659 protein-coding genes, 7 tRNA genes, 1 rRNA gene, 1 other RNA gene, 265 pseudogenes and 1 riboswitch (2 of these 934 cut by a window edge) are annotated in these 922,746 nt (G+C 56.3%); of the genes and pseudogenes, 410 read left to right on the forward strand and 523 right to left on the reverse strand.

All coding sequences use genetic code 11. From position 1 onward, the window contains the following. The 4 genes and pseudogenes from sapD to sapA form a co-directional block, all read right to left on the reverse strand. Positions 1-828: pseudogene (sapD, locus tag SOPEG_RS30270) on the reverse strand (putrescine export ABC transporter ATP-binding protein SapD); it reaches 167 nt to the left of the window's first position. Further along, a complete protein-coding gene (sapC, locus tag SOPEG_RS13710; protein WP_025245772.1) occupies positions 828-1,718 on the reverse strand; it encodes a putrescine export ABC transporter permease SapC in 891 nt (296 codons plus the stop codon). The pseudogene sapD and the gene sapC overlap by 1 nt, the downstream one beginning before the upstream one ends. Further along, entirely contained in the window at positions 1,705-2,670 is a 966-nt protein-coding gene (gene sapB / locus SOPEG_RS13715) for a putrescine export ABC transporter permease SapB (RefSeq protein WP_025245773.1), read from the reverse strand. Before sapB ends, sapC begins: the two co-directional genes overlap by 14 nt. Next, complete coding sequence (gene sapA, locus SOPEG_RS13720; RefSeq protein ID WP_025245774.1) at positions 2,667-4,256, reverse strand: ABC transporter substrate-binding protein SapA; 1,590 nt, start codon at positions 4,254-4,256, stop codon at positions 2,667-2,669. Before sapA ends, sapB begins: the two co-directional genes overlap by 4 nt. Before the next feature lie 456 nt (positions 4,257-4,712). Here sapA and SOPEG_RS13725 point away from each other — a divergent pair. Beyond that, positions 4,713-7,076: pseudogene (locus tag SOPEG_RS13725) on the forward strand (TonB-dependent receptor domain-containing protein). A gap of 235 nt (positions 7,077-7,311) precedes the next feature. On the opposite strand, the pseudogene SOPEG_RS13730 reads toward SOPEG_RS13725, so the two are convergent. From SOPEG_RS13730 to SOPEG_RS13745, 4 genes and pseudogenes are all read right to left on the reverse strand, one after another. Beyond that, positions 7,312-8,341: pseudogene (locus tag SOPEG_RS13730) on the reverse strand (hemin-degrading factor). 1,103 nt (positions 8,342-9,444) lie between these two features. Beyond that, the gene (locus tag SOPEG_RS13735; RefSeq protein ID WP_025245775.1) at positions 9,445-9,789 is read right to left on the reverse strand and encodes a hypothetical protein; all 345 of its coding nucleotides are present in this window, start codon (positions 9,787-9,789) and stop codon (positions 9,445-9,447) included. Positions 9,790-10,036: 247 nt separating this feature from the next. After that, positions 10,037-10,792, reverse strand: a pseudogene (locus tag SOPEG_RS13740) (IS256-like element ISSoEn2 family transposase); the annotation flags it as partial. A 234-nt stretch (positions 10,793-11,026) separates the two neighbouring features. Beyond that, on the reverse strand, positions 11,027-11,317 hold the full coding sequence (locus SOPEG_RS13745) for a hypothetical protein (protein WP_025245777.1): 291 nt from the start codon (positions 11,315-11,317) through the stop codon (positions 11,027-11,029). A gap of 203 nt (positions 11,318-11,520) precedes the next feature. On the opposite strand from SOPEG_RS13745, the pseudogene SOPEG_RS13750 reads away from it, so the two are divergent. The 4 genes and pseudogenes from SOPEG_RS13750 (at position 11,521) to SOPEG_RS13765 (ending at position 14,111) form a co-directional block, all read left to right on the forward strand. Next, positions 11,521-12,444 (forward strand): annotated as a pseudogene (locus SOPEG_RS13750) (IS5-like element ISSoEn1 family transposase). Between the two features lie 74 nt (positions 12,445-12,518). Continuing rightward, the gene (locus tag SOPEG_RS13755) at positions 12,519-12,734 is read left to right on the forward strand and encodes a hypothetical protein (protein ID WP_081743013.1); all 216 of its coding nucleotides are present in this window, start codon (positions 12,519-12,521) and stop codon (positions 12,732-12,734) included. Then, a complete protein-coding gene (locus tag SOPEG_RS13760; protein WP_025245780.1) occupies positions 12,727-13,731 on the forward strand; it encodes an Rpn family recombination-promoting nuclease/putative transposase in 1,005 nt (334 codons plus the stop codon). Before SOPEG_RS13755 ends, SOPEG_RS13760 begins: the two co-directional genes overlap by 8 nt. Before the next feature lie 83 nt (positions 13,732-13,814). After that, a complete protein-coding gene (locus tag SOPEG_RS13765; protein ID WP_051419720.1) occupies positions 13,815-14,111 on the forward strand; it encodes a hypothetical protein in 297 nt (98 codons plus the stop codon). On the opposite strand, the pseudogene SOPEG_RS13770 reads toward SOPEG_RS13765, so the two are convergent. Continuing rightward, positions 14,108-15,282, reverse strand: a pseudogene (locus SOPEG_RS13770) (IS256 family transposase). The gene SOPEG_RS13765 and the pseudogene SOPEG_RS13770 overlap by 4 nt on opposite strands. 91 nt (positions 15,283-15,373) lie before the next feature. Between SOPEG_RS13770 and SOPEG_RS13775 the strand changes: the two are divergent. Together SOPEG_RS13775 and SOPEG_RS13780 are read left to right on the forward strand one after the other, a co-directional pair. Next, complete coding sequence (locus SOPEG_RS13775) at positions 15,374-16,330, forward strand: reverse transcriptase domain-containing protein (RefSeq protein WP_236851480.1); 957 nt, start codon at positions 15,374-15,376, stop codon at positions 16,328-16,330. A 432-nt stretch (positions 16,331-16,762) separates the two neighbouring features. Further along, complete coding sequence (locus SOPEG_RS13780) at positions 16,763-17,971, forward strand: IS256-like element ISSoEn2 family transposase (RefSeq protein ID WP_025244030.1); 1,209 nt, start codon at positions 16,763-16,765, stop codon at positions 17,969-17,971. 359 nt (positions 17,972-18,330) lie between these two features. Here the strand turns inward: SOPEG_RS13780 and SOPEG_RS13785 are convergent, their stop codons facing one another. The 6 genes from SOPEG_RS13785 to SOPEG_RS13795 form a co-directional block, all read right to left on the reverse strand. Next, complete coding sequence (locus SOPEG_RS13785; protein WP_025245782.1) at positions 18,331-19,260, reverse strand: AAA family ATPase; 930 nt, start codon at positions 19,258-19,260, stop codon at positions 18,331-18,333. 11 nt (positions 19,261-19,271) lie between these two features. After that, on the reverse strand, positions 19,272-20,417 hold the full coding sequence (locus tag SOPEG_RS30605) for a Mu transposase C-terminal domain-containing protein (protein ID WP_335333749.1): 1,146 nt from the start codon (positions 20,415-20,417) through the stop codon (positions 19,272-19,274). Between the two features lie 37 nt (positions 20,418-20,454). After that, positions 20,455-20,763 carry a hypothetical protein gene (locus SOPEG_RS30610; protein WP_335333750.1) on the reverse strand — a complete coding sequence of 103 codons (309 nt, stop codon included), beginning with the start codon at positions 20,761-20,763 and terminating at the stop codon, positions 20,455-20,457. Further along, on the reverse strand, positions 20,760-21,248 hold the full coding sequence (locus tag SOPEG_RS30615) for a hypothetical protein (RefSeq protein WP_470250572.1): 489 nt from the start codon (positions 21,246-21,248) through the stop codon (positions 20,760-20,762). Before SOPEG_RS30615 ends, SOPEG_RS30610 begins: the two co-directional genes overlap by 4 nt. A 74-nt stretch (positions 21,249-21,322) precedes the next feature. Next, complete coding sequence (locus SOPEG_RS30935) at positions 21,323-21,490, reverse strand: helix-turn-helix domain-containing protein (RefSeq protein WP_158382410.1); 168 nt, start codon at positions 21,488-21,490, stop codon at positions 21,323-21,325. 58 nt (positions 21,491-21,548) lie between these two features. After that, positions 21,549-22,472, reverse strand: a complete 924-nt coding sequence (locus SOPEG_RS13795; protein ID WP_025243834.1) for an IS5-like element ISSoEn1 family transposase — start codon at positions 22,470-22,472, stop codon at positions 21,549-21,551. A 651-nt stretch (positions 22,473-23,123) separates the two neighbouring features. On the opposite strand from SOPEG_RS13795, the gene SOPEG_RS13800 reads away from it, so the two are divergent. Further along, on the forward strand, positions 23,124-23,405 hold the full coding sequence (locus tag SOPEG_RS13800; protein WP_148297084.1) for a hypothetical protein: 282 nt from the start codon (positions 23,124-23,126) through the stop codon (positions 23,403-23,405). 367 nt (positions 23,406-23,772) lie between these two features. On the opposite strand, the gene SOPEG_RS13810 is transcribed toward SOPEG_RS13800, so the two are convergent. Further along, positions 23,773-24,414, reverse strand: a complete 642-nt coding sequence (locus tag SOPEG_RS13810) for a bifunctional 4-hydroxy-2-oxoglutarate aldolase/2-dehydro-3-deoxy-phosphogluconate aldolase (protein WP_025245784.1) — start codon at positions 24,412-24,414, stop codon at positions 23,773-23,775. A gap of 115 nt (positions 24,415-24,529) precedes the next feature. Continuing rightward, a complete protein-coding gene (zwf, locus tag SOPEG_RS13815) occupies positions 24,530-26,005 on the reverse strand; it encodes a glucose-6-phosphate dehydrogenase (RefSeq protein ID WP_025245785.1) in 1,476 nt (491 codons plus the stop codon). A 324-nt stretch (positions 26,006-26,329) separates the two neighbouring features. Between zwf and SOPEG_RS13820 the strand changes: the two genes are divergently transcribed. Further along, the gene (locus SOPEG_RS13820) at positions 26,330-27,187 is read left to right on the forward strand and encodes a MurR/RpiR family transcriptional regulator (protein WP_025245786.1); all 858 of its coding nucleotides are present in this window, start codon (positions 26,330-26,332) and stop codon (positions 27,185-27,187) included. Between the two features lie 168 nt (positions 27,188-27,355). Next, positions 27,356-28,798 carry a pyruvate kinase gene (gene pyk, locus SOPEG_RS13825; protein ID WP_025245787.1) on the forward strand — a complete coding sequence of 481 codons (1,443 nt, stop codon included), beginning with the start codon at positions 27,356-27,358 and terminating at the stop codon, positions 28,796-28,798. 55 nt (positions 28,799-28,853) lie between these two features. Here pyk and SOPEG_RS13830 read toward each other — a convergent pair whose 3' ends face one another. Next, positions 28,854-29,498 (reverse strand): BUD32 family EKC/KEOPS complex subunit, encoded by a 645-nt coding sequence (locus SOPEG_RS13830; RefSeq protein ID WP_148297085.1) that lies wholly within the window; start codon positions 29,496-29,498, stop codon positions 28,854-28,856. 141 nt (positions 29,499-29,639) lie between these two features. Here SOPEG_RS13830 and SOPEG_RS13835 point away from each other — a divergent pair, with 141 nt between their 5' ends. Continuing rightward, positions 29,640-30,563, forward strand: a complete 924-nt coding sequence (locus tag SOPEG_RS13835) for an IS5 family transposase (protein ID WP_025244160.1) — start codon at positions 29,640-29,642, stop codon at positions 30,561-30,563. Between the two features lie 164 nt (positions 30,564-30,727). On the opposite strand, the gene SOPEG_RS13840 is transcribed toward SOPEG_RS13835, so the two are convergent. Further along, positions 30,728-31,936: an IS256-like element ISSoEn2 family transposase gene (locus SOPEG_RS13840; protein ID WP_025245789.1), complete on the reverse strand. Its 1,209-nt coding sequence runs from the start codon at positions 31,934-31,936 to the stop codon at positions 30,728-30,730. A 70-nt stretch (positions 31,937-32,006) separates the two neighbouring features. On the opposite strand from SOPEG_RS13840, the pseudogene SOPEG_RS13845 reads away from it, so the two are divergent. Further along, positions 32,007-32,357: pseudogene (locus SOPEG_RS13845) on the forward strand (trehalose-6-phosphate synthase); the annotation flags it as partial. A gap of 261 nt (positions 32,358-32,618) precedes the next feature. Here the strand turns inward: SOPEG_RS13845 and SOPEG_RS13850 are convergent. The 3 genes from SOPEG_RS13850 to SOPEG_RS30625 all read right to left on the reverse strand — a co-directional run bounded on the left by SOPEG_RS13850 (position 32,619) and on the right by SOPEG_RS30625 (position 33,607). After that, positions 32,619-32,873 carry a CsbD family protein gene (locus SOPEG_RS13850; RefSeq protein ID WP_025245791.1) on the reverse strand — a complete coding sequence of 85 codons (255 nt, stop codon included), beginning with the start codon at positions 32,871-32,873 and terminating at the stop codon, positions 32,619-32,621. Between the two features lie 136 nt (positions 32,874-33,009). Next, on the reverse strand, positions 33,010-33,237 hold the full coding sequence (locus tag SOPEG_RS30620; protein ID WP_335333753.1) for a LexA family protein: 228 nt from the start codon (positions 33,235-33,237) through the stop codon (positions 33,010-33,012). Between the two features lie 169 nt (positions 33,238-33,406). Then, positions 33,407-33,607 carry a transcriptional regulator gene (locus SOPEG_RS30625; protein WP_025245792.1) on the reverse strand — a complete coding sequence of 67 codons (201 nt, stop codon included), beginning with the start codon at positions 33,605-33,607 and terminating at the stop codon, positions 33,407-33,409. Between the two features lie 138 nt (positions 33,608-33,745). Here SOPEG_RS30625 and SOPEG_RS13865 point away from each other — a divergent pair, with 138 nt between their 5' ends. After that, positions 33,746-34,429: an ATP-binding protein gene (locus SOPEG_RS13865; RefSeq protein WP_038468790.1), complete on the forward strand. Its 684-nt coding sequence runs from the start codon at positions 33,746-33,748 to the stop codon at positions 34,427-34,429. A 307-nt stretch (positions 34,430-34,736) separates the two neighbouring features. Here SOPEG_RS13865 and putA read toward each other — a convergent pair whose 3' ends face one another. Further along, positions 34,737-38,684, reverse strand: a complete 3,948-nt coding sequence (putA, locus tag SOPEG_RS13870; RefSeq protein ID WP_025245794.1) for a trifunctional transcriptional regulator/proline dehydrogenase/L-glutamate gamma-semialdehyde dehydrogenase — start codon at positions 38,682-38,684, stop codon at positions 34,737-34,739. 660 nt (positions 38,685-39,344) lie between these two features. Here putA and phoH point away from each other — a divergent pair. Then, positions 39,345-40,155, forward strand: a pseudogene (gene phoH, locus SOPEG_RS13875) (phosphate starvation-inducible protein PhoH). A 58-nt stretch (positions 40,156-40,213) separates the two neighbouring features. On the opposite strand, the gene SOPEG_RS13880 reads toward phoH, so the two are convergent. Further along, positions 40,214-40,303, reverse strand: a tRNA-Ser gene (locus tag SOPEG_RS13880). 514 nt (positions 40,304-40,817) lie between these two features. Here SOPEG_RS13880 and SOPEG_RS13885 point away from each other — a divergent pair. Continuing rightward, positions 40,818-42,025 (forward strand): annotated as a pseudogene (locus SOPEG_RS13885) (IS256-like element ISSoEn2 family transposase). 40 nt (positions 42,026-42,065) lie between these two features. Here SOPEG_RS13885 and SOPEG_RS24915 read toward each other — a convergent pair. The 6 genes and pseudogenes from SOPEG_RS24915 to SOPEG_RS13920 all read right to left on the reverse strand — a co-directional run bounded on the left by SOPEG_RS24915 (position 42,066) and on the right by SOPEG_RS13920 (position 45,774). After that, positions 42,066-42,347, reverse strand: coding sequence for an ATP-grasp fold amidoligase family protein (locus SOPEG_RS24915; RefSeq protein WP_081743015.1), 282 nt, complete (start codon positions 42,345-42,347; stop codon positions 42,066-42,068). Positions 42,348-42,386: 39 nt separating this feature from the next. Next, positions 42,387-43,311 (reverse strand): annotated as a pseudogene (locus SOPEG_RS13900) (IS5 family transposase). Positions 43,312-43,441: 130 nt separating this feature from the next. Then, positions 43,442-44,365 (reverse strand): IS5-like element ISSoEn1 family transposase, encoded by a 924-nt coding sequence (locus SOPEG_RS13905; RefSeq protein WP_025243834.1) that lies wholly within the window; start codon positions 44,363-44,365, stop codon positions 43,442-43,444. Between the two features lie 60 nt (positions 44,366-44,425). Then, complete coding sequence (locus tag SOPEG_RS13910) at positions 44,426-44,653, reverse strand: oligosaccharide flippase family protein (RefSeq protein WP_025245799.1); 228 nt, start codon at positions 44,651-44,653, stop codon at positions 44,426-44,428. A gap of 272 nt (positions 44,654-44,925) precedes the next feature. Beyond that, positions 44,926-45,333, reverse strand: coding sequence for a hypothetical protein (locus tag SOPEG_RS13915; protein WP_025245800.1), 408 nt, complete (start codon positions 45,331-45,333; stop codon positions 44,926-44,928). 27 nt (positions 45,334-45,360) lie between these two features. Next, a complete protein-coding gene (locus tag SOPEG_RS13920; protein WP_025245801.1) occupies positions 45,361-45,774 on the reverse strand; it encodes a winged helix-turn-helix domain-containing protein in 414 nt (137 codons plus the stop codon). Between the two features lie 478 nt (positions 45,775-46,252). Between SOPEG_RS13920 and SOPEG_RS27630 the strand changes: the two genes are divergently transcribed. From SOPEG_RS27630 to SOPEG_RS29715, 4 genes and pseudogenes are all read left to right on the forward strand, one after another. Beyond that, positions 46,253-46,612, forward strand: coding sequence for a hypothetical protein (locus SOPEG_RS27630; protein WP_148297087.1), 360 nt, complete (start codon positions 46,253-46,255; stop codon positions 46,610-46,612). Positions 46,613-46,889: 277 nt separating this feature from the next. Then, positions 46,890-47,108 (forward strand): annotated as a pseudogene (locus SOPEG_RS29710) (molecular chaperone); the annotation flags it as partial. A 73-nt stretch (positions 47,109-47,181) separates the two neighbouring features. Next, a complete protein-coding gene (locus tag SOPEG_RS13930) occupies positions 47,182-48,105 on the forward strand; it encodes an IS5-like element ISSoEn1 family transposase (RefSeq protein ID WP_025243926.1) in 924 nt (307 codons plus the stop codon). A 55-nt stretch (positions 48,106-48,160) separates the two neighbouring features. After that, positions 48,161-48,511 (forward strand): annotated as a pseudogene (locus SOPEG_RS29715) (TorD/DmsD family molecular chaperone); the annotation flags it as partial. A 420-nt stretch (positions 48,512-48,931) separates the two neighbouring features. On the opposite strand, the pseudogene SOPEG_RS13940 reads toward SOPEG_RS29715, so the two are convergent. From SOPEG_RS13940 to mdtH, 3 genes and pseudogenes are all read right to left on the reverse strand, one after another. Continuing rightward, positions 48,932-49,487 (reverse strand): annotated as a pseudogene (locus SOPEG_RS13940) (lipoprotein). Between the two features lie 109 nt (positions 49,488-49,596). Continuing rightward, positions 49,597-50,244, reverse strand: a complete 648-nt coding sequence (gene grxB / locus SOPEG_RS13945; RefSeq protein WP_025245802.1) for a glutaredoxin 2 — start codon at positions 50,242-50,244, stop codon at positions 49,597-49,599. Between the two features lie 141 nt (positions 50,245-50,385). Beyond that, positions 50,386-51,603, reverse strand: coding sequence for a multidrug efflux MFS transporter MdtH (mdtH, locus tag SOPEG_RS13950; RefSeq protein ID WP_025245803.1), 1,218 nt, complete (start codon positions 51,601-51,603; stop codon positions 50,386-50,388). A 279-nt stretch (positions 51,604-51,882) separates the two neighbouring features. Here mdtH and rimJ point away from each other — a divergent pair, with 279 nt between their 5' ends. Both rimJ and SOPEG_RS13960 read left to right on the forward strand, forming a co-directional pair. Next, positions 51,883-52,467, forward strand: a complete 585-nt coding sequence (rimJ, locus tag SOPEG_RS13955) for a ribosomal protein S5-alanine N-acetyltransferase (RefSeq protein WP_025245804.1) — start codon at positions 51,883-51,885, stop codon at positions 52,465-52,467. A gap of 17 nt (positions 52,468-52,484) precedes the next feature. Continuing rightward, positions 52,485-53,507: a Gfo/Idh/MocA family protein gene (locus SOPEG_RS13960; protein WP_025245805.1), complete on the forward strand. Its 1,023-nt coding sequence runs from the start codon at positions 52,485-52,487 to the stop codon at positions 53,505-53,507. Here SOPEG_RS13960 and istA (SOPEG_RS13965) read toward each other — a convergent pair. Continuing rightward, positions 53,404-54,388, reverse strand: a pseudogene (gene istA / locus SOPEG_RS13965) (IS21 family transposase); the annotation flags it as partial. The gene SOPEG_RS13960 and the pseudogene istA (SOPEG_RS13965) overlap by 104 nt on opposite strands. Positions 54,389-54,848: 460 nt before the next feature. On the opposite strand from istA (SOPEG_RS13965), the gene murJ reads away from it, so the two are divergent. Beyond that, positions 54,849-56,390: a murein biosynthesis integral membrane protein MurJ gene (gene murJ / locus SOPEG_RS13970; protein ID WP_025245806.1), complete on the forward strand. Its 1,542-nt coding sequence runs from the start codon at positions 54,849-54,851 to the stop codon at positions 56,388-56,390. 98 nt (positions 56,391-56,488) lie between these two features. Here the strand turns inward: murJ and argS are convergent, their stop codons facing one another. Beyond that, entirely contained in the window at positions 56,489-58,219 is a 1,731-nt protein-coding gene (gene argS, locus SOPEG_RS13975; protein ID WP_025245807.1) for an arginine--tRNA ligase, read from the reverse strand. A 703-nt stretch (positions 58,220-58,922) separates the two neighbouring features. Between argS and SOPEG_RS13980 the strand changes: the two genes are divergently transcribed. Next, positions 58,923-59,483, forward strand: a complete 561-nt coding sequence (locus SOPEG_RS13980) for a VOC family protein (protein ID WP_025245808.1) — start codon at positions 58,923-58,925, stop codon at positions 59,481-59,483. A 5-nt stretch (positions 59,484-59,488) separates the two neighbouring features. Here the strand turns inward: SOPEG_RS13980 and SOPEG_RS13985 are convergent. After that, positions 59,489-60,578: pseudogene (locus SOPEG_RS13985) on the reverse strand (MalY/PatB family protein). Positions 60,579-60,677: 99 nt separating this feature from the next. On the opposite strand from SOPEG_RS13985, the gene cutC reads away from it, so the two are divergent. Beyond that, the gene (gene cutC, locus SOPEG_RS13990) at positions 60,678-61,436 is read left to right on the forward strand and encodes a copper homeostasis protein CutC (RefSeq protein WP_025245809.1); all 759 of its coding nucleotides are present in this window, start codon (positions 60,678-60,680) and stop codon (positions 61,434-61,436) included. A 275-nt stretch (positions 61,437-61,711) separates the two neighbouring features. Here the strand turns inward: cutC and cmoB are convergent, their stop codons facing one another. From cmoB to SOPEG_RS14015, 5 genes and pseudogenes are all read right to left on the reverse strand, one after another. Further along, the gene (cmoB, locus tag SOPEG_RS13995; RefSeq protein WP_025245810.1) at positions 61,712-62,683 is read right to left on the reverse strand and encodes a tRNA 5-methoxyuridine(34)/uridine 5-oxyacetic acid(34) synthase CmoB; all 972 of its coding nucleotides are present in this window, start codon (positions 62,681-62,683) and stop codon (positions 61,712-61,714) included. Further along, positions 62,680-63,415: pseudogene (gene cmoA, locus SOPEG_RS14000) on the reverse strand (carboxy-S-adenosyl-L-methionine synthase CmoA). Before cmoA ends, cmoB begins: the two are co-directional and overlap by 4 nt. 88 nt (positions 63,416-63,503) lie before the next feature. Continuing rightward, complete coding sequence (locus tag SOPEG_RS14005; protein ID WP_025245811.1) at positions 63,504-63,899, reverse strand: MAPEG family protein; 396 nt, start codon at positions 63,897-63,899, stop codon at positions 63,504-63,506. Positions 63,900-64,006: 107 nt separating this feature from the next. After that, the gene (locus SOPEG_RS14010; RefSeq protein WP_025245812.1) at positions 64,007-64,825 is read right to left on the reverse strand and encodes a DUF72 domain-containing protein; all 819 of its coding nucleotides are present in this window, start codon (positions 64,823-64,825) and stop codon (positions 64,007-64,009) included. 75 nt (positions 64,826-64,900) lie between these two features. Continuing rightward, positions 64,901-65,470, reverse strand: a complete 570-nt coding sequence (locus SOPEG_RS14015) for a hydrolase (protein WP_025245813.1) — start codon at positions 65,468-65,470, stop codon at positions 64,901-64,903. A gap of 368 nt (positions 65,471-65,838) precedes the next feature. On the opposite strand from SOPEG_RS14015, the gene aspS reads away from it, so the two are divergent. The 6 genes and pseudogenes from aspS to ruvB all read left to right on the forward strand — a co-directional run bounded on the left by aspS (position 65,839) and on the right by ruvB (position 70,987). Next, positions 65,839-67,629, forward strand: coding sequence for an aspartate--tRNA ligase (gene aspS, locus SOPEG_RS14020; RefSeq protein ID WP_025245814.1), 1,791 nt, complete (start codon positions 65,839-65,841; stop codon positions 67,627-67,629). Further along, on the forward strand, positions 67,629-68,069 hold the full coding sequence (nudB, locus tag SOPEG_RS14025; protein WP_025245815.1) for a dihydroneopterin triphosphate diphosphatase: 441 nt from the start codon (positions 67,629-67,631) through the stop codon (positions 68,067-68,069). Before aspS ends, nudB begins: the two co-directional genes overlap by 1 nt. A 23-nt stretch (positions 68,070-68,092) precedes the next feature. Then, positions 68,093-68,836: a YebC/PmpR family DNA-binding transcriptional regulator gene (locus SOPEG_RS14030; RefSeq protein ID WP_025245816.1), complete on the forward strand. Its 744-nt coding sequence runs from the start codon at positions 68,093-68,095 to the stop codon at positions 68,834-68,836. A 43-nt stretch (positions 68,837-68,879) separates the two neighbouring features. Beyond that, positions 68,880-69,401: a crossover junction endodeoxyribonuclease RuvC gene (ruvC, locus tag SOPEG_RS14035; protein WP_025245817.1), complete on the forward strand. Its 522-nt coding sequence runs from the start codon at positions 68,880-68,882 to the stop codon at positions 69,399-69,401. 107 nt (positions 69,402-69,508) lie between these two features. Then, positions 69,509-70,126: pseudogene (ruvA, locus tag SOPEG_RS14040) on the forward strand (Holliday junction branch migration protein RuvA). A gap of 8 nt (positions 70,127-70,134) precedes the next feature. Further along, positions 70,135-70,987: pseudogene (gene ruvB, locus SOPEG_RS14045) on the forward strand (Holliday junction branch migration DNA helicase RuvB). A 93-nt stretch (positions 70,988-71,080) separates the two neighbouring features. Here the strand turns inward: ruvB and znuB are convergent. After that, positions 71,081-71,866, reverse strand: a complete 786-nt coding sequence (gene znuB, locus SOPEG_RS14050) for a zinc ABC transporter permease subunit ZnuB (protein WP_025245818.1) — start codon at positions 71,864-71,866, stop codon at positions 71,081-71,083. Next, positions 71,863-72,621, reverse strand: a complete 759-nt coding sequence (gene znuC, locus SOPEG_RS14055; RefSeq protein WP_025245819.1) for a zinc ABC transporter ATP-binding protein ZnuC — start codon at positions 72,619-72,621, stop codon at positions 71,863-71,865. Before znuC ends, znuB begins: the two co-directional genes overlap by 4 nt. Before the next feature lie 73 nt (positions 72,622-72,694). Here znuC and znuA point away from each other — a divergent pair, with 73 nt between their 5' ends. The 3 genes from znuA to lpxM all read left to right on the forward strand — a co-directional run bounded on the left by znuA (position 72,695) and on the right by lpxM (position 76,067). Further along, entirely contained in the window at positions 72,695-73,666 is a 972-nt protein-coding gene (znuA, locus tag SOPEG_RS14060; protein ID WP_071882306.1) for a zinc ABC transporter substrate-binding protein ZnuA, read from the forward strand. A 12-nt stretch (positions 73,667-73,678) separates the two neighbouring features. Beyond that, positions 73,679-75,004 carry a murein DD-endopeptidase MepM gene (gene mepM, locus SOPEG_RS14065; RefSeq protein ID WP_025245821.1) on the forward strand — a complete coding sequence of 442 codons (1,326 nt, stop codon included), beginning with the start codon at positions 73,679-73,681 and terminating at the stop codon, positions 75,002-75,004. A 100-nt stretch (positions 75,005-75,104) separates the two neighbouring features. Continuing rightward, entirely contained in the window at positions 75,105-76,067 is a 963-nt protein-coding gene (gene lpxM / locus SOPEG_RS14070) for a lauroyl-Kdo(2)-lipid IV(A) myristoyltransferase (RefSeq protein WP_025245822.1), read from the forward strand. A gap of 219 nt (positions 76,068-76,286) precedes the next feature. Here the strand turns inward: lpxM and SOPEG_RS14075 are convergent. From SOPEG_RS14075 to SOPEG_RS14080, 3 genes and pseudogenes are all read right to left on the reverse strand, one after another. Then, positions 76,287-77,531: pseudogene (locus SOPEG_RS14075) on the reverse strand (Nramp family divalent metal transporter). Then, entirely contained in the window at positions 77,444-77,653 is a 210-nt protein-coding gene (locus SOPEG_RS29720; protein ID WP_236851481.1) for a hypothetical protein, read from the reverse strand. The pseudogene SOPEG_RS14075 and the gene SOPEG_RS29720 overlap by 88 nt, the downstream one beginning before the upstream one ends. A 707-nt stretch (positions 77,654-78,360) precedes the next feature. Beyond that, positions 78,361-79,143 carry a DUF1460 domain-containing protein gene (locus SOPEG_RS14080; protein ID WP_081743016.1) on the reverse strand — a complete coding sequence of 261 codons (783 nt, stop codon included), beginning with the start codon at positions 79,141-79,143 and terminating at the stop codon, positions 78,361-78,363. Between the two features lie 535 nt (positions 79,144-79,678). On the opposite strand from SOPEG_RS14080, the gene SOPEG_RS14085 reads away from it, so the two are divergent. Further along, positions 79,679-80,089, forward strand: coding sequence for a hypothetical protein (locus tag SOPEG_RS14085; RefSeq protein ID WP_025245824.1), 411 nt, complete (start codon positions 79,679-79,681; stop codon positions 80,087-80,089). A 60-nt stretch (positions 80,090-80,149) separates the two neighbouring features. Continuing rightward, positions 80,150-81,358: an IS256-like element ISSoEn2 family transposase gene (locus SOPEG_RS14090; RefSeq protein WP_025244030.1), complete on the forward strand. Its 1,209-nt coding sequence runs from the start codon at positions 80,150-80,152 to the stop codon at positions 81,356-81,358. A gap of 38 nt (positions 81,359-81,396) precedes the next feature. On the opposite strand, the pseudogene SOPEG_RS24920 reads toward SOPEG_RS14090, so the two are convergent. Continuing rightward, a pseudogene (locus tag SOPEG_RS24920) lies at positions 81,397-81,540 on the reverse strand (alpha,alpha-trehalose-phosphate synthase); the annotation flags it as partial. After that, positions 81,537-82,337, reverse strand: a pseudogene (otsB, locus tag SOPEG_RS14095) (trehalose-phosphatase). The pseudogenes otsB and SOPEG_RS24920, both read right to left, overlap by 4 nt. Before the next feature lie 1,155 nt (positions 82,338-83,492). On the opposite strand from otsB, the pseudogene rcsA (SOPEG_RS14100) reads away from it, so the two are divergent. Further along, positions 83,493-83,795 (forward strand): annotated as a pseudogene (gene rcsA, locus SOPEG_RS14100) (transcriptional regulator RcsA); the annotation flags it as partial. 74 nt (positions 83,796-83,869) lie between these two features. On the opposite strand, the gene SOPEG_RS14105 reads toward rcsA (SOPEG_RS14100), so the two are convergent. Further along, on the reverse strand, positions 83,870-84,793 hold the full coding sequence (locus SOPEG_RS14105; protein WP_025243865.1) for an IS5-like element ISSoEn1 family transposase: 924 nt from the start codon (positions 84,791-84,793) through the stop codon (positions 83,870-83,872). Between the two features lie 76 nt (positions 84,794-84,869). Between SOPEG_RS14105 and rcsA (SOPEG_RS14110) the strand changes: the two are divergent. Beyond that, positions 84,870-85,190 (forward strand): annotated as a pseudogene (rcsA, locus tag SOPEG_RS14110) (transcriptional regulator RcsA); the annotation flags it as partial. Positions 85,191-85,369: 179 nt separating this feature from the next. Here rcsA (SOPEG_RS14110) and dsrB read toward each other — a convergent pair. Further along, positions 85,370-85,576, reverse strand: coding sequence for a protein DsrB (gene dsrB, locus SOPEG_RS14120; protein WP_025245827.1), 207 nt, complete (start codon positions 85,574-85,576; stop codon positions 85,370-85,372). Between the two features lie 376 nt (positions 85,577-85,952). On the opposite strand from dsrB, the gene SOPEG_RS14125 reads away from it, so the two are divergent. The 4 genes and pseudogenes from SOPEG_RS14125 to SOPEG_RS14140 all read left to right on the forward strand — a co-directional run bounded on the left by SOPEG_RS14125 (position 85,953) and on the right by SOPEG_RS14140 (position 89,305). Next, entirely contained in the window at positions 85,953-86,186 is a 234-nt protein-coding gene (locus SOPEG_RS14125; protein ID WP_025245828.1) for a YodD family protein, read from the forward strand. A gap of 490 nt (positions 86,187-86,676) precedes the next feature. Then, on the forward strand, positions 86,677-87,489 hold the full coding sequence (locus tag SOPEG_RS14130) for a mannosyl-3-phosphoglycerate phosphatase-related protein (RefSeq protein WP_025245829.1): 813 nt from the start codon (positions 86,677-86,679) through the stop codon (positions 87,487-87,489). 55 nt (positions 87,490-87,544) lie between these two features. Further along, positions 87,545-88,766 (forward strand): annotated as a pseudogene (locus tag SOPEG_RS14135) (glycosyltransferase family protein). A 143-nt stretch (positions 88,767-88,909) separates the two neighbouring features. Beyond that, a complete protein-coding gene (locus SOPEG_RS14140) occupies positions 88,910-89,305 on the forward strand; it encodes a helix-turn-helix domain-containing protein (RefSeq protein WP_025245830.1) in 396 nt (131 codons plus the stop codon). An 816-nt stretch (positions 89,306-90,121) separates the two neighbouring features. Here SOPEG_RS14140 and SOPEG_RS26470 read toward each other — a convergent pair. The 12 genes and pseudogenes from SOPEG_RS26470 to SOPEG_RS27640 all read right to left on the reverse strand — a co-directional run. Next, positions 90,122-91,335: pseudogene (locus tag SOPEG_RS26470) on the reverse strand (IS256 family transposase). Between the two features lie 183 nt (positions 91,336-91,518). Further along, on the reverse strand, positions 91,519-91,689 hold the full coding sequence (locus SOPEG_RS28540) for a hypothetical protein (protein WP_162149703.1): 171 nt from the start codon (positions 91,687-91,689) through the stop codon (positions 91,519-91,521). Between the two features lie 427 nt (positions 91,690-92,116). Next, positions 92,117-92,497: pseudogene (gene copM / locus SOPEG_RS30630) on the reverse strand (CopM family metallochaperone). Positions 92,498-92,599: 102 nt separating this feature from the next. Then, entirely contained in the window at positions 92,600-93,649 is a 1,050-nt protein-coding gene (apbE, locus tag SOPEG_RS14165) for an FAD:protein FMN transferase ApbE (RefSeq protein WP_025245832.1), read from the reverse strand. Between the two features lie 315 nt (positions 93,650-93,964). Continuing rightward, positions 93,965-94,372 carry a hypothetical protein gene (locus tag SOPEG_RS14170; RefSeq protein ID WP_335333776.1) on the reverse strand — a complete coding sequence of 136 codons (408 nt, stop codon included), beginning with the start codon at positions 94,370-94,372 and terminating at the stop codon, positions 93,965-93,967. A 237-nt stretch (positions 94,373-94,609) separates the two neighbouring features. Further along, entirely contained in the window at positions 94,610-94,771 is a 162-nt protein-coding gene (locus SOPEG_RS24925) for a YqaE/Pmp3 family membrane protein (protein ID WP_038468801.1), read from the reverse strand. A 154-nt stretch (positions 94,772-94,925) separates the two neighbouring features. Then, the gene (locus SOPEG_RS24930) at positions 94,926-95,090 is read right to left on the reverse strand and encodes a con-10 family general stress protein (protein WP_071882308.1); all 165 of its coding nucleotides are present in this window, start codon (positions 95,088-95,090) and stop codon (positions 94,926-94,928) included. Between the two features lie 298 nt (positions 95,091-95,388). Continuing rightward, positions 95,389-95,709, reverse strand: a complete 321-nt coding sequence (locus SOPEG_RS14180) for a drug/metabolite transporter permease (protein WP_025245834.1) — start codon at positions 95,707-95,709, stop codon at positions 95,389-95,391. A gap of 97 nt (positions 95,710-95,806) precedes the next feature. Continuing rightward, complete coding sequence (locus SOPEG_RS14185; protein ID WP_025243834.1) at positions 95,807-96,730, reverse strand: IS5-like element ISSoEn1 family transposase; 924 nt, start codon at positions 96,728-96,730, stop codon at positions 95,807-95,809. A gap of 64 nt (positions 96,731-96,794) precedes the next feature. Beyond that, positions 96,795-97,415, reverse strand: coding sequence for an aromatic amino acid DMT transporter YddG (yddG, locus tag SOPEG_RS14190; RefSeq protein WP_236851482.1), 621 nt, complete (start codon positions 97,413-97,415; stop codon positions 96,795-96,797). Positions 97,416-97,422: 7 nt separating this feature from the next. Then, positions 97,423-98,092 (reverse strand): annotated as a pseudogene (locus tag SOPEG_RS28830) (peptidase T); the annotation flags it as partial. A gap of 30 nt (positions 98,093-98,122) precedes the next feature. Continuing rightward, a pseudogene (locus tag SOPEG_RS27640) lies at positions 98,123-98,224 on the reverse strand (IS5/IS1182 family transposase); the annotation flags it as partial. 76 nt (positions 98,225-98,300) lie between these two features. On the opposite strand from SOPEG_RS27640, the pseudogene SOPEG_RS26480 reads away from it, so the two are divergent. Then, positions 98,301-99,224: pseudogene (locus tag SOPEG_RS26480) on the forward strand (IS5 family transposase). A gap of 45 nt (positions 99,225-99,269) precedes the next feature. Here SOPEG_RS26480 and SOPEG_RS14210 read toward each other — a convergent pair. Beyond that, positions 99,270-99,453: pseudogene (locus SOPEG_RS14210) on the reverse strand (YgdI/YgdR family lipoprotein). Positions 99,454-99,586: 133 nt separating this feature from the next. Between SOPEG_RS14210 and istA (SOPEG_RS14215) the strand changes: the two are divergent. Continuing rightward, positions 99,587-101,140, forward strand: coding sequence for an IS21 family transposase (gene istA / locus SOPEG_RS14215; RefSeq protein WP_081743018.1), 1,554 nt, complete (start codon positions 99,587-99,589; stop codon positions 101,138-101,140). Positions 101,141-101,151: 11 nt separating this feature from the next. After that, positions 101,152-101,905, forward strand: a pseudogene (gene istB / locus SOPEG_RS14220) (IS21-like element ISSoEn3 family helper ATPase IstB). Positions 101,906-102,426: 521 nt separating this feature from the next. Here the strand turns inward: istB (SOPEG_RS14220) and SOPEG_RS14225 are convergent. Beyond that, positions 102,427-103,335: a cation diffusion facilitator family transporter gene (locus tag SOPEG_RS14225; RefSeq protein WP_025245838.1), complete on the reverse strand. Its 909-nt coding sequence runs from the start codon at positions 103,333-103,335 to the stop codon at positions 102,427-102,429. 796 nt (positions 103,336-104,131) lie between these two features. Between SOPEG_RS14225 and SOPEG_RS14230 the strand changes: the two genes are divergently transcribed. Next, positions 104,132-104,413 (forward strand): DUF1090 domain-containing protein, encoded by a 282-nt coding sequence (locus SOPEG_RS14230; protein WP_148297089.1) that lies wholly within the window; start codon positions 104,132-104,134, stop codon positions 104,411-104,413. A 99-nt stretch (positions 104,414-104,512) separates the two neighbouring features. After that, complete coding sequence (locus SOPEG_RS14235; RefSeq protein ID WP_025245839.1) at positions 104,513-104,704, forward strand: hypothetical protein; 192 nt, start codon at positions 104,513-104,515, stop codon at positions 104,702-104,704. Between the two features lie 248 nt (positions 104,705-104,952). Here the strand turns inward: SOPEG_RS14235 and SOPEG_RS14240 are convergent, their stop codons facing one another. Then, positions 104,953-105,876, reverse strand: a complete 924-nt coding sequence (locus SOPEG_RS14240; protein WP_025245840.1) for an IS5-like element ISSoEn1 family transposase — start codon at positions 105,874-105,876, stop codon at positions 104,953-104,955. Between the two features lie 1,565 nt (positions 105,877-107,441). On the opposite strand from SOPEG_RS14240, the gene SOPEG_RS14250 reads away from it, so the two are divergent. Beyond that, positions 107,442-108,188, forward strand: a complete 747-nt coding sequence (locus SOPEG_RS14250) for a glycosyltransferase family 25 protein (protein WP_025245841.1) — start codon at positions 107,442-107,444, stop codon at positions 108,186-108,188. A gap of 289 nt (positions 108,189-108,477) precedes the next feature. On the opposite strand, the pseudogene SOPEG_RS14260 reads toward SOPEG_RS14250, so the two are convergent. From SOPEG_RS14260 to SOPEG_RS14275, 4 genes and pseudogenes are all read right to left on the reverse strand, one after another. Next, a pseudogene (locus SOPEG_RS14260) lies at positions 108,478-109,686 on the reverse strand (IS256-like element ISSoEn2 family transposase). 188 nt (positions 109,687-109,874) lie between these two features. Further along, entirely contained in the window at positions 109,875-110,624 is a 750-nt protein-coding gene (gene istB, locus SOPEG_RS14265; RefSeq protein ID WP_025245842.1) for an IS21-like element ISSoEn3 family helper ATPase IstB, read from the reverse strand. Between the two features lie 11 nt (positions 110,625-110,635). Further along, positions 110,636-112,186 (reverse strand): IS21-like element ISSoEn3 family transposase, encoded by a 1,551-nt coding sequence (istA, locus tag SOPEG_RS14270; RefSeq protein ID WP_081743019.1) that lies wholly within the window; start codon positions 112,184-112,186, stop codon positions 110,636-110,638. A 209-nt stretch (positions 112,187-112,395) separates the two neighbouring features. Next, positions 112,396-112,472 (reverse strand) — tRNA-Val (locus SOPEG_RS14275). A gap of 168 nt (positions 112,473-112,640) precedes the next feature. Here SOPEG_RS14275 and SOPEG_RS14280 point away from each other — a divergent pair. Beyond that, positions 112,641-113,527, forward strand: a pseudogene (locus SOPEG_RS14280) (Rpn family recombination-promoting nuclease/putative transposase). A gap of 203 nt (positions 113,528-113,730) precedes the next feature. Continuing rightward, a pseudogene (locus tag SOPEG_RS14285) lies at positions 113,731-114,941 on the forward strand (IS256 family transposase). A gap of 77 nt (positions 114,942-115,018) precedes the next feature. On the opposite strand, the gene SOPEG_RS14295 reads toward SOPEG_RS14285, so the two are convergent. The 5 genes and pseudogenes from SOPEG_RS14295 to SOPEG_RS29730 form a co-directional block, all read right to left on the reverse strand. Next, positions 115,019-115,282, reverse strand: a complete 264-nt coding sequence (locus tag SOPEG_RS14295) for a hypothetical protein (protein ID WP_025245846.1) — start codon at positions 115,280-115,282, stop codon at positions 115,019-115,021. A gap of 856 nt (positions 115,283-116,138) precedes the next feature. Further along, a complete protein-coding gene (gene mukB / locus SOPEG_RS14300; RefSeq protein WP_025245848.1) occupies positions 116,139-120,602 on the reverse strand; it encodes a chromosome partition protein MukB in 4,464 nt (1,487 codons plus the stop codon). Continuing rightward, positions 120,599-121,336 carry a chromosome partition protein MukE gene (gene mukE, locus SOPEG_RS14305; protein ID WP_025245849.1) on the reverse strand — a complete coding sequence of 246 codons (738 nt, stop codon included), beginning with the start codon at positions 121,334-121,336 and terminating at the stop codon, positions 120,599-120,601. Before mukE ends, mukB begins: the two co-directional genes overlap by 4 nt. Beyond that, entirely contained in the window at positions 121,317-122,639 is a 1,323-nt protein-coding gene (mukF, locus tag SOPEG_RS14310; RefSeq protein WP_025245850.1) for a chromosome partition protein MukF, read from the reverse strand. The genes mukE and mukF overlap by 20 nt, the downstream gene beginning before the upstream one ends. Further along, positions 122,636-123,182, reverse strand: a pseudogene (locus tag SOPEG_RS29730) (class I SAM-dependent methyltransferase); the annotation flags it as partial. The gene mukF and the pseudogene SOPEG_RS29730, both read right to left, overlap by 4 nt. A gap of 191 nt (positions 123,183-123,373) precedes the next feature. Here SOPEG_RS29730 and elyC point away from each other — a divergent pair. After that, a pseudogene (gene elyC, locus SOPEG_RS14320) lies at positions 123,374-124,087 on the forward strand (envelope biogenesis factor ElyC); the annotation flags it as partial. A gap of 54 nt (positions 124,088-124,141) precedes the next feature. Here elyC and SOPEG_RS14325 read toward each other — a convergent pair. From SOPEG_RS14325 to pdhR, 15 genes and pseudogenes are all read right to left on the reverse strand, one after another. Then, positions 124,142-125,026: pseudogene (locus tag SOPEG_RS14325) on the reverse strand (YcbJ family phosphotransferase). 165 nt (positions 125,027-125,191) lie between these two features. Further along, positions 125,192-125,947 (reverse strand): 3-deoxy-manno-octulosonate cytidylyltransferase, encoded by a 756-nt coding sequence (gene kdsB / locus SOPEG_RS14330; protein WP_025245853.1) that lies wholly within the window; start codon positions 125,945-125,947, stop codon positions 125,192-125,194. Further along, complete coding sequence (ycaR, locus tag SOPEG_RS14335; RefSeq protein ID WP_025245854.1) at positions 125,944-126,126, reverse strand: protein YcaR; 183 nt, start codon at positions 126,124-126,126, stop codon at positions 125,944-125,946. Before ycaR ends, kdsB begins: the two co-directional genes overlap by 4 nt. Positions 126,127-126,485: 359 nt before the next feature. Further along, positions 126,486-127,499: a tetraacyldisaccharide 4'-kinase gene (gene lpxK / locus SOPEG_RS14340; RefSeq protein WP_025245855.1), complete on the reverse strand. Its 1,014-nt coding sequence runs from the start codon at positions 127,497-127,499 to the stop codon at positions 126,486-126,488. Next, positions 127,496-129,244 (reverse strand): lipid A ABC transporter ATP-binding protein/permease MsbA, encoded by a 1,749-nt coding sequence (gene msbA / locus SOPEG_RS14345; protein ID WP_025245856.1) that lies wholly within the window; start codon positions 129,242-129,244, stop codon positions 127,496-127,498. The genes lpxK and msbA overlap by 4 nt, the downstream gene beginning before the upstream one ends. Positions 129,245-129,280: 36 nt before the next feature. Continuing rightward, complete coding sequence (locus SOPEG_RS29735) at positions 129,281-129,682, reverse strand: hypothetical protein (RefSeq protein ID WP_236851483.1); 402 nt, start codon at positions 129,680-129,682, stop codon at positions 129,281-129,283. 62 nt (positions 129,683-129,744) lie between these two features. Continuing rightward, positions 129,745-129,939 carry an MBL fold metallo-hydrolase gene (locus tag SOPEG_RS30635; protein WP_335334099.1) on the reverse strand — a complete coding sequence of 65 codons (195 nt, stop codon included), beginning with the start codon at positions 129,937-129,939 and terminating at the stop codon, positions 129,745-129,747. Then, the gene (locus SOPEG_RS29745; RefSeq protein WP_417903418.1) at positions 129,867-130,565 is read right to left on the reverse strand and encodes a ComEC/Rec2 family competence protein; all 699 of its coding nucleotides are present in this window, start codon (positions 130,563-130,565) and stop codon (positions 129,867-129,869) included. The genes SOPEG_RS30635 and SOPEG_RS29745 overlap by 73 nt, the downstream gene beginning before the upstream one ends. After that, positions 130,552-130,986, reverse strand: coding sequence for a ComEC/Rec2 family competence protein (locus SOPEG_RS29750; protein ID WP_025245860.1), 435 nt, complete (start codon positions 130,984-130,986; stop codon positions 130,552-130,554). The genes SOPEG_RS29745 and SOPEG_RS29750 overlap by 14 nt, the downstream gene beginning before the upstream one ends. A gap of 75 nt (positions 130,987-131,061) precedes the next feature. Next, a complete protein-coding gene (locus SOPEG_RS29755) occupies positions 131,062-131,340 on the reverse strand; it encodes a hypothetical protein (RefSeq protein WP_236851486.1) in 279 nt (92 codons plus the stop codon). A gap of 253 nt (positions 131,341-131,593) precedes the next feature. After that, positions 131,594-132,862 carry a hypothetical protein gene (locus SOPEG_RS14355; RefSeq protein WP_025245862.1) on the reverse strand — a complete coding sequence of 423 codons (1,269 nt, stop codon included), beginning with the start codon at positions 132,860-132,862 and terminating at the stop codon, positions 131,594-131,596. Between the two features lie 292 nt (positions 132,863-133,154). Continuing rightward, positions 133,155-134,582, reverse strand: a complete 1,428-nt coding sequence (lpdA, locus tag SOPEG_RS14360) for a dihydrolipoyl dehydrogenase (RefSeq protein ID WP_025245863.1) — start codon at positions 134,580-134,582, stop codon at positions 133,155-133,157. Positions 134,583-134,803: 221 nt separating this feature from the next. Then, a complete protein-coding gene (aceF, locus tag SOPEG_RS14365; RefSeq protein ID WP_025245864.1) occupies positions 134,804-136,300 on the reverse strand; it encodes a dihydrolipoyllysine-residue acetyltransferase in 1,497 nt (498 codons plus the stop codon). A gap of 15 nt (positions 136,301-136,315) precedes the next feature. Next, entirely contained in the window at positions 136,316-138,982 is a 2,667-nt protein-coding gene (aceE, locus tag SOPEG_RS14370; protein WP_025245865.1) for a pyruvate dehydrogenase (acetyl-transferring), homodimeric type, read from the reverse strand. Between the two features lie 127 nt (positions 138,983-139,109). After that, on the reverse strand, positions 139,110-139,874 hold the full coding sequence (gene pdhR, locus SOPEG_RS14375) for a pyruvate dehydrogenase complex transcriptional repressor PdhR (RefSeq protein ID WP_025245866.1): 765 nt from the start codon (positions 139,872-139,874) through the stop codon (positions 139,110-139,112). Between the two features lie 567 nt (positions 139,875-140,441). Between pdhR and SOPEG_RS14380 the strand changes: the two genes are divergently transcribed. Beyond that, entirely contained in the window at positions 140,442-141,809 is a 1,368-nt protein-coding gene (locus SOPEG_RS14380; RefSeq protein ID WP_025245867.1) for an amino acid permease, read from the forward strand. A 402-nt stretch (positions 141,810-142,211) separates the two neighbouring features. Here the strand turns inward: SOPEG_RS14380 and istB (SOPEG_RS14385) are convergent, their stop codons facing one another. Both istB (SOPEG_RS14385) and istA (SOPEG_RS14390) read right to left on the reverse strand, forming a co-directional pair. After that, positions 142,212-142,961 carry an IS21-like element ISSoEn3 family helper ATPase IstB gene (gene istB / locus SOPEG_RS14385; protein ID WP_025245868.1) on the reverse strand — a complete coding sequence of 250 codons (750 nt, stop codon included), beginning with the start codon at positions 142,959-142,961 and terminating at the stop codon, positions 142,212-142,214. An 11-nt stretch (positions 142,962-142,972) separates the two neighbouring features. Further along, positions 142,973-144,523, reverse strand: a pseudogene (gene istA, locus SOPEG_RS14390) (IS21 family transposase). Positions 144,524-145,569: 1,046 nt separating this feature from the next. On the opposite strand from istA (SOPEG_RS14390), the gene SOPEG_RS27650 reads away from it, so the two are divergent. The 5 genes and pseudogenes from SOPEG_RS27650 to SOPEG_RS24955 form a co-directional block, all read left to right on the forward strand. Next, entirely contained in the window at positions 145,570-146,643 is a 1,074-nt protein-coding gene (locus SOPEG_RS27650) for a hypothetical protein (protein WP_148297091.1), read from the forward strand. A gap of 47 nt (positions 146,644-146,690) precedes the next feature. After that, a pseudogene (locus SOPEG_RS14400) lies at positions 146,691-147,241 on the forward strand (IS5 family transposase); the annotation flags it as partial. A gap of 84 nt (positions 147,242-147,325) precedes the next feature. Beyond that, positions 147,326-148,876 (forward strand): IS21 family transposase, encoded by a 1,551-nt coding sequence (gene istA, locus SOPEG_RS14405; RefSeq protein ID WP_025245870.1) that lies wholly within the window; start codon positions 147,326-147,328, stop codon positions 148,874-148,876. 11 nt (positions 148,877-148,887) lie between these two features. Continuing rightward, the gene (gene istB / locus SOPEG_RS14410; protein WP_025245871.1) at positions 148,888-149,637 is read left to right on the forward strand and encodes an IS21-like element ISSoEn3 family helper ATPase IstB; all 750 of its coding nucleotides are present in this window, start codon (positions 148,888-148,890) and stop codon (positions 149,635-149,637) included. A gap of 121 nt (positions 149,638-149,758) precedes the next feature. After that, positions 149,759-150,154 (forward strand): annotated as a pseudogene (locus SOPEG_RS24955) (IS5-like element ISSoEn1 family transposase); the annotation flags it as partial. A 243-nt stretch (positions 150,155-150,397) separates the two neighbouring features. Here the strand turns inward: SOPEG_RS24955 and SOPEG_RS14420 are convergent. Further along, on the reverse strand, positions 150,398-151,606 hold the full coding sequence (locus SOPEG_RS14420; protein ID WP_025244030.1) for an IS256-like element ISSoEn2 family transposase: 1,209 nt from the start codon (positions 151,604-151,606) through the stop codon (positions 150,398-150,400). 67 nt (positions 151,607-151,673) lie between these two features. After that, a pseudogene (locus tag SOPEG_RS14430) lies at positions 151,674-152,791 on the reverse strand (IS256 family transposase); the annotation flags it as partial. Positions 152,792-153,208: 417 nt separating this feature from the next. Between SOPEG_RS14430 and SOPEG_RS14435 the strand changes: the two are divergent. Next, entirely contained in the window at positions 153,209-154,132 is a 924-nt protein-coding gene (locus SOPEG_RS14435; protein WP_025245874.1) for an IS5 family transposase, read from the forward strand. 728 nt (positions 154,133-154,860) lie between these two features. Here SOPEG_RS14435 and ampE read toward each other — a convergent pair. After that, positions 154,861-155,629, reverse strand: a pseudogene (gene ampE / locus SOPEG_RS14445) (regulatory signaling modulator protein AmpE). 31 nt (positions 155,630-155,660) lie between these two features. Then, positions 155,661-156,203, reverse strand: a complete 543-nt coding sequence (gene ampD / locus SOPEG_RS14450; RefSeq protein WP_038468823.1) for a 1,6-anhydro-N-acetylmuramyl-L-alanine amidase AmpD — start codon at positions 156,201-156,203, stop codon at positions 155,661-155,663. A 91-nt stretch (positions 156,204-156,294) separates the two neighbouring features. Between ampD and nadC the strand changes: the two genes are divergently transcribed. The 8 genes and pseudogenes from nadC (at position 156,295) to SOPEG_RS24965 (ending at position 163,753) form a co-directional block, all read left to right on the forward strand. After that, a complete protein-coding gene (gene nadC, locus SOPEG_RS14455) occupies positions 156,295-157,191 on the forward strand; it encodes a carboxylating nicotinate-nucleotide diphosphorylase (protein WP_025245878.1) in 897 nt (298 codons plus the stop codon). Between the two features lie 97 nt (positions 157,192-157,288). Further along, positions 157,289-157,729 carry a prepilin peptidase-dependent pilin gene (gene ppdD, locus SOPEG_RS14460; RefSeq protein WP_025245879.1) on the forward strand — a complete coding sequence of 147 codons (441 nt, stop codon included), beginning with the start codon at positions 157,289-157,291 and terminating at the stop codon, positions 157,727-157,729. After that, the gene (locus tag SOPEG_RS28345; protein ID WP_158382416.1) at positions 157,729-157,896 is read left to right on the forward strand and encodes a hypothetical protein; all 168 of its coding nucleotides are present in this window, start codon (positions 157,729-157,731) and stop codon (positions 157,894-157,896) included. Before ppdD ends, SOPEG_RS28345 begins: the two co-directional genes overlap by 1 nt. A gap of 9 nt (positions 157,897-157,905) precedes the next feature. Then, positions 157,906-158,487, forward strand: coding sequence for a GspE/PulE family protein (locus SOPEG_RS14465; RefSeq protein ID WP_051419748.1), 582 nt, complete (start codon positions 157,906-157,908; stop codon positions 158,485-158,487). Continuing rightward, entirely contained in the window at positions 158,487-158,690 is a 204-nt protein-coding gene (locus tag SOPEG_RS14470; protein WP_025245880.1) for a hypothetical protein, read from the forward strand. The genes SOPEG_RS14465 and SOPEG_RS14470 overlap by 1 nt, the downstream gene beginning before the upstream one ends. A gap of 649 nt (positions 158,691-159,339) precedes the next feature. Beyond that, positions 159,340-160,353: a pentapeptide repeat-containing protein gene (locus SOPEG_RS23125; protein WP_025245881.1), complete on the forward strand. Its 1,014-nt coding sequence runs from the start codon at positions 159,340-159,342 to the stop codon at positions 160,351-160,353. Between the two features lie 1,240 nt (positions 160,354-161,593). Continuing rightward, positions 161,594-162,766, forward strand: coding sequence for an ISL3 family transposase (locus SOPEG_RS14485; RefSeq protein ID WP_148297092.1), 1,173 nt, complete (start codon positions 161,594-161,596; stop codon positions 162,764-162,766). A gap of 60 nt (positions 162,767-162,826) precedes the next feature. Next, a pseudogene (locus tag SOPEG_RS24965) lies at positions 162,827-163,753 on the forward strand (IS5 family transposase). 132 nt (positions 163,754-163,885) lie between these two features. On the opposite strand, the gene SOPEG_RS27660 reads toward SOPEG_RS24965, so the two are convergent. Together SOPEG_RS27660 and metJ are read right to left on the reverse strand one after the other, a co-directional pair. Continuing rightward, positions 163,886-164,218, reverse strand: coding sequence for a hypothetical protein (locus tag SOPEG_RS27660; RefSeq protein ID WP_158382418.1), 333 nt, complete (start codon positions 164,216-164,218; stop codon positions 163,886-163,888). An 87-nt stretch (positions 164,219-164,305) separates the two neighbouring features. Further along, positions 164,306-164,623, reverse strand: a complete 318-nt coding sequence (gene metJ, locus SOPEG_RS14495; protein WP_025245883.1) for a met regulon transcriptional regulator MetJ — start codon at positions 164,621-164,623, stop codon at positions 164,306-164,308. 324 nt (positions 164,624-164,947) lie between these two features. Between metJ and metB the strand changes: the two genes are divergently transcribed. The 3 genes and pseudogenes from metB to metF all read left to right on the forward strand — a co-directional run bounded on the left by metB (position 164,948) and on the right by metF (position 170,093). Next, a complete protein-coding gene (metB, locus tag SOPEG_RS14500; RefSeq protein WP_025245884.1) occupies positions 164,948-166,096 on the forward strand; it encodes a cystathionine gamma-synthase in 1,149 nt (382 codons plus the stop codon). Positions 166,097-166,098: 2 nt separating this feature from the next. Beyond that, positions 166,099-168,519: pseudogene (locus SOPEG_RS14505) on the forward strand (bifunctional aspartate kinase/homoserine dehydrogenase II). Between the two features lie 651 nt (positions 168,520-169,170). Then, positions 169,171-170,093: pseudogene (metF, locus tag SOPEG_RS14510) on the forward strand (methylenetetrahydrofolate reductase). Between the two features lie 162 nt (positions 170,094-170,255). Here the strand turns inward: metF and ppc are convergent. Both ppc and argE read right to left on the reverse strand, forming a co-directional pair. Further along, positions 170,256-172,899, reverse strand: a pseudogene (gene ppc / locus SOPEG_RS14515) (phosphoenolpyruvate carboxylase). 252 nt (positions 172,900-173,151) lie between these two features. Then, entirely contained in the window at positions 173,152-174,300 is a 1,149-nt protein-coding gene (gene argE / locus SOPEG_RS14520; protein ID WP_025245885.1) for an acetylornithine deacetylase, read from the reverse strand. 191 nt (positions 174,301-174,491) lie between these two features. Between argE and argC the strand changes: the two genes are divergently transcribed. The 3 genes from argC (at position 174,492) to argH (ending at position 177,799) form a co-directional block, all read left to right on the forward strand. Continuing rightward, positions 174,492-175,496, forward strand: a complete 1,005-nt coding sequence (argC, locus tag SOPEG_RS14525) for an N-acetyl-gamma-glutamyl-phosphate reductase (protein WP_025245886.1) — start codon at positions 174,492-174,494, stop codon at positions 175,494-175,496. 20 nt (positions 175,497-175,516) lie between these two features. After that, positions 175,517-176,293 carry an acetylglutamate kinase gene (gene argB, locus SOPEG_RS14530; protein ID WP_025245887.1) on the forward strand — a complete coding sequence of 259 codons (777 nt, stop codon included), beginning with the start codon at positions 175,517-175,519 and terminating at the stop codon, positions 176,291-176,293. Between the two features lie 132 nt (positions 176,294-176,425). After that, positions 176,426-177,799, forward strand: coding sequence for an argininosuccinate lyase (argH, locus tag SOPEG_RS14535; RefSeq protein ID WP_025245888.1), 1,374 nt, complete (start codon positions 176,426-176,428; stop codon positions 177,797-177,799). Positions 177,800-177,870: 71 nt separating this feature from the next. Here argH and SOPEG_RS14540 read toward each other — a convergent pair whose 3' ends face one another. Then, entirely contained in the window at positions 177,871-178,605 is a 735-nt protein-coding gene (locus SOPEG_RS14540) for a glutathione peroxidase (protein WP_025245889.1), read from the reverse strand. Between the two features lie 143 nt (positions 178,606-178,748). Here SOPEG_RS14540 and oxyR point away from each other — a divergent pair, with 143 nt between their 5' ends. Then, the gene (oxyR, locus tag SOPEG_RS14545) at positions 178,749-179,666 is read left to right on the forward strand and encodes a DNA-binding transcriptional regulator OxyR (RefSeq protein ID WP_025245890.1); all 918 of its coding nucleotides are present in this window, start codon (positions 178,749-178,751) and stop codon (positions 179,664-179,666) included. Here the strand turns inward: oxyR and sthA are convergent. After that, positions 179,649-181,046 (reverse strand): Si-specific NAD(P)(+) transhydrogenase, encoded by a 1,398-nt coding sequence (sthA, locus tag SOPEG_RS14550; protein WP_025245891.1) that lies wholly within the window; start codon positions 181,044-181,046, stop codon positions 179,649-179,651. The two genes, oxyR and sthA, sit on opposite strands and share 18 nt — an antisense overlap. Positions 181,047-181,290: 244 nt before the next feature. Here sthA and fabR point away from each other — a divergent pair, with 244 nt between their 5' ends. Further along, positions 181,291-181,935, forward strand: a complete 645-nt coding sequence (fabR, locus tag SOPEG_RS14555; protein WP_025245892.1) for an HTH-type transcriptional repressor FabR — start codon at positions 181,291-181,293, stop codon at positions 181,933-181,935. Between the two features lie 3 nt (positions 181,936-181,938). Continuing rightward, positions 181,939-182,178: pseudogene (locus SOPEG_RS14560) on the forward strand (DUF1422 family protein); the annotation flags it as partial. 128 nt (positions 182,179-182,306) lie between these two features. Here the strand turns inward: SOPEG_RS14560 and trmA are convergent. Beyond that, on the reverse strand, positions 182,307-183,419 hold the full coding sequence (gene trmA / locus SOPEG_RS14565; RefSeq protein ID WP_025245894.1) for a tRNA (uridine(54)-C5)-methyltransferase TrmA: 1,113 nt from the start codon (positions 183,417-183,419) through the stop codon (positions 182,307-182,309). A 252-nt stretch (positions 183,420-183,671) separates the two neighbouring features. Here trmA and btuB point away from each other — a divergent pair. The 3 genes and pseudogenes from btuB (at position 183,672) to SOPEG_RS14580 (ending at position 188,634) form a co-directional block, all read left to right on the forward strand. Beyond that, a pseudogene (gene btuB, locus SOPEG_RS14570) lies at positions 183,672-185,558 on the forward strand (TonB-dependent vitamin B12 receptor BtuB). Continuing rightward, entirely contained in the window at positions 185,503-186,375 is an 873-nt protein-coding gene (gene murI / locus SOPEG_RS14575; protein ID WP_025245897.1) for a glutamate racemase, read from the forward strand. Before btuB ends, murI begins: the two are co-directional and overlap by 56 nt. Positions 186,376-187,090: 715 nt before the next feature. Continuing rightward, positions 187,091-188,634, forward strand: a 16S ribosomal RNA gene (locus SOPEG_RS14580). Positions 188,635-188,742: 108 nt separating this feature from the next. On the opposite strand, the pseudogene SOPEG_RS14585 reads toward SOPEG_RS14580, so the two are convergent. The 18 genes and pseudogenes from SOPEG_RS14585 to SOPEG_RS14650 all read right to left on the reverse strand — a co-directional run bounded on the left by SOPEG_RS14585 (position 188,743) and on the right by SOPEG_RS14650 (position 200,838). Beyond that, positions 188,743-189,941, reverse strand: a pseudogene (locus SOPEG_RS14585) (IS256-like element ISSoEn2 family transposase). A gap of 94 nt (positions 189,942-190,035) precedes the next feature. Beyond that, on the reverse strand, positions 190,036-190,386 hold the full coding sequence (locus SOPEG_RS14590; RefSeq protein WP_038468830.1) for a hypothetical protein: 351 nt from the start codon (positions 190,384-190,386) through the stop codon (positions 190,036-190,038). An 11-nt stretch (positions 190,387-190,397) separates the two neighbouring features. Next, complete coding sequence (locus tag SOPEG_RS29765) at positions 190,398-190,838, reverse strand: phage tail sheath C-terminal domain-containing protein (protein ID WP_025245899.1); 441 nt, start codon at positions 190,836-190,838, stop codon at positions 190,398-190,400. Continuing rightward, positions 190,787-191,311 carry a hypothetical protein gene (locus SOPEG_RS29770; RefSeq protein ID WP_236851491.1) on the reverse strand — a complete coding sequence of 175 codons (525 nt, stop codon included), beginning with the start codon at positions 191,309-191,311 and terminating at the stop codon, positions 190,787-190,789. The genes SOPEG_RS29765 and SOPEG_RS29770 overlap by 52 nt, the downstream gene beginning before the upstream one ends. Further along, the gene (locus tag SOPEG_RS29775; protein WP_025245901.1) at positions 191,305-191,718 is read right to left on the reverse strand and encodes a hypothetical protein; all 414 of its coding nucleotides are present in this window, start codon (positions 191,716-191,718) and stop codon (positions 191,305-191,307) included. The genes SOPEG_RS29770 and SOPEG_RS29775 overlap by 7 nt, the downstream gene beginning before the upstream one ends. Before the next feature lie 51 nt (positions 191,719-191,769). Continuing rightward, positions 191,770-192,381 (reverse strand): DUF1834 family protein, encoded by a 612-nt coding sequence (locus SOPEG_RS14600; RefSeq protein WP_038468832.1) that lies wholly within the window; start codon positions 192,379-192,381, stop codon positions 191,770-191,772. Then, positions 192,381-192,809 (reverse strand): gp436 family protein, encoded by a 429-nt coding sequence (locus SOPEG_RS14605; protein ID WP_025245903.1) that lies wholly within the window; start codon positions 192,807-192,809, stop codon positions 192,381-192,383. The genes SOPEG_RS14600 and SOPEG_RS14605 overlap by 1 nt, the downstream gene beginning before the upstream one ends. Positions 192,810-192,811: 2 nt before the next feature. Beyond that, positions 192,812-193,714: a Mu-like prophage major head subunit gpT family protein gene (locus SOPEG_RS14610; RefSeq protein WP_025245904.1), complete on the reverse strand. Its 903-nt coding sequence runs from the start codon at positions 193,712-193,714 to the stop codon at positions 192,812-192,814. A gap of 13 nt (positions 193,715-193,727) precedes the next feature. After that, on the reverse strand, positions 193,728-194,093 hold the full coding sequence (locus SOPEG_RS14615; RefSeq protein ID WP_236851493.1) for a hypothetical protein: 366 nt from the start codon (positions 194,091-194,093) through the stop codon (positions 193,728-193,730). A 58-nt stretch (positions 194,094-194,151) separates the two neighbouring features. Continuing rightward, positions 194,152-194,460 (reverse strand): hypothetical protein, encoded by a 309-nt coding sequence (locus SOPEG_RS23135; protein ID WP_051419750.1) that lies wholly within the window; start codon positions 194,458-194,460, stop codon positions 194,152-194,154. Continuing rightward, positions 194,432-195,097 carry a phage protease gene (locus tag SOPEG_RS14620; protein WP_051419752.1) on the reverse strand — a complete coding sequence of 222 codons (666 nt, stop codon included), beginning with the start codon at positions 195,095-195,097 and terminating at the stop codon, positions 194,432-194,434. Before SOPEG_RS14620 ends, SOPEG_RS23135 begins: the two co-directional genes overlap by 29 nt. 398 nt (positions 195,098-195,495) lie before the next feature. Next, entirely contained in the window at positions 195,496-195,852 is a 357-nt protein-coding gene (locus SOPEG_RS14625) for a phage virion morphogenesis protein (protein ID WP_200867815.1), read from the reverse strand. 228 nt (positions 195,853-196,080) lie between these two features. Next, the gene (locus SOPEG_RS14630) at positions 196,081-196,341 is read right to left on the reverse strand and encodes a hypothetical protein (protein WP_038468835.1); all 261 of its coding nucleotides are present in this window, start codon (positions 196,339-196,341) and stop codon (positions 196,081-196,083) included. 30 nt (positions 196,342-196,371) lie between these two features. Beyond that, positions 196,372-197,391: a phage head morphogenesis protein gene (locus tag SOPEG_RS14635; protein ID WP_158382420.1), complete on the reverse strand. Its 1,020-nt coding sequence runs from the start codon at positions 197,389-197,391 to the stop codon at positions 196,372-196,374. 13 nt (positions 197,392-197,404) lie between these two features. Then, positions 197,405-197,968: a phage portal protein family protein gene (locus SOPEG_RS14640; RefSeq protein WP_025245905.1), complete on the reverse strand. Its 564-nt coding sequence runs from the start codon at positions 197,966-197,968 to the stop codon at positions 197,405-197,407. Continuing rightward, entirely contained in the window at positions 197,919-199,676 is a 1,758-nt protein-coding gene (locus tag SOPEG_RS14645; RefSeq protein WP_025245906.1) for a DNA-binding protein, read from the reverse strand. Before SOPEG_RS14645 ends, SOPEG_RS14640 begins: the two co-directional genes overlap by 50 nt. Before the next feature lie 2 nt (positions 199,677-199,678). Beyond that, positions 199,679-199,906 carry a helix-turn-helix domain-containing protein gene (locus SOPEG_RS24970; RefSeq protein ID WP_071882211.1) on the reverse strand — a complete coding sequence of 76 codons (228 nt, stop codon included), beginning with the start codon at positions 199,904-199,906 and terminating at the stop codon, positions 199,679-199,681. Between the two features lie 8 nt (positions 199,907-199,914). Beyond that, positions 199,915-200,838, reverse strand: coding sequence for an IS5 family transposase (locus SOPEG_RS14650; RefSeq protein WP_025245907.1), 924 nt, complete (start codon positions 200,836-200,838; stop codon positions 199,915-199,917). 75 nt (positions 200,839-200,913) lie between these two features. On the opposite strand from SOPEG_RS14650, the pseudogene SOPEG_RS14655 reads away from it, so the two are divergent. The 3 genes and pseudogenes from SOPEG_RS14655 to SOPEG_RS14665 all read left to right on the forward strand — a co-directional run. Beyond that, positions 200,914-201,345 (forward strand): annotated as a pseudogene (locus tag SOPEG_RS14655) (oligosaccharide flippase family protein); the annotation flags it as partial. Positions 201,346-201,423: 78 nt separating this feature from the next. Beyond that, a complete protein-coding gene (locus tag SOPEG_RS14660) occupies positions 201,424-202,632 on the forward strand; it encodes an IS256-like element ISSoEn2 family transposase (RefSeq protein WP_025245908.1) in 1,209 nt (402 codons plus the stop codon). A 22-nt stretch (positions 202,633-202,654) separates the two neighbouring features. Then, positions 202,655-203,218, forward strand: a complete 564-nt coding sequence (locus SOPEG_RS14665; protein WP_025245909.1) for an MATE family efflux transporter — start codon at positions 202,655-202,657, stop codon at positions 203,216-203,218. Positions 203,219-203,437: 219 nt separating this feature from the next. On the opposite strand, the pseudogene asmA reads toward SOPEG_RS14665, so the two are convergent. From asmA to udk, 3 genes and pseudogenes are all read right to left on the reverse strand, one after another. Beyond that, positions 203,438-205,244, reverse strand: a pseudogene (asmA, locus tag SOPEG_RS30940) (outer membrane assembly protein AsmA). Between the two features lie 45 nt (positions 205,245-205,289). Further along, positions 205,290-205,871 (reverse strand): dCTP deaminase, encoded by a 582-nt coding sequence (gene dcd / locus SOPEG_RS14675; RefSeq protein WP_025245910.1) that lies wholly within the window; start codon positions 205,869-205,871, stop codon positions 205,290-205,292. Between the two features lie 80 nt (positions 205,872-205,951). Further along, positions 205,952-206,592 (reverse strand): annotated as a pseudogene (gene udk / locus SOPEG_RS14680) (uridine kinase). Between the two features lie 285 nt (positions 206,593-206,877). On the opposite strand from udk, the gene SOPEG_RS14685 reads away from it, so the two are divergent. Continuing rightward, on the forward strand, positions 206,878-207,507 hold the full coding sequence (locus SOPEG_RS14685) for a phosphatase PAP2 family protein (protein ID WP_417903419.1): 630 nt from the start codon (positions 206,878-206,880) through the stop codon (positions 207,505-207,507). A 112-nt stretch (positions 207,508-207,619) separates the two neighbouring features. On the opposite strand, the gene apbC is transcribed toward SOPEG_RS14685, so the two are convergent. Then, complete coding sequence (apbC, locus tag SOPEG_RS14690) at positions 207,620-208,729, reverse strand: iron-sulfur cluster carrier protein ApbC (protein ID WP_025245911.1); 1,110 nt, start codon at positions 208,727-208,729, stop codon at positions 207,620-207,622. 183 nt (positions 208,730-208,912) lie between these two features. Between apbC and metG the strand changes: the two genes are divergently transcribed. From metG to istB (SOPEG_RS14710), 4 genes are all read left to right on the forward strand, one after another. Then, complete coding sequence (metG, locus tag SOPEG_RS14695; protein ID WP_025245912.1) at positions 208,913-210,952, forward strand: methionine--tRNA ligase; 2,040 nt, start codon at positions 208,913-208,915, stop codon at positions 210,950-210,952. A 196-nt stretch (positions 210,953-211,148) separates the two neighbouring features. After that, positions 211,149-212,129 (forward strand): MFS transporter, encoded by a 981-nt coding sequence (locus SOPEG_RS14700; RefSeq protein WP_051419758.1) that lies wholly within the window; start codon positions 211,149-211,151, stop codon positions 212,127-212,129. 245 nt (positions 212,130-212,374) lie between these two features. Continuing rightward, positions 212,375-213,925, forward strand: coding sequence for an IS21-like element ISSoEn3 family transposase (gene istA, locus SOPEG_RS14705; protein ID WP_051419761.1), 1,551 nt, complete (start codon positions 212,375-212,377; stop codon positions 213,923-213,925). Positions 213,926-213,936: 11 nt separating this feature from the next. After that, a complete protein-coding gene (gene istB, locus SOPEG_RS14710; protein WP_025245914.1) occupies positions 213,937-214,686 on the forward strand; it encodes an IS21-like element ISSoEn3 family helper ATPase IstB in 750 nt (249 codons plus the stop codon). A 127-nt stretch (positions 214,687-214,813) separates the two neighbouring features. Here istB (SOPEG_RS14710) and SOPEG_RS14715 read toward each other — a convergent pair whose 3' ends face one another. Beyond that, positions 214,814-216,022 carry an IS256-like element ISSoEn2 family transposase gene (locus SOPEG_RS14715; RefSeq protein ID WP_025245915.1) on the reverse strand — a complete coding sequence of 403 codons (1,209 nt, stop codon included), beginning with the start codon at positions 216,020-216,022 and terminating at the stop codon, positions 214,814-214,816. Between the two features lie 658 nt (positions 216,023-216,680). Here SOPEG_RS14715 and SOPEG_RS14725 point away from each other — a divergent pair. Next, entirely contained in the window at positions 216,681-217,580 is a 900-nt protein-coding gene (locus tag SOPEG_RS14725) for a hypothetical protein (protein ID WP_025245917.1), read from the forward strand. Here the strand turns inward: SOPEG_RS14725 and SOPEG_RS14730 are convergent. Further along, positions 217,571-218,779: an IS256-like element ISSoEn2 family transposase gene (locus SOPEG_RS14730; protein WP_025245918.1), complete on the reverse strand. Its 1,209-nt coding sequence runs from the start codon at positions 218,777-218,779 to the stop codon at positions 217,571-217,573. The two genes, SOPEG_RS14725 and SOPEG_RS14730, sit on opposite strands and share 10 nt — an antisense overlap. Before the next feature lie 93 nt (positions 218,780-218,872). Between SOPEG_RS14730 and SOPEG_RS30385 the strand changes: the two are divergent. From SOPEG_RS30385 to sanA, 5 genes and pseudogenes are all read left to right on the forward strand, one after another. Further along, positions 218,873-219,022: pseudogene (locus SOPEG_RS30385) on the forward strand (CidA/LrgA family protein); the annotation flags it as partial. 69 nt (positions 219,023-219,091) lie between these two features. Then, positions 219,092-219,768, forward strand: a pseudogene (locus SOPEG_RS14735) (CidB/LrgB family autolysis modulator). An 84-nt stretch (positions 219,769-219,852) separates the two neighbouring features. After that, complete coding sequence (cdd, locus tag SOPEG_RS14740) at positions 219,853-220,782, forward strand: cytidine deaminase (RefSeq protein WP_025245920.1); 930 nt, start codon at positions 219,853-219,855, stop codon at positions 220,780-220,782. Positions 220,783-220,925: 143 nt separating this feature from the next. Next, positions 220,926-222,708 (forward strand): annotated as a pseudogene (locus SOPEG_RS14745) (NAD-dependent malic enzyme). Positions 222,709-222,860: 152 nt separating this feature from the next. Continuing rightward, the gene (sanA, locus tag SOPEG_RS14750; protein ID WP_025245921.1) at positions 222,861-223,661 is read left to right on the forward strand and encodes an outer membrane permeability protein SanA; all 801 of its coding nucleotides are present in this window, start codon (positions 222,861-222,863) and stop codon (positions 223,659-223,661) included. A gap of 228 nt (positions 223,662-223,889) precedes the next feature. On the opposite strand, the pseudogene SOPEG_RS14755 reads toward sanA, so the two are convergent. The 4 genes and pseudogenes from SOPEG_RS14755 to SOPEG_RS14770 form a co-directional block, all read right to left on the reverse strand. Beyond that, positions 223,890-224,282, reverse strand: a pseudogene (locus tag SOPEG_RS14755) (ABC transporter permease subunit); the annotation flags it as partial. 53 nt (positions 224,283-224,335) lie between these two features. Next, the gene (locus SOPEG_RS14760; RefSeq protein WP_025245923.1) at positions 224,336-225,259 is read right to left on the reverse strand and encodes an IS5 family transposase; all 924 of its coding nucleotides are present in this window, start codon (positions 225,257-225,259) and stop codon (positions 224,336-224,338) included. A 75-nt stretch (positions 225,260-225,334) separates the two neighbouring features. Continuing rightward, positions 225,335-225,964 (reverse strand): annotated as a pseudogene (locus SOPEG_RS14765) (ABC transporter permease subunit); the annotation flags it as partial. A 17-nt stretch (positions 225,965-225,981) separates the two neighbouring features. Next, positions 225,982-226,534 (reverse strand): annotated as a pseudogene (locus tag SOPEG_RS14770) (ATP-binding cassette domain-containing protein); the annotation flags it as partial. A 78-nt stretch (positions 226,535-226,612) separates the two neighbouring features. On the opposite strand from SOPEG_RS14770, the gene SOPEG_RS14775 reads away from it, so the two are divergent. Further along, positions 226,613-227,536, forward strand: coding sequence for an IS5-like element ISSoEn1 family transposase (locus tag SOPEG_RS14775; RefSeq protein WP_025245926.1), 924 nt, complete (start codon positions 226,613-226,615; stop codon positions 227,534-227,536). A gap of 56 nt (positions 227,537-227,592) precedes the next feature. Here SOPEG_RS14775 and SOPEG_RS14780 read toward each other — a convergent pair. Beyond that, positions 227,593-228,003: pseudogene (locus SOPEG_RS14780) on the reverse strand (sugar ABC transporter ATP-binding protein); the annotation flags it as partial. A gap of 76 nt (positions 228,004-228,079) precedes the next feature. Here SOPEG_RS14780 and SOPEG_RS14785 point away from each other — a divergent pair. After that, on the forward strand, positions 228,080-229,003 hold the full coding sequence (locus SOPEG_RS14785) for an IS5-like element ISSoEn1 family transposase (protein WP_025243834.1): 924 nt from the start codon (positions 228,080-228,082) through the stop codon (positions 229,001-229,003). Between the two features lie 40 nt (positions 229,004-229,043). Here the strand turns inward: SOPEG_RS14785 and SOPEG_RS14790 are convergent. The 3 genes and pseudogenes from SOPEG_RS14790 to galS all read right to left on the reverse strand — a co-directional run. Then, positions 229,044-229,625, reverse strand: a pseudogene (locus tag SOPEG_RS14790) (ATP-binding cassette domain-containing protein); the annotation flags it as partial. A gap of 65 nt (positions 229,626-229,690) precedes the next feature. Then, a pseudogene (mglB, locus tag SOPEG_RS14795) lies at positions 229,691-230,690 on the reverse strand (galactose/glucose ABC transporter substrate-binding protein MglB). Between the two features lie 237 nt (positions 230,691-230,927). Then, a complete protein-coding gene (gene galS, locus SOPEG_RS14800) occupies positions 230,928-231,968 on the reverse strand; it encodes an HTH-type transcriptional regulator GalS (RefSeq protein ID WP_025245928.1) in 1,041 nt (346 codons plus the stop codon). Between the two features lie 493 nt (positions 231,969-232,461). On the opposite strand from galS, the gene SOPEG_RS27665 reads away from it, so the two are divergent. Together SOPEG_RS27665 and SOPEG_RS14805 are read left to right on the forward strand one after the other, a co-directional pair. Continuing rightward, a complete protein-coding gene (locus tag SOPEG_RS27665) occupies positions 232,462-232,665 on the forward strand; it encodes a hypothetical protein (protein WP_148297095.1) in 204 nt (67 codons plus the stop codon). Between the two features lie 194 nt (positions 232,666-232,859). Beyond that, entirely contained in the window at positions 232,860-233,273 is a 414-nt protein-coding gene (locus SOPEG_RS14805; protein WP_025245929.1) for a glycosyltransferase family 2 protein, read from the forward strand. Positions 233,274-233,314: 41 nt separating this feature from the next. On the opposite strand, the gene SOPEG_RS14810 is transcribed toward SOPEG_RS14805, so the two are convergent. Next, a complete protein-coding gene (locus tag SOPEG_RS14810; protein WP_025243926.1) occupies positions 233,315-234,238 on the reverse strand; it encodes an IS5-like element ISSoEn1 family transposase in 924 nt (307 codons plus the stop codon). 300 nt (positions 234,239-234,538) lie between these two features. Between SOPEG_RS14810 and SOPEG_RS14815 the strand changes: the two genes are divergently transcribed. Both SOPEG_RS14815 and SOPEG_RS26495 read left to right on the forward strand, forming a co-directional pair. Next, positions 234,539-234,766, forward strand: coding sequence for a hypothetical protein (locus tag SOPEG_RS14815; protein WP_025245930.1), 228 nt, complete (start codon positions 234,539-234,541; stop codon positions 234,764-234,766). A gap of 40 nt (positions 234,767-234,806) precedes the next feature. Continuing rightward, positions 234,807-236,023 (forward strand): annotated as a pseudogene (locus SOPEG_RS26495) (IS256 family transposase). Here the strand turns inward: SOPEG_RS26495 and SOPEG_RS29795 are convergent. From SOPEG_RS29795 to SOPEG_RS14845, 4 genes and pseudogenes are all read right to left on the reverse strand, one after another. Continuing rightward, positions 235,931-236,362, reverse strand: a complete 432-nt coding sequence (locus tag SOPEG_RS29795; RefSeq protein ID WP_236851501.1) for a response regulator — start codon at positions 236,360-236,362, stop codon at positions 235,931-235,933. The pseudogene SOPEG_RS26495 and the gene SOPEG_RS29795 overlap by 93 nt on opposite strands. A 292-nt stretch (positions 236,363-236,654) precedes the next feature. Beyond that, positions 236,655-237,818 (reverse strand): DUF418 domain-containing protein YeiB, encoded by a 1,164-nt coding sequence (gene yeiB, locus SOPEG_RS14835; RefSeq protein ID WP_025245932.1) that lies wholly within the window; start codon positions 237,816-237,818, stop codon positions 236,655-236,657. 58 nt (positions 237,819-237,876) lie between these two features. Beyond that, a complete protein-coding gene (gene folE / locus SOPEG_RS14840; protein ID WP_025245933.1) occupies positions 237,877-238,542 on the reverse strand; it encodes a GTP cyclohydrolase I FolE in 666 nt (221 codons plus the stop codon). Positions 238,543-238,672: 130 nt separating this feature from the next. Further along, positions 238,673-239,753: pseudogene (locus tag SOPEG_RS14845) on the reverse strand (YbfB/YjiJ family MFS transporter). A gap of 103 nt (positions 239,754-239,856) precedes the next feature. Here SOPEG_RS14845 and ptrR point away from each other — a divergent pair. The 3 genes and pseudogenes from ptrR (at position 239,857) to fghA (ending at position 242,423) form a co-directional block, all read left to right on the forward strand. After that, the gene (gene ptrR, locus SOPEG_RS14850; protein ID WP_025245934.1) at positions 239,857-240,798 is read left to right on the forward strand and encodes a putrescine utilization regulator PtrR; all 942 of its coding nucleotides are present in this window, start codon (positions 239,857-239,859) and stop codon (positions 240,796-240,798) included. Next, positions 240,708-241,559, forward strand: coding sequence for a zinc-binding dehydrogenase (locus tag SOPEG_RS14855; protein ID WP_025245935.1), 852 nt, complete (start codon positions 240,708-240,710; stop codon positions 241,557-241,559). Before ptrR ends, SOPEG_RS14855 begins: the two co-directional genes overlap by 91 nt. A 15-nt stretch (positions 241,560-241,574) precedes the next feature. Continuing rightward, a pseudogene (gene fghA / locus SOPEG_RS14860) lies at positions 241,575-242,423 on the forward strand (S-formylglutathione hydrolase). A gap of 130 nt (positions 242,424-242,553) precedes the next feature. Here the strand turns inward: fghA and SOPEG_RS14865 are convergent. Together SOPEG_RS14865 and SOPEG_RS14870 are read right to left on the reverse strand one after the other, a co-directional pair. Next, positions 242,554-244,527 (reverse strand): ligand-gated channel protein, encoded by a 1,974-nt coding sequence (locus tag SOPEG_RS14865; protein WP_025245936.1) that lies wholly within the window; start codon positions 244,525-244,527, stop codon positions 242,554-242,556. 550 nt (positions 244,528-245,077) lie between these two features. Next, a pseudogene (locus SOPEG_RS14870) lies at positions 245,078-245,335 on the reverse strand (ABC transporter ATP-binding protein); the annotation flags it as partial. 164 nt (positions 245,336-245,499) lie between these two features. Between SOPEG_RS14870 and istA (SOPEG_RS14875) the strand changes: the two are divergent. Continuing rightward, positions 245,500-247,050, forward strand: a complete 1,551-nt coding sequence (gene istA / locus SOPEG_RS14875) for an IS21-like element ISSoEn3 family transposase (RefSeq protein ID WP_081743024.1) — start codon at positions 245,500-245,502, stop codon at positions 247,048-247,050. An 11-nt stretch (positions 247,051-247,061) separates the two neighbouring features. Then, complete coding sequence (gene istB / locus SOPEG_RS14880; protein WP_025245939.1) at positions 247,062-247,811, forward strand: IS21-like element ISSoEn3 family helper ATPase IstB; 750 nt, start codon at positions 247,062-247,064, stop codon at positions 247,809-247,811. 106 nt (positions 247,812-247,917) lie between these two features. Here istB (SOPEG_RS14880) and SOPEG_RS14885 read toward each other — a convergent pair. From SOPEG_RS14885 to yieE, 4 genes and pseudogenes are all read right to left on the reverse strand, one after another. After that, a pseudogene (locus SOPEG_RS14885) lies at positions 247,918-248,469 on the reverse strand (ABC transporter ATP-binding protein); the annotation flags it as partial. Further along, positions 248,466-249,488 (reverse strand): annotated as a pseudogene (locus SOPEG_RS14890) (FecCD family ABC transporter permease). The pseudogenes SOPEG_RS14890 and SOPEG_RS14885, both read right to left, overlap by 4 nt. A 323-nt stretch (positions 249,489-249,811) precedes the next feature. After that, positions 249,812-251,295 (reverse strand): annotated as a pseudogene (locus SOPEG_RS14895) (amino acid permease). Positions 251,296-251,522: 227 nt separating this feature from the next. Then, on the reverse strand, positions 251,523-252,410 hold the full coding sequence (yieE, locus tag SOPEG_RS14900) for a DNA-binding transcriptional regulator YeiE (protein ID WP_025245941.1): 888 nt from the start codon (positions 252,408-252,410) through the stop codon (positions 251,523-251,525). Between the two features lie 89 nt (positions 252,411-252,499). Here yieE and nfo point away from each other — a divergent pair, with 89 nt between their 5' ends. After that, the gene (gene nfo / locus SOPEG_RS14905; RefSeq protein ID WP_025245942.1) at positions 252,500-253,384 is read left to right on the forward strand and encodes a deoxyribonuclease IV; all 885 of its coding nucleotides are present in this window, start codon (positions 252,500-252,502) and stop codon (positions 253,382-253,384) included. 268 nt (positions 253,385-253,652) lie between these two features. On the opposite strand, the pseudogene fruA reads toward nfo, so the two are convergent. From fruA to fruB, 3 genes and pseudogenes are all read right to left on the reverse strand, one after another. Beyond that, positions 253,653-255,214, reverse strand: a pseudogene (gene fruA / locus SOPEG_RS14910) (PTS fructose transporter subunit IIBC). 12 nt (positions 255,215-255,226) lie between these two features. Beyond that, positions 255,227-256,165, reverse strand: coding sequence for a 1-phosphofructokinase (gene fruK, locus SOPEG_RS14915; protein ID WP_025245943.1), 939 nt, complete (start codon positions 256,163-256,165; stop codon positions 255,227-255,229). Continuing rightward, entirely contained in the window at positions 256,162-257,244 is a 1,083-nt protein-coding gene (gene fruB / locus SOPEG_RS14920) for a fused PTS fructose transporter subunit IIA/HPr protein (protein WP_025245944.1), read from the reverse strand. The genes fruK and fruB overlap by 4 nt, the downstream gene beginning before the upstream one ends. A gap of 379 nt (positions 257,245-257,623) precedes the next feature. Here fruB and SOPEG_RS14925 point away from each other — a divergent pair. From SOPEG_RS14925 to mepS, 6 genes and pseudogenes are all read left to right on the forward strand, one after another. Beyond that, a pseudogene (locus SOPEG_RS14925) lies at positions 257,624-258,826 on the forward strand (sugar efflux transporter); the annotation flags it as partial. A gap of 103 nt (positions 258,827-258,929) precedes the next feature. Then, positions 258,930-259,503, forward strand: a pseudogene (yeiP, locus tag SOPEG_RS14930) (elongation factor P-like protein YeiP). A gap of 429 nt (positions 259,504-259,932) precedes the next feature. Further along, on the forward strand, positions 259,933-261,402 hold the full coding sequence (locus tag SOPEG_RS14935) for a mannitol dehydrogenase family protein (protein ID WP_025245946.1): 1,470 nt from the start codon (positions 259,933-259,935) through the stop codon (positions 261,400-261,402). 12 nt (positions 261,403-261,414) lie between these two features. Continuing rightward, positions 261,415-262,393, forward strand: a pseudogene (locus SOPEG_RS29800) (CobW family GTP-binding protein). A 48-nt stretch (positions 262,394-262,441) separates the two neighbouring features. Then, a pseudogene (locus SOPEG_RS14945) lies at positions 262,442-263,160 on the forward strand (phosphatase PAP2 family protein). A 408-nt stretch (positions 263,161-263,568) separates the two neighbouring features. Continuing rightward, positions 263,569-264,144, forward strand: coding sequence for a bifunctional murein DD-endopeptidase/murein LD-carboxypeptidase (gene mepS / locus SOPEG_RS14950; RefSeq protein ID WP_025245947.1), 576 nt, complete (start codon positions 263,569-263,571; stop codon positions 264,142-264,144). A 534-nt stretch (positions 264,145-264,678) separates the two neighbouring features. Here the strand turns inward: mepS and SOPEG_RS29805 are convergent. Continuing rightward, a pseudogene (locus SOPEG_RS29805) lies at positions 264,679-265,512 on the reverse strand (sugar phosphate isomerase/epimerase family protein). Between the two features lie 141 nt (positions 265,513-265,653). Here SOPEG_RS29805 and SOPEG_RS14965 point away from each other — a divergent pair. The 4 genes and pseudogenes from SOPEG_RS14965 (at position 265,654) to yejF (ending at position 271,204) form a co-directional block, all read left to right on the forward strand. After that, positions 265,654-267,459 (forward strand): annotated as a pseudogene (locus tag SOPEG_RS14965) (extracellular solute-binding protein). A 14-nt stretch (positions 267,460-267,473) separates the two neighbouring features. Further along, the gene (locus SOPEG_RS14970; RefSeq protein ID WP_025245949.1) at positions 267,474-268,568 is read left to right on the forward strand and encodes a microcin C ABC transporter permease YejB; all 1,095 of its coding nucleotides are present in this window, start codon (positions 267,474-267,476) and stop codon (positions 268,566-268,568) included. Next, a pseudogene (locus SOPEG_RS14975) lies at positions 268,565-269,592 on the forward strand (ABC transporter permease). The gene SOPEG_RS14970 and the pseudogene SOPEG_RS14975 overlap by 4 nt, the downstream one beginning before the upstream one ends. Position 269,593: 1 nt before the next feature. Further along, positions 269,594-271,204 (forward strand): microcin C ABC transporter ATP-binding protein YejF, encoded by a 1,611-nt coding sequence (yejF, locus tag SOPEG_RS14980; RefSeq protein ID WP_025245950.1) that lies wholly within the window; start codon positions 269,594-269,596, stop codon positions 271,202-271,204. 153 nt (positions 271,205-271,357) lie between these two features. Here yejF and SOPEG_RS14985 read toward each other — a convergent pair whose 3' ends face one another. The 4 genes and pseudogenes from SOPEG_RS14985 to SOPEG_RS15005 all read right to left on the reverse strand — a co-directional run bounded on the left by SOPEG_RS14985 (position 271,358) and on the right by SOPEG_RS15005 (position 275,313). After that, on the reverse strand, positions 271,358-271,705 hold the full coding sequence (locus tag SOPEG_RS14985; protein ID WP_025245951.1) for a YejG family protein: 348 nt from the start codon (positions 271,703-271,705) through the stop codon (positions 271,358-271,360). Positions 271,706-272,138: 433 nt separating this feature from the next. Beyond that, positions 272,139-273,290, reverse strand: a pseudogene (gene efeB, locus SOPEG_RS14990) (iron uptake transporter deferrochelatase/peroxidase subunit); the annotation flags it as partial. A gap of 36 nt (positions 273,291-273,326) precedes the next feature. Next, positions 273,327-274,424 (reverse strand): annotated as a pseudogene (gene efeO, locus SOPEG_RS14995) (iron uptake system protein EfeO). A 295-nt stretch (positions 274,425-274,719) separates the two neighbouring features. Next, on the reverse strand, positions 274,720-275,313 hold the full coding sequence (locus SOPEG_RS15005) for a hypothetical protein (protein WP_051419776.1): 594 nt from the start codon (positions 275,311-275,313) through the stop codon (positions 274,720-274,722). Between the two features lie 136 nt (positions 275,314-275,449). On the opposite strand from SOPEG_RS15005, the pseudogene SOPEG_RS24990 reads away from it, so the two are divergent. The 6 genes and pseudogenes from SOPEG_RS24990 to SOPEG_RS15025 form a co-directional block, all read left to right on the forward strand. Continuing rightward, positions 275,450-275,696 (forward strand): annotated as a pseudogene (locus SOPEG_RS24990) (helix-turn-helix domain-containing protein). 2 nt (positions 275,697-275,698) lie between these two features. Then, on the forward strand, positions 275,699-277,741 hold the full coding sequence (locus SOPEG_RS15010) for a Mu transposase C-terminal domain-containing protein (protein ID WP_025245954.1): 2,043 nt from the start codon (positions 275,699-275,701) through the stop codon (positions 277,739-277,741). An 11-nt stretch (positions 277,742-277,752) separates the two neighbouring features. Continuing rightward, entirely contained in the window at positions 277,753-278,682 is a 930-nt protein-coding gene (locus tag SOPEG_RS15015) for an AAA family ATPase (protein ID WP_025245955.1), read from the forward strand. A gap of 11 nt (positions 278,683-278,693) precedes the next feature. Continuing rightward, the gene (locus tag SOPEG_RS15020; protein WP_148297098.1) at positions 278,694-278,954 is read left to right on the forward strand and encodes a hypothetical protein; all 261 of its coding nucleotides are present in this window, start codon (positions 278,694-278,696) and stop codon (positions 278,952-278,954) included. A 37-nt stretch (positions 278,955-278,991) separates the two neighbouring features. Next, positions 278,992-279,183 carry a hypothetical protein gene (locus SOPEG_RS28350; protein WP_158382422.1) on the forward strand — a complete coding sequence of 64 codons (192 nt, stop codon included), beginning with the start codon at positions 278,992-278,994 and terminating at the stop codon, positions 279,181-279,183. A gap of 64 nt (positions 279,184-279,247) precedes the next feature. After that, a pseudogene (locus SOPEG_RS15025) lies at positions 279,248-280,159 on the forward strand (IS5 family transposase); the annotation flags it as partial. A 27-nt stretch (positions 280,160-280,186) separates the two neighbouring features. On the opposite strand, the pseudogene SOPEG_RS24995 reads toward SOPEG_RS15025, so the two are convergent. The 3 genes and pseudogenes from SOPEG_RS24995 to istA (SOPEG_RS25000) form a co-directional block, all read right to left on the reverse strand. Further along, positions 280,187-281,404, reverse strand: a pseudogene (locus tag SOPEG_RS24995) (IS256-like element ISSoEn2 family transposase). 92 nt (positions 281,405-281,496) lie between these two features. Continuing rightward, entirely contained in the window at positions 281,497-282,306 is an 810-nt protein-coding gene (gene istB / locus SOPEG_RS15035) for an IS21-like element ISSoEn3 family helper ATPase IstB (protein WP_025245957.1), read from the reverse strand. A gap of 11 nt (positions 282,307-282,317) precedes the next feature. Beyond that, positions 282,318-283,870: pseudogene (istA, locus tag SOPEG_RS25000) on the reverse strand (IS21-like element ISSoEn3 family transposase). 104 nt (positions 283,871-283,974) lie between these two features. Here istA (SOPEG_RS25000) and SOPEG_RS15050 point away from each other — a divergent pair. Further along, the gene (locus tag SOPEG_RS15050) at positions 283,975-284,487 is read left to right on the forward strand and encodes a DNA adenine methylase (protein ID WP_051419783.1); all 513 of its coding nucleotides are present in this window, start codon (positions 283,975-283,977) and stop codon (positions 284,485-284,487) included. Between the two features lie 147 nt (positions 284,488-284,634). On the opposite strand, the gene efeU is transcribed toward SOPEG_RS15050, so the two are convergent. The 3 genes and pseudogenes from efeU to rsuA all read right to left on the reverse strand — a co-directional run bounded on the left by efeU (position 284,635) and on the right by rsuA (position 287,606). After that, the gene (efeU, locus tag SOPEG_RS15055) at positions 284,635-285,465 is read right to left on the reverse strand and encodes an iron uptake transporter permease EfeU (protein WP_025245959.1); all 831 of its coding nucleotides are present in this window, start codon (positions 285,463-285,465) and stop codon (positions 284,635-284,637) included. A gap of 329 nt (positions 285,466-285,794) precedes the next feature. Next, a pseudogene (locus SOPEG_RS15060) lies at positions 285,795-286,873 on the reverse strand (Bcr/CflA family multidrug efflux MFS transporter). Positions 286,874-286,898: 25 nt separating this feature from the next. Next, positions 286,899-287,606 carry a 16S rRNA pseudouridine(516) synthase RsuA gene (gene rsuA / locus SOPEG_RS15065; RefSeq protein WP_025245960.1) on the reverse strand — a complete coding sequence of 236 codons (708 nt, stop codon included), beginning with the start codon at positions 287,604-287,606 and terminating at the stop codon, positions 286,899-286,901. A 263-nt stretch (positions 287,607-287,869) separates the two neighbouring features. Here rsuA and radD point away from each other — a divergent pair. Both radD and rplY read left to right on the forward strand, forming a co-directional pair. Next, positions 287,870-289,437, forward strand: a pseudogene (radD, locus tag SOPEG_RS15070) (DNA repair helicase RadD); the annotation flags it as partial. A gap of 155 nt (positions 289,438-289,592) precedes the next feature. Continuing rightward, positions 289,593-289,877: a 50S ribosomal protein L25 gene (rplY, locus tag SOPEG_RS15075; RefSeq protein ID WP_025245961.1), complete on the forward strand. Its 285-nt coding sequence runs from the start codon at positions 289,593-289,595 to the stop codon at positions 289,875-289,877. 239 nt (positions 289,878-290,116) lie between these two features. Here rplY and SOPEG_RS15080 read toward each other — a convergent pair whose 3' ends face one another. The 5 genes and pseudogenes from SOPEG_RS15080 to yejK all read right to left on the reverse strand — a co-directional run bounded on the left by SOPEG_RS15080 (position 290,117) and on the right by yejK (position 294,770). Next, positions 290,117-290,662 (reverse strand): hypothetical protein, encoded by a 546-nt coding sequence (locus tag SOPEG_RS15080; RefSeq protein WP_025245962.1) that lies wholly within the window; start codon positions 290,660-290,662, stop codon positions 290,117-290,119. Between the two features lie 69 nt (positions 290,663-290,731). Beyond that, entirely contained in the window at positions 290,732-291,010 is a 279-nt protein-coding gene (locus tag SOPEG_RS15085) for a hypothetical protein (RefSeq protein WP_148297100.1), read from the reverse strand. 94 nt (positions 291,011-291,104) lie between these two features. Then, positions 291,105-292,310: pseudogene (locus SOPEG_RS30275) on the reverse strand (IS256 family transposase); the annotation flags it as partial. Next, a complete protein-coding gene (locus tag SOPEG_RS28835; RefSeq protein ID WP_200867816.1) occupies positions 292,220-293,389 on the reverse strand; it encodes a hypothetical protein in 1,170 nt (389 codons plus the stop codon). The gene SOPEG_RS28835 and the pseudogene SOPEG_RS30275, both read right to left, overlap by 91 nt. A gap of 385 nt (positions 293,390-293,774) precedes the next feature. Further along, positions 293,775-294,770, reverse strand: a pseudogene (gene yejK / locus SOPEG_RS15100) (nucleoid-associated protein YejK). Positions 294,771-294,952: 182 nt separating this feature from the next. Between yejK and SOPEG_RS15105 the strand changes: the two are divergent. The 4 genes and pseudogenes from SOPEG_RS15105 (at position 294,953) to SOPEG_RS25010 (ending at position 299,321) form a co-directional block, all read left to right on the forward strand. After that, positions 294,953-295,180 carry a YejL family protein gene (locus tag SOPEG_RS15105; RefSeq protein ID WP_025245968.1) on the forward strand — a complete coding sequence of 76 codons (228 nt, stop codon included), beginning with the start codon at positions 294,953-294,955 and terminating at the stop codon, positions 295,178-295,180. A 20-nt stretch (positions 295,181-295,200) separates the two neighbouring features. Then, positions 295,201-296,974 (forward strand): annotated as a pseudogene (gene yejM / locus SOPEG_RS15110) (LPS biosynthesis-modulating metalloenzyme YejM). Positions 296,975-297,483: 509 nt separating this feature from the next. After that, positions 297,484-298,263 carry a BRO-N domain-containing protein gene (locus tag SOPEG_RS15115; protein WP_025245969.1) on the forward strand — a complete coding sequence of 260 codons (780 nt, stop codon included), beginning with the start codon at positions 297,484-297,486 and terminating at the stop codon, positions 298,261-298,263. Positions 298,264-298,559: 296 nt separating this feature from the next. Beyond that, entirely contained in the window at positions 298,560-299,321 is a 762-nt protein-coding gene (locus SOPEG_RS25010) for a hypothetical protein (protein WP_236851504.1), read from the forward strand. Between the two features lie 127 nt (positions 299,322-299,448). On the opposite strand, the gene SOPEG_RS15120 is transcribed toward SOPEG_RS25010, so the two are convergent. The 9 genes and pseudogenes from SOPEG_RS15120 to ubiG all read right to left on the reverse strand — a co-directional run bounded on the left by SOPEG_RS15120 (position 299,449) and on the right by ubiG (position 307,781). Continuing rightward, positions 299,449-299,525: transfer RNA gene (locus SOPEG_RS15120), tRNA-Pro, on the reverse strand. Positions 299,526-299,650: 125 nt separating this feature from the next. Next, the gene (locus SOPEG_RS15125; RefSeq protein WP_051419787.1) at positions 299,651-300,004 is read right to left on the reverse strand and encodes a tyrosine-type recombinase/integrase; all 354 of its coding nucleotides are present in this window, start codon (positions 300,002-300,004) and stop codon (positions 299,651-299,653) included. Positions 300,005-300,083: 79 nt separating this feature from the next. Beyond that, positions 300,084-301,007, reverse strand: coding sequence for an IS5-like element ISSoEn1 family transposase (locus SOPEG_RS15130; protein ID WP_025245971.1), 924 nt, complete (start codon positions 301,005-301,007; stop codon positions 300,084-300,086). A gap of 89 nt (positions 301,008-301,096) precedes the next feature. Continuing rightward, entirely contained in the window at positions 301,097-301,366 is a 270-nt protein-coding gene (locus SOPEG_RS15135; RefSeq protein WP_051419788.1) for a hypothetical protein, read from the reverse strand. 156 nt (positions 301,367-301,522) lie between these two features. Beyond that, positions 301,523-302,729: pseudogene (locus tag SOPEG_RS26520) on the reverse strand (IS256-like element ISSoEn2 family transposase). Between the two features lie 88 nt (positions 302,730-302,817). After that, complete coding sequence (gene yfaE / locus SOPEG_RS15145; RefSeq protein WP_025245974.1) at positions 302,818-303,069, reverse strand: class I ribonucleotide reductase maintenance protein YfaE; 252 nt, start codon at positions 303,067-303,069, stop codon at positions 302,818-302,820. Position 303,070: 1 nt separating this feature from the next. Further along, positions 303,071-304,201: a class Ia ribonucleoside-diphosphate reductase subunit beta gene (nrdB, locus tag SOPEG_RS15150; protein WP_025245975.1), complete on the reverse strand. Its 1,131-nt coding sequence runs from the start codon at positions 304,199-304,201 to the stop codon at positions 303,071-303,073. Positions 304,202-304,250: 49 nt separating this feature from the next. Beyond that, positions 304,251-306,533, reverse strand: coding sequence for a class 1a ribonucleoside-diphosphate reductase subunit alpha (gene nrdA / locus SOPEG_RS15155; protein ID WP_025245976.1), 2,283 nt, complete (start codon positions 306,531-306,533; stop codon positions 304,251-304,253). Positions 306,534-307,031: 498 nt separating this feature from the next. After that, positions 307,032-307,781, reverse strand: a complete 750-nt coding sequence (ubiG, locus tag SOPEG_RS15160; RefSeq protein ID WP_025245977.1) for a bifunctional 2-polyprenyl-6-hydroxyphenol methylase/3-demethylubiquinol 3-O-methyltransferase UbiG — start codon at positions 307,779-307,781, stop codon at positions 307,032-307,034. A 243-nt stretch (positions 307,782-308,024) separates the two neighbouring features. Here ubiG and gyrA point away from each other — a divergent pair, with 243 nt between their 5' ends. Together gyrA and rcsC are read left to right on the forward strand one after the other, a co-directional pair. Then, the gene (gene gyrA, locus SOPEG_RS15165) at positions 308,025-310,676 is read left to right on the forward strand and encodes a DNA topoisomerase (ATP-hydrolyzing) subunit A (RefSeq protein ID WP_025245978.1); all 2,652 of its coding nucleotides are present in this window, start codon (positions 308,025-308,027) and stop codon (positions 310,674-310,676) included. Positions 310,677-310,785: 109 nt separating this feature from the next. Further along, positions 310,786-313,647 (forward strand): annotated as a pseudogene (gene rcsC, locus SOPEG_RS15170) (two-component system sensor histidine kinase RcsC). A 369-nt stretch (positions 313,648-314,016) separates the two neighbouring features. Here the strand turns inward: rcsC and rcsB are convergent. The 4 genes and pseudogenes from rcsB to SOPEG_RS15190 all read right to left on the reverse strand — a co-directional run bounded on the left by rcsB (position 314,017) and on the right by SOPEG_RS15190 (position 319,140). Next, entirely contained in the window at positions 314,017-314,667 is a 651-nt protein-coding gene (gene rcsB, locus SOPEG_RS15175) for a response regulator transcription factor RcsB (RefSeq protein ID WP_025245979.1), read from the reverse strand. An 8-nt stretch (positions 314,668-314,675) separates the two neighbouring features. After that, positions 314,676-317,369 (reverse strand): annotated as a pseudogene (gene rcsD, locus SOPEG_RS15180) (phosphotransferase RcsD). Beyond that, positions 317,359-318,512 (reverse strand): annotated as a pseudogene (locus SOPEG_RS15185) (MFS transporter). The pseudogenes rcsD and SOPEG_RS15185 overlap by 11 nt, the downstream one beginning before the upstream one ends. Positions 318,513-318,831: 319 nt before the next feature. Then, positions 318,832-319,140: a DUF4186 domain-containing protein gene (locus tag SOPEG_RS15190; RefSeq protein ID WP_071882310.1), complete on the reverse strand. Its 309-nt coding sequence runs from the start codon at positions 319,138-319,140 to the stop codon at positions 318,832-318,834. A gap of 720 nt (positions 319,141-319,860) precedes the next feature. On the opposite strand from SOPEG_RS15190, the gene ompC reads away from it, so the two are divergent. From ompC to SOPEG_RS15235, 12 genes and pseudogenes are all read left to right on the forward strand, one after another. After that, a complete protein-coding gene (ompC, locus tag SOPEG_RS15195) occupies positions 319,861-320,967 on the forward strand; it encodes a porin OmpC (RefSeq protein ID WP_025245980.1) in 1,107 nt (368 codons plus the stop codon). A gap of 153 nt (positions 320,968-321,120) precedes the next feature. Beyond that, a complete protein-coding gene (locus SOPEG_RS28355; RefSeq protein WP_158382424.1) occupies positions 321,121-321,291 on the forward strand; it encodes a hypothetical protein in 171 nt (56 codons plus the stop codon). A gap of 376 nt (positions 321,292-321,667) precedes the next feature. Beyond that, on the forward strand, positions 321,668-322,285 hold the full coding sequence (locus SOPEG_RS15200; protein WP_025245981.1) for a glutathione S-transferase family protein: 618 nt from the start codon (positions 321,668-321,670) through the stop codon (positions 322,283-322,285). A gap of 100 nt (positions 322,286-322,385) precedes the next feature. Next, the gene (locus tag SOPEG_RS15205) at positions 322,386-323,090 is read left to right on the forward strand and encodes an ABC transporter substrate-binding protein (protein ID WP_051419792.1); all 705 of its coding nucleotides are present in this window, start codon (positions 322,386-322,388) and stop codon (positions 323,088-323,090) included. 15 nt (positions 323,091-323,105) lie between these two features. Beyond that, positions 323,106-323,387 (forward strand): substrate-binding domain-containing protein, encoded by a 282-nt coding sequence (locus SOPEG_RS29825; RefSeq protein ID WP_051419794.1) that lies wholly within the window; start codon positions 323,106-323,108, stop codon positions 323,385-323,387. 227 nt (positions 323,388-323,614) lie between these two features. Further along, positions 323,615-324,481, forward strand: a pseudogene (cbl, locus tag SOPEG_RS15210) (HTH-type transcriptional regulator Cbl); the annotation flags it as partial. 176 nt (positions 324,482-324,657) lie between these two features. Then, positions 324,658-326,210: pseudogene (gene istA / locus SOPEG_RS15215) on the forward strand (IS21-like element ISSoEn3 family transposase). 11 nt (positions 326,211-326,221) lie between these two features. Then, positions 326,222-326,977, forward strand: a complete 756-nt coding sequence (istB, locus tag SOPEG_RS15220; RefSeq protein ID WP_038470270.1) for an IS21-like element ISSoEn3 family helper ATPase IstB — start codon at positions 326,222-326,224, stop codon at positions 326,975-326,977. 186 nt (positions 326,978-327,163) lie between these two features. Further along, on the forward strand, positions 327,164-328,372 hold the full coding sequence (locus SOPEG_RS15225) for an IS256-like element ISSoEn2 family transposase (protein WP_025244301.1): 1,209 nt from the start codon (positions 327,164-327,166) through the stop codon (positions 328,370-328,372). Between the two features lie 337 nt (positions 328,373-328,709). Continuing rightward, entirely contained in the window at positions 328,710-329,042 is a 333-nt protein-coding gene (locus SOPEG_RS27675) for a hypothetical protein (protein ID WP_148297101.1), read from the forward strand. A gap of 310 nt (positions 329,043-329,352) precedes the next feature. Then, the gene (locus tag SOPEG_RS15230; RefSeq protein ID WP_025245983.1) at positions 329,353-329,946 is read left to right on the forward strand and encodes a hypothetical protein; all 594 of its coding nucleotides are present in this window, start codon (positions 329,353-329,355) and stop codon (positions 329,944-329,946) included. Between the two features lie 120 nt (positions 329,947-330,066). Next, positions 330,067-331,563: an MFS transporter gene (locus SOPEG_RS15235; protein WP_025245984.1), complete on the forward strand. Its 1,497-nt coding sequence runs from the start codon at positions 330,067-330,069 to the stop codon at positions 331,561-331,563. Positions 331,564-331,757: 194 nt separating this feature from the next. Here SOPEG_RS15235 and SOPEG_RS15240 read toward each other — a convergent pair. The 7 genes and pseudogenes from SOPEG_RS15240 to SOPEG_RS27690 form a co-directional block, all read right to left on the reverse strand. After that, positions 331,758-332,690 (reverse strand): annotated as a pseudogene (locus tag SOPEG_RS15240) (molybdopterin-binding protein). A 183-nt stretch (positions 332,691-332,873) separates the two neighbouring features. Continuing rightward, positions 332,874-334,242 (reverse strand): annotated as a pseudogene (gene menE, locus SOPEG_RS15245) (o-succinylbenzoate--CoA ligase). Positions 334,243-334,266: 24 nt separating this feature from the next. Then, complete coding sequence (menC, locus tag SOPEG_RS15250) at positions 334,267-334,959, reverse strand: o-succinylbenzoate synthase (RefSeq protein ID WP_025245985.1); 693 nt, start codon at positions 334,957-334,959, stop codon at positions 334,267-334,269. Then, positions 334,959-335,817: pseudogene (menB, locus tag SOPEG_RS15255) on the reverse strand (1,4-dihydroxy-2-naphthoyl-CoA synthase). Before menB ends, menC begins: the two are co-directional and overlap by 1 nt. Positions 335,818-335,895: 78 nt before the next feature. Further along, on the reverse strand, positions 335,896-336,456 hold the full coding sequence (locus SOPEG_RS15260; protein WP_051419798.1) for an alpha/beta fold hydrolase: 561 nt from the start codon (positions 336,454-336,456) through the stop codon (positions 335,896-335,898). A gap of 49 nt (positions 336,457-336,505) precedes the next feature. Next, positions 336,506-338,013, reverse strand: a pseudogene (gene menD, locus SOPEG_RS30945) (2-succinyl-5-enolpyruvyl-6-hydroxy-3-cyclohexene-1-carboxylate synthase); the annotation flags it as partial. 207 nt (positions 338,014-338,220) lie between these two features. Further along, the gene (locus SOPEG_RS27690; RefSeq protein ID WP_158382428.1) at positions 338,221-338,808 is read right to left on the reverse strand and encodes a chorismate-binding protein; all 588 of its coding nucleotides are present in this window, start codon (positions 338,806-338,808) and stop codon (positions 338,221-338,223) included. On the opposite strand from SOPEG_RS27690, the gene SOPEG_RS27695 reads away from it, so the two are divergent. Continuing rightward, positions 338,791-339,171 carry a hypothetical protein gene (locus SOPEG_RS27695; RefSeq protein WP_051419802.1) on the forward strand — a complete coding sequence of 127 codons (381 nt, stop codon included), beginning with the start codon at positions 338,791-338,793 and terminating at the stop codon, positions 339,169-339,171. The two genes, SOPEG_RS27690 and SOPEG_RS27695, sit on opposite strands and share 18 nt — an antisense overlap. 108 nt (positions 339,172-339,279) lie before the next feature. On the opposite strand, the gene elaB is transcribed toward SOPEG_RS27695, so the two are convergent. From elaB to lrhA, 15 genes are all read right to left on the reverse strand, one after another. Then, positions 339,280-339,600: a stress response protein ElaB gene (gene elaB / locus SOPEG_RS15280; RefSeq protein ID WP_025245990.1), complete on the reverse strand. Its 321-nt coding sequence runs from the start codon at positions 339,598-339,600 to the stop codon at positions 339,280-339,282. 162 nt (positions 339,601-339,762) lie between these two features. Further along, positions 339,763-341,220: an NADH-quinone oxidoreductase subunit NuoN gene (gene nuoN, locus SOPEG_RS15285; protein WP_025245991.1), complete on the reverse strand. Its 1,458-nt coding sequence runs from the start codon at positions 341,218-341,220 to the stop codon at positions 339,763-339,765. A gap of 6 nt (positions 341,221-341,226) precedes the next feature. Next, on the reverse strand, positions 341,227-342,759 hold the full coding sequence (gene nuoM / locus SOPEG_RS15290) for an NADH-quinone oxidoreductase subunit M (RefSeq protein WP_025245992.1): 1,533 nt from the start codon (positions 342,757-342,759) through the stop codon (positions 341,227-341,229). Between the two features lie 102 nt (positions 342,760-342,861). Continuing rightward, the gene (gene nuoL, locus SOPEG_RS15295) at positions 342,862-344,706 is read right to left on the reverse strand and encodes an NADH-quinone oxidoreductase subunit L (protein ID WP_025245993.1); all 1,845 of its coding nucleotides are present in this window, start codon (positions 344,704-344,706) and stop codon (positions 342,862-342,864) included. Next, positions 344,703-345,005: an NADH-quinone oxidoreductase subunit NuoK gene (nuoK, locus tag SOPEG_RS15300; protein ID WP_025245994.1), complete on the reverse strand. Its 303-nt coding sequence runs from the start codon at positions 345,003-345,005 to the stop codon at positions 344,703-344,705. The genes nuoL and nuoK overlap by 4 nt, the downstream gene beginning before the upstream one ends. Then, positions 345,002-345,565, reverse strand: coding sequence for an NADH-quinone oxidoreductase subunit J (gene nuoJ / locus SOPEG_RS15305; protein WP_025245995.1), 564 nt, complete (start codon positions 345,563-345,565; stop codon positions 345,002-345,004). Before nuoJ ends, nuoK begins: the two co-directional genes overlap by 4 nt. Positions 345,566-345,575: 10 nt before the next feature. After that, complete coding sequence (gene nuoI / locus SOPEG_RS15310) at positions 345,576-346,118, reverse strand: NADH-quinone oxidoreductase subunit NuoI (protein WP_025245996.1); 543 nt, start codon at positions 346,116-346,118, stop codon at positions 345,576-345,578. A 14-nt stretch (positions 346,119-346,132) separates the two neighbouring features. Beyond that, complete coding sequence (nuoH, locus tag SOPEG_RS15315) at positions 346,133-347,110, reverse strand: NADH-quinone oxidoreductase subunit NuoH (protein ID WP_025245997.1); 978 nt, start codon at positions 347,108-347,110, stop codon at positions 346,133-346,135. Then, on the reverse strand, positions 347,107-349,836 hold the full coding sequence (gene nuoG / locus SOPEG_RS15320) for an NADH-quinone oxidoreductase subunit NuoG (RefSeq protein WP_025245998.1): 2,730 nt from the start codon (positions 349,834-349,836) through the stop codon (positions 347,107-347,109). The genes nuoH and nuoG overlap by 4 nt, the downstream gene beginning before the upstream one ends. Positions 349,837-349,942: 106 nt before the next feature. Beyond that, complete coding sequence (gene nuoF, locus SOPEG_RS15325) at positions 349,943-351,292, reverse strand: NADH-quinone oxidoreductase subunit NuoF (RefSeq protein ID WP_025245999.1); 1,350 nt, start codon at positions 351,290-351,292, stop codon at positions 349,943-349,945. Next, entirely contained in the window at positions 351,289-351,819 is a 531-nt protein-coding gene (nuoE, locus tag SOPEG_RS15330) for an NADH-quinone oxidoreductase subunit NuoE (protein WP_025246000.1), read from the reverse strand. The genes nuoF and nuoE overlap by 4 nt, the downstream gene beginning before the upstream one ends. A gap of 2 nt (positions 351,820-351,821) precedes the next feature. Further along, complete coding sequence (nuoC, locus tag SOPEG_RS15335; protein WP_025246001.1) at positions 351,822-353,621, reverse strand: NADH-quinone oxidoreductase subunit C/D; 1,800 nt, start codon at positions 353,619-353,621, stop codon at positions 351,822-351,824. A gap of 78 nt (positions 353,622-353,699) precedes the next feature. After that, on the reverse strand, positions 353,700-354,374 hold the full coding sequence (locus SOPEG_RS15340) for a NuoB/complex I 20 kDa subunit family protein (protein ID WP_025246002.1): 675 nt from the start codon (positions 354,372-354,374) through the stop codon (positions 353,700-353,702). 16 nt (positions 354,375-354,390) lie between these two features. Continuing rightward, entirely contained in the window at positions 354,391-354,828 is a 438-nt protein-coding gene (locus tag SOPEG_RS15345; RefSeq protein ID WP_025246003.1) for an NADH-quinone oxidoreductase subunit A, read from the reverse strand. A gap of 649 nt (positions 354,829-355,477) precedes the next feature. Next, positions 355,478-356,416 (reverse strand): transcriptional regulator LrhA, encoded by a 939-nt coding sequence (lrhA, locus tag SOPEG_RS15350; RefSeq protein ID WP_025246004.1) that lies wholly within the window; start codon positions 356,414-356,416, stop codon positions 355,478-355,480. Positions 356,417-356,667: 251 nt separating this feature from the next. On the opposite strand from lrhA, the gene SOPEG_RS15355 reads away from it, so the two are divergent. The 3 genes and pseudogenes from SOPEG_RS15355 to SOPEG_RS15365 all read left to right on the forward strand — a co-directional run. Next, complete coding sequence (locus SOPEG_RS15355; protein ID WP_025243834.1) at positions 356,668-357,591, forward strand: IS5-like element ISSoEn1 family transposase; 924 nt, start codon at positions 356,668-356,670, stop codon at positions 357,589-357,591. A 638-nt stretch (positions 357,592-358,229) separates the two neighbouring features. Continuing rightward, positions 358,230-359,153: pseudogene (locus tag SOPEG_RS15360) on the forward strand (IS5-like element ISSoEn1 family transposase). A gap of 56 nt (positions 359,154-359,209) precedes the next feature. Further along, positions 359,210-359,939 (forward strand): annotated as a pseudogene (locus tag SOPEG_RS15365) (aminotransferase class I/II-fold pyridoxal phosphate-dependent enzyme); the annotation flags it as partial. A gap of 211 nt (positions 359,940-360,150) precedes the next feature. Here SOPEG_RS15365 and SOPEG_RS27705 read toward each other — a convergent pair. After that, complete coding sequence (locus tag SOPEG_RS27705; RefSeq protein WP_162149704.1) at positions 360,151-360,297, reverse strand: hypothetical protein; 147 nt, start codon at positions 360,295-360,297, stop codon at positions 360,151-360,153. Between the two features lie 38 nt (positions 360,298-360,335). On the opposite strand from SOPEG_RS27705, the gene yfbR reads away from it, so the two are divergent. Then, positions 360,336-360,935: a 5'-deoxynucleotidase gene (gene yfbR / locus SOPEG_RS15370; RefSeq protein ID WP_025246008.1), complete on the forward strand. Its 600-nt coding sequence runs from the start codon at positions 360,336-360,338 to the stop codon at positions 360,933-360,935. Between the two features lie 328 nt (positions 360,936-361,263). Here yfbR and yfbV read toward each other — a convergent pair. Further along, positions 361,264-361,674: pseudogene (yfbV, locus tag SOPEG_RS15375) on the reverse strand (terminus macrodomain insulation protein YfbV); the annotation flags it as partial. 345 nt (positions 361,675-362,019) lie between these two features. Between yfbV and ackA the strand changes: the two are divergent. Beyond that, positions 362,020-363,222, forward strand: coding sequence for an acetate kinase (ackA, locus tag SOPEG_RS15380; protein WP_025246010.1), 1,203 nt, complete (start codon positions 362,020-362,022; stop codon positions 363,220-363,222). Between the two features lie 74 nt (positions 363,223-363,296). Then, the gene (pta, locus tag SOPEG_RS15385) at positions 363,297-365,432 is read left to right on the forward strand and encodes a phosphate acetyltransferase (protein ID WP_038468874.1); all 2,136 of its coding nucleotides are present in this window, start codon (positions 363,297-363,299) and stop codon (positions 365,430-365,432) included. A gap of 262 nt (positions 365,433-365,694) precedes the next feature. Here pta and yfcD read toward each other — a convergent pair. Together yfcD and yfcE are read right to left on the reverse strand one after the other, a co-directional pair. Then, positions 365,695-366,271: pseudogene (gene yfcD / locus SOPEG_RS15390) on the reverse strand (NUDIX hydrolase YfcD). Positions 366,272-366,354: 83 nt separating this feature from the next. Further along, positions 366,355-366,822 (reverse strand): annotated as a pseudogene (yfcE, locus tag SOPEG_RS15395) (phosphodiesterase); the annotation flags it as partial. A gap of 165 nt (positions 366,823-366,987) precedes the next feature. On the opposite strand from yfcE, the pseudogene SOPEG_RS25035 reads away from it, so the two are divergent. After that, positions 366,988-367,581, forward strand: a pseudogene (locus SOPEG_RS25035) (glutathione binding-like protein); the annotation flags it as partial. A gap of 199 nt (positions 367,582-367,780) precedes the next feature. Beyond that, positions 367,781-368,683, forward strand: coding sequence for a TIGR01777 family oxidoreductase (locus SOPEG_RS15405; protein ID WP_025246014.1), 903 nt, complete (start codon positions 367,781-367,783; stop codon positions 368,681-368,683). Between the two features lie 12 nt (positions 368,684-368,695). Here SOPEG_RS15405 and hisP read toward each other — a convergent pair whose 3' ends face one another. The 4 genes and pseudogenes from hisP to hisQ form a co-directional block, all read right to left on the reverse strand. After that, entirely contained in the window at positions 368,696-369,469 is a 774-nt protein-coding gene (gene hisP / locus SOPEG_RS15410; RefSeq protein ID WP_038468881.1) for a histidine ABC transporter ATP-binding protein HisP, read from the reverse strand. 136 nt (positions 369,470-369,605) lie between these two features. Beyond that, positions 369,606-370,528, reverse strand: a pseudogene (locus SOPEG_RS25040) (IS5 family transposase). 60 nt (positions 370,529-370,588) lie between these two features. Continuing rightward, positions 370,589-371,253: pseudogene (gene hisM / locus SOPEG_RS15425) on the reverse strand (histidine ABC transporter permease HisM). Further along, positions 371,250-371,864, reverse strand: a pseudogene (gene hisQ, locus SOPEG_RS15430) (histidine ABC transporter permease HisQ); the annotation flags it as partial. The pseudogenes hisM and hisQ, both read right to left, overlap by 4 nt. A gap of 75 nt (positions 371,865-371,939) precedes the next feature. On the opposite strand from hisQ, the gene SOPEG_RS15435 reads away from it, so the two are divergent. Then, entirely contained in the window at positions 371,940-372,863 is a 924-nt protein-coding gene (locus tag SOPEG_RS15435) for an IS5-like element ISSoEn1 family transposase (protein WP_038468887.1), read from the forward strand. Positions 372,864-372,922: 59 nt separating this feature from the next. Here the strand turns inward: SOPEG_RS15435 and SOPEG_RS27710 are convergent. Further along, a pseudogene (locus SOPEG_RS27710) lies at positions 372,923-373,006 on the reverse strand (amino acid ABC transporter permease); the annotation flags it as partial. Positions 373,007-373,133: 127 nt separating this feature from the next. Between SOPEG_RS27710 and SOPEG_RS15440 the strand changes: the two are divergent. Continuing rightward, positions 373,134-374,240 carry an IS256 family transposase gene (locus tag SOPEG_RS15440; RefSeq protein ID WP_148297105.1) on the forward strand — a complete coding sequence of 369 codons (1,107 nt, stop codon included), beginning with the start codon at positions 373,134-373,136 and terminating at the stop codon, positions 374,238-374,240. 393 nt (positions 374,241-374,633) lie between these two features. On the opposite strand, the gene SOPEG_RS15450 is transcribed toward SOPEG_RS15440, so the two are convergent. The 13 genes and pseudogenes from SOPEG_RS15450 to pdxB all read right to left on the reverse strand — a co-directional run bounded on the left by SOPEG_RS15450 (position 374,634) and on the right by pdxB (position 387,148). Then, positions 374,634-375,203: a UbiX family flavin prenyltransferase gene (locus SOPEG_RS15450; protein WP_025246020.1), complete on the reverse strand. Its 570-nt coding sequence runs from the start codon at positions 375,201-375,203 to the stop codon at positions 374,634-374,636. Between the two features lie 126 nt (positions 375,204-375,329). Continuing rightward, positions 375,330-376,847 (reverse strand): amidophosphoribosyltransferase, encoded by a 1,518-nt coding sequence (gene purF, locus SOPEG_RS15455; RefSeq protein WP_025246021.1) that lies wholly within the window; start codon positions 376,845-376,847, stop codon positions 375,330-375,332. A 33-nt stretch (positions 376,848-376,880) separates the two neighbouring features. Then, entirely contained in the window at positions 376,881-377,369 is a 489-nt protein-coding gene (gene cvpA, locus SOPEG_RS15460) for a colicin V production protein (RefSeq protein ID WP_025246022.1), read from the reverse strand. Positions 377,370-377,641: 272 nt separating this feature from the next. Beyond that, complete coding sequence (dedD, locus tag SOPEG_RS15465; RefSeq protein WP_025246023.1) at positions 377,642-378,286, reverse strand: cell division protein DedD; 645 nt, start codon at positions 378,284-378,286, stop codon at positions 377,642-377,644. Further along, positions 378,276-379,547, reverse strand: a complete 1,272-nt coding sequence (gene folC / locus SOPEG_RS15470) for a bifunctional tetrahydrofolate synthase/dihydrofolate synthase (RefSeq protein ID WP_025246024.1) — start codon at positions 379,545-379,547, stop codon at positions 378,276-378,278. The genes dedD and folC overlap by 11 nt, the downstream gene beginning before the upstream one ends. 84 nt (positions 379,548-379,631) lie before the next feature. Next, positions 379,632-380,552 (reverse strand): acetyl-CoA carboxylase, carboxyltransferase subunit beta, encoded by a 921-nt coding sequence (gene accD, locus SOPEG_RS15475; RefSeq protein WP_025246025.1) that lies wholly within the window; start codon positions 380,550-380,552, stop codon positions 379,632-379,634. Between the two features lie 200 nt (positions 380,553-380,752). Next, positions 380,753-381,064 carry a VTT domain-containing protein gene (locus SOPEG_RS15480; protein WP_257720390.1) on the reverse strand — a complete coding sequence of 104 codons (312 nt, stop codon included), beginning with the start codon at positions 381,062-381,064 and terminating at the stop codon, positions 380,753-380,755. Between the two features lie 103 nt (positions 381,065-381,167). Then, on the reverse strand, positions 381,168-381,917 hold the full coding sequence (gene istB, locus SOPEG_RS15485; RefSeq protein ID WP_025246027.1) for an IS21-like element ISSoEn3 family helper ATPase IstB: 750 nt from the start codon (positions 381,915-381,917) through the stop codon (positions 381,168-381,170). A gap of 11 nt (positions 381,918-381,928) precedes the next feature. Beyond that, positions 381,929-383,479: pseudogene (gene istA / locus SOPEG_RS15490) on the reverse strand (IS21-like element ISSoEn3 family transposase). A gap of 169 nt (positions 383,480-383,648) precedes the next feature. Further along, positions 383,649-383,942 (reverse strand): annotated as a pseudogene (locus SOPEG_RS15495) (SNARE-associated domain-containing protein); the annotation flags it as partial. Positions 383,943-383,981: 39 nt separating this feature from the next. Next, the gene (gene truA / locus SOPEG_RS15500; RefSeq protein WP_025246029.1) at positions 383,982-384,794 is read right to left on the reverse strand and encodes a tRNA pseudouridine(38-40) synthase TruA; all 813 of its coding nucleotides are present in this window, start codon (positions 384,792-384,794) and stop codon (positions 383,982-383,984) included. Positions 384,795-384,832: 38 nt separating this feature from the next. Next, a pseudogene (locus tag SOPEG_RS15505) lies at positions 384,833-385,832 on the reverse strand (aspartate-semialdehyde dehydrogenase). 188 nt (positions 385,833-386,020) lie between these two features. Continuing rightward, a complete protein-coding gene (gene pdxB, locus SOPEG_RS15510) occupies positions 386,021-387,148 on the reverse strand; it encodes a 4-phosphoerythronate dehydrogenase PdxB (protein ID WP_025246030.1) in 1,128 nt (375 codons plus the stop codon). Between the two features lie 290 nt (positions 387,149-387,438). Here pdxB and flk point away from each other — a divergent pair. Continuing rightward, positions 387,439-388,452, forward strand: a pseudogene (gene flk / locus SOPEG_RS30950) (flagella biosynthesis regulator Flk). Between the two features lie 207 nt (positions 388,453-388,659). On the opposite strand, the gene SOPEG_RS15520 reads toward flk, so the two are convergent. Beyond that, a complete protein-coding gene (locus tag SOPEG_RS15520) occupies positions 388,660-389,868 on the reverse strand; it encodes an MFS transporter (protein WP_025246031.1) in 1,209 nt (402 codons plus the stop codon). Between the two features lie 179 nt (positions 389,869-390,047). Beyond that, positions 390,048-391,259 carry a beta-ketoacyl-ACP synthase I gene (gene fabB, locus SOPEG_RS15525; RefSeq protein WP_025246032.1) on the reverse strand — a complete coding sequence of 404 codons (1,212 nt, stop codon included), beginning with the start codon at positions 391,257-391,259 and terminating at the stop codon, positions 390,048-390,050. A gap of 155 nt (positions 391,260-391,414) precedes the next feature. Here fabB and mnmC2 point away from each other — a divergent pair. Next, a pseudogene (gene mnmC2 / locus SOPEG_RS15530) lies at positions 391,415-392,938 on the forward strand (tRNA (5-methylaminomethyl-2-thiouridine)(34)-methyltransferase MnmC2); the annotation flags it as partial. Between the two features lie 370 nt (positions 392,939-393,308). Here the strand turns inward: mnmC2 and SOPEG_RS15535 are convergent. The 6 genes and pseudogenes from SOPEG_RS15535 to prmB all read right to left on the reverse strand — a co-directional run bounded on the left by SOPEG_RS15535 (position 393,309) and on the right by prmB (position 398,025). Beyond that, positions 393,309-393,584, reverse strand: a complete 276-nt coding sequence (locus SOPEG_RS15535; RefSeq protein ID WP_025246033.1) for a YfcL family protein — start codon at positions 393,582-393,584, stop codon at positions 393,309-393,311. Positions 393,585-393,611: 27 nt separating this feature from the next. Beyond that, positions 393,612-394,166 (reverse strand): annotated as a pseudogene (locus SOPEG_RS15540) (elongation factor P hydroxylase). Between the two features lie 9 nt (positions 394,167-394,175). Further along, the gene (locus SOPEG_RS15545; protein WP_025246034.1) at positions 394,176-395,033 is read right to left on the reverse strand and encodes a TSUP family transporter; all 858 of its coding nucleotides are present in this window, start codon (positions 395,031-395,033) and stop codon (positions 394,176-394,178) included. 71 nt (positions 395,034-395,104) lie between these two features. Continuing rightward, positions 395,105-395,853, reverse strand: a pseudogene (gene mepA, locus SOPEG_RS15550) (penicillin-insensitive murein endopeptidase). Between the two features lie 74 nt (positions 395,854-395,927). Beyond that, complete coding sequence (aroC, locus tag SOPEG_RS15555) at positions 395,928-397,013, reverse strand: chorismate synthase (protein ID WP_025246035.1); 1,086 nt, start codon at positions 397,011-397,013, stop codon at positions 395,928-395,930. Between the two features lie 79 nt (positions 397,014-397,092). Then, positions 397,093-398,025, reverse strand: coding sequence for a 50S ribosomal protein L3 N(5)-glutamine methyltransferase (gene prmB / locus SOPEG_RS15560; protein WP_025246036.1), 933 nt, complete (start codon positions 398,023-398,025; stop codon positions 397,093-397,095). 165 nt (positions 398,026-398,190) lie between these two features. Between prmB and smrB the strand changes: the two genes are divergently transcribed. Beyond that, positions 398,191-398,721, forward strand: a complete 531-nt coding sequence (gene smrB, locus SOPEG_RS15565; protein ID WP_025246037.1) for an endonuclease SmrB — start codon at positions 398,191-398,193, stop codon at positions 398,719-398,721. Between the two features lie 77 nt (positions 398,722-398,798). On the opposite strand, the gene SOPEG_RS15570 is transcribed toward smrB, so the two are convergent. After that, positions 398,799-399,434, reverse strand: coding sequence for a hypothetical protein (locus tag SOPEG_RS15570; protein ID WP_025246038.1), 636 nt, complete (start codon positions 399,432-399,434; stop codon positions 398,799-398,801). A gap of 196 nt (positions 399,435-399,630) precedes the next feature. Between SOPEG_RS15570 and SOPEG_RS15575 the strand changes: the two are divergent. Together SOPEG_RS15575 and SOPEG_RS15580 are read left to right on the forward strand one after the other, a co-directional pair. Then, positions 399,631-400,485: pseudogene (locus tag SOPEG_RS15575) on the forward strand (IS5 family transposase); the annotation flags it as partial. A gap of 56 nt (positions 400,486-400,541) precedes the next feature. Next, a pseudogene (locus SOPEG_RS15580) lies at positions 400,542-401,264 on the forward strand (IS5-like element ISSoEn1 family transposase); the annotation flags it as partial. Positions 401,265-401,296: 32 nt separating this feature from the next. Here SOPEG_RS15580 and SOPEG_RS25050 read toward each other — a convergent pair. Next, positions 401,297-402,450, reverse strand: a pseudogene (locus tag SOPEG_RS25050) (IS256 family transposase). A 72-nt stretch (positions 402,451-402,522) separates the two neighbouring features. On the opposite strand from SOPEG_RS25050, the pseudogene SOPEG_RS27715 reads away from it, so the two are divergent. Beyond that, positions 402,523-402,732, forward strand: a pseudogene (locus tag SOPEG_RS27715) (IS5/IS1182 family transposase); the annotation flags it as partial. 887 nt (positions 402,733-403,619) lie between these two features. Here SOPEG_RS27715 and sixA read toward each other — a convergent pair. The 12 genes and pseudogenes from sixA to ccmA all read right to left on the reverse strand — a co-directional run. Further along, positions 403,620-404,087: pseudogene (gene sixA / locus SOPEG_RS15605) on the reverse strand (phosphohistidine phosphatase SixA); the annotation flags it as partial. Positions 404,088-404,463: 376 nt separating this feature from the next. After that, positions 404,464-404,760 (reverse strand): YfcZ/YiiS family protein, encoded by a 297-nt coding sequence (locus SOPEG_RS15610; protein WP_081743028.1) that lies wholly within the window; start codon positions 404,758-404,760, stop codon positions 404,464-404,466. Positions 404,761-405,121: 361 nt separating this feature from the next. Then, positions 405,122-405,880, reverse strand: a complete 759-nt coding sequence (gene mlaA / locus SOPEG_RS15615) for a phospholipid-binding lipoprotein MlaA (RefSeq protein ID WP_025246045.1) — start codon at positions 405,878-405,880, stop codon at positions 405,122-405,124. A gap of 33 nt (positions 405,881-405,913) precedes the next feature. Further along, positions 405,914-407,088: pseudogene (gene ccmI, locus SOPEG_RS15620) on the reverse strand (c-type cytochrome biogenesis protein CcmI). After that, positions 407,085-407,552: a cytochrome c-type biogenesis protein gene (locus tag SOPEG_RS15625; protein WP_025246046.1), complete on the reverse strand. Its 468-nt coding sequence runs from the start codon at positions 407,550-407,552 to the stop codon at positions 407,085-407,087. Before SOPEG_RS15625 ends, ccmI begins: the two are co-directional and overlap by 4 nt. Beyond that, positions 407,552-408,106 (reverse strand): DsbE family thiol:disulfide interchange protein, encoded by a 555-nt coding sequence (locus SOPEG_RS15630; protein ID WP_025246047.1) that lies wholly within the window; start codon positions 408,104-408,106, stop codon positions 407,552-407,554. Before SOPEG_RS15630 ends, SOPEG_RS15625 begins: the two co-directional genes overlap by 1 nt. Next, a pseudogene (locus tag SOPEG_RS15635) lies at positions 408,103-410,073 on the reverse strand (heme lyase CcmF/NrfE family subunit). The gene SOPEG_RS15630 and the pseudogene SOPEG_RS15635 overlap by 4 nt, the downstream one beginning before the upstream one ends. After that, entirely contained in the window at positions 410,070-410,543 is a 474-nt protein-coding gene (gene ccmE / locus SOPEG_RS15640; RefSeq protein WP_025246048.1) for a cytochrome c maturation protein CcmE, read from the reverse strand. The pseudogene SOPEG_RS15635 and the gene ccmE overlap by 4 nt, the downstream one beginning before the upstream one ends. Further along, positions 410,540-410,767, reverse strand: coding sequence for a heme exporter protein CcmD (gene ccmD, locus SOPEG_RS15645; protein WP_025246049.1), 228 nt, complete (start codon positions 410,765-410,767; stop codon positions 410,540-410,542). The genes ccmE and ccmD overlap by 4 nt, the downstream gene beginning before the upstream one ends. Then, positions 410,764-411,480 carry a heme ABC transporter permease gene (locus SOPEG_RS15650; protein ID WP_025246050.1) on the reverse strand — a complete coding sequence of 239 codons (717 nt, stop codon included), beginning with the start codon at positions 411,478-411,480 and terminating at the stop codon, positions 410,764-410,766. Before SOPEG_RS15650 ends, ccmD begins: the two co-directional genes overlap by 4 nt. 84 nt (positions 411,481-411,564) lie before the next feature. Further along, positions 411,565-412,214: pseudogene (ccmB, locus tag SOPEG_RS15655) on the reverse strand (heme exporter protein CcmB). Next, entirely contained in the window at positions 412,202-412,840 is a 639-nt protein-coding gene (gene ccmA, locus SOPEG_RS15660) for a cytochrome c biogenesis heme-transporting ATPase CcmA (RefSeq protein WP_025246051.1), read from the reverse strand. Before ccmA ends, ccmB begins: the two are co-directional and overlap by 13 nt. Positions 412,841-413,122: 282 nt before the next feature. Between ccmA and SOPEG_RS15665 the strand changes: the two genes are divergently transcribed. From SOPEG_RS15665 to SOPEG_RS15685, 6 genes and pseudogenes are all read left to right on the forward strand, one after another. Beyond that, complete coding sequence (locus tag SOPEG_RS15665) at positions 413,123-414,097, forward strand: formate/nitrite transporter family protein (protein ID WP_025246052.1); 975 nt, start codon at positions 413,123-413,125, stop codon at positions 414,095-414,097. Between the two features lie 217 nt (positions 414,098-414,314). Then, positions 414,315-414,389: transfer RNA gene (locus tag SOPEG_RS15670), tRNA-Arg, on the forward strand. A gap of 315 nt (positions 414,390-414,704) precedes the next feature. Continuing rightward, positions 414,705-414,857 carry an integrase arm-type DNA-binding domain-containing protein gene (locus SOPEG_RS30955; protein ID WP_417903451.1) on the forward strand — a complete coding sequence of 51 codons (153 nt, stop codon included), beginning with the start codon at positions 414,705-414,707 and terminating at the stop codon, positions 414,855-414,857. 17 nt (positions 414,858-414,874) lie between these two features. Beyond that, positions 414,875-415,066: a phage integrase central domain-containing protein gene (locus tag SOPEG_RS23190; protein WP_051419806.1), complete on the forward strand. Its 192-nt coding sequence runs from the start codon at positions 414,875-414,877 to the stop codon at positions 415,064-415,066. A 485-nt stretch (positions 415,067-415,551) separates the two neighbouring features. After that, positions 415,552-416,763 carry an IS256-like element ISSoEn2 family transposase gene (locus SOPEG_RS15680; RefSeq protein WP_025246054.1) on the forward strand — a complete coding sequence of 404 codons (1,212 nt, stop codon included), beginning with the start codon at positions 415,552-415,554 and terminating at the stop codon, positions 416,761-416,763. Next, positions 416,760-417,662: pseudogene (locus SOPEG_RS15685) on the forward strand (IS256 family transposase); the annotation flags it as partial. The gene SOPEG_RS15680 and the pseudogene SOPEG_RS15685, both read left to right, overlap by 4 nt. Positions 417,663-417,697: 35 nt before the next feature. Here the strand turns inward: SOPEG_RS15685 and SOPEG_RS15690 are convergent. Continuing rightward, positions 417,698-418,906 (reverse strand): IS256 family transposase, encoded by a 1,209-nt coding sequence (locus SOPEG_RS15690; protein WP_025246056.1) that lies wholly within the window; start codon positions 418,904-418,906, stop codon positions 417,698-417,700. A gap of 73 nt (positions 418,907-418,979) precedes the next feature. Between SOPEG_RS15690 and SOPEG_RS25055 the strand changes: the two are divergent. Continuing rightward, positions 418,980-419,165 (forward strand): annotated as a pseudogene (locus SOPEG_RS25055) (transposase); the annotation flags it as partial. Positions 419,166-419,212: 47 nt separating this feature from the next. On the opposite strand, the pseudogene SOPEG_RS25060 reads toward SOPEG_RS25055, so the two are convergent. From SOPEG_RS25060 to SOPEG_RS15710, 3 genes and pseudogenes are all read right to left on the reverse strand, one after another. Further along, positions 419,213-420,142: pseudogene (locus SOPEG_RS25060) on the reverse strand (IS5 family transposase). A gap of 80 nt (positions 420,143-420,222) precedes the next feature. Further along, positions 420,223-421,146 (reverse strand): IS5-like element ISSoEn1 family transposase, encoded by a 924-nt coding sequence (locus SOPEG_RS15705; RefSeq protein WP_025243834.1) that lies wholly within the window; start codon positions 421,144-421,146, stop codon positions 420,223-420,225. A gap of 251 nt (positions 421,147-421,397) precedes the next feature. Next, on the reverse strand, positions 421,398-422,321 hold the full coding sequence (locus SOPEG_RS15710) for an IS5-like element ISSoEn1 family transposase (RefSeq protein WP_025243865.1): 924 nt from the start codon (positions 422,319-422,321) through the stop codon (positions 421,398-421,400). 309 nt (positions 422,322-422,630) lie between these two features. On the opposite strand from SOPEG_RS15710, the gene SOPEG_RS15715 reads away from it, so the two are divergent. The 5 genes and pseudogenes from SOPEG_RS15715 (at position 422,631) to SOPEG_RS15740 (ending at position 426,979) form a co-directional block, all read left to right on the forward strand. Continuing rightward, positions 422,631-422,903, forward strand: coding sequence for a hypothetical protein (locus tag SOPEG_RS15715; RefSeq protein WP_025246057.1), 273 nt, complete (start codon positions 422,631-422,633; stop codon positions 422,901-422,903). A gap of 521 nt (positions 422,904-423,424) precedes the next feature. Then, positions 423,425-423,601, forward strand: coding sequence for a hypothetical protein (locus SOPEG_RS28360; protein WP_158382430.1), 177 nt, complete (start codon positions 423,425-423,427; stop codon positions 423,599-423,601). A 615-nt stretch (positions 423,602-424,216) separates the two neighbouring features. Then, a complete protein-coding gene (istA, locus tag SOPEG_RS15725) occupies positions 424,217-425,767 on the forward strand; it encodes an IS21-like element ISSoEn3 family transposase (protein WP_025246058.1) in 1,551 nt (516 codons plus the stop codon). Positions 425,768-425,778: 11 nt separating this feature from the next. Beyond that, positions 425,779-426,528: pseudogene (gene istB / locus SOPEG_RS15735) on the forward strand (IS21-like element ISSoEn3 family helper ATPase IstB). Between the two features lie 262 nt (positions 426,529-426,790). After that, positions 426,791-426,979: a con-10 family general stress protein gene (locus tag SOPEG_RS15740; protein ID WP_025246059.1), complete on the forward strand. Its 189-nt coding sequence runs from the start codon at positions 426,791-426,793 to the stop codon at positions 426,977-426,979. A 169-nt stretch (positions 426,980-427,148) separates the two neighbouring features. On the opposite strand, the gene SOPEG_RS15745 is transcribed toward SOPEG_RS15740, so the two are convergent. Further along, positions 427,149-428,357 (reverse strand): IS256-like element ISSoEn2 family transposase, encoded by a 1,209-nt coding sequence (locus SOPEG_RS15745; protein ID WP_025246060.1) that lies wholly within the window; start codon positions 428,355-428,357, stop codon positions 427,149-427,151. A gap of 490 nt (positions 428,358-428,847) precedes the next feature. On the opposite strand from SOPEG_RS15745, the gene sugE reads away from it, so the two are divergent. Together sugE and ypdK are read left to right on the forward strand one after the other, a co-directional pair. Continuing rightward, complete coding sequence (gene sugE, locus SOPEG_RS15750; RefSeq protein WP_025246061.1) at positions 428,848-429,165, forward strand: quaternary ammonium compound efflux SMR transporter SugE; 318 nt, start codon at positions 428,848-428,850, stop codon at positions 429,163-429,165. A 309-nt stretch (positions 429,166-429,474) separates the two neighbouring features. Beyond that, positions 429,475-429,549: a membrane protein YpdK gene (gene ypdK, locus SOPEG_RS30960; RefSeq protein WP_148297194.1), complete on the forward strand. Its 75-nt coding sequence runs from the start codon at positions 429,475-429,477 to the stop codon at positions 429,547-429,549. A gap of 144 nt (positions 429,550-429,693) precedes the next feature. Here ypdK and alaC read toward each other — a convergent pair. Beyond that, positions 429,694-430,895: pseudogene (gene alaC, locus SOPEG_RS15755) on the reverse strand (alanine transaminase). A gap of 184 nt (positions 430,896-431,079) precedes the next feature. On the opposite strand from alaC, the gene SOPEG_RS27735 reads away from it, so the two are divergent. Both SOPEG_RS27735 and SOPEG_RS15765 read left to right on the forward strand, forming a co-directional pair. Beyond that, positions 431,080-431,298: a hypothetical protein gene (locus SOPEG_RS27735; protein WP_038468906.1), complete on the forward strand. Its 219-nt coding sequence runs from the start codon at positions 431,080-431,082 to the stop codon at positions 431,296-431,298. Positions 431,299-431,509: 211 nt separating this feature from the next. Continuing rightward, a pseudogene (locus tag SOPEG_RS15765) lies at positions 431,510-432,217 on the forward strand (LytS/YhcK type 5TM receptor domain-containing protein); the annotation flags it as partial. Positions 432,218-432,272: 55 nt separating this feature from the next. Here SOPEG_RS15765 and SOPEG_RS15775 read toward each other — a convergent pair. Beyond that, a pseudogene (locus SOPEG_RS15775) lies at positions 432,273-433,195 on the reverse strand (IS5 family transposase). Positions 433,196-433,270: 75 nt separating this feature from the next. On the opposite strand from SOPEG_RS15775, the pseudogene SOPEG_RS15780 reads away from it, so the two are divergent. After that, positions 433,271-434,171 (forward strand): annotated as a pseudogene (locus SOPEG_RS15780) (aldo/keto reductase); the annotation flags it as partial. A 1-nt stretch (position 434,172) separates the two neighbouring features. On the opposite strand, the gene SOPEG_RS15785 reads toward SOPEG_RS15780, so the two are convergent. Next, positions 434,173-435,411: an Nramp family divalent metal transporter gene (locus SOPEG_RS15785; RefSeq protein WP_025246064.1), complete on the reverse strand. Its 1,239-nt coding sequence runs from the start codon at positions 435,409-435,411 to the stop codon at positions 434,173-434,175. Between the two features lie 376 nt (positions 435,412-435,787). Here SOPEG_RS15785 and SOPEG_RS15790 point away from each other — a divergent pair, with 376 nt between their 5' ends. Further along, the gene (locus SOPEG_RS15790) at positions 435,788-436,972 is read left to right on the forward strand and encodes a NupC/NupG family nucleoside CNT transporter (protein WP_025246065.1); all 1,185 of its coding nucleotides are present in this window, start codon (positions 435,788-435,790) and stop codon (positions 436,970-436,972) included. Between the two features lie 128 nt (positions 436,973-437,100). Here the strand turns inward: SOPEG_RS15790 and SOPEG_RS15795 are convergent. Both SOPEG_RS15795 and gltX read right to left on the reverse strand, forming a co-directional pair. Then, positions 437,101-437,176 (reverse strand) — tRNA-Ala (locus SOPEG_RS15795). A 126-nt stretch (positions 437,177-437,302) separates the two neighbouring features. Then, positions 437,303-438,709, reverse strand: coding sequence for a glutamate--tRNA ligase (gltX, locus tag SOPEG_RS15800; protein ID WP_025246066.1), 1,407 nt, complete (start codon positions 438,707-438,709; stop codon positions 437,303-437,305). A 246-nt stretch (positions 438,710-438,955) separates the two neighbouring features. Here gltX and SOPEG_RS15805 point away from each other — a divergent pair. The 5 genes from SOPEG_RS15805 to SOPEG_RS26535 all read left to right on the forward strand — a co-directional run bounded on the left by SOPEG_RS15805 (position 438,956) and on the right by SOPEG_RS26535 (position 441,806). Further along, positions 438,956-439,031 (forward strand) — tRNA-Val (locus SOPEG_RS15805). Positions 439,032-439,049: 18 nt separating this feature from the next. Beyond that, a tRNA-Lys gene (locus tag SOPEG_RS15810) sits at positions 439,050-439,125 on the forward strand. A gap of 1,040 nt (positions 439,126-440,165) precedes the next feature. Continuing rightward, positions 440,166-440,450, forward strand: coding sequence for a hypothetical protein (locus SOPEG_RS15815; RefSeq protein WP_025246067.1), 285 nt, complete (start codon positions 440,166-440,168; stop codon positions 440,448-440,450). A gap of 65 nt (positions 440,451-440,515) precedes the next feature. Further along, positions 440,516-441,439, forward strand: coding sequence for an IS5-like element ISSoEn1 family transposase (locus SOPEG_RS15820; protein ID WP_025246068.1), 924 nt, complete (start codon positions 440,516-440,518; stop codon positions 441,437-441,439). Positions 441,440-441,482: 43 nt separating this feature from the next. Continuing rightward, complete coding sequence (locus tag SOPEG_RS26535) at positions 441,483-441,806, forward strand: putative mucin/carbohydrate-binding domain-containing protein (RefSeq protein ID WP_081743029.1); 324 nt, start codon at positions 441,483-441,485, stop codon at positions 441,804-441,806. A gap of 352 nt (positions 441,807-442,158) precedes the next feature. Here the strand turns inward: SOPEG_RS26535 and SOPEG_RS15830 are convergent. From SOPEG_RS15830 to SOPEG_RS27740, 7 genes and pseudogenes are all read right to left on the reverse strand, one after another. After that, positions 442,159-443,568 (reverse strand): annotated as a pseudogene (locus SOPEG_RS15830) (DHA2 family efflux MFS transporter permease subunit). Positions 443,569-443,580: 12 nt separating this feature from the next. Further along, complete coding sequence (locus tag SOPEG_RS15835; protein WP_200867894.1) at positions 443,581-444,720, reverse strand: HlyD/EmrA/EmrK family protein; 1,140 nt, start codon at positions 444,718-444,720, stop codon at positions 443,581-443,583. 117 nt (positions 444,721-444,837) lie between these two features. Continuing rightward, on the reverse strand, positions 444,838-445,305 hold the full coding sequence (locus tag SOPEG_RS29845) for a TolC family protein (RefSeq protein WP_236851509.1): 468 nt from the start codon (positions 445,303-445,305) through the stop codon (positions 444,838-444,840). Further along, positions 445,232-445,912, reverse strand: coding sequence for a TolC family protein (locus tag SOPEG_RS29850; RefSeq protein WP_236851824.1), 681 nt, complete (start codon positions 445,910-445,912; stop codon positions 445,232-445,234). Before SOPEG_RS29850 ends, SOPEG_RS29845 begins: the two co-directional genes overlap by 74 nt. 188 nt (positions 445,913-446,100) lie before the next feature. Then, complete coding sequence (locus tag SOPEG_RS15845) at positions 446,101-446,463, reverse strand: MarR family winged helix-turn-helix transcriptional regulator (protein ID WP_200867818.1); 363 nt, start codon at positions 446,461-446,463, stop codon at positions 446,101-446,103. A gap of 467 nt (positions 446,464-446,930) precedes the next feature. Continuing rightward, positions 446,931-447,338 carry a GNAT family N-acetyltransferase gene (locus SOPEG_RS15850; RefSeq protein WP_025246071.1) on the reverse strand — a complete coding sequence of 136 codons (408 nt, stop codon included), beginning with the start codon at positions 447,336-447,338 and terminating at the stop codon, positions 446,931-446,933. A 336-nt stretch (positions 447,339-447,674) separates the two neighbouring features. Then, positions 447,675-448,043: a hypothetical protein gene (locus tag SOPEG_RS27740; RefSeq protein ID WP_148297106.1), complete on the reverse strand. Its 369-nt coding sequence runs from the start codon at positions 448,041-448,043 to the stop codon at positions 447,675-447,677. Positions 448,044-448,345: 302 nt separating this feature from the next. Here SOPEG_RS27740 and SOPEG_RS15860 point away from each other — a divergent pair, with 302 nt between their 5' ends. The 5 genes from SOPEG_RS15860 to SOPEG_RS15875 all read left to right on the forward strand — a co-directional run bounded on the left by SOPEG_RS15860 (position 448,346) and on the right by SOPEG_RS15875 (position 453,047). Continuing rightward, on the forward strand, positions 448,346-449,371 hold the full coding sequence (locus tag SOPEG_RS15860) for a putative B6 ABC transporter substrate-binding protein (RefSeq protein ID WP_025246073.1): 1,026 nt from the start codon (positions 448,346-448,348) through the stop codon (positions 449,369-449,371). A 4-nt stretch (positions 449,372-449,375) separates the two neighbouring features. Beyond that, positions 449,376-450,461 (forward strand): ATP-binding cassette domain-containing protein, encoded by a 1,086-nt coding sequence (locus SOPEG_RS25070; protein WP_158382432.1) that lies wholly within the window; start codon positions 449,376-449,378, stop codon positions 450,459-450,461. An 81-nt stretch (positions 450,462-450,542) separates the two neighbouring features. Continuing rightward, positions 450,543-451,052, forward strand: coding sequence for an ATP-binding cassette domain-containing protein (locus SOPEG_RS25075; protein WP_071882218.1), 510 nt, complete (start codon positions 450,543-450,545; stop codon positions 451,050-451,052). Continuing rightward, complete coding sequence (locus SOPEG_RS15870) at positions 451,049-452,158, forward strand: putative B6 ABC transporter permease subunit 2 (RefSeq protein WP_025246074.1); 1,110 nt, start codon at positions 451,049-451,051, stop codon at positions 452,156-452,158. The genes SOPEG_RS25075 and SOPEG_RS15870 overlap by 4 nt, the downstream gene beginning before the upstream one ends. A 19-nt stretch (positions 452,159-452,177) precedes the next feature. After that, on the forward strand, positions 452,178-453,047 hold the full coding sequence (locus SOPEG_RS15875) for an ABC transporter permease (protein WP_025246075.1): 870 nt from the start codon (positions 452,178-452,180) through the stop codon (positions 453,045-453,047). Between the two features lie 296 nt (positions 453,048-453,343). Here SOPEG_RS15875 and SOPEG_RS15880 read toward each other — a convergent pair whose 3' ends face one another. The 3 genes from SOPEG_RS15880 to zipA all read right to left on the reverse strand — a co-directional run bounded on the left by SOPEG_RS15880 (position 453,344) and on the right by zipA (position 456,875). Further along, on the reverse strand, positions 453,344-453,559 hold the full coding sequence (locus SOPEG_RS15880) for a DUF3820 family protein (protein WP_025246076.1): 216 nt from the start codon (positions 453,557-453,559) through the stop codon (positions 453,344-453,346). A 22-nt stretch (positions 453,560-453,581) separates the two neighbouring features. Beyond that, positions 453,582-455,606, reverse strand: a complete 2,025-nt coding sequence (gene ligA / locus SOPEG_RS15885) for an NAD-dependent DNA ligase LigA (RefSeq protein WP_025246077.1) — start codon at positions 455,604-455,606, stop codon at positions 453,582-453,584. A gap of 255 nt (positions 455,607-455,861) precedes the next feature. Beyond that, positions 455,862-456,875, reverse strand: a complete 1,014-nt coding sequence (gene zipA / locus SOPEG_RS15890; RefSeq protein WP_025246078.1) for a cell division protein ZipA — start codon at positions 456,873-456,875, stop codon at positions 455,862-455,864. 235 nt (positions 456,876-457,110) lie between these two features. On the opposite strand from zipA, the gene SOPEG_RS15895 reads away from it, so the two are divergent. The 3 genes and pseudogenes from SOPEG_RS15895 to SOPEG_RS15905 all read left to right on the forward strand — a co-directional run. After that, on the forward strand, positions 457,111-458,034 hold the full coding sequence (locus SOPEG_RS15895; RefSeq protein ID WP_025246079.1) for an IS5 family transposase: 924 nt from the start codon (positions 457,111-457,113) through the stop codon (positions 458,032-458,034). A gap of 125 nt (positions 458,035-458,159) precedes the next feature. Next, positions 458,160-458,933 carry a sulfate transporter CysZ gene (cysZ, locus tag SOPEG_RS15900; RefSeq protein ID WP_051419812.1) on the forward strand — a complete coding sequence of 258 codons (774 nt, stop codon included), beginning with the start codon at positions 458,160-458,162 and terminating at the stop codon, positions 458,931-458,933. Positions 458,934-459,169: 236 nt separating this feature from the next. Then, positions 459,170-459,736: pseudogene (locus SOPEG_RS15905) on the forward strand (IS256-like element ISSoEn2 family transposase); the annotation flags it as partial. Positions 459,737-459,856: 120 nt separating this feature from the next. Here SOPEG_RS15905 and istB (SOPEG_RS15910) read toward each other — a convergent pair. Together istB (SOPEG_RS15910) and istA (SOPEG_RS23200) are read right to left on the reverse strand one after the other, a co-directional pair. Beyond that, positions 459,857-460,606, reverse strand: a pseudogene (gene istB / locus SOPEG_RS15910) (IS21-like element ISSoEn3 family helper ATPase IstB). A gap of 11 nt (positions 460,607-460,617) precedes the next feature. After that, positions 460,618-462,168, reverse strand: a pseudogene (gene istA, locus SOPEG_RS23200) (IS21-like element ISSoEn3 family transposase). Between the two features lie 170 nt (positions 462,169-462,338). Here istA (SOPEG_RS23200) and SOPEG_RS15920 point away from each other — a divergent pair. Then, positions 462,339-462,983: pseudogene (locus SOPEG_RS15920) on the forward strand (IS256 family transposase); the annotation flags it as partial. A 114-nt stretch (positions 462,984-463,097) separates the two neighbouring features. Further along, positions 463,098-463,694 (forward strand): hypothetical protein, encoded by a 597-nt coding sequence (locus SOPEG_RS15925; RefSeq protein ID WP_025246083.1) that lies wholly within the window; start codon positions 463,098-463,100, stop codon positions 463,692-463,694. Positions 463,695-463,773: 79 nt separating this feature from the next. On the opposite strand, the gene SOPEG_RS15930 is transcribed toward SOPEG_RS15925, so the two are convergent. Both SOPEG_RS15930 and SOPEG_RS15935 read right to left on the reverse strand, forming a co-directional pair. Then, positions 463,774-464,976 carry an IS256 family transposase gene (locus SOPEG_RS15930; RefSeq protein ID WP_148297107.1) on the reverse strand — a complete coding sequence of 401 codons (1,203 nt, stop codon included), beginning with the start codon at positions 464,974-464,976 and terminating at the stop codon, positions 463,774-463,776. Between the two features lie 87 nt (positions 464,977-465,063). Beyond that, positions 465,064-465,513: a CCDC90 family protein gene (locus SOPEG_RS15935; RefSeq protein WP_025246085.1), complete on the reverse strand. Its 450-nt coding sequence runs from the start codon at positions 465,511-465,513 to the stop codon at positions 465,064-465,066. A 277-nt stretch (positions 465,514-465,790) separates the two neighbouring features. On the opposite strand from SOPEG_RS15935, the gene SOPEG_RS15940 reads away from it, so the two are divergent. The 12 genes and pseudogenes from SOPEG_RS15940 (at position 465,791) to SOPEG_RS15990 (ending at position 474,668) form a co-directional block, all read left to right on the forward strand. Beyond that, a complete protein-coding gene (locus tag SOPEG_RS15940) occupies positions 465,791-466,057 on the forward strand; it encodes a hypothetical protein (protein WP_025246086.1) in 267 nt (88 codons plus the stop codon). Between the two features lie 90 nt (positions 466,058-466,147). Continuing rightward, complete coding sequence (locus SOPEG_RS15945; protein WP_025246087.1) at positions 466,148-466,573, forward strand: hypothetical protein; 426 nt, start codon at positions 466,148-466,150, stop codon at positions 466,571-466,573. Between the two features lie 10 nt (positions 466,574-466,583). Next, positions 466,584-466,811 (forward strand): hypothetical protein, encoded by a 228-nt coding sequence (locus SOPEG_RS30640; protein WP_025246088.1) that lies wholly within the window; start codon positions 466,584-466,586, stop codon positions 466,809-466,811. Positions 466,812-466,814: 3 nt separating this feature from the next. Then, a pseudogene (locus SOPEG_RS15955) lies at positions 466,815-468,441 on the forward strand (portal protein). After that, positions 468,438-468,668, forward strand: a complete 231-nt coding sequence (locus tag SOPEG_RS31215; protein WP_025246089.1) for a Bbp19 family protein — start codon at positions 468,438-468,440, stop codon at positions 468,666-468,668. The pseudogene SOPEG_RS15955 and the gene SOPEG_RS31215 overlap by 4 nt, the downstream one beginning before the upstream one ends. Continuing rightward, a complete protein-coding gene (locus SOPEG_RS29855) occupies positions 468,640-468,891 on the forward strand; it encodes a hypothetical protein (protein WP_236851511.1) in 252 nt (83 codons plus the stop codon). The genes SOPEG_RS31215 and SOPEG_RS29855 overlap by 29 nt, the downstream gene beginning before the upstream one ends. Before the next feature lie 106 nt (positions 468,892-468,997). After that, positions 468,998-469,471 carry a hypothetical protein gene (locus tag SOPEG_RS29860; protein ID WP_236851512.1) on the forward strand — a complete coding sequence of 158 codons (474 nt, stop codon included), beginning with the start codon at positions 468,998-469,000 and terminating at the stop codon, positions 469,469-469,471. A 206-nt stretch (positions 469,472-469,677) separates the two neighbouring features. Beyond that, on the forward strand, positions 469,678-470,589 hold the full coding sequence (locus SOPEG_RS15970; RefSeq protein WP_025246090.1) for a phage capsid protein: 912 nt from the start codon (positions 469,678-469,680) through the stop codon (positions 470,587-470,589). 54 nt (positions 470,590-470,643) lie between these two features. Next, positions 470,644-471,153, forward strand: coding sequence for a phage connector family protein (locus SOPEG_RS15975; protein WP_051419816.1), 510 nt, complete (start codon positions 470,644-470,646; stop codon positions 471,151-471,153). 194 nt (positions 471,154-471,347) lie between these two features. Next, the gene (locus SOPEG_RS15980) at positions 471,348-473,198 is read left to right on the forward strand and encodes a phage tail protein (RefSeq protein WP_236851514.1); all 1,851 of its coding nucleotides are present in this window, start codon (positions 471,348-471,350) and stop codon (positions 473,196-473,198) included. A 2-nt stretch (positions 473,199-473,200) separates the two neighbouring features. Next, the gene (locus tag SOPEG_RS15985; RefSeq protein ID WP_025246091.1) at positions 473,201-473,419 is read left to right on the forward strand and encodes a hypothetical protein; all 219 of its coding nucleotides are present in this window, start codon (positions 473,201-473,203) and stop codon (positions 473,417-473,419) included. Positions 473,420-473,459: 40 nt separating this feature from the next. Next, positions 473,460-474,668: an IS256-like element ISSoEn2 family transposase gene (locus tag SOPEG_RS15990; protein ID WP_025246092.1), complete on the forward strand. Its 1,209-nt coding sequence runs from the start codon at positions 473,460-473,462 to the stop codon at positions 474,666-474,668. A 34-nt stretch (positions 474,669-474,702) separates the two neighbouring features. Here the strand turns inward: SOPEG_RS15990 and SOPEG_RS15995 are convergent. The 11 genes and pseudogenes from SOPEG_RS15995 to SOPEG_RS16040 form a co-directional block, all read right to left on the reverse strand. After that, positions 474,703-475,170 (reverse strand): annotated as a pseudogene (locus SOPEG_RS15995) (phage terminase large subunit); the annotation flags it as partial. A gap of 52 nt (positions 475,171-475,222) precedes the next feature. Then, positions 475,223-476,146, reverse strand: a complete 924-nt coding sequence (locus tag SOPEG_RS16000; protein WP_038468918.1) for an IS5-like element ISSoEn1 family transposase — start codon at positions 476,144-476,146, stop codon at positions 475,223-475,225. A gap of 76 nt (positions 476,147-476,222) precedes the next feature. Further along, positions 476,223-477,104 (reverse strand): annotated as a pseudogene (gene terL, locus SOPEG_RS16005) (phage terminase large subunit); the annotation flags it as partial. Continuing rightward, positions 477,101-477,442 (reverse strand): hypothetical protein, encoded by a 342-nt coding sequence (locus SOPEG_RS16010; protein ID WP_025246094.1) that lies wholly within the window; start codon positions 477,440-477,442, stop codon positions 477,101-477,103. The gene SOPEG_RS16010 and the pseudogene terL, both read right to left, overlap by 4 nt. 78 nt (positions 477,443-477,520) lie before the next feature. After that, the gene (locus SOPEG_RS16015) at positions 477,521-479,995 is read right to left on the reverse strand and encodes a hypothetical protein (RefSeq protein WP_025246095.1); all 2,475 of its coding nucleotides are present in this window, start codon (positions 479,993-479,995) and stop codon (positions 477,521-477,523) included. Positions 479,996-480,020: 25 nt separating this feature from the next. Continuing rightward, a complete protein-coding gene (locus tag SOPEG_RS29865; RefSeq protein WP_051419820.1) occupies positions 480,021-480,944 on the reverse strand; it encodes a hypothetical protein in 924 nt (307 codons plus the stop codon). 358 nt (positions 480,945-481,302) lie between these two features. Next, entirely contained in the window at positions 481,303-481,473 is a 171-nt protein-coding gene (locus SOPEG_RS29870; RefSeq protein ID WP_236851519.1) for a hypothetical protein, read from the reverse strand. Further along, entirely contained in the window at positions 481,470-484,001 is a 2,532-nt protein-coding gene (locus SOPEG_RS16025) for a hypothetical protein (protein WP_025246097.1), read from the reverse strand. Before SOPEG_RS16025 ends, SOPEG_RS29870 begins: the two co-directional genes overlap by 4 nt. Beyond that, entirely contained in the window at positions 484,001-484,513 is a 513-nt protein-coding gene (locus SOPEG_RS16030) for a hypothetical protein (protein ID WP_025246098.1), read from the reverse strand. The genes SOPEG_RS16025 and SOPEG_RS16030 overlap by 1 nt, the downstream gene beginning before the upstream one ends. 1 nt (position 484,514) lies before the next feature. Continuing rightward, a pseudogene (locus SOPEG_RS16035) lies at positions 484,515-484,790 on the reverse strand (GNAT family N-acetyltransferase); the annotation flags it as partial. Positions 484,791-484,819: 29 nt separating this feature from the next. Next, positions 484,820-486,029 (reverse strand): annotated as a pseudogene (locus tag SOPEG_RS16040) (IS256-like element ISSoEn2 family transposase). A 72-nt stretch (positions 486,030-486,101) separates the two neighbouring features. Between SOPEG_RS16040 and SOPEG_RS25085 the strand changes: the two are divergent. The 5 genes and pseudogenes from SOPEG_RS25085 to crr form a co-directional block, all read left to right on the forward strand. Next, positions 486,102-486,500: pseudogene (locus SOPEG_RS25085) on the forward strand (tyrosine-type recombinase/integrase); the annotation flags it as partial. 252 nt (positions 486,501-486,752) lie between these two features. Continuing rightward, positions 486,753-487,703 (forward strand): cysteine synthase A, encoded by a 951-nt coding sequence (gene cysK / locus SOPEG_RS16050; protein WP_025246100.1) that lies wholly within the window; start codon positions 486,753-486,755, stop codon positions 487,701-487,703. A 408-nt stretch (positions 487,704-488,111) separates the two neighbouring features. Then, complete coding sequence (ptsH, locus tag SOPEG_RS16055; RefSeq protein ID WP_011411525.1) at positions 488,112-488,369, forward strand: phosphocarrier protein Hpr; 258 nt, start codon at positions 488,112-488,114, stop codon at positions 488,367-488,369. Positions 488,370-488,419: 50 nt separating this feature from the next. Continuing rightward, a complete protein-coding gene (gene ptsI, locus SOPEG_RS16060; protein WP_025246101.1) occupies positions 488,420-490,147 on the forward strand; it encodes a phosphoenolpyruvate-protein phosphotransferase PtsI in 1,728 nt (575 codons plus the stop codon). 41 nt (positions 490,148-490,188) lie between these two features. After that, positions 490,189-490,698, forward strand: a complete 510-nt coding sequence (gene crr / locus SOPEG_RS16065) for a PTS glucose transporter subunit IIA (protein ID WP_025246102.1) — start codon at positions 490,189-490,191, stop codon at positions 490,696-490,698. Positions 490,699-490,812: 114 nt separating this feature from the next. Here crr and SOPEG_RS16070 read toward each other — a convergent pair. Continuing rightward, positions 490,813-491,031: pseudogene (locus SOPEG_RS16070) on the reverse strand (sensor histidine kinase); the annotation flags it as partial. 124 nt (positions 491,032-491,155) lie between these two features. Here SOPEG_RS16070 and istA (SOPEG_RS23210) point away from each other — a divergent pair. After that, positions 491,156-492,705, forward strand: a pseudogene (gene istA, locus SOPEG_RS23210) (IS21-like element ISSoEn3 family transposase). A gap of 11 nt (positions 492,706-492,716) precedes the next feature. Further along, positions 492,717-493,466, forward strand: coding sequence for an IS21-like element ISSoEn3 family helper ATPase IstB (gene istB / locus SOPEG_RS16080; RefSeq protein ID WP_025246104.1), 750 nt, complete (start codon positions 492,717-492,719; stop codon positions 493,464-493,466). Between the two features lie 133 nt (positions 493,467-493,599). On the opposite strand, the pseudogene SOPEG_RS16085 reads toward istB (SOPEG_RS16080), so the two are convergent. The 11 genes and pseudogenes from SOPEG_RS16085 to SOPEG_RS16130 form a co-directional block, all read right to left on the reverse strand. Further along, positions 493,600-494,778 (reverse strand): annotated as a pseudogene (locus SOPEG_RS16085) (histidine kinase dimerization/phospho-acceptor domain-containing protein); the annotation flags it as partial. A 17-nt stretch (positions 494,779-494,795) separates the two neighbouring features. Beyond that, positions 494,796-495,476 (reverse strand): response regulator transcription factor, encoded by a 681-nt coding sequence (locus tag SOPEG_RS16090; protein WP_038470328.1) that lies wholly within the window; start codon positions 495,474-495,476, stop codon positions 494,796-494,798. Then, complete coding sequence (locus tag SOPEG_RS27755; RefSeq protein WP_158382436.1) at positions 495,457-495,633, reverse strand: hypothetical protein; 177 nt, start codon at positions 495,631-495,633, stop codon at positions 495,457-495,459. Before SOPEG_RS27755 ends, SOPEG_RS16090 begins: the two co-directional genes overlap by 20 nt. A 4-nt stretch (positions 495,634-495,637) precedes the next feature. After that, positions 495,638-496,422: pseudogene (cysM, locus tag SOPEG_RS16095) on the reverse strand (cysteine synthase CysM). A gap of 50 nt (positions 496,423-496,472) precedes the next feature. Continuing rightward, positions 496,473-497,535, reverse strand: a pseudogene (locus tag SOPEG_RS16100) (alkene reductase). A gap of 263 nt (positions 497,536-497,798) precedes the next feature. Next, the gene (gene cysA / locus SOPEG_RS16105; protein ID WP_025246107.1) at positions 497,799-498,890 is read right to left on the reverse strand and encodes a sulfate/thiosulfate ABC transporter ATP-binding protein CysA; all 1,092 of its coding nucleotides are present in this window, start codon (positions 498,888-498,890) and stop codon (positions 497,799-497,801) included. Between the two features lie 20 nt (positions 498,891-498,910). Then, the gene (gene cysW / locus SOPEG_RS16110; protein WP_038468931.1) at positions 498,911-499,756 is read right to left on the reverse strand and encodes a sulfate/thiosulfate ABC transporter permease CysW; all 846 of its coding nucleotides are present in this window, start codon (positions 499,754-499,756) and stop codon (positions 498,911-498,913) included. Then, entirely contained in the window at positions 499,756-500,589 is an 834-nt protein-coding gene (gene cysT, locus SOPEG_RS16115; protein WP_025246108.1) for a sulfate/thiosulfate ABC transporter permease CysT, read from the reverse strand. Before cysT ends, cysW begins: the two co-directional genes overlap by 1 nt. Further along, positions 500,589-501,560: pseudogene (cysP, locus tag SOPEG_RS16120) on the reverse strand (thiosulfate ABC transporter substrate-binding protein CysP). Before cysP ends, cysT begins: the two are co-directional and overlap by 1 nt. Positions 501,561-501,873: 313 nt before the next feature. Then, a pseudogene (locus SOPEG_RS25090) lies at positions 501,874-502,292 on the reverse strand (DUF1131 family protein). A gap of 219 nt (positions 502,293-502,511) precedes the next feature. After that, positions 502,512-502,937 (reverse strand): GNAT family acetyltransferase, encoded by a 426-nt coding sequence (locus tag SOPEG_RS16130; protein ID WP_025246110.1) that lies wholly within the window; start codon positions 502,935-502,937, stop codon positions 502,512-502,514. A gap of 265 nt (positions 502,938-503,202) precedes the next feature. Between SOPEG_RS16130 and hemF the strand changes: the two genes are divergently transcribed. The 5 genes and pseudogenes from hemF to SOPEG_RS25095 all read left to right on the forward strand — a co-directional run bounded on the left by hemF (position 503,203) and on the right by SOPEG_RS25095 (position 509,027). Further along, entirely contained in the window at positions 503,203-504,114 is a 912-nt protein-coding gene (gene hemF, locus SOPEG_RS16135) for an oxygen-dependent coproporphyrinogen oxidase (RefSeq protein ID WP_025246111.1), read from the forward strand. Positions 504,115-504,118: 4 nt separating this feature from the next. Further along, positions 504,119-504,562, forward strand: a complete 444-nt coding sequence (locus SOPEG_RS16140) for a YaiI/YqxD family protein (RefSeq protein WP_025246112.1) — start codon at positions 504,119-504,121, stop codon at positions 504,560-504,562. A 232-nt stretch (positions 504,563-504,794) separates the two neighbouring features. Further along, entirely contained in the window at positions 504,795-505,745 is a 951-nt protein-coding gene (gene tal, locus SOPEG_RS16145; RefSeq protein ID WP_025246113.1) for a transaldolase, read from the forward strand. A 15-nt stretch (positions 505,746-505,760) separates the two neighbouring features. Then, positions 505,761-507,758 carry a transketolase gene (gene tkt / locus SOPEG_RS16150; protein ID WP_025246114.1) on the forward strand — a complete coding sequence of 666 codons (1,998 nt, stop codon included), beginning with the start codon at positions 505,761-505,763 and terminating at the stop codon, positions 507,756-507,758. A 60-nt stretch (positions 507,759-507,818) separates the two neighbouring features. Further along, positions 507,819-509,027, forward strand: a pseudogene (locus SOPEG_RS25095) (IS256 family transposase). 349 nt (positions 509,028-509,376) lie between these two features. Here the strand turns inward: SOPEG_RS25095 and SOPEG_RS25100 are convergent. After that, complete coding sequence (locus SOPEG_RS25100; RefSeq protein ID WP_081743032.1) at positions 509,377-511,035, reverse strand: ankyrin repeat domain-containing protein; 1,659 nt, start codon at positions 511,033-511,035, stop codon at positions 509,377-509,379. A 297-nt stretch (positions 511,036-511,332) separates the two neighbouring features. Here SOPEG_RS25100 and SOPEG_RS16170 point away from each other — a divergent pair, with 297 nt between their 5' ends. Both SOPEG_RS16170 and SOPEG_RS16180 read left to right on the forward strand, forming a co-directional pair. Further along, entirely contained in the window at positions 511,333-512,256 is a 924-nt protein-coding gene (locus tag SOPEG_RS16170; protein ID WP_025246119.1) for an IS5 family transposase, read from the forward strand. Between the two features lie 1,791 nt (positions 512,257-514,047). After that, positions 514,048-514,461, forward strand: coding sequence for a hypothetical protein (locus tag SOPEG_RS16180; protein ID WP_025246121.1), 414 nt, complete (start codon positions 514,048-514,050; stop codon positions 514,459-514,461). Between the two features lie 107 nt (positions 514,462-514,568). Here the strand turns inward: SOPEG_RS16180 and SOPEG_RS16185 are convergent, their stop codons facing one another. Beyond that, complete coding sequence (locus SOPEG_RS16185; protein WP_038468935.1) at positions 514,569-514,832, reverse strand: hypothetical protein; 264 nt, start codon at positions 514,830-514,832, stop codon at positions 514,569-514,571. 19 nt (positions 514,833-514,851) lie between these two features. Here SOPEG_RS16185 and SOPEG_RS16190 point away from each other — a divergent pair, with 19 nt between their 5' ends. The 7 genes from SOPEG_RS16190 (at position 514,852) to SOPEG_RS16220 (ending at position 520,414) form a co-directional block, all read left to right on the forward strand. Then, positions 514,852-516,150: a hypothetical protein gene (locus tag SOPEG_RS16190; protein ID WP_148297110.1), complete on the forward strand. Its 1,299-nt coding sequence runs from the start codon at positions 514,852-514,854 to the stop codon at positions 516,148-516,150. Next, on the forward strand, positions 516,125-516,409 hold the full coding sequence (locus tag SOPEG_RS16195) for an F-box protein (protein ID WP_025246123.1): 285 nt from the start codon (positions 516,125-516,127) through the stop codon (positions 516,407-516,409). Before SOPEG_RS16190 ends, SOPEG_RS16195 begins: the two co-directional genes overlap by 26 nt. A gap of 90 nt (positions 516,410-516,499) precedes the next feature. Beyond that, complete coding sequence (locus SOPEG_RS16200; RefSeq protein ID WP_335334100.1) at positions 516,500-518,131, forward strand: ankyrin repeat domain-containing protein; 1,632 nt, start codon at positions 516,500-516,502, stop codon at positions 518,129-518,131. Continuing rightward, a complete protein-coding gene (locus tag SOPEG_RS16205) occupies positions 518,121-518,336 on the forward strand; it encodes a hypothetical protein (protein ID WP_025246125.1) in 216 nt (71 codons plus the stop codon). Before SOPEG_RS16200 ends, SOPEG_RS16205 begins: the two co-directional genes overlap by 11 nt. After that, complete coding sequence (locus SOPEG_RS16210; RefSeq protein ID WP_025246126.1) at positions 518,333-518,806, forward strand: ankyrin repeat domain-containing protein; 474 nt, start codon at positions 518,333-518,335, stop codon at positions 518,804-518,806. The genes SOPEG_RS16205 and SOPEG_RS16210 overlap by 4 nt, the downstream gene beginning before the upstream one ends. 385 nt (positions 518,807-519,191) lie before the next feature. Continuing rightward, positions 519,192-519,377, forward strand: a complete 186-nt coding sequence (locus SOPEG_RS28365; protein ID WP_038468947.1) for a hypothetical protein — start codon at positions 519,192-519,194, stop codon at positions 519,375-519,377. 110 nt (positions 519,378-519,487) lie between these two features. Continuing rightward, a complete protein-coding gene (locus SOPEG_RS16220) occupies positions 519,488-520,414 on the forward strand; it encodes an IS5-like element ISSoEn1 family transposase (protein WP_025246127.1) in 927 nt (308 codons plus the stop codon). Here SOPEG_RS16220 and SOPEG_RS16225 read toward each other — a convergent pair. Beyond that, the gene (locus SOPEG_RS16225) at positions 520,405-521,613 is read right to left on the reverse strand and encodes an IS256-like element ISSoEn2 family transposase (protein ID WP_025246128.1); all 1,209 of its coding nucleotides are present in this window, start codon (positions 521,611-521,613) and stop codon (positions 520,405-520,407) included. The genes SOPEG_RS16220 and SOPEG_RS16225 overlap by 10 nt on opposite strands. A gap of 175 nt (positions 521,614-521,788) precedes the next feature. Further along, positions 521,789-522,175, reverse strand: a pseudogene (locus tag SOPEG_RS16230) (NUDIX domain-containing protein); the annotation flags it as partial. Between the two features lie 214 nt (positions 522,176-522,389). Between SOPEG_RS16230 and SOPEG_RS16235 the strand changes: the two are divergent. After that, positions 522,390-523,567: pseudogene (locus SOPEG_RS16235) on the forward strand (efflux RND transporter permease subunit); the annotation flags it as partial. A 57-nt stretch (positions 523,568-523,624) separates the two neighbouring features. Here the strand turns inward: SOPEG_RS16235 and SOPEG_RS16240 are convergent. Then, positions 523,625-524,548 (reverse strand): IS5-like element ISSoEn1 family transposase, encoded by a 924-nt coding sequence (locus tag SOPEG_RS16240; protein WP_025244443.1) that lies wholly within the window; start codon positions 524,546-524,548, stop codon positions 523,625-523,627. Between the two features lie 76 nt (positions 524,549-524,624). Between SOPEG_RS16240 and SOPEG_RS16245 the strand changes: the two are divergent. Beyond that, positions 524,625-526,622: pseudogene (locus SOPEG_RS16245) on the forward strand (efflux RND transporter permease subunit); the annotation flags it as partial. A gap of 472 nt (positions 526,623-527,094) precedes the next feature. Here the strand turns inward: SOPEG_RS16245 and ypfM are convergent. After that, positions 527,095-527,181, reverse strand: a complete 87-nt coding sequence (gene ypfM, locus SOPEG_RS27765; protein ID WP_148296347.1) for a protein YpfM — start codon at positions 527,179-527,181, stop codon at positions 527,095-527,097. An 859-nt stretch (positions 527,182-528,040) separates the two neighbouring features. On the opposite strand from ypfM, the gene SOPEG_RS16250 reads away from it, so the two are divergent. The 3 genes and pseudogenes from SOPEG_RS16250 to SOPEG_RS16260 all read left to right on the forward strand — a co-directional run bounded on the left by SOPEG_RS16250 (position 528,041) and on the right by SOPEG_RS16260 (position 530,152). Then, on the forward strand, positions 528,041-528,424 hold the full coding sequence (locus SOPEG_RS16250) for an ArsC family reductase (protein WP_025246134.1): 384 nt from the start codon (positions 528,041-528,043) through the stop codon (positions 528,422-528,424). A gap of 1 nt (position 528,425) precedes the next feature. Further along, complete coding sequence (dapE, locus tag SOPEG_RS16255; RefSeq protein WP_025246135.1) at positions 528,426-529,553, forward strand: succinyl-diaminopimelate desuccinylase; 1,128 nt, start codon at positions 528,426-528,428, stop codon at positions 529,551-529,553. Beyond that, a pseudogene (locus SOPEG_RS16260) lies at positions 529,550-530,152 on the forward strand (M15 family metallopeptidase). The gene dapE and the pseudogene SOPEG_RS16260 overlap by 4 nt, the downstream one beginning before the upstream one ends. A gap of 129 nt (positions 530,153-530,281) precedes the next feature. Here the strand turns inward: SOPEG_RS16260 and SOPEG_RS16265 are convergent. The 3 genes and pseudogenes from SOPEG_RS16265 to istA (SOPEG_RS16275) form a co-directional block, all read right to left on the reverse strand. Next, positions 530,282-531,491, reverse strand: a pseudogene (locus tag SOPEG_RS16265) (IS256-like element ISSoEn2 family transposase). A gap of 141 nt (positions 531,492-531,632) precedes the next feature. After that, a complete protein-coding gene (gene istB, locus SOPEG_RS16270; RefSeq protein ID WP_025246136.1) occupies positions 531,633-532,382 on the reverse strand; it encodes an IS21-like element ISSoEn3 family helper ATPase IstB in 750 nt (249 codons plus the stop codon). A gap of 11 nt (positions 532,383-532,393) precedes the next feature. Next, positions 532,394-533,944, reverse strand: coding sequence for an IS21 family transposase (istA, locus tag SOPEG_RS16275; RefSeq protein ID WP_081743034.1), 1,551 nt, complete (start codon positions 533,942-533,944; stop codon positions 532,394-532,396). Positions 533,945-534,115: 171 nt separating this feature from the next. On the opposite strand from istA (SOPEG_RS16275), the gene SOPEG_RS25105 reads away from it, so the two are divergent. Beyond that, entirely contained in the window at positions 534,116-534,271 is a 156-nt protein-coding gene (locus SOPEG_RS25105; RefSeq protein ID WP_236851522.1) for a YpfN family protein, read from the forward strand. Positions 534,272-534,278: 7 nt separating this feature from the next. Here SOPEG_RS25105 and SOPEG_RS30465 read toward each other — a convergent pair whose 3' ends face one another. From SOPEG_RS30465 to dapA, 6 genes and pseudogenes are all read right to left on the reverse strand, one after another. Continuing rightward, complete coding sequence (locus SOPEG_RS30465) at positions 534,279-536,132, reverse strand: tRNA(Met) cytidine acetyltransferase TmcA domain-containing protein (protein WP_148297112.1); 1,854 nt, start codon at positions 536,130-536,132, stop codon at positions 534,279-534,281. Between the two features lie 7 nt (positions 536,133-536,139). Beyond that, the gene (locus SOPEG_RS16285; protein ID WP_025246139.1) at positions 536,140-536,592 is read right to left on the reverse strand and encodes a DUF441 domain-containing protein; all 453 of its coding nucleotides are present in this window, start codon (positions 536,590-536,592) and stop codon (positions 536,140-536,142) included. A gap of 21 nt (positions 536,593-536,613) precedes the next feature. Continuing rightward, a pseudogene (ypfJ, locus tag SOPEG_RS16290) lies at positions 536,614-537,452 on the reverse strand (KPN_02809 family neutral zinc metallopeptidase). A 99-nt stretch (positions 537,453-537,551) separates the two neighbouring features. Continuing rightward, positions 537,552-538,265 (reverse strand): phosphoribosylaminoimidazolesuccinocarboxamide synthase, encoded by a 714-nt coding sequence (purC, locus tag SOPEG_RS16295; RefSeq protein ID WP_025246140.1) that lies wholly within the window; start codon positions 538,263-538,265, stop codon positions 537,552-537,554. A 68-nt stretch (positions 538,266-538,333) separates the two neighbouring features. Next, positions 538,334-539,383 carry an outer membrane protein assembly factor BamC gene (gene bamC, locus SOPEG_RS16300; protein WP_025246141.1) on the reverse strand — a complete coding sequence of 350 codons (1,050 nt, stop codon included), beginning with the start codon at positions 539,381-539,383 and terminating at the stop codon, positions 538,334-538,336. A 16-nt stretch (positions 539,384-539,399) separates the two neighbouring features. Next, positions 539,400-540,278 (reverse strand): 4-hydroxy-tetrahydrodipicolinate synthase, encoded by an 879-nt coding sequence (gene dapA, locus SOPEG_RS16305; protein ID WP_025246142.1) that lies wholly within the window; start codon positions 540,276-540,278, stop codon positions 539,400-539,402. Between the two features lie 145 nt (positions 540,279-540,423). Between dapA and SOPEG_RS16310 the strand changes: the two genes are divergently transcribed. The 3 genes from SOPEG_RS16310 (at position 540,424) to bepA (ending at position 543,035) form a co-directional block, all read left to right on the forward strand. Then, the gene (locus tag SOPEG_RS16310) at positions 540,424-540,999 is read left to right on the forward strand and encodes a glycine cleavage system transcriptional repressor (RefSeq protein WP_025246143.1); all 576 of its coding nucleotides are present in this window, start codon (positions 540,424-540,426) and stop codon (positions 540,997-540,999) included. Continuing rightward, positions 540,996-541,463 (forward strand): thioredoxin-dependent thiol peroxidase, encoded by a 468-nt coding sequence (gene bcp / locus SOPEG_RS16315; protein WP_025246144.1) that lies wholly within the window; start codon positions 540,996-540,998, stop codon positions 541,461-541,463. Before SOPEG_RS16310 ends, bcp begins: the two co-directional genes overlap by 4 nt. Before the next feature lie 93 nt (positions 541,464-541,556). Continuing rightward, complete coding sequence (bepA, locus tag SOPEG_RS16320; RefSeq protein ID WP_025246145.1) at positions 541,557-543,035, forward strand: beta-barrel assembly-enhancing protease; 1,479 nt, start codon at positions 541,557-541,559, stop codon at positions 543,033-543,035. Between the two features lie 86 nt (positions 543,036-543,121). Here bepA and hda read toward each other — a convergent pair whose 3' ends face one another. From hda to upp, 3 genes are all read right to left on the reverse strand, one after another. Further along, a complete protein-coding gene (hda, locus tag SOPEG_RS16325; RefSeq protein WP_025246146.1) occupies positions 543,122-543,823 on the reverse strand; it encodes a DnaA inactivator Hda in 702 nt (233 codons plus the stop codon). Between the two features lie 76 nt (positions 543,824-543,899). Next, positions 543,900-545,183, reverse strand: a complete 1,284-nt coding sequence (gene uraA, locus SOPEG_RS16330; RefSeq protein WP_025246147.1) for a uracil permease — start codon at positions 545,181-545,183, stop codon at positions 543,900-543,902. A gap of 56 nt (positions 545,184-545,239) precedes the next feature. After that, positions 545,240-545,866 (reverse strand): uracil phosphoribosyltransferase, encoded by a 627-nt coding sequence (gene upp / locus SOPEG_RS16335; RefSeq protein ID WP_025246148.1) that lies wholly within the window; start codon positions 545,864-545,866, stop codon positions 545,240-545,242. A 231-nt stretch (positions 545,867-546,097) separates the two neighbouring features. On the opposite strand from upp, the gene purM reads away from it, so the two are divergent. Both purM and purN read left to right on the forward strand, forming a co-directional pair. Next, positions 546,098-547,135 (forward strand): phosphoribosylformylglycinamidine cyclo-ligase, encoded by a 1,038-nt coding sequence (gene purM / locus SOPEG_RS16345; RefSeq protein WP_025246149.1) that lies wholly within the window; start codon positions 546,098-546,100, stop codon positions 547,133-547,135. Next, the gene (purN, locus tag SOPEG_RS16350; protein ID WP_025246150.1) at positions 547,135-547,773 is read left to right on the forward strand and encodes a phosphoribosylglycinamide formyltransferase; all 639 of its coding nucleotides are present in this window, start codon (positions 547,135-547,137) and stop codon (positions 547,771-547,773) included. The genes purM and purN overlap by 1 nt, the downstream gene beginning before the upstream one ends. Before the next feature lie 268 nt (positions 547,774-548,041). Here the strand turns inward: purN and pstB are convergent, their stop codons facing one another. The 8 genes and pseudogenes from pstB to SOPEG_RS16380 all read right to left on the reverse strand — a co-directional run bounded on the left by pstB (position 548,042) and on the right by SOPEG_RS16380 (position 552,630). After that, positions 548,042-548,857: a phosphate ABC transporter ATP-binding protein PstB gene (gene pstB, locus SOPEG_RS16360; protein WP_051419826.1), complete on the reverse strand. Its 816-nt coding sequence runs from the start codon at positions 548,855-548,857 to the stop codon at positions 548,042-548,044. 16 nt (positions 548,858-548,873) lie between these two features. Next, positions 548,874-549,890: pseudogene (locus SOPEG_RS16365) on the reverse strand (PstA family ABC transporter permease); the annotation flags it as partial. Positions 549,891-549,953: 63 nt separating this feature from the next. Next, complete coding sequence (locus SOPEG_RS27770; protein ID WP_148297115.1) at positions 549,954-550,175, reverse strand: hypothetical protein; 222 nt, start codon at positions 550,173-550,175, stop codon at positions 549,954-549,956. Positions 550,176-550,189: 14 nt separating this feature from the next. Beyond that, positions 550,190-550,339, reverse strand: coding sequence for a hypothetical protein (locus SOPEG_RS28370; protein ID WP_158382438.1), 150 nt, complete (start codon positions 550,337-550,339; stop codon positions 550,190-550,192). Beyond that, positions 550,336-550,821: pseudogene (locus SOPEG_RS30965) on the reverse strand (ABC transporter permease subunit); the annotation flags it as partial. The gene SOPEG_RS28370 and the pseudogene SOPEG_RS30965, both read right to left, overlap by 4 nt. Before the next feature lie 113 nt (positions 550,822-550,934). Then, entirely contained in the window at positions 550,935-551,423 is a 489-nt protein-coding gene (locus SOPEG_RS30970; protein WP_417903420.1) for a hypothetical protein, read from the reverse strand. Between the two features lie 281 nt (positions 551,424-551,704). Beyond that, the gene (locus tag SOPEG_RS27775; RefSeq protein WP_148297116.1) at positions 551,705-551,950 is read right to left on the reverse strand and encodes a hypothetical protein; all 246 of its coding nucleotides are present in this window, start codon (positions 551,948-551,950) and stop codon (positions 551,705-551,707) included. 293 nt (positions 551,951-552,243) lie between these two features. After that, on the reverse strand, positions 552,244-552,630 hold the full coding sequence (locus tag SOPEG_RS16380; RefSeq protein WP_025246156.1) for a hypothetical protein: 387 nt from the start codon (positions 552,628-552,630) through the stop codon (positions 552,244-552,246). A gap of 184 nt (positions 552,631-552,814) precedes the next feature. On the opposite strand from SOPEG_RS16380, the gene ppk1 reads away from it, so the two are divergent. Continuing rightward, positions 552,815-554,884 (forward strand): polyphosphate kinase 1, encoded by a 2,070-nt coding sequence (gene ppk1 / locus SOPEG_RS16385; protein ID WP_025246157.1) that lies wholly within the window; start codon positions 552,815-552,817, stop codon positions 554,882-554,884. A gap of 81 nt (positions 554,885-554,965) precedes the next feature. On the opposite strand, the gene SOPEG_RS16390 is transcribed toward ppk1, so the two are convergent. Continuing rightward, positions 554,966-555,889: an IS5-like element ISSoEn1 family transposase gene (locus SOPEG_RS16390; RefSeq protein ID WP_025243834.1), complete on the reverse strand. Its 924-nt coding sequence runs from the start codon at positions 555,887-555,889 to the stop codon at positions 554,966-554,968. A gap of 26 nt (positions 555,890-555,915) precedes the next feature. On the opposite strand from SOPEG_RS16390, the gene ppx reads away from it, so the two are divergent. From ppx to yegD, 5 genes and pseudogenes are all read left to right on the forward strand, one after another. Beyond that, positions 555,916-557,502, forward strand: coding sequence for an exopolyphosphatase (ppx, locus tag SOPEG_RS16395; RefSeq protein WP_025246158.1), 1,587 nt, complete (start codon positions 555,916-555,918; stop codon positions 557,500-557,502). Between the two features lie 328 nt (positions 557,503-557,830). Then, complete coding sequence (locus SOPEG_RS16405) at positions 557,831-558,022, forward strand: YfgG family protein (protein ID WP_025246160.1); 192 nt, start codon at positions 557,831-557,833, stop codon at positions 558,020-558,022. A 126-nt stretch (positions 558,023-558,148) separates the two neighbouring features. Continuing rightward, positions 558,149-559,592: pseudogene (locus tag SOPEG_RS16410) on the forward strand (magnesium transporter). A gap of 72 nt (positions 559,593-559,664) precedes the next feature. Next, complete coding sequence (locus SOPEG_RS16415) at positions 559,665-560,411, forward strand: SDR family oxidoreductase (protein WP_025246161.1); 747 nt, start codon at positions 559,665-559,667, stop codon at positions 560,409-560,411. A 171-nt stretch (positions 560,412-560,582) separates the two neighbouring features. After that, positions 560,583-561,929: pseudogene (yegD, locus tag SOPEG_RS16420) on the forward strand (molecular chaperone). 116 nt (positions 561,930-562,045) lie between these two features. On the opposite strand, the gene ureG reads toward yegD, so the two are convergent. The 8 genes and pseudogenes from ureG to SOPEG_RS16455 all read right to left on the reverse strand — a co-directional run bounded on the left by ureG (position 562,046) and on the right by SOPEG_RS16455 (position 566,963). Further along, complete coding sequence (gene ureG / locus SOPEG_RS16425) at positions 562,046-562,663, reverse strand: urease accessory protein UreG (RefSeq protein ID WP_025246162.1); 618 nt, start codon at positions 562,661-562,663, stop codon at positions 562,046-562,048. A 71-nt stretch (positions 562,664-562,734) separates the two neighbouring features. Continuing rightward, on the reverse strand, positions 562,735-563,427 hold the full coding sequence (locus tag SOPEG_RS16430) for an urease accessory protein UreF (protein ID WP_236851829.1): 693 nt from the start codon (positions 563,425-563,427) through the stop codon (positions 562,735-562,737). Beyond that, complete coding sequence (gene ureE / locus SOPEG_RS16435; protein WP_025246164.1) at positions 563,393-563,869, reverse strand: urease accessory protein UreE; 477 nt, start codon at positions 563,867-563,869, stop codon at positions 563,393-563,395. Before ureE ends, SOPEG_RS16430 begins: the two co-directional genes overlap by 35 nt. Positions 563,870-563,886: 17 nt before the next feature. Next, a pseudogene (gene ureC / locus SOPEG_RS16440) lies at positions 563,887-565,591 on the reverse strand (urease subunit alpha). A 26-nt stretch (positions 565,592-565,617) separates the two neighbouring features. Then, positions 565,618-565,905 (reverse strand): urease subunit beta, encoded by a 288-nt coding sequence (locus SOPEG_RS16445; RefSeq protein ID WP_038468957.1) that lies wholly within the window; start codon positions 565,903-565,905, stop codon positions 565,618-565,620. A gap of 15 nt (positions 565,906-565,920) precedes the next feature. Next, positions 565,921-566,163, reverse strand: a complete 243-nt coding sequence (gene ureA, locus SOPEG_RS16450) for an urease subunit gamma (RefSeq protein ID WP_025246165.1) — start codon at positions 566,161-566,163, stop codon at positions 565,921-565,923. A gap of 10 nt (positions 566,164-566,173) precedes the next feature. Then, the gene (locus SOPEG_RS28845) at positions 566,174-566,374 is read right to left on the reverse strand and encodes a hypothetical protein (protein ID WP_200867819.1); all 201 of its coding nucleotides are present in this window, start codon (positions 566,372-566,374) and stop codon (positions 566,174-566,176) included. Between the two features lie 4 nt (positions 566,375-566,378). Beyond that, positions 566,379-566,963, reverse strand: a complete 585-nt coding sequence (locus SOPEG_RS16455) for an urease accessory protein UreD (RefSeq protein ID WP_200867820.1) — start codon at positions 566,961-566,963, stop codon at positions 566,379-566,381. 588 nt (positions 566,964-567,551) lie between these two features. Between SOPEG_RS16455 and SOPEG_RS16460 the strand changes: the two genes are divergently transcribed. Next, positions 567,552-567,731: a hypothetical protein gene (locus tag SOPEG_RS16460; protein WP_025246166.1), complete on the forward strand. Its 180-nt coding sequence runs from the start codon at positions 567,552-567,554 to the stop codon at positions 567,729-567,731. On the opposite strand, the pseudogene SOPEG_RS16465 reads toward SOPEG_RS16460, so the two are convergent. Beyond that, positions 567,728-568,683 (reverse strand): annotated as a pseudogene (locus SOPEG_RS16465) (aldo/keto reductase). The gene SOPEG_RS16460 and the pseudogene SOPEG_RS16465 sit on opposite strands and share 4 nt — an antisense overlap. A 628-nt stretch (positions 568,684-569,311) precedes the next feature. Here SOPEG_RS16465 and mdtD point away from each other — a divergent pair. The 5 genes and pseudogenes from mdtD to SOPEG_RS16485 all read left to right on the forward strand — a co-directional run. Continuing rightward, positions 569,312-570,744: pseudogene (gene mdtD / locus SOPEG_RS25115) on the forward strand (multidrug transporter subunit MdtD); the annotation flags it as partial. Continuing rightward, positions 570,739-571,992 (forward strand): annotated as a pseudogene (baeS, locus tag SOPEG_RS26545) (envelope stress sensor histidine kinase BaeS); the annotation flags it as partial. The pseudogenes mdtD and baeS, both read left to right, overlap by 6 nt. Next, the gene (baeR, locus tag SOPEG_RS16475; protein WP_025246170.1) at positions 571,985-572,692 is read left to right on the forward strand and encodes an envelope stress response regulator BaeR; all 708 of its coding nucleotides are present in this window, start codon (positions 571,985-571,987) and stop codon (positions 572,690-572,692) included. The pseudogene baeS and the gene baeR, both read left to right, overlap by 8 nt. A gap of 163 nt (positions 572,693-572,855) precedes the next feature. Next, entirely contained in the window at positions 572,856-573,113 is a 258-nt protein-coding gene (locus SOPEG_RS25120) for a YegP family protein (RefSeq protein WP_148297196.1), read from the forward strand. Between the two features lie 185 nt (positions 573,114-573,298). Further along, positions 573,299-573,769: pseudogene (locus tag SOPEG_RS16485) on the forward strand (U32 family peptidase); the annotation flags it as partial. A gap of 54 nt (positions 573,770-573,823) precedes the next feature. Here SOPEG_RS16485 and SOPEG_RS16490 read toward each other — a convergent pair. Further along, on the reverse strand, positions 573,824-574,747 hold the full coding sequence (locus tag SOPEG_RS16490; protein WP_025246173.1) for an IS5-like element ISSoEn1 family transposase: 924 nt from the start codon (positions 574,745-574,747) through the stop codon (positions 573,824-573,826). Positions 574,748-574,824: 77 nt separating this feature from the next. Between SOPEG_RS16490 and SOPEG_RS16495 the strand changes: the two are divergent. From SOPEG_RS16495 to SOPEG_RS16505, 3 genes and pseudogenes are all read left to right on the forward strand, one after another. Next, positions 574,825-575,739 (forward strand): annotated as a pseudogene (locus SOPEG_RS16495) (U32 family peptidase C-terminal domain-containing protein); the annotation flags it as partial. 330 nt (positions 575,740-576,069) lie between these two features. Continuing rightward, positions 576,070-576,921, forward strand: a pseudogene (gene yegS / locus SOPEG_RS16500) (lipid kinase YegS). Positions 576,922-577,058: 137 nt separating this feature from the next. Then, positions 577,059-577,877, forward strand: a complete 819-nt coding sequence (locus SOPEG_RS16505; RefSeq protein ID WP_025246176.1) for a ferrochelatase — start codon at positions 577,059-577,061, stop codon at positions 577,875-577,877. On the opposite strand, the pseudogene SOPEG_RS25125 reads toward SOPEG_RS16505, so the two are convergent. From SOPEG_RS25125 to SOPEG_RS16540, 6 genes and pseudogenes are all read right to left on the reverse strand, one after another. Continuing rightward, positions 577,785-578,980 (reverse strand): annotated as a pseudogene (locus tag SOPEG_RS25125) (IS256-like element ISSoEn2 family transposase). The gene SOPEG_RS16505 and the pseudogene SOPEG_RS25125 overlap by 93 nt on opposite strands. Positions 578,981-579,207: 227 nt before the next feature. Then, positions 579,208-579,957: an IS21-like element ISSoEn3 family helper ATPase IstB gene (gene istB, locus SOPEG_RS16515; RefSeq protein ID WP_025244354.1), complete on the reverse strand. Its 750-nt coding sequence runs from the start codon at positions 579,955-579,957 to the stop codon at positions 579,208-579,210. A gap of 11 nt (positions 579,958-579,968) precedes the next feature. Continuing rightward, positions 579,969-581,519: an IS21-like element ISSoEn3 family transposase gene (gene istA / locus SOPEG_RS16520; RefSeq protein ID WP_081743036.1), complete on the reverse strand. Its 1,551-nt coding sequence runs from the start codon at positions 581,517-581,519 to the stop codon at positions 579,969-579,971. A gap of 333 nt (positions 581,520-581,852) precedes the next feature. Further along, the gene (gene thiD / locus SOPEG_RS16530; RefSeq protein ID WP_025246179.1) at positions 581,853-582,656 is read right to left on the reverse strand and encodes a bifunctional hydroxymethylpyrimidine kinase/phosphomethylpyrimidine kinase; all 804 of its coding nucleotides are present in this window, start codon (positions 582,654-582,656) and stop codon (positions 581,853-581,855) included. Next, positions 582,653-583,441 (reverse strand): hydroxyethylthiazole kinase, encoded by a 789-nt coding sequence (thiM, locus tag SOPEG_RS16535; RefSeq protein WP_417903421.1) that lies wholly within the window; start codon positions 583,439-583,441, stop codon positions 582,653-582,655. The genes thiD and thiM overlap by 4 nt, the downstream gene beginning before the upstream one ends. 46 nt (positions 583,442-583,487) lie before the next feature. Next, a riboswitch (TPP riboswitch) is annotated at positions 583,488-583,588 on the reverse strand. Between the two features lie 440 nt (positions 583,589-584,028). After that, positions 584,029-584,751, reverse strand: coding sequence for a helix-turn-helix transcriptional regulator (locus SOPEG_RS16540; protein ID WP_051419831.1), 723 nt, complete (start codon positions 584,749-584,751; stop codon positions 584,029-584,031). 274 nt (positions 584,752-585,025) lie between these two features. Between SOPEG_RS16540 and SOPEG_RS16545 the strand changes: the two genes are divergently transcribed. Next, entirely contained in the window at positions 585,026-585,511 is a 486-nt protein-coding gene (locus SOPEG_RS16545) for a GNAT family N-acetyltransferase (RefSeq protein ID WP_236851525.1), read from the forward strand. A gap of 66 nt (positions 585,512-585,577) precedes the next feature. Here the strand turns inward: SOPEG_RS16545 and tsuB are convergent, their stop codons facing one another. From tsuB to SOPEG_RS16560, 3 genes are all read right to left on the reverse strand, one after another. Then, complete coding sequence (gene tsuB, locus SOPEG_RS16550; protein WP_025246183.1) at positions 585,578-585,802, reverse strand: thiosulfate utilization sulfurtransferase TsuB/YeeD; 225 nt, start codon at positions 585,800-585,802, stop codon at positions 585,578-585,580. Positions 585,803-585,823: 21 nt separating this feature from the next. Next, a complete protein-coding gene (tsuA, locus tag SOPEG_RS16555) occupies positions 585,824-586,879 on the reverse strand; it encodes a thiosulfate utilization transporter TsuA/YeeE (protein WP_025246184.1) in 1,056 nt (351 codons plus the stop codon). Between the two features lie 144 nt (positions 586,880-587,023). Then, positions 587,024-587,932: a LysR family transcriptional regulator gene (locus tag SOPEG_RS16560; protein WP_025246185.1), complete on the reverse strand. Its 909-nt coding sequence runs from the start codon at positions 587,930-587,932 to the stop codon at positions 587,024-587,026. 131 nt (positions 587,933-588,063) lie between these two features. Here SOPEG_RS16560 and SOPEG_RS16565 point away from each other — a divergent pair, with 131 nt between their 5' ends. The 9 genes and pseudogenes from SOPEG_RS16565 (at position 588,064) to SOPEG_RS29885 (ending at position 596,045) form a co-directional block, all read left to right on the forward strand. Further along, entirely contained in the window at positions 588,064-589,215 is a 1,152-nt protein-coding gene (locus tag SOPEG_RS16565) for an alanine racemase (protein WP_200867821.1), read from the forward strand. A gap of 245 nt (positions 589,216-589,460) precedes the next feature. Further along, positions 589,461-590,810 (forward strand): YfcC family protein, encoded by a 1,350-nt coding sequence (locus tag SOPEG_RS16570; RefSeq protein WP_025246186.1) that lies wholly within the window; start codon positions 589,461-589,463, stop codon positions 590,808-590,810. Positions 590,811-590,839: 29 nt separating this feature from the next. Continuing rightward, on the forward strand, positions 590,840-592,039 hold the full coding sequence (locus tag SOPEG_RS16575) for a M20 aminoacylase family protein (protein ID WP_025246187.1): 1,200 nt from the start codon (positions 590,840-590,842) through the stop codon (positions 592,037-592,039). 94 nt (positions 592,040-592,133) lie between these two features. Beyond that, a complete protein-coding gene (locus SOPEG_RS16580) occupies positions 592,134-592,565 on the forward strand; it encodes a RidA family protein (protein ID WP_025246188.1) in 432 nt (143 codons plus the stop codon). A 30-nt stretch (positions 592,566-592,595) separates the two neighbouring features. Continuing rightward, positions 592,596-593,348 (forward strand): sulfite exporter TauE/SafE family protein, encoded by a 753-nt coding sequence (locus tag SOPEG_RS16585; RefSeq protein WP_038468962.1) that lies wholly within the window; start codon positions 592,596-592,598, stop codon positions 593,346-593,348. A gap of 332 nt (positions 593,349-593,680) precedes the next feature. Next, entirely contained in the window at positions 593,681-593,956 is a 276-nt protein-coding gene (locus SOPEG_RS16590; protein WP_025246190.1) for a PTS sugar transporter subunit IIB, read from the forward strand. 10 nt (positions 593,957-593,966) lie between these two features. Then, positions 593,967-595,265, forward strand: a pseudogene (locus SOPEG_RS16595) (PTS galactitol transporter subunit IIC). A 77-nt stretch (positions 595,266-595,342) separates the two neighbouring features. Next, positions 595,343-595,798, forward strand: a complete 456-nt coding sequence (locus SOPEG_RS16600) for a PTS sugar transporter subunit IIA (RefSeq protein WP_025246191.1) — start codon at positions 595,343-595,345, stop codon at positions 595,796-595,798. A 37-nt stretch (positions 595,799-595,835) separates the two neighbouring features. Further along, positions 595,836-596,045: a helix-turn-helix domain-containing protein gene (locus tag SOPEG_RS29885; protein WP_236851528.1), complete on the forward strand. Its 210-nt coding sequence runs from the start codon at positions 595,836-595,838 to the stop codon at positions 596,043-596,045. A 146-nt stretch (positions 596,046-596,191) separates the two neighbouring features. Here the strand turns inward: SOPEG_RS29885 and SOPEG_RS29890 are convergent. Then, positions 596,192-596,950 (reverse strand): annotated as a pseudogene (locus SOPEG_RS29890) (SDR family NAD(P)-dependent oxidoreductase). A gap of 229 nt (positions 596,951-597,179) precedes the next feature. Here SOPEG_RS29890 and SOPEG_RS16615 point away from each other — a divergent pair. Further along, the gene (locus SOPEG_RS16615; RefSeq protein ID WP_025246192.1) at positions 597,180-597,788 is read left to right on the forward strand and encodes a TetR/AcrR family transcriptional regulator; all 609 of its coding nucleotides are present in this window, start codon (positions 597,180-597,182) and stop codon (positions 597,786-597,788) included. A gap of 126 nt (positions 597,789-597,914) precedes the next feature. Here SOPEG_RS16615 and SOPEG_RS16620 read toward each other — a convergent pair. The 3 pseudogenes from SOPEG_RS16620 to SOPEG_RS23225 all read right to left on the reverse strand — a co-directional run. Continuing rightward, positions 597,915-598,694 (reverse strand): annotated as a pseudogene (locus SOPEG_RS16620) (SDR family oxidoreductase). Positions 598,695-598,974: 280 nt separating this feature from the next. Continuing rightward, positions 598,975-600,159, reverse strand: a pseudogene (locus SOPEG_RS25130) (IS256-like element ISSoEn2 family transposase). A gap of 95 nt (positions 600,160-600,254) precedes the next feature. Continuing rightward, positions 600,255-600,593 (reverse strand): annotated as a pseudogene (locus SOPEG_RS23225) (IS21-like element ISSoEn3 family transposase); the annotation flags it as partial. Positions 600,594-600,872: 279 nt separating this feature from the next. On the opposite strand from SOPEG_RS23225, the gene SOPEG_RS16640 reads away from it, so the two are divergent. After that, on the forward strand, positions 600,873-601,223 hold the full coding sequence (locus SOPEG_RS16640) for a winged helix-turn-helix transcriptional regulator (protein ID WP_025246196.1): 351 nt from the start codon (positions 600,873-600,875) through the stop codon (positions 601,221-601,223). Between the two features lie 490 nt (positions 601,224-601,713). Here the strand turns inward: SOPEG_RS16640 and SOPEG_RS16645 are convergent, their stop codons facing one another. From SOPEG_RS16645 to guaB, 10 genes are all read right to left on the reverse strand, one after another. Next, positions 601,714-602,202, reverse strand: a complete 489-nt coding sequence (locus SOPEG_RS16645) for a cupin domain-containing protein (RefSeq protein WP_236851531.1) — start codon at positions 602,200-602,202, stop codon at positions 601,714-601,716. Positions 602,203-602,495: 293 nt separating this feature from the next. Then, a complete protein-coding gene (locus tag SOPEG_RS16650) occupies positions 602,496-603,440 on the reverse strand; it encodes a glutathione S-transferase family protein (RefSeq protein WP_025246198.1) in 945 nt (314 codons plus the stop codon). Beyond that, a complete protein-coding gene (locus SOPEG_RS27785) occupies positions 603,437-603,805 on the reverse strand; it encodes a glutathione S-transferase family protein (RefSeq protein WP_051419833.1) in 369 nt (122 codons plus the stop codon). Before SOPEG_RS27785 ends, SOPEG_RS16650 begins: the two co-directional genes overlap by 4 nt. Further along, positions 603,806-603,961 carry a hypothetical protein gene (locus SOPEG_RS28375; protein WP_158382442.1) on the reverse strand — a complete coding sequence of 52 codons (156 nt, stop codon included), beginning with the start codon at positions 603,959-603,961 and terminating at the stop codon, positions 603,806-603,808. Further along, on the reverse strand, positions 603,954-604,247 hold the full coding sequence (locus SOPEG_RS26550; RefSeq protein ID WP_051419835.1) for a glutathione S-transferase family protein: 294 nt from the start codon (positions 604,245-604,247) through the stop codon (positions 603,954-603,956). The genes SOPEG_RS28375 and SOPEG_RS26550 overlap by 8 nt, the downstream gene beginning before the upstream one ends. Before the next feature lie 398 nt (positions 604,248-604,645). Beyond that, positions 604,646-605,752, reverse strand: a complete 1,107-nt coding sequence (locus tag SOPEG_RS16660; RefSeq protein WP_051419837.1) for an MFS transporter — start codon at positions 605,750-605,752, stop codon at positions 604,646-604,648. Further along, on the reverse strand, positions 605,752-606,213 hold the full coding sequence (locus SOPEG_RS30650) for an MFS transporter (protein WP_051419839.1): 462 nt from the start codon (positions 606,211-606,213) through the stop codon (positions 605,752-605,754). The genes SOPEG_RS16660 and SOPEG_RS30650 overlap by 1 nt, the downstream gene beginning before the upstream one ends. Before the next feature lie 198 nt (positions 606,214-606,411). After that, positions 606,412-607,161 carry a helix-turn-helix domain-containing protein gene (locus SOPEG_RS16665; protein ID WP_158382446.1) on the reverse strand — a complete coding sequence of 250 codons (750 nt, stop codon included), beginning with the start codon at positions 607,159-607,161 and terminating at the stop codon, positions 606,412-606,414. Between the two features lie 334 nt (positions 607,162-607,495). Beyond that, the gene (guaA, locus tag SOPEG_RS16670) at positions 607,496-609,073 is read right to left on the reverse strand and encodes a glutamine-hydrolyzing GMP synthase (protein WP_025246200.1); all 1,578 of its coding nucleotides are present in this window, start codon (positions 609,071-609,073) and stop codon (positions 607,496-607,498) included. 114 nt (positions 609,074-609,187) lie between these two features. Continuing rightward, positions 609,188-610,651, reverse strand: coding sequence for an IMP dehydrogenase (gene guaB, locus SOPEG_RS16675; RefSeq protein ID WP_038468968.1), 1,464 nt, complete (start codon positions 610,649-610,651; stop codon positions 609,188-609,190). A gap of 168 nt (positions 610,652-610,819) precedes the next feature. Here guaB and xseA point away from each other — a divergent pair, with 168 nt between their 5' ends. Further along, the gene (xseA, locus tag SOPEG_RS16680; protein WP_025246201.1) at positions 610,820-612,196 is read left to right on the forward strand and encodes an exodeoxyribonuclease VII large subunit; all 1,377 of its coding nucleotides are present in this window, start codon (positions 610,820-610,822) and stop codon (positions 612,194-612,196) included. 264 nt (positions 612,197-612,460) lie between these two features. Here xseA and SOPEG_RS16685 read toward each other — a convergent pair whose 3' ends face one another. After that, entirely contained in the window at positions 612,461-613,624 is a 1,164-nt protein-coding gene (locus SOPEG_RS16685) for an MFS transporter (protein ID WP_025246202.1), read from the reverse strand. A gap of 87 nt (positions 613,625-613,711) precedes the next feature. Next, on the reverse strand, positions 613,712-614,203 hold the full coding sequence (locus SOPEG_RS16690; RefSeq protein ID WP_025246203.1) for a GNAT family N-acetyltransferase: 492 nt from the start codon (positions 614,201-614,203) through the stop codon (positions 613,712-613,714). Positions 614,204-614,735: 532 nt separating this feature from the next. Between SOPEG_RS16690 and mqo the strand changes: the two genes are divergently transcribed. Together mqo and SOPEG_RS16700 are read left to right on the forward strand one after the other, a co-directional pair. Then, positions 614,736-616,355 carry a malate dehydrogenase (quinone) gene (mqo, locus tag SOPEG_RS16695; protein ID WP_025246204.1) on the forward strand — a complete coding sequence of 540 codons (1,620 nt, stop codon included), beginning with the start codon at positions 614,736-614,738 and terminating at the stop codon, positions 616,353-616,355. Between the two features lie 4 nt (positions 616,356-616,359). Further along, positions 616,360-617,298: a zinc-dependent alcohol dehydrogenase family protein gene (locus SOPEG_RS16700; protein ID WP_051419841.1), complete on the forward strand. Its 939-nt coding sequence runs from the start codon at positions 616,360-616,362 to the stop codon at positions 617,296-617,298. A gap of 11 nt (positions 617,299-617,309) precedes the next feature. Here the strand turns inward: SOPEG_RS16700 and SOPEG_RS16705 are convergent, their stop codons facing one another. Further along, positions 617,310-618,389 (reverse strand): LacI family DNA-binding transcriptional regulator, encoded by a 1,080-nt coding sequence (locus SOPEG_RS16705; RefSeq protein ID WP_025246205.1) that lies wholly within the window; start codon positions 618,387-618,389, stop codon positions 617,310-617,312. Positions 618,390-618,687: 298 nt separating this feature from the next. Here SOPEG_RS16705 and SOPEG_RS16710 point away from each other — a divergent pair. The 5 genes and pseudogenes from SOPEG_RS16710 to SOPEG_RS16730 all read left to right on the forward strand — a co-directional run. Further along, positions 618,688-621,449: pseudogene (locus SOPEG_RS16710) on the forward strand (glycoside hydrolase family 2 TIM barrel-domain containing protein). Positions 621,450-621,503: 54 nt separating this feature from the next. Then, a pseudogene (locus tag SOPEG_RS16715) lies at positions 621,504-622,166 on the forward strand (oligosaccharide MFS transporter). A 64-nt stretch (positions 622,167-622,230) separates the two neighbouring features. After that, positions 622,231-623,154, forward strand: coding sequence for an IS5 family transposase (locus SOPEG_RS16720; RefSeq protein ID WP_038468971.1), 924 nt, complete (start codon positions 622,231-622,233; stop codon positions 623,152-623,154). A 293-nt stretch (positions 623,155-623,447) separates the two neighbouring features. Then, entirely contained in the window at positions 623,448-623,897 is a 450-nt protein-coding gene (locus tag SOPEG_RS16725) for a GNAT family N-acetyltransferase (protein ID WP_025246206.1), read from the forward strand. A 22-nt stretch (positions 623,898-623,919) separates the two neighbouring features. Beyond that, positions 623,920-624,527, forward strand: a pseudogene (locus tag SOPEG_RS16730) (NAD(P)-dependent oxidoreductase); the annotation flags it as partial. A gap of 285 nt (positions 624,528-624,812) precedes the next feature. On the opposite strand, the pseudogene SOPEG_RS16735 reads toward SOPEG_RS16730, so the two are convergent. After that, a pseudogene (locus SOPEG_RS16735) lies at positions 624,813-625,355 on the reverse strand (IS256 family transposase); the annotation flags it as partial. 69 nt (positions 625,356-625,424) lie between these two features. Between SOPEG_RS16735 and SOPEG_RS16740 the strand changes: the two are divergent. Then, positions 625,425-626,633, forward strand: a complete 1,209-nt coding sequence (locus SOPEG_RS16740; RefSeq protein WP_025246208.1) for an IS256-like element ISSoEn2 family transposase — start codon at positions 625,425-625,427, stop codon at positions 626,631-626,633. A gap of 27 nt (positions 626,634-626,660) precedes the next feature. On the opposite strand, the pseudogene SOPEG_RS27795 reads toward SOPEG_RS16740, so the two are convergent. The 4 genes and pseudogenes from SOPEG_RS27795 to SOPEG_RS16755 all read right to left on the reverse strand — a co-directional run. Further along, a pseudogene (locus SOPEG_RS27795) lies at positions 626,661-626,822 on the reverse strand (transposase); the annotation flags it as partial. 119 nt (positions 626,823-626,941) lie between these two features. Continuing rightward, positions 626,942-627,691: an IS21-like element ISSoEn3 family helper ATPase IstB gene (gene istB, locus SOPEG_RS16745; RefSeq protein ID WP_025246209.1), complete on the reverse strand. Its 750-nt coding sequence runs from the start codon at positions 627,689-627,691 to the stop codon at positions 626,942-626,944. A gap of 11 nt (positions 627,692-627,702) precedes the next feature. Beyond that, the gene (istA, locus tag SOPEG_RS16750; protein ID WP_081743040.1) at positions 627,703-629,253 is read right to left on the reverse strand and encodes an IS21-like element ISSoEn3 family transposase; all 1,551 of its coding nucleotides are present in this window, start codon (positions 629,251-629,253) and stop codon (positions 627,703-627,705) included. A 168-nt stretch (positions 629,254-629,421) separates the two neighbouring features. Then, a pseudogene (locus SOPEG_RS16755) lies at positions 629,422-629,949 on the reverse strand (IS256-like element ISSoEn2 family transposase); the annotation flags it as partial. Positions 629,950-630,025: 76 nt separating this feature from the next. On the opposite strand from SOPEG_RS16755, the gene SOPEG_RS16760 reads away from it, so the two are divergent. After that, positions 630,026-630,361: a protealysin inhibitor emfourin gene (locus SOPEG_RS16760; RefSeq protein WP_025246212.1), complete on the forward strand. Its 336-nt coding sequence runs from the start codon at positions 630,026-630,028 to the stop codon at positions 630,359-630,361. A 5-nt stretch (positions 630,362-630,366) separates the two neighbouring features. On the opposite strand, the gene SOPEG_RS16765 is transcribed toward SOPEG_RS16760, so the two are convergent. From SOPEG_RS16765 to ndk, 10 genes are all read right to left on the reverse strand, one after another. After that, complete coding sequence (locus SOPEG_RS16765) at positions 630,367-630,585, reverse strand: zinc ribbon domain-containing protein (RefSeq protein WP_025246213.1); 219 nt, start codon at positions 630,583-630,585, stop codon at positions 630,367-630,369. A gap of 11 nt (positions 630,586-630,596) precedes the next feature. After that, positions 630,597-632,075, reverse strand: coding sequence for a ribosome biogenesis GTPase Der (gene der / locus SOPEG_RS16770; RefSeq protein ID WP_025246214.1), 1,479 nt, complete (start codon positions 632,073-632,075; stop codon positions 630,597-630,599). 136 nt (positions 632,076-632,211) lie between these two features. Then, on the reverse strand, positions 632,212-633,393 hold the full coding sequence (gene bamB / locus SOPEG_RS16775) for an outer membrane protein assembly factor BamB (RefSeq protein WP_025246215.1): 1,182 nt from the start codon (positions 633,391-633,393) through the stop codon (positions 632,212-632,214). Positions 633,394-633,403: 10 nt separating this feature from the next. Further along, positions 633,404-634,018, reverse strand: coding sequence for a YfgM family protein (locus tag SOPEG_RS16780; RefSeq protein WP_025246216.1), 615 nt, complete (start codon positions 634,016-634,018; stop codon positions 633,404-633,406). Positions 634,019-634,031: 13 nt separating this feature from the next. Next, positions 634,032-635,306 (reverse strand): histidine--tRNA ligase, encoded by a 1,275-nt coding sequence (hisS, locus tag SOPEG_RS16785; RefSeq protein ID WP_025246217.1) that lies wholly within the window; start codon positions 635,304-635,306, stop codon positions 634,032-634,034. Positions 635,307-635,324: 18 nt separating this feature from the next. Beyond that, a complete protein-coding gene (gene ispG, locus SOPEG_RS16790) occupies positions 635,325-636,446 on the reverse strand; it encodes a flavodoxin-dependent (E)-4-hydroxy-3-methylbut-2-enyl-diphosphate synthase (RefSeq protein WP_025246218.1) in 1,122 nt (373 codons plus the stop codon). A gap of 40 nt (positions 636,447-636,486) precedes the next feature. After that, positions 636,487-637,413: a cytoskeleton protein RodZ gene (gene rodZ / locus SOPEG_RS16795; RefSeq protein WP_025246219.1), complete on the reverse strand. Its 927-nt coding sequence runs from the start codon at positions 637,411-637,413 to the stop codon at positions 636,487-636,489. Beyond that, positions 637,403-638,173, reverse strand: coding sequence for a type IV pilus biogenesis/stability protein PilW (pilW, locus tag SOPEG_RS16800; RefSeq protein ID WP_025246220.1), 771 nt, complete (start codon positions 638,171-638,173; stop codon positions 637,403-637,405). The genes rodZ and pilW overlap by 11 nt, the downstream gene beginning before the upstream one ends. A gap of 66 nt (positions 638,174-638,239) precedes the next feature. After that, positions 638,240-639,403 (reverse strand): dual-specificity RNA methyltransferase RlmN, encoded by a 1,164-nt coding sequence (gene rlmN, locus SOPEG_RS16805; RefSeq protein WP_025246221.1) that lies wholly within the window; start codon positions 639,401-639,403, stop codon positions 638,240-638,242. A 172-nt stretch (positions 639,404-639,575) separates the two neighbouring features. Next, positions 639,576-640,007, reverse strand: coding sequence for a nucleoside-diphosphate kinase (gene ndk, locus SOPEG_RS16810; protein WP_025246222.1), 432 nt, complete (start codon positions 640,005-640,007; stop codon positions 639,576-639,578). A 300-nt stretch (positions 640,008-640,307) separates the two neighbouring features. Here ndk and SOPEG_RS16815 point away from each other — a divergent pair. Next, positions 640,308-640,652 (forward strand): annotated as a pseudogene (locus SOPEG_RS16815) (rhodanese-like domain-containing protein); the annotation flags it as partial. A gap of 214 nt (positions 640,653-640,866) precedes the next feature. Here the strand turns inward: SOPEG_RS16815 and sseB are convergent. The 5 genes and pseudogenes from sseB to trmJ all read right to left on the reverse strand — a co-directional run bounded on the left by sseB (position 640,867) and on the right by trmJ (position 646,356). After that, positions 640,867-641,589: an enhanced serine sensitivity protein SseB gene (gene sseB / locus SOPEG_RS16820; protein WP_025246223.1), complete on the reverse strand. Its 723-nt coding sequence runs from the start codon at positions 641,587-641,589 to the stop codon at positions 640,867-640,869. Positions 641,590-641,667: 78 nt separating this feature from the next. Beyond that, positions 641,668-642,846 carry an aminopeptidase PepB gene (gene pepB / locus SOPEG_RS16825; RefSeq protein ID WP_025246224.1) on the reverse strand — a complete coding sequence of 393 codons (1,179 nt, stop codon included), beginning with the start codon at positions 642,844-642,846 and terminating at the stop codon, positions 641,668-641,670. A gap of 612 nt (positions 642,847-643,458) precedes the next feature. Beyond that, positions 643,459-644,646 (reverse strand): IscS subfamily cysteine desulfurase, encoded by a 1,188-nt coding sequence (locus SOPEG_RS16830; RefSeq protein ID WP_025246225.1) that lies wholly within the window; start codon positions 644,644-644,646, stop codon positions 643,459-643,461. Between the two features lie 47 nt (positions 644,647-644,693). After that, positions 644,694-645,192 (reverse strand): annotated as a pseudogene (gene iscR, locus SOPEG_RS16835) (Fe-S cluster assembly transcriptional regulator IscR). 407 nt (positions 645,193-645,599) lie between these two features. Next, positions 645,600-646,356: pseudogene (gene trmJ / locus SOPEG_RS16840) on the reverse strand (tRNA (cytosine(32)/uridine(32)-2'-O)-methyltransferase TrmJ). A gap of 121 nt (positions 646,357-646,477) precedes the next feature. Here trmJ and suhB point away from each other — a divergent pair. Continuing rightward, the gene (gene suhB / locus SOPEG_RS16845) at positions 646,478-647,281 is read left to right on the forward strand and encodes an inositol-1-monophosphatase (protein WP_025246226.1); all 804 of its coding nucleotides are present in this window, start codon (positions 646,478-646,480) and stop codon (positions 647,279-647,281) included. A gap of 317 nt (positions 647,282-647,598) precedes the next feature. Further along, positions 647,599-648,363, forward strand: a pseudogene (gene idnO / locus SOPEG_RS16850) (gluconate 5-dehydrogenase). Here the strand turns inward: idnO and SOPEG_RS29895 are convergent. Beyond that, positions 648,364-648,627: a hypothetical protein gene (locus tag SOPEG_RS29895; RefSeq protein WP_025246227.1), complete on the reverse strand. Its 264-nt coding sequence runs from the start codon at positions 648,625-648,627 to the stop codon at positions 648,364-648,366. On the opposite strand from SOPEG_RS29895, the gene SOPEG_RS29900 reads away from it, so the two are divergent. Next, on the forward strand, positions 648,563-648,976 hold the full coding sequence (locus SOPEG_RS29900; RefSeq protein ID WP_236851830.1) for a PRD domain-containing protein: 414 nt from the start codon (positions 648,563-648,565) through the stop codon (positions 648,974-648,976). The genes SOPEG_RS29895 and SOPEG_RS29900 overlap by 65 nt on opposite strands. A gap of 355 nt (positions 648,977-649,331) precedes the next feature. On the opposite strand, the gene glyA is transcribed toward SOPEG_RS29900, so the two are convergent. The 6 genes and pseudogenes from glyA to purL all read right to left on the reverse strand — a co-directional run bounded on the left by glyA (position 649,332) and on the right by purL (position 659,601). Beyond that, a complete protein-coding gene (glyA, locus tag SOPEG_RS16860; RefSeq protein ID WP_025246229.1) occupies positions 649,332-650,585 on the reverse strand; it encodes a serine hydroxymethyltransferase in 1,254 nt (417 codons plus the stop codon). A 372-nt stretch (positions 650,586-650,957) separates the two neighbouring features. Then, positions 650,958-651,296, reverse strand: coding sequence for a nitrogen regulatory protein P-II (gene glnB, locus SOPEG_RS16865; RefSeq protein WP_025246230.1), 339 nt, complete (start codon positions 651,294-651,296; stop codon positions 650,958-650,960). Positions 651,297-651,356: 60 nt separating this feature from the next. Then, on the reverse strand, positions 651,357-652,670 hold the full coding sequence (gene glrR / locus SOPEG_RS16870) for a two-component system response regulator GlrR (RefSeq protein ID WP_025246231.1): 1,314 nt from the start codon (positions 652,668-652,670) through the stop codon (positions 651,357-651,359). Then, complete coding sequence (locus tag SOPEG_RS16875; RefSeq protein WP_025246232.1) at positions 652,667-653,371, reverse strand: hypothetical protein; 705 nt, start codon at positions 653,369-653,371, stop codon at positions 652,667-652,669. Before SOPEG_RS16875 ends, glrR begins: the two co-directional genes overlap by 4 nt. Positions 653,372-653,523: 152 nt before the next feature. Beyond that, a pseudogene (locus tag SOPEG_RS16880) lies at positions 653,524-654,950 on the reverse strand (sensor histidine kinase). A gap of 763 nt (positions 654,951-655,713) precedes the next feature. Next, a complete protein-coding gene (gene purL / locus SOPEG_RS16885) occupies positions 655,714-659,601 on the reverse strand; it encodes a phosphoribosylformylglycinamidine synthase (RefSeq protein ID WP_025246236.1) in 3,888 nt (1,295 codons plus the stop codon). Positions 659,602-659,892: 291 nt separating this feature from the next. Between purL and mltF the strand changes: the two genes are divergently transcribed. Beyond that, positions 659,893-661,380: a membrane-bound lytic murein transglycosylase MltF gene (mltF, locus tag SOPEG_RS16890; protein WP_025246237.1), complete on the forward strand. Its 1,488-nt coding sequence runs from the start codon at positions 659,893-659,895 to the stop codon at positions 661,378-661,380. A gap of 48 nt (positions 661,381-661,428) precedes the next feature. On the opposite strand, the gene tadA is transcribed toward mltF, so the two are convergent. The 4 genes and pseudogenes from tadA to murQ all read right to left on the reverse strand — a co-directional run bounded on the left by tadA (position 661,429) and on the right by murQ (position 664,993). Beyond that, on the reverse strand, positions 661,429-661,944 hold the full coding sequence (tadA, locus tag SOPEG_RS16895; RefSeq protein ID WP_025246238.1) for a tRNA adenosine(34) deaminase TadA: 516 nt from the start codon (positions 661,942-661,944) through the stop codon (positions 661,429-661,431). 66 nt (positions 661,945-662,010) lie between these two features. Then, a pseudogene (gene yfhb, locus SOPEG_RS16900) lies at positions 662,011-662,647 on the reverse strand (phosphatidylglycerophosphatase C). 3 nt (positions 662,648-662,650) lie between these two features. Further along, a pseudogene (locus SOPEG_RS16905) lies at positions 662,651-663,962 on the reverse strand (PTS transporter subunit EIIC). A 153-nt stretch (positions 663,963-664,115) separates the two neighbouring features. After that, a pseudogene (gene murQ / locus SOPEG_RS16910) lies at positions 664,116-664,993 on the reverse strand (N-acetylmuramic acid 6-phosphate etherase). Between the two features lie 143 nt (positions 664,994-665,136). Between murQ and SOPEG_RS16915 the strand changes: the two are divergent. Then, positions 665,137-665,985: a MurR/RpiR family transcriptional regulator gene (locus tag SOPEG_RS16915; RefSeq protein WP_025246239.1), complete on the forward strand. Its 849-nt coding sequence runs from the start codon at positions 665,137-665,139 to the stop codon at positions 665,983-665,985. A 7-nt stretch (positions 665,986-665,992) separates the two neighbouring features. Here the strand turns inward: SOPEG_RS16915 and SOPEG_RS16920 are convergent. Beyond that, positions 665,993-666,448 (reverse strand): annotated as a pseudogene (locus SOPEG_RS16920) (acid phosphatase); the annotation flags it as partial. A gap of 138 nt (positions 666,449-666,586) precedes the next feature. Between SOPEG_RS16920 and istA (SOPEG_RS25145) the strand changes: the two are divergent. The 3 genes and pseudogenes from istA (SOPEG_RS25145) (at position 666,587) to SOPEG_RS16940 (ending at position 669,217) form a co-directional block, all read left to right on the forward strand. Next, a pseudogene (istA, locus tag SOPEG_RS25145) lies at positions 666,587-668,139 on the forward strand (IS21-like element ISSoEn3 family transposase). Positions 668,140-668,150: 11 nt separating this feature from the next. Further along, a pseudogene (gene istB, locus SOPEG_RS16935) lies at positions 668,151-668,900 on the forward strand (IS21-like element ISSoEn3 family helper ATPase IstB). Between the two features lie 80 nt (positions 668,901-668,980). Further along, on the forward strand, positions 668,981-669,217 hold the full coding sequence (locus SOPEG_RS16940) for a YfhL family 4Fe-4S dicluster ferredoxin (RefSeq protein ID WP_025246244.1): 237 nt from the start codon (positions 668,981-668,983) through the stop codon (positions 669,215-669,217). Positions 669,218-669,241: 24 nt separating this feature from the next. On the opposite strand, the gene acpS is transcribed toward SOPEG_RS16940, so the two are convergent. From acpS to SOPEG_RS16980, 8 genes are all read right to left on the reverse strand, one after another. After that, positions 669,242-669,622, reverse strand: a complete 381-nt coding sequence (gene acpS / locus SOPEG_RS16945; RefSeq protein WP_025246245.1) for a holo-ACP synthase — start codon at positions 669,620-669,622, stop codon at positions 669,242-669,244. Further along, positions 669,622-670,353, reverse strand: a complete 732-nt coding sequence (pdxJ, locus tag SOPEG_RS16950; protein WP_025246246.1) for a pyridoxine 5'-phosphate synthase — start codon at positions 670,351-670,353, stop codon at positions 669,622-669,624. The genes acpS and pdxJ overlap by 1 nt, the downstream gene beginning before the upstream one ends. Before the next feature lie 155 nt (positions 670,354-670,508). After that, positions 670,509-671,198: a DNA repair protein RecO gene (gene recO / locus SOPEG_RS16955; protein WP_038470377.1), complete on the reverse strand. Its 690-nt coding sequence runs from the start codon at positions 671,196-671,198 to the stop codon at positions 670,509-670,511. Positions 671,199-671,207: 9 nt separating this feature from the next. Continuing rightward, on the reverse strand, positions 671,208-672,113 hold the full coding sequence (era, locus tag SOPEG_RS16960; protein ID WP_025246247.1) for a GTPase Era: 906 nt from the start codon (positions 672,111-672,113) through the stop codon (positions 671,208-671,210). Further along, positions 672,110-672,790 (reverse strand): ribonuclease III, encoded by a 681-nt coding sequence (gene rnc, locus SOPEG_RS16965; RefSeq protein ID WP_025246248.1) that lies wholly within the window; start codon positions 672,788-672,790, stop codon positions 672,110-672,112. The genes era and rnc overlap by 4 nt, the downstream gene beginning before the upstream one ends. Before the next feature lie 177 nt (positions 672,791-672,967). Beyond that, entirely contained in the window at positions 672,968-673,954 is a 987-nt protein-coding gene (lepB, locus tag SOPEG_RS16970; protein ID WP_025246249.1) for a signal peptidase I, read from the reverse strand. A gap of 15 nt (positions 673,955-673,969) precedes the next feature. Further along, positions 673,970-675,769 (reverse strand): translation elongation factor 4, encoded by a 1,800-nt coding sequence (lepA, locus tag SOPEG_RS16975; protein ID WP_025246250.1) that lies wholly within the window; start codon positions 675,767-675,769, stop codon positions 673,970-673,972. 166 nt (positions 675,770-675,935) lie between these two features. Continuing rightward, positions 675,936-676,337, reverse strand: coding sequence for a S24 family peptidase (locus SOPEG_RS16980; protein WP_025246251.1), 402 nt, complete (start codon positions 676,335-676,337; stop codon positions 675,936-675,938). 2 nt (positions 676,338-676,339) lie between these two features. Between SOPEG_RS16980 and SOPEG_RS27800 the strand changes: the two genes are divergently transcribed. After that, positions 676,340-676,762, forward strand: a complete 423-nt coding sequence (locus SOPEG_RS27800; protein ID WP_148297117.1) for a hypothetical protein — start codon at positions 676,340-676,342, stop codon at positions 676,760-676,762. Here the strand turns inward: SOPEG_RS27800 and SOPEG_RS16985 are convergent. The 3 genes from SOPEG_RS16985 to SOPEG_RS30660 form a co-directional block, all read right to left on the reverse strand. Beyond that, positions 676,755-677,987, reverse strand: coding sequence for an ISL3-like element ISSoEn4 family transposase (locus SOPEG_RS16985; RefSeq protein WP_025246252.1), 1,233 nt, complete (start codon positions 677,985-677,987; stop codon positions 676,755-676,757). The genes SOPEG_RS27800 and SOPEG_RS16985 overlap by 8 nt on opposite strands. 402 nt (positions 677,988-678,389) lie before the next feature. Next, positions 678,390-678,731, reverse strand: a complete 342-nt coding sequence (locus SOPEG_RS30655) for a TetR/AcrR family transcriptional regulator (RefSeq protein WP_335334012.1) — start codon at positions 678,729-678,731, stop codon at positions 678,390-678,392. A 12-nt stretch (positions 678,732-678,743) separates the two neighbouring features. Then, the gene (locus SOPEG_RS30660) at positions 678,744-678,941 is read right to left on the reverse strand and encodes a TetR/AcrR family transcriptional regulator (RefSeq protein WP_335334014.1); all 198 of its coding nucleotides are present in this window, start codon (positions 678,939-678,941) and stop codon (positions 678,744-678,746) included. Positions 678,942-679,071: 130 nt separating this feature from the next. Here SOPEG_RS30660 and SOPEG_RS16995 point away from each other — a divergent pair, with 130 nt between their 5' ends. Then, complete coding sequence (locus tag SOPEG_RS16995; protein WP_025246253.1) at positions 679,072-680,304, forward strand: ISL3 family transposase; 1,233 nt, start codon at positions 679,072-679,074, stop codon at positions 680,302-680,304. Here the strand turns inward: SOPEG_RS16995 and SOPEG_RS27805 are convergent. Next, positions 680,297-680,719 (reverse strand): hypothetical protein, encoded by a 423-nt coding sequence (locus SOPEG_RS27805; RefSeq protein WP_148297118.1) that lies wholly within the window; start codon positions 680,717-680,719, stop codon positions 680,297-680,299. The two genes, SOPEG_RS16995 and SOPEG_RS27805, sit on opposite strands and share 8 nt — an antisense overlap. 115 nt (positions 680,720-680,834) lie before the next feature. On the opposite strand from SOPEG_RS27805, the pseudogene SOPEG_RS17000 reads away from it, so the two are divergent. Together SOPEG_RS17000 and SOPEG_RS29905 are read left to right on the forward strand one after the other, a co-directional pair. Further along, a pseudogene (locus tag SOPEG_RS17000) lies at positions 680,835-681,938 on the forward strand (MFS transporter); the annotation flags it as partial. Positions 681,939-681,950: 12 nt separating this feature from the next. After that, positions 681,951-682,349: pseudogene (locus SOPEG_RS29905) on the forward strand (sugar O-acetyltransferase); the annotation flags it as partial. 41 nt (positions 682,350-682,390) lie between these two features. On the opposite strand, the gene SOPEG_RS29910 reads toward SOPEG_RS29905, so the two are convergent. Then, positions 682,391-682,903 carry a bactofilin family protein gene (locus SOPEG_RS29910; protein WP_148297119.1) on the reverse strand — a complete coding sequence of 171 codons (513 nt, stop codon included), beginning with the start codon at positions 682,901-682,903 and terminating at the stop codon, positions 682,391-682,393. 288 nt (positions 682,904-683,191) lie between these two features. Beyond that, positions 683,192-683,635: pseudogene (locus SOPEG_RS26570) on the reverse strand (pyroglutamyl-peptidase I family protein); the annotation flags it as partial. A 94-nt stretch (positions 683,636-683,729) separates the two neighbouring features. Between SOPEG_RS26570 and SOPEG_RS17015 the strand changes: the two are divergent. The 6 genes from SOPEG_RS17015 (at position 683,730) to SOPEG_RS17035 (ending at position 687,753) form a co-directional block, all read left to right on the forward strand. Then, positions 683,730-684,437 carry a LysR family transcriptional regulator gene (locus tag SOPEG_RS17015; protein ID WP_200867823.1) on the forward strand — a complete coding sequence of 236 codons (708 nt, stop codon included), beginning with the start codon at positions 683,730-683,732 and terminating at the stop codon, positions 684,435-684,437. Between the two features lie 53 nt (positions 684,438-684,490). Beyond that, positions 684,491-684,670 carry a hypothetical protein gene (locus SOPEG_RS28860; protein WP_200867824.1) on the forward strand — a complete coding sequence of 60 codons (180 nt, stop codon included), beginning with the start codon at positions 684,491-684,493 and terminating at the stop codon, positions 684,668-684,670. A gap of 136 nt (positions 684,671-684,806) precedes the next feature. Continuing rightward, complete coding sequence (locus tag SOPEG_RS17020; RefSeq protein ID WP_025246254.1) at positions 684,807-685,169, forward strand: YibL family ribosome-associated protein; 363 nt, start codon at positions 684,807-684,809, stop codon at positions 685,167-685,169. A 35-nt stretch (positions 685,170-685,204) separates the two neighbouring features. After that, a complete protein-coding gene (locus tag SOPEG_RS17025) occupies positions 685,205-685,717 on the forward strand; it encodes a YgjP-like metallopeptidase domain-containing protein (RefSeq protein ID WP_025246255.1) in 513 nt (170 codons plus the stop codon). Between the two features lie 1,158 nt (positions 685,718-686,875). Next, entirely contained in the window at positions 686,876-687,433 is a 558-nt protein-coding gene (locus SOPEG_RS27810) for a hypothetical protein (protein WP_148297120.1), read from the forward strand. Continuing rightward, a complete protein-coding gene (locus SOPEG_RS17035; RefSeq protein WP_025246257.1) occupies positions 687,430-687,753 on the forward strand; it encodes a hypothetical protein in 324 nt (107 codons plus the stop codon). The genes SOPEG_RS27810 and SOPEG_RS17035 overlap by 4 nt, the downstream gene beginning before the upstream one ends. 72 nt (positions 687,754-687,825) lie before the next feature. Here SOPEG_RS17035 and SOPEG_RS17040 read toward each other — a convergent pair. The 4 genes and pseudogenes from SOPEG_RS17040 to cadR form a co-directional block, all read right to left on the reverse strand. Then, positions 687,826-689,039: pseudogene (locus tag SOPEG_RS17040) on the reverse strand (MFS transporter). 540 nt (positions 689,040-689,579) lie between these two features. Further along, positions 689,580-690,440 (reverse strand): glucose 1-dehydrogenase, encoded by an 861-nt coding sequence (locus SOPEG_RS17045; RefSeq protein ID WP_025246258.1) that lies wholly within the window; start codon positions 690,438-690,440, stop codon positions 689,580-689,582. A 215-nt stretch (positions 690,441-690,655) separates the two neighbouring features. Then, positions 690,656-690,835 carry a hypothetical protein gene (locus SOPEG_RS17050; protein ID WP_025246259.1) on the reverse strand — a complete coding sequence of 60 codons (180 nt, stop codon included), beginning with the start codon at positions 690,833-690,835 and terminating at the stop codon, positions 690,656-690,658. Between the two features lie 86 nt (positions 690,836-690,921). After that, positions 690,922-691,401, reverse strand: coding sequence for a Cd(II)/Pb(II)-responsive transcriptional regulator (cadR, locus tag SOPEG_RS17055; protein ID WP_025246260.1), 480 nt, complete (start codon positions 691,399-691,401; stop codon positions 690,922-690,924). Positions 691,402-691,489: 88 nt separating this feature from the next. On the opposite strand from cadR, the gene SOPEG_RS26575 reads away from it, so the two are divergent. Beyond that, complete coding sequence (locus tag SOPEG_RS26575) at positions 691,490-691,924, forward strand: heavy-metal-associated domain-containing protein (protein WP_025246261.1); 435 nt, start codon at positions 691,490-691,492, stop codon at positions 691,922-691,924. Here the strand turns inward: SOPEG_RS26575 and SOPEG_RS17065 are convergent. From SOPEG_RS17065 to istA (SOPEG_RS17075), 3 genes and pseudogenes are all read right to left on the reverse strand, one after another. After that, the gene (locus SOPEG_RS17065) at positions 691,915-693,123 is read right to left on the reverse strand and encodes an IS256-like element ISSoEn2 family transposase (protein WP_025244030.1); all 1,209 of its coding nucleotides are present in this window, start codon (positions 693,121-693,123) and stop codon (positions 691,915-691,917) included. The two genes, SOPEG_RS26575 and SOPEG_RS17065, sit on opposite strands and share 10 nt — an antisense overlap. 131 nt (positions 693,124-693,254) lie before the next feature. Next, positions 693,255-693,878: pseudogene (istB, locus tag SOPEG_RS17070) on the reverse strand (IS21-like element ISSoEn3 family helper ATPase IstB); the annotation flags it as partial. Between the two features lie 11 nt (positions 693,879-693,889). Then, positions 693,890-695,440 (reverse strand): IS21 family transposase, encoded by a 1,551-nt coding sequence (gene istA / locus SOPEG_RS17075; RefSeq protein WP_081743044.1) that lies wholly within the window; start codon positions 695,438-695,440, stop codon positions 693,890-693,892. Positions 695,441-695,609: 169 nt separating this feature from the next. Between istA (SOPEG_RS17075) and SOPEG_RS30280 the strand changes: the two are divergent. Then, a pseudogene (locus SOPEG_RS30280) lies at positions 695,610-699,487 on the forward strand (phosphoketolase); the annotation flags it as partial. Positions 699,488-699,531: 44 nt separating this feature from the next. On the opposite strand, the pseudogene SOPEG_RS17090 reads toward SOPEG_RS30280, so the two are convergent. Further along, a pseudogene (locus SOPEG_RS17090) lies at positions 699,532-700,955 on the reverse strand (phospholipase D family protein). A gap of 427 nt (positions 700,956-701,382) precedes the next feature. Then, complete coding sequence (locus tag SOPEG_RS17095) at positions 701,383-703,389, reverse strand: putative bifunctional diguanylate cyclase/phosphodiesterase (protein ID WP_335334101.1); 2,007 nt, start codon at positions 703,387-703,389, stop codon at positions 701,383-701,385. A gap of 406 nt (positions 703,390-703,795) precedes the next feature. On the opposite strand from SOPEG_RS17095, the gene SOPEG_RS17100 reads away from it, so the two are divergent. The 4 genes and pseudogenes from SOPEG_RS17100 to SOPEG_RS29925 form a co-directional block, all read left to right on the forward strand. Then, positions 703,796-704,239, forward strand: coding sequence for a MarR family winged helix-turn-helix transcriptional regulator (locus tag SOPEG_RS17100; RefSeq protein ID WP_025246265.1), 444 nt, complete (start codon positions 703,796-703,798; stop codon positions 704,237-704,239). Beyond that, complete coding sequence (locus tag SOPEG_RS17105) at positions 704,236-705,924, forward strand: MFS transporter (protein WP_025246266.1); 1,689 nt, start codon at positions 704,236-704,238, stop codon at positions 705,922-705,924. The genes SOPEG_RS17100 and SOPEG_RS17105 overlap by 4 nt, the downstream gene beginning before the upstream one ends. Then, positions 705,921-707,063 (forward strand): HlyD family secretion protein, encoded by a 1,143-nt coding sequence (locus SOPEG_RS17110; RefSeq protein WP_025246267.1) that lies wholly within the window; start codon positions 705,921-705,923, stop codon positions 707,061-707,063. Before SOPEG_RS17105 ends, SOPEG_RS17110 begins: the two co-directional genes overlap by 4 nt. Positions 707,064-707,190: 127 nt before the next feature. After that, positions 707,191-707,874 (forward strand): annotated as a pseudogene (locus tag SOPEG_RS29925) (TolC family protein); the annotation flags it as partial. On the opposite strand, the pseudogene SOPEG_RS17120 reads toward SOPEG_RS29925, so the two are convergent. After that, positions 707,875-710,521 (reverse strand): annotated as a pseudogene (locus SOPEG_RS17120) (HAD-IC family P-type ATPase). Positions 710,522-710,633: 112 nt separating this feature from the next. Between SOPEG_RS17120 and SOPEG_RS17125 the strand changes: the two are divergent. Both SOPEG_RS17125 and SOPEG_RS17130 read left to right on the forward strand, forming a co-directional pair. Then, entirely contained in the window at positions 710,634-711,560 is a 927-nt protein-coding gene (locus tag SOPEG_RS17125) for an IS5 family transposase (RefSeq protein WP_025246270.1), read from the forward strand. Positions 711,561-711,818: 258 nt separating this feature from the next. Further along, positions 711,819-713,027 (forward strand): IS256-like element ISSoEn2 family transposase, encoded by a 1,209-nt coding sequence (locus tag SOPEG_RS17130; protein ID WP_025246271.1) that lies wholly within the window; start codon positions 711,819-711,821, stop codon positions 713,025-713,027. Positions 713,028-713,118: 91 nt separating this feature from the next. Here SOPEG_RS17130 and treA read toward each other — a convergent pair. The 3 genes and pseudogenes from treA to SOPEG_RS17145 form a co-directional block, all read right to left on the reverse strand. Next, positions 713,119-714,819 (reverse strand): annotated as a pseudogene (treA, locus tag SOPEG_RS25165) (alpha,alpha-trehalase TreA). A gap of 940 nt (positions 714,820-715,759) precedes the next feature. After that, positions 715,760-716,683 (reverse strand): IS5 family transposase, encoded by a 924-nt coding sequence (locus tag SOPEG_RS17140; protein ID WP_025246272.1) that lies wholly within the window; start codon positions 716,681-716,683, stop codon positions 715,760-715,762. Positions 716,684-716,761: 78 nt separating this feature from the next. Beyond that, positions 716,762-717,109 (reverse strand): annotated as a pseudogene (locus tag SOPEG_RS17145) (SDR family NAD(P)-dependent oxidoreductase); the annotation flags it as partial. Between the two features lie 347 nt (positions 717,110-717,456). On the opposite strand from SOPEG_RS17145, the gene SOPEG_RS17150 reads away from it, so the two are divergent. Next, positions 717,457-717,912: a transcriptional regulator gene (locus tag SOPEG_RS17150; protein WP_025246274.1), complete on the forward strand. Its 456-nt coding sequence runs from the start codon at positions 717,457-717,459 to the stop codon at positions 717,910-717,912. A 488-nt stretch (positions 717,913-718,400) separates the two neighbouring features. Here SOPEG_RS17150 and SOPEG_RS17155 read toward each other — a convergent pair whose 3' ends face one another. From SOPEG_RS17155 to SOPEG_RS17165, 3 genes are read right to left on the reverse strand one after another with little or no spacing between them, the layout of a single operon-like run. Next, positions 718,401-718,739, reverse strand: coding sequence for a hypothetical protein (locus SOPEG_RS17155; RefSeq protein ID WP_025246275.1), 339 nt, complete (start codon positions 718,737-718,739; stop codon positions 718,401-718,403). 6 nt (positions 718,740-718,745) lie between these two features. After that, positions 718,746-719,006 (reverse strand): hypothetical protein, encoded by a 261-nt coding sequence (locus SOPEG_RS17160; protein ID WP_025246276.1) that lies wholly within the window; start codon positions 719,004-719,006, stop codon positions 718,746-718,748. Continuing rightward, positions 718,988-719,728 carry a hypothetical protein gene (locus tag SOPEG_RS17165; protein WP_025246277.1) on the reverse strand — a complete coding sequence of 247 codons (741 nt, stop codon included), beginning with the start codon at positions 719,726-719,728 and terminating at the stop codon, positions 718,988-718,990. Before SOPEG_RS17165 ends, SOPEG_RS17160 begins: the two co-directional genes overlap by 19 nt. Before the next feature lie 107 nt (positions 719,729-719,835). On the opposite strand from SOPEG_RS17165, the pseudogene SOPEG_RS17170 reads away from it, so the two are divergent. Then, positions 719,836-720,767 (forward strand): annotated as a pseudogene (locus SOPEG_RS17170) (Gfo/Idh/MocA family protein); the annotation flags it as partial. Between the two features lie 107 nt (positions 720,768-720,874). On the opposite strand, the gene SOPEG_RS17175 reads toward SOPEG_RS17170, so the two are convergent. Continuing rightward, positions 720,875-721,642, reverse strand: coding sequence for a DNA adenine methylase (locus SOPEG_RS17175; RefSeq protein ID WP_162149713.1), 768 nt, complete (start codon positions 721,640-721,642; stop codon positions 720,875-720,877). 375 nt (positions 721,643-722,017) lie between these two features. On the opposite strand from SOPEG_RS17175, the gene SOPEG_RS27835 reads away from it, so the two are divergent. Continuing rightward, the gene (locus SOPEG_RS27835) at positions 722,018-722,233 is read left to right on the forward strand and encodes a hypothetical protein (protein ID WP_148297124.1); all 216 of its coding nucleotides are present in this window, start codon (positions 722,018-722,020) and stop codon (positions 722,231-722,233) included. On the opposite strand, the gene SOPEG_RS17180 is transcribed toward SOPEG_RS27835, so the two are convergent. Beyond that, positions 722,226-723,149, reverse strand: coding sequence for an IS5-like element ISSoEn1 family transposase (locus tag SOPEG_RS17180; protein WP_025246279.1), 924 nt, complete (start codon positions 723,147-723,149; stop codon positions 722,226-722,228). The genes SOPEG_RS27835 and SOPEG_RS17180 overlap by 8 nt on opposite strands. A 75-nt stretch (positions 723,150-723,224) precedes the next feature. Here SOPEG_RS17180 and SOPEG_RS27840 point away from each other — a divergent pair. Further along, positions 723,225-723,329, forward strand: a pseudogene (locus SOPEG_RS27840) (IS5/IS1182 family transposase); the annotation flags it as partial. Between the two features lie 55 nt (positions 723,330-723,384). Continuing rightward, a pseudogene (locus SOPEG_RS17185) lies at positions 723,385-724,302 on the forward strand (OFA family MFS transporter); the annotation flags it as partial. A 30-nt stretch (positions 724,303-724,332) separates the two neighbouring features. Here SOPEG_RS17185 and SOPEG_RS28385 read toward each other — a convergent pair. Then, entirely contained in the window at positions 724,333-724,509 is a 177-nt protein-coding gene (locus SOPEG_RS28385; RefSeq protein WP_158382448.1) for a hypothetical protein, read from the reverse strand. Positions 724,510-724,650: 141 nt separating this feature from the next. Here SOPEG_RS28385 and SOPEG_RS30285 point away from each other — a divergent pair, with 141 nt between their 5' ends. From SOPEG_RS30285 to ppnP, 7 genes and pseudogenes are all read left to right on the forward strand, one after another. Then, entirely contained in the window at positions 724,651-724,875 is a 225-nt protein-coding gene (locus SOPEG_RS30285) for a Rieske 2Fe-2S domain-containing protein (RefSeq protein ID WP_250635985.1), read from the forward strand. Next, positions 724,788-725,621, forward strand: a complete 834-nt coding sequence (locus SOPEG_RS30290) for an FAD-dependent oxidoreductase (protein WP_250635986.1) — start codon at positions 724,788-724,790, stop codon at positions 725,619-725,621. Before SOPEG_RS30285 ends, SOPEG_RS30290 begins: the two co-directional genes overlap by 88 nt. After that, a complete protein-coding gene (locus SOPEG_RS30295; RefSeq protein WP_051419873.1) occupies positions 725,618-726,160 on the forward strand; it encodes an FAD-dependent oxidoreductase in 543 nt (180 codons plus the stop codon). Before SOPEG_RS30290 ends, SOPEG_RS30295 begins: the two co-directional genes overlap by 4 nt. Positions 726,161-726,353: 193 nt before the next feature. Continuing rightward, positions 726,354-726,881, forward strand: a complete 528-nt coding sequence (gene aroL, locus SOPEG_RS17195; protein WP_025246280.1) for a shikimate kinase AroL — start codon at positions 726,354-726,356, stop codon at positions 726,879-726,881. Between the two features lie 109 nt (positions 726,882-726,990). Continuing rightward, positions 726,991-727,183, forward strand: a pseudogene (locus tag SOPEG_RS17200) (hypothetical protein). A gap of 355 nt (positions 727,184-727,538) precedes the next feature. Then, entirely contained in the window at positions 727,539-728,300 is a 762-nt protein-coding gene (locus SOPEG_RS17205; RefSeq protein WP_025246281.1) for an IclR family transcriptional regulator, read from the forward strand. A gap of 112 nt (positions 728,301-728,412) precedes the next feature. Continuing rightward, complete coding sequence (gene ppnP, locus SOPEG_RS17210; protein WP_025246282.1) at positions 728,413-728,709, forward strand: pyrimidine/purine nucleoside phosphorylase; 297 nt, start codon at positions 728,413-728,415, stop codon at positions 728,707-728,709. A gap of 260 nt (positions 728,710-728,969) precedes the next feature. On the opposite strand, the pseudogene rdgC (SOPEG_RS17215) reads toward ppnP, so the two are convergent. Continuing rightward, a pseudogene (gene rdgC, locus SOPEG_RS17215) lies at positions 728,970-729,400 on the reverse strand (recombination-associated protein RdgC); the annotation flags it as partial. A gap of 146 nt (positions 729,401-729,546) precedes the next feature. On the opposite strand from rdgC (SOPEG_RS17215), the pseudogene istA (SOPEG_RS17220) reads away from it, so the two are divergent. Both istA (SOPEG_RS17220) and istB (SOPEG_RS17225) read left to right on the forward strand, forming a co-directional pair. Beyond that, positions 729,547-731,097 (forward strand): annotated as a pseudogene (gene istA / locus SOPEG_RS17220) (IS21 family transposase). Positions 731,098-731,108: 11 nt separating this feature from the next. Then, positions 731,109-731,857, forward strand: a pseudogene (gene istB, locus SOPEG_RS17225) (IS21-like element ISSoEn3 family helper ATPase IstB). Between the two features lie 191 nt (positions 731,858-732,048). Here the strand turns inward: istB (SOPEG_RS17225) and SOPEG_RS17230 are convergent. From SOPEG_RS17230 to rdgC (SOPEG_RS25185), 4 genes and pseudogenes are all read right to left on the reverse strand, one after another. Then, entirely contained in the window at positions 732,049-733,257 is a 1,209-nt protein-coding gene (locus SOPEG_RS17230; protein ID WP_025244030.1) for an IS256-like element ISSoEn2 family transposase, read from the reverse strand. Next, positions 733,218-733,592, reverse strand: a pseudogene (rdgC, locus tag SOPEG_RS30390) (recombination-associated protein RdgC); the annotation flags it as partial. The pseudogene rdgC (SOPEG_RS30390) and the gene SOPEG_RS17230, both read right to left, overlap by 40 nt. Before the next feature lie 2 nt (positions 733,593-733,594). Then, positions 733,595-734,518, reverse strand: a complete 924-nt coding sequence (locus SOPEG_RS17235) for an IS5-like element ISSoEn1 family transposase (RefSeq protein WP_025243834.1) — start codon at positions 734,516-734,518, stop codon at positions 733,595-733,597. Between the two features lie 63 nt (positions 734,519-734,581). Beyond that, positions 734,582-734,857: pseudogene (gene rdgC / locus SOPEG_RS25185) on the reverse strand (recombination-associated protein RdgC); the annotation flags it as partial. Between the two features lie 662 nt (positions 734,858-735,519). Here rdgC (SOPEG_RS25185) and SOPEG_RS17240 point away from each other — a divergent pair. The 3 genes and pseudogenes from SOPEG_RS17240 to mak form a co-directional block, all read left to right on the forward strand. Then, entirely contained in the window at positions 735,520-735,939 is a 420-nt protein-coding gene (locus SOPEG_RS17240) for a hypothetical protein (protein ID WP_025246286.1), read from the forward strand. Between the two features lie 39 nt (positions 735,940-735,978). Next, positions 735,979-736,299, forward strand: coding sequence for a hypothetical protein (locus tag SOPEG_RS17245; RefSeq protein WP_038468223.1), 321 nt, complete (start codon positions 735,979-735,981; stop codon positions 736,297-736,299). A 192-nt stretch (positions 736,300-736,491) separates the two neighbouring features. Beyond that, positions 736,492-737,360 (forward strand): annotated as a pseudogene (gene mak / locus SOPEG_RS17250) (fructokinase); the annotation flags it as partial. Between the two features lie 311 nt (positions 737,361-737,671). Here mak and SOPEG_RS26595 read toward each other — a convergent pair. The 5 genes and pseudogenes from SOPEG_RS26595 to sbcD all read right to left on the reverse strand — a co-directional run. Beyond that, positions 737,672-738,268, reverse strand: a pseudogene (locus SOPEG_RS26595) (SbcC/MukB-like Walker B domain-containing protein); the annotation flags it as partial. Positions 738,269-738,292: 24 nt separating this feature from the next. Further along, a complete protein-coding gene (locus tag SOPEG_RS26600) occupies positions 738,293-739,096 on the reverse strand; it encodes a coiled-coil domain-containing protein (RefSeq protein ID WP_025246288.1) in 804 nt (267 codons plus the stop codon). 153 nt (positions 739,097-739,249) lie between these two features. Next, positions 739,250-740,062 (reverse strand): hypothetical protein, encoded by an 813-nt coding sequence (locus SOPEG_RS26605; RefSeq protein WP_025246289.1) that lies wholly within the window; start codon positions 740,060-740,062, stop codon positions 739,250-739,252. A 585-nt stretch (positions 740,063-740,647) separates the two neighbouring features. Beyond that, positions 740,648-741,394 (reverse strand): annotated as a pseudogene (locus tag SOPEG_RS30980) (AAA family ATPase); the annotation flags it as partial. Continuing rightward, positions 741,391-742,611: an exonuclease subunit SbcD gene (sbcD, locus tag SOPEG_RS17260; protein WP_025246291.1), complete on the reverse strand. Its 1,221-nt coding sequence runs from the start codon at positions 742,609-742,611 to the stop codon at positions 741,391-741,393. The pseudogene SOPEG_RS30980 and the gene sbcD, both read right to left, overlap by 4 nt. Before the next feature lie 615 nt (positions 742,612-743,226). On the opposite strand from sbcD, the pseudogene SOPEG_RS17270 reads away from it, so the two are divergent. Then, positions 743,227-744,436 (forward strand): annotated as a pseudogene (locus SOPEG_RS17270) (IS256-like element ISSoEn2 family transposase). A 282-nt stretch (positions 744,437-744,718) separates the two neighbouring features. Here SOPEG_RS17270 and secF (SOPEG_RS17280) read toward each other — a convergent pair. From secF (SOPEG_RS17280) to queA (SOPEG_RS17300), 5 genes and pseudogenes are all read right to left on the reverse strand, one after another. Next, a complete protein-coding gene (gene secF / locus SOPEG_RS17280) occupies positions 744,719-745,690 on the reverse strand; it encodes a protein translocase subunit SecF (RefSeq protein WP_025246294.1) in 972 nt (323 codons plus the stop codon). Between the two features lie 9 nt (positions 745,691-745,699). Continuing rightward, positions 745,700-747,548: pseudogene (secD, locus tag SOPEG_RS17285) on the reverse strand (protein translocase subunit SecD). 27 nt (positions 747,549-747,575) lie between these two features. Then, positions 747,576-747,908, reverse strand: coding sequence for a preprotein translocase subunit YajC (yajC, locus tag SOPEG_RS17290; RefSeq protein ID WP_025246295.1), 333 nt, complete (start codon positions 747,906-747,908; stop codon positions 747,576-747,578). Further along, positions 747,909-749,057, reverse strand: a pseudogene (tgt, locus tag SOPEG_RS17295) (tRNA guanosine(34) transglycosylase Tgt). It abuts the gene before it with no gap. Positions 749,058-749,247: 190 nt separating this feature from the next. Then, a pseudogene (queA, locus tag SOPEG_RS17300) lies at positions 749,248-750,314 on the reverse strand (tRNA preQ1(34) S-adenosylmethionine ribosyltransferase-isomerase QueA). Between the two features lie 104 nt (positions 750,315-750,418). Between queA (SOPEG_RS17300) and SOPEG_RS17305 the strand changes: the two are divergent. The 4 genes and pseudogenes from SOPEG_RS17305 (at position 750,419) to SOPEG_RS17320 (ending at position 753,687) form a co-directional block, all read left to right on the forward strand. After that, entirely contained in the window at positions 750,419-751,006 is a 588-nt protein-coding gene (locus tag SOPEG_RS17305; protein WP_025246296.1) for an acyl carrier protein phosphodiesterase, read from the forward strand. Between the two features lie 344 nt (positions 751,007-751,350). Further along, a pseudogene (locus tag SOPEG_RS17310) lies at positions 751,351-752,122 on the forward strand (N-acetylmuramoyl-L-alanine amidase). 232 nt (positions 752,123-752,354) lie between these two features. Then, complete coding sequence (locus SOPEG_RS17315) at positions 752,355-753,278, forward strand: IS5-like element ISSoEn1 family transposase (RefSeq protein WP_025244443.1); 924 nt, start codon at positions 752,355-752,357, stop codon at positions 753,276-753,278. A 73-nt stretch (positions 753,279-753,351) separates the two neighbouring features. Next, on the forward strand, positions 753,352-753,687 hold the full coding sequence (locus tag SOPEG_RS17320) for an MFS transporter (protein WP_236851832.1): 336 nt from the start codon (positions 753,352-753,354) through the stop codon (positions 753,685-753,687). Between the two features lie 173 nt (positions 753,688-753,860). Here SOPEG_RS17320 and SOPEG_RS26625 read toward each other — a convergent pair. Next, a pseudogene (locus SOPEG_RS26625) lies at positions 753,861-755,002 on the reverse strand (chloride channel protein); the annotation flags it as partial. A gap of 393 nt (positions 755,003-755,395) precedes the next feature. On the opposite strand from SOPEG_RS26625, the pseudogene SOPEG_RS17330 reads away from it, so the two are divergent. The 10 genes and pseudogenes from SOPEG_RS17330 to SOPEG_RS27845 all read left to right on the forward strand — a co-directional run bounded on the left by SOPEG_RS17330 (position 755,396) and on the right by SOPEG_RS27845 (position 765,156). Continuing rightward, positions 755,396-756,488: pseudogene (locus tag SOPEG_RS17330) on the forward strand (ABC transporter substrate-binding protein). A gap of 217 nt (positions 756,489-756,705) precedes the next feature. Continuing rightward, positions 756,706-756,906, forward strand: a complete 201-nt coding sequence (locus tag SOPEG_RS17335; RefSeq protein WP_025246301.1) for a hypothetical protein — start codon at positions 756,706-756,708, stop codon at positions 756,904-756,906. 408 nt (positions 756,907-757,314) lie between these two features. Continuing rightward, positions 757,315-758,454 carry a UDP-4-amino-4-deoxy-L-arabinose aminotransferase gene (gene arnB, locus SOPEG_RS17340; protein ID WP_025246302.1) on the forward strand — a complete coding sequence of 380 codons (1,140 nt, stop codon included), beginning with the start codon at positions 757,315-757,317 and terminating at the stop codon, positions 758,452-758,454. 1 nt (position 758,455) lies between these two features. Then, on the forward strand, positions 758,456-759,436 hold the full coding sequence (gene arnC / locus SOPEG_RS17345; RefSeq protein ID WP_025246303.1) for an undecaprenyl-phosphate 4-deoxy-4-formamido-L-arabinose transferase: 981 nt from the start codon (positions 758,456-758,458) through the stop codon (positions 759,434-759,436). Continuing rightward, entirely contained in the window at positions 759,433-761,415 is a 1,983-nt protein-coding gene (arnA, locus tag SOPEG_RS17350; RefSeq protein ID WP_025246304.1) for a bifunctional UDP-4-amino-4-deoxy-L-arabinose formyltransferase/UDP-glucuronic acid oxidase ArnA, read from the forward strand. The genes arnC and arnA overlap by 4 nt, the downstream gene beginning before the upstream one ends. After that, entirely contained in the window at positions 761,412-762,305 is an 894-nt protein-coding gene (arnD, locus tag SOPEG_RS17355; RefSeq protein ID WP_025246305.1) for a 4-deoxy-4-formamido-L-arabinose-phosphoundecaprenol deformylase, read from the forward strand. Before arnA ends, arnD begins: the two co-directional genes overlap by 4 nt. Before the next feature lie 7 nt (positions 762,306-762,312). Next, positions 762,313-763,965 (forward strand): lipid IV(A) 4-amino-4-deoxy-L-arabinosyltransferase, encoded by a 1,653-nt coding sequence (gene arnT, locus SOPEG_RS17360; RefSeq protein WP_025246306.1) that lies wholly within the window; start codon positions 762,313-762,315, stop codon positions 763,963-763,965. Beyond that, entirely contained in the window at positions 763,962-764,297 is a 336-nt protein-coding gene (gene arnE, locus SOPEG_RS17365) for a 4-amino-4-deoxy-L-arabinose-phosphoundecaprenol flippase subunit ArnE (RefSeq protein ID WP_025246307.1), read from the forward strand. Before arnT ends, arnE begins: the two co-directional genes overlap by 4 nt. Beyond that, positions 764,294-764,725: a 4-amino-4-deoxy-L-arabinose-phosphoundecaprenol flippase subunit ArnF gene (gene arnF, locus SOPEG_RS17370; protein WP_025246308.1), complete on the forward strand. Its 432-nt coding sequence runs from the start codon at positions 764,294-764,296 to the stop codon at positions 764,723-764,725. The genes arnE and arnF overlap by 4 nt, the downstream gene beginning before the upstream one ends. After that, the gene (locus SOPEG_RS27845) at positions 764,701-765,156 is read left to right on the forward strand and encodes a phosphatase PAP2 family protein (protein WP_148297125.1); all 456 of its coding nucleotides are present in this window, start codon (positions 764,701-764,703) and stop codon (positions 765,154-765,156) included. Before arnF ends, SOPEG_RS27845 begins: the two co-directional genes overlap by 25 nt. Before the next feature lie 10 nt (positions 765,157-765,166). On the opposite strand, the gene SOPEG_RS17380 is transcribed toward SOPEG_RS27845, so the two are convergent. The 6 genes and pseudogenes from SOPEG_RS17380 to SOPEG_RS28390 form a co-directional block, all read right to left on the reverse strand. After that, positions 765,167-766,375, reverse strand: coding sequence for an IS256-like element ISSoEn2 family transposase (locus SOPEG_RS17380; RefSeq protein WP_025245002.1), 1,209 nt, complete (start codon positions 766,373-766,375; stop codon positions 765,167-765,169). Positions 766,376-766,476: 101 nt separating this feature from the next. Beyond that, complete coding sequence (gene rseC, locus SOPEG_RS17385) at positions 766,477-766,935, reverse strand: SoxR-reducing system protein RseC (protein ID WP_025246310.1); 459 nt, start codon at positions 766,933-766,935, stop codon at positions 766,477-766,479. Beyond that, complete coding sequence (rseB, locus tag SOPEG_RS17390; protein ID WP_025246311.1) at positions 766,932-767,888, reverse strand: sigma-E factor regulatory protein RseB; 957 nt, start codon at positions 767,886-767,888, stop codon at positions 766,932-766,934. The genes rseC and rseB overlap by 4 nt, the downstream gene beginning before the upstream one ends. Further along, positions 767,888-768,583, reverse strand: a complete 696-nt coding sequence (rseA, locus tag SOPEG_RS17395) for an anti-sigma-E factor RseA (protein ID WP_025246312.1) — start codon at positions 768,581-768,583, stop codon at positions 767,888-767,890. Before rseA ends, rseB begins: the two co-directional genes overlap by 1 nt. A gap of 28 nt (positions 768,584-768,611) precedes the next feature. Then, positions 768,612-769,192: pseudogene (gene rpoE / locus SOPEG_RS17400) on the reverse strand (RNA polymerase sigma factor RpoE). 98 nt (positions 769,193-769,290) lie between these two features. Further along, positions 769,291-769,443, reverse strand: coding sequence for a hypothetical protein (locus SOPEG_RS28390; RefSeq protein ID WP_158382450.1), 153 nt, complete (start codon positions 769,441-769,443; stop codon positions 769,291-769,293). 168 nt (positions 769,444-769,611) lie between these two features. Here SOPEG_RS28390 and nadB point away from each other — a divergent pair, with 168 nt between their 5' ends. Further along, positions 769,612-771,213, forward strand: a complete 1,602-nt coding sequence (gene nadB / locus SOPEG_RS17405; RefSeq protein WP_025246313.1) for an L-aspartate oxidase — start codon at positions 769,612-769,614, stop codon at positions 771,211-771,213. Positions 771,214-771,654: 441 nt separating this feature from the next. On the opposite strand, the gene SOPEG_RS30985 is transcribed toward nadB, so the two are convergent. The 4 genes from SOPEG_RS30985 to SOPEG_RS17430 all read right to left on the reverse strand — a co-directional run bounded on the left by SOPEG_RS30985 (position 771,655) and on the right by SOPEG_RS17430 (position 774,573). Beyond that, positions 771,655-771,792, reverse strand: coding sequence for a lytic polysaccharide monooxygenase (locus tag SOPEG_RS30985; RefSeq protein WP_417903422.1), 138 nt, complete (start codon positions 771,790-771,792; stop codon positions 771,655-771,657). A 175-nt stretch (positions 771,793-771,967) separates the two neighbouring features. Beyond that, positions 771,968-772,891, reverse strand: a complete 924-nt coding sequence (locus tag SOPEG_RS17420) for an IS5-like element ISSoEn1 family transposase (RefSeq protein ID WP_025246316.1) — start codon at positions 772,889-772,891, stop codon at positions 771,968-771,970. Positions 772,892-772,938: 47 nt separating this feature from the next. Then, on the reverse strand, positions 772,939-773,319 hold the full coding sequence (locus SOPEG_RS17425; protein WP_025246317.1) for a lytic polysaccharide monooxygenase: 381 nt from the start codon (positions 773,317-773,319) through the stop codon (positions 772,939-772,941). A 510-nt stretch (positions 773,320-773,829) separates the two neighbouring features. Continuing rightward, positions 773,830-774,573, reverse strand: coding sequence for a tRNA1(Val) (adenine(37)-N6)-methyltransferase (locus tag SOPEG_RS17430; protein ID WP_025246318.1), 744 nt, complete (start codon positions 774,571-774,573; stop codon positions 773,830-773,832). A 114-nt stretch (positions 774,574-774,687) separates the two neighbouring features. On the opposite strand from SOPEG_RS17430, the gene srmB reads away from it, so the two are divergent. Further along, a complete protein-coding gene (gene srmB, locus SOPEG_RS17435; RefSeq protein WP_025246319.1) occupies positions 774,688-776,031 on the forward strand; it encodes an ATP-dependent RNA helicase SrmB in 1,344 nt (447 codons plus the stop codon). A 569-nt stretch (positions 776,032-776,600) separates the two neighbouring features. Here the strand turns inward: srmB and grcA are convergent. Continuing rightward, entirely contained in the window at positions 776,601-776,984 is a 384-nt protein-coding gene (gene grcA / locus SOPEG_RS17440; protein WP_025246320.1) for an autonomous glycyl radical cofactor GrcA, read from the reverse strand. Positions 776,985-777,302: 318 nt separating this feature from the next. Between grcA and ung the strand changes: the two genes are divergently transcribed. Then, positions 777,303-777,986 (forward strand): uracil-DNA glycosylase, encoded by a 684-nt coding sequence (gene ung, locus SOPEG_RS17445; protein ID WP_025246321.1) that lies wholly within the window; start codon positions 777,303-777,305, stop codon positions 777,984-777,986. Positions 777,987-778,292: 306 nt separating this feature from the next. Here the strand turns inward: ung and grpE are convergent, their stop codons facing one another. After that, positions 778,293-778,880: a nucleotide exchange factor GrpE gene (gene grpE / locus SOPEG_RS17450; RefSeq protein WP_025246322.1), complete on the reverse strand. Its 588-nt coding sequence runs from the start codon at positions 778,878-778,880 to the stop codon at positions 778,293-778,295. Positions 778,881-779,004: 124 nt separating this feature from the next. Here grpE and nadK point away from each other — a divergent pair, with 124 nt between their 5' ends. Continuing rightward, complete coding sequence (gene nadK, locus SOPEG_RS17455; RefSeq protein ID WP_025246323.1) at positions 779,005-779,883, forward strand: NAD(+) kinase; 879 nt, start codon at positions 779,005-779,007, stop codon at positions 779,881-779,883. Positions 779,884-780,469: 586 nt separating this feature from the next. On the opposite strand, the pseudogene SOPEG_RS17460 reads toward nadK, so the two are convergent. Beyond that, positions 780,470-781,398, reverse strand: a pseudogene (locus SOPEG_RS17460) (IS5 family transposase). 60 nt (positions 781,399-781,458) lie between these two features. Then, on the reverse strand, positions 781,459-782,631 hold the full coding sequence (locus SOPEG_RS17465) for an ISL3 family transposase (protein WP_051420011.1): 1,173 nt from the start codon (positions 782,629-782,631) through the stop codon (positions 781,459-781,461). Positions 782,632-782,719: 88 nt separating this feature from the next. Here SOPEG_RS17465 and recN point away from each other — a divergent pair, with 88 nt between their 5' ends. Continuing rightward, the gene (gene recN, locus SOPEG_RS17470) at positions 782,720-784,381 is read left to right on the forward strand and encodes a DNA repair protein RecN (RefSeq protein ID WP_025246325.1); all 1,662 of its coding nucleotides are present in this window, start codon (positions 782,720-782,722) and stop codon (positions 784,379-784,381) included. A 218-nt stretch (positions 784,382-784,599) separates the two neighbouring features. Here recN and SOPEG_RS25210 read toward each other — a convergent pair whose 3' ends face one another. The 11 genes and pseudogenes from SOPEG_RS25210 to istA (SOPEG_RS25225) all read right to left on the reverse strand — a co-directional run bounded on the left by SOPEG_RS25210 (position 784,600) and on the right by istA (SOPEG_RS25225) (position 793,220). Then, the gene (locus tag SOPEG_RS25210; protein WP_200867825.1) at positions 784,600-784,752 is read right to left on the reverse strand and encodes a Hok/Gef family protein; all 153 of its coding nucleotides are present in this window, start codon (positions 784,750-784,752) and stop codon (positions 784,600-784,602) included. 818 nt (positions 784,753-785,570) lie between these two features. Next, complete coding sequence (locus SOPEG_RS17475) at positions 785,571-787,226, reverse strand: hypothetical protein (RefSeq protein ID WP_025246326.1); 1,656 nt, start codon at positions 787,224-787,226, stop codon at positions 785,571-785,573. Between the two features lie 4 nt (positions 787,227-787,230). Continuing rightward, positions 787,231-787,767 carry a baseplate complex protein gene (locus SOPEG_RS17480; protein ID WP_025246327.1) on the reverse strand — a complete coding sequence of 179 codons (537 nt, stop codon included), beginning with the start codon at positions 787,765-787,767 and terminating at the stop codon, positions 787,231-787,233. Further along, positions 787,742-788,455, reverse strand: coding sequence for a hypothetical protein (locus SOPEG_RS17485; protein WP_038468991.1), 714 nt, complete (start codon positions 788,453-788,455; stop codon positions 787,742-787,744). Before SOPEG_RS17485 ends, SOPEG_RS17480 begins: the two co-directional genes overlap by 26 nt. After that, positions 788,452-788,793 (reverse strand): tail fiber assembly protein, encoded by a 342-nt coding sequence (locus SOPEG_RS25220; RefSeq protein WP_081743048.1) that lies wholly within the window; start codon positions 788,791-788,793, stop codon positions 788,452-788,454. Before SOPEG_RS25220 ends, SOPEG_RS17485 begins: the two co-directional genes overlap by 4 nt. Before the next feature lie 43 nt (positions 788,794-788,836). Then, the gene (locus SOPEG_RS17490; protein ID WP_025246329.1) at positions 788,837-789,760 is read right to left on the reverse strand and encodes an IS5 family transposase; all 924 of its coding nucleotides are present in this window, start codon (positions 789,758-789,760) and stop codon (positions 788,837-788,839) included. A gap of 64 nt (positions 789,761-789,824) precedes the next feature. Continuing rightward, a complete protein-coding gene (locus SOPEG_RS30395) occupies positions 789,825-789,947 on the reverse strand; it encodes a hypothetical protein (RefSeq protein WP_257720362.1) in 123 nt (40 codons plus the stop codon). Beyond that, entirely contained in the window at positions 789,944-790,285 is a 342-nt protein-coding gene (locus SOPEG_RS28555; protein WP_148297127.1) for a hypothetical protein, read from the reverse strand. The genes SOPEG_RS30395 and SOPEG_RS28555 overlap by 4 nt, the downstream gene beginning before the upstream one ends. After that, positions 790,222-790,827 (reverse strand): tail fiber protein, encoded by a 606-nt coding sequence (locus SOPEG_RS23305; protein WP_025246331.1) that lies wholly within the window; start codon positions 790,825-790,827, stop codon positions 790,222-790,224. Before SOPEG_RS23305 ends, SOPEG_RS28555 begins: the two co-directional genes overlap by 64 nt. 80 nt (positions 790,828-790,907) lie before the next feature. Beyond that, positions 790,908-791,657: an IS21-like element ISSoEn3 family helper ATPase IstB gene (gene istB / locus SOPEG_RS17505; RefSeq protein WP_025246332.1), complete on the reverse strand. Its 750-nt coding sequence runs from the start codon at positions 791,655-791,657 to the stop codon at positions 790,908-790,910. A gap of 11 nt (positions 791,658-791,668) precedes the next feature. Next, positions 791,669-793,220, reverse strand: a pseudogene (gene istA, locus SOPEG_RS25225) (IS21 family transposase). 169 nt (positions 793,221-793,389) lie between these two features. Here istA (SOPEG_RS25225) and SOPEG_RS17515 point away from each other — a divergent pair. From SOPEG_RS17515 to bamE, 7 genes and pseudogenes are all read left to right on the forward strand, one after another. Next, positions 793,390-794,314: pseudogene (locus SOPEG_RS17515) on the forward strand (IS5-like element ISSoEn1 family transposase). 43 nt (positions 794,315-794,357) lie between these two features. Continuing rightward, complete coding sequence (locus SOPEG_RS31220) at positions 794,358-794,534, forward strand: phage integrase (RefSeq protein WP_470252321.1); 177 nt, start codon at positions 794,358-794,360, stop codon at positions 794,532-794,534. Between the two features lie 85 nt (positions 794,535-794,619). Beyond that, positions 794,620-794,868, forward strand: a pseudogene (locus tag SOPEG_RS25230) (transposase); the annotation flags it as partial. Positions 794,869-794,940: 72 nt separating this feature from the next. Further along, positions 794,941-796,149 carry an IS256-like element ISSoEn2 family transposase gene (locus SOPEG_RS17525; protein ID WP_025246334.1) on the forward strand — a complete coding sequence of 403 codons (1,209 nt, stop codon included), beginning with the start codon at positions 794,941-794,943 and terminating at the stop codon, positions 796,147-796,149. Positions 796,150-796,185: 36 nt separating this feature from the next. Then, positions 796,186-796,866: pseudogene (locus SOPEG_RS17530) on the forward strand (IS5 family transposase); the annotation flags it as partial. Positions 796,867-797,002: 136 nt separating this feature from the next. Further along, the gene (locus SOPEG_RS25235) at positions 797,003-797,494 is read left to right on the forward strand and encodes a tyrosine-type recombinase/integrase (protein ID WP_071882234.1); all 492 of its coding nucleotides are present in this window, start codon (positions 797,003-797,005) and stop codon (positions 797,492-797,494) included. 224 nt (positions 797,495-797,718) lie between these two features. Continuing rightward, positions 797,719-798,072, forward strand: a complete 354-nt coding sequence (gene bamE, locus SOPEG_RS17535) for an outer membrane protein assembly factor BamE (RefSeq protein ID WP_025246335.1) — start codon at positions 797,719-797,721, stop codon at positions 798,070-798,072. Positions 798,073-798,194: 122 nt separating this feature from the next. Here the strand turns inward: bamE and SOPEG_RS17540 are convergent, their stop codons facing one another. After that, positions 798,195-798,479, reverse strand: a complete 285-nt coding sequence (locus SOPEG_RS17540; RefSeq protein WP_025246336.1) for an RnfH family protein — start codon at positions 798,477-798,479, stop codon at positions 798,195-798,197. Next, positions 798,472-798,906 (reverse strand): SRPBCC family protein, encoded by a 435-nt coding sequence (locus tag SOPEG_RS17545; protein ID WP_025246337.1) that lies wholly within the window; start codon positions 798,904-798,906, stop codon positions 798,472-798,474. Before SOPEG_RS17545 ends, SOPEG_RS17540 begins: the two co-directional genes overlap by 8 nt. 159 nt (positions 798,907-799,065) lie before the next feature. Here SOPEG_RS17545 and smpB point away from each other — a divergent pair, with 159 nt between their 5' ends. The 3 genes from smpB to SOPEG_RS17555 all read left to right on the forward strand — a co-directional run bounded on the left by smpB (position 799,066) and on the right by SOPEG_RS17555 (position 801,362). Next, positions 799,066-799,548 (forward strand): SsrA-binding protein SmpB, encoded by a 483-nt coding sequence (gene smpB, locus SOPEG_RS17550; protein WP_025246338.1) that lies wholly within the window; start codon positions 799,066-799,068, stop codon positions 799,546-799,548. A 45-nt stretch (positions 799,549-799,593) separates the two neighbouring features. Further along, positions 799,594-799,976, forward strand: a transfer-messenger RNA (tmRNA) gene (gene ssrA / locus SOPEG_RS25240). 177 nt (positions 799,977-800,153) lie between these two features. Then, positions 800,154-801,362 (forward strand): IS256-like element ISSoEn2 family transposase, encoded by a 1,209-nt coding sequence (locus SOPEG_RS17555; protein WP_025246339.1) that lies wholly within the window; start codon positions 800,154-800,156, stop codon positions 801,360-801,362. A gap of 116 nt (positions 801,363-801,478) precedes the next feature. Here the strand turns inward: SOPEG_RS17555 and SOPEG_RS29935 are convergent, their stop codons facing one another. From SOPEG_RS29935 to SOPEG_RS26640, 6 genes and pseudogenes are all read right to left on the reverse strand, one after another. After that, the gene (locus SOPEG_RS29935; RefSeq protein ID WP_236851541.1) at positions 801,479-801,616 is read right to left on the reverse strand and encodes a hypothetical protein; all 138 of its coding nucleotides are present in this window, start codon (positions 801,614-801,616) and stop codon (positions 801,479-801,481) included. A 395-nt stretch (positions 801,617-802,011) separates the two neighbouring features. Further along, complete coding sequence (locus SOPEG_RS17565) at positions 802,012-802,653, reverse strand: SDR family oxidoreductase (RefSeq protein ID WP_025246341.1); 642 nt, start codon at positions 802,651-802,653, stop codon at positions 802,012-802,014. A gap of 300 nt (positions 802,654-802,953) precedes the next feature. Further along, a pseudogene (locus tag SOPEG_RS17570) lies at positions 802,954-803,250 on the reverse strand (helix-turn-helix transcriptional regulator); the annotation flags it as partial. A 113-nt stretch (positions 803,251-803,363) separates the two neighbouring features. Further along, the gene (locus tag SOPEG_RS17575) at positions 803,364-804,287 is read right to left on the reverse strand and encodes an IS5-like element ISSoEn1 family transposase (protein ID WP_025244973.1); all 924 of its coding nucleotides are present in this window, start codon (positions 804,285-804,287) and stop codon (positions 803,364-803,366) included. Between the two features lie 75 nt (positions 804,288-804,362). Then, positions 804,363-804,899: pseudogene (locus SOPEG_RS17580) on the reverse strand (AraC family transcriptional regulator); the annotation flags it as partial. A 70-nt stretch (positions 804,900-804,969) separates the two neighbouring features. After that, positions 804,970-805,340: pseudogene (locus tag SOPEG_RS26640) on the reverse strand (transposase); the annotation flags it as partial. Between the two features lie 75 nt (positions 805,341-805,415). Between SOPEG_RS26640 and SOPEG_RS17590 the strand changes: the two are divergent. Further along, complete coding sequence (locus tag SOPEG_RS17590; protein WP_025246343.1) at positions 805,416-806,339, forward strand: IS5-like element ISSoEn1 family transposase; 924 nt, start codon at positions 805,416-805,418, stop codon at positions 806,337-806,339. Positions 806,340-806,719: 380 nt separating this feature from the next. On the opposite strand, the gene SOPEG_RS17595 is transcribed toward SOPEG_RS17590, so the two are convergent. From SOPEG_RS17595 to uxuA, 5 genes and pseudogenes are all read right to left on the reverse strand, one after another. Next, positions 806,720-806,983, reverse strand: a complete 264-nt coding sequence (locus tag SOPEG_RS17595) for a hypothetical protein (RefSeq protein ID WP_025246344.1) — start codon at positions 806,981-806,983, stop codon at positions 806,720-806,722. Positions 806,984-807,355: 372 nt separating this feature from the next. After that, the gene (locus tag SOPEG_RS23315; RefSeq protein ID WP_025246345.1) at positions 807,356-808,804 is read right to left on the reverse strand and encodes a hypothetical protein; all 1,449 of its coding nucleotides are present in this window, start codon (positions 808,802-808,804) and stop codon (positions 807,356-807,358) included. Between the two features lie 307 nt (positions 808,805-809,111). Beyond that, positions 809,112-809,888 carry a Uxu operon transcriptional regulator gene (gene uxuR, locus SOPEG_RS17605; RefSeq protein WP_025246346.1) on the reverse strand — a complete coding sequence of 259 codons (777 nt, stop codon included), beginning with the start codon at positions 809,886-809,888 and terminating at the stop codon, positions 809,112-809,114. A gap of 240 nt (positions 809,889-810,128) precedes the next feature. Beyond that, positions 810,129-811,601: pseudogene (locus tag SOPEG_RS17610) on the reverse strand (fructuronate reductase). A 97-nt stretch (positions 811,602-811,698) separates the two neighbouring features. After that, positions 811,699-812,886 (reverse strand): annotated as a pseudogene (gene uxuA, locus SOPEG_RS17615) (mannonate dehydratase). A 273-nt stretch (positions 812,887-813,159) separates the two neighbouring features. On the opposite strand from uxuA, the pseudogene SOPEG_RS17620 reads away from it, so the two are divergent. Then, positions 813,160-813,912, forward strand: a pseudogene (locus tag SOPEG_RS17620) (transporter substrate-binding domain-containing protein); the annotation flags it as partial. Between the two features lie 84 nt (positions 813,913-813,996). Here the strand turns inward: SOPEG_RS17620 and SOPEG_RS17625 are convergent. Beyond that, positions 813,997-815,554 (reverse strand): annotated as a pseudogene (locus tag SOPEG_RS17625) (TonB-dependent siderophore receptor); the annotation flags it as partial. 64 nt (positions 815,555-815,618) lie between these two features. Here SOPEG_RS17625 and SOPEG_RS17630 point away from each other — a divergent pair. Further along, positions 815,619-816,828, forward strand: a pseudogene (locus SOPEG_RS17630) (IS256 family transposase). Between the two features lie 35 nt (positions 816,829-816,863). Here SOPEG_RS17630 and SOPEG_RS17635 read toward each other — a convergent pair. Further along, positions 816,864-817,460: pseudogene (locus tag SOPEG_RS17635) on the reverse strand (TonB-dependent siderophore receptor); the annotation flags it as partial. Between the two features lie 561 nt (positions 817,461-818,021). Here SOPEG_RS17635 and SOPEG_RS17640 point away from each other — a divergent pair. The 12 genes and pseudogenes from SOPEG_RS17640 to istB (SOPEG_RS17685) all read left to right on the forward strand — a co-directional run bounded on the left by SOPEG_RS17640 (position 818,022) and on the right by istB (SOPEG_RS17685) (position 830,941). Continuing rightward, positions 818,022-818,669: an HAD family hydrolase gene (locus SOPEG_RS17640; RefSeq protein ID WP_025246348.1), complete on the forward strand. Its 648-nt coding sequence runs from the start codon at positions 818,022-818,024 to the stop codon at positions 818,667-818,669. A 178-nt stretch (positions 818,670-818,847) separates the two neighbouring features. Continuing rightward, positions 818,848-819,878, forward strand: a pseudogene (locus tag SOPEG_RS17645) (SulP family inorganic anion transporter); the annotation flags it as partial. Positions 819,879-820,357: 479 nt separating this feature from the next. Further along, a complete protein-coding gene (locus SOPEG_RS17650) occupies positions 820,358-821,281 on the forward strand; it encodes an IS5 family transposase (RefSeq protein ID WP_025246349.1) in 924 nt (307 codons plus the stop codon). 109 nt (positions 821,282-821,390) lie between these two features. Continuing rightward, positions 821,391-822,599, forward strand: coding sequence for an IS256-like element ISSoEn2 family transposase (locus SOPEG_RS17655; RefSeq protein WP_025244030.1), 1,209 nt, complete (start codon positions 821,391-821,393; stop codon positions 822,597-822,599). 692 nt (positions 822,600-823,291) lie between these two features. Continuing rightward, positions 823,292-823,541, forward strand: a pseudogene (locus tag SOPEG_RS25250) (helix-turn-helix domain-containing protein). Between the two features lie 2 nt (positions 823,542-823,543). Continuing rightward, positions 823,544-824,011, forward strand: coding sequence for a DNA-binding protein (locus SOPEG_RS30665; RefSeq protein WP_335334059.1), 468 nt, complete (start codon positions 823,544-823,546; stop codon positions 824,009-824,011). A gap of 84 nt (positions 824,012-824,095) precedes the next feature. Next, the gene (locus SOPEG_RS17660; RefSeq protein ID WP_335334060.1) at positions 824,096-825,586 is read left to right on the forward strand and encodes a Mu transposase C-terminal domain-containing protein; all 1,491 of its coding nucleotides are present in this window, start codon (positions 824,096-824,098) and stop codon (positions 825,584-825,586) included. 11 nt (positions 825,587-825,597) lie between these two features. Further along, positions 825,598-826,527, forward strand: a complete 930-nt coding sequence (locus tag SOPEG_RS17665; RefSeq protein ID WP_025246350.1) for an AAA family ATPase — start codon at positions 825,598-825,600, stop codon at positions 826,525-826,527. A 181-nt stretch (positions 826,528-826,708) separates the two neighbouring features. After that, positions 826,709-827,632, forward strand: a complete 924-nt coding sequence (locus SOPEG_RS17670) for an IS5-like element ISSoEn1 family transposase (protein WP_025246351.1) — start codon at positions 826,709-826,711, stop codon at positions 827,630-827,632. Positions 827,633-827,717: 85 nt separating this feature from the next. Next, a pseudogene (locus tag SOPEG_RS17675) lies at positions 827,718-828,248 on the forward strand (DUF3164 family protein). Positions 828,249-828,629: 381 nt separating this feature from the next. After that, a complete protein-coding gene (istA, locus tag SOPEG_RS17680) occupies positions 828,630-830,180 on the forward strand; it encodes an IS21-like element ISSoEn3 family transposase (RefSeq protein WP_081743052.1) in 1,551 nt (516 codons plus the stop codon). A gap of 11 nt (positions 830,181-830,191) precedes the next feature. Further along, the gene (gene istB, locus SOPEG_RS17685) at positions 830,192-830,941 is read left to right on the forward strand and encodes an IS21-like element ISSoEn3 family helper ATPase IstB (protein WP_025246354.1); all 750 of its coding nucleotides are present in this window, start codon (positions 830,192-830,194) and stop codon (positions 830,939-830,941) included. A 127-nt stretch (positions 830,942-831,068) separates the two neighbouring features. On the opposite strand, the pseudogene SOPEG_RS17690 reads toward istB (SOPEG_RS17685), so the two are convergent. From SOPEG_RS17690 to SOPEG_RS17715, 7 genes and pseudogenes are all read right to left on the reverse strand, one after another. After that, a pseudogene (locus SOPEG_RS17690) lies at positions 831,069-832,279 on the reverse strand (IS256-like element ISSoEn2 family transposase). Between the two features lie 109 nt (positions 832,280-832,388). Further along, complete coding sequence (locus tag SOPEG_RS17695; RefSeq protein WP_025246356.1) at positions 832,389-832,796, reverse strand: type II toxin-antitoxin system HicB family antitoxin; 408 nt, start codon at positions 832,794-832,796, stop codon at positions 832,389-832,391. 154 nt (positions 832,797-832,950) lie between these two features. Then, entirely contained in the window at positions 832,951-833,874 is a 924-nt protein-coding gene (locus SOPEG_RS17700; RefSeq protein ID WP_025243834.1) for an IS5-like element ISSoEn1 family transposase, read from the reverse strand. A gap of 64 nt (positions 833,875-833,938) precedes the next feature. Further along, on the reverse strand, positions 833,939-834,085 hold the full coding sequence (locus SOPEG_RS25255) for a type II toxin-antitoxin system HicA family toxin (RefSeq protein ID WP_071882238.1): 147 nt from the start codon (positions 834,083-834,085) through the stop codon (positions 833,939-833,941). A 182-nt stretch (positions 834,086-834,267) separates the two neighbouring features. After that, positions 834,268-834,870 (reverse strand): annotated as a pseudogene (locus SOPEG_RS25260) (bacteriophage antitermination protein Q); the annotation flags it as partial. A gap of 57 nt (positions 834,871-834,927) precedes the next feature. After that, positions 834,928-835,851, reverse strand: coding sequence for an IS5-like element ISSoEn1 family transposase (locus tag SOPEG_RS17710; RefSeq protein WP_025246357.1), 924 nt, complete (start codon positions 835,849-835,851; stop codon positions 834,928-834,930). A gap of 349 nt (positions 835,852-836,200) precedes the next feature. Further along, positions 836,201-837,126 (reverse strand): annotated as a pseudogene (locus tag SOPEG_RS17715) (IS5 family transposase). Positions 837,127-837,152: 26 nt separating this feature from the next. Here SOPEG_RS17715 and SOPEG_RS28395 point away from each other — a divergent pair. Next, on the forward strand, positions 837,153-837,467 hold the full coding sequence (locus tag SOPEG_RS28395) for a hypothetical protein (protein WP_158382452.1): 315 nt from the start codon (positions 837,153-837,155) through the stop codon (positions 837,465-837,467). Positions 837,468-837,512: 45 nt separating this feature from the next. Here the strand turns inward: SOPEG_RS28395 and SOPEG_RS17720 are convergent, their stop codons facing one another. The 3 genes and pseudogenes from SOPEG_RS17720 to SOPEG_RS17730 all read right to left on the reverse strand — a co-directional run bounded on the left by SOPEG_RS17720 (position 837,513) and on the right by SOPEG_RS17730 (position 840,509). Continuing rightward, a complete protein-coding gene (locus tag SOPEG_RS17720; RefSeq protein WP_025246358.1) occupies positions 837,513-838,436 on the reverse strand; it encodes an IS5-like element ISSoEn1 family transposase in 924 nt (307 codons plus the stop codon). A gap of 366 nt (positions 838,437-838,802) precedes the next feature. Continuing rightward, positions 838,803-839,576 (reverse strand): annotated as a pseudogene (locus tag SOPEG_RS17725) (N-acetylmuramoyl-L-alanine amidase). Between the two features lie 344 nt (positions 839,577-839,920). Further along, a pseudogene (locus SOPEG_RS17730) lies at positions 839,921-840,509 on the reverse strand (acyl carrier protein phosphodiesterase). A gap of 104 nt (positions 840,510-840,613) precedes the next feature. Here SOPEG_RS17730 and queA (SOPEG_RS17735) point away from each other — a divergent pair. From queA (SOPEG_RS17735) to secF (SOPEG_RS17760), 5 genes and pseudogenes are all read left to right on the forward strand, one after another. Then, positions 840,614-841,679, forward strand: a pseudogene (gene queA / locus SOPEG_RS17735) (tRNA preQ1(34) S-adenosylmethionine ribosyltransferase-isomerase QueA). Positions 841,680-841,869: 190 nt separating this feature from the next. Continuing rightward, a pseudogene (gene tgt / locus SOPEG_RS17740) lies at positions 841,870-843,009 on the forward strand (tRNA guanosine(34) transglycosylase Tgt). Next, entirely contained in the window at positions 843,010-843,342 is a 333-nt protein-coding gene (gene yajC / locus SOPEG_RS17745) for a preprotein translocase subunit YajC (RefSeq protein WP_025246359.1), read from the forward strand. It begins immediately after the preceding pseudogene. Positions 843,343-843,369: 27 nt separating this feature from the next. After that, positions 843,370-845,214: pseudogene (secD, locus tag SOPEG_RS17755) on the forward strand (protein translocase subunit SecD). A gap of 69 nt (positions 845,215-845,283) precedes the next feature. Continuing rightward, positions 845,284-846,194: pseudogene (gene secF / locus SOPEG_RS17760) on the forward strand (protein translocase subunit SecF). A 418-nt stretch (positions 846,195-846,612) separates the two neighbouring features. On the opposite strand, the gene SOPEG_RS29940 reads toward secF (SOPEG_RS17760), so the two are convergent. Beyond that, entirely contained in the window at positions 846,613-847,578 is a 966-nt protein-coding gene (locus SOPEG_RS29940; RefSeq protein WP_051419891.1) for a phage integrase Arm DNA-binding domain-containing protein, read from the reverse strand. A gap of 104 nt (positions 847,579-847,682) precedes the next feature. Further along, positions 847,683-847,796, reverse strand: a complete 114-nt coding sequence (locus SOPEG_RS30990; RefSeq protein ID WP_071882239.1) for an excisionase — start codon at positions 847,794-847,796, stop codon at positions 847,683-847,685. 281 nt (positions 847,797-848,077) lie between these two features. Between SOPEG_RS30990 and SOPEG_RS17770 the strand changes: the two are divergent. Beyond that, positions 848,078-848,884, forward strand: a pseudogene (locus tag SOPEG_RS17770) (IS5-like element ISSoEn1 family transposase); the annotation flags it as partial. A gap of 68 nt (positions 848,885-848,952) precedes the next feature. Further along, complete coding sequence (locus SOPEG_RS17775; RefSeq protein ID WP_025246362.1) at positions 848,953-849,876, forward strand: IS5-like element ISSoEn1 family transposase; 924 nt, start codon at positions 848,953-848,955, stop codon at positions 849,874-849,876. A gap of 56 nt (positions 849,877-849,932) precedes the next feature. On the opposite strand, the pseudogene SOPEG_RS26655 reads toward SOPEG_RS17775, so the two are convergent. The 5 genes and pseudogenes from SOPEG_RS26655 to SOPEG_RS26660 form a co-directional block, all read right to left on the reverse strand. Further along, a pseudogene (locus tag SOPEG_RS26655) lies at positions 849,933-850,073 on the reverse strand (IS5/IS1182 family transposase); the annotation flags it as partial. Positions 850,074-850,245: 172 nt separating this feature from the next. Beyond that, complete coding sequence (locus tag SOPEG_RS17785; RefSeq protein ID WP_025246363.1) at positions 850,246-850,497, reverse strand: hypothetical protein; 252 nt, start codon at positions 850,495-850,497, stop codon at positions 850,246-850,248. A gap of 31 nt (positions 850,498-850,528) precedes the next feature. Next, a pseudogene (locus tag SOPEG_RS29945) lies at positions 850,529-850,927 on the reverse strand (phage antirepressor KilAC domain-containing protein). Between the two features lie 32 nt (positions 850,928-850,959). After that, a pseudogene (locus SOPEG_RS29950) lies at positions 850,960-851,239 on the reverse strand (Rha family transcriptional regulator); the annotation flags it as partial. Positions 851,240-851,296: 57 nt separating this feature from the next. Continuing rightward, a pseudogene (locus tag SOPEG_RS26660) lies at positions 851,297-851,546 on the reverse strand (IS5/IS1182 family transposase); the annotation flags it as partial. Between the two features lie 71 nt (positions 851,547-851,617). Here SOPEG_RS26660 and SOPEG_RS17800 point away from each other — a divergent pair. Continuing rightward, on the forward strand, positions 851,618-852,541 hold the full coding sequence (locus SOPEG_RS17800) for an IS5 family transposase (RefSeq protein ID WP_025244160.1): 924 nt from the start codon (positions 851,618-851,620) through the stop codon (positions 852,539-852,541). 57 nt (positions 852,542-852,598) lie between these two features. On the opposite strand, the pseudogene SOPEG_RS23325 reads toward SOPEG_RS17800, so the two are convergent. From SOPEG_RS23325 to SOPEG_RS29955, 3 genes and pseudogenes are all read right to left on the reverse strand, one after another. Further along, positions 852,599-853,306 (reverse strand): annotated as a pseudogene (locus SOPEG_RS23325) (IS5 family transposase); the annotation flags it as partial. Positions 853,307-853,456: 150 nt separating this feature from the next. Beyond that, complete coding sequence (locus tag SOPEG_RS17810) at positions 853,457-853,999, reverse strand: Rha family transcriptional regulator (protein ID WP_071882240.1); 543 nt, start codon at positions 853,997-853,999, stop codon at positions 853,457-853,459. Beyond that, positions 853,996-854,229, reverse strand: coding sequence for a Rha family transcriptional regulator (locus SOPEG_RS29955; RefSeq protein ID WP_236851543.1), 234 nt, complete (start codon positions 854,227-854,229; stop codon positions 853,996-853,998). Before SOPEG_RS29955 ends, SOPEG_RS17810 begins: the two co-directional genes overlap by 4 nt. Positions 854,230-854,546: 317 nt before the next feature. Here SOPEG_RS29955 and SOPEG_RS17815 point away from each other — a divergent pair, with 317 nt between their 5' ends. Continuing rightward, entirely contained in the window at positions 854,547-854,951 is a 405-nt protein-coding gene (locus SOPEG_RS17815; protein ID WP_025246364.1) for a CCDC90 family protein, read from the forward strand. A gap of 72 nt (positions 854,952-855,023) precedes the next feature. After that, positions 855,024-856,233: pseudogene (locus tag SOPEG_RS17820) on the forward strand (IS256 family transposase). A gap of 121 nt (positions 856,234-856,354) precedes the next feature. On the opposite strand, the pseudogene istB (SOPEG_RS17825) reads toward SOPEG_RS17820, so the two are convergent. The 3 genes and pseudogenes from istB (SOPEG_RS17825) to SOPEG_RS17835 form a co-directional block, all read right to left on the reverse strand. Then, positions 856,355-857,103: pseudogene (gene istB / locus SOPEG_RS17825) on the reverse strand (IS21-like element ISSoEn3 family helper ATPase IstB). A gap of 11 nt (positions 857,104-857,114) precedes the next feature. Beyond that, a pseudogene (istA, locus tag SOPEG_RS25285) lies at positions 857,115-858,664 on the reverse strand (IS21-like element ISSoEn3 family transposase). Positions 858,665-858,925: 261 nt separating this feature from the next. Beyond that, positions 858,926-859,849, reverse strand: a complete 924-nt coding sequence (locus SOPEG_RS17835; protein ID WP_025246366.1) for an IS5-like element ISSoEn1 family transposase — start codon at positions 859,847-859,849, stop codon at positions 858,926-858,928. 188 nt (positions 859,850-860,037) lie between these two features. Between SOPEG_RS17835 and SOPEG_RS17840 the strand changes: the two are divergent. The 10 genes and pseudogenes from SOPEG_RS17840 to SOPEG_RS17865 all read left to right on the forward strand — a co-directional run bounded on the left by SOPEG_RS17840 (position 860,038) and on the right by SOPEG_RS17865 (position 867,397). Next, positions 860,038-860,796, forward strand: a pseudogene (locus tag SOPEG_RS17840) (DNA adenine methylase). 98 nt (positions 860,797-860,894) lie between these two features. Further along, the gene (locus tag SOPEG_RS30995; protein WP_417903453.1) at positions 860,895-861,311 is read left to right on the forward strand and encodes a hydantoinase B/oxoprolinase family protein; all 417 of its coding nucleotides are present in this window, start codon (positions 860,895-860,897) and stop codon (positions 861,309-861,311) included. Continuing rightward, entirely contained in the window at positions 861,214-862,422 is a 1,209-nt protein-coding gene (locus tag SOPEG_RS17845) for a hydantoinase B/oxoprolinase family protein (protein ID WP_051419899.1), read from the forward strand. Before SOPEG_RS30995 ends, SOPEG_RS17845 begins: the two co-directional genes overlap by 98 nt. Before the next feature lie 17 nt (positions 862,423-862,439). Beyond that, the gene (locus SOPEG_RS26665) at positions 862,440-863,204 is read left to right on the forward strand and encodes a hydantoinase/oxoprolinase N-terminal domain-containing protein (RefSeq protein WP_025246368.1); all 765 of its coding nucleotides are present in this window, start codon (positions 862,440-862,442) and stop codon (positions 863,202-863,204) included. Positions 863,205-863,236: 32 nt separating this feature from the next. Continuing rightward, a complete protein-coding gene (locus tag SOPEG_RS26670; protein WP_236851833.1) occupies positions 863,237-863,788 on the forward strand; it encodes a hydantoinase/oxoprolinase family protein in 552 nt (183 codons plus the stop codon). Then, positions 863,752-864,369, forward strand: a complete 618-nt coding sequence (locus tag SOPEG_RS26675) for a hydantoinase/oxoprolinase family protein (RefSeq protein WP_025246370.1) — start codon at positions 863,752-863,754, stop codon at positions 864,367-864,369. The genes SOPEG_RS26670 and SOPEG_RS26675 overlap by 37 nt, the downstream gene beginning before the upstream one ends. A gap of 3 nt (positions 864,370-864,372) precedes the next feature. Next, a complete protein-coding gene (locus SOPEG_RS26680) occupies positions 864,373-865,173 on the forward strand; it encodes an ABC transporter ATP-binding protein (RefSeq protein WP_200867826.1) in 801 nt (266 codons plus the stop codon). After that, positions 865,163-865,441, forward strand: coding sequence for an oligopeptide/dipeptide ABC transporter ATP-binding protein (locus tag SOPEG_RS31225; protein ID WP_200867827.1), 279 nt, complete (start codon positions 865,163-865,165; stop codon positions 865,439-865,441). Before SOPEG_RS26680 ends, SOPEG_RS31225 begins: the two co-directional genes overlap by 11 nt. 31 nt (positions 865,442-865,472) lie before the next feature. Then, entirely contained in the window at positions 865,473-866,495 is a 1,023-nt protein-coding gene (locus tag SOPEG_RS17860; protein WP_025246371.1) for an ABC transporter ATP-binding protein, read from the forward strand. Between the two features lie 539 nt (positions 866,496-867,034). Then, positions 867,035-867,397, forward strand: coding sequence for a hypothetical protein (locus SOPEG_RS17865; RefSeq protein WP_038469017.1), 363 nt, complete (start codon positions 867,035-867,037; stop codon positions 867,395-867,397). A gap of 637 nt (positions 867,398-868,034) precedes the next feature. Here the strand turns inward: SOPEG_RS17865 and SOPEG_RS17870 are convergent. After that, positions 868,035-868,898: a YicC/YloC family endoribonuclease gene (locus SOPEG_RS17870; RefSeq protein WP_025246373.1), complete on the reverse strand. Its 864-nt coding sequence runs from the start codon at positions 868,896-868,898 to the stop codon at positions 868,035-868,037. 126 nt (positions 868,899-869,024) lie between these two features. Here SOPEG_RS17870 and rph point away from each other — a divergent pair, with 126 nt between their 5' ends. The 3 genes from rph (at position 869,025) to SOPEG_RS27875 (ending at position 871,275) form a co-directional block, all read left to right on the forward strand. Next, the gene (rph, locus tag SOPEG_RS17875) at positions 869,025-869,744 is read left to right on the forward strand and encodes a ribonuclease PH (RefSeq protein WP_025246374.1); all 720 of its coding nucleotides are present in this window, start codon (positions 869,025-869,027) and stop codon (positions 869,742-869,744) included. A gap of 853 nt (positions 869,745-870,597) precedes the next feature. Continuing rightward, the gene (locus tag SOPEG_RS27870) at positions 870,598-870,852 is read left to right on the forward strand and encodes a hypothetical protein (protein ID WP_148297128.1); all 255 of its coding nucleotides are present in this window, start codon (positions 870,598-870,600) and stop codon (positions 870,850-870,852) included. A gap of 60 nt (positions 870,853-870,912) precedes the next feature. Further along, positions 870,913-871,275, forward strand: coding sequence for a hypothetical protein (locus tag SOPEG_RS27875; RefSeq protein ID WP_148297129.1), 363 nt, complete (start codon positions 870,913-870,915; stop codon positions 871,273-871,275). Positions 871,276-871,634: 359 nt separating this feature from the next. Here the strand turns inward: SOPEG_RS27875 and SOPEG_RS17885 are convergent, their stop codons facing one another. The 3 genes and pseudogenes from SOPEG_RS17885 to istA (SOPEG_RS17895) all read right to left on the reverse strand — a co-directional run bounded on the left by SOPEG_RS17885 (position 871,635) and on the right by istA (SOPEG_RS17895) (position 875,261). After that, on the reverse strand, positions 871,635-872,843 hold the full coding sequence (locus tag SOPEG_RS17885) for an IS256-like element ISSoEn2 family transposase (RefSeq protein WP_025244301.1): 1,209 nt from the start codon (positions 872,841-872,843) through the stop codon (positions 871,635-871,637). A 105-nt stretch (positions 872,844-872,948) separates the two neighbouring features. Continuing rightward, positions 872,949-873,699 (reverse strand): annotated as a pseudogene (istB, locus tag SOPEG_RS17890) (IS21-like element ISSoEn3 family helper ATPase IstB). 11 nt (positions 873,700-873,710) lie between these two features. Next, a complete protein-coding gene (gene istA / locus SOPEG_RS17895; protein ID WP_025246376.1) occupies positions 873,711-875,261 on the reverse strand; it encodes an IS21-like element ISSoEn3 family transposase in 1,551 nt (516 codons plus the stop codon). A gap of 33 nt (positions 875,262-875,294) precedes the next feature. Here istA (SOPEG_RS17895) and SOPEG_RS28405 point away from each other — a divergent pair, with 33 nt between their 5' ends. From SOPEG_RS28405 to SOPEG_RS17905, 3 genes are all read left to right on the forward strand, one after another. After that, positions 875,295-875,471, forward strand: a complete 177-nt coding sequence (locus SOPEG_RS28405; RefSeq protein WP_158382457.1) for a hypothetical protein — start codon at positions 875,295-875,297, stop codon at positions 875,469-875,471. A 241-nt stretch (positions 875,472-875,712) separates the two neighbouring features. Further along, a complete protein-coding gene (locus tag SOPEG_RS17900) occupies positions 875,713-876,636 on the forward strand; it encodes an IS5-like element ISSoEn1 family transposase (protein WP_025243865.1) in 924 nt (307 codons plus the stop codon). Between the two features lie 94 nt (positions 876,637-876,730). Then, positions 876,731-877,240, forward strand: coding sequence for a DUF2975 domain-containing protein (locus SOPEG_RS17905; RefSeq protein WP_025246378.1), 510 nt, complete (start codon positions 876,731-876,733; stop codon positions 877,238-877,240). 66 nt (positions 877,241-877,306) lie between these two features. Here SOPEG_RS17905 and SOPEG_RS17910 read toward each other — a convergent pair whose 3' ends face one another. Continuing rightward, complete coding sequence (locus SOPEG_RS17910; protein ID WP_025246379.1) at positions 877,307-878,230, reverse strand: IS5-like element ISSoEn1 family transposase; 924 nt, start codon at positions 878,228-878,230, stop codon at positions 877,307-877,309. A gap of 578 nt (positions 878,231-878,808) precedes the next feature. On the opposite strand from SOPEG_RS17910, the pseudogene SOPEG_RS17915 reads away from it, so the two are divergent. Both SOPEG_RS17915 and SOPEG_RS17920 read left to right on the forward strand, forming a co-directional pair. After that, a pseudogene (locus tag SOPEG_RS17915) lies at positions 878,809-879,187 on the forward strand (RcnB family protein). A 187-nt stretch (positions 879,188-879,374) separates the two neighbouring features. Beyond that, complete coding sequence (locus SOPEG_RS17920; RefSeq protein ID WP_025246380.1) at positions 879,375-880,367, forward strand: NAD(P)/FAD-dependent oxidoreductase; 993 nt, start codon at positions 879,375-879,377, stop codon at positions 880,365-880,367. A gap of 45 nt (positions 880,368-880,412) precedes the next feature. Here the strand turns inward: SOPEG_RS17920 and SOPEG_RS17925 are convergent, their stop codons facing one another. Continuing rightward, positions 880,413-881,081, reverse strand: a complete 669-nt coding sequence (locus tag SOPEG_RS17925; protein WP_051419902.1) for a Tle-like phospholipase domain-containing protein — start codon at positions 881,079-881,081, stop codon at positions 880,413-880,415. Between the two features lie 732 nt (positions 881,082-881,813). Here SOPEG_RS17925 and SOPEG_RS17930 point away from each other — a divergent pair. The 9 genes and pseudogenes from SOPEG_RS17930 (at position 881,814) to SOPEG_RS31000 (ending at position 889,231) form a co-directional block, all read left to right on the forward strand. After that, entirely contained in the window at positions 881,814-882,137 is a 324-nt protein-coding gene (locus SOPEG_RS17930) for a beta-ketoacyl-[acyl-carrier-protein] synthase family protein (protein WP_025246381.1), read from the forward strand. Positions 882,138-882,267: 130 nt separating this feature from the next. Then, positions 882,268-883,191 carry an IS5 family transposase gene (locus tag SOPEG_RS17935; protein ID WP_025244160.1) on the forward strand — a complete coding sequence of 308 codons (924 nt, stop codon included), beginning with the start codon at positions 882,268-882,270 and terminating at the stop codon, positions 883,189-883,191. A 43-nt stretch (positions 883,192-883,234) separates the two neighbouring features. Then, positions 883,235-884,995: pseudogene (locus SOPEG_RS17940) on the forward strand (FdhF/YdeP family oxidoreductase); the annotation flags it as partial. Positions 884,996-885,074: 79 nt separating this feature from the next. Next, positions 885,075-885,644 (forward strand): helix-turn-helix domain-containing protein, encoded by a 570-nt coding sequence (locus SOPEG_RS17945; protein WP_025246382.1) that lies wholly within the window; start codon positions 885,075-885,077, stop codon positions 885,642-885,644. Beyond that, positions 885,641-886,156: a GNAT family N-acetyltransferase gene (locus SOPEG_RS17950; RefSeq protein WP_025246383.1), complete on the forward strand. Its 516-nt coding sequence runs from the start codon at positions 885,641-885,643 to the stop codon at positions 886,154-886,156. Before SOPEG_RS17945 ends, SOPEG_RS17950 begins: the two co-directional genes overlap by 4 nt. Before the next feature lie 341 nt (positions 886,157-886,497). Further along, positions 886,498-887,526 (forward strand): annotated as a pseudogene (locus tag SOPEG_RS29960) (CocE/NonD family hydrolase); the annotation flags it as partial. Between the two features lie 95 nt (positions 887,527-887,621). Further along, positions 887,622-887,993 carry a CocE/NonD family hydrolase C-terminal non-catalytic domain-containing protein gene (locus tag SOPEG_RS28885; protein WP_081743058.1) on the forward strand — a complete coding sequence of 124 codons (372 nt, stop codon included), beginning with the start codon at positions 887,622-887,624 and terminating at the stop codon, positions 887,991-887,993. Positions 887,994-888,402: 409 nt separating this feature from the next. Then, a complete protein-coding gene (locus tag SOPEG_RS30300; protein ID WP_051419906.1) occupies positions 888,403-888,888 on the forward strand; it encodes a nitrilase-related carbon-nitrogen hydrolase in 486 nt (161 codons plus the stop codon). Further along, positions 888,881-889,231, forward strand: coding sequence for a nitrilase-related carbon-nitrogen hydrolase (locus SOPEG_RS31000; protein WP_417903454.1), 351 nt, complete (start codon positions 888,881-888,883; stop codon positions 889,229-889,231). Before SOPEG_RS30300 ends, SOPEG_RS31000 begins: the two co-directional genes overlap by 8 nt. A gap of 55 nt (positions 889,232-889,286) precedes the next feature. Here SOPEG_RS31000 and SOPEG_RS30305 read toward each other — a convergent pair. The 14 genes and pseudogenes from SOPEG_RS30305 to SOPEG_RS28910 form a co-directional block, all read right to left on the reverse strand. After that, positions 889,287-890,219 (reverse strand): annotated as a pseudogene (locus tag SOPEG_RS30305) (GlxA family transcriptional regulator); the annotation flags it as partial. Between the two features lie 129 nt (positions 890,220-890,348). After that, complete coding sequence (locus SOPEG_RS17970) at positions 890,349-892,073, reverse strand: CocE/NonD family hydrolase (protein ID WP_158382460.1); 1,725 nt, start codon at positions 892,071-892,073, stop codon at positions 890,349-890,351. Positions 892,074-892,293: 220 nt separating this feature from the next. Next, on the reverse strand, positions 892,294-893,202 hold the full coding sequence (locus SOPEG_RS17975) for an MFS transporter (RefSeq protein WP_051419907.1): 909 nt from the start codon (positions 893,200-893,202) through the stop codon (positions 892,294-892,296). Between the two features lie 288 nt (positions 893,203-893,490). Then, positions 893,491-894,636: an ABC transporter substrate-binding protein gene (locus SOPEG_RS17980; RefSeq protein WP_158382463.1), complete on the reverse strand. Its 1,146-nt coding sequence runs from the start codon at positions 894,634-894,636 to the stop codon at positions 893,491-893,493. 110 nt (positions 894,637-894,746) lie between these two features. Then, the gene (locus SOPEG_RS28410; protein WP_158382465.1) at positions 894,747-894,887 is read right to left on the reverse strand and encodes a hypothetical protein; all 141 of its coding nucleotides are present in this window, start codon (positions 894,885-894,887) and stop codon (positions 894,747-894,749) included. A gap of 83 nt (positions 894,888-894,970) precedes the next feature. Then, on the reverse strand, positions 894,971-895,402 hold the full coding sequence (locus tag SOPEG_RS28890) for an oligopeptide/dipeptide ABC transporter ATP-binding protein (protein WP_071882245.1): 432 nt from the start codon (positions 895,400-895,402) through the stop codon (positions 894,971-894,973). A gap of 136 nt (positions 895,403-895,538) precedes the next feature. Continuing rightward, on the reverse strand, positions 895,539-895,889 hold the full coding sequence (locus tag SOPEG_RS28895; RefSeq protein ID WP_071882246.1) for an ATP-binding cassette domain-containing protein: 351 nt from the start codon (positions 895,887-895,889) through the stop codon (positions 895,539-895,541). Beyond that, positions 895,882-896,445: an oligopeptide/dipeptide ABC transporter ATP-binding protein gene (locus SOPEG_RS23370; protein WP_158382468.1), complete on the reverse strand. Its 564-nt coding sequence runs from the start codon at positions 896,443-896,445 to the stop codon at positions 895,882-895,884. The genes SOPEG_RS28895 and SOPEG_RS23370 overlap by 8 nt, the downstream gene beginning before the upstream one ends. Then, the gene (locus SOPEG_RS23375) at positions 896,394-896,849 is read right to left on the reverse strand and encodes an ATP-binding cassette domain-containing protein (protein ID WP_051419910.1); all 456 of its coding nucleotides are present in this window, start codon (positions 896,847-896,849) and stop codon (positions 896,394-896,396) included. Before SOPEG_RS23375 ends, SOPEG_RS23370 begins: the two co-directional genes overlap by 52 nt. Beyond that, positions 896,846-897,220 carry an ABC transporter permease gene (locus SOPEG_RS27895; protein ID WP_236851546.1) on the reverse strand — a complete coding sequence of 125 codons (375 nt, stop codon included), beginning with the start codon at positions 897,218-897,220 and terminating at the stop codon, positions 896,846-896,848. Before SOPEG_RS27895 ends, SOPEG_RS23375 begins: the two co-directional genes overlap by 4 nt. Next, positions 897,195-897,761 carry an ABC transporter permease gene (locus tag SOPEG_RS27900; protein WP_148297131.1) on the reverse strand — a complete coding sequence of 189 codons (567 nt, stop codon included), beginning with the start codon at positions 897,759-897,761 and terminating at the stop codon, positions 897,195-897,197. The genes SOPEG_RS27895 and SOPEG_RS27900 overlap by 26 nt, the downstream gene beginning before the upstream one ends. Then, on the reverse strand, positions 897,761-898,366 hold the full coding sequence (locus SOPEG_RS28900; RefSeq protein ID WP_200867829.1) for an ABC transporter permease: 606 nt from the start codon (positions 898,364-898,366) through the stop codon (positions 897,761-897,763). The genes SOPEG_RS27900 and SOPEG_RS28900 overlap by 1 nt, the downstream gene beginning before the upstream one ends. Before the next feature lie 163 nt (positions 898,367-898,529). Continuing rightward, positions 898,530-898,697 (reverse strand): annotated as a pseudogene (locus SOPEG_RS31005) (glutathione ABC transporter permease GsiC); the annotation flags it as partial. 121 nt (positions 898,698-898,818) lie between these two features. Beyond that, positions 898,819-899,379 carry a VOC family protein gene (locus SOPEG_RS28910; protein ID WP_025246386.1) on the reverse strand — a complete coding sequence of 187 codons (561 nt, stop codon included), beginning with the start codon at positions 899,377-899,379 and terminating at the stop codon, positions 898,819-898,821. A gap of 1,531 nt (positions 899,380-900,910) precedes the next feature. Here SOPEG_RS28910 and SOPEG_RS18010 point away from each other — a divergent pair. The 7 genes and pseudogenes from SOPEG_RS18010 (at position 900,911) to SOPEG_RS18040 (ending at position 910,630) form a co-directional block, all read left to right on the forward strand. Beyond that, entirely contained in the window at positions 900,911-901,336 is a 426-nt protein-coding gene (locus SOPEG_RS18010; protein WP_025246387.1) for a MarR family winged helix-turn-helix transcriptional regulator, read from the forward strand. A gap of 383 nt (positions 901,337-901,719) precedes the next feature. After that, complete coding sequence (gmk, locus tag SOPEG_RS18015) at positions 901,720-902,343, forward strand: guanylate kinase (protein WP_025246388.1); 624 nt, start codon at positions 901,720-901,722, stop codon at positions 902,341-902,343. Between the two features lie 54 nt (positions 902,344-902,397). After that, the gene (gene rpoZ / locus SOPEG_RS18020; RefSeq protein ID WP_025246389.1) at positions 902,398-902,673 is read left to right on the forward strand and encodes a DNA-directed RNA polymerase subunit omega; all 276 of its coding nucleotides are present in this window, start codon (positions 902,398-902,400) and stop codon (positions 902,671-902,673) included. A 20-nt stretch (positions 902,674-902,693) separates the two neighbouring features. Then, a pseudogene (spoT, locus tag SOPEG_RS18025) lies at positions 902,694-904,799 on the forward strand (bifunctional GTP diphosphokinase/guanosine-3',5'-bis pyrophosphate 3'-pyrophosphohydrolase). A gap of 222 nt (positions 904,800-905,021) precedes the next feature. Then, positions 905,022-907,098, forward strand: a pseudogene (gene recG, locus SOPEG_RS18030) (ATP-dependent DNA helicase RecG). A gap of 327 nt (positions 907,099-907,425) precedes the next feature. After that, positions 907,426-908,799, forward strand: coding sequence for a uracil-xanthine permease family protein (locus SOPEG_RS18035; RefSeq protein WP_417903423.1), 1,374 nt, complete (start codon positions 907,426-907,428; stop codon positions 908,797-908,799). A 139-nt stretch (positions 908,800-908,938) separates the two neighbouring features. Beyond that, positions 908,939-910,630, forward strand: coding sequence for an AsmA family protein (locus SOPEG_RS18040; RefSeq protein WP_025246391.1), 1,692 nt, complete (start codon positions 908,939-908,941; stop codon positions 910,628-910,630). Between the two features lie 52 nt (positions 910,631-910,682). Here SOPEG_RS18040 and fabY read toward each other — a convergent pair whose 3' ends face one another. The 5 genes from fabY to fucP all read right to left on the reverse strand — a co-directional run bounded on the left by fabY (position 910,683) and on the right by fucP (position 915,128). Beyond that, the gene (gene fabY / locus SOPEG_RS18045) at positions 910,683-911,624 is read right to left on the reverse strand and encodes a fatty acid biosynthesis protein FabY (RefSeq protein ID WP_025246392.1); all 942 of its coding nucleotides are present in this window, start codon (positions 911,622-911,624) and stop codon (positions 910,683-910,685) included. A 36-nt stretch (positions 911,625-911,660) separates the two neighbouring features. Next, positions 911,661-912,044 carry a D-aminoacyl-tRNA deacylase gene (gene dtd, locus SOPEG_RS18050; RefSeq protein ID WP_025246393.1) on the reverse strand — a complete coding sequence of 128 codons (384 nt, stop codon included), beginning with the start codon at positions 912,042-912,044 and terminating at the stop codon, positions 911,661-911,663. Beyond that, complete coding sequence (locus tag SOPEG_RS18055) at positions 911,998-912,900, reverse strand: virulence factor BrkB family protein (protein ID WP_025246394.1); 903 nt, start codon at positions 912,898-912,900, stop codon at positions 911,998-912,000. The genes dtd and SOPEG_RS18055 overlap by 47 nt, the downstream gene beginning before the upstream one ends. 55 nt (positions 912,901-912,955) lie before the next feature. Next, positions 912,956-913,543 (reverse strand): glucose-1-phosphatase, encoded by a 588-nt coding sequence (gene yihX / locus SOPEG_RS18060; RefSeq protein ID WP_025246395.1) that lies wholly within the window; start codon positions 913,541-913,543, stop codon positions 912,956-912,958. A 277-nt stretch (positions 913,544-913,820) separates the two neighbouring features. Further along, positions 913,821-915,128 carry an L-fucose:H+ symporter permease gene (gene fucP / locus SOPEG_RS18065; RefSeq protein WP_025246396.1) on the reverse strand — a complete coding sequence of 436 codons (1,308 nt, stop codon included), beginning with the start codon at positions 915,126-915,128 and terminating at the stop codon, positions 913,821-913,823. A gap of 634 nt (positions 915,129-915,762) precedes the next feature. Between fucP and deoR the strand changes: the two genes are divergently transcribed. Beyond that, positions 915,763-916,536, forward strand: coding sequence for a DNA-binding transcriptional repressor DeoR (gene deoR, locus SOPEG_RS18075; RefSeq protein WP_025246398.1), 774 nt, complete (start codon positions 915,763-915,765; stop codon positions 916,534-916,536). A 142-nt stretch (positions 916,537-916,678) separates the two neighbouring features. On the opposite strand, the gene typA is transcribed toward deoR, so the two are convergent. Then, positions 916,679-918,490, reverse strand: coding sequence for a ribosome-dependent GTPase TypA (gene typA / locus SOPEG_RS18080; RefSeq protein WP_025246399.1), 1,812 nt, complete (start codon positions 918,488-918,490; stop codon positions 916,679-916,681). 368 nt (positions 918,491-918,858) lie between these two features. Between typA and SOPEG_RS18085 the strand changes: the two genes are divergently transcribed. The 4 genes and pseudogenes from SOPEG_RS18085 to glnG all read left to right on the forward strand — a co-directional run. Further along, positions 918,859-919,782, forward strand: a complete 924-nt coding sequence (locus SOPEG_RS18085) for an IS5-like element ISSoEn1 family transposase (RefSeq protein WP_025243834.1) — start codon at positions 918,859-918,861, stop codon at positions 919,780-919,782. Positions 919,783-919,922: 140 nt separating this feature from the next. Continuing rightward, entirely contained in the window at positions 919,923-921,341 is a 1,419-nt protein-coding gene (gene glnA / locus SOPEG_RS18090) for a glutamate--ammonia ligase (protein WP_025246400.1), read from the forward strand. Between the two features lie 139 nt (positions 921,342-921,480). Next, positions 921,481-922,525 (forward strand): annotated as a pseudogene (gene glnL, locus SOPEG_RS18095) (nitrogen regulation protein NR(II)). Positions 922,526-922,533: 8 nt separating this feature from the next. Next, a protein-coding gene (glnG, locus tag SOPEG_RS18100; RefSeq protein ID WP_025246401.1) for a nitrogen regulation protein NR(I) crosses the window boundary here: on the forward strand, positions 922,534-922,746 show its beginning. Its footprint extends 1,197 nt past the window's final position; the window shows 213 of its 1,410 coding nt (coding positions 1-213); its start codon is at positions 922,534-922,536; the stop codon falls past the right edge of the window.

A 922,746-nucleotide genomic window follows, 5' to 3' on the forward strand; every position in this document is an offset into this window, starting at 1 on the left:
TCAACCGGCTTTTGGGCGGCATTGAGCGGCCGAAGTCGGGAATGGCGCGGATTAACGCCTGAGTGTAGGGGTGGTGCGGCGTGGCGATTAAATCCTCGCTTTGGGCGCTTTCCACCGTTTGCCCGCAATACAGCACGTTGATGCGGTTACACCACTTGCTCATCATTTGCAGGTCATGGCTTATCAGCAAAATGGTGGTGCTGTTATTTTGATTAAGGCGCGCCAGCAGGCGGAAAATTTGCGCTTGGGTGGTTGGCTCCATGGCGTTGGTAGGTTCGTCGGCAATCAACAGCCGCGGTTGATTAGCCAGGGCGATGGCAATCATCACCTTTTGACACTCGCCCTCGGTCAGTTCGTAGGGGTAGGTGTGCATGATCTCTTTATGGGCTTTGAAACCGACCCGGTGCAGCAGTTCGATGGCGCGCCGCTTGCGCCAGCCGAATCGCTGCCACCATTCGCCTTTATAGGTCCAGCCGGGGATGGACTGGATTATCTGCCGGCCGATGCGCTCCGACGGGTCGAGACAGGATTGCGGCTCCTGAAATATCATCGACACATTATGGCCCACCACCTTGCGCCGCGGGCGCGGGGTCAGCATGAGCAGGTCGATATCGTCGAAACGGAAGCGATCGGCGCTCACCCGCCACAGTTATCGCGGGTCACGCCGCAGATGGCTTTGGCGATAAGGCTCTTGCCCGAGCCGGATTCCCCCACCAGACCGCGGACTTCCCCTTCACTCAGGGTGATGCTCACGCGGTCCACCGCCTTCACCGGTCCCTCGGGCGTCATGAACTCGATGGTGAGATTGCGAATATCCAATAACGGCATTACTCCACCTCCGCCACCATGGCGCGGCGCACGCCTTCACCAAAAATATTGACGATCAGCACGCTTAGCATGATCGCACAACCCGGCAGCATCACCGCCCAAGGCGCGACATACACCAGGTCCAATTGATCGTCCATCATCACGCCCCATTCCGGCGACGGCATCTGCGCGCCCAGATTGAGGAACCCAAGCGCGGCAATATCCAGGACAGCCATGGACAGGGCGCGGGTGAACTCCGACACCAGCTGACTGGCAATATTGGGCAGCACCGCATAGTGCAGAATATGCGGCATCGACGCGCCATCCATCTGCACCGCCAGGATATAGTCCTTTTCCAGCTCGCTATGTACCGAAGTATAGACGGTGCGCACAATGCGCGGCAGCAGCGCCAGCCAGACCGCCAACATGGCATGTTCCAAACGGGGGCCGAGAAACGCCACCACCACAATGGCCAATAGCAGTGAAGGGATGGACAGCACGGTATCCAGCACGTGATTCAGCGCCGCCGAGCGCAACCCGCGGGTGACGCCGGCCAGCACGCCGAGCGCCAAACCGACCAGCGCCGCCGCCATGGTCACCACCAGCGCCGAGCCGAAGGTGGGTGCGGTACCGGCCAGTAGTCGGCTCAGCACATCGCGGCCCAAGTCATCGGTGCCGAGGAAAAAAGAGACGTCCCCGTAGCGCGACCATGAAGGGGGAAGCAGTTGATAGCCCAAAAACTGCTGATCCAGCGGATAGGGCGCAAACAGCGTGCCGAACAGGCACAGTAGGATCAACAGGGCAAAACCGTAGAGACCCAGCATCGACATGGCGTCATGGTAAAAGGTGCGCCATATCTGCGCCAACGCGCCGGGGATGCGTTTTTCGCGATAGACGTTATCTGAGGGCATACCACTCCTTATGATGCAGCGGGTTTGCCAGCGCGCCGACCACATCCGCCAGCACGTTCACGGAAATGACCAGCGTTCCCACCACCATCACGCCGGCGGAAATGGCGGCATAGTCCTGCTGGCGGATGGCGTTGATAAGCCAGCGGCCCAGGCCCGGCCAGCTGAAGACCACCTCGGTGATCATTGCCAGGGTTAGCATGGTGGAAAATTGCAGCCCCAGTTTGGGGATAATCGGCGGCAGCACATTATGCAATAGGTGGCGGCGTACGATGGTCCAGCGCGACAACCCGCGCGTGGCGGCGGCGCGAATGTAATTGCGGCCGATGACTTCAACGGTGCTGATGCGCATCAGCCGCACCACTTCGGTGGTCGGCGCCACCGCCAGCGCGGCGATGGGCAACACCATATGCTTGAGCGCGCTGATGATCATCTCACTGCGGTAAGGGGAGTCCGACAGCCAGGCATCCAGCAGCGCGAAGCCGGTAATGCGCTGCACGGGATACAACAGATCGAAGCGACCGGCGACCGGGAACCAGCCCAAATGCAAGGAAAAATAGAGCGTCAGCAGTAGCGCCAGCCAGAACACCGGCATTGACAGACCGAGCAGGGCGAAAATGCTGATACTGATATCCTGCCATTTACCGCGCGCCACGCCGGCGATAATGCCTAGGGGGATGCCCACCAGCAGCGCCAGCAAAAAGGCCAACAGGCACAGCTCCATCGTCGCGGGAAACACCTCGGCTAGTTGCACGCCAATCGACAGGCCGTTGATGCTGGAGACGCCAAAATTGCCGTGGAGCAGGCTCCAGAAATAATAGCGGTAGGCGTCAACGAGCGCCGCGCAGCCCAAGGGGGCGCTAGGGGTGTAGTAATTCAGGCAAAAGCCAATCAGGGTCAACAAAAACAGCGTGACCAGCAGCAACACCAGCCGGCGCAGGGTAAAGATTATCATGGCGTCTGTTCCTGTCGTTCATCGCGGTACACGCCGGCGAAAGACGCGTTGCCGAACGGACTGAGCACCAAACCGCGGATGCCGTAGCGATAGGCCTGCAGACGCAACGACGAGGCGAGCGGCAGCATCGGCAACTGTTGCGCCAGTATTAGCTGAGCTTCGTGGTAGGCGTCGATGTGGCTGGCGAGCTGCTGAGAAAACAACGCCCTGTGCAGCAGCGCGTCAAAGGCCGGATCGCACCAGCGCGCATAGTTGGTTTGCGAACCGATGGCAGCGCAGCTCAATAGCGGACGGAAAAAGCTGTCAGGATCGTTACTGTCGGTGGACCAGCCCGAAAGCGTCATATCGTGATTCACCGCGGTCAGCCGCGCCTCCTGAAACCGCCCCTCTACCGGGATAATGATCAAGCGTATTCCCACCTGCGCCAGATCGGCCTGGATCAATTCGGCCGTTTTTAACGGGCTGGGATTATAGGATTGCGACGCGGTGGGCACCAGCAGATTAAGCTGTAACGACGGTTTGCCCAGCTCGCGCAGTAGGGCGCGCGCCTTGGCGGGATTATATTCAGTCACCCGTGCATCATTATCATAGGCCCAGGAAGCGCGCGGCAGCAGCGACGCCGCGGTTTCAGCGGTACCGTAATAGATCGACTGCATCAGCCGCGGATTGTTGATCGCCAGCGCGATGGTGTGCCGCAGCTGAACATCGTTCAGCGGTGGCTTGCGCGTATTAAAGGCCAGGTAAGCGATGTTCATCCCGAGGCGCAGCGTCAGCCGCAGGCGAGGATCGTCGCGCAGAATGGATAACTGGCTGGCGGCGGGATAGGCCAACACATCGCATTCACCGGTCAAAAGCCGCGATAAACGCCCGATCCCGCCGGAGCTTAAGTCGATCACCACCTGCGCCATTCGCGGCTTTCCGCGCCAGTAATTTTCATGGCGCGTGAGACGGATAAATTGCCCGGAGTGGTATTCATTGAGCATAAACGGCCCGGTCCCGACCGGCAGGCGATCCAACTGCTCCTGATGGCCGCTGGCCGTCAGCCTGTCGGCATATTCCGCCGACAGCACTGGCGCATAATGGGTCGCCAGATGCCATAAAAATGAGGCGTAGGGGCTTTCTAAACGGAACTCCACCGTATCGTTGTCGATACGTTTTACGCTCTGCACCGTTTGCGGGAACTGCAAACTGTCGAAATAGGGGTAATCACCGCCGTTGACGGCGTGCCAGGGGTGGTGGACGTCGAACATCCGCGCGAAGCTAAACACCACATCGTCGGCGTTGAGCGTGCGGGTTGGGGTAAACCAGGCGGTGCGCTGGAAGGCGATATTTTTGCGCAAATGGAAACGATAGGTCGCGCCGTTATCCAGGACTTCCCAGCGCTGCGCCAGTTCGGGGATAAGCCGATAAGTATAGGGATCCACCGCCAGCGGCCGATCGTAAAGCTGCGCGGATAAAGTGTCCACGGTGACGCCGCTCTGCGTCCCGGCAGCGCCGGCATCGCGGGCCGTCCCAGCCGTTAGCAGCAGGGCGGCCAACAGCGTGACGGCGGCGCGCGTCAGGCTGTAATCAGATTGTGTCGACATAAACCTCTTTATTTCTGCCAGTAATGACTTGAGTTTACCTTACTCTGGCCGACCTCCCAATGCCGATACGCAGAAAGGCGCGCGTTTCTCCGCCGACAGGCTTTCTTATCCCCAATATTCGCTGTCTTGCTCCCTTTTTGCTGGTCAAAACAGCGGCGGTAGCCCTGAACCGAACGGTAAATTCCTGTTTACGGGTAAATTTTACGAAAGATCTTCCTTACATTAGATAATAATGTGTATTATTCAAGAATAATAATAATTATCATTTAAATGTGGTTATTGTGACTTCCCTGCGCAAGTCAATGTGGGCATCCCGATATCGCCAATCAAAAACAGGGAGCCGCAAATACGAGAGTCGATTTCATCTGTGTACTGTCACCGGCAGGGCTCGCCCGCGCCGTCTTATCACGCTTTAACAATAATAAATGTCAGACAATTGGAGATTGCTTAATGACTATGCACCACAGGGGAATTCAGATAGCGCGTCTGAATAAAATCTTGCTTACCGGTATTATGGGCGGTAGCGCGTTTGGCGCCGTCACGGCGCAGCCGACGGTGGCCAGCGAGTCGGAAAATAAAGACGATCTCATCCGGGTGGTCGTCAGCAAAATCAAAAAAGAGGTCGGAACGAAAACCACTCTGAGCGCCAGCGATCTGCAAAAAGAGGGCGGCAATGACTTCGGCACGATCATGCGCTATCAGCCGCTGGTGAGCGCCACCGGCAAAAGCGGTTTTGACCACGGTGGCTATACCGGCTATAACATTCGCGGTCTGGAGGCTAACCGCGTCTCAATCGATGTGGATGGCGTGGAACTGCCCAACGCCACCGGTCGAAGCTATGTCAGCCGTGCGGGATCGGGCACGTTCGGGATTGGCCGCGACTATATCGACCCCTATATGTACGGCGGGGTCGGCATCGATTCCGGCGTAACCGACGTCACGCGCGCCAATCAGGCCATCGGCGGCGCGGTTTCGTTCCGCCCCAAGAGCGCGGATGACTACCTGTCACCGACAAAATCCAGCTATTTCGGCTATCAAAGTGATTATGACTCAGCCAACCGCGGCTGGCATAACGGCATCACCGCCGCCGGCGACGACGAATATCTGCGTGGCCTGATTGCCATCAGCCGCCGGGACGGCCAGGAAACCCGCAATAACAGCGACAGTGTGAAGGTGGCGCCGGCCAACTGGCACTCAAACGCTTTTTTGGCCTCCGGCAGCTGGCAGCTGGCAGCTGGCAGCTGGCAGCTGGCAGCTGGCAGCTGGCAGATGAATGATAACCATCTGCTTACCGGCACCGTCGATTATTATCACAAAACCAATCACACCCATTACTCCGCCTGGAACTCAGCCGGCAGCGCCGTCATTGGCACCAATCAGCAAACCAGCCAGACTCGCCGCTGGACCGCCACCCTGGATGATCCATGGTACCCGGATGTCGCCTGGATTGACACCATCGACACCCAAGTCTTCTACCAAAACACCGAAGCCCACGATTGGACCTATGGACCTTCCACAACCGGCACCAGTCTGGTGACAACCTATTCCAATTACGATAGCAAAAGCTTTGGCATCACCAGCAATATGGAAAAGGAGTGGGGCATTCATGACGTCCGCTGGGGTATCGATGCCCGGCGGTCCGATACCGAGCGCCCGTTCAACCAGTCGCCCAACCAAAGCTCGTTTGACTACATCATGCAGCCGGAAGCCAACAGTACCAACGAGAATCTCGGCGCTTTCCTGTAAGACACCATGACCTGGGATCTGGCCGGGCATAATTTTTCTGTGGTGCCGGGGGGCCGCGTGGCGTATCAACGCACCAAGCCGAAAGACTTGTCCAACCTGGCCAACAGCACCTTGACCGTGGACGAATTGGATACGCTCTATGGTTCGTTTAGCGATACGCAGGTATTGCCGTCCTTAAGTTTCCTGTATGATATCACGCCGCGGCTGACTACCTACGTCCAGTACAAACGCGGCGCGCAGTTCCCCAATGCGAGTCAGATGTACGGTTCATGGAACCTCAGCTCCAGCTATGCGGGCAGCAGCCAGTATGCCCTGATGGGTAATTCCAGCCTAGATACGGAAACCAGCAATAATTTTGAATGGGGCTTGAAAGGCGAAGCGGTAGAAGGGATCACGTTCAGCACGGCGGCGTTTTACAATACCTACAAAAACTTCATCGACTATACGCGTTATAGCCGGTCCGCCAATCCTGAGAAGTTCACCAATATTCCCAGTAATATCTATATTGCTTACCAGGCGGAGAACCGTGACAAAGCGTATATCTACGGGGGAGAAGTTAGCGCGCGGTTCAACTTCGGTATCTGGTATCCGGATGTTAACGGTCTGCGCGCACGTCTGGCGTTTGGTATGGCGGAAGGGGCGGCCAAATCCGATTATATGGGCGACAAGTATGTTGATCTGGACAGCGTGGCGCCGATGCGGTTGGTGGCTGGGGTGTCTTATGACGATCCTGGCGAGCTGTACGGTGCCGCGTTAACGGCGACCTTCAATAAAGAGAAACGGGCCAGCGCCACCAATCGCCAGAGTTATAATAATTCCGGCAGCGCGATTACCGATTCCACGACGGAGTATATGCGCGTGCCGGGCTATGGCCTGGTGGATTTAACGGCCTATTATCGCATTACGAAAAACGTCAAGGTGAGCGGCGGGTTATACAATATTACCGATCGAAAATATTGGAATTACCTGAGCAGCCGCAATATCGAAACGAGCACTAATCAGGACCTCAGCGACCAGGCGCTGGCAACGCAGCCGGGCAGGACGTTCCAGTTAGGGCTGAACGTGGACTTCTGATGCCCCGGGCGCCAAACCTGTCGGTGTGGGTGTCGGTGGCTGGCGTTTTTCCCGGACGGCATAGAGGTCTACGCGCTTTTTGTGCCCGCTGTAAGACCTCTGTGCCTCCAGCACACCAGGCGCTGCCTGAACCTGACGGCCAGGCGTGAGGGATGTCACCGCAACGGCGCCTTTCGGAAGGGGACGTTTATTGTGACGGCGTCACGCATGATCTGGGTCCCCCTTACCGTTGGTGTTAAGCGGCGCCGGCGTGCGCGCCATCGCCACCGAGTTCGGCAACTTGTTCTCGCCAGTGGCGTTGCTGGCTTTCACCCTCGGTGCGCTGACCGTTAAACTGGGCAATCTGGGTCCCGTCGACGGCAAAAAGTTCCAGACTGGTCACCAGGCCGTCGCGGGTGGGTTTACGCGTGACCCAGCTCTCCACGATAGCGTCTTCCCGCAGATGGAGGGTAAAAGTTGGGTTAAAGATATTCAGCCACTCCTCCATCGGCGCCTGTTTTTGCACCGGGCCGGTAAAGACCTGTATGCAACTGCGATTGCCGACAAAAATCATGATTTCATTACCGGCGGCCTCAAGCCGCGCTAATAGATTACGCAAGGCATTATTGTCCACTCGATAGGCCAGGTCGCTCGGCACGGCGCGAAAGGCTTGCTGACGCGAGAGGCCATGGCGTTTCAGTAGCCCAAAGAATCGGTCATGCCTCGCCATTCTTGTTCAATGCGCGCGCTGTCATGAGAAATGGCGTCGGGGGTGTCCGGCAGAGGGCTGAGCTCAAGGGTTGGCGGAGGAGTGACGGTGTAACTTTCAATTAAAGCATCCCAAGCCGCCATCGCCGTGGCGGGGGCGGTGTAAATTTTCAGCGCCGAGTCACCCTGTCTATCGAACAGCTGAATACTCTGTCGTTCACCCCGTGGCGTTTGTTCTTTCAGCGCGAACGCGCTTTGCCACTGCGCGGGGAAGAGGCGAAAATCCAGCCCGCGCGGATTAAGCACCAGACCGACATGGGGTTGCAGCTTCACATTCTGATAATGACCGACCTGTTCATGCACCGCGTATTCATTTCGACTGATAGGTTTGGTTTCCCCCACGGCACCCAGGGCGGGCAGCAGCGTGGCAAAATCCGGCCGCAAAGCGCGGGCATCATGACCTACGTGCTCCAGGGTGAGCTCCGCTTCGCTTATTCCCGCCAGTGCGGCCAGATCGCGAGCATACTTGTGTGGATGTGGGCCTTTAGGGCCAGATAATGTTGATAGCGATGTTCCATGCTTGGTTCCCTAAACTGTGTTGGAGCAAATAAGATGAATGACGTCAGGCTCTCTCCCTGCGACTCGCCGGCGTGAGCCCGCCTCGGACAGTCGCGGTGGCGCGCCCGCGGCGCGGGAGTAAACCGTTTATTAAAATAGAATGATAACAGTTATCATTATCACTGAAATGTATCGTAACAGCAATGATTTTACCAAGGCATTACCTGGTGTTTACGTCGCCTCCGCCGGCGCGGGATGAGGGATTGCCCGGCAGTGGAAGCGCTGCAATGCACGACGCCCTGGCAACGGACGTGTGTACATCACGCCCTGAGGGATGGAATGAGTCTATTCGCTCAACAGATAAGCGCGCTATCAAGATCTGCGCGAAACCTCTGACGCTAAAAAGAGTGCGGAGGCGAGGGCGAGATTCAAGCCCTATATCGGCGGCACGCAGAAAGGCGGGAAGATAAGCGCGGCGCCGGTAAAGGAAAACAGCGTCCACGCAAGCGACGTTAAGCCAGCGCGTGACGGCGCCCCTGACGACAGCGGCGGGAGGGGGCGGGGCAAGCTGGGCTGTTTGCCAACAACGGAAGCGGAATGTCCCTAGCCTTATTGCGGAAATGAGAAACATTATCAACAAAATGCTTTACAAACGCTACTGATAACTATTATCATTCTTTTGCTCCTGATGATGAGGTTCACCTCAACAGATGGGTACGACATTGCTCACATTGCTTCCAGTATTATTTAGCCAGCAGGGTGCTGGCTTTTTTTTGGGGGCAGAGACCGGCCACTGGCGCGCCATGCGTTACCGGGCCGACGGCTTTTCTCCCGCTGCCCTCAGAGGTCATCGGTCCATTTTTCCTTTACCCCTGTCGAAGCGCGTCATAACTCCTTCCAACGCCGCACGTTTTCATTCGGCTTGGCCAAGACGGTCGCCGCGCGCTTTTTGGGGGCTCGGCGAGTGCCGCCGACCGCGGCGGCAGAGCCCTAGCGGCAGCGATCAATAACTCTTGTGCAGCCCAGCGTCAGGTTAACCCGCGGCGGCGGGCGGTCAGGTCTCTCGCTATTGTACTCATTGCTGCTCGGGTGTGGCGGGTATGGCCAGCAAAGCGGTCTGGATCTAATTAAGGACGGTGAACGGAATCGTCGGTTCGTCGAGGCGGACGTTATTTTGCCACCGCGCCAACGCCGGCAGGAGATGATAATAAGTGACCAGCGTTGTAAAGGTCTCGTTCAACGATTGCTGTTGATCAGCGCCGTAATAGCCAAAATAACTCGGCAACAGAAATAACTCGTTAAAAATCGGCTTCCCTTGCGCAAGGACGGTAGACCCTGGATCGCCGTGATAGAGCTCGTCCAACCATTGTTGGTAGAGCGAAGACGTATAGCGCGCAAAATAATCGCCGGCTCTTTCGTTCAGCAAAATGTAGTTCTGCACATCTTTATTGACTATCGCGTGTTCCACCAGGCCGCTTGCCGCCGCTCACAGCTCGTGGAACCGCGGCGGCAAAGAGGGTAAGGGCGCCTCCGCCGGCCAGAAACGGTGTAAAAAACGGTCCTTTAGCGCCTGTTTTAATGGCTGGATGGCGATCCTCCTTTGCAGCAATTCGGCTAAAGAATAGGGCCTATTGGCCGAGTGATGCGCAGAAGCAGCGATAACCTCCGCCGCCGTGGCGCCCGTGACGACAGACGCGGTGTGGGAAGACCCTATACAGCTGGAGCCGCGCCTCCGGATACACCGCGTTAATAGCGTCAGGGAAACCTTTCAGCCCGTCTACGCAGGCGATAAGGATATCGTTCAGGCCGCGGTTTTTCAGCTCTGTCAGCACGTTTAGCCAGAACTTTGCGCCTTCATTTTCGGCCAGCCACATACCTAGCAACTCTTTCTGGCCTTCGATGTTGATGCCCAGCGCCAGGAACACAGATTTGTTGATGATGCGGCTGTCCTGCCGGAATTTTAGAACGATACAGTCAAGATAAACAATGGGATAGACTGCATCCAGAGGCCGGTTTTGCCATTCGACAACCTGCTCCATGACCGCATCGGTGACCTTTGAGACCAGCGCCGGCGAGACATCGGCGTCATACAGCTCTTTGAACGCGGCGGCGATCTCGCGGGTGGTCATCCCTTTGGCGTACAACGATAAAATCTGGTTATCCATCCCGGTAATCCGGGTCTGGTTCTTCTTCACCAGTTGCGGTTCAAAGGAACCGTCACGATCGCGCGGAGTACGCAGCGCCAGCGGGCCATCGCCAGTGGTAACGGTTTTTGTGGAATAGCCGTTGCGGGCGTTGGTCCCCGGTTTAGGCTGATTTTTATCGTAGCCGAGGTGATGGGTCATTTCGGCATTGAGAGCTGCTTCGACGCTGATTTTTTTCAGCAGCCGATCGAAGTGACTGAGATCTTCAGGGGTTTTGAGATTTTTGGCCAGTTCGTTAGCCAGAGCCTGCAACTGTTTTTCGTCCATAAATTAACCTGTTTTTGATGTTGGATTGAACATATCAAAATCAGGCAAATACACAAATTTCTAAACAGGCTCAAAATAGTTAGATCCCGCCCTGACATCTCTATCAGTTTAAGTAATAGGCGTGCACATTTATCTTCATGTGGTGTAACCTTTTTTTGTTTAGCACGGACATTCGCATGAGTGCCTTTTTCATCATCTAGAAGAGTCACTGTTATTTTAATTGGCATGATAGCCTCAATGTAATGACGTTGACCAAATCACCTTGCACCCACCTTTCATGAATGCCCCTTGCTTAAAACCACCCTGTGCGTTTTTGCCCACGGTGATATAATCCGCCTGCCCCTGTTTTAATAACTGCTCACAGAGCGGATGGTGTTCAATACGGATAACGAGTTTGCAATTATGCAATATCACGCTTTTTACACTCACGCCTCTTATCGTCAAATAATGAATAACGGCTCCTGCCTGCGTCATCGCGGCGATAAGATGAGTGTTGATCGATGCCGCTTTATGATGGACTGACATACTTTCCTCCTTCAATGAATTAGCATTTCTGCATAACGGTCGATTAACGTCACAGAAATCCCCTGATTGCCAATAGCGCTTGTCCGGGCCACTCCGCGCGCCAGTTTAAACAAGCGACGATAATTGCCGGCTTTGTTGAATAAATCGAACTTTTAGGTGACTGGCGGCTCTGATCACTACATTCGTTTCAACATCAGGTCCCCATGGCAAAGCAAAAGTTTAAAATCACCAACTGGCCCGCATACAACAATGCGCTCAGGCAGCGGGGGGACATGACAGTATGGCTTGATGAGTCAGCCATTGCTGCATGGACTGAGAGTACACCACCTGAACATCGTGGCCGGCCGCTTCACTACACCGATATGGCCATTACCACGGTTCTGATGATAAAGCGCGTGTTTAACCTTTCGCTCCGGGCGTTACAGGGTTTCGTTGACGCGATTTTTAAACTGATGGGGCTGTCGCTGCGCTGCCCAGATTACTCTCTGGTCAGCCGGCGAGCAAAAACCGTCGACATCAGCATAAAAACGCCAACCCGCGGCGAAATCTCACACCTGGTCATCGATGGCACCGGCCTGAAAATCTTCGGCGAAGGCGAATGGAAAGTCAGGCAGCATGGGGCTGAGAGGCGCAGAGTATGGCGCAAGCTTCATCTGGCAGTAGATAGCGCGACACATGAAATTATCTGTGCCGATTTATCGCTAAGCGGTACGACAGATGCGCAGGCGCTGCCCGGGCTGATTAACCAAACCCACCGGAAAATCAGGGAAGCGTCGGCTGACAGTGCTTACGATACGCGTTACTGTCATGATGCTCTGCTGAGGAAAAAAATAAAGCCGCTTATCCCACCGCGAAGTGGTGCGCAATATTGGCCAGCTCGATACCATGAGCGTAACCATGCGGCGGCAAATCAGCATCTGAGCGGCAATAACGATACCTGGAAAAAGAAAGTAGGTTATCACCGGCGTTCACTGGCTGAAACGGCCATGTTCCGGTTTAAAACACTTCTGGGTGGTCATCTGAGTCTGCATGACTATGACGCGTAGGTAGGTGAGGCTATGGCAATGGTCAAAGCGCTTAACCGGATCACGCTGTTAGGAATGCCAAACAGCGTCCGCATCATGTAACAATCGCCCTGATAGGGAAGAAGTCGTCACAAATTTCGGATTTATTCAACAAAGTGATTTTGAGAAGCAAATCTATGTCAATACTGTTACAACGTGTGGAGTGCATGAAAGAATATTCACGATTGGCGGGGCTGGCTGAGGAACGTGAAGCGCGCGGAGAATGGCGGCAAGCTGCCGCGCTCTGGGAAAGGGCAGCTGAGGCCGGACGGCAAGTGAATCATGGCGACAAGGCTGTCGCTCGGTTAGCGGCCTGCCGCCGTCGTATCGACAATCAGGAAAACGATGACTAGCACCCTGTCGCACCATGACCACGTATTCAAAAAGTTCCTCGGCGACATCGCGGTCGCTCGGGACTTTCTGGAAATCCATCTGCCGCCGCATCTGCGCAAACGCTGCGATTTCGGTACGCTGGCGATGGCCTCCGGCTCGTTTATCGAAGACGACCTGAAGGGCCAATGCTCAGATATGCTCTACTCGATGAAGACCACGACGGGCTATGATGGCTACGTCTACTGTCTCATCGAACACCAGAGCCGCCCAGAAAAGATGATGGCGTTTCGGTTGCTACGGTACGCGGTCGCCGCGATGCAGCGGCATCTGGAACAAGGCAACGATCAGTTACCGGTGGTCATTCCGCTGTTATTCTATCACGGCACCACATCGCCGTATCCGTACAGCACCAAATGGCTGGATTGCTTTGCCGAGCCGGAATTGGCGGCCACGGTTTATCATCAGGCGTTTCCGCTGGTCGATATCACTACCATCGCGGATGATGAAATCCTGACTCATCGGCGCGTGGCGCTGCTGGAACTGGTGCAGAAGCACATTCGTACCCGTGATATGCTGGAACTGGTTAACGAACTGGCCTATCTGCTTGAGCAATGGGCCGTGCCAAAAGAGCAGTTCCGGGGCTTGATGTATTATATTCTCGAACGTGGCAATACCTCGAACGCCGAACAGTTCTTGCAGGGGATCGCCACCAGAACCACGGATTACCGGGAGGACGTGATGACTATTGCAGAACAGCTTGAAGCCAAGGGCGAACAGCGTGGAATTCAGCTAGGCGAACAACGCGGCATAGAAAAGGGAATAGTGCTAGGTCGCCAAGAAGGACGCCAAGAAGGACGCCAAGAAGGACGCCAAGAAGGACGCCAAGAAGGCGAGCATAGCGCCTCGCTGAAAATTGCAAGGCAACTTATCGCCAACGGCGTCGATCGCGCTATCGTCAAAATGTCGACGGGTCTTTCAGACGACGAACTGGCTTCCCTGTTCGATGACAGTCACTAGTGCAACGCATTGATTATTAGATCGCACTCAACCACATCACCGAGGTCAGCGAAACCCCGCATCAGGCCAAGCAGTGGCTCATCGTGCAGCAACAGCACGCCGGGGAAATTGCCCGCGTCAGACTGGCGCTGCACAGCCTGCCGTATGTGACGAGCTACGAATTGCCGTTTCGGCTGCTGCTTATCCGTGCGCCACAGGCTATCGAAAAACTGCGCGACGAGCTGACCATTCACAGTCGCCGGGTGGAAATCAACGGCAGCAAACGCGGGGTGTTGTATAGCTTTGACGCCGATGTTGCTGCGCCGGAGGCCTTTCACTACACGCGCAAATTCACCGTTTTCCGCTCCGGTGCCGAAGGAGGCACAGAAAACAGCTACTAAATAAAGCGGCTCATTGCCATGCGCCAGTCCCTCAAAGGCATTATCCATTTCTGTGAGGCCGCCTGTATCGCCAGCCACACCACCTTTTTCACTGCGTCGTCGGTCGGGAACACCTTGCGCTTTTTGATGGCATGCCGGATCACGCTGTTTAACGACTCGATGGCGTTGGTCGTGTAGATCACCTTGCGGATGTCCGTTGGGTAGGCAAAGAACGTGGCCAGATTGGCCCAGTTTGCCTGCCAGCTTCGACTTATTTGCGGGTAGCGGATGTCCCAGGCACTGGAGAACGCTTCCAGCGCCTGCAAGCCGGCTTCTTCCGTAGGGCCTGATAGATAGCTTTCAGGTCGCGGGTGACGGCCTTGTAGTCCTTCCAGGAGACGAACCGCAGGCTGTTGCGCACCATATGCACGATACACAGCTGGAGCCGCGCCTCCGGATACACCGCGTTAATAGCGTCAGGGAAACCTTTCAGCCCGTCTACGCAGGCGATAAGGATATCGTTCAGGCCGCGGTTTTTCAGCTCTGTCAGCACGTTCAGCCAGAACTTTGCGCCTTCATTTTCGGCCAGCCACATACCTAGCAACTCTTTCTGGCCTTCGATGTTGATGCCCAGCGCCAGGAACACAGATTTGTTGATGATGCGGCTGTCCTGCCGGACTTTTAAAACGATACAGTCAAGATAAACAATGGGATAGACTGCATCCAGAGGCCGGTTTTGCCATTCAACAACCTGCTCCATGACCGCATCGGTGACCTTTGAGACCAGCGCCGGCGAGACATCGGCGTCATACAGCTCTTTGAACGCGGCGGCGATCTCGCGGGTGGTCATCCCTTTGGCGTACAACGATAAAATCTGGTTATCCATCCCGGTAATCCGGGTCTGGTTCTTCTTCACCAGTTGCGGTTCAAAGGAACCGTCATGATCGCGCGGAGTAGGCAGCGCCAGCGGGCCATCGCCAGTGGTAACGGTTTTTGTGGAATAGCCGTTGCGGGCGTTGGTCCCCGGTTTAGGCTGATTTTTATCGTAGCCGAGGTGATGGGTCATTTCGGCATTGAGAGCTGCTTCGACGCTGATTTTTTTCAGCAGCCGATCGAAGTGACTGAGATCTTCAGGGGTTTTGAGATTTTTGGCCAGTTCGTTAGCCAGAGCCTGCAACTGTTTTTCGTCCATAAATTAACCTGTTTTTGATGTTGGATTGAACATATCAAAATCAGGCAAATACACAAATTTCTAAACAGGCTCTCAGTAGGCACTGCTCCAAGTGCTGCAACCGCTGATAGATCCCACTTTTAGTGAATACAGCTACGGGTTTCGCCCCGGTCGTCGTGCGCGGGACGCTGTTCTAGCATCACATCAGTACGTACAAGACGGCTACCGCGTGGTGGTTGATGTTGATTTATCGAAGTTCTTCGATCGGATTAACCATGATATTCTGATCGATCGTTTAAGGAAACACGTTAACGACGTTGGCGTGATCCGGCTGGTGCGTGCTTACCTGAACGCAGGAATCATGAATGGCGGTGTGGTGGTTGAGCGTGCGGAAGGGACACCGCATGGTGGCCCCCCTTCGCCTCTGCTGGCCAACGTGCTTCTCGACGAAGTGGATCGCGAACTTGAACGGCGGGGATACCGCTTTGCCCGTTATGCCGATGATTGCAACGTCTATGTGCGCAGTGAGAAGGCTGGCGAGCGAGTGATGAAACTGCTCAAGCGCTGCTACGACAAGCTGCACCTGAGGATCAATACATCGAAAAGTGCGGTTGCAAGCGCCTTTGGCCGCAAGTTTCTGGGTTATACCCTCTGGGAAGCCCCGAACGGCGAGATCAGACGCGCGGTGTCGAAAAAGGCGCTGGAGACGTTCAAGCAAAGGATCAGGCAATTGACTGGCCGATCCGGTGGACGCAGCATAAGCCAGGTGATCGAAGGACTACGCCGCTATGTGCTGGGCTGGAAAGCGTATTTCCAACTAGCGCAATCGGCACGACGCTGGCGACAGCTCGACGAATGGTTGCGTCGCAGGATGCGCGCTCTTCAGCTTAAAATGTGGCGACGTGGTAGTACGATTTACCGGGAGCTGTTGAAGCTTGGGGCTAAACCTCAAGTGGCAAAATCGGTGGCAGCGCTAAGCCGTCGGTGGTGGCACAACAGCCTGTCGGCGGTACATAACGTGTTGACGATTGCTTACTTTGATTCCCTTGGCATGCCTCGCCTCACTTAACCTCAACTGCTCGAACCGCCCGGTGCGGACCCGCATGCCGGGTGGTGTGGGAGGGGACCGGCTAGTTACTGGCCGCCCCTATCCCGATTGTGCCGTTGTGCCGTTGCGATATGGCGCACAGACGGAGCAGCGCCTGTTGGTGAGACACTTTATTCCACTGGCGTACATCGGGCATCTGGTGGTACTGGCGGCGCTGACGTGGGGTCTATAGGAGAAACAATGTTAAAGCGCATTAACTGTCGGCAATTTTATTACTCGGTGGCGAATGTCATCGTGCTTATCGCGTTTATGTGCACGTTTTATGCCACATTATCATCCGTTGCGGATGTGTTGTTTGTCTCCGGGGAGGAGGCTAAAACGGAGCCTGTTTAGAAATTTGTGTATTTGCCTGATTTTGATATGTTCAATCCAACATCAAAAACAGGTTAATTTATGGACGAAAAACAGTTGCAGGCTCTGGCTAACGAACTGGCCAAAAATCTCAAAACCCCTGAAGATCTCAGTCACTTCGATCGGCTGCTGAAAAAAATTAGCGTCGAAGCAGCTCTCAATGCCGAAATGACCCATCACCTCGGCTACGATAAAAATCAGCCTAAACCGGGGACCAACGCCCGCAACGGCTATTCCACAAAAACCGTTACCACTGGCGATGGCCCGCTGGCGCTGCGTACTCCGCGCGATCGTGACGGTTCCTTTGAACCGCAACTGGTGAAGAAGAACCAGACCCGGATTACCGGGATGGATAACCAGATTTTATCGTTGTACGCCAAAGGGATGACCACCCGCGAGATCGCCGCCGCGTTCAAAGAGCTGTATGACGCCGATGTCTCGCCGGCGCTGGTCTCAAAGGTCACCGATGCGGTCATGGAGCAGGTTGTCGAATGGCAAAACCGGCCTCTGGATGCAGTCTATCCCATTGTTTATCTTGACTGTATCGTTCTAAAAGTCCGGCAGGACAGCCGCATCATCAACAAATCTGTGTTCCTGGCGCTGGGCATCAACATCGAAGGCCAGAAAGAGTTGCTAGGTATGTGGCTGGCCGAAAATGAAGGCGCAAAGTTCTGGCTGAACGTGCTGACAGAGCTGAAAAACCGCGGCCTGAACGATATCCTTATCGCCTGCGTAGACGGGCTGAAAGGTTTCCCTGACGCTATTAACGCGGTGTATCCGGAGGCGCGGCTCCAGCTGTGTATCGTACATATGGTGCGCAACAGCCTGCGGTTCGTCTCCTGGAAGGACTACAAGGCCGTCACCCGCGACCTGAAAGCTATCTATCAGGCCCCTACGGAAGAAGCCGGCTTGCAGGCGCTGGAAGCGTTCTCCAGTGCCTGGGACATCCGCTACCCGCAAATAAGTCGAAGCTGGCAGGCAAACTGGGCCAATCTGGCCACGTTCTTTGCCTACCCAACGGACATCCGCAAGGTGATCTACACGACCAACGCCATCGAGTCGTTAAACAGCGTGATCCGGCATGCCATCAAAAAGCGCAAGGTGTTCCCGACCGACGACGCAGTGAAAAAGGTGGTGTGGCTGGCGATACAGGCGGCCTCACAGAAATGGACAATGCCTTTGAGGGACTGGCGCATGGCAATGAGCCGCTTTATTATCGAGTTCGGTGACCGCCTGGACGGTCACTTCTGAGAAAAGGCATTTACACAGAATCGTGTACAGGGTCTTATTTTAATTGGCATGATAGCCTCAATGTAATGACGTTGACCAAATCACCTTGCACCCACCTTTCATGAATGCCCCTTGCTTAAAACCACCCTGTGCGTTTTTGCCCACGGTGATATAATCCGCCTGCCCCTATTTTAATAACTGCTCACAGAGCGGATGGTGTTCAATACGGATAACGAGTTTGCAATTATGCAATATCACGTTTTTTACACTCACGCCTCTTATCGTCAAATAATGAATAACGGCTCCTGCCTGCGTCATCGCGGCGATAAGATGAGTGTTGGTCGATGCCGCTTTATGATGGACTGACATACTTTCCTCCTTCAATGAATTAGCATTTCTGCATAACGGTCGATTAACGTCACAGAAATCCCCTGATTGCCAATAGCGCTTGTCCGGGCCACTCCGCGCGCCAGTTTAAACAAGCGGCGATAATTGCCCCGTGAATGTTTGCGAAAGGCGGCGGCAATCTCCGGCGCAAGCGGCTCCCTCGAGTCCTCACCGTTCGATAACAGGCTGCCCAGAATGGCGCTGAAATCCTCGGCTTCACTTTCTTTCTTACGAGATTCCAGGTCTAACGCCATACCCACCCGGCTATAGAGCTGGGCGTATTCCCCGCGAGAGCCTTTCAGGTTAAGCAGCAAACGCGGCATCCCCGCCAATACAATGGCCACCCCGGAACGGTCGTGAATGCGCCGCAGGACCTCAAGCGCCCGGTAGGGCAGCAGCTCAGCCTCATCAACCAGTACCAGCCAGTGCTTGTCGCGCAGCCCCTGTACGCACTCCTCGACCAGCTCATGAATATTGCCAGTTTTTCGCAGACCCAGCCGGGCGCACAGCGCCTGCAATAACACCTTGGCGGTATAGCCGGGGTCGGCTTCAATCAAGATGACGCCTTTATTGGCGCTGTTGGCGCGCACATACTCCTTCAGCACCATGCTTTTTCCCATGCCTGCCGGGCCGTATATCACGCCGATATCGCCGAAGTCGTGCGTGGCACTAATCAGGTCCAGCGCCACCCTCGCCAGATGGGTCGGCACAAAATGTACCTTGATGTCCCGCCGGTGGGCGCGCTCTGTCTCGCGGTCAAGAAAATCCCGTAACGTGCCCTCGACGTTATCAATATTGCCGTTGTAAACCCCCTTTAAATATTGTGAAATGGTGGCGCCGCTTAATCCGGTTTTATCGGCTACCTTGCGATGGGTGTAGCCTGACCGTTCCATCAGCTGGAAAATACGTTCTCGCGTTGTCATACAATATATCCTTAGCGGTTATTACCGACCTGCTTGATATCGTGCTCATATTCGGATTCAAATAAATACACCTTCTCTTTTTCAGGTTCCGCTGCCTTGGGTACCAGCAGGCTGTAATCGTTCTCTCTGGGCGCGTCAATCACCGGGCGTAATTCGTCTTTCGCATCCTGAATTTTATTTTCAGCCAGTTTAATGCGACGTTTAGCGCGCGCTTCCAGGGCTTTTTCCACTCTGGAGACCGGCACCGACGAAGCGGTATTGCCATTCCAGAGCGCGGTGCAGAGATAAGCGCCGTCCATCTGGCGAATAATCACCTCGTTCGGATTATGGATATCGTAGGCCACCCGCACCGTCTGGCGGTCTACCTCAATCAGCTCCCGGGCAAAATACTGGTTATTCAGCAGTTCAACCCAGCCGCGCTGGGCCACGCGTTTCTCTTCCGGCATAAACATCTCGCGCAACTCGCCCGGTGTCAGGTATTCAATGTTGTCTCCTTCCTCGGTCAGCAGGGCCTTGCGGTAAGCAGCCGGCGTCATCGACTTGCCGTTGACCTTGGGCAGCGCGCTGTGCTCGTGGCTGTGGTTATAGCGCTGCACCTCCTCCTCGATGGCGTCTATCAATGGCCGCCAGCTGGGCAATATCGCCAGCGTTTTCTGCTGGACAGGTTTCAGCTCTTTCCCCTGACGCAGGGCATTCGACAGACTCAGCAACTTTTGCCCCTGCACCCGCGTCCCGTTGGGGTCAGCGCTTAACCCGTTATAGGTCTGAAAGCGCAGGGCCAGCCGGCGTGGGAGAACGCCGTTAAGTCGCTCGATAATGCCCCGCGCCTGCGGGTTACCGGGGATACCGGTAATATGCTCAATGCCCAGCCGGGGGAAAATCCCGGTGATATCCGCATCCAGCATCTTGTTGGTCTCACCACCGCCGTTATCGTAGTAGGAAAACAGCGGTTTGCCGTGGTACTGGATAGCATAACGCCACGCATCGGCCACCGCGATGGCGTTTTCCGCCAGAGACAGGCTCCAGCCCACCAGATAGCGGGTGCGCCCGTCGAGCACCAGGGTCAGCTCCGGGGTAAAGGGCCGCCCGTGTATCGGATGCGCCACTTTCATGTTCAGCGACTTGCCGTCAGCTATCCAGCAGCCGTTCACCGGCATCTGTGCCCAATCCCGCTGCTGGTAAACCTGATACGCCTTAAGCGCCGAACCGGTTGACCCGTCCCTTGACCCGTCGGTGAGGTGCCACCCGCTTGACCATGCGATTGACCTTGTCGTAGGTCGGCAGGGCCGCCAGCATGGCAGGCTGATCATGGTATTTGCCCTGCCAGTCGGCCTGAAACGCGCGGTAGGCTTCCAGCACCGTCGGGCCACAGGGCCGGGCATAATGCGGCCAGAAGAGCGTATAGAACCACGTCATGTCCTCGGGACGCTGCTTCTTCGGCTGACCCGGAGCCAGTATCGCCAGACGCTCCTGGGGTCGCTCTGCGCTGAGATAGAGACTCACCCATTCCTGCAGGCTGCTTTTGCCCACCCCTTGCCGGGTGCGGCCCTTTTTGTTTTGGCGTTGGCCAGCGTGGCGGCGCGCTGCAGGGCCTCGGGCAATGTACCGACCTTTGACTCCTCGACGATAAAGGTCACCGCCGCAATGCGGGTCATGCCGGCCTGCTGTAACCGGATCACTTCCTGTGCCAGCATCATGCGCGCATCGGCAATCTGCTTTTGGTGATCGTTGAGGGCCTGCACTTTGCGCTCGAGCAGGGCAGGACATTGGCGCATGATCGCCAGCTCATCGCGTGACTTGATGGCGCAGCCACGCTTGACCGACTCATCAACCGGCTGGGCCGGGGCTTGCGCAATCAAAGATTTATAGTGCCGATGTTTGATGATCTCGCGTGTTTGTTCCGGCAAACAATCGATGTGATACTCGAAAGCCTTGGTACCCGGACGTTTACGGACTAAATCTGGAGAGTCAAGCAATAATCTGCGCAATGCTTTTCTTAGTCCTGGGGCTGTTCCTGGTAATCCGGGAATCCCTATTAATTCCTTGATACTTATAAACATAATCAAGAAACCTTGTGAATGTAGCTGTTATTTCTAGCTTCGTACCTGCTTGGCCAGATAGTTTCTGGAGAGACACCAAGAGCGTTAGCAACCAATAGTTCATATTTACGGCAAAGTCTTGTTAAAACACTTTTAACAACGTCTTGCTTGACCCCGGCTTTAACGTCCAAGGCGCTTTGTTGAATAAATCCGAAATTTTTGACGACTTCCTCCCTATCAGGGCGATTGTTACATGATGCGGACGCTGTTTGGCATTCCTAACAACGTGATCCGGTTAAGCGCTTTGACCATTGCCATAGCCTCACCTACCTGCGCGTCATAGTCATGCAGACTCAGATGACCACCCAGAAGTATTTTAAACCGGAACATGGCCGTTTCAGCCAGTGAACGCCGGTGATAACCTACTTTCTTTTTCCAGGTATCGTTATTGCCGCTCAGATGCTGATTTGCCACCGCATGGTTACGCTCATGGTATCGAGCTGGCCAATATTGCGCACCACTTCGCGGTGGGATAAGCGGCTTTATTTTTTTCCTCAGCAGAGCATCATGACAGTAACGCGTATCGTAAGCACTGTCAGCCGACGCTTCCCTGATTTTCCGGTGGGTTTGGTTAATCAGCCCGGGCAGCGCCTGCGCATCTGTCGTACCGCTTAGCGATAAATCGGCACAGATAATTTCATGTGTCGCGCTATCTACTGCCAGATGAAGCTTGCGCCATACTCTGCGCCTCTCAGCCCCATGCTGCCTGACTTTCCATTCGCCTTCGCCGAAGATTTTCAGGCCGGTGCCATCGATGACCAGGTGTGAGATTTCGCCGCGGGTTGGCGTTTTTATGCTGATGTCGACGGTTTTTGCTCGCCGGCTGACCAGAGAGTAATCTGGGCAGCGCAGCGACAGCCCCATCAGTTTAAAAATCGAGTCAACGAAACCCTGTAACGCCCGGAGCGAAAGGTTAAACACGCGCTTTATCATCAGAACCGTGGTAATGGCCATATCGGTGTAGTGAAGCGGCCGGCCACGATGTTCAGGTGGTGTACTCTCAGTCCATGCAGCAATGGCTGACTCATCAAGCCATACTGTCAGGTCCCCCCGCTGCCTGAGCGCATTGTTATATGCGGGCCAGTTGGTAATTTTAAACTTTTGCTTTGCCATGGGGACCTGATGTTGAAACGAATGTAGTGATCATAGCCGCCAGTCACCTAAAAGTTCGATTTATTCAACAAAGCCCGTCCAAGGCTCGAAAAGTTATCCCACGTTTGTGAAGTTCAGCTTTTATGATCTCTCTGTGCCAATCAGTATTAACAACTTCATTTTGACTCGTCATTGGATTACCCTAAAAAGTCATCCGCCCGGAACATCCGAGCGGTGTATCTCTTCAAGCAAAGATTATAATCCAAAAGAATTATGTCAAGCTATTTTGGTTTTTATTGGATTACTTTTATGGTTTCCTTGTCAGGATTAAAAATGCTTTTTAATCAAAATATTACAGGAAAAGTAACCAATGATGGCAAAAAATACCGAAGTTTTTTTTAGTGACCCTGCAAAAGAAACCATAAAAGATCGTCTTCTAGCACTTGTCGCTGGAAGGCCGCGTCGAGGCGTTGCGGCTAAATGGGGGTTGAAGTATGCAACGCTAAGTAACTATCTGACGGGAAAGGCTCGATACCTAGACGGGATAAGTTAGAACTCATAGCCAAAGCGGAAGGGGTTGATATTGAATGGATTATTAATGGAGGGAAAGTAGTTAGTAAAGAATTCAATAGTGGTGATCGTGATTTGCACCTTTCACCGCAGACTCTCAAATTGGCTGAGTTCTTTGAAGCGCTAAATGATACGGAGCGCTCAGCTTTGATCAACCTGTTAACTAGGAAAGGTGTTGAGACGGTCCTTTACCTCCTTGATGATGACAACCTTAAGCTCTTACAACTTGATTATGTAATTAAAGAAAAAGTCTTAGGCAGGACGTCCTCCCAAACGCAATCGGAGGCTATCTTGAACGATGAGAAAGCTAGAGAGTGTGGTCTTGATAGCAAAAATGAGGCAGGAGAAGAAATCCTAACAAACTATAGCAAAAGAGCCGTTTAAGTTTAAATATATAAAATATAAATGCATTGAGTATGTTTATCAACAAAATCGTTAATTGAAACTGTTTAAACGGCTTTCAAACTTACTCAAACCACGGCCAATCCAGTCCAGAATATAGTGCAAAAAACTCATTTTTCGCTCATTTTTTGCGACGAGTCCAAAATCCTTAAAATGGCTGTAAGCCGCGCCAGTAAAGGGCTTCCGGCTAATCCACCGTTCCCCCTGAGAGTCCAAAAATGCTTGCCACCCCACACGACCAGGCCGTCGGCGCAAAAGCGCTGGCGGTCATGCTCGGGCAAAACCACGCCGGCGCCGGACGTCATTGAAGCCGACCACGTTTCAGCCGGCTCAATGCGCTAGTGCCAGGTTACGCTTTCGCGTCGGCAACCGCGTCTTTTGCCAATTGCGTGATGCGGGCATAGTCGCCCTGCTCCAGCGCATCATTGGGCACCAGCCAGGATCCGCCGATGCACAGCACGCTTTTCAGGGCCAGATAATCACGGTAGTTGGCCGGCGAAATGCCGCCGGTCGGGCAGAAACGCACCTGTGAGAACGGACCGGCAATCGCCTGTAGGGCTTTAACGCCGCCGTTGGCTTCCGCCGGGAAAAACTTGAACTCGCGCAGACCATAATCCATGCCGAGCATCAGCTCCGACACGGTGCTAATCCCGGGAATTAACGGAATCGATCCGGCGGTGGCGGCCTTCAGCAGCGGCTCGGTCAGACCGGGGCTAATGGCAAACTGCGCGCCGGCGGCCGTGACCTCAGCAAGCTGCTGGGCGTTGGTAACCGTACCGGCGCCGATAATCGCCTCCGACACCTCTTGAGCGATGGCGCGAATAGCGTCCATGGCGCAGGGCGTACGCAGCGTCACTTCCAGCACTTTTACGCCGCCGGCGACCAACGCTTTCGCCAGTGGGACCGCATGCTCTAGTTTTTGAATGACGATGACGGGCACGACCGGCCCCGAGGTCAGGATGGTTTCCGCGCTGGTTTTCCAGTTATTCATGTTTTGCTAACTCCTGTTTACCTTCAATAAATTCACCCCGCCGCGCACGTGAAGGCGCGCGGCTGAAAACACACCTGGCGCGGAACGTTGCCTGACGGCGGGCTAACGCCGGCCGTTACTCGAACTCATTCCACGACCGCCCATCGCGGGTAATCATCGCGACGGAGGCTATCGGCCCCCAGGTCCCGGCCTGATAGGGTTTCGGCGCGTCATTATCCGCCTCCCAGGCTTCCATAATCGAGTCGACCCATTTCCAGGCTTCTTCCACCTCATCACGGCGCACGAACAGCGCCTGGATACCGCGCATGGTTTCCAGCAGCAGCCGTTCATAAGCGTCGGCCAGATGTTCCTGGTTAAAAGTTTCCGTAAAGCTCAGATCTAATTTGGTGGTCTGCAGACGGTGTTTGTGATCCAAACCCGGTACTTTGTTCAGGATCTGGATATCCATTCCTTCGTCCGGCTGCAGACGGATGGTCAATTTGTTTTGCGGCAGCTGCTGATAGGAATCCCGGAACAGGTTGAGCGCCGGGTTTTTGAAATAAACCACCACTTCGGAACATTTGGTCGGCAAACGCTTGCCGGTGCGCAGATAAAACGGCACGCCAGCCCAGCGCCAGTTGTCGATGTCGACGCGGATGGAAACGAAGGTTTCGGTGCGGCTGTTTTTATTCGCGCCCTCTTCTTCCAAATAGCCGAGGACTTTTTTCCCCTGCACGAACCCGCCGGTATACTGCCCGCGCACCGTGGTGTCACGGACATTGCTGTGATCAATGGGACGCAGCGAGCGCAGCACTTTCACCTTTTCATCACGGATACGGTCGGTGGTCAGATCCGAGGGCGGCGACATGGCTATCATGGTCAGGATCTGCAGCAGATGGCTTTGGATCATATCGCGCATTTGGCCGGCTTTGTCAAAATAGCCCCAGCGGCCTTCGATACCGACTTCCTCGGCGACCGTAATCTGCACATGATCGATGGTGCGGTTATCCCAATTCGAGGCGAAAAGCAAATTGGCGAAACGCAGCGCCAGCAAATTCAGCACGGTCTCTTTGCCCAGATAATGGTCGATGCGGTAAACCTGGCTCTCGTTGAAATATTCCGCGACCTGATCGTTTATCACTCGGGAAGAGTCCAGATCGGTACCGAGCGGTTTTTCCATTACGACGCAGCTCGGTTCGCTGTTCAGACCGGCTTCACCCAGGCTCTTGCAGATTGTCCCGAAAATATTGGGAGGCATAGCGAAGTAATTCACCGTCACCCGCGCCTGCTGATCCAGTTTTTCACCCAGTCGGCTGAAATGCTTAGTCTCGTTGACATCCAGATTGCAGAAATCCAGCCGCGCGCTCAGGGTCTTCCATAATTTGTCGTCAATAGGCTCCTTCATGAAGGTTTCTAACGCTTCACGCACCACCTTGGTATAAGCTTTGACGTCCCAGTCCGCACGGCCCACGCCGATAATACGGGTTTCCGGATGAAGTGAACCTGCCTTTTCCAGCTGATACAACGAGGGCAACAACTTACGCCGCGCCAGATCGCCTTTCGCGCCAAAAATGACCAGATCACAGGCCTGGGCTATGGATGTTACCGCCATGTTCTTCTCCTCGTGCAGGGTTTGTAATTTTATTACATAGTTAGGGTATTTTTTTTGACATCGACCGGCAAAACGTCAAAAACAACGCGCCAGCCCCCTGTTTTTTGACAATTATACCCGGATTTGTTTTCAAAAGTGCAATTAATTAACAACATTGTGGTTGTCTTACCGCTTTGAAAGTTAGACACAGGTCATACTCTGGCAAAAAACACCTAGGGCCATTCGGTTTCGCTGCCTTTGACTACCGGCTCGTAGTATATTTCATTAAATCGGTAATGATTTCTCCTTTGTGTGAAATCGGCAAAATCCATGAGCTATACACTTATGAACATGTTGGAAAAGATCAATACTCATCTGGAGTTACTGAGTAAATCCGAACGTAAGGTCGCGGAAGTCATCCTGCTCTCCCCCCAAACCGCCATCCATTCCAGCATCGCCATCCTCGCGCGCACGGCGGATGTCAGCGAACCAACCGTCAACCGTTTTTGCCGCCGTTTAGGAAGCAAAGGCTATCCTGATTTTAAATTGCATCTCGCCCAGAGTCTGGCGAACGGGACGCCGTATGTAAACCGTAACGTGGATGAAGATGATAGCGTGGATTCCTATACCCACAAAATCTTCGAGTCAGCGATGGCAAGTTTGGAGCAGGTCAAAAACAGCCTGGATATCGCCACGGTGAACCGTGCGGTGGACTTACTTACCCAAGCCAAGAAGATTTCTTTTTTTGGTCTTGGCGCCTCGGCGGCGGTGGCGCATGATGCGATGAACAAGTTTTTCCGTTTCAATATCCCGGTCGTGTACTCGGAGGATATCGTCTTGCAGCGCATGAGCTGCATGAATTCCAGCGAAGGCGATGTCGTGGTGCTGATTTCTCATACCGGCCGCACCAAAATGCTGGTAGAACTCTCGGCGCTGGCGCGGGAGAATGATGCTACGGTTATCGCCATCACCTCGCCGCGCTCGCCGCTGGCGCTGGAAGCGTCATTGACCCTGGCGCTGGACGTGCCGGAAGATACCGACATGTTTATGCCGATGACATCGCGCCTGGCGCAGTTAACCTTGATCGATGTCCTGGCAACCGGCTTTACGCTGCGGCGCGGCGCAAAATTCCGGGATAACTTGAAGCGGGTCAAGGACGCCCTGAAAGAATCGTGCTTTGATAAAACGGAACTAGGACTTTAACGAAGGCATCCAGGGGAACCTTCGCGCCTTCTCCGGCGGCCTGACCGCCGCGAAAAGGCTTTTATCAACAGGGATTATCCGCCGCGGGGACCGGCCAACGGTCTGGCGCCCCGCCGGAGCACTCTTTTTGTTGCAACAACACCATTGCCCAAGTCAACGGAGTTATCCATGTCCAGACGGCTAAGAAGAACCAAAATTGTCACCACTCTCGGCCCCGCCACCGATCGCGATAATAATCTCGAAAAAGTGATCGCCGCCGGCGCCAACGTCGTTCGCCTCAATTTTTCACACGGCAGCGCGGAAGATCATCTCCTGCGCGCGCAGAAAGTGCGCGAAATCTCGGCCCGTCTCGGCCGGCACATCGCGATACTCGGCGATTTACAGGGGCCGAAGATCCGCGTTTCGACGTTTCGGGAAGGGAAAATTTTCCTGAACGTCGGCGACAAATTTCTGCTCGATGCGTCATTAGGCCGCGGCGAGGGCGACCGCGAACGGGTGGGCATTGACTATAAAGGCTTGCCTGACGATGTGGTGCCCGGCGATCTCCTGCTGCTGGATGATGGCCGCGTGCAGCTCAAAGTGCTGGAGGTGCAGGGTATCCGGGTTTACACCGAAGTGACGATGGGCGGTCCGCTGTCCAACAATAAAGGCATCAACAAGCTCGGCGGCGGTTTGTCCGCTGAAGCGCTGACCGAGAAGGACAAGGCCGATATCATTACCGCCGCCAAAATCGGCGTCGATTACCTGGCGGTTTCCTTTCCCCACACCGGCGAGGATCTGAACTATGCGCGCCGCCTGGCGCGTGACGCGGGCAGCTATGCCAAAATCGTATCGAAAGTCGAGCGCGCCGAAGCCGTGGCCAGCGAGGAAGCTATGGACGATATAATCCTCGCCTCGGATGTGGTGATGGTGGCCCGCGGCGACTTAGGGGTTGAAATCGGCGATCCTGAACTGGTGGGTATTCAAAAGAAACTGATCCGCCGCGCCCGCACCCTTAACCGCGCCGTGATTACCGCCACCCAGATGATGGAATCAATGATAACCAACCCGATGCCCACGCGCGCCGAAGTCATGGACGTCGCCAACGCGGTGCTTGACGGCACCGACGCGGTGATGCTGTCGGCCGAAACCGCCGCGGGGCAGTATCCCGCCGAAACGGTGTCGGCCATGGCCAGCGTTTGCCTGGGGGCGGAGAAGATCCCCAGCATTAATGTGTCCAAGCATCGGCTGGACGTGCAATTTGACAATATCGAAGAAGCCATCGCCATGTCGGCGATGTACGCCGCCAATCACCTCAAGGGCATCACCGCCATTATCTCAATGACGGAATCGGGCCGCACCGCGCTAATGATGTCCCGTATTAGCTCGGGCCTGTCGATTTTTGCCCTCTCGCGTCATGAGCATACCCTGAACCTGACCGCGCTTTATCGTGGCGTGACGCCGGTGTACTTTGACGGCGATTGCGACGGCGTGGCGGCGGCGACCCACGCCACCAATTTGCTGCGCGACAAGGGGTTTCTGGTCTCGGGGGATCTGGTGATCATCACCCAGGGCGACGTGATGGACATGGTTGGCACCACCAATACCAGCCGCATCCTACGCGTGGAATAACCCAAGGCAAACGCATCACGGCCCGCGTCGAGCGGCCGTGATGCCCATCGCGGCATTATTCGTGCACCACGGACCGCCCGCGGATTGCACGTAACGCAGACAGACGGGTCCGATATTCGTCATCGCGACGGCCGCGTTTTAACGCCAGTTTGGTCATTATTTGGTAGTATCTCTCCAGCGCATCTTCCAATACGTCGATGGCAAATGACGGCGTGCGCGCCAGACGCTGTCGTTGTGCGATTACCATCTGATCGGCATCAATAAAATAGATGCAACCGTCACTCTGGATCAGGATATTACCCACCACCTCGGCATCATGCATATAGAGTTCGCGTGAATCGAGCAGCAGTAGCGCCCTGGTACGCAGCACATTGCCTTTTTCCTCGTCGGATAAATCCTCTAAGGTGCTGCCGGCAATATATTTCGTGACCAGGACGTCCACCGGGTCGCCGTGTTTGTCACTCATCACGCCGGCGCGGGCAAAATCAGGCTGATTATTGGCTTTGTTCAGGTAATGTTGAACACGTATGGGATGTGCGTTCGGCATGCCCGCAAAATTAATCCAGACACTATCCTTATTGCGGGGAATTTTAACCACAAAGGCGCCGATTCTATATGCGGAGCCATAAGATCCCTGCCCGATCTCTTTGCCTTTGGCTATCACCTGTTGATCAATCGGTTTACCCGCAATACGTGCCAAAAAACGGTCGATAGCGGCGATATGATGGGTGTCGCCTGCTGACAAAGCACACGTCGTCCGCGTCGGGGCTTTGTTGAATAAATCGAACTTTTAGGTGACTGGCGGCTATGATCACTACATTCGTTTCAACATCAGGTCCCCATGGCAAAGCAAAAGTTTAAAATTACCAACTGGCCCGCATATAACAATGCGCTCAGGCAGCGGGGGGACCTGACAGTATGGCTTGATGAGTCAGCCATTGCTGCATGGACTGAGAGTACACCACCTGAACATCGTGGCCGGCCGCTTCACTACACCGATATGGCCATTACCACGGTTCTGATGATAAAGCGCGTGTTTAACCTTTCGCTCCGGGCGTTACAGGGTTTCGTTGACTCGATTTTTAAACTGATGGGGCTGTCGCTGCGCTGCCCAGATTACTCTCTGGTCAGCCGGCGAGCAAAAACCGTCGACATCAGCATAAAAACGCCAACCCGCGGCGAAATCTCACACCTGGTCATCGATGGCACCGGCCTGAAAGTCTTCGGCGAAGGCGAATGGAAAGTCAGGCAGCATAGGGCTGAGAGGCGCAGAGTATGGCGCAAGCTTCATCTGGCAGTAGATAGCGTGACACATGAAATTATCTGTGCCGATTTATCGCTAAGCGGTACGACAGATGCGCAGGCGCTGCCCGGGCTGATTAACCAAACCCACCGGAAAATCAGGGAAGCGTCGGCTGACAGTGCTTACGATACGCGTTACTGCCATGATGCTCTGCTGAGGAAAAAAATAAAGCCGCTTATCCCACCGCGAAGTGGTGCGCAATATTGGCCAGCTCGATACCATGAGCGTAACCATGCGGTGGCAAATCAGCATCTGAGCGGCAATAACGATACCTGGAAAAAGAAAGTAGGTTATCACCGGCGTTCACTGGCTGAAACGGCCATGTTCCGGTTTAAAACACTTCTGGGTGGTCATCTGAGTCTGCATGACTATGACGCGCAGGTAGGTGAGACAATGGCAATGGTTAAAGCACTTAACCGGATCACACTGTTAGGAATGCCAAACAGCGTCCGCATCATGTAACAATCGCCCTGATAGGAAGGAAGTCGTCACAAATTTCGGATTTATTCAACAAAGCGCCGCGTCGGGAAAGCATAGGAGGTCAGCGCGGCGCTGTTGGATACGAGAGTGGCTGAGGCGGGTGCGCTCTTCGGACCCTGTACACGATTCTGTGTAAATGCCTTTTCTCAGAAGTGACCGTCCAGGCGGTCACCGAACTCGATAATAAAGCGGCTCATTGCCATGCGCCAGTCCCTCAAAGGCATTGTCCATTTCTGTGAGGCCGCCTGTATCGCCAGCCACACCACCTTTTTCACTGCGTCGTCGGTCGGGAACACCTTGCGCTTTTTGATGGCATGCCGGATCACGCTGTTTAACGACTCGATGGCGTTGGTCGTGTAGATCACCTTGCGTATGTCCGTTGGGTAGGCAAAGAACGTGGCCAGATTGGCCCAGTTTGCCTGCCAGCTTCGACTTATTTGCGGGTAGCGGATGTCCCAGGCACTGGAGAACGCTTCCAGCGCCTGCAAGCCGGCTTCTTCCGTAGGGGCCTGATAGATAGCTTTCAGGTCGCGGGTGACGGCCTTGTAGTCCTTCCAGGAGACGAACCGCAGGCTGTTGCGCACCATATGCACGATACACAGCTGGAGCCGCGCCTCCGGATACACCGCGTTAATAGCGTCAGGGAAACCTTTCAGCCCGTCTACGCAGGCGATAAGGATATCGTTCAGGCCGCGGTTTTTCAGCTCTGTCAGCACGTTCAGCCAGAACTTTGCGCCTTCATTTTCGGCCAGCCACATACCTAGCAACTCTTTCTGGCCTTCGATGTTGATGCCCAGCGCCAGGAACACAGATTTGTTGATGATGCGGCTGTCCTGCCGGACTTTTAGAACGATACAGTCAAGATAAACAATGGGATAGACTGCATCCAGAGGCCGTTTTTGCCATTCAACAACCTGCTCCATGACCGCATCGGTGACCTTTGAGACCAGCGCCGGCGAGACATCGGCGTCATACAGCTCTTTGAACGCGGCGGCGATCTCGCGGGTGGTCATCCCTTTGGCGTACAACGATAAAATCTGGTTATCCATCCCGGTAATCCGGGTCTGGTTCTTCTTCACCAGTTGCGGTTCAAAGGAACCGTCACGATCGCGCGGAGTACGCAGCGCCAGCGGGCCATCGCCAGTGGTAACGGTTTTTGTGGAATAGCCGTTGCGGGCGTTGGTCCCCGGTTTAGGCTGATTTTTATCGTAGCCGAGGTGATGGGTCATTTCGGCATTGAGAGCTGCTTCGACGCTGATTTTTTTCAGCAGCCGATCGAAGTGACTGAGATCTTCAGGGGTTTTGAAATTTTTGGCCAGTTCGTTAGCCAGAGCCTGCAACTGTTTTTCGTCCATAAATTAACCTGTTTTTGATGTTGGATTGAACATATCAAAATCAGGCAAATACACAAATTTCTAAACAGGCTCTGAGGTAGGGCTGGTAACGCCGCTGCGCGACGGGATGAATTTGGTTGCCAAGGAGTATGTCGCTTCACAAAATCCTGAGGATCCCGGCGTGCTGATCCTCTCCCGTTTTGCCGGTGTGGCCAACGAGCTTACCTCGGCGCTGTTGGTTAATCCCTACGACCGCGACGGCGTCGTCGCCGCGTTGGATAAAGCCCTCAGCATGCCGCTCGGCGAGCGCAAGGCGCGCTTTCAGGAAATGATGGCGGTGATCAAAAAGAACGACATTGTGCATTGGCGGCAGTCTTTCTTGATCGATTTAAAAAAATCCCCGCCAAAACTGAACAGGTCGGGCAGACCGTCTCTGGCGTGACGCGATAACCCGTACCGCCATCCTGGCGTAGACCAGGATGGCGGGTCCATGACGCCCGACTCAGGGCCGCGAGACGCGGAGCCTGCCTTCGTAAATAATTGCGAAGGGCTTTCATCCTGTTCACCTCAGTGCCGCCCGCGGTAGTCAATACCTCTTCAAAAGTAGCAGTAGGGTTAAGTGACACTGTCATGTTAGCTGGGCGAAAAAAAACCGGCCACGTGGCAGGCAGGCGTGCCGGTTATCATTGCCGGGCGATGAGGCTTATCGACGGCTTGAGCCCAGAATTTTTGCCAACAGGAACCCGACGCCGCCGGCTATAAGCAGCGCAGGCACCGGATCTTTGCTGGTCTTTTCTTTAACGCTGTCGACATAATCATTAAAGGTATAAGACGCCTGAGCGGCTTTTTGACGTATTTTCCCTTCAAGAGTGAGAGAATCATCGTCCGTTGCTTTGCCAAACGCTTCCTGGCCTTTCCCCGCGAATTCTTCAACTTTATCTTTGGCTTTATCGTACATAGTTCTCGTCCTTTGCCAAGTGGAAACGCTTTAAATATAGACCAAAATGGCGGTTTTGCAGGAGCCGGGGCAAAGCGGCAAGCTAAAGGCGTCTCTCGTCTTGCGCCATCAGCGCTTGCGCCGGTAGATCCGATGCTCAACCATGGTGCCAATAACACGGATAGGCAGGGTATCGGAACGCATAATCGGTATTAAGCGGGACGAGTTCAAACACCTGCTCACCTTGGGCATCGAACGACACCGGCCGGTATTTCTTGAACGTGGCTTCATGATCGTCGTTTTCCGCCACCACGAACTCTCCCGGGTGCGGTTCGATGTCCGGGTCGATAATAACCACATCGCCGGTACGGAACGACGGCGCCATAGAATCGCCTTCGATATTTGAGGGCGAACGCCTCGTTGGACCAATTCATATCGATTAGCACATATTCAAAATCGCCATCAACGCCGGTGATGGGCGCTTTCTCGGCAAAGGCACCCGCCTGTACCACATTATATCAGCGGGATCTTCCGGCTGCCGACTTCGGCGCGGCTTAGCAGGGGGCCCCGTTCATTAACCAAACGGGGCTGCACTGCAGAGCACGAGCGATGCCGACGATGTTGCGCGGCTTGCTGGTTTTGCCCTCTTCAATACTGCCCCAGGATTGCTGGCGAATACTGGCAAGATCGGCCGCTTTCACTTGCACCAGGCCCAGTTGCCGCCATCGTTTTTTAACGCGTTCAGCTAAAGTCATCTTTGTCCTCCTGAAAGATATGATACCGCCAAAACTGTATTTGACAACCCCGATTAGCGGGTTTTTAATACAGATTAAACTGTATTCCGTGGCTATTATCAGGTATTCCTGTTTTATGGCCGTGAGGGAGAGGTGGGTATGCTCAATACGCTAACTGAAGAAGAGTTCTTTTTCGGGCTGTATCAGGTGGTGCATCCCTCCACGCCGGTGGCCCATTCGCAGGGCCTATGCGGCCGCCAGTGGGAATGGCGTTTGCTTGAACAGGCGCTGAGCGCACCGGGGCGCCATGCGCTGGTGTATGGCGCTGCCGGCATCGGAAAAACGTCGTTAGCCCATACGCTGGTGGCGCATCATAGGTTGCGCTGCCCGCCGGTCAAAATTAGCTGCGAACCGGGTTCAACGCTGTTAAGACTGATGAAACATGCGCTTACGCTTGGCGATAGCGGTATGAGTCGGCGCCATGAATCGGTTTTCGGCGCTCGGTTTTCGCTGGCGGGCAGCGGCGTAAAATTTGAAAAGAAAGCTGTCGAGCAGCAGTGCGCGGCGGCCATTGAGGACAATGCGACGGTGGTGACGGCGCTGGAGGCGTGGGGAGAACGTCTGCAATCGCCCGTATGGTTGATTATCGAGATGGCGCGTATCGAAGAGCGGCGCGGTTTTCTCACCCTGTTCAAGCAACTGGCGGATCGGGCATGCCCGGTGAAAATGATCCTGGTCGCCCGCGGGGAGCAGCCGGAGGGGGTGTTTGGCGCCGGTGAAGCGTTTACTCGTCATCTGTTGCCCGTCAAGCTGGCATCTCTTTACGCTGGAGAACGGCTATGAATTCATTTCTCTTTGTCTGACGTCCTTCGGACTTTTTATGGTGGAACGGCTGAAATGGCGGGTGGCGCAGGCCTGCGCTGGGCATCCGCGCAAGCTGCATCAGGTGTGTGAGCGCCTGGGAGCGGGGCGGGCGGCACATTACCCCCCCTCCCCAGCAGTGCCAATACGACCTGCAGTGTGTGCGGTGCGTAGGGCCTGCGCGTACGCGGGGGCACGACGCGCCACAATCGGGGGACGCGCCCGTGGCTCGTCCAGAGGACGTTTAGGCACAGGATGCGTCCCTATGAGGCGCAGGCAACCATCCCCTTTAGCCGATAGTCATCAGTGTGGCATTACCGCCCGCGGCGGCGGTATTGACGCTGATTGCGCGTTCGATTAACAACCGTTCCAGCGCGATCTGGCTGTCGCCGCGTGCGTAACCTTGTACCGCTATCAACGGGCCAGGACGCGCGGCAAGCGTTTGTGCCAAACTTCGCAATTGATCGGAGTCACCATGAAACAGCACGGCATCCAGCGTGACGTTCTCCTGGCGCCAGTCCGCCAGCAGCGTGATACGCTGCTGGACAGGCTCGGGCAACGCGGCGAACAGCCGGCGGCACGACGACGACGACGCCCACAGCGCCCGGGCGCCAATGCTGGTTACCGTCGCCAGTTGTATCAACAGGTCAGGCTCCTGGTCCGCGAGGCACAAAATGCGCTCGCGCGGCAGCAGCCGATAGATGTTTTGTTCACCGGTGGAGCCGGTAAGCAAACGCACGCTGCCGGCCTGGGATATCTCGCCCAGGCGCCGACAGGGCGCGGCAAGCGTCGGATGATGCGTTTCCAGCCAGGCGACCAGGGCAGGGTGCGCCTGCTGTAACGCTTCCCGTCGGCTGAAATCCGGTGCCTGCACCGCATCCAGCGCCTGCAGCGCGGGCAGTACCGCATCATCACGTCGCTGGGACAGTAAGCGGTAAAGATACAGCGGGCCACCGGCCTTAGGACCGGTTCCCGACAACCCTTCGCCGCCAAACGGCTGAACGCCCACCACGGCGCCGACGATATTGCGATTGATGTAGCAATTGCCGACGTGCGCCCGCTCGGTCACGCGGTGGATAGTCTCATCTATACGGGTATGCAGCCCTAACGTGAGGCCGTAACCGCTGCCGTTAATTTTGTCGATGATGCTATCGAGCTCGCTGCACCGATAGCGCACCACATGCAGCACCGGCCCAAAGATCTCCTCGGTAAGCTCGTCGACGCTGTTAAGTTCTATCAGGGTTAAGGGCACGAAGGTGCCCTGGGCGCCACAGGCGGCATCGGGTGCATCGGTTTGCCAGACGGCATGGCCCCGCTCGCGCAGAGCGGCGATGTGGTTATCGATGGTCGCTTTGGCGCTGGCGTCAATAACCGGGCCGACATCTGTGGCAAGGCGTTCCGGGTTGCCCTGCGTGCATTCAGCCATGGCGCCGCGCAGCATACGCAATGTCCGATCGGCGACATCGTCTTGAATACACAGCAACCGTAGCGCCGAACAGCGCTGGCCGGCGCTGTCGAAGGCCGAGGCCATGACGTCGGTGACAACCTGTTCCGTCAGCGCGGAAGAGTCCACCACCATGGCGTTAAGACCGCCGGTTTCGGCGATCAAGGGTATCGGTCGACCCTGCGGATCCAGCCGCTCGGCGAGGGTATTCTGCAGCAGTCTGGCCACCTGCGTCGAGCCGGTGAACATGACCCCCCGAACGCGCGGGTCCGCCACCAGCGCGGCACCGACGGTTTCCCCCTCGCCGGGCAGCAGTTGCAGCACGCCTTCAGGCACGCCGGCCTCCAGCATCAGCGCTACCGCCCTGGCGGCAATCAGCGGCGTTTGCTCCGCCGGTTTGGCCAATACCGTATTTCCCGCCGCCAGCGCGGCGGCGATTTGGCCGGTAAAAATCGCCAGCGGGAAATTCCAGGGGCTGATACACACCACCGGCCCGAGCGGACGGTAGCTGTCGTTATCAAAATCCCGCGCTATTTGACAGGCGTAGTAGCGTAGGAAATCCACCGCCTCGCGCACCTCAGCCACGGCATTGCTAAAACTCTTGCCCGCCTCACGCACCAGCAGGCCGATGAGCGGCTGCATCTCCGCTTCCAGACGGTTAGCGGCCTCTTGCAGCACCGCGGCGCGTTCGGCGGGCGGGGTGGCGGACCAGAGCGCACCGTGATGAGCGGCGGCGGCCAGCGCCTGCGTCACCTCTTCACGCATGGCGGATCGGCATTCACCCACGACATCCCGACTGTCCGCCGGATTACGCACCGGATGCAGCGGCCCGTCGCTCGTCTCTCCGACGATGACCGGAGCGGCCCGCCAGGTTTGGTGTTCACTATTAAGCAACGCGGCCGATAGGGACGCCAGACGGTGCTCATTGGCCAGATCCAGGCCGGCGGCATTGCGCCGCTGCGGGCCATATAGATCGCGCGGTAAAGGGATCTTCGGATGGGGCAGGCCCGCACGTCCTTCTCGCGCCGCGAGCGCGGTCACCTCCTGCACCGGATCGGCGATGAGCTGCTCCAGCGGCACGGTGGTATCGGCGATGCGATTGACAAACGAGGTATTGGCGCCATTTTCCAGCAAACGCCGCACCAGATAGGCCAGCAGCGTTTCATGCGTGCCGACGGGGGCGTATATCCGGCAGGGTCGGTTGAGTTTGCCATCGGCGATTTTGCCCACCACCTGCTCATAAAGCGGCTCGCCCATGCCGTGCAGACATTGAAACTCGTACTGGCCCGGGTAGTAATTTTGGCCGGCGAAATGGTAAATCGCCGCCAGGGTGTGGGCATTGTGGGTGGCGAACTGCGGATAAATATAGTGGGGCACGGAGAGCAATTTGCGCGCACAGGCAAGATAGGAAAGGTCGGTATAAACCTTGCGGGTAAATACCGGATAATCCTCTAACCCTTCTATTTGCGCGCGTTTAATTTCACTGTCCCAATAAGCGCCTTTTACCAACCTTATCATCAGGCGGCGCTGGCTGCGCTTGGCGAGATCAATCAGCTCATCGATCACTTGCGGGCAGCGTTTCTGGTAAGCCTGAATGACGAAGCCGATGCCGTTCCAGCCCGCCAGCTCTGGTTCAAAGCAAAGTTTGGTCAGTAAATCGAGGGAAATCTCCAGCCGGTCGGCTTCCTCGGCGTCGATATTCAGGCCGATATCGTATTGCCGCGCCAGCAGGGTAAGGCGCAACAGCCGCGGATAAAGCTCCGTCATCACACGTTCATATTGGGCTCGACAGTAGCGCGGATGCAGCGCGGAAAGCTTGATGGAAATCCCCGGTCCCTCGTAAATACCGCAGCCGCTGGAGGCCTTGCCGATGGCGTGGATCGCCTGCTGGTAGGAAAGCAGGTAGGCCTGGGCGTCTTCCTCCGTCAGTGCGGCTTCCCCCAACATGTCGTAGGAGTAGCGGAACCCCTGTTGTTCCAGGCGGTGCGCATTGGCCAGCGCCTCGCCGATGTGTTCGCCGGTCACGAACTGTTCGCCCATGAGCCGCATGGCCATATCGACGCCCTTGCGGATGAGGGGCTCGCCGCTTTTGCCGATGATGCGATTGAGGGAGCGCGACAGGCTGGCTTCATTGTGGGTCGCGACCAACTTGCCGGTAAACAACAGCCCCCAGGTCGCGGCATTGACGAACAGCGACTGGCTGCGGCCCAGATGGGTTTGCCAGTTGCCGTTGCTGATTTTGTCCCGAATCAAGGCATCGCGTGTGGCTTTATCCGGGATTCGCAACAGCGCCTCGGCCAGGCACATTAGCGCGACGCCCTCCTGGGAGGAGAGGGAAAACTCCTGCAACAGATCCTGGACCATTCCCGCGCGGCCGCCGCGGCGCTTTTGATGGCGCAACTGATGGGCCAGTTTGCCCGCCAGCGTCTGAATGGATTCCGCCATCGGCGCCGGGTGCCGCGCCTGCTCTAAGAGCCAGGGCACCGCCTCGGTTTCCGGTCGGCGGCAGGCGGCGGTGACGGCGGCCCGCGTTATCGACTGCGGCAGGATCTGCTCTGCCAGGTCGATAAACGGCTGGCGCGGCTCTTCGGTGTCTTTTGCCGCATCGTCCGCTTCCGCCTGCGCAGCCGGAAGCGGCAGGGCAAAGGTTGCACCTTGTTCCAACGCATCAAGGTAATGGAAAATGGCTTGCTTAATCAGCCAGTGTGGCGTGCGATCAAGTTGGCGCGCCGCCTGTTTGATGCGTTCACGCGCCACATCGTCCAATTTCACGCCCATTGTGGTTGTACCCATACTCTTCCCGTTCCGCCTGTCAAATGTGTCCATACTATCGCTAATGTTGCAACTTAGTGCAACCCTGTAAACGGAGGATTACTCGATGGTTAACGGCCGTTTTGCGCTTGTGATCACGCCTTGTGGCGGGAACGACAGCCGAGCTTTACTAGATGCATTAGTGGCCTTAATCGGTAGCGCGGTGGGTTCCAACGGGGGCGCCGCCAATAATGACGCGCGGTTAACGGCAACTTAAATGAAAAAAAAGTTGCATTGGGACGGCAATCTGTAGCAATGTCATTATACTGAAGGTAACAAGCGGCGTTTCTACTGTGTCGTTGTCACGGTTACAATGGGGATCGCTAATGACAGTGTCCTGCTACGGGCTGAATACTGAACATCATTCCTTATCAATTACCCCCCGATGCATCGGTGGATACCGCTTCGAGACCCCTTTTCCCCCTTATTTCCCTTTCGTCATCTCGTTAGGATACCGGATCTGTTCCCTTTTACCCCCGGTGAAAGACCCACAGCGCCGTGCGTTTACCAGCGGTCGCGCAGACCCATCACCTTCTCCATTGGCTCTCTATAGCTTGAAGGAAGCCGCAACCTCATCTGTATGTGAAGCGTAATCACATGGCCTGGTCCATGTGGAGAGTGAACAAACTGTAAGGTGCCACTATGGGAAGACAAAAAGCAGTGATCAAAGCTCGTCGTGAAGCAAAACGAGTCATTCGTCGTGAGTCACGCAACCACAAAATGCGTGAAGAGGACTCGGTCACTTCTCTTGTTCATATGAGCGGGATTGAATCAATCGGCATGGCGCGCGACAGCCGCGATACATCGGCGATAGAAGCGCGTAACGAGGTTCAGGAGCAGTACCTGACGGCCATTGAAACCAGACAGTTGATCTTTGCCACCGGTGAAGCCGGGTGCGGTAAAACTTTCCTAAGCGCCGCCAAGGCGGCGGTAGCGTTAATTCATAAAGAGGTTGAGCGGATAATCGTTACCCGGCCCGTGTTGCAGGCGGACGAGGATCTGGGGTTTCTTCCCGGCGATATCGCCGAGAAATTCGCTCCGTATTTCCGTCCGGTCTATGACATTTTGCTGCGGCGCCTAGGGTTGTCCTTTATGCAGTATTGTCTGCGTCATGCAGTATTGTCTGCGTCCGGAAATCGGCAAGGTGGAAATCGCGCCCTTTGCCTACATGCGCGGCCGAACGTTTGAAAATGCGGTAGTCATTTTGGACGAAGCGCAGAATGTGACGGTCAATCAGATGAAGATGTTCCTGACCCGGTTGGGCGAGAATGTCACGGTCACCGTTAACGGCGACGTGACGCAATGCGATTTGCCGCGCGGGGTAAAATCCGGGCTGGCGGACGCGCTGGAACGGTTCCAGGAGGATGATGACATGATCGCTATCATTCGTTTCAGCCAGCAGGACTGCGTGCGGTCAGCGCTGTGTCAGCGTACCCTGAGCGCTTACGGCTAACGGTGATTTAAAGCGAAAAAAAGCCCGGGTTTGCACCCGGGCTTTCTTATTGTCATTCTGGCGGTGAGGGAGGGATTCGAACCCTCGATACACTTTCGCGTATACACACTTTCCAGGCGTGCTCCTTCAGCCACTCGGACACCTCACCACGCGTTAACCGCTGGGTCAACGGGGCGCTACTATAGGGATTCGCCCGTTTACGGTCAAGTATAATTTTGGCCACAAATACTGATTGCTCACGGCGTGAGCGCTTATTCGATTTATCATTGATGGCTATTGCCGCGCCCGCGATGGCTGCGCGATCCCGTTGGCAAATTGCCGGCCATTACACCATAAGGACTGCATCGTAATCTAGCAAAACGGGCAAAAGGCATTACTGCTTGCCGAGGCAGGGCAGGGGAGTAAATCAACATTGAACCGCTTCAAGCTGCATGCTTGTTAAAAGAGGAAACCGCACTTACGCTTTGAATAAATAGGCGAGTGATGCGGTTCCCGGTTGAACACGCCCGGAATAAGCGGCGAAGGCATGATTGCGGCGTTTCACCGGCTGTTGGGCTGGCCTGTTAATCAATGAAGAAACTGCTCCACTTAAGCCTGTTTAGAAATTTGTGTATTTGCCTGATTTTGATATGTTCAATCCAACATCAAAAACAGGTTAATTTATGGACGAAAAACAGTTGCAGGCTCTGGCTAACGAACTGGCCAAAAATCTCAAAACCCCTGAAGATCTCAGTCACTTCGATCGGCTGCTGAAAAAAATCAGCGTCGAAGCAGCTCTCAATGCCGAAATGACCCATCACCTCGGCTACGATAAAAATCAGCCTAAACCGGGGACCAACGCCCGCAACGGCTATTCCACAAAAACCGTTACCACTGGCGATGGCCCGCTGGCGCTGCGTACTCCTCGCGATCGTGACGGTTCCTTTGAACCGCAACTGGTGAAGAAGAACCAGACCCGGATTACCGGGATGGATAACCAGATTTTATCGTTGTACGCCAAAGGGATGACCACCCGCGAGATCGCCGCCGCGTTCAAAGAGCTGTATGACGCCGATGTCTCGCCGGCGCTGGTCTCAAAGGTCACCGATGAGGTCATGGAGCAGGTTGTCGAATGGCAAAACCGGCCTCTGGATGCAGTCTATCCCATTGTTTATCTTGACTGTATCGTTCTAAAAGTCCGGCAGGACAGCCGCATCATCAACAAATCTGTGTTCCTGGCGCTGGGCATCAACATCGAAGGCCAGAAAGAGTTGCTAGGTATGTGCTGGCCGAAAATGAAGGCGCAAAGTTCTGGCTGAACGTGCTGACAGAGCTGAAAAACCGCGGCCTGAACGATATCCTTATCGCCTGCGTAGACGGGCTGAAAGGTTTCCCTGACGCTATTAACGCGGTGTATCCGGAGGCGCGGCTCCAGCTGTGTATCGTGCATATGGTGCGCAACAGCCTGCGGTTCGTCTCCTGGAAGGACTACAAGGCCGTCACCCGCGACCTGAAAGCTATTTATCAGGCCCCTACGGAAGAAGCCGGCTTGCAGGCGCTGGAAGCGTTCTCCAGTGCCTGGGACATCCGCTACCCGCAAATAAATCGAAGCTGGCAGGCAAACTGGGCCAATCTGGCCACGTTCTTTGCCTACCCAACGGACATCCGCAAGGTGATCTACACGACCAACGCCATCGAGTCGTTAAACAGCGTGATCCGGCATGCCATCAAAAAGCGCAAGGTGTTCCCGACCGACGACGCAGTGAAAAAGGTGGTGTGGCTGGCGATACAGGCGGCCTCACAGAAATGGACAATGCCTTTGAGGGACTGGCGCATGGCAATGAGCCGCTTTATTATCGAGTTCGGTGACCGCCTGGACGGTCACTTCTGAGAAAAGGCATTTACACAGAATCCGGTACGGGCTCCCCCACTTATGCTGTATTTCCTCTGGATAGATACGGCACAGCCCTCCGCCGGGGGTCAAAGGTCAATTCACCGAAGTAGATTTTGTCGTTGGCCTCATAAAAGTCGATGCGCAAATATGAGAAATCTTTGGCTATCCGCTTGGCAAGCGAGGTCATGAGGGAAAGATGTTTCGGCTTCGCCATCGGTACCGGGCTATTTTGTAATCCCATACGAATATCGGTGCGCTGCCAGTTTTCGTCGAAAACGTCCCGGCGATGAGCGCCGAAACGACGCTTTGTTGAATAAATCCGAAATTTGTGACGACTTCCTCCCTATCAGGGCGATTGTTACATGATGCGGACGCTGTTTGGCATTCCTAACAGCGTGATCCGGTTAAGCGCTTTGACCATTGCCATAGCCTCACCTACCTACGAGTCATAGTCATGCAGACTCAGATGACCACCCAGAAGTGTTTTAAACCGGAACATGGCCGTTTCAGCCAGTGAACGCCGGTGATAACCTACTTTCTTTTTCCAGGTATCGTTATTGCCGCTCAGATGCTGATTTGCCACCGCATGGTTACGCTCATGGTATCGAGCTGGCCAATATTGCGCACCACTTCGCGGTTGGGATAAGCGGCTTTATTTTTTTCCTCAGCAGAGCATCATGACAGTAACGCGTATCGTAAGCACTGTCAGCCGACGCTTCCTTGATTTTCCGGTGGGTTTGGTTAATCAGCCCGGGCAGCGCCTGCGCATCTATCGTACCGCTTAGCGATAAATCGGCACAGATAATTTCATGTGTCGCGCTATCTACTGCCAGATGAAGCTTGCGCCATACTCTGCGCCTCTCAGCCCCATGCTGCCTGACTTTCCATTCGCCTTCTCCGAAGATTTTCAGGCCGGTGCCATCGATGACCAGGTGTGAGATTTCGCCGCGGGTTGGCGTTTTTATGCTGATGTCGACGGTTTTTGCTCGCCGGCTGACCAGAGAGTAATCTGGGCAGCGCAGCGACAGCCCCATCAGTTTAAAAATCGCGTCAGCGAAACCCTGTAACGCCCGGAGCGAAAGGTTAAACACGCGCTTTATCATCAGAACCGTGGTAATGGCAATATCGGTGTAGTGAAGCGGCCGGTCACGATGTTCAGGTGGTGTACTCTCAGTCCATGCAGCAATGGCTGACTCATCAAGCCATACTGTCAGGTCCCCCCGCTGCCTGAGCGCATTGTTGTATGCGGGCCAGTTGGTGATTTTAAACTTTTGCTTTGCCATGGGGACCTGATGTTGAAACGAATGTAGTGATCAGAGCCGCCAGTCACCTAAAAGTTCGATTTATTCAACAAAGCCGCTTTGTTGAATAAATCCGAAATTTGTGACGACTTCCTCCCTATCAGGGCGATTGTTACATGATGCGGACGCTGTTTGGCATTCCTAACAACGTGATCCGGTTAAGCGCTTTGACCATTGCCATAGCCTCACCTACCTGCGCGTCATAGTCATGCAGACTCAGATGACCACCCAGAAGTATTTTAAACCGGAACATGGCCGTTTCAGCCAGTGAACGCCGGTGATAACCTACTTTCTTTTTCCAGGTATCGTTATTGCCGCTCAGATGCTGATTTGCCACCGCATGGTTACGCTCATGGTATCGAGCTGGCCAATATTGCGCACCACTTCGCGGTGGGATAAGCGGCTTTATTTTTTTCCTCAGCAGAGCATCATGACAGTAACGCGTATCGTAAGCACTGTCAGCCGACGCTTCCCTGATTTTCCGGTGGGTTTGGTTAATCAGCCCGGGCAGCGCCTGCGCATCTGTCGTACCGCTTAGCGATAAATCGGCACAGATAATTTCATGTGTCGCGCTATCTACTGCCAGATGAAGCTTGCGCCATACTCTGCGCCTCTCAGCCCCATGCTGCCTGACTTTCCATTCGCCTTCGCCGAAGATTTTCAGGCCGGTGCCATCGATGACCAGGTGTGAGATTTCGCCGCGGGTTGGCGTTTTTATGCTGATGTCGACGGTTTTTGCTCGCCGGCTGACCAGAGAGTAATCTGGGCAGCGCAGCGACAGCCCCATCAGTTTAAAAATCGAGTCAACGAAACCCTGTAACGCCCGGAGCGAAAGGTTAAACACGCGCTTTATCATCAGAACCGTGGTAATGGCCATATCGGTGTAGTGAAGCGGCCGGCCACGATGTTCAGGTGGTGTACTCTCAGTCCATGCAGCAATGGCTGACTCATCAAGCCATACTGTCAGGTCCCCCCGCTGCCTGAGCGCATTGTTATATGCGGGCCAGTTGGTGATTTTAAACTTTTGCTTTGCCATGGGGACCTGATGTTGAAACGAATGTAGTGATCAGAGCCGCCAGTCACCTAAAAGTTCGATTTATTCAACAAAGCCCAACAAAGCCGCAATACGATTGAAAAGAATGTTGTCGCTGCCCAATTGTACGAAAGACATAATCAGGATGACGATAGAAAACAAGTAGCTAAAAGAGCCAAAACTAGCCGGCCCCAAATAGCGGGCGACAAACATGGCAGAAATGATTCCTTCCCCGGCAAAACATAATTTTTCAAGGATGATCCAGAACGTATTAAAAATAATCGCCGCCATAGTTACCATTTCATAATGAGTACAAGTAAATCGCAGAGCTCGATTGTCAACTGCGACGCTTACGCCAGGCTGCGGTGACGAATATTTCGCGCTGATGTCATATAACTATATCTTGCTATTGGGCTCGACAACTGAAATCAAGGTGAAATCTATTTTAGATAAGGTCATTTCATCCGCTCATTTCATCTCATCCTGACATGAAATCCAAGACAGTCCAATTTCATATAAAAAAACCCGCCGTAGCGGGTTTTTGTAGCCTGTGGCTAGAGAGGTTATCGTGCCGCGCTGGGGTTACAGTAAAAATAGGCATCTTCCAAGCCGCCCGTGGCGCTTATGCATCGGTTGGCGTGAAGTAATACAGGGTTGTCATTTACCGAACAGGTGACAGATAATGTGCTATAGTCGTTCCATTTTGTATTGTCATCTTGTCTGGCAGCAAGCGGGGTGTCCCCGTCAAATAAAAAAGTCAGGGCCGCAGTCAATAAAACACAGAATGTCAGACATAAAATAAATATTTTACGTTTCTGATAATAGCGCCGTTGTGCCAGAGAAAACAGGTACCGCCAGACCCCCATTCCCTGCAAGCTTTTATCGGGATAAGCATCACGATAAAGGTCGGCGGGGGTTTTGGCATGCGCGGGTAACGCCCATACGGGCTCGGCATGATCGGAAGGGTCCATATAGAGTTCATCTACGACCTTGGAGGCCTACTGTGGGGCCGGCGGCGCCGTTGACGCCGTATCAACTGGCAGAGGTTGCGGCCGATCGTCGACGGCGGGACCCGCGCCCGTGCCGGGGAAAGCGAAAGGTGGGCTGGAGTGCATATCAAGCCGATGTTTTTCTTCGATAATATAGCCAACGCGCGGGACAGTTTTTATTATTTCGTGTTCTTTGTCGCCAATTTTTTTGCGAATCGATTTTATCGTTTGATTAATAGTAGAATCAGAGCAATAGGTGCCTTTCCAAATGCGGTTTACGAACTCCCCGCGCGTAACGGCTTTCGGGGAGTTTTCAACCAATAAACGCAATATTTGGTACTCTTTCCAACGAAGTCGGGTCTGCAAATCCGGGGCGACTTTCACATCAAGATTATCGATAGTGATAGTTTCAGTAAGTTTCATTTAAAAGTACCTCAGATATTTTTTTTCTTATCGTAATGCTTTCTCATAAGCTATACATGAAAATGAAAACTCAAATAATTTAATTAGATGGCAAGATTTTCATTTCTTTTAAGCGTAACGATACATAAATCCTCCTATGAAGATGAGCGGTTGTTAAGGCTAATCAAAGTTAGTTGAAGGTTTACTAAGCTGTTAGGGTAATTATTCTTAATTTTATAGTCAAATTATTCTTTTTTAGTTTTCGGCTAACGCTTACACGCGGCCGCAGATTAACCATAACGGCAAAAGGATCTTGTATGATATTTGTACCGTGATAATTGGCAGAAAAAAAATTATTTTGCAATGGGTTTTTGGCTGAATTTATGAAATTCAATCTAAAATATTCAACCTAATGATTTTCCATGTTTTCACACAAATAATGAAATTATCGCTAGAGAATGGTGTTCTCAGCTTAAGAATAGAAAAATAAGTGAAATCCATGGTTTTTCTTCGTGTTTTATCAGCAGCATTAGATAATGTGCAGTGTTTTATGCTGGATATGCTTGGTTCATTGGTGACATTTAGGGAGCGGCGGACGGTGATGCGTTTGGCAAGGCTTTTGAGTGCCTCTCGGCAATTTCATCTATTTTACATAACTTATCTGAGTATTATCCTAAGGGGGCGCGGTGTGAAATATTCGACGTCTGATGCAAACCCGGTTTTTCGCAACCGCCCTCAGGGGGAGAAAACGGGAAAAATTCGGGTATTTTTCCTGTCAAAAAAACGCTTTAATTTAGGATTTTTCCGCCTGATAGTCACCACGCTTTATTTGTTAAACTGGAATAGGAGTATTAATTAACCTTTTTTAGTTATTCGTTCAACCTCATTTGCTGCCTTCACTTCCCAAATGCCTTGTCTTGCGTCGCAAGAGGCGGATACACGGCGTTTGGGGCCACCGCAAGGCAGGTGAGGTAACAGGGGGGCAGCGTGGTGTCGGCCACCCCGGCGCGCGTCGTTAGCGCGATGTTTTTGCGCCGTCGCTGCCCTCTTTGTTAGCCCACCGATGACGCGGCGGGATTGCGCATTAGACCGATCTATGACACTGTCTGCGCCGATGAACCGCTAGGGGGTTAAAGATGAATGATTTTTCGCTGGTGTGCCGGGTGCTTGGCACGTTGTTTTACCGTTAGCCGCAGGATGAGGTACTCTCACCCTTGCTTACGCTTATCGCGCAGAATAAGCTCGCCGAGCATTGGCCGCTGAAACAAGACGCGCTGCTTACGCGTATGCAACAAGAATGCGTGCCCGAGACGTTGCAGCAAGACTTTCAAGCGCTGTTTTGTGGCGAGACGCGGCTTTGTTGAATAAATCGAACTTTTAGGTGACTGGCGGCTCTGATCACTACATTCGTTTCAAAATCAGGTCCCCATGGCAAAGCAAAAGTTTAAAATCACCAACTGGCCCGCATACAACAATGCGCTCAGGCAGCGGGGGGACATGACAGTATGGCTTGATGAGTCAGCCATTGCTGCATGGACTGAGAGTACACCACCTGAACATCGTGGCCGGCCGCTTCACTACACCGATATGGCCATTACCACGGTTCTGATGATAAAGCGCGTGTTTAACCTTTCGCTCCGGGCGTTACAGGGTTTCGTTGACGCGATTTTTAAACTGATGGGGCTGTCGCTGCGCTGCCCAGATTACTCTCTGGTCAGCCGGCGAGCAAAAACCGTCGACATCAGCATAAAAACGCCAACCCGCGGCGAAATCTCACACCTGGTCATCGATGGCACCGGCCTGAAAATCTTCGGCGAAGGCGAATGGAAAGTCAGGCAGCATGGGGCTGAGAGGCGCAGAGTATGGCGCAAGCTTCATCTGGCAGTAGATAGCGCGACACATGAAATTATCTGTGCCGATTTATCGCTAAGCGGTACGACAGATGCGCAGGCGCTGCCCGGGCTGATTAACCAAACCCACCGGAAAATCAGGGAAGCGTCGGCTGACAGTGCTTACGATACGCGTTACTGTCATGATGCTCTGCTGAGGAAAAAAATAAAGCCGCTTATCCCACCGCGAAGTGGTGCGCAATATTGGCCAGCTCGATACCATGAGCGTAACCATGCGGTGGCAAATCAGCATCTGAGCGGCAATAACGATACCTGGAAAAAGAAAGTAGGTTATCACCGGCGTTCACTGGCTGAAACGGCCATGTTCCGGTTTAAAACACTTCTGGGTGGTCATCTGAGTCTGCATGACTATGACGCGCAGGTAGGTGAGGCTATGGCAATGGTCAAAGCGCTTAACCGGATCACGTTGTTAGGAATGCCAAACAGCGTCCGCATCATGTAACAATCGCCCTGATAGGGAGGAAGTCGTCACAAATTTCGGATTTATTCAACAAAGCGGCGAGACGCCTAAAGTTTCCCCCTACCGATCCGCCTGGTTGGACGCCGACGAGCAGGACATTCGCGCTTTTTTGCTCGCCCGCGGTATGCCCTGAGGTGAAAAACCCACCGACCACTTTGGCGCGCTGTTGCTGCCCGGCTCCTGGCTTGAAGATCAGGCGCAGCAGGATGAAACCGAAGCACAATGGCAGCTGTTTGACCATTTTCTTTTGACCTGGAGCGAACGTTTTCTCGATAAAGTGGAGGCTCATGCCGGCACCGGCTTTTATCGTGCGCTGGCAATTCTCTGTCGTGAAGCGCTGCCTGAGTTACGTGACGAGCTGGGTTCCGACGCAGAGCAGGAAGGGTAACACGCCTGGGGAGGGGGGGGAGGCGTGCGTTAGGGCAATCGCTGGCGCCATATTCTGCCATGGCGTACGCCTTCATGAGTTAATTAGCGCGGCGGCACCTAAGAAGCTCCCGCTATTTCAACCGCCTCACCCGTGATCGATTACCGTTGGACCAGCAATAAGGAAATCACCCCCCGGGCGATATGCAGGCGCTCACGCCTTGACGGTGTGTCGCCGCCTGCACCGATAAGTGAGGATGGGGCAATGACCCGCGCCTTGCCGGTGCTGTCGTCCTCGCCCGATTCCCACGCCGCAGCGACTTTACCGGGGGAAGCGCCGAGTCATGCTGCCCAACTGGCCGCTCCGACTCAGCTGCTTACGCTCTCCACGAAGTTACGTCAAAACCAGAGCCGACGCGGGGCAGGTTTGCCGCGGCGGGGTTTAGCGGGTAAAAGGAATCACCAGTTTACCCGGCTTGACCTCAATCCCTTTCGCCAGTTTCTTCGCCAGCGCCTCGCTTTTGCTGCGATTGGCGTCCAGACGGTAAGCCGGCAGGGCATCGAACCAGCTCCTTAACGATTGCTGAAGATAAGGCTCCAGCGTGCGCAGCGTGCCGGTCAGTTTTTCCGGGTTGACCTGATAATTGACCAGTTGCATATCTTTAAGATAAATGGCGCCCTGCTCGGGGTCGTAGTAGGGCTGCGCTTTCAGCGTCAGCCTGTTGTGAACCCAGCAGGGAAACGACGTTAAAGCGGGCATTGCCGGCTAACGTGACCTTACCCGGCTCTTCCCAACCAATCTGGCTGTGCAAATCCTGTAGAACGATATCGGCCGAGATCAGGCCGGAGATACCGATGGATTTATGGAAATCATTGTGCTGCTGCAGATAGTCATTCACTTTTTGTTCGCTGAGGCTGTAATGCGTCAACCGATTACAGCCGCTCAGCAGCAGGCCGCCAAACACCACCGCCAGCGCGAAGCGATTACCTCGTTTCATTCCTTCCCCATAGGTTGTTCACCCCTCACGACGAGGGGCGAACAGCATAACATAAATGCCTCGGGAGCGGGCAGGGGATACGCCCCGCGCGGGGCATCTCCGGCACGGATTATTGCGCCATACTGGACAAGAGATTCACCTGCGTCTGTTTGGCCATATTATCGCGATAATCGGCAACGCGGGTGGGCCAGTTGATGCCGGCAACGAGGGTTAACGAGCGCAGCCAGGGAAACAGGTGAATATCGTCTTCGGACACTTCGCCGTTGCAGGCATTGGGCTGCTTAATCAACGGATCCAGATCGCGCAGCTGCTGGCTGATTTTTTTCACCAAGCCCGGCGTGTGATCCAGCAATTGCTCGAAATCCCCCAGGCTGGCCTGTTTTTTATTAATGAAATACCGGCGGGCCTGCTCGGTGGCGAACTCTTCCAGGCTCGCGCGCACAAAGCGCGGCAGCAGCAGGCGCTGCGCGGTGTCGCTAATGTCCTTTAGCCATTTGCCAATGGCGGGCTGTGTCGGGCCGGTCAACAGCGGGCGCCGGTCAAGGTTGTCAATATAATGTACGATGTCCATGCTTTCCGGCATGTAGCTGCCGTCATCTTTTTGCAAGATCGGCACCATTTTCTGCCCCACCATGGCGATGGGGGTGGTTTCATAGTCATTCGCCAGCACGTGCAACGCGATGGGAATATTTTTAAGGCCAAAAATCATGCGGGCTTTTACGCAAAAGGGGCAGTGCTCATAAATGTATAATTTCATGATGTCGGCATCCTCCCGTGGGGTATTGGCGCCTACTGCGCCAAATAAGGTACATAGGGAAAAAAGTATGGGTAACTTTACGCCCGGGATCAACCGCAGCGCCGGCAAAAGGGGAAAGCCGCCACCCTGGCGTGCACGCCGTCAGGAGCCTTCACTGCGACCGTTGAGCATCACGGGCTCAATGGGACGCTGCTGAAATTGACGGTACAAGCCCAGCAAGGTAATAAAACCTATCAGCCCCAACATGAACCAGGGAAGCTGCGGAATCTCCAGCCGGTTGCCGACATCATACAGCCAGCCGCCGCCGCTATAGCCGATGGCGCCGCCCAGCGCCAGGCCCAGGCGGCTAAATCCCATATAGCTGCCGCGGGCGCGGTTGTCCGCCAGCGACGCGCCCAACGTTTCCCGCGCGGGTTCGGCAATGATAGAACCGATGTAAAACAGCCCGATTAACATGAACAGCGCGCGCAAATCCTGGATCAGGCCGATTGGGAACAAACTCAGCAGCATGATGGTCAGCCCCGCCATTAATCGGGTTTCCAACCTGAAGCGCTTTTCGCTCCAGCGGGCAATGGGGTAGAGCAGCGACAGCGACAGGGCCGCTTCGATAGCATACATCCATTTCACCGCCGTGGGCTGGCCCGCCACCTCGTTGACGCGGATCGGCAGCATCAGCATCACCTGTACCGAAAGCATGTAATAGCCGGTCAAGGTTAACACGTAGGTCACGAAGCGCTGATCGCGCAGCACCCGGCGCATGCCTTCCAGCATCGGCGCGCGTACGGTGGAGATACGGTACCCCGGCAGCAGCCAGGCGTTAAAGATGGCGGCGAACACAAACAGTACTGCGCCGGCCAGGCACACCAATTTAAAATCATAGCGCAGCAGCCAACTGCCGAGCAGCGCGCCGATAACGGCGCAGGCGCTGTCTTGCATCATTAACAGCGAATAGAAGCGCCCTCGTTCCCAGGGGCGCGTCAATTTAATCACCAGCGCCGTCCGGGGCGGATCAAATAGGGTGCCCCCCAAGGCGGAGAGCGCACAGGAGAGCCAAAGCAGCCAGGGCTCGTCGGCGATGCCCATTAATACGAACCCCAGGGCGCGCATCAGCATACCGGCGATGATCATCGGCTTCGCCCCCAGTCTGTCGGCAAAGGCGCCGCCAAAAATACCCAGCCCCTGCTGGATAAACTGCCGCAGGCCGAGGGCGATACCCACCAGCAGCGCGGCCCAGCCGAGTTGATCGACAAACCGTATGGAAATGAGCGGGAAGACGACATAAAAGCCCATCACCACCAGCATATTATCCATTAACAGAAAATATTTACCCAAGCTCCTAGCTTGCGAGACCGACGACATGCTCCACCCTAAGTTGCAATAAAGACGAAGAGGACAGCCTATTCTGAACGGAATATTTGATTAGCGATAGTGTGCTTAGGGATGATATTTTTTAATAGTGCGGAATTAGCAAAGCATATACTTTATTAACACGATTATATTATTGTTTATAAGTGGCGCAGCGCCCCGGTCAGCATAAAACGCGGCATGAGGCTTAGGTGAAACAGACGAGCGGGTATTGTACCGCTGTGTTGACAACCGCGTCGGTTCAGGTAGGCAAAACGGGAGGGCGGAGGAAAGATGTTCGGCTATCCCTCAGCATCGCCAAAGGTGTGGCTGGTCACCGATCGGCTGGTGGTACGTCTGGCCAATGAACGGGACGATTACCGTCTGGCAGAGTACTATGCGGTTAATCGGGATTATCTCAAACCCTGGGAGCCGATACGCGACGAGAGTCATTGTTATCCCTCAGGCTGGCAGGCGCGTCTGGGAATGATTAACGAAATGCATCGACAGGGCAGCGCCTATTATTTTGTCCTGCTCGATCCGCTGGAAACGGAAATTCGCGGGGTCGCGAATTTCAGCAATGTGCTGCGTGGCTCGTTTCATGCCTGTTTTCTCGGCTATTCGCTCGGAGAAATGTGGCAAGGGCAGGGGCTGATGTTTGAAGCGCTGCAGGCGGCCGTACGCTATATGCAGCGGCAGCAGCATATGCATCGAATAATGGCAAATTATATGCCTCACAATCATCGCAGCGGCAGTTTACTGGCGCGGCTTGGATTTATTCGCGAAGGTTACGCGAAAGAGTATTTATTGATCGATGGCCAGTGGCGAGACCATGTTCTGATGGCATTGACCTACAGTGAATGGACGCCCGGTCGCTAATGTTTCGGGGGAGCGGTATGACATTACGGATTGGCATTATTGGCTTGGGCGGCATTGCGCAAAAAGTGTATTTGCCGCTGCTCGGCGCCGCCGCGCGCTGGCATTTAGTGGGCGCCTTCTCACCCAATCAGTCGCGGGCGCGGGCGCTTTGCGACAGTTATCGTATTCCCTGTTTTGCCCGGATAGATGAACTCGCGCAGCAGTGCGACGCCCTGTTTGTCCATAGCAGCACCGAAAGTCATTTCGCTGTGGTGAGCGATTTGCTCAAGCGCGGTCGGCATGTGTATGTGGATAAGCCGCTGGCAGCTGCCCTCGAGCAGGCGGAAGCACTGCTGACGCTGGCCGCCCGGCAGCAGCGGATACTGATGGTCGGTTTCAACCGCCGCTTCGCGCCGCTATACCAGCGTCTCAAACAGGACATGCAGCACGTTGCTTCGCTGCGCATGGATAAGCATCGTAGCGACAGCGTCGGGCCGCAGGACGTGCGTTTTACGCTTTTAGATGATTATCTGCACGTCGTGGACACCGCCTTATGGTTGGCGGGCGGGACGCTGGCGTTGACCGGCGGTGTGGTATGGAACAATGGGACGGGCCAGCTGTTGTACGCCGAGCACGCGTTTCGCTGCGGCGAGGGTTTGGTTACCACCGCTATGCACCGCCAGGCGGGCAGCCAGCGGGAAACCGTCACCGCCGTGACCCGCGGCGCGCTCTATCGGGTAGAGGAGATGAGCCGTTTTCAATGGGAACGCGCGGGAACGCTAGGGGAATTGCCTGTCCCCGTCTGGCAGACGATTTTAACCCAGCGCGGGTTCACCGGCGCGGTAGAGCACTTTATCGACTGCGCGGCGAACCAGATGCAGATTCCGACGTATCCGATCAGCTGTTCGACCTTGTACACGATTCTGTGTAAATGCCTTTTCTCAGAAGTGACCGTCCAGGCGGTAGAGGCCCAAGAGCCGGTTTGTCCAGCTGCTCGAAGCGTTCAAGGCGACTTTGTCCGCCGTAATGACGCATCGGGCGCAAATTCAACTCATGATTGAGTTCTCGTATCACCTGGTTGAGTTCGGCCAGCGAGTAGAACCTACGTTTACGCAACCGGGCCAAAACCCAGCGTTCTACCAGCTGCACAGTTGATTCTGCCTTCGCCTTGTCTTTCGGTTTTCTCGGGGCGCGCCGGTAGCACCACTGTCTCATAGTGATTTGCCAGCGCCTGGTAGCTCTGGTTTATGACCGGCTCATAGCGGTCAGGGGTGCTGACAGCGCTGCGCAGATTATCAGGTATCATCAGCTCCGGAACCCCACCCATGAAGTGCAGGCAGCGGCTATTGACGTTGAGCCACGATGCCATGTCCTGGCCTTCGCAGGCTTCGATATACGCATAGCCTGACACGCCCATGGCAGCGACGAAGATAGCGACCTGGCGTACGCTACCGGTCGCAGGGTTGACGATAGGTACGGTGGGGCCACAGAAGTCGATGAAGAGCTTTTCGCCAGCCTTGTTCTCCATGCGCATGGAACGCCGCTGCTTCTTTTTCCAGTCACGGAACAGTGCACAAAACTGTGAGTAACCGAGGGCATCACCGCCCACGGCGGACTGATATTCCATCCAGAGCAGCTGTTTGGTCATGCCCTTGCGGCTTAACTCGGTATCTATATCAAGCCAGCTGGGTAAGGTATTGATAACTTTTCCGGATTTACCGGGATAGAGCAGGCGGTCGAGGTCGACGGGGGACAGTTCCGCCGGCAATGGCCAGACCAGGTTAGCTACCGTGAATCGGCCGAGGATATCGTGCACGGTAGTACAGCCTATGCCGAGCGCTGCTGCGATAGTGCGATTCGAGCGACGCTGCTAGGATTTCATACGTAAGACATTAATATAGATGCATATTTCCGTTCTCGCTTTCTTCTTTTTACGTGCCATGCCATGCCCCCGGAAGCTAAAAGTCTCCAGAGTATGGCGGAACAGAAGATGAGCGATCGGACAGAATCGGAATTGCTGATCGGGCGACCGGAATCAGTGATCGGATGAAATCAGAATTAGTGATCGGGTGAAATCGGAATCAGTGATCGGATGTGATCGGAACCAGCACCAGACCCCCACGTGTCTCGATGGCGAGGAGAGCATCAGCGCGCAGCGCTGGATTGAGCGACTGCTCGCGGAGCGTGAGGTTTGATGTCCGCACGCCACAACGCTCGCAGCGTATGGCCGGGCTGTTCCCCGACGGGCGGCGCCACCGGCCGTTATCGCGACGCCGCTAACGGACAGTAGCGATTTTCTCCGGGCAGGGTAGACTAGGCGCACCTTAACGGCTCAGGATTTGCCGCGGGCGGCGCGCCAAGCTTAGGTTGACGGCGTCCGGGCGGAACAGAAAAACACCACCATGAATTTATTGAAATCGCTGGCAGCGGTCAGCTCCATGACACTTTTCTCCCGCGTATTGGGGTTTATTCGCGATGCTATCGTGGCGCGGGTGTTTGGCGCCGGTATGGCGAGCGACGCCTTTTTTGTCGTCTTCAAAATTCCCAATCTGCTGCGGCGTATCTTCGCCGAAGGCGCTTTCTCCCAGGCGTTTGTGCCCATTTTGGCGGAATATAAGAGCCAGCAGGGGGAGGCGGCAACGCGCGTGTTTGTCGCCTATATCGCCGGCCTGCTTACGCTGGTGCTGGCGCTGGTCACCGTCGCCGGTATGCTGGCCGCGCCTTGGGTCATTATGATCACTGCGCCGGGGTTTACCGATACGCCGGAAAAATTCGCCCTGACGACCGCGCTGTTACGTGTCACCTTTCCCTATATTTTGTTAATTTCCCTTACCTCGCTGGTGGGCGCGGTACTGAATACCTGGAACCGGTTTTCGGTGCCGGCGTTCGCGCCAACGTTGCTTAACGTCAGCATGATCGGTTTCGCGCTGCTGGCGGCGCCGCTGTTTCATCCGCCGGTGATGGCGCTGGCCTGGGCGGTGGTGGCCGGCGGTGTTCTCCAGTTAGGCTATCAACTGCCGCACCTGAAAAAAATCGGCATGCTGGTGCTGCCCAGAGTGCAGTTTCGCGACGCCGGCGTATGGCGCGTGCTGCGGCAAATGGGGCCGGGCATCCTCGGCGTGTCAGTCAGCCAAATCTCGCTGATTATCAATACCATATTTGCCTCCTTTCTGGTGTCCGGTTCCGTCTCCTGGATGTATTACGCTGACCGCCTGATGGAGTTCCCTTCCGGGGTGCTGGGCGTGGCGTTGGGGACTATTCTGCTGCCCTCGTTGTCGCGCAGCTTTACCCATGGCAATCACGATGAATACTCCCGTCTGCTGGATTGGGGATTACGCTTATGCTTCATGCTGGCGCTGCCCAGCGCGGTGGCGCTCGGCATTCTGGCGCACCCGCTGACGGTGGCGCTGTTCCAGTACGGCAAGTTTTCCGCCTTTGACGCCTTGATGACCCAGCGCGCGCTAATAGCCTACTCGGTGGGCCTGGTCGGCCTGATTTTAGTGAAAGTGTTGGCCCCGGGATTTTACTCCCGTCAGGACATCAAAACGCCGGTGCGCGTGGCGATGATTACGCTGGTCATGACCCAACTGATGAACTTGACCTTTATCGGCCCGCTGAAACACGCCGGTTTGTCGCTGTCCATTGGCCTGGCCGCCTGTCTCAACGCCGGGCTATTGTACTGGCAGCTGCGCCGGCAAAAACTGTTTCAGCCGCAGCCGGGCTGGCTCGGCTTTTTCTGCCGTCTGATGCTAGCGGTCATTATCATGGCGGCGGCGCTGGTCGGGCTGCTGTCGGTGATGCCGGACTGGGCGCAGGGCGCCATGTTCTGGCGGCTGTTGCGCCTGATGGGCGTGGCGGCGGCAAGCGCTATTGTTTATTTCGCCACGCTGTGGTTGGTGGGGTTCCGTCCGCGCCACTTCGCGCGCTCGGTGCAGGTTCACTAAACCCTTTCCCGCGAACAAAAGCCGGCCCGCGCTAGGCGGGCTGACTTACTCAACGATCGCGGCGGTCAAGGGTGGCGCAATCCAGGGTTAAGCCCCGGCTACATCCGCTCGACCGTTTCGATACCCAACAGATCCAGTCCTTGTTTCAAGGTGCGCGCAGTGAGCAGCGCCAGTTGCAGACGGCTTTGGCGTAACGCTTCGTTCTCGGCAGTCAGGATCGGACAGTGTTCGTAGAAGGCGGAAAACAGCACGGCCAAATCATAAAGATAGGCGCACAATACGTGGGGCGTGCCGTCGCGCGCTACCGTCACAATGGCCTCCTCCAACTGCAGCAAACGAACCGCCAGCTGAGTTTCCTGCTCCACCGCCAGCCGAATAGCGCCGCTGAGCTGCTGCTCATTCTGGTCGCTGCGTTTGAATATTGAGGCGACGCGCGTGTAAGCGTATTGCATGTAGGGCGCGGTATTGCCCTCGAAACTCAGCATATTGTCCCAGTCGAAAACGTAATCGGTGGTGCGGCTTTTCGACAAATCCGCATACTTCACCGCCCCGATACCCACCACCTGCGCCAACCTTTCCAGCTCGGCGTCGTCCATGGTGGGATTTTTATCGGCAATCAGGCGGCGCGCGCGTTCCAGCGCTTCGTCCAGCAGGTCAGTGAGTTTTATGGTCCCACCGGCCCGGGTTTTAACCGGCTTGCCGTCCTTGCCCAACATCATGCCGAACATGTGATGTTCAAGCGGTACCGATTCAGGTACGTAGCCGGCCTTGCGCACGATGGTCCAGGCCTGCATCAAATGCTGATGCTGACGTGAATCGATATAGTAAATGATGCGATTGGCTTTCAGCGTTTCATAGCGGTATTTGGCGCAGGCGATATCGGTGGTGGTATAGAGGTAAGCACCATCCTTTTTCTGGATGATCACCCCCATGGGCTCGCCTTCTTTGTTTTTGAATTCCTCAAGGAACACCACGATGGCGCCTTCGCTCTCCACCGCCAGCCCTTTGGCCTTCAAATCCGCCACGATCCCGGGGAGCATGGCGTTGTACAGGCTTTCGCCCATGACGTCTTCGCGCTTGAGCGTCACGTTGAGCCGGTCATAGGTTTTCTGATTCAGCGCCATGGTGACATCCACCAGCTTGCGCCACATCCGCCGACAATACACATCGCCGCCCTGGAGCTTCACCACATAGCCGCGCGCTCGCTCGGCGAAAGCCGGCTCCTCATCATAGTGCTGTTTGGCGGCGCGATAAAAGCTTTCCAAACTGGAGAGCTGCATTTCCGCTTCACCGCCGTCCTGCACTTTTTCCAGGTAGGCAATCAGCATGCCGAACTGTGTTCCCCAATCCCCGACGTGGTTGGCCCGGATAACGTTATGGCCCAAAAACGTCAGCGTGCGCACCGAGGCGTCGCCGATGATGGTCGAACGTACATGGCCGACATGCATTTCTTTAGCGACATTGGGGGCGGAATAATCCACCACGATGGTTTGCGGCGCGACGCTTGCAACCCCTAGACGCGGCGAAGAGAGCGCCTCGACAAGCTGATTCTCTAGCCAGCGCGGGTCGAGAAAGATATTGATAAAACCGGGACCGGCGATGTCGACTTTGCGCGCGATGCCGTTCAAATCAAGCAAACTGACGACTTTTTCCGCCAGCGCGCGGGGCGGCAGACCGAGCCGTTTGGCGATCGCCATAACGCCATTGGCCTGATAATCGCCGAATTGAGCCTTGGCCGACTGCCGCACCTGCGCTTCGCAGTCAGCGCTCACGCCTGCGGCCACCAGCGCCTGCTGGATTTTTTCAGAGAGAAGTGTGTGGATGTTCACCGTAATACCTTTATTGCATGGGCGGGAGGCAGGCAGAGCGCTGACATTCCCTGGCAACCTGACTACGCCACCATAACCGGGCGGCCACGGTGGTCAGATCCGAAAAATAAATCATGCTTATACCATAATCGGCGGCGGGAGTCAGTAGAGCGGGTAAGACGGATTTAACGGGCGCGGAAAGTAAAGCAGGGAGGCTGCCCGCCGCGAAGCGGGAAGCGGGGGCATTACCGATAGCGGCGGCGTTCTTTGCGGGAAATGCCGAGCTGATTACGATTCTTGCTGCGTAAATGCTGGATTATGGAATAGACAGCGACAATAACCAGCAACAGGCATAAAGCTAATAATAGCATTTTATATACCTTCGATTATTTAGGTGTCTAAAATAGCTGAAATAACCTGGACGCACAATCCGCTCGACGCGCTTTAAGAATATACCTACCTTTTACGCCTCTAATCACTTTGAAATATGAGATAAAGCTGATGTTTGTAAGTGTAATGTTAGGAAATAGGGCGAACATTACTATTTCCATTAAGTATGATAAATATTTGCCATTAAATGCCCTCTTGCAAATTAACAGATTAATCTTAATACTCTATTGCGCGTTCGCCTGCCGTCCAACCGGAGGGGCGAAGCGGCCTACGGCGCGGTGCGCCGGGCAGGGCGCGATGCGGGGGCAAAAAAGATAAATAAGGATAAAGAAAAATGAATTGGACCGACGTTCCACAATTATTGGATTTAAAAATCGATTTAGTACGTTTTGACGCCGAGCTATACGCTTTAACGAATAGATTAGGTATTTTGCCAGAAGCTTTTTTTATCGATCATATTGCCGTGCGCTGTCATCAAACCGTGACGGCGCAACGCTGGTATCAGGGTTTCTCTCAATGCGGCCGCGTTTTGAATAAAACGAAAATTAACGGTCGTAACATTGCGCTGTTTGAACTGACGACGCCGCTGGTGTTAAAAGGACAAGCAATCCATTGTATTGAGCTGCCCTGGCCCGGCGAGCGGCGATATCCCCATGAAGGATGGGAACATATTGAAATGGTGCTGCCGGGTGAAACGGATACGTTTTACCCGCGGGCGCTGGCGCTAATCTCGGAGGGGGCATTGGCCTCGCCCGATTTGCGCATCAAACAAAGCCAGCCGCGTGCTCAGGAGGACACGCTAGCCAATCCTACGCTTGCCATCAGCGATGGCCGCGTCACCGTGAAATTCCACCCTCATCGACTAAGCGATATCGTTACCGCCGGGCGCCGTTGACGTTATTAGGTCAGCGACCCGCTTAGGGGGTTAGCTCTGTTGATGGCCTGCGCCATCCTCTCCAGGGCGGCGTCCAGCACCCCCCGGGTGCAGCCGAAATTGAGCCGTACAAATCGGCGCCGGCGGAGAGACCGACGCCCGCCTGTTCAAAAAAGGCGTGTGGATTGGCGACGCCCAGGCCGCTGGCGTCAATCCAGGCCAAATAGGTCGCCTCGGGGCCTGCCAGCGTCAGACCGGGCATGTCCCGCAGGCGAGCCCTGAGCCGGTCGCGATTGCGGCGCACAAGGCCAGCACATCCACGGCCGGCACCAAGCCCGCGCGCTGCGCGGCGAATTTCATGCGCAGACGCGCATTGGGTATGACCGTCACCGACGCCCCGAGTCCGGCGATATTGAAGCTTTTCGACGGCGACATGAGAGTAATGCTGCGCTGTGCCGCGTCCTCGTCCAGGGACGCGAAGGGGATATGCCGCAGACCGGGGGTCAGCAATAAATCGCAATGAATTTCATCCGAGCACACTAGCAGATCGTGCTCACGGGCAAAGGCCAGGTGCTGCAAAAGCTCTTCGCGACGATAGGCCCTTCCGCCGGGGTTGTGGGGATTGCACAGCATCAACAGGCGTTCGTTGCCGGACAGTGCGGGATCGGTGCCGGCGAAATCCACGCACCAGCGATCGGCATCGAGTCGCATTGGCGCCAGCCGCTGTTCACGGCCCGCGCTGCGGGCGGCCGCGCGGAACGGCGGATAGATAGGATTGGGTATCACCACCGCCTCGTTTGCCGCGGTCAGCGCGCGGACCGCCAGATGCAGGCCGCTTACCAGCCCCGGCAGAAAAACGAGCCATTCCGCCCTGACCTCCCATTGATAGCGTTCGCGCATCCGCTGGATGAAAATCTCGGTCAGATCCGTCGGCGATGAGCCGTAGCCAAACACGCCATGTTCGACACGGGCGCGCAACGCCTCGATAATACAGGGAGGGGAGCGAAAATCGGTATCGGCCACCCAGAGTGGAATGACATCCCGTCCGGCGTACTTTTGCCATTTATAACTATCGCTGTGACGCCGGTCGATACATTCATCGAAGTTGAATGCCATAGTCTTTTCCCTGCACAATTAAAAACAATAACGCCGCCGTTTGATGGCATAGTGTGCTATGCCAGTAATTCAGGGCCGTCAAGAAAGGAGTAGTATACCATGCCAAAACTGGAAGTTTGCTGCTATAGCGCGGAGTGCGCCATAACGGCCGAGCAAGCGGGCGCGGACCGGATTGAGCTTTGTTGTGCCCCAAAAGAAGGGGGGGTGACGCCCGGTTTTGGAACGCTACAGGCGGTACGCGACCGCGTTGCGTTGCCGGTTCATCCCATCATTCGCCCGCGCGGCGGTGATTTTTGCTACAGTGCTGCCGAGTTTGAGGTGATGCTTAATGATATCGCACAGGTCCGTGATATGGGCTTTCCGGGGCTGGTGATTGGCCTGCTTGATGCGGACGGACACGTTGACCTGGCGCGTATGCGGCGCATTATGCACCTTGCCGGCACTATGGCGGTCACTTTTCACCGCGCCTTCGATATGTGCCTCAATCCTTATCAGGCGCTGCGGCAATTAACCGATTTAGGGGTGGCGCGCATCCTTAGTTCCGGTCAACAGCAAAGCGCGGAAACAGGTTTGGCGTTATTGAGGGAACTGACCGAGCTGAGTCGTGGTCCAATCATTATGGCGGGAGCGGGCGTAAGATTGACTAACCTGCATAAGTTCGTGCAAAGCGGGATCCAAGAGCTGCACAGCTCCGCCGGTCAATTTGTCCCCTCCGGCATGCGCTACCGGAAAGCGGGCGTCAGCATGAGCGCCGACAGTGAAGCGGACGAGTTCAGCCGTTATCGGGTAGACGGTGAAATGGTAGCCAATATGAAACATGCGCTGACCGTGTTGCCCGTTGCGACGCGTCCGGCGTGATAACCGATTTTGCCGTGCACACGCTTAAACCCACGTGATGCTTGCAAGTACCAAGCCCCAACCTCTTGTTGGGGCTTCTTTTTATCTCGCGTTAAACGCTCTTAGCGGCTTTCCTGGCCCGATGCTATGACGACTGGCCCTCACACCCTTAGCCCCCGCGTCGGCCACCGGACGCGTCAGCGCGCCTGCCGTAATCGATGATGGGGCGCAGAGTAGCGGTGAGAGAGCGCAGATCGGCGTCGAAGAGGCGCTTAGGCCCCACGCACCGTTTGCCGTCAGGGTTTCTCCGCCACGATAACCGCCCGCAGCGGAGCGGGGTGGCCCTCGATGGTCAATCGCGGGTCGTCGGGGTGCAGGAAATCCGCCAGGGATTCGCTGGTCATCCACGTCGTGCGCCGCTGTTCATCAGTGTTGGTCACCGACATATCCACCTGACGCACGTTCACAAACCCGCATTTTTCCAGCCAGCCGATCAGAGCGGCGGGGGAGGGAATGAAGTAGACATTGCGCATTTGGGCGTAACGCTCCCCGGGGACCAGCACCTGGTTCTGGTCGCCTTCGATCACCAGGGTTTCCAACACCAGTTCACCGCCGCTAACCAATTGATTTTTCAACTGTAACAAATGATCGAGCGGCGAGCGGCGATGATACAGCACCCCCATGGAAAACACGGTGTCAAAGGCGGCCAATTCCGGTAACTGCTCAATGCCCAACGGCAGCAGATGCGCCCGTAAATCACCGCCGAGCAGCTTGCGCACCGCGGTAAATTGGCAATAAAACACCTGCATCGGATCGATGCCGACCGCCAGCTGCGCGCCGGCGCCAACCATCCGCCACAGGTGGTAACCGTTGCCGCAGCCTACATCCAGGATAAGCCGGCCGGCCAGCGGCGCGATATGCAGCACCACGCGTTCCCATTTCCAGTCAGAGCGCCATTCGGTGTCGATAGTGACGCCATGAAGCGAAAAGGGGCCTTTACACCACGGCATCAGCTGGCGCAGCAGGGATTCGATCCCCGACTGCTGGCCGACGGGTAGCGGCGGATGGCTGTCCGCGCTTACGCCGTGCAGCAGATCCAGACGCGCGGAGGTCAGCGTCGGCAGTTTTTCCATCGCGTTAAACCACTGGGTAAACTTGCCGTGCAACGAAGTGTGCTCCCACTCGCTCAGTTGTGCGGGCAGGGTATTGAGCCAGTGGCTCAATGGACTCTTGGCGATAAGCTGATAAAAATCGGCAAACTGACTCACTGCCCGCTCTCCGGTTTAATGGCAATCAATGAGCCGAAATTGAAGCATTGGAACCAGACCTCGGCATGACCGAACCCCGCCTCGGCCAGACGCTGTTTATGCACTTCCACGGTGTCGGTGAGCATCACATTTTCCAGCATGCTGCGTTTCTGGCTGATCTCCAGTTCGCTATAGCCATTGGCCCGTTTGAAATCGTGGTGCATATCGAACAATAGCGCGCCGATCCTGAAAACTGAATTTTTCCGATAGCACCACGGCACCGCCGGGATTAAGCCCCTGATAAATGCGATTTAGCAATGTCTGGCGCTGCTCGGGTTCGAGAAACTGCAAGGTAAAATTGAGCACCACCAGCGAGGCGTTTTCGATAGGGACGGTGCGTATATCCCCTTCGACGATCTCCGTTGGTGTCTCGGCGCGGACCGCTTCGATATGGCGCCGACAGCGGGCTATCATCGCCGGCGAGTTGTCCACCGCGATAATGCGGCAATCGGTGTGGTTGATGGCGCGGCGCATTGCGAGCGTCGCGGCGCCGAGGGCGCAGCCGAGATCGTAAATCTGCGTTCCCGCGCGGGCAAAGCGGCCGGCCAACATTCCGATCATCGAGATAATATTGGAATAGCCGGGGACGGAACGCTGGATCATATCAGGAAAGACTTCGGCGACGCGATCGTCGAAAGTCCAGTCGCCCAGGCTGGCTATGGACGCCGAGAAAAGGTCATCACGATGGGTCATGGCAAAATAGGCGTCGTTGTGCAAAATCCCTATTCTATCAGAATAGCGGCGATAAAGCATGTGTCCCGCGCGCCGACGCGTGCCGTTCTTACTGCCAACTGAGCACCACATCCCAAGGCATGAACCAGAGATTAAGCAGCACCATCAGCAATAATGCGCAATAAGTGGCGCTCATGCCGGCGCGCCGCCAGCGGTATTCCCGCGTGCGCAGACCGTAATAGTGCATTAGCCGCCCGGCCATCAGCAGCAGCCCGCAGATGTGCAACGTCCAGTTGGGGGTCCCGTTCATTTCCAGCAACACGAGTAAAATCAGGCAGATGGGAATATATTCCACCGCGTTGCCGTGCACCCGGATAGCGGTCTGTAATTCATAAAAACCGCTGTCACCCGTGGCCACGCAGTATTGGGTCCTGAGCCTGACGACATCCAGCGATAACTTTATCAGCAACAATGTGCCCAGCACGACATAAAGCGCGCTTACCATCCTAACGTTACTCCCTCGTTCACCCCATATTTCGCGTGCAAAATAATAGCCTGTGTCACCGGCGGTGTCGCAAAAAAAAAGCGGGTGGTTCGCGCGGTTTTGACCGCTCAGAAAAGCGTTTCCTGCTGTGGCCAATGCGGCGTTGGGCCCATGGTGGGGATTTGTGCTGCCAATTTCGGCCACAAATGCTGGACCAGCGGCGGCGCGAAGGCAATATCCGGCGTGTGGATAAACAAAAACGGCGTTCCCCGCTGTTGCCATTGCGGCAGACGGACCAACCACGGCTGGAACAGCGCGACGTTATCGTCGGGATCGTCGGCACCGATAAAGCGCCCCAGCGGCCGCCCGGCGGTTACCACCGCATGCACCGGCAGCTTGGGTTTTTGCTGCTTGGCGGAGCGGAGCGCTGGGGACGTGGGAAGCGCCGCATGGACCGGCCGGCTATCGAGGATCACCCGGTTGACGCCCCGCTGCTGCAGGCCGCGGTTTAGCGCACGCTCTTCGTCTTGTTTAGTAAAGAACGCCGGATGGCGCACCTCCACGCCGTAATGGAAATCCGCCGGCAGCGCGTCAAGGAAGGCCCACAATCGGTCCAGGTCGGCCGGGCCAAACGCCGCCGGCAGTTGAAGCCAATATTGCCCGATACGATCCGCCAGCGGCGCGAGGGTAGCGAAAAACGCCGCCAGCGGCGACTGGAAGTGGCGCAGCCCGCCCTGGTGGCTGATGGTGGCGGGAAACTTGAAGCAAAAGCGAAACGTCTCCGGCGTCATAGCGCGCCACTCGCGCACTCGCCCGGCATCGGGCAGCGCATACAGCGTGGTATTGCCCTCCACGCAGTTGAAGTGGCGGGCGTAATCCGCCAGCGTACACAGCCCGTAGCGGCCCCAGCCGCTGTGCTGCCACTGGGGCAAGCCGATATAGAGCATAGCGTCTCCAGAAAGAAGGGCCGGCCGCGTGACGCCCAAGCCGGCCCGAGGCGGATTTCCCGCCCGCCGCGGGCGCTAACCGGCCAGGGCGTGAAGCACTTCCGCACTGCGGCGCACGCGGCCCAGGCGCGGGAAGATATGCTGGAAGCTGCCGTTATGCTGGGACTCATCGTGGGCGCTGCAAATATCTTCCATCAGCACCAGCTCGAAACCTAGCTCCCAGGCATTACGCGCGGTGGATTCCACGCCAATATTAGTGGAAATCCCGCCCAAGACAATGGTTTGAATACCGCGCCGGCGCAGCTGCATTTCCAAATCGGTACCGTAGAAGGCGCCCCACTGGCGTTTTATGACCCGAATGTCGCTGTCTTGCGCCTGTAGGGCAGCGGGAATGTCCCACCAGTTGGCCGGCAGCGGGCCGCCGCTGGCGCTATCCACCGGCTGTTTCAATGCGTCGGAGAAATCGGCCGACCAGCCCACGCGGACCAGAAATACCGGCGCGTGCGCGTCGCGAAAACCCTGCACCAGCACGGCCGCGCGTTTGACGACGTCCGCGGAGCTGTGCGGGCCGCCGGCGAAGGGTAAAATCCCTTCTTGTAAATCGATGAGCACCAAGGCGGTACGAGAAGGACTGAGCTTAAGCATAGGATCTCCGTGAGTCAATATTGCCCGACACCCGCGGGTGGGCCCCGGGCCGGTCAGCCAAGAGTATGTTACTCCATGCGGGATGTGACAGCGTCGGCGCGGTGAATTTTGTTAATATTTATGAGGAGAATCGCTAATTTCAGTGACGGGGGCGTTGGCAGCGCAGACGGGCTTATGCTGTGCCTGAAATTCCTTTATAATGACCGCCTTTCAAACGCCGGCCCGTGCAGCGCGCACCCGCCGGCCGGTGATGCCGGGCAAAGACTCGGCGCCGGTTCCGCCCACGCCGTGCGCAGCCATTAATGAATAACAGCTCGTTTTGTCCCATTCCGGCACCCGCTGACGGACTGAATTTTAAGGATATCCTAATGCGTACTGTATATTGCGGACAGCTGAACCTGTCACATGTTGGCCAGGAAGTGACGTTATGCGGTTGGGTCAACCGCCGTCGCGATCTTGGCGGTCTGATTTTCATCGACATGCGTGACTGGGAAGGCCTAGTGCAGGTGTTTTTTGATCCCGATCGTCAGGACGCCTTCGCCCGCGCCGCCGAGCTGCGCAATGAATTTTGTCTGCAACTGACCGGTATCGTGCGTGCCCGCCCGGACAGTCAGGTCAATAGCGATATGGCCACCGGCGCCGTAGAAGTCCTGGCCACCCAACTGACCATTATCAACCGCTCGGAGCCGCTGCCGCTCGACGCCAATCAGAATAATACCGAAGAGCAGCGCCTGAAATTCCGCTACCTCGATTTACGTCGTCCCGTCATGGCGCAGCGCCTCAAAACGCGGGCGCGTATCTCCAGCTTCGTGCGCCGTTTCATGGATGCCGAAGGGTTTCTCGATATCGAAACGCCGATGTTGACCAAAGCGACGCCAGAAGGCGCGCGCGATTACCTGGTGCCCAGCCGGGTGCATAAAGGCAAGTTTTACGCCTTGCCGCAGTCGCCGCAGCTGTTTAAACAGCTGCTGATGATGTCGGGTTTCGACCGCTACTACCAGATCGTGAAATGTTTTCGCGATGAAGACCTGCGCGCCGATCGTCAGCCGGAGTTCACCCAGATCGACGTGGAAACGTCATTCATGACTGCGGCTCAGGTGCGCGAGGTGATGGAGCGGCTGGTGCGCGATTTGTGGCGCGACATTACCGGCGTCGACCTGGGCGTTTTCCCGCAGATGACCTATGCCGACGCCATGCGCCGCTTCGGTTCCGACAAACCCGATTTGCGCAATCCGATGGAGCTGGTGGATGTGGCGGATCTGGTCAAGGACGTGGCGTTTAACGTGTTCTCCGCGCCCGCCAACGACGCCAAGGGCCGCGTGGCGGCGCTGCGCGTGCCCGGTGGCGCGCAGTTGAGCCGCAAGCAGATTGACGAATACGGCAAATATATTGAAATCTATGGCGCCAAAGGGCTGGCGTGGATGAAGGTCAACCAGCGCGCCGCCGGCGCGGAAGGGGTGCAAAGCCCGGTGGCGAAATTCCTGGGGCCGCAGGTGATTGAACAGATTCTGGCACGCACCGGCGCCGCCGATGGCGATATCCTTTTCTTTGGCGCGGATCGCAAAAACGTTGTAACCGATGCGCTGGGCGCGCTGCGCCTCAAGCTCGGCCTGGATCTGCAGCTCACGGAAACCGACCGCTGGGCGCCGCTGTGGGTGGTCGACTTCCCGATGTTTGAGGAAGACGAAGACGGCGGCCTGGCCGCAATGCATCATCCCTTCACCGCGCCGAAGGAGATCGATGCCCAGACCCTTGCCGCCTGCCCGACGGCGGCGGTGGCCAACGCCTACGATATGGTGATCAACGGTTACGAGGTCGGCGGCGGCTCGGTGCGTATCCACCGCGGCGACATGCAGCAGACCGTGTTCGGCATTCTGGGTATCAATGAACACGAACAGCAGGAGAAATTCTGTTTCCTGCTCGATGCGTTGAAATACGGCACGCCGCCCCATGCGGGCCTGGCCTTCGGCCTTGATCGTCTGGTGATGCTGCTGACCGGCACCGACAATATCCGCGATGTTATTGCGTTTCCGAAAACCACCGCGGCGGCGGATCTGATGACCGAAGCCCCCAGCTTCGGCAATGCCGAGGTGCTGGCCGATCTGTCGATTGCGGTCGTCGGTAAGGGTAAAGAAGCGATGGAAAACGGTTGGTCTTAATGGCTTATAAACGCCCAATTTCGGTGCTGGTGGTCATCTCTGCCGCCGACAGCGGGCGGGTTTTGATGTTACAGCGCCGGGATGACCCGGCATTTTGGCAGTCGGTTACCGGCAGTATAGACGCCGGTGAACGTCCGGCGGCGGCGCGGCGAGAAGTGCGCGAAGAAACCGGGTTTGATGCCGATGCCGCGGGACTGACGCTCACCGATTGCCAGCGCTGCATTCAATTTGAGATTTTTAGTCATTTTCGCCACCGTTACGCGCCCGGAGTGACGCACAATACAGAATATTGGTTCTGTTTGACGCTACCCTGTGAGCAGGCGCCCGTGTTAAGCGAGCATCTCAGCTGGCGCTGGATGGCCGCCGCCGACGCCGCCGCGCTGACCAAATCCTGGAGTAACCGGCAGGCGATTGAAGAATTTGTTATTTATCCGGCCTGAGAAGGCTTTTTTCGGAGAGAGATATGGCAGGTCATAGTAAGTGGGCCAATACCAAGCATCGTAAAGCCGCACAGGACGCCAAACGCGGGAAGATTTTCACCAAGATTATCCGCGAATTGGTCACCGCCGCCAGATTGGGCGGCGGGGATGTTGGCTCCAACCCTCGCTTGCGCGCGGCGGTGGATAAAGCCTTGGCGAATAACATGACGCGTGACACGCTCAATCGCGCCATCGCCCGCGGCGTGGGGGGAGATGACGACGCCCAGATGGAGACCATCATTTATGAGGGCTATGGCCCTGGCGGTACCGCGGTCATGGTTGAGTGCCTGAGCGATAACCGCAACCGTACCGTGTCCGAGGTGCGTCACGCCTTCACCAAGACCGGCGGTAATTTGGGCACCGATGGCTCCGTCTCGTATCTGTTTACCAAAAGAGGGGTGATTTCGTTTGCGCCGGGCCTGAGCGAAGATACCATCATGGACGCGGCGCTGGAAGCCGGCGCCGATGACGTTATCACTTATGATGACGGCGCGATCGATGTGTACACCACGCCGGACGCGTTCGGTGAAGTCAAAGACGCGCTGGAAGCGGCTGGCCTGACGCCGGAAGCCTCGGAAGTGGCGCTGGTCCCGTCTACCCGTGCCGATCTGGACGCTGAGACCGCGCCCAAACTACTGCGCCTTATCGATATGCTGGAAGACTCCGATGATGTGCAGGAAGTCTACCACAACGGTGAGATTTCCGACGAGGTGGCGGCGACCTTGTGATGACCGGTTTCCCGCGGTATCGCGCAAGCCAGGCGGCAGCGGTATGACCGTGATATTAGGTATCGATCCCGGCTCGCGTATTACCGGCTATGGTATCGTGCGCCAGGATGGGCGTAAACTGAGCTACCTGAGCAGCGGCTGTATCCGCACCAAAGTGGACGATCTGCCCGGTCGCCTGAAGCTTATCTATGCCGGCGTCAGCGAAATTATCACGCAGTTTCAGCCCGACTGCCCGGCGATTGAGCAGGTTTTCATGGCCAAAAACGCCGACTCGGCGCTAAAGCTGGGCCGGGCGCGCGGCGTCGCCATCGTGGCGGCGATTAACCTGGATTTACCGATGTTTGAATATGCCGCCCGTCAGGTGAAACAGACGGTGGTGGGCACGGGGTCGGCGGAGAAAAGCCAGGTACAGCATATGGTGCGTACCCTATTAACGCTATCGGCCAATCCGCAGGCGGACGCCGCTGATGCGTTAGCTATCGCCATCACCCATTGCCACGTCAGCCGGAATGCCCTGCGCATGGGCAGCGGCGGGCTTAATTTGGCGCGCGGCAGGCTAAGCTGACCGCCGGGTTGGCGCGTTTACCTTCAGGCTGGATATCCATCCAGCCTTTGTTATGTTATAAGCATAACCATCAAAAGCAATAACCTGACGCGTAAAGGAAAGTCGAGGTGATCGGACGTCTTAGAGGCATCATTCTGGAAAAGCAGCCGCCGCAGGTGCTGTTGGAAACGCATGGGGTGGGTTATGAGGTGCAATTGCCGATGACCTGTTTCTATGCCCTGCCGGAAACCGGTCAGGAGGCGGTTATCTTCACCCATTTCGTGGTGCGTGAGGACGCCCAGTTGGTGTTTGGTTTTATCCATAAGCAGGAACGGGTGCTGTTTCGCGAACTAATTAAAGTGAACGGCGTCGGGCCGAAGCTGGCGCTGGCAATTCTCTCCGGGATGTCGGCGCAGCAGTTTGTCAGCGCCGTGGAGCGCCAGGAAATTAACGCGCTGGTGAAATTGCCCGGCGTCGGCAAGAAGACCGCGGAACGGCTGGTGGTTGAAATGAAGGACAGATTTAAAGGACTGTCCAGCGATCTGTTCGCCCCTCAGAGCGTGGGCGATATCCCTCCCGCCATCGACGCGCAGGTCAATCCGGCCGATCCCGAGAGCGAAGCGGTTGCCGCGCTGGTGGCGCTGGGGTATAAACCGTAGGAGGCAAGGCGGATGGTGAGCAAAGTGGCGAGCGCCGGCGCCGATTGTGAAATGCTTATCCGTGATGCGCTGCGCGCCGCGCTGTGAGGTAGAGGATGATAGAAGACGATCGACTGATGAGTGCCGCGACGGTGACGGAAGAAGAGGTGATCGATCGCGCTATCCGGCCGAAAACTCTGGCGGACTATATCGGCCAGCCCCACGTGCGCGAGCAGATGGAGATTTTCATTCAGGCGGCGAAAATGCGCGGCGACGCGCTCGATCATTTGCTCATCTCGGGGCCGCCCGGGCTGGGTAAAACCACGCTGGCGAACATTGTCGCCAACGAGATGGGGGTCAATCTGCGCACCACCTCGGGCCCGGTGCTGGAAAAAGCCGGCGATGCTGACCAACCTTGAGCCCCATGACGTTTTATTTATCGATGAGATCCATCGGCTTTCGCCGGTAGTAGAGGAAGTGCTTTATCCGGCGATGGAGGATTATCAGCTGGATATCATGATAGGCGAAGGGCCGGCCGCGCGCTCAATCAAAATCGAGCTCCCGCCGTTTACCCTGGTGGGCGCCACCACCCGTGTAGGCTCGCTGACGCCGCGTATCGCCAACCGGCTGCTGCGCCGGGTCCGTGACTTTGCCGATGTGCGGGCCGCGGGCCACATCAGCGATGAAGTGGCGGTGAACGCGCTGAATATGCTGAATGTCGATACCGAAGGGTTCGACTTCATGGATCGCAAACTGCTGCTGGCCATCATCGATAAATTTGTCGGCGGACCGGTAGGGTTGGATAACCTGGCGGCGGCAATCGGCGAAGAGCGCGAGACAATCGAAGATGTGCTGGAACCGTTTTTGATCCAGCAAGGGTTTATACAGCGAACACCCCGCGGGCGTATCGTCACCGTCCACGCCTATCGCCATTTCGAGCTTGAGGGACACGGCGGCGAAGACGCATAACGCCGCCGGCACCGAGCATCAGCGGCCGCGTCCCACCGCGGCGCAGTGGCCGCAGGCGGCGCATAACAGGGTGTCCTGCGCCGCCCTCGGCGGTCAAGCGCGCGCTTTGACGCTCAGGCTGAGTAGGAACAGCACCGAGGCGCACAGCACAACGGACGGACCGGCCGGCGTATCGTAGAGCGCGGAAAAGGCCAATCCGCCGATGACCGCCAGCGCGCCCGCGAGGGTAGCGTATAACGCCATCTGCTCCGGGCTACGCGCACAACGGCGGGCAGCCGCGGCGGGAATGATGAGCAGCGAAGTAATAATCAACGCACCGACAAACTTCATCGCCAGCCCGATGGTCAGCGCGGTGACCAGCATCAACAACAGCTTGACGCGGGGCAGGGGGATACCGTCTACGTGGGCCAATTCGGGGCTGATGGTCACGGACAACAGCGCGCGCCATTGCCACAAGATAAGCGTTAGCACTACTGAGACCCCCGCGCCCACCAGCGCAATGTCCTGCGGCGTGACCGCCAGCAGATCGCCAAACAGATAGGCCATCAAATCGACCCGCACCCCCTGCATCAGGCTGACCACGACCAGGCCCAGGGAGAGCGAACCGTGCGCCATGATGCCCAACAACGTATCGATAGCCAACTGGGGGAAGCGTTCCAGCCATACCAGCCCGAGCGCCTGCGCCAGCGTAACCGCGATCACCGCGTAGAACGGATTGATATCCAGCAACAGGCCGAAAGCGACGCCTAACAGCGAGGCGTGGGCGAGGGTATCGCCGAAATACGACATTTTGCGCCACACCACGAAGGCGCCGAGGGGACCGGCCGCCAGCGATAACAGCACGCCGGCGAACCAGCTTGGGAGCAATAATTCAATCATGGCGACAGGCCCCCCTGCGCGGGCGGCACGACCTCGCCCTGCAAATCGTGGCGGTGGTTATGATGATGGTGGTAGATCGCGAGCGGCGCCGGTCCGCGCTGGCCGAACATGGCGATAAAATCAGGGTGGGCCGAGACGACATCCGGCGTGCCGGAACAGCAGATATGGTGATTAAGGCACAGTACTTCATCGGTTTTCGCCATCACCAGATGTAAATCATGCGATACCATCAACACTGCGCAACCGAGGGCCCGGCGAATGTTGTCGATTAAATCATACAGCGCCACCTGGCCGTTGACATCCACGCCCTGCGTCGGCTCGTCCAGCACCAATAGCTGTGGTGAATTGAGCAGGGCACGCGCCAGTAGCACCCGCTGCATCTCTCCCCCGGAAAGTTTCTGCATGGGCGCCGTCTGCAAATGTTGCGCCTGTACCCGCGCCAGCGACGGCGCTATATCGCTTTTTTTGACGCCCGGCCGCAGACGCATAAAGCGTTCCACCGTCAGCGGCAACGTCGGGTCCAGATGTATTTTTTGCGGGACATACCCCATACGCAGTTTGGGCTGGCGCTTTAGCGTCCCCTCAGTAGGGGCGATAAGCCCGAGCACCACCCGCACCAGCGTCGACTTGCCGGCGCCGTTCGGGCCCAGCAGCGTAAGAATGTTACCGGGGCGCAGGGTGAAAGAGATATCGTGCAGCACCGCTTTACGGCCAAAGGCGACGCCGATGTGTTCCAGAATTACCAAATCGGTCATGATGATTACGGTTGTTAAATTGCCGCGTTATTATAACATAACAATCCGCTTCGTTGCCGATGAGAATATTGCCATGCCTGCATCCTATCCCGCCGCTTTTCTGCGCGCCGTTGGTCGTACCTGCCGTTTCGTCTGCCTTGGCGCCGCGTTAGGGATGGCGACGGGCGTCAACGCGCAGGCGGCGGTTGTTGCCTCGCTCCGCCCGCTGGGGTTTATCGCCGCCGCCGTCGCCGATGGCGTTATGCCGGTGGAGATAGTGTTGCCCGATGGCGCCTCGCCCCATGATTATGCTTTGCGGCCGACGGATGCGCTGCGGTTAAAGAAAGCCGATGTGCTGGTGTGGGTAGGGCCGGAAATGGAGGCGTTTCTCTCCGGATCCGCCTCCTCGCTGCCTGCCGCGCGGCGCATTACCCTGGCCAGCCTGCCGTCCGTTAAGCCGCTATTGCAAAAAGGTGGCGAAGAAGTGCATGAAAATCATGGGCATGACCACGATGACGGTGGCGACGACGGCCATCACCACGGCGAATATAATATGCATCTGTGGCTGTCGCCGACCATTGCTCGGCGCACGGCAGAGGCAGTCCATGACCGTTTGGTGGAGTTAATGCCCGAAAAGAAACAACAATTGGACGATAATCTGCGAATTTTCAACGCCCTCTTGACAAAAAATGACAAAAATATCGCTATAATGCTAGCACTCGTTCGCGCTAAAGGGTATTACGTATTTCACGATGCGTATGGGTATTTTGAAACATACTATGGCCTGACGCCGTTAGGATATTTCACCATCAATCCCGAAATACAACCCGGCGCCCAGGTTTTACACAAAATCAGAACACAGTTGGTTGAGCAAAAAGCGACCTGTATTTTTGCTGAGCCACAATTCAGGCCAGCCGTTATCAACGCCGTCGCCCGCGGGACATCCGTGCATATTGGCACCTTGGACCCGCTGGGAATGGGTATCGCCTTGGACAAGGAAAGCTACGCGCGCTTTCTGTCGCAATTGGCGAACCAGTACGTAAGCTGCTTGGAGAAGAACACATGAGGATAGTTATTAGTGCAGCAGATAGCCCGCTCTTTCGCCCTGGCGTTTAATCATCTGCCGCGACCCCACCGTGTCATGCTGGGGTCGCTGACCATAGTCACTTTAGCCGTCGCCGTTTGGCGACCCTATATCTACTCCCCGGTAGTGGAACGGCCCGCCAGCCGCATCATTCCGCTGGAAGACCATCAATTGCGCGAGCTGACGCCCGAGGCCAGCGAACCCCTCGACCAGACCACCCCGGACAGCGACGAAGATATTCCGAAGGATGAACTGGACGAACGCGGGGAAGGGGAGGCCGGCGTGCATGAGTATGTTATCTCCACCGGCGATACCCTAAGCAGTGTCCTCACCCAGTACGGCATCGATATCGCCGACGTCACCGCGCTGGCTCAGCAAAATCCCGCGTTGCGCAGTTTGAAGATAGGCCAGTCCCTCTCCTGGACGCTGACCGCCGAGGGCGATTTGCAGCGCCTGACCTGGGATGTTTCCCGCCGCGAAACGCGCACCTATGATCGCGTGAACGGCGGTTTCAAGGAAAGCATCGCCAATATGACCGGCGAGTGGCGCAACACCACCTTGACCGGCCAGCTCAACGGCAGTTTCGTCACCAGCGTCCGCGCAGCCGGTTTGACGGGCAGCGATATCAACGCGGTGATCAAAGCGTTGCAGTGGCAGCTGGATTTCCGCAAGTTGCGTAAAGGGGATCAGTTCTCGGTTCTGACCTCGAGGGAGATGCTGGACGGCAAGAGCGCCCAAAGTCAATTGCTCGGCGTGCGCTTACGGACAGGCGGGAAAGATTATTACGCGTTCCGCGCGGATGACGGTAAATTCTATAACCGCGATGCCGCCGGTCTCGCCCGGGGTTTTATGCGTTTCCCCACCGTGAAACAATTCCGCGTCTCCTCCAATTTCAATCCACGCAGGCTTAACCCCGTTACCGGCCGTATCGCGCCCCATCGCGGCGTCGATTTCGCCGTTCCGGTCGGTACGCCGGTGCTGGCGGTGGGCGACGGCGAGGTGATGGTCAGCAAAAGGGACGGTGCCGCCGGTAACTATGTGGCCATCCGCCACGGCCGCCAATACATGACCCGCTATATGCATCTGAAGAAATTGTTGGTGAAGTCGGGACAGAAAGTGAAACGCGGCGATCGCATTGCCTTGTCCGGCAATACCGGGCGCTCAACCGGCCCCCATTTGCATTATGAAGTCTGGATCAACCAGCAGGCGGTCAACCCCCTGACCGCCAAACTGCCGCGCACCGAAGAGCTGACCGGCAGCGATCGCGCCGAATATCTCGCCCAAGTCAAACAGATGCTGCCTCAGCTGCAGTTAAACTGACATGACGCCATCAGCGGCCGATCCTGCATCGGCTGCTTTTTTCTTTATAATGCGGTTAGCCGCGGTAACTGCGCGATGACAAGCATTGAGAAAGGCAGGCATGGAAAATAAGCAAAACGGACAGATAGAGTTCATCCCGACATTCAAAAACGCATTCTACGCCCCACGTTATTGGGGTGTCTGGCTGGGGATAGGCGCCATCGCCGCCGCCGCCTGGATCCCGCCGCGGCTGCGCGATCCCGTGCTGGGCGCGTTGGGCCGCGCGGTTGGTCGCGTTGCGCACAAGGCGCGCTTTCGCGCGCAGGTCAATTTGGCCTACTGCCTGCCGGAAATCGCCGCAGAGCAGCGGGAAACCATTATTGACGACATGTTCGCCTGCGTGACGCAATCCACCATCCTCATGGCCGAGCTGGCCTGCCGCGATCCGCAGCGGGTGCTGGCGCGCGTGCGCTGGCATGGCGACGAATTGCTAAATCGGCTTCAGGAAGAGGGGCGCAATGTCATTTTTTTGGTGCCTCACGGCTGGGCGGTGGATGTGCCGGCGATGCTAATGGCGGCGCGCGGCCAAAAAATGGCGGCCATGTTCCACAATCAGCGCAATGAGCTGGTGGATTATATGTGGAATCGCGTGCGTCGGCGTTTTGGCGGCCGTATGCACGCACGCAACGACGGTATCAAACCCTTTATCAGCTCGGTGCGCCAGGGGTCTTGGGGGTATTATTTACCGGATCAGGATCATGGCGCCGAGCACAGTGAGTTTGTGGATTTCTTTGCCACCTACAAAGCGACGCTGCCGGCTATCGGCCGTCTGATGAAAGTCTGCCGCGCCACGGTTGTTCCCTTGTTCCCGGTCTACGATGGCAACACCAGCCTGCTGCATATTCATATTCTGACGCCGATGGAAGCGTTAACGGATGCCGATGCTGCTACCGTGGCGCGCCGCATGAATGAAGCGGTGGAAACGCTGGTGCGTCCAAACCCTGAACAATATACCTGGGTGCTAAAACTGCTTAAAACCCGCAAGCCTGGCGATCCCAACCCCTATAAACGCCCCTCTCGCTGAAAGCCCGGCCCACAAAGAGCGCGAAAACCCGCGTGCTGGGGCCGCGCTTGGCCGACGTGGGCGGCCAGCGGGAGGGCCGCGCGACGCGGCCTGGCGTTGTCGTGAGATTCACTTTCACCCGACCACGCTCCTCCGTTGAACTATGCGCATTAGCCGCGCGCAATGCTGTAGCCACGCTGTTGCGCAACTGAACCCGGCCTATCCACGACGCAATGTTTCTCAGCCGAACAGCATTCGCACTGTTTCGATGATGAGCTGGAGGTTTAAGACCACCAACACCGCGGTGGCCAGCCAGCCAAGTACCATAAAAGGTTTGCAATTGACAAACTTGCCCATTCGCTTTCTGGATGAGGTTAAATACAGCAGCGGGATCATTGAAATCGGTAAGGCGATGCTCAAAAAGACCTGGGTATAGACCAGGAGTTTCTCAACCACATCCCCTTTATCTCCCCATAGGTAGATGCAGGCCACAACCGGCAGAATAGCAATCAGGCGCGTAATCAGGCGCCGCTGCCACAGCGGGAGCCGGAAATTGATGAAGCCTTCCATCACGATTTGCCCGGTTAAGGTCCCCGTAATAGTGGCATTCTGACCGGAAGCCAGCAGCGCAACGGCGAATAACGTTGCCAGGGTGGCGCTGGCAATGGCGCCAACCATGCTGTGATCCTGCAGGGCATCGTACAGCTGGGCAATACGGCCGATATCATCCGGGTTTTTGCCACAAAATAGCGCGGCGCCGAGAATAAGAAGTAATCAATTAATGATAAAGGAGAATCCCAACTGGACATTGGAATCAATGGTCGCGTAGCGGATAGCCTCTTTCACCGCTCGCTCGTCACTGCGGTCGTATTGATGCGATTGTACGATGGAAGAGTGGAGGTAGAGGTTGTGCGGCATCACGGTGGCTCCCACGATCCCCAACGCGATGAAAAAAGCGGAATCGCCGCCCGCCACATGCGCGGTGAGGATCTCCCTTTGCTGGATGAACGCGTGGGCAATTTGCGCCAGGTCGGGGTTGGCGAGCGCCACCTCATAGGCAAAAATAATAAAGATCGTGGCGATGAGCGTAAAGACCAGCGCCTCGATTTTTCTGATACCAAACTTCATCAAGGCCAGCAGGAGAAACACGTCCAGCACGGTGATCATCACACCCAGTAACAGCGGGATCTTGAAAAGTAAATTTAACGCGATGGCGCTACCGATGACCTCGGCAATCTCCGTAGCGATAATGGCTAATTCGGTGGTGACCCAGAGCGCGGCGGCGGTGCGCTTGCCGACCAGGGCTTTCGTTGCCTGCGCTAAATCCATTCCCGTGACGATACCCAATTTGGCGCACATGACCTGGAGCAGCATCGCAATCAGACTGGAAATCAGTATTACCGACAGCAGAAGATAGCTGTAGAGTGCCCCCCCTGAATCGAGGTTATCCAGTTGCCGGGATCCATATAGCCGACCGCGACCAATGCGCCAGGCCCCGAAAAAGCAAACAGTTTTCTAAAAAATCCGCCTTTCCCCGCCGGAACGGGGATCGTACCGTTAATTTCTTCCAGACTGTTCTTTCTGACTATTTCCATATTTTCTTCCAAATTGACCGAAAGCGGTGACAAAAAGTGATTTTATTATAAATGGTAATGAGATTCGTTATCAATTAAAAGCTCGTTGAGCCTCGGTTTACACCAGGCAGGCGGCGACCTGCGCGCGTAGCGCCGGTCCTCTCCTCAGCGCAGGGGCTTTAGCGCAGGCTTCCCCAGCGGGCAGTGACGAACCTCGGACGTCTTGAAGATCCTTAGTGCCCTATCTGCACGAGGCGCGGGCAATCATCGCGTATACGGCAGCAAATAATAAGGGGTGCGTGGGGAAGGCGGCGGACTAATCCGAGGCTGTTTAGGGGAGGTTGAGCTTGCTGCTTGGCGATGGCACTTTACAGGACGGCGGCACACCCATGCGGTTGGCGCCCGCCGCCACGGCGCTGATGCGCTAGCGGAGGATGGCCCTCACCGGCTTGCGCGCAAGTCGCAGTATCGTATTGCGCCTAGGTGTTCGGCTTTGAGGCTCTCGCCCGCCGATCCGCTCGCGTCAGCCGCCACTCTGGCGGCAACGGCGCTGACGCCAGAAGAGAGGGGCATCCAGGTGATGGTGATCCTATACCGCCCTGTACAAGCTTGGCGAGACGGGAGATCGCGCAATCCGCTTGCGAGGGGGTGGAGCGATCGCAGCGGCCCGTCTCCGACGCAGACTGCTTGAGCAAACGTGAGACGGGCCCGCAAGGCAGGGTCGTCAAGGTCGCTTTGTTTTACAATGCGCGCAAAACCACAATACCGGGTTTGCTTTGCATATATTCCATGAAGGGCGTATCTACCACTCTGCGGTTACGCTGCAAAGAAGATGCATTGCGATAATAGAGTTCGTCTCCTTTCCTGATGGCGATGCCCACATGGGAAACATCCAGTCCGTCAAGTTTGGAATAAATACCAATATAGTCCCCTGAATGGATTGCGTTCAGCGCGGCCTGATCCAAGTCGCCCGCGGGGATGTAGGTAATGTCGCGCTCGAATACCCCGATAGCGGGAATAAATTTACCGCCATCCGCTTTCAGATTTAGGTGTTTATGAACCACCTTGGCCCTAGGACTAATGTGCGCGGTGATATCCATCGCATTGCGCGGCTGGCTCGCAAACCAATCCGTGAAGAAATGTTTGCGGTTAACAAAGGACACCTGGCTTTCTTTGTAGCGGGTTTTCACCAGTTGTTCGAGGAAATCCGTTCTGTTTGCCGACTGGCTCAGCGCATTGACGTAATCAAGAAAGGTGAAGCAGTCGACGCCGTTGAAATCTACCACCAGTTTTTCGGGCTCCGTCGCCGAGCTGATTAAGGTATTGGCCTGATACGGCGTACCAAGAAACGATTGCGAAACCTGTTCAATTAATTCCCCGCGGCTATCCTGTCTGTGTGCCTGTATATAATTGATGATATGCTGCGCTTTCTCCGCACTGATGGCATCCATGGCCAGCGAATAATTTTTGGGTGAACATGCCGATAATAAAAGGCACAAGGGAATGAGCAGGTATAAACGCATGGTAATTTCCTTATGGCGGTAAACGAAGATAAAGTTGAAGGGAATTCCTACTCAATATCAAAACCAACCTGCTTTCTGTTGTTATTTCATTTATATCTATCTATGGCGCTGTAAGATAATGGTGTCGATATAAATTATGATCTAATTAATTTATTAACTCTTTAACTGGTGTGGTAGCTGTATTAAGAGTGGCATATCGTAAACTGTACGGCTTGACGTTTATTCTTGGGGCGGCATACGCCGCGGGGCAATATAACGTTAAGCGATGACAAGGATACCGCCCGCCATGGGTTTGATGTCCGCTAAGGGAGAGGGAGAGGTGACGCCGCCGTACCGATGGGATGACGGCGCAGTCGCGCGACAAAGGAGGTGTTATGGGAGGATCGCATGTCACGCTGGCGACCTGCGGCAATAGGGCCAGGAAATCGCGTGCACGGATGAATTATTCAATGGCGCCCTTGAGGCCCACTTTGTCTTTAGCGCAAGGGAAAAATTCATCGAATTTTGCGGACGTGTGTTTTCCGGCAAAAGTCGAATGGATGATTACAAAGAAATACATCAGTTATTTTGTTATGATAAACCCTGCTCTTTGTGGAATGAAACCATAGAGAGTCATTGGCGGCCGCTTTTGGGTCTGATGAAAATGATGGATCACAGTAAGGTGGAATATCGACAACACTACCGTATTGCATGGCAGATTAACGGTAATGACAGTTATATGTTAACGTTACTGTATGCCGACAAACCGCTCGCCAGGACGATATTGAATCAGCAAGAAACCGATTTCTTAAAAAGCCGCGTTTTTAACGAAAATAACGGTGAAATAATCGTATGCGCCGCCCCGGAGAAGACAGACCCTCGCCAAGAGTATTACACGAGGGCATTATTAAAGCACTACGAGCAGTATAGACAGGCGAGGGCCAAAGCGAAGAGCGAGCCTGTTTAGAAATTTGTGTATTTGCCTGATTTTGATATGTTCAATCCAACATCAAAAACAGGTTAATTTATGGACGAAAAACAGTTGCAGGCTCTGGCTAACGAACTGGCCAAAAATCTCAAAACCCCTGAAGATCTCAGTCACTTCGATCGGCTGCTGAAAAAAATCAGCGTCGAAGCAGCTCTCAATGCCGAAATGACCCATCACCTCGGCTACGATAAAAATCAGCCTAAACCGGGGACCAACGCCCGCAACGGCTATTCCACAAAAACCGTTACCACTGGCGATGGCCCGCTGGCGCTGCGTACTCCGCGCGATCGTGACGGTTCCTTTGAACCGCAACTGGTGAAGAAGAACCAGACCCGGATTACCGGGATGGATAACCAGATTTTATCGTTGTACGCCAAAGGGATGACCACCCGCGAGATCGCCGCCGCGTTCAAAGAGCTGTATGACGCCGATGTCTCGCCGGCGCTGGTCTCAAAGGTCACCGATGCGGTCATGGAGCAGGTTGTCGAATGGCAAAACCGGCCTCTGGATGCAGTCTATCCCATTGTTTATCTTGACTGTATCGTTCTAAAAGTCCGGCAGGACAGCCGCATCATCAACAAATCTGTGTTCCTGGCGCTGGGCATCAACATCGAAGGCCAGAAAGAGTTGCTAGGTATGTGGCTGGCCGAAAATGAAGGCGCAAAGTTCTGGCTGAACGTGCTGACAGAGCTGAAAAACCGCGGCCTGAACGATATCCTTATCGCCTGCGTAGACGGGCTGAAAGGTTTCCCTGACGCTATTAACGCGGTGTATCCGGAGGCGCGGCTCCAGCTGTGTATCGTACATATGGTGCGCAACAGCCTGCGGTTCGTCTCCTGGAAGGACTACAAGGCCGTCACCCGCGACCTGAAAGCTATCTATCAGGCCCCTACGGAAGAAGCCGGCTTGCAGGCGCTGGAAGCGTTCTCCAGTGCCTGGGACATCCGCTACCCGCAAATAAGTCGAAGCTGGCAGGCAAACTGGGCCAATCTGGCCACGTTCTTTGCCTACCCAACGGACATCCGCAAGGTGATCTACACGACCAACGCCATCGAGTCGTTAAACAGCGTGATCCGGCATGCCATCAAAAAGCGCAAGGTGTTCCCGACCGACGACGCAGTGAAAAAGGTGGTGTGGCTGGCGATACAGGCGGCCTCACAGAAATGGACAATGCCTTTGAGGGACTGGCGCATGGCAATGAGCCGCTTTATTATCGAGTTCGGTGACCGCCTGGACGGTCACTTCTGAGAAAAGGCATTTACACAGAATCGTGTACAGGGTCCTTCTTCGCTTATTTTGCCATTCCAGCCAAACCACAATCCGCCCTGATCTTTAAGTGAATCCATTATGCCGACGGCCAGGCCACCTGCGCTTTCCTTTTTACCTTCAATAGCCGCTATTCGATTTGATACTACCACTAGGCGACTCATAAACCCTCCCCAACCGAGTTTTTGATTTTAATAAGATGATTTTCTTGTTGTTTTGCCAATGTCAGAATCCATCGGTGTACCTGACTCACATCGTCCAGATGGTATCGGGCAACCGTCGTGCCGGATCCGACTTTAATCGAAATGCCCTGCAAAGCGTTAACCTGTTTGAAACCGGCTTCATCTGTCAGGTCGTCGCCGATAAATAACGGCGTCCGTCCGACAAACGGCGGTTCTTGCATGAATGCCGCTATCGCCGCGCCTTTATCGACGCCCGCCGGCTTAAGCTCAACCACACATTTGCCGGGCTGTAATACCAGTTCGGGATACCGTGTGACCATATCCTGCGCCAGCGCCAGCGCCAGCGCCAGGATCCGATCGCGATAGTGTTCCCCTTGACTATAATGCAGAGCGAACGCCACCCCTTTATCTTCCACATGGCAGCCGTCAAACGCCGCGATGGCCTGTTTGAGTTCACGCGCCAGCGCGGTGGCGATAGTCCCTGACAATGCCACGCGGTGGAACTCCCCGCGGGCGTCGTGACGCTCCGCGCCATGAACACCGGCGGCCGGTCCGCGCAGCGGCGCGCTCAGGCTATCAAGTTCAGCCACGGGCCGGCCTGAAACCAATGCCAGCGCACCGCCGGCGGCGGCGGACAGATCGCATAGCGCCCGTTTGATATCGCCAGGGATGGTGACCTATTCAGGCCGCGTTTCAATACCGGCGAGCGTTCCATCCACATCAAAAAAACAGGCGGTTTCCGCCAACACTATCGGGGGTATTGAATCACTTGGTGTCATACCTTTTTTTCCTCATTATGTCCCGCTCACGCGCGCTCTTCACGGCGCATCGTCCAACATTTCATTGCGTACGCCCATGGTCTGGTCTGGCAGCCCTGACAGTCAAGATTGAAAGCGGAGTTCAAAGGAGTGCAAGAATATGAAGTGAATTCAGGTTTTCGTCATGCTCCTTGGTATGTGCTTTACCAGCACCCAGCTTTCTTTGTTCCGGTACCAGCGACCAGCGAAACGGTGGTCTTCTCGAGGCTGGTTCTGGAACCGCCTGAGTCAGGGCGGCGGTGGGCGGTGATAGCAAAATAAGTATAGTCATGAAAAACGACTCTGTCATAACCCGGCTAACGGCCTGCTCCCGCGTCCACCCGTTTATTTTTAACATAAAAACAACGCACGGCTTACAATTTTATCCGTTCTTCCATCAAAACCTCTCCAAGGTGACGGTCGAGGCATCGCCCTAGGCGTGGTCATTAACGCCCGCTAGCGGCGATGACGGCGCGGCCGGGAGACTACCGCCAACACCTCACGCCCTTTCCCACCCGGCCGCGCAGGCGTTGGCGCATCGGCTCAGGTCAATTAATCTTAAGCCACAAAGCTGCCGTGTCCGGATGAGTATTTACAAATCTCCTTGGGGGGGCAGCATCGCTAGCCTAAAATATCGGCAAATCCAACTCTCAATTGTCTATATTTTAGCCGTATTACGTTTAACACCATGAAAAATAGCGATAAAAAACTTTAGCACCAAAACATTACAAATCATTTCCATGCTTACAGTGTGGCCAAAAATTCTTCGCTCAAATTAATGAATTTTTCTTATGTATAGTTAGCAAAATATTCTTTATTATTGATAATAATAAACAGGATTATTACTAGTCACCTCATACGATGGAGAGGTGCGTCTCCCACGCCAGCGGGGGAATTTTTGGACGGCTCTGTGCGCGGTAGGCACCCCGGCGATTTGCCGATTTGTTAAGAAACGGTGATTGATGGTGCACCTTAAGAGTTGTCCGAAAAAAATATCGTTGATTAAGATCACACATTGTGATTAAAACATTTGCTATGGACCTAAAAAAATAATTCAGAAGTACAGAAGTGATGTGAGGCTTTTGGGCATTTTATCGTTGAGTAAAATGGATAAACAAATTCAAGTGAGGGTACGCTATGGCAACGATTATTATGGACTCATGCAGTTATACCCGACTAGGGCTGACGGGCTTTTTGACCGAAACAGGGGTAAAGCGTCGAAATATCAATATGGTAAATGACATTGCGCAACTTCAGGCCAAATGCGATAAGCTTAAGCCGGCGGTGGTGTTCATCAACGAAGAGTGCTTTATTCATGAACCTGATGCGACGGGAAGAATTAAACGCGTTATTACAGCTCATCCCGAAACGCTTTTTTTCATTTTTATGGCGATGACGAACATCCATTTTGAAGATTATCTGTTTGTTCGCAAAAATCTTAATTATTACATCGAAATCCGCTTTGTTGAATAAATCCGAAATTTGTGACGACTTCCTTCCTATCAGGGCGATTGTTACATGATGCGGACGCTGTTTGGCATTCCTAACAGTGTGATCCGGTTAAGTGCTTTAACCATTGCCATTGCCTCACCTACCTGCGCGTCATAGTCATGCAGACTCAGATGACCACCCAGAAGTGTTTTAAACCGGAACATGGCCGTTTCAGCCAGTGAACGCCGGTGATAACCTACTTTCTTTTTCCAGGTATCGTTATTGCCGCTCAGATGCTGATTTGCCACCGCATGGTTACGCTCATGGTATCGAGCTGGCCAATATTGCGCACCACTTCGCGGTGGGATAAGAGGCTTTATTTTTTTCCTCAGCAGAGCATCATGACAGTAACGCGTATCGTAAGCACTGTCAGCCGACGCTTCCCTGATTTTCCGGTGGGTTTGGTTAATCAGCCCGGGCAGCGCCTGCGCATCTGTCGTACCGCTTAGCGATAAATCGGCACAGATAATTTCATGTGTCACGCTATCTACTGCCAGATGAAGCTTGCGCCATACTCTGCGCCTCTCAGCCCCATGCTGCCTGACTTTCCATTCGCCTTCGCCGAAGACTTTCAGGCCGGTGCCATCGATGACCAGGTGTGAGATTTCGCCGCGGGTTGGCGTTTTTATGCTGATGTCGACGGTTTTTGCTCGCCGGCTGACCAGAGAGTAATCTGGGCAGCGCAGCGACAGCCCCATCAGTTTAAAAATCGAGTCAACGAAACCCTGTAACGCCCGGAGCGAAAGGTTAAACACGCGCTTTATCATCAGAACCGTGGTAATGGCCATATCGGTGTAGTGAAGCGGCCGGCCACGATGTTCAGGTGGTGTACTCTCAGTCCATGCAGCAATGGCTGACTCATCAAGCCATACTGTCAGGTCCCCCCGCTGCCTGAGCGCATTGTTATATGCGGGCCAGTTGGTAATTTTAAACTTTTGCTTTGCCATGGGGACCTGATGTTGAAACGAATGTAGTGATCAGAGCCGCCAGTCACCTAAAAGTTCGATTTATTCAACAAAGCCATCGAAATCGATCAAGCCCGCCACGCTCAATTCCCTCATTGCGGGATGCTGCAAAAATCGCGTGACCGAGCATACGCATCTAACGAGTCTGGATATCAATCCCGTGCGCCTGAGCCAAACCGAATCTCATATGCTGCGCATGTGGATGTCGGGACAGGACACGATACAGATTTCCGACAGTATGCAGATCAAAGCCAAAACGGTCTCGTCCCATAAAGGCAATATCAAACGCAAAATCAAGACCCATAATAAGCAGGTGATTTACCACGTCGTGCGTTTAACGGAAACCGTCACCTCGGGTATTTTTGTTAATGCGCGCTGACGGGGCGGCATAGTGCGTTCCGCCGGCGCGGCACCGTGTTGCTAGAAGCGGTGTTGTTACCGGCGCCGCAAAAACGGCTAGCGATAGCCGATAACCGATAGCCGATAGCCGATAGCCGATAGCCGATAGCCGATAGCCGATAGCCGATAGCCGATAGCCGATAGCCGATAGCCGATAGCTTATTTTGTTTGCGCTTCACCTACAAGCGGCTCGACAAAAATCCCGTCCGACGAACTGACCTCATTAAAAAACCAAATGCCGGTGGGATAATCGTCAAGGGAGACCAGATACATAACTCCCTCGCTAAACTCCTCCACCGCCAGAATGGTCCCTTCCCGGCGCGGCCCGCCATCGGTTTTAACTGTTACTCGATCATGCAATTTCATGACGTTCCTCGTTACGACTCACTTAGGGGTAGTATAAATGTACTTTTCCCTCAGCCGCCAGCGAGATTGTGTGAAAGACTGCCCAACTTGCGCGCGTCAACGGCCAGCGCCGCGTCCTTTCGCCAGGCGATCCATTGAAAGGCGCGCCCCACAAGGCGTGCTGAGCCCAAATGGCTTTTCCCGTCCGTTTGAGCATCTTGTCTCTGACATCGGCTCTCCTCGGGCATCTGGCTTCTGGCTTCTGGCTTCTGGCTTCTGGCTTCTGGCTTCTGGCTTCTGGCTTCTGGCTTCTGGCTTCTGGCGGAGAATAGCTCGGGCGCGACTATTCTCGACTATACTGAATTTGTCTTTTTCACTCTTTCCTGGGGAGACGATCATGGCTTTCGCCAAAGAATATAACCAACATACGAAGCGTGAAATCAGCATTGATGTCGACGCTTTGCTGAACGCGGTGGCCGACATCACCGGCGAAACGGTGCAAGAGCATGAGGATAACAAAGAGGCGCACATGGTGACCGTACAGGGACGGCAATACACTACCTTCGGCGAGCTGGCCGAGGCTTATGAACTGGATATCCGCGATTTTACCGTCAATGAGGTGAATAATTGAGCGGCCGGGGCGCGATCGCAAAAAAATCCCCGGTCGGGGGAAACCGGGGAAGCATAAATTCCGCCTTGGCGGGATGAATTTTAAAGTTCGTTACACTAGTAAATCAGATTACCTTTTCCATATTATATAGCTCCTAATAATTGGCAAGTCACGTTACGTCTGTTTCTGTTTCTACGCTGGTTTCCAGCGGTCTCCTCTACGGCCGCACGTCGTTCGCATAAATCATTATCAATATATATTGTTGTTTAACATAACTATTTTCATCGACTGACGGCTATTGCCATAGCAAGTACAGGGGAATCCACTCTGCGCTAAATTAGGAGCATTCCGATAACCCATAAACAGGCTTTTAGTTTCAGGTTAACATTTGTCCGCTTAACAACCGTTCAAATAACCATTTATTCCCATAGATCAATAAGCCATCGTATATACTGATTGGCTGGAGAGGCGGCCCGGTGGACGCCACGATGTGAACGAGGCGGAGAACAGCATGCCGAGCTTGACCGACCCCCTATTGGTGATAACCGATTTAGATGGTTCTTTGCTAGATCACCATACCTATAGCTGGCAGCCCGCCGCGCCCTGGCTGGCGAAATTGAAAGCCAACGACATACCGATTGTCATCTGCTCGAGTAAAACCACGGCTGAAATCGTCACATTGCAAACACAACTGGGTTTGGTAGGGGCACCGTTTATTGCTGAAAACGGCGCCGCTTTACAGCTTGACGCGCGGTGGCCAAACGCACAGGTATCGGCCGGCGGCTTTACCGGTAAGGATTACACCGCCCTGCGCGCCGTCATGACGCGTCTGCGCGAAGCGCAGGGCTACAAGTTTTTTGGCTTTGGCGATGTGACCGCCAATGAAGTCGCGGAATGGACCGGTCTTAGCGTGAAAGAGGCACAGCTGGCCAAAACTCGCCAAGCCTCGGAGGCGTTTATTTGGCGCGACACCGACGACAGACTTGCCGCTTTCGCCGCCGAACTGGCGGCGGAGGATTTGGCCATCACCGAGGGCGGCAGATTTTACCACGTCATGTCGCGAGGCAGCGGCAAAGGCGCCGCGGTACGCTGGCTTCTTGAACAATACCGCCAACACGACGGCCGGCGCTGGCAAACCCTAGGTCTGGGGGACGGCCCAAACGACCAATCCATGCTCGACGCGGTAAATTATGCCGTGATTATCCGCGGATACAGTAAAACGCCGGTGGTACTGTCCTCGGCGCACCCGTCCATTTATCGCACCCAGGCCTACGGACCCGAAGGTTGGGTGGAAGGTTTGAACCATTTCATTACCGAGGCGTGATTGAGGTCATACCCATAACAATTCAATAAAAAACATAGCCATTGGGGGTTGTTTTATGAGCGATTTTCACCAAAACGGAATTATTGCCAATTTCCATAATCTGTCCGATCGGAAAGTGGAAGAGTTGGAGACCGAACTCATCGGCTTCTCCCGCAAACGAAAAATGGGGCTTATCCTTCCTTCGCTATTTTCCGAACTCGAGGGGCCGGCACTCACCCATATCATAGACGAATTAGCGCGGGTCCCTTACCTGGAAGAAATAGTCATCGGTCTGGATCGCGCCGACCGCGAGCAGTTCCTTCACGCCCGAGAATTTTTTTCTCGCTTGCCGCAGCACCATCGTATTTTATGGAATGATGGGCCGCGGTTGAAAGCCATTGATGCCGAATTGGAAAAAGAGGGTTTATTCCTCCACCGAACCGGGTAAGGGACGCAATGTCTGGTTTTGTACCGGCTACACGCTGGCCTCGGATCGCACCTTGGCGGTTGCCCTGCACGACTGCGATATCGTCACCTATGACCGCGGCATGCTGGCGCGCTTACTCTATCCGGTCGTGCATCCCCGTTTCAGCTATGAATTCTGTAAAGGGTTTTACGCACGTGTCGCCAATGGCAAGATGAACGACCGCGTGATGCGCCTATTGGTGGGGCCGCTTTTGCGTTCGCTGGAGAACGTGTATGGACAATCAGAATATTTGGATTACCTGAACAGCTTTCGTTACCCGTTGTCCGGCGAATTCGCGATGCGTACCCGGGTCATGCACGATATGAAGATCCCTGGCAATTGGGGGCTGGAGATCGGCCTGTTGTCGGAAATCTACCGCAATTACTCACCCAATCACATTTGTCAGGTTGAAATTGCCGATAATTACGATCATAAACATCAGCCGCTGGCGGAAGAGGATGGTTCGGGCGGTCTGAAACGGATGAGTAACGATATTATCCAATCACTTTATCGTAAACTGGCGACGATGGGAGTGAACCTCACCAGCGATTCTTTTCGCGTGCTAAAAGCCACCTATTATCGTAACGCATTGGATATTTTGGATTTTTATCATCATGATGCTATCATGAACGGCTTGAGTTTCGACCAGCACAGCGAAGAAGCCGCGGTGGAATTATTTATGCAGTGCATACTCGACGCCGGCCAGGCGTTTATCGAACGGCCGAACGATAAACCTTTCATCCCAAGCTGGAGCCGCGCGCAGTCCGCCTTTCCGGATATCATGCAGCGTATTTATGATGCGGTCGAAGAAGACAATAGAGGGAATGTCTAACGTTCAGCGCCGCGACGCCGGCCGGGATCCCGGCCCTTTTTGTTAACTCTGCACCCCCGGTGGCGGCAGGGACCCATGCGGCCAGGATGCGCCGCAGCGTTTCCCTGACGACCTATCAGTCAGTCAATCGGATTAGACCCGCTATGCGCGAATTGAAACCTAATGAACCTCTGGTGGCCGCCCTTGCAGACTGGATTGAGGATCATCTGGATCGCGATATCGCTTTACCGGAAATCGCCGCCCGCTCCGGCTACTCCGTCTCGCATATGCAGGGCATTTTTCGGGCCACTACCGGCATGGCCATTGGCCACTACATCCGCGAACGTAAATTGACCGAAGCCGTACTCCGGCTACGAAATTCTGACGAGCGCATTCTTGATATCGCGGTATCCTACGGGTTTAATTCCCAATCGCAATTCACCACGCTATTTAAAAAATATTTTGGTGTCACGCCGCAGGCCTGCCGCAACGATCCCGCCCTGCCCTTGCGGCTCACGCCGCCGCTGCACATACCGCCTCCTCGCAATCCCACGCGTTAGCACAGCCTCACCGCCGAGCCAAATGTTTTCATTCTCTTAATCATTAAAACAAATTGATATAATTGAATAAAAAAAGAACTTTTATGAATAGCATTTGATGGCGAATAGCGTACTATAATCCAGTAGTAGAAAATTTCCCTGGTGTAACTTGAGATCTTTTAGCCCGTCAATGGCGGGCTTTTTTTGATACCGCGCTTCGGCACCGTGTCTGATTTAAATGAATAATAACAATAGATTAGTGTATTATTCCTCATCTAACAGCCATAACGTACCCCGTTACCTTCCCCACGACCCGTGGCCTGATCTTGCCCTCTAGCGCCTTTTGGCGTGGCGACAGCCCCCAGAGCCCCTTTTTGCGACCGCGAATGTCTTGCCAAAAAAATGAAGCAAAAGTTTGATAAAAATAAACATAACCCTGCGGCGCGCGATGGGGCAAAGGCGAAAACCGTGCGCGCTTTAGCCACCTCGGATAAAGCATCCCCATTTTAGCGGGCTGGTTAGCAGGCGGCGCACAAACATCCGGGTGTGGGTACGCTACGCAATGATGCAGGTACCGACGGCCGCAGGGGCAGTAGCAGGACGGGACGGATGCGGCGGGAAAGAATAGCTGCAGAGGTTCGAGGCATGCGGGCGCGGAAAAGGCGGCGGTAACCACCTTGATTATGTGTAGGGGGGACGGACAGAATAGCCGGCAAGGCGATAAGCGCATGATGACCGGCAGGCCTGGAAGACCCGTCGGCGCACTCAATCCTGGCACCGAGGCCTCATCGAACTGACGGCCGGAGCCCGTACCGGATTCTGTGTAAATGCCTTTTCTCAGAAGTGACCGTCCAGGCGGTCACCGAACTCGATAATAAAGCGGCTCATTGCCATGCGCCAGTCCCTCAAAGGCATTGTCCATTTCTGTGAGGCCGCCTGTATCACCAGCCACACCACCTTTTTCACTGCGTCGTCGGTCGGGAACACCTTGCGCTTTTTGATGGTATGCCGGATCACGCTGTTTAACGACTCGATGGCGTAGGTCGTGTAGATCACCTTGCGGATGTCCGTTGGGTAGGCAAAGAACGTGGCCAGATTGGCCCAGTTTGCCTGCCAGCTTCGACTTATTTGCGGGTAGCGGATGTCCGTCCCAGGCACTGGAGAACGCTTCCAGCGCCTGCAAGCCGGCTTTCTTCCGTAGGGGCCTGATAGATAGCTTTCAGGTCGCGGGTGACGGCCTTGTAGTCCTTCCAGGAGACGAACCGCAGGCTGTTGCGCACCATATGCACGATACACAGCTGGAGCCGCGCCTCCGGATACACCGCGTTAATAGCGTCAGGGAAACCTTTCAGCCCGTCTACGCAGGCGATAAGGATATCGTTCAGGCCGCGGTTTTTCAGCTCTGTCAGCACGTTCAGCCAGAACTTTGCGCCTTCATTTTCGGCCAGCCACATACCTAGCAACTCTTTCTGGCCTTCGATGTTGATGCTCAGCGCCAGGAACATAGATTTGTTGATGATGCGGCTGTCCTGCCGGACTTTTAGAACGATACAGTTAAGATAAACAATGGGATAGACTGCATCCAGAGGCCGGTTTTGCCATTCGACAACCTACTCCATGACCGCATCGGTGACCTTTGAGACCAGCGCCGGCAAAACATCGGCGTCATACTGCTCTTTGAACGCGGCGGCGATCTCGCGGGTGGTCATCCCTTTGGCGTACAACGATAAAATCTGGTTATCCACCCCGGTAATCCGGGTCTGGTTTTTCTTCACCAGTTGCGGTTCAAAGGAACCGTCACGATCACGCGGAGTACGCAGCGCCAGCGGACCATCGCCAGTGGTAACGGTTTTTGTGGAATAGCCGTTGCGGGCGTTGGTCCCCGGTTTAGGCTGATTTTTATCGTAGCCGAGGTGATGGGTCATTTCGGCATTGAGAGCTTCTTCGACGCTGATTTTTTTCAGTAGCTGATCGAATTGACTGAGATCTTCAGGGGTTTTGAGATTTTTGGCCAGTTCGTTAGCCAGAGCCTGCAACTGTTTTTCGTCCATAAATTAACCTGTTTTTGATGTTGGATTGAACATATCAAAATCAGGCAAATACACAAATTTCTAAACAGGCTCGACGGCCGTGATGGCAGAAGTTTTAGCCCGGTCTGTCAGCCCAGCAGGCATGAATTATCAGCCATTAGCCATCAGGCTATCAGAATACTAGACCATCAGATCATCAGACCATCAGCCATTTGGCGCTGCGGCCATCCCGCCGCCCCGCTGATTAAATTTTACACCCTTCGCAATCGTCTTCCGCCGACAGCGGCTCCGGCACTTCATCAGCTTTTTTTCGGCGTTTTTTTCAGCTTTGGCCAGTTCGGCGTCAATATCAAATTCAAATATATCGTCGTTCATCGCGCTATCTCCTGAAAGTCATGAGGGCAGTATAACGGTTTTCCAGACTGATTTTTATCACCCAGGGCTTTATGGCCACGCAAGCGTCTCGCGGAGACGATCTGCCGGCAATAAAAAACCCGGCTTCGTGCCGGGTTGACCGCAGTGAACAAACGGCTCAAATATCGAGCTCCTTCTTGCTCTTTTTGTCTGCACGTTTTTCCTTCAGTGTCTTCTCTGGTTTCTTCTTGGCGGCTTTATCTTTACCTCTGCTCATAAACGCCTCGCTTACTTGTGGGTGGAAGATGGGTTACCAAAAGATTCCCGATCATACACGGGCATGGTTAGACTTACCAAACCTCAGCCGGGATTGCAAGCCGGGTTCAGCCCGCCACGGCCGAAAGCAGGGCCGCCGAGCCAGCGTCAACGGCCTGCACGCCTCCAGGCGCTATTTTTTCTGACCGTGCGCCGCTAACCACTGCTGCATGGTCGCAATTTCCGCCTTCTGCGCGCTGATGACATTTTCAGCCAGCTTACGCATCGCCGGATCTTTGCCGTATTTGAGCTCCACTTCAGCCATATAGATAGCCCCCTCGTGGTGCGGGATCATCCCTTGGGCGAAAGCCACGTCCGTATCGTCGGCTCTTACGCCGGCATCCATCTGTTCATGCATGTTTTTCATTGAATCCAGTTAAGCTTTACTGGCGGCGGAAAGCGTTCCCGAGTTATTTTCTTCATTCATCCTGGCCATCTCATGGTGCGTATCGGCGGCACCAGCCAGTAAGGGGATCATCAACATTAGCAGTGGAAAGAAAGGCAATTTACGCATACTATTTTCCTTACGTGTCACTTCCTAAGGAGTAAGCCTGTTAAGGCTTACCGAGCGCAGGGCTATTGTCAAGGTCAGGCTCTCATCCCTACCGCGACGACGTTAGGCATCCTTATCATTACGCGAGATAATGAAAGAGGAAAACTGCGGCGACATCCATGTGGTGAATCCGTTGTCGCTTTTGGTAATCAAAAACACCGCCAACCCTTCGCGCAACGCCAGCTGTTTGGCTTTTTCCGTACCAAGCACCATTAAACCGGTATCCCAACCGTCCGCCTCCAGCGCCGTTGTGGCGATAACCGTCGCCGACACCAGTTTGTGATCTATCGGCCTGCCGGTCACGGGATCAATGATGTGGCTTATGCGCTTGCCGTTAAGCTCATAATAGTTACGATAACTGCCAGAGGTGCTGATGCCGTGTCCCTGCAAATCCACGATGGCTTCCGCCGCCACGGCTTCATCGGTGGGGTGCTGTATGGCCACCCGCCAGGGCTGTTGGCTGGGCGACAAACCGCGGGTCAACACAGCCCCCCCCACCGACACCAGATAACGGGTAATACCGCGCTGCTCCAGCAAGGCGGCAAGATGATCGATCGCATACCCCTCGCCCACGGTGGAAAGATCCACGTACAGGTCTGGCAGCGTTTTTTGCAGCCACTGTCCCTTGTCGGTTTCGATAAGCCGCAAATGTTCCAAACCAACGCGCGCGCGCGCGTTTGCGATTTGCCGGGCGTCAGGGGTCATTGACGGCTGTTTCTCCGGACCAAACCCCCAGAGGTTGACCAATGGCCCTATGGTGATATCCATCGCGCCGCCGGTTTTCGCGCCAATACGCAGCGCGGTGGAGACAATATCCGCCATGCCCGCGGTAATGGGCTGCGGCTCGGTTCCCCGATAGCGGTTAAAACGAGACAAAATCGTGTCATCTTGCCAGGTCGAGATTTGATGATTATCTTGTGCCAACTGCCGTTCTATCGCTTCGTTGAGACCTGGCAAGGCCGCGGCGGGCGGGGACGCCACCAGCACGCGATAATAGGTGCCCATGATTTTTCCTTCGGCACGCCAGGGCTGTGCCTGGTCCACCGCGGGGGCGCCGTCGCATCCCCAGAGCAACATTAACGTTGCCATTACTACCCCTGAAAATCTGGTCATAACATATCCTTAAATGGCCAATATTACCGCCCAACGCCTCTCATCGGCCTGAAAAATCACCCAGCGGCAAAAACAGTCAATATGCTGCCTGAGTCAACGCGCAAAAGCCATGACCTGAGTGCATAAGAAGTCGGTAATATTGATAGGCAGGGCTGCGGCGCGCGGCAGAGCTCCCGGCCCTATACACGCGCTTCGGGCAGGAGGGATGCCCGCGCGGGGGCGACTTGACGGGATAAAGGAGTCTTTAGCCCCGCGTGTTTTAGCCTGAAGCCGTGCGCCGGGTAGCCAGTGTCAAAGGGATCAACTCCATGAATCTCAGAGCCCTGAATGCGGATTGCCCTGAGCATAATTGAACATGCGTTGTACTACCTCATCCGCGCCTTTGATGACCTCCGAAAGGTGCCGGTCGCTGCGGTTTACCGCTTGGGAATAGGCGATTTCATGTGCTTCATCCACCATGGTAATGATCCGATCACGGGTTTGGACATCAAGATTAACCAAGATGGTAGTCAACACCACCTGATAGGCATGAGACGTCACCGTAAGTTGACGTTCCCGAGCCTCGAGCGCTTCAATACGGTCCAGCAGGACCTGATAGTGGGGATCGTTCGCCATAATGATTTCCCTTGCGTGACAAATAAACAGCCAAACTAAGATGGCTTGCTCCACGGTCGAGGGTGAAAACGACCGATCGCGGTCTTTCACCGGCAGCGTCGGCAGCAACGGTCCGATAGGGTCTTCACGTCGGGCTCCACAGCGCCTAAGGCTGAGTCCCATCATAGGCCGGTTTGCACCGACAAATAAAGTCCCCGCCGCTCTGGGCCGGCGTTGCGCGCACCTGCCTGGTTAGCGCCTGATTAGGATGAGTATAGACAATAGTGGCGCGCGAACGGCTGGAGGTTATCGAGTGCGACAGACGACGGGTATGCCAAGACGCTCTCAAGACGGGTTAAGGCGTAATCAGCGGCGGCTGGCCATGACCCACACCGCATGGACTATACCGGGAATATAGCCCAGAAAAGTCAGTAAAATATTGAGCCAGAAAGCGCCGCGCAATCCCACTTCCATGAAAACGCCGACCGGCGGTAAGATAATAGCGAAAATGACTTTGACGAAATCTATATCTACTCCTGATTGTCAGAATTTCCTATAATGCGATGCCATCGACGTGACGCCCTAAACCGCGGGGGGAAGATAGAAAATGTGTCACCGCCAGACGTTGCTGGCGGTGTTATTGCCTGTGAAAATTCGGCGCAGTCCGCCGGGACGGGCGGCATTATTTCCCTTTATGCATGCCGCCTTTTTTTCCTGCTTCCGAGGCTTTTTGCGGGTCATTTTTGAAGCCGCCGCTACCGCTATGTTGCCCCCCTTTTTTACCCGCTTCAGACGTTTTTTGTTTATCTTCAGCAAAATTTCCGGAACCGCTGCGATGTTCAGCCATAATAGCCTCCATTAATGGACATGACATTGTGTCATTAGCAACAACCCGTGTTGTGCTTTGATATTGACAACGCGTTCTATCGCGTCATCAATGGTGAAAGCGTAGTCAGCCGTGCACTCTTTCGCCAGAAGGCCAAACGCGGGGGATGGCGGTAAATGCCCTATACGATTGATTAGATGATAATTAACCTTTGATCATTAATTTATCGCCAGAATCGCGCCGCGATGAGACGCATCATCCGCCGAAAACGGAATAGCAGGCATTTCGGCGCTTGCCCCACCCCGTTTTGCCGGACTCATCAGGCTCGTCGGGTAAACCACCAGCAAATAAGCGATCCCGCGCAGACCATCACCACGCCCTGCCAGAAAGCCGGGGTTAACGCGACGCCCAGCCACAGGCTGACGAACGCCGCCGAGAGCACGGGAGTAAAATAGGAGACGGTGGCCAAAAGCGTCATATTGTTTTGAATAATACCGATGTTCCACGCCGCGTAAGCCGTTCCCATAATGGCGCCGGTCACCAGAAGTTGCAGAATGATCCGACTGGTGAATATTAATGTCGCGTCTTGGCTGAGTCCATATTTTAGCCACAGCAGTAAAGAGATGGCCAAAAAGAACATCGCTACGCCATTCTTGCCGCCGGCGTACTTTCGTGTAACGTCGCTTTGTTGAATAAATCCGAAATTTGTGACGACTTCCTCCCTATCAGGGCGATTGTTACATGATGCGGACGCTGTTTGGCATTCCTAACAACGTGATCCGGTTAAGCGCTTTGACCATTGCCATAGCCTCACCTACCTGCGCGTCATAGTCATGCAGACTCAGATGACCACCCAGAAGTATTTTAAACCGGAACATGGCCGTTTCAGCCAGTGAACGCCGGTGATAACCTACTTTCTTTTTCCAGGTATCGTTATTGCCGCTCAGATGCTGATTTGCCACCGCATGGTTACGCTCATGGTATCGAGCTGGCCAATATTGCGCACCACTTCGCGGTGGGATAAGCGGCTTTATTTTTTTCCTCAGCAGAGCATCATGACAGTAACGCGTATCGTAAGCACTGTCAGCCGACGCTTCCCTGATTTTCCGGTGGGTTTGGTTAATCAGCCCGGGCAGCGCCTGCGCATCTGTCGTACCGCTTAGCGATAAATCGGCACAGATAATTTCATGTGTCGCGCTATCTACTGCCAGATGAAGCTTGCGCCATACTCTGCGCCTCTCAGCCCCATGCTGCCTGACTTTCCATTCGCCTTCGCCGAAGATTTTCAGGCCGGTGCCATCGATGACCAGGTGTGAGATTTCGCCGCGGGTTGGCGTTTTTATGCTGATGTCGACGGTTTTTGCTCGCCGGCTGACCAGAGAGTAATCTGGGCAGCGCAGCGACAGCCCCATCAGTTTAAAAATCGAGTCAACGAAACCCTGTAACGCCCGGAGCGAAAGGTTAAACACGCGCTTTATCATCAGAACCGTGGTAATGGCCATATCGGTGTAGTGAAGCGGCCGGCCACGATGTTCAGGTGGTGTACTCTCAGTCCATGCAGCAATGGCTGACTCATCAAGCCATACTGTCAGGTCCCCCCGCTGCCTGAGCGCATTGTTATATGCGGGCCAGTTGGTGATTTTAAACTTTTGCTTTGCCATGGGGACCTGATGTTGAAACGAATGTAGTGATCAGAGCCGCCAGTCACCTAAAAGTTCGATTTATTCAACAAAGCCGTGTAACGTTACAATAGAGTGCCCAAACGATCGCCCCACTGAACGCCAGAGTATAACTGAGGGGATTTTGTCTGATATTGTGCAGCATATGGCGCGGCGTCCAGGTGCCGTGACCACACATTAACCAGTCGATGCCGAAAAGAGACAGTAATAACCCGGCATAGACCGCAGGTCCTGCGCGCTGGCCGTTCATCACAATCGCCAGCATCACGGTCAAACAGGGCCAGAGGTAGTTTATCATGCCCAATTCGATGGCTTGGCTACGAGCGCTGGCATAGCCCAGGGACAGCGCCAGGCAGATTTCATAAACAACAAACAGCAACCCGCCCCAGCACAAATAGCCGCGGGAACAACCGCGCAATTTCGGCCAGCCAATCAGTAATAATAAAAACACCGTACTCACGCTATACAGCATCGCGGCTCCACCCGCTGCCCCTAACGCTTCACTGATATCGCGCATCAGCACGACGCTGGTGCTCCAAAGTAAAATCGCCGCACCGCCTAACAGCGTGGCGCCATTACGCGAATAAACCATTGGCATGATAGGACGGGTTTCCTCTTTTCCCTGTTTGACAACGCCGCCGCCGGAGGCGTCCCGGCGGCTGTCCAACCACCGGTTAACCTGCCGCGGCGGCAAGCAGACAAATTTGTCGGGTCAGCGCATAACTGTTAACAAAGGCGCTGACGGGTAAAAACTCGAAACGTGAGTGAAAATTGTGGGCGCCGGTGAAATAGTTTGGCGTGAATAACCCTTTGGCGGACAGCGCCGCACCATCGGTGCCGCCCCGCATGGAGATAATTTGGGGCGCGATCGCCAGCGTATCCAGCGCGCTTAGCAGTAGATCAATGGCGCGCCGATCTTCCCCAAGCGCATTACTGATATTGCTATAGATGTCGCTCATGGTTACCGTAATGTCGCCGCTAGGATAGCGTCGGCCTATTTCAGCCGCCGCGGCGTGGACCTGTTGTTTTCGATCATTAAAAGCTTGCCGATCAAAATCACGCACCGCCACCGTTAGCGTCGCCTGATGTGCATTGGCGCTCATGGCGTTGACCCAAAAATAGCCCTCCCGCAACGCCGTAGTTTCGGGCGTCTGCACGCGGTCGAAGCAGCCGATAAAGTCATGAGCCATCAGGATAGGATTGACCATCACGCCTTTGGCCGCCAATAGGATGCGCGGTAACACCGGTGAAAACAACCGTGGCGGCGGCGGTATTAAAGTTCTCATAAACCACCTCGCCCTGTTCACAGCAATCGATGTGCTTTGTTGAATAAATCCGAAATTTGTGACGACTTCCTCCCTATCAGGGCGATTATTACATGATGCGGACGCTGTTTGGCATTCCTAACAGCGTGATCCGGTTAAGCGCTTTGACCATTGCCATAGCCTCACCTACCTGCGCGTCATAGTCATGCAGAGGCTTTGTTGAATAAATCGAACTTTTAGGTGACTGGCGGCTCTGATCACTACATTCGTTTCAACATCAGGTCCCTATGGCAAAGCAAAAGTTTAAAATCACCAACTGGCCCGCATACAACAATGCACTCAGGCAGCGGGGGGACCTGACAGTATGGCTTGATGAGTCAGCCATTGCTGCATGGACTGAGAATACACCACCTGAACATCGTGGCCGGCCGCTTCACTACACCGATATGGCCATTACCACAGTTCTGATGATAAAGCGCGTGTTTAACCTTTCGCTCCGGGCGTTACAGGGTTTCGTTGACGCGATTTTTAAACTGATGGGGCTGTCGCTGCGCTGCCCAGATTACTCTCTGGTCAGCCGGCGAGCAAAAACCGTCGACATCAGCATAAAAACGCCAACCCGCGGCGAAATCTCACACCTGGTCATCGATGGCACCGGCCTGAAAATCTTCGGCGAAGGCGAATGGAAAGTCTGGTAGCATGGGGCTGAGAGGCGCAGAGTATGGCGCAAGCTTCATCTGGCAGTAGATAGCGCGACACATGAAATTATCTGTGCCGATTTATCGCTAAGCGGTACGATAGATGCGCAGGCGCTGCCCGGGCTGATTAACCAAACCCACCGGAAAATCAGGGAAGCGTCGGCTGACAGTGCTTACGATACGCGTTACTGTCATGATGCTCTGCTGAGGAAAAAAATAAAGCCGCTTATCCCACCGCGAAGTGGTGCGCAATATTGGCCAGCTCGATACCATGAGTGTAACCATGCGGTGGCAAATCAGCATCTGAGCGGCAATAACGATACCTGGAAAAAGAAAGTAGGTTATCACCGGCGTTCACTGGCTGAAACGGCCATGTTCCGGTTTAAAACACTTCTGGGTGGTCATCTGAGTCTGCATGACTATGACGCGCAGGTAGGTGAGGCTATGGCAATGGTCAAAGCGCTTAACCGGATCACGCTGTTAGGAATGCCAAACAGCGTCCGCATCATGTAACAATCGCCCTGATAGGGAGGAAGTCGTCACAAATTTCGGATTTATTCAACAAAGCGTAGTACCGTTGGCATCTTTATAACTGAATCATCCCGGTCTGATCGTCGACCTTGGGCTTGCCATCGCTGACGATAGTTCTGCCATCGTTGGTGTGCATAGCGTAGTTACTTGAGCAACCGGCGATAAAGGCCGAAAAAATTACCACTGATAACATAGAGAATACTTTCTTCATAACCCACTCCTTTTTATCAGACATGCAATAATTGCTGGTTCCGGTCACATTCGATCACTGATTCCGATTCTGTCCGATCGCTCATCTTCTGTTCCGCCATACTCTGGAGACTTTTAGCTTCCGGGGGCATGGCATGGCACGTAAAAAGAAGAAAGCGAGAACGGAAATGTGCATCTATATTAATGTCTTACGTATGAAATTCGAGCAGCGTCGCTCGAATCGCACTATCGCAGCAGCGCTCGACATAGGCTGTACTACCGTGCACGATATCCTCGGCCGATTCACGGTAGCTAACCTGGTCTGGCCATTGCCGGCGGAACTGTCCCCTGTCGACCTCGACCGCCTGCTCTATCCCGGCAAATCCGGAAAAGTTATCAATACCTTACCCAGCTGGCTTGATATCGATACCGAGTTAAGCCGCAAGGGCATGACCAAGCAGCTGCTCTGGATGGAATATCAGTCCGCCGTGGGCGGTGATGCCCTCGGTTACTCACAGTTTTGTGCACTGTTCCGTGACTGGAAAAAGAAGCAGCGGCGTTCCATGCGCATGGAGCACAAGGCTGGCGAAAAGCTCTTCATCGACTTCTGTGGCCCCACCGTACCTATCGTCAACCCTGCGACCGGTAGCATACGCCAGGTCGCTATCTTCGTCGCTGCCATGGGCGTGTCAGGCTATGCGTATATCGAAGCCTGCGAAGGCCAGGACATGGCATCGTGGCTCAACGCCAATAGCCGCTGCCTGCACTTCATGGGTGGGGTTCCGGAGCTGATGATACCTGATAATCTGCGCAGCGCTGTCAGCACCCCTGACCGCTATGAGCCGGTCATAAACCAGAGCTACCAGGCGCTGGCAAATCACTATGAGACAGTGGTGCTACCGGCGCGCCCGAGAAAACCGAAAGACAAGGCGAAGGCAGAATCAACTGTGCAGCTGGTAGAACGCTGGGTTTTGGCCCGGTTGCGTAAACGTAGGTTCTACTCGCTGGCCGAACTCAACCAGGTGATACGAGAACTCAATCATGAGTTGAATCTGCGCCCGATGCGTCATTACGGCGGACAAAGTCGCCTTGCACGCTTCGAGCAGCTGGACAAACCGGCTTTTGGGCCTCTACCGCCCACACAATGGGAATACAGTGAGTATCTCGTTGCCCGAGTGGGACCTGATTACCACATAGACTACGGCAAAAACTGGTACTCGGTGCCGCATCCGCTGGTTGGCGAGCGCGTTGACGTCATCGCCACCCAACGGCTGGTGCAAATCCACCATAAGGGCGTCTGCGTGGCTACGCACCCTCGCAGCGATAACGCCTATAGGCACACGACTCAGGCGGCGCACATGCCGGCTAATCATAAGGGGCAGAGTCAGTGGACGCCGGAAAGGCTGTGCAGTTGGGCGCTGTCGGTGGGTGTGTGCACACTGAAAGTGGTCGAGTCCATCCAAAAGAGCAAAGCCCATCCGGAGCAGGCTTACCGCTCCGTGCTGGGGCTACTCAATAATCTGCAACGGCGCTATGAGACGACGCGACTGGAGAAGGCCTGCGCGCTGGCGTTGGAGAAAGGATGCATTAACCGCTCTTTCATAGCCAACGTATTGAAACACGGTCGTGAAAGTGAGGTCACCCAGGACGGAGCCGGCGTATCAATGCTGGTTCACGAAAACCTCCGAGGTCCGGACAGTTATCACTAAGGAGAATAAATATGGATACACTGTTAATGGCTCTGCGAGAGCTGAAGTTGTCGGCAATGGTCCAGGCGTTGGAGACGCAACGCGAACTCCCGGGGAGTTATGGGGAGCTGGGGTTCGAGGAGCGGTTGTCGCTGATGGTAGAATCGGAAAATTTGCATAGAAAAAACAACCACATATGCCGTCTGCGACGGCAATCGCAAATGCGCTTTCAGGCAAAACCGGAAGATATCCGCTATATCCCTAGCCGAGGAGTGACACCAGAACAGATGCGAGATCTGCTAGGGGGGGGGACAATATCTGAAATATCAGAAAAGCATACTCATCACGGGGCCGACAGGTACGGGCAAAACCTGGCTCAGTTGTGCGCTTGGTGAGCAGGCATGCCGGCAGCAATATAGCGTGCGTTACTGGCGAGTGGGTCGGTTGCTGGCCCATCTTCACCAGTGTCAGGTAGACGGGACCTATCTAAAACAGCTTAAGCAGTTAGAAAAAATAGAGTTACTGATCTTGGACGACGTGGGCCTAGAATCAATAAGTCCGATGCAGGCAACGATGCTGTTGGAGGTGATGGAAGATCGCTACGACAAAAGCAGCAGCATCCTGATCAGTCAACTGCCGGTGAAAAAATGGTATGGACTGATAGAAAACCCCACGACAGCTGACGCGTTACTCGATCGGTTAGTACACCCCAGCTATAGACTGGAACTTAAAGACGAATCACTACGCAAAGAGCAAGGAGTAGCCAGCACAGGAAAAATAGACTAAACCCGAGTCAGAAGATGAGCGAACACGTGATCGAATATCACTGGAATGGGTGATCGGAAAATATCGGAATAACTGTTCGGATGTCGCCGGAACAGCTGATCGGATACGTCGGAATCTGCAATAATTTTAGCGCAAACTCGCGGCATCGCTAATTTTTTGCGAGTATAGCGGCGGATTATTTCGGGACATTGCGGGCCAACAAGATATTTACCGTGGCTTTACCCATCGGCGGCGCAAAGCAAATTCGCTGTTCTCTGGCGCTCAGGGTCACAAATTAAGCCGCATCGGGGCAAATGCGCGTCATTTCTGCGATAGCGGCTAAGGCTATAATATCGATGAATATTTGAAGGAGAATAATTAGTCTTTCTCATTTGTTCGCGCTGCCGTTAGATGATAGTTTCAATATGTCATCCCACTCCGGTGATGGCGAAAGTGATGTTGGGCACCCACGTTTTTTTTCAGTGGGTGTTTTTTTACCGCCGGCGAGCGCCAAGCGCCGCCGCGAGGTGTGCCCCTCGGCGCTATTTGATAAGATCGTCGAGTCGTTCGTCCGCAATCCCGGCCGGCTCAAGATGTGCGGAAACCTCCGCTACGCTGAACAGTGCCCTGACAGCCGCTTCCGCATTATCGCAAATGGCGTGACCCGCATCGACGGTCAACTGCCCATCCACTTCTACATGCAGCTCGACAAATACCCGATCTCCGCCGTTACGGGTACGCAGGTCATGAACCCCTTCCACACCGGGACAACTCAGTGCCGCGGCGGTAATGCGACGGCGATCGGCGCTATCAAGCTCGCGGTCAAGCAATTGCAGCATTGCCGAACGGATCATGCCGCGAGCATTCCAAACCATGTAACAGGAAATGGCCAGCGCACCGCTGGCGTCTGCCCTGATCCAGCCAAACTGATGTTCGAGGATCAGCGCGCAGAGCACCGCAATATTCACCGCGATATCGGTGATGTAATGCGCGCGATCGGCGGCGATTGCCGTCGACTGCGTGTATTTCACCACCAGCGTTTGCATGGTCACCAGCAAACTGGCGCAAAGGGTACTGACGACAATCACAATAATGCCCAGCCCCTGCGCAGCAAGCGCCTGCGGGGTAATGAGTCGGCTGACAGACTCTATCCCGAGCGCGACTCCGGCCGCCGCCAAGAGCATTGCCTGCACAAACGCGGCTACGGCTTCCGCTTTACCGTGGCCGAAACGATGGCCGCAATCCGCAGGCCGCTGTGCATAATATACGCCCACCTGCGTGACCATTGACGCCAATACATCGACTAAACCATCCGCCGCCGAGGTCAGTAATGCAATGGAGCCCGTTTCCAGCCATGCCCAAACTTTGATGCACACCAACGTTAACGCCACACCAAGCGACACCAGCGGGGCGATACGTGTCAGGCGTTTTTTAGGCAGCTTAGCAATCATAATGCTTTATCCAGATGATAATCATTTACCCTACACGCTATAAAATAATTAAATTCAACTGTTTATTATGTTGGTTCGAGAATTAAAAAAACAGCTTTTTTTCACACAGGATAAAGCATGAGCGCTAAATAAACGCTTTGCCGGTTCTCCTTTGCGCTGAACAACAATAGAATAACCACGTATTCATTATTAACATCCATGATTTAAGCACAGCGCCCCAAAGGCGCTCAAGCCGCTTACCGCCCATTTCCTGCACCTGGGACGTCGAGTTCGCCTTGCTACCGTGAATTTGACACGTTGCATCAGCACCTATCACGAGCGTGATAAAATCCGGCTGCTTAAATTAGCTCTTTTTGTTGTTTAAACCGTGCCAGGATGAGACTTTGGTGCGTAGGAATAATCACTTTCATCTTTTAACGCACGTTTGCGTCGCCCTGGCTGGATTAACGTATAGGGCCACGGGCGTGGCGCATTAATCCAAACCGCGCTAAGCTCAGCAGGCGAATAAATGTATGTCTTGCGACATCATTAGAGCCTCATTTTAATGACTCTGGACATGATTTGCCGAAACGCGCCCCCCTTACATTGCGCCCCCATAGTCAGCCCATCACGCTTTATTGTTAACCCGATACGGACATTACCTGTTTCGCGCTGCCATCGAGCGACGCACTATTTCCTCCCGGCCTTAAATTCTGATAAAATTAAGGTGAAATTATTATGTATACATTTATCTTTTCCTTAGAAAAGGATTAACTGAAAAGGATTAACGGTGAAAACGATACTCCCCTATCTGGCGATGATTGGCGCTTTGATGATATTCCCGGGACAACGTGCGCTGGCGGCAAGCGGCTGCGCGGCAAAACAGCAGTCTGTGCAGACGCAGCTTTCCCATGCCTGCGCTCAAGGCAACGCGGCGCGGGCGGAAGGTCTGGAAAAGGCGCTGGCTGAGATTACCGCCCATTGTCGCGATGACCAGCTACAGGCAGACCGCGAGCGCCACATTGCCGACAAGAAAAACAAGCTGGCGCAACGGCAGCACGAACTAACGCAAGCCCAGCAAACAGGTAATAGCGAATAAAATTCGCAAAAAACAGAAAAAAGTTACACGTGCTCAACAAGAACTTGAAGAAGCACAATCGGCATTAAAGCAGTAAGTCGCCACGCTGGCCGCACGGCAATGAAATTAATCGACGACCGCCGCACGACGACGATTGCCGGCAAAAGAATATCATTCCGTCATGTGCTGGCGCGGAAAATATGTCGTATTTTACAACATTTTTTTTGCGATACCGCCGCCCACGCCAGTGTCATCGCTTCTTACCTCAAGACGCTAAAAATATCGCACGCCGCTATCGCACTGCGCTGGTGAAGGCCAGGTGAGATATCGTGTAACTTTTATACGAATGTATTACGCATCGTCGTAACATGTGCTTGATTTGCGGCGGAGGGAATATCTGTTACTCCCCTGCCCGACGCAGCAGTCTACTTAACGCCGCGTATAACGCTTCTTCATTCTCGTCCTCAACGCTGATTCCCGCGTTTTTGACAATAGTCGTCAACTCGCTTTGTTGAATAAATCCGAAATTTGTGACGACTTCCTCCCTATCAGGGCGATTGTTACATGATGCGGACGCTGTTTGGCATTCCTAACAACGTGATCCGGTTAAGCGCTTTGACCATTGCCATAGCCTCACCTACCTGCGCGTCATAGTCATGCAGACTCAGATGACCACCCAGAAGTATTTTAAACCGGAACATGGCCGTTTCAGCCAGTGAACGCCGGTGATAACCTACTTTCTTTTTCCAGGTATCGTTATTGCCGCTCAGATGCTGATTTGCCACCGCATGGTTACGCTCATGGTATCGAGCTGGCCAATATTGCGCACCACTTCGCGGTGGGATAAGCGGCTTTATTTTTTTCCTCAGCAGAGCATCATGACAGTAACGCGTATCGTAAGCACTGTCAGCCGACGCTTCCCTGATTTTCCGGTGGGTTTGGTTAATCAGCCCGGGCAGCGCCTGCGCATCTGTCGTACCGCTTAGCGATAAATCGGCACAGATAATTTCATGTGTCGCGCTATCTACTGCCAGATGAAGCTTGCGCCATACTCTGCGCCTCTCAGCCCCATGCTGCCTGACTTTCCATTCGCCTTCGCCGAAGATTTTCAGGCCGGTGCCATCGATGACCAGGTGTGAGATTTCGCCGCGGGTTGGCGTTTTTATGCTGATGTCGACGGTTTTTGCTCGCCGGCTGACCAGAGAGTAATCTGGGCAGCGCAGCGACAGCCCCATCAGTTTAAAAATCGAGTCAACGAAACCCTGTAACGCCCGGAGAGAAAGGTTAAACACGCGCTTTATCATCAGAACCGTGGTAATGGCCATATCGGTGTAGTGAAGCGGCCGGCCACGATGTTCAGGTGGTGTACTCTCAGTCCATGCAGCAATGGCTGACTCATCAAGCCATACTGTCAGGTCCCCCCGCTGCCTGAGCGCATTGTTATATGCGGGCCACTTGGTGATTTTAAACTTTTGCTTTGCCATGGGGACCTGATGTTGAAACGAATGTAGTGATCAGAGCCGCCAGTCACCTAAAAGTTCGATTTATTCAACAAAGCCTCGTCAACTCTCAATTTATCGCCTCCATCCATTCTTGACTATTCATTTCAGGCGCGACATTCGCTTTCTGAGCATTATCGTCGGCCAAAGTTATCATTTTTTTCATGGTATTGTCCTGGCTTTGGTGCCGTCGTCATTCGGCCGCACCGTTTTATATCTGCCGCAATGCTTACTCGACACGGTGTCGCTAATCATTACGATGTCAAATACGTTAAACTGCTAAAGAAAATTCCGAATATTCCCCCGCCTAGCCTTGTTGTGTGCACGCCGCAAGCACCCTCAATGCGATTGAATACCATCGCTAATAGCAAATGCATTACGCATTGAAGAAGACTATCTATTCTAACGATTAATACTTTTGATTCTTTTATAAGGTTAACGCTGACGGCTCAGGCATTTAAGAGGGCGGTCCTTAACGACCTTATACGATAACATCCATTAAATTTGACACAGAGACCGTATCATTTTTATTAATTAATTGAAGCAAATAATTTTAAATCATCATTCAACACTACCGGAAACGCCAGCCTATTCCTATCAAGATTAAGTGACCTGGCCGGCATTTTTCCATCGTCAGAGAATAACTATTAAACGTAATGTGGCGCTTGTCAATAGATTTCCCACCACCCTGAAGATTTATTTCTAAAAGAATTGTCTTCGCGGCCGATGACCCAATATTATCCACAAGAATCATCTGAGCGCCATCAGAAAAATCCTTTTATTCTAGCAAGTGTTAATTTGATCGAATTGTCTTATATGGCGTTATTGCATCTGCGTCAGCCACTCACCAAGATGAATATAATTTCATAGATATTAATATCAATAAATAATTTTCATCCTATGCGTACTTAATTGTCACCCGACATTAAGCGCCACGGACAAGCGACCACGGCGCTCATTTTTAAGTCCCTCAACGGAATGCCTTGTAGCGCAAATGTTTACCCCCGTCGAAGTGACCGTGAGCATGTTCATGATATTGGCGGAAGTATCGACATCGCCCGCGTAACGCGTGGGGCTAAAGCCGCGTTTCTCTTAGCATAGGCATAATTGCTTCCCACAATCGATCGGACTCCGTTCCCTTTCCACCAATATGACCTGAAGGAGCGCAAGATAACGGGGCAAGGTAGTGCCAACCACGGATACAACGCATCATCACTGCCCGAATTAGCCCCCCTGTCCCTGCGGGCTAAAGGGGAATACTCTTCGCCTTATTGAATTAATAATATTTCATTGAATTACAATCCAGATAATATAGCACCTTGAGCAGAAAAATCGCAGATAAATAGTTTTTAATTTTCTCGCCATGGTGCAAGTTTTGCTGGCCTTATCCACAAGGCTTTTAGCGTCAAGAATAACCACGGGAACAAGTAAATGCAACTCAATATTTGCATGTGCGATATATAAAACAGATAATTAATTTACATTCTGCGTTTAATCTTGAAAGCAAAATAGAGCCGCGCACCTTTTATTATCCGCATATTGGAGAAGGCGTGAAAGTTTTCATCATCAATCTCAAAGCATCACCCAAACGCCGTCAATGTATTGAATACCAGTGCCAACATTACTCTCTTGATTATGAGTTTATCGAAGCCATAAATGGCCATCTGCTTAGCGGCGAGGACATTGTGCAACATACACGTAAAATCAATTATGCCACCCGTCCGGGTGAAATTGGTTGCGCCCTTAGCCACATCCATATCTATCGCCTCATTTGCGAGCGTGGGCTTAAGCAGGCGTTAATCCTTGAGGATGACGCAAAGCTTACCCAGGAAGCCATTTCGCTTCTCCCCCAACTAGCGCTGTGCGATATTCTCAGCAAGCCGCTGTTAACGCTGCTGACCCCCAGCTGTCAATACCTAAAAAAACCGATTCAGGCATTGGATAAGACACATTGTCTGCATAGGGTAGTTGATGCCGCGATGACTCACGGTTACATCATCAATCGCACGGCCGCGCGCAACATGGCGGCGGGCCTCTATCCGGTATGGATGGTGGCCGACAAATTTTCCATTTTTCAGGATTACTCCTTTTGTCAGGTACGTGCCGTAGTGCCGCCGGTCATTTTGCATAGCATCCATGCAGCTCAGTCACACATCAGTATTACCCCCAAACCTGAGGCGGCGCGCAATGCCATTTGGCAATCATTAAAAGCGCGGGCGCCGTGGAAGGTTAAATGCAAACATCTGCTTTGGGGTCTGCTGGTACAGCCTTTTTTTTCCATCGTAAAACAGCGATAAAAAATGCCTCTCTTTATAGGGGCCATGATGCCGGCGCGGACTGCACGCCACGGGACAGTCTCGCGGGGGGGGGGAATGTGCGCGTGAGAGGATTGGCCCCTGCTATCACTGCAGAATGAGTGGCGCAGCGATGGAAAGTCATTTAGGGAAAGAATTTTGCGATTAGGGTCTGACTAGCAGGGTCGTACTAGCAGAATTTTGACGACGTGGGAAGAATACACAGTAGGCAGCGTTAGACCCTGTACACGATTCTGTGAGCCCGTACCGGATTCTGTGTAAATGCCTTTTCTCAGAAGTGACCGTCCAGGCGGTCACCGAACTCGATAATAAAGCGGCTCATTGCCATGCGCCAGTCCCTCAAAGGCATTGTCCATTTCTGTAAGGCCGCCTGTATCGCCAGCCACACCACCTTTTTCACTGCGTCGTCGGTCGGGAACACCTTGCGCTTTTTGATGGCATGCCGGATCACGCTGTTTAACGACTCGATGGCGTTGGTCGTGTAGATCACCTTGCGGATGTCCGTTGGGTAGGCAAAGAACGTGGCCAGATTGGCCCAGTTTGCCTGTCAGCTTTGACTTATTTGTGGGTAGCGGATGTCCCAGGCACTGGAGAACGCTTCCAGCGCCTGCAAGCCGGCTTCTTCCGTAGGGGCCTGATAGATAGCTTTCAGGTCGCGGGTGACGGCCTTGTAGTCCTTCCAGGAGACGAACCGCAGGCTGTTGCGCACCATATGCACGATACACAGCTGGAGCCGCGCTTCCGGATACACCGCGTTAATAGCGTCAGGGAAGCCTTTCAGCCCGTCTACGCAGGCGATAAGGATATCGTTCAGGCCGCGGTTTTTCAGCTCTGTCAGCACGTTCAGCCAGAACTTTGCGCCTTCATTTTCGGCCAGCCACATACCTAGCAACTCTTTCTGGCCTTCGATGTTGATGCCCAGCGCCAGGAACACAGATTTGTTGATGATGCGGCTGTCCTGCCGGACTTTTAGAACGATACAGTCAAGATAAACAATGGGATAGACTGCATCCAGAGGCCGGTTTTTCCATTCGACAACCTGCTCCATGACCGCATCGGTGACCTTTGAGACCAGCGCCGGCGAGACATCGGCGTCATACAGCTCTTTGAACGCGGCGGCGATCTCGCGGGTGGTCATCCCTTTGGCGTACAACGATAAAATCTGGTTATCCATCCCGGTAATCCGGGTCTGGTTCTTCTTCACCAGTTGCGGTTCAAAGGAACCGTCACGATCGCGTGGAGTACGCAGCGCCAGCGGGCCATCGCCAGTGGTAACGGTTTTTGTGGAATAGCCGTTGCGGGCGTTGGTCCCCGGTTTAGGCTGATTTTTATCGTAGCCGAGGTGATGGGTCATTTCGGCATTGAGAGCTGCTTCGACGCTAATTTTTTTCAGCAGCCGATCGAAGTGACTGAGATCTTCAGGGGTTTTGAGATTTTTGGCCAGTTCGTTAGCCAGAGCCTGCAACTGTTTTTCGTCCATAAATTAACCTGTTTTTGATGTTGGATTGAACATATCAAAATCAGGCAAATACACAAATTTCTAAACAGGCTCGATTCCGACGTATCCGATCAGCTGTTCCGGCGACATCCGATCAGTTATTCCGATATTTTCCGATCACCCATTCCAGTGATATTCGTTCACGTGTTCGCTCATCTTCTGACTCGGGTTTAGTCTATTTTTCCTGTGCTGGCTACTCCTTGCTCTTTGCGTAGTGATTCGCCTTTAAGTTCCAGTCTATAGCTGGGGTGTACTAACCGATCGAGTAACGCGTCAGCTGTCGTGGGGTTTTCTATCAGTCCATACCATTTTTTCACCGGCAGTTGACTGATCAGGATGCTGCTGCTTTTGTCGTAGCGATCTTCCATCACCTCCAACAGCATCGTTGCCTGCATCGGACTTATTGATTCTAGGCCCACGTCGTCCAAGATCAGTAACTCTATTTTTTCTAACTGATTAAGCTGTTTTAGATAGGTCCCGTCTACCTGACACTGGTGAAGATGGGCCAGCAACCGACCCACTCGCCAGTAACGCACGCTATATTGCTGCCGGCATGCCTGCTCACCAAGCGCACAACTGAGCCAGGTTTTGCCCGTACCTGTTGGCCCCGTGATGAGTATGCTTTTCTGATATTTCAGATATTGTCCCCCTAGCAGATCTCGCATCTGTTCCGGTGTCACTCCTCGGCTAGGGATATAGCGGATATCTTCCGGTTTTGCCTGCAAGCGCATTTGCGATTGCCGTCGAAGACGGCATATATGGTTGTTTTTTCTATGCAAATTTTCCGCTTCTACCATCAGCGACAACCGCTCCTCGAACCCCAGCTCCCCATAACTCCCCGGGAGTTCGCGTTGCGTCTCCAACGCCTGGACCATTGCCGACAACTTCAGCTCTCGCAGAGCCATTAACAGTGTATCCATATTTATTCTCCTTAGTGATAACTGTCCGGACCTCGGAGGTTTTCGTGAACCAGCATTGATACGCCGGCTCCGTCCTGGGTGACCTCACTTTCACGACCGTGTTTCAATACGTTGGCTATGAAAGAGCGGTTAATGCACCCTTTCTCCAACGCCAGCACGCAGGCCTTCTCCAGTCGCGTCGTCTCATAGCGCCGTTGCAGATTGAGTAGCCCCAGCACGGAGCGGTAAGCCTGCTCCGGATGGGCTTTGCTCTTTTGGATGGACTCGACCACTTTCAGTGTGCACACACCCACCGACAGCGCCCAACTGCACAGCCTTTCCGGCGTCCACTGACTCTGCCCCTTATGGTTAGCCGGCATGTGCGCCGCCTGAGTCGTGTGCCTATAGGCGTTATCGCTGCGAGGGTGCGTAGCTACGCAGACGCCCTTATGGTGGATTTGCACCAGCCGTTGGGTGGCGATGACGTCAACCCGCTCGCCAACCAGCGGATGCGGCACCGAATACCAGTTTTTGCCGTAGTCTATGTGGTAATCAGGTCCCACTCGGGCAACGAGATACTCACTGTATTCCCATTGTGTGGGCGGTAGAGGCCCAAGAGCCGGTTTGTCCAGCTGCTCGAAGCGTTCAAGGCGACTTTGTCCGCCGTAATGACGCATCGGGCGCAAATTCAACTCATGATTGAGTTCTCGTATCACCTGGTTGAGTTCGGCCAGCGAGTAGAACCTACGTTTACGCAACCGGGCCAAAACCCAGCGTTCTACCAGCTGCACAGTTGATTCTGCCTTCGCCTTGTCTTTCGGTTTTCTCGGGCGCGCCGGTAGCACCACTGTCTCATAGTGATTTGCCAGCGCCTGGTAGCTCTGGTTTATGACCGGCTCATAGCGGTCAGGGGTGCTGACAGCGCTGCGCAGATTATCAGGTATCATCAGCTCCGGAACCCCACCCATGAAGTGAAGGCAGCGGCTATTGGCGTTGAGCCACGATGCCATGTCCTGGCCTTCGCAGGCTTCGATATACGCATAGCCTGACACGCCCATGGCAGCGACGAAGATAGCGACCTGGCGTACGCTACCGGTCGCAGGGTTGACGATAGGTACGGTGGGGCCACAGAAGTCGATGAAGAGCTTTTCGCCAGCCTTGTGCTCCATGCGCATGGAACGCCGCTGCTTCTTTTTCCAGTCACGGAACAGTGCACAAAACTGTGAGTAACCGAGGGCATCACCGCCCACGGCGGACTGATATTCTATCCAGAGCAGCTGCTTGGTCATGCCCTTGCGGCTTAACTCGGTATCGATATCAAGCCAGCTGGGTAAGGTATTGATAACTTTTCCGGATTTGCCGGGATAGAGCAGGCGGTCGAGGTCGACGGGGGACAGTTCCGCCGGCAATGGCCAGACCAGGTTAGCTACCGTGAATCGGCCGAGGATATCGTGCACGGTAGTACAGCCTATGCCGAGCGCTGCTGCGATAGTGCGATTCGAGCGACGTTGCTCGAATTTCATACGTAAGACATTAATATAGATGCACATTTCCGTTCTCGCTTTCTTCTTTTTACGTGCCATGCCATGCCCCCGGAAGCTAAAAGTCTCCAGAGTATGGCGGAACAGAAGATGAGCGATCGGACAGAATCGGAATCGCTGATCGGGCGACCGGAATCAGTGATCGGATGAAATCAGAATTAGTGATCGGGTGAAATCGGAATCAGTGATCGGATGTGACCGGAACCAGCAACATATCAAAATCAGGCAAATACACAAATTTCTAAACAGGCTCGGTCGAGCAGGATTTGAACCCGCGTCCTTACGGTTTTTGTTACACGTACGCTCTTCCGCACTGAGCTACCGACCCATCATTTCGTTACATGCTCCAATTACACAAAATATACCGTACCTTGGTATGTCCCTTTTAGCACGTTCATTTCCAATTATTTACGTTAATTTAATCGCAAACCCGTTCTTGCCACGTACCCATCCTCGGCGGTAAGGTGCAGGCATCAATTTTAAAGACGGTATCGATATGTCTAACTTATTGGTTTCTAAGCATGACTCCTTGTTCAAGAAATTCCTCGGTGATCTCGCTGTTGCGAGATATTTTCTCGAGGTGCACTTGCCGTCGCAACTCAGTGAACATTGCGATTTCACTACACTGGCGATGGCCTCCGGCAGCTTTATCGAAGAAGACCTGCGAACTCAGTGCTCGGATATGCTTTACACCGTGCAGACTACCTCGGGCATGGGATATATCTACTGTTTGATTGAACATCAAAGCAGGCCGGAGAAACTCATGGCGTTTAGACTGTTAAGATACTGTGTGGCGGCCATGCAGCAGCATCTCGAGCAGGGCAACAAGCAGTTGCCGGTGGTAATCCCACTGCTCTTTTACCATGGGCGCACATCACCTTACCCTTACTCGCCCACTGGCTGGATTGCTTTGCCGACCCAAAACTGGCAAAATCGGTCTATTACCAGGCATTCCCGCTGGTCGATATCACCACCATACCGGATCACGAAATACTGTTTCACCGGCGTGTTGCACTGCTTGAACTTGTGCAAAAACACATTCGCACCCGCGATATGTTTGAGCTGGCCGTTGATATTGCTAGATTGTTGAATAATTGGGCGGTGCCAAAAGAACAGTTTCGTAGCCTGATATACTATATTGCGGAAAGGGGAAATACCTCAAATCCAGGTCTGTTTCTGCAAGAGATCGCAGCCAAAGCACTCGATTATCAGGAGGACATAATGACCATTGCAGAGCTAGAAGCTAAAGGCATGCAAAAAGGCCGTCAGGAAACGACCATTGAATTTGCAAAAAAGTTCCTCGCGAATGGGGTTGATCGCTCAACGGTTAAGCTCTCTACTGGCCTTACCGACGAACAGCTAGACGCTCTGACCCGCCAATGATCCCCTACTCCCGGGCCCCGGCTACCCATCGGGGTTCGTTGTACACCGGTTAATGTGTCATTGACTCAAGTTCGCGCCATGTCGCACAGGCACACGTCATATCTTGAGAATGGCGGCAATGGTGCTAATAGGAGCCTGCTTAGAAATTTGTGTATTTGCCTGATTTTGATATGTTCAATCCAACATCAAAAACAGGTTAATTTATGGACGAAAAACAGTTGCAGGCTCTGGCTAACGAACTGGCCAAAAATCTCAAAACCTCTGAAGATCTCAGTCACTTCGATCGGCTGCTGAAAAAAATCAGCGTCGAAGTAGCTCTCAATGCCGAAATGACCCATCACCTCGGCTACGATAAAAATCAGCCTAAACCGGGGACCAACGCCCGCAACGGCTATTCCACAAAAACCGTTACCACTGGCGATGGCCCGCTGGCGCTGCGTACTCCGCGCGATCGTGACGGTTCCTTTGAACCGCAACTGGTGAAGAAGAACCAGACCCGGATTACCGGGATGGATAACCAGATTTTATCGTTGTACGCCAAAGGGATGACCACCCGCGAGATCGCCGCCGCGTTCAAAGAGCTGTATGACGCCGATGTCTCGCCGGCGCTGGTCTCAAAGGTCACCGATGCGGTCATGGAGCAGGTTGTCGAATGGCAAAACCGGCCTCTGGATGCAGTCTATCCCATTGTTTATCTTGACTGTATCGTTCTAAAAGTCCGGCAGGACAGCCGCATCATCAACAAATCTGTGTTCCTGGCGCTGGGCATCAACATCGAAGGCCAGAAAGAGTTGCTAGGTATGTGGCTGGCCGAAAACGAAGGCGCAAAGTTCTGGCTGAACGTGCTGACAGAGCTGAAAAACCGCGGCCTGAACGATATCCTTATCGCCTACGTAGACGGGCTGAAAGGTTTCCCTGACGCTATTAACGTGGTGTATCCGGAGGCGCGGCTCCAGCTGTGTATCGTGCATATGGTGCGCAACAGCCTGCGGTTCGTCTCCTGGAAGGACTACAAGGCCGTCACCCGCGACCTGAAAAAGCTATCTATCAGGTCCCTACGGAAGAAGCCGGCTTGCAGGCGTTGGAAGCGTTCTCCAGTGCTTGGGACATCCGCTACCCGCAAATAAGTCGAAGCTGGCAGGCAAACTGGGCCAATCTGGCCACGTTCTTTGCCTACCCAACGGACATTCGCAAGGTGATCTACACGACCAACGCCATCGAGTCGTTAAACAGCGTGATCCGGCATGCCATTAAAAAGCGCAAGGTGTTCCCGACCGACGACGCAGTGAAAAAGGTGGTGTGGCTGGCGATACAGGCGGCCTCACAGAAATGGACAATGCCTTTGAGGGACTGGCGCATGGCAATGAGCCGCTTTATTATCAAGTTCGGTGACCGCCTGGACGGTCACTTCTGAGAAAAGGCATTTACACGGAATCCGGTACGGGCTCGAATTATAAATTCATTGTGTATCTTTTTCAACAAAATCGTTAATCAAAAACTGTTTAAACGGCTTTCAAACTTACTCAAACCACGGCCAATCCAGTCCAGAATATAGTGCAAAAAAATCATTTTCCGCTCATTTTTTTGCGACGAATCCAGAATCAGTAAAATCACTGTAAGCCGCGCCAGTAAAGGGCTTCCGGCTAGTCCATCGTTCCCCTTGAGAGTCCAGAAATGATTGCCACCCCACATACCGGTCAGCAGCAAGCAACGCATCATCGCACGGCGCAACCACGCAGATTTCGTGACTAACATCCTGTGTCCCCTGTAGTGAAGCAGTTAATTTATCATGTTTTTTTTGACCTTGTTCACCGTAGTATATAAGCAGAAAAGGAAATCTGCGCACTAAACCAAAGCGAAACCCTGCGAAGCGGTTACCCTTTGACCATTTTCCCTGTGCTATGCCTTCGGCGGCATCCTCACGCGGCCCGCGTCGCGACGCCCAATGAGCCCCTCTCTCCGTGGACGCTATGCGCCGACAGAGGCTGATTGCCGCCTAAAATGGAGAAGTTCTCCGGCACGGCGCGAAGCGTTGCCGACAGCGTTCAAGCGCTCCGACGCGCGCTATACACCACGGTGAACCAGCGGTAATCGAAGGGGTTACCTTGACGAGTCATCAACTCGGGAGCGTTTTCATTCATCGCGCTATCAACGCCGACTAAGGAGGGAGTCACGCTATTGCCGCAGACGGCTGCATGACCGGCGGTAATGAAACGGGCGGGATGAAAAAGCGCGGCACTGCCAGCGCAAGACGGGCCGGCGCACTCCCCTCAGCCTGATGCAGCAATAAGCGGGACGCGCGCAGGAAATTACCGACCGTCGCACTGCTATAAAGGGCGCCATCGCGGCGGCGAAGGGCAAGGGTTAGGGCATGTTTTCGCGCGCACCGGGATGGCGAGCCTGTCGGCACACGCAATGACCACGTTCAATTGGCGTGGGCAACCGCTGCCCCTGTTCAAACGGCGTCGGCAACTGCTGCCCATGGACGGCCGATCTCGGCTAAACACCGCCATCAGCCGAAATGCGGCCGGGGGCTGAAATCTCGACCTACCGGCGGTCAGCCGGGCTCAAGCATCTCAGTCAATCGCTGGCCTACCCGCGGTCAAAAACCTCAGCCGGCCTGACTGTCGGTCTCGGTCAAGGCAGTCGACGGCGGCGCGGCCTGCTCGGCGCCAAAGCCGCGCAATCCAACCACGTGTACATGCTCTTGATTATTAAATACCTTACGCACCAATTTATAGGTAGTCCCTTTCTCCGGACTGATATTTTCCGGCGCGGCGATAATAAGCTGCATCTGCAAACGATCGCACAGTTCGAACAGCGTGGCGATGGATTTGGCATCCAGCCGCGCGGCTTCATCCAGGAACAACAGTCGGCACGGCGAGATATCTTTGCCGCGCAGCCGGCTGGACTCCTCTTCCCAGCTTTGCACCACCATCACCAGAATCGACATACCGGTACCGATGGCTTCGCCGGTGGACAACGCTCCACTCTCCGCGCGCAGCCAGCCGTCGGCGCCGCGGTTGACCTCCACTTCCATTTCCAGATAGTTGCGGTAATCCAGCAGTTCCTCACCGACGGTTTGCGGCGTGCGCTGCCCCATATCGATTTGCGGGTTCAGCCGCTGATACAGCTTGGCCAACGCTTCGGAAAACGTCAGGCGCTGACTGCTGAACAGGTCCTGATGCTGCTCTTGCTGCTCGCTTAACACATCTAACAGCGTCGCATGGGCCTCGCGCACGCTGACGTTCAGGCGCACGCTCTTCACCTGACCGAAACTGACCGCCTGCAACCCCTGATTGAGCAGGCGAATACGATTCTGCTCGCGCTGGATAGTTTTACGGATAATGTTGGCCACGCTTTTGGAACTGATGGCCAGTTTCTGCTCGCGGGCGGTCAACTCTTCCGTTAGGCAATTGAGCTCGATTTCCATCTGCTCAATGGCTTCCACCGGGTCGTCGGTGCGGATAATATCTTGACGAATACGCTCGCGCAGATGCTGGTAAACCGCAATAAAGAACTGGATCTTGCGCTCCGGCCGCTTGGGGTCTTCCGACAGCCGCAGCACATCACGCAGATGTTCGTTATCCGCCACCGCGAGGCGCAGCGCGCCCAGCGCTTTATCCGACATGGAGCGCAGATTCTCGGCTTCCATATAGGCCAGCTCGCGACGGTGCAGGCGGCGCTCCACGCCATTTTCCTTCACCAGGCGCAGCACCGCGCACCAGCCGGCCTTGGCGCTGACCACCTGTTCGCGGGTTTGATAATAATCACGCTCCAGCTTGCGCAATTTTTTTTGTAAAGCGTCCATTTCCGCTTCGCAGAACGTCAGCTGTTTTTCCAGCTGGTTGCGGCGACCGCGGTTCTGACTCAGGGCCATATGCAGCTGATCCCGGCGTTCGCGGGCGCGCGCTTCCGCATTGGCGTCGGCCTGCACCCCGATGTCGTGGAGCTCCTGCATCAATTCCTTGAGCATATCCTGCTTGGCTTCGTAAGAGCTTTTTAGCGACGCTTGTACCTGGCTGAACTGCGTAAGCTGAGCCTGGTGGGCGCGCAGCGCGTCACGCGCCTGGCTGCGCTCGGCCTCCGCGCGCTCCAGGCGCTGGCGCAGCTTATCGTTCAGATCGCTATTTTCGTTCAGCATGCCGGCAGAATCGGAATAGCTGAAGTGGGCGCGGCGCTGGACGACTTCTGTCAGGGCAAACGCCTGCTGCCGCGCCTGGCGCTGGGTTTGCTGCGCCTGTTCATAGTCGGCGCGCAATTGTTCGTGCTGCTCGGGGTCGCTTTGCAGCACCGCCGCCAGCGGCTCAAGTTGATCCAGCGCTTTTTGGTGCTGACTCAAATAACGCGCCGCCTCCTGCGCGTCCTGCCAGTCGGCCTGTACCGTCTCCAGCCGGTCCTGCAACTGGTCGTCCAGCAGGACACCGAGCCGGGGGATAAGCCGGTTGAGCAGTTGCAGCCCCTCACGCGCCTGATCGTATTGCTGCCGGCTTTGCCGATTCTGCCCGTGGTGGTCGCTAAGCTCACGCTCCAACTCGCCGCGCCGGGCGTTGAGCGCGCGCATGTCCGCTTCCGGATCCGCTTCGAACGCCACCGCCAGGTGAGCGCCGATAAAGCGGCTGAACGCCTGATGCTGACGCTGAATTTTTTGCACGTCGAACGAGAGCGTGGCGTAACGTTCCGCCAGTACATCGCGCTCGGCGGTGAGATTTTCCAACCGGCTTTCGCGCGCGGCGCGGCCGAAGAGCGGCACCGCGGGAAACCGCGAGTAGCGCCACTGACGGTCCGCCACTTTGACCAGTACCGCCTCCTGGAGCTCTTCCACGCCGAACACATTATCGTCGAACGACTGCAGATCCCCTTCAATTAAATAGAGGTCGTCCGGGCAATCCTCCAGACCGTCCAGCTGTTCGCGCACCCGCGACAGATCCGGTACCACAATCGCGTGGCGGGAGGGGCCATAGAGCGCCGAAAAATACGGCGCATCGTCAAGCGTAACGTCATCATAAATCTCCGAGAGCAGCACGCCGCCGAAACGTTCGGCCAGCGAGGTCAGGCGGCTATCCTCCGTGCCGCCCGGCTGGCTGAGACGTTCGATCTGCGCCTCGATACGCCGCTTGCGTCCCGCGACCTCGTCGCGTTCCACGGTGGTCTCCCGCTCGTGTTCCAGCAGGAGCTGCATGGTATCCGTCACCTGGCGGCTGCTGGTCAGCGCTTCGCCACTTTGCTCACTGAGCGCCGTCAGGGCATCCTGCGCCGCCAGCCAGGCCGGGACGCGCACGGTAAGTTCTTCGATGCGCGCGGTGGTCTGCTCCAGCGTCTGGCGCAGCGTCAGGCGGCGCTCGCCGGCCTCGGACACCGTCGCCGACAGCGTTTCGACCCGCGCCTCCAGTTCCTGCTGCACCGCGTCGAGGGCCTTGGCGGGATAATCCTGGCCCATACGCTGGCAAAATTCCTGCAGCAACCGTTCAGCGTCCTGCTGTTCGCGCAGCCGCTGCTCCAGCTCGTTAAGCTGACTGCGCAGCGCGTGCAGCCGCTCCGCCTGGTGGCTTTGCGCGGCGGCGTCACGGAGGAGCTCCCGGGCCGTCTGCCAGGCGTCGCGGCGGCTAACCTGCCCGGCGATTTTCACCACCAAGCCATAGGCCTGTTCAAAACGGCTGCTGGCCGCCTCGGCCATATTCATTTTTTGCTCAAGACTCAGCAGGTGCTCGGTCGCTTCCTGTTTGCGCTCCTTGAACATGTCCAGCGCCGGCGCGGCGTCTTCCCAGGTCAACGCCGGAAGCTGGCACAGCTCTCGGGCGCGGTCCAGCGCCTGTAGCGCCTGCTGATACTGGATGGCGCGAGTTTGCTGCACATCCAGCGCCTGCTGATAATCCGCCAGCTGGCTTTTCAGTTCATCCACCTCAAGCTCGGCCGCCTCCAGCCGCGCTTCGTTCTCCTGCTGCTGCTTGGCGGATTCGGCCACCACTTCATTTTGTTCTTCCAGGCGGAAGGTCAGCTCCTCCAAATCCTCCTGGTAACGGCCGATTTTTTCCTGCTGGCGCATCGCGGTCTGCACCAAATTCAGGTGATCGCTGGCGGCCTGGTAATCGGTTTCCAAATCTGATTCGCCGCCGCTGATTTCCGACAGCTCCCGGGCCATATCGACGTGGCGATACTGCTCGGAGGCCAGCTGCTTACAGCTGGCGTACAGGTCGCGGCGCAGCGTCAGGGCATCGTCCAGATGCAGGCGCCGTTCGTTGGCGTGGCGCATATAATCCGCCGCCACGTACGCGGTGGCTTCGGATATCAGATGCTTGAACAAATCTCTATCCGATTGCGTGACGCGAATGGCCTCCAGCGTCAGGCGATTTTCGCGCAGCGCCGCCTCCATGTCCTGAAACGCCTTACGCACGCCGCTGTTTTCCGGCAGCAAATAGTCGCGCAGCGACCGGGTGATCGCGCTGGAAATACCGCCGTACAGCGACGCCTCGATCAGGCGGTAGTATTTGCTGCGATCAGCGCTGGAGCGCAGCCGGCGCGGGACTACGCCAAGATCGAACATCAGCGAGTGATAGTAGGTAATGGAGTGGAACTGCTTGAACAGCACGCCTTCAATAGCTTCAACCCGCTCTTTAAGCTCTTGCAGCGGCAGCACGCGCGCCTGGCGATCGCCCACCGTCATCGTCAGGATCTCGGTGGGGGTTATTTTCACCGGCAGCCCCTGGATCATGAACGGCTTGATGTCCACTTTGCGATCGCGGCCGGCTATCTGCTGCAGGCGCACGCCGACCAGCACGCGCTGGTAGCGGGAGTTGACGACTTCTAGCGCCGAGTAGCACACCCCGGCGCGCAGCTTGCCGTGCAGCCCCTTATCGCGCGAGCCGCTGGTAGCGCCGGCTTCGGTGGTATTACGAAAATACAGTAAGGTTAAATCCGGGATCAAGGCGGTAATAAACGCCGCCATGGTGGTAGATTTACCCGCGCCGTTACCGCCGGACAGGGTGGTGACCAATGCATCCAGATCAAAAGTCCGGGCGAAAAAGCCGTTCCAGTTGACCAGCGTCAGTGAGCGGAATTTGCCGCGTTCAATCATGCCTGTTCATCCTCGTGGCCATCCGCGCTTTCGCCGGCAAGCGCCTCATTTTCATCGTTTTCATCCTGATCATCGCCGAGCGACAGGGCGTTCTCCAGCGGCATCGCCTCACCGTCGCGAATCATCCGCAGTTGCGCTTCGCGCGGATCATCGCCGGCGCGCACATCGGCACCAAAGCGGAAAACCGATTCCGTAATACGGAATTTGCTGGCGTCGTTGCCCATAAACCAGACCATACCCAGCCGGCGCAGGCGGTGAAGGGAGGCGCGCACTTTCTCCTGCAACTTTTGCCTGTCCAGATCTGAACCGGTGGAGCGCTGGTTCACCAGCTTCAGCAGTTTGTTCTCATCGGCCAGGCTCAACAGTTCATCGTACAGTTCCTGCTGGCTGAAGATGCCTTCATGGGCCAGTCTTTCAGGGCTCAGATACAAATAGCAGAGGATTTTGCCGACCATCATATCCAGCGCCGATAACACCGAGCGCGGTATCAAAGTGGTAGAACGCGGGCGCAGATAAAAGAACCCTTCCGGCGCGAGCAGCAGCTCCACATTGTAGCGGCGGTAGAAGCCCTCCAGTTCCTCCTGGAAATCCATCAGAAAGGCATGATTATCCAACTCTTCAATGCCGATATGACGGCCGGAGCGTAGCTGGCTGTCCAGGGCCGGAAATAACGGGTTGGACAGCGCTTTCGCCAGTTTTACCGGCAGACTTTCTTCAATACTCATCGATGACATGGGCCTGTACCTTAGCGCCAAAATCGTTGATTACCTGCCAGTGGGCGGGTAACCCTATAAAATCTGACCTGGCCACGCCCAGGCGCACCGCCTGGTCGACCACGATGCGCGCCACGTCGAAATGGCGTGAGCGCGGATAACGCGCCAGGTAATCGCGCATGACGGCGCCAAGGTCGAGCGGCAGCTGCTGCTGCTTGTACACCCCTAGCGCCTCGTCCACCAGCGCCGCAATCTGCTCGCGGATCTCGTTGAATTCTTCGTACTCCATATCCGGCGGCAACTCACCGGTCACCTCATCATTGCGCAGCGCCAGCTCTTCATCGCGCATGTCCATCAGCCGATCGGCGTCGGCGTAGGTCAGCGCCCAGGGGGCGTCAAAATAGTTCTGCACCGACTGGCGCAGGCGCTGGGCGAAGACGCGGTTCTTATCCATGTCGATGGCGGTGCGGATAAAGCGGTGTACGTGCCGGTCATAGCCAATCCACAGATCGATCGCCTGTTGGCCCCAACTAATAATCCGATCCAGCTTATTTTGCAGATCCAGCACCAGTTTATCGACGAATTGCAGTTCGTCATGGTTCAGGGTCGCATCCTGGATGCGCAGCAGGTTGGCCTGAAGCTTGTCCCCCGCCGCTTCCAGCGTGTCTTGCAGCTCGCGCAGAGTGCCGGAGGTTTCCGATAACAATAATTCGCAGTTGGAGATGGCGGCACGCCAGTCTTGATTAAGCAGCGCGGCAATATCCTGTTTCACCCCCTGCTGCTGTTCATCCATGATGCGCTGAGTCATATCGATACTGTCGAAAATTTCCGCCACCGAATATTTCAGCGGCGCAAACACATGCCGGTGCCAGTGAAATTCGTCGCCGTCTTCTTCCGCCGCGTCCGCCGCCCGTTTTAATTCTTGCGCCACAATGGACAGTTGGACCGACAGCCGCAGCGTGGAGAATTCGCGCTGGCGAATGTAATAATCGCTAATGCCGATACCGAGCGGCGTCAGGCGGTAAATGGCGTTCCCTTCCGCCAGCTCGCTGGTGAAACGGTTGAGCAGACGCTGACGCACCAGATCATTGATGGCGTTGTTGGCGCGTACGGTTACGGTTTCCTGAGTCTGTTCAAACCCTTCACTGACGTAACGGAACGCATCCACCAATTCCCCTTCGCTCATTTCACCATCCATGCGCTCGCTATTGAGCGTGGCGATGGCCAGCACAAAGGCCAGCCGGTCAATAGGCAGCGATAGTGAGAAATCATTCTTCCGGGCCCAGGCGACCAGGTCCGGTACAGTCTGGGAAAATTCACTCATAGTGCGTCCTTCAGGGTGGGTTTACGCGCCATCACGTGGATATAACGCCCCATACTTATAAATGGCTCCTGCCGACAATAGCGTTGTTCCATCGCCAGCAGTGCGATAAATTCATCCTGTTGTTGCTGTTTATTCTGCAGATAATCATGAAACACCCGCACGCCGCTTTTGCCTATATTGGCTGCAGTCCCATTTTTCCAACCAACGATACACGTCGTCGGGATCGCAAGGATGGTCGGGCATCAACGACCGTTTTTTCCTTTTCGGCATACCGGCCGCGCCAAAAGCCATATTGCCCAACAGCATGTTGCGCATCACCAGGCCGTGTTTATTGTAAAACATTAATGACAACGCGCCATCCCCGGCCAGGAACTGATTAAGTATTTGCAACAACGCTTCGGGCTGCATGACCCATTCCAGTACCGCATGACACAATATCAGATCGGCCGGCCTTTCCAAATGTGTTGCGATATCCTGTATCGCGCCGTGTACACAGCGAAAGCGCCGCTCCACCCCCAGCGCTATCGCCTGCTGTTGCGCGCGAATTTTTCGGCGATATCGTCGAAATTGCGATCCTGTATCATTAAAGACTCCGGTCGGCCACGGCGGGACAAGATGTTTTGTCGCCGGTGGACGCGAGGAGCCTATTTTGTCACAGGCTGACGTAGAATGAATCATTCCAGCGCCGGATTGCGGCTGGTTGATTACATTTCACTCAATCGGAGCGATACGCCATGCTATTTACCCTGAAAAAATTCATCGGCGGTCTGTTGTTACCGTTACCGCTGCTGCTGTTGGTGATGGGCGCCGGGCTGGTGTTGCTGGCGCTGAGCCAGCAGCCGGTTGCCGACCGCCTGCTGGCCCCGCTGGAGGCCCATTATCCCACGTGGCAGCCCCTCGGCGAAACCGTGAAGTGGATTGTGGTCCTGGGCGGGGGTTATACCTGGAATCCCCATTGGCCGCCCAGCGCCAATTTGATTAACAATAGCTTGCTACGCGTGACGGAAGGGATCCGTCAATGGCGCGCCCACCCTGGCGCGACGATGGTGTTTACCGGCGCCGCCGCGCCCGGCAATCCCGTCAGCAGCGCCGAGGCCGCCTCGCGCGTGGCGCAGAGTTTGGGAGTGCCGGCATCGGCCATTGTGGTGCTCGATAGCCCGCGGGACACCCGTCAGGAAACGGTAAGCGTCGCCATGCTGGTGGGGCAAGCGCCGCTGATGCTGGTCACCTCAGCCAATCATCTGCCGCGGGCGATGGGCTTTTTTACCGCCGCAGGGCTTAAGCCGCTGCCGGTGCCGGCAAATCAGCTCGCGATCGAGAGCCCCCTACAGCCGCAGGAAAAGATATTGCCCTCGCCGCTGTGGCTGGGCCACAGCGAGCGCGTCTGGTATGAAACCCTCGGCCAAGCCTGGCAACGGCTGCTGGGCATAGCGGATCGCCCTGGACGCCCATCGATGCTAAGCCCTTCGTGCTGCCAGCCTCGTGCGCCGCTGGCTTCCGCCTTAGTCCAGCCACGGGATCAGTTCGCGTCCCGCGCGCACGAACAGGTCGTGGTCCAACTGGCCGGTGTGAATATAGCGCGCCGCCGCCTCCCAGATGGCGTACAGCCAGCGTCGGCAAAGAAACGCCTCCGCCACCGGCGCGCGGCTGAGATAATGAAACAGTAGCGCTTCGCTCATTCCTTCGTCGCTCAGCCGCGAAAGGTCGTATTCCCGCGGTGCCCACAGCACCGTCCCCGGATTCAACATCGCCAACAGCTGGTCGCTGCGGGGATCCTTAAGCATACTGCGCAGCGACAGGTTGCCGTGTACCAGCACACACTCCTCGTTGAAGTCGTCAAAGAGCCGCGGCAAATACTGCCGGGTGCGGAACAGCAATACTCGATCGTCATGGGAAAGCAACGGCGCCGAGACTTTACTCAGGGTCGACCAAATTACCTCGATCCGCTGTGAATACCATGCAGGCCAGCGATTCTCCTGGGTACTGTCGACGGTCCCTACCAGGCCGTGGCTGTCGATGCGGTGCCAGGCGAGGATGCCATCGACGATCTGCTCCTGAAGCTGCTGCCAGCGTTCCGGCGTGCGGGTCGGCGCCTAGACCGGCAGCCGTTCCATTAAGAGCAGCTCTTTGTAGGGGGGATGTTGGGATAAAATCAGGCCATATACCGTCGGCAGCCGTATCTCGCCCTCCCGGGCCAGCATCGACAGCTTGTAGGCTTCCTGCTGGGCGATGCCCGGGCACAAATAGCTTTTCGCCACCAGGGAAAGCGCATGGCCCTCCCTGTCGTACATAGCATACAAGTGGGCATAAGGTTGCTCGCTGATGCGTTCAAGCCGGCTCAACAGCTCCCCTAAAACGGCGCTTAACTCAACGCGTAATTGTTCCATGACATCGCTAACCTTATGTTCGGCACAGGATTAGACCAGCGCACCGCGCGGCACAGCCAACATCATGGGGAGGAATGGCCTAAAAAACGTCGCGTTAGATCAAACAAAGGCGGGAAATCGGCGCGGAAATCTCGATTGGCCCCCGCGCCGTACAGCACGGGACGGTTACTCCAATTGCTGCTGCAACAAACGAACCTGCGCCAACTCTTCCGGCGTGTCTACGCCCATGCCGGGCGCCACGCTTGCTACCGCGACATGTATTTTCTCTCCATACCACAAGACGCGCAGCTGTTCGAGGATCTCAATCTTTTCCAGCGGGCTGGCCGACCAGCTGACATAGCGGCGGATAAAGTCGGCGCGGTAAGCATAAATACCAATATGACGCAGCAGACCGTGGGAGAGGTGCTCGCGGCGGCGGGCAAACCCTCCGCGATCCCAGGGGATCGTGGCGCGTGAGAAATAGAGCGCGTAACCGCGCGCATCCACCACCACTTTGACCGCGTTGGGGTTGAATGCCTCTTCCGTCGTGGTGATGGGGACCGCCAGCGTGGCCATACCGGCATCGGCGCCCGCCAGATTATTCGCCACCTGCCGAATGATTTGCGGCGGAATGAGCGGCTCGTCCCCCTGCACGTTGACGATTATCCGATCGTCGGCGAAGTCGTATCTGTCGATGACCTCCTGGAGCCGCTCGGTGCCGGACTGATGCTCGGGGCGGGTCAGGCACACTTCGCCGCCGGCCCGCTCTACCGCCTCGACCACGCCGACATGATCGGTGGCGACAATGACCCGATCAGCGCCGGAGGCTTGCGCCCGTTCCATGACGCGCACCACCATGGGTTTGCCGTTGATATCGGCCAGCGGCTTACCGGGCAGGCGGCTGGAGGCGAAACGGGCGGGAATAATGGCGATGAAACTCATGAATTGGTCTCGTCCAATGTGATGGCACGCGCTTCGCTCTCCAGCAGCACAGGGATACCGTCGCGCAAAGGGTAAGCCAGCGCATCGGACTTACAAATCAGTTCCTGTCGTTCTTTGTTGTAATAAAGTTTGCCGTTACAGACCGGGCAAGCGACGATTTCCAATAGGCGATGATCCATGATTCCTCCAAGGGGGCATGCCTGCGCAAAGGATGATGGTGCAGAGAATAGCATAAGCGGCACGGGGCCGGGAATCACCGCCGGCAATCGTTGTCGCTTATCGCAGCATTTGCTGATAATCGACATTTTTTTATGCAGATGTTATTGATATGTAGCCGGCGGAGGAGTAGTATTTTTGTGAAATGAATCACACTTTAAAACATTTATAAGACAGGCCTGTCATGAAAACGTTAAACAAAATCATTGCTCTGTTCGCTAATTTTAGCCGCTAAGCAATAGACCATCGCTTGGACGGCCCGGTTAACCCACGTTAGTCGGGCCGTTTGTTTCTCTGCTTTCAAGCACCGCGCCGTCGCGCGTTACGTTTTTGCGCCGTCGTCCGCAACTTTACGATAGCGCTGGATGGCCTGCTCAACCGGCGTCAGTAGACGTTGCTGCGCCCCCTTGGGCAGTTGCGCGTCGACCGGCAGATACCACCAATTCGCACGGGCGAAGGAGCGGCATTTGACCGCGTCCTTCTCGGTCATCAGCAACTGCTCATCCGGCACGGCCAGCGCGTCGAGCATTTGCTGCCGGTAGGCCTGATGATCGCCAAACGCCACCTCCCACACCGGCGTTACGCCGCCTGCGCGTACCGTGGCGAAAAAGCGCGGCGGATGTCCAATGCCGGCCATTGCCACCACCGGCGTCAAACCGGAAAGCGCGCGACGTTCACCCGTCAGCAAATTGACGGCCGCGCCGGCGACAAGCCGCATCGGCACCTCGCCAGGACGAGCGTCGCCGCCGTTGACGATGACCGCTTGCACCTGCTGTAGACGGTCGGCCCGTTCGCGCATAGGGCCCGCGGGCAGCCACCAGCCATTGCCGAACCGACGCTCGCCGTCGATAACCACCCACTCGATATCCCGCCCCAGCGCATAATGCTGCAAACCGTCGTCGGTCACTACCACATCCAGGGGCTGCGCGCGCAGCAGTGCCGCTACCGCTTCGGCGCGCCGGGGCGCCACCGCAACCGGCGCCCCGGTTCGCTGCCAGATTAACAACGGCTCGTCACCGCACTGCTCGCTGGTGGTGGTGGCGTCCAGCAGCAGCGGATACTGCGCCGCGCGCCCGCCGTAGCCGCGGGATACCACACCGACCCGCCAGCCGCGCGCTTGCAGTTGCGTCACCAGCCATAGCACCACCGGCGTTTTGCCGTTGCCGCCGGCGGTCAGGTTGCCCACCCCCACGATCGGCAGCGAAAAGCGATGAACTTTCCGCCAGCCGCGGCGATAGCTGTAACGGATTAGCGCCGTTACCAGGCCATACAGCCAGGAAAACGGCAGCAGCAGCAGATACAGCGGCGAGGCGCCGGACCAGATGCGGGCAATCATTGGCCGAACTGTAACCGGTGAAGCTGGGCGTAAACCCCCTGGCGCGATATCAGCTCCTCATGATTGCCGCGTTCGACGATCCGTCCCTCCACCACCACCAGAATTTCATCGGCTTTTTCGATGGTGGACAGGCGATGGGCGATGACCAGGGAGGTCCGATTCTTTTGCAGCGCATCCAGCGCTTTTTGGATTGCCCGCTCGGATTCGGTATCCAGCGCCGAGGTGGCTTCGTCGAGGATAAGTATCGGGCAATCGCGCAGCAGCGCGCGGGCGATGGCGATGCGCTGACGCTGGCCGCCGGAGAGCAAGACGCCGTTTTCGCCGATCACCGTGTCCAGGCCCATGTCCATTTTTTCGATGAAATCCATGGCGTAAGCCATGCGGGCAGCGTTCTCTACCTGCTCGCGGGAGTAAATTGCCTTGCGGGCATAAGCGATATTGTTGGCGATAGTATCGTTAAACAAATGTACGTTTTGGGAAACCAGCGCCATCTGGTTACGCAGCGAGGCGAGCTTATAGGCGCGCAAATCGGTACCATCGAGCAGGATCTGGCCCTGTTGGATATCGTAAAAACGCGTCAACAAATTAGCGATGGTCGATTTACCGGAGCCGGAGCGCCCCACTAACGCCACCGTATGCCCCGCCGGAATGCTTAGACTGATGTCGTGCAGCGAAGGCGTCTCTTTACCGGGATAGGAAAAGGTGACGTGTTCAAAGGCGATATCCCCTTTAACGCGCTCAACCTCCACCGTCCCCTCATCCTTTTCGGTTTCCATATCAAGAATGGAAAACAGCGTCTGGCAAGCGGCCATACCGCGCTGGAACTGGGCGTTGACGTTGGTCAGGGATTTCAGCGGGCGCATTAGGGCAATCATTGACGAAAACACGACGGTGATGGTCCCGGCGGTCAAGGTTTCCATCACCGACGGAAAGCTGGCGGCATACAGAACAAAGGCCAGCGCCAGGGAGGCGATAAACTGGATCAGCGGATCGGAGACCGAAGAGGCGGCCACCATTTTCATCCCCTGCTGGCGCATGCGGTTGCTGACGCTGTTGAAACGCTCGTTTTCCACCTTCTGGCCGCCAAAAATCAGCACTTCCTTATGCCCTTTGAGCATCTGCTCGGCGCTGGTGGTCACCTGCCCCATGGTGTTTTGCATTCTTTTACTAATCTGTCGGAACCGTTTTGACACCTGCCGGATGGCAAACGATACCACGGGCGCAATCACCACCAGGATCAGCGACAATTGCCAACTGTAATAGAACATCATCGCAAACAGGCCGATGATCGATGCCCCTTCACGAATCACGATAATCAGCGCGCCGGAGGAGGATGACGCTACCTGTTCGGAATCATAGGTAATGCGCGAAAGCAGGGTGCCGGTGGATTGCTGGTCGAAAAAAGACACTGGCATGTCCATCATGTGGTTAAACAGCCGGCGGCGCATGTTCATCACCACTTTGCCGGAAACCCAGGATACGCAATAGCTGGAGACAAAGCCGCTGACGCCGCGCAGCACCATCAGGCCAATCACCGCCAGCGGCATCCAGACCAGAATATTGCTGTTGGCTTTGCCAAATCCATCATCCAGCAGGGGTTTAAGCAGCGATAACATAAAGGTATCGCTGGCGGCATTGAGTATCAGGGCAATCGCCGCGACGATCAGACCTGTCTTGAAATGTGAAATCATCGGCCAAAGGCGACGGAAGGTCTGCCAGGTGGAGAGATCTTTATCGTTTAGCATTCATTTACCAGTGCCGGGACTAAATAGCCGCCTATTCTACCTATTTAGCGCGGCGACGCCAAACCACTGATGATACCATCGGCGGGAAATTTGACCGCGATAGGCCAGCACCTCAAACGACCGCGCATAAAAACGCACGCTCAGCTGGCCGCTTACCGCTGTATCGCGCCAGCAAATGCCCAGACGCCGGTAGCGCTGCACCACCGCCTCAGCCGGCAGACGCCAGGGACTGTAGCGCCCTGCCGAGGCTAGCGCCACCTGCGGCCGCACCGCCCGTAAAAAGGGGGCGGTGGAAGACGTTTTACTGCCGTGATGGGGCACCTGAAGGACCTCGGCGCGCAACGCGGGCCGATCCAGACGCAGCAACGCCCGTTCCGCCGGCGCTTCGATGTCGCCGGTGAGGAGGACACGGAAGCGGCCATCGTCTATCCGCAGCACGCAGGAATCGTTATTGCCGGCGCTGGCGGCCAGAGCACCTCAAAATGTAACCCCCGCCAGCGTCAGCGCTGCCCGCGCAGACATAAGCCGTGGCCGGGCGCGCGGAACGAACTGCTGACCGGTACCGCTTGCCAAACGCGCCGCACGCTGGCTAAACCGCCGATATGATCCTCATGGCTGTGGCTCAGGTAGATATGTTCCGGCGCCAGGCCATGTAAGGAAGGATTGCCGCCTTGCCCATATCGCCCTCGCGCCAGCCGGCGCCGGTGTCATACAGCAGCGTCTTGCCGTCGCACTCAATACTTACCGCCAGGCCGTGGCCCACATCCAGCATATCCAGCCGCCAGCGCGATTCGTCCGTTGCCGGCGGCCTGAGACTTTGCAGCATCAGCACGGCCAACACCACCATTGTCAGAGGATAAGCGCGCCACCAGCCGAATCGCCAGATGATAATGCCCAGCCAACCGGCGGCGCTGATGACCAGCCCCTGGCCCGACAGCGTTAACCACCCTTGCGCCAGCGGCGCAAGCGGCGCAAGCGGCGCCATCATGCCATCAAGCGACAGATCCGCCCAACGCCAGAGCTGAGCGCTCACCCCCTTAAGACCACCGGTGACGATAGCCGCCAAAATGAGCGGCGTGCTGATAAACGACACCAACGGCACCGCCCACAAATTGGCCCCCAGCGCCAGCGGATTACCGCCGTGGAACAGTAAACACTGCATCGGCAACAACAGCAGGGTCATGCCTCCCTGCAAATGCAGCCAGCGAATGCCGCACCAGCGCCAACCCCGCCGGCAGCGGGCCGGCAGCGGCGCCCACTGAAAGAAGAAAATCAGTGCCGCCATCGCGGTACAAGAAAGCCACAGACTATTGGAGAGCACCGTCAGCGGATCGGTGATGAGGATTAGCGATACGCACCACAATAAAATTTGCCATGGACTCAGCGTGACGCCCCGCAGGCGAACGATTAGTCCAAAGCGTCAGCGCCAGCAAGCCGCGCTGGGCGGGGAAATTCGCCCCGGATAGCGCCACATAGCCCGCGGCGCATACCCAGCAGAACAGCAGCGGCGCTCCCACGCCAATGGCGCGGGCCGGCCAGAAGAATTGCGCTCCCCGCGCCACCAGCCAGCCGAACAGCGCCGCCAGGCCGATATGCAGCCCTGAAATCGCCATGAGATGGGCGATGCCGGTGCGTGATAGCAACTGCCATTCACCGTCGCTGATTTCCTGGGTCGTGCCGAAGCCCAGTGCCAGCATCAGCGCCCGCAGCACCCTGCCCTGCAACGGCTGGTGATTGGCCATGGCCCAACGCTGACTATTGAATCCCCCTTGATTCATGCGCCCATGCACCGGCTGTAACGTCACCCGCAGCCGCCATTACTGCCCGGCACACCACCGCACCGGCGGCGCGCGCCAGCGCAGCGCCACCGGAGGAAATACCTGCTGGCCGTTGATGTGGCTGACGCGCACGACAATGCGGGCAGGAGCATTCTCGGCCGAGAGATTGAGGGTGGCCACGCGGGCTATCAAGGTCTGATTACCCTGGCTCCAGGCCGTGGTTTGCACCAGCAATAGCCGAGCGTGATGGCCGCTCCAGGCCAGCATCAGCACCCCCACCGCCAAATACTGCGCCGTGCGGCGGCCGGTCAAAAGCAACAGCCAGCCGGCAGCACAGCGCGCCCGCCGTCGGAAGTTGCGGCAAAAACAACAGCGGCACATTCCCCGCGATAACGGCCAGCGCCAGCGCGGTCATTGACAATGGCATCGACGGACCTGCCTCTTAACGGACGTGGTAAAGAAGACAGGCAGTATCAGACATCAGATGCGGCGAAGCCTCGCCGCAGTTAAGTTACCGCTTTTGCAGCCGGCCGGGGCAAATGGCGACGACGCTCCCGTCAGGTAGCTCGCCTCATGCGTCTTCCCGCAACGACCGCGACGCAATGGCCGAGAGCGGCGAAAGCGGCGGCGATGTAAGCGGTAACGACGAAGCAAGCGGCGTTAATGACGGCATTGGCGGCATTGCCGCAGGCAGACTTTCCACCGACTCGCTCCCCCCATCGCTATCGCTGAACAAGCCGCTATCGTCAAGCCATAACAGGCTGTCGACGTCATCTTCGCGCGCATCGTCATCACCGCACTGCAAATTGAGCAAGTGGTCACCGACGCCGCAGCTTAACCTATCATCCTCATAACCGCCTACCTCGTTCGCCAGGTCCCAGAGATCAAAAAGATCGGTATCGGCGATAGCGATTTCCCGTAACGCGTTATGGAAATCACATAGGCCCGGTGCCGTCAGCACTTCGGCGTGATTTATCACGTCGCAGTAGTCTCGCTTGAGGGGAGCCGTTAGCGCTCTGAGCACCCTATCGTCTTTGCTCCGGTATCCCTCCCCCAGCAAGGCATCCCAATCCGCATACCGTTTACTTGCCAATTTTTCGCGCAATGTCTCGTCGCCCGCCCGCCATGCGGCGGCGTTTGCGTCGGAAATAGAGATTCGGTTGCCGTTTTTGAATACCGCGTCGAAAGAAATTCCGTATTTATAATTGTCAATTGTTTCCAGATTTTCCAGACAGTATTCGCGCGTCTGGAGTTTATCCATTAAGCGGTCCAAATCCGTGTGTTTAACATCAAACAGGTGGGACAGCGACGCTTTTTTATAAAGGGGTAAATAGTGCAGTGCGCCATCGGCCTGAAGGCGCAACGTTTGATAAACCGCATCCTCCATTTTCATGCGAAGGTTTGTCGCATGAAAGACAGGCAGTGGATCCGCGTCACCGTTTTTGCTTTTTGTAACGACATTGTCGCACTGGAATAAGGTTTGGCCATTAACCTTTAGCGCGTAGCCCCAGTCGTACCGTGCGGTTGGGGCGAGGATTTGAAGCTGGAATTGACTTTGGTATTCCGGTAACGCCAGTCGCCTTAGCTGGATGAATTTCTCCAGACGGCGGTATTCTGGCATCGCCGTTGCGCCAGATTGACTTTCCTGAAGGATGTGAAATAGAGCAATAATTTCCTTTTTTTGCGTTCCCTCCCTGAACCAATCAATAATGCCACTGACAAATTCAGCAATATTATTGATTCGCGTTGCCTCCTGTACGGTATTGGCATTCAATACTTGCGCCACTTTCTGGTCGCTGAGCAGGATATGTCGATTAGGCATTGAAAAAACGATGGGCATCTTCACCTCATATAACGGTTAATCATGAGCGTCGTCCGGTATGCTTCAGCCGATAATCTTGCAGGTCACCGTTAACAGGCCGCAGCGGGGCGATGTCCGGTATCCGTGGCGGCATGCGTTTAGCCCTTAATTAAATAGTCGACATCGGCTCAATCCCTACCGGCTCTAACCACCCCTACAGCATATCGGTACCGCTCGCTGTTTGCCCATCGGCCGTTGACCCGATCTCCGGCGGCCTGGAGGCAAAAAAAAGCCCATAAGGCGCCTTTTTTTGCCGAAGGGCAAAGGAAAGTTATTTCTTTTTCTTCGCTTTGGCGTTGGGCAGGTCGGTAATGGTGCCTTCGTAAACTTCCGCCGCCAGACCCACCGATTCATGCAACGTGGGGTGCGCATGGATGGTCAGCGCGATATCTTCCGCATCGCAGCCCATCTCGATGGCCAGGCCGATTTCGCCCAGCAGCTCGCCGCCGTTGACGCCTACCACCGCGCCGCCAATCACCCGATGGCTTTCTTTATCGAAAATCAGCTTGGTCATACCGTTCTGGCAGTCGGAAGCGATGGCGCGGCCGGATGCCGCCCACGGGAAAGTGGCGACCTCATAGCTGATGCCTTTCTCTTTCGCTTCTTTTTCCGTCAGACCGACCCAAGCCACTTCCGGCTCGGTATAGGCGATAGACGGGATGACTTTCGGGTCGAAATAGTGTTTCTTACCGGCGATAACTTCCGCCGCCACGTGGCCTTCGTGGGTGCCTTTGTGCGCCAGCATCGGCTGGCCGACGATATCGCCGATAGCGTAGATGTGCGGCACATTGGTGCGCATTTGTTTGTCGACGCGGATGAAACCGCGGTCGTCAACCTCTACCCCGGCCTGGCCGGCATCCAACAATTTACCGTTCGGCACGCGGCCGATGGCGACCAGAACGGCGTCATAGCGCTGGACTTCCGACGGCGCTTTTTTCCCTTCCATGCTGACATACACGCCGTCTTCTTTGGCTTCCACCGCGGTGACTTTGGTTTCTAGCATCAGGTTGAAATGGGAACTGATGCGCTTGGTAAAGACTTTCACCACGTCTTTATCGGCCGCCGGGATAACCTGATCGAACATTTCCACCACGTCGATTTCCGATCCGAGCGCGTGGTAAACGGTGGCCATTTCCAGGCCGATGATGCCGCCGCCCATCACCAACAGGCGCTTCGGCACGGTGGTCAGGGCGAGCGCATCGGTGGAATCCCATACGCGGGAATCATCATGGGGGATAAACGGCAGTTGGATCGGGCGGGAGCCTGCGGCAATAATGGTGTTGTCGAAGGTAATGGTTGTCGTGCCGTTTTCGCCTTCCACCTGTAGGGTGTTGGCGCCGGTGAATTTACCGTAACCGTTTACCACTTTGACCTTACGCGCTTTAGCCATACCGCTCAGGCCGCCGGTCAACTGATTGACCACCTTTTCCTTCCAGGTGCGCACTTTGTCGATATCGGTTTGCGGCTCGCCAAAGACGATGCCGTTTTTGCTCAGCGCCTTGGCCTCTTCGATGACTTTAGCGGCATGCAATAAGGCTTTGGAGGGGATACAGCCTACGTTCAGACAGACCCCGCCGAGGGTGGAATAACGTTCCACCAAGACGGTCTCCAGACCTAAATCCGCACAGCGGAATGCCGCAGAATAGCCGCCTGGGCCTGCCCCAAGTACCACGACCTGAGTTTTTATTTCAGTACTCATCATGACCTCTTAGTTGATTGTCCGGCGGGTCAGACGTCTATTTTATCGCGTGTATTTGCATAACGCGCTGTGTCCACACCGGGACGTCTCCATCGCGCATAGTTTACAGAAATGTTAATAGACTGCAAAGTATGTGACGACGGCGCATGTTTAGTTGGTACCGCCGACGACCGCCCTTCGCCGCCGGCGGCGACGCAAAAACAAGCAGGCCGGCCTGGAAGTTACATCACCAAGCGACGGATATCGGACATCACATTATTGATGAAGCTGATAAAACGCGCACCGTCGGCGCCGTCGATGACCCGATGGTCATAGGACAGCGACAGCGACAACATCAGCCGTGGCGCGAACTCTTTACCGTTCCACACCGGCTTCATCGACAATTTAGACACGCCGAGTATCGCCACTTCCGGCGCATTGACGATAGGCGTGAACGCCGTACCGCCGATGCCGCCCAGGCTGGAGATGGTGAAACAGCCGCCCTGCATATCCGACGCTGTCAGCTTGCCGGCGCGGGCCTTTTTCGAGATCTCCGCCAGCTCGCGCGACAGTTCCACGATGCCTTTCTTATTCACATCGCGGAACACCGGCACCACCAGACCATTCGGGGTATCTACCGCCACGCCGATATTGATGTATTTTTTCAGTGTCAGTTTCTGGGCGTCTTCGGACAGCGAGCTGTTAAAACGCGGCAGCTCTTCCAGCCCCTTGGCGACCGCCTTCATGATAAACACCAGCGGGGTGATTTTCACATCCAACTTCTTCTTCTCGGCTTCGGCGTTCTGCTGCTTGCGGAAGGCTTCCACTTCGGTGATATCGGCTTCGTCGAACTGGGTCACATGGGGGATCATCACCCAGTTGCGGTGCAGGTTGGCGCCGGAGATTTTCTGGATCCGGCCCAGTTCCACCTCTTCGGTGTCGCCGAACTTGCTGAAGTCCACTTTCGGCCACGGCAGCAGGCCAGGCAGCGTACCGCCGCCGGCAGCGGCTGGGGCGGCCTCGGCGCATTTGACCGCCTCTTTGACGTACGCCTGGATATCTTCGCGTAGAATACGGCCTTTACGCCCGGTACCTTTCACCTTCGCCAAGTTGACGCCGAATTCGCGCGCCAGCCGGCGGATCACCGGGGTCGCGTGCACATAGGCGTCGTTCTCGGCAAATTCGCCTTTGCCTTGGGCCGGCGACGGGGCGACGCCTTCCACCTCGAACACCATAAGCTGCGAACCGGTGCTGACCTTATCGCCGACGTTAATCTTGATCTCTTTGACGGTCCCCGCAAACGGCGCCGGCACTTCCATCGATGCCTTGTCACCTTCCACGGTAATCAGCGACTGTTCGGCGCTGATCTTATCGCCCACTTTGACCATGACCTCGGTGACTTCCACTTCATCGCCGCCGATATCGGGCACGTTAACCTCTTTACTCTGTGCGGCACCGCCGGCGGCGGCCTGCTCCGGCGCGGCGGCAGGCTTCTCAGCGCCACCCTCGGCTTCCTCGAAGACCATAATCAGTTTGCCGGTGGTGACTTTATCGCCCACCGCCACCTTCAACTCTTTCACCACCCCCGCCTGCGGCGAGGGCACTTCCATGGACGCTTTGTCGCCTTCCACGGTAATCAGCGACTGCTCGGCGTCAACTTTATCGCCCACGCTGACCAGGACTTCGGTGACTTCCACTTCATCTGCACCGATATCCGGTACGTTGATTTTAATAGCCATGATTTACTCTACCTCTTACGCCAGACGCGGGTTGACTTTGTCAGCATCGATGCCGAATTTGCTGATGGCCTGCGCCACCACATCAGCGCCGATATCGCCGCGTTTGGCCAATTCACCCAGCGCCGCAACCACCACATAGCTGGCGTCCACTTCAAAGTGATGACGCAGGTTCTCGCGGCTGTCGGAACGGCCGAAACCGTCGGTGCCCAGAACTCGGAACTCGCTAGCGGGAATGAAGTTGCGGATCTGCTCGGCGAACAGTTTCATATAGTCGGTGGACGCTACCGCCGGCGCATCGTTCAGCACGGTGGCCACATAGGGTACGCGCGGCGTTTCGGTCGGATGCAGCATGTTCCAGCGTTCGTAATCCTGGCCATCGCGCGCCAGTTCGGTGAACGAGGTCACGCTGTACACATCGGAACCCACCCCATACTCTTTCGACAGGATCTGCGCCGCTTCGCGCACGTGGCGCAGAATGGCGCCGGAGCCCATCAGCTGCACTTTGCCTTTGCCGCCTTCCAGCGTTTCCAGCTTGTAGATCCCCTTGCGAATACCCTCTTCCGCGCCTTTCGGCATGGCGGGCATAGCGTAGTTTTCGTTCAGCGTGGTCAAATAGTAGTAGACTTTTTCCGGCTTATCGCCGTACATCCGGGTCAAACCGTCGTGCATGATGACCGCGACTTCATAGGCATAGGCCGGATCGTAGGAAATGCAGTTCGGGATGGTCAGCGACTGAATATGGCTGTGGCCGTCTTCGTGCTGCAAGCCTTCACCGTTCAGCGTGGTCCGCCCCGACGTGCCGCCGATAAGGAAGCCGCACGCCTGCTGGTCGCCCGCCGCCCAGCACAGATCGCCGATACGCTGGAAACCGAACATCGAATAGTAGATGTAGAACGGAATCATCGGCAAATCGTTGGTGCTGTAGGAGGTCGCCGCCGCCAGCCAGGAAGAAGCCGCGCCCAGCTCGTTGATCCCTTCTTGCAGGATCTGCCCTTTTTCGTCTTCGCGGTAGTAGGCGACCTGCTCGCGGTCCTGCGGCGTGTACTGCTGGCCGTTGGGGCTGTAGATGCCTATCTGGCGGAACAGACCTTCCATGCCGAAAGTACGGGCTTCGTCGGCGATGATCGGCACCAGGCGATCTTTGATCGACTTGTTCTTCAGCATCACGTTCAGCACGCGAACAAAAGCGATAGTGGTGGAGATCTCTTTCTTCTGCTCTTCCAGAAGCGGTGCGAAGTCCTCAAGCGTCGGCAATTCCAGCGGCTTGGTGAAATCTTTCAAGCGGCTCGGCAGATAGCCGTGCAGCGCTTTGCGGCGCTCGTGCAGATAGGTGTGCTCTTCGGACCCTTCTGCAAAAGTGATATAGGGCAGCGCTTCGATCTTGTCGTCGGTAATGGTGCTCAGGTTGAAGCGATCGCGGAAGTAGCGTACCCCTTCCATGTTCATTTTCTTCACCTGGTGCGCGATATTCATGCCTTCCGCGGTCACACCCATGCCGTAGCCTTTGATGGTGTGGGCGAGGATGACCACGGGCTTGCCGGTGGTTTTCTTGGCTTTTTGCAGCGCGGCATAGATTTTCTTCGGATCGTGGCCGCCGCGATTCAGCGCCCATATCTCGTCGTCGCTCATGTCCTTCACCAGTGCGGCGGTTTCCGGATATTTACCGAAGAAGTGCTCGCGCACGTAGGCGCCGTTCTTCGATTTAAAGGTCTGGTAGTCGCCGTCGACGGTTTCGTTCATTAATTGAATCAGCTTGCCGGAGGTGTCTTTACGCAGCAGCTCGTCCCAGCGGCTGCCCCAGACCACCTTGATCACTTCCCAGCCGGCGCCGCCGAACACGCCTTCCAGCTCGTTGATGATCTTGCCGTTACCGGTGACCGGTCCATCCAGACGCTGTAAGTTACAGTTGATGATGAACACCAGGTTGTCCAGCTTCTCGCGCGTCGCGATGGTGATGGCGCCCTTGGATTCCGGCTCGTCCATCTCGCCGTCGCCCAGGAAGGCGTAAACGGTCTGATTGCTGGTGTCCTTCAGCGCGCGATTGTCTAGATATTTAAGGAATTTTGCCTGATAGATAGCGCTGATGGGGCCCAGGCCCATCGACACCGTCGGGAACTGCCAGAACTCCGGCATCAGCTTGGGATGCGGATAGGACGAGAGGCCCTTGCCGTGCACTTCCTGACGGAAGTTGTTCATCTGATCTTCGCTCAGGCGGCCTTCCAGGAAGGCGCGGGCATAGACGCCCGGGGAAATGTGGCCCTGGAAATAGACCAGGTCGCCGCCGTCTTTGTCGTTGCGCGCACGGAAGAAGTGGTTAAAGCACACTTCATAAATCGTGGCGGAGGACTGGAATGACGCCATATGGCCGCCCAGTTCCAAATCTTTCTTCGACGCGTGCAGCACGGTCATGACGGCGTTCCAGCGTATAGCGGAACGGATGCGGCGCTCCAACTCCAAATTGCCCGGATACTCAGGCTCCTCCTCGACCGGAATCGTGTTGATGTAATTGCGCCCGGCGGCACCTTGCGCGATGCTTACCCCACCTTTGCGCGCTTCGTCCAACACCTGATCAATCAGGAATTGCGCGCGTTCAATACCTTCTTCACGGATAACCGATTCGATCGCCTGTAGCCAGTCGCGTGTTTCGATCGGATCCACGTCATTGTACAAACGTTCTGACATGGTGGTGTTCCTTATCTATCTTTAATATTGGTTTAGTTGGAGCCTGTCTTCCTATGCTCTGGCCGTCAGAGCATAGGAAGACAGGCCCATAGCTTCTGCTGCCGCGTGGGCCACCGTTCCCGGAGGCTTAATCCTTGCGTTGCTGGAGACGTCGAAGCGATCGTTCGCGCCGGCTATGTTCCCGGCCAAGGTCCAGCAAAATTTCCTCAATAAACGCCAGATGGCGATGTGACGCCTCGCGCGCCTTTTCCGGCTCACGCGCGACTATCGCCGCGAAAATTCCGGCGCGGAGGCTGCTCACCTGCGCCAGCATTTCCCGGCGCGAGTAAAGCAATTCAAAATTCTGACGCACGTTGTTTTCCAGCATCGGCCCCATGCAGCGCACCAGATGCAATAAAACCGCATTATGCGCGGCTTCGGTAACGGCGATTTGATAATTCATGACGGCATCGGCCTCCGCGTCGAGATCGCCGCTGTCCTGCGCCGCCTGAATCGCCTGATGGCACTCACGGATATGCTCGAAATCCTGCTCGGTCCCGCGCAGCGCCGCATAATAGGCGGCAATACCTTCAAGGGCGTGGCGGGTTTCCAACAGGTCGTATTGCGATTCAGGATGTTCCGCCAACAGTTCGGTCAGCGGATCGCTGAAGCTTTGCCACAAATTACTTTGCACAAACGTCCCTCCCCCCTGCCGCCGCCGCAGCAGGCCTTTGGCTTCCAATCGCTGGATGGCTTCCCGCAACGAGGGGCGGGAGACGTCAAATTGCTTGGCCAGTTCACGCTCGGGAGGCAATTTTTCGCCGGGGCGCAGCGTCCCTTCCAGAATCAAATATTCCAACTGTTGTTCTATGACATCCGATAACTTGGGTTGGCGGATCTTACTATAGGCCATTTCTTGTCTTCTCAGCGGATGGCGCGGAGTCAATTGGTAATACCAATTACATTTTTACGGTGCTAAAAGTAACAAAGTATTCACCTTCTGTCTATCGTGGCTTTGACCTAAATCATCAAATCGCGCACATTCTCACAAAAGCCTTACATCTATGCTGCGTCAGGCCCGCTGCGCAGCACAATCGTGTTTTCCGGCGAAAAGGTTATTAACGTCTATGAAACGTTCCGGGGAAGCCGTGGAAGATGACCTACACTGAAAGCCAGGGAAAAAACGCCGCCAAATGTATAGTCATGCAACCCTGATACGACCTTATGAACCCCGGCGATTTTCCCGTCGCCGTTACGCCCATCCTCCAGCAAACGACGGCGCCGGTTTATTACGAGCAAGTGTCATAAATCCCGTGCAAAGCCTGCCACATATCACTATTCTGTTGCCCGCGACAGCCCGGACGCAAAAATGCCGCGCCGTGACGCGTAAATTAAAACGTACAACAACCGTAACTGTGGATAGACACAGCGCTGGGCGGAATCCAGATATCTGCCCGCCATAACGACAGAGGATTCGATGATGGAAGGTCAACAGCGCGCCGAGACGCTGAAACGCGGGCTAAAAAACCGCCATATACAGCTTATTGCATTGGGCGGGGCAATTGGCACTGGCCTGTTTCTGGGGATTGCGCAAACCATACAAATGGCCGGCCCTTCGGTTATTTTGGGCTACGCTATCGGCGGCGTTATCGCCTTTCTTATCATGCGCCAACTGGGCGAGATGGTGGTGGAGGAGCCGGTGGCCGGCTCGTTCAGCCACTTCGCCTACAAATATTGGGGCAATTTCGCCGGCTTCGCCTCCGGCTGGAATTATTGGGTATTGTATGTCCTGGTGGCGATGGCGGAATTGTCCGCGGTCGGGATCTATATGCAATACTGGTGGCCCGGACTGCCCACTTGGGTTTCGGCGGTGGTGTTTTTCCTGCTGATTAACGCCATCAATTTGGCTAACGTGAAGCTTTATGGCGAAATGGAATTTTGGTTCGCCATTATCAAAGTGATTGCCATCGTGGCGATGATCGTTTTTGGCGCCTGGCTACTGCTGAGCGGACGCGGCGGCCCGGAGGCCAGCGTGACCAATTTATGGGCGCAGGGCGGCTTCTTCCCCCACGGCGGCAAGGGCTTGCTGATGGCCATGGCGGTGATTATGTTTTCCTTCGGCGGTCTGGAGCTGGTGGGCATTACCGCTGCCGAGGCGGATGACCCGGCGCACAGCATTCCCAAAGCCACTAACCAGGTTATTTACCGTATTCTGATCTTTTACATCGGCACGCTGGCGATCCTGCTTTCGCTGTACCCCTGGGCCAAAGTGGTGGAAGGCGGCAGCCCGTTTGTATTGATTTTCCAGGCTCTTAACAGCTACTGGGTGGCCAATATCCTTAATCTGGTGGTCTTGACCGCCGCGCTGTCTGTTTATAACAGCTGCGTTTATAGCAATAGCCGCATGCTGTACGGTTTGGCCCGCCAGGGCAATGGCCCGCAATCGCTCGCCAGAGTCGACCGGCGCGGCGTGCCGGTGGCCGCGCTCGGCGTCTCGGCCGTCGCGACCGCGATTTGTGTGCTGCTCAACTACCTGATGCCCGGCCAGGCTTTTGGCCTGCTGATGGCGCTGGTGGTTTCTGCGCTGGTGATCAATTGGAGCATGATCAGTTTGGCGCATTGGAAATTTCGCCGCAAAAAAGCGCAACAGGGCGTCGTTCCGCGCTTTCCGGCGCTATGGTACCCGGTGGGCAACTGCCTTTGCCTGCTTTTCATGGCGGGTATTTTGGCGATTATGCTCCTCACGCCGGGCATGGCCATTTCGGTGTATTTGATTCCGGTATGGCTGGTTGTGTTGGGCATCGGTTTTGCGCTGAAAACCTCCGGCCAGCGCGCTAGCGCACGCTGATCCTCCGTTTGCACGCCGGCCGGTATTACCACCGTGCCGGCGAAGGGCCGCAGGCGGCCCTTCGCGGATGGCTTGCTACCTCAAGCTGCTAGCGCCTGCCGCGTATCCTATGCCCCGTAACGCGTTTCGCATGCCCGTATTCCGTCTCGCATGCCCGGTATCACGTTTCGCCTGCGCCGTATCGTCTATTGCCCGCCGCATTTCGGATGCGGTGTTCTGCAAGTTGTCTGCCGCGTTGATTCCCCGCATTCCGCTTGGTGCAAAAGGTATTCCGCTTCCATTTGCAGATTCCGACGTATCCGATCAGCTGTTCCGGCGACATCCGATCAGTTATTCCGATATTTTCCGATCACCCATTCCAGTGATATTCGTTCACGTGTTCGCTCATCTTCTGACTCGGGTTTAGTCTATTTTTCCTGTGCTGGCTACTCCTTGCTCTTTGCGTAGTGATTCGCCTTTAAGTTCCAGTCTATAGCTGAGGTGTACTAACCGATCGAGTAACGCGTCAGCTGTCGTGGGGTTTTCTATCAGTCCATACCATTTTTTCACCGGCAGTTGACTGATCAGGATGCTGCTGCTTTTGTCGTAGCGATCTTCCATCACCTCCAACAGCATCGTTGCCTGCATCGGACTTATTGATTCTAGGCCCACGTCGTCCAAGATCAGTAACTCTATTTTTTCTAACTGCTTAAGCTGTTTTAGATAGGTCCCGTCTACCTGACACTGGTGAAGATGGGCCAGCAACCGACCCACTCGCCAGTAACGCACGCTATATTGCTGCCGGCATGCCTGCTCACCAAGCGCACAACTGAGCCAGGTTTTGCCCGTACCTGTTGGCCCCGTGATGAGTATGCTTTTCTGATATTTCAGATATTGTCCCCCTAGCAGATCTCGCATCTGTTCCGGTGTCACTCCTCGGCTAGGGATATAGCGGATATCTTCCGGTTTTGCCTGCAAGCGCATTTGCGATTGCCGTCGCAGACGGCATATGTGGTTGTTTTTTCTATGCAAATTTTCCGATTCTACCATCAGCGACAACCGCTCCTCGAACCCCAGCTCCCCATAACTCCCCGGGAGTTCGCGTTGCGTCTCCAACGCCTGGACCATTGCCGACAACTTCAGCTCTCGCAGAGCCATTAACAGTGTATCCATATTTATTCTCCTTAGTGATAACTGTCCGGACCTCGGAGGTTTTCGTGAACCAGCATTGATACGCCGGCTCCGTCCTGGGTGACCTCACTTTCACGACCGTGTTTCAATACGTTGGCTATGAAAGAGCGGTTAATGCACCCTTTCTCCAACGCCAGCGCGCAGGCCTTCTCCAGTCGCGTCGTCTCATAGCGCCGTTGCAGATTGGGTAGCCCCAGCACGGAGCGGTAAGCCTGCTCCGGATGGGCTTTGCTCTTTTGGATGGACTCGACCACTTTCAGTGTGCACACACCCACCGACAGCGCCCAACTGCACAGCCTTTCCGGCGTCCACTGACTCTGCCCCTTATGGTTAGCCGGCATGTGCGCCGCCTGAGTCGTGTGCCTATAGGCGTTATCGCTGCGAGGGTGCGTAGCTACGCAGACGCCCTTATGGTGGATTTACACCAGCCGTTGGGTGGCGATGACGTCAACCCGCTCGCCAACCAGCGGATGCGGCACCGAATACCAGTTTTTGCCGTAGTCTATGTGGTAATCAGGTCCCACTCGGGCAACGAGATACTCACTGTATTCCCATTGTGTGGGCGGTAGAGGCTCAAGAGCCGGTTTGTCCAGCTGCTCGAAGCGTTCAAGGCGACTTTGTCCGCCGTAATGACGCATCGGGCGCAGATTCAACTCATGATTGAGTTCTCGTATCACCTGGTTGAGTTCGGCCAGCGAGTAGAACCTACGTTTACACAACCGGGCCAAAACCCAGCGTTCTACCAGCTGCACAGTTGATTCTGCCTTCGCCTTGTCTTTCGGTTTTCTCGGGCGCGCCGGTAGCACCACTGTCTCATAGTGATTTGCCAGCGCCTGGTAGCTCTGGTTTATGACCGGCTCATAGCGGTCAGGGGTGCTGACAGCGCTGCGCAGATTATCAGGTATCATCAGCTCCGGAACCCCAACCATGAAGTGCAGGCAGCGGCTATTGGCGTTCAGCCACGATGCCATGTCCTGGCCTTCGCAGGCTTCGATATACGCATAGCCTGACACGCCCATGGCAGCGACGAAGATAGCGACCTGGCGTACGCTACCGGTCGCAGGGTTGACGATAGGTACGGTGGGGCCACAGAAGTCGATGAAGAGCTTTTCGCCAGCCTTGTGCTCCATGCGCATGGAACGCCGCTGCTTCTTTTTCCAGTCACGGAATAGTGCACAAAACTGTGAGTAACCGAGGGCATTACCGCCCACGGCGGACTGATATTCCATCCAGAGCAGCTGCTTGGTCATGCCCTTGCGGCTTAACTCGGTATCGATATCAAGCCAGCTGGGTAAGGTATTGATAACTTTTCCGGATTTGCCGGGATAGAGCAGGCGGTCAAGGTCGACGGGGGACAGTTCCGCCGGCAATGGCCAGACTAGGTTAGCTACCGTGAATCGGCCGAGGATATCGTGCACGCTAGTACAGCCTATGCCGAGCGCTGCTGCGATAGTGCGATTCGAGCGACGCTGCTCGAATTTCATACGTAAGACATTAATATAGATGCACATTTCCGTTCTCGCTTTCTTCTTTTTACGTGCCATGCCATGCCCCCGGAAGCTAAAAGTCTCCAGAGTATGGCGGAACAGAAGATGAGCGATCGAACAGAATCGGAATCGCTGATCGGGTGAAATCGGAATCAGTGATCGGATGTGACCGGAACCAGCATCCATTAACGCTAGAGTACCGCTTTTCATCCCGTTCGCTTATGAAATTTGGGTTTTACCTAGCTCGACGGGTGTACTCATTACGCCACGAGGATGCCGGGGAGAGGATGCGCATAAGCGAGTCAATGTAAACCGGTCCTGCGCTGCGCGCTAACAGTGGGCACATGTGCATTTATATCCGCGTTAAAATATAATCAAAATGTGATTCAGCTCTTTATTTTATCGTTAAAACCTGGGACCAACCTATAACAAAAGTGAGTGTACCTGCCGATAAATAAGGTCTGCCCCCTCAGCAGGCATAAGTGAACACAAGGTGGCAGATCAATTATGACGCTTTCGATGTATTTTAGCGCAAAAAATGACTTAGGATAAAAGCTCAAACTGATGATGAATATCGTGTCTCGTTTTCCAAAACCAAGCAATGTCTATGCCACCATCACTCTTGCCAATGCCAAATTGACGCCATATACAATACGATTCCCTTCCCCGTCAGAACATGTACGTCGCAGGATTGAGCGCATAAACCACGCGCCCTCAACCGCGAGCCCTCTATTCACCGCCCACATCTGATCGCCCCGGTGCTTTGATAATAGGTAAAGTCATAGGCCCCTCTCCTATTATCAAACAAATATCGAGCAATGATAATTAATATCATGAGATCTCATTAATTAATTAACTTTGACGGCTGGTGATAGGGATCAGTAGACATTCTGGTTTTCATCGAAAAGCGCAATAAAAACGCTAAAAAAAGGAGTGATTATGCGACGAGTTTTAAATTTACTCAGCAAAAAAACGGGGCATAGAAGCCTTATACAATCATACTAACAATAAGGTTGGAAATGAAAAAATTCACTGTTAATAATCAATATAGAAAGCATATCGGAAAGCACGTGAACTAGGCTGATGATAAACAGAAAAGCCAGTTGCCTTTTGATGACCAGGTTAAATTGCTCGCTAGTCAACCGGGGCTGCACAGCCGCAACGTAACCAGGCATAACGTCGCCAATTTAACCCTGTTGGCTATGATCTACCTCACCAATGTCCAAAACAGCAGTCTCTCCGCTGCCTCATCCATGCCTAATCCCCGAGCGCTCGCTTTCAATGATAAAGGGGGCAATGTAGATTTCAAGGCGCCTAAGCCTGATTTCCCAAGCCACGAAAATCGACAGAGTCGCCAGCCCTTTCCCGTCGAAAGCGGCAAGTCAGGGACAATGATTGACATAAAAAAACGAGGAATGATTAAAAACCTATCAAATTCCTCGAATGAAACCAGAGAGAGGACAAGGATAAACACCGAATATCATTCCCTCTCTTTTCCGCAAGCCGATGCAATGTCTGTAAAAGTCCATTCCCATCCTGACAGAAATATCATCCGAAGTTCCCTTATTGATTGCCTTAAAAATTCTGATACGGCCGTCGCTCAACAACATGCAAAAGCGGCAGTGGCTGAAAAAAATTTACCCAACAGCCGTGCGTCTGTCACGCCGGCCAAAACGCCTGTTGCATTGCCTTCCCCCGCGGCCAAGGACAAGCCTGAGGCGCTAAACCTTACTGCCAAACACTCCATTCCTCGGCAGACAACAAAAAAACCGCTCCCAGCGCCAGAACGGGGCCCGCTGAAACATTTTCTTTTGCCGAAAGCACGGCCTTTGCGCCACTCACCCCAAATACAGGCAGGCTCCCGCAACGCGCGTTCCCTGTATGGGCAAAACACGCTTTCCGATCTTGAGCCACCTCACCCGGCGTTACAACAGAACGACGATCGCAATATTGATGACAGTGCCGAAAGCGGGCCTGATAAAACGCGCCATCATAAACGTGAACGACGTGCGTTATTAAACGATATAGAGAATGAGTTAGACATGTTGGCTGTCTATAGAAAACAGAATCATAATGAACTATTGAGTCGAAGTATGAGCCAGTGGCAAAACCAGCAGCTTGCTGCCTGGTTGAACTTCCCGTTTTCCGCTGCTTTGTTGAATAAATCGAACTTTTAGGTGACTGGCGGCTCTGATCACTACATTCGTTTCAACATCAGGTCCCCATGGCAAAGCAAAAGTTTAAAATCACCAACTGGCTCGCATACAACAATGCGCTCAGGCAGCGGGGGGGACCTGACAGTATGGCTTGATGAGTCAGCCATTGCTGCATGGACTGAGAGTACACCACCTGAACATCGTGGCCGGCCGCTTCACTACACCGATATGGCCATTACCACGGTTCTGATGATAAAGCGCGTGTTTAACCTTTCGCTCCGGGCGTTACAGGGTTTCGTTGACGCGATTTTTAAACTGATGGGGCTGTCGCTGCGCTGCCCAGATTACTCTCTGGTCAGCCGGCGAGCAAAAACCGTCGACATCAGCATAAAAACGCCAACCCGCGGCGAAATCTCACACCCGGTCATCGATGGCACCGGCCTGAAAATCTTCGGCGAAGGCGAATGGAAAGTCAGACAGCATGGGGCTGAGAGGCGCAGAGTATGGCGCAAGCTTCATCTGGCAGTAGATAGCGCGACACATGAAATTATCTGTGCCGATTTATCGCTAAGCGGTACGACAGGATGCGCAGGCGCTGCCCGTGCTGGTTCCGGTCACATCCGATCACTGATTCCGATTCTGTCCGATCGCTCATCTTCTGTTCCGCCATACTCTAGAGACTTTTAGCTTCCGGGGGCATGGCATGGCACGTAAAAAGAAGAAAGCGATAACGGAAATGTGCATTTATATTAATGTTTTACGTATGAAATTCGAGCAGCGTCGCTCGAATCGCACTATTGCAGCAGCGCTCGGCATAGGCTGTACTAGCGTGCACGATATCCTCGGCCGATTCACGGTAGCTAACCTGGTCTGGCCATTGCCGGCGGAACTGTCCCCCGTCGACCTCGACCGCCTGCTCTATCCCGGCAAATCCGGAAAAGTTATCAATACCTTACCCAGCTGGTTTGATATCGATACCGAGTTAAACCGCAAGGGCATGACCAAGCAGCTGCTCTGGATGGAATATCAGTCCGCCGTGGGCGGTGATGCCCTCGGTTACTCACAGTTTTGTGCACTGTTCCGTGACTGGAAAAAGAAGCAGCGGCGTTCTATGCGCATGGAGCACAAGGCTGGCGAAAAGCTCTTCATCGACTTCTGTGGCCCCACCGTACCTATCGTCAACCCTGCGACCGGTAGCGTACACCAGGTCGCTATCTTCGTCGCTGCCATGGGCGTGTCAGGCTATGCGTATATCGAAGCCTGCGAAGGCCAGGACATGGCATCGTGGCTCAACGCCAATAGCCGCTGCCTGCACTTCATGGGTGGGGTTCCGGAGCTGATGATACCTGATAATCTGCGCAGCGCTGTCAGCACCCCTGACCGCTATGAGCCGGTCATAAACCAGAGCTACCAGGCGCTGGCAAATCACTATGAGACAGTGGTGCTACCGGCGCGCCCGAGAAAACCGAAAGACAAGGCGAAGGTAGAATCAACTGTGCAGCTGGTAGAACGCTGGGTTTTGGCCCGGTTGCGTAAACGTAGGTTCTACTCGCTGGCCGAACTCAACCAGGTGATACGAGAACTCAATCATGAGTTGAATTTGCGCCCGATGCGTCATTACGGCGGACAAAGTCGCCTTGAACGCTTCGAGCAGCTGGACAAACCGGCTCTTGAGCCTCTACCGCCCACACAATGGGAATACAGTGAGTATCTCGTTGCCCGAGTGGGACCTGATTACCACATAGACTACGGCAAAAACTGGTACTCGGTGCCGCATCCGCTGGTTGGCGAGCGCGTTGACGTCATCGCCACCCAACGGCTGGTGCAAATCCACCATAAGGGCGTCTGCGTGGCTACGCACCCTCGCAGCGATAACGCCTATAGGCACACGACTCAGGCGGCGCACATGCCGGCTAACCATAAGGGGCAGAGTCAGTGGACGCCGGAAAGGCTGTGCAGTTGGGCGCTGTCGGTGGGTGTGTGCACACTGAAAGTGGTCGAGTCCATCCAAAAGAGCAAAGCCCATCCGAAGCAGGCTTACCGCTCCGTGCTGGGGCTACTCAATCTGCAACGGCGCTATGAGACGACGCGACTGGAGAAGGCCTGCGCGCTGGCGTTGGAGAAAGGGTGCATTAACCGCTCTTTCATAGCCAACGTATTGAAACACGGTCGTGAAAGTGAGGTCACCCAGGACGGAGCCGGCGTATCAATGCTGGTTCACGAAAACCTCCGAGGTCCGGACAGTTATCACTAAGGAGAATAAATATGGATACACTGTTAATGGCTCTGCGAGAGCTGAAGTTGTCGGCAATGGTCCAGGCGTTGGAGACGCAACGCGAACTCCCGGGGAGTTATGGGGAGCTGGGGTTCGAGGAGCGGTTGTCGCTGATGGTAGAATCGGAAAATTTGCATAGAAAAAACAACCACATATGCCGTCTGCGACGGCAATCGCAAATGCGCTTGCAGGCAAAACCGGAAGATATCCGCTATATCCCTAGCCGAGGAGTGACACCGGAACAGATGCGAGATCTGCTAGGGGGACAATATCTGAAATATCAGAAAAGCATACTCATCACGGGGCCAACAGGTACGGGCAAAACCTGGCTCAGTTGTGCGCTTGGTGAGCAGGCATGCCGGCAGCAATATAGCGTGCGTTACTGGCGAGTGGGTCGGTTGCTGGCCCATCTTCACCAGTGTCAGGTAGACGGGACCTATCTAAAACAGCTTAAGCAGTTAGAAAAAATAGAGTTACTGATCTTGGACGACGTGGGCCTAGAATCAATAAGTCCGATGCAGGCAACGATGCTGTTGGAGGTGATGGAAGATCGCTACGACAAAAGCAGCAGCATCCTGATCAGTCAACTGCCGGTGAAAAAATGGTATGGACTGATAGAAAACCCCACGACAGCTGACGCGTTACTCGATCGGTTAGTACACCCCAGCTATAGACTGGAACTTAAAGGCGAATCACTACGCAAAGAGCAAGGAGTAGCCAGCACAGGAAAAATAGACTAAACCCGAGTCAGAAGATGAGCGAACACGTGAACGAATATCACTGGAATGGGTGATCGGAAAATATCGGAATAACTGATCGGATGTCGCCGGAACAGCTGATCGGATACGTCGGAATCTGCAGCCCGGGCTGATTAACCAAATCCACCGGAAAATCAGGGAAGCGTCGGCTGACAGTGCTTACGATACGCGTTACTGTCATGATGCTCTGCTGAGGAAAAAAATAAAGCCGCTTATCCCACCGCGAAGTGGTGCGCAATATTGGCCAGCTCGATACCATGAGCGTAACCATGCGGTGGCAAATCAGCATCTGAGCGGCAATAACGATACCTGGAAAAAGAAAGTAGGTTATCACCGGCGTTCACTGGCTGAAACGGCCATGTTCCGGTTTAAAACACTTCTGGGTGGTCATCTGAGTCTGCATGACTATGACGCGCAGGTAGGTGAGGCTATGGCAATGGTCAAAGCGCTTAATCGGATCACGCTGTTAGGAATGCCAAACAGCGTCCGCATCATGTAACAATCGCCCTGATAGGGAGGAAGTCGTCACAAATTTCGGATTTATTCAACAAAGCGAGAAAAACATACGAAAAGCCTTTATGTCAGCATTAAAATCCGAACACAAAATGACCGAAAAATATATGAAGGCGTTAACTAAGGAGTTCATGAGGCAGATAGATCCCGGTTTTGAGTTAATTTATAGCATCGGACGTAGCGGGGTAAGGAACAGACCCTGTACACGATTCTGTGTAAATGCCTTTTCTCAGAAGTGACCGTCCAGGCGGTCACCGAACTCGATAATAAAGCGGCTCATTGCCATGCGCCAGTCCCTCAAAGGCATTGTCCATTTCTGTGAGGCCGCCTGTATCGCCAGCCACACCACCTTTTTCACTGCGTCGTCGGTCGGGAACACCTTGCGCTTTTTGATGGCATGCCGGATCACGCTGTTTAACGACTCGATGGCGTTGGTCGTGTAGATCACCTTGCGGATGTCCGTTGGGTAGGCAAAGAACGTGGCCAGATTGGCCCAGTTTGCCTGCCAGCTTCGACTTATTTGCGGGTAGCGGATGTCCCAGGCACTGGAGAACGCTTCCAGCGCCTGCAAGCCGGCTTCTTCCGTAGGGGCCTGATAGATAGCTTTCAGGTCGCGGGTGACGGCCTTGTAGTCCTTCCAGGAGACGAACCGCAGGCTGTTGCGCACCATATGTACGATACACAGCTGGAGCCGCGCCTCCGGATACACCGCGTTAATAGCGTCAGGGAAACCTTTCAGCCCGTCTACGCAGGCGATAAGGATATCGTTCAGGCCGCGGTTTTTCAGCTCTGTCAGCACGTTCAGCCAGAACTTTGCGCCTTCATTTTCGGCCAGCCACATACCTAGCAACTCTTTCTGGCCTTCGATGTTGATGCCCAGCGCCAGGAACACAGATTTGTTGATGATGCGGCTGTCCTGCCGGACTTTTAGAACGATACAGTCAAGATAAACAATGGGATAGACTGCATCCAGAGGCCGGTTTTGCCATTCGACAACCTGCTCCATGACCGCATCGGTGACCTTTGAGACCAGCGCCGGCGAGACATCGGCGTCATACAGCTCTTTGAACGCGGCGGCGATCTCGCGGGTGGTCATCCCTTTGGCGTACAACGATAAAATCTGGTTATCCATCCCGGTAATCCGGGTCTGGTTCTTCTTCACCAGTTGCGGTTCAAAGGAACCGTCACGATCGCGCGGAGTACGCAGCGCCAGCGGGCCATCGCCAGTGGTAACGGTTTTTGTGGAATAGCCGTTGCGGGCGTTGGTCCCCGGTTTAGGCTGATTTTTATCGTAGCCGAGGTGATGGGTCATTTCGGCATTGAGAGCTGCTTCGACGCTGATTTTTTTCAGCAGCCGATCGAAGTGACTGAGATCTTCAGGGGTTTTGAGATTTTTGGCCAGTTCGTTAGCCAGAGCCTGCAACTGTTTTTCGTCCATAAATTAACCTGTTTTTGATGTTGGATTGAACATATCAAAATCAGGCAAATACACAAATTTCTAAACAGGCTCCCTGTATCGCCAGCCACACCACCTTTTTCACTGCGTCGTCGGTCGGGAACACCTTGCGCTTTTTGATGACATGCCGGATCACGCTGTTTAACGACTCGATGGCGTTGGTCGTGTAGATCACCTTGCGGATGTCCGTTGGGTAGGCAAAGAACGTGGCCAGATTGGCCCAGTTTGCCTGCCAGCTTCGACTTATTTGCGGGTAGCGGATGTCCCAGGCACTGGAGAACGCTTCCAGCGCTTGCAAGCCGGCTTCTTCCGTAGGGGCCTGATAGATAGCTTTCAGGTCGCGGGTGACGGCCTTGTAGTCCTTCCAGGAGACGAACCGCAGGCTGTTGCGCACCATATGTACGATACACAGCTGGAGCCCCGCGCCTCCGGATACACCGCGTTAATAACGTCAGGGAAACCTTTCAGCTCGTCTACGCAGGCGATAAGGATATCGTTCAGGCCGCGGTTTTTCAGCTCTGTCAGCACGTTCAGCCAGAACTTTGCGCCTTCATTTTCGGCCAGCCACATACCTAGCAACTCTTTCTGGCCTTCGATGTTGATGCCCAGCGCCAGGAACACAGATTTGTTGATGATGCGGCTGTCCTGCCGGACTTTTAGAACGATACAGTCAAGATAAACAATGGGATAGACTGCATCCAGAGGCCGGTTTTGCCATTCGACAACCTGCTCCATGACCGCATCGGTGACCTTTGAGACCAGCGCCGGCGAGACATCGGCGTCATACAGCTCTTTGAACGCGGCGGCGATCTCGCGGGTGGTCATCCCTTTGGCGTACAACGATAAAATCTGGTTATCCATCCCGGTAATCCGGGTCTGGTTCTTCTTCACCAGTTGTGGTTCAAAGGAACCGTCACGATCGCGCGGAGTACGCAGCGCCAGCGGGCCATCGCCAGTGGTAACGGTTTTTGTGGAATAGCCGTTGCGGGCGTTGGTCCCCGGTTTAGGCTGATTTTTATCGTAGCCGAGGTGATGGGTCATTTCGGCATTGAGAGCTGCTTCGACGCTCATTTTTTTCAGCAGCCGATCGAAGTGACTGAGATCTTCAGGGGTTTTGAGATTTTTGGCCAGTTCGTTAGCCAGAGCCTGCAACTGTTTTTCGTCCATAAATTAACCTGTTTTTGATGTTGGATTGAACATATCAAAATCAGGCAAATACACAAATTTCTAAACAGGCTCGTTTCCGCCGGCATCGCTTGTCCAGATTGAGTCGCTCGATATAAGCCATAATCGCCTGACACAATTACCTGCCGTTTATCCAGCGCCTCTCTCCCGGCTAAACATTAGCCATAACGCGCTTTCATCGCTACCCGCTCCTCTTTATGAGTCGCTGGAACATTTGCTGGTAAATAATAACCCATTAAATTCATTGGATAATTTATCCAGCGCTTCGTTAAAGTGGTTGGAGGCCAGAAATTGCGGTTTGCAGCATTTTCTCTGCCACGACACGGCTTTGTTGAATAAATCGAACTTTTAGGTGACTGGCGGCTCTGATCACTACATTCGTTTCAACATCAGGTCCCCATGGCAAAGCAAAAGTTTAAAATTACCAACTGGCCCGCATATAACAATGCGCTCAGGCAGCGGGGGGACCTGACAGTATGGCTTGATGAGTCAGCCATTGCTGCATGGACTGAGAGTACACCACCTGAACATCGTGGCCGGCCGCTTCACTACACCGATATGGCCATTACCACGGTTCTGATGATAAAGCGCGTGTTTAACCTTTCGCTCCGGGCGTTACAGGGTTTCGTTGACTCGATTTTTAAACTGATGGGGCTGTCGCTGCGCTGCCCAGATTACTCTCTGGTCAGCCGGCGAGCAAAAACCGTCGACATCAGCATAAAAACGCCAACCCGCGGCGAAATCTCACACCTGGTCATCGATGGCACCGGCCTGAAAGTCTTCGGCGAAGGCGAATGGAAAGTCAGGCAGCATGGGGCTGAGAGGCGCAGAGTATGGCGCAAGCTTCATCTGGCAGTAGATAGCGTGACACATGAAATTATCTGTGCCGATTTATCGCTAAGCGGTACGACAGATGCGCAGGCGCTGCCCGGGCTGATTAACCAAACCCACCGGAAAATCAGAGAAGCGTCGGCTGACTGTGCTTACGATACGCGTTACTGTCATGATGCTCAGCTGAGGAAAAAAATAAAGCCGCTTATCCCACCGCGAAGTGGTGCGCAATATTGGCCAGCTCGATACCATGAGCGTAACCATGCGGTGGCAAATCAGCATCTGAGCGGCAATAACGATACCTGGAAAAAGAAAGTAGGTTATCACCGGCGTTCACTGGCTGAAACGGCCATGTTCCGGTTTAAAACACTTCTGGGTGGTCATCTGAGTCTGCATGACTATGACGCGCAGGTAGGTGAGGCAATGGCAATGGTTAAAGCACTTAACCGGATCACACTGTTAGGAATGCCAAACAGCGTCCGCATCATGTAACAATCGCCCTGATAGGGAGGAAGTCGTCACAAATTTCGGATTTATTCAACAAAGCGCCACGACACCGGCGCTGACACATCTCGACCTTGGTGAGAATCATATCACGTCCCCCCCCCCCCCGCCGGCATGGCCTGAAACTTTGCAGCGGTTGAAACTCAGTCATAATAAATTAACCCATCTCGGACGCCTGCCCGACAGCGTGGGGCAACTCAACGCCGATGGTAATCAACTGGTTGAACTGCCTAATCCGCCCCCCCAAAAACCTACACTTTATCGATATCAGCCACAATCAACTGCGCCGGTTGTTCGATCCTGAAAAGGCGGTATTGCAGGTTCTCAAAGCTAACCATAATCTGATTGACACGGTGCCTGCCGCTTTTAGCCGGAAAGATTGCAACACGCGTTTATGGCTCAGTGACAACCCCCTCACGGAGGAAACGAAAAATAGGTTGAGTGCATCGAACCGAGCAATTAGCGCCTTCGATAGCGCTTTACCGCGTATCGTTCTTTGATATATTGGCTGCGCTTGATCGGACTGGCGCTTAAAGCGGACGGCGTTAAGCAGATGGCCTCACTGGAACCAAGGGTGCCCCCCCACCCTACCGCGGCGCTAGCGCGCCAAATTGGCGGATAACGAAGTGCCGCCGGTCGTTTCCGCCAATGGTGAAGCGAGGCCGTGCGCCAAGTCGCAACTGGCTTTTCAGGTCTCGCCGTCCGCGTTTGGCGAATTAGACCAGCGCGCCGTAAATGGTTAACAGCGCCACCACTACCACAATCACCAACGTGACTTTCTTCGCCAGCGACACCGCGGCGCGGGGCGTTTGCACCGCATCCAGATGCGGCTCGCGTGCCAGCGAAAATTGCGCCAGCCGCGTGAGAACCTGATACTGGCTGCTATGGATATCCCATAGCGAAGCAAACCAGGCCGGCAGCGTCTTCTCGCCGTGCCCGAGCAATGCATAGGCCGCGCCCGCCAGGTCTGCCAGGCGCACAAAAATGCATAGCCCGCCAGAGGTACCGGGCCCCAGGGGCCGCCTATCACCAACCAGAACAGCGGCGCCAGATAGAAACGGAAGTTGATCCACAGTAGAGCATTTTGCAGCTCGCGCAGCCGCTCCACCGGGGCGCCTTCCACCGGCAGGTCATGTATCAGCGCCAGCTCATCGCTCATCGCTTTGCTGGCGTCGGCGTCGCCGCGGGCGGCGGCAATCAGATAGTCACGGTAGTGGCGGCGGATCCCCCCCCCGCGCCGATGCACAATATCCCTAAGACAACCCACAACAGCTGTAGAGGTAGAGAGTATAACCAACCGGAGGCCAGCCGCAGGCAGACCGCGACCAATAGCATCCAGCACAGCACCAATATCAGCGTCTGCGCCAGCGATGTCTCGCGCAGGCGGCTGAACGGCCGCTCCAGCCAGCGATCCAGTTGCCAATGTTCGCCGTGCTTGAAAAAACGTTCCCAGGCCAGCACCAATAATAATGTAAACAGCGTCATAACCCGCGTCTCCCTGTTAAATGTCGTCAGCCTATGTTGACAGGAGTTGTCGAAAATCGCGCCATCTGAAGGACGGTCCTGGATCGGTCTTGCGCTCGGGCGCGATATCGCTATGGCCGGTGATGCGCGCCGGGGTAATGGGATAATGGCGCAGCAACAGGCGGGTCACGTCGACAAGCGCACGGTATTGCGCATCGGTATAGGCCAGTGTATCGGTCCCCTCCAATTCAATGCCAATCGAAAAATCATTGCAGCGCTCACGTCCCTGATAGCAAGACCCCCCCGCATGCCAGGCGAGCCGATGAAAGGGGACATACTGCACCACTTCCCCGTCACGCCGGATGAGACAATGCGCGGACACCCGCAACCGCCAGATTGTGGCGAAATAGGGATCAATCGCGGGATCCAGCGTGCCGGTAAACAGCCTGTCTATCCAGGGACCGCCAAAACGGCCCGGCGGCAAACTGATATTGTGTACCACCAGCAGCGTGGGCACCACGGTCGCCGGCCGATCGTCGCAATGGGGAGAAGGAGCGCGCCTGACGTCTGCAATCCAACCGTTGTCCAACCGCATGATGACCTCATTTTACCGCAAGTGGTACTTCGTTCGGCTTCAGGGTAGCATGAATCAAAGCTTCCCTTTATCCGCAGTTACGGAGATTTTTATGTCGACCCGCCGTTATAATGTTGAGCGCCGCCGCGCGGAATTACTCGAACGAGTAGAGCAGGATATCCCGCCGTCGGTCAGCGCCGCGCTAAAAGAAGATCTGGGCGGTAGCACCGACGCGCAGGCCGATATCACCGCGTTGCTGCTGCCGACGAACAGTCAGGCCACCGCCGTCATCATCACCCGCGAAAAGGGCGTTTTTTGCGGACGGCGCTGGCTTGAGGAGGTCTTCAGCCAGTTGGGCGGCGGCGTGACTATCGCGTGGCAGGTCGCTGATGGCGACCCCATTGAGGCCAACCAACCCCTGTGCCGGCTGAGCGGGCCGGCGCGAATACTGCTTACCGGCGAGCGCACCGCGCTCAATTTCCTCCAAACCCTGTGCGGCGTAGCCAGCGAGGTGAAACGTTATGTCGATGCGCTGGCGGGTACCGGCACCGCGCTGCTTGATACGCGCAAAACCTTGCCGGGCCTGAGAACCGCGCTCAAGTACGCGGTACTGCGCGGCGGCGGCGGCAACCACCGGCTGGGCCTGGCGGACGCTTTCTTAATTAAAGAGAATCATATCATCGCTGCCGGCTCCATCGCCAACGCCGTCGCCAACGCCGTGGCGCTGCGCGCCGATGTCCCGGTGGAAGTGGAAGTCGAAACCTTGGACGAGCTGCGCCAGGCCTTGGAAGCAGGCGCCGATATTATTATGCTTGATAACTTCAGCCGTGAAGACATGGTCAAGGCGGTGGCCCTGACGCGTCAGAGGGCGGCGCTGGAGGTTTCCGGCAATGTCACGCTCGCGACGCTACGCGATTGCGCGCTGACCGGCGTCGATTATATTTCCGTCGGCGCGCTGACCAAACATCTGCGGGCGCTGGATCTCTCCATGCAGTTTCATCAAGGATAAAAGTGCGCGCTGCCGCGCAGTGCCAATGCCACATGTTGTCGCCGCATTCACGCAGTCGCTAGGGTGAAGTTGTTATTCTTCACCCAGGGGACCCAATATGCATCGCCAGCGCGGATTCACCCTCATGGAGCTGATGGTAGTCATCGCCATCATCGATATTCTTAGCGCTATCGCGCTGCCCGGTTATCAACGTTATCTGGATCGCGCGGCGCTGACCGATATGCTGCGGATCGCCAGTCCCTACCGTCTTGCGGTGGAGCTGTGCGCGATGCAGCAGGGGGATATCGACGGTTGCCACACCGGGCAGCAAGGTATCCCAGCCAGCCATCGCTCCCGGTATGTCAGCGGCGTCAGCGTACGCCAGGGCGAAATAAGCCTGACCGGCCGCCATACTCTCGCGGGGCTGACGCTGGTGATGTCGCCGGAACAGCGCGACGACGGCCTGGTCTGGCACTATCGCTGCGATGCCGCCGCAGGCAGCTCACTCGCCGTGGCGTGCGGTGCGCTGTTCCAGACGGCCGATCGCGAGGAAGAGTAATGGTTAACCGCTCGCCAGCCGACGCGCGCTGGCCGGTCACCGGCACCCTGGATCTGCTGCTTGAGCGCGCGTTTTGCCGCGAGGCGTCGGATATCCACATCGAGCCCTACTCGCCCGCCGGCTATCGGTTGCGGCTGCGCGTCGACGGGCTGATGACCGCCGCGTAGGGCTGCCCCGTGGTGCTGGCGGAAGGTCTGGTTGCGCGCCTGAAAGTTCTGGCGCGGCTGGATATCGCCGAACGCCGCCAGCCGCAGGACGGGCAATTCAGCGCCGGCGGCGATGGGCCGCCATGTTCGCTGCGGCTTTCCACGCTGCCCACGCTGAACGGGGAAAAGGCGGTGCTTCGCCTGTTGCACTGCACGCCGGAACGTCTGACGCTAAAAGGCTTGGGCATGCCGAGACATCTCAAACGGCGCGTACTGACCGTGCTGCATCAACCACACGGGCTGATACTGGTAACCGGCCCCACCGGCAGCGGCAAGACGCTAACGCTCTACGCTATGCTTAACCGGCTTCGCCGCCGACCGCTCAATATTTGCAGCGTGGAGGATCCGGTTGAGCTGCCGCTGGCCGGGATCAACCAGTGTCAAGTGAACCCCCGGGCCCGGCTGGATTTCCCCCAGTTGCTGCGGGCGCTGCTGCGTCAGGATCCGGACGTGCTGCTGGCCAGCGAGTACCCGCGCGCGGGCTGGCGCTGTCTGCTGGCGCAGCTCGGCGCGGACATAGAACGGGGGCTGTCGCTGTCGCGGCGGGGGTAATGTTGCTGATGCTGCTGGTGCTCTTGCCGGCTTTCGCCCGCATCTATACCGACGCCGGCGCCCCCCTGCCCCCCACCACCGCCCTGCTGCTGCGTACAGCCGCTCACGGCAGGGAATGCGGCCTGGCTTATCTCGTCGGCGGGCTGGCACTGTACGGCGCCTGGCGGCGCCTTTTTTTTATCAGCATTTTTGCGTTCCGATAAAAATGGTTATGGATCTTCTCTTGGTCAGCCCAGCTTTTAATCGCGCTACAGTTTTCATGGTTTTTTGGCTAACAACCGATATTGGGATTTTATCGCGCCTGGCGAAAGAGCCACTCGCTCCTTTCATATTAACTCCGCCGCATTTTTCATGGCGATAAATCAGTAGGGTCCAATAGGGTCTCTTTTGAAATCTATCTGCGCCATAGCGATACTCGAGGATTAATTCCTTAATCAGCGCGCGCGAATCGCCTATGGATAAATAAGGCGTTCACCTTATTACCGCAGTTCCAAAAAAACACCAAAACAATCTGCCCTCCTTACACCGGAAGGGTGGCATAAATATGATGCTCACCAATAATGGCGCTGTTCAATCTCAATAATGGTGACGTGGTGATTTAATTTAGCCTGTGCTGATAGATATAACCGACTATGACAAGTTTAAGCCAAGAAAAGATTGATTTTTAACCGGCACCGGCGCATGCAGATCAATGCACAGGAAATAGCTTAAATTAATTCATTGTTATGCTGCAGAATCATGAATTAACGATGCGCTGAGAGGCAACGTGATTCTGCAAGTCTTAAATTTATAGCACTCTTCCTATATTCGCCCCGTCAGCTCAATACACACACCCTAGACATAGAGGCTGGTATGATTGCAATTAATACGTCCATCAATAACACCTTGACATTTGCTTGTGCCGCAGGCATTGGCTCAGCGCATGCCGTGAAAGATGCCATAACGCCGTCAGGTATTTTCCAGCATATTTTGGATCTTTTGACATTTGGCGGTATACGTCGAGGAAAGGAAAATGTGTACACGATAATGATGGATAAAATGGCCGAAGCGTTGGATGGCACAGATATCACCGAGCCTAAGGCTATCACCTTACATGATGTCATGGGGTGTGAAGTCTCATTTAAACTTCCGCCTATGGGCAGCGATGATACCAAAGTGACGGTGGAAGTACGAGAAGGAGGTCATTTAATAGGTCATGACATTGATATCCAGGCATACCACAAAGTATGCCGGACATTATTGCTCAGAAAAGAGTTACAGCTTGCGCAAGACCCCGTTATTTTGACTGATAAGGGTAAGATGAACCTTACCGGCGTTAACCTGGCACAGGCTGATTTAGCCGGTATTGACCTGTCCGATGCTGATCTTTCCCATGCGAATCTCATCCGGGCCAACTTAGCGGGCGCAAACTCAGAGGGCGCCAACTTGACAGGCGCCAGGCTGATTCGTGCCAATTTGAGTGGCACCGACCTCACCGGGGCTAACCTAAATGAAGCAGATTTAAACCGTGCTGATTTGATTGAAGCCGACCTGTGCAATGCTACCTTGGCCGAGGCTGACTTAACCGATGCTAACCTGACCGGGGCTGAATTGGTCAGCGCTAATCTGACGGAGGCTACTTTTTTTCGAGCCCGACTGAATCACGCTGACCTGACTCGGGTCAATTTGTCTTATGCTAATCTGGTCCAGGCCAATCTTACCGGTGCCGACCTTATCGATGCCGATTTGACCTTCGCTAAACTTATCGGTAGTCATTTAACGGACGCGGATTTTACCGGTGTCAATTTGAGCTTCGCTGACCTGAGCCAGGTAGATCTTAACTATATCGATCTTAGCAAAGCAAAACTGCCCGGTGCCAGAATGTAGACAATTAATGGCTGTATACATAACAAACGCTGTGGTTAAAGATCTTAACATTGCCCGTTGCGATCTTTTTGATCGCTGCAAACGTGACGTTTCGCAGAGCCTTAGGCGTGAATCATCTCTTTATCGTCTGGGACGCTGTTTTGGCAGGAAATAAACCCTATGGCGTTAGCACTATGTGACGAACGCGTCATAGGTCTCCTGCTCTATCATCCGATTATATCGCTGCATAAATAACTATATGGAGCGATTGGTCGAATTTATTGAAATAATGACCTTGGTTATGATCTGTAGAGGAAAGCGATAGATGATTGACATCTAGTGTCGTGACATATAGACAATTCGGGCGCGGCCGAGATGAAATTTATCAAGAGCATAAAGCAAGGTATAAATTTTCTTGAATTCTTGGCCGCTGTACGGCGCTTCACGCGCCACGGTAAACATGCGTCGCGAAAATAGCGGGTGACAGTGTATGGCTGAGTAATAATCTAAGATCGTAAACGGCGATTCGCTACGCATCTTAAGCGATGAAAAGACATGTTGTCGCTAATAGAGAACCGTTGTCGCCCCTATTGCCGCCTGCTATATGTGAGATGTGCTAAAGTTTTGTCCCACGGGCGACGCCGTGCTCTCTCATTGACTATTTATCTATTATCTTATAACGGTCATCTCGTTTACCCGTCGGGCAGTTGGAGATAATGCTAATCGGTGAGTCAGGCCACGGCGGTTAGCCGTCTCGGGTTTGAACATCGCCGCCTACCCGCAGGGTTAAAATAGTTTCATGCGAACATGCCATAGGGTAGTGGTGGATGTAGGCACAAAGAAAAAAAAGAAGATAGCGATAGAGCCACCCCGCGAGTACGCTGGCTGAGGGAAAGGGTACGCCCAGCCCAGGCTTTGATTATCGCTCAGTCAAGTTGACTTCGTCCAAGCGCGGCTAGCGCCGATTCCGCGGAGCGCTCGCGGCAGCCAAATCCAAGATGCGGGCCGTTGTGATAGGCGGCACCTGCTTGGCGCACTCTGGGGTGGTAAAGGCTAGCGTATTGGTTGACGCTTCGTCAGACTCTCTACCGCGCGGTGCGCGGGAGGGGTTAAGACGCCAATGACCTTCGTTGCTGCCGGTTAACGCGCGCGGTGGTCCTGTGCGCCTTGTCAGGTTTGCTCGCTGTTAATATTCGGGTCTTCCCCTGTTGTGGTGGCTAAGGGCATTATGATGGCAGTCATGATTTTTGAGGAGTCTGCCATGGACGAAAAGTCCCTCTATGCCCATATCCTTAACCTGTCCGCACCGTGGCAGGTACAATCCCTTTCTCTTGATGAAAAATCTGGATCAGTGACGGTAATTGTCGGCATTGCCGAGCACACACAACTGGCCTGCCCAACCTGTGGTAAATCCTGCTCCATACATGATCACCGGCGTCGTAAATGGCGTCACCTCGATACCTGTCAGTTCACCACGCTGGTTGAGGCTGATGTCCCCCGCGTTGACTGCCCCGAGCACGGTTGCCAGACACTGCCTGTTCCCTGGGCAGGGTCAGGCAGCCGCTACACCTTGTTGTTCGAAGCCTTTGTTCTTTCATGGCTGAAAGTCAGCACCGTGGATGCTGTCAGAAAGCAGCTCAAACTCAGTTGGAATGCCGTTGACGGCATCATGATGCGCGCAGTCAAACTAGGCTTGGCCCGGATAAAACAACCCTTATCCGCCCGTCACCTCTGCGTGGATGAAGTCGGGTTCAAAAAAGGACACCAGTACGTCACCGTTATCTCTGACAGGCAGGGACGCGCTTTGCAACTGACCGACAACCGCGGTGTAGAAAGCCTTGCCAGTTATCTGCGCAGCCTGAGAGATCACCAGCTTGATGAGATAAAAACGCTGTCTATGGACATGAACATGGCCTATATCAGTGCAGCCCGCATCCATCTCCCCAATGCCGTCGATAAAATCGCTTTCGATCACTTCCATGTGGCAAAAATGTTGTGCGCCGTCGTTGATAAAACCCGTCAGGCTGAGATGAAACAGATCCCGTCGTCAGACAGGAAAGACGCCCACCGCTCACGCTATCTATGGTTTTACAGCAAACAAAATCGCCTCGGGTGCTGGGCAGAGAGGTTAGAAGTTGCCCGGCTGGTGTTACCCCAAACGAGCCAGTGCTGGGTAATGAAAGAGCTTGCTCGCGATCTGTGGCACCGCCGCTATGACAATCATAGCCGTAAGCTGTGGCAGGAATGGATGGCGATGGCTAAAGACACCGGCATACCGCTCATGGCCAGCATTGCCCGCATGGTGACAAAACGCCTTTACGGCATTCTGAATGCAATGAAAAACCGGGTATCAAATGGGAATGCGGAGTCCCTGAACAGCAAAATACGGCTGCTTAGGATCAAGTCACGGGGCTTCAGGGGCTTTGTTGAATAAATCGAACTTTTAGGTGACTGGCGGCTTTGATCACTACATTCGTTTCAACATCAGGTCCCCATGGCAAAGAAAAAGTTTAAAATCATCAACTGGCCCGCATATAACAATGCGCTCAGGCAGCGGGGGGGGACCTGACAGTATGGCTTGATGAGTCAGCCATTGCTGCATGGACTGAGAGTACACCACCTGAACATCGTGGCCGGCCGTTTCACTACACCGATATGGCCATTACCACGGTTCTGATGATAAAGCGCGTGTTTAACCTTTCGCTCCGGGCGTTACAGGGTTTCGTTGACTCGATTTTTAAACTGATGGGGCTGTCGCTGCGCTGCCCAGATTACTCCTCTGGTCAACCGGCGAGCAAAAACCGTCGACATCAGCATAAAAACGCCAACCCGCGACGAAATCTCACACCTGGTCATCGATGGCACCGGCTTGAAAGTCTTCGGCGAAGGCGAATGGAAAGTCAGGCAGCATGGGGCTGAGAGGCGCAAAGTATGGCGCAAGCTTCATCTGGCAGTAGATAGCGTGACACATGAAATTATCTGTGCCGATTTATCGCTAAGCGGTACGACAGATGCGCAGGCGCTGCCCGGGCTGATTAACCAAACCCACCGGAAAATCAGGGAAGCGTCGGCTGACAGTGCTTACGATACGCGTTACTGTCATGATGCTCTGCTGAGGAAAAAAATAAAGCCGCTTATCCCACCGCGAAGTGGTGCGCAATATTGGCCAGCTCGATACCATGAGCGTAACCATGCGGTGGCAAATCAGCATCTGAGCGGCAATAACGATACCTGGAAAAAGAAAGTAGGTTATCACCGGCGTTCACTGGCTGAAACGGCCATGTTCCGGTTTAAACACTTCTGGGTGGTCATCTGAGTCTGCATGACTATGACGCGCAGGTAGCAGGTAGGTGAGGCAATGGTTAAAGCACTTAACCGGATCACACTGTTAGGAATGCCAAACAGCGTCCGCATCATGTAACAATCGCCCTGATAGGGAGGAAGTCGTCACAAATTTCGGATTTATTCAACAAAGCGAGCTTCAGGAACAAAGAACGTTTCAAGCTGGGCGTAATGTTCCACTATGGGAAACTAAATATGAATTTTTGAGCAATCATTTAAGGGAGTTATAAAATTTTTTTTGCTGGTGATGTTGTATTCGCTCGTCATTCTCCTTTTCTTTTTCCTTTTGCCACATATTGCTGCATCCCGGATCGCTAGGGGTAAGACAATATTGAGTTTTATCAACTTGAGACTCACTTTTCTCCCAAGATAATTTTGGCGTTACCTCTGGTGACAGTGAATAGTCTTTCTTATCAGTGTTATACATCATATTTGGTGAGGCCGATGCTGCAACACCATGAAGCAGTAAGATAAATGGGGCATATGCATATTTTTTTAAGCATGACATGAACGTTATTCCTTTAAACGTAAATACGTTTGACATCCATATAGAAGTCCAAGTTCCAGCTAAAAGAATAAGTAAAGTAAAAATGCAGAACTGTCGATTGAGCCACCACAACAGGGGAAGACCCTAATATTCCCAAGTCTCGGGGTCTATCCCCATTTCGCGCATCATCTCTTTCGCCACTTCGGGGATTTCGTCGTTTCGCTCTTTACGCAAATCGTGGTCGTCCGGTAGCGGTTGGCCGGTGAACGCATGCAAAAACGCTTCACACAGCAGTTCGCTGTTGGTGGCGTGGCGCAGGTTGTTGACCTGACGCCGGGTTCTTTCGTCGGTCAGAATCTTCAGAACCTTCAGCGGAATGGATACCGTTATCTTTTTGACCTGTTCGCTTTTTTTACCATGTTCAGCATAAGGGCTGACATATTCACCTTTCCATTCCGCCATGGGATACCTTAATGTCTCAACGAATGAATATAAATTGCAGAAAGTTCGCTAATTATGCCGTATATGCGGGAAACGCTCTACTTAATGCCGGCTAAATTTGCTGTTTATCACCATTTCCTATCGTTTCGCACTCGACCCCGCCCTTCGCCTACGTTACAACAGATGAAATGGATTTTAACTGTTCAATTCAGCATAATTTTAGCGGTTATTGTTGCTGTGCTCAATCTATACGCAAAGAAGTTTAGATGTCTAGATGTATTGACGTCTATCTTTGCGTGGTTTACTCTTTCACCTCACTTTTAGCATTTGTCAGGATGCGACACCATGACGCGCAAGCAGGCCACTATCGCAGTTCGCAGCGGGTTGAATAACGACGAGCAATTCGGCTGTGTTGTTCCGCCGATCACCCTCTCGAGTACCTATAATTTTACCGACTTCAACCAGCCGCGCGCCCACGACTACTCCCGCCGCGGTAACCCGACGCGCGATGTGGTGCAGCGGGCGCTAGCGGAGCTGGAGGGCGGTGCGGGCGCGGTAATGACCAGCAGCGGAATGTCGGCCATTCATTTGGTGTGCACGGTCTTTCTCAAACCCGGCGATCTGTTGGTGGCGCCCCATGATTGCTATGGCGGCAGCTATCGGCTGTTTGAAAGTCAAAGCAGGCGCGGCGCCTATCGGGTGCAGTTCGTCGATCAGGCAAACCCGCAGGCGCTGGCCGCCAAGTCGAAGCTGGTATTGATCGAAACGCCCAGTAACCCGCTATTGCGGGTGGTGGATATCGCCGCTATCTGCCGCGATGCGCACCAGGCGGGCGCCTTATGCGTGGTGGATAACACCTTTATGAGTCCGGCGCTACAACAGCCGCTGGCGCTGGGCGCCGATCTGGTTGTGCATTCCTGCACCAAATATCTCAACGGGCATTCCGATGTGGTGGCGGGCGCGGTGATTGCCAACGAGGCGGACGTCGCCACCGAATTGGCCTGGTGGGACAACAATATCGGCGTTACCGGCAGCGCGTTTGACAGCTATCTGCTGTTGCGCGGAATACGTACCCTGACGCCGCGCATACGGCAACAGCAAAGTAATGCCCAAGCTATCGTCGCCTATTTACAGCAACATCCGCAGGTGAAAAAGTTGTATTATCCCGGCCTGCCGGAGAATCCCGGCCACGCCATCGCCTGCCGCCAGCAAAGCGGCTTTGGCGCGATGCTCAGTTTTGAACTGGACGGCGACGAAACCACGCTGCGCCGGTTTTTGGCCGCGCTGGAGCTGTTTACCCTGGCCGAATCGCTGGGGGGCGTGGAGAGCCTTATCTCCCACGCCGCGACCATGACGCATGCGGGAATGGCCGCCGAGGCGCGCGTGCGCGCCGGTATTGGCGAAACGCTGCTGCGGGTGTCGGTCGGGATCGAAGAGAGCGAAGATTTAATTGCCGATCTGGAACAGGCTTTCCAGGCGGCGCTACAGAGATAAGCATGAGTCCACTAGTAAGCGCGGACAGCCCGATTGGCCGTCAATTGCATAAATTTGGCGGCAGTAGCCTCGCTGACGTGAAATGCTACCAGCGGGTGGCAGGGATTATGGCCGAATACAGCCAGCCTGGCGATCTGATGGTGGTTTCCGCGGCGGGCAGCACCACCAACCAGCTGATAAGCTGGTTGACGCTGAGCCAAAGCGATCGCCTGTCCGCCCATCAGGTGCAGCAGAATTTGCGACGCTAGACGCTATCAAAGCGAGCTTATCAACGGTTTGCTGCCCCCCCACGGATGCCGAAGGGTTGCTTGTCGCGACCTGGAGCGGTTGGCGGCACTGCTTGAGGCCCTATCACCGACGCGGTTTACGCCGAGGTGGTTGGGCACGGTGAAATCTGGTCGGCGCTGCTCAGCCAGCTTGACATGGAGGCGCAGTGGCTGGACGCACGCGATTTTCTCCGTGCCGAACGCGCCGCCCAGCCCCAGGTAGATGAAGGGCGTTCCTGGCCGCTGTTGCAGCAGTTGCTGACCCAGCATCCCACCAAACGGCTGGTGGTGACGGGCTTTATCTGCCGCAACCAGGCGGGTGAAACGGTGTTGTTGGGCCGTAACGGCAGCGATTACTCCGCCACCCAAATTGGCGCGCTGGCCAGTGTCGCCCGCGTCACTATCTGGAGCGATGTGTGGCCGGCGTTTACAGCGCCGATCCGCGCAAGGTAAAGGATGCCTGCCTACTGCCGCTGCTGCGCTTGGATGAGGCCAGCGAGCTGGCGCGTCTCGCGGCGCCGGTTCTGCACGCCCGCACCCTGCAGCCGGTATCGGCTAGCGATATCGATTTACTGCTGCGCTGTAGCTATCAGCCGGAGCAAGTCTCCACGCGCATTGAGCGGGTATTGGCCTCCGGTACCGGCGCGAAAATCGTCACCAGTCATGATGACGTCTGCCCGATTGAACTCACCATCCCGCCGCAGCACGACTTCGCGCTGGCCCATAAAGAGATGGAGCTGGTACTAAAACGCGCCCAGATCAAACCGCTGGCGGTAGGGGTGCACCGCGACCGGCGTTTGCTGCAGCTGTGCTACACCTCTGAGGTCGCCGGTAGCGCGCTGCATAGCCTTGAACAGGCCGGTTTGCCGGCGCATTTACAACTGCGCGAAGGGGTGGCGCTGGTGGGCGCCGGCGTGGCGAAAAATCCGCTGCACAGCCACCGTTTCTATCAGCAGCTGAAGTATCAACCTATCGAATTCTTTTGGCAGGCCGAGGACGGCATCAGTCTGGTGGCGGTACTGCGCGTCGGGCCTACCGAGCATGTTATACAGGGGCTGCACACCTCGCTGTTTCGCGCCGAAAAACGTATCGGCCTGATGCTGTTCGGCAAAGGCAATATTGGCTCCCGCTGGCTGGAGCTTTTTGCCCGCGAGCAAAAAAACCTGTCGGCGCGCACCGGCTTTGAATTCATTCTTAGCGGCGTGGTAGACAGTCAGCGCAGCCTGCTTAGCTACGACGGGTTGGATGCCAGCCGGGCGCTGGCCTTTTTCAACGACGAGGCGACGTTTACGGAGCCGGAAGATCTATTTTTGTGGATGCGCGCCCACCCGTATGACGATCTGGTCGTGCTGGATGTGACCGCCAGCGAAGCCGTTGCTGATCAGTATCTGGATTTCGCCAGCTACGGCTTCCACGTCATCAGCGCCAACAAATTGGCGGGCGCGTCGGGCGGCGACAACTATCGTCAGGTGCGCGACGCCTTCGCCAAAACCGGTCGCCACTGGCTTTACAACGCGACAGTGGGCGCCGACCTGCCGGTGAACCATACGGTGCGGGATTTACTGGACAGCGGCGACAGCATCCTCTCCATCAGCGGTATCTTCTCCGGCACCCTGTCCTGGCTGTTTTTGCAGTTTGACGGCAGCGGGCCCTTTACCGAACTGGTGGAGCAAGCCTGGCAGCAGGGACTGACGGAGCCGGATCCGCGCGTCGATCTTTCCGGTCAGGACGTCATGCGTAAACTGGTGATTTTGGCCCGCGAGGCGGGGTATGCTATCAAGCCTGATCAGGTGCGGGTCGAATCGCTGGTGGCCGCCCGGTCACGAAGCGGGGTCGGTAGATCACTTTCTTTGAAGAGGGCGGCGAGGCGCTTAACGAACACATGCTGCAGCGGCTGGAAGCGGCGAAGGAAATGGGGCTGGTGCTGCGCTATATTGCATTGCGCGCTTCGAGGCTAACGGCAAGGCGCGGGTCGGCGTGGAGGCGGTGCGGCGGGAACACCCGATGGCCTCATTGCTGCCTTGCGACAATGTTTTCGCTATCGAGAGCCGCTGGTACCGTGATAACCCGCTGGTTATCCGCGGGCCCGGCGCCGGGCGGGATGTGACGGCCGGGGCTATTCAGTCGGATCTAAACCGCCTGGCGCAATTGCTCTAAGCGCGCAGCGGCGGGCCGTCCGAGGCAGCGGAACGCAACGAGAAACGGCGGGCGTGGCCGGCGCTGTACGTCGTTCATACCCTTCAGATAGGGATGTTCGGGTGCAGCCTAAACGGCGCGCCAGTGCAGCAGGAGATGTGCGGGGCTAGCGGTTCTCGCGGCAATCGGGGGCCGCTAGCGCATCTGGCTTGTTACATTACCGCCGTAATGCCCTGTGGTGCGTTATACCCCGACCGCTCCGTCGCTTTGACCCCAGATGTGAGTCGTGCGTTTTACACCCTATCCCCAAGTCGTCTCGACGGCAAAGCCACCCATCGTCATGCCGTGCGCACTCTCGCCAAGAACCCACAATGTGGTATCGCGCATTTTCCATGGTTGCCGCTGCCTAGGGTGCCGCCGCTCAGGCCCGTTTGCACCGTGCCGCGCTTGCGCCCGTTTCCTCCTTGCGCCCCATCGCTGTAATCGATTCACCCCCGCCGCGGGCAAATTGAAATTAATTCACGCGCCTTGAATATTACTCGCCTCCTGCAACAATGAATTGATTGACGAACATCGCGAATTCAGTCATTTTCTATTTAGACGTCTAAACGTATAGACGCTTATCTGTGGCGGGCTTTTCGCCCCCCCTACATTGTGTCATGAGGTATAAGTATGAGCTTCTTTCACGCCAATCAGCGGGAAGCGTTGAATCAGAATCTGGCTGAACTGCAGGGTCAGATAAACGTCTCTTTTGAGTTTTTTCCGCCCCGCACCAGCGAGATGGAACAGACCCTCTGGCAATCTATCGACCGGCTGAGCGAATTGAAACCGACTTTTGTCTCGGTGACGTACGGTGCGAACTCCGGTGAACGCGAGCGTACCCACAGCATTATCAAAGATATTAAGGAGCGCACCGGTTTGGATGCCGCGCCGCATTTGACCTGTATCGACGCCTCGCCGCACGAGCTGCAGGCGATTGCACAGGACTACTGGCGCAGCGGGATCCGCCATATTGTGGCGTTACGGGGCGATTTGCTGCCCGGCAGCGGCGACCGGCGATGTACGGCGCTGATTTAGTCGCGCTGCTCAAAAAGGTGGGCGATTTCGATATTTCCGTGGCGGCTTATCCGGAGGTGCATCCAGAAGCTAAAAGCGCCCAGTCGGATCTCAGCAATCTAAAAAAGAAAGTGGATGCGGGCGCCAGTCGGGCAATCACCCAGTTCTTTTTCGATGTGGAAAGTTATCTGCGTTTTCGCGATCGTTGTGTGGCCGCCGGGATTGATACGGAAATTGTGCCGTGCATTCTGCCGGTTTCCAATTTTCGCCAGCTGCAACGCTTCGCTTCCCTAACGAATGTGAAAGTGCCCAATTGGTTGACCGCCATGTTCGACGGGCTGGATCACGATCTGGAAACGCGCAAGATGGTGGGGGCCTCCATCGCCATGGACATGGTAAAAATTCTCAGCCGGGAAGGGGTGAAGGATTTTCATTTTTACACCCTGAACCGCGCCGAGCTCACCTATGCCATCTGCCATACGCTGGGGGTGCGCCCGGAGATCAAGGCTGCCCCTGCGGCCAATCGGGCCGCAGGTTAGTTACGGGGCCGGCCAGGCGTTTATGACATTCGCGGGAGGTAAAGCCCGCTACGACGCTAAAGGACGGCACTTCATCCTGACGCCCACCGCGCGCCTTCCTGCGACGGCGGCGGCACCTCCTCTGGCGCAAGCCGTCTCCCGCCGCCGGCGCATTGCCGTTGCTCAGCCGGTGTTACGCATGCCCGCCGCGACCCCGGCAATGGTGACCATGAGCGCCCTGTTCCACCCGCGCATCGGGCTGCTCCTGCTGCCGTGAACGATGCAGCAGCTCAGCCTGCAGCACGTTCAGCGGATCGGTATAAACATTGCGCAAGGCGATGGATTCTGCGATCCACGGTAAATCGGCCATAAGATGATCATCGTTGGAAATCGTCAGCACCACGTTGATGTCGTCAGCCAACTGCTGACGCAACTGTTTACCCAGCGGCCACAGCGATTCTTCGACCAGCCGCTGATCGTAATATTCGGCCAACCACAGGTCACTTTTGGCGAAAACCATTTCCAGCATGCCGATCCTCGTGGAGAAAAACGGCCAGTCGCGGCACATGGTTTCCAATTGGTCTTGCTTACCGGATTCCACGGCTTTCTGCAGCGCCGCGCCGGCGCCCAGCCAGGCCGGCAGCATCAGGCGGTTTTGCGTCCAGGCGAAGATCCAGGGAATGGCGCGCAGGCTTTCGACGCCCCCGGAGGGCCTGCGTTTGGCCGGCCGAGAGCCGAGCGGTAATTTGCCTAGCTCCAGCTCCGGCGTCGCCGAGCGGAAATAAGGAACGAAATCCGGGTTTTCGCGCACGTAGCCGCGATACATATCGCAAGAGACCGCCGACAGCTCCTCCATCAGCGCGTGCCACTCCTGGCGCGGCTCCGGCGGCGGCGGCAGATTGGCTTCGAGGATGGTGCCGGTGTACAGCGCCAGACTGCTGATAGCGACTTCCGGCAGACCGTATTTGAAGCGAATCATCTCGCCCTGCTCGGTCACGCGCAGGCCGCCTTTCAGGCTGCCGGGCGGTTGCGAGAGCAGCGCGGCATGGGCCGGCGCGCCGCCGCGGCCGATGGAGCCGCCGCGTCCATGAAACAGCGTAAGATTGATGCCTGCCTTATCGCAGGTTTTGATCAACGCGTCCTGCGCGCGGTATTGCGCCCAGGAGGCGGTCATCACGCCGGCATCTTTGGCGGAATCGGAATAGCCAATCATCACCATCTGCTTGCCCTGAATGATACCGCGATACCAATCGATATTAAGCAGCTCGGTCATGACCCGATCGGCGTTATTCAAATCGTCCAGGGTTTCAAACAGCGGCGCCACCGGTAAGGTATAATCACAGCCCGCTTCTTTCAGCAGTAAATGTACCGCCAGGACGTCCGAAGGCGTGCGCGCCATGGAAATCACATAGGCGGCCACCGACCCCTGGGTCGCGTCGGCAATCACCCGGCACGTATCGAGCACTTCGGTGGTCTCTTCGCTCAGCTGCCAGCGCCGGGGCAGCAGCGGTCGCCGAGAATTGAGCTCGCGAATCAAGAATGCCTGCTTATCGGTCTCCGACCAACTGGCATAATCTCCCAGCCCCAAATAGCGGGTAATTTCGCTCAAAGCTTCAGTATGGCGGGTACTTTCCTGGCGCACATCGATGCGCACTAATTGAATACCGAAGCATTTGATCCGCCGCAGCGTATCCAGCAGCTGACCGCGGGCGATAATCGTCATGCCGCAGGCGCGCAGCGACTGATAACAGGCGAAAAGCGGTTCCCAAAGTTGATCGTTGGTTTCCAGTAAATCCGGCGGCGCCGCGCGATGTTCACCACGCAGCTGTGCCGCCAGCCAGTCCTGGGTACTGAGCAGCTGCGCGCGTAGTCGCTTCATTAGCCGGCGATAAGGCTCTTGCTCCTCTTCGCCGCCCCCGGCCAGCGCGCGCAACTCGGGGGTGCATTCCCCCATCGACAGCTCCGAGACCAGCACCTGTATGTCGCGCATAAAAAGATCCACCGCTTTCCAGCGGCTGAGTAGCAGCACGCGGCGGGTGATGTCGGCGGTAACATTCGGGTTGCCGTCGCGGTCTCCACCCATCCAGGAAGTGAAGGTGACCGGGACATTTTCTACCGGTAGTTTATAGCCGAAAACCTTTTCCAGTTGTTCATTGAGCTCGCGTAAATAGCGCGGTACTCCATCCCAAAGGCTATTTTCCACCACCGCGAAACCCCAGCGGGCTTCATCCACCGGCGTTGGGCGGTGTTTACGGATTTCGTCGGTATGCCAATATTGGGCGATCAATTGGCGCAGGCGGCGCATGATCTGCTTGTGTTCATACTCCGCCAGATCGTTGTGATCCAATTGTTTCAGACAGTTATTCACCTCGACCAGCATGTGTATCAGGGTGCGGCGGGTAATTTCGGTGGGGTGCGCGGTAAGGACCAATTCAATCGACAGGGATTCCACCGCGGCGCGAATCGCTTTTTCATTTAGTTCAGGGTGGTTTTTCAACCGGGTGAAGACTTTGCCCAGGCCTTCAGGATTATTAGCCGCTTCGCCATGGGGGGATATAGAATGAAATTGCTCAGCGGTATTGGCTAGATTAAGAAATTGGCTGAAGGCGCGCGCCACCGGCAGCAGCTCATCATTGGAAAGGTTTTGCAGGGTGGAAAGTAATTGCTGGCGATGCTTTTCATTGCCGGCCCGGGACGATTTGGACAGCTTGCGGATGGTTTCGACCTTTTCCAGGATATTTTTTCCCATCGCATCTTTAATCGTGTCGCCCAGAAGCTTCCCGAGCATACTAACGTTGCTTCGCATTGCCGAATATTGTTCGTTCATATGGACCCTGATTGGACTCTTTGAAAATTCATTTCACCGGATGGCGTAAATTGTTTGCCATTATCTAGCCACGTATCGCAAGGTTCGTCAATTGCCAACATTTCACGACAAAAATCCTCACATTCGCGGCAATTCGCGAAATTTAATTACACCTATCAATTATAAGAATATCTTATTCATTCAGGCGGTATTTTCTGCGCAAAGGGTGTTTTCCACGCGCGACGATGCTGGCGTGGAAAGCGTGTTACTCATTCAGTGATGGCAAAAATGCTGAACAATCTGCGTGATCAATTCCCAGGTGGGTTTGATGAATGCCGTGTCGATAAATTCATCGGGCTGATGCGCCTGATTGATAGAGCCGGGACCGAGCACCAGGGTGGGACATAACGCCTGAATAAACGGGGCCTCGGTGCAATAGTTGACCACCTCGGTCTCTACCCCCAGCAGTTTTTCCACCACTTGCACCAGCGGCGCATCCACCGGGCATTCATAGCCTGGGATGGGCGGATGCAGCGCCGACACCGTAATACGGCCCGGCCAGCGTTCGCTGACGGGCGCCAGCGCCTCGGTCATCAGCTCCTCCAGATCGCCGAGCGTTAGGCCGGGCAGCGGACGAATATCCATATGCAATTCACAGCAGCCGCAGATGCGGTTAGCCGCATCGCCGCCGTGAATATGACCAAAATTCATGGTGGGGTAAGGAATGACAAAGGCCGGATGGTGATAGCGCGTCTGTAGCGAATCACGCAGGAGCTTGAGCTGAGAGATGGCCTCATGCATCACTTCGATGGCGTTAACGCCGCGGGCGGGATCGCTTGAGTGCCCGGATTGCCCCATCACGGTGACCGCGTTGGACAAATGGCCTTTATGGGCGCGTACCGGCGTCAGGGAGGTCGGTTCGCCGATAATGGCGCAATCCGGCCTTAATTGACTGCTGCGGGCGAAATAACTGGCGCCGGCCATTGAGGTTTCTTCATCCGCCGTCGCCAGCACGTAGAGCGGTTTTTTCAGCGTGGCAGCATCGATATCCCGCAGGCTATCGAGCACGAAAGCGAAGAACCCTTTCATATCCGCAGTACCCAGGCCGTAAAGCTTATTGTCGTGCTCGGTCAGGACAAAAGGATCCCGCGTCCAGCGGCCATCGTCGAACGGGACCGTATCGCTGTGGCCCGTTAATAATAATCCCCCCGGCTCGCTGCCTATGCTTGCCAACATGTTAAACTTGTTGCGTGTCTCCGGCACCGGCTGGACTTCAACCTGAAACCCCAGATCGCGGAACCAGCCCGCCAGCAAAGTGATTAACGCCTCATTACTTTGGTCCAGAGCGGCGTCGGTGGCGCTGATGGACGGCGTGGCAATAAGCGCACGGTAGAGCTCAATAAAAGGGGGTATTTTTATCATCGTAGTTGACAGCCTTTGCTTTGGATAGTATCAATATTCATGCAATAATTGTGAATAAAAATACTTAACGTCGAGCGTGATGTAAACGGGTTTCTACCAGACTACTACGTTTGACCTCGCGGGTGAACAGCGGATTGGCGCTGAATCGCCCAACTCCCGTTTCGATAAGGTTAAGAAGGCAAACAAATTCCATGCTGAATATGCTGATTGTCGGCGCCAGCGGTTACACGGGCGCCGAGCTCGCGCTCTACCTGGCCCGCCACCCGCAGATGAATCTTGCCGCGCTGACGGTTTCCGCGCAGAGCGCCGACGCCGGCAAATTGCTCTCCGAGCTGCATCCGCAGTTAAAAGGCATTGTTGATTTGCCGCTGCAGCCGATGGACGATGTCAGCACATGGGCGAAGTGCGCCGATGTGGTGTTTCTCGCCACCGCCCATGAAGTAAGCCATACGATGGCACCGCAGTTTCTGGCGGCCGGCGGCGTGGTGATTGATCTTTCCGGCGCCTACCGCGTCAATCAGGCAGACTTTTATACGCAATATTACGGGTTCGAGCACCAGCACGCTGACTGGCTGGACCGGGCCGTATACGGTCTGGCGGAGTGGCAGGAAGAGGCGATAAAAACCGCTCAGCTGATAGCGGTGCCCGGCTGTTATCCCACCGCCTCGCAGCTGGCGCTTAAACCGCTGGTCGCAGGGGGGTTGCTTAACGGCGAACAATGGCCGGTGATAAATGCGGTCAGCGGCGTCAGTGGTGCCGGCCGCAAGGCAACGCTCGGCAATAGTTTCTGCGAAGTCAGTCTGCAGCCTTACGGTATCTTCACCCATCGCCACCAGCCGGAAATCGCCAGCCATTTGGGTATCCCGGTGATTTTCACGCCGCATTTGGGCAATTTTGCCCGCGGCATCCTGGCGACCATTACCTGTCGGCTGCGGCCTGGCGTGACCCAGGCGGCAGTCGCGGCCAGTTTCCATCAGGCCTATGACGACGAGCCGCTGGTGCGGCTTTACGATCAGGGCGTGCCGGCGCTCAAAGCGGTAGTGGGCACGCCGTTTTGCGATATTGGTTTTAAAATGCAGGGCGAACATCTGATCGTGGTGGCCGCCGAGGATAATCTGCTCAAGGGAGCAGCGGCGCAGGCGGTGCAGTGCGCCAATATCCGTTTTGGTTATGCGCAGACGCAGGCGCTTTGGTAAGGGCAAGTGAGGCCAACAGCATAATGAATCCATTGATTATCAAACTGGGCGGCGTATTGCTGGACAGCGACGAGGCGCTGGAGCGTTTATTTACCGCGCTCGATAGTTACCGCGCCGAGCACCAGCGCCCCTTGCTTATCGTCCACGGCGGGGGTTGCCTGGTGGACGAGTTGATGCATAAACTTTCCCTGCCGGTGGTAAAGAAAAACGGTCTGCGGGTGACGCCTACGGATCAGATTGCGATTATTACCGGCGCGCTGGCCGGCACCGCGAATAAGACGTTGTTGGCGTGGGCGAAGAAACACGCCATTAATGGGGTAGGGCTGTGCCTGGGGGACGGCGACAGCGTGAGCGTGACGCCGCTTGACCCGGCGCTGGGCCATGTCGGCCATGCGCATCCCGGTTCACCGGCGCTGCTGACCACGCTCTTGGACGCGGGCTATTTGCCCGTCATCAATTCTATCGGGATCACCGCCGATGGCGCATTGATGAACGTTAACGCCGATCAGGCGGCGACCGCGTTGGCCGCCACCCTGGGCGCGGATCTGATCCTGCTGTCCGACGTCAGCGGGATCCTCGACGGCAAAGGCCAGCGCATTGCGGAAATGACGGCGCAGAAAGCCGAACAGCTGATCGAACAGGGGATCATCACCGACGGTATGATAGTGAAGGTCAATGCCGCGCTCGATGCGGCACGTACGCTGGGCAGGCCGGTGGATATCGCCAGCTGGCGTCACGCCGAGCAGCTGCCGGCGTTGTTCAACGGCGTTGCCATCGGCACCCGCATATTGGCCTGATTCTCGGCACCGCCGGCCGCTTCGGTCGCCGGCCGGTTTGATATTACCCTCTTACGGCGCGGCATGAGGCCGTGCCCTCACATTGCCCGCGCGCGACGGCGCGGGTCAGCATGGTTTTCAGGAGAGCAGGTTATGGCACTTTGGGGCGGACGGTTCAGTCAGGCGGCGGATCAACGTTTTAAATCTTTTAACGACTCGCTGCGGTTCGATTATCGCCTGGCCGAGCAGGATATTGTCGGCTCCGTGGCCTGGTCCCGCGCGCTGGTCACCGTTGGGGTATTGAGCGAAACGGAACAACAGCAGCTGGAAGACGCCCTGAACGTCACCCTGGAAGAAGTGCGCGCAGCGCCGCAGGCCATCCTCGCCAGCGATGCGGAAGATATTCACAGCTGGGTTGAGCAGCGCTTGATTGAGAAGGTGGGCGACTTGGGCAAGAAGCTGCATACCGGGCGCAGCCGCAACGACCAGGTGGCGACGGATCTGAAGCTGTGGTGCAAAACGCAAGTCGCCGAGCTGCTTGGCGCAATTCGCCAATTGCAACAGGCGCTGGTGCTCACCGCCGAGGCCAATCAGGACGTCGTGATGCCCGGCTATACCCATTTACAGCGCGCGCAACCGGTCACCTTCGGTCATTGGTGTCTGGCCTACGGCGAGATGCTGTCCCGCGACGAAAGCCGCCTGCGCGACACATTAACACGGCTGGACGTCAGCCCGCTCGGCGCCGGTGCGTTAGCCGGCACCGCTTACGCTATCGATCGCGATCGGCTGGCCGGCTGGCTGGGTTTCGCTGGCGCCACCCGCAACAGCCTGGATAGCGTTTCCGATCGCGATCACGTTCTGGAGTTGTTGTCGGACGCGGCCATCGGCATGGTACATCTTTCCCGTTTTGCCGAAGATCTCATCTTCTTTAACACCGGCGAGACGGGCTTCATCGAGTTATCGGATCGCGTCACCTCCGGTTCGTCGCTGATGCCGCAGAAGAAAAACCCCGATGCGCTGGAGCTTATCCGCGGTAAATGCGGCCGGGTACAGGGCGCGCTGACCGCTATGTTGATGACGCTCAAGGGGTTGCCGCTGGCCTATAACAAGGACATGCAGGAAGATAAAGAGGGGTTGTTCGACGCGCTGGATACCTGGCTTGACTGCCTGCACATGGCGGCGCTGATACTCGATGGCATCCAGCTGAAATCGCCGCGCTGCCGTGAAGCGGCGCAGCAGGGCTATGCCAACGCCACCGAACTGGCGGATTATCTGGTGGCGCTGGGTATTCCCTTTCGCGAGGCGCACCATATCGTCGGTGAGGCGGTAGTGGAGGCGATTCGCCAGGGGCTGCCCCTGGAGGCGCTGCCGCTGGCGCAATTGCAGGCCTTCAGTCCGGTGATAGGCGATGATGTCTATCCGGTATTGGCGCTAACGTCATGCCTGGCGCAGCGTAAGGCGAAAGGCGGCGTGGCGCAGGAACAGATCGCGCAGGCTATCGCCGAGGCGAAACAGCGTCTGGCGTGACGTGAGCGGCTCTGCGACCGGGGCAAAAATGAACGTCCCGCGGCGCTGCCGCTTAGACGTGGGTTGCGCGCCTACGTCTGTTCCAGAAACGCCGCCAGCTCTTCGCTGCCGCCAATATGTTTGCCGCCGATAAACACCTGCGGCACCGTAGCGCGTCCCGTGACCGCGCGCAGGCTGACAGAGGTGGCGTCTTTCCCGAGTAAAATTTCCTCGAATGGCATACCGCGTTCGACCAGCATCTGCTTGGCCCTGGCGCAAAACGGGCAGCCGGGTTTGGTAAATAACGACACCGACGCCTGCACCTGACATCCCGGCGCCAGATAACATAGCATCGTATCGGCGTCGGACACTTCAAACGGATCGCCGGATTTGTCCGGCTCGATGAACATCTTTTCCACTACGCCGTCGCGCACCAGCATGGAGTAGCGCCAAGAGCGGGTACCGAAGCCCAGCGCCGCCTTCTCCACCAGCATACCCATGCCGCGGGTGAATTCGCCGTTGCCGTCGGGAATGAATTGGATGTGGTCCGCATGCTGATCCGCTTTCCTGGCATTCATAACAAAAGCATCGTTAACGGAGAGGCAGACAATACTGTCCACGCCCTGCTGCGCAAACAGCCCCGCCAGCTCGTTATAACGCGGCAAATGACTGGAAGAGCAGGTCGGCGTGAACGCCCCCGGCAGTGAAAAAACGATTACCGTCTTATGGCTGAACAGTTCATCCGTTGACACATCCACCCATTGATCGTCCTGGCGGGTATGGAATATGACTTGCGGGACCCTCTTTCCTTCCTGACTATGGAACATAACTAACCTTATTAACGTGATGGATGAAGAACGGCGGCCTGAGCCTGCTGCGGAGATTATTATTGGTTTTAGCTATTGATAGGGCTAATCGTTGATTGCTATTCTATCTATCGACGCGGGCTATCGCGTCGACGGAGGACTTCATGAACATTCGCGATCTTGAGTATTTGGTGGCCTTGGCCGAGCATCGTCATTTCCGACGCGCCGCCTATTCCTGCCATGTTAGTCAGCCCACTCTCAGCGGACAGGTGCGCAAGCTGGAAGATGAATTGGGCGTGATGTTATTGGAACGAACCAGCCGTAAAGTGCTGTTTACCCAAGCCGGCCTGCTGCTGGTGGATCAGGCGCGTACGGTACTACGGGAAGTGAAAGTTCTGCGCGAGATGGCCAGCCAGCAGGGAGAATCCATGTCGGGGCCGCTGCATATCGGTCTTATCCCCACCGTGGGGCCCTACCTACTGCCGCATATTGTTCCGACGCTGCACCAGACCTTTCCCAAGCTGGAAATGTATTTGCACGAGTCACAAACCAGTCAGCTGTTGCAGCAGCTTGATAGCGGCAAGCTGGATTGCGCTATTTTGGCGCTGGTGAAAGAGTCGGAAGCGTTTATCGAGGTGCCGCTGTTCGATGAACCGATGCAGTTGGCTATCTATGCCGATCATCCCTGGGCCGATCGCGATCGGGTGCCGATGTCGGATCTTGCCGGCGAGCGGCTGCTGATGCTGGAAGACGGCCACTGTCTGCGCGACCAGGCGATGGGTTTCTGCTTCCAGGCCGGCGCCGACGAAGATACCCACTTTCGCGCCACCAGCCTGGAAACCCTGCGTAATATGGCGGCGGCGGGCAGCGGCATCACCCTGCTGCCCTCGCTGGCGGTACCGCGGGAGCGCAAACGGGATGGCGTTTGCTATCTCAATTGCTATAAACCAGAGCCCAAACGCACTATCGCGCTGGTGTACCGGCCCGGTTCACCGCTGCGCGCGCGTTATGAGCAACTGGCGGACTGTATCCGCAGCCATATGCAAGCCTACATGGGTACTGGCTTAAAACAGGCGGTTTAACCCGTTAAGCGCCGCAACCCGGTAAGCTTCCGCCATGGTGGGGTAATTGAAGGTCGTATTGACGAAATACTCGATGGTATTGCCTTCCCCCTTCTGCTCCATGATGGCTTGGCCGATATGAATAATTTCGGCGGCGCGCTCGCCAAAACAGTGAATGCCCAAAATCTGTTTCGTCTCGCGGTGGAATAACAGTTTTAGGCTGCCAACGTTCATGCCGACGATTTGCGCCCGCGCCAGATGTTTGAACTGCGCCTGTCCGACTTCATAGGGGACTTTCATTGCCGTAAGTTCTTGCTCGGTTTTACCGACAGAGCTGATTTCGGGGATGGTATAAATGCCGGTGGGAATATTTTCAATCAACTGCACGTTGGCTTGCCCTTTGATTATCACCTGGGCGGCGATACGGCCCTGATCGTAAGCCGCGGAGGCTAGGCTGGGATAGCCAATCACATCGCCGACCGCATAGATATGGCGGGCGGCGGTTTGATACATGCTGTTGACTTTAATCAGGCCGAGGCTGTCCGCTTCCAGCCCGACATTATCCAACTGAAGGGTGTCGGTATTGCCGGTGCGGCCGTTGGCGTAAAGCAGGCAATCGGCTTTCATGCGTTTACCGGAGCGAAAACGCACCTCAACACCGTCATCGAGCCCTTTGATTTCTTCGTATTCCTCATTGTGGCGGATAACCACGCCGTTTTCCCAGAAATGATAAGACAGGGCGTCGGACATCTCCTGGTCGAGGAACGCCAGCAGTCGATCGCGGGTGTTAATCAAATCTACCTTGACGTTCATGCCGCGAAAAATTGATGCGTACTCGCAGCCGATGACGCCGGCACCGTAAATAATAACATGGTGGGGATCGTGCTTTAAATCGAGGATAGAGTCGCTATCGTAAATACGCGCATGGTCAAAATCCACATCCTGGGGATGATAGGGGCACGAGCCGCAGGCGATGACGATATTTTCCGCGCTCAGGATTTCGGTGGTATTGTCGCCATAATGGATCTGCACCCGGTGTTCATCGACGAAGCTGGCCTCGCCGGTGAATATCTGACAGTGGTTGCGCTCGTAAAAGCCCTGGCGCATATGGGTTTGCTGCTTTATGACTTGATCGGCGTGACGCAGAATATCGGCGAAACCGGTATGGGGAAGGCGGGTATTGCCATGCAGCGGACTCTGGTTGACTTCAATAATCCGACTGACCGCCTGACGCAGCGCTTTGGAGGGAATGGTGCCCCAATGGGTGCAACCTCCGCCGACGTTGTCATAGCGCTCGATCATCGCGACGCGCGCGCCACGCTTGGTCAACCCCATGGCGGCGCCTTCGCCGCCCGGTCCGGAACCGATAATAATGGCATCGTAATCGTACTTTGGTTGCATAGCTGTCCCAACCTGATGAATACAAATTAACAACCTAATTGTAACATCAACGCCCGCATATCCCAATTGTCAACGTATCGGGTGGGTCGTAACAGCACGGATCGTCCTGTCAGCCCCCCCCCCCCCGGTCGCTGAGGGTGGCAAGGCATACGGGACGTTAAAATACACAGTTTGTATCAACGCTGTTGCAACAAATTTTGATATAGTTGTTTTTTTACGATTATTGCGAGGCTGGATGGTTTATATGGGCGTCAGAGCGCAACAAAAAGAGCGGACGCGGCGTTCGCTCATTGAGGCGGCATTCAGCCAGTTGAGCGCTGAACGCAGTTTCGCCAGCCTGAGCCTGCGTGAAGTTGCCCGCCAAGCCGGCATTGCGCCCACCTCGTTTTACCGCCATTTCCGCGATGTGGATGAGCTGGGGCTCACCATGGTGGACGAAAGCGGTCTGATGTTGCGCCAATTGATGCGCCAGGCGCGTCAGCGCATCGCCAAGGGGGGCAGCGTGATCCGCACCTCGGTGGCCACATTTATGGAATTTATCGGTAACAACCCCAATGCCTTCCGCCTGATGCTGCGCGAACGCTCCGGCACCTCCAGCGCCTTTCGCGCCGCGGTGGCGCGGGAAATCCAGCACTTTATTGCCGAGCTCGCCGATTATTTGGAAATTGAAAACCATATGCCGCGCAACTTTACCGAAGCGCAAGCGGAAGCGATGGTTATCATCGTTTTCAATGCCGGCGCCGAAGCGCTGGATGTCGATTTAGAGCAGCGCCGCCAACTGGAAGAGCGGCTGGTGCTGCAGTTGCGTATGATTTCCAAAGGGGCTTTTTATTGGTACCGTCGCGGACAGGAAAAAGCGCTGACCCTTACCCAGAATAATGACAGGTAACAGATGACCCAAAATCCCCTCGCAGAGAAAGGCACGCTGCTGTTGGCACTGATTGCGGGCCTGTCCCTTAACGGCAGTTTCACTGCGCTGTTTAGCGCCATTGTTCTGTTTTCCCTCTTTCCGTCGATCGCGCTGGCGCTATATTGCCTGCATCAGCGTTATCAACATCATGCGATGCCGCCGGGTTATCCCTTATTGGTGGCGGCGAATTTTCTGCTGGGCCTGTTGGTGTACAGCGCCATCGGCATGACCGCCCTGGCTGACGGTTAACGTTGCTCCGCTTGATGACGCGCGCGGGCGGCGCATGGTCTTGTAGGGATGTCCAGGCTTTGACTTCTGGTGTTAAGCGCCGGCGTGGCGTGCCGGCGGCGTTAACCCGTCGTAGCCTTGCGTACCAGCAACACGCCGCATTCCATATGATGGGTGTAGGGAAACTGGTCAAACAGCGCCAGCCGTTCAATACGGTGCGTGGCGGCAAGCGTGGTGAGGTTGCGGCACAGGGAGTCGGGATTACAGGAGATATACAGGATGCGCGGATAGGCCTGCACCATGCTCACCGTCTCATCGTCCAGCCCGTTGCGCGGCGGGTCGACAAAAATCGTTTCGCAACGGTAGCTGCGCAGATCAATCTCCTTCAAACGGGTGAATTCGCGTTCCCCCCGCATCGCCTGGGTAAATTCTTCCGCCGACATACGGATTATTTGTACGTTATCGATATGGTTGGCGGCGATATTGTACTGTGCCGCCTTCACCGACGGTTTGGCGATTTCGGTGGCCAGCACTTTGTCAAAATGACGCGCCAGCGCCAGGGAAAAATTGCCGTTGCCGCAGTAAAGCTCCAGCAAATCTCCCTGCGCGCCCTCGGTGGCCGCCAGCGCCCATTCCAGCATGTGAATATTGATATCGGCATTGGGCTGGGTAAAGCTGTTCTCAATCTGTCGGTAGATAAGCGTGCGGCCGGCGACGGTCAGGCGCTCGTCGACATAATCGCGATCCAGGCAGATTTTAGTCTTGTTGGCGCGGCCGATGAGCTGGATTTGGTACCCGCGGGCGCGCAATGCGTCGCGCAGGCGCGCGGCGCCATCGCGCCAGGCATCGTCCAGCGGTCGGTGATAAATGAGCGTGACGACCGCTTCACCGCTTAGCGTCGTGAGATAGTCTATTTGAAACAGTTTGGCGCGCAGCACCGGCTCAGGGCGTATGGCCGTCATCATCTCGGTCATTAGCGTATTGATGAGGGAACTGCCGGCCATGAAATGATCGATGCGGATCCGCGCTTTGGTCTGCTGATCGAACATGATGTGATAAAGATCGTCCTCATCATGCCAGATGCGGAACTCGGCCCGCATGCGATAATGCGCCGGCCGCGATCGGAAAATCTGCGCCTCGGGCGCCTGGAACGCCAGCATCATCTGCCGCAGACGGTTCGCTTTTTCCGTCAACTGGTGTTCATACTGGTCGAGGGGTAACGTCTGTGGCGTCATGGTCGTTTCCTGCTAATTGGGCGGTATTGACCGCTTTTGCCCGGGATTGTAGGGAATAAACCGTTAATGTCCAGTTTTGTCGCGTGTAAGTGTCCTGGCGCATTTGTTCCCTGGACACTTTTATCGCCGGAACGGTAGGATTATGGGCCGGCTCAAGACGCTGCCGGTTTTCCGCCGTCTCCTCCAGGGTCCGCCGCAGGCGGCCAGCACCTGTAGCCAGCGGCGTCCTGCCAATCGATTGGATGCGAAGAGATGTCTAAAACAAAAACAACCGTACTGGTGACGCTGTCCGTCACGGCCTTTTCCGGCTGGGGACAAGATAATAATACCGCTACGCAGGCTGCCGGGGGCCAGGCGCTGATTGTGTCCGCCAACAGCTTCCCACAGCCCGTATCCTCGGTACTGGCGCCGGTCAGCGTGGTCACCCGCGAAGATATCGATCGCGGGCAGATTAAATCGGTGGCCGAGGCGCTGAGCCGGTTGCCGGGAGTGGATATCGGCCAGAACGGCGGTCTCGGCCAGCAAAGTTCGCTTTTCATACGCGGCACCAACGCCAGCCATGCGCTGGTGTTAATCGACGGCGTGCGGATGAATCAGACGGGCATATCCGGCGCCTCCGATCTTAGCCAAATTCCCATCGCGCTGGTGCAACGCATTGAATATATTCGCGGGCCGCGTTCGGCGGTGTACGGTTCCGATGCGATTGGCGGCGTGGTAAATATCATCACCACCCGAGAACAGGACGGCAGCACGCTTAGCGCCGGTATGGGCTCCCACGGTTACCAAACCTATGACGGCGCTACCCGTCAGCAATTGGGGGAAAACACCACCGCCACGTTGGCGGGCAATTATACCTATACCCGCGGATTCGATGTTCGGGCCAACTTGCCGGATAACTATGGCGATCCGGCCCAGCCCGATCGCGATGGCTTTATGAGCAAAACGCTGTACGCCGCATTGGAACATCGGTTCAACGAACAATTCAGCGGTTTCACCAGCAATTACGGTTTTAACAACCGCAGCGCCTACGACGGCACCTATTCCTATAGCGACCCCAATCATCTGGATGCGCTGCCGGACACCCGGCAGCTCTACAGCCGTACCTGGGATACCGGCCTGCGTTTCCAGCAGGGGATTTATGCTTCCCAACTGTCTTTCAGTTATAACCATACCAAAGACTATAACTATGATCCCCACTATGGGCCCTATGCGGATTCCGCCACGTTGGACGACTCCAAGCAGTATTACCTGCAATGGGGTAATACGCTGCAAATCGCACACGGTACCGCCAGCGCCGGGGTGGATTGGCAGAAACAGACCGCCGAGCCCGGTACCAATTATCTCAGCGATGGCTACCAGCAACGTAATACCGGCTTATATGCCACGGTTCAGCAATTATACGGCCCGGTCACCCTGGAGGGGGCGGCGCGAGAGGATGATAATTCGCAGTTCGGCTGGCACGGGACTTGGCAGGGCAGCGCCGCCTGGGAAGTCGTCGACGGTTATCGCCTCCTGCTGTCCTATGGCACCGCCTATAAAGCGCCAAATCTCGGCCAGCTTTATAGCGCCTATGGCGGCAATGCACAGCTCGATCCCGAGTAGAGTAAACAGTGGGAAGGGGGAATAGAAGGTTTAACCGGTCCGCTGGACTGGCGTTTATCGGCCTATCGCAATGATATTGACGATATGATCGCGTGGGATACCGGCAGCGAAACATATTACAACATCGGCAAGGCGCGTATTAAAGGGGTAGAGTGGACAGGCTCCTTTACCACAGGCGTGCTGGCCCACCAGGTGACGCTGGAATATCTCGATCCACGCGATGCCAAGACCAACGAAATCTTGGCGCGCCGCGCCAAACAACAGGTGAAATATCAACTGGACTGGCTGGTGGCCAATATCGACTGGTCGCTGAATTACCGTTATTTAGGGCAGCGCTGGGATACGAATTATAACACCAATCAACGCGTACGGCTGGGCGGCGTGAGTCTTTGGGATATCGCGGCGTCATATCCGCTTACAACCCGCTTGACGGTTCGTGGTAGACTTGCCAATGTGTTCGATAAAAATTATGAGACAGCTTATGGCTACCAGACTGCAGGACGGGAATTCTATCTCACCGGGACCTATGCTTTCTGACGGCAGCACCACTAAACGACTCACCATTCTTGTTTTTGACTCCGGCGTGGGGGGCCTATCGATTTATGATGAGGTCAGGCAAACCTTGCCGGATGCCCATTATCTGTACGTATTTGACAATGAGGCGTTCCCCTACGGTGAGAAACCGGAGCAGTTCATTGTTGATAGGGTCGTCGCCATCGTTGGCGCGATGTGGCGGCTGCATAAGCTCGATATGGTCATCGTTGCCTGTAATACCGCCAGCACGATTTCACTGCCGGCGTTGCGCGAGCGTTTTCCCTGCCCCATCATCGGCGTGGTGCCGGCCATCAAACCGGCGGCCAGGCTCACCCGTAATGGCATCGTCGGACTACTGGCGACCCGCGCTACCGTACAGCGCAGCTATACTCACGATCTCATCAGTCAATTCGCCGGCGATTGCCAAATTTTGCAATTGGGTACGGCCGAACTGGTGGATATGGCGGAAGCCAAACTGCATGGTGAAATGGTGCCGCTGCCGGTGCTGCGTAAACTCCTTCGTCCTTGGTTGAGGGCGGTGGAGCCCCCCGACACGGTCGTGCTTGGCTGCACCCATTTTCCCCTGCTAAGCCCAGAATTACAGTCGGTACTGCCGGAAGGAACCCGCCTGGTCGATTCCGGCTCAGCCATTGCCCGCCGCGCCGCCTGGTTGGTAGAGCATGATATCGATGTCAGCGGCCTACAGGGCGAAGCGGGGCCGAACAGGGCCTACTGCCTTGCCCCCACGCCGCAAGCGGTGGCGCTGATGCCCGCATTGACGCGCTATGGTTTCGGATCATTGGGAAAGCTTACGCTCTAACAGCAGGCCATGCTTCTACCAGCAGGCTATGCCTTTTTAGCGGCCATGTCTTTCACAGCAGGCCATGCCTAACCACCGACAATGTCAAACAACGGACCATGCCGCTTGGGCCAGGACACGGCGTTAATCCGACCTGTCCCATTGTGCTGTACTCACCCTTCACGCCTAGGCCCTGGTGTTTCGTCTATCTTACTCTCTCTTCACGATCCGCGATCGCGACGCCAGCCTCACCCCGCGCACACGCCGGAGGTGGAAACCTTTCGCTAGCGGGCAAAAAAATGAATTTTTCCCTCCGTCGGCGTCAGAGTTGACTGAAAAACAGGTTCCGGTGGATAAACGGGCGGTGAAAAAAGAGTGCTTCGTTTAATTTATCGCCAGTCGACGAAAAAGTTGCAATTAGCGCTTGTCACCGGCCGTGAAGGCCCTATAATGCGCCTCCACTGACCGGGAACAGTCGTTGCGACCCACCGGCTCAGCCAGAGGCAAGCGGCCCGCGACGGGCAAATAAAAGCTTGACTCTACAGCGGAAAAGCGTAGTATGCGCCACCCGCGCCGGTAGAGAAATTACCCTCCTGGCCACGCTCTTTAACAATTTATCAGACAATCTGTGTGGGCACTCACAAGACGATATCGATACACGAAATATCAAGTCTTGAAGAGTGAACGACGAATATTCATAAGAATACCAGTTTTAATTCTTTGAGCATCAAGCTTTTAATTGAAGAGTTTGATCATGGCTCAGATTGAACGCTGGCGGCAGGCCTAACACATGCAAGTCGAGCGGCAGCGGGAAGAAGCTTGCTTCTTTGCCGGCGAGCGGCGGACGGGTGAGTAATGTCTGGGGATCTGCCCGATGGAGGGGGATAACTACTGGAAACGGTAGCTAATACCGCATAACGTCGCAAGACCAAAGTGGGGGACCTTCGGGCCTCACACCATCGGATGAACCCAGATGGGATTAGCTAGTAGGTGGGGTAATGGCTCACCTAGGCGACGATCCCTAGCTGGTCTGAGAGGATGACCAGCCACACTGGAACTGAGACACGGTCCAGACTCCTACGGGAGGCAGCAGTGGGGAATATTTCACAATGGGGGAAACCCTGATGCAGCCATGCCGCGTGTGTGAAGAAAGCCTTCGGGTTGTAAAGCACTTTCAGCGGGGAGGAAGGCGGTGGCGTTAATAGCGCCATCGATTGACGTTACCCGCAGAAGAAGCACCGGCTAACTCCGTGCCAGCAGCCGCGGTAATTACGGAGGGTGCGAGCGTTAATCGGAATTACTGGGCGTAAAGCGTACGCAGGCGGTCTGTTAAGTCAGATGTGAAATCCCCGGGCTCAACCTGGGAAGTGCATTTGAAACTGGCAGGCTAGAGTCTCGTAGAGGGGGGGTAGAATTCCAGGTGTAGCGGTGAAATGCGTAGAGATCTGGAGGAATATCGGTGGCGAAGGCGGCCCCCTGGACGAAGACTGACGCTCAGGTACGAAAGCGTGGGGAGCAAACAGGATTAGATACCCTGGTAGTCCACGCTGTAAACGATGTCGATTTGAAGGTTGTGGCCTTGAGCCGTGGCTTTCGGAGCTAACGCGTTAAATCGACCGCCTGGGGAGTACGGCCGCAAGGTTAAAACTCAAATGAATTGACGGGGGCCCGCACAAGCGGTGGAGCATGTGGTTTAATTCGATGCGACGCGAAGAACCTTACCTACTTTTGACATCCAGAGAACTTGGCAGAGATGCCTCGGTGCCTTCGGGAGCTCTGAGACAGGTGCTGCATGGCTGTCGTCAGCTCGTGTTGTGAAATGTTGGGTTAAGTCCCGCAACGAGCGCAACCCTTATCCTTTGTTGCCAACGATTCGGTCGGGAACTCAAAGGAGACTGCCGGTGATAAACCGGAGGAAGGTGGGGATGACGTCAAGTCATCATGGCCCTTACGAGTAGGGCTACACACGTGCTACAATGGCGCATACAAAGAGAAGCGATCTCGCGAGAGTCAGCGGACCTCATAAAGTGCGTCGTAGTCCGGATTGGAGTCTGCAACTCGACTCCATGAAGTCGGAATCGCTAGTAATCGTGGATCAGAATGCCACGGTGAATACGTTCCCGGGCCTTGTACACACCGCCCGTCACACCATGGGAGTGGGTTGCAAAAGAAGTAGGTAGCTTAACCTTCGGGAGGGCGCTTACCACTTTGTGATTCATGACTGGGGTGAAGTCGTAACAAGGTAACCGTAGGGGAACCTGCGGTTGGATCACCTCCTTATCTAGACGATACGTTAAGTGACGTGTCCACACAGATTGTCTGATAACTGTCACGAGCAAAGCAGCCCGTCGGCGGACCCTGTACACGATTCTGTGTAAATGCCTTTTCTCAGAAGTGACCGTCCAGGCGGTCACCGAACTCGATAATAAAGCGGCTCATTGCCATGCGCCAGTCCCTCAAAGGCATTGTCCATTTCTGTGAGGCCGCCTGTATCGCCAGCCACACCACCTTTTTCACTGCGTCGTCGGTCGGGAACACCTTGCGCTTTTTGATGGCATGCCGGATCACGCTGTTTAACGACTCGATGGCGTTGGTTGTGTAGATCACCTTGCGGATGTCCGTTGGGTAGGCAAAGAACGTGGCCAGATTGGCCCAGTTTGCCTGCCAGCTTCGACTTATTTGCGGGTAGCGGATGTCCCAGGCACTGGAGAACGCTTCCAGCGCCTGCAAGCCGGCTTCTTCCGTAGGGGCCTGATAGATACGCGGGTGACGGCCTTGTAGTCCTTCCAGGAGACGAACCGCAGGCTGTTGCGCACCATATGCACGATACACAACTGGAGCCGCGCCTCCGGATACACCGCGTTAATAGCGTCAGGGAAACCTTTCAGCCCGTCTACACAGGCGATAAGGATATCGTTCAGGCCGCGGTTTTTCAGCTCTGTCAGCACGTTCAGCCAGAACTTTGCGCCTTCATTTTCGGCCAGCCACATGCCTAGCAACTCTTTCTGGCCTTCGATGTTGATGCCCAGCGCCAGGAACACAGATTTGTTGATGATGCGGCTGTCCTGCCGGACTTTTAGAACGATACAGTCAAGATAAACAATGGGATAGACTGCATCCAGAGGCCGGTTTTGCCATTCAACAACCTGCTCCATGACCGCATCGGTGACCTTTGAGACCAGCGCCGGCGAGACATCGGCGTCATACAGCTCTTTGAACGCGGCGGCGCTCTCGCGGGTGGTCATCCCTTTGGCGTACAACGATAAAATCTGGTTATCCATCCCGGTAATCCGGGTCTGGTTCTTCTTCACCAGTTGCGGTTCAAAGGAACCGTCACGATCGCGCGGAGTACGCAGCGCCAGCGGGCCATCGCCAGTGGTAACGGTTTTTGTGGAATAGCCGTTGCGGGCGTTGGTCCCCGGTTTAGGCTGATTTTTATCGTAGCCGAGGTGATGGGTCATTTCGGCATTGAGAGCTGCTTCGACGCTGATTTTTTTCAGCAGCCGATCGAAGTGACTGAGATCTTCAGGGGTTTTGAGATTTTTGGCCAGTTCGTTAGCCAGAGCCTGCAACTGTTTTTCGTCCATAAATTAACCTGTTTTTGATGTTGGATTGAACATATCAAAATCAGGCAAATACACAAATTTCTAAACAGGCTCATGAGTTACTCCTCAACCTTGTTCAGTGCAAAGGGCTAATGGTGATACGGGCCTCATTGTCAACGGTATACTGTTCGCCCACCTCGGTGACAAACACATCCTGATAGGTGATGCGCTTGCCGCCGGTGAGCGGGTATTGCGTCAGTTTCGCGCCCGAGATTTTTTCCCAGTGGAGCGTTTTATCAACCGGCACCACGGCGGTGATGGACAGCTCCCAGGTAGCAATCCCCTGGGTGTAGCCCTTGGCGCGTCCGGTGGCGTTCATGGTCTTGACCAGCTGCTTGCCGGTGTTCTCGCGCGGACTAAACTCAGTCACCTCAACCTCGGTGCTGTTGACCTCCAGCACCACCGCGCCGGTGTATTCCAGTGCCATACAGGCCCCCTTTACAAAAGATAAATGGTGGCGGCAAACACATGCAGACCACGCACCACCGCCGCCGGGATACTGGCATCGGCGCGGCTGTCATCCTGCCGACTGCGCGTCACCGTCAGCTGGTCCTTGTGCTCGTCCACATTTTCAACGATTTCCGGCTGCTCCAGGGCATACAGCACATCGAGCAGCTCGGAGCGGATACGCAGCAGGCGGATATCGTTGAGCTTTTCGCGCGGGAAGCGCTGGGTGATACGGGCACGGCAGGCCAGGCGCACATAGTCCAGCGAGCTCAGAATAGTGATATCCATCAACGAAAGGTCAGTGACCCCCATGCTGTTTTTCACATAGGTGCTGACCGCCCGCACAATCTGCACCTGACTGCCGTTCATCCCAAAAGGTGTCAGGCCGTTGGCCAGCGCGTTTTCCTGCTCGCTACGCCCCGGCCCGGCCATTTGTCCTGCGGCGTGATATCCGCGCCGGGTAACGCCAGGGTATTGAGCGGGCGCGCCGGGTCAGACTCGCTGGCGATGATGGCGGCATATATCGCTGCCAGCTCGCCGTTCGGCAGCATGGAGCCGGGGTACCAACCCATGGTGAGACGCGCGGCGTTGACGTCGGTCGTAAGCGCGGTGTCCCCTGACAGCGTACCGTTCCAGCCAACCACCCCCAGCGCACCGCGCTGCTCCAGCGGCCCGGACACCTTGTCCAGCCAGGTGGCAAGGGTGGTAAGCGCGGTTTTGCTGGCGTACGGCGACATCACCAGGGTATGCCCGGCGCTGAATATCGCCGCCAGCGCCGCATTCAGTGCGGGGTCGCCCTCGCCGCCGCGCATCGGCGTCAGCGTAGCGGTGATACCCGGTGCACTGAGTGTGACGGCCACGCCAATCTGGTTACCGCAAGCGCCTTTGTTGCGTGCCGTCAGCACCAGCTGCTTGCCGGGACTTTTACCGCCGGTAACGGCGGCGGGATATCCGCCATCGCCGCCGTTACCGGTAGCGCGTCCAGGGTGTTGATGGCCTCGACCAGGCTCACCATCAGCGTCCCGGCGCTATCGCCACTGGCGACAGCAATGGCGACGGTTTCGCCACAGACGCCAAGGCGCACCTGCCCGGTGCCGCTGGCACTGCCCTTGAGTACCAGCGTGCCAGTGGCCTCATCGCTGAACACGTTTACCGGCGTCAGCGTATCGGTGTCCGGCGTGGTGGTGCGCTGGGCCAATATCACCAGCTTCTGGTCGTTAGTGGCCAGCGCCCGTGACGCCAGGGTGGTGTTAAACCCGAAGTAATAGCCGGGTTTATAGGTTGGCGTCGGTATCACGGCATCAATGCTCATGCGTCCCCCTTGATAGATGGTTTATCGCGCAGCCCTTGACGGGCCATCACGTCAATCAGGATCTTTTGCCCTGATGGTCACGATATCCTGCGCAACAACTGCTGGCTGGTCATCCAGGTGATAGGCCAGCCCGGTGCGCTCATGCATCGGCCACGACGTATCGAGTCGCCCCTGATAGTCCGCAAACAGCCGGTCAGGATCATTGTCGCTTTCCGGCGCGAGCCAGCGGCCGTTATCCAGCGCCTCTTCAACCCAGACCGTGTCGAAATCGCAAGAATAGGCCGCCAGGGCATCACTGTTCAGGCGGGTGCTAAACAGCGAACGCACCCGGCCTGACAGCAGGGGCTCGACAGGCAGCCCCATATCCTGCCGGCTCATCAAGCGCCGCACGGCGCGGATCAGCTGGTTACAGCTCACTTCATCGCGCACCGAATAGGCCGCCAGCAGCACCGAGAAACGCCCGGTGGTGTAAAAACGGTGTTTATGGGTACTGACCGGGCGGGTCTGCTGCACGCCGAGAAAGGTCACCCAGCAGGCGGGCAGCACACGGGCGATAGCCCCCACATCCTCCAGCTCGCCGCCATAGCTGCCGACGCTAGACACCATGCGACCCAGCCCGTCTTTAAGCCGCGCCATCATGGCGTTTTCAATTTCGCTTATCATTAAAATCCCCCGCCGCCGGTCTGGTTGCGGCCCCAGATGCGGCGACCGGAAAAGAACGCCGCCCCGGCATTGCCCTGCAGCGTGCCACCGTTCTGGGTGGTGGCCAGCGTAACCCACCCATTGGCGACGTTTTCCAGATAGCGGATGGCGGCGCGGTAGCGGCCACGGATTTCATCGGTGCAGACCCGTTCGGTGCCGGTGAGGCGGTAGCGGGCGATATCATAGGCGATGCCGCGCAGGTTGGAGGGCACCACCGGCAGCGGCAGGGTATAGCGCCCGCCGATATAGCCGTTAATCTCATCACTGGCGGCCTGCAACCCGCCGGCCAGCACGGCGGCATCAATCTCGCCGGTGTTGTCGCGGTCGGTCAGGGTGCGCACTTCCCGCTCGCCGAAGCGCAACACCATGTCCTCAAGGCTGGCGTACACGCTTATTTACCCGTCGAGCCGTAGGCCATCTGCCAGAAGCCAAACCCGGCCTGGCCGCGTGCCTCTGCGCCAAACTTGAACTGCTTGCGCATAAACACGTCCGGGCTGTTGATATCGGTCATGGCGACAAACAGCGGGGCCTGGCGCTGCTGGAAAATCAGCGGCTTTAGCGGACGGCTGGTATCCATCAGGAACCAGGCGCTGTCCGAGGTCAGCCAGGGCACGACCAGTACCTCGGCAGTACCCTTGTAAATATTGGCCTTACCGTCATCGAGACGTTCGGCGGTGATAAGGGTATGCGCCACATCGTCGAGTGCCGGCGGCACGACCAGCAGGTTGGGCATGATATTCAGCGGCCGTCCCTCTTCGTCCTTCATCTGGCGCAGCTGCTTGCGCGCTTCGCCGTAGGAGGCCTGTGCCTCGGCCAGCGACGCCGCCGATAACGGCTTTTTGCCAAGATTGGAGTAGGTAGTTTTGCCCATACTGTGCGTGTCGCTGAAAAACGGCTGGCCGTCATAGCCTTTTTCGCTAAAGCCTTTATTGAGCAGCTCAAACACCATCTCGTCCGGCCACTGTTTGGCGGTAAAGCCTGCATCCTGCGCCTGGGGCTGGTAAACACCCAACTGGTCATCCTGGATATCGTTGCGGTCCACTTCCACCGTGGCCTCATAGTCATCATTGGCCAGGGTGTAGGTTGACGCCGCCAGCGCCTTGACCTGCTTGTCGCCTATCCATTTGCGCATCCGCGGGAAGCGGCTTAACCAAGCGTAGGTGTTCTCCTTGCCGGTGGACGGCACCAGGGTGGCGACCTTGTCCCACTGGGTGGGTGCGGCGTCAAACGCCTGGTTAAAGGTGAGTTTAATGTTGCAGAAAATCACCCTTAAATTTGCAGCATTCACTAACATGTGCAGTGTCTCCTTATTCGACCCAGAAGCCCGCTGCGTCAAGCATGATGATGGTACCTGCCGTACAGCGGCTGGCGGGTTTCCCCGGTTTGCCTTCCTGCGCGGGTGTGCCGCCGTCGCTGGCAGAGACCGTCTGGTTATCCACCACATAGGCCGGCTTGCCGACATGCGCCTGCTTCACCGAGCCGTCGTTCTCCCACAAAAACGCCTTGTGGCGGCGTACCCGGATCTGCTGGTCGCCATTGCCACCCTGGCGGTTGTCGATAGCCTCATCAGCCCGCCCGGCATACACCAGGTCCTCAGCGCTCTTACCGTTGACGGCATAGCCGTCCTTAAGGCAGACGATAACGCCGGCCGGGATAGTTTCTTTCGCCGCCACCGGATAGGCGTCAGCTCGCCGTCCCGGTACGGGGTATTACGATCTTGCGTGGTGGCGGTCATGATGGCTGCACCTCCTCTTTCATCATGGTGGCAATGGTCTCGGCGCTGTGGCCAAAGGCGTGACAGGCAGCCAGCGCCGGTGCATCCAGTGCGCCCAGAGGAGATGGACGCGCCTCGATGCCCTGCGGCGCAACGCCGCCGGTCTGCAGCCCGGACAGCGCGGCAATCGGCTGACGGGTGGCCAGGTGCTCACGCAGCTCATTGACCACGCTGACCGGGGCATAGGCAGCCGGATCAGGGGGCGTGGTGGTCTGCTGTGACAGCGCAGCAATCTGGTTATCCTTCTCGCTGAGCAGCGACAGCATATTGACGCGGGCCGCCCGCCGTACCTTGTCCGCCCGACAGGCGATCAATGAGTTTTTTCAGCTCAACCGTCACCTCGTCAGCCGTGGCCGACAGCGGCAGATTCAGCATCCAGAGCAGTTGTTCTAACAGTTCATCCACGTTATTTTCTCCCGTGAGTTGTTGTGACGCCGCCGCCAGCAGCGCCGCCATACCGTCAAGCGCCAGCACGTTGGTCAGCGCGGCATTCACCAGGCAGGTCACATTGCCCTGCCTGTCGTACTGAAACAGCGGGGAGACAAAGCGGTACTCCCCGGCGACAATCAGTGTGCGGGCGCGCTCGGTCCATTCGACATCCACTACAAACAGCCCCTGGCCCTCGACCCATTTCAGCTGCGAATACCAGCCGGCTGCCGGGGCCGGCTGGCCGTTCTCCCGGGCATAGATAGCCTGGTGCTCATAGTCAAAGCAGTACGGCGTCTGACGGGCCTGGGCGGCGTCAATTAACCGCTGGGCCTGGGGGGCCTCCAGCCGCCAGTGCGCCACGTCGGTGGGACGCGTATCCTGCGAGCGAAAGGTGCCGGCCGGAAACAGCTGGACACGGGTGCTGGCGCTCTCCAGCGCCACGGTCAGTGCGGCAAGGCGGACGGTGTTTTTCACGCGGTGGCGGTCCCAGAAAGTGTATTCGTGGGAAAGAGCCTAACCTGCGCGTCGGGTATCTCGTCGTGACGGGGGTGTAGGGGGTAAGCGTGGGGAAGGAAAAGGACATAAATGCACTGCCATCAGACTACACCGCTAACGCGGGTGGCGATACCCCGTTTAAAACCCGTTTAAAACCCGTTTAAATCGCGCCAGAATCGCTTAACGCGGTTTCACCCGCATCCATCAGCCTGCCCTGACTATCAAAAAACGCGCTACGGCCTTTACAGGGCGTCACTCGTCCAGCGCACGCTGGAGGTAATCATTGACGGTGTGCGCCAGGGCCTGATAGTCCTGGTCGGTTAAACTGAGAAAGGGCCGCGCCGGGATCGTTGAGCCGGGGTGATTGACGTTTTTTACTACCCGACCGTTAAAAGCCAGCGCTTTCTTATAGCGGGGCGAATGACATGGGGCCGGGTAGTGCCGCCCTGCTGGTGAATACGCGCATACACCACATTAGTCCCCACCACGGCCTGGTCGTTATCGGCGTCGCTGTCAATGGAGGCGGCCAACCGCCCCGACTGCTGCAGTATTTTGTCGACGCGGTCAATGGGCAGCCAGCGCGGGCGGCCTTCCTGCTCGAAATTCTCCATCACCGCGTCATACAGATCTTCACTGAGGGCGCGCATTAACGGCTGGCGGTGGCTCAGGGACTGCGCCAGTCGCTCAAGGGCCTGGCGCAAGGTGTCGGGCACGGTGATCGTCACATCTATCATGGTGATACCTCTTCTGACGGCCTGAGTCAGTGTTACTTTGGCAGAGTGGGCCAGATTTCAATTGGTAGTGACACATGCGAATCAGTGATCGGGGGAAATCAGAATTGCTGGTCTGGCGACCGGAATCAGTGATCGGATAAAATCGGAATCGCTGATCGGGCGACTGGAATCAGTGATCGGATATCGCCGGGAACAGCTGATCGGATACGTCGGGATCTGCACTATCATTTACTCCAGCGTGCCCCACAATACCTCATCATCCGCCTGATGTTTGAATGCGTCCAGATCACTGACGGTATCGACAGCACGAACAGTCAGGGAAGCTACCTTGCTGTCGGCAGCATCGGCGGATTGACCTGCGACCAGGCCCTCTATCGCCACCACGCCTTGACGGGCGCTCTCCTTCAGGTCGAAGACATACAGCAACACCGGCGTCGTCGGATGCCGGCGGTAGAGGATGGCGCGCGGACGATACAGCGACGACACCAAAGCGGACCAGAATGTCGCGGGCAGCGCGCCCTACTTGCTGTCGCGTGTGGCGTGCAGCAGGTTGGCGTCCGTCAGGGTGATCACTGCCGAGTCCGGCATCACGCCTTTGCCGGCCAGCGCGGCCACCACGGCAGGTCTTAATGCGCCGACAGGACGAAAGTCGCCGCGCGCCTGCCGCTGTGCCATCACCTGGCTTATCCAGTTACTGGTATCGCGGTTTAAGGCACTAAGCACCGCCGGCTGGCCTAGCGTTTCCTCTACCGCCTGCGCTGCCAGCCGGGTATCGGCGCGGGCGGCGCGGTTGAGCAGCTGCTCGCCGAGATGGCGGAGGTAGCCTTTGCCGGGGTTCAGATGAAAGCCCGCATCCGGGGTAAATACCTGGCCGGTTTTGGGGTCTTTAAACCCTGTCACCGGCCGCGTCTTGCCGTTCACGCCCTGCGGCTGGTCAACCGTGACGCGATAGTCGTCGGTGGACTCCAGCCCGATAGGGTGACGTACCAGTTGTGCCGGCGTCAGCGCCCGTACCCGGCAGCGGCAGTTATAGCCGTTAGGGGGAAACAGGGTGTCCCAACCCGTATCGTCATAACGGAACACCCGGCCATGCAGCGCGGCATGGCTGGGGCGGGTGTGGCTGTCCATCACCGCCACATACTGCCAGTAGGGCCGCTGGTCGACGTTCTCGCGCAGCCGCTGATAGCGCCCGGCCATATAGGCAGACTGGGTATTGGTGCGAAAAATCGTCTCCAGCCGGTAAGACAGCAGCTTTTTGCCTTCCAGATCGCCGTCGGGTGAGGCTTTTAGCCCTTTGCCCAGCCAGCCCTTGCGCTGCAGCAGCGGCAAGACCTCATCCTGGAACTGTGTCAGCGTCTTGCCATGGCGCAGACTGTCCGCCAGCGCGGTTTTCATGTCGGTTAACACATCCAGCTTAAGAATACCCGCCACGGTAAAGGAACGGGCGTGCGCCTCGTCGGCCACCTCCTGCCAGCGAAAACCGAAGGCGTAGCCCTTTGATTCAAAATACGCCACCGCTTTTTCCGGCGTCAGGGTCATGGCATAGCCCAGGTCAACGCTCATTGAGTCTCCCCCAGATGTCCGCGACAAAAATGGCCTGGGCAATCAGCTGTCGCAAGGCATGGTCGTCAAGCTGGGGCCAGGCTTCCGCCAGCATGGCCGTCACCGCTTCCGGCGTCTGCCCCTGCTGCAGAGCGGTCACCAGCGGGGTCAGCATTGCCTGCATGGCCTGGTTGACCGGCGTTGCCAGTCCGCCGGAGGCGTCTTTCAGTGCCTGCTCGGTGGCGGTGGGTGTGTGCGCAACGCTCAGCGCTGCCATGCCCGGCCATCGTGTCGGCATCAGGCTGGCCCCGGTAAAGATCGGCAGGTTGCCCGGCGGCTGCAGCAGTGGCTCGTCGTCCCGTGCGGCGGGAATGCCGCCTTCCGCCAGCGCCCAGGCCACCGGCACGCCGCTGCGCACCAGGAGATTCAGGGTCTCTGCGGTCTCCTTCATATCGCGCGGCTGGCGGGTATCAAACTCAAAGCAGCACATACGGCGTGGGGTGATATCGCTGTAGCCGTTAAGCTTAAGCAATGGGTAAAGCAGGTCGCGGGTCAGTGTGCCGGCCAGCTGCACCGCATCGCTGGCGGTCTACCTCAATCAGCTCCCCGGCAAAATACTGGTTATTCAGCAGTTCAACCCAACCACGCTGGGCCACGCGTTTCTCTTCTGGCATAAACATCTCGCGCAACTCGCCCGGCGTCAGGTATTCAATATCGTCTCCTTCCTCGGCCAGCAGGGCCTTGCGGTAGGCGGCCGGCGTCATCGACTTACCGTTGACCTTGGGTAGCGCGCTGTGCTCGTGGCTGTGGTTATAGCGCTGCACCTCCTCCTCGATAGCGTCTATCAGCTGCCGCCAGCGGGGCAAAATCGCCAGCGTTTTCTGCTGCGTGGCGTTCAGCTCTTTACCCTGACGCAAGGCATTCGACAGACTCAGCAGTTTTTGCCCCTGCACCCGCACCCCGTTGGGGTCGGCGCTCAATCCGTTATAGGTCTGAAAGCGCAGTGCCAGCCGGCGTGGCAGCACACCGTTCAGCCGCTCAATAATGCCCCGCGCCTGCGGATTACCGGGGATACCGGTAATATGCTCAATACCCAGTCGGGGAAAAATCCCGGTGATATCTGCATCCAGCATCTTGTTGGTCTCGCCGCCGCCGTTATCGGAGTAGGCAAACAGCGGCTTGCCGTGGTGCTGGATGGCATAACGCCACGCATCCGCTACCGCGATGGCGTTTTCCACCAGTGACAGGCTCCAGCCCACCAGATACCGGGTACGCCCGTCGAGCACCAACGTCAGCTCCGGGGTAAAGGGCCGCCCGTGTATCGGATGCGCCACTTTCATGTTCAGCGACTTGCCGTCGGCTATCCAGCAGCCGTTCACCGGCATCTGCGCCCAATCCCGCTGCTGGTACACCTGATACGCCTTAAGCGCCGAGCCGGTAACCCGCCCCCTGATCCGTCGGTGAGGTGCCACACGCTTGACCATGCGATTGACCTTGTCGTAGGTCGGCAGGGCCGCCAGCATGGCGGGCTGGTCATGGTATTTGCCCTGCCAGTCCGCCTGAAATGCGCGGTAGGCCTCCAGCACTGTGGGGCCACAGGGTCGGGCATAATGCGGCCAGAACAGGGCGTAAAACCACGTCATGTCTTCGGGACGCTGCTTCTTCGGCTGACCGGGAGCCAGTATCGCCAGATGCTCCTGGGGCCGCTCAGCGCTGAGATAGAGACTTACCCACTCCTGGAGGCTGCTTTTGCCCACCCCTTGCCGGGTGCGGCCCTTTTTGGCGTTGGCCAGTGTGGCGGCGCGCTGCAGTGCGTCAGGCAATGTGCCAGCCTTTGACTCATCGACGATAAAGGTCACCGCCGCAATGCGGGTCATGCCGGCCTGCTGCAATCGGATCACTTCCTGTGCCAGCATCATGCGCGCATCGGCAATCTGCTTCTGCTGATCGTTCATGGCCTGCACCTTGCGCTCGAGCAGGGCGGGACATTGACGCATGATCGCCAGCTCATCGCGCGACTTGATGGCGGTGCGGCGCTTGACCGACTCATCAACCGGTTGGGCCGGGGCTTGCGCTATCAAGGATTTATAGTGTCTCTGTCTGACGATCTCGCGCACTTGCTCTGGCAAACAATCGATGTGGTACTCGAAAGCCTTGGTGCCAGTGCGTTTACGCTGCATTTGATCTGAGTCTTTTGACCATTTATTTAATGCCAGCCGCATCCCTTGCACTGTTTCCGGTAGGCCTGGAATTTTCAGTAACTCATTTGCGGACACAAACATGATCAGGCAACCTCACGGGAATACCGACTTGGCCAGATCTCTTCTGGTGCGACACCAATCGCATCTGCAATTATGCGTTCATATTTTTTACATGGCCGGTATAGGGCATTTTTTAATGAATCAGGCTTTAGCCCAGCATTTAGAGAGAGTTTCCTTAATGTAAACCCCTTCACGTGAATTGCCGCTTTGTTGAATAAATCCGAAATTTGTGACGACTTCCTCCCTATCAGGGCGATTGTTACATGATGCGGACGCTGTTTGGCATTCCTAACAGTGTGATCCGGTTAAGTGCTTTAACCATTGCCATTGCCTCACCTACCTGCGCGTCATAGTCATGCAGACTCAGATGACCACCCAGAAGTGTTTTAAACCGGAACATGGCCGTTTCAGCCAGTGAACGCCGGTGATAACCTACTTTCTTTTTCCAGGTATCGTTATTGCCACTCAGATGCTGATTTGCCACTGCATGGTTACGCTCATAGTATCGAGCTGGCCAATATTGCGCACCACTTCGCGGTGGGATAAGCGGCTTTATTTTTTTCCTCAGCAGAGCATCATGACAGTAACGCGTATCGTAAGCACTGTCAGCCGACGCTTCCCTGATTTTCCGGTGGGTTTGGTTAATCAGCCCGAGCAGCGCCTGCGCATCTGTCGTACCGCTTAGCGATAAATCGGCACAGATAATTTCATGTGTCGCGCTATCTACTGCCAGATGAAGCTTGCGCCATACTCTGCGCCTCTCAGTCCCATGCTGCCTGACTTTCCATTCGCCTTCGCCGAAGATTTTCAGGCCGGTGCCATCGATGACCAGGTGTGAGATTTCGCCGCGGGTTGGCGTTTTTATGCTGATGTCGAGGGTTTTTGCTCGCCGGCTGACCAGAGAGTAATCTGGGCAGCGCAGCGACAGCCCCATCAGTTTAAAAATCGCGTCAACGAAACCCTGTAACGCCCGGAGCGAAAGGTTAAACGCGCACTTTATCATCAGAACCGTGGTAATGGCCATATCGGTGTAGTGAAGCGACCGGCCACGATGTTCAGGTGGTGTACTCTCAGTCCATGCAGCAATGGCTAACTCATCAAGCCATACTGTCAGGTCCCCCCGCTGCCTGAGCGCATTGTTGTATGCGGGCCAGTTGGTGATTTTAAACTTTTGCTTTGCCATGGGGACCTGATGTTGAAACGAATGTAGTGATCAGAGCCGCCAGTCACCTAAAAGTTCGATTTATTCAACAAAGCCTTAACCAGCCTCAATTTCTTGATCTTAGGCGGCTTATCTCAATATCAAGCCCACTTCATTAAAATCAAGAAAGTCGTTTTGCTGGTGCGCATCGAGATGTTCTCCAAGCTGATAGCGTTTATGTTGACGGTGGCGCTGTTGTATTTTACGCCGTTACGTCCTGCAGCAGTCATTCTCGGATTATTTACTAATGCATTGATTAAACTCATTTGCATGCTTTATTTTAGCGAGAAGAGCTGGCATCCCACCTTTGAATTTTCAGGTGACACGTTCAAAGCTGCGTTGAAATATGGCAGTTTTCAATTAGGATCACAGATAATTAATCAATTTCTCACCCAGGCGGATTCTTTATTGCTGGCAAAATTCCTCGGGCCAGACGTGCTGGGGATATACTCACTGGCAAAAGATTTGGTTCTGCAACCCTTGAAACTGGCTGACGAGCCTGTTTAGAAATTTGTGTATTTGCCTGATTTTGATATGTTCAATCCAACATCAAAAACAGGTTAATTTATGGACGAAAAACAGTTGCAGGCTCTGGCTAACGAACTGGCCAAAAATCTCAAAACCCCTGAAGATCTCAGTCACTTCGATCGGCTGCTGAAAAAAATTAGCGTCGAAGCAGCTCTCAATGCCGAAATGACCCATCACCTCGGCTACGATAAAAATCAGCCTAAACCGGGGACCAACGCCCGCAACGGCTATTCCACAAAAACCGTTACCACTGGCGATGGCCCGCTGGCGCTGCGTACTCCGCGCGATCGTGACGGTTCCTTTGAACCGCAACTGGTGAAGAAGAACCAGACCCAGATTACCGGGATGGATAACCAGATTTTATCGTTGTACGCCAAAGGGATGACCACCCGCGAGATCGCCGCCGCGTTCAAAGAGCTGTATGACGCCGATGTCTCGCCGGCGCTGGTCTCAAAGGTCACCGATGCGGTCATGGAGCAGGTTGTCGAATGGCAAAACCGGCCCCTGGATGCAGTCTATCCCATTGTTTATCTTGACTGTATCGTTCTAAAAGTCCGGCAGGACAGCCGCATCATCAACAAATCTGTGTTCCTGGCGCTGGGCATCAACATCGAAGGCCAGAAAGAGTTGCTAGGTATGTGGCTGGCCGAAAATGAAGGCGCAAAGTTCTGGCTGAACGTGCTGACAGAGCTGAAAAACCGCGGCCTGAACGATATCCTTATCGCCTGCGTAGACGGGCTGAAAGGTTTCCCTGACGCTATTAACGCGGTGTATCCGGAGGCGCGGCTCCAGCTGTGTATCGTACATATGGTGCGCAACAGCCTGCGGTTCGTCTCCTGGAAGGACTACAAGGCCGTCACCCGCGACCTGAAAGCTATCTATCAGGCCCCTACGGAAGAAGCCGGCTTGCAGGCGCTGGAAGCGTTCTCCAGTGCCTGGGACATCCGCTACCCGCAAATAAGTCGAAGCTGGCAGGCAAACTGGGCCAATCTGGCCACGTTCTTTGCCTACCCAACGGACATCCGCAAGGTGATCTACACGACCAACGCCATCGAGTCGTTAAACAGCGTGATCCGGCATGCCATCAAAAAGCGCAAGGTGTTCCCGACCGACGACGCAGTGAAAAAGGTGGTGTGGCTGGCGATACAGGCGGCCTCACAGAAATGGACAATGCCTTTGAGGGACTGGCGCATGGCAATGAGCCGCTTTATTATCGAGTTCGGTGACCGCCTGGACGGTCACTTCTGAGAAAAGGCATTTACACAGAATCGTGTACAGGGTCCTGCTGACGCCTGTAATAAATCGTCTGGCCCTTCCCCGCTTCGCTGAGAAACAAAGTTCAGAAAGCGAACTGAAAAAGATTTATCTTAATTCTACGTTCGCTATTTGCTCCTCTAGCACACTGCTGTTTCTAATCATCGGCATCTTTGCGCCGACGGTCGAGAGAATTCTCTATGGTGCTCACCATGAGCAGGTTGCGGTACTGATACCTTACATGTTGCTGCTTGGCGTCCTAAGACCCATGGGTGGTTTGACGGGGGCAATCACGCAGGCAAACGGTAAAACCCACATTGAATTTTATTGGAATATTATTGCCGGCGTCGTCATGCTCGGGATCTTGGCGTTGGCCCTGCTGAGCAAAAATATTCTCGTCATTGCCTCTGCATTGTCCATTTCCCAGGTAACCATCTCGTTCTTGGTTTATCCCTTTTTCATCAAACCTATTGTGGATGTGGGGCTTTTACCCTACTTACGTAACTGGTTACCGACAACCATTGTCGTTACTTTGATTATCTTCCTGATCAATCACTATCAACTTTATATCAGCTTATAACCTTCAAACACTGCCAACGGGCAGCGTTTTTTTTTGATGGCCGATCTATCTTCCTTGTTCCTTTCCGGCCTGCCATAGGCAAAATGATGCTCTACATCAAGATGACCCCTTCGTTCCTTCGCTCACGGCCTCGCGCGCTCTTTCACCGCTATTTTGTAACGCAGCAACGAACGCTTGGCCGCAATGGGTAGCCGTCGACGCCATCATCGTTAGGGCGTCTCACCTTTCTCTGGTTTGACGTTCCCATTCCTTAAGCCTTTTTTTCACTTCATCCTCCAGGCGCTTACGCAGGAGTTGATCCACATTGAGCTGATAATTCAGCCCCTCCCAAGGACCATACACCCGCAACGGAATCGCGGTGGAGGTAAGCATGCTCACCAACTGCGGATCCCCTTTCCAGCCCTGCAATACCCGTATCTGTAGATTCACGTCGCATTGGCGCTCCGGTAGATTCAGGGTGCCATTGCCGGTAAGCGCCAGCAGTTCGGAATCCCCCGCCAAATCGTCAAGCCGCAGGTTGCCCTGATTAAGGGTGGCGTTGGCGGTAAGCTGGCGCACTTGTGAATAACGCTCGTCGCGTTCCTCGGCCGCCACACTGCCGTTGGTGCGCGTTACCGCCCTTTGAATCAACTGCGAAATGTTCAGCCCTTCCAGTTTGGCGTTATCCAAAGTCATGGCGGCCGAACCCTGCCAACCGCGGGCAAAATCCATCGCGGTGAAATTATGTCCCCACACCTCTCCTTGCAGGGAGAGTTGGCCGGTTAGCGTCTGGGGCAATGCAAACGCTTTCAGCAGCGGGCCGAGCGCGACGCGGGAAAATTGCGGATGCAAATGGAACAGGGGCTGTTTCCCGGTGGCATCCAGCGTGCCGGGCAAATTAAACTCCCCTTCGCCAAGTTTGCCGGTAAATGTGTTCAGGCTCAGCTGTCCACGGCGGTTGTCCGCCTTCACGTTGAAATCGATCATTGTCAGACCGTGATAAATGACGTTTTGCGCGCGCAGGCTAAGCTGACCGCTAAAATCATTAGGATTGGACAGCGCGTTATCCGTTAGGGCGCTGTTGGCTATCACCGGTCGCCCCGTGGTGGCGCTTTGATTCTGCGCCCGCGCGTCGTTGCCGTCGGCAGGCGGCTGCAGCCCCAGCAAAGTGTCCAGATTCAGGGTCTTCGCCGCCAAATCCAGTTGATACACCGGCGCATCCCCCAGCCGGGCGCTTATCTGCCCACTTAACTCACTGTCGTTGGCGCTGAAGGTCAATTCACCGAGCGTTAACGACTGATTGACGGCGGAATAATCGGCATTGAAGGCGCCTTCGCCTTCCAATGCCCTGCTCCGGCAGACCATTGGCGCGCAGCCGATAGCTGAATTTATCCATATGGGCGCTAACCTGGCGCGGGTATTGACTGAGATCCAGGCTACCGTTGAGGGAGACCGTCAGATCGCGTTGATCGCGATTGAGACGACCGGAAAATTCGATACTCGCTTTGCGTGCGTCGTCCTGCTTCATTTGCAAATTCAGATCGCGCAAATTGAGTTGTTCATTATCATCGCGCTGCCAAATAAGTAAGCTGTCAGCGACCTGCAGGCTGCCGATATTCCAGGACCAGCCGCTGCCCTCTTCCGGCTCCGGCGTACCCGCCGGCGCGATGGGGGCATTCTCGGGACGACGGGCCGCGCTGTCCGGGGTTAACGTGATGACCGCCCCTTTCAACATGACCTGTTTTACCGACAATTGATGGGACAACAGCGGCCACAGCGCCACGTCCAGGCGCATATTCTCCGCGCTGACCAGCGGAAGCTTCGCACCGGGGGCGGTAAGTTTCATACGTCCCGCGAGAATGCTCAATTGCGGCCAGGCATGCCAGCGCAAATCTCCCTCTAGCGCCAAATGATAGCCGCTGCGCCGTTCCACCTGGGTGATCATATAGCTGCGAAAATCGTTGGGATTGATTAGCGCCACCATGGCCGTCAACCCGGCCACCACCACCACCAGCAAAATGAACAGCGTCGTCAGTAATCTTCTCATGCGGTCCTCTTTCGTTATTACCCGATGCCACAGGCCTCTGACGATTCAGTCCTTGTCGATCCGACTGGCCACGGCGCCCTGCTGATTGCGATATTTGGCATCTTCGCGCCTATTATAGGGGCGGGCCGCGGGACCGCTCAGGGGTTCAAAACTCAAGGCGCCTATCAGCATCCCGGGACGCAACGCCAGCGGCAACTTACCTGAATTATAGGACTCCAGCACGATTCTACCCTGCCAGCCGGGATCGATCCGGTGCGCGGTCACGTGAACCATCAGGCCCAGGCGCGCCAGCGAGGAGCGCCCGTCCAGCCAACCAACCAGATCATCGGGCAATGTGACCGATTCCAGGGTCGCCGCCAGCGCCAGCTCGCCCGGATGCAGAAAAAAGGCTTCGCCTTCGGCCAGTTGAATTTCGTCGCTCATCACCCGGTCCAGCGCCGCGGCTACTTCATCTTTGGGCCCGCTGAGATCGATATACGCCGCGGTATGGCCCCGAAAGACCCGGAACTGGTTACCCAGCCGGACATCCACCGTGGCCCCGTTAATCCTTTCTTGCGGCGGGCGCGGCGAGATGGCCAGTCGGCCCTCATCCAGCCAGATCTCTATATCACGGTCGCACAGTCTCATCGCTTGTCTCTCCATAAGGGCGTGAATGTGGGGTTGCCGCCACGGCGGCAGCCGGTCAGGTCTCAAATACTACACGGGAATTATTCGAAAAACTGACTGATCTTCGCTTTTAAAATATCGATGGCAATCCGGTTCTTACCGCCGCGCGGGATAATGATGTCAGCGTATTGCTTCGACGGTTCAATAAACTGCAAAAACATCGGACGGACGGTACGCTGATATTGCTCTATGACGGAGTCCATTGAACGTCCGCGTTCATTACGTCGCGTTTCATACGGCGCATCAGACAAATATCCAGCGGCATATCCACAAAAATAGAAAAATTCATCTCCTGACGCAGGCGTAAATCGGTCAACAACAATATCCCTTCCAGGATAATGACTTTTTTGGGCCGCAGGTGAAGGGTTTCAGGACGGCGGGTATGTTCTACATAACTGTAGACCGGCATCTCGATTGCCAAGCCCGCCTTCAGCATCTGGATATGTTGAAATAGCAGGCTATGATCCATAGCGTTCGGGTGGTCGTAATTGGTTTTGACCCGTTCCGGCATGGTCATGCCGCTTTGATCTTTATAATAGCTGTCTTCGGGAATGATGCCGATATGCCCATCGCCAACCTGGTCGCACAACTCCCGGTAAAGCGTGCTGGCGATAAGACTTTTTCCTGAGGCGGATGCGCCGGCAATGCCGATAATAACGCACTGGTGGGGCTTGTCAGTCATACAATCAAGGGCCTGATAATATAAGAATGCCTCGGCGGTGAGGCTGCAATTTACGCGGCAATTATAGGGTGCGGGGCAATCGCACGCCAGCATTACCGGGCCGCGGGACGCTCGGGCGGGGATTTTTTTACCGCCGGTGCGGTTTGCGCCGCCCAGTTTAAGACTATTCATACTGGAGCTGCTAAAGTCATACGGGTAAAGTTGCCCGTCGTGGCCGCGGCCGTCGGCCGTATCTTATGAGGGATTCCATGAATTGGCACTGGTTTACTTTTTTTTGGCGACAGCATGCTGTTACTGCCTTGCGCGGGATTGATCGTCGTGGTTTTACTGCTGAAAGCGGATACCCGTCAGGCCTGCTGGCAATGGCTGCTGCTGTTCTGCCTCGCCGGCGGCGTCGTTTGCGCCTCGAAATTGGCTTTTATGGGCTGGGGGATCGGCAGCCGCGCTTATGATTTTACGGGATTTAGCGGTCATTCGGCGCTATTGGCCAGTATCTGGCCGGTCATGCTTTGGATCCTGTTTAGCCGCGCGCGTCCGGCGCTGCGCGCCGCGGCGGTGGGCGGCTACCTGCTGGCGCTGGTGATTGGCGTTTCACGGTTGATAATTCAGGCGCATTCGCTGTCTGAAGTCGTGTCCGGACTGGCGTTGGGTTACTTGATAAGCAGTTCTTTCCTGCTGTTGCAGTATAGCCGGCATACGCATATCCGTTTTCTGAGCAACGGTCAGTTCGTGGCGATGCTTATTTTACCGCTGTTGCTGGTGGCTCAGGGCAAAAAAGCGCCGACCCAGAATCTGCTGGAACAGATAGCCCTCAGCGTGGCGCCGGTTACCAAAGTCTATACTCGCGAGGATTTGCATCGCGCACGCCCGGCGTTAACGCCGGATCGCGCTTTGCGGCCGGCGCCGGCGAGCTAAACGCCCCTTAAGGCTGGCGCTCGTCAAAGCGGCAAGCTAAACGCTTGCCTCGGCGCTGAGAGAGGATGAGGCCGCGACAAAAATCGCTCATGTCCCCCCGGCGGGGACGTTATTAAACGGCTTTGATGGCAATCTCCGTCGGGATGACCTCTCCCTGCCAATAGAGTTGCGCCACCACCTGCCCCGCCAGTTGGCGATAGATTTCGGTAAATTCGCTCTCGGGGCGGCTCACCACCGTCGGCTCGCCGCGATCCAGATCCTCGCGCAAGCTGATGTGCAACGGCAGTTGGCCAAGCAGCGCGCACTGGTACTGTTCCGCGAGCTTTTCCGCGCCGCCGGAGCCGAAAATGGCTTCCAGATGGCCGCAATGACTACAGATATGCATGCTCATGTTTTCCACGATACCCAGTACCGGCACGCCGACCTTGGCAAACATCACAATGCCCTTGCGCGCGTCGGCCAGCGCAATGTCTTGCGGCGTCGTCACCACCAGCGCGCCGGTCACCGGAATATTTTGCGCCAGCGTCAGTTGGATATCGCCGGTGCCGGGAGGCATATCCAGTATCAGATAATCCAGCTCCGGCCACAGAGTATCGGTGAGCAGCTGTAAAAGGGCTTTACTGGCCATGGGACCACGCCAGACCATGGCGTTGTCCTCGGTGACCATATAGCCAATGGAGTTGGTGGCCAGACCGTGGGCCATAATCGGCGCCATATGCTGCCCATTCGGTGACGTCGGGCGCTCGTGGGTGGTGCCCAGCATGGTGGGAATCGAGGGGCCGTAAATATCGGCGTCCAGCAGTCCGACGCGTCCCCCTTCTGCCGCCAGCGCCAGCGCGAGATTGACGGCGGTGCTGGATTTGCCCACACCGCCTTTGCCGGAGCTTACGGCAATTAAATTGCGTACGCCATTAACGCCCGCCTGATCCTTGACCCTTTTCATCGTGGCGATATTATGTAACAACTTCCAGTCGATGGCGGTGGCGCCGGTCAGACGCAGCAGTTCGGCGCTGGCGCTTTCCTGCAGCTCCGCGAAACCGCTTTGCCAGGCAAACGGCATGACGAGCTCAATATGCAGCGTGCCGTCGAGCAGCGCGCTATGATGCAATGCTTTCAACACGGTTAAATCGCATTTCAGCGTCGGGTGTTTGAAGGCGCTCAGTACGCGGTTTATCTGCTCGCGCAGTGCCTCTGAGGTGGTTTGTCGCGCAAAAGGGTTCATCCCGGCTCCTTTGGGTTCTGTTTAGAGGATGAGTAACCATTAGCCTTAGCATAACAGGGCTCATCGGCCGCAGCGGAAAAAAGTTCGCCGGCGGCGGGCGCGCATGCCGCTTGTTTACGTGAGGTATCGCTATCGGTTACCATCGACTGCCCTTATGACACTTAACGAAAGCCAACTCCTACCATGACTCAAGTCGCGAAAAAAATATTGGTAACCTGTGCGTTACCTTACGCTAACGGTTCTATCCATCTCGGCCATATGCTTGAGCATATACAGGCGGATATCTGGGTCCGTTATCAGCGAATGCGCGGCCATCAGGTTTATTTTATCTGTGCCGATGACGCTCACGGCACGCCGATCATGCTTAAGGCGCAGCAATTGAGTATGGCGCCGGAAGAGATGATTAACGAAATGAATCTGGAGCATCAAACGGATTTTGCCGGCTTTGGCATCAGCTATGACAACTACCATTCGACCCATAGCGAGGAGAATCGCCAATTGTCGACGCTGATTTATCAGCGGCTGAAAGAAAACGGTTATATTAAGTCGCGGACCACTTCCCAGTTGTTCGATCCCGAAAAAGCCATGTTCCTGCCCGATCGTTTTGTGAAAGGCAGTTGTCCCAAATGCCATTCGCCCGATCAGTACGGCGACAATTGCGAGGTCTGCGGCGCCACCTACAACCCGACGGATCTCATCAATCCAAAATCGGCGGTGTCGGGCGCAACTCCGGTGATGCGGGAATCGGAACACTTTTTCTTCGATTTGCCCGCCTTTAGCGACATGCTGCGCGCCTGGACACGCTCCGGCGCGCTGCAAGAGCAGGTGGCCAATAAAATGCAGGAGTGGTTCGAGTCAGGATTGGAACAGTGGGACATTTCCCGCGACGCGCCCTATTTTGGCTTGGAAGTACCGGACGCGCCCGGCAAATATTTTTATGTCTGGTTGGACGCGCCCATCGGCTATATGGGCGCATTCAAAAATCTTTGCCAAAAGCGTAGCGACCTTCGCTTTGACGAGTTCTGGGAGGTCAATTCCCAAACCGATCTTTACCATTTCATCGGCAAGGACATTGTCTATTTTCACAGCCTGTTCTGGCCGGCCATGCTGGAAGGCAGTCAGTTCCGCAAGCCGACCAATTTATTTGTCCACGGCTATGTCACCGTCAACGGCGCCAAGATGTCCAAATCCCGCGGCACATTTATCAAGGCCAGCACCTATCTGGCGCACCTGGATGTGGACTGCCTGCGTTATTACTATGCCGCCAAACTGTCGTCGCGCATCGATGATATCGACCTAAATCTGGAAGACTTTGTTCAGCGGGTCAACGCCGACATTGTGAATAAAGTGGTCAACCTGGCCTCACGTAACGCCAGCTTTATCAATAAACGTTTTGACGGTCAGTTGGCGGCCACGGTGGCCGATCCGGCGCTGTATGCGACCTTTGTCAATGCCGCGACGTCGATTGGCGAAGCATTCAACAGCCGTGAAACCAGCCGCGCCATTCGCGAAATCATGGCCCTGGCGGACTTGGCTAATCGCTATGTGGACAAACAAGCACCCTGGGTAGTGGCGAAACAGGAGGGCCGTGAGGCAGATCTGCAAGCTATCTGTTCGATGGGGATCCAACTGTTTCGGGTGCTGATGACTTATTTGAAACCGGTACTCCCCTCGCTGGCGGCGCGGGCGGAAGCTTTCCTCGCTTCACCGCTCACCTGGGACGCGGTGTCCACACCGCTGGTGTCCCACCGCATCAGTCCGTTCAAGGCGCTGTTTAGCCGAATCGAACCGGCGCAACTGGAGGCCGTTGTCGAGGCATCGCGCCAGGAAACGGCGGCGGCCGGCGCGGCGGCGGTAGAGCCGAAAATCGCGCAAACCGAGCCCCCCATCGCCGCCACAATTGCGTTTGATAATTTCGCCAAAGTGGATATGCGCGTAGCGCTGATTAAGCGCGCCGAGCACGTGGAAGGTTCGGATAAGCTGCTGAAGCTCACGCTTGATCTCGGCGGTTCAAGCCGTCAGGTGTTCTCTGGTATCCGCGCCGCTTACCCCGATCCTCAAGCGCTGGAAGGGCGCCTGACGATAATGGTAGCCAATCTGGCGCCGCGTAAGATGCGCTTTGGCGTATCGGAAGGCATGGTGATGGCCGCCGGCCCCGGCGGCAAGGATATCTTCCTGCTCAGCCCGGATGCCGGGGCGCTGCCCGGCATGCCGGTGAAATAACGCGCACCGCACGTTCTCGGGCGACGGTGGTTTTCGCCGCCGCTCGAGCATTTTCCTTCAGTCGATCTCCCCTCGTTTCCACCGCCATCCCTCGCGCGTTCATTTCCCAAATCTTATTCCTGCCCGCCGCTGTTCAGTTTACCGGAAAGTCGTTATTCTGAATGCCGATGCAAAATAATCATGGATGTGTGTTGTCATGAAAGGATCTCCGCCGCTTATCAAAGCGCTTCTGCTTATATCGCTAATATTAACCATCGGACGCGGACTCACGCTGCCGTTTCTGGCCATTTTCCTCTCGCAGCAGCGCGGTATGACGCCCGGACAGACGGGACTGGTGCTGGGGATGAGTCTTATGCTGGCCATAGTGTTAAGCCTTTATGGCGGCTATTGGGTGGATCGCTTCAATAAGCAGCGGCTGATTCTGTGCGCCATGACAAGCTTTGCGGTCAGCTTTTTCTTATTGCCGTCTACCGCGTCAGTCATATTGCTTATCGTTTTGATGGGTATGATTAACTTTGCCTATTCGCTGTTCAGCCTGACCCTCAAGGCTACGCTGGCGGAGTGGCTGCCGGTGAGCGAGCGCATTAAGGCGTTCTCCGCTAACTATACGCTGGTCAATGTCGGTTGGGCTATCGGACCGCCGCTGAGTGTAACCATGGCCAGCACGCATCCCTTATCCCCTTTTTTGTTGGCCGGCATATTGAGCCTGTTGGCCACCTTGCTATTGGGAAAAGCGATGCCGGGCTTCGGGCCGCCGCCGGCGAATAGTGACGACCAGCGGCCCCCCACGGAGCGTCAGACGCCTAATTTCCGTCAAACCCTGACCATTTTACGCCAGGATCGGCGGCTTATCTGGTTTACCCTGGGCGGTACCTTGGGCAGCCTGGTGGGCAGTCAGTTCGCCAGCTGTATTTCCCAATATCTGATGGTGGCCTTCAATCCCGACTTTGCCTATAAAGTCGTGAGGATCATTTTGCCGGTCAACGCGACTATTGTCGTGACATTGCAATATCTGGTAAGCCGCCATATCACGCGCGGCGCGCTCATGAAATGGCTGATCGTCGGCAGTGTTTTTTTCTGCTGGGCCTGGCGGGGATTATTTTCGCACAGCGCATGTTACCGCTTTGGGTGCTGGCCGTTGCCCTATTTTCTTTGGGAGAAATTATTATTCCCGTAGAATACATGTTTGTCGATTTCATCGCCCCGCCGCACCTCAAAGGCAGTTATTATGGCATGCAAAACTTAAGTAGTCTGGGCGGTGTTGGTTCCGGTCACATCCGATCACTGATTCCGATTTCACCCGATCACTAATTCTGATTTCATCCGATCACTGATTCCGGTCGCCCGATCAGCGATTCCGATTCTGTCCGATCGCTCATCTTCTGTTCCGCCATACTCTGGAGACTTTTAGCTTCCGGGGGCATGGCACGTAAAAAGAAGAAAGCGAGAATGGAAATGTGCATCTATATTAATGTCTTACGTATGAAATTCGAGCAGCGTCGCTCGAATCGCACTATCGCAGCAGCGCTCGGCATAGGCTGTACTACCGTGCACGATATCCTCGGCCGATTCACGGTAGCTAACCTGGTCTGGCCATTGCCGGCGGAACTGTCCCCCGTCGACCTCGACCGCCTGCTCTATCCCGGCAAATCCGGAAAAGTTATCAATACCTTACCCAGCTGGCTTGATATCGATACCGAGTTAAGCCGCAAGGGCATGACCAAGCAGCTGCTCTGGATGGAATATCAGTCCGCCGTGGGCGGTGATGCCCTCGGTTACTCACAGTTTTGTGCACTGTTCCGTGACTGGAAAAAGAAGCAGCGGCGTTCCATGCGCATGGAGCACAAGGCTGGCGAAAAGCTCTTCATCGACTTCTGTGGCCCCACCGTACCTATCGTCAACCCTGCGACCGGTAGCGTACGCCAGGTCGCTATCTTCGTCGCTGCCATGGGCGTGTCAGGCTATGCGTATATCGAAGCCTGCGAAGGCCAGGACATGGCATCGTGGCTCAACGCCAATAGCCGCTGCCTGCACTTCATGGGTGGGGTTCCGGAGCTGATGATACCTGATAATCTGCGCAACGCTGTCAGCACCCCTGACCGCTATGAGCCGGTCATAAACCAGAGCTACCAGGCGCTGGCAAATCACTATGAGACAGTGGTGCTACCGGCGCGCCCGAGAAAACCGAAAGACAAGGCGAAGGCAGAATCAACTGTGCAACTGGTAGAACGCTGGGTTTTGGCCCGGTTGCGTAAACGTAGGTTCTACTCGCTGGCCGAACTCAACCAGGTGATACGAGAACTCAATCATGAGTTGAATCTGCGCCCGATGCGTCATTACGGCGGACAAAGTCGCCTTGAACGCTTCGAGCAGCTGGACAAACCGGCTCTTGGGCCTCTACCGCCCACACAATGGGAATACAGTGAGTATCTCGTTGCCCGAGTGGGACCTGATTACCACATAGACTACGGCAAAAACTGGTACTCGGTGCCGCATCCGCTGGTTGGCGAGCGCGTTGACGTCATCGCCACCCAACGGCTGGTGCAAATCCACCATAAGGGCGTCTGCGTGGCTACGCACCCTCGCAGCGATAACGCCTATAGGCACACGACTCAGGCGGCGCACATGCCGGCTAACCATAAGGGGCAGAGTCAGTGGACGCCGGAAAGGCTGTGCAGTTGGGCGCTGTCGGTGGGTGTGTGCACACTGAAAGTGGTCGAGTCCATCCAAAAGAGCAAAGCCCATCCGGAGCAGGCTTACCGCTCCGTGCTGGGGCTACTCAATCTGCAACGGCGCTATGAGACGACGCGACTGGAGAAGGCCTGCGCGCTGGCGTTGGAGAAAGGGTGCATTAACCGCTCTTTCATAGCCAACGTATTGAAACACGGTCGTGAAAGTGAGGTCACCCAGGACGGAGCCGGCGTATCAATGCTGGTTCACGAAAACCTCCGAGGTCCGGACAGTTATCACTAAAGAGAATAAATATGGATACACTGTTAATGGCTCTGCGAGAGCTGAAGTTGTCGGCAATGGTCCAGGCGTTGGAGACGCAACGCGAACTCCCGGGGAGTTATGGGGAGCTGGGGTTCGAGGAGCGGTTGTTGCTGATGGTAGAAGCGAAAAATTTGCATAGAAAAAACAACCACATATGCCGTCTGCGACGGCAATCGCAAATGCGCTTGCAGGCAAAACCGGAAGATATCCGCTATATCCCTAACCGAGGAGTGACACCGGAACAGATGCGAGATCTGCTAGGGGGACAATATCTGAAATATCAGAAAAGCATACTCATCACGGGGCCGACAGGTACGGGCAAAACCTGGCTCAGTTGTGCTCTTGGTGAGCAGGCATGCCGGCAGCAATATAGCGTGCGTTACTGGCGAGTGGGTCGGTTGCTGGCCCATCTTCACCAGTGTCAGGTAGACGGGACCTATCTAAAACAGCTTAATCAGTTAGAAAAAATAGAGTTACTGATCTTGGACGACGTGGGCCTAGAATCAATAAGTCCGATGCAGGCAACGATGCTGTTGGAGGTGATGGAAGATCGCTACGACAAAAGTAGCAGCATCCTGATCAGTCAACTGCCGGTGAAAAAATGGTATGGACTGATAGAAAACCCCACGACAGCTGACGCGTTACTCGATCGGTTAGTACACCCCAGCTATAGACTGGAACTTAAAGGCGAATCACTACGCAAAGAGCAAGGAGTAGCCAGCACAGGAAAAATAGACTAAACCCGAGTCAGAAGATGAGCGAACACGTGATCGAATATCACTGGAATGGGTGATCGGAAAATATCGGAATAACTGATCGGATGTCGCCGGAACGACCCTGTACACGATTCTGTGTAAATGCCTTTTCTCAGAAGTGACCGTCCAGGCGGTCACCGAACTCGATAATAAAGCGGCTCATTGCCATGCGCCAGTCCCTCAAAGGCATTGTCCATTTCTGTGAGGCCGCCTGTATCGCCAGCCACACCACCTTTTTCACTGCGTCGTCGGTCGGGAACACCTTGCGCTTTTTGATGGCATGCCGGATCACGCTGTTTAACGACTCGATGGCGTTGGTAGTGTAGATCACCTTGCGGATGTCCGTTGGGTAGGCAAAGAACGTGGCCAGATTGGCCCAGTTTGCCTGCCAGCTTCGACTTATTTGCGGGTAGCGGATGTCCCAGGCACTGGAGAACGCTTCCAGCGCCTGCAAGCCGGCTTCTTCCGTAGGGGCCTGATAGATAGCTTTCAGGTCGCGGGTGACGGCCTTGTAGTCCTTCCAGGAGACGAACCGCAGGCTGTTGCGCACCATATGCACGATACACAGCTGGAGCCGCGCCTCCGGATACACCGCGTTAATAGCGTCAGGGAAACCTTTCAGCCCGTCTACGCAGGCGATAAGGATATCGTTCAGGCCGCGGTTTTTCAGCTCTGTCAGCACGTTCAGCCAGAACTTTGTGCCTTCATTTTCGGCCAGCCACATACCTAGCAACTCTTTCTGGCCTTCGATGTTGATGCCCAGCGCCAGGAACACAGATTTGTTGATGATGCGGCTGTCCTGCCGGACTTTTAGAACGATACAGTCAAGATAAACAATGGGATAGACTGCATCCAGAGGCCGGTTTTGCCATTCGACAACCTGCTCCATGACCGCATCGGTGACCTTTGAGACCAGCGCCGGCGAAACATCGGCGTCATACAGCTCTTTGAACGCGGCAGCGATCTCGCGGGTGGTCATCCCTTTGGCGTACAACGATAAAATCTGGTTATCCATCTCGGTAATCCGGGTCTGATTCTTCTTCACCAGTTGCGGTTCAAAGGAACCGTCACGATCGCGCGGAGTACGCAGTGCCAGCTGGCCATCGCCAGTGGTAACGGTTTTTGTGGAATAGCCGTTGCGGGCGTTGGTCCCCGGTTTAGGCTGATTTTTATCGTAGCCGAGGTGATGGGTCATTTCGGCATTGAGAGCTGCTTCGACGCTGATTTTTTTCAGCAGCCGATCGAAGTGACTGAGATTTTTAGGGGTTTTGAGATTTTTGGCCAGTTCGTTAGCCAGAGCCTGCAACTGTTTTTCGTCCATAAATTAACCTGTTTTTGATGTTGGATTGAACATATCAAAATCAGGCAAATACACAAATTTCTAAACAGGCTCACGTTGAACGCTCTTCTATGCTTTCAACATTGTTTTTCTACCCGCTTTCATGGCTGTTGACAATAAAAAACGCCCAACACCCCCCTAGCGCTTTTATGGAACGAGCGCTGTTTCATTCCGCCGAAGGGCTCTATACCGCGTTAGAAACACTACGACCGGTTCTCAAAAAAACAACGTCATTTAAATGAGTACTACAACCTGAGCCAGTATGAAATATACCGCAAACTTATCGGCAATCCCCATTTTCTCGACTTCGATCTGCGCTTTGCCGCATTGTTGGTCTATCTCCAAGTGTTACCGACCTTGGTCTATGTCAAAAGCCATGGCACCAACGGGAGCCCGGTCATTTCCCCCGAAGCGTTGGAGGCTCTGCTGCGGGACTGGCGGTATCCGTTCAGCCTGAATGACGTCAGGGTATCCCTGGGCCATTGTGCTACCCCGGCCCCCCCATCTCCAGGCTTGTCGCCCGCCGGTGCTAATTACGGCCTGCCTCCACAAGGTGCCGCTTGCCTGTAGGACGCCCGCCGATTGTCCCAGCCGTGCCATGATAGAGGAATTTTGCCCAGAGCAGGTAATACAGGGCGTCGTGCTGTTTCACCGCCTCGGCGACAAGGCGCGGGTTTATGACGCGTCATCCGGATTACGCTCGGTATTGGCGACACGCGCAGACGCGATAGTCGGCATAAAGCACCGGGGAAGCGCATGGGTGATTGTTGATGCCAACGCCCGGTTGCCGCCGGTATTTTGGCTGGGCGTGACCCGCGGTATGTCGCTCGGGCAATTGCACGTGGCCTGCACCATCGCCAGTGATGACACACCGACCTGCACCGCGCGTGCCTATCACGACGAGGTGGACGATAAAAGCGATAGCGGGCGGTTTTTCTTTTTGGGCGATATGGCCAGCAATCTGGATAAAATCGCTGGCATAGCGGGACGGCCCTTCGCCCATCGCCAAGAGCAGCAGCAAGCCCAGCTCAACGCTCAAGCCATGGCATGGGAACCCCGTATTCAGAAAGCGAGGTTTTATGAACCCTTGCTGGGCGAGGAAAACGACAAACTGTTGATACGCCGCCTGTCGCCGCAGGACGTAACAGCCACACCGCATGAATTTAGCGAGGCGCGGAAGTACACCGGTTTGTATTTGGGGGGCATCAAAGCCCATTTACGCCAGTTACAACACCATATCGCGGCGAACGAAACCGCCATAGCGGCGTTTCTAAACCTGTTTCTCAAGCAGTCAGATGATAGCGCGCTCGCCCACAATGTGGCGTCATTTAATGCCGTCGTGCAGCGCGCCATCGACTTTATTGATACTATTCGTTGGTTAAATTATACCAATGTTGCCATGGTGGGCACGGGGGACGGTAAACGTAGGGCGAATATCACGCGACTAACGCCGACCATGCTGAAAAAAACGCCGCCATTTTACGCGGCCCAGGATGGACCCTGTACACGATTCTGTGTAAATGCCTTTTCTCAGAAGTGACCGTCCAGGCGGTCACCGAACTCGATAATAAAGTGTCTCATTGCCATGCGCCAGTCCCTCAAAGGCATTGTCCATTTCTGTGAGGCCGCCTGTATCGCCAGCCACACCACCTTTTTCACTGCGTCGTCGGTCGGGAACACCTTGCGCTTTTTGATGGCATGCCGGATCACGCTGTTTAACGACTCGATGGCGTTGGTCGTGTAGATCACCTTGCGGATGTCCGTTGGGTAGGCAAAGAACGTGGCCAGATTGGCCCAGTTTGCCTGCCAGCTTCGACTTATTTGCGGGTAGCGGATGTCCCAGGCACTGGAGAACGCTTCCAGCGCCTGCAAGCCGGCTTCTTCCGTAGGGGCCTGATAGATAGCTTTCAGGTCGCGGGTGACGGCCTTGTAGTCCTTCCAGGAGACGAACCGCAGGCTGTTGCGCACCATATGCACGATACACAGCTGGAGCCGCGCCTCCGGATACACCGCGTTAATAGCGTCAGGGAAACCTTTCAGCCCGTCTACGCAAGCGATAAGGATATCGTTCAGGCCGCGGTTTTTCAGCTCTGTCAGCACGTTCAGCCAGAACTTTGCGTCTTCATTTTCGGCCAGCCACATACCTAGCAACTCTTTCTGGCCTTCGATGTTGATGCCCAGTGCCAGGAACACAGATTTGTTGATGATGCGGCTGTCCTGCCGGACTTTTAGAACGATACAGTCAAGATAAACAATGGGATAGACTGCATCCAAAGGCCGGTTTTGCCATTCGACAACCTGCTCCATGACCGCATCGGTGACCTTTGAGACCAGCGCCGGCGAGACATCGGCGTCATACAGCTCTTTGAACGCGGCGGCGATCTCGCGGGTGGTCATCCCTTTGGCGTACAACGATAAAATCTGGTTATCCATCCCGGTAATCCGGGTCTGGTTCTTCTTCACCAGTTGCGGTTCAAAGGAACCGTCACGATCGCGCGGAGTACGCAGCGCCAGCGGGCCATCGCCAGTGGTAACGGTTTTTGTGGAATAGCCGTTGCGGGCGTTGGTCCCCGGTTTAGGCTGATTTTTATCGTAGCCGAGGTGATGGGTCATTTCGGCATTGAGAGCTGCTTCGACGCTGATTTTTTTCAGCAGCCGATCGAAGTGACTGAGATCTTCAGGGGTTTTGAGATTTTTGGCCAGTTCGTTAGCCAGAGCCTGCAACTGTTTTTCGTCCATAAATTAACCTGTTTTTGATGTTGGATTGAACATATCAAAATCAGGCAAATACACAAATTTCTAAACAGGCTCGTCGGAATCTGCACGCTGTGGCTGAAACCCGGCTGCTATGTGTTAATCCGCTACATGGCGCTGTTATTTGTTCCTATCGGCGTCGGGGTGATGAATTATTATCAGCAGCTTGCCGCCCAGCTGGGCACTATCGTCGTCTCCTGCGCCGTCAGTACCCTCATGGTGATGGTAGTGGTAGGGCTCAGCTCCGCATCGCGAGCGCCCCATCGCTGGCCAGCCGCAGGATGTTGGAGATCGTTAATGCTGCAAAATATGTGGTGGTCGCTGCCGTTAATGCTGGGAGTCTTTTTCGCTTCCCGCCGTCTTGCCGGTCGGGTGCTGCGCATGCCGCTATTAAATCCGCTGCTGGTTTCCATGGTGGTGATTATCACGCTACTGCTGGCCACCGGCATCCCCTATAACCGTTATTTCGCCGGCAGCAAGGTGCTCAACGATCTTCTCCAGCCGGCGGTGGTCGCGCTAGCGTATCCGTTGTATGAGCAGTTGCACCAAATTCGCGCCCGCTGGAAATCCATTATCAGCATTTGCTTTGCAGGCAGCCTGACCGCCATGATAAGCGGCGCCGCCATTGCGCTGTGGATGGGGGTTTCGCCTGAAATAGCCGCATCGATATTGCCGAAATCGGTAACCACCCCCATCGCCATGGCGGTGTCTCAATCCATTGGCGGCATTCCCGCCGTGACGGCGGTGTGCGTCATTTTCGTCGGGATTCTTGGGGCGGTTTTCGGCCACAGCGTGTTCAAGCTGCTGCGGATCTCTACGCGGGCGTCGCGTGGGCTGGCAATGGGCACCGCCCGCTGCGCCGAGCTGGATTTTCAAGAAGGGGCATTCAGTTCGCTGGCGTTGGTTATCTGCGGCATTATTACGTCCCTTATTGCCCCTTTGTATTTCCATTATTACTTAAATTATTCGGTTAATTGTTAACGATAAGATATCGATCGTAGTTAATCGCGTTATCCCTGTTTACAATGATCGTCTGCTCAAAAGAATAGGGACCCCCTATGATTGCTCGTTTTGCACCGGCGCTGACCGCGATCGACCAACCTTTACGGGATGCGCTGGCGCCGTTGCTCGATCATAACGACTTCGCCGGCTGGCTGAGCGCTGGTCAGGTCAAGGAACTTCTACAGGTCTGCGACCTTGACGAAGACGCATTATGTTTCTCGCTGCTGCCGCTCGCTGCCGCCTGTGCCGTCACACCGCTTTCCCATTTTAATGTGGGCGCTATCGCACGCGGCATCAGCGGCAATCTGTATTTCGGCGCCAATATGGAATTTCACGCCGCGCCGCTGCAGCAAACGGTGCATGCGGAACAAAGCGCCATCGCCCACGCCTGGCTGCGGGGTGAGAAACGTCTGCGGGCAGTGACGGTCAATTATACCCCCTGCGGCCACTGCCGGCAGTTCATGAATGAATTGAACAGCGGCACCGATTTGATTCTCTGTCTTCCCGAGCGCCCCGCCGCAACGCTTGCGAGTTATCTTCCCGACGCGTTCGGTCCGCGTGATCTCGCCATTCAAAGCCAGCTACTCGATGAGATAGACCATCATTTCGCCACCGTGACATGGCTAGACCATGGGCTGCAAGCGGCCGCTCCCGCCGATAACGCGCCTTTGGTAAACGCGGCCCTTGGTGCGGCCAGCCAGAGCCATGCACCCTACAGCCAAAGCCATAGCGGTGTCGCGCTACAGACGCGGGATGGCCGCATCTATGCGGGACGCTATGCGGAAAACGCCGCCTTTAATCCTAGCCTGCCGCCGCTGCAAAGCGCGTTAATCTTAATGAACGCCAGCGGCGACGATAGCCGTCAGATAACGCGGGCGGTGTTGGCCGAGCGGCAAAATGCGCCGATAACGCAATGGCCGGCCACCGCCGCCACCCTTGCCGCGCTGGGCTGCCACGAGGTGCATCATCTAGCAATCTCTCTTTGATTCTAGGCGCGTCGTAAGTCCACAACGGATGGGCTTATCGGCGCGGGGTGAAAAATATATTACAACTCCGGCCGGACAATCACCGCCGTGATCTCTTATGCTGTTCCTACAGCCAACATTATCAGTAACGATGAGTGAAGAAAATGGAACTGGAATACGAAAGCAAACGTCCCCTGTATATCCCCCATGCCGGCCCCATTCTGTTGGAATTCCCGCTGCTGAATAAAGGCAGCGCCTTTTCCCTGGAAGAGCGTGACAATTTCAATTTGCAGGGTTTGCTGCCGGATACGGTGGAAGCCATTGAGGAGCAGGCGGAACGCGCCTGGCGCCAATACCAGGATTTCCGCACCAATATCGATCGCCACATTTACCTGCGCAATATTCAAGATACCAATGAAACGCTTTTTTATCGGTTGCTTGCGGCCCACCTGGCCGAAATGCTGCCGATTATTTATACCCCGACCGTCGGCGATGCCTGCGAGCGGTTTTCCGATATTTATCGTCGCGCGCGAGGTGTGTTTATTTCCTATAATAACCGCGACAAAATTGAGGATATGCTGCAAAACGCTACCAAGCAAAATGTCAAAATTATCGTTGTGACCGACGGTGAACGCATCTTAGGTCTGGGAGATCAGGGGATCGGCGGCATGGGTATTCCCATCGGTAAACTGTCGCTTTATACCGCCTGCGGCGGCATCAGCCCCGCCTATACCCTGCCGGTGGTGCTGGATGCCGGCACCAATAATCAGCAACTACTCAACGACCCGTTGTATATGGGCTGGCGCCATCCGCGCATAACCGGTGAACAATATGACGATTTCGTCGACGCCTTTATTCAGGCGGTGAAGCGCCGCTGGCCGAATGTGCTGCTGCAATTTGAAGATTTCGCCCAGAAAGACGCGACGCCGTTGCTAAACCGCTATCGCAGCGAATTATGTTGCTTCAATGATGATATTCAGGGTACCGCCGCGGTAACGCTGGGCTGTCTACTGGCGGCCAGCCGCGCCGCGGGTAAACGCTTGCGCGATCAAAAAGTGGTGTTTCTCGGCGCAGGCTCCGCCGGTTGCGGTATCGCCGAACAGATTATCGCGGAAATGCGCATTGAAGGTCTCAGTGAAGACGAGGCCCGCGGCCGCGTCCTGATGGTCGATCGCTTTGGCCTGCTGACCGACAAACTGGCGAATCTGTTGGATTTTCAGAGCCGCCTAGTCCAGTCCAGTCCAGTCCAGTCCAGTCCAGTCCAGTCCAGTCCAGTCCAGTCCAGTCCAGTCCAGTCCAGTCCAGTCCAGTCCAGTCCAGTCCAGTGAGAGTATTGGCGATTGGCAGTTGAAGAGCGACACCATTTCGCTGCAAGATGTGGTACGCAACGCCAGACCCACGGTATTGATCGGCGTCTCCGGCCAGCCGGGGCTGTTTACCGAAGAGATTATCCGGGAGATGCACCAACACTGCGAGCGTCCCATTGTGATGCCGCTATCCAATCCCACATCGCGCGTGGAAGCAACGCCGGAAGACATTTTATGCTGGACCGACGGCGCGGCGCTGGTCGCGACCGGCAGCCCCTTTACGCCGGTGAAGCTCGAGAGTAGAACCTACCCGATTGCCCAGTGCAATAACGCCTATATTTTCCCGGGTATCGGGTTGGGCGTATTGGCCTCGGGCGCAAGCCAGATTACGGACTCCATGCTAATCGCGGCCAGTCGTGCACTGGCGGATTGCTCGCCGCTGGCCAACGGTGACGGCGGCGCGCTGTTGCCGGATATTAACGACATCCAGGCGGTCTCACGGGTCATTGCCATGGCGGTCGCCAAGGCGGCGCAGGTGCACGGGGTGGCGCTGGTGACCTACGAGGAAACGCTTTCTCTTGCCATCGAGCATAACTTCTGGCAGCCGCAGTATCGCGATTATTGCCGCACCTCATTTTAAACTCACCATCAACCGGCCGGGGAAACCCGGCCGGTAAACGGGCAATTTTGCGGCATTGGCCTGACTTGCCCCTTGCACACCTTGCTTCAGCTTGGCAGGTAAAGTAGCCTTGGAGCCATGACACTTTCGCGGGAACCGGCAAAGGCTATAGCATGTTGAAACGCCTGATTGTAACCCTGTTAATTATCGCAGGCGTTCTGGTACTGGCGGCGGTGGGCCTTGACCGCTGGATCAGTTGGAAAACCGCGCCCTTTATTTATGACGATCTGACCGCCCTGCCGCACCGTCAGGTGGGGGTGGTGCTGGGCACCGCCAAGTATTACCGCACCGGTGTTATCAATCAGTATTATCTCTATCGCATTCAGGGCGCGCTCAACGCCTACAACAGCGGCAAGGTGAATTACCTGCTGCTAAGCGGCGATAACGCACTGCAAAGCTACAATGAACCGATTACCATGCGCCGCGACCTGATAGCCCAGGGAATGCCCGCCGCCGATATCGTGCTGGATTTTGCCGGTTTTCGCACGCTTGATTCGATTATCCGCACACGGAAAGTCTTTGATACCAACGATTTCACTATCATCACCCAGCGCTTTCACTGTGAACGGGCGCTGTTTATCGCGCTGAACATGGGCATACAGGCGCAATGCTATGCGGTGCCTTCACCGAAAAACATGCTGTCGGTCCGGGTCCGGGAAATTGGCGCTCGTCTCGGCGCGCTGTCCGATCTGTATCTCATGAAGCGAGAACCGCGTTTTCTTGGCCCCCTGATTCCCATTCCCGCCCGTCACGACATTCCGCAGGGAGCACAGGGTTATCCGGCGGTGTCACCGGAACAACTGTTGGAAATGCAACAAAAGCCGCCCCATGACGATAAACCGGCGCCCCCCGGTACGGCCAAACGACAGGTTATTGACGCGACGGGAGAGGCGGGCGAAAGCGGCCCGCGGTAGCGGTCACGCCGGTGGCGGTGCCGGTGAAAGCGGTATAAGGGGGCGAGCCGTGAGCGTTGCCCCGGCGATTTTCGCCAATGTCGCAAAGCTTGCACTGGATCTATGTGGGACGCGGCGAGGCAGGTCATTGCGCAAAACGCGGGCCCCGGCGCAGGCGCACATTACCGCGCACCGGGACTCGCCCTCGCCTGGCCCACACGGTTGCGCGGGCCAGGCGTAGGGCAGAGGCTACTTTTTCTTCGCGTATTTCAATGAATCGAGCGCAACGGCGAAAATAATGATTGCGCCTTTGATGATATATTGCCAATAGGGATTCACGCCGATATAGGTCAGGCCATAGTTGATGACCGTAAAGATGATAACCCCGGTGACCACCCCCAGTACCGTACCGACCCCGCCGGCAAAGGACACGCCACCGACAACGCAGGCCGCAATGGCATCCAGTTCATACATAAAACCGAGGTTATTGGTGGCGCTGCCGATACGCCCCGCCTCGAGCATACCGCCGAAGGCGTAGAAGATCCCGGACAGAGCATAAATAATTATCAGGTTTAGCGGCACATTGACGCCGGAGACCTTGGCCGCTTCCGGGTTGCCGCCGATGGCGAAGATATTTTTCGCTTTGTTGAATAAATCCGAAATTTGTGACGACTTCCTCCCTATCAGGGCGATTGTTACATGATGCGGACGCTGTTTGGTATTCCTAACAGTGTGATCCGGTTAAGTGCTTTAACCATTGCCATTGCCTCACCTACCTGCGCGTCATAGTCATGCAGACTCAGATGGCCACCCAGAAGTGTTTTAAACCGGAACATGGCCGTTTCAGCCAGTGAACGCCGGTGATAACCTACTTTCTTTTTCCAGGTATCGTTATTGCCGCTCAGATGCTGATTTGCCACCGCATGGTTACGCTCATGGTATCGAGCTGGCCAATATTGCGCACCACTTCGCGGTGGGAGAAGCGGCTTTATTTTTTTCCTCAGCAGAGCATCATGACAGTAACGCGTATCGTAAGCACTGTCAGCCGACGCTTCCCTGATTTTCCGGTGGGTTTGGTTAATCAGCCCGGGCAGCGCCTGCGCATCTGTCGTACCGCTTAGCGATAAATCGGCACAGATAATTTCATGTGTCACGCTATCTACTGCCAGATGAAGCTTGCGCCATACTCTGCGCCTCTCAGCCCCATGCTGCCTGACTTTCCATTCGCCTTCGCCGAAGACTTTCAGGCCGGTGCCATCGATGACCAGGTGTGAGATTTCGCCGCGGGTTGGCGTTTTTATGCTGATGTCGACGGTTTTTGCTCGCCGGCTGACCAGAGAGTAATCTGGGCAGCGCAGCGACAGCCCCATCAGTTTAAAAATCGAGTCAACGAAACCCTGTAACGCCCGGAGCGAAAGGTTAAACACGCGCTTTATCATCAGAACCGTGGTAATGGCCATATCGGTGTAGTGAAGCGGCCGGCCACGATGTTCAGGTGGTGTACTCTCAGTCCATGCAGCAATGGCTGACTCATCAAGCCATACTGTCAGGTCCCCCCGCTGCCTGAGCGCATTGTTATATGCGGGCCAGTTGGTAATTTTAAACTTTTGCTTTGCCATGGGGACCTGATGTTGAAACGAATGTAGTGATCAGAGCTGCCAGTCACCTAAAAGTTCGATTTATTCAACAAAGCCGATACTTTTACCAAAACGGGTTTTGGTCCAAAGTATCCAAACAAAGATAATGGCGATCAGCGCGTAGAAGGTGATATACGACAATTTAAAATCGCCAAAACGAATAAACCCTTGTGCAAAGCTCGAGAAGTTTGATTCAAAACCGGCTATCGGCGAGGCGCCCACCGCATCGTAATAAAGCGAGTTGATGCCATAAACGATAATCATGGTGCCTAAGGTGGTAATAAACGGCGTCACGTTCAAATAAGCGATAACCAAACCGTTAACCAAACCGATCACGGCGCCGATGGCGCAAACAATCAAGATAACCACCGGAATGGGCAGGCTGTGCATATCAGGGAAAACTTTATTAACATTATCCATGGATTGCAGTAAAGTCGCCGCCACCACCGCCGCCAAACCGACCTGACGCCCCGCCGACAGGTCGGTTCCCTGAGTGACAATCAATCCCGCCGCCCCGAGGGCAATGATAATCTGCACCGAGGATTGGGTCAGGATGTTACTCAGGTTCATCAGGCTTAAAAAGATCGGATCCTGGAAAATAATAATGGCCAATAGCACCAACAAAACCACATAGATGCCGCCCTCTTTCAAATAAGTGAGCATGCTTTTCTTTTTCAACGCATTCATCGTTAAACCCTTACAAATTAGAGATACAGGGAAGCAAGACGCAAAATTTCATTCTGCGAGGTTTCTTTGGTGTTGACGATCCCCGCCATTTGACCGTTGCTCATAACCAGAATGCGATCGGTAATGCCGAGAAGTTCCGGCATCTCAGAAGAGATGATGATAATACCTTTACCCCGCTTCGCCAGTTCAGTCATCAGCTGATATATCTCGAACTTGGCCCCTACATCGATGCCGCGGGTAGGCTCGTCCAGCATCAAAATTTCCGGCTGTGTGAGCAGCCAGCGACCGATGATAACTTTTTGCTGATTACCGCCCGAAAGCGATCCTATATGGGTGCCGTGCCCCGGCGTTTTCACCCGCATAGCATCGATGACCCACTGAATATCGCTCTTGGGTATTATTTAGCAGGCCCATCTTGTTCTTATAGCTGCGAATATTGGAAATGAGCGAATTAAAGCCAACATCGAGGAAAGCATAAATGCCGGTGGCGCGCCGCTCTTCGGTCACTAGCGCGAAACCGTGGCTGATAGCCTCGTTGGCGCTGTTATTTTTGATAGTTTTGCCGTGCAGACGGGCTTTGTTGAATAAATCGAACTTTTAGGTGACTGGCAGCTCTGATCACTACATTCGTTTCAACATCAGGTCCCCATGGCAAAGCAAAAGTTTAAAATTACCAACTGGCCCGCATACAACAATGCGCTCAGGCAGCGGGGGGACCTGACAGTATGGCTTGATGAGTCAGCCATTGCTGCATGGACTGAGAGTACACCACCTGAATATCGTGGCCGGCCGCTTCACTACACCGATATGGCCATTACCACGGTTCTAATGATAAAGCGCGTGTTTAACCTTTCGCTCCGGGCGTTACAGGGTTTCGTTGACGCGATTTTTAAACTGATGGGGCTGTCGCTGCGCTGCCCAGATTACTCTCTGGTCAGCCGGCGAGCAAAAACCGTCGACATCAGCATAAAAACGCCAACCCGCGGCGAAATCTCACACCTGGTCATCGATGGCACCGGCCTGAAAATCTTTGGCGAAGGCGAATGGAAAGTCAGGCAGCATGGGGCTGAGAGGCGCAGAGTATGGCGCAAGCTTCATCTAGCAGTAGATAGCGCGACACATGAAATTATCTGTGCCGATTTATCGCTAAGCGGTACGACAGATGCGCAGGCGCTGCCCGGGCTGATTAACCAAACCCACCGGAAAATCAGGGAAGCGTCGGCTGACAGTGCTTACGATACGCGTTACTGTCATGATGCTCTGCTAAGGAAAAAAATAAAGCCGCTTCTCCCACCGCGAAGTGGTGCGCAATATTGGCCAGCTCGATACCATGAGCGTAACCATGCGGTGGCAAATCAGCATCTGAGCGGCAATAACGATGCCTGGAAAAAGAAAGTAGGTTATCACCGGCGTTCACTGGCTGAAACGGCCATGTTCCGGTTTAAAACACTTCTGGGTGGTCATCTGAGTCTGCATGACTATGACGCGCAGGTAGGTGAGGCTATGGCAATGGTCAAAGCGCTTAACCGGATCACGCTGTTAGGAATGCCAAACAGCGTCCGCATCATGTAACAATCGCCCTGATAGGGAGGAAGTCGTCACAAATTTCGGATTTATTCAACAAAGCGGTGCAGACGGATAGTACCGGCGGACTTTTCACGAATACCGAATAACGTTTCGACAATATCAGTGCGCCGCGCGCCAACCAGGCCGGCGATGCCGAGAATTTCGCCCTGGTGCAGATCAAACGAAATATCGCGGATCGAAGGCTGGCGCAACGATGTGAGGTTGCGCACTTCGAGCATCATCTCTCCCGGCGCACTAATACGATCGGGGAAACGTTGGCTCAGTGAACGGCCTACCATCATGGCAATAATTTGGTCCATGCTCAGCCCTTCCACCAGCTGAGTAGCAATCCATTGTCCATCGCGCAAAATGGTGATTTCGTCGCACAGCTGAAAAATCTCTTCCATTTTATGAGAGATATAAACAATACCGCAGCCGCGCGCTTTCAATTTGCGAATGATACTGAAGAGATGAGGCTTTGTTGAATAAATCGAACTTTTAGGTGACTGGCGGCTCTGATCACTACATTCGTTTCAACATCAGGTCCCCATGGCAAAGCAAAAGTTTAAAATCACCAACTGGCCCGCATATAACAATGCGCTCAGGCAGCGGGGGGACCTGACAGTATGGCTTGATGAGTCAGCCATTGCTGCATGGACTGAGAGTACACCACCTGAACATCGTGGCCGGCCGCTTCACTACACCGATATGGCCATTACCACGGTTCTGATGATAAAGCGCGTGTTTAACCTTTCGCTCCGGGCGTTACAGGGTTTCGTTGACTCGATTTTTAAACTGATGGGGCTGTCGCTGCGCTGCCCAGATTACTCTCTGGTCAGCCGGCGAGCAAAAACCGTCGACATCAGCATAAAAACGCCAACCCGCGGCGAAATCTCACACCTGGTCATCGATGGCACCGGCCTGAAAATCTTCGGCGAAGGCGAATGGAAAGTCAGGCAGCATGGGGCTGAGAGGCGCAGAGTATGGCGCAAGCTTCATCTGGCAGTAGATAGCGCGACACATGAAATTATCTGTGCCGATTTATCGCTAAGCGGTACGACAGATGCGCAGGCGCTGCCCGGGCTGATTAACCAAACCCACCGGAAAATCAGGGAAGCGTCGGCTGACAGTGCTTACGATACGCGTTACTGTCATGATGCTCTGCTGAGGAAAAAAATAAAGCCGCTTATCCCACCGCGAAGTGGTGCGCAATATTGGCCAGCTCGATACCATGAGCGTAACCATGCGGTGGCAAATCAGCATCTGAGCGGCAATAACGATACCTGGAAAAAGAAAGTAGGTTATCACCGGCGTTCACTGGCTGAAACGGCCATGTTCCGGTTTAAAATACTTCTGGGTGGTCATCTGAGTCTGCATGACTATGACGCGCAGGTAGGTGAGGCTATGGCAATGGTCAAAGCGCTTAACCGGATCACGTTGTTAGGAATGCCAAACAGCGTCCGCATCATGTAACAATCGCCCTGATAGGGAGGAAGTCGTCACAAATTTCGGATTTATTCAACAAAGCGAAGAGATGATTGACTTCTTTTTCGGTCAGCGACGAGGTGGGCTCGTCCATAATGACGATTTTAGCGTCGTAGGAAAACGCCTTGGCTATCTCGATCATCTGCATCTGGGACACGGACAGGGTGGCGACTTTATCACGTGGATCGATATCGATGTCCAACTCTTCAAAAATAGTCTTGGTGTCCTGATACATTTTCTTATAGTCGACGAATAGCCCTTTGCGGGGGTAGCGACCAAGCCACATATTGTCCATCACGGTACGCTGCAGCACCAGGTTAATCTCCTGATGCACCATGGAAACCCCTTGCTCCAGCGCTTCTTTCGAGTTCTTGAAATTAACTTCCTGTCCCTGAAAAATGATGCTTCCCGCATCTTTGCTGTAAATACCGAAGAGGCATTTTAATAACGTCGATTTGCCCGCACCATTTTCCCCCATCAGGGCATGAATAGAATGGGAACGGACATTGAGATTAACGTTATCCAACGCTTTCACGCCAGGAAATGATTTGCTGATATCTTTCATATCCAGCAGCCATTCGCGATGCTGTTCGGTCGTAATGTCGGCCATAGTTACACCAGCTCAAAAATAGACAAGTTTCATTCCCTCGCCGGAGTCGGCGGGGGTATCAGGTTTTATTTTTTGAATTGCGCCAAGTTGTCTTTATCGATGCCAAAATAAGGGATACGGACAACTTTATTGTCCAGCTTCCATTGGGTGCCGTCGGCGGCGCCTTTGCCTTCAGCCAAGTTTTTCGCCAGATCGAATGTCGCTTTGGCCTGGTTGTCGGCGTCGTTAAGCACGGTACCGGCCATCGCGCCCGATTTAACCAGCGCCAGGGCTTCCGGCAGCCCGTCTACGCCAAATACCGGGATACTGCTCTTATTATGGGCTTTGAGGGCTTCTACGGCGCCCATGGCCATGGCGTCGTTATTTGGCAATCACCACTTCAATCTTGTTGGCGTTAGGCCCGGAGAGCCAAGTGTCGACTTTGTCCTTCGCCTGGACGGTGTCCCACATGGCGGTATCGAGCTGCAACTGCTGAGTCTTTAATTTTTCCTGATCGTTCAGGGTCTTGATGACGTAGCTAGCGCGCGCCTCCGCATCCGGATGTCCCGGTTCGCCTTTCAGCATGACATACTGGATGACGCCGTCTTTGTTCAGATCCCAATCGGGGTGGGCTTTCCAATGTTTGGCGATCAGCTCACCTTGAATAATGCCGGATTCTTTAGAATCGGTACCGACATAGTAGGCCTTGTCGTAGCTGTCCAAATCTTTGCGGCTCGGCTCTTTGTTGTAGAACACCACGGGAATGTCATTGCCGCGCGCCTTCTGAATCACGACAGGCGCGGCCGCGGGATCCACCAGGTTGACAGCCAACGCTTTGACCCCTTTGGCAATCAGCACATCAATTTGGTCGTTCTGTTTGGACTGATCGTTCTGGGAGTCATTCATCAAAAGCGTCACGCCTAAACTGTCTTTGGCGTCTTTTTCAAGCGTTTTGCGTAGCACCGACATAAAGTTATCGTCATACTTATAGATAGTCACGCCAATACGGACGTTGGCGGCCTGCGCGGCCATGGAAAACATCAGGCCGGCTGCCAGAGCGGTAAGGGAAAATACCTTCTTATTCATTGGTCTCTCTGGATATCAGTAGGGTAGAACTCAGTGAGTATCTTGCAATGCTTTCAGGTTATAGCAAATAAAGGGGCCAGGCCGGATAGCCCCGCCAGACGGCATCACGGACCGTAGCAGTCGCGCCACCCGGAGTCATTCCGAACGACTCGTTTATCCATGTCTGACGGGAGAACGGCTACAGCATATCGGGAGGGATGTTAATATAATGTAAATATTCTCACACTTTGAAACCGGTTATATTTCATCTTGTGACGAAGCAGCGATCGCCGTCACAGTTTGACGCGGCGCCACCGAATGGCGACGTACCAGCGTCGGCATATAGAGATGGGTTTGGCTCTGATCAAGTTGCCCGGCGGTCCCTTTTAACGCCAGTTCTGTCGCCGCTACCGCCATCATGCACACGGGATAACGCACCGTGGTCAAATGCGGACTGGTGTAGCGGGACATGGGAAGGTCGTCAAAACCGATGACGGAAAAGTGCGCCGGCACGGTGATAACGTTTTCTTTCAGAGTCGCCAGCGCCCCTACCGCCATACTGTCGTTATAGACAAATACCGCGCTTAGCTGCTGGTTACGACCCAAGAGCTCCACCATCGCCTGTTCGCCGCCGTGGAGATAAGGATCCGCCCTGACCTGCCAGCTTTGCTGCGGCTTAATGCCCGCCTCATTCATCGCCAGCAGATAACCCTGGCGCCGCTGGTGCTGGTCTTCGATATCATGATTAGAGCCGATATAGCCAATATTGCGGTGCCCTTGCTTAAGCAGCATCCGCGTCGCCATCAATGCGCCGGCCACATTGTCCAGACCGACGCAGCGGTGCTCATAACCGGGCACGATACGATTGACCAATACCATTCCCGGCTCGCTTTGCATAAAAGCGATAAGTTCCTCGTCGCTGAGCATTTTGGCATGCACCACCAGGGCGCTGCAGCGCTGGCGAATCAAAACCTCAATGGCGTGGCGCTCTTTATCCGCCTGATGATAGCTGTTGCTGATCAGGACGTTTTTGCGGTGCCGCTGCGCCACATCATCCACCGCTTTGACCAACGCGCCAAAGAAGGGGTCGGAGACGTCCATGACCACCACCCCGATGGTATCGCTGCTCTGATTAGCCAGCGCCTGCGCATTGGCGTTAGGACGATAGCCTAATTGGAATACCGCTGAGAGAACGCGCTCCCTCGCCTGCTTACTGGCAGACGCGCTGTCATTTAACACCCGAGAAACGGTTGCCACTGACACACCCGCCAGGCGGGCCACATCACGAATCGTTGTCATACAATCAGCTCTTCCCTCATGTTTCTCATTCCTTGTGATAACAATTACGAAACATCTACGCTTATTCTAACGGATTTAAATTAAACGCAGCGTGAATCAGCTCACAGGACAGAAAGCGCTTACATCACTAAAGCTAGCTATCTGACCGCTTCAAGAAGGAGAAAGAAGATAAAAATGAAACGTTACAGTATGTTGTAACTATTTCTCTTTGATTACCATATCCCTTGATTGCCAAAGCGGAACGCTGGGTGGGGAAAGCACAGAACATTGCCGATGGCGCCCGGCCGATAGAGGCAGTACCTACGCGGGTATATCGCGCGAGAACGAGAAAAGCCCCTCCCCCGGATATAGCGCGTTAGCTTGAGATTGTCCGCGCCCAGGGTTGTATTCCGCGCCAAAAGCGGAAAGATTGTACCTACGGCTCTATTGCGCAACAGATGCGGAAAGGCCGCCGCCACGGGGATATACCGCGCCCCATCCCAAGCGGGTCAGCATGATCGAGCGTCAAGTAGGACACACGCCATCATGCGTGACCAGTTTCGCCGTGCAGCGGGAAATCCAAAGACCTCACTCCACCGCTATCGATGCCCCCATGCCCTGCTTAATACCTAAGCCAAAGAAAAATCTGATTTTGCCGGTCGCGTCTGTTGTGCCTGAGGATAAAAAGTTATACTCAAAAAGTGATAATTTTCAATGAACGTCATGCGTATTGCGTCGTAACAAGGTATATAGCGTGATGCGCAATACCAAAATTGGTCCAGCAATAACGAAACGTAATGGATACTGAAATTTTTAATGGATTTCTTGACTGCAACTCATTGATTTTACTTTGAAATGGACTTAGTGCTGATTAGGCTTGCTTAGCGGTCCGGCCAACTGGTGTAAATATAAATGAAAATATTTGCAATTTGTATGGTGAAAGATGAAATCGACGTCCTGGAAAGAGCGCTACTCGCCGCGCTGCCTTGGGTCGATAAAATTTTTCTGATTGATCATGCCAGCACGGATGGAACCTGGGAGCTTATCGATCAAAAATTCCGCCATTGGGAGAAAGTGGAAGTCTACGGTCAGATCACCGATGAATTTACCGACGGGCTACGATCGCGCGCATATAATAAATTTCGTGAACAGGCGCAGGATGGCGATTGGTGGTGCCGGCTGGACTCTGATGAATTCTATATTGATGATCCGCGCGAGTTTCTCGCCAAGATCGGCAAGCAATACGATATTGTTCAATGTGCCAGTTTTCAATATTATTTCACCGAGAAAGATGTTGAGGAATATCATCTCCGCTTTGTTGAATAAATCCGAAATTTGTGACGACTTCCTCCCTATCAGGGCGATTGTTACATGATGCGGACGCTGTTTGGCATTCCTAACAACGTGATCCGGTTAAGCGCTTTGACCATTGCCATAGCCTCACCTACCTGCGCGTCATAGTCATGCAGACTCAGATGACCACCCAGAAGTGTTTTAAACCGGAACATGGCCGTTTCAGCCAGTGAACGCCGGTGATAACCTACTTTCTTTTTCCAGGTATCGTTATTGCCGCTCAGATGCTGATTTGCCACCGCATGGTTACGCTCATGGTATCGAGCTGGCCAATATTGCGCACCACTTCGCGGTGGGATAAGCGGCTTTATTTTTTTCCTCAGCAGAGCATCATGACAGTAACGCGTATCGTAAGCACTGTCAGCCGACGCTTCCCTGATTTTCCGGTGGGTTTGGTTAATCAGCCCGGGCAGCGCCTGCGCATCTGTCGTACCGCTTAGCGATAAATCGGCACAGATAATTTCATGTGTCGCGCTATCTACTGCCAGATGAAGCTTGCGCCATACTCTGCGCCTCTCAGCCCCATGCTGCCTGACTTTCCATTCGCCTTCGCCGAAGATTTTCAGGCCGGTGCCATCGATGACCAGGTGTGAGATTTCGCCGCGGGTTGGCGTTTTTATGCTGATGTCGACGGTTTTTGCTCGCCGGCTGACCAGAGAGTAATCTGGGCAGCGCAGCGACAGCCCCATCAGTTTAAAAATCGCGTCAACGAAACCCTGTAACGCCCGGAGCGAAAGGTTAAACACGCGCTTTATCATCAGAACCGTGGTAATGGCCATATCGGTGTAGTGAAGCGGCCGGCCACGATGTTCAGGTGGTGTACTCTCAGTCCATGCAGCAATGGCTGACTCATCAAGCCATACTGTCATGTCCCCCCGCTGCCTGAGCGCATTGTTGTATGCGGGCCAGTTGGTGATTTTAAACTTTTGCTTTGCCATGGGGACCTGATTTTGAAACGAATGTAGTGATCAGAGCCGCCAGTCACCTAAAAGTTCGATTTATTCAACAAAGCCTATCATCTCTATCCGGAACGTTATCGTGATGGTGCGTCGATCGATGCACTTAAATTTTTCGCCTGTAACAGTTCCGAGGCGCGGTTCGTTAAGTATAGAAACCGCGAGTGGAAAGAAGACAGCCTATGGCCGGTCGGCAAGTTCCCCAACCTCATCTGGCCTCATCATATACGGTTAAAACATTTCCAATATCGCTATCCTGAGCAGATCCAGCATCGTTTAGATTTGCGCACCGCCAAAGCGGCTAACAATCAATTCCGCCATGAAATTCGCGCGGATTGGGAACAGCGCATTGACAGCTCGAAGCGAATCAGTCGCGAGCAGGGCCAGGTACAAACTCACCAGAAATGGGAAAATCGCGTGGTGGATTCCAGCAAATTGCTCTTTGATGACGGTAAGCAGGACTATGTGGTCAATTCAGGAGCCTGTTTAGAAATTTGTGTATTTGCCTGATTTTGATATGTTCAATTCAACATCAAAAACAGGTTAATTTATGGACGAAAAACAGTTGCAGGCTCTGGCTAACGAACTGGCCAAAAATCTCAAAACCCCTGAAGATCTCAGTCACTTCGATCGGCTGCTGAAAAAAATCAGCGTCGAAGCAGCTCTCAATGCCGAAATGACCCAGCACCTCGGCTACGATAAAAATCAGCCTAAACCGGGGACCAACGCCCGCAACGGCTATTCCACAAAAACCGTTACCACTGGCGATGGCCCGCTGGCGCTGCGTACTCCGCGCGCGATCGTGACGGTTCCTTTGAACCGCAACTGGTGAAGAAGAACCAGACCCGGATTACCGGGATGGATAACCAGATTTTATCGTTGTACGCCAAAGGGATGACCACCCGCGAGATCGCCGCCGCGTTCTAAAGAGCTGTATGACGCCGATGTCTCGCCGGCGCTGGTCTCAAAGGTCACCGATGCGGTCATGGAGCAGGTTGTCGAATGGCAAAACCGGCCTCTGGATGCAGTCTATCCCATTGTTTATCTTGACTGTATCGTTCTAAAAGTCCGGCAGGACAGCCGCATCATCAACAAATCTGTGTTCCTGGCACTGGGCATCAACATCGAAGGCCAGAAAGAGTTGCTAGGTATGTGGCTGGCCGAAAATGAAGGCGCAAAGTTCTGGCTGAACGTGCTGACAGAGCTGAAAAACCGCGGCCTGAACGATATCCTTATCGCCTGCGTAGACGGGCTGAAAGGTTTCCCTGACGCTATTAACGCGGTGTATCCGATCCGGAGGCGCGGCTCCAGCTGTGTATCGTGCATATGGTGCACAACAGCCTGCGGTTCGTCTCCTGGAAGGACTACAAGGCCGTCACCCGCGACCTGAAAGCTATCTATCAGGCCCCTACGGAAGAAGCCGGCGTGCAGGCGCTGGAAGCGTTCTCCAATGCCTGGGACATCCGCTACCCGCAAATAAGTCGAAGCTGGCAGGCAAACTGGGCCAATCTGGCCACGTTCTTTGCCTACCCAACGGACATCCGCAAGGTGATCTACACGACCAACGCCATCGAGTCGTTAAACAGCGTGATCCGGCATGCCATGAAAAAGCGCAAGGTGTTCCCGACCGACGACGCAGTGAAAAAGGTGGTGTGGCTGGCGATACAGGCGGCCTCACAGAAATGGACAATGCCTTTGAGGGACTGGCGCATAGCAATGAGCCGCTTTATTATCGAGTTCGGTGACCGCCTGGACGATCACTTCTGAGAAAAGGCATTTACACAGAATCGTGTACAGGGTCTCCAGGCCGCGTACCCGCTCATCAATCGCGTCACGCGCGGTCAGTATCAATACCGGCACGTCGTTCCCCCGCCGGCGAAGTTGTTCCAGCAGGGTCATCCCATCGCCGTCCGGCAAACCTAAATCGAGAATAATCAGGCTATACGACATGGCGCCCAATAGCGACTCGCTTTGACGCAAGTCGGTGGCGCACTCACAGGCGAAACGCTCCTGCTCCAGCGCCTGCCGCAACCCTTCCCGCAGAAGTTTATCGTCCTCAATCACCAAAATTTTCATTACCCGCGATCCCAGTAACCAAGAGGTCATCCGTTCGGCATCCCTGCGGGTGCCCGTGTCATCGACCGGCTAACCGGCGCAGGCCAGCGCGTGACGAAACACGCAGGGCCGCCACGGTCATAGCGGGTCGATGAGGGTAATAGACCGCATTTTGACCGGCATGTTCAACCGAACCGGTAGCCTGGCCGCGAAAGCGGGCGGCAACCGCATTCTTCGGTAAAAAGTCAGGGGACGATGGCGCGGACGGCTGCCGCGGCATGCGCCACGGCGGGCGGAGCGTTCGCGCCGCGCCGGGGTGACGACGGCGCACGGTAAAACGCGCTCAAGACGACGTGTTCGGCTGCGGCGCGCCGCCGGTCAACCGCGTTAAATGGCGCCATACGCTCTCCATGGGCCCCTGACGAAAATGTCTCAGCCACAGGGCGGATACCGCCATATTCACCAGCCAAACCGCCGGCACAAACATCATCAGTTGCAGCCGGTCATAGGCCATGAAGAGCCCCAACTGATTAAACAATAGCGTACAGAGGAGGGTTTGGAGCAGATAATTGGTCAACGCCATTCTTCCGACATTGCTCAGGAGACGGATCACCGTCTTATCGGCCAATCGCGGCCAGAATCCGTACAGCAGGGCGACATAGCCCAACACCTGAAACGGTGCACTAATTTCCCGCGGCATCTGCAATAGAAAGCCGCACCAGAGATAATCCCAACCCAGTTGCCACTGGGCCACTACCGCCGGCAGGTTGATAATCAGGCCCGTAGGGATAAGCCACAGCGCCATTCGTCGGTAATGCGCCGGCGCACGGCGGCCGGCCAGCCAACCGTTGCGCATGAGCCCCGCGCAAATCAACATTGCGCCGGCCAGCTGCCAGCCATATTGCGACGCCATCGCCAGCAGACTGCCGTGCAGCAGGTTGACCCGCTCACGCCAGGCTTCCGGGCCGCCGACGGTTTGCCAATAATGTTCATAGACGCGGTTGGCAATATCGGGCAGCCAGAAACGGCCGGGAGGCTGAGAGCCCAGCAACAGCTGAAAAATCAATAGTAACATGACCCCTAATAGATACAACACGGTACCGGTGGCGATCACATTGCGATCGCTGGGCGCCCGGCGAATCAGCCCCAAACACAGCAGGCCCACCAGGCCGTAATCCAGCAAAATATCGCCATCCCAGAAGAAGATGGCGTGAAGGAGACCAAAACCCATTAACCAGAACAGCCGCGCTCGGATCCAGCGCGTTCCGCGCGGTAACAGCAGCACCAGCCCACCGCCAAACAAGAGGGCGAACAAGGTGAGGAATTTCACCTGCGCCACCATATCCAGCACGGCCCAGGTCCAGGCTTCGCCGCGGGTAATGTTGCCGGCATAGGCGGGGTTGAGGTAAGCCGCTTTCGGCAGCCCAAAGGCGGTGATGTTCATCAGCAGGATGCCCAAAATGGCAATCCCGCGCGCGCAATCCAACATCGCGATGCGCTGCCGCATGGCTAATCTCTTCTGTCAGACGGCGCTAGCGACGCCGTAATTGAGGGTTAACAACAGATTAACCGTTATGATGCGTGACAGCACGCAAAAATTCCTGGCGGGTATTTTGACTGGATTTAAACAGTCCGCCCAGCGATGTGGTAGTGGTGGTGCTGGTGGCGTCGCGGATCCCCCGCGCTTTGACGCAATAATGCACGGCATCAATGGAGACCGCCACGTTATTGGTGCCGAGCAGCGTTTGCAGCGCCAGCAGGATCTGCTGCGTCAGCCGCTCCTGCACCTGCGGCCGTTGGACAAAGAACTGCACGATACGATTGATTTTCGACAGCCCAATGACGCAGTGTTTGGGAATATACGAGACCGTCGCCTTGCCGTCGATAATCACAAAGTGATGTTCACAGGTGCTGGTCAGCGTAATATCACGCACCGTGACCATTTCATCCACTTTCATCTTGTTTTCGATGACCGTAATTTTGGGAAAATTGGCGTAATCCAGGCCGGCGCACACCTCTTCTACGTACATCTTGGCGATGCGATGCGGCGTTTCCGCCAGGCTGTCATCGGTCAAGTCGAGGTTAAGCAGCGTCATAATGGCCGTCATGTGCTCGGCGATAAGACGTTTGCGCACTTCGTTGTCCAGCACCTCGCCCCGCAGCGGTGTTTCGAGTCCTCGGGCCAGTAAAGCTTCGCGTACCTGCGAGGCCTCTTTTGTCAGCGTTACCATATTCATTCTTCTCCAGCAGCCGATTCGCTCCCGCGAGGTTAACCGCAGAATGGGCAACACTCTAGTGGAGTGCGCGGGGATAATCCAGTGAATGTGTTTCATGATAGCTGACTCGTGACAACTTAGCCTGCTATGGTTGGCGCCACGCCAATATGCCGGCAACGGTCAGCTCCAGCATCGACGCCAGCAATGCCGGCTCAAGGCGCCCGGTCAACCAGGTGGATACCGCGGACAGCACGGGGCCCGCCAGTTGCCCCAGCGCATAGCCGCAGGTCAACAGCCCCGCCATGTAGCGCAGGTGGTCCGGTGCCTGTCGGCGGCTAGATTCGAGCGTGAGTTGCACGACGCTAAGAAAGCCGCCGCCGGTCAGCAGCGCGCCGATAATCAGGCTGCCGATACCGGGCAAGCTAATCATCAGCAAGACCCCGAGGCCCTGCGCCCACAACGTCAGCGCCAGGCGGCGGCCGGCGGACAACCGGTGGCGGGTGAGGATACCGAGTACGATGCCGGCGACGCTGGCGGCGCCAAATACCGGCCATACCCATTGGCCAAAGGCGCTGCCGGGAAAGCGCTGCGCCTCCATCTGCGATAGGAAGGTGGCGAGCAGGATATAGCCGAAGCCCGCCAGAAAATAGCTCCATACCAGTTTTTTCAACGGCAGGCTCAGCGTCGGCAAGCTTACCGCTTGGGTAGGATACACCAGCGTGCCGCTTCGGGGTAAATTACGGCTAATGATAGCGATAAGTACCGCGGCAATAGTGCAGCAACATCGCCAGCATGCCGCTGACAAAAATACCCGCGCCGGGCCCGGCGAACACCGCCGCGCTTAACGCCGGGCGGCGCAGGCGCAGCAGTTGATCGTTGGTCCAGGCCGCCACCAGCACCATCGCCCAACCGCTGGCCCAACCGATGATAAGCCGCAGCGCGGCATGGCTCCAGAGCTGATGCGCGCATGCGGACAACACCGTCAAGGCTACCGCCCCCCAGACCCCGAACCACAGCCGTTTTTCCAAACCGCGCCGGGCACGCATTGCATCAAAGGCCCCCAGCAAATAACCAAGATAATTGAAGGCCGCCACCAGCGCCGCGCTGGTCAGGGTAAGCTGACCGTCCGCTATCATGAGCGGCACCTGCGGCGTGAAAGCAAAACGCCCTATCCCCATGGCCACTAACAACGCCAGAAAACCGCTTAATGCCACCTTTATGGCCATCTTAACTCCGTGACTACCCATTGTTGTTGCCAAAAGAATGTCCGATCGCCAGAATCACGGAAAATGAATAATTCAGACCAAGTTAATGACGAAATGAGAAGATATGGACCTTACCCAACTGAAAATGTTTTGCAGCGTCGCTGAAACCGGTTCCCTGGCCCGTGCCGCCGAGCAGCTTCACCGGGTCCCCTCCAACTTGACCACCCGGCTACGTCAGTTGGAAGACGAACTGGGCCCCGATCTATTCATCCGCGAGAAACAGCGGCTGCGGCTGTCGCCGATGGGGCATAATTTCCTGTGCTACGCCACCCGTATCCTGGCGTTAAGTGAGGAGGCCATCGCGATGAGCCGAGCGGGCGAACCGGACGGACGCTTCCCGCTGGGGTCGATGGAGAGCACCGCCACCACCCGGCTGCCGGGGTTGCAGGCCACGTACCATCAACGGTTTCCCCAGGTCTCCTTGTCGCTGATTACCGGCACCTCCGGTGAGATTGTCGCCGGGGTGCGTGCCGGTACGCTGGCGGCGGTGCTGGTGGACGGCCCGGTGGAGTATGACGATATCCACGGTTGCGTCAGCTTTCGCGAAACGCTGGGGTTGATCTCAAGCCCGGATCAAGACGACATCACCTCCGCCAAGGACATCGCCGGTCAGACGGTGTTTGCGTTCCGCCACAGTTGCTCTTATCGGCAAAAATTGGAAAGCTGGTTTTACGCTGATGGCGTCAATCCCGGCGCGGCGATGGAAATTCAATCCTATCATGCGATGCAGGCCTGCGTGGCCAGCGGCGCCGGGGTAGCGCTGCTGCCCTTGTCGGTGCTGGAACAATTGCCCGGCCGCGAGCGGGTCAAAGTACACCCGCTGCCGCGCCACATCGACGACGCAGCGACCTGGCTCATTTGGCGGCGCGACGCTTTCGGGCCCAACGTGGAGGCATTAAAACAGCTTATCATTGAATGGCACGATGCCACCACCGACGACGCTGTTTCTGCGCCGTCGTCGCCTGGGGGCCGAACCAGCCTCTGGCGGTCACCGAAGTCGATCTGATGCCGCCGCAAAAAGGCGAAGTCCTGGTACGCATCGTTGCCAGCGGCGTCTGCCATACCGACGCCTATACGCTATCAGGCAAGGATCCCGAAGGCGTGTTCCCGGCCATTCTGGGTCATGAAGGCGGCGGCGTGGTGGAAGCGCTGGGTGAAGGCGTGACCACCGGCATGGGCGCGGTGATGAATACCACCAAAGTCCAGCCGGGTAATTCCGTCGCCATTTTTGGCCTGGGCGGCATCGGCCTGTCGGCCATTATCGGCGCCCACATGGCCGGCACCGGCAGGATTATCGGTATCGATATCAATACCAGTAAATTCGATTTGGCCCGCAAACTTGGCGCCACCGATCTGATTAATCCGCAGGATTACGATCGCCCGATCCAGGACGTGATTGTTGAACTGACCGACGGCGGCGTCGACTTTTCCTTTGAATGTATCGGCAACGTCAATGTGATGCGTTCGGCGCTGGAGTGCTGCCATAAAGGCTGGGGCGAATCGGTCATCATCGGGGTTGCCGGCGCCGGGGAGGAAATCGCCACCCGGCCGTTCCAATTGGTGACCGGTCGCGTTTGGCGCGGTTCCGCTTTCGGCGGCGTAAAAGGCCGCTCGCAGTTGCCCGGCATCGTCGAACGCTACCTAAAAGGCGAATTTCAGCTCAACGATTTTATCACCCACACCATGGGGCTTGAGGCGATTAATGACGCGTTCAGCCTCATGCATGAAGGTAAATCAATTCGTTCCGTCATCCATTTTGACCAGTGACACAAGGAGAGTGCGATGAGCACAAGCGTCGAACGCATTGCCGCCCACCGCCTGCACGGCGGATGGCAATATCGCTATCGGCACCCGTCGCAGGCAACCGGCGTCCCGATGACTTATAGCGTCTTTGTGCCGCCGGAGGCCGCGGATAAACGGCCACCGCAGGTGATATTCTAGTTGTCCTGGCTGACCTGCAACGATGAAAACTTCACCACCAAAGCGGGCGCGCAACGCCTTGCCGCCGATCTGAATTTGCTGCTGGTGATGCCCGATACCAGCCCACGCGGTGAGGCGGTGGCGGATGACGAGGCGTACAATTTGGGTCAAGGCGCGGGTTTTTATCTCAACGCCACGATCCCGCCCTGGTCATCCCATTACCGCATGTTCGACTATCTCAGCGACGAACTGCCGGCGCTCATCCGCCAGCAGTTCAGGACGGGTGATCGGCAGTCCATTATGGGGCATTCGATGGGCGACCACGGCGCGCTGTTAATGGCGCGGCGTCATCCGGGACGGTATTGCTCGACGTCGGCCTTTGCGCCGAGCGTTAACCCCAGCGAGGTGTCCTGGGGCCGCAAAGCGTTCGGCGAGTATTTGGGCCAGGACGAGGCACAGTGGCGGCAATGGGACAGCTGCCGGCTGCTTGCCGGCGACGACGTGCAGCCGCTGCCGGTGTTGATTGACCAAGGCGATGCCGACCCGTTTTTACCGGAACAGCTACAGCCGGAAAAATGGGCCACGCTGGCGCGCCAGCGCCAATGGCCGCTGACGTTACGCATCCAGCCGGGCTATGACCATAGCTATTTCTTTATCGCCAGCTTTATCGACGATCATTTGCGTTTTCACGCCGGCTATCTGCACGCCTAATCAGAAGGAGGCCGCTCCGCCCGGTGGAAGGGAAACCGCCGGGCGTGAGCGGTGGGCCGCCTGGCCATCGCCCTGCCGGTTTACCCACCGGCTTTCCCTTTGCCGCGCACCCGCACCCCGGCACTGTCGATCAAAAGTCGATATTGGCGCCGAGCAGGTAGCGTCTACCGTCCAGTACGCGACCGTAGGTGACATAATCCACGCGCTTGTCCAGCAGGTTATACACCCCCGCCTGCAGTTGCAGCTGTTTCATCACCCGCCAACTAGCGCCCACATCGACAAAAGTATAGGATGGCCGGCCTTCACTCATGCTGGTACGACTAAGATAAGCCGAGCTTTGTCCCCGGTGATTGACCCGCAGCCAACTGGCGATATCAGGGGTGGTTTGCCAATTCAGCATGGCGTTAATCATATGCTTCGGCATTTCATTCAACGGGTTACCGCTGAATTCGCCGCTCCGCTGTTCGGTTTCAGTGAAGGTGTAACTGGAGGCCAGCGACCACGCCGGCGTTATCGTCCAGTTAAAGGTCGCCTCAACGCCGCGAACCCGGGCTTTATCCACGTTGACCCGGTGGCTGATAAATTTATAGTTAATGCCGCCAATTGTGCAGGCGCCGGAGGCCGTGCCGCTGGGATCGGTGCAGCTGCGTACTTCGGTAATTTTATCGCGGTAATCGGTATTAAACACCGTGACGCCGGCATTTAAATAGCGGTGGTTATCCCATAACAGCGCGATTTCCTGATTGAGGCTTTTTTCCGGTTTCAGATTGGGGTTGCCGATAATGATGGCCGGCGTGCCGCCCCCGCCGGTGATCTGCCCCCACTCCGCCACGGCCTGACGCAACTCCGGCGAGCGGTAGCCGCCGGAGACGCCGCCCTTCAGCGTCCATGTTTCGGTCAAATGCCAGACACCATACAGCCGAGGCGTCCAGTGGCTACCGTAATTTTCGTCGCGATTGATGCGCAAGCCGGTGGTCAGGGCAAAGTCCTGGGTCATCAGCCATTCATCCTCGGCGGACAGCGCCCAGCTCCTGCGGTTCAATTCGTTGAGGCTACGGGCAGAGGCCAATTGGTTGCCTTGATCTTTTAGGGTCTCGTAACGATATTGTCCGCCGACTCTAAGGGTATGATTGCCAAGATAGAACGCATTCTGGGTATTCAGCAGGGCGTTAGCCGTTTCCATTTTCCGAGACGGATTGCGGGTTTCCTCCCGCTGCAAATAACTGGTGGTCATGCCGCCGTCATAGTTACCGTAATGCGTGAGTGCGTAGTTGTTACGCGTATAGCACACATCGCTAGGAGGGTTGCCCGCGGAGAGAGATTTACCGGGAGACCTATTTCGATCCTGAACAAAATGCCCCAGATCCAGATCGAAACTGTTAGCGTCGTCCGGCGTCAGTGTGAAGGTGACGCCGCCGCTCTTCATACGCTGGCCATTGTACCCTTCGATAATGCGATCCTCGCCGCGGCGCGACAGTAGGCCGTTGAGTTTGACCCCCAGCAAGCCATCAATCAGCGGCCCGGCGGTATAAAGATTGGATTGGTAAATATCCCCAGAACGACGGTCTTCTTGCCATACGGCCTCGCTACGCACGGAGGTTTGCCAGGATTTGCCGACCTTACGGGTGATGATATTAATCACCCCGCCCATGGCGTCGAAGCCGTACAAAGAGGACATAGGACCGCGCACCACCTCGATTCGCTCAATCGCCGCCAACGGGGGCAACCAGCCTTGTTCAATGCCGGGACCATCGCTATTGGGACGCGTGCCGCGGGTGTCGACGCGTTTGCCGTCCACCGGGATCAGCGTGTACTTGGCGGCCATACCGCGAATGCTGATGTCGCTGCGGCTGCCACCGCCGGTGACCACCATGCCCGGGACATCCTTAAGCGCGTCGGTGACATCGGTATAGGCCTTATTTTCCAGGGTTTCACGCGAAATAACCGAAATTGAGGCGGCGGAATCCTCGATTTTTTGTTGGAAGCCGGCGGCGGTGACCACCACGGTGTCCGTGGTCGGATCTGACTGGGCTGCGCCGGCCAGCGAGGAGGTTAAGGTCGCCATCGACAGGAGCATGGCACAGGGCGTGACTCTGTTACGCATGACAAAATTTCCTTATGGTGTTGCCACTTTGCCTTAATTGCGTGAGCCATTGTAAGAAAATACTTTTTATATAAATAAAAATCGATCTCATTATCATAACTATTTGCTTTAATGAGGAGCGGTTGCGCCCCGTGATTTTGCGGCGCGTTTAGCGATCGCGCGACTGACGTGAAACGCAACGGACCCGCGACACCAGAGCGCTTACGCTTAAAAGTGTGCCCGGGCGGTAGTGAAGTAAATGGGAGTACGGTTTATCTCTCGGTGGCGAAGGCGCTGCCGTGCATGCCAAAAAAAGGGGCAAGCGCCGCCGCTTTGCCCTAAAGGGAGGCGCCGAGAGGGAGCGTCAACGCCAGCGCGATAGGCGATAGCGCCCAGCCTTAAGGAAACAACACGCCGTTATAATGGGCCTTTGGCGGCCTATCGCCTTACTGCAAAGGAAAGAAGGTGGAGTAAAACCGTAATGGATGCGGGTCCACGGCGGCGTCTGGGTTTCTTTTTGCCGCCAAAAGGCTGTTTTGCGCCGCGCGTTCGGCGCGCCGCGTTTCACCCTCTAAATCGGCTCCGGCGGATTGACCAGACCGTCAATCAACACCTGCGGCCGCCCTTGTGAACAACGTTCGATACGCCCTCTGACGCCATACACGCTGGCAAGGCTTGCGGGGGTAATCACCCGTTCAGGCGCGCCATCCGCCAACAAGCGGCCATCGCGCAGCATCAGCGCATGGTGACCGTGGCGCAGCGCGATATTGATATCATGCACCACCATCAGGGTGACCATATTCCGCCGCCGGGTTTCGTTACCGATGAGCTGCTGGTTCCGGTCACATCCGATCACTGATTCCGATTTCACCCGATCACTAATTCTGATTTCATCCGATCACTGATTCCGGTCGCCCGATCAGCGATTCCGATTCTGTCCGATCGCTCATCTTCTGTTCCGCCATACTCTGGAGACTTTTAGCTTCCGGGGGCATGGCACGTAAAAAGAAGAAAGCGAGAACGGAAATGTGCATCTATATTAATGTTTTACGTATGAAATTCGAGCAGCGGCGCTCGAATCGCACTATCGCAGCAGCGCTCGGCATAGGCTGTACTACCGTGCACGATATCCTCGGCCGATTCACGGTAGCTAACCTGGTCTGGCCATTGCCGGCGGAACTGTCCCCCGTCGACCTCGACCGCCTGCTCTATCCCGGCAAATCCGGAAAAGTTATCAATACCTTACCCAGCTGGCTTGATATCGATACCGAGTTAAGCCGCAAGGGCATGACCAAGCAGCTGCTCTGGATGGAATATCAGTCCGCCGTGGGCGGTGATGCCCACGGTTACTCACAGTTTTGTGCACTGTTCCGTGACTGGAAAAAGAAGCAGCGGCGTTCCATGCGCATGGAGCACAAGGCTGGTGAAAAGCTCTTCATCGACTTCTGTGGCCCCACCGTACCTATCGTCAACCCTGCGACCGGTAGCGTACGCCAGGTCGCTATCTTCGTCGCTGCCATGGGCGTGTCAGGCTATGCGTATATCGAAGCCTGTGAAGGCCAGGACATGGCATCGTGGCTCAACGCCAATAGCCGCTGCCTGCACTTCATGGGTGGGGTTCCGGAGCTGATGATACCTGATAATCTGCGCAGCGCTGTCAGCACCCCTGACCGCTATGAGCCGGTCATAAACCAGAGCTACCAGGCGCTGGCAAATCACTATGAGACAGTGGTGCTACCGGCGCGCCCGAGAAAACCGAAAGACAAGGCGAAGGCAGAATCAACTGTGCAGCTGGTAGAACGCTGGGTTTTGGCCCGGTTGCGTAAACGTAGGTTCTACTCGCTGGCCGAACTCAACCAGGTGATACGAGAACTCAATCATGAGTTGAATTTGCGCCCGATGCGTCATTACGGCGGACAAAGTCGCCTTGAACGCTTCGAGCAGCTGGACAAACCGGCTCTTGGGCCTCTACCGCCCACACAATGGGAATACAGTGAGTATCTCGTTGCCCGAGTGGGACCTGATTACCACATAGACTACGGCAAAAACTGGTACTCGGTGCCGCATCCGCTGGTTGGCGAGCGCGTTGACGTCATCACCACCCAACGGCTGGTGCAAATCCACCATAAGGGCGTCTGCGTGGCTACGCACCCTCGCAGCGATAACGCCTATAGGCACACGACTCAGGCGGCGCACATGTCGGCTAACCATAAGGGGCAGAGTCAGTGGACGCCGGAAAGGCTGTGCAGTTGGGCGCTGTCGGTGGGTGTGTGCACACTGAAAGTGGTCGAGTCCATCCAAAAGAGCAAAGCCCATCCGGAGCAGGCTTACCGCTCCGTGCTGGGGCTACTCAATCTGCAACGGCGCTATGAGACGACGCGACTGGAGAAGGCCTGCGCGCTGGCGTTGGAGAAAGGGTGCATTAACCGCTCTTTCATAGCCAACGTATTGAAACACGGTCGTGAAAGTGAGGTCACCCAGGACGGAGCCGGCGTATCAATGCTGGTTCACGAAAACCTCCGAGGTCCGGACAGTTATCACTAAGGAGAATAAATATGGATATACTGTTAATGGCTCTGCGAGAGCTGAAGTTGTCGGCAATGGTCCAGGCGTTGGAGACGCAACGCGAACTCCCGGGGAGTTATGGGGAGCTGGGGTTCGAGGAGCGGTTGTTGCTGATGGTAGAAGCGGAAAATTTGCATAGAAAAAACAACCACATATTCCGTCTGCGACGGCAATCGCAAATGCGCTTGCAGGCAAAACCGGAAGATATCCGCTATATCCCTAGCCGAGGAGTGACACCGGAACAGATGCGAGATCTGCTAGGGGGACAATATCTGAAATATCAGAAAAGCATACTCATCACGGGGCCAACAGGTACGGGCAAAACCTGGCTCAGTTGTGCGCTTGGTGAGCAGGCATGCCGGCAGCAATATAGCGTGCGTTACTGGCGAGTGGGTCGGTTGCTGGCCCATCTTCACCAGTGTCAGGTAGACGGGACCTATCTAAAACAGCTTAAGCAGTTAGAAAAAATAGAGTTACTGATCTTGGACGACGTGGGCCTAGAATCAATAAGTCCGATGCAGGCAACGATGCTGTTGGAGGTGATGGAAGATCGCTACGACAAAAGCAGCAGCATCCTGATCAGTCAACTGCCGGTGAAAAAATGGTATGGACTGATAGAAAACCCCACGACAGCTGACGCGTTACTCGATCGGTTAGTACACTCCAGCTATAGACTGGAACTTAAAGGCGAATCACTACGCAAAGAGCAAGGAGTAGCCAGCACAGGAAAAATAGACTAAACCCGAGTCAGAAGATGAGCGAACACGTGAACGAATATCACTGGAATGGGTGATCGGAAAATATCGGAATAACTGATCGGATGTCGCTGGAACAGCTGATCGGATACGTCGGAATCTGCATGAGCGACATAACATGATATTGATAATTAAGATCCAGCGCGCTAAGGGGTTCGTCGAGCAACAACATCGCCGGCTGGCGTATCAGCGATTGCGCCAGTCCCACCAATTGCTTCTGGCCGCCGGAAAGCTTGTCCAGATAGTGGAACGCCAAATGCGCGATGCCCAACCGCGCTAGCAACGCCATCACCTCGTGTTCATCAGCCTGGTGGGCGCGGCCGCCGGAGGCGCGCTGCGCCATGATGACCGATTCCAGCACCTGCAAATGGACGCCGGCGGGCAGGCTCTGCGGCAGATACACCACCTTCTCCGCTCGCCGGGCAAACGGCAATTGCAGCAGATCCTCATCCCCTAGCCAAAGTTGGCCGCGCGCCGGATTCAAACCGGCCAGCGATCGCAGCAGCGTGGATTTACCACAGCCGTTAGGCCCTAAAAGCACGCTGATTTGACCGCGCGGCAGGCAGGGAACGTCGAGATGGTCGATCACCCGACGTTTCGGATAACCGGCGCAAAAGCCGGCGATACGCAGTCCCGTGGTCACAAATTCCTCCGGTGGCGCAAAATGATGCTAAGAAAAATGGGCACCCCGACCAGCGAGGTCACGATACCGACGGGAATCAGCGTGCCAGGCACGATATTTTTAGACGCCACCGACGCCATCGACAAGACCAACGCCCCCAGCAGCGCGCTGGCGGGCAGATAAAAGCGGTGATCTTCGCCGAACATCAGCCGCGCAATATGGGGCGCCACCAGTCCGATAAAACCGATAGTCCCGACGAACGCCACCGCCAGCGCCGACAGGATGCTGATACGCAACAGCGTCCCCAGACGCAAGCGCTTGACGTCGATACCAAAGCTTATCGCCCGATCCTCGCCCAACCGCAGCGCGGTCAGCTTCCAGGCGCTGTGCAGCGACCAGGGCAGCAGCAGCGCAAACGCCGCGCTCATTATCATTAATTTCGGCCAGGACGCGCGCGCCAGGCTGCCCATGGTCCAGAACACCAGCCCCTGTAACATATCTTCGCTGGCAATAAACTACATCATCGACACCAACGCGTTAAAGGTAAACACCAGCGCGATACCGACCAGCACCACGCCGGACGTCGCCACCCGAGTCCAGCGCGTTACGGCATCCAGCAACAGCGCCGCCAGCAGGGCGAAAACAAACTCATTAAAGGCAATAAACCAGATCTCGGGCAAACCGGGCAGGCCAATGCCCAGGATAATCGCCAACGCGGCGCCGAACACCGCCGCCGACGACACGCCCAAGGTAAAGGGGCTGGCGAGAGGGTTATTGAGGATAGTCTGCATTTCCGCGCCGGCCAGTCCCAGTGACAGGCCCACCGCAACCGCCATCAACACATACGGCAGGCGGATATCCCAGACAATCACCCGCATACCGCCGTCCGCCAACTGAGGATGAAGCAGCGTTTTCAACAAGACGTCCAGCCCCAGCCCCGACGGGCCCAAGGTGAAATCCACCAGCACGCAGGCGATAATTACCGCTACCAGCGCCGCCAGCAGCAGGCGCCGGCGCAAAAGACACCGATACTGCCCCATCGTGGCGGTTTGCGGAACGTTTGGCGCCGCGGGCTTCGATTCGGAGGTCATACACATCGCTCTATCTGAAAGGCTGATTTTAGGGCTGTCGTGCCGGCGCGGTCCGCTATCAGCGGCGTCAGGGCAAATGTCGGACGCGCCGCACGCCGGCTCGCGGCCGGAAAAGGCGCGAGGGCCGGACAGGGCGGCAGTCATGAGGCATCAACGATAAAGCAAATAATAAGCTTTATCAATCATATTAAGCCTTTACCGGACAGCGGTAGCGCCACGGCGCCGGTCAGCCACGCCGCAGCTCACATCCAGACCGGGCCGGTGGCGCGCGATCACCGGTTGTCCCGGCTATCGGGAAATGTCATGTCTTCATAACGGACCAGCCGGCTGCCGCGGCGCCAACGGTAGCCCAGCCAAATAAGCAGGAACAGCGGGATACCGATATAGGTCGCGATAACGCCATTCCAATCAATGGTCTGTGCCAAAAACGCCTGATAGTTTTGCCCAAGCGTAATCAGCAGGCACAAAATAAACGCCAGCACCGGCCCCAGCGGAAACAGTCCAGCCCGATAGGGCAGCGTGGCAAGATTACGCCCCTGCTTCTCGTAGCCGCGTCGGAATCGGTAGTGGCTGACCGCGATCCCCAGCCAGGCGATGAACCCCGTCATGCCTGAGGTGTTAAGCAGCCACAGGTACACTTTTTGGTTGGAATATAAAGAAGAGAGAAAGCACAGCGCCGCGACCAGGGTCGTCATGGCTAACGCGTAGCGGGGCACCCCGCCTTGCGACAGGCGCGCAAAGATCTTCGGCGCTTTGCCTTCCAACGCCAGGGTATATAGCATGCGCGTCGAGGCGTACATGCCGGAATTGCCGGCCGACAGGACCGCCGTCAGGATAATGCTGTTCATCACCGCCGCGGCCGACAACAGCCCGGCGTTGCGGAATACCAGCGTAAACGGGCTAACGGCGATGTCTTTCACCTCATTGCGCAGCAGGTCGGGGCTGGTATAGGGAATTATCAGGCTGGTAATCAGAATCGCCAGCACATAAAATAGCAGGATTCGCCAGAACACCTGCCGAACCGCCCGCGGAATATTCTTGGCCGGATCCGCCGATTCGCCGGCGGCGATACCAATAAGTTCGGTACCCTGAAAGGAGAAGCCGACAATCATCGCGACGCCAATCATTGAGGCGAAGCCGCCGGCAAAAGGCGCGTCACCCACCCTCCAGTTGTGCCAGCCCGCCTGCTCGCCGCCGCGCAGAATGCCGAAAATCATCAGCACGCCTACCGCGATGAACACCACCACGGTGACGACTTTTATCAGCGAAAACCAGTATTCCGCTTCGCCAAATCCTTTCACCGAAATGACGTTGAGCAGAAATATGATGCCCAGGAACAGCGCGCTCCAAATCCAGCCCGGGACCGTTGGAAACCAATAGCTCATGACCAACTGCGACGCCACCAGATCCACCGCGATGGTGACCGCCCAGTTGTACCAATAGTTCCAGCCGAGGGCGAAGCCGAAGCCCTCTTCTACATAGCGCGCGCCATAGATAGGTGGCAAACGAGCCGGACACCGGCATATAGGCCGCCAACTCGCCGAGGCTGGTCATCAGGAAATACACCATCAGACCAATCAACGCATACGAGAGCAGCGCCCCCCCCCCCCGGCCCCGCCTGGGATATGGTTGCGCCGGAGGCAACAAAGAGGCCGGTGCCGATGGAGCCGCCAATGGCGATCATGGTCAAATGGCGCGCTTTCAATTCGCGGCGCAGTCCGCTGCTGGGCAAAGGAGGGGTTGTTTTGTGAAACATGGCGTTTGACGGGTCTCTGCAAAAATCGAGGCGGGATTGTAGCAAATCGTTCCCGCCGCGCACCATCAAGCAGTCGAATTATAAGATAGCTTCATAATGTACGGTAAATTATAATCGTCATATGACAAATTTGGTGTTTTTTACGCCATTGCGCTGCGCCGTTGCAGTTGATTATCGCCATAAAGGAGACGTGGCTCACCTTTCACCCCGTCTGGGGAAGGAGGCGGTTAGCGGGCGTCCGCGCCGGCGGCGTGCTGACAATAGTCGATAAACCGCTGCAGGGCGTGGGAGAGGTGTTTCTGCCGGTGATGCACCACATACAGCGTGCGATAAAGCGGCGGCAGCGGCGGCGCCAGGGTCACCAGGGTGCCGAGCGCCAGCGCCTCTGCCACCACTCGGCGCGACAGGCAGCTAATACCCAATCCGTGGCGTACCGCATGTTTGATGGCCTCGGAATTGCCGAGTTCCATTTCTAAATGAAAGTGCGACAAGCGCGAGAGCAGCAGATGGTCGACGATATCGCGGGTGCCAGAGCCCCGCTCGCGCAAAATCCAGGGGGCGTCCGCCAGCGCGGGCAATTCCAGCCGGCGCCCCGCCAGCGGGTTGTCGGGGGCGGCAAAAATCACCAGTTCGTCGTTGAGCCAGGGGCGGGTCACCAGATCCGGGTGGTGGCTTGGTCCTTCAATCAGCCCCAGATCGACGCGGAAATCCGCCACGGCGTTTATCACCTCCTGACTATTGCCCACCTGCAGCGACAGCGGCGTGTCGGGCACCGCGCGCCGGTAACCGGCAATTAGCTCCGGCAAAATATAATTACCGATGGTACTGCTGGCAAACAGCCGCAACGCGCCATTGCCCTGGGAGAACAGTGTGCCTATCTCCCCCGCCTGCTCCAGCAGCGCAACGGCGCGCGGATAGAGCAATCGCCCATGCTCATTGAGCACCAGCCGTTTGCCCACGCGGTCAAACAATTTTACTTTTAACTGCTGTTCCAGATCGGTCAGCGCGGCGCTGACCGCCGACTGCGACAACGATAATATCTGTGAGGCCTGGGTGGTCGAACCGCTTTTCAGCACTTTGGCAAAGACTTCCAGCTGGCGCAGGGTAATGGCCATAGCTTTAGTAATCCAACATTTCAACGAGATAACCAACTATAATCATTTCTTTTCTTCTCTTCATCACTTTAACCGGGAGCCCAGCCAGGATGAGCGAAAACAAGTTTATCGGCGCGCACGTTAGCGTAGCGGGAAGCGTCGATCGGGCGGTGGCGCGCGCACACGACCTTAAGGCGACAGCGTTCGCACTTTTCACCAAGAACCAGCGGCAATGGAAAGCGGCGGCGCTGACCACCGAGACTATCGATAATTTCCGCGCCGCCTGCGAGCGCTATGGCTATGCTTCCCGCCAGATCCTTCCCCATGACAGCTACCTGATTAATCTCGGCCATCCCACACGCGAAGGGCTCGAGAAATCGCGCGAAGCCTTCATCGATGAAATGCAGCGCTGCGAGCACCTGGGGCTCAGCCTGCTTAATTTTCATCCCAGCAGCCATTTACAGCAGATCGCGGAAGATGAATGCCTAGCGCGCATCGCCGATTCTATTAATCTGGCGCTGGAGAAAACCCAAGGCGTTACCGCCGTCATCGAAAACACCGCCGGCCAGGGCAGCAACCTGGGCTTTCGTTTTGAGCAACTGGCGGTGATTATCGATCGCGTCGACGATAAAAACCGTGTCGGCGTCTGCATCGATACCTGCCACGCCTTTGCCGCCGGTTATGATCTGCGCACGGCCTCGGCCTGCGCCGACACCTTCAAGGCGTTCGCCGATATCGTCGGCTTCCACTATTTGCGCGGGATGCATCTTAACGATGCCAAAACCGACTGCGGTAGCCGGGTCGATCGCCACCACAGCCTCGCCCTGGGCAAAATAGGAAAAACCACCTTTGCTTGGATCATGGCCGATAAACGCTTTGACGGCATTCCGATGATTCTGGAAACGGTTAAGCCGGATATCTGGCCGCAGGAAATCGCCTGGCTGAAAGCATTGGCCGCCGGCGGTAACACCGCCGCAACGCCGGCCGAAAGCTAAGCGCCAACGAAAACGGCCCGCGGGATAACCTTGCGGGCCGTAATGCGTCCGTCCCATAGCGCCACGCGGTTAGGACGTTTTAAGCGTAACTGCCCTCGCGGGCGATGATGTACCGGCAGGCGAACGGGTCAGCCCCCTTTGCCCGGCGCGTCAGGACGTTTGCGCCCACACGCCTCTTAATGCCGGCATGAGGGTACCGGCAGAGGCTCGCTAGGCATTTTTACCTCACCAGCGCGCTTTCGCTCTCCCGGCATTGGGATAGCGAAAGTCAGGCCGGCGCCCCCTCTACGTCAGGACGTTTCAGCAGACTGTACAGCACACCCAGCAACAGAGTACCGGCGGCAATCGCGATGATATAGCCGGTCACCGGCGAGATGGCGCCCGGGATCAGCAGCACGAACAGCCCGCCGTGCGGCGCCATCAGCGTAGCGCCAAACATCATCGACAAGGCGCCGGTCAGCGCGCCCGCCACCATGCTAAGCAGGATAACGCGCATCGGATCGCGAGCGGCGAAGGGGATCGCGCCTTCCGAAATAAAGCACAGGCCAAGCACAAACGCGGCTTTGCCGGCTTCACGCTGGGTGTCATCGAACTTACGGCGTCCGATAAGCGTGGCCACCGCGATGCCCAACGGCGGCACCATACCCGCGGCCATAATGGCCGTCATCGGGCCATAGGTCTGGGTGCTGAGCAGCGCGACGCCAAAAGCGTAGGCGGCTTTGTTGATGGGGCCACCCATGTCGCTGCACATCATCGCACCGAGAATAGCCCCCAGCAGCACCGCGTTAGCGGTTCCCATGACCTGGAGCCAGTGCGTCAGCGCGGTCAGGATTTTGGCGACCGGCGTACCCACCACATAAATCATCACCAAACCGGTCACCTAAGGTCGCGATAAGCGGAATGATAAGGATGGGCTTCAGCGCCGCCATACTTTGCGGCAGGGGCAGTTTATTGCTGATAAGCTTGGCGACATAGCCCGCCAGGAAACCGGCGATAATGCCACCGATAAAACCCGCGCCGGTGCTGACCGCCAACATCCCCCCCGACCAGCCCCGGCGTCAGACCCGGACGATCTGCGATAGAAAAGGCGATGAACCCCGCCAGTACCGACACCATCAGCGCCAAGGCGGATTTGCTGCCAATCTGCATCAACGCCGCGGCCAGGGTGCCCGGCTCGTCGGCGGCATGAATGCCGAACACGAACGACAGCGCGATGCAAAGCCCCCCCGCCACCACCATTGGTAGCATATAGGAGACGCCGGTGAGCAGATGGCGGTAGGCGCCCGGCGATCCCTTTTTCTCCTCGGCGGCCGCCCCCTGTCCCGCAGGCTGGAAGACTTGGGCTTGCGCCACTGCGTTATCCAGCGTTTGAGCGGTTTTTTTCAGCGCCAGCCCGGTACTGGTCCGGTACATGGGTTTGCCGGCGAATTTAGCGAGATCCACTTCAATATCCGCCGCCACAATCACCAGATCCGTCTCCCGCACCTCCTCTGGCGTGATGGCATTGCCGGCGCCGACCGACCCGCGGGTTTCGACCTTTACCCACCAGCCGCGTTTTTTCGCCTCGGCTTCAATAGCCTCGGCCGCCATGAAGGTATGCTCAACGCCGGTGGGACAAGCCGTCACCGCCACTACCGTTCCCTGAAAAGCAATCTTGCCGCTCAGCGTCGCATCGCCGGCCCCTTCGCCCACCAATACCCACAGTTCGGCGTCCGGGTCGTCGTTGACGAGCTGCAGCCCGCTTTTCCCCGCCGCATCAGCCAATACTGTCCGCAATAAATGGCTGCGGGCCTGGCCCAATGCACTGTCCAGAATCAGACGTGTTTTCATCCTCACTCCCGCTTAATTAAGAGGTTTCAAATCGACACGAGCCATCATGGCCGCCAGTTGCGGACGGTCGGTCACGCCCACATTGCTTTGGCTGACCGCCAGCGCCGCCACGGCCGTCGCCAACCGAAGCGTATGCTCGCTTGACTCGCGCATCAGCAGGCCATAAATCAAGCCACCCACCATCGAATCACCGGCGCCGACGGTGCTGACCACCTCACAGGCCGGCGGTTTGGCCAGCCAGGCGCCGGAGGCGTTTACCCACAGCGCCCCTTCGGCGCCGAGCGAGATGACCACATGGGCGATCCCCTGTTCGCGCAGGGCATGGGCGGCCTCAACGACGTCGCTGAGCGCCGGCAGTGGTCGCCCGGCCCAGATTTCCAATTCCCGGCGATTGGGTTTCACCAGCCAGGGTGACGCTTTCAGCCCGGCCACCAACGCTTCGCGGCTGCTGTCGAAAATAATGCATGGGCAATGGCTGCGCAGCTTCACCATCCAGTCGGTGAAGGCCGCCGGCGCCACGCCGGCGGGCAGACTGCCGCTGACCGCCACCATATCGAACTGGCCCAGCCAGGTGAGCGAGTCGTTGACAAAACGATCCCAATCCTGCGGCGTGACCGTGAACCCCGAGAAATTAAAGTCGGTGACATCGCCGTCTTTTTTGGTCAATTTGACATTGATACGCGTCCGGCCCTGCACTACCTGAAACCGATTGGCAATGCCCAGATCGCTAAACAGCAGTTGGAAGCCGTCCTGATTTTCTTTCCCCAAAAAACCGCCAACGGTCACGTCGATGCCCAGATCTTTTAAAACTTTGGCGACGTTAATCCCTTTGCCCGCGGCGTGCAGCCCGGTGGTTTGTACCAGGTTGACTTCGCCACGTTCGATTTCCGGGCAAAAACCCACCAGATCGTAAGCCGGATTTAGCGCAATCGTTGCTACGCGTCTGCTCATGCCTCTCCCTCCCCGAGACCCGAGGCAATGGCCTCGCCTATTGCCTGCAGCGCCTGTTCGGCATCATTGCCTTCAGCGGTAAAGCGTAATTTGTGACCTTTTTTGACGCCGAGCGCCACTACTTCCATCAAACTGCGCCCATTGGCGGGCTTGCCGCTGCCATCGAGATTGGTGACGGTAACGGCGCTGTCGAACTGTTTAATCACGCTCACCAGTGCCGTGCCCGGCCGAGCATGTAGCCCGTGCTCGTTACGCACCACGAATTCGGCGGTCAGTTGATTCGCCTGCTCCGGCACCTCGCTGGTTAGCAGCGCCAGCAGCGCGACAAGATAGTCCAGCACCGGCAGCGGTTGGTCGTCCGCCATCGCCACCGTTATCAGCATCATGACCGACACGCCATCCTGCTGGAAAGCACTTGCCGGACGGCTAATGGCGACGGCGCTGATAACATTGCCCTGCGCGCTATCGTCCAGCCAGACACCCTGCCCCAGATGAAACGGCGGGCTGGCGATAACGTTGCTGACAAAACGAGGCTCCACGGCGCCGAGGCGCTGAAGCAAACCGGCGTTAAGCGCTTTCAGCGTCATCAGATCGCCGGCGGCGATATCTAATAGTAAGGTTGAGCTGTCAAACAAAAACGCCGCGGGCTGCTGCTCGCCCATGAGTACGCTGCGCAATTCCTCGGCCGAGTCGGTTTTCGCCAGACGCGCAGCCAGGGATTCATCGCTTAGCACATGGGTCAACTGCCGCAGCAGGGCAAGATGCTCGTCGGAACGCGCGGCAATACCGATGACCACATAGGCCGTCTGTCCTTCACCCCAGTCAATCCCCTGCGGATACTGAAAGACCTGCACACCGGTATTTTGTACCAGATGGCGGGTCGCCGTGGTGCCGTGGGGAATAGCGATACCGTTTCCCAGAAAGGTAGACGTTTGGGTTTCCCACTCCAACATGCCCGCCAGATAGCCATCGCTAACGCAACCCGCCTGCGTCAGCGCGTCCGCGGCCTGACGAATGGCCTGCTCTTTATTCTCGGCCTTGGCGCCGGGATGGATGTCATTTAATGACAGCTCGAACATAGTTCTCCTCACCTGCTGAATGGCTGAAGTTGAATCGTTTCACCTAATTGAGTTAAAAAACGCGTGACTTTAGGTGTGTCCACCGAAAAGCCACACTGAAACGTTTCAAGGGAGTGTGAAACCAGTTGATGCTTAATGCAAGCGATCGCGTCTATTTCATGATGAATCTTTGATGCCACGCACATTTTTCTCCACGGCGGCCCGTTAATTGACGCGCCGGCTGAAGCTGCGCTGAAGGAGAAAAACGCCTCTCGCTTTTTTCCCACCGTGTCTCGTCGGCCGTCCGACGTTGCCCCGGCCTTTTTTTTCTGGCGCTATTTTGTTTTGCCGCCATCGGCGTATGATGCGCCCGTCCCCGTCCTTTACCCGAACGCTATTCATGATACCTACCCCTGTCGCCCTGGCGCGACGCCGGCCGGATATGACCTCTGCGGCCTTTCTAGCGATAGCCTTTCTCACCGGTATTGCCGGTGCGCTCCAGCTCCCTACGCTTAGCGTATTTTTATCGCAAGAAGTCGAGGCCCGTCCGTTTATGGTCGGCCTGTTTTATACCGGCAGCGCCGTAATCGGTATTTTCGTCAGCCAATTCCTTGCCGCCCATTCCGACAAGCATGGCGATCGCAAAATTCTGATTTTTAATTGCTGCCTGCTGGGCGCGCTGGGTTGCGTGCTGTTCGCTTACGATCGCAACTATTATCTGCTGTTGGGCCTGGGCGTGCTGCTGACCAGCTTTGGCTCCACCGCCAACCCGCAGCTTTTCGCCCTGGCACGCGAACATGCGGATAATACCGGCCGTGAAGCGGTCATGTTCAGTTCGGTGCTGCGCGCGCAGGTTTCGCTGGTCTGGGTCATCGGTCCGCCGCTGGCGTTCGCGCTGGTGATGGGATTCGGCTTCAAAACGATGTATCTGATGGCCGGCGTGACGTTTCTGCTCTGCGGCGCCCTGGTCTGGCTGATGTTGCCTTCTATGCGAAAAACGCAGCGGCAGGCCCGCGAAGTACTGGAGGCACCGCGCCGCAACCGGCAGGATACGCTACGGCTGTTTGGCGCCTGTACATTAATGTGGACCTGCAATTGCATGTATCTCATCAATATGCCGCTGTACATCCTGCACGAACTGCATCTGCCGGAGAAAACCGCCGGGGTGATGATGGGCACCGCCGCCGGTCTGGAAATCCCCACCATGCTGCTGGCCGGTTGGCTAAGCCGGCGCTGGGGGAAGCGGCGTTTGATGCGCCTGGCGGTGGTGACCGGGGCGCTGTTTTACCTGGGCATGCTGACAATGCGCGATCCCACGACGCTACTGATGTTGCAGTGGCTGAATGCCCTCTTTATCGGTATTCTAGCCGACATCGGCATGATCTATTTTCAGGATTTGATGCCCGGTCAGGCCGGCGCCGCCACGACGTTGTTTACCAACAGCGGGCGGGTGGGTGGGTGGGTGGGTGGGTGGGTGGGCTGGATTATCGCCGGCTCGCTGGCGAGTCTAGTAGCGGAAATCAGTCAATTTCACAGCGTCTTTTCGCTGTCGTTGCTGATGATTGCCGGCGCCGGATATTGCATGTGGCGCATTCGTGATGTAGATTCGCCGCAACCCCGCGACACTCTTCAGCCCCCTCTGCCCGGCACCGACGGCAACGGTAAGGTGTCGCCATGATCACGACATACACTACAGGTCCTTGTTAATGGCTAGAGCTAATGAAATAAAGCGCGGCATGGCGATAAATTACAATGGTAAATTATTGCTGGTTAAAGATATCGACATCCAAAGCCCCAGCGCGCGCGGCGCCAGTACGTTATATAAAATGCGTTTCGCCGATGTCCGTACCGGTTTGAAGGTTGAAGAGCGTTTTAAAGGCGATGACATCCTTGATACCATCACCTTGACCCGGCGCTCGGTAACGTTCTCCTATGTGGACGGCGACGAATATATCTTTATGGACAACAAGGATTACACCCCCCTACATCTTCAAAAAAGATCAGATTGAAGATGAGCTGCTGTTTCTCCCTGAGGGCGGTATTTCCGGCATGCAAGTGCTGACGATGGATGGTGCGGTGCTAGCGCTCGAGCTGCCGCAGACCGTGGATCTGGATATCGTCGATACCACGCCGGGCATTAAAGGGGCTTCCGCCAGCGCGCGCACCAAACCCGCCACCCTGACGACCGGTCTGGTTATCCAGGTGCCGGAATACCTCAGCAGCGGCGAGCGTATTCGGATCCACGTGGCGGAACGCCGCTACATGGGACGCGCCGATTAACCGGACCGCATCGGTTAACCCTACCGCGACGCATGAGATAAACGCGGTTCGCCGGCTTAGCACATCACGTCGGTCAAGCACGCTATGGCGGCTAGCCTTGGCGCAAGGGCTGAGCTCGCGATTCGTCCCCTTCGCTGCGCATTGACCCGCCCGCCACCTCGACCCTTTGCTGCACATTGGCCTGCCCCCCGCCACGCGGTTAACTTTGGCGAAAGAGCGCGCCGGCCCGCGCTTCTGATAGCGGTTAAACTTGCCGGGCGGCGGGTTAACCGCCTATTGCCCTTTACGCCGTCGTTATCCTGACCAATTGAGCGGTTTTAGACTGTCCGGCTTGCAGCATTAACTTTTCATGTTTACTCTGTTAACAAAAAAGTCACTTTCGCCTCGGCTCTGCCGTTGCCGGGAGCGCCCCTCTACTAAGGACACCCCATGCCAACTATCGCCTCAGTGTCGCTACCGGAACTGGTGCAGCAACCGGGCTACGATCATCATCGCCTTGCCGGACGAATCGTCCATATTGGTTTTGGCGCGTTCCACCGCTCCCACCAGGGAGTGATGACCGACCGGGTGCTTAATCGGCACGGCGGCGATTGGGGGATATGTGAGGTTAGCCTGCACAGCGCCGATCTGTTGCAGGCGCTGCGGCGTCAGGATCATCTCTACACCGTGCTGGTCAAGGGCCCCGACGGAGAGAGCGCGCGGGTGATAGGCGCCGTATGCGACTCGCTGATCGTTGCCGAACAGGGTATCGACGCTCTGCTGGCGAAGCTGGCCGAGCCGCAGGTGGCTATCGTGTCGCTGACCATTACCGAGAAAGGCTATTGCATTGAACCGGGCAGCGGTCAACTCGACCGCACGCACCCGGGGGTGATCGCGGATTTGGCGGCGCCACACGCGCCTCGCACGGTGCACGGCATTCTGGTTGAAGCGCTTAACATGCGCTATCGCCGCGGCCTGGCGCCTTTTACCGTTCTCTCCTGCGATAACATCCCCGGCAACGGCCAGGTGGTGCGCGCGTCGGTATTGGGGTTAGCGCGGGATGCGGCGCTGGGCCGCTGGATAGCCGATCACGCGTCCTTCCCGGCCACCATCACCATGGTGGATCGTATCGTGCCCGCCGCCAGCGAAGAGATGCTGGCGGACGTGGCGGCGATGCTTAGCGTGCGCGATCCTTGCGCCATCGCCTGTGAGCCCTTCATCCAATGGGTGATTGAAGATCACTTTGTCGCCGGCCGCCCGCAGTGGGAGCGGGCGGACGCCCAGTTGGTCAACGATGTGACCCCCTTTGAAGAAATGAAGCTGCGGATGCTAAACGGCAGCCATTCGTTTCTCGCCTGGCTGGGCTATCTGTCCGGCTACCCCCATATCAGCGACTGCATGAATGACGCTGCGCTGCGCGCCGCGGTCGAGAAATTGATGATCAACGAACAAGCGCCCACCCTGCGGGCTATCGAGGGAGTGGACACGGGTGACTACGCCCGGCAGTTGCTGACGCGCTTTGCCAACCCCGCCCTGAAACATCGCACCTGGCAAATCGCGATGGACAGTACCCAAAAACTGCCGCAGCGCATTCTCGATCCGCTGCGTTGGCATTTACGGCACGGCAGCAGCGCCCCGCTGCTCACGCTGGCGGTGGCGGGCTGGATGCGCTATGCCGGCGGGACTGACGAGCGGGGGCAGCCTATCGATATCCGCGACCCGCTGCAAAGCGCTCTGGCGGAAATCGCAGCCCAGCATGAAGACGGTCCGGGGCGGGTGCGGGCGTGGCTTGCGTTGCGAAACGTTTTCGGCCAGGATCTGCCGGAAAACCCGACATTTGTCGCCGCGGTCACCGAGGCTTACCGATCGCTGATGCAGCACGGTGCGCTGGCGACGGTCGCCGGTCTTCTTAACGACTAACGCGGAACCGCCATGACGACCCAAACCACCTTGGTAACCGGTTTTCTCGGCAGCGGGAAAACCACGACGTTATTGCATCTGCTTAGCCAGAAACCCAGCGGCGAGAAGTGGGCTATTCTGGTCAACGAGTTCGGCGAAATCGGCGTGGACGGCGCCCTGCTCGCCGACAGTGGCGCGACGCTTAAAGAGATCCCCGGCGGCTGCATGTGCTGCGTTAACGGTCTGCCGTTGCAAATCGGCCTCAATACCCTGCTGACGCGAAAACGGCCCGATCGGCTACTCATTGAGCCCACCGGTCTGGGCCACCCCGCGCAAATCCTCGCCCTACTGGCCTCGGACACCTATCAGAACTGGCTTACGCTGCGGGCCACGCTCTGCCTGCTTGACGCCCGACAGCTGAGTCAGCCGCGCTATCGCGACAACGATAACTTCCACGATCAGTTGGCCGCGGCTGATATCATTATCGCCAACAAGCAGGAAACCTATACCGACGCGGACCGGGAGACGCTGGTGGCGCCGCGCCAGCGCGAACGATAGAGACCTGTTCACCGTCAGCCGCGGACAGGTACCGGTGACGCTTTTGGATCGCGCCAGGACAACTCTGCGCGCGCCGGCGCCCGGCGCCGGTCATGAACATCAGCACGCCCCCCCGTAGCGGACTGGCCGCGCTCCGTCTGCCGGGCAATGAAGGCTGGCGCCGCGCGCTGAATCAGGGGCAGGGCTATTATGCCTGCGGCTGGATATTTGATAGTCAAACCCAATTCGACACCTTGGGGCTGTTGGAATGGGCACGTCTGGCGCCCCGGTGGAACGCATCAAAGGGGTGCTGCGGGTGAGCGAAGGCACGCTGCGGATAAACCGCCAGGGTAATGATCTGCACACGGAAACCTTGCCGCAGCCGCCGAGGGACAGCCGGATAGAGCTTATTCATCCCCAGGCCGCGAACTGGAATCGCTTTCAGAGCACATTGTTGAAACTCCGTTTAGGTTAGTTCGATTATATTTAAATAGAGTTATTCGTTTAGCGAAAGGTTTGGTCCATGTCTCGCCTCCCGGCCATGGCGATGCTGAGCTTGCTCGGCGTGGCGTTGTTTTTTTCCTGGTTTCTGCCCGCGCATCACGGTTTCTGGTTCGCACACGACAGCGGCATCTACCATGCGGTAAATCATCAGGCGGTACGTCATCCGCTGTTTGCCGATTTGTTGGCTATTACCAACAACCGCGTCTTTGATCTGTGCTCATTGCTGGCGATGGGCATCGTCTATTTGCGCTACTATCTGCGCGCCGATGCCGCCGCATGCTGGCCATTGGCCTGGCCATGATCATCACCGCCCTGGTGCTCAACCAGTTGGGCCATCTGGTGCCGGTGACGCATGTCAGTCCGTCGCGCTATTTCAAGGCCACGCCCAGCGTCGTCAGCATCGCCAAACTGACGCAAATTCCCACCAAAGAATATTCGAGCGACAGCTTCCCGGGCGATCACGGCATGCTGCTGATGATTTTCGCCGCCTTCATGCTGCACTTCTTTGACCGTAAGGGGTTTTTGCAGGGCGTACTGATTGTACTTCTCTTCTCGACGCCGAGGATCCTTATCGGCGCGCACTGGTTCACCGATGTGGCGGTCGGTTCACTGTCCATTGTTCTGGTGGGCTTGGGGCTGTGGCTGCCCGGCAGCGGTTGTGATGCGCTGGTGAAGCGGCTTGAGCGCTACCTGCCGCGCACGGCGAAGTTCAGCGGGCGTCGCCAGCCGCACGGATAAGAAAATATTATCCGCCGCCGAGGGGTGTCATCCGCGCCAAGAAGCGGCCTGGCGCGACGCCGCGCCCCTATGAATGCAGCCACACGCGCCGCCGCTCTGCGCCGGCGCCGATTTCGCCCAACGCTGCCGATTATTTCCGCCACGTTATTCTCTGCACGCTGACAAATAATTACATCATTAAAAGTTATAAGATTACGGCTAAAAACCCTCGCTTTCCTTTATTCATTACGGTAACCTCGAATTCGCTCGACGTCCTGCCCGTTATTTTTCGGTCTTTGAAACGATTGTGTGAGTAATACCACACATTTGTTGAACGAAATCTGGTCAATTAGGACGCGCGTTTAATTCTCATTGTTTGGTATTTTATAACGACATTGTCGTTAAGGACTTCAAAGGATAACACATATAATGGTCAAATCTCAGCCTATCTTGAGATATGTTCTGCGGCTCATCCCCGCAGTGGCGGTTGCGGCCATGCTATCCGCCTGCAGTACTTCTCATAGTCCGAAACAAACCGCTGACATGCGTGCAGTAAACGATTCAAATCATTTCTTACTGCAAGCCTCTCAGGATGAATTTGAAGAAATGGTTCGTAATGTGGATATTAAATCCAAAATTATGGATCAATATGCCGACTGGAAAGGCGTGCGTTACCGCCTCGGCGGCAGTACTAAACGCGGCATTGATTGCTCTGGCTTCGTGCAGATGACGTTCCGCGAACAGTTTGGCCTTGACCTACCGCGTTCCACGCTGGATCAGCGGGAAATAGGCTCCAAAATTCAACGCGGTAAGCTGCGTCCGGGCGATTTGGTGCTGTTCCGCGCCGGCTCAACGGGCCGCCACGTGGGCATTTATCTGGGTAACGATCAATTTGTTCATGCGTCCACCAGCAGCGGCGTAATGATATCCAGCCTGAATGAAAGTTACTGGAAGACCCGCTACCGCGAAGCCCGCCGAGTGCTTCCCAACGACGCGCAGAGTTAATTTGGTTATTTATTGAACGTCCGAACTGCCCAATGAGAGAAAAAAGCCGCGCAAAAGCGGCTTTTTTTATCCTTAATCATCCTTGTGATGAATTAATGAATTTGTAAAATAATTGAATGCGATATTTACAATTCAATTAATGACTGTTAATTAATTCTTTCCTTATTGGCTATATCGCCGCCCTGTAGTTTAATTGTTTGGTAATTGTTGCCAGAAACGCTGCGTTATCCCCTCTTCCGTCTGAATAAAGCCAAACGTTTTTCGCCGCCTGACCGACATTATCCGCAGGGCTAAACAGAATAATTCGCCTGGTTACCGCCAGCGCGGGACGCGAAAAACGCGCGTTTACCCCGCCGGACCAGGATATTAGCCAGGTGGGTCAAACTTGCCGCCGGGCGCACCGGTGCCTGGAGCCTACGGCGCCCGCGTGAAATCTTGACGCGGTGCGCCGCTGCGGCGGTGTTACCGGTTTCAAACGGAATAACCCCATAAAAAACAGTTTTACCAGTAAGGGCGACAGGCACGGGCATCGCGTTAGTCCTGGGCCTCTACCTGCCGCTGCAACCACTGTAAAGACGCAAAACCTTCCGCGGCCACCGACGCCGGCGCTGACTGCCGGTAACGATCGTTGAAAATCTCCAGCGACCTGACGCCCTGATACCCGGCCTGCCGCGCCGCTGCGGCAAACGCCGCCACCGCCAGCGTGCCTTTGCCGGGGAAACAACGGTGGTGCCGGCTCCATTGATCGACCGGCATGGTCGGCGAGGGCCGGGCGGCGGCATCCGCCATTTGAATAAAGTAGAGCTTGTCGGCCGGGATAGCCATGATTTCACGTGCCCCCTCCCCTTGCGCCAAAACGTGAAAACTGTCCAGCATCACGCCCAGATGAGGATGAGCGGCGGCGCGCACCCGATCTCACGCCTGACTAAGACGATTCACGTACTTACCCCAGGCCAGCGCTTCATAAGCCACAGCGCAGCCATGCTGCTGCGCCAGGTCCGCCAGGCGGCGAAGATCCTCAATTTGCGCCGCGGGCTCGGGGGATGTCGCCGCGTCGGTTGCGCTACAGGCCAGCAGTAGCCTACAACCGAGCTGGTTCATGTTTTCCAGCAACCGCCGGGCGTTTTCATTGGCCCCGGCGCGACGTTCGGCTGGCGCGCCTACGTAATTGCGCAGGGGTTGTAGCACCACCACCTCCAGATCCAACGCGTCGGTCAAGCGACGAACGTCCCGCGCGCTGCCGGGAAAGGCCTCCAGATCGTCGGCAAAAATCTCCACGGCAGCAAAGCCCGCGCGCGCGATGGCCTCAAGTTTTTCCGGTAGCGTGCCCGATAGCGCGACGGTGGCGATAACCTTACGCATAGTCATTCTCCTGACAACCCGCCTACGGCGGGGACCTGATTGATTGTTCTAATAATTATGGTAAAAAAACGTTATAGTCACCAACGGACGCTGATGAATCTGTTTATTCCCGTCGGCGGATATCGGACGAGCTAGGAGCATAAGCGGATGTTTCCACATGTTTGGCTGGCGCTGCTTTTCAGCGTGATTTGCCTGTGCGCCCTGGCAGAGCCCCTGCGCGACGGCTATGCTTTCGCGCTGCTGGGCGAGCCGCGCTACCCGCCCGACTTCACCCATTTCGACTATGTCAATCCGGCCGCGCCCAAGGGCGGCAGCGTGACCATGGCCGCTATCGGCACGTTCGACAATTTCAACCGTTACGCGTCGCGCGGCACGGCGGCGGCGCGTACCGAACAGCTTTACGACAGCTTGTATGTCATCTCCGATGACGAAGTGGGCAGTTATTATCCGTTAATCGCCGAGTCGGCACGCTATCCCGCCAATTATGCCTGGGCGGAAATCACGCTTAATCCACGCGCCCGCTATCATAACCACCAGCCGATTACCGCCGCCGATGTGGCGTTTACTTTCAACAAATTTATGACCGAAGGGGTCCCCCAATTTCGGGTGTTTTATAAAGGGGTGAAAGTGAAAGCCATCTCCCGACTGACGGTGCGCTACGAATTCCCCGAGCCGAACAAAGATGCCTTACTTGGGCTGCTCACGCTGCCGGTGCTGCCGGAAAGTTTTTGGTCGCAGCATAAACTGAGCGATCCCCTCACGTTTCCGCCGCCCGCCAGCGGCCCTTATCGGCTAACCGCCTGGCGCACGGGCCAGTCCGTCACCTTTAGCCGGGTGAAGGATTATTGGGCGGCCACGCTGCCGGTCAATGTCGGGCGCTACAACTTTGATACCCTGCGCTATGACTATTATCTTGATGATAATGTCGCCATGGAGGCGTTCAAAGCCGGGGCGTTCGATCTGCGCATCGAAGACTCCCCCAAAAAATGGGTGACCCAGTACCGCGGCGGTAATTTCGACCGCGGTTTTATTGTGCATCGCGAGGTGGCGAACAACGCCCCGGTATCCACGCCCTGGCTGAGTTTCAACATTCAGCGGCCGCTGTTCGCCGACCGTCGGATCAGAAAGGCGCTGTCGCTGGCGTTTGATTTTGAATGGATGAATAAGGCGCTTTTTTATAATGGCTATCAGCGCGTTAACAGCTACTTTATGAATACCGATTATGCCGCGCGCGCCTACCCGGACGCCGCCGAGCTGACGATACTGGCGCCGCTCAAAAATCAGGTGCCGGCGGAGGTGTTCAACGCTATCTATCAGCCGCCGGTATCCGACGGCAGCGGCTACGACCGCGGCAATCTGCTCAAGGCGCTGGCGTTGCTTAAACAGGCCGGCTGAACGCTGCGCGATAAGCGTCTGGTGGACGCCCAGGGGAAACCGTTCCGCTTTGAGCTATTGGTGATGAGCGGCGGTAATAACCAGTACATCCTGCCCTTTCAGCATAGTCTGGCGCGCCTTGGGATCACCATGACGGTACGGGAAGTGGACAGCGCCCAGTTCACCAACCGCCTGCGCAAACGGGACTTCGATATGATCCCTTCCTCCTACGGCGCGTATGCGTTCCCCAGCAGCGATTTGCAAATCATCTGGGGGTCGGCGTATGTGGATTCCAGCTACAACCGTCCCGGGGTCAAAGACCCCGCTATCGACCAGTTGATTAACCAAATCGTGCACCACCAGGGCGATAAAGCGGCGCTGCTGCCGCTAGGACGGGCGCTGGACCGGGTGCTGACCTGGAATTATTTCATGATCCCGCTGTGGTATTCGCACCAGATCCGCCTGGCCTATTGGGACAAATTCGCCATGCCCACCCAGCGCCCCACTTATGACCTGGGATTCGACAGCTGGTGGTATGATGTCAATAAGGCGGCGCAATTGCCCGCCCAGCGGCGCTGACGAGGAGGACGGGCTTGACATCCTATGTATTAAAACGCCTGCTGTTGATAATCCCCACGCTGTGGGCCATTATCACGCTCAATTTCTTTATCGTACAGATTGCGCCGGGCGGGCCGGTGGATCAGGCGATTGCCGCCATCGAGCTGGGACAAACGGCCGGCTTTGGCGGCAGCCATGGCGATCCCCTGTCCCGCACGCAGACCTTGCACGGCGGCCAATTGGGGGATAATCAATATCGCGGCGCGCGGGGGCTGGATCCGGAGGTAATCGCCGAAATTACCCGCCGCTACGGCTTTGATAAACCGCTGCACGAGCGTTATTTCACCCTGCTGTGGCAATATGTTCGCTTTGACTTTGGCGACAGCCTGTTCCGCGGCGCCTCCGTGATGCAGCTGATTAAAGGCAGCCTGCCGGTATCGGTGTCGCTCGGCGTGTGGAGTACGCTGATTATTTATCTGGTATTGATTCCTCTCGGCAACAAAAAGGCGGTGCGCAGCGGCAGCGCATTCGACACCTGGAGCAGCTCCCTTATCATTATCGGCTATGCCATCCCGGCGTTTTTGTTCGCCGTCCTGCTCATTGTGCTGTTCGCCGGCGGCAGCTATCTCGATTGGTTTCCGCTGCGCGGCCTGGTGTCCGCCAATTTCGCTACCCTGCCCTGGTACGGCAAAATAGCCGATTATTTCTGGCATCTCACGTTGCCGGTGCTGGCGATGGTGATTGGCGGTTTCGCGACGTTGACCATGCTCACCAAAAACGCCTTTCTCGACGAGATCCGCAAACAGTATGTCGTCACCGCCCGCGCCAAGGGTCTTGGGGAAAGCGCCATCCTGTATCGCCACGTCTTTCGCAACGCTATGTTGCTGGTTATCGCCGGCTTTCCCGCCACCTTTATCAGCATGTTTTTTACCGGCTCGCTGCTCATCGAAGTGATGTTCTCACTGAACGGCTTGGGCCTGCTCGGTTATGACGCCACGCTATCGCGCGATTACCCGGTCATGTTCGGCACGCTGTACATCTTTACGCTTATCGGGCTATTGCTGAACATCATCAGCGATATCACCTATACGCTGGTTGATCCCAGAATCGATTTCGGGAGGCGCCATTGAAATCCTTGTCGCCGGTTAATCAGGCGCACTGGGCGCGTTTTCGGCACAACCGCCGCGGCTATTGGTCGCTTTGGTTATTTATCCTGCTGTTTGTCCTCAGTCTAGGCTCTGAGCTTATCGCCAACGACCGGCCCCTGCTGGTGCGCTATCAGGGCCAATTCTATTTGCCGTTATTTCATGATTACAGCGAAGCCAATTTCGGCGGCCCGCTGGCCAGCCGTGCGGATTACCGCGACCCGTGGCTTGAGAAGCGGCTGGACGAGCAAGGCTGGGCGCTGTGGGCGCCGGTACGATTCAACTACCGCACTATCAATTACGCCTCCCCCCTGCCATTCCCGGCGCGCCGCCCAGCGCAGGTAATTGGCTCGGCACCGACAGCAACGGCCGCGATGTTCTGGCCAATCTGCTTTATGGCTTCCGGCTGTCGATGCTGTTCGGGCTGGCGCTGACGCTTCTGTCGAGCCTGATAGGTATCCTGGTCGGCGCGACCCAAGGCTATTACGGCGGCCGTCTGGATTTGTGGGGTCAGCGCGTTATCGAAGTGTGGTCCGGTATGCCGACGCTGTTTCTGATTATTTTGCTGTCAAGCGTGGTGCCGCCCAATTTTTGGTGGCTATTGGGCATTACCGTGCTCTTCGGCTGGATGAGCTTGGTCGGCGTGGTGCGGGCGGAATTCCTGCGCACCCGCAATTTCGACTATATCCGCGCCGCGCAGGCGATGGGGGTCAGCGACCGGCGCATTATGCTACGTCATATGCTGCCCAATGCGATGGTGGCGACGCTCACCTTTCTGCCGTTTATTTTCTGCGGCTCGATAACCACGCTGACCTCGCTGGACTTCCTCGGCTTTGGTCTGCCGCTCGGTTCGCCCTCGCTGGGGAACCTGCTGCTGGAAGGGAAAAACAATTTACAGGCGCCATGGCTCGGTATTACCGCCTTTATCACGCTGGCGCTGGTGCTGTCGTTATTGATTTTTATCGGCGAAGCGGTGCGCGACGCCTTTGATCCGGGGAAGGCGTACTGAGATGAACCGCACTCCGCTATTGGCCATTAATCACTTAAGCGTGGCGTTCCACCAGGGAAGCTCGGCGCGCCGCGTCGTCGAAGACGTGTCGCTGACGTTGGATGCGGGCGAAACGCTGGCGCTGGTGGGCGAATCCGACTCCGGCAAGAGCGTTACCGCGCTATCGGTGCTGCGCCTGCTGCCCGCGCCGCCGGTAGCGTACCCCGGCGGCGAGATCCTGTTTAACGGGCAAAACCTGCTGACCGCCGACGAGGCCGTACTGCGGCGTATTCGCGGCAATGACATCGCCATGATTTTTCAAGAGCCGATGTCGTCGCTTAATCCGCTGCATACCCTGGAGAAGCAGTTGAGCGAAGTGTTGATGCTGCATCGCGGTATGCGGGGCAAAACCGCTCGCGCCGAGGCGCAGGCCGCCCTTGAGCGGGTAGGCATTCATCATCCGGCGAGCCGTCTGCGGGATTATCCCCATCAACTATCGGGCGGTGAGCGCCAGCGGGTCATGATCGCGATGGCGCTACTGACGCGGCCGAAGCTGTTGATTGCCGACGAACCCACCACCGCGCTCGATGTGACGGTACAGGCGCAGATCCTGCAATTACTGGCGGACCTGCGCCGAGAGTTGAATATGGCGCTCCTGTTTATTACCCACGACCTGAATATTGTGCGCCGGCTGGCGGACCGCGTCGCGGTGATGCAAAACGGCCGCTGCGTGGAAACCAATCGTTGCGACACCTTGTTCAGCGCGCCGGCTCATCCCTATACGCAGCGATTGCTGGCCGCCAAACCGTCGGGCCAACCGGCGGCGGTGGCGCAGGATACCGCCCCCCTGTTGCGGGTAAACGCCTTGGGCGTCAGCTATGGCGGCAAGGGCGCCTTATTTACGCGGCGCCAAGCGTCTAAAACCGCGCTACATAATCTTAGCTTTTCGCTGCGGCGCGGCGAAAGTCTGGGTCTGGTGGGGGAATCCGGCTCCGGCAAAAGTACCACCGCGCTGGCGCTACTGCGGCTCATCGCCAGCGAGGGGGAAATCTGGTTTGACGACTTGCCTGTGCATCGCTTCAATCGCCGGCAGATGTTGCCGCTGCGCCGGCGCATTCAGGTGGTATTTCAAGATCCCTACTCGGCGTTAAATCCCCGGCTATCGATGGCGGAAATCGTCGCGGAGGGTCTGCTGGTCCACCAACAGCTCAGCGCTCAAGCCGTGGAGCAGCGGGTCATCGCCGCGCTTGAGGAGGTCGGCCTGGATGCCGATAGCCGTCATCGCTACCCGGGCGAATTCTCCGGTGGACAGCGCCAACGCATCGCCATCGCGCGCGCGTTGATTCTCCAGCCCGAATTGGTGATCCTTGATGAGCCGACATCCTCTCTGGATCGCACGGTTCAGGCCCAGATATTGTCATTGCTGCAAACGTTGCAGCAAAAACACCGGCTGGCCTATGTGTTTATCAGTCATGATTTGCAGGTGGTGCGCGCGATGTGCCATCAAGTTGTGGTACTGTGGCAAGGACAGGTGGTCGAACAGGGCAGCGCCGACGCGCTGTTCCACACGCCGCGGGCGGCTTATACCCGCGAGTTAATGGCGGCCGGACGCCAGGCGGTCACGGAGGGGTAGCCCGATGGCGGCGCATCGGCATAGACCCGGGAGCCCCGATAGGCAAGGGGCTTAAGGCGCGGCACAAAGGTGAGGTTTGCGGCGTCGGCGCGGCGCGCGTTGGGGGAGCAAAGGCGAGAAATCATGGGCGCCGGCCGTTGATGGGCTAAAGCCTCATACTGAGGTGATATACGGCGCTGCCGCAGGTTCAGCTACCGCGACGCCAATATTTTTTATGCGACACAACCCGGCGCATTCGTCTTCACGATGCAAAAAAAGGCAGGGCTTGCCATCGCATTCCACGATGGAGCAACTGACTTCGATCTCGGCCAGCGTCCGGGCAAGCTCGCGCATCACCTGCCAGGCCGTATCATCGCCGTGGCTCAACAGCGTCAAACCAATCAGAACATTGTCATCATGGCTGGCGGCAATGATCGGCTCGACCTTGACGTCGGTATACCCCTGTAGCCAGCGGTAGTGATGCGGTAACCGGTGTACCACGGATAATTGTAAATTCGTCACTGCCTCTCCCCAGAAGCGCCATCACATAACAATTTTATCACATGAGCATAATACTAGCGTGACATCTGCACAAAAAAGTCATATTCCGGTAGTTATTAGTGTCTAAAGTGTGATATAAATCGACATTTTAACCACTATGTAACCTTTTTTGGCTACGCAATACAACTTTTTTATGCATAACTGTTACATTATGTAGGGGCATCAATGATGGCGGGAAGTGAGGCAATGTCGGCTCATCGTGTCCGATTGACGCCGGGGCGGAGGCGAAATAGAGGGTGTTCCCGCGTGAAATGTTGGGGAGGTAGCGGCGATGTGACGGCCGAGGCCGTCTCAACGGACTTGCCATAAAATCCCCCCGGACAAAACGCGTTGCCGGTCCGTCGTTGCGCGCCCGTTTCGCGCGGGCGAGCAACGACGTCGACGCTTTAGGGGGTTACGCCTCCAGTAGCCCTTGTGCCAAATAATGATCCTGGTCGGGGACGCCGGGCAAGACGAAAAAATAGCCGCTGCCGACGGGCTGAATATACTCTTCCAGCGCCTCGCCGTTCAGGCGACGCTGAACGGTGAGAAATCCCTGTACGAGGTCGTGCTGATAGCTGACAAATAAGAGCCCCATGTCCAGCTGGCCGGCGTTGGAAATCCCCAACGAGTAGCTGTAGCCGTGGCGCAGCATGGTACTGGCCACATCTTCCGGCCGACGGGGGTTGGCCAGGCGAATATGGGCGTCCAGCGGAATAATGGCCCCTTGAGGATCTTTCTGGAAATTGGGTACATCATGCTCCTTTTTCATACCCAGCGGCGCCCCGGTGCGCTTATCGCGGCCGAAAATTTGCTGCTGCTCATGCAGCGGGGTGCGGTCCCAAAACTCCACGCGAAAACGGATAATCCGCACCGCCTGGTAACTGCCGCCATAGGTCCAGGCCGGTTCGCACGGCGGCTTGCCGACCCAAATCACCTTATCCATCAGTGGTCCATCGGCCGTAGAAGGATTGGCGGTGCCATCCTTGAACCCCAGCAGGTTGATGGGCGTCTCGCGCCCTTTACTGCGCGCGGCGTGCGAGGAGATAAACCCTTCCCGCTTCCAGCGTACGCCGAGCAGATCCGGCGTATGTTTGATAATATCCCGCAGCGCGTGGATCACCGTGTCGCTGTTGTTGGCGCAGATCTGCAGCAACAGATCGCCGTGGCACAGCGCGCCGTCAAGCGCGTCATTGGGAAACCGGCGCATCACCTGCAAACGTAGCGGTTTATGTGCCGTCAGGCCAAAGCGCTGATCGAACAACGAATCCCCCACCGAGACCGTCATCGTCAGGTTATCAGGATAAATCGACGCGCCGAGTATGCCGGAATCCATGGGGGGTAATCGTTCATTCACCGCCGGCGCCTGCCCGCCGGTAGTGAGAAACGCGATACGCGCGGTCAGCAGCCGGAACAAGCGCTCGAGATCCTGGCGGTTGTCCGCCAGCACATCAAAGGCAACCAGCATTATCGCCGCCTGTTGGGGCGTCACGATGTCCGCCTGATGCAGGCCGAAGCACGGCTGCCGTTCCCAACGCTCATCCGGCGACAGCGTTCCCGGCGGGCTGACTTCTTGCGACTGCGACGCATCAATCTAATTGTCCTAGTCAAGCCCCAACACGCCGCGCAGCTGCGCAAGATCTTCCGCCAGCGTGGTGATCGGCCCCTTCAACGCATTGCGATCGGCTTCGGTCAGTTTTTCATAGGATTCAAAACATTGCGCCGTACGGTATTTTGCCAGCACCGTGTCGACTTTGCTGAAATTGCCGTCAATTTTGCTCAGTAACGGCGCGTTGGCTTTGGTCAACAGCGGGCGCAGCAGATTGACAATTTTTGCGCGCCGTCGATATTGGCCTGGAAGTCCCACAGGTCGGTGCGGCTGTAGCGATCCTCTTCGCCGCTGATTTTGCTCGAAGCCACTTCCTCAATCAAGCCAGCGGCCCCGCCGACGACTTTACTGGGCGGGAAGGTCAGTGCGCCGATGCGTTTTTGCAACTCCAGCACATCGCGGTAAAGCTTATCGGCGAAGGGCGTCATCGCGTCGGTGGTTTTATCAGCGAACAGCGTTTTTTCCAGCCGGTGGAAGCTGGTAAATTTCGGGTCGGCGGCCTTTTTTTCGTAATCATCTTCCCGCGCGTCGATACTCTCGTCCAGATCGGAGAACAGTTCGGCGATGGGTTCGATGCGCTCATAATGTTGGCGGGTTGGCGCATACAAACGCTGGGCGGTGGCCAAATCGCCGCGGTTAATCGCCTCGGTGAAGGCCTTGGTGCCCTTGACCAGTTCCGCGACCTCGCCAATGACGTAGACCTTATAGTCGGCGATGAGGCCCACCAGCGCTATGGCATCCGGTTGCGTGCCGCTCTGGCTGCCGTCGACGGTGACCGTCAGCTTACCGCGGGGATTACTTAACAGCCCGCAGGTCATGTCATACTCCCCCGGCTCCAGGTTGGCGGTCATTTTTTGGGTAAAACCCGGCGCGATATTTTCGCGCTCCTCCACCACCATCACCCCTTTCAATATTTCCCATTCCAGCCCTTTCTGGCTGGTATTATGGACCACGAAACGGGTTTTTTCCCGCGTTGACGGTCAAGGCCATCGGCTCACATTGTTTATCGTTGACGGTGATCTTGACTTCCGGGATATCCGCCGCTCGCGCGGGCAGGCTGGCTGTCGTGAATACCGGCAGAGCGAACAGCATCGCCGGCGCCAGGCGACGACCAAAACGTTGTTGGATTGACATATAATGTGGGGTGGCAATCATTTCTGGACTCTCAAGGGGAACGATGGATTAGCCGGAATCCCTTTACTGGCGCGGCTTACAGCGATTTTACGGATTCTGGACTAGTTGCAAAAAAATGAGCGAAAATTGAGTTTTTTGCACTATATTCTGGACTGGATTGGTCGTAGTTTGAGTATGTTTGAAAGCCGTTTAAACAGTTTTTTATTAACGATTTTGTTGATAATTTTATACAATGTATTTATATTTTGTTTATTTAAACGGCCCTTTTGCTATAGCTTGTTAGGATTTCTTCCCCTGCCTCATTGTTACCATCAAGACCACACTCTCTAGCCTTCCGAGCGTTTAAAACAGCCTCTTCTTGCGTTTGAGGCTGTTTTCCAAGGATTTTCTCTTTCACCACGTGATCTAGGCGCAGCAATTCAATATTATTCTCGTCAAGCAGATAGAGAACTGTTTCTACCCCTTTGCGAGCCAGCATGGTTGTCAATTGCTCCCGCTCTTCTTTAGTTAAAAATGAGAGCATATCTACCAAGCCATCACGATCTTCAGTTTTATTTGGTGTTTTTGGTGTTTTTCCATCTCCAAATTGAAGCCACTCCAGAGTAACCCCCTCACATTTTGCGATCCGAGAAAGAAGGTTTTCACGTGGCATTGGTGGATTCGCTTCCCTTTTGTAATAGCTGTTAAGTGTGTTGATGTTTATCCCCCAAGCTCTGGCAGCCACACTGCGCGAGGGGTATATCCTTGCTAGCTGCGCAATTCTATCGATGACAGGTTCTTTGTCATGTGTTTGAAAAATACCAAGGCGTTCTTTTCTCATGCGGGGTTCTTTTCCATAAAAATACATGTAAAACAATCTGTTATAACAAAAGCACCTAAATAACCAAAAACACCTTGATTTGGTGTTTTTGGTTATGTGAATTTTGTCTGTAGAGATAACCCCTCGGTTATCCCCACGGCTAGCTTTTTAGGATAGATGAATGATGAGTCAAAAAGAAGATCTGTGTGTCGATTGGCACCCTGAAATCATCAAGGCGGAAATCCATAAGAGGACTATCGCTCCGCGCGCTTTCACCGGAGGCGGGGTACAGCAAAGACTCACTTAAAACCGTTTTGCGTACACCATGTAGACCGTATCAGCAAATTATTGCTAATGCGCTGGGGGTAGAGCCGGAAGTGATCTGGCCGAGCCGTTACAGAACTGCAAGCTACATTCGCAAGGTGTCCTGATCATGTTTGTTGTCGCCAAGGAATTAATGGGAGTACCCGGCTTACCCGCGACAACCAAGGGCATTCGCCAGGCACTGTGTCGATATTCGGAGGGTGCGCCTGAACTGGTACGCAAACGTCCTGGCACCAAGGCTTTCGAGTACCACATCGATTGTTTGCCGGAATCAACACGCGAGATCATCAAACAACGGCACTATAAATCCCTGATTGCGCAAGCCCCGGCCCAGCCGGTTGATGAGTCGGTCAAGCGCAGCATCGCCATCAAGTCGCGTGATGAGCTGGCGATCATGCGCCAATGTCCCGCCCTACTAGACCGCAAGGTGCAGGCCCTGAACGATCAGCAGAAGCAGATTGCCGATGCACGCATGAGGCTGGCACAGGAAGTGATCCGGTTACAGCAGGCTGACATGACTCGCATTGCGGCGGTGACCTTTATCGTCGATGAGTCAAAGGCCGGTACATTGCCCGAGGCCCTGCAGCGCGCCGCCACGTTGGCTAACGCCAAAAAGGGCCGCACCCGGCAAGGGATGGGCAAAAGCAGTCTGCAGGAATGGGTGAGTCTCTATCTCAGCGCTGAGCGACCCCAGGAGCGCCTGGCGATACTGGCTCCCGGGCAGCCGAAGAAGCAGCGTCCCAAGGATATGACGTGGTTCTACGCCCTGTTCTGGCCGCATTATGTCCGGCCCTGTGGCCCGACGGTGCTGGAAGCCTACCGTGCGTTTCAGGCGGACTGGCAGGGCAAATACCATGACCAGCCTGCCATGCTGGCGGCCCTGCCGACCTACGACAAGGTCAATCGCATGGTCAGGCGGGTTGCACCCAACCGAAGGGTCAAGGGCCGTGTCACCGGCTCGGCGCTTAAGGCGTATCAGGTATACCAGCAGCGGGATTGGGCACAGATGCCGGTGAATGGCTGCTGGATAGCCGACGGTAAGTCGCTAAACATGAAAGTGGCGCATCCGATACACGGGCGGCCCTTTACCCCAGAGCTGACTTTGGTGCTCGACGGGCGTACCCGGTATCTGGTGGGCTGGAGCCTGTCACTGGCGGAAAACGCCATCGCGGTGGCCGATGCGTGGCGTTATGCCATCCAGCACCACGGCAAGCCGCTGTTTGCCTACTCCGATAACGGCGGTGGTGAGACCAATAAAATGCTGGATGCGGATATCACCTGGATTTTTCCCCGGCTGGGCATAGAGCATATTACCGGTATCCCCGGTAATCCGCAGGCGCGGGGCATTATTGAGCGGCTGAACGGGGTGCTCCCACGTCGGCTGGCACTGCGCTTTCAGACCTATAACGGATTGAGCGCCGACCCTAACGGGGTACGGGTGCAGGGGCAAAAACTACTGAGTCTGTCGAACGCCCTGCGTCAGGGGAAGGAGCTGAACGCCACGCAGCAAAAGACGCTGGCGATTCTGCCCAGCTGGCGGCAGCTGATAGACGCCATCGAGGAGGAGGTACAACGCTATAACCACAGCCACGAGCACAGCGCACTGCCGAAGGTCAACGATAAATCGATGACGCCGGCCGCCTACCGCAAGGCCCTGTTGGCTGAGCAAGGAGACAACATTGAATACCTGACGCCGGGCGAGTTGCGAGAGATGTTTATGTCAGAAGAGAAACGCGTGGCCCAGCGTGGTTGGGTTGAATTGTTGAATAACCAGTATTTTGCCAGGGAGCTGATTGAGGTAGACCGCCAGACGGTGCGGGTGGCCTACGATATCCATAATCCCAATGAAGTGATTATTCGCCAGATGGACGGCGCTTATCTCTGCACCGCGCTGTGGAATGGCAATACCGCTTCGCCGGTGCCGGTCTCCAGAGTGGAAAAAGCCCTGGAGGCGCACGCCAAGCGTCGCATTAAACTGGCTGAAAATAAAATTCAGGATGCGAAAGACGAATTACGTCCGGTGATTGACGCGCCCAGGGAGAACGATTACAGCCTGCTGCTACCCAAGGTAGCGGCACCTGAAAAAGAGAAGGTGTATTTATTTGAATCTGAATACGAGCACGATATCAAGCAGGTCGGTAATAACCGATAAGGATATATTGTATGACAACGCGAGAACGTATTTTCCAGCTGATGGAACGGTCAGGCTACACCCAGCGCAAGGTGGCCGATAAAACCGGATTAAGCGGCACAACCATTTCACAATATTTAAAGGGGGTTTACAATGGCAATATTGATAACGTCGAAGGCACACTGCGGGATTTTCTTGACCGCGAGACAGAGCGCGCTCACCGGCGGGACATCAAGGTGAATTTTGTGCCGACCCATCTGGCCAGGGTGGCGCTGGACCTGATTAGTGCCACGCACGACTTCGGCGATATCGGCGTGATATACGGCCCGGCCGGCATGGGGAAAAGCATGGTGCTGAAGGAGTATGTGCGCGCCAACAGCGCCAATAAAGGCGTCATCCTGATTGAAGCCGACCCCGGCTATACCGCCAAGGTGTTATTGCAGGCGTTGTGCGCCCGGCTGGGTCTGCGCAAAACTGGCAATATCCATGAGCTGGTCGAGGAATGTGTGCAGGGGCTGCGCGACAAGCACTGGCTGGTCCTGGTTGATGAGGCCGAGCTGCTGCCCTACAGGGCGCTTGAGGTCTTGCGCCGCATTCACGACCGTTCCGGGGTGGCCATTGTCCTGGCGGGGATGCCACGCCTGCTGCTCAATCTGAAAGGCTCACGCGGGGAATACGCCCAGCTCTATAGCCGGGTGGGCATGGCGTTAGACCTGGAGTCTCGCAGGCAAGAGAGCGAAACCGAGGATTTTAGTGCCATTCTGGGCAGTCTGTTATCGAACGGTGAGGCCACGGGCGAGCCGCTTGCGCCGGAAATTGCCGCCGCCTTTCGCAAGCATTCTCGGGGCAATTATCGCCGCCTGTTTAAACTGGCGCGCGGGGTGGCCCGGACAAGCGTTATCGGCAATCAGGGGATGTCCGTGACGTTAATCGACCGCTATGCAGAAATGCTAATTCATTGAAGGAGGAAAGCATGTCAGTCCATCATAAAGCGGCATCGACCAACACTCATCTTATCGCCGCGATGACGCAGGCAGGAGCCGTTATTCATTATTTGACGATAAGAGGCGTGAGTGTAAAAAGCGTGATATTGCATAATTGCAAACTCGTTATCCGTATTGAACACCATCCGCTCTGTGAGCAGTTATTAAAACAGGGGCAGGCGGATTATATCACCGTGGGCAAAAACGCACAGGGTGGTTTTAAGCAAGGGGCATTCATGAAAGGTGGGTGAAAGGTGATTTGGTCAACGTCATTACATTGAGGCTATCATGCCAATTAAAATAACAGTGACTCTTCTAGATGATGAAAAAGGCACTCATGCGAATGTCCGTGCTAAACAAAAAAAGGTTACACCACATGAAGATAAATGTGCACGCCTATTACTTAAACTGATAGAGATGTCAGGGCGGGATCTAACTATTTTTGTATGGTTGTTTTGGGCAAAAAACAGGCTTTGTTGAATAAATCGAACTTTTAGGTGACTGGCGGCTCTGATCACTACATTCGTTTCAACATCAGGTCCCCATGGCAAAGCAAAAGTTTAAAATCACCAACTGGCCCGCATATAACAATGCGCTCAGGCAGCGGGGGGACCTGACAGTATGGCTTGATGAGTCAGCCATTGCTGCATGGACTGAGAGTACACCACCTGAACATCGTGGCCGGCCGCTTCACTACACCGATATGGCCATTACCACGGTTCTGATGATAAAGCGCGTGTTTAACCTTTCGCTTCGGGCGTTACAGGGTTTCGTTGACTCGATTTTTAAACTGATGGGGCTGTCGCTGCGCTGCCCAGATTACTCTCTGGTCAGCCGGCGAGCAAAAACCGTCGACATCAGCATAAAAACGCCAACCCGCGGCGAAATCTCACACCTGGTCATCGATGGCACCGGCCTGAAAATCTTCGGCGAAGGCGAATGGAAAGTCAGACAGCATGGGGCTGAGAGGCGCAGAGTATGGCGCAAGCTTCATCTGGCAGTAGATAGCGCGACACATGAAATTATCTGTGCCGATTTATCGCTAAGCGGTACGACAGATGCGCAGGCGCTGCCCGGGCTGATTAACCAAACCCACCGGAAAATCAGGGAAGCGTCGGCTGACAGTGCTTACGATACGCGTTACTGTCATGATGCTCTGCTGAGGAAAAAAATAAAGCCGCTTATCCCACCGCGAAGTGGTGCGCAATATTGGCCAGCTCGATACCATGAGCGTAACCATGCGGTGGCAAATCAGCATCTGAGCGGCAATAACGATACCTGGAAAAAGAAAGTAGGTTATCACCGGCGTTCACTGGCTGAAACGGCCATGTTCCGGTTTAAAACACTTCTGGGTGGTCATCTGAGTCTGCATGGCTATGACGCGCAGGTAGGTGAGGCAATGGCAATGGTTAAAGCACTTAACCGGATCACACTGTTAGGAATGCCAAAGACCCTGTACACGATTCTGTGTAAATGCCTTTTCTCAGAAGTGACCGTCCAGGCGGTCACCGAACTCGATAATAAAGCGACTCATTGCCATGCGCCAGTCCCTCAAAGGCATTGTCCATTTCTGTGAGGCCGCCTGTATCGCCAGCCACACCACCTTTTTCACTGCGTCGTCGGTCGGGAACACCTTGCGTTTTTTGATGGCATGCCGGATCACGCTGTTTAACGACTCGATGGCGTTGGTCGTGTAGATCACCTTGCGGATGTCCGTTGGGTAGGCAAAGAACGTGGCCAGATTGGCCCAGTTTGCCTGCCAGCTTCGACTTATTTGCGGGTAGCGGATGTCCCAGGCACTGGAGAACGCTTCCAGCGCCTGCAAGCCGGCTTCTTCTGTAGGGGCCTGATAGATAGATAGATAGCTTTCAGGTCGCGGGTGACGGCCTTGTAGTCCTTCCAGGAGACGAACCGCAGGCTGTTGCGCACCATATGCACGATACACAGCTGGAGCCGCGCCTCCGGATACACCGCGTTAATAGCGTCAGGGAAACCTTTCAGCCCGTCTACGCAGGCGATAAGGATATCGTTCAGGCCGCGGTTTTTCAGCTCTGTCAGCACGTTCAGCCAGAACTTTGCGCCTTCATTTTCGGCCAGCCACATACCTAGCAACTCTTTCTGGCCTTCGATGTTGATGCCCAGCGCCAGGAACACAGATTTGTTGATGATGCGGCTGTCCTGCCGGACTTTTAGAACGATACAGTCAAGATAAACAATGGGATAGACTGCATCCAGAGGCCGGTTTTGCCATTCAACAACCTGCTCCATGACCGCATCGGTGACCTTTGAGACCAGCGCCGGCGAGACATCGGCGTCATACAGCTCTTTGAACGCGGCGGCGATCTCGCGGGTGGTCATCCCTTTGGCGTACAACGATAAAATCTGGTTATCCATCCCGGTAATCCGGGTCTGGTTCTTCTTTCACCAGTTGCGGTTCAAAGGAACCGTAACGATCGCGCGGAGTACGCAGCGCCAGCGGGCCATCGCCAGTGGTAACGGTTTTTGTGGAATAGCCGTTGCGGGCGTTGGTCCCCGGTTTAGGCTGATTTTTATCGTAGCCGAGGTGATGGGTCATTTCGGCATTGAGAGCTGCTTCGACGCTGATTTTTTTCAGCAGCCGATCGAAGTGACTGAGATCTTCAGGGGTTTTGAGATTTTTGGCCAGTTCGTTAGCCAGAGCCTGCAACTGTTTTTCGTCCATAAATTAACCTGTTTTTGATGTTGGATTGAACATATCAAAATCAGGCAAATACACAAATTTCTAAACAGGCTCAATGCCAAACAGCGTCCGCATCATGTAACAATCGCCCTGATAGGGAGGAAGTCGTCACAAATTTCGGATTTATTCAACAAAGCGTCTATTTTTCCTGTGCTGGCTACTCCTTGCTCTTTGCGTAGTGATTCGCTTTTAAGTTCCAGTCTATAGCTGGGGTGTACTAACCGATCGAGTAACGCGTCAGCTGTCGTGGGGTTTTCTATCAGTCCATACCATTTTTTCACCGGCAGTTGACTGATCAGGATGCTGCTGCTTTTGTCGTAACGATCTTCCATCACCTCCAACAGCATCGTTGCCTGCATCGGACTTATTGATTCTAGGCCCACGTCGTCCAAGATCAGTAACTCTATTTTTTCTAACTGCTTAAGCTGTTTTAGATAGGTCCCGTCTACCTGACACTGGTGAAGATGGGCCAGCAACCGACCCACTCGCCAGTAACGCACGCTATATTGCTGCCGGCATGTCTGCTCACCAAGCGCACAACTGAGCCAGGTTTTGCCCGTACCTGTCGGCCCCGTGATGAGTATGCTTTTCTGATATTTCAGATATTGTCCCCCTAGCAGATCTCGCATCTGTTCCGGTGTCACTCCTCGGCTAGGGATATAACGGATATCTTCCGGTTTTGCCTGCAAGCGCATTTGCGATTGCCGTCGCATACGGCATATTTGGTTGTTTTTTCTATGCAAATTTTCCGCTTCTACCATCAGCGACAACCGCTCCTCGAACCTCAGCTCCCCATAACTCCCCGGGAGTTCGCGTTGCGTCTCCAACGCCTGGACCATTGCCGACAACTTCAGCTCTCGCAGAGCCATTAACAGTGTATCCATATTTATTCTCCTTAGTGATAACTGTCCGGACCTCGGAGGTTTTCGTGAACCAGCATTGATACGCCGGCTCCGTCCTGGGTGACCTCACTTTCACGACCGTGTTTCAATACGTTGGCTATGAAAGAGCGGTTAATGCACCCTTTCTCCAACGCCAGCGCGCAGGCCTTCTCCAGTCGCGTCGTCTCATAGCGCCGTTGCAGATTGAGTAGCCCCAGCACGGAGCGGTAAGCCTGCTCCGGATGGGCTTTGCTCTTTTGGATGGACTCGACCACTTTCAGTGTGCACACACCCACCGACAGCGCCCAACTGCACAGCCTTTCCGACGTCCACTGGCGCTGCCCCTTATGGTTAGCCGGCATGTGCGCCGCCTGAGTCGTGTGCCTATAGGCGTTATCGCTGCGAAGGTGCGTAGCCACGCAGACGCCCTTATGGTGGATTTGCACCAGCCGTTGGGTGGCGATGACGTCAACGCGCTCGCCAACCAGCGGATGCGGCACCGAGTACCAGTTTTTGCCGTAGTCTATGTGGTAATCAGGTCCCACTCGGGCAACGAGATACTCACTGTATTCCCATTGTGTGGGCGGTAGAGGCCCAAGAGCCGGTTTGTCCAGCTGCTCGAAGCGTTCAAGGCGACTTTGTCCGCCGTAATGACGCATCGGGGCGCAGATTCAACTCATGATTGAGTTCTCGTATCACCTGGTTGAGTTCGGCCAGCGAGTAGAACCTACGTTTACGCAACCGGGCCAAAACCCAGCGTTCTACCAGCTGCACAGTTGATTCTGCCTTCGCCTTGTCTTTCGGTTTTCTCGGGCGCGCCGGTAGCACCACTGTCTCATAGTGATTTGCCAGCGCCTGGTAGCTCTGGTTTATGACCGGCTCATAGCGGTCAGGGGTGCTGACAGCGCTGCGCAGATTATCAGGTATCATCAGCTCCGGAACCCCACCCATGAAGTGCAGGCAGCGGCTATTGGCGTTGAGCCACGATGCCATATCCTGGCCTTCGCAGGCTTCGATATACGCATAGCCTGACACGCCCATGGCAGCGACGAAGATAGCGACCTGGCGTACGCTACCGGTCGCAGGGTTGACGATAGGTACGGTGGGGCCACAGAAGTCGATGAAGAGCTTTTCGCCAGCCTTGTGCTCCATGCGCATGGAACGCCGCTGCTTCTTTTTCCAGTCACGGAACAGTGCACAAAACTGTGAGTAACCGAGGGCATCACCGCCCACGGCGGACTGATATTCCATCCAGAGCAGCTGCTTGGTCATGCCCTTGCGGCTTAACTCGGTATCGATATCAAGCCAGCTGGGTAAAGTATTGATAACTTTTCCGGATTTGCCGGGATAGAGCAGGCGGTCGAGGTCGACGGGGGACAGTTCCACCGGCAATGGCCAGACACAGGTTAGCTACCGTGAATCGGCCGAGGATATCGTGCACGGTAGTACAGCCTATGCCGAGCGCTGCTGCGATAGTGCGATTCGAGCGACGCTGCTCGAATTTCATACGTAAAACATTAATATAGATGCACATTTCCGTTCTCGCTTTCTTCTTTTTACGTGCCATGCCATGCCCCCGGAAGCTAAAAGTCTCCAGAGTATGGCGGAACAGAAGATGAGCGATCGGACAGAATCGGAATCGCTGATCGGGCGACCGGAATCAGTGATCGGGTGAAATCGGAATCAGTGATCGGATGTGACCGGAACCAGCAGCTGACCGATATACAGCGAGCCGCCCGCTTTTACTGTCTTCAGCAGCTCACATTTGGTGGCAAAGTGAGCGGGCAGAACTTTGGTACTTCGGCTGTGCGATCACAGTCATTGAACCTCTTAAGAATCGAAGAACAGCTATCACAGGCTCACCTGCGTTTATCCCATGCAGCCATAGAGCATCTTGGGTGGCAGGCTTGTATTGAAAAATATGATAGGCCACACTCATTGTTCTATCTTGATCCACCTTACTGGAAGACTCAAGGCTATGGCGCAGCGTTTGGCCTGGAACAATACAGCATCATTGATAGCCTTGCTCATTCAATAGCAGGAAGAATGGTGATTTCAGTTAATGATATCCCAGAAATGAGGCTCATCTTCAAAAACCTTCATATCGACGTTGTTGACCTAAAATACTCATTAGGCAAGAACCGTCATAGTAGACGCGAGTTGGTCATTCGTAATTTCGCCTGATTTCCTGTTTGCAAACAATTCTGGACTGTCCAAAATAGCCATTTTTTAGGGGTTATGGGAGTCCAGAATTGTTTGCAAATTAGTCCAGAATTGATTGCATCGCTACAATAACATTATCCTGATGTTTTGCGGCTGATGAAAAATTTCTTATTTGGCGAGCGTCGCCGCCCGGGAGTGCCGGGACGGCAGGAAAAACAAAATCAGCGCCGGTACCAGATAAAGCAAATATACCGCCACCTCGCTGACCGTCGGCGTTTCCTGGTAGCCTAACAGGCCTTCCAAAAGCGTGCCGAATAGCGTATGCGTCGAGAGCACCTGACTCCAATCAAAGGCGATTGATTGGTAGCCGTTCCACAACCCGGCTTCATGGAACGCGTGGATCGCGCCGGCGGCAAGCCCGGCGGCGACAAACAAAATAAACACGCTGGTCCATTTGAAAAAGGCCGCCAGCGGCAACCGGATACCGGTCCAGTACATCACCATGCCCAGCGCGATGGCGCAGGCCAAACCCAATACCGCGCCGATCGGCGCGGCGATGCCCACGTCCTGGCTGAACGCCGCCAGCAAGAAGAACACCGACTCCAGGCCTTCACGCGCCACGGCAAAAAACACCATGCCGGTGAGCGCCCATCCCTGACGCTGGGATTGCGCCAGGGCCTGGTCCACCGCCATTTCCAGCTGATTTTTCACCGAACGGGACATTTTGCGCATCCACAGTACCATCCAGATCAATACGGCGACGGCGATAACCGCTACGATGCCCTCGAACAGATCCTGTTCCTTTTGCGAAAATTCACCGGTGGTGGCGTTAATCGCCAGCCCCAGCGCCAGACACAACAGCGCCGCGGTGATGGCACCGAGCCACACCCTTGTCAACAATTGACCGCGTCCGGTTTTTTTCAGGTAACCCGCGATGAGGCTAACAATCAGCGCCGCTTCAAGCCCTTCCCTGAACATGATAAGAAACGGTACAAACATCATTTATCCTCATCCGCCTCCAGGGCAGACCATTGTAAACAAACGCAAATAAGAACGATATTGATTATCATTACCTATTATGAAAAACAAGGTGACCGTCGGCAAAATTGCAACTTTGCTGCCGCGCTCAATTCCTACGGAAAGTAAGGAAAAACAGCGGAATTGGCGGCGATGGCCGCCGCCGCGCGCGGGCCGGCCATGCGCCCGGATGAGGCCTGGGCGAGGCGAATAGCACTCCCTTGTGAGTCAAGGGCAACGCGCTGGTCAGCGCCGCCGCGTCAGGCGGATCGCAAGCCAGCTTGGCGCGGGGCGCCAGCCGAAGGCGTCTATTAGCCCAGCGAAAGCCGTACTTTGCTCTTGCGCGGACGGCTGGCGTACAGATAGCACAGCAGCGCGACGCTGCTGCAAACCGCCATGGAAAACACCATCGGCCAGGCACTATCGAACGTCGCCAGCGACAGCAACGCGACGATGACCGCCCCGACGCCGAAACGCAGCGTGCCCGCGCCAGCGACGACGCCGTGCCGGCCATATGCGGAAAATCTTCCAGGATCACCGCCATCCCGTTCGAGGTCACCATAGCCACACAGCCTACAAATAGCGCCACGCCAACCACCAGCGGAATGAAACCGAGATGCAGCGCCAGCACCGCTATCATCCAAAGACCGGTGACAAACTGGATCGTCAGGCCCAGCCGAAACATGCTTTGCGCCCCGAAACGCGCGACAAAGCCGCTATTGATAAGCGTCAGGATAAACAAGAATACGACGTTGATCGCAAAGTAGTAGCCGAAGTTCTGCGGCGACACGCCGTTGAGGTCAATATAGACAAACGGCCCGGCGCTGAGAAAGGAAAACATGCCGGCGAACGAGAAACCGCTGGCTAGCATGTAACTGAACACCCGCTTGTGGCGAAACAGCGAGCCGAAATTACCGATGGTGGTGCTGAGGCGAAACTTCTGCCGCCGTTCGCGCGGCAGCGTTTCGCGAATAAACACCAGCACCAATATCGTCGCCACCAGCGCCGCCAGGCCGATCGTCCAGAAAATCGCGTGCCAGCTCAATAACACCAGCAGGCGCATATAAATCAACATCTCGACCGATTGCGACAGCGCGCAGGCGGCCGCGGCCAGCGCAAAGCAGAATGTGCCGAACATAATGACCGGTTTGCGACCGAGACAGTCAGCCATCGGGCCATAGAACAGCTGGCCGATAGCGAAGCCGAGCACATAGGCGCTCAACGTCATCTGCACGCTGCCGGCGCTGACGCCATACTCCGCCGCGATAATCGGCAATGCGGGCAGATACATATCGATAGCGAGCGGCATTAGCATGGACAACAGTCCCAGTATCACCACAATACCGATATGTTTTTTACGTTCGGGATGCACTCTCCATACTCCTTTCATCAGCCTGATTCAGTGTTTTAATGATTCAATCCGTCGGCAGACCTACACTGGCGATCTCTTCGGCGGTCAGCGCGCGGTATTCCCCCGGCTGAAGATGCGCATCCAGCACAATGGCGCCGATTCGCTCACGATGCAGCGCTATCACCCGATTGCCGAGCGCGGCGAACATGCGTTTAACCTGGTGATAGCGTCCCTCTCTGAGGGTCAGACGGACCCGCTGCGGCGAAAGCGCTTCCAAACGGGCGGGACGGGTAGGCAGATTTTCGCCGCGCAGCATTATCCCGGCGGCGAAACGCTCGGCGGTCTCCGTCGCCAGCGGCTGTTCCAGCGTCACTAAATAGTCTTTCTCGCAATGATGCCGCGGCGACGTTAGCCGGTGCGACCATTGCCCGTCATCGGTCAGCAGCACCAGACCGGTGGTATCAATGTCCAGCCGGCCGGCGACGTGCAGCTTATCCGGCACCGGTTCATCAATGAAATACAAGAGAGTGGGATGATCGGGATCGTCCGTGGAACAGACATAACCCTGGGGCTTGTGCAGCATGAAATAGCGCGCGGTCAGAATCTGCTGCAGCACGTTGCCGTCAAAGCGCACCTGGTGTTCAGGCAGCAGCTGGAACGCCCCTTGCCGAATCACCTCGTCATCCACGGTGACGCGTTTGGCGCGCAGCTCGCGCGCCACCAGGGCCCGGCTGATGCCCAGCTGTTGAGATAAAAATTTGTCCAGTCGCATTAACGTTGTTTTGCCTGTAATCTTGGGAAGCGCTTGGCGATTGCGGCACCCTCGCTGGGGAGCCGCCGCGGCTGAAAAAACGTCAGCCCCACGCGCAGGCGGAACAGCCGTTGCTGTTTATGCCATGAGTATACCGGGGCTTGCCCGCCGCGCCTAGCGGGCATCCACTTGAATTATTAGCTTCCATCCTATTTCATTATGAAGACAGCGATTATCACGATCAATTTCCCCTCTCCGCTTCCATTAGGAACGGTGCGGCGCTGATGGCACTGACGCTTCGCCCCTATCAGCAAGAAGCGGTCAAGGCCACCGTCGAGCACTTTCGCCGCCACAGCACGCCGGCACTGATTGTACTGCCCACCGGCGCCGGCAAAAGCCTGGTCATCGCCGAGCTGGCGCGCCTGGCGCGCGGCCGTGTCCTAGTGTTGGCGCACGTGAAAGAGCTGGTGGCGCAAAATGCGCAAAAATACCGCGCCCTGGGGCTGGATGCGGCTATCTTCGCCGCCGGCCTGAAGCTGCGCGACAGCGCCGGCAAGGTGGTTTTCGGCAGCGTACAATCCGTCGCGCGCAATCTGGCTGCGTTCTCCACCCCTTTCTCGCTGCTGATTATCGATGAATGCCACCGCCTCGGGGATGACGACAGCCAATATCAGCAGGTGATCCGCCATCTGCGCGAGGTGGGGATCCGGGGCTGCGCGTTCTCGGTCTTACCGCGACACCCTACCGGTTGGGCAAGGGATGGATTTATCATTTTCATTACCACGGGAGGGTAGGCGGCGATGAGCGTTGTTTCTTTCGCGACTGCATCTTTGAACTGCCGCTGCACTATATGGTGAAGCATGGCTATCTGGTGCCGCCCGAACGGTTGGATATGCCGGTGCGCCATTACGATTTCAGCCGCCTCTCGCCCAACGCGCTGGGCGACTATCCTGCGGTCGACCTCAACGGCGAATTGCAGCGCCAGCGCCGCATCACGCCGCTGATTGTCGCGCAGATCCGCGATTACGGCGCCGCCAGACGGGGGGTGATGATCTTTGCCGCGACCGTCGAGCACGCCGACGAAATTCTCAACCTGTCGCCGCCGGATCAGGCGGCGCTGGTCAGCGCCGAGACGCCCGCCGCCGAGCGCGATCGCCTCATTGATGCCTTCCGCGCGCAGCGCCTGCGTTACCTGGTCAACGTGTCGGTGCTCACCACCGGTTTCGATGCGCCGCACGTTGACGTCATCGCCATCCTGCGCCCGACGGAATCGGTAAGTCTTTATCAACAGATCGTTGGCCGTGGCTTGCGCCTTTATCCCGGCAAAACCGCGTGCCTGATCCTGGATCATGCCGGGAACGGACACGATCTCTATTCGCCGGAAGTCGGGCAGACAAAACCGGTCCAGGTCTTCTGTCCCGCCTGCGGTTTCGCCAATCTGTTTTGGGGCAAAACCGCCGGCGATGGCACGATTATCGAACATTATGGCCGTCGTTGCCAGGGCTGGCTCGAGGACGAAAGCGGTGCGCGCCAGCAGTGCGATTATCGTTTTCGTTTTAAACTGTGTCCCGATTGCAACGCCCAGAACGATATCGCCGCCCGCCGCTGCCATCATTGCCAGCGGATTTTGCTGGACCCGGACGATATGCTTAAGGCCGCGCTGCGTTTGAAAAATGCGCTGGTGCTGCGCTGCAGCGGCATGTCGCTGCGCGCGGGCCAGGATGAGAAGGGGGAATGGCTACAGGTCACCTATTTTGATGAGGACGGCGCCGACGTCGGCGAGCGTTTCCGCCTACACACGCCGGCGCAGCGACGGCTGTTTGCGCTGCGTTTTCTGCCCTTACACCTGCGCGCCGCAGCGCCCATGAATTTCGCGGCTGACCGGGTTTTGTTTGCCCCGCGCCGGTAATTCCGGTAAAATCCTGCCCGCTTACTCACAAGCACGTTTATCCTGCCTGCTGCTGGGTCCGCCTGTAGCAGGTTAAATTCCAGGTTTTGAGAAAAATTATGTTAACTATCAATGCTGAAATCCGCAAAGACCAGGGCAAGGGTGCGAGCCGCCGCCTGCGTCTCGCGAACAAGTTCCCGGCCATCGTTTACGGCGGTGCTGAAGCACCGGTCGCCATCGAGCTGGATCATGATATCGTTTTGAACACCCAGACCAAAGAAGGCTTTTACACCGACGTTCTGGCCCTGGTCATCGACGGTAAAGAAAGCAAAGTGAAGGTGCAGGCGGTGCAGCGTCATCCGTTCAAACCGAAACTGACCCATATCGACTTCGTTCGCGCTTAAGCGAATTACGTCGTGAGAAAACGCCGCATTCTGCGGCGTTTTTTTATACCTGCCGGTAAACCGCCCCCTTTCAAACTGTGGCATCAGGGGAGCGCAGCGCATTCGGCGCCGGCCGTGGCATTGACCGCCGGGCGAATCGCCGCGGCCACCGGAGCCTGCGCACAGTCACTTGTGTTGCATCTAGCGCATTCGCAGCGGTTTTTTAAGTTTGTTCGCCAGCCTGCTTTCAATCTTTGCGTTTATTTTATCCACCGCCACTCTATAATCGCCTCCCCCGCCGTTACGCCAACGGCATCAACCGTGGATTGGTCCATCATGGCCCCGGCCGCCGATTTGAACACGGAACCCACCGCTTCTTGCATCGCTTCGCTTAACGATTCTGCCGCCGATTCGGCTAAAGTTTCGACGATGGCAGTGCCCATTTCTTTAACGACTTCATAGGCCGCCACCGCGGCAACAGCGCCAACCGGCCCCCCGACCGCCGTCCCTAGCTCCTCGGCGCCAATCTCAAGATTTTCAACGGCTAACTCCGCCAAGGCCTCCTCGACTATCTCGACGTTCTCTGCCAATGTCGTTTCCGCAGCGGGTGCCAATGCCACCTCGGCGTCGGCCTCTATAACCGTACCCCCTGCCGGCTCCCGGATCCAACCCGCATCGGCTTGGATATCCCCTCGCGCTGCCGATGCCATTTCCCCCGCCGCGCCGGCTCGGGTATCCGCTTGCTCCGCTGATGCCATGACCCCATCCGCCCCGGCCTGTGCAACCGTTTCCGCTGGTGTTTCCATAATCCTCCCCTCAGCTATGTCTGCGCCAAGATCTTCTTCCAGGGAGATATCGGCGCCACCGTTAACCTGTTACATTTCAGTGGCCACGTCGGTGGGCGAGCCAGTGTGCTTTTTTCTGTTCAACAAGTAGTAGGCGCCAGCGGCGCTGCCGCCGGCTGCACTAAGGGTATGAGGAAGAGTTTGATTTTTCTGAGCCTCGAGTTTGGCCTTCTCCTCACAGGGCATAACATAGCGAGCGATGAATTCCTGGTTAGCTTTATCCATTAAGGATGGCGTAGGAGTTTGGCTATCTATCCCCGTCAAAGAGGAAGTGAGCGGAAAGTGTTTATTCGCAATCGACAGCACCACAATGCCAGGATAGCCCTGATTTATTAATGATTTGTAATAAGGCGCTTTGTCCAGCTTGAGCCCATACCGGATTCTGTGTAAATGTCTTTTCTCTGAAGTGACCGTCCAGGCGGTCACCGAACTCGATAATAAAGCGGCTCATTGCCATGCGCCAGTCCCTCAAAGGCATTGTCCATTTCTGTGAGGCCGCCTGTATCGCCAGCCACACCACCTTTTTCACTGCGTCGGCGGTCGGGAACACCTTGCGCTTTTTGATGGCATGCCGGATCACGCTGTTTAACGACTCGATGGCGTTGGTCGTGTAGATCACCTTGCGGATGTCCGTTGGGTAGGCAAAGAACGTGGCCAGATTGGCCCAGTTTGCCTGCCAGCTTCGACTTATTTTGCGGGTAGCGGATGTCCCAGGCACTGGAGAACGCTTCCAGCGCCTACAAGCTGGCTTCTTCCGTAGGGGCCTGATAGATAGCTTTCAGGTCGCGGGTGACGGCCTTGTAGTCCTTCCAGGAGACGAACCGCAGGCTGTTGCGCACCATATGCACGATACACAGCTGGAGCCGCGCCTCCGGATACACCGCGTTAATAGCGTCATGGAAACCTTTCAGCCCGTCTACGCAGGCGATAAGGATATCGTTCAGGCCGCGGTTTTTCAGCTCTGTCAGCACGTTCAGCCAGAACTTTGCGCCTTCGTTTTCGGCCAGCCACATACCTAGCAACTCTTTCTGGCCTTCGATGTTGATGCCCAGCGCCAGGAACACAGATTTGTGATGATGCGGCTGTCCTGCCGGACTTTTAGAACGATACAGTCAAGATAAACAATGGGATAGACTGCATCCGGAGGCCGGTTTTGCCATTCGACAACCTGCTCCATGACCGCATCGGTGACCTTTGAGACCAGCGCCGGCGAGACATCGGCGTCATACAGCTCTTTGAACGCGGCGGCGATCTCGCGGGTGGTCATCCCTTTGGCGTACAACGATAAAATCTGGTTATCCATCCCGGTAATCCGGGTCTGGTTCTTCTTCACCAGTTGCGGTTCAAAGGAACCGTCACGATCGCGCGGAGTACGCAGCGCCAGCAGGCCATCGCCAGTGGTAACAGTTTTTGTGGAATAGCCGTTGCGGGCGTTGGTCCCCGGTTTAGGCTGATTTTTATCGTAGCCGAGGTGATGGGTCATTTCGGCATTGAGAGCTGCTTCGACGCTGATTTTTTTCAGCAGCCGATCAAAGTGACTGAAATCTTCAGGGGTTTTGAGATTTTTGGCCAGTTCGTTAGCCAGAGCCTGTAACTGTTTTTCGTCCATAAATTAACCTGTTTTTGATGTTGGATTGAACATATCAAAATCAGGCAAATACACAAATTTCTAAACAGGCTCTCCAGCTTAGCATACGCTTTAATGGCGTCTTTAATATCGTCGAGTATGTGATTTAATTTCTCATCGCTCAACCCGAGAACATGACTGTTTTTCCTTAACTCCTCTTCCACCACGGCGACCGCCACCTCTTGCTGTGACGCATAGGTCTTACTGATTTTCCTCAATAATGTCTGGAATTTCTTTTCCGAACGGGCAATCGTATAGCAAATCCGAAACGACTGGTAGGCATTCCACGCCTCTTTGACTGCGTCATTGCGTAAATCCTCGGCGACATTTTTCATTTTACGTAAGTGCCGCGGTGAAAATTTGTTTTCTCTAATATGGATTTCCTGCTTATTGAGATCGTGTTTTATCAACCGGGCGGCCTCAAGAAGATATTCGGCCTGTTTACAAATCCGTTTGGCAACAATCAATAGCCCATAGGATTCATTGGCTATTTTTTCATTTATAATCACCGCTATTGAATGATACAACGCGTTGACGGCGGTAGGATATGAGTTTTCCGCCGTTTTCAAAATCAAGATGTCATCCATGCGTTCATGTAGATCCGTATCCGCCGACCGTTTTGTCCTGAGGTTACCCAGAGACAACCCTCTCCGATTACGCTCAGAAAAGTTGCTTTGCACGGGAAGATAAAGGCCGGGCAAAGGGGCAGCCGTCGCCAGCGGTGATCCCTCGAGGGTCAGTGCGGTTGAACCCATGCCCACATGGGCTGCCGCAGGATGCAAATTGTCAATGACACGGGTTTGGTGGAGAAGCGACAGGAATGTGAGCAGGTTTGCGATTTTGCTTTGCTTTAACCTAGGGGTGCCGAAATTCATTTCATTCCTGCCATTGATGAAGCCGAAAATTCGTTGGCCAGCGGCATTATTATCCCTTACCGGGTTTGGAAGTAAAATCCGGTCTCTGCGGTTTGCGGTAAATATTTTTTTATTTTTATCATGACGAACGTTATAATATTTACCGACTAGGTTGTTTTGCAATGCTACAGATGATATGGGCATCATAAACCTCCTGTTCTATTTAGGTCCCATTCTGCATTCGGAAAAATAAAGCGCAGAACACTTGGCGGATGATATTACATAAAGAGGGAAATAAGATTCTGGCAAATATTCATTAAAAAAGGACAAAAGACCATCACATCACCCGACATATATTGAAATTCATTATAATAGTTGCCAGGACTGGGCTAATGTTATTTTTTCAGAAAGGTAGCATAGCGTCAGTCGACATTGCAACAAAAACACACCCGCCAGAAAGAGGTAAGGAGAGACTTTGGTGCCTAAGGCAAATTTACGCCAATTATGGACATCACCCCTAACGATCAGATGTGTGAAATAGCCACCTTAAACCATCGCCAAATATTTGGCGGTGGTTTAAGGTTTATTGGCGTTAGTTGCCGTTACGCCGACGGGTCAGTTGGTCGCGCAAATTCGGCGGTGTTCCTTTTATGGTCAAGGTGTCCGTCGCGGCATCCCAGAATATACGCTCGCCGAGCAATTGTGCATCGAAATTCAAGGTAACCCCGCCGCCGCTGCCGGCGTATTTGGTTAGCTAGCGCAGCGTGCTGCGATCGGCCAGGAACGTTTCCTCCAGCGCATAGCCCTGTTCGCTGGAGAAAGCCTGGAAAGTCTTTTCCCCCACCGGCACAAGGGTCGCGGAAAGCGCCGCCAGCGCGATCTCTTCGCCGTGCTCTTTACAGTAACTATGTACCTGCTGGCGAACATCTTGCCGTTGGTGGTTATCGAGATGCGCCTCGGTACAATAATCATCCACCGTCTGTAGCAGATCACGGTTTTGCGCCTTGGTGTCCAACCCTTCGACGGCCGCGAGAAAGTCCATAAAGAAATCGGAGACTTTACGTCCGACGCGCCCTTTCAAAAACGTCAAATAGCGTGTCGAGTTCGGCTGGGTTTCCCATTCGGTCAAATCGATGCGCGCCACAATATCGGCATGATGGATATCCAGATAGTGGGTACTGCTGATATCCAGCTGTTCATTCACCCGCATACTGTGGCAGGTGCCAAGTACCGCAATAATGAGATATTCCACCGCCAGATAACGATATTGGCAAAACAGTACGATCCCCCCTTCGGCAAAAGGGTATTTCGCCAACTCATCGCGCAGGCGCCCCGTCGCGGCGCGGCTGAAGCCGAGAAAGTCGTCATTCCCCCTGCGGCAGCCGCGTACCGCGTCCGCCAGTTCGCTTTGCGGCGAAAAAACGCCATAAGCCTTGCTTTTGGCGCTATAGACACGATGCAGTTCGGCCATCATGTCTTGCACCGCCGGCGAAACCTCGAGCGGTGATGCGCGCAGCACCAGTTCCAGCGTCTGTTCATCGCGCTTAATCATTTGATGCAGGGCAATCTGGTCAATATCCAGACTCATGATCTATTCTCCATTCTGGTCAGGTGCGTATTCAAACACCGAATAGCCCGCCGCTGCAACTCCGTTGCCGCCGCCGCGAACTGAGCCGGAAACGCTACAAGGGTTAGAAACGATAAAAGTGCGGAAAAAGGGGAGTTGATACGGTAAGATACCGGACTTTGACAGGCCACATAGATGATATTATGCCACAAGCATCCCGTTACAGTGACGAACAGGTAGAGGTCCTGCTTGCCGAGCTGGCAGCGGTACTGGAAAAACATCGTACGCCGACCGATCTCGCGCTGATGGTCCTGGGGAATATGGTTACCCATGTGATTAGCACCCGCGTTGCGCCGGAGATGCGCGGCACGCTGGTAAAATCGTTCACCGATACCCTGCATGCTTCGGTGCCGCTTCCCGACACGCATTAAGCACAAGCCAAGACAGAGCTATGGTGACAAATAGTCAGCGCTACCGTGACAAAGTATCCCAAATGATCAGTTGGGGTCACTGGTTCGCCCTTTTCAATATCCTGCTCAGCTTGGGGCTTGGCAGTCGCTATTTGTTTATTGCGGACTGGCCCGGCTCGCTGGCGGGCCGGCTGTACGCGTTCGCCAGCTGGCTCGGCCATTTCAGCTTTCTCGGCTTCACGCTGTATCTGCTGGTGGTGTTTCCCCTCACCTTCGTGGTGATGTCGCAGCGGCTGTTGCGTTTTCTGTCGGCCATTATCGCCACCGCCGGATTGACGCTGCTGCTGGTAGATACCGAAGTTTTTATCCGTTTTCATCAGCATTCGAACCCCATGGTTCTGGGAGTTGGTGATAAACCCGGATCAGACAGAGCTGGCCCGCGACTGGCAATTGATGTTTATCGGTATTCCGGTGATCTTCCTGGTGGAAATGCTATTTGGCAACTGGAGCTGGCAAAAACTGCGCAGCCTTAATCGCTATCGCATCGGTAAACCCATTAGCGCCCTGTTTATCGGCGCCTTTTGCGCCTCGCATGTGGCTTATATTTGGGCCGACGCGAATTTTTACCGCCCCATCACAATGCAGCGCGCCAATTTGCCGCTGTCCTATCCGATGACCGCGCGCCGTTTTCTGGAGCGCCATGGCCTGCTTGACGCCCAGGACTTCGAGCGGCGGCTGGTCCAGCAGGGCAACCCGGAAGCGGCGGCGGTGGAGTATCCCTTGAGTCCAATAAGCTTTAACGACAAGGGCAGCGGCCTCAATCTGCTTATTATTACCACCGGCATGCTACGCAATGACACCCTGGACCAGCAAATGCCGGCCCTTAAGCGCTTCGCCCAACAAAACATCCGCTTCACGCAGCATTTTAGCACCGGCAATCAGGTGGACACGGGGTTATTCGGGCTGTTCTACGGCATTTCGGCTTCTTATTTGGACGGGATTCTGGCGACGCGTAAATCTTCGGTGCTCTTGGACGCCCTCAACAAACAGGGCTATCAGCTCAGCCTGTTCCCCTCCGACGGTTTTCGCGATCAGCTCTACCGCCAGGCGTTGCTCGCCGACTTTACGCTCCCTGAACCCGTCAACCAGAGCGACGCGCAAACCGCCAAACAATGGCAGCAATGGCGAGACGGCTACAGCGGCACCTCGCCCTGGTTTTCTTATATTTCGTTCAACGGCACCAGCGTCAGCGCCGGCTTGAACACGCCGGATATCACACGTCGCTATCAGCAAGGGGCGCAGCGCCTGGATAATAGCCTGGCGCAAATGTTAGATACATTGCGCGATCGCGGCGATTTGGACCACACCGTGGTCATTATCACCGCCGCCACCGGGCTGGAATTGGACGACGACGGCCGCGGGCGGCGCGAGAGCGGCACCCGTTTCAACCGCGCGCAGTTGCAAGTGCCGCTGGTGGTGCATTGGCCCGGCACGCCGGCGCAGGTGGTGACGAAACTCACCAATCACAACGACGTGACCGTGACGCTTATGCAGCGTTTGCTGCATGTCAGCAACCGCGCCAGCGACTATGCACAGGGAGAGGATCTTTTCGCCCCGCGCCGCCGTAATGATTGGGTGCTGAGCGCGGATAGACATCAGTTGGCCATCACCACGGCAAACGAAACGCTATTGCTGGACAATAACGGCAGTTATCGCACCTTTGACGTCAACGGCAAGGAGCTGCCGCAGCAAAAACCGCAGCTGACGCTGCTGTTGCAGGTGCTAACCAATGAAAAACGCTTTATTGCTAACTAAACGCTTAAAACTAAAGCAGTCGTTAGGGTCGGCTATTGCATTCATAGCTGCGTAAAAATACATAAAATCCATAAATATCAATATATTGATTGACATCGCCGCTCAAAAAACAGGCGACAAAACACAACAAAGCACGACAATACACGACATTTTTATCAATAACTTGCCGCTCATTTCGTTTCGACTTGCCGACTACGCCAGAATCGCCCAAATTTAACCGCCGAACTCCCCACATTTGACGAAGGAAATCCCATGCGCTATAGCCGCTTTACATCTGCAAATTCAGGTGCCGGGATTCGCGTCCTGACGGAAGTAACCGCGACATGATGACACGCCGCAAGCGTGTTTTTTTATGTCGCAGTCTAGCTACATCTCAATGGTGGGCTGGATGGTGGAGCTGAAAAGCTCACCGGTTGGTTACTCCGGTACGCGAACTCCGTCCAGCTCACCACCCTCTAGATTCGCGTCTTACGGTGGTGATAACTTCAAGTAACCATTTGGAGGTCATCATGACCACACTGTCTATTGTTCCATTCTCTTTTGAAAAGCATGAAGTGCGCACAATCATTTTAAACGGCGAACCGTGGTTCGTTGGTATTGACGTGTGTTCTGCACTCGGAATAAGCAACAACAGAGATGCCTTAGGCAAGTTGGACGACGACGAAAAGACGACCGTCGCTTTAACCTACAGTCAGCCAAGGACGGGCGCTCAGCGCATTTCTTTGATATCCGAATCCGGCATGTTCACCCTGGTATTACGCTGCCGCGATGCTGTGAAGCAAGGCACCCTGCCTCATCGTTTCTGCAAGTGGGTAACGAGTGAAGTGCTTCCCTCAATTCGCAAGACTGGCAAGTACGAGCATCCCGTCTACAAGCCCGAGTCCCATGAACTTTTCACCGCTAACGATACTTCCAACCTCGCCCGCCTGATTTGGCACATGAGCCATAACTTCCGCTTTAAGCAAGCATGGAATAACAGCATCTGGTACGCCCTACGCGAAGTCACAGGCATCCCCTCACCCCAGCCGATGGAAGTCCGCCATATCCCGCATATTGCCAGAGAATGCGAACGCATATGGACTATTATCGAACGTCTGCAATCGGCTATGGTAGAGGCTGAGAAACGAACCATCCGGCAACTAGTGCGCAAGCGGGAGAACGTGGATAGCATGATGAGCGAAATCGATAGCTTGCTCATTGAGGCCAGCCAGAGTAACGCCTTCATGCTCACCGATACGCTGACCCGTTGGCACAAGTCTGAACTCGGCCAGTTCGCGCAAAGTCACTGACGGTCGCCCCGGCTCGCTGAAGGGCCGGGGATTATGGTGCACGACGTGGTAACACTGTAGTTATGGTTGGGGTTTTTAACCGAGTTAAATTACTGAGGATACTTGATAGCCTTCTCGAGCGCATACCACTAGCATAAGTAAGTATGGTGCGGAATATTCCTCTTTAACTGTTTTGTCCAACACAGTCTTGAGGAATCGTGAAAGCATCATCAAAGCATAGGAGTGTAATTATAATGACTATTTGCATTTCAAATCCCCAATCGAATCTACACATAATAAATTATAAATCAGATGATGTGACAACGTTAGAGAATAAATTGCCGGAAACATTAAGAAAATCGCCCTGCATTGAAAGCAAAGGCTTTTGTTCTTGGATGTGCAGCTTGTTTAATTATCTAACAGGTACTTTTGGAGAAAAATTACGTTGCTCACAGCTAAATATCACTCTAGATTCTATATTTAACCAAAAAAATGGCTGGAAGACTGATTCAACGTTCGAGTATGGAGGTACAATTCAAACCGCGTGGCGAAGTAAACAAGTCGGTGGTACTAAATACCTTGTGACCGCTCCAGCACACGATCTGCCTGACGAAAACACGGTACAAGCACAATTATCTGGGGGACGTTCAACAGCAAGGACGCTCGGTGAAATCAAGGATATCTACAGTAATGCTTATCTAAAGGTATTGGTTCCTATCGCACAAAGCAATACATTAGGTTGTTTTGGGCCTCGCGGCCACTTTGTTCTATTGGAAGTAACAATAAATGATGGAAATATCCAATCAGCTCAACTACATGACTCTAAAGCTGGATTGATTGATGCTTTTTATGATGGCGCAGAGCATTTAACAAAACAACTAAGGACACATGATAGCTTAAGTTTAAGCAAAGATTTTTTCGTCACAACAGAGCATCGCGGCGAGCAATCTTTATTTAATGGAAATGACTGTGGACGCTATACTGCCTACTACGCTAATAAAATCACGAATGAAGGAAACTTGTTAAATGCAAACATCGCAGATGCTCGTTATTTCTTTAAAAACTACTTTGCCAAATAAATGTTCCATCCTCGATGAAAGGATATGGTTTTTATAGTATCGGCGTTATAAACCAGCAGCGAATTGACCCGTGTAGAGGGGGCCGGGGATTACTCTGCCGCATCCGGCACCACGGGCTCGGATAGATTGGTCGGCATGAGAGGATTCGAACCTCCGACCCCCGACACCCCATGACGGTGCGCTACCAGGCTGCGCTACATGCCGAACTCATGGGCGCTTATACTACCCGTTCCTGCTATGAATGCAATAGCAGGATGGCAAATTCTCGCTTTAAAATTCAATGAATTATAATAAATCGATCGAAATTGCTCGGAATTCGATCGAAATAATTATATTTCCGCCCATTCCGACCCTCTCACATCTCGGTACTTGTCCGTCGTTGCGGCGTTTTTGTGTCCTAACAAATTTTGTGCATAATCCCGTCTTTTTTCGTCGGTGTAGAGACGTGCCGCAAGACTTCTGATTTCGTGAAATGATGGCGCTTTGCCTTGCCACGCTAATCCTGATAAGCGACGGGCTTTTAGGAATGCCTTCGATATGGTGTCCTGTGCAAACTGTGGATGCCTTTTGTCTGCTACGATATGGCCCTCTCCTTCGCTTAATTCCCGAAGTTGGTGCAGGACATCAGCGAGGCACAAGTTGATACATCCAATCCTGGTTGTTTCAAGAAACGCCAGCATCATGCCGGTTTTTTCTTGTTTGATGTCGCTTTGTTGAATAAATCCGAAATTTGTGACGACTTCCTCCCTATCAGGGCGATTGCTACATGATGCGGACGCTGTTTGGCATTCCTAACAGCGTGATCCGGTTAAGCGCTTTGACCATTGCCATAGCCTCACCTACCTGCGCGTCATAGTCATGCAGACTCAGATGACCACCCAGAAGTGTTTTAAACCGTAACATAGCCGTTTCAGCCAGTGAACGCCGGTGATAACCTACTTTCTTTTTCCAGGTATCGTTATTGCCGCTCAGATGCTGATTTGCCACCGCATGGTTACGCTCATGGTATCGAGCTGGCCAATATTGCGCACCACTTCGCGGTGGGATAAGCGGCTTTATTTTTTTCCTTAGCAGAGCATCATGACAGTAACGCGTATCGTAAGCACTGTCAGCCGACGCTTCCCTGATTTTCCGGTGGGTTTGGTTAATCAGCCCGGGCAGCGCCTGCGCATCTGTCGTACCGCTTAGCGATAAATCGGCACAGATAATTTCATGTGTCGCGCTATCTACTGCCAGATGAAGCTTGCGCCATACTCTGCGCCTCTCAGCCTCATGCTGCCTGACTTTCCATTCGCCTTCGCCGAAGATTTTTAGGCCGGTGCCATCGATGACCAGGTGTGAGATTTTGCCGCGGGTTGGCGTTTTTATGCTGATGTCGACGGTTTTTGCTCGCCGGCTGACCAGAGAGTAATCTGGGCAGCGCAGCGACAGCCCCATCAGTTTAAAAATCGCGTCAACGAAACCCTGTAACGCCCGGAGCGAAAGGTTAAACACGCGCTTTATCATCAGAACCGTGGTAATGGCCATATCGGTGTAGTGAAGCGGCCGGCCACGATGTTCAGGTGGTGTACTCTCAGTCCATGCAGCAATGGCTGACTCATCAAGCCATACTGGCATGTCCCCCCGCTGCCTGAGCGCATTGTTGTATGCGGGCCAGTTGGTGATTTTAAACTTTTGCTTTGCCATGGGGACCTGATGTTGAAACGAATGTAGTGATCAGAGCCGCCAGTCACCTAAAAGTTCGATTTATTCAACAAAGCCGTTTGATGTACAACTTACCAAGCTTGTAGTCTTCCCAGCGTAGCGCCTGTATATCGCCCAGTCGTTGCCCTGTGGACCAATGCCAGGTCAAGGCAGGGGCCAACCCATGCAGATAATGTGTCCGCCGCTTTACGGATACCCTTCCAATCCTCCAGCGTCATGCGTTTACGTTTCACTTCTACTCGTTGATTGCGGGTAGCTTCAACGGGATTGCTTTTAATAAGTCCTTCAGCAATAGCTTCACGAAATAGGTCAAGCAAAAATGCTCGGATGAGGTTCGCCATCGTTGATTTTCCCGATTTTGCCCACTGGCTCCGCTTTGTTGAATAAATCCGAAATTTGTGACGACTTCCTCCCTATCAGGGCGATTGTTACATGATGCGGACGCTGTTTGGCATTCCCTAACGACCCTGTACACGATTCTGTGTAAATGCCTTTTCTCAGAAGTGACCGTCCAGGCGGTCACCGAACTCGATAATAAAGCGGCTCATTGCCATGCGCCAGTCCCTCTCAAAGGCATTGTCCATTTCTGTGAGGCCGCCTGTATCGCCAGCCACACCACCTTTTTCACTGCGTCCTCGGTCGGGAACACCTTGCGCTTTTTGATGGCATGCCGGATCACGCTGTTTAACGACTCGATGGCGTTGGTCGTGTAGATCACCTTGCGGATGTCCGTTGGGTAGGCAAAGAACGTGGCCAGATTGGCCCAGTTTGCCTGCCAGCTTCGACTTATTTGCGGGTAGCGGATGTCCCAGGCACTGGAGAACGCTTCCAGCGCCTGCAAGCCGGCTTCTTCCGTAGGGGCCTGATAGATAGCTTTCAGGTCGCGGGTGACGGCCTTGTAGTCCTTCCAGGAGACGAACCGCAGGCTGTTGCGCACCATATGTACGATACACAGCTGGAGCCGCGCCTCCGGATACACCGCGTTAATAGCGTCAGGGAAACCTTTCAGCCCGTCTACGCAGGCGATAAGGATATCGTTCAGGCCGCGGTTTTTCAGCTCTGTCAGCACGTTCAGCCAGAACTTTGCGCCTTCATTTTCGGCCAGCCACATACCTAGCAACTCTTTCTGGCCTTCGATGTTGATGCCCAGCGCCAGGAACACAGATTTGTTGATGATGCGGCTGTCCTGCCGGACTTTTAGAACGATACAGTCAAAACAATGGGATAGACTGCATCCAGAGGCCGGTTTTGCCATTCGACAACCTGCTCCATGACCGCATCGGTGACCTTTGAGACCAGCGCCGGCGAGACATCGGCGTCATACAGCTCTTTGAACGCGGCGGCGATCTCGCGGGTGGTCATCCCTTTAGCGTACAACGATAAAATCTGGTTATCCATCCCGGTAATCCGGGTCTGGTTCTTCTTCACCAGTTGCGGTTCAAAGGAACCGTCACGATCGCGCGGAGTACGCAGCGCCAGCGGGCCATCGCCAGTGGTAACGGTTTTTGTAGAATAGCTGTTGCGAGCGTTGGTCCCCGGTTTAGGCTGATTTTTATCGTAGCCGAGGTGATGGGTCATTTCGGCATTAAGAGCTGCTTCGACGCTAATTTTTTTCAGCAGCCGATCGAAGTGACTGAGATCTTCAGGGGTTTTGAGATTTTTGGCCAGTTCGTTAGCCAGAGCCTGCAACTGTTTTTCGTCCATAAATTAACCTGTTTTTGATGTTGGATTGAACATATCAAAATCAGGCAAATACACAAATTTCTAAACAGGCTCGGCCCTGCGGCCGGGACTACAACTCCAGCTCGATATCGTCGACCGGCAGGCAACAGCAGGGCAGAATTTCCCCGCGGCCGACAAACGCCAGCGGCTCCTGGTGGTATTTCACTTCTCCCGCCAGCAGGCGCAGGCGACAGGCGCCGCAGTAGCCGGAGCGGCACTGGAATTCCACCGGCACCTGGTGCGCCTCCAGCGGCGAACGATGCGCCCCGCCGCAGGAGAGAGCTGAGCTGCGTTGGCGCAGGTGGATAACAGGCTGGGCCATGTTACAGCTGGAAGTCGCTGAGGTCGTCGCTGTTAACTTCGGCATCAATTTGCCCTACCAGATAGGAGCTTACTTCCACCTCCTGCGGCGCCACCTGAACGTTATCCGACACCAGCCAGGAGTTGATCCACGGAATCGGGTTGGAGCGGGTGGTAAAGGGCAGATCGAGACCGACCGCCTGCATGCGGATATTGGTGATGTATTCCACATACTGACACAGAATATCTTTGTTCAAGCCAATCATCGACCCGTCGCGGAACAGATAGCTCGCCCAGTCTTTCTCCTGTTGCGCCGCCAGCAAGAACAGATCATAGCTTTCCTGCTGACATTCGCGCGCAATCTCGGCCATTTCGGGATCGTCCTCGCCGGAGCACATCAGGTTGAGCATATGCTGGGTGCCGGTCAGGTGCAGTGCTTCGTCGCGGGCGATGAGGCGAATGATTTTAGCGTTGCCCTCCATCAATTCGCGCTCGGCGAAGGCGAACGAGCAGGCAAAACTGACGTAGAAACGGATCGCCTCCAGCGCGTTGACGCTCATCAGGCACAAATAGAGCTTTTTCTTTAGCTCATGCAGATTCACCACCACCGTTTTGCCGTTGACCTGGTGCGTGCCTTCCCCCAGCAGATGATAATAGCTGGTCAGCTCGATAAGACCGTCGTAATAGCCGGAAATATCCTTGGCGCGTTTCAGGATCTCCTCATTGGTGACGATATCGTCGAACACCAGCGACGGATCGTTGACGATGTTGCGGATAATGTGAGTGTAGGAGCGCGAATGGATAGTTTCTGAAAACGCCCAGGTTTCCACCCAGGTTTCCAGTTCCGGTATCGATATCAGCGGCAGCAGCGCGACATTGGGGCTGCGGCCCTGGATGGAATCCAGCAGCGTCTGATACTTGAGATTGCTGATAAAAATATGTTTTTCGTGCTCCGGCAGCGCTTGATAGTCGATGCGATCGCGCGACACATCCACTTCTTCCGGACGCCAGAAGAACGACAATTGTTTCTCAATCAGCTTCTCAAAAATGTCGTATTTCTGCTGATCGAAACGGGCGACATTCACCGACTGACCGAAAAACATCGGCTCCAGCAGTTGGTTATTTTTAACTTGTGAAAACGTGGTATAGGCCATGGGGACTCCCGTTACACGCGGGCGGCATCGTTACCGCCCGCGTCCATGTTCAAATCTTGCAGGCGCCGCTTTCGCAATCGTCCTGCTGCGTCGACTGCATGTCTTCCTGAGCGTCTTCCGCCCCGTCGCGGGTATTCTGGTAATACATAGCCTTCACCCCGAACTTGTACGCGGTCAGCAAATCCTTCAATAGCTGCTTCATCGGGACTTTACCGGCCGGGAACCGGGACGGGTCATAATTGGTATTGGCGGAGATGGCCTGATCGACGAATTTCTGCATCACGCCCACCAAGTGTAGGTAACCATCGTTGCTCGGCATTTCCCACAGCAGCTCATAGGCTTCCTGCAAACGGATGGACTCCGGCACCACCTGGCGCAGAATACCGTCTTTGGAGGCTTTGATGCTTACCAGGCCGCGCGGCGGCTCGATACCGTTGGTGGCGTTGGAAATCTGCGAAGACGTTTCCGACGGCATCAGCGCCGACAGGGTAGAGTTACGCAAGCCGTGCTGCTTGATATCCGCGCGCAGCGCTTCCCAATCGTAATGCAGCGGTTCGCTGACGATGCTGTCGAGATCTTTTTTATAGGTGTCCACGGGCAGGATACCCTGCGCATAGGTGGTCTCATTAAACCACGGGCAGGCGCCGCGCTCACGGGCCAGATCGTTTGAGGCTTTCAACAGGTAGTACTGAATAGCTTCAAACGTACGGTGGGTCAGGTTATTGGCGCTGCCGTCGGAGTAGCGTACGCCATGCTTGGCCAGATAGTACGCAAAGTTAATCACCCCCACGCCGAGGGTGCGGCGACCCATGGCGCCGCGCTTGGCGGCCGGGATCGGATAGTCCTGATAGTCGAGCAACGCATCGAGGGCGCGCACCGCAAGCGTCGCCAGTTCGCCCAAATCATCCAGGCTATCGATTGCCCCCAGGTTGAAGGCCGACAGAGTACACAGGGCGATTTCGCCGCTGTCGTCGTTAACATCCTCGAGCGGCTTGGTGGGTAGGGCGATTTCCAGGCACAGGTTGGACTGGCGGATCGGCGCCACCGCGGCGTCGAACGGGCTGTGGGTGTTGCAATGATCCACATTCTGCACATAGATACGGCCGGTAGAAGCGCGCTCTTGCATCATTAGCGAGAACAGTTCCACCGCCTTGATGCGGCGCTGACGGATGCTGCTGTCCTGCTCATACTGGGTGTACAGCCGCTCGAATTCATCCTGATCGGCGAAAAAGGCGTCATACAGCCCCGGTACGTCGGAGGGGCTAAACAGCGTAATGTCCTCACCCTTGACCAGGCGCTGGTACATCAGTTTGTTAAGCTGCACGCCGTAATCCATATGGCGCACCCGGTTGGCTTCCACGCCGCGGTTGTTTTTCAGCACCAGCAGGCTTTCCACTTCCAGATGCCACATGGGGTAGAACAAGGTGGCCGCGCCGCCGCGCACGCCGCCCTGCGAGCAGGATTTGACCGCGGTCTGGAAATGTTTATAAAACGGAATACAGCCGGTGTGGAAAGCCTCGCCGCCGCGGATCGGGCTGCCCAGCGCGCGGATGCGGCCGGCGTTAATGCCAATCCCCGCACGCTGGGAAACGTATTTCACAATCGCGCTGGAGGTGGCGTTAATGGAGTCGAGGCTATCGCCGCATTCAATGAGCACGCAGGAACTGAACTGACGGGTCGGGGTGCGTACGCCGGACATAATCGGCGTCGGCAGCGAAATTTTAAACGTCGACACCGCGTCGTAGAACCTTTTGACGTAGTCGAGGCGGGCCGCGCGCGGGTAGCCGGAAAACAGGCAGGTGGCCACCAGCATATAGAGAAACTGGGCGCTCTCGTAAATCTCGCCGGTTACCCGGTTTTGCGCCAGATACTTCCCTTCAAGCTGTTTGACGGCGGCATAGGAGAAGTTCATATCGCGCCAGTGATCGATAAACCCGTCCATCTGCTTAAATTCGTCGGCGCTGTAGTCCGTTAGCAAATGTTTATCGTATTTGCCCATCTCGACCAGACGCGAGACGTGTTCGTAGAGTTTCGGTGGCTCAAACCGGCCGTAGGCTTTTTTGCGCAAATGGAACACCGCCAGCCGGGCGGCGAGATACTGGTAGTCGGGCGCCTCGCGCGAAATCAGATCCGCCGCGGCTTTGATAATGGTTTCGTGGATATCGGCGGTTTTGATGCCGTCGTAGAACTGGATATGGGAACGTAATTCCACCTGGGAAACGGAAACGTTTTCCAACCCTTCGGCCGCCCAGTCGATGACCCGGTGGATTTTATCGAGGTTAATGGTTTCTTTACGTCCGTCGCGCTTGGTGACTAGCAGACTCTGGTTCATGCGGCTTTATACCTGTCTGTGTGACCCGCAGACGCCCTGCTGGCGCGCAGGCAAAATAGTGCCTTGCTAGGGGCAAATCACTATATATGGGTCTTTTAGTTAGTTTGGTAACAAGATAGTGACAAAGCCACCGCAATGCAAGTGAGTAACTTGCCAACTTTTGTGGATAACGTTGGGGAGAAACGGTCAGCAAACGGGTAAGCCGCTATTGTGCCTGCGCTTCGCGCTTGTCAATTGCGGGGGATAAATTTTTCTAAAATAATGCGATCGTTGCTTAATTGAACGCCGTCTGTTTTTGACGGCGCCGCACGCGGGCGCCAACGGCCCGGCAGTTGACGGATCTCGGGGAGAAACGGCAGCTCCCGACGCGTTAGGCGGCCCAACAGGGAGGATCACGTCGTCGTCGTGACGGGCCTCCTCGGGAGGTAGTCAACGTCTCTCGACCTGACGAAGACGTCTGGAGGAAGTGCGCGCTCCTGCGCCGCGGCGGCCAGCGCCTTACGCTTGCCGGTGCGTATGCAGCATATAATTCACATCCACGTTACCACCCAAATAGAAACGATCCCGCAGCGGATTGTAATGCAAACCGATAATATGCTGCTCGCGCAGCGGGGTGTCGTCCACCCAACCCAGTAGCTCGGCGGGTTTGATGAATTTATTGATATCATGCGTGCCCCGCGGCACCAGGCGCAACACATATTCGGCGCCGACGATGGCCATGAGCCAGGCCTTCGGATTACGGTTCAGCGTCGAAAAAAACACCTCGCCGCCCGGTTTCACCAACCGCGCGCAGGCGCGGACGATAGACGCCGGATCCGGCACATGCTCCAGCATTTCCATACAGGTCACCACATCATAGGCGCCGGGATGCGCCTCGGCGTGCGCCTCGACCGTCTCTTGGCGATAATCCAGGGCCACGCCGCTTTCCAAGGCGTGCAACTGGGCCACCGCCAGCGGTTCGGCGCCCATATCCAGACCGGTCACCTTCGCCCCTTCGCGCGCCATGCTTTCCGCCAGAATGCCGCCCCCGCAGCCGACGTCCAGCACGTTTTTTCCAAACAGCCCGCCGGCGCGTTCGAGAATATAATCCAAGCGCAGGGGATTGATGCGGTGCAGCGGCTTGAATTCGCCGTCAAGATCCCACCAGCGGGCGGCGACGGCGTCGAATTTGGCGATTTCGCCCGGATCGACATTTTCCTGACGGGGCGGGGCGTTATGGTCCGCTTCTTTACTTACTTCGGGGGTCATGTAAAAGCTCCTTATACATTTATTGGCTAAGTATACGCGCAACCGGGCCGTACGGCAGCCCGTTTGCCCGCAAAAGCCTGCATTAGCGGCGTGCGGGGAGCGTCGGCGGGTGCCGATGGGGACATGAGATGATTCCGCTACGCCTTTCAACGGTGACTGTGCCCTTTCACAGAAAAAAGATGGTATACTCTGACACCTTTAAATCCGGGTAGAAGCTTCATTTAGTAGAGGGATAGCGGCTCCATGAGCGACCTTGCCAGAGAAATTACACCGGTCAATATCGAAGAAGAGCTGAAACGTTCTTATCTGGATTACGCCATGTCCGTCATCGTCGGACGCGCGTTGCCGGATGTGCGGGACGGACTCAAACCCGTACACCGTCGCGTGCTGTTTGCGATGAGCGTGCTCGGTAATAACTGGAATAAACCTTATAAAAAATCGGCGCGCGTCGTCGGCGACGTCATCGGTAAATATCACCCCCACGGGGATACCGCTGTCTACGACACCATCGTGCGTATGGCACAGCCGTTCTCGCTGCGTTACATGTTGGTGGATGGCCAGGGCAACTTCGGCTCCGTTGACGGCGACTCCGCCGCGGCGATGCGTTATACCGAAGTGCGCATGGCGAAAATTGCCCACGAATTGCTGGCGGATCTGGAAAAAGAGACCGTCGATTACGTGCCCAACTATGACGGCACCGAGCAAATTCCCGATGTCATGCCCACCAGGATCCCCAACCTGCTGGTCAACGGCTCTTCCGGCATCGCTGTGGGGATGGCCACCAACATTCCGCCGCACAACCTCGCGGAAGTCATCGACGGCTGCCTGGCCTATATCGACGATGAGAACATCAGCGTCGAAGGCCTGATGGAGCATATCCCCGGTCCCGATTTCCCCACCGCCGCCATCATCAATGGCCGGCGCGGCATCGAAGAGGCATACCGCACCGGGCGCGGCAAAATCTACATCCGCGCGCGCGCCGAGGTAGAAACGGACGGCAAAACCGGCCGCGAAACCATCATCGTGCATGAAATTCCCTATCAGGTGAATAAAGCGCGCCTGATTGAGAAAATCGCCGAGCTGGTCAAAGAAAAGCGCGTAGAGGGCATCAGCGGCCTGCGCGATGAATCCGACAAAGACGGTATGCGCATCGTCATTGAAATCAAACGTGACGCGGTTGGGGAGGTGGTGCTTAACAATCTGTACTCCCTGACCCAGCTGCAGGTGTCGTTCGGTATCAATATGGTGGCGCTGCATCAGGGGCAGCCGAAGATCCTGCCGCTGAAGGACATTTTATCCGCCTTTGTGCGCCATCGCCGCGAAGTGGTGACCCGCCGCACTATTTTTGAGCTGCGCAAGGCCCGCGAGCGTGCCCATATACTGGAAGCGCTGGCGGTGGCGGTGGCGAACATCGACCCGATTATCGAACTGATCCGCCAGGCGCCGACACCGGCTGAAGCGAAAGCCGCCCTGGTGGCGCGTTCGCGGGCGCTGGGCACCGTCTCCGCCACGCTGGAGCGCGCTGGCGACGCCGCCGCCCGACCCGAGTGGCTGGAGCCGCAGTACGGCATTCGCGACGGTCAATATTATCTGACCGAGCAGCAGGCCCAGGCGATTTTGGATCTGCGGCTGCAAAAACTGACCGGTCTGGAACACGAAAAACTGCTTGATGAATACAAGGAGCTGCTGACCCAGATAGCGGAACTTATCCGCATCCTGCAGAATCCGGACCGCCTGATGGAAGTGATCCGCGAAGAGCTTGTCGCCATTAAAGAGCAGTATAGCGATCTGCGCCGCACCGAGATTACCGCCAATACTTCGGATATCAATATCGAAGACCTGATTAATCAGGAAGATGTGGTAGTCACTCTGTCCCATCAGGGTTACGTGAAGTATCAGCCGTTGACGGACTATGAAGCGCAGCGCCGCGGCGGAAAAGGCAAGTCGGCGGCCAGCATCAAGGAAGAGGACTTCATCGACCGGCTGCTGGTGGCGAACACCCACGACACCATCTTGCTGTTCTCCAGCCGGGGACGAATGTATTGGATGAAGGTCTATCAGTTGCCGGAAGCCAGCCGCGGCGCCCGCGGCCGGCCGATAGTCAATCTGCTGCCGCTGGAGTCCAACGAACGTATCACCGCCATTTTGCCGGTGCGTGATTATGAAGAAGGACGCCACGTCTTTATGGCGACCGCCAGCGGCACCGTGAAGAAAACCTCGCTTATCGAGTTTAGCCGCCCGCGCAGCGCCGGGATTATCGCCGTTAATCTTAACGATGGCGATGAGCTGATCGGGGTGGATCTGACCGACGGCAGCAACGAAGTTATGCTGTTCTCCGCCTATGGCAAAGTGGTGCGTTTCCCGGAAAATCAGGTGCGCAGCATGGGGCGGACCGCGATCGGCGTCCGGGGGATCAATCTGGCGGACGGCGACCGGGTGGTGTCCCTCATCGTGCCGCGCGGCGAGGGGCCAATATTGACGGTCACCCAGCACGGCTATGGCAAGCGTACCGCGCAGGCCGAATACCCGACCAAGTCCCGCGCGACCCAGGGCGTTATCTCCATTAAGGTGAGCGAACGCAACGGCGAAGTGGTGGGGGCGGTGCAGGTGGATGACTGCGACCAGATCATGATGATAACGGACGCCGGCACGCTGGTGCGCACGCGGGTTTCCGAGGTGAGCATCGTCGGGCGCAACACCCAGGGCGTGACGCTTATCCGCACCGCGCAGGATGAGCACGTGGTGGGGCTGCAGCGCGTCGCCGAACCGGTGGACGATGAGGATTTGGATTCGGTGGCGATCCCGGATGCGGCGCCTGAAGACGACCTCATGGATGCCGATGAAGCGGATGATGGCGTCAGCGATGACGATGATGTCGACGGTGAACGCGAATAACACCCTCGACCGGCGACGCGCCGGTGCGTAAAGGTGACAAACAAGTGCCAGCGCGGTTGCGCTGGCCTTTTTGATTCTGGCTGGTTTTCTTTATCTGAACGGTACGGGTTTGAAATATCTTACTTCGTTTCGCACTACGGTCAAAATCTCCCGCTACCTGTTCAGGACGCTAACGCTAATGCTGTGGGCGCTCGGCACGCTATTATCCTTCCTTTATTTTGTCAGCCTGCTGCATCAGCGGGAATCCGTGCTGCGGCAGGAATACGACAATAGCTACGAGCAGGCGCAGAATTATATCCGGCACTCGGTGGATATCACGCGCCAGCTGAGATACATGGCGGAAAACCGGCTGACCGGCAGCCTGGGCGGGCTGGATAGGCTGGACGCCAACGCCGGCGGCAAACTCACCCAGCCGCGCTACAGCGCGCTAATCCCCAATGGCGACTGCGCCAAAGAAACGCCGCGTTTTCATGCCGCGATCAGCGCGCTGACCTATTTTCTCAGCTATTGGAAAGACAATTTTTCCGATGCCTACGATCTCAACCGAGTTTTTTATATCGGCGGGGAGAGCCTGTGCCTGGCCGATTTCGGCATGCACAGCGTGGAGAACGGCAACGACGCCGTGCCGAAAAGCCTGGTGCGCCAGGTCATCAAATTTCGCAACGCGCGCCTCAGCGACCGGCAGGGCACGCAATATTGGGTCGCCCCCGGTAACCGGCACGACAGCGGCAGCTATTATGTGCTTATCCCCCTTTATAGCGGCAATAAGCTGGAAGCACTTATCGGCATCGAGCAAACGATAAGGCTGGAGGATTTCGCCAGCGCCAGTAACCTGCCGATCGGCCTTACGCTGCTGGACCAAAACAATCTGCCGCTGCTGAGCCTGACCAGCGGCGAACGCAGCGCCGCGGCGCTGGGTATCTTTCCGTCGCAGCCGGCGTTTTTCGGCTATAACCACGGTTTTGCCAATCTGGTGATGAAAAAACCGCTGTCGCAAACCGCGCTGAGCATGGCGTTTTCGCTGCCGCGCAGCGCGGTGATAGACAATCTCAGCATGCTGCTGTTTAAACTGGGGCTGTTGAATCTCTTTTCCGCTGCGGCGCTGATGTGCTTAACCTGGCTGTTTGAGCGCGGGATGCTGGCGCCGGCGGAAAAGAACGTTTATCAGTTGGAAGAGAATGAACAGTTTAACCGCAAAATCGTCGCCTCTGCGCCGGTGGGCATCTCCATTCTGCGCATCAGCGACGGCTCCAATCTCATTAGTAATGAGTTAGAGCATAATTATTTAAGCATGCTTACCCATGAGGATCGCCAGTGCATTACCCATATCATCAGTGGGCAGCAGGTTAATTTTGTCGATGTCATTACCAGCAACAATACCAACTTGCAAATCAGCTTCGTCCATTCCCGCTATCGTAACCAGAACGTCGCTATTTGTGTGCTGGTGGACGTCAGCGCTCGCGTGCGGATGGAGGAGTCGCTGCAGGATATGGCGGCGGCCGCCGAGCAGGCCAGCCAGGCCAAATCGATGTTCCTGGCGACCGTGAGCCACGAGCTGCGCACGCCGCTGTATGGCATTATTGGCAACCTGGATCCGTTGAAAACAAAGGTTCTGCCGGACGGCGTCGACAGGCTGGTCATGGCGATGAGTAACTCCTCGGCGCTGCTGCTCAACATCATTAGCGACATCCTTGATTTCTCCAAAATCGAATCAGAGCAGCTGAAGATTGAACCGAAAGACTACTCCCCCCGCGAGACGGTGAGCTATATCGTTGGCAATTACCTGTCGCTGGTGGTGAAAAAACGCCTGGGATTGTACTGCTTTATCGATCCCGACGTACCGGACAGCCTGCGCGGCGATCCGGTGCGTTTGTAGCAGGTACTGTCCAATTTATTGAATAATGCCATTAAATTTACCCGCAGCGGCAGTATCGTGGTGGCGGTGTACTGTCGGGACGGCTATTTGCAGTTTAGCGTGCGGGATACCGGCGTCGGCATGCAGCCGCGGGAAGTGATGCGCCTTTTCGATCCGTTTGTGCAATTGGGCGACGGCGGCCAGCGCCCGACCCAGGGTACCGGCCTGGGGCTGGCGATTTGTGAAAAACTGGTCAATTTAATGGACGGCGATATCGCCGTGGAGTCCGAACGCGGCATCGGCAGCCGTTTCACCATCCGGCTGCCGCTTTATCAGGCGGTCACCCGGCCGGCACAGACACAGGATGCCGCTGGGCATACCTGCTGGTTGGCGGTGCGCAATAGCGCCATGGGACGCTATTTGCAGTTGTTATTGCGTCATCAGGGGCTGACGATGCTGGACTATCATGACGAAGCGTTAAGCGTCGACGATATTTTCCTGTGCGATGATCCGCAGCAGCCGGAAGGGACGGCGCGCGCCAAGATTTGCTTCTCCAACGAGCATATTGGTCCTGCGGAGGAGATCCGCCCCGGCTATTGGCACGTCACTCCGGCGTTCACCGGGGATCTGCCGTTGTTGCTCAACTACCTCTATCGCAGCGAACAGGCGGTGTGTCCGGCGTTGCCGGCGCCGCAGGTGATGCTACCCGCGAGCGTTGACAACGACGATATCCTGATTTTGGTGGTGGACGATCACCCCATCAACCGTCGGCTGCTGGCGGATCAGCTGGGTTCGCTGGGCTATCAGGTCATAACCGCCAACGACGGGCTGGATGCGCTGAATGTCATAAGCCGGCAGGCGGTGGACATGATTTTGAGCGACGTCAATATGCCGAACATGGATGGGTATCAATTTGCCCGCGCGCTGCGCACCCAGGGTAGGGTGACGCCGGTAGTCGGCGTGACCGCCAACGCGCTGGCGGAGGAAAAACAGCGCTGTCTGGATGCGGGTATGGACAACTGCCTATCAAAACCGGTGACGCTGGAGGTGCTACAGCCGGTGCTTACGGCCTACAGCCAAAAGGTACGCCAGGCGCGAAAACCGGCTGAGGATTGAGGGCGAAAGTTGCCGCGGGCAGTATAAAACCAGCCGCGCACTCTGCGGTCGAGAGCGGAGCGCACCCCAGGAGCGATTGTCGGTCAAAATGGATGTGAAAGTGTGCTGCGTCGCTGTGCCGAATAACCTGGCGCGGGTAGCGTGCAGGCGTGTCGCGCTATCGCCGGATAAAACCGCGGCGAACGCCGACGGGCGGCTCGATCAAGGTGGGCGCGCAGGCCAGATACGCCGCTTTGCCGCATCATTTGGCGCGGGTAGCGTGAAGATGGCTATGCCGGATAACGCGAGGCGGGTGCGATGGGCGCCCGTGACGACACCCCTTAAGGCGGCGCAGCGGCAGGCTATGCCGCGCGTCCGAAAAGGGGGGAATTACTCTTTATCCACCGGCGCCATGCTTACCGACGAGAGGTAATTCAACAGGCCGATATCGTTTTCCACGCCCAGTTTGAGCATGGCCGATTTCTTCTGGCTGCTAATGGTTTTGATGCTACGGTTCAGTTTTTTGGCGATTTCAGTCACCAGAAAACCCTCGGCAAACAGCCGCAGCACTTCGCTTTCCTTGGGCGACAGGCGTTTGTCGCCGTAACCGCCGGCGTTGATGCGTTCCAGAAGCTTCGCGACGCTCTCGGGCGTGTATTTCTTGCTTTTTTGCAGCGATGCCAATGCCTTGGGCAGGTCGGTAGGCGCGCCCTGCTTCAACACGATACCGTCGATATCCAGCTCCAGCACCGCGCTCAAAATCGCCGGGTTGTTATTCATGGTCAGAACAATGATCGCCAGGTGCGGATAATGGCGTTTGATGTATTTGATTAACGTGATGCCATCACCGTACTTTTCTCCCGGCATGAAGAGATCCGTCACTAAGACATTCGCATCCAATTTGCCAAGACTATTAATAAGGGCGGTGGAGTCCTCGAATTCGCCAACAACGTTGACCCATTCGATTTGCTCAAGGGATTTTCGAATGCCGAACAAGACGATCGGATGGTCATCGGCAATGATGACATTAAGGTTATTCATAGTTAAGGCTACCTTGCATGCTGCAGCATTTTAGTGACAAAAACATCAATCTGATGGATTTCTGATCCCATCTTCGCTATATCTTGTTGTTTAACATATAACTCAAGTGACTCACAGGCACGTTTGCCAGGCTCTAGGCCGAGCATCGCGAAAACTCCTTTCAAACGATGAGCGGTTTGCGCCAGCGCGTTCAGATCGCCGCTTTCCGCTTCAGTATACAACCTCTTTACGTTGTCGGGTACTGTCTCAACAAACAGGGCATAATAGTCGCTGTCCTGTAACCGGTTTTGGTAACCGCCGGTGCTCATCGGCTCGCCGGTCGCCTGATCCCGCTCGTCCTCCGGCTCCCCCAACCGCTGCTCTATCAGCTGCAAAATCGCCTCAAGCATCGGTGCGCTAAAATTGTAATTTACCTTGATACGCCGGGTGGTAAGCGCCATTACACCCTGAGCGTCACCGTCCAGCAGCAGCGCATAATCCTCCATGCGCGCCGGGTCGTCCGTCATCAGTAAATCATGTTCCTGACCGAGATGGTGTTCATCGACGTAGACGCATTCGGCGCCCCATTGTTCCAGCATGCCGCTCACGATAGCGCGTATTTCTTCGTTGCGAATGTCCAGTAAGACTAATGTATCTTCCAGCAACTTCTCGGCTTCGTCTCCGGCGTCGCCCTCCAGCGGGGCCAGCGGCAAGCTGAGGGTATAACGCGTGCCGATATCCACCCGGCTTTGTATCGCCAGCCGGCCGCCCATGCGGCGGCAGAGCTGATCGCACAAGAACCAGGTCAATCCAGAACCGCGCTGATACCGGTCCTGCTGCGCCGCGCTGACAAACGGCTGGCTGAGGTTGGCCAGCTCTTGCTCGCCGATGCCGCTGCCGGTGTCGCTGAGGGAAAAGGTAATCGCGCCGCCGGCGTCATCGCCGCTCACCCGCAAGGTGATTTTGCCGAAATGGGTGGTGGTGATGGTGTAATCGAGGATTAGCGCTATCACTTTGCTCACCGCCTGCGCGTCCCCTGTATAGTGCCGGTCGAACGGCAGCAGGTAGTGATGAAACAGCCCCAGTCCTTTTTGACTCAGCAGCGGTAACCGGTCCCGCAGCTGATGCAGATTGACAGGCGCGCTCGCCGGTTGCCACTCCTGCAGCTCCAGACGGGTAAGCAGCTGTAGATTATCCGTGAGCCCCATCAGGCGTGAAGACTCCTGGCGGAGCTGCGCCAATAACGCCACCTGCTGCTGCTCCTGGCTGGTGGTGATACGATCCACCAGCAGCTCGATCGCGGCCAGCGGCGCGTTCAGTTCCTGCTGAATGTTGTTGAGTATCGCCTGCCGCGCCTCATGATTTTTATCCAATTCCCGCTGGGCCTACTGCAACTTTTTATTGACCAACACCTCTTTGTCCTGATCAAGCAATTGGAACAGCCAGGTCTGAGGGGCGATCTGGCTCTTGAACATCCGAATTTCATACACTTCGTTGTTCACCGTGGCCTGGATCACGCCCTGATGGCCTTCGGCCAGATTAGCGATTTTCTGTAAACTCAGATGGGGTAGGAGGTGATCGGCGATTTTATTGCTCGCCACCAGGGTGTTATCGCTGAAATTATAAATCAGCAGGCCCAGCGGCAGATTGGCGATCACTTCCTGTCCCAGCGTTTGATGGGATTTTAGCTGCTGTACCATATCCGTGTTGGGGCGCAATAAGTTTTTGCGCACCAGATAAATGCCGAGCAGCGAGAAGGCCATTAACACCAGGTCGATAAGCACCAGCCACAGATTATTATGCAGCAGGTCAAGCGCCAGACTGATAAGCGAAACCCGGTAGGTCATGGAGAGCGGCGCATTGGATAACGGCGCGGTAATTTCGAGCATGGCGCCGCTCATTCGACTGTAAACGCGCGGCGCCTGGGCGTCATCGATATCGTCATCGTCCGCATCGCTGTCCGTGGCGTTTCTGTCGGGGGTGCGATTAAGAGCGAAATTGGCGCGCGCCATATTCAGCGGGATAATATCGTTGATGGGCAAATCGAAGGCGATAATGGTCGCCAGATGGCCTGGCTGATTGAATATCATGCGCTGCGTGAAATAGTAGTCGTTGAGAAAACGATATTTGCGCAGGGGAGAGAAACTTTCGCGTTCATCCAGGATGTTGGCCTGCTGCAGCATTTCGCCGCGGCGAGAATCCACCAGCGAGCCGATATAGCTGTCGCGAAAGCGGGGATTCGTGTCGCGCAGCGGCTGCGTGGAGATGAGCGTCAGACTGTTGTCGCTGCCGTTGAGATAGTACAGGGTGAAGCTGTTATTCTCGACCCCCCACAGTACGTCAAGATAGCGCGACATCGCCAGCGCGCGGGTGTAGGTCGCGCTTTCATGGCTGCCGAAAATCATCGCGTCGGTTTTCTTATGGGGTTTATCCACAAAATAGACGTCCGGACGCAGCCGCACTTCCTGAGCGCCGTTGGGCTGCAGCGCCTGCGGGTCGTTTTTGCCGGTAGCGTCATAAAGCTGATAGGCCGCGACGCGATATTTGTCGATGCGTTTTTGCATGGAGCCGGCAATGGTGCTCAGACTATGCTGCTTTTCCACCACATAGGTACTGAACACCTGATAACCCAGGACCCATAGCGATAGCAATAATAAGAGGATAAATACCAGAAAACCGCGCAGCAGCGCAGTCGAGGTTAACGCGATTTTTTTAATTTGCATAACGGCCCGGCTCGGATTGTCCTTTAATGGGGCGCGCGCTGGCGCTGACCAGCAGTAATAATACCGCTACACAGCCAAAAGCGACATACAGGCTGGTTAATTGGGCGATGAAACCAATCAGCGCGGGGCCGGTCAACAAACCGGCGTAACCGACCCCGGAAACGGCCGCCAGCGCCATGAGGCGACATGGCCCGCTGGTCGCTCGCCGCGCTGAACAGTAGCGGCACCAGATTGGCGGCGCCGAAGCCCAGCAGTAGAAAGCTTAGCAGCGTCACCGCCGGCACGTCGATGGCGATAGCCAGCAATAACCCCATTGCGGCGCACAGGCTGCCGCCCATTAGCATGCGAAAGCGGCCGATGCGGTTGATCAATCGATCGCCACAAAGCCGACCGAGGGTCATACTGATGCAGAACAAGGCGTAACCCCGCCCGCCGGACGCGCTGTCCATGCCCCGTTCATGGGTGAGGAACAGAGCGCTCCAGTCCAACATGGCGCCTTCGGTTAAAAACAGAATAGAAGCACAGCAAACCGATGGCCAGCACCCGTCCATGGGGACGGACGAACAGTGGCGCGCTCGGGTTGTCGCCCGCGCCGGTCACGAGGTGACCGGCGGCCATTGTCAGCAGAATGACCAGCGCCGCCACGACCACCAGTACGCTCGCAAGCGGCGTCAAGCCGCAGGCCAGGAGCGCGCTGATCAGACCGGCGCCGGCAATGCCGCCGATGCTGAAAAAGCCGTGAAAGCCGGACATCATGGCGCGGCCGCTGGCTTTCTCCACCGCTACCGCTTGAATGTTCATCGTGATATCCAGCGTCCCCAAACCGGCGCCGAACAGCAGCAGCGCCAGCGCACTTTCCAGCCATGCCAGTATCGGCAGCGTCACGCCCAGCACGCAGACCGCCGCGACGATCGGCCGTTTGCAGCCCAGCCGGTGCGCCCAGGGCGCCGCCAGCAGCGAGCCGATACCCAGACAGAGCAGCAGCAGGCCGAGGGAGGCATCGTTAATCGCCAGCCGCGCTTTGGCGAAGGGCACCAGCGGCGCCCAGGCCGACATAGCGAAGCCGGCGATAAAAAACACCACGCGGGTGGCGACACGCACCGGATAGGTGGCGCGAAGTTCGGGGGGGAGGGCAATGGTCATAATAATGGGCCGCGAGAATGAGTCCTGGTTAAAAACGCGGCCAATGCGGGCCGCAATCGAATTTTTGCTGCTTCCTGCGACGGCATCAATCCCCCTTTGGCCGCCGTAGCGTGGGCGTTTACCCGTAGGGAGCGGGCGCGTGCCGCCATCAATTGCCGGCGCGCCCGGCATGGCGCGAACCGACGCTGCTGTTGCCGGGCGAAATCGTCGCGGCCGGCTTGGCGCCCGCCGTTGCTGAGTCTGCCGAGGTGGCTCACGCTTATGACGCGCCGCCGCGGCGTTCCAGCCATAGCGCGATCATCGCCACGATAAAGGCCTGCTACGCCTCGGTAAGCGCCACGCCGCACGGTATGCCGTACCATTTCTCGAGACAGCCGCGGCAACAGGTGGCGGTGGCGTGCTGGGCGACAAACACCGGATGACCCCGCCACGGCGTTTGCTTACCGTCTTTGGCCGGCAGCGCCGGCGCCAGCCGGCTGGCGATAAAATCCCGCGCATGGTTTAGCACGACCGCCATACCCTTAGCGCGCAGATAAGCGTCTTCGCGCGGGTTTAAGGCGAAACGGCGCCGAAAGGCTGGTTGCTGTAAGCGTTGCCACAGCTGTTCTTGATTCCTTTCGTCTTGCATCATAGTTTTACCTTGCTCCGACTGGCGCCCGTTTGGTATGCGCAGGGCGCACAGTATAGCACGCCGTACGCCGGCAAACGATGGAGGGCAGTCAAACAATTTACGCTACCCCTCTCGCCCCTAGCGCGATAATGCGGCGTGAGGGGCGCAGCAGAACGCTGGCAGGAATGACCGTTGCCGAAAAACAGGCGGCGGCAGGGCGGAATTATGGAATAGTGGCTCTATTTATTTTATTGTGCACTATTGATTTTAAATATAATTCCACCTACCTCACTTTTATAACCCAAAGATCGTTGATGCTCGGCATATTATTCTCGATCTCTCTCACACTATCGCTAAAAAATAACGACGAATGCCATCATGGAAAGCGGTTTGTTTATTTTGATTGCCGAGAATTTTATTGCGATCATCACGTAAAGTTTGAGGATCTTTATTTTTTAACACAATGTTTTATATAGATTTTAATTTTACCTTAGCTATTAATTAGCTGATTAATATAGTACTTTTAGTATTTATTGTTTTTATCATTATGATGTGTGTCGGTTATTTGTTGCCCTCCAATGGCTTGAAAGGTCAAAATCCATCGAGTATGATTCTGCGGTCAGTTCAATATCCGATCTATCAATGACATCAAGATCCGTTGAATGCTCGTTTTTATTTGAGCCTCTGCGGATATCAAATTATTAGTGGCAAAATATAATAAATATAGAGGGTATCAACATGAAACTACAGTATCTGTCTGTACTCGTTTCGGCTATGGTGATGGCCGGCAGTGCCGGGGCCGCCGAAGTTTATAATAAAGACGGCGATAAACTGGATCTGTACGGCAAACTCAACGGCATGCGTTATATGTCCGGCGATGATGATAAAAACGGCGATCGTTCTTTCATTCGTTATGGTTTCCGTGGGGAAACTCAGCTTAGCGACGGGCTTATCGGATTCGGTACCTGGGAGCATGAAGTCGGGCTGCGCCACGTCGAAAGCGAAGGCGCGAAAAGTACCTTTACCCGCCTGGGTTTCGCCGGGATTAAGTTCGACGACGCGGGCAGCATTGACTACGGTCGGAACTACGGCGTGTTGTATGACGTCGGCGCCTGGACCGGTGTGATGCCGGAATTCGGCGGTGATACCACCGTTACCGATAATTTCCTTTCCGGCCGCGCCAACGGCGTGCTCACCTATCGCAATACCAATTTCTTCGGGATGGTGGATGGCCTGAATTTCGCGCTGCAATATCAGGGCAAAAACGACAGCAAGGAGGGTGATACCACCGGCCGCGGCCTCCAGGAGGCCAATGGCGATGGCTATGGCTTGTCCGTCACCTACGATTTGGGTAACGGCGTGTCCGCCGGTGCCGCCGTTAGCAGCAGCAACCGCACTCTGTCTCAGCGATCGCCGGTGGTCGCGCGTAATCAGGGCAAAAAGGCTGAAGCCTACGCCTTCGGCCTGAAATATGACGCCTATAACCTCTACCTGGCCGCGCTGTACAGCGAAACCCGCAATATGACGCCCTACGGCAACTTCTCGGGCGATTTACACGGCTTTGCTGAAAAGGCGCACAATCTCGAATTGGTCGCGCAATATCAGTTTGATTTCGGCCTGCGTCCCTCCCTCGGCTATCTGCAGTCGCGCATTGACGGCGACCAAAAGGGTAAAAGCCACGATATCAAAAAATACCTCGAGGTGGGCGCCCGCTACAACTTCAATAAGAACATGCTGACCTTCATCGATTACCGCATCAATCTGCTGCCCAAGGACGACTTTACCCGTGCCGCGCAGATCTCCACCGACAATATTGTCGCATTGGGTATGACCTATATGTTCTAACGAATCCGCCGCGACAAAATATAGGGTTCGTGAAAAACGGGGCGTGCGGTGTGACGCCCCGCTGTTTGAGACCAACACGCCGTCGCCTCCGCCCGGTGTGAGTGGGGAGACCTGCGGCTAAGGGATACCGGCGAGCAGGATTGCCTCGCGGAGGTGAGTGACGTGATGGGGGTTGAGGCACTAACGATAGCGCTAATTTATCAGCGCTTTTTTGCGCATTTGTCTGACCGCTTTAATCAGCGAAAATACGGCAAAGCCGAGCAAGACGGCTATGAGAATCAGATTCATCATCTCTTTGCTCTCTTTGCTCTCCTTCTATCCTGAAAGGCGCCTATTATCGGCACAGAGGTGGATGAGGGTAATAGGATGATTCCGCAAGCGGGCGTTGCAACGCTTGACACAACGCCTGATACTTTCGCCGTGCTAATGGGTATGGCGTTTTAGGCTACCGGCTTGCCAACCGGCATGGCGCTTTAGGCTTGCGGTGTCGTCAATCGTTACGGCGCCTCATGTTTTCGATGTTAACGACCGCTACGGCGTTTCGGGTTTTCGCCGCGCCGAGGGGGAGGCCGTCTCATGTCCCAGCAAGAGCCCCTCCAGCGATCAAGGTGTTTTCTGCCGCTTCGGGATTGTGATTGTCTTTTGGATAAACAATACTTTATTCTATTTACATTCCCCTCTTTGCCGACAGGATGCCCCCATGTACCGATTAAGAACGTCTCCGGCTTCGCCGTTTGGTCGCAAAGTCGCTTTGGCGGCGGCGGCAACCGGCCTTGCCGATCGGCTGGTTATCGAGCCGGCGGACGTCAATGATCCCACCGATAGCCTGCTTGAGCAAAATCCGTTGGGCAAAATTCCGACGCTCATTACGCCGGAGGGGCAGACGCTGTTTGACTCGCGGGTCATCATCGAATTCCTGGATGACAAAGCCGGCGGCGGTGTGGTAATTCCGCGCGACGATTCCCGCTGGGCGGTTTTACGTCAGCAGGCGCTGGCGGACAGCCTGATGGATGCGGCGCTGCTGGTGGTCTATGAGGGCCGTTACCGCCCGGCTGACGAACGTTCCCCGGGGTGGGTCGCGCGCCAGCAGGAAAGGATGGCGCGCGCGCTCGATTACGCCGAATTACATTATACTCTTGCGCCGGGCGCCAAAACGCCGCACGTGGGGGAGATTGCCCTTGCCGCCGCGCTGGGCTACCTGGATTTGCGCTTTGACGGCGCCTGGCGCCAGCGCTATCCCAAGTTGCTCTCCTGGCTCAATCTGTTTCGTCAGGCGCTACCGGCCTATGACGCCACCGGCGGCAAAACGTCGGTGTGAGTATCCGCGCCTGTTAGCTGGCGCTGCCCGACTAAAGGTGCAGCGGCGTGTCCGGCCGCCGGGCGTGTCATGTTCCCGTTGCAAACAAGGATAATAGGTTATGTCGAACCGTTGGCTGTCGAAAGGCGCGGCGCTTGCCGTCGCCGCGGCAATGTGGATGGGATGGCTTTTCGCGCTGGCGTTTGCCGCTCCGGCGCTGGTAAAAGTCACTTTTGTACAGGAATGGCCGGTGGCGGATGGTTTTTGGATCCCCTGGACATTGGGGATCAGTAAGGGGTTCTACCGCGACGAGGGCATCGATCTGAACGTGGTGGCGCCGCCGACCGTGGCCGACACCATGAAATTCCTCGGCATCGGCCGGGCGGATGTGGCGTTTACCACCGTCATGGACATCATCTTTGCGAAAGAGCAGGGGGCGCCGGTCATTTCCATCGGTCGCTACGGCACCGGCAATAACTGGGACATTTTTACGCCCGAGGGACAATCGGTCACGCTTGCACAGTTAAAAGGCAAGCGCATCGGCATTTATAACGACGCCTGGACCAAAGCACAGCTCTCGCTGATGTTAAAAAGCGCCGGTATGACGTTGGACGACATTCAGATGGTCGCCGCCGCCGATACCGTGCCGCTGCTATTGCAAAAACGGGTGGATGCAACGACCGGGATTACCAACGCCGAAGGGACGGAAATTGCGGTGGCTGGTAAGCAGACGCCGGAATTTATGCCCGCGACACGCCATGGCGTGCCGGATACGCCGATATTTATGTTCGCCGGCAATCAACGCTGGCTGGAAAAGAATCCTTAGCTGGCGAAGGTGTTTATGCGCGCGACCGCGCGCAGTCTGCGCTATGCCATCGAGCACCCCGATGAAGCCACCGCCGCCTTCGCCGCTAAGTACAGCAAGTCTTATGACGAGAATTTCGTCAAACGCCAATGGCGCGACACGATGCAGGTGCTGGGCGCGCCCGGCGACGAACAACTAAAGCAAAATGATAAAGCCTGGCGTGATGTACTGGATGCGGCGACCTCGCTCGGCATTGTGAAAAGCGTCCTGCCGGTGGAGGAGTACTATACCAACGCCTATTTAGCGCAGGGGCAATGAGAGTAACGACCCGCGCCTGAAGCCCCGCGGCAGCGCGCTCCGTCGCTGCTGCCGTCATCCTTCGCGCCGCCCGGCGTTAAGCGCGCGCGTTATGCGTTCACCGCATCGACAAAGCCATTTTTTTGCTTAGTATTAAAATGTATAACTTGCCGCTTTTTTTTATTTGTCGATTATATGTAACGCTTGTAGAACTGTAGCTCCGAAGGAAAATTAAGGAGTGAACAGGCGTGAACTTTCAGCAACTGCGTATCATCCGCGAGTCAGCCCGCTGCAACTATAATCTGACCGACGTTGTGAGCATGCTTTTCACTTCGCAATCGGGCGTTAGCCGTCATATTCGTGAACTCGAAGATGAACTTGGGGTGGAAATCTTTATTCGCCGCGGCAAGCGTCTGATTGGTATGACGGAGCCGGGCAAGACGCTGCTGTCGGTAGCCGAACGCATTCTTAACGAGGCCAATAATATTCGCCGGATTGCCGATGTGTTTGCCAATAAGGATTCCGGCGAACTGTCCATCGTCACCACCCATACCCAGGCGCGCTACAGTCTGCCGGGCGTTATTAAGCAGTTTCGCGAACTGTATCCGCGGGTGCGGTTGGTGCTTAACCAGGGCAGCCCCGAGGAAATCGTTGCCATGCTGCAATCCGGCGATGCCGATGTCGGTATCACCAGCGAGAAACTGATGACCGAAGAGCAATTGGCGGCATTTCCCTATTATCACTGGCATCACGCGGTGCTGGTGCCAGAAGATCATGAGCTGACTCGAGCGCCGCAGCTTACCCTTGAGACCCTGAGCCGCTACCCGCTTATTACTTATCGGCACGGCATTACCGGTCGATCGCGAATCGATGTGGCTTTTCAGGCGGCAGGGCTGCATCCCGAGGTGGTGATAAGCGCTCAGGATTCAGACGTTATCAAGACCTATGTCGAACTCGGGCTGGGGGTGGGCCTGCTGGCGGATATGTCTTACAACCGCGAAAGGGATACCGGCCTGGTCAGCCTGAGCGTGGAGCATCTGTTTGAGGCTAACATCGTCTGGCTGGGGGTAAAACGGGGTCAGTTGCAGCGTAAATATGCCTGGCGGTTCATCCAAGAGCCTGTTGCTGGTTCCGGTCACATCCGATCACTGATTCCGATTTCACCCGATCACTAATTCTGATTTCATCCGATCACTGATTCCGGTCGCCCGATCAGCGATTCCGATTCTGTCCGATCGCTCATCTTCTGTTCCGCCATACTCTGGAGACTTTTAGCTTCCGGGGGCATGGCATGGCACGTAAAAAGAAGAAAGCGAGAACGGAAATGTACATCTATATTAATGTCTTACGTATGAAATTCGAGCAGCGTCGCTCGAATCGCACTATCGCAGCAGCGCTCGGCATAGGCTGTACTACCGTGCACGATATCCTCGGCCGATTCACGGTAGCTAACCTAGTCTGGCCATTGCCGGCGGAACTGTCCCCCGTCGACCTCGACCGCCTGCTCTATCCCGGCAAATCCGGAAAAGTTATCAATACATTACCCAGCTGGCTTGATATCGATACCGAGTTAAGCCGCAAGGGCATGACCAAGCAGCTGCTCTGGATGGAATATCAGTCCGCCGTGGGCGGTGATGCCCTCGGTTACTCACAGTTTTGTGCACTGTTCCGTGACTGGAAAAAGAAGCAGCGGCGTTCCATGCGCATGGAGCACAAGGCTGGCGAAAAGCTCTTCATCGACTTCTGTGGCCCCACCGTACCTATCGTCAACCCTGCGACCAGTAGCGTACGCCAGGTCGCTATCTTCGTCGCTGCCATGGGCGTGTCAGGCTATGCGTATATCGAAGCCTGCGAAGGCCAGGACATGGCATCGTGGCTCAACGCCAATAGCCGCTGCCTGCACTTCATGGGTGGGGTTCCGGAGCTGATGATACCTGATAATCTGCGCAGCGCTGTCAGCACCCCTGACCGCTATGAGCCGGTCATAAACCAGAGCTACCAGGCGCTGGCAAATCACTATGAGACAGTGGTGCTACCGGCGCGCCCGAGAAAACCGAAAGACAAGGCTAAGGCAGAATCAACTGTGCAGTTGGTAGAACGCTGGGTTTTGGCCCGGTTGCGTAAACGTAGGTTCTACTCGCTGGCCAAACTCAACCAGGTGATACGAGAACTCAATCATAAGTTGAATCTGCGCCCGATGCGTCATTACGGCGGACAAAGTCGCCTTGAACGCTTCGAGCAGCTGGACAAACTGGCTCTTGGGCCTCTACCGCCCACACAATGGGAATACAGTGAGTATCTCGTTGCCCGAGTGGGATCTGATTACCACATAGACTACGGCAAAAACTGGTACTCGGTGCCGCATCCGCTGGTTGGCGAGCGCGTTGACGTCATCGCCACCCAACGGCTGGTGCAAATCCACCATAAGGGCGTCTGCGTGGCTACGCACCCTCGCAGCGATAACGCCTATAGGCACACGACTCAGGCGGCGCACATGCCGGCTAACCATAAGGGGCAGAGTCAGTGGACGCCGGAAAGGCTGTGCAGTTGGGCGCTGTCGGTGGGTGTGTGCACACTGAAAGTGGTCGAGTTCCATCCAAAAGAGCAAAGCCCATCCGGAGCAGGCTTACCGCTCCGTGCTGGGGCTACTCAATCTGCAACGGCGCTATGAGACGACGCGACTGGAGAAGGCCTGCGCGCTGGCGTTGGAGAAAGGGTGCATTAACCGCTCTTTCATAGCCAACGTATTGAAACACGGTCGTGAAAGTGAGGTCACCCAGGACGGAGCCGGCGTATCAATGCTGGTTCACGAAAACCTTCCGAGGTCCGGACAGTTATCACTAAGGAGAATAAATATGGATACACTGTTAATGGTAATGGCTCTGCGAGAGCTGAAGTTGTCGGCAATGGTCCAGGCGTTGGAGACGCAACGCGAACTCCCGGGGAGTTATGGGGAGCTGGGGTTCGAGGAGCGGTTGTCGCTGATGGTAGAATCGGAAAATTTACATAGAAAAAACAACCACATATGCCGTATGCGACGGCAATCGCAAATGCGCTTGCAGGCAAAACCGGAAGATATCCGTTATATCCCTAGCCGAGGAGTGACACCGGAACAGATGCGAGATCTGCTAGGGGGACAATATCTGAAATATCAGAAAAGCATACTCATCACGGGGCCGACAGGTACGGGCAAAACCTGGCTCAGTTGTGCGCTTGGTGAGCAGGCATGCCGGCAGCAATATAGCGTGAGTTACTGGCGAGTGGGTCGGTTGCTGGCCCATCTTCACCAGTGTCAGGTAGACGGGACCTATCTAAAACAGCTTAAGCAGTTAGAAAAAATAGAGTTACTGATCTTGGACGACGTGGGCCTAGAATCAATAAGTCCGATGCAGGCAACGATGCTGTTGGAGGTGATGGAAGATCGCTACGACAAAAGCAGCAGCATCCTGATCAGTCAACTGCCGGTGAAAAAATGGTATGGACTGATAGAAAACCCCACGACAGCTGACGCGTTACTCGATCGGTTAGTACACCCCAGCTATAGACTGGAACTTAAAGGCGAATCACTACGCAAAGAGCAAGGAGTAGCCAGCACAGGAAAAATAGACTAAACCCGAGTCAGAAGATGAGCGAACACGTGATCGAATATCACCGGAATGGGTGATCGGAAAATATCGGAATAACTGATCGGATGTCGCCGGAACAGCTGATCGGATACGCGAATCGAGCCTGTTTAGAAATTTGTGTATTTGCCTGATTTTGATATGTTCAATCCAACATCAAAAACAGGTTAATTTATGGACGAAAAACAGTTGCAGGCTCTGGCTAACGAACTGGCCAAAAATCTCAAAACCCCTGAAGATCTCAGTTACTTCGATCGGCTGCTGAAAAAAATTAGCGTCGAAGCAGCTCTCAATGCCGAAATGACCCATCACCTCGGCTACGATAAAAATCAGCCTAAACCGGGGACCAACGCCCGCAACGGCTATTCCACAAAAACCGTTACCACTGGCGATGGCCCGCTGGCGCTGCGTACTCCGCGCGATCGTGACGGTTCCTTTGAACCGCAACTGGTGAAGAAGAACCAGACCCGGATTACCGGGATGGATAACCAGATTTTATCGTTGTACGCCAAAGGGATGACCACCCGCGAGATCGCCGCCGCGTTCAAAGAGCTGTATGACGCCGATGTCTCGCCGGCGCTGGTCTCAAAGGTCACCGATGCGGTCATGGAGCAGGTTGTCGAATGGCAAAACCGGCCTCTGGATGCAGTCTATCCCATTGTTTATCTTGACTGTATCGTTCTAAAAGTCCGGCAGGATAGCCGCATTATCAACAAATCTGTGTTCCTGGCGCTGGGCATCAACATCGAAGGCCAGAAAGAGTTGCTAGGTATGTGGCTGGCCGAAAATGAAGGCGCAAAGTTCTGGCTGAACGTGCTGACAGAGCTGAAAAACCGCGGCCTGAACGATATCCTTATCGCCTGCGTAGACGAGCTGAAAGGTTTCCCTGACGCTATTAACGCGGTGTATCCGGAGGCGCGGCTCCAGCTGTGTATCGTGCATATGGTGCGCAACAGCCTGCGGTTCGTCTCCTGGAAGGACTACAAGGCCGTCACCCGCGACCTGAAAGCTATCTATCAGGCCCCTACGGAAGAAGCCGGCTTGCAGGCGCTGGAAGCGTTCTCCAGTGCCTGGGACATCCGCTACCCGCAAATAAGTCGAAGCTGGCAGGCAAACTGGGCCAATCTGGCCACGTTCTTTGCCTACCCAACGGACATCCGCAAGGTGATCTACACGACCAACGCCATCGAGTCGTTAAACAGCGTGATCCGGCATGCCATCAAAAAGCGCAAGGTGTTCCCGACCGACGACGCAGTGAAAAAGGTGGTGTGGCTGGCGATACAGGCGGCCTCACAGAAATGGACAATGCCTTTGAGGGACTGGCGCATGGCAATGAGCCGCTTTATTATCGAGTTCGGTGACCGCCTGGACGGTCACTTCTGAGAAAAGGCATTTACACAGAATCGTGTACAGGGTCACAGAATCGTGTACAGGGTCGCAGGGCCGGAGGCCCTCATTTTCCCTCCGGCTTCTCTATCACCCTCAACGTCTCACTCTCCCATCAACGTCTCCCTCTTCCCTTAACGTCTCCATCCCCTCAGCGTCTCCCTCATCCACTCTGACGTCTCTACATTCCACACAGGCCTCTCCCACTTCCCTCCCAGCCCTCACCCTCAATGCGTCAGCCGCCATCGCGCGCGATAAACGCGCCATAAAATTGATTTTCCCGCTGCGCGCAGCGCCATGATACGCAAAACACCGTATTAGCGAATGATTAGAAATGCATGAAAATGCCGGCAGTCCTTTTAATTCAGCTGATAGACCATTAGGGGTGCGTTATGGCAATAAGTATCGGAAATGCTTTTTTTCAAATACCCTCAGCGCGGCGCGAATTGGGAAAATCATGGAAAATAAGGGTGAGTCATTACCGACGATGACCCTCTGGGAAAAGATCAAAGACTTTTTCTTTAACGGCGACACCCAAAAATGTCTCTTCATCTTGAATGAACTCTGTCATCCCCCCGCGACATCACAAAACGCGACATCAAAATCTATTTTGAACAATTGCAGGGGATGGCAAATTGCGGCGACAGGCTTCACTTTACCCAAGTGAATGATTTAATGTTCACACTAACCGATAAAGACTTTAAACCGGTGTTATCGCTGAACTTGCAAAAAGCGTGTTATACCGTGCAAGCGGTTTACCCGGAGGACGCCGATTATGCTTATGAAAAGACGTTCCCTCTCCATACGCCCCGCGCCTTACAGAAACCACGCCGCAAGCCGGTGACAAAGACAAAGCGCACGCCCTGCTCCGCCAGCCGGAAGGCAAGAGCGTCACCGCAACCCAACCGCCCGCACACCGCTTACGTGTTACGCCGCGACGCGCGACGCCTCTCACGCCCGAGAAACCTCTCGAGCCGATGCCGAATCCTCTGTTATGCTCGGTCAATCCGCGGGAAACGCTTATCGCACTTAACGTACGCGGCTATCCTGACGTGCAGTGTGAAGGCGAGGTTCCCCAGACCGTAGAAGTCTTTCAAGCAAAGCGCATTCAGCGTCTTCCCGACCATTTTCCGCCCGCACTGGCGACGCTCGGCATCATTGATTCGCCGCAATTAGCGGACAACGCGCTCGATAATCTGGCCGCGCGAACCCCTCATTTGGCCGATCTCAATCTCAAAGACTGTGACATGCCGCGCTTACCTCAGCATTTACCCAAAACGCTGACGCACGTCAGCCTTTCCCAGCATGCCCCGATGTCGCCTGAAAGTCTGGACAATCTCAAAGCGTTAACCAGCTTAGCGTTGACGGGTGACGGCTTTACTCAATGGCCACGGGGGCTGCCGCCCAGCCTCCATACCCTGCGGATGTCTGCTAAACTTATTCAGCACGCGTCAAAGGAGGATTTCGCGCGGCTACCCGACCTGTCGCTTTTGATCATTACCCCCGATCCATCCCATCCGCTGCCGGCGTGGCTAAAGCAGCTTTCTCCCGACATCACGCTCATGACATAAGGGGCGACGAAAGGACCGATTAAACCGTTAATTGTAACTTATTCCGTAACGGAATTGGTTTTCCCTGCGCCAACCGGTATGCTTGGCTACCGCAAACTTTTTAGCTAAGCCTTCACGTCTATGCCTTTACTTCTCACTACGGCGCATGTCGCCACGTTGGCCGATGGCCATAGCGCCACCAGCGAGCGGCATGTGATTCGCAGCGCCAGCGATGTTTCCAGCCTGGTCAATTATCACACCGATAATCGTTCCCATGCCTCCATCATTATTGCCATCGCGCTCGGCGGCGTGTTTCTCGATGCCTACGATCTCGGTGCGCTGGCGTTCGGCATCAAGGATGTGGCGCGAGAGTTCAACCTGACCCCGGCCGCCACCGGCATGGTGGCATCGGCCATTACGTTTGGCGCTATCGTCGGCGCGTTCTTCGACGGTTATCTAACCGATAAAATTGGCCGCTATCGGGTATTCATGGCGGACATGCTGTTTTTTGTGCTGGCGGCGCTGGCCTGTGCCTTCGCCCCCAATGAATGGGTACTCACCGCCGCACGCTTTGTGATGGGCCTGGGCGTGGGGATTGATTTGCCGGTGGCGATGGCCTTTCTGGCGGAGTTTTCCCGCCTGCGCGGACGGGGTAACAAAGCCGCCAGCATTGCCATGTGGTGCCCCACCTGGTATGCCGCTATCAGCGTTTCCTATCTACTGGTGTTGTTGCTGTACGGCGTATTGCCGGAAGGGCATACCGCTTGGCTATGGCGGCTGATCCTCGGCTTCGGCGCCGTACCGGCGCTGGTGATTATCGCCATCCGTAGCCGCTATATGAGCGAATCGCCCGGCTGGGCCGCCAACCAGGGCGATCTGGCCGGGGCAGCGAAAATCTTGCGCCATTCCTACGGGATTAATGCCGAGGTGGCAACGGACGCGCCGGCGCCGCAGATCAACCGTCGCGCCAAAGCCGGTTTGCGCAATTACGCCGCGCTGCTGCGTGGCGTTTACCTGCGGCGGACGGTGCTTGCCACCCTTATCGCCGTGGCCTCCTCGTTTGCTTATAATGCGGTGGCGTTTGGTCTACCGGTCATCCTCAGCAGTTTCCTCGAGCAGTCCATGCTGAGCACCATTCTGTTCTCGCTGGCGCTGAATCTACTGTTCGCGTTTGTCGGCGGGCTGCTTGCGGTGCGCTTTGTCCCCCGCTTCGGCGCCTGGCCCATGACCGTGCTGGGCTATGCTCTACAGCTATTGTCGCTCATCGGGCTGGCGCTTATCGGCCGTCCCCACGATGGCATTCGGGCCGGTCTCGCCATAGCCATGCTGGCGTTGTTCCTGTTCGGACAAGGAGTCGGCCCCGGTTCGCACAGCATGACGTTCGCGTCGCTAAGCTACCCCACCTCGCTGCGCGGCGTGGGTGTCAGCTTTAACCAGACGCTGATGCGTGCCAGTTCAACGCTGTCGCTGTTTTTGTTCCCGGTGCTGACGGCGCTGCTCGGCACCGGCGTTTTCTGGGTGATTGCGCTGGCGCCGCTGGCGGGCCTGCTAGCCTTGCTGACCCTTCGCTGGGAGCCGTCGGGCTATGATGTGGATGCAGAAGATTTCGCGTCGCCGTCCACCGTCGCTGCGGGATAAGTCATTGCGGCGGGATTGACCTGCGCCGTGGCTTAAGCCCGCGCCAAGGGTTAACTCGGCATTGTAGATTAAGCCTGCACGGTAGGATGCATAAGGGGGCCGTCGCCGGACGATTGCCCCCTTTTATTTATTAGACCGTAAACGCCTTAGCGGCGCTGTGACCGCCCCTGTGGCGCCGTAGGTCCCAGCGCGTTCTAAAGCGTGGCGGCAAGTCGCACCCAGCCATATTCTACATAGACCTCCCGCCCCAGCAGCCAGCGTTGCAGCATCGTTAACGCCATCAGCGCCACCACTTACTGGCGGGCGCGCAGCGGGTGGCGCGCCAAATTGTTGCGCAGGACGATAGTTTGCGCATAATCCCGCCCCGGCGTATGCAGCGCCACACTGAAATGATCCTGCGCCAAAGCGCCTACCACCAGCCCCAGCGAGGCGCCGTGACGCTACGCCAGCTGCGCGGCCTGCTGCGCCAGCGCCGCTAAATCGACGCTTGGCCCAGCGCTCTCAGGTGCTTCAGGCCACCATTCGCCGCCCGTCACCGGCACGCCGGCGCTCCGGCACTGCCAGGTGACCATCCCGGCGGTGAACTGCTCCGCCAGCGCCAGGGTTAATCCCCGCTGCCCCAGCCGGGTCGGCAAATCGTCGGTCCCCTCATAAAGCTGGCTGTCGCCGGCCACAGCGCGAATCTGCTGCCATACCTGCTCCATCGCCTCGCGTTCGTGGGCCGGGCCGGTCAGCTTCAATTCAATGATCGGCATCGAGGAGCGGTAGCCGAGCACCACCTCCTCCGGCAGCGGCAGGCCGTCGAGCTCATTGGCCAGATCGCTTTCGCCGCGGCCAAAAGTGGTCATGCGCAGGCAAAGCGGCGGATCCGGCAAATCGAACCGCTCGCGCAGCCGCGGCACGATTTCGCGCTCCACCATGACCTTGAATTCCGAGGGCACGCCCGGGGTAAAAAACAGCAAACAGCGGTTGAGCTGTAGCGCAAAACCGCAGGCGGTGCCGACCGGATTATCGATAAGCTCGGCGCTGGCGAGAATCAGCGCCTGTTTGCGGTTACTGGCCGCCATTTTCGCCAGCCACTCCGCATGCTCCACCAGTTCATCGCCGGCGGCGTTGGTGTCGACAATCTACCCGTGCAACACTTCATCGCCCGTGCACAGCATTTCTACCCTAAGCATGCTCTTCTCCTGTGATCCTGTACCGCCACTTTAAAAAGCGGCATCGACAAACACAACACCTGTTCAAGGGATTTTCACGAAATGCGATAATTGCCTGAGAACGACGCGGAACAAAACGCGCCGTTCCCACGCTTACGGCGCAGGGGTTTGCGCCAGCCAAGCGTGGATAGCGCCCCGCGGGATTTTTATGCCGCCCTGGTTCAGCGTCGGCGGTAAGTAATACCAAGCGACGGGACGCTGCCACGGTGACAGTTGCGGCTCGAGCCAGGCGCGCAGCGCCGCAAGCGGGACGTTGGAATCCGCCACCGGCCTCTGGCCGTATTCCGGGTCAGCCAGCGGCGCAATAAACGCCTGGCGCACGCCGTCATGGCGGGCGAGCAGGCGTTCGATATCCTCGGGCTGCACGCCTTCGCCGCCGCAAAAAAACAAATTGTCCAGCCGGCCGGCGATGCGCAATTCGCCAGCGTGCCGCGATCGCGGGTGTGAAACCAGCCGGCGCCCTCATCGAGCGGCAGCAACGTGCCCTGATGCCAATAACCCGCCGCCTGACTGGCCCCGCGCAGCCAGATCTCGCCCTGTACCAGCCGCAAACTGCGTCCAGCCAGCGGCAGCCCGACGCCCGCGCGTCTGGCGCAAACGGTGGAGGCGAACTCGGTCAGTCCGTATCCGCACCAGCATCGGATGCCCTGCGCCTCGGCCCGCGTAGTGAGCTCGGCGGGGATCATCGCGCCGCCGAGCAGGACATCGCTGAGCGTGAGCGACGTAGGGGATCCGTCCAGCAGTCGCCATAGCTGCGTCGGCACCAGGGAAGCATGGCTGCACCCTGCCAGCACCTGCGCCAACAGCACGCCGTCTTGCACAGCCAGGCGTGCGCCGGCATACAGCCAGCGCCAGACGATGCCCTGACCGGAAACATGATACAGCGGCAGCGACAATAGCCAGCAGCCCGCGCGCTGGAAATCCAGCAGCGTGACCACCCCGGCCGCGCTGCATAAATGGGCGGCATAGCGGTGCGCCGCCTTGGGCATCCCGCTCGACCCCGAGGTCAGAGTCAGGGTAGCAAGCCGCTGGGGATCCCATGGCGTGTCCGCCGGCGGTAGCGAAGGCCGGTGCGGCTGCGCCTCAGCGGCGGACGGGTCTGACGACAGCAGCCGCGCAACGTCGACCTCGAGCGGCACCATGCCTGACGGCCACGCCGCGGGCTCGCTGCTCCAGCCAAAGGCCAGATCGAGCGGCGGCAGCCGGTGTGCCAACAGCTCCGCCGGCAGACGGGGATTAAGCGGTGCCACCCGCGCCCCGCATTCGAGCGCCGCCAGATAGGCGAACAGCAGCTCCAGCGAATTATGCCCCCTCAGCGCCACGCCGCAACCCTCGACCACGCCCGCCTGCCGCTGCACAGCCGCCACCAGCTCAGCTCCCCTTGCGGCCCGTGCAGGGCGATCGCATGCGGATAACGTTGCGCCCACTGGTGCCAGGGCCAATCATCACAATGCTCAGGTATCGATCGCGCTCCCGTGGCCTTGGCTCATGGCATTGTCCCGATGGGCTCCAACTGCGCCCAAGACAGCAGCGGTAAATCACAGCCCGGCCAGGGCCGCACCAGTTGCGCCTGCATCAACGACAGCGTATCTAGCCCCGGCGTCACCGCGGGCGTTAGCCACTGCGCCAGGCGTGAAAGCTGGGTCAGCGCCAGACTCGATTCCACGCCGGAGCTGATGACCGCCGTCAAACCAAACTCCTGGGCGCACTCCAGCGTCTGGCGGCAGCGCGCCAGCGCCCCCGTCAGGCTGGGTTTTACCACTAGCGCAGCCACCCCGGGAACGGCATGCAGGGTAAAGCCCGGCTCGCGCGCGCTCTCGTTCCAGGCGATGGGGATGCCGGTTTGCTCCGCGAAAGCCAGCGAATCGTCAGGGCGGCCGCAGGGCTCTTCAAGAAAATCGATGCGGGACAGGCAGCCCGGCGCCAGATAGCGGGCGAACTGCAAGGCGCGATCGCACGTCCAGCGGCGGTTAGCATCCAGCCGCAGGCGCAAATCGGGCAAGGCCGATAACAGCATATTCACCGTCAGGCTGTCCCGGATCGCCTCATACAGCCCCACCTTAAGCTTGGCCACCCGCGCGCCTGGCATAGCCGCCAGCGCGCAGCTGATGCCAAAACCGACCGAGGGCGGGGCGGCATCAAGCGTCGACTCCGACGCCTCCCCCGCCGTCCAGCGCATCACGGATTACGCTTGAATTGGCTGAAGTCCGGCTGGCGCTTTTCGACAAAGGCGTTGCGGCCTTCTTGCCCCTCGTCGGTCATGTAAAACAGCATGGTCGCATTCCCCGCCAGCTCCTGCAGACCGGCCTGACCATCGCAATCCTCGTTGAGCGCCGCCTTCAGGCAACGTAACGCGATGGGGCTATTGGCCAGCATCTCCCGACACCAGCGCACGGTCTCGATTTCCAGGCGCGCCAACGGCACGACGGCATTCACCAGCCCCATTTCCAGCGCCTGCTCTGCATTGTACTGGCGGCACAGAAACCAAATTTCCCGCGCTTTCTTTTGGCCGACAATGCGCGCCATATAGGACGCGCCCCAGCCGCCGTCAAACGAGCCGACTTTCGGTCCGGTCTGGCCGAAGACCGCATTGTCCGCCGCCAGCGTTAAATCGCACATCATATGCAGTACGTGGCCGCCGCCGATGGCGTAGCCGACGACCATCGCCACCACCGGCTTGGGGCAGGTGAGGATCTGGCGCTGAAAATCGAGCACATTCAGATGATGCACGCCGCCGTAGTCCTGGTAACCGCCATAATCGCCGCGCACTTTTTGATCGCCGCCGGAACAGAAGGCCTTTTCCCCCTCGCCGATGAGAATGATCACGCCGATGCCCTCATCGTAGCGCGCATCGCTCAACGCCAGCATCATCTCCTTGACCGTTAACGGCCGGAAGGCATTACGCACCTGCGGACGGTTAAGGGTAATTTTGGCGATCCCGTCCGCGGATTTGTGATAGCGAATGTCGGTGAAGTCGCCGCTGCAATCACGCCAGTCGAGGGGGGGCATACCAGGAGTCTTCATTAGGTTCAAGCATCATGCATTCCTTTATTCAAACGGAGCCAGCAAATAGTGAAGTCGTTCAGCAAACGCCCGCGGGTTGCCGCGATGGGCGTTATGCCCTGCCGCCGCTACCGGCCACCAGGGGAGCCCCGCCTGCTCGGCCAGCGCCGAGAACTTGGCGTCTTGGGCGCCGCACAGATAACCGAACGGCAAAGGTAAACGGCGCCAGAAGATCCGGCTGGCGGCCCAACGAGCCGACGATCAACATCGCCGCCACGCCTGCGCCGCGATTACCGGCGCGCAGCCGGATCACCTCCGTCAGACCGGGATGCGCGCCTTCGACAAACAACCCGCGCCAAAAGGAATCTTGGCCATGGCAGGCGTGATAAAGCGCGATACGCCCGCCGAGGGAATAGCCGATCGTGATATAGTCGCCAATGTTCAGGGCGCGCAGGGTCTGGCTGAGCGTCGTCGACAGCGCGGCAAACGGCTGCGGCGGCAGTGCGGCGCTGTCGCCGTGGCCCGGTAGATCCAGCGTCACCTGCGGCCAGCCGGCAAAATACGGCAGAACGGGCAACCAGTCGTCGCCCGAGCCGAGCAGGCCGTGCAGCCAGACCAGACAAGGCCGCCGACGGCTGCCCGGTTGCCTGTGCCGCACCGCCCAGGGCGTCATCGCGCCATCTCCGCTACCAGCTCGCGCAGCAGGGATGCGCCCTGCTGCGCCGGCACCAGGCGGTATCCAGGGCCGTCCGCAACGCGCCCATATCGCGCGGCCGCTGGTAGCCTAAACCAAACAGCGCCGCCGCGTGGCGGAAGTCCACCTGCTGCGGCATGACGTAATAGGTCTAGCGTACCGTCTCTGAGGTCGGCACCAGCAAGAAAATTTGACCGCCGTTATTATTCACCACCAGGATCACCACCGGCGCCGGGCAATGGCGGAACAGCGCCAGCGAATTGACATCGTACAGCGCCGAAAGGTTCCCCAGTAACGCGAGCAGCGGCCCGGCGGTGGCCCGCGCGCGACGCCGGCGGCGGTCGCCAGCAAACCGTCAATCCCGCTGACGCCACGGTTGCCCCAGACCGGATAGCCAGCCGGCAGTTGCGCTAACGCATCCGCTAATCGTACAGTCAAGCTATTGCCGAGGAAGACCCCTCCCTTCGCGGGCAACAGCGCCGGCAACCCATAGGCCAGCCGAGCCTCGCAGACCGCCAACGCGGTAGCGGCCCCGCCAGCCGATCCGGCGTGAATCGCCCCCCTGTCCGCGCCATGATACACCGGCTCAGCGCCGCTTTGCCCCTCACCAGCGGCGCAATAAGCCGGGTCAACGCCGACGGCGGACCGGGCCACGGCCGCCGGCAACAGCGCCTGACGCACCCGCCGCGCCGCGGCGGCGGCCAGGGGGGATTTACCACGGCCGGATGTCGCGCCAGCTAGGGCTCGACATCGGCGAAAATACGCCGCCCGCGGTGATGGCCCGGATCGCGCCGGCCGGGCAGCGGATCCACGAGCCACAGTGTTTGCGCCGGACAATCGGCCTGCCAGGCCAGCAGACGCTTGCCGGTCAGGCTACTGCCAAACTGCACCACCAACTCGGTACGGGCAAGTATCTCCTCCGCCGCCGAAGCGTTAAGCCAAAGATCGGCATGGGGCAACGGCTGGCCGGTATGGGAGAGCACATCGCCGAGCGCTTGCGACCAGTCGTCCTCTTGTTCCTCTTCCGCGCCGTACAGCGGCTCCGCGAACGGACAATTGATATGCACGCCGCCGTGGGCGACCTCGTCTAGCAGCGCATCCACGGCGCTGACCAACCAGCGCGCCGGAATAGCTGGCGTCGGTCGCGGCAAAACCGGCAAACATACCGGGCTGGCGGATCGCCTGATTGGCGCCGCAGTCAATAAGTTCGGCCGGCCTGTCCGCAGTAAGCAGCACCAGCCGCTCGCCGGTCAGGCTGGCTTCTATCAAAGCGGGGTAGAGATTGGCGGCGGCGGTGCCCGAGGTGACAATCACCGCCACCGGCTGGCCGCCGGCTTTCGCCAGACCGAGCGCCAGATGTCCGAGCCCGCGCTCATCGAAATGGGTATGGAGGGTCAGGCGCGGATGGGCGGCTGCGGCGAGCGTCAGCGGCGTTGAGCGCGAACCGGGGGCGATACAAACATGCCCTACGCCGTGTCGGGTCAGGGTTTCCAGCAGTAACGTCGCCCAGCGACGGTTAAACACAATACGGGACATGATGGGCCTGGCGCTTAGGTGGTAAGGGTGACACCCTATTGTAAGTCCTCTGCGGGAGCGGATATTGATGTAAACACCGATTTGCGACGTTTGCTACTCCCGCGCCGCACCGGTAAATAATGATTGGAGACCGGCGGCTTTATTTTCGACTTCCTGCCATTCTTGATCGGCATCGGATCCCGGCACAATACCGGCGCCGGCATAAAGTCAGATATGGTGACTTGACACCCGGGCACAGCGCAACGCCACGCAAAACTCGCTCTCATCAAGGGTCAGGTAGCCTGCCGACCCGGCGTACCAGCGGCGGGCGAAGGGTTCGTGACGCTGAATAAACGCCGCCGTCGGCTGCAGCAGCGCCAGGCAGAGGCTGTCGTCGGCGTGCTGCAAATCTCCCTGAATCCCCCGTCGCAAATGCTGTACGGTGCGCAGGCGGATGATTTCCGGGCCGCTGACATCCAGCGCCCGCGCGGCCTGCCGGGGATCCGGATCGCAGGCGACGGTGCCGGCCAGGGCTTCGGTATCAAGCCTGCGATCGTCGAGATGATAAAGCCGCTCCGGGCTGGATCCCAAAAAGGCCTCATGGGCCGACCAGGCCATCAGGTAATGGAAACACCGGTGGTTTACCTGGCGGCTGGCCGCCATCAGCGCCAGCGGCGAAGGGGGCATCTCCACGCGCAGCGTAGAGCGCCGGGCCAGCACCACTTTCTCCAGCCCGCCCTGGCAGAATTGCCCCAACGCTTGAGCTACAAGGCATCGCCACGCCGGCAGCTCGGGGAGATGCGTCACGCCGGTCACCGTGGCCGTCAGCGGCGGAAGGGGCGCCGGCGCGTCGGCGCCGTGGGCCTCAAGCCAGGCGAGAAAATCGGCGGCGTCGGCGGCCAGCTACGTCTCGCTGTAAAACGTCATTATTATCTGATACCGATCCCGCAGACGCCGCCAGCTCAGGCGCGGCAAAAACAGCGCGCTTTCCGGCTCACCCGCATCGGCACCAAAGGCATTGAGCCCCCAAATCCGCAAATCCCTTACCGCCGGCTGCGCGGCCAGGAAGCGCTGCGCATCGCCAAGGCAGGAGAAATGGCGCACCGCTCCGCAGCTCGCCACCTCTTCATGACCGTCGCGGTGCTGCCAATAGCATTGCGGATACAGCGGCGGACATAAAAAACGCGCAGGTCACCGGCATGTGACGCTGCGCGCATTCAGGCTGAGATGATGGATCGACGACGCCGCGGCCGTATTGCCTTAGCGCCGCCGCCAAGCCGGCCGCGGTTATCGGCGCGCCAACAGTAGCCCCACCACCAGCCCAACCGAGGCGCCGATGCCGACGCCATGCCAAGGGTTTTCCTGCACATAGTCATCCGCGGCGCTCACTGCCTGCCGGGCTTTCAGATAGTAGGTGTCGGACGCATGGCTCACACGCGTTTTAACATCATCCAGGGCCTGCTGCGCGCGGGTCTTCAGCTCGACATACTTTTGATCGGTTTTATCGCCGGAATAAGCCAGCACCTCTTCCAGCGTTTCGGACAGGAGCTGCACGTCATCGTCGACATGCGTTTCGTGCGGCTGAAGGGGATCGTTAGGTGTAGTCATCACTATTCTCCGTGTTCTGATGAAAGGCGTCAGACTAACTATAGGCAAAAAATGCCCCCGCCGGAGGACTATTCTCGCCGGAGCAATCCGAAAAAACGGGCGTATCGCTGATGTCGCACTTGGCAGGGGGGAGGCCGCGGGGAAACGCCCCGCGGCGCTGAGTTAGAGAATGGGCTGCGCCAACTGCACCAGCGTGATGAGCGGCTGCGGATACAGCCCGAGCAGCAGCACCAGCAGCGAGGAGATCAGTACCACAACACCGCCGGCGGTCAGCGCCCAGTTGGAAGGGGTATCGCGCCGCAGGTTTTCGGGCGGCGACAGGTAGAGGCTGACCATGATACGCAAGTAGTAAAACAGCCCGATGGCGCTACCGGCCACCACCGCACCGGTCAGCCAGCCCAGATGGCTATTCACGCCGAGCGCGATAACGTAGAACTTGCCGATAAAACCGAGCGTCATGGGGATGCCCGCCAGCGACAACATCATCACCGTCAGCACCGACGACAACAGCGGCTTATGCCAAAACAGACCGCGGTAGGAATACAGCGAATCCGCATCCTCGCCGGTGTAGGGGCTGGACATCAAGCTGACGACGCCGAACGCCCCCAGGCTTGCGAACACATAACCCGCCAGATATACGCCGACGGTTTCCAGCGCCAGCGTGTGGGCCTGCACCGCAATCAATCCCACCAATAAATAACCCAGATGGGCAATGGACGAATAGCCCAGCACCCGCTTGATATTGCTTTGGCTCAGGGCCATTAGGTTGCCGAACAGCATGGAGGCGAAGGCAATGATAGCCAGCACCAGCCGCACCACTTCATTGTGGGTCACCGGCGCGTAGAGGAACAGACGCATCACCACCGCGAAAATCGCGATTTTACTGGCGGTCGCCAGGAAGGTGGACACCGGCGCGGGCGCGCCCTGGTAAACATCTGGCGTCCACAGGTGGAACGGCACCAGCGACAGCTTGAAGCCGACGCCGACGATCATCATGCCCAAACCCGCCAGCAGCACCGGTTGCGCCAACATGCCGTCGTTAAGTGTTTGGCCAATGCCGGCGAAAGACAGGTGACCGGTACTGGCATACACCAGCGCCATACCGAACAGCAAGAAGGAGGACGCCGCCGCGGACAGCAGCGTGTACTTAATGCTGGCTTCCAGCGAGCGCTTTTGGCGGAACGCATAACCCACCATCCCGAACAGCGGCAGCGAAATCAGCTCAATACCGAGGAACAGCGCCGCCAAATGATTGGCGCAGGCGAGCAGGATCCCGCCCATCGCGGCAATCAGCACCAGCAGATAAAATTCATCGCGGTTGCCCGGATAGCCCGCCAGCCAGGCGTAGGCCAGCGTGCTGGTCGCCAGGCTGGCCATCAGCACCAGCCCGGTGTAGAGCATAGAGTAGCCGTCGACGCGCATCAGCGGCGTCACGTCCATCGGGCCATTCTGCGCCACGAACCACAGCGACAGCAGCGCCAGGTTAAGCCCGATGACCGTCAGCGTTGCGTTGATAAAGTGGTTGCGTCGCCACGCAATGCACAGCATCACAACCACCACCGTCAATCCGACGATCAACAGCGGTAATAATGCGATCAGTTGTTGAGGAGTTATTGTCATGGCGAATTACGGCCTTGTCGTTGAAATAGTGGAACCGGCGTCGGCGGCGAACCAGTGCTGGATATTGCTCATGGCGGCGGCCGAGGTATCCATAATCGGCTGCGGGAAGAACCCGAGCAGCACCAGCAGCACCACCAGCAACAAAATAATCAGTCGTTCGCGCAGCGTCATACCCGGCAGCGGCTCGGTGGATTTAGCCGGGCCGTAATACGCGCGCTGCATCATGATAAGCGAGTAGACTGATGCGAACACCAGACCGAACGTGGAAATCACCGTAATCACCGGTACCACCGGGAAACTGCCGAACAAAATGGTAATCTCGCCAACAAAGTTGCCGGTGCCCGGCATGCCGAGCGTCGCGACGGCGAAAAAGAGCGACAGCGCCGGAATAAAGCTCAGCCGGCCCCACAGACCGCCCATTTGCCGCATATCGCGGGTGTGTAGGCGCTCATACAGCTGACCGCAAATAATGAACATGCCGGCGGCCGACAGACCATGGGCGATCATCTGTACCACCGCGCCCTGATAGGCCAGCTGGCTGCCGCTGTAGATGGCAATCAGCACAAAGCCCATGTGGGACACGCTGGTATAGGCGATGAGGCGCTTGATATCGGTCTGCGAGAACGCCATCCAGGCGCCGTAAAAGATGCCCACCACCCCAAGCCACATGGCGATGGGGGCAAACTGGTGCGAGGCGTGAGGAAACAGCGGCAGGCTAAAGCGCAGCATCCCGTAGGCCGCGGTTTTCAGCAATATCCCCGCCAGGTCCACCGAACCGGCGGTGGGCGCCTGGCTGTGGGCGTCCGGCAGCCAGCCATGCAGCGGCATCACCGGCATTTTGACCGCGAAGGCCAAAAAGAACCCCAGCATCAGCAGGTATTCCAGCCGTTTCGACATCGGCGTGCGCAGCAGGTCTTCATAATTGAAGGTCCAGACGCCGGTGGCGTTATAGTGCACCAGCACCAGGCCGAGTATCGCCACCAACATCACCAGGCCGCTTGCCTGGGTATAAATAAAGAATTTGATCGCAGCGGTAATACGGGTCTTGCCGTCGGAGGCTTTATGCCCCCAGAGCGCGATGAGAAAATACATCGGCACCAACATCATTTCCCAGAAGAAAAAGAAGAGAAACATGTCGATGGCCAAGAACACGCCGATAACGCCGCCCAGGATCCACAGCAAGTTAAGGTGGAAGAAGCCCTGGTAGCGCTGAATTTCCCGCCAGGAGCAGAGGATAGCCAGCACCCCGAGCAACCCGGTCAGCACCACCATCAGCAGCGACAGGCCATCCAGCGCCAGATGGATGCTAATACCGAAGCGCGGGATCCAGGGGAGCAGATACTCCACCTGCCATTGCGGCAACCCCTGGGCCATCGCCAGGGTGTATCCGCCCTGCTGCCACAACAGCAATGAAAGCGCCAGTGTCAGCCCCATGGCAATCAAGGCTATCCAGCGCGGTACCCGGGTACCGAAACGCTCACATTGCCAACACAGCAGACCGCCGATAAAGGGGATAAGAATTAGCCAAGGTAGTAGCATGGCGTTTTGCGTCCCTAATTGTAAAATCAATAAACTTGCGTATCAGCGGAGCGGCATTCTGCCCGCCGCCCCGCCCTGAGCCGGAAACGAAGCTCGGGGTATTTAAACGAATACCAACAGCGCCACCACGACAACCGCACCCAAACTCAACGACGTCGCATACCAGCGCAACTGCCCGTTTTCGCTCACCGTCAGGCCGCGTCCGGCCCAGCGCGCCAGCAGCGCGGGAAGATTCATCACCGCGTTAAGGGGATCGCGCGCCAGCAGCCGCGCGATGGCCAGGTAGGGTTTGACGAAGACCTTGTCGTAAAGCCAGTCGAATCCCCAGGCGTGGAACCACCAGACCGAGAAGAAACGTCCCGGCGCGCTGGCGGCCACGGCGTTGACCAAACGGCGCTGGCCGAGCCACAGTGCCGCCGCCAGGCAAATACCGATGATGGCGACCGCGCCCGAGGTGATTTCCAGCGCCAGTTTACCGTCATGACCGAACTCACCAGCCGGCAGGACTCCCGCCAGCGGCGGCGTAATCCAGGCGCCGATGAAGGTGGACAACCCCATCAGTACCACCAGCGGCAGATGATGGCTGATGCCGCGGCAGGCGTGAGCCTGGATTTGCGCCTTGCCGTGGAACACGATAAAGATCATGCGGAAGGTATACACCGAGGTGAGGAACGCCCCCACCAGGCCGGCCAGCATCAGTACGCTATGGCCATTGGCCAGCGCCCCCCAGAGGATTTCATCCTTGGAATAGAAGCCGGCGGTCACCAGCGGCAGCGCCGACAGCGCCGCGGCGCCCACCAAAAAGCAAATATACACCAGCGGAATCGACTTTCTCAGGCCGCCCATCTTGAAGATGTTTTGCTCGTGGTGGCAGGCGAGGATCACCGAACCGGAGGACAAGAACAGCAACGCTTTGAAAAACGCGTGGGTCATCAGGTGAAAAATGGCCGCGTCCCAGGCCTGAACGCCCAAGGCCAGAAACATATAGCCTATCTGGCTCATGGTGGAATAGGCCAGCACCCGTTTGATATCGGTCTGCACCAGCGCGGCGAACCCCGCCAGCACCAGCGTAACCGCGCCGACGATCCCCACCAGATGCAACACCTCCGGCGCCATCAGGAACAGGCCGTGGGTGCGGGCGATAAGATACACGCCGGCGGTCACCATGGTGGCGGCGTGAATCAGCGCCGACACCGGCGTCGGACCGGCCATAGCGTCCGCCAGCCAGGTTTGCAGCGGCAGCTGCGCCGATTTCCCCACCGCGCCGCCCAGCAGCATCAGGGTCGCCCAGGTGATGGCCGGGGAGCCCTCCGCCAGTTTTTGCGGCGCCAGCACCATCAGATCGTGGAAATTCAGCGTTCCGAGCTGGTCATAAAGGATAAACAGCGCGAACGCCAGCAGCACATCCCCCACGCGGGTGACGATAAACGCCTTCATTGCCGCGGCGCCGTTTTTCGACTCGCTGTAATAGAAACCGATCAGCAGGTAGCTGCATAGCCCCACCCCTTCCCAGCCGAGATACATCAGCAGCAGGTTGTCCGCCAGCACCAGCACCAGCATGCTGGCGATAAACAGATTGGTGTAGGCGAAAAAGCGCGAATAGCCCTCTTCCCCACGCATGTACCACGAGGCATAAAGATGGATGAAGAAGCCGACGCCGGTGACGACCGACAGCATCGTCAGCGACATGCCGTCCAGGCTGAGGGTGATGGGAATTTGAAAATCGCCCACCGCCATCCAGTGCCACAGCGTTTGGGTAAACACCGCCGCGCCATCGCCGCGCGCGCCGAAGAAATCCAGCGCCACCCAAACGGTGGTCAACGCCGACAGCCCGACGCTGCCAACGCCCACCGTCGCCGCCAGGTTTTCAGACCAGCGACCGCGGGAGAACGCCAGCAGCAGGAAACCCGCCAAGGGGAATAATAGGGTTAAATAGAGTAGGTTCATCCGTGCATCTCGCTGACAGTGTCGATATCCAGGGTCCGGCGGCGACGGTGCAATTGCAGCAGCAACGCCAGGCCGATACTGGCCTCGGCGGCGGCCAGGGTAACCGCCAGGATATACATCACCTGCCCGTCCGCCTGGCCCCAATAGCTGCCGGCCACAATGAACGCCAGCGCCGAGGCGTTAATCATGATCTCAAGCCCCAAGAGCATAAACAGCAGATTGCGGCGGATCATCATCCCCGTCAGGCCCAGCACAAACAGGATAGCGGCCAGGATGAGACCGTGTGATAACGGGATCATGTTTGCTCCTCCCCTCTTCTCTTGATGGCGTCGGTCATCTTCGGCCCCTTATAAAGCGCATCGACACTGTCGCGCTCGTCGCGGCCCAGATGGAACGCAACCACCAGCCCCGCCAGCAGCAGCATGGAGGCCAGCTCCACTGCCAACACATAAGGACCGAACAGCGCGATGCCGACGGTTTTAGCCGCAATAAGCTCCCCCGCGATGTCGTGATCGCACGCGCCGGCCAGCGCGCGCACCAGCACCGCCAGCAGTACCAGCGACAGCAGCGACGGCCCGATCCAGACCCGGGGACGCAACCAGGCGCTTTCTTGTTTATCGCGGCCGACGCTCATGTTGAGCATCATCACCACGAACACGAACAACACCATGATGGCGCCGGCGTAAACGATAATTTCCAACGCGCCGGCGAAGTAGGCCCCCAGCGAAAAGAATACGCAGGCGATGGCCAGTAGCGAAATAATCAGGTACAGCAGCGCATGTACCGGTTGGGTATGGGTGATGACGCGTAACGTCGCCAGCACCGCCACCAGGCCGGAAAGATAAAACGCCAGTTCCATGCCAGTCTCCTTAGGGCAGCAAGCCTTTTACATCGATGGGTTTGGCTTCTTTTTCCGCCTCGCCTTTGTCCTTGCCGGCGATCGCCATACCGGCCATGCGGTAGAAGTTGTATTCCGGATATTTACCCGGCCCCGAAATCAGCAAATCCTCTTTTTCATACACCAGATCCTGGCGCTTGAACTCGCCCATCTCGAAATCCGGGGTGAGCTGGATGGCGGTGGTAGGACACGCCTCTTCGCACAGGCCGCAGAAAATACAGCGCGAGAAATTGATGCGAAAGAATTCCGAGTACCAACGGCCGTCTTTGGTCTCCGCTTTCTGCAGCGAGATGCAGCCCACCGGGCAGGCGACCGCGCACAGGTTACAGGCCACGCAGCGCTCATCGCCGTCAGGGTCGCGCGTCAGCACGATACGGCCGCGGAAACGGGGCGGCGGATTAACCGGCACGTCCGGGTACATGCGGGTTTCGCGCTTGTTGAACGCCTGCATGCCTATCATCCAGATGCTGCGCAGCGTGGTCCCGCAGCCAATCGCTAACTCTTTTAACGTCATGATTCATCCACCCCTTAATGCGCGTTGTACAAGATGACCGCTGCGGTCGCCAACAGGTTGAGCAGCGTCAGCGGCAGGCAGATTTTCCAGCCCAGCGCCATCACCTGGTCGTAGCGCGGACGGGGCAGCGCCGCGCGGATCAGGATGAACATCATCATAAAGAAAGCGGTTTTTATGGCAAACCAGATAAACGGCGGCAACCACGGCCCCTGCCAGCCGCCGAAGAACAGCGTCACCATCAGCGCCGAAATGGTCACGATGCCGACGTATTCGCCGACGAAAAACAGGCCGAACTTCATCCCCGAATATTCAATATGGTAACCGTCGGCCAGCTCCTGCTCGGCTTCCGGCTGATCGAAGGGGTGGCGGTGACATACCGCGACGCCCGCCAGAGCAAAGGTGACAAAGCCGAAGAATTGCGGCACCACGTTCCACAGGTGCGCCTGCGACTCGACGATCGCGCCGAGATTAAACGAGCCAGCCTGCGCCACCACCCCCATCAACGATAAACCGAGGAACACTTCATAACTCAGCGTCTGCGCCGAGGCGCGCATGGCGCCCAACAGGGAGTATTTATTATTGCTCGACCAGCCGGCAAACAGCACCGCGTAAACCGCCAGCCCGGCCATCATCAAAAAGAACAGGACGCCGATATTGAAATCGGCCACCACCCAGGTCGGGCTCACCGGCACAATGGCAAAGGTAATCAGCAATGAGGTAAAGGCGATAACCGGCGCCAGGGTGAAAATGCCCCGATCGGCGAACGGCGGGATCCAGTCCTCTTTAAACATCATCTTCAACACGTCGGCCAGCAGTTGCAGCGATCCGCCCCAGCCTACGCGGTTGGGCCCGTAGCGGTTTTGGAACAGCCCCAGCAGGCGCCGTTCGGCAAAGCTCATATAGGCGCCGCAGGTGACCACCACCAACAGGATAACCACCGCCTTCACCACCGTCAGGAGGATATCGATGACCTCCGGTGTCAACCAACTCATAGCGCGGCCTCCCGCAAATTAACAACGCTCTGTCCCGTAAGCATCGGCGGAATGCCCGGCAAACCCAGCGGCAGCCCCACCTGTCCCGGGCTCAGGCTATCGCTGAACCGCACCGGCAGACGCAGCTCCAGACCCGCGCAGGTGAAGGCGAGCAGCGTACCGCTGTTGACGCCCAGCCGGGCGGCGTCCGCCTGGCTCACCGCCACATAGGGCGCCGGCATCCGCTCCTGGATGACCGGAGAGCGCTGCGAGGTCTCCTCGCTGCCGAACAGGTGCCAATAGGGCGCGATGCGCCAGCTGCCGTCCTCGGGCTGCACGAAGGCGGGTGGAATCGCGCTGAAATAATCCAGCCGGCCCTCACCCGCTTCCAGAAGCCGCACCCCGGGGTCGCCGTGGCGTAAATGGCCGCCCACCTCATCCTGGAACTTATTCCAGGCCTGGGGGGAGTTCCAGCCCGGCGCCCAAGCGAACGCCACCTGTTGGCGCGGCGCCTGGGGCGCATTGTTGCCCTCCATGGAGAAGGCGAACATGGTGTCCTGGTCCTGCGGCACGCGCGGTTCATGCACATTGATGTTGGCGCGCATCGCGGTGCGTCCGCTGTAGCGGTGCGGCTCGCGCGCCAGTTTCTGGCCGTGAATACGAAAACCGGCGTCCGGCGCGGCGTGCTTGATCCCCGCCAGTTGCGGCAGCGCCGCGGCCGCGGCATCGATAATATGGTCAAGCTGGGTCCAATCCACCTGGCGGTTCAAATAGGTGGAGTGCAGCGAATGCAGCCAGCGCCAGCTTTCCAGCATGACGACCTGATCATCGTAGTAGGCTGGATCATAGACCTGGAAGAAGCGCTGCGCGCGGCCCTCCTGGTTAATGAGGGTGCCGTCGCTTTCGGCGAAGCTCGCCGCCGACAGGATAAGATTGGCCTTCTCCTGTAGGGCGGTGCGCTGGTGGTCGAGCACGATAAGGTTATTGACGTTGGCCAGCGCGGCATCAATGCGCGCGGCCGGCGCATGGCGGTAAAGGTCGTTTTCCAGCACAATCACGCTATCCGCAGCCCCCTGCTCCAGCTCGTCCAGCGCATCGTCCAGGCTGCCGCCCCCCATCATCGCCAGCCCCATGCTGTTGGCGCCGGCGGCGATAAAGCTAATCCCCACATCGCTCCCCCGCCCCTTCAGGGCGCGGGCGACGTTGGCGGCGGCGGCGATCACCGCCTCGCTGCCGGCATTGCTGCCGGAGATGATAAGCGGCTTGCGGGCGCCGGCCAGCGCCTGCACCACCACGTCAATCTTACCCTTGAGCGACTCATCAAGACCGGTTACCGCCGGCGCCGTCTCGTCCAGCGCATGAGCGATGGCGAAACCCAGCCGCGCCTGATCATCCACCGGCGCGCAGTAGCTCCAGGCGGCGATATCATCCAGGCGCGTACGGTCGACGTTGGTGACGAACAGCGGGTGTTTGACGTGCTGGCCGATGTTCATGATGGCGGCTATCTGCCAATCGGCCACTTTCTGCGCCACGGCCATTTCGCGCGCCTTGCCCTTCACGGCCTGACGCACCGCCAGCGCAATACGCGCGCCGGTCTGGGTCAAATCCTCCCCCAGCACCAGCACGGCATCGTAACTTTCCATTTCGCGCAGCGAGGACGTGCGGATACCGCCGTTGCGCAGGACATTGAGCATCAGCGCCAGCCGGTCCTGTTCGCCGCCGGCAATCCCGGTGTAGAAATTCTCGGCGCCCACCAGTTCACGCAGGGCGAAATTGCTCTCGACGCTGGCGCGCGGTGAGCCAATGCCGATCATTTTGCGCGCATGGCGCAGCGCATCCGCGGCGCCATGCATCGCCTGATCGGCGTTCAGCGCGATCCAATCGTCGCCGCGGCGCTGTAGCGGCTGGCGCGGGCGATCTTTCAGATTGACGTAGCCGTAGCCGAAGCGGCCGCGGTCGCACAAGAAGTAATGGTTGACGCTGCCGTTGTAGCGGTTTTCTATGCGGCGCAGTTCGCCATAGCGTTCGCCGGGGCTGGTGTTGCAGCCGATGCTGCACTGCTGACAGACGCTGGGGGCGAACTGCATATCCCATTTACGGTTATAGCGCTCGGAGTGGGTTTTATCGGTGAACACGCCGGTCGGGCAGATTTCTACCAAATTGCCGGAAAACTCGCTCTCCAGCACCCCGTCCTCAGGACGGCCGAAATAGACGTTATCATGGGCGCCATACACCCCGAGATCGCCGCCGTCGGCGTAATCTTTGTAGTAGCGGACGCAGCGGTAGCAGGCGATGCAGCGGTTCATTTCATGGGAAATAAACGGCCCGAGATATTGATTGCGGTGGGTACGCTTGGTAAAGCGGTAGCGGCGGAAATTCTGGCCGGTCATGACCGTCATATCCTGTAGGTGGCAGTTGCCGCCCTCTTCGCACACCGGGCAATCGTGCGGGTGGTTGGTCATCAGCCACTCCACCACGCTTTGACGGAACTGTTTTGCTTCATCGTCGGCGATAGAGATGAAGGTCCCGTCGGCGGCAAGCGTCATACAGGACATCACCAGCCGGCCGCGGGTATCCTCGGCGTTTTGGTATTGCTTGACCGCGCACTGGCGGCAAGCGCCGACGCTGCCGAGCGCCGGATGCCAGCAAAAGTAAGGAATATCGAGGCCGAGGGACAGACAGGCTTCCAGCAGGTTGTCAGACCCGTTAACCTCGTACTCTTTGCCGTCTACATGAATGGTAGCCATAGTCAGCATGCTCAGGTGAGGCCCGCCAAAGACGGGCGTTAATCAAAAATGCGTTCAGGGTGCAAAGCGCGTGCGCCCGCCTGACCCGCTTGTGCCGCATGGACAATTACCAGCGCGCTTTTAATAGGTTGGGCTGCACGCCGGCAATGGCGCGGGTATTGCCCAGTAAGTCGACGCTGATGCCCGCCTCAAACTCGGAGCGGAAATACTTAATCGCGCTTTGCAGCGGCTCCACCGCCCCCGGCGCATGCGCGCAGAAGGTTTTACCGGGGCCAAGGAAGCGGCACAGCTGCTCCAGGGTCTCAATATCCCCCGGCTGGCCCTGACCGCTTTCCAGCGCGCGCAGCAGTTTGACGCTCCACGGCAGGCCGTCGCGACATGGCGTACACCAGCCGCAGGATTCCCGGGCAAAAAACTCTTCCAGATTGCGCGTTAACGACACCATGTTGATTTCGTTGTCTACCGCCATCGCCAGCGCGGTACCGAGCCGGCTGCCCGCTTTGCCGATATTCTCGAAGTCCATCGGCAGATCCAGATGATCCTGGGTCAGGAAATCGGTGCCGCCGCCGCCGGGCTGCCAGGCTTTCAGGGTCAGGCCATCGCGCATACCGCCGGCGTAATCCTCGAGGATCTCGCGCGCGGTAATACCGAACGGCAGCTCCCAGAGGCCGGGGTTCTTCACCCGGCCGGAGAAGCCCATCAGCTTGGTGCCAGCGTCGTTGCTCTTGCCGGCGGTGATGCCCTGATACCAGTCCACCCCATGCTCAAGGATAGCCGGCACGTTGCATAAGGTTTCGACGTTATTGACGCAGGTGGGTTTACCCCAGGCGCCGGCGCTGGCGGGAAACGGTGGTTTTGAGCGCGGATTGGCGCGGCGGCCTTCCAGCGAATTAATTAGCGCCGTCTCTTCGCCGCAGATGTAGCGGCCGGCGCCGGTGTGGACGATAAGCTCAAAGTCAAAACCACTGCCCAGAATATTTTTGCCCAACCAGCCGGCCTCGGTGGCCTCGGCTATCGCGCGGCGCAGATTCGCCGCCGCCTCGATATATTCGCCGCGCAGGAAGACATAGCCGCGATAGGCTTTCAGCGAGAAGGCGGCGATCAGCATCCCCTCCACCAGCAAATGGGGCAATTGCTCCATCAGCAGACGGTCTTTATAGGTTCCAGGCTCCATTTCATCGGCATTGCACAGCAAATAGCGAATGTTCATGGCGGGATCTTTCGGCATCAGGCTCCACTTCAGGCCGGTAGAAAAGCCGGCGCCGCCGCGTCCTTTCAGGCCGGCGTCTTTCACCAGCGTGACAATATCGTCCTGCGCCATGCCGCTTAACGCCTTACGCGCGCCGACATAGCCGTTTTTGCTCTGATATTCGTCCAGCCACACGGGCTGATGGTCATCACGCAACCGCCAGGTCAGCGGGTGCGTTTCCGCCAAGCGGACAATGGTTTTGGTCATCGATATTGCTCCAGCAGCGGACCAATGCCTTCCGGCGTCAGATGCACGTAGGTATCGTCATCCACCATCATGGTCGGCCCCTTGTCACAATTGCCCAAACAACAGGTGGGCAGCAGGGTGAACCGGCCATCGGGCGTTGTCTGGCCCGGCTTGATATTCAGCGACTGCTCAAGGGCGGCCTGAATCCCCTGATAACCGGTAATATGGCAGACCACGCTGTCGCAATAGCGGATAACGTGGCGGCCTACCGGCTGGCGGAAAATCTGGCTGTAGAACGTGGCCACCCCTTCGACATCACTGCCGGGAATGCCCAGCACCTGGGCGATGGCCGCGATAGCCCCGTCCGGCACCCAATCGCGGTTCTTCTGCACGATTTTCAGCGCTTCGATCGAGGCGGCGCGCGCATCCTCGTAATGGTGCTTCTCATGCTCGATGGCTTCGCGCTCCTCGCGACTCAGCTCGAACGTTTCGATGGCAGCGTCCAGCCCCGCCGCCGCATGCTTGGGGGTATCTTGCTGTTGCTGCATAATTAGCGGTCCACATCTGACATAACGAAATCAATACTGCCCAGATATACGATCAAATCCGATACCAGGCTGCCGCGAATAACCGAGGGGATCTGCTGCAAATGAGGGAAACTGGGCGTGCGGATGCGCGTCCGGTAACTCATCGTGCTGCCATCGCTGGTCAGGTAATAGCTGTTGATGCCCTTGGTGGCCTCGATCATCTGGAATGATTCGTTGGCCGGCATCACCGGTCCCCAGGAAACCTGCAGGAAGTGCGTGATAAGCGTCTCGATATGCTGCAGGGTGCGCTCTTTCGGCGGCGGCGTGGTCAACGGATGGTCGGCCTTAAACGGCCCCGCCGGCATATTGTTAAGGCACTGCTCAAGGATGCGCAGGCTTTGGCGCATCTCTTCCACTTTCAGCATCACGCGGCTGTAGCAGTCGCTCACGCCATCGCCTACCGGCACCTCGAAGTCGAAGTTTTCATAACCGGAATAGGGACGCCATTTACGCACGTCGAAATCGATGCCGGTGGCACGCAGCGCAGCGCCGGTCACGCCCCAGTCCAGCGCCTCTTTCGCGCCATAGGCGGCCACGCCCTCGGCGCGTGCGCGCAGCACGCTGTTGCGGAGCGCCGCTTTGACATAGCTGTCCAGACGCTTCGGCAGCCAGTCGAGAAATTCCCGCAGCAGCCCTTCCCAGCCGCGCGGCAGATCGTGCGCCACGCCGCCGATGCGGAACCAGGCGGGATGCATGCGAAAACCGGTAATCGCCTCGACGACATCATAAATTTTCTGACGGTCGGTAAACGCCAGGAACACCGGCGTCATACCGCCGATGTCCTGAATATAGGTACTGATGTACAGCAGGTGACTATTGATGCGGAACAGCTCCGACAGCATCACCCGGATCACGTTGACGCGATCGGGCACCACGATGCCGGCCAGCTTTTCCACCGCCAGCACATAAGGCATCTCGTTGACGCAGCCGCCGAGATATTCGACGCGGTCGGTATAGGGGATATAGCTATGCCAGGACTGGCGCTCGCCCATCTTTTCGGCGCCGCGGTGGTGATAACCGATATCGGGCACGCAATCGACGATCTCTTCACCGTCGAGCTGCAGGATGATGCGGAAGGCGCCGTGGGCGGAGGGGTGGTTCGGCCCCAGGTTGAGGAACATGAAGTCCTCGTTTTCCGTGCCGCGCTTCATGCCCCACTCTTCCGGCTTGAAGGTCAGCCCTTCCATCTCCAAGTCTTCTTTTTGCTTGGTGAGGACGAAGGGATCGAATTCCGTGGCGCGCGCCGGATAATCTTTGCGCAGCGGATGCCCGTCCCAGCTCTTCGGCATCATGATGCGGGTCAGGTGCGGGTGGCCGTCGAAGGTCATGCCGAACATTTCCCAGGTTTCGCGCTCATACCAGTTGGCGTTGGGGAAGATGCGGGTACAGGTGGGCAGGCGCAGATCTTTTTCCAGCAGCGCCACCTTCAACATGATATCTCGATTGCGATCGATGGAAATCAGATGGTAGAAAACGGTAAAATCCGCCGCCGGCAGGCCCTGGCGGTGGGTACGCAGGCGCTCGTCCACCCCGTGCAGGTCATAGAGCATCACATAGGGCTTCGGCAGCTTTTTCAAGAAGGTCAGCACCTTGAGGATCTGCTCACGCTTCACCCACACGACCGGAATTCCGGTACGGGTCGGCTGCACGCTGAACGCGTCCGGGCCGAAATGGTTACGCAACTCGCCAATCACCAGATCATCAAGATAATCCTGGGTTTGCCAGGCCGGCAGGGCGGAATTCTGCGTCATCAACTCTGTCATAGTTATCTTCACCACATTTGGCTGTGCCGGCGCATGCCGCCGCGCTTATCCGCCGCGGCCGGCATGCGTATCCGCGCGTTAAATTTCGTCGGGCGTGCGCAGATGGGTGACCGCGATGCGTTCACCGTGCTTACGTTGACGTTCCGACTCCATATTGGCGCGATAGACGCCCTGATCGCCCACGACCCAGGAGAGCGGACGGCGTTCTTTGCCGATAGACTCCTTGAGCAGCAGCAGCGCCTGGATGTAGGCCTCAGGGCGCGGCGGACAGCCGGGAATGTAGACGTCCACCGGCAGGAATTTATCGACCCCCTGCACCACGGAATAAATATCGTACATGCCGCCGGAATTGGCGCAGGCCCCCATGGAGATAACCCATTTCGGCTCCAGCATCTGGTCGTACAGCCGCTGGATGACGGGGGCCATCTTGGTGAAAGGCGTGCCCGCCACCACCATGAAATCCGCCTGGCGCGGTGAGGCACGGATGACTTCCGACCCAAACCGCGCCACGTCGTGCACGGCAGTAAACGAGGTAGTCATTTCAACATAGCAGCAGGAGAGGCCGAAGTTGTAGGGCCAAAGCGAACTGCCGCGTCCCCAGTTCACCGCATTGTGCAGCGCGCTCTCAAGCTTGCCGAGATAAACACTGCGATGGACATGCTGCTCCAGCGGATCCGCCACGATTTCCTGTTTTTGCAGGGGATACCGCTCATTGTCGCCGTCCGGCTCCGCGCGGGTGAGGATATAATCCATTTTTGCTGCCTCGCTGTTACTTTTGATGACGGGGGGTTTCGCCTATCGGGCCTGCTCGGCGCAAACGCCGGGAGCGTTCCGGCGTCCAGTCAAGCGCGCCAATGCGCACCAGGTAAACCAAACCCGCCAACAGGATAAAAATGAAAATGGTTGCCTCAATGAAGCCTACCCAGCCCGCTTTGCGGATGGCGGTAGCCCAGGCGTATAAATAGAGGGCTTCAACGTCGAAAATGACGAAAAACATCGCCACCAGGTAAAATTTAGCTGAAAGGCGCAATCTTGCGGTGCCCACCGGATCGATTCCGGATTCAAACGGCACGTTTTTCGAGCGCGCGCGACCGCGACCGCCCAGCAGGAAGCCGCCGGTAAGCATAAAGGCACACAGTCCCAGCGCACCCAGGAGGAATACGGCGAAAGCCCAATAATGAGCGGTAATTTCAGTGGTTATCAACATTCTCTATGCTACTCATCAAAAGTGGCGATTTACAGGCTGCTCTTAGACATAGGCAGTTTTACGCATCACATCGATTTACGGGAAGGAAGTAAGAAACCGTATAAAGCCGTGTGGTAATGAGATACACAGCCATTGTGTAGGGTTTTTTACTCCTTTTTATAACCTTTTGTCAACTTAGACATCATGAACTCCATGTTAATTTACACCTGCAATAGCCGCTTAACTTAGATGCGCAAGAAATTAGCTAAATCGTGTCAGCCAGTAAAACGGGATTTCGGCCTGCGGACCCGTTGTTAGGAAAAGCTGCGGTCAATTATACCATTTTCGCGAAAAATCCTATGGATCGACGTTAGCGGTAAACCCTTTTTATGATCCAGGACACATTTCAACAGATTTTCTAGGGTTTTATTGTGCAAATAACCACCTTTTTGCAAGGATAAGATTTGAAATAGTGTTTCTAATTTATTGATATGCCCGTTAAATGGACAGGGAGCGCGGGCGTAAGCAACGGGGAAATATCCTGGAGGCACCGGGGAGGAAAATAGCGGGTTTTAACCGGTTGAATGCGTAAAAAGCGGGAAACAGATGTTATTATCTTGTTTGTAAAAAATAAGCTCCCTGATCAGCAGCTTATTTTAAGTCGTAACAATCATTCCTCTTCCAGTGAAGGGCTTTCCCCTTCCAGCGACGGCGGGGGTTTGGGCGTATAGGTATCGCTGCCCGACTGCAGGGCATTGAAAATCGCCAATGCCAATTCGTTTTCACCGTGGGGATTTTTACACAGCGCATAGCACGTAGCAGGAAGCTCGGGCAGACCGTCGCTCACCCCCAGCACGCGTAAATCGGGGCTCATCATCTCCACCGGCCGCAGGGTGATGCCCATGCCGGCTTTGACCGCCGCGCGCACGGCAGCGTGCGTCGAGGCGATGTAGGCGATACGCCACGGCACTCCCACCGCATCAAGGCTTTCCACGGCCAGGGTGCGAAACGGGCTAGGCTCGTCCAGCACCACCAGCGGGACCACCTCGCCGGGCGTGAAGCGATAATCCGCCGCGCAATACCAAAGCGTGGGCGAGGTGCGCAGCGTCACGGCAGGATGGGCGAAGGCGTAGCGATCGCTCTGGGTGCTGATGGCCAAATCCACTTCGCCGTTGTTGAGCATTTCCACCATTTGCGGACCGCGCTTCACGCAGACATCCACGGACAGTTTGGGATAAATTCGGGTAACGCGGTTAAGCAGGTAGGGCAGGATGGTGTCGGCCGTATCATAGGACGCGCCTATGGTCAGTACACCCTGGATATTGCTAAACATAAGGGAGGTACAGGCTTCGTCATTGTACAGTAAAATCTTGCGGGCATAGCCAAGCAGTTGAATTCCATGTTCAGTTAAAAGCTTATTACGGCCATGACGGGCGAAAAGCTCTTTCCCCACAAGCTGTTCCAATCGCTGCATTTGCTGGCTAACCGCAGACTGCGTGCGGCAAACTGAGGCCGCTGCCGCAGCGAAGGTGTTAAGATCGGCGACGGCAACAAACGTTCTCAACAGATCAAGATCAAGATTGAGTACGGGACGATTTGCATTGGTCATATATTGTCTTCGCTGTTTGAATTCTAATTACAAACTACTGTCCTGGCGTTGCAAAAGGTGGTAACTCCATCGTATTGTCAAAACCGGCCATGAGCATATCGTGCCGTCCGTAAGGCCAGGCGCCTCGAACGATATGCACTATTTGTGCCGGATGGTTCATTCTTCAACAATCACGCGGCTTTGTTGAATAAATCGAACTTTTAGGTGACTGGCGGCTCTGATCACTACATTCGTTTCAACATCAGGTCCCCATGGCAAAGCAAAAGTTTAAAATCACCAACTGGCCCGCATATAACAATGCGCTCAGGCAGCGGGGGGACCTGACAGTATGGCTTGATGAGTCAGCCATTGCTGCATGGACTGAGAGTACACCACCTGAACATCGTGGCCGGCCGCTTCACTACACCGATATGGCCATTACCACGGTTCTGATGATAAAGCGCGTGTTTAACCTTTCGCTCCGGGCGTTACAGGGTTTCGTTGACTCGATTTTTAAACTGATGGGGCTGTCGCTGCGCTGCCCAGATTACTCTCTGGTCAGCCGGCGAGCAAAAACCGTCGACATCAGCATAAAAACGCCAACCCGCGGCGAAATCTCACACCTGGTCATCGATGGCACCGGCCTGAAAATCTTCGGCGAAGGCGAATGGAAAGTCAGGCAGCATGGGGCTGAGAGGCGCAGAGTATGGCGCAAGCTTCATCTGGCAGTAGATAGCGCGACACATGAAATTATCTGTGCCGATTTATCGCTAAGCGGTACAACAGATGCGCAGGCGCTGCCCGGGCTGATTAACCAAACCCACCGGAAAATCAGGGAAGCGTCGGCTGACAGTGCTTACGATACGCGTTACTGTCATGATGCTCTGCTGAGGAAAAAAATAAAGCCGCTTATCCCACCGCGAAGTGGTGCGCAATATTGGCCAGCTCGATACCATGAGCGTAACCATGCGGTGGCAAATCAGCATCTGAGCGGCAATAACGATACCTGGAAAAAGAAAGTAGGTTATCACCGGCGTTCACTGGCTGAAACGGCCATGTTCCGGTTTAAAATACTTCTGGGTGGTCATCTGAGTCTGCATGACTATGACGCGCAGGTAGGTGAGGCTATGGCAATGGTCAAAGCGCTTAACCGGATCACGTTGTTAGGAATGCCAAACAGCGTCCGCATCATGTAACAATCGCCCTGATAGGGAGGAAGTCGTCACAAATTTCGGATTTATTCAACAAAGCGCAATCACGCTACCACTTAAATAAAAGACTGCCGCGAAACTGAAATTAAGCACCAATGCGGTCAATACATTTTCTTTTTTAAGGATAACATTTGTTCCCCTTGATGTATAAAACAAAATAACCTGGCGGCTTACTACAAACGTTAATTTAATTAATTAAACGCTGGGTCAGCAAGGACAATAAATGTTAGATATTAATGATTAAGCGTTATTTTTATCTTACGGCGCCGCTTATTTACATAAATTTCTCTTAACTGTTGTTTAAACGAAAAAAAGTGTTCTTCTTTTCTAAATGCGGCCGCCTGTAAAGGTATACCATAAATAACCCCGCGACGGTCAAGAAGTTAAATTTCGCCTCGTGCGCTAGACGACGAACTAAATGAAATGCTTCCTCAACGAGGCGGCGATTTCGGCATTTGCCTGCCCAATAGCTTAGGCGGGACACCGCGGCCGCATTCACGCCACCCGCCGATCGGCAACGGCATAATCACGGCTTTCGCCCTTTCTGGGGCTTTGTTGAATAAATCGAACTTTTAGGTGACTGGCGGCTCTGATCACTACATTCGTTTTAACATCAGGTCCCCATGGCAAAGCAAAAGTTTAAAATCACCAACTGGCCCGCATACAACAATGCGCTCAGGCAGCGGGGGGACCTGACAGTATGGCTTGATGAGTCAGCCATTGCTGCATGGACTGAGAGTACACCACCTGAACATCGTGGCCGGCCGCTTCACTACACCGATATGGCCATTACCACGGTTCTGATGATAAAGCGCGTGTTTAACCTTTCGCTCCGGGCGTTACAGGGTTTCGTTGACGCGATTTTTAAACTGATGGGGCTGTCGCTGCGCTGCCCAGATTACTCTCTGGTCAGCCGGCGAGCAAAAACTGTCGACATCAGCATAAAAACGCCAACCCGCGGCGAAATCTCACACCTGGTCATCGATGGCACCGGCCTGAAAATCTTCGGCGAAGGCGAATGGAAAGTCAGGCAGCATGGGGCTGAGAGGCGCAGAGTATGGCGCAAGCTTCATCTGGCAGTAGATAGCGCGACACATGAAATTATCTGTGCCGATTTATCGCTAAGCGGTACGACAGATGCGCAGGCGCCTGCCCGGGCTGATTAACCAAACCCACCGGAAAATCAGGGAAGCGTCGGCTGACAGTGCTTACGATACGCGTTACTGTCATGATGCTCTGCTGAGGAAAAAATAAAGCCGCTTATCCCACCGCGAAGTGGTGCGCAATATTGGCCAGCTCGATACCATGAGCGTAACCATGCGGTGGCAAATCAGCATCTGAGCGGCAATAACGATACCTGGAAAAAGAAAGTAGGTTATCACCGGCGTTCACTGGCTGAAACGGCCATGTTCCGGTTTAAAATACTTCTGGGTGGTCATCTGAGTCTGCATGACTATGACGCGCAGGTAGGTGAGGCTATGGCAATGGTCAAAGCGCTTAACCGGATCACGTTGTTAGGAATGCCAAACAGCGTCCGCATCATGTAACAATCGCCCTGATAGGGAGGAAGTCGTCAAAAATTTCGGATTTATTCAACAAAGCGGATATCCGCCGCAAAATAACGCCCCGCACACGCGGGCTGGTAATTATCAACCCGAATAATCCGACCGATGCGGTCTACAGTAAAGACATGCTGATGTCGCTGGTTGAAATCGCCCGACAGCATAATCTGATTATCTTCTCGGACGAGATTTACGACAAAATTTTCTACGACGCCGCGGAACATCACTCTATCGCGGCGCTGGCGCCCGATCTCCTGACCGTCACGTTCAACGGCCTGTCGAAGACCTACCGCGTCGCCGGTTTCCGGTAAAGCTGGATGGTACTCAATGGCCCGAAGAAACACGCCAAAGGCTATATCGAAGGGCTGGAGATGCTGGCGTCGATGCGCCTGTGTGCCGATGCAGCATGCGATCCAGACCGCCCTCGGCGGTTATCAGAGCATCAGCGAGTTTATTCAACCTGGCGGGCGGCTATATGAGCAGCGCAACCGGGCCTGGGAGCTTATCAACGACATCCCCGGCGTATCCTGCGTGAAGCCGAGCGCCGCGCTGTATATGTTCCCGCGCTATGACGCCAAACGTTTCAATATCCATGACGATCAAAAGTTGGTGCTCGATCTGCTGCTACAGGAAAAAGTTCTGCTGGTTCAGGGTAGCGCTTTTAATTGGCCCTGGCCGGATCACTTACGCATCGTCACATTGCCGCGGGTAGACGAGCTGGAAACCGCCATCGGCAAATTCGGCCGCTTTATGCAGCATTATCACCAATAAGCCCACGGCCCACGGCAGGCCGATATAGCGCCCGACCGGTGATGCCACAGCGGCGGAGATACCTACGTCTGCCGCGAGTCGGCGCCGGGCGTTAGGGCTGCGCGCCGGCGAATACGCTTTGCCTGACCGCGCTGGTGCCAGACATGCTGTATGCCCAATGTTGTCTCCGGCGTCGTGGAGCAGGCATCGTCGCCCTGCATCGGCATCCCTATTACCCGGCATCGACATTGGCATCGACATTGGCATCGACATTGGCATTGGCATCGACATTGGCATTGGCATTGGCATTGGCATTGGCATTGGCATTGGCATTGGCATTGGCATTGGGAGATTTGCATATCCGCCGCCGGGTGCGCACAATAGCGTTTCCGTTGTCGCGTCTTTCTGGAAACGTATATGACCCAAAGCCACTTCTTCGCCCACCTGTCACGCTTAAAACTGATTAACCGCTGGCCGCTGATGCGCAATGTGCGTACCGAAAATGTCTCGGAGCACAGTCTGCAGGTGGCGTTTGTCGCCCACGTTCTGGCGCTCATCAATAATCGCCTGTTCGGCGCCGACTTGAATGCCGAGCGTATCGCGCTGCTGGCGATGTATCACGACGCCAGCGAAGTGCTGACCGGCGATATGCCGACGCCCATTAAGTATTACAACGCCCAAATCGCCCACGAGTACAAAAACATTGAAAAAAACGCCCAGCAAAAGCTGATAGATATGGTCCCGGAAGCCCTGCGCGAGGATTTTCGTCTGCTCATCGACGAGCAACATTACCTGCCGGCGGAGAAAGCCGTCGTCAAGCAGGCCGATGTGCTGTGTGCCTATCTAAAGTGTCTGGAGGAGATTTCCGCCGGCAATACCGAATTTACCCTAGCGATGGCGCGCTTGGAAAAAACGCTGAACGAGCGGCGCAGCCCCGCGATGGACTATTTCCAGACGGTGTTTCTCCCAAGCTTCAGCCTGTCGCTGGACGAAATTAGCCAGGATTCGCCGCTGTAGCGTCACCCTGCTAAAACGCGCCTTCGCCTTAAGCGATGACCCGCCGCTGGCCTGTCAGAAAGGGTAGAGCAGCGGCACTACCAGCACGCTGGCGGCCATCACCAGCAGGGTGAACGGCACGCCGATACGAACAAAGTCGCTGAACTTGTAGCCCCCCCGGCCCCAGCACCAGCGTGTTCACCGACGAGGAGACCGGCGTCATGAACGCCGCCGAGGCGGCGACGGCGACAATCATGGCGAACGGATGCGGTGAGACGCCCATCTGGTGCGCCGCGCACAGAATAAACAGACTCAGCAGCATCATATGCGCCCCCGCCCCGCCCGACAGGCGCATGAGCAGGCGCACTACGACATCCACGCCGCCGGTCTTCTCCAGCGCCAGCGCCTGGCCGGCCTCGTTGAGCTTTTGCCGCACCTCGTGGAACCAGTTCAGTAGCGAAAGCGGCAGCGGCGTAATCGACCGCTTGCCGAGCCACCACAGGCCTTGCATCGGCAGGCTGCAGGCAAAGATGGCGGTCGCCACCGCGGGACCGAGCTGCCCTCCGAGGGCGATTTGCCAGCTCAGGGTAAAGACCGCGACCGCCGGCATGTAGCGCACGCCGAAACGGGTGGCGCGAACCACACGGTGTTCAGGGAAGATAGGCGCCAGGCTTTTTTCGGCGGGCCAGGCCTTCATATAGTGTTGTCCGCGTTGGAAAATTTTGTACCAACTTACCGAACCGGAAGGGAGTGTCGACATAGCGGACCTCAACTTTATGAGCAATGATTAAAATTTTCGCACAATTTCACTAAGAATTTTATAACATTTAAATATATTTTGTCTTTACCGCGGTCTCTCGTTATCCTATTCCACGCTGCGGGGCTTAGCGCAGCATGCGCCGCCGCCTGCGTTCAGGTCGACCGCGACAGCCAGGGGCAAAGCCGCCTAGGGCTAACGTATCAGGGCCGCGTGAGCGCATTGCCGACATCATAACCGCGAATTCACCGCATCCATGATGTTAATCATAAATGTCAGCGGCGGAATGCGCTACGATTAAAGCCTGTTTGACGAATTATTAACCACGCATAACAAGTAGGTACTTCCATGTCGAGTAAGCTAGTACTGGTTCTTAACTGTGGCAGTTCATCTTTGAAATTCGCCATTATCGATGCCGCCAACGGTGAAGAACATATCTCCGGTCTCGCCGAGTGCTTCAATCTGCCGGAAGCGCGTATCAAATGGAAAATGGACGGCGTCAAGCAAGAAGCGGCGTTGGGTGCCGGCAGCGCGCACAGTGAAGCGCTGCACTGTATCGTTAATACCATTTTGGCACAAAAACCGGAACTGTCCGCACAATTAACCGCCATCGGTCACCGCATCGTACACGGTGGCGAACGGTTCACCCAGTCCGCCATTATCAATGACGACGTATTAAAAGGCATCGAGGATTCCATCCCGTTCGCGCCGCTGCATAATCCGGCGCATCTTATCGGTATCCACGAAGCTCTGAAAGAGTTTCCGCAGCTGGCACAAAAGAACGTAGCGGTTTTTGATACTGCTTTCCATCAGACAATGCCGGAAGAATCGTATCTTTATGCCCTGCCTTACTCTTTATATCAAGAACATGCTATCCGCCGCTACGGCGCCCACGGCACCAGCCACTTTTATGTCAGCCGCGAAGCGGCCAAGATGCTTAACAAGCCGGTTGACCAGCTTAATGTGATTACCTGCCATTTGGGCAACGGCGGCTCCGTTTCCGCCATCCGCAACGGACAGTGCGTGGATACGTCCATGGGACTGACTCCGCTGGAAGGCCTGGTGATGGGCACCCGCAGCGGCGATATCGACCCGGCTATCGTGTTCCATTTACACGATGCGTTAGGTATGTCCGTCGCCCGTATCAACACCCTGTTGACCAAAGAGTCCGGTCTGCTGGGCCTGACCGGCGTGACCAGCGACTGCCGCTATGTCGAGGACAACTACCGCGATAAAGCCGACGCCCGCCGCGCCATGAATGTTTATTGCCACCGTCTGGCCAAGTACATCGGCTCCTATAGCGCGCTGATGGACGGACGGCTGGATGCGGTGATCTTCACCGGCGGCATCGGCGAGAACGCCGCAATGGTGCGCGAGCTGTCGCTGAAAAAACTGGCGCTGCTGGGCTTCGAGGTGGATCATGAACGCAATCTGGCCGCGCGTTTCGGCCACGCCGGCGTGATCACCACCGACGCCAGCCGCCCGGCTATCGTCATCCCGACCAACGAGGAGTTGGTCATCGCCCAGGACGCCGCTCGTCTGACCGCGTAATTCTCATCTCCCCGCCGGCTTTGTCCGGCGGGGCTGTTTTTGACTAACGAGCAACCGTTGAAAGAGGTTTAGCCGTGTCCCGTACAATCATGTTGATCCCTACCGGCACCAGCGTCGGTCTGACCAGCGTCAGCCTCGGCGTGATCCGCGCCATGGAGCAAAAAGGCGTGAGCCTAAGCGTGTTCAAACCCATCGCGCAGCCCCGATCCGGTGAGGACACCCTCGACGCCACCACCCGTATTATCCGCGCCAATTCCACTATTCCCTCCGCCGAACCCCTGGCCATGAGCTATGTGGAATCCCTGCTGGGCTCCAACCAGCAAGACGTGCTGATGGAAGAGATCATTGCCCGCTATCATGCCAACACCCAAGAAGCGGAAGTGGTGCTGGTGAAAGGATTGGTACCCACGCGTAAACATCAGTTCGCCACCGCGCTGAACTATGAAATCGCCCGCACGCTGAACGCCGAAATCGTTTTCGTGCTCTCGCTGGGCAACGACTCACCGGACCAATTGAAAGAACGCATCGAGCTGGTACGCTCAAGCTTCGGCGGCAGCAAAAATAAAAACATTACCGGCGTTATCGTCAATAAATTGAACGCGCCGGTGGATGAACAAGGCCGCACCCGTCCGGACCTGTCGGAAATTTTCGACGATTCCAGCAAGACCAACGTTGATCCGAGCCTGCTGTTTGAAAACAGCCCGCTGCCGGTGCTGGGCTGCATCCCGTGGAATTTCGATCTCATCGCCACCCGCGCCATCGACATGGCCCGCCATTTGGGCGCCACCATTATCCACGAAGGGGAAATTCAGACCCGCCGTGTGAAATCCGTCACCTTCTGCGCGCGCAGCCTGCCGAACATGCTGGAGCATTTCCGCCCGGGTTCGCTGCTGGTGACCTCCGCCGACCGTCCCGATGTGCTGGTCGCCGCCTGCCTCGCCGCGATGAACGGCGTGGAAATCGGCGCGGTGCTGCTGACCGGCGGCTATGACATCGATCCGCGCATTCAACAGTTGTGTGAACGCGCCTTCCAGACCGGTCTGCCGATGTTTACCGTGCAGACCAATACCTGGCAGACCTCGCTCAGCCTACAGAGCTTCAGCCTGGAAGTGCCGACCGACGACCATAGCCGGGTGGAAAAACTGCAAAACTATGTCGCGGGCCATATCGATAATGCCTGGATCGAATCCCTGTCCGCCAGCTCCGAACGTCCGCGCCGCCTGTCGCCGCCGGCGTTCCGCTATCAGTTGACCGAACTGGCGCGCCAGGCGGGTAAACGCATCGTGCTGCCGGAAGGCGACGAGCCGCGCACCGTCAAAGCGGCATCCATTTGCGCCGAGCGCGGTATCTCCCACTGCGTGCTGTTGGGCAACCCCGATGAAATTCAGCGCGTGGCCGCGGTACAGGGCGTTACGCTCGGCGACAGCATCGAAATCATCGATCCGGAAGTGGCGCGCGAGAAGTATGTCGCGCGCCTGGTCGAGCTGCGCAAAAGCAAAGGCATGACCGAAGTGGTGGCGCGCGAACAGTTGGAAGATAACGTGGTGCTGGGCACGCTGATGCTGGAGCAGGGCGAAGTGGACGGCCTGGTGTCAGGGGCGGTGCATACCACCGCTAACACCATCCGCCCGCCGCTGCAGCTCATCAAGACTGCGCCGGGAAGTTCGCTGGTGTCGTCGGTGTTCTTTATGCTGCTGCCTGAGCAAGTGCTGGTGTACGGCGACTGCGCCATCAACCCGGATCCGACCTCCGAGCAGCTGGCGGAAATAGCCATTCAGTCGGCCGACTCCGCCGCCGCCTTCGGTATTGAGCCGCGCGTGGCGATGATCTCTTACTCGACGGGCAACTCCGGCGCCGGCAGCGACGTCGAGAAAGTGCGTGAAGCCACGCGCCTGGCGCAGGAAAAGCGCCCGGATCTGGTCATCGACGGTCCGCTGCAGTATGACGCCGCCATTATGGCCGATGTCGCGCTGTCGAAAGCGCCCAACTCGCCGGTAGCGGGTCAGGCGACGGTCTTTATCTTCCCGGATCTGAACACCGGTAATACCACCTATAAAGCGGTACAGCGTTCGGCGGACCTGATCTCTATCGGCCCAATGCTGCAAGGGATGCGCAAGCCGGTCAACGACCTCTCGCGCGGCGCGCTGGTGGACGATATCGTTTATACGGTCGCGCTGACCGCCATTCAGTCGAAACAGGCGGAAGGCTAATTCCGCGTTTACGGCGCCAGACATGACCACGCCGGCCTGAGGCCGGCGTTTTTTTGCCCTGCGCGGGCCGGCTCGCCCTTCCCCAGCGCTTACCCCGTTCAAACCCAACGGGAATTTCCTCAGCGCTTGTGCCTGCTCAGAACCAATGGGGTTAGGCTTTCCCAAGCGCTTGCGCCGGTTCAGCCCGTGCGGGCCGGGCGCTACCTCGCCTACGCCCGCCTACATTTAGCCCGAGCGCGAAGGTCGCCCCCCTCCTCGCTGGCTACTGTGCCGCGCTATCGTCCGACGTCTGCGCGGCCAGGGGCTTGCCAAAGCTCTGGGCATTATTGCGGCTCAGCCACAGCGACAACGCTTTCAGGGAGTCCGGGGTGAATTCGTCGCAGCGGCCGGTAATTTCCTCCGGCGTCAGCCAATTGACCGCCGCCACCTCGCTCTCCTGTAACGCGAACGGGCCATGGGTCACGCAACTAAACAGCGATCCCCACACCCGGCAGGCGTCATTCTCGAAATAAAATTGCCCGTGTTCAGCGAACGGCACATCCGCGATGCCCAGCTCTTCTTCCGCCTCACGGCGGGCGGAATCGAGCATCCCCTCACCGCTTTGCACCACGCCGCCGGCGGTCGCATCCAGATAGCCCGGATAGAAGTCTTTGCTGGCGGTACGACGCTGAACCAGAATATTGCCCGCACCATCATGCACCACAATATAACTGGCGCGGTGACGCAGACGTTCCGCGCGCATCTGCTGGCGGCTGGCGGCTGGCCGGGGCGATGACTTCATTGTTTTCATTGACAATGTCGACCCATTCCTCACCGGCAGACTGACTCTGTTGCTCCATCCTATGACACCCTTATGCAATGGCGCGGGCAGCCCGCGCGGTATGGTTAAACGGAAAAACCCACTGACGTATTTTGTCATAACTTAGAAGGTTATTGCGACTTGCGCAATAGTTTCGCCGCCATCTAATGACAGTACCTGTAACCGGCCGTCCGCCAGTAGACCATAGCTTGCCGGAAAGCCGCCTTTGGGCAAGCTGACCGACCCCGGATTGAACAGAATATGCTCCCCCGCCTGCTCCGCCTGCGGAATATGGGTATGGCCGTACAAGAACGCGTCGCCGGGCGCCAGCGGCGGCAGATGCGCCGGATGATAGAGATGCCCGTGGGGTTAAAAACAGCCGCCGCGTCTCCCCCAGCAGAACCTGCTGCCAGGGCGCGCTAAAGGGAAAGTCGAGCAGCATTTCATCCACTTCGCTGTCGCAATTGCCGCGTACCGCGATAATCCTCTGGCGATAAGCGTTAAGCGCGGCGGCGACTTCCGCCGGTCGATAATCCTCGGGCAGCGGATTGCGCGGACCGGACCGTGATTCAGAAAATCGCCCAGCAGCAGCCCAAGCTTAACAAACTTCACCCCGTCAGCGCTATCCCGTCGCCGGCGGCCGATTGCGGCGTTATTGCGCCATAAAGCCCGCTCACACCCCGCCGCTTATTCGCTTTTATCTCCTGCGCTTTTGCACTACAGTTAAACCACTCGCGTTATCCTAGAGGAGGCTTTATGATCGACGTTTATTATGCGCCCACGCCCAACGGCCATAAAATTACGCTGTTTTTAGAAGAGACCGGGGTGCCTTATCAGCTTCACCGCCTGGATATCAGCGCCGGTGATCAATTCAAGCCGGCCTTCCTGGCCATCTCGCCGAATAACAAAATCCCGGCGATTGTCGACAACCAGTCGGCGGACGGCGGCGCGCCGTTAAGCCTGTTTGAATCGGGCGCCATTCTGCTCTATTTGGCGGAAAAAACCGACCAGCTGCTGTCGCACGAACTGCGTGAACGGCACACCACCCTGCAGCGGCTCTTCTGGCAAATGGCGAGGTTCGGCCCGATGCTTGGCCAAAACCACCACTTCAACCAGTACGCCCCGGAGAAAGTGCCTTACGCCATCAATCGCTACCGTACCGAAACCGCACGGCTGTACGGCGTGTTGGACAAGCAGTTGCAGGACCATCGCTATATCGCGGGTGAGCAGTACAGCATCGCCGATATCGCCACTTACCCCTGGGCGGTGTCCCATGAGAAACAAGATATCAACCTGGCGGACTATCCCGCGGTACAGCGCTGGTTTAACGAGATCCGCACCCGTCCGGCCGGTGGAGCGCGCCTGGCGGCGAGCCAACGGCTAAACCCTGCCGGCCCGGCGGTAGCGGCGCAGATCCCGACGCTGCGTCCGCTTTGGGCATTTACTGCCGCCGTGGCCTATGCTTTAGGCAGAATGGAGTTTTGCTATCGCTGCCCACGGCCGCCCGCGGTCCGCTCGCAGCGATTAACGTCGGGCGGAGAACACCACCATGAAAATTTTAGTGACCGGCGGGACCGGGCTGATTGGCCGGCACCTGGTTATGAGACTACAGACCTTATCGCACCATGTTACCGTGTTGACCCGCGACGCCCAGCGCGCGCAGCAGACACTGGGGCCGGAGATTGCCACCATGACCACGCTGGCGCCGCTGTCGCACCTCAACGAGTTCGATGCGGTGATAAACCTTGCCGGCGAGCCTATCGCCGAGCGCCGCTGGACCGACGAGCAAAAAAACAAGCTATGCCAGAGCCGCTGGGACGTTACCGGCCAATTGAGCCTGCTGATGCGCCAGAGCGACAATCCGCCGTCGGTGTTCATTTCCGGCTCCGCCACCGGCTATTATGGCGATCAGAATGATGCCCTGGTGGACGAGGATGAACCGCCGATTATCGATTTCGCCCACACGCTATGCGCGCGCTGGGAGAATTTGGCGCTACGGGCGCGCAACGAGAAAACCCGCGTGTGTCTGTCGCGCACCGGCGTGGTGCTGGCCGCCGACGGCGGCCTGCTGGGCAGGCTCTTGCCGCTGTACAAAGTCGGGCTGAGTGGCCCCATCGGCGACGGCACCCAGTTTATGTCCTGGATCCACATCGACGATATCGTCAACGCGCTGCTGTTCATGCTGACCACCGACGGCCTGGCGGGCCCGTTTAACGTCTGCTCGCCTTATCCGGTGCGCAATGAGCATTTTAGCAGCGTACTGGCGGGGGTCCTGCACCGGCCCGCCTTCACCCGCGTGCCGGCGCGGGCGGTGCAGCTGTTTCTCGGCGAAGGCGCCTCGCTGATTCTCGGCGGCCAACGGGCAATGCCGCGGCGGCTGACCGAGGCCGGTTTCACTTTTTGCTTCAGCGAACTGGAAGCGGCGCTGACGGAAATCGTCAACGCCGTATAGCCATCGGCGCGGTTACTTAAGGGCCCCAGAGAGGAACTGCTGCAACCGCGGACTCTTCGGGCTGCCGAATACCGCCGAAGGCGGCCCCTGCTCTTCGATAACCCCCTGATGCAGGAAGATGACGTGATTGGAAACATGGCGGGCGAACTCCATTTCGTGCGTCACCACCACCATGGTCTTGCCCTCTTCGGCCAGCTTTTGCATGATACGCAGCACTTCGCCGACCAGCTCCGGGTCCAGCGCCGAGGTGGGTTCATCAAACAACAGCACTTCCGGCTCCATTGCCAGCGCGCGCGCAATGGAAATGCGCTGCTGCTGCTCGCCGGAGAGGTTTATGGGGTATTTGGCGCGCGCCCGTTCATCGATACCGACTTTGTCCAAATAGCGCGCCGCGCGCTCGCGCGCGTCGTTTTTGCTGAGGCCCAGCACCTGCACCGGCGCTTCCATGACGTTTTCCAGCACGGTCATATGGCTCCAGAGATTAAAATGCTGGAAGACCATCGTCAGCCGGGTGCGCAGCAGCTGCAACTGTTTCTTGTCGAACACTTTTAGCTGGCCGTCATGATCGCGCACCATATGAATATTTTCGTTATTCACGGCAATCGATCCTTCGCTGGGCTTTTCCAGGAAGTTAATGCAGCGCAAAAAGGTACTTTTGCCCGACCCAGAGGATCCGATAATACTGATCACATCGCCGGCGCGCGCTTCAAGCGACACACCTTTCAATACTTCATGGTCGCCATAGCGTTTGTGCAGCTCCTGGATCGACAATTTGATTTCTGGCATATACGTATCCTGCACGTGGGTTATTGCGGTTTGACATGGCGCAGCCAGCGCTTTTCCGCCTGTTTAAACAGCTTAATCAACGCTTTGTTGAATAAATCCGAAATTTGTGACGACTTCCTCCCTATCAGGGCGATTGTTACATGATGCGGACGCTGTTTGGCATTCCTAACAGCGTGATCCGGTTAAGCGCTTTGACCATTGCCATAGCCTCACCTACCTGCGCGTCATAGTCATGCAGACTCAGATGACCACCCAGAAGTGTTTTAAACCGGAACATGGCCGTTTCAGCCAGTGAACGCCGGTGATAACCTACTTTCTTTTTCCAGGTATCGTTATTGCCGCTCAGATGCTGATTTGCCACCGCATGGTTACGCTCATGGTATCGAGCTGGCCAATATTGCGCACCACTTCGCGGTGGGATAAGCGGCTTTATTTTTTTCTTCAGCAGAGCATCATGACAGTAACGCGTATCGTAAGCACTGTCAGCCGACGCTTCCCTGATTTTCCGGTGGGTTTGGTTAATCAGCCCGGGCAGCACCTGCGCATCTGTCGTACCGCTTAGCGATAAATCGGCACAGATAATTTCATGTGTCGCGCTATCTACTGCCAGATGAAGCTTGCGCCATACTCTGCGCCTCTCAGCCTCATGCTGCCTGACTTTCCATTCGCCTTCGCCGAAGATTTTCAGGCCGGTGCCATCGATGACCAGGTGTGAGATTTCGCCTCAGGTTGGCGTTTTTATGCTGATGTCGACGGTTTTTGCTCGCCGGCTGACCAGAGAGTAATCTGGGCAGCGCAGCGACAGCCCCATCAGTTTAAAAATCGCGTCAACGAAACCCTGTAACGCCCGGAGCGAAGGGTTAAACACGCGCTTTATCATCAGAACCGTGGTAATGGCCATATCGGTGTAGTGAAGCGGCCGGCCACGATGTTCAGGTGTGTACTCTCAGTCCATGCAGCAATGGCTGACTCATCAAGCCATACTGTCAGGTCCCCCCGCTGCCTGAGCGCATTGTTGTATGCGGGCCAGTTGGTGATTTTAAACTTTTGCTTTGCCATGGGGACCTGATGTTGAAACGAATGTAGTGATCAGAGCCGCCAGTCACCTAAAAGTTCGATTTATTCAACAAAGCCCTTAATCAAAACAAAAGAGATCATCAGATACATCACCGCGGCAATGCCAAAGGCATAAAACGGCTGATAGGTCGCCGAGTTGATATCGCGGGCTATTTTCAATATATCCGGCACCGTGGCGGTGAACGCCAGCGCGGTGGAGTGCAGCATTAAAATCACTTCATTGCTGTAGGGCAGCAGCGCAGCGCGGAGGGCAAAATGATGGCGCGGTAGAGTTTGAACGGAGTGAAACCGTAGGCGCGCGCCGCCTCGATCTCCCCGTGGGGTACCGCGCGGATGGCGCCGGCGAAAATCTCGGTGGTGTAGGCGCAGGTATTGAGGGTCAGCGCCAGCAGGGTACAGTTCATGCCGCTGCGGAAAAACGCGTTTAACAGATCGGTGCCGCGCACGATTTCCAGGCTGTACATCCCGGAGTAAAACACCAGCAGCTGTACATACAGCGGAGTGCCGCGAAAAATATAGGTAAACAGCCACACCGGCATACTTATCCAGCGCCGCGGCGATACCCACGCCACCGCCAGCAGCACCGCCAGCAGACCGCCCAGCGCGACAGAAATAATCAGCAGCCATAGGGTAACCGCCAGCCCGGTGAAACGGTAGCGATCGCTCCACAGCAGCGCGTGCCAGTATTGTTGCAGAATTTCCGTCATAATTCCGCCTTCTTCACGCCCAACGAATAGCGCCGCGCCAGCCACAGCAGCACGCCATTGGAGAGCGTGGTGAACAGCAAATACACCACGCCGGCGACGATGGCGAAATAAAACGGTTGATAAGTACCCTTGCCCGCCAGTTGGGTGGCCTTCACCACATCATTCAACCCGAGCAACGACACCAGCGCGGTGGCCTTTAAAATGACCTGCCAATTATTGCCGATACCGAGCAGCGCTAAGCGCATCATGGCGGAAAACAGAATGCGCCTGAAGGTCTGCGCGCCGCTGAAGCCAAACGCGGTAGCCGCTTCGATCTGCCCGCGCGGCACCGCCAAAAACGCCCCGCGGAAGGTTTCCGTAAAATAGGCCCCGTAGATGTAGATAAAGCCCAGCGTGATAATGCCCGCGCTCATCAGGTCGATATCGATCTGATCCCATCCGACGGCTTCCGTCAGGCTGTTCAGAGCGATTTGCAAACCGTAAAAAATCAGCAACATGAGCACCAGGTCGGGCACGCCGCGAATCAGAGTGGTATAGCCTTCAAAGCAGCCCGCCAGCACGCGGCTGCGGGAAAGTTTGGCGCCGGCGCCGATAAGACCGATCACCACCGAGGCTTTGTTGAATAAATCGAACTTTTAGGTGACTGGCGGCTCTGATCACTACATTCGTTTCAACATCAGGTCCCCATGGCAAAGCAAAAGTTTAAAATCACCAACTGGCCCGCATACAACAATGCGCTCAGGCAGCGGGGGGACCTGACAGTATGGCTTGATGAGTCAGCCATTGCTGCATGGACTGAGAGTACACCACCTGAACATCGTGGCCGGCCGCTTCACTACACCGATATGGCCATTACCACGGTTCTGATGATAAAGCGCGTGTTTAACCTTTCGCTCCGGGCGTTACAGGGTTTCGTTGACGCGATTTTTAAACTGATGGGGCTGTCGCTGCGCTGCCCAGATTACTCTCTGGTCAGCCGGCGAGCAAAAACCGTCGACATCAGCATAAAAACGCCAACCCGCGGCGAAATCTCACACCTGGTCATCGATGGCACCGGCCTGAAAATCTTCGGCGAAGGCGAATGGAAAGTTAGGCAGCATGGGGCTGAGAGGCGCAGAGTATGGCGCAAGCTTCATCTGGCAGTAGATAGCGCGACACATGAAATTATCTGTGCCGATTTATCGCTAAGCGGTACGACAGATGCGCAGGTGCTGCCCGGGCTGATTAACCAAACCCACCGGAAAATCAGGGAAGCGTCGGCTGACAGTGCTTACGATACGCGTTACTGTCATGATGCTCTGCTGAGGAAAAAAATAAAGCCGCTTATCCCACCGCGAAGTGGTGCGCAATATTGGCCAGCTCGATACCATGAGCGTAACCATGCGGTGGCAAATCAGCATCTGAGCGGCAATAACGATACTTGGAAAAAGAAAGTAGGTTATCACCGGCGTTCACTGGCTGAAACGGCCATGTTCCGGTTTAAAACACTTCTGGGTGGTCATCTGAGTCTGCATGACTATGACGCGCAGGTAGGTGAGGCTATGGCAATGGTCAAAGCGCTTAACCGGATCACGCTGTTAGGAATGCCAAACAGCGTCCGCATCATGTAACAATCGCCCTGATAGGGAGGAAGTCGTCACAAATTTCGGATTTATTCAACAAAGCGCACCACCGACAGTAAAACGGAACTGAGCGCCAGCTCAAGCGTCACCAGCGCGCCGTTGATAATTAATTGCGAATAACCAAAAAGCATCAATCATACCTGTCCTGGCGGAGGAGAAATAGAGCCTGTTTAGAAATTTGTGTATTTGCCTGATTTTGATATGTTCAATCCAACATCAAAAACAGGTTAATTTATGGACGAAAAACAGTTGTAGGCTCTGGCTAACGAACTGGCCAAAAATCTCAAAACCCCTGAAGATCTCAGTCACTTCGATCGGCTGCTGAAAAAAATCAGCGTCGAAGCAGCTCTCAATGCCGAAATGACCCATCACCTCGGCTACGATAAAAATCAGCCTAAACCGGGGACCAACGCCCGCAACGGCTATTCCACAAAAACCGTTACCACTGGCGATGGCCCGCTGGCGCTGCGTACTCCGCGCGATCGTGACGGTTCCTTTGAACCGCAACTGGTGAAGAAGAACCAGACCCGGATTACCGGGATGGATAACCAGATTTTATCGTTGTACGCCAAAGGGATGACCACCCGCGAGATCGCCGCCGCGTTCAAAGAGCTGTATGACGCCGATGTCTCGCCGGCGCTGGTCTCAAAGGTCACCGATGCGGTCATGAAGCAGGTTGTCGAATGGCAAAACCGGCCTCTGGATGCAGTCTATCCCATTGTTTATCTTGACTGTATCGTTCTAAAAGTCCGGCAGGACAGCCGCATCATCAACAAATCTGTGTTCCTGGCGCTGGGCATCAACATCGAAGGCCAGAAAGAGTTGCTAGGTATGTGGCTGGCCGAAAATGAAGGCGCAAAGTTCTGGCTGAACGTGCTGACAGAGCTGAAAAACCGCGGCCTGAACGATATCCTTATCGCCTGCGTAGACGGGCTGAAAGGTTTCCCTGACGCTATTAACGCGGTGTATCCGGAGGCGCGGCTCCAGCTGTGTATCGTGCATATGGTGCGCAACAGCCTGCGGTTCGTTTCCTGGAAGGACTACAAGGCCGTCACCCGCGACCTGAAAGCTATCTATCAGGCCCCTACGGAAGAAGCCGGCTTGCAGGCGCTGGAAGCGTTCTCCAGTGCCTGGGACATCCGCAAGGTGATCTACACGACCAACGCCATCGAGTCGTTAAACAGCGTGATCCGGCATGCCATCAAAAAGCGCAAGGTGTTCCCGACCGACGACGCAGTGAAAAAGGTGGTGTGGCTGGCGATACAGGCGGCCTCACAGAAATGGACAATGCCTTTGAGGGACTGGCGCATGGCAATGAGCCGCTTTATTATCGAGTTCGGTGACCGCCTGGACGATCACTTCTGAGAAAAGGCATTTACACAGAATCGTGTACAGAGTCTAAGCCAGCGCCGCCACCAAAGGAAGAACTTTTACCAGCTTTTTCATAAATGACCCTCAGTATAATTATTCATTGCCCGGCATAGCGTGTGTCCTTTTCCGTCGGAACCATTGCACATTTCATGCCATGTATCGCGCCGCCTGGGCGCATGGCGCAGAACGCGGCGAGACCCGCCGTAACCCACACCTTTGCGCCGCAAACGCGCGCTGCATCAGGCACGCCACCCGCCGCGCACGGCCGCCGTCGGCGACGCTGCACCATCCATTTACCCAGCATGTTCATTATTGGTGCAATGTTATTTTCATAAACCATTATTATGAAAATAATTATTAAATTGAATATATGGCTGGCCGCAGGCCTCAGCCGCCCTGCCAGCGCTGGAACAGATCTTGCGGCAGCATCAGATCGAATTGATCCAGCGTGCGGTTAACCGTTTGGTCAATGATGTCGCTGATTTGGGCGGGCCGGTGATAAAAGGCTGGGACCGGGGGCATGATGACCGCGTCGAGCTCGGCCGCCAGGGTCATCAGGCGCAGGTGGCCCAGATGCAGCGGCGTTTCACGCACCCCGAGCACCAACCGGCGCCGCTCCTTTAGCACCACATCCGCCGCGCGCGTCAGCAACCCATCGCTGTAGCTATTGACGATACCGGAGAGGGTTTTCATCGAACAGGGCAGGATAACCATCCCGAGGGTCTGGAATGAACCAGAGCTGATGCTGGCGGCAATGTCGCGGGAATCATGCACCACATCCGCCAGCGCCTGCACTTCGCGCAGGCTATAAGTCGTCTCCAGCGCCAGGGTTTGCCGCGCGGTCGGGCTCATGACCAGATGGGTTTCGATCTCCGGCAGCGTGCTCAGCACCTGTAGCAGGCGGACGCCATACACGGCGCCGCTGGCGCCGCTGATACCAACAATCAGACGTTTCATACCTCAACTCCCGCCAGTAGGAAAGACGAAAAAAAACCCGGCGCGTTTGACCGCCCGGGTAGAGATGACCAGTTGCCGTAAAGCGCGGGTACAGCGGCACAGCCTACTGCACCCGCGCGCTACCGATCAACCTTCGTTATGCATTTCCAGGTTTTCGACCTCGGTCTGGGCGCGCAGTGCTTTGGAATCGTCGTTGCGCAGCGACTCCAAATAATCGAGATAGCGCTGATCAATGTCACGCGTGACGTAAATACCGTTAAAGACCGAGGATTCAAATTGTTCCACGTCGGGATTATCTTCCCGCACCGCCTGTTCCAAATCGGCCAAATCCTGGAATATCAGTGCATCAGCGCCGATGAGCTGCCGGATTTCGTCGACCTCGCGACCGTGGGCAATCAGCTCTGACGCGCTGGGCATATCGATGCCGTAGACGTTCGGGAAGCGGATTTCCGGCGCGGCGGAAGCCAGGTAAACGTGACGGGCGCCCGCCTCGCGCGCCATTTCAACGATTTGCTCCGAGGTCGTACCGCGTACGATGGAGTCGTCCACCAACAGCACATTTTTGTCGCGGAATTCGGCGCGGTTGGCGTTAAGCTTCCGGCGCACCGACTGCCGACGAACCTGCTGACCGGGCATGATAAAGGTGCGGCCGACGTAGCGGTTTTTCACAAATCCCTGACGATACGGCTTATTCAGGATGCGGGCGATCTCCAGCGCGATATCGCAGGAGGTTTCTGGAATCGAGATCACCACATCGATATCGAGATCTTCCCACTCGCGGGCGATTTTTTCGCCCAGCATCTGGCCCATGCGCACGCGGGCGCTGTAGACCGAAATTTTATCGATGAAGGAATCCGGCCGGGCGAAATAGACATACTCGAACAGGCACGGATGGTGCCGGGGGTTCTCTGCGCACTGCCGGGTAAACAGCTGCCCTTTTGCCGTGACGTACACCGCCTCGCCCGGCGCGATGTCGCGCAGGAAATCGAAGCCCAGCGTATCCAGCGCCATGCTTTCGGAGGCCACGATATACTCATTGCGCCCGTCCGCCAGCGTGCGTTTACCGATAACCAGAGGGCGAATGCCGTTGGGATCACGAAACGCAAACAGGCCGTGGCCGATTATCATGCCGACGCAGGCGTAGGCGCCGCGAATTTGCTGATGGGTCGCCGCCACCGCCGCGAAGATGTTATCCGCCTCCAGCGGGTAATCCGGAAAACGATCCAACTCAGCGGCGAAGACGTTAAGCAGGATTTCCGAGTCGGAAGTGGTATTGACATGGCGCCGTCCGTTTTCAAACAGCTTTTTACGCAATTCGTGGGCGTTGGTCAGGTTACCGTTGTGCGCCAGGGTGATGCCGAACGGGGAGTTGACGTAAAACGGCTGCGCCTCGGAGGCGCTGGAGCTGCCGGCGGTCGGGTAGCGGACATGGCCCACCCCCATATTGCCCTGCAAGCGTTGCATATGCCGGGCCTCGAAAACATCTTTAACCAGTCCATTGGCTTTACGCAGGCGAAAGCCATTTAATGCATCGATGGTAACAATGCCTGCCGCATCCTGCCCACGGTGCTGCAGCACCGTTAATGCATCATAGATAGACTGGTTTACCGACATAAAACCGGCGATTCCGACAATACCGCACATGTGGTCATTTCCTCATCAGCGTTACCGGGACAACTACTGCCTCGGTAAGAAACTCGACGTGCTTTGCAGATAGTCAAAAAACCATCTGATGATACCGCTGAACTGCGGTATCAGCAGGGACTGCTGCCACTCCTGGCTGTGGGAGAAACCGGTGAAGGTGTCGAGAAAGAACAGCGCCGCCGACACGATTAGAACGCCCCGCAACGCGCCGAAGCAGACGCCAAGGACCCGGTCAGTGCCGGATAAACCGGTCCGCTCCACCAGTGAGCTAAGCACGTAATTGACGATCGCCCCAACAATCAGGGTCGCCACGAACAGCAGGGCAATCGCAATGCCGTTGCGTACCATCTGCTCTTCAAAACGGGTGAAGTATATCGCAAGGTAACTATAGTAATGACTGGCGACAAAAAATGCACAGGCCCAGGTTACTAAAGATAATGCCTCGCGCACGAACCCGCGAATCAGGCTCACCACAGCGGAAAAAACAATGATGCCGATAATGACGTAATCAACCCAGATCATGCATGCATCCCTTGATCATTCGCCCGGTCAGCTGGTTAGCGGCGAATTCTAACAGAAAAAGAAAACGTTTGCGTAGGGGATTTATCCCCCTGTTTAAATAAATAACGGCGATTAAAAAAAGCCAATCGCCGCAATGAGATAGCGCGAAGCGCTTCACCGACCAGACGCCCAGCGCCCCCCGCGAGGAAGGCTGTGTATCCTGCCGCGCCAGAGCAGCGCTTTATGTCGGGCCCTGGCATCGGGCCGCACCCCTAGTTGGGAACGGTAAAAGTCTAGCGTGCGCTATATGGCCGCAATTGGCCGTTAAGGCCGCTCAACTGATTCAATTCGCCGAGCGCGGATTGCAGTTTTTCCTTGGATGCATCCGGGCCGACAAATATCCGCGTAATCTGCCCCTGAACCGGCACCGACGGCGAGGTATAAACGCGGTAGCCCGACAGCCGCAGCTTAGCCACAATCTCCGACACTTTATCGGCGTTTTTCAGCGCGCCCAACTGCACCACCCACGCCTGCCCTTTCGGCGCCTGCGGTTTGGGTACCGGTTTGGTCTCAGGCCGCGCGACCGGTTTGGGCTCGGGTTTAACCGGCGCGGGCGGCGTGGTTTTCATCTCCGGCGGCGCCAGCGTTTCCGGCTGGCGGGAACCGCTGGCGGCATCGGGCAGCGGAGCCGCTGGCTGACCGCTGTTGGCCGGCCGGCTGGATTGTTCTACCGCCTCCCCCGCCCCTTCCGGCGGCTGGCTGGCCGGCGGCGTCGCATCGAGCTCATCGCTGTCGCCGGGCTTCGGCACCAGCGGAATGGCGGCGAACTCGTCCTGATAGTGTTTCTTTTTACCGTCTAGCAGGCCGGGCAAAATAATGACGCCGAGGGCGACAAGGATAATGGTCCCCACCAGGCGGTTCTGAAATTTACTCGCCACAATATTTCTCCCTTTCAGCCAGCGCCATGACCGGTGCCACGGTATGGAAAGAGCCGAAAACCAGCACACAATCCTCCGGCACGGCGTCCGCTATTGCCTGATGCCTGGCGCTTAGCACATCCTCGAACCGTTGCGCGTCGCTGTCAAGATGGGCGGCCAGCTGTGCGGCGCTGGCGGCGCGCGGCCCATCGAGGGAGGCGCAATACCAGACATCCACCTGCCCGCGCAGACAGGCGAGCGTGCCGGCGATATCTTTATCCGCCAGCATGCCAATCACCGCCCGCACCTTGCCGGTGCGGGGCAGCGCCGCCAGACGCCGGGCCAGGTAGCCGGCGGCGTGGGGATTGTGCGCCACGTCCAGTATCGTTAGCGGCGCTCGGCCGATACACTGGAAACGTCCCGGCAGCGAGGCCTCACGTAACCCCTGTCGCACCGCCGACTCCGGCACCGCGAACGGCAGGCGGCCGACGGAGGTCACCGCGGTGGCGGCATTCTCCAGGGGAATGGCAGGCAGCGGTAGCGCCGTGAGCTCGCGCAAGCCGTCCCACCAGCGCCAGTGCTGACCGTCGTGGTGCCACCACCAATCGCGGTCGCGGGCATACAAGACGGCGCCGCTATCGGCCGCGGCGGCGTCGAGCGTCGCCGGCCGATCGGACTCACCCACAATCGCCGGCCTGCCGCGACGGAAGATGCCGGCTTTTTCCCGCGCGATGCTGGCGCGATCCGGCCCCAGCCAATCGGTATGATCGAGGGCAATGGAGGTAATCACGGCGACGTCGGCGTCAACGATATTGGTGGCGTCCAGCCGTCCCCCCAGCCCGACCTCCAGGATCACCACATCCAGAGACGCTTGCCGAAATAGCTGTAGCGCCGCGAGCGTGCCGAACTCGAAATAGCTGAGGGAGGTGGCGCCGCGGCCGGTTTCGATAACCGCCATCGCCTCGCTATGGGCGGCTTCCGGCAATTCGTCGCCCTGGATACGCACCCGTTCGGTGTAGCGCAGTAAATGCGGCGAGCTATAGACCCCGACCCGCATGCCGCTGGCTAGCAAGATGGCTTCCAGCAGCCGGCAGGTGGTGCCTTTGCCGTTGGTGCCGCCGACGGTAATGACCCAGGGAGCCGGGCGCAGCAGATTCAAGCCGGTAGCCACATGGCTTACCCGCTCCAGGCCCAGATCGATGGGTTTGGCATGCAGACGTTCAAGATAATGAAGCCACGCGGCCAGTGGCGACGTGGCTTGAGGGATAGGCAGATTTTCCATACGTCCGTTCATTGGCTTATGCTGGGTTCTCACTAAGCCTGCCCCGCCCCGGCAGATGGCCGCGGGCAGGCTTGCACCGTCCGTTTAGGCCTCGTCCTGATGATCCTCCGGGACCGCATCAGGGCGCGGTTCGTGCGGCAATGGATCCTGCGGCTGCGGCCGATTGGTCAGTTTCGCCAGCAGGCTGGCAAGACGCAGACGCATTTCCGGGCGGCGCACGATAAGATCAATGGCGCCCTTTTCCAGCAGAAATTCACTGCGCTGAAAGCCGGCCGGTAGTTTTTCACGCACCGTCTGTTCAATCACGCGCGGACCGGCAAAGCCTATCAGCGCTTTCGGCTCAGCGACGTTCAAATCCCCCAGCATTGCCAGACTGGCCGAAACGCCCCCCATGGTGGGATCGGTCAGCACCGAAATGTAGGGCAACCGCCGCTCGCGCAGCCGCGCCAGCGCGGCGCTGGTCTTGGCCATCTGCATCAGCGACATCAGCGCTTCCTGCATGCGGGCGCCGCCGCTGGCGGAAGAGCATACCAGCGGACAGTCGTCCGCCATCGCCTGCTCCACCGCGCACACAAAACGCGCGCCGACCACCGAGGACATCGACCCGCCGATAAAGGCAAATTCAAAGGACGCGGCTACCACCGGCATACCGTACAGCGTGCCTTTCATCACCACCAGCGCGTCTTTCTCGTCGGTGGCCTTCTGGGCCGCCGCCAGGCGATCCTTATACTTCTTCGAGTCCCTGAACTTCAGGATATCTTTCGGCTCCAGCTCGCTACCGAGTTCTGACTCGCTTCCTTTATCCAAGAAAGCGTGCAGGCGCGCGCGCGCGGTCATACGCATGTGGTGATCGCATTTGGGGCAGACCTCCAGATTGCGCTCCAGCTCCGCGCGGTACAGCACCTGGCCGCAGCTATCACATTTGGTCCATACGCCCTCGGGAATGTTCGCCCTGCTCGCCGGGGTGATAGTGCTCTTATTGAGAATTCGTTCAATCCAGCTCATCGATAACCTTTCTGTTTGAACCTGGCATCCGCCAGTCCGCTATATCTACTTGACCTTTTACCGCGGCGAGAAGGCCGCCGTTTTGCGCGCTCCCCGCCGGGGATGGCGCGCCAAAGGTTGCCCATTAAACCATAACGGCCAGCGACTTGGCACAGAAAACTCTGTACTTTGTACACATTTTGCCCGCCGGCATCGGGAAATTACTCACTTTTACCGTTGGCGGCCAGTCGGCGCTGGCGCCACACTTCCACTACGCCCGGCAGCACCGATAGTAGGATAATCGCCACGATAAGCCACTTCAGATTCTGCTGCACCATCGGCATATTGCCAAAGAAATAGCCGGCATAGCTGAACAGTAGAACCCACAGTAGGCCGCCCGCGACATTATACAGCGCGAAATGGCGGTAGCGCATATGTCCCATGCCGGCCACGAACGGCACGAAAGTCCGCACGATAGGCACAAAACGCGCCAGGACAATCATTTTACCGCCGTGGTGCAGATTCCGACGTATCCGATCAGCTGTTCCGGCGACATCCGATCAGTTATTCCGATATTTTCCGATCACCCATTCCAGTGATATTCGATCACGTGTTCGCTCATCTTCTGACTCGGGTTTAGTCTATTTTTCCTGTGCTGGCTACTCCTTGCTCTTTGCGTAGTGATTCGCCTTTAAGTTCCAGTCTATAGCTGGGGTGTACTGACCGATCGAGTAACGCGTCAGCTGTCGTGGGGTTTTCTATCAGTCCATACCATTTTTTCACCGGCAGTTGACTGATCAGGATGCTGCTGCTTTTGTCGTAGCGATCTTCCATCACCTCCAACAGCATCGTTGCCTGCATCGGACTTATTGATTCTAGGCCCACATCGTCCAAGATCAGTAACTCTATTTTTTCTAACTGCTTAAGCTGTTTTAGATAGGTCCCGTCTACCTGACACTGGTGAAGATGGGCCAGCAACCGACCCACTCGCCAGTAACGCACGCTATATTGCTGCCGGCATGCCTGCTCACTAAGCGCACAACTGAGCCAGGTTTTGCCCGTACCTGTCGGCCCCGTGATGAGTATGCTTTTCTGATATTTCAGATATTGTCCCCCTAGCAGATCTCGCATCTGTTCCGGTGTCACTCCTCGGCTAGGGATATAGCGGATATCTTCCGGTTTTGCCTGCAAGCGCATTTGCGATTGCCGTCGAATACGGCATATTTTGTTGTTTTTTCTATGTAAATTTTCCGCTTCTACCATCAGCGACAACCGCTCCTCGAACCCCAGCTCCCCATAACTCCCCGGGAGTTCGCGTTGCGTCTCCAACGCCTGGACCATTGCCGACAACTTCAGCTCTCGCAGAGCCATTAACAGTGTATCCATATTTATTCTCCTTAGTGATAACTGTCCGGACCTCGGAGGTTTTCGTGAACCAGCATTGATACGCCTGCTCCGTCCTGGGTGACCTCACTTTCACGACCGTGTTTCAATACGTTGGCTATGAAAGAGCGGTTAATGCACCCTTTCTCCAACGCCAGCGCGCAGGCCTTCTCCAGTCGCGTCGTCTCATAGCGCCGTTGCAGATTGAGTAGCCCCAGCACGGAGCGGTAAGCCTGCTCAGGATGGGCTTTGCTCTTTTGGATGGACTCGACCACTTTCAGTGTGCACACACCCACCGACAGCGCCCAACTGCACAGCCTTTCCGGCGTCCACTGACTCTACCCCTTATGGTTAACCGGCATGTGCGCCGCCTGAGTCGTGTGCCTATAGGCGTTATCGCTGCGAGGGTGCGTAGCCACGCAAACGCCCTTATGGTGGATTTGCACCAGCCGTTGGGTGGCGATGACGTCAACGCGCTCGCCAACCAGCGGATGCGGCACCGAGTACCAGTTTTTGCCGTAGTCTATGTGGTAATCAGGTCCCACTCGGGCAACGAGATACTCACTGTATTCCCATTGTGTGGGCGGTAGAGGCCCAAGAGCCGGTTTGTCCAGCTGCTCGAAGCGTTCAAGGCGACTTTGTCCGCCGTAATGACGCATCGGGCGCAGATTCAACTCATGATTGAGTTCTCGTATCACCTGGTTGAGTTCGGCCAGCGAGTAGAACCTACGTTTACGCAACCGGGCCAAAACCCAGCGTTCTACCAGCTGCACAGTTGATTCTGCCTTCGCCTTGTCTTTCGGTTTTCTCGGGCGCGCCGGTAGCACCACTGTCTCATAGTGATTTGCCAGCGCCTGGTAGCTCTGGTTTATGACCGGCTCATAGCGGTCAGGGGTGCTGACAGCGCTGCGCAGATTATCAGGTATCATCAGCTCCGGAACCCCACCCATGAAGTGCAGACAGCGGCTATTGGCGTTGAGCCACGATGCCATGTCCTGGCCTTCGCAGGCTTCGATATACGCATAGCCTGACACGCCCATGGCAGCGACGAAGATAGCGACCTGGCGTACGCTACTGGTCGCAGGGTTGACGATAGGTACGGTGGGGCCACAGAAGTCGATGAAGAGCTTTTCGCCAGCCTTGTGCTCCATGCGCATAGAACGCCGCTGCTTCTTTTTCCAGTCACGGAACAGTGCACAAAACTGTGAGTAACCGAGGGCATCACCGCCCACGGTGGACTGATATTCCATCCAGAGCAGCTGCTTGGTCATGCCCTTGCGGCTTAACTCGGTATCGATATCAAGCCAGCTGGGTAAGGTATTGATAACTTTTCCGGATTTGCCGGGATAGAGCAGGCGGTCGAGGTCGACGGGGGACAGTTCCGCCGGCAATGGCCAGACCAGGTTAGCTACCGTGAATCGGCCGAGGATATCGTGCACGGTAGTACAGCCTATGCCGAGCGCTGCTGCGATAGTGCGATTCGAGCGACGCTGCTCGAATTTCATACGTAAGACATTAATATAGATGCACATTTCCGTTCTCGCTTTCTTTTTTTTACGTGCCATGCCATGCCCCCGGAAGCTAAAAGTCTCCAGAGTATGGCGGAACAGAAGATGAGCGATCGGACAGAATCGGAATCGCTGATCGGGCGACCGGAATCAGTGATCGGATGAAATCAGAATTAGTGATCGGGTGAAATCGGAATCAGTGATCGGATGTGACCGGAACCAGCACGTGGCGGGCGTAAAACTGGTGGGTTTTTTCCAGATAGCTTCGGCGGAATATTTTCGAGTCGGGGCGGCTGAACAGCTTTTCGCCGAACAGGCGGCCAATGGTATAATTGACCGCATCGGCGGCGACAAACAGCAACGAGCCCTCCGGCAGGAAAGGCGTGACCACCAGACCGGTTTCGCAAAACAGAATCAGAGACAAAAAAGCATACACCCAAACACCATACTGCGCCACCAGTTCTGCCAGGTAGACATCGATATGTAAAATAAAATCGATGATAAATTTTATATATTCCATTCAGTTATCCCGGTAACGCAACGCGATAGACATTAGCGGTCACTCCGCTAGAAATAACGGCCCCGGCGGTGGCGCAGGCAGGGCGAAACGCGATGGATACTCCACCGCCACCAGATAAAGCCCCTCCGCCGGGGCGGTAGCGCCGGCCTGTGTCCGGTCGCGGCACGCCAGCAGTTCGGCTATCCAGCTTTCCGGCCGGTTGCCGCAACCTACCTCCAGCAGACTGCCTACAATATTACGAACCATATGATGAACAAAAGCATTCGCTTTGATATCCACCACCACATATTGCCCCTGGCGCGTGACGTGCAAATGGTGCACGTTGCGCCACGGAGTGCGCGATTGGCACTGCAGGGCGCGAAAAGAGGTGAAATCGTTCTCCCCCAGCAAACATTGGCCCGCGCGCGCCATCGATGGCGCATCAAGGGGGGGGTAATAGTGCGTCAGCCTGCGGCCGAGCAGCGCCGGACGCAGGCGATGGTTATAAATAATATAGCGGTAGCGCCGGGCGGTGGCGCTGAAACGCGCATGAAAATCGTCCGCCACCGGCGCCACCCAGCGCACGGCGATATCGGCGGGCAGATTGGCGTTGACGCCCAGCGTCCAGGCGGCGTCCGGCCGGCGCGCCCGTGTGTCGAAATGGACCACCTGCCCCGTCGCGTGCACGCCGGCATCGGTACGGCCGGCACAGTGGACCGTGACAGGCTCGTCGGCGACCGTCGAGAGCGCGCGCTCAAGGCACGCCTGCACGCTTGGCACTTCCTGCTGACACTGCCAGCCGTAGTACGCACTGCCATCATACTCAATCCCGAGCACCAGCTTCATCGCGCCATCATTGGCCGCCGCCGGCATCGCTTCGTCCACCTCGGGGAGCGGCGCCGTTTGCGCCGTTACCATGCGCTGGCCTCGGCCATCAGTTTTTCCGCGGTGAGTATCGCCATCAGCGCGCCGCCGAAGCGAACATTGTCCGCCACTGACCAGAATTGCAGTAAATCGGGCATGCCATAATCGTTACGCAAACAACCAATCTTCAGCGCGACGTTCCCCGAGGCATCTTCCACCGGCGTCGGGTAGTCCAGCTCGTCGCTCAGGGTCAGCCCCTCGCCGGCCGCCAGCGCCACGCGGGCCTCTTCCGCGGCCATCGGCCGCAGCGTTTCCAGATGCACCAGCTGTGCATGGCCGTAGAATATCGGCGCCTGCACGCTGCTGACCGAAATCGGTAGCCCCTCATCGCGCAGGATTTTGCGCACTTCATCTACCAGACGGCGCTCGCTGCACACCGATCTCGCGTCGTCGGGCAGCAGCGGCAGCAAATTGAACGCCAGCTGACGCGGAAAGAAGCCGGGCTCAGCGGCCAAACCATTCAACAGGCGCGCGCTCTGGCCCGCCAAATCGTCTACCGCCGCCTTACCGTGGGCGGACGCGGACAGCATCGTGCTGACGTGCAGATGGCTCAGGCCCGCCAAATCGGTAAGGGGTTTTAGCGCCAGCAGTAATTGACTGGTCAAGGCATCCGCCACCATGTTACGGTTGCGGTAATCGGCCAGCACATCGTCATTGACCCCCGGCACCACGAGCGGGACGTCCGGCTCCAGGGCGAACAGGCCGCTGACATCCACAACCAGACAGCCGGCGGCGTCAGCGGCATACAGCGCCGAGGCCTGAGCGCCGGCGACAAAAACGCCAACTGCGCCTGCGACCAGTCGAATTGCGCTGCTTCGCTGACCTGGAGACTTTGCCCGTTGACCCGCACCGTCTCTCCGACGCTACGCTCGCTGGACAATAAAAAAGTTCCCCGAACGGGAATTGGCGCTCCTGCATAATATCCAGCAGCGCCGTACCGACTGCGCCTGTTACCCCAAGAAGGGCGATATTCCAGCCGTCAGACATCATTTCATCTCCCGTTATTGGGATGCCTCACGGCGCTCTACTGCGGCGGCATCCGTCATCAAAATGTGGTGGGACGCCCTTGGCGCATCCGCCGCCCGCCACGGGCCCGAGGATGCACGGGCGGGACAGGCCCGCCGGCGCCTCGCGGTCTCACTCGGCAACAAAGGCGTCCTGTGCCTTGCGCGCCCTTAACCGACGGCCGGCCGGGCCTGGAATCCCAGTTGCCGCAGGGTATCCGCGCCAGCGTCGTCGTCGGTCTCTACGCAGAGCGACGACCACTCCCGACGCTGATAATAGTGTTTACGCAAGCGATCAAACTCGCCCGGCAGACCGGCCGCGCGACGCAACTGCATATCATCACGCCGCACATCATAGACCAGATGTGCCAACAGGCGCAGCGCTTCTTCGTCAATGGCGCCGCGCAGATGGATACGCTCCACCGCCGGCGGCGGCAACAGCGCCGCCAGGCTCGCGCGCGCGTCGCTGCCAACGAAGGCGCTGTAGGCATCGAAGACCTGCGTCGTGCCGCGCGCCTTGCCTTCCAGCGTATAGCCGGCGATATGAGCGGTACCGATATCAACGCGGGCCAGTAGCGGCAGCGACAACGCCGGCTCCGGCTCCCAGACATCCAGCACCACACCCAGAGGCTTACCCTGCTCCAGCGTGTGCAGAAGAGCGGCATTATCCACTACCGCGCCGCGGCAGGCATTAATGATAATACGGCCGGCCGGCAGCGCCGCCAGCAGCGTCTCGTCGACCAGATGCCAGGTCGCATGCCGGCCGGCGCGGGTGAGCGGCGTGTGGAAAGTCAGCACATCCGCCTCAGCCACCAGCTTTTCCAGCGGCTGCCAGTCGCCCGGCGCCCCCGCTTCCGCCAGCGGCGGATCGCACAACAGGGTACGCACGCCGAACGCATTCAGCCGCCGCTGTAAACGGCCGCCGACGTTGCCGGCGCCGACAATGCCGACGGTCTTATCGCGCAAGGCGAAACCGTCGCGCTGAGCCAGCCATAGCAGCGCGGAAAAAACATACTCCACTACCGCAATCGCATTGCAGCCCGGGGCCGCAGAAAAACCAATTCCCGCCTGCGCCAGCCAATCCTCATCCACATGATCGGTGCCGGCGGTGGCGGTACCGACGAACGCGACCCGGCTGCCGTCGAGCAGGGCGCCGTCGACGCGGGTTACCGAACGCACCATTAGCGCGTCGGCCAACGCCGGCGCGGGAATGGCTCTGCCCGCCACCGCCTGTACGTCGCCCAAGCGACCAAACAGCGCCTCGGCGTAGGGCATATTCTCATCCACCAGGATTTTCACATCAGGCTCCGGCAGTACCCTGCCATCAAACGTTAAAGGGGGAATATTCTGCCACCGAATGCACAAGAATCCCAACCCTATCACGCTTCATTTTGCCATTGCCGCCGGCGCAACCCGCTAAACTTGCCGGGGGCATGGTCTAATGATGCCAGTCCGGCAGAAAATGCCATCCCGGTGCCAGAGGCTACCGCTGCCGGCGGGGGCTTGCTATTATCAGCCCCCTACAGCCGCGCGCGTTCGCGACGCCGCGCCGGATTTTCACCATCTGCCATCCCGAGAGGACATGTACTATGCAACCAGTTACCGGTCCCGGTACGCCGCCACGGGGTCAGACACCGCCGCCGACCGGCCCGGATCAGCCGTTGACCACCGCCCAGCGCACCACGCTTGAGCGGCTGATTACCCGCATCTTGGCCCTGAGTCCCAGTAAACCCGCGGAAATTTGGGCCGCGCTGTTCCACCATCTGCACATTGCCGGCGACGGCGAGTTACGGGTGCGGCATTTCATCGCCGCCGAACAGATGCTACAGGGGCGATTGTTGACGGCGCAGGAGACGCTCGCCGGCCGACAGCTGTTGCAGCAGCTGACCGATCTGTTGCCCCAGGGCAATAATCGGCAGGCGGTCAGTGACTATATTCGCAGCCAGTTCGGCCACACCGTGTTAAGCCAACTGGACGCCGGCCAACTGCATCAGGTGCTGCAATTACTGTAAAGCGAGCAATTGGATATTCCAGCGCCGCAGCAGACCGCCATGACCGATCGCACCCTGCTGCCGGCGGAACACCAGGCCATCAGTCAGCTCATTACAAGGCTGGCGGCGTTGACCGGCGAAATGCCGACCGAGCTTTGGGAAAGTCTGCACCGCATGATGGGGCTGAAATCCGGCGATCCGATTCTCGCCCGCCATTTCCCGCTGTTAAGCCAGTTTTTACAAAGCCATCTTACGCTGTCGCAGCAGGGGCATCCCACGCTGGCGACGCTCACGGCGGTGCTCAAACATCCCATCCACGGCGAGGAGCAGCAGGCGGTGGAACAATACTGCCGGCAACATTTCGCCGCCGACAGCCAGACGCCCTTAACCAGCGCCCAGGTCAACGCGGTGATGCAGTATCTGTTTATTTATCGCCTGAGTCGCACCCAAAGCCAGCACCAAACCCCCGATGTCCGGCTGCTCCAGCCGGTGACCCATCCGCTCATCGCGACGGAACACGAGCCGCGGCCCGTCCGCGCGGCGCGTTCGCCGCTGGTGATCGGGGTGTCCGTCGCCGTGGCGCTGCTGGTGATCTGGCTGCTGGCCCGCTAGTAGCCGGGCGCGGCGCTACAGGGTAGGCGCGGGGGAAGATTGACTGATGAACGCGGCTGAGGTGGTTACTGCGCGGGGCGCAACGCGCGCCGGCCTGCGGCGAGCCGACGCGGGCGACAACGGTTTTTTTGCTGTGGCAAACGCGGGAGGCCGTTACCCTGGTAGCGGGCGCGCAGTGCGCCGTTTACGCGCGCGCCCAGGTGCCGGTCAAAGGCCGGAGTCGCCGCTGTCCAGCCGTCGCTGCCGGGCGAAAAGCAGCGTTACGGCAACGCCCACCAGCGCGCATAGCATGGCGGCGCCAAATACCAAGGCATAACCGAAGGCGGTCGCCAGCATACCGGTTAGCGGTCCGGTCAGGGCATAGGCGACATCCTGAAACGCGCTGTAGCCGCCTACCGCCGTCGCACGCGTCTGCGCCGGTACTCGTTTCACCACTTCCACCCCCATGGCGGGGAATATCAATGAGCATCCGGCGCCGGTCAAGCCCGTCCCCAGCAGCGCCAAACCGGGATCCGTCGCCAGCCACAGCAGCGCGAGGCCGAGCGCTTCCACCGCCAGCGAGATGAGTGTCAACCGTACGCCGCCTAAGCGATCCGGCCAATGGCTGCCCCAAAAGCGCAGGGCGACAAAAGCAATACCGAAGGCACTGAAAGCGAAACCGGCATGATCCCAATGCCGCAAATTGAAATACAGTGAAACGAAGGTACCGATGGCGGCAAAACCCACCCCCTGCAGCGCCAGCGCCATCCCCGGCAGCCAAATCAACCTGAGCACCGCTTTGAGGGACGGCCGATTGCCGGGATGCGGTCGAATCGACGCAATGCGGGCATTGCAGGCCAGGGCCAGCAGCGGCAATAGCAGCGTCGTTAACCCGAGAGTAATAAAACCACCGGAGCGGTGATAGAGCAGCAGACCGACCGGCGCGCCCACCGCCAGCGAGCCATAAATTGCGGCGCCGTTCCACGACATGACCTTACCCGCCCGCACCTGTCCCAGCAAACCGAACCCCCAGCTTAGGGTACCGGTCAGCAATTGGCTCTCACCAAAACCCAGCATCACGCGCCCTATCAGCAGCAGCCCGTAGCGCGGATAGACCGGCAACGGCAGCAGGGCGGAAAGCAGATAGAACACGCCGGCCAGTCCGCATGCCGCCATCCCCTGAAGCGCGGATCGCTTGGCGCCGCACTGGTCGGCGAGCCTGCCGGCGTAACTGCGGTTCAGTACCGTGGCCAGGAACTGAACACCGACCGCGACGCCCACCAGGGTATTACTGAGCCCCAGCTCGTCATGGACGTAAAGCGGGATAACCGGTAGCGGCAACGCCACGGTCAAATAACACAGAAACACCGCGCTACACAGCGAGAACAGCGTCTTATTCGCCGGAATGGTGCCCAATGTAGTCGGTTCAGCATACATAGTGCGGGCTTGCTCCTGACAATTAACGGCATAGAGAGCATAAAAAAACCAACGCCCTTTCCCTGCCGAGGCCGTCACGGTAGAGAGGGAAGCGTTGGTTAGCGTGAAGGCTTACGCCATTGTACGGCAAAGGGGCCGCGAAGGCCGGTGCCCCACGGCGCGTCCGCATCCGACGCGGCTCAGCGGTATTTCCGCATAACAAGCGTGGCGTTGGTGCCGCCGAAACCAAAGCTGTTGCTCATCACGGTAGTCAAGGTGCGCTGGGTCGGCTCGGTGATGACATTCATCCCTTCCGCCTGCGGATCGAGTTCGTCAATATTGATGCTCGGAGCGATGAAACCATGCTCCAACATCAGCAGCGTAAAGATCGTCTCATGCACCCCTGCTGCGCCCAGCGAGTGGCCGGTCATCGCTTTGGTGGAGGAGAACGCCGGATGCTGGCTGCCGAAGGTTTCACGAATCGCCCACAGCTCTTTCACGTCGCCGACCGGGGTGGAGGTGCCATGGACGTTAAGATAATCCACCGGCGTATCTACCTCTTTCAGCGCCATATGCATACAACGGATGGCGCCTTCGCCGGACGGCGCTACCATGTCCACGCCGTCGGAGGTCGCGCCATAACCGATGATTTCGGCATAGATATGGGCGCCGCGGGCCAGGGCGTGCTCCAGCTCTTCCACGACCACGATACCGCCACCGCCGGCGATAACAAAGCCGTCGCGATTGACGTCATAGGTGCGCGACGCTTTCTGCGGCGTTTCGTTGTAGCGGGTGGATAACGCCCCCATGGCATCGAATTCACAGGCCATTTCCCAGCACAGCTCTTCACCGCCGCCGGCGAAGACCACATCTTGTTTGCCGAGCTGGATCATTTCCACCGCATTGCCGATACAGTGCGCGGAGGTCGAACAGGCGGAACTGATGGAATAATTGACGCCGCGGATTTTAAAAGGCGTCGCCAGACACGCCGATACGCCGGAGGCCATGGCTTTGGTGACCATATAGGGCCCCACGCCGCGCAAACCGCGGGCGCGCATGCCGTCGGATCCGGCAACCTGATTGCGCGGCGAGCCGCCGCCGGAGCCCACGATAAGGCCGGTGCGATCGTTGGAGACCATGTCGGGGGTTAGGCCGGAATCGGCAACCGCCTGCTCCATGGACAGGAAGGCGTAGACAGAGGCATCACTCATAAAGCGCGCCATTTTGCGATCAATCAGCCCGGTAGTATCGAGTTTGACATTGCCCCAGACATGGCTGCGCATGCCGGAATCTTTCAATTCCTGGGAAAAGGTAATCCCGGAGCGGCCTTGTTGCAACGCGGCCAGGACTTCTTTTTGGTCGTTACCGATACTTGATAAGATCCCCAGGCCGGTAATCACAACACGTTTCATTTAATACCTCTTGTAATAATATTTGAGTTTCAGTCACGCACTTTAGCTTACAGATGTAAGCTGAACAAGTCCGATCAGCGGATGTTAGTAAAATTTGCACCGGAAAGCCCGCGTGGTTAGAATCGTGCCACTTTCCCTGCCGTGAGCCTGCTGCCGTGAACCGCCACGCTATTGTACCCGCCGTCGTGCGCTGGAACGAACAGGGTACACCTGTATCCCAAAAATTTGATGACGTTTACTTTTCCAATCAGGATGGGCTGGCGGAAACGCGCCATGTTTTTCTCAACGGAAACGGCTTGCCCGCCCGCTTTAGCCATCATCCGCGCCCGGTGTTCAGGGTGGCGGAAACCGGGTTTGGCACCGGCCTCAATTTTCTGGCGTTATGTCATGCTTTTGACCAACATTGCCGGCAACAGCCAATAACGGGCGCGCGGCGCCTGCACTTCATCAGCTTTGAGAAATTCCCCCTCGGTCCTGAGGATTTGCGCAGCGCGCTTGAGCCCTGGGAAGAACTGGCGCCGCTGGCGCGCGAACTGCAAACCCTCTGGCCGCAGCCGCTGGCCGGCTATCACCGCCTAGAGCTGGCGCACGGCCGAGTAATTCTCGATATCGGCTTCGGCGATGTAAACGCGCTGATCCCCACGCTGGATCCCAGCCTTGACGATGGCATCGACGCCTGGTTTCTCGATGGCTTCGCGCCGGCGAAAAACCCTGATATGTGGCAGGAAACGCTGTTTGCCGCCATGGCCCGGTTAGCGGCGCCGGCCGGCAGTTTCGCTACCTTTACCGCCGCCGGCTTTGTTCGCCGCGGGCTTCAGCAGGCCGGATTCGCCGTGGCGAAGGTTAAAGGGTTCGGCCATAAGCGGGAGATGCTTACCGGCACGCGCCTGCCGCGCCCTGGTATGCCCGTCCCGCGGCCGCTGTTCCTGACGATGTAGCGATTATCGGCGGCGGTATCGCCAGTGCGCTTACCGCGCTGGCGTTACAACGGCGCGGCGCCCGCGTCACGCTCTATTGCGCCGACGGTCAACCGGCGCAAGGCGCTTCCGGCAATCGTCAGGGCGCACTCTATCCGCTGCTCAATCACCGGTATGATGCCTTGGCCCAATTTTACGCCACCGCCTTTCCCTATGCGCTGCGCTGCTATCAACAGCTGGCGGCGCAAGGCGTGGTTTTTGAACATCATTGGTGCGGCGTCACCCAGCTGGCCTGGGACGAGAAAAGCGCTACAGCTCGCCGAGCGGCAGGGACTACAAACACACTACCGCAGGCCGGTCAACGGCCTAAACGCCGACGGCAGCGGCGGCTGGGGGGTGAGGTTCGCCGACGGACTCGAAGCGCGCCACGCCACGGTCGTGTTGGCCAATGGACAGGGGATGAGCGCGCTGGCCCCTACCACGTTGCTGCCGCTTTATGCGGTGCGCGGCCAAGTGAGTCATATTCCGGCGACGGCGCCGCTGGCGGCGCTGCGCCAGGTCCTGTGTTTTGATGGTTATCTGACGCCGCAAAGCCCCGGCAACGCTTGCCATTGCTTGGGGACCAGCTATCAACGCGGCGACGCCGGTACGGATTACCGTGAAAGCGAACAGCAGCAAAATCTGCAACGATTGCGGGATTGCCTGCCGGAGGCGCCTTGGCTGGACGCGGTGGATATCAGCGGCCAGCAGGCACGTTGCGGCGGAAATCGTGGCGGCCCAGATATTCGGCGAGCCCTTGCCGGTCAACCGCACCGTGGCACAGGCCTTGAATCCCAACCGTTTCTGGATACGCAACTTATTGAAGGGGAAAGAGATCGTCCAGCGGCGGCCTTCCTCCCCGCGCGCAGAGGACTCATAAGCGGGTGAAGCGAGCGCAGGGTGCAAGGATGGCTACATTCACCCTCTCCTACTGGACAGCCGTTGTTGTAAGCCGCTGCGCGGGACGGCTGAACCTTGGACGTCCGCTACCGCCGCTGATTGCCGCGCGTAACCGCGCTACTCCCCCGCCGCCGTCCATCGGCGCCCCATGCGACGCGAAACCGGGTGCGGGTCAGCGTCACGGTGGCGCGACTCAGCCCGCGGCGCGCTGATAGAGCGTTTGCCACATCGTTTTGACCAAAATCTGATCCGGCGGCGACAGCTCCCCTTTACTGATGGCGCGCTCAAGACTTTCCTGCACTCGGCTATGCAGCGCTTCCAGGGTATGCTCGCCGTTCTGTTCGGTTTCCGCGACCGCCAGCGTCAGATGACCACGCAGATAGCCGCCGGCGAACAGTTCATCGTCACTGGCATGCTCGACCATTTCATCGATCTGCGCCAGAATGCGCGCTTCAAAATCCGCGATCATACTCATCCTCTTGATGATGTTGTAATGCTATTCTTTTAGGTCTGATGGCAAAGGGAACTGCTCTTGCGCCAGCGGCGGCGTTTGATAATAGCGGTGCAGCGCCTGTTTAAACGCCGCCGGGCGTGGCCCTACCCCGTTTTCCAGATTCAACATGACCTGTGCATGCACCTGCCGCTGGAATAAAATGCGATCAGGCTAACAATCTCCATTGAGATTATCGCAGCTGACATGAAAGGGGAAGCCGGCGGCGACGCAAAACATCCATTCCAGCGCCTGCGGTTTGATTTCGGCGCGCTCAAACTGCGCCTGCGTGTCGGCATCGCGCCCGTCGGGACAATACCAGTAGCCGAAATCGACCAAAAGCCGTCGGCGAGCGCCCGCAATGCACCAGTGGGCGATTTCGTGCAGCGCGCTGGCATAATAGCCGTGGGCGAAAATGATGCGATGATAGGGCGCCGCGTCGTCGGCGGGAATATAGAGGGGCTCTTCGTCGCCTTTAATTAACCGCGTATTCAACGTGTCGGCAAAACAGCCGTCGAAGATGTCAATTAACTGTTGGTAATGATGGGGTTGTACGGACATGCTTTACCTTTACAGCCACACGGCCAGCCAGTGCGCAATAGCGGCGCCGTGATTGTCATAAATCAGTTTGATACTCATCAACAGCGATACCGCCACGATCATCGGCCGGATCAGCTGCTGCCCTTTCGCCAGCACCATGCGGGCGCCAAGCCGTGCGCCCAGAATTTGTCCCGCCAGCATCACCAGACCGACCGCCCATATCACTTTGCCCGAAAGGACAAACAGCATCAGACCGCCGAAATTGGAGGTAAAATTCAGTACATTGGCATGTGCGGTGGCGGTGGCGGTGGCGGTGGCGGTGGCGGTGGCGGTGGCGGTGGCGGTGGCGGTGGCGGTGGCGGTGGCGAGGTTATACCCGCTTAGCATAACAAAGGCCAGAGCGTAAAATGAACCGGCGCCTGGCCCAAAAAAGCCATCGTAAAACCCCACGCAGCCGCCGGCCACCAGGGCGAATGGCCAGCCGGATAACCGACGTTGCCGATCTTCGGCGCCGATACGCGGCATCAGCAGGAAATAGAGGCCTATCGCTATCACCAGCAGCGGCAGCAGTTGGCGCAGCAAATCGGCGCGCACATGCTGAATAAAAACGACGCCCGCCACCGCTCCCAGCAGAGTCATGGCGATGTTGCGTTTCTGATCGGCGAGCTTCACCGTCCCCCGACGCACAAAATACAGGCTGGCGGAAAAGCTGCCGCCCACGCTTTGTAATTTATTGGTCGCCAGCGCCTGCGTTGGGGCCAGCCCCGCGGCCAGCAGCGCCGGGATGGTGATAAGCCCGCCGCCGGCCAGCGTATCGATAAACCCGGCCAGTACCGCGACGAAAAACAGCCCCGCCAGCAGCCAGGGCGAAACCACTAACCAATCCATACTCAATTCCCTAATGACGGTAGCGCGGGGCCATCACTGGCCCCGGCGACGCTGGCGCGGCGGCCTGCTTTTCAGGGCAATACCCGATGCCGATCGAGCAGCGCCTGACAGGCGGCAGGCGGCGGCGTTTTTTTCACCGGTGCGCCGGTGCCGGGTTTGGCCGGCAGAAACCAGCTCTCCAGTTCGGCGCCGCAACCGTCGCCCGGCGGCGGTGCCGGCTGATCGACGCAGTCGCGGCTGCCCGGCGGACAGCGCAGCCGTACGTGCATATGGGCCCGGTGACCGAACCAGGGCCGAACCTTGCGCAGCCAGTCGCGATCGCTGCCCGCATCCAGGCACAGCTGTTTTTTAATGGCCGGATTGACAAAAATACGGATGACCTGGTCATCCTCCGCCGCCAGTTTAATCAGCGCGGCGGTTTGCGGCTGCCACAGGCGCGGCACTACGCCGCGGCCGTTGGCTGACACCAGATCCAGCGGCTGGGGTTTCAGCAGTTGGGAGGCGCTCCAGCGCTGACGCGGCGTCTGTAGCCAGATATCCGCATCCAGTCCCGACTGGTGGCTGGCGTGCCCGCTGCTGAACCGGCCGCCGGCGGCATCGCCATATCACCGACCAGCACCTCTCCCAGCCCCAAATGTTTCACCTGATTACTCAGGCGCTGGATGAACAACAGCAGATCCGGATGGCCGAAATAGCGCCGCTGATCCGGCCGTAACACCTGATAATTCCCCGCCTCCAGCGGCAACGGCTGGGCGCCGACAATACAGCCGTTGGAGAAGCTGCCGATGGGGCTGGGCGCGCCGGCGATGGGATACTCGATTTTTTGCTACGGCGTCTGCGCGGCGCCCGCGCCGAATGCCGCCAGCCAGACCGTGATTAGCCTACGCATCATGGTCACCATATCGGCGCCGCCGCAACAACGTCCGCACACTGCGCACGCTGGCGCAACAGATGATCCATCAACACGATCGCCATCATGGCCTCGGTGATCGGCACCGCGCGAATGCCGACGCAGGGATCGTGACGACCGCGGGTCACCATTTCCACCGCCTCGCCGCTGCGGTTCACCGTCCGACCGGGCACCATGATACTGGAGGTGGGCTTCAGGGCGAGATGAGCGATAACCGGCTGGCCACTGCTGATGCCGCCGAGAATGCCGCCGGCGTGATTGCTTTGAAAACCTTCGGGGGTGATCTCGTCGCGGTTTTCGCTGCCGCGCTTGCCGATGACCGCGAAGCCATCGCCTATCTCGACCCCTTTCACCGCGTTAATGCTCATCAGCGCGTGGGCCAGATCGGCATCAAGGCGGTCGAATACCGGCTCACCCAGGCCGGCGGGCAAATTCTCTGCTACGATCGTAACCTTGGCGCCAATGGAATCCCCGGCTTTTTTCAAATCGCGCATCAGCGCATCGAGCGCCTCCAGACGGTCGACATCCGGGCAGAAGAAGGGATTTTGTTCCACCTGCGCCCAATCTTTGAGTTCGCAGCGAATATCGCCCATTTGCGCCAAAAAACCGCGCACCTGCACGCCGCAGTGTTGCGCTAGATATTTCTTGGCGATGGCGCCGGCGGCGACGCGCATCGCCGTTTCCCGCGCCGATGAACGACCGCCGCCGCGATAATCCCGTCGGCCATACTTCTGTTCGTAGCTGTAATCGGCGTGGCCCGGACGGTAGAGATCTTTGATAGCGCTGTAATCCTGCGAGCGCTGATCGGTATTCTCAATAAGTAGCCCGATGCTGGTGCCGGTAGTGACACCCTCGAATACGCCGGAGAGGATCTTCACGCGGTCCGGCTCGCGTCGCTGCGTGGTATAGCGCGACGTGCCGGGCCGCCGGCGGTCGAGATCGCGCTGCAGATCCTCCTCGCTAAGCGGGATACCCGGCGGTACGCCGTCGACGATCCCGCCCAGGGCCGGGCCATGGGATTCCCCGAAGGTGGTAACGCGGAAAAATTGCCCAATACTGTTCCCTGCCATAGGGACTCCTTCTCAATTCCTGATAAATAAAACAGACACGCCACGGCCGCACGCGAGTTCTGCGGCCGGGCCAGGGGTTTTAATCACGGTACAGCTTGAAAAGTTCGCCGCAGGCGATCAACTGTTGCCGCGTCAACATGAATACACCGTCGCCACCTTGGGCGAATTCCAGCCAGCGGAATGGCACCTGCGGGTATTGCGCCATCAAATGCACCATGCTGTTGCCCACTTCGCAAATCAACACGCCATTCTGGGCAAGATAATCGGGCGCACAGGCCAGAATACGCCGCACCAGCTTGAGGCCATCGCTGCCGGCGGCCAGGCCCAGCACCGGTTCAGCGTGAAACTCCGCCGGCAAATCGTTCATATCCTCTTCATCCACATAAGGAGGATTGGTCACGATCACGTCATAGGCCAGCGGCGGTAAGTCACGGAATAAATCGGAGCGAATCGGGGTGACCTGATGCTCAACGCCGTGCGCCTGGATATTTTGCTCCGCCACCACCAATACGCCGGGGGCAATATCCACCGCGTCCACCTCCGCCTCGGGATAGGCGTAGGCGCAAGCGATGGCAATGCAACCGCTACCGGTACACATATCAAGGATATGCGTCGGAGAATGGGACAACAGATCGCGAAAACGATCGGTAATCAGTTCGCCAATGGGCGAACGCGGGATCAGCACGCGATCGTCAACATAAAATTCCAGTCCGCAAAACCAGGCCTTGTTGGTCAAGTACGGCACGGGTATGCGCTCATTGACCCGGCGGATCACCCGCTCAACCACGCGGGCACGCTCGCTGGAGGTCAGGCGCGCGCCGTGCATCTCCGGCGGCAGATCCAGCGGCAGGAACAAACTGGGCAACACCAGCTGTAACGCTTCATCCCAGGGATTGTCGGTACCGTGGCCGTAATAGAGCTGCGCGGCGTTAAACCGGCTGACCGTCCAGCGCAGCATATCCTGTATGGTATGCATTTCCGCTACCGCTTCACCCACAAAAATTTTGTCCAATCTGCCCTCCGCGGCCTTCACTTTCTTCAACAGGCGCTAGTGTGCCATGAAGTGACGGACAAAGCAGCAGCCAGTAAACCTTGGAGGGAAACAGCGCCACTTTTTTCGCCGTCAACGGTAAGGAAAGGGTAAACTGAGATAAAATGCTAGGCGCAGAGCGAAACAATGAAGAAACGATTTACACTGGCGGAGGATGATCTGCTGCTGTTCAGGCAGACGGTGGTAGGCGCTAAGCCGCTGCCCCAGCACCGGGTAAGACCGCCCCCGCCGCGGCGCACGAAATCCGCCCTGCCCCCGCGACGATTGATTCAGGAGCAGGTGGACGCCAGTTTTTACTTTTCCGATGAATTCCAGCCGCTGCTTCAGGAAGAGGGGCCGCCGCGCTATGTCCGGCCGGACGTGAGCCCCTATGAGGTGAAAAAGCTGCGGCGCGGTGACTATACGCCGGAGCTGTTTTTGGATCTGCACGGGCTCACGCAGGCGGAGGCAAAACAGGAACTGGGCGCGCTTATCGCCGCCTGCCGGCGTGAACATGTGTATTGCGCCTGCGTCATGCATGGACACGGCAAACATATTTTGAAGCAACAGACGCCCCTGTGGCTAGCGCAACATCCTAATATCAAAGGCTTTCATCAGGCGCAGAAGGAATTTGGCGGCAGCGCGGCGCTATTGATTCTGGCGGAGCTGGCGTCCTAAAAGATGACGGTTGCGATAGCGAAGCCACCCGTTACCAGGCTCGGGCGCTAGTGTTTGCGCCCGTAGTCGATCGGGGGTCAGTTAACGCATTGCCGGTCGTTTTCCCAAATCACGGGTCCTTTCCAAATCGACACATCTCCTTTTATGAGAAGTAATTCGCCATGGCGCTTCACTATCCGATCTTTTATCAACCTGTCTGCTTCGACATCCTGGTTTAAATAGTAAAACACCTCCCCCGTGGCGCAGAACCAACTTGGGCGCGACAGCCAATGTCGAGGAACAAAGTTGTCGCCATTCATGGCAAATTCACCGGCGTTTACCCGATTATCAATCGCATTCAGCGGTAATATCCCCCAAAAGTCTGCGCTGTAAATTTGATAGATATTATTCTGCCACATCAACGTCAGAATTTCGCGATTGAAATCGCGATTGCGATGGAACGTGATATGAATGCTGAGACTAAGGTGTTTATTGCTGACTACGGGATACCAGCACGATGTCAAGAGAGCCACGATGATGGTTATGATCGCCAGCGTGCTTTTGGTTCTTCTGATAATGCGGGATAATTGTTCATAAAGCCAAAGGAATAACGTTATTTTGAGCAGCGACATAGCCCATTGCACGTGGCGGGGTGAGTCAGGATTCAGACTTGCCACCGCGAATAAACCGATTACAATACCTATCGCTTCGAGGATAAAGAAAAAGTCGAGCAAGCTAGGCTCATTATCATTAACGGCGGCTAGCTTTTCCCTCACTCTTTCCGTAGCCCTTACGATGCCATAAATAAATGCGGCCACGTAACAGAGTAGTATTCTGATGCTTACGATATAAAGCGGCTTTGTTGAATAAATCGAACTTTTAGGTGACTGGCGGCTCTGATCACTACATTCGTTTCAACATCAGGTCCCCATGGCAAAGCAAAAGTTTAAAATTACCAACTGGCCCGCATATAACAATGCGCTCAGGCAGCGGGGGGACCTGACAGTATGGCTTGATGAGTCAGCCATTGCTGCATGGACTGAGAGTACACCACCTGAACATCGTGGCCGGCCGCTTCACTACACCGATATGGCCATTACCACGGTTCTGATGATAAAGCGCGTGTTTAACCTTTCGCTCCGGGCGTTACAGGATTTCGTTGACTCGATTTTTAAACTGATGGGGCTGTCGCTGCGCTGCCCAGATTACTCTCTGGTCAGCCGGCGAGCAAAAACCGTCGACATCAGCATAAAAACGCCAACCCGCGGCGAAATCTCACACCTGGTCATCGATGGCACCGGCCTGAAAGTCTTCGGCGAAGGCGAATGGAAAGTCAGGCAGCATGGGGCTGAGAGGCGCAGAGTATGGCGCAAGCTTCATCTGGCAGTAGATAGCGTGACACATGAAATTATCTGTGCCGATTTATCGCTAAGCGGTACGACAGATGCGCAGGCGCTGCCCGGGCTGATTAACCAAACCCACCGGAAAATCAGGGAAGCGTCGGCTGACAGTGCTTACGATACGCGTTACTGTCATGATGCTCTGCTGAGGAAAAAAATAAAGCCGCTTATCCCACCGCGAAGTGGTGCGCAATATTGGCCAGCTCGATACCATGAGCGTAACCATGCGGTGGCAAATCAGCATCTGAGCGGCAATAACGATACCTGGAAAAATAAAGTAGGTTATCACCGGCGTTCACTGGCTGAAACGGCCATGTTCCGGTTTAAAACACTTCTGGGTGGTCATCTGAGTCTGCATGACTATGAGGCTTTGTTGAATAAATCGAACTTTTAGGTGACTGGCGGCTCTGATCACTACATTCGTTTCAACATCAGGTCCCCATGGCAAAGCAAAAGTTTAAAATCACCAACTGGCCCGCATATAACAATGCGCTCAGGCAGCGGGGGGACCTGACAGTATGGCTTGATGAGTCAGCCATTGCTGCATGGACTGAGAGTACACCACCTGAACATCGTGGCCGGCCGCTTCACTACACCGATATGGCCATTACCACGGTTCTGATGATAAAGCGCGTGTTTAACCTTTCGCTCCGGGCGTTACAGGGTTTCGTTGACTCGATTTTTAAACTGATGGGGCTGTCGCTGCGCTGCCCAGATTACTCTCTGGTCAGCCGGCGAGCAAAAACCGTCGACATCAGCATAAAAACGCCAACCCGCGGCGAAATCTCACACCTGGTCATCGATGGCACCGGCCTGAAAATCTTCGGCGAAGGCGAATGGAAAGTCAGGCAGCATGGGGCTGAGAGGCGCAGAGTATGGCGCAAGCTTCATCTGGCAGTAGATAGCGCGACACATGAAATTATCTGTGCCGATTTATCGCTAAGCGGTACGACAGATGCGCAGGCGCTGCCCGGGCTGATTAACCAAACCCACCGGAAAATCAGGGAAGCGTCGGCTGACAGTGCTTACGATACGCGTTACTGTCATGATGCTCTGCTGAGGAAAAAAATAAAGCCGCTTATCCCACCGTGAAGTGGTGCGCAATATTGGCCAGCTCGATACCATGAGCGTAACCATGCGGTGGCAAATCAGCATCTGAGCGGACCCTGTACACGATTCTGTGTAAATGCCTTTTCTCAGAAGTGACCGTCCAGGCGGTCACCGAACTCGATAATAAAGCGGCTCATTGCCATGCGCCAGTCCCTCAAAGGCATTGTCCATTTCTGTGAGGCCGCCTGTATCGCCAGCCACACCACCTTTTTCACTGCGTCGTCGGTCGGGAACACCTTGCGCTTTTTGATGGCATGCCGGATCACGCTGTTTAACGACTCGATGGCGTTGGTCGTGTAGATCACCTTGCGGATGTCCGTTGGGTAGGCAAAGAACGTGGCCAGATTGGCCCAGTTTGCCTGCCAGCTTCGACTTATTTGCGGGTAGCGGATGTCTCCCAGGCACTGGAGAACGCTTCCAGCGCCTGCAAGCCAGCTTCTTCCGTAGGGGCCTGATAGATAACGGCCTTGTAGTCCTTCCAGGAGACGAACCGCAGGCTGTTGCGCACCATATGCACGATACACAGCTGGAGCCGCGCCTCCGGATACACCGCGTTAATAGCGTCAGGGAAACCTTTCAGCCCGTCTACGCAGGCGATAAGGATATCGTTCAGGCCGCGGTTTTTCAGCTCTATCAGCACGTTCAGCCAGAACTTTGCGCCTTCATTTTCGGCCAGCCACATACCTAGCAACTCTTTCTGGCCTTCGATGTTGATGTCCAGCGCCAGGAACACAGATTTGTTGATGATGCGGCTGTCCTGCCGGACTTTTAGAACGATAAAGTCAAGATAAACAATGGGATAGACTGCATCCAGAGGCCGGTTTTGCCATTCGACAACCTGCTCCATGACCGCATCGGTGACCTTTGAGACCAGCGCCGGCGATCTCGCGGGTGGTCATCCCTTTGGCGTACAACGATAAAATCTGGTTATCCATCCCGGTAATCCGGGTCTGGTTTTTCTTCACCAGTTGCGGTTCAAAGGAACCGTCACGATCGCGCGGAGTACGCAGCGCCAGCGGGCCATCGCCAGGGTAACGGTTTTTGTGGAATAGCCGTTGCGGGCGTTGGTCCCCGGTTTAGGCTGATTTTTATCGTAGCCGAGGTGATGGGTCATTTCGGCATTGAGAGCTGCTTCGACGCTGATTTTTTTCAGCAGCCGATCGAAGTGACTGAGATCTTCAGGGGTTTTGAGATTTTTGGCCAGTTCGTTAGCCAGAGCCTGCAACTGTTTTTCGTCCATAAATTAACCTGTTTTTGATGTTGGATTGAACATATCAAAATCAGGCAAATACACAAATTCTAAACAGGCTCTCTGAGCGGCAATAACGATACCTGGAAAAAGAAAGTAGGTTATCACCGGCGTTCACTGGCTGAAACGGCCATGTTCCGGTTTAAAACACTTCTGGGTGGTCATCTGAGTCTGCATGACTATGACGCGCAGGTAGGTAAGGCTATGGCAATGGTCAAAGCGCTTAACCGGATCACGCTGTTAGGAATACCAAACAGCGTCCGCATCATGTAACAATCGCCCTGATAGGGAGGAAGTCGTCACAAATTTCGGATTTATTCAACAAAGCGTTTATCCCCCTGAAACCCCTGTTTTCCCGCTTGTTAAAAATGTCACCCACTCTTCTCAAGTTTGACAATGAGAAACCATTATAATTAATTTAATCTGTAAATACACACAAAATTTGCACGACCTTTACTATTGCATTAATAATTGTTAATAATATGATTTCCATACTTTTATTTAACTTTCCTGTTGTAAATGAGAACACGTATATATATCGTTTCGTTCAAGTGAGTCGCACCACCCACCTCCTTCCTAGACCGGACGGTACCGACAGCCCCCCCCTGACCACGGGGGGTTATGGCACCCGCGGATTCACCGCGCAAACCGCGCTTTATAGCGAATACGGTTGCTCGGGAACGCGTTTGGGGTGAGCTTTGTGGGGGGGATTGTTTGAGGGTTAATGCTTCTTAAAAGATGAACTAAGACGCACCGGCAGGCGGGGGCAAGTCTGGCGCACAAACACGGTGAGCGGTAAGAAAAGGGCGGGCCGTCCCGCCTAGATAAGACATCTACTTGCCGATCCTCACGCTGACGGCGGGCCTGTTAACCCGCGTCGGGGAAGATAAGGGCCGCAGAGAGCGACTATCTCAGCCAAAACGCCACTCGGTCTTTCACCGGCGCGACAGGGCGGTAAGCCGCTAAGCAGGGCGCGGCAAAACCGTTAGACGTAAGCCTAGAGACAGCAATGTCGATTAGCGGCGTCAGCGTCCGAAAACGTCGCGGCAACGCGTCTAGCAGGGGAAAAGGTCATAATCCCCGCTCTCAGGGACAGCCTTCGCTGCGCCCGCACGCCCTTTGTTCAGACTTTCGACAGCAGTTGCGTTGGCCCTACTTAGCAGTTGCGTTGGCCCTACTTGCCAGCACAGCTTGCCGCTGCCGCTGACGGCGTCCAGATCCACGCCCGCCACGGCGGAAGTGGCGAACATCGGCGGCTGCTCCTCGGGGCATAAATCCACCACCAGATATCCCACCAACGGCAAATGGGAGATGACCAGCACCCGGTTCAGCCCTTCATTCGCCAGCGCCTGCAAATAGCAGCATACCAGTCCGGCATCCCCGCCCGGCGTCAGCTCCGGCAACACTTCATGTCCGTCCGGCAACACCAGATATGCCTGCAGGGTATCGAGCGTCTGCCTAGCGCGCAAATAGGGACTGACCAACACCCGATCGATATCCGCCACTTGGCCGCTAAGCCAGCGCGCCATCAGGCCGGATTCGTCACGGCCCCGATCGGTCAGGGGTCTTTCCGCATCGCTGGCGGCCTCGGAAACAGCATCGCCATGCCGCATAATTAGAACTTGCATAATGCACCGTTGTTGTTGGGGAAAAACGCGTCCGGTCGGCTGGATAATAACCCACAGCCTGCCACTGACGCACGGGTCGTGCCGCCATCCACCCGCGGTGGCGGTATAACGACCGTGCCAGATGAGCAGTCTCATCTGACCAAAACGCTGTTTTTTTTACATCAACTCCACCCCGGGAGTCAATATCACGCGCAGGGTCATTCGCAGCGAGCAGCGATTTCGGGGTGAAAACGCGCCGCGCCTTTACGATGACTATCAGGCTATGACAACACTTTAGCCGAATGGTGCATAAACACCGTGGGAATATTCTCAACACGGAACAAAAACGGTTCCCCGCCGCGCCGTAAGGGTTCAGCAGCGGGGGTCGACAATGGCGTTAACGCAGACCCAGTTGGAAAATCAGCGTTTCCGCCTGACAGCAAAAAGTAAAATCCGCGTCCAGCACGAAACCGTCGTCCTGCGGTTCAATCCTGGCATCGATTTGGCAAGGATCGGATTCCACCGCGCGGGCTTTTTCCGTCAGCGTGGCCAACATCGATTCCGCCTGCTGGCGAACCGCAAACTCGCGGCTAAAGCTCACCTTGCAATCTTCATTATCAATGATGGTGCCAACGTCAACACAGCAGCAGGCTGCCGTTTCATTTGCGCTGCATTTGTTCAGTGAATTAGCCATTGTGTTCTCCTTGCCGAGCGATCCGGGGTGGCGCTAGTCATCAATCTTACTCATTATAGGGAATAATTATACGCCCCTTGCGCCGGCGTTAACAGCCGATCCGGCGGACAATAGGACCGTCAAAGACGCGTTTTTATCGCCCGAGGTAAACGGAAATCGCTCGCTATTTCCAGCGCGTTACCGATGTAGCGAGAGCGTAAACGGAACGTCATACCGTGTGCGACGGCGCTAACATCACCGCCCCCGGCGGGTCGTCACCCCGTCAGTCGCCCCTGCCCCCGCTCACGCGCCCTCCCCGACCGGCGCGCGGTCCCCTCTGCCGTCCGGGCGTTAGCCCATCGACCACAGGGGGCAGCTCCGTTTATTGGGCATCTATCGAGTTAAGATCACCTTGGATCGCGGCGGCGTTCGGGTTTTCCTGCGGCGTCAACACGCCGTCGCTGGCCAGGAAATCATGGCGCTGGAAATAGGCGGCGCGTACCATGGCGTAAGGATCCTGCGAATTGCGCAGCAGGCCGTCCGAATCCAGCAGTTGGGCGCGGGTTTCCAGGCCTTCCAACGCCCATTTGCCGGCGGACATCCACCAGGTTAGGTAGCTCAACAGCGGGTAGAGATCATCCACCAGCCCGCCGACGTCCTCACGGGGCGTGAAACTGCCGTAGCCGGGCAACTGCACATACGGGCCGTAACCGACGCCATAATGACCCAGCGTACTGCCGAAGCGCCGAGGCTCCTCTTTGGCCAGTTTTGGGTTCGCCATAGAGGCCACATCAATTAAGCCCCCCATGCCAAGCAGGGTATTAAGGAAAAAGCGGTTGAAATGCACCATCGCTTTGTAGGGCTTGCCCTCGACAAAGTAGTTGACCATGGTGGCGGGCTCTTCCAGGTTGGTGAAAAAATTGCTCAACCCGTCACGCGCCGGCTTCGGCACATAATCCCGCCAGGCCACCGCCGCCGGGCGCACCACGTAGGGATCCAGCACGTTATAGTTGAAATTAAACATGCTGCGGTTGAAACCCTCCAGAGGATCCGACCGGCCTTGGTCGTCCTGATTTTGATGAGTAGCGCACCCCAGAAGCAGGACGCTGGCAAACGCCACACCTGACAGGCGGAAATTCATTATAAAACTCCGTTGTATTTTCTTATGCCATCGCTAGGGAAGCTGCTGGTCTATCTCAACCGCTACCCGGCCGTTACCGTTAAATGGCTGCCTCGTACTTTCGCCGAACCAGTCACCGCGTTGCGGTTGTGCGGTGCCGTCGCGCGCCAGTCGGACCCGTACTTTTACCTGCCGCTGGGCGGAAAGCAAACGTTCGGGGATCATGGCATTGCTATCGTCGAGCGATAACGATAACGGAAAGCGACTCATCGGCAAAGGTTTTACCGCTACAGGTATTGGACTTTGTCCATCGCTGACGGAAATAAATAGCGTCCCGCTGGGGGGTAACGCGGCCGCGGCGGCCGGCGATAGGGTAACGACAACCGTCAAAGCGCCCTGCTCCAACCCGCCTTGCGCCTTTACCTGCTCGATATGCTGCCGGAGGGCGTCAGCGCGGGGGTCGGCGGCGGGCAGGCGCGCCAGTACCTCGCGCCACAGCGCGATCGCTTGGGCATCATGGTCTTGCTGATATTCATTCAGCGCCAGTAAATCCAGCGCCTGTAGGTTATGCGGTTGTTTAGCGATAATCTCACGCAGCAGCCGATTGCCCGCGCCGTTGTCCCCCGGATCAGCGAAACGGGTCAACACCGAGGCGTAATCCAGCGCGATGGCATCATCCTCCGGCGCCAGGACTTAGCGAACGCCTGGGTCGCCATATCGGCGTTATTGAGCACCACGCCGAGACGGCCGAGGATCAGCCAGTTTTGCTTGTCCGCCGGATGCTGCTGCAGCTCGGCGCGCAGACCGACGGCGAAACGGCTAAGCGCCTCGGCACTTAACGGTTGCCCTTGGGTAGTTAAGACCCGCGCACGCAGCGCCGGAAATTCGTTAACCGCCTGCCACCAGCGTAGTACCTGACTCGCACCGCCGGTCAGGCCATACAGCCCCAGCGCCAGCAGCAGTACCACCCCCGAGATAAGCATCCAGCGCGGCAGCGGGGACCGCGCCGGCGCCGCCGGAATATCCGTTAGCAGCGCACGCTGCAAATCCTCAATGTGCCGCGCCCGTTCGCTCACCACCCCCTCGCGCTCGTCGTGAGCCAGCTCGTGGAGCCGGCGCTGATAGAAGCGCTTGTTGAGTTGATCACGGCTAACGGTTTCGGTTTCACCGCGATAGCGCAGCGCCGGTAGCACGAAAAGCGCGCAGGCCAGAAGAAGGGAAGCTATCATGGCGCATCCCTATCGGCAGGCGGAATTAATCGCGCCAAACGCTGCTGTTGCGCCGACGACAGCGCGCTGATGGCGGGCTTGCGGCGGGCGGTCGAAGCGATGACTATCGTCGCCCCTCCCGCCACAAACAGCAACGGCACCAGCCACAGCAAGAGCGTAAGCGGATTTAGCGGCGGCGTATAGGTGACGAAACGGCCGTAGCGCGCCACCATATAATCGATGATTTGTTGCTTACTCTGGCCTTGCAGCATCAAGTGATAAACTTTATCGCGCATATCGCCGGCGATGACGGCATTTGAATCGGCGATGCTGGTATTCTGGCATTTCGGACAGCGTAATTCGCCTATCAACTCGCGGTACTGCTGTTCTTGCGCCACGCTGCTGAATTGATGAATATCAACGGCCGCCGCAGCGTAAGCGCTCAGCAGCAGGCCGCCCAACAACGCCAATATCGCTGCGCGCATCATTCTTTCCCCCCGCCATACTGGCGATAGAGCGGCGTAACCTCCTGCCGCCAAACCCGGTCGTTCATATCGCCGGCGTAACGATAGCGCACAATCCCCTGCCCATCGATAAGAAAGGTTTCTGGCGCGCCATACACCCCAAGATCCAAACCAAGCATTCCGTCGCCGTCGATCACGTTCAGGGTGTAGGGGTTGCCGAGCGTGTTCAGCCAGGCCAATGCCTGCGGGCGACTGTCTTTGTAATTGATGCCGAGGATCCTCACGCCCCGCGCGGCGAGGCCGTTAAGGAATTGATGCTCGGCGCGACAGGTGGGACACCAGGTGGCCCAGACATTAAGCAGCCAGGGTCGCCCGTCGCGCAGCAGCGCTTGATCGTAGGTTTTACTCGGGTTTGCCAAAGACGCCAGGGTCATGGCCAGTAACGGTTTTCCTATCAACGCCGACTCCAGGCGCGTGGGATCGTCGCCGTGGGCGCTGCGCGTCAACTGCACGGTGAAAGCGAGCGACAACAGCAAAAACAGCGCTAAAGGCACAAACAGCAGCTTGCGGCTCATACGGGCGCCCCGCTTCCCGTCAGACGGGCCTTTTTACCCGCCCGATAGCGCGGGTCCAACAAACAGCAAATACCGCCGGCGACCATAAATAATCCGCCCAGCCAAATCCAGCGCACGAACGGCTTGTAATAGAGGCGCACGGCCCAGGCGCCGCCGTCAAGCTCCTCGCCCAACGCCGCATACAGATCGCGGGTGATGCCGCCGCTTATCGCCGCTTCGGTCATCACGGCGCGCGCGACGGTATAAAAACGTTTCTCTGCCTGTAGCGTCCCTTCCGGCCGACCGCGGCGGCTGACGTCAATGACCGCCGCGGCACCGGTATAATTCGGCCCGCGCAGCGTCTCCAACCGGCGGAAAATGAACTGATAATCGCGGATAGTCGCGCTGTCGCCCGGGACGCATGCGCACATCGCGCTCCACGCTGTAATTCTGGCTGAAGGCGATGCCGATTACCGTCACCGCCACGCCCAGATGGCCGTGCACCATGCCCCAATGGCTGCGGGTCAAATGCGTGAGACCGCGCCAGAAACCGTGCCGATGGGTGGCGCGCTCGTGCAGCTCCAGCAGCGTCAGGATAATCACCCACAGCGACATCATCAGTCCCACCACCATCATACCGCGGATATCGTCCTCCAGCGCCCAAGGCAGCAGGATGGACAATATCAGGGTCGCAACCATCGCCAGCAGCAGACATTTAAGCAGCTTTCGCGCCTCATCGCGCCGCCAGCGAACCAGCGGGCCAATCCCGAGCAGCAGCGCCATCGGCGCCATAAGCCAGGTAAACAACCTGTTGAAAAAGGGTTCGCCGATAGAAATGCTGCCCATGCCCAGCTCTTTATGCACCAGCGGCAGCAGCGTGCCGAGCAGCACCACCAGCATGGCGGCCATCAGCAGAATATTATTGCCCAGCAAGAAGGTCTCGCGTGAAAACACGTCATTTTGCGCGCGGCTGCGAACCTGCCCCCCTTTAATGGCGTACAGCAGCAGTGAACCGCCGATGACCAACACCAAAAAGGCCAGAATAACCATCCCGCGCGCCGGGTCCGACGCGAAAGCATGCACTGAGACCAACACCCCGGATCGCACCAGGAACGTCCCCAGTAAGCATTAAAGAGAAGGCGGCGATGGCCAGCAGTACCGTCCAGGCTTTAAACGTCCCGCGCTTTTCAGTGACCGCCAGCGAGTGCAACAGGGCGGTACCGGTCAACCAGGGCATCAATGAGGCATTCTCCACCGGATCCCAAAACCACCAGCCGCCCTAGCCGAGTTCATAATAGGCCCAGGCGGAGCCGAGTACGATGCCGATGGTGAGGAAAATCCATGCCGCCAGCGTCCAGGGGCGCGACCAGCGCGCCCAGGCCGTGTCTAAACGGCCGGCAATCAATGACGCGATGGCAAAGGCAAACGCCACTGAAAACCCCACATAGCCCATATAGAGTAAAGGCGGATGGAAAATCAGACCGATGTCCTGCAATACGGGATTAAGATCGTGCCCATCAATGGGAAAATCCGGCAGCGTACGGCGAAACGGGTTAGAAGTCAGCAGAATAAAAGGCGAGAAAACCGCAGGCGATCATCCCCATTACCGCCAGCACCCACGCAACGGCTTCCGCCGGCATGTTGCGGCTAAACCGCGCCACCGCCAGCATCCAGACGCTCAGCAATAGCACCCACAACAGTAGCGAACCCTCATGCGCGCCCCAGGTGGCGGCGATACGGTAGTAAATGGGCAGGCTGCTGTTCGAGTTGTTCACCACATAGGCGACGGTAAAATTGTTAACGATAAACGCATGAACCAGACAGACAAAGGCGCCGGCGAGGGAGAGAAACACGCCGTAGGTCAAAGGCCGCGCAACCGCCATCATGCGCGCATCCTGTCGGTTGGCGCCCCACAGGGGATAAATGCTTAGCAGCAGCGCCAGGCCGGTGCCGAGGCACAGGAGAAAATTGCCGAGTTCCGGGATCATGGCTGCTCCCCGCTCTTCGCCGGCGGTCGACGGGCCGGGGACATGGCGCTGGCCACTTCCGGCGGGGTATATTTTTCATCATGTTTCGCCAGCACTTCCCGGGCCTCCCCCCTATTCCCCGGCGCCAGGATGCCTTGCGCCACTACCCCCTGCCCTTCACGAAATAGATCGGGCAAAATACCGACATAGCTGACCGCAACGGCGCCGGCGGCATCATAAATTTTGAAGGTCACCTGCAAGGTTTGCGGATCGCGTTTTACGCTGCCGGGCATGACCATACCGCCGATGCGCAAGCGCTGGCCGACGTGAGGTAACTGGTGATCTTCCCCTTTACCGCCGAGAATTTCGCTTGGCGTATAAAACAGATCAATATTAGCGCGCCGCGCGTACAGCGTAAGAGCCAGCGTCACCGCCGCCCCGAAAACGACCACCATCGCCAGATAGAGACGGCTTTTACGACGCGGGTTCACTGAACTTTCTCCGGAGGGATCGCCGGCGTAGCGCGCAGGGCGCCCTGTCGCATCCGTTCGGCGCGCGCCTGCTGCCGACGAATGGCGCGCAGCAGGCGCGCCACGAGGGTATGTCCCAGCAACGCCGCCAGCGATAGCAGCGTGACGGCGACCGCTAGCCAAACGTAAAAGGCGTAGCCGCCCATCACCAGAAAGGCCGGCCAGGAAGAAAATGCCGCGTTCATCGCCTACGCTCCTTATGCGCCAGCGCGATAGCCCAAGGACGTTTACGCTCCTGGAATAAAATCAGCGTGCGTAAACGCATCAGCGTCACGGTAATGAACAGCAACAGATAACCGACAATGGCCCAACGCAGCGGCGTACGCATGCTGGGATCAATGGTTTGCTGCATGTCGGTGGAGCCCTGATGCAGGGTATTCCACCACTGCACCGAAAAATGAATGATGGGAATATTGACGACCCCGACCAGGATCAGGATGCCGGCGATACGGCGATCGTCGAAGGCGTGATACAACGCCATCACGCCCAAATACAAAAACAGCAGCACCAACTCCGAGGTAAGGCGCGCATCCCATACCCACCAGGCGCCCCACATGGGTTTGCCCCAGGCGGATCCCGTTACCAGCGCGATAAAGGTAAACACCGCCCCCATCGCCGCCACCGCCAAATCAGCCATTTTCATTTGCCATACCAGACCGATAAAGGCGGCTATCGCCATAGCGACATATATGCCCATCGATCCCATCGCGGCCGGCACGTGCAAATACATAATACGCACGCTGTCACCCTGCTGATAATCTGGCGGCGCAAAGCCAAAGCCCCAGACCCAGCCAAGCAGCAACGTGATAGCCGCGGCAAGGGCAAGCCCGGGCAGACACCACCCGCAAATTTGGTATAGCCGTTCCGGTTTGGCCCACTGATGAAGCACTTTCCACATGATAGTTATTGCTCACAATTAACAAGGCAAACCCCTTGTCCGGGGTATCGGCATAACAAGGTGACTTGCAAGGTCCGCCGGCCATCACGGCGCGCCGAACCGCAACGCCGCGGCGGTAGCGAACGGCGCCAGGGTTACGCTGCCGGCAAGCAACGCGCCCAGCACCGCCAGATAGCCGTCCACGGGCAACCCTGACGCGGCATTGTCCACGGCGGCGGTCGCAAAAATCAGCACCGGGATAAACAGCAGCAGCAGCAGTAAACTGAGCAACATACCGCCGCGGCGCGCGCCCAGCGTTAACGCCACCCCTATCGCGCCGAGCAAACTCAGCGTCGGTGTCCCCAAGAGCAGCAACAGCGCCAGGTAGCCAGATCAAGCGACAACAACAGCGCCGCCAGCGGAGACATCAACAACAGAGGCAGGCCGGTGACCAGCCAATGGGCACAGACTTTACCCAGTACCGTAAGCGGCAACGGCGCCGGCAATAACAGCAATTGATCCAGCGAGCCGTCCTGCGCATCATCGCGGAACAACCGTTCAAGGGAGAGCAGGCAGGCCAATAGCGCCGCCACCCAAATGACGCCCGGCGCGATACGTTTGAGCAACACCGGCTCCGGCCCAATTCCCAAAGGAAATAGCGTAATGACAATAAGAAAGAACCACAGCGGATTCGCCAGCTCATTGCCATGGCGCCACGCCAGCCGCAGCTCACGGCGCAACACTAACCAGAACATGACGCCGTCTCCGCCGTGTCCAACGCAATCTTACGCACCCGGCTCGCCGAGAGCGGCAACGGTTGATGGGTGGTCAGAATCACCATGCCGCCCGTGGCGCAATGCTGCTCAAACTGCCTGGTCAACGCCTTGGCTCCCTGAAGGTCGAGCGCCGTGAGCGGCTCATCCAGGATCCAAAGCGTCGCCGGCGTCAACCACAGCCTAGCCAAGGCGATACGCCGCTGCTGCCCCGCCGACAACCCCGCCGCGCGCACATCTTCATATCCCAACAACCCAACCTGCTCAAGCGCCCGCCCGATGTCGGCGTCATGTCGCGCTCCATTGATGCCTTGATAAAATAGCAGATTTTCCCACGGCGTCAGGGCGGCCTTAATGCCCGCCTGATGGCCGATATAAAGCAGCTCGCGATAATAGTCGCTCCGACACTGACGCAGCGGGCGCTGGCGCCAGCGGATCTCGCCGTCATCCAGCGGCGCCAGACCGGCCAGGATCCGCAGCAGTGACGTTTTGCCGGCACCGTTCGCGCCCTCTATTTGCACCCAATGACCGGGACCAATCTCATCGTTCAATCCGCTAAATAAGGGGCGATCATCGCGGACACAGGCCAGATTGTGGATTGCCAGCATCAGAAATTAAACTCTTTATTAACAATGGCCCGCATCATAACACGGAGCGCCACAGGAAAAAGGCCGTCGCCGACGCTACCGCCGGCCTATTACCGAAAGCCTGTATTAGATCAATAAAACACATGAAAAACCAGTAACGTTAAAATTTTGTTACTCATTAACCCCAAATTATAGCGGGACATATTTTTTTCGACGCCCTCGCCGCACGTACGCGACTGATTGCGCCCTAGCCGCTACGCTTATGAGGTTTGCTATCCTCGCCGCTGCTAAAGAGACCAATCTATGCACCAGAAACACGAAAAAAACCCTGTGGTCCTTCAGCAAAATGACAATAGCCCGCGTCGGGACGACGAGCTTTCCCACGCCGGCAGCAAAGACCATGAAGTCGAAAGCCAGGAGAATGAAGAAGGAACCGATATTGAGGTGGAGGAGGAGAACCTCCCTTCCCCCGCCGCCGCGGTACATGAAGAGATCCGCCAGGAAGGAGAGAAAGAGCTGGAACGTGACAGTCTGGCATTAGGGTGGTCCGCCCTGGAGGCCGGCCTGTCGATGGGCGCCTCGCTAATGGCAAAAGGCATTTTTCACGCGCGGCTCCCTGAAGGCGCAATCGGTTTTTTTGTCGAAAATCTGGGCTACACCATTGGTTTTGTGATTGTTATTATGGCGCGCCAGCAGCTGTTCACGGAGAACACCTTGACCGCCGTGCTGCCGTTTATGCACAAACCGACCCGCCATAATTTTGCTATTCTGATGCGGCTTTGGGGCGTGGTGCTGGTAGGCAACCTGATTGGCACGGCGTTGATGGCTTTCGCCTTTATCCACCTGCCGGTGTTTGACAGCGCTACGCGCGCGGCTTTTGTCACGCTCTCCCAAAAGGTGATGGCCAACACCCCAGGGGAGATGTTTTGCAACGCCATTATCTCCGGCTGGATCATCGCATCGCTGGTCTGGATGATGCCCTCGGCAAAACACAATAAGTTACTCATCATTATCCTGATGACCTACTTAATGGGCATCGGCAATTTGACCCATATCGTGGTGGGATCGGTCGAAATCCTGTATCTGGTCTTCAATGGCAATATCCCGTGGTGGCAATTTTTCTATCCGTTCGCGCTGCCCACGCTGGCGGGCAATATCGTTGGTGGTACATTTATTTTCGCGTTGATAAGCCACGCCCAAATACGCAACGACTTGAGCCATCACCGGCGGACATCCGCCGCCAGCGGCAATAAAACAGCCTCCGCCAAGCAAGATTAGCCCCCGGAACCCCTCGGTGCCGCGGCAGGCCCCTCGCGTGACGCCCAAGGCTTGAGTCGCGGTTTTCCCCGCGCCAGCGGGCGTGGATACCGCCGCACGCTTACGGGTTTCTCGCCATGAGGCGGGTAACGCCGCGCTTTGACCAGGAATTGAGCAAACGCGCCGCCGGGTGCTTATTTCCGGGGCCAGATAGGCTATACTGGCCGCCGCTTGACGTGTCTCCGTAGTTAAACGGATATAACAAGCCCCTCCTAAGGGCTAGTTACAGGTTCGATTCCTGTCGGGGACACCATTCTGACCTAAACCCAACTATACCTATCTAGACTTTTTCGTCGCCAGCCGGTCAGCTCTCTATGTTCTAATTAAACTCACTATGTTCTAACTAAACTTACTTAAATTGGAATAACCTTAATCAACATTCATGTAGGGTATCGTATCCTTGGGGGTATCGTAAAATCGTCTCCTCAAGGTACCCGCAAAATGCCGCTGACAGCACGCCAAGTCGAGACGCTAAAACCCTAAAGAAAAGCCTGTAAAATCACTGATGCCGTCGGCCTTTTTCTACACATTTCTCCCTAAGGAAATGAGTCGTGGTGGCTGATATCACATCAATGGAAAAGAAAAACTAATGATGTTTGGCCTATATCTTGCAGTTTCTTCGGCTGATGTAAGGGGTAAAAGGGACAAGGCCCGGGAGCTGCTCTCGATGGGGAACGATCCCAGTGAGGACAAAAGGCACGACGCGCGGAGTCGATCATAAACGTGAACAATACCTTTATGGTTGTGGCCAGAGAGTGGAATGCGGGGAAAATGAACACCGGGTCTGAGAAGTATGCCATTGAACTTAGGTACATGTTCGAGGCCGATATTTTCCCTTATATTGGCGCACTGCAAATACCAGAGATAAAGTCTCTGGAGGTGCTGGAGGTGCTGGAGGTGCTGGAGGTGCTAATGAAATTTAAAGTTTGAGGAGTCATGTAACAAGGCAAAAAGGCTGGAAGGCGTGGCACAGAGGTGTCTATGTACGCAACCGTTACGGGTCGGGCGGTGTATAATCTTGCCCCAGATTTATCTATTGCTATGGATACGCCAAAAAGCGCTCACGATCCATTTTTGAGAGTGTCAGAAGTGGAGGTATTCAATCGGGCCTTGTCGGGGTACAGCAAGGATGTCCTCGTCAGGCTTGGAGACTGTCAGTAATTCTGTGTAACTGCCATCGTATTAAAGGTGATCGCTCAGGCGGTCACCGAACTTGATAATAAAACGAGACTGTAATTAAAATTGTGTAATTGCCTGTTTTTGATATGTTCACTCCAACAACGGAGACAAGCAAATTATGGACGACAAGAAACTCAGGGCCCTTGCGGCAGAACTGGCTAAAGGAGCCTGTTTAGAAATTTGTGTATTTGCCTGATTTTGATATGTTCAATCTAACATCAAAAACAGGTTAATTTATGGACGAAAAACAGTTGCAGGCTCTGGCTAATGAACTGGCCAAAAATCTCAAAACCCCTGAAGATCTCAGTCACTTCGATCGACTGCTGAAAAAGATCAGCGTCGAAGCAGCTCTCAATGCCGAAATGACCCATCACCTCGGCTACGATAAAAATCAGCCTAAACCGGGGACCAACGCCCGCAACGGCTATTCCACAAAAACCGTTACCACTGGCGATGGCCCGCTGGCGCTGCGTACTCCGCGCGATCGTGACGGTTCCTTTGAACCGCAACTGGTGAAGAAGAACCAGACCCGGATTACCGGGATGGATAACCAGATTTTATCGTTGTACGCCAAAGGGATGACCACCCTCGAGATCGCCGCCGCGTTCAAAGAGCTGTATGACGCCGATGTCTCGCCGGCGCTGGTCTCAAAGGTCACCGATGCGGTCATGGAGCAGGTTGTTGAATGGCAAAACCGGCCTATGGATGCAGTCTATCCCATTGTTTATCTTGACTGTATCGTTCTAAAAGTCCGGCAGGACAGCCGCATCATCAACAAATCTGTGTTCCTGGCGCTGGGCATCAACATCGAAGGCCAGAAAGAGTTGCTAGGTATGTGGCTGGCCGAAAATGAAGGCGCAAAGTTCTGGCTGAACGTGCTGACAGAGCTGAAAAACCGCGGCTTGAACGATATCCTTATCGCCTGCGTAGACGGGCTGAAAGGTTTCCCTGACGCTATTAACGCGGTGTATCCGGAGGCGCGGCTCCAGCTGTGTATCGTGCATATGGTGCGCAACAGCCTGCGGTTCGTCTCCTGGAAGGACTACAAGGCCGTCACCCGCGACCTGAAAGCTATTATTTATCAGGCCCCTACGGAAGAAGCCGGCTTGCAGGCGCTGGAAGCGTTCTCCAGTGCCTGGGACATCCGCTACCCGCAAATAAGTCGAAGCTGGCAGGCAAACTGGGCCAATCTGGCCACGTTCTTTGCCTACCCAACGGACATCCGCAAGGTGATCTACACGACCAACGCCATCGAGTCGTTAAACAGCATGATCCGGCATGCCATCAAAAAGCGCAAGGTGTTCCCGACCGACGACGCAGTGAAAAAGGTGGTGTGGCTGGCGATACAGGCGGCCTCACAGAAATGGACAATGCCTTTGAGGGACTGGCGCATGGCAATGAGCCGCTTTATTATCGAGTTCGGTGACCGCCTGGACGGTCACTTCTGAGAAAAGGCATTTACACAGAATCGTGTACAGGGTCGGCTAAAGGTCTTAAAACCGAAGCCTATCTTAATCACTTTTCCCGTATGCTGACGAAATTAACCGTCGAAACAGCCCTCAATGCGGAGCTGACTGACCACCTCGGGCATGAGAAAAATGCGCCCAAAACAGGCTCAAACACCCGCAATGGCTACTCGTCAAAAACACTGTTGTGCGATGACGATGAGATAGAATTAAACACGCCGCGTGACCGTGAAAACACCTTCGAACCTCAGTTGATTAAGAAGAACCAGACGCGCATCACGCAAATGGACAGCCAGATTTTATCCCTGTACGCCAAAGGCATGACCACGCGCGAAATCGTCGCCACCTCCAAAGAGATGTACGACGCCGATGTGTCACCCACACTGATATCTAAGGTCACCGACGCCGTCAAAGAGCAGGTCACTGAGTGGCAAAACCGGCAGCTGGATGCGCTGTATCCCATTGTTTATATGGATTGCATTGTCGTGAAAGTCCGTCATAATGGCAGCGTAATAAACAAAGCCGTTTTCCTGGCGCTGGGGATCAACACCGAAGGCCAGAAAGAGTTACTGGGTATGTGGCTGGCCGAAAACGAAGGCGCAAAGTTCTGGCTGAGCGTACTGACTGAGCTTAAAAATCGGGGGCTTCAGGATATCCTGATTGCCTGTGTTGACGGCCTTAAGGGCTTCCCGGATGCGATAAACAGCGTCTATCCACAGACGCATATCCAGCTGTGCATCATCCATATGGTACGCAACAGCCTGCAATACGTTGCCTGGAAGGACTACAAAGCCGCCACCAGCGGACTGAAAACGGTTTATCAGGCCCCGACCGAAGAGGCAGCGCTGGATGCGTTTGCGGGAGCATGGGACGACAAATATCGACCCTGTACACGATTCTGTGTAAATGCCTTTTCTCAGAAGTGACCGTCCAGGCGGTCACCGGACTCGATAATAAAGCGGCTCATTGCCATGCGCCAGTCCCTCAAAGGCATTGTCCATTTCTGTGAGGCCGCCTGTATCGCCAGCCACACCACTTTTTTCACTGCGTCGTCGGTCGGGAACACCTTGCGCTTTTTGATGGCATGCCGGATCATGCTGTTTAACGACTCGATGGCGTTGGCCGTGTAGATCACCTTGCGGATGTCCGTTGGGTAGGCAAAGAACGTGGCCAGATTGGCCCAGTTTGCCTGCCAGCTTCGACTTATTTGCGGGTAGCGGACGTCCCAGGCACTGGAGAACGCTTCCAGCGCCTGCAAGCCGGCTTCTTCCGTAGGGGCCTGATAAATAATAGCTTTCAGGTCGCGGGTGACGGCCTTGTAGTCCTTCCAGGCAACGTATTGCAGGCTGTTGCGCACCATATGCACGATACACAGCTGGAGCCGCGCCTCCGGATACACCGCGTTAATAGCGTCAGGGAAACCTTTCAGCCCGTCTACACAGGCGATAAGGATATCATTCAGGCCGCGGTTTTTCAGCTCTGTCAGCACGTTCAGCCAGAACTTTGCACCTTCATTTTCGGCCAGCCACATACCTAGCAACTCTTTCTGGCCTTCGATGTTGATGCCCAGCGCCAGGAACACAGATTTGTTGATGATGCGGCTGTTCTGCCGGACTTTTAGAACGATACAGTCAAGATAAACAATGGGATAGACTGCATCCAGAGGCCGGTTTTGCCATTCGACAACCTGCTCCATGACCGCATCGGTGACCTTTGAGACCAGCGCCGGCGAGACATCGGCGTCATACAGCTCTTTGAACGCGGCGGCGATCTCGCGGGTGGTCATCCCTTTGGCGTACAACGATAAAATCTGGTTATCCATCCCGGTAATCCGGGTCTGGTTCTTCTTCACCAGTTGCGGTTCAAAGGAACCGTCACGATCGCGCGGAGTACGCAGCGCCAGCGGGCCATCGCCAGTGGTAACGGTTTTTGTGGAATAGCCGTTGCGGGCGTTGGTCCCCGGTTTAGGCTGATTTTTATCGTAGCCGAGGTGATGGGTCATTTCGGCATTGAGAGCTGCTTCGACGCTGATTTTTTTCAGCAGCCGATCGAAGTGACTGAGATCTTCAGGGGTGAGATTTTTGGCCAGTTCGTTAGCCAGAGCCTGCAACTGTTTTTCGTCCATAAATTAACCTGTTTTTGATGTTGGATTGAACATATCAAAATCAGGCAAATACACAAATTTCTAAACAGGCTCCAAATATCCGCAAATCAGCAAAAGCTGGCGTACGCACTGGGAAAACCTCAATACGTTTTTCGGTTACCCAACTGATATTCGCAAAGCAATTTACACCACGAATGCCATCGAGTCGCTGAACAGCGTTATCCGCGCGGCTATTAAAAAACGCAAAGTGTTCCCGACTGACGACTCGGTTCGCTTTGTTGAATAAATCCGAAATTTGTGACGACTTCCTTCCTATCAGGGCGATTGTTACATGATGCGGACGCTGTTTGGCATTCCTAACAGTGTGATCCGGTTAAGTGCTTTAACCATTGCCATTGCCATTGCCTCACCTACCTGCGCGTCATAGTCATGCAGACTCAGATGACCACCCAGAAGTGTTTTAAACCGGAACATGGCCGTTTCAGCCAGTGAACGCCGGTGATAACCTACTTTCTTTTTCCAGGTATCGTTATTGCCGCTCAGATGCTGATTTGCCACCGCATGGTTACGCTCATGGTATCGAGCTGGCCAATATTGCGCACCACTTCGCGGTGGGATAAGCGGCTTTATTTTTTTCCTCAGCAGAGCATCATGACAGTAACGCGTATCGTAAGCACTGTCAGCCGACGCTTCCCTGATTTTCCGGTGGGTTTAGTTAATCAGCCCGGGCAGCGCCTGCGCATCTGTCGTACCGCTTAGCGATAAATCGGCACAGATAATTTCATGTGTCACGCTATCTACTGCCAGATGAAGCTTGCGCCATACTTTGCGCCTCTCAGCCCCATGCTGCCTGACTTTCCATTCGCCTTCGCCGAAGACTTTCAGGCCGGTGCCATCGATGACCAGGTGTGAGATTTCGCCGCGGGTTGGCGTTTTTATGCTGATGTCGACGGTTTTTGCTCGCCGGCTGACCAGAGAGTAATCTGGGCAGCGCAGCGACAGCCCCATCAGTTTAAAAATCGAGTCAACGAAACCCTGTAACGCCCGGAGCGAAAGGTTAAACACGCGCTTTATCACCAGAACCGTGGTAATGGCCATATCGGTGTAGTGAAGCGGCCGGCCACGATGTTCAGGTGGTGTACTCTCAGTCCATCCAGCAATGGCTGACTCATCAAGCCATACTGTCAGGTCCCCCCGCTGCCTGAGCGCATTGTTATATGCGGGCCAGTTGGTAATTTTAAACTTTTGCTTTGCCATGGGGACCTGATGTTGAAACGAATGCGCTTTGTTGAATAAATCCGAAATTTGTGACGACTTCCTCCCTATCAGGGCGATTGTTACATGATGCGGACGCTGTTTGGCATTCCTAACAACGTGATCCGGTTAAGCGCTTTGACCATTGCCATAGCCTCACCTACCTGCGCGTCATAGTCATGCAGACTCAGATGACCACCCAGAAGTATTTTAAACCGGAACATGGCCGTTTCAGCCAGTGAACGCCGGTGATAACCTACTTTCTTTTTCCAGGTATCGTTATTGCCGCTCAGATGCTGATTTGCCACCGCATGGTTACGCTCATGGTATCGAGCTGGCCAATATTGCGCACCACTTCGCGGTGGGATAAGCGGCTTTATTTTTTTCCTCAGCAGAGCATCATGACAGTAACGCGTATCGTAAGCACTGTCAGCCGACGCTTCCCTGATTTTCCGGTGGGTTTGGTTAATCAGCCCGGGCAGCGCCTGCGCATCTGTCGTACCGCTTAGCGATAAATCGGCACAGATAATTTCATGTGTCGCGCTATCTACTGCCAGATGAAGCTTGCGCCATACTCTGCGCCTCTCAGCCCCATGCTGCCTGACTTTCCATTCGCCTTCGCCGAAGATTTTCAGGCCGGTGCCATCGATGACCAGGTGTGAGATTTCGCCGCGGGTTGGCGTTTTTATGCTGATGTCGACGGTTTTTGCTCGCCGGCTGACCAGAGAGTAATCTGGGCAGCGCAGCGACAGCCCCATCAGTTTAAAAATCGAGTCAACGAAACCCTGTAACGCCCGGAGCGAAAGGTTAAACACGCGCTTTATCATCAGAACCGTGGTAATGGCCATATCGGTGTAGTGAAGCGGCCGGCCACGATGTTCAGGTGGTGTACTCTCAGTCCATGCAGCAATGGCTGACTCATCAAGCCATACTGTCAGGTCCCCCCGCTGCCTGAGCGCATTGTTATATGCGGGCCAGTTGGTGATTTTAAACTTTTGCTTTGCCATGGGGACCTGATGTTGAAACGAATGTAGTGATCAGAGCCGCCAGTCACCTAAAAGTTCGATTTATTCAACAAAGCCAAACGAATGTAGTGATCAGAGCCGCCAGTCACCTAAAAGTCCGATTTATTCAACAAAGCCCCTCGCCTGCCAAAACCAGCGCGGACGAGGGTTGCGTTTTTGCTGCTTGCGTCACCAGACCGCTTTGTTGAATAAATCCGAAATTTGTGACGACTTCCTTCCTATCAGGGCGATTGTTACATGATGCGGACGCTGTTTGGCATTCCTAACAGTGTGATCCGGTTGAGTGCTTTAACCATTGCCATTGCCTCACCTACCTGCGCGTCATAGTCATGCAGACTCAGATGACCACCCAGAAGTGTTTTAAACCGGAACATGGCCGTTTCAGCCAGTGAACGCCGGTGATAACCTACTTTCTTTTTCCAGGTATCGTTATTGCCGCTCAGATGCTGATTTGCCACCGCATGATTACGCTCATGGTATCGAGCTGGCCAATATTGCGCACCACTTCGCGGTGGGATAAGCGGCTTTATTTTTTTCCTCAGCAGAGCATCATGACAGTAACGCGTATCGTAAGCACTGTCAGCCGACGCTTCCCTGATTTTCCGGTGGGTTTGGTTAATCAGCCCGGGCAGCGCCTGCGCATCTGTCGTACCGCTTAGCGATAAATCGGCACAGATAATTTCATGTGTCACGCTATCTACTGCCAGATGAAGCTTGCGCCATACTCTGCGCCTCTCAGCCCCATGCTGCCTGACTTTCCATTCGCCTTCGCCGAAGACTTTCAGGCCGGTGCCATCGATGACCAGGTGTGAGATTTCGCCGCGGGTTGGCGTTTTTATGCTGATGTCGACGGTTTTTGCTCGCCGGCTGACCAGAGAGTAATCTGGGCAGCGCAGCGACAGCCCCATCAGTTTAAAAATCGAGTCAACGAAACCCTGTAACGCCCGGAGCGAAAGGTTAAACACGCGCTTTATCATCAGAACCGTGGTAATGGCCATATCGGTGTAGTGAAGCGGCCGGCCACGATGTTCAGGTGGTGTACTCTCAGTCCATGCAGCAATGGCTGACTCATCAAGCCATACTGTCAGGTCCCCCCGCTGCCTGAGCGCATTGTTATATGCGGGCCAGTTGGTAATTTTAAACTTTTGCTTTGCCATGGGGACCTGATGTTGAAACGAATGTAGTGATCAGAGCCGCCAGTCACCTAAAAGTTCGATTTATTCAACAAAGCCTCACCAGACTACCCGCGCCTAAAGTGGATGTTCACGGCCGGCGCGGACAACCGCGCCGCTAAAGCGATGTTAGCGCCTGCTCGGTGAGCCGCCGTGCGACTTTCTCGCTTTGGCGCGATATATAACGCGTCGCATCTCGTTAAAAAAGTTATTACGCGCGAACGCCGGCGGATTCTGCAAGCCGCTATCCCTGCACGGATCGTACACTCCTTATTCATCGCAACAGGAGGTACTATGCCAAAGATTATTTACGCGAAAGTCTACAAAGAACGGCTGCTGAGCGCGGCTCTCAAGGAATTAAAAAAAAATTGCGTGACGGCTAAAGCGTTCGTGAAAATACTGCGGGCTACAGGGCAAACCAGCCTATTGTTTGATAATGGCACCCTGGCAATGAATTTCGATGAACTCAGTGCAATAGGCTTTTTTGGCCCCCATGGGAGCGATCCCTTTTTTGAGTCTTATCAATTCTGCGGCGACGATGACGCCACGGACGGCCGCGAGGTTTAATTCAGGTTACTGTGAAGATGTTAACTGACGTTTTCCGGTCATCTCTTGATTGTTTATGCACCGATCCCTGTAGCTTTCGTTGATCCGCTGGTCGCATCATTAATCGAACACCAAAAGCAGCAATGTAGGCAGGTCGGTCAGCTAGCGAGCGCTGAAAAACCGTAACGATAACATCACGGTTATGCGCTAGGCCCGAAAATAGGTGAAATACCTGAGAGTCGTCCTTCCGGGTTGCGGGTAAGATAGCAAATTGAGTCATCTCTTCCATCCTGGGAATTATGCACGGCCTTTGCCCGGCATCATCGGGCAGTCTTTTCACAGCGTAACAATTTATTTTGACGCTTGCGCGTTTATCTCACCGCCGTGCCATGCAGATTCTTGCTCAGCCATTAGCCTCTACCCCGCTTGGGAGGTGGTAAATATCCTCACACCGGGTAAAAACGGTATCTGTAGCAAATAACCCTGCGTCCCGTTGAGATACAATGACGATGAAAGTAGCATAATGGCCAGCGTCGCATGTTATGCTGCTCCTGGAAACGATGGCGACAGGAGATCCGATGAAAGCATATTGGCTGCTACTCACCGTTCTATTATTGACGGGCTGCAGCGGCATGGGGGGGATCCTGTTCAATTTACCCAACGCCGGCGATGTTTGTCCCCATGGCCGCGATGTGTTCACTAATCAATGTCATGATTAAAGGTCGATACGCGTGCTTTAGCTTAGGCCGTAAGCCAAAGGATCCATAAAACCTTCGGCCGCAGGCCTCATTGACGTCAGTAGCTCTATTTTGCAGCCCTACTTTTGCCGTGATAATCCATCGCGGCTACGCATCCTGCCGTTAAATACCCGCCTTTTTACCCATAAATTTTTTGCGCGTGAAACACTTTGAAATATGAGTAGCGCGCCTTCCCTTGCCTTTAACCCGCTGTTTTTCAGAGGAACATTTTACTCCCTTTGTTAACGTCTTTTATTTCGCTCAATAAACGTTATGTTTTATTAAAATTTATTAATCAAATTCTACGTTTTTAATTATCTGATTACGCTAAACAATTCATGATCTCTAATTTTACTCTAAAATCAAACGGTTACTATGCATAGTGGGATTATTCTTAAAGGCACTTCATGAATTTTCTAACCTACCTACTGCTGGTTCCGGTCACATCCGATCACTGATTCCGATTTCACCCGATCACTAATTCTGATTTCATCCGATCACTGATTCCGGTCGCCCGATCAGCGATTCCGATTCTGTCCGATCGCTCATCTTCTGTTCCGCCATACTCTGGAGACTTTTAGCTTCCGGGGGCATGGCATGGCACGTAAAAAAAAGAAAGCGAGAACGGAAATGTGCATCTATATTAATGTCTTACGTATGAAATTCGAGCAGCGTCGCTCGAATAGCACTATCGCAGCAGCGCTCGGCATAGGCTGTACTACCGTGCACGATATCCTCGGCCGATTCACGGTAGCTAACCTGGTCTGGCCATTGCCGGCGGAACTGTCCCCCGTCGACCTCGACCGCCTGCTCTATCCCGGCAAATCCGGAAAAGTTATCAATACCTTACCCAGCTGGCTTGATATCGATACCGAGTTAAGCCGCAAGGGCATGACCAAGCAGCTGCTCTGGATGGAATATCAGTCCGCCGTGGGCGGTGATGCCCTCGGTTACTCCCAGTTTTGTGCACTGTTCCGTGACTGGAAAAAGAAGCAGCGGCGTTCTATGCGCATGGAGCACAAGGCTGGCGAAAAGCTCTTCATCGACTTCTGTGGCCCCACCGTACCTATCGTCAACCCTGCGACCAGTAGCGTACGCCAGGTCGCTATCTTCGTCGCTGCCATGGGCGTGTCAGGCTATGCGTATATCGAAGCCTGCGAAGGCCAGGACATGGCATCGTGGCTCAACGCCAATAGCCGCTGTCTGCACTTCATGGGTGGGGTTCCGGAGCTGATGATACCTGATAATCTGCGCAGCGCTGTCAGCACCCCTGACCGCTATGAGCCGGTCATAAACCAGAGCTACCAGGCGCTGGCAAATCACTATGAGACAGTGGTGCTACCGGCGCGCCCGAGAAAACCGAAAGACAAGGCGAAGGCAGAATCAACTGTGCAGCTGGTAGAACGCTGGGTTTTGGCCCGGTTGCGTAAACGTAGGTTCTACTCGCTGGCCGAACTCAACCAGGTGATACGAGAACTCAATCATGAGTTGAATCTGCGCCCGATGCGTCATTACGGCGGACAAAGTCGCCTTGAACGCTTCGAGCAGCTGGACAAACCGGCTCTTGGGCCTCTACCGCCCACACAATGGGAATACAGTGAGTATCTCGTTGCCCGAGTGGGACCTGATTACCACATAGACTACGGCAAAAACTGGTACTCGGTGCCGCATCCGCTGGTTGGCGAGCGCGTTGACGTCATCGCCACCCAACGGCTGGTGCAAATCCACCATAAGGGCGTCTGCGTGGCTACGCACCCTCGCAGCGATAACGCCTATAGGCACACGACTCAGGCGGCGCACATGCCAGCTAACCATAAGGGGCAGAGTCAGTGGACGCCGGAAAGGCTGTGCAGTTGGGCGCTGTCGGTGGGTGTGTGCACACTGAAAGTGGTCGAGTCCATCCAAAAGAGCAAAGCCCATCCGGAGCAGGCTTACCGCTCCGTGCTGGGGCTACTCAATCTGCAACGGCGCTATGAGACGACGCTACTGAAGAAGGCCTGCACGCTGGCGTTGGAGAAAGGGTGCATTAACCGCTCTTTCATAGCCAACGTATTGAAACACGGTCGTGAAAGTGAGGTCACCCAGGACGGAGCCGGCGTATCAATGCTGGTTCACGAAAACCTCCGAGGTCCGGACAGTTATCACTAAGGAGAATAAATATGGATACACTGTTAATGGCTCTGCGAGAGCTGAAGTTGTCGGCAATGGTCCAGGCGTTGGAGACGCAACGCGAACTCCCGGGGAGTTATGGGGAGCTGGGGTTCGAGGAGCGGTTGTCGCTGATGGTAGAAGCGGAAAATTTGCATAAAAAAACAACCACATATGCCATCTTCGACGGCAATTGCAAATGCGCTTGCAGGCAAAACCGGAAGATATCCGCTATATCCCTAGCCGAGGAGTGACACTGGAACAGATGCGAGATCTGCTAGGGGGACAATATCTGAAATATCAGAAAAGCATACTCATCACGGGGCCGACAGGTACGGGCAAAACCTGGCTCAGTTGTGCGCTTAGTGAGCAGGCATGCCGGCAGCAATATAGCGTGCGTTACTGGCGAGTGGGTCGGTTGCTGGCCCATCTTCACCAGTGTCAGGTAGACGGGACCTATCTAAAACAGCTTAAGCAGTTAGAAAAAATAGAGTTACTGATCTTGGACGATGTGGGCCTAGAATCAATAAGTCCGATGCAGGCAACGATGTTGTTGGAGGTGATGGAAGATCGCTACGACAAAAGCAGCAGCATCCTGATCAGTCAACTGCCGGTGAAAAATGGTATGGACTGATAGAAAACCCCACGACAGCTGACGCGTTACTCGATCGGTCAGTACACCCCAGCTATAGACTGGAACTTAAAAAGGCGAATCACTACGCAAAGAGCAAGGAGTAGCCAGCACAGGAAAAATAGACTAAACCCGAGTCAGAAGATGAGCGAACACGTGATCGAATATCACTGGAATGGGTGATCGGAAAATATCGGAATAACTGATCGGATGTCGCCGGAACAGCTGATCGGATACGTCGGAATCTGCACCTACCCCTAACTACTATTAATAACATTGATGTTGAGTGATTTATTACCACATCAATATGAATCCAAAAAAACGACTATTATCAGCAATTTTTTGGGATACGATGAATTCTTGATTTTCTTATTATAAGTTGGAGATTAACCATGGCAGAACATCGTGGCGGTTCAGGCAACTTCGCGGAAGATAAACAGAAAGCATCCGAAGCCGGTCGTAAAGGTGGACAAAGCAGCAGCAGCTCCAGCGGCGGGAATTTTAAAAATGATCCACAAAAGGCATCTGAAGCGGGTAAAAAAAGCGGGCAACACAGCCACAGCGTAGGGCGTAATGCCTAATATCGCCCTATCGGTTTCCTAAACCCGGTCCTTTTCGTCTCGTTTTCCGTGCGGCGGTCGTTAATATCCAATGAATTGGAGCGACCGCCAGCCACGTAGGCGAAAAATAATATAAAGGCGGCGTGCGGCTTGCTCGAGCTCGTACCGGATTCTGTGTAAATGCCTTTTCTCAGAAGTGACCGTCCAGGCGGTCACCGAACTCGATAATAAAGCGGCTCATTGCCATGCGCCAGTCCCTCAAAGGCATTGTCCATTTCTGTGAGGCCGCCTGTATCGCCAGCCACACCACCTTTTTCACTGCGTCGTCGGTCGGGAACACCTTGCGCTTTTTGATGGCATGCCGGATCACGCTGTTTAACGACTCGATGGCGTTGGTCGTGTAGATCACCTTGCGGATGTCCGTTGGGTAGGCAAAGAACGTGGCCAGATTGGCCCAGTTTGCCTGCCAGCTTCGACTTATTTGCGGGTAGCGGATGTCCCAGGCACTGGAGAACGCTTCCAGCGCCTGCAAGCCGGCTTCTTCCGTAGGGGCCTGATAGATAGCTTTCAGGTCGCGGGTGACGGCCTTGTAGTCCTTCCAGGAGACGAACCGCAGGCTGTTGCGCACCATATGCACGATACACAGCTGGAGCCGCACCTCCGGATACACCGCGTTAATAGCGTCAGGGAAACCTTTCAGCCCGTCTACGCAGGTGATAAGGATATCGTTCAGGCCGCGGTTTTTCAGCTCTGTCAGCACGTTCAGCCAGAACTTTGCGCCTTCGTTTTCGGCCAGCCACATACCTAGCAACTCTTTCTGGCCTTCGATGTTGATGCCCAGCGCCAGGAACACAGATTTGTTGATGATGCGGCTGTCCTGCCGGACTTTTAGAACGATATAGTCAAGATAAACAATGGGATAGACTGCATCCAGAGGCCGGTTTTGCCATTCGACAACCTGCTCCATGACCGCATCGGTGACCTTTGAGACCAGCGCCGGCGAGACATCGGCGTCATACAGCTCTTTGAACGCGGCGGCGATCTCGCGGGTGGTCATCCCTTTGGCGTACAACGATAAAATCTGGTTATCCATCCCGGTAATCCGGGTCTGGTTCTTCTTCACCAGTTGCGGTTCAAAGGAACCGTCACGATCGCGCGGAGTACGCAGCGCCAGCGGGCCATCGCCAGTGGTAACGGTTTTTGTGGAATAGCCGTTGCGGGCGTTGGTCCCCGGTTTAGGCTGATTTTTATCGTAGCCGAGGTGATGGGTCATTTCGGCATTGAGAGCTGCTTCGACGCTGATTTTTTTCAGCAGCCGATCGAAGGGACTGAGATCTTCAGGGGTTTTGAGATTTTTGGCCAGTTCGTTAGTCAGAGCCTGCAACTGTTTTTCGTCCATAAATTAACCTGTTTTTGATGTTGGATTGAACATATCAAAATCAGGCAAATACACAAATTTCTAAACAGGCTCGCTTGCTCCGACGCCGCAAACCGAGGCTCAGATAGAAATTTACCCCAGGCTCTGATGGAAATTTACCCCAAGGCCGGTTTCGTTTAATGGCGGAATGGGTCTTTTCATTAAGCTTTTTCCTTGAGCTAGTGTGGATCCCATCTTTGGGGCTTTAGGGCTTTCCCCAGGTACACAGAGCATCGCTTCGGTGATACCAAAGTCATATTGCCTATCCTTCCTGCTCCTACGCTTGGGCCTCATTGACCCTTGTGCTGTGCCTATGCCCTTCTTAGCCGTCGCTCGCGCTGAGTGCGTTAAAACCCACGTTGCTGCAACTACTGCCACTGTGCTAATCCGCAATCGTTATCACAGCGCTCAGGACGACCTGGGCCTCCTGCCTTACCCCACGGGACGACCCGACCGAAACGGAACGCGTCCCATGTCTTGGTTCATATTATTTATCGCCGGCCTGTTTGAAGTGATTTGGGTCATCGGGTTGAAATATACCCAGGGTTTCACCCGCCCCTTCCCCAGTCTAATTGTCATTGGCGCCCTGTGTATCAGCTTCTTGCTGTTATCGTGGGCCATGAAAACCTTGCCGGCGGGTACCGCTTACGCCGTCTGGAGCGGCATCGGCGCCGTCGGCGCTGCGCTCGTGGGCATGAGTTTGCTGGGAGAAGCGGTGACCGCCGGTCGGGTTATCAGCCTGTGCCTGCTAATTGCCGGCATTGCCGGGCTCAAATATTTTACCCCATAATGTCGGGAGGCTCACTCGGCGCCGATTTGACAGGAAATAACGGCGCTAGCGCCCGCGGCAGCATAATCACATGGCGCAACGAAACGCGACGCGCAAATATCTTTTTTTGCGAATTGCGGGCCGCAGCCGACTGAATCTATCGAATTTTGCTTGGCGTCGGGAGTACATTATGCGCCGATCCTGTTGCGCTTTTTCAGCGCGACGCCCGGAATAGGATGCGCCGGCGGGCGGGCAACTGTCGATGATGTCCCTTCAACACCTGCCATAGCAGAATCAAAGCCTGTGTGGTATCAGTAAGGAATTGGTCCAGTGAAATATTTTGTGATGGGCATTTCATGTATGCTGTGCTTGTGGGTAGGTACCTTCTTTTTATTGTTGGAATAAGCGGCACACTCGCGGCGCGGCAGACCGTTTTGCCGCGAGTGACTCACCGAGAGCCTGGGGTGATGATTACGCACCTCAGGCACCGTTAACCTAAAGCGTCGTTAACCCGTTTTTACGGCGCCCGGCTGCTTCACCGCCTGCGCCTTAAGCACCCCCATCGGCGCGGAACATGGCTTTGATGCCGCGCACCGCCTGCCGTATGCGATCCTGATTTTCAATTAGCGCGAAACGCACATGGGTATCGCCGTAATCGCCGAAACCGATCCCGGGCGATACGCACACTTTTGCCTCGGCCAGCAACTTTTTAGCGAACTCCAGCGATCCCAACGCGGCATAATGATCGGGGATTTTGGCCCAGACGTACATCGACGCTTTAGGGTTTTCCACAATCCAGCCTGCTTCGTGCAGGCCGCGCACCAGCACATTTCGCCGCTGACGGTACTGCTCGGCAATAGCGCGCACACATTCTTGGTCGCCTTCCAGCGCGGCGATAGCCGCCACCTGCAACGGCGTGAAGGTGCCGTAATCATGATAGCTTTTGATACGCGCCAAAGCGTTGACCAGTGCCGGGTTCCCGACCATAAAACCGATACGCCAGCCGGCCATATTGTAGCTTTTCGACAGCGTGAAAAATTCTACCGCGATATCTTTGGCGCCAGGGACTTGCATGATGGATGGCGCCTTCCAGCCGTCGTAAACGATATCGGCATAGGCCAAATCATGCACCACCAGTACGTTATATTGACGCGCCAGCGCCACGACGCGCTCGAAAAAATCCAGCTCAACGCATTGCGCAGTGGGGTTCGACGGAAAGCCAAGGATCATCATCTTGGGCGTGGGAATACTTTCACGGATCGCGCGCTCCAGCTCGCGGAAAAAATCCACGCCCTCCACCAGCGGAACGGACCGCACTTGGGCACCGGCAATGACCGCACCGTAAATGTGAATGGGATAGCTAGGGTTAGGCACCAACACGGTATCACCGTGATCAAGCGTCGCCAGCATCAAATGCGCCAAGCCCTCTTTGGAACCGATAGTGACAATAGCCTCGCTTTCCGGATCGATGTCAACCGTGTAGCGGTCTGCATACCAGCGCGAAATAGCGCGGCGCAGGCGCGGGATCCCGCGAGAGGTGGAATAACCGAGGGTATCTTCGCGCTGAGCGACCGTGCATAGCTTTTCCACGATATGCGGCGGCGTCGGGCCGTCCGGGTTGCCCATGCTGAAATCGATGATATCCTCGCCGCGCCGGCGCGCAGCCATTTTCAATTCGGCGGTAATGTTGAAAACATAGGGGGAAGACGTTCAATGCGCGTAAAGCGGCGTGCAGAACCGAATTCAGCCATATTATCCTCTGATGACGTAAGCGCCCGGACCGTCCAAGCGACGCTACCCCTGAACGGGATCACCAATGAAACTATCCCATTCATTACAGGCTGTCGAGTAGGGAAAGATAACTTTTTTGCGGTCGGCGCTTTCTTTCCGCACTCCATCGCGCCTTAAGGTGGCGACCGCCGAAAAGCCGCGGTTTTGACCGCGGCGCGGCACAGGCATCAGGGGCCGCTGGCTCTGGCTCTGGCTCTGGCTCTGGCTCTGGCTCTGGCTCTGGCTCTGGCTCTGGCTCTGGCTCTGGCTCTGGCTCTGGCTCTGGCTCTGGCTCTGGCTCTGGCAAATCATCGCGCCACAGCTATCGGTACGCCAAAAAAAGGGGAAATATATTTATATTTTTATAAAATTATCCTCTTTTAAAGTGGAAATTTGCCGATGGGCATCCCTTTTAGCGCGGTTTACGTTTCCTTAAATTTTTACTCAGGTTTCCTCTTTTAACCTGGGCAGCTGGGATCAATGGCGCTTTATAACGTGGATAAACTCCCGACGCGGCGCGGAGTTTGACCTCAGTTATGGAACAGAGATCACATTTTGCCTATAGTAAGGGTCTGCCATCGGCCGGATTACCGTTGTGAATGAAATTTTTGAAATTCTACTCGCGGTGTATGAACGCGCCGCGTTGATGCTCATCTGCCTATTTTTGCTGACCCGCACCCGCCGTTTCCGTCAGTTGCTGCAAACCGAAGAGCACAGCCGTCAGGAGCAGGTGGTGGTCACCGCCATATTCTGTCTGTTTGCGATTTTTAGTAACTATTCCGGGATCCATGTGGAAGGATCGCTCATCAACGTACGCATTATTGCGGTCATGTCCGGCGGGATCCTCTTTGGCCCTTGGGTCGGTATCATTACCGGCGCGGTTGCCGGCCTGCACCGCTTCGCCATCGACATCCACGGCCCGACATCGGTGCCCTGTCTAATTAGTAGCGTGGTGGCGGGGGTGGTCTCTGGATTGATTCATCTGCGGGTCACGAAAGAACGCCGATGGAGCTTGGGGATCCTGGGCGCCATGCTGTGTGAGTCTCTCACCATGCTGTTGGTAGTGGTTTGGGCGGAGCCTACCTCGTTGGGTCTGGATATTGTTGCCAAAATAGCTGTGCCGATGATCCTGGGGGCGGTCAGCATCGGCATGATTGTTTTACTGGTGCAGGGCGTTGAAGATGAAAAAGAGGTGATAGCCGCGCGGCAGTCCAAACTGGCGCTGGACATTGCCAATAAGACGCTACCCTATTTTCGCCATATCAACAGTAAATCCTTAACCCACATTTGCGATATTATCCGCGCTTTGTTGAATAAATCCGAAATTTGTGACGACTTCCTCCCTATCAGGGCGATTGTTACATGATGCGGACGCTGTTTGGCATTCCTAACAGCGTGATCCGGTTAAGCGCTTTGACCATTGCCATAGCCTCACCTACCTGCGCGTCATAGTCATGCAGACTCAGATGACCACCCAGAAGTGTTTTAAACCGGAACATGGCCGTTTCAGCCAGTGAACGCCGGTGATAACCTACTTTCTTTTTCCAGGTATCGTTATTGCCGCTCAGATGCTGATTTGCCACCGTATGGTTACGCTCATGGTATCGAGTTGGCCAATATTGCGCACCACTTCGCGGTGGGATAAGCGGCTTTATTTTTTCCTCAGCAGAGCATCATGACAGTAACGCGTATCGTAAGCACTGTCAGCCGATGCTTCCCTGATTTTCCGGTGGGTTTGGTTAATCAGCCCGGGCAGCGCCTGCGCATCTGTCGTACCGCTTAGCGATAAATCGGCACAGATAATTTCATGTGTCACGCTATCTACTGCCAGATGAAGCTTGCGCCATACTCTGCGCCTCTCAGCCCCATGCTGCCTGACTTTCCATTCGCCTTCGCCGAAGACTTTCAGGCCGGTGCCATCGATGACCAGGTGTGAGATTTCGCCGCGGGTTGGCGTTTTTATGCTGATGTCGACGGTTTTTGCTCGCCGGCTGACCAGAGAGTAATCTGGGCAGCGCAGCGACAGCCCCATCAGTTTAAAAATCGAGTCAACGAAACCCTGTAACGCCCGGAGCGAAAGGTTAAACACGCGCTTTATCATCAGAACCGTGGTAATGGCCATATCGGTGTAGTGAAGCGGCCGGCCACGATGTTCAGGTAGTGTACTCTCAGTCCATGCAGCAATGGCTGACTCATCAAGCCATACTGTCAGGTCCCCCCGCTGCCTGAGCGCATTGTTATATGCGGGCCAGTTGGTAATTTTAAACTTTTGCTTTGCCATGGGGACCTGATGTTGAAACGAATGTAGTGATCAGAGCCGCCAGTCACCTAAAAGTTCGATTTATTCAACAAAGCCGGGCTTTGGCACAATTTTGGCGATGCCACCTTGTTGGACACCAGCCGCCAAATGCTGCGTCATGCCTTCGGTCTGGGCATTACCCATTTCGATCTCGCCAATAATTATGGTCCACCGCCGGGATCGGCGGTGGAAAACTTTGGCCGGCTGCTGCGCGAGGATTTTACGCCCTACCGCGATGAATTGATTATCTCCACCAAGGCGGGCTACACGATGTGGCAGGGGCCTTATGGTGATTGGGGATCGAAGAATATCTGGTGGCTAGCCTGAACCAGAGTTTGCGGCGCCTGGGGCTGGATTATGTGGATATTTTCTATCATCACCGGCCGGATCCGGACACGCCCCCCTGGAGGAAACCATGGCGGCGCTGGATCTCCTTGTGCGCCAGGGCAAGGCGCTGTATATCGGTCTGTCGAATTACCCGGCGCCGCTGGCGGAGCGGGCATTCGATCTGTTGCGTGAACTGGGCACACCCTGTCTTATTCATCAGCCGAAATATTCGATGTTCGAGCGCTGGGTGGAACTTCAATTATTATCCAGTCTGGCCAGCCATGGCGTCGGCGCAATCGCCTTTTCGCCGCTGGCGGGCGGAGTACTGACCGATCGGTATATTAACGGTATCCCGGAAGACTCGCGCGCCGCCAGCCAGAGCGTCTTTCTCTCCGGCGCGCAGTTGACCGAGGAGAAGATGGCGAAAGTTCGCCGCCTCAACGCGGTGGCCGCCGCCCGAGGGCAAAAATTGGCGCAAATGGCGCTGGCGTGGGTGCTACGAGGCGATCGGGTCACGTCAGTGCTGATTGGCGCCAGCAAAACCGCGCAAATTGACGATGCGGTCGCCATGTTGTCCAACCGGCAATTTAGCGAGCGTGAGCTGGCCGAGATCGAGGCCATCCTGGCCTGATCTAATGCCCCATGGTGGTGCCGATCAACAAGTAGATATTCAGCGTGACGACCACCGCCACGATAAGCCAGCCCAGCGTGTTAATGAGCGGCCTATTAACCAATTCGTTCATCAGCTGGCGGTTGCCGGTGAAGACCAGCAGCGGCACGAGCGCCAGCGCGATGCCGAAGCTGAGCAGCACCTGGCTCATCACCAGGATGCGCGTCGGATCCAGCCCCAGCAGAATGACTACGAACGACGGCAGCATGGTTATCACCCGCCGCAGCAGCAGCGGGATATGGAAATGCACAAACCCCTGCATCACCACCTGGCCGGCCATCGTGCCTACCACCGTGGAGGAGAGCCCCGCCGCGACCAGACTCAAACCGAACACCGTAGCGGCGGTATGGTTGAGCAACGGTGACAACGTCAAGTAGGCTTCATCCAAATCGGCGATACCGGTATGTCCGCTGAAATGGAACGCCGCCGCCGCGGTCGCCATCATCGCCAGATTGACGAACCCGGCAATCGTCATGGAGATGGCCACATCCAGTTTAGTGGAAGAGTAACGTTCGGCGCAGCTGCCCACGCGGCTGTTCTGGGTTAGCGAGGAGTGCAAATAAATCACGTGCGGCATGATGGTGGCGCCCAACACCCCGGCGGCCAAGAATACCGCTTCGCCGTTGGGCAGCGTCGGCCAGAGCATGCCGGCGCCCAATTCGCTCAGCACCGGACGGGAATAAAACAACTCGGCGATATAGGCGGCGGCGACAAACAGCAGCAGGCCGCCTATCACGACTTCAAGCGGTTTTTGCCCGCGATTTTGCAGCATCAAGATTAAAAAGGTGACAACGCCGGTAATTATCGCGCCCTGAAGCAGCGTTACCCCCAGCAGCATTTTAAAGCCGATGGCGGCGCCGATAAATTCCGCCAGATCGGTGGCCATCGCGATGATTTCCGCCTGTACCCAATAGACCCAGACCGCCGGACGGGGAAAACGATCGCGGATATGTTCAGCCAGATTCTTGTCGGTGGCGATCCCCAATTTGGCGGACAAAAGCTGAATCAGCATCGCCATAATATTGGCCCATACCACCACCCACAGCAGCCGATAGCCAAAACTGGCGCCGGCTTGAATATTTGTAGCGAAATTACCGGGATCGATATACCCAATCGCGGCGATAAAAGCCGGTCCGAGTAGGGAGAGCTTTACTTTTCTCGCTGCACGATTGGCGTTATCCGCAGCACGGCTGTCCACCATAGTAATAAACCTTATCAACTAACATGTTTATGAGAATATACAAATGATAATGATTATCAAGTGCATTTATAGCGATTCTGCTTATCTCTGCGATAGCAGCTATTAATGCACCGCATGTCCCACGGTCGGACGGCCCGGGCTCAACGTCGTTTCACCTTGACACTAAAAGTATAGCACAGGCTATGTTTTAGCCTAGCACAGATCTTAACCTTTCGATCCTAATAATTAACAAAAATGCATAAAATTTCGAATGTGGACGATAGCCGCGCAGGAGAGAAAGAGGATTTTGCTATATTTGCAACTTATAACTCGTTTTTACCTGCCCCGTTACATAGAATGAGCGGCGAATTCTGCCTACCTTATTTTTGGAGCAACTATGTCCCGCATTTTGCACTTTGTCCTGGCACTCGCCATGGTGGCGATCCTGGCAATGTTGGTTAGCCGCGATCGTAAAAGCATTCGCGTGCGTTTTATTATCCAGCTGTTAGCGATTGAAATTTTACTCGCCTATTTTTTCCTCAATTCCCACATTGGTCTGGGCTTCGTGCAAGGTTTCTCCGCCCTGTTCGATAAGCTGCTGGGTTTTGCCGCCGAAGGTACCGGTTTCGTGTTCGGGAATATGAATAAACAGAGCCTGGCGTTCTTCTTCCTGAACGTCCTTTGCCCGATTGTGTTCATCTCGGCGCTTATCGGCATCCTGCAGCATATCCGCGTGCTGCCCTTCGTTATCCGCATCATCGGTACGGTGCTGTCGAAAATCAACGGTATGGGCAAACTGGAATCGTTCAACGCCGTGAGTTCGTTGATCCTCGGCCAGTCGGAAAACTTCATCACCTATAAAGATATCCTCGGCAAAATGTCCGAACGGCGCATGTACACAATGGCCGCCACGGCGATGTCGACGGTGTCCATGTCCATCGTCGGCGCTTATATGACCATGCTGGCGCCCAAATATGTCGTGGCGGCGCTGGTGCTGAATATGTTTAGTACCTTTATCGTTCTATCTTTGCTCAATCCCTACCGGATAGAAAAAGAAGAAGATTTGCAGATGAGCCATCTGCACGAAGGACAAAGTTTCTTTGAAATGCTGGGCGAATACATCCTCACCGGGTTTAAAGTGGCGATTATCGTCGCGGCGATGCTTATCGGGTTTATCGCGCTGATCTCTGCCGTTAACGCGCTGTTTAGCCTGCTGTTCGGCATAAGTTTTCAGGGCATCCTCGGTTATATTTTCTTCCCGTTCGCCTGGGTGATGGGCGTGCCCGCGCACGAAGCGCTACAGGTAGGCAGCATTATGGCCACCAAATTGGTGTCGAATGAATTTGTGGCCATGATCGATTTGCAGAAAGTCGCCGGTGAATTATCGCCGCGCTCGGTGGGGATTCTGTCGGTGTTCTTGGTGTCGTTCGCCAACTTTTCATCGATAGGCATCGTCGCCGGCGCAATCAAGGGCCTGAACGAGCATCAGGGCAACGTGGTCTCCCGCTACGGCCTGAAACTGGTCTATGGCTCTACGCTGGTCAGCGTGCTGTCGGCCGCCATCGCCGGCCTGGTGATTTAACGCCGCTCCTGCCGCGTGAGATGCACTCCGGCCTGTCGGTCGGGACGGGTCAGCCTGGCTGGCCCGTTTTTTTCCTGAAGACGCCCGGTCCAGACGTAAAAAAACCGGCCGAGGCCGGTTTTTTTTATTGGTGGAGCTAAGCGGAATCGAACCGCTGACCTCTTGCATGCCATGCAAGCGCTCTCCCAGCTGAGCTATAGCCCCGTACACATGATGTCGTCTCTGGTGGACGGGGCGCATGATATGAATTTCAACAAACTCTGTCAACGGCTAAATTCGCCAAACGGGTCAAACGCTGAAAAAGCCGTCAAATCAGCGCTGACGGGCCCTTTATTGCGCTCGCTGGGCGATAAAATCCAGCGCCAAATCGATGCGCGCCAGAGACCGCGACTGACCTATTGCATGCACGGTAACATCAAGGGCCGGGGACTGACCGGCGCCGGTTACCGCAACGCGCAGCGGCATACCCACTTTGCCCATGCCCACCTGCAGTTCCTCGGCCGTTTGTTCAATGGCCGCATGCACCGAAGCCGGCGTCCACTCGTCGAGCGCCGCCAGCTTGGCGCGAACCGCCTGCAGCGCCGGGGCCGCCACCGGGCGCAAATGCTTCTTGGCCGCATCGACATCAAATTCGCTGTCTTCGTAGAAATAGCGGCAGCTGGCGGCTATCTCTTTGAGGGTTTTGCAGCGCTCGCCGAGCAGTTTCACCAGCTCCGCCAATTGGGGCCCGGTACGGGTATCAATCCCCTGCTGCTCAATATGCCAGACCAGATGCGTGGCAACGTAGTCGGCCGGAAGATCATTGATGTAATGATGATTAAGCCACATTAGTTTTTCGGTGTTAAACGCGCTGGCGGATTTGCTTACCGCGTCAAGGCTGAATAGCCGCTTCATGTCGTCGACGCTGAAAATTTCCTGATCGCCATGGGACCATCCCAGGCGCACCAGATAGTTCAGCAGCGCTTCCGGCAAAAAACCGTCATCGCGGTATTGCATGACCCCCACCGCGCCGTGGCGTTTGGAAAGCTTCTTGCCGTCGTCGCCCAGAATCATCGAAACATGGGCATAATCCGGCACCGGCGCGCCCAGGGCCTTGAGGATATTGATCTGCCGCGGCGTATTATTGATATGGTCCTCACCGCGGATGACGTGGGTTATCGCCATATCGTAGTCGTCCACCACCACGCAGAAATTATAGGTGGACGATCCGTCGGTGCGGCGGATTATCAGATCATCGAGCTCCTGATTGCTGAACTCAATAGGCCCGCGGATAAGATCGTTAAAGACCACCGAGCCGTCCTGCGGGTTGCTAAAACGCACCACGCAGGGTTCATCCGCGGCGTGTTGGTCGTGGCTGTCGCGGCAGCGTCCGTCGTAACGCGGTTTTTCGCCGCGGGCCATCTGCGCTTCGCGCAGCGTCTCTAGCCGCTCTTTGGAGCAATAGCATTTATAAGCGGTGCCATGGGACAGCATATCGTCAATGACCGCGTTATAGCGGTCGAAACGTTTAGTCTGAAAATAGGGGCCTTCGTCCCAGTCCAAGTTGAGCCAGTTCATACCGTCCATAATGGCCTCAATCGCCGGCGGCGTTGAGCGCTCAAGATCGGTGTCCTCAATGCGCAGCACGAATTCGCCGCCCAGATTGCGGGCGAACAGCCACGAATAGAGCGCGGTACGCGCGCCACCAACATGTAAATAGCCCGTAGGGCTGGGCGCAAAACGGGTTTTAATTTTCATCAGCTACATTGCCTTCATTACGCATGGCGAAGAGCCGGAACGGCGCTTCCGACCCATAATAAAAAGTGGGGAATAGTCTACCACTTAGGGCCGAATCCTCAACGCCTGTCCTCATAGGGGCGGTTTTTTCACGCATCATGGCGCAAAACCGCCCGGGATGGCTAAATTTAATACGAACACGCAAATTCACGGGAAAAATCGTTGACTCATTGCGGCGGTTCCCTATAATGCGGCTCCACACAGCGGGGGTGATTAGCTCAGCTGGGAGAGCACCTCCCTTACAAGGAGGGGGTCGGCGGTTCGATCCCGTCATCACCCACCAATTCTGACGTCTTTAAGTGGGTCGTTAGCTCAGTTGGTAGAGCAGTTGACTTTTAATCAATTGGTCGCAGGTTCGAATCCTGCACGACCCACCACTTTCCGTTTTCCCTTTCTCCGTTTGCCTGTTTGTAGTCTTTATCAATATTCATCGTCGTCTAACCTGTCGCGCCGCTGTCAAAGGCACGCTGCAAATACGCCCGTGCGTTCAGGTTGCTGTTCGCCGCCGCAGACGGCACGCTGCAAATACGGCTATGCAGCCAGGTTGTGATGCTGACTACCGCAGACGGCACGTCTCTGTGCCCCGTTCTCCTCTCGCTAGTCAAGACGCCGAAATGGCAACGCTATCTGTCATAGGCAACGAGTGATTAAGTTGCTTACGATTCAATAGCTCGTTACATTAGCTTCAGATTCCACAGCAGGCTAATCGGCGGGGTAATGCTGCTCGAGCCCTACAGCACAAATGTTAAGGTAAAAAATTGCACAGTATGTAATTGCTGGATAATAGATTACCCATAACCTTATGCCTATGGCATTGCTATAAAATCCTCCGGCGATAACTGATAATGTTATCCCCCCGGTAATATCACGTTTATCGATACAGCGATGGCTCAACTCCAGAGTAATGAATGCATTAATGGTAAATGCCCAATAATAAATGGCTATCGTCTCACTCAATCTATTGGTCGGCCAAGGAGTATTGAGAGGATAACATAATCAATAGCATTACTTTATATCAACGAATAAATAACTCACCCACGACGGAGCAGAATAAGGGAATGGATATCGTTGCTGGAAACAGCGTGCTTTAGGCCCAAAAGTAACCAAAAATGTAAGAATGACGCTCATAAACGTGGCGTCCATCCGAAACTTACCCCACTTCTAACCCATAGCAACACCGCCGCAACGCTTGAAATGTGTATCCCGTTCTAGAGGGCAAAGACATTTACTGTTGCGGCATTAATGCTATTGATAATTTTCTGAATTGACTCTCTCTTTCCCCAATTCAATTATCCAAGTATTTACCATTCTGTTTTCTTTATAAGATATCACCAGGCACACTTAATTGCTCAAAAAATCCGTGATAGGCTAATTTTTCAATGTTTTCAAAATAGCTGAAACCATTGAGGAAAGTAAAATGCATAGTGTTACCCAATTGAAATCAATTTATACGCTGACAAGACCTGATTGGTTAGATGCTGCTGGCATGAGTAAAGGGATTAACCACGATCACCAGCATTTAGGCATTATTCTCGCCGCCAATCAGACGCTTAGAGTGCGCCAGGTCGATGTAGCTTTCAGTAGCACGTTGACGCTACGATTATTAAACGACGGCAGAAAAACTGAGGCTAACTTCAGCGTCGGCCGTAACTGGGTAGAAGTTAGCGTCAGCGCGGTCTCAGTTCCTTTCAGGCTTTGTTGAATAAATCGAACTTTTAGGTTGACTGGCAGCTCTGATCACTACATTCGTTTCAACATCAGGTCCCCATGGCAAAGCAAAAGTTTAAAATCACCAATTGGCCCGCATACAACAATGCGCTCAGGCAGCGGGGGGACATGACAGTATGGCTTGATGAGTCTGCCATTGCTGCATGGACTGAGAGTACACCACCTGAACATCGTGGCCGGCCGCTTCACTACACCGATATGGCCATTACCACGGTTCTGATGATAAAGCGCGTGTTTAACCTTTCGCTCCGGGCGTTACAGGGTTTCGTTGACGCGATTTTTAAACTGATGGGGCTGTCGCTGCGCTGCCCAGATTACTCTCTGGTCAGCCGACGAGCAAAAACCGTCGACATCAGCATAAAAACGCCAACCCGCGGCGAAATCTCACACCTGGTCATCGATGGCACCGGCCTGAAAGTCTTCGGCGAAGGCGAATGGAAAGTCAGGCAGCATGGGGCTGAGAGGCGCAGAGTATGGCGCAAGTTTCATCTGGCAGTAGATAGCGCGACACATGAAATTATCTGTGCCGATTTATCGCTAAGTGGTACGACAGATGCGCAGGCGCTGCCCGGGCTGATTAACCAAACCCACCGGAAAATCAGGGAAGCGTCGGCTGACAGTGCTTACGATACGCGTTACTGTCATGATGCTCTGCTGAGGAAAAAAATAAAGCCGCTTATCCCACCGCGAAGTGGTGCGCAATATTGGCCAGCTCGATACCATGAGCGTAACCATGCGGTGGCAAATCAGCATCTGAGCGGCAATAACGATACCTGGAAAAAGAAAGTAGGTTATCACCGGCGTTCACTGGCTGAAACGGCCATGTTCCGGTTTAAAACACTTTTGGGTGGTCATCTGAGTCTGCATGACTATGACGCGCAGGTAGGTGAGGCAATGGCAATGGTTAAAGCACTTAACCGGATCACACTGTTAGGAATGCCAAACAGCGTCCGCATCATGTAACAATCGCCCTGATAGGGAGGAAGTCGTCACAAATTTCGGATTTATTCAACAAAGCGCGTTAACGATTAAAATCTCAGCAGGGATCCCACACAGCTATTTCTCCAGCGTATACGCTTCAATCGCTTATGAAGATGCTGACGGCAATAGCGTCTATCGCGAAGAGGTGATCGGCAACCAGAATCAGCAGGCGCGCTCAGTAGTGTTGCCCCTCTCCGGCTACGGTGGCGAGGTGATACGCCTGTTTCATGAGGAACCGGACGACCGTTTAATCATTACAAACGAGATACGGCACGTGCGGTTGGCCGAAATGGGCAAGCAACAACATTATCGCATCACCACCGTAGGATTGGAACGCATCGACAATTAACAAGGGTCTTGTTCGCCGGCCAATGTTGTCGCATTGATCCCTCTTGTTCAGTTCTTTTACGGCGCAGACGGCGCTGTCCAGACATGACTGGCGCCGGAGGCTTTGTCGGCGGCGTAGAAAGCGCCCGCCGCGCTAACGCAGGCGACAAACGCAAAGGTGTGAGCCTACGCTTCGCCGCTGCGCGTCGGCTTCCCTGCCCTCACCGCCAGAGATATACCGCGAAAGGGGTGACTTAAGGGCATAAAATACCGTCGCCCGGCAACGGGCGACGGCTTCACATTCAGGCGCCAGGCGGGAGGGATGCCGACGGCGTGCTCGCCAGGATGGCGAGAAGACGCTGGCGCCAGCCCCCTTAATGGCCGCCACCACCGCCTTGGGGACTGAACGGCGGTTTTGCCAACCAGATGACCAGGATCAGCGCGAAAAAGATCCAGCCCAACAGCGTAAAATAGTCCACGGTCAACAGCATATACGCCTGCCCTTCCACCAATTTGTCCAGCTGCGCCATCGTGCTTTGGCTATTACCCCCCAACCCCTCGATGTAGGACTGCGTCGCGGGGCTGTAGGCGGTAATATCCTCCGTCAAATGCGCGTGGTAGAATATCTCGCGCCGATGCCAAATCCAGGTGGTCAACGAGGACGCAAAACTGCCGCCCAGTACCCGCAAAAAAGTCGCCAGGCCGGAGCCTTCGGCAATATCCTTCGGCGGTAAACTGGAGAGCAGAATACTGGTGGTGGGCATAAAAAAACAGCGCCACCCCGATCCCCATGAAGCCTTGAATCATCGCGATATGATAGTAATCCACGTCGGTGGTGAAATCGGCACGCATGAAGCAGGAGATGCCAATCACCAAAACGATCCGCCCGCCAATAGCCGGAGGTCGAATTTATGCGCGTAGCGACCGACCAGCGGCGACAGAAACACCGGCAAAATACCGATGGGCGCCGCCGCCAGGCCGTCCCAGACCGGGGTGTAGCCAAGCTGGGTCTGTAGCCATTGCGGCAGCAGCAGGTTGATGCCAAAGAAACCGGAATAGCCCAGTACCAGCGCCAGCGTGCCAAACGAAAAGTTACGGTATTTAAACAGGCGGAGATCGATAATCGGATGTTTGTCGGTCAATTCCCAAATGACCAGCACCAGCAGCGCCAGGCCGACATAATCAATCGGCTGGGTCACCGTCGTCTCCGGCCGATCCTTGAGCTGCGCCAGCACTAACATGGCCGCGAATACGCCGATAGGCACGTTAATAAAGAAGATCCACGGCCAAGTATAATTATCGGTTATCCAGCAGCCGGCCAGCGGACCGACGATGGGCGCCACCACGGTGACCATCGCCAGGAGCGAGAGCGCCATCCCCCGCTTGGCGGCGGGATAAATGGACAGCAGCAGTGTTTGCGCCATGGGATAAAGCGGCCCGGCGAAGAAGCCCTGTAGCGCGCGGAAAATGACCAGCTGCGTCATATTTTGCGCGATACCGCACAAAAAGGAGGTGATGATAAACAGCAGCACCGAGGCCAAAAATAACTTGGCTTGCCCCATGCGCCGCGACATCCAGCCGGTCAGCGGCAGCGCGATGGAGTTGGACACCGCGAACGAGGTTATAACCCAAGTCCCCTGCTCCGAACTTACCCCCAGGTTGCCGGAAATCGTGGGCAACGCGACGTTGGCAATGGTCGTGTCCAACACTTGCATAAAGGTCGCCAGCGACAGGCCGATGGTGGCCAGCACCAGGCTGGGCGGACGAAAGCCTTGCTCACTCATGGCAACTCCGCATCACTGTTGACCTTGGTCGGCATCGCGTGCCTGGACGCCATTTTGATGAATGATGCGCGTCACCAGGCTATCCGCTTCACGCAGCTGATGTTCGTAGACGTCGGTATTGTATCGGGGTTTATCCAAAGGCCGCGGCGCCAGCACCGGTCCGTCCTGGTTGTGCATATCCACCGTCACGTTGGTGGACAAACCGACCCGCAGCGGATGGTGATCCAGATTGTCCGGATCCAAGCGGATACGTACCGACAGGCGCTGCACGATTTTGATCCAGTTGCCGCTGGCGTTCTGCGCCGGCAGCAGCGAGAAAGCGCTTCCGGTACCGACGCCCAAACTTTCCACTTTGCCGTGGTAAGTAATGTCGCCGCCGTACAGATCGGCGTTAATGTCCACCGGCTGACCAATACGCATCGACAGCAGCTGCGTTTCCTTGAAGTTGGCGTCGATCCACACATCATCCAGCGGCACCACGGCCATTAAGGCGGCGCCCGGCTGAACCCGGCTGCCCACCTGTACCGAGCGTTTGGCGACAAAACCGCTGACCGGTGCCACCAGCGTACTGCGGACATGGTTGAGATAGGCGCTGCGCAGCGAGGCGGCGGCATCTTTGACGTCCGGATGGGAGGCGATAGTGGTATCGTCCACCAGCGCGAAGGTCGTGTTCAACTGTTGCTGCGTCGACGTCAGCGAGGTTTCCGCCGAGGTCAGGGCATCACGGGCATGGGACAACTCCTCCTGCGAGATGGCGCCGTCGCGCGCCAGATTGGCGCGGCGCTGATAATCGGTACGCGCGCGCTGGAGTTCCACTTTACGCGCGGCGACCATCGCTTTGTAATTATCCACGTTGCTGTACATCCCGCGCACCTGGCGCACCACACGGGCCAGATTGGCCTCGGCGCTTTCCTGCGCCACGATGGTATCGCTGGGATCCAGACGCACCAGAAGTTGCCCTTGTTTGACGTAGTCGCCGTCATCAGCCGCGATAGTGGTCACGGTACCCGCCACCTGCGACGTAATTTGCACCAGGTTGCCGGTCACATAAGCGTCGTCGGTACTTTCGTAGAACCGGCCGTGCAGCCAGTAATACAGGCCAAAAGCGACCAGACAGATGACGACGACCGCCAGCAGGAGAAGCAGCATCATTTTGCGCTTGCCTTTATTGCGCGCCGGCGCAGCACCGGCGTTATCAGGCCTGGTGTTAGCCGCATTTTGTTGCGGAGTAGATTGCGATTCAGCCATAAAATGAGTTCTCAGTCTGTTTTAGTTATTCTGCGCCACGACAGGCGCGGCCGGGAGAGATGCGGGTGTTTGGAAACCGCCGCCGAGGGCCTGCATCAGCACAATGTCCGTATCGATGCGCTGGGCGTTGATACTGGCCAGATCGCGTTCGGCCTGAATCAGTTGCTGTTCCACGCTCAGCGCATCGAGATAGTTACCGATACCGGCGCTGTAGCGCTGCATGGCGTTGTCCCAGGACGCGGGCGCGATATCCCGCGCCCGCGTTTGCTGTTGCACTTGCGTTTCCAGCGACGCCAGGCGCGTAATAGCATCGCCGATATCGCCAAGGGCGCTGACCAGCGACTGGTTATATTGCGCGACCGCCAGATCGTAGTCGGCATTGCTGCCCGCCAGATCCGCGCGCAAGCGGCCGCCGTCAAAGATAGGCAGCGACAGCGCCGGTCCGATGGTAAAGAAGCGGCTGGGCGCGCCGAAAAACGCATCGCCCAACAGCGATTTTGGTTCCGGCCGCAGCGCTGAGATTCAAGTTGGGATAAAAGGCGGTTCGACTAACCTTGATATCCTTGGCGGCGGCTTCAACCCGCCAGCGGGCAGCGATCAGGTCTGGACGGCGGCCGAGCAGTTCCGCCGGTAGCGTTGCCGGCAGGCTCACCGCGGCCGGCGCAATCAACTGCGGACGCGGCAGGGTACGGGCGGCGTCGGGGCCTTGGCCCACCAGTACCGCCAGGCGGATTCCTGCGGCGGTCACCTGTTGACGCGCGGCGGTGAACCGGCGCTGCGCCAGCTCCAGCATGGTGTGGGTGCGGTTTAGATCCTGCTGCGCCAAATCCAGCATCGCGTGGGCTTCGCCGTAGTCGTTATAGGCGCGCGCCACATTGGCCGCCAGCGTCAGACGGGCCGACTGGCGATCTACTTCGCCGGCGTTGGCGCGCCCAACCGTCGCTTCCCAGGCGGCCCGCTGGCCGCCCCATAAATCAAAGGCGTAGTTAAAATCGGCGGATAAGGTTCTGACGGTGCCGTATTGCTTACCTTGACCGTTATAGTCATCCACGCGGGCGTTGCGGGCGCGCGTGATACCGGCGCTGGCGTCAGCCACCTGCAAATCGGGACTGTTCTGTAGCGCCCGACGGATCAGGGCGTCCAGGTTGCTGTCGCCCAGGCTGTTCCACCAATCGGCGGCCGGCCTTCGGTATGTAAACCGTAAGGCAAGGCGCAGCCCACCAGCATCATCGCGCTTAAGAGCGGTAATAGATGAATGCGCAACGGCATAGTGTTAGTAACTCCTTAAATACCGGCAGGATCCACCAGCTTGTTCAGCAGACGGGCAAATTCTTTAAACTCGGCGGGGGTAAGCGGCGCCATAAGATCATTTAGGGTGTGGGTAATAATCGACGGCAATTGCCAACAAAAAACGCGTCCGGTATCGGTCAAAGAAAGCCGCATTTGGCGGCGATCATCGGTGCAGCAGCGCACGCGCACAATCAAATTTTTGTTTTCCAGACGATCCAGCATGCGCGAGGTGGCGCCGCTGTCCAGGTTCATTCGGCGGCAAAGCTCCGCCGACGTTTCCAACCCTTCCCGATACATCAGCAGCATGACCTTGCACTGCGCCGCGGTAATGTCGTGGGGCAGCAACCAGGTTTCCAATAACCGATCTTTATCGCTATTGAGCCGGTGAATGTTGCGGCCCAGTTGAAAGACCTCTTCCAACTGCTCCGGCGCGAAGTGTTTCATCTTAATCCATGCCTAGGCAGCTATTCCGCGGGCAACTATAGCCTTATTAATTAAAGTAAACAATAGTCAGTTTTGTAACCAGGTATTTACGAAAACAGACAAAACTAGGCAAAACGGCCGCCTTTGCGCCGCCGCCGGCGAAAAAACGACGCCCGTCAAGGCTGTCAATGGCCAGGGCGCCCGTCCCTATGGGCGTCGCGCCTGTTCGGGGGTGGGTGACGCGGAACGCCTACCTGACGCTACTGGACGTTGGCATGAAAGCTGGGCACCTAATCGCGGGCTGGACCTTTGAACGCCCGCCCAATGCCTGACCGAACATTGGACGCGGTGATAGCGCCCGGCGAGCGGGTAGAATAGAGAAATTGAAGGGGAAGTATGCGTTAGCGCTTTTGCCATTGCATATGCAACAAAGGAAAGGAATTTCCTTGGGCATCCACCTCGGATCGGCCCGTCTGGACAAACCCATAATGCTGATAAAATCCTAGCGCCTGGTGGTTTTGTTCATTGACATCCAACGTCAGGTCGCCACTCAGAGCCACGGCATAGTCTAACAACCGTTGGCCGATACCGCCGCAGCGCGCCGCTGCCTCTATAAATAACATCTCGACGTGGTTATCCGATAAGCCAATGAAGCCACGGAGCCCGTGTTGCCCCTCCTCCGCCACCAGCGTGCGTAGCGCGTCGATATCCGTTTCGCGGAGGAAATGATGGCTAGCGCGGACGGAGCGCTCCCAAAGGGCCACCAACGGTGGGCTATCGGTAACAGTACGTGCTCTTATCGTTATCATGGCGTCACTCGGTAAGGTGTTAGCAAAAAATGCAAGATGCCCCAGTATCACCCGCCTCGCGTTTTGGCCACGGTGTTTTTACCACAGGCCAGTTCGGTCAAAACGGCAGGTTAACACAGGGCGCGCCCTCAATCGGCCTGTGGTGCTGAACATCGGCGACAGCGCTCCGGCGCTGCCGGCGTCAGCTAAGCCCCCTCACCGGGTCTCAAGCCCATCACATCGGCATGTCGCCTCGAAACCCGTTTACCGGCAGGTTTCCTGACTTAAAAACGCCTGCGTCAGTGCGCTAACGCGCGGCGCCGCTTGGACGCCGGAGGTGATAGCGCATCGTCACCATCAAGCATACGTGGCGTGCATCGCGGCAATACGACACATTAGTTGGTCGACGCGCGTCGTGGCAGTATGACATTTTACTTGGTCGACGTGCGTCGCGGCGATATGACATTTTACTTGGTCGATGCGTCTCGCAGCAGTACGACATGTTACGTTGTCCCTAACGGCGCGACGTTCTACTTTCGGCACCGGGCGCGGCGCGATAGCCGCTACGGTCGGGCTGCGCCGTATCGGCAGCGCGATATCGGCGCGGGTGCGCCAGGCATTGCCCGCGATGCCGCACCAAGCGCGCTGCAGCGGCAGGCGGTCTTGATACTGGTTGAGAATAAAAATTTCACCGGTGACTGTATTTTTCCACAGGCGGGTGGACAATGTAGCGCCGGGAGCCAGGGTGCCTAACTCTACCGAATACCAATGGGCGGTGGTCGCCTGGCAGGCCAGGAGGAGATGGGCCCTGATTGTTAACGGTTACAGAAAAAGCCTGTAGTCCGGCGTTGCCGCGGTGGTAATTTACCTTATCGCCAGCGCTGGCGGTGTGGGTCAGCAACAGCAGGCCGGACAGCAGTATTCCCCGCGCGTTCATCGACATCTCCGTCAAACAAGACGATTGGCGCCGGCAACGGCCGGCGGTGTACTGGATTAGGGCGTTATCATACGCTTTTTGAGGACAAACAATGAAGTTAACCGGTTGGAAAACCGGCGTGGGCACCCTCACGCTGACGTCGCTGCTGTACCAGGCGTGTTACGCCGCCGAAATTAACACCATCGCTATTTTGACGCCAGAGCCCGGCACGGATTACGGCTGGAATCAGCAAGGCATCAACGCGGCGCGTGAAGCGGGCAAAAAAGAGGGCGTTAAGGTGCTGGTCGCCGACAATCTTGGTTATGGCGATGTGCGCCCCACCCTGCGGGATCTCGCCTACGACGGCGCGCAGCTGTTTATCGCCCACGCCAGTGGCTATATCCAGGCAGCGCCGGAAATTGGCGCCCAGACCGGCATACCGGTTGCCATTACCGACAGCCCGTCCTCGTTGAAGGCCGGCCGCGTTGCCGATTATACCGTCAGCGGCCAAAAAGAGGCCTGGCTGGCGGGCACCCTGGCGGCCAAAATGTCGCGCAGCGGCACGCTCGGCATCGTCGTGTCCGGCGAGCCGCCGGCCTGGAACGCCCAAGCCGCGGCTTTTGTGCTCTGCGCCCGTGCGGCGCGCCCCGCGATTAAGATCCGCTATGCGGTTATTGGTCCTGCCGCCTATAGCGATGCCGCCGGCGGTAAACGAGTCACCGCGTCGGTGATCGCCGCCGGCACCGACGTTATTTTCGGCGAGGGCAACGGTTCAAGCTTCGGCATGCTGCAGGCGGTGGAAACCACGCCCGCCCAGGACGGCGGTAAAGTCTGGTTTATCGACGTCATCGGCGACAAATCCCCCATCGACAAAGGGCACCTTCTGAGCTCGGTGCTATGGAATCTGACGCCAGTCTATACCGCCATGATAAAGGGTCTGAAAAATAACCAATTCGGTAGCCATAGCTACCAGACCTCGCTGGCCAACGGCGCGATAGGGCTCCTGAAAATACCGCATATTCCTGATGATATCTGGGCGCAGGTCCAGGCGGTGCACGATCGGATTATCAGCGGCGAGATCACCGTGCCGGCGGATTATGACGCCAGTACGCTGCATGCGCTGCTGGCCGGTCAATAGCGGCATGGCCGATGCTAACTCCGCCGACACCGGCGGCGCTCTCCCTACCGGCGCGGGCAACGCTATCCCCGCCGACACAGACGATGCTCTCCCCGCCGGCGCGCCCCTGGTCAGGCTGCACGCGGTCACCAAGACGTTTCCCGGCATCATCGCCAATAATGCTATCAGCCTGGCGCTGTGGCCCGGCGAATTGCATGTGCTGCTGGAGGAAAACGGTGTGGGTAAATCGACGCTGGTGGCGCTGCTGTCCGGCATGCTGCGACCCGATAGCGGCCGCATCGAGGTGGCCGGCGCGGCAGATAGATTCACCCCGCCAGGCTCTGGCCCTCGGCATCGGCACGGTGTACCAGCACCCGATACTGGTGCCGACATTGACGCTAACGGAAAATCTGACGCTGGGCGATGCCTGGTGGCGCCCCCCGCCCGGCGGCGCTACGCGGCCGCTATTGCTCGCCTGGGCGCCAGTTTCGGCGTAACGGTGGCCCCCTGCGTGCCGGTGAGCACGCTATCGTTGGGCGAGCAGCAGCAGGCGGAAATTCTGCGCGCGGTGCTGCGCGGCAGCCGGGTGCTGATCCTCGACGAGCCGACCGCCCTGCTCACGCCGCAAGACGCCGAGCGGCTGGGCCTGCTGATGCGCCGTCTGGTGGCGCAGGGTCTGGCGGTGGTGTTTATCACCCATAAGCTCAATGAAGCTTTAGCCTGGGGCGACCGCCTCAGTGTCCTACGGCGCGGCCGCAAGGCGGGGGAAATTCCGCCGGCGCGCCTGCAGGCCCTTTCCCCACAGATGGCCAGAGGGAAAGTGCTAGAGTGGATGTTTCATCCTACCGGCGAGGACGCTCCCCCGCTCGCAGACGCTACGTCGGTATCACTCCCGGACGACGGCGAGCAGGCCCCCGCGCAGACGACGCCGGAACGGTTCCACGGGATAACCGGTGCAACGCCGCTGTTGGTGGCGCAGCACCTGTCAGTGGCGGATCCGCGCGTTCCGTTGCGCGACATCACTTTTAGCGTTGCCGGCGGCGAGATCCTGGCTATCGCCGGAATCGACGGCAATGGCCAAACGCAACTGGCGGAAGCCCTGGCGGGATAGCGCGCGCTAAGCGCCGGGCAGATCTGGCTGGCGGAGCAGTCGCTGCACGACTGTAGCGTGCGCGAGCGACGTCGGCGTAGGTTGAGCTACATCACCGATGACCGGCTGGGCGAAGGCACGGTTGGCGCATTCCCGATGGCGGAAAATCTCTTGCTCAAGCAGATAGGCGCCCCCCCTTTCTGGCGCGGCGGCATACTCCGCCCGGCACGCATCAATGCCTTTGCCCGCCGGCGTATCCGCGCGTTCGATATCCGTCCCCCCGACCCCGGTACCCTTATCGATACGCTGTTCGGCGGAAATAGGCAAAAAGTTCTGCTGGCGCGCGAGCTCAACGACCGCGCCCGAGCGGTGATTTTTGCCAAACCCACCTATGGCCTTGATTTGCATAACAGCTTGGCCATCCGTGAACGCATACGCCAGACCGCGGCGCAGGGGGTAGCGGTAGTGCTTATTTCCACCGATCTCGACGAGCTGCTGGCCTTGGCCCATCGCGTAGCGGTCCTGCGCCGGGGACAGATCGTGGGCATGGTCGAAAATGATACCGATGCCCGTCGGCGCATCGGCATGTTGATAAGAGGAGAAGCGCAATGAGAGACCCTTCCCCCCGCCGCAACGGCACCGCCGCCGGGTTAAGGCGCTTATGCCTGGAAACGGGATTTACTTTGCTACCGATCGGATTAGCGCTTTTGATGGCCGGTCTGCTGCTTTGGCTGATGGGCGTCGACCCTCTGTCCTACTATGGCTTTATCCTACGTAAAGGGTTGCTGGCCCCTTCTGGGTGGCAGGCTTCGCTGACTCGCATGGGGCCGCTGCTGCTGATCGCCGCCAGCCTGATGGTGGCGTTCAGCGCCGGTTTGTGGAACCTCGGCGGCGACGGGCAGTTTATGCTAGGCGCCGTATTTGCGTCGGCCATCGCGCCGGCGCTGTTGTCCCATGGCGTTCCCCTAGGCATCACCCTGTTTTTAGCGCTGTTGGCCGGGGCGCTGGCCGGAGTGCTGTGGGGTCTGCTGCCGGTGGCGCTGAAAATCTGGCGCAACATTAACGAAATCATTACTAGCCTGATGATGTCTTTTCTCGGCGTTTCGCTGGCTAATGTGCTGGTCAAGCTACTGCTGGCGGATCCGGCCACCACCGTGCCACAAACCCGCAATCTTCCCTGGGAACAACGGCTGCCGATGCTGTTCGGCGGTCCGGTTTCCAGCGGCCTTTTGCTCAGTCTGCTGGCGGTATTATTGACGCACGCTGTGATAAACCATACTGCGTTCGGCCTGCGTATACGGGTGATGGGCGCCAACCCGCGCGCGGCGATACATGCCGGACTGCCGGTCGGCGCGCTGACGCTTGCGGTGTTCGCGCTGTCCGCCGGGCTGGCGGGGCTGGCGGAAGCGGTTGAAATCATCGGGATACAGGGCAACGTGCGCGCCGATTGGAATCCGGCCTATAGCCTGGTCGTCGTGCCGCTGGTGTTTCTCGCGCAATTCAACGGCTTTGGCAGTATCGCCCTGGTATTCGTTTTCTCGGTGCTTTCCATCGGCAGCGAAAGCGCGGCGCGGCGGATGGGCGTCCCCAACCATTTCACCTTGTTGACCGTAGCGCTGCTGTTGATCGTGCCGGGATTGACCCGTCTGGCGGTCGCCAGGCTGCGGCAGGCGCTGCGCCATCGCGCGCTGCGTAATACCACACAGGGCGGCGCTTAGCGTCGGCGAAGGAGAATACATGAAAGGGTTAACCAGCGGTTTTGTCACGTCCTTACTGATGGGGGCCATCGTCGCCGACATCCCGCTGTTGCTGGCGGGGCTGGGTGAGCAACTGTCGGAAAAGGCCGGCGTGCTGAATATCGGTTTGGAAGGAATGATGCTGGCCGGCGCCTGGTTAGGATTCTTGGTGGCCTGGCGCCATGATTCCATGGCGATGGGCTTATGGGCCGGCGCCGCAGGCGGGATGGTGGCGGCGGCGCTAATGGCGGATCTGTGCCTGTGGCTGCGGCTCAATCAGATAGTCATCGGTATCGCCCTGACCCTTGGCGCCGAGGGAGCCACCGCGCTGCTACAGCAAATGGCTTTCAGCCATAGCTATCCCCGTTTGGGCGGCGTCGACACCCTCAGCGTGCCGTGGCTTGCTAATCTGTCGGTTTTCGGCAAAGCCCTGTTCGTGCAGCCGCTGGTCGTCTATTTGGCCGTGGGATGCGTGCCGCTACTGGCCTGGCTTTATCGCGCCAGCAACGCCGGACTGGCGCTACAGACGGCAGGCGATAAGCCCGGCGCGCTGGCCGGGCTGGGCGGCGCCTACATGGCGCAGATCGGCGCCGGTATCTTCGTGCCGTTCATGACCCAGGGCAACGGTTTTATCGCTATTGTACTGGCAATGCTGGCGCGCGGCCGCCCGCTGTGGGTGTTGGCGGGCGCGCTACTGTTCGGGACGTGCCTGTCGCTGACCACCGCGCTACAGGTGCTGGGGGTGAATCTCCCTACCGATGTCATTCAGATGCTGCCCTTCATCACCGTGATGCTGGTGCTCGTCGTTTTCGGGCGCCGGGCGGTTCTACCTGCCGCGTTGGGCACCCTCTGGACCCGGGGAGCGCGTTAACGGCATCAGATATTCGCGCACGAGGGACGTTGACGACACGCATCAGGCATTCGCGCGCAGGACGTGAATGGCGCGCATCAGATATCCGCCCTGGGCCGTTAACGGCATCAGGCTTCCGCACGCGAGGGACGTTATCGGCGCGCGGAGTCTCAACGCGAGGTCCAGTGACGGCACGCCAGCATCGGCGGCCGAGGTGCGCGGCCAAGGAGAAACCCTCCCGGCGCGTCCGCCAGCCCAGCGCCATGGGCGCGGCGCGGTGCCCTCACACCCCCCGCCACCGCCGCCTGAGACGGCTTTTAACGCTGTTTTAGCGGCGTGATGAGGCTATCCAACCCTTCTATCTTTATCGCCAGCACCAGACTCATGAGCTGGCCCAGCCGCCCTTCCGGAAATTCCCCTTTGCGGGCAAACCAGAGCAGGTAAGGGTCGGGCAGATCGATAAGCATCCGCCCCTGATATTTGCCAAACGGCATCGCGGTATTGGCAATGGCCACCAGATCCTCTTTTTCCATTTTCGCCCCCTTGCGCGTCGGGTTAGTCCCCCAAAAGACGCATCATTTCCGCCTCATCCATGATCGGAATATTTAACTGCTGAGCCTTGGACAGTTTAGAACCGGCCGCCTCCCCCGCGATCAGCAGATCGGTCTTGGCGGAAACGCTGCCGCTGACCCGAGCGCCGAGGGCTACGAGCCGATCTTTGGCCTTATCCCGCGACAGGGTGCTGAGCGATCCGGTCAGCACAATGGTCTTACCGGCAAACGGGTTATCCCCCGCCGCGACGGATGCGGCCACAGGCGCCGGCCAATGGATGCCTATCGTCGGGCTCAGCAACTCTCTAATGACCTCAAGATTATGGCTTTCCTCGAAAAAGTGGCGCACGTGGGTTGCCACAATCTTGCCGATGTCCTGCACCCCAGTCAGCGAGTCAATATCTGCGGCTGTCAGCGCGTCCAGCGTACCATAAGCGGCAGCCAGATTTGCCGCCGTCGCCTCGCCCACCTCGCGGATCCCGAGCGCGTAGAGAAAACGCGCGAAGGTGGTCTGTTTGGCGTTCTCCAGCGCTTCCAGCAAATTTTGCGCCGATTTCAGCCCCATTCGCTCGAGCCGGGTCAGGTTCTCTTTCGTCAGTCGGAACAAATCGGCCGGCGTTTTCACCAGCTCACGCTCCACCAGTTGATCGATAATCTTATCCCCCATGCCGTCGATGTCCATCGCCCGACGAGAAACGAAATGTTTCAGCGCTTCCTTTCGTTGCGCGGCACAGACCAGGCCCGCGGTGCAGCGTAACACCGCCTCGCCCTCAACGCGCTCCACATCCGAGCCGCAGACCGGGCAATGGGACGGAAACGCCACCGGCCGCGCATCCTCAGGCCGTTCGGAGGCGACAACACCGACGATCTGCGGGATGACATCGCCGGCGCGGCGGATAATCACCGTATCGCCAATCATCAGTCCCAGCCGCTCGACCTCATCGGCGTTGTGCAGAGTGGCATTGCTGACCATGGCGCCAAACACCAGCACCGTCTCAAGCCGCGCCACCGGAGTGATGGCACCGGTACGTCCCACCTGGAACTCCACGTCCCGCACCCGGGTTAACTGCTCCTGGGCCGGAAACTTATAGGCGATGGCCCAGCGCGGCGCGCGGGCGACAAACCCCAAGCGCTGCTGTAGAGCCAGCGAATCCACTTTAATAACCACGCCATCGATATCAAAGCCGAGCGTCGCGCGCGCCTCGTGCACCTGTTGATAGAACGCCCGCACCGCGGCGCTGCCGGTGCAGCGGCGGACGCGATCGCTGACCGGTACGCCCCAGGCTTTAAACTGCTGCAACCGCTCCCAATGACTTTCCGGCAGCGCGCCGTCTTCCAGCAGGCCGACGCCGTAACAATAAAACGTCAGCGGCCGCTTGGCGGTGATGGCGGGATCCAGTTGGCGCAAGGAGCCGGCGGCGGCGTTGCGCGGATTGGCGAAAACTTTGCCCCCTTCCCGTTTGGCGGTTTCATTCAGCCGCTGAAAGCCCGCTTCCGACATAAACACTTCGCCGCGGATCTCCAGCAGACGCGGCAGGTCGCCGTTATCTTTTAAACGCAGCGGAATGGTGCGAATGGTGCGCACATTGGCGGTGATATCCTCGCCGGTGGTGCCGTCGCCGCGGGTGGCGGCCCGCACCAGCTCGCCGTTTTCATACAACAGGCTAACCGCCAGACCGTCCAGTTTGAGTTCGCAGCAGTAGGTCATATCGTCATCGCGCTTAATCCTGTCCCGCACCCGTTTGTCGAACGCCAAGAAACCGGGCTCTTCAAAAACGTTATCCAGCGAAAGCATCGGCACTTCATGGCGCACTTGGCCGAAGCTATTCTGCGCCTGCCCACCAACGCGCTGGCTGGGAGAATCGGCGGTCAGCAGGTCCGGCCGTTTAGCCTCCAGCTCACGCAGTTCCGCCATGACCCGGTCATATTCGCTATCGGGCACTTCAGGGGCGGATTCCACGTAATAGAGGTATTCCCAATGTCGCAACTGCTCACGCAGCCGCAGGATCTGTTGTTCTATCTGTTCCATGATGCACCATCAGCAGCAAAAACCCCCGCAAGCGGGGGCTGAGGAGTAACGCTATTTTAGCAGTAACCGGCCGGATAAGCGTAGCCGCAGACGGCGGGCGCGGACGACACGCCATCGCGGGGCCGGCTCGCCACGGCAGGCAAGCGCAGATCACCCGCCGCCTGACGCTCGGGCTTAACCAGAGAACGGCAGGCGCGGGTGACGCCTCTTAGACCGATCGAGGTACACCGGCGGCGCGCCGGATCACTTACGCGTTCAGGCGCCGGCGTTGGCGTCCAGCACCTGGCGAATGCGCGCTTTGTAATCGTCCAGTTTTTGCGGGGTCATCATGCGTCGCTCGTCGTCAAGCACGCCGCCGCCGCAATCATCGGCGATACGCTGGGCGGATTGCAACATCAGTTTGAAGTTCTGATGGGCATCGCCATAGGAAGGCACCATCATGAACATGGAGATACCGGGGGTGGTGAAGTCAGCCATATCATCAGGATTGAAAGAACCGGGCTTGACCATATTGGCCAGGCTGAACAGCACCGGCCCGCTGCCGGCGGGATTGAGATGGCGGTGGAAAATATTCATTTCGCCGAACTGAAAACCGGCCTGAAGTACGCTTTGCAGCAATTCCTCGCCGCCTAACACCGTCCCGTTGTGAGCGGCGACATGGAGCACCAGCACCGTTTCTTTTTCCCGCACCGGCGACGGCTGCGCCGCGTCCACGTCTACAGGGTCAAGCGCGGCGGACGGCGCCGACGGGCGGTATTCATCCTGCGGCGCCGCGGCGCGAGCGGCGGCGGGCAGTAGCGGGTCGTCGTCATATTCCGCATCGTCGCCCGGCGCGGCCTGTGTGTGTGCGGGCATTGCGGGCTCGGCGGCGCGGATTTGCGGGTGTTCGCGGTGGGGTCTGGCGGCGCCAGGAGCGGACTGCCCGAAACCTTCATCCAGCAGAGGATCGACATCATCATCCCGTTGACCCTCACCGGCGTGGGCGCGGCGCGCGGCGGGACGTGAGAACGGCGCGTCGTCGTCGATGCGACCGACATCCGCGCCGTCGTGGTGGCGAACGTGCGTGACGCGAACTTCGCCCACCCCCTCATCCCGCTCAGACAGCGGCGGCTCGTCCTGATCCTGACGTTCTTGTTTCAGTCGTTTGACCGGGCGATCGCGAAAAACCGCAGAGCGCTCTTTACGGCTGGTCCAAAGACCATGTAAAAGTAACGCTATAATCGCGACCGCACCCACGACGATTAATATCAGACGCAAATCCTGCATCATTGCCATCTCAGCTGTTCTAAATTCATTGCACATTGCCATAGCGGCAAACATTTACTCTCTTAACTGTATTTGCCTGCATAGACAAGTGCAAGTCTACAGGGTACTTTCTGGCAAAAAGAGTTTGGCAAGTTATTTTTTTGCTGCTTTTCAGACAAAATGGGGCTTTGTTGAATAAATCGAACTTTTAGGTGACTGGCGGCTCTGATCACTACATTCGTTTCAACATCAGGTCCCCATGGCAAAGCAAAAGTTTAAAATCACCAACTGGCCCGCATATAACAATGCGCTCAGGCAGCGGGGGGACCTGACAGTATGGCTTGATGAGTCAGCCATTGCTGCATGGACTGAGAGTACACCACCTGAACATCGTGGCCGGCCGCTTCACTACACCGATATGGCCATTACCACGGTTTTGATGATAAAGCGCGTGTTTAACCTTTCGCTCCGGGCGTTACAGGGTTTCGTTGACTCGATTTTTAAACTGATGGGGCTGTCGCTGCGCTGCCCAGATTACTCTCTGGTCAGCCGGCGAGCAAAAACCGTCGACATCAGCATAAAAACGCCAACCCGCGGCGAAATCTCACACCTGGTCATCGATGGCACCGGCCTGAAAGTCTTCGGCGAAGGCGAATGGAAAGTCAGGCAGCATGGGGCTGAGAGGCGCAGAGTATGGCGCAAGCTTCATCTGGCAGTAGATAGCGTGACACATGAAATTATCTGTGCCGATTTATCGCTAAGCGGTACGACAGATGCGCAGGCGCTGCCCGGGCTGATTAACCAAACCCACCGGAAAATCAGGGAAGCGTCGGCTGACAGTGCTTACGATACGCGTTACTGTCATGATGCTCTGCTGAGGAAAAAAATAAAGCCGCTTATCCCACCGCGAAGTGGTGCGCAATATTGGCCAGCTCGATACCATGAGCGTAACCATGCGGTGGCAAATCAGCATCTGAACGGCAATAACGATACCTGGAAAAAGAAAGTAGGTTATCACCGGCGTTCACTGGCTGAAACGGCCATGTTCTGGTTTAAAACACTTCTGGGTGGTCATCTGAGTCTGCATGACTATGACGCGCAGGTAGGTGAGGCAATGGCAATGGTTAAAGCACTTAACCGGATCACACTGTTAGGAATGCCAACCAGCGTCCGCATCATGTAACAATCGCCCTGATAGGGAGGAAGTCGTCACAAATTTCGGATTTATTCAACAAAGCGACAAAATGGGCCAAGCGGCAGCCATAAACCCTTAAAACCAGGGTTACACCCTTATCTATTCGGACAAAAATGGCACAAAACGACATGCAAAACGAGATAACTTCCCGCAGCGGCGTGCATTATTTTTTCGCCGGCTGGCGTTTAATCATGCTACCCGGAATTAAACGCTACGTCCTGCTACCGCTATTGGTCAATATCGCGCTGTTGGGCGGCGCTTTTTGGTGGCTGTATCGCCAGCTCAGCGTCTGGATACCGCAATTGATGAGCTACGTGCCCCATTGGCTGCACTGGCTTAATTACCTCCTCTGGCCTTTATGCGTACTGGCAGTACCGCTGGTGTTCGGTTATTTCTTCAGTACCGTGGCCAATGTGATTGCCGCGCCGTTCAACGAGCTGTTGGCCGAACGGCTGGAATCGCGCCTGACGGGCCATGTCGCCCCGGACAGCGGCCTGGTGGCTTTGATGCGCGATACGCCGCGCATGTTGCACCGCGAATTTGTGAAGCTGTGCTACTACCTACCCCGAGCGCTGATATTACTGGCCCTCCATTTTATTCCCGCCATCGGCCAAACGCTGGTCCCGGTGCTGTGGTTCCTCTTCAGCGCCTGGATGCTGGCAATTCAATACTGCGATTATCCGTTTGATAATCACAAGGTCCCCTTTCCGGCGATGCGCGCCGCACTGCGCCGTCACAAGGTCGCGAATCTGCAGTTTGGGGCGCTGGTGAGCCTGTTTACCCTGATACCGGTGGTAAATCTGGTGATTTTGCCGGTGGCGGTATGTGGCGCCACGGCGATGTGGGTAGACAACTATCGCACCGGCCATACTTTATCCGGTTCTTAAAAACTTATGTCTTAATAAAAGATACCAATACTCAATATAAGTCAATGTAATTTATTAATTTTTTATGAATACCACCTTCATTAAGATAAGCAAAATGAAAAAGTAAATCATCAGTAAAAACAACTAATTAAAAATAGTTTTGCAGAAGGGTTTTCTCTTGACTTGAGCCTGTTTAGAAATTTGTGTATTTGCCTGATTTTGATATGTTCAATCCAACATCAAAAACAGGTTAATTTATGGACGAAAAACAGTTGCAGGCTCTGGCTAACGAACTGGTCAAAAATCTCAAAACCCCTGAAGATCTCAGTCACTTCGATCGGCTGCTGAAAAAAATTAGCGTCGAAGCAGCTCTCAATGCCGAAATGACCCATCACCTCGGCTACGATAAAAATCAGCCTAAACCGGGGACCAACGCCCGCAACGGCTATTCCACAAAAACCGTTACCACTGGCGATGGCCCACTGGCGCTGCGTACTCCGCGCGATCGTGACGGTTCCTTTGAACCGCAACTGGTGAAGAAGAACCAGACCCGGATTACCGGGATGGATAACCAGATTTTATCGTTGTACGCCAAAGGGATGACCACCCGCGAGATCGCCGCCGCGTTCAAAGAGCTGTATGACGCCGATGTCTCGCCGGCGCTGGTCTCAAAGGTCACCGATGCGGTCATGGAGCAGGTTGTCGAATGGCAAAACCGGCCTCTGGATGCAGTCTATCCCATTGTTTATCTTGACTGTATCGTTCTAAAAGTCCGGCAGGACAGCCGCATCATCAACAAATCTGTGTTCCTGGCGCTGGGCATCTGCAGATTCCGACGTATCCGATCAGCTGTTCCGGCGACATCCGATCAGTTATTCCGATATTTTCCGATCACCCATTCCAGTGATATTCGATCACGTGTTCGCTCATCTTCTGACTCGGGTTTAGTCTATTTTTCCTGTGCTGGCTACTCCTTGCTCTTTGCGTAGTGATTCGCCTTTAAGTTCCAGTCTATAGCTGGGGTGTACTGACCGATCGAGTAACGCGTCAGCTGTCGTGGGGTTTTCTATCAGTCCATACCATTTTTTCACCGGCAGTTGACTGATCAGGATGCTGCTGCTTTTGTCGTAGCGATCTTCCATCACCTCCAACAGCATCGTTGCCTGCATCGGACTTATTGATTCTAGGCCCACATCGTCCAAGATCAGTAACTCTATTTTTTCTAACTGCTTAAGCTGTTTTAGATAGGTCCCGTCTACCTGACACTGGTGAAGATGGGCCAGCAACCGACCCACTCGCCAGTAACGCACGCTATATTGCTGCCGGCATGCCTGCTCACTAAGCGCACAACTGAGCCAGGTTTTGCCCGTACCTGTCGGCCCCGTGATGAGTATGCTTTTTTGATATTTCAGATATTGTCCCCCTAGCAGATCTCGCATCTGTTCCGGTGTCACTCCTAGGCTAGGGATATAGCGGATATCTTCCGGTTTTGCCTGCAAGCGCATTTACGATTGCCGTCGAAGACGGCATATGTGGTTGTTTTTTTTATGCAAATTTTCCGCTTCTACCATCAGCGACAACCGCTCCTCGAACCCCAGCTCCCCATAACTCCCCGGAAGTTCGCGTTGCGTCTCCAACGCTTGGACCATTGCCGACAACTTCAGCTCTCGCAGAGCCATTAACAGTGTATCCATATTTATTCTCCTTAGTGATAACTGTCCGGACCTCGGAGGTTTTCGTGAACCAGCATTGATACGCCGGCTCCGTCCTGGGTGACCTCACTTTCACGACCGTGTTTCAATACGTTGGCTGAAAGAGCGGTTAATGCACCCTTTCTCCAACGCCAGCGCGCAGGCCTTCTCCAGTCGCGTCGTCTCATAGCGCCGTTGCAGATTGAGTAGCCTCAGCACGGAGCGGTAAGCCTGCTCCGGATGGGCTTTGCTCTTTTGGATGGACTCGACCACTTTCAGTGTGCACACACCCACCGACAGCGCCCAACTGCACAGCCTTTCCGGCGTCCACCTGACTCTGCCCCTTATGGTTAGCCGGCATGTGCGCCGCCTGAGTCGTGTGCCTATAGGCGTTATCGCTGCGAGGGTGCGTAGCCACGCAGACGCCCTTATGGTGGATTTGCACCAGCCGTTGGGTGGCGATGACGTCAACGCGCTCGCCAACCAGCGGATGAGGCACCGAGTACCAGTTTTTGCCGTAGTCTATGTGGTAATCAGGTCCCACTCGGGCAACGAGATACTTCACTGTATTCCCATTGTGTGGGCGGTAGAGGCCCAAGAGCCGGTTTGTCCAGCTGCTCGAAGCGTTCAAGGCGACTTTGTCCGCCGTAATGACGCATCGGGCGCAGATTCAACTCATGATTGAGTTCTCGTATCACCTGGTTGAGTTCGGCCAGCGAGTAGAACCTACGTTTACGCAATCGGGCCAAAACCCAGCGTTCTACCAGCTGCACAGTTGATTCTGCCTTCGCCTTGTCTTTCGGTTTTCTCGGGCGCGCCGGTAGCACCACTGTCTCATAGTGATTTGCCAGCGCCTGGTAGCTCTGGTTTATGACCGGCTCATAGCGGTCAGGGGTGCTGACAGCGCTGCGCAGATTATCAGGTATCATCAGCTCCGGAACCCCACCCATGAAGTGCAGGCAGCGGCTATTGGCGTTGAGCCACGATGCCATGTCCTGGCCTTCGCAGGCTTCGATATACGCATAGCCTGACACGCCCATGGCAGCGACGAAGATAGCGACCTGGCGTACGCTACCGGTCGCAGGGTTGACGATAGGTACGGTGGGGCCACAGAAGTCGATGAAGAGCTTTTCGCCAGCCTTGTGCTCCATGCGCATGGAACGCCTCTGCTTCTTTTTCCAGTCACGGAACAGTGCACAAAACTGTGAGTAACCGAGGGCATCACCGCCCACGGCGGACTGATATTCCATCCAGAGCAGCTGCTTGGTCATGCCCTTGCGGCTTAACTCGGTATCGATATCAAGCCAGCTGGGTAAGGTATTGATAACTTTTCCGGATTTGCCGGGATAGAGCAGGCGGTCGAGGTCGACGGGGGACAGTTCCGCCGGCAATGGCCAGACCAGGTTAGCTACCGTGAATCGGCCGAGGATATCGTGCACGGTAGTACAGCCTATGCCGAGCGCTGCTGCGATAGTGCGATTCGAGCGACGCTGCTCGAATTTCATACGTAACACATTAATATAGATGCACATTTCCGTTCTCGCTTTCTTCTTTTTACGTGCCATGCCATGCCCCAGGAAGCTAAAAGTCTCCAGAGTATGGCGGAACAGAAGATGAGCGATCGGACAGAATCGGAATCGCTGATCGGGCGACCGGAATCAGTGATCGGATGAAATCAGAATTAGTGATTGGGTGAAATCGGAATCAGTGATCGGATGTGACCGGAACCAGCAGCATCAACATCGAAGGCCAGAAAGAGTTGCTAGGTATGTGGCTGGCCGAAAATGAAGGCGCAAAGTTCTGGCTGAACGTGCTGACAGAGCTGAAAAACCGCGGCCTGAACGATATCCTTATCGCCTGCGTAGACGAGCTGAAAGGTTTCCCTGACGCTATTAACGCGGTGTATCCGGAGGCGCGGCTCCAGCTGTGTGTCGTACATATGGTGCGCAACAGCCTGCGGTTCGTCTCCTGGAAGGACTACAAGGCCGTCACCCGCGACCTGAAATCTATCTATCAGGCCCCTACGGAAGAAGCCGGCTTGCAGGCGCTGGAAGCGTTCTCCAGTGCCTGGGACATCCGCTACCCGCAAATAAGTCGAAGCTGGCAGGCAAACTGGGCCAATCTGGCCACGTTCTTTGCCTACCCAACGGACATCCGCAAGGTGATCTACACGACCAACGCCATCGAGTCGTTAAACAGCGTGATCCGGCATGCCATCAAAAAGCGCAAGGTGTTCCCGACCGACGACGCAGTGAAAAAGGTGGTGTGGCTGGCGATACAGGCGGCCTCACAGAAATGGACAATGCCTTTGAGGGACTGGCGCATGGCAATGAGCCGCTTTATTATCGAGTTCGGTGACCGCCTGGACGGTCACTTCTAAGAAAAGGCATTTACACAGAATCGTGTACAGGGTCTCTCTGACGCTCAACAGCGGCACCGCAACTTGCAGCGACTATAAATTTACCAACATCCGAAATCTCAAGGAAACTGTATCATGAGCAAAACCTTGTTCACTTATGACGAATCAGCAGCCGTATCTGCCGGGCAGAGCAACTTTATCAAGGAGTCCGGCGTTTACGTTATCACCATTGAAGAAGCCAAGGTGGTGAAAAGTCAAAATGGTGCGACGTTCATTGAATTTTCAGGCGAATCAGCAGACGGCCACCTCATCCAATACCTTTCCGTTTGCATCAACAAGAAAGATGGCTCCGTCAATGCCTACGGCGTTAACATGATTCAAGCCATCATGGGCTGTACCGAAGTCAAAAGCATCAGCGAAAAGATGCTCAGTACCAGCCAAACTAACGTGCCAGAGTTTGCAGGGAAGCGTGTTGGGTTGTTGTTGCAGAAGATCTTACGCACCAAGCAGGACGGCGGCGATACCTATAACTTTGAAATTCGTATCCCGTTCTATCCTGATACGAAGCAGACTATCAAGGAACGTCTCGAAAGCCAGGATGCAAAGACTATCGATACGATGCTTTCCACGCTTAAGGATAAGGATGAGCGCCGTCATAACCCGAAATACAGCGGCCATCCATCTCAAGGCATACCGCCAGTCGATGCCTACGAGGATTCAATCCCGTTCTGAAGATAATTTGGGGCTGGGCGTGGGTTGCCAAGAAAGGTTAGATGAGACCCTGTACACGATTCTGTGTAAATGCCTTTTCTTAGAAGTGACCGTCCAGGCGGTCACCGAACTCGATAATAAAGCGGCTCATTGCCATGCGCCAGTCCCTCAAAGGCATTGTCCATTTCTGTGAGGCCGCCTGTATCGCCAGCCACACCACCTTTTTCACTGCGTCGTCGGTCGGGAACACCTTGCGCTTTTTGATGGCATGCCGGATCACGCTGTTTAACGACTCGGTGGCGTTGGTCGTGTAGATCACCTTGCGGATGTCCGTTGGGTAGGCAAAGAACGTGGCCAGATTGGCCCAGTTTGCCTGCCAGCTTCGACTTATTTGCGGGTAGCGGATGTCCCAGGCACTGGAGAACGTTTCCAGCGCCTGCAAGCCGGCTTCTTCCGTAGGGGCCTGATAGATAGCTTTCAGGTCGCGGGTGACGGCCTTGTAGTCCTTCCAGGAGACGAACCGCAGGCTGTTGCGCACCATATGTACGATACACAGCTGGAGCCGCGCCTCCGGATACACCGCGTTAATAGCGTCAGGGAAACCTTTCAGCCCGTCTACGCAGGCGATAAGGATATCGTTCAGGCCGCGGTTTTTCAGCTCTGTCAGCTCTGTCAGCACGTTCAGCCAGAACTTTGCGCCTTCATTTTCGGCCAGCCACATACCTAGCAACTCTTTCTGGCCTTCGATGTTGATGCCCAGCGCCAGGAACACAGATTTGTTGATGATGCGGCTGTCCTGCCGGACTTTTAGAACGATACAGTCAAGATAAACAATGGGATAGACTGCATCCAGAGGCCGGTTTTGCCATTCAACAACCTGCTCCATGACCGCATCGGTGACCTTTGAGACCAGCGCCGGCGAGACATCGGCGTCATACAGCTCTTTGAACGCGGCGGCGATCTCGCGGGTGGTCATCCCTTTGGCGTACAACGATAAAATCTGGTTATCCATCCCGGTAATCCGGGTCTGGTTCTTCTTCACCAGTTGCGGTTCAAAGGAACCGTCACGATCGCGCGGAGTACGCAGCGCCAGCGGGCCATCGCCAGTGGTAACGGTTTTTGTGGAATAGCCGTTGCGGGCGTAGGTCCCCGGTTTAGGCTGATTTTTATCGTAGCCGAGGTGGTGGGTCATTTCGGCATTGAGAGCTGCTTCGACGCTGATTTTTTTCAGCAGCCGATCGAAGTGACTGAGATCTTCAGGGGTTTTGAGATTTTTGGCCAGTTCGTTAGCCAGAGCCTGCAACTATTTTTCGTCCATAAATTAACCTGTTTTTGATGTTGGATTGAACATATCAAAATCAGGCAAATACACAAATTTCTAAACAGGCTCTTAGATGAGGATTTTGACGAGCGTGACCGCAACTCCAAGGAGTGCCGTCATCATGGCAGCCATCTTAATGAGCAACCACGTTGATATGCTTTCAACATCCTTACGCAAAAGGGCTATCTGGGTCGCCGTTTCTTTTCTGGCATCGGCGATTTGGGCATCGGTCTTCTCGAACCGAAACTCAATCTCTTTACGCACATCTTCAAGATCGCGCTTGACCGTAGAAATTTCGGCAGATAAATCTTTGCGAACATTGGCAATCTCTGCGGATAAGTCTTTGCGAGCATCTTCAAGATCACGCTTTACATCTTTGATGTCTGCTTTGGTAGCAAGATCGGCAACCTCGTGCGATTCACGCACGACAAGGGTTATCGCTTTGGCTTGCTCTCTGTTGAGGCCGGCGTTTTCCAGCGTTTCGACGAACTCTTGTGTATCAAATGCGACTTGGCCCATATGCGTATCCTCGTGGTGATGTAGGCAGTATAGCTGTCGGGGGCATGGCAAGGCAACTTGCAGGTAATTTGCTATAATCACCACGCCAGCCTGAACAACTGGCCTCCCTAACTCAACTGCTGTGCCGTCCAACCCAGGGGTTTAAGATGGCGCAGGCGGCATATCGAAAAACGAGACCTACCACACTGACCACGACAACTGTCGAGGCCGGCGGTGTGTTGCAATCGATAAAAACACGCTCTCAAGGTCGCGCGCACGCGCGTTTTGGGGGGACACCGTGCCAGTAGTTGCAACGGTCAAAACCGACTGGTTCCGGGTGATAAACGACATTACCCGCGCCGGGATCCCACTACAGGAAATCGCCAGAGAGCTGGACGTGTCCAAGTCTGCGATTATTGGCTGGAAGCAGGGCGCGGCACCTAATCATCACACCGGCGAGGCGCTGATTGATTTCTGGTGTTATGTCACGCATCGCCAGCGCACAGAGCTGCCTGTGCAGGTCTCATCGCGGCGCTTTGTGTACGCCTGGCGCAACAAACGCTAGCCCCCGCTTCCGCAACAGCGTATTTGGTTGGGATCCTGACCGTGCATCCCTTTCACACTGGCGGCTCTATTATCGACAGGAGCCACGACAATGGCACGAAAAAGAAAAGCCGTCGAAATCCCGGGGCAGGAGTCCACAACCGCCGCAGAGGTTGCGACAGACGAACAGACGGGCAATCAAGCATTGCCTGAGGGTGTCGGCACTTCCGATGAGCAGAGCGTGCCGCAGAGGGTTTCTGCACTGCCAGACAGCACTGCGCAGGCTGAGCGTAACGCTATCCTGTCCACGCTTGACGAGCCGGCCGCAGCCATCATCACCCGCTTTGACGCGCTGGGCTTTACCGATATGACCGACCAGAAGCTGACCGACAATCTCTCTTTCCTCGAACTCGTCAAGAAAGCCACCACGGCAGCACCCGTCGCGCCGCTTGGGATTGTGACGAATGAAGAAGGTAAACGTCAGCCCGTACTGGGTAAGCCGATTTTAACGGAACACGGCTGGCACGTGCCGGGCTAAGGAGAACGTGATGTGTGGAGGGAGTGCACCCCAGGTCGTACGAACGGATCCGCAGGTTGAAGCCAATGCGGCGGCTGACGCCGCGGCAAAGGCGGCGAACGCAGATGCCGCCGCGCGCAAGAAACGCAAGAAAAGCTCGTCTTTGCTGGCCAGTGGTGCAGAAGGGGCCGCGGACTCAGGCAGCTCTTTGTTGTCTTCGGGCGCGCAGTCTGCGCAGAAAAAGGCATTAGGGGCGTAACCGATGGATGAACTTGCCGTCAAGCTGATTACGCGTGCTGATGCGCTAAAATCCCACCGCCAGCGGCATGAAAGCGTCTGGCTCGAGTGCTACGACTACTACCTATCCGTTGCGTGGCGCGGGTTTTTCGGCTGACGTGCTGGACGCACAGAGCGCTAAGTCGAAGGTGGCGAAACTGCTGGACGGCACCGCCACCGATAGCGCCCGCATGCTGGCCTCGGCGCTCATGTCCGGCATGACCCCGGCCAACGCACAGTGGCTCAATCTCGACAGTGAATCGCTGGCTGACGAGGACAAGGCCTGGCTCTCCACCTGTGCCACATTGGTATGGGAGAACATCCACGCTGCTAATTTTGACGCGGAAGGCTATGAGGCGAATCTTGACGTCGTGTGCGCGGGCTGGTTCGTGCTGTACATCGACGAGAATCGGGAGGAGGGCGGCTATACGTTCCAGCAGTGGCCGCTGTCGCAATGCTACGTTGCGTCAACCCGCAAAGACGGCATTGTCGATACGATTTATCGCTGCTACCAGATGACCGCCGAGCAGGCGATCGCTGAGTTCGGAGAGCAGGGCGTCAGCGAGAAAATACGCCGTGTGGCCAAGGATAAGCCGGATGACAGGTTTGATTTCCTGCACGCGATATTCCCGCGTACGAATTATGTGGTAAACGCCCGTTTGGCTAAGCATTTGCGCTTTGCCTCTTTTCACGTGGAGAGGCAGGGAAAGCGCATAGTGCGAGAATCGGGTTACCACGAATTCCCGGTTTGCGTACCGCGCTGGATGAAAATCCCCGGCGGCGCGTACGGCATTGGCCCGGTATATGATGCGTTGCCAGATTGCAAGGAGCTGAACGAAACCAAGCGCATGGAGAAGGCCGCGCAGGATTTGGCCATTTCGGGCATGTGGATTGCCGAGGATGACGGTGTCATGAATCCGTACTCCGTCAAGGTCGGCCCGCGCCGCATTATTGTCGCGAGCAGCGTGAACAGTATGAAGCCCTTGCTCACGGGGGCTGATTTTCAGGTCGCGTTTACCGCAGAAGACCGCCTGCAGGCCAGCATTCGCAAAATCATGATGGCCGACCAGTTGCAACCACAGGATGGTCCGGCAATGACCGCGACCGAAGTCCATGTCCGCGTGGCCCTGATTCGCCAACTGCTGGGGCCGGTCTACGGACGGTTTCAGGCGGAATACCTGCAACCGCTGGTTGAGCGCTGTTTCGGTATTGCCTTCCGCGCTGGCGTCTTCCCTGCTCCCCCGGACAGCATGCAAACCGCGCATTTTAACGTGCGCTATATCTCGCCGCTGGCCCGCGCACAGAAGCTGGAGGACGTGACTGCGATTGAGCGTCTTGGCGCGAACGTGGCGCAGCTCTCCCAGGTTAGCCCGGAGGTCGTAGATCTGGTGGACACCGATGAGGCCACGCGCGTGGTGGCCGATGCGCTGGGTGTACCGGCGAAGGTGATCCGCTCGGCGGCGGATGTCACCAGCATGCGCGACCAGCGCGCCAAGGCGCAGCAGCAGCAAGCGCAACAGCAGCTGATGATGCAGGCCGGGCAGGAGGCAGCCAGCGCCGCCGGTCAGGCCTCGGGGAGCGCAATGGGCCAAAGATTGGCGGAGGGACAATGAGAAAACCCGTGCTACCGGGCGATTACAAACGCCTGTTTGAAGAGACTGCGGGCGGCCCTGAAGTGCTGGCGGAATTAGCCCGGCGATTCGGGCGAGCCGTCTACGTGGAGGGTGGCCCTGAGGGCGACCGCGCAACGTGCTACAGAGCCGGGCAGCGTGCCGTGCTCGATTTCATTCTCATGAGAATTAACCAGGCTGATGGAGTATACGACGATGTGGACGATTAAACCGCTATTCATGAACGCTGATGCTGGCGAGGATGCGGGGGGCAACGGTGGCGACGAATCTGTTAATTCTGATGCGGGTCATTCTTTGCTTGGCACCGGCGCACAGGCGCCAGCGGACGAGGCGGATTGGGTACCGGAAAAATTCCGCGTTATGGACGATGACGGCAAGCTCAACGTGGAAAGCTCTGCGCGCAAACTGGCGGAGTCTTATTACGCATCTTGAGAAGCGTTTAGGTCACGGTGATGCCCCGCCGAAGTCCGTTGATGACTACGCGCCGAAGGTAGACGCCGAGGGGTTTCAATGGGATGAATTCAAAGCCGATCCTGAGATGCAGGGCTTTCTCAAAGCCGCTCACGCCAAGGGCATCACGAATGACCAAATGGGCTTTATTCTGGGCGAGTACCTGCAACGTGCCCCGGCGTTAGTGAACGGTGCGGCCGAGCTGGATGCGGACGCCGCGGGGACACAGTTACGCGCGGTGTGGCAATCTGACGCTGAATTTAACAAAAACATCGGTCTGGCCTACCGTGCGTTTCATGCGCTGGCCGATGAAGGCGACAAAGATCGCCTGGATGATATCGGCAATAATCCATTGGTGATCCGAATGCTGGCGAAAGTAGGGGCAGAGATGCAGGAAGATACGCCGGCGGGGGCGGCCGCTAACCCGGCGGCACAGCAAGTCATCCGTGACCTGATGAAGTCGGAGGCCTATGCCGATCCGAAACATGCTGATCATGATCGTGTCGCCGCCCAGATACGCGCATTCTACCAGAAGACGTACGGCACGCATTCTGTCGCGTGACCCTCAACAGGCCGGCTGCGTGGCTGGCCTCGTTTCATTTGGTCGGGATCCTGACCGCACATCACACTCACAATCCTCACAAAGCAGCCCGGCTGGGTAGCCGGATACCTGATCCCCTCTGTCCGTCAGCGCCAACCGGGCAGCGTTGAAACGAGCCGGGAGACCGACACCTCGCAGGCGATTAATCACTATTCGGAGTGTGCATTATGGCTTTTGATGCCAACAAGAACATGATCACCGCTGCGTTTGTGCAGCAGTTCCATGATTCGTTTGAAATTGCCTCGCAGCAAAAAGACTCTCGCCTGCAGGCCGCCGTCACCGACCGAGGCCATATTACCGGGGCATCGTTCACCATCAACGATATGGGGACTATCGAGATGACCCAAATCACCACGCGGTTCGGTGATACGGTCTGGGATGTCCCTGAAGCGGGAACGCGTAACGCCTTGATGGCGGACTACGGGGTCTTCGTGCCGATGGAGAAGCGTGACCTGCGCAAACTGATTGCCGATCCGCAGGGGCCCTATTTACAGCTGACCCTGGCTGCCGCTAACCGCAAAAAGGACGACATTATTTATCGGGCGTTGCTCGATACCGTTTTGCGCAAAACATCGGATACCGATGCTTATGCGCCCGTCGCCCTGCCGACAACGCAAAAGATTGTCGCAGGCAAAACCGGCATGACCAAAGCCAAGCTGATTGCCTCCAAGGCTATGTTTCGCCGTAACGAGTGCGATGAACAGAACGGTGAGGCGCTGTATATCACCTACAATGCCGACATGTTGACACAGATCCTCAGCGATACCACGTTGACCAGCGCCGATTTTATGGCGGTGAAGATGCTCCAGGAGGGCGCGGTGTCCGGTAACTGGCTGGGCTTTAAGTGGCTGGCGTACGAAAAGTTGGACGAAGCGAAAGCAGGCGAGCCTGGCGTCACCACCAAAACCGCCGCTGCCTGGTGTAAATCTGCGGTGCATTTGGGGACGGGCGCACAGTACAACGTTGATATCGGCCCGCGTCGCGATAAAAACAATACCATTCAGATTTCTGTCGATGCGTCTTATGGTGCCGGTCGGGCGAACGAAAAAAAAGTCGTCGCCATCGAGTTTGTCGCGTAAGCCGCCGGGATCTTTGCCGGGGGCTCCTCGGCCTTTCGCATTTGAGGTGTCGCCATGAGTTCGAGTGTATCTATCTGCTCTAACGCGTTGCTGGCGCTGGGGGCGCATCCGATCAACAGTTTCGATGAGGCGACCCCGCACGCCAGACTCTGCGCCAATATTTACCCTTCTGTACGCAATAACCTGCTGTGCGCTCATCCGTGGCACTGCGCCATTAAACGCGTCGTGCTCTCTCCCGTCAGTACCGCCCCCGCTTTCGGTTTTGGCTACCAGTTTCCCCTCCCGGCGGATCTTATCCGGGTATTGTCGGTGGGTGAACGGTATGACGATATACCGTATCGCATTGAGGGAAAACGCTTGCTGGCGAACGTACAGGAAGCCCGTCTGCGCTATATCTTTCGCAGTGAGGATGAATCAACCTGGGACGTGGCATTGGTCAACGTCGCCGAAGTGATGATGCAGGCAAAACTGGCCTATGCCGTGACGGGATCTGCCAGCTTGCGCGACAGTCTGACACAGAAAGCCGCTTTCCTGCTCCAGCAGGCGAAATCCATTAACGGATAGGAAGATCCGCCGGAGAGGCTGGACGGTTTCCCCACCCTGGCGTCGAGGCTCTGAGATGCGCGCCAATCTGATTAAAACCAATTTCACCGCCGGGGAAGTCTCGCCGCGCCTGATGGGGCGCGTTGATATTATGCGTTACGCCAATGGCGCGAAAGGCTATCCAAAATGGCGTTGTAGGGGTGCAGGGCGGCGTCATGCGCCGTCCGGGTACCCGCTTTGCGGCCGCCGCCAAATACAGCGATCGCCCGGCACGACTTATCCCGTATGTTTTTAACCGTTCACAGGCGTATGTGTTGGAGTTTGGCGCCGGTTACCTGCGCGTTTACCAGAACGGTAAACCGGTGGTGAACGCCAACAACACGCCGTATGAAATTGCCAGCCCCTACAGCGCTGACCGGTTGCCCTCGGTGAATTACGTTCAAGGCGCGGATACCATGTTCCTGGTGCATCCGGCGGTGAAGCCTTATCGGCTCCAGCGTCGTGGGCAAACGGACTGGGTGCTGGAGCCTGCGCCGTTTATCGTCGAGCCCTTTGATGAAATTCGCGAGACCCCCAAAAAATGGTGTAGGCCCTCGGCAAAAAAATTCGTAGGCTCTGAGGTGACACTGACGCTCAGTGATGCGGACCCGGGGGAGAATAAAAATCCGCCATTCACTGGTGCGGGATGGGTTGCCCAGGATGTGGGGGCCTATGTACGCATCAATGGCGGTCTTGTCCTGATCCAGCGCATCAACAGTGCGCAGGTGGCAGTGGGGACGCTTCGCTCGGATTTAAACGCCAAGCAGGCCGCGTCACCCGGCTCATGGACGCGAGAGGAGTCGGTCTGGACGGATAATTTGGGTTATCCGGAGGCGGTGACGTTATACCAGCAGCGTCTGGTGTTGGCCGGATCGCCCAAATATCCACAAACCATCTGGTGGAGTGAAACCGGAGCCTATCTGTCGTTCGAGCTGGGGACCAAAGACGATGCGGCTATCAGCTTTACACTGTCTTCTGATCAGCTTAACCCGATCGTCCACCTGGCACAGATGAACACGCTGATTGCGCTGACCTACGGCGGTGAATTTACCATTACGTCGGGCAACGACGCGGCTATCACGCCCACCAATATTTTGGTCAAGAATCCCAGCCCGTATGGCTGTAACCGTATTCGTCCGCTGCGTGTCGGTACCGAAATTCTGTTTATCCAGCGGGCCGGACGCAAGCTCTATGCCGTGGCGTACGATCCCGACAGCTTCGTGTCCTATGCTGCTAACGATTTGACGGTACTGGCGGAGCACATCACGGCGGGCGGTGTGCGCGATATGGCTTACCAGCAGCAGCTGGACGGGCTTATCTGGCTGGTGCGTGAAGATGGTGTCGCCGTCACGGTGACGATGGATCGCGCTCAGGATGTGGTTGCCTGGTCACGCCAGATGACAGAGGGCGCTTTTGAGTCCGTGACGTCCATTCCCTCCGAGCGGGATGACGTGCTGTATGCGCTGGTTCGCCGTCACATTAACGGCCAAACCGTACGCTACGTCGAAGTGTTCGATAACGTGCTGAATACCGATGCGGCTATCACCGGGCGCAGCGAGGCCGGTGCTACGACCTGGGCGGGGCTTCGGCACCTGGAGGGCAAAACGGTGGATATGGTTGCCGATGGGTCGGTCATGCCGCGTGCCGTTGTCTCTGGCGAGCAGGTCACGCTGGCGCGTAAAGCGAAGACCGTAGAGATAGGTCTCCACTACGACACCACGATAGAGACATTAACGCCTGAAGTTGCCACGACGGAGGGGACAACGCAGAACGCGTGTAAGCGGACCAGCGAAGTCACGATGCGTTTTCTTGACACCATCGGCGCAGAGTGCAACGGCCAGATTATCCCTTTTCGTACATTCGGACCGAAGGTTTTGGATAAACCCGCTCAGGTGTTCACGGGGGATCACTATATGGGAAAACTGGGCTGGGAGCGTGGCGAGGATACCTTGATCGTGCAGCAGCGCCAGCCGTTGCCGTTTCACCTTCTGGCCATTATCACCACGTTTACCAGCAACGGGGGCTAACCATGATCCGAACGGCAACACGAAACGATATCCCGGCGTTAATTGCGCTGGGGGCCAGCATGTACCAGGAATCACGCTACGCGGAAAACTCGCCGTTTGACGCGCTAAAATGTGCTGACTTGGCCGATCACCTTATCAACGCCGATGCCGGTTGCGTTCTGGTGGCAGAGCACAACGAGCAGATCATCGGAGCCTGTTTAGAAATTTGTGTATTTGCCTGATTTTGATATGTTCAATCCAACATCAAAAACAGGTTAATTTATGGACGAAAAACAGTTGCAGGCTCTGGCTAGCGAACTGGCCAAAAATCTCAAAACCCCTGAAGATCTCAGTCACTTCGATCGGCTGCTGAAAAAAATCAGCGTCGAAGCAGCTCTCAATGCCGAAATGACCCATCACCTCGGCTACGATAAAAATCAGCCTAAACCGGGGACCAACGCCCGCAACGGCTATTCCACAAAAACCGTTACCACTGGCGATGGCCCGCTGGCGCTGCGTACTCCGCGCGATCGTGACGGTTCCTTTGAACCGCAACTGGTGAAGAAGAACCAGACCCGGATTACCGGGATGGATAATCAGATTTTATCGTTGTACGCCAAAGGGATGACCACCCGCGAGATCGCCGCCGCGTTCAAAGAGCTGTATGACGCCGATGTCTCGCCGGCGCTGGTCTCAAAGGTCACCGATGTGGTCATGGAGCAGGTTGTCGAATGGCAAAACCGGCCTCTGGATGCAGTCTATCCCATTGTTTATCTTGACTGTATCGTTCTAAAAGTCCGGCTGGACAGCCGCATCATCAACAAATCTGTGTTCCTGGCGCTGGGCATCAACATCGAAGGCCAGAAAGAGTTGCTAGGTATGTGGCTGGCCGAAAATGAAGGCGCAAAGTTCTGGCTGAACGTGCTGACAGAGCTGAAAAACCGCGGCCTGAATGATATCCTTATCGCCTGCGTAGACGAGCTGAAAGGTTTCCCTGACGCTATTAACGCGGTGTATCCGGAGGCGCGGCTCCAGCTGTGTATCGTGCATATGGTGCGCAACAGCCTGCGGTTCGTCTCCTGGAAGGACTACAAGGCCGTCACCCGCGACCTGAAAGCTATCTATCAGGCCCCTACGGAAGAAGCCGGCTTGCAGGCGCTGGAAGCGTTCTCCAGTGCCTGGGACATCCGCTACCCGCAAATAAGTCGAAGCTGGCAGGCAAACTGGGCCAATCTGGCCACGTTCTTTGCCTACCCAACGGACATCCGCAAGGTGATCTACACGACCAACGCCATCGAGTCGTTAAACAGCGTGATCCGGCATGCCATCAAAAAGCGCAAGGTGTTCCCGACCGACGACGCAGTGAAAAAGGTGGTGTGGCTGGCGATACAGGCGGCCTCACAGAAATGGACAATGCCTTTGAGGGACTGGCGCATGGCAATGAGCCGCTTTATTATCGAGTTCGGTGACCGCCTGGACGGTCACTTCTGAGAAAAGGCATTTACACAGAATCGTGTACAGGGTCCTTTTGTTTGTTGGTAACGGTAAATTCTTCCTGCACGCCGCACCCGATACCTTTTAATGCCTGGCGCAGCAGTTTTCCGGCAAAGCTACCGGGGCCGTTGACTTCCACCACCACCACGCGGGGGATCTGGTATTTGATCACCATGTCGCGTATCTGCACCACCTGCCCGCCAGTGATTTTGTCGTTATCATTGAATTCGGCCAATTCTCCGGTTAGCGCCTGGCACACCTGCCCGCGCGCATCGGTCAGCATCAAGGAAAAGGCGCTGGCATCTGCTTTTACTTTCCCGGTTGCCACGTCCCACCAGGCGACGGCACCAACAATCTGAGTCGCCCCCAGCCACAACGAGCACGCTCGGTTTGCGTAGCGTATCTCCGGCTGCACGTTGTACTCACGAATGCGGTCAGGATCGAGACGCACCTCACCCATGGGCTTACTGTGCAGCTGATATTGACTGTCCCATTCGCTTTGTTGAATAAATCCGAAATTTGTGACGACTTCCTCCCTATCAGGGCGATTGTTACATGATGCGGACGCTGTTTGGCATTCCTAACAACGTGATCCGATTAAGCGCTTTGACCATTGCCATAGCCTCACCTACCTGCGCGTCATAGTCATGCAGACTCAGATGACCACCCAGAAGTGTTTTAAACCGGAACATGGCCGTTTCAGCCAGTGAACGCCGGTGATAACCTACTTTCTTTTTCCAGGTATCGTTATTGCCGCTCAGATGCTGATTTGCCACCGCATGGTTACGCTCATGGTATCGAGCTGGCCAATATTGCGCACCACTTCGCGGTGGGATAAGCGGCTTTATTTTTTTCCTCAGCAGAGCATCATGACAGTAACGCGTATCGTAAGCACTGTCAGCCGACGCTTCCCTGATTTTCCGGTGGGTTTGGTTAATCAGCCCGGGCAGCGCCTGCGCATCTGTCGTACCGCTTAGCGATAAATCGGCACAGATAATTTCATGTGTCGCGCTATCTACTGCCAGATGAAGCTTGCGCCATACTCTGCGCCTCTCAGCCCCATGCTGCCTGACTTTCCATTCGCCTTCGCCGAAGATTTTCAGGCCGGTGCCATCGATGACCAGGTGTGAGATTTCGCCGCGGGTTGGCGTTTTTATGCTGATGTCGACGGTTTTTGCTCGCCGGCTGACCAGAGAGTAATCTGGGCAGCGCAGCGACAGCCCCATCAGTTTAAAAATCGCGTCAACGAAACCCTGTAACGCCCGGAGCGAAAGGTTAAACACGCGCTTTATCATCAGAACCGTGGTAATGGCCATATCGGTGTAGTGAAGCGGCCGGCCACGATGTTCAGGGGGTGTACTCTCAGTCCATGCAGCAATGGCTGACTCATCAAGCCATACTGTCATGTCCCCCCGCTGCCTGAGCGAATTGTTGTATGCGGGCCAGTTGGTGATTTTAAACTTTTGCTTTGCCATGGGGACCTGATGTTGAAACGAATGTAGTGATCAGAGCCGCCAGTCACCTAAAAGTTCGATTTATTCAACAAAGCCTGTCCCATTCGTTAACCGTGCGACAATCCTTGCGCCGGGTTTCAAGCTCCTCCGCGTTGAAACGTTCGGGCCATTGACAGCCCGCGTAACAGTCAATCATCGTCTCGGGTGGTGCCGCAAACGCGATACCGTCTTCTGTCAGCCGATAATCCACGTGCTCGACCAGCAGTCGCGCCCCATTGTGGATCCCCATAAAGACATAGTCAGGTCGAAACGGCAGCGTATAGCGCAGACTGACCGCCTCATTCGCCTCGATACGATACTCATGGGAAAAAAGTTTAATCGTCAGACAATCCGCGCCAGCAGCTTCCATCTCGTCGTACAGGCTGTCGTGGGTATGGGGTGTACCAATAAACAATTTTCGGCCTCCGGGAATAAGAATATGCGTCTGCTCACTCAGACGGTAACGCAGCTTTTCGCGGGCTTCTGGCGTCTGAATATTACCGGGGACTTCCACGTCATCGTTTTGGCATTCGTTTGCCCGCGCGCCGGTGACGTTTGAAAGGATCCCCTTTGCGAACATACTGGCATTGCGCTTATCATGCGCCCCCTCAACCGACCATTGCTCAACGGCACCGATGCTTTTAGCCAACATACCTTTCGTCAGTGGATGGTTACGCAGCACGTTCTGCGTGTCGCGACTGGTTTTACGGGCGGTGGAATCCGATTCGGACTGATGAAGAATACGGTACTGCCGATCGCGGTAATACAGCCAGGCATTATAAACAGCCAGAATAGTCGATTTACCGAAGCCACGAAAGCAACGGAGCACCGCCAGATTGCCGCGATGCTCCAGCCAGTAGCACGCGCGATAATGACAGTCGGGCACATCCCATCCCATGCGCTCCGCCCATATCAGGAAGAAAGCGAGGAAAGACGTCATCCCTTCCCTTTCTGTATGCGAGCGATGATTTTCTCCGCTTCTCGCTCGGCACTGGCAACCTGTTGACCCAGCTCGAAAGCCTCATCATCATCGCTAGGGCGGCCTCCTGGCGTTCCTCCACGCATTTGCAGGCCGATAAGCGTCTGCACCTTGGTTAACAGCGTCAGCGTCGCCGCCGCGTTCTTCTTGAACCAGTAGCGATCGCCGCGCTCCTGTTGAGTGTGCGCGTCAATGGCCTTTCCTGCACCAGGCCAGTTATCTGGATCGGCTTCTTCCAGCACCACATCCGTTAATTTATCACTCAGCGTGCTGAGGCGTATTTTTTCATCGTTATGCATAAAAAAGCCCCGTGATTATCACAGAGCTATCATGGACTTACTGAAGGTCGGGATCCCGACCGATTAGCGCGAGCGGGTTTATTGCGGCAGCCTGTCCTGCGGACGCCACCAATAGGTTTGATTAAACTCTTTCCGGGCACGCTTTTCCATTCGACGCAAATATCCCGGTGAAAAGAGTTCCTGTAGCTGATTAAAGACCATATGGTCAAACACCGCCTTGGTATACCATAAATTTTGCCTTGGGATCATGCCTTTGGCAAACTTGACGAGATCGCCCCCGGTTTGTTCCGGCTTACCCTCGACCGCGTTGAGCAGGACACCCTGCAACAGTTTAATGACGTCATCAACAACCCCCGCCACCGGCCCGAGCATGGAGGCCAATGCGCCAGAGCTATACCGGGTGTGATCAGACAGCAAGAAATCGCCATAGAGGCCCAATCCGCCGCCTTTCAAAAAGGCATCGAGCCAGAATTTCAGAGCTTTATCGCCCGTCATATCCCGGGGATTTCGTCCCGCAATAACTTCGCTGATTTGTTGGGACATCGCACCCAATACGGTTGTGCTCGCCAGAAAGGCCGCCAGATACGCCGCACGACCGCCCGCAGAGGGCATATTCAACGCACGGGACCAATGACGCATCATGACCGCGATGGGGAAAGATTTGAAGAGAAAAACACTACGCACAAGCTCGCACCGCCAGTCCCCGCGCTGCATCGCCGCGCCGGTCACCATGCGCTCGCGCGCACCGGGCGTAACCACCGCCATATCCACTTCCTCGCTCACGGCACCGAGCAATTTGCGCATCGCCTCAAATTTCACCCGCTCGGCGTTCCCCAATCCAGCAAGCTTCTCATTCAGTATGCGCATAATACTTTCCGGGGTCAGCATGGTGGTGTTGCCATTTCCCCAGTCCTGTTGCTCGACCAGCTTCCAAACCTTCCAATCTTGCGAGCTGATACCTTTGCTTTTGAGTATTCGCGCGTCCTCATCGGCAATTTTGGCGATGTCCGCATGCTTGCGTACCAGGTTACCAATACCGCCCATCATGGTAACGCCGTAGGCCCGCTTATGCGCATCCGACCATGCAGAGAGCCCACTGGCCCGCATTACCGCGTTCACAACCCAGCGAGAGGGCGAGGGGCCCATATTATCGGTCGCCCAGCGGTTGACGCTTCCCAACAAGGTTTCCATCGCCAGACCCGCGCCACGGGCAAGCCGGATCTCGTCCTTATTCGCCGGGTTCATCGCGGCAAGCTGATTGCGCAATAGCTGTGCCATCGGCAAGTTATTGACCTTGGCCGTCAGGTACATCGTGCCGTTATCAGACAGCGAGGAAATCAGTGCCGAGCCTAACCGTGACGCCACGAGCCAGTTGCGCACGTGATCCGCCCTGCGGGCAATATAAGGATTAGCGACCGGCTGCGTTTTCCCGACGATAAAGTTGTAAAGGTCTTCTGTTTTGTTCTTCAGTTTTTTTATCCTGCCGGTTCTTGAGGGCGTTTCGTCAGCGGTTTTCGCCGCCAGCTCGTCAAGCAGGGAGCGGAACACATGATCGGGATTAGGGCCGTAGGTTTCCACCAACGCGATATCTTTACTTATACCGTCCAGGTGGTTGACCAGAATATCCCACATCGACTTTTCACCGAAGCGTTGCTGATAGGCTAAATACCCTTCCGCGTCTTTAAAATGAATTTGCCTTTCCGCGTTACCACGATTCGCGCGGGCGCCAGACAGACGTCGCCCCGAATCACCCAGTTTGTTCATGCCGCCAGTGGCAATGGTCTTGTAACCATGACCAAGAAAATCGGCGACGTCCTTATCGCTCATCAGCTCACCGTTCTCTTTGACGTACTTATTGCGCTCAAGCTTCCCTATCACAAACCCGACCCAGTCAGATTGCGTGGCTTTACCCACCTTTTCCATTGAATGGTGTTGCGGCATGCCCCAGTCTTCCAGGTGACCGATATCACCGCCGGCGTCGTTAAAGCGGCGGCGCAACAGCTCGGAGACGTTTTTCCACGCTTCAGCCCCCTTTTTTGCCCTCACGTTACCGGTATCCTGCCCGCGCATTTCGTAGACCAGATCGCGCACCCCCTGGGTATCTTCAAAAAGCTGAAAAAAACGCGGGTCAATGACGCTGAATAATTCGTCCAGTTGGCTTAGGGCATAATCCCGCGTTGCCTTGGTGCGGGATTCCACCGATAAAAAATTGGCCTTTCCGTCAGCGTGAAACGCAATCGTTCGGTTCAGGGCTTCCAGCTTGCCGCCTTTTCCCTTATAGCCCGCGATAAAGTTATCCAACCGCTGGCGCGCCGCTATCGTCAGCGCCACCCGCCGCTTTTTCAGCGTGGCCTCGCGCTCTAACGCTTCCGCCGCCATTTGTCCCGCGCGCTGCATCCGCTCTGACTCGCTTAAACTCCGCCATGACACCGGATCGTTGCGCGCCAAATGGCGCATATTTTTCACGATGCGATCTTCAATTCCCTGGATCTCTGCTGAGGTCAACGTGCGTTTCGACGCCGCGGTGATCGCCTGTATACATTCCTGTCGCATCCTATCGCTCTCCCAAGGAAGCAGCTCACCGCCACATCAAATAAACTGGCGTCGTGCTGAGCGTTTCGACATCCTTATTGACTTGGGCCAACAAGTCCGCCGCCCTGACCGCTGTAACACTGTCATCATGACCCACAACAAGCACTTCAAGATCGGGTTTCTCCATCACGGCGCGTTCTGCATGGCGGAAATCATACTCATCACCCGCAGTGTTATTACCACGGGCCTGATGTTCCCCCGCGGCTAACTGGTCCTGTCTCACCTGCGCCACTGTACGGGGTTTAGGCGTGGATAACCCACTCATCCCCGCGACATCCGCGTGATACTGCTCCGCTGCCGTGGTGGCGCCACCCCTAAGCCCTAATGCCTCACGCACCGACTGTGAAGCCAGATTGACTCTTGGCATCTTTTGCAGAAATTCCGCCCCCTCAAGCAGCGCGCCGACATCGACGGGTTCACCTGCCAGTACGTCCGTCATCGCCTTATTCATCGCCTGGGCATGGGCATGGGCATGGGCATTGCGGGAAAGTACGCTGACAGGCACCCCCGGCGCCACGGTCACCTCAAAATTAACGTGGCTGCTGCTCGTTAGCGCGGCATCAATCTCTTCCGGGGAGACGCGCCTTACCGGTACGTCCTCACCGCGGCTATTGATAAAGCGCCCCAACCCACCGAACGCCACGCCTAAAACGGCATCGGTTGCCAATGCCTGAGCATCCATAACGTCATACTGGCGCGTCATGTCCTCGTAACCGCCACGTCGTAAAATCTCGGCGGACAACCCACGCTGGGCCATGCCCATTGCGACATTGGTACCTGCCGAATAAAACAGGTCAGGTGCAGCGCGGGCCACGGCACCCGCTAATGCTCCCGAGGTGCCTCTGCCAACAGACAGCGCGGCACCTACCCCCTCGGCCACCGCGCCCCCTGCCCGCAGCCCCAGCGACATAGGGAGAACCACACCTAATGCCGCCGGTGACCAGCGCCTTATCAACGGCGGTCCCGTAATCAACGCCGTCGGCTCGCGATTTCTCGTAATCGGAGAACCCTTGCAGTGTACCCACGGTTGCAGCAGCGCCCCAAGGACCACCCATGAGGGATCCTGCGATCGCCTGTCCGCCTATTTGCCCCAGAGAGTACAGGACTTGCCCCGCCGTTCCGGTCGTGCCCGGATCGGGTGTAAGTTCGCGGACGCTTTTTTCCGCCAGTTTTCGCTGTTCCTTGAAAAAATCGGCTGAGGAGTCACGCACGCCAAAGGTTTCGCTCACCGCTTCGGCAACGGGCGACATCACGGTATCCAGCGTCGCTCATCCCACTTGATCCGCCTGTCTTACGCCAGACCACAGTCCTTCAAAAAGGGCAGTCCCCGCGCCATCGAAGAACGCCGCATCTCGCAGCGTACCTGTGCCAATGGGATGTTCCGCAGCGTACGAGAGTTCTTTATTTTGCTGTGTCGGGCTAAAATCGAAATAGCTCATTGAGGAATGCCCTCCTCGCCAAAGCGGAGCTTTTCTGCATCAATTCTCAGCACCACAGGTCTGCCGTCCTTTCCTATCAGATAACCGCCACCCAGCTTCACCAGATACTGACTGTCGCCGTGGCTCTGTAAGCCGTATCGCCCGGGCGGCGGCTTGATTCCGTCGTCCAACACTTGCTCCTTCCAGGCTACGCCCACCGCTTTATTGAACTGGCTTTCTGATATCCCCCAGGGTAACAGCACGTCCCCCTGTCCTCCGTAGTTGTAAACGCCCCCAGTCGCCACGTTGATAGCCTGAGTCCAAGTGTCTTTGTCGTATTCCCCTGACACGTTCCCCTTGCGTGCCATGACGCCAGCGTAATAATCCTTCGCGACATCGTACGCCTGCGCAGCGCCTTCGGCATCCCCCGCAAAAGCCTTGCCTACCTTGTCGACAAACTCAGGGCGTAAATCAGTATCTTTAGGCATTTCAATCCCGCGGGTTTTATTCTCGATCCCGTTGACGTTGGTCGTCACACCGGCGCGGGCATTGGCCCCCTCGATAATCGTTTTCGCTGCATCATCAAGGCTAACCGTAGAGTCAGAAAACCAGCCAGAATTTCCTATTACGTTACCCCTCTTTCCCATGATGGCACCGGCAACCGCCGCCGACGGCGCGTAGCGGCTCACCTGCTGTAACGCGGCTGAGTACTGCGCCCCTGATCCCAGCCCCTGCCGCATTGCATCCAGATAAGCAACGGACTGTGACGCCGGTGCAGAACGCAGCATTTCGCCTATCTGAGACGCTTCCGACTGGGAAAAAATGGCTAACGGGGTGCCGTAATGCCGTGCCAGCTCAGGGGTTAAGCTCGCCCGCGCCGATAGCCCCGCGCTTAAGGAATCAGGCGTTTGCATATCGAGAGGGTCAATTTGTTTTTGTTCCGTGGCGTATTGAATAGGATCTTGCATTCGCGCCCTGTTGACGTATTCAACGGCTTTTTGCAATGTCTCATGCCGTTTAGCCGCCTCAGCGTAACCTTCTCCTGGCACGGGTTGACGCGCATTCAGCAAGGCCTGCTGCCCCACCGGTGATAACTGCTGGACCGTTGAGATATCACTGCCTAGCTGTTGGGTATCGAGATAATTTGCATATTCTTTCTGTCCGGCATCATAGCCGTAGGCGCGGGTAAATTCGTCCGCTGTGAATTCACGGGGGTAATTCTTCCCACGTAACGCCGCCGCGGTGAAATCTTTCAGTTCACCCTCTAACTCAACACGATATTCCCGCTGCTGTTGGCTGAGCTGTCCCTGCGCCACGCTGCGCAACCGGGCGAGTTGTACCGGATCTAACTGGGTCACGGCAGTAGTCTCGCCCGCCGCGCGCAAGTGGTTACCGTCCGACGCGGGTAGCGTCACCAGACCCAGCGCGGACATTGCTCCCGTTGAGATTTGTTCTTTGGAATAGGGGTTACCGCCATTTTCATGCTCGGTTATTCCCGCACACAGCGCGGTTAGCGTATTGATGTCCGTCAGGTCGAGTCGCTTGCCGGCGGGTACGCCTAACGCTTTGGAAATGGCGGCGATATAGGCGACGGTGTCGTTTTCATTCGGGGGTGCCCAGCGTCCGATGATTTGCTCGACCGTGTTGTAACCGCGTTTATTGTAGGCCAGCAGGTTTTTGCACAACGCACGAAGGCCGTGCTCAGGCGTCGCGAATGACGCAAACCGTCCGTCGCCCTTGGTCTCCCCCTCCCAGGTGTTTTCCGTGCGTACCAGATTCCCCGGATTGTTACTGCGCACGCCGACCGGCTCGGTTGCGCTGCCGCCGCTATAGCGCATCGCCCCCCCCCCCCCGGCGTCTGAGGGCTCTCCCGCCAGCCGGACGAAATCAGCGGGATTCGATACCGCGATATTCTGCGCGGTAGTCAACGCGGTTGTTTTCACATAATTGTTCTGCTGCTCGCTTATCTGTTCCGGAGTCCAACCGTGCGCCTTGCCGTACTCGGCGATCTGCTGTTGCGCGCTCCCGACTTCCAGTTGGTAACTGACGTTGTCATGCCAAAATCCGGCGGCGCGCGTCTGGCTGTTGGCTATCGTTGATTCAAAATTCCCCTGCTCAACGCGCCGACGCTGCCCCAACTCATGGCTTAAGCCGGTTCGCTCGAGTTGGATACGCCGCGCGATAGCCTGCTGCTGGAACGGCTCGAGCATATCTGAGGGCAACTCAGCCGCCAGTTTATTGGCGAAATCCTCGTATTGCCGCGTGTAATAACCCGTAGCCCCTTCTGCGTTTGTCCCCTGCAACGAAAGCAGCCCGTGTTCGGGGTCATTGACCAGGCCATGGGTGAAATTATCAAGCTGCAGCGTCAGTGCCTGTAAATGACTCTGTCTTTCCTGCTCGATGCGCCGCTGTTGCTGCTCCGCGACCCCGATGCCTACCGACGCCAAATGCTGCAGTGCATTCGCGACGGCGCCGGTGTTGCCCACGTCAACGCAGGTCGGTTGTGCGGCAGGCGTCGCATTGCCAAAATTCCCCACTGGAATACGCATCAGCGGATCTCCATATTCGCGAAAAGGTTACTTGAAGCGGTGTCTGTCGTCGGGTTAGCTTTCTTCCAGCCTGAGTAAGCCATTGCCCCTCCCTGTAATAACGCGCTGCCGGCATTGATATATCCCGCTGATGCCGCATTGCTGCCGCTAATACGGTCGGCTTGCGCCTGCGCCCTGTAGCGTGCGCTGGTGTTCATGCCGTTTACTATCGTGGTGTAGGCATCCTCTTCCGCATCGCCGGTAATGCCAGAGGTAATGCGTAACGCAGTGCCCGCCCCGGTTTCTACCCCGGAGGCGGCCAGTGCGGCATTCGCCTGCGCCGCCTGATGCTGGCCCGCCTTACGGATTTTTTCCCCCTGCACCTTTGCCGCCGTTTTAGCCGCATCAGCGTCTGCCTCAGCCTGTGCGGCCTGATAATTCGCCATCTTCTGCTGTTGCTGCCCCTGCACGACGGCCCCGCCTGCCGCCAATACCGACGATGCAACCAGCGCAATCTCGACGCCTGTACACATCTCACACCTCCATCGAATAAAGCAGCCCGGTGCGTGACAAGCCAAGCCGTGAATATAATTCGCCGGTGCGTTCCTCGTGCACCCCCGTGGTAATACCCATGTTGATCACCGTGACACCGTGGTCTTTCGCCCAGGCAATAAAGGATTTGACCAATCGCGCGCCGGCCGACCCGCCACGATGGTTCGGGGAAATGAAAACGCCGTACTCAAACGCCATCAACTGGTGCGAAAACCACTGTTCCCCGATGGCACCGGCCAGCCAGCCGATGATCGACCCTGTACACGATTCTGTGTAAATGCCTTTTCTCAGAAGTGACCGTCCAGGCGGTCACCGAACTCGATAATAAAGCGGCTCATTGCCATGCGCCAGTCCCTCAAAGGCATTGTCCATTTCTGTGAGGCCGCCTGTATCGCCAGCCACACCACCTTATTTCACTGCGTCGTCGGTCGGGAACACCTTGCGCTTTTTGATGGCATGCCGGATCACGCTGTTTAACTACTCGATGGCGTTGGTCGTGTAGATCACCTTGCGGATGTCCGTTGGGTAGGCAAAGAACGTGGCCAGATTGGCCCAGTTTGCCTGCCAGCTTCGACTTATTTGCGGGTAGCGGATGTCCCAGGCACTGGAGAACGCTTCCAGCGCCTGCAAGCCGGCTTCTTCCGTAGGGGCCTGATAGATAGCTTTCAGGTCGCGGGTGACGGCTTTGTAGTCCTTCCAGGAGACGAACCGCAGGCTGTTGCGCACCATATGCACGATACACAGCTGGAGCCGCGCCTCCGGATACACCGCGTTAATAGCGTCAGGGAAACCTTTCAGCCCGTCTACGCAGGCGATAAGGATATCGTTCAGGCCGCGGTTTTTCAGCTCTGTTAGCACGTTCAGCCAGAACTTTGCGCCTTCATTTTCGGCCAGCCACATACCTAGCAACTCTTTCTGGCCTTCGATGTTGATGCCCAGCGCCAGGAACACAGATTTGTTGATGATGCGGCTGTCCTGCCGGACTTTTAGAACGATACAGTCAAGATAAACAATGGGATAGACTGCATCCAGAGGCCGGTTTTGCCATTCAACAACCTGCTCCATGACCGCATCGGTGACCTTTGAGACCAGCGCCGGCGAGACATCGGCGTCATACAGCTCTTTGAACGCGGCGGCGATCTCGCGGGTGGTCATCCCTTTGGCGTACAACGATAAAATCTGGTTATCCATCCCGGTAATCCGGGTCTGGTTCTTCTTCACCAGTTGCGGTTCAAAGGAACCGTCACGATCGCGCGGAGTACGCAGCGCCAGCGGGCCATCGCCAGTGGTAACGGTTTTTGTGGAATAGCCGTTGCGGGCGTTGGTCCCCGGTTTAGGCTGATTTTTATCGTAGCCGAGGTGATGGGTCATTTCGGCATTGAGAGCTGCTTCGACGCTGATTTTTTTCAGCAGCCGATCGAAGTGACTGAGATCTTCAGGGGTTTTGAGATTTTTGGCCAGTTCGTTAGCCAGAGCCTGCAACTGTTTTTCGTTCATAAATTAACCTGTTTTTGATGTTGGATTGAACATATCAAAATCAGGCAAATACACAAATTTCTAAACAGGCTCGTATGGGATAATCATTTGCATGTCATTCAGAATAAAACCGGATCACGTATTGCCATTCCCTTATCTATCCAATGCAAGGCCATTAACATTACTTTATCAGAAATTATTTCTATGTGCCGTGATAGCATTGTCAGCCCATATCTTTTACACCATCATCATTCAGTAGCTAGAACAAAACGCGGTGGCCGAATTCAAGAACAAACAATCACTGGCGCGTTTAGTGCCGCTAGAGATGCGAGCGGCATCAAATGGAAGGAAGGCACACCTCCAACATTTCATGAACAACGTTCTTTATCTGAACGTTTATAAAGAGAGCAAGGAATAGATACGAAATCGTTGCTTGGCCATAAAAACCAGCAAATGACCGATAAGTACAATGATGATAGAGGCCGTAATTGAACTGTGATTGCTGTGTAATTGACTGAATAAAAAACATACAATTTTGCAGAAGAGTTTTGCAGGGGTTTTGCAGAAGAAAATGATAAATCCATTAACCATATGAAATATATATTGTTATTTCGTATTTAGGAATAAAAGACTTATTTCTTAATAACATAACGATATACGATTCTGTCACTTCCACCCCTATGCTGAAAGGGTATGCTTTGCTGAAAATCCCCTTTCTTTCGCACCCGAACTATAGGACTGGTCATGAGCAAAATTTATGAAGACAATTCACTGACTATCGGTCACACCCCGTTGGTCCGTCTAAACCGTATAGGCAATGGCCGCATCCTGGCGAAGGTGGAATCGCGCAATCCCAGCTTCAGCGTCAAATGCCGCATCGGCGCGAATATGATTTGGGATGCGGAAAAGCGGGGCGTGCTTAAACCGGGCGTGGAGCTGGTGGAGCCCACCAGCGGCAACACTGGCATTGCGTTGGCCTATGTCACGGCGGCCCGCGGCTATAAACTGACGCTGACCATGCCTGAAACGATGAGCAGCGAGCGCCGTAAGCTTCTAAAAGCGCTGGGCGCCAACCTGGTGTTGACCGACGGCCCGAAAGGGATGAAAGGCGCCATTGCCAAGGCGGAAGAAATTGTCGCGACCGATCCCGAGCGCTTCCTGATGCTCCAGCAGTTCAGCAATCCGGCCAATCCGGCCATCCATGAGCAGACCACCGGCCCGGAAATCTGGCAATACACCGACGGCGATGTAGACGTCTTTATCGCCGGGGTCGGTACCGGGGGCACCATCACCGGCGTTAGCCGTTATCTGAAAAATACTCAGGGTAAGAACGTGTTTACCGTCGCGGTGGAGCCCACCGACTCCCCCGTCATCACCCAGGCGCTGGCCGGAGACGAAATCAAGCCTGGACCGCATAAAATCCAGGGGATCGGCGCCGGTTTCATTCCCGATAATCTGGATCTGAAGCTTATCGACCGGGTCGAGAAAATTACTAACGATGAAGCGATCAGCACCGCGCGCCGCCTGATGGAAGAGGAAGGCATCCTGGCCGGCATTTCCTCCGGCGCCGCCGTTGCGGCAGCGCTGAAGCTGCAAGAAGAGGAAGATTTCGCCAACAAGAATATTGTGGTGATCCTGCCCTCCTCCGGCGAGCGCTATCTCAGCACCGATCTGTTTACTTCGCCTGAATTATAATAGCGCCCGCTATAGCCGGTTTGTTGAAAAAAGCACCCGCCAGGGTGCTTTTTTGTGGACTGGATCATACTTTTAACCCACCACGAATTGATTTTGTTGGTCCTGTCTTGTATTTAAACGGACAATTATTTCGGAGTATGAAATTAATCAGGCTATTTATTATACAGTCAACAGAAACGCTCGCCGGCCTATGGATTTCCGACGAAAAGCGGCATAATGATTAATGTCAAAAGCATTCATGCCTCAAACGGCGTGATTAAGCAATTAATGCTGGGACGCCCCGTCAGGACGAGTATCGCCTACGATCGCGCCACAGACTCCGCCACAACCATATAGGCTAAAGTGAACCTTTTAAGCTAAACTTTAGCCCCATAACACTGATATCATCTAATAAGTTGGGGAAATAAAATGTACCAGCAAGAAGTTACGATTACTGCTCCTAATGGTCTGCATACCCGTCCCGCCGCCCAGTTTGTCAAGGAAGCCAAAGGCTTTAGTTCCGAAATCACCGTGACCTCTAATGGCAAAAGCGCCAGCGCAAAAAGCCTGTTCAAACTGCAAACCCTTGGTCTGACGCAGGGTACCGTCGTCACAATCGCCGCGGAAGGCGAAGATGAACAAAAGGCGGTAGAACATTTGGTTAAACTTATGGCAGAGCTTGAGTAACATACGGCCCGGTCTTTTTAGTTAATATGTGTCATGAGTAAGGTAGGGTTATGATTTCAGGCATTTTAGCATCACCGGGCATCGCCTTTGGTAAAGCGCTGCTACTGAAGGAAGATGAGATTGTCATCAACCGGAAAAAGATCACCGCGGACCAGGTCGAACCGGAAGTTGAACGTTTTCTTGCCGGACGCGCCAAAGCCTCCGCGCAGCTGGAAGCGATCAAAACCAAAGCGGGTGAAACCTTCGGTGAGGAAAAGGAAGCCATCTTCGAAGGCCATATCATGTTATTGGAAGACGAAGAGCTTGAGCAGGACATCATAGCCCTTATCAAAGAAGACCTCGCCAGCGCGGATGCTGCCGTGTATACCGTGATAGAAACGCAGGCGAAAGCGCTGGAAGAACTCGACGACGAATACCTCAAAGAACGCGCCACCGACGTGCGCGATATCGGTAAACGTTTACTGCGCAATATTCTCGCTATGCCGATCATCGACCTGAGCGCCATCAGCGAGGAAGCCGTGCTGGTCGCGGTGGATTTGACACCGTCGGAAACCGCGCAGCTGAATCTGGATAAAGTGTTGGGCTTCGTCACCGATATCGGCGGCCGGACCTCCCATACATCCATTATGGCGCGCTCGCTAGAGCTGCCGGCGATTGTTGGGACGGGTAACATCACCAAGCAGGTCGCCAACGGCGATTATTTGATTCTGGACGCTATCAACAACCAGATTTATATCAACCCCGAACCGGCGGTGATTGAAGAACTGAAAGCGCTGCAAAGCCAATACGCCGCCGAGAAGAGCGAACTGGCCAAGCTTAAGGATCTGCCCGCCGTCACGCTTGACGGCCATCAGGTGGAAGTCTGCGCCAATATCGGCACCGTGCGCGACGTGGCGGGCGCCGAACGCAACGGCGCGGAAGGCGTGGGCCTGTATCGCACCGAGTTCCTGTTTATGGATCGCGATTCATTGCCCAGCGAAGAGGAGCAGTTCCAGGCTTACAAAGCGGTGGCCGAATCCATGCCCACCGGTTCGATTATCGTGCGCACCATGGATATCGGCGGCGACAAAGATTTGCCCTATATGAATCTGCCGAAAGAGGACAACCCGTTCCTCGGCTGGCGCGCTATCCGCATCGGGCTTGATCGTAAAGAGATGCTGCACGCGCAGCTGCGCGCCATTCTGCGCGCCTCGGCGTTCGGCAAGCTGCGCATCATGTATCCGATGATCATTTCCGTAGAAGAAGTGCGCATCCTGAAGCATGAACTCTCGCTGTTGAAAGCGCAGCTGCGCGAAGAGGGCAAGGCCTTCGACGAGGGCATCGAAGTCGGCGTGATGGTGGAAACACCCGCCGCCGCGGTGATCGCCCGTCATCTGGCCCAGGAAGTCGATTTCTTTAGTATTGGGACAAACGACCTGACCCAGTATACTCTTGCCGTGGATCGCGGTAATGAGCTTATTTCTCATCTGTATAATCCCATGTCTCCGGCGGTACTGACATTAATTAAGCAAGTCATTGACGCGTCTCACGCTGCGGGCAAATGGACCGGTATGTGCGGCGAGCTGGCGGGAGATGAACGTGCTACACTACTGTTATTAGGGATGGGACTGGATGAATTCAGCATGAGTGCTATCTCTATCCCGCGCATCAAGAAAATTATTCGTAATACCAATTTTGGCGATGCAAAGGCATTAGCAGAGGAAGCATTAGCTCAGCCAACAGTGGAAGAGTTGATGAATCTGGTCAACAAATTTATTGAAGAAAAAACGCTCTGCTGATTTCACGACGCTGACCCGATATAAATGCTTAGGAGAAGATCATGGGTTTGTTCGATAAACTGAAATCTCTGGTTTCCGATGATAAGAAAGACACGGGAAGCATTGAAATAGTTGCACCTCTTTCGGGGGAAATTGTAAACATTGAAGATGTTCCTGACGTGGTTTTCGCTGAAAAGATCGTGGGCGATGGGATCGCCATCAAGCCCAGCGGCAATAAAATGGTCGCCCCGGTAGACGGCACGATCGGCAAAATTTTCGAGACTAATCACGCTTTCTCCATCGAATCCGACAGCGGCATTGAGCTGTTCGTCCATTTCGGTATCGATACCGTTGAGCTGAAAGGCGAAGGATTCCGCCGTATCGCTGAAGAAGGTCAACGTGTGAAAAAAGGTGACGTTGTGATCGAGTTTGATCTGCCGTTGCTGGAAGAAAAAGCGAAATCGACCCTGACGCCGGTAGTGATTTCCAATATGGATGAAATCAAAGAGCTGGTGAAATTGTCCGGCAGCGTCGTGGTCGGTGAAACGCTGATCATACGTATCCGCAAGTAGCCCCTCCCCCTTCCTTTCCGGCCGCAGCGGCCGGAACAACGATAACGGCGCTCAATGAGCGCCGTTAATTTTTGCCGTCGGTGGCCAGGCCGTAAACGGTTACTTCCAGTGGGGTTACTGCCAGTGGAGTAGCCTCAAATGAATTTGCAGCCCGCCCTCGCGCCCGTTATGGGCGTCGACCGACCCGCCGTGCGCCAACAGCACTTTGCGGGAAATCGCCAGCCCCAGGCCGTAGCCCTTGCCGCTTTGCGGGGAATTCACCCGCACAAAGGGATCGAAAATGCTGGACAGCTTCTCTTCGGCAATCCCCGGCCCCTGGTCTGCTACGCTGATTGTGCTGGTTCCGGTCACATCCGATCACTGATTCCGGTCGCCCGATCAGCGATTCCGATTCTGTACGATCGCTCATCTTCTGTTCCGCCATACTCTGGAGACTTTTAGCTTCCGGGGGCATGGCATGGCACGTAAAAAGAAGAAAGCGAGAACGGAAATGTGCATCTATATTAATGTATTACGTATGAAATTCGAGCAGCGTCGCTCGAATCGCACTATCGCAGCAGCGCTCGGCATAGGCTGTACTACCGTGCACGATATCCTCGGCCGATTCACGGTAGCTAACCTGGTCTGGCCATTGCCGGCGGAACTGTCCCCCATCGACCTCGACCGCCTGCTCTATCCCGGCAAATCCGGAAAGTTATCAATACCTTACCCAGCTGGCTTGATATCGATACCGAGTTAAGCCGCAAGGGCATGACCAAGCAGCTGCTCTGGATGGAATATCAGTCCGCTGTGGGCGGTGATGCCCTCGGTTACTCACAGTTTTGTGCACTGTTCCGTGACTGGAAAAAGAAGCAGCGGCGTTCCATGCGCATGGAGCACAAGGCTGGCGAAAAGCTCTTCATCGACTTCTGTGGCCCCACCGTACCTATCGTCAACCCTGCGACCGGTAGCGTACGCCAGGTCGCTATCTTCGTCGCTGCCATGGGCGTGTCAGGCTATGCGTATATCGAAGCCTGCGAAGGCCAGGACATGGCATCGTGGCTCAACGCCAATAGCCGCTGCCTGCACTTCATGGGTGGGGTTCCGGAGCTGATGATACCTGATAATCTGCGCAGCGCTGTCAGCACCCCTGACCGCTATGAGCCGGTCATAAACCAGAGCTACCAGGCGCTGGCAAATCACTATGAGACAGTGGTGCTACCGGCGCGCCCGAGAAAACCGAAAGACATGGCGAAGGCAGAATCAACTGTGCAGCTGGTAGAACGCTGGGTTTTGGCCCGGTTGCGTAAACGTAGGTTCTACTCGCTGGCCGAACTCAACCAGGTGATACGAGAACTCAATCATGAGTTGAATTTGCGCCCGATGCGTCATTACGGCGGACAAAGTCGCCTTGAACGCTTCGAGCAGCTGGACAAACCGGCTCTTGGGCCTCTACCGCCCACACAATGGGAATACAGTGAGTATCTCGTTGCCCGAGTGGGACCTGATTACCACATAGACTACGGCAAAAACTGGTACTCGGTGCCGCATCCGCTGGTTGGCGAGCGCGTTGACGTCATCGCCACCCAACGGCTGGTGTAAATCCACCATAAGGGCGTCTGCGTGGCTACGCACCCTCGCAGCGATAACGCCTATAGGCACACGACTCAGGCGGCGCACATGCCGGCTAACCATAAGGGGCAGAGTCAGTGGACGCCGGAAAGGCTGTGCAGTTGGGCGCTGTCGGTGGGTGTGTGCACACTGAAAGTGGTCGAGTCCATCCAAAAGAGCAAAGCCCATCCGGAGCAGGCTTACCGCTCCGTGCTGGGGCTACTCAATCTGCAACGGCGCTATGAGACGACGCGACTGGAGAAGGCCTGCGCGCTGGCGTTGGAGAAAGGGTGCATTAACCGCTCTTTCATAGCCAACGTATTGAAACACGGTCGTGAAAGTGAGGTCACCCAGGACGGAGCCGGCGTATCAATGCTGGTTCACGAAAACCTCCGAGGTCCGGACAGTTATCACTAAGGAGAATAAATATGGATACACTGTTAATGGCTCTGCGAGAGCTGAAGTTGTCGGCAATGGTCCAGGCGTTGGAGACGCAACGCGAACTCCCGGGGAGTTATGGGGAGCTGGGGTTCGAGGAGCGGTTGTCGCTGATGGTAGAAGCGGAAAATTTGCATAGAAAAAACAACCACATATTCCGTCTGCGACGGCAATCGCAAATGCGCTTGCAGGCAAAACCGGAAGATATCCGCTATATCCCTAGCCGAGGAGTGACACCGGAACAGATGCGAGATCTGCTAGGGGGACAATATCTGAAATATCAGAAAAGCATACTCATCACGGGGCCAACAGGTACGGGCAAAACCTGGCTCAGTTGTGCGCTTGGTGAGCAGGCATGCCGGCAGCAATATAGCGTGCGTTACTGGCGAGTGGGTCGGTTGCTGGCCCATCTTCACCAGTGTCAGATAGACGGGATCTATCTAAAACAGCTTAAGCAGTTAGAAAAAATAGAGTTACTGATCTTGGACGACGTGGGCCTAGAATCAATAAGTCCGATGCAGGCAACGATGCTGTTGGAGGTGATGGAAGATCGCTACGACAAAAGCAGCAGCATCCTGATCAGTCAACTGCCGGTGAAAAAATGGTATGGACTGATAGAAAACCCCACGACAGCTGACGCGTTACTCGATCGGTTAGTACACCCCAGCTATAGACTGGAACTTAAAGGCGAATCACTACGCAAAGAGCAAGGAGTAGCCAGCACAGGAAAAATAGACTAAACCCGAGTCAGAAGATGAGCGAACACGTGAACGAATATCACTGGAATGGGTGATCGGAAAATATCGGAATAACTGATCGGATGTCGCCGGAACAGCTGATCGGATACGTCGGAATCTGCAGATTTGTGAGCAGGCGATCTTCCACCGCCAGCTTCACCGCAATCTCTTGCCCCGGCAGTGAAAAATGCAGCGCATTGCGCACGATGTTTTCCACCGCGCGGCGCATCATTTCCGCGTTGCCTTTGACGGTATAGTCCGCCGGCTGCTGGGCGGTCAGTGTGATGGTCACCCGGGTGAGCTGCGCCTCGTACCGGGCGTCGTTGACCACCGCTTCCACCAGCCCCAGTAAATCGAAATACTCCTCCGCCAGCATGCCCTGGTGCTCCGCGCGCGAAAGCGCCAGCAGCTCCCCCACCATGCGATCCAGACGCTCGGCTTCCTGCTTGATGCGCGCCAGGGAGGTATCCACGTTAGCCGAATTCTGATGCGCCAGTCCGATGACCAATTGCAATCGGGCCAGCGGCGTGCGCAGTTCGTGGGAAATATCGTGCAGCAGCGCCTCACGCGCCGCGACCAGCACCTGCAGCCGCTCGGCCATGGCGTCAAAGTCCTTCGCTACTTCGGTTATCTCATCGTGACGGCGGCGTATAACGGGAAAGAGTCGCACCGTTAAATCCCCCAGGGACACGCGTGCAAAGGCCCGGCGCAGCTGGCGCATGGGGCGGGTCAGGTTCCAAGCCAGAAGCAAACTGAACAGCAGCCCGACCGTCATCCCCAGCCAGAACAGCGGACTGGGCATATTGAGGATATTGCTCCTGTGGCCGTTGTGATACTGCCTGCGTAAGCTTTCAAAGTCGTAGCGCAGCAGATATTGCCGACCATCGGCCGCCGTTACTTGCCGGTTGGCGATGGATTCCAGCGGCGGCAGCGCGGGGTTTCCCGACGGCCCGCGCCGGGGCCGGGCGCCGGCCTCCTCATCTCCCGCTGGCGTCGCCGGACGAATCCCCTTGTCGGCGAAAAAGGAAGCGTTTTCTGCCGCCGCCCCAGGTTTGCTGTCGGCGGGCGTTAACGGTTTGGCGACCAGCAGCGTTTGTTCCCCGTCCGGCCACTGCGCCATGAGTGCCTGCAATGCCGGTAGTCCGCCCGTTTTCAGCGCCGACTCGGCCGACACCATCTGCAAATGGATGAAACGTCGGGCGATAGACTCTTCCGGCGGTTCGTGGCGATTGCCATACAGGATAAAACCGACCCACAGCGCCTGGGTAATCAGCAGGAATATCAGCCAAAAGCCGAGCAGGATCTTCCAGAACAACCGCCCCGGTATTCTCATCAGCGGATCCGATAGCCGATACTGAGCACCGTTTCAATGCCCAAACTGCTGCCGGGCAGCAGCGACAATTTTTGCCGGATGTTGCTGATATGCACGTCGACGCTGCGATCGTACGCCTCGCGGCGACGGCCCAGCCCCTTTTCCGACAGGTCATCTTTTGACACCACTCTATCGGGCGCGCGGATCAAAAGCTCCAGCAGATTGAATTCCGAAGCGGTAAGATCGAACGCTTTCCCTCGCCATAAGCTGGTGCGGGTGGCGGGATTGAGTATCAGATCGCCGAAGCTTGCGACGCCGGCCTCGGCAGGCTGCTCCGGCCGTTCGTCGAAACGACGCAGCACCGCGCGCAGCCGCGCGACCAGCTCGCGGGGATAGCAGGGCTTGGGCATGTAATCATCTGCGCCCATTTCCAGACCGATGACGCGATCGATATTATCGCCTTTCGCGGTCAGCATGATAATCGGCATACGGCTGCTTTTGCGAACCTGGCGCAAGACATCGGTGCCGCTCATATCCGGTAGCATGATATCCAGAATCATAGCGGTATAGTCGCCGGAAAGCGCGCCGTCCCCCCCTTCCTGGCCGGTCAGGGCCAAGGAGGTATCGAAACCCTCCGCGGTCAGGTATTCGCTCAGCATTTTGCCCAGTTCCCGATCGTCATCAACCAGCAAAATTTTCATTTTTTTCTCCCCACAAACGTCGCCATTGCTCTCCCGCGTTAGCGCCAGACAGCCTTGCATCATTCATCAGGTCACAGGCCAGCCACTGTTTGACCCGCGAGTGAGCAAAAGGTGCTGCCAATAATGCCAGAATGCGGCAAAAGCGCTGACGCAGCATCAGCCTAATCAAATACTCCGGTGGACAAGTAGCGATCGCCGCGGTCGCCGCAGACGGCGACCACCAGACTCCCCGGGGCCTTTGCGGCCACGCGCAATGCGCCGGCCACCGCTCCGCCAGAGCTAACGCCGCAGAAAATACCCTCTTCCCGCGCCAGTCGGCGCATCGTCGTTTCCGCTTCGTCTTGAAGCATATCCAGGGTTCGAGCCACCAACTCAGACTGAAAAATAGCCGGCATATAGGCAGCCGGCCAGCGCCGGATGCCGGGAATACTGCTTCCCGGCATCGGCTGAAGCCCGACGATGGTGACGTCCGCACGGCGCGATTTCAAAAACCGGCCAACGCCCATGATGGTGCCGGTGGTGCCCATGCTGGACACAAAATGACTAATGCGCCCGTCGGTCTGACGCCAGATTTCCGGCCCGGTGGTGGTAAAATGCGCCAGCGGATTATCTGGATTATTGAATTGATCCAGTACCTTCCCGCCCGTGGCGCGGGCAAGCGCGCGCCCGGTCACGTGCGCCCTCCATCCCAAGCCCCTGATCCACCAAAATTAGTTCGGCCCCGTAGGCGCGCATTGCCGCCTGCCTCTCCATGCTCATATTGTCAGGCATCAGCAGTTTCAGACGATAACCCTTCAGCGCGGCAATCATCGCCAGGGCAATGCCGGTGTTGCCGCTGGTGGCCTCAATCAAGATATCGCCGGGGGCGATCTCGCCGCGCCGCCTGTTGAATCATGAATAAGGCGGCGCGATCCTTCACCGACCCCGCCGGATTATTGCCTTCCATCTTCAACCAAATCTCGCCGCCGCCACAGGCCCCTCCTCTGCGCACCGTCGCTAACAGGCGACCTGATCCTTGAGCGCCGGATAATCAGTATAGCCCTCTGCGCCGCGGGCATAGATGGTCTGCGGGTTGACCTCGTTTAGCGACGCCTGGCCGCGCAGGCGCTCCACCAAATCCGGGTTGGCGATATACAGTTTGCCGAACGCTACTGCCTCAGCGGCACCGGCGGCGACCGTGGCGGCAGCGCTTGCGCCGGTAAACCCTTCGTTGACGATTAAAGCGCCGTGGAAATGCTGCCGCAGCGTCGGCGCCAAGCGGTTGGGAAAGTCCAGCGCCTCACGGGCGAAGATGAAAGCCAGCCCGCACGCGTTTAATTCTCGCGCGACATAGCTGAACATCGCCTTGGGATCGGAATCACGCATGCTGTGGGTGTCCGACATCAGATTGAGATGCACCCCCACACGATCGGCGGGCCAGACGGTCAGCACCGCATCCACCGCCTCAAGCAAAAAGCGGGCGCGATTGGCTATCGAACCGCCGTAGCGATCGGTACGCTGGTTGGAACCGTCATGCAGGAACTAATCGAAAAGATAGCCATTGGCCGCGTGCAGCTCCACGCCGTCAAAGCCGCTGCGCTTGGCATTTTCCGCCGCCTGCCGGTAATCCTCTACGATCCCGGCGATTTCGTCGGTTTCCAGCGCCCGCGGCGTAACATAGGTTTTTTGCGGACGGATAACCGAGACAAAGCCCTCCGGCGCAATTGCGCTGGGGGCGACCGGCCGTTCGCCGTCAAGGTAAAGGGGATCGGATATCCGCCCGACGTGCCAAAGTTGGCTGACGATTTTACCGCCGGCCTGGTGCACCGCCGCGGTCACTTTCGCCCACGCCTGAGTCTGCTCCTGCGACAAAATCCCCGGCGTATTGGGATAACCGACGCCCTGCGGCGACACCGACGTCGCCTCGGTGAAAATCAACCCTGCGCTGGCTATAGTATTCCTGCGCCAGCGCCCCGGGCACGCGCTCGTCGTCGGCGCGCATCCGGGTGAGCGGGGCCATCACGATGCGGTTAGCCAGCTCGATAGCGCCAATCTTTATGGGTTCAAACAGTTCAGCCATGACTTACCAGTTCAGCCATGACTTACCTCGTTAAGGGGGATAGAGTGCCGATCGCTGACGCGACAGCCACCGGCCGCAACCCGCGTCAGGTTGGTTATTGATGAGATTTATTTCCTCACTATTAAGCCGCAAACGCCGCCGGGGGCTTTAACTGCACGGGCTTTTTCGATGTGAAATGCCGCGGCAGATCAACGGGTAACGGGCAACGGAACTTCGGCGGCGGACAGACCCGCGCAACGCACGGGTCATGAAAAGAGGAGGCCTTAGGCGCTTTCGGCGAAGGCTATCGGTTGCAGGGCTTTATCGCCGGTGTAGAGGCGGGCGTTCTGGCCACCGAGGTAGCGACGATCGCCTCGTGCCGGCGTGCCGGCCGACTCCGTCGCCACCACCACCGTCAAAGGCTGCGGGTGCCAGCCCAGCGGTTGTACTACCAATTGCCAGTAGTGGCTGCGCGGACTGACATCAATGATTTGTACCGGCAACGGGCAGCGGGCGGTGGGTTTTTCGCTTAACGCCATTTCCCACGGCCGCAGGAACAGCTCTACCTGCCCTTGATGAACCGGCGCGTAAGGCAACGGCCAATGGTACGGGCCGACAAAGAGCTCGGCGCCGCGGATTTCACCGTCCAGCCTGTTGACCTCGCCCAGGAACTCCAGCACAAAACGGCTTGCCGGCTCGCGCCAAACCTCCTGCGGCGTTCCCACCTGTTCGATGTTGCCCTGGCTCATCACTACTACCCGATCCGCCACTTCCATTGCCTCTTCCTGATCATGGGTGACAAACACGCTGGTGAACTTGAGCTCTTCGTGCAGCTGACGCAGCCAGCGGCGCAGCTCTTTACGCACCTGCGCATCCAGGGCGCCAAACGGCTCGTCGAGCAGCAGGATTTCCGGCTCCACCGCCAGCGCGCGCGCCAGCGCCACGCGCTGTTTTTGACCGCCGGAAAGCTGGGAAGGATAGCGCGCGGCCAAATGGCCCAGTTGCACCATCTCCAGCAGGCTGGCGACTTTCTGTTTGATAACGGCACGCCCGGGACGCTCCCGTCGCGGCAGGACCGTCAGACCGAAGGCGATATTTTCGGCGACGGTCATGTGGCGAAACAGGGCGTAGTGCTGGAACACAAACCCTACGTGGCGATCGCGGGCGTGCACCCGGCTGACGTCTTTACCGCCGAAACGTAAATGGCCGCTATTATGGTGTTCCAGCCCCGCGATAATACGCAAAAGCGTTGTCTTGCCCGAGCCGGAAGGTCCCAATAGCGCCACCATCTCCCCGGCGTTGATATCCAACGAAATAGCGTTCAGTACTTTGCTGTTATCAAAAAACTTACTGACCTTATCGATCGCGATACTCATTGAGATTCCCCCGGTTGAAGCTACGCTTGATGGCGCGCCAGGCGCCACTGCAGCCCGCTCTTCAAGCATAATGTCACAATCGCCATCAGGGTCAGCAGCGCGGCGGCGGTAAACGCGCCCACGGTGTTGTAATCCTGATGGAGTAATTCCACCTGCAGCGGCAGGGTATAGGTTTCACCGCGGATCGACCCCGACACCACCGATACCGCCCCAAACTCGCCGATGGCGCGGGCGTTGGTCAGGATGACGCCATACAGCAACGCCCAGCGGATATTGGGCAGCGTAACGCGGCGGAACATCTGCCAGCCGGATGCGCCCAGCAGAATGGCGGCTTCATCCTCCTCGCTGCCCTGACTGAGCATCACCGGCACCAGTTCGCGCACTACAAATGGACAGGTGACGAATATCGTCACCAGCGCCATTCCCGGCCAGGAGAACATCAACTGTAAATTATGCTCGTCCAGCCAGCCGCCGAGGGGGCCGTTAGTGCCATAAAACAGCAGATACAACAGGCCCGCCACTACCGGGGAGACCGCGAACGGCACATCCATCAACGTCAGCAACAGTTGGCGGCCGCGGAAATTGAACCGCGTCACCAACCAGGCCATTAACGTACCGAAAACCACATTGACCGGTACGGTTATCAGCGCAATCAGCACCGTAAGCCAGATGGCGTGCAGCATGTCGCTATCGTTGAGATTGCGCCCCACCGCCGCCAGCCCTTCCGCCAGCGCGGTGGCGAAAATCGAAATCAGCGGCACCAGGAGCAACAGCAGCGAAACCAGCGCGCCGAGGCCGATCAACAGCCATTTTCCCCACGGGAAAGGCGCGCGTGCGGCGCCGTTAAAGGCGGAGATATCCGTCATCATTGCCCTCCCAACCGGCGGCCAAAGCGTGATTGCAGCACATTAATGATAAACAGCAGCAGCAGCGACGCCGCCAGGATCACCGAGGCGATGGCGCTGGCCGCCGGGTAATCAAACTCCTGCAGGCGGATAAAAATCATTAGCGAGGTGACCTCGGTCTTCCAGGCGATGTTGCCTGCGATAAAGATCACCACGCCAAATTCACCCAAGCTGCGGGTAAACGACAGTGCGGTTCCCGCCAGCAGCGCCGGCGCGACCTCCGGCAAAATGACGCGGCGAAACGTCTGCCAGTGCCCCGCGCCCAGGGTTTGGGCCGCTTCTTCATATTCCGACCCGAGCTCTTCGAGCACCGGCTGCACGGTGCGCACCACGAACGGGATGCTGGTAAAGGCCATCGCCACGGCGATGCCGAGCCAGGTATAGGAGACTTTGATGCCAAACTGGGCCAGCCAGCCGCCGTACCAGCCGGTCGTGGAAAATAGCGTGGCCAGCGTCAGACCCGCCACCGCGGTAGGCAGTGCGAACGGTAAATCCATCAGGCCATCTAACAGCGCACGGCCGGGAAAACGGTAGCGGGTGAGGATCCAGGCCATCAGCATGCCGAAAATCGCATTAAACAGCGACGCCACCCCGGCGCAGATTAACGTTATCTTATACGCCGCCAGCAGCTCCGGGCCGGTGATGACTTCCCAGTATTGCGACCAGCTCATCTGCGCCAGCTGCATGACCAGCGCGCTTAACGGCAGCAGCAGGATCAGGCAGACGAACAGCACGCTGCCGCCGAGGCTCAGGCCGAAGCCGGGCAGGACCCGTTTGGTGGTCATGGCCAGCATTAGCGATGCCCCGCCGCCAGCAATCGGTCCAGTTCGCCGCCGCGGTCGAAATGCGTCGCCATAGCCGACGGCCAACCGCCGAATCGATCTTCAACCCTGAATAGCCGGTTCGGCGGGAATTTGTTTTTGTTTGCCTTCATCATCTGCGTATCGTTATACCTGATAATAAAACCCGGCGATAATGTGTTGCGCCGCCGGGCTATAGAGATAGTTGAGATAAGCCTTCGCCGCCTCGTCGGTCCCGTTTTTCTCCACATTCTTATCCACCCAGGCCACCGGAAACTCCGCCAAGATATTCGTGGCCGGCACAATAACGTCATAATCGCCGGCGCCGCCTGATCGCGCAGGGTATTGACCTCCGACTCAAAACTTATCAACACATCCCCCTGCCCGCGATCGACAAAGGTCGTCGTCGCGCCGTGCCCGCCGGTATCGAAGACCTCGACGTTGGCGAGAAATTTCTGCATCCAGGCGCGGGTTCGGGCGCGGTCGCCGTTAAACGCCTGCTCCATCACGCCCCAGGCGGCTAAATTAGGTATAGCGGCCATTCCCCGAGGTTTTCGGGTTGGGAAACACCAGCCGTACGCCGTCCCGGGCTAAATCGTTCCAGTCGTGGATCCCTTTGGGGTTTCCTTTGCGCACCAGAAACGCCATGGTCGAATAGTAAGGCGAACTCTAGTTAGGCAGGCGATCGCGCCAATCGGCGGCAATCAATTGGCCACGATCGTGCAGGATTTTCACATCGGTCACCTGATTGTAGATCACCACATCCGCCGGAAACCCCTGTTAGGATAGCCAGCGCCTGCCGGGACGATCCGACGTGCGACTGACGAATGGTCAGCGTGTCGCCGGGATGCGCCAGCTGCCATTGCGCGATTAAAGCCGGAGTTCAGGGCCGCGAACAGCTCGCGGGCCACGTCATAGGAGCTGTTGATCAATGCCGTGCCCTGCGCCGGTCCGCAGGCCAGCATCGCCGCCGCGACATACCCGCGCACCACCCGGCCGGAAAAAAGCGTAAAGGTCATAAGGTGTCCTTTGGTGAAGGACAAAAAAGCCGCCCCGATAGCCTTACAGTTTATTTATAACGGAGGGATAACCCGTAACGCTTTTATATATCGATTGGTGATTTACAAGTCTCAAAAAGCATAAGGCTGGGGGCGCGGCCGCCAAGACAAAGCCGCGAAGCGCGCGTCAGGGGGGATGTGCGCCCCTTTATAGACAGCGTCATACAACGCCATACAGCGTCGCCCGGCGGGCAAGGCTCTGAAAGGGGCCAGGGGGGCGTTAGCGCGTGGCGGACGCACGCCAGATGATTTTGCTCACCTGCCAGGTTTGCAGCTGATCGTCAGCCGGCATCAGCGATTCAGGACCGTGCCAGATGCCCTTAAATACGTAACTGACGTGGCCGCTTTGCGGGGCCTGACATACCACCGCCTCGCGATCCTCGCCGCTGCCCTTGTGGCAGGCACCATAGGCTTTCTGATAAACAGCGTTAAACAGCGTACCGATCTTGACGCCCCAGGCGCTTTCGATGGCGTCATTGGCGTGGCGGCGGTAATGTCACCGACGTCCTGATCGCTCACCTTGCGGCTTTCGCCGAACCAATGGAAAGGGAAAAAGCTTGACCAGGAAAGGTCGGATAGCGTCGAGCACCCGGCCAGCAGGAGCGGCAGTCCAATGATTAACGGACGGAACGACTTCATCATTTCTCCTTGTAGTTTGAAACCGACGCCGGCTCGCTGGCGCTGCATATCGCGCCGGACGGTCGGCACGGGGCCGATATCTCCCCCGACGATCTCATTATCGTCAGCGGTAGGCTGCATAAAGGCCCGCAGGGGACGTCGGTGGAAGTTGAGCAACTGCAAAAACAATAATCGCGCGACGCGACACCGCGGCGGGAGGGCCGCCGGTGTCGCGCCGCTTTAATACTCCTGATCCTCAATAAGCCGTTTGCCCAGCAATACGCTATCTTGCATTTCGTATCCCAGCTTTTCGTACATGTTAATCACCGCGTCGTTTTCGCCGCGCACCATCAGATTGATTTTTGGACAGCCGCGGGCAATCAATTTTTTCTCCAGCCGGCTTATTAACGCATTGGCGATACCGCGGCCGCGATAATCCGGGTGCACCCCCAGGTAGTAGGCAGAGCCGCGGTGGCCGTCATAACCGCCCATCACCGACCCCACCACTTCCCCGGCCACTTCCGCCACCAGAAAAAGATCGGGATCATGGTTCAGCTTACGCTCAATATCCATTTCGGGATCGTTCCACGATCGCAACAAATCGCAGCGTTCCCATAGCGTAATGACCTCTTCAAAATCGTCATGACGAAATACTCGAATTTCCATAATTGCCGCCGCCGCTACAGAGTAATGAATGATTCAACTGATTATCACGTTATTTGCGATGAAGGCAAATAACTCCGGCGCGGTTTATGACTCTTTCGCGCGCTTTCGCTCGAAATCCCCTCTCTTTCAACGTCGTTTACCTCCGCCCAGGCGTCCACGCCGCGCCTAAGCGCCGTTTTGGCCCGCAACGGTTAGTGTTACGGCCCCGCCGGCGTTATACTGGCGTGGCTTCACCTTTTCGCCGCTTACATACAGGGATTTAGCGATGGAACAACCGGATATCGAACACATCAATGCCTATCTTCTTGGGCTGCAGGAGACGATTTGCGCTGCACTGACCGCCGCCGACGGCGGCGCCGTTTTCCATGAGGATCTCTGGCAGCGCGCCGAGGGCGGCGGACGGACGCGAGTACTGCGCCAGGGCCGGGTCTTCGAGCAGGCCGGGGTGAATTTCTCGCGGGTGTATGGCGGCGCCCTGCCGGCCTCCGCCACCGCCCACCGACCGGAACTGGCTGGAAGATCGTATCAAGCCATGGGCGTGTCGCTGGTCGTGCATCCGGAAAATCCTTTCGTCCCCACCAGCCACGCCAATGTGCGCTTTTTTATCGCCGAGAAACCGGGCACGGCACCCATCTGGTGGTTTGGCGGCGGTTTCGACCTGACGCCGTTTTACGGCTTTCACGAAGATGCCGTGCACTGGCACCGCACGGCGCAAGCGCTCTGCCTGCCGTTCAGCGGCGACGTCTACCCCCGCTACAAACGCTGGTGCGATGACTATTTTTTTCTCAGGCACCGCAACGAAGCGCGCGGTATCGGCGGGCTGTTTTTCGATGATTTGAATACCCCCGATTTTCACCAGGCCTTCGCCTTTGCCCGCGCCGTCGGCCAGGGCTATCTGGACGCTTATTTGCCCATCGTCGAACGGCGCAAGTCCCATACCTGGGGCGAACGCGAGCGGCAGTTCCAGCTCTATCGCCGCGGCCGCTATGTCGAGTTCAATCTGGTGTGGGATCGCGGCACGTTATTCGGTCTGCAATCGGGCGGCCGCACCGAGTCTATTCTGATGTCGATGCCGCCGCTGGCCCGCTGGGAATATCATCACGAGCCGGCGCCCAATAGCCCTGAAGCCGCGCTATATCGCGACTTTTTGCCGGTCCGCGACTGGCTGCAGGAGTAACGCCATGGAAATCTGGGTGGATGCCGATGCCTGTCCCCGGGTGATTAAAGACATTCTGTTTCGCGCCGCCGGGCAGCATGAAATACAGGTCACGCTGGTGGCCAATCAATCGCTGCAAGTGCCGCCGTCACGCTTTATCCGCACCTTGCGGGTGGCCGCCGGTTTCGACGTGGCGGACAATGAAATCGTCAAACGCGCCGCCGCGGGCGATCTGGTCATTACCGCCGACATTCCGCTGGCGGCGGAAGTGCTGGCGAAGGGCGCGCTGGCGCTTAATCCGCGCGGCGAGCTTTATCAGCAGGCTACGATTCGCGAAAAACTGACCCTACGGGATTTTATGGACACGCTACGCGGCAGCGGCATACAGACGGGCGGTCCGCCGCCGCTCGGGCAGCGAGAACGCCAGGAATTTGCGCGTCAGTTGGATAAATGGCTGCATCAGGTTTGAACGCGACGCGAATATATAGCACTCTTTCACAATTATTTATGATACGATAAAGTAGATTATTGACCTTACGCGACAGCGCCCCCCCGGACGCTGCCTTCTGCGCGGCCATCGATTAGGGTCATCATAATAATCAGAAAAAGCGTATTTCATTCTACGTCTTGTTGATGCAGTGTTATCCTAAAGTTAACCGTCACTTATGCGGGTGATAGTATTCAATTCATGGAGTAGAGAAATGAACCAGTTAGAAGGTCTGAAACAATTCACCACCGTCGTGGCCGACAGCGGAGACATCGAGTCCATCCGTCATTACACACCGCAAGATGCCACCACCAATCCATCCCTGATCCTGAAAGCCGCCAGCCTCACCGCCTATCAGCCGCTGTTTGAAGACGCGCTGGCCTACGCCCGCAAGCAGGGCGGCACCCGTGAAACCCAGATTATTAACGCCAGCGACAAATTAGCGGTCAATATCGGCGTGGAAATTCTGAAAAGCGTGCCTGGACGTGTCTCTACCGAAGTGGATGCGCGCCTCTCCTTCACTCGCGGCATGTGTGTCGCCAAGGCCCGTAAACTGGTGGCCCTCTATCAGGAACAGGGTATTGATAAATCCCGTATTCTCATTAAGCTTGCTTCCACCTGGGAAGGGATTCAAGCCGCGGAAGAGCTGGAAAAAGAAGGCATTAACTGTAATCTGACGCTGCTATTCTCCTTTGCGCAGGCACGCGCCTGCGCCGAAGCGGGCGTGTATCTGATTTCGCCGTTTGTCGGCCGCATTTACGACTGGTATAACCAGCGTAAACCGCTCGATCCGTACGTGGTCGACGAGGATCCGGGCGTGGTGTCGGTGCGCAAAATCTATGATTATTATAAACAGCACCGTTATCAGACCGTTATCATGGGCGCCAGCTTCCGTAAAGTGGAACAGATTCTGGCGCTGGCCGGCTGCGATCGCCTGACCATTTCCCCAGCCCTGCTGGAAGAGCTGCACAAAGGCGATGGGCGCGTTGAGCGTAAACTGTCTCCCTCTACCGAAGGTTTTCATCAGCCGGCGCCGCTGTCTGAATCGGAATTCCGCTGGGAACACAACCAGGATGCGATGGCCGTGGACAAACTGGCCGAAGGCATCCGCCAGTTCGCGGTTGACCAACAAAGCCTGGAAGATCTTTTGGTGGCAAAACTGTAACCTTTGGAGCATCTAATGACATCAAGAAAAGCGCTGGCCAACGCTATTCGTGCGTTAAGCATGGACGCTGTGCAAAAAGCCAATTCCGGCCATCCCGGCGCGCCGATGGGCATGGCGGATATCGCCGAAGTCCTGTGGCGCGATTACATGAACCATAATCCGTCCAATTCGAAATGGGCCGACCGCGACCGTTTTATTCTTTCCAACGGGCACGGTTCGATGCTGCTTTACAGCCTGTTGCACCTTACTGGCTACAATCTGCCGATGGAAGAATTGAAAAACTTCCGGCAGCTGCATTCCAAAACGCCGGGGCATCCGGAATACGGCTACACCGATGGCGTGGAAACCACCACCGGGCCGCTGGGCCAAGGCATCGCCAACGCCGTGGGTCTGGCGATTGGCGAACGTACGCTGGCGGCGCAGTTCAACCGCCCTGGCCATGAGATTGTCGATCACCATACCTATGTTTTCCTCGGCGACGGCTGCATGATGGAAGGCATCTCTCATGAAGTCTGCTCGCTGGCCGGCACCATGAAGCTAGGAAAACTGCTGGCGTTTTACGACGATAACGGCATCTCCATCGACGGCGACGTCGAAGGCTGGTTCAGCGATGACACCGCCGCCCGTTTTGAAGCCTATGGCTGGCACGTCGTGCGCGGCGTGGACGGCCACGATAGCGAATCGGTCAAAGCGGCTATCGAGAACGCCCGCGCCGTCACCGATAAGCCGTCGCTGCTGATGTGTAAAACCGTTATCGCCTTCGGCGCCCCGACCAAAGCCGGCACCCACGGCGCCCACGGCGCGCCTCTGGGTGACGACGAAATCGCCGCTACCCGCAAAGCGCTCGGCTGGAACGAGCCGCCGTTCGTGATCCCGGCGGAAATCTACCAAGGTTGGGATGCGAAAGAGGCGGGCAAGCAGAAAGAAGCTGCCTGGAATGATAAATTCGCCGCCTATGAAAATGCTTTCCCCGAGCTGGCGCGCGAGTTCAAACGTCGGATAAATGGTGAACTGCCGGCAAACTGGCAGGCGGAGAGCCAGAAAATCATCGAGCAGCTCCAGGCCAAGCCGGCGAAGATCGCCAGCCGTAAAGCCTCGCAGAATGCGCTGGAGGCCTTTGGTCCCATGCTGCCGGAATTCCTGGGCGGTTCGGCGGATCTGACGCCGAGTAATTTGACCATTTGGTCGAAATCCATCTCTATCGCCGATGATCCCGCCGGTAACTATATTCATTACGGCGTGCGCGAATTCGGCATGACGGCCATTGGTAACGGTATCGCCCATCACGGCGGCTTCGTGCCCTATACGGCCACCTTTTTGATGTTCGTCGAATACGCCCGTAACGCGGTGCGCATGGCAGCGCTGATGAAGGCGCGCCACATCATGGTGTATACCCACGACTCCATTGGCCTGGGTGAAGACGGTCCGACCCATCAGCCGGTGGAGCAATTGGCCAGCCTGCGCATGACGCCGAACATGAGTAACTGGCGCCCTTGCGATCAGGTGGAAACGGCGGTTGCCTGGAAGAAAGCCATCGAGCGCCATGACGGTCCTACCGCGCTTATTTTGTCGCGTCAGAATCTCGCGCAGCAGGATCGCACGACGCAGCAGCTGGCGGATATCGCCCGAGGCGGCTATGTGCTTAAAGATTGCGACGGACAACCGGAGCTCATCCTTATCGCCACCGGTTCGGAAGTGGAGCTGGCGGTGGCCGCTTATCAGCAGTTGAAGGATGAAGGGCGCAAGGTGCGCGTGGTATCACTCCCCTCCACCGACGTCTTTGATTTGCAGGACGATGCCTATCGCGAGTCGGTATTGCCGAAAGCGGTGACGGCGCGTGTCGCCATAGAGGCCGGTATCGCCGATTATTGGTACAAGTACGTTGGTCTGAACGGGCTGATTGTCGGCATGACCACCTTCGGTGAATCGGCACCGGCGGAAGAGTTGTTTAAAGTGTTCGATTTTACCGTCGATAACGTGCTGAGCAAAGCTCGTTTGCTGGAGCCTGTTTAGAAATTTGTGTATTTTCCTGATTTTGATATGTTCAATCCAACATCAAAAACAGGTTAATTTATGGACGAAAAACAGTTGCAGGCTCTGGCTAACGAACTGACCAAAAATCTCAAAACCCTTGAAAATCTCAGTCACTTCGATCGGCTGCTGAAAAAAATCAGCGTCGAAGCAGCTCTCAATGCCGAAATGACCCATCACCTCGGCTACGATAAAAATCAGCCTAAACCGGGGACCAACGCCCGCAACGGCTATTCCACAAAAACCGTTACCACTGGCGATGCCCCGCTGGCGCTGCGTACTCCGCGCGATCGTGACGGTTCCTTTGAACCGCAACTGGTGAAGAAGAACCAGACCCGGATTACCGGGATGGATAACCAGATTTTATCGTTGTACGCTAAAGGGATGACCACCCGCGAGATCGCCGCCGCGTTCAAAGAGCTGTATGACGCCGATGTCTCGCCGGCGCTGGTCTCAAGGTCACCGATGCGGTCATGGAGCAGGTTGTCGAATGGCAAAACCGGCCTCTGGATGCAGTCTATCCCATTGTTTATCTTGACTGTATCGTTCTAAAAGTCCGGCAGGACAGCCGCATCATCAACAAATCTGTGTTCCTGGCGCAGGGCATCAACATCGAAGGCCAGAAAGAGTTGCTAGGCATGTGGTTGGCCGAAAATGAAGGCGCAAAGTTCTGGCTGAACGTGCTGACAGAGCTGAAAAACCGCAGCCTGAACGATATCCTTATCGCCTGCGTAGACGGGCTGAAAGGTTTCCCTGACGCTATTAACGCGGTGTATCCGGAGGCGCGGCTCCAGCTGTGTATCGTGCATATGGTGCGCAACAGCCTGCGGTTCGTCTCCTGGAAGGACTACAAGGCCGTCCACCCGCGACCTGAAAGCTATCTATCAGGCCCCTACGGAAGAAGCCGGCTTGCAGGCGCTGGAAGCGTTCTCCAGTGCCTGGGACATCCGCTACCCGCAAATAAGTCGAAGCTGGCAGGCAAACTGGGCCAATCTGGCCACATTCTTTGCCTACCCAACGGACATCCGCAAGGTGATCTACACGACCAACACCATCGAGTCGTTAAACAGCGTGATCCGGCATGCCATCAAAAAGCGCAAGGTGTTCCCGACCGACGACGCAGTGAAAAAGGTGGTGTGGCTGGCGATGCAGGCTGCCTCACAGAAATGGACAATGCCTTTGAGGGACTGGCGCATGGCAATGAGCCGCTTTATTATCGAGTTCGGTGACCGCCTGGACGGTCACTTCTGAGAAAAGGCATTTACACAGAATCCGGTACGGGCTTGTTTGCTGCTGAAATAAGTCCTCGCCTTACCTTACGCCGGCGACCCTCGGGTCCCGGCGTTTTGTTTGTTATTCCCTTTACCCCGTTGCGTCGAGTATTCCATACCCCGTTGCGCTTGGTTTGCGCTATCCCGTTGCGCTTGGTATCCGCTTACCCACGTTGCCACGCGCCGTCGAGACCACATTCGCCCGGGGATGCCCTAGCACGCGCCGCCTGCCTACCTCACAGCACGCAGCTCAGTGCGCGCTTCTGAGCGGTTTGCCGACGCAAAGCGGGCAGCTTAGTCCAACGGCGCCGGGGTCGCCCAACGCAGATCTAGGGCGATTTTTCGTCGGCCACCTCATCGTCGATGGGGCCGAGTTGATGTTGCATCATATAGTTTCTAAGCACCCAATACGTCTCGGTAGATTTCGTAGCGCGATGTAGGGCATCTTCACCGTGACGGTTTTTAAGCATGACGTTGATACTCTCTGCCGTTAGCAACTGCTCGACGATGGCCCGTTTATCGGCGTAGGCCGCCATATGCAGCGCGGTGTTGCCGTCATATTCCGTCGCGTTGATCTCGTCAGTGCTTTTGGCCATGAGTTTCTGAACGTAGCTTAAATTGCCCGATTTCACCGCCAAATTCACCGCCATATATAGCGCAGTTTCGCCATACCACCCAGGAAGGCTGGGGTCTTGCCCTTCAGCCGCAAGTAATGAATCAAACATCCGGGGCTTGTTGTGTTCAATCGCCAGCATTAGCGCCGTCTGGTGCCGATTATCTTGCCGGTTAATATCTATACTTGTGTTTTTAAGAAGTTGCTTTAGGCGGCAATTTTTACCCTTTCTGACCACCTCCATTAGCGCGGTATTGTTATAGTTATCGGCAATATTAACGTCAACATCCTGGCATTGAAGTAGCCGATCAAAGACCTTCTTGTTGCCATGGGCGGTTGCTAACCACAGGGCGCTTTGATGATAACGATTGGTAAGGTTGACATTGATTCCCGTGACGTTAAGCAGGATTGAGCACAGTGTGGGGTCTGGCCATTGCGTGGCAATCATCAACGGGGTCCAACCACAGCTATCCTTCTGATTGACTAAGCCTCTGTCAACATCAGCCAGCAGTAGCAACACCTCGGGACAACCGGCGTGTGCGGCCAAATGCAGCACGGTGGCGTTCCTGTCCTGAGTGACAACCGCAAGGCTAGCGTTATGGCTTAATAAAGTCTCTACCACAGCGAGGTGGCCATTTTTTATGGCCAACTGTAGCGGCGTGTAATTATTTTCATCAAGCTGGTCGACGACGCTACCCGCGCGTAAGCAGGCATTAACGCAATCGAGATCCCCCTCTTTGGCGGCTTGCGCGAGAGAGAAAGGTAACCTCGCGGGGGACGCCACTGCCTCGCCGAGGTGCCGGGCCGGACAATGCGACGCGGTGACATCCCTACATTGCGACGCGGGGAGGGCCAGATTTAGGCGTCCTGAAGCGTCACAACCAGGAACAATGGCCAAATCAGGGACTTTATCCCAGCGTTTTTTACGTGCAGCGGTGCGTGCCGGCGGTGCTTGCGCTTCGTCCGAGTGAGAGAAATGGCTATGCCCAGCAAGCACGCTGTCCCGGTCTGACCGGCTGGGAAATACGGGTGGCTCTGGGGCGTGTCCCACGCCCAAGGCGGGCGCTGCGGGCGCGTAGCTTTCGCTCGCGGAATGCGCTGCAGATGTCTGTCTGACGGTGCGCAGCGCGCCAGCGCCGCGCGATGGAGGACCGTGCTGCCCCCGGGTAACGGTGGGCGGGGCGGCAAGCGCTTGAGCGATTTGGCTCGTGAGTAACAAGCCCGTTATCAATAGCGGCATACACCGCGATGGCACGGTGCGGGCATTATTTTCGTCATTTCTGGCCACGGAATTGTGGTTCATATTACCCGGTGGTAACTGGCGAGTATGGTGGCAGCCAATCTGCCGGCGGTACGACGATAATTCGGTAATCATCACGTCTCTCCTTTATTTTCAGGGATCACCGCTGTCTTTCAGCCATGCAATACGCTAACAGGAAGGGACTATACCTCAACCATCACCCGCCGAAATAAATTAACATTTTTACACGACAACACCCAAGCGAAGAATAAAATAAAACACAGCATAAGAGACGATATACGATATTAATTATAGCGAACTAGAGAAGGGAAATAATAAAAAATCGGCGTTAAGAGAGGCTTTGTTGAATAAATCGAACTTTTAGGTGACTGGCGGCTCTGATCACTACATTCGTTTCAACATCAGGTCCCCATGGCAAAGCAAAAGTTTAAAATCACCAACTGGCCCGCATATAACAATGCGCTCAGGCAGCGGGGGGACCTGATAGTATGGCTTGATGAGTCAGCCATTGCTGCATGGACTGAGAGTACACCACCTGAACATCGTGGCCGGCCGCTTCACTACACCGATATGGCCATTACCACGGTTCTGATGATAAAGCGCGTGTTTAACCTTTCGCTCCGGGCGTTACAGGGTTTCGTTGACTCGATTTTTAAACTGATGGGGCTGTCGCTGCGCTGCCCAGATTACTCTCTGGTCAGCCGGCGAGCAAAAATCGTCGACATCAGCATAAAAACGCCAACCCGCGGCGAAATCTCACACCTGGTCATCGATGGCACCGGCCTGAAAGTCTTCGGCGAAGGCGAATGGAAAGTCAGGCAGCATGGGGCTGAGAGACGCAGAGTATGGCGCAAGCTTCATCTGGCAGTAGATAGCGTGACACATGAAATTATCTGTGCCGATTTATCGCTAAGCGGTACGACAGATGCGCAGGCGCTGCCCGGGCTGATTAACCAAACCCACCGGAAAATCAGGGAAGCGTCGGCTGACAGTGCTTACGATACGCGTTACTGTCATGATGCTCTGCTGAGGAAAAAAATAAAGCCGCTTATCCCACCGCGAAGTGGTGCACAATATTGGCCAGCTCGATACCATGAGCGTAACCATGCGGTGGCAAATCAGCATCTGAGGGGCAATAACGATACCTGGAAAAAGAAAGTAGGTTATCACCGGCGTTCACTGGCTGAAACGGCCATGTTCCGGTTTAAAACACTTCTGGGTGGTCATCTGAGTCTGCATGACTATGACGCGCAGGTAGGTGAGGCAATGGCAATGGTTAAAGCACTTAACCGGATCACACTGTTAGGAATGCCAAACAGCGTCCGCATCATGTAACAATCGCCCTGATAGGGAGGAAGTCGTCACAAATTTCGGATTTATTCAACAAAGCGGTTAAGAGATCATAGCTAACGACGCGTTTTGCACCGCAATGCATCATCAAGCCTCCTGACTTTAACTTTTTACTTATTCTTTCTTACTCTCCAGGAAAAAACTTCTGCGCCTACCTAGCAGAACTGTAGGCTTATTAACAGTCATACTGGGGCAGAGAGAAATAAACCGGCCGACGCGTCCCCTTTTATTCTCATCGGCCGTCAAGTTGCAATAAACGATAAACATCTTTCACCCTCTGGGGAGGACACAATGTGATAAACAGCGGCGATGTCAGCCATCGCCGTTCGGTTTTGCCGGCAGCCACCGGCGCTAATCGCTGCACCTCACCGGGCGATGGTTGTGAAGCGCCAGGTAAGGTTGCAGAACGGCGGTACGTCATGTGGTCGAGGGTATCGGCCGGAGGGCAAACGCAATTCACATCGTCCCGTCGTTTATCAACGTTGCTCATCTGCCGTTCGCACGCCGTGTAGCAAAACTTGAATAATGATCGTCTATTTTATTTTCTGGCAGCAATAGCAGATTTAATGATAAACGAATCGATTAATGTCGTAAAAATTCGATTTATTATTGACAAGCTACGGGATAAACTTATTAATAACGAGGGTATTATACATTGATGGGTTAATGGGTAACGCCTTAATTCAATAATACACTAATGAATTGTAAGGACGCAGAAACGTACACGATATTCAGGCTGATGTTATTGCCAACTGTGTCATTAAAAATTAACTAAGCTGATCGTGCGGCATCGTTATCTCTCCACCTATCGCAGCGAGTAATGGCAGCTAGAGGCTGCACACCGGCGCCGCTTGCAGCCCAACGATCGTCGTTGGGAACAGGTATATAACGCGTTTTAATTGCCGCGCTGAACGTGCAGCGAAGCGTTATTAGCGAATTTAACCGTTTCAATTTTGACGCTTACCGGCCATTTTATTGCGCCTTAGCGTTAATAGTCTGGAGATCGCTTATGCCAACCAGTATTGATCGCCATCGTAAATGTATTGGGCATTACTATAATGATTTGCAAGTAAGCCGCTCGTCGAAAAGCGCCACGCGTCCACGCGGGTCACGATTGTCTTCAGTTGACCAATCCCCCCATCGCGAGAATCACAGCGGCTATCATAAAGCCATGGCGAATATTTTTATTCTGGCGCTCCTCTCGGTACAGCTACAACCGGTACAAGCACTTGGACGACGCCCCGTTGTGCTGAAGGTGCCCAGGCGCGATCCGCCGGCGGAGGGCGCAATTTTTAGCAAGGGGTCGGCGCTTGGCAAAGGATCGGGGCTCTGGCGGGTGAGTGCGCTGACGCCGGACCAGCCCGGGATAGCGCGCCTCTCACATCCGGCAGCGACGACGCCCGCGGCGCAAGACACAGACATCCCGAGGACGCGAACCTCAGCCCAGGCAGACGGACTTCGCGCCACGACGGCGTTCTCTGCCGGTGCAACGTCCCCCTCCGAAGCGGCGTCCTCGACAAGCGCCGCGGCCGCTTTTCGTAAGGCGTCCCCGGTTGGCGCAACCTCTCCCTTCAGCGCAGCGCCGCCCCGTAACGATAAAACCGCCTTAGCGCTCCTGCCGCCGGAAACGGTAGCGTCCGACGCCGGGCGGGCTGAGCAGCAGCCCGCTATCCCGACGTCATCGAGGATCGGCGCGCCGGCGCCGCCAGAGTTGGAGCGCGCGGGCGGACGCCTGCCACCCTGAGTTCCGATTCCGCGGCCATAACGCCGCTGGGTATGACGTCCACCCGACTTGAGGCGCAAACGCGGGCCATTTATACCCTACTGCTGCAGCATCGCCGGCTTGATCCGCAGGACGAAGCGGTGTTATCGCTTCGACACCGGGCGAATCTGGTGGTGAAATTCGTCCGCCGGCCGGCGCACCTGTCACAGCTGGTACAAGAGCTGCTGCGGCCCGCGGGTCTATACGGCGCCAACCCTGGGGAGTGGCTCAGCCCCGACACGCAACACCAGCTGTTTAACGGCTGGTTAACGGGCGTCCTCTTCAACCAAACTTTCGAGGCGCTGCTGGCGGACACATTGGCCGACGCCGGGCGGCAGCTAGCGCCGCATGCCGCCCTGATCGGGCAGTTGCGTCACTGGCTGCATCAGTTGCTGCACCAACACGACGTCCCCAGGGCGGCACGTTAAACTACCCGGCGCGTAAATATTTGCTGGAAGAGGTGGCCGGTAAGTCAGCGCCGGCGCTGATGAGCTGGCCTCACGATCGCCGCTGGAGCGCCCTCCCCGTGGTGGATTTACGCTGGGCCTATGCCCATGCGGGGCTGCGGCTGGCGAGGATGGCACGTGCTGATGAGGCACAGCGCGGCACGCCTCATGCCCTCTCGGTAGATGAAGCCGTCGATCTCGGATGCGCGCTGGCGCTGCTGCTGGAGAAACGCGCGCTGCCGCCGGAATATCTGGAAATTTTTCAGCTCCCTGCCCTGCTGCGCTATCGTTATCACTTTCCCGATGCCGCTTACCCGGAAGAGGAGCTGCGTACGCGCGCTGGAACGTTTCATCCTCGATGTGGATGCCGAGATGCTGGCCAACGATCCCGTACGTCAATTTGGTATGGCGCTGGACGCCTGGCGCAGCCGCCGCCAGCTGGCGCAAGACGCCATTGTCAACCGCTGTCCCGAGCTGGCCCACGCCGACGCGGCGAAGGCGTTACAGGCCGATACGGAAAGTTACCTCAACGCCCACGGCCCCTGGCACTGTTCCTGCCCGCCGCCGGGAGAACCGGATTTGCCGCCACTGCCCGATATCGACGGGCGTTTTGAAGAACAAAACGCTGAACTGGCCCGCCATTACGCTACCGTTGATCTCTTGATCTTGAGCAATACCTTTGCCCGGCTGGACGAGGTGGAGAGGGATTTTATCCGTCTGGCGCAGGTCACCTTCGCGCGGGCGGAGCGCTCACCGGTTGCCGCGTTTTCCGCTTTTGAGCTAAGCGGCCTGCATCATAGCGGGCAATCGGTCGTAGATTTAGTGCTGGAGCTCCTACCCGGCGTGGAACTGTTGCTTGCGCGTCATCAGCAAGAAGAGCGAATTTATGCCCTTCAGCTCCAGGAGGGCAGGTATCTCTTAAGCCGCGTGGACCGCAACGATAGTCGCTATCACAATCTGTTTCCCGCGCCGCGCCATTATCGTTACAAACGTTATGATTTAAAAATACACGAGCAGCAAGAAAGGCTAAAGCAGCCCGGCGCGCCGCTGGAAGCGCTGGCGATGACCTTGGCCACCCACCACCAGACACAGTTCAGCACCCATCTGTATCAACAAGGCTATGACGCCACCTTTCGCGAACAGGCGCTGGACTTCCTGCTGTCGCTGGTTCCCTTCTACGACTGTGTCCGCCTCCTGAGCCGCGGCGAGACGGCCAACGCGCTGCTGCCCTGCGCCTTCGATGCGCTTGCGCTGGTGCCGGTTGTTGGCGAGGCATCGGCGATCAGCTTGCATTTCGGCTCTGCGCTAGGACGCGGTGGCTTATTTGCCGTCCGTCGCGCGGTGAAAGTCATGGCCTGCGAACAACTGCTCGCGGCGGCGCGGTATTCGTGCGCCACGGCGTCTCCCCGGGCTGGAGCACGAGGTGCCTCTACTGGCGTTGGCGGGCGATACCTATCGCGGGCAGACGGTTTTCGTGCGCATCAACCCGTACAACGGCGATGTTTGCGGGATCAAATATACGTTGAGTCCCGAAGGGGTGCTGCGCAAAGTGCCAAAAAAATTGGCCGTTCATCTGCGCAATATCCGCACCCAGGGGCTGGGAGGGAAAGGCTCCAAGGCGGCGGCGCGCAAGTGGGCAGCGGACGTGGCCGGTCAGGCGCGATCCATTGATGACTTACCGGGCGAAGTGGTCGAAAATATTCTGCGTCAGCTGGATTTGGCCAGCCTGGCCGCCGTGGCGCAACTTAACGATCGCTACCGGCAGGAGGCGGCGCATAGCCTGAAGCAATTCAGCGCTCAGCGCCAGGCGGCACAATTAGTGACGGCGGCACGCGCTTTCAACGTGCCGGCCGTGCAATTTTTCAGTGCCCATGGCGGCTCTGTGGCCGGGTTCGATCAGGCCGCCGACCTGCCGCTGTTTGCGGTGTAAGAAGGGCGTGTCGATCTACTTACCCCCCTGCTGGCGATCGCAGGCGTCGACCCCGGTGCCACGGATCTTCAAGGCAATACCGCCACCCTGATTGCGGCGGGACATCGCGACGGCGCCCTGCTCAGCGCACTGCTGGCGCGGCCGGACATCAACGTCAATGCGGTCAACCATGAGGGTAGCTTCGCTTTACTTAACGCGATTCAGCACGGCTATATCGACCGTGTGCGCCAATTGCTGGCGGTACCGGACCTTGATATTAACGCCGACGATCATAACGGTATTTCACCGTTGCTCCTGGCCATTACGCAAGATCGCAGCGATATCGCCTTACTGCTGCTGCATACGCCGGGCATTGATGTTAACAGCCGCGATCTGCGCGATATCACGCCGCTCATCATGGCGGCGCAGACCGGCAATCTCCCCGTTTCCCGCGCCCTGCTGGCCTTTGCCCATCTGGATGTCAACGCGGCGGATAACTCCGGTATGACCGCGCTCATGCACGCGATTAGCCATGAATACAGCGAGCTGGTCACCCTGCTGTTGGCCAAACCGGATATCGACATTAACCTCAGGGACACCGAGGAGGCCAGTGCGCTCATCTGGGCCGCCGGTAAGGGTAATGTGGGTATTCTGCGGGCGTTGAATGCCATGCCGAATCGCGAGATCAACGCCGCCGACGAGCATGGTTTCACGCCCTTGATTCAAGCCTGTATGCAGGGCCATAAACCCGCGGTACGCATGCTGTTGAAGATCAGCGACGTCAATATCAATGCCGTCGATGAGCAGGGACAAACGGCCCTGATGCACGCACTGGAACTCAACCGTGTTGATATCGTCCCTATGCTGCTGCGCCAGTCGCGGCTTGATATCAACCTGCGCGATGTCGCCGGCAATTCGGCTTTGGCCATAGCGGTACGCAGGGGGCGTACCGCTATGCTTCCCGCCCTGCTGCGCGTCCCGAACATCGAGGTCAATAGCGGCGACAACGAAGGGCTAACCCCATTGATGATGGCGGTGATGCGCCACGACACCGAAGCGGTGCGGCTCCTGCTGGCGGTACGGCGGATTGATGTGAACCGGATGGACTACAATGGCGCCAGCGCCCTGCTGTGGGCCGCAAGCGACGATCATCCCGCGATCTTACAAACGCTGCTCCAGGCGAAGGGCATCCAAATCAATCTCTCCGACACCAACCTGAGCACGCCGCTGATTCAGGCCGCGCTGAACGGCCGTAGCGCGATGGTGCGCCTATGGCTGGCGCAGCCGGGCATCGCAATCAATTTCACTAACCAACAGGGCATGACGGCGCTGATGATAGCCGCCGAGAACGGCACAGCCAGTATCGTACGCGCTATCACCTCCGCGCCCGGCTGCAACGTCAATGCACAGCGTCATGACGGCAATAGCGCGCTGCTGCTGGCAATACGCAATAATCATCGCCGCTGCGTGGAACTGCTGCTCAATACCCCCGGAGTTGACTATAACCAGCATAACCACCTGGGATTTAGCGCCCTGACGCTGGCGCTGTCCAGTGAGCGGCGCGACCTCACCCTCCGCTTGTTGAAATTGCCCAATATCAACGTCAATGATGCCGATCTGACTAGCTTTACGCCGCTGATGAGAGCGGTGGAGATTAACGATGCCGAAGTGGTCGATCAGCTACTTAAAAACCCGCTATTGGACGTCAACGCCTCCCGAGACGGCGGGCAGAGTGCGCTTTAGCCTGGCTGTCAGCCAGGATCGGCTGCTGTGCTTGTTGCGGCTTCTGAATGCCCCCGGCATCGCATTGGATAAAGCCGATGCATTAGGCGAAACCGCGTTGATGCAGGCGGTCGAAAGCGATATCGCCCTTAACGTCATCAATATGGTCCGCGCGCCGGGCGTTAACGTCAACCGCCGGGACAGGCGCGGCGCGGTAACGCGATGACCGTACAGATATTGCTGAATCATAATGATATTGATATAAACCGCGTGGATCAGTTGGGCTTTACGCCGCTGATGCGTGCGGCGCAGGGCAACCATCACGCCGCGATCTCCGAACTGTTAACCCACCCCGCCATCGCGATAAACCTACGCAATATCAATGGTATGAGCGCTTTGTCGCTGGCGGTGGAAAGGGGTCATACCGAGGCGGTACAACAACTGCTGTCGGTAGCGGGAGTCACTATCCAACAGAGGGATAACGCCGGACGTACATCGCTGACGCTGGCGCAGCACGGACGGCATCCGCGTATGCGGCGCTGCTCGAACGATACGCCGCTGACGCGGCGGCGCCCCGGTGACTTCGGCCAACCGCGCGGCACCCTTCTGCCAACACCCGCCGCCGAGGCGTTGAGGGCAATGCCCCCGCCCTCCGCGCGGGGCCCGCGCCCACTACAATCTGTTGGCGCGCGGTGACGTCTCCGTCCGGCCGGAAACGGCGGTTTGCCGCCGCGTCATCGTCACGGTGCGCCCTCATGCCCATCGCAGCTTTCAGGCCGGCGTTGCTAACGCCGGGCCATAGTTATTTTCTGCGGCCTAATCTGGGTGAGTAAACCCGCCCGCTGTCGCGAGGGTGTTTATTGCGTACAGCGCTCACCGCACCCTAAGGGACTATTCGCGTTGACGCCCGTTGAGCAAGGAATAATAATAAACCTTCGCGGTATGCTCGCTTATTTCACGCACGATAAATCAATAAAGCGTGGCGACATTCCTATTATGCGGCCATCATTCAACTTTCATTTACTATCATCCTTGAATAAGGTAAATATCTCGCGGCGCTTCGAGCTCTTCCCCACCCAGGGTGATCCCTGCCCGCGCCAGGGGTGACCTGGCGCGGCGGACGGCGGGCTTTGGCCTGCCGGCGCAATCGATCACGCCGGTCAATGTATTCTCATTTCTCGCCAGCGTGATTATTTTCGCCGAAGGAGTCGTTGACCGCCATCAGAAAAAAATTAATTCATCAGCGGGAATGAAAACTGGGATATAGTGCCCTGACGTTCATGCTCCCGAGATACTTCATCAAGCTTTGTTGAATAAATCGAACTTTTAGGTGACTGGCGGCTCTGATCACTACATTCGTTTCAACATCAGGTCCCCATGGCAAAGCAAAAGTTTAAAATCACCAACTGGCCCGCATATAACAATGCGCTCAGGCAGCGGGGGGACCTGACAGTATGGCTTGATGAGTCAGCCATTGCTGCATGGACTGAGAGTACACCACCTGAACATCGTGGCCGGCCGCTTCACTACACCGATATGGCCATTACCACGGTTCTGATGATAAAGCGCGTGTTTAACCTTTCGCTCCGGGCGTTACAGGGTTTCGTTGACTCGATTTTTAAACTGATGGGGCTGTCGCTGCGCTGCCCAGATTACTCTCTGGTCAGCCGGCGAGCAAAAACCGTCGACATCAGCATAAAAACGCCAACCCGCGGCGAAATCTCACACCTGGTCATCGATGGCACCGGCCTGAAAGTCTTCGGCGAAGGCGAATGGAAAGTCAGGCAGCATGAGGCTGAGAGGCGCAGAGTATGGCGCAAGCTTCATCTGGCAGTAGATAGCGCGACACATGAAATTATCTGTGCCGATTTATCGCTAAGCGGTACGACAGATGCGCAGGCGCTGCCCGGGCTGATTAACCAAACCCACCGGAAAATCAGGGAAGCGTCGGCTGACAGTGCTTACGATACGCGTTACTGTCATGATGCTCTGCTGAGGAAAAAAATAAAGCCGCTTATCCCACCGCGAAGTGGTGCGCAATATTGGCCAGCTCGATACCATGAGCGTAACCATGCGGTGGCAAATCAGCATCTGAGCGGCAATAACGATACCTGGAAAAAGAAAGTAGGTTATCACCGGCGTTCACTGGCTGAAACGGCCATGTTCCGGTTTAAAACACTTCTGGGTGGTCATCTGAGTCTGCATGACTATGACGCGCAGGTAGGTGAGGCTATGGCAATGGTCAAAGCGCTTAACCGGAGACCCTGTACACGATTCTGTGTAAATGCTTTTTCTCAGAAGTGACCGTCCAGGCGGTCACCGAACTCGATAATAAAGCGGCTCATTGCCATGCGCCAGTCCCTCAAAGGCATTGTCCATTTCTGTGAGGCCGCCTGTATCGCCAGCCACACCACCTTTTTCACTGCGTCGTCGGTCGGGAACACCTTGCGCTTTTTGATGGCATGCCGGATCACGCTGTTTAACGACTCGATGGCGTTGGTCGTGTAGATCACCTTGCGGATGTCCGTTGGGTAGGCAAAGAACGTGGCCAGATTGGCCCAGTTTGCCTGCCAGCTTCGACTTATTTGCGGGTAGCGGATGTCCCAGGCACTGGAGAACGCTTCCAGCGCCTGCAAGCCGGCTTCTTCCGTAGGGGCCTGAAGAATAGCTTTCAGGTCGCGGGTGACGGCCTTGTAGTCCTTCCAGGAGACGAACAGCAGGCTGTTGCGCACCATATGCACGATACACAGCTGGAGCCGCGCCTCCGGATACACCGCGTTAATAGCGTCAGGGAAACCTTTCAGTCCGTCTACGCAGGCGATAAGGATATCGTTCAGGCCGCGGTTTTTCAGCTCTGTCAGAACGTTCAGCCAGAACTTTGCGCCTTCATTTTCGGCCAGCCACATACCTAGCAACTCTTTCTGGCCTTCGATGTTGATGCCCAGCGCCAGGAACACAGATTTGTTGATGATGCGGCTGTCCTGCCGGACTTTTAGAACGATACAGTCAAGATAAACAATGGGATAGACTGCATCCAGAGGCCGGTTTTGCCATTCGACAACCTGCTCCATGACCGCATCGGTGACCTTTGAGACCAGCGCCGGCGAGACATCGGCGTCATACAGCTCTTTGAACGCGGCGGCGATCTCGCGGGTGGTCATCCCTTTGGCGTACAACGATAAAATCTGGTTATCCATCCCGGTAATCCGGGGCTGGTTCTTCTTCACCAGTTGCGGTTCAAAGGAACCGTCACGATCGCGTGGAGTACGCAGCGCCAGCGGGCCATCGCCAGTGGTAATGGTTTTTGTGGAATAGCCGTTGCGGGCGTTGGTCCCCGGTTTAGGCTGATTTTTATCGTAGCCGAGGTGGTGGGTCATTTCGGCATTGAGAGCTGCTTTGACGCTGATTTTTTTCAGCAGCCGATCGAAGTGACTGAGATCTTCAGGGGTTTTGAGATTTTTGGCCAGTTCGTTAGCCAGAGCCTGCAACTGTTTTTCGTCCATAAATTAACCTGTTTTTGATGTTGGATTGAACATATCAAAATCAAGCAAATACACAAATTTCTAAACAGGCTCTAACCGGATCACGCTGTTAGGAATGCCAAACAGCGTCCGCATCATGTAACAATCGCCCTGATAGGGAGGAAGTCGTCACAAATTTCGGATTTATTCAACAAAGCACCAGTTCGGTCACGCCGCCTGGGGACATATAGGCCGAAAACAGTTTTTCCACTTCGCCCACCGCAAAGCCGATCTCCTCCATCGCTTCGCGCCTGATACACTCCTCGGGAGAGTCATCGTCCAGCAGGCCGGCACAGGTTTCAATCAACATACCGTCGGCATTGCCATTGATATAAGTCGGCATGCGGAACTGGCGGATTAACACCACGCTGTTTTTGCCGCGGTGATAAAGCAATATTGTCGCACCGTTGCCGCGGTCGTACACTTCTCGCATCTGACGCTGGCTGCCGCCGTCTTTTTTCATCAGATCGTAGACAATTTTGCGCAGAACAAACCAATGCTGAGATAACAACGTATTTTCAATGATTTTAATCTTAAAAGACATAATCTTTCCGATGGTGGTTTCAGGAGAATAGCGTAAAAATGATCATAACCTAATACGCCCCGCGGCGTCAGGCTAGTCTAAGGGATCAGTTTTTTACAATATCTCCTTTATTTCTCCACGTTTTATCCGCAACAGACGGGTAAAGTACAGAGCACCGGTGCAAAGGGTCGCGTAGCGCCGACCCGATAAGCTATTGCCTTGAGGTTATGACTGGATGGCTAATTTTTTTGTTGATCGCCCTATTTTTGCCTGGGTGCTGGCAATTATTGTTTGCCTGACTGGCGTGATGGCCATCATATCGCTGCCGATAGAGCAATATCCCCGGCTGGCGCCGCCGACGATCCGTATTTCGTCCAATTATATCCCGGCGCCTCTGCGCAAACGCTGGAAAATACCGTTACCCAGATTATCGAACAGAATATGACCGGCCTCGATAATCTGTTGTATATGGCCTCGCAAAGTACCAATACCGGCCGCGCCACCACCACGCTGACCTTTTTGGCGGGCACCGATCCCAACGAAGCCATGCAGCAGGCACAAAATCAGTTGCAGGCCGCGCAGCGCCGCTTACCGCGGGCGGTACAAAGCCAGGGCGTGACCGTAAGCAAAACCGGCGACACCAATTTGATGATGGTGGCTTTCGTCTCGACCGATGGATCCATGGATAAACAGGACATCGCCGACTATGTGGTCAGCCACGTACAGGATCCGGTAAGCTGGGTCAGCGACGTCGGCAGTATCGATGCCTACGGCTCGCAGTATGCGATGCGTATCTGGCTCAACCCCGATCAAATGAATAACTACAGTTTGACCACCGATGATGTGGTGTCGGCCATCGAGGCGCAGAACAGCCAGGTAGCGGTCGGCCAGCTCGGCGGCACCCCCGCGGTGGACAATCAGGCCCTTAACGCCACTATCAATGCCCTGGCGCAGCTTGAAACGCCGGATCAATTCCGCGCCATTACGCTGCGCGTCAATCAGGACGGTTCGTATATCACCCTGGGCGATGTCGCGACGGTGGAACTGGGATCGGAAAACTATGACTATTTGACGCGCTACAACGGCATGGCCGCGTCGAGTATGGGCATCAAATAGGCCTCCGGCGCCAATGAATTGGAAACCAATCTGGCGGTGAAAAAGAAAATCGCGGAGCTGGAGCCGTTCTTTCCCCATGGTCTGGAGGCGAAAATCGCCTACGAAACCGCCCCGTTCGTTAGCGCCTCGATCCGCGATGTGGTGAAAACTCTGTGTGAAGCCATTGTGTTGGTGTTTTTGGTGATGTACCTGTTTTTGCAGAACTTTCGCGCCACGCTTATCCCCACTATCGCCGTCCCGGTGGTGCTGTTGGGCACCTTTGCGGTGCTTTATTTGTTCAATTTCAGTATTAATACTGCTTTGTTGAATAAATCCGAAATTTGTGTGACGACTTCCTCCCTATCAGGGCGATTGTTACATGATGCGGACGCTGTTTGGCATTCCTAACAGCGTGATCCGGTTAAGCGCTTTGACCATTGCCATAGCCTCACCTACCTGCGCGTCATAGTCATGCAGACTCAGATGACCACCCAGAAGTGTTTTAAACCGGAACATGGTCGTTTCAGCCAGTGAACGCCGGTGATAACCTACTTTCTTTTTCCAGGTATCGTTATTGCCGCTCAGATGCTGATTTGCCACCGCATGGTTACGCTCATGGTATCGAGCTGGCCAATATTGCGCACCACTTCGCGGTGGGATAAGCGGCTTTATTTTTTTCCTCAGCAGAGCATCATGACAGTAACGCGTATCGTAAGCACTGTCAGCCGACGCTTCCCTGATTTTCCGGTGGGTTTGGTTAATCAGCCCGGGCAGCGCCTGCGCATCTGTCGTACCGCTTAGCGATAAATCGGCACAGATAATTTCATGTGTCGCGCTATCTACTGCCAGATGAAGCTTGCGCCATACTCTGCGCCTCTCAGCCCCATGCTGCCTGACTTTCCATTCGCCTTCGCCGAAGACTTTCAGGCCGGTGCCATCGATGACCAGGTGTGAGATTTCGCCGCGGGTTGGCGTTTTTATGCTGATGTCGACGGTTTTTGCTCGCCGGCTGACCAGAGAGTAATCTGGGCAGCGCAGCGACAGCCCCATCAGTTTAAAAATCGAGTCAACGAAACCCTGTAACGCCCGGAGCGAAAGGTTAAACACGCGCTTTATCATCAGAACCGTGGTAATGGCCATATCGGTGTAGTGAAGCGGCCGGCCACGATGTTCAGGTGGTGTACTCTCAGTCCATGCAGCAATGGCTGACTCATCAAGCCATACTGTCAGGTTCCCCCGCTGCCTGAGCGCATTGTTGTATGCGGGCCAGTTGGTGATTTTAAACTTTTGCTTTGCCATGGGGACCTGATGTTGAAACGAATGTAGTGATCAGAGCCGCCAGTCACCTAAAAGTTCGATTTATTCAACAAAGCCTATTAATACCCTCACCATGTTCGCCATGGTGCTGGCTATCGGCCTTTTGGTGGACGATGCCATCGTCGTGGTGGAGAACGTCGAACGGGTGATGAGCGAGGAAGGGCTGTCGCCGCGCGAGGCGACACGCAAATCCATGGGCCAGATTCAGGGCGCGCTGGTGGGCATCGCAATGGTGCTTTCGGCGGTGTTTGTGCCGATGGCGTTTTTCGGCGGCACCACCGGCGCCATTTATCGCCAGTTTTCCGTGACTATCGTGGCGGCGATGGTGCTGTCGGTATTGGTGGCGATGATCCTAACGCCCGCCTTGTGCGCCACGCTGCTTAAACCCCTGCCCGCCGGTCAGCATCACAGCCGACGCGGCTTTTTCGGCTGGTTCAACCGCTGTTTCAACCAAAGCGCCTTGCGCTATAAGCGCGGCGTGGCCGGCGTGATACAGCGCGCTACCCGCTGGTTGCTGCTTTATGCGCTGCTGATTGGCGTCATGGCATGGATGTTTATCCATTTGCCCACCTCGTTTTTGCCCGACGAAGATCGCGGCGTATTTATGGCGCAAATGCAATTGCCGGTCGGCTCCACCCAACAACAGACATTAAAAGTGGTTGAGAAGGTCGAGAACTATTTCATGACCCAGGAAAAGGATAATGTGCTGTCGGTATTTTCCACGGTGGGCGCCGGTCCCGGCGGCAACGGCCAGAACGTGGCGCGCCTGTTCATCCGGCTGAAAAACTGGGAGGACCGCGCGAGCGCCGACCGCTCATCCTTTGCCATTATCGAATGCGCGACTAAAGCCTTTAACAAGATCCCCGAGGCGAAGGTGCTGGCCAACAACCCGGCGGCCATCTCGGGATTAGGCAATGCCGCCGGCTTTGATTTGATGCTGGAGGATCATAGCGGCATCGGCCATGACGCACTGATGGCGGCCCGGGACCAACTGTTATCGGCCGCAACAAATTCCCCGTTACTAACCCGTGTCCGGCATAACGGCCTGGATGATAGCCCGCAGTTGCAGATCGATATTGATCAGCGCAAGGCGCAGGCGCTCGGGGTGTCGGTGGATGATATCAACGATACGCTGCAAACCGCCTGGGGCTCCAGTTACGTTAATGACTTCCTCGATCGCGGGCGGGTCAAGCGCGTGTATGTTCAGGCAACGGCAAAATATCGCATGCTGCCGCAGGATATCTATCGCTGGTATGTCCGTAACAGCAGCGGCAGTATGGTTCCCTTCTCGGCCTTTTCCAGTTCGCGCTGGGAATACGGTGCGCCACGTTTGGAACGCTACAACGGTTATGCGTCGCTTGAGATCGTCGGCGAGGCGGCCCCGGGCGTCAGCAGCGGCGCCGCAATGGACGAGATGGAGAAACTGATGCGCCAATTGCCTGGCGTACTTGGGTTGGAATGGACCGCCATGTCTTATCAAGAGCGGTTTCAGGGCGCCCAAGCGCCGGCGCTGTACGCCATCTCGCTGCTGGTGGTGTTCCTTTGTCTGGCGGCGCTGTACGAAAGCTGGTCAATCCCCTTCTCGGTCATGCTGGTGGTTCCATTGGGCGTGCTGGGCGCGCGGGTGGCGACCTGGTTCCGCGGCCTGGACAATGACGTTTATTTCCAAGTGGGGCTATTAACGGTCATCGGCCTATCGGCCAAGAACGCTATTCTGATTCTTGAGTTCGCCAATGAGCTGCATACGCGCGGCATGGCGCTGATGGAGGCGACCCTTGAGGCGGCGCGCATGCGTTTACGGCCGATAGTGATGACGTCGCTGGCGTTCGTTTTCGGCGTATTCCCGATGGCCAGCAGCCAGGGAGCCGGCTCCGCCAGCCAGCATGCGGTGGGTACCGGCGTCATCGGCGGTATGCTTAGCGCCACTTTCCTGGCGATCTTTTTTATCCCGCTGTTTTACGTGTTAATCAGGCGGCGTTTCCCGTTGACGCCCGGCACCCCGCCGGCCGTGTCGACGACCGCCGTTGATAGCACGGATACCGAGCCACACCCGTAACATCCGCGACAGGCTTGAATGCTGGCGCTGCGCGCTAAACGCCGGGCCAAAGTCAGGCTTTACGTGACGGAGTCATTCCCGGCGCGGCGGTGAAGGGCGGTGGCGGGCGCCAGAATTGCCGCCGGCACCTCGAATAACAACGTGGGAGTATCGCCCAGCGCCACTGGGTACAATCCAGATCATCGCCCTGCTCATGACGCTCAATCGGCTATTAGGTATGAGTTGCTATCACGCCATGGACCGCCTAGCCCTCATGGCGCGCGAACGCATACCGCTGGCGAACGAAAAGCAGGCCCTGGATTAATCTGGCAAACGTGGCAACGTCGCGAATTAAATGCAGAGAAGCGGATACCTACCCTATAATACGGGCAACTGAACCGGTGCAGGACGACCGGGGGACATCAATGCCTACAGGCTGCTAGGGGATGACAAAATTCAATCGGCCACTGCCTCTTCAACATCTCCGTTATTCTTAAGCGCTTACCGGCACAGGCTGCTGCTGGTTGCGGAGCATCGCTTCTATAAAATCTTTCCAATTGCCTAATTCTTTATCTAACATAACCACCTCATTTTAATTCTGGTAGCATTATACCGATTGACGATCGTTAATAACACCCTCAAGCGCACTAAAAATAAGATCCATGACACGGAAATAGAAATGAATCGGCACCAAAACCGGGCGCTATGTTCCTATATTCAGTGAAAGTAAAATAGATGACATGTATTTAATAAGATATCTGTTAATTGTATTAACACTTGTTGACCGAGGATATTAATGCCTTGGGCGCGCCGCCGTTCGTGCGTCGAACGGATGTCAGTTGTCACCTGCGCGGCAGCGCGGATGCGGCAGAATCCGCCAGGATTTGAGCCGCCACGCCAACGCTTCAGCCCGGCGTTTATCCGGGCCAGCGCCGACGGCGATTATTCATAAGCCACTCTCATCATTTTGCTCAATTCATCGCAGGCCCCCTTTGGAGTAATAGACGCCGGGTACGTGTCGGGCATTATAGTAATGATTAAATCTATTATATATTTATATTATTTAAACTAGTAATGGTTGATCGTTAACCGCAGCGTGATGCCAGCCATACCCATAGCCACTTTTGCAACCCAGCGGCTTTAGCCAGCTATCGCTTGGGTAAAACACTCAACACGCCAGCCATTACCCCGGCCATGGGCATGATGGGCAATCGACAGCCCCGGCCATCGTACGCTAACAGCCGCCCTGTCCCGTCGTTATCCCGTCAACCGGCCGCGGCACCTGCGGGGCAACCTTCGCCCCGACGCCCACCGCACAAGCGTGCCACGACGCTGGATCCCGCGCTCTTTTTCCCTCATCATGGAGCTTTGTGTTGCCCTGGTCGGCCGTTAGAGAGAGCCGTCAGGCGCCTCCTTTCCCGCTTAAGGTAGCTTTAGGTATGTCCAACGATTTACAGCACCCCATCGCCACGCTGTATGGCATCAAAAACTGCGATACGGTAAAAAAAGCCCGCCGCTGGCTCGACGAACAGCAGGTGCCCTACCGCTTTCACGATTACCGCGGCGATGGCCTTGACGCCATCCTTTTGCAGCGCTTCATCGACCGCCTGGGTTGGCAACCGCTGCTTAACACCCGCGGCACCACCTGGCGCAAACTCAGCGACCAACAGCGCGCGGAGGCCGGCAACGCGCGCGGCGCGGCGGCGCTGATGCTCAGCCAACCGGCCATCATCAAGCGTCCCCTGTTGCAAATGGCGGATGGCCGTCTGCTGCTGGGGTTCTCTTCGCAAGATTATCAGCAGCTTACCACCAGCGAGGTCTGACATGTCTTGTCCCATATTGGAACTCGCGCAGCAATTAATTAAACGCCCCTCCTTAAGCCCTGATGACGCCGGCTGCCAGGCGATCATAGCGGCGCGCCTGCGGGCGCTGGGTTTCACCATTGAACCGATGCCGTTCGGCGACACCCTTAACATCTGGGCCTGGCGCGGCGAGGGCCCCACCCTGGCCTTCGCCGGCCATACCGATGTGGTGCCGACCGGCGAGACACAACATTGGGATAACCCGCCGTTCGAGCCGACGTTACATGACAGCCTGCTCTACGGCCGCGGCGCGGCGGATATGAAAGGATCGCTGGCCGCCATGGTGGTCGCCGCCGAACGGTTTGTCGCTCAACATCCGCATCATCAGGGCCGGCTGGCGTTTCTGATCACCTCCGATGAGGAAGCCGACGCGCGCGACGGCACGGTCAAAGTGGTGGAAGTGTTGATGGCCCGTCAGGAACGGCTGGACTATTGCCTGGTGGGCGAGCCGTCCAGCAGCCGTCAGGTCGGTGATATCATCAAAAACGGCCGGCGCGGCTCGCTCACCGCCAATATGGTGGTGCAGGGCGTACAGGGTCATGTCGCCTATCCGCATCTGGCGGAGAACCCCGTGCATCGCGCGATGGGCGCGCTGAAGGAACTGGTGGCAACCCGGTGGGACGAGGGCAATGAATTTTTCCCGCCCACGACGATGCAAATCGCCAATATTCATGCCGGTACCGGCAGCAACAATGTCATTCCCGGCGAGTTACAGGTGCAATTCAATTTTCGTTTCAGTACCGAGCTCTCTGACGCCACCATTCGTCAGCGGGTAGAAGCATTGATGCAGCAACATGGGCTGCGCTATCGCATTGACTGGTCGCTATCCGGCCAGCCGTTCCTGACCGCGCGCGGCGAGCTGGTGGACGCGGCGGTGCGCGCGGTGGAACACTATCAGGAGTTAACGCCGCGCCTGGAAACCACCGGCGGCACCTCCGATGGCCGGTTCATCGCCCGCATGGGCGCACAGGTGGTGGAGCTCGGCCCGGTCAACGCCACCATTCATAAAGTCAACGAGTGCGTAAGCGCAGCCGATTTGCAACTGTTGAGCCGGATGTACCAGCGCATCATGGAACAATTGGTTCTATGATGGATGCCCTGGCGGTTACCGGCCGCACCGACCGGCATTTGATCCCGCTGGAAACGGGTCATCGACTACAGCCGCTTGCTGCGACGGCTTTCGCGCGGTTGCAGCAAGCGGCGACACAAGCGAGGTTCTCCCTGCGCCCGGCCAGCAGTTTTCGTGACTTTGAACACCAATTGCGCATCTAGAATGACAAATTTCACGGTCAGCGGCCATTATTGGATCACTTTAGCCGGCCGCTGGAGGCGCTGAGTTTGGCAACAGGGCCACGCTGCGAGGCCATCCTGCGCTGGTCGGCGTTGCCGGGCGCCAGCCGCCACCACTGGGATACCGATCTGGATATCTTTGATCCCGATTTATTGCCCCCCGGCGCGCAATTACAGCTTACGCCCGAGGAGTATTTGCCCGGCGGCTGTTTCGCCTCGCTCACCCGCTGGCTTGACCGGCATCTGGGCGAATACGGCTTCTACCGCCCCTATGCGCGCGATCGCGGCGGCGTGGCGGTGGAGGCCTGGCAAGGCCAGGACGTGGCGGGCAGTGCGTGGCTGGCGCCGCGGCTGGACGATATCTTCCAGCGCTACATTGATAATATCGATAAGGAGTAAGTCTATGGGATGGTTAGAGGGTTATTGATGGGTAGTTGCAGATTCCAACGTATCCGATCAGCTGTTCCGGCGACATCCGATCAGTTATTCCGATAGACCCTGTACACGATTCTGTGTAAATGCCTTTTCTCAGAAGTGACCGTCCAGGCGGTCACCGAACTCGATAATAAAGCGGCTCATTGCCATGCGCCAGTCCCTCAAAGGCATTGTCCATTTCTGTGAGGCCGCCTGTATCGCCAGCCACACCACCTTTTTCACTGCGTCGTCGGTCGGGAACACCTTGCGCTTTTTGATGGCATGCCGGATCACGCTGTTTAACGACTCGATGGCGTTGGTCGTGTAGATCACCTTGCGGATGTCCGTTGGGTAGGCAAAGAACGTGGCCAGATTGGCCCAGTTTGCCTGCCAGCTTCGACTTACTTTGCGGGTAGCGGATGTCCCAGGCACTGGAGAACGCTTCCAGCGCCTGCAAGCCGGCTTCTTCCGTAGGGGCCTGATAGATAGCTTTCAGGTCGCGGGTGACGGCCTTGTAGTCCTTCCAGGAGACGAACCGCAGGCTGTTGCGCACCATATGCACGATACACAGCTGGAGCCGCGCCTCCGGATACACCGCGTTAATAGCGTCAGGGAAACCTTTCAGCCCGTCTACGCAGGCGATAAGGATATCGTTCAGGCCGCGGTTTTTCAGCTCTGTCAGCACGTTCAGCCAGAACTTTGCGCCTTCATTTTCGGCCAGCCACATACCTAGCAACTCTTTCTGGCCTTCGATGTTGATGCCCAGCGCCAGGAACACAGATTTGTTGATGATACGGCTGTCCTGCCGGACTTTTAGAACGATACAGTCAAGATAAACAATGGGATAGACTGCATCCAGAGGCCGGTTTTGCCATTCAACAACCTGCTCCATGACCGCATAGGTGACCTTTGAGACCAGCGCCGGTGAGACATCGGCGTCATACAGCTCTTTGAACGCGGCGGCGATCTCGCGGGTGGTCATCCCTTTGGCGTACAACGATAAAATCTGGTTATCCATCCCGGTAATCCGGGTCTGGTTCTTCTTCACCAGTTGCGGTTCAAAGGAACCGTCACGATCGCGCGGAGTACGCAGCGCCAGCGGGCCATCGCCAGTGGTAACGGTTTTTGTGGAATAGCCGTTGCGGGCGTTGGTCCCCGGTTTAGGCTGATTTTTATCGTAGCCGAGGTGATGGGTCATTTCGGCATTGAGAGCTGCTTCGACGCTGATTTTTTTCAGCAGCCGATCGAAGTGACTGAGATCTTCAGGGGTTTTGAGATTTTTGGCCAGTTCGTTAGCCAGAGCCTGCAACTGTTTTTCGTCCATAAATTAACCTGTTTTTGATGTTGGATTGAACATATCAAAATCAGGCAAATACACAAATTTCTAAACAGGCTCTTCCGATATTTTCCGATCACCCATTCCAGTGATATTCGATCACGTGTTCGCTCATCTTCTGACTCGGGTTTAGTCTATTTTTCCTGTGCTGGCTACTCCTTGCTCTTTGCGTAGTAATTCGCCTTTAAGTTCCAGTCTATAGCTGGGGTGTACTAACCGATCGAGTAACGCGTCAGCTGTCGTGGGGTTTTCTATCAGTCCATACCATTTTTTCACCGGCAGTTGACTGATCAGGATGCTGCTGCTTTTGTCGTAACGATCTTCCATCACCTCCAACAGCATCGTTGCCTGCATCGGACTTATTGATTCTAGGCCCACGTCGTCCAAGATCAGTAACTCTATTTTTTCTAACTGCTTAAGCTGTTTTAGATAGGTCCCGTCTACCTGACACTGGTGAAGATGGGCCAGCAACCGACCCACTCGCCAGTAACGCACGCTATATTGCTGCCGGCATGCCTGCTCACCAAGCGCACAACTGAGCCAGGTTTTGCCCGTACCTGTCGGCCCCGTGATGAGTATGCTTTTCTGATATTTCAGATATTGTCCCCCTAGCAGATCTCGCATCTGTTCCGGTGTCACTCCTCGGCTAGGGATATAACGGATATCTTCCGGTTTTGCCTGCAAGCGCATTTGCGATTGCCATCGCATACGGCATATGTGGTTGTTTTTTCTATGCAAATTTTCCGCTTCTACCATCAGCGACAACCGCTCCTCGAACCCCAGCTCCCCATAACTCCCCGGGAGTTCGCGTTGCGTCTCCAACGCCTGGACCATTGCCGACAACTTCAGCTCTCGCAGAGCCATTAACAGTGTATCCATATTTATTCTCCTTAGTGATAACTGTCCGGACCTCGGAGGTTTTCGTGAACCAGCATTGATACGCCGGCTCCGTCCTGGGTGACCTCACTTTCACGACCGTGTTTCAATACGTTGGCTATGAAAGAGCGGTTAATGCACCCTTTCTCCAACGCCAGCGCGCAGGCCTTCTCCAGTCGCGTCGTCTCATAGCGCCGTTGCAGATTGAGTAGCCCCAGCACGGAGCGGTAAGCCTGCTCCGGATGGGCTTTGCTCTTTTGGATGGACTCGACCACTTTCAGTGTGCACACACCCACCGACAGCGCCCAACTGCACAGCCTTTCCGGCGTCCACTGACTCTGCCCCTTATGGTTAGCCGGCATGTGCGCCGCCTGAGTCATGTGCCTATAGGCATTATCGCTGCGAGGGTGCGTAGCCACGCAGACGCCCTTATGGTGGATTTGCACCAGCCGTTGGGTGGCGATGACGTCAACGCGCTCGCCAACCAGCGGATGCGGCACCGAGTACCAGTTTTTGCCGTAGTCTATGTGGTAATCAGGTCCCACTCGGGCAACGAGATACTCACTGTATTCCCATTGTGTGGGCGGTAGAGGCCCAAGAGCCGGTTTGTCCAGCTGCTCGAAGCGTTCAAGGCGACTTTGTCCGCCGTAATGACGCATCGGGCGCAGATTCAACTCATGATTGAGTTCTTGTATCACCTGGTTGAGTTCGGCCAGCGAGTAGAACCTACGTTTACGCAACCGGGCCAAAACCCAGCGTTCTACCAGCTGCACAGTTGATTCTGCCTTCGCCTTGTCTTTCGGTTTTTTCGGGCGCGCCGGTAGCACCACTGTTTCATAGTGATTTGCCAGCGCCTGGTAGCTCTGGTTTATGACCGGCTCATAGCGGTCAGGGGTGCTGACAGCGCTGCGCAGATTATCAGGTATCATCAGCTCCGGAACCCCACCCATGAAGTGCAGGCAGCGGCTATTGGCGTTGAGCCACGATGCCATGTCCTGGCCTTCGCAGGCTTCGATATACGCATAGCCTGACACGCCCATGGCAGCGACGAAGATAGCGACCTGGCGTACGCTACCGGTCGCAGGGTTGACGATAGGTACGATGGGGCCACAGAAGTCGATGAAGAGCTTTTCGCCAGCCTTGTGCTCCATGCGCATGGAACGCCGCTGCTTCTTTTTCCAGTCACGGAACAGTGCACAAAACTGTGAGTAACCGAGGGCATCACCGCCCACGGCGGACTGATATTCCATCCAGAGCAGCTGCTTGGTCATGCCCTTGCGGCTTAACTCGGTATCGATATCAAGCCAGCTGGGTAAGGTATTGATAACTTTTCCGGATTTGCCGGGATAGAGCAGGCGGTCGAGGTCGACGGGGGACAGTTCCGCCGGCAATGGCCAGACCAGGTTAGCTACCGTAAATCGGCCGAGGATATCGTGCACGGTAGTACAGCCTATGCCGAGCGCTGCTGCGATAGTGCGATTCGAGCGACTCTGCTCGAATTTTATACGTAAGACATTAATATAGATGCACATTTCCGTTCTCGCTTTCTTCTTTTTACGTGCCATGCCATGCCCCCGGAAGCTAAAAGTCTCCAGAGTATGGCGGAACAGAAGATGAGCGATCGGACAGAATCGGAATCGCTGATCGGGCGACTGGAATCAGTGATCGGATGAAATCAGAATTAGTGATCGGGTGAAATCGGAATCAGTGATCGGATGTGACCGGAACCAGCAGTAGTGTTATTAGTTCTGACAGGCATGTTGATAGGCGGCGTGAAAGCGCTGCGCCGGGTGGATGCGACCAGCTACCTGAAAAATCGTCCCGAGTTGCCACCGCACCGGGACAACAACGCGCAATGGGACGAGGAAGACGACTGGCCGAAAAAGAAATAACCTTCCCTTAGCGCGCCGGCTGCTGGCTAAAACATCGCCAGCGGCGCGTTAAGCGCGCGTCTACCGCCGTCATTGCCGCCGCCGTTTCCTGCCGCCAGCGTCGCCACAGCGCTTTTTTCCCGCTGAGCGCCAAATGCACTGCCAGCGCCTCGTCCGGCAGCGGCTGCGTTAGCCACAGGCGCAGCGCCGGCAGCGGCAGCGTGCTGTGGCTGATGAGGCGAATAAGCGCGCTGCGGCAGGCTTCCGGCGCCACGGCGATACGGCTGATGCGACGGGAGCGCAGCCGCGGCGCCCGCCACACATTCCCGTGCGCCGCCAGCGACTGCGCCACCAGACTCCCAGACGGCCGGCGATAGCCTGCCCAGACAGCATGCGCCAGGCGCGGCGTTAATCCCCCTTCCTCCACCAGCCATAACCCCCCCATCATTTCATCGTGCTGATGGGCGGTAAAAAACGACATTCCGGGCGCGTCCATTAAACGGCGCAGGTCGATGAGGGAAGTGCGGTAATGGGCGCGGGTAAGCAACCGGTAAAACGCCTGCCGCGCCGCAGGCTGGCGCCGCCACGTCAGCGCCCCTACTCTGTCGATGCGCCATCGCACCGCGCACCGGCCGTCCATGGTCCTAAGTGGAGACGTTTTCTCCCGTGACACCGCCCGGGATCCCGTGCGGACGACAGATGTAGCGCTGCCGGCAGACGAGGGTTCCGATGCCACAGCGACGGCAGGCGGTGTTGACCCCATGGCGCCATTCGGAGCCGCTACGCGGGCGGCGACGCGATCCGTGTCCGGCGGCGCAGGTTCGGCGGCAATGATCCGCGCATCAGCATCCTCCAGCAACAATGTCTGCGTCAGCCAGCGCTCCAGCGGATCGTTTATCGGCCAGCGCAGCGGCGCATCGAGGACCAGCGGATGCCAGCGCGGCAACTCATCGCAAAACTTCAGCAAAAAACCGCGCCCGGTGCCTTCATACCCCGCGACGGTCGTGGTCAACAGCACACGGGAAAAATACCCCATCAGTTGACGCAGCAGCGGTAACGGCAGCGCGGCGGCCTCGTCTACCAGTAGCCAGCGCGCCCTTACCCCCTCTCGACAGCGGGCCAGCAGCGCATCGGGGGCAAAAAAAGGGGCGTCGGGCCCCGCGTAACGCCGCAGAACGTCCACGGCGGCTTTGGCGGGAGCGGTGATACAGCAGGCATCGGCCAGTTTATGGGCGAACATCCCGGCCAGCGCCGATTTGCCGCGTCCGCGCGGCGCAATCATGATATAGATGCCGGGCTCGACCTGCGTCAACCGGCGCAATAGCCGGCGCTGATCGGCGGTGGGCCGGCCGGGGACGGGCGCCTGCCACGGCGGGCAGGACGGGAGGGGCGTGAGCTGCGGCGCGCGGTTCTGGCGCAGCACCACCACCGCCGGGTCCGCCAACAGCGAAGCACGAAAATAGCGGGTAAAAGACGGTGTGGCGATCGGCTGCGGCTGTTCACTCCAGCGCAGCGAATCGCCGTCGGGCAAACGAGGCCAGCGCGACCAGGGTGGCACCAGCAGCACCAGCCAGCTGCCGGCCACCAACGTGCCGGCCAGCGCCGCTAGCGCATCCACCGACAGCGCCTGGCGGGCGTCGAATACCGCATGCAAGCACTCGCGACCGAGCAGGGTCTTCAGCGCCGCCGGGCGGCAGCCAACACCGCGTTCGCTTTGCTCACCCACCCACAGCCAATCTCCTGCCAGGGCATCGCAGAGCGCCGCAGCCTGCCGAGAGCACCAGCCGGGCTCGCCGCTTATGACCAACAAGCGCCGCACGCCGGCACGCCGCATCGCCGCCGTTTCATGATGCACGCTGGCCAGCCAGGACAGCCGCGACACCGTCACCTCAGGTTTTGCCCACAAGCAGAGACAGCAACCCCGCGGTTATCAGCGGCCCCACCGGCACGCCGCGAAACAGCGCGACACCGAGCACCGTGCCCACCAGCAACCCGATGACCACGGAGGGCTGGCTGGACATTAATGAAACGCCGCGGCCGCCCAGCCAGGACACTACCACGCCAATCACAATCGCCAGCAGCGATTTCCAGTGCAAAAAGGAATGCAGCACGGTAGACGCGGACAGCGTGCCGCTGGCGACGGGCGCCAGTACGCCGATGGTGAGAATAATAATACCGATGGTCAATCCCTGCTTTTCCACCCAGGGAAAATACTGTTCCATCGGCGTAAGGCGAATAATTAATAACACCAGGATCGCCACCGTCACGGTGTTGTTGTGGCTAATAATACCAAGCGCCGCCAGACCCAGCAGGATCAGCAGCGTCGGATCGGAAAAATTCATACACTGTCCCTGAACAATAATTTAGCGACTGGCGAACGTATCACACTGCTTGATATCGCCGCTGTCGAATCCGCGTTTAAACCAGCTATAACGCTGCTGGGAGGTGCCATGGGTAAAACTGTCCGGCACGACTCTGCCTTGTCCGCGCTGCTGCAAACGGTCGTCGCCGATAGCCTGCGCGGCATTCAGCGCTTCCTGGGGATCTTGTTCATCCAGAATCTACCGCTGCTGCATGCTGTGGCCCCATACGCCGGCGAAACAGTCCGCCTGTAGCTCCAGCTTCACCGACAGCTGATTCGCGGTTTTTTCCGGCGCGCCCTGTTGAAGTTGTCGTACCTGACTTTCTATGCCGAGCAGTTTTTGGACGTGATGCCCCACTTCGTGAGCGACAACATAACCTTGGGCGAAATCGCCGCCGGCGCCGAGTTTATTTTTCATATCGTCATAAAACGATAAGTCGATATACACCGTACTGTCCGTCGGGCAATAGAACGGCCCCATCACCGACTGGCCGGTACGCGTCGCGTCGCGATACATCACCAGCTTCGGCGGTTGATAGGTCTTGCCCATCTGCTGGAAAATCTGCTGCCAGGTATCTTCGGTATAACCGCGGTAAACTTGGCCGCTTCATCGTCATTGGCGCTGACGCGCGTTTGCGAGGTCGCCGGCGAACTTGACTGGCCGCCGGTAAGCAGCGGCGTGAGATCAACGCCACAATAGCCCGCCACCACCACCACAATCAGCAGTACGATACCGCCCTTACCGCGAATCGGCAGCCTGAACCCGCCGCCGCCGAGACCGGATGACTGCCCGCGCCTGTCTTCCACATTATTGCTTTCGCGACCGCCTTGCCAACGCATCGTCATCCCCATTTAAACTATTTTCATAAAATAATGAGGATAGCATATAATCCCGGACAAACGGCAGGCCGCCGCGGCGCCAGGTAAACGATTGCGCGGTTAGTCCAACGACACGCCGATACGCTTGGCGACTTCCTCATATGCTTCGATGACGCCGCCCAGGCTCTGACGGAAGCGGTCTTTATCCATTTTATCCAGCGTGTTTTTGTCCCATAAACGGCTGCCGTCAGGGGAAAACTCATCCCCCAGCACAATTTCGCCGTTGAATAGGCCGAATTCCAGCTTGAAGTCCACCAGAATAAGCCCGGCATCGTCAAAAATTTTGCTCAGCACATCGTTGGCCTGATAGGTCAATTGCTTCATGCGCGCCAGGTGGTGTTCACTGACCCAGCCGAAGGTGGTGCAATAGGAGTCGTTTATCATCGGATCGTGCATGGCGTCGTTTTTCAAAAACAGATCAAACAGCGGCGGATTCAACACCAGCCCTTCTTCCACGTCCAAGCGCTTCACCAGCGAACCGGCGGCGCGGTTGCGCACCACGCATTCCACGGGCACCATCGCGAGTTTTTTCACCAGCACTTCATTATCGGAAAGCAGGCGCACGATCTGGGTCGGAATGCCGGCCTCGGCCAATTTGGTCATGATGAAATAATTGAACTTATTGTTGATCATGCCCTTGCGCTCGAATTGCTCGATACGTTGACCGTCCAGCGCTGACGTATCGTTGCGGAAGGTCAGGATCAGCAAATCCGGATCCTCGGTGGTATAGACCGTTTTCGCTTTGCCGCGATACAACTCAGCTAACTTTTGCATTTTTACATACTCCAGTGGCAGATGACGCTGTAATACAGGTAAAAAAGGGGGCCGAGGCCCCCTGTTGATTAACGGGTAGATGACTGGCTGAATGCCGCCTGGAACACCGCCACCAGCGCGTCGTTTTGCGACTGGGTCAGGGTATGTCCTTTCGGGTCGGTGAACTGCAGCGTGCTGCGGTTGCCGAGGTCGCCGACCTGCAGTTTATAGTCGCCGTTGCGCAAATCCGGATCTTTGGCGCCTAAATCGTCCCAGGTACCGCTGCCCGGGGCGTCATAGGTCACCGAGACGGTACCGAGCGGGCGGCTGCTGTCCTTGACCTTCATGCCGATACGCGAGAGCGCCGCCGGCAGATGGGTCCACACGGCATTGTATGGCGAGCGCACCACCAGCAGCGGCAGCCCGTTTTCGTCGGCGCCGCTTTGCACGCTCAGATCGGCGGTTTCGCCCTGAGCGATACGGTTGACGCGCTCGTCGTTAAGCTGTTGAAGCCCGCTCGCGACGCTGTTGAGCATCTCGACGGTATAGTGCTGCACCAGCGCGGGGTTGGTCACCGGCTTATCCTGCTGCCGCAGACCAAGAGAGGTCACCTGCAGCGAAGTCTGATAGCCCTGCGTCGCCAGGCTTATCTGGTAACGGCCGCAGTACTGTTCGTCTTCATCCGCGCGGCTCCAGAGGATCCAATCGGTATTCAAGCTCTGCTGCGCGTCCTGACGTGAGGCGATGGGATAGCCCTTGCTTTGCACTACCGCCGCTACCTGCGACCACAGATCGCGACTTTGCGCGCTGTTCTCCAGCTGGATAACGGCGCTGTTGCCGGAATATTGCGAGCGGGAACCGTTCAGCAACGCCAGCGGCTGCGCGGGGGGACGGATGTCCAGCCCTTTGCCCACGGCGCCGTTGCGCGTGACGGCGGAAATCTCATCGTCGCCGTTCTGCAGGGGCAGAATCATACCGGAAGGACTGGAAAGCGCGTGCATCGACGGTGCTTTCAGGTACTCTTCATTGCCGTTTACCTGACGTTTATAGCGCTGATCGCTGGTACAGGCCGCGAGCAGCACAATAAGCGTGACGCCTACCCCTTTCGCTACCCGCGACTTTTGCATTGAATAAGCCATTAAATCTCCCTAAGAGTTACAGCAAACCCGCATCCGTTAACGCCTGTCTCACCACGCGGCTGCCCGCCTCGGTCAGGGGCGTCATCGGCAGGCGCAGGGTATCGGTCGCCATTAATCCCAATGCTTTACAAGCCCATTTAACCGGTATGGGGCTGGGTTCAAAGAATAATTTCTGATGCAGCGGCATCAGGCGCTGATTCAGACGGCGCGCATCAGCGTAATTGCCGTCGGCCGCCAGCGCGCAAAGCTGCGCCATTTCCTTCGCGGCCACGTTCGCCGTCACGGAAATCACCCCTTTGCCGCCGAGTTGCATGAAGTCCAATGCGCTGGCGTCGCCGCCGCTTAGCAGCAGGAAATCGGCATTGACCAGCTCTTGGATCTGGCTAACGCGGCTTAAGTTCCCCGTCGCTTCCTTAATACCGATAATATTTTTGATTTCCGCCAGGCGGGCGACGGTCGGCGGCAGCATATCGCAGCCGGTGCGCGCCGGCACATTGTACAGGATCTGCGGCAAATCGCTGCTTTCGGCAATGGCTTTAAAGTGCTGGAACAACCCTTCCTGACTCGGACGGTTGTAGTAGGGCGTGACGCTGAGGCATCCCACGACGCCGCTGTCGTTGAAGCGGCGAGTCAGCGATACGGCCTCGGAGGTAGAGTTGGCACCGGTGCCCGCGATGACGGGAACGCGCCCGTCGCTGAGCTCAAGGGTCCACATCACCACATCGCCATGCTCTTCATGGCTCAGGGTAGACGTTTCGCCGGTCGTTCCCACGGCCACGATGGCTGCGGTGCCGCTGGCGACATGATAATCGATTAATTTTTTCAGACTGACCCGGTCGATGGCGCCCTTTTCGTCCATCGGAGTAACCAGTGCAACTATGCTTCCCGTAAACATTGACCATCCCTCCACAAACAGGTTATTCATGGTACTTTTGTCACCTATCCAAAAGCAAGCAAACATAGGCCCGGTAAGCCCTTGGCAGCAGGTTTTTTTTAGGGTTACCATGTAAATCACAACCCGCCGGACAGGAAGCGCCATTTTGCCACCGTTACAGCAACATTATCTGGTTATCACCGCACTGGGCACAGACCGGCCTGGCATTGTCAATACCATTACCCGCCACGTCAGCAGCTGCGGCTGCAATATTGAAGATAGCCGACTCGCCATGCTGGGCGAGGAATTTACCTTTATTATGCTGCTTTCCGGCGGGTGGAACGCCATCGCGCAAATTGAATCTACTCTGCCGCTGAAAGGGGCCGAGCTGGATTTATTGATTGTCATGAAGCGCACCAACGCCCAGGAGCAACCGGCGACGCCGACGACGATGTGGGTCACGGTGGAGGTGGATGACTCTCCCCACATCATTGAGCGCTATACCGATTTGTTTGATAGCCATCAGATGACCTTGGCGGAGCTGGCGTCGAAAACGCAGCCGGCGGGCCCGCAATCGCCGCCGCGGCTGACGCTCTCGATGACCGCGCACGGTCCGGCCGGGGGTCAGGTTCTGCTGATTGAACAGAGGTTTCATCAACTCTGTACAGAACTGCATGCGCAAGGCAGTATTAGAGTTATCAATCATCCACAGCATCAGAAAAGAGACGGAGTATTGCAATGACGCCACTGAAAGCCGGTGATATAGCACCACAATTTAGCCTGCCCGATCAGGACGGTGAACTCATCAGCCTTACCGACTTCCAGGGACAAAGAGTGTTGGTCTACTTTTATCCCAAAGCGATGACGCCAGGCTGTACCGTACAAGCGTGCAGGTTGCGCGATAACATGGACGACCTGAAAAAGGCCGGGGTGGAAGTCCTGGGCATCAGTACCGACAAACCCGAGAAGCTATCTCGCTTCGCCGAAAAAGAGCTGCTGAATTTCACCTTGCTCTCCGATGAAGACCATCAGGTCGCCGGCCAGTTCGGCGTCTGGGGCGAGAAGAGCTTTATGGGCAAAACCTATGATGGTATCCACCGCATCAGTTTCCTGGTGGGTGTCGATGGCGCCATCGAAAAAGTGTTCGACGATTTCAAAACCAGCAATCACCATGATATCGTGCTGGCCTATCTGAAAAGCGTCTGAACGCAGCCCGCGACGCAGGCCGGCGCGCCCTCACGACGGCGCGGGCGGCGACGTAGGATGACGGCCGGCCGCCGCCGGCAACATGGGTTAACTATGGTTACTCGGTTGAAAAAAAGCTTTATCGCGGTATTGCTGACCGCGTTCGTCGGCGCATTGCCGGCGCAGGCTGATGAGATCCAGGATAATCTACCGGATATGGGCACCACCGCCGGTAGCACTCTGAGCATCGGCGAAGAGATGCAAATGGGGGATTACTTCGTGCGCCAGCTGCGCGGCGGCGCCCCGATTATCAACGATCCGCTGTTAGATCAATACATCAATCATTTGGGCGGGACACTGGTGGCCCATGCCAACTCGGTGCGCACGCCCTTCCATTTTTTCCTGCTGCGCAGCAGCGAGCTTAACGCGTTCGCTTTTTTCGGCGGCAACGTAGTGCTGCATTCGGCGCTGTTTAACTATACCGACAATGAAAGCGAACTGGCGTCGGTCATGGCCCACGAACTGTCTCATGTGACCCAGCGTCATCTGGCGCACGCCATGGAAGATCAGCGACGCAACGCGCCATTGACCTGGGTCGGCGCGCTGGGCTCCATTCTATTGACCATGGCCAATCCCCAATTGGGTATGGCCGCGCTCTCCGGCACCATCGCCGGCGCCGCCCAGGGTAACATCAGCTTCACGCAGGCCAACGAGCAGGAAGCGGATCGCATTGGTTTGCAGGTGCTGCAACGCGCCGGCTTTGACCCGCAAGCGATGCCGGCCTTTTTGCAGAAGCTGGCGGACCAGAACCGCTACTCCACCGCACCGCCGGAGATGCTGCAAACCCACCCCTTGCCGCTGAGCCGGCTGGCGGATACCCGTAACCGCGCCAACCAGATGAAACACATCGCCATCGACTCATCGCAGGACTTTTACCTGGCGAAGGCGCGCGTGCTCGGGATGTTCGGGTCAAGTGACAACGTGTTGCGCAACGATGTGCTGGACGCCTGGCAGAAAGGCAACGCGCGCCGGCAGTTGGCCGCGCAGTACGGCCAGGCGATTTTGTTCTATCAGGCCAAAAAATACGACGACGCCAAACGTACGCTGCAACCTTTGTTAACCCGGCAACCGTCCAACATCTGGCTGGTGGATTTGATGACCGATATCGATCTGGCGCTAAAACAGACGGGACAGGCCATCAGCCGGCTTGAGGCGCTGGTGCGCGGCAATGAGCGCGATGCCAACCCGGTGCTGCTGCTCAACCTCGCCAACGCCTATGTCGAGGGGCATCGCTATAGCGACGACATACGGATCCTCAATCGCTACACCTTTTCCCACCCTGACGACACCAACGGCTGGGATCTGCTGGCCCAGGCATGCGCCGAGCAGGGTCTGGGGGATCAGGAGCTGGCGGCGCGCGCCGAACGGCTGGCGCTAACGGGGCAGTTGGATCAAGCGGTGCGGGCGTTAAGCGAGGCCAGTAGCCGGGTCAAATTGGGCAGCCTACAACAGGCGCGTTATGACGCGCGTATCGATCAGATTAGGCAGTTGCAGCTGCGCTTCGCACAGTATGAGAAAGGCGCGCGCCGCTAAACCGCGCCCTACTGCGGGACACGCGGGTGGCGCGCCACACTGGCGACCAAGATAAGCGGCGTTCAGGGTTAAATCGCGTTAAAGCCTTAGAGATTCAAGATGGCTTTGACGAACGGAATGGTCAGTTTGCGCTGCGCGCGGATGGACGCATGATCCAGCTGATCCAGCGTCGCCGACAGCGTGCGCATATCCCTTTCCAATCGTTTTAGCAAAAAGCGGCTGACGTCTTCCGGCAACTCAAATCCACGCAGCTTCGCCCGCAGTTGCAGGGCCGCGCCCTTCTCTTCGTCAGAGAGCGGCTGCAAACGATAAATCTGCCCCCAATCCAAACGGGAGGCCAGGTCAGGCAAGCTGAGATTTAATTGGCGCGGCGGGCAATTGCCGCTAATGATAAGCCGGGTGCGCCCGGTTTCCTGAATGCGGTTATAGAGATTGAAAATCGCTATTTCCCACGGCGGATCGCCGACGATACACTCGATATTATCGATGGTCACCAGCGCTAATTGCTCCATTCCTTCCAGCACCTCAGGAACGAACCAGGTGCGTTTGTCCAGCGGCACATAGCCTACCGCCTGGGTGCGCGTCGACAGCGCCGCGCAGGCGGCGTGCAACAAATGGCTGCGGCCGCCCCCCTCGCGTGACCAAAAATAGAGGTAACTGCCGTGTTCGCGGGACAGCATTTCCTGGAGCGCCGCCAGCAGCGCGCCATTTTCGCCGGGATAAAAGCTGGCGAAGGTCTCGTCATCGGGTAGATAGAGCGATAAAGAAAGCTGCGCCGGCGTGTTCAGATGTACCTCTTGCGTTCTGGCAAAGATCTTTGCCAGTTTACCATAACTTTACCGCGCCGCGCGGACGGCGCGGCCGTCAGGAGGACATGCCTTCATCGGGCTCCAGGATTTTCTCTTCGCCGCGCAGCAGCGTGATAACGCGGAATATCAGGCTAAGCGCGATACCGACCACCGTTGCCAACGCCATACCTTTCAACTCGACGGCGCCCAGATGGAATTTGGCGCCGCTGACGCCGATAATCAGGATAACCGAGGTCAGAATCAGGTTTTGCACTTTGTTATAATCGACCTTCGACTCGATTAGCACCCGGATGCCGGAGGCGGCGATGACGCCGTACAACAGCAGCGACACGCCGCCCATCACCGGTACCGGCACCGCCTGGATCGCCGCCGCGAGCTTGCCGACGCAAGAAAGCGCGATCGCCAGAATCGCCGCCCCGCCAATGACCCAGGTGCTGTAAACGCGGGTTATCGCCATGACGCCGATATTTTCACCGTAAGTGGTGTTCGGCGTCGACCCAAAAAAGCCCGACAGCAGGGTTGACGCGCCGTTGGCGAACAGCGAGCGGTGCAGGCCCGGATCGCGCAATAAGTCGCGCTGCACAATATTGGCGGTCACCATCAGGTGCCCCACATGTTCGGCTATCACCACCAGCGCCGCCGGCAGGATAGTCAGAATAGCCATCCATTCAAAGCGCGGATGGTAAAACGTCGGCAGCGCGAACCAGGGGGCGGCGGCCACCGGCGAAAAATCCACGATACCGAACGCGGCGGATAGCACATAGCCCACCAGCACCCCGATGAGAATGGGGATGATGGCCAAAAACCCGCGGAACAATACCGACCCCAGCACCGTGACGCCGAGGGTGGCCATGGATATGACCACGGTGGTGGCGTCCACCGGCACATCGGCGCTAGGCCGCAGACCCGCCATATTGGCCGCGACACCGGCCAGCTCCAGGCCGATGACCGCCACTATCGCCCCCATCGCGGCGGGAGGAAAAATGACGTTGATCCAACCGGTTCCTGCCTTCTTGACGATAAGGCCCACCAGGCAAAACAGTGCGCCGCAGGCGATAAAGCCCCCCAGCGCCAGCTCATAGCCGAGCGGCAACAGCAGCAGCACCGGCGAAATAAAGGCGATGCTGGAGCCGAGATAGGCGGGAATTTTGCCCTTGCAGATAAACAGGTACAACAAGGTGCCGATACCGTTAAAGAGCAGGACAGTCCCGGGATTGATTTTAAATAAAATCGGCACCAGCACCGTGGCGCCAAACATGGCGAACAGGTGCTGCAAACTCAGCGGGATGGTTTTCAGCAGCGGCGGGCGTTCCGACACCCCGATGGCGCGACGGGTCATGGCGACTTTCCTCAGATTCAGGGTCAAAAAAAATCGACTCATTGGCCGGTTTAGGATTATTTGGTACCAAAGATTTTATCGCCCGCGTCACCCAGGCCCGGCATGATATAGCCTTTTTCGTTGAGTCCCTTATCGATAGCCGCAGTGTAAAGCTCCACGTCGGAGTGTGCTTTTTCCAGCGCCGCAATGCCCTCGGGCGCCGCCACCAGCACCAACACTTTGATACAGCGGCAGCCGGCCTTCTTCAAGAGATCGATGGTGGCGATCATCGAGCCGCCGGTCGCCAGCATCGGATCCACCACCAGCGCCATGCGTTCGTCGATACTTGATACCAGCTTATGGAAATAAGGCACGGGCGTCAGCGTCGTTTCGTCACGGTAGACGCCGACTACGCTGATGCGCGCGCTGGGAAGATTTTCCAGTACGCCATCCATCATGCCGAGGCCGGCGCGGAGGATAGGTACGACGGTGATTTTCTTTCCTTTGATTTGATCAATTTCAACCGGTCCGCACCAGCCTTCGATGGTTACCGTTTCGGTTTCCATATCGGCGGTGGCGACATAGGTCAACAGGCTCCCCACCTCCGACGCCAATTCGCGAAAGCGTTTGGTACTGATATCGTGAGCGCGCATCAACCCCAGCTTGTGTTTGACCAGCGGGTGCTTAACCTCAACGATCTTCATGTTATCTCTCCCCCAGGCTACTGAACGGCCAAAAAAATCGCGAGATTATAACCCCTTTTTCGCGCCGCACCATACGTATTTGCCTGATCAGGATCAAGCCTTATATGGAATTTACTATAGTCAACAAAAACGTCGACGCGAATGCAACAGCTCTCGCAAACGATTGCCCACGCTGTTAGAATTGGCGGCGCCCCATTCCAAGCAACAGTTTATCTCCGTGGAGATCTTGCAGTGACCGACAAAACCTCTCCCAGTTACAAAGACGCAGGTGTGGATATCGATGCCGGCAACGCATTGGTAGACCGCATTAAAGGTGTTGTGAAACAGACCAAACGTCCGGAAGTGATGGGCGGGCTGGGCGGCTTCGGTGCGCTGTGTGCGGTGCCGCAGAAATACCGCGAGCCGATTCTGGTTTCAGGCACCGACGGCGTCGGGACCAAACTGCGTCTGGCCATGGATTTAAAACGCCACGATACCATCGGCATCGATTTGGTGGCAATGTGCGTTAACGACCTGGTGGTTCAGGGCGCTGAACCCTTGTTTTTCCTCGATTATTATGCCACCGGCAAGCTGGACGTCGATACCGCGGCCGCGGTGATAACCGGTATTGCCGAGGGTTGCCGGCAGTCCGGCTGCGCGCTGGTCGGCGGTGAAATGGCGGAAATGCCGGGCATGTATCACGGTGAGGATTATGACGTCGCCGGCTTTTGCGTCGGCGTTGTGGAAAAAGCGGATATTATCGACGGCAGCAAAGTTCAGGCCGGCGATACCCTGCTGGCGCTGGCCTCAAGCGGCCCCCATTCCAACGGTTACTCGCTGGTGCGCAAGATTTTGTCCTTCAGCCAGACCGACCCCGAACAGACGCGGGTAGAGGGCAAATCGCTAGCGGATCACTTGCTGGCGTCGACGCGCATTTACGTTAAAGCGCTGCTTTCCCTTATCGAGCAGACCGAGGTACATGCGATCGCACATTTGACCGGCGGCGGCTTCTGGGAGAATATTCCGCGCGTTCTGCCGGCCGGTACCCAGGCGGTGATCGATGAAAACAGCTGGCAGTGGCCGGCGGTATTCCGCTGGCTACAGCAGGCCGGCAACGTCAGCCGCCATGAAATGTACCGTACCTTTAACTGCGGCGTCGGCATGGTTATCGCCGTCCCCGCGGCCAGCGCCAATCAGGCGCTCGGTATACTCGCCGGTCTGGGTGAAACCGCCTGGGTACTCGGCGAAATTCAGCCCGCCGACGGCGAGCAACAGGTGATTATCCGCTAATGAAACGCCTGGTTGTGCTGATCTCGGGTGAAGGCAGTAACCTCCAGGCGCTTATCGAGGCCTGCCAGCAGGGCAAAATCGCGGCGCGCATCGCCGCGGTCATCAGCCATCGCGCCGACGCCTACGGGCTGACGCGCGTCGCGGCCGCGGATATCGAGGCGAAGTCGCTCAATCCGGCGGATTTCGCCGGCCGTGAAGCGTTTGATTTGGCGCTCAGCGCCCTTATCGACCGCTACCGGCCGGAGGCTATCGTGCTCGCCGGTTATATGCGCATTCTGTCGACCGCCTTTGTCGCCCGCTACGCCGGCCGGATGCTCAACGTGCATCCCTCGTTGCTGCCGCGCTATCCCGGCTTACATACCCATCGCCAGGCGCTGGCCAACGGCGATGCCGAACACGGCACTTCCGTGCATTTCGTCACCGACGAACTGGACGGCGGCCCGGTGGTGCTACAGGCGCGGGTGCCGGTTTTTGCGGGAGACGATGAACAGATACTGGCGCAACGGGTAAAAGCCCAGGAACATGCCATTTATCCATTGGTCGTCGGCTGGCTGCTGGCGGGTCGGCTAACGCTGCGAGATAACGTCGCCTGGCTGGACGGCGCGCCCCTGCCGGCCGCCGGTTACGCCGCGGATTAACCGCTGGCCGGTGGGCGCAAACTGACAATCAAGACGTTACTCCCCTGTGCCACCGATGCTGTTACCACTCGGATGATTGGCGACAATTGAGAGGGGGGCAGCGCCTCATACTGGCGGGAGAAAATATAACTCCCTCCTCCTCTGACGCTCTGCGCCTGCGGCGTGGGCTCAACGGGCGCCTTGTGAGAATAGGGTTCCTGAGCAATGCGCAGCAGCAGCCATAGCGGCGCCATCGCTGTTTTGCCCTCTAGTCGCTGCGCCGCGACCGTTAACGTAGCCGGCCGGTGATGTACTCCTCGGTTTTGCGCTGCGTCGGCGCGGTAAATAGCCGGTCGGTGGCGGCAAACTCCACCAGCGTTCCCTGATGGAAAAAGGCGGTATCGTCGGAAACGCGCGCCGCCTGTTGCATGTTATGCGTCACCAGCACCAAGGTAAAATGCGCCTTCAGTGATATCATTAGCTCTTCGATGGTCAGCGTGGAGATGGGATCCAGCGCCGACGTTGGCTCATCCAGCAACAATACTTCCGGCTCAATGGCGATCGCGTGGGCGATCACCAGCCGCTGCTGTTGTCCGGTGGACAACTTGAACGCGTTTTCCCGCAGGCGGTCTTTAACCTCATGCCACAGCGCCGCCGCACGCAGCGCCCGCTCCGCCGCTTCATCCAGCAGCCTGCGATCGCCGATGCCCAATAGCCGCAGGCCGTAGAGGACGTTGTCATAAATCGATTTGGGAAACGGATTGGGCCGCTGAAAGACCATGCCCACCCGCCGGCGCAGGGCCACCACTTCCTGTGCGTCCTCATAGATATCCTGCCCCAGTAAACGCACCGCGCCGCTGATGTGACAATCGTCGCTCAGATCGTTCATGCGGTTAAAACAGCGCAGCAGCGTGGATTTACCGCATCCGGAAGGGCCGATCAGCGCGGTAATCCGCCCTTTGGCCATGCGTAGCGATATATCGTCGAGGACCAGCCGATTGCCGTAGCGCACCCGAAGATGTTCGGTTTCCAGCGCCGCCGACGGCGTATCCTGTTCCAGCGCGGCGGCCGCACCGTTAAAGGGTAAAGGGGGGACTCGGGACATCACAGCCTGTTCTCCATCATAACGTTAACGCGCGATACTTTTCACGCAGCCGGTGGCGCAGGCCCATTGCGGCCAGATTCAGCGATACGACGATGACAATTAGCAGCAGCGCGGTGGCGAACGCCATCGGTTGCACCGCATCGCTGTCCTGGCTTTGAAACGCCAAATCGTATATTTGATAACCGAGATGCATAAATTGCCTTTCGGGGTGCAGGAAAGGAAATGTCCCGCCCAGGGGAAGCTTCGGTGCCGATTTGATGACGCCTACCAGCATCAGCGGCGCGGTTTCCCCCGCCGCGCGCGCCACCGCCAGAATCAGCCCGGTCATCATCGCCGGCGCCGCGCCGGGTAAGACAACCCGCCATATCGTTTCAGCTTGAGTCGCGCCGAGCGCCAGCGTCAGCGCGGCCCACAGTAATCCGGGGGTGCCGAAGGTCGGTGCCGGCAAGGTGTCGGCATAAAAGAGTTTATCCAGCGAGCCGCCGACCGCATAGACGAAAAACCCCAGGCCGAAAATACCGTAGACAATTGACGGCACGCCGGCCAAGTTGCCCACCGCGATACGAATAGGCCGGGTCAGCCAGTGTCGAGCCGCATATTCATGCAGGTAGATAGCCGCCATAACCCCAAGGGGCATGACGATCACCGACATCAGTATCACCAGCAGCAGCGTGCCGGCCATCGCCGGAAAGACCCCGTTGCCCTCCCGCACGGGGTCATTCAGGCTAACGAAACGCCAGGTCTGCGCGGCCAGATGCCGCAGTTTTTGCCTCAGGCTCATCGCGTTGGGATACCAGAGGCTGTCGATATCGCTTAGCGGGATCACCTGACGCTGTCCCTGCGCATCGGCCAGCACCAGTTGCACGCGCCCCCGCTCCCGTTCGATAGCGGCCAGTTGTTCGCTCAATGCCTCATAGGCCGTTTGCCGTTCATTTTGCGCCGCCTGCTGGGTGGCCCGCTGCTGCTCGCTGGGCACGCCTTGCCGATGCAGTTGCAACGATTGCTGCTGTTCCACCTGGGCGGCCAGGCGGCGCTGAGCCGCAGCCGCTGTTCCAACGCGGCAGACATCGAAGCGGCGGTCAGCGGCTGCCCGTCCTCAACGCATGCCCGCTAGATAGCCGTAAAGCCGCGCACCGTTTCGGCGCTGTACCACCAGCACATCGGCCGGCAAACGGCTGGCGCGCACCTGCGCCGCCGGCAAACGATAGCTGTCCTCAGGGCGATTGCCGGTGCGAATAAGCCATATTCCCTGGTCCATCGGCACACCGGCCGTCGGTACAGGCGGCCGCTGCACGCCGACGCGCTCGCCCAAAAGCACGCCAGGTGGGCTGATTAGTTCAAAAAGATAGGCTGCGGCCACAGCAGCCGTAGCGACTGGCCGGTAAGCATCGCCAGCATCGCCAGCATCGCCAGTAAACTCAGGCTCACCGCCCCAGAGGTTAACCAAACCCACGGCCGGCCGGAATGCCACCATGCCTTCATTCGTCACCTCCACCAGACTGACGATAGCGGCGCCGCAGCCGTAAACGCAACAGCTCCGCGACGCTATTTATGATGAAGGTAAAGACCAGCAATAGAAGCGCGCTGAGGAACAGCACCCGGTAGTGCTCCGTGCCGCGCAGCGCTTCAGGTATCTCGATGGCGATATTGGCCGCCAACGCGCGCAGCCCCTGCAACACGCTACCGTCGACGCGCGGCAGGTTGCCGCTGGCCATCAGCACGATCATCGTCTCGCCCATGGCCCGACCCAGCGTCAACATAAAGGCCGAGATCAACCCGGCGCTGGCCGCCGGCAGCGTCACTCCCATCAGCGTCTGCCAGGGGGTTGCCCCCAGCGCCAGCGACCCCTGGATCAAACGGGCCGGTACGCCGAACAGCGCCTCTTCGGCGAGGGTAAACATTAATGGAATCAGCGCGAAGCCCATCGCGATCCCCACCACCTGAGCGTTAAGCGGATTATAATGTTCGCCCAACGTCTGGGAGAGCGGCATACCGAACAATAGGCGCTCCAGCGGCGGCACGAGGGTAAAACAGCCCCACAACGCCAGCGCGAGAAGCGACAGCAGACAAAGACATTCTACGCCGACGGGCCATCGGCGACGCCAGCGCGGCGGCCAGCCAGGTAGGCCACGGCAAGCACGAGCAGCGGCAACAACGTCGGCAGCAGCATAATGCCGCCGAGCGCGCCGGCCAAATGCGGCGCGAGCCACAGGCCGGCGATGACGCCGACGATCACGCTCGGCACCGCGCCCATAATCTCCATGGCCGGCTTTATCCAGCGGCGCAGTCCGGCAGACATGAACCAAGCGCTATACATGGCGGCGGCCAGCGCCAAGGGGGTAGCGAACAGCATGGCGCAAAAAGCGGCTTTCAGCGTTCCAACCGCCAACGGCATCAGGCTGAATTTCCCCGCGGCAAAACTGTCGCCGGCCGGCGTGGACTGCCATACCCACGCCGGCGCTGGGTAACCGGGATACCAGATTTTTTCGGTCAGCGTGCGCCAATTCATGTCAGGCGCGCCGAGCGACAGGGCCCACACGCGCCATTCGGCGGAACCGGCACGCATGAGCGCCTCCCCCCACGGCGACAGCGCCAGAGGCGGCGCCGAGTCACCATCAGCAGAGTCCGGCGGTGCCGCCCCGGCAAGCCCATCGCCGCGCGCTGACAGCGGCGAACTTGCCGCAGGCAATCCCTGGTCCGGGGGTGTCATGCCCGGTATCGTCAGACGACCGCGCGGATGCGCATCGCGCACGCTAAACAAGGTTAACGTCCCGGCAGAGTCGAGTACGGCAAAGGCCTCCCCGGCGCGCCGGCGCCAGAAACCGCGGCCCGGTATCGCCGGCGACGTCAAACCACAGCGACAGATGGCCGGCGCCGTTGCGCACCAACAACGCGCCCTCCGCCAGCAAGTATGAACAGCGATAGCGGACCGGCCGTGGCCAGCGCCACCTGTTGGCGTAGTCTGGCGCCGCCGGCGTCAAGCCGCCAGATGCTGAGCTGGCTACCGGAAAGCACATAGAGCAGATGCCCATCGGGTGAAAGCAGCAGCCGATCCACCTCTTGGCCGGGCGACGTCAGATATAGACGCTGCACCGCCCCAGCGCCGACCGCCGCGCTCGTAGTCGAGTTTAGAGCCGAGGCCGCGCTTGGGGTCGGGGTCGCGCTCGAGTTCGATGTATAGTTCAGCACCACAACGGATCCGTCCGCAAGCTGTGCCGCCGCGACCGCCCGATCCGCGTCGGGATAGGCCAACGCGATCCGGCGCAGTGTCCCGTGCTCCGTTCAACGAGCGCGTGATCCCCTGCCCCGCGCGGTCAATAGCCCAGGCCCAGCCGGCGTTGGCGTCGATGCCCAGCGTTAAGAGCGCGCTCTCCGCCTTGGCGTCATCACGAGACCACGCCGAGGTGGGAGACGACGAGGGCGGTACGCCGGAAGGCGGCACCGGCGCGGCAGTAGGCGCCCCCCCGTGCAGCGGAAAGCGACACTTGCGCAGCGGCGAGAGGCACCCGTGCAGGGGAAGGCGGCTCCGGCGCAGCTAAAGATAATGGCGGCTCAACGCTCGCCGCCGGCGAGGAATAGGCGGCCAGATCCGTGACGACACCAACGGCCAGCGCGCGGAATAACGGTAGCACCACCCACAGCAGATAACAAAAAATCAGCAATAGGGCTAAGAGCACCAGCAAACCGCCGCCGCTCACCGCAATGCGCGTCAGTCGATCGATGACACGACGCGACGCCGCGGTGCAGATGTGAGAAATCCTTTTTGGGCTCATAGACCTCGGTTAGCCAGCGACCAGAAGGGCGGTCCAAACAATGGGAAAAGCCTATGTTGCCTGTAAGAAAATAAGATAACAATCTTCGGCGGGGGTTTGTGGGTTATGTTGGACTTTGTCGCTCGGGAGACGATAATAGCTTAACGCAGGATTTTCCCTTCCTGAACAGATCAATGGAGTGGAAATGGGTCAGAAAAAGCTCTATATAGAGAAAGAATTAAGCTGGTTGTCTTTCAACGAACGGGTGTTGCAGGAAGCCGCCGATAAAAGCAATCCGTTGATAGAACGCATGCGATTTCTGGGCATTTATTCCAATAATCTGGATGAGTTTTACAAAGTCCGTTTCGCGGAGCTGAAACGGCGTATTCTGATAAGTGAAGAACAGGGCACCCGAGGCGCCTCACGCCATTTGCTCAATCGCATCCAGGCGAAAGTGCTTAACGCCGAGCAGGAATTTGATAATCTTTACAACGATCTGCTGCTGGAGATGGCGCGTAATCAGATCTTCCTCATCAACGAACGCCAACTCTCCCCTCGCCAGCAAGACTGGTTGCGGCAATACTTCAAACAACAGCTGCGCCAGCATATAACACCGATTCTTATCCAGCACGATACCAATTTGGTGCGGTTCCTGAAAGATGATTACACCTATTTGGTGGTAGAGATTATTCAAGGGCAAACGCTGCGCTACGCCCTGCTTGAAATCCCCTCCGATAAGGTGCCGCGCTTTATCAATTTGCCGGCCGAATCTCCCCGCCGGCGCCGGCCGATGATCCTGTTGGACAATATTCTGCGCTATTGCCTGGATGATATTTTCACCGGCTTCTTCGATTACGACATGCTTAACACCTATTCGATGAAAATGACGCGCGATGCCGAATACGATTTGGTTACCGAAATGGAATCGAGCCTGCTGGAACTGATGTCCTCCAGCCTGAAGCAGCGGCTGACCGCGGAGCCGGTCCGTTTTGTTTATCAGCGGGATATGCCCAACGCCATGGTGGAGCTGCTTAAGTCCAAACTGGGCATCTCCTCCTACGACTCGGTCATCCCCGGCGGCCGTTATCACAATTTCAAGGATTTCATCAGATTCCCCAACGTAGGCAAAGCCAATCTGGTCAACCGGCCGCTGCCGCGCTTGCGCCATGTTTGGTTCGATAAATTCCGCAACGCGTTCGACGCCATTCGCCACCATGATATCCTGCTCTATTTCCCCTACCACACTTTCAGCCATGTGCTGGAGCTGCTGCGTCAAGCGTCGTTCGATCCCAATGTGCTGTCGGTGAAAATCAATATTTACCGGGTCGCCAAGAACTCGCATATTATCGACGCGATGATCCATGCCGCCCATAACGGTAAAAAAGTGACCGTGGTGGTTGAGCTACAGGCCCGTTTCGACGAAGAGGCGAATATTCATTGGGCCAAGCGGCTTACCGAAGCCGGGGTGCACGTTATTTTCTCGGCGCCGGGGCTGAAAATACATGCCAAGCTGTTTCTTATCTCCCGCCGCGAGGGCGACGATATCGTGCGCTACGCCCATATCGGCACCGGCAATTTCAACGAAAAAACCGCGCGCTTATATACCGATTACTCCTTGCTGACGTCTGATGCGCGCATCACTAACGAAGTGCGGCGCGTGTTCAATTTCATCGAGAACCCTTATCGCCCGGTTAAATTCGACTATTTGATGGTGTCGCCGCAAAATTCGCGCCATATGCTGTATCAAATGATCGATCAAGAGATCGCGAATGCGCAGGCAGGCGAAGCGGCGGAAATTACCCTCAAGGTAAACAATCTGGTCGATCAGGGGTTGATCGATCGTCTCTATGCCGCTTCCGGCGTGGGGGTGAACATCCGCATCCTGGTGCGGGGGATGTGTTCGCTTATCCCGGATTTGCCGGGTATCAGCAATAATATTCAGGTGACCAGTATCGTGGACCGTTTCCTGGAGCACGATCGGGTCTATGTGTTCGAGAACGGCGGTGATAAAAAGGTATTTCTCTCTTCCGCCGACTGGATGACCCGCAATATTGATTACCGCATTGAAGTGGGCGTGGCGCTGCTGGATCCGCGATTGAAACAGCAGGTGCTGGATATCCTGGCGCTTTTGTTCAGCGATACCGTTAAAGCCCGATATATCGATGCCGATCTTAACAACTATTATCTTCCTCGCGGCAACCGCCGCAAAGTGCGCGCGCAAATAGCCATTTATGACTATATCAAACAATTGGAAAACGCTGGAGAGCAGGACTAATTTATGCCCTTAACAACGACGACCACGCTTTGTTGAATAAATCCGAAATTTGTGACGACTTCCTCCCTATCAGGGCGATTGTTACATGATGCGGACGCTGTTTGGCATTCCTAACAACGTGATCCGGTTAAGCGCTTTGACCATTGCCATAGCCTCACCTACCTGCGCGTCATAGTCATGCAGACTCAGATGACCACCCAGAAGTATTTTAAACCGGAACATGGCCGTTTCAGCCAGTGAACGCCGGTGATAACCTACTTTCTTTTTCCAGGTATCGTTATTGCCGCTCAGATGCTGATTTGCCACCGCATGGTTACGCTCATGGTATCGAGCTGGCCAATATTGCGCACCACTTCGCGGTGGGATAAGCGGCTTTATTTTTTTCCTCAGCAGAGCATCATGACAGTAACGCGTATCGTAAGCACTGTCAGCCGACGCTTCCCTGATTTTCCGGTGGGTTTGGTTAATCAGCCCGGGCAGCGCCTGCGCATCTGTCGTACCGCTTAGCGATAAATCGGCACAGATAATTTCATGTGTCGCGCTATCTACTGCCAGATGAAGCTTGCGCCATACTCTGCGCCTCTCAGCCCCATGCTGCCTGACTTTCCATTCGCCTTCGCCGAAGATTTTCAGGCCGGTGCCATCGATGACCAGGTGTGAGATTTCGCCGCGGGTTGGCGTTTTTATGCTGATGTCGACGGTTTTTGCTCGCCGGCTGACCAGAGAGTAATCTGGGCAGCGCAGCGACAGCCCCATCAGTTTAAAAATCGAGTCAACGAAACCCTGTAACGCCCGGAGCGAAAGGTTAAACACGCGCTTTATCATCAGAACCGTGGTAATGGCCATATCGGTGTAGTGAAGCGGCCGGCCACGATGTTCAGGTGGTGTACTCTCAGTCCATGCAGCAATGGCTGACTCATCAAGCCATACTGTCAGGTCCCCCCGCTGCCTGAGCGCATTGTTATATGCGGGCCAGTTGGTGATTTTAAACTTTTGCTTTGCCATGGGGACCTGATGTTGAAACGAATGTAGTGATCAGAGCCGCCAGTCACCTAAAAGTTCGATTTATTCAACAAAGCCCGACGACCACACAAAGGCCGGAAGAATTCGCCGCCATCGATCTTGGCTCCAACAGTTTTCATATGGTAGTGGCGCGCGTGGTCAACGGCGCCATGCAGGTGCTTAGCCGCCTGAAACAGCGCGTGCATCTGGCCGACGGCCTGGACGATGATCACCGCCTGAGCGACGAGGCGATGGAACGTGGCCTGACCTGCCTGGCCCTGTTCGCTGAACGCCTGCAAGGCTTTTCGCCGCTGCGGGTGATGATCGTCGGCACCCATGCTTTGCGTGAGGCGGTCAATGCGCAGGCCTTTCTTGATCGGGCGGCGGAGGCGATCCCCTACCCCATTGAGATCATTTCCGGCCATGAAGAGGCGCGGCTGATTTTTATGGGTGTCGAGCACACTCAGGCGGAAAAGGGCCGTAAGCTGGTGATTGATATCGGCGGCGGCTCCACCGAATTGGTCATCGGCGAAAATTTCGAGCCGCTGCTGGTGGAAAGCCGCCGCATGGGCTGCATCAGCTTTGGCCGTTTGTTTTTCCCGGGCGGTGAGATAAACCCGGCCAATTTCCGCCGCGCGCGGCTGGCGGCGGCGCAAAAACTCGAGACGCTGGCCTGGCAATACCGCATTATGGGTTGGCAGGTGGCGCTCGGCACTTCCGGCACCTTTAAGGCGGCCTGTGAAGTGTTAACCGAGATGGGCGCCAAAGACGGCCTGATCACCCCCGAGCGGCTGGAAACGCTGTGTGAGCAGGTGCTGCAGTTCACGCATTTCTCCGCGCTCAGCCTGCCAGGGTTATCCGATGAACGTAAAGCGGTTTTTGTGCCGGGACTGGCCATTCTGTGCGGTGTCATGGATGCCCTGGCGATTAAGGAACTCAAACTGTTTGACTGCGCCCTGCGCGAAGGCGTGCTGTATGAAATGGAAGGCCGGTTTCGTCATCAGGATATTCGCATGCGCACCGCGAAAAGTCTGGCGGAGCATTATAATATCGACAGCGATCAGGCCCGGCGGGTGTGGGAAACCACCGACGCGCTTTATCAGCAATGGCGGGTGCAAAACGCCGCCCTTGAACAGGTGCAGCTTGCAGCGCTGCTGAAATGGGCCGCACAACTGCACGAGGTGGGTCTGGGTATCAACCACAGCGGTATGCAGCGCCATTCGGCCTATATTTTGCAGCAGAGCAACATGCCCGGCTTTAATCAAGAGCAGCAACTGCTGCTGGCAACGCTGGTGCGCTATCATCGCAAAGCGATCAAGATAGACGATCTTCCCCGCTTCAATCTCTTCAGGAAAAAGAATTTTTTGCCTTGTCTGCAGCTGCTGCGCCTCGGCGTGCTGCTTAATAACCAGCGCCAGGCCACCTCACCGGTGACGGTGCAGCTTACTACCCAGGCTAATCACTGGACGCTGACGTTTCCCCCCGGCTTCTTCGCTCAAAACAATTTGGTGCAGTTGGATCTGGAGCGTGAGCAGGCGTATTGGGCGGATACCCCCGGCTGGTGTTTGCGAGTTGAGGAAGCCGACGCCGTCGCTGAATCGGTAACACCGTCGTGAGCCGGACGCTTTGCGGGCAGCGGGCGGGCGGTAGCGCTTTGGCGCCCTTGCGGGCCAAGGATCCGCTCTGCGCGCCGGCCAGTGATACCGCTCTCATGCTGGCCAAGGCTGCCCTCGGCGCGCCCACAGACGCTCTGGAATGCAAGCTGACCGAGGCCTCTTTTGGTGCGTCGGCCCGCCGTTGCGCTCTGGCAGCGGCCGACCGTAGCGCCTCCGAGCCCGTCGCGCGTGCGTCGCCACGGTGCGGCGTCCTTGAAACGGCGCCGGCTTATGCTCTACAATCGGCCCTTAAATCCGTTTCTGCCTCCGCCCGTAAGAGGCCAACCCTATGAAAGCGGCATTTTGCATGCGAAGACGACCCACCACCGGGCGCATGACCCGCTGGATATTGCTTATCAGTTTTATCATTCTCTTAGGCCGCCTGCTCTATGCCACGGTGGGCGCCTGGCATCATCATCAAAATAAACGCGTTACGCCGGCGGAACAGACCGTTAAGCTGACGCCGCCTGAGCGTCCCTGAACATCCTCACCGCCCCATTGCGGGCAAATTGCGACAAATCTACTTTCTTTTGACAGAATTACACTATCTTTACTGAGTAAGCGTCACTCTTTATCGTCCGAGCAGCCGGGAGGGAACAGGTAAATCATGCCAGCCGTAAAACATCAGGCCCCGCAACTCGCCGAACTACGGCGCCAGACCTTAAGCGTTTTACTGGCAAACCGTCCACTTATCGACAGTATCCTCAACCGTCCCACGCGGGAGCCGGTCGGCGATAACCGCCATCTGTTGGATCAAACCGCTGAACTGATAGTGATCGTGCGCCAATTGCACGCCGCGGATCTGGCGGATCTGCTGGAAAGCCTGCCCCACGACGAGCGCCTGGCGCTTTGCCGGCTGGTGGACAACAATAAGCGCGGCAAAACGCTGGTGGAAGCCTCGGAGAACGTCTGGGAAAGCCTTATCGCCGAGATGTCCAACCGCGATATTCTGCAGGCCATCAGCCCGCTGGACGTGGACGAGCAAACCTATCTGGCCCGCTACCTGCCGCGGGATCTGGTCGGCCGCGTGCTGACCGCCCTCGAACCGCACCGCCGCGCCCAGGTGCGCAAAATGATGCATTTCGACCGGGACAGTGTCGGTCACCATATGGATTTTGAACTGGCGACGGTCCGTTCCGATGTCACGCTAACCACGGTACAGCGCTGGCTGCGCTGGCGCAAAAAGCTACCGGAAAACAGCGATAAACTGTTCGTCGTCGACCGGCACAACACCCTGGTCGGTGAACTGACCCTATCCGCGCTACTGCTTAATCCGCTCAACCGGCGGGTGAGCGAGGTGATGGACGCGCATCCCACCACCTTTCACCCCGATGATCGCGCCGAAGAGGCCGCCAGCGCCTTTGAACGTTACGATATGATCACCGCGCCGGTTATCGACAGTAAAGGCAAGCTGATGGGCCGGTTGAGTATTGAACAGATGGCTGATCTCTACTTTGAAGAGAGCGACAGCAACCTTCGCCGGCTAGGGGGAGGGGGGGATCAGCCCGGAGGAAGATATTTTCGCGCCGGTACGTAAAGCGGTGCGCACCCGCTGGACCTGGTTGGTGGTGAACCTCTGCACCGCGTTCATAGCCTCACGCATCATTGGCCTGTTTGACGGCACCATTGCCCAGTTGGTCTCGCTGGCGGCGCTGATACCCATCGTCGCCGGCATCGGCGGCAACACCGGTAATCAGACCATTACCATGATCGTGCGCGCCGCGGCGCTGCATCAGTTGGAAAAAGGCAACGCCGGCTTTCTCATTCTGCGCGAACTGGGCGTGGAGGTCATCAACGGTCTGGTGTGGGGCGGTATTATGGGAATCGTCACCTGGCTGTTGTACGGCGAAGCCGGTCTCGGCGGCGTGATGATGCTGGCAATGCTGCTTAATCTGCTGCTGGCGGCACTGATGGGCGTGTTGATACCGCTGTTGATGATCCGCATCGGCCACGATCCGGCGGTAGGCTCGAGCGTGATGATTACCGCCATTACCGATACCGGCGGTTTTTTTATTTTTCTCGGCCTGGCGACGCTGTTTCTTATTCATTGACGCGGCCTGTCTATCGTCGAAGCCCTCTTCGCCGGCCGTGGCGGTCTTAAGGTCTTCTCTAAGGAACGTATTATGGAAAAAGTGACGCTCATTACCGGCGGATCGCGCGGTATCGGCCGCGCTCCCGCCCTACAGCTGGCCGCCGAAGGACACTGGGTCTGCCTAAGCTATTTGTCGCGTCGGGAATTGGCCGAAAACGTGGTAGAGGAAATACGCCAACAGGGCGGCAAAGCGCTGGCGCTCCAGGCGGATGTTGCCGATGAGTCAAGCGTGCGGGCGCTGTTCACCGAGCTGGACAGGCGGCGGCTGCCGCTCAGCGGTCTGGTGAACAACGCCGGCATGCTGCTGCCGCAGTCGAGTATCGAACATCTGGACGCCGCTCGGGTCAACGCTATCCTCGCGACAAACGTTACCGGCACGCTGCTCTGCGCCCGTGAGGCGGTCAGACGGATGGCGCGGCGTCACGGCGGCAGCGGTGGCGCTATCGTTAATGTCTCCTCGGCCGCCGCGCGTCTCGGTGCCCCCCATGAATACATCGATTATGCCGCCTCCAAGGGCGCGGTGGATACGCTGATCCTGGGGCTGGCCAAAGAGGTGGCGCCTCAGGGGATCCGCGTGAACGGCGTCCGCCCGGGTTTTATCGACACCGACATGCATGCCGCCGGCGGTGAGCCAGGCAGGATCGCGCGGGTGCAATCGACGCTGCCGATGCGCCGTGGCGGGCAGCCGCGTGAAGTCGCCGAAGCCATCGCCTGGCTATTGTCGGCGCGGGCATCTTACGTCACCGGAAGTTTTATCGATTTAGCCGGCGGCGTTTAGGGCCCTGAGACGCGCCCCTCAGGCAGGCGCGTCACTCCCGTCTTGCCGCGCCCGACGGGAGATCTTATGTTCTCGACGCGGTTATTCAATGGAAGCGCTGACCCCATGCGGGATTGTGACCCCGGCCGCTTTGCGCTAAAGTCTCCCGCCTCAACGGCATGGGAGGCAGCAATGTTTATTGGCTTTGACTACGGCACCGCCAACTGTTCGGTCGCGGTCATGACGGAGAAAACGCCGCGGCTGTTACCGCTGGATGGCGACTCACCCTATATGGCCTCGATGCTCAGCGCGCCCACGCGTGAAGCGGTCAGCGAATATCTGCACCGCATCTGGCACATCCCCACCGGCAGCGACGAGAGCCAGCAGCTGCTGGCGCGGGCGATACGGTTTAACCGCGAAGAGGGGATCTAGCTGCGTGACCATAGTCTGCAATTCGGTAGACAGGCGCTGGCCAGCTATATAGCCGATCCGGAGGACAGCTATTTCATCAAATCGCCAAAATCGTTTCTTGGTGCCAATGGTTTAAAGCCGCCGCAAATTGCCCTGTTCGAGGATTTGGTGTGCGCCATGATGTGCCATATCAAGCGTCAGGCGAAGGCGCAAGTGCAGGCAGAGATAACCCAGGCGATGATCGGCCGGCCGATCAATTTCCAGGGCCCCTGCGGAGATGAAGCCAACCGCCAGGCGCGGGGTATATTACAGCGCGCGGCGCCGCGGGCGGGCTTTACGGAGGTGGCTTTTCAATACGAACCCGTCGCGGCGAGGTGGGATTTTGAAGCCGGCCTAAGCGCGGAAACCCGGGTACTGGTGGTGGATATCGGCGGCGGCACCACCGACTGTTCATTGCTGCTGATGGGGCCAAAATGGCGCGAGCTGCGCGATAGACAGCATAGCTTGCTTGGCCACAGCGGCTGCCGGGTGGGCAGTAACGATCTGGATATTATGCTGGCGTTCAAACAATTGATGCCGCTATTGGGGATGGGCGGCGCGATGGACAAAGGTCTGGCATTGCCGGCGCTGCCCTTCTGGCAGGCGGTGGCCATCAACGATATTCCGGCCCAGAGCGAGTTTTACAGCAGCGCGAATGGCCTGCTGCTGCGCGATGCGGCCGAGCCCGAGGTCTTCGGCGCACTGCTGAAAGTTTACCGTCAGCGGTTAAGCTATCGGCTGGTGAAAAGCGCGGAGGAGAGCAAGATCGCGCTTTCATCCGCGCCGCGGGCGAGAGCGGAGTTGAATTTTATTCAACCAGGGCTGGGCACTGAACTCAATCCAACGCTGCTGGCGCAGGCCATCGAGCAGCCTTTGCAGCGGATCCTGGAGCAGGTCGACGCGGTGCTGGCGCAAGGAGGCGCAACGCGCCCCAATGTGGTCTACCTGACCGGCGGCAGAGCCCGTTCGCCGCTGCTGCGTCAGGCGCTGGCGGACAGTCTGCCGGGGATCCCGCTCGCCGGCGGCGATGATTTCGGCTCCATCACCGCCGGGCTGGCGCGTTGGGCGCAGCGTCAATTCCGCGCCTGATGCCCCGGCGTTTTACTCTGGCGGTGCCTACGGCGGCGGCCCGCGCCCCTGACCGACCTCCGCGCCGCCGCCCTTTATTCGCAGGGGTTGAGAGGCGGCGGCGCCGGTAACGTAAATTACCCCGCCAGCATGCCCTGTTTAACGATAAAATCGATGATAGCCTCCAGCCCTTCGCCGGTTTTCAGATTGGTAAACGCCCAGGGACGCTGGGGGCGCATACGGTCGGTATCGCTCGCCATGACCGCCAGCGAGGCGCCCACATAGGGCACCAGGTCGATTTTATTAATCACCAGAAAATCGGAACGCGTAATGCCCGGCCCGCCTTTGCGCGGAATTTTTTCCCCCTCGGCCACATCGATGACGTAAAGGGTTAAATCCGCCAATTCGGGGCTGAACGTGGCACTGAGATTATCGCCGCCGCTTTCCACAAAGATAATATCCAGATTGCCGAACCGGCGCGCCAGTTCGTCCACCGCCGCCAGGTTCATCGAGGCGTCTTCGCGGATAGCGGTATGGGGACAGCCGCCGGTTTCCACACCAACGATACGCTCCGCCTCCAGCGCGCCGGCCTCGGTCAAGATACGTTGATCTTCTTTGGTATAAATATCGTTAGTCACCACCGCCAGCTGGTAGCGATCGCGCATCCCTTTGCACAAGGCTTCCAATAACGCGGTTTTACCCGAGCCGACCGGTCCGCCGACGCCGACGCGCAGCGGTTGTTTGTAGTGTGCCATCTTGACTCCCTGCAATCGAGTTAACATACCGTTCCTGCATCGTGCCGGCGCCTCATGGACGGCGTGGACGGTCAGGAACGGAATAGACGTGAATATTGTGTTTCATGGCAGGCGGAGGAGATGACCTGCAACGGAAAACTGCCGCCCAGCGCCTCGTCTTCCAGGGAAGCGGCGCGTTGCCAGGCCGCCGCCAGCAATCCCTGGGCCGTTTGCTGACCGAAGGGCACCAATTTCAGGCCCGCCATTACCGCCCCTTCCAACGTGCTATAGCCAAAGCCGAGCGCCAGCGGCTCTAGCGGTATCCGCCACTGGCACCCTAACCAGGCGAGCGCCGCCAGTCCGCTTTGTTGCAGCGCCGGCAAGCGATCCGCCGTTAGCGGCAGCGACGGCCACTGCGCCATCAACCGCACCAGCGCTTGCCCACGCTGCTGCTCTTCCAGCCGCAGCTCATGGGTTTCGCGACAGCTTACCGCCATCGCCGCCCAGCGGGCAAAGCCGGCATCGTCCTGTTCGCGCGCACACAGATATAAACGCTTTAGCAGCGGCCAATCCAGGCAACTGAGCTGATCGTCGATGAGCTGTTGCTGCCAGCGGGCGAATGCCGCGGGGGAGTTGACCCAGCCGCACTCTACCGCCCACTCCAGCCCTTGAGAATAGGTAAATCCCCCTACCGGCAAGCTGGGGCTTATCAACTGCATCAGGCGCAGCAGCGCGCCGGGATCGTCAAATTCAGTGTTGATGGAGGTGTGCATGCCCGTGTCCATGCCCATGGTCGTGCGGCGTGCTTTGATAGGCACCCGCTTCCGGCTCGAAGGGCGCCTGCTCGACGCTCACCTCGGCCCCCAGGCCGCGCACCATGTCATCCAGCACATGATCGTGCTGGTAGCGCGCCCAGCCGGCAGCGATTTGCAGCGGCACATGCCGGTTGCCGAGATGGTAGCAAACGCGCGCCAGCAGAAGGCCATCACCGGCGATTACCGTGGAAACGGTTTCGGGGGCGGCAATGATGCGCACCACTTCGCTGACGTCATCGTTGGCAAGCAGGTCTCCTCCGCGCAACAGATGGCCGCGGGGCAGCAACAGCCCCGCCTCCCGCCCGTCATCCAGACGGATAGGCCCACGGCTTTTTAACCGCGTATCCAGCGCCAGCGGCGCGCTGGCGGTGACGGCGTGGGCATGGTCAAGGCGTTGGGTCAATACAATCATCCGCAGATCCTGTCGGTTTAAAAAAGAAAATAGCGTTGCGCCATCGGCAGCACCGCGGCCGGTTCGCAGGTCAATAGTTGACCGTTGGCGCGCACCTGATAAGTCTGCGCATCCACCTCGATAGTGGGCTGTCAGTGGTTGTTAATCATGTCCTTTTTGCGCACCGTGCGGCACTCGCGCACCTCGCCGATGAGGCTTGCGAGCCCAAGCCGCGCGGGCAGATCCTGCGCGCGGGCCGCCGCGGACATAAAAGTCATGCGCGTCGCGTGCCGGGCGCCACCCAGCGCGCCAAACATCGGCCGATAATGCACCGGCTGCGGCGTGGGAATGGAGGCGTTGGGATCGCCCATGGGCGCGGTGGCGATCATGCCGCCTTTGATGACCAACGCGGGTTTGACACCAAAGAACGCCGGCGACCAGAGCACCAGATCCGCCAGTTTCCCCGGCGCGATAGACCCAACTTCATGGGCGATACCGTGGGTAATGGGCCGGGTTGATGGTGTATTTAGCGATATAGCGTTTGACGCAAAAATTATCATTATCGCCGCGCTCTTCCGGCAGCGCGTCGCGCTGCTGCTTCATCTTGTGCGCCGCCTGCCAGGTGCGCAGGATAACCTCGCCGACTCGCCCCATCGCCTGGGAGTCGGAAGATAGCATCGAAAAGGCGCCCAGATCGTGAAATATATCCTCGGCGGCGATGGTTTCACGACGAATACGCGATTCAGCAAACGCCACGTCTTCGGCGATGCCGGCATCCAGATGGTGGCAAACCATCAGCATGTCCAGATGCTCATCAATCGTATTGATCGTATAGGACATGGTGGGGTTAGTGGACGGCGGAAGAATATTGCCAGCACCGCAAACGCGGATAATATCCGGCGCGTGGCCGCCGCCCGCCCCTTCCGTGTGGTAGGTATGGATGGTCCGATCGCCGATCGCCGCCAGCGTATCCTCGACGAAACCCGCTTCGTTGAGAGTATCGGTGTGGATAACGATCTGGACATCATAGCGGTCCGCCACGCCAAGGCAGCAATCAATCGCCGCCGGGGTGGTCCCCCAATCTTCATGCAGCTTCAGCCCGATAGCGCCCGCCAGCACCTGCTCCTCCAGCGCCGCCGGCAGCGAGGCATTGCCTTTGCCGGTAAAACCAATATTGACCGGCAACGCCTCCGCCGCTTGTAGCATGCGCGCCAGGTACCAGGGGCCCGGCGTGCAGGTGGTGGCGTTAGTGCCGGCCGCCGGGCCGGTACCGCCGCCAATTAGGGTAGTCACGCCGGAACACAGCGCCTCTTGCGCCTGCTGCGGGCAAATAAAGTGAATATGCGCATCGATTCCGCCGGCGGTAACAATCTTTCCCTCCGCCGCCACGACCTCGGTACCGGTGCCAATTGGCACCGTGACGCCCGGCTGCACATCTGGATTACCGGCTTTACCAATGCACAGAATACGCCCGTCCTTGACGCCGATATCCGCTTTCACAATCCCCCAATGATCGATAATCAGCGCATTGGTGAGCCCCAGATCGACACAGTGCGCCGCGGTCATTTGCCCCTGCCCCATCCCGTCGCGAATCACCTTTCCGCCGCCAAACTTCACCTCTTCGCCGTAACAGGTGTAATCCTGCTCGACTTCCACCCACAAATCGGTATCCGCCAGCCGTACAGCGTCACCGGTGGTTGGACCGAACATATCGGCATAAGCACGCCGCAAAATATGGCTCATGTCTTTGGCTCCAATTTGCCCATGATTTACACGCGAAAACCATACACTTCCCGCTTGCCGTCGTAGGGCACCAGTTGAACATCCCGCGCCTGGCCGGGCTCGAAACGTACCGCGGTGCCGGCGGCGATATCCAGCCGACAGCCACGGGCCGCGACACGGTCAAATTTCAGCGCCGGGTTGACCTCGTAAAAATGAAAATGGGAGCCGACCTGTACCGGACGATCGCCATGATTGGCGACGGTTACCGTGACACGCGGACGACCGGCATTCAGTTCGATATCGCCCGCGGCGATACGCATTTCACCTGGGATCATTGCGCTTTTCTCATGTCAGATTATCGGGTCGTGAACCGTCACCAGCTTGGTGCCGTCGGGAAAGGTCGCTTCCACCTGGACATCGGGGATCATGTCGGCAACCCCTTCCATCACCTCCTCGTGGGTCAGCACCTCCCGCCCCAGGCTCATGAGTTCGGCGACGGTACGGTCATCGCGCGCGCCGGCGCTCCGGCGCTCCGCCAATAACGCGGCGGTAAACAGTAACAGTTTGTTTTTTTCTCGGGGTGTTAATTGCATGCCAAATTCCTCACGTCGACCAGATCCGCGGCGCCACCGCGTCTCGTCCCATAATGCCGGGGCGTAATGCAGACCACATCCGGTGCAGCATTCCCTGTAACCGCTGGTTATCCTCCTCAAGCGCGCGTACCACCAGCAACGTCTCAAAGCGCGTGGCCCCCGCCGCTTTGATCCCGGCCGACGCAATGAGCGCCCGCGTTTGCGCGAGCATCGCCTCATCCGCCGGTACGGCAAAAAAGGTAGCGCACAGCGGGTAGCCCCCGATTTTTCCCAGCTTCGGGGCCGGTTACGCGCAATCGTTCCATCAGCCCGGCGGCGTCGGGCAGCGTGATGCGCAAATGCGTATCGAGCTCACCCTCGCCAAAACGCTCCTCCATTACCGGGCGGCCAAAGCACAGCGTTTCAAAACCAATAAGCCGCGCGCCCGGGGCGAGGGTGAAGTCGGTTTGCATCCTCACCCTCGCTCCGGGAAAGAAAATATTTCCCTGCGGCAACCACTCCAGCGCGCTGTCGGCTCCCAGGGTAAAACGCTGGCGCAGCGCCGCCTGCGCGCCGGCGCTGCGGTAGAATTTCGTTGCGCCGGGCATGGTCAGCAGCGCCCGGCTGCCGGCAGCTAAGGTCACATTCAGATAAAGCCTGTCGCCCCCGACCACGCCGCCCGGAGGATGCAAAAGATAAACGTGGGGTAAGCCATCCTCGGGATAGAACGGCCACTGCACGGTAAACGGCCCGCGATGGCGCCGGCGACTCAGCAGCGTACGTCCGTCACGTACGCTGAAATCCAGCGACAGCTCGCCCAACCACTCGGTTGGGTCCGGTTCAGACAGGTTGGCGGAGAGCGTCGCGGCGGCGGGTGGCGGGTGAGTCATGCGGTTTTTACATCCTGGAAATGCGCTAATGGCAGGGCGAGATGCAAATTCTGATCCAGCGGGGGCAAGACGGCGGAGGCGCGGCGGCAAAGGCGGCCGCACCAAAAAGTCGCACGCCACGCACCCCAAACGATCGCACGGGGACTTAACGCCCCATAATGACGCGAAAGTCCTTTTCTCCTGCGTGGCCCCGCCAGACCACCTACCGCAAGGATGCGCTGGAAACGGATTTCCGCCTCCCGGCCGCCTGCCCTTCGGCATTCCTTAATAGCTCCAGCGTCCATCGGCATGCTCGCTCGCCGCGTCGTTGCGACGCGCGGGGCGGTCAGATGCGTTCAACGCGCGCGACGGCGTCATAAGCTTTAACGATTGAATCTATTCGTATAAGCCATCCGCAGGGCGTCGCCGTTGCGCTATCATAGAGCCGTTTTCTTAAGCGGGTGATTGTCCTGCCGCGGCTCGGCCGCGGGGTTCGGCGCGCCCAAACCGTTTTTACCCGGATGTGGACAGGTGCGCGTTATGTATAATTTTTCCCGTTATCAAGCAAAGGAATTGGCGCTGGCGTATATGACCGGCCGTTCGGAACGTTTATCGCCGGCGGAATTTTTGCAGGCACTGATCAGAGCGGAAAAAGCGTTCGATCACTTGCTCAAACATGGACGCGAGCAGCCCGCCGACCTGACGGTGAAGCTGTTTTAGCCCGCGCTGGCCTCATCCAGGGTGCGATAATCCTCGTCGCTGAGGGTTAACCGGGTCGCCTCCGCCAGTTCCGCGAGCTGCGCCAGCGACGTTGCGCTGGCAATCGGTGCGGTACATAGTGGGATGCTTCATCTGCCAGGCCAGCGCTATCTGGGCCGGCGTCACCCGATAGGCTTCGCTGATGGCGTCTAGCGCTTGCAGGATCTGCATCCCGCGCGCATTGAGATAGCGTTCGATAACCGTTGCGCCGCGCGCGCTTTTGCCGGCGTCCTCTTTCGCGCGGTATTTCCCGCTTAAGAAGTCGCTGGCGAGCGCATAATAGTTGATAACCCCGACGCCATGGGCGGCCACGACCGGTTGTAGATCTTACTCAAACGAACGCCGATCGTAGAGGTTGAATTCCTGCTGAAGGCAGTCATAGCGGGCTAAACTGTTTTGTTCGCTAATGCGCAACGCCTCGGCCAGACGCACACCGCTGTAGTTGGAGGCGCCAATAACCCGTACCTTCCCTTCTTTGATCAACGCATCGAAAGCGCTTAGCGTTTCCTCGAGGCACACCGAAGCGTCATCGGTATGCGCCTGGTAAAGATCGATATACTCGGGTTGCAGCCGTTGTAGCGAATCGGTCACAGCCTGACGAATGTAGGCTGCCGATAACCCTTTCTTACCGGCGCCCATCGGCATGCCGACTTTGGTGGCCAGGATTGATCCGATCGCGGTTGCCGCTCTTTTTTAACCACTCGCCGATGAGGGTTTCCGACTCACCGCCCTGGTTGCCCGCCGCCCAGTGGGAGTATTCATCGGCGGTATCGATAAAATTCCGTCCGTTGTCCAACAGCGCATCGAGAATACTGAACGAGGTGGGCCGATCGACGGTCCAGCCAAAAACATTCCCGCCGAAGGCCAGCTTAGGCACCTGCAGACCTGAACGGCCAAGTGTTCTTTGTTCCATCGCCCTCTCCTTATTTAGCGTTGACACCGACCGGGTTTGCCCGGCAAAACCGCTTTCGTCCACGCCCGGCACTCACCGCCCCGTTTGGCGTGACCATGAGCCGTGTCCGCATGACAGGTTTGGCCCTGTTCGCCCTAGGCCCAGACGTTACCTTATTAATAGCCAATCGCGGCTTCGATGAAGGGCGCGCAACAACCTATTACCGCTCCCGCGCATCAGCGCAGCGCCCGGAACCCATTAACCACAACCCGATCCTCGCCACCGAGCCTGGGGGTTCGGATTTCGCGCGAGCGCCGGCCGCGCCAAACGCGGGGCTGATGAGCGCGGCCCTGGACGCCGGAAGAGACCTCCTTATTTCCTCCATTTTTCTCCTAAGCCCATTGGCTACACTTATTATCATTTTACAGTGCGATGAACGTGCACCGCGAAAACGGCCAGGTCCGCGACAACGCATCCCACTATCGGCGGGATGCATTGTGCTCCTGCCGGCGAAACCTGTCCGGCGGCATAGCCGCGAGCGCGGTGGGCGGCGCCCCTGCCGCCAAGGGCTATTTTTTTGATACACTCTGTGCGCAACAGCACCGCCGGCGTTCCGTCGCCCACGTTCTAAGAGGGGTAATCGCGTTTTATGTTCAGGCTTTTGTTTCGTTCCCGCACAGAACACACACCGCCCGCTCAATCCGCCACGGTGCGCTGGCAGCTCTGGACCGTAGCGTTCGGCTTTTTCATGCAAACACGATACCACTTATCGTCAATACCGCCCTGCCCTCGATGGCGCACAGCCTCAACGAAAGCCCGCTGCGCATGCATTCCGTCATCGTCAGCTATGTGTTGACGGTCGCGGTAATGCTGCCCGCCAGCGGCTGGCTGGCGGATCGCTTCGGGGTGAAAAAGGTGTTTTTCAGCGCCATTGTGCTGTTCACCCTGGGCTCGCTGCTGTGTGCGCGCGCCACCAGCCTGCAAGAGCTGGTGATGTCCCGGGTCATGCAAAGGGTTGGCGGCGCGATGATGGTGCCGGTTGGCCGGCTGACGGTAATGAAAATCGTCCCCAGGCCGCAGTATATGGCGGCGATGGCCTTCGTCACTCTGCCGGGCCAGATTGGACCGCTGGTAGGACCGGCGCTGGGAGGCTTTTTAGTGGGGTACGCCAGTTGGCACTGGATATTCCTCATCAATTTGCCGGTGGGCATTATCGGCGCCATGGTGACCTGGTGGCTGATGCCCAATTACACCATGCAGACCCGACGTTTCGATTTTGGCGGCTTCCTGCTGCTGGCGCTGGGCATGGCGACGTTGACGCTGGCGCTTGACGGGCATAAGAGCCTGGATATCAGCCTGGCCAACGTGACGGCGCTGGTGGTCGGCGTGCTGGCGCTGCTGTGTTATTACCTGCACGCACGCGGCAACGACAATGCCCTGTTTACGTTGCGTCTGTTTGACACGCCTACTTTTTCCCTGGGCCTGACCGGCAGTTTACTCGGGCGGATCGGCAGCGGCATGCTGCCGATCATGACGCCGCTGTTTTTGCAGTTGGGTCTCGGCTTTAGCCCCTTTCACGCCGGGCTGATGATGATACCGATGGTCATCGGCAGCATAGGCACCAAACGGCTGATAGTGCAAATCGTTAATCGGTTCGGTTATCGGCATGTGTTGACCGGCGCCACCTTGGGACTGGCGGTGATTAATCTGCTTTTTCCCCTGGTCGCCCTGGCGAGCTGGCTATACGCGATTCCCGTGGTGGTGGTGCTGCAAGGGGTGGTGAATGCGATGCGTTTTACCTCAATGAATACGTTGACCTTGAAAGATCTGCCGGATTCGCTGGCCAGCGGCGGCAACAGCCTATTGTCGATGGTTATGCAGCTGTCAATGAGCCTCGGGGTCACCATTGCCGGCATACTGCTTGGTCTGTTTGTACCGGCCCATACCCTGGACGGCAGCACCAATATGCATGCCGTCTTTATCGCTACCTACCTGTGCATGGCGGTGGTGATTGCGCTGCCGGCGCTGGTTTTCGCACGCGTGCCGGCGGATAGCGGACAAAACGCGACGCTCGCCCAGCGTATAAGCCTGCTCGGCAACGCACTGGCGGAGCAGTACGCCCTGCACGGCAGTTAGGAATTTCTACATAATAATCAGCGGCTGGTGTATCAGCTGCTGCGCTCATTTGAGCAGAGCGCCGAAGAGAGACGCGATTTACCGCCTCATGGCTGGCGCACGCAGATTTGGGTGCTGGATAACCGCCAGCGTAAACTGGTCGGCCCGTCCGGTCCTCCGCCCGCTGAAGGGCCGCGCTATGCTATCCGCGCCGATGGCCAAATCGTCGGCTGGCTGGTGTCCACACCAATAGAGCGGCTGACCCGCAACGCCGATATTACCTTCGACACTCAGCAGCGCCGTACCAGCTGGCTTATCGTGGCCCTGGCCGCTCTGCTGGCGGCGGCGGCGGCCTGGTTCACCGCCCGCGGTCTGCTGGCGCCGGTTAAACGTCTCATTATAGCGACCCACAGGCTGGCCGCCGGCGATTTCTCGGCCCGCGTGCCGGAAAGCTCGCGCGATGAGTTAGGCCAGCTGGCACGGGATTTCAACCTGCTGGCGATGACGCTCGAAAAAAATCAGGCCACGCGCCGGGCGTTTATGGCCGATGTGTCCCACGAGCTGCGCACGCCGCTGGCGGTGCTGCGCGGCGAACTGGAGGCGTTGCAGGACGGCGTCAGGCGTGCCGGGCTGGAATCGCTGAGCTCGCTGCTGGGGGAGGTGGCACTGCTTACCAAACTGGTGGCGGATCTGCATCAGCTTTCCCTCTCGGATTCGGGGGCGCTGAGTTACCGCAAAGCCAGGCTGGACCTGATGCCGCTGCTGGAAAGGGCGCTGGAGGGTTTCGCCGACCATTTTCAGCTAAAAAACATTGCGCTCAGCCAGCAGTTGCCGCCGTCGCTCACGGTATTCGGCGATGCTGAACGTCTGAGCCAATTATTCCATAATGTGCTGGAGAACAGCCTGCGCTATACCGATGAGGGCGGTCAGTTGCGCGTCGTGGGCGACGTGGACGACGGCGCGCTTACCCTGCGCTTTTTCGACAGCGCGCCGGGCGTGGAACCGCACCAGCTGCCGCATATTTTTGAACGTTTTTACCGCACGGAAGGGTCACGCAATCGCGCCAGCGGGGGATCGGGGCTGGGTCTGGCGATTTGTCACAACATCGTCGACGCGCACGGCGGGCAAATCAGCGCCGCAGATTCGCCTTTAGGCGGGTTGCAAATCACGCTAGAATTACCCCTCGACCCCAGACCCGTAACCGTCTATGACTGAAGACACAACCGCTGCGCCGATTATCCTTGTAGTGGAAGATGAGCCCAAACTGGGACAATTGCTGGTGGATTACCTTGAGGCGGCGGACTACCGCACGCACTGGCTCACCCGCGGCGACGGCGTCATCGATTATTTGCAATCGGAGCGCGCCGACCTGGTGCTGCTCGATCTCATGCTGCCGGGCCGCGACGGTTTAAGCGTGTGCCGCGACCTGCGGCGCTTCTCCGACGTGCCGGTGATCATGATCACCGCGAAAACCGAGGAAATCGATCGCCTGCTCGGGCTGGAAATCGGCGCCGATGACTATATTTGCAAACCCTATAGCCCGCGCGAAGTGGTGGCGCGGGTGAAAGCGATTTTACGGCGCAGCGGTAGCCGCGCGCCCGCCGAACAGGCCGCCGCGCTCCATATTGATGAGAGCCGTTTCCAAGCCAGCTACCGGGGCGTGCCGCTGGACTTGACCCCGGCGGAGCTGCGGCTTTTAAAAATTCTCTCCAGCGCGCCGGGAAAAGTCTTTTCCCGCGAAGCCTTGCTCAACCAGCTGTATGACGATTACCGGGTGGTGACCGACCGCACGATTGATAGTCATATCAAAAACTTGCGCCGAAAGCTCGAGAGCCTGGCGGAGGAGGAGGCGTTTATCCGGGCGGTCTATGACGTGGGCTATCGCTGGGAATCGACCCCCTGCGAGTTAAAATAACCGATTCAGCCACGGTGAAATTCAGAATCCTCTCCTATACTGCCAAGAGTGCGAAAGCGCCGAACAGAAGAGGAGGGCTTGTATGTCAACCGGTCATTATGAGCTACAAAAAGTGTGAAATGGACACTTCCTTTTTCATCTAAAAGGGAACAATGGTGAGACTATTCTCCACAGCGAAACGTTTTCCAGCAAAGCCTCCGCCGAGAATGCCATCACTTTCGCCCGGTACGTAGCGCCGGATGAAACCAATTATGAACTGAAACAGAACAGCGATGACGCCGCTTATTTTGTGCTGTGCGGGAAAAATCAGCAGATTATAGGCCACAGCGATCCTTATAATTCGCTCAAGGCGGCAAAACAGGGTATCAGGGCAGCGATGGCCCTTGCCATCACCCTGGAAATCAAGGATATGACCCACTAGCCAGACCGGCGCCCAGCGCCGGTCTGGTTGTGCGCGGCGGCGTTTATTGTCCAGGATCAAGCCGCCGGCGGAAAAACCGCCCTTCCCGCCATTACCTCCTGCTTTTTTCTCCTTTAGGCGCTAAAATCGCCGTCGCAATACTGCCCACGCAGGGCAGCCTTGACCTGACATCAGACGAGAGACCCATGTTGACACCGGAATTACTTTCTCCCGCCGGCTCGCTAAAAAATATGCGCTACGCCTTTGCCTATGGCGCCGACGCGGTTTATGCCGGCCAGCCCCGCTATAGCCTGCGGGTGCGCAATAATGAATTCAATCACCAGAATCTGGCGTTGGGCATCGCGCAAGCCCATCAGTTGGGCAAAAAATTCTACGTTGTGGTGAATATCGCCCCGCACAACGCCAAGCTAAAAACCTTTTTGCGCGATCTGGAGCCCGTTATCGCCATGGGGCCGGATGCCCTGATTATGTCGGATCCCGGCCTGATTATGCTGGTTCGCGAGGCGTTTCCGTCCATGCCGATACATTTATCGGTACAGGCCAATGCGGTTAACTGGGCTACGGTGAAATTTTGGCAACAGGCCGGCCTGAGCCGCGTCATTTTGTCGCGGGAATTGTCTTTGGAAGAGATAGGCGATATCCGCGCCCAAGTGCCGCTTTGTTGAATAAATCCGAAATTTGTGACGACTTCCTCCCTATCAGGGCGATTGTTACATGATGCGGACGCTGTTTGGCATTCCTAACAGCGTGATCCGGTTAAGCGCTTTGACCATTGCCATAGCCTCACCTACCTGCGCGTCATAGTCATACAGACTCAGATGACCACCCAGAAGTGTTTTAAACCGGAACATGGCCGTTTCAGCCAGTGAACGCCGGTGATAACCTACTTTCTTTTTCCAGGTATCGTTATTGCCGCTCAGATGCTGATTTGCCACCGCATGGTTACGCTCATGGTATCGAGCTGGCCAATATTGCGCACCACTTCGCGGTGGGATAAGCGGCTTTATTTTTTTCCTCAGCAGAGCATCATGACAGTAACGCGTATCGTAAGCACTGTCAGCCGACGCTTCCCTGATTTTCCGGTGGGTTTGGTTAATCAGCCCGGGCAGCGCCTGCGCATCTGTCGTACCGCTTAGCGATAAATCGGCACAGATAATTTCATGTGTCGCGCTATCTACTGCTAGATGAAGCTTGCGCCATACTCTGCGCCTCTCAGCCCCATGCTGCCTGACTTTCCATTCGCCTTTGCCGAAGATTTTCAGGCCGGTGCCATCGATGACCAGGTGTGAGATTTCGCCGCGGGTTGGCGTTTTTATGCTGATGTCGACGGTTTTTGCTCGCCGGCTGACCAGAGAGTAATCTGGGCAGCGCAGCGACAGCCCCATCAGTTTAAAAATCGCGTCAACGAAACCCTGTAACGCCCGGAGCGAAAGGTTAAACACGCGCTTTATCATCAGAACCGTGGTAATGGCCATATCGGTATAGTGAAGTGGCCGGCCACGATGTTCAGGTGATGTACTCTCAGTCCATGCAGCAATGGCTGACTCATCAAGCCATACTGTCAGGTCCCCCCGCTGCCTGAGCGCATTGTTGTATGCGGGCCAGTTGGTGATTTTAAACTTTTGCTTTGCCATGGGGACCTGATGTTGAAACGAATGTAGTGATCAGAGCCGCCAGTCACCTAAAAGTTCGATTTATTCAACAAAGCCCCCAAGTGCCGGAAGTGGAGATCGAGGTGTTTGTTCACGGCGCGCTGTGTATGGCCTATTCCGGCCGCTGCCTGCTGTCGGGCTATATCAATAAGCGCGATCCCAATCAAGGCACCTGCACCAACGCCTGCCGCTGGGAATACAAGGTGCATGAAGGTAAGGAAGACGAGGTGGGCAATATCGTCCACGCGTCGTCTATCCCGGTAACGGAAATTGATGCGCCGCTGGGCGAAGGGGCGCCGACGGACCAGGTTTTCATGCTTGAGGAGGGTCAACGCCCTGGCGAATACCTGTCCGCCTTCGAGGATCAGCACGGCACCTATATTATGAACTCCCGCGATCTGCGCGCAGTGCAGCATGTGGAACGGTTGGCAGCCATCGGCGTACATTCGTTGAAAATCTAGGGGCGCACCAAGTCGTTTTACTATTGCGCCCGCACGGCCCAGGTCTATCGCCGGGCGATTGACGACGCCGTCGCCGGCAAACCCTTTGATCCCAGCCTGCTCACGACTCTGGAAGGGCTGGCCCACCGCGGCTATACCGAAGGCTTTTTGCGCCGCCATACCCATCAGGAGCTGCAAAACTACGACTATGGCTACTCGGTATCCGACCGGCAACAATTTGTCGGTGAATTCAGCGGCGAACGCCGCGGCGACCGGGCGGAAGTCTGGGTGAAAAATAAGTTCTCCTGCGGCGACAGCGTCGAACTGATGACGCCGCAGGGCAATATTCGCTTTACCGTGGCAAGTATGACCAACGGCCAAGACGAAGCCATTGAGGTCGCGCCGGGTAACGGCCATACGATTTATCTGCCGGTGCCGCCGGAGGTCGATGTACGCTTTGCGCTGCTGTTGCGCAATCTCGACGGTACCACCACCCGTCAGCCGCACGGCAGGCTAGACGCCGCCATCGCCTGATTTTTATCCGGTAATTAGAATTGGGTCACAATCCCATGGACGGGAATGGGGTATAATCTATGTGTTGAAAAAAAGGAAAACAACGACCAGTTACTCACCAGGACCACCTCTTTTGCCAGCTCATCCTCCCTTGAACTGGCACTTTATTTTCCCATTCCTTTTCCTCACGATTATCACGACCGGCTATCCTTGCGCCCACCAGGATAATTCCTTTCGCCGGCGCTCGACTTTCCCGTGGCCCAAGATAGTATCTATGCTTAAATAAATGCCGCCTCCGCAAGAGGTCAACCCTCCGATTTCAGCAAGGAAACAGCCTCAAAGGAAGCACAGGTGCCAAAACAGCCGGCGTCACTCCTGATCCTCAACGGCAAAAGCGTCGGCAATGAAGCGCTGCGCCAGGCGGTCAGATTTTATCGCCAGGAAGGCTACCCGCTATTCGTTCGCGTCACCTGGGAGCAGGGCGATGCGCAACGCTACGTCGCGGAAGCGGTTGAGCTCGGCGGCGGCGCCCTAACGCTGCTGCCGGCACAACAGCGCCCGTGCCTCGGCATTTTGCCGCTCGGCACCGCCAATGATTTTGCCACCGCCTGCACCTTCCCTCTGGAGATGGATAAAGCGCTGCTGCTGGCGATAGCCGGCAAACCAACGCCCATCGATATCACCCAGGTCAATAACGACCGTTTCTTCATCAACATAGCAACCGGCGGCTTCGGCACGCGCATCACCACGGAAACGCCGGAAAAACTGAAATCGGCGTTGGGCGGCGCCTCTTATTTCATCCACGGCCTGCTGCGCATGGATACGCTCAAGGCGGACAGCTGCGAAATTCGCGGGCCGGATTTCCGCTGGCAAGGCGATGCGCTGGTGATCGGCATCGGCAACGGCCGCCTGGCGGGCGGCGGCCAGGCCCTCTGCCCGGGGGCGCTGATTAATGACGGCCGGCTGTAGTTGCGCATTATCGCGTCGGAAGAGTGGCTCCCGACGCTTATCAATAGTCTGGCCAGCGGCGATGATCACCCGCAATCCATCAGCGCCTCCCTGCCCTGGTTACAGGTTGATGCACCGAATGAGATTACCTTTAATCTGGACGGGGAACCGCTGCGCGGCCGCCAATTCCATATCACCGTCATCCCCGCCGCGCTAACCTGCCGGCTGCCGCCGCAGTGTCCCCTGCTGGCGTGAGCGGCGCGGCAAAGAGGCGACCGCGCGCGCTGAGTTGATCTTCCGCACATTAATCACAGTTTTCGGCGGGTTAAAGGGGAATCTGTATAACAACCTGAGTTAAGCTATATGCCATATCTTTCCCTCAGAATGCCTTTATGCCGCTCTTTACCCCTGACGCCACGATGCCGCCGTCGCTCTACTACAGCGCGGATGAAGCCCACCCCCTGGCAACGCTTGACGTCGATACCATCGACCATATCGTTAGCGATTTGCGTATCAATTCCAGCGAACGAGAACACTATGTGACCGGCTGGATGGGCGCCCATAGCGTCGTCATTATTCATCACTATCAGGGCAAACGTGGCACCGCGAGTGGCCTGGTGCTGACCAAAGAGGGCGAATTACGCCTGAGCGTGCAGTCCATTACTTTCCGCATCCCCAAATTTTTACTGTGGATGTCGCTGCGCCGCAGGCCCCGTACCATGGCCCTTATTACCTATGGACAACTGGGCGAGCGGCAAAGCCCGCTGGTGCAATATTCCCAGTTGACGGATAAAGCGTTAAAACAGCGGCTGGAGCATGAATGGCAGGCGCTCAACGACTATGTCGGAATGGCGTGTTACCAGTTGGAAAATGATCAACCGCTCTGGCGGACCCTAATGGACAGCCTCAGCGCCGATGCCCTCGCTCAGTGGGTCGCCTCCTCCCGTTTCGACGACAAGCGGCTACAGCAGGATGGGGACTTCACCGGCTTTTGGGCAGGCAATGTCTTTATCAGCCGTCGACAGGTCGCGGTGCCGGCGCTGCAACTGCTTTGGCGCGATGCGCAAAACCAGATCCAGCCGGGGACCCTGTACACGATTCTGTGTAAATGCCTTTTCTCAGAAGTGACCGTCCAGGCGGTCACCGAACTCGATAATAAAGCGGCTCATTGCCATGCGCCAGTCCCTCAAAGGCATTGTCCATTTCTGTGAGGCCGCCTGTATCGCCAGCCACACCACCTTTTTCACTGCGTCGTCGGTCGGGAACACCTTGCGCTTTTTGATGGCATGCCGGATCACGCTGTTTAACGACTCGATGGCGTTGGTCGTGTAGATCACCTTGCGGATGTCCGTTGGGTAGGCAAAGAACGTGGCCAGATTGGCCCAGTTTGCCTGCCAGCTTCGACTTATTTGCGGGTAGCGGATGTCCCAGGCACTGGAGAACGCTTCCAGCGCCTTGCAAGCCGGCTTCTTCCGTAGGGGCCTGATAGATAGCTTTCAGGTCGCGGGTGACGGCCTTGTAGTCCTTCCAGGAGACGAACCGCAGGCTGTTGCGCACCATATGTACGATACATAGCTGGAGCCGCGCCTCCGGATACACCGCGTTAATAGCGTCAGGGAAACCTTTCAGCCCGTCTACGCAGGCGATAAGGATATCGTTCAGGCCGCGGTTTTTCAGCTCTGTCAGCACGTTCAGCCAGAACTTTGCGCCTTCATTTTCGGCCAGCCACATACCTAGCAACTCTTTCTGGCCTTCGATGTTGATGCCCAGCGCCAGGAACACAGATTTGTTGATGATGCGGCTGTCTTGCCGGACTTTTAGAACGATACAGTCAAGATAAACAATGGGATAGACTGCATCCAGAGGCCGGTTTTGCCATTCGACAACCTGCTCCATGACCGCATCGGTGACCTTTGAGACCAGCGCCGGCGAGACATCGGCGTCATACAGCTCTTTGAACGCGGCGGCGATCTCGCGGGTGGTCATCCCTTTGGCGTACAACGATAAAATCTGGTTATCCATCCCGGTAATCCGGGTCTGGTTCTTCTTCACCAGTTGCGGTTCAAAGGAACCGTCACGATCGCGCGGAGTACGCAGCGCCAGTGGTAACGGTTTTTGTGGAATAGCCGTTGCGGGCGTTGGTCCCCGGTTTAGGCTGATTTTTATCGTAGCCGAGGTGATGGGTCATTTCGGCATTGAGAGCTGCTTCGACGCTAATTTTTTTCAGCAGCCGATCGAAGTGACTGAGATCTTCAGGGGTTTTGAGATTTTTGGCCAGTTCGTTAGCCAGAGCCTGCAACTGTTTTTCGTCCATAAATTAACCTGTTTTTGATGTTAGATTGAACATATCAAAATCAGGCAAATACACAAATTTCTAAACAGGCTCCCGCCGGGCTATATTTATACCCTGGCCGCCAGTACTGCAGATTCCGACGTATCCGATCAGCTGTTCCGGCGACATCCGATCAGTTATTCTGATATTTTCCGATCACCCATTCCAGTGATATTCGATCACGTGTTCGCTCATCTTCTGACTCGGGTTTAGTCTATTTTTCCTGTGCTGGCTACTCCTTGCTCTTTGCGTAGTGATTCGCCTTTAAGTTCCAGTCTATAGCTGGGGTGTACTAACCGATCGAGTAACGCGTCAGCTGTCGTGGGGTTTTCTATCAGTCCATACCATTTTTTCACCGGCAGTTGACTGATCAGGATGCTGCTGCTTTTGTCGTAGCGATCTTCCATCACCTCCAACAGCATCGTTGCCTGCATCGGACTTATTGATTCTAGGCCCACGTCGTCCAAGATCAGTAACTCTATTTTTTCTAACTGCTTAAGCTGTTTTAGATAGGTCCCGTCTACCTGACACTGGTGAAGATGGGCCAGCAACCGACCCACTCGCCAGTAACGCACGCTATATTGCTGCCGGCATGCCTGCTCACCAAGCGCACAACTGAGCCAGGTTTTGCCCGTACCTGTCGGCCCCGTGATGAGTATGCTTTTCTGATATTTCAGATATTGTCCCCCTAGCAGATCTCGCATCTGTTCCGGTGTCACTCCTCGGCTAGGGATATAGCGGATATCTTCCGGTTTTGCCTGCAAGCGCATTTGCGATTGCCGTCGCAGACGGCATATGTGGTTGTTTTTTCTATGCAAATTTTCCGCTTCTACCATCAGCGACAACCGCTCCTCGAACCCCAGCTCCCCATAACTCCCCGGGAGTTCGCGTTGCGTCTCCAACGCCTGGACCATTGCCGACAACTTCAGCTCTCGCAGAGCCATTAACAGTGTATCCATATTTATTCTCCTTAGTGATAACTGTCCGGACCTCGGAGGTTTTCGTGAACCAGCATTGATACGCCGGCTCCGTCCTGGGTGACCTCACTTTCACGACCGTGTTTCAATACGTTGGCTATGAAAGAGCGGTTAATGCACCCTTTCTCCAACGCCAGCGCGCAGGCCTTCTCCAGTCGCGTCGTCTCATAGCGCCGTTGCAGATTGAGTAGCCCCAGCACGGAGCGGTAAGCCTGCTCCGGATGGGCTTTGCTCTTTTGGATGGACTCGACCACTTTCAGTGTGCACACACCCACCGACAGCGCCCAACTGCACAGCCTTTCCGGCGTCCACTGACTCTGCCCCTTATGGTTAGCCGGCATGTGCGCCGCCTGAGTCGTGTGCCTATAGGCGTTATCGCTGCGAGGGTGCGTAGCCACGCAGACGCCCTTATGGTGGATTTGCACCAGCCGTTGGGTGGCGATGACGTCAACGTGCTCGCCAACCAGCGGATGCGGCACCGAGTACCAGTTTTTGCCGTAGTCTATGTGGTAATCAGGTCCCACTCGGGCAACGAGATACTCACTGTATTCCCATTGTGTGGGCGGTAGAGGCCCAAGAGCCGGTTTGTCCAGCTGCTCGAAGCGTTCAAGGCGACTTTGTCCACCGTAATGACGCATCGGGCGCAGATTCAACTCATGATTGAGTTCTCGTATCACCTGGTTGAGTTCGGCCAGCGAGTAGAACCTACGTTTACGCAACCGGGCCAAAACCCAGCGTTCTACCAGCTGCACAGTTGATTCTGCCTTCGCCTTGTCTTTCGGTTTTCTCGGGCGCGCCGGTAGCACCACTGTCTCATAGTGATTTGCCAGCGCCTGGTAGCTCTGGTTTATGACCGGCTCATAGCGGTCAGGGGTGCTGACAGCGCTGCGCAGATTATCAGGTATCATCAGCTCCGGAACCCCACCCATGAAGTGCAGGCAGCGGCTATTGGCGTTGAGCCACGATGCCATGTCCTGGCCTTCGCAGGCTTCGATATACGCATAGCCTGACACGCCCATGGCAGCGACGAAGATAGCGACCTGGCGTACGCTACCGGTCGCAGGGTTGACGATAGGTACGGTGGAGCCACAGAAGTCGATGAAGAGCTTTTCGCCAGCCTTGTGCTCCATGCGCATGGAACGCCGCTGCTTCTTTTTCCAGTCACGGAACAGTGCACAAAACTGTGAGTACCCGAGGGCATCACCGCCCACGGCGGACTGATATTCCATCCAGGGCAGCTGCTTGGTCATGCCCTTGCGGCTTAACTCGGTATCGATATCAAGCCAGCTGGGTAAGGTATTGATAACTTTTCCGGATTTGCCGGGATAGAGCAGGCGGTCGAGGTCGACGGGGGACAGTTCCGCCGGCAATGGCCAGGCCAGGTTAGCTACCGTGAATCGGCCGAGGATATCGTGCACGGTAGTACAGCCTATGCCGAGCGCTGCTGCGATAGTGCGATTCGAGCGACGCTGCTCGAATTTCATACGTAAGACATTAATATAGATGCACATTTCCGTTCTCGCTTTCTTCTTTTTACGTGCCATGCCATGCCCCCGGAAGCTAAAAGTCTCCAGAGTATGGCGGAACAGAAGATGAGCGATCGGACAGAATCGGAATCGCTGATCGGGCGACCGGAATCAGTGATCGGATGAAATCAGAATTAGTGATCGGGTGAAATCGGAATCAGTGATCGGATGTGACCGGAACCAGCAAGTACCGCTCAGGCAGAAGCAAACGCTCAGGCACAGCCGCGTCCCGCATTGCTGATCCGACCGCAGCGCGCCGAGACCAGTTTCATGCTTAACGCTTTCGATGCGCGGCATTTGCAGCTGGAGCATGACCTGCTCACCTACGCCGCCGGCATTCTTGAAGGGGTATCACCACCACTCATGGAAATGATGGACCGGTCCGATACCTTGCCCCACGCGTAAATCATCGGCATGCAGCAACGCCTGCTGCAGCCACGCTTTGGCCGCCCGCAGGGTTTGCGGCCAATCATCATAACGCGGGCGCAGCGCGGCCAGCGCGGCTGACAGCGTGCAGCCGGTGCCGTGGGTGTGGCGTGTGGCGACCCGCGCGCTGTCGAAGCGAAGCTCATACTCCGGGCTGATCAGCCAGTCCGGGCTTGCGCCGCCGGCCAAATGGCCGCCTTTCATCACCACCGCCTGACACCCCAACGTCAGAAGCGCGCGGCCCTGCAGACGCATTTGATGCTCATCCACCGCCGGCGCACAGCCGAGCAGGACCGCCGCCTCGGGAAGATTGGGGGTAATAATTGACGCTAACGGCAACAAAATATCCCGCAGGCTGGTGACCGCATCCTCATCCAACAGCGCATCGCCGCTTTTCGCAACCATGACCGTATCGAGTACCAGCCAGGGAATGGGGTATTTTTGTAGCTTGGCCGCCACCGCGCGGATAACCGATGCTTGTCCGAGCATACCGATTTTGGCGCTATCGATACGCGCGTCGCTCAGCACCGACTCCATCTGGGCCACCACAAACGCCGCATCAATGGGATAGACCGACTGTACGCCGCGCGTGTTTTGCGCCACCAGCGAGGTCACAACCGTAGTGCCATAGGCGCCGAGCGCTGAAAAGGTTTTCAAATCGGCCTGGATGCCGGCCCCGCCGCTGGGATCGGTGCCGGCGATGGACAGCGCATAGTAAATTCGACTCATTGCACATCCTCCGCGCACAGACGATACAACTCATCGAGCATGCCGCTGGAAAAGCTGCCAGGCCCCGCCGCCCAGGCGGCGGTCAGACGGCCGGCGCGAGCCATCAGCCGGCAGGCGCCAGCGACATTGTCCAGCCGCTCGCCCGGCAAGGCCGTGCAGGCGGCCACCACCGCCGACAATGCGCAACCGGTACCGGTCACGCGCGTCATTAACGGATGGCCGTCATCGACCTGCCAGACGCGAATACCGTCAGTAATCACGTCTACCGCGCCGGTTACCGCTACCACCGCGCCGCAATCCTTGGCCAGCGCCCGTGCGGCGGGCAGAGCTTGCAGGGAATCATCGCCGCTGTCAACGCCGCGGCCGGCAGGAACAATGCCGGCCAGCGCTAAAATTTCCGAGGCGTTACCGCGCACCGCCGCCGGTTGCAGGGTCAACAGACGCCGGGCGAAATGACTGCGGTAATCCAGCGCGCCGACGCCGACGGGATCCAGAACCCAAGGCGTATCCGCCGTCCTGGCGGCGGCGATCGCCGCTAGCATGGCCTCGGCGCGCTGCTGGCATAGCGTGCCGATATTAATCAATAAGGCATCTGCGATGGCGCTGAATTGCGCGGCCTCTTCCGGCTCCAGCACCATAGCGGGGGAAGCGCCCAAAGCCAGCAGCATGTTGGCGGTAATGGTTTGCACCACATCATTGGTGAGGCAGTGCACCAGCGGCGCCTGCTGGCGCAGTTGCAGCAGGGTCTGGGCGGCAATTGCGCCCGGTAATTCGGAGGGTTGCATGGTTCTCATTACTCCCACCGGCGATCAAGAAGGCGGTTCCGCGGGTGAATGGGGACCGTGACTTCCCTACGCTGGCATGATCCAGTTCAGGTAATACGGGTATTTCTCAGCCTTAACCTGGCGGTCGAGGCACCCCGAGTCATTGATAAAATAGCATTTTTAGGGATAAACGGCGATGTCTTCCTTCGGGCATGATAGCCCAATGGCCAGGCGGAACACAATCCATTTACGCTCTAGCGTCTGACAAACGCGTCAACCAACGGAACCATCGCGCTTTCGGTCCCGATAACGCGTTTCACTTTTGCCGCGCCGCCGGGGCGCGTGCCCGACAGCGATGCCCCGGGCCAGCACGGCGCGTTATTTTACCTCTTTATTTTCCAGGTTTACCCGACGGGGGGTTATTAGCCCGGATCTTTTAATGACGTCCAAGCGCCGGGAGAACAAAGTACACAAATATTGTGGGAACTAAAGGAATGGAATCGACATCCTCCACAGCAAAATAGGTTATACAGATTAAATAAAAAAAATGGATTAATTAGTAGGGTCTCAATGGTATCGTTGGATTGAGAAGGAAATCTTCTAGACGACTAACTTAACAGTTTCAGTTCCATTGCGCGCGTGATAGCGTGTTTTGCGTTCGCCACACCAAGTTTATTGATATTGCGAATATGAAATTTAACAGTCCCCTCGCTGATAGACAGGATAGTGGAGATTTTATTATAGGTTTTACCCACGCTTGCCCAGAACAACACCTCTTTTTTTCGCGGCGATAGCCGGCAGGGTTCTTGTTCAGTCCCCTCGGTCACCTGTTCCTTACGCGCGTCGAAAAAGCGGATGACTTTTTCATGGGTGGTGATGAGCAACATCTGGAATTTATCTTTTTCACGCTCTATGACATCATAAAAATCAGCACCTTGCTTCATCTGAATTATTGTTAGCGTCGCCAGATTGTTGTCAGGATCATGCAGCGTGAAGGTATAACCATTGTCAAGGGCGTAATCGCTAGACATCTTATAAAAGTTTTGGTCCGGCAGATTGGGATTATTTTGCCAGCTAAAAGGCGTAAACTTACGGCAGGCGATCAGCAGTACCGGGTCAATTTTTTGAAAACCATAATTACGATATTGATTCAGCCAACCCGCCGGGTAATCGGATATCATATAGGCAGGGTGTCCTTCGCCCTTATTCATCATGAAGTAGGCGAAAGTGAAAACATCGGAATCGTTAAATATATGTGAAAGATAAAGTTTAATATTTTTCTTCATCTGGTTGATGAATAGCATATAATCCTTATCGCTTGGGTCACCCATTATCTCTACCTGTTATATTTATTTGAATGAACGGAATAATCACACCGATGATGGAAATCCGGCGGTGCAGCTATTTTACTTTATGATTGTTGGATAGTATAAGAAGCCCACAATGGAAGCAACCACTAACAGAGGTGTTTATAATTATCCGTCACAGTATCGGGCCGAACAAATCAATCCGTTGCGGTTACTTTGATTAGCCTGAACATTAAATAACATGTACCATAATTAACTCTCGCTCATCTTTTGGGTTCCCCGGCCAGCAGGACATGCAATGAACAGGAACAGCGGCGACATTACCGTCAGAAATTATCAGGAAGCGGACCGCCCCTTTTTGCGCACGCTGTTTCTCGCCTCACGCAAAGCGAACTGGCTGTGGCTGGACGACCGCCACTGGAAGTTGGAGGATTTTGACGCGGTAACGCTTGGGGAAAAGATCCTGGTGGCGGAAATCGACCAGGATATCGCCGGCTTTGCTTCGCTCACGGTGCAAGACCGTTTTTTGCATAACCTGTTTATTGCTCCCCAGTGGCAACGGCAAAAGGTGGGGACCGCCCTGCTGGACGCCTGCTATCCTTTATGCCGGGGCACGATGGCGCTGAAGTGCCTCATGCTCAATCAACGCGCGCTGCGCTTCTATCTGCATAACGGCTGGCGCGTCATTACCACCGGTTTGGCGGAGAACGGCGAATACTATCTGATGCATCACCGCCAGCCGCCGGCTTCATCGCGTCGAAACGCCGCATCCACGCGCCCTTGATGGGGGCCAGTGCCGCCATCAAGGGCTTTGGCGATTCGCCGTCTGCGCTATTCCCCGGGCGCCGCCTCAGGCTTTTGTAAGCGTGATGCTCCACTGTGCGGCTCCCACCTGCTGGTAATCGGTAACGAGATGCCCCTGTTCCGCCGCCCATTGGGGCAGACTTTCCGTCGCCTGCGTGCAGTCGAAGTCAATGATCAGCTCGTCGCCGGCCTGTAACGCCGCCATCGCGGACTGCGCTTCGATAAGCGGGAAAGGACAAACCTGGCTGATAACATCAAGTTTCTTAATCATTACGTTTCCTTATTACCTGTATCAGACTGATGCCGCGCGCAATGCCGCCCGGCGCCGCGGGCGTACGAACAGATACCATGACGCCGTCCAGACGCCCAAAATCATAAAGGCCAATCCGACCCAGCCCTGCCAGGTCAGCATGGCGGTCATCACCAGGCCGTTGCCGATGGAACACCCGCCGGCGGTAGTCGCGCCGAATCCCATCAGGATGCCGCCGGTGCAACTGCGCATCAAGGTGGCGGCATCGGCGGCGCGCAGGCGGAATTCACCGCTGCCTTTGGCAGCGATGAACGCGCCAAGGAAAATGCCCAGTACTAAAAACACCCCCCAGTTGATGAATTTGTCATCCCCTATCACCAGATACTGCACAATATTGGCGCTCAGCGCGGTAATGCCCAGGCCGAAGAGGCGTCCGGAGGCGATACTTAACGGCCAGGCCAGCGTCGCGATAAAGCCTATCACTACGGCAGTGGCAAAGGGATGCCAGCGTTTTTCAAACAGCAGATGGGCAAGCCCGGTTTTTTTTGCCGGTAGTGCGGCTATCGCCAGCGTCGGTTTTTTCAATTCCCGGCGCGCTAACCAGACGGTCACCAGCACCAATAGGGCGATGAACAGCCAGGGAGACAAGCCCAAGGTGTCCGCCATCGCATTATGGGCAGTATGGAAGGAGGCAAGGTGCTGATTGAAGCTAGCCAGATGCGGGGAGCGCATTACGGCGCTGGTCAACATATAGGCCGCCAGGGCAATCCAACTGCCGATTAACCCTTCGCCGGCGCGGTACCAGGTACCGGTCGCACAGCCGCCGGCCATGACGATCCCAATACCAAAGACGTACCCGCCAACGATAGTGCCCAACCAGGGAAAAGCGCCGGCATCGTAACTGAACTGCCCCGCGGCGATGAGGATATATACGCCGACGCTTTGAATAGCGATGGCAATCAGTAAGGCGTAAAAGATACGGTTATTTTTGGCCAGGTACATATCGCGAAAACCGCCCGTTAGGCAGAATCGCCCCCGTTGCATAACAAAGCCAAGAAGCGCACCGCAAATGAGCCCGGTGAAAAGTGTTTGTAGCACAATAAATATTCGAAATCAAAGTATTAGGAGATATAATTATTCTCCCCACCTGCACGACCCGCCAATATCCAAATACAATACTATATAAAGAAAAAATATTTCCCCCGCCCGCGGTGACGGCAGACTCACCCGCGCCGCCGCCTGTCATCGCTGGCGCCAGGGAGCCTGCGGCTGGAATTGCTCCTGCATCATACGCATAAATGCGCGCGTTCGCTCCGGCAGCCCTGCGCCCTGGTGGGTAAGCGCCACGACATTGGCGTCGGGCAATCGCCAGTCAGGCAACAGCGGCAGCAGTTTTCCCTCCGCCAGGACATCCGCCACATCCCATTCCGAACACATGATGACGCCCAGCCCCTCCACCGCCCATTGCCGGATCACTTCGCCGTCGTTACTGATTAATATCGGTTGCATACGGATGTTGACCGTAGTGCACCGCGATCGTAGCTGCCACAGCGTCACGTCTTCGTTGTTTTCATGCAGCGCTATGGTCGGTAGCGTCGCCAGATCCTGCGGATGTGCCGGCAGGCCATAGCGTTCAATAAACGCCGGCGAGGCGCAGAGGAGGCGTCGATTGGGGGCGATGTAATGGCTAATCAGGTTCGATGAACGCAACTCGCCAATATGGATAACCAAATCGCTACGGTCGCTGCTGGCGACCAAGGGCTGGTCGGAGAGCGTCATTCTGATATCCACGTCGGGATAGCGCTGGCGAAAGGCGGCGACCACCGATGCGACATAGCGCCGGCCGAAGCCGAAAGGGGCATTGATGGCGAGGCGGCCGACCATTCCGTGACGCCTGGCATGCAGCGTCTCCATCAGGCCGGCGATCTCATCGATAATGCCCACGCCGCGCTGGCACAACAGCTCGCCCTCGTCGGTAAACTGCAACTGACGCGCACTGCGGTCCACCAGTTGGATACCCAACTTTCGTTCAAGCTGCTGTAGCCGCTGGGTCACCGCGGAGGCGGTGAGGCCGAGTTTATGCGCCGTCGCCAGCAGGCTGGCGCTTTCCCGGATCACCAGCAGAAACTGTATATCGGTGGAGTTCAGCATAACTGAATCATAGAATTAGCATAATTAAATATCAATGATCTCCAGATTGATTAGTACAAAAAAATCGTCTTACCGTCTCCGTCAAGGATTTCTTCATGCATCTCCACCAGCTCGACACTCCGTGCGCAATAGTGGATCGCGCGCGGCTACAAGAAAACATACAGCGCATGCAGCAGCGCATGAACCAGCTGGGGGTGAAATTCCGGCCTCATGTCAAAACGTCCAAATGTTTTGAGGTCGTCAACCTGCAACTGGCGGCGGGCGCCCACGGCATTACCGTATCGACATTATTAAAAGAAGCCGAGGTCTTTTTCGCCGCCGGGATCCGCGACATTCTGTACGCTGTGTGTATTTCCGCCCGCCAGCACCCGCGGGAGCTGGCGCTGCGCCGTCAGGGCTGCGATCTGAAGATTATCGTCGATAATGCCGAGTCGGCGCGCCAGGTCGGCGAATTCGGCCGCGCCCATGATGAACATTTCGAGGTCTGGATTGAAGTCGATACCGATGGTCATCGCGCCGGTATTGATCCCGCGGAAGGTGAGTTGCTGACGGTGGCGGCGCAGTTACAGGAAAACGGCGCCACCGTGGGCGGCGTGTTAACCTATGCCGGCTCCAGCTATGAACTGCATTCGCCGGAAAAACTTGCCGCTCTGGCGGAACAGGAGCGGGCCGGCGCGGTGCTTGCCGCCACCCGGTTGCGTCATGCCGGCATTCCCTGTGAGCAGGTCAGCGTGGGATCTACGCCCACGGCTTTCGCTGCGCAGCAGCTGGCGGGGGTAACTGAGGTGCGCGCCGGGGTCTACGCCTTTTTCGACTTGGTGATGCACAACGTCGGCGTTTGCCAACTGGACGATATCGCTTTAAGCGTGTTGACCACGGTCATCGGTCACCAGCAGGAGAAAGGCTGGGTTATGGTGGACGCCGGCTGGATGGCCCTGAGCCGGGACCGCGGCACCGCCAGCCAACAGCGGGATTACGGTTACGGACAGCCCTGCCGGCTGGACGGCACCCCCTTCGACGGCTTTACCGTTATCGGCGCCAATCAAGAGCACGGCATTATTGCCGCCCAACCGTCCCAACCTGCGGCCGATATCACCACCTTGTTCCCCTCTGGGGTCACAGTTGCGCATTTTACCCAACCACGCCTGCGCCACCGGCGCGCAGCATGCGGTAATGCATGCCTGCGATACGCAGGGCAATACCGCGCCCTGGTCACGGTTTCAGGGCTGGTAACGCGCCCGCGGCAAGCGGGCGACCACAGCCGGCGCGGTAGAAGCACTTAGCGCGGCGCGAGTCCTGCGCGCTACAAGGGCGCCTGGGACAGCGCAAGCACTGCGCGCCGCGAAGGTATCGAGTACAGACCCAGTAATACGCCCAGTCCGCGCGGTGAGCGCGGCGCAAGCACCAAACACAGCGAAAGTGAGGATTGGCCGGCGCGACGCCGCTGGCCAATGGGAAAGGCTACCCGAAGAGTAATCAGTTGAGGTTGATAGTAATGTTTGATTAATTTACTTTGGGAGGGGCAATAATGCAGCACGATATCACCGCAGACCCGGCGCGCAACGCACCGGCAACCCAGCGCAACCGAAAGACCGGTACCATCAATCCCTATGTCCTATTGTTCATTATGCTGGTCATTACCGCGGCGGCAACCTGGATCGTTCCGCCTGGTGAATTCGGCCATGTCCTGCGCGAGGGGGTAAAATTTGCCGTACCGGGCAGCCTTCATCCTGTCGCGCGCAGCGGCGTCGGTCCGGAAACGTTATTTACCTTTATCGCCGAGGGTATGGTGAAGTCCGCGCCGATTATTTTCCTAATCCTCTTTACCGGCGGCGCGGTTAACGTGTTGGAACAGTCCGGCGCGCTGAGCAATGCGCTAAACGCCATGGCGCGGCGCAAAGGCAGCAGCGACACTGTAATCATCCTCAGCGTCTGCGCGGTCTTCTCGGTGCTGGGCACCACTGGCGTCGTCATCAATTCGGTGGTGGCGTTTATTCCGTTAGGCATGCTGTTGGCGCGCTCGATGAATCTGCCGCGTATTTTTGGCGGCGGTCTCATCTACCTGGGTACCTATGCCGGCTTCAACGACGCCATTATCAATCCCGGCACCACCGGCCTGGCGCAGCGTCTGGCCGAACTGCCGCTGTTTTCCGGCATGGGGTTTCGCCTGGGCATTTATCTCGCTTTTGCCGTCTGCGCAATCGTTTTCCTCACCCTTTATGCCCGCCGCTGTCGCCGCGAAGGACTGGCTAACGAAGACGAAAACGCACAACAGCACATCGCCGCCAACGTCACCCCCTTCCATTGGCTTATTCTGGCATTCACCGCCCTTGCGCTACTAACGTTCATTTACGGCGCTGTCAACTACGGTTGGTCCGAGAACGAAATGTCGGCAATGTTTATTGTCGTGGCGCTGGGCGTCGGCCTGATTGCCCGTTTGCGGGGCGGCTCTATCGCCGACACCTTTTTACAAGGCTGCGCCCAACTGATTCCGGGCGCGCTGATTGTCGGTCTGGCGCGGGCGATTGCGCCATTAAATGAGATGTTCGCGGCTCTGGGAATGTTCATCAGCGCCGCGGTGATGCATATCGCTATCTCTTCCGGTTCAGGGGAATCGGCCGCGCTAGTGCCGCTGTATGTCCCGCTGGGCGATGCGTTGCACATCACCCGTCAGGTGACGGTCGAAACCATTCTGCTTGGTGAAGGCGTCATTAACTCGGTCAATCCCACCTCCAGCGTAATGATGGCCGTACTGGCCATCGGCCGCATCGGCTATGGCCAGTGGCTGCGGTTCGTCTTTCCCCTCACGCTCATGTGGCTCGTCATCGCCATCATCGCCATCATCATCGGCGTTCAGATCCAATGGGGCCCCTTCTAAGGCGGGCAAATAACAGGAAGGATTGTAGAATGACGACACCTTTTCACGGCGTCCAGCTTGCCGACCTTGCGCCTTGGCACGCCGAACTGACCGCCCTGCGGCGCCGGTTCCACCAGCACCCAGAGCTGGCGTTTGCAGAGCATCATACCGCCGCCACGATTGCGCAATTGCTCGACGAATATGGCTATGACGTCACCACCGGCGTCGCGGGCACGGGGGTTGTCGGCACATTGCGGCTCGGGGACGCCGACCGCGCCATCGGGCTGCGCGCGGATATGGACGCCCTGCCCATAAATGAAGAAAACACCTTCGACTATCAGAGCCGCCAGCCCGGTATCATGCACGCCTGCGGCCATGACGGCCATATGACGATGCTTCTGGGCGCGGCGCGTTATCTGGCCGCTACGCGCCGCTTTAACGGCACCCTAAATGTCATTTTTCAACCGGCGGAGGAACGCGGCTTCGACAGCGGTGGGCAAAGAATGGTCGACGAAGGCCTATTTGGGCGCTTCCCGTGCGACGCCGTTTTCGCCATGCATAATCACCCCGGCAGCCCCTGCGGACGACTGATGAGCCGGCGCGGCCCGTTTATGGCCGCCGGCGACCGGGTGTTCATTACCATGCGCGGCGTAGGCGGCCATGCGGCGCGGCCGCACCTGGCGCAGGATCCCGTGGTAGGCGCCGCCAGCATCATCATGGCGCTACAAACGGTGGTGGCGCGAAATGTCCCCCCGGATAAAACGGCGGTGGTCACCATGGGCATGCTGCACGGCGGCAAAGCGCTGAATGTGATCCCCGCTGAAGTGCAACTGGGGCTGAGCGTTCGTAGCTTCGATCCGGCCATTCGCGCTCTGCTGCGCCAACGCATTACCGACATTGTGCAGTTGCAGTCGGCCAGCCTAGGACTGAGCGCCGAAATTAAGTATGTCGAGGGTTATCCGGTGGTCTGCAACAGCGAGGCGGAAACCACTCTGGCGCTACAGGTGGCCGCGGAATTGGTGGGCGAGGACAATGTGGACGGCGACATGGCTATGCTGACCGGAAGTGAGGATTTCGCCTACCTGCTCCAGGCGCGCCCCGACTGCCTGATACGCATCGGCAACGGTGAAGCACAAGCCAATAAGATGTTGCACAACCCGGGCTATGACTTTAACGATAATAATCTAGTTACCGGTGCCGCCTACTGGTCACGGCTGGTCGAGCGATACTTGCCGCCGCGCGCGTCCTGATCCTGGCCGCGGCCCGGCCGGCGCTGGCCGAAGGGGTCGCGCCGGTCGCCGAGCATGTTGTCCCCTGTTGTCTGACGAACCAATAAGGTTGATTATGACTGAAACATCGCACGTTGCGTTACAGTGCATCACCGCCCCGAACGTGCCGCCGCCGGCCGGACACTACTCCCATGCGGTAAAAACGGACAATTGGGTATTCGTGTCGGGCGTATTGCCGGTGACGGTGACGCCCGAGGCGGATTTTGCCGCGCAGACCGAGGCGGCTCTGCGCCAGTGCCAGCAGATACTGGCGGCAGCGGGATGCGGCTGGCCGCAGGTGGCGCAATGTACCGCCTATATCGTCGGGATTACACATTGGCCCGTGTTCAATCAACTCTACGCGCACTATCTTCAGCACCATAAGCCGGCCCGGGCGGTAGTGCGCGTGCCGGCGCTGCATCACGGTTATTTGATTGAGATCCAACTGACGGCGGTAGTTACTTCGCCCCAGTCGCCCCCGCTGGCGGAACGCCACAGGGAGAGTTAAGTTCGCAGTTGAAATGGATCTAATGCAGCTATGATTGTGTCTGAATTGTTGTGCTGTCTTATTCTGGGCGTTGGGCTGGGAATTTGCGGCGGTATGCTGGGCATCGGCGGCGACTTGATCGCTATCCCGGTGTTAAGCCTGTTGTTCCACATGGATCAGCTTCTCGCCCAGGGTACCGCGCTGATTATGGTAACGCCCAATGTGCTGATCGGGTTTCTGCTCTACCGCCAACGCAACCATATCGATTTGCGGCAAACCTTCAAACTTTGTCTGTTCGCCACCGTATCCGCCTGGTTCGCCGCGCAAATGGCGTCGGCCATGCCCGTCGACGGGTTGCAAAAGGCGTTTGCCGCGTTTTTGCTGCTGCTTGCGGCCTATTACCTTTGGCAGTGGTTCGACAGCCACCGCCATCCGGTCGCCGCCGCCGTTCTATCCGCCCGGTTTTTACCGCTGCTCGGCATTGCGAGCGGGTTTATGTCGGGCATTTTCACCGTTGGCGGCGGGTTGGTGGTAGTACCGGCGCTGGTGTCGCTGTTCGGCTTTAGCCAGACGCAGGCGCAGGGGATCGCCCTGGCGTTGGTCGTCCCCGGGGCTCTGGCGGCGCTGTTTTCCTACGCGCTGGCCGGCAACGCGGATTGGAGCATCGGACTGCCGCTGGCGCTGGGCGACATCGGCAGCGTCTCCTGGGACGTGGCCCTGGCGCACAAGCTGCCCGTGATGTGGCTAAAATTTGCCTTTTGTATGGTGCTGATCGGCGTGGCGATCGCGATGCTGGCGGCCTGAGCATGGCGCGGTAACGACGAGGCGATAGACGCCGCTATAGCGACGCCGACCCTACCGACCCAGCGGCGGCGATCGCGCAAGCTCCGCATTACAGTTACACAGACCCTGGGCAGTCTTTCCTAATCTTGACGATCGCGTTCAGGACGCGCCTGTTTTTATAAAAAGAGTATAATCAATAAATTAAAATAATCTAGTTGATTCTTTACGTAGACACCGTTTGTCTCCCGACTTATCAAACAAGGGATATTTAGTGTGTAAAATTACACAGTTATCACATTTCATTTGCATTGAAAGTGTTTTAATCAGTTCACCTTCCTTAATGAGAACTGACTATGAAACACATGATGATCTGTTGTGGCGCCGGCGTAGCGACCAGTACCGTCGCGCTGAAAAAACTGGAAACCTATCTGGCGACGGAAGGGTTGCTTGACAAGGTGAGAATTTCGCAAGGCACGGTGGCCGAGGCCGCCACGCGCAGCGACCTGGATTTTATCGTCTCCACCTCGCCCGCCAAAGTGGCGGTGCCGGTGATTAATGCGCTGCCGCTGTTGACCGGCATGGGCACCGATAAGGTATTTGAGAGCGTTAAAGCCCAAATCCTGGGCTGAGGATCCCGCCATGTTTATTATCGACTACATCATCAGCACCGGCGCATCGGTGATGATGCCGCTTATCTTTATTATGCTGGGTCTCATTTTGCGCCTGCGAATATCGCAGGCCATCAAGGCCGGCCTGATGGTGGGTATTGGCTTTATCGGTCTGAGCATCACCGTCAATTTGATGATTGATTCCCTCACGCCGGTCAGCCATGCCATCGTCAACCGTTTCGGTCTCAACCTGACCGCGCTGAATATGGGATGGCCCGCCGCCGCCGCGGTGGCGATGGGTACTCGGGTGGGCGCCCTGGTGATCCCGGTGTGCGTCGCGCTGAATGTCTTAATGCTGTACACCAAAACCACGCGCATCCTGAACGTCGATATTTGGAACCTCTGGCACCACTCCTTTGCCGGCTCGCTGGTGGCCATTATCACCGATAATCTGTGGCTGGGGCTGTTCGCGGCGGTGCTCAACTGTGCCATCACGATGGTTATCGCCGATCGCACCAGCAAAGACGTAGAAAAATATCTCAGCCTACCGGGCATTTCCGTTCCCCATGGCTTCTCTGCCTCGTTCGTTCCCGCCGCCTGGTTGGTGAACTTTGTAGTGGATCGCATCCCTTACGTGCGCGACATCAAAATCGATACCGAGGTGATCCAGCGCCGCCTGTCCGTCCTGGGGGATCCGGCTTCCCTAGGAGCCATCATCGGCGGCGTGCTGGCAATTATCGCCGGCGTGGAGGTGAAAGCGATTTTACAAACCGCAATTACCATGGCCTCGGTCATAACCATCATCCCGTAGATGGCGAAAATGCTGATGGAGGGCGTCTATCCCATCAGCGAACGCATCCAGGAAATCGCCCAGGCGCGCGCCGGCTCTTTCGGGCAGATATCTATTGGCCTAGACTCCGCGGTCAGCGTCGGCCACCCGGTTACGCTGTCGGTATCGATGGTGATGATACCGATTATGTTGGTGCTGGCGGCGATCATTCCCGGCAATGAATTCCTGCCGTTCGCCTCGCTCACCGGTTTGCCGTTCGCCTTTGTGCTCGTGACCGCCGTTTGTCGCGGCGATATGTTTCGCACGCTGCTAACCGGTCTGTTGACCTTAAGTCTGGCGCTATTAATCGGTACTAACCTGGCGCCGCTGGTGACCAGCACCGCCGTCAGCACCGGCTTCTCGCTGCCCAACGGCGCCTCCAGCATCAGCAGCGTTGACTATGCCGGCGCCATGCTGCCCTGGGCGATGATTCAAGGATTTAAATTCAAAGTGGTGGGCGTTGTGGTCCTCACCGTGATAACCCTGCTGCTGGCGCTATGAAATCGGCGCAAGATTTTGCAAGAAGCCCGGGAGCTGGCGCAGGCGCAGCAGGCTGAAACCCATGTGGAGAACGCATCATGATGTTTAGCGAACGCCGCGTCATCGTGGTTGACCAGCCAATCAGCCGGGAGCAATTACTGACGCTGTTGGCGGATAGCCTGCTCGCTGATGGCCTGGTCAAAGACAGCTTTCTTGGCGGCGTACTGGCGCGCGAGCGGGAATACCCCACCGGCATCGATATGGAAACCCATGCCATCGCCATTCCGCATACCGAATATGAGCATGTCAATAAAACCGGTTTCGCGGTTGCCATCAACCGCGCCGGTGTGGCGTTCCAGCGCACCGACGATCCGGAGCAACAGGTCAAACCGGCGATCGTGGTGCTGATGGCCATCGATCCGACCTGCGAGAAAGTCGCGATTATCCAATCGCTGTTCGCCCTGCTGGCGGATGTTGATGCAGTGAACAAAATCAGCGAATACTCACCGGCAGAGATAGCGAAAACATTCTCGCAGGCCATCACAACTCGTTAGAATGGGAGACGGTCAAAGCGCAAAGGGGAAGACGGCGGTGAATAAAGCCATGTTGAGGGTAAGCCAGGTGATCGACATCGCCATGGTGAGCCGCAAAACCGTTTACAATGTCATCAACAGCGAGCGGTTGAAATATCAACTGGTGTTCCAGAACAATCGTCAGGTGCGGATGTTCCATCAGGACGATGTGCTGGACGCCTTCCCCAAAGCCAACCGTGCCGCGCTGGAAGTGCAGGCGCTACAGTAGGAAGTCGAGCGCCTGAAATTCGCGTTATCCGAACTGCAAAAAGCCGTTGAGGCCATGGATCCACCGGCACGCACGGAAATGACCGAGGCACGTTTCACGCCCAAAACGCCGGCGAAATAGGCACCGTTCGCCGGCAAACATCCCGGCTAGGCGGTGAACCCGCCGTTCACCTCAATCACCGAGCCGATAATGAAGCCCGCCCCCGGCCCCGCCAGGAACACAATCGTCGCCGTCACCTCTTCAAGGGTTGCATAGCGCGGTATCGCAAAGGTTTTCAGCAACCCAGGCGGCAGTTTGCCTTGTGAATTCGCCGCCATATCGGTATCCATGACCCCCGCCTGCACCACATTGACGGTAATATTGCGCGCACCGAGATCGCGCGCGGCGCCCCGGCTATAAGCAACGATGGCGGCCTTACTCGCCGCATAGTCCGTGGTCCCCGCAAAGGCGACGCGCGCACCCAGGCCAGATTCGACCGAAATTATCCGCCCCACTTCGGGTAACACTTTGACCGCGGCGCGGATGGTAGCGATAACGCCATGGGTATTGATCGCCCATTACCTATCCATCACGGCGTTGTCGATCGCCGGATCGTCTATCTTATGGCCCTGCCAGGCCACGGCGGCATTGTTGACCAGTATGTCGAGTTGACCGAACCGATCCACAACCTGCTGGATCAGCCGCATCGGCGCTGCAGGGTCCCCTTGGTCCGCCTGAAACGCTGCGGCCCGAACCCCGCTTTTTTGCAGCTTAGCCACCACGGCCGCCGCCTTATCCGCGGACGCGACATAACTTATGGCAACATCCGCGCCCTGCGCCGCCAACGCGGCCGCGGTGGCGGCTCCCAACCCGCGTGAACCGCCGGTAATCAAGGCAACTTTGCCAGAAAGCGTGTTATTCATCATCAAACCCCTGAGTTTTACCCTACCTGATAGAAAAGGAAATGGAATGCACTACAGAACCGGCAGCCCCCCCTATCCCGAGCGTTTTTTGGAAATTGAGGCGATCGCTTTCGCCGGTTGTGGTTTACAGTAAATAAAATATCGATCGTTACTGTATCGAACGGTAGGTTATTGTACAAAGGGCGTCAAGCGTTTTATAATGACCATTACTGAATTAAAGGATGGGCAGGTTGTGGGAAGACATAAACAGTTCGATGAAGGCGAGGCGCTTGACGCGGCGTTGGCCGTTTTCTGGCAGAAAAGTTATGAAGGCGCCTCGTTTGATGATTTGACCAAGGCCACGGGCGTCGCCCGTCCCGGCCTTTACGCTGCGTTTGGCAATAAGGCATCGCTGTTTGGCAAGGCCCTTGACCTTTATCAAACAAAATATATGTGCTTCATGACGGAAGCGTTGGATGCGCCTACCTCATTAAAGGTGGTGGAACATATGCTGCGCGGCGCCCTGGCGCTCCATACCCTTGACGCCGCACACCCGGGTTGCCTGGGCATTAACGGCGCCCTCGCCTGTTCGGATGACGCCGAAGCCATTCGTCGCGAACTGGTACGCCGGCGCGAGTTGGCGCAAGCGTTACTAGCCCAACGTTTTGAGCGGGCGAAGGCGGAGGACGATTTGCCGGCGTGGGTGAACCCCGCGCATTCGGCATTCTATGTTATGACCGTTTCGCAGGGTATGGCGGTGCAGGCAAAGGCCGGCGCGTCGAAGGACGCGTTGGCGGGACTGGTCAATCACGTGCTCAGCACCTGGCCATCCTCTAAGGCGGAGTGCGGCGAGCAGCGCTGAAGCAAGCGCGTATGCCCTTGATGGTCGCGCTATGGCGGCACGCCCGGCGTGCCGCCAACTTGCCCGAGCACGCCTACCGCCGACTCTCCGTTAAAACCGCCCTGGGCATCACACTTTTCACGCCCGTTAGGCCGTGGGGATTGTGCCCCCGTCGATCACGTATTCCGTACCGGAAATCGCCGCCGCCAGGGGTGATGCCAGGAACGCAATAAGATGGGCAACCTCAGCAGGCGTCGACGGCCGCCCGAGCGGAATGCCGCCGAGGGCGTTCATGATGATGCGTTTTACCCTTCGTAGTCAGTCCCCGCCTGCCGCGCAAGCCGTTCGGCTAGGGCCACGGCGGCCTCGGTTTCTATCCACCCCGGCGCCACACGTACCACCCGAATGCCTTGCGGTGTCACTTCTTTTGACAAACTCTTGCTGTAGGTCGATAGCGCGGCTTTAGCGGCGGCATAGGCCGTGGTCGATTCGGGTAAAGGCAGCGCACGCTGGACTGATGTCACGTGAATGATAACCCCCTTCTTTCTGCGCCAACATCGCAGGCAACAGCGCGCGATCCAGCCGTACGGCGGGCAGGAGGTTGAGGTTCAGTTCCCGCTGCCACGCCTCCTCACCCAGCGCCGCGAATCCCCCTGCTGGCGCTGACGAACCGCCTAAGACATGCACAATGACGTCCACTCCTCCAAGGTGGCTACCGACGGCCCTGGCTACGGCGTCACAGCCTTCATAGGTGGTCAAATCGGCGGCGACAAAAAATTCCGCCGGCGTATCGTCCGGCTGATGACGCGCGCTAGTGAGCACCCTGGCACCAAGTTGTTGCATGAGTTGAACCACCGCCATGCCTACGCCTTTGGTCCCCGAGGTCACCAGGACGCGCTGACCTTGTAGTTGCAAATCCCACTTCATCGGCGGCACAACATTCGCGACCACCCGGTCCCCTCGCCCCGGCCGCCCTACGTCCCGAGGAGCAACGCGGTAGGGGTAGGCCTGCTGCGCCGCTGGCCGCCAAGACGAGATAGCGTCGCGGCCTTGATAGGCCTGTCTCTCATCCGAAACGGCAGCATTAGGCGCAAAACAGGCGGTCAAACGGGCAATTTCCGCATCGTTGTTCACGGTAAAGGAGGTCTTAAATGCTTCGGGTGCAGATTCCGAGACCCTGTACACGATTCTGTGTAAATGCCTTTTCTCAGAAGTGACCGTCCAGGCGGTCACCGAACTCGATAATAAAGCGGCTCATTGCCATGCGCCAGTCCCTCAAAGGCATTGTCCATTTCTGTGAGGCCGCCTGTATCGCCAGCCACACCACCTTTTTCACTGCGTCGTCGGTCGGGAACACCTTGCGCTTTTTGATGGCATGCCGGATCACGCTGTTTAACGACTCGATGGCGTTGGTCGTGTAGATCACCTTGCGGATGTCCGTTGGGTAGGCAAAGAACGTGGCCAGATTGGCCCAGTTTGCCTGCCAGCTTCGACTTATTTGCGGGTAGCGGATGTCCCAGGCACTGGAGAACGCTTCCAGCGCCTGCAAGCCGGCATCTTCCGTAGGGGCCTGATAAATAGCTTTCAGGTCGCGGGTGACGGCCTTGTAGTCCTTCCAGGAGACGAACCGCAGGCTGTTGCGCACCATATGCACGATACACAGCTGGAGCCGCGCCTCCGGATACACCTCGTTAATAGCGTCAGGGAAACCTTTCAGCCCGTCTACGCAGGCGATAAGGATATCGTTCAGGCCGCGGTTTTTCAGCTCTGTCAGCACGTTCAGCCAGAACTTTGCGCCTTCATTTTCGGCCAGCCACATACCTAGCAACTCTTTCTAGCCTTCGATGTTGATGCCCAGCGCCAGGAACACAGATTTGTTGATGATGCGGCTGTCCTGCCGGACTTTTAGAACGATACAGTCAAGATAAACAATGGGATAGACTGCATCCAGAGGCCGGTTTTGCCATTCGACAACCTGCTCCATGACCGCATCGGTGACCTTTGAGACCAGCGCCGGCGAGACATCGGCGTCATACAGCTCTTTGAACGCGGCGGCGATCTCGCGGGTGGTCATCCCTTTAGCGTACAACGATAAAATCTGGTTATCCATCCCGGTAATCCGGGTCTGGTTCTTCTTCACCAGTTGCGGTTCAAAGGAACCGTCACGATCGCGCGGAGTACGCAGCGCCAGCGGGCCATCGCCAGTGGTAACGGTTTTTGTGGAATAGCCGTTGCGGGCGTTGGTCCCCGGTTTAGGCTGATTTTTATCGTAGCCGAGGTGATGGGTCATTTCGGCATTGAGAGCTGCTTCGACGCTGATTTTTTTCAGCAGCCGATCGAAGTGACTGAGATCTTCAGGGGTTTTGAGATTTTTGGCCAGTTCGTTAGCCAGAGCCTACAACTGTTTTTCGTCCATAAATTAACCTGTTTTTGATGTTGGATTGAACATATCAAAATCAGGCAAATACACAAATTTCTAAACAGGCTCCCCACGGCGGACTGATATTCCATCCAGAGCAGCTGCTTGGTCATGCCCTTGCGGTTTAACTCGGTATCGATATCAAGCCAGCTGGGTAAGGTATTGATAACTTTTCCGGATTTGCCGGGATAGAGCGGGCGGTCGAGGTCGACGGGGGACAGTTCCGCCGGCAATGGCCAGACCAGGTTAGCTACCGTGAATCGGCCGAGGATATCGTGCACGGTAGTACAGCCTATGCCGAGCGCTGCTGCGATAGTGCGATTCGAGAGACGCTGCTCGAATTTCATACGTAAGACATTAATATAGATGCACATTTCCGTTCTCGCTTTCTTCTTTTTACGTGCCATGCCATGCCCCCCGAAAGCTAAAAGTCTCCAGAGTATGACGGAACAGAAGATGAGCGATCGGACAGAATCGGAATCGCTGATCGGGCGACCAGAATCAGTGATCGGATGAAATCAGAATTAGTGATCAGGTGAAATCGGAATCAGTGATCGGATGTGACCGGAACCAGCATCGGGTAATGAACACGTCATGGTCGTTTCTAATTATTGATTGCCGTACGATCATTTTCTTCATAAGCTAACCAATTATCAAGAACGCACCTAAAAGTAAGTAACCTACCTATGAGAAAGGTCTATACACCGGCGACCGCGGCCAATGGGGTGGAACACGTGCTTAAGCTGTTGGAGGGGAGATGGAAACTCATCATACTGTTCCACCTGTTTGACGGGAAAGTGCGGCGGTATTCCGACCTGGAAAAACTGATCCCCGGTATTTCACAGAAGATGCTTGCCCAGCAATTGCGGCAATTGGAAGCGGATGGCATCGTGGCACGCAAGATTTATCCGCAAGTTCCCCCCAAAGTCGAATACCGACTGACACCCTGGGGCCAGGCATTATGCCCGGCGTTAGACACCCTGCTTAAATGGGCAGAGCAGAAGGATGATTTCCCTTCGTCGGCGCCCGCCAGGTAAAACGCTACCAAAGTTCGCCAGCGAATCGGGGCCAAAACGTCAACAGCCGCAGAGCGAAACATCAGGGTAACAGCGAGGCGTGAAAACCATTGGCTACGCCGCGGCCCCCTTGCCGCTGCGGCGAAATCACCGCCCAGCGCGTTGTCGTGTCCGCAAAAAGATGAGCACAACGGTCGTCCTTGCTGCGGGATAACAAGGGCAAAAACAGGGACGCTGCGCTACGGGCCCGCGCCGGTGGGCGTCAAGTAAACCACTTAACGGTGGTGAAATACCGGGTCATAACGAGAGTCTTCACATTTTGCCCAGAGGCTACGGCGGTTAATGCCCAAGACCCGGCGCGGGTGAAACGGTTAACCTGTTAAGCCAGCGGCGACACGACGCTTAATATGTTACCGCATGCGGTGAAGCCGTACCGTTTCAATTACGCGCTGTAATGGAAAGAGCGCTAACGGAACATGCCCGAAGGGAAAACACTCCTATTGCGGCGCAGTTATCCGGCCGGTTTCGATAAAGGTAGCCCGTTCTGCCCCGCATAGAACACCACGAGGGTGACGCCTTCTTTGCCGGTGTAACCGCGATGCGCGCTGTCGACCATCTCTGACACCACTTCTCCGGCCTTAAGCGTGCGTTTTTCGCCATTCGCTTTTTTTTCAACGGTCAAAGCCCCTTTTAGCACATAGGTTGCATTGGGGATTGGGTGTTCATGCCAGGGGAGACTGGTATTGAGCGCCACGGTAATTTTGAGAACGGAAAGTTGCGGTGTGCCTTTAGGGTATGCCTGGTATGCAACCCCATCCCAAGACTTTTCCGTCTCAAGCAGTTTTTCGACGTTAATACCCCCATCCTTATTGCTTTCATGTGCCTGGATTAAAAAAGGGAAGATGAGAAAAGTAGAGCATATACAAATAGATAAAGTACGATTGACGAGTCGCATACGAGATCCTTTGTCTATTTCGGCCGGTGGGTGGTCAAAAACCATACCATCTCCATCACTACAGGGGAAGACAGGTGTGGGGGCCTGCCCGCCCCTCCTTCTGAGTGGCAACACCGCCTACGGGGCCTCAAAGAGAGGGGACATGAAATGCGGACGAGATCATTGAAGGCTGCAAGTGCATTCTCATACCGCACCCCATCATTAACGCTGCATTGTCGCCCTATTGTCACTCGGCCTGGGCAACAGCTGGCGTTCTTTAGCGCACAATCGATGAGGTTAAGCGGTCGATGTCCCCTTCGCCACCGCGGCCTGCGGTAAGATCTACATAATGACGATACCTATGACATCACGGCGCCAACATCCGCTCGCGCGATCTGTCCTAGGGTTCTCGGCATGTGCAGCATTATCGGCCCGAGGGTTGCATCATCCCTGAGAATAGCAACGCGATAAGGGGAAATGTGCATTAGCGTGCCATATAATACGGGCGTGTTATTATCGTAATATTTCACGCTGACCCTATCGCCCGGTGCGGGCTCATGAGGCAGCAAGTGAGATGATGTTTCCACGGCGTAACGGGGCGTTGCCGCTTTGGCGATAGCAAGGGTTTTTGCAGCGGAAATTTCTCTACGCTCTCCTTGGCCGATTAGGCGCATACGCGTTGCCCACGTCTTGATAATCGGAAAAGCATTCATTAGCGCGGCGGTTTTACCCTTGCCGCAATACATGTACTCAATCAATCCATAGAAAGCGGCATCGATGATATCCGGCGCATTGCCGGTTAAGAATGGGCGCCCGTCTGCGAGCTGAGCCGCCAACAACACTAGGTGCAGCCGCAACTTTTCCGCGTTCGCCGGCCACGCGCGCGCCATCGCGTCAACATCGAAGTCCATACTAAGTAGCGCGGAACGGTCTGCGCGGTATTCCGGCGTAGAATCCCGATCGCCGCCGTAAAGCAAATGGGCAATCAGCATCAAGATAGCGTCAGGCCAGGGTGCGAAGCCGAGACCCACTCCTGGCCCGCTGCCGCCAAATACGGTTGGTGTGGGAAAGCGTCGTTCTACTTCGTGGATAATGAGATTGCTGTCAAAGAAGAGATCGGCGCCAATCTGAAGTATAGGTATACGACGATAACCGCCGGTCAGCGTGATCAAATCGTCTTTAGGCATAAGGCCTGGCTGATTGCAGGCATACCATCGAATTTGCTTCAGGCCGAGGATGACCCGGACTTTAGCGGAATAAGGCGATATCGCGTAATGATGCAGAATGATTTTAGTTTCGTTCATTCCTTCATCTCCGGCGCAAACGCTATAAGATCCGTGAAGCGGATAGTGTTTTTTTGCAAGCCGTCCAAAACCACCGCCCAACCGCCGGTACGCAACATCCATTCAAGACGATGATCGCGATACTCACGCTTAAATGCGCCGACGGCCAATGCGGCTACCGCTTCCGGCATCTCGCGATGGTAAGCGTGCGCTTCCGCCAAGGTCATCTTCACGGAAGGCCTCAACTGGGCGCGCGCTAGCCAGTCCGCTATCGCCGACCCTGCTTGGGGTGACACGCCGAACCTTGCGGTGGTCGCCGCAAAAGGAATGGCGCAAAGATCCGCCCAGCCAAAGCCATCGCCGGATAGCCATTCGGCACGTCCCAATTACCGCTCAAGCCAGCGATACATAATGGAGGCATCGTGTTCACCCGCTGCCCGTAATGTCGCCCGTAGCGCCTTATCGCCGCGATGGAAATAATACAGTTCGCCAAGTCCCCAATTAATCGCTTCCCATTGTGCATCGCAAATATCCTCAATCATACGCGTCCGCGCGCGCTAACGGTTCGGCGGGCATCAGAGTGGGCGTTGGAAATTTCTCCTCCAGATACTCGAGGATTATTGTCGAATCGAAGATATTCTCCCCGTCTACCTTAATAACCGGGATTTCCCGCCGCGGGTTGAGGCGCCTGAGTTCCGGGTCATCAGCGCCCGAGCCCATGCCCTCCACAAGGGTTGACGTGAAAGGAATATTTTTTTCACGTAATAAAAGGCGTACTTTTTGGGCATAAGGAGAGCTCGGATGCTCGAATAACGTGATCGCATTCATGATGGGGCTTTCCTCGTGAGTTCTGCTTAATGGGAAACGGGTAGAGGAAGGCGGATTATAAGGGAGCCTTGCTCTGTGCCTCGCCCCTTATGCACTCTCCACCCTCGATATCACACGACGTCTGGCATCGTAACCAAAGGAGAACGAAGCGTCTTACAGGATTGATTGCGTTAAGTGTACAATCGGCTCTTTTGGGTGATGTCGCGGCCGTGGTGTCAGTCCGTTGGAATATGCCGAGAGAAGTGGGCGCGTTGGATGAAAACCCTGTTGAGCGTACAGCCGATGGGCCTCGCCGTCGGCGATGACAGTGACATAGGTTTTTGGCCGGCATCCGCGAGCGCAGCCGGTTATCCCTAATTCGCGGCCATCCTCTCGGCCTTTGCAGCCGGCAACACCTTCTACCGCGGCGGCGGCGCGCTAGGCCTCGTCCCGCGAAGCAGGTACCACGCTAGAATACTTGTCACCATCGCCGTCACGGCGGCGGCGGTGAAAGCCGCGGTGAAGCCTGATGCTACGCTTGCGCGCACCGCGTGCCCAAGCACCATCCGTATCGCCAGGGGCAGATCGGACAATGCGCCAGCGGCGTCCCCGCCGACGATACGGAGATTGACCGCATGCCAATCGGCACTATCGGCAGAAACGACCTGCGTGCCCAACCGCCGCAAACCGTTCTCCGCGGCGGCGGTCAAGATAGCGCCGATGCCGGTCAGGCCCACCGTCAGGCCAATAAAACGCGTTGTCCCGGCGATACCCGATGCCATACCCGCGCGGTCTGGCGGTACAGCGCTCACCTGGGCTTTCGTCGTTTCGCTATTGAGTACCCCCGTCGCCAGCCCCACGATCGCCATGCCGACCATCATTGCCCAATATCTGGCCTCGGCGCAGACCGCCACGGCGAGAACGGCATCGCCAACGGCGACCATCGCCAGTCCAATTGTGAGCAGCGCGCGGCCCGAGAGCCGCGCGGCCAACGCCGCACCGAGGGACGGCCCCACCAACAGCGGCAATGCGAAGGAGATCATGGCCACACCGGCCTGTGCCGCGGACTGATCGAACGCATCCTGCAAATATACAGGTAAAATCGTCATCATAAGCTGGCAGGCAGCGGCATAGCCCAGCATGGCCGCCGCGGCGCCGATGACAGCAGGCGCTTTAAATAAGGTCAAATCGATCATAGGACGGGGATGCCGCCGCTCGGCGAACACAAAAATCACCAAAAGCGCCACGCCGATCGCCAACTTGATCAGGGTCTGGGGGCTCCCCCAACCGACCCGATTAGCTTCGATAAGCGGCCATACCAAGGTTGACAGACCCGCACCGAAGAACAGGATCCCCACCACGTCCAGGCGCGCCGCCTGCGGATCGCGCGATTCGCTTACCGAGCCAAAACCCACCGCCATTAGTGCGAAGCCGATCGGCACGTTGATATAAAAACCCCATCGCCAACCGAGATGGGTGGTGATAAGCCCGCCCAGGATTGCCCCCAAGACCGGCGCGACCCCCATCACGGTGGCCCAGATAGCGTACGATACTGCGGTGCAAAACCGTGGGCAATGACGGCTAAGGAGGCGGTCAATTGCATTGCGCCCCCTACCGCCTGTAGCGCCCGGGCCAGGTTCAATACCAGAAGGTTGGGTGCCAGACCACACAGTAGCGAGGCCATCGCAAACAGCACCAAACCCAGGTAGAGCACCCGACGCCGACCAAGCCTGTCGGCCAAGGCGCCGGCGGGCATCAGCAGTCCAGCAAAAGGCAACAAATAGGCGATTATCACCCATTCCTCATCCGTGAATTCACTGTGTAAATCCCGGGCAATTGCCGGCAGAGACACCGCGACGATGTTAGTGTCTAGCATCGTCATGAAGGGAGCGCCGGCACAGCACAGCAGCATCGCTAACTTGCGCCCGGACAGCCAGCGCGACGATTCAGACCGCGCGCCCGATCGCGTGCTTTCGGCTTGGGACATGATTCACTCCCCCCTTATCTTGGATAATGGGGTAACCTTAATCCCGCAACATGACTGACATCGTGCAGAACCGGCGGCTTTACATGTACGATCCGCTATATTTCTCGCTCGGCAGGCGCAAAAAGCGCTCGCTGAATGGCCACATGGCGCAGGCTAACCCTCTCCGACAGGTCCGTTGCGAGCGCGCAAATGCCGAGCCTAAAGACTCCCTTCCTCTTCTATCTTGCGGCGGAAAGCCGCCGGCGTTATGCCAAACTGGCTTTTGAACTGACGATGAAAGTGGCTGAGATTGGAAAATCCGCTTTCCAGCGCCACTCTAATGACGGGGTGCTCCGTGGTAGCCAGCGCGATGGCCGCTTTTTGCACGCGACGGGCGTTGCAATAGTCCACCAGGCTTTTCCCCGTATGCCCGCGAAATTCACGGGTCAATAAACTTCTTGAGATGCCGAAGCGATTTGAGACCTGTTCGAGAGTGATCTCTTCGGTGAGGTTACTTTCGATCCAGGACAGGATTGCCATGATCTTGGTTTTATGGCGAAGATACGGATGTCCGGTGGTGACATGTTGTTCTTTGGCGTGCAGGGTGAGCAGCAAGCCAACGATGCCCCATTGCATGCGTTGTCCCCAAACATCGTCGTTACCAAAACCGTCGAGGATAGCGTCGCCCAAATGATGCAGCCAACGTTCTTGCCCATCGTGATCGGCAATGCTCACACCGGAACGTACGAGCCCGTCTAACATGGTGATGTGCAGCGGTGAAAGAAATTGGGGGAGGTCTTTAGGTGGAAAGCATACAATTTTTAATCGGCCGATTTCACCAGGCCCAACCACAAACCGATGAAGTGTACCGGGTGGAATAAGGAGGGTTCGCGCCGGGGCAAAAGTCACTTCCTGCCCTTGCGTCAGCATCCGCCCGTTATCGCCGCGGCACAGGACAAGCTGGAACATGCCATGGTCATGCCAAGCGGACGGCTCCGCTATTTCACTGTTAAAGCTCCACAGCATATTCTACCCAATCGTATAGTCGGGAAAAAAGGTGATATAACTATAATGGAGCAAAGGAGTTTTTTCTATCTTGTAACAAGTACCGCGTAGCCGATATGCTATTATCTGTTGGAGAGCACATAGACCTCACGCGCATCCCCCGCATTGGGAAAGGCGCATTAGAATGCGCTTTCCCAAACTGGCCGCTACCCGCAACTTAGAAAGCGAACGACAGGGTGCCAGGCGTCTATCGCTAAACTACTTTGCAAGTTAACGGTAGTTTCTGAACAATCTCGGCTCACTCCCACTCTATCGTCACCGGCGGTTTGCCTGAAATGTCATACACTACCCGAGATATGCCGTCGATCTCATTGATGATGCGGTTGGAAACGCGCCCCAGGAATTCGTACGGCAGATGCGCCCAATGGGCGGTCATAAAGTCGATGGTTTCCACCGCGCGCAGCGACACCACCCAGTCGTACTTGCGGCTGTCGCCCATCACGCCGACGGAGCGCACGGGCAAAAAGACCGTGAAGGCCTGGCTGACTTTGTTGTACAGATCCGCCTTATGCAGCTCTTCGATAAAGATCGCGTCGGCACGGCGCAGCAGATCGCAATACTCTTTCTTCACCTCGCCCAGCACCCGCACGCCCAAACCCGGGCCGGGAAACGGATGGCGATAAAGCATATCGTAAGGCAGGCCGAGTTCCAAGCCTATCTTGCGCACTTCATCCTTGAACAGCTCTTTCAACGGTTCCACCAAGCCCATTTTCATCTCTTTCGGCAGGCCGCCGACATTATGGTGCGACTTGATGACGTGCGCCTTACCGGAGGCGGAGGCGGCGGATTCGATAACATCGGGGTAAATGGTGCCCTGCGCCAGCCATTTTACATCGGTGAGGCTCAGCGCCTGTTCGTCAAACACCTCAACAAACACTCGGCCGATAGTTTTGCGTTTAGTTTCTGGATCGTCGATGCCGGCCAGCGCGGAGAGGAAGCGGTCTTCCGCCGGCACATGGATAATGTTCAGGCCGTAGTGATCGCCGAACATGTCCATCACCTGACTGGCTTCATTGAGGCGCAGCAGGCCGTTATCGACGAACACGCAGGTCAATCGATCGCCGATGGCCCGATGCAACAGCATCGCGGTCACCGAGGAGTCCACGCCGCCGGATAAGCCGAGGATAACCCGATCGTCGCCGACCTGCTCGCGAATGCGCGTCACCGCATCTTCGATAATTTTGGCCGGCGTCCACAGCTGGTCGCATTGGCAAATATCGAGCACGAAGCGCTCCAGCATGCGCTGTCCCTGGCGAGTATGGGTGACTTCGGGGTGGAATTGCACGCCGTAAAAGCGTTTTTCTTCATTGGCCATAATGGCGAACGGGCAGGTTTCGGTGCTGGCGACGGTGACAAAATCCGCCGGAATGGCGGTAACCTTGTCACCATGGCTCATCCAAACATCCAGCAGCGGCGCGCCGCCGGTGCCGATGTCGTCCTGGATGTCGCGCACCAGCAAACTGTCGGTCAACACTTCTACCTGGGCATAACCAAATTCGCGCTGGGAAGAGCCCTGCACTTTACCGCCGAGCTGCATCGCCATGGTTTGCATGCCGTAGCAAACGCCCAGCACCGGCACGCCCGCTTGAAACACATAGTCCGGCGCGCGCGGGCTGTCTTGCTCGGTGGTGCTTTTCGGGCCGCCGGAAAGGATAATACCGCTGGGATGGAATTCGCGTATTTGCGCTTCGGTTACATCCCATGCCCAAAGTTCGCAATAGACGCCAAGCTCACGTACCCGGCGGGCCACCAGTTGGGTATATTGCGAACCGAAGTCCAGAATCAGAATGCGGTGTTTATGGATATTTTCTGTCATTGATGGCGTATTCCGAGAGCGTATAGCAAAAAAGGGTCACTGCCCGGCCGGGAAAGTACCGAGCAGAATAGCGTCGGGCCGCCGAGCTGGCACGGCTCGCGCCGGAGAAATTCGTTAACCCATGCGGTAGTTCGGGGATTCTTTGGTGATGGCGACGTCATGAACGTGGCTTTCCTGAATGCCGGCACCGCTGATACGGACAAATTCCGCTTTGGTACGAAGGTCGTCGATAGTAGCACAACCGGTCAGCCCCATACAGGAACGCAGGCCGCCCATTTGTTGATGGACGATTTCCTTCAGGCGTCCTTTATACGCCACGCGGCCTTCGATGCCTTCCGGCACCAGTTTATCGGCGGCGTTGTCGGTCTGGAAATACCGGTCCGACGACCCCTTGGACATCGCGCCCAGCGACCCCATGCCGCGGTAAGATTTGAAAGAGCGGCCTTGGAACAGTTCGATTTCGCCGGGGGATTCTTCGGTGCCCGCCAACAGCGATCCCACCATAACGCCGGCGGCGCCGGCGGCGATGGCTTTGGCGATATCGCCGGAAAAACGGATGCCGCCGTCGGCGATAACCGGGATCCCGGTACCTTCCAGGGCTTCGACTGCATCAGAAATAGCCGTGATCTGCGGCACACCCACGCCGGTGACGATGCGGGTGGTACAAATGGAGCCGGGGCCGATGCCCACTTTCACCGCGCTGACACCCGCCTCGACCAGCGCGAGCGCGCCGGCGCCGGTAGCAACGTTGCCGCCGATAATTTGCAGGTCGGGGTATTTGGCGCGCGTGTCGCGGATACGCTGCAGCACGCCTTCGGAATGACCATGGGAAGAATCGATAAGCAGGACGTCAACGCCGGCGCTCACCAGGGCGTCGATGCGCTCTTCGTTACCGGCTCCGGCGCCTACCGCCGCGCCGACGCGCAAGCGGCCGTGTTCATCTTTACAGGCATTGGGTTTGCGTTCGGCCTTTTGGAAATCTTTTACCGTTATCATGCCGAGCAGATGAAATTGCTCATCCACCACCAGCGCTTTTTCGACGCGCTTTTCGTGCATTTTGGCCAGCACCACTTCGCGAGCATCGCCTTCTTTAACCGTCACCAGGCGTTCTTTCGGCGTCATCACGGCGGAAACCGGCTGGCTAAGATCGGTGACGAAGCGAACGTCGCGACCCGTAATGATCCCGACCAGTTCATTATCTTCCGTTACCACCGGATAGCCGGCGAAACCGTTGCGCGCGGTAAGTTCTTTTACCTCGGAAAGCGTAGTACTGGGCGTAACGCATTGGGGATGGGTTACGACACCGCTCTCATGGCGTTTCACGCGACCCACTTCCTCCGCCTGGCGTTCGATAGGCATGTTTTTGTGGATAAAGCCGATACCGCCTTCTTGCGCCAGCGCGATAGCCAGGCTGGATTCGGTTACCGTATCCATTGCCGCGGACAGCATGGGTATATTCAGGCGTATTTTCTGAGTCAATCGGGTGCCGAGATCGGCCGTGTTGGGCAGTACCGTGGAGTGAGCGGGAAGTAGCAGAACGTCGTCGAATGTCAGAGCTTCTTTAGCAATACGTAACATAGCAATATCTCACCAAGGTGGATGTGAAACAGATAAAATATTGCCATGGCATTATACAGAACGTAATCGGTTGCCTCCAGCACTATTTTCAAAAAATCCTTGCTTACCGTTTCGCAATGAGTAATATCAATCGATTAAGACTTTGCAATGGAGTTTGATCCCGCTCACATGTCTACCCCGCCCACTTCCCTGATTTTTACCGTTAGCCGTCTCAATAAAACGGTACGCGAGCTGTTGGAAGGCGAAATGGGTCAGGTGTGGCTGACGGGAGAGATATCCAATTTTTCCCAGCCTGCGTCGGGTCATTGGTACTTCACGCTCAAGGACAACCGCGCCCAGGTGCGCTGCGCCATGTTTCGCAACACCAATCGCCGCACCACGTTTTCGCCACGCAACGGTCAACAGGTATTGGTGCGCGCAACGCTCACGCTGTATGAGCCGCGCGGCGACTATCAGCTTATTGCCGAGAGTATGCAGCCGGCCGGCGACGGGTTACTGCAACAGCAGTTCGAGCAGCTTAAACAGCAATTAAGCGACGAAGGGCTGTTCAGCCAGCAGTATAAGCAGCCGTTGCCCAGCCCGACCCGCCGCGTAGGGGTGATTACCTCCGCCAACGGCGCGGCGCTGCACGATATTTTGCAGGTGTTGAAACGCCGCGATCCGTCGCTGCCGGTGGTGGTTTACCCCACTGCGGTGCAGGGGCAGGAAGCGCCGCCGCAGATCATGCGCGCCATCGAAACTGCCAATCGGCGCGCTGAGTGCGATGTGCTGATCGTAGGTCGCGGGGGCGGTTCGCTGGAGGATCTCGGCAGCTTTAACGATGAACGGGTGGCGCGGGCGATTTTCGCCAGCCACTTGCCGGTGGTCAGCGCGGTCGGCCATGAGACCGACGTGACCATCGCCGATTTTGTCGCCGATTTGCGCGCGCCAACGCCGTCAGCGGCGGCCGAGCTAGTAAGCCGCAACCAGTTGGAACTGTTGCGTCAATTACAGTCTCAACGGCAGCGGCTGGAAATGGTGATGGATTATTTCCTCGCGCAGCGCCAACAACACTACGGCCGTCTTCAGCATCGCCTGCACCAGCAGCATCCTCAATTACGACTCGCCCGCCAGCAAACCGCGCTGATGGCCCTGCGCCGCCGCCTGGACGACGGCCACCAGGGGCAACTGCGCCAGGCGCTGCGCCGTCACGAACATTTGCGGCAACGCTTGCAGCAGCAGGCGCCCACGGCGCGCATCAACCGTGCCCAGCAGCAATTGCAGGCGCTGCGTTACCAACTGAGCCAGAGCATAAGCCGCCGCGTTAGCCGGCAAAATAATGCCTTTGTGGTGCTCTGCTCCCGGCTGGAAGGCGTTAGCCCGCTGAAAACCCTGGCGCGCGGGTTCAGCGTCACGACCGATAGCCACGGCGCGGTGGTGAAACAAACCCGTCAACTAAGCGCCGGCGATCGTCTGACGACTCGCTTGAGCGATGGTTGGGTGGAGAGCCAGGTTACCCAGATTACCCGGCAGCCGGCGAAACGCCAGCGGCGCTCAAAGGACTGATGTAACGGCGCGCCCTGGCGCCTTCCCCCACCCGCCACGATGCTCAGTTCATGACCGAAGGTTACCGCAGCGCCGTACGCGCTGCATGACCGCACGCACTTTTACGCCACGCATATTTCTCAGCACACGACCGCGGGATCCACCGCAACATCGCGCGCCCGGCCCATAAAGCCTAGGCCGCGGTGCGCTCCCCACAAGCCTCCTTCCCCCACGCGGGCGTGCCGCCTTGGCACCATGACGCATTTTTCATTATTGGTCCGCTCGTCACGGCCGACCCTGAACGTCCCCCGCCGAACGGGCGGGGGCGTTGCGACACAGCTGGTTGAAGCCCGCGCCGATAGCCAGCAGCAGGCAGGTACCGAGGAAGACCGGGCGCATACCCAAATGGCCGCCGACCTTCGCCTCCGGTACACTATGGCGAATGACGCTGGCGATACAGGGTAGCAGCCCGCCCAACGCCAGCCCCATGCAAAAGCGCAGCGCCACCAATTGCCAACCGGCGGTAACGAACGCCTGCGGGATAAGCAACACCGCCGCCACCAGCAAACAACCTATGATCACTCGCCAATGGCCCACCCTGTCCGCCAACCGTCCGAGCCTGGAGGCCGATAGAATACTACCCAGCGCCGCGGCCGCCATTACCAGACCGGCGACAAACGTCACCTGCTGGCCGCTCACCAGCTGCGCGACATACAGCGTGATAATCGGCTCGATGGACATATTCGCCAGCATCAGCAATGTACCGGTAATCAGCATTGCCATCACCGGCAGGTTGCGCCAGGGGCTGATGGCAGGGGAAGTCACGGCGGCAGCCGGGCGCGAGGCGGTGCCGGGGACTTCTTTCAGCACCACCACCGTGGCCAATAAGGCGATGAAGATCGCCCCGCCCGCTAACATAAAGGTACCGCGGATGCCGATGAGCGGCGGCAGCGTACCGCCAATCAGCGGACCGACCAGATTTCCCTCCATAATGCCGGAGGAGAGCATGCCCAGCGCCCATCCCGTGCGGGCCTTGGGGGTTTGGGTGGCGACCAGGATAGTGGATCCGGAGGCGTATCCGCCCAACAAACCGGCCAGCAGGCGCAGCGCCACCAATTGCCATACGCTTTGCGCCATGCCGAGCAGCGTCATCGCCACCGCCATACCGAGACTGGCCCGGATGAGCATCAGCTTGCGGCCGTAGCGATCCCCTAATCGTCCCCAAAGCGGCGCGGTCAGCGCGGCGGTGAAAAAGGCCGCGCCATAGGCCACCCCCGACCACTCGCTGATAGCCGCATGGCCGGTGACACCGAGTTGCTCAACGTAAAGAGACAGAAACGGTAATAGCAACGTCATCGCGACGATAGTGGTAAAGGAACCAAGCACACAGACGACTAAATTTCGCCGCCAATAATCATTATCATCGGGCGCTATACTACCGTTTTGCATCGGAGCAATCCTTCATCAAGGGTAAGACAGGGAAACATCTTCGCGCTTGGCGCCGCAACGTGGGCGGAGCCGCATGCGCGCCGGGCGTTATTGCGGCGATAGCGATAAATGGAAAAAGAGGGAATCGACCGCCATCAAGGGAAATGCGGCGGGCAGGTCATCGCGGGTAACGGCGCTAAACCCCTGCTTGCGGTAAAAATGCTGGGTGGAAATAAACTGGTTGGTGGTGCCAAGGTAGATATCGCTAATGCGATGCGTGCAGGCATGGGCGCGCGCCTGGTCCAGCAGCCCTGCCGCCACCAACAAAGGCGCACCGCGGTAGCCGGATTTAACGAACATTTTACGTAGCGCGGCCTGGCCGCCGCCGATATCTTTCAGACCCACGGTGCCCACCACTTCTCCCTGGTGGCAGGCCACCCAAAACCCGCCGTTGCCGGATTGGTAAAATCCCCGGATATCCTGCAGATCGGGTTGGTCGGCGACATTGATAGCGATGTCGAATTCTTGTTGCTGGATAGGCAGAATGATGGCCGTCACCGCCTGCCTGTCCCGCTCCCGATACGATCTGATTTCAATCATCTGTCATCCCCTGGCATCCCCTGGCATCCCCAGGCCCGTCAATTGACGTTGCACGCCCCCTCAGCAGCGGCGCCGTGGGGCGAAAGCGCGGCGGGGCAACCTGATTACCCCTGTAGTAATAAAAATCATATCAGCGGCCGGGCAATGAAAACAACTTTATCGCGGGCGGTTCGCCCAGACCTAACATTATGAGATGCTAAAAAATGTATTTTTATAGTATTTAAAACCGTTACTTTATTTTTATGCAGTGGATCACACTTAAAATCCTTGTTATAGCTTTAAAATAAAGATGGTAAATTTTAGTTAATCATATGTTAACCATCAATTTATCATATGATTAATTTTCATTAATTTCAATACATTATCAATCATTAGCATTCGTTACCGTTAGTATCGGTTGCAATTATTTTGTAGTTTACTTAACCGGTGGTGACTAATAGAATCGAAGAGTATTAGCAGACCTCCCTGGACGCCAATCCGAACGAAAATGGCCCGGGCGTCGGCTTCATTTTTTTTAAAAGAGATACTGCGCATGAAAGAGCATTTTATCGCAGCCCTTGGTATGACTCTCTCTGCATCAGCCAAACAGCAGCAGGTTGCGGATAACCCCCCGGTAGACATCGTACTGATTGGCGGCGGAGTCATGAGCGCCACGCTGGGAACATATCTGAAAGCGCTTGAACCGGGCTGGACGATTCATATGTATGAACGCCTGGAAAAAACGGCGGAAGAAAGCTCCAACGGTTGGAACAATGCCGGCACTGGCCATGCCGCTTTTTGCGAGCTGAACTACACGACCCTCACCCCAACGGGTACGGTGGATATCGCTAAAGCGGTCGCGGTAAACGAATCTTTTGAAATCTCGCGCCAGTTCTGGGCCTATCTGGTTAAACAGCATATCCTCACCAATCCGCATACCTTTATCAACGATGTGCCGCACATGAGCTTCGTCTGGGGCGGGGATAATATCCGCTTTTTGCGCCAGCGCTTCGATGCGCTACAAACCAGTACGCTGTTTCGCGGCATGGCCTACTCCGAAGATCCCCAGCAGATCCGCGCGTGGGCGCCGCTGGTCATGGACGGGCGCGATACCTTCCAAAAAGTGGCCGCCACCCGCATGGACATGGGCACCGACGTGAACTTCGGGGAAATGACTCAGCAACTGCTCGCGGCGCTGCAGCTTCACCCTCAGTTCCATTTGCATTTGCAGCATGACGTGGTGGATATCAAGCGCAACGCCGACAACACCTGGAACGTGCGCGTCGCCGACGGCGGCAACGGCGGTCGGCAGTCCACGGTGCGCGCGCGCCATGTTTTTATCGGCGGCGGCGGCGCATCGTTGACGCTGTTGCAAAAATCCGGCATTCCCGAGGTGAACGGCTATGCCGGCTTCCCGGTGGGCGGGCAATTTCTGGTGGCGACCAACCCTGCGGTCGTTGGCTATCATCACGCCAAAGTGTACGGTAAAGCCTCGGTCGGCGCGCCGCCGATGTCGGTGCCGCATATCGATACCCGTATCCTGGACGGCAAGCAAGCGCTGCTGTTCGGCCCCTTTGCCACTTTTAGCAGCAAATTCCTCAAACGGGGCTCCTGGCTGGATCTGTTTCATTCGCTTACGCGACAAAATCTGTTGCCCATGCTGCGCGTCGGTCTGGATAACTTCGTGCTGATGAGTTATCTCATCAGCCAGCTGTTGATGTCAGATAAAGATCGCCTCAACGCCCTGCGCGAATATTATCCGCAGGCCAATATGGCGGATTGGTCGCTGATTGAGGCCGGCCAGCGGGTGCAGGTCATTAAAAAAGACGCCGGCAAAGGCGGTATTTTGCAGTTCGGCACCGAAGTAGTCAGTTCGGCCGACGGCTCGCTGGCGGCGTTGCTTGGCGCCTCGCCCGGCGCTTCCACCGCCGCGCCCATCATGCTGGAGCTGTTGGCGTCCATGTTTAAAGAACAGGTAGCCAGCGACGCCTGGCAGAGCAAACTCAAAGAGATGGTGCCCTCCTACGGCCAGACAATCAACGGCAACCTCGCGCTGACCAACGAGATCCGCCGCTATACCTCCGAGGTGTTGGGACTGACCTTTATCGAAGCCAAGCCGCTGCCCAGCGAGCGGGCGGACGGTAAATGGGAAGGGCTACAGAAAGCGATTTAAGCCGATGAATCGCGCGCTGTGGTATCGCCGCTTCGGCCATCCCGAAGCGGCCCTGTCACTTGAGACCGCGCCTCTCTCAACGCCCGGCGCCGACCAGGTGCAGGTCATGATGATTGCCGCGCCCATCAACCCCTCCGATGTGATCCCCATTACCGGCGCCTATGCGCACCGGGTCCAGCCGCCGCGGGTCGCGGGCTATGAGGGGCTCGGCCAGGTGGTCGCAACATCAAGCACCTCGCCCTTTCGCCTTGGCCAACGGGTACTGCCGCTGCGGGGTGACGGCACCTGGCAGCAGCGGTTGAACTGCAACGGACAATGGCTGGTGCCGGTGCCGGAAGATATCGCGCTGCGGGGTTATATCAATCCGCTGGCGGCGCAGCTGATGTTGCGCCGCTGGCCGGTGCAGGATCGGCAGATAATATTGACCGCGGCAGGATCGGACTGTGCACGTCTGTTGGAACAATGGGCGCTGGCGGGCGGGGCGGGGCGGGTCATAGGCCTACACCGCGCGCCAGAGCACGCGCCGCGTCTGCGCCGGCTCGGTATACAGCCGCTGACGATGGACCGCCAGGACGAGATCCTCCGGCTGGCGGCGCACAGCAGCCTGGTTTTCGACGCCGTAGGGGGACCGCTGGGCGGCGCACTGCTGGCGGGTCTCCCCCCTGCCGCGACGCTGGTAAGCTACGGTCTGCTCTCGGGGCAACCTGTCCCCGTCACGCCCGGCGGCGCCGTGCCGCAACGGTTCCATTTGCGCGATGCCCTGGCCGGGATGTCCGTCAGCGATTGGCAGAACACCTTCACCGCGCTTTGGCCTTTACTGCGTCGCGCGCAGTTATCGCCGCTGGCGCCCTTTCCGCTAAGGCGCTGTCGCTATTCTACCGGTCCGGCCGCGCCGTCAAGCCTCTCCTGTGTCTGGCGTAGTATCGGCCGGCGCACGGGGTGATGGCATCCGCCTCAGCGCCTCAATAATGCCGCTATCCGCTGCAACTCGTCGGCCAGCAGGCCCAGACTCGGCTTACCGTCCGGCGGTGCGGCGATGGAATGGCGGACCACCAGATGCGTGGGCAGCATCATCGATTGCCCGCGCGCGGCACCACCCTGCGCCAAACGCGCCAGCAGCCGGTTCACCGCCTCCTGCCCTAGCCGGTTGAAATCCTGTGAAACGGTGGTCAACGCCGGCAGGAAATAAGCGCTATCTTCCGTATCGTCATAGCCTATCACCGAGACGTGTTCCGGCACCGCCAGCTGTTGCTGTTGCAGCGCGCTAACCGCGCCGAGGGCCATCTGATCGTTGGCGACCAGCACGGCGGTAAACGCCACCTGCGCCTCGCGCATCGTCACCATACACCGGTAGCCGCTCGCGGCGCTCCAGTCTCCCTGAGCGGTTGCAACCGGTTGCAGACCGTAATGCTCCAGCGCCTGTTGCCAGCTGACCAGCCGCTGGCGCGCGGAAACCGATTCTTGCGGGCCCGCCAGCAGCGCGAAGTCACGGTGACCCAGCCGATAGAGATGGTCGACGCTTGCGCGCGTACCGTCGCCGGGATTAAACATCACGTGGAATACGCCGGCATCCGGCGGGACATCCAGGAACAGGCACAGAAGTTCGGGATTAGCGGCGACGATCTGCGCGGCGCTTTCCGCTTCCAGCGGTAAATTGATAATCACACCCTCCACCCGCTGCGCCTTCAACTCATTGAGGGCGTCCTGTAGCCCGGTTGCGTGCTGCTGGTCGGTCATGGCGATAAGGACATTGTATCCGCACTGGCCGGCGACGCCCTTTATAGCGAAAGCAATTTGCGATGGCGCATGGAAGCCGAGCGAGGCGGTGATGAGTCCAAGGGTGCAGCCCCGCTTACCGGCCAACTGCTGGGCCATCCGGTTAGGCACATAGTTTAACGTTTTGATGGCGTCCTCTACCCGTGCGCGCGTCGCTTCAGCCACGTGCGCCGATCCATTTAACACCCGGGAAACCGTTTGATACGAAACGCCGGCCTGGCGGGCGACATCGTCAAGGGTAGGATTTTTGTGCTTCACGTTATTGTTCCTGTCGCTGACCCACTCAGAGCTTATCATTATTATCTTAACATCATAAATCAATGCGCGAAGAACGCTAAGCGTCAGTAAAAAGTCATACGCTCACACCACCTCACTTTGTGATATAGGTCGCCAATTAAGCCAAAATTATCAGTTTAACTTTGAAAATGATCACTATTACTCCGACACAGGCTTGCGAAAAGCGACTGAAAAGCCGTTAACTGATCACATTATGTGAGCGCATAATATTGCTCATTTTTGTGCAACCACGTCCCCCTTGTCGAGAGTAAGGCGAGTCATGACCCACGTTGTTCATCAACCGCAACCGGCGGCCTCTGCCGCCCTAATAGATGTCCTGGCGCGGCGGGACTGGGAAAACCCGGCGGTCACTCATTACGGCAAACTGCCGTCGCACGCGCCGTTCATGAGTTATCGGGATAAGGACGCCGCGCGCGTTGGCGATGATTCCCCCAGCCACCTGTCGTTGGACGGCGAATGGCAATTCAGCTACTTCCCGCGCCCGGAAGCGGTGCCGGAAAGCTGGTTGACGCCGACGCCCGCGTCATCCAGGTCCCCGGTAACTGGCAGTGGGCCGGCTACGATTGCCCTATCTATACCAACGTTAAATACCCCTTCCCGGTCGATCCGCCGCGTGTACCGGCGCGCAATCCCACCGGATGTTATGCGCGCAGCGTATATTTGCCGGCCGAGTGGCAGGCTTGCGGCCGCACGCGCATTATTTTTCACGGCGTCAGTTCGGCCTTTTATCTCTAGTGCAATGGCCAATGGCTGGGCTACTCCCAGGACAGCCGCCTGCCGGCCGAATTCGATCTGACCGATGCCCTGCGCCCCGGCGCCAATCGGTTGTGCGTGCTGGTATTGCTCTGGAGCGACGGTAGTTATTTAGAAGATCAGGATATGTGGCGTATGAGCGGTATTTTCCGCTCGGTGACCTTATTGCACAAACCCGACGCCACGTTTAGCGATATTCGCCTCGATACCGAGCTGGATGCCCTGTTCAGCCACTGCACGCTAAAGGTGGGCACGTCTATCAGTGCAAGGCCTGAGGTGCTGGCGTCCTATCAAGTACAGGTCGCGCTGTGGTGGCAGGATCACCTTGTCGCCGAGCAGAGCCAGCCGTTGGGCACAGCGCCGGTGGATGAGCGCGGCGGCTATGCCGAGCGGGCATGGCTGCAGGTGCCGGTCGCGGCGCCGCGGCTGTGGAGCGCGGAAGATCCCGCCCTGTACCGCGTGGTCGTGGCGCTCCGTGACGGTGAAGACCATCTGGTGGAGGCGGAAGCCTATGACATAGGGTTCCGTCAGGTTATCGTGCGCAACGGGCTGCTGCAGCTGAACGGCAAACCGCTGCTGATACGCGGCGTCAACCGCCATGAACACCACCCGGCCAACGGCCAGACCATGGATGAGCAGACCATGGTGCAAGACATCTTATTAATGAAGCAGAATAATTTTAATGCCGTGCGTTGCTCGCATTATCCGAACACCCCCCTTTGGTATCGTTTGTGCGATCGCTATGGCCTGTATGTGGTGGACGAAGCCAACATTGAGACGCACGGCATGGAGCCCATGGGCCGGCTGGCGGACGATCCGCTATGGCTCCCCGCTTTTAGCGAGCGGGTCAGCCGGATGGTGCAGTGTAACCGCCACTACGCCAGCATCATTATCTGGTCGTTGGGTAATGAATCGGGTCACGGCGCTACCCACGATGCATTGTATCGTTGGGTCAAGACGCAGGATCCGTCGCGGCCGGTACAATATGAAGGCGGCGGCGCCGGCACCGCCGCCACCGATATTCTCTGCCCGATGTACGCACGGGTGGAGGAGGATTTGCCGATACCGGCGGTGCCGAAATGGGCGATTAAGAAATGGATCGGGATGCCCGGTGAGCAACGTCCGCTGATCCTGTGCGAATATGCCCACGCCATGGGCAACAGCCTCGGCGGCTTTGCCGACTATTGGCGGGCGTTCCGCCAATATCCTCGCCTTCAGGGCGGGTTCATCTGGGACTGGGCCGATCAGGCGCTGGAACGGCAGGATGAGCAGGGCAATACCCATTGGGCCTGCGGCGGCGATTTCGGCGATACGCCTAACGATCGGCAGTTTTGTTTGAATGGCTTGGTGTTTCCCGAACGCATCCCGCTCTGTATGAGGTGAAAAAGCAGCAGCAATTCTTTCAGTTCGCTCTGTTGGACGCCGCCACGCTGCAAATTGCCGTCGAGAGCGAATACCTGTTCCGCACCAGCGATAATGAAACTCTGGCATGGTGGGTGGAGCTGGAGGGGAAACGCCCTGTTGCTCACGCCGCTGACGGACCAATTCATCCGCGCGCCGCTGGACAACGATATTGGCATCGGCGAGGTGGACAGAATCGACCCCAACGCCTGGGTGGAGCGCTGGCGCGCCGCCGGTCTGTTCAACCTTGAGCAGCGCTGCTTTAGCGTGACGGCCGAGCAACTGAGTGACCGAGTGGTGGTACACAGCGAAATGGGCTATTTCCATCGGCAGGCGCTACTACTTGTTAGCCGCTGGCAATTAAGCTTTAGCGCTGACGGCGCCATGGTGACTGATATCGAGGTAGTGCGTTCGTCGCAACTGCCGCCAATGCCCAGAGTCGGCGTCACCTGCCGTATTAACAGTGCAGCGCCGGACATCGGTTGGCTGGGTGACGGCCCGCACGAAAACTATCCCGACCGCCGCACCGCCGCCCGTTTCTCCCGTTGGCGGCGCTCCCTGGCCGAGATGAGTACCCCTTACATTTTCCCCAGCGAAAACGACATGCGCTGCCATACCCGCGAACTCGACGTCGGCCCGCTGCGCGTCACCGGCGACTTTCATTTTTCGGTCAGTCCCTTTGGTACCAAACAGTTGACCGAGACAGGTCATTGGCACCAACTGCGTCCCGAAACCGGCCTCTGGCTCAATTTGGATACCGCGCATATGGGCGTCGGCGGCGATGATTCATGGAGTCCAAGCGTGCACCAGGCCTATTTGCTGACTGCCGAACGCTACCGCTACACCTTGCGCTGGCAGTTGAACTGAGGGGGCTCGACCCCTTTAATCCCCTCGATACCGACCAAACGTGTGGTGACGATGATGAAGACTGCGATGCTGACGACCCGGGAGAAGCATAATTTTATCTACTTTATGCTGTTCTTCTTTTTCTATTATTTCATTATGTCCGCCTATTTCCCGTTTTTTCCCACCTAGCTGGCGGACGTCAATCACCTCAGCAAAACCGAGACCGGTATGGTGTTCTCCTCAATCTCGTTTTTCGCTATCGTGTTTCAATCGTTATTTGGCCTGATCTCCGATAAATTGGGGTTGCGTAAACATCTGCTGTGGAGCATTACCATCGGGCTGATTTTGTTCGCGCCATTTTGCATCTTTGTGCTATCGCCCTTGCTGCAATTCAATATTTACGCCGGCGCGCTGGCGGGGGGATTGTATCTTGGCTTCGTGTTCTCCAGCGGTTCCGGCGCGGTGGAAGCGTTTATCGAGCGCGTCAGCCGTGCTAATCATTTTGAATATGGCCGGGTGCGCCTATCCGGCTACGTGGGTTGGGCCATTTGCGCCTCGTTGACCGGAATATTGTTCAGTATTGATCCCAATATCACTTTCTGGATTGCCTCCGGTTTTGCGGTGATATTGGCACTATTGCTGTTTTTATCGCGTCCTGAAGGCAATATGAATGCGCAGGTGCTGGATCAATTGGGCGCCAACCGACGCGCTTTTTCGCTGAAAATGGGGCTTTGTTGAATAAATCGAACTTTTAGGTGACTGGCGGCTCTGATCACTACATTCGTTTCAACATCAGGTCCCCATGGCAAAGCAAAAGTTTAAAATTACCAACTGGCCCGCATATAACAATGCGCTCAGGCAGAGGGGGGACCTGACAGTATGGCTTGATGAGTCAGCCATTGCTGCATGGACTGAGAGTACACCACCTGAACATCGTGGCCGGCCGCTTCACTACACCGATATGGCCATTACCACGGTTCTGATGATAAAGCGCGTGTTTAACCTTTCGCTCCGGGCGTTACAGGGTTTCGTTGACTCGATTTTTAAACTGATGGAGCTGTCGCTGCGCTGCCCAGATTACTCTCTGGTCAGCCGGCGAGCAAAAACCGTCGACATCAGCATAAAAACGCCAACCCGCGGCGAAATCTCACACCTGGTCATCGATGGCACCGGCCTGAAAGTCTTCAGCGAAGGCGAATGGAAAGTCAGGCAGCATGGGGCTGAGAGGCGCAGAGTATGGCGCAAGCTTCATCTGGCAGTAGATAGCGTGACACATGAAATTATCTGTGCCGATTTATCGCTAAGCGGTACGACAGATGCGCAGGCGCTGCCCGGGCTGATTAACCAAACCCACCGGAAAATCAGGGAAGCGTCGGCTGACAGTGCTTACGATACGCGTTACTGTCATAATGCTCTGCTGAGGAAAAAAATAAAGCCGCTTATTCCACCGCGAAGTGGTGCGCAATATTGGCCAGCTCGATACCATGAGCGTAACCATGCGGTGGCAAATCAGCATCTGAGCGGCAATAACGATACCTGGAAAAAGAAAGTAGGTTATCACCGGCGTTCACTGGCTGAAACGGCCATGTTCCGGTTTAAAACACTTCTGGGTGGTCATCTGAGTCTGCATGACTATGACGCGCAGGTAGGTGAGGCAATGGCAATGGTTAAAGCACTTAATCGGATCACACTGTTAGGAATGCCAAGCAGCGTCCGCATCATGTAACAATCGCCCTGATAGGAAGGAAGTCGTCACAAATTTCGGATTTATTCAACAAAGCGCCCGCAAGCCGTTACCGGCAATGCAGTGGCAAACGGGAACCAGCGGGCGCTTTCCCCCTGCTCCTGCCGCCCGATGGTCCTCACTCCGCGTCCTTGTGCCCTTACGCGGCGGCCAGCGCCGATGCCGTGATTTTACCCTCCACAGGGGCTAAACCGTATCAAGGGTTCACCATTGACAGGGCGAAGGTTTTGCCGATAACGTCATGGCTTTGGCTTTATAATCGGGAGGCTCCCACTATGGATAACCGCGCTGTGACCCTCCGCGCCCTCGCCCCTGGCGATAAGGATGACTGGAAATTCCTGTGGCGTCGCTATCTTAGTTTTTATTCCACTATTCGCGACGATGCGTTCTACGAACACACTTTTGCGCGCCTGACGGATAACGCCTACCCTAGCATGTGTGGCTTCGTCGCCGAACGCGGCGGTCATTTGGTGGGCATCGCCAACTGCATCTTGCACGATCACGGCTGGTATCAGCCGGCGATGCTCTATTTGCAGGATCTGTACGTGGACGATCATGTGCGCGGTCAAGGCATTGGCCGACGCCTCATTGAAGAGGTTTACCGCTATGCCGATCGGGAGGCGCTGGCTGACGTATACTGGATGACGCAAAGCGACAATCTTCAGGCCATGCGTCTTTACGATAAGATCGCCCGTAAAACCAATTTCATAAAATATCAGCGTTAGAGAAAGGAGCGGGGTCAAGATGATGAAGCAACCTACCGTCGCGGTGCTCGGATTGGGCGCCATGGATCACGCTTTTGCCGCCAATTTACTCAAACGAGGCCTGGCGACGCGCGTATGGAACCGTACTCAGTCGCGGGGAGCAGATTTGGCAGACTTAGGCGCAATCCTCTGCGCAAGTCCGGCTGACGCGGCGCGCGAGGCCGATGTGGTGCTGACCATGCTGCCGGACGGTCCCACGACGCGTACCGTGCTGTTGGGCTCAGAGGGGGCGCTGGCGGCCATGAAGCCGAAGGCGGTGCTGGCTCAGATGGGGACCCTGGGCGTAGAAGCCACGGAGGCGCTCATCGCGGCGGTCGGTCAGGCGCGCGAAGACATTGTGTTTATTGCTGCGCCGGTCTCAGGCACTAAAGCGCCGGCGGAAAATGCCCAGGTGTTGGTTTTGGCGAGCGGCGACCGCCAGGCGGAGGCGGCCGTGGAACCGGTGTTTGCCGCCATCGCCAAATGCGCCCGCTGGCCGGGGCCGGCAGCCGAATGAAACTGGTGGTCAACGCCTGGCTCATTGCCATGATGGAAGGCCTGGCGGAAAGCGCGCAGCTGGCGGCGGCGTTGGGGTTCACTCCCGACGATCTCTGAGGCGTCCTGGAAGGCGGTCCGCTGGCGACACCCTATGTCAAGGGCAAGCTGGATATGGCGATAGCGATATTTCGGTTGTCTATCGTTACCTGCATCCTTGAACGCGCTAGAGCCGACGCAAGCACCGACCATAAGTCAGGTGCTTGCTGACTATTCTATGAATAAATAATAATTATCACTATTTATTAACTACATTATGATTAATCCACATGCAATAAAACAATTCCCCGTCCGGCTTCGCCCTACGGGACCCTGTACACGATTCTGTGTAAATGCCTTTTCTCAGAAGTGACCGTCCAGGCGGTCACCGAACTCGATAATACAGCGGCTCATTGCCATGCGCCAGTCCCTCAAAGGCATTGTCCATTTCTGTGAGGCCGCCTGTATCGCCAGCCACACCACCTTTTTCACTGCGTCGTCGGTCGGGAACACCTTGCGCTTTTTGATGGCATGCCGGATCACGCTGTTTAACGACTCGATGGCGTTGGTCGTGTAGATCACCTTGCGGATGTCCGTTGGGTAAGCAAAGAACGTGGCCAGATTGGCCCAGTTTGCCTGCCAGCTTCGACTTATTTGCGGGTAGCGGATGTCCCAGGCACTGGAGAACGCTTCCAGCGCCTGCAAGCCGACTTCTTCCGTAGGGGCCTGATAGATAGCTTTCAGGTCGCGGGTGACGGCCTTGTAGTCCTTCCAGGAGACGAACCGCAGGCTGTTGCGCACCATATGCACGATACACAGCTGGAGCCGCGCCTCCGGATACACCGCGTTAATAGCGTCAGGGAAACCTTTCAGCCCGTCTACGCAGGCGATAAGGATATCGTTGAGCCTGTTTAGAAAGTTGTGTATTTGCCTGATTTTGATATGTTCAATCCAACATCAAAAACAGGTTAATTTATGGACGAAAAACAGTTGCAGGCTCTGGCTAACGAACTGGCCAAAAATCTCAAAACCCCTGAAGATCTCAGTCACTTCGATCGGCTGCTGAAAAAAATTAGCGTCGAAGCAGCTCTCAATGCCGAAATGACCCATCACCTCGGCTACGATAAAAATCAGCCTAAACCGGGGACCAACGCCCGCAACGGCTATTCCACAAAAACCGTTACCACTGGCGATGGCCCGCTGGCGCTGCGTACTCCGCGCGATCGTGACGGTTCCTTTGAACCGCAACTGGTGAAGAAGAACCAGACCCGGATTACCGGGATGGATAACCAGATTTTATCGTTGTACGCCAAAGGGATGACCACCCGCGAGATCGCCGCCGCGTTCAAAGAGCTGTATGACGCCGATGTCTCGCCGGCGCTGGTCTCAAAAGTCACCGATGCGGTCATGGAGCAGGTTGTCGAATGGCAAAACCGGCCTCTGGATGCAGTCTATCCCATTGTTTATCTTGACTGTATCGTTCTAAAAGTCCGGCAGGACAGCCGCATCATCAACAAATCTGTGTTCCTGGCGCTGGGCATCAACATCGAAGGCCAGAAAGAGTTGCTAGGTATGTGGCTGGCCGAAAATGAAGGCGCAAAGTTCTGGCTGAACGTGCTGACAGAGCTGAAAAACCGCGGCCTGAACGATATCCTTATCGCCTGCGTAGACGGGCTGAAAGGTTTCCCTGACGCTATTAACGCGGTGTATCCGGAGGCGCGGCTCCAGCTGTGTATCGTACATATGGTGCGCAACAGCTTGCGGTTCGTCTCCTGGAAGGACTACAAGGCCGTCACCCGCGACCTGAAAGCTATCTATCAGGCCCCTACGGAAGAAGCCGGCTTGCAGGCGCTGGAAGCGTTCTCCAGTGCCTGGGACATCCGCTACCCGCAAATAAGTCGAAGCTGGCAGGCAAACTGGGCCAATCTGGCCACGTTCTTTGCCTACCCAACGGACATCCGCAAGGTGATCTACACGACCAACGCCATCGAGTCGTTAAACAGCATGATCCGGCATGCCATCAAAAAGCACAAGGTGTTCCCGACCGACGACGCAGTGAAAAAGGTGGTGTGGCTGGCGATACAGGCGGCCTCACAGAAATGGACAATGCCTTTGAGGGACTGGCGCATGGCAATGAGCCGCTGTATTATCGAGTTCGGTGACCGCCTGGACGGTCACTTCTGAGAAAAGGCATTTACACAGAATCGTGTACAGGGTCATATCGTTCAGGCCGCGGTTTTTCAGCTCTGTCAGCACGTTCAGCCAGAACTTTGCGCCTTCGTTTTCGGCCAGCCACATACCTAGCAACTCTTTCTGGCCTTCGATGTTGATGCCCAGCGCCAGGAACACAGATTTGTTGATGATGCGGCTGTTGCAGATTCCGACGTATCCGATCAGCTGTTCCGGCGACATCCGATCAGTTATTCCGATATTTTCCGATCACCCATTCCAGTGATATTCGTTCACGTGTTCGCTCATCTTCTGACTCGGGTTTAGTCTATTTTTCCTGTGCTGGCTACTCCTTGCTCTTTGCGTAGTGATTCGCCTTTAAGTTCCAGTCTATAGCTGGGGTGTACTAACCGATCGAGTAACGCGTCAGCTGTCGTGGGGTTTTCTATCAGTCCATACCATTTTTTCACCGGCAGTTGACTGATCAGGATGCTGCTGCTTTTGTCGTAGCGATCTTCCATCACCTCCAACAGCATCGTTGCCTGCATCGGACTTATTGATTCTAGGCCCACGTCGTCCAAGATCAGTAACTCTATTTTTTCTAACTGCTTAAGCTGTTTTAGATAGGTCCCGTCTACCTGACACTGGTGAAGATGGGCCAGCAACCGACCCACTCGCCAGTAACGCACGCTATATTGCTGCCGGCATGCCTGCTCACCAAGCGCACAACTGAGCCAGGTTTTGCCCGTACCTGTTGGCCCCGTGATGAGTATGCTTTTCTGATATTTCAGATATTGTCCCCCTAGCAGATCTCGCATCTGTTCCGGTGTCACTCCTCGGCTAGGGATATAGCGGATATCTTCCGGTTTTGCCTGCAAGCGCATTTGAGATTGCCGTCGCAGACGGTATATGTGATTGTTTTTTCTATGCAAATTTTCCGCTTCTACCATCAGCGACAACCGCTCCTCGAACCCCAGCTCCCCATAACTCCCCGGGAGTTCGCGTTGCGTCTCCAACGCCTGGACCATTGCCGACAACTTCAGCTCTCGCAGAGCCATTAACAGTGTATCCATATTTATTCTCCTTAGTGATAACTGTCCGGACCTCGGAGGTTTTCGTGAACCAGCATTGATACGCCGGCTCCGTCCTGGGTGACCTCACTTTCACGACCGTGTTTCAATACGTTGGCTATGAAAGAGCGGTTAATGCACCCTTTCTCCAACGCCAGCGCGCAGGCCTTCTCCAGTCGCGTCGTCTCATAGCGCCGTTGCAGATTGAGTAGCCCCAGCACGGAGCGGTAAGCCTGCTCCGGATGGGCTTTGCTCTTTTGGATGGACTCGACCACTTTCAGTGTGCACACACCCACCGACAGCGCCCAACTGCACAGCCTTTCCGGCGTCCACTGACTCTGCCCCTTATGGTTAGCCGGCATGTGCGCCGCCTGAGTCGTGTGCCTATAGGCGTTATCGCTGCGAGGGTGCGTAGCCACGCAGACGCCCTTATGGTGGATTTGCACCAGCCGTTGGGTGGCGATGACGTCAACGCGCTCGCCAACCAGCGGATGCGGCACCGAGTACCAGTTTTTGCCGTAGTCTATGTGGTAATCAGGTCCCACTCGGGCAACGAGATACTCACTGTATTCCCATTGTGTGGGCGGTAGAGGCCCAAGAGCCGGTTTGTCCAGCTGCTCGAAGCGTTCAAGGCGACTTTGTCCGCCGTAATGACGCATCGGGCGCAAATTCAACTCATGATTGAGTTCTCGTATCACCTGGTTGAGTTCGGCCAGCGAGTAGAACCTACGTTTACGCAACCGGGCCAAAACCCAGCGTTCTACCAGCTGCACAGTTGATTCTGACTTCGCCTTGTCTTTCGGTTTTCTCGGGCGCGCCGGTAGCACCACTGTCTCATAGTGATTTGCCAGCGCCTGGTAGCTCTGGTTTATGACCGGCTCATAGCGGTCAGGGGTGCTGACAGCGCTGCGCAGATTATCAGGTATCATCAGCTCCGGAACCCCACCCATGAAGTGCAGGCAGCGGCTATTGGCGTTGAGCCACAATGCCATGTCCTGGCCTTCGCAGGCTTCGATATACGCATAGCCTGACACGCCCATGGCAGCGACGAAGATAGCGACCTGGCGTACGCTACCGGTCGCAGGGTTGACGATAGGTACGGTGGGGCCACAGAAGTCGATGAAGAGCTTTTCGCCAGCCTTGTGCTCCATGCGCATGGAACGCCGCTGCTTCTTTTTCCAGTCACGGAACAGTGCACAAAACTGTGAGTAACCGAGGGCATCACCGCCCACGGCGGACTGATATTCCATCCAGAGCAGCTGCTTGGTCATGCCCTTGCGGCTTAACTCGGTATCGATATCAAGCCAGCTGGGTAAGGTATTGATAACTTTTCCGGATTTGCCGGGATAGAGCAGGCGGTCGAGGTCGACGGGGGACAGTTCCGCCGGCAATGGCCAGACCAGGTTAGCTACCGTGAATCGGCCGAGGATATCGTGCACGGTAGTACAGCCTATGCCGAGCGCTGCTGCGATAGTGCGATTCGAGCGACGCTGCTCGAATTTCATACGTAAGACATTAATATAGATGCACATTTCCGTTCTCGCTTTCTTCTTTTTACGTGCCATGCCATGCCCCCGGAAGCTAAAAGTCTCCAGAGTATGGCGGAACAGAAGATGAGCGATCGGACAGAATCGGAATCGCTGATCGGGCGACCGGAATCAGTGATCGGATGAAATCAGAATTAGTGATCGGGTGAAATCGGAATCAGTGATCGGATGTGACCGGAACCAGCAGCTGTCCTGCCGGACTTTTAGAACGATACAGTCAAGATAAACAATGGGATAGACTGCATCCAGAGGCCGGTTTTGCCATTCGACAACCTGCTCCATGACCGCATCGGTGACCTTTGAGACCAGCGCCGGCGAGACATCGGCGTCATACAGCTCTTTGAACGCGGCGGCGATCTCGCGGGTGGTCATCCCTTTGGCGTACAACGATAAAATCTGATTATCCATCCCGGTAATCCGGGTCTGGTTCTTCTTCACCAGTTGCGGTTCAAAGGAACCGTCACGATCACGCGGAGTACGCAGCGCCAGCGGGCCATCGCCAGTGGTAACGGTTTTTGTGGAATAGCCGTTGCGGGCGTTGGTCCCCGGTTTAGGCTGATTTTTATCGTAGCCGAGGTGATGGGTCATTTCGGCATTGAGAGCTGCTTCGACGCTGATTTTTTTCAGCAGCCGATCGAAGTGACTGAGATCTTCAGGGGTTTTGAGATTTTTGGCCAGTTCGTTAGCCAGAGCCTGCAACTGTTTTTCGTCCATAAATTAACCTGCTTTTGATGTTGGATTGAACATATCAAAATCAGGCAAATACACAAATTTCTAAACAGGCTCTAACGTGATTGCGGTGTCGCGTGAAGGCGGCTTTGCCTATATCCCCACGCTGACGAGTCCGCAGCGCTTCGTGCTGGCGGATATGCCGCCGCCCGAGCGCGAACGATTATGCGACCTCATCACTCGCGCCGCACCGCTGGCGCAACCGCCCCGCGGCGTAAACGCTCCGGGACGCGGCGACCAGCGTTATTTTCGTATTCAGCTCTTTTATCGCAACGGCGGAGAAGCCAGCGCCGCCGCCCTGGAATTGCTGGTGCCGGAACAAAGCGCACCGCCTGAACTCCAGGCGTTATGGCGCCAGCGACAGTTGGACAACGACGGGTCATCGACAGCGCGATGACCGTATCAGCGGGGGACAAGCGACAGCGTCACCCGCTTTTTGGCGATCAAACCGTCGCCATGAGGGCAAAAATAATCCACCGCGCCGCAGGCTTTGAGTATCTCCAGCGGCTGCCCGCAATCGGGGCAACGCGCCTGCTCACGGTAATCCTGCCCGCAGGCGGGACAGTGCAGCCCATCGCCCCGCGCCACCAGCGCTTGTTGGCAGACCTCACATTGCGCCATGCTTCCCCCGCTTATTTGTTTTTCTTGATATGGCTCATTAACCGTTTACGTTTACGCAGCTGCGTTGGCGTCAGGGTGTTACGCCGGCCGGCAAAGGGGTTGGCGGCCTCGTTGAACTGAATACGGATGGGCGTGCCCATAATCTCCAGCGAGCGGCGGAAATAGTTCATCAGATAACGTTTATAGCTGTCCGGCAGATCTTTAACCTGCGTGCCGTGGATCACCACGATCGGCGGATTATAACCGCCGGCATGGGCATACTTAGGTTTTACGCGCCGTCCGCGCACCAGCGGCGGTTGATGTTCATCCACCGCCATGCGCATGATGCGCGTCAGTAATGCCGTGCTCACCCGCTTGGTGGCGCATTGGTAAGCTTCATTTACCGACTCGAACAGGTTGCCGACGCCGCTGCCGTGCAGGGCCGAAATGAAATGAACCCGGGCGAAATCGATAAAGCCCAGACGGTGATCCAGTGCTTGTTTCACGTCGTCGCGCGTTTCGCTGGACAGGCCATCCCATTTATTGACCGCGATCACCAGCGACCGCCCGCTGTTGAGAATAAAGCCCAGCAGCGATAAATCCTGATCGGAGATACCTTCACGGGCGTCAATGACCAGCAACACCACATTGGCATCTTCGATAGCCTGCAGGGTTTTGATGACGGAAAATTTTTCCACCGTTTCCGTGACTTTACCGCGCTTGCGCACGCCAGCGGTGTCGATCAAGACATATTCCCGCTCGTCACGCACCATCGGAATATAAATGCTGTCACGGGTGGTGCCGGGCATATCGTACACCACTACGCGCTCTTCGCCGAGAATGCGGTTGGTCAGCGTGGATTTACCGACGTTGGGACGGCCGACGATCGCCAGCTTTATCGGCAGCGACTGCGGGTCAAAGGGCTCTTCCTCTTCTTCCTGCGCCAGCGCCTCGGCTTCATCGTCCGGCCAGGGTTCAAACTCGTCCTCGTCGTCCGCATCGTCCACCGGCAGGCCGTCGCTTACCAGCGGCAGCAGAACTTGCTCCAGCAGGCTGTTGATACCGCGCCCATGCGAGGCGGCGATAGGTACGATGTCGCCCATGCCCAGGGCATAAAAATCGCCTACGGCGCTGTCGGCATCGATGCCGTCGGTTTTATTGGCGACGATGACCGTGGTTTTCTGGCGGCTGCGCAGATGTTTGGCGATACCTTGGTCGGCCGCCATCAGCCCGGCGCGTCCGTCCACCATAAACAGCACGATATCGGCCTCTTCAATCGCTACCAGCGATTGCCCGGCCATATAGGTCTCGACCCCTTCTTCCGTGCCATCAATACCGCCGGTGTCGATAACGATAAATTCATGGCCTTCCCATTCGGCACGACCATACTTGCGGTCACGCGTCAGCCCCGGAAAATCCGCCACCAGCGCATCACGGGTGCGCGTCAGTCGATTGAATAGAGTGGATTTTCCTACATTCGGGCGCCCGACCAGCGCGACGACAGGTATCATTATTACAACCTCATCAGGTAAAAAACGGGTAATACAGCAACAGGACTGATTATATAAGACAAAACGGCTCCTGAATATGTCAGGAGCCGTTGCGGGAAGCGTCTATCCGGCTACCGGCGCCGGATGATAGCACGCCTTAGCGGGTAATGGCGTAAACCTCGCCATTTTTCGCCTGCACGATAAGTTTATCGCCGGCAACGATAGGAGCCGCCAGTAGGCCGGCGCTGTCCACTTTTTGCTGTGCGACAAACCGGCCGTCATCGGTATTGATCCAATACAGGTAGCCTTCCGAGTCGCCGGTAACGATATAGCCGTTATACAGCACCGGGGAGGTCAAATTACGGTGCAGCAGGTCGCTCTGGCGCCAGAGGGTCACGCCGCCCTGGGTATCCACCGCAATCACCCGATCGTTCTGGTCCACCAGATAGATTCGTCCGCCGTCCACCAGCAGATTGGTGACGGAGCCAATTTCCCGCGACCACATTACCTGGCCGGAGCGCAGATCCAGCGCCGCGAGGTTGCCGTTATAGGCCAGAGCGTAGACGACGCCGTTGACCACGACCGGGGTCGTTTGCACATCGTTGATACGAACGATTTCCGTGGCGCCGCTCGGCTGCGAGATGCGCTGCTGCCAAATCAGCTGGCCCTGATTGATCATCACCGCGCTGACGCGGCCGTTATCGCCGCCCACGATCGCGGCGCCAAACGCCGTGGTCGGCGCGGATTCGCCGCGCAGCGTCAACGGCGGCACATCGAGGTTAACGGTCCATTTCACCGCGCCGTCGGCCTCATTAAGCGCCTGTAGCATGCCGTTGCTGGTATGCACCAGCACCACGCCATCGCTCACCACCGGCGTGGACAGCGCTTCGCCGGCAACCATCGTCTCCCAGGCGAGGCTGCCATCCTGTGCGTCGAGGGCGTAGACTTTAGCCAGCTCGCTGCCCACGTAGACCCGATCCCCTGCCGCCGTTACGCCACCGGAGAGCTGCGCCGGACGGTTGCGCGATAAGAAGCCGGTGCGGATGGAAAGATCCGTTGACCAGATTTCTTTACCGCTGTCCGCATCCAGCGCTTTCACCACGCCTCGACGATCGGCCGCGAACACGCGGGCATCCTGCCAGGCCGGGTGCAAATTGGAATAGAAATCGCCGGAGCCGCCGCCGACCAAGCGGCTCCATACCGTCGTCGGCTGAAACTGATTGTCCACTTTGGGCAGCGGCGACATGGTCACCACGTCCTCTTCGCCGCTGAACCACGCGCACCCGCTGAGCAGGGTGACCGATAACAGTCCTACAAACATCCTCTTACGCAATTGCATGGGGTCCCTCTCAGCTGGACAGATTATTCAGTTTCATGCGCACCAGCGCCTGCGGCGCGCCGGACTGCAGCGCTTTTTCGTAGGCGGCGCGCGCGGCCTGATGATCGCCTTTAACCACCTGCGCATCGCCGCGGGTATCCTCCGCCAGCGCCGTCCAGCCCTTCTCCTTCACGCCGTCGAGGGTTTTCAATGCGCCATCCACATTGTTCTGCTGCAGCTGCACGCGCGCCAAACGCAGATTAATGATCGATTGCAGATTGGCCTCGCGGGTTTGGCCAAGCGCCTTTTGCAGGTGCGTTTGGGCGGCGGCGAAATCGCCTCGCTCCGCGTATTGCCGCGCCAGCCCCAGGGAGGTCAGCGCGCCATAATTATTGTCGTTAGCGTCGGCAAAATGCTGGGCAGCGTCCAACTGCGGCTGGCCGGCCTGACCGGCAAGACCGGTGTTTACCGGCTGCCAGGCGCTGGATGCCGCCGTCATGGCGTCGTTGTGATGATTATGCCAGTAACGCCAGCCCACCAGAGCGCCAACGCCTAACACGACGCCTATCGCCAGCGCTTTGCCATTATCGACAAAGAAACGACGCAGCGCCTCGCGCTGTTCATTATCAGTGCTGTAGACTTCCACGGTGTCCTTCTCCTTAACCTAAAATCGATGCCAGCCGCGCGGCGACATCGCTCTGCGCCAGCGTTTTCTGGTTACCCGTGGCCAAATCCTTCACCACCACCTGCTGCGCCGCCGCCTCGCTTTCTCCCAGCACCAGCGCGACGTGGGCACCGTGCTTATCGGCGCGACCAAACTGTTTTTTAAAGCTGCCGCCGCCGTAATTGGTCATCAGCCGCAGGGAAGGCAGCGCGTCACGCAGCTGCTCCGCCAGCCGCAGCGCCTCGCGCTGCACGCCGTCCCCCGCCGCCACCAGATAGGCGTCGACACGCGGCGCGGCGGCAAAATCCGGGTTAACCGCCTGCACCAGCAGCACCAGCCGCTCCAGCCCCATGGCGAAGCCGACGGCGGGGGTGGGGCGACCGCCCAACTGTTCCACCAGCCCATCGTAACGGCCGCCGCCGCAAACGGTACCCTGCGAACCCAAGCGGGTGGTCACCCACTCGAAAACCGTCCGGTTATAGTAATCCAGACCGCGCACTAAACGCGGATTAACCGTATATGGGATGCCGGCCAGGTCTAAAAGTTCACACAGACCGGAAAAGTGGCTGCGGGAATCGTCGTCGAGATAATCGATCATGACCGGCGCATCGTTGAGCAGCGCCTGAATATCGGGGTTTTTGGTGTCCAGCACCCGCATCGGATTGGTGTGCATACGGCGGCGGCAATCCTCGTCCAGGCGGTCTTCATGCCGCCCGAGAAACGCCACCAGCGCCTCGCGATACCGGGCGCGCGCTTCCAGAGACCCGATGGAGTTCAGCTCCAGCGCCACATGCTCGCTGATGCCCAGCGCCCGCCACCAGCGGGCGGTAAGCAGAATCAGCTCGGCGTCGACGTCCGGCCCCTGCTGACCAAACACTTCGGCGCCCATTTGGTGAAACTGCCGGTAGCGCCCTTTTTGCGGACGCTCGTAGCGGAACATGGGACCGACATACCACAACCGCTGTTCCTGATTGTACAGCAGCCCGTGTTCAATCCCGGCGCGCACGCAGCCTGCGGTCCCTTCCGGACGCAGGGTCAGACTGTCGCCGTTGCGATCGGCGAAGCTGTACATCTCTTTTTCCACCACATCGGTGACTTCACCGATGGCCCGCTGGAACAGCGGGGTCTGCTCGACGATCGGCAGGCGGATTTCATTGTAGCCGTAGCTGGCCAGCACGCTCTTAAGCGTTCCTTCAACGCGCTGCCAGAATGCCGTCTCTTCCGGCAAATAGTCGTTCATACCGCGAATGGCCTGGATGTTCTTTGCCATGTCGAATCTCTACCCGTGTTATTTTTCTATCAGATTGACCGCGATGCGATTATTCTCGTCCAACATCGCCGCTTTCGCGCGAATGCGGGCCTCTAATTGGTCGATCATCAGTTCGTTATCGAAACGCTCGCGCTGGCGAACGCCGTCTTCGTAAAAGCCGCTTTTGTTATGGCCGCCGGTCACCCCCAGCGTGGAAACCAGCGCTTCGCCGGGACCGTTCACCACACAGCCGATGATAGAGACATCCATCGGCGTAACGATGTCCTCCAGGCGCTGTTCCAGGGCGTTGACGGTGCCGATAACGTCAAATTCCTGGCGCGAACAGGTCGGGCAGGCGATAAAATTGATACCGCGCGCGCGAATTCGCAGCGATTTCAAAATGTCGAAACCGACCTTCACTTCCTCCACCGGATCCGCCGCCAGCGAAATGCGCAGCGTGTCGCCAATGCCCTCACTGAGAAGCAGCCCCAGGCCAATAGCCGATTTCACCGCCCCGCTGCGGGCGCCGCCGGCCTCGGTGATGCCCAGATGCAGCGGCTGATCGATGCGCGACGCCAGCAGGCGGTAGGATTGCACCGCCAGAAACACATCGGAGGCTTTCACGCTGACCTTGAACGCGTCGAAATTGAGTCGGTCGAGGATATCCACATGGCGCATAGCGGACTCCAGCAGCGCCTCCGGCGTGGGCTCGCCATATTTTTCCTGCAAATCGCGCTCAAGGGAACCGGCGTTGACACCGATGCGGATCGGAATATTGTTATCGCGCGCGCAATCCACCACTGAACGGATGCGCCCTTCGTTGCCAATGTTGCCGGGATTGATGCGCAAGCAGTCGACGCCATATTCGGCAACTTTCAGTGCGATGCGATAGTCAAAATGGATGTCCGCCACCAGCGGCACCGCGACCTGCTGCTTGATAAGTTTGAACGCTTCGGCGGCGTCCATGGTGGGCACCGACACGCGCACAATATCAACACCGACGCGCTCCAGCGCCTGTATTTGCTGCACCGTCGCCGCAACATCGGTGGTGCGCGTGTTGGTCATTGACTGCACCGCGATGGGGGCGCCGTCACCTACCGGCACCTTGCCGACGTAAATACGTTTCGATTTTCGACGGATTATGGGTGCGGAATTATGCATTGATCTTTCTCCAACCTTGCCGACTGGCTTTACTCTTTACTTACTGGGCGGCTACGGTCAGTCGCGCAACTTGATTTGATCGGATGAACCGGCTCAAATCCACCGGTTTGCCTTGATATTGAACCTGCACCGCGGCCGGGGCGCCGATTTTCAATTTGTACGGCGCCTGGCCGGTAAGATTCAGCGTGGCGCCGCTGTGCTGAATACCGCTGAACAGTTTCTTACCGCCGGCGTCAAACACCTCGAGCCAGCAATCGCCGGTGAAATTCATCACCAGCGCATTGCCGTCTGCGTCTGCGGCGCCGGCCTCCGGCGCGGCGGGCGTAGCCGCTACGGCCGCGCTCTGCGGTGAGGAGGGACTGACCACCGCCGGCGCCGGCGAGGCACCCCCGGTCTGGCCGGCGATGTCGGGGGTGGACGGCGTTGCGGCGGCGGGAGCAGCCGGCGGCTGGCCGACGCCGTCAGCGCCGTCGCCAAGGGGGACCGCGGTCGCATCATCCCCCTGGGATAGCTGGGCAGAGGATTGATCGGCCATGTTCGCGATGTCCTGCTGCTGAGCCTGATGGTTCTGCCACCACCAGGCGCCCGTCAGACCAATCACCACAAACAGGATAAGCCAGGTGAACCCCATCAGCCAGCCGTCGCGTTTCTTGCGAGTTTTGCCCAGCGAGAAACTCTGCATCGGCGCGACCTTAGAGGCTTTTATCGGCGCCTGCTTGGCCATCATCGGCATCAGTTCTTCTTCAGAAATATGCACCAGGCGCGCATAAGAGCGGATATAACCGCGCAAGAACGTCGAGGCAAGGTTGGGATTGGCGTGATCGTCTTCGATATCACGCACGGTAGACACCTTCAGGCACAGCCGATCGGCCACCGCCTGCTGGCTTAATCCCATATTTTCGCGGGCTTGACGCAGGCGTCCACCCGTGGTGGTTGGTGCTTGATCTTGAAGAGCTTCAGTATTCATTAGCTAAAAATTGCTGGTACTGTTCGGATTGTGGAAAACTTCGCGCAAGCCGTGCGCCATAACGTTGCACGTCATCGGGCCGATTGGCTAACGCAGCGAAACGAATCTGTAACCATAAACTTTCGGCGCTGGCCGGAAGCACATGTTGGTAAACATCCAATAGCCGCTGCGCTCTGTCAGGCCGACCCGCCGTTAATTGCCGGTTCGCTTCAGACACCAGCGCCACGCCCTTTTCAGGATCATACTTCAGCGCGCGCATCAGCAAACTCCGCGCCTGCGCGTCGTCCCCGGCCTTGAAAAAGCAGTAACCGGCGCTCTCCAGACTATCGGCAACCTCACCGTAATCCGCCGATTGCGCGGCGGCGGCAAACTTCTGTTGCGCCGGTACATACTGCCCTAAACCACATAAAAACGCACCGTAATTATTCAGAACTTCGCTATTTTGCGGCGACAATTTCAGGGCCAGCTGATAGCGATTCTCCGCGGCGGCGGTTTCCCCTACCCACTGTTCATACTGCGCCATCCCTAACTGGGTGCGGTAATCGCCCGGCGCGGCCTTCACCGCCATCGACAGATTCTGCCAGGCGGCGTCCAGATTACCCGCCGCCAGATAGACCATCCCCAGTTGCAAACGGGTCGGGGCAGACTGCGGCGTCGCCTGCGGCAACGGCGCGTCGTTCCGTGCTTGCCGATTATCGCCGGCGCAACCGCCCAGCAGGGCAATCATGACGGCCAGTCCACCCATCCGAATCAGCTTCATGCCGGTTCCCGTATCAGTATCGCTACATCCGTTAACCAGGGTCAAAATCAGCGCCAGCGACGACAATCAGACCGCCTTCACCTCAATCGGTTCGCCGTTCAAGCGTTTACACAACGTCCGCTTGGTACGGTCGATCACCTCTCCCGCCAGCTGTCCACAGGCGGCGTCAATATCGTCACCGCGCGTCTTACGCACGATGGTGGTGAACCCGTACCCCATCAGCACCTTGGCGAAACGCTCCACCCTGCTGTTGGAGCTGCGGCCATAGGGGGCGCCGGGGAACGGGTTCCAGGGAATAAGGTTAATCTTGCACGGCGTATCTTTCAAACATGCCGCCAGTTGATGCGCATGCTCGGTGCCGTCATTAATGTGGTCGAGCATGACATACTCCACCGTCACGCGCCCCTGATTGGCGTTGGATTTGTCCAGATAGCGGCGTACCGCCGACAAAAAAGTATCGATGTTGTACTTGCGGTTAATCGGCACAATTTCGTCGCGAATCGTATCGTTCGGCGCGTGAAGCGAAATCGCCAGCGCTACGTCTATCATATCGCCGAGCTTCTCGAGCGCCGGCACCACGCCCGACGTCGACAGCGTGACACGGCGCTTGGACAGCCCGAAACCGAAATCGTCCAGCATGATCTCCATCGCCGGCACCACGTTGGTGAGGTTCAGCAGCGGCTCGCCCATGCCCATCATGACCACGTTGGTGATAGGACGCTGGCCGGTGACCTTGGCCGCGCGCCAAACCTGGCCGATAATTTCCGACACCCGCAAATTGCGGTTAAAACCCTGCTGCGCGGTGGAGCAAAAGGTACACTGCAGCGCACAACCCACCTGGGAGGAAACGCACAGCGTGGCGCGGTCGTCCTCGGGGATGTAGACCGTCTCCACCTGCTGGTCGCCGACCTTGATGGCCCATTTGATGGTACCGTCGGCGGAGCGCTGCTCCTCGGCGACTTCCGGCGCGCGGATTTCCGCTAGCGCTTTCAGCCTGGCGCGCAAATGCTTGTTGATGTTCGTCATCTGATCGAAATCATCGCAGCAATAGTGATAGATCCATTTCATCACCTGATCGGCGCGAAAAGGTTTCTCCCCCAGCAACGAGAAAAATTCGCGCAGCTGCTGGCGGTTCATATCAAGCAGGTTCAATTTCTGCTGGGCCGCGGGCGCGGGAGAAGCGGACATTGCCGCCACGGGTGAGCGTTCAGATACCATTTGTTCAGACATCATTTTGTTGCAGGCCTCGTTATTACACGTTATGGCGCGAAATACATAAAGAAATGCCCCGGCCGAGTGCGGACTACCACCTCATCCGGGGCGCATTGGAGACTGATTTTAGCGCAGAGCTGCCTGGCTTGAAAGGTGAAGCAGCCCTTTTTTCGCCGTTGTGCGGCGACGATTAGCGAATACGGGCGCAAACTTCGCCGTCGGCGAAGAAATAAGCGATTTCGCGTGCGGCGGATTCAGCGGAATCCGAACCGTGTACCGCGTTTTCGGTAAAGCCATCGGCATAGTCGGCGCGTAGCGTGCCGGCCAGCGCATTGGCGGGATTGGTGGCGCCCATGATTTCACGATTGCGGCGCACGGCGTCTTCCCCTTCGAGCACCTGCACCAGGATCGGGCCGGAAATCATAAAATCCACCAGGCTGTCGAAGAAAGGCTTGCCTTTATGCTCGGCGTAGAATCCCTCGGCCTGCTCACGGGTGAGCTGGAGCATTTTGGCGCCGACCACGGTCAGTCCGGTGCTTTCAAAGCGCTGGATAATGGCACCGATGACGTTTTTGGCCACGGCGTTCGGCTTGATGATGGAAAAGGTGCGTTCAATGGTCATGAGAACCTCTAGGTGGTTTTTGTTATGGCCGCGCTAATTCGCTGTTACGTCGGCCGGTGCAAGTGGCGCAGATTATAGGGGCGCGTGCAGCGCTCCGCTACCCTTAAAAATAACATTTAATTAAAAATAACGCCCCCACGTCGACAATGGCGCCTCCAGCGTTCCCCACGCCGCTTTTTCGCCCGCCCTGACCCGGCCGCCGCCGTCTGTGCCTTGAAGCCAACGGCAAAAAAGCCGACAATGCCCGGCAATGCGATGGCGCCGGCACAGTGTCCGACGCACGCCGAGACGGAGCCTATGATGACCCAATCGTTATTCGTTAGCCAGCAGTGGCTACAGCAACATCTCGATGACCCCCAGGTGCGTATTCTGGACGCACGCATGCTGCCGCCCGGGTATCAGGGGCCGCGCGATATCGTCGCGGAATTTCGCGCGGGCCATCTGCCCGGCGCGGTGTTTTTCGATATCGAGGCCCTGTCCGATAGCGCCTCTTCCCTGCCCCATATGCTGACTTCGCCGGCGCAGTTCGCGCGCGATATGGGCGCACTCGGCGTTAGCGACACCCAGCATTGCGTGATTTATGACGACGGTTCGCTGTTCTCAGCGCCGCGCGCCTGGTGGATGTTCCAGAGCAGCGGCGTCCGGTAGGTGTCGCTGCTAGCGGGGGGCCTCGACGCCTGGTCGCGCGCCGGACATCAGCCTGTATGACGGTTCGTAGAGCGAATGGTGCGCACGCGACGATACGCCTATCGCCGCGGCCGTGGCGATGGCCTTTAGCCGAAAGAGGACAGCGGCGCGGGGCTGCGGGAGGCGGCGCGGGAGGCCAATCCCGCCACCGTGCGCGGCCGCCAGCGTCGCCTTATGACGGGGCGCCGCCCTTCACCGACCGCAGCCAACTGCCCCAGCGCCGTTCGTAAAAAGGCGTCAGGTGGTGGATGAAATAATGGCTGATGCCCGCCTCGCCCTCCTCAACCAGGCAGATATCCACCGGCTGCTCGTCCGGCGCGGTATCGGTCGCCACCTGACCCGTCGCTTGAATAGCTTCCTCGGCAGCGCTATCGCACTCCAGACCGATAAGCCAGTGCGGCTCCTGCTCTGCGTCATCCCGCACCTGCAACAAATAAGCCCGCCGCACCTGCTTGTATTGCGCGAATAATGCCGTCAGCGAGTCTACCATCTGTTGCGGCATCTCCGCCGGCTCGCTGAGGGTCATGCGCATCTCCCCTTCCAGAACCTGCCGTTCGGTCAACGCATCGCCGTCGTTGCTCAGCCGTGCCGCGACTTCATCCGGGGCAAAGGACTTGCCGTAGGGTAGCTTGGGATTGAGAAACAGCTCGGCCCCGGCGGTCATGGCGAACAATGTGCGCACCGGCAGCGCGACGAAAGGCTGCGGCACCGCCACCGCGCTTTCCAGCGCCGCCACCGAAGTAAAAAAGGGAATCGCCGATCCGCCGTCTCGTTTTTCCCAGTGCTGCAAGGTGACCGGCGACGCGCCGTCATCGCGCGCGGCGCCGGCTATCCAATCATCGCCGGCGGCGCATTCGAGCGCCTGTTCCAGCGCATTATCTTGTGAGGTGGTCATACTTAGCGATTCCAGACGCCGCCTGTACGGTCGTCATATCAAGCGGAAAAACGGCCCGCGCGCGAGCCAAAACGGGCATCAGTCCTGCGCCTGCGCCAGCAGCAAGTTGGCAAGCGTACGCACGCCCAGCCCGGTGGCGCCGGCGCTGTGCGCGCCGCCCGCCACGTTGCTCATGTCGGCAAAATTGGACGGCAGATGATGTCGGTGGAATTCCGCCAGCGGCAGACGCCAGAACGGTTCATTCTCTTCGTCGGCGCTTTGCATCAACGCCGCTACCAGCGGGTCGTCAAAGCTGAACAATGCGTGATAAACATTGCCCAGGGCGGTTTTCGCGGCGTCGGTCAAAGTCGCACAGTCGATAATCAACTGCGGCCGCGCCGCGCTGGCGTCGATAAGCCCATCCGCCAACACCAGCCGGCCTTCCGCGTCGGTGTTCATCACTTCCACCGATTTGCCGTTGCGATAGCGAATGATATCCCCCAGCTTGAAGGCGTTGCCGCTCACCATGTTGTCGGCACAGCACAGAATCAGCCGCACCCGTTTATTCAAACCGCGACTGACGGCCAGCGCCAGCGCATCGGTCAGCGTGGCGCCGCCGCCCATATCGGACTTCATCGAATCCATGAAACTGCTGCCCTTCAGGCTATAGCCGCCGGTGTCGAAGGTAATGCCTTTCCCCACCAGGCAAGCCAGCACCGGCTCTTGCGCGTCGCCGCCCGGATTATAGTCCAGCGTCAATAAGACCGGCTGGCGATCGGAGCCGCGGCCGACGGTATGCAACCCCATATACTGGTTATCAAATAGATCATCGACTTTCGTGATGCGGTAGCTGATGGCGTCGTCAGCCACGGCGGACATGATATCCACCGCACGCTGCGCCAGCTGCTCCGGGCCAAGCTCCTCCGCCGGGGCATTAATGGTATGGCGCACCCAGTCAACGATTTGCAGCCGATTGTCCAGCTCTTGGCGCGCCGCCTCGGGCAACGTCGGCCACGCCACATGGCGCTCGCCTTTGGGCGCCCGATAGCCCGGCCAGAACGTCCAGCACCGCGCCAGATCCCATCCTTCTCCCACCAGCGCAACCTGTTTTATCCCCTGGCCGTCAATTTTGCGCCCGGCGCGCTGAATAGCGCTTAGCGCATCATCGCCCGTCAAATGGACGGTCATTCCGTGCTCGTCAGCGCTCAATAACGCCTTTTCGCCCCAGCGCGGGTCGGCGGGTGCGGTGGAAAGCGTGAGCTGCATCGCTTCGGCCATCATGAGACTGCTCCAATAAATTAGGGTAGTAATGCCGTCTGTACGTATCCGGTACAGTGGGGTGTCATAGCGATCCCGGGCCGCCTATGTCAAAGCGGCCTCTGGCCGCCTGGCTGGCCTGACCGCCGGCTGAAGTGCTTCATCTAACCAGACCCTAACGGTCGCCGCCAGCAGTTTTTTTTCCGGCGCCGACAACTGGCGCGAAAAGCAGCGGCGGAGTTATGGTCGTTGAAACAGATGACAGAAAAATGACAAATTCGCGCCGCAAGGTCTTGGCCGCGCGTGCCGCGGCGCAGCTTTGAACAAGACGGTGGCAACGCCAGCGCCGGCTTTGATCGCGGCGGTGAAAGCGCCCGCGGCGGCTAAAGATTAAAGTCCAATGAGGGACCACGCACCCGATCGGGCGAGCCGGCGGCGTACCTGAGCGTGGGGAGCAACGGCGGCGCGCAACATGCCGCCGTAAAAACCAGAGACGTCGCTGAAGGAGAAAACATGTCGAGGGATCCTCCAAGGTGCTGTCTGCCGCCGCAAAACCGCAGGGCACCGACGTAGACCCGATTGCCAGACGACACAACCGTCGAGAGAGACGGCATGGCAAAGGAGCGCGGGGCGCTACCGGGTACCGCATGCCGTGGCAACGCGCTGCGGCGCGACCTCGCGCAGTCGCGCAATGGCCGTCCGGGTCTGGCTGATGGCGTAATCGATTTCTTCCGGGGTGGTAAACCGCCCCAAAGAGAAACGAATGGCACTATGGGCAAGCTCATCATCCAGGCCCATGGCGCGCAGGACATAAGACGGTTCAAGGCTGGCGGAAGTACAGGCGGATCCCGTCGAGACCGCCAGATCCTTAAGCACCATGATAAGAGACTCACCGTCCACATCGCGAAAGCTAACGTTAAGCACCGTCGCCACGTCCTGTTGCAGGTCGCCATTAACGAACACGCCGCCTATCTGCTGCAGCCCCTGCCATAACCGGTCGCGCAGCGCCCTCAGACGCGGCATTTCGCTCGTCAGCGCCTTCCCCGCGAGTTGATAGGCTTCCCCCATCCCGACAATTTGATGCACCGGCAACGTCCCGGAGCGCATACCGCGCTCGTGACCGCCGCCGTGAATTTGGGCCTCGACCCGCACCCCCGGTTTGCGGCGCACGAACAAAGCGCCAATGCCCTTCGGGCCATAGACTTTATGGCCGCTGAACGACATGAGATCCACCGGCAACGCGGCCAGATCGATGGGCAGTTTACCGACGCTTTGAGTGGCGTCCACATGGAATAGCGCCCCGAGGGCGCGGCACAGTTCGCCAAAAGCCGCGATATCCTGGATCACACCGGTTTCGTTATTGACGTGCATCAACGACACCAGAATCGTGTCATCCCGCAGCGCATCGCTTAACTGCTGCGGGGTAACGATACCGTTCGCCGGCGGCACCAGCCAGGTAACGTTGAAACCTTCATGCTCCAGCTGGTGACAGGCATCGACCACCGCTTTATGCTCGGTGACGGCGGTAATGATATGACGGCCTTTAGCACGGCCGGCGTGAGCGGCCCCTTTCAGAGCCAGATTATCGGACTCGGTGGCGCCGGACGTGAAGACGATTTCGCGGGGATCGGCCCCTACCAGGGCGGCGACCTGATTGCGGGCAATATCGACGGCTTCTTCCGCCTGCCAGCCGTAACGGTGGGAGCGGGAAGCCGGATTACCGAAAATACCGTCCAGCGTAAGATGCTGCATCATCTTCTCCACCACCCGCGGATCAACCGGCGTAGTAGCGGAGTAATCAAGATAAATCGGTAATTTCATGAAGCGTTAACTCCGGGCATCAATAACAACGAATGCCCTTATTGTACTCAAGCGCGCAGGTTGACGTTAATCGTTTCCTGCGGTCGACCGTTGGCGATTCGGACGACGCGTATCATTATCTTGACGATCGGCAACATCAAGGATCTCTTCATTACTGACCAGCTCGGCCAGTGTGATGTTGTTAAGAAACTCGCTAATGCGTACGCTAAGATCGCGCCAAAGGGTATGGGTCAGGCAACGATCGCCGCCTTGACAGCCCTCTTTACCCTGGCAGCGGGTGGCGTCCACCGACTCATCCACGGCGGTGATAATCGCGCCGACGGCAATCTGATCAGAGTCGCGACCCAGCAAATAACCTCCACCCGGCCCTCGGACGCTCGCCACCAGCTCATGCTTGCGCAGGCGGGAGAAGAGCTGCTCCAAATAGGAAAGGGAAATGCCTTGGCGCTCGGAAATTTCGGCGAGCGGCACGGGACCCTTGCCGGAGTGTAGGGCGACATCAAGCATGGCGGTAACCGCGTAGCGGCCTTTGGAAGTCAGTCTCATGATCAGAATACCGGTGAAAATAACGTAGCAAAAGTCTGCCATTCCTGATTAAAATAATCAACTATTTAACCGAGTAATTTACTCAAGCATTTATTCCCTTCCGCCGGCTGCTTTTGCAGCGGCCACCGGCGAGAAGCAGTCCTCGGCGGAGGAGGCTAACCGCGTCGAAACCGCGCGGTGTCGCCGACAACAGCTGTTGGCATCCGGGATAGGTCAATCCTGCACGCGGCACCGCCAGCGGCCGGGATGGGCTAAATTCTCCGGGCGCTCGCTGTAGGAATTCGGAATAGGTCGATACTTAAGGCGAGCGCCGCCGGCGTTCAGAATAAACCCATCCGCCGTGCGGACGCCAACGGCATCCAAACTAAGTCAATCCTCCAGGTGAGTGCCGCCACGTTCAGAATTAATCATTCCTCCGGGCGAGCGTCGCCGCCATCCGCAGGGTGCGTTTGCGGCTTTTGCGGATGCTCGATGGAGGTCAACATTCCACGTAGGATATTCAGCTCCTGGCTTTCCGGCCGCGCGCGATTGAATAGCCGACGCAGCTTGTTCATTACCAGTCCCGGATGGGCGCGACGGATGAAACCGGTCGTACTCAGCACATGCTCCAAATGTTGATAAAATCGCTCCAGATCTTCTGCCAGAGGATAAGCCGAAGCGTCCGGCGCCGTTGCGTCCTGGCGCTGACTTTCCAGCCAGGCGACGCGGACTTCATACGCAAAAATCTGCACCGCCATCGCCAAGTTGAGGGAGCTGTACTCCAGATTGGCCGGGATCTGGACATGGAAATGGCATTTTTGCAATTCGTCATTGGTCAGGCCAACGCGCTCACGGCCAAACAAGAGCGCTACCGGGGCCTGCGCCGCCGCCTGCACGCTTTTCACGCCGCTCCAGCATCGGCCAGGGAAGCGTACGCGAACGAGCGCTGGTTCCCACCACCAGGCTACAGCCTGCCAGCGCCTGGTCGAGATGGTCAACCAGGGTAGCATTGCCGATAATATCACTGGCGCCGGCGGATAAGGCGATGGCCTGTGAATCGGGCTTATGCAGGGGATTGACCAGGTAGAAGTTGTTTAACCCCATGGTTTTCATCGCGCGGACGGTGGAGCCAATATTGCCGGTATGAGACGTTTCAACCAGTACGATGCGGATATTGTGCAGCATAATCTTACAAGTCAGAGGAAATGTGGGCGATAGGGTAGCATGGCCGTAGGTTTTTTGCTGACGCTCTGCTATACTCCGCGCCGTTTTAGTTCTTTAACATCTTAGTTAGTGGACGATATCCATGCATCCGATGCTCAACATCGCCATTCGCGCTGCGCGAAAGGCGGGTAATTTAATTGCCAAACATTACGAAACCCCTGATGCCGTCGAAGCCAGCCAGAAAGGCGACAACGACTTTGTCACTAACGTTGACCGCGAAGCGGAACGTTTGATTGTTGAAGTTATCCGCAAGTCCTACCCGCAGCACGCCATTATCGGCGAAGAGAGCGGCGAGCTGGCCGGCGAAGACACCGACGTACAATGGATTATCGACCCACTGGATGGTACCACCAACTTTATCAAGCGTTTCCCCCACTTTGCCGTTTCCATTGCCGTGCGCATTAAAGGCCGCACGGAAGTGGCCGTGGTCTACGATCCGATGCGCAATGAGCTATTCACCGCCTCCCGCGGCCAGGGCGCTCAGTGGAACGGCTACCGCCTGCGCGGCGGTAGCGCACGCGATCTGGATGGCACCATTTTGGCCACCGGTTTTCCTTTCAAGCAGAAACAGCATGCCAACAGCTATATCGCCTTGGTAAGCAAACTGTTCGTACAGTGCGCGGATTTCCGCCGCACCGGCTCCGCGGCGCTGGATCTTGCCTATGTGGCCGCCGGCCGCGTGGACGGTTTTTTTGAAATCGGCCTGAAGCCCTGGGACTTTGCCGGCGGTGAATTGCTGGTACGCGAGGCGGGCGGTCTGGTCACTGATTTTACCGGTGACCATAATCACCTGCTTTCAGGCAATATTGTCGCGGGTAATCCCCGCGTCGTGAAAGCCATGCTTTCGACCATGCGCGACGAGCTGAGCGAAGCACTGAAGCGCTAAGCTTTTATCCAGGGCCGGCACATCACCGCCGGCCCTGGCGTCACGGGCGCAACGCCTGGCGCCGTTCAACAGGTTCTGTATATCGCTCCACTCTTTCCGTTGTCGCGCTATTTCCCTCACGTTAACGTTTCCCTATCCAAAATCGCCGTTGCCCCGGTCTGACTTGCCGTTCAGCGCTCCCTCGGGTTCATTTTGCCCTTCCCCTCACGCAAGGTCATTCCCATGCCGGTCAAATCGTGGTAGAGAAATCCTCTGGGGGAAAAGCGCCGCGGCGACCTCCCCGATTGTCTCACCCACGCGTCATTAAGGAGGACTGGATGCATAATTTGTTTGATTTAACGGGAAAACGGACGCTCATCACCGGCGGTGCTAGGGGGATTGGGTATCTGCTGGCCAGCGGCCTCGGCCGCTATGGCGCCAGTGTTATCGTGACGGCGACGACCACGGCGAACGCCGAGCGGGCCGCGGAGCAACTGCGCGCCGAGGGCCTGGACGCACTGGGCGTGAGCTTTGATATTACCGATGGCGCCGAGGTCAGCCGCGCGATTGAGCAACTGGAATAGCGCCAGGGTCCGATCGACATATTGATCAATAATGCGGGTATTCAGCGCCGGCATCCGCTGCTGTCGTTCTCCGAAGCCGACTGGGATGAGATTATCAACGTAAACCAGAAAGCGGTATTTCTGGTTTCTCAACAGGTGGCAAAGCGGATGGTGACGCGCCGCCGAGGCAAAATCATCAACATCGGCTCGATGCAAAGCGAGCTTGCCCGTCCCAACATTACCCCTTACGCCGCCGCTAAAGGGGCGGTCAAAATGCTGACCCGTGGGATGTGCGCCGAACTTGCGCCCTACAATATCCAGGTCAACGGTATCGCGCCAGGCTATTTCAAAACCGAAATGACCACCTCGCTGGCGCAGGACGACGCGTTCAACACCTGGTTATTCCAGCGGACGCCCGCCGGGCGTTGGGGAGACCCCCAGGAATTGATCGGCGCGGCGGTGTTCCTTGCCTCCCCCGCCGCCGATTTCGTCAACGGTCATCTGCTGTTTGTCGACGGCGGCATGGCGGCGGTGGTGTAATCAGACGCTAAACGGGCGGATACCGCTTACCATCTCCGGCACCGCGCTGAAATACAGCAGCGCGCCCGCTCCCACCAATAGCACCCCGCCGGCGAGCGCCAGCGTTGTCCATACCACATTACGCCACAGCGACGGCGCGCGCGGCGTTATCAGCCGTTTCGCGCAGCTTTCCGGTAGAACGTTTCCCCACGAGGGCCCGCTGGCGGAACAGCTGTTTTTCCATTTGAGCGCCGCGTTGGAACGCTGCCATTTCCACATGGGCATCGATAGCAGCCTGCAAAGCGAAATAGAGGAAAAATATCCCAGTCTGCTGCGCGCTACCCGCTCGGCGATGATACCGCTGGAAGCGGAGTATCGTATTCGTTTCAGCCGAGAGGAGATGGGTCTGATTGCGGTCATCTTCGGCGCCTGGTTGATGCAAGAGACGGATTTGCAGGAAAAGCAGGTGGTGATTTTAAGCCAATCAGTGGGAGAGCAGGAGCGCAAACTGAAGCTGCAAATTCGGGAACTGACGCTGTTGCCGCTGAATATCAAATTTCAATCGGTCACCGAGCTTCAGGCGCGCGGCGCGCCGAAAAATACCGTGCTGGTGATTACCCCTTTCCAAATGTAATTGCCCTTATACTCACCGCCGCTGCTGCAGGTGCGCATACCGCTGCCGCAGGCGCAGCGCCAGCGGATCCGCGATCTGCTCGAATCCTGAACCCCGGCTGCGATACTGCCGAGCAGGCGCCGCGTCGCCTGCACGTCCTGACTCAACCTCGGCCCGCGCTGGCCGACTGGCGGCATGTGGCCCGAAAAACGCCGGGCCGACAATCGGCGGCGCGGGTAGCCCAAGTGCACCTCGGCGCTGCCAGGCCCCCCCAAAAAAAAACGGCCCCGCAGGGGGTCGGTTAGCAGTTTGTGACGGGGGTTATGCCAGCAAGCGCCGTGCAGTCCCCTTGTCTCGTTAAAACCGTCCGGTACCGTCAGGCGTAAACGGGATGACGAGCACAGATATCCAGCACTTTATTTTTAGTCCGTTCAATCACCGCGTCGTCGTTAATATTTTCCAGCACGTCGCACATCCAGCCGGCCAATTCACGCACATCGGCCTCGGTAAAACCGCGGCGGGTGACCGCCGGCGTGCCGATACGCACCCCAGAGGTAACGAACGGGCTCTTTGGATCGTTCGGCACGCTGTTCTTGTTGACGGTGATATTGGCACGGCCCAGCGCCGCATCCGCCTCTTTCCCGGTCAGGTTTTTATCTACCAAATCCAGCAAGAACAGGTGATTATCGGTAGCGCCGGAGACGACTTTGAACCCGCGCGACAAGAAAACTTCCACCATGGCCTTGGCGTTTTTGGCCACCTGCTGCTGGTGGGTTTTGAACGCGGGCTCCATCGCCTCTTTCAGCGCGACCGCCTTGGCGGCGATCACGTGCATCAACGGACCACCCTGCGCGCCGGGGAACACGGCGGAGTTCAGCTTTTTGTACAGCTCTTCGCTGCCGCCTTTGGCCAGGATCAAACCGCCGCGGGGGCCGGCCAGCGTCTTGTGGGTCGTGGTGGTCACCACGTGCGCGTGGGGCACCGGATTCGGATACACGCCGGCGGCGATAAGACCCGCCACGTGGGCCATATCCACGAACAGATAAGCGCCGATACTGTCGGCGATTTGCCGCATTTTGGCCCAGTTCACCACGCCGGAATAAGCGGAGAAACCACCGATAATCATTTTCGGCTGATGGGTTTTCGCCAGTTCGGCCAGCTGCTCATAATCGATATGGCCGCTCTCATCGATACCGTAAGGCACGATATTATACAATTTTCCGGAGAAATTGACCGGGGAGCCGTGGGTCAAATGACCGCCGTGCGCCAGATTCATCCCCAGCACGGTATCGCCCGGCTGCAGCAAGGTGGTATAAACGGCGAAGTTGGCTTGCGATCCCGAATGCGGCTGAACATTGGCATAATCGGCGCCAAACAGCGCTTTGGCGCGATCGATGGCCAACTGCTCCACCACGTCGACATATTCACATCCGCCGTAGTAGCGCTTGCCGGGATAGCCTTCCGCGTACTTATTGGTCAACTGTGAGCCCTGGGCCTGCATAACGCGCGGGCTGGTGTAGTTTTCAGATGCAATCAGTTCAATGTGCTCTTCCTGGCGCACCACTTCCTGCTCCATTGCCTGCCACAGTGCGGCATCATAATCTGCAATGTTCATATCACGCTTTAACATCTGTTTCTCCTGACTCTCAGCTAACCTACTACGGCGATTAAATTAGGGGGAATGACCGGCCGTCAGTGTAATCTTTTTTGCCTCATTTCCGAAAGGGTCCAGCGCCGCTTTTTACGCAAACGATTTCCTTTAAACGGCCGCATCCAGCCTGTAGCCGCCCCCCGGGCCACATCGCGAAATATTTTCATCGCGAAGGCGGAAAAATTCATGCGCGGTCCCCACGGGCATCCGGTGCGTTGCGCACTCACGGCGCTCACGCTTACCGCCTACGCGTGGGCGTGGCGATATTCCCGAGATGCATCGTGTGCCGCTCCTCGGGCGCCGGCTCAACGGAGTCGGTTTTCCAATGGCTTGGGCCGCCGGCAGCGAGCCTCAGATGGCTTCTTCGTCTTGCTCGCCGGTACGGATGCGCACGACGCGGGCGACGTCGAAGACAAAAATTTTGCCGTCGCCGATCTTACCGGTCTGTGCGGTATGCATAATGGTGTCGACGCAGCTGTCGACGATATCATCCGGTACCACCAGTTCAATTTTCACCTTGGGCAGGAAATCCACCATGTACTCCGCGCCGCGATACAATTCAGTATGCCCTTTTTGCCGCCCAAATCCTTTCACTTCGGTTACCGTCATCCCGGTAATGCCGACTTCGGCCAGCGCTTCGCGCACGTCATCCAATTTAAAGGGTTTGATTATCGCATCAATTTTTTTCATTACTTCACCTACTTGGTCGATTACCGGCGCTCGCCGTCGATCATCGGAAACGAGGGCCGATCAATGTTTAAAATCATTCGGGTCCAGCGTGTGGCGGGACAAGAGTTTATAAAATTCTGTACGGTTGCGACCAGCCATCCGTGCGGCCTGCGTCACATTTCCGCGGGTTATTTGCAATAACTTGCGTAAATAGCGCAACTCGAATTGATGGCGCGTCTCGGCGAAGGTCGGCATCACCGTGGTATCATCCGCCAGCGCATCACCGATGACCGGCGTGGAGGTTAACGCCACACACTGTTCTATCACGTTCACCAGTTGGCGTAGATTACCGGGCCAGCCGGCGGCCACCAGTCGTCTCATGGCATAGGCGGAAAAACTGCGCACGAAGGGTTTATGGCGCTGCGCCGCCATACGTAATAAATGCTGCGCCAGCAGGGGTATATCCTCGGCCCGTTCGTGCAAGGGCGGCAGTTTCAGGCTGACGACATTCAATCGATAATAGAGATCCTCGCGGAACTCCCCCGCCGCCATCGCCTTCGGCAAATCGCGATGGGTAACGGACAAAATGCGCACATCGATAGCGCGATCGCTGCCGAGCGGGCGCACCTTGCGCTCTTGCAGCACCCGCAGCAATTTGACCTGCAACGACAGCGGCATATCGCCGATTTCATCAAGAAATAACGTCCCCCCGTCGGCGGCCTGGAATAACCCTTCACGCTGACTGACCGCGCCGATGAAAGCGCCGCGGGCATGGCCGAACAGTTCGGACTCCAGCAGCGGCTCCGGTAAGGCGCCGCAGTTTATTGCAACGAACGGGGCATGGGCGCGCGGGCTGGCGGCGTGGATCGCCTTCGCCAAAATCTCTTTGCCGGTGCCGCTCTGCCCGCTCAGCAGGATGCTGACGTCCGACTGGGCGACCATCTTCGCTTGCTCCAGCAGGCGCAGCATGAGCGGGCTGCGGGTAACGATGGCCTCCCGCCAGCGTTCATCGCTGGCAGGTTGGGTCAACGCCAGCGCTTCGTCGATGGCGCGATAAAGCGCGTCGCGATCCACCGGTTTGGTCAGAAAACTGAACACCCTTTCCTGGGTCGCCGACACCGCTTCCGGGATCGAGCCGTGGGCGGTGAGTATGATCACCGGCAGGCCGGGCTGCTGCTGTATGGCCTTGAACAGCGCGATACCGTCCATTTCGTCCATGCGCAAATCGCTGATGACCAAGTCGATTTTATTGCGCAGCAGCTGCCGCAGCGCCTCTGGGCCGTTTTCCGCGGTCGTGACCGTGAACCCCTCGCTGGTCAGCCTCATGCCCAGCAGCTTCAGCAGGCTGGTATCATCATCCACCAGCAATAAATTGGCGTGTTTGCGCGTTCTCATTGGCGTGGCTCTCCGGCCTCCGGCGCCGCAACAGGCGGACGGGCGGCCGCGGCAGGGGGGGCCGCCGCGCCGCCACCGGGAGCGCTTGTGCCGCCCGCCTTCGGCGTCTGCCGTTCTCCGGACGGCGGTTTGCCGCTGCCGCCGTCGGAGGCGGCTGGGCCGTCATCGTCCGGCGTCTGCCATTTGCGCGATGATAGGCGTCGCTCGATATCGGTCAGATTTTGCAGCTTGCGGGCGGTAGCCGCCAGCTCCTGTTTAAACTGCTGTTCGCGCGCCGTCAGCGCACGCATCTGCTTGTCGCTTTCCTGTTGCTGACGCTGGGCGCGGCTGCGCTCATCGGCCAATACCAGCCGTAGCGCCTGATGCTGGCGCCATAGCGTAAACAGGGGGTAGATGCCGGCCGGAAAGTTGTCGCGGTAGCTTAGCAGGCGATGATAGGCCCGCCGCCGCTCGGTCACGTCGATATCGGCGGCGTCCAGCAGAATGCTCTGGCGGAAACTGTCCTGCCAGTTTGCATCCTGATGTCGCCAGGCTTCCGCGCGCGTCTGCGCCGGCGTCATGCGCGGAGCGCATTCCATCAGGCTTAACCAGTAGTCAGGCTTGTTCATCACCCCATCGTCACTCTGCCAGATGTCATCGCACACTTGTGCAAGCGTTGCCGGCGCCAAATGGGTGTGGGATCCCGGCACCTCGCTGAGCAACCGATGGCGACCGCCCCGTCCTGCTGGCAGGCGGAGAGCAGCAGCAGCGCCAGCAACACCACCAGCGCGGCGCGCGGGCGGCAGACGGCCGACAAATGCCAAGAGAGGTAATGAGCGGTCTGCCGCGGTGAACGTGCTGCTCCAGTCATGTATTAACCATTCTCGCCGGTTTGGGGGAGGGTAATGCGAAAGCAGACCGCGGCGTAATCCACGCTCACCAAATCGAGTTCACCGCGCATGCGGCGGATACAATCCCGAGCGATGCTCAATCCCAGTCCGCTGCCTTTCACCACGCCTTTACACTGGATGCTGCCTTGATAAAACGGCTCGAAAATCAGCGTCCGCTCCGTTTTAGCGATAGGCGTCCCGCTATTGGCCAGCTCCAGCAGGACACGCTGCCCGCTGAGGCGGCTGCGGATCCAGATGTTACCGGATTCCTGACCGTAGTGCACCGCATTGGAATACAGATTATCCAGCACCCGGCTTAAAAGCGCCGGCTGTGCCCGGCAATGGGTCACCTCAAGCGTTACGTGGTTATGTATGCCCTTGGCCCGCACCGGCAGGCTGTGGGCAGCGATGACGCCTGCTACCATCGCCGCCAGATCGATCTCCTCAGCTCCAGAAGGGCCGTCCGCCAACCGGCGATATAATCCAGCAATTGTTCAATGAGTTGCTGCAAGTGGCGGCGGCTGCTATCGAGAATCGCTACCACGTCCTTCTGATCGGCGCTCAGCGGACCCGCCACTTCATCCGCCAGCAGTTCAGCCCTTTCGCGCAGGCTGGCGAGCGGCGTCTTTAATTCATGGGAAATATGGCGCAGAAACTCGTGGCGCTGGGATTCCAACCAGGCCAGCCGCTCATTCAGCCAAATAATGCGCTGGGCCAGGGACTGAATTTCACGCGGCCCGCTAAACGGCGTATCCGCGGCCAGCGCTTGCCCCTCCCCCAGCCGGTTGATCATATTTTCCACCCGCTTCACCGGGCCGATAATCATACGGGTAAACAAGAATACCAGCGCCAAACTGAACAAAAACAGCAACAGCGCCAACCAGCCAAAAAAGCGCCCCTGTTCTGCGATGGCCTGCTACAACTGGCGGCCGCGGGCAAAAATATTTTCCCGCGTCGCCTGCACCAATTCGCCGTTGGCATGGGAAAAAGCCTCCAGCTACGCCGAGGCCTGACCGCCCTGACCGCTGTTTTCACAATGAAGTTTGTCAAGAGCGGCCAACAGGCTTTCGAGGCGCTGACGATAACGCGGATCCGGCAAAAGATCGCCGCGACCGATTAGGGTCAGGAGATACTGCTGGCGCTGATTTTGGTACAAGCGCGCCAGCGTTGGGTCGTCAAGAACGCAATATTGGCGATAGCTGCGCTCCATCGCCAGCGCCAAACTGGCCATATTTTCGGTGCGCCGGGCGTCCGCCAGCGTCGAGCGGTTGATCTCCGCCGCCTGCTCGCTCAGGGTATCCAGACTCTACCAGGCTTGCCAAGCCAACAGCGGCAGTAGCACCAGGCTGAACGCCAGGATCACCAATTGGCGCAGCGAACGGGAAAACGGACGCCACTTGTTCACGGTCATCGTCCTCAAAGGATTTACGGACAGGCCTTGATGCTAGCCGAGTGTCATCAGCAGGGAAAAAACAAAAAAGGCACTCGCCCGTGGGTCAAGTGCCTTAAATGGTAAAAGTAGGGGGTGCCTCACTCAACGTGTCGCCCTTTGATTTTTAACGCCGCCGGAGCAACGATTAACGGTTACGTTGGACGGTAGGCACCGTACATTGGCATCATTCGGAAGATATGGAGCGTGAATAAGCCTCCCTCAGGACGCTGCCATATCGAGATGAATGAGCGACTGAGTTAGAATAGCAGAAACCGTGCCACATCGCCAATAATACTTATAATATGTTGATTTACATGATTTTTTATTTATCTGTCGCCCAAGCTGGGCTGCAATCCAGACGGAAAACGAATAAAAATGTCGCCCTCGGGAGACATAAATGGGCGATTTAATAAAAATGATTAAAAAACATGAAGATAAATGTCGCCTTTTAACGACAGTGAGACGAGCATCCTAGCGGAAAAAGCGACAGAGGGAAGCCATCAGGCCAATAGCCGCTGCCGGGGCTATTTACCCCCTAGGCCAAACCCGGACAGAACAGCCCACAGGCCAAGCCCCGAGCCATATAGCCCATAGGAGTCCATGGCCGAAGTCCCGGGCCATGCAGCTCACAAGCGAAGGCCAGAGCCAAATAGCCCATTGGCGCCGCCCAGGCAATAGCACCACCGCCCCATGCCTGTGTCTCCACGCCGGCCGCTCGCCGGCGCAGATTCGCCAGGCCGCGTTAGCCCAGTTGCTTGCGCGCGTTGCGGAACAGTCGCATCCAAGGGCCATCTTCGCCCCACTCCGCGGGATGCCAGGAATGACTGACGGTACGGAATACCCGTTCAGGATGCGGCATAGTCAACGTGACACGTCCGCTGGCGTTGGTCACCGCGGTGATACCATTGGGTGAGCCATTGGGGTTGGCGGGATAATTCTCCGTGACCTTACCGTAGTTGTCCACATAGCGCAGCGCCACCAGGCCCGCATGCTCAAGCGCGGCCAAATGCGCCGCGTCGCGCAGCTCCACCAGACCTTCGCCGTGGGAGACGGCGATAGGCAGACGGGAGCCAACCATACCCTGCAACAGCAGCGACGGACTCTGGGTGACCTCCACCAGGCTGAACCGCGCCTCAAAACGTTCGGATTTATTGCGGACAAAGCGCAGCCACAACTCCGCTCCGGGGATCAGTTCACGCAAATTGGACATCATCTGACATCCGTTGCAGACCCCGAGCGCCAAGGTCTGCGGCCGGTGAAAGAACGCCTCGAACTCATCGCGCACCCGCGAATTGAACAAAATCGACTTCGCCCAACCTTCACCCGCGCCCAAAACATCGCCATAGGAGAAACCGCCGCAGGCCACCAGCGTATGGAAATCGTCCAACGTCCGCGCACCGGCGAGCAGATCGCTCATATGCACATCGACAGCCTCAAAGCCCGCACGGTGGAAGGCGGCCGCCATCTCCACATGAGAATTCACGCCCTGCTCCCGCAGTACCGCAACTTTCGGCCACGCGCCCCTGGCGATAAACGGCGCGGCGATATCATCGGCAGGATCAAAACTCAACGCTACCGCCAGGCCCGGATCGTTATCGTCCTGACGGGCCGCATGTTCCTGATCGGCGCTTTCGGGATTGTCGCGCAGCCGCTGCATCTGCCAGCTGGTTTCCGCCCACCAGGTTCTGAGGGTGGTGCGGCTCTCGCTGTAAAGCGGGCGCTCCCCGGCGCGCAGGATAAACCGGTCGCCGGGCTGGGCCGTACCTAGATAGAACAGACAATCCTCCAGCCCCTCCTGGCGGAACAGGGCCGTTACCGCGTCGCGGTCGGCCGCGTCAATCTGGATAACCGCCCCCAATTCCTCATTAAACAGGGCGGCCAGCGCATCTTCCCCCAGCGTGCCGATATCGGCATCAATGCCGCAGTGGCCGGCAAACGCCATCTCCGCCAGCGTAACCAGTAAACCACCGTCGGCGCGATCGTGGTAGGCCAACAGCGTTCCTTGCGCCACCAACTGTTGCATAACGCGGAAGAAGCCGGCCAGTTGCCCGGCGTCGCGCACGTCGGCGGTTTCGTCCCCGAGCTGGCGGTAAACCTGCGCCAGGGCGGTAGCGCCCAGCGCCTGATGCCCGGCGCCCAAATCAATAAGCAGCAGCGCATTATCGCGCGCCGGCTGTAATTGCGGCGTCACGGTCGCACGCACATCTTCCACGCGAGCGAACGCGGTGATAACCAGCGACAGCGGCGCGGTCATTTCCCGCTGCTCTGCTCCCTGCTGCCAGCGCGTTTTCATCGACATGGAATCCTTGCCCACCGGGATAGTCAGCCCCAGCGCCGGGCAAAGCTCCTCGCCCACGGCTTTCACCGCCTGATACAGGCCGGCGTCTTCGCCGGGATGACCCGCGGCCGCCATCCAGTTGGCTGAAAGTTTCACCCGTTTGATCTCGCCGATGTGTGTCGCGGCCAGGTTGGTCAGCGCTTCGCCCACCGCCAGGCGGGCGGAAGCGGCAAAATTCAATAGCGCCACCGGCGCCCGCTCGCCAAGGGACATCGCCTCGCCGTAATAGCTGTCCAGGCTGGCGGTGGTAACGGCGCAGTCCGCCACCGGCACCTGCCAGGGTCCAACCATCTGATCGCGCGCCACCATGCTGGTTACGCTGCGATCGCCAATGGTAATAAGGAAGGTTTTTTCCGCCACCGCCGGTAGATGCAGCACGCGGTTAACCGCCTCGGCAAGCGTGATGCCGTCGCGATTCAGCGCGTGGCCCGCGGCCTGTAGGCTGACGGCGTCACGCAGCATTTTCGGCGTCTTGCCGAGCAGCACATCCAGCGGCAAATCAATCGGCCGGTCGCCGAAATGGTCGTCGTCCAGGCTGAGATGCAGCGCTTGCGTTGCTTCCCCGATCACCGCATAGGGCGCGCGCTCGCAGCGGCAGATGGCGTCAAATTCCGCCAGCCGCTCCGGCGCGACCGCCATAACATAACGCTCTTGGGATTCGTTGCACCAGACTTCGAGCGGGCTCATGCCCGGTTCGTCATTGGGAATTTCGCGCAATTGGAAACGGCCGCCGCGCCCGCCGTCGCTGACCAGCTCCGGCATCGCGTTGGACAAGCCGCCGGCGCCCACGTCATGGATAAAGAGAATCGGATTCTCCTCGCCCCGCTGCCAGCAACGGTCGATAACTTCCTGGCAGCGGCGTTCCATTTCCGGATTGTCGCGCTGCACCGAGGCGAAATCCAAGTCGGCGTCTGACTGCCCGGAGGCCATCGAAGACGCCGCGCCGCCGCCGAGGCCAATATTCATCGCCGGTCCGCCCAGAACAATCAGCTTGGCGCCCACGCTGATTTCCCCTTTTTGCACGTGGGATGCGCGGATATTGCCGATGCCGCCGGCCAGCATGACGGGCTTGTGGTAACCCCGCAGCTCCACGCCGTTGTGGCTATCAACGCGCTCCTCATAGGTGCGGAAATAGCCGGTCAGCGCCGGGCGGCCGAATTCGTTGTTGAACGCGGCGCCCCCGAGCGGCCCGTCGGTCATGATATCCAGCGCGCTGACGATGCGCTCCGGGCGGCCGAAGTCTTCTTCCCACGGCTGCTCAAAGCCCGGGATGCGTAAATTGGAGACCGAAAAACCGACCAGACCGGCTTTCGGCTTGGCGCCGCGGCCGGTAGCGCCTTCATCGCGGATTTCGCCGCCTGAGCCGGTCGCCGCGCCGGGCCAGGGCGAGATGGCGGTCGGGTGGTTATGGGTTTCGACCTTCATCAAAATGTGCGCCGCTTCCTGATGGTAGTCATAGCGCCCCGCCTGCGCATCGGGAAAGAAACGCCCCACCGCCGATCCTTCCATCACCGCGGCGTTGTCTTTATAGGCGGACAACACAAACTCGGGCGTCTGCTCGAAGGTGTTTTTGATCATCTTGAACAGCGACTTCGTCTGCGGCTGGCCGTCGATAACCCAGTCGGCGTTGAAGATCTTGTGCCGGCAATGCTCTGAGTTAGCCTGCGCGAACATGTACAACTCGACATCGCTGGGATTACGCCCCAAACGGGTGAAGGCCGCGAAGAGATAATCGATTTCGTCCTGCGCCAGCGCCAGACCCAGCGCCAAATTGGCCGCCTCCAGCGCGCCGCGCCCTTCGCCCATCACGTCCACCAGCGTCACCGGCGCCGGCGCGTGCTGAGCAAATAACGCCTGCGCCTCCTCCAGACGGGTAAACACCGTTTCCATCATCCGATCGTGCAACAGGGCGGCGAGCTGGCGCCACTGGGGCTCACTCAGCCGCGGCGCCTGAATATAGTAGGCCAAACCGCGCTCCAGACGCATGACCTGGGGCAAGGCGCAGTTGTGGGCAATATCTGTCGCCTTCGACGACCAGGGAGACCGCGTGCCGGGTCGCGGCGTCACCAGCAATAGCCGCCCCTGCGGCTGATGTTTGGCGAGAGAAGGCCCGTATTTCAATAGTCGCTGCAGCCGATTTAACGCATCCTCGTCGAGCGCCGTGCTGACATCGGCGAAATGGATGTATTCGGCATAGATATCGTCGACCGGCAGACGGGCGTCCTGACAGCGGACCAGCAGCTTATTAATGCGAAATGCGGACAGAGCGGGCGAACCGCGCAATATTTCCATAGTAACAGATCTCTCGTTTTGAACCGCCGGCCGCGGGTGTGTGGCTCGACCATTCATGGGGCGCAACAGCAGGGGAAAACGCGCGTCATTATAGAGAATCCCGGCTGCGGACGAAACCGTTTGCGCAGTTATTCTTTCATCCTTATTGACCCCCTGAGCACCTGAACGCATGCATCAATCTTGTTGCACGTTGGCGCTTTGTTGCGCAAAATTCCCTCCTGTTCGGAGAAAAAACCATAATAATACTGCCGTTAACGACAGCGAGGCCTGCCTCCGGCATGAGATAACGCTTTGAAGCGCTTTAAATTAAATTATTTTATTATCGGCCTTATCGCCATTTTGCTCACCTGGGCACTCTGGACTACCGTCCCCTGGCGAAACGCCCATCAGGATAGCCTGGCGGCCATTAAAGCGCGCGGCGAACTTCGTATCAGCACTCTGGACGCGCCGCTGAGCTATTATCGCGTCAATAATCAACCGGCGGGTTTCAATTACGATCTGGCGCAACGCTTCGCCGATTACCTCGGCGTCAAACTGAAGGTGCGCGTTCGCAGCAATCTGAATCAGCTGTTTGACGACTTGGATAATGACAACGCCGATCTTCTGGCCGCCAGCTTGATTTACAACACTGAGCGGCTGAACAGATTCACCGTTGGTCCGTCCTACTATTCGGTATCGCAGCAATTGGTGTACCGCCTGGGCCAGCCGCGGCCGAAAAATTTGGGGGATCTCCGGGGGCGGCTGGCGGTCGCTTCGGGGTCGGCGCAAATTTCCCAGCTCCGGCAGTTGAAAAAGAAGCAATATCCGCAGTTATCCTGGGAAGTCTCATCGGATTTAAGCAGCCGGTCGCTGCTGGAAAAAGTGGCGGAGGGTAAGCTGGATTATACGCTGGCCGACTCCGCCACCGTCGGGCTGCTGCAGCGAGTGCATCCGCAGCTGGCGGTGGCGTTTGATATTACCGAGAAAGAACCGGTTACCTGGTATCTTCGGCGCAGCGATAGCGAGGGGCTGTCGGCCGCGCTGCTGGACTTCTTCAGCCAGTTAAACGACAACGGCATCATGGCGCGGCTGGAGGAAAAGTATCTCGGTCACGTTGGCGGGTTCGATTATGTGGATACCAAAACCTTCCTTAACGCAATTGATGCGATTCTGCCCGCGCTGCAACCGCTGTTTGAACGCTATGCCCGCGATATCGATTGGAAGTTGCTGGCGGCCATTTCCTATCAAGAATCCCATTGGGATCCGCTAGCCACGTCGACCACCGGGGTACGCGGGCTGATGATGCTTACCCACCCCACCGCCGACAGTCTGGGAATAGGCGATCGAACCAACGCCGAGCAAAGCGTGCGCGGCGGCGCGCTTTATTTGTCGCGCATGATGCAGCGGGTGCCGGATTCCATCCCAGAAGATGAAAAGATTTGGTTTGCCCTGGCGGCCTATAACATGGGCTATGCCCATATGCTGGATGCGCGCGCCCTGACGGCGAAGCAGCAGGGCAACCCCGACAGTTGGGTCGACGTGAAGCTGCGGCTGCCGATGCTCAGCCAGCCGCGCTATTACAAACAAACGCTGTACGGTTACGCCCGCGGCCAGCAGGCGTATAACTACGTGGAAAATATCCGCCGCTATGAAATCAGTCTGGTGGGGTATTTGCAGGAAAAAGAGAAAAAGGCGGCGCAATTGGCGGCCTGGAACGCCGATCCCGCCAATGCCTACCCGGTGGTCACGTCGGAGGATCTACAGACGCTAACGCCGGCCAGCACGGGTGCCCATCCTTAACACGGCGCTTTCTTGAGGCGGTGTGTCCTGTGTGCGCCCGCGGTGGTGTTAGGAGCGTTCGTCGGGCAGCGGCGGTTGCAGCCCCAGGCGGTGTGCCCTGTGCTGCGCCCGACGATGGCGAAAGAAAGCGCTGAGCTGAGCTGAACACGCCTGCGCCAGCACGCCGCCGGTGAGTATAACTCGGTGGTTCATCCCCGGATGGCCGAGCACATCCAGCAGCGATCCCGCCGCGCCGGTTTTTTCGTCATGCGCGCCAAAAATCAAACGGCCGATGCGAGCGTGGATCATCGCCCCCGCGCACATCACGCACGGTTCCAGCGTCACGTACATCGCCGCGTTCAGCAACCGGTAATTACCCACCCGCCGCCCCCCCTGGCGCAGCACCATGATTTCGGCGTGGGCGGTGGGATCATGATGACCGATGGAGCGGTTCCAGCCCTCGCCGATAATCTCGTCGTTCAACACCAATACCGCGCCGACCGGCACTTCGCCCTCGGCTTGCGCGCCCCCCGCCAGCATCAGGGCGTGACGCATCCAAAATTCATCGCTGCAATGCTCGCTCATGACCGCTCCCCCGGCTGACAACCGCGGCGGATTATACCGGCCAGGCCGCGGGTTAGGAAGGGGGGCTCAATCCAGCCGCTTAAGTTGACCGTCATGGGTGACCCGCCAGCGATATTCGCAAAAATAAAGCAGCGGACTGTCGTGAACGCTGTCGCTGTAACCGCTATACAATTTCAACGGGATCCCCAGCTCGCGCTCCAACTGCGCCACTTTTTTATGGCCCAGACAGCGCAGGGTCAGCACCCAGCCGCCGTAGCGCCGGTGCATACGGCTGCCGATAAGCCGCACCTGGGGCAAGAAAACCGCATCGTGGTAAACATTTTCCACCAGCGACTCCGGCGAGCCGGTAATAAGCCACACCTGGGCATCCTGGGGCGAGGTAGTCGTCGAGGCGCGCCAATACATGCGGAAAACGCCGCACGCGCTGACGGAAGACCGCCGCGAACGCCGCCTGTAGCGCCTGCAGCTTGGCCTCGCTGTGGCCGAAGGTAATCGACCAGAGCAGCAGGCTCATCGGCCAGCGGGCCGAGCGGCCTTTTACCAGCAGCCCAAGAGCCACCACCGGAAGAACGGGGATCACCAGCACGATGTTCAGCGGCAAATGCGCAAGCAGATAGCTCAGGAAGCAGCCGAACATATCCTGTTGATGCAGCGTGCCGTCCAAATCAAAAAACACGACGCGCTGGGCGGTTGGGTTAATCAAAAGCTACTCCTCTGGATCGTTGAATCCTATCAGCCATGTAAAAATAAATCCCCCCGTGATGGCGGCCGCCCATCCGGCCAAATAGGCGGCGACTTTACCGGTGACGATGGTCAGCGCCAGCGGCAATCCCGACAGACCAAAAGTGATAAGCATCGCCACTTTAAGATAACTTATCACCGCGCCGCCCACCGCACCGCCGAGGCAGGCGGCAACAAACGGTCGACCAAGAGGCAGCGTGACGCCGAAAATCAGCGGCTCGCCGATACCGAGCAACCCCACCGGCAAGGCGGCCTTGATCACCTTTTTCAGCCGGGCGCTACGGGTTTTCACCAGCACGGCAAAGGACGCGCCTACCTGCCCCACCCCGGCCATGGCCAGGATCGGCAGCAGAGGATTGACGTCGTGGGACTGAATGAGCTCCACATGCAGCGGCACCATCCCTTGATGCAGGCCGGTCAGCACCAGCGGCAAAAAACTTCCCGCCAGTAAAGTGCCGACCGCCATGCCACTGCGATCAATCGCGACATTCACCCCGTGGGCAATAGCGTCGGATACCGCCCCACCGAGCGGTTGCAGCACAACTATCGCCAGCGACGCAGTTATCAGTGTAGTCAGAAGCGGATTAACTATCAGCTCTATCGACTCCGGTAAATGGCGCCGCAACACTTTTTCCACCCAGCACATCAGGGCAACCACCAGCAACACGGCGATCATCCCGCCACGACCGGGCTGTAGCGGCTCGTCGAAAAGCCGGATTTGCGCTAGACCGGGGCTGCTCAAAATCGCGGCCATCACCCCGCCCATGGCCTGTGAACCGCCGAACACCCGCGCCGCGTTTACCCCCACCAAAATGTTCATGATGGCGAATACCGCACTGCCAAACAGCGCCAGCAGTCCGAGCACATTAGGATAGGACCGCGCTATATCGCCGCTGACGTCCGAACGCGTAAGCAAATTGATCAGTCCCGTGATAAGACCGGAGGCGATAAACGCCGGGATGAGCGGAATAAACACGTTGGCCAACTGGCGCAGAGCGCCGCTGACGGGGGACCTCGCCCGGCGCATTCGGCAGTAGGCGGCGCATGGCGTCGACGATCTTCGCCGCGGCGCCCGGTCCAGCGATAAGCTGATGCTGCCGGCCCTGCATAATGTAGCCTTTAACGCCCTCCACACGTTTGATGGCGTCGATATCCACGCGTCGGTCATCGACCACTTCGACCCGCACCCGGGTCATGCAGTTCTCCAGCTTTAGCACATTTTCCGGCCCGCCAAGGCCGGACAGCAGCGCTGCCGCCACGCTGTCGCTCTGATGCATTCTGGGGCTCCCGTCCCGTTAATGATGGCGCACCGCGTTGAGCCGGCGCGCCCCAAGCGTCCGTTAGGCCGACGGGCGGATAGCGCGCCGTTGGGCGTCGCATTGGCGCTGGTCAAAGACAGCTTTGCCCAATGTGCCGCTCGCCGACCCCTGTTATGTGCGGTCGTCCGCCAACGCCACCCGCAAAAAGCCGTCGTGCGCTCCCAGCGCCGCTTAGCAGCATGAGAATAGCCGGTTTAACGTCATAGTCGGTCTGCGCCGGGGCCGACTTTGCCCGGTCGACGCCGACGCCGCAGGCCTCGCAAACAATGCGGCAGGCGCGGTCGCGAAGCTTCACATTGGTGGCCTTTACATCCACCATTAGGTTTTGATAAACCTTGCCCAGTTTCACCATGGCGCCGGTGGAGATCATATTCAGCACCAGTTTCTGCGCGGTGCCGGATTTCATGCGCGTCGAACCGGTCAGCACTTCTGACCCCACCACCGGTGATATCGCAATATCCGCCGCCTGGGCGATCGGCGAATCCGGATTACAGGAGACCGCGACGGTGGCGCAGCCCAGCGTGCGGGCATAGCGCAATGCGCCCAGCACGTACGGGGTTCGGCCCGACGCCGCGAGCCCCACGACGAGATCGGCGGGGGTGAGCTGGAGGTGTCGGAGGTCGCGTTCTCCCAGCGCCATATCGTCCTCCGCCCCCTCCACCGCTTTGAGCAGCGCGCCGGGACCGCTGGCAATGAGGCCGATCATCTTGTCTGGCGGCACGCCGAAGGTCGGCGGGCATTCCGACGCATCCAGCACCCCCAGCCTGCCGCTGGTGCCGGCCCCCAGATAGATAAAGCCGCCCGCCGGCCCCGAGCGCCTGCGCCGCCCGATCGATAGCGGCGGCCACCGCCGGCAGCTCGGACGCAATGGCCTCCGGCACCTGCTTGTCCTGTTGATTAAACAGCCTCACCATCTCAAGCGTTGGTAAGGTATCCAAAGCCATCGAGTCCGGATGGCGTGTTTCCGATACGAGCGCCCCTAAATTCATACAGTCACCGTTGAATTTTTAATTCAAATAATAAAAACTATTATCGAATAGATAATTCCTGTAGGCGAGGGAAATCTCGCCGCCCGATCCCGGGGAGCCTTCCCCTCGTTCCGCTACGACGGCGTAACGCCGGAGAACAGTGCATGAGCCGTTTATTACGGATACGCCAGTTATACCGATCGCTATCACGCAATGACCAGAAATTGGCGGATTTTTTACTGCATCATACCGAAGAAGCGCGTCATCTTAGTTCACAGCGCGTGGCGGAAATGACCGGCGTCAGCCAGTCAAGCGTGGTGAAATTTGCTCAGAAGCTGGGTTACAAAGGGTTTACCGCGCTAAAACTTGCCCTGAGCGAAGCGCTGGTCAATCGTCAGGATCCGCCCTCCATACCGGTACATAACCAAATACTCAGTGATGATCCCATCAAAACCGTAGGCGAAAAGCTGCTGGCGGAAAAAGTGGCCGCCCTGCGCGGCACGCTGGATATCAATAGCGAAGACAAATTGCGCCAGGGCGTGGAGATATTGCAACGCTCGAAGCGGATTATTATTGTCGGCATCGGCGCATCGGGCCCGGTGGCTCGCGATTTTTCCTACAAGCTGATGAAAAGCGGCATGGCGGCGGTGGCGGAAAACGACATGCACGTATTGCTGGCGACGGTGCAGGCGCTGGGTCCGGACGATCTGCTGTTCGCTATCTCTTTTAGCGGCACGCGACGGGAGATCAATCTGGCGGCGCAGGAGGCGCTGCGGGCAGGGGCGCGGGTCATGGCGGTCACCAATTTCGCGCCCAATGAGCTGCAACACTATGCCGATTTGACGCTGTATACCGTCTCAGAGCAGCAAGCCCAGCGTAGCGGGGCCATCTCCTCGAATATCGCGCAACAGGCGTTAACCGACTTACTGTTTATGGGGCTGGTACAACAGGATCTTGAACACGCCCCAGACCGCATCCGCCATAGTGAAGAGCTGGTCAAGAAGCTGGTCTGAGGTTGCCTTACCCGGCATGGGCCCGCAGCACGGTTTCATGCAAATTCAACCGCTGCCGGAAATTTTGCTCCCCCTGTCCGCCCGAGAGCGCATAACCATCGTCAATCATCGTGCGCACCATCAACGCCCGCCGCTGACTGGCGCTAAGCTCGGGCAGCGGAAACGCCAGCAGCACCTCGGCCCCGGCCGACACGGTGACCGCCTGAGCGCGGGTCACGCTAGCGCGCGGCAGTTGATAGGTCATGGTATAGCGATAAAATGCCGTCATACCGCTCTGGGCGTAAGGGTCGCCTTCCTGGCCGGTCTGGACACATTGGGCAATAGTGGTGCCGCACTCTTTTTCTAACGCGCTGCGCAATTGAAGTTTGGCCTGTTCAAAAAGCCGACGGTACGCCGGGTCGTTGAGATAATGCGCGACATTACGCTCCACCACCATCCGCGAGCCGATGACGTCCAGCGGGTGCTGGTTCCGGTCACATCCGATCACTGATTCCGATTTCACCCGATCACTGATTCCGGTCGCCCGATCAGCGATTCCGATTCTGTCCGATCGCTCATCTTCTGTTCCGCCATACTCTGGAGACTTTTAGCTTCCGGGGGCATGGCACGTAAAAAGAAGAAAGCGAGAACGGAAATGTGCATCTATATTAATGTGTTACGTATGAAATTCGAGCAGCGTCGCTCGAATCGCACTATCGCAGCAGCGCTCGGCATAGGCTGTACTACCGTGCACGATATCCTCGGCCGATTCACGGTAGCTAACCTGGTCTGGCCATTGCCGGCGGAACTGTCCCCCGTCGACCTCGACCGCCTGCTCTATCCCGGCAAATCCGGAAAAGTTATCAATACCTTACCCAGCTGGCTTGATATCGATACCGAGTTAAGCCGCAAGGGCATGACCAAGCAGCTGCTCTGGATGGAATATCAGTCCGCCGTGGGCGGTGATGCCCTCGGTTACTCACAGTTTTGTGCACTGTTCCGTGACTGGAAAAAGAAGCAGCGGCATTTCATGCGCATGGAGCACAAGGCCGGCGAAAAGCTCTTCATCGACTTCTGTGGCCCCACCGTACCTATCGTCAACCCTGCGACCGATAGCGTACGCCAGGTCGCTATCTTCGTCGCTGCCATGGGCGTGTCAGGCTATGCGTATATCGAAGCCTGCGAAGGCCAGGACATGGCATCGTGGCTCAATGCCAATAGCCGCTGCCTGCACTTCATGGGTGGGGTTCCGGAGCTGATGATACCTGATAATCTGCGCAGCGCTGTCAGCACCCCTGACCGCTATGAGCCGGTCATAAACCAGAGCTACCAGGCGCTGGCAAATCACTATGAGACAGTGGTGCTACCGGCGCGCCCGAGAAAACCGAAAGACAAGGCGAAGGCAGAATCAACTGTGCAGCTGGTAGAACGCTGGGTTTTGGCCCGGTTGCGTAAACGTAGGTTCTACTCGCTGGCCGAATTCAACCAGGTGATACGAGAACTCAATCATGAGTTGAATCTGCGCCCGATGCGTCATTACGGCGGACAAAGTCGCCTTGAGAACGCTTCGAGCAGCTGGACAAACCGGCTCTTGGGCCTCTACCGCCCACACAATGGGAATACAGTGAGTATCTCGTTGCTCGAGTGGGACCTGATTACCACATAGACTACGGCAAAAACTGGTACTCGGTGCCGCATCCGCTGGTAGGCGAGCGCGTTGACGTCATCGCCACCCAACGGCTGGTGCAAATCCACCATAAGGGCGTCTGCGTGGCTACGCACCCTCGCAGCGATAACACCTATAGGCACACGACTCAGGCGGCGCACATGCCGGCTAACCATAAGGGGCAGAGTCAGTGGACGCCGGAAAGGCTGTGCAGTTGGGCGCTGTCGGTGGGTGTGTGCACACTGAAAGTGGTCGAGTCCATCCAAAAGAGCAAAGCCCATCCGGAGCAGGCTTACCGCTCCGTGCTGGGGCTACTCAATCTGCAACGGCGCTATGAGACGACGCGACTGGAGAAGGCCTGCGCGCTGGCGTTGGAGAAAGGGTGCATTAACCGCTCTTTCATAGCCAACGTATTGAAACACGGTCGTGAAAGTGAGGTCACCCAGGACGGAGCCGGCGTATCAATGCTGGTTCACGAAAACCTCCGAGGTCCGGACAGTTATCACTAAGGAGAATAAATATGGATACACTGTTAATGGCTCTGCGAGAGCTGAAGTTGTCGGCAATGGTCCAGGCGTTGGAGACGCAACGCGAACTCCCGGGGAGTTATGGGGAGCTGGGGTTCGAGGAGCGGTTGTCGCTGATGGTAGAATAGGAAAATTTGCATAGAGAAAACAACCACATATGCCGTCTGCGACGGCAATCGCAAATGCGCTTGCAGGCAAAACCGGAAGATATCCGCTATATCCCTAGCCGAGGAGTGACACCGGAACAGATGCGAGATCTGCTAGGGGGACAATATCTGAAATATCAGAAAAGCATACTCATCACGGGGCCGGCAGGTACGGGCAAAACCTGGCTCAGTTGTGCGCTTGGTGAGCAGGCATGCCGGCAGCAATATAGCGTGCGTTACTGGCGAGTGGGTCGGTTGCTGGCCCATCTTCACCAGTGTCAGGTAGACGGGACCTATCTAAAACAGCTTAATCAGTTAGAAAAAATAGAGTTACTGATCTTGGACGACGTGGGCCTAGAATCAATAAGTCCGATGCAGGCAACGATGCTGTTGGAGGTGATGGAAGATCGCTACGACAAAAGCAGCAGCATCCTGATCAGTCAACTGCCGGTGAAAAAATGGTATGGACTGATAGAAAACCCCACGACAGCTGACGCGTTACTCGATCGGTCAGTACACCCCAGCTATAGACTGGAACTTAAAGGCGAATCACTACGCAAAGAGCAAGGAGTAGCCAGCACAGGAAAAATAGACTAAACCCGAGTCAGAAGATGAGCGAACACGTGATCGAATATCACTGGAATGGGTGATCGGAAAATACCGGAATAACTGATCGGATGTCGCCGGAACAGCTGATCGGATACGTCGGAATCTGCAAGGCCATCAGTATGGGCGCGGAGTATTATCAAATCGATGCCGACCGCTGTACGGAGTGTATCGGTCACTATGATCGGCCCACCTGCCAGCAGGTATGCCCTATCGACCACACGATCATTGCCGATCCGCAGCGTGTGGAAAGTCACGATGCGCTGTGGGAAAAGTTTGTGCTGCTGCACCACGCCGATAGGCTTTAGCCCGATGGCCGCAGCCGCGCGGTGTCAGCGTTCAAAGATGACCGTGGCGCAGGCGTAATGCCGCTCATCGGCCAACGTGACGTACATGCCGGTGACGCCTAATTGGCTGGCCAGCTCCGCCGCCTGGGCAAACAACCGTAACGAAGGTTTACCCAACGCATCATTGCAGACCTCAAACTGCGCAAAAGCCAGCCCGTCACGAATACCGGTGCCAAGCGCCTTGGACGCCGCCTCTTTTACCGCGAAGCGTTTGGCGAGGAAGCGTACCGGCTGATTGTGCTGCTGATATTGCAACCATTCATCGGGGCTGAGGATTCGGCGCGCAAGCCGATCGCCGCTGCGGGAAACCACCGCCTCGATACGTCCAATCTCGACGATATCGGTACCAATGCCGACAATCGCCATCAGCCGCGCGCTTCCCGCATCAGGCGTTTCATGTCTCTTACCGCATCCGCCAGACCGCCAATCACGGCGCGGCTGATAATCGCGTGGCCGATATTCAGCTCGTGCATAGGCGCCAGCGCGGCCACGGGCTTCACATTGTGATAATCAAGACCGTGGCCGGCATTGACCTTGAGGCCCAGCGTCGTGGCGTACTGCGCGCCATGGCTGATGCGAGCGAACTCCGCGGCGCGCGATGCTTCATCGACCGCATCAGCATAGGCGCCGGTATGAATTTCAATGTAGGGCGCGCCCACCTCCGCCGCCGCCGCGATCTGACGCTCATCGGCATCAATAAACAGCGAGACCTGGATCCCGGCATCGCTTAGACGGGCCACGGCCTGACGAAGTTTGTCGCGATGGCCGGCCACATCCAGCCCGCCTTCGGTGGTGACTTCCTGGCGCTTTTCCGGCACCAGACAACAGAAATGCGGCGACAGGGAACAGGCAATAGCCACCATCTCCTCCGTAACCGCCATTTCCAGATTCATTCGGGTCTGAATCGTCTTGCGCAGCAGATGGACATCGCGATCGGTGATATGCCGGCGATCTTCGCGCAGATGCACGGTAATGCCGTCGGCCCCCGCTTGCTCGGCGATAAAAGCCGCTTGAACCGGATCCGGCCAGGCCGTCCCGCGCGCATTGCGTAACGTTGCGATATGATCGATATTCACGCCCAGCAGCAATTCAGACATCCCCTTCCCCTGACTTTTGTCGATACTGTGTCGCAGTGTAAACCAGCGCTGTGGCGCAGGCCAGTTTATTGCTCACCCGCTTCACCGGCTGGCCCCGGCGGATCCGCAGCCCCCGCCCCCGCATCGCCGGCGCCGCCCGGACGCCGGTCGAGCAACTAACGAAACAGCTCGCGGCTCTTGAGCGGTTTGCCGCCCAAATAGGGTTTCAGCGCCATACGGGTAAACCGCTTGGCCGCGCGCAGCGTGTCAACGTCGGGAAACTCGCGCGCCGCCAGGGCGCGCAGCTCGCGCCCGGTGAAGCTATAGCGATCCAAGAGTACGCTGGCGATAAAGCCTTTCTCTTCCCGGTAACGATAAGTCATGGCGTCGTCGACCGGCTCGCCGGAGCCGGCGCAATGCAGGAAATCGACGCCATAACCCAGATGCGTCAGCAACGCCAGTTCAAAACGGCGCAGCGCCGGTTCCGGTGAACCGGTGGCACCCGCCAGCCATTGCAGACACTGGAGGTAATCGTAAAACAGCGTGGAGTAATCGGTTTCATGGGCGAGTACGCGCGACAGCAGCTCGTTAATATAGAGTCCGCTATACAGCATTAACCCGGTCAGCGGCAGGCCCAGCGAGACGGGTTCGGCGCTGCGCAGGGTCTTTATCTCGCCGCGGCCGCCCCAGCGGGCCAGCAGCGGCGTAAACGGCTGCAGCACGCCTTTAAGCGCGGAACGGCGCGAACTCGCGCCCTTGGCCAGAACGCGCACCCGTCCTTGATGCTCGGTGAAAAAGTCCAGAAGCAGGCTGGTTTCGCTGTAGGGGCGTGCATGCAGCACGAAAGCGCGTTGCCAACCGTCCATCGGCGCTCCCTAGAGGTCGTCGACATAGCCCAGGCTGCGCAGGGCACGTTCATCATCGGCCCAGCCCGATTTGACTTTCACCCACAGCTCCAGATGCACCCGTGTCTCGAACATGGCTTCCATATCTTGCCGTGCTTCAATGCCGATTGTCTTAATTTTACTGCCCTTATTGCCGATAACCATTTTCTTCTGGCCGTCTCGTTCCACCAGAATCAGACCGTGGATATCGTAACCGCCGCGATCATTGGCCGCGAAGCGCTCAATTTCCACCGTAACGGAATAAGGAAGTTCATCACCCAGAAACCGCATCAGCTTTTCACGGATAATTTCCGATGCCATAAAACGCTGCGAGCGGTCGGTAATATAATCTTCGGGAAAATGATGCTCGGCCTCCGGCAGCGCTTTGCGCACAATACCGGCCAACGTATCGACGTTCATGCCGTTCTCGGCGCAGATAGGCACAATGTCATGGAAAGACATCTGCTGACTGAGAAACTGCATATGGGGCAGCAGCTTTTCCTTGTCAGCGACGTTATCCACTTTGTTAATCGCCAGTACGACCGGGCAGCCAACGTCGTGCAGTTTGTTCACCACCATTTCATCGTCCGGCGTCCAATGGGTGCCTTCCACTACGAAAATCACCAGTTCCACATCGCCGATGGAGCTGCTGGCGGCGCGATTCATCAAACGGTTGATTCCCCGTTTCTCTTCAATGTGCAGCCCTGGGGTATCCACGTAGATAGCCTGATAGGGCCCCTCGGTGTGGATCCCCATAATGCGGTGGCGGGTGGTTTGCGGTTTGCGCGAGGTAATAGAGACCTTCTGCCCCAACAACTGATTCAGCAGCGTGGATTTACCGACGTTTGGCCGGCCCACAATCGCCACAAACCCACAATAGGTCGTCTGTTCGCTCATTCAAGTTCCAACAGTTTAAGTGCTTGTTCCGCCGCGGCCTGCTCGGCTTTACGACGGCTTGAGCCATTGCCGACCACCGGCTGCGCCAGCCCGCTGACCTGGCAGTGTATGGTAAATTCCTGATCGTGCGCCTCGCCGCGCACCTGCACCACCAGATAGGTAGGCAGCGGCAAATGGCGTCCCTGAAGGTATTCTTGCAGCCGGGTTTTCGGGTCTTTTTGCTTATCGCCGGGGCTGATTTCATCCAAACGTGTGCGGTACCAGTCGAGGATCAGCTTTTCGACGGTTTGAATATCGCTGTCCAGGAACACGCTGCCAATCAACGCTTCTACCGTGTCGGCCAAAATGGATTCACGACGGAAACCGCCGCTTTTCAGCTCTCCCGGCCCCAGACGTAAACATTCGCCCAGCTCGAACTCCCGCGCCATTTCCGCAAGCGTATTGCCGCGCACCAGCGTGGCGCGCATCCGGCTCATATCGCCCTCGTCGACGCGTGGGAAACGCTGATACAGCGCATTGGCGATAACATAGCTCAATATAGAATCGCCCAAAAATTCCAGCCGCTCATTGTGTTTGCTGTTGGCGCTGCGGTGCGTTAACGCCTGTAACAAAAGATCGTGCTGTTGAAAAGTGTAGCCCAGTTTCTTCTGGAGCCTATTTATTAAGATGGGATTCATGCGTTACCAATAACTCAACCATGCGTAAAAAACCGCAGCTGACGGAACAGGCCTGGGAACGACACGCCTGTCCAAAACTGTTTCGTTTGCAGTGGCTCCCGCGAAGGGAGCCCGCCTTTCCTAACCTGAGAGGTATTCTACATCGGTAAGCGAAATAATGCTTCGCTAAAAAAGGAATTAATGAATGCCGCCAATACGGCTTAAGCGTACGCCGGTCGGCCATTGGCCTTCCTGCTTATCGAAGCTCATCCAGATCGCCGTCGCTTTACCCACCAGATTTCTTTCCGGCACGAATCCCCAATAACGGCTGTCGGCGCTGTTATCACGATTATCGCCCATCATGAAATACTCTCCCTGCGGCACCACCCACTCCGCCAGTGAATTGCCCGGCTGCTGATAATAAATGCCCAATTGATCCTGCTGTCCCGGCACCGTCAGCACATTGTGCACCACGCCGCCCAACGATTCTTTGCGCTGCGCCAGGCGAATGCCGCCGTCCACCTGCCTATCGAGCGCGACCTGCAGGAAACCGCTACTGGCTTCGCCGTTGCCGGTCGAGTTGAAGGTCTGTACAAAATCACTTGGGGCGAATTCGCTATAGGTAATGGGCAACGCCGTGGCGCAGTCCTGCCCGCTGGCGCAGCCAGGCTGCACCGTCACGCGTTTGTTGACCGGATCATAACTGACCCGGTCGCCCGGCAAACCCACGACCCGTTTAATATAGTCCAGGCTAGGATCGGGCGGGTATTTGAATACCACGACGTCACCGCGTTTGGTATGGCCGGTTTCAATGAGCGTCGTCTGGGTGATCGGGTCTTTAATGCCATAGGCGAACTTTTCCACCAGAATGAAATCTCCGACCAACAGCGTCGGCATCATAGATCCCGAGGGAATTTGAAACGGCTCGAAAATAAATGAGCGCACCACAAACACCAATAACAATACCGGGAAAATGGACGCGCAGGTCTCGATCCAGCCAGGTTTATGGCTGACCTTCGCGGCGACGTCATTCCCGGCCGGCACCCCGACGGCGTCAGCGCGTTGCTGGCCGGGTTGCTGCGCCAGCCGGCGGCGCGCAGGCGCCAGTTTGAAACGTTCCAGGCACCAGAGGATCCCGGTGATAAGCGGCGCGATTGCCAGAATCAGGGCAAACATATTGGCCATGCCATCTCCTCAAACTTATTTGCTGTCTTTACCCACGTGCAGAATCGCCAGGAACGCTTCCTGCGGTAGCTCAACGTTACCCACCTGCTTCATGCGCTTTTTACCTTCTTTCTGCTTTTGCAGCAGCTTTTTCTTACGGCTGACGTCGCCGCCATAGCACTTTGCCAGTACGTTCTTGCGCAACTGCTTGACGGTGGAACGGGCGATGATATGGTTGCCGATGGCCGCCTGAATAGCGATATCAAATTGCTGACGCGGGATCAGTTCCTGAAGTTTATCGACAAACTCGCAGCCGAGATACGGCGCGTTATCGCGATGGGTAATCAACGCCAGCGCATCGACCCGTTCGCCGTTAATCAACACATCCACCCGCACCATGTCCGAATTCTGAAAACGCTTGAACCCATAATCCAGCGAGGCATAGCCGCGCGAGGTGGATTTCAGCCGATCAAAGAAATCCAGCACCACTTCGGCCATGGGAATGTCATAGGTCAGCGCCACCTGATTGCCGTGATAGACCATATTGGTCTGCACGCCGCGTTTTTCGATACACAGCGTGATGACATTACCCAAATAAGCCTGCGGCAACAGCATGTGGCATTCGGCGACCGGCTCGCGCAGCTCGGCGATATTATTCAGCGGCGGCAGCTTGGACGGGCTGTCTACATATACCGTGTTGTTGTCGGTGGTCAGCACCTCATAAATAACCGTTGGGGCGGTCGTTATCAGATCGAGATCATATTCCCGTTCCAGCCGTTCCTGGATGATTTCCATATGCAGCAAGCCGAGAAAGCCGCAGCGGAAGCCAAAACCCAATGCGGTAGAGCTTTCGGGTTCATAGAACAGCGAGGCATCATTCAGGCTGAGCTTGCCGAGGGCGTCGCGAAACGCCTCGTAGTCGTCGGAACTCACCGGGAATAGACCGGCATACACCTGCGGCTTCACTTTTTTAAAGCCCGGCAGTACGTTATCCGTCGGCTGGCGCGCAAGCGTAAGCGTATCGCCTACCGGCGCGCCGTGAATATCTTTAATGGCGCAGACCAGCCAACCGACCTCGCCACAGTTCAGCACTTCACGGTCGATCCGTTTGGGGGTGAAAATACCCAGCCGATCCGCGTTGTAAAGTTGACCGGTACTCATTACCTTTATTTTGTCGCCTTTACGCAGCGTGCCGTTCTTGATGCGCACCAGCGATACCACGCCTAAATAATTATCGAACCAGGAATCGATAATCAGCGCCTGCAGTGGTGCGGCGGGGTCGCCCTCCGGCGGCGGGATATCGCGCACCAACCGTTCGAGCACATCAGAGACACCGACACCGGTTTTCGCCGAACAGCGCACCGCGTCGGTGGCGTCAATGCCGACGATATCTTCGATCTCCTGCGCGACGCGATCAGGATCGGCGGCGGGCAGGTCGATTTTGTTCAGCACCGGCACCACTTCCAAATCCATTTCCATCGCGGTGTAGCAGTTGGCCAATGTTTGGGCCTCTACTCCTTGCCCGGCATCCACCACCAGCAGTGCCCCTTCGCACGCCGCCAGCGAACGGGAGACTTCATAGGAAAAATCCACATGCCCCGGGGTATCGATGAAATTCAGCTGATAAATCTGACCGTCAGGCGCCTTATAGTCCAGCGTCACGCTTTGCGCCTTAATGGTGATGCCGCGCTCACGCTCCAGGTCCATGGAGTCCAGCACCTGGGCCGCCATTTCACGCTCGCTCAGGCCGCCGCAGGTCTGGATTAGGCGATCGGATAGCGTCGATTTGCCGTGGTCGATGTGGGCAATAATGGAGAAGTTTCTTATTTTCTTCATTTATATTGATATTTCTCTAAGATATACGCCGCAACTTTCATTTATGGGCGCAAACATGGACACATAACTGAAAGTAACTAAAAATGTGGACGCATCTTACACTGAAAGAGATTTTCAAGGAAGAAGGCAGCTTGCGGCCAGCGAGCGCAAGCCAAAGGAAGATCTATTACATACACGGATTATCATCAAACTTCTTACTTCGCGCGTCGTTGATGATATATGTGATCACGCCGAAAATTGCTGCATCTCCGTCTTGTTGCTCATTCTCTAATGACTCCGTGTCTATCAAATCATTCAACTTGTCCAAGTGTTGAAGCGCCGGCCGCTCCCGCAGCAGCAAGCGGCGCATCACATAGCGCCCATTCACCGCAGCTATGACTATGCTGCCGTGGACCGGCGTTACAGAACAGTCAACCACCAGCAAGGCACCCTCACGGATGCCCGCGTTAACAGAGCTGCTACCGGAGCGCATGTAGTAAGTAGCAGCGCTGGCGCTGACAAGCGCGTTCAGATCAACCCCCTGCTCCATCATTTCACGCATAACCATTCGCCCTAAAATACTGTACATGCATGGGTCTTCCCCTGTTGTGGTGGCTCAATCGACAGTTCTGCATTTTTACTTTACTTATTCTTTTGGTTGGAACTTGGACTTCTATATGGATGTCAAACGTATTTACATTTAAAGGAATAACGTTCATGGCATGCTTAAAAAAATATGCATATGCCCCATTTATCTTACTGCTTCATGGTGTTGCAGCATCGGCCTCACCAAATATGATGTATGACACTGATAAGGAAGACTATTCACTGTCACCAGAGGTAACGCCAAAATTATCTTGGGAGAAAAGTGAGTCTCAAGTTGATAAAACTCAATATTGTCTTACCCCTAGCGATCCGGGATGCAGCAATATGTGGCAAAAGGAAAAAGAAAAGGAGAATGACGAGCGAATACAACATCACCATCAAAAAAAATTTTATAACTCCCTTAAATGATTGCTAAAAAATTCATATTTAGTTTCCCATAGTGGAACATTACGCCCAGCTTGAAACGTTCTTTGTTCCTGAAGCCCCGTGACTTGATCCTGAGCAGCCGTATTTTGCTGTTCAGGGACTCCGCATTCCCATTTGATACCCGGTTTTTCATTGCATTCAGAATGCCGTAAAGGCGTTTTGCCACCATGCGGGCAATGCTGGCCATGAGCGGTATGCCGGTGTCTTTAGCCATCGCCATCCATTCCTGCCACAGCTTACGGCTATGATTGTCATAGCGGCGGTGCCACAGATCGCGAGCAAGCTCTTTCATTACCCAGCACTGGCTCGTTTGGGGTAACACCAGCCGGGCAACTTCTAACCTCTCTGCCCAGCACCCGAGGCGATTTTGTTTGCTGTAAAACCATAGATAGCGTGAGCGGTGGGCGTCTTTCCTGTCTGACGACGGGATCTGTTTCATCTCAGCCTGACGGGTTTTATCAACGACGGCACACAACATTTTTGCCACATGGAAGTGATCGAAAGCGATTTTATCGACGGCATTGGGGAGATGGATGCGAGCTGCACTGATATAGGCCATGTTCATGTCCATAGACAGCGTTTTTATCTCATCAAGCTGGTGATCTCTCAGGCTGCGCAGATAACTGGCAAGGCTTTCTACACCGCGGTCGTCGGTCAGTTGCAAAGCGCGTCCCTGCCTGTCAGAGATAACGGTGACGTACTGGTGTCCTTTTTTGAACCCGACTTCATCCACGCAGAGGTGACGGGCGGATAAGGGTTGTTTTATCCGGGCCAAGCCTCGTTTGACTGCGCGCATCATGATGCCGTCAACGGCATTCCAACTGAGTTTGAGCTGCTTTCTGACAGCATCCACGGTGCTGACTTTCAGCCATGAAAGAACAAAGGCTTCGAACAACAAGGTGTAGCGGCTGCCTGACCCTGCCCAGGGAACAGGCAGTGTCTGGCAACCGTGCTCGGGGCAGTCAACGCGGGGGACATCAGCCTCAACCAGCGTGGTGAACTGACAGGTATCGAGGTGACGCCATTTAGGACGCCTGTGATCATGTATGGAGCAGGATTTACCGCAGGTTGGGCAGGCCAGTTGTGTGTGCTCGGCAATGCCGACAATTACCGTCACTGATCCAGATTTTTCATCAAGAGAAAGGGATTGTACCTGCCACGGTGCGGACAGGTTAAGGATATGGGCATAGAGGGACTTTTCGTCCATGGCAGACTCCTCAAAAATCAAGACTGCCATCATAATGCCCTTAGCCACCACAACAGGGGAAGACCCATATATATACAGGCTAGTATAAACGGCGGCCTCTGTGAAGTGAGTGATCACTTGCAACTAATATAGTTCGGACAAATCCGTTCCCCTATGGCCAAAATTCCCGCCGGCGCCGCATTTTCGCCGCCAATGCCGGCGATAACAGGTCTATGGCGAAACTCAGACAAGAAACGATAGGCGCCAGGCACTGGGTGATGGGTGTCAACGCTGGATGTCAGCGTGAGCGTTTAGCGTTGGGGATTGAGGATTGAGCATTGGGCGTTGACGGCAGACAAAGGATAACGGTGGACAATCGCCGGCCCGTGCGATCGGTTGCCGCGTCGACGCACGGCCCGACGTTCAGGGCCGGATAATTTTCTGCACTAGCCGGGCGATTTCCTGCCGGCTGGCGGGAGTACGATCCACCGCGTGATGCAGCATCATTCCCCCAATCAACACATCCAGCGCCCGGGCGGTGGGAAGATCGAAAAAACGCAGTAGCGCGCGCTGACTACGGGCCATCCAGTCCTGCATCACCGGTTTCAACCCGGGATGACGGCTGCCATAGAGGTACAATTCATAGCTTAACAACAAATTCCTCTCCAACGTGGCCTCATCGCCGCAGATGATATCCACGATAACCTCCCCCACCTCGTCAGCGCTGCAGGCGACCCCGAGCCGAGCCGCATAATCCGCCGACATCGCGACGGCAAACTAGCTAAACGCATCTTTAAGCAGCTCCTGCATACCGGCGAAATGATAGGTCATCGATCCCAGCGGGACATCGGCGGCGGCGGCGATCTTGCGGTGGGTGATACTCGCCACGCCATGTTGCGCAATCATATCGAGCGTCGCGTCGATAATACGCGCACGCCGCTCCGGGTCGGTACGCCGGCTTTTCTTGCTGCTCATACAGGTGCCCTCGGAAGGCTAAGGTGATAGAGGAAAACGGCCATCCGCCAAAGTGTACATTTGTGGGTCTTCCCCTGTTGTGGTGGCTAAGGGCATTATGATGGCAGTCTTGATTTTTGAGGAGTCTGCCATGGACGAAAAGTCCCTCTATGCCCATATCCTTAACCTGTCCGCACCGTGGCAGGTACAATCCCTTTCTCTTAATGAAAAATCTGGATCAGTGACGGTAATTGTCGGCATTGCCGAGCACACACAACTGGCCTGCCCAACCTGCGGTAAATCCTGCTCCATACATGATCACAGGCGTCCTAAATGGCGTCACCTCGATACCTGTCAGTTCACCACGCTGGTTGAGGCTGATGTCCCCCGCGTTGACTGCCCCGAGCACGGTTGCCAGACACTGCCTGTTCCCTGGGCAGGGTCAGGCAGCCGCTACACCTTGTTGTTCGAAGCCTTTGTTCTTTCATGGCTGAAAGTCAGCACCGTGGATGCTGTCAGAAAGCAGCTCAAACTCAGTTGGAATGCCGTTGACGGCATCATGATGCGCGCAGTCAAACGAGGCTTGGCCCGGATAAAACAACCCTTATCCGCCCGTCACCTCTGCGTGGATGAAGTCGGGTTCAAAAAAGGACACCAGTACGTCACCGTTATCTCTGACAGGCAGGGACGCGCTTTGCAACTGACCGACGACCGCGGTGTAGAAAGCCTTGCCAGTTATCTGCGCAGCCTGAGAGATCACCAGCTTGATGAGATAAAAACGCTGTCTATGGACATGAACATGGCCTATATCAGTGCAGCTCGCATCCATCTCCCCAATGCCGTCGATAAAATCGCTTTCAATCACTTCCATGTGGCAAAAATGTTGTGTGCCGTCGTTGATAAAACCCGTCAGGCTGAGATGAAACAGATCCCGTCGTCAGACAGGAAAGACGCCCACCGCTCACGCTATCTATGGTTTTACAGCAAACAAAATCGCCTCGGGTGCCGGGCAGAGAGGTTAGAAGTTGCCCGGTTGGTGTTACCCCAAACGAGCCAGTGCTGGGTAATGAAAGAGCTTGCTCGCGATCTGTGGCACCGCCGCTATGACAATCATAGCCGTAAGCTGTGGCAGGAATGGATGGCGATGGCTAAAGACACCGGCATACCGCTCATGGCCAGCATTGCCCGCATGGTGGCAAAACGCCTTTACGGCATTCTGAATGCAATGAAAAACCGGGTATCAAATGGGAATGCGGAGTCCCTGAACAGCAAAATACGGCTGCTCAGGATCAAGTCACGGGGCTTCAGGAACAAAGAACGTTTCAAGCTGGGCGTAATGTTCCACTATGGGAAACTAAATATGAATTTTTTAGCAATCATTTAAGGGAGTTATAAAATTTTTTTTGATGGTGATGTTGTATTCGCTCGTCATTCTCCTTTTCTTTTTCCTTTTGCCACATATTGCTGCATCCCGGATCGCTAGGGGTAAGACAATATTGAGTTTTATCAACTTGAGATTCACTTTTCTCCCAAGATAATTTTGGCGTTACCTCTGGTGACAGTGAATAGTCTTTCTTATCAGTGTCATACATCATATTCGGTGAGGTCGATGCTGCAACACCATGAAGCAGTAAGATAAATGGGGTATATGCATATTTTTTTAAGCATGACATGAACGTTATTCCTTTAAACGTAAATACGTTTGACATCCATACAGAAGTCCAAGTTCCAGCCAAAAGAATAAGTAAAGTAAAAATGCAGAACTGTCGATTGAGCCACCACAACAGGGGAAGACCCACATTTGTACATTATCATGGATGATGCTAGGCTCAGAAGCAAGATACCTTGCCATCAGGAGTTCGCTTGAGCCTGACCAGTATGTAACGCCGCGGCCTCGCGCTATTTCTCTTTTTCTTTATGCCCGGACTCTGTATGGCCTCCTGGGTAACCCGCACGCCCGCCATTCGCGACCGCCTGCACGCTTCCACCGCCGAAATGAGCATGGTGCTGTTTGGCCTATCGCTGGGCTCGATGGGCGGCATACTCAGTTCCGGCTGGCTGACCCGCCGCCTCGGTACCCGACCGGTCATTATTACCGGCATAGCGATGGTGACGGCCGCAATGCTTATCATTGCTTGCGGCGCGGCGCTCTCGCAGTCGGTGCTGGTCGCGGCCGGGCTGTTTTTCATCGGGGTCGGTATGGGCAGCGCCGAAGTGGCGATCAACATCGAAGGGGCGACCGTGGAGCGGCTGCTTGACCGCCCGGTGATGTCGATGCTGCACGGCTGCTATAGTCTGGGTACCCTGGCGGGCTCGGCGATCGGCATTGGTCTGACCGCCATGGATTTCCCTATTCAATGGCATTTACTGCTGATTGCGGGTATTGCGCTGCCGGCGGTGCCCTGGGGCTTGCGCTCAATTCCGGCCGGCACGGGTAAGGCGCAGGCAACAGTGGAAGGCCATCGGCGCAGCGGGTCGATGTTGAGAGTGATGAAAAACCGTCAGTTGTTGATGATAGGCGTCATCGTACTGGCGCTGGCGGAAGGCTCGGCCAGCGATTGGCTACCGCTATTGATGGTGGACGGGCATGGTTTCAACGCCACGTCCGGCTCGCTGATTTACGCCGGCTTTGCGCTGGCGATGACCGCCGGGCGATTTGGCGGCGGCATGTTCCAAATGCGGTTCGGGCGAGTCAATGTCGTGCGCGGCAGCGCGCTGCTGGGGGCCATGGGATTGGCGCTTATTATTTTCTCCAATAACGCGCTAGTGGCCGGCGGCGCGGTGGTGTTATGGGGACTGGGTGCCTCTCTCGGCTTTCCGCTCACGATCTCCGCCGCCGGCGACAGCGAGCATTTTGCCGCGGAGCGCGTCAGTATCGTCGCCACGCTGGGCTATGTGGCGTTTTTGGTCGGCCCGCCGCTGCTGGGTTTCCTGGGCCAGCATTTCGGCCTGCGCTCGGCGATGGTCCTGGCGCCGGCGATGCGGGAATCTTCGGCGCAAGCCACGACGCGGCCATGACGGCAGACGGCAAAAGTCACGCTGTGGCAATATAACCAATGCGACCCGCGGAATGGCGCGCGGCGTCAGCGCCTGCTAAAAAGCCTATTGGGCAGCAGCGGCGACGGTTTATGTATTGAACCGCCCTTTCACTGTGATTATGGTTACCATATTCACGTCGGCAAAAATGTCTATGCCAACGTCAATCTGGTGATCCTCGACTGCGCGCCGGTCACCCTGGGCGATAATGTCTTTATCGCGCCCAATGTTGGGATTTATACCGCAGGTCATCCGCTTGACGTGGCGCGCCGCAATCAGGGGTTAGAGTATGCTCTGCCGATCACTATCGGCAATAACGTATGGATAGGCGGCGGCGTGACTATCTTACCAGGCGTCACCATCGGCGATAATACGGTTATTGGCGCCGGCAGTGTGGTTACGCGGGACATACCGGCGTCAGTTCTGGCGTTCGGTTATCCCTGCCGAGTGTCGCGGCCGTTTAATCCGTCGTGGCTGGCCGGCGCCAAGGCGGCTTTCTGCCGACCCTCAGGGGCGCTGCGCCTGGGATCAACGCCGCCGCGGTCGTGGTTGACGGCGCCGCGGTCAGAATTGGCGCCACTGAGCTCGTGGTTGGCGCCCCCGCGGCGGGATAACGCGCCTTTCGCGCCGTGCTGCGGGGAAAGCGGTTCACCGCTTTCCGACTGACCGACAAATTGCCCGCCGCGCTGTATCGTCATACCGGCGCAGCGGCTGACGCCGTGCAGCTCGCCGTGCTCCAGGATGTCCAGCGTGGTGGCGCAACAGGTGCCTTCCACCTTGCCATCGATGATGATCTCGGGCGCCAGCAACTCCCCCTCCACCTCGCCGGCATGCATCACATGAATGGCCCCCTCTTTGGCGCGAATATTGCCGGTAATTTTGCCCCAGATATGAATATCGCCCTCAATGTCGATATCGCCGGTAAACACGGCGCTTTTGGCTATCAGCGTCGCGCGCTATTTTTCCACCCGCTGAGAAGCGCCCGCGGGCGCGGGCTCCGGCGGGAGCGGCGCTTGCGCAGGCATTTTTTTTCCAAACATCTTCCGGTTTTCCACCCTCGTTTTGACAAAATACAGGACCAACAGACCCAGTGCGGCAGATGCTGCCGCTGCGCACAACAGCGTTCTGTTCATAAGATACGCCGCCAGCGCCAGGATCCACCCCGTCCAGGCGCCATTCAGCCACAGGCCGTCCGGGTAGCGTTGTTGTGTTTTTTTGTTCATTCCCCTTGTTTCCAGCACCGCGCCGGCCCCGACGCGAATATCGCTGGCGGTCATCAATGCGGTGCGGATAAGCGTTTTCACGGCATCCCGTTGCGTCGCCAGCGCCATACTGGGCACGCCGGGATGCGCGGCCGCCATCTCCGGCAAATAAGGCAAATGGACAAAACCGCCGCGCATGGGGGCTTGCCGGCTGGCGATATAGTGGCACAGGCCGTAAAAAATCGCGTTGCAGTTATAGGTGCCGGCGGTTTGGGAAACAGAAGCGGGAATGCCCTCCCGGCGCAGCGCCTGCACCATGGCTTTAATCGGCAGCGTGGTAAAATAGCCGGCAGGCCCCTCTGGAAAAACCGGCTCATCCACCGGCTGCTGGCCGTCAAGCCTGCGCGCAACTTCCCATGAAGGATTCAGGCTTTCGCCATCAAAAGGTTCAATACCGGTTACGAGTACCACTGACATGGCTTCTTCTCCCTTATTTAGCGTTATGGCGGGATGATAGCCAAAGCGCAGGCAATTCTTGAAATGGATAAACGCTATTCCTATTATTGATGCCATGAATCTTGCCTCCGTCGATCTTAACTTGCTGGTGGTGTTTGAGGCCCTGTATGAAACGGGGAATGTCACCCTGGCCGGTAAACGGCTCAACCGCGCGCAGCCGTCGGTAAGCAATGCGCTGGGCCGCCTGCGCCTGATGTTTCAAGACGAGCTGTTTGTTCGCACCGCCGGCGGCATGGTGCCGACCGAAAAAGCGCGGACGCTGATACCGGCCATTGTCGCCATTCTTGATCAGGTGCGCGAGACCCTGGACAGAGATAGCGTATTCGATCCCGATCGGGCCCAGGGCCGACGTTTCACGCTGGCCGCCAGCGACTATGCCGATATCGTGCTGGTGCCCCATATTGTGCGTCACCTGCGCCGGCTGGCGCCCGGCATCGATTTGCGCTTGTGTTCGCTGGATCGGGAGCGCATTTACGCCCAGTTGGATAACGCGCAGGTGGATATCGCCATCGGCGGCCATTTGACGCCGCCGAAACGTATGCGGGTGGTGCCACTGTATAGCGAAGACTTCGTCTGCATCGCCGATCGCGCCACGCTACCCGCCGGATCTCGGGACGCCCCTCCCGGAACGCTAACGCTGCAAACCTATTTGCAGCGGCCCCACGCGCTGTTCGTTCCGAGCAATGACGGTTCACGGCGCGGGGTTATCGACCAGAAGCTCGCGGCCATGGGCTTATCGCGGCAACGTTCTCCCACATCGTAGCGCTGCCGCAGGCCGTAAGCGGCACCGACCTCATCGCCACGTTGGCCGGGCGAGTGGCTCGACAACTGCTTACCGATCCGCTGCGAATACTGGCTTTGCCGGCGGAACTGGCGGATACCGCTTTCAGCATTGATATGGTCAGCGGCCGCGGCGATAGCGCAAGCCGATGGCTAGCGCAACAACTCCTGCTGGCGGTGCGGCAAGTGCAGGCTGAGGAAAACAACCAGGGTTGAGCGGTGGCTACATGCAAAGTTAGCCCGACACGGGCTGACGGCTAACTGATGCCGCAGCAAAGCGGCGCGCATCCTGATACACTAAGGCAATAGCGCAAGATGACATCGGTTAGAAGCCGGATAGGGATCGGATAACATGAAAGAACAGGAAAAAGCGGAAATCAAACGGCTCAGCGACCGGCTGGATGCCCTGAACCATAAAGAGCCAAACGTCATTCAGCAGGGCGATCCTGAGCAATTGGCGCAGCACCATGAGGAAAAAGCGACGCTGGAAGCGGAAATTCACCGGCTGAAAAACCTGCGCGTCGCGAAGCTGAGCAAACAGACGCAGCAGCTACAAACGTTTTCATTCAGCCGGCCAATCAGCAAAAAAGAGCAGGCCGACATGGGCGCGCTGAAGAAAAAAGTTCGCGGTCTGGTGGTTGTGCACCCGATGATCGCCCTCGGCCGAGAAATGGGGCTGAAGGATGTCACCGGTTACGCCCGTAGCCCCTTTTAAGCGGCAGCTTTCCTCACCGGCATGACGACAGCGCAATGAACGATCTGCCTTACCTAAACGGTTATCCCGCCGACCTGGTCGAGCGCGTCCGCCGCCTGATGGCGCAGGACCGGCTCGGCCCTTGGCTTGAAAGCCAATATCCAACCCACCACGCTATTCAGACGGACAAAGCGCTGTACCAATACGTCAGCGAACTGAAACAGCGTTATCTGAAAAACACCGCCGCTCTCTCCAAGGTGTATTTCGATAATCGGCAGAATCCCGTTAAAGGAACGTTGGGTACCAACACCTTTGTCTCCCGTCCCCAGGGCGGCAAACTTAAAAGTAAAAACGAAATCCGCATCACCGCGTTGTTTCGCGCCGCTCCAGAGGCGTTTCTCAGGATGATCGTGATACACGAGCTGGCCCATTTAAAAGAGAAGGAGCATAACAAGTCCTTTTATCAATTATGCTGCCATATGGACCCCCGCTATCATCAATGGGAATTTGATATGCGCGTCTGGCTCACCTGGCGCGAACACGCATCATCGCGCGCCGAAGGGCAATAGCGCCGCGACGGTCATGCGTGCGTCAGCCGCACCAAAGAGAAACCATATCCCCCCTCTTTTGCCGATCCTGATCGCGCGCGGCCGCAGCCGATTTCCGGCCCGAGGTAAGCACGAGATTACCCGAAGCCAGGCGCTTAGGGCTTAGGGCTTAGGGCTTAGGGCTTAGGGAAGCAAAACCGGCACCGGGGACGGCGCCAAATGCACCCGGCGCTGCCACCGGTTCGATGATATGAAATGCGCATCGCCGCGCCCGATGACACCTGATGCTTATCACAGACCCGGTAGTATCAGACGCAAGCAACAGCGCTAATTAACGTCTGCCCCTGTTTAACGGGTACGCCAGACTTTAATTAACAACCCCGATCAATATTCCCCGACCCAGACGTTAATCGCAGGCTTATGGCGCCTGCTTCCTGAGCGATTAATATCATCAACCTTTCTCGGAAAATTATATTATCCGCCACGACTGAGATGAAAAATGTGATTATCTCTGATGGTTCATACGTGCTGAGATTAAAGCATATAATTGCCTGTTTGAGAAATATGCCCTGTGATACTTATTACCCTATTGTAATAAGTCCGGCGATACAGCTTGGTGTGAGATCACGCTTACATCATAGCGTCCAATAATATCCAGCCGCCTTCAATCTCATATTTAAAAACTGTCAATCTCATTTATTGAGGGGGGAAAATGCCATTATCTTCGATAGCACCGTCTGCTATTGCCTATCGCCGCACACATGTCGAATCTGCATCTGAAGAGAACACAACCCTGCTCGGTATGCAAACGCGCCATGCCGGCAATATTACCCTCACTAGCGCCGCAAGCGGGTCGGGCGCCAAACAACCGGAAACGACGGCGAACGAAGCCGGGCGCAGCGAGGATGCCCCGCTCTGTACCGCAACGATACCTTGGAAACAGGCGCTGACCACGGCAAGAACGGTTGCGGACAACGCTCAGAAGCAGCCGTTCACGCTTGCCGTCGCAGGCGCGAGCCCCCCACCGACACCGCTGGAACGGTACGTTTCACGCCCGGCGCGGAGAATGTGGTTATTTCATCAACGGCCTTGGGGGAAGATACGGGTGAGCCCGAATTATCCCCGGCTGAACGCCGTCTGCGAAATGTTCTCCGACCGGTGCTACGCTGCGTCCTTTCCGTGGGGATCCCCACCTGCGCCAGGGAGCTAGTACGCTTTGGCGTCCTCAGTGACCTGGGTGACGAATACCTTCCCGCGCTAAAAATAGCAGGATGTTGCGCCTCGCTACTGCCGTTCATTATCCAGAGCGGCGGACTGGGCCTTGATTATTTTCTTCAACGCTCAACCCCGACAAGCGTTTTAACGCGGGTGGCCGGGATGGTATTGGTGGCCTGGTCAAGTTATCAATTATGGGTCAGTGACCGTTTGACTGCCGTGGCGCTGGCACTGATTGCCGCTGAGTTTGTCTATGTCTTATCCAGGGATATTATCCAATTCTTTTTACTGCTGGTTGATAATAATAGCGAGCAGCTAAGCTTGAGAACGACGTTGCTTGCCGCGGGCATTTACGGGATAAATCAAATTCTGGTCGATATATTGATGAGCGTTAGCGCCGCCGCTCTGGCGAATCATACCAATATCGTGGCGGCGAATGCTATCGCGCGCCCGGTGGTCAATATTCTCGGCGAGGTGGCTGATGAACTAACCTACCGCTATATCTTGATCTTGAGGCCATGAACACGGAGGATGATGAGCTTGAAATTGGGATGCAGTGGCGACGGCGTGAAGATATCACCCTCAAAACCATCGTTATAGCATTTTTTACCACTCTGGCCGCACGGGCAACGTTATTTAGCTTAGCCTTTGGGTACGTCGAATTACTTGCCTCAGATGACATCACCGCGACATTTCTGATAGGCCTGATGTCCGTTGTAGGATATGTGCTTTTTATCGGCAATCACGCCCATAGCCCGGAGCCGGTCGCCGCGCCCGCGGAAGACGATCCTTCCGCCGCCGATGGAACGCTGCCGGCCGCCGTTGCGCTCATGCCGCTCTGACCGCGCGGCAACACACCCGCGCGGCGAACGGCTCAGGAGCGTTAGACGCGGTAAGGGAGCGAAAAGCGCGCCCTATTCGCGCTGGGCGCCGACACTGCCGCTGATGGTCAGCCCCCGCGTTTCTCGGCCAAACGACACCAGAATCGCTATCAATATCGCCACGGTTCCCGCCACCAGCGCCATGGCCAGACCGTAATTGTTACCGTGCGACTCGGCGACCGTGGCCTGCAGCGTGGCGTTCACCGACGCCAATAAATTCCCCAGTTGGTAGACAAATCCAGGCAGCACCGCGCGCGAGTTGGCGGGTACCAGTTCCGTAAGATAGCTGGGGATAACGCCCCAGGCGCCCTGCACCATAAACTGCATCAGAAACGCGCCGATGCCGATGGTGAGAGAGCTAGAGGAAAATGTACACAGCGGCAGCACCGGCAATGCCAACAATGAAGCGGTGATCATGGCTTTTTTACGGCCGATGCGTTCCGATAAAGAACCAAAGGTGATCCCCCCCAGCATGGCGGCGATGTTATAGCCGATGGCGATAAGGCTGACGGTATGGGGATCAAAACCGTGTTGTACTTTCAAGAAGGTGGGATACAGGTCCTGCTTACCGTGGCTGAAAAAGTTGAAGCAGGCCATCAATACCACCAGGTAGACGCACAGCTTCCAGTGCATGCGGATCACCGGCAATAGCGCCACGCTCTCTTTGCGCTCACGAGCCGCCAGCCACACCGGCGATTCCGGCACCTTGAAATAGATAAACGGCAGCAGCAGCACCGGCAGCGCCCCGATAAAAAACATACCGCGCCAGCCGACCAGCGCATAAAACAGTCCGTAGATAATTGATGCCAGTAAATAGCCGCCCGGGTAACCCGCCTGGAAAATACCGGACATCAGCCCGCGCGAACGATCGGGGATGGTTTCCATGGCAAGGGAGGATGCAACGCCCCAGATACCACCCATCGCGATGCCGTAGATAACCCTGAAGGCGATAAACAGCCCCAGCGTGGGCGACCAGGCCGAGAGCAGCTCAAATAATGAAAACATCAGGACATTGACCATTAATATCGGCCGGCGGCCGAATTTCTCCGCCAAACGTCCGAACAGCAGTGCCCCGATGGGCCGGACCGCCAACGTCAGCATAATGGAAATGGAAACATTGGCGATATCGGTATGAAACCAGCCAGCGAGGTCGCTGAGCACAAACACCAGAATAAAGAAATCAAAGGCATCCAGCAGGCAAAGCAGGCGAACGCCACATTGCGCTGGGTCGCGGTCCAATTGAACATAGATGTGATCCTGTGGTTCTGTAAGTAGGGTACCGGTAACGAGGCGCAGCACTATAGAGAGGCGCGATTGGCAGGACGAGAACGGCACGCTCCAAGTGTCCGGTCGTGGAACCGGTGCTGATGTCATGTTTTGGCAGTGTTATCTATTTGTTTATAACATTTAATTATTAGTCAGCTAGATGAAAGTTGTTTCAAAGCTATGCAAAGGGTAAATCTCCATGTCCCGCGTAGGACTATCCCGCCAGCGCGGACAGTCGTCAAAGGCGGATAATGAGATCGACGTCGGAAACAAAGAGGGGTACGACAAGGCATACGACACCCACGGTAGGGCGAATGATAGCTAGGGCGGGAGTGGCGTTCCCTGCGGCGGGTTATGCGCAGCATCAACAGGCCGCCGGGCAGAAGGAGGGCTTTGCCCGGCAAGCCGTTTGCCGGAAGTCACCGGCAGGCGCGCGACGGCGGCCGACATCGCCCGATAGGGGCAACAGTAGACGCGGGCGCTCCCGAGGGGTTAACGGGGGACATTGCCCACCGCGCGGATCAAATGATAGCGTTTCCTCCCGTTACCGCCACGTTGGCGCCGGAAATGTAGCTGGCTTCCTCGCTGGCCAGCATCACGTAGACCGGCGCAAGCTCCGCCGGCTGCCCTGCTCGTTTCATCGGGGTTTCGCCGCCAAACTGTTTTACCTGATCCACCGGCATCGAGGCGGGAATCAAGGGTGTCCAGATGGAGCCGGGCGCCACGGAATTGCAGCGGATGCCCTTCTCCGCCAGCGCCGTCGCCAGACTGCCAGTGAAACCGACGATGGCCGCCTTGGTGGTGGTATAGGCGACGAACATCGCTTTCGGCCTGTCGGCATTGATTGATGCGGTATTGATAATGGCGCTGCCTTTTGGCATGTGCGCCAGCGCCGCTTTGGTAATATGGAACATGGCGTAAACATTGGTTTTCATGGTGCGGTCAAACTCGTCGTCGGTAATGTCCACGACGGCTTCACGCAACTGCTGGAAAGCGGCGTTATTGACTAAAATATCGATACGGCCGAAAGATTGCATCGCCTGACGAACGATTTCCCGGCAATGCGCCGCATCGGTAATATCCCCCGCCACCAGCACCGCCTGCTGACCCGCCTCTTGCACCAAACGGGCCGTATCCTGAGCATCCTCATGCTCATCTAAATAAGCTATCACGACATCGGCTCCCTCGCGGGCATAGGCGATGGCGACCGCGCGACCAATACCGGAGTCGCCGCCGGTGATGATGGCTTTTTTGCCCGCCAGGCGTCCAGAGCCGCGGTAATGATCTTCGCCATGATCCGGGCGCGGATCCATCGCTAAAAAAGAGCCGGGGAGGGACTGTTTTTGCTCCGGCAGTGGAGGAAAGGGATAATCAGACGACATGGGGCGCCTCCTTCAATTAATAAATAGTTAATTAACTAATTAATTAAATAATGTTTGCCACATCGCTAAGCGTAGTTGAAAAAATGGCGCGGCGAGGGCCCAAAAGGGGCAGGAACATTGAAGGGGGGTTTACTACCTATTGCCATTGGCGTAGGCCGGTTGATAGCCGCATCGGCGCAACGTCATGACTGAACCGCGCCGAAGCAGGCTGACGTTCAGCTCGGTTTCTTACCTGGCGTCGGCGTCGGCTGCCCCTCGCGCCGACTCTCTTGCGCCGTGTCTTTTGCGGCTTGCGCCAGCGCGTCACGTTGTTGCTCCGTCAATTGCTCGCTTGCTTCATGCAGCTTGGCTAATCCTTCATCGATCGTCGTTTCTTCAGGCTTTTTTTCCGTCATCATAGGCCCCGATTGGCAAAAGAAAAGAAAGCGTCTGGCGCACGCCTAGCGCCCTACACTGACGGCGACGGGCGCGTTGCGGCCGACTAGACGCTACCGCTGACGTCGCTGCCGTGCAGGCGGCCGGCGACATGACTGCCGTGCGCCGCGGTCGGCTCCCGCGCTGGCGGCGCTTGATGATCAAGCTCATGCAAAATGCCGCAATGACGCGTCGCGCGCGCGGCATCACAGCGCCCGCGCAGATCGTTAAGCTCCGCTTCCAGCGCCTGCAGCTCCGCCATGCGAGTGCGGACATGTTCCAGATGCGCCTGAATCAAGCCATCAATGGCGCTACAACCGGCGTCGGGCTGACTGCGTGCCGCGAGCAGTTCACGGATTTCGTCATGGGTCATCTCCAGCGAGCGGCAACGCCGGATAAAAACCAGTTGCTCCAGGTGACGCTTGTCGTAGTGGCGGTAATTGTTGTTTTGATCGCGTATTGCCGCCGGCAGCAGCTGCTCACGCTCGTAATAACGCACCGTCTCCACGGGACAGCCGGCCAGACGGGCCAATTCGCCGATTTTCATCCAAGTCTCCCCAATAATCTATTGACCCTATAGTAGCTTCAGGGTGTTGAATTGACAACTAACGACAAGCCATCGGGAGATTGCCACTATGAACGGCAAGGAGAAATTACCCTATCGCGCCGCGACAATCACTAAGGCCCGCCCCCTGTACGCCGACGACGCCTGCTGCGGCTCGCGCACGCCGGAGGCCGGCGACACCCGCACCGCGCCCGCGAACGCCACAGCGCCCCTCGCGGCATCGCAGGCGGTGAACGGTGCCGTACGCACGCCGATCCGCATCATGCAGATGAACTGCCCTACCGAAGAGGGGATGATCCGCAAGAAATTAGCGGCAATGCCCGCGGTAACGGCGATGGGCTTTAATTTGATGCAGCGGGTACTGACGGTGGTCCACAGTCCGGACAGCCTGGACGGTATACTCACGGCAATACGGTCGCTGGGGTTTACCCCAGAGGTCGCGGCGGGCGACGCGCCGCTCGGACCCTGTACACGATTCTGTGTAAATGCCTTTTCTCAGAAGTGACCGTCCAGGCGGTCACCGAACTCGATAATAAAGCGGCTCATTGCCATGCGCCAGTCCCTCAAAGGCATTGTCCATTTCTGTGAGGCCGCCTGTATCGCCAGCCACACCACCTTTTTCACTGCGTCGTCGGTCGGGAACACCTTGCGCTTTTTGATGGCATGCCGGATCACGCTGTTTAACGACTCGATGGCGTTGGTCGTGTAGATCACCTTGCGGATGTCCGTTGGGTAGGCAAAGAACGTGGCCAGATTGGCCCAGTTTGCCTGCCAGCTTCGACTTATTTGCGGGTAGCGGATGTCCCAGGCACTGGAGAACGCTTCCAGCGCCTGCAAGCCGGCTTCTTCCGTAGGGGCCTGATAGATAGCTTTCAGGTCGCGGGTGACGGCCTTGTAGTCCTTCCAGGAGACGAACCGCAGGCTGTTGCGCACCATATGTACGATACACAGCTGGAGCCGCGCCTCCGGATACACCGCGTTAATAGCGTCAGGGAAACCTTTCAGCCCGTCTACGCAGGCGATAAGGATATCGTTCAGGCCGCGGTTTTTCAGCTCTGTCAGCACGTTCAGCCAGAACTTTGCGCCTTCATTTTCGGCCAGCCACATACCTAGCAACTCTTTCTGGCCTTCGATGTTGATGCCCAGCGCCAGGAACACAGATTTGTTGATGATGCGGCTGTCCTGCCGGACTTTTAGAACGATACAGTCAAGATAAACAATGGGATAGACTGCATCCAGAGGCCGGTTTTGCCATTCGACAACCTGCTCCATGACCGCATCGGTGACCTTTGAGACCAGCGCCGGCGAGACATCGGCGTCATACAGCTCTTTGAACGCGGCGGCGATCTCGCGGGTGGTCATCCCTTTGGCGTACAACGATAAAATCTGGTTATCCATCCCGGTAATCCGGGTCTGGTTCTTCTTCACCAGTTGCGGTTCAAAGGAACCGTCACGATCGCGCGGAGTACGCAGCGCCAGCGGGCCATCGCCAGTGGTAACGGTTTTTGTGGAATAGCCGTTGCGGGCGTTGGTCCCCGGTTTAGGCTGATTTTTATCGTAGCCGAGGTGATGGGTCATTTCGGCATTGAGAGCTGCTTCGACGCTGATTTTTTTCAGCAGCCGATCGAAGTGACTGAGATCTTCAGGGGTTTTGAGATTTTTGGCCAGTTCGTTAGCCAGAGCCTGCAACTGTTTTTCGTCCATAAATTAACCTGTTTTTGATGTTGGATTGAACATATCAAAATCAGGCAAATACACAAATTTCTAAACAGGCTCAACAATCGCCCTGATAGGGAGGAAGTCGTCACAAATTTCGGATTTATTCAACAAAGCGTCAGTCCATACCATTTTTTCACCGGCAGTTGACTGATCAGGATGCTGCTGCTTTTGTCGTAGCGATCTTCCATCACCTCCAACAGCATCGTTGCCTGCATCGGACTTATTGATTCTAGGCCCACGTCGTCCAAGATCAGTAACTCTATTTTTTCTAACTGATTAAGCTGTTTTAGATAGGTCCCGTCTACCTGACACTGGTGAAGATGGGCCAGCAACCGACCCACCCGCCAGTAACGCACGCTATATTGCTGCCGGCATGCCTGCTCACCAAGCGCACAACTGAGCCAGGTTTTGCCCGTACCTGTTGGCCCCGTGATGAGTATGCTTTTCTGATATTTCAGATATTGTCCCCCTAGCAGATCTCGCATCTGTTCCGGTGTCACTCCTCGGCTAGGGATATAGCGGATATCTTCCGGTTTTGCCTGCAAGCGCATTTGCGATTGCCGTCGCAGACGGCATATTTGGTTGTTTTTTCTATGCAAATTTTCCGCTTTTACCATCAGCGACAACCGCTCCTCGAACCCCAGCTCCCCATAACTCCCCGGGAGTTCGCGTTGCGTCTCCAACGCCTGGACCATTGCCGACAACTTCAGCTCTCGCAGAGCCATTAACAGTGTATCCATATTTATTCTCCTTAGTGATAACTGTCCGGACCTCGGAGGTTTTCGTGAACCAGCATTGATACGCCGGCTCCGTCCTGGGTGACCTCACTTTCACGACCGTGTTTCAATACGTTGGCTATGAAAAAGCGGTTAATGCACCCTTTCTCCAACGCCAGCGCGCAGGCCTTCTCCAGTCGCGTCGTCTCATAGCGCCGTTGCAGATTGAGTAGCCCCAGCACGGGGCGGTAAGCCTGCTCCGGATGGGCTTTGCTCTTTTGGATGGACTCGACCACTTTCAGTGTGCACACACCCACCGACAGCGCCCAACTGCACAGCCTTTCCGGCGTCCACTGACTCTGCCCCTTATGGTTAGCCGGCATGTGCGCCGCCTGAGTCGTGTGCCTATAGGCGTTATCGCTGCGAGGGTGCGTAGCCACGCAGACGCCCTTATGGTGGATTTGCACCAGCCGTTGGGTGGCGATGACGTCAACGCGCTCGCCAACCAGCGGATGCGGCACCGAGTACCAGTTTTTGCCGTAGTCTATGTGGTAATCAGGTCCCACTCGGGCAACGAGATACTCACTGTATTCCCATTGTGTGGGCGGTAGAGGCCCAAGAGCCGGTTTGTCCAGCAGCTCGAAGCGTTCAAGGCGACTTTGTCCGCCGTAATGACGCATCGGGCGCAAATTCAACTCATGATTGAGTTCTCGTATCACCTGGTTGAGTTCGGCCAGCGAGTAGAACCTACGTTTACGCAACCGGGCCAAAACCCAGCGTTCTACCAGCTGCACAGTTGATTCTGCCTTCGCCTTGTCTTTCGGTTTTCTCGGGCGCGCCGGTAGCACCACTGTCTCATAGTGATTTGCCAGCGCCTGGTAGCTCTGGTTTATGACCGGCTCATAGCGGTCAGGGGTGCTGACAGCGCTGCGCAGATTATCAGGTATCATCAGCTCCGGAACCCCACCCATGAAGTGCAGGCAGCGGCTATTGGCGTTGAGCCACGATGCCATGTCCTGGCCTTCGCAGGCTTCGATATACGCATAGCCTGACACGCCCATGGCAGCGACGAAGATAGCGACCTGGCGTACGCTACCGGTCGCAGGGTTGACGATAGGTACGGTGGGGCCACAGAAGTCGATGAAGAGCTTTTCGCCAGCCTTGTGCTTCATGCGCATGGAACGCCGCTGCTTCTTTTTCCAGTCACGGAACAGTGCACAAAACTGTGAGTAACCGAGGGCATCACCGCCCACGGCGGACTGATATTCTATCCAGAGCAGCTGCTTGGTCATGCCCTTGCGGCTTAACTCGGTATCGATATCAAGCCAGCTGGGTAAGGTATTGATAACTTTTCCGGATTTGCCGGGATAGAGCAGGCGGTCGAGGTCGACGGGGGACAGTTCCGCCGGCAATGGCCAGACCAGGTTAGCTACCGTGAATCGGCCGAGGATATCGTGCACGGTAGTACAGCCTATGCCGAGCGCTGCTGCGATAGTGCGATTCGAGCGACGTTGCTCGAATTTCATACGTAACACATTAATATAGACGCACATTTCCGTTCTCGCTTTCTTCTTTTTACGTGCCATGCCATGCCCCCGGAAGCTAAAAGTCTCCAGAGTATGGCGGAACAGAAGATGAGCGATCGGACAGAATCGGAATCGCTGATCGGGCGACCGGAATCAGTGATCGGATGAAATCAGAATTAGTGATCGGGTGAAATCGGAATCAGTGATCGGATGTGACCGGAACCAGCACCTGCGGCAGGGGACGATGAATATCAACGCGCTGATGAGCATCGCCGTCACCGGTGCGCTGTTGCTCGGACAATGGCCAGAGGCGGCGATGGTGATGGTGTTGTTTACCCTCGCCGAGCTGATCGAAGCCCGTTCCCTCGATCGCGCCCGCAACGCCATTGGCGGATTGTTGCAAAGCGTGCCGGCGATCGCTAGCCTGCAACAGGCGGACGGAAGCTGGCAAGAGGTAGACGTCGGCACGGTGACGGTCGGAAGCCTGTTGCGGGTCAAACCCGGTGAGCGCGTCGCCCTCGACGGGTGGGTTGAACAGGGGCAGTCCACGGTGGACCAGGCATCGATCACCAGTGAAAGCCTGCCGGTGGAAAAACGCCCGGGGGATGCGGTCTTTGCCGGTACGCTCAATCAGGCCGGTTCATTTTGCTACCGGGTTAGCGCCACCTCCGACGACACCACCCTCGCCCGTGTCATCCACGCCGTCAGCGAAGCGCAGGAAAACCGGGCGCCGACACAACGCTTTGTCGACCGCTTCGCCCGTATCTACACGCCACTGGTCCTGGTCATGGCGCTGCTGGTGGCGCTTTTACCGCCCCTATTGTTAGGCGGCGGCTGGTATGCGTGGATCTACAAAGCACTGGTGATGCTGGTGATCGCCTGCCCGTGCGCGCTGGTGATTTCCACGCCGGTCACCATCGTCAGCGGTTTGGCCGCCGCGGCACGCCAGGGTATTTTGATTAAGGGCGGCGTCTATCTGGAAAAAGGACGGCGCCTGCGTTGGCTGGCCCTCGATAAAACCAGCACCCTGACGCACTGTAAACCCGTGCTGACCGATAGCCTGACCTTCGACGCCCGGGATATCAAGGCGCTTTATCCGTTGGCGTCCGGGCTGGCTTCGCGTTCCGACCATCCCGTGTCGCAGGCCGTTGCCCAGGCGGCGGACATAGCCGGAACGCCGCCCGCCTTGGTATCCGACTTCACCGCCCTGCCCGGTCGCGGCATTACCGGCGTCATAGCGGGCGGCCAGTGGTACCTTGGCAACCGGCGGTTGGCCGATGAACTGGGGCTTGCCACCGATGAGCTTGCGCTGCGCGCCGCCGCGCTGGAACAGCAGGGCAAAACCCTCGTGATGTTGATGGGCGAAGGGCGCGTGCAGGCGTTGTTTGCGGTGGCGGATACGCTGAAATCCCACAGCCGCGACGCCATCACGCAGTTGCATCAGCTTGGCGTCAATACCCTGATGCTCAGCGGCGATAATACGCCCACCGCTAAAGCTATCGCGGCGCAGGCGGGTATCGACGAGGCATATGGCGACCTGCTGCCGGCAGATAAACTGCAAAAGATAACTCAGCTGGCAGACCGGAGCACGGTCGGCATGGTTGGCGATGGCATCAATGATGCGCCGGCGCTGGCGCGGGCGGATATTGGTTTCGCCATGGGTGCGCTGGGCAGCGATACCGCCATTGAGACCGCGGATGTCTGATGATTTGCGAAAGGTGGCGCGTTTTATCCAGCTGTCGCACGCCACCCACCGCATTCTGCGGCAAAATATTACCCTGGCGCTGGGTATTAAGACGCTGTTTTTGCTCCTCACGCTGGCGGGGGTAGGTACGATGTGGATGGCGGTATTCGCCGATGTCGGCACCAGCCTGCTTGGCCATTGGGGCACCACGCCGGGATTAAATTTCGTCTATGTCCACCTTAATCGAATCATTCGCGCGCGCGATGCCAATGTGATTTATATCTGCGGCCCCGGTCACGGCGGGCCGGGCATGGTGGCCAATACCTGGCTGGAGGGGACTTACAGCGAGAACTATCCGGCGGTGCCGCAGAACGAGGACGGTATGCGCCAGCTGTTTCGTCAATTTTCTTTTCCGGGGGGTATCCCAAGCCATGCGGCGGCGGAAACGCCGGGCTCGATCAATGAAGGGGGAGAGCTGGGATATTCCCTGGTACACGCCTATGGCGCGGTGTTCGATAACCCCGATCTGATTGCCGCCTGCGTTATCGGCGACGGCGAGGCGGAAACCGGCCCACTGGCCGCCAGTTGGCACGGCAACAAATTCATCAATCCGGCGCGTGATGGCGCGGTGCTGCCGATCCTGCATCTTAACGGCTATAAAATCGCTAATCCGACCCTACTGGCACGCTGTAGCGACGACGATCTCAACCGGCTGTTCAGCGGTTACGGCTATCAGCCTATTTTTGTCGCCGGGGATGAGCCGATGCCCATGCATGAACAGATGGCCGCCGCGCTGGATAAAGCGTTTGATATTATCCAGGAAATTCAGAAGACGGCCCGCCAGGGCAGCGCGCCGCAGGGCGTTCCCCATTGGCCGCTTATCCTCCTGCGCAGCCCCAAAGGCTGGACCGGTCCGAAAGAGGTGGACGGGAAGAAAGACCGAAGGTTTCTGGCGGGCCCATCAGGTGCCGGTTGCGGGCTGTCGCGACGATGACGGTCATCGGCAAATTCTGGCGCAATGGCTGCAAAGCTATCAACCCGAAACCTTGTTCGATAGCGATGGCCGGCTTCGGCCGGAGCTACAGCAGTTGGCTCCAGAGGGTAACCGCCGCATGGGCGCCAATCCCTATGCCAACGGCGGCCTGCTGCGCCGGGAATTGATTGTGCCGCCAATCGCCGATTATGAGGTCGCGATCCCCCGCCGCGGCGAAACACAGGCCCAATCCACCGCCGTGTTTGGCGACTATTTACGGGACGTGTTCACTCTTAACTCTGAACGCCGCCACTTTCGTCTATTCGGCCCGGACGAAACCGCCTCAAACCGCCTCAGCAGCGTCTTTGACGCCACCGACCGGGTGTGGATGGAGAAAATCGAGTCCTTTGATGAGTCGCTGTCGCAAGAGGGGCGGGTGATGGAGGTTCTCAGCGAGCATCTTTGTCAGGGCTGGCTGGAGGGCTACTTGCTCACCGGCCGCCATGGTCTGTTCACCTGTTACGAAGCCTTCATCCATATCGTCGATTCCATGTTCAACCAACATGCCAAATGGCTGAAGGTTGCGCGCGGCCTGCCCTGGCGTAAGTCGGTGTCGTCCCTTAACTATTTGCTCTCCTCCCATGTTTGGCGTCAGGATCATAACGGCTACAGCCATCAGGATCCGGGGTTTGTCGATCTGGTCGCCAATAAAAAAGCGGATATCGTGCGCATTTATCTGCCGCCGGACGCCAATACCCTGCTGTGGGTCGGCGATCACTACCTGAATACCTTTGACCGGATCAATGTTATCGTCGCCGGCAAGCAACCGGCACCGCAATGGCTCACGTGGGAGGAGGCCGCAGCGCACTGCAAGGCCGGCCTGGGTATTTGGCCGTGGGCGGGGAATGAAAACGGCGGCGATGGGCCGGACGTTGTGATAGCCTGCGCCGGCGACGTGCCGACCATGGAAACCCTGGCGGCGGTGGATCTACTGCGTCAAGCGTTGCCCAGCCTTATCATTCGCGTCGTCAACGTGGTGGATTTACTGGGTCTGCAATCGAAACAGCAGCATCCCCACGGCCACACCGACGCCTTTTTCGATGACATTTTTACGCCGGATCGCCCGGTGATCTTCACCTATCACGGTTATCCCTATTTGATTCACCGCCTGACCTATAAGCGCCAGAATCATGCCAATTTCCACGTGCGCGGTTTCATGGAAGAAGGGACAACCACGACGCCGTTCGACATGACGGTGCTCAACGAAGTCGATCGCTTCCATTTGGTGATAGAGGCCATTGAGCGGGTGCCGGGGTTGCAGCAAACGCCGGCGGCGGCCGCGGCGCTCGCGCTATTTCGCCGCAAGCTTGATGAGCACTATCACTATGTGTGCGCCCACGGCGACGATATGCCGGAAGTCCGCGACTGGCGCTGGCAGGCGAGAAGCTGACCCAAGCGGGGGCGGCCGCCAAATCGTCGGCATGCGTAAACGCGCTACAGCAGCCATTCGATGGGCAGGCGGGACCACGGCGATCATCTTGCGCTTGAGCCACCCGGTGCCCGGCTCGTGGTAGTGGCGCACCTCGCGGCCGTCTTTGCGCTCAAGTCAGCACAGCCGTCCCGCCTCATCCAGCGTAACCGCATAGGCGCTGTCCGGCACCTCCTCATCGAAAGCGCGGTCGACGGCCTGCGCCAGCACGGGGTCATCAATGACGAACCCCATCTCCGTGTTCAGCCGCGCCGAGCGTGGGTCAAAATTAAATGACCCGACAAAGACCTGCTGGTCGTCCAGGGCAAAGGTTTTCGCATGCAGACTCGAGCCGGAGCTGCCGGCGCATTTCATACAACATCACTCCAGCTTCAAGCAACGCCCGCCGGCGTCGGGCGTAGCCTGCATGCACTGCCGCGACATCGGTGGCTTACAGCGCTTTGGTCAGCACCCGTACCTGAACGTCCTGACGAACCTTCGCCGCAAACAAACTCACGCCGGCGCCGGTGGGCACAAAATAGGGCGAAACCAAATCGAGGCGGCGCACCGGGTTGCCCATGACCTGTTTTAGCCGGTAAATCATCAATTCCTGTGAGGCCAGCTCCCGTCGTCCCTTATCGGGATCGTCGCTAACCATGGTGACCGTGCTCCAACGCATCGGCAGCGTATATCGTCGGCCAGCTGATTGAATATCGCACAGTCCGCCAGCCCCTGTATCCGCCAGCCCCTGTAGATAGCGGCGGGCCTGTGGCGCCTGCGCGGCAAGGGTCGCCCGCTCCACTTCAAACCGCAGCGCTTTCAGGCTGCCGCTGGGCAATACGCGGTCCAGCGCCACCGCCGAGGCGCAGGACCAATAGCGGTCGAAATCCCGCGACACGTCCGGCACCACCGCGCCCACCGCCAGGACATCCATATCGGTGAAATGGATACCGCTGGTAGCGCCGAAGTATTTATCGCCGATGTTGCGGCCGCCAACGATAGTCGCCTGATTATCGGCGGTCATGGATTTGTTGTGCATCCGACGGTTGGCGCGGCGGAAATGGGTCAAATACCCCAGAAGTTTCGGCCGTCGCACGACGAATGGGTTAAACAGACAGATTTCGATGCGTGGATGGGCATCATAGGCGGCCAATATACCGTCCAACCCGGCGGTACCGTTGTCGTCAAGCAAAAGCCGTACGCGCACCCCGCGTTCCGCCGCCTGGTAAAGCGCATGCATCAGCAGGGTACCTGTGATGTCGCCGTTCCAGATATAGTACTGCACATCCAGGGTGCGTTCGGCGGTCGCGGCCAGCAGCAGCCGGGCAACGAAAGCGCCCTCGGCGTCTTGCAGCGCAAGGATCCCGCTTTGACCGGGATGACCGGCATAGCGCGGCGTTAACAGCTGCCCCAGTCGGGTATCGGCGGTCTGCTTCTGCGCCGGCGCCAAAGACGGCTGCGGCGGGCGAAAAGCGCCCCGCCGGCCGAAGGAAAGCAGCAGACGATGCAGCGCGCGGCCGCCAGGCCTGCGCCGGCCCGCCGCCGTTCGCCGCAAAGCGGTGGCGCCGATAGGATTTTCGCCGCGGCTCATGCTGCCCCCCCGGCAGTGAAACAGAGCATGCCATGACGGCTAAGAGGGTACCGGCTCGGTGCTGCATAATAACGAAAAACCAAACAACGCTCGCCGCACATCAAAGCTGGCATCATGCTGTCGTTATCCTGAAAAGGTTATTAACTCAACTATAGCATAATGCATCATGCGCAACGCGGGACTACGACCGTACACCTGTCCGCAACAGTTCGCCAAAGGCCGGTACCGGTTGGCCGAATAAAAACCCCTGCGCTTCCCGACAGCCCTTACAGCGCAGCATCTCCGCCTACTCCAGCGTTTCCACGCCTTCGGCGATAACCCCCAGTTTGAAGCTGCTGCCGAGGTAAAGGATGGCGCACACAATGGCGGCATCGGGGGCGGAATCGCACATGGCGCGGACGAAAGTTTGGTCTATCTTCAACCGCGTCACCGGATAATCCTTCAGCATACTCAGCGAGCCGTAACCGGTCCCATAATCGTCGAAGGCGATACCGACGCCTTCGCTACGCAGCTCTTTAAGCGGCCGCAGCATATTTTCGTCGTAGCGCAGAATAATGTTTTCGGTAATTTCCAGCTCCAGCGCGTCAGCGTCGAGACCGGTTTCCGCCAAAATGCCATGAACCTGATGCACCAGGGCGCCGGTGCGAAACTGCACATTGAACAAATTCACGCCGACACGAAAATCCGCCGCCCCCTGGCGGCGCCAATCGGCGGCCTGTCGACAAGCGGTACGGATGACCCACTCCCCTACCCGCTCCGCCCAGGGCCCGGCATCCAGCGCCGGTAAAAACGCCGCCGGACCGAGCACCCCCTTCTCCGGATGATGCCAGCGCAGCAGCGCCTCCGCGCCGATGATCGCGTTGTCGGCCAGCCGCATCTGCGGCTGGTAATACAGCTCGAACTCCCCCTGCTGGTAGGCGCGCACCAGTTGTGACTGATAAGATCGTCTGGCCTGGGAAAGCGCCCGTAACGCAGGGGTAAAGAACCGCCGGCAGTGCCGGCCTTCGGCCTTGGCCTGATACAGCGCCAGATCGGCGCTGGTGAGCAATTCCTGCATCGTCGCGCCGTGCAGGGGAAACAGCACAATGCCGATACTGGCGCTGATCGTCACCACCTGGCCGTCAACGGTGGTCGTGTGCGAGATGTCATCGATAATTTGGTCAGCTATCTCTTCCGCCCGGCGGGCGTCATCCAACCCCGGCAGCAGCAGCGCAAACTCATCGCCACCCATGCGCGCCACGGTATCGCCCGAACGTACCGCCGCCTGAAGTTTCAGTGCTACCGCCACCAATAGCGCATCGCCGCCGTCGTGACCCAGGCTATCGTTAACATCCTTAAAACCATCCAGACCCACCAGCATAATGATGGCGGCTTTTTCATCCCGCAGCGCCTGTTCGAGGCTGGAAGACAGTTGCGTCCGGTTCGCCAGGCCGGTCAGATAGTCCATATGCGTCAGGCGGAACAGACGCTCTTCATTCTGCCGCCGTTCGGTAATATCATACAGAATGGCGCCAAAGCTGACGTCATGGCCCTCCATCCATAACGAAACGGACAATTCCACCGGGATCATGCGATCGCCGGCGGCGCGCACCGAGAGCTCAAGCGTTCCCCCTTCGCTGTGCGCTTCCTGACGCGCGGCCAGCTGCGTCAGGCTGGCCACCACCGCATTCGGCAACAGCATGGCGAGGGGATGGCCCAAGATTTGCTGCCGCGTATAGCCGAACAGCTTGACGGCGGCATTGTTCCAAAAAGTGATATGCGTTTGATGATCCACGCAGATGATCGCGTCGGGCGAGGTACGGGCGATGTTTTCAAAACGGCTCTTACTGGCCGCGCGCGCCAGTTCCAGGCGGCGCATCTCCAACTTATCCATGACCAGCGCCGCCAGATCTCGCAGATTGCGGCGATCGCTTTCGCTCAACCCCATGCGCGGCGTCCGGTCGATAATGAATAACGTGCCGAGCGCGTAACCGGTCTGGCTGCGCAGCGGCATGCCGGCATAAAAGCGGACATGCGGATCGCCCGTTACCAGCGGATTATCGGCAAAGCGGGTATCTTGCCGGGCATCCGGGATCACCATCATGTCCTGCTGGCGAATGGCGTGGGCGCAAAAGGAGAGCTCGCGCCCCGTCTCGCACACGCTCACGTCGACGCTGGCGGCGAACAGTTGCCGGTCCGCCTCTAAGAGCGAAATCAATACGATCGGCACATTGAAGATATTGGCCGTGAGATGAATGATACGATCCAGGCTGGTTTCCGTCAGGGCGGAATGAACGCCATATTCTTCCAGGATGGCAAGGCGATGCTACTCCTCCGGGTCTAGCGGGGATTGACTCATGGTTGCCTCTCACAATGCTTCGCTGCCATAGCGCCTTTGTCCACCGTCTCTTCCCTGGCGCCGTTAGCCCGACGCAGTGAGACTTTCTCTCCCTTTACACCCGCGTGCCTCGGGTAGCTACCGAAGGGGCCGGGTTCACAGACTGACTATTGCCGCCCGCCCATCGCCCAAGTCAAACGAGCAACAGATTGCTGTGGTTTCAATTCAGTATAGTCAACGTCGGCGCGGGCGAGGTTTCGTTCGCGCCGGCGCAGCCGGCGGAATAACAAACCTCGCTTTTCCCCGCCGTGGCTATAGGCAGTTGGCGCAACACATGGTATTTTTAGTTAGATATCTAACTAATAAATCATGACCTGCTTGAGTGAAATCGCACAACGCACATTTTCCCCGGCTGCTGCACCGTACCGCCCACGCCTGGCGTCTCGCCATCGATAACCGGCTCAAAGAGACCGGCCTGAGCCTCGCCAGCTGGGTCGCGGTGTCCGCTATCGCCGACGCCGAGCAAACGCAGCCCTGGACCCAGAAACAGCTGGCGGCGTTTTTGGGCCTGGAAACCGCCAGCCTGGTGCCGTTGCTTCATCGTTTGGAGCAGCAAAACCTGATCCGGCGCGAAACGCCCGTCGCCGATAAGCGCCAAAAACTGCTGCTCACCACCCCGCAGGGCAAAGCCCTGTACCGTCAGGTGAAAATCGAGGCCGACGCGCTGCGAAATGAACTCTTATCCTATGTAAGCGAGCCGGATCTCGACACCACCTGGCGGGTCTTGGATACCTTATTACAGGCAGCGGAGGCCAAACAGCGATGAAAAGCGATCCCTACGCCCCACGGCAATGGCTGCCCCATGAAAAGCCTACCCTGCCCGGCTCGCCTTCAACGCCGCTGCACCCCTGGCACCGGCGCATCGCTTATGGCCTGGTGGGAGTGCTGGTATCGCTGACCGGCGGTCTGGGAAACGCGCTGGTCACCGCCAATCTCACCAACCTGCAGGGTTCATTCGGCGCCTATTCCAACGAAATCGCCTGGCTGCCGGCGGTATACCTGATGACCAATGTCTCGATTAATCTGCTGCTGGTGAAATTCCGCCAGCAGTACGGTTTGCGGGTATTTACGGAAGCGTTTCTGGTGCTGTATGTGCTGGTGACCTTTTTCCATTTGTTCGTCAATGATCTCAGCACCGCGATGATGGTCCGCGCCGCGCACGGCATAGTAGGCGCGGCGCTCAGCTCGCTGTCCATCTATTATCAGATCCAGGCGTTTCCGGCCAAGCACCGGCTCAAAGCGTTAACGGTCGGGATCGGGATCGCACAGATGGCCACGCCGCTGGCACGGCTGTTCTCATCAGAGTTGCTGGCGCTGAACGAATGGCGCGGCCTGTATCTGTTTGAGCTGGGCCTGGCGCTGGTGTCGCTGGCCGGCGTATTACTGATGAAACTGCCGCCCAGCGACCGGATAAAAGTTTTCGAGAAGCTGGATTTTCTCACCTTCATGCTGATGACCCCCGGTATGGCGCTGCTGTGCGGCGTCCTTTCTCTGGGGAAAATAGACTGGTGGCGTGAGGCGCCCTGGATAGGCTGGTCGCTGGCCGCCTCGATGGTGCTTATCGTCAGCGCGCTGGTGGTGGAACACCACCGCCGCAACCCGCTGCTCAACACCCGCTGGCTCAGCAGCGGCGCGATCATTCGCCTTGGGCTTATCATGATTTTGATGCGGATTGTCTTGTCGGAGCAAAACACCGGCGCCATCGGCTACCTGCAGCAAATCGGCCTGCTCAATGACCAGATGCGCGGGCTATCGGTCGCCATCCTGCTCGGCATGATAGCGGGGGTATTTTGCAGCGCCCTGACCGTCAACCCGAAAAAATTGCCGCAGCCTATCATTATCTCCCTGGCGCTGATGATGTTTGCCTCTCTGATGGATGCTCATTCCAATAGTCTGACCCGGCCGGAAAATTTCTATTTCAGCCAGTTTCTGCTCGGCTTCGGCGGCGCCTTTTTTCTGGCGCCGGCCTTGCTGGCGGGCATCGACGGCGTCGTGGCCGAGCCGCGCAATCTGGTCAGTTTCTCGGTACTGTTCGGTATGAGCCAGAATATCGGTGGCCTGCTGGGCGCCGCGTGGCTGGGGACGTTCCTGGTGGTACGCGAGAAATTTCATTCCAGCCAGTTGACCGAGCAGTTAACCCTTGCGAATCCGCTGGTCGCGGAGCGGGTCAACAGCTATACCGCCGCCTACGGTGGCGTGCTCAACGACGGTTATCTGCAAAGCGTGCAGGGATTATCGCAGCTCCAGAGCATCGCCAGCCGCGAGGCGAATACGTTGGCCTACAACGATGTTTACCTGTTGACCGCGGCGATCGCGCTGGTGACGTTGGTGTGGATTTTGTGGCGTTTGCTGTGGCTGCGCATCCAAGCGCGCCGCGCACAACGGCAAGCGGCGGCGATGGCGGCAAGACAAGCGGCAACGGCGGCCGTCATTGCGTCGGAGGGGCAATGAGTCAGCAGGGTGATAATCCGGCGGCGGCGCCGGAAAAAGAAAAAAGCAGTAATGCGCGCATTTTAACCATTATGATTTCGGCGGCGATTGCGCTCGTGGGGGTATTGGTGATCCTTTACGCCTGGCAGTTGCCCCCCTTCACCCGCCAGGTGCAGTCTATCGACAACGCCTATGTGCGGGGCCAGGTCACGGTCATCAGCCCTCAACTCAGTGGTTACATTACCGAGGTGCGGGTGCAGGATTTTGCCTGGGTCCGGCGGGATGAGGTATTGATGGTTATCGATCAGCGGATTTATCGTCAGCGGGTACACCAGGCGCAGGCGCAATTATTGATGAAGCGCGCGGCGCTGGATAATAACGTTCAACAGCGCCGCAGCGTGCAGGCATCGGTGGAGCAGTACCAGGCCGAGGTAATCAATGCCGAGGCGCAGGCGCGCAAGGTGAAGCTGGATTTACAACGCGTGGAGAATTTGGTCGCCGACGGTTCGCTGTCGATACGCGAACGGGATGCTTCACGCGCCAGCGCCAGCCAGGCGGTTGCCAATATCGCCCAGGCCAAAGCCTCGTTGGAAAAAGCAAAACAGGATCTGCAAACGGTGATCGTCAACCGCGCCTCGCTGGCGGCAGATGTCGCTAACGCTCAGGCGGCGCTGGAGCTGACGCAAATCGATCTGGCCAATACCCGTATCGTCGCGCCACGCGACGATCAACTGGGGCAAATTTCGGTGAGCCAGGGGGCCTATGTCAGTGCCGATACGCATTTGACCTCGCTGGTGCCGAAGCAAATGTGGATCATCGCCAATATGAAAGAGACGCAGATGGCCGGGATCCGGCTGGGACAGCGGGCAAGCTTCAGCGTGGATGCGCTCGACCATGCGACCTTCAGCGGCGTAGTGGAGAGCATTTCGCCGGCCACCGGTTCCGAATTCAGCGCCATCTCGTCCGACAACGCGACCGGTAACTTCGTCAAAATCGCCCAGCGCATCCCGGTGCGTCTGCGCATCGATCACGATAATGCGCTATACCGGCGCCTGCGTCTCGGGATGTCGGTGGAGGTCAATATCGATACCGGCAGCACGCCGGCCGACCCCGTCGGCTCATCGGCTATTCCCGGCGCGGCTCAGGGAGTGAATCGCTGATGGCTAACCGGTTTCAACGCCGCCGGCCCACCGGCGCCGTCTGCCGCCAGAAGGAATTGGCGCCTCAACCGACCGCGCGCGGCAAGGGCCGGCGCAGAAATGCCCCGTACACCGCCGCACCGCCGGTCTCGCGCTGGTGGAGCAGGCGCTGACCCGGGCGACACTGCAAACGCGGCAGAATTCGCTCAATCTGGCGCGCCGTCAATTTGAAACCGGCTACTCCTCACGGTTGGAACTGGCGCAATCGCAGGCGGAATACCAGGCCGCCCGAGCGCAGATCCCGCAACTGTCGCATCAGATCACCGAGCAGGAAAACGCGCTGCGCATCCTGGTAGGCAGTAACCCTGGGAGCATCGCCCGCGGCGCCGATCTGCACCACATCACCCCGCTGCCGCTACCCTCGGTACTGCCGTCGGAGCTGATGCGCCGCCGGCCCGATATCGTTCAGGCGGAACGCCAGCTCATTGTCGCCGCCGCGCGCAATCAAGCGTTGTACAATTACGAGAAAACGGTACGCAACGCCTTTGGCGAAGTGAACAACAGCCTGGACAGCATCCTGTAGCTGCGCGAGCAGCTTGTGGAAACCCGCACGCAGCAGGAGGTGGTGCAGGAGCAATTACGTATCGCGCATAACCGCTACGCCAACAGCTATGCGTCCTATTTGGAAGAGCTGGACGCGCAGCGCACGCTCTATGCCACCCAAGTAAGCGTGATCGCGCTACAAAATGATCTTTTGCAGGCGCAGACCGATCTCTATCGCTCGCTGGGCGGCGGTTGGCAGGTGGACGCCGCGCCGGCGTCCCGCCGTTAATCAGGCGGTGCGCCATTTCCGCGTCAGCGGTTTTTCCACCTCGACCACCAGGAACATGACCAAATCAATCGCCAGCGTAATGGCCCAGTAGCGCAACGGCAGCGCTTCGGTACCAAACAGCGTCTGCATGAATGGAACATAGATGATAAGCAGCTGAAGCAGCAGCACGGCGCTGACCACCCAAATGCCGCGGTTGGCCAGCAAGCCTTTATTCAGCGAGAAGCCGTCGTTTGCGACGCGGCAGTTAATCATATAGAACCATTGTGCCGACACCAGGGTTTGCAACAGCACGGTACGAATGAATTCCGCCGAATGTCCGCGCGGTTGCAGCCAGGCTTCCAGTACAAAGGCGCTAAGGGCTATCATGCCGCCGACAAACGCCACGCGCCAAATGGCAAAGCGGTCCATGACATGCAGGCGGGGATTGCGCGGCGGCCGCCGCATGATATTCGCCTCGCCCGCCTCAAACGCCAACCCGAAGGAAAACGTGGCGGAGGTCGCCATATTCATCCACAAAATCAGCACGGGCGTAAGAGGAATGATATTGCCCGCCAGCAGCGTGATAATAATAAGCAACCCCTGCGCCACGTTGGTCGGCATGATAAACAGGATGGTTTTCTTTAGATTATCGTAAACGCGCCGTCCTTCCTGCACCGCGCTGGCGATGGTGGCGAAGTTGTCATCCGTCAGTACCATATCTGCGGCCTCTTTGGTCACCTCGCTACCCTTGATACCCATCGCAATACCCACATCGGCCTGCTTGAGCGCCGGCGCGTCATTGACGCCGTCGCCGGTCATACCGACGATCTCCTGCTTACTTTGCAGCGCCCGAACCAGACGGAATTTATCCTCCGGGCTGGTGCGCGCGAAAATATCATAGGCCTGCGCCGCTTCGCTGAGCTGGGTTTCGTCCATAGTCTCCAGTTCGCGACCGGTAATGGCCTGATGCGCGTTGCCGATACCGAGCATGTTGCCGATGCTCATCGCCGTCTGCGGGTGGTCGCCGGTGATCATTTTCACCCGGATACCAGCCTGCCGGCAGTCGCGAATCGCGGCGATCGCTTCCGAGCGCGGCGGATCCATCATACCGCTGATGCCGTGGAAAATGACGCCCTGCTCAAGATCCTGATGCGTCAGCGCCCCCTGACCCGCGGTTGCGGGTTTCCAGGCGGCGGCCATACGCAATCCCTCGTGCGCATACTCGGCGATTTTACTTTCCCAATAGGGTTGGTCGAACGGCTGCAGGCCGTTTTCCCTCTACTGCTCGCGGCACAGCCGGAACAGCACATCCGGCGCACCGGTGAGCAGAATGCGCTCTTCATCGCCGACAAGGTGATGCGTCGCCATGTACTTGTATTGCGAATCGAAAGGGATCTTGCTACGCAATGCGCTGACGACGGGGGGAAGCGTCATCTTGGTGGCCAGCACTTTCAGCGCGCCTTCCGTCGAGCCGCCGGTCACTTGCCAGTGGCCGTTTTCATCCTGCATCAGTTGACTGTCGTTACAGAGATCGATGGTGCGCAAATAGCGCTCCAGCAGCGAACCGGCGACGACGGAGACGGGCGTCTGACTATCCACGGGATGCATCGCGCCCACCGGCGCATAACTGTCCCCCTCCACGCGATAAATCCGATCGGCGGTAATCACCGCTTTCACCGTCATTTCATTCATGGTCAGCGTGCCGGTTTTATCGGAGCAGATAACCGTCATCGCACCTAAGGTTTCTACGGTCGGCAACTTGCGAATGATGGCGGGCAGCCCTTCCGGCACCGAGGCGACGGCCAGGCTGATAAGCGACAACAGCAATTCCGTCAGCGGCATCTCGCGGAACAGCAGGCTGAAGGTGAACAGCGCGGCCATCATAACCAAAATGCTGATAAAAATGCTTTTGCCGAGTTTGTCCATTTGTACCAGCAGCGGCGTACGGTGCTGCACAATGTCGACATCATTTGGTTGATATGACCCAGTTCGGTGGCACCGCCGGTTGCGACCACCACGCCTTTGCCGGCGCCCGAACTCACGGTTGTCCCGGAGAACACCAGATTGGTGCGGTCGCCGAGCGAAAGCTCGCCCGCCAGCGCGGCGGTCGTTTTTTCCACCACCGTTGACTCGCCGGTGAGAATGGCCTCTTCGACGCGCAGGCCGTGCGCCTCGATAATTCTCAGATCCGCCGGGATGCGGTCGCCAGCGCGGATAACCACCACATCGCCCGGCACCAGCGCCGCGGTAGGTACCGTTTCATGCGCGCCCTGCCGGATCACCACCGCTTCGTTAGAGAGCATATTACGAATGTTTTGCAGCGATTTTTCCGCGTTGCTTTCCTGGATATGGCCGATAAGGGCATTGACCATCGCCACACCCAGAATAACCAGCGTATCCACCCAGTGCCCCATCGCCGCGGTCAATACCGCGGCGGCCAAAAGCACGTAAATCAACACGTCATTAAAATGCGCCAGGAAGCGTAACCATACCGGCTTACCCTTTTTCTGCGGCAGCGCATTCTCGCCGTGCGTTCGCAGCCGGGAGGCGGCCTCTTCGCGGCTTAATCCATGCTCAGCGCGTTTATTCTCTCAAGCGTATCCGTCACGGAGAGTTGATAGTAATGCGGCAACGAATCCGCCGCTTTCATGGGGTTTTCTGTCTTCATAAAACGTATCTTCTTCCGGTTTATGTAATCAGCGAATGGCTTTGTTGAATAAATCGAACTTTTAGGTGACTGGCGGCTCTGATCACTACATTCGTTTCAACATCAGGTCCCCATGGCAAAGCAAAAGTTTAAAATCACCAACTGGCCCGCATACAACAATGCGCTCAGGCAGCGGGGGGACCTGACAGTATGGCTTAATGAATCAGCCATTGCTGCATGGACTGAGAGTACACCACCTGAACATCGTGGCCGGCCGCTTCACTACACCGATATGGCCATTACCACGGTTCTGATGATAAAGCGCGTGTTTAACCTTTCGCTCCGGGCGTTACAGGGTTTCGTTGACGCGATTTTTAAACTGATGGGGCTGTCGCTGCGCTGCCCAGATTACTCTCTGGTCGTCAGCCGGCGAGCAAAAACCGTCGACATCAGCATAAAAACGCCAACCCGCGGCGAAATCTCACACCTGGTCATCGATGGCACCGGCTTGAAAATCTTCGGCGAAGGCGAATGGAAAGTCAGGCAGCATGGGGCTGAGAGGCGCAGAGTATGGCGCAAGCTTCATCTGGCAGTAGATAGCGCGACACATGAAATTATCTGTGCCGATTTATCGCTAAGCGGTACGATAGATGCGCAGGCGTTGCCCGGGCTGATTAACCAAACCCACCGGAAAATCAGGGAAGCGTCGGCTGACAGTGCTTACGATACGCGTTACTGTCATGATGCTCTGCTGAGGAAAAAAATAAAGCCGCTTATCCCACCGCGAAGTGGTGCGCAATATTGGCCAGCTCGATACCATGAGCGTAACCATGTGGTGACAAATCAGCATCTGAGCGGCAATAACGATACCTGGAAAAAGAAAGTAGGTTATCACCGGCGTTCACTGGCTGAAACGGCCATGTTCCGGTTTAAAACACTTCTGGGTGGTCATCTGAGTCTGCATGACTATGACGCGCAGGTAGGTGAGGCTATGGCAATGGTCAAAGCGCTTAACCGGATCACGCTGTTAGGAATGCCAAACAGCGTCCGCATCATGTAACAATCGCCCTGATGGGAGGAAGTCGTCACAAATTTCGGATTTATTCAACAAAGCGGCTATGACGATAAAAATAGGAACCAGGGTGGCGGTTGTCAGGAAGGCGTATTCACTGCCTCGCCGATGTACGTCCGAACGCACGGCAGCTACGGCTAACCGGCGTTCGGCCGAAAATAGAGGGGGTTAAATGAGCCTGTTTAGAAATTTGTGTATTTGCCTGATTTTGATATGTTCAATCCAACATCAAAAACAGGTTAATTTATGGACGAAAAACAGTTGCAGGCTCTGGCTAACGAACTGGCCAAAAATCTCAAAACCCCTGAAGATCTCAGTCACTTCGATCGGCTGCTGAAAAAAATCAGCGTCGAAGCAGCTCTCAATGCCGAAATGACCCATCACCTCGGCTACGATAAAAATCAGCCTAAACCGGGGACCAACGCCCGCAACGGCTATTCCACAAAAACCGTTACCACTGGCGATGGCCCGCTGGCGCTGCGTACTCCGCGCGATCGTGACGGTTCCTTTGAACCGCAATTGGTGAAGAAGAACCAGACCCGGATTACCGGGATGGATAACCAGATTTTATCGTTGTACGCCAAAGGGATGACCACCCGCGAGATCGCCGCCGCGTTCAAAGAGCTGTATGACGCCGATGTCTCGCCGGCGCTGGTCTCAAAGGTCACCGATGCGGTCATGGAGCAGGTTGTCGAATGGCAAAACCAGCCTCTGGATGCAGTCTATCCCATTGTTTATCTTGACTGTATCGTTCTAAAAGTCCGGCTGGACAGCCGCATCATCAACAAATCTGTGTTCCTGGCGCTGAGCATCAACATCGAAGGCCAGAAAGAGTTGCTAGGTATGTGGCTGGCCGAAAATGAAGGCGCAAAGTTCTGGCTGAACGTGCTGACAGAGCTGAAAAACCGCGGCCTGAACGATATCCTTATCGCCTGCGTAGACAGGCTGAAAGGTTTCCCTGACGCTATTAACGCGGTGTATCCGGAGGCGCGGCTCCAGCTGTGTATCGTGCATATGGTGCGCAACAGACTGCGGTTCGTCTCCTGGAAGGACTACAAGGCCGTCACCCGCGACCTGAAAGCTATCTATCAGGCCCCTACGGAAGAAGCCGGCTTGCAGGCGCTGGAAGCGTTCTCCAGTGCCTGGGACATCCGCTACCCGCAAATAAGTCGAAGCTGGCAGGCAAACTGGGCCAATCTGGCCACGTTCTTTGCCTACCCAACGGACATCCGCAAGGTGATCTACACGACCAACGCCATCGAGTCGTTAAACAGCGTGATCCGGCATGCCATCAAAAAGCGCAAGGTGTTCCCGACCGACGACGCAGTGAAAAAGGTGGTGTGGCTGGCGATACAGGCGGCCTCACAGAAATGGACAATGCCTTTGAGGGACTGGCGCATGGCAATGAGCCGCTTTATTATCGAGTTCGGTGACCGCCTGGACGGTCACTTCTGAGAAAAGGCATTTACACAGAATCCGGTACGGGCTCGGTTAAATCAACGGGGCAGCAGCGGCAGCAGTCAATCAGCCCCGCCGGCCACAACCATCAAGACGCCGCCAAGGCTCGCTGGCGAATATCCGCTTCGGCAAGCAGCTCCTCGACATTTTCCACGTTGTCCTGCGATTGACCGCAATACATCACCATCAGCTTCAAAGTTACGCCGTTCGTCCAGCCGAAGCCGTCCTGCAACGGATATTCCCCGCCTCCGCTGCCCCCTAAACCGCTGCCTTCCACCACATATTTTTCCACCAGTTTATGCTGGTTATTATAAAGCCGCTGTACGTTGCCGAGGAAACGGGTGGCTATCTCCTCCGCCAGCGCCTCTTCGCCGTAATGGCGCAGCCCCTCCACCGCCACCCACTGCAGCGGCGCCCAGCCGTTAGGGGCATCCCACTGCTGACCCGGACATTGGTGGTGGTGATCATGCCGCCCTACTTAAGCAGCTGCAATCGGATCACCTCGGCGGTGCGGCGGGCGTAATTCGACGACGCGATTTTATTGTAGAGCGGGAATACTGTTGCGGCGGTCAATTGTTCGCGCAACTTTCCTAACAGCCAGTCGTAGTCAGCATAATAGCCTTCGGCTTCATTCCACAAATGGTGATTGATTGCCGCTTTTCGGGCTTGCGCCGCCAGGCTGTAGCGGCCTGCCGCCTCGTTATCGCCGGTCATATGGCAGGCGTTGGCCAGCGTATGCTCCAAATGGTATATTAGCGCGTTCAGATCCACCGGCAGGATGGAGGTGGTACGGATGGAAGAAAGCTCCAAAGGATTATTCAAACCAGCGCGAACTGAAATCCCAACCGGGCGCGGCGCCCGCGCGCAAATCGCGATAGACTTCCGCCGCAGGTCGATCCTTTGCCTCGCTGGCGGTAAGAATATCGTCCAGATAGGATTCAGTCCGCGGCGTATCCTCATCATTCCAATAGCGGTTTAAAAAGGCGCCATCGTGCATGCGGGCCAAACGCCCCGCCGCAACGCCGGGATCCAGGCTTTCATACCCTTCCATCCAATAGTCGTACTCTTTCTTCATTTGCGGTAAATAGCGCTCATACACCTCGCCGCCATCGTGACCGGCGAGAAGATCCACCATGAGCGAGAAAAACGGCGGCTGGAAGCGGCTGATATAATAACTGCGGTTGCCGTTGGGAATACGGCCAAATACGTTGATTTCATGAGCGAAATTATCGGTCATGCCGCGCACCAGGTCCCATTTCCCGCTCTCGGCAAGGCCTAACATGGTAAAATAGCTGTCCCAATAGTAAATTTCACGGAAACGGCCCCCCGGCACTACATAGTCGTAGGGCATCGGCAATAACGAATCATGGGGACGCACCCTGGCGTCATTACGGGTCAATACCGGCCATAACGTGATGATGTGTTCACGCAGACTTTGCCCGGTCGGCGGCACATATTTCACCCGGTCGGTAGGGAAAATAAAGTTTTTGTCGACAAAATGGCGCAGATTGAAATTTTTCCGCAAACGTTTGTTCTGATAATCCGCGATGATGGCCGCGGGCGCCCGGCGAGGCACCGCATCGGCAAACGTTTTCTGATCGGGATAGAGTTTGGCGGTTTGTACATCGATGTAAAGCTGGCCCAGCATGATATCTGGCGACTGCGGCGTTTCATCCTGCGGCGTGCGCTTTACCAGTGGCAGGGGTTTTACCAGCCCGGACGCTGTGCTTAATGCGGCTCCTAATGTGATAAAAGATTTCCAGGTCCACCGGAAAGAGCGTGTAATCATAGGTGAATTCTCCTTTTTTATACGCTACCCAAACTACGGTACCGGATTAATAACTATAGCTACTGCTGGCCTGCTCCGGGTCGGACAGGACGAAATGCGCGCGAAACAAAGCGGTAAGTCCGGACGCCGTTAAGGGATTATTTACGGCGCCGCGCCGGGATTAAAAAAATACGCTCACCGCCGCCGAACGTGCTCCGGGGTAATTTTTCCGCTGTTCATTGCGCCTCCGTCGTTAAATTAAACCGTATAACAGCTACTTAGGCAGAATGCTTTCATTTATGATATTTCTACTGCGCGCTAAATATAGACTATCTTCATCGTCCGGCGGGCCAACTGGCAACAAAAAAACCTGACGTCGGCCAGACCGTATGCCCTCCTCCTGCCCGCTTGAGCGGCAAGTTTCGGATTTATCGGATAATGAAGTTGAAGACTTAAAGAGCGTTGATGCGGCCGGATGGACCGTCCGTCATAGTGCGTTTGATTATCGCATAGGTCGCCGACAATAGCACTGCGCCGCTATTGTGCTACCCGCCGGGCCTTACTTTTGTGTAGTAGAATGATATAGCCTGACATCATTTCACACATTGATAATTACTACTCTTATTCTGGCCCGCGGATATTAACCCTCAAACCGGGTAGCCCGCCGGGCGTCAGATTAGCGGAGCGGCTTGCGCAATAATACGATGCTTCATTCTCTCGCGTAGGGAGATATATTGGCTCATCGTCAGGGTATATAAATTGCCTATAACAATGATAGCCTCTCTATCGCCTGGGCTATTTCCCTGGGGCAACGGAGGTCGTTTTTTTACCCTTCTTTACCTATACGCCGGGCGCAAATTAACCCCCCGCCCCCTAGGGCGTCGGGCGTATTTCAGGCGGACTGGCGCTTTGTTGAATAAATCCGAAATTTGTGACGACTTCCTCCCTATCAGGGCGATTGTTACATGATGCGGACGCTGTTTGGCATTTCTAACAGCGTGCTCCGGTTAAGCGCTTTGACCATTGCCATAGCCTCACCTACCTGCGCGTCATAGTCATGCAGACTCAGATGACCACCCAGAAGTGTTTTAAACCGGAACATGGCCGTTTCAGCCAGTGAACGCCGGTGATAACCTACTTTCTTTTTCCAGGTATCGTTATTGCCGCTCAGATGCTGATTTGTCACCGCATGGTTACGCTCATGGTATCGAGCTGGCCAATATTGCGCACCACTTCGCGGTGGGATAAGCGGCTTTATTTTTTTCCTCAGCAGAGCATCATGACAGTAACGCGTATCGTAAGCACTGTCAGCCGACGCTTCCCTGATTTTCCGGTGGGTTTGGTTAATCAGCCCGGGCAACGCCTGCGCATCTATCGTACCGCTTAGCGATAAATCGGCACAGATAATTTCATGTGTCGCGCTATCTACTGCCAGATGAAGCTTGCGCCATACTCTGCGCCTCTCAGCCCCATGCTGCCTGACTTTCCATTCGCCTTCGCCGAAGATTTTCAAGCCGGTGCCATCGATGACCAGGTGTGAGATTTCGCCGCGGGTTGGCGTTTTTATGCTGATGTCGACGGTTTTTGCTCGCCGGCTGACCAGAGAGTAATCTGGGCAGCGCAGCGACAGCCCCATCAGTTTAAAAATCGCGTCAACGAAACCCTGTAACGCTCGGAGCGAAAGGTTAAACACGCGCTTTATCATCAGAACCGTGGTAATGGCCATATCGGTGTAGTGAAGCGGCCGGCCACGATGTTCAGGTGGTGTACTCTCAGTCCGTGCAGCAATGGCTGACTCATCAAGCCATACTGTCAGGTCCCCCCGCTGCCTGAGCGCATTGTTGTATGCGGGCCAGTTGGTGATTTTAAATTTTTGCTTTGCCATGGGGACCTGATGTTGAAACGAATGTAGTGATCAGAGCCGCCAGTCACCTAAAAGTTCGATTTATTCAACAAAGCCACTGTTCAGATCCATCACCGCGTCCCACTCTTGCTCTGTAAAATCAATGGCATCTTGGCGCAAAATGATGCCTGCGTTGTTGACCAGAATATCAATTCTGCCCGCGTGCGCCAGCGCCTGGCTGAGGATGTCGGGGATCACGCGAGTATCGCTTAAATCGGCATTCAGCCCATAAAACCGTCTGCCAAGACGGGTGATGCGCGCCACCGTCTCAGCCGGTTCGCTGCGGTTCACGCCAATGATATCGCAGCCGGCTTGTGCCAGCGCGATAGCCATCGCCTGCCCCAGTCCCGTATTACAACCCGTTATTAGAGCGACCTTACCCGTTAATTGAAATGCGTTGAGTACCATGTTGTCTTCCTCTCGATGCAGGTTGTAAGGTCGGATGCATGTAGGCATCATAGTAAAATGGCTCGCATGATTCAATAATAATGAAATAATGTTTTATTTATCTGCCTAGCGCCTCAGGCTCCCCTGGTTTCTTCAGAACCACCCGCTTTCCGCTTGCCCGGTGCCCCGTTCGTTTTCACCCGGCCCGCACGGTTCCCGTTTGCCAGATGCGACACCCGATCCTGTTCAGACGCGGTTCCCACTCCACGGCGTTAGGCTACGAACGTTAAACGGACCTCTATTGCCAACATCGGCAGAGTTGTTTATAAGTCATCAGTCCAAGGGATCGGCTTATACAAGGAATGTTTATGTATCATTACACTGATTATGGTTTGGAAACCGTTTGGCTCACCAACGGCTACCGCTGCGGGAAGCAGGGGGAGCACGTCCAGGTAGACATCGAAGATAAACCCGCTCTGCATCAGGTATTGGCAAAACTACTCATCAATCGACGTAACCTTTTATCCTGTCATGAAATACGCTTTCTGCGCCGTGAAATGAGCATGAGCGTCCATGAACTGGCGTCAGTGATGGGGGTGCAAAGCGATGTGATTGAACGCTGGGAGCGCGGTGAAACCGGTCTCCCGCGGGTCGCGGATGTTTCGCTGCGGGCGTTATTTGTCGGTTCGCGGCTAGAGGAAAGCGAGCCGGGACTATATCTGCACATCTTGTCGGAAACTGAGTGCCGGCAATCCAGCGAAACGCTGTTTTTAACGTACGCCGACAAGGGATGTCGGCCAAGCTTTCTGCGTGATAGCTGCTAATGACCCGGCTTTTGGCGTCAAATCAAGATGTGACACACATCACTTTTCCACTCGCGCCGTCCGTCATCGATCACACTTCTTTTAGCTTAACCTGTGATCTGAATCACAGATTTTGACGGCGACTTGCAAACTGCATCACGCTTTTGACCCTTCCTTGCGCTTGGCGCCTTTCTGCTTTTGAAAGTACGTTTCAATTACCCCGCCGCGCTTTTACCCTTTAGGCATTACTCAATCTCCTCGGCGCCGGGCCGGCAACTTTCGGCCAGCCAACTAAGACGTGCGGGATCCAGCAGGAGGGGCAAGTTATGCGCCAGGTCAATTTCGTTTTCAGCCAGCCAGCGGCAGGTTTGCTCGGCATATCGCTGCGCCGCATCAATGGCGGTGAGCAGAGTCTCCTAACGCGAACGGTTGGCGCCATACTGGTTGATATACCACCGCAAACTGATTACCTGACGGGCATGGCCAAACAGGCGCGTATAGCGGACGGCCTAGGCCCAGGCGCCGCAAAGCACGTCGGCGAACGCCGCGGGCAATTCACCGTCGCGGCGCAGCGCTTGCGCCTGGGCGTGCAGACATTCGGTCAAAAAAGCGTTCTGCTGTTGCTCAAGCTGCAGCAATTCCCGCTGCGCGCGGCCCGCCTGCTCATCGTCGCGCGGAAACAGCGCCTGGAACGACTGGCGCCAGTTGGCGCTACGGGCGTCGGAATGCAGCAGGCGCAGCGCGGTATCAATATCCGCCGGCAGTTGGCTGTGCTGATGCATCACCCGGCCCAGCCGATACGGCGTTCGGCACATCCAATCGTAACTGCTGATAAACAGCTGGCGCACCGTTTGCTACTGCACGGGATAGCCGGGACGCAATCCCTGACTGTCCAGCCACTCATCCAGCAATTGAGCAGCGCTGACCGGCGTCTCGCCGCTCGCGATTCGCGCCAGACCATAAAGATTGCCTTCATTAATCGAGTCCTGCAGGGGACTGTTGTGGATCCATTCCCAGTCAAGACGGGCGGTAATGGTCTCGAGCCTATTGCCGGCGACCGACTGCGCCCAACTGAGCCTGCCCTGCAGCTCATCAATCAGCAGGCAGGGCAGCAACGTCCAGCCGTAATCGATACCCCACAAATCAATGTCGATCCAGATTTTGCGCGCGCCCATCGCGCGCCGATTGCCGGATTATTGGCAAAACCGGGACGGTAATCGACCGCGGTAGCTTTCAGCGATGCGCGCACATCCGCCGGCATTCGCGCCACTGTGCTTTGCAGCTGACGCCGCGGCCAATCGTCATCGGTGTAGTCGCGCAACACCAGCTTTTTATTCTGCCGCCGCAGCTGACGATAAAGTGCGTCCAGGGGGGCGTCCCACTGCCGCGGATGAAATTCCGGCGTTTGCAGGCTGAGAATGAGACCGCTGACGTCCGGCAGCGTCGCCAGGGTGGCGCTGACGATCGCCTGATAAAAATGCTGCAAAAAACGCTGCCCCTGGCCGGGATCGTCCGTCAGCCGCAGCTCGGGATACTTGTGCGCCAGTTTACCGTCGTTGGGGAAAGCCTCCCCCTGGAGCCACAGCGTCAGCCGTCGCTGCCGGCAAAGGCGACCGATACGGCGGAGGTAATGCAACGCGCTTTCGCGCTCATGAAAAAGATTATTGCGATCCGCGCCCTGGAAAGTCGGCGAGGGGGGAGCCAGCAGCGCCAGAATAGTCTGCTGATGAATGATAAGCCCGGTAAAACGGTAACGTTGCAGGGTCTCCAGCAGCGACAGCACATGCGGCCAGTGCCAGATTAGCGGTGTGTTCACCTCCAGCAGACGTTGCGGCACGCTGTCCTCCCGATGACCAGTGCGGCGTCAAGAGCAGCCAACATAAAACTATCCCGCTTAGGCTGTCAATAACACGACGGCTCATCTTGTAAATCAAGAGGTAACCAATGAAAAAGTATGCGTTAGTCGGCACCGGGGGACGCGCCGGTCTTTATATCAACGCCATCGCGACGGATTTCAGCGCCCGGGCGTGCTGGGTGGCGTTCTGCGATACCAACCGCGTCAGAATGGCCTACGCCAACCGACTCATCGGCGCACAGGGACACGCGCCGGTGCCGCTCTATCATGCGCAGGAATTCGATCGCATGATCGCCGAGACCCGACCGGATGTGGTAATCGTCACCTCTATCGATCGCACCCATCATCATTATATCGTGCGGGCGATGGAACTGGGCTGCAATGTGGTCAGCGAAAAACCGATGACTATCGATGAAGATAAGTGCCAGGCTATTCTGGACGCTATTCTGGACGCTATCCGGCGCACCGGCAGGCAGTTACGCGTCACTTTCAATTATCGCTACGCGCCGCATCACAGCAAAATCCGCGAGCTGCTGGCGGCCGGTACTATTGGCGAGGTCTTCTCGGTCCATTTTGAATGGCTGCTGAATACCCAGCACGGCGCCGATTATTTTCGCCGCTGGCATCGCGATAAACGCAACAGCGGCGGGCTGCTGGTCCATAAATCGACGCATCATTTCGATTTGGTCAATTTCTGGCTGGGTAGCGAGCCGAAGACGGTTTACGCCCAGGGAGATTTACGCTTTTACGGCCGGGCTAACGCCGAACAGCGCGGCATTACGGATTTCTACGCCCGCTGCCACCAAAACCCGGTGGCCGAGCGCGACCCCTTCGCGCTGCAAATGGCGCAAAGCCCGACCCTGCGCGCCCTTTATCTGGAAGCGGAACAGGAAGATGGCTATTTTCGCGATAAAGCGTGTTCGACGACGGCATCAGCATTGAGGACGTCATGGGGGTGATGGTGCGCTATAAAAACCGCGCCATCATGACCTATTCGCTTAACGCTTATCTTCCTTGGGAATGTAGCGATGCAAAATATTTTGGACTAATTTGCAAGCAATTCTGGACTCCTTTAAACCCTAAAAAATGGCCATTTTGGACAGTCCAGAATTGTTTGCAAAAAGGGAATCAGGCGAAATTGCGGACGATCAACTCGCGCTTGCAATGGCGGTTGCTGCCCAATGAGTATTTTAGATCAACAACGTCGATATGAAGATTTTTGAATATTTGCCTCATTTCTGGGATATCATTAATTGAAATAATCATTTTCCCTGATATCGAATGAGCCAGACTATCGATGATGCTGTATTGCTCCAGGGTAAACGCCACGCCATAGCCTTGAGTCTTCCAGTAAGGTGGATCAAGATAGAACAATGTGTGTGGCCTATAATATTTTTCAATGCAAGCCTGCCACCCAAGATGCTCTATGGTTGCCTCAGATAAACGCAGGTGAGCCTGTGATAGCTGTTCTTCGATCCTTAGGAGGTTCAATGCTTGTGATCGTACAGCGGAAGTACCAAAGCTCTGCCCGCTCACTTTGCCACCAAATGTGAGCTGCTGAAGATAGTAAAACCGGGCGGCTCGCTGGATATCGGTCAGCGTTTGCGGAGGTGTTTCTTTCAGCCAATCAAACAGCTGCCTGCTACTAAAGGCCCACTTGAACTGGCGTACAAACTCCTCCAAATGATGTTTTACTACCCGATAGGGGTTTATCAAATCTCCGTTGATATCGTTCAACACTTCGACCGTGGATGGATCCTTACTGAAAAACAGCGCAGCCCCCCCACAGAATGGTTCAACGTAACATTCGTGCTCAGGAAAGCACGATAGAAGACGTTTAGCTAGACGCCGCTTCTCTCCCACCCATGGTATGATTGGCGTACTCATTGATGCAATCCTTATGCAACACTATAAATCTTACCGATCAACAATCAACTATTGATCGTCAAAATAATTATTACTGCGACTGCAACATATAGATACTATCGGGAGCGTAGTGGTTATAAATTCCGTGTTGAAAAATAACAAATAAAATCAATTAATTAGAACCCATCGACTGATACAATAGATATGATAATTCCATAATTGATTTTTACGTTATACACGAAAATACCTCTATACACAGGTTTCTGCTATACAACATATAGGTTATAATCAAAAGTTAAGGACGTAATGTTATTGATGATTAATTTATTTGGATGATAACTTATTGTTAATTATAAGATTTTTAAAGAAAATTTGAAACCGATATCTCTACAACTAAATAAAAAGTTGGACTCTTTACAGGCATTACGAAATGTTGCTGCTTTATTAGTCCTTTTTTTTCATTACCGTTTTTATCTTCGTGATAATGATGAAATCGGCACTTCCGTATGGGATATTATTTTAGGGAAAGGAATAATAGGTGTTGATGTTTTCTTTGTCGCTTTGTTGAATAAATCCGAAATTTGTGACGACTTTCTCCCTATCAGGGCGATTGTTACATGATGCGGACGCTGTTTGGCATTCCTAACAGCGTGATCCGGTTAAGCGCTTTGACCATTGCCATAGCCTCACCTACCTGCGCGTCATAGTCATGCAGGCTCAGATGACCACCCAGAAGTGTTTTAAACCGGAACATGGCCGTTTCAGCCAGTGAACGCCGGTGATAACCTACTTTCTTTTTCCAGGTATCGTTATTGCCGCTCAGATGCTGATTTGCCACCGCATGGTTACGCTCATGGTATCGAGCTGGCCAATATTGCGCACCACTTCGCGGTGGGATAAGCGGCTTTATTTTTTTCCTCAGCAGAGCATCATGACAGTAACGCGTATCGTAAGCACTGTCAGCCGACGCTTCCCTGATTTTCCGGTGGGTTTGGTTAATCAGCCCGGGCAACGCCTGCGCATCTATCGTACCGCTTAGCGATAAATCGGCACAGATAATTTCATGTGTCGCGCTATCTACTGCCAGATGAAGCTTGCGCCATACTCTGCGCCTCTCAGCCCCATGCTGCCTGACTTTCCATTCGCCTTCGCCGAAGATTTTCAAGCCGGTGCCATCGATGACCAGGTGTGAGATTTCGCCGCGGGTTGGCGTTTTTATGCTGATGTCGACGGTTTTTGCTCGCCGGCTGACCAGAGAGTAATCTGGGCAGCGCAGCGACAGCCCCATCAGTTTAAAAATCGCGTCAACGAAACCCTGTAACGCTCGGAGCGAAAGGTTAAACACGCGCTTTATCATCAGAACCGTGGTAATGGCCATATCGGTGTAGTGAAGCGGCCGGCCACGATGTTCAGGTGGTGTACTCTCAGTCCGTGCAGCAATGGCTGACTCATCAAGCCATACTGTCAGGTCCCCCCGCTGCCTGAGCGCATTGTTGTATGCGGGCCAGTTGGTGATTTTAAACTTTTGCTTTGCCATGGGGACCTGATATTGAAACGAATGTAGTGATCAGAGCCGCCAGTCACCTAAAAGTTCGATTTATTCAACAAAGCCAGTCTGCATGACTATGACGCGCAGGTAGGTGAGGCAATGACAATGGTTAAAGCACTTAACCGGATCACACTGTTAGGAATGCCAAACAGCGTCCGCATCATGTAACAATCGCCCTGATAGGGAGGAAGTCGTCACAAATTTCGGATTTATTCAACAAAGCGCTGGCGTATTGCTGGGCATCGGACTTTGCCTGACCGGGTGGTCCAATTCCATTATCATGCTTTGGCTGTGCGCCGGAATTTTAGTCGGACTAGCGGACGGTAGCGGGTATCTGTTGACGTTGTCTAACTGTGTTAAATGGTTTCCCGAACGCAAGGGCCTGATTTCTGCCTGCGCTATTGGCGCCTATGGGTTGGGCAGTCTGGGCTTCAAATACATCAACAGCCAGCTGCTGGACCGCTATAGTCTGCCGTTGACGTTTGCATTATGGAGCGGTATCGTAGTGATAATGGTCGTGGCCGGCGCTCTTATGATGAAAGACGCGCCGCGCCAGGAAGACCGGCAGCGTGCCGGGGTCCGGGATTACACCTTGGCCGAATCCATGCGTATGCCGCAATATTGGTTATTGGCGCTGATGTTTGTTACCGCCTGTATGAGCGGGTTATATGTTATCGGCGTTGCCAAAGATATCGGCGAGAATCTGGTCCATTTATCGACGGCGGTGGCGGCCAATGCGGTCACTATTATTGCCGTCGCCAATCTTAGCGGGCGCCTGGTGCTGGGCGTCCTGTCCGATAAAATGTCCCGCCTTCGGGTCGTCTCACTGGCCCAGGTCATCGCCATGGCGGGGATGAGCATGCTGTTATTCGTTCATCTTAACGAGACACTGTTCTTTATCTCACTGGCCTGCGTGGCGTTCAGTTTTGGTGGGACCATTACGGTATACCCGTCGCTGGTCAGCGATTTCTTCGGACTGAATAATTTAACCAAGAATTACGGCATTATTTATCTGGGTTTCGGCGTGGGTAGCATTATCGGCTCCCTTGTGGCGTCGCTGTTCGGCGGATTTATGGTGACGTTCCAACTGATAGCGGCTCTACTGGTGATCGCGTTGATGATTTCGCTGACCCTGCGCTAGCCGGGGGCTGTCGATAAGCGCGGCTACCTTTTAGGGCATGCCCACGGCGAATAACAACCTGCCCCGGCCTCCGGTCGGCGGGCTTTTGCCGTTATCGCCGATCTTGGCATGCGCCGCGCCATTATCGCAGGCCTTGGTCCGCACTGCGCCGTTACGGCTGGCCTTGGCTTGCGCCGTGCCGTTACCACCGACCTCGTCTTGCCCCAAGGCGTCGGCTGGGGCTGAGCGCCTTTTATCAATTTGCTGCTAGGCTTACTGATAGTGCTTTAAACAGTAAGGTTTTATAAAATTAGTAAGGAGCCTATCGTGGCCTATGAGCAAATAATGCCGTTATCCTCCCTGTCGCAAATGACCCCTTGCAAAATAACCGTCGGAAAGACCGATATACTGGTAATCCGCCGCGGTGAAGAGGTCTATGCCCTGGAAGCCACCTGCCCGCACACTCCGGCGCGCCGCTGGAAAAGGGGGCGCTGTGCGAAGACAAACTGGTCTGCCCGTGGCATAAATCGGTGTTCGCCATCACTGAAAGTCGCCCGGGCTCTCTGCTGGAACCGCCTTCACTGCGGGCACTGAAACGTTTCCCGGTGAAGGTGGAGCAAGATGCCGTCTGGATCGACCCGCAACCGCTTGACGAAGCCACTCCCTTGCAGGCGGCGGATAAACAGCCTACCTATGTGGTATTGGGCACCGGCGCCGGCGGTAGCGCGGCGATAAAAGCGCTGCGTGAGAATGGTTTTACCGGCAGGCTGGTGGTGGTTGAACGTGAAAAACAGGCCCCCTACGATCGTACCGCGCTATCGAAATTTGTGCCGCAGGGCGATATGGATATCCATGACGTGCCCTCCCTGCTGCCGGAATCCTACTATCAGCAACAACAGATAGAGCGCATCAATGGCAATGTGGAAGAACTGGACAACCAGCGCCATCGTTTACGTCTGGAAGACGGTAAGACCCTTTCCTATGATCGTTTACTGTTAGCCACCGGCGCCACGCCGCCGCGGCCGGACCTGCCTGGCAAAGCGCTACGCGGCGTGGAGGTATTGCGCAGCTGGGAACAGGCGGCGACGCTGGTTGCCACCGTCGAGCGGGAGCACCGGCTGGTCATTATCGGCAATAGCTTTATCGGTATGGAGGTGGCGGCGGCGCTGCGTAAACAAGCCATAGAGGTCACGGTCGTTTCGCCCCATCCTTTACCGTTTGAAAAACAATTCGGCACCGAGTTGGGCCGCTTTTTCCGCCGCCGTCACCAGGAGAAAGGCGTCACCTTTGTCGACGGCGATCCGGCCGCTTTTGAAGGGGAAAAAGCGTCAGCGCGGTGACACTGAAAGACGGCCGACGTATTGATGCGACGCTGGTTCTGCTGGCGACGGGCGTGGCGCCGGCGACTCGATTCATCCACGATCTGCCGCTCAATGACGACGGCAGCCTGACCGTTGACCGGACGATGAAGGTGTCCGCAGACATTTATGCCATCGGTGACATCGCGACGTTCCCGCTGGACGGCAATCCTACCCGCATTGAACACTGGCGCGTGGCGCAGCAGCACGGACGTGTCGCCGCCGGTGCGATGATGGATAAGCCACACCCCTATGATGCCTTACCCTTTTTTTGGACCCAGCATTACGGCGTTCGCTATGAATATTTGGGCCATGCCGCTAAATGGGATCAGCAGGAAATTATCGGCTCGCCGGATGAGGATAACTTCGTCTCGCTGTATGGCCTGAAAGGAAATCTGGTGACGGTCGTGGCGGTCGGCCGGATGTGCACGACCGGCGTGCTATTGATTAAAATGGGCGAAAAACTCGGTTTTACCGAGGCGCAGCGCATCGTCGCCGACACCCACGAAGCGGAAAGTTGACCGCGCGCCGGCGCCGATTCCCTTTACCGTAGCGCAAAATTTTGCCGGCAAACATGTGCGCCGCCAGAGGTCGATGATATGATGCGCTGCCGGCACGCAACGGGGCGGCGACTCTCCGCCTCATCCTGCTCCGGCCCAGGGACGATGAACGTTCTCGTCCGCTATTTCAGGTAAGGAAAAGGACAGACAGGCAATGACACAGCCCCTATTTATGGTTGGTGCGCGCGGATGCGGCAAGACCACGGTGGGTCAGGCATTAGCGCGGGTATTGGGATATGCATTTACCGATACCGACGAGATGTTGTGGCGGTCTACCGGCAAGACTGTGGCAGAGATCGTCGCTGACGAAGGCTGGGCGGGCTTTCGGGCAAGGGAGAGCGAAATCCTGACAAGCGTTATTCAAGGGCAAACCGTGGTGGCCACGGGCGGCGGTATTATTTTATCGGCGGCTAACCGACATTTCATGCGCGCGCGCGGCACCGTGGTGTATCTGCACGTGTCGGCGCAGGAGCTTGCGCGCCGTCTACAGGTGTACCCCGATGAGGAGCAGCGGCCCAGTTTGACGGGGAAACCGATGATTGAAGAAATCGCCGACGTGCTCGCCGCACGTGAAAAACTCTATCAAGAAGCGGCACACCACATATTGGACGCCAGTCAGGCGGCGCCGGACGATGTGGTCTACGCCATTTTACAACAGCTCTATCCCAGCGCGGCGAGTTAATAACCGGGCGACTTGGGGAGGCGTGATGAGAGGTTAATCGCTTCAGCCGACGAGGCGCGGCGTGTTGGCTATACTTACCTTACGTGAGCACAACTATAAGGAAGTAACTATGGCAAGCAAATCTCCCTATCCGCGCGAAGCGCACATCGTTAAAAAAAGAGAAGGGGCCGGCCGGCAAGAGCAAAACCGTCTATGAGTTGCGTGCCGACCATCCCCATCCCAATACCCTTATCAGTGAACACGACACTGAGCAAGAAGCGCTGGATTCCAAAGAGCGCTATGAGGATGAAAACAAAAGCTGATCTTCCGGCGGCAGGACCTCGCGTCCTGCCGTTTCTACACGCTTTCCACCGTTGCGCATCACGCTTTGTCACATCATCGGCGTAAAAGATAATTCATGCTACTCTGCTGCCGTCATGGCCCAATAGGGTCAAGTGGTTGAGAATGAAGCGTATTGCTCGCGCGCGGGTCGTTATCGTTAAGATCAACACGATAGTGTTTAAATTTTTAATTAATAGCGATAAACCGATATGTGTGAGGCAGCCGGCGCACCGCGGACGGGGCGCGCAAACCGGTGAAACATTGTCTTGACGCCGACGCGTAGGCGATGAATGATAAAAACTTCGACATCAGTTCACCTGCAAAAAAAATAACATTATGTCGACATTGGAAAACGCCGCCGCGGTGTTAACGTTGTTCGTCCAGCCGGGCACGGATGCGCTGCCGGAAAGTCTGTCCTTCAGCGACATGGCCCGTCGTTTCCCCTTGCCAAAAAGTACGCTTTCCCGGCTGCTTATCGCAATGGAATCGCAGGGACTGCTCGCGCGGGATCCCCACAACCGCCATTACCGGGTCGGCCACCTGCTGCGCTCATTGAGCCCGCCTGCACCGCAGAGCGGGCCGGCTACGCTTGCTGAGCGGGCGGCGCAGGCGCTACATCAGCTCAGCGCACGCTATCGCTGCACTGGTTATTTATGCATGCTGCATCGGGATAAAGTCCGTATCGTGGACCGATTTCAAAGCAGCGCCGCCGCGCCCGCGGTCTATGCGGTAGGCAGCCATTTGCCCGCCATGAACACGGCGGTCGGCAGAGCGTTGTTGGCCTGTTTTTCCGAGCGGGAAGTCATAGCGCGGTTGATGCCACGCCAGGGTAGGCTGGGGGGATTTAATCAGCCCGGCATTGTCCGCTTGCTGCAGCGATTGTCATTGGTGCGCGGGCAGGGCTGGGACTTCAATCGCAATGAAACCCGCTCGGGTTACAGCGCGCTCGCAACGGCGCTGGCGGACAGCGAGCGGAGTGAGCAGATCGGCTTATGTCTGTCTTTCGTGAACGCCGGCGATAAAGGTGCCTTCCCGACCGATAAGTTGGCGGGTTTGCAGTTCGCTACGCGGATGATTGCCCAACGAATCTATCAGTAAATCGGCGGCGCAAAATTTGTTTGTCCCGGCCGGGGTTTTTGTAGAAAAGGGCGTGACGCCCGCCGAGTCGCCTTTTACACTGGTATGACATTAATTGATTAGGAAAAGACCGATGCTGAAGGTGAATGACTATTTTGCAGGGAAAGTGAAGTCCATTGGATTCGACGCCGCCAGCACGGGCCGTGCCAGCGTTGGCGTTATGGAGGCAGGGGAGTACACCTTTACCACCGGCCAGCCGGAAGAAATGACGGTCGTTAGCGGCGCGCTTAAGACGCTGCTGCCCAGCGCCAACGATTGGCAGGTTTTTATGCCGGGGGAGTCGTTCTACGTGCAGGCACACAGCGAATTTTGCCTGCAGCTGGCGGAAACCAGCAGCTATTTATGCAGGTATCTTAGCCACTCGCGCTGAACGGGTTGGCGCAAGGCCTGCGCCGTCCCGTCCACCGTTGACGCCGCTGGGCCGGGAGGGGGCAATCTTTGCTCTCATCCCGCTTCGTTCGCGCCAGGCATACGACATTGCGTAACCTGCGCTGGCCGCGAGCCCGGCGGCATTGCCGCCTCTGCGCCGCCGCGTCCTGAAGCAATCGGTTAGGGCCATCGCCGCGCCGATTCGTCTCAGGGTTAACCGGCGGGCGGGTCAACCGTGCTTTTTCCCTGCGGCCGCCTCGGTTAGCCCTGACGCTGCGCCTCGCCTCCCAGCCCCGCAATCAGCTCAGTGATTAAAGCCGCCAATTCACCGGTCATGAGGGTAAAATCGGCGTCGAAACGGGCGGCAAAATGGTCGCGATCGATAATCATCATTTTGCTCGCGTAGCGTATCGGCGAATTTTAACCGTTTAACCGTGCCATCATCGCCCAGCACAAACTGCACTCGCTCCCGCCAATCCAGCGCCAGCTTGGTCACCAGTTTGCCTGCCTCGATATGCACCGCGATTTCGTCGCTGGACAAATCCTGCTTTTTACAGCGAACGATGCCGCCTTCTTCCAGCAGCGCTTTTAGCTCAGCCTCATCTTTGCATGGCGAAGCCGGCGGCAGGATCGCCGCTGCGTACCCATTCGGTCAGGGTCATTTCAATCGGTTTTTCCATAGTCAGCGACACCTGCTGGTTCCGATTTCACCCGATCACTAATTCTGATTTCATCCGATCACTGATTCCGGTCGCCCGATCAGCGATTCCGATTCTGTCCGATCGCTCATCTTCTGTTCCGCCATACTCTGGAGACTTTTAGCTTCCGGGGGCATGGCATGGCACGTAAAAAGAAGAAAGCGAGAACGGAAATGTGCATCTATATTAATGTCTTACGTATGAAATTCTAGCAACGTCGCTCGAATCGCACTATCGCAGCAGCGCTCGGCATAGGCTGTACTACCGTGCACGATCTCCTCGGCCGATTCACGGTAGCTAACCTGGTCTGGCCATTGCCGGCGGAACTGTCCCCCGTCGACCTCGACCGCCTGCTCTATCCCGGCAAATCCGGAAAAGTTATCAATACCTTACCCAGCTGGCTTGATATCGATACCGAGTTAAGCCGCAAGGGCATGACCAAGCAGCTGCTCTGGATAGAATATCAGTCCGCCGTGGGCGGTGATGCCCTCGGTTACTCACAGTTTTGTGCACTGTTCCGTGACTGGAAAAAGAAGCAGCGGCGTTCCATGCGCATGGAGCACAAGGCTGGCGAAAAGCTCTTCATCGACTTCTGTGGCCCCACCGTACCTATCGTCAACTCTGCGACCGGTAGCGTACGCCAGGTCGCTATCTTCGTCGCTACCATGGGCGTGTCAGGCTATGCGTATATCGAAGCCTGCGAAGGCCAGGACATGGTATCGTGGCTCAACGCCAATAGCCGCTGCCTGCACTTCATGGGTGGGGTTCCGGAGCTGATGATACCTGATAATCTGCGCAGCGCTGTCAGCACCCCTGACCGCTATGAGCCGGTCATAAACCAGAGCTACCAGGCGCTGGCAAATCACTATGAGACAGTGGTGCTACCGGCGCGCCCGAGAAAACCGAAAGACAAGGCGAAGGCAGAATCAACTGTGCAGCTGGTAGAACGCTGGGTTTTGGCCCGGTTGCGTAAACGTAGGTTCTACTCGCTGGCCGAACTCAACCAGGTGATACGAGAACTCAATCATGAGTTGAATTTGCGCCCGATGCGTCATTACGGCGGACAAAGTCGCCTTGAACGCTTCGAGCAGCTGTACAAACCGGCTCTTGGGCCTCTACCGCCCACACAATGGGAATACAGTGAGTATCTCGTTGCCCGAGTGGGACCTGATTACCACATAGACTACGGCAAAAACTGGTACTCGGTGCCGCATCCGCTGGTTGGCGAGCGCGTTGACGTCATCGCCACCCAACGGCTGGTGCAAATCCACCATAAGGGCGTCTGCGTGGCTACGCACCCTCGCAGCGATAACGCCTATAGGCACACGACTCAGGCGGCGCACATGCCGGCTAACCATAAGGGGCAGAGTCAGTGGACGCCGGAAAGGCTGTGCAGTTGGGCGCTGTCGGTGGGTGTGTGCACACTGAAAGTGGTTGAGTCCATCCAAAAGAGCAAAGCCCATCCGGAGCAGGCTTACCGCTCCGTGCTGGGGCTACTCAATCTGCAACGGCGCTATGAGACGACTCGACTGGAGAAGGCCTGCGCGCTGGCGTTGGAGAAAGGGTGCATTAACCGCTCTTTCATAGCCAACGTATTGAAACACGGTCGTGAAAGTGAGGTCACCCAGGACGGAGCCGGCGTATCAATGCTGGTTCACGAAAACCTCCGAGGTCCGGACAATTATCACTAAGGAGAATAAATATGGATACACTGTTAATGGCTCTGCGAGAGCTGAAGTTGTCGGCAATGGTCCAGGCGTTGGAGACGCAACGCGAACTCCCGGGGAGTTATGGGGAGCTGGGGTTCGAGGAGCGGTTGTCGCTGATGGTAGAAGCGAAAATTTATATAGAAAAAACAAACACATATTCCGTCTGCGACGGCAATCGCAAATGCGCTTGCAGGCAAAACCGGAAGATATCCGCTATATCCCTAGCCGAGGAGTGACACCGGAACAGATGCGAGATCTGCTAGGGGGACAATATCTGAAATATCAGAAAAGCATACTCATCACGGGGCCAACAGGTACGGGCAAAACCTGGCTCAGTTGTGCGCTTGGTGAGCAGGCATGCCGGCAGCAATATAGCGTGCGTTACTGGCGAGTGGGTCGGTTGCTGGCCCATCTTCACCAGTGTCAGGTAGACGGGACCTATCTAAAACAGCTTAATCAGTTAGAAAAAATAGAGTTACTGATCTTGGACGACGTGGGCCTAGAATCAATAAGTCCGATGCAGGCAACGATGCTGTTGGAGGTGATGGAAGATCGCTACGACAAAAGCAGCAGCATCCTGATCAGTCAACTGCCGGTGAAAAAATGGTATGGACTGATAGAAAACCCCACGACAGCTGACGCGTTACTCGATCGGTTAGTACACCCCAGCTATAGACTGGAACTTAAAGACGAATCACTACGCAAAGAGCAAGGAGTAGCCAGCACAGGAAAAATAGACTAAACCCGAGTCAGAAGATGAGCGAACACGTGAACGAATATCACTGGAATGGGTGATCGGAAAATATCGGAATAACTGATCGGATGTCGCCGGAACAGCTGATCGGATACGTCGGAATCTGCAACACCACCGGCAACGAGCCGATAGATTTGCGCAGCAGGACCCTGTACACGATTCTGTGTAAATGCCTTTTCTCAGAAGTGACCGTCCAGGCGGTCACCGAACTCGATAATAAAGCGGCTCATTGCCATGCGCCAGTCCCTCAAAGGCATTGTCCATTTCTGTGAGGCCGCCTGTATCGCCAGCCACACCACCTTTTTCACTGCGTCGTCGGTCGGGAACACCTTGCGCTTTTTGATGGCATGCCGGATCACGCTGTTTAACGACTCGATGGCGTTGGTCGTGTAGATCACCTTGCGGATGTCCGTTGGGTAGGCAAAGAACGTGGCCAGATTGGCCCAGTTTGCCTGCCAGCTTCGACTTATTTGCGGGTAGCGGATGTCCCAGGCACTGGAGAACGCTTCCAGCGCCTGCAAGCCGGCTTCTTCCGTAGGGGCCTGATAGATAGCTTTCAGGTCGCGGGTGACGGCCTTGTAGTCCTTCCAGGAGACGAACCGCAGGCTGTTGCGCACCATATGTACGATACACAGCTGGAGCCGCGCCTCCGGATACACCGCGTTAATAGCGTCAGGGAAACCTTTCAGCCCGTCTACGCAGGCGATAAGGATATCGTTCAGGCCGCGGTTTTTCAGCTCTGTCAGCACGTTCAGCCAGAACTTTGCGCCTTCATTTTCGGCCAGCCACATACCTAGCAACTCTTTCTGGCCTTCGATGTTGATGCCCAGCGCCAGGAACACAGATTTGTTGATGATGCGGCTGTCCTGCCGGACTTTTAGAACGATACAGTCAAGATAAACAATGGGATAGACTGCATCCAGAGGCCGGTTTTGCCATTCGACAACCTGCTCCATGACCGCATCGGTGACCTTTGAGACCAGCGCCGGCGAGACATCGGCGTCATACAGCTCTTTGAACGCGGCGGCGATCTCGCGGGTGGTCATCCCTTTGGCGTACAACGATAAAATCTGGTTATCCATCCCGGTAATCCGGGTCTGGTTCTTCTTCACCAGTTGCGGTTCAAAGGAACCGTCACGATCGCGCGGAGTACGCAGCGCCAGCGGGCCATCGCCAGTGGTAACGGTTTTTGTGGAATAGCCGTTGCGGGCGTTGGTCCCCGGTTTAGGCTGATTTTTATCGTAGCCGAGGTGATGGGTCATTTCGGCATTGAGAGCTGCTTCGACGCTGATTTTTTTCAGCAGCCGATCGAAGTGACTGAGATCTTCAGGGGTTTTGAGATTTTTGGCCAGTTCGTTAGCCAGAGCCTGCAACTGTTTTTCGTCCATAAATTAACCTGTTTTTGATGTTGGATTGAACATATCAAAATCAGGCAAATACACAAATTTCTAAACAGGCTCCGCAGCAGCGCCAGACAATCTTCCGCTTTTTTGGCGCTGCCGGTGTCGACCAGTACCAGATTATTGACCCGATCCAGCCACAATAACGTTTGGCCAAAACGGCTGAAGGCGCGAGGCATCAATGTGTGCAGCACTTCGTCCTTGAGCGCGTCTTTTTCGGTTTTACGCAGTTTCCGGCTTTGTTCATTTTCCAGTTTGTCGATTTTGCCCGCTTTGTTGAATAAATCCGAAATTTTTGACGACTTCCTCCTTATCAGGGCGATTGTTACATGATGCGGACGCTGTTTGGCATTCCTAACAACGTGATCCGGTTAAGCGCTTTGACCATTGCCATAGCCTCACCTACCTGCGCGTCATAGTCATGCAGACTCAGATGACCACCCAGAAGTATTTTAAACCGGAACATGGCCGTTTCAGCCAGTGAACGCCGGTGATAACCTACTTTCTTTTTCCAGGTATCGTTATTGCCGCTCAGATGCTGATTTGCCACCGCATGGTTACGCTCATGGTATCGAGCTGGCCAATATTGCGCACCACTTCGCGGTGGGATAAGCGGCTTTATTTTTTTCCTCAGCAGAGCATCATGACAGTAACGCGTATCGTAAGCACTGTCAGCCGACGCTTCCCTGATTTTCCGGTGGGTTTGGTTAATCAGCCCGGGCAGCGCCTGCGCATCTGTCGTACCGCTTAGCGATAAATCGGCACAGATAATTTCATGTGTCGCGCTATCTACTGCCAGATGAAGCTTGCGCCATACTCTGCGCCTCTCAGCCCCATGCTGCCTGACTTTCCATTCGCCTTCGCCGAAGATTTTCAGGCCGGTGCCATCGATGACCAGGTGTGAGATTTCGCCGCGGGTTGGCGTTTTTATGCTGATGTCGACGGTTTTTGCTCGCCGGCTGACCAGAGAGTAATCTGGGCAGCGCAGCGACAGCCCCATCAGTTTAAAAATCGAGTCAACGAAACCCTGTAACGCCCGGAGCGAAAGGTTAAACACGCGCTTTATCATCAGAACCGTGGTAATGGCCATATCGGTGTAGTGAAGCGGCCGGCCACGATGTTCAGGTGGTGTACTCTCAGTCCATGCAGCAATGGCTGACTCATCAAGCCATACTGTCAGGTCCCCCCGCTGCCTGAGCGCATTGTTATATGCGGGCCAGTTGGTGATTTTAAACTTTTGCTTTGCCATGGGGACCTGATGTTGAAACGAATGTAGTGATCAGAGCCGCCAGTCACCTAAAAGTTCGATTTATTCAACAAAGCCGATTTTGCCCTGTAGCTCCTGCTTTATCACCGAGGACGGTAGAATTTTTTCTTCCTTGCGCAGGCAAAGCAGGACATGTCCCGGTATCGCATGGGTCAGCACGTCGCTCTTGGCGCCCATGGGCGGAACCCAGCCGAATTTCGCCATCTCCTGACTGCCGCAGGGAGTGAAGGCGAAGGCGGACAACTGCTGTTCGATCTACTCCACCGACAGCTCGATCGGCCGGTTCAAACGGTAAATCATGACATTCTTAAACCACAACATAATAGATATCCCTGACCTGAGGCACCTCAACCGGTGCGATTTGCCAACAAACGCAGCGCGCATGATAACGAATTGCAGGCGCTTCCCCTAGGAAAAAGCGCACAGAGTTGTCCGTATTTGACGTTGAAGCGTGGTGTGTAACGGGCGGGGCAGGCACCGCCTGCGTTTGTCACAGGTTAAAAAAAAGGGCGCTCGGCATACCGAAGGTTCTGGAGAGGAGACCGGGGAGAGGCGCTTGCCGTAGCGCGTTAGAGGTGATTTCGCCTGTTACCGGCGTCGAAATTGCCTGATGGTTTTATGATTATTAATTACCTATTAATTTAATTTTATCAAAAAGCCGTATTACTGATGTAACCCATGCGCCAAGCGATAGCAAAAAGATAATAATTATTATTATAAAATAAATGATTCTCAAAATGCGGTATTCTTGTATTACCGTAAACATAGACTAACTTAATGGCGTAGCATCATTCTACTTCGTAAAAAATAAAGGAGTTAGCTTATGGAAACGCGGGATGTGGCTATCTGCGCCAACCGGGTGTCATGGGGATCACTTTTCAGTAGCGTTCTTACGGCATTCTCTATTTCACTCTTATTAGCGCTGCTCGGTAGCGCACTAGGATTTAGCATGGTCGATCCCTGGGTGCAGCGACCGGCCGGCGATGATGGCCGGTGTGACGCACGGCTTCTTGACCTGGGCGCTATCGCTGCTGTTGGCGGTTATCATTAGTGGCTTCATTATTAGTGGTGCATTACGTTTGGCGGGAAATATGCTCGACGCAGCGGGCAGCGCCGCCGAAAATATCGTTACGGCGGTGGGGAATAATAGCGATGAATTAGCGGGGGCGTTGAACAATGGGTTGGGGAAATTAACCCTGGACGATTCTCTGCCCGCCGATGCGTCGCCAAAAAATATAACCGATGTGCTGCAAAACAGTGAAGTTGAAGCGCTGCATCCCGACTATCTTCAGTGCCAGCTTAAGGAAATACGTGCGGAAGTCAGCCAGGCGGTCGCCGAGGCGATGCGCGCCCCTGAGCGCAGTGAGCAGATTATGGCAGGGCTGGCTGAGAGGTTGAAGTAGCGCACGGATGCCGTAGCCGACGATATCAAGCGCGACGACGTGCATCAGGCGCTGGCCAATAGTAATCGTACTATGACGCCGGAGGCGTTGAATCAGGCGACCGATAAGGTGATGCGCGATAAACAGCAGGCGGCAGAAACGATAAAACAACGGATCGATACGCTGCAGCAGAACGTCAGCCACGCGCGGGAAGATTTGCAGCGCTGGCGCGAGGAAATGAAACAACGCGCCGATAAGGCCGCTGCCGCCAGCGCCAAGTCCGCGCTTTGGTTATTCATTACCCTATTGCAGGGGGCGATAGTCAGCGCCGCCGGCGGCTGGTGGGGAGTAAGAAGTGGCGATCGCTATCACGTTCTCTAACCCTGCCACGGTTGCACGCACGGGGTGATGGGCGCCACAAAGCCAGGCTGAAACGTTACCCCACGGCGGGAATAGCTCAACTTTTTCCGTCGAATATTCTATGCTGATCCCCAAATAGTGCGCCGTGCTGCTTCCTGCCGCTTATCGCGGGGGCCACGGCGCCGGTAGATAACCGGAGCGGGGGCTGGCAACGTGCGTATCGGCATTGATTTGGGGGGTACCAAAATCGAGGTAATAGCGCTGGATGACGAGGGTCAAGCGATATTACGCAAACGGGTCGCGACGCCGCGCGATGATTATCCGGGGACGGTGGAGACCATCGTGGCGCTGGTCGAGCGGGTGGAACAGGAGACAGGCCAGAGCGGCAGCGTCGGCGTTGGTATTCCCGGAACCCTGTCACCCTATACCGGCAAAGTGAAAAATGCCAATTCGGTATGGCTTAACGGTCAGCGTCTGGATAAGGACTTGCAGACCCGGCTGCAGCGGTCGGTAAGGATGGCCAACGACGCCAATTGCATGGCGGTGCCGGGATGGGTATGAGTACCGTGTTTGCAGTGATAATCGGTACCGGTTGCGGTTTGGGTATCGCCCTTAATGGCAAAGTGCACAGCGGCGGCAATGGTGTGGCGGGGGAGTGGGGACATAATCCGCTGCCCTGGATGGATGAGGATGAAGGGCGCATTAAGCAAAAGGTTCCCTGCTACTGCGGAAAATCCGGCTGTACCGAAACTTTCATCTCCGGCACCGGTTTTATGCAGGATTACGCGAGGCTCAGCGGGCAACAGCGCAGTGGCGCGGAGATCGTCCATCTCGTCGCAGAAGGTGATAAATGGGCTGAGCGGGCGCTGAGTAATTATGAGCGACGGCTGGCCAAGGCCCTTGCGTAGGTAATCAATTTGCTCGATCCGGATGTCGTCGTGTTGGCGGGTGGAATGAGCAATGTCGACAGACTGTACGATTCGCTGCCGAGCTTAATAACGCCTTGGGTATTTGGCAACGAATGCCAGACGCCGATTCGTAAGGCGGTTCATGGCGACTCCAGCGGCGTGCGCGGCGTGGCTTTGGCCGCAGGAAGAAGCGCGCTGACTCGCGAACGATGCCAGCGTCACCCGCGCGGCGGCAGGTCGGGTTTACATAGCGCACCGGCGGAGAGTAGGGCTCCCGCCTGAGCGGCTCTCTTCGCGGCGACAGGCACCCGGCACCGCCTCTGGCACCGCCGCCTCGCCTCAGGCAGAGGCGTCAACGGCGGGCGGGGTGCAGTTGCCGTGGGCATAGGTTGCCAACTGCGTCAATAACGGTTCTGGTGGCGTTGCCGCCGGCAGAGGGGCCGGCCGTGCCAATGGTGGGTTGGGTGTCGTTGCCGCCAGCGGTCTCAATCGTCCACATCTTTGACCGGCGCATTGTCCGCCACCGCAAATTGTCGCTGAAGGCGACTGATGCCCAATCCATTAATCTTACTGACTTTTATTTGCACTGGGATACGCTCCTTCATCGCTTCCACGTGGCTTATCACGCCGATCATTTTACCGCTGGCGTTGAGGGTATCCAGCGCGTCCAGGGCGATATCCAGCGTCTGGGCGTCAAGGGTGCCGAATCCCTCGTCAAGGAACAGCGAGTCGATGCCCGTCTTATGACTGATCAAATCCGATAACACCAGCGCCAGACTGACCAGAAAACTCTCCCCGCCTGACAGCGTCCGAGTATCACGTATGGCGTCCGCCTGCCAGGTGTCCATCACTTCCAGCTCCAGCTCTTCGTGCGTTTTGCGTTGCAGTTGATAACGGCCGTGCAGGCGCGCCAACTGCTGGTTAGCCAGATAAATAAGGTGTTCTAACGTTAAACTCTGTGCGAATTTACGAAATTTATCCCCCTCTTTCGACCCGATGAGCTCATTGAGATAGGCCCAATCCTGACAACGGTCGCGGCTCTCTTCTATCTGCCACAGCAGCAGATGCTGTTCCCGCTGTCGCTGTTGATGGCTGCCCAACTGCTGCTATATTTCCTCTTGCCTGCGGGCAAGTTGGCGCAGTTGGTCATCCAACTCGGCCAGGCGCTCCGCCACCGCGGCGTCATCCTCCTCGGGCGACAGGGTAGGCGGACGGGCGGCCTCCACCTGTGCCAGCGCCTCGGCGGCCTGCTGCTGGCGGGCATCAGTACGCTGCTGCTGCGCGTTAAGCCGATCGCGACGTTCGCGCAGCGCATCCCGCTCGCCTGTAGGCAGCAGCGCAGCATCCAGGGCAGCGCTATCGGCAAACGAAGAGGTGCTCAACGCCTGTTGCAGCTGACTTGTGCTGGACGATGCCTGCTGAGCCAGCGTCTGCCGCTGGCGCGCCAGCGCACTGAGGCTGCCCGCCAGTTCATGCAGCTGACGCTGCGCTGCTTGTAGCTGTTGGCCGGCCTGAAGCTGCGCTTGTCGCAGCCGTTCACCGGTGCGGCGCAGCCGCGCGCCGAACTCGACGGTCGAGACATCGCCGGCCAGGGCATAACGCTGTCGGCTGGCGCCGGCCAGTTCAGCGTCGGTGGCCGTTAGCGCTTGCGTCAGCGCCGCCTGGCGTTGCATCAGGTCCGCGACGGTCTGCATCAGGGCGTCGACGCTGCCGTTCAGCGAGGTTATTTGGCTTATTAGCCGCTGCGCCTGTTCATGGCGCTGCTGCCACCTCTGCCACAGTTCCCGGCGAGCATCGAGCCACGCCGCGGTTTGCATCGGCTCCGGCACCGTTAACGCTGCCGCGTCGAGGGCGGCGGCAATCTCCTCGTTAAGCCGCGCGAGATCGGTTTGCTGCTGGGTCAGACTCAAGGTGGAGGCTTGCAGATTCTCCTCCAGGTCGCGTTGCTGCTGACCGTTTAGCGCCAGCGCCGACAGGCTGCGATCGTGGACAAGCTCGGCGGCGCTTAGTGCATCGCGCGCCGACTGCCACGCCAGGGTCGCCTGCTGTAGCTGTTCGAGCCGCTACGCCAGTTGAGTCTCTTCCCGTTCATAAGCCGCCAGCGCGTCTGCGGCCGCCTGCAGAGTCTCGGGCGTTAGCGTCGTCAGCTCGGGAAGGCGCAGGTTTTCGTCAGGCGCAATCGCCAGTTGCTTTACCGCCTGCCGCCAGCGTTGTTGTAGCTCGTCGCGCTGATGCGCCAAGGCCGTCAGCGTTTCCTCGCCCTGTTGGCACTGCGTAACCAGCAGGTGCAAACGGGTATCCCCCTCGATCTTCGCCGCGGCGCATTGGTCTACCTCGGTCTGCTGCTGCAACTGCTGCTCGGTGCGCCCGAGAGACAACGTCTGATAGGCATTTATCGCTGGATGCTGGGTGGCGCCGCACAGCGGGCACGGTTCATCGGCGCGCAGGGCGCGACGCTCATCCTCCAGCCGGACAATACGCCGTTCCAGCTCCAGCGTGGTTTTCGTCTGCCTCAGCAGCCGGGTTTTGTCCTCCAGCCTGGCGTGCAGCGCCGCTTGCTCCTGGCTTAACGTAAACCGCGTTTGCAGGCGTTGGGACTGCTGCGCCTCCTCCTGCCGGAGCCTATCCGCCAGCCCCGAGAGCTGCGGCAGCAGGGTGGTCAGCAACAGATAATGGGGCCGCTGCCCCTGCCGCCGTTTCCAGCGCGTCTCGAACGTAGTGCCGCTCTGCGCGTGGGCCTGTTCTTCCCGCCGCCGTTGCGCCTCGGCAAAGCTCAAGCTTAGCGCCTCGCGCTGCTGTGCCAGCCGCTGACTCTCCGTTAATCTCTGCTGACCTTCCGTTTGTAAAGCGGTAAGCCGCAACCGTTGCTGCGCCATGCGCTGTTCCAGGTTGCGGCAATGGGTTTGCGCTTCATCGCGGCGAGCGAACTGCTCACGTCACAGCGGGCGCTGCTTACCCCACAGGCGGCATGCGGCATGGCGGTCCAGCCAGTCACTCTCCTCCTGCGCCTGCTGACGAGCCTGGTGCAGCGCCTGCTGCTGTGTCGCCAGAGCAGCGCTTTCCTGACGATGGCGCTGCTGCAGCGGCAGAAGCTGACGCTTGAGGTCCTCTTGTTGTTGCCGCAGCGTGGCGATCTGCTGATCCAGCGGGATAAGCTGTTCCTCTATTATTTGCTGCTGCCGGCGCTGATCTTCCTCGTGCGCTGCCAGTTGTTCATCGGCGAGGCGCAGCGCTTGCGCCAGCGGCTGCAGCCGCGCCTGATCCTGCTTCTGGCGCTATTGCAACTGGGCCAGCTCCCTCTCGGCGCGGGTACAGGCCTGCGCGTCGCGCCGCTGCCGGTCCAGCAAAGGGCGCAACGCCTCCGCCGGCTCCGCCGCGGCAAGGTGAGCCAGATCCGGCGCTGCGGCCTGCACCTGCTGCGCGGCCTGCAAGGACGCCTGCTGCGTCTGCGCCAGCGCCGTCTGCCGCTGCGCCCGTTCATTCAGCCAAGTCTGATGGCGCTGCGCGTTCAGCCGCTGTTCCTCCTGCCGCCGCTGCGTCAGTTCGTCCTCGAGCGCCGCCTGCTGCTCACCGGTCAGCATTTCAATGGCGCCCGCGCGGGCTTCCCACTGCGCCAACTCGTTGCGGACCGCTCTATTACGTTCAAATACATCGGCGGAGATGCGGCCATAGATATCGGTGCCCGTCAGCTCCTCGAGCAGCCCGGCGCGGCTTTTGGCGTCAGCATTCAAAAACGCGGCAAAATCGCCCTGCGCCAGCAAAATGGATTTGGTAAACTGCGCAAAATCCAGTCCCGTCAGTTCGGCTATCAGGCGTTTTTTATCGCTGATTTTATCCGCCAGAATCAGGCCGTCGCTGATGCGGGCCAGCTCCACTTTCGCTTCCTGCAGATTACCGTTAGGTTGATTTTTCGCCCGGCACTGGCTCCAAAACGCACGGTAGCCGACCCCTTTAACGGCAAACTCCACTTCGGCAAGCGCTTCCGCGGTATGGCGTGTCATCAGCTCCGGGCCGGGGTTGTCCTTAAGGCGCAGCGTCTGGTGATAAAGCGCCAAACTGATGGCATCGAGCAGCGTGGTTTTTCCCGCGCCGGTCGGGCCGGTAATGGCGAACAAGCTACTGTGATCAAAGGGGACGGCGGTAAAGTCGATTTTCCATTCGCCCTGCAGCGCATTCAGGTTTTTTAGGCGCAGCGTCAGAATTTTCATGCTTCCTCCCGGCCATCGTGTACATCGCCGACCACCTGTTCAAACAGGCCCCGGATGCGCTGGCAGCGGGGTTCATCCGGCGCCTCCTCCAGCGCCAGCCGCCGTTCAAACACCTCGCTCACGCTCAATTCGCTAAGCGTCTCCTGCTGTAACGGATGAAGGCCGCTAGACCGCTGCTCGCGGCTGCGGCGCAGCAATACCACCTCTACCGGTAACGGCTCCGCCAACGCCTGGAGATGCTGCTGTATGTCGGTGAGATAGCCGTCGGCCACAACCTCAATGTCCAGCCACACCGGGCGTTCGCCGCGATAATCAGCATAGCCGCGCAACTGCCGCTCTATCTCATCCACAGGGCCTTTGATAAGCCGCATTGGCTGCGTTTCGGGCACCGTCAGCGGCGTTATCCGCGGCGGCAGACCGTCCTGAAAGGTGACCAGATTGACCTGTTTCGGCTGACCCGCTTCATCAAAACTTAGCGGTATCGACGAGCCGCAATAGCGGATGCAGTCATTGCCGCCGATAATCTGCGGCCGGTGGATATGGCCCAGGGCGATATAATCCGCGGGCGGGAACAACCGCGCGGGAAAAGCATCGAGAGCGCCGATGTAAATATCGCGCACCGAGTCGGTGGTGCTGGCGCCGACCGTCGTGAGATGGCCGGTGGCGATAATCGGGACCGGGGAGGGGAGCGCGTCGCGCAACCGCTGCGCGCGTTGATACAGCTGCTGATAGCGCTCGGCGATGGCATCAAGCAACGCCTGCTGCTTTTCACCTCCCGACAGGCCGCCGCGGCTGACCAGTACATCCCGCGGCCGCAGAAAGGGAACGGCGCACAGCACCGCGCCCGGCGCGCCGTGGCGATCGTCTAGCACCCACACCTGGTCCTCGCCGTTGCCGCCGGCCACAATGCGCGTATTCAGGCACGCCAGCAGCGCGCAGGATTCATTGAGCATCGCGACCGCGTCATGATTGCCCGCCAGCGCCACCAGACGACAGCCGGTCGGCTGCAGCGACACGACGAAACGGTTGAATAATTCGCGGGCATAGCTGGGTGGTGTACCGGTATCGAATACATCGCCCGCTACAATCAAGGCGTCCACCTGGTGTTCATCCACCTGGCTGATCAGCCACGTCAGAAACGCCTGATGTTCGTCGACGCGGTTTTTGGTGAAAAACGACTGACCCAGATGCCAATCAGAAGTGTGAATAATGCGCATGACGCTCCAGCGGCAAACAAATCGATGGGGCAGTATAAACCGTGACGCCGGCGCCTGTCGTCCGACGGGGGAATTTTGCGGCGCCGGTTCCCGAAAAGGGGATAAGTCCTCCCGTGCGACCTCTTTCCGCGCTGAGCAACCGCGCGCTTGCCTGCACTCTCCGCCGTTGCCGTGGCGCTATACGCTCCGCCACCCCCTGACGCTCTCGGTTACCCGAAAGGAAACAAGATCCTGCGTAAGGCGCTGACGGCGCGGCTGCGGCGCATTGATTAATAATATTCGCTAATTTTCAGTTGGTTATGGTATTTAGACGTCGTCTGTTGCCGCCGGGTGCCTGCATCAGTTAACGATAAAATCTATTTCTTTTAAGATAAATGAGTTTTAATAAATATGTCACAAAAGTGACGCATAATGCCGGCACCTTAATCATGACGATTTATAGCGGAGAAACGATGGCGAGACGCATACTGGTGGTGGAAGACGAGAGTGCAGATTCCGACGTATCCGATCAGCTGTTCCGGCGACATCCGATCAGTTATTCCGGAGCCTGTTTAGAAATTTGTGTATTTGCCTGATTTTGATATGTTCAATCTAACATCAAAAACAGGTTAATTTATGGACGAAAAACAGTTGCAGGCTCTGGCTAACGAACTGGCCAAAAATTTCAAAACCCCTGAAGATCTCAGTCACTTCGATCGGCTGCTGAAAAAAATCAGCGTCGAAGCAGCTCTCAATGCCGAAATGACCCATCACCTCGGCTACGATAAAAATCAGCCTAAACCGGGGACCAACGCCCGCAACGGCTATTCCACAAAAACCGTTACCACTGGCGATGGCCCGCTGGCGCTGCGTACTCCGCGCGATCGTGACGGTTCCTTTGAACCGCAACTGGTGAAGAAGAACCAGACCCGGATTACCGGGATGGATAACCAGATTTTATCGTTGTACGCCAAAGGGATGACCATCCGCGAGATCGCCGCCGCGTTCAAAGAGCTGTATGACGCCGATGTCTCGCCGGCGCTGGTCTCAAAGGTCACCGATGCGGTCATGGAGCAGGTTGTTGAATGGCAAAACCGGCCTCTGGATGCAGTCTATCCCATTGTTTATCTTGACTGTATCGTTCTAAAAGTCCGGCAGGACAGCCGCATCATCAACAAATCTGTGTTCCTGGCGCTGGGCATCAACATCGAAGGCCAGAAAGAGTTGCTAGGTATGTGGCTGGCCGAAAATGAAGGCGCAAAGTTCTGGCTGAACGTGCTGACAGAGCTGAAAAACCGCGGCCTGAACGATATCCTTATCGCCTGCGTAGACGGGCTGAAAGGTTTCCCTGACGCTATTAACGCGGTGTATCCGGAGGCGCGGCTCCAGCTGTGTATCGTGCATATGGTGCGCAACAGCCTGCGGTTCGTCTCCTGGAAGGACTACAAGGCCGTCACCCGCGACCTGAAAGCTATCTTATCAGGCCCCTACGGAAGAAGCCGGCTTGCAGGCCCTGGAAGCGTTCTCCAGTGCCTGGGACATCCGCTACCCGCAAATAAATCGAAGCTGGCAGGCAAACTGGGCCAATCTGGCCACGTTCTTTGCCTACCCAACGGACATCCGCAAGGTGATCTACACGACCAACGCCATCGAGTCGTTAAACAGCGTGATCCGGCATGCCATCAAAAAGCGCAAGGTGTTCCCGACCGACGACACAGTGAAAAAGGTGGTGTGGCTGGCGATACAGGCGGTCTCACAGAAATGGACAATGCCTTTGAGGGACTGGCGCATGGCAATGAGCCGCTTTATTATCGAGTTCGGTGACCGCCTGGACGGTCATTTCTGAGAAAAGACATTTACACAGAATCGTGTACAGGGTCACATCCGGCTGCATGATATTCAGCCGTACACGCCGCAAAATCCGCCGGCGGCGGACGCCACCAAACCTGTCGGCAGCCAATAAACTGCCCTCTGCCTGGGCGGTAACCGCCCGGGCGGTGCTGACTGTATCGCACGGCGGCATTTGCGCCACACGTAACGGCCCGTGCCCGCAACGCGAACATCACGCCGCGGGAGGCCGCCTCCGCTCGCGCGGCGGCAGCGCTCCTCATAGCGCGTTGGGCGTTTCTTAGGGCAGCAGCGAAGGCTGATCGGCGCCCTCTTTTTCCACCTTCTGCTGCAACAGATGTTCGCGTTTCATGCCGAGCTTAAGCGCCAACGCCGACGCCACATAGATGGAGCTGACGGTGCCGATAAAGACGCCGATAAACAGCGTTGTGGAGAAGCCGCGCAGCATCGCGCCGCCGAATATCAACAGCATCAACACCACCATCAATGTAGTGGCCGAGGTCATGATGGTCCGGCTCAAGGTCTGCGTCAGCGAGACGTTAAAAATATCGTAGGCGCTGCCGCGGCGAATTTTGCGGAAGTTCTCACGGATACGGTCCGACACCACGATACTGTCGTTCAGCGAGTAGCCAATCACCGACATCAGGGAGGCGATAATCGTCAGATCGATCTCGATATGAAACAGCGACAGAACCCCAAGCGTAATCACCACGTCATGGGCCAGCGCCAACACCGCCCCGGTCGCCAGCCGCCATTCAAACCGGAAGCCGACATAAATCAGGATACAGATCAACGCCACCAGCAGCGCCATGCCTCCGTCCTGAGCCAGATCGCTGCCGACGCTAGGTCCGACAAACTCGACCCGCTTCACGGCGGCATTCTGCCCGGTTGCCTGATTAATCACTCCGAGCACTTTATTGCCCAGCTCCTGCCCACGGCCGTCTTGCACCGGGGGCATACGGACCATCACATCGCGACTGCTGCCGAAATTCTGCACCAGCGGATCCGTGAAGCCCGCATGTTCAAGCGCGTCACGCATCTGGTCAAGATCGACGGCCTTTTCCAGGTTAAGTTCAATTACCGTACCGCCCGTGAAATCCAGCCCCCAGTTAAAGCCCCGCACCGCCATGATGGCGATGGAGGCGATAAGCAGGATGGCCGACAGGGTGAACGCCACATAATCCCAGCGTATAAAGTCGTAGACTTTACGGCCGTAGTTCAATTTTTCGACATTTCTTTGTTGCTGAGCCACAAGCCACTCCTAGATAGACAGCTTATCGATGCGTTTACCGCCGTAAAGCAGGTTAACGATGGCACGGGTGCCGATGATCGCCGTAAACATTGAGGTAGCAATCCCGATGGCGGTGGTAATGGCGAAGCCCTTGATCGACCCCGTGCCCACCGCGTACAGGATGACGGCGGTAATCAGCGTCGTGACGTTGGCGTCAACGATACTGGAGAACGCGCCACGGTAGCCCTCATGAATGGCTTGCTGCACCGTGCGACCGTTGCGCAGCTCTTCTTTAATACGTTCATTAATAAGCACATTGGCATCCACCGCCACCGCCAGCGTCAATACAATACCGGCGATACCCGGCATGGTCAGCGTCGCGCCGGGCAGCAGAGACATGATGCCGATAATAAGCACCAGGTTGGCGATGAGCGCCGTGATGGCAATAAGACCAAATTTGCGATACCACACCACCATAAACAGAATCGACGCCACCAGCCCCCACAAACAGGCTTCCAGTCCCTGGGTAATATTCTGCAGCCCCAGGGTCGGACCGATGGTGCGCTCTTCCACTATCTGGATCGGCGCAATCAACGCGCCCGCACGCAGCAGCAGCGACAGCTGACGCGCCTCGTTGGGATTGTTGATGCCGGTAATGCGGAAGCTGTTACCCAACCGCGACTGGATGGTGGCGACATTGATGACTTCTTCCTGCTTCTCCAGAATGGCGCGACCGTTGGCGTCTTTCTTGCCGCTATCCTTATACTCCACAAACAAGGTGACCATCAGCTTGCCGATATTGTCCTTGGTGAAGTTGGACATGGTCGTGCCGCCGCTGCCGTCCAGGGAAATATTGACCTGCGGACGGTTATATTCATCGGCGCTGGAGGTGGAGTCGGTGATGTGATCGCCGGTCAGGATAACCCGTTTGTATAACACAACCGGCTGGCCGTCGCGGGTGGCTTTCACCTCCGAATCCCCCGGCACAAGGCCGTTGGCGGCGGCGGTTTGATCCACCGAGCTATTGACCAGACGGAATTCGAGCGTGGCGGTCGCCCCCAAAATTTCTTTGGCGCGCGCCGTATCCTGGATACCCGGCAGCTCGACGACAATTCGGTCGGCGCCCTGACCTTGCACCAAAGGCTCGGCGACGCCCAGCTGATTGACGCGGTTGCGCAGGATGGTGATGTTCTGTTGTACCGCGTACTCGCGGGCTTGGCGCAGGCGATCGTCCGCCAGCGTGGCGCGCAGCGCGTTGTCTCCGACGCTGTTGATAACCATATCGCGGTGGCGCGGCGTCAACCAGGATATCGCCTGATCGCGGGTATCGGCATCGCGGAAGCGGATTTCGCTACCGTAATTCTCGATTTTACGCACCGTCGCATACGGAATGCCCTTTTCGCGCAAATCGCCGCGCAGGGTATCCATCGTCTGCTCCTGCAACTTATTGAGCGCAGTGTCCATATCCACTTCCATCAGGAAGTGAACGCCGCCCCGCAAATCCAGGCCGAGCTTCATCGGCGCCGCCCCTACCATGGCTAACCAGGGGGGAGTGGCCGGGGCCAGATTAATCGCCACGACATAATTCTCGCCGAGGGCGTTCATCAACGCTTCGCGGGCGCGCAACTGTACGTCCGAGTTGGAAAAACGGGCCAGAATGGCGCCATTTTCCAGAGCAATGGATTTACTGGCGATATGTTGCTGTTCTAATACAGTCCGGATCTGGACCAGCGTCGATTCACTGGCGGCGCCACCCCGCGCGCCAGTGATCTGTACGGCCAGGATCCTCACCATACAGGTTGGGAAGCGCATACAGCAGCCCGACGACCAGCGCCAGCGCCAGCATGATATACTTCCATAAAGGATAACGGTTTAACACGGCAGTTCCCTTCGGGAAAATCGTTTATTACAGCGCTTTCATCGTACCTTTCGGCAAAACGGCGGCCACAAAATCACGCTTGATGACCACTTCATTGGTATCGTTGAGCGCGATGGAAATATAGCCGGTGTCAGCGACTTTCACCACGCGCCCCACCAGACCGCCGGTCGTCAGAACTTCATCTCCTTTGGAAATGGAATTCATCAACTCTTTATGCGTCTTGGCGCGCTTTTGCTGTGGGCGCAGGATCATGAAATAAAAGATCAGACCGAAAACAACCAGCATCACCACCAGAGAGTAAGGACTTGACTGGGACGGAGCACCGATGGCGGCAACGGCGTCAGAAACGAAAAAGCTCATTTAAATTCCCTCATTGTTATTTAACTCGACGACTAAAAGTGGCACCGGCTTACCTGTCCGGCGATAGAACTCACCTACAAAGTGCTCTAATTTACCCTCATCAATAGCCTGGCGTAAACCCGCCATCAAACGCTGGTAATAACGTAGGTTATGGATAGTATTTAGACGGGCACCCAATATTTCGTTGCAACGGTTAAGATGATGCAAGTACGCGCGGCTATAATTGCGACAGGTGTAACAATCACATTCCGCATCCAGCGGCGTGACATCGTCTTTATACCGGGCGTTGCGTATTTTCACCACGCCATCGGTAACAAACAGATGACCATTGCGGGCATTGCGGGTCGGCATGACGCAGTCGAACATATCGATACCGCGGCGAACGCCCTCCACCAGATCTTCAGGTTTACCGACGCCCATCAAATAGCGCGGTTTATCCGCCGGGATCTGCGGGCACAGGTGCGCCAAAATACGGTGCATATCGGCTTTCGGTTCCCCTACCGCCAGGCCGCCCACAGCGTAACCATCAAAACCGATCTCTACCAGTCTTTTTACCGATACATCTCGTAAATCTTCGTAAACACCGCCCTGAATAATACCGAAAAGCGCATTGGGATTTTCAAGCTCATCAAAACGCTAGCGACTGCGGGCCGCCCAGCTTAACGACATTTCCATCGAGCGCTTGGCGTAATCCCAATCGAAAGGATAAGGCGTGCATTCGTCAAAAATCATGACAATATCGGAACCCAGATCGTACTGGATTTCCATCGATTTTTCGGGGCTTAAGAAAATCGCGTCGCCGTTGATGGGATTGCGGAAATGCACGTTTTCTTCGGTAATTTTGCGAATGTCGCCCAGACTGAAGACCTGGAACCCGCCGGAATCGGTCAGTATTGGACCGTGCCACTGCATAAAATCGTGCAAATCGCCGTGCAGCTTCATGACCGCCTGACCCGGGCGCAGCCAAAGATGAAAGGTATTGCCCAGCAGAATCTGCGCGCCGGTTTCTTTCACTTCTTCGGGCGTCATGCCCTTCACGGTGCCATACGTCCCAACCGGCATAAACGCCGGCGTTTCCACGACGCCCCGATCAAATACCAGCCGCCCGCGGCGGGCCTGGGCATCGGTTTTCAATAATCGATATTCCACACATCCTCCAACACCAGAGAAACAGTCCGATGTTTGATGAAAAGGAGCGCATTCTAGCAACCCCGTAAACCGCTGTACAAGCCGGTCCGCGGAATGTGTTGCCGCCGGCGTGGTTAATCCCTGCTTTCTGCCGCCGACGGTTCGCGCAAAGCACGGATCCAGACCCGCTATTGCCGATCAGCCCGCCCGATTACGACTCACCCACGCGCTCTTGGGCAGCGGCAGGGTTCCGGGTGATAAACATGGCGTCCCCATAGCTGAAAAAACGGTACGCCTGCGCCACCGCTTCCCGGTAGGCCGCCAGCGTATGGCGATAACCGGCGAACGCCGATACCAGCATTATCAAGGTGGACTCGGGCAGATGAAAATTGGTGATAAGCGCATCTATCACGCGAAAATGATAACCGGGATAAATAAAAATGCGCGTGTCGCCAAAAAACGGCGCCAGGGTATTCTCTCCCGCCGCCGCGGCCGCGCTCTCAAGGGAGCGCACGGAGGTGGTACCGACGGCCACGACCCGGTTGCCGCGCGCCTTGCACGCCAGAACCGCATCAACCACCTCTTGCGGCACTTCGGCATACTCCGAGTGCATCTGATGCTGTTCGATCCGATCCACCTGCACCGGCTGGAAGGTTCCAGCGCCTACATGCAGGGTGACAAACGCCATTGCAACCCCTTTGGCGCGCAGCGCCGCCAGCAGCGGCTCATCGAAATGCAGGCCGGCGGTGGGCGCCGCCACCGCGCCGGGCCGTTCACCGTAAACCGTCTGATAGAGCTCACGATCCGCGGTTTCGTCGGGCCTATCGATATAGGGCGGCAAAGGCATATGGCCGGCATCATTGAGCAGCGTCAGCACATCGCGGGGGTCGTCGAAACGCAGCTCAAAAAGTGAATCGTGGCGCGCCACCATGGTGGCGGCGATGCTGTCATCATCCCCCAACAGCAGCGCGGCGCCGGCTTTCGGTGCCTTGGACGCGCGCACGTGGGCAAGTACCCGCTTATCATCGAGAACTCTTTCCACCAGGACTTCGATTTTACCGCCGCTGACTTTGCGGCCGAACAATCGGGCGGGGATCACCCGGGTATTATTGAATACCAGTAAATCGCCAGGCGCCAGTTTATCCAGCAAATCGGTAAAAACCTGATGCGCCAGCGCGCCCGTCTGGCCGTCCAGCGACGGCAGGCGCTGCGTTCCGCCTGCGGATAGCGGGCAATCAGATTATCGGGTAATTCAAAAGAGAAGTCGGCAACGCGCATGGCAAATCACTTCAGCATAAAAACAGGCGGCTTAGTCTAGGGCTATGCGTTCCGCCCTGCAAGAATTAAGCTATGTCGCGCCGCTTTTGCCGTATACTGATGAAATAAATTTTCTTGCTCATCTGCATCTCGCCACCCTGGCGCATAGCTCCCTGCTCGGAAATCTGATGGCGGATTTTGTCCGCGGCGATCCCGAAGGCCTCTATTCACCCGCGATTGTGGCGGGGATTCGTATGCATCGCCGAATTGATAGCCTTACCGATAGTCACGAAGCGGTAAAGCAGGTGCGCACGCTGTTTTCGCCCACGACGCGGCGGGTGGCGCCTATCGCGCTGGATGTAGTCTGGGATCATTTTCTGTCGCGCCACTGGCTGCGGGTCGAGCCACAGTTGCCGCTGGCGGAATTCGTCTTGCGGGCGCAGCGGGAAATCGCGCCCGCGCTGCCGGATACGCCGGTGGGGTTTCAATCCCTTAACCGCTATCTGTGGCGGGAACGCTGGCTGCTGCACTATGCCGATGGGCCTTTTCTGGCCCAGGTGCTAAACGGTATGGCCCAGCGCCACCCGCGGCTGTCGGCGCTGGGCGAGATTTATCCGGAGATCCAAACCCATTATGACCGGCTGGAAACGGCGTTTTGGCAACTTTATCCGGCGATGATGCATGTAGCGCGCCAGGGCGCGCTGGGCCACTGAGCGTGCCCGCTTGCGCGCTCACCGGTCGCTGATCGCCCGGTCGTCCAGTGGCGTGTCCATCTGTCATCTATGTGGACCGCGCCCACTTTGTCTGTTGACGTGTCCCGCGCTCCGTGGCGGAGCCGGGTGGTCCGTCCGTTTATATCGCCAACTATTCGCCGCGTGGCCGGTTCCCCCATTGAGAATTGCCTTTTCGGTAGACAAGGGGAACCGTGCGCGGCACAACCTTTTGCCGCCCCGTACGCAATGTCCTAGAAATGACCCAACAGCCCGTCGTTGCCGACGGCGACAGGGGGTGTTATGAATAGCGCTAGACAATCATCCCACAGGAAGGAGTCCTGGCCATGTACCCCATCGATGCGACAAGTTACCGTTCAGTAAAAGGATTTAACCAACGCGTACGCTTTCTGATTATGCATTACACCGCTCTCAATTTCGCCGACTCGGTCAACGCGCTGAGCGGCGACGCGACCCTCAGCGCGCATTATCTGGTGCCCGATCCCGACGATCAAAGCTATATCGACGCCGGCTTCAATGATATGCGCATTTTCAACCTGGTGGACGAGAAGGATCGCGCCTGGCACGCCGGCCTTAGCGCCTGGGCCAGGCGCAACAATCTCAACGATACGTCTATCGGGATAGAAAATGTGAACCTGGCGTCGGTTAACGCGGGGAAATGGACCTTCCCGCCTTATCCTCCGGTGCAAGTCGAGGCCATCATTCAATTAGCGCAGTCTGTCCTGCAACGCTATCCAGATATAACCCCTACACAGGTGGTCGGCCATAGTGATGTTGCCCCCGGGCGGAAATTCGATCCCGGCGCGGCGTTTCCCTGGAGAAAGTTGTACGAGGCGGGCATAGGCGCCTGGTTTGATGATGCGACTAAACAGCAGTATAGCGACGACTTTGCTGAGCACGAAACGCCTGACCAGGCGGCGATAAAAGCCAAACTCAAGACCTACGGCTATAACATCGCGGGAGCAACAGGCGCCGGCGGCTATAAAAACCTTATCCAGGCTTTCAATTGCATTTTCGCCCCGTTGACTGGCAGGGCACGGTGGATAATGAACCGCAGCAATTCTCTACGCTTTGGTAGATAAATATTTCAACAAGTGAGTGCAGGCTCACTTGCTGTCACTGTGGCGCTGCCGGTGGATTACGCTGTCGCTTACAGCGGCATTTTATTCCACCGCACGCGCATTTCTCTGCTGCCCTCTTTTCGGCTCAGGCCGAATAGCCGGCTGCCGCAAAGTGCAATATTCCTGTTCGGCAGGGCTTTGTTGAATAAATCGAACTTTTAGGTGACTGGCGGCTCTGATCACTACATTCGTTTCAACATCAGGTCCCCATGGCAAAGCAAAAGTTTAAAATCACCAACTGGCCCGCATACAACAATGCGCTCAGGCAGCGGGGGAACCTGACAGTATGGCTTGATGAGTCAGCCATTGCTGCATGGACTGAGAGTACACCACCTGAACATCGTGGCCGGCCGCTTCACTACACCGATATGGCCATTACCACGGTTCTGATGATAAAGCGCGTGTTTAACCTTTCGCTCCGGGCGTTACAGGGTTTCGTTGACTCGATTTTTAAACTGATGGGGCTGTCGCTGCGCTGCCCAGATTACTCTCTGGTCAGCCGGCGAGCAAAAACCGTCGACATCAGCATAAAAACGCCAACCCGCGGCGAAATCTCACACCTGGTCATCGATGGCACCGGCCTGAAAGTCTTCGGCGAAGGCGAATGGAAAGTCAGGCAGCATGGGGCTGAGAGGCGCAGAGTATGGCGCAAGCTTCATCTGGCAGTAGATAGCGCGACACATGAAATTATCTGTGCCGATTTATCGCTAAGCGGTACGACAGATGCGCAGGCGCTGCCCGGGCTGATTAACCAAACCCACCGGAAAATCAGGGAAGCGTCGGCTGACAGTGCTTACGATACGCGTTACTGTCATGATGCTCTGCTGAGGAAAAAAATAAAGCCGCTTATCCCACCGCGAAGTGGTGCGCAATATTGGCCAGCTCGATACCATGAGCGTAACCACGCGGTGGCAAATCAGCATCTGAGCGGCAATAACGATACCTGGAAAAAGAAAGTAGGTTATCACCGGCGTTCACTGGCTGAAACGACCATGTTCCGGTTTAAAACACTTCTGGGTGGTCATCTGAGTCTGCATGACTATGACGCGCAGGTAGGTGAGGCTATGGCAATGGTCAAAGCGCTTAACCGGATCACGCTGTTAGGAATGCCAAACAGCGTCCGCATCATGTAACAATCGCCCTGATAGGGAGGAAGTCGTCACACAAATTTCGGATTTATTCAACAAAGCAGCCGGCGGTTTGTCGGTGGCGGGGATTTTGCTGATTACGCTTCCCTTAATTGCCAGCCCGGTCGTGAAAATGGCGGTCATCACGCTTTCCATCGCCTGGTTTACCAGCTGCTTTACCACCAATATCTGGTCCATTATTACTTCCAGCGTCAGAAAGGAAGCGGTGGGGGCCGCGTCCGGGATCATCAACGGTATCGGCGCGGGCGTCGGCGGAACAACGGCGGGCTTTGTCGTCGAGTTTCTCCACGGCAGCACCGGCTCCTATTTGCCGGGCTTCGTGGTCATCGGCATCGTCGCTATTGTCGGTGGGCTCAGCGTGTATACCTATTGCCGCATCAAAGGCGCGGGATGAGGTTTAACGCGTCTGTCAGTGTTTCATGCATCCAAATGAGCGGCCGCGGGGCGTTCACCCCTACGGCTTTCTGGCGCGCCATCACCCGCCGATGCGGTATCGTCCCGCGCTGGCGCGGTACCTTCCGACCCTCTAGGCGCTGCCCTTGACTGACAGAATTTGAACAGGCACATCGCGCCGGTGACGGCAACGATCATCGGCGGCAGAAAATTCAGCGTCAGGTCGGTGAACTCGAATATCAACACTATCGCCGTTAGCGGCATCGTCATCGACGCGGCCAAAAATGCCCCGGCGCCAATGACCGCAAAGGCCCCCGGCGCGGTGCCGGGCCACAAAAGATTCCAGGCGCCTCCCAGCAAGCAGGCCAACAGCGCGCCACAGGTCAAACCCGGCGTAAGCAGGCCGCCTTGGGCGCCGGCGCGTAAACTGCCCCATATGGCCGCGATCTTCAATACCAATAGCGTTGCCGCCGTCGTCATCAGCAGATGATTGCCAAAACTCAATTGCGCGGGACCTTTGCCGTTGCCCAATAAGGCCGGGAACGTCGCCGCCAGCAAACCGATAGAGTAAAATTCAACAGGCATAGCACGGGCAACAGGGCGTTACGCGGCGCCCTGTCCCTGGCGCTACAGGTGAGGCGGCTAAAGCCGTAGGCGGCCAGCCCGAACAGCGGACCGGCCAGCAGCGACCAGACCAGAAGCGCAGGCGTCACCGCCAGGGCAGGCAGATGATATTGCGTTTCATTGCCAAGCCCCGTCCAGGCGACCATCGCCGCGATAGCGCAGCAGGCCAGCGCCGGGATCATCACCGTGAAGCTGAACGTTCCCATCAGCACTTCCAGTACAAATAGCGCGCCGCCCAGCGGGACGTTGTACACCTCCGCCAGCCCGGCGCCGCAGGCCATCAGGATGCGGGTGTCGGCGTCGCCCAGGCCCAAGATGCGCGCCAGCCGCCCGGCGCTCATGGCGCCCACTTCACGGGGCGCGACTTCGCGGCCCAAGGGTGATCCCAGCGCGACGGTGGTAATTTGCAACAGCGCGTGGATAAGCGTTGCCGCCACCGGCAATGCTGACCAGCGGGCGCGCGTGGCGATAAAGCAGCCACCAGCCGCCGCCTGCCACCAGACCGCAGGACATCAGCACGCCGGCGCTGCGCAGGGGAGAGGCGGCGGTGACGCCCTGTAAAAAGCTCTCTTGGCTGATGATGTGCGGCAAGCTATACCAAAAAAGAGATGCTGTATAGCATGAAGCAGCATCGCCAGCAGCATACCGCTAATGCCGGCGACAAGTCCGGTGAGGATGACCGCCAGAGTCAGAACGAAAAGGGGATTTTGTCATAATGCGCATCTACTGCTGCAGGTTTAAGTTACGGCGAAGCCAGGACGACGCGGTTCCTTAGAGCTGAATCATTAAAGTTAAATTATCACGAAACGACGGCCGCCACCCGCGGTAAACGGGCGTTGGAGGCTGGTGAGAGCTTTTTTCCGCCATTGATTTATGGATGGTTTAACTTTTTTTCTGTCACCTGCCGGCGTCGCCGCAGGGTGGCGGCGTCGCGCGACAAAGGCTTAATGGCAGGGGCTCGTCACGGTTAGGCAGTGCAGGCAAACGCGATTAACAGGCACAAGCGCTTTGCGAATAAAGCTCTATATAATAATAATTATCACCTCAAATAATTCGTGCAGGGAATACATGTGTTGAAAATCAAGATGATGATGACGGTTGGCGCGCTGTGCGCCTCGGCTGGCTGCCTGGCGAGCACTTATCCGCTGACGGTCACCGATATGGACGGCCAAACGCTTACGCTGGCGAAAGAGCCCCAACATGTCATATTGCAGGACGGCCGCGATATCCTCTCTCTGGCGCTGCTGGATCGGGAAAATCCCTTCCGCCGCGTGGTGGCGTGGAATAATTTGCCCAAGAAACAGGACGTCCAGACCTGGGAACTGCTGAAAAAAACCTGGCCAGCCGCCGGCGATATTATCGACATGGGATTTAACGATCAGGGACAGGTGAATCTGGAGAGCGTTATTGCCCAGAAACCCGACCTGATGATAGCGCAATTGCGCGCGAAACCGGCCCTTGAGCAGACCGGCGTTATCAGTAAATTACAACGGCTCGGTATCCCGGTGATGTTTATCGATTATGAACTGCATCCAGCAAGGAATACCGCCGCCAGCATTACGTTATTGGGCAAGGCGTTGAATCAGGAGGCGCGCGCCGGCGAATACACCGCCTTTTATCAGCAACGCTTCGTCAGCATGCAGCAAACCATCAACAGCATTAAAATCAAACCCACGGTATTTATCGAGCCTATTGCCGGCAATAGCGACAACTGCTGTTTTACTCATGGCCATAATGGCTGGGGTGGACTGGTGGAATCGGTCGGCGCTAAAAATATAGGTTCCACGCTGTTACCGGGCGCGTCCGGGTTTGTTTCGCTGGAAAAAATCATTGCCATGAAGCCGGACGCCTATATCATGACCGGGTCAAAACGGCCGAATAATAATATATTGCCGTTCGGGTACGGTGTCAGCCATGAGCAGGTTGGCGCGGTCTTCAATACTCTTATTCACCGCACCGGTTTGAATGCAATCGCGCCGGTCAAGATGGGGGCGGTATACGGGGTCTATCATCACTTTTATAACCATCTATAATAATATCATTGGTATGGAAATTCTGGCCAAAGATCTTTATCCACAGGCGTTCACCCGCCTAGATCCAACGGCGGATTATCATCACATCATTACCACCTATACCCACATCCCGGACGCGCCGATTACGCTGAGCTATCAGCCGTAACTCCACGGTAGCGTTCTGTCCTGCCCGGCGACCGAAACGGGCGCTGGCCCGGACGGTGAGCATCGTTGCAAAACCGTGTCGCCTTCGCGCGGCGCCGGGCGGTTAGGAAAGGCAGCGCCATAGGGGCTGGCGGTAAAGAGGGATACCGCCGGCTTTTTCAAGCCAGGCCGGGCAACACGCTCGTTATCACGCCTGCGGCCAACGCTCATCTACGGCTGTGGGCGACGCTTCCCATTGCCTATGGTTCAAGTTTCCCAATGCCGATGGCACGCGGTTCCCCAATGCTGAGATCCGTTTGCGCGTGCCGAAGGCGCTTGCCTTTGAAAAAGAGAAATGGGTGACATTCGCGGAAAAAAGTAACGCGCTTTACTTTTTTTACCGGCGCAACCACCGCGGAAAAAATGTTAATGACGGATAATACGCCAAGCTTATTGATTTTATTAGAGAGTATTTGAATTATTTCCCTATGCAAAGTTGAAAAAAACCGGCGCAGGGCGAGGGTAAACGATTTCGTTTATTACGCTGACTTATCCTATCTCAGCGTAGACTAATTGAAGTCGATACAGCGATGAGAAAAATGTTACATGGCGTGATGAAAGAATATCCGTATATGAGTGGGTAAACACAACTTAAACGAACATTTAAAAATAGCCCTATTCATTGCCGCTCCTAATTTTCATTTAAGGAAATTCAGTTAAGATCCCCCCGGTTTGTAGCGCGGTCATTCATTACAGAACTTTACCGTTCAGCGGCAATACCGTTCACGTCAATCATGTCGCTCGCTGCCGCTCAATCGTGACTCGCCATTTTTAAGGGAAACCGAATAATGTCTGAATTTTTGCCGTTCTCCCGGCCAGCGCTGGGCGAGGCCGAGCTCGCCGCCGTCGGTGAGGTATTGCGATCGGGCTGGATCACCACCGGGCCGAAATGCGCAGAGCTGGAACAGGCGTTCTGTCAATTGACCGGCAATCGCCATGCCATCGCCGTGAGCTCGGCGACCGGCGGTATGCACGTCACGCTCATGGCTCTGGGGCTGCGGCCAAGCGATGAGGTGATTACGCCTTCGCAGACGTGGGTTTCCACCCTGAATATGATCTGTCTGCTCGGCGCTGAACCGGTTATGGTCGATGTTGACTGCGACACGCTGATGGTGACGCCGGCGCTTATCGAAGCGGCGATCACCCCGCGCACCCGCGCCATTGTGCCCGTTCATTACGCCGGCGCGCCGGCGGATATCGCCGCTATTCGCGCGCTGGGCGCACGCTACGGCATCCCGGTGATTGAGGATGCGGCGCATGCGGCGGGTACCGGCTACAAAGGCCGCCACGTGGGCGCCGCCGGCACCGCCATCTTCTCATTCCACGCCATCAAGAATATGACCAGCGCCGAGGGCGGTATGGTGGTCACGGACGATGATGCGCTAGCACAGCGCATCCGCAGTCTGAAGTTTCACGGTCTGGCGGTGGATGCGTTCGATCGCAATATGCAGGGCCGGGCTCCGCAGGCGGAGGTGATGGCGCCGGGTTACAAATACAACCTGACCGATATCAATGCCGCCATGGCGCTGGTGCAGCTCGATAAACTGCCGCAGCATAACGCGCGCCGTGCGGCCCTGGCGCAGCGCTATTTGCGCGCACTGGCCGATACGCCGTTTTCTCCGCTGGCGCTGCCCGCCTGGGAACACCACCACGCCTGGCATCTGTTTATCATCCGTGTCGACGAACGGCGGTGCGGCATTGATCGCGACGGTCTGATGCAGGCGCTGAAAGAACGCGGCATCGGCACCGGCCTGCATTTCCGCGCCGCCCATACGCAGCGTTATTACCGCGAGCGTTTTCCCGATTTGGTCCTGCCGGACACTGAGTGGAACTCCGCGCGCATGTGTTCGCTGCCGCTTTTTCCCTCCATGAATGATGACGATGTCGAGCGCGTGATTGCCGCGCTGCGCGCCATTGCGAAGGTTTGATATGACAACACCCATGAAAATAGACAAAGTTTCGATCGTAATCCCGGTCTATAATGAGCAAGAAAGCCTGCCTGAACTGATGCGTCGCTCGGTGGCGGCCTGCGAGCGGCTCGACGCCGCCTATGAAATTCTGCTGGTGGATGACGGCAGCAGCGACGACTCCGCCGCCGTATTGACCGCCGCGGCCGAAGCGCCGGGCAGCCATATCGTCGTGGTATTGCTCAACCGCAATTACGGTCAGCACTCCGCCATCATGGCCGGGTTCAGCCACGTGAGCGGCGATTTGGTGGTTACCCTCGATGCGGATTTACAGAACCCGCCGGAAGAGATCCCGCGGCTGGTCGAGGTTGCGGCCCAAGGCTACGACGTGGTAGGCACCGTGCGCCAGAATCGGCAGGACAGCTGGTTCCGCAAGCGCGCCTCGCGCATGATCAATGCCTTAATTCAGCGCACGACCGGCAAAGCGATGGGCGATTACGGCTGCATGCTGCGCGCCTATCGCCGCCATATTATCGACGCCATGCTGCACTGCCACGAGCGCAGTACCTTCATTCCGATTTTGGCCAATACCTTCGCCCGCAAAACCATCGAAATACCGGTGATGCATTCGGAACGAGAATTCGGCGATTCCAAATACAGTCTGATGAAGCTTGTCAATTTGATGTATGACCTCATCACCTGCCTGACGACCACGCCGCTGCGCATGCTGAGCGTTATCGGCAGCATTATCGCCCTGCTGGGGTTCGCATTTTCCCTGCTGCTCATCACGCTACGCCTGTTTCTCGGCGCCCATTGGGCGGCCGAAGGCGTCTTTATGCTGTTCGCGGTGCTGTTCATTTTTATCGGCGCGCAATTTATCGGCATGGGGCTATTGGGAGAATACATCGGCCGTATCTATAACGATGTGCGCGCCCGTCCCCGTTATTTTGTCCAGCGTGTGGTCAGTCAAAATCCACTCTCGTCTCAACAGGAAACACAATGAAAGCTGTCATTTTTGCTTATCATGATATGGGCTGCGTAGGCGTCACCGCCCTGATTAAAGCAGGCTTTACTATCGAGGCCATCATCACCCATCCTGATGCCCCTACGGAAAAACCCTTTTTTGGTTCGGTGGCGCGCATCGCCACGGAACACGGTATTCCGGTGTTTGCGCCGGATGATGTTAACCATCCGCTGTGGGTAGCGCGAATCAAAGCGCTGGCGCCGGACGTGATATTTTCCTTTTATTATCGCCAGCTGCTTTGCCAGGAGATTGTGAGCCTGCCGACGGTGGGCGCATTCAATCTGCACGGTTCGCTGCTGCCGCGCTATCGCGGCCGCTCGCCCCTGAACTGGGTGCTGGTCAACGGCGAAGAGGAAACCGGCGTGACCCTGCATCGCATGACGGCGCGGGTCGATGCCGGCAACATCCTGGCGCAGCGCGGCGTGGCGATTACGCCGCAGGACGATGCGCCGTCGCTGCATCGCAAACTGTGCGAGGCGGCGGCAGCTGTGCTGGAGAGCATTTTGCCGGCCATCCGTGAACAACGATTTAGCGAAACGCCCCAGGACGATAGCGCCGCCAGCTATGTGGGCCGCCGTACGCCGGAAGACGGCCGCCTGGACTGGTGTCAGCCCGCCGCGACCCTCGCCAATCTGGTGCGCGCGGTGACCGATCCCTGGCCGGGTGCCTTCAGCTATGCCGGCGGAGAAAAATTTATTGTCTGGAAGGCGCAAGTGCGTCCGAACAGCGACGCCGCACAGCCCGGCACCGTTTTGTCCGTTGATCCGCTGGTTATCGCCTGCGGCAGCGATGCGCTGGAGATTCAAACCGGCCAGAGCCAGCAAGGGGTGTATATGCAGGGCGGCCAGTTGGCCCAGGCGTTGGGGCTGGTCAATGGCGCTCTGCTGAATCCGTGCCCGCTGGTCAGCCATAAGCGCCGTACCCGCGTGCTTATCCTGGGGGTGAACGGCTTCATCGGCAACCATTTGACCGAACGTCTGCTGCGCGACGGCAATTATGAAATCTACGGTTTGGATATCGGCACCGATGCGATAAGCCGTTTTATGGTGAACCCGCTGTTTCATTTCGTCGAGGGCGATATCAGCATTCATTCGGAGTGGATCGAATATCACATCAAAAAATGCGATGCCGTTCTGCCGCTGGTGGCGATCGCCACGCCTATTGAATATACGCGCAATCCGCTGCGGGTGTTTGAACTCGACTTCGAGGAAAACCTGAAAATTATTCGTCATTGCGTCAAATACCAAAAACGCATCATTTTCCCGTCGACGTCCGAAGTCTACGGTATGTGTACCGACCCGGTGTTCGACGAAGACGATTCCAGCTTGATTGTCGGGCCTATCAATAAGCAGCGCTGGATTTATTCGGTGTCGAAACAGCTGCTGGACCGCGTCCTGTGGGCATACGGTGAAAAAGAAGGGCTGCGTTTCACGCTATTTCGTCCCTTTAACTGGATGGGGCCGCGGCTGGATAATCTGAATGCGGCGCGTATCGGCAGCTCGCGCGCCATTACTCAGCTGATCCTGAATCTGGTGGAGGGATCGCCGATCAAATTAGTGGACGGCGGCGCGCAGAAACGCTGCTTTACCGATATCAGCGACGGTATCGAGGCGCTGTTCCGCATCATTGAGAACAAGGACCAAAATTGCGACGGCCAGATAATTAATATCGGCAACCCGGACAACGAAGCCAACATCCGGCAGTTGGCGGAATTGCTGCTGGCAAGTTTCGAGCGCCATCCGCTGCGCCAGCATTTCCCGCCGTTCGCCGGTTTCCGCGATGTGGAAAGCAGTAGTTATTACGGCAAAGGCTATCAGGATGTCGAGCACCGCAAGCCGAGCATTCGTAACGCCAAGCGCCTCCTGGACTGGGCGCCTACGGTGCCCATGGCGCAGACCATCGACGAAACGCTGGACTTTTTCCTGCAAACCATCGATTTGCAGGACGCGCCGCAATGAAAAACGTCGGCCTGCGTATTGATGTCGATACCTGGCGCGGCACCCGCGACGGCGTGCCGCGCCTGTTGGAGATGCTAGCGGCGCAGCAGATCCAGGCGACGTTCTTTTTCAGCGTGGGGCCGGATAATATGGGGCGCCATTTGTGGCGTCTGGCAAAACCGCAATTTTTGCTGAAGATGCTGCGCTCGCGCGCCGTTTCGCTCTACGGCTGGGATATTCTGCTGGCCGGCACCGCCTGGCCCGGCAGGAACATCGGCCAGGGGCTGGCCGCGCCGATCCGCGCCGCCGCGGCCGACCATGAAGTCGGGCTGCACGCCTGGGATCATTTTGCCTGGCAGACCTGGGCCGGGGTGTGGAGCGAAGGTCAGTTGACCGAGCAGATTCGCCTGGCGCGGGATGCATTGACCGCGATTATCGACCGGCCGGTAACCTGTTCGGCGGTAGCGGGCTGGCGCGCGGACGATCGCGTGGTGCAGGCTAAACAGCTCTTTGGCTTTCGTTACAATAGCGATTGTCGCGGCACGGGCCCCTTTCGGCCGCTGCTGCCGAACGGCGCTTTCGGCGCGGTACAAATACCGGTGACGCAGCCCACGTTTGACGAGGCCGTCGGTCGGAGCACAACCCGCGCAGGCTACAACCGCTTCATTCTTGATAGCATCAAAGCGGATGGCGGGACGCCGGTTTACACCATTCATGCCGAAGCGGAGGGCATTGCGCTCAGCGGCATGTTTCGGGAATTGTTGTCGATGGCGGCGACGGAAGGGATCCGCTTTTGTCCATTGCAGGAGCTCATCCCTCCGGACGTCGCTGCCCTGCCGGTCGGCCGGGTGGTGCGCGGCGTTCTGCCGGGACGGGAGGGCTGGGTCGGATGTCAGCGCTTGTTAAAGTGAGTCGAGAATGAAAGCCACCAAAGCCGGTGTCGGGCTGCTGCTCGTCATCGCCCTGTATTATCTGCTGCCGCTGGCGTTTCGCGGCCTGTGGCAGCCGGATGAAACGCGCTACGCCGAGATAAGCCGCGAGATGCTGGCGAGCGGCGATTGGATCGTCCCCCATTTCCTGGGCCTGCGTTATTTTGAGAAACCGGCCGTCGGCTATTGGATCAATAACCTCAGCCAGTGGGCGTTTGACCACACCAATTTCGCCGTGCATTTTGGTTCCACGTTCTCCATTGCCCTGACGGCGCTCATGGTGTACTGGCTGGCGCGGCGTTTATGGCAGGATCATCGCCTGGGGCTGACGGCGGCGGCGATTTTCAGCTCCTGCCTGCTGGTCTATAGCATCGGGACCTATGCGGTGCTCGACCCGATGATCGCCTTATGGTTGGCGGTCGCCATGTGCGCTTTCTGGCAGACGGCGCAGGTGCCCCGCGGTTGGCGTAAAGGCCTGGGCTATCTGGCGGTGGGCGTTGCCTGCGGGCTGGGGTTCATGACCAAAGGCTTCCTGGCGCTGGCGGTGCCGGTGCTCGGCGTACTGCCGTGGGTCATCGCGCAAAAATGCTGGAAAGAGGTGTTATCTTACGGGCTGCTGGCGGTAGTCGGCGCCGTGGCGACAAGTTTACCCTGGGTAATCGCCATCGCGCGTCGCGAGCCGGATTTCTGGCATTATTTCATCTGGGTCGAGCATATACAGCGCTTCGCGGAAGATAATGCCCAGCATAAAGCCCCTTTCTGGTATTACCTGCCGGTGCTGCTGGCGGGGACGCTGCCCTGGTTGGCGCTGCTGCCCGGCGCGCTGCACGGCGCTTGGCGTGAACGTCAGGCGCAAAGCGGGGCGTTCTATCTGCTGGGCTGGGTCGTGATGCCGCCGCTGTTTTTCAGCCTGTCGAAAGGCAAACTGCCTACCTATATCATGCCCTGCTTCGCGCCGTTGTCCCTGCTGATGGCGCGCTATGCGACGGCGTGGGGCGGGCGGGCGCTGAAGGTCAACGGGGCGATCAATCTGCTGTTCGGGCTGCTGTGCGTCGTCGCATTAGCCGGCGTGTTGGCCCCCTGGGGGCTGGCGCGGCATCCGCTTTTCGGCCCCGATGAAGGCGGCAAAGTGTTGCTGGGGGTGCTGAGCTTTGTGATCTGGGCGGCCGTGGGTGGGCTGACCCTGCGCGCACCGGCGGTACGCTGGCGCTGGGCGGCGCTGTGTCCGCTGGGGATTGCGCTGTTGGTCGGGCAGGCGATACCGCAGCGGGTGATCGACGCCAAGCAGCCCCAGTCATTTATCCAGACGGTGCGCCCGCAGCTGGAGAATAGTCGCTTTATTCTCGCCGATAGAGTCGGCGTGGCGGCGGGACTCGCCTGGGAGCTGCAGCGCAGCGATATTGCGTTATTTGAACGCCAGGGAGAGCTGGCCTATGGCTTGAGCTATCCCGACGCCGCAGGCCGTTTTATCCGCGAGGAGGGGTTTTCTGACTGGCTGCGTGAACGCTGTAAAGAAGGTTCGGTTGCGTTGGTGCTGCTGCTTCCCAACGGCGAGTCGCAGATTGACCACCTGCCGCGCGCGGATGAAACTTTCCGCCGCGGACGGCTGGTGCTGTTGGCATACCATCAACGCCGGCCATGATTTATCTACTGATTTTCCTCGTCAGTCTGCTTAGCTGCGCCGGCCAGCTATGCCAGAAACACGCCGCCAGCGCGGTGCCCGGCGCCGTGCGTCTCCGGCATCGGGTGCGCTGGCTGGCGACAAGTTTGCTGCTGCTTGGCGTCGCCATGTTGGTGTGGCTATGGGTATTGCAGCGGGTGCCGGTAGGTATCGCTTACCCGATGTTCAGCCTTAATTTTGTGCTGGTGACCCTGGCCGCCCGTTGGCTGTGGCGAGAGCCCGTGGAATGGCGTCACGGCGTCGGCCTGCTGCTAATCGTGGCGGGAGTGATGGTCATGGGGGTCAATCTGTGAGGGGCTATGGCTGGGCGTTATTCAGCGTGGTATTGGTCAGCGCCGCGCAGCTGCTGATGAAATGGGCGATGATGCATTTGCCGCCGCTTGCCGCTCCCCGCCTGTGGCTGGACCCGGGCAACGCGGCGGCTATTGTGCTGCTGGCGGGTGGCTTACTGGCCTATGCCTGTTCCATGGGCTGTTGGTTTATGGCGCTGAGCCGCTTGCCGCTGAATAAAGCCTATCCGCTGCTCAGCCTCAGCTATGTCCTAGTGGCGGCCGGTGCGTTGATGATCCCTGAATTTCATGAGCGGTTTACGCTATCGCGTCTGATGGGTGTGGCGTTGATTTGCGGCGGCCTACTGCTGATTTGCCTACCCGCCCGGAAGAAGGACGCCGCGCCGCTGAGGGCGGCGGCCGCGCCTTGGCAATTCTCAGCCTGGTCCTAATGTTGCCTTCAGGTCAGGGTGGCACAATAGGCCACTTCGACCCCGAGGCGTGCGGCGCAGGGCAGGGCCTGGCGCCTGATGACCCACACCACGACGTACAACGATGCGCGATATTCCCCTGCATTGTTCAACTAGGGATAGAGGCTATGACAACTTTCACGCCGGCTTTGGAACAGCTTAACGTTTATTTGTTTCAATTAATCAACGCCCCCGCCGCCGTCAGCGCCGGCATGCTGCGGGTGGGAACATTCTTCGCCAGCGACGCCGTGGCGTTGTTTCCCCTGGTGTTGCTATTCAATTGGTTTTGGCGCGGCGAGGCGCAAAAAAAGGTCGTGCTCTACGCGCTGTTTAGCATGCTATTGGCGCTGGTTATCAACATCGCCATAAGTATGGTTTGGCAACATCCGGACCCTGTACACGATTCTGTGTAAATGCCTTTTCTCAGAAGTGACCGTCCAGGCGGTCACCGAACTCGATAATAAAGCGGCTCATTGCCATGCGCCAGTCCCTCAAAGGCATTGTCCATTTCTGTGAGGCCGCCTGTATCGCCAGCCACACCACCTTTTTCACTGCGTCGTCGGTCGGGAACACCTTGCGCTTTTTGATGGCATGCCGGATCACGCTGTTTAACGACTCGATGGCGTTGGTCGTGTAGATCACCTTGCGGATGTCCGTTGGGTAGGCAAAGAACGTGGCCAGATTGGCCCAGTTTGCCTGCCAGCTTCGACTTATTTGCGGGTAGCGGATGTCCCAGGCACTGGAGAACGCTTCCAGCGCCTGCAAGCCGGCTTCTTCCGTAGGGGCCTGATAGATAGCTTTCAGGTCGCGGGTGACGGCCTTGTAGTCCTTCCAGGAGACGAACCGCAGGCTGTTGCGCACCATATGTACGATACACAGCTGGAGCCGCGCCTCCGGATACACCGCGTTAATAGCGTCAGGGAAACCTTTCAGCCCGTCTACGCAGGCGATAAGGATATCGTTCAGGCCGCGGTTTTTCAGCTCTGTCAGCACGTTCAGCCAGAATTTTGCGCCTTCATTTTCGGCCAGCCACATACCTAGCAACTCTTTCTGGCCTTCGATGTTGATGCCCAGCGCCAGAAACACAGATTTGTTGATGATGCGGCTGTCCTGCCGGACTTTTAGAACGATACAGTCAAGATAAACAATGGGATAGACTGCATCCAGAGGCCGGTTTTGCCATTCGACAACCTGCTCCATGACCGCATCGGTGACCTTTGAGACCAGCGCCGGCGAGACATCGGCGTCATACAGCTCTTTGAACGCGGCGGCGATCTCGCGGGTGGTCATCCCTTTGGCGTACAACGATAAAATCTGGTTATCCATCCCGGTAATCCGGGTCTGGTTCTTCTTCACCAGTTGCGGTTCAAAGGAACCGTCACGATCGCGCGGAGTACGCAGCGCCAGCGGGCCATCGCCAGTGGTAACGGTTTTTGTGGAATAGCCGTTGCGGGCGTTGGTCCCCGGTTTAGGCTGATTTTTATCGTAGCCGAGGTGATGGGACATTTCGGCATTGAGAGCTGCTTCGACGCTAATTTTTTTCAGCAGCCGATCGAAGTAACTGAGATCTTCAGGGGTTTTGAGATTTTTGGCCAGTTCGTTAGCCAGAGCCTGCAACTGTTTTTCGTCCATAAATTAACCTGTTTTTGATGTTGGATTGAACATATCAAAATCAGGCAAATACACAAATTTCTAAACAGGCTCTAACGCGGCTTGCCGAGCGGGTGCCGGCGTCAATCCCGGACATGCAGAGACGAAGGCGGCAGCGCCACCTGCAGAATCACCAGCTGATTATTGTGCGTTTCATGTGTATGACGCGCCAGATAACGCGCGCAAAGAAAACCGGCTACGCCGCCCGCCACGCCGCCGCACGCGGCGGCCGGATCGGTACCCAGTGTGCCCTGCATGATAGCCGCGCCGCCGATAAGTCCCAGCAGCGGCAGCATATACACCAGAAATGCGGAGCGCAGCAGACTACCCTCAGTGATGCCGACTTCGACGCGCTGTCCCGGCACCAGCAGCAGCGTGCTGGCCACCTCTAGATGATGCTGCGTTTCGGGCGCGAGTTTATTCAGAATGCGGGTACCGCAGGATTGCTTGGCATGGCAGCCACCGCAGCCCGCGCGCTGTTCGCAGCGCACTTGCGCAACACCATGCTGCCAAGTAACGACGGTGGCCCATTCTCTCATCATGACTGAGCTTTGAACACAACGGCGTCGGCGATGCGTTTCGCGGTAACTGGGGGCAGTTCGCCTACCACGGTAATTTCCCGGCTGCCGCGGTGTTCGGTATGAATGGTGCGCCGCCCGGTGCGAATGAGGCGCTCCCCATTGCCGGTGGTCGCCTGGCCGACGTTGACGGAGAAGCTGAACAATCCATCGGTGTACAGCCTGGCCTCAATCGGTTCATTGATGCCCGGCAGCGTGCGCCGGCTGCGGGAGGCCTCGGTCACGCCCGCCGGCAACCAGTTTACGGACCAGTCGAAATCCGCGGTCGTTGACACCGGCAACGCCAATTGGGGAGGCAAAGTGACCTTCTCCAAACCGGCCATGGTGTTTTCGACCTGCTTATCGGCGTTGAAGGCGATAACGCGGAACTGTTCCAGCGCTTCGCCATCGCGATCCAGCAGATCGACACGCAGCGGCAATTTGGTCGTGGTATCAATCCAGACGATATAGCTAAATCGGGTGCCGTCGCGGGCGACGACCCGCACGACCTCGCACAGGCGATCGGCGATGCGGGCGCGGCCTACGGAAATAAAATCGTAGAAGTGCGCCAAGCGCTCAAAGTTCGCGTAGACAATAGAGGGAAGAGAATCGACGATATGATCACCAAGCAGGGTAAACGGCTCCAGCCTGGGCTCAAAGTAACTGATTTCACCGTTGCGCTGGACTATCTCGCGGCGTGGGCCGTCCATTTGCAGAAGCTGCGCCAGCCGTTGCTTATCGATAACCACATGGCGATAGCACAGCGAATCAACGCCCAGCTTGCTAACCAGCACGTATGCATATTCATAGTCCAGCGTCTGGCTGGCCTGACTCATTTGCGCGAGCAACGCCCCGGATGTGGTCGTCTGAGCCGGAGCGTGAATGGAATAGAGCAGGCTGCCCGTCAACAAACACACGGCATACCAAATTTGCTTCATTACTGCGGCTGTATTCCTAATGATTGCGTACCCGGCACCTGGACGGTGGCCTGCTGCGCGTCTTGCTGATCAAACTGCAGCGTATCGGCATGCAGGCGGAGATGTAGTTCATAATCCTGCAAAATAGCGTTGATGCGCCTGCGCTGTTCCTGCACCTGCATCTGCTGATTGCCGTTATCCACCCTGGCGCTGTTGGCCGACGGGACGCCCAGGCTGACCGGGGACGCCTGGCCCATCATCGGCAGCGTGTTGAACACCGGATTTTCCGGCTGGCTGCTGTCTTGACCGACGCCCTGCTGCGTATTGTAATGCTGCACGCCGACGATGACCGCCAGCGAGACACAGGCCGCGACGCCGATCTGGGTAAGGTGCGACGCGATGCCGAATTGGGCGATGCGCGCCGTAAACGGACGGGCTCTGCGCCAGAACGGGGACTTCTGCCAGGTTTCCGGCGCCGGCTGCGACTCTTTCACGGTCTGCGGCGCGATACGCACCGGTTCCTCGGCAATGGCGGCGGCCACGCGATCGGCAATGTCGAGATGGAGGACTTCGCCCGCGTCACCGCAAATAACGTCACGAATGAGGTGATACCGTTGCCAGCTTTGCTGCAACTTAACATCCCTGGACAAATCGTTGAACAGTTCGCTGTCGAACGGTTCCCCATCCATCAGAGCGGAAAGCTTTTCATTGTGCATACCTGGGTACCTTCTCCTGCCACCGTCGTTAACGCTGAATAAGCGGTTGAATTTTATTGTCAATTGCTTCGCGCGCACGGAATATTCGTGAGCGTACCGTTCCTACCGGGCAATCCATGATGGAGGCTATCTCTTCATAGCTCAGGCCATCAAGCTCCCGCAACGTAATCGCCATACGCAAGTCTTCGGGCAACACCTCGATAGTACGAAACACTATCTGTCGCAACTCCTCAGACAACATTAAATTCTCAGGGTTCGATATTTGTTTTAATGCGCCCGCACTTTCGTAATTTTCCGCATCGCTGGCGTCCACATCGCATCGCTAGAGGGCGGACGCCGTCCCTGAGCCACTAGGTAATTCTTCGCCGTATTGACGGCGATACGGTATAACCAGGTATAGAAAGCGCTGTCGCCGCGAAACGACGCCAGGGCACGGTACGCTTTAATGAACGACTCCTGCACCACGTCCGGCACATCCCCTTGCGGGACGTAGCGCGACACGAGGTTCGCCACTTTATGCTGGTAGCGAACGACCAGTAAATTGAACGCTTTCTGGTCGCCTTTCTGGACCTGTTCAACCAGCACCTGATCCGTTAACTGCTCGCTCATCCGAGGTAATGTCTCCTCAAATTTTTCTCCACGCGCGCAAAAAAAAAATAGTACCGCCAGCTTCTGAACCAATATTACGAGCAAGCTCGCGATTGGAGTTAATAATAATCATAAAGTTCCGCCACGCCTGGTGTTTTTCTTAAAATAAAGGACGCGGCCACAATAACGCCAGGGCCGCCGGCCGGGCTGAGCACCAGACTACCATAAATAGGATGGCCGGTACCCGGATTCTCGCGGAACCAAAGCCCCACGCGAAACAGCTGTAATAAATAGTGCAGAGTAACGTGAATTCGCCATGCTGTCAGTAAACATGAGTAAATAAAACCGCGTCAAAAAGCGGCGATAAGCGGTACAGCCGGGCTGCATTGGGTGGTACCATGACCAAACAGTCTTTTCTATCGGAATGCACACCATCCGCTATGCAACCATCAACTGAATACACCACCGATGTCCTGGTCATCGGCAGCGGTGCGGCCGGGTTATCGCTGGCGCTGCGTCTGGCCGGACACTGCGAGGTCATGGTCCTGAGCAAAGGTCCGTTGGACGAGGGCTCCACGCTGTATGCCCAAGGCGGCATCGCGGCGGTGTTCGATGAGACCGACAGCGTCGATTCCCACGTGGAAGATACGTTGATAGCCGGCGCCGGCGTCTGCGATCGTGAGGCGGTAGAATTCATCGCCGGCAACGCCCGCCACTGTGTGCAGTGGCTTATCGATCAGGGCGTGCTGTTCGACACCGAAGCCTCGACGCCGAACGGCGATCGCTACCACCTCACCCGCGAGGGCGGCCACAGCCACCGCCGCATCCTGCACGCCGCGGACGCGACCGGCAAGGCGGTGGAAACCACATTGGTCAGCAAAGCGGCGGCGCATCCGGGCATTCAGATTTTGGAACGCTGCAACGCGGTGGATCTGATTACGTCCAACCGCATCGGGCTGCCGGGTACCCGGCGGGTGGTGGGGGCCTATATCTGGAACCGCGCCGAAGAGCTGGTGGAACTGTGCCGCGCGCGCGCGGTGGTGCTCGCCACCGGCGGCGCGTCCAAGGTTTATCAATACACCACCAACCCCGATATTTCCTCCGGCGACGGTATCGCCATGGCCTGGCGGGCCGGCTGCCGGATCGCCAACCTGGAGTTTAATCAGTTCCATCCCACCTGCCTGTTCCACCCCCAGGCACGTAATTTCCTGCTGACCGAAGCGCTGCGCGGCGAAGGCGCCTATTTGCGCCGGCCCGACGGCAGCCGCTTCATGCCGGATTTCGACGCCCGCGCCGAACTGGCGCCGCGAGATATCGTCGCCCGGGCAATCGACCATGAAATGAAGCGGCTGGGCGCCGATTGTATGTACCTCGACATCAGCCATCGGCCGGAGGCGTTTATCCGCCAGCATTTCCCGACCATTTATGACAAGCTGCTGACGCTGGATATCGATCTGACTCGCCAGCCGATCCCCATCGTTCCGGCGGCCCATTATACCTGCGGCGGCGTCATGGTGGATAAACACGGGCGCACCGATTTGGACGGTCTCTACGCTATCGGCGAGGTCAGCTATACCGGCCTGCACGGCGCCAACCGCCTGGCCTCCAATTCACTGTTGGAGTGTTTGGTCTACGGCTGGTCGGCGGCGGAAGATATCCTGCGCCGGCTGCCGACCATCGCCCAGGTTCGCCAGCTCCCTCCCTGGGATGAAAGCCAGGTCAGCAATTCCGATGAAGAGGTGGTGCTGCAACATAACTGGCACGAGCTACGGCTTTTTATGTGGGACTACGTGGGCATCGTACGCACCACCAAGCGGCTGGAGCGGGCACTGCACCGCATAGAGCTGCTGACGCGCGAAATTGACGAATACTATTCCAATTTCCGCATCTCCAATAATTTACTGGAGGTGCGCAATCTGGTGCAGGTGGCCGAGCTGATCGTCAAAAGCGCGCTGCTACGCAAGGAGAGCCGCGGCCTGCATTTCACCCTGGATTATCCCGCTATGCAGCCTGACCCGCAGCCCACCATCTTGCAGCCCTGATTGAGATTATCATCTGTTGAAGACTCGACAGGTGATGATTTTCCGGTTTGCTATTGCGTCATAGCGTAGGGGCCTTTGGAAAACGCGCCCGCATGCTCTTGCGCGCCGAGATCAAGAATGAAGAGGGCGGCGCATTTCTGGATTGCAAAAGGCCATGAAACATAGGGCATTACATCAATTAGCCAATATCGTCTCTTTGGCGTTAATGTATTTCCCCCCCCCTTGGCTGCCAGCTTGTCAATTTTCCTACCTGCAGCGCCCATCCTGACAATGTCGCTCACTTAAATAGGAGAATCTAATGACGCGGCAGGTTATTGACGCTAAACATGGCGGCATGCGATGTCGGTGAAATAGTGCTTAAAAAAGCCTCCAGCTCATACCGACTCGGATAACGTGGTTATCGCCTTCTATTTAGAAGCGAGCAATAACGGGAAGTCATCATCAAACAAAATTAACATTGATGACTTGATAAAAGGCTCTGGCGGTGTTTGCAATTTCCCATACGCCAAGGATAGCATGGTAGCCTTTTCTGTCGGGCATGGGAACTTTATGAACCGTCCCGGCGACACTGGGGGTCAATTCATCGGCATATTCCCAATGCGGCTACTGCGGATTTTACACCATGAAAAAGGGCTCTTTCTCAAACTGAGCGCGGCTTAAGGGTTCATTAGGGTTCCAACCCTCTTTAGTGATAAAATCGCTTTGTTGAATAAATCCGAAATTTGTGACGACTTCCTCCCTATCAGGGCGATTGTTACATGATGCGGACGCTGTTTGGTATTCCTAACAGCGTGATCCGGTTAAGCGCTTTGACCATTGCCATAGCCTCACCTACCTGCGCGTCATAGTCATGCAGACTCAGATGACCACCCAAAAGTGTTTTAAACCGGAACATGGCCGTTTCAGCCAGTGAACGCCGGTGATAACCTACTTTCTTTTTCCAGGTATCGTTATTGCCGCTCAGATGCTGATTTGCCACCGCATGGTTACGCTCATGGTATCGAGCTGGCCAATATTGCGCACCACTTCGCGGTGGGATAAGCGGCTTTATTTTTTTCCTCAGCAGAGCATCATGACAGTAACGCGTATCGTAAGCACTGTCAGTCGACGCTTCCCTGATTTTCCGATGGGTTTGGTTAATCAGCCCGGGCAGCGCCTGCGCATCTGTCGTACCGCTTAGCGATAAATCGGCACAGATAATTTCATGTGTCGCGCTATCTACTGCCAGATGAAGCTTGCGCCATACTCTGCGCCTCTCAGCCCCATGCTGCCTGACTTTCCATTCGCCTTCGCCGAAGATTTTCAGGCCGGTGCCATCGATGACCAGGTGTGAGATTTCGCCGCGGGTTGGCGTTTTTATGCTGATGTCGACGGTTTTTGCTCGCCGGTTGACCAGAGAGTAATCTGGGCAGCGCAGCGACAGCCCCATCAATTTAAAAATCGCGTCAACGAAACCCTGTAACGCCCGGAGCGAAAGGTTAAACACGCGCTTTATCATCAGAACCGTGGTAATGGCCATATCGGTGTAGTGAAGCGGCCGGCCACGATGTTCAGGTGGTGTACTCTCAGTCCATGCAGCAATGGCTAACTCATCAAGCCATACTGTCATGTCCCCCCGCTGCCTGAGCGCATTGTTGTATGCGGGCCAGTTGGTGATTTTAAACTTTTGCTTTGCCATGGGGACCTGATGTTGAAACGAATGTAGTGATCAGAGCCGCCAGTCACCTAAAAGTTCGATTTATTCAACAAAGCCTGATAAAATAATTCCAACGTGGCGTGTGTTGCGGTATAGTGCCAAGTGAAATCCACAACAGAATTCGCTTTTATTTCATTCTTTTCCCAGCGGTCTTCACCGTATTCATCCAGTTTGAGCGGTGCGGTAGTCGTGCCGTCATCCGTGAAACCGGCACTGGCAATCTGTCCATCCTGCGGCGGGAGGGCATTAAGTTCATCAGTAGGGGCGAATTTATCGGCTAAATCCGCCTGCGTTTCGGGGAAAAACTTTCCACTCTCTAACGCATTTGCCCACCATTGCCCTATCTTTTCAGACCGTGATTCAGGGAAAGTGATGCGACCATGTCTAATCATATCATTATTTTTACCCATAATTATCCTCACTATCATATTAATGAATTACTTTATTTTTACACAACCTTTCAGCGCCTGTTAAGGGGCAGAATCATAATGCCGTGACGGATATATTAAGACATCAAGCCCATGCTCATTCCATGACGACAGGACTGCACTAGCCATAAGCCTCATTACTGTCAATAAAAATTATGGCTCGCACCGCTTCTTGCTTTATTTTAATCGTCGCCGCAGTAGATTTGGCGGCATAAACCGGCACGAGGGAAATTTACGCCCGTGCCGCCTAAAATTGAACAACCTGTATATTTAACCGGAAGATAAAGAGAGAGAAACACTTTATAAGGCGCCCACAACGTTTTATTTCTCAAGCTTTATGGCTTATCGATAGGTAGGACTGAATACTCAATATTAATAGTGTCCAGGGGCAAAAATAAACACGGGCAGGCTGCCCCTCCACCAATGCGTCATGCAGGGACCGGACGGAAACAGCTCACTGCCGCGCAACTGTCATCTACAGCGGCTCGGCGGTTAGAACGCCAGATAAAAATCGCCGGCCAGGGTGCGAAACGCCGGCGACCATTCCCCGGTCGGGTCGCGTAACGTCAGCGTGTCGTGAATTAACGCCACCGGCCGGCGCGTTAAGGCCAGCAGCAGCCGGTGCGGGCGCAATTCCGCTCTGTCGCTGACATCGGTACGCCGCTGTAGCCACCAGCCCTGGGCCAACGCGCGGGCTATGAGCGCCTCGCCGGCGGCATACGGCAGGATAAGCGCCAGCGTACCGTTCTTATCCAGCAGCGCGGTGGCGGCCGTCAGCAGCGCATGGTGGCTCAGACTCAGCGTATAGCGGGCCCGCGCGCGCGCCGGGGTGGCGCAGGCCGGCCCCGCATCAAAATAGGGAGGGTTGCTGACAATGGCCTGATAGCGCCGCGACATTCTGCCGGCATAGGCGCAGATGTCGCCCTCGACAGCGCAGAGGGACATCGCCCAAGGACTGGCGGTAAAATTGTCTCTCGCCTGGCGGCAGGCGCCCGAATCCAGTTCGATCGCATCGATCGGAATGGCGCCGTGCATGCGCTGTGCCAGCATCAACGCTACCAGACCGCTGCCGGTGCCGATATCCAGCGCCCTGCCCGCCTCGATAAGGGGTGCCCAGGCGCCCAGTAGCACCCCATCGGTGCCGACTTTCATCGCACACCGATCGTGGGCGACAAAAAAGTGTTTGAAGGTAAATCCGTCCCGCCGCAGCGGTTTAGTGACGGCCGTGGGTAGCATAGTCATCTGGCTCCTGCAGGCGTATACCACTACTTTAAAATAAACTGACACGCACAAACAGATGAAGATTACGCAGGATCCGTCTATAATCTGCGCCCCAACCAGAGGTAGCCCATGACTGTAACCCAATTTTCCGAACTCGAGCTGCACGAAGACCTGTTCGCCGCATTGAGCGACAAGGGCTTTGAGCGTCCCACCGCTATTCAGGCTGAAGCTATTCCGGCGGCCATGGACGGACGCGATGTCTTGGGTTCGGCGCCGACCGGCACCGGCAAAACCGTCGCTTATCTACTGCCGGTCTTGCAGCATCTCCTTGATTTCCCCTGCAAGAAATCCGGTCCTCCTCGCGTGCTGATCGTCACCCCCACCCGTGAACTGGCGATGCAGGTAGCGGAGCAGGCCAAACAGCTGGCCGCCCACACCCATCTGGACATCGCCACCATTACCGGCGGCGTGGCCTATATGAATCATGCGGAGGTGTTCAGCGAGAATCAGGATATCGTGGTGGCCACCACCGGCCGACTGCTGCAATACATCAAGGAAGAGAATTTTGACTGCCGGGCGGTAGAAACGCTGATTCTGGACGAGGCGGATCGTATGCTGGACATGGGGTTCGCCCAGGACGTCGAGCAGATCGCCGTAGAAACCCGCTGGCGCAAACAGACGCTATTATTTTCGGCCACGCTGGAAGGGAACACGGTCAAGGATTTTGCAGAACGCCTGCTCAATGATCCGGTCGAAATCGACGCTGCGCCGTCGCGCCGTGAACGCAAAAAAATTGTGCAATGGTATTATCGCGCCGACAATCTGACGCACAAAACCGCGCTGCTTTGTCACCTGCTTAAGCAACCCGACGTCAGCAAAAGTATCGTATTCGTCCGCAAACGCGAGCGGCTGCATGAGCTGGTAGGCTGGCTGCGTGATGCCGGCATCACGCCCTGTTATCTGGAAGGGGAGCTGGTTCAGGCCAAGCGTAATGAGGCCATTAAACGCATGACCGACGGCCGCACCTACGTGCTGGTGGCAACGGATGTTGCGGCCCGCGGCCTGGATATTGACGATATCAGTCATGTCATCAATTTCGACCTGCCCTCGACGCCGGATGTCTATTTGCACCGTATAGGCCGCACCGCCCGCGCCGGCCGCAAAGGCTGCGCCATTTCGCTGGTGGAAGTGCACGATCATTTGCTACTGGGCAAAATCAGCCGTTATCTTAATGAACCGTTAAAAGCGCGCACGATTGACGCGCTGCGCCCCGCCACGCGCGCGCCGTCGGAAAAGATGACCGGCAAACCGTCGAAAAAGGTGTTGGCGAAGCGCAAGGAAAAGAAAGAGCAGGCGCGCACGAAAGACAAAACCAAAGTGCGTTTGCGCGCTAAAAAGAACATCGGCAAACGCCGCGTGCCGAAAGCGGCGCCGGACGCGGCCAGCGACAGCAAGCCGGAAAACGGCGCTTAAGTCACCCTGAACCGTGGCGCGGCGGTATGCTGATAAAAACACCACCCGCCACATTATCGTGGCACGCGCGAGAGGCTAAATCGGGCTGAAAGCTGCGCTTTCGCGCAGTTCGCGCGCCATCCGCCGCCAAGGTGTCATTAATCGTTAGCGAAAAGTAACTGTCATGTTTCAAGCGTGATACCCATCAACTAAAAACCTTGTTTTTCACTTACCTACACCTCATCGGGCCGCATTTGACGACATGGTTACTTTTACCTCAGCGGGGCGCTTTCGCCACTGGATGTCTCGGCGGTTAGCGCCATTTAATAGCGCTTTTCGGCGTTTATCGGCTCCACGCCACGCCAAGCGCCGCTTACGGCTGTCAGCTTTCAGCTTTGTGAACTCCGCCCGGCGTATCGCTATGGCCTATGCCGACGCCGCTGGCCCGCGCCAAGCGTCGGCAATATCCCGCTCTCGATGTAAAAAAAGGGGGCCCAAGGCCCTCTTTATGCGGGTGAAAAGCACCGCTATTGCACAGTACTACCGCCGGGGGCCGGCGAGGCCCCCGTTAGGCGCGTGACAAGCGGCGATTACATAATTTCGGTAAAAGTACGGGTAATAACATCTCGCTGCTGCTCAGGCGTGAGCGAATTGAAACGCACCGCATAGCCCGACACGCGGATAGTCAGCTGTGGGTATTTTTCCGGGTTCGCCACGGCGTCTTCCAGCGTTTCGCGGCTCAGCACGTTGACGTTCAGATGCTGCCCGCCTTCAACACGCACCACTTCCTTCTGCTCAAGCGGAATTTCGCGGTAATCAAATTTGCCCAGCTCCTGCAGGGGAACCACTTGGTCGTCGGCGTAACCGGCAACGGCTGCTAGACAGCGGGCTTGATGGCTAGCGTCATCCAGCAACCAGAAAGAGTTTACCAGCGCTTTGTTTTCAGCTTCGGTAATTTGTGTTCCGATAATCATTGATGCCTCCGTGGTAGAGGTGCCATACGGCGTCCAGACGCAGGCCGTTCAACATTTAGCCTACCTGGACATTTGGTAAAACCAATTTCTAAAACTGATTATACACCCGCCAACCAGAGCCGATACTTTGATTTAAATCAATCTCTGTCGGAAAGTGGCGGCTTTGTTGGGCAAACTTATTGATTTAGGTCAATTTAAAACGGCCGCTGAACGCCAACAGCGGGGCGAATTTCCCCTCCGCCGCCAGCGGGAAAACGTTTAACCCACGGAGAGAAAACGTTAAGCTTAGCCCATGTCGTCACTATCATGGAGCGTATCATGACGCAACTGCTCACCTGGCGCGATGCTCTCGCGCAGGAAAAAACCCTGCCCTACTTTCAGGAAACGCTGGCCTTTGTCGCCAGGCAACGCGCGGCGGGAATTACCGTCTATCCGCCGGCCAAAAAGGTATTTAATGCTTTCCGTTTCACGGAGTTGAATGCGGTGAAAGTCGTGATCCTCGGCCAAGATCCCTATCACGGCCCCAACCAGGCCCATGGCCTTTCATTTTCCGTCAAGCCGGGCGTCCCCGCCCCGCCCTCCTTAGTCAATATCTATAAAGAGTTGGCCAGCGACATTCCCGGTTTTGTTATACCCAAACATGGCTGTCTGCAAAGCTGGGCGCAACAAGGGGTGATGTTGCTCAATACGGTGCTGACGGTGGAAGCGGGAAAAGCCCATTCCCACGCCAGTCTGGGTTGGGAAACGTTTACGGATAAGGTCATAAAGGTACTCAACACGCACCGTGAAGGGATTGTGTTTTTACTATGGGGGTCCCATGCCCAGAAAAAAGGCATGATTATCGACCCTAAACGCCACCATGTGCTTAAAGCGCCGCACCCCTCGCCCCTGTCCGCGCATCGCGGCTTTCTCGGCTGCCACCATTTCTCCCAGACCAATGCCCTGCTGACGCGTCGAGGCCAACCCCCTATCGACTGGACGCCAACGCTGCCGCCCGCCTAACGGCGGATAAAGGCCAGTCCGGGCGCCACGTTCAGAAGTAAAGCGGCTATTATCGCCTGTGCGAACTTCGCCAGGCAGCCTGACAGAGAAAGTACCTTTTAGAGGAAACCGAGGAAACGTCGGATCGATCCTGATGGGCGCGCGGCGATCCTGGGCCGCAGTAGCACAACCGGTAACATGTTTTAGCCGCCGATGAGAACGCTACCGCTGGCAGATAGCCTCGGGGGCGATAGCGTGCGTCCCCCGTCTTCGCCAACGGCGCTGTCGGCGTAGGCTCTCACGCCGCGCGCGGCGTGAGAAAAGATATCAGCTCTTCGCTTTTGATACCGCCACCATCGCGGGGCGGATAAGTCGGCCGTTGAGGGTGTAGCCTTTTTGCATCACCATCATCACGTGATTAGGCTCGTGTTCGTCGGACTCCAGCATGGTCATTGCCTGATGCACCTCGGGGTTAAACGGCACCTGCGTGTCACCCACCACATCAAGACCGAATTTGCGAAAGGCATCCAGCAACGATTTGAGCGTCAGCCCGATGCCTTCGATAGTGGACGCCAGCTCGCTGTTGGTTTTATCCGACATGTCCAGCGCGCGCTCCAGGTTATCGATAACCGGCAACAGTTCACCGGCAAAACGTTCCAGGGCAAATTTATGCGCCTTCTCGACATCCTGTTCGCTGCGGCGGCGCACGTTTTCCATTTCCGCCTTGGCGCGCAGCACGCTATCGCGCTCGCGCTGCTGCGCCTGCGACAGCGCGGCCTCCAGTTCGGCAATACGCTCATCTCGCGGATCCACGACGTCAACCGTCTCAGGCATCGCTTCCGCCTGCTGCCCTTGCTCCATTTCACTCTCTTGTGAGACTTGCTCGTCAGGGGTGTTCTGTTCTTTACTACTCATCATGAGTTTTCTCCGCGGTTCAGCATTATTCTCGCTAGTCCGATTATTATGGGGATGAATAGCGGGGATTCAAGGGATGACACATAATGAAGCTTGCAAAAATACGCCGGGGATCAGCAATCAAATGACTACCACTTTTCACACTATCGGCATCGTCGGCCATCCGCGTCACCCCAATGCGCTGGCCACGCATGAAACGCTTTACCACTGGCTCAACGAGAAAGGGTATCACGTTATCATGGAACATCAGATCGCCCGCGATCTGGCGCTGGATCAGGCCATAACCGGTAGTTTGGCCGATATTGGCCAGCAGGCCGATCTGGCTATCGTGGTGGGCGGCGATGGCAACATGCTGGGTGCGGCACGCATCTTGGCGCGTTATGATATCAAGGTCATTGGTATCAACCGCGGGAATCTTGGTTTTTTGACCGACCTCGATCCCGACTCGGCGCTGGCGCAATTATCGGACGTGCTGGCGGGGCACTATCGCAGTGAAAAACGCTTTTTGCTGGAAGCCCAGGTCTGCCGGGGCGATGTCTGCGGCCGGCTGAGCAGCGCCATTAATGAGGTGGTGCTGCATCCTGGCAAAGTGGCGCATATGATTGAGTTCGAGGTCTATATTGATGATACCTTTGCGTTTTCCCAGCGCTCCGATGGCCTTATTATCGCCACGCCGACCGGCTCCACGGCGTATTCCCTCTCCGCCGGCGGTCCGATACTGACACCGCTGGTGGACGCCGTCGCGCTGGTGCCGATGTTTCCGCATACCCTCTCATCACGTCCATTGGTCATTAACGGCGGCAGTACGATACGCCTGAAGTTTTCCCAACTCACGCCGGATCTCGAAATCAGCTGCGACAGCCAGATAGCCTTGCCTATCCAGGAAGGTGAAGAAATTTTCATCCGCCGTAGCGACTACTATCTCGATTTGATTCATCCTAATGATTATAACTATTTCAATACGTTAAGCAGCAAGCTTGGCTGGTCGAAAAAATTATTCTAAATTTTTGCCAGCGCAGCTTTACTGTATAAAAAAGGGTCTTCTCCTGTTGTGGTGGCTCAATCGACAGTTCTGCATTTTTACTTTACTTATTCTTTTGGCTGGAACTTGGACTTCTATATGGATGTCAAACGTATTTACGTTTAAAGGAATAACGTTCATGTCATGCTTAAAAAAATATGCATATGCCCCATTTATCTTACTGCTTCATGGTGTTGCAGCATCGGCCTCACCAAATATGATGTATGACACTGATAAAAAAGACTATTTACTGTCACCATAGGTAACGCCAAAATTATCTTGGGAGAAAAGTGAGTCTCAAGTTGATAAAACTCAATATTGTCTTACCCCTAGCGATCCGGGATGCAGCAATATGTGGCAAAAGGAAAAAGAAAAGGAGAATGACGAGCGAATACGACATCACCAGCAAAAAAAATTTTATAACTCCCTTAAATGATTGCTCAAAAATTCATATTTAGTTTCCCATAGTGGAACATTACGCCCAGCTTGAAACGTTCTTTGTTCCTGAAGCCCGCTTTGTTGAATAAATCCGAAATTTGTGACGACTTCCTCCCTATCAGGGCGATTGTTACATGATGCGGACGCTGTTTGGCATTCCTAACAGCGTGATCCGGTTAAGCGCTTTGACCATTGCCATAGCCTCACCTACCTTACCTGCGCGTCATAGTCATTCAGACTCAGATGACCACCCAGAAGTGTTTTAAACCGGCACATGGCCGTTTCAGTCAGTGAACGCCGGTGATAACCTACTTTCTTTTTCCAGGTATCGTTATTGCCGCTCAGATGCTGATTTGCCACCGCATGGTTACGCTCATGGTATCGAGCTGGCCAATATTGCGCACCACTTCGCGGTGGGATAAGCGGCTTTATTTTTTTCCTCAGCATAGCATCATGACAGTAACGCGTATCGTAAGCACTGTCAGCCGACGCTTCCCTGATTTTCCGGTGGGTTTGGTTAATCAGCCCGGGCAGCGCCTGCGCATCTGTCGTACCGCTTAGCGATAAATCGGCACAGATAATTTCATGTGTCGCGCTATCTACTGCCAGATGAAGCTTGCTCCATACTCTGCGCCTCTCAGCCCCATGCTGCCTGACTTTCCATTCGCCTTCGCCGAAGATTTTCAGGCCGGTGCCATCGATGACCAGGTGTGAGATTTCGCCGCGGGTTGGCGTTTTTATGCTGATGTCGACGGTTTTTGCTCGCCGGCTGACCAGAGAGTAATCTGGGCAGCGCAGCGACAGCCCCATCAGTTTAAAAATCGCGTCAACGAAACCCTGTAACGCCTGGAGCGAAAGGTTAAACACGCGCTTTATCATCAGAACCGTGGTAATGGCCATATCGGTGTAGTGAAGCGGCCGGCCACGATGTTCAAGTGGTGTACTCTCAGTCCATGCAGCAATGGCTGACTCATCAAGCCATACTGTCAGGTCCCCCCGCTGCCTGAGCGCATTGTTGTATGCTGGCCAGTTGGTGATTTTAAACTTTTGCTTTGCCATGGGGACCTGATGTTGAAACGAATGTAGTGATCAGAGCCGCCAGTCACCTAAAAGTTCGATTTATTCAACAAAGCCCCTGAAGCCCCGTGACTTGATCCTGAGCAGCCGTATTTTACTGTTCAGGGACTCCGCATTCCCATTTGATACCCGGTTTTTCATTGCATTCAGAATGCCGTAAAGGCGTTTTGCCACCATGCGGGCAATGCTGGCCATGAGCGGTATGCCGGTGTCTTTAGCCATCGCCATCCATTCCTGCCACAGCTTACGGCTATGATTGTCATAGCGGCGGTGCCACAGATCGCGAGCAAGCTCTTTCATTACCCAGCACTGGCTCGTTTGGGGTAACACCAGCCGGGCAACTTCTAACCTCTCTGCCCGGCACCCGAGGCAATTTTGTTTGCTGTAAAACCATAGATAGCGTGAGCGGTGGGCGTCTTTCCTGTCTGACGACGGGATCTGTTTCATCTCAGCCTGACGGGTTTTATCAACGACGGCGCACAACATTTTTGCCACATGGAAGTGATCGAAAGCGATTTTATCGACGGCATTGGGGAGATGGATGCGGGCTGCACTGATATAGGCCATGTTCATGTCCATAGACAGCGTTTTTATCTCATCAAGCTGGTGATCTCTCAGGCTGCGCAGATAACTGGCAAGGCTTTCTACACCGCGGTTGTCGGTCAGTTGCAAAGCGCGTCCCTGCCTGTCAGAGATAACGGTGACGTACTGGTGTCCTTTTTTGAACCCGACTTCATCCACGCAGAGGTGACGGGCGGATAAGGGTTGTTTTATCCGGGCCAAGCCTCGTTTGACTGCGCGCATCATGATGCCGTCAACGGCATTCCAACTGAGTTTGAGCTGCTTTCTGACAGCATCCACGGTGCTGACTTTCAGCCATGAAAGAACAAAGGCTTCGAACAACAAGGTGTAGCGGCTGCCTGACCCTGCCCAGGGAACAGGCAGTGTCTGGCAACCGTGCTCGGGGCAGTCAACGCGGGGGACATCAGCCTCAACCAGCGTGGTGAACTGACAGGTATCGAGGTGACGCCATTTACGACGCCGGTGATCATGTATGGAGCAGGATTTACCGCAGGTTGGGCAGGCCAGTTGTGTGTGCTCGGCAATGCCGACAATTACCGTCACTGATCCAGATTTTTCATCAAGAGAAAGGGATTGTACCTGCCACGGTGCGGACAGGTTAAGGATATGGGCATAGAGGGACTTTTCGTCCATGGCAGACTCCTCAAAAATCAAGACTGCCATCATAATGCCCTTAGCCACCACAACAGGGGAAGACCCGTTTATATACAGGAAGGCAACTATGCTGGCTCAACTGACCATTGCCAATTTCACTATCGTGCACGCGTTAACGATTGATTTTCAGTCGGGAATGAGCGTGATTACCGGTGAGACCGGCGCGGGGAAATCCATTGCGATCGATGCGCTCGGTCTGTGTCTGGGCGGCCGTTCCGAGGCCAGCATGGTGCGGCCCGACGCCGCGAGGGCGGACATCTGCGCACGCTTTTTACTTAACTATACTCCCTTGGCCGCCCGCTGGCTGGCGGATAATGCGCTGGATAACGGCAATGAATGTTTGATGCGCCGCGTAGTGAGCCAGGACGGCCGCTCACGCGGCTTTATTAACGGTACGCCGGTGCCGCTCTCACAATTGCGTGAACTGGGCCAGTACCTGATTCAAATTCACGGCCAGCATGCCCACCAGCTGATGTTGCGTCCCGTTCACCAAAAGCGGCTGCTCGACGCCTACGCGGGTGAAAAAGACCTTCAACAGGCCATAGCGGCCGCCTACCGCCAGTGGCACCAAAGCTGCCTGGATCTGGCCAGCCTGTGCCAGCAGGCCGCCGAACGCGACGCCAGACGCGAGCTGCTGCAATATCAATTAAAAGAGTTGAACGACTTCGCGCCGGTCGCGGAGGAGTATGAGCAGATCGATCAGGAATATAAGCGGCTGGCCAACAGCGGACAGTTGATCACCGCAACCCAACAAACATTGGAGCTGTTGAGCGAAGGCGAAGAGACCAATTTACTGAGTCAGCTGCACACCGCCAGGCATGTGATGAGCGAACTGGTCACGTTGGATCCCGCCTTGTCCGAGGTGATGGCGCTGCTCGAAGACACTGCGATTCAGCTCACCGAAGCCAGCAATGAACTGCGCCATTACGGCGACCGCATCGATCTTGATCCCGGACACCTCCATGAGCTGGAGCAGCGTCTGTCTCGGCAAATCAGCCTGGCACGCAAGCATCATGTGCAGCCGGAAGCCCTGGCGCAGCACCATCAGCAGCTCTTGCAGGAGCAGGCGACGATGGCGCATTATGATGCCAGCGCCGGCGCGCTGACCGAGGCGGTGGAGCGCCATCATCAGCAGGCGATGGATCTCGCCCGCCAGCTCCACCAGCGCCGCGTTGAGCACGCCGGCAGTTTAGCCGGCCACATTACCCACAGCATACGCGAGCTTGCTCTGCCGCACGATAAGCTGGTCATTGACGTGCACTTCCAGCCTGAGCAGCTTAACGCCGACGGCGCCGACCGCGTGGAGTTCATGGTGACGACCAACCCTGGCCAGCCGCTACAGCCACTGGCGAAAGTGGCCTCCGGCGGAGAGCTATCCCGCATAGCGCTGGCGATACAGGTCATTACCGCCCGTAAAATGGACACGCCGGCGCTGATCTTTGACGAAGTGGACGTGGGCATCAGCGGGCCGACGGCCGCCATCGTGGGCAAGATGTTGCGTCAGTTGGGTGAATCCACTCAGGTCATGTGCGTGACGCATTTACCACAGGTGGCCGGTTTCGGGCATCATCACTTTTTCGTCAGCAAAAAAACCGACGGCAGCGCCACACAAACGCAAATGCAGGCGCTGGATAAAAAAGCCCGTCTGCAGGAGCTGGCGCGCCTGCTGGGTGGCAGCGAAGTCACTAAAAACACGCTGGCGAACGCCAGGGAGCTACTCGCGGCCTAGAAAAGATCAACTTTTTTTATTAAGTTAATGTATTGTTTTTATTGATAAAATAAAATATAGATCCACATAGTGACCACGCGTTAACTCTAGGCCCTGCTTTTTGAGGCTTTTCTTTGGACGCAAAAAAGCCAGCGCTGAGGCTGGCCGGAAAAATGGGCGCTCACGGATCTCCGCTCAAACAACCAACGGGCGAGGACAAGCCCCGCCGTTGGGTTGCCTTACCTCACAGATTCGTAAGCCATTAAGGCCGCAACCTCCGTTTCGCCTTTTCTGATATGGATCTCACAGAGTAATTTCCGGGTTATCCAGGTAAACACCAGTAAGGTGATACAGATAACCACCAGAGCGGTGATAGCGAATTTTTGCAGCATCCTGGCCTCCTTATCTTGCCTTTCGGCGTGGAAGAGGCGACCTTTATGTTGTGTAAGCATTAGTGTGGCCTCGGGTTGATTAACATCGGTTCGGGGCCTTTCTCTTTCTGCCTTTTGCTGAGGCTCAGGACAGAAAGATCCAGAGCACCCGCGCGAAGTGTAACAGTAATCCTCTTCTCTGCAAATTCTTACCCGCCCACGAAATCACCACGTAAAGCCTCATTCCGCACGTTACGCCAGTCGATTTCGTCACGTGGTTGACGGCTCTGCCGAGACGCTGCCAGCCCAATCAGTTGTGAAAAAAATTGAAAAGCCCTCTCCGCCACCTGTTCGCCCGTAAGGCGCGCCACGCCTGGGTTTTCTGTAAAAGTCTGCCTTGCCTTTTCAGCGCTGATTTTATGCTGTTCGCCACGTAATCCATGATTTTTCCTGTGACTTCAATGGGATGTGCTTTACGTGGGGTATCTCTCTGCTGCCAAAAACTGTAAAAAACTGAAATTCTTTTCACACTTTACAATTTCGCCTGTCGCCCAAAAGCCCAAGCACAGCGCGGGCTGGCGGGGTGATTTGTAGGCAGGCCATTTTGAAAAAATTTTACGATGCAAAGTGTGCAGGTGGGTGCAGTGTAGCGCCGTTTCCGTGGGGGATGCGCTTATTTCGTGGCGATGACGCAGCCCTGGCGCGCCGTGGCTGAACGGAGTGGAATGCGTGGCATTTGGGATGGCTTGAGGCAAAGAGGGGCTTGACGGAGCGCTCAGGCGCTGTGAGCGGCAGCCACAAAAAAGCCCGCGTAATGCGGGCAGTGGTGTGCGGGGAGATCAGCCTATAACGGGCGCGTACCGGCGGCGTAAGGCGTCAGATTTCGCTCCGGTTGCCGCTATCTCGCCGGCGTTCTGGGGCGCGCCGGTGTTGCTGTGGGTATGGCTGGCGGTTTGTTGCGCTAGCGCTTGCAGTACGTCCAGGGTATCGAGCATCAGCGCCATCACGTTGACCTGTTCACTGCCCACCCAGACGACGGAGGCGATCACTTCCTGGCTTGCGGTGGCCAGACTACGGCGGATATTACCGATTTTCTCTATCAGATCGCCGCCGATGTCCGTTGTCGCGTTTTGCCCAATGCTGGCGACATAGTTTGCGCGGGTCGCCACACTGTAATCGCCCTCGGCGATCTGCTGGATACTGCCGGCCAGAAGACGGGCGCTGCCCAGTACGGTGGTCTTGTCCGTGGCCTGTACCGTGGTGGTGCGGGTCACCAGCGTGCGGTTTTCGCTATCCGCCGTGATTTCACGGTGCTGGGCGTTTTCGCGGATAGACTGATCTGTCTGGCGCTCCCAGTCGCCCGCCACGGTGACACGCTGAAAGACTTCCGCGCGTTGTTGCTGAAGCTGTTCGCCGGGTTTGATGTCGGGCAAGGTCTGGCTGTGGGCGAGGATTTGGCGTACAAAAGGCTTATCCGGGCGACCCTCAGTAAAACCGATTTCAAGGAGCGTACCCGGCGGCGGAAAATGGAACAGCCCCGACTCTGCGCCGGCCATCAGCAGGGGGAGCGGCACGGCGGGATATACTGGCGTATTCGCTGCCGGGTTGCCGTCCGCATCCAGTAATTGGACATCCACCGCGTAACGCTGGCGGAACGGATCGACCAGGTCACCCCGGCTGACCGCTTCACTCGGCCCCACGACCCGCGCAAATTTCGGCAGATGCAGCCCTGCGGACAATTCCGGGTAGGCTGCATCAATCTGGCGCTGGGCGGGTGATTTGGCCGTGGTTTTTCCCGTCAGCGGGTTGGCAGCCTGCCAGGTCAGCGCCATGGTGTCATTTTCCAGGCGTACCGTGATCAGCGGCTTGCCGTTGACGACCACGCCGGGGCGCAGGCTGGGCACCATGGGCAGCGTTAGCGTATTGCCTGCCGCCTGTGTCTGGCTGAATTCCGGGGGGATAGAGACCGGTTTGCCGGCAAACAGGGAGTGCGCGGCACCGCCTAGGTAAATACCGCCGTCCGGCAGCGGCTGCCAAAGGTAGTCTTGTATACCAAATGCCAGCCCCAGGGTGGCCAGCAGCTGATAGCCGCTGCCGCTGTGGGTAAAATGGGGAATGGGGGTATCGGTGTCATTTGACGCGGTCGGCAGGACCACGCTGAGGCCGCTTTGGGCCTGTATCCACTCCGCTATCTGGCGCAAGGTCGGGTGCTGGAATGAACAGGGCCAGGGGTGGTCAAAGATGCCGCTCATCTCGCGGACAAAGAGGCGTTGAAAGCCTTTTCCGGCAGGTTGCGCACGTTCAACAAAGCCGGTAAACCAGCGCAATACCCGCTCAGGGTAGCCGATATCAAGGCGGACCAGCTTACCGCTGTAGTCCTTTTCCGTCTGGGCGGTGATAAATCCGCGCCCGCTGGCGCTTATCTCCAATATCAGGTTGACGTCAACCAATGGCACCGTATCCCCTGACAGCATCAGTCGTTTAATCGGTTTCATAGTCTTACCCCAGCGCGTCATTGACGGGTTTGAGCACCTTGCGTTCAAACCAGCTTAATTGTTCGTCGCTCTCTGCCGCCGGGGGACCGTTTGCTGGCCCCTTGCCCGGACTCTGTTTCTGGGCGGCGGTTTGACTGCCTTCGCGTGCGTCTTTCTTCTCGGGCACGTTCAGATGTTCGCGTAACGTGAATGTCACCAACCAGGCTTGTTTACCGTCCTGCTTCGGGGCCTCTATCGAGCCGCTAAATGTCGCCAGCCGAAAATTGATGGCCTGGGCGGTATGATTCGCCACGCGGTAGCGCTTCAGCCTGCCGCCCTCGGTGGCTTCAGCCAGGGCAAACAGGCGTGTCAGCACCTCGGACTCCGTAAACGGGATAACGCCAGAGACGCGCAGCTCCTTGGGCTTGATGCCCTGCTCCGCGTTGGCGGTGCTGGAGATTTGCCCCGACTGGTCTTTTTCCTGAAACTGCATGGTGGGCGTCACTATCAGGCTTTTTAGCGGCAGTGCTTCGCCATCAAGGGCCAATGTGATGATTGTCATGGACCATCGCCTCCAGTGCGGATACCTCTTCTCCGGCAAACAGCGTCGCCAGGGTCATCACCGCATCGGGCTGCGGCACCTCTTTTTGCATGTTGGCCGCCAGTCCTTCGCCAGTAAATACCCAGGCGTTGACGCTTTTCTGGCTCAGGTCGCCCAGAGCCTGACCGATAGCCTCGTGGGCCGACTGGCGCGCGTCGGACAGCGCGGTTAAGTGAGCCTGTAGTTGCGCCACATTGGCCCCGCTGGCCGCTTCTGCCTTTGCCTCTGCCATGATTTTGGCCCGTTGCGCCAGACGCAGTGTGTCGGCAGATAACGGCTGCGGGGCAGGTAAACCGCCGCTGGCTTTAGGCGGAAGCTGCATACGGGTGATGGCCTGCGTGGCCGCTGTTTGCGCCATGCGCGAGACTTGCCCCAGCACTGGCAGGGGTAACACCGCTGAGAAGGCGGCGAGCAGGGACATAAATTCCGGCTGCGAGGTGGCGCAGAGCATCACCACCATCACGCGCAGGTTGCGCCCGGTGCCAGACAGCTTTTGCGCCAGCCAGTGCGCGGCATTTTGTGGACTCAGGTAGCTTCCCGTGGCGGCCTTGCGTCCCACCCCCGGCGTCCAGGGATGCACCGGCAAGACGGTGCAGGTCAAAGGCGGTAGGCTATCTGTCAACCGTAATGTTGACTTGCGCCACATCATGCAGGGGCCTCCGGCCAGTCGATATCCGGCGCAGTGCTGATATCAACACGGTTAAGCAGCACACGGTATTTTTTCCACACCATCAGTGTTGCTTTTTCGGCATCCGTTGCCATGTCGAGGTCTACGGCATCTTCCAGTGGTGCCATGGCACGAGTCACCTCATCCATCAGGCGTCGTTTTTTAGCCTCCGCGCTCAGTCTGGCCTCTTCTGGCGTGGGTGCCGGTACATCAATCCACGCCGGGCACCCTTTGGCATTCGCGCCACGTTGCTTCCCTAGCGGTGGTGAAGCACAGAATTGCCAGAACGTTTTTTCATCTACATCAGCGCTTTGTTGAATAAATCCGAAATTTGTGACGACTTCCTTCCTATCAGGGCGATTGTTACATGATGCGGACTCTGCTTGGCATTCCTAACAGTGTGATCCGGTTAAGTGCTTTAACCATTGCCATTGCCTCACCTACCTGCGCGTCATAGTCATGCAGACTCAGATGACCACCCAGAAATGTTTTAAACCGGAACATGGCCGTTTCAGCCAGTGAACGCCGGTGATAACCTACTTTCTTTTTCCAGGTATCGTTATTGCCGCTCAGATGCTGATTTGCCACCGCATGGTTACGCTCATGGTATCGAGCTGGCCAATATTGCGCACCACTTCGCGGTGGAATAAGCGGCTTTATTTTTTTCCTCAGCAGAGCATCATGACAGTAACGCGTATCGTAAGCACTGTCAGCCGACGCTTCCCTGATTTTCCGGTGGGTCTGGTTAATCAGCCCGGGCAGCGCCTGCGCATCTGTCGTACCGCTTAGCGATAAATCGGCACAGATAATTTCATGTGTCACGCTATCTACTGCCAGATGAAGCTTGCGCCATACTCTGCGCCTCTCAGCCCCATGCTGCCTGACTTTCCATTCGCCTTCGCCGAAGACTTTCAGGCCGGTGCCATCGATGACCAGGTGTGAGATTTCGCCGCGGGTTGGCGTTTTTATGCTGATGTCGACGGTTTTTGCTCGCCGGCTGACCAGAGAGTAATCTGGGCAGCGCAGCGACAGCCCCATCAGTTTAAAAATCGCGTCAACGAAACCCTGTAACGCCCGGAGCGAAAGGTTAAACACGCGCTTTATCATCAGAACCGTGGTAATGGCCATATCGGTATAGTGAAGCGGCCGGCCACGATGTTCAGGTGGTGTACTCTCAGTCCATGCAGCAATGGCTGACTCATCAAGCCATACTGTCAGGTCCTCCCGCTGCCTGAGCGCATTGTTATATGCGGGCCAGTTGGTAATTTTAAACTTTTGCTTTGCCATGGGGACCTGATGTTGAAACGAATGTAGTGATCAGAGCCGCCAGTCACCTAAAAGTTCGATTTATTCAACAAAGCCCTACATCAGCTAAATCATCCGGCAGTGAACCCGCCTTGATGTAGTCGGCCAACATCGAAACCGGAAAAAAACTGCCTGTACGGGCGCTAAATTTATACTGTTTCATATTCAATATCCCACCGCCATCCAGTAAACTTTTTTCTCTCTGGCACCGTGGCACCAGTTAAAACCGTCATGCTGATCACCAAGAAAGACCACCTGCGGGTTATATTGTGTCGAATAGCCTTGAGCAAAGTTTTTAACGCAGAGGGAAACATGTAATAAGCGGTTAGGACAATGAACGTGAAGACCAATACGCTCTGTGGCGTCAGCATAGATACCAATGCGTAAACCACCCTGAAAAATAAGCCCGCGTCGATTATCCTTGAACCACCAGTTATCTCCACTTATCCAAAATTCCGAGGATTCTTGGATACGTTTTCTACCCAGCCGTTGAGATGCCCGCCCCATACCGCTCCGTGAACATTGCCATCTTCTTGATAGGTGGCCCCTGCGGCATGGAGTGCCTGTGGGGAGTAAAAATGCCCGTTTTTATTGAATACCCAATCTCCGCCGCCGTCATTGCCGTTGTTTAGCCGAACGCCATCACCGCCCTTGTCTTTGTAGAGCCACATGCGAACGCTACCGTCCTGATTATGAAAACCCAGATGCTTGCGGTCATCCCCCTGCAATATGATGTGGCGACCCAGTGAAATCATGGAGCCATTGACGGTGCCGCCGATCTTTGGGTAGTAGCGACCATCAGCCTCATTTTTACTGTGAACATCCAGATTATTACGAGTGATGCCCTTGTCTGGCAGGTCAGCCAGATTTTGCGCCTTTTCCAGCCGGCGGTTGGCGTTATCCTGCACCGTTTTGACGGCTTTGAGCGTCGCCGCTGTGGTGTCGTCCTCGCTGTCAGTGGCATTGCTCAGCGCACTGATACCCGCCTGGGTCAGCGTTGCCGGCTGTTTGCAGATTCCGACGTATCCGATCAGCTGTTCCGGCGACATCCGATCAGTTATTCCGATATTTTCCGATCACCCATTCCAGTGATATTCGATCACGTGTTCGCTCATCTTCTGACTCGGGTTTAGTCTATTTTTCCTGTGCTGGCTACTCCTTGCTCTTTGCGTAGTGATTCGCCTTTAAGTTCCAGTCTATAGCTGGGGTGTACTAACCGATCGAGTAACGCGTCAGCTGTCGTGGGGTTTTCTATCAGTCCATACCATTTTTTCACCGGCAGTTGACTGATCAGGATGCTGCTGCTTTTGTCGTAGCGATCTTCCATCACCTCCAACAGCATCGTTGCCTGCATCGGACTTATTGATTCTAGGCCCACATCGTCCAAGATCAGTAACTCTATTTTTTCTAACTGCTTAAGCTGTTTTAGATAGGTCCCGTCTACCTGACACTGGTGAAGATGGGCCAGCAACCGACCCACTCGCCAGTAACGCACGCTATATTGCTGCCGGCATGCCTGCTCACTAAGCGCACAACTGAGCCAGGTTTTGCCCGTACCTGTCGGCCCCGTGATGAATATGCTTTTCTGATATTTCAGATATTGTCCCCCTAGCAGATCTCGCATCTGTTCCGGTGTCACTCCTCGGCTAGGGATATAGCGGATATCTTCCGGTTTTGCCTGCAAGCACATTTGCGATTGCCGTCGAAGACGGCATATGTGGTTGTTTTTTCTATGTAAATTTTCCGCTTCTACCATCAGCGACAACCGCTCCTCGAACCCCAGCTCCCCATAACTCCCCGGGAGTTCGCGTTGCGTCTCCAACGCCTGGACCATTGCCGACAACTTCAGCTCTCGCAGAGCCATTAACAGTGTATCCATATTTATTCTCCTTAGTGATAACTGTCCGGACCTCGGAGGTTTTCGTGAACCAGCATTGATACGCCGGCTCCGTCCTGGGTGACCTCACTTTCACGACCGTGTTTCAATACGTTGGCTATGAAAGAGCGGTTAATGCACCCTTTCTCCAACGCCAGCGCGCAGGCCTTCTCCAGTCGCGTCGTCTCATAGCGCCGTTGCAGATTGAGTAGCCCCAGCACGGAGCGGTAAGCCTGCTCCGGATGGGCTTTGCTCTTTTGGATGGACTCGACCACTTTCAGTGTGCACACACCCACCGACAGCGCCCAACTGCACAGCCTTTCCGGCGTCCACTGACTCTGCCCCTTATGGTTAGCCGGCATGTGCGCCGCCTGAGTCGTGTGCCTATAGGCGTTATTGCTGCGAGGGTGCGTAGCCACGCAGACGCCCTTATGGTGGATTTGCACCAGCCGTTGGGTGGCGATGACGTCAACGCGCTCGCCAACCAGCGGATGCGGCACCGAGTACCAGTTTTTGCCGTAGTCTATGTGGTAATCAGGTCCCACTCGGGCAACGGGATACTCACTGTATTCCCATTGTGTGGGCGGTAGAGGCCCAAGAGCCGGTTTGTCCAGCTGCTCGAAGCGTTCAAGGCGACTTTGTCCGCCGTAATGACGCATCGGGCGCAGATTCAACTCATGATTGAGTTCTCGTATCACCTGGTTGAGTTCGGCCAGCGAGTAGAACCTACGTTTACGCAACCGGGCCAAAACCCAGCGTTCTACCAGCTGCACAGTTGATTCTGCCTTCGCCTTGTCTTTCGGTTTTCTCGGGCGCGCCGGTAGCACCACTGTCTCATAGTGATTTGCCAGCGCCTGGTAGCTCTGGTTTATGACCGGCTCATAGCGGTCAGGGGTGCTGACAGCGCTGCGCAGATTATCAGGTATCATCAGCTCCGGAACCCCACCCATGAAGTGCAGACAGCGGCTATTGGCGTTGAGCCACAATGCCATGTCCTGGCCTTCGCAGGCTTCGATATACCGCATAGCCTGACACGCCCATGGCAGCGACCAAAATAGCGACCTGGCGTACGCTACTGGTCGCCAGGTTGACGATAGGTACGGTGGGGCCACAGAAGTCGATGAAGAGCTTTTCGCCAGCCTTGTGCTCCATGCGCATAGAACGCCGCTGCTTCTTTTTCCAGTCACGGAACAGTGCACAAAACTGTGAGTAACCGAGGGCATCACCGCCCACGGCGGACTGATATTCCATCCAGAGCAGCTGCTTGGTCATGCCCTTGCGGCTTAACTCGGTATCGATATCAAGCCAGCTGGGTAAGGTATTGATAACTTTTCCGGATTTGCCGGGATAGAGCAGGCGGTCGAGGTCGACGGGGGACAGTTCCGCCGGCAATGGCCAGACCAGGTTAGCTACCGTGAATCGGCCGAGGATATCGTGCACGGTAGTACAGCCTATGCCGAGCGCTGCTGCGATAGTGCGATTCGAGCGACGCTGCTCGAATTTCATACGTAACACATTAATATAGATGCATATTTCCGTTCTCGCTTTCTTTTTTTTACGTGCCATGCCATGCCCCCGGAAGCTAAAAGTCTCCAGAGTATGGCGGAACAGAAGATGAGCGATCGGACAGAATCGGAATCGCTGATCGGGCGACCGGAATCAGTGATCGGATGAAATCAGAATTAGTGATCGGGTGAAATCGGAATCAGTGATCGGATGTGACCGGAACCAGCACATGGCAAAGCAAAAGTTTAAAATCACCAACTGGCCCGCATACAACAATGCGCTCAGGCAGCGGGGGGACATGACAGTATGGCTTGATGAGTCAGCCATTGCTGCATGGACTGAGAGTACACCACCTGAACATCGTGGCCGGCCGCTTCACTACACCGATATGGCCATTACCACGGTTCTGATGATAAAGCGCGTGTTTAACCTTTCGCTCCGGGCGTTACAGGGTTTCGTTGACTCGATTTTTAAACTGATGGGGCTGTCGCTGCGCTGCCCAGATTACTCTCTGGTCAGCCGGCGAGCAAAAACCGTCGACATCAGCATAAAAACGCCAACCCGCGGCGAAATCTCACACCTGGTCATCGATGGCACCGGCCTGAAAGTCTTCGGCGAAGGCGAATGGAAAGTCAGGCAGCATGGGGCTGAGAGGCGCAGAGTATGGCGCAAGCTTCATCTGGCAGTAGATAGCGTGACACATGAAATTATCTGTGCCGATTTATCGCTAAGCGGTACGACAGATGCGCAGGCGCTGCCCGGGCTGATTAACCAAACCCACCGGAAAATCAGGGAAGCGTCGGCTGACAGTACTTACGATACGCGTTACTGTCATGATGCTCTGCTGAGGAAAAAAATAAAGCCGCTTATCCCACCGCGAAGTGGTGCGCAATATTGGCCAGCTCGATACCATGAGCGTAACCATGCGGTGGCAAATCAGCATCTGAGCGGCAATAACGATACCTGGAAAAAGAAAGTAGGTTATCACCGGCGTTCACATGGCTGAAACGGCCATGTTCCGGTTTAAAACACTTCTGGGTGGTCATCTGAGTCTGCATGACTATGACGCGCAGGTAGGTGAGGCAATGGCAATGGTTAAAGCACTTAACCGGATCACACTGTTAGGAATGCCAAACAGCGTCCGCATCATGTAACAATCGCCCTGATAGGGAGAAAATCGTCACAAATTTCGGATTTATTCAACAAAGCGCCTTTCTCTCTGAATATAGAGCAAAATGCTTGGCCTCGGGGAAAAGCAAGGCAACAGTCAATCACGAAAGAGATAATTTAAGTGGTGTTTTTACATCTTTAATCGAAATCGGCCATTACTCCGGGCCTCATCCCTTAGCCAAGTTCAAGGCTCTGAGGCTATGAGGCTCTGAGGGGCTTTGTTGAATAAATCGAACTTTTAGGTGACTGGCGGCTCTGATCACTACATTCGTTTCAACATCAGGTCCCCATGGCAAAGCAAAAGTTTAAAATCACCAACTGACCCGCATATAACAATGCGCTCAGGCAGCGGGGGGACCTGACAGTATGGCTTGATGAGTCAGCCATTGCTGCATGGACTGAGAGTACACCATCTGAACATCGTGGCCGGCCGCTTCACTACACCGATATGGCCATTACCACGGTTCTGATGATAAAGCGCGTGTTTAACCTTTCGCTCCGAGCGTTACAGGGTTTCGTTGACTCGATTTTTAAACTGGAGCCTGTTTAGAAATTTGTGTATTTGCCTGATTTTGATATGTTCAATCCAACATCAAAAACAGGTTAATTTATGGACGAAAAACAGTTGCAGGCTCTGGCTAACGAACTGGCCAAAAATCTCAAAACCCCTGAAGATCTCAGTCACTTCGATCGGCGGCTGAAAAAAATTAGCGTCGAAGCAGCTCTCAATGCCGAAATGACCCATCACCTCGGCTACGATAAAAATCAGCCTAAACCGGGGACCAACGCCCGCAACGGCTATTCCACAAAAACCGTTACCACTGGCGATGGCCCGCTGGCGCTGCGTACTCCGCGCGATCGTGACGGTTCCTTTGAACCGCAACTGGTGAAGAAGAACCAGACCCGGATTACCGGGATGGATAACCAGATTTTATCGTTGTACGCTAAAGGGATGACCACCCGCGAGATCGCCGCCGCGTTCAAAGAGCTGTATGACGCCGATGTCTCGCCGGCGCTGGTCTCAAAGGTCACCGATGCGGTCATGGAGCAGGTTGTCGAATGGCAAAACCGGCCTCTGGATTCAGTCTATCCCATTGTTTATCTTGACTATATAGTTCTAAAAGTCCGGCAGGACAGCCGCATCATCAACAAATCTGTGTTCCTGGCGCTGGGCATCAACATCGAAGGCCAGAAAGAGTTGCTAGGTATGTGGCTGGCCGAAAATGAAGGCGCAAAGTTCTGGCTGAACGTGCTGACAGAGCTGAAAAACCGCGGCCTGAACGATATCCTTATCGCCTGCGTAGACGGGCTGAAAGGTTTCCCTGACGCTATTAACGCGGTGTATCCGGAGGCGCGGCTCCAGCTGTGTATCGTACATATGGTGCGCAACAGCCTGCGGTTCGTCTCCTGGAAGGACTACAAGGCCGTCACCCGCGACCTGAAAGCTATCTATCAGGCCCCTACGGAAGAAGCCGGCTTGCAGGCGCTGGAAGCGTTCTCCAGTGCCTGGGACATCCGCTACCCGCAAATAAGTCGAAGCTGGCAGGCAAACTGGGCCAATCTGGCCACGTTCTTTGCCTACCCAACGGACATCCGCAAGGTGATCTACACGACCAACGCCATCGAGTCGTTAAACAGCGTGATCCGGCATGCCATCAAAAAGCGCAAGGTGTTCCCGACCGACGACGCAGTGAAAAAGGTGGTGTGGCTGGCGATACAGGCGGCCTCACAGAAATGGACAATGCCTTTGAGGGACTGGCGCATGGCAATGAGCCGCTTTATTATCGAGTTCGGTGACCGCCTGGACGGTCACTTCTGAGAAAAGGCATTTACACAGAATCGTGTACAGGGTCTTAAACTGATGGGGCTGTCGCTGCGCTGCCCAGATTACTCTCTGGTCAGCCGGCGAGCAAAAACCGTCGACATCAGCATAAAAACGCCAACCCGCGGCGAAATCTCACACCTGGTCATCGATGGCACCGGCCTGAAAGTCTTCGGCGAAGGCTAATGGAAAGTCAGGCAGCATGGGGCTGAGAGGCGCAGAGTATGGCGCAAGCTTCATCTGGCAGTAGATAGCGTGACACATGAAATTATCTGTGCCGATTTATCGCTAAGCGGTACGACAGATGCGCAGGCGCTGCCCGGGCTGATTAACCAAACCCACCGGAAAATCAGGGAAGCGTCGGCTGACAGTGCTTACGATACGCGTTACTGTCATGATGCTCTGCTGAGGAAAAAAATAAAGTCGCTTATCCCACCGCGAAGTGGTGCGCAATATTGGCCAGCTCGATACCATGAGCGTAACCATGCGGTGGCAAATCAGCATCTGAGCGGCAATAACGATACCTGGAAAAAGAAAGTAGGTTATCACCGGCGTTCACTGGCTGAAACGGCCATGTTCCGGTTTAAAACACTTCTGGGTGGTCATCTGAGTCTGCATGACTATGACGCGCAGGTAGGTGAGGCAATGGCAATGGTTAAAGCACTTAACCGGATCACACTGTTAGGAATGCCAAACAGCGTCCGCATCATGTAACAATCGCCCTGATAGGGAGGAAGTCGTCACAAATTTCGGATTTATTCAACAAAGCGGCTCTGAGGCTCTGAGGCTCTGAGGCTCTGAGGCTCTGAGGCTCTGAGGCTCTGAGGCTCTGAGGCTCGAAGATAAAGAAATGGGATACTTAAGCAAGTTTCAAATAAAAGCTATTTTAGATGAGCTTAGTGGTGATAATTTGAGCGTAGTCAAACTGTGCTTAGCCACAGGAGCGCGTTGGACTGAAGCCGCCACCCTCAAGCGCTCCCAAGTTTCATGCGATCGCGTAACCTATGCCAAAACCAAAAGCGGCCAGTCAAGAACAATTCCTATTTCTCCTGAGTTACACAACTTAATCAGCAAAGGTGAGCAAAATATATTATTTCCAAGCGTAAGTTATGAAGAAGTTAGAGATCTGATAAAGCGTATAGCCCCTGATTTACCAGAAGGACAGGCAACCCACGTATTCCGACATACATTTGCTAGTCATTTTATGATGAACGGAGGAAATATTCTAACCCTGCAAAAAATTCTTGGACATAGCACGATTAATCAAACAATGGTTTACGCTCACTTTGCTCCAGAACACTTAATAGATGCTGTAAAACTCAATCCAACAGCCGACCTGTGAATGTCCACATTCTGCCCTAATTAGGTTGCTTTTGTTTGGTTTTGCTTGGTTTGCTGAAAATCATAAGCCATTGTTTAATAAATAACATATTGATTTATAATAACTTTACAAATAAGCTCAACTTTTTTCTCATCCTGCGGTCATAGATGGGCCTTGCAGAGGTTCCCAACGCCGGCAAGGTCTATTATCATCGGCATCCTATGCCCAAAAGGAATGTGATTATTATGAGCTGTAAGACGTTGACTGCCGCTGCTGTCGTTATGCTGATGTTTACCGCCGGTTGCTCCGTGTTCGAGAGAGTGGTTTATCGTCTCGACATCAATCAGGGTAATTATCTGACCGCAGCTGACGTCGCCAAAATCCACACCGGCATGACTAAGCAGCAGGTAGCCTACACCCTTGGCACCTCAATGATGAAAGATCCGTTCGGCTCGAATACCTGGTATTACATTTTCCGCCGCGAACCGGGCCATGAATCCGTCACGCAGCAAACGCTGACGCTGACCTTTAACAGTAGCGATATTCTGACCCATATCGACAACAAACCGACGCTGGAAGGTCCCAGCACCAGCCAATAAGTGGTGTGTTTTTAGCCGGCAACAGAGCGGCAGGACGGTGGCCTTTAGGCCGGCTGGACGCAGGGCCTGTACGGCGCTAGGGATCGCCTGCCGTTGCGCAGGCGGGAAATAACGGCGGCGGGTTATTTCCGCGTGCGGTCCGCACGCTGACGACGCAGCTCCTTGGGGTCGATGAGCAACGGCCGGTAGATTTCCACCCGGTCCCCGTCACTAAGTTCGTCTTCCAGTTTGGCGGGCCGGCTGAAGATACCGACTTTATTAACGTCGAGATCGATGTCCTGCCGTAGCGCCAGCAGACCGGAGGCACGAATCGCCTGTTCCAGAGTACTCCCCTCCTGGAGCACCAGCTGCCGCAGGTATTGGCGCTCCGGCAAGGCATAAATCACCTCGACCCGGATGTCAGGCATGGTAAACCTCTTTTGCCCGGCGGGTAAACACCATGACCATGCTGTTGGCCATTTCCTTGAAAATGCGTCCAAACGCCAGTTCGATAAGTTTGTTTTTGAATTCAAAATCGAGATGAAACTCGACTTTACTGGCTTCTTCGCTGAGCGGAATGAAACGCCAATCGCCGGCAAAAGAGCTGAATGGGCCTTCTACCAAGCGCATCACAATACTTTGATTTTCAGTGATAACATTACGGGTGGTAAATGATTTACTGATGCCCGCTTTGGAGACATTCATTTCAGCGGTCAATTCACTGCCGTTCTGCTCAAGCACCCGGCTGGCGGTACACCCAGGAATAAATTCGGGATAAGCGCTGATATCATTAACCAAGGCGAACATTTGCTCTGCGCTATAAGGAACCAACGCGGAGCGTGTAATATGAGGCATAATCTTTCCTGTCTTTATCGATTCACCTTAATATTATCATTTTTCTCCACTGAGACAAAAAGACCGTTACGTGCGCTATGCCACGTCCGTGATGAAAAGCCAGCCCGGGCGAGACGAAAGCTTTTCTTCCCCGCCCTTAACTGTATAATATTGCGCGCTATGACAAAGAAAAAAGCACATAAACCCGGTTCAGCCACTATTGCGCAAAACAAACGCGCCCGACACGAATACTTCATTGAACAGGAGTTTGAGGCGGGACTTTCGCTGCAGGGATGGGAAGTGAAATCGCTCCGCGCCGGCAAGGCGAACATCAGCGATAGCTATGTCCTGCTCAGGGATGGCGAAGCCTATCTTTTCGGCGCCACTTTCCAGCCGCTGACGGTGGCGTCTTCCCATGTGGTCTGTGACCCTATGCGAACTCGTAAGCTGCTGTTGAATAAGCGTGAGCTCGATTCACTGTTCGGCCGCGTAAGTCGTGAAGGTTATACGGTTGTCGCACTCTCGCTTTATTGGAAAAACGCCTGGGTGAAAGTGAAAATCGGCGTCGCCAAGGGTAAGAAAGAGTTCGATAAACGTACTGACATTAAGGAACGCGAATGGCAGCTCGACAAAGCGCGCATCATGAAGCACGCCAGTCGATAACGTTGCCGCCACGCCGTAAGTTTGCTATAATGAAATGAACAATTTGGGGCTGATCCTGGATTCGACGGGATTTGTGAAACTCAAGGTGCATGCCGAGGTGAGGTTGGCCTCGTAAAAAAGCCTCAAAAAAAATAATTGCAAACGACTCGCAATACGAATCTGCTGTGTTAGCAGCTTAATCAGCCTAATAAACTGAAGATTCCCTCTCTCCCTAGCCTCCGCTCTTAGGACGGGGATCAAGTGAGGTCAAACCCAAAAGAGATCGCGTGGATGTCCTGCCTGGGGCTGAAGCGTTCAATCCAATCAGGCTAGTCTGCTAGTGGCGTGTCCGTCCGCAGCTGACAGGTGAATGTAAAGACTGGACTAAGCATGTAGTGCCGAGGGCGTAGAAATTCCGGACGCGGGTTCAAATCCCGCCAGCTCCACCAAATTTGATAAGACAGTGACTGGACTACAACTCTTTAAATCAACAGGTTACAGACAGAGCGTATACACTGACCGGATAGGGATAGGACAGATAAATACACTTAAAAGAGCCTGTTTAGAAATTTGTGTATTTGCCTGATTTTGATATGTTCAATCCAACATCAAAAACAGGTTAATTTATGGACGAAAAACAGTTGCAGGCTCTGGCTAACGAACTGGCCAAAAATCTCAAAACCCCTGAAGATCTCAGTCATTTCGATCGACTGCTGAAAAAAATCAGCGTCGAAGCAGCTCTCAATGCCGAAATGACCCATCACCTCGGCTACGATAAAAATCAGCCTAAACCGGGGACCAACGCCCGCAACGGCTATTCCACAAAAACCGTTACCACTGGCGATGGCCCGCTGGCGCTGCGTACTCCGCGCGATCGTGACGGTTCCTTTGAACCGCAACTGGTGAAGAAGAACCAGACCCGGATTACCGGGATGGATAACCAGATTTTATCGTTGTACGCCAAAGGGATGACCACCCGCGAGATCGCCGCCGCGTTCAAAGAGCTGTATGACGCCGATGTCTCGCCGGCGCTGGTCTCAAAGGTCACCGATGCGGTCATGGAGCAGGTTGTCGAATGGCAAAACCGGCCTCTGGATGCAGTCTATCCCATTGTTTATCTTGACTGTATCGTTCTAAAAGTCCGGCAGGACAGCCGCATCATCAACAAATCTGTGTTCCTGGCGCTGGGCATCAACATCGAAGGCCAGAAAGAGTTGCTAGGTATGTGGCTGGTCGAAAATGAAGGCGCAAAGTTCTGGCTGAACGTGCTGACAGAGCTGAAAAACCGCGGCCTGAACGATATCCTTATCGCCTGCGTAGACGGGCTGAAAGGTTTCCCTGACGCTATTAACGCGGTGTATCCGGAGGCGCGGCTCCAGCTGTGTATCGTGCATATGGTGCGCAACAGCCTGCGGTTCGTCTCCTGGAAGGACTACAAGGCCGTCACCCGCGACCTGAAAGCTATCTATCAGGCCCCTACGGAAGAAGCCGGCTTGCAGGCGCTGGAAGCGTTCTCCAGTGCCTGGGACATTCGCTACCCGCAAATAAGTCGAAGCTGGCAGGCAAACTGGGCCAATCTGGCCACGTTCTTTGCCTACCCAACGGACATCCGCAAGGTGATCTACACGACCAACGCCATCGAGTCGTTAAACAGCGTGATCCGGCATGCCATCAAAAAGCGCAAGGTGTTCCCGACCGACGACGCAGTGAAAAAGGTGGTGTGGCTGGCGATACAGGCGGCCTCACAGAAATGGACAATGCCTTTGAGGGACTGGCGCATGGCAATGAGCCGCTTTATTATCGAGTTCAGTGACCGCCTGGACGGTCACTTCTGAGAAAAGGCATTTACACAGAATCCGGTACGGGCTCTGCATTATCGCTATATAAGGAAACTTTCGCATTAGATATCGTTGATCCTCAAGGAAATCATATCCCTCTGTCCCCAGGGAAATCAGCTGCCGATATCGAAACCTATGTCGAAGCGCTGCTTAAGCTTTACTACTTTAATAACATTACGTCTAGAATAATCGAAGAAAACAATTTCATTGATAGATTTATGTTTGAGCATCGCTACCGGCTTGCGGTCCATTTCAAACACCTGCTGTCAAGCGATCTTGAGGCGCTGAAAACAAATCGGTCTATTCCCGTCTTTGAGAAAAATGCCTACTCCGTTATAGATGGTTAATACCGCGAGCGCGGTTAGCGCGGTAGGGTTAACGAAGATGTTAAGCGGTCAGTTTGGCGTTGCGCTTATGCGCCGCTGGGCCATTACGGCCCGCGCCTGGAAAATAGTCATGCCGACCCGCCTGTGGAATCGGCAAGCTGACCTGAAAAGTGCTTGCATGGCGCATTCAACCACACAAGCATTGCCGGGCTTACGCTATTGTCATGGGCTTTTGATGTCCCATTAACATCACTCTTCATGGTGCCGAAAGCAAAAGGCATCGGCAAGTTATCATTCGTTTGCGCCGCTAGCGTGCGCGATTAATACCAGGACGGCTTATCATCCTCGGTGCCGGGTTTATTTACGCCGACGGAACCACGTACCGCTCGTTTAGGATCCCGCGCCAATTTAACCACGAGGTCGGCGACGCTTTTGCGTGAAACCTCCGTGCCCCTGAAAGGTTCACCCTTCTGAGTGAGCTCATAATCCACTTCGTCCCTGTCGGTGAGCCAGGCTGGCCGCACAATCGTATAGTCCAGCGACGAGGACTCGATAACGTTGGCAGCGGCGCTGTAAGGTTCAAGATAACCATCGTCCAACATCCTATGGTTCCACTTGCCGAAAGCACCGGGAACTTCGTCGTAAATACCCAGGGCCGAAATCCATATAAGACGTGGGACAGCAGCCGCTTCAAGTGCGCTAACGGTCGATCGCGCCTGCTCCTCAATGTCGTCACCCGCCAGATTTGCATAGACGACATCCTGGCCTTGTACGACTTCCTGTAGATGCTGCGTGTCCGTGACATCGCCTTCGATTACCCTGACATGTTCACTCGCCAGCTTGTGCAGACGTTCCGATTGGCGTAAATACAGCGTCAGAAAGCCCACCTTTTGCCCGAGAAATTGCTTAATGGCGTTCTGCGCGATCTTCCCGGCGGCACCAAGAATGAGAATGTTGCTCATAGCACACACCTTATTTCGTTTATCTCCACCATTGGAGAATGATGATGAAATTCGATCGGTTGTGATCTTAGCCAACAGGCTTTCTTAATCGTAGTCTATGGACAGTGGCGGACCGTATAAAAGTGGCATCGCCGCTAAAAGCAGCCTTTTGTCATCGCCAAGATAAGAAACCACGCCTCGCGATGATAGGCTTTTGGGTGATTGACCGGCAAATCGCGCAGGTCCCGGTTATTCTCTCTTTGCGGCGTTGGCTTGCGCTCTCAGGGATAGACCCAATATTCGGGCCAGACGGAATATGTCTTATTCAACCAAGCTACCGCTGTGCTTTATGCGGGCGAGATCCGCTGAGGGTGGTCGGCCGAACAACCGCGAATAATCCCTGCTGAACTGCGTATGGCTTTGATAACCGACAGGCAGCGCAATGGTGGTGATAGTCTCCCCCCGAGCGGTAAGCTTTGCCCGCGCCTGCATTAACCGGATCCTTTTTTGATATTGCACCGGGCTTAGCGCTGTGATTGCCTTAAAGTGACGATGAAACGCCGAAACGCTGAGCTCAGCCATATCAGCCAGCGCGTCAACCCTCACGGCCTGCATATAGTTCTGCTTTAGTCAATTTACCACCGCATAAATTCGTGACAGATGGGTTTCGGGCGTCGCTTTGTTGAATAAATCCGAAATGTGTGACGACTTCCTCCCTATCAGGGCGATTGTTACATGATGCGGACGCTGTTTGGCATTCCTAACAGTGTGATCCGGTTAAGTGCTTTAACCATTGCCATTGCCTCACCTACCTGCGCGTCATAGTCATGCAGACTCAGATGACCACCCAGAAGTGTTTTAAACCGGAACATGGCCGTTTCAGCCAGTGAACGCCGGTGATAACCTACTTTCTTTTTCCAGGTATCGTTATTGCCGCTCAGATGCTGATTTGCCACCGCATGGTTACGCTCATGGTATCGAGCTAGCCAATATTGCGCACCACTTCGCGGTGGGATAAGCGGCTTTATTTTTTTCCTCAGCAGAGCATCATGACAGTAACGCGTATCGTAAGCACTGTCAGCCGACGCTTCCCTGATTTTCCGGTGGGTTTGGTTAATCAGCCCGGGCAGCGCCTGCGCATCTGTCGTACCGCTTAGCGATAAATCGGCACAGATAATTTCATGTGTCGCGCTATCTACTGCCAGATGAAGCTTGCGCCATACTCTGCGCCTCTCAGCCCCATGCTGCCTGACTTTCCATTCGCCTTCGCCGAAGACTTTCAGGCCGGTGCCATCGATGACCAGGTGTGAGATTTCGCCGCGGGTTGGCGTTTTTATGCTGATGTCGACGGTTTTTGCTCGCCGGCTAACCAGAGAGTAATCTGGGCAGCGCAGCGACAGCCCCATCAGTTTAAAAATCGAGTCAACGAAACCCTGTAACGCCCGGAGCGAAAGGTTAAACACGCGCTTTATCATCAGAACCGTGGTAATGGCCATATCGGTGTAGTGAAGCGGCCGGCCACGATGTTCAGGTGGTGTACTCTCAGTCCATGCAGCAATGGCTGACTCATCAAGCCATACTGTCAGGTCCCCCCGCTGCCTGAGCGCATTGTTGTATGCGGGCCAGTTGGTGATTTTAAACTTTTGCTTTGCCATGGGGACCTGATGTTGAAACGAATGTAGTGATCAGAGCCGCCAGTCACCTAAAAGTTCGATTTATTCAACAAAGCCTTCGGGCGTTGCAATATCGCGTAGCATCCAGCCAAGCGGACCCTGGAGAACCCGGAACAGAATTTCCCGTTCATACGCCGGCGCCGGCGCGGCAATTTCCTCGGGCTTGTTCATCAGACGTAGCAGTCTTATCCAGGCATCCAATAATTCGACTGTAACGGGCGCGACAGCAAAGCCCGAATCATAACGCGCGGCGGTGCCCGAGGCGGGCAATCCGGCCAGCAGGTCCGCGATAATTTCCGGTTCGGGCGTCAGACTAACGGCAAGATAGGGGGCGCCGGTCTTTTTATCCGCATAAACTTTACCGACGGCCGGCAAATCCACCGACATCACGAAGTAAGTGACAGGATCGTATTGGTAGGTTCTGCTACCCACCGTCATGCTTTTTGATCCGGTCAGGATCAGATTAATCATCGGTTCATATATCGCGGCTAACCGATGCTCAGGGATCTCCCCCTGAACCATCGCCACGCGGGGTATACCGGTCTCAGTACGCTGATTCCCAGCCCCGGAAGCCAGCGCCCGGAGTTCATACAATTGTTCTTCTTCGCCCTTTGGTGAATAAAATCCGAAATTTGTGACAACTTCCTCCCTATCAGGGCGATTGTTACATGATGCGGACGCTGTTTGGCATTCCTAACAGCGTGATCCGGTTAAGCGCTTTGTTCATTGCCATAGCCTCACCTACCTGCGCGTCATAGTCATGCAGACTCAGATGACCACCCAGAAGTGTTTTAAACCGGAACACGGCCGTTTCAGCCAGTGATAACCTACTTTCTTTTTCCAGGTATCGTTATTGCCGCTCAGATGCTGATTTGCCACCGCATGGTTACGCTCATGGTATCGAGCTGGCCAATATTGCGCACCACTTCGCGGTGGGATAAGCGGCTTTATTTTTTTTCTCAGCAGAGCATCATGACAGTAACGCGTATCGTAAGCACTGTCAGCCGACGCTTCCCTGATTTTCGGGTGGGTTTGGGCTTTGTTGAATAAATCGAACTTTTAGGTGACTGGCGGCTCTGATCACTACATTCGTTTCAACATCAGGTCCCCATGGCAAAGCAAAAGTTTAAAATCACCAACTGGCCCGCATACAACAATGCGCTCAGGCAGCGGGGGGACATGACAGTATGGCTTGATGAGTCAGCCATTGCTGCATGGACTGAGAGTACACCACCTGAACATCGTGGCCGGCCGCTTCACTATACCGATATGGCCATTACCACGGTTCTGATGATAAAGCGCGTGTTTAACCTTTCGCTCCGGGCGTTACAGGGTTTCGTTGACGCGATTTTTAAACTGATGGGGCTGTCTCTGCGCTGCCCAGATTACTCTCTGGTCAGCCGGCGAGCAAAAACCGTCGACATCAGCATAAAAACGCCAACCCGCGGCGAAATCTCACACCTGGTCATCGATGGCACCGGCCTGAAAATCTTCGGCGAAGGCGAATGGAAAGTCAGGCAGCATGGGGCTGAGAGGCGCAGAGTATGGCGCAAGCTTCATCTGGCAGTAGATAGCGCGACACATGAAATTATCTGTGCCGATTTATCGCTAAGCGGTACGACAGATGCGCAGGCGCTGCCCGGGCTGATTAACCAAACCCACCGGAAAATCAGGGAAGCGTCGGCTGACAGTGCTTACGATACGCGTTACTGTCATGATGCTCTGCTGAGGAAAAAAATAAAGCCGCTTATCCCACCGCGAAGTGGTGCGCAATATTGGCCAGCTCGATACCATGAGCGTAACCATGCGGTGACAAATCAGCATCTGAGCGGCAATAACGATACCTGGAAAAAGAAAGTAGGTTATCACCGGCGTTCACTGGCTGAAACGGCCATGTTCCGGTTTAAAACACTTCTGGGTGGTCATCTGAGTCTGCATGACTATGACGCGCAGGTAGGTGAGGCTATGGCAATGGTCAAAGCGCTTAACCGGATCACGCTGTTAGGAATGCCAAACAGCGTCCGCATCATGTAACAATCGCCCTGATAGGGAGGAAGTCGTCACAAATTTCGGATTTATTCAACAAAGCGTCTTACCGAGCGCGCCCTATAACCTAGGCCGCTTTAGAGGACTAGCGATGAGCACGCGGTTCACCGGCGCAGGGAACGGACTTCAAGGAGAACATTTCCAACCAGTGAATGATCAACGTAAACGCTAACGCTAAAAACCCTTGTTGCCGCACAATTATGCCTCACGGGTTCACGCCGGCGGCTTAACAGGTCCCAGCTCGATAGAGAGTAAAGCGCTACTGTGGACAAGCCAAAAACATCTCCAAGGCCATGACGCCGTGAAAAGAGCTCACATCAGGCCGGGGTGACGATACATAGCGCAACCGTGAATAACTTAAGCTAGCGTCATTCTGTGATGTTGCGTTTATTTTTAATACTAGCGGCAATGTCGCCCTGTTCAGAGGTCATTGGCGGTGGAATATAAATAATTTCAGAGACCACAGTGGCAATGCCAGTGCTCATCAACGCGGGGTTCGCGACTGACACGCCCACCAGCAGCGTGGTGATGCCAATAGCCGTAGTAATTGACTTGGGATGTTTTTTGATAAAGGCGATGGCCGTATTTTTGACACTCCTCACTTTACTGGCAAATTTATATACTTTCCCCATTACCGCCGCGCGTGAAAGGCGTCCTGCCCCACCCTTTTCTGCCCCTATGAATTTGCTGCCTTCTCTACTTGACTTGCAGTGCACTTTTGCGATCCGCCATTGGCATAAAGAAATATAGTCATATCGCCCTCTTTGATATTATATAAACGCCCAGAGATCTTCAGCCCAACGTAATTTCAATACCATTAAAATTCGGCACCTAAGCAGCATTACTGCTAGGACCCACCTTACATCGCGTACGGCACTTAACGTTAAGTAAGGTCTTCTTTTTACTGACTCCTTAGCCAGTTTATTATTATCAGGCATTCAGGAAAAACAGATACCGGTATAAAGACATGTCATTTAAACAATAACACTATCAGGACTGCTTTTTCATATCATATTATGCTTCCTCACGTATGCCGCCAGTAGGGGAAACTTCGCTTCATTCACTCTCACCTCACTGATAATTTCCTCCAATAAACTAAACGTCTTTCCTGTTTTTAGCTTATCAATTTTCGCGTAAATATCTCCATTTAACGGGCCATGGTAATACTTGTCTGATTGCATGCAAGCCAGAGGCGAATTTGCAGCTAAGTTAACGTCATTGTGCCAGGTCACGTTATGATCATTGTCACCTATGTTTTCGTTAAGGTTATTCCTTGAGCTAACGAATGTGGAAATAGGTGATCCTGAACGCTGGAATTGATTCTCACCACGGCCAATATAAGCAGGTTCCGCATATAAGGGTTGGTCATAACCAGAGATAGCATAGGCAGGCTCTGCATAAACGGGCTCAGCATACAGGGGTTCGTCATAATCAGAGAAAGCATCGGCAGGCTCGGCATAGACGGGTTCGGCATACATCGTTTCGTCCCAGCCAGATTGATGGGAGAGGGGCTTGTCACAAAAGGGATCGCCATAACCAGGGTTAGCAGCGATGGGAGTGGCATTGACGGTCTCGGCATAGGCAAATCCGTCGTGAAGCTGATCACCCCCTATGGGATCGCCCTGTGTTAAAAGTCCCTTCCAGCCATTGTCATTGAGTTCATTTGCGAGCATCTCGTTTCTGCTTTGGTAGAGAGATTTAAGTGATCTCGCAAAACAATGCAGCCAATGCTCTTCGGCCTCTGCAATATTTATCTCGGCCATTTTGGCCTTTTCTTCCAGGTCAGAACAAAGCCTTGCATAAAAATCAAAGGTTTTCATTTGCAATGAAACCCACGCCTGGGCAAGCTCGGGATGCCGCGCGAGGCGTTCTTTGGCCGCGTCACTCAGCAAGTGTAGAGATAACCTGCCTTGATTCGACTGTGATACCCCATTAAATTCATTGCGTTCTTTATCGTAAGTAATACTGGTTAAGGCGCATCCGACGGTTTTATCGCCAACATGTGCCGGAAGCAGAAATTCACTGTCATTCGTTAACGCATGGCGTTGTATTGCCCTGATATCTCCCTCATGCTTACCATAGCAAAGGCTCTGCCCCTTCATGACGCCCGCAATAGCGAAACTGAATCGATAACTCCCCTCGCCATTGGATGTGACAACGGCGTGGAATTTATCATCATGAATGGGATAAGCCATCCCCTGCAATTGATGAAATGCAATGACTTTTGACAGAGCCTCTTCCGTCGTCATGTTGCCTTCGCCATGCGTAATAACAAAAATCTTTTCAAGCACCTCACAGGTTTTGGTCCCACAAAACCAATCTTTAATTTTATCCCAGAGGTTTAACGCCATGGCGTCCGCTTTGTTGTCACTGTTGATGGCGCGGGCAATTTTGTCACTACTTATGGTTCTATTGAAGGGTAAAAAAGGAGAGGATTTAATTGCAATCGACATAGCGTTCGCCCTTATCAGTATCGCCTCACCATGTAACACAGCGAGATAGCCCTAAATAAACATAATTGCCCCACTATAGACGGCACTCTGATTGACGCCATCAGGTGATTTACCGAGATATTCTCGGCGTTTTTCCGCGTCGGTCTCAAGCGATGACACGCATGATAAGGATGAAAATGAGGCTAAAGCGTGGGATAGTGAGCACCACCCGGCACGCTTACCCGGGGCAAGCGTGACTTTGTAAGCAGCGCGTTTATCAGGAAGCGTCGGACCGTAGAGATTTCCAACCCGACCTGTGCTTTGGGCGTTATTCGATGTGGCTCAAGGGCCAGGATTCAAACAGATAACCGTCAAAATAAATATCGTCGACATCAGAAAATTCCAGCAGACGATGTTTGACATTCTCCAGGTGTTGCCACATGGCAAATTTGGCGCCGCGCGGATCTTTTTTGATAAGCGCCGCCAGGATCTGTTTGTGGTCATGCAGCCATTCTTTGCGATAACGGGTATTATCCAAATGGCGGTGCAGCTGGATCCACATGGGATTATTTTCGCGCCACTCCCAGGACTGTTTGAACAGCTCGACCAACATGCTGTTATGGGTGGCCGCGGCAACCGCCAGGTGGAAATGCATATCGCCATTCTCCGCCCCGTCGGGAGAATCAGAGGCCAGCTCTTCTTCCTCAAGCTGGAGCGCCTGACGCATTTTTATAATGTCTTCACGGGTGGCCTGCAGGGCGGCAAATTCCGCGATGTTGCTTTCCAGCAGTTGACGCGCCTGCAGTTGCTCAAACGGGCCCGCATCGTTGCAAACATTTTGCGCACCCTCATCCTTGCCGCCTTGACGCATGTCTGGCGTGCTGATGACAAAGATACCCGCGCCGCGCCGGACCTCGATTAGCCCCTCCAGCTCCAACATAATGAGCGCTTCCCGGATCAGCGTTCGGCTTACGTTTAGCATGTCGGCAATCTCACGCTCAGGAGGTAAGCGTTCATTGAGCGCGTAGCGCTTTTGCGCAATCATGTCGCGCAGGATACTGCCCACTTGCTGGTACGGACGCTGTTGTATGAGACTCGATTTCATCGTAGCTTTATCTATGTCGGTTAACATCTATCAAAGAGAAGGAAGCGGCGCAATCGCGGGGGAGACCCCAACCACGCCGATACCTGGCCCGTTAGCTATAATGTCACACTTACGGTCGCAATACCATTTTGGGCGCCCTCTCGCCATTTTGGTTGACCAACGCCGCTTACTAGCGGGACGGCGTTACCCGATACGAGCCGTCCCTGACGCGCGGATATCAGCGCGTGCTGGCCCGGCGCGCTAACGGCACAGCGCTTCCACCGCGGCTCTAGCCCCTACCCGGCACAGCTGTTCATAAGCCTCGGTGACCGCCGTGACGAAGCGCGCATTCGCCGGCAGATCGTCACCAAAAATAGCGCGGATGCCGAGCAACGCCTGCACACGCTCCGGACCGCGCGGATACCGTTGATTAAGCGTTTGGAAGGTGCCGCTTAAGGGATCCACCACCTCAATGGCATTGCCCTGCTCGTCCTCACCCAGGATATAACGCATCCAGCCCGCGACCCCCAAGGCCAGATGACGAAAATCCGTCCCCTCCGCCACGTGCTGACGTATCAGATCCAGCATACGCTACGGCAGTTTCTGGCTGCCGTCCATGGCGATTTGCCAAGTGCGGTGACGTAGTGAAGGATTGCTGAAGCGCTCGATTAGCCCTTTGGCATATGCCGCCAAATCCGTGCCGGCTGGCATCGATAGCGTCGGCGCCTGTTCCTGCATCATCAGCGCCAGGGCCGCCTGGCGATATTGCGCATGGGTCATGGTATCGGCGATAGCATCACATCCCCCCAGGTAACCCAAATAGGCCAAAAAGGAGTGGCTGCCGTTAAGCATGCGCAGTTTCATCATCTCAAAGGGAACCACATCATTCACAAACTGTGCGCCGACCCGGTCCCAATCGGGGCGACCATTAACGAAGTTATCTTCTATGACCCATTGGCGAAAGGGTTCGCAAGCGATGGCGCAGGGATCGTCAACCCCAAGGCTATCGGCAATCTCCTGCAACGCTTTCGGCGTCGCGGCGGGCACGATGCGATCAACCATGGTGCAGGGGAAAGTCACCTGCTGCGCTATCCAGTCGGCGAGGCCGGCGTCACGCGCCCGGGCAAGCCCCAAGACCGCTATGCGCGCCACATGACCATTTTTACGCAGGTTGTCGCAGGACATCACGGTAAACGGCCGCAAACCCTGTTGCCGGCGCAGACGCAGCGCTTCAACAATGTAGCCGATGGCGGATTTCGGCCGATCCGGCGTGGCCAGGTCGTGCTTAATCAGCGGATGATTAAGATCGAGTTCACCGCTGGCCGGTTCGGCGCAGTAGCCTTTTTCGGTGACGGTTAGCGAAACGATGGCCGTTTCCGGACGCACCAGAGCATCAAGGATCGCGCAGCAGCCATCCAGCTCGGGATGCAGCACTTCCTTCATTGAACCGATGACTTTGAGTTCGGTGGCGTCGGCGCCTTTTTCGGCGACGGTATACAGGCACTGCTGCTTGCGTAAGGCCTCAATCAAGAACCGATCGTTGCCCGGCATCAGGTTGACTTCGCAATATCCCCAGTTCGACGCCGTTGTTTCCAGCAGATGGTGAGTATACAGCGCTTGATGGGCGCGATGAAAAGCGCCACAGCCCAAATGCACTATCCGCGCCGCCAGGCGTGAGGTATCCCAGGCGGGCCGGGCGACGCTCAGCGTGCCCGTGGCGATAGTTGTTTCCATTAAAGCCTCCTGCCATTCGGTCTGCCGGGGCAGTGCACCATGGGCAAACCGAACAGAATAGAATTAAACGGCACGGGCGTTGCCGTGCCTAAGCGGTTTAGCGATCGGCAAAAAAGACACGCTGAATGGCCAGTTCAAGGCCGCGTATTTCCGCGAGCCCTTTGAGCCGGCCGATGGCGGAATAGCCCGGGTTGGTTTTCTTTTTCAGGTCGTCGAGCATCTGGTGCCCGTGGTCGGGGACGCATCGGAATCGCGTCTTCCCGTCCGGCGTCCTTACGCCGCTGCTCTTCGTGCGTGATAGCCTTGACAACCGCAAACATGTCCACGTCCCTCACCAGATGCGCGGCTTCATGGAAACTTTTAGGATTACTTTCCCGCTGGGTCGAGCGTAAGTGAGCAAAGTAAATCCTCGGCCCGAACCGCTCGGTCATTGCCGCCAAATCGTTGTCGGCGCGCACGCCATAGGAGCCGGTACACAGGGTAAAGCCGTTAGCCATGCTGTCTACGGTATCCACCACCCACTGCATGTCATCCGCCGTGGAACAATACGCGGCAGTCCCAGGATGGGCCGCGGCGGATCGTCGGGATGCACAGCCATGCGGACACCCACCTCTTCCGCCACCGGAATAATGGCGCGCAGGAAATAGGCGAAGTTTTCCCGTAATTTGCCGTGATCGATCCCCTGATAGCGCGCGAGCTGGGCGCGGAATTGTTCCAGCGTATATCCCTCTTCGGCGCCCGGTAAGCCGGCGATAATATTGCGGGCGAGGCGCGTTTTGTCCTCTTCGCTCATCTCGGCAAAGCGCTGGGCCACCTGAGCGATCTCCTCCGCGCTATAATCCGCTTCAGCGCCCGCACGTTGCAGGATATGCAATTCAAACACGGCGAAAGCTATCTGGTCGAAGCGCAAGGCTTTGGCGCCGTCCGGCAATACATATTCCAGATCCGTGCGCGTCCAATCCAAAATCGGCATGAAGTTATAACACACCGTCCGGATCCCGCATTCGGCCAGGTTCCTCAGCGTTTGCTGGTAATGACGGATGCACCGATCGTAGTTGCCGCTGTGGGTTTTGATATCCTCATGAATCGGCACGCTCTCCACCACAGACCATTCGAGCCCCGCCGCTTCCACTATCGCTTTGCGCTGCAAGATGTCTTCCACCGTCCAGACCTCGCCATTCGGGATCTGATGTAATGCCGTGACGATGCCTGTGACTCCGGCCTGTCTCGCATCAGCCAGCGAGACAGGATCGTTAGGGCCATACCAGCGCCAGGTCTGTTTCATTTTCCACCTCATCGATAAGCGATCATCGTGCAGCGTAAGCATACACGTAGCGTAATGCGCAAATTGGTTTACCAAATCACATTTTATATCTATCTATAGGGAACGCCGTACCGTTTAACCATGCGGCCGCCCGCCTCATTGCCGGGCGTGATAAAGGCCTGCGGGGCGATAAGTTATTGACCGCCAATTGCCCACGCCCGCCAAGAATGACGGCATAATCGGTTTACCGGCGGCCATTGAATGCCGCTACAGCCACGATAGGGAGATCGCATCATGACGCACGCGCTACGGTTTTTTCTTTTGCTAAGCATCAGCGGCGGCGGTTGGGCGCAATCGCGCCTCGACCGTATTTTGCAACAGGGGGTATTAAAGGTCTGTACCACAGGCGATTATCGGCCTTATAGCTTTTTACGCGCCGACGGCCATTATGAAGGCATCGATATCGCGATGGCGCAATCGCTGGCCGACAGTTTGCCGGCCCGTATCCAGTGGGTACCGACAACCTGGAAGAACCTGATGAGGGATTTTAGCGCGCGCGACTGTGATATCGCCGTGGGCGGGGTTTCCGTTACGCTGGATCGCCAAAAACGAGCCAGTTTCTCGCTGGTGCTCAGCGTCGAGGGCAAAATACCGCTGGTACGCTGCGTGGACCGGCCTCGACTGCATAGCATTGAGCAGATGAATCAATCGGCGGTGCGGATCATCGCCCCAGCGGGAGGGAGCAATGAAGCGGTGGTGCGTAAACACTTGCCGCGCGCGACGCTGATTTTGAGCCATGACAACGCGGCTATTTTCCAACAATTGGTTGACCAAAAGGCGGATGTCATGATTACCGACGTGGAGGAAGCCTTGTTTCAGCAGCAACGTTATCCATCATGGTGCGCCGTGCAACCCCATGTGCCGATACAGTACGGCGAAAAAGCCTATATGCTGCCGCGGGACGATAGCGTATGGAAAAGGTATGTCGACCAGTGGCTGCATCTGCATCAGGCAGACGGCAGTTATCGTGCGCTGGCCCGCCAATGGCGGGCGGCGGCGGCCCCATTGGCAGGCGGCCGCCCTCGGCTGAAAGCGCGTGGCAAGCGTCAGGCGTTCACCCTTTACGCCGGCTTAAAAGTCATAGCCGACCGTGGCCATTACCGAACGTTCCGCGCCCCAATAGCAGTAACCGATGCCATAACAAGCCGCGACGTAGTCGCGATCGGTGAGGTTGTTGGCATTCACCTGTACATATGCGCCTTTCAGGCGGCCGTCCCAAGCCCCCAAATCGGCGCGCAGCGATGCGTCCAGGAGCGTCACGGACGGCACGCGGGTGGTGTTTTCGTTATCCGCGCTTACCGATATAACGGACGCCGGCGCCTACGCTGATGCCATAATCAAAGCGGTAATGGCCCCAGAAGGATGCGGTTTGGTTGGGGGTAACATAAGGGGTATGGCCGTCATTGCCGTCTACGGAGTCTTTAAAGCGAACGTGATTGAGAGAATAGCCGGCAAGGGTGCTCAAACGAGGCGTGATTTGGTTATGGGCCTCAAGCTCAATTCCCTGTGAGTGCACTTTTCCCGACTGGGTATAGGTGGCGGTAATGATATCGCGATTGGCAACGTCTTTGTGCAGTAAATCATAAACGGCGATGGTATACAGACTCGAGCTGCCCACCGGTTGATACTTCAGGCCGGCCTCATATTGTTCGGCGGTGGTCGGTTTGAGTAAATTGCCGTCGGCGCCGGTCAGAGATGTTGGCGTGATGGCCTGGCTATAGCTGATATAGGGCGATACCCCGTTGGCAAAGGCGTACAACAGCGAAGCCCGACCGCTGATGTGATCGTCGGCGCGGCGAACCGAGGTGTCATAGCTGTGGCTGACCTGCTTGGACACAATACGATCGTAGCGGCCCGACACATCCAGGTGCCATTGATCCATGACCATTTCATCTTGCAGATAAACGCCGGTCTGGTAATAACGACGTTGATTGTTATTGTCATTATAGTAACCGGGAATCGTCAATGCAGGATCCTGGAACAACGCGCTGCCCGCGGAGACGCCGGTGGCGGCATTCGAATAGGTCCCATAGGCGCCGCCGTCCCACAAATCATTTTTATATTGATGATATTCCGCGTCAAGCACCAACTTATGATCAACAGCGCCGGTATTGAAATCCGCCTGCGCCCGGTTATCCATCGCAAACGCATCCAGGGAGGAGCGCTCGCCGGTATAATAATGGCTCAGCAGATCGCTATCCCCTACCCAGCCGCCTTGATACACCTGATCAATCGAGACATTGGCATGCGTATAACTACCGGTGGAATGTACCGACCAGGTATCGTTGAGGGTATGCGAAAAATCATAACTGTAAATTTGCTCCCGGCGCTTATATTGATCCAAATCGCTCTCGCCGTCATAAAAGCTGCGGCTCAAACGGGAACCGTGGCGCACGCTCAAGCTACCGTCGGCCGGCACCGCGCTGTGATAGCCTCCAGACGGATCTTTTTGCAAATACGCTTTGAGCAACAAGGTGGTGTTTTCATTGAGTTGCCACAGCGGCGCAGGGGAAATCGCATAGCGTTCCTCGCGGGTATGAGAGTATTGGGTATCGCTGCTGCGGGTCATGCCGGTTATACGAAAAGCCCATTGATCGTTAATGGCATTGGTATAGTCAAACGAGCCTGTTTAGGAATTTGTGTATTTGCCTGATTTTGATATGTTCAATCCAACATCAAAAACAGGTTAATTTATGGACGAAAAACAGTTGCAGGCTCTGGCTAACGAACTGGCCAAAAATCTCAAAACCCCTGAAGATCTCAGTCACTTCGATCGGCTGCTGAAAAAAATCAGCGTCGAAGCAGCTCTCAATGCCGAAATGACCCATCACCTCGGCTACGATAAAAATCAGCCTAAACCGGGGACCAACGCCCGCAACAGCTATTCCACAAAAACCGTTACCACTGGCGATGGCCCGCTGGCGCTGCGTACTCCGCGCGATCGTGACGGTTCCTTTGAACCGCAACTGGTGAAGAAGAACCAGACCCGGATTACCGGGATGGATAACCAGATTTTATCGTTGTACGCCAAAGGGATGACCACCCGCGAGATCGCCGCCGCGTTCAAAGAGCTGTATGGCGCCGATGTCTCGCCGGCGCTGGTCTCAAAGGTCACCGATGCGGTCATGGAGCAGGTTGTCGAATGGCAAAACCGGCCTCTGGATGCAGTCTATCCCATTGTTTATCTTGACTGTATCGTTCTAAAAGTCCGGCAGGACAGCCGCATCATCAACAAATCTGTGTTCCTGGCGCTGGGCATCAACATCGAAGGCCAGAAAGAGTTGCTAGGTATGTGGCTAGCCGAAAATGAAGGCGCAAAGTTCTGGCTGAACGTGCTGACAGAGCTGAAAAACCGCGGCCTGAACGATATCCTTATCGCCTGCGTAGACGGGCTGAAAGGTTTCCCTGACGCTATTAACGCGGTGTATCCAGAGGCGCGGCTCCAGCTGTGTATCGTGAATATGGTGCGCAACAGCCTGCGGTTCGTCTCCTGGAAGGACTACAAGGCCGTCACCCACGACCTGAAAGCTATCTATCAGGCCCCTACGGAAGAAGCCGGCTTGCAGGCGCTGGAAGCGTTCTCCAGTGCCTGGGACATCCGCTACCCGCAAAATAAGTCGAAGCTGGCAGGCAAACTGGGTCAATCTGGCCACGTTCTTTGTCTACCCAACGGACATCCGCAAGGTGATCTACACAACCAACGCCATCGAGTCGTTAAACAGCGTGATCCGGCATGCCATCAAAAAGCGCAAGGTGTTCCCGACCGACGACGCAGTGAAAAAGGTGGTGTGGCTGGCGATACAGGCGGCCTCACAGAAATGGACAATGCCTTTGAGGGACTGGCGCATGGCAATGAGCCGCTTTATTATCGAGTTCGGTGACCGCCTGGACGGTCACTTCTGAGAAAAGGCATTTACACAGAATCCGGTACGGGCTCAGTCAAACGCGCCGCCTTGGGTATTTTGCGTGCCGCCATACAGCCGAAAATGCCCTTCTTCGCTGAATTGCGGGCGTTTGGTGGTCATATTAACCAGCCCGCCCGGCACCGTCTGGCCATAAAGCGCGGATGAAGGGCCTTTAATCACATCCACGCGTTCCAGAAACCACGGATCCACCTGCAGGTTATTATGGCTACCGCTGTCGCTCATGACCCGTAAACCATCAAGGAAGGTATTATCCACATCGCCACCGTGGAATCCGCGCAGCGAAATAGTATCAAAACGCGTCGCCGCACCGGCGAAATTGGTGAAAATGCCCGGGGTATAATTCAGCGCCTGATTTAAATCCATCGCGCCCTGATCGTCTATTTGCTGACGGGTAATGACGGAAATGGATTGTCCGGTGGTGATAAGGGGCTTATCGGTTTTGGTGGCGCCGGTGCTGGTCTTGGCGGTGTACCCCGCGGTGGGCGCATCGGCGCCGGCATCCGGCTGAGCGGTAACGACGATGGTCTCTTCCGCGGCCGCCGTCAGCGGTAGGGCTAAGGCCATAGAGCAAAGGAGCATAGATGTTCTGATCCTGAAAGCGTTAGTCATTCACGTTATCTCTTTCTAAAACCGTACAGCGCCCGCGCGTGTTTCATCTTAAACGCGCGATGATGAAAGCATTCCCTGGCAATTCTGTCTTGAATACGGATGATAATAATTATCTTTCTGTTTATGTTTTGCAAGCATTCTATTTGCAAATGCATTAATTGTGAAAAATAGTGTTAAGGATGATGTCATTCAGCGTTGGGGATCCGATTTAACGCGAGTTGACGTGCCGGCATTTACCTGCAATGCGAATCCCCTGTCTTTATTAAGGATTAGCGTCCCGTTTCCGGCTTATTTGAGCTCGCGACGCGAAATAACCGCGCCGTTGGCCTGGCGGGCGAAAAATAGCGGCGGCGGAAAGCGCCCCTTAACAGCTATTCTCGTTCGCCGGCTAATACAGGTTGGCGTTAACACAGCTAATATTCAGCCATACCGGTCTATTAACACGGCTGTTATTTTACGCCAGCAGCCATACCCTCTCCCTCTTTAGCGTTACAGGTAGGCCGCCCGCGTGGCATGATAGGTAAGGTAACGGCGCGCCGCGGCGGAGAGAGGAGCAAACCTGTGGCAATCAAAGCGGTATTTTTCGACGTGGGCGAAACGCTGGTCGATGAAAGCCGGGAATGGGCGGAATGGGCCGATTTTCTCGGGCTCTCCCGGTTGACATTTTTCGCCGCTCTGGGCGCCGTCATCGCTCGAGGCGAACATCATCGTCGGGTATTCCGCCTGGTGCGGCCGGACAGTGATTTTCAGCAGTTGCAGCAGCAGCGCGAACAGGCCGGCAAATCTTACCGTTTGCGCGCGACGGATCTTTATCCGGACGCCGTACCCTGTCTGAGGCGTTTGCGCCAGGCCGGTATACTGGTGGGTATTGCGGGTAATCAACCCCAGGCGGTGGAACAGACGCTGCGCCTGGCGGGAGTGCCGGCGGATATCATTCGCTCTTCGGCATCCTGGGGGGTGGAAAAACCTGATCCACGCTTTTTCCAGCGGATCCTTGCCGCGACGCCGGGCCTTAAACCGACCGAGGTCGCCTACGTGGGCGACAGACTGGATAATGATGTGCTCCCCACCCGCCAGGCGGGAATGCTGGCGGTATTTTTACGTCGCGGACCCTGGGCGCTACTGCAAGACGACGCCAGGCTCGGGACGCCTGGGATCGCCCTTGACGATCTTCACGCGTTACCCGCTATCCTCTGCCGGCAGCCATAGAGATAACCTGAACGCCATCGTAAACGAAGCATCTCGGCGCAAAGTCGTTTACACTCTTCACCTACCGTGCCCGCACCCGTGATGGCGCGAACGGGTACCGATAAGCGGTTACAAAGCTGCCGCCCAGGGCGGTTCTCCGCCGCATTCATTTACTCCTATCCCTGGTTAACGGTATTACATGGCAAAAACGCCCTTTTCCCCCGCCGCGCCCGGTGTTCCCCGTTTATTGGCGCGTGAATGTCTGGCGGGTATTGTCACCGCGCTCGCGCTGGTGCCGGAGGTGATCTCCTTTTCGGTCGTCATCGCCGGCGTCGACCCCAAAGTCAGCCTTGTGGCATCGATTGTGCTGTGTCTGGTGACCTCGCTGCTCGGCGGGCGCCGCGCCATGGTCACCGCCGCCGCCGGCTCGGTGGCGCTGGTTATCGGCCCGATGGTGCATGTCCACGGCGTGGCGTATATTTTACCAACGGTGCTTTTGGCTGGCAGCGTGCAGATCCTGTTTGGCCTGGCGGGTCTGGCGCGCATGATGCGTTATATCCCGCGCTCGGTAATGGTGGGCTTTGTCAACGCTTTGGGCATCCTGATTTTTGTCGCTCAGGTGCCGCACCTGCTGCATCACGCCTGGCAGGTTTGGCTTCTGTTTGCGCTGACGGGGGTGATCATGTTCGCATGGCCGCGCCTGACATCCGCCCTGCCTTCGTCGCTGGTGGCAATCGTTGACGTGACCGTCATCGCGGTCTGGGGCGGCTGGCCGGTACCGACCGTCGGGGACGCAGGCCCCATGATGGCCGGACTGCCCGGCTTAACCGAGTGGCGCGTGCCGTTAACCCGGATTATCTGGCCCACGGCCCTCAGCGTGGCGTTTGTTGGCCTGCTGGAATCGCTGCTGACGGCCAAGCTGGTGGATAGTTGACCGACAGCCACTCGAGCAAGCGCCGCGAGTCATGGGCGCTTGGGGTGGCCAATCTCTGCGCCGGCGTATATGGCGGGATCGCCGGCTGCGCGATGATAGGACAGACCCTTGTCAACATACAACTGGGACAAGCGCGCACCCGCCTTTTCACCTTCACGGCGGCGCTGATGTTGCTGTTGTTGGTGACCGCGTTAAGCGGCGTGATGGCGCGTATTCCGATGGTGGTACTGACGACGGTGATGATGATTGTGGCGGTCAAAACCGTCAACTGGCACAGCGTTAACCCGGGCACGCTTGTGGGGTGGCAATCATTTCTGGACTCTCAAGGGGAACGATGGACTAGCCGAAAGCCCTTTATTGACGCGGCTTACAGCGATTTTAAGGATTCTGGACTCGGCGCAAAAAAATGAGCGGGAAATGAGTTTTTTGCACTATATTCTGGACTAAATTGGTCGTGGTTTGAGTAAATTTGAAAGCCGTTTAAACAGTTCTTGATTAACGATTTTATTGCAAAATATACACAATATACTTATATTTTATCTAAACGGCCCTTTTGCTATAGCTTGCTAGGATTTCTTTCCCTGCCTCATTGTTGCCATCAAAACCACACCCTCTACTGTTTGCATCGTTCAAAGCAGCCTGTTCCTCATCTTTTGGATAATGCTTACCCAGTACTTTGTCCTTGATTACACGGTCGAGCGGCTTTGTTGAATAAATCGAACTTTTAGGTGACTGGCGGCTCTGATCACTACATTCGTTTCAACATCAGGTCCCCATGGCAAAGCAAAAGTTTAAAATCACCAACTGGCCCGCATATAACAATGCGCTCAGGCAGCGGGGGGACCTGACAGTATGGCTTGATGAGTCAGCCATTGCTGCATGGACTGAGAGTACACCACCTGAACATCGTGGCCGGCCGCTTCACTACACCGATATGGCCATTACCACGGTTCTGATGATAAAGCGCGTGTTTAACCTTTCGCTCCGGGCGTTACAGGGTTTCGTTGACTCGATTTTTAAACTGATGGGGCTGTCGCTGCGCTGCCCAGATTACTCTCTGGTCAGCCGGCGAGCAAAAACCGTCGACATCAGCATAAAAACGCAAACCCGCGGCGAAATCTCACACCTGGTCATCGATGGCACCGGCCTGAAAGTCTTCGGCGAAGGCGAATGGAAAGTCAGGCAGCATAGGGCTGAGAGACGCAGAGTATGGCGCAAGCTTCATCTGGCAGTAGATAGCGTGACACATGAAATTATCTGTGCCGATTTATCGCTAAGCGGTACGACAGATGCGCAGGCGCTGCCCGGGCTGATTAACCAAACCCACCGGAAAATCAGGGAAGCGTCGGCTGACAGTGCTTACGATACGCGTTACTGTCATGATGCTCTGCTGAGGAAAAAAATAAAGCCGCTTATCCCACCGCGAAGTGGTGCACAATATTGGCCAGCTCGATACCATGAGCGTAACCATGCGGTGGCAAATCAGCATCTGAGGGGCAATAACGATACCTGGAAAAAGAAAGTAGGTTATCACCGGCGTTCACTGGCTGAAACGGCCATGTTCCGGTTTAAAACACTTCTGGGTGGTCATCTGAGTCTGCATGACTATGACGCGCAGGTAGGTGAGGCAATGGCAATGGTTAAAGCACTTAACCGGATCACACTGTTAGGAATGCCAAACAGCGTCCGCATCATGTAACAATCGCCCTGATAGGGAGGAAGTCGTCACAAATTTCGAGCCTGTTTAGAAATTTGTGTATTTGCCTGATTTTGATATGTTCAATCCAACATCAAAAACAGGTTAATTTATGGACGAAAAACAGTTGCAGGCTCTGGCTAACGAACTGGCCAAAAATCTCAAAACCCCTGAAGATCTCAGTCACTTCGATCGGCTGCTGAAAAAAATCAGCGTCGAAGCAGCTCTCAATGCCGAAATGACCCATCACCTCGGCTACGATAAAAATCAGCCTAAACCGGGGACCAACGCCCGCAACGGCTATTCCACAAAAACCGTTACCACTGGCGATGGCCCGCTGGCGCTGCGTACTCCGCGCGATCGTGACGGTTCCTTTGAACCGCAACTGGTGAAGAAGAACCAGACCCGGATTACCGGGATGGATAACCAGATTTTATCGTTGTACGCCAAAGGGATGACCACCCGCGAGATCGCCGCCGCGTTCAAAGAGCTGTATGACGCCGATGTCTCGCCGGCGCTGGTCTCAAAGGTCACCGATGCGGTCATGGAGCAGGTTGTCGAATGGCAAAACCGGCCTCTGGATGCAGTCTATCCCATTGTTTATCTTGACTGTATCGTTCTAAAAGTCCGGCAGGACAGCCGCATCATCAACAAATCTGTGTTCCTGGCGCTGGGCATCAACATCGAAGGCCAGAAAGAGTTGCTAGGTATGTGGCTGGCCGAAAATGAAGGCGCAAAGTTCTGGCTGAACGTGCTGACAGAGCTGAAAAACCGCGGCCTGAACGATATCCTTATCGCCTGCGTAGACGGGCTGAAAGGTTTCCCTGACGCTATTAACGCGGTGTATCCGGAGGCGCGGCTCCAGCTGTGTATCGTACATATGGTGCGCAACAGCCTGCGGTTCGTCTCCTGGAAGGACTACAAGGCCGTCACCCGCGACCTGAAAGCTATCTATCAGGCCCCTACGGAAGAAGCCGGCTTGCAGGCGCTGGAAGCGTTCTCCAGTGCCTGGGACATCCGCTACCCGCAAATAAGTCGAAGCTGGCAGGCAAACTGGGCCAATCTGGCCACGTTCTTTGCCTACCCAACGGACATCCGCAAGGTGATCTACACGACCAACGCCATCGAGTCGTTAAACAGCGTGATCCGGCATGCCATCAAAAAGCGCAAGGTGTTCCCGACCGACGACGCAGTGAAAAAGGTGGTGTGGCTGGCGATACAGGCGGCCTCACAGAAATGGACAATGCCTTTGAGGGACTGGCGCATGGCAATGAGCCGCTTTATTATCGAGTTCGGTGACCGCCTGGACGGTCACTTCTGAGAAAAGGCATTTACACAGAATCGTGTACAGGGTCCAAATTTCGGATTTATTCAACAAAGCGCGGTCGAGCTTCAGAAGCTCTATATTCTCCTCATCAAGTAAATAGAGCACTGTCTCAGCACCTTTCCGCAGCAGTACATCTGCAAGCCTCTCTCTTTCACAATCAGTTAAGGCACTTAAAACAGCCCAAAGTCTGTTCGTACTGTCTTGAACCGAGCGTTGTTCTTCTGAACCCAACTTTTGGTCTAAGTTTGGGTTGTCTCCTGTGCCATGAAGAATCCAGTCAATAGACACTCTTTCGCTTTTTGATATCTTTTCAAGCACCTCATACCTAGGTTTAGAATTTTTCCTTTTGAAATAATTGCGGATTGTTTCTGAATTAACCCCCCAATCCTCCGCTGATTTTCGCACAGATCGCTCACCTATTAAAAGCTTAATTCTGCCTGCAACAGGTTCTTTTCCTATTTGAACAAAAGTACCTAAAGGTTCTTTTGTTGTTGTCTGGTTTTTTTATTTAATACCATGATTTTTAATCAAAAAAATCTTAAAACGCCGCAGCAATCATTTGACCCATAGCAGCAATCATTTGACCCATAAAAGAACCTTGACTTTGGTTCTTTTATGGGCATATTTAACTTATGCAGATAACCCCTCGGTTATCCCGGCGGTTAACTTTTTAGGATAGATGAATGATGAGTCAAAAAGAAGATCTGTGTGTCGATTGGCACCCTGAAATCATCAAGGCGGAAATCCATAGAGAGAGGACTATCGCTCCGCGCGCTTTCACTGGAGGCGGGGTACAGTAAAGACTCACTTAAAACCGTTTTGCGTACACCATGTAGACCGTATCAGCAAATTATTGCTAATGCGCTGGGGGTAGAGCCGGAAGTGATCTGGCCGAGCCGTTACAGAACGGTAAGCTATATCCGCAAGGTGTCCTGATCATGTTTGTTGTCGCCAAGGAATTAATGAGAGTACCCGGCTTACCCGCGACAACCAAGGGCATTCGCCAGGCACTGTGTCGATATTCGGGAGGTTCACCTGAACTGGTACGCAAACGTCCTGGCACCAAGGCTTTCGAGTACCACATCGATTGTTTGCCAGAACAAACACGCGAGATCATCAAACAGCGGCACTATAAATCTTTGATTGCGCAAGCCCCGGCCCAGCCGGTTGATGAGTCGGTCAAGCGTGGCAGCGCCATCAAGTCACGCGATGAGCTGGCGATCATGCGTCAATGTCCTGCCCTGCTCAAGCGCAAAGTGCAGGCCCTCAACGATCACCAAAAGCAGATTGCCGATGCGCGCATGATGCTGGCACAGGAAGTGATCCGGTTACAGCAGGCCGGCATGACCCACATTGCGGCGGTGACCTTTATCGTCGAGGAGTCAAAGGTCGGTACATTGCCCTAGGCCCTGCAGCGCGCCGCCACGCTGGCCAACGCCCAAAAGGGCCGCACCCGGCAAGGGGTGGGCAAAAGCAGCCTGCAGGAATGGGTGAGTCTCTATCTCAGCGCAGAGCGACCCCAGGAGCGTCTGGCGATACTGGCTTCGGGTCAGCCGAAGAAGCAGCGTCCCGAGGACATGACGTGGTTCTATACGCTCTTCTGGCCGCATTATGCCCGGCCCTGTGGCCCGACGGTGCTGGAAGCCTACCGCACGTTTCAGGCCGACTGGCAGGGCAAATACCATGATCAGCCTGCCATGCTGGCGGCCCTGCCGACCTACGACAAGGTCAATCGCATGGTCAAGCGGGTGGCACCTCACCGACGGGTCAAGGGACGGGTCACCGGTTCGGCGCTTAAGGCGTATCAGGTTTACCAGCAGCGGGATTGGGCACAGATGCCGGTGAACGGCTGCTGGATAGCTGACGGCAAATCGCTGAACATGAAAGTGGCGCCTCCGATACACGGGCGGCCCTTTACCCCGGAGCTGACCCTGGTGCTCGACGGGCGCACCCGCTATCTGGTGGGCTGGAGCCTGTCTCTGGCGGAAAACGCCATCGCGGTGGCCGATGCGTGGCGTTATGCCATCCAGCACCACGGCAAACCGCTGTTTTCCTACTCCGATAACGGCGGTGGTGAGACCAACAAGATGCTGGATGCGGATATCACCGGGATTTTCCCCCGGCTGGGCATTGAGCATATTACCGGTATCCCCGATAACCCGCAGGCGCGGAGCATTATCGAGCGACTTAACGGCGTTCTCCCACGCCGGCTGGCCCTGCGCTTTCAGACCTATAACGGGTTAAGCGCTGACCCCAACGGGACGCGGGTGCAGGGGCAAAAGCTGCTGAGTCTGTCGAATGCCCTGCGTCAGGGGAAAGAGCTGAACCCTGTCCAGCAGAAAACGCTGGCGATATTGCCCAGCTGGCGGCAACTGATAGACGCCATCGAGGAGGAGGTGCAGCGCTATAACCACAGCCACGAGCACAGCGCGCTGCCCAAGGTCAACGGCAAGTCGATGACGCCGGCTGCTTACCGCAAGGCCCTGCTGACCGAGGAAGGAGACAACATTGAATACCTGACGCCGGGCGAATTGCGCGAGATGTTTATGCCGGAAGAGAAACGCGTGGCCCAGCGCGGCTGGGTTGAACTGCTGAATAACCAGTATTTTGCCCGGGAGCTGATTGAGGTAGACCGCCAGACGGTGCGGGTGGCCTACGATATCCATAATCCGAACGAGGTGATTATTCGCCAGATGGACGGCGCTTATCTCTGCACCGCGCTCTGGAATGGCAATACCGTTTCGCCGGTGCCGGTCTCCAGAGTGGAAAAAGCCCTGGAAGCACGCGCTAAACGTCGCATTAAACTGGCTGAAAATAAAATTCAGGATGCGAAAGACGAATTACGCCCGGTGATTGACGCGCCCAGGGAGAACGATTACAGCCTGCTGGTACCCAAGGCAGCGGAACCCGAAAAAGAGAAGGTGTATTTATTTGAATCCGAATATGAGCACGATATCAAGCAGGTCGGTAATAACCGCTAAGGATATATTGTATGACAACGCGAGAACGTATTTTCCAGCTGATGGAACGGTCAGGCTACACCCAGCGCAAGGTAGCCGATAAAATCGGATTAAGCGGCGCCACCATTTCACAATATTTAAAGGGGGTTTACAACGGCAATATTGATAACGTCGAGGGCACGTTACGGGATTTTCTTGACCACGAGACAGAGCGCGCCCACCGGCGGGACATCAAGGTACATTTTGTGCCGACCCATCTGGCGAGGGTGGCGCTGGACCTGATTAGTGCCACGCACGACTTCGGCGATATCGGCGTGATATACGGCCCGGCAGGCATGGGAAAAAGCATGATGCTGAAGGAGTATGTGCGCGCCAACAGCGCCAATAAAGGCGTCATCTTGATTGAAGCCGACCCCGGCTATACCGCCAAGGTGTTATTGCAGGCGCTGTGCGCCTGGCTGGGTCTGCGAAAAACTGGCAATATTCATGAGCTGGTCGAGGAGTGCGTACAGGGGCTGCGCGACAAGCACTGGCTGGTACTGGTTGATGAGGCTGAGCTGCTGCCCTACCGGGCGCTTGAGGTCCTGCGGCGCATTCACGACCGTTCCGGGGTGGCCATTGTATTGGCGGGGATACCGCGTTTGCTGCTTAACCTGAAAGGCTCTCGCGGGGAATACGCCCAGCTCTATAGCCGGGTGGGTATGGCATTAGACCTGGAATCTCGTAAGAAAGAAAGTGAAGCCGAGGATTTCAGCGCCATTCTGGGCAGCCTGTTATCGAACGGTGAGGACTTGAGGGAGCCGCTTGCGCCGGAGATTGCCGCCGCCTTTCGCAAACATTCACGGGGCAATTATCGCCGCTTGTTTAAACTGGCGCGCGGAGTGGCCCGGACAAGCGCTATTGGCAATCAGGGGATTTCTGTGACGTTAATCGACCGCTATGCAGAAATGCTAATTCATTGAAGGAGGAAAGTATGTCAGTCCATCATAAAGCGGCATCGACCAACACTCATCTTATCGCCGCGATGACGCAGGCAGGAGCCGTTATTCATTATTTGACGATAAGAGGGGCTTTGTTGAATAAATCGAACTTTTAGGTGACTGGCGGCTCTGATCACTACATTCGTTTCAACATCAGGTCCCCATGGCAAAGCAAAAGTTTAAAATCACCAACTGGCCCGCATACAACAATGCGCTCAGGCAGCGGGGGGACATGACAGTATGGCTTGATGAGTCAGCCATTGCTGCATGGACTGAGAGTACACCACCTGAACATCGTGGCCGGCCGCTTCACTACACCGATATGGCCATTACCACGGTTCTGATGATAAAGCGCGTGTTTAACCTTTCGCTCCGGGCGTTACAGGGTTTCGTTGACGCGATTTTTAAACTGATGGGGCTGTCGCTGCGCTGCCCAGATTACTCTCTGGTCAGCCGGCGAGCAAAAACCGTCGACATCAGCATAAAAACGCCAACCCGCGGCGAAATCTCACACCTGGTCATCGATGGCACCGGCCTGAAAATCTTCGGCGAAGGCGAATGGAAAGTCAAGCAGCATGGGGCTGAGAGGCGCAGAGTATGGCGCAAGCTTCATCTGGCAGTAGATAGCGCGACACATGAAATTATCTGTGCCGATTTATCGCTAAGCGGTACGACAGATGCGCAGGCGCTGCCCGGGCTGATTAACCAAACCCACCGGAAAATCAGGGAAGCGTCGGCTGACAGTGCTTACGATACGCGTTACTGTCATGATGCTCTGCTGAGGAAAAAAATAAAGCCGCTTATCCCACCGCGAAGTGGTGCGCAATATTGGCCAGCTCGATACCATGAGCGTAACCATGCGGTGACAAATCAGCATCTGAGCGGCAATAACGATACCTGGAAAAAGAAAGTAGGTTATCACCGGCGTTCACTGGCTGAAACGGCCATGTTCCGGTTTAAAACACTTCTGGGTGGTCATCTGAGTCTGCATGACTATGACGCGCAGGTAGGTGAGGCTATGGCAATGGTCAAAGCGCTTAACCGGATCACGCTGTTAGGAATGCCAAACAGCGTCCGTATCATGTAACAATCGCCCTGATAGGGAGGAAGTCGTCACAAATTTCGGATTTATTCAACAAAGCGACACCAAGGGCGTATTGATACCCGACGCCATGGTAAAACCCATTGATAAGGAGCGCGACGCGCTTGTCAAGGATATTGTGGCACGCGCCCGGCCGTTGCATGAGGCATTAGCGATTTTAAACACCGCGCGTTTGTCGATATTCAGGTATTGATTGACCTGTCGATTGAGCAGTACGGGGTAAAACGTGGTGGCAGAAAAGGCAATGTGACGTTGTATTCCTTTGATGGCCGTTACAAGGTTATCCGCGCCCTGCAGGACCGCATTACCTTTGATGAGCGTATCCAGGCCGCCAATGACGGAGTAGACGCAGAATGCGCGCCCGGAGCTGCTGGCCATTATTGACCAGGCGTTTTCCACCGATAAGAATGGTGATATTAATCTGGCCCGTATTCTGCAGCTGCGTCGCCATGATATTACCGACCCGCGCTGGTTGCGGGCAATGGATGCACTGGCGGAAGCGGTGCAGGTGGTGAGCAGCAAGAGCTACATTCGCCTTTATGAGCGCATCGACGAGACCGGGCAATATCGGCCGTTGTCGCTGGATATCGCCGGGGTATGAATCATGAAGGCAGAACAGTTTAATCAATGTTATCCGGTCGGCGCGACTTTTATTTATCAACCTAACCGGATTTTAAAAAATGGCACCTTAATAAGGACCCTGGACAGGGACCCTGTACACGATTCTGTGTAAATGCCTTTTCTCAGAAGTGACCGTCCAGGCGGTCACCGAACTCGATAATAAAGCGGCTCATTGCCATGCGCCAGTCCCTCATACTGGTTCCGGTCACATCCGATCACTGATTCCGATTTCACCCGATCACTAATTCTGATTTCATCCGATCACTGATTCCGGTCGCCTGATCAGCGATTCCGATTTTGTCCGATCGCTCATCTTCTGTTCCGCCATACTCTGGAGACTTTTAGCTTCCGGGGGCATGGCATGGCACGTAAAAAAAAGAAAGCGAGAACGGAAATGTGCATCTATATTAATGTCTTACGTATGAAATTCGAGCAGCGTCGCTCGAATCGCACTATCGCAGCAGCGCTCGGCATAGGCTGTACTACCGTACACGATATCCTCGGCCGATTCACGGTAGCTAACCTGGTCTGGCCATTGCCGGCGGAACTGTCCCCCGTCGACCTCGACCGCCTGCTCTATCCCGGCAAATCCGGAAAAGTTATCAATACCTTACCCAGCTGGCTTGATATCGATACCGAGTTAAGCCGCAAGGGCATGACCAAGCAGCTGCTCTGGATGGAATATCAGTCCGCCGTGGGCGGTGATGCCCTCGGTTACTCACAGTTTTGTGCAATGTTCCGTGACTGGAAAAAGAAGCAGCGGTGTTCCATGCGCATGGAGCACAAGACTGGCGAAAAGCTCTTCATCGACTTCTGTGGCCCCACCGTACCTATCGTCAACCCTGCGACCGGTAGCGTACGCCAGGTCGCTATCTTCGTCGCTGCCATGGGCGTGTCCGGCTATGCGTATATTGAAGCCTGCGAAGGCCAGGACATGGCATCATGGCTCAACGCCAATAGCCGCTGCCTGCACTTCATGGGTGGGGTTCCGGAGCTGATGATACCTGATAATCTGCGCAGCGCTGTCAGCACCCCTGACCGCTATGAGCCGGTCATAAACCAGAGCTACCAGGCGCTGGCAAATCACTATGGGACAGTGGTGCTACCGGCGCGCCCGAGAAAACCGAAAGACAAGGCGAAGGCAGAATCAACTGTGCAGCTGGTAGAACGCTGGGTTTTGGCCCGGTTGCGTAAACGTAGGTTCTACTCGCTGGCCGAACTCAACCAGGTGATACGAGAACTCAATCATGAGTTGAATCTGCGCCCGATGCGTCATTACGGCGGACAAAGTCGCCTTGAACGCTTCGAGCAGCTGGACAAACCGGCTCTTGGGCCTCTACCGCCCACACAATGGGAATACAGTGAGTATCTCGTTGCCCGAGTGGGACCTGATTACCACATAGACTACGGCAAAAACTGGTACTCGGTGCCGCATCCGCTGGTTGGCGAGCGCGTTGACGTCATCGCCACCCAACGGCTGGTGCAAATCCACCATAAGGGCGTCTGCGTGGCTACGCACCCTCGCAGCGATAACGCCTATAGGCACACCACTCAGGCGGCGCACATGCCGGCTAACCATAAGGGGCAGAGTCAGTGGACGCCGGAAAGGCTGTGCAGTTGGGCGCTGTCGGTGGGTGTGTGCACACTGAAAGTGGTCGAGTCCATCCAAAAGAGCAAAGCCCATCCGGAGCAGGCTTACCGCTCCGTGCTGGGGCTACTCAATCTGCAACGGCGCTATGAGACGACGCGACTGGAGAAGGCCTGCGCGCTGGCGTTGGAGAAAGGGTGCATTAACCGCTCTTTCATAGCCAACGTATTGAAACACGGTCGTGAAAGTGAGGTCACCCAGGACGGAGCCGGCGTATCAATGCTGGTTCACGAAAACCTCCGAGGTCCGGACAGTTATCACTAAGGAGAATAAATATGGATACACTGTTAATGGCTCTGCGAGAGCTGAAGTTGTCGGCAATGGTCCAGGCGTTGGAGACGCAACGCGAACTCCCGGGGAGTTATGGGGAGCTGGGGTTCGAGGAGCGGTTGTTGCTGATGGTAGAAGCGGAAAATTTTCATAGAAAAAACAACTACATATTCCGTCTGCGACGGCAATCGCAAATGCGCTTGCAGGCAAAACCGGAAGATATCCGCTATATCCCTAACCGAGGAGTGACACCGGAACAGATGCGAGATCTGCTAGGGGGACAATATCTGAAATATCAGAAAAGCATACTCATCACGGGGCCGACAGGTACGGGCAAAACCTGGCTCAGTTGTGCGCTTGGTGAGCAGGCATGCCGGCAGCAATATAGCGTGCGTTACTGGCGAGTGGGTCGGTTGCTGGCCCATCTTCACCAGTGTCAGGTAGACGGGACCTATCTAAAACAGCTTAATCAGTTAGAAAAAATAGAGTTACTGATCTTGGACGACGTGGGCCTAGAATCAATAAGTCCGATGCAGGCAACGATGCTGTTGGAGGTGATGGAAGATCGCTACGACAAAAGCAGCAGCATCCTGATCAGTCAACTGCCGGTGAAAAAATGGTATGGACTGATAGAAAACCCCACGACAGCTGACGCGTTACTCGATCGGTTAGTACACCCCAGCTATAGACTGGAACTTAAAGGCGAATCACTACGCAAAGAGCAAGGAGTAGCCAGCACAGGAAAAATAGACTAAACCCGAGTCAGAAGATGAGCGAACACGTGATCGAATATCACTGGAATGGGTGATCGGAAAATATCGGAATAACTGATCGGATGTCGCCGGAACGACCCTGTACACGATTCTGTGTAAATGCCTTTTCTCAGAAGTGACCGTCCAGGGGCGGTCACCGAACTCGATAATAAAGCGGCTCATTGCCATGCGCCAGTCCCTCAAAGGCATTGTCCATTTCTGTGAGGCCGCCTGTATCGCCAGCCACACCACCTTTTTCACTGCGTCGTCGGTCGGGAACACCTTGCGCTTTTTGATGGCATGCCGGATCACGCTGTTTAACGACTCGATGGCGTTGGTCGTGTAGATCACCTTGCGGATGTCCGTTGGGTAGGCAAAGAACGTGGCCAAATTGGCCCAGTTTGCCTGCCAGCTTCGACTTATTTGCGGGTAGCGGATGTCCCAGGCACTGGAGAACGCTTCCAGCGCCTGCAAGCCGGCTTCTTCCGTAGGGGCCTGATAGATAGCTTTCAGGTCGCGGGTGACGGCCTTGTAGTCCTTCCAGGAGACGAATCGCAGGCTGTTGCGCACCATATGCACGATACACAGCTGGAGCCGCGCCTCCGGATACACCGCGTTAATAGCGTCAGGGAAACCTTTCAGCCCGTCTACGCAGGCGATAAGGATATCGTTCAGGCCGCGGTTTTTCAGCTCTGTCAGCACGTTCAGCCAGAACTTTGCGCCTTCATTTTCGGCCAGCCACATACCTAGCAACTCTTTCTGGCCTTCGATGTTGATGCCCAGCGCCAGGAACACAGATTTGTTGATGATGCGGCTGTCCTGCCGGACTTTTAGAACGATACAGTCAAGATAAACAATGGGATAGACTGCATCCAGAGGCCGGTTTTGCCATTCGACAACCTGCTCCATGACCGCATCGGTGACCTTTGAGACCAGCGCCGGCGAGACATCGGCGTTATACAGCTCTTTGAACGCGGCGGCGATCTCGCGGGTGGTCATCCCTTTGGCGTACAACGATAAAATCTGGTTATCCATCCCGGTAATCCGGGTCTGGTTCTTCTTCACCAGTTGCGGTTCAAAGGAACCGTCACGATCGCGCGGAGTACGCAGCGCCAGCGGGCCATCGCCAGTGGTAACGGTTTTTGTGGAATAGCCGTTGTGGGCGTTGGTCCCCGGTTTAGGCTGATTTTTATCGTAGCCGAGGTGATGGGTCATTTCGGCATTGAGAGCTGCTTCGACGCTGATTTTTTTCAGCAGCCGATCGAAGTGACTGAGATCTTCGGGGGTTTTGAGATTTTTGGCCAGTTCGTTAGCCTGAGCCTGCAACTGTTTTTCGTCCATAAATTAACCTGTTTTTGATGTTGGATTGAACATATCAAAATCAGGCAAATACACAAATTTCTAAACAGGCTCAAGGCCCGCAGATGCGAGCCTATGCGGTCTGATTAGATTAAGCTGCTTGCAATTCCAACCGTTTTCCAAGGGCGAGCATTGCGCGCTGTACTGTGTCGATTTTTGTGGAATGATGCAGATCAAACAGGCGGGTTACCTCCTGTTTTTTTACTCCCATGCGCGCTGCCAGCTCAACTTGTGTTAAGCCAGAATCAACAAACGCATTAAGCAGCACCACTTTTGACGCAACGCTTAGCGGGACGTCTACATAATCGCCAGTGATGGCGCTGGGCGGTGGGACTTTACGGTTATCCTCAAAGTAAAAATCAAATGAGGTGACAAGCGCATCAAGCGCCATCGCTAATGCTTCGTCCCGGCTGTCCCCTTGGGTTAACGCCTCGGGTATATTCGGGAAAGACACCATAAAACCGCCTGTATCTGGCTGCAAGTTTACGGGATATCGCATATCGTCTTAGTGAATCTCCGCGAGTACCAGCCCCGTAGGGCTGGTTTTTTATTTCAAGCCAAGCTGCTTAAGTATGGCCTTACGCAGCGCTTCTTTTACGCTTTGTTGAATAAATCCGAAATTTTTGACGACTTCCTCCCTATCAGGGCGATTGTTACATGATGCGGACGCTGTTTGGCATTCCTAACAACGTGATCCGGTTAAGCGCTTTGACCATTGCCATAGCCTCACCTACCTGCGCGTCATAGTCATGCAGACTCAGATGACCACCCAGAAGTATTTTAAACCGGAACATGGCCGTTTCAGCCAGTGAACGCCGGTGATAACCTACTTTCTTTTTCCAGGTATCGTTATTGCCGCTCAGATGCTGATTTGCCACCGCATGGTTACGCTCATGGTATCGAGCTGGCCAATATTGCGCACCACTTCGCGGTGGGATAAGCGGCTTTATTTTTTTCCTCAGCAGAGCATCATGACAGTAACGCGTATCGTAAGCACTGTCAGCCGACGCTTCCCTGATTTTCCGGTGGGTTTGGTTAATCAGCCCGGGCAGCGCCTGCGCATCTGTCGTACCGCTTAGCGATAAATCGGCACAGATAATTTCATGTGTCGCGCTATCTACTGCCAGATGAAGCTTGCGCCATACTCTGCGCCTCTCAGCCCCATGCTGCCTGACTTTCCATTCGCCTTCGCCGAAGATTTTCAGGCCGGTGCCATCGATGACCAGGTGTGAGATTTCGCCGCGGGTTGGCGTTTTTATGCTGATGTCGACGGTTTTTGCTCGCCGGCTGACCAGAGAGTAATCTGGGCAGCGCAGCGACAGCCCCATCAGTTTAAAAATCGAGTCAACGAAACCCTGTAACGCCCGGAGCGAAAGGTTAAACACGCGCTTTATCATCAGAACCGTGGTAATGGCCATATCGGTGTAGTGAAGCGGCCGGCCACGATGTTCAGGTGGTGTACTCTCAGTCCATGCAGCAATGGCTGACTCATCAAGCCATACTGTCAGGTCCCCCCGCTGCCTGAGCGCATTGTTATATGCGGGCCAGTTGGTAATTTTAAACTTTTGCTTTGCCATGGGGACCTGATGTTGAAACGAATGTAGTGATCAGAGCCGCCAGTCACCTAAAAGTTCGATTTATTCAACAAAGCCCTTCTTTTATCTCAGTTCCGGGATGTCTTGGCATTACGCTTCGCTTCCCGTTTAGTTTGAGCTTCAAATGGTTCGTGCCGTTTGAAACCTCTACCCCCTGAGATTCAAGCCACCGCCTGAACTCGCTTTGCTTCACTACTCCTCCTGTCTGTTGAACATGAAACTATAGTAAGCAATTTTGCTTACCAGGTCAATATTTTTGTTTACTTAATTTCAGGAGGGCAATAAAAAAGCCCCGGCGTATTGCCAGGGCTTAATGTTCTTTGCCACCGCATACAGCAATAGCTGTATATTTAATTTATCTGAATAATAGCCATATTAATTGACTTTTGCAATAGCTTGCTGCGAGAAATCTATTTTTTGTTGCGACCTCGTTCTCACAGCACATAACAAAGATGCACTATCTAGTCGTATAAATATTGAGTGCATAGTATGCCAATATGCTGAATAGTTTTTGCTCCAGTTGTCTGCTTTGACCCCTATCAATTCCGCCAATTTTTGTCATTGGTAGGTCTCTCGCCCTGCCAGTTCTGCTTTTACGTCCTGTGCCGCCAGCCAGATAAGCGCCCTCATACGCTCCATTGTCTTGCCCGCGATTTTCCGCACCCCCAGTTGCTTTTTGAATTCAGCCCAAGCCCACTGTGTTATCGTGACATGGTGTTCAAATCGAATATTTTCGCTATAGTTCCAAAGCAGCCACGCTTTTTGATGCTCATCAAATGACAACACCGCCCGACGCCACGACGCTGTGACGAATTCGATTGGCTGCACAAGCGCGATAGACGAGCCTTTGGCCCGCGACTGCTTACCGGGCAGCGGCGGATTGTTGAGCGTAATCATTTCTTCTGATATCTCATCCCATACTTTCATTCTTTTGCGCCGGTATCTGTTCGTATCAAATTGTACGTTTTCTACCCATGCCCGCTTTGTTGAATAAATCCGAAATTTGTGACGACTTCCTCCCTATCAGGGCGATTGTTACATGATGCGGACGCTGTTTGGCATTCCTAACAGCGTGATCCGGTTAAGCGCTTTGACCATTGCCATAGCCTCACCTACCTGCGCGTCATAGTCATGCAGACTCAGATGACCACCCAGAAGTGTTTTAAACCAGAACATGGCCGTTTCAGCCAGTGAACGCCGGTGATAACCTACTTTTTTTTTCCAGGTATCATTATTGCCGCTCAGATGCTGATTTACCACCGCATGGTTACGCTCATGGTATCGAGCTGGCCAATATTGCGCACCACTTCGCGGTGGGATAAGCGGCTTTATTTTTTTCCTCAGCAGAGCATCATGACAGTAACGCGTATCGTAAGCACTGTCAGCCGACGCTTCCCTGATTTTCCGGTGGGTTTGGTTAATCAGCCCGGGCAGCGCCTGCGCATCTGTCGTACCGCTTAGCGATAAATCGGTACAGATAATTTCATGTGTCGCGCTATCTACTGCCAGATGAAGCTTGCGCCATACTCTGCGCCTCTCAGCCCCATGCTGCCTGACTTTCCATTCGCCTTCGCCGAAGATTTTCAGGCCGGTGCCATCGATGACCAGGTGTGAGATTTCGCCACGGGTTGGCGTTTTTATGCTGATGTCGACGGTTTTTGCTCGCCGGCTGACCAGAGAGTAATCTGGGCAGCGCAGTGACAGCCCCATCAGTTTAAAAATCGCGTCAACGAAACCCTGTAACGCCCGGAGCGAAAGGTTAAACACGCGCTTTATCATCAGAACCGTGGTAATGGCCATATCGGTGTAGTGAAGCGGCCGGCCACGATGTTCAAGTGGTGTACTCTCAGTCCATGCAGCAATGGCTGACTCATCAAGCCATACTGTCAGGTCCCCCCGCTGCCTGAGCGCATTGTTGTATGCGGGCCAGTTGGTGATTTTAAACTTTTGCTTTGCCATGGGGACCTGATGTTGAAACGAATGTAGTGATCAGAGCCGCCAGTCACCTAAAAGTTCTATTCAACAAAGCCCCTCCTATACTGCAAAAAGATACATCTTGGTATTCAGCGAGGTTGTAATGCCATCCACTTCACCGTCAATCAACTCCTTTAATGCTGGAGAGTTTTCCCCTCTGATGATGGGGCAGACAGATTTTCAAAAATGGAAAAGCGGCTGTAAAAAGGTGCTGAACTTTATACCCCGTTCACAAGGGCCCTTAGAGCGTAGAGGCGGAACCTATTACGTGAATCCGATGCTTTGTTGAATAAATCCGAAATTTGTGACGACTTCCTCCCTATCAGGGCGATTGTTACATGATGCGGACGCTGTTTGGCATTCCTAACAGTGTGATCCGGTTAAGTGCTTTAACCATTGCCATTGCCTCACCTACCTGCGCGTCATAGTCATGCAGACTCAGATGACCACCCAGAAGTGTTTTAAACCGGAACATGGCCGTTTCAGCCAGTGAACGCCGGTGATAACCTACTTTCTTTTTCCAGGTATCGTTATTGCCGCTCAGATGCTGATTTGCCACCGCATGGTTACGCTCATAGTATCGAGCTGGCCAATATTGCGCACCACTTCGCGGTGGGATAAGCGGCTTTATTTTTTTCCTCAGCAGAGCATCATGACAGTAACGCGTATCGTAAGCACTGTCAGCCGACGCTTCCCTGATTTTCCGGTGGGTTTGGTTAATCAGCCCGGGCAGCGCCTGCGCATCTGTCGTACCGCTTAGCGATAAATCGGCACAGATAATTTCATGTGTCACGCTATCTACTGCCAGATGAAGCTTGCGCCATACTCTGCGCCTCTCAGCCCCATGCTGCCTGACTTTCCATGCGCCTTCGCCGAAGACTTTCAGGCCGGTGCCATCGATGACCAGGTGTGAGATTTCGCCGCGGGTTGGCGTTTTTATGCTGATGTCGACGGTTTTTGCTCGCCGGCTGACCAGAGAGTAATCTGGGCAGCGCAGCGACAGCCCCATCAGTTTAAAAATTGAGTCAACGAAACCCTGTAACGCCCGGAGCGAAAGGTTAAACACGCGCTTTATCATCAGAACCGTGGTAAATGGCCATATCGGTGTAGTGAAGGCGGCCGGCCACGATGTTCAGGTGGTGTACTCTCAGTCCATGCAGCAATGGCTGACTCATCAAGCCATACTGTCAGGTCCCCCCGCTGCCTGAGCGCATTGTTGTATGCGGGCCAGTTGGTAATTTTAAACTTTTGCTTTGCCATGGGGACCTGATGTTGAAACGAATGTAGTGATCAGAGCCGCCAGTCACCTAAAAGTTCGATTTATTCAACAAAGCCTGAATCCGACTAAAAATACTTCTGCCAATGTTTGGCTTGGTAGGTTTGAGTACAACACCACGCAAGCGTTTATCCTTGAATTTGGTGAATATTATATCCGGTTTTATTCTGATCATGGGGTTGTTTTAGACGGTGACAACAATACGCTTGAAATTACTTCACCATGGAATGAGTCCGCATTAACGAATGATGATGGCAGCTTTGGTTTGTCCATGGTTCAAAGTGGCGATGTTGTTTATATCTGTACTTACTCGGCGCTTTGTTGAATAAATCCGAAATTTGTGACGACTTCCTCCCTATCAGGGCGATTGTTACATGATGCGGACGCTGTTTGGCATTCCTAACAGTGTGATCCGGTTAAGTGCTTTAACCATTGCCATTGCCTCACCTACCTGCGCGTCATAGTCATGCAGACTCAGATGACCACCCAGAAGTGTTTTAAACCGGAACATGGCCGTTTCAGCCAGTGAACGCCGGTGATAACCTACTTTCTTTTTCCAGGTATCGTTATTGCCCCTCAGATGCTGATTTGCCACCGCATGGTTACGCTCATGGTATCGAGCTGGCCAATATTGTGCACCACTTCGCGGTGGGATAAGCGGCTTTATTTTTTTCCTCAGCAGAGCATCATGACAGTAACGCGTATCGTAAGCACTGTCAGCCGACGCTTCCCTGATTTTCCGGTGGGTTTGGTTAATCAGCCCGGGCAGCGCCTGCGCATCTGTCGTACCGCTTAGCGATAAATCGGCACAGATAATTTCATGTGTCACGCTATCTACTGCCAGATGAAGCTTGCGCCATACTCTGCGTCTCTCAGCCCCATGCTGCCTGACTTTCCATTCGCCTTCGCCGAAGACTTTCAGGCCGGTGCCATCGATGACCAGGTGTGAGATTTCGCCGCGGGTTGGCGTTTTTATGCTGATGTCGACGGTTTTTGCTCGCCGGCTGACCAGAGAGTAATCTGGGCAGCGCAGCGACAGCCCCATCAGTTTAAAAATCGAGTCAACGAAACCCTGTAACGCCCGGAGCGAAAGGTTAAACACGCGCTTTATCATCAGAACCGTGGTAATGGCCATATCGGTGTAGTGAAGCGGCCGGCCACGATGTTCAGGTGGTGTACTCTCAGTCCATGCAGCAATGGCTGACTCATCAAGCCATACTGTCAGGTCCCCCCGCTGCCTGAGCGCATTGTTGTATGCGGGCCAGTTGGTAATTTTAAACTTTTGCTTTGCCATGGGGACCTGATGTTGAAACGAATGTAGTGATCAGAGCCGCCAGTCACCTAAAAGTTCGATTTATTCAACAAAGCCCGATTGATCTTCAAAAGCGTGATCCGTGATTTCGCCCGATGCCACGCCGATTCCGGTGTATTATTACCCTTATTTCGGTCATGGGGCGACGAATAATCCAATGTTACTTAAGCATCAGGCGGTTATTACTTGTCCTGCCGAACAGGAATATTGCACTTTGCGGCAGCCGGCTATTCGGCCTGAGCCGAAAAGAGGGCAGCAGAGAAATGCGCGTGCGGTGGAATAAAATGCCGCTGTAAGCGACAGCGTAATCCACCGGCAGCGCCACAGTGACAGCAAGTGAGCCTGCACTCACTTGTTGAAATATTTATCTACCAAAGCGTAGAGAATTGCTGCGGTTCATTATCCACCGTGCCCTGCCAGTCAGCGGGGCGAAAATGCAATTGAAAAGCCTGGATAAGGTTTTTATAGCCGCCGGCGCCTGTTGCTCCCGCGATGTTATAGCCGTAGGTCTTGAGTTTGGCTTTTAATCGCCGCCTGGTCAGGCGTTCCGTGTTCAGCAAAGTCGTCGCTATACTGCTGTTTAGTCGCATCATCAAACCAGGCGCCTATGCCCGCCTCGTACAACTTTCTCCAGGGAAACGCCGCGCCGGGATCGAATTTCCGCCCGGGGGCAACATCACTATGGCCGACCACCTGTGTAGGGGTTATATCTGGATAGCGTTGCAGGACAGACTGCGCTAATTGAATGATGGCCTCGACTTGCACCGGAGGATAAGGCGGGAAGGTCCATTTCCCCGCGTTAACCGACGCCAGGTTCACATTTTCTATCCCGATAGACGTATCGTTGAGATTGTTGCGCCCGGCCCAGGCGCTAAGGCCGGCGTGCCAGGCGCGATCCTTCTCGTCCACCAGGTTGAAAATGCGCATATCATTGAAGCCGGCGTCGATATAGCTTTGATCGTCGGGATCGGGCACCAGATAATGCGCGCTGAGGGTCGCGTCGCCGCTCAGCGCGTTGACCGAGTCGGCGAAATTGAGAGCGGTGTAATGCATAATCAGAAAGCGTACGCGTTGGTTAAATCCTTTTACTGAACGGTAACTTGTCGTATCGATGGGGTACATGGCCAGGACTCCTTCCTGTGGGATGATTGTCTAGCGCTATTCATAACACCCCCTGTCGCCGTCGGCAACGACAGGCTGTTGGGTCATTTCTAGGACATTGCGTACGGGGCGGCAAAAGGTTGTGCCGCGCACGGTTCCCCTTGTCTACCGAAAAGGCAATTCTCAATGGGGGAACCGGCCACGCGGCGAATAGTTAGCGATATAAACGGACGGACCACCCGGCTCCGCCACGGATCGCGGGACACGTCAACAGACAAAGTGGGCGCGGTCCACATAGATGACAGATGGACACGCCACTGGACGACCGGGCGATCAGCGACCGGTGGGCGCGCAAGCGGGCACGCTCAGTGGCCCAGCGCGCCCTGGCGCGCTGCATGCATCATCGCCGGATAAAGTTGCCAAAACGCCGTTTCCAGCCGGTCATAATGGGTTTGGATCTCCGGATAAATCTCGCCCAGCGCCGACAGCCGCGGGTGGCGCTGGGCCATACCGTTTAGCACCTGGGCCAGAAAAGGCCCATCGGCATAGCGCAGCAGCCAGCGTTCCCGCCACAGATAGCGGTTAAGGGATTGAAACCCCACCGGCGTATCCGGCAGCGCGGGCGCGATTTCCCGCTGCGCCCGCAAGACGAATTCCGCCAGCGGCAACTGTGGCTCGACCCGCAGCCAGTGGCGCGACAGAAAATGATCCCAGACTACATCCAGCGCGATAGGCGCCACCCGCCGCGTCGTGGGCGAAAACAGCGTGCGCACCTGCTTTACCGCTTCGTGACTATCGGTAAGGCTATCAATTCGGCGATGCATACGAATCCCCGCCACAATCGCGGGTGAAATAGAGGCCTTCGGGATCGCCGCGGACAAAATCCGCCATCAGATTTCCGAGCAGGGAGCTATGCGCCAGGGTGGGGAGATGCAGATGAGCAAGAAAATTCATTTCATCAGTATACGGCAAAAGCGGCGCGACATAGCTTAATTCTTGCAGGGCGGAACGCATAGCCCTAGACTAAGCCGCCTGTTTTTATGCTGAAGTGATTTGCCATGCGCGTTGCCGACTTCTCTTTTGAATTACCCGATAATCTGATTGCCCGCTATCCGCAGGCGGAACGCAGCGCCTGCCGTCGCTGGACGGCCAGACGGGCGCGCTGGCGCATCAGGTTTTTACCGATTTGCTGGATAAACTGGCGCCTGGCGATTTACTGGTATTCAATAATACCCGGGTGATCCCCGCCCGATTGTTCGGCCGCAAAGTCAGCGGCGGTAAAATCGAAGTCCTGGTGGAAAGAGTTCTCGATGATAAGCGGGTACTTGCCCACGTGCGCGCGTCCAAGGCACCGAAAGCCGGCGCCGCGCTGCTGTTGGGGGATGATGACAGCATCGCCGCCACCATGGTGGCGCGCCACGATTCACTTTTTGAGCTGCGTTTCGACGACCCCCGTGATGTGCTGACGCTGCTCAATGATGCCGGCCATATGCCTTTGTCGCCCTATATCGATAGGCCCGACGAAGCCGCGGATCGTGAGCTCTATCAGACGGTTTACGGTGAACGGCCCGGCGCGGTGGCGGCGCCCACCGCCGGCCTGCATTTCGATGAGCCGCTGCTGGCGGCGCTGCGCGCCAAAGGGGTTGCAATGGCGTTTGTCACCCTGCATGTGGGCGCTGGAACCTTCCAGCCGGTGCGGGTGGATCGGATCGAACAGCATCAGATGCACTCGGAGTATGACGAAGTGCCGCAAGAGGTGGTTGATGCGGTTCTGGCGTGCAAGGCGCGCGGCAACCGGGTCGTGGCCGTCGGTACCACCTCCGTGCGCTCCCTTGAGAGCGCGGCCGCGGCGGCGGGAGAGAATACCCTGGCGCCGTTTTTTGGCGACACGCGCATTTTTATTTATCCCGGTTATCATTTTCGCGTGATAGATGCGCTTATCACCAATTTTCATCTGCCCGAGTCCACCTTGATAATGCTGGTATCGGCGTTCGCCGGTTATCGCCATACGCTGGCGGCCTACCGGGAAGCGGTGGCGCAGGCGTACCGTTTTTCAGCTATGGGGACGCCATGTTTATCACCCGGAACCCTGCCGCTGCCCAAGAGCGCGTGGGTGAGTCGTAATCGGGCGGGCTGATCGGCAATAGCGGGTCTGGATCCGTGCTTTGCGCGAACCGTCGGCGGCAGAAAGCAGGGATTAACCACGCCGGCGGCAACACATTCCGCGGACCGGCTTGTACAGCGGCTTACGGGGTTGCTAGAATGCGCTCCTTTTCATCAAACATCGGACTGTTTCTCTGGTGTTGGAGGATGTGTGGAATATCGATTATTGAAAACCGATGCCCAGGCCCGCCACGGGCGGCTGGTATTTGATCGGGGCGTCGTGGAAACGCCGGCGTTTATGCCGGTTGGGACGTATGGCACCGTGAAGGGCATGACGCCCGAAGAAGTGAAAGAAACCGGCGCGCAGATTCTGCTGGGCAATACCTTTCATCTTTGGCTGCGCCCGGGTCAGGCGGTCATGAAGCTGCACGGCGATTTGCACGATTTTATGCAGTGGCACGGTCCAATACTGACCGATTCCGGCGGGTTCCAGGTCTTCAGTCTGGGCGACATTCGCAAAATTACCGAAGAAGGAGTGCATTTCCGCAATCCCATCAACGGCGACGCGATTTTCTTAAGCCCCGAAAAATCGATGGAAATCCAGTACGATCTGGGTTCCGATATTGTCATGATTTTTGACGAATGCACGCCTTATCCTTCCGATTGGGATTACGCCAAGCGCTCGATGGAAATGTCGTTACGCTGGGCGGCCCGCAGTCGCCAGCGTTTTGATGAGCTTGAAAATCCCAATGCGCTTTTCGGTATTATTTAGGGCGGTGTTTACGAAGATTTACGAGATGTATCGGTAAAAAGACTGGTAGAGATCGGTTTTGATGGCGCCGCTGTGGGCGGCCTGGCGGTAGGGGAACCGAAAGCCGATATGCACCGTATTTTGGCGCACCTGTGCCCGCAGATCCCGGCGGATAAACCGCGCTATTTGATGGGCGCCGGTAAACCTGAAGATCTGGTGGAGGGCGTTCGCCGCGGTATCGATATGTTCGACTGCGTCATGCCGACCCGCAATGGTCATCTGTTTGTTACCGATGGCGTGGTGAAAATACGCAACGCCCGGTATAAAGACGATGTCACGCCGCTGGATGCGGAATGTGATTGTTACACCTGTCGCAATTGTAGCTGCGCGTACTTGCATCATCTTGACCGTTGCAACGAAATATTGGGTGCCCGTCTAAATACTATCCATAACCTACGTTATTACCAGCGTTTGATGGCGGGTTTACGCCAGGCTATTGATGAGGGTAAATTAGAGCACTTTGTAGGTGAGTTCTATCGCCGGACAGGTAAGCCGGTGCCACCTTTAGTCGTCGAGTTAAATAACAATGAGGGAATTTGAATGAGCTTTTTCGTTTCTGACGCCGTTGCCGCCACCGGTACTCCGTCCCAGTCAAGTCCTTACTCTCTGGTGGTGATGCTGGTTGTTTTCGGTCTGATCTTTTATTTCATGATCCTGCGCCCACAGCAAAAGCGCGCCAAGACGCATAAAGAGTTGATGAATTCCATTTCCAAAGGAGATGAAGTTCTGACGACCGGCGGTCTGGTGGGGCGCGTGGTGAAAGTCGCTGACACCGGCTATATTTCCATCGAGCTCAACGATACCAATGAAGTGGTCATCAAGCGTGATTTTGTGGCCGCCGTTTTGCCGAAAGGTACGATGAAAGCGCTGTAATAAACGATTTTCCCGAAGGGAACTGCCGTGTTAAACCGTTATCCTTATATGGAAGTATATCATGCTGGCGCTGGTCGTCGGGCTGCTGTATGCGCTTCCCAACCTGTATGGTGAGGATCCGGCCGTACAGATCACTGGCGCGCGGGGTGGCGCCGCCAGTGAATCGACGCTGGTCCAGATCCGGACTGTATTAGAACAGCAACATATCGCCAGTAAATCCATTGCTCTGGAAAATGGCGCCATTCTGGCCCGTTTTTCCAACTCGGACGTACAGTTGCGCGCCCGCGAAGCGTTGATGAACGCCCTCGGCGAGAATTATGTCGTGGCGATTAATCTGGCCCCGGCCACTCCCCCCTGGTTAGCCATGGTATAGGGGCGGCGCCGATGAAGCTCGGCCTGGATTTGCGGGGCGGCGTTCACTTCCTGATGGAAGTGGATATGGACACTGCGCTCAATAAGTTGCAGGAGCAGACGATGGATACCCTGCGCGGCGATTTGCGCGAAAAGGGCATTCCGTATGCGACGGTGCGTAAAATCGAGAATTACGGTAGCGAAATCCGCTTCCGCGATGCCGATACCCGCGATCAGGCGATATCCTGGTTGACGCCGCGCCACCGCGATCTGGTTATCAACAGCGTCGGAGACAACGCGCTGCGCGCCACGCTGGCGGACGATCGCCTGCGCCAAGCCCGCGAGTACGCGGTACAACAGAACATCACCATCCTGCGCAACCGCGTCAATCAGCTGGGCGTCGCCGAGCCTTTGGTGCAAGGTCAGGGCGCCGACCGAATTGTCGTCGAGCTGCCGGGTATCCAGGATACGGCGCGCGCCAAAGAAATTTTGGGGGCGACCGCCACGCTCGAATTCCGTCTGGTCAATAGCTCGGTGGATCAAACCGCCGCCGCCAACGGCCGTGTGCCGGGGGATTCGGAGGTGAAAGCCACCCGCGACGGCCAGCCGGTTGTGTTATACAAACGGGTTATCCTGACCGGCGATCACATCACCGACTCCACCTCCAGCGCCGATGAATATAACCGTCCGCAGGTCAATATTTCCCTGGACGGCAGCGGCGGCACGACCATGTCCAACTTCACCAAGGACAATATCGGCAAGCTGATGGTCACCTTGTTTGTGGAGTATAAGGATAGCGGCAAGAAAGACGCCAACGGTCGCGCCATTCTGGAGAAGCAGGAAGAAGTCATCAATGTCGCCACCATCCAGTCGCGGCTGGGTAACAGCTTCCGCATTACCGGCATCAACAATCCCAACGAGGCGCGTCAGCTGTCGCTGCTGCTACGTGCGGGCGCGTTGATTGCGCCGATCCAGATAGTGGAAGAGCGCACCATCGGTCCGACCCTGGGGCTGCAGAATATTACCCAGGGACTGGAAGCCTGTTTGTGGGGGCTGGTGGCGTCTATTCTGTTTATGGTGGTGTGGTATCACAAATTTGGTCTTATTGCCATCACGGCGCTCATCGCCAACCTGGTGCTTATTATCGGCATCATGTCTCTGCTGCCCGGCGCGACGCTGACCATGCCGGGTATCGCCGGTATTGTATTGACGCTGGCGGTGGCGGTGGATGCCAATGTGCTTATTAATGAACGTATTAAAGAAGAGCTGCGCAACGGTCGCACGGTGCAGCAAGCCATTCATGAGGGCTACCGTGGCGCGTTCTCCAGTATCGTTGACGCCAACGTCACGACGCTGATTACCGCCGTCATCCTGTACGCGGTGGGCACGGGGTCGATTAAGGGCTTCGCCATTACCACCGCCATCGGGATTGCTACCTCAATGTTTACGGCGATCATCGGCACCCGTGCCATCGTTAACCTGCTTTACGGCGGTAAACGCATCGATAAGCTGTCTATCTAGGAGTGGCTTGTGGCTCAGCAACAAAGAAATGTCGAAAAATTGAACTACGGCCGTAAAGTCTACGACTTTATGCGCTGGGATTATGTGGCGTTCACCCTGTCGGCCATCCTGCTTATCGCCTCCATCGCCATCATGGCGGTGCGGGGCTTTAACTGGGGGCTGGATTTCACGGGCGGTACGGTAATTGAACTTAACCTGGAAAGGCCGCCGATCTTGACCAGATGCGTGACGCGCTTGAACATGCGGGCTTCACGGATCCGCTGGTGCAGAATTTCGGCAGCAGTCGCGATGTGATGGTCCGTATGCCCCCGATGCAAGACGGCCTTGGGCAGGAGCTGGGCAATAAAGTGCTCGGAGTGATTAATCAGGCAACCGGGCAGAATGCCGCCGTGAAGCGGGTCGAGTTTGTCGGACCTAGCGTCGGCAGCGATATGGCTCAGGACGGCGGCATGGCGCTGCTGGTGGCGTTGATCTGTATCCTGATTTATGTCGGCTTCCGGTTTGAATGGCGGCTGGCGACCGGGGCGGTGTTGGCGCTGGCCCATGACGTGGTGATTACGCTTGGGGTTCTGTCGCTGTTTCATATCGAGATCGATCTGACGATTATCGCCTCCCTGATGTCGGTGATTGGCTACTCGCTGAACGACAGTATCGTGGTGTCGGACCGTATCCGTGAGAACTTCCGCAAAATTCGCCGCGGCAGCGCCTACGATATTTTTAACGTCTCGCTGACGCAGACCTTGAGCCGGACCATCATGACCTCGGTCACTACATTGATGGTGGTGTTGATGCTGTTGATATTCGGCGGCGCGATGCTGCGCGGCTTCTCCACAACGCTGTTTATCGGCGTCTTTATCGGCACCGTCAGCTCCATCTATGTGGCGTCGGCGTTGGCGCTTAAGCTCGGCATGAAACGCGAACATCTGTTGCAGCAGAAGGTGGAAAAAGAGGGCGCCGATCAGCCTTCGCTGCTGCCCTAAGAGACGCCCAACGCGCTATGAGGAGTGCTGCCGCCGCGCGAGCGGAGGCGGCCTCCCGCGGCGTGATGTTCGCGTTGCGGGCACGGGCCGTTACGTGTGGCGCAAATGCCGCCGTGCGATACAGTCAGCACCGCCCGGGCGGTTACCGCCCAGGCAGAGGGCAGTTTATTGGCTGCCGACAGGTTTGGTGGCGTTCGCCGCCGGCGGATTTTGCGGCGTGTACGGCTGAATATCATGCAGCCGGATGTAAATTACGGCATTTAGATTCAAAGAGTTATAATGCATCGATCGAAATTACTCGAAATTCGATCGAAATTATTCTATCTCTGCCCACTCCGCCCCTCTTACATCCCGGTACTTATCGGTCATCTCTGATGACTTATGACCTAACAATTTTTGTGCATAATCCCTTCCCTTCTCAATCAGTATAGAGGCGTGCCGCGAGGCTTCTAATTTCATGAAATGAAGGTGCCTTATCTTGCCACGTTAATCCTGATAGACGGCGTGCTTTCCTGAATGCCTTAGATATCGTATCCTGTTCAAATTGTAGGTGCGTTTTGTCAGCAACTATGTGGTCGGCACCGTTGTTCAATCCCCTAAACTGGTTCAGTACATCAGCAAGGCATAAGTTGAGGCAGTCAATGCGAGTTGTTTCCGAGAACGCAAGCATCATGCCCGTTTTCGCTTGTTTAATGTAAAGACGTCCGTCTTTGATATTCTCCCAGCACAGCGCCTGTATATCGCCTAATCGTTGACCGGTTACCAAAGCGAGGTCAAGACAGGGGCCAACCCATGCTGGTAATGTATCCGCGGCCTTGCGGATGACCTTCCATTCCTCAAGAGTTATACGTTCCCGTTGAATTTCAACCCTATGGTTACGCGTAACCTCGGCTGGATTGTTTTTGAGCACACCTTCAGCAATGGCCTCACGAAACAAGTCACGTAGCAATGCTCTGATGCGGTTCGCCATTGTCACTTTTCCCTCCTTTACCCACTGATTAAGGAACGAGGCAATGTCTTTGGTTTCTACTTTCTGAATAGCAAATTCGCCTAAATTGGCGTTAACTGCTTTCAGATATTTATTGTACTCGCTCATCGTTTTCGGCTTAAGCTTTCGTCCCTCCAATATCGTCAGATAACGCTCAGACAATTCACTAACTGTGGTCGTCTGCACACCGCTAATGCGGTTAATGAGTGGTGATTGCTTTGATGAGCCATAAATCGCCATATTAGCCGCGATGGCTTGCGTAATAGCCTCGCGACGATTGCGACCGAGGCCATATTCTTTTCCCGTGCGTGGGTCACAGTAGCAGAAATAGCCGCCGTTGCGTGGTTGCAGGTTTGGCGGCAAATCGCGGTTTTTATGGCTTCGGCGGCGTGCCATGTTTTATCCTCGATAATAATGCTGGGTGAATGTTCCTGGATGGGCTGAAGGTATTGTTTCGGGTAAGCTTCTCAGCGTCTTCGTCAACCAAATATTCCCGACCTTCAAATATGGCTGGCGGGAAAAAAACGCCCGCCTCGGGCTGCGCGTCTAAGTGTTTCCATACAGCGCGAATGGGCTTGCCGCCGATTCCACTCGGATAATGTGATGTATGCCATAATAGCCTCTGATTAAATCAAGCCGCTGCGCCGTTCGTCATGAATGCGAGCAGGCGGGGAAATTGTGAATTGTAGGAAATGGGCTGGTGAATGTTGCATGCCTGGTGTGTAGTAATGGAGGTAATTTCAGGCTGCCATGCGACAGCCACGATGATTTATTGCATGGTCGCTTTAATCCGATGCATCGCACCATTTACCAGTGACGTGGCTTTGTTGAATAAATCGAACTTTTAGGTGACTGGCGGCTCTGATCACTACATTCGTTTCAACATCAGGTCCCCATGGCAAAGCAAAAGTTTAAAATCACCAACTGGCCCGCATACAACAATGCGCTCAGGCAGCGGGGGGACCTGACAGTATGGCTTGATGAGTCAGCCATTGCTGCATGGACTGAGAGTACACCACCTGAACATCGTGGCCGGCCGCTTCACTACACCGATATGGCCATTACCACGGTTCTGATGATAAAGCGCGTGTTTAACCTTTCGCTCCGGGCGTTACAGGGTTTCGTTGACGCGATTTTTAAACTGATGGGGCTGTCGCTGCGCTGCCCAGATTACTCTCTGGTCAGCCGGCGAGCAAAAACCGTCGACATCAGCATAAAAACGCCAACCCGCGGCGAAATCTCACACCTGGTCATCGATGGCACCGGCCTGAAAATCTTCGGCGAAGGCGAATGGAAAGTCAGGCAGCATGGGGCTGAGAGGCGCAGAGTATGGCGCAAGCTTCATCTGGCAGTAGATAGCGCGACACATGAAATTATCTGTGCCGATTTATCGCTAAGCGGTACGACAGATGCGCAGGCGCTGCCCGGGCTGATTAACCAAACCCACCGGAAAATCAGGGAAGCGTCGGCTGACAGTGCTTACGATACGCGTTACTGTCATGATGCTCTGCTGAGGAAAAAAATAAAGCCGCTTATCCCACCGCGAAGTGGTGCGCAATATTGGCCAGCTCGATACCATGAGCGTAACCATGCGGTGGCAAATCAGCATCTGAGCGGCAATAACGATACCTGGAAAAAGAAAGTAGGTTATCACCGGCGTTCACTGGCTGAAACGGCCATGTTCCGGTTTAAAACGGCTTTGTTGAATAAATCGAACTTTTAGGTGACTGGCGGCTCTGATCACTACATTCGTTTCAACATCAGGTCCCCATGGCAAAGCAAAAGTTTAAAATCACCAACTGGCCCGCATATAACAATGCGCTCAGGCAGCGGGGGGACCTGACAGTATGGCTTGATGAGTCAGCCATTGCTGCATGGACTGAGAGTACACCACCTGAACATCGTGGCCGGCCGCTTCACTACACCGATATGGCCATTACCACGGTTCTGATGATAAAGCGCGTGTTTAACCTTTCGCTCCGGGCGTTACAGGGTTTCGTTGACTCGATTTTTAAACTGATGGGGCTGTCGCTGCGCTGCCCAGATTACTCTCTGGTCAGCCGGCGAGCAAAAACCGTCGACATCAGCATAAAAACGCCAACCCGCGGCGAAATCTCACACCTGGTCATCGATGGCACCGGCCTGAAAATCTTCGGCGAAGGCGAATGGAAAGTCAGGCAGCATGGGGCTGAGAGGCGCAGAGTATGGCGCAAGCTTCATCTGGCAGTAGATAGCGTGACACATGAAATTATCTGTGCCGATTTATCGCTAAGCGGTACGACAGATGCGCAGGCGCTGCCCGGGCTGATTAACCAAACCCACCGGAAAATCAGGGAAGCGTCGGCTGACAGTGCTTACGATACGCGTTACTGTCATGATGCTCTGCTGAGGAAAAAAATAAAGCCTCTTATCCCACCGCGAAGTGGTGCGCAATATTGGCCAGCTCGATACCATGAGCGTAACCATGCGGTGGCAAATCAGCATCTGAGCGGCAATAACGATACCTGGAAAAAGAAAGTAGGTTATCACCGGCGTTCACTGGCTGAAACGGCCATGTTCCGGTTTAAAACACTTCTGGGTGGTCATCTGAGTCTGCATGACTATGACGCGCAGGTAGGTGAGGCAATGGCAATGGTTAAAGCACTTAACCGGATCACACTGTTAGGAATGCCAAACAGCGTCCGCATCATGTAACAATCGCCCTGATAGGAAGGAAGTCGTCACAAATTTCGGATTTATTCAACAAAGCGCCGGCCACGATGTTCAGGTGGTGTACTCTCAGTCCATGCAGCAATGGCTGACTCATCAAGCCATACTGTCAGGTCCCCCCGCTGCCTGAGCGCATTGTTATATGCGGGCCAGTTGGTAATTTTAAACTTTTGCTTTGCCATGGGGACCTGATGTTGAAACGAATGTAGTGATCATAGCCGCCAGTCACCTAAAAGTTCGATTTATTCAACAAAGCCTAAATAACCTGTTCGTCGGATGCGTATTGCGCGCTTAAGTCCTTCTCGGTAGAGATTTTCATATAGTTCTGCTTTCTCTTTTACCCATTCTGGAATTTTAGGTTTCATTCTCCTTCTCCAGTTTACTGAGAATTTTCTTCAAGGTTTCGGCCTGTAAAAATTGCACAGCGATGCATTCAAGCGTCAGCCGGACGCCGAGCAGTGCCAGCAATGCCAATATACCGTCGGTGATTTTCGTATAGGGTGTCGATGTATCACTGAATGAGATAAGGACCAGTGCCAGACAGGCAACGCATGAAATAATGAACAGCGCGTTGATAATTTTCAGTGTCCAGAACGTTTTAAACATGATGAAATTCCTTTTACGCTACGTTTAATCGTTATGCCGGTTCGAGGCAGAAGGTTTGAGAGAGCTTCGCCAGTCCCTTCGGCGTCACCAGCACCTGCTCGCGGATTTTGTCGGTGCCATCGTCGCAGGGAATAATCGAGATTTTATGTTCTAGGTAGTCGGACTGGATTTTGCTCTGATAGGCCATCCAGTTCTTGGCACCTACACGGCGATAAATCTAGCCACGCTCGCGGAGGAAGGCGAACAGATCTTTGGGGCGCACCTGCAATTCCTTTGCGGCGTTGGTGATGCACATGCCGCCATCAGATTTTGCGATGCGGTGCAGGGCTTTCACGTCCGGGGACATCTCTTCTACCTTGCTTTCCAGAGCAATAACCTTTTCGGTGTAGGTAAGAAGAATACTGCGCATCGCTGCCGGGTCGTTGAGCATTTGGATGGGGTCGGCGGGAAGGGCTAACTGTTTCTCCAACCCTTGCCAGCGATCAACCAGACGGGCGGTAAACTCGGGGCAGAGTTGAGCGACGACGATAATGCTGTCGCGTTTACCCTGCTCGCCCTCAAACATATAAACTGAGGTTGAGCGGCCTGCTGTGGGCTTCTCCTCAATTTGAGGAGAAGTAATTACCCCTTTGCTAATCAGCGTTTCGATAGTCCGTTTTACGTTGTCGTGACGTTTTTTAACCAGCTCTGCAATTTCAAGGCTGGACATGGTCAATGTTTGTGCAATGGTTGAATTTTTCATGCGCTTTGTTGAATAAATCCGAAATTTGTGACGACTTCCTTCCTATCAGGGCGATTGTTATATGATGCGGACGCTGTTTGGCATTCCTAACAGTGTGATCCGGTTAAGTGCTTTAACCATTGCCATTGCCTCACCTACCTGCTGCCATTGCCTCACCTACCTGCGCGTCATAGTCATGCAGACTCAGATGACCACCCAGAAGTGTTTTAAACCGGAACATGGCCGTTTCAGCCAGTGAACGCCGGTGATAATCTACTTTCTTTTTCCAGGTATCGTTATTGCCGCTCAGATGCTGATTTGCCAGGCTTTGTTGAATAAATCGAACTTTTAGGTGACTGGCGGCTATGATCACTACATTCTTTTCAACATCAGGTCCCCATGGCAAAGCAAAAGTTTAAAATTACCAACTGGCCCGCATATAACAATGCGCTCAGGCAGCGGGGGGACCTGACAGTATGGCTTGATGAGTCAGCCATTGCTGCATGGACTGAGAGTACACCACCTGAACATCGTGGCCGGCCGCTTCACTACACCGATATGGCCATTACCACGGTTCTGATGATAAAGCGCGTGTTTAACCTTTCGCTCCGGGCGTTACAGGGTTTCGTTGACTCGATTTTTAAACTGATGGGGCTGTCGCTGCGCTGCCCAGATTACTCTCTGGTCAGCCGGCGAGCAAAAACCGTCGACATCAGCATAAAAACGCCAACCCGCGGCGAAATCTCACACCTGGTCATCGATGGCACCGGCCTGAAAGTCTTCGGCGAAGGCGAATGGAAAGTCAGGCAGCATAGGGCTGAGAGGCGCAGAGTATGGCGCAAGCTTCATCTGGCAGTAGATAGCGTGACACATGAAATTATCTGTGCCGATTTATCGCTAAGCGGTACGACAGATGCGCAGGCGCTGCCCGGGCTGATTAACCAAACCCACCGGAAAATCAGGGAAGCGTCGGCTGACAGTGCTTACGATACGCGTTACTGCCATGATGCTCTGCTGAGGAAAAAAATAAAGCCGCTTATCCCACCGCGAAGTGGTGCGCAATATTGGCCAGCTCGATACCATGAGCGTAACCATGCGGTGGCAAATCAGCATCTGAGCGGCAATAACGATACCTGGAAAAAGAAAGTAGGTTATCACCGGCGTTCACTGGCTGAAACGGCCATGTTCCGGTTTAAAACACTTCTGGGTGGTCATCTGAGTCTGCATGACTATGACGCGCAGGTAGGTGAGACAATGGCAATGGTTAAAGCACTTAACCGGATCACACTGTTAGGAATGCCAAACAGCGTCCGCATCATGTAACAATCGCCCTGATAGGAAGGAAGTCGTCACAAATTTCGGATTTATTCAACAAAGCGGATTTGCCACCGCATGGTTACGCTCATGATATCGAGCTGGCCAATATTGCGCACCACTTCGCGGTGGGATAAGCGGCTTTATTTTTTTCCTCAGCAGAGCATCATGACAGTAACGCGTATCGTAAGCACTGTCAGCCGACGCTTCCCTGATTTTCCGGTGGGTTTGGTTAATCAGCCCGGGCAGCGCCTGCGCATCTGTCGTACCGCTTAGCGATAAATCGGCACAGATAATTTCATGTGTCACGCTATCTACTGCCAGATGAAGCTTGCGCCATACTCTGCGCCTCTCAGCCCCATGCTGCCTGACTTTCCATTCGCCTTCGCCGAAGACTTTCAGGCCGGTGCCATCGATGACCAGGTGTGAGATTTCGCCGCGGGTTGGCGTTTTTATGCTGATGTCGACGGTTTTTGCTCGCCGGCTGACCAGAGAGTAATCTGGGCAGCGCAGCGACAGCCCCATCAGTTTAAAAATCGAGTCAACGAAACCCTGTAACGCCCGGAGCGAAAGGTTAAACACGCGCTTTATCATCAGAACCGTGGTAATGGCCATATCGGTGTAGTGAAGCGGCCGGCCACGATGTTCAGGTGGTGTACTCTCAGTTCATGCAGCAATGGCTGACTCATCAAGCCATACTGTCAGGTCCCCCCGCTGCCTGAGCGCATTGTTATATGCGGGCCAGTTGGTAATTTTAAACTTTTGCTTTGCCATGGGGACCTGATGTTGAAACGAATGTAGTGATCAGAGCCGCCAGTCACCTAAAAGTTCGATTTATTCAACAAAGCCTTTTTCATGAGTAAACCTCTCACAGGTCAATGTGATTAACGGAACCCCGGCACGTTACCGGGGCGGGATGAGTGATTAGTGGCGTTGCAGGAACTGGTTAACGTTCGCCTGTTGCCATTTTTCGAGCGCGTGGGTCATGATGCCGTAATGCTGTTGCGTGCTCTCTTCAAGCATCCGCTGCATTTCGCCCAGCACGATAGCCTCGTCCTCACGATGACGCAGGATGCGGCGAATGGTCTGCTTCTCAGCGTCGAAGATGCCCTCTTTAAGCCGATTGGTAATGCCGTAGATACGGCGGCATTCCTCAGCCAGCAGGGGGAGTTGCCGGATTTCAAAATGCTGAGGGAAGGGTACGCCCGTTACGCGGCGCAGAGTCTGCCATATGGCGTTACTCCATGCCCGGTCAAAGTGGAAGCCGTTGCTCATTTGCCAGACAATACGAGTCAGGCGATCAATGTCATTGTTGTTGAATAGTTCGGCTGCTTGGGGTTTGTACTGCGGTATCGAGTAAAGTTCTGCCTCCATGCGGTTAAACTCCGCGATGTAAGCTTCCTTGAACGCTGCGGCCTTTTTGCCCGTGAAGCCCATGACGAGGAAGACGAAGCCATCCTTTGTCATGGTGAAGATTTTTGAATCGCGGGTTGTGCACCGTTGCCAATGTCTACTTTTTGAACATCGGCTGAAAAGTTAGCTGATGTAAATTCAGGCGAGCAATCCAAGGATTCTATCTTCTGGATGACGTTTTTATGCAGTTTGTCGAAGTAATCAGCAACATCCAGTGATGTAGTTACGGCTTTACCGTTGTGGATAGTAACTTTGGGTGCAGCAAGAGATGTGTGAAGGGTCATGATGACCTCCGATAGTGAACTAAATCCATCACCACTCGGAGTTCTCACGCTCGCGGGTGGTGAGCCGAACAGGGGTGAGAATACCGGGTTCACCGTCCGGCCAGCCTTGCGGCTGCCCTATCCAGCTCACCATAGAGGGTAGCTAGATTGCGACATAAAAAAACACGCTCGCGGCGTGTCATTCTGTCGCGGTGAATCTCGGCGGGTTCTCACACCCGACACCTGAATTTGCAGATGCAGATTGACTATAGCGCATGGGTTGATCTTCCGTCAATACGGTTGCTGGGTTACACTTGCTCAAAAGAGGAGGAACCCCTATGGGTCAAGTTGCGTTCGATACTTTGAAATTCGTTGAAACGCTGGAAACTGCTGGTTTGCCTAAAGACCAGGCTAAGGCAATTTCGCTTGCGGTTCGTGAATCGCACGAGGCCGTTGATGTTGCTACTAAACGCGATCTTGAAGATGTCCGTAAGGAAATCGACGCCAGATTCGATAAGGTCGATGCTCGGTTCGAGAAGCACGAAGCTCAGATGCAAGCCCGCTTCGAGAAGACCGACACGCAGATAGCCGATGTTCGTAAGGACTTATCCGCAGAGATCGCCTTACTCCGTAAGGATGTTGAACATACTGCGAATGGATTATTGATAAAACTGAGTGCTGTGATGCTTGCTATCGCCGGTCTTGCATCGACCATTGTTACTGTAGTAATAAAACTGCTGTGAGAGCCTGTTTAGAAATTTGTGTATTTGCCTGATTTTGATATGTTCAATCCAACATCAAAAACAGATTAATTTATGGACGAAAAACAGTTGCAGGCTCTGGCTAACGAACTGGCCAAAAATCTCAAAACCCCTGAAGATCTCAGTCACCTCGATCGGCTGCTGAAAAAAATCAGCGTCGAAGCAGCTCTCAATGCCGAAATGACCCATCACCTCGGCTACGATAAAAATCAGCCTAAACCGGGGACCAACGCCCGCAACGGCTATTCTACAAAAACCGTTACCACTGGCGATGGCCCGCTGGCGCTGCGTACTCCGCGCGATCGTGACGGTTCCTTTGAACCGCAACTGGTGAAGAAGAACCAGACCCGGATTACCGGGATGGATAACCAGATTTTATCGTTGTACGCCAAAGGGATGACCACCCGCGAGATCGCCGCCGCGTTCAAAGAGCTGTATGACGCCGATGTCTCGCCGGCGCTGGTCTCAAAGGTCACCGATGCGGTCATGGAGCAGGTTGTCGAATGGCAAAACCGGCCTCTGGATGCAGTCTATCCCATTGTTTATCTTGACTGTATCGTTCTAAAAGTCCGGCAGGACAGCCGCATCATCAACAAATCTGTGTTCCTGGCGCTGGGCATCAACATCGAAGGCCTGAAAGAGTTGCTAGGTATGTGGCTGGCCGAAAATGAAGGCGCAAAGTTCTGGCTGAACGTGCTGACAGAGCTGAAAAACCGCGGCCTGAACGATATTCTTATCGCCTGTGTAGACGGGCTGAAAGGTTTCCCTGACGCTATTAACTCGGTGTATCCGGAGGCGCGGCTCCAGCTGTATATCGTGCATATGGTGCGCAACAGCCTGCGGTTCGTCTCCTGGAAGGACTACAAGGCCGTCACCCGCGACCTGAAAGCTATCCTATCAGGCCCCTACGGAAGAAGCCGGCTTGCAGGCGCTGGAAGCGTTCTCCAGTGCCTGGGACATCCGCTACCCGCAAATAAGTTGAAGCTGGCAGGCAAACTGGGCCAATCTGGCCACGTTCTTTGCCTACCCAACGGACATCCGCAAGGTGATCTACACGACCAACGCCATCGAGTCGTTAAACAGCGTGATCCGGCATGCCATCAAAAAGCGCAAGGTGTTCCCGACCGACGACGCAGTGAAAAAGGTGGTGTGGCTGGCGATACAGGCGGCCTCACAGAAATGGACAATGCCTTTGAGGGACTGGCGCATGGCAATGAACCGCTTTATTATCGAGTTCGGTGATCGCCTGGACGGTCACTTCTGAGAAAAGGCATTTACACAGAATCGTGTACAGGGTCGCGACATCCGATCAGTTATTCCGATATTTTCCGATCACCCATACCAGTGATATTCGTTCACGTGTTCGCTCATCTTCTGACTCGGGTTTAGTCTATTTTTCCTGTGCTGGCTACTCCTTGCTCTTTGCGTAGTGATTCGCCTTTAAGTTCCAGTCTATAGCTGGGGTGTACTGACCGATCGAGTAACGCGTCAGCTGTCGTGGGGTTTTCTATCAGTCCATACCATTTTTTCACCGGCAGTTGACTGATCAGGATGCTGCTGCTTTTATCGTAGCGATCTTCCATCACCTCCAACAGCATCGTTGCCTGCATCGGACTTATTGATTCTAGGCCCACATCGTCCAAGATCAGTAACTCTATTTTTTCTAACTGCTTAAGCTGTTTTAGATAGGTCCCGTCTACCTGACACTGGTGAAGATGGGCCAGCAACCGACCCACTCGCCAGTAACGCACGCTATATTGCTGCCGGCATGCCTGCTCACTAAGCGCACAACTGAGCCAGGTTTTGCCCGTACCTGTCGGCCCCGTGATGAGTATGCTTTTCTGATATTTCAGATATTGTCCCCCTAGCAGATCTCGCATCTGTTCCGGTGTCACTCCTCGGCTAGGATATAGCGGATATCTTCCGGTTTTGCCTGCAAGCGCATTTGCGATTGCCGTCGAATACGGCATATGTGGTTGTTTTTTCTATGTAAATTTTCCGCTTCTACCATCAGCGACAACCGCTCCTCGAACCCTAGCTCCCCATAACTCCCCGGGAGTTCGCGTTGCGTCTCCAACGCCTGGACCATTGCCGACAACTTCAGCTCTCGCAGAGCCATTAACAGTGTATCCATATTTATTCTCCTTAGTGATAACTGTCCGGACCTCGGAGGTTTTCGTGAACCAGCATTGATACGCCGGCTCCGTCCTGGGTGACCTCACTTTCACGACCGTGTTTCAATACGTTGGCTATGAAAGAGCGGTTAATGCACCCTTTCTCCAACGCCAGCGCGCAGGCCTTCTCCAGTCGCGTCGTCTCATAGCGCCGTTGCAGATTGAGTAGCCCCAGCACGGAGCGGTAAGCCTGCTCCGGATGGGCTTTGCTCTTTTGGATGGACTCGACCACTTTCAGTGTGCACACACCCACCGACAGCGCCCAACTGCACAGCCTTTCCGGCGTCCACTGACTCTGCCCCTTATGGTTAGCCGGCATGTGCGCCGCCTGAGTCGTGTGCCTATAGGCGTTATCGCTGCGAGGGTGCGTAGCCACGCAGACGCCCTTATGGTGGATTTGCACCAGCCGTTGGGTGGCGATGACGTCAACGCGCTCGCCAACCAGCGGATGCGGCACCGAGTACCAGTTTTTGCCGTAGTCTATGTGGTAATCAGGTTCCACTCGGGCAACGAGATACTCACTGTATTCCCATTGTGTGGGCGGTAGAGGCCCAAGAGCCGGTTTGTCCAGCTGCTCGAAGCGTTCAAGGCGACTTTGTCCGCCGTAATGACGCATCGGGCGCAGATTCAACTCATGATTGAGTTCTCGTATCACCTGGTTGAGTTCGGCCAGCGAGTAGAACCTACGTTTACGCAACCGGGCCAAAACCCAGCGTTCTACCAGCTGCACAGTTGATTCTGCCTTCGCCTTGTCTTTCGGTTTTCTCGGGCGCGCCGGTAGCACCACTGTCTCATAGTGATTTGCCAGCGCCTGGTAGCTCTGGTTTATGACCGGCTCATAGCGGTCAGGGGTGCTGACAGCGCTGCGCAGATTATCAGGTATCATCAGCTCCGGAACCCCACCCATGAAGTGCAGACAGCGGCTATTGGCGTTGAACCACGATGCCATGTCCTGGCCTTCGCAGGCTTCGATATACCATAGCCTGACACGCCCATGGCAGCGACGAAGATAGCGACCTGGCGTACGCTACTGGTCGCAGGGTTGACGATAGGTACGGTGGGGCCACAGAAGTCGATGAAGAGCTTTTCGCCAGCCTTGTGCTCCATGCGCATAGAACGCCGCTGCTTCTTTTTCCAGTCACGGAACAGTGCACAAAACTGTGAGTAACCGAGGGCATCACCGCCCACGGCGGACTGATATTCCATCCAGAGCAGCTGCTTGGTCATGCCCTTGCGGCTTAACTCGGTATCGATATCAAGCCAGCTGGGTAAGGTATTGATAACTTTTCCGGATTTGCCGGGATAGAGCAGGCGGTCGAGGTCGACGGGGGACAGTTCCGCCGGCAATGGCCAGACCAGGTTAGCTACCGTGAATCGGCCGAGGATATCGTGCACGGTAGTACAGCCTATGCCGAGCGCTGCTGCGATAGTGCGATTCGAGCGACGTTGCTCGAATTTCATACGTAAAACATTAATATAGATGCACATTTCCGTTCTCGCTTTCTTCTTTTTACGTGCCATGCCATGCCCCCGGAAGCTAAAAGTCTCCAGAGTATGGCGGAACAGAAGATGAGCGATCGGACAGAATCGGAATCGCTGATCGGGCGACCGGAATCAGTGATCGGATGTGACCGGAACCAGCAGGTAGCGCTTAAATTGGCACAGTGGGTCAGTTTTGGAGCAGCAGTGACACAGAAAAATGAATAGCGATATTTATACTCTACGGCGCTTTGTTGAATAAATCCGAAATTTGTGACGACTTCCTCCCTATCAGGGCGATTGTTACATGATGCGGACGCTGTTTGGCATTCCTAACAGCGTGATCCGGTTAAGCGCTTTGACCATTGCCATAGCCTCACCTACCTGCGCGTCATAGTCATGCAGACTCAGATGACCACCCAGAAGTGTTTTAAACCGGAACATGGACGTTTCAGCCAGTGAACGCCGGTGATAACCTACTTTCTTTTTCCAGGTATCGTTATTGCCGCTCAGATGCTGATTTGCCACCGCATGGTTACGCTCATGGTATCGAGCTGGCCAATATTGCGCACCACTTCGCGGTGGGATAAGCGGCTTTATTTTTTTCCTCAGCAGAGCATCATGACAGTAACGCGTATCGTAAGCATTGTCAGCCGACGCTTCCCTGATTTTCCGGTGGGTTTGGTTAATCAGCCCGGGCAGCGCCTGCGCATCTGTCGTACCGCTTAGCGATAAATCGGCACAGATAATTTCATGTGTCGCGCTATCTACTGCCAGATGAAGCTTGCGCCATACTCTGCGCCTCTCAGCCCCATGCTGCCTGACTTTCCATTCGCCTTCGCCGAAGATTTTCAGGCCGGTGCCATCGATGACCAGGTGTGAGATTTCGCCGCGGGTTGGCGTTTTTATGCTGATGTCGACGGTTTTTGCTCGCCGGCTGACCAGAGAGTAATCTGGGCAGCGCAGCGACAGCCCCATCAGTTTAAAAATCGCGTCAACGAAACCCTGTAACGCCCGGAGCGAAAGGTTAAACACGCGCTTTATCATCAGAACCGTGGTAATGGCCATATCGGTGTAGTGAAGCGGCCGGCCACGATGTTCAGGTGGTGTACTCTCAGTCCATGCAGCAATGGCTGACTCATCAAGCCATACTGTCAGGTCCCCCCGCTGCCTGAGCGCATTGTTATATGCGGGCCAGTTGGTAATTTTAAACTTTTGCTTTGCCATGGGGACCTGATGTTGAAACGAATGTAGTGATCAGAGCCGCCAGTCACCTAAAAGTTCGATTTATTCAACAAAGCCACTCTACGGCTCTGTTTGTATCTGCATATTTCTGCATGAGTGATAATTATTTTGACGATCAATAACCAATAATTGATCGGTAAAACTTATAGTTATATGTAGGAACTATATTGATGAATACACCAATCATACCATGGGTGGGAGGAAAGCGGAGGCTGGCTAAACATATTTTACCGTGCTTTCCTGCGCACAAATTCTACGTTGAACCATTCTGTGGAGGAGCGGCGCTGTTTTTCAGCAAGGATCCATCTACAGTCGAAGTGTTGAACGGTATCAACGGGGATTTGATAAACCTCTATCGGGTAGTCAAGTACCATGTGGAGGAATTCGTCCACCAGTTCAAGTGGGCCTTGAGCAGCAGGCAGCTGTTTGATTGGCTGAAAGAAATATCTCCGCAAACGCTGACCGATATACAGCGAGCCGCCCGCTTTTACTGTCTTCAGCAGCTCACATTTGGTGGCAAAGTGAGCGGGTAGAACTTTGGTACTTCGGCTGTGCGATCACAGTCATTGAACCTCTTAAGAATCGAAGAACAGCTATCACAGGCTCACCTGCGTTTATCCCATGCAACCATAGAGCATCTTGGGTGGCAGGCTTGTATTGAAAAATATGATAGGCCACACTCATTGTTCTATCTTGATCCACCTTACTGGAAGACTCAAGGCTATGGCGCAGCGTTTGGCCTGGAGCAATACAGCATCATTGATAGCCTTGCTCATTCAATAGCAGGAAGAATGGTGATTTCAGTTAATGATATCCCAGAAATGAGGCTCATCTTCAAAAACCTTCATATCGACGTTGTTGGCCTAAAATACTCATTAGGCAAGAACCGTCATAGTAGACGCGAGTTGGTCATTCGTAATTTCGCCTGATTTCCTGTTTGCAAACAATTCTGGACTGTCCAAAATAGCCATTTTTTAGGGGTTATGGGAGTCCAGAATTGTTTGCAAATTAGTCCAGAATTGATTGTATCGCTACACATACGCCGGATCAGGTTTTTATCAGCCCCATCTTTGTTGCGGAACAATTGGTCGGTTTTACCCATTCATGGGCGCATTTCCTGGACATTGGCGGCACCCATTCTGGGTCAGCCACGCCGGATGCGACCGAAATCTTCCATGAAGGTATTCTCATTCCGCCGGTCAGACTGTATCGTGAAGGGGTGCTGAACGAAGACCTGTTTCGCACCTTTGTGCGCAATTCACGTTTCCCCGACATGATTAAAGGCGGCGCGCGCCATGATGGCGGCGGTGGAGCTGGGCCGTTTGCGCATGGTCTAGCGGTTCGGCGTGGAGACCGCTCATCAGGCTTTCGACCAACTTATTCAACAGACCCGGGAATTCGCCCGCGCCCGGCTCGATGCCATTTTTACCCCCGGCAGCTATAAGTTTGCCGAGCTTATTGACCAGGACGGCCACGGCACCACGTCTATCGCCATCCGTATGACGCTCACCGCCGCCGAGGGAAAGCTTGTCCTCGATGCCACCGATACCGACGATCAAACCCTCGGTCCGATTAATTTTCTCATGCATCCGTCGGTGGTACAGATGGTCTTCGGCATCTATGCCCTGGCGGGACATCCAGAATTTATGTTCAACGAGGGGCTGCTGGGTATCATTGATGAGGTAAAACTGCGCGAGGGCAGCGTCATTAAGCCCCGTTTCCCCGTCTCTCTCGGTCAGCGCTCCGTCACCGTTTCGCGCGTGACCAGCGCCTGTCTGGGCCTTATCGCTGTTGCCCGTCCTGATTTGGCGCTGGCGTCCAGTTCCGCCTATAGCGCCAATAAATTGCGCGGCGTGTTTATGGGCAGCGGCAAAGTCTTCCTGAAAACCCTGGCGATCGCCGCCGGCCAAGGCGCGCGTCCCGCGTCAGACGGGCCGGACGCGGTGTATTTCCTCAACCAGCAAAATTACCCCCTCGAGTTCGCCGAACAGAATTACCCTCTGCTTATGCGGCGTTACGCCATCAATCAAGATTCCGGCGGACCGGGACGTTGGCGCGGGGGCTGCGGCGTTATCCGCGAATTTCAAATAATCTCGAAAACCGCCTCTATTTCCATTCGCATGAGCAATGTGGACTATCCCGCCTATGGTGTTAACGCCGGCATGAGTGGCCGCTCCGGCTGGTTCGTGCTTAATCCCGGCACGCCCGGCGAGAAAATCCTGCCCAGCCTGCAAGATGGGGTGACGCTTGAGACGGGGGATATTCTGCAAATCGCCATGCCGGGCGGCGGCGGTTATGGCCACCCTTTCGATCGCGAACCGGACCGGGTCTTACGCGATGTGCTGGCGGGTTTTGTCAGCAGCGAAAGCGCGCTGGAGGACTATGGCGTCGTCCTGGATGTCGAGTCGGAGGCCGTTGATTTGGCCGCGACCCGCGATCGCCGCGCGGCGTACCGCTGGCCAACCAAATTATTTCACCGTCGCCGTTACTTTGATGCCGAAAAGTGGTGGGATTCTGCCGACGCTCTTCGCTCCTCCCGTCCATCGCGCGTTTAACCCAAGGATCAGCTATCATGGAACACCTGCTTTCCGTTGCCGTCGACACTGGCGGTACCTTTACCGATATTACCTTGGTGGATCGCCGCACCGGCAAACTTTTCAAGGCGAAAACCCCGTCGACGCCTGAGGATCCCTCGCTGGGTTTCGTGACGGGCATGCGGCGAATACTCGCCGAAACCGGCATGCGGGCGCAAGACATCAGTCACGTGTTTCACGGCACAACCGTTGCCACCAATACCATTTTGGAAATGGACGGTGCCGAATGCGCTTTGTTGACAACCACCGGCTTCAGACATGTGCTGGAAATCGGCCGGCACGACATTCCGCGCAACGAGAATATCTACTCATGGGTAAAGCCGACGCGGCCGGTACCGGTGGAACGCATCTATGAAGTGGACGGCCGTATGGATTTTGAAGGGCATGAACTGGCGCTGCTCTGTGAAGAGCAGGTGCGCGCCGCCATTGCCCGCATCAAGCAACGCAACATCAAGGCCATCGCGGTGTTCTATCTGCATTCTTACGCCAATGCCCGCCATGAGCAGCGGACCCGAGATATTATCGCGCAAGCGTACCCGCAGGCGCTGGTCTCCTTGTCATTTGAAGTCTTGCCCACCTTTCGGGAATTCGAGCGCAGCATGGCGACGCTGCTCAACTGTTACGTGATGCCAAAAGTCTCGCGTTATGTCACCCGCCTGGAACAACGCATCGTCGACGAGGAGGTTAACGGCCGTTTGCTGCTGATGAAATCCAGCGGCGCCGGGCCGGAAAGAACAAGCTGATTTCCTTTGATGTCGGCGGCACCTCGGCGGACATCTGCCTTATCAACGGCGGAGATGCCAATGTCACCACCGAAGGCCACGTCGGCGACTGGCCGCTCAGCCTGCCGATGATCGATATCCATACCATTGGCGCCGGCGGCGGTTCGATTGCCCGCTTCGTCAACGGCGCGTTAATGGTAGGGCCGATGAGCGCGGGCGCCATGCCGGGGCCCGTTTGCTACGGTCGCGGCGGCACCGAGCCTACGGTGACGGACGCGCATCTGGTGCTCGGCCATTTGACGCCCCGCCTGTTAAACGGTGAAATGACGCTGGATGTTACGGCGGCGGCCAAAGCGATTGAAGAATGCATTGCCAAGCCGCTGGGGCTGACCGTGGAAGACGCCGCAAGCGGCATCATCGATATCGCCAACAATAATATGATGGGCGCCATACGCGAAGTTTCGGTGGTGCGCGGCTATGACCCGGCCGATTTCGCCCTGGTGCCGTTCGGCGGCGCTGGCCCGCTGCACAGCGGTTTCTTAACCCGCCTGTTAGGCATGAAGGCGGCGTGCTATCGAGTCTGGGGCTGCTCTCCTCCGATCTGAAAAACGATTTTTCCGTGACCTGTATCCTGCGGGCGCCTGATTATGATCTTGATCGCTTGGCGCGCGCGTTCAGCGAACTGAACGCCGGCGCTGTCGCCTGGCTTGACGCGGAGCAGGTGCCGGCCGAAGGCCGAACGATTGAGTGGTATGTGGGTATGCACTATATCCATCAGGGTTTTGAACTGACCATACCTTGGCAAGGCAGCGACGAGACGCCGGCGGAGCTTCAGCGGGCGATTGACGGTTTTCATGCGGCGCATCACCAACTGTATACGTTCTCGCAGCCTGAAATGCCGGTGGAAGTGGTGCTGGCCCGCGTTAAAGCGACCGGGCGGCTGGCGAAACCGCAATTACCCACCCTCGCGGCAGCGGGTGCGCCGGCGATGCGCGGCAGCCAGCGGGTTTATGCCGGCGGGGAATGGCAAGATTGTCCTATCTATGAACGGGTCCGGCTCGGCGCTGAAGCGCTTATCGCGGGGCCGGCCATTATCGAACAATTGGATGCGACCACCTATCTGCTGCCGGGACAAATCGCCCGGGTGGACGCTTATGGCAATCTTATTGTGCGCGAGGGTGGTTAAGCGATGGCCAGGCCAAAATCCCTCATTGATGTTCACGACCTACAAACGGTCTATGACACCGAAGACGGTGTGGTGCGGGCCGTTGATGGCGTCAGCTTCCAGGTTCAGGCGGGCGAGACGCTGGCTATTGTCGGTGAGTCCGGTTGCGGCAAAAGTCAAACCTGCTTGTCCATCATGCGTTTGATTGAGAAACCGGGCAGAATTGCCGGCGGGACAATTGTATTTCGCGGCCGTCATCTGCTCGCTTATTCGGAAAAAGAGATGACCGGCCTGCGCGGTAATCATATCTCTATGATCTTTCAAGAGCCGATGACGTCGCTGAATCCCATTTTTACCATAGGGTCACAGTTATCCGAAGCCATCCGCCTGCATCAGGGCCTGTCGCGTCGCGTCGCGGCACGGGAGGCAGTTGAGGCGCTGCGTCTGGTGGGCATTCCCTCGCCGGAACGGCGCGTGCGGGATTACCCGCACCAGCTTTCAGGCGGTATGCGGCAGCGGGTCATGATTGCGATGGCGCTATTTACCCATCCCGACCTGCTTATCGCCGACGAACCGACCACCGCTCTGGATGTCATCATCCAGGCGCAGGTGCTTGAGTTGATGAAGAAACTGAAACAGACACTCGGTATGTCGATTATCCTGGTGACCCACGATCTTGGCGTGGTGACGGAGATGGCGGAGCGGGTCCTTGTGATGTACTGCGGCCGCGTGGTGGAAAGCGCGGATGTCTTTTACCTCTTTGCCCGACCCGGCCACCCTTCATACCGAAGGGTTGCTCAACGCCATGCCGCGTATGGATATTGAACAGGACACCTTGTTTGTTATTGAAGGCAATGTGCCGAATCCGCAGCATATCCCGAGCGGCTGCCGTTTCCATCCGCGCTGTATTTACGTTCAGGATATATGCCGGCAAAAGGAACCGCTGTTACATGAAATGAAACCGGGACGGCACATCACCTGCCATTTCGCTCAGGAACGTCTCGAAGGGATACCGATTTCGTTCCAGGCGCCTCCCGCTATCGTTCCTCCGCCGCTGCCGGTTCCTGCGCGCAATCTGATGATGCGGACGTGAAAACGCCGCCGTTGAAAAGAGGTCAAGCACGATGACATCACCTTCACCGCAGGCCGGCACCCCCCTTTTGCAGGTACATGACCTGAAAAAATATTTCCCCGCGCCAGGACAGCGAGGCACGATGCTCAAGGCCGTGGATGGCGTGAGCTTCACGCTGGCGAAAGGAGAAACCCTCGCGCTTATCGGCGAGTCGGGGTCTGGCAAAACCACGGTGGGCAAGACCCTCCTGCGTCTGCATGAGCCGACGGCGGGGCAGGCTATCTTTCAAAACGTCGATATCTTTGGGCTCAAACCCCGCCAACTGCGCCATTGCCGGCGCGATATGCAGATTATTTTTCAAGATCCCTTTGCCTCGCTTAACCCGCGAATGACGGTAGAGGAGCTCATTGCCGAACCGTTCGACATTCACGGACTGGCGGCGGGCCCGGACAGAACGCGGCGCATCGCGCGATTGCTCGAATTGGTAGGGTTGGCCACTTACCATGCCCGGCGCTACCCCCATGAGTTCTCCGGTGGTCAGCGCCAGCGTATCGGTATTGCGCGCGCGCTGGCGCTCGACCCCAAGCTGATTATTTGTGATGAGCCGGTTTCCGCCCTGGATGTCTCCATACAATCGCAGATCCTCAACCTGCTGCGCCAATTACAACAAGAGCTGGAACTGAGTTATTTGTTTATTGCCCACGGTATGGCGGCGGTAAAGCACATCTTTCATCGGGTGGCCGTGATGTATCTGGGAAAAATTATGGAAATTTCGCCGACGCGCCAGCTCTACTCCGCGCCGTTACACCCCTACAGCGAAGCGCTGATATCGGCCATTCCGGTGCCGGACCCGACCGTGAAGCGTCATCGCATTATTCTCGCGGGGGATATCCCCTCGCCGTTGAATGTTCCAAGCGGGTGCCGGTTTCATACTCGCTGCCCTTATGCCGCCTCCGTGGGGGAGAAGTGCCGCACGGTTGAGCCGACGCTGAGCGATAGGGGCGATGGCCGCTGGGTCGCCTGCCATTTGCGCCAGAAACCGCGCGCCGGCGACATAAGCGTTAAGCCGACTTGAAACGGCAACGCCAAAAAGTCACCCCAGACGGGAGCGTGCTTATTGCCCCCTCCTTGGTGCTTGTCATGGGGACAACCGCCCAAGGTCGGACGAGGTTGGGCCAGGATGGCGATCGATACCTTACAGCCATGCCACCTCATTACCTTGCCGCTTGCGTTTTTTTGCGCGCTAACGTTTAAGCGCTAGGGAGATTAATTAAGCCAAAAAAAGCATTTTTTCATCGAATCGATATTTAATCGAAAGCACTAATCTTCAGCCTGATATATCAGCGCTAATGACTTTTATCTTAGGGCAAGCGCAAGCGTCAGGTAATGGCCTCTGTTCTTCCGCCGGATTAGCGGTCACAATCAAAAGCTTTTGATTTATTAATTATTATATTGTTTTTATATGGAGAATTTATGAGAACAAATAGCACAGCACCCTGTGGTTCCTTGTACGGCGTCAACCGTGGTGATCATGACATGCCCATCTGGCAAATCGCTTCCCCTTTGTCACAGGTACGGAACGTAGAGCACGGACACAAAATAAATAGCGCGGACATGGTCAGAGATAATGGCCCGAAAATGAAAAGACCTCGCCTGCAAGCCGATGGCGAAATAATTGCTAAGCTTACCCATCTACGGCATGTTTATGGTGACGCAGATTATCATCGATTTACCCATTTGGATTTCCGTGATGAGGAACCACAGCAGGTTCTTAGCCTGTTTGAAAAGGGTAACTATTATAATATGCAAAATGAACATGTAATGAAGTTAATGCCGGGAACGCGCGTTTTACCTGCATCCTTAAATACCATCAGCTTTCGGATGATCCAAGATGCTGCGTTTCCTTTTGTAGACCAATTGGTGAAAGATGATGATTTTGATGGCTTATTTAAATTAAATCTACGCGTTGATATATAGGCGCACCGTTATGGGGATGGGTGTATTCATACTGCCGCGCTATTTTACCACCTTACAAACCATCGCCATTGTTTACTCTTATTTTCGATTCACGCGCCGCTGGTAAATGGATGGGATCATGACGGGTCTTGAACCTATGTTGATGCTCGTGAATACCTCATCAATAATGGGTAAGTTGCGCCGGTCGTGGTTCTCCCTTTTTTATGTATTTCCTCGCCTAGGAGGACATTCAATTAATATTGCCCCTGGCAAAGACCGTGATACAGGAAATCGCAAACCTTTCCGGGTGGGGGACCCTACGTTTGAAGCGGCCACCAGATGAAACGCCGTTAATCGGCTATACACAATATTACCTCCCCGCGCTTTTATGGAATGTGACGCATGCCATAAAGGTCGGTGTCAGCGAAAACATAAAGCATCGAAATCAGCAAAACAAACGCCTCCACGACGGTATGGATCCCCCAGGTCATTGGCGTTGACGTTCGATGATGGAACGGCCGTTTTTGCTACTTTTTTCGGGCCTAGTCGGCTGAAGCGAACATCGGCTCGCGACAGGTCGGACAGCCTACACCAGTACTATCAAACAAGCACGCCCTGGAAAAAGGATGTGGAGGTAGATAATGGACCGGTGCGGTAATTACTCGATGTTTTGAATCTGCTCGCGCATTTGTTCAATCAATACTTTCAGTTCGATAGCGGATGCCGTCACGCTGGCATTGATGGATTTCGACGCCAGCGTGTTCGACTCGCGGTTAAATTCCTGCATCATAAAATCCAGCCGGCGGCCTACCGCCTCTTTTTTGGTCAAAATCTGGTAGGTCTCTTTAACGTGGGCGTCGAGGCGATCCAGCTCCTCCGCGACGTCTATCCGCTGCGCCAGCATTACCAGTTCCTGCTCCAGGCGATTACCGTCCAGCTGAACCTGGGCCTCCTCAAGCTTGCTCAGCAGTCTTTCACGCTGCCAGACCAGCACCGCCGGCATCTGCTGGCGCACGCTGGCCACTTCGGCGCTGACGCCCGCCAGCCGTTGTTCTATCAACGCCTTGAGCGCGTTGCCCTCGGTTTCGCGCGCGCTGATAAAGTCGCTGAGGGTAGCGTCCAGCCCGGCGAGTAATTCGGCGCTGATGGTGTCCAAATCCTGCTCTGCCGCGGACATGACGCCCGGCCAGCGCAGAATGGCCAACGGGTCGATCTCACCTTCGTCGCTTTGCATTTTCACCCACTGCGCGGCTTCCACCAATTGTTTGGCGAGTTTTTCATTGAGGATCAGCGCGCTTTGCGCGCCGGGATTTACGTCGAAGCGCAGATTACATTCCATTTTGCCTCGGGTGAGGCGCAGGCGGATGCGCTCGCGAATGGCGGGTTCCAGACCGTGGAATTGTTCCGGTAGACGTATGTAGGTTTCCAGATAGCGCTGATTAACGGAGCGCAGCTCCCAGGCGGCAGTGCCCCAAGTGCCCTTAATTTCACGCCGGGCGAAGGCGGTCATACTGCGGATCATAGGCGTACCCGTTTATTAAGAAGTTGCTGCGATTATAGCCCCGCAGCGGCAGGCAAGATAGGCATTAGGCGGGGAAGTCCGTATAATGCGCAGCCAACCCATGATTTGCGAGCCGGAGATATCCCTATGCGCCCAGCAGGCAGAAGCGTACAGCAAGTACGCCCAGTAACCATTACCCGCCATTTTACCCAACACGCAGAAGGCTCGGTGCTGATAGCATTCGGCGAAACCCGCGTGCTGTGTACCGCGTCGGTGGAAGAGGGTGTGCCGCATTTTCTCAAGGGGCAGGGCCAGGGCTGGATTACCGCCGAATACGGTATGCTGCCGCGCGCGACCCATACCCGCAATCCCCGCGAGGCGGCGAAAGGCAAGCAAGGCGGCCGCACCCTGGAAATTCAGCGTCTTATCGCCCGCTCGCTGCGCGCGGCGGTGGATTTGAGCAAATTGGGCGAATACACCATTACCCTGGATTGCGATGTGCTACAGGCTGACGGCGGCACCCGCACCGCGTCCATTACCGGCGCGTGCGTGGCGCTGACTGACGCCCTGGCCTGCATGCAGAAAAAAGGCCAGTTGAAGACCAACCCGATGAAAGGATTCGTCGCGGCGATTTCCGTCGGCATTGTGGCCGGCGAGGCGGTGTGCGATTTGGAATATGTGGAAGATTCGGCCGCCGAAACCGATATGAACGTGGTGATGATGGAAGACGGTCGCATGATTGAGGTGCAGGGAGCCGCCGAAGGTGAGCCTTTCAGTCAGCAGGAGCTGATTACGCTACTCGAATTGGCGCGCGGCGGCATTGACAGCTTGATTCAGGCGCAAAAAGCTGCACTGGCGGAAGCATAGTCCGCCGCGATCGCGGGCAGTTCGCGCCTGTTTCGTGATGTTGTTCACCGCCTGGCGCCCGCTACGCTCGACTGATGATCAAGCAGCCGTTTGGGCGGGCACCTGCAATATCATGAGCCGGCCGCCCTTCACACTTTACATCCCCGCTACTGTTAGGGCCAATTGTCTTAAGCCGTCAGCGCATATCGCCGGCGGATAGATGATAATCCGCCGCTTTTTCAGCGGTCTCACGATACCCGCCGGCCCTCCTTGGGTGCCCTTGATCCTTCAGTCTTTCTCGCGATTGTCGTCGTGGCGCTGTTTAACCCGTCAGAAGGTGTAGACCATCTTTAAGGGCATATCCGCACCTTTTATCGCCATAAGGGACAAATACAAGGTCATTAACCTGCCGTAGCTTGACGTTTAACGCTGTCTCTGCCGCCTCGCTTAATCGCAGTATTAGGGAAGGGGCGCCTGTAGGGGAGATTATCTATAAGCAAATTAAAACCCAGTCGGCTTAAGTAAGCCTAACCAGCCTAGCCGCCGCTATTTGCGACTCGTGGTCCGATGGCACACTAATCCTATCCGTTTAGGCACGCAATTTGCGTTATCTCTGCCACAGTGACAATTTGCTGCTGACTAGTACCATCGCGTGAATAATTGAAGGTAGGCAATAAATTTCTGTATCTATTATCGTTGAAGCTTAAGGTAACATTAGCAAACATTACATATAATATTAATTATATATTTTTTAGTAAGCGTTTTTTATAGTGCATCTGAATTAGTCGGGGCTATATTTTCCTTGCAACAAAAATAATTCAAGGAGCTAGCAATTTACCCGATAAGTCAATCTCGTGATTCTCAAGCCAGCCAGGTGGGTCAAGCATCTCGTCAGATCACAGGGCTCGGTGAAGAAAAAAAAGCGGCCTCTTCAGGGAAAGGATTGAGCGTCCAACAAGTAGGGCAAAATGTACGGACGTTTTCCTCACTGGAAGAAGTTGAACAACATAAAGAACATCTCAATACCCTGAGGGCAGTCGTTATCGGCGATGTTCCCTTTATCTTGAAAGAGGTCGATGGCCAGATAAAATTTGTACCTGATGACGAAAGTATCCAAGCAAAACTTTAACAGGGTCAGGAAAAGAAGGGTGTAAATATTTATGAAGTCGCCCGTACTCTGAACGATATTATGAAGAAAGAGATGATATTTAGAGAAAATATCAAGATGCTTTGTCAGCGTCTTGTGGCGGACAGCAAAGAGGTTAATAATAAGGACCTCCTTTGCAAGTCGGGTAATGTTAGAGTAATTGACCAGGCTTGCGAAAAAATCGACCAAACGCTGCTGAAAGAAGCTGAGTTGCAAGCTCATGATATCGCAAGCATCTTTAAAAGGACTTTGGCTACTTTGTCACCGGTTACGCAGGACGATTTTGCGCATATGGCGACAGATCCGCAAGGAGCGTGTCACAGTCTCGATGACACCATAGCTTATCATTACTCCTTGCAACCGGAAAAAGAAAATAATTTCCGGGTAATGCTTGGAGCGCTGTGAGAATATTTCAATTTGGACGGAAAGAGCGGAGGTGAGGTCATTGATAGAAAAAATGAGCTTAACATAATAGCCCCTAGGCTGTTCAGCAAAGTAAAAATAGATTTGAACAAGATAACAATGTATAATTTGTCCGTAATCTGTAAGGCTGTACTCTCAAATTGGCGTAATGTGCACGGTGCTGATACATCTGTTACACCGGGCACTCTGTCTAAAGGAGAAGACAATTCGACGCTTTGTTGAATAAATCCGAAATTTGTGACGACTTTCTCCCTATCAGGGCGATTGTTACATGATGCGGACGCTGTTTGGGTATTGACCCTGTACAGACCCTGTACACGATTCTGTGTAAATGCCTTTTCTCAGAAGTGACCGTCCAGGCGGTCACCGAACTCGATAATAAAGCGGCTCATTGCCATGCGCCAGTCCCTCAAAGGCATTGTCCATTTCTGTGAGGCCGCCTGTATCGCCAGCCACACCACCTTTTTCACTGCGTCGTCGGTCGGGAACACCTTGCGCTTTTTGATGGCATGCCGGATCACGCTGTTTAACGACTCGATGGCGTTGGTCGTGTAGATCACCTTGCGGATGTCCGTTGGGTAGGCAAAGAACGTGGCCAGATTGGCCCAGTTTGCCTGCCAGCTTCGACTTATTTGCGGGTAGCGGATGTCCCAGGCACTGGAGAACGCTTCCAGCGCCTGCAAGCCGGCTTCTTCCGTAGGGGCCTGATAGATAGCTTTCAGGTCGCGGGTGACGGCCTTGTAGTCCTTCCAGGAGACGAACCGCAGGCTGTTGCGCACCATATGCACGATACACAGCTGGAGCCGCGCCTCCGGATACACCGCGTTAATAGCGTCAGGGAAACCTTTCAGCTCGTCTACGCAGGCGATAAGGATATCGTTCAGGCCGCGGTTTTTCAGCTCTGTCAGCACGTTCAGCCAGAACTTTGCGCCTTCATTTTCGGCCAGCCACATACCTAGCAACTCTTTCTGGCCTTCGATGTTGATGCCCAGCGCCAGGAACACAGATTTGTTGATAATGCGGCTATCCTGCCGGACTTTTAGAACGATACAGTCAAGATAAACAATGGGATAGACTGCATCCAGAGGCCGGTTTTGCCATTCGACAACCTGCTCCATGACCGCATCGGTGACCTTTGAGACCAGCGCCGGCGAGACATCGGCGTCATACAGCTCTTTGAACGCGGCGGCGATCTCGCGGGTGGTCATCCCTTTGGCGTACAACGATAAAATCTGGTTATCCATCCCGGTAATCCGGGTCTGGTTCTTCTTCACCAGTTGCGGTTCAAAGGAACCGTCACGATCGCGCGGAGTACGCAGCGCCAGCGGGCCATCGCCAGTGGTAACGGTTTTTGTGGAATAGCCGTTGCGGGCGTTGGTCCCCGGTTTAGGCTGATTTTTATCGTAGCCGAGGTGATGGGTCATTTCGGCATTGAGAGCTGCTTCGACGCTAATTTTTTTCAGCAGCCGATCGAAGTAACTGAGATCTTCAGGGGTTTTGAGATTTTTGGCCAGTTCGTTAGCCAGAGCCTGCAACTGTTTTTCGTCCATAAATTAACCTGTTTTTGATGTTGGATTGAACATATCAAAATCAGGCAAATACACAAATTTCTAAACAGGCTCCCCTGTACAGGGTCCTCATCTTCTGACTCGGGTTTAGTCTATTTTTCCTGTGCTGGCTACTCCTTGCTCTTTGCGTAGTGATTCGCCTTTAAGTTCCAGTCTATAGCTGGGGTGTACTGACCGATCGAGTAACGCGTCAGCTGTCGTGGGGTTTTCTATCAGTCCATACCATTTTTTCACCGGCAGTTGACTGATCAGGATGCTGCTGCTTTTGTCGTAGCGATCTTCCATCACCTCCAACAGCATCGTTGCCTGCATCGGACTTATTGATTCTAGGCCCACATCGTCCAAGATCAGTAACTCTATTTTTTCTAACTGCTTAAGCTGTTTTAGATAGGTCCCGTCTACCTGACACTGGTGAAGATGGGCCAGCAACCGACCCACTCGCCAGTAACGCACGCTATATTGCTGCCGGCATGCCTGCTCACTAAGCGCACAACTGAGCCAGGTTTTGCCCGTACCTGTCGGCCCCGTGATGAGTATGCTTTTCTGATATTTCAGATATTGTCCCCCTAGCAGATCTCGCATCTGTTCCGGTGTCACTCCTCGGCTAGGGATATAGCGGATATCTTCCGGTTTTGCCTGCAAGCGCATTTGCGATTGCCGTCGAAGACGGCATATGTGGTTGTTTTTTTCTATGCAAATTTTCCGCTTCTACCATCAGCGACAACCGCTCCTCGAACCCCAGCTCCCCATAACTCCCCGGGAGTTCGCGTTGCGTCTCCAACGCCTGGACCATTGCCGACAACTTCAGCTCTCGCAGAGCCATTAACAGTGTATCCATATTTATTCTCCTTAGTGATAACTGTCCGGACCTCGGAGGTTTTCGTGAACCAGCATTGATACGCCGGCTCCGTCCTGGGTGACCTCACTTTCACGACCGTGTTTCAATACGTTGGCTATGAAAGAGCGGTTAATGCACCCTTTCTCCAACGCCAGCGCGCAGGCCTTCTCCAGTCGCGTCGTCTCATAGCGCCGTTGCAAATTGAGTAGCCCCAGCACGGAGCGGTAAGCCTGCTCCGGATGGGCTTTGCTCTTTTGGATGGACTCGACCACTTTCAGTGTGCACACACCCACCGACAGCGCCCAACTGCACAGCCTTTCCGGCGTCCACTGACTCTGCCCCTTATGGTTAGCCGGCATGTGCGCCGCCTGAGTCGTGTGCCTATAGGCGTTATCGCTGCGAGGGTGCGTAGCCACGCAGACGCCCTTATGGTGGATTTGCACCAGCCGTTGGGTGGCGATGACGTCAACGCGCTCGCCAACCAGCGGATGCGGCACCGAGTACCAGTTTTTGCCGTAGTCTATGTGGTAATCAGGTCCCACTCGGGCAACGAGATACTCACTGTATTCCCATTGTGTGGGCGGTAGAGGTCCAAGAGCCGGTTTGTCCAGCTGCTCGAAGCGTTCAAGGCGACTTTGTCCGCCGTAATGACGCATCGGGCGCAGATTCAACTCATGATTGAGTTCTCGTATCACCTGGTTGAGTTCGGCCAGCGAGTAGAACCTACGTTTACGCAACCGGGCCAAAACCCAGCGTTCTACCAGCTGCACAGTTGATTCTGCCTTCGCCTTGTCTTTCGGTTTTCTCGGGCGCGCCGGTAGCACCACTGTCTCATAGTGATTTGCCAGCGCCTGGTAGCTCTGGTTTATGACCGGCTCATAGCGGTCAGGGGTGCTGACAGCGCTGCGCAGATTATCAGGTATCATCAGCTCCGGAACCCCACCCATGAAGTGCAGACAGCGGCTATTGGCGTTGAGCCACGATGCCATGTCCTGGCCTTCGCAGACTTCGATATACGCATAGCCTGACACGCCCATGGCAGCGACGAAGATAGCGACCTGGCGTACGCTACTGGTCGCAGGGTTGACGATAGGTACGGTGGGGCCACAGAAGTCGATGAAGAGCTTTTCGCCAGCCTTGTGCTCCATGCGCATAGAACGCCGCTGCTTCTTTTTCCAGTCACGGAACAGTGCACAAAACTGTGAGTAACCGAGGGCATCACCGCCCACGGCGGACTGATATTCCATCCAGAGCAGCTGCTTGGTCATGCCCTTGCGGCTTAACTCGGTATCGATATCAAGCCAGCTGGGTAAGGTATTGATAACTTTTCCGGATTTGCCGGGATAGAGCAGGCGGTCGAGGTCGACGGGGGACAGTTCCGCCGGCAATGGCCAGACCAGGTTAGCTACCGTGAATCGGCCGAGGATATCGTGCACGGTAGTACAGCCTATGCCGAGCGCTGCTGCGATAGTGCGATTTGAGCGACGCTGCTCGAATTTCATACGTAACACATTAATATAGATGCACATTTCCGTTCTCGCTTTCTTTTTTTTACGGGCCATGCCATGCCCCCGGAAGCTAAAAGTCTCCAGAGTATGGCGGAACAGAAGATGAGCGATCGGACAGAATCGGAATCGCTGATCGGGCGACCGGAATCAGTGATCGATGAAATCAGATTAGTGATCGATGAAATCAGAATTGTGATCGGTGAAATCGGAATCAGTGATCGATGTGACGGAACCAGCACATGTGGTGTTGCCGCCATTTCCTGAGCATTGAAAAACCGTCCACGCGCAATAAAACGACAATTTACGTCGCGATAAAAATAACAAGAAACGCCCCTCAGTGATTATGCACATCAACAATTTATCAAGAAAACGCTAAGATATTTTATCTCTTCTCCACAGCGTATAACCACCATGAATAACGATGAAAAACGGCTTTGTTGAATAAATCGAACTTTTAGGTGACTGGCGGCTCTGATCACTACATTCGTTTCAACATCAGGTCCCCATGGCAAAGCAAAAGTTTAAAATTACCAACTGGCCCGCATATAACAATGCGCTCAGGCAGCGGGGGGACCTGACAGTATGGCTTGATGAGTCAGCCATTGCTGCATGGACTGAGAGTACACCACCTGAACATCGTGGCCGGCCGCTTCACTACACCGATATGGCCATTACCACGGTTCTGATGATAAAGCGCGTGTTTAACCTTTCGCTCCGGGCGTTACAGGGTTTCGTTGACTCGATTTTTAAACTGATGGGGCTGTCGCTGCGCTGCCCAGATTACTCTCTGGTCAGCCGGCGAGCAAAAACCGTCGACATCAGCATAAAAACGCCAACCCGCGGCGAAATCTCACACCTGGTCATCGATGGCACCGGCCTGAAAGTCTTCGGCGAAGGCGAATGGAAAGTCAGGCAGCATGGGGCTGAGAGGCGCAGAGTATGGCGCAAGCTTCATCTGGCAGTAGATAGCGTGACACATGAAATTATCTGTGCCGATTTATCGCTAAGCGGTACGACAGATGCGCAGGCGCTGCCCGGGCTGATTAACCAAACCCACCGGAAAATCAGGGAAGCGTCGGCTGACAGTGCTTACGATACGCGTTACTGTCATGATGCTCTGCTGAGGAAAAAAATAAAGCCTCTTATCCCACCGCGAAGTGGTGCGCAATATTGGCCAGCTCGATACCATGAGCGTAACCATGCGGTGGCAAATCAGCATCTGAGCGGCAATAACGATACCTGGAAAAAGAAAGTAGGTTATCACCGGCGTTCACTGGCTGAAACGGCCATGTTCCGGTTTAAAACACTTCTGGGTGGTCATCTGAGTCTGCATGACTATGACGCGCAGGTAGGTGAGGCAATGGCAATGGTTAAAGCACTTAACCGGATCACACTGTTAGGAATGCCAAACAGCGTCCGCATCATGTAACAATCGCCCTGATAGGAAGGAAGTCGTCACAAATTTCGGATTTATTCAACAAAGCGATGAAAAACATCAATCCATCATCTATTACGGCTGTATTATGTCAAAAGTTTCCCTGCTGATAACGCTACTAATGATTATCATTAACATCTTAAGCTGGTATATACCGGATATCATGCTTAATACTTATGGGCTGGGTCTATTTGTGACGCAGAGAGTTATTACTAACCCGGAAATAATACTGACCAATATCGGACAAATGACGCTAGGCATGATAGCCACTACCCTCCCATTACTGTCACTAGCCTTTGGTATGTGCGCCCTGCATCGATTATTTACTCTTTACCGCCTAGGGCATCATTTTTCCCTGAGCGCCGCGCGACAACTCAATCTCGCCGCCGTCGGCTTTTTCCTTTGGGCGATAGCGGACATGGTGTGCGAACCCGCGGTGACTTTTCTTATCACGTTGCCTAAAGCCAAGCGCATCATCTCACACAGTTTTTCTGTCGGGCATAGCGTGGCGCTGCTGCTCTCGTTCGCGCTAACGGTTATCGCCCAGATCCTGCGGCACGCCTGCCGCCATAATAACGAACGGCGTAACGTCGATTAAGGCGCTGGGGCGCTTTGTTGAATAAATCCGAAATTTGTGACGACTTCCTCCCTATCAGGGCGATTGTTACATGATGCGGACGCTGTTTGGCATTCCTAACAACGTGATCCGGTTAAGCGCTTTGACCATTGCCATAGCCTCACCTACCTGCGCGTCATAGTCATGCAGACTCAGATGACCACCCAGAAGTATTTTAAACCGGAACATGGCCGTTTCAGCCAGTGAACGCCGGTGATAACCTACTTTCTTTTTCCAGGTATCGTTATTGCCGCTCAGATGCTGATTTGCCACCGCATGGTTACGCTCATGGTATCGAGCTGGCCAATATTGCGCACCACTTCGCGGTGGGATAAGCGGCTTTATTTTTTTCCTCAGCAGAGCATCATGACAGTAACGCGTATCGTAAGCACTGTCAGCCGACGCTTCCCTGATTTTCCGGTGGGTTTGGTTAATCAGCCCGGGCAGCGCCTGCGCATCTGTCGTACCGCTTAGCGATAAATCGGCACAGATAATTTCATGTGTCGCGCTATCTACTGCCAGATGAAGCTTGCGCCATACTCTGCGCCTCTCAGCCCCATGCTGCCTGACTTTCCATTCGCCTTCGCCGAAGATTTTCAGGCCGGTGCCATCGATGACCAGGTGTGAGATTTCGCCGCGGGTTGGCGTTTTTATGCTGATGTCGACGGTTTTTGCTCGCCGGCTGACCAGAGAGTAATCTGGGCAGCGCAGCGACAGCCCCATCAGTTTAAAAATCGAGTCAACGAAACCCTGTAACGCCCGGAGCGAAAGGTTAAACACGCGCTTTATCATCAGAACCGTGGTAATGGCCATATCGGTGTAGTGAAGCGGCCGGCCACGATGTTCAGGTGATGTACTCTCAGTCCATGCAGCAATGGCTGACTCATCAAGCCATACTGTCAGGTCCCCCCGCTGCCTGAGCGCATTGTTATATGCGGGCCAGTTGGTGATTTTAAACTTTTGCTTTGCCATGGGGACCTGATGTTGAAACGAATGTAGTGATCAGAGCCGCCAGTCACCTAAAAGTTCGATTTATTCAACAAAGCCGCGCTGGGGATAAGCCATTAACCTATTGCGCCACCAGAAAAATAAGACCGTGATACGTTGTAACAGAAACCGTTAACCTTATTATTGGCAGACCACAGGGCGATAATTGGCGCGCGAGGGTGGATGTGAACACCGCTACTCTGGCTAAAGCGTCCAACTAACGGACGTGGGGTTAGGTTAATAAACGTTTTTATTGTTTACGCTATTTCATTAACGTACAGCCCTTTGTGTTTTAGTTCGCGGGTAAGTTACCCTTTCCATACCCTAGCGATTAAACGTTATAGTAATTATCTCCCCGCCGGTATCGGGTCATATTCCCTCTCACCCCGGTTAACCCTCTGCCAAAATGCGTTTTTCCTGTTACATATGTTTATAATTTACTAAACCAAGTAAAGCTGGGTCAAATCGCAGTTTTTAAGATATTTCGTTATTTAATACCGCCAACGCGTATCCCATATTAGTCAGTAACAGGTAGTACCCGGCAGTCGTTTAATGAGGAAGCTATGATGAAAAAGACCACGCTTGCATTGGTTATGACGGTTTTCGCGGCCAGCAGTTGTTTCTCCGCGTTTTTCTGGGCCGACGGCCCGCATGGACAACCATCTCAGCAGCAGTGGCAACAGGGCCATGGTGGTCAGGGCGGGCAGACCCGGCGGCGAACGGAATCATTTCGCCTGGAACGGCCATGATTTCCGCCGTGGCCATCCCGCGCCAGAGCGTTTTCGCGGCGATGATTACCGCGTTTACGATTGGCATGCGCGCGGCCTTCAGGCGCCGCCTCCGGGAGAGTACTGGGCCTACATCGACGGCAATTACGTGTTGATCGCCGCCACCACGGGGATCATTACATCAATCATAATGAGCACGATGCTGCCTCATTAAGCGTTTCCCGCCGGTGGCGTTACGCGCCGCCGGCGGTTTGCGGGCCCGTTGCCGCCCGCGACCCCGGCCGGCGCTGTTGCGTCCCGCGGCGGCAATCATTAACCTGTAAATTATCTACTCCCCTTAATCTTCGCTGGCGTCGGCGCAGCACCGACCGATCCCGGCGGAAAATCAGCAGGCAAAGCGGATGGAAATCATCATTATCGGCACCGGCATGATCGGCGCGTCACTGGCGTTTGAAGCCGTCAATCTCAGTGCCAGAGTGACCGTGCTGGATGCCGGCGAACGGGTCAGCGGTACCTCCGGCACGTCTTTCGCCTGGGTCAACGCCCACGGTAAACCGCCGCAAGACTACCATCAATTGAATAACGCCGGCATTGACGCGCATCAGGCGCTCCAGGCGCGCTTTCCCCATCGCCGCTGGCTGCACTTGACCGGCAGCGCTGAATTTCGTCACCCGCACGACGCGGCCGCGATGGCGGTACAGGCGCGGCAATTGACGGCGTGGGGGTATCCCGTCCGTTGGCTGGACAAAGAGGCTTTACTGGTGCGGGAACCGGCGCTGGCGCGCGACGCCGTGCCGGCCACGCCGATATTGTGGTGTGAACGAGAGGGCTGGCTGGACACGCGGCTGTATATCAATACCCTGCTGGATGAAGTTATCGCTGGCGGCGGAAGCGTAGCCGCCGTCACCGCCGTCGCCGGCATCATCCGTAACAACCAGCGTGTCACCGAGGTCACCTTGGCCAACGGCCGCGCGCTTAACGCCGATCTGGTGGTGAACTGTTGCGGCCGCTGGGCCGATAGCCAGCCTTTCCAGCCGGATCTCGATTTGCCGCTAGCCCCCACCGCGGGCCTGCTGGTGCGGGTGCCATCGGCCGCGGCGCCGGTGCGCCACGTTCTTATCACCCCGACATTCGACGTCCGCCCCAACGGTCCGGGCCACAGCCTGATCTGCCCTAACGACTTAGAGGTAGCCTGGGCATTGATCGAATCTCCCGCCGCGCGGGATCAAGCGGCGGCCGATCTGTTACGGGAAGCCGCCCAGCTGTTGCCTGGATTACGCGGTATTACGGATTATCAGGTCACCACCGGCATTCGCGCGCTGCCGGAAGGATGGCTTGCCCGCGGTCGGCCCGTTACCGGGGTTAACGGGCTATTACTGTATGGTCACCCATAGCGGCGCGACGCTGGCGGCGCTAACACGTCGCCCATTGCCCCTTAGCTATTGCGGTTGGGTGTCGTTGACGGCGGGTTTAATCACGCGGGCCATTGCCGCGATAACGTCCTTGATGCCGTGGGCCTGGCAGAAAGAGACCAATGCCTGCAACGGTAGAATGTTGCCGGCAAGCTGCACCGGCGGCCGAAGCGTAATCCGATGCCCTGGCACCTCGGGTAGCGGCGGTAGCCAGCGCTGCACGCAATGCAGCGGGTCGTATTGTTCGCTATAACAGCGGATACTCCCGTTCGCCGCCCGTCGTTTCGCCCTGGCGGGCGACGCCCCATAGCGACTAAGGGTTTTTTCAGCCACGCCCGCCGGATTAAACGTCACCGCCATCGAACCGGTCGCCACAGCGGCGATGGCGGCAAGCGAACCGCCGAGAGAATGGCCGATAAAAAGCACTTTGTCGCCAAAAAGGTGTCTGGCCTGCCGCGCCAGCGCCACCGACGCTTGATACTGCGCATCCCGGTAGCCCAGCGACGCCCGTAGATTGGCCAGCCAGTCGTTGAAACCATTGGTGCCGGCAAAGGCCAGCGCCACCTGCCTGCCGTTGCCATAGAAATTGGCCTGCAAGCCGGAACGTTTGTCGCGCAGTCGCGCCTTATCGAGGCCGTATCGGCGCAAATCGTGCGGGGTAAAGCGGCGGAAGGGCGGAATGTTTAGCGTAAACATCGCCGGCTATCTGCGCTAACTGGTAATTCCCCTTCTGCGGCAGGACGCCGCAGGTGATATACTCCTCACCGCCGCGCCCTTGCTGCATCGTCGGCGCTGACCTGAGTTGCCGCGGCTGGTGCGCGCTCAGCGGCCGTGAGGCGCGCCGCCAGAGCAGACGTCGCCTGCTGCCCGGCGGCGTAAGAACGCGCCCAGGACACCGCCCCGGGCCCCGGTGGGAAAACTCGTTGTAACATGCTGACCTCCTATCGCCATATCGCTGTTCTGACTGGCAATTTAAGCGATGACGCTAGGCCGAAATTGCAGGAAATGTTCATGGCGCCCCCTTTTGTGGGATATTCTAGAGGTGATTGCCGGCAGGTTTAGCATCGCCTCGCCATAAAGACGTTTACCGTCGCAATTTGCCGTGCGCTGCAAGAGAGGACAGGGGAAGATAAATAAAGCCGTTATTTATCTCTGCAATAGCTACAGGCTTAAACATATATTTCTTTGATTACTCACCCGGTAGCGAAGACTGCAAATACCCTAATTAACCCATTTATAAACCAGTAAATTTTCTCGGAACAATCGCACAGGAAAATTAATACTGCTGTCAGAGCGCATTGACAATCTCCGGCCAGCTTAACAAGATGACGACGGACAAGGGTAATCGATCGGCTTGATAACCTCAACTCATTCAATCTATTATGGAGACTATTAAATATGCCCACTCTGCACAAGCATGCGGTTTATTTGCCGGAATACATCATTAGCCAGCAAGATACGATTAATTTAGCCAGGACAAACTTTAAAGACAATCCGAATTTGAAAAAATCGATCGAATTGATTATTAATACCGACGTTATGAAAAGACATATTATACAGCCCATCGAGCTTGCCACGTTGCATCCTGGATTTGGCTATCGGAATGCGGTATTTGAATATGAGTCAAAACGCTTGGTTACCGGCGTAGTTGAAGAAGCGCTGCACAATGCCTCCGTCAGCGCCAGCCAAATCGCCGCGATTATCTATGTCTCCTGCTCGGGTTTTTTGATGCCGTCGCGCTTTTTTGAATAAATCCGAAATTTGTGACGACTTCCTCCCTATCAGGGCGATTGTTACATGATGCGGAGGCTTTGTTGAATAAATCGAACTTTTAGGTGACTGGCGGCTATGATCACTACATTCGTTTCAACATCAGGTCCCCATGGCAAAGCAAAAGTTTAAAATTACCAACTGGCCCGCATATAACAATGCGCTCAGGCAGCGGGGGGACCTGACAGTATGGCTTGATGAGTCAGCCATTGCTGCATGGACTGAGAGTACACCACCTGAACATCGTGGCCGGCCGCTTCACTACACCGATATGGCCATTACCACGGTTCTGATGATAAAGCGCGTGTTTAACCTTTCGCTCCGGGCGTTACAGGGTTTCGTTGACTCGATTTTTAAACTGATGGGGCTGTCGCTGCGCTGCCCAGATTACTCTCTGGTCAGCCGGCGAGCAAAAACCGTCGACATCAGCATAAAAACGCCAACCCGCGGCGAAATCTCACACCTGGTCATCGATGGCACCGGCCTGAAAGTCTTCGGCGAAGGCGAATGGAAAGTCAGGCAGCATAGGGCTGAGAGGCGCAGAGTATGGCGCAAGCTTCATCTGGCAGTAGATAGCGTGACACATGAAATTATCTGTGCCGATTTATCGCTAAGCGGTACGACAGATGCGCAGGCGCTGCCCGGGCTGATTAACCAAACCCACCGGAAAATCAGGGAAGCGTCGGCTGACAGTGCTTACGATACGCGTTACTGCCATGATGCTCTGCTGAGGAAAAAAATAAAGCCGCTTATCCCACCGCGAAGTGGTGCGCAATATTGGCCAGCTCGATACCATGAGCGTAACCATGCGGTGGCAAATCAGCATCTGAGCGGCAATAACGATACCTGGAAAAAGAAAGTAGGTTATCACCGGCGTTCACTGGCTGAAACGGCCATGTTCCGGTTTAAAACACTTCTGGGTGGTCATCTGAGTCTGCATGACTATGACGCGCAGGTAGGTGAGACAATGGCAATGGTTAAAGCACTTAACCGGATCACACTGTTAGGAATGCCAAACAGCGTCCGCATCATGTAACAATCGCCCTGATAGGAAGGAAGTCGTCACAAATTTCGGATTTATTCAACAAAGCGATTTGGAAGGGGAAGGGCGACTGACCCAGCCGATGAAATATGATGCCGCTACGGATACTTATCGCCCTATCGAATGTGAGGTGGCTTTTCGCGAAATTGGCGCGACATTGCAGCGCTACACGGACCCTGATTGCGTGGAGTTTTACACGTCCGGACGCACGTCCAACGAGGCGGCATTCCTTTATCAGCTTTTTGCCCGCGAATACGGCACCAATAATTTCCCCGACTGTTCCAATATGTGCCATGAACCCACCAGCGTGGGTTTACCGGCCTCCATCGGCGTGGGTAAAGGCACCGTCACCCTTGAGGATTTCGAGCATTGCGATCTGGTCATGTGTATCGGCCATAATCCCGGTACTAATCATCCGCGCATGCTAGCCACCCTGCGCGAGGTGGCCAAACGCGGCGCCACCATTGTGGCGTTTAATCCCCTGCAGGAGCGGGGGCTTGAACGGTTCACGTCCCCCCAAAGCCCGATAGAAATGCTCACGCTCAGCGCCACCGAACTGTCGTCGACCTATTATAAAGTCCGGGTCAGCGGCGATGCCGCCATGCTGAAAGGCATTATGAAGACGCTGCTTACCCTGCATCAAGATGCGCTGGCCCGCGGCGATAACGGGGTGATCGATGAGGCGTTTATCGCTGAACATACCCAGGGTTTTGCGGCCCTGAAAGCCGATTTGGACAACACGCCGTGGCAGGACATCATCGCGGTTTCCGGTCTGAATCACGGCGAAATTTTACATATCGCCCGCCTGTACGCCAATGCTGAGCGGACCATTATTTGCTACGGCATGGGCATCACTCAGCATCAGCATGGTACGCAAAATGTACAACAGCTGGCCAATTTGCTGCTGCTGCGCGGAAATATCGGCAAGCCGGGCGCGGGGATTTGTCCCCTGCGCGGGCACTCCAACGTGCAGGGCGACCGCACGGTGGGCATTACCGAAATCCCCTCGCAGGCGCTGCTAGACGGTATCAAGCGCACCTTTGGTTTCACGCCGCCGGCCAAACATGGCCACGCGGCGGTGGCAAGCATACGGGCTATTCAGCAGGGCAGTTCCAAAGCGTTGATATGTCTTGGCAGCAACCTGGCAACGGCGATGCCGGACCCGGACGTGACTTTTGCGGCCATGCGCAAATTGGAGCTGGTGGTGCATATGGCGACCAAGTTGAACCGTTCCCATCTGCTGTTGGCGAAAAACAGCTATCTTCTGCCGGTGCTGGGCCGCACCGAGAAGGATAGGCAGGCCAGCGGCAGTCAATCAATTACCGTCGAAGACTCCATGTCGATGGTCCATGTATCGCGCGGAACGCTGCCTAATAGCAAGGTGCCCTGGGAGGCATTGGTTGCCGATTACGCGCGCATCCGCGACACCATAGCATCGGTATTTCCAGCGTTCAAGGACTACAATACCCGCATTCAGCAGCCCGGCGGTTTCCGGCTTTACAATGCCGCCTCGGAACGTCAATGGAATACCCCTAATGGACGCGCCCAATTTATTATTATGCCGAGCATCAATGAAGATCCCTGTGGCTCGCCGCATCATGAACTGGTGCTGACCACCCTGCGTAGCCACGATCAATACAATACTACGTTGTATGGCCTTAACGATCGCTACCGCGGCGTCACCGGCCGGCGCGATGTGCTGTTTCTTAACGCGGCGGAGGCGGAGCGGCGGGAATTGCGGGTGGGGGATAAAGTTAACGTCATCGCGCTGGACGCCGACGGCAAGAAAATAGCTAAGGCGACTGGCGCTTTATCTTGACTTCTGTTTCCATTATACTAGATTATAAATCCATTATTCTGGAAATAAGGTCAATCGTATGGACATTAACGCGCGCATCGCCGCCCGGCTGAGCGCGCTGCGCCGGCAGCGTGGATTATCGCTGGAGGCGCTGGCGCAACAATCCGATGTTAGCCGGTCTATGATCTCGCTGATTGAGCGTGGCGAAAGCAGCCCGACGGCCGCGGTACTGGAAAAACTCGCCTACGGACTCGGGATGCCGCTCAACGCGCTATTCGAGGTACCGGCTACCGACAGTACGCCACTGGTGCGGCACGACGACCAGCCGCGGTGGCAAGATCCACAATCGGGCTATATACGGCGCAATCTTACTCCGGACAACGCCCACTTTCCGGTGCAAATGATAGAGGTGATATTCCCTGCCGGCGCCAGCGTCGCCTATGAAACCGGCCAGCGTGATCCCGGCATTCATCAGCAAATCTGGCTGCTGGCGGGGTCTATTCTTATCCGTGTCGGAGAGCGGGAATATCGTCTGCGGCAGGGAGATTGTTTGGGTTTTGCTCTGGACCGTCCCACCGCCTTTCATAATCCTCATCATGAGCCGGCGCGCTATTTGGTGCTGCTGTCGCCGGTCAGGAGCGTGCCATGACCCCTGGCATCACACTGCAATCGCTGGGTGCCGACATTAACCAGGCGGATTTGGCGGACCTGATCGCGCTGTTGATTGACTGCGTGGAAGGGGGCGCGTCAGTCGGTTTTATGTTGCCGCTTCCCGAGGCGCGCACCGAGGCGTTCTGGCGTCGAAAAACGGCGTTGGCGGCCAGTGGTGATCACGGTCTGCTGGTGGCGCGCGATGCCGGAGGAAAGATTATCGGCACGGTGCAGGTGGTATTGGCGCAGCCGGAGAATCAACCGCACCGCGGCGACATTATCAAACTACTGGTACACCGCGGGGCACGTCGCCTCGGCGTGGGCGAGGCATTGATGCGGGCGGCGCAGGTAGGCAAGACGCTGCTGGTGCTGGATACCGCCACCGGCAGCGCCGCTGAACGACTTTATACCCGCCTTGGCTGGCGGCGCGTGGGCGTCATTCCCGATTACGCGCTGTATCCCGACGGCCGTTTGACCGCGACCACCGTCTATTATTTACAGCTGAAATAATCATTGCGCCGCTCGCCGGCGGCGACCAACATCGCGCGCCGTGTTCACGACGCCGGCGCCGATCGATGGCGCGCTTGACGCTACGGCGGCTGCCGGAGGCCAGCGCCAACCCGTCTGCGACACGTTTCATCCGCCCGTTGAACCACCAGGCAACGGGCGTAGCGTGACGCGTGGCCGAGGGGAGAGAGACGCCGCCCGCCTCTGGGCCCGCTACACCAACGGCACCCGTCCTTTTTGCCCTTAAGTCGCTTTTCGCGTCAAACGGGTCGCAAACCGGATGGTTTCCGTGGCGCACTGTGCAAAAATAGAGCCAACGTTGGTATCGTCAGGAGCGGTGTGTCATGCGGATAATCGAAACGGTCTGGATCCCCCTCTCGGACGGTTGCCGTCTGGCCGCCCGCCTGTGGTTACCGGACGAAAGTTCGCCGGTGCCCGCCATTTTGGAGTATTTACCCTACTGCCGCCGCGACCGGCATCGCGGAGATGATGCCGTGCTGCATCCCGGTTTGGCCAGCTGCGGCTATGCCGCCCTACGCGTCGACATGCGCGGCGCCGGCGACTCTGACGGGCTGATGAACGACGAATATACGCCGCAGGAGTGGCGCGATGCCTGCGAAGTCATCGCCTAGATCGCCGCGCAGGACTGGTGCAGCGGCAGCGTCGGGTTGATAGGCATCTCCTGGAGCGGTTTCAACGCGCTGCAAATCGCCGCCCTGCGGCCGCCGGCGCTCAAAGCGATAGTCACCGCCTGCTCCACCGACTACCGCTACGCCGACGATATGCATTATATGGGCGGCGCCCTGCTCAACGACAATCTGCAATATGGCGCCACCCTGTTTACCTGGACGCCGCCGGATCCGGCCATCGTCGGCGACCGCTGGAAGGCCATGTGGCTGGCGCGACTCAACGCGATGGATCTGCCGCCCGCGGCGCGCTGGATGCAGTATCCCCAGCGGGACGACTACTGGCGCAGCGGTTCGGTATGCGAGGACTATGGCCGCATTACCGTGCCGGTGCTGGCGGTTGGCGGTTGGACCGATGGCTATACCAACACCGTGCTGCGCCTGCTGGAGAACCTGCGCGGCCCGCGCAAAGGGCTGATCGGCCCATGGGGGCACGCTTTTCCCCACATTGCCACGCCGGGGCCGCGCATTGATTTTATCGGCTATGTTCAGCGCTGGTTCGATCAGTGGTTGAAAGGGCGAGAGACCGGCATTATGGCCGAACCGATGCTGACCTATTGGCAACAACGGCCGGAACCGCCCCGCGCCCGCTATGTGCAGCGCCAGGGTCATTGGGCGGCGGAACGCCGCTGGCCCTCCGCCGACGTCCGGGCGCGCACATTGCATCTGGCGCCCAGTCGGCTACAGGACACGCCGGCGCAATTTACCGCAACCCTGAGTTCCCCCGCCACCACGGGACTGGCGTCGGGGGGGAGTGGTGTCCTTGCGGTTGGGGACCGGATATGCCGGGGGACCAGCGCGAGGATGACGCCGGCTCCCTGTGCTTTGATGGGCTGCCCGTGGAAACGACGCTACAGCACCTCGGCCGCGCCGAGGTGCTGCTTGAGCTGTGCGCGGATAACCCCCTGGCGATGCTGGCGGTGCGCCTGAATACCGTGGCGCCGGACGGCACTGCCATCCGCGTGAGTTATGGTTTATTGAATCTGGTGGCGCGCAACGGCTTTGATCGCGCAGAACCGCTGGTGCCGGGACACTATTATGAGATCAACGTCCTGCTGAAAGCGGCGGCGTTTGTCCTGCCGGCGGGCTATCGCCTGCGCGTTGCGCTCTCAACCTATTACTGGCCGCGCCGCTGCCGGTACGTCCTGTTCTGACGATACAAAGCGGCAGCGTAATACTGCCGCTGCGTGATCCCGACGCTGAGGTCTGCCCGCGGCCGCCAACGGGTGATCCGGGATATTGACGATGGCGAAACGACGCTTGAGGTGGTGCGTAATCTTGGCGCAGTTGAATTGGCGGAGACCGGACTGCGCCTTGAGACGCTGGGCCGCGAGATCTATCGCGTCAATGCTCACGACCCCGCCGGCGCCCGTTCCGAAGCCTGGCGCAGCGCCGGCTTTCATCGCGGCGACTGGCAGGCCCGGCTAGAAATTCACAGCCTGCTTACCGCCGACGCTGGCGGCTGGAATCCACCCTCGGCGCCTGGGATGGAGAGGAGCAGTGTTTCTCCCGGCGTTGGCGGCTCGACTTTCCTTTTTTTTCCCCGCCGGGAGATGATCCCGCATGAAGATTGGCATCGTCCAGACTGCCGACGCACCGGCGGAGATCGCCGCCATTCCCGACTGGCTGGACGGCGCGCTGGCCGCAGCGGCGCCGGCGGATTTGCTGCTATTGCCGGGACTGGCGCTGTGCGGTTATCAACACCAGGATGCCGTGCGGCGTCTGTCGCTGCCGCAGTCGGGAGAGACGCTGCGCCGGTTAGCGGCGCTGACGCGCGGACGTCGTCAGGCGCTAGCGTTTGGCTATGCGGAACAATGCGGCGACGAGCGCTATAACGCCATGATAGCGATCGATGCTCAGGGCAACGTTTGCGCCAACTACCGCAAAATCCACCTCTGGTCAGGTTATGAACAGGCGTTATTCCGTCCCGGCGACCGGCTGGCGGGGTTTCAATTACACGGTTTCCGTTTCGGGATGGCGATTTGCTATGATCTGGATTTCCCGGAGCTGGTCCGCGCCCAGGCGCTGGCGGGCATGGATTATGGATAGTTTATTGTATATCAGCGCGACCACCCACGGTTATGACGTGGTGCCGCGCCATGTGGTGCCGGCGCAGGCTTACGAAAATGGCTGTTATGTTGCCTTCGCCAACCGCGGCGACGGCGACGGCCCGTTCGCCTGTATCGGCCAAAGCCGTATCGTCGGCCCGGACGGCGGCATAGTGGCCAGCGCGCCGGCAGCATCCGTGGCCGGCCGACAGCCGTCACGCCCACTACCTGAACGGCCTCATGCCCGCGGATTAACGCCGCCGCATGAAATAAGACTCGCCCCTTCCGCGGCCTGGGTGGGTGGGTGCCGTCAATCAACAACGGAGCACGCCCGCCGGCGCTGAAAACGCTCGCTTGCCGCGCCGTCGACAACCTTACCCGCCGCTCCTGGCGCATGTCCGAAGGGAGCACGCCGAAGATGCGGCGAAACCAGCCGGCGAAATGGGAGGTGGAGCTGAAACCCACCGAGACGGCAATATCGATGATAGACCGGTCGGAATAGATCAGCATTTCGCGCGCCTGTTCCAGCCGCAGCTCCAAATAGTAACGCTGCGGCGTCTTACCGAAATGACGGCCGAACAGGCGCTCCAGTTGGCGCGTGCCCACCCCGACCTGCTGCGCTACCACCAACAGCGAAAGCAGCTCCTCGAAAGTGGACTGCATCACCGCTATCGCCGCACTCAACACCGGCGGCAGCGGCACCCGATGCTGGCGGTGGCCGCGCTGATCGTCCGCTGCGCTGCGGATCCGTTCATGGTGGAATTGGTTCGCCACCGCGATGGCGCGATCGTCACCGTAGCGTTCGGCAATGAGGTTCAGCATCATATCCATTGCTGCGGTGCCGCCGGAACAGGTTAAACGATGGCGGTCAATTTCGTAAATCTTGCGGGTACATTCGATATCCGGATAACTCTCCGCAAACGCGGCGCGGCTTTCCCAATGAATTGTACAGCGGTGGCCGTTCAGCCGCCCGCATTTTGCCAGCAAAAACGTGCCGGTGGACAAGGAGCCGATAAACAGACCGGCGCGGGCCGCTTGGCGCATCGCGCTTTGATAACCCCGCTCGTATTGCACCACCACCACCCGCTCCCCGCCGCAAATAAAGAGATAATGCGATGCTGCCAGCACCTGGTTAACGGGGCAGGTAGGAAACGAGATGCCGTTGGCGGCGGTGACCGGTTCGCCGTTGAGGCTGACCAGATGCCAGCTAAAGGCGCGTTGCCTGAATAAGCGGTTGTAAGACCGAAGCGGCTCAATTGCCGAGGCCAGGCTCATCATGGAAAAATCCTGGCCCAGTAAAAACGTGAATGCGGTGGGTTCAACGGATAGCATGGTCGTCAATCGCTTCTGGCAAAGAAAAACAAAAAACACCGCTGGGCCCGACGCGTTGGCGCGAGCCCGGTATGGCGCGAACGGCGGCGCCGCACCCGCTTACCTTGACTGTAACGTTTCTGCCAAGTCTCAGCTATCCCCCACGTTGCTTTCATCGCGATGGCGGGAGGGAAAGCGATGGCACCATTCGCGGCTGAATACCGAACGGTCGTTTTCCCATGCCTGATAACGGGAGGTCAGCACTAGCCCCCCCGCCCGCCAGGCGAGATCGGTATCGCACTCCAGCCTGATATCCCAGCCGGGACGGGTGTAGCGCTGGACACGATGGGTCTCCATGCGCGCACTCTCCGCCAACGCGCCAATCGTATACACCTCATGCCCCTCGCTGCCAAAGCATAATTCGCCAATACGCGTATGCTGGCGCTGCGCGTCCATCACCACCCGGTGGATGCCCGCGCCGACGTCCCATTCCACCTGGCGGCGGGTGACCTCCGGCGAAACCGCCTCATGGGGATGAGGCGGTGCGGAGCGCGGGGCGCCGAACGCTGGGTCGTCAAGTGTGATGGCATCGCCGAGACCAGGCAGTTGTAATACCGCGCCCTCCGGCCACAGCCGCACCGGCCCCTGGCCGGGCTCCGCCCAGACCATCGGCCAATAAGCGGTGGAGAGCGCCAGCCGCAGCCGACAGCCGGGAGAAAAGCGGTAGGCCACCCCTTTGAAGGACAGCCGAACGCGGAAAAGCTCGCCCGGCGTCACGCCCTCAGGACGCGTAAGCCGGTGTACGCCGAACGTTACGCGCGCAGAATGCCCATCGGCGCTTACTTCATTTAGCCGCAGCACCAGCAATGCCGAGGGACTCTCGAAGGCCACCGCCACCTCCAGCGCCGCTTTGCCGCACAGCGTCAACGGCGCCGTCAGCCGCGGCGTATCGAAACACTGCGACAAGGCGTCATCGCTACGCTGATCGGCCTGGAACTCCGGCGCGCTCAACCATTGACCGCCAAGGGTAATGCCGCGGGGATAGGCGCGCAGCCCTTCCCCCTGCCAGAGGCGCAGCATCGGTTCATCCATGATGCCGGTGATTTCGCCCTGTTGCCATTGCCGCCAAAACCGCAGACACTCCCCCAGGAAGTCGATTGCCGGACCGGGCAAGCCCCAGGTGGGATAAACATGGGTCCAGGGGCCAATTAACCCTTTGCGCGGCGCATCAAGATGATGCATGAGCCGCAAGATGGCGTCGCAATACCCATCGGTCCAGCCCCCTACCGCATACACCGCGCACTCTATTGCCTGATAATCTTCACATACCGATCCATGGCGCCAAAACGCGTCGCGATCGCCGTGCGCCAGCCAGTGGGCCAGCGGCGGTTCCATCCCTTCAAGGCGCGACAACCACCCTTCGCGCCAGCGCTCGCCGACGTGAGCCGGGTCCAGCGGTCTGCCCAATTGGGTAAACAGGCCGCTGTCCCATTGCAGCCCATCCGTCAGCAGCGCGCCGCCCATATAATGCACATCGTCGCTATAGCGATCGTCGGTGGAGCAGCAGGTAATGATCGCCTTTAGCGCCGGCGGCCGGCGTGCGGCAATCTGGAGCGCGGCGAACCCGCCCCAGGAAATGCCGATCATGCCGACATTGCCGTTACACCACGCCTGACGTGCGATCCAGGCGATGACCTCCACCGCGTCATCCTGCTCCTGTGCCAGGTATTCATCGCGCAGCAGACCGTCGGAATTGCCGCTGCCGCGCAAGTCAATCCGCATGGCGGCAATACCGTGCGCGGCGAAAACCCCATGCATCATCGCGTCGCCGGTGGCAGTATTGTCCGATTGCCGGTAGGAGATCCACTCCAGCACCAGCGGCGCCAATAATCAGGGTCAGCGGCAGGCCGATCCAATCCGCCGCACCGCCGCAGATAATGGCGCCGATCGGCACGGTGCCAATCAGTATCATCGAATAAAACGACATCATCCGGCCGCGCAGATGATCCGGTACCCGGTGCTGTAACAGCGAGTTGGAGGTCAGGTTCTGGGTAAGAATGGCGTAACCGATCGGGGCGGCTATAATGGCGCTCAGCTAAAAGTGCTGCGATAGACCCAGCAGAATCTGCGCCAAAGCCAGCATCACCGCAGCCCGCAACGGCCAGGTTCCCATAGCGCCGACATGGCCGGCAAAGGTTAGCCGTAATGCCGCCAACAGCGCGCCGACGCCGGTGATACTCATCAGAATGCCCGATCCGGCGGGACCGCCACGTAACACGGTATCCGCCAACATGGGCAGAAAGGAAAAATACGGCACGCTGGTAAGACTACACAGGCCGACCAGCAGCAGGATGCGTAATGCCGGCGGGTCCTGGCGTAAAAAAGCCAGGCCCTCGCCCATCTCGTGCAGCAGACCTTTCAGCCGGGTCGAGAGCGGGCGCTGCGGTACGCGGATAGTGAACAAAAACAGGATCAGCGGCACGTAGGAGGCGGCGATAAAGGCAAAACACCAGCCCTCGCCGACGGTATCCACCAGCACGCCGCCCAGCGCCGGCCCCACCAGGCGCGCGCCGTTGAAAATCACCGAATTCAGCGCCAGCGCATTGGCCAAATCGTCGTGCGCCACCAGATCCACCACCAGCGACTGCCGGCCGGGTAAATCAAAGGCGCTGATCAGCCCCAGGCCGGTCGCGATAGCTATCGCCAGCGCGCCGGTAATCAGATGATTGAGCGTTAGCACCGATAATAACGTCACCAACACGGTGATACCGATTTGCGTCGTCAATACCAGCCGGCTGCGATCGCAGCGATCGACAATCACGCCGGTAAACAGGCAGAAGAATAAAATCGGCCCCTGGCTGCAAAACGCCAGCATCCCCAGCAATACCGGTGACGACACGCCCAACCGCCAGATAAGCCAGCCGAGGGCGATGGTATGCACCCAGTTGACGATGACCGACAACAGCTGTCCGCCAAAAAATTGACGATAATTAGCGTGCCGCAAGGCGTTGCCTGAAGGGCGCAATCCCTTTTTTGGCAACAGGGAAAAACGGGCAGTAGTCAAGGAAACTCCCACAAACGGCCGCGCGCGGCATCACCCCGGAGGAAATGCCGGCCAGACAGGGCCCGGGCCGCGTCGCCCGGGCGGTATAGCCGGCGTCTCAGGCGCCGTGAACGGTTTTCGGCGTCAGCCAGGCGTTGCTGCCGTGGTATAAAAAGACATAGGCGCCGGTCTCCTCCAACTGATCCTGTAATGTGATATACATAGCCGCCCGTTTCGCCTGATCCAGCTCTACCGCCGCTTTGGCGTTGAGCGCATCCCAATTTTTGTCGCAGGTCGTTGGGTGTTCCAGATACCCACCTGATCGCAGGTAAACCAGGCGGTCACCCAACTGGCGTCCGGCGCGGTGGTAAAGGTAGTGAGGCGCAGTTGCGAGTCCTTCCAGGCATCGCCCTCCGATTCCTGGCCCGCGGCGACAAATGCCGCCCCATCCATCTGGTTGATTTTCAAGTCGATACCCACCTTAGCCAGCTGCGCCTGAATGACTTGGGCCACCGTTCCGCCGTCGGTGGAAGTGGACAGGTCCAGCCTGAGCTGCAAACCCGAGACACCGGCTTTTTGCAACAGCGCTTTCGCCTGCGCCGGATCGTAAGGATAAAGATTTTTGCTACGCGCCCCGGCCAGCGGCGGCGGCACCAGGCCATAAGCCGGTTTCACCGCGCCGCCGAAAGTGGCGTCCAGAATGGCGGGCACATCGATAGCCTGCTGAATGGCTCGACGCACCTGCAGGTCTTTCAGCTTAGGGTGATCCACATTCATCCCGAGCCAGGTGTAGGCCAGCGCCGGCCGAACGGTCAGCGTGTTATCGCCCGGGTCGTCTCGGTATTTCCCGATGGCGCTGATATTGATTTTGGTCATGTCCAAATCGCCGGCTTCAAAGGCGATTTGAGCGGTATTCAAATCACCGATTGGTACCAACTGGATTTGATCGTACTCGCTGTGGCGGCCGTTCCATCCCTCGTTGCGGACCAGCGTCAACCGCTTGCGCGGCTGCCAGTCGCCGATTTTATACGGCCCGGGACAGGCCGCGGGCGCGGTGCCGATTTTTTTATCTTTGGTGGCTTCCAGCGCTTTTTTACAGACTATCAGCCCCGAGGCGTGGGGCAGAGTGCTGGTAAACAGCGGTGCGAACGGGTGTTTGAGATGGATAATGCCCTCATAAGTGCCGGTGACCTCGACATGATCCAGCGCCTCCCAATCGGAGGCATAAATCGCCGCCAGCTCTTTATTGAAAAACGTTCGTAGGAATATTTCACGTCTTCGGCGATCATTTCGCCAAAGCCGCCGGTCCACATGATGCCGGGACGCAGCGCGAAACGGATAGTGAGCGGGTCGACCTGCTCCAGCGATTGTGCGGCATCCAACTGCCAGCCCCACTCGATACCCGGCTTGTATTGGCACAGCCCGGAATAGATAGCGAACATCACCATTTCGTCATACCAGCCGCTGCGGTTGGCGGGGTCCAGATTGGTAATGTCCAGGTCATTTTATACCCGCAGCACCTTATTTTGGCTATCGGCGGCGAAGACCCTTCGCTGACCGCCCACCACGAGCGAGCCGGATACGCCGGCGGCGAGCACCGCCAGCGTTTTGATCAACTCGCGTCTGTTCATCGACAGGCCTTTCATGCATGTGTCTCCTTGAAGATAATGGCGCCGGACCGGGCAGGGGAAAGTGCCGCGCGGAGAAGAGGGAAATGACAGGCAACGTGCTACCCGTTGGCCAACGGCCGCAGCAAGGACGCATCGACACGACAGCGCGCTTGCGCCTGCGGGCAACGGGTATGAAATTCACAACCGGCGGGACGATGGGAAAGCGTCGGGATCTCGCCCACCAGCACCCCTTTTCCCGCCTCGTCGCCGCTGCCTTTGGCGCTGAGCAGCGCGGCGGTATAAGGGTGCGCCGGCGCGCGGAACAGGGCGGCGGTCGGCCCACTTTCGACAATGCGCCCGAGATACATGATGGCGATGTCGTCGGTAACATGGCGAGTGATAGCCAGGTTGTGGGTGATGATTAAATAGCTCATCCCCAGCTCGCGTTGCAGGGCGGTGAGCAAGTTCAGCCGCTCGCCTTGTACCGACAAATCCAGGCCGGCGGTCGGTTCGTCGGCGATAATCAGCTTCGGCCTGAGCGCCAGCGCCACGCGCCTCGCGCCTCGCCTGCCCACCCGACAATTGATGCGGGTAGCGATCGATAAACGCCACCGGCAGCCCGACCATGGACAATAAACGCCCCGCCTCCGCGCGACGGTTAATTTCGCGTCCGTTGACGCTAAAAGGCTAGGTCACCAGTTTTTCCACGCGCATGCGCGGATCGAGCGCCGCCATCGGATCTTGGAAGATCAGGCCGGTATCCCGCCGGATCCCGCGCCAGGACCAGTCGCTGGCGTCCCGCGGCTCGCGGCCGTTAACCTGTACCGTGCCGCCGCTAATCGGCGTCAGGCCGATCACCGCCCGGCCAAGGGTCGTCTTGCCGCTACCGCTTTCACCGATAAGGCCCAGCGTCTTTCCCGGCGCCACATGCAGGCTGACGCCGGCCAAGATATCCACATAGCGCACGGCGCCCGGTTTGAGCCGGCTCAGAAGGTTACCGGTGCGGTAGCGCACCACCAGATCGTTAATTTCAAGCATGCGGATCCACCTTATGGCAACGTACCGTCCAGTCGCCTTGTCCGAGGGTGGTCAGGGCCGGCGTCACACCGAGATAGTGCCCGAAAGCCGAGGCACAGCGTGGCTGGAATGGACACCCGACCCGCTCGCCGCCGGGCGGCGGGACCGCGCCGGCGATAAACGGCAACTCGCGGCTGACGCCGGGAATGCGCGCCGGATCGCAGGCCAGCAGCGCCCGGGTATAGGGGTGCGACGGCGCGCCGAAAATGCTGTCTATCGGTCCTGCCTCGACAATTTTGCCGGCGTACATCACCGCCACCTTGTCGCACAACGCGCTGACCAGATGCAGATCGTGGGTGACAAAAATAATCGCGCCGTCCACCAGCTTCCGACTGGCCTTAAGGACCTCTACCACCTGCATTTCCGTCGTGGCGTCCAGCGCGGTGATCGGCTCATCGGCTATCAGCAGTTCCGGTTCGGTCAGTAACGCCGCGGCGATAGCGATACGCTGACGGATGCCGCCGCTCAGCTCATGAGGATATTGGTGCAGCCGGCCGCCGGGGTCGGATATCCCCACGCGCTCCAGCATGTGACGGGCGCGCTGGCGTTTTTCCGCGCGCGTACCGGCTTTATGGTGTTGAAAAGCGACAGCTGTTTACCAATCGTCACCACCGGATTAAGCGCGGTAAAAGGATCTTGCGAGACGGTGGCGATACCGTTACCGCGCAATTTGCGCCGATCTTCCTCGGACAACGTCAGCAGATCGACCCCGCGATAGCGCAATTCACCGCTGGCCTGGGCATTGGGCGGCAGCAGGGTCAACATGGCGCTGACCAGGGTGGATTTTCCGGAACCGCTTTCGCCCACCAGCCCCAGCACTTCACCTTTATTAAGCGACAGGCTGATATTGCGCACCGCCTGTAGCGGCCCACGGGGAGAGGCGTAGCTGACGGTTAACTGATTGATATCGAGCAGCGTCATGGGCGATCGTCTCCGGTGTGGCTATGGGTGCGTGGATCCAGCGCGTCGCCGAGAAAGGTGAATCCCAAGGTGGCGAGAACGATCGGCATGCCGGCGGCAATAACCATATGCGGCGCCTGGCGGATATAAGAGTAGCCATCGTTGAGCACCGTGCCCCAGCTGGCGTCCGGCGGCTGAATCCCTTGTCCGAGGAAGCTCAGACCCGACTCGATGGCGATAACCGCGGGGATATCCATCGCCACCATGACCAGTAGTGTGCCGGTCAAATTGGGAATCAGATGCCGAACGACGACGCTGACCGGCGACGCGCCCATGGCCCGGGCCGCGACAATATACTCCATGCGCTTAAGTACCCGCGTTTGGCTGCGCACCACCCGGAAATAGCCCGGCACCATGAAGGTAATAATGATAAGAATTAAGAATAATGGTGGCTAGACTGGAGCCGGCCTGCGTCACCACCGCCAGGGCGAACAAAATCATGGGAATCGACATCAGCGAATCACACAACAGCATCAACAGCGTGTCGAGCTGGTGCGGCCCGTAGCCGGCCACCAGCCCCAGCAGCGATCCCAGCAGCAGTGCCCCGCCCGTGCCGGCAAAAGCGACCATCATCGCGATACGCGTACCGTAAATCAGCCGCGACAAAATATCGCGACCCAGCTGATCATTCCCCAGCCAATACTCCATGCTTGGTCCTTTAAGCCGCAGGACCGCTTTGATGGCGATGGGATTGTGCGGCGCTAGCCAGGGCGCGAATAACACGCACAGCATTAACGCGAAGACGCAAATCAAGGCGAAGCGGCCGATCCCGGTCGACCAGACCTGCCGCAGCACCCGATAGAGGCCCATGCGCGGCGGCGTGGCAGCGTTCTGTGCCGGGGAGCCGGCGACCGGCGTTGACAGTTCTATCATCACAGCTCCTGACGCACGCGCGGATCGAGGCAGGTATTAATGACATCGGCGATGAAGTTAGCCAAAACATACAGGCCGGACGTTACCACCACCGTCCCCATCACCACCGGAAAATTGCGGGAAATCACCGAATCAAACGCCAATTTTCCGAGCCCCGGACGGGCAAAGACAATCTCCGTCAGCGTCGCCCCCGAAAGCAGCGAGCCGATGCCGACTCCCAGTACCGATACCACCGGGACCACCGCAATCGGCAGCGCGTAGCGCAGGGCGATCAGCCGATCGAGCATACCGAAAGCGCGGAAAGTGCGAATATGATTTTCCTTCAGAACCTCCAGCATGGAGACGCGCACCAGGCGGGAAAGATAACCGATCCAGCCCAACGCTACCGTCAGCGACGGCAGCACCAGCGCGTGGAGCTGCGAAGCCACATCGCCGCGATGCCCGGCGCCGATAGCGGGAAACCACTTCAGGGTCACCGAGAAAATCAACAAGGCATAAATAGCCACCACGAAGGCCGGCAGCGCGATAACGCTGATAGACAGCACGCCGATAATACGGCCGGCCCAGCTGTTCTGGCCCAGCGCCGCCCAGCAGCCGAGCGCCATTGCCCAGCCGATGGCGCACAGCGCGCGCCAGCACCAACGTGTTGGGCAGGGCGCGGGTGATGAGTTGTGCTACCGGCCGGTGGGTCAGCACATCTTTACCCAAATCGCCGTACACCACTCTGGCAAGGAAACGGCCGATCTGCACCTGTGCCGGCTGGTCCAATCCTATGGTGACGCGCAAAGCCTGTTTTTGCGCCTCGCTGGCGCGCGGACCCAACGCTACCGATGCGGGATCGCCGGGCACCAGGAACACCAGGCAAAACAACAGAGAAACGGCCACCAACATAACCGACGCCGCCAAAAGCAGCCGGCGAAGCAGATAAATGAGCATAGATGCAACCTGTAAAGTATCGGCGGTGGAACGCCGGCCAGGACCGAAACCGCCGGAATGCGGTTGGAAACGGTTATGAGCTTGCCAGTCTTTGTTGGCGATAAACGTCGCGTTTGCGACCTTATCGGTGAGAAATGCGACATATAAGAATGCCGTATGTCGCGCGGCGCCGCCGCTGTGAGAAAGGATGACCGGACGCAGCCAGACGCTCAGGACCCGGCCGTATAATCCCACGTCGGCGTACGCTCTGGCGCACGCCGTTAGGTCTTTTGTCCGGGCTCGGGTGACAAATGGGCCGCGCTAGGCGCGCGCCGGGCAGGAACGTTGACCGAGGGCAGCAAAAGGAGGCGCCGTAGAAATCCGGCGCATACTGCGGCCGTAGCCCCGGTTCACCCTCATTGATAGCGCCGAGGGTAAGCGCCACCGACCATACCGCCGCCGCATCGGGCGAGGGCGCGGCGAAGCTTACCTGGCTGCCGTTGACCCAGGTGGCAGGCAGGCCATTGAGCGGCGCGCGCAGCACAAACTGAGACCAGCGCCGATCGGCGCGACGCCAGATGACCCCCGCCTCGCCGACCCGCTCTTCCGCTACCCGCACCAAGCCGAGTTCGGCCAAGACCGAATCATAGAATTGCTGCATGCGCGTCAGGTCCCGCACGCCAAGCTGAATATGGCTGAACATGAGTCTCCCCCTCATGTGACTCGTGCCTTAACTATAGCCAGCGCGCCGCGATTCGTGGCGGCGCCAGCGACATCAGTTATAGCCTCCCAGACACAGCTTCATTTATACAGCGCGTTGGCGGCTTGCCTATTTCCACCGCCTCTTCGTCTGCCACTCTTCGGCGCTGAAATAGTCTTGTTACCGCCGGGCAGATTAAATTTCGGGCGACATCGGCGCTGCGAAGCATTGTGTCATGGCGTGCCGAACCCCTCAGCGGCAACGGCGGCCGGCTAACGCTTCACGGGAATAGTGCCGGTGTCACCCGCCTCTTGCCTTACCTCGCCGCGCGTCCATCTGAATAGCGCAGGGGAAGCCCCAAAGCAGCGCCCGTGAACGGGGGGAATATCCGCCGTCGCCGTCGCCTGTTTTGCCCCATGCAGGCATTTTCACCGCAAATAGTACGGCGTCCTAATAGACGTTTTACCCTTCCTGACGGCGGTCGCGGTGCGCTTTATAACGCCAGCGGTAACGGCGGCAAGCAAACCGATGCCGTTAACCCGATAGAATTAGGTCGACGACAGGATATCAGGGGATATTTCATGGCCGAATTTCGCCGTTTTCATCTCATATCCATTCATATCCATCCATAAGTAAGCGTAGACCCTGACCGCTTTAATTATTGCCTGAAAAGAAGCAATTTTGCGAGCTATTTTTGCTCCTTTTGCCACCGCGCGAGCAAAGGGATGGCACCCGCCGGACGCCGTTGTCGCGCCAATAGATTATAAAATCTACAATTAGTTGATTTTAATGATAAAAATAACATAATTCTTTGCTAAATTTAGATTTTTAGCGAAAAAGATAAAAACAAAATAATTAGTAATTACAACTAGTTAACTGAATTACGCTAAGTCGACTTAAGGCGTACTGAAGGTTTTTTTATCTTTTTTGTGAGTTCTTAATTTGCGATTATTTTTTTTAGCTCGATTTTTGCGTGAACTACTGCAACGAAACCGGCACAATGTTTCATCTAAAAAAAATTCTAAAAATCCCTTTCCTACAACATGTTGCAGCCTTCATATCTGTAAATTCCGGTAAAGATTAGTAGGATATTAATATACATTATCACTAATAAAACATAAAAAGATATATTTGCCATTATATTTTCATAATATATGCGCCTTTTTCTTATAGTCATATTTCAAATTTAAAAAAACTTCGATAAACTGCTCGGGCAGTCAGTAATGAAGCAGGGGGTCCGATCATACTCCGATTGGGCATTAATAATAACCTGGAAGTAACCCATACTCTTCTGTCTCCAGGGTGCCCCTATTTAATGGAGGTTGAGAGAATTTCAATATTTTTGTTAATAAAATGTATTTCTTGTTAGCGTAAGCTGACAACATTGCTTGTTTAGAATATTTCCCAGCGTCGTCGATTCTGCTTAAGTGTAATATTTACTTGGTGCCATTAAAAGCATCTGTAATACTAAACGGAAATCTAATGTGCTTTGGGAATAACTGATAGCGAATAAATAACATATAGAGATTAGAACATGGATAAATCAACCGATATTTCAGTAATGGTAGAGTCCCTATCGCGTATCTATCACCGCCTGAGAAAAGAAGTGAATGGTCAGCTGGTGAACGAAGGCCTCTCGATGTCGAAAATGAAAATTCTGCATCTGATTACTACCGGCAAAACCAGCGCCACCGATATCAAAAACTATATGGGCTTCTCATCCCGTACCGTGGTCACCGTGCTTGATGCATTGGAAAAAGAGGAGATGCTGCAACGCCAGCAAAGCCCTACCGATCGCCGGGTGAAGTATGTCTATATCACGGAAAAAGGTCGTGAGAAATTGCGTATCGCCGAACAGACCCACAAAGTCATTCTGGATCGCATGTTTGCTCCGTTATCCAAGATGCAGTTAGAGAAATTCAGCGAAGTCTGCAATGTACTTGAAGCTCAGCAAAAATAGCACGGCTTATGATGTTATATCAGCATTGAAATCCGCAGTAAAAAAAGGGCCGGACAGTTGTAGTCATTTATCGTGACCGGACTGACGGGTCGGACGGCTATTCCGGCTACCAGATAATAGACACTTTATCGCGATTTTTAATACTCAAAGGTGGTTTTTTTTACTGGTGGATTTTTGCAGATAAATATCTAAAACGTTCAAAAAAGGAGGTCACGGGGGTTTGCGTCTTCGACGGTTGCCCGTGCTTCCTTAATTCCTTCATAACCGATACTTCACCCCCTCCGCCGGCTCTGCCGCTACGTTGGCAGCTGCATCGCCTCTCAATGCCGTGTATAATAGAAACACGCCATGTCGTTCTTTCAACCTCTGCTGACTATTTCATGATGATTCAAGGTACGCTCTATATCGTTTCCGCCCCGAGCGGCGCGGGAAAATCCAGCCTGATCCAGGCGTTGCTGAAAACCCAGCCGCTTTATGACACCCAGGTGTCAGTCTCCCACACCACCCGCGCCATGCGTCCCGGCGAAGCGCACGGACAGCATTACTTTTTCGTGCCGGTGGCGGAATTTGAGCGAATGATTGCCGAAGATGCCTTTTTGGAACACGCCCAGGTATTTGGCAATTATTACGGCACCTCGCGTGAAACCATCGAGCAGGTGCTGGCAACCGGCGTCGATGTGTTCCTCGATATCGACTGGCAGGGCGCGCAGCAGATCCGGGGTAAAATGTCCGACGCTCGCAGCATCTTTATTTTGCCGCCGTCCAAGGAGGAGTTAGATCGCCGGTTGCGCGGACGCGGTCAGGACAGCGAAGAGGTCATCGCCCGGCGCATGGCGCAGGCGGTAGCTGAAATGACCCACCTTGCGGAGTACGATTATCTCATCGTCAATGACGACTTCAATACCGCATTGCTTGATCTGAAAACCATTATCCGGGCTGAGCGGCTGCGCCTTGAGCGTCAGAAATTACGCCATGACGCATTAATCAGCAAATTGTTGGCAGACTGACACAATTTTCAGTATGATGCCCAGTCATTTCTTCATCTGTGGAGTAGCTCACATATGGCACGCGTAACTGTACAAGACGCCGTCGAGAAAATTGGTAACCGTTTTGACCTGGTGCTGATCGCCGCGCGTCGCGCGCGTCAGATTCAGGTAGGCGGTAAAGATCCACTGGTTGCGGAAGAAAACGATAAATACACCGTTATCGCCCTGCGTGAAATCGAGAAAGGCCTGATTACCAATCAGATCCTGGATTTACGCGATCGCCAGGAGCAGCAAGAACAGGAAGCCGCCGAGATTCAGGCGGTCACCGCGATCGCTGAAGGCCGCCGTTAACAGCAGGTTACTACCCTACCTTGTATCTGTTCGAAAGTCTGAATCTTCTGATTCAACGCTATCTGCCCGAGGATCAGATAAAACTCCTCCGGCAGGCTTATCTTGTCGCTCGTGATGCGCACGAGGGACAGACTCGTTCCAGCGGTGAGCCTTATATCACCCATCCGGTAGCGGTCGCCTGCATCCTGGCCGAGATGCGTCTCGATCATGAGACGCTGATGGCGGCGCTGCTGCATGACGTTATCGAAGATACCCCAGCCACCTACCAGGACATGGAACAACTGTTCGGCAAAAGCGTCGCCGAGCTGGTGGAGGGGGTATCGAAGCTGGACAAGCTGAAATTCCTCGACAAGAAAGAAGCCCAGGCGGAAAACTTTCGTAAAATGATCATGGCGATGGTGCAAGATATCCGCGTCGTGCTGATAAAGCTTGCCGACCGCACCCACAATATGCGCACCCTCGGCGCCCTGCGACCGGACAAACGGCGTCGCATCGCGCGCGAAACGCTGGAAATCTATAGCCCGCTGGCCCACCGGCTGGGTATCCATCACCTGAAAACCGAGCTGGAAGAGCTGGGGTTCGAGGCGCTGTATCCCAACCGCTACCGGGTTATCAAGGAAGTGGTTAAAGCGGCGCGCGGTAACCGCAAGGAGATGATCCAGAAAATCCTCGCCGAGATTGAGGGTCGCTTAACCGAAGCGGGCATTCCCTGTCGCGTCAGCGGACGGGAAAAACATCTCTACTCGATCTATTGCAAGATGCACCTGAAAGAGCAACGTTTTCATTCCATCATGGATATCTACGCTTTTCGGGTGATCGTCAGCGAAGTGGACACCTGTTACCGGGTGCTGGGGCAGATGCATAGCCTGTATAAACCGCGCCCCGGGCGGGTGAAAGATTATATCGCCATCCCCAAAGCCAACGGCTACCAATCGCTGCATACCTCGATGATAGGTCCCCACGGCGTGCCGGTGGAGGTGCAGATTCGCACCGAGGACATGGACCAGATGGCGGAGATGGGGGTGGCGGCGCATTGGGCGTATAAAGAGCAGGGCGAAACCGGTACTACGGCGCAAATCCGCGCGCAGCGCTGGATGCAAAGCCTCCTCGAGCTACAGCAAAGCGCCGGCAGCTCGTTTGAATTCATTGAAAGCGTTAAATCCGATCTTTTTCCCGACGAAATCTACGTATTTACCCCAGAAGGGCGCATCGTCGAATTGCCGGCGGGCGCTACGCCGGTGGATTTCGCCTATGCCGTGCATACCGATATCGGTCACGCCTGCGTGGGCGCGCGGGTGGACAGGCAGCCCTATCCGCTGTCCCAGTCGCTCACCAGCGGTCAGACCGTGGAAATTATTACCGCTCCCGGCGCGCGGCCCAACGCCGCCTGGCTGAATTTCGTCGTAAGCTCCAAGGCGCGGGCCAAAATTCGCCAGATGCTGAAAAACCTCAAGCGTGATGACTCCGTCAGCCTCGGCCGTCGCCTGCTTAACCACGCGTTGGGCGGCAGCCGCAAACTGGTCGAAATGCCGCCGGAAAATATCCAGCGCGAGCTGGACAGGATGAAACTGGCGACGCTTGAAGATCTGCTGGCGGAAATCGGTCTCGGCAACACCATGAGCGTGGTCATTGCCAAAAATCTGCAGGGAGATCAGTCCAACCTGACGCCGCCCGTCGGCCCGCGTACGCTGCCAATTAAAGGCGCCGACGGCGTGCTCATCACCTTCGCCAAATGCTGCCGGCCTATTCCAGGCGATCCGATCATCGCCCACGTCAGCCCCGGCAAAGGGCTGGTGGTACACCATGAATCTTGCCGCAATATCCGGGGCTACCAGAAAGAGCCTGAGAAATTCATGCCGGTGGAGTGGGAAATGGTGAGCGAATAGGAGTTTATCGCCGAAATCAAGGTAGATATGTTCAACCATCAGGGCGCGCTAGCCAATTTGACCGCGTCGATTAACGCCGCCAATTCCAATATTCAGAGCCTTAACACCGAAGAGAAAGACGGCCGGGTGTATAGCGCGTTTATACGCCTAACGACCCGCGATCGCATCCATCTGGCGAATATCATGCGTAAAATCCGCATCATGCCGGATGTCATCCGGGTTAACCGTAACCGCAATTAAGCCATGATGCCGGACCGTTTTGCCTGGCGAGGCGACATGCCGGCCGGTTCTCCTATGCCGCGCGGCGAATTTCCGCCCCCTTGATTATCGCCGTTCGACCTGTATTCTTAAAGAGCGGGGTCGCCGCGCGCAAACACTCGGCCCGGCCGGACAGCGGCCCCGGCGGCGAGAGGACCTATCCCCCAGAAGGGTCGGCCTGATGATAAGCCACGGAGAGCTGATATGACCGAAGACCGCCTGTTAAACGTCATTCCGCTGAATACGCTATCAGGGATCGACCCGAGTCTGGTCAGCAAATTTGCCCGACTCGGGTTGGAAAGCCTACAGGACCTGCTGCTGCATCTGCCGGCCCGCTATGAGGACCGCACCAAACTTTATCCTATCGGCGAGGCGCTGCCGGGGATGACGGTGACCGTGCAGGGTGAAGTCCTGAACAGCGATATCAGTTTTGGCCGCAAACGCATGCTCACCTGCCGCCTGCGCGACGACAGCGGCGTTCTGACGCTACGCTTTTTTCATTTCAACGCGGCGATGAAAAATAGCCTCTCCCCCGGCCAATGGGTGACCGTCTATGGCGAAATCCGCCGCGGCCAGCTCGGCGGCGAGATAATCCATCCCGAATATCATGTCATCAGCGAGCGCAGCCAGGTCACGCTTGCCGCCGCGTTAACGCCGGTATATCCCCACCACCGAAGGCGTTCGACAGGCTACGCTGCGCTGCGCCATCGATCAGGCCCTGAAACTGCTCGACATCACGCCGGTGCCCGAGCTGCCGCCGCCGGAGCTATGCGGCGCTTTGATGAGCCTGGCCGATACCTTACGGATGCTGCACCGCCCGCCGCCGGAAATCTCTCTGGACGATTTAGCGCTGGGCCGTCACCCGGCGCAGCGCCGGCTAATTCTCGAAGAACTGTTGGCCCACAACCTCAGCATGCTGGCGGTCAGGGTCAGGGTGCAGAAAGACCGGGCGTTGCCACTGCGCGCCGATAATCTTTTATCCCAGCGCTTTCTCGCCGCGCTGCCGTTCTCCCCCACCGGCGCCCAACGGCGCGTGGTGGCGGAAATCACCCAGGATCTGACGCGAGATGTCCCGATGATGCGGTTGGTTCAGGGGGATGTGGGATCCGGCAAAACGCTGGTGGCGGCGCTGTGCGCCATTAGCGATGGCCTCCAGGTGGCGCTAATGGCACCCACCGAGCTGCTGGCTGAACAGCATGCGCAAAATTTCCGCGACTGGTTCGCGCCGCTGGGCATCGAGGTCGGCTGGCTGGCGGGCAAGCAGAAAGGGAAAGCGCGCCAGGCGCAGCAGGAGGCCATTAGCGATGGCCGGGTGTCGATAGTCGTGGGCACTCACGCTATTTTCCAAGAGCAGGTGCGCTTCGCCGGGCTGGCGCTGGTGATTATTGATGAGCAGCATCGTTTCGGTGTTCATCAGCGGCTGGCGCTTTGGGAGAAAGGCGTGGCGCAGGGCTTCCATCCGCATCAGTTGATTATGACCGCCACCCCCATCCCCCGGACGCTGGCGATGACCGCCTACGCCGACCTGGACACCTCGGTCATTGATGAGCTGCCGCCGGGCCGGACGCCGGTGACCACGGTGGCAATCCCGGATACCCGGCGCGCGGAAATTATTCAGCGCGTCCGTCAGGCCTGCCTGCAGGAGCAGCGTCAGGCTTACTGGGTCTGCACGCTGATAGAAGAATCGGATGTGCTGGAAGCGCAGGCGGCGGAAGCCACCTCGCAGGAATTGCAAAGCGCGCTGCCCGAGCTTCGGGTCGGGCTGGTGCATGGACGCATGAAGGCGCCGGAAAGCAGCAGCTGATGCAGGCCTCCAAGGCAGACGAGGTACAATTACTGGTGGCGACCACGGTCATCGAGGTGGGCGTCGATGTGCCTAACGCCAGCCTGATGATCATCGAAAACCCCGAGCGGCTCGGGCTGGCGCAGCTGCATCAGCTGCGTGGACGGGTGGGTCGCGGTGCGGTGGCCTCCCACTGCGTGCTGCTGTACAAGTCGCCGCTCAGCAAAACCGCACAGTCGCGTCTACAGGTTCTACGCGACAGCAACGATGGCTTCGTCATTGCCCAGGCGAGACCTGGAAATTCGCGGCCCCGGCGAGCTGCTGGGCACCCGCCAAACCGGCAATGCCGAATTCCGGGTCGCGGATCTGCTGCGCGATCAGGCGATGATTCCAGAGGTACAGCGCCTGGCGCGGCATATCCATCAGCATCACCCCGACTCGGCCCGCGCCCTGATTGAACGCTGGATGTCCGAGCGCGTCCGCTATACCTTCGCCTGAGCGGCGTCTGCCGCCGCTACCTTGTCCCGCAGTGCCGCTATAACGCGGTTACGCGGCACAGTCGGTTTGCGCGCCCGCCTTGGATCGACGTTTTGAGCAAAGCGGGCTTTCGCACCCGCGTTTGCGCCGGTGCCTCAAGGTCGATATCCCCTCGGCAAAACTGACCGTCACGCCCGCGCGGCGCCCTAATCTAGGCGGCGCACGCCGAACCGTTGATCGACGTCAAGGACCCGCCATCGATGGCGGTGCAATCGATTACTTTTCCCTTCAAGATGATTAAAATGCCCTCTTTGCCGCCCAGGAACGTTGCTTGCCATGACATCGCCCGTGATTAACACCGCCCCCGCCTCCGCTGACAGCGCCCCCAGCGAACTGATTTACCGCCTCGACGACAGGCCGCCGCTGCCGCAAACGTTATTCGCCGCCTGTCAGCATCTGCTGGCGATGTTTGTGGCGGTCATCACCCCGGCGCTGCTGATCTGCCAGGCGCTGGGCCTGCCGGCGGACGATACCCGCCATATTATCAGCATGTCGCTGTTCGCTTCCGGGCTTGCGTCCATCCTGCAAATCAAAACCTGGGGACCGGTGGGATCGGGCCTGCTATCAATACAGGGCACCAGCTTCAATTTCGTGACGCCGCTGATTATGGGCGGTCTGGCGCTGAAAAACGGCGGCGCCGATGTGCCGACAATGATGGCCGAGCTGTTCGGCACCCTCATGGTGGCTTCCTGCACCGAAATTCTGCTCTCGCGGGTGCTGCATCTGGCCCGGCGCATCATTACCCCCCTGGTGTCGGGTATCGTGGTGATGATCATCGGCATTTCGCTTATCCAGGTGGGACTCACGTCCATAGGCGGCGGCTTCGCCGCGCTGAACGACCATACCTTCGGCGCCCCGAAAAATCTGATGCTGGCCGGAGTCGTGCTGCTGGTGATCATCCTGCTGAACCGCCAGCGTAACCCCTACCTGCGCGTCGCGTCGCTGGTAATCGCGATGGTGGTGGGGTATCTGCTGGCCTGGGCGACGGGAATGCTGCCGCCGTCGGCGTCGGCGACGGCACAGCCGTTGATTGTGGTGCCGACACCGCTGTATTACGGGCTGGGCTTCGACTGGAATTTGCTTGTTCCGCTGATGTTGGTATTTATGGTCACCTCAATCGAGACCATTGGCGATATTACCGCCACGTCGGACGTGTCGGAACAGCCGGTGCGCGGCCCCCTCTATATGCAGCGCCTGAAAGGCGGAGTGTTGGCCAACGGCCTGAACTCCATGCTGTCTGCGGTGTTCAACACCTTTCCCAACTCCTGCTTTGGCCAAAACAACGGCGTCATCCAGCTTACCGGCGTCGCCAGCCGCTATGTCGGTTTCGTGGTGGCGCTGATGCTTATCGCACTTGGCCTGTTCCCGGCGGTCAGCGGCGTGGTGCAACACATTCCCGAACCGATGCTGGGCGGCATGACGATTGTCATGTTCGGTACCATCGCCGCGTCGGGCGTGCGTATCGTGTCGCGCGAACGCCTCAACCGCCGGGCGATAATGATTATCGCGCTGTCGCTGGCGATCGGTCTTGGCGTCTCGCAACAGCCGCTTATCTTGCAATTCGCGCCGCAGTGGCTGAAAACGCTCTTGTCGTCCGGCATCGCCGCGGGCGGTATTACCGCGATTATCCTCAACATCCTGTTTCCCCCTGAAAAAAACTAGCTCAGGGCGGAGAACAACGATCCAGACCGCGGCGGTGACGTCGCGGTCTTTTTTTGTCTCCGCACCGCTTTGTCGCTTGAGATAGCGGGTCAATTACGGCATAAACAGTGTATCTGTTTTCACCGCTGCGGAATGTGCAATGAAATTTATTGGCAAATTGCTGATCTCACTGCTTCTGATCCTATTATTGCTCATTGTGCTTATCTATATGCTGCTGCAAACCACCTGGGGCGCCGGCTGGCTGGGCCGGCAGTTGACCCGACACAGCGGTTACCAGGTTTCCCTCGGCAATATCAATCACAGATGGACGCAATTTAGCGAGATCCAGCTCGATAACGTCAACCTCGGCAAAAAAGGCGCGCTGCCGACGCTGGTCGCCAAGCGGGTAGTGGCGGAACTTGGCACACAACAACTCACCGATCCCTGGCATGTTAATCGCTTACAATTGCAGGACGGCACCCTGAATCTTGACCCGGCCGCGCCGGCCTGGCCCCTGCAGGCGGATACACTGCAGCTCAATGGTATGGCGGTTCACGCCCCGCACGGCGAGTGGCGACTCAACGGCCAGAACGTCAACGCCGGCATCTCCCCCTGGCGTCCCCAGGCCGGTTATCCGCTGGGCCGGCAGGCGCGTTTTCAGCTTAGCGCCCGTTCTCTGACGCTCAACGGCGTGCCGGCACAGAATGTCCTGGTCCAGGGTGAAATAAACAATCAGGCGCTCACCCTGGATAATCTCGGGGCCGATCTCTACCAGGGCGAGCTTACCGGCACCGCGCGGCGCGCGACCGACGGTAGCTGGCAGGTAGACAGCCTGTGGATGAGCAACGTGCGTTTGCAGTCGGACAAGACGCTGCACGACTTCTTGCGTCAGGTGTTTTCCGTGCCCAAAATTACCCTGCGGCGCGCAGATTTGATCGATGCGCGTATGGAGGGGCGTAACTGGGCGTTTAACGATCTGGATTTGACCCTGCGTGATATGACCTTTCAGGACGGTGACTGGTCGGCGCAGGACGGCTCGCTTTCCTTCAACGCCAGCGATTTGATTAACGGCGGAGTGCATTTAACGGATACCCTCGCCAATATGACTTTTTCGCCCCAGGGCGTTGAGATCCGCCAATTCAGCGGCCGCTGGGAGCTAGGCTTACTGCGCACCAGCGGACGCTGGCGGCGGCAAGAACACCGGCTGGCGCTGGATGAGCTGATGATAGCCGGCCTGGAATATACATTGCCGGCAAATTGGCGCGCGAGCTGGCTGCAATCACTACCGCCTTGGCTTGCCAGCGTGTCGGTGGAAAGGCTGAGCGCCAACCGCAATCTGATTATCGATATCACCCCGGCATTTCCGTTCCAGATCACCGCCCTGGACGTCACCGGCAGGCAACTGGTGCTGGCGCGCGACCATCAATGGGGGGTCTGGTCAGGCAGCATGACCCTCAACGGCAGCGATGCCACTTTCAATAAAACCGACGTGCGCCAGCCGTCGCTGACGCTGGACGCTACCGGCGATACGCTGAATATCAGCGAGCTAAGCGCCTTTACCGGCGAGGGGCTGCTGGAAGCTACCGCCGCCGTCAGCCAGCGGCCGGCGCGGGACTTTACCCTCAGTTTGAACGGGCGGGCGGTAGCGGCCAATGTGCTGCATAACTGGGGGTGGCCGACGCTGCCGCTAACGGGCAACGTCAACCTCAAACTGCAACTGCGGGGGCAGATGACAGCAGCCGCGCCGCTCAAGCCTTCGCTGAACGGCACACTACAGGCCCAAAACACGACGGGGCAAACCCTCAACCAAACCCTGCGCCACGGCGACGTGACGGCAACGCCTGAGCCCTAACAACATCGCTGGTTACGGCCCCGTCAGGTTCAGCGGCAGCGTCATAGGGCCCTTAACCGGCGTTGGAGCCGCCTCGCTCCAGCGGGATATCCAGCGAGGGCGGCAGCACCAGATAGACCCCTTCAAAGATGGCGCCCTTGATATCATTCCCGTACAGTTCGACCTCAAGCTGCACCCGCGCTTTGCGTCCCTGCGCCAGCCGGTCTAAATCTCCCGATAGCGATCCCAGATCCGCCACCGCCCCCGGCCGGCCAATCACCGGTTTGGTATAACGGATATGGGCATCGTCCAAAATAATGGTGCCGCCAAGCTGGCGCTCGCGCAGCAGTAGCCAAATCAGCCCCCAGCCGGTCAGGGTCGCCAGCGAAAACAGACTGCCGGCGAAGAGCGTATGGTGCGGGTTTTGGTTGCCGGTCTCGGGCATAGTGGTCATAAACTTCTGCCCGGTATACTGGCTGATGCGCACGCCCATTTTCTCGCTGAGCGGAATATGCTGATACCAGGCCTGCTGCAGCTGGCCGCACCAATCGGGCCGGTGCAGGATGTCGTCCAGGGTGACGATGGGCTTAATCATCAAAAAATGCCGGATAGGGGTGGTGGACGGGGTGATGATCTCCCCTTGATTGACGAACCCCAGCTTAGCGAAAAACGCCACCGCATCTTCACGGGCGCTGCACACCACCCGTTTGACCCCTTCCTGGCGCGCCACCGACTCCAGCGTCATCGCGACCAGCGTGCCTAAGCCTTTATCCTGCACCTGCGGATGCACCGCCAAAAAGCGTATCGAGGCCTCATTATCAGCATTGACATAAAGACGCCCTACCGCCACCGGCTGGCCCTGCTCGTCCACCACCATCTGGTGATGCGCCATGCCGTCGTAAGCGTCCCTTTCAGAGCCCGGCGGCTGATGCAGCAGCTTGCGCAACATTTCCCAGCGGAACTGATAATATTGTTGGAGCTCCTGTTCGGTTTCCGGAACGCGCAAGTGATACATACCCATCTCTCTTAATTGAATACGCCGTCCGGCCGCTCAGACCTGCAGCCAGAAGGTTACCGGCCCGTCGTTGACCAGTGCCACCTGCATATCGGCGCCAAAGCGCCCGGTTTCGGTGCGAATGCCGGCTTGCCGGCAGCGGTCGGTAAAGTCATCATACAGCCGCCGGGCATCCGCCAGGGTGAATTGGGAAACTACCAGCACGCTCCCTCCCGACTGGCGCACATTAAGGTTCATCTTGCCCTGCTCATCGCTAAATATACGGTATGCCAGCACGCGTTCACACAATTTGGCCGCGCGCTGTTCATCGTCCTGCCGCTCCACGCCCAGCAGGATCAGGAGCCCCGGGCCAATCGCGCCCGCCACCTCATTATCAATGGTGACGCTGGCCTGCGTGACCCGTTGTATCAACTCTATCATCGGAATTCCTTGCAATCTGGGCGGCGTGATGCGCGGCGACCTGCCGGTGCTCGCTCAGCGACGCGGTGATCTCCGCCCCCAATAATACAATGCACCAGCTCCAGTATACCCAGAGAAAGAGAATGGGGATCACCGCCAGCACGCCATAAATGAGCTGGTAGGACGGAAACAAGGTGACATACAGACCGAACGCCTTTTTCCCCAATTCAAACAGCGCGCCCGCCACCAGCGCGCCCACCAGCGCATCGCGCGCCGGCACCCTCACCGTGGGCACCAGGCTATAGAGCAACCAGAACGACGCGCAGGAAAGCAACAGCGGAAAGACGCGCAATAGTAGCGTCATCACGCCGCTGACGCCGCTAACATTCAGCCAGGTAAGGGAAAATAGATAAGAGCTCAGCACCATGCTGGCGCCCGCCAACAGCGGGCCCAGCGTCAAAACCATCCAGTAGACGGCGAAAGAAAAAATAATCGGCCGTTTGTTTTTACTGCGCCAGATACTGTTGAGCACCATATCCACCGAGTAAATCAGCAACAGCGCGGTGACGATGAGGTCACAGGTTCCCACCGCCGTCATACGGCTCGAATTGAGAATGAATTGCTCCAGATACCGCTGGATAACGTCGCCGGTGGCCGGCATGAAATTGGTGAAAATAAAATGGCGCAGCTCAATACTGACATCGGAAAACATCGGAAAGGCGGCAAAGAGCGCAAAGATGACCGTCACCAGCGACAAGAGCGACACGTAGGCCAGATGACCGGCCAGTACCGTGATATCATCGCGATAAACGCGCTTACCCAGGTGCCGGATAAAATGCAGCACCGGCATGAGCTTCTTCAGCCGCAGACCCGTCATCGCCAACCTCTTTGCGGTGATTGCATCAGCGCGGGGCATCCACGCTTTCTTGCCGTCAGGCAAAAAATGCCGGCACGACCTCCCGGTCCGTCACATGCACGCTGCGGATCCCCACCTGACGTGCCACGGCAATATTATCGGCATTATCGTCAAAGAAAACCGCACCGTCCGCCGTCGCCCCTTCCTGCTCAAGTACGTAGCGATAAATGGCCGGGTCCGGTTTGCGCATGCCCAGATCCTGCGACAGATAGAGTTTGTCCACGCATTCTTGCACCTCGGGATACTGGCTCGGCCAGTAATCGCAATGCAGGCGGTTGGTATTGGAGAGGATCACCACGCGATGCCCCTGTTCGCGCAGCTGGGTCAAAATCTCCACCATCTCGGGCCGCAGGCCGACGAACACCGCCTGCCAGCCGGCGGTAAATTGTTCAAAGCTCAACGCGATGCCCAATTCGCCGCAGATTTTGGCGGCAAAGGCTTCATCGGTGATATCCCCACGCTCATGCTGTTCAAAAGCCTCACCCATGACGAACTCTTTTTGCAGGGTGGCCAGCGGGACACAGCTGAAATTGCTCCAGACCCCCAGCACGCGGTTAAAATCGATATCGATAACGACATTCCCCAGATCAAAGATATATAGCATGGTCCCTCCCGAATCCTTCATGAGATCTTCACTGTAGCGGGAAACGGCCTAACTGAACAGCGCGATCGCGGATGCCCTTAGGGTAACAAGGCGCCCGCCGGCGCCTCCAACAGGCCGGCGGGGAGCGCCAGAAGATGAAGCTCCCCGTCGCGGCGCGGTGAAACCCAAATTTGGTGGGCACCGCGACGCGCAATCGGCGTTGGGCCGTGACGAAATTGGGTCGACGCCACACCGTGACCGAACCGGTTGGACGCTGGGCCGTAAGCGGGGACGCCGGCTAGAATTTGCCCTGCGCGGCGGCGGGCAGCGCCGTGCGCCTGCGCTCCTGATGGCGTAGCTCTCCCCAGAAATAGTAGCCGACAAACGCGAAACACAGCAGCGACACGCCGAAAGATCGTTGCATGGAGCCAAGATAATCGGACACATAACCCTGTAGCGCCGGCACTATCGCCGCGCCGACGATGGACATCACGATCACCGCCCCCGCCACTTCAGTATACCGGTTCTCTACCGTTTTAAGCGTGCCGGTGTAAATCGTGGCCCAACAGGGACCGAACAATGCGCTGACGCCTACCGCGGCATAGACGGCGCTAAAATTTGGCACCAGCATCACATACGCCAGCATTGCGACGCCGATTACCGAATAGGCTATCAGCACTTTCTGCACGTTGCAGCGGGTCATCAGGCAATTGGCGATGAATTTGCCGATAAAAAAGCCAATAAAACTGTAGATCATGAAATTGGACGCTTGGCGCTCATTATCGGCCCCCAGCGCCAGCGCCAGCGCCAGACGAATGGTGAAAGACCATACCGCCACCTGCAAACCCACATACAAAAACTGCGCCAGTACCCCGCGACGGAACCGACGGTTGCCCGCCAGATAGCGCAGCGTCTCGGCCATGCCCGGCGCCGCATGGCGCTGAACGGTCTGGGGCTTACAGTGGGGGAATCGGGTCAGCATAATCAGATAATTATAGGGCTCAAGGGTATTTTCCAGCATCGTCAACCTGAACGCGTGGATCTGCTGCGCCGTCATTGACGCCATGCGGCTTTCGAGACTGTCGCCCTCATCAAATACCAGGTATTTCCCCAGCACGATGCCCATGAGCGCCCCGACGGGATAAAACGTCTGACTGATATTCAAACGCAAGGTCGCGTAATCGCGATGGCCTATCATCGCGCTGTAGGTATTGGCGGCGGTCTCGAGAAAGCTCAGTCCTATGGAGATGGCGAAAATCGTCGCCAGGAACATGGTATAGGTCGCCATGCGCGCCGCGGGATAAAACAGCGCGCAACCGATGATATACAGCGTCAAGACGAGAATAATCGCAAGCTTGTAGCTGCTGCTGCGGATAACCAGCGACGCCGGGATGGCTATCAAAAAGTAACCGCCGTAGAAGGCGCTCTGTACCAGCGCGCTGGCGAAATCGCTTAACGCGAAAACGCTTTTAAATTGGGTAATCAAAATATCGTTCAGACTGGCGGCGCAGCCCCAGAGCGGAAACAGGCACGACAGCAGGATAAATTGGAATATCGGCGTCCCGTTCAGATAGCCGTCGGCTAATTGTACGGTTGGCTGAGGCATGGGCTATTCCTCAGTAGGGACGACGATAACGGCGCTAAGCGCGGGGTTAAGCGCCGCCGTGCGGCGAGCGTAGGGGCTTATCAACATCATCAGCTTCCGCCCGCTCGCCGCGACGCGGGGGCGAGGGGGCGGCAGTGGTGCCGACGTTACGCCGCTGCGCTGGATGCTGAGACGTTCCGCCGCTACCGTGGCGCGAGTTGACACTAAAGGCACCGATGGCCGTAATATCCATATACCGATCCTCTTCATGAGTTAAGTTACCTAGTATCATTTAGCCAACATTAACAATTGTTAAATGTAATTATATTTACACCCAACGCTTAATAAGGAGGGATATGCCGGTTAATTACTTATTAACAAGCAATAATGTTAAGTTAAAACATTCGCGCTGCCCTCTACCCGCGGTGAAGCAGCGCCGGGCCATCCCCGTTTGCGTCCTTACCGTCTGGGCGGCAAACGGCCGGCGAATCAGATGGATAGTGAACAGGCGCGGTTTGCGTGGTATAGCCATTGCGGGTAATATCCCCGCAATGGCCTGCCCGGCACATAGGTTTGGGTTGGCGCGCGAGGGCCTAAAGCGCGTCGCCGCATTGGCGACCCCGGCCCCTTCTTTCAGCAACAGCGGGATATTCCCATGGAAATGCGGCACGAAGAACGGATTAACAGACTGCGGCAAGCGCTAAAGCGAACGGACAAACTGCATCTGAAAGACGCCGCCGCGCTCTTAGGCGTTTCCGAGATGACCGTCCGCCGGGATTTAAGCGCTGAATCGACGTCGGTGGTTCTGCTAGGCGTCTATGTGGTCACCGCGCCGCACAACAACGCGGTGACGCGCTACTTCGTCTCCGATCAGCAGGCGCGGCACGTCGACGAAAAAGCGCAGACCGGCCGTCTGGCGGCGGCGCTGGTCGAACCGGACGAAACGCTGTTTTTCGATTGCGGCACCACCACGTCGTTTATCATTGACGCCATTGATGACGATCTCCCGTTTACCGCCGTTTGCTATTCGCTGAATACCTTTTTGGCGCTGCGGGAAAAACCGCGTTGTAACGCCATATTGTGCGGCGGGCGTTATCACCCCGCCAATGCCACCTTCACGCCGCTGACCACCCATTCGCAGCTTGATGATATCTGTCCCACCAAGTCTTTCTTCTCCGCGGCGGGTCTATGCCTACAAAGCGGCGCCACGTGCTTCCATTTCGATGAACTGGCGCTGAAACAGCGTGCGCTCGCCATGGCGCAGCACGCCATTCTGGTGGTCGATCACGGTAAATTCGATTGCGTACGCCCTGCCCGTATTGGCCCGCTAACCGCATTTTCCGCGTTAATCACCGATAGACGGCCGGACCAGAAATTCGTTGATTACTGTCGGCAGCAGGCCATCATGCTGCGCTATGACGGGACATAACGCAGACGACTCGCCGTGGTGATAGTAGGCGGACAGCCAGGGGGCTGACGTAGCCACCGGCGCGGCGGCAGGCGGCAAAAAAAGCCGGTTGACCTAAGTCAACCGGCATAGCGGTAACGGTTCGCCCGGCGGGCGACAGCCGTTATGAGCGATTAGCGCGCTTACGCTCGTTTTCGGTCAAATGACGCTTACGCAAACGGATCGACTGCGGCGTCACTTCCACCAATTCATCATCATCAATGAATTCCAGCGCCTGCTCCAGAGACATCTTGATCGCCGGTACCAGAGTGGTGGCTTCGTCGGTGCCGGAAGCGCGCATGTTGGTCAGCTTCTTACCGGTCAGACAGTTCACCGTCAGATCGTTGGAGCGGGTGTGAATACCGATAATCTGGCCTTCATAGACTTCCGCGCCGTGGCCCAGGAACAGACGTCCGCGATCCTGCAGGCTGTACAGAGCGTAAGCCACCGCCTTGCCCTGGCCGTTGGAGATCAGCACGCCGTTCTGGCGCTGGCCGATTTCCCCGGGACGCACGTCGTCGTAGTGGCTGAAAGTGGAATATAACAGGCCCGTGCCCGAGGTCATGGTCAGGAAATCGGTACGGAAACCAATCAGCCCCCGGCTCGGAATCACGTAATCCAGACGGATGCGGCCTTTACCGTCCGGCAGCATGTCACGCATCTCGCCTTTACGGATGCCCATGGCCTCCATGACCGGCCCCTGATGCTGCTCTTCAATATCCAGCGTCACCGACTCAAACGGCTCCTGCTTGGCGCCATCAACGGTACGGAAAATGACTTTCGGTCGGGAAACGGCAATCTCGAACCCTTCGCGGCGCATGTTCTCGATGAGCACCGACAAGTGCAGCTCGCCGCGGCCGGAAACGCGGAAGGTATCCGGATCTTCGGTTTCTTCCACGCGCAGCGCCACGTTGTGCACCAGTTCTTTATTCAACCGTTCCAGAATCTGGCGGGAGGTAACGTATTTCCCTTCTTTACCACAGAACGGCGAGGTATTGACGCCGAACGACATGGAGACGGTCGGTTCGTCAACCGTCAGCGGCGGCAGCGCTTCAACCTGAGCCGGATCGCAAATGGTATCGGAGATATTCAGCTCGTCCAGCCCGGTGATCGCGATGATATCGCCGGCTTCCGCCAGTTTGAATTCAATACGCTGCAGACCCATATGGCCCAGAACCTGGCCTACTTTACCGTTGCGGCGTTTGCCTTCGCTGTCCACCACCGTCACGTTCTGGTTGGGTTTCACCGAGCCGCGCTTGATGCGGCCAACGCCGATAACGCCCACGTAGCTGTTGTAGTCAAGCTGGGAGATCTGCATCTGGAACGGCCCGTCGACGTCAACCTTCGGCGCCTCGACGTTTTTCACGATGGATTCAAACAGCGGGGTCATGTCGTCGGCCATCTCTTCATGTTCCAGACCGGCGATACCGTTCAGCGCGGATGCGTAGACGATCGGAAAATCGAGCTGCTCGTCGGTGGCGCCCAGGTTGACGAACAGATCGAAGACCTGATCCACCACCCAGTCGGGTCGCGCGCCGGGGCGGTCAACTTTGTTGATGACCACGATCGGTTTCAGACCATAGGCGAACGCTTTCTGCGTCACGAAACGGGTCTGGGGCATCGGACCATCCATGGCATCGACTAGCAGCAATACCGAGTCAACCATCGACATCACGCGCTCAACTTCGCCGCCGAAATCGGCGTGCCCCGGGGTGTCGACGATGTTGATACGGTAGTCGCGCCAGTTGATGGCGGTATTTTTAGCGAGGATGGTAATCCCACGCTCTTTCTCCAAATCGTTGGAGTCCATCACGCGTTCGGTTGCATCGTTGCGGTCACCGAGCGTGCCAGATTGTTGCAACAATTTGTCAACCAGGGTAGTTTTACCATGGTCTACGTGCGCGATGATGGCGATGTTACGCAGATTTTCGATCACAACTTTGCCTCAGACATTAGAAATAGCGCGTTATTGTACACGTATTAGGCGAGGGACTAAACAAGATCCGTCGTTCTTGGCGATTGCGTCATTTTGCGCGCCGCAGCGTCCCTGTCCCGGTGCAAAATCTCATCCCACCCCACCCTATACACCAAAATAGTGCCCACCTTTTCGTCAAATGCACTAAGATGGATCAATCCGGCCAATCTGGTGCAGCCACCCATGCAGCAAAAGACGGCGGCGCAGCGTTTCGCGCCGATTTGGCAATGTTGGCACAGTTTTAGCTTTAGACTGGCTTTGTTGAATAAATCGAACTTTTAGGTGACTGGCGGCTCTGATCACTACATTCGTTTCAACATCAGGTCCCCATGGCAAAGCAAAAGTTTAAAATCACCAACTGGCCCGCATATAACAATGCGCTCAGGCAGCGGGGGGACCTGACAGTATGGCTTGATGAGTCAGCCATTGCTGCATGGACTGAGAGTACACCACCTGAACATCGTGGCCGGCCGCTTCACTACACCGATATGGCCATTACCACGGTTCTGATGATAAAGCGCGTGTTTAACCTTTCGCTCCGGGCGTTACAGGGTTTCGTTGACTCGATTTTTAAACTGATGGGGCTGTCGCTGCGCTGCCCAGATTACTCTCTGGTCAGCCGGCGAGCAAAAACCGTCGACATCAGCATAAAAACGCCAACCCGCGGCGAAATCTCACACCTGGTCATCGATGGCACCGGCCTGAAAATCTTCGGCGAAGGCGAATGGAAAGTCAGGCAGCATGGGGCTGAGAGGCGCAGAGTATGGCGCAAGCTTCATCTGGCAGTAGATAGCGCGACACATGAAATTATCTGTGCCGATTTATCGCTAAGCGGTACGACAGATGCGCAGGCGCTGCCCGGGCTGATTAACCAAACCCACCGGAAAATCAGGGAAGCGTCGGCTGACAGTGCTTACGATACGCGTTACTGTCATGATGCTCTGCTGAGGAAAAAAATAAAGCCGCTTATCCCACCGCGAAGTGGTGCGCAATATTGGCCAGCTCGATACCATGAGCGTAACCATGCGGTGGCAAATCAGCATCTGAGCGGCAATAACGATACCTGGAAAAAGAAAGTAGGTTATCACCGGCGTTCACTGGCTGAAACGGCCATGTTCCGGTTTAAAATACTTCTGGGTGGTCATCTGAGTCTGCATGACTATGACGCGCAGGTAGGTGAGGCTATGGCAATGGTCAAAGCGCTTAACCGGATCACGTTGTTAGGAATGCCAAACAGCGTCCGCATCATGTAACAATCGCCCTGATAGGGAGGAAGTCGTCACAAATTTCGGATTTATTCAACAAAGCGCTTTAGACTATGTAAGCCAGAAAATCCAATCCATAGGCGTTCGTTCCACGACGACAACAAGCAACATCCGGGAGAATATGAGTTATGTCCGTTGAACAAGTCATGTCGATGCTTATAGAACATGAAGTAAAATTTATCGACTTACGTTTCACCGATACCAAAGGTAAAGAGCAGCACGTTACCATTCCTGCACCAGTCAAAAAAGAAGAGGTGGATGACTTCTTTGAAGAGGGCAAGATGTTCGACGGCTCCTCTATCGGCGGCTGGAAAGGCATTAACGAATCCGACATGGTCTTGATGCCCGACGCATCTTCTGCCGTGATGGATCCGTTCTATGAAGAATCGACGCTCATTATCCGCTGTGACATCCTTGAGCCGGCAACCATGCAGGGCTACGATCGCGATCCTCGCTCTATCGCCAAGCGTGCAGAAGACTTTCTGAAATCTTCCGGCATCGCCGATCAGGTGCTGTTTGGACCGGAGCCGGAATTCTTTCTGTTCGACGACATTCGTTTCGGTACCTCGATTTCCGGCTCGCATGTGGCAATCGACGATATCGAAGCGGCCTGGAACACTGGTAAAGCTTATGAAGGCGGCAACAAAGGCCACCGTCCGGGCGTGAAGGGCGGTTATTTCCCGGTTCCGCCGGTAGATTCCTCGCAGGATCTGCGCTCCACCATGTGCTTGACCATGGCGGAAATGGGCTTGGTCGTGGAAGCGCACCATCACGAAGTGGCTACCGCCGGCCAGAATGAAGTGGCTACCCGCTTCAACACCCTGACCAAAAAAGCCGATGAAATCCAGATCTACAAATATGTCGTGCATAACGTTGCCCACGCATTCGGTAAAACCGCGACCTTTATGCCCAAGCCGATTTTCGGCGATAACGGTTCCGGCATGCACTGCCATATGTCGTTGAGCAAAGACGGCAATAACCTGTTTTCCGGCGATAAGTACGGCGGCCTGTCCGAAGCGGCCCTGTTCTATATCGGCGGCGTTATCAAGCACGCTAAAGCCATCAATGCCCTGACCAACCCGACCACCAACTCCTACAAGCGTCTGGTCCCGGGTTATGAAGCGCCGGTCATGCTGGCTTATTCCGCCCGCAACCGCTCCGCCTCCATCCGTATTCCGGTGGTTGCCAGCCCGAAAGCACGCCGTATCGAAGTGCGCTTCCCGGATCCGGCCGCCAACCCGTACCTGGCGTTCCCCGCGCTGCTGATGGCCGGCCTGGACGGTATCATCAACAAAATCCATCCTGGCGACGCCATGGATAAGAACCTTTATGATCTGCCGGCGGAAGAAGCCAGCGAAATCCCAACCGTGGCCGGCTCCCTTGAGGAAGCATTGAACGCCCTGGATGCGGATCGCGAGTTCCTGACCCGCGGCGGCGTATTCACCGACGACACCATCGATGCCTATATCGCGCTGCGCACGGAAGAAAACGATCGCGTACACATGACGCCGCACCCGGTGGAGTTCGAGCTGTACTACAGCGTTTAATCGCCCGAGTTTTTTGTTGCCGTGGAAACTTTCAGCCCATCTCCGGATGGGCTTTTTTCTCCACCAAACCTGGCGCGCAGCCATGCGCAATCACCGATAACCGATCGCTTTGCACTAACTGAGTGCGGGAGACTGCTAAATGGCAACCGGCACACTGCCCGAAGCTGGGCAGATCCTTAATTCGCTCATCACTAGTATTTTGCTGCTGGATAATGATCTGGTGGTGCACTACGCCAACCCGGCGGCGCAGCAGTTGCTGGCGCAAAGCTCACGCAAGCTGTTCGGCACTCCGCTGCCCGAACTGCTGGGCTATTTCTCCCTCAGTGTCGAGCTGATGCGCGAAAGCCTGGACGCCGGCCAGGGTTTTACCGATAACGAAGTGACGCTGGTGGTAGACGGCAGGGCGCACATCCTGTCGCTGACCGCGCAGCGGCTGCCGGAAGAGACTATTCTGATGGAGCTGGCGCCGATGGATAATCAACGCCGTCTTAGCCAAGAGCAGCTCCAGCACGCCCAACAAGTCGCAGCGCGGGATCTGGTGCGCGGCCTCGCCCATGAGATCAAAAATCCCCTCGGCGGGCTGCGCGGCGCAGCTGCTGGCCAAGGCGCTGCCCGACCCGGCGTTGACGGAATACACCAAAGTGATCATTGAGCAGGCCGATAGGCTGCGCAACCTGGTCGACCGCTTACTGGGTCCCCAACAGCCCGGAATGCACGTCACGCAAAGTATTCATCAAGTCTGCGAACGGGTGTTTAAGCTAGTGTCGCTTGAAATGCCGGATAATGTCATCCTGGTGCGGGATTATGATCCCAGCCTGCCGGAGTTGACCCACGATCCGGATCAGATGGAGCAGGTATTGCTGAATATCACCCGCAACTCGCTACAGGCGCTGGGGGAGGAGGGCGGCACCATCACCCTCAGAACGCGTACCGCCTTCCAACTGACGCTGCATGGGGTTCGTTACCGGCTGGTGGCGCGCATTGATATCGAGGACGACGGCCCGGGGATCCCGGCGCAATTGCAGGATACGCTGTTTTATCCCATGGTCAGCGGCCGCGAAGGGGGCACCGGCCTGGGCCTCTCCATCGCCCGCAGTCTGATCGATCAGAATTCAGGAAAGATTGAATTTAACAGTTGGCCGGGACATACCGAGTTTTCGGTATACCTGCCTATTCGCCAGTGAGGTTCTGTATGCAACGAGGGATAGTCTGGATCGACGACGACGATAGCTCCATCCGCTGGGTGCTTGAACGCGCACTCACTGGGGCCGGGTTGACCTGCACCACCTTTGAAGGTGGCAGCCAGGTGCTGGACGCGCTCGCCACCCAAACGCCGGACGTGCTGTTGTCCGATATTCGCATGCCCGGCATGGACGGGTTGGCATTGCTAAAACAAATCAAACAG

Source organism: Candidatus Sodalis pierantonius str. SOPE, from assembly GCF_000517405.1.
GTDB lineage: Bacteria > Pseudomonadota > Gammaproteobacteria > Enterobacterales > Enterobacteriaceae > Sodalis_C > Sodalis_C pierantonii.

Excerpts from the sequence above, each read along its gene's own strand:
- SOPEG_RS17015 (WP_200867823.1), top strand. The coding sequence starts at position 683,730 with ATGAATCTTGCCTCCGTCGATCTTAACTTGCTGGTGGTGTTTGAGGCC.
- SOPEG_RS17575 (WP_025244973.1), bottom strand. The coding sequence starts at position 804,287 with ATGGCAAAGCAAAAGTTTAAAATCACCAACTGGCCCGCATACAACAAT.
- SOPEG_RS28910 (WP_025246386.1), bottom strand. The coding sequence starts at position 899,379 with ATGTTCAGCCATATTCAGCTTGGCGTGCGGGACCTGACGCGCATGCAG.
- SOPEG_RS25210 (WP_200867825.1), bottom strand. The coding sequence starts at position 784,752 with ATGCTGCAAAAATTCGCTATCACCGCTCTGGTGGTTATCTGTATCACC.
- SOPEG_RS15975 (WP_051419816.1), top strand. The coding sequence starts at position 470,644 with ATGAGTTCGAGTGTATCTATCTGCTCTAACGCGTTGCTGGCGCTGGGG.
- SOPEG_RS16490 (WP_025246173.1), bottom strand. The coding sequence starts at position 574,747 with ATGGCAAAGCAAAAGTTTAAAATCACCAACTGGCCCGCATACAACAAT.
- SOPEG_RS13980 (WP_025245808.1), top strand. The coding sequence starts at position 58,923 with ATGAATTGGACCGACGTTCCACAATTATTGGATTTAAAAATCGATTTA.
- SOPEG_RS15970 (WP_025246090.1), top strand. The coding sequence starts at position 469,678 with ATGGCTTTTGATGCCAACAAGAACATGATCACCGCTGCGTTTGTGCAG.
- mepS (WP_025245947.1), top strand. The coding sequence starts at position 263,569 with ATGGTCAAATCTCAGCCTATCTTGAGATATGTTCTGCGGCTCATCCCC.
- lpxM (WP_025245822.1), top strand. The coding sequence starts at position 75,105 with ATGGAAAATAAGCAAAACGGACAGATAGAGTTCATCCCGACATTCAAA.
- thiD (WP_025246179.1), bottom strand. The coding sequence starts at position 582,656 with ATGAGTCGAATTTACTATGCGCTGTCCATCGCCGGCACCGATCCCAGC.
- SOPEG_RS16030 (WP_025246098.1), bottom strand. The coding sequence starts at position 484,513 with ATGTGTACAGGCGTCGAGATTGCGCTGGTTGCATCGTCGGTATTGGCG.
- SOPEG_RS16180 (WP_025246121.1), top strand. The coding sequence starts at position 514,048 with ATGACGTCCACCCGACTTGAGGCGCAAACGCGGGCCATTTATACCCTA.
- fabB (WP_025246032.1), bottom strand. The coding sequence starts at position 391,259 with ATGAAACGTGTTGTGATTACCGGCCTGGGGATCTTATCAAGTATCGGT.
- mdtH (WP_025245803.1), bottom strand. The coding sequence starts at position 51,603 with ATGTCGTCGGTCTCGCAAGCTAGGAGCTTGGGTAAATATTTTCTGTTA.
- sthA (WP_025245891.1), bottom strand. The coding sequence starts at position 181,046 with ATGCAACCAAAGTACGATTACGATGCCATTATTATCGGTTCCGGACCG.
- nuoL (WP_025245993.1), bottom strand. The coding sequence starts at position 344,706 with ATGAACCTACTCTATTTAACCCTATTATTCCCCTTGGCGGGTTTCCTG.
- SOPEG_RS14645 (WP_025245906.1), bottom strand. The coding sequence starts at position 199,676 with ATGTTTGTGTCCGCAAATGAGTTACTGAAAATTCCAGGCCTACCGGAA.
- SOPEG_RS14240 (WP_025245840.1), bottom strand. The coding sequence starts at position 105,876 with ATGGCAAAGCAAAAGTTTAAAATCACCAAGTGGCCCGCATATAACAAT.
- SOPEG_RS17025 (WP_025246255.1), top strand. The coding sequence starts at position 685,205 with ATGAACGATCTGCCTTACCTAAACGGTTATCCCGCCGACCTGGTCGAG.
- SOPEG_RS13910 (WP_025245799.1), bottom strand. The coding sequence starts at position 44,653 with ATGGCGGCGATTATTTTTAATACGTTCTGGATCATCCTTGAAAAATTA.
- cadR (WP_025246260.1), bottom strand. The coding sequence starts at position 691,401 with ATGAAAATCGGCGAATTGGCCCGTCTGGCCGGCTGTCCCGTGGAGACG.
- rimJ (WP_025245804.1), top strand. The coding sequence starts at position 51,883 with ATGTTCGGCTATCCCTCAGCATCGCCAAAGGTGTGGCTGGTCACCGAT.
- SOPEG_RS16720 (WP_038468971.1), top strand. The coding sequence starts at position 622,231 with ATGGCAAAGCAAAAGTTTAAAATTACCAACTGGCCCGCATATAACAAT.
- SOPEG_RS15435 (WP_038468887.1), top strand. The coding sequence starts at position 371,940 with ATGGCAAAGCAAAAGTTTAAAATCACCAACTGGCCCGCATACAACAAT.
- menC (WP_025245985.1), bottom strand. The coding sequence starts at position 334,959 with ATGCGCTGGACGGCGGGGGAGGCGTCGGAGTCGACGCTTGATGCCGCC.
- istA (WP_081743040.1), bottom strand. The coding sequence starts at position 629,253 with ATGGCACGTAAAAAGAAGAAAGCGAGAACGGAAATGTGCATCTATATT.
- aspS (WP_025245814.1), top strand. The coding sequence starts at position 65,839 with ATGCGTACTGTATATTGCGGACAGCTGAACCTGTCACATGTTGGCCAG.
- accD (WP_025246025.1), bottom strand. The coding sequence starts at position 380,552 with ATGAGCTGGATTGAACGAATTCTCAATAAGAGCACTATCACCCCGGCG.
- murI (WP_025245897.1), top strand. The coding sequence starts at position 185,503 with ATGGCTACCAGACTGCAGGACGGGAATTCTATCTCACCGGGACCTATG.
- istB (WP_025246332.1), bottom strand. The coding sequence starts at position 791,657 with ATGGATACACTGTTAATGGCTCTGCGAGAGCTGAAGTTGTCGGCAATG.
- SOPEG_RS13810 (WP_025245784.1), bottom strand. The coding sequence starts at position 24,414 with ATGAATAACTGGAAAACCAGCGCGGAAACCATCCTGACCTCGGGGCCG.
- SOPEG_RS29955 (WP_236851543.1), bottom strand. The coding sequence starts at position 854,229 with ATGACCCTTCACACATCTCTTGCTGCACCCAAAGTTACTATCCACAAC.
- folE (WP_025245933.1), bottom strand. The coding sequence starts at position 238,542 with ATGGTAACGCTGACAAAAGAGGCCTCGCAGGTACGCGAAGCTTTACTG.
- ruvC (WP_025245817.1), top strand. The coding sequence starts at position 68,880 with ATGACCGTGATATTAGGTATCGATCCCGGCTCGCGTATTACCGGCTAT.
- dtd (WP_025246393.1), bottom strand. The coding sequence starts at position 912,044 with ATGATAGAGTTGATACAACGGGTCACGCAGGCCAGCGTCACCATTGAT.
- SOPEG_RS28845 (WP_200867819.1), bottom strand. The coding sequence starts at position 566,374 with ATGCTCGCGCAAACGCGGGCGCTCATTGCGTCGGCCGGGATCAAAGCG.
- yfbR (WP_025246008.1), top strand. The coding sequence starts at position 360,336 with ATGACCCAAAGCCACTTCTTCGCCCACCTGTCACGCTTAAAACTGATT.
- SOPEG_RS30285 (WP_250635985.1), top strand. The coding sequence starts at position 724,651 with ATGACCCCTTGCAAAATAACCGTCGGAAAGACCGATATACTGGTAATC.
- SOPEG_RS14235 (WP_025245839.1), top strand. The coding sequence starts at position 104,513 with ATGAAATTAATCGACGACCGCCGCACGACGACGATTGCCGGCAAAAGA.
- ispG (WP_025246218.1), bottom strand. The coding sequence starts at position 636,446 with ATGCATAATTCCGCACCCATAATCCGTCGAAAATCGAAACGTATTTAC.
- crr (WP_025246102.1), top strand. The coding sequence starts at position 490,189 with ATGGGTTTGTTCGATAAACTGAAATCTCTGGTTTCCGATGATAAGAAA.
- lepA (WP_025246250.1), bottom strand. The coding sequence starts at position 675,769 with ATGAAGAAAATAAGAAACTTCTCCATTATTGCCCACATCGACCACGGC.
- efeU (WP_025245959.1), bottom strand. The coding sequence starts at position 285,465 with ATGTTTGTACCGTTTCTTATCATGTTCAGGGAAGGGCTTGAAGCGGCG.
- SOPEG_RS16665 (WP_158382446.1), bottom strand. The coding sequence starts at position 607,161 with ATGTTCCAGCTTGTCCTGTGCCGCGGCGATAACGGGCGGATGCTGACG.
- SOPEG_RS18010 (WP_025246387.1), top strand. The coding sequence starts at position 900,911 with ATGGATAAATCAACCGATATTTCAGTAATGGTAGAGTCCCTATCGCGT.
- glyA (WP_025246229.1), bottom strand. The coding sequence starts at position 650,585 with ATGTTAAAGCGTGATATGAACATTGCAGATTATGATGCCGCACTGTGG.
- nuoM (WP_025245992.1), bottom strand. The coding sequence starts at position 342,759 with ATGCTACTACCTTGGCTAATTCTTATCCCCTTTATCGGCGGTCTGCTG.
- oxyR (WP_025245890.1), top strand. The coding sequence starts at position 178,749 with ATGAACATTCGCGATCTTGAGTATTTGGTGGCCTTGGCCGAGCATCGT.
- murJ (WP_025245806.1), top strand. The coding sequence starts at position 54,849 with ATGAATTTATTGAAATCGCTGGCAGCGGTCAGCTCCATGACACTTTTC.
- SOPEG_RS15130 (WP_025245971.1), bottom strand. The coding sequence starts at position 301,007 with ATGGCAAAGCAAAAGTTTAAAATCACCAACTGGCCCGCATACAACAAT.
- ppk1 (WP_025246157.1), top strand. The coding sequence starts at position 552,815 with ATGGGTCAGAAAAAGCTCTATATAGAGAAAGAATTAAGCTGGTTGTCT.
- SOPEG_RS16995 (WP_025246253.1), top strand. The coding sequence starts at position 679,072 with ATGGACGAAAAGTCCCTCTATGCCCATATCCTTAACCTGTCCGCACCG.
- lepB (WP_025246249.1), bottom strand. The coding sequence starts at position 673,954 with ATGGCCAATATGTTTGCCCTGATTCTGGCAATCGCGCCGCTTATCACC.
- SOPEG_RS17125 (WP_025246270.1), top strand. The coding sequence starts at position 710,634 with ATGGCAAAGCAAAAGTTTAAAATCACCAACTGGCCCGCATACAACAAT.
- SOPEG_RS16505 (WP_025246176.1), top strand. The coding sequence starts at position 577,059 with ATGCCGCTCTTTACCCCTGACGCCACGATGCCGCCGTCGCTCTACTAC.
- SOPEG_RS28405 (WP_158382457.1), top strand. The coding sequence starts at position 875,295 with ATGGCGGAACAGAAGATGAGCGATCGGACAGAATCGGAATCGCTGATC.
- pyk (WP_025245787.1), top strand. The coding sequence starts at position 27,356 with ATGTCCAGACGGCTAAGAAGAACCAAAATTGTCACCACTCTCGGCCCC.
- SOPEG_RS17235 (WP_025243834.1), bottom strand. The coding sequence starts at position 734,518 with ATGGCAAAGCAAAAGTTTAAAATCACCAACTGGCCCGCATATAACAAT.
- SOPEG_RS13820 (WP_025245786.1), top strand. The coding sequence starts at position 26,330 with ATGAACATGTTGGAAAAGATCAATACTCATCTGGAGTTACTGAGTAAA.
- SOPEG_RS16220 (WP_025246127.1), top strand. The coding sequence starts at position 519,488 with ATGGCAAAGCAAAAGTTTAAAATCACCAACTGGCCCGCATATAACAAT.
- SOPEG_RS29860 (WP_236851512.1), top strand. The coding sequence starts at position 468,998 with ATGCAGGGCTTTCTCAAAGCCGCTCACGCCAAGGGCATCACGAATGAC.
- SOPEG_RS30660 (WP_335334014.1), bottom strand. The coding sequence starts at position 678,941 with ATGAGCAGCAAGAAAAGCCGGCGTACCGACCCGGAGCGGCGTGCGCGT.
- SOPEG_RS29935 (WP_236851541.1), bottom strand. The coding sequence starts at position 801,616 with ATGGACCGCAAGCCGGTAGCGATGCTCAAACATAAATCTATCAATGAA.
- istA (WP_025245870.1), top strand. The coding sequence starts at position 147,326 with ATGGCACGTAAAAAGAAGAAAGCGATAACGGAAATGTGCATTTATATT.
- SOPEG_RS16170 (WP_025246119.1), top strand. The coding sequence starts at position 511,333 with ATGGCAAAGCAAAAGTTTAAAATCACCAACTGGCCCGCATATAACAAT.
- ligA (WP_025246077.1), bottom strand. The coding sequence starts at position 455,606 with ATGGAACAGATAGAACAACAGATCCTGCGGCTGCGTGAGCAGTTGCGA.
- grpE (WP_025246322.1), bottom strand. The coding sequence starts at position 778,880 with ATGAGTAGTAAAGAACAGAACACCCCTGACGAGCAAGTCTCACAAGAG.
- istA (WP_081743024.1), top strand. The coding sequence starts at position 245,500 with ATGGCACGTAAAAAGAAGAAAGCGAGAACGGAAATGTGCATCTATATT.
- grcA (WP_025246320.1), bottom strand. The coding sequence starts at position 776,984 with ATGATTATCGGAACACAAATTACCGAAGCTGAAAACAAAGCGCTGGTA.
- yeiB (WP_025245932.1), bottom strand. The coding sequence starts at position 237,818 with ATGCGGCAGCGCATCGCGATGTTGGATTGCGCGCGCGGGATTGCCATT.
- SOPEG_RS17810 (WP_071882240.1), bottom strand. The coding sequence starts at position 853,999 with ATGACAAAGGATGGCTTCGTCTTCCTCGTCATGGGCTTCACGGGCAAA.
- ptsH (WP_011411525.1), top strand. The coding sequence starts at position 488,112 with ATGTACCAGCAAGAAGTTACGATTACTGCTCCTAATGGTCTGCATACC.
- kdsB (WP_025245853.1), bottom strand. The coding sequence starts at position 125,947 with ATGAGTTTCATCGCCATTATTCCCGCCCGTTTCGCCTCCAGCCGCCTG.
- SOPEG_RS17920 (WP_025246380.1), top strand. The coding sequence starts at position 879,375 with ATGGAAATCATCATTATCGGCACCGGCATGATCGGCGCGTCACTGGCG.
- SOPEG_RS27660 (WP_158382418.1), bottom strand. The coding sequence starts at position 164,218 with ATGTCAAACGTATTTACGTTTAAAGGAATAACGTTCATGTCATGCTTA.
- SOPEG_RS14180 (WP_025245834.1), bottom strand. The coding sequence starts at position 95,709 with ATGTTCTTTTTGGCCATCTCTTTACTGCTGTGGCTAAAATATGGACTC.
- SOPEG_RS26550 (WP_051419835.1), bottom strand. The coding sequence starts at position 604,247 with ATGAATGCGATCACGTTATTCGAGCATCCGAGCTCTCCTTATGCCCAA.
- SOPEG_RS15815 (WP_025246067.1), top strand. The coding sequence starts at position 440,166 with ATGCATAGTGTTACCCAATTGAAATCAATTTATACGCTGACAAGACCT.
- SOPEG_RS17555 (WP_025246339.1), top strand. The coding sequence starts at position 800,154 with ATGGACGAAAAACAGTTGCAGGCTCTGGCTAACGAACTGGCCAAAAAT.
- SOPEG_RS13930 (WP_025243926.1), top strand. The coding sequence starts at position 47,182 with ATGGCAAAGCAAAAGTTTAAAATCACCAACTGGCCCGCATACAACAAT.
- SOPEG_RS17490 (WP_025246329.1), bottom strand. The coding sequence starts at position 789,760 with ATGGCAAAGCAAAAGTTTAAAATTACCAACTGGCCCGCATATAACAAT.
- SOPEG_RS29765 (WP_025245899.1), bottom strand. The coding sequence starts at position 190,838 with ATGGCCGGGCCGGGGCGTAGCGAGCAGGAAAACGCGCTGGCCAACGGC.
- SOPEG_RS25235 (WP_071882234.1), top strand. The coding sequence starts at position 797,003 with ATGGGATACTTAAGCAAGTTTCAAATAAAAGCTATTTTAGATGAGCTT.
- istA (WP_081743019.1), bottom strand. The coding sequence starts at position 112,186 with ATGGCACGTAAAAAGAAGAAAGCGAGAACGGAAATGTGCATCTATATT.
- msbA (WP_025245856.1), bottom strand. The coding sequence starts at position 129,244 with ATGCTAAACGATAAAGATCTCTCCACCTGGCAGACCTTCCGTCGCCTT.
- istB (WP_025246027.1), bottom strand. The coding sequence starts at position 381,917 with ATGGATACACTGTTAATGGCTCTGCGAGAGCTGAAGTTGTCGGCAATG.
- istB (WP_025245939.1), top strand. The coding sequence starts at position 247,062 with ATGGATATACTGTTAATGGCTCTGCGAGAGCTGAAGTTGTCGGCAATG.
- nuoI (WP_025245996.1), bottom strand. The coding sequence starts at position 346,118 with ATGACGTTAAAAGAGTTAGCGATTGGCTGCGGGACCACGCTGCGCAGC.
- SOPEG_RS14435 (WP_025245874.1), top strand. The coding sequence starts at position 153,209 with ATGGCAAAGCAAAAGTTTAAAATTACCAACTGGCCCGCATATAACAAT.
- tsuB (WP_025246183.1), bottom strand. The coding sequence starts at position 585,802 with ATGATTAAGAAACTTGATGTTATCAGCCAGGTTTGTCCTTTCCCGCTT.
- ompC (WP_025245980.1), top strand. The coding sequence starts at position 319,861 with ATGAAACTACAGTATCTGTCTGTACTCGTTTCGGCTATGGTGATGGCC.
- SOPEG_RS28350 (WP_158382422.1), top strand. The coding sequence starts at position 278,992 with ATGCCAATTAAAATAACAGTGACTCTTCTAGATGATGAAAAAGGCACT.
- ppdD (WP_025245879.1), top strand. The coding sequence starts at position 157,289 with ATGCATCGCCAGCGCGGATTCACCCTCATGGAGCTGATGGTAGTCATC.
- SOPEG_RS29750 (WP_025245860.1), bottom strand. The coding sequence starts at position 130,986 with ATGGCCAATCACCAGCCGTTGCAGGGCAGGGTGCTGCGGGCGCTGATG.
- ureA (WP_025246165.1), bottom strand. The coding sequence starts at position 566,163 with ATGCAATTAACACCCCGAGAAAAAAACAAACTGTTACTGTTTACCGCC.
- SOPEG_RS15230 (WP_025245983.1), top strand. The coding sequence starts at position 329,353 with ATGCCGAATCCTCTGTTATGCTCGGTCAATCCGCGGGAAACGCTTATC.
- SOPEG_RS17865 (WP_038469017.1), top strand. The coding sequence starts at position 867,035 with ATGGTCAGAGATAATGGCCCGAAAATGAAAAGACCTCGCCTGCAAGCC.
- SOPEG_RS16640 (WP_025246196.1), top strand. The coding sequence starts at position 600,873 with ATGAGAAAGGTCTATACACCGGCGACCGCGGCCAATGGGGTGGAACAC.
- SOPEG_RS16415 (WP_025246161.1), top strand. The coding sequence starts at position 559,665 with ATGGAAAAAGTGACGCTCATTACCGGCGGATCGCGCGGTATCGGCCGC.
- SOPEG_RS15520 (WP_025246031.1), bottom strand. The coding sequence starts at position 389,868 with ATGTATGCTGAACCGACTACATTGGGCACCATTCCGGCGAATAAGACG.
- yihX (WP_025246395.1), bottom strand. The coding sequence starts at position 913,543 with ATGCTATATATCTTTGATCTGGGGAATGTCGTTATCGATATCGATTTT.
- nuoC (WP_025246001.1), bottom strand. The coding sequence starts at position 353,621 with ATGACAGAGTTGATGACGCAGAATTCCGCCCTGCCGGCCTGGCAAACC.
- SOPEG_RS17595 (WP_025246344.1), bottom strand. The coding sequence starts at position 806,983 with ATGGGGAAAGTATATAAATTTGCCAGTAAAGTGAGGAGTGTCAAAAAT.
- SOPEG_RS14420 (WP_025244030.1), bottom strand. The coding sequence starts at position 151,606 with ATGGACGAAAAACAGTTGCAGGCTCTGGCTAACGAACTGGCCAAAAAT.
- pdxJ (WP_025246246.1), bottom strand. The coding sequence starts at position 670,353 with ATGTCTGAATTGCTGCTGGGCGTGAATATCGATCATATCGCAACGTTA.
- nuoE (WP_025246000.1), bottom strand. The coding sequence starts at position 351,819 with ATGCAGCAACAGCAAGATACCCCCAAGCATGCGGCGGCGGGGCTGGAC.
- SOPEG_RS14090 (WP_025244030.1), top strand. The coding sequence starts at position 80,150 with ATGGACGAAAAACAGTTGCAGGCTCTGGCTAACGAACTGGCCAAAAAT.
- SOPEG_RS14635 (WP_158382420.1), bottom strand. The coding sequence starts at position 197,391 with ATGACCCTGACGCCGGAAAAAGCGGTGGCGTATTTTGAATCAAAGGGC.
- SOPEG_RS17130 (WP_025246271.1), top strand. The coding sequence starts at position 711,819 with ATGGACGAAAAACAGTTGCAGGCTCTGGCTAACGAACTGGCCAAAAAT.
- fucP (WP_025246396.1), bottom strand. The coding sequence starts at position 915,128 with ATGCCTCAGCCAACCGTACAATTAGCCGACGGCTATCTGAACGGGACG.
- ptsI (WP_025246101.1), top strand. The coding sequence starts at position 488,420 with ATGATTTCAGGCATTTTAGCATCACCGGGCATCGCCTTTGGTAAAGCG.
- istB (WP_025246136.1), bottom strand. The coding sequence starts at position 532,382 with ATGGATACACTGTTAATGGCTCTGCGAGAGCTGAAGTTGTCGGCAATG.
- SOPEG_RS14785 (WP_025243834.1), top strand. The coding sequence starts at position 228,080 with ATGGCAAAGCAAAAGTTTAAAATCACCAACTGGCCCGCATATAACAAT.
- purC (WP_025246140.1), bottom strand. The coding sequence starts at position 538,265 with ATGCAAAAGTTAGCTGAGTTGTATCGCGGCAAAGCGAAAACGGTCTAT.
- SOPEG_RS16540 (WP_051419831.1), bottom strand. The coding sequence starts at position 584,751 with ATGGGTGACCCAAGCGATAAGGATTATATGCTATTCATCAACCAGATG.
- bamB (WP_025246215.1), bottom strand. The coding sequence starts at position 633,393 with ATGCAATTGCGTAAGAGGATGTTTGTAGGACTGTTATCGGTCACCCTG.
- rseA (WP_025246312.1), bottom strand. The coding sequence starts at position 768,583 with ATGCACAATGAAAAGCTTTCCGCTCTGATGGATGGGGAACCGTTCGAC.
- SOPEG_RS15710 (WP_025243865.1), bottom strand. The coding sequence starts at position 422,321 with ATGGCAAAGCAAAAGTTTAAAATTACCAACTGGCCCGCATATAACAAT.
- mqo (WP_025246204.1), top strand. The coding sequence starts at position 614,736 with ATGAAAGAGCATTTTATCGCAGCCCTTGGTATGACTCTCTCTGCATCA.
- SOPEG_RS14715 (WP_025245915.1), bottom strand. The coding sequence starts at position 216,022 with ATGGACGAAAAACAGTTGCAGGCTCTGGCTAACGAACTGGCCAAAAAT.
- SOPEG_RS16285 (WP_025246139.1), bottom strand. The coding sequence starts at position 536,592 with ATGAATTTTTCCGATCCGACGCTGCTGATCCTGCTGGGTCTGGCGGCG.
- SOPEG_RS15745 (WP_025246060.1), bottom strand. The coding sequence starts at position 428,357 with ATGGACGAAAAACAGTTGCAGGCTCTGACTAACGAACTGGCCAAAAAT.
- SOPEG_RS17945 (WP_025246382.1), top strand. The coding sequence starts at position 885,075 with ATGGACATTAACGCGCGCATCGCCGCCCGGCTGAGCGCGCTGCGCCGG.
- ung (WP_025246321.1), top strand. The coding sequence starts at position 777,303 with ATGACGCAACTGCTCACCTGGCGCGATGCTCTCGCGCAGGAAAAAACC.
- SOPEG_RS18055 (WP_025246394.1), bottom strand. The coding sequence starts at position 912,900 with ATGACGGGTCTGCGGCTGAAGAAGCTCATGCCGGTGCTGCATTTTATC.
- ccmA (WP_025246051.1), bottom strand. The coding sequence starts at position 412,840 with ATGCTGGCAATCCACAATCTGGCCTGTGTCCGCGATGATCGCCCCTTA.
- cysZ (WP_051419812.1), top strand. The coding sequence starts at position 458,160 with ATGGCACAAAACGACATGCAAAACGAGATAACTTCCCGCAGCGGCGTG.
- SOPEG_RS15610 (WP_081743028.1), bottom strand. The coding sequence starts at position 404,760 with ATGGCTAATTCACTGAACAAATGCAGCGCAAATGAAACGGCAGCCTGC.
- grxB (WP_025245802.1), bottom strand. The coding sequence starts at position 50,244 with ATGAAATTATACATTTATGAGCACTGCCCCTTTTGCGTAAAAGCCCGC.
- istB (WP_025246209.1), bottom strand. The coding sequence starts at position 627,691 with ATGGATACACTGTTAATGGCTCTGCGAGAGCTGAAGTTGTCGGCAATG.
- rseB (WP_025246311.1), bottom strand. The coding sequence starts at position 767,888 with ATGAAGCAAATTTGGTATGCCGTGTGTTTGTTGACGGGCAGCCTGCTC.
- SOPEG_RS30650 (WP_051419839.1), bottom strand. The coding sequence starts at position 606,213 with ATGTCCCAAGCCGAAAGCACGCGATCGGGCGCGCGGTCTGAATCGTCG.
- SOPEG_RS16985 (WP_025246252.1), bottom strand. The coding sequence starts at position 677,987 with ATGGACGAAAAGTCCCTCTATGCCCATATCCTTAACCTGTCCGCACCG.
- SOPEG_RS15260 (WP_051419798.1), bottom strand. The coding sequence starts at position 336,456 with ATGACGCCCTGGGCGGTGCGGCACAGGCAACCGGGCAGCCGTCGGCGG.
- SOPEG_RS14230 (WP_148297089.1), top strand. The coding sequence starts at position 104,132 with ATGATTGGCGCTTTGATGATATTCCCGGGACAACGTGCGCTGGCGGCA.
- SOPEG_RS16585 (WP_038468962.1), top strand. The coding sequence starts at position 592,596 with ATGATTGTGTCTGAATTGTTGTGCTGTCTTATTCTGGGCGTTGGGCTG.
- SOPEG_RS16015 (WP_025246095.1), bottom strand. The coding sequence starts at position 479,995 with ATGCGACAGGAATGTATACAGGCGATCACCGCGGCGTCGAAACGCACG.
- SOPEG_RS16210 (WP_025246126.1), top strand. The coding sequence starts at position 518,333 with ATGACCGTACAGATATTGCTGAATCATAATGATATTGATATAAACCGC.
- SOPEG_RS30655 (WP_335334012.1), bottom strand. The coding sequence starts at position 678,731 with ATGTCGGCGGATTATGCGGCTCGGCTCGGGGTCGCCTGCAGCGCTGAC.
- SOPEG_RS14130 (WP_025245829.1), top strand. The coding sequence starts at position 86,677 with ATGCCGAGCTTGACCGACCCCCTATTGGTGATAACCGATTTAGATGGT.
- SOPEG_RS14185 (WP_025243834.1), bottom strand. The coding sequence starts at position 96,730 with ATGGCAAAGCAAAAGTTTAAAATCACCAACTGGCCCGCATATAACAAT.
- SOPEG_RS18040 (WP_025246391.1), top strand. The coding sequence starts at position 908,939 with ATGAAATTTATTGGCAAATTGCTGATCTCACTGCTTCTGATCCTATTA.
- SOPEG_RS14590 (WP_038468830.1), bottom strand. The coding sequence starts at position 190,386 with ATGGCACTGGAATACACCGGCGCGGTGGTGCTGGAGGTCAACAGCACC.
- cdd (WP_025245920.1), top strand. The coding sequence starts at position 219,853 with ATGATTGCTCGTTTTGCACCGGCGCTGACCGCGATCGACCAACCTTTA.
- SOPEG_RS15135 (WP_051419788.1), bottom strand. The coding sequence starts at position 301,366 with ATGGCGAACCTCATCCGAGCATTTTTGCTTGACCTATTTCGTGAAGCT.
- SOPEG_RS17050 (WP_025246259.1), bottom strand. The coding sequence starts at position 690,835 with ATGACGGAAAAAAAGCCTGAAGAAACGACGATCGATGAAGGATTAGCC.
- SOPEG_RS15875 (WP_025246075.1), top strand. The coding sequence starts at position 452,178 with ATGAAAGGGTTAACCAGCGGTTTTGTCACGTCCTTACTGATGGGGGCC.
- dapE (WP_025246135.1), top strand. The coding sequence starts at position 528,426 with ATGTCTTGTCCCATATTGGAACTCGCGCAGCAATTAATTAAACGCCCC.
- SOPEG_RS14700 (WP_051419758.1), top strand. The coding sequence starts at position 211,149 with ATGAAAGGATCTCCGCCGCTTATCAAAGCGCTTCTGCTTATATCGCTA.
- istA (WP_025246058.1), top strand. The coding sequence starts at position 424,217 with ATGGCACGTAAAAAAAAGAAAGCGAGAACGGAAATGTGCATCTATATT.
- SOPEG_RS17465 (WP_051420011.1), bottom strand. The coding sequence starts at position 782,631 with ATGGACGAAAAGTCCCTCTATGCCCATATCCTTAACCTGTCCGCACCG.
- era (WP_025246247.1), bottom strand. The coding sequence starts at position 672,113 with ATGAGCGAACAGACGACCTATTGTGGGTTTGTGGCGATTGTGGGCCGG.
- yejF (WP_025245950.1), top strand. The coding sequence starts at position 269,594 with ATGAACCGCACTCCGCTATTGGCCATTAATCACTTAAGCGTGGCGTTC.
- guaA (WP_025246200.1), bottom strand. The coding sequence starts at position 609,073 with ATGACAGAAAATATCCATAAACACCGCATTCTGATTCTGGACTTCGGT.
- SOPEG_RS27665 (WP_148297095.1), top strand. The coding sequence starts at position 232,462 with ATGATCGAGCGTCAAGTAGGACACACGCCATCATGCGTGACCAGTTTC.
- fabY (WP_025246392.1), bottom strand. The coding sequence starts at position 911,624 with ATGTATCACTTGCGCGTTCCGGAAACCGAACAGGAGCTCCAACAATAT.
- galS (WP_025245928.1), bottom strand. The coding sequence starts at position 231,968 with ATGACAACGATTCGTGATGTGGCCCGCCTGGCGGGTGTGTCAGTGGCA.
- SOPEG_RS27875 (WP_148297129.1), top strand. The coding sequence starts at position 870,913 with ATGAAGAAAGAGATGATATTTAGAGAAAATATCAAGATGCTTTGTCAG.
- SOPEG_RS16915 (WP_025246239.1), top strand. The coding sequence starts at position 665,137 with ATGAGCCGTTTATTACGGATACGCCAGTTATACCGATCGCTATCACGC.
- tadA (WP_025246238.1), bottom strand. The coding sequence starts at position 661,944 with ATGAGCGAGCATTGCAGCGATGAATTTTGGATGCGTCACGCCCTGATG.
- glrR (WP_025246231.1), bottom strand. The coding sequence starts at position 652,670 with ATGAGAACGCGCAAACACGCCAATTTATTGCTGGTGGATGATGATACC.
- trmA (WP_025245894.1), bottom strand. The coding sequence starts at position 183,419 with ATGACGCCACAGACGTTACCCCTCGACCAGTATGAACACCAGTTGACG.
- SOPEG_RS15990 (WP_025246092.1), top strand. The coding sequence starts at position 473,460 with ATGGACGAAAAACAGTTGCAGGCTCTGGCTAGCGAACTGGCCAAAAAT.
- rlmN (WP_025246221.1), bottom strand. The coding sequence starts at position 639,403 with ATGTCTGAACAAATGGTATCTGAACGCTCACCCGTGGCGGCAATGTCC.
- SOPEG_RS14625 (WP_200867815.1), bottom strand. The coding sequence starts at position 195,852 with ATGATAGATGTGACGATCACCGTGCCCGACACCTTGCGCCAGGCCCTT.
- purL (WP_025246236.1), bottom strand. The coding sequence starts at position 659,601 with ATGGAAATATTGCGCGGTTCGCCCGCTCTGTCCGCATTTCGCATTAAT.
- SOPEG_RS28885 (WP_081743058.1), top strand. The coding sequence starts at position 887,622 with ATGCCGGGGGACCAGCGCGAGGATGACGCCGGCTCCCTGTGCTTTGAT.
- SOPEG_RS17670 (WP_025246351.1), top strand. The coding sequence starts at position 826,709 with ATGGCAAAGCAAAAGTTTAAAATCACCAACTGGCCCGCATACAACAAT.
- SOPEG_RS29795 (WP_236851501.1), bottom strand. The coding sequence starts at position 236,362 with ATGACCTCTTGGTTACTGGGATCGCGGGTAATGAAAATTTTGGTGATT.
- SOPEG_RS28410 (WP_158382465.1), bottom strand. The coding sequence starts at position 894,887 with ATGAAAGGCCTGTCGATGAACAGACGCGAGTTGATCAAAACGCTGGCG.
- SOPEG_RS15010 (WP_025245954.1), top strand. The coding sequence starts at position 275,699 with ATGTTTGTTGTCGCCAAGGAATTAATGGGAGTACCCGGCTTACCCGCG.
- pdhR (WP_025245866.1), bottom strand. The coding sequence starts at position 139,874 with ATGGCCTATAGTAAGATCCGCCAACCCAAGTTATCGGATGTCATAGAA.
- bamE (WP_025246335.1), top strand. The coding sequence starts at position 797,719 with ATGAGCTGTAAGACGTTGACTGCCGCTGCTGTCGTTATGCTGATGTTT.
- nuoG (WP_025245998.1), bottom strand. The coding sequence starts at position 349,836 with ATGGCTACCATTCATGTAGACGGCAAAGAGTACGAGGTTAACGGGTCT.
- arnA (WP_025246304.1), top strand. The coding sequence starts at position 759,433 with ATGAAAGCTGTCATTTTTGCTTATCATGATATGGGCTGCGTAGGCGTC.
- nadC (WP_025245878.1), top strand. The coding sequence starts at position 156,295 with ATGTCGACCCGCCGTTATAATGTTGAGCGCCGCCGCGCGGAATTACTC.
- istB (WP_025246104.1), top strand. The coding sequence starts at position 492,717 with ATGGATACACTGTTAATGGCTCTGCGAGAGCTGAAGTTGTCGGCAATG.
- nuoK (WP_025245994.1), bottom strand. The coding sequence starts at position 345,005 with ATGATCCCGTTATCACACGGTCTCATCCTGGCCGCTATCCTGTTTGTG.
- SOPEG_RS17240 (WP_025246286.1), top strand. The coding sequence starts at position 735,520 with ATGATGGCCGGTGTGACGCACGGCTTCTTGACCTGGGCGCTATCGCTG.
- SOPEG_RS28900 (WP_200867829.1), bottom strand. The coding sequence starts at position 898,366 with ATGGCGCTCGGCTGCTGGGCGGCGCTGGGCCAGAACAGCTGGGCCGGC.
- SOPEG_RS16390 (WP_025243834.1), bottom strand. The coding sequence starts at position 555,889 with ATGGCAAAGCAAAAGTTTAAAATCACCAACTGGCCCGCATATAACAAT.
- yajC (WP_025246359.1), top strand. The coding sequence starts at position 843,010 with ATGAGCTTTTTCGTTTCTGACGCCGTTGCCGCCACCGGTACTCCGTCC.
- nfo (WP_025245942.1), top strand. The coding sequence starts at position 252,500 with ATGAGCGAAAACAAGTTTATCGGCGCGCACGTTAGCGTAGCGGGAAGC.
- SOPEG_RS16185 (WP_038468935.1), bottom strand. The coding sequence starts at position 514,832 with ATGAAACGTTCCAGCGCGCGTACGCAGCTCCTCTTCCGGGTAAGCGGC.
- SOPEG_RS17315 (WP_025244443.1), top strand. The coding sequence starts at position 752,355 with ATGGCAAAGCAAAAGTTTAAAATCACCAACTGGCCCGCATACAACAAT.
- SOPEG_RS15785 (WP_025246064.1), bottom strand. The coding sequence starts at position 435,411 with ATGGTGGACAGCCGTGCTGCGGATAACGCCAATCGTGCAGCGAGAAAA.
- ppnP (WP_025246282.1), top strand. The coding sequence starts at position 728,413 with ATGCTGAAGGTGAATGACTATTTTGCAGGGAAAGTGAAGTCCATTGGA.
- mlaA (WP_025246045.1), bottom strand. The coding sequence starts at position 405,880 with ATGAATTTCCGCCTGTCAGGTGTGGCGTTTGCCAGCGTCCTGCTTCTG.
- ptrR (WP_025245934.1), top strand. The coding sequence starts at position 239,857 with ATGGACCTTACCCAACTGAAAATGTTTTGCAGCGTCGCTGAAACCGGT.
- SOPEG_RS17835 (WP_025246366.1), bottom strand. The coding sequence starts at position 859,849 with ATGGCAAAGCAAAAGTTTAAAATTACCAACTGGCCCGCATATAACAAT.
- SOPEG_RS15835 (WP_200867894.1), bottom strand. The coding sequence starts at position 444,720 with ATGATGCTGCTTCTCCTGCTGGCGGTCGTCGTCATCTGTCTGGTCGCT.
- SOPEG_RS13795 (WP_025243834.1), bottom strand. The coding sequence starts at position 22,472 with ATGGCAAAGCAAAAGTTTAAAATTACCAACTGGCCCGCATATAACAAT.
- SOPEG_RS31225 (WP_200867827.1), top strand. The coding sequence starts at position 865,163 with ATGGATATTGAACAGGACACCTTGTTTGTTATTGAAGGCAATGTGCCG.
- sapA (WP_025245774.1), bottom strand. The coding sequence starts at position 4,256 with ATGTCGACACAATCTGATTACAGCCTGACGCGCGCCGCCGTCACGCTG.
- SOPEG_RS17430 (WP_025246318.1), bottom strand. The coding sequence starts at position 774,573 with ATGCTACCCACGGCCGTCACTAAACCGCTGCGGCGGGACGGATTTACC.
- SOPEG_RS16225 (WP_025246128.1), bottom strand. The coding sequence starts at position 521,613 with ATGGACGAAAAACAGTTGCAGGCTCTGGCTAACGAACTGGCCAAAAAT.
- SOPEG_RS30665 (WP_335334059.1), top strand. The coding sequence starts at position 823,544 with ATGTTTGTTGTCGCCAAGGAATTAATGAGAGTACCCGGCTTACCCGCG.
- SOPEG_RS23125 (WP_025245881.1), top strand. The coding sequence starts at position 159,340 with ATGATTGCAATTAATACGTCCATCAATAACACCTTGACATTTGCTTGT.
- SOPEG_RS14685 (WP_417903419.1), top strand. The coding sequence starts at position 206,878 with ATGCTGTTACTGCCTTGCGCGGGATTGATCGTCGTGGTTTTACTGCTG.
- SOPEG_RS16405 (WP_025246160.1), top strand. The coding sequence starts at position 557,831 with ATGAAAGCGGCATTTTGCATGCGAAGACGACCCACCACCGGGCGCATG.
- SOPEG_RS13915 (WP_025245800.1), bottom strand. The coding sequence starts at position 45,333 with ATGGACCCTTCCGATCATGCCGAGCCCGTATGGGCGTTACCCGCGCAT.
- SOPEG_RS23190 (WP_051419806.1), top strand. The coding sequence starts at position 414,875 with ATGGTTGTGGCCAGAGAGTGGAATGCGGGGAAAATGAACACCGGGTCT.
- SOPEG_RS13755 (WP_081743013.1), top strand. The coding sequence starts at position 12,519 with ATGTCAATACTGTTACAACGTGTGGAGTGCATGAAAGAATATTCACGA.
- argH (WP_025245888.1), top strand. The coding sequence starts at position 176,426 with ATGGCACTTTGGGGCGGACGGTTCAGTCAGGCGGCGGATCAACGTTTT.
- SOPEG_RS13960 (WP_025245805.1), top strand. The coding sequence starts at position 52,485 with ATGACATTACGGATTGGCATTATTGGCTTGGGCGGCATTGCGCAAAAA.
- SOPEG_RS29895 (WP_025246227.1), bottom strand. The coding sequence starts at position 648,627 with ATGCCCATGTGGAAATGGCAGCGTTCCAACGCGGCGCTCAAATGGAAA.
- mukF (WP_025245850.1), bottom strand. The coding sequence starts at position 122,639 with ATGAGTGAATTTTCCCAGACTGTACCGGACCTGGTCGCCTGGGCCCGG.
- SOPEG_RS16460 (WP_025246166.1), top strand. The coding sequence starts at position 567,552 with ATGTATAATTTTTCCCGTTATCAAGCAAAGGAATTGGCGCTGGCGTAT.
- SOPEG_RS14760 (WP_025245923.1), bottom strand. The coding sequence starts at position 225,259 with ATGGCAAAGCAAAAGTTTAAAATTACCAACTGGCCCGCATATAACAAT.
- aceF (WP_025245864.1), bottom strand. The coding sequence starts at position 136,300 with ATGGCTATTAAAATCAACGTACCGGATATCGGTGCAGATGAAGTGGAA.
- SOPEG_RS30990 (WP_071882239.1), bottom strand. The coding sequence starts at position 847,796 with ATGGCATACATCACATTATCCGAGTGGAATCGGCGGCAAGCCCATTCG.
- SOPEG_RS14935 (WP_025245946.1), top strand. The coding sequence starts at position 259,933 with ATGCCAACTATCGCCTCAGTGTCGCTACCGGAACTGGTGCAGCAACCG.
- ccmD (WP_025246049.1), bottom strand. The coding sequence starts at position 410,767 with ATGAACGCGGCATTTTCTTCCTGGCCGGCCTTTCTGGTGATGGGCGGC.
- SOPEG_RS30970 (WP_417903420.1), bottom strand. The coding sequence starts at position 551,423 with ATGCGTGCCGGTTCCGCCGAATGGCGCGTGTGGGCCCTGTCGCTCGGC.
- SOPEG_RS14105 (WP_025243865.1), bottom strand. The coding sequence starts at position 84,793 with ATGGCAAAGCAAAAGTTTAAAATTACCAACTGGCCCGCATATAACAAT.
- arnT (WP_025246306.1), top strand. The coding sequence starts at position 762,313 with ATGAAAGCCACCAAAGCCGGTGTCGGGCTGCTGCTCGTCATCGCCCTG.
- SOPEG_RS15665 (WP_025246052.1), top strand. The coding sequence starts at position 413,123 with ATGCACCAGAAACACGAAAAAAACCCTGTGGTCCTTCAGCAAAATGAC.
- SOPEG_RS15850 (WP_025246071.1), bottom strand. The coding sequence starts at position 447,338 with ATGATAACGATAAGAGCACGTACTGTTACCGATAGCCCACCGTTGGTG.
- xseA (WP_025246201.1), top strand. The coding sequence starts at position 610,820 with ATGTCTACCCCGCCCACTTCCCTGATTTTTACCGTTAGCCGTCTCAAT.
- arnD (WP_025246305.1), top strand. The coding sequence starts at position 761,412 with ATGAAAAACGTCGGCCTGCGTATTGATGTCGATACCTGGCGCGGCACC.
- SOPEG_RS28895 (WP_071882246.1), bottom strand. The coding sequence starts at position 895,889 with ATGCTTGAAATTAACGATCTGGTGGTGCGCTACCGCACCGGTAACCTT.
- istB (WP_025245871.1), top strand. The coding sequence starts at position 148,888 with ATGGATACACTGTTAATGGCTCTGCGAGAGCTGAAGTTGTCGGCAATG.
- SOPEG_RS15340 (WP_025246002.1), bottom strand. The coding sequence starts at position 354,374 with ATGGATTATATCCTCACCCGCGCGGAGCCGGACGGCGACAATGAGCGG.
- SOPEG_RS17485 (WP_038468991.1), bottom strand. The coding sequence starts at position 788,455 with ATGATGTGGCGCAAGTCAACATTACGGTTGACAGATAGCCTACCGCCT.
- SOPEG_RS14010 (WP_025245812.1), bottom strand. The coding sequence starts at position 64,825 with ATGCTCTATATCGGCTTGCCCCAGTGGCAGCACAGCGGCTGGGGCCGC.
- rnc (WP_025246248.1), bottom strand. The coding sequence starts at position 672,790 with ATGAATCCCATCTTAATAAATAGGCTCCAGAAGAAACTGGGCTACACT.
- SOPEG_RS16190 (WP_148297110.1), top strand. The coding sequence starts at position 514,852 with ATGCTGGCCAACGATCCCGTACGTCAATTTGGTATGGCGCTGGACGCC.
- SOPEG_RS29865 (WP_051419820.1), bottom strand. The coding sequence starts at position 480,944 with ATGTCGCTGGGGCTGCGGGCAGGGGGCGCGGTGGCCGAGGGGGTAGGT.
- SOPEG_RS16650 (WP_025246198.1), bottom strand. The coding sequence starts at position 603,440 with ATGAACGAAACTAAAATCATTCTGCATCATTACGCGATATCGCCTTAT.
- SOPEG_RS15015 (WP_025245955.1), top strand. The coding sequence starts at position 277,753 with ATGACAACGCGAGAACGTATTTTCCAGCTGATGGAACGGTCAGGCTAC.
- baeR (WP_025246170.1), top strand. The coding sequence starts at position 571,985 with ATGACTGAAGACACAACCGCTGCGCCGATTATCCTTGTAGTGGAAGAT.
- istB (WP_025246354.1), top strand. The coding sequence starts at position 830,192 with ATGGATACACTGTTAATGGCTCTGCGAGAGCTGAAGTTGTCGGCAATG.
- SOPEG_RS14805 (WP_025245929.1), top strand. The coding sequence starts at position 232,860 with ATGAAAATATTTGCAATTTGTATGGTGAAAGATGAAATCGACGTCCTG.
- SOPEG_RS15980 (WP_236851514.1), top strand. The coding sequence starts at position 471,348 with ATGCGCCGTCCGGGTACCCGCTTTGCGGCCGCCGCCAAATACAGCGAT.
- SOPEG_RS17545 (WP_025246337.1), bottom strand. The coding sequence starts at position 798,906 with ATGCCTCATATTACACGCTCCGCGTTGGTTCCTTATAGCGCAGAGCAA.
- lrhA (WP_025246004.1), bottom strand. The coding sequence starts at position 356,416 with ATGACCAATGCAAATCGTCCCGTACTCAATCTTGATCTTGATCTGTTG.
- nuoF (WP_025245999.1), bottom strand. The coding sequence starts at position 351,292 with ATGACCAAAACCATTGTCCGCTTGGCGGAAACGCACCCGCTGACCTGG.
- nrdA (WP_025245976.1), bottom strand. The coding sequence starts at position 306,533 with ATGAACCAGAGTCTGCTAGTCACCAAGCGCGACGGACGTAAAGAAACC.
- rseC (WP_025246310.1), bottom strand. The coding sequence starts at position 766,935 with ATGATGAGAGAATGGGCCACCGTCGTTACTTGGCAGCATGGTGTTGCG.
- SOPEG_RS29825 (WP_051419794.1), top strand. The coding sequence starts at position 323,106 with ATGCGCGCGACCGCGCGCAGTCTGCGCTATGCCATCGAGCACCCCGAT.
- SOPEG_RS17590 (WP_025246343.1), top strand. The coding sequence starts at position 805,416 with ATGGCAAAGCAAAAGTTTAAAATCACCAACTGGCCCGCATACAACAAT.
- SOPEG_RS23135 (WP_051419750.1), bottom strand. The coding sequence starts at position 194,460 with ATGCTGTCGCTGCTCAGCGAGAAGGATAACCAGATTGCTGCGCTGTCA.
- sseB (WP_025246223.1), bottom strand. The coding sequence starts at position 641,589 with ATGACCACCTCACAAGATAATGCGCTGGAACAGGCGCTCGAATGCGCC.
- SOPEG_RS15870 (WP_025246074.1), top strand. The coding sequence starts at position 451,049 with ATGAGAGACCCTTCCCCCCGCCGCAACGGCACCGCCGCCGGGTTAAGG.
- SOPEG_RS13865 (WP_038468790.1), top strand. The coding sequence starts at position 33,746 with ATGCTCAATACGCTAACTGAAGAAGAGTTCTTTTTCGGGCTGTATCAG.
- SOPEG_RS29775 (WP_025245901.1), bottom strand. The coding sequence starts at position 191,718 with ATGAGCATTGATGCCGTGATACCGACGCCAACCTATAAACCCGGCTAT.
- SOPEG_RS24930 (WP_071882308.1), bottom strand. The coding sequence starts at position 95,090 with ATGGCTGAACATCGCAGCGGTTCCGGAAATTTTGCTGAAGATAAACAA.
- SOPEG_RS17475 (WP_025246326.1), bottom strand. The coding sequence starts at position 787,226 with ATGAAACCGATTAAACGACTGATGCTGTCAGGGGATACGGTGCCATTG.
- SOPEG_RS29940 (WP_051419891.1), bottom strand. The coding sequence starts at position 847,578 with ATGGCACGCCGCCGAAGCCATAAAAACCGCGATTTGCCGCCAAACCTG.
- SOPEG_RS16090 (WP_038470328.1), bottom strand. The coding sequence starts at position 495,476 with ATGAAAATTTTGCTGGTTGATGACGATCGGGAACTGGGCAAAATGCTG.
- SOPEG_RS15860 (WP_025246073.1), top strand. The coding sequence starts at position 448,346 with ATGAAGTTAACCGGTTGGAAAACCGGCGTGGGCACCCTCACGCTGACG.
- SOPEG_RS26680 (WP_200867826.1), top strand. The coding sequence starts at position 864,373 with ATGGCCAGGCCAAAATCCCTCATTGATGTTCACGACCTACAAACGGTC.
- gyrA (WP_025245978.1), top strand. The coding sequence starts at position 308,025 with ATGAGCGACCTTGCCAGAGAAATTACACCGGTCAATATCGAAGAAGAG.
- SOPEG_RS29870 (WP_236851519.1), bottom strand. The coding sequence starts at position 481,473 with ATGAGCTATTTCGATTTTAGCCCGACACAGCAAAATAAAGAACTCTCG.
- istB (WP_025245957.1), bottom strand. The coding sequence starts at position 282,306 with ATGGATACACTGTTAATGGCTCTGCGAGAGCTGAAGTTGTCGGCAATG.
- metB (WP_025245884.1), top strand. The coding sequence starts at position 164,948 with ATGACGCGCAAGCAGGCCACTATCGCAGTTCGCAGCGGGTTGAATAAC.
- SOPEG_RS17950 (WP_025246383.1), top strand. The coding sequence starts at position 885,641 with ATGACCCCTGGCATCACACTGCAATCGCTGGGTGCCGACATTAACCAG.
- SOPEG_RS27755 (WP_158382436.1), bottom strand. The coding sequence starts at position 495,633 with ATGCTGCGTCAGCGCTTTTGCCGCATTCTGGCATTATTGGCAGCACCT.
- SOPEG_RS17815 (WP_025246364.1), top strand. The coding sequence starts at position 854,547 with ATGGGTCAAGTTGCGTTCGATACTTTGAAATTCGTTGAAACGCTGGAA.
- SOPEG_RS17035 (WP_025246257.1), top strand. The coding sequence starts at position 687,430 with ATGAACACGGAGGATGATGAGCTTGAAATTGGGATGCAGTGGCGACGG.
- SOPEG_RS27900 (WP_148297131.1), bottom strand. The coding sequence starts at position 897,761 with ATGATAGAACTGTCAACGCCGGTCGCCGGCTCCCCGGCACAGAACGCT.
- SOPEG_RS14380 (WP_025245867.1), top strand. The coding sequence starts at position 140,442 with ATGGAAGGTCAACAGCGCGCCGAGACGCTGAAACGCGGGCTAAAAAAC.
- SOPEG_RS14355 (WP_025245862.1), bottom strand. The coding sequence starts at position 132,862 with ATGCCCATCGTTTTTTCAATGCCTAATCGACATATCCTGCTCAGCGAC.
- istA (WP_081743044.1), bottom strand. The coding sequence starts at position 695,440 with ATGGCACGTAAAAAGAAGAAAGCGAGAACGGAAATGTGCGTCTATATT.
- acpS (WP_025246245.1), bottom strand. The coding sequence starts at position 669,622 with ATGGCGATTGTCGGCATTGGTACCGATATCGTCGAGATTGGACGTATC.
- SOPEG_RS15355 (WP_025243834.1), top strand. The coding sequence starts at position 356,668 with ATGGCAAAGCAAAAGTTTAAAATCACCAACTGGCCCGCATATAACAAT.
- SOPEG_RS13745 (WP_025245777.1), bottom strand. The coding sequence starts at position 11,317 with ATGTCAGTCCATCATAAAGCGGCATCGATCAACACTCATCTTATCGCC.
- SOPEG_RS14140 (WP_025245830.1), top strand. The coding sequence starts at position 88,910 with ATGCGCGAATTGAAACCTAATGAACCTCTGGTGGCCGCCCTTGCAGAC.
- glnA (WP_025246400.1), top strand. The coding sequence starts at position 919,923 with ATGTCCGTTGAACAAGTCATGTCGATGCTTATAGAACATGAAGTAAAA.
- SOPEG_RS15820 (WP_025246068.1), top strand. The coding sequence starts at position 440,516 with ATGGCAAAGCAAAAGTTTAAAATCACCAATTGGCCCGCATACAACAAT.
- SOPEG_RS17785 (WP_025246363.1), bottom strand. The coding sequence starts at position 850,497 with ATGTTTAAAACGTTCTGGACACTGAAAATTATCAACGCGCTGTTCATT.
- znuC (WP_025245819.1), bottom strand. The coding sequence starts at position 72,621 with ATGACCGATTTGGTAATTCTGGAACACATCGGCGTCGCCTTTGGCCGT.
- fruK (WP_025245943.1), bottom strand. The coding sequence starts at position 256,165 with ATGAGCAGACGCGTAGCAACGATTGCGCTAAATCCGGCTTACGATCTG.
- SOPEG_RS17205 (WP_025246281.1), top strand. The coding sequence starts at position 727,539 with ATGTCGACATTGGAAAACGCCGCCGCGGTGTTAACGTTGTTCGTCCAG.
- SOPEG_RS13920 (WP_025245801.1), bottom strand. The coding sequence starts at position 45,774 with ATGAAACTTACTGAAACTATCACTATCGATAATCTTGATGTGAAAGTC.
- SOPEG_RS26665 (WP_025246368.1), top strand. The coding sequence starts at position 862,440 with ATGGAACACCTGCTTTCCGTTGCCGTCGACACTGGCGGTACCTTTACC.
- SOPEG_RS16010 (WP_025246094.1), bottom strand. The coding sequence starts at position 477,442 with ATGCATAACGATGAAAAAATACGCCTCAGCACGCTGAGTGATAAATTA.
- hisP (WP_038468881.1), bottom strand. The coding sequence starts at position 369,469 with ATGCCAGAAATCAAATTGTCGATCCAGGAGCTGCACAAACGCTATGGC.
- SOPEG_RS14015 (WP_025245813.1), bottom strand. The coding sequence starts at position 65,470 with ATGCTTAAGCTCAGTCCTTCTCGTACCGCCTTGGTGCTCATCGATTTA.
- smrB (WP_025246037.1), top strand. The coding sequence starts at position 398,191 with ATGAAGAAACGATTTACACTGGCGGAGGATGATCTGCTGCTGTTCAGG.
- istB (WP_025244354.1), bottom strand. The coding sequence starts at position 579,957 with ATGGATACACTGTTAATGGCTCTGCGAGAGCTGAAGTTGTCGGCAATG.
- SOPEG_RS16445 (WP_038468957.1), bottom strand. The coding sequence starts at position 565,905 with ATGATCCCAGGTGAAATGCGTATCGCCGCGGGCGATATCGAACTGAAT.
- gltX (WP_025246066.1), bottom strand. The coding sequence starts at position 438,709 with ATGAAAATTAAAACCCGTTTTGCGCCCAGCCCTACGGGCTATTTACAT.
- SOPEG_RS15740 (WP_025246059.1), top strand. The coding sequence starts at position 426,791 with ATGGCAGAACATCGTGGCGGTTCAGGCAACTTCGCGGAAGATAAACAG.
- SOPEG_RS14080 (WP_081743016.1), bottom strand. The coding sequence starts at position 79,143 with ATGCGTTTATACCTGCTCATTCCCTTGTGCCTTTTATTATCGGCATGT.
- recO (WP_038470377.1), bottom strand. The coding sequence starts at position 671,198 with ATGGACGGTTGGCAACGCGCTTTCGTGCTGCATGCACGCCCCTACAGC.
- rsuA (WP_025245960.1), bottom strand. The coding sequence starts at position 287,606 with ATGCGACTGGACAAATTTTTATCTCAACAGCTGGGCATCAGCCGGGCC.
- SOPEG_RS29855 (WP_236851511.1), top strand. The coding sequence starts at position 468,640 with ATGGAGTATACGACGATGTGGACGATTAAACCGCTATTCATGAACGCT.
- SOPEG_RS16560 (WP_025246185.1), bottom strand. The coding sequence starts at position 587,932 with ATGCTGAACTCCACCGATATACAGTTTCTGCTGGTGATCCGGGAAAGC.
- SOPEG_RS16740 (WP_025246208.1), top strand. The coding sequence starts at position 625,425 with ATGGACGAAAAACAGTTGCAGGCTCTGGCTAACGAACTGGCCAAAAAT.
- SOPEG_RS14610 (WP_025245904.1), bottom strand. The coding sequence starts at position 193,714 with ATGTTAGTGAATGCTGCAAATTTAAGGGTGATTTTCTGCAACATTAAA.
- bepA (WP_025246145.1), top strand. The coding sequence starts at position 541,557 with ATGGTTACTCGGTTGAAAAAAAGCTTTATCGCGGTATTGCTGACCGCG.
- cysW (WP_038468931.1), bottom strand. The coding sequence starts at position 499,756 with ATGACGGATATCTCCGCCTTTAACGGCGCCGCACGCGCGCCTTTCCCG.
- SOPEG_RS26575 (WP_025246261.1), top strand. The coding sequence starts at position 691,490 with ATGAACGGCAAGGAGAAATTACCCTATCGCGCCGCGACAATCACTAAG.
- SOPEG_RS15680 (WP_025246054.1), top strand. The coding sequence starts at position 415,552 with ATGGACGAAAAACAGTTGCAGGCTCTGGCTAATGAACTGGCCAAAAAT.
- SOPEG_RS23375 (WP_051419910.1), bottom strand. The coding sequence starts at position 896,849 with ATGACGCTGCTCGATATCAATCAGTTAACCGTCAGCTACGCCTCTCCC.
- SOPEG_RS13785 (WP_025245782.1), bottom strand. The coding sequence starts at position 19,260 with ATGACAACGCGAGAACGTATTTTCCAGCTGATGGAACGGTCAGGCTAC.
- arnE (WP_025246307.1), top strand. The coding sequence starts at position 763,962 with ATGATTTATCTACTGATTTTCCTCGTCAGTCTGCTTAGCTGCGCCGGC.
- SOPEG_RS25100 (WP_081743032.1), bottom strand. The coding sequence starts at position 511,035 with ATGATTACCGAATTATCGTCGTACCGCCGGCAGATTGGCTGCCACCAT.
- cvpA (WP_025246022.1), bottom strand. The coding sequence starts at position 377,369 with ATGATCTGGGTTGATTACGTCATTATCGGCATCATTGTTTTTTCCGCT.
- SOPEG_RS14485 (WP_148297092.1), top strand. The coding sequence starts at position 161,594 with ATGGACGAAAAGTCCCTCTATGCCCATATCCTTAACCTGTCCGCACCG.
- fruB (WP_025245944.1), bottom strand. The coding sequence starts at position 257,244 with ATGTTCGAGCTGTCATTAAATGACATCCATCCCGGCGCCAAGGCCGAG.
- SOPEG_RS16575 (WP_025246187.1), top strand. The coding sequence starts at position 590,840 with ATGACGACACCTTTTCACGGCGTCCAGCTTGCCGACCTTGCGCCTTGG.
- SOPEG_RS16380 (WP_025246156.1), bottom strand. The coding sequence starts at position 552,630 with ATGAGCCCAAAAAGGATTTCTCACATCTGCACCGCGGCGTCGCGTCGT.
- SOPEG_RS15630 (WP_025246047.1), bottom strand. The coding sequence starts at position 408,106 with ATGAGCCGCAAGCTGCTGTTTGTGCCTTTAGCGCTGTTTTTGCTGTTG.
- SOPEG_RS14650 (WP_025245907.1), bottom strand. The coding sequence starts at position 200,838 with ATGGCAAAGCAAAAGTTTAAAATCACCAACTGGCCCGCATACAACAAT.
- istA (WP_081743034.1), bottom strand. The coding sequence starts at position 533,944 with ATGGCACGTAAAAAGAAGAAAGCGAGAACGGAAATGTGCATCTATATT.
- SOPEG_RS17695 (WP_025246356.1), bottom strand. The coding sequence starts at position 832,796 with ATGCGATATCCCGTAAACTTGCAGCCAGATACAGGCGGTTTTATGGTG.
- SOPEG_RS17655 (WP_025244030.1), top strand. The coding sequence starts at position 821,391 with ATGGACGAAAAACAGTTGCAGGCTCTGGCTAACGAACTGGCCAAAAAT.
- ampD (WP_038468823.1), bottom strand. The coding sequence starts at position 156,203 with ATGCGGTTGGACAACGGTTGGATTGCAGACGTCAGGCGCGCTCCTTCT.
- SOPEG_RS16685 (WP_025246202.1), bottom strand. The coding sequence starts at position 613,624 with ATGCAAAACGGTAGTATAGCGCCCGATGATAATGATTATTGGCGGCGA.
- SOPEG_RS15545 (WP_025246034.1), bottom strand. The coding sequence starts at position 395,033 with ATGGATTGGTTAGTGGTTTCGCCCTGGCTGCTGGCGGGGCTGTTTTTC.
- yajC (WP_025246295.1), bottom strand. The coding sequence starts at position 747,908 with ATGAGCTTTTTCGTTTCTGACGCCGTTGCCGCCATCGGTGCTCCGTCC.
- lpdA (WP_025245863.1), bottom strand. The coding sequence starts at position 134,582 with ATGAGTACTGAAATAAAAACTCAGGTCGTGGTACTTGGGGCAGGCCCA.
- aceE (WP_025245865.1), bottom strand. The coding sequence starts at position 138,982 with ATGTCAGAACGTTTGTACAATGACGTGGATCCGATCGAAACACGCGAC.
- SOPEG_RS18085 (WP_025243834.1), top strand. The coding sequence starts at position 918,859 with ATGGCAAAGCAAAAGTTTAAAATCACCAACTGGCCCGCATATAACAAT.
- SOPEG_RS28370 (WP_158382438.1), bottom strand. The coding sequence starts at position 550,339 with ATGAAGGCATGGTGGCATTCCGGCCGGCCGTGGGTTTGGTTAACCTCT.
- smpB (WP_025246338.1), top strand. The coding sequence starts at position 799,066 with ATGACAAAGAAAAAAGCACATAAACCCGGTTCAGCCACTATTGCGCAA.
- SOPEG_RS15925 (WP_025246083.1), top strand. The coding sequence starts at position 463,098 with ATGAGCAAAACCTTGTTCACTTATGACGAATCAGCAGCCGTATCTGCC.
- istA (WP_051419761.1), top strand. The coding sequence starts at position 212,375 with ATGGCACGTAAAAAGAAGAAAGCGAGAATGGAAATGTGCATCTATATT.
- SOPEG_RS16570 (WP_025246186.1), top strand. The coding sequence starts at position 589,461 with ATGCAGCACGATATCACCGCAGACCCGGCGCGCAACGCACCGGCAACC.
- SOPEG_RS13850 (WP_025245791.1), bottom strand. The coding sequence starts at position 32,873 with ATGTACGATAAAGCCAAAGATAAAGTTGAAGAATTCGCGGGGAAAGGC.
- SOPEG_RS27800 (WP_148297117.1), top strand. The coding sequence starts at position 676,340 with ATGGGTCTTCCCCTGTTGTGGTGGCTCAATCGACAGTTCTGCATTTTT.
- SOPEG_RS16830 (WP_025246225.1), bottom strand. The coding sequence starts at position 644,646 with ATGAAATTACCGATTTATCTTGATTACTCCGCTACTACGCCGGTTGAT.
- nuoN (WP_025245991.1), bottom strand. The coding sequence starts at position 341,220 with ATGACAATAACTCCTCAACAACTGATCGCATTATTACCGCTGTTGATC.
- gmk (WP_025246388.1), top strand. The coding sequence starts at position 901,720 with ATGATTCAAGGTACGCTCTATATCGTTTCCGCCCCGAGCGGCGCGGGA.
- SOPEG_RS17110 (WP_025246267.1), top strand. The coding sequence starts at position 705,921 with ATGAGTCAGCAGGGTGATAATCCGGCGGCGGCGCCGGAAAAAGAAAAA.
- SOPEG_RS15705 (WP_025243834.1), bottom strand. The coding sequence starts at position 421,146 with ATGGCAAAGCAAAAGTTTAAAATCACCAACTGGCCCGCATATAACAAT.
- istA (WP_081743052.1), top strand. The coding sequence starts at position 828,630 with ATGGCACGTAAAAAAAAGAAAGCGAGAACGGAAATGTGCATCTATATT.
- upp (WP_025246148.1), bottom strand. The coding sequence starts at position 545,866 with ATGAAGATCGTTGAGGTTAAGCACCCGCTGGTCAAACACAAGCTGGGG.
- SOPEG_RS17700 (WP_025243834.1), bottom strand. The coding sequence starts at position 833,874 with ATGGCAAAGCAAAAGTTTAAAATTACCAACTGGCCCGCATATAACAAT.
- SOPEG_RS31215 (WP_025246089.1), top strand. The coding sequence starts at position 468,438 with ATGAGAAAACCCGTGCTACCGGGCGATTACAAACGCCTGTTTGAAGAG.
- SOPEG_RS23305 (WP_025246331.1), bottom strand. The coding sequence starts at position 790,827 with ATGTCGCCGGAACAGCTGATCGGATACGTCGGAATCTGCAAACAGCCG.
- sapB (WP_025245773.1), bottom strand. The coding sequence starts at position 2,670 with ATGATAATCTTTACCCTGCGCCGGCTGGTGTTGCTGCTGGTCACGCTG.
- SOPEG_RS28360 (WP_158382430.1), top strand. The coding sequence starts at position 423,425 with ATGCTGCTCCTGGAAACGATGGCGACAGGAGATCCGATGAAAGCATAT.
- SOPEG_RS16590 (WP_025246190.1), top strand. The coding sequence starts at position 593,681 with ATGAAACACATGATGATCTGTTGTGGCGCCGGCGTAGCGACCAGTACC.
- der (WP_025246214.1), bottom strand. The coding sequence starts at position 632,075 with ATGATACCTGTCGTCGCGCTGGTCGGGCGCCCGAATGTAGGAAAATCC.
- SOPEG_RS30620 (WP_335333753.1), bottom strand. The coding sequence starts at position 33,237 with ATGGCGCCGTCGTTCCGTACCGGCGATGTGGTTATTATCGACCCGGAC.
- istA (WP_025246376.1), bottom strand. The coding sequence starts at position 875,261 with ATGGCCCGTAAAAAAAAGAAAGCGAGAACGGAAATGTGCATCTATATT.
- ackA (WP_025246010.1), top strand. The coding sequence starts at position 362,020 with ATGTCGAGTAAGCTAGTACTGGTTCTTAACTGTGGCAGTTCATCTTTG.
- recN (WP_025246325.1), top strand. The coding sequence starts at position 782,720 with ATGCTGGCTCAACTGACCATTGCCAATTTCACTATCGTGCACGCGTTA.
- SOPEG_RS15225 (WP_025244301.1), top strand. The coding sequence starts at position 327,164 with ATGGACGAAAAACAGTTGCAGGCTCTGGCTAACGAACTGGCCAAAAAT.
- SOPEG_RS17905 (WP_025246378.1), top strand. The coding sequence starts at position 876,731 with ATGTCAAAAGTTTCCCTGCTGATAACGCTACTAATGATTATCATTAAC.
- bamC (WP_025246141.1), bottom strand. The coding sequence starts at position 539,383 with ATGGCTTATTCAATGCAAAAGTCGCGGGTAGCGAAAGGGGTAGGCGTC.
- SOPEG_RS16725 (WP_025246206.1), top strand. The coding sequence starts at position 623,448 with ATGGATAACCGCGCTGTGACCCTCCGCGCCCTCGCCCCTGGCGATAAG.
- istB (WP_025245914.1), top strand. The coding sequence starts at position 213,937 with ATGGATACACTGTTAATGGCTCTGCGAGAGCTGAAGTTGTCGGCAATG.
- SOPEG_RS13840 (WP_025245789.1), bottom strand. The coding sequence starts at position 31,936 with ATGGACGAAAAACAGTTGCAGGCTCTGGCTAACGAACTGGCCAAAAAT.
- SOPEG_RS16690 (WP_025246203.1), bottom strand. The coding sequence starts at position 614,203 with ATGATTGAAATCAGATCGTATCGGGAGCGGGACAGGCAGGCGGTGACG.
- dapA (WP_025246142.1), bottom strand. The coding sequence starts at position 540,278 with ATGTTTACGGGAAGCATAGTTGCACTGGTTACTCCGATGGACGAAAAG.
- SOPEG_RS17710 (WP_025246357.1), bottom strand. The coding sequence starts at position 835,851 with ATGGCAAAGCAAAAGTTTAAAATCACCAACTGGCCCGCATACAACAAT.
- SOPEG_RS27675 (WP_148297101.1), top strand. The coding sequence starts at position 328,710 with ATGCATGAAAATGCCGGCAGTCCTTTTAATTCAGCTGATAGACCATTA.
- tal (WP_025246113.1), top strand. The coding sequence starts at position 504,795 with ATGAACCAGTTAGAAGGTCTGAAACAATTCACCACCGTCGTGGCCGAC.
- SOPEG_RS16130 (WP_025246110.1), bottom strand. The coding sequence starts at position 502,937 with ATGGAAATTCGAGTATTTCGTCATGACGATTTTGAAGAGGTCATTACG.
- SOPEG_RS17105 (WP_025246266.1), top strand. The coding sequence starts at position 704,236 with ATGAAAAGCGATCCCTACGCCCCACGGCAATGGCTGCCCCATGAAAAG.
- nudB (WP_025245815.1), top strand. The coding sequence starts at position 67,629 with ATGGCTTATAAACGCCCAATTTCGGTGCTGGTGGTCATCTCTGCCGCC.
- SOPEG_RS16600 (WP_025246191.1), top strand. The coding sequence starts at position 595,343 with ATGATGTTTAGCGAACGCCGCGTCATCGTGGTTGACCAGCCAATCAGC.
- SOPEG_RS15650 (WP_025246050.1), bottom strand. The coding sequence starts at position 411,480 with ATGTGGAAAGTGCTTCATCAGTGGGCCAAACCGGAACGGCTATACCAA.
- SOPEG_RS16980 (WP_025246251.1), bottom strand. The coding sequence starts at position 676,337 with ATGTACAGTATTTTAGGGCGAATGGTTATGCGTGAAATGATGGAGCAG.
- SOPEG_RS14030 (WP_025245816.1), top strand. The coding sequence starts at position 68,093 with ATGGCAGGTCATAGTAAGTGGGCCAATACCAAGCATCGTAAAGCCGCA.
- bcp (WP_025246144.1), top strand. The coding sequence starts at position 540,996 with ATGACGCCACTGAAAGCCGGTGATATAGCACCACAATTTAGCCTGCCC.
- SOPEG_RS14225 (WP_025245838.1), bottom strand. The coding sequence starts at position 103,335 with ATGATTGCTAAGCTGCCTAAAAAACGCCTGACACGTATCGCCCCGCTG.
- SOPEG_RS15945 (WP_025246087.1), top strand. The coding sequence starts at position 466,148 with ATGGCACGAAAAAGAAAAGCCGTCGAAATCCCGGGGCAGGAGTCCACA.
- arnB (WP_025246302.1), top strand. The coding sequence starts at position 757,315 with ATGTCTGAATTTTTGCCGTTCTCCCGGCCAGCGCTGGGCGAGGCCGAG.
- pepB (WP_025246224.1), bottom strand. The coding sequence starts at position 642,846 with ATGGCCGAAGCGATGCAGCTCACGCTTTCCACCGCACCCGCCGACCCG.
- aroC (WP_025246035.1), bottom strand. The coding sequence starts at position 397,013 with ATGGCAGGGAACAGTATTGGGCAATTTTTCCGCGTTACCACCTTCGGG.
- SOPEG_RS17885 (WP_025244301.1), bottom strand. The coding sequence starts at position 872,843 with ATGGACGAAAAACAGTTGCAGGCTCTGGCTAACGAACTGGCCAAAAAT.
- SOPEG_RS15405 (WP_025246014.1), top strand. The coding sequence starts at position 367,781 with ATGAAAATTTTAGTGACCGGCGGGACCGGGCTGATTGGCCGGCACCTG.
- putA (WP_025245794.1), bottom strand. The coding sequence starts at position 38,684 with ATGGGTACAACCACAATGGGCGTGAAATTGGACGATGTGGCGCGTGAA.
- istB (WP_025245868.1), bottom strand. The coding sequence starts at position 142,961 with ATGGATACACTGTTAATGGCTCTGCGAGAGCTGAAGTTGTCGGCAATG.
- SOPEG_RS17775 (WP_025246362.1), top strand. The coding sequence starts at position 848,953 with ATGGCAAAGCAAAAGTTTAAAATCACCAACTGGCCCGCATATAACAAT.
- SOPEG_RS15115 (WP_025245969.1), top strand. The coding sequence starts at position 297,484 with ATGACCACACTGTCTATTGTTCCATTCTCTTTTGAAAAGCATGAAGTG.
- nadK (WP_025246323.1), top strand. The coding sequence starts at position 779,005 with ATGACTACCACTTTTCACACTATCGGCATCGTCGGCCATCCGCGTCAC.
- glnB (WP_025246230.1), bottom strand. The coding sequence starts at position 651,296 with ATGAAAAAAATTGATGCGATAATCAAACCCTTTAAATTGGATGACGTG.
- SOPEG_RS14295 (WP_025245846.1), bottom strand. The coding sequence starts at position 115,282 with ATGTTAGTCACGAAATCTGCGTGGTTGCGCCGTGCGATGATGCGTTGC.
- SOPEG_RS15535 (WP_025246033.1), bottom strand. The coding sequence starts at position 393,584 with ATGATCGCGGATTTTGAAGCGCGCATTCTGGCGCAGATCGATGAAATG.
- rcsB (WP_025245979.1), bottom strand. The coding sequence starts at position 314,667 with ATGAATAACCTTAATGTCATCATTGCCGATGACCATCCGATCGTCTTG.
- SOPEG_RS14540 (WP_025245889.1), bottom strand. The coding sequence starts at position 178,605 with ATGTTCCATAGTCAGGAAGGAAAGAGGGTCCCGCAAGTCATATTCCAT.
- SOPEG_RS28835 (WP_200867816.1), bottom strand. The coding sequence starts at position 293,389 with ATGATGCCCATATCATCTGTAGCATTGCAAAACAACCTAGTCGGTAAA.
- SOPEG_RS15690 (WP_025246056.1), bottom strand. The coding sequence starts at position 418,906 with ATGGACGAAAAACAGTTGCAGGCTCTGGCTAACGAACTGGCCAAAAAT.
- dsrB (WP_025245827.1), bottom strand. The coding sequence starts at position 85,576 with ATGAAATTGCATGATCGAGTAACAGTTAAAACCGATGGCGGGCCGCGC.
- rodZ (WP_025246219.1), bottom strand. The coding sequence starts at position 637,413 with ATGAATACTGAAGCTCTTCAAGATCAAGCACCAACCACCACGGGTGGA.
- SOPEG_RS15200 (WP_025245981.1), top strand. The coding sequence starts at position 321,668 with ATGTACCGATTAAGAACGTCTCCGGCTTCGCCGTTTGGTCGCAAAGTC.
- SOPEG_RS17540 (WP_025246336.1), bottom strand. The coding sequence starts at position 798,479 with ATGCCTGACATCCGGGTCGAGGTGATTTATGCCTTGCCGGAGCGCCAA.
- SOPEG_RS14470 (WP_025245880.1), top strand. The coding sequence starts at position 158,487 with ATGTTGCTGATGCTGCTGGTGCTCTTGCCGGCTTTCGCCCGCATCTAT.
- uxuR (WP_025246346.1), bottom strand. The coding sequence starts at position 809,888 with ATGAAATCGAGTCTCATACAACAGCGTCCGTACCAGCAAGTGGGCAGT.
- SOPEG_RS14660 (WP_025245908.1), top strand. The coding sequence starts at position 201,424 with ATGGACGAAAAACAGTTGCAGGCTCTGGCTAACGAACTGGCCAAAAAT.
- SOPEG_RS17480 (WP_025246327.1), bottom strand. The coding sequence starts at position 787,767 with ATGACAATCATCACATTGGCCCTTGATGGCGAAGCACTGCCGCTAAAA.
- tkt (WP_025246114.1), top strand. The coding sequence starts at position 505,761 with ATGACATCAAGAAAAGCGCTGGCCAACGCTATTCGTGCGTTAAGCATG.
- SOPEG_RS28555 (WP_148297127.1), bottom strand. The coding sequence starts at position 790,285 with ATGGGGCGGGCATCTCAACGGCTGGGTAGAAAACGTATCCAAGAATCC.
- SOPEG_RS16700 (WP_051419841.1), top strand. The coding sequence starts at position 616,360 with ATGAATCGCGCGCTGTGGTATCGCCGCTTCGGCCATCCCGAAGCGGCC.
- SOPEG_RS17065 (WP_025244030.1), bottom strand. The coding sequence starts at position 693,123 with ATGGACGAAAAACAGTTGCAGGCTCTGGCTAACGAACTGGCCAAAAAT.
- SOPEG_RS30640 (WP_025246088.1), top strand. The coding sequence starts at position 466,584 with ATGTGTGGAGGGAGTGCACCCCAGGTCGTACGAACGGATCCGCAGGTT.
- cysA (WP_025246107.1), bottom strand. The coding sequence starts at position 498,890 with ATGAGTATCGCGATCGATAAGGTCAGTAAGTTTTTTGATAACAGCAAA.
- SOPEG_RS13905 (WP_025243834.1), bottom strand. The coding sequence starts at position 44,365 with ATGGCAAAGCAAAAGTTTAAAATCACCAACTGGCCCGCATATAACAAT.
- SOPEG_RS17925 (WP_051419902.1), bottom strand. The coding sequence starts at position 881,081 with ATGTTTACGCTAAACATTCCGCCCTTCCGCCGCTTTACCCCGCACGAT.
- uraA (WP_025246147.1), bottom strand. The coding sequence starts at position 545,183 with ATGACCCGTCGCGCCATCGGGGTGTCGGAACGCCCGCCGCTGCTGAAA.
- mukB (WP_025245848.1), bottom strand. The coding sequence starts at position 120,602 with ATGATTGAACGCGGCAAATTCCGCTCACTGACGCTGGTCAACTGGAAC.
- deoR (WP_025246398.1), top strand. The coding sequence starts at position 915,763 with ATGGAAATGCGGCACGAAGAACGGATTAACAGACTGCGGCAAGCGCTA.
- zwf (WP_025245785.1), bottom strand. The coding sequence starts at position 26,005 with ATGGCGGTAACATCCATAGCCCAGGCCTGTGATCTGGTCATTTTTGGC.
- sugE (WP_025246061.1), top strand. The coding sequence starts at position 428,848 with ATGTCTTGGTTCATATTATTTATCGCCGGCCTGTTTGAAGTGATTTGG.
- SOPEG_RS15935 (WP_025246085.1), bottom strand. The coding sequence starts at position 465,513 with ATGGGCCAAGTCGCATTTGATACACAAGAGTTCGTCGAAACGCTGGAA.
- SOPEG_RS27695 (WP_051419802.1), top strand. The coding sequence starts at position 338,791 with ATGCGTCACGCCGGTCACCGTGGCCGTCAGCGGCGGAAGGGGCGCCGG.
- SOPEG_RS17140 (WP_025246272.1), bottom strand. The coding sequence starts at position 716,683 with ATGGCAAAGCAAAAATTTAAAATCACCAACTGGCCCGCATACAACAAT.
- metJ (WP_025245883.1), bottom strand. The coding sequence starts at position 164,623 with ATGGCGGAATGGAAAGGTGAATATGTCAGCCCTTATGCTGAACATGGT.
- istA (WP_081743018.1), top strand. The coding sequence starts at position 99,587 with ATGGCACGTAAAAAGAAGAAAGCGAGAACGGAAATGTGCATCTATATT.
- srmB (WP_025246319.1), top strand. The coding sequence starts at position 774,688 with ATGACTGTAACCCAATTTTCCGAACTCGAGCTGCACGAAGACCTGTTC.
- argE (WP_025245885.1), bottom strand. The coding sequence starts at position 174,300 with ATGATAAAAATACCCCCTTTTATTGAGCTCTACCGTGCGCTTATTGCC.
- SOPEG_RS28375 (WP_158382442.1), bottom strand. The coding sequence starts at position 603,961 with ATGATTGAGGATATTTGCGATGCACAATGGGAAGCGATTAATTGGGGA.
- rpoZ (WP_025246389.1), top strand. The coding sequence starts at position 902,398 with ATGGCACGCGTAACTGTACAAGACGCCGTCGAGAAAATTGGTAACCGT.
- nuoH (WP_025245997.1), bottom strand. The coding sequence starts at position 347,110 with ATGAGTTGGTTGACACCGGAGGTCATCGATATCCTCCTGACGGTGGTG.
- SOPEG_RS30605 (WP_335333749.1), bottom strand. The coding sequence starts at position 20,417 with ATGCCGGTGAACGGCTGCTGGATAGCTGACGGCAAGTCGCTGAACATG.
- SOPEG_RS17020 (WP_025246254.1), top strand. The coding sequence starts at position 684,807 with ATGAAAGAACAGGAAAAAGCGGAAATCAAACGGCTCAGCGACCGGCTG.
- zipA (WP_025246078.1), bottom strand. The coding sequence starts at position 456,875 with ATGATGCAGGATTTGCGTCTGATATTAATCGTCGTGGGTGCGGTCGCG.
- SOPEG_RS16660 (WP_051419837.1), bottom strand. The coding sequence starts at position 605,752 with ATGGGGGTCGCGCCGGTCTTGGGGGCAATCCTGGGCGGGCTTATCACC.
- nrdB (WP_025245975.1), bottom strand. The coding sequence starts at position 304,201 with ATGGCCTATACCACGTTTTCACAAGTTAAAAATAACCAACTGCTGGAG.
- pilW (WP_025246220.1), bottom strand. The coding sequence starts at position 638,173 with ATGAAGCTGATTCGGATGGGTGGACTGGCCGTCATGATTGCCCTGCTG.
- SOPEG_RS17720 (WP_025246358.1), bottom strand. The coding sequence starts at position 838,436 with ATGGCAAAGCAAAAGTTTAAAATTACCAACTGGCCCGCATACAACAAT.
- SOPEG_RS17565 (WP_025246341.1), bottom strand. The coding sequence starts at position 802,653 with ATGAGCAACATTCTCATTCTTGGTGCCGCCGGGAAGATCGCGCAGAAC.
- SOPEG_RS17425 (WP_025246317.1), bottom strand. The coding sequence starts at position 773,319 with ATGGGTAAAAATAATGATATGATTAGACATGGTCGCATCACTTTCCCT.
- SOPEG_RS14865 (WP_025245936.1), bottom strand. The coding sequence starts at position 244,527 with ATGCGTAACAGAGTCACGCCCTGTGCCATGCTCCTGTCGATGGCGACC.
- SOPEG_RS15895 (WP_025246079.1), top strand. The coding sequence starts at position 457,111 with ATGGCAAAGCAAAAGTTTAAAATCACCAACTGGCCCGCATATAACAAT.
- folC (WP_025246024.1), bottom strand. The coding sequence starts at position 379,547 with ATGGAAAATCTGCCTATCCCTCAAGCCACGTCGCCACTGGCCGCGTGG.
- SOPEG_RS15105 (WP_025245968.1), top strand. The coding sequence starts at position 294,953 with ATGCCACAAGCATCCCGTTACAGTGACGAACAGGTAGAGGTCCTGCTT.
- suhB (WP_025246226.1), top strand. The coding sequence starts at position 646,478 with ATGCATCCGATGCTCAACATCGCCATTCGCGCTGCGCGAAAGGCGGGT.
- SOPEG_RS15450 (WP_025246020.1), bottom strand. The coding sequence starts at position 375,203 with ATGAAACGTCTGATTGTTGGTATCAGCGGCGCCAGCGGCGCCGTGTAT.
- SOPEG_RS14855 (WP_025245935.1), top strand. The coding sequence starts at position 240,708 with ATGGCACGATGCCACCACCGACGACGCTGTTTCTGCGCCGTCGTCGCC.
- SOPEG_RS15235 (WP_025245984.1), top strand. The coding sequence starts at position 330,067 with ATGCCTTTACTTCTCACTACGGCGCATGTCGCCACGTTGGCCGATGGC.
- nuoJ (WP_025245995.1), bottom strand. The coding sequence starts at position 345,565 with ATGGAACTGGCGTTTTATCTTTCCGGCCTGGTGGCGGTGCTGGCGACG.
- SOPEG_RS17180 (WP_025246279.1), bottom strand. The coding sequence starts at position 723,149 with ATGGCAAAGCAAAAGTTTAAAATCACCAACTGGCCCGCATACAACAAT.
- SOPEG_RS16025 (WP_025246097.1), bottom strand. The coding sequence starts at position 484,001 with ATGCGTATTCCAGTGGGGAATTTTGGCAATGCGACGCCTGCCGCACAA.
- SOPEG_RS16140 (WP_025246112.1), top strand. The coding sequence starts at position 504,119 with ATGGAAATCTGGGTGGATGCCGATGCCTGTCCCCGGGTGATTAAAGAC.
- SOPEG_RS15205 (WP_051419792.1), top strand. The coding sequence starts at position 322,386 with ATGTCGAACCGTTGGCTGTCGAAAGGCGCGGCGCTTGCCGTCGCCGCG.
- SOPEG_RS17870 (WP_025246373.1), bottom strand. The coding sequence starts at position 868,898 with ATGATCCGCAGTATGACCGCCTTCGCCCGGCGTGAAATTAAGGGCACT.
- thiM (WP_417903421.1), bottom strand. The coding sequence starts at position 583,441 with ATGCAACCCTCCGAATTACCGGGCGCAATTGCCGCCCAGACCCTGCTG.
- istB (WP_025245842.1), bottom strand. The coding sequence starts at position 110,624 with ATGGATACACTGTTAATGGCTCTGCGAGAGCTGAAGTTGTCGGCAATG.
- hemF (WP_025246111.1), top strand. The coding sequence starts at position 503,203 with ATGGAACAACCGGATATCGAACACATCAATGCCTATCTTCTTGGGCTG.
- SOPEG_RS14775 (WP_025245926.1), top strand. The coding sequence starts at position 226,613 with ATGGCAAAGCAAAAGTTTAAAATTACCAACTGGCCCGCATACAACAAT.
- cysT (WP_025246108.1), bottom strand. The coding sequence starts at position 500,589 with ATGCTGGCCATGACCACCAAACGGGTCCTGCCCGGCTTCGGCCTGAGC.
- SOPEG_RS14085 (WP_025245824.1), top strand. The coding sequence starts at position 79,679 with ATGGATGATTACAAAGAAATACATCAGTTATTTTGTTATGATAAACCC.
- hisS (WP_025246217.1), bottom strand. The coding sequence starts at position 635,306 with ATGGCAAAGAACATCCAGGCCATTCGCGGTATGAACGACTATTTGCCG.
- SOPEG_RS30625 (WP_025245792.1), bottom strand. The coding sequence starts at position 33,607 with ATGACTTTAGCTGAACGCGTTAAAAAACGATGGCGGCAACTGGGCCTG.
- ubiG (WP_025245977.1), bottom strand. The coding sequence starts at position 307,781 with ATGACCCCCGAAGTAAGTAAAGAAGCGGACCATAACGCCCCGCCCCGT.
- SOPEG_RS15005 (WP_051419776.1), bottom strand. The coding sequence starts at position 275,313 with ATGTATTTTTATGGAAAAGAACCCCGCATGAGAAAAGAACGCCTTGGT.
- SOPEG_RS17800 (WP_025244160.1), top strand. The coding sequence starts at position 851,618 with ATGGCAAAGCAAAAGTTTAAAATTACCAACTGGCCCGCATATAACAAT.
- rph (WP_025246374.1), top strand. The coding sequence starts at position 869,025 with ATGCGCCCAGCAGGCAGAAGCGTACAGCAAGTACGCCCAGTAACCATT.
- SOPEG_RS15345 (WP_025246003.1), bottom strand. The coding sequence starts at position 354,828 with ATGTTGATAACCACTGAAATTACCGCTCATTATTGGGCTTTCGCCGTA.
- dcd (WP_025245910.1), bottom strand. The coding sequence starts at position 205,871 with ATGAGACTGTGCGACCGTGATATAGAGATCTGGCTGGATGAGGGCCGA.
- aroL (WP_025246280.1), top strand. The coding sequence starts at position 726,354 with ATGACACAGCCCCTATTTATGGTTGGTGCGCGCGGATGCGGCAAGACC.
- SOPEG_RS23315 (WP_025246345.1), bottom strand. The coding sequence starts at position 808,804 with ATGTCGATTGCAATTAAATCCTCTCCTTTTTTACCCTTCAATAGAACC.
- pstB (WP_051419826.1), bottom strand. The coding sequence starts at position 548,857 with ATGTCCCGAGTCCCCCCTTTACCCTTTAACGGTGCGGCCGCCGCGCTG.
- SOPEG_RS17525 (WP_025246334.1), top strand. The coding sequence starts at position 794,941 with ATGGACGAAAAACAGTTGCAGGCTCTGGCTAACGAACTGGCCAAAAAT.
- SOPEG_RS16645 (WP_236851531.1), bottom strand. The coding sequence starts at position 602,202 with ATGGTTTTTGACCACCCACCGGCCGAAATAGACAAAGGATCTCGTATG.
- nadB (WP_025246313.1), top strand. The coding sequence starts at position 769,612 with ATGCAACCATCAACTGAATACACCACCGATGTCCTGGTCATCGGCAGC.
- SOPEG_RS16430 (WP_236851829.1), bottom strand. The coding sequence starts at position 563,427 with ATGGACACGGGCATGCACACCTCCATCAACACTGAATTTGACGATCCC.
- SOPEG_RS30300 (WP_051419906.1), top strand. The coding sequence starts at position 888,403 with ATGAAGATTGGCATCGTCCAGACTGCCGACGCACCGGCGGAGATCGCC.
- arnC (WP_025246303.1), top strand. The coding sequence starts at position 758,456 with ATGACAACACCCATGAAAATAGACAAAGTTTCGATCGTAATCCCGGTC.
- SOPEG_RS16545 (WP_236851525.1), top strand. The coding sequence starts at position 585,026 with ATGAACAGGAACAGCGGCGACATTACCGTCAGAAATTATCAGGAAGCG.
- SOPEG_RS28345 (WP_158382416.1), top strand. The coding sequence starts at position 157,729 with ATGGTTAACCGCTCGCCAGCCGACGCGCGCTGGCCGGTCACCGGCACC.
- SOPEG_RS17860 (WP_025246371.1), top strand. The coding sequence starts at position 865,473 with ATGACATCACCTTCACCGCAGGCCGGCACCCCCCTTTTGCAGGTACAT.
- SOPEG_RS16240 (WP_025244443.1), bottom strand. The coding sequence starts at position 524,548 with ATGGCAAAGCAAAAGTTTAAAATCACCAACTGGCCCGCATACAACAAT.
- SOPEG_RS14600 (WP_038468832.1), bottom strand. The coding sequence starts at position 192,381 with ATGATAAGCGAAATTGAAAACGCCATGATGGCGCGGCTTAAAGACGGG.
- SOPEG_RS14005 (WP_025245811.1), bottom strand. The coding sequence starts at position 63,899 with ATGGTAAGCGCGCTTTATGTCGTGCTGGGCACATTGTTGCTGATAAAG.
- ycaR (WP_025245854.1), bottom strand. The coding sequence starts at position 126,126 with ATGGATCATCGCCTATTGGAAATCGTCGCTTGCCCGGTCTGTAACGGC.
- SOPEG_RS16580 (WP_025246188.1), top strand. The coding sequence starts at position 592,134 with ATGACTGAAACATCGCACGTTGCGTTACAGTGCATCACCGCCCCGAAC.
- SOPEG_RS13780 (WP_025244030.1), top strand. The coding sequence starts at position 16,763 with ATGGACGAAAAACAGTTGCAGGCTCTGGCTAACGAACTGGCCAAAAAT.
- SOPEG_RS16765 (WP_025246213.1), bottom strand. The coding sequence starts at position 630,585 with ATGGCGCAATGTGAGGTCTGCCAACAAGCGCTGGTGGCGCGGGGCGAT.
- SOPEG_RS17045 (WP_025246258.1), bottom strand. The coding sequence starts at position 690,440 with ATGTCGTCTGATTATCCCTTTCCTCCACTGCCGGAGCAAAAACAGTCC.
- SOPEG_RS16250 (WP_025246134.1), top strand. The coding sequence starts at position 528,041 with ATGTCCAACGATTTACAGCACCCCATCGCCACGCTGTATGGCATCAAA.
- yieE (WP_025245941.1), bottom strand. The coding sequence starts at position 252,410 with ATGGCCATTACCCTGCGCCAGCTGGAAGTCTTTGCCAAAGTGCTGAAA.
- SOPEG_RS17380 (WP_025245002.1), bottom strand. The coding sequence starts at position 766,375 with ATGGACGAAAAACAGTTGCAGGCTCTGGCTAACGAACTGGCCAAAAAT.
- cysK (WP_025246100.1), top strand. The coding sequence starts at position 486,753 with ATGAGCAAAATTTATGAAGACAATTCACTGACTATCGGTCACACCCCG.
- ypfM (WP_148296347.1), bottom strand. The coding sequence starts at position 527,181 with ATGTTAGATAAAGAATTAGGCAATTGGAAAGATTTTATAGAAGCGATG.
- SOPEG_RS17665 (WP_025246350.1), top strand. The coding sequence starts at position 825,598 with ATGACAACGCGAGAACGTATTTTCCAGCTGATGGAACGGTCAGGCTAC.
- truA (WP_025246029.1), bottom strand. The coding sequence starts at position 384,794 with ATGCCGGCGGCGGCCAATGATGGCGCGATGAAGCTGGTGCTCGGGATT.
- argC (WP_025245886.1), top strand. The coding sequence starts at position 174,492 with ATGCTGAATATGCTGATTGTCGGCGCCAGCGGTTACACGGGCGCCGAG.
- SOPEG_RS15985 (WP_025246091.1), top strand. The coding sequence starts at position 473,201 with ATGATCCGAACGGCAACACGAAACGATATCCCGGCGTTAATTGCGCTG.
- SOPEG_RS17150 (WP_025246274.1), top strand. The coding sequence starts at position 717,457 with ATGTATCATTACACTGATTATGGTTTGGAAACCGTTTGGCTCACCAAC.
- ureE (WP_025246164.1), bottom strand. The coding sequence starts at position 563,869 with ATGATTGTATTGACCCAACGCCTTGACCATGCCCACGCCGTCACCGCC.
- sbcD (WP_025246291.1), bottom strand. The coding sequence starts at position 742,611 with ATGCGCATTATTCACACTTCTGATTGGCATCTGGGTCAGTCGTTTTTC.
- SOPEG_RS17230 (WP_025244030.1), bottom strand. The coding sequence starts at position 733,257 with ATGGACGAAAAACAGTTGCAGGCTCTGGCTAACGAACTGGCCAAAAAT.
- cutC (WP_025245809.1), top strand. The coding sequence starts at position 60,678 with ATGCCAAAACTGGAAGTTTGCTGCTATAGCGCGGAGTGCGCCATAACG.
- SOPEG_RS28540 (WP_162149703.1), bottom strand. The coding sequence starts at position 91,689 with ATGAACGACGATATATTTGAATTTGATATTGACGCCGAACTGGCCAAA.
- SOPEG_RS31000 (WP_417903454.1), top strand. The coding sequence starts at position 888,881 with ATGGATAGTTTATTGTATATCAGCGCGACCACCCACGGTTATGACGTG.
- yfaE (WP_025245974.1), bottom strand. The coding sequence starts at position 303,069 with ATGGCCCAGCCTGTTATCCACCTGCGCCAACGCAGCTCAGCTCTCTCC.
- SOPEG_RS26605 (WP_025246289.1), bottom strand. The coding sequence starts at position 740,062 with ATGGCGCAGCAACGGTTGCGGCTTACCGCTTTACAAACGGAAGGTCAG.
- SOPEG_RS14810 (WP_025243926.1), bottom strand. The coding sequence starts at position 234,238 with ATGGCAAAGCAAAAGTTTAAAATCACCAACTGGCCCGCATACAACAAT.
- SOPEG_RS15625 (WP_025246046.1), bottom strand. The coding sequence starts at position 407,552 with ATGCGCGCAGCGATATTGGCGTTGTTGGGCGGCCTGCTGCTGAGCGCT.
- guaB (WP_038468968.1), bottom strand. The coding sequence starts at position 610,651 with ATGTTACGTATTGCTAAAGAAGCTCTGACATTCGACGACGTTCTGCTA.
- SOPEG_RS16000 (WP_038468918.1), bottom strand. The coding sequence starts at position 476,146 with ATGGCAAAGCAAAAGTTTAAAATCACCAACTGGCCCGCATACAACAAT.
- znuA (WP_071882306.1), top strand. The coding sequence starts at position 72,695 with ATGCCTGCATCCTATCCCGCCGCTTTTCTGCGCGCCGTTGGTCGTACC.
- SOPEG_RS15080 (WP_025245962.1), bottom strand. The coding sequence starts at position 290,662 with ATGGAAACACCAGCGGAAACGGTTGCACAGGCCGGGGCGGATGGGGTC.
- znuB (WP_025245818.1), bottom strand. The coding sequence starts at position 71,866 with ATGATTGAATTATTGCTCCCAAGCTGGTTCGCCGGCGTGCTGTTATCG.
- sanA (WP_025245921.1), top strand. The coding sequence starts at position 222,861 with ATGTTGAAACGCCTGATTGTAACCCTGTTAATTATCGCAGGCGTTCTG.
- SOPEG_RS15880 (WP_025246076.1), bottom strand. The coding sequence starts at position 453,559 with ATGGAAAAAGAGGATCTGGTGGCCATTGCCAATACCGCGATGCCGTTT.
- ureG (WP_025246162.1), bottom strand. The coding sequence starts at position 562,663 with ATGGCACACTACAAACAACCGCTGCGCGTCGGCGTCGGCGGACCGGTC.
- SOPEG_RS17900 (WP_025243865.1), top strand. The coding sequence starts at position 875,713 with ATGGCAAAGCAAAAGTTTAAAATTACCAACTGGCCCGCATATAACAAT.
- elaB (WP_025245990.1), bottom strand. The coding sequence starts at position 339,600 with ATGACTACACCTAACGATCCCCTTCAGCCGCACGAAACGCATGTCGAC.
- ndk (WP_025246222.1), bottom strand. The coding sequence starts at position 640,007 with ATGACCATTGAACGCACCTTTTCCATCATCAAGCCGAACGCCGTGGCC.
- SOPEG_RS17650 (WP_025246349.1), top strand. The coding sequence starts at position 820,358 with ATGGCAAAGCAAAAGTTTAAAATCACCAACTGGCCCGCATATAACAAT.
- SOPEG_RS14730 (WP_025245918.1), bottom strand. The coding sequence starts at position 218,779 with ATGGACGAAAAACAGTTGCAGGCTCTGGCTAACGAACTGGCCAAAAAT.
- purF (WP_025246021.1), bottom strand. The coding sequence starts at position 376,847 with ATGTGCGGTATTGTCGGAATCGCCGGTTTTATGTCGGTAAACCAGTCT.
- fabR (WP_025245892.1), top strand. The coding sequence starts at position 181,291 with ATGGGCGTCAGAGCGCAACAAAAAGAGCGGACGCGGCGTTCGCTCATT.
- SOPEG_RS15125 (WP_051419787.1), bottom strand. The coding sequence starts at position 300,004 with ATGATGCTGGCGTTTCTTGAAACAACCAGGATTGGATGTATCAACTTG.
- SOPEG_RS17420 (WP_025246316.1), bottom strand. The coding sequence starts at position 772,891 with ATGGCAAAGCAAAAGTTTAAAATCACCAACTGGCCCGCATACAACAAT.
- purN (WP_025246150.1), top strand. The coding sequence starts at position 547,135 with ATGAAACGCCTGGTTGTGCTGATCTCGGGTGAAGGCAGTAACCTCCAG.
- SOPEG_RS25070 (WP_158382432.1), top strand. The coding sequence starts at position 449,376 with ATGGCCGATGCTAACTCCGCCGACACCGGCGGCGCTCTCCCTACCGGC.
- rplY (WP_025245961.1), top strand. The coding sequence starts at position 289,593 with ATGTTAACTATCAATGCTGAAATCCGCAAAGACCAGGGCAAGGGTGCG.
- SOPEG_RS13760 (WP_025245780.1), top strand. The coding sequence starts at position 12,727 with ATGACTAGCACCCTGTCGCACCATGACCACGTATTCAAAAAGTTCCTC.
- apbC (WP_025245911.1), bottom strand. The coding sequence starts at position 208,729 with ATGAACCCTTTTGCGCGACAAACCACCTCAGAGGCACTGCGCGAGCAG.
- SOPEG_RS17910 (WP_025246379.1), bottom strand. The coding sequence starts at position 878,230 with ATGGCAAAGCAAAAGTTTAAAATCACCAACTGGCCCGCATATAACAAT.
- istA (WP_081743036.1), bottom strand. The coding sequence starts at position 581,519 with ATGGCACGTAAAAAGAAGAAAGCGAGAACGGAAATGTGCATCTATATT.
- metG (WP_025245912.1), top strand. The coding sequence starts at position 208,913 with ATGACTCAAGTCGCGAAAAAAATATTGGTAACCTGTGCGTTACCTTAC.
- istB (WP_038470270.1), top strand. The coding sequence starts at position 326,222 with ATGGATACACTGTTAATGGTAATGGCTCTGCGAGAGCTGAAGTTGTCG.
- SOPEG_RS17935 (WP_025244160.1), top strand. The coding sequence starts at position 882,268 with ATGGCAAAGCAAAAGTTTAAAATTACCAACTGGCCCGCATATAACAAT.
- SOPEG_RS15190 (WP_071882310.1), bottom strand. The coding sequence starts at position 319,140 with ATGCAAGACGAAAGGAATCAAGAACAGCTGTGGCAACGCTTACAGCAA.
- mukE (WP_025245849.1), bottom strand. The coding sequence starts at position 121,336 with ATGTCATCGATGAGTATTGAAGAAAGTCTGCCGGTAAAACTGGCGAAA.
- SOPEG_RS15020 (WP_148297098.1), top strand. The coding sequence starts at position 278,694 with ATGTCAGTCCATCATAAAGCGGCATCGACCAACACTCATCTTATCGCC.
- lpxK (WP_025245855.1), bottom strand. The coding sequence starts at position 127,499 with ATGATTGCCCGCATCTGGTCCGGCGCCTCGCCGCTGTATCTGCTGCTG.
- SOPEG_RS14125 (WP_025245828.1), top strand. The coding sequence starts at position 85,953 with ATGGCTTTCGCCAAAGAATATAACCAACATACGAAGCGTGAAATCAGC.
- sapC (WP_025245772.1), bottom strand. The coding sequence starts at position 1,718 with ATGCCCTCAGATAACGTCTATCGCGAAAAACGCATCCCCGGCGCGTTG.
- SOPEG_RS15715 (WP_025246057.1), top strand. The coding sequence starts at position 422,631 with ATGCCAAAGATTATTTACGCGAAAGTCTACAAAGAACGGCTGCTGAGC.
- SOPEG_RS15790 (WP_025246065.1), top strand. The coding sequence starts at position 435,788 with ATGTCCCGCATTTTGCACTTTGTCCTGGCACTCGCCATGGTGGCGATC.
- apbE (WP_025245832.1), bottom strand. The coding sequence starts at position 93,649 with ATGACCAGATTTTCAGGGGTAGTAATGGCAACGTTAATGTTGCTCTGG.
- SOPEG_RS27630 (WP_148297087.1), top strand. The coding sequence starts at position 46,253 with ATGGTTTTTCTTCGTGTTTTATCAGCAGCATTAGATAATGTGCAGTGT.
- SOPEG_RS13835 (WP_025244160.1), top strand. The coding sequence starts at position 29,640 with ATGGCAAAGCAAAAGTTTAAAATTACCAACTGGCCCGCATATAACAAT.
- SOPEG_RS16940 (WP_025246244.1), top strand. The coding sequence starts at position 668,981 with ATGTCGCCGGAACAGCTGATCGGATACGTCGGAATCTGCAAGGCCATC.